This window comes from Sutcliffiella horikoshii (assembly GCF_002157855.1).
Classification (GTDB): domain Bacteria; phylum Bacillota; class Bacilli; order Bacillales; family Bacillaceae_I; genus Sutcliffiella_A; species Sutcliffiella_A horikoshii_C.
Window position 1 is genome coordinate 2,357,531 of record NZ_CP020880.1, and the last position, 922,746, is coordinate 3,280,276.

The following is a 922,746-nucleotide window of genomic DNA, read 5'->3' on the forward strand; positions in this document are numbered from 1 at the left end:
ACCTCTTATTGTTTTTGCCACTGCCTTTCCTAATTTTGCAGTGGATGCTTTTCGACATGAAGCGGTTGATTATCTATTAAAACCTTTCGATGAGGAGCAATTATCCCAAACCGTGTGCCGACTTATTAAACATTTAGCACCAGAAAAGGAAACTCAACAACAACCTGCTTCCTCTAAGCTGGCAGTGGAATATGAAAATGAAATTTATTACCTAGATCCTCTTGATATCCTTTATATCAGCAGAGACGATCGAATTTCACGAATACATACAAACACCCGCAACTTTGAGTCAAAACTCGCTTTAAAGGACTTGGAGGAAAGATTGCAAGTCTACCCATTTTTCCGGATACATAAAAGCTATCTTGTTAATCTAAATTATGTGACAAAATTGACACCTTGGTTCAATGGCGCATATATGCTGGAGCTTACTGGCAGCTCCGAAAAGCTCTCTGTAAGCCGTAATTACGTAAAAGCATTAAGAAAGAAACTCGAACTATAACATGTCAGTATTCGATACCGACATGTTATTTCTGTTTTTGCACATCTTGGCCACTCAAACAACAAATGAAAGCCTTTTCATTTATAATGAGGATACTCCATAAAAGAGAAAGGGGTCTTCATTTTGTATACATTCTTAACAGGTATTGCCTTATTAATAGTAGGTTATTTTATTTATGGTAGATTTGTAGAAAAAGTTTTCGGTATTAAAGATACTAGAAAAACACCCGCTTATTCCAATCAAGACGGGGTTGATTATCTTCCGTTAGGTCAAAATAAAAATTCCTTGATTCAGTTATTAAATATAGCAGGGGTCGGACCAATATTCGGACCGATCTTGGGTGCACTATATGGTCCAGTGGCATTTTTATGGATTGTCTTAGGGTGTATTTTTGCCGGGGCGGTTCATGATTACCTGACTGGTATGATATCCATTCGAAACCGCGGTGCCCATTTGCCTGAACTTGCCGGTAAGTTCCTCGGAAAATTTATGAAGCATACAGTCAATGCATTTGCTATCTTACTTTTACTTTTAGTTGGAACCGTTTTCGTAACGGCGCCGGCGGGATTAATTCATACGCTAGCAGAAGGAAAAGTTGCACTAGGTATAATTATTTTAGCTATTTTCATCTATTATATTTTCGCAACAATGCTACCGATTGATAAGGTCATCGGTCGCTTATATCCTATTTTTGGAGCACTATTATTAATAAGTGCTTTAGGTGTGGGAATATCATTAGTTGTGACAGGAGCTCCAATTCCCGAATTAAGTTTCACCAATATGCACCCAGATAACGTGCCTATCTTCCCATTATTATTCTTAACTATTTCATGTGGGGCACTTTCTGGTTTCCATGCAACGCAAACACCTATTATTTCCAGAACTACTCAGAATGAAAAGCAAGGCCGTCGAATTTTTTACGGCATGATGATTGCAGAAGGTATCATTGCCATGATCTGGGCAGCAGCAGGTATGAGTTTGTTCAATGGGTCGGCAGGATTGAGCGAAATCTTAGCCAATGGTGGACCTGGTGCAGTTGTAAGTGAAGTTTCTGTAACAATGCTTGGAGCTATCGGTGGAACGATGGCGGTCATCGGGGTTATTATCCTTCCTATTACATCTGGTGATACTGCTTTCCGCAGTGCTCGCATGATTATTGCTGATTACTTCAATATTTCACAAAAGAAAATTTTCAGCCGAATTTGGATTGCAGCTCCTTTGTTTGTCATTTCATTTGTACTGACGAAAATTGATTTTGAATTATTATGGAGATACTTCTCTTGGGCAAATCAATCCACCGCTGTTATAGCATTATGGGTAGGCGCCATGTATCTATTCATTGCTAGGAAACAATATTATATTGCCATGATTCCAGCAATATTTATGACAATGGCAACAACGACATATATATTAAATGCTCCAATAGGCTTCCGTTTACCAATTGAAGCATCATATATCGGTGCTGCTATGTTTACAATCATTATTATTGGGTTGTTCTATGTAAAAGCTATTGCAGCTAGAAAGACAGATTTCGAACTTGATTCAAATGATATCTCAAACGAAAAAGCAGCATGATTTACAAACGGTTCTACTTTAGTAGGACCGTTTGTTTTTGGTTTCGCATAAAAATTACCTGGTTTGAAAAAGCTACTATTAAAGGAGGCGGATTTAATATGGCATCCCCATATCTATGCCCAAATTGTAAAACTAACCGTTCACGTTTTAACATCATCGAACAAGTGGCAAAATCCGTAAAGTTAAATCCTCAATCAGGTGAGGTTGTGGAGGAATATACATCCGGCACCATGGATCCTTTTCATATCCCTTATAAAGGGCCTTCACAAAAAATCCAATGTGCTACTTGTGGCAATGTAGATGAGGAAATCACTTTCATCAAGCATGCAGAATACCAAAAAGGATAAAAGGCGCACCTCGCCTTTTATCCTTTTTTCTTAGTAATGCGTAATATTGTTAATATTTCACTTTTCTTTGCATATCCATTTAGCATCAGGAATAAATGGAGGGTGTATGCAAACATGAACCATGATGAAAATTACTTCCTCGCAGGACAATATCAATTACTGGCTGATTATTATAAATATATAGATCCACAACGTCATATTTATTTTTATCATATGCACTACTTTCATCTGCAGCAATGGGTGAATTCTATTCAGGAACCACCCAAAAGAAACCCTGAAGCGAGTGTTAGCTCACGATTAAGAGTCCTCCATGCATCCCCAGGAACAGCGGCAGTGGATGTTCATGTAAATAACAATCCAAGATGGACAGATCTCCGTTATACGAACAGCAGCAGTTATGTAGAAATAAAACCAACTAACATTAAAATAGAAATTTTCCAAAGTGGTGAAAAACTATCTGAAGGTACCCTTCAGGCAAGCACTGGTAAGTCTTTTACTGTTGCAATAGCTGGTACAAGGGATAGTCTTCAGCTAATACCTGTAGAAGATGATCCGTCTATACCTCAAAGTGAATCTAAGCTGCGTTTTTGGCACTTGTCCCCTGATGCACCGTCTGTTGATATTGGGGTCAAGAAAGGCGATGTAGTTTTTTCTGATATTCCTTATACCGGCATATCAGACTATCTCGGACTTACGCCGATGACTGTCGATCTTGAAGTACGAATTGCAGGTACAAAAGATATCGTACTCCCCCTAAACAGGGTAAGCTTGAAACCGGATGTTTCTTATACCATCGTGGCTGTTGGACTTGTCAACAATCGTCCACCTTTGGAAGCAATTTTTTTAGCGCCATAACATGGAAAATGCTCAATCAACTTGTGATTGAGCACCATTTTCTATTTCATTAGCACCAAGCAGCACCAACGATGATTAATAGAATAAACAATACTACGATTAATACGAAAGAGCTTCCGTAACCACCGCCGTATCCTGCACCTGCTACTTGACCGTAACCGCAACCACACCAACTCATAGCTGTCACCTCCTCTACAAAAGGAACTTATCGAACATTAGTAATTAATAGTGGAGGACTCCCGCACCAACAATCACCAATAAAATAAACAGAACAACTATTAACGCGAAGCCTGATCCATAACCAGAACCACCCATGCTCTACACCTCCCCCTCTTTCCTAATACATAATGTATTCATGGGGAGCGTAATGGTAAAGGCATATGCCCAGTTCCAAAAAAATTGGGTGGATTATATTACTAAGCCCCTTGGCGCTGTAGCACCAAATAAATTTTATAAAATAAAAATGGTTTAAAAAGATAAATAAGAATATAGTACCGTTGATTTCCGTTCCAGGCGCTTCGCTTGCCTGCGGGCGGTCCGGGAGCCTCCTCGTCTTCGCCTGCGGGGTCTCCCCTGTCCCTTCCTCCCGCGGGCGTCTACGCGCCTTCCACTTCAATCAACAAGGTGACCTCATTTATCGAAGGGTATTTGAAAAGAAATCTGATCGAGTTACCGCAATAAGCATTAACGAATTGTTTAAGTAACTTTCAGCTGTGGATTGGAGCAAATGGCGTAGACTCCAGCGGGGGAGTAACGGTAGGTTGAGACCCCGCAACGAAGTGAGGAGGCTCAAGCACCGTCCCGCGGAAAGCGAAGCTATTTGCGGAAAGGAACAGCGGCGATTAATCAACCAACCAAAATTTTTTAGCTTTTTTCAGCTTAAAAAGGACCGGGCAGTCTATGCCCGATCCTTTTTAGAGTTAGTCCTCAACAGGGACTAAGAGTTTGAATTCGATGTCGTCGCGTTCGACATCGAATTTTGTGAATTCCACTTTTGTATCACTTTGTAGCTCGAGTTCTTGCAAAGAAACATAGATGCTCTGTTCATTCGGTATAATCTTTACCCATGGTGGTAATGGATAATTATCACCGACATACTTTAAAACCATGGACACAGGTACTTGCAGCCTTCCAATCGACATGGAGTCCTGTTTTAATACAACATCGCCGTTTTCTTGCACTTCAGGAATAAATGTCATGGTCAGGGGAATGTCTCTTTCAAACACAGTCATTTCACCCCTGAGCTCCACTCTGTCAGTCAGTACCACTTCATAATTCAAAGGGCGTCGCGTTTCTCTTTCCAAATAATAACGTATAAGTTCATTTAAGTCTTCTTTATCAGACTGGATGGTAAATGCGACCCTTTTCCGATCATCTTCCCTGCTGGATAGGTTGAATTTCGAGTGTTTAGGCAATAGCACCAAAAATATAGCGATTCCGGCAATCAAAATATTTATAACAAGCAAGCTTAGAAATGCCGTTTTCCAATTTATAACTTTTTTCACCATAATCCTCTCCACTACTCTTCTTCTAACATCTCTTCCAATGAGGTCTCCTCATTAAATCGTTTTATTTCATTAATAATGTTAATACCTATTAATTGATACCCTTTTTGGTTCGGATGAAACTGATCATCATCAAGTAAATTCTCTTCAGGGTCAATAAAGATGTCCTGTATAGGTACATAGGCTGTATTAGGATATTCATCAAGAATTGAAATGGTTGTAGCATTCCAATTAGTCACTACCTCATTCATTTCTTCTATTTCTTGAAAAAAGTGATAAAAAGGATTGAATAGTCCTACAAGGTAAATTCTGCTGGAGTCATTATGTTTTCTGACTTCCCCTAGGACGCTATCCAGTCTTTCGGCATAAAATCCTTGTTCTTTATCAAAAAGTGAAAAGGTTAAATCTAAGAAATTTTCACGGATAACCTTCATTAAATCATTTCCGCCAACTGTCATGAAGATCACATCGGCTTCTGCAAGAGCCTCTTGCACTTCTGGGTCTTCAAGTCTTTTTAAAAGATGATTTGTACGGTTTCCCCTGACACCAAGATTGGTGACACTTACGTTATCGATATATGGTTTAGCTTCATAATGTTGCTTGATAATGGAAGTGAATCCGCCTTTTTGAGACTCATCTCCAACCCCTTGCGTAAGGGAATCGCCGAAAAAGACCAACTTAAAGGACCTGTCAAAAAACTCTTCCGTAACTTCCTCTTTTTCTTCGATATTTATTATAGTATTCTGATTCTCCACAGACTCTTCTTTAAAAAAATCTTTAAAAAGTTTTCTCTCACTTTGGCTTTCTCTTCTTTCTTTCGCTTTTTCTAAAACGTAACTGGAAGAATTTTCTGCAGAACAACTAACCATACTAATTATTATAAGGCCCAGTAAGGCTATTTTCCAAAATTTAACCATCAGGCATTCTCCTTATTGTTTTTAAGGAATTAAATCGTTACTTACATTATACGACAGTACACTTTTTATAACATACTATAGTGTATTTTTCAAAAATGAAAAGGTTAGGAGGCTTTCAAATTGAAGGAAAAAGAAATACTTGCTTGCAACGAAGAGGTTTCCAAAGAGCTCTTTTCAAAGGAATTACATGTAATAGTCACTGATGGATTGAGTGCCAGCAGAGAAGAAGAGCTTGATAAAAAACAAAAGGATCACTCGGAATAAAAAAGAGTGATCCTAACTACTTCATTATTGACTTAAGAGAATTTCTACATGTTCCAATATTTCCTCGTAAGGGACATCCAACCCGTCATAACTTTTTATGATTGTCCCTTCTTGGTCAATTAAATAAAAACTGGTTCCATGGACTACTTCTCCTCCGTTTTTGGGTTTAGCTACAATTGTTTTGAAGTTATCCATTCCAAACGCTTCTATCTCTTCTTGAGTATAGCCTGTTAAAAAGTCCCAAGAAGTATAATCCGCTTCAAAGTTATCTCCAAACTCCTTAAGTACTTCAGGACTATCAACTTCAGGATCAACAGAGAAAGATAGAAATTGAACATCTAATTGTTCTTCATCGGCCATCCTTTGCAACCTGGCCATGTTGGCCGTCATGGGAGGACAAACAGTTGTACAGTTGGTAAAGACCAAATTTGCGACTGTGACTTCACCTTTCAAATCCTCTAAACTAACCTGCTCGTTATCTTGATTTATGTACTTAAAATTTGCCAGTTTCCAATCTGTAGTATCTGGTATATTACCACCACAAGCAGCCAGAATGACAGCAGATAATCCAATTACCAGTATTTTACTATAATTTAACACGTGCTTCACCTTTTTTCACTTGGTATTTTCCATTTTCATTCAAATCGTACCATTTATCACTGGGATATAAAAGGCACTGCTCATCAAATTCATAAAAAAATCACATTTACTACGCTGGAGGTATATAGATGCGAAGAGAATCGGAGAATATTAGTATTTTTTCCATCACGTCTACTTCCTTTATTCTTGTGCTTGGAAATTCTATGCTTATTCCAGTGCTGCCTGAAATCCGTCATGATCTTCACCTGACTCAAGTACAAGCCAGCCTTATCCTATCGATATTTTCCATCGCGGGAGCAGTCACCATCCCTTTCATCGGCTATTTGTCAGACAGGTTCTCCCGAAAGCATATTATCCTTGCATCTCTTTTGCTTTATGGTATTGGCGGATTGGTTTCAGGTACAGCTTCCATCCTACAAACATCTTTTTCATTTGAGGGAATCATTTTTGGCAGGGTTCTTCAAGGGATAGGCTCGGCTGGTACAGCTCCAATTGCAATGGCAATAGTGGCAGATTTGTTTTCAGGAAGTAAACAGTTGAAGGTATTGAGTTTAATGGAGACAACCAATAGTATGGGGAAAGTAGTATCACCTTTGATTGGAGCACTTATAGCACTGTTCATGTGGTATTATATTTTCTTTGTCTTTCCTCTTGCTTGCAGTATTTTGTTTATATTGTTCTATTTTTATGTTAATGACGAGGCTTCATCTTCTGAAAAATTGGTTTTCAAGAAATATGTAAGCCATTTAGCAGGGGTTATGAAAGAGAATAAGTTTTATTTACTTACTAGTTATAGTGCAGGTGCACTTTGTCTTTTCCTGCTTTTTGGCATTTTATTTTATTCTTCTGACCGTTTGGAGAGTCAGTTTGAGACGCATGGATTTATGAATGGGGTTATACTGTCTTTCCCGCTTTTGTTTTTGACGGTTGCTTCTTTTCTTACTGGAAATGTAATTGGAAAGTTCAGCAACTACATCAATCGAATTCTTATTGTGAATTTTTTGCTTCTGAGTCTTTTTCTACTAGTGATAATGCTTAATGAAAGCCTTTGGTGGACAATTTTGATCATTTCTTTTATTAGTACTTCCATTGGTATTGTTTTACCATGTATGAATGCCATCATCACTAATTCTGTAAGAAAAGAAGCGCGAGGATTTGTGACGGCTCTGTACGGTTCGGTCAGATTTGTCGGTATAGCGCTTGGACCTATTGCGTTTGGCTATTTTATGGAAGTCTCTATTTCCACGAAATTTATGTTATCTTCATTACTCTGCCTAATACAAGCCGTCCTTTGCTTCTTTTATTTAAACAAGAAAGATAAGAACATTTCGTTTCAGACCATCATCAACTGGTTTTCCATATTCCACATACCATCAAGAAAAAAGCAAAGAGGCTGACTTTACTGTCAACCTCTTTGTTTTATCTACGTTTTCTGTTCTTTGCTTTTAACAGTTGATTCATACGATCCTCTGTCGCTTTTGTTTCTTTTGGTTTTTCTTCTGTTTCTTTTCGTGGTTTAAATTCTTTCATTTGTTCCATTTTCGGCTCTTCTCTTTTTACAGGTTGACTTGATATTAGTGGCTCTTTCTTTCTTTTAATTACAGGCGTTTTCCATTTTCTCTCTGATTTGACCTTTTCCTCTTTCTGCTTCCCTTTTTTCCAGAAGGCAAGGGGCATCAATCCAAACCTCCTTACAAAGATTTCAATTATCAACAGGAAAAAAGCAAGGATGATAAAAGGCAGCCAAACCGTCTGAGATTGATACACATTTTTATGAAAAGGACGGAAGGCATCTTTAGGATCTTGTAATAGCATTCCATACTGATTAGAAGCAATACTTTCAAGCAACTCCACATTTACAGGCCTTTGTTCAAATTCCGTGGAAAAAGGGACAACCATGCCGCTTGTAAAGGTAGAGACTGTCTCCCCTTCCTCTTCTTGTGTAATGTTGAGGAAGTAAATATCGGGAATGGCTGTAAATTCTACTTCGTACTGGCCAGGTCCCACCATTTTACTTTTAGCGTCTTCTATAATCTGCCCCTTATTGTTTGATATGGATATAGAAACCGGCATTAATAGATCCTCAGTTGCTTCCACCTTCACAGAAGCTTTACCTCCATCAACGGAGGTAGTGATGTCATAAGCACCTTGCTCATAGGATGGCAATGACCATGTCACCATTTCGTTCCAAAAAGAGGTCCATTCTTCCCACGATGGAAATCCACCACTCCAGGCTCCGGAAACATCGGAGGTCCAGGCGATCGTTCTCCCAAGGCCGTAATTCATACGAGCGAGGATCGGGTCTTCTTTTTCACTTGATATGATCTGTTCTGCCCTGGATTTCAAGGTGGTTGCAATATACGTATTTAAAAACGGTGTCCCACTTTCAAATCTTTTGGACCATTCATATCCTGCATAGACAGTCGGTACATGCGGATTGTCTTCAATATATGTTTTGGTAGTAAGGGCGGTTTCTCTTGAAAGAATACTTGGTACTGCGCTAGCCTCATATACTTCGTAAAACCTACCTGTTCCTATTTCTGCAAGTTCCTCCAACAGGGACGTATCTGCATCTCCACCGATCGCTACAGTGGATAATGTTACATTGTTCGTTAACCCTTCTTCGATGATTTCTTCATAAGGCCCATCATTGGATTGTCCATCGGTTAATAGAATAATATGCTTGCGTTTTAGGTCCATCTCATTCAATTGCTGATAAGCCTGGTTTAGGGCTGGAAAAATATCTGTTCCACCACCCAATGCTGTTGAACGAATGGTTTCAATAACCTCATCTTTATTTTTGATCGGTTCTGTCTCAACGACTGCCCAAGCCTCCGTGTCAAACGCAATAAATCCAAATGTGTCTTCCTCTTTTAACAGTTCCACTGAACGAGCTGCAGCTTCTTTCGCTAAATCAAATTTTTCTCCCATCATACTTCCTGAACGGTCCAGTACAATGATTAAACCAAGTGAAGGAATTTCCTTTTTCCCTTTTACATCCATTTCGACCGGTAGAATTTTCTCTATCGGTGTCTGGAAATATCCACCGAGACCATAGGATTCATTGCCTCCTGTCATGGTAAAGCCTACACCAAAATCCTTTACTGCGGTTTCAATTAGATCCATTTGAGTAGCACTTAATAAATGACCGGAAACATTATGGAAAATAATACTTTCATAAGCCAAGAAACCACTTAGTGTCGTCGGCAACAGGCTTGGATGGATGCGATCAATTTTCCAGCCGCTTGCATCTAGTGCGCGAAACACATTATCCCCCTCACCCTCTTGGTCGACCATAAGTACTTTAGGCTCTCCCGATACTTGTGTTAAAGAATGAGAGATATTGTTTTCCACAATTTCATCTGCTTTAGGAAAAATTTCTGCTTTAAATGTGTACAATCCAGGATCTGTTAATGGAATGGAATAGGAATAGTTATTCGACCCTTTTGCCACATCAACTTCTTCTTTTATAATGGTTTCATTTTTATGAGTGATATGCAGGGTGGCTGTTGTGTCCACATTGGCCTCTAAACCAATTTGGAAGGGGACCACTTCCCCTTCAAAGCTTGATTGTGGCGTATGAAAGGATTGAAGCGACACATCTTCCACATATGGTGACTGAAAAGCCATGGCATCCATCTCTATATTTCTCCCTGAATAGAAGGTGGATTGCCTTGCACTATTCCCATTTGTCTCTACTCCATCAGTCATCAAAACAATTCTTCCTTTACGATCCTCCGGGATATAATTTGCAGCAAATTCCAATCCCTCTTCTATGTTTGTGAATTGAGAACTGTCATTTATAGAAAGTTGTTGAATCGTCTCTTGTTGATTGGTAAAGGAACGTTCAAGTTTCGGTTTTTCCGAAAACGTAACAATGCTATAACTATCTTCTTCTTTTTTTTGCTTGATTGCTTGATTAATCGAGGAAAGGATATCCCCTTCCATCCTTTTTACACTGTCGGACTGATCAACAAGAAAAACGGTATGTGTCCCATTTACAGAGGAAAGAAAAGATGGCATACATAACCCAAGTATCAGTAACAAATAGATAATGCTTCGTAAGGAGATGATCACGTACTCCTTTTTCCGCTTTGTTTTCTTCTTACGGCAAAACAGAACAAGACTGATTAGGACCGGAATAAGGAATAAAAGCATGAGAGGGTGTTCAATTTGAAATTCCACGTCTGTAAACCTCCCATTCTACCAATAGTACGACAAGAGCAAGTATTAAAAACAAATAAGATATGTTTTTGCTTGTTGTTGTCTCCTTTTCTTGATCAACAGAGGATTCTGCCGATATGGTAAAGCTCTCTTCTGTCTGGATCGACTTTTCTGTATCCTCTAACATGATAGTAAAAGTCCTGGACTTCTCTTTTTGGTCCTTTGTTTCTCTTAGTGTATACAAACCTGGGGTATGAGGAAGTTCAATTGGTTGTTCAAAGGTATTGTAAGCGAAGACCACCTCATTATCCTCATTGAGGATTTCCGCTTTTCTAACATCAGATGCGGGAAAATAATCCATCGTCTGACCAGGATAAAAATATCCCAACATGCCCTTGTTCTGTGTTAATTCCTGAATAGAATGGAACATGAATAACGGGAAACCCGCATGAAGCGGCCAATCACTCGAACCAAGTTCAAATGTAACCACTATTATAGGGTCACCTTCATAAATTCCTGAGAGAATCAGCGGCGTTTCTCCCCGGCTTGCAACTACATCTAATGAAGAAAGTTCTTTTGAAGTAAATGCCTTTTCCACATAAACATTCTCCATTTCCACTGATTGCGTTAATGGATCTGCCATATTTGCCGATACGTCACCAGTAAGTTCTACCTCATCTTCACCATCTTCACCTGATAGGAACACTAACTTAGGACCAGAAGGCCAGTCGCTTCTCGCCACCCCTTTAATTAGATGGACACCATCGAAGTTATTTTCCTCTGTTGAATTTGAGGAAAGGTGAATGACATTGGTGCTTGCTATTTCAACAGCCTTTCTCGCAAATGGGTGAATATCCTTATGAACGTAAACTGTAGGGTCTTGTTGCTGCCCCAGAAAAGCGAATTGCTCATTATCTAACTTATATTGCTTATCTCCACTCACGACAGCTCTATACATTGTCGCAGGTGGCAGTTCTTCAAGATAAATAGTCTTTACTTTGTTGCCTTCCACCTTCTCTGTAACTTGTTGTAAGACTTCCTCCCCATCATTATAGATAGATAAGTCAAAGTCGGCGGAAACGTCCCCTTCATTTTTCACAGTAACTACACCAACTACTTTGTTTTCACGCATGGTTATCCCAAATGTTTCTATTGCTAAGTTCAGGTGGGATTCACCTATGTTGTGTGCAAAAAAGGTCGTGTTCTTATGAAGCTCCAATGATGTTTTTTTGGAAAAATTATCGGTTAAAAGCTGTATGTTTCCGTTCTCTTCTCCTAGTAGACTCTTAGCCAAATTGATGGAATCCATCAAATTTGCTGAAGCGTAAGTAGGTCCAAGGTCTTCTACAAGTTTAACTATTTCTTTTTGTGACTGAGACCTTTCCAATAGTATCTCAGGGGTCTCTTTGGCAACTATAATGGTCATTTCTTGATCATCCCCTTTATCAAGTGTTTGCACCATTTTCTCCTTGGCCAACTCCAGGCGCGACTTTTCTCCTTCGAGTGCGGTCATGGATGCGGATGTATCCACAATGAAAATAAGATGGTCTCCTTCTATTCCTTCCTTCTCAAAGAAAGGCTGCGTCAAAGTGAAAATTAGAAATAAAAGAGCCAATAACTGAAGATATAACAGCAGATGGTGCTGTAGCTTCCTCCACCATGCCTGGGCTTCAAATTCGTTCATCCATTCCTGCCATAACAAAACAGAAGGAATCGCTTTTTTATCATACTGCTTCCGGAAAAAATACATCAAGATAACTAAAAGTAAAAATGCACTGAACAAAAAATATATTGGTGCTGTAAAACCCATCCCCATCACCTAATCCAACCTTTAGAGGTCATCCTTTTGAATAAAATTTCTTCTACTTTCTCTCCTGTATGGCACACAAGGTATGAGATTCCCCTTTCAAAACAAAAGCTCTCAAGGAACTCCATCCTTTGTTGCATCTTTTCTTTATAACTCTTCCTTGTAAAATCTGAAACTGTCACATTTACTTCCTGATTGGTTTCGCTGTCAATCAGCATATAGTCGCCATCAAAACTTGGGTCTACTTCATCCTCTTCTAACACTTGCAACAAATATATTTGCTGTCGATTAGCTTGGATAATTTTCAAAGTGTGGATGACCGAGTCAAGAGGCTCCAATAAGTCACTGATAACAATGGATACACTGCTTTTCCTTTGCACATGGTTTAAAGCAGCCTCAGAGAATAGTAGGGAGGACTCTTTCGCTTTTATCTCCTCTACATATTGAAGCATTTGATAGAGATGGCCTTTACCTTTACGATATAAATAAGGAGCCTGCTCTCCATGGACACTTATGATGGATATACGATCATCCTGACTTAGCCCAATGTAGGCAAAGGAAGCTGTAAGTGTTTTGGCTAGCTGCCATTTGGCAGGGGAACTTGCCATAGAATTTGTACAATCTAGATAAATGGAAGCAGAGAGCTCTTGTTCATCTAGGTATCTCTTAATGTAGTGCTTTTGCGTACGTGCATAAATATTCCAATCCACTTGCCTAAGGTCGTCTCCCTGCTCATACATGCGATAATCAGAGAAATCATGGGAGGCTCCGAACCTTGTCGACTTTCTTGTTCCTTTATGCCAGCTTCTCTTAAGCTTTCCTGCTTGAAGAGTATGGGCCTGTAGCTGCTTGGTTATCATTGAATTCAACATAACATTTACCTTACATTCATTACTTTATCAGTGTACTGAATGGCATCTTCAAGAATAAGATCTTCTTTCACCCCTGAAGCCTCCCCTTCAAAATTTAAGAATAAGCGGTGACGAAGGACTGGAATGGCAGCAAGCTTGATATCCCCTTTAGATACATGAAAGCGGCCAGAGCAAAAAGCTCTTGCTTTTGCTACCTTGATTAAACTTTGGACACCACGCGGGCCCACTCCATATCGGACATATTTTTTCACAAGCTCACTGGCATATTCTTCTTCAGGGTGTGTTGCCATGATGAGTTGTACAGTATAGTCTAACAATTCCTGTGAGACTAGTACTTCCTTTACAGCCAACTGGATTTTTTGCATCTTCTCCGTAGTTAAGAGTTTTTGAACCTGATAGGATTCCGTACCTGTTGTTCTTTTGATAATCTCATATAGCTCTTCTTTCTTTGGATAGCCCATATTAATTTTCAAAAGAAAACGGTCCATTTGCGCTTCGGGCAGCGGATACGTTCCTTCCATATCAATAGGGTTCTGAGTTGCGAGCACAAAGAATGGAGAGGAAACCTTTCTCGTTTCACCCATGATGGTCACGGTCTTCTCCGCCATCGCTTCCAATAAGGAACTTTGTGTTTTAGGAGTGGCACGATTTATCTCATCGGCAAGAACAATATTTGAAAAAATAGGGCCTTCATGAAACACGAAGGATTGTTTTCCGTTTTCATGAATCTCAATCATTTTCGTACCGGTAATGTCAGATGGCATCAAGTCAGGAGTAAACTGGATTCTTGAAAAATCAAAGCTTAAAACTTCAGATATCGTACGAATAAGCATGGTTTTCCCCACACCAGGCATTCCTTCAAGCAAAGCATGGCCATCTGACAACATCGCCCAAATTAGTTGTTCAATCACTTCCTCCTGTCCAACAATCACCTTTCCGATTTCTTGTTTCACTTCATGCAATGTATCTTGATAATATTGGAGTTCCTTTTCTTTCTCTTCCAAACTGATCACTTAATTTGCTCCCTTCGGATCCACTTCACTAAAGTATTGTTTGACGACATTTTCTAACTTTGCTGGCAATTGCATCCTATCAAGTGATTCCCTATAGGACTTTTCATAGGAAGAGAATACCTCTCCATACGGTCTAGCTTCCCCTCTTAAGGTCGGAGAATCAGGAGCATCTTCATATTCTGATTGTCCCTCTCCGGTTGGACCGCCATCTGTTTCATTTTGGATATCGCTTTGAACATTGGAGGGAACGGTAAAGGTTTGTTCACCTACACCAACACCAGCCCCAAGGCCTCCTCCTGCACCTTGACCTTGGCCTTGACCTAGGCTGCCTCCTCCTGCACCTTGACCTTGGCCCTGTCCTTGGCCATGACCCTGTCCTTGGCCTTGACCCTGTCCTTGGCCTTGACCTTGGCCTTGACCCTGTCCTTGTCCCTGACCTTGGCCTTGACCTTGGCCCTGACCTTGACCTTGATTTTGGTTTTGGGCAGTTTGATTTGCGGTAGGGTTGTTTGAATTAGATAAAGTTAGCTTTGAGGGGTTCAACCCAGCTTGCGACATCATCCCGTGTTGATTAGAAGCTGCTGCTTGGAGGGCATTTTGTAAAGCTTCCATATCTGAAAGAGCGGATATGTCCTGCAACATCTCCTCGAGTTGCTCTAATAATGCTTCCAGTTCCTCCTCAGATATTCCCTCCATATCCAAATTCGCTTGGTCTAAAAGGCTTTCCGAAAGTTCCGACAACTCTTTCTTCTCTTGGTCAGATAAGGAACCGATATTTTTTTTCATTTCATTAAGAAGTTTTTCTAGTTCCTCATTTTTTTTATTTAATGCAAGGTTCGCCAATGAATTATCTGGCTGATCTTTTGCAAGTTCTTTCAAGCTGTCTTCTTTTTCTTGAAGCTCTTTCATTTTTTCAGCTAAGTTATTTTCTTTTTCCATCAGCTCTTTCAATAGCTCATCTGCATCTTTCTCATTTTTAAGATCTTTGAGCTCTTCTAACTCTTCGTTAATGCCTACGTTATCTTTTAACTCCTCGGCATTTTTTTTTACATTTTCAAGCGTTTCCTCTACAATTTCACGTTCCGCCTCTACCGCCTCGGCCTCCTGCATTTTGGTGTTGGGAAACAAAATTAATAGGGTAATGGCGCAAACGGTTAACAAGGTCATAAGTAATATTTTCGGTTGAAAATGTTTTAATTTTGCCTCTTTGATATCATTTTCTTTTCTCTTGAGATGGTGATAAGCCTCTTTACGCTGTAGTTGTGCGACCAAGGAGGTATCCTTAACATAATCAAGGGCTGTGGCAAGTCTATCTTCTTCAAGAAATTCATCGGAATATTTTGCAGCATCCCATGTTGAAGGTCTTTTTCTCCAGTAGAAGAGAAATACTGCTAAACAGACGCCTCCTGCTGACCAAAGGGCTTTTTCCAATAAGTACGGAGTTACGACAACTCTAGCTACGATGAGCACACTTAAAAAGCTGACGCAAAATGCCAAGATGGCAAATTGCGTCTGTTTCGAAAGGCGTTGAAATCTGAGCTTTCTTCTGATGGAAATGAGAAACCTGATTATTTGATCGTTTTCCTTCATAGGTCATCTACCCTTTTCGTGATCTCATATTTGGGCGTAACTTTTTAATACTAAGTAAAATCAAAACGATTGATATAGTGATATATGAAATGATCAACCCTATACCCAGGTGCATATCTATTCCAGTCACATTCTTCAATTCCATTGCTGCACCAGGCTCAAACAGAGCTAGCATGACACCAAAGGGATTAAACATGGCGATAAAGTATGGAAGTGGGTTTGACTGTGCTCCAGTTGCTCCATATTGCGTAAAACTAATTGTGAACATGGTAATAATTGCTGTTCCCGCAGCAAGGAAAAATGCTACACCATACGTACATACCATCGCTACAATCGTTTTCCGTATTAGCGTGGAGAAGAAAACGCCAATACTTCCCAAAGTAGCCATAGAGAGCAAATAAACACCGAAAGTCAATATCAGTAGCTTTGGTGAAATTCCACCAAATAAAAATACGATGCTATATAACGGCAAGCTCGAGATTACAATTAATAATAAAAATGATAGGGATGACACCAGCTTGCTGATAATGATACTTGTAGAAGATTGCTGTGTGGTCAAAAGAATGTTCAATGTCTGTTTTTCCCGCTCACTGCTTATGATTCCAGCTGTCAATCCAGGGGTCATAAAGAAGATTAAAGCCAACTGCACAAAAGCTAAGATCATGAACATGTTTTTACTGTTTTCTGCCCGGAACATACCCATCGTGTTGAATCTAGTTTCCATGTAAATATAAAATAAGGCGATTAATCCTAGCACACCTAGGTAGAATAATATCCCCAAGAAGCTTTTGAAACTCCTGAAGCGTAACTTGAACTCTTTATTTAACATGGGGTTGATAAGTTGAGCTTTCATTATTCCACACCCTTTGTAATTTCTAAGAAGATATCTTCCAGGTTCGATTCTTCTTGACTTAAACTAAGAATCATCAAACCAGAATCTAATGCTTTCTTTAACAAATCAACTTGTTCCTCGTCGGTCCCTTCAAATGAGAAGGAGAGGAGATTTTCTCGTTGTTCGCTTAGTTGAATGTTGGAAACACTAGGTATATCTTCAAAAAACCTGATGGCTTTATCAATATCTTTAAGAATGAGTACTTTCAGGACCTTATTGGCTTGAAGTTGTTGATGGATTTCTTCCACTCTTCCTGTAGCAACAAGCTTCCCGCCATTAATGACGCCAATTTCGTCACACATCTCCGCAAGTTCTGGCAGGATATGAGAAGAAATCATGATGGTTTTCCCCATGCTTTTCAATTCCCTCAATATTTCCCTCATTTCAATCCTTGCCCTTGGATCCAGTCCTGATGCCGGTTCATCCAAAATTAATACTTCCGGGTCGTGAATCAATGCTCTTGCAAGACAAAGACGTTGCTTCATCCCCCTTGACAACACATCTACGTAAGCATCTTTCTTATCTGTCAGATTTACAAGCTCTAGAAGCTGAGGAATCAGCTTCTGTCTTTCTTCTAAAGGAATTCCATAACTTGCTCCATAAAAGTCCAAATATTCATCTGTTTTGAACTGGTCATAAACCCCAAAGAAATCAGGCATATACCCAATATACTTCCGAACCATTTTTGGATTTTTCGTCACATCATATCCGTTTACAAAAGCAGTCCCGGATGTAGGTGCAAGAAGGGTAGATAGGATGGAAAATGTGGTAGATTTTCCAGCTCCATTGTGTCCGACAAACCCAAATACTGTACCTTTATCAACCTTTAAATTTAACGAATCCAATGCTGTAAATTTACCATATTTTTTTGTAAGATTAATGGTCTCTATCATTCTTTTAACGCTCCTTCTACCTGTACTCCCGGTACTTGTATATCTCTGTCATAATTATTTGGTATCGTTACACGAACTGTTATACTCCCCTGTTCATCGAAATAATCAGCGAGGTTTCCTTCCAAAGTGACAGATCCTTTATTTTCAAGAAGTTCCGCTTCTCTCGTCTTTTGATTGAATATAAAGTATTCTACGTTACCGTCTCTTGTACGAAGTTTTAGTTTTACTTCCTTTAATTCATCTTTCGTCATATCCACCATATCAGGAAGGTTGTAGATAAAGTCATACGTCCCGCCACCAAGGTATACATATGGCTCGCCGAAATCCAGTCCGTTATGATGGACCATGCCTGTTTCACCTTCTGTCACTGCAAGGTTAGGAGACAAATGTTCTTCTGTAAAACTAAAGCTTCCTCCACCTGAATTAGTGATTGTAACTGGTAAAACCACAAGATGAGAGGCGTTTGATTTTCCGGATTTACCGTCCACCTTCGTCCCCATTACTCCTTCTGTTACATAACCAACCAATAAAGGTTGAGAGGCGATAGAGAAAATATCTTTTCTATTGACAAGTAAGTCCAGCATTTGGAACTTTTTGTAGTCTTCAAGTTCATCTTTTTCAATTTGATTAGCTCCAGGACCTTGATTATAATAACTTTGGAAATTCGGAAATGCCTTAGTAGCAGAAGTGCTGCTTGGAGCAGTCAAAGCATTGGCAATGTTCCCCCCAGACACCTCATATTCCAGTTTTACGGATTCACCTGCTTTAATATCTCCAAGTGCTTCAGAGTCGCGACCTGATAAAAGAAAAGCATCCTTTAACTCATACTGCATCTGATTGGATATGGTACCTTGTACTTTGCCGTCTTTTATAGAAAGGGCATGATCTATTTTCCCTAGTGACAAGGCATTAACGTTACCAATACTTGTACGCGTTGACCAATACTCCACATCATTGAAAGTGATTTCTGTCCCTTTAGATAAAGAACTGACGTATGCATAGTTCTTCATTAATTCGAAATTGTCATTATAACCGTATGTCATCGGGAAAAGCGTTGTATTTTCTCCCGTTTCCATTTTGTAATCGCCGCCACTATTAGTAAGAATGCTAGCTACTCCATAGCCACTGGCAGTTGCCGTCTCATTGTCCAAAAGAAGTATACTTGCTTCATTCACTTGTGTTCCTGAAATTCTGTCCTTCGCACCAATTCCGAAGACAGCAATACTTGTAAAGATAGCTACAGTTGGAATAATCCACCATGCCTGTTCACGTTTGTCTGTTCTTTTCAAAATAATATACAGAACCGGAATTACTAAGATTAAATATATTGCAAACGCTCCTATTAAAAGTGGTACCGAAACGATAGAACCTGGAAACGCTTCGCCTATGGGACTTAATTGGTGACTTAGTTCTTCCATGACAGGCATTTTATGGTAGTTCGGACTCTTGGATGTAACCTTTTGAAGAACGCTCCCCCACCAAGTATTTATTTCACTCCATTCTCCAAAAAGAGGAGAAGCCAAGTTACTTGCTATTTGGGTCACTGTTCCCGTCCCTGCGTTCATCATAAGAACAAGCGGCGTATTTCCATCCTTTGTCAATACAGTTGTATCTTCTATTAATAGATCACCAGTGAATACAGGAAGATCTGGAAAACTACTTTCTTTATTCAATTTTAAAAGGGATGTTTCATCTGTAGGATCTAAAAGCTGAAACTCCTGCAGTTCCCCTAAATCTTGACTAAGGCCTACCTTTGTATCAAACATCAAAGAACCACCGTTATTTACCCAGTCTTTAATAGCTTGTTGCTGCTGAGCTGTAAGTGTGGCCAGTGGGAAATCGTGAACCAAAAGAATATCAAACATTTCCAGTCCATATGATTCATTGGGAATGTTCTCACTGCCGATGTTTAGCAATTCCATACTTTCATTTTGATACTTTACTAGTTTCAAGAAGTTGACGGCATCATGTTTATTGCTGAGTACTCCTAGTACCACTCTGTTATCTCCGATATATCTTGGTTGAGCATTTGCATTACCTTTTATCTTTACTTCTTTTCCTTTTTCTACTCCGCCTTCATAAAAACTGACAAAGTTATTCCTTGTCCCTGAGTAGTTATAAGACATATGATCAGAGGTCCCTTTAACTGCTAGTTCCAACGTTTTGGATCCTCCTGCTTCTAACTCAACCGGAATGACATAACTTCCGGACATATTATATGTAGGGCTTGAGAATACGACGATATCACCTTTAATCGCATCCCCTTTATTCACCACTTCAATCCTGATCGGATGACCCTTGCCCATTTGAACTTTGTTATCTACACCGAATTCCACTTTCACTTCCAAGTTTGTTTCTGCGCTTGAAAATGACGGATATAAAAATAGACCGATCACCATCAATAACAAACATTTTTTAACTAACAACAATGCTTTCACATTTTTTCCCCCTAAATGTAACAAACTCTCTTCTCTATATTTAAATAACTATCTCTTAGACGTACCCTTATAGGAAAAAGTTTCAAATTTAATAAAAAAGAAGGGATTTTGTCCCTTCTTTTAATCCATCACGCCGGTGCGTAAGATTTCGACATCAATTTTCACTTTAAACTCTGCGTTCTGATAATGTTCTCTCCATTCCTCTTTGCTGAATGAGTCATACCCTACTTCTGCTCGATAATAATTACCAAATCCAATAGGATCTGCGCCCATCTCTTTGCTTTTATTGAGTACCTCTATTAATTGCCCTTCCATGTCTTTTCCTATAGTCTCTTCCATTCTCTTTATGGCTTCGGGATTACCTAAATCATAGTTTTCTGATATCTCTTGCATTCGGGTTTTTATTTTAATGGTTATTGAAAATGATGGGGTTTGTTTATCTTGCAACTTTATGTCAGTATCGCTCCTAAGATGATCAAGTGATAGATATACACTTTCCTCTTGTTTATTGTTACTTGAAAGAATAAACTCCTTAACCTTTTCTTTAGGAAGAATTACTTCCGTACTCCCCGCCTCAAAAGGATCCAACAACAGCTTCAAATAAAAAGAATCACTGCTATCTATTTGACCTACTACCTTATCTTCTTGAAATAGTGAAATACCTTCGATAATAATTGTTCCGTCTTTGAAATTTAATAAAGGAAGAACTGGATCACGTCCTTCACTGTAATAACACTGCATAAACTCATGCAAAGTTGGAGAAAGCAGCGAATCCGCTTCTACGTTTTGAGTAATCATGTCATATAAAAAAGTACCAGCATTAGTTACATCTTCTGATTCTTGAGAGAGTTGAAGAAGGTCATATGCCTGTGGTTTACTTACCGCAAGATAAGACATCGTTCCAACTTCCGAATCTCGAGATAAGGTATCAATAATTGATATTATTCCACCTTTCGCTAACTCCTCTCCATAAATCGCCACCCTCAATTGCCCAGATACTAGTCTCCTACTTGAAGCCAAGTTTTCTTTTTGGCGCACTCCTTTACTCGTGTGTGCTAGGGATGTGACCATTTTCGTATTATTTGGATGCAAGGGGTCGAATTCATAATAGATGATGGAACCTTTTAACATCCCATCCTCATTATCATAACCGACAGCTGTCACTAACCCGAGTTCCTCTAGTTGTTTTGGGGTGACACAACCACTTAAGATGAAAAATAAACAAATCCAAATAACTTTTATCATCTAGACTTGTCCCCACCTTTCGTTTTTTTCCAGATCCATACAATCACAGCTAGGGGAATGGGATAGACGAAAATCGAATAAAACCCAAACAATCCTACAAAATCAACAAATTCATTGATGTTGGCGCGTTTTTGAAAAAAACTGGAACATATCAAGACAAATACACTAGTGATGATGACAAAGCTTTTCTGCCTTCGGTTAAAAATTCTCTTTAAACCTTTTGAAGCAGCCCAAAGCATAAACAGTGTATTAGGCAGAATGATGACAAGCCATAAAGACACTGCCAGAAATTCAAATCTTTCCAGGTTTGGAAACTGAACTATTTTAAACATCGACAGTGTTGCCCATATAGTTTTTTCGAGTTGCTCGCCGCTATAATATCCCACTGCAACAACGGTAACGGCAAAAATTAGAGCGAATGTGAAAAAAACTCCGAGTTGAGCGTATTTATGCACTCTCTGTTTGTCACGAATATATGGGTAAACGAATAACAACATCTCCAACCCTAAAACTGTGAAAGAAGTCTTATATGCACCTAACAGCAATTCCTTTGGAGAAGCTTCCAAGATTGGGAAAAAATTAGTCCAATCCATGTATCGCACAGGTACTACTAACATGAAGATGAGCCAAATAGTTAAAAAAAATCCTAAAAAACTTACTCCAACGATGGTCTTAATTCCTCCATATACTCCATAAATGGAAATCAAGAGTAATATTAAGACAATCGCCCATGTTTCTAAATCTGGAAAAATCCAAGCCTGTACAATTTCCGTATAGCCTAAAAGAATCGCCATCAGACCAGCTAAAAGATAGAGAACTATAATAAAATTAACTATGTTCCCTATCCACTTTCCAAATAGTAACTTATGTATTTGAAACAAGTCTTTCGTTTCAAAAGTTTTGAGTATATAACACATAGCATAAACAACTACTGCCATCCCTATATAGCTGATGATGATGGATATCCACGCATCCTGGCCAGCTTCAAGGAAGATGATACGTTGTATACCAGCGATTCCAACACCTGTTTGGTTTGTGTGGACAATAAAGAACACCAAATATGCAGATAGTACGACAGAATTCTTCTTATTAGCAGTATTCATCATTACTTCACCTTATTCATCTATGTCCTGGGATCTTTGATGACGAAAAGAAAAAAATCCTTTCTTATCCGGATTGGTCCTTAATAGATGGATTGGCATCCGAAAAATGGTATTTAATGCATGCTCTTTATCGAATGGATAAATAGGTTTAAGATATGGCACGCCAATGCTTGTCAAGCGAATTAAGTGAATGAGTAAAAAACATAGCCCAAGACTTATCCCAATTCCTCCCCATATACCTGCTAGAATTAAAATTGGAAATCTTATCACCCTCACTGCAGTACCCATTAAATAACTTGGTGCAGTAAAGGAACCAAGAGCGCTTAGAGCTACAACGATAATGAGAATATTACTAGTAAATCCTGCTTCCACCGCTGCTTGTCCTAGTACAATACCTCCAACTATACCCATTGTTTGCCCCACTTTAGTAGGTAGCCGGGCTCCTGCTTCTCTAAGCAATTCAATCATTATTTCTAATAATAATGCTTCAAAAATAGGAGTAAACGGTACTTTTGATCTTGATTCCCCAAGGGAAACCAACAATGTAGACGGGATCATTTCATAATGGTATGTAATGATGGCAACATATGCTGGAGTAAGAATAACAGAAAGAAACATGGTCAAATATCGTAAGAACCTGATAAAACTTCCCATGTTCCAACGCATATAAACATCTTCTGTCGATTCAAAGAAATTAAAAAGTGAAGCAGGTCCAAGCAGTACCATCGGACTCCTGTCCACAAATACTGCAACCATTCCTCTTTCTACGCTGTATGTCACCCTATCAGGCAGCTCTGTTTGAACATACTGCGGAAAGATGGAATAGCTGTTGTCCTCAATTAATTGAGCCAACACAGAAGTATCAAGAATATCATTTACTTGTAACGAGTTAATTTGACTCCGAATTGATTGGATTATTTCCTCGTCTGCCATCCCTTTTAAGTAAACGATTCTTATTTCCGCCTCATTCTTTTTGCCTACAGTCAATTTTTCTGTACAAAGGTCTTCAGAGATTATATTTTGTCTAATAATACTAATATTTGTACTTAATGATTCAGTAAAGGAAATTTTCGGACCAAAAACAAGCGATTCAGTTTCTGCTTTTTCTAAACCTCTCTCAACTTTTTTTTCTAAGTTGATTAATAATCCTTTCTCAGCATTTGGGGAAAATAAAAAGATATTTCCCTCCAATAACTTATAGGTTATTTCTTCCATATCATCTGTCAATTTGGCCAAAGTGGTTGGCAATTGATAAATTAACTTTTTAAAGTCTACAGAACTCTCTTTAGTATTGTTTATAATAGAAGGTAATATGGTTTGATTTAGCACAGTAAGATCAACAAGATTTTTCAGATAAATGAAAAGGATAGAGGAATCACCTCTTTTCATTTCATAGAAAAACAAATCAGGACTATTATGAAAGGTCTTTTTAAAATGTTCCTGAAGATCGCCTATATCGTATGTAGTGAGATTCCTTTTCTTCATATGGACCACCCTTCCAATTCCCCCATATATAAGTAGGCTTACCAACATATGATATTTTATGAAAATCTCTTGTATAAACTTGTTCATTTTTCTTCTTATAGAAAAAAACCGTACGCTTCTTTTAAGGTACGGTTTATTGATTATTAAAATTATTTAATTCTAAGGTTAATACATCTATTACTCGATTTATAAATGAGGGGTAGTTGAATCCCATTGCTATTCGATGAACCGGATATTCAGCCAGTTGAACAAAATCACGAAAATCTCCAATTGTTTGCCCAAATGCTGAACCAGGAGATGTTACAACCTTTACAGGTTTAATTTCATACACTATTTCACTTTCATTAAACACTCCCCATAAAGTGACTACATCATGTAATGGAGCACCTGGAATGGTTGGAATCTGTGATTTGTAGAATTGCCAATAGTAATCCATCATAGGTTTGATAATGGATCCTAATTGATTGTTTTTCTCCTTGTTTATTTCATCAATATCATTTACCATATCCGCAGTCAAAATCGCTCTCTGTGTTACATTTAATGGGAAGATGGTTAAATTCTTTGCGAAATTTATAACAATATTGGCAGCGTATGGATCTCCAAATATATTAGCCTCTGCAACTGGAGTAACGTTACCTGGAAAATTAAATGTACCTCCCATCACATATACTTCCCTTACCTTTGCTACCGTTTCCGGATAAAGAATAAAAGAAGTAGCTAACGAGGTTAACCTTCCAACACAGACAATGGTTAAGTCGCCATCATATTTTTCTATAATGTCATAAATCTGATGAAAGTTTTCAAAGACATCATCTCCCGGCTGAAAATCTTGAGACAGCACATATCCTCCAAAACCCTCAGGACCATGGACTTCAGGGTAATAGATAGGGGGTTCACCGATCATGGACCTCTCCGCCCCTCCAATAAGCGGGACATCATATCTTCCAGTATTTCTTTGCAGATATCTTGCATTGCGGATAGCTGTTCTTTTATCAACGTTTCCGTATTCCGCAACTATTCCAACAATCTCTATATTTTTCTCATAATAAGCATAAATGATTGCCATTATATCATCTATCCCAAAGTCAGCAAATAATAAGATTTTTTTCGTCATATATATCCCTCCTCAAAGTAAGGGAGTCTTAATTATATTTATTTAGATTAAGACAAACCAAGACAAACATACAGGCACAAGGGACAAAGGGAGAATAGTCTACTAGTGATAAATTATGATAGGAGGAAGGAATCATGTCTCAATTTTACAACCAGTGTCGTCGTTACCAAGGACAAAATGTCACGGTTAGATGTCGTGACGGATCATCCCACCACGGAAGAATCGTCAGAGTATCTCCAAGCCACGTTTACATTCAACCAACAGGAAGAAATAGATTTGGTGGCTATGGCATGGGCTTATGGGGTGGATATTATGGAGGATATGGATACAATCCTGTAGCAGTCCCTCTTGCATTCGTGACTGGTGTCGTTTTAGGCGGTTTATTATTCTGGTAAAAATATTATCATAACGGAATCTAATGTAAGTCCGTTTGCCCTCGTTCACAATTGTGTTAGATTTTTCTGTACTCCTCTATGGTATAGTATATTTGTACAGTTTATGTGAACGAGGTGTGTTTTATGAAAAAATTGGCATTAGTTGCTTCTTGTATGTTGGTTCTTACCGTAGGTTGTTCCAATACGGAAACACAAAATAACGCTACACAACATAGTGAAGAACAACACCATCATAATGAGAAGCCATCCTTTTTCCAAGGAGACCTTAGGGAAGAAACAGCTTCTGTTAAAGAACTTCCTGCTTTTTTGAAGGACAAGCCTGAAGATATGCAACTTATCTATTCCGCAGCAGCACAGCATAAGGAAGTACTTGAATATATTCCATGTTATTGCGGATGTGGCACTTCTGCTGGACACAAAAGCAGTTATAATTGCTTTGTCTACGAAAACAAAGAAGATGGTTCACTTGTGTGGGACGACCATGGTACCAGATGTGGAGTCTGTTTAGAGATTGCTGCTACTTCCGTGATGGAATATAGCAAAGGGAAAAGTGTAAAAGAAATTAGGCATATGATTGACGAAGCTTATAAAGAAGGTTATTCAACACCCACTCCAACACCAGAACCTGAGAACGGATAAACAAAATCGCTAACGCGAGCTAAAACTACGTCCCAAGATCATAATCTCTTGGGACGTTTTCTCGGTTTTCGCATAGTTTTGAAGTATTGACCTTGGTCGGATCATCCCTTTGCGCTCATATTTGACTTTTTCAAAAAAATCCCTTGTCACCAAGGGCTTCATATTGGCGATGAGGACTTCTCTCCTCCTGATTTCTCGTCACTGATGTCTTCATAACGCCGTTGAGGACTTCTCTTCTCCTGATTTCTAGTCAAGTCCATATTAATGTGTAAAAATAGTTACAATGAGATCTAATGCTAAATGTGTTATGGGGTTATGTTTTCAGGTCTTGTTCTTCTTAAAGGTTTAGGGTGTATTCTTTACCCCCTAGGGGGTAAAATTTTCCCTTTTTATGGCCCAGTCACTGTAAGCGCTTTTTTATTAACAAACATTAATGTGACAGTTCACATAATTCCGTTTAGGGAATTAAAAAACTATTTTACTTAGATATGGTGTATATACTTTGACTTACTCCATTCTTCCTCCATTTTCATCAGTACAGATCCAATTATACGTATTGCAGATTGATCGTTCGGGAAAATTTGAATTACCCTTTCTCTTCTCCTTATTTCCCTATTTACTCTTTCTAGCATATTGGTTGTACGTAAGTGTTTGTGAAGCTCAGCTTTTTGAGAATGAAACTGCATTGCATCTTCAAAGCCAGCATCCAACGTTTCAATTACCTTAGTAAACCCTTTTACTTCGTAATACTTCTCAATAAAGTCGCGCTTCAGTTCTCGGCTCAATTTAATGTTGGATGTTCTAAAGATTTCCTTGAGTTCTGTTTTTGCTTCTGAAGAGTTTTTCTTAGGAAAGGAGTCCATTATATTCCTAAGAAAATGAACACAACACCTTTGCCAAGAGGTTCCTAAAAAGGATTCTTTTATAGCAGCCACTAACCCTGCATGTGCATCAGAAATCACCATCTTAGGTGATTGTATCCCTCTTGATTTTAGGTGATCAAAGAAATTAGACCAACTTTCTTCTGATTCCCCATGGGTAACCCTTAACCCAATAATCTCTCTATGTCCTTCTTCGTTTACACCGCAAGCTATAAGTACTCCTTTTGAAACAACCCTATCGTTCTCACGAACTTTAATATACATGGCATCAACATATATGTATGGATAATAAAGGGTGTTTAGTGGGCGGTTTCTCCACTCATTAACTATTGGATCCAATGATTTAGTGAGGTTAGATACTAGTGATTTAGATACACCTTTTCCACACAGTTCTTCTACAATCTTGGTAACTTTACGAGTTGAGACTCCATTTACAACCATCTCAATCATAGAAAGAATTAGAGCTTGTTCGCATCGCTCATACTTTTGGAATACAGAAGTTGAAAATTCACCATCACGAGTTCGGGGAACCTTTAATGTGAGTGAGCCAGTGCCGGTAATTAATTCTCGTTCATAGTAGCCATTCCGATATCCTCTGCGGTCATCCGTTCTCTCGTGAGAGAGAGCATTAATATATTCGTCCCTTTCTTTCTCCATAAGCGAATTCAATACAAGGGCTAAAGATGCTTTTACCGGGGATCCTAAAGAGCTTTTTTCTACCTCGGCTTTAAGTTGTTCCAAATTTATAGTAATATTAATGTTGGTCATTATCATTGCCTCCGTGTGTGATTGTTTTTCGTCGAACACATTGTAACACGGACATTGATAATGGCCTTTCTTTTTACACAATTATATAGACTTAATCTGATTTCTCGTCACTGATGTCTTCATAACGCCAATGAGGACTTCTCTCCTCCTGATTTCTCGTCACTGATGTCTTCAGAACGCCGATGAGGACTTCTCTTCTCCTGATTTCTCGTCACTGATGTCTTCAGAACGCCGTTGAGGACTTCTCTTTTCTTGAATTCTCGTCATTGATGTCTTCATAACGCCGTTGAGGACTTCTCTCCTCCTGAATTCTCGTCATTGATGTCTTCAGAACGCCGATGAGGACTTCTCTTCTCCTGATTTCTCGTAACTGATGTCTTCATAACGCCGATGAGGACTTCTCTTCTCCTGATTTCTCGTCACTGATGTCTTCATAACGCCGATGAGGACTTCTCTTCTCCTGATTTCTCGTAACTGATGTCTTCATAATGACGATGAGGACTTCTCTTCTCCTGATTTCTCGTCACTGGTGTCTTCAGAACGCCGATGAGTATCTTTTCTTTTTCCAATTTCTTGTCACCACCGAGGTGTTCATTCTTTTGATAATTTCCTAAAGAAAAAATAAAAGGTTACGGAAATGTCGACATTTCCGTAACCTTTTATTTTTCTATTCAGCATAATACATTAATGCCACTGCACCTGGTCCTGTGTGTGTAGAGATTACAGGAGTAGTATAAGCAATTTGAATATCTTCAAACCCTGAAGCCTCATAAAGAGCATCTTTTAACACTTGTGCTTGTTTTAATGATCCGGCATGGGCAATTCCCACACCTTTAACCACTTTACCTGCAATATCTTCCTTGAATTGTTTGGTAAAAAACTTAATTACTTGTGACTGGCTTCTTACTTTTGTAACCGGCGTATAAACCCCATCTGCTAAAGAGGCAATCGGCTTGATGTTCAACAATGACCCAATCAGAGCCTTTCCTCTTCCGATTCGGCCGCCCTTCACTAGATTGTCCAATGTGTCTACCATAATGAATAAATCCGTATTGGAACGCACATCATTCAACTTGTTCAAAATTTCTTGCAGATCCTTACCTTCTTTGGCCATTTTTGCTGCAGCCACTACCTGAAAAGATAAAGCAAAAGAAATGAACCTTGAATCTATTACTGTTACATCACTGTCGCTAATACCAGCGGCGCTTTCAGCAGAACCTACCGTCCCGCTCATGCCTCCGGTCATATGTATGGAAAGAATTTTGCTACCATCTTCACCTAAACGGTTGTATACATCTACGAAAGTACCCACAGCAGGTTGGGAACTTTTTGGCAGTTCAGTAGAATGTTTCATTTTATCCATAAATTCATCAGGTTTAATTCCAAATCGGTCTATGTATGATTCCCCGTCAATCGTAATGGATAACGGAACAATTTCTATGTTTAATTCTTCAATAATGGACTGATCAATGTCAACAGTTGAATCTGTCACTATCTTTACATTTGTCATTAAATTCACTTCCCCAATTATATCCTTTTTACTATTATACCTTTGAAGCGGGCTTGTTCAAACTTAAAACAAAAAAAATACAGGGTATCGGCCCTGTATTAATATTATCACATTAACATAAGTTTAAGCATTATTTTTTAATATATCTGTTTTGACAACTTTACAATAATCCGGCCATTTCAAAACTGTTCGCAAGTATTCCTTGAAAGAATAAATTTGCTTTGGCTCCTTCTCAGACAGGATTGTTTTTATAAACCTCTCCAATCTTACTCGAACCATAAAATGATATGTGCTATCGTCCTCCAATACTGGAATTTCAATGACTTTTACCTTCTGTCCCTCATTAATCGTGAACTCTAGGCTTTTCCATAGCAAAATATCAATCCTCTTTTTTCACCCGTTTATTATGATTATACCCCAAAAATTAAAATAAGTGTCAACTTTCATTAGACAAAATAAAACAAATTTATAAAGACTCTATACATTCAGGACCATTGTTTCTTGGAGAGTTAACGACAGCGGAAACTTCATAAGCTTGCATATGATCAGCCTCAAAGGGTTGCAACATATCGCTTATCTCACTCCTTGTGAGCTCTTGCCTAGAAAGCCAAATTTTTTCATGTTCTTCTTTTAATATCACAGGCATTCTGTCATGGACACCTTCTACAAGTTTATTTGGTCTTGTGGTTACTAATGTACAGCTCACCATTTCTTCATCCTTTGTAACCCATCGGTCCCATAGTCCAGCAAATGCGAAAGGCTGTTCATTAGTTTGTGTGAACCTTATGGGTTTCTTTTCACCGTTTTGCTTTTTCCATTCATAGAACCCATCTGCTGGAATGATACATCTTTTTCTTTCCAACAGCTTTCGAAAACTTACTTTTTCATGTAGTGTTTCTGCACGGGCATTAATCATTTTGTACCCGATTTTTTTGTCTTTAGCAAAACTCGGCACCAAACCCCAATGAAGATAGCCTGCTCTGTTTTTGAATTCTCCTTGTACTATAGCCAATATGGGCTGACCTGGAGCAATATTGTAGCTTATTTGATATTCAAGGTTTTTGGCATTTTCAAGAAAAAAGCGTTCTTCTAACTTATGTAGTTCTGTTGTTAAGGAAAATCTGCCACACATTATTTGAACACTTCCTTTTAATTGGTATTTTCATTTTAAAGGAAAAGCCACTACTTTTGTAGTGGCTGCAGGTGATATCATCCTATTTCCTGTTTGATTTTTTCTTGGATTTGTATGCCTAGTTGATTGCCGTCGACTTTTTCGTCTTGTGGCAGGAAGATAGAGTCGTGTACCGTCACTTTGACTTGAGCAGGTTGGAAACCGAATTTGCTTTCTTCCATTATTTTATAGGATCCTGAAATCGTGATAGGAACAACGGGTACTTTGCTGTCTGTTGCCAGACGTAAGCCACCTTTTTTGAATTCTCCCATTTCATCCCCTTTGCTTCTCGTTCCTTCAGGAAAAATGACCAATGAATGTCCCATTTTCAAAGTCGCAATTCCATCTTTTATAGACTGCACCGCTTTTCTTCTATCCTTGCGATCGATGAACACACAGTTCATTGCTTCCATCCATCTTGGTATGAGCGGAATTTTTTTTACTTCAACCTTGGAAATGAAACCAAGTGGCTTTTCTAAAAAGCCAATTAAAATGGGAACATCGAAGTTGCCTTGATGATTACTAACAAAAAGTACAGGACCCTGAGGAATTTTCTCTTGGCCAATTACCTCTACTTTTGAACCGGTAAGTTTCACCAATGTCTTGGCCCAGTGTTTGGGCTTTTGGTGCATTAGAGCATCTTTTTCTTCCACTGTCATTGGAGTGTCTATTTTTTGGACTTTTTTAATTGTCGGCAAACTGTAAATTAAATAGCCGAAAAAATAAGCAAACCACCATATCGTACGTAACATTTCCTTCTCTCCCTAAAACCACATCTATTTGTCTGATAAACCTATTCTCTTATACTTTTTAAAATAATAATCATAAGGATTTTTTTCATCCCTTATACCTTTTTCACTATAGATCAATTCCCAATCTTGTTCATTTATTTCAGGAAAATACGTATCCCCTTCAAATTCTTCCTCAATATAAGTTAAATATAGAAAGTCTGCGATAGGGAGTGTTTCCATGAAAATGTGAGCCCCGCCTATAATAAAAAGCTCTTCTCCGTCCACATTCAAACTTTCAACTTCTTCAATAGAATGAAGCGTTTCACAACCATCAGCATGAAAATCTTGTCTGGATAAAATGATATTCCTTCTTTTAGGCAGAGGTTTTCCGATGGACTCGTACGTCTTCCTACCCATTACGATGGTGCTGTTAAGAGTAACCTTTTTAAAGTAGGCTAAATCTGCAGGAATTCTCCATGGGAGATCATTGTCCTTACCTATTAAGTTATTTTTATCTGTAGCTACAATAATGGAAATCATACACTGACGACCCCTTTAATATGAGGGTGTGCGTCGTAATCAACAAGTGTAAAATCTTCATATTTGAAATCAAAGATAGATGTTACTTCTTTGTTTAATTTCATTTTCGGTAGTTTTTTTGGTTCACGGTCTAATTGTAAATTAACTTGTTCAATATGGTTGGAATAAATATGTGCATCACCTAGAGTATGAATGAATTCACCTGGCTCTAAGTCACATACTTGCGCGACCATCATGGTGAGCAACGCATAGGAAGCAATATTAAAAGGGACGCCTAGGAATACATCCGCCGATCTTTGATATAGTTGACAAGATAATTTTCCATTAGCTACGTAAAATTGGAACATTGTATGACAAGGCGGTAATGCCATAGAGTCGACATTCGCAACATTCCATGCAGAGACGATCAGTCTTCTTGAATCTGGGTTATGTTTAATTTGTTCAATCAGGTTTGCAATTTGATCAATGCTTTCTCCATCTGGTGTTGGCCATGATCTCCATTGATATCCATATACAGGGCCTAGATCTCCGTTTTCATCTGCCCATTCATTCCAGATTCTTACGCCATTATCTTGTAAGTATTTTATATTTGTATCTCCATTTAAGAACCATAGTAGTTCATGAATGATTGATTTCACGTGTAGCTTTTTGGTTGTTACTAATGGGAACCCTTCTTGCAGGTCAAATCTCATTTGATAACCAAAAGTGCTAATTGTTCCGGTGCCTGTCCGGTCTTCTTTTTCGGTACCGTTATGTAATATGTGTTTGCATAAATCCAGATATTGTTTCATTCTTTCTTCACCTCTTGTACTGTCTTTATTCTTAGTACATTCTATCATAAAAGACATACAATTTTACGACTAAGACAAAAAGAAAAAACATTCCTAGGAATGCTTTTCTAATAAGTGTTCGATATTAGGTTTCTGGTTACTGGTAGTTTTTCCATGTTCTGAAAAAATAGGAATGTGTGCGGAGCGCGTTTTGCTAATTCAAGTCTTGACACATCATTTAAGTAGTACATGGCAAACGTCTCTGCAAAATATTCTTCTGGGAAAGTGTAAAAATAGCTTCTGTTTGGAAACAAGGAAGCAACTTCAGTTTTCCATGCTTTAATAAAAGTATGGTTAAAGCGAACATTCCCTAAGACATAACGGTCAATGGAATGTGCAAGTTCATGAAGTTCTAAATTCATGGAACCATGCCCATATCCTTTATTGCTATGTCCAATTTTAGCTAATACAAGTTTGGAACCCCCAATGCCGGGAACATCTTCCCAGTTTGAGCCCTGATCCGAATACCCTCTCGGCTTTACCCCATGTAAATGTTCAAACCCTTCCACATCTGTAAGATTTCCATTAAATAAATACAAATGAACATTTTGCTGAACTAACACGGACAAAATGTGGGCTGGTATGTTGGAAACATGGCGAATCATGTTTGCTGCATCTTCTTCTGGAAAATTTCCTGGAGGAAGGTATATTAGTTGATTTAAAGTAGCTCGATTAGGTATATCTATAAGGTGGGAATCAAGTTCCGTGGACTTATACTCTGTAAGTGGAATGGCGTCCAAACTAGCATATGCTTTCCAATATATCGGTATAATAGTAAATGTAATCAATAACACTATGGCAAATAATCGTCGTTTCATCTTTCCTCACCTTCTCTAGCTGTTTTGATCTTGTTGAGTAAGTAATTATCAGAAGATTCAATTCTATTATAATAGTATTATATCATCTTGTGCTTTAATTTGAATGACATTTTTGTAATCTCTTCTTAATAAGAGTGATTAAATTTTTCCAGTCTACTTAACAAAAAAGCACTCATCCTCGAGTAACTGCCAAGATTAAGTCATTGTTCCAGATTCTTTGAGATATTGGCAGAACCTTACTTTTACAATTCGCCCTCTAACGTTGTCACCAGGGGTCTTCTTGACGGCGATGAGAACTGCTCTTTGGCTTTTTTCTTGTCACTCAGGTCTTCATCACGGCGATGAAGACTTCTCTCCTCCTTTTTCCTTGTCACTCAGGTCTTCATCACGGCGATGAAGACTTCTCTCCTCCTTTTTCCTTGGCACTCAGGTCTTCATAATGGCGATGAAAACTTCTCTCCTCCTTTTTCCTTGTCACTCAGGTCTTCATGACGATGATATAGAAGTAGCATGGAGACTATCTACCATTCAATTATTTAATAATTTCCTAAACAACAAAAAAAGAGTAATTCTATAACAGAACAACTCTTTTAACAAGTTCACTTATACAATTACTTCCTCTTCGCTTAATTCAGCCTCTTCTATGTCTCTCGATCTGTGTGCAATTCGACTTGCTGCCGCTGCTGCAAGAGCACATACTATATCATCCATAAAGGTATGAACTTCTTCCCCTTCGTGTTCGTCCAACCTCTTTATGATGCCAAATTTCTCTTTATCGAGAAATCCAAAGTTCGTCAATCCAATCGATCCATACACGTTTACAATAGATAATGGGATAATTTCATCAATCCCATATAGCGGTTCGTCTGTCTCCACCAAATATTGAAGGGGATCTGGGAGCAACTTTTTTTCTGCTAAAATATCAAGCGACAATCCCGTTAACACTGCATGAACAATTTCTCTTTTTTCCAAGACCTTCTCGACGTTATGTATACAATCTTCGAGGGTCACATTACTAATATATTTCTTTTGAAGTAGAAGAACGATTTCTGCGATATCCTGTATGGTGACACCTCTGTCATCTAACATCTTTTTTGTTGTTTCTCTCATCTCTTTTAACGTATATTTTCTCATATGGCCCCCCTCTTTCTCTCTAGCTCAACCATTTAGGTGGTGTGTTCTTCGCCCAGTAAATAGAGCCTAGTGCATGATGGCCGTGGAATTCATCGTGATAAGTATGGTAGTGAAAGTTAAAATAATATCCATCTAACGGAGGATGATCTTTTCTTACATGAAAGCGAATAAGATCCTTTCCTGTGACTGCATGATAAATATGAAAAATCTTTTCGCTGTCTCCACCTGTCGGATTTTCAGAAATAGTTAAATTACTTAGATCCTCTTCAGGATGTTCTTCTGCTAAATCTTGCAACACCTGTTCCATTTTAGGAAAAATAACATCTTTAAATTCATCTTGTATTTTCGGACCGATTCTTGAGCCGAACTTTTCAAAACTTTGTAGTTCAGCCTGTTCGGTAGCTAATGACAAGAAAGAATCTTTGGACACTCTTTGCTCAAAGGGTTCAATAAATTCATTTGAATAATTTTTGTTTGTTACATCGCCAAACGACGAATCATCCTTTTGATCGTCTATTGTCAAATAGGCAGGTGGCGATACTGTACCGAACGTAAGCGCTGTAATTAGGACCACTAACGATTTCTTGAGCCATTTCGGCATGACAGTCTTCCTTTCCATCTGTATATCCCCATTCTATTAATTTCTCTAGTATTATGTAAAACTAGTATATCACAAAAGTAAGAAAATTTTATCAATTTTGCGTTAACTTTTCATTTCTAAGCTTGCATGTCTTACATCTAGTTAATTTTTGTTACGGAATCAGCAAAAATCTTTTGAAATTAGTAAAAATGATGTAATTATTATTCATTTATTTGTGTTTATTTGTTAATATTAATGAATAGTACATATTGGAGGTTAATATCATGGCAGATATTGCGATTTTGGTATCAAGCTTTGTTACTTTAGGTGCATTAATTTATTTATGTTTTGCTGACTGATGTGATAAAATAAAAACTCGTGTTGAGATATTCTCAACACGAGTTTTTTTATTTCCAAGCTAACACTCTAGAAAGCCAAAGTGGAATTTAGCAGTTTTTCTTTTTAAGACGGTAAATCCATATTGTGCAAACTTTTCGCTTTGCCAGTGGTCTTTCAATACTACTCTCTTTTTGGCAACCCTTAATGCTTCATGCAGCGTTTGTTTGTTTAAAGTCTCTTTTACTGCAATGTTTCTTAAGGGTGCTATTCCATTAGATTCCTGGATCTCGATATCAAACATGGGGTCAAAATATACAACATCGAAGCTGTTATCTTGCAGTGTTGATAAAAGGTCTTGATGTTTACCTTGTAAGACTTTAATGCGTCTCATTGCCTCATCTATCGTACTATTTTCTGATTCCCAAGCAGCGAGCCCTCTATCTACTAGATAAGCAAGAACCTTACTCCCTTCTATCCCCCACACTTTTCCTTGTTCACCTGTTGCCAAGCTTGCCATGATACTGTCTGATGCGAGGCCAAGTGTGCAATCAAGAAAACTCATTCCGTCCTGTAACTCTGTTGCTTCTAAAAACGGCTCTATTTCTCCTTGAAGCCACCTTTTAACTCGAAAGCCAGCTGTATTTGGATGAAAAAATATAGGTTCTGTTATATTCAAGGGATACCATTCATAACGATTTTTCCCTATAACTAAGACATCTTGATTATATTCCTTGAATAAGGTAGGGATTGATTTTTTATTTCTACCTATGTAGAAACATCGTAGGTCTTGTGAAATATGCTTTGCAGTTTGAATCATTTCTTCACTGGTTCTCCCCGCAGTGGTTACGATCATAAGTTTCTCCTTTATAAAAGGATGTGCGCAGTATAAAACCTACACACATCCTTGCGAATTAACAATATTGATGAAAAGCTCCTTGAAGGTTGGTCATGATATTTTCCATCGTGTTTGATTCAATATCATGACGATGGATGAAATGTACGACTTCATTCCCTTTTAACAATGCCATGGACGGTGAAGAAGGTGGAATGTCACCAAATATCTCCCTCATTTTGGAAGTAGCTTCTTTATCTTGGCCAGCGAAAACCGTTATTAGGTGATCTGGTGTTTTGTCGGCTTGGATAATGGATTGTGTTGCTGCCGGGCGAGCTAATCCTGCTGCACATCCGCAAACGGAGTTTACCACTACAAGTGTTGTTCCTTCTGCTTTATTGAAGTATTCTTCAACTTCATCGCTTGTAGTCAGTTCTTGGAATCCTGCTCTTGTTAGTTCATCTCTCATAGGTTTAACTATTTGTTTCATATATTCTTCATATGCCATAGACATGTTAATTTCCTCCTTTTATCACTTGTATACTGCAGTTGATTTCCGCAAATGGCGTTGCTTTCCCAGGGGCGCTGCTGGACCCTCCTCGGCTTCGCCTGTGGGGTCTCCACCTAGCGCTATCTCCCTCAGGAGTCTTTGCCTTTTACTCCAATCAACTGCTATGGAACTTAAAGCACCTAGTTGTTTCTTTCGGTCATTTGTTTCCAGACGGAGCCTTTTGCTTCTTCTCCGCCTTCTATCCGTTGGATGGCCATTTTCACTTGCATGCTCACTTCAAATTCTGGGTCGTTTTCTGCTTCTCGTAGTGCAGGAAGCGCAGATTCGTCTCCAACTTCGTAAAGAAACATGGCCGCTCTCCAACGAACTAATTTGTTTTTATCTTTCAAGGCTTCTATCATGGCTGGCATGGCTGCTTTATCACCAAGGTCTGACATACAGTCTCCAGCTGTTCTTCTAACTGTTACCGACTTGTCTTTCAACGCTTTTGACAAGTAAAGTAGTATATCAGATTCTTCAAGCATTCCAAAATATACAGTTGCCAACCTGCGTATAGAGCCCTTTTCGTCTTCTAGTGCTTTTGCCAGTACCGGGATGTCGTCTGGTTTTGGATCCATTTGATCAAGTGCAGCAAAGCGTTTAGACCAATCAGGTTCATCTAGCATTTCCAATGTAACTTTATAACGCTCTTTCGATTTTATTGTATTCAATTTATCCGTATTGTCTTCTTGTTTTAACATTTTTTCCAAACGTTCGTCCGTGAATGTGGCAGAAAGCTCTTCCACTATCTCTATTCCAACCGCCTCAAGATCCCCATAGCGGACACCATGTTCTTTCCATTCTCGTTCAAGCACCACATTATCTTGCTTTTCTTGTGCGGAAAGAATAGCTTTCATGAACCTTTCGGGTAAACCGACACGTTTTTCCTGATCCCCGTCCGTAAGTTTTACTTGCATTGGAATTCCTTGAAACATTTGAACAAAAACTTTCACTTCGCCAAAACCTTCTAGTGATCTTTGATCTTCTGTGTCTTGATTGTCATCTGTTTCTCCAAAAGCAGCCCTTACTTCTGAAAGTATCGCTTTCCAATCAAAGCGGGCATTTCTTTCTACAGCAAGAAAATCCGCTACATGATAAACACCTTTAACACCTTCTATTCCCAGTATATCCTGGATAATTTCGGGCGCTTGGTCACTATTGTCTTTAGTATAATTGTTTCTTGAACCGGCCGGAAGTTCCTCACTAAGTATAACTTTCATTGTGTTAGGACTTGGAGTTGGTTCAATGGATTGTATATTCAAGAAAAAACACCCCTTCTTTACTTATGATTGCTCTTTAATTTTTTCGACTTTTTCAGATAGCTCTTCCCATCTGTTCATGGCCGCTTCCAACAGTTGGTTGGTTTGGTCTTGCTCTGCAAGCCACTTGCTGACCTTTTCATAATCGCTTCCTGCGGATGCAATTTCTGTCTCAATGGTTTCAAGTTTTTCCTCAAGCTCCATAATACGTTCTTCAATAGTCTCCCAGTCTTTTTGTTCTTGGTAGGACAATTTCAAGTTTTTTTGTTTTTGACGCGTTACAGTTTGTGTTTCTTTTCTTGCTTGCTCTAACTGTTTTTGTTCTTTACGTTTTAGTTGTTGCTCATGAACATAGTCAGAGTACTCACCGAAAATTCTTTTAACGTTACCGTCACCTTCAAGAATAAACAGTTCTTCAACGACTTTATCTAAGAAATAGCGATCATGGGAAACTGTTATCACAACACCAGGGAATTCTTCTAAATAACCCTCTAAAATGGTTAATGTCTCTGTATCCAAATCATTGGTCGGTTCATCAAGCAACAATACATTAGGCTGAGACATGAGTATTCTCAATAAGTATAACCTTTTTCTTTCGCCGCCTGAAAGTTTCCGAATCGGAGTCCCATGGGAGTGCGGAGCAAAAAGAAAACGCTCCAGTAACTGTGAAGCACTGATGTGCTGCCCGTCTTCGCCTTTAATGACTTCCGCTTCTTCTTTTATATATTCTATCATTCTTTGTTCAAGATTCATTTCTTGTTGCTCTTGGGTGTAGTAACCGAGTTTAACCGTCAATCCAACATCCACTTTCCCTTGGTCAGGTGCGATTTTTTGAGCAAAGATATTTAAAAGGGTAGATTTCCCCACCCCATTTGGCCCAACAATTCCCACTCTGTCTTTCTGCTTTATCAGTAAGTCAACATTTTTAAGGATAACCTTGCTACCAAATTGAAGGGAAACATCTTCTATTTCCATTACTTTTTTTCCGAGTCTTGCAGAGCCTGTCAGAAGTTCTAATTCACCTGTTGAAGAAGAAGAGGATACTTTCTCATCCAGGTCCTCAAAACGCTTGATTCTTGCTTTTTGTTTCGTCGTTCTGGCTTTTGCTCCTTTACGCATCCATTCCAACTCTTGACGATAAAGGCTCTTCTGTTTCGCTTCCACTTTAAGCTCCTCTTCCTGCCTAATCGCTTTTGCTTCCAGGTAATCTCCATAGTTTCCGGTATATGTGTAAATGGTTCCATTATGCAGCTCAAATATTTTGTTTGTTACCTTATCAAGAAAATAACGATCATGCGTTACAAGAAGTACCGCTCCTTGGTATTTACTCAAGTAATCTTCCAGCCACTCGATCGCCTCAAAGTCCAGGTGGTTGGTAGGCTCATCCAAAATTAATAGATCAGCAGCTTCCACCAATGTCTGAGATAGGGCTACACGTTTTTTTTGCCCGCCTGAAAGGTTGGAAATTTGTTGGTTAGTATCCGTAATACCGAGTTTATTGAGAATGGCCTTGGCATTTGAGCTTGCATCCCATGCTTGGAGCTGGTCCATTTGTGACTGTAGCTTAGCAAGTTGATCCTGAAGTTTTTCATTCAAAGGGTCTGCTTGAATTTGCATTAAACACTTCTCATATTGTCTAATAACATTGTTTGTGTTCGAGTCTTTGCTAAAGATTTGTTCCATCACAGAAAAAGAATCATTCAATTCAGGCTGTTGTGACAGAAACCCAATTGTATAGTCATTGGAAGTGGTGATGGTACCAGCATCAGGAGTTTCTTGTCCGGCGATGATCTTTAATAAGGTGGATTTCCCTGTACCATTTACACCTATGAGACCGACTCTTTCTTTTTCTTGGATACTGAAAGAAGTGTTGCCAAGCAGTACTTTTTCCACATATGTTTTTGATAAATCTTCCCCAATCAACATTTTCATCTTGTTATATCTCATTCCATTCTTTCATAAATTGATCTACAAATTTCTGCATAAACTCATAACGTTCCGAGGCTATCTTTTTCGCTTCTTCCGTTTGAAGTGTGTCTTGTAATAGAAATAACTTTTCATAGAAGTGATTAATAGCCGTGGACTTTTCCCCTCGGTACTGTTCATATGTCATAGAAGATCTGGCCTCTATTTGAGGATCGTACATCGCTTGCCCTTTTGCACCGGAGTACATAAATGTCCTGGCCGCCCCGATGGCACCTAATGCATCAAGTCTGTCGGCATCTTGTACAATTTTCCCCTCGAGTGAGTCCAGGACTACTCCATTTCCCCCTTTGAAGCCAATGTTTTCTATTGTATAAAGAATTTCATCTATATGTAATTTTGTTAATGGCAGTTCAGTCAAGAGTGCAGCTATTTCTTCTTTTGCTTTGTCTATATTTGCTGTTATTTTGTCATCTAGTACATCATGCAATAGTGCAATGATCTCTACCATTAGAAGATTTGCTTTCTCTTTTTCGCCGATATGTAAGGCAAGTCTTCGGACTCTTTGGATATGAAACCAGTCATGACCTGTACTGTCGTTGTTGAATATCGATTCTACGTATTCTTCTACTTTATGTATCACTAAATGTAACTCCCTTATTCGTTTGATTCCTTTTCATTTTAACATGTAAAAGTCATTATCTATACCATTTCGCAATGAATGTCATTTTATAAGTGTAACATATGGGGCATCACTTTCATAAAATGGGCTGAGTGTGCTTTATTACTTTTAGTTGTTGGTTATACACCGCTGTTTATTTCCGCAAGTGGCTTCGCTTTCCGCGGGACGGTGCTTGAGCCTCTTCACAACGCTTCAGGGGTCTCAATCTACCGTTACTCCCCCGCTGGAGTCTTTGCCATTTGCTCCAATCCACAGCTAGGTTAAGAAACGTTAATTCTTTTCCAAACATCAAGATTAGATGATTTTCCATTTTTGATAAACTACGTTGAATGAAGCCATCTTGTTGATTGCAGTGGAAGGCGCGTAGACGGCCGCGGGAGGAAGGGACAGGTGAGACGCCGCAGGCGAAGGCCGAGGAGGCTCACGGACCGCCCGTAGGCAAGCGAAGCGCCTGGAACGGAAATCAGCTGGATTATCACGTATATTACACCAAAAAAGCTAACGGCTACGCCCGCTGGTTGCGGACGTTGCACATTAGCTAGAAAGGAGTAAGAAATGAATTATCCTCGGATTATGAACGGTTCTCAAATTGGAACGGCCTGGTTTGGCACTCATATTGTCCTAATTAAATGCAATTATATGACCAATCAAGTGGTAGCTGTTTTCAAAAGTGACCACGCACCCTTCGAACCAACTGCTAACAGCTGCGCTGAAACGTTGTCCAGGTACCTTAGTATTGGATATGCCTTAATTGGAGCCTACCCTCTTGATAATGAGCAAATTCAATATGTCCTTCAATATCGCTGATTTTTATTCGTTATACCAGGAAATTCCGATTGTATTAACCCCAGCGTGTACAGCGATGGCCGTAGATAACGGAAAACGATTGATTGGAATATCAGGATATTTTCCTCTCAGGTTGTCCACTAGTGCATCCGCTTCCTCAGTATTTGTTCCATGAAGGACAAACAGTTCTGTGATAGTTGATCTGCCATGTGCTTCGTCTAAAAAATCCACTATTTTTGACAGCGCTTTTTTCTGTGTGCGGACTTTTTCCGCAACATCTAATTTTCCATCTTTAATTTGGATGATCGGTTTTATTTGAAGCAGGCTTCCTAATAGTTTTTGAACACCTGACATTCGGCCGCTTCGATGCAATTGTTCTAAACTGCCTATCAAAACGTATATATCACATTTAGTGGCTAAGTCATTTAAATACTCTACAATCTCTTCATGTGTTTTCCCTGTTTCTTGCGCCTCAATTCCCTTCTTTACCATTGCAGATAATGGAAAGGAGATGACTCTTGAATCTATGGTATGAACGGGAATATCCACAAGCTCCCCTGCCTGTGTACTAGATGACACGGTTCCGCTCAGATGACTGGATAAATGCACGGAAATGATACGGTCGTATGATTCTGCCAATTTATTGTACAACTCAACAAATGCACCTACAGAAGGTTGTGATGTCTTGGGTGGAGTGTTACTCGCCTCAAGTTTTGTATAAAAGTCCTCTAAAGATAGAGTCACACCATCAAGAAATTCCTCTTCTTCAAAGTAGACCACCATCGGAATGCTGTAAACATCGGGATGATTCGTCAACATCCCGTCCAAATAAGCCGTGCTATCTGTAACCCATGCTATTTTCTCCATTAATAACTCCCCCTGTCCTCTATCTTTTCCCTATTTTATTCTACTATTCTGATAATAATTCTTGCAACCGCGGGAATACCTTTAGGGCAGTGTCATGGAAAACCGCTTGATGGTACTCCTTTGGGATGATTTCCTTTATAAAAGAGATATAGGCTTCTACAGAAATAAGTGGCCAATCAGTACCGAACATCAACTTTTCAAAATGGTCGCAATAATCTAGTGCGTGTAAGAGATGTTGTAGAAATCTCGTTTTCTTGTGGCGGTTAATTTCCTGATTTGTTCCAACTATTAAGCCGGAAAGATCGGCATACATATTTTTATTTTTATAGACGACTTCAGCCCCATCCAACACCCATGGATCCCCGAAATGTGCCATCACAAACGTCACATCCCTGTTAAACACTGCTACCTCGTCTAAAGTTAAAGGATGAGAATATTTTAAAAGTCCTTTTTCTGAATAGGTATCTCCTGTGTGGAAAACAACCGGTAAATTATATTTGGCAGCCAATCGATATACCGGGGAATAAACTTTATCATATGCGTAGAAGGGGTAGTAACCCAGGTATATTTTCATCCCTACTACATTTGGCTTCTGAATTTCCCTTTCTAAGCTTTGTAAATTTTCCTCCTCCAACTTATAGGGGTTTATCCCGGGACAATAACCCATGGTTGAAGGAATGGAGTTTGCCAAGTTTAATCCCATAGGTGTGTTACTTTTATAATCAGGGAATGCATTTGGTTCTGTCTCTGTGACCCCCATTGCCACAGCTCCTACCACATTATTTTCTTTCCATTCCTTAAGAAGTCCATCGTATGTATAGGAGAGTCGGGATATGTTATCCGCGGTGTGCTGAAAGCTATTTATTTTAGAAAAATGGACATGGGCATCTATAATCTTCAATAGGTTACTCCTTTCTTTGAATAGTGATATTATTATTTATTCTATAACAATAAAGAAAAACCCTTCTCTGTTTGTAGAAAAGGGTTTGCTTTAATAGTAGCTTTCTTACTGTAAACTTATTCTTTATCCTGCAAAAATAGAAGTGAATTTATTATAGTAATTTTTCAATATCATTTTTCATTTTTGATGGAGAAGTTGCCGATGCAAAGCGCTCCACTACATTTCCGTCTCTGTCTACCAAGAATTTTGTGAAATTCCATTTTACTGCTTTTGATCCTAATAATCCCTTTGCATTTTCTTTTAAATAATCAAATAGCGGGTGAGCATCGTCCCCATTCACATCCACCTTAGAAAACATTGGGAATGAGACACCATAATTCAACTGACAAAATTCGTTTATGTCTGCTTCTTTTCCAGGCTCTTGGTTACCAAACTGGTTACACGGAAAGCCCAGTACCATAAACTTTTTGTCCTTGTATTCTTTATACAGCTCTTCTAATTCTTCAAATTGTGGTGTGAAACCACATTTGCTCGCTGTATTAACAATCAAAAGAACATAATCCTTATAATCTGAGAGTGGTACTTCATTTCCTTTAATATCTGGTGCAGAAAAATCATAGATTGTTGTCAATGCATTCACCTCATTTTTCTTTTCATTATGGCTCAAGGTGTTTGCTCTGTCCATTATTTGTGTGTTCATTCACTTAGAACAAACCTACCGCTTTACCTTGTTCATCAACATCCATCTTCAATGCTGCCGGTTCTTTCGGAAGTCCAGGCATCGTCATGATGTTCCCTGTTAAAGCAACAATGAAACCTGCCCCAACAGAAGGCTTCAGCTCTCTAATAGTAACGGTGAAGTTCTCTGGTCTTCCTAATTTTTTGGCGTCATCAGTTAGAGAGTATTGAGTTTTTGCCATACAAACCGGCAAGTGACCCCATCCTTCTCCAACTATTTGCTGAAGTTGTTTTTGGGCCGCTGGCAACAACTCCACACCTGTCCCGCCGTATACATTTGTGACAATTGCCTCAAGCTTTTTTTCAAGTGTATCCTCTGATAGATAGAGCGGGGTAAAGGCAGGCTTTTTAGTCTCCATTTGTGCGAGGACTGTTTGCGCTAACTCTAGCCCTCCATCTCCACCCTGTTCCCATACTTGGGTAAGAGCCATAGGAATATCATTTTTTTGACACCAGTTTTTCACAAAATCTATTTCAGCAGCAGTATCTGTAATAAATTCATTAAGGGCTATCACATATGGCAGGCCGAACTTTTCTACCGTTTCCACATGTTTTTTTACATTCTCAATCCCTATACTCAGTGCTTCAAGATTCTCTTCTTTTAATTGATCTTTTGACATGCCGCCATGCATCTTAATTGCACGGATTGTAGCTACAATCACTACTGCCTCGGGATTGAAGCCAAGTGCAGGCGTTTTAATATGCAGGAATTTTTCCGCGCCAAGATCTGCTCCGAACCCTGCTTCTGTGACTACGTAATCCCCAAGTTTTGCTGCCATTTGTGTTGCAATTACACTGTTACATCCATGAGCTACGTTGGCAAAAGGACCTCCATGAATGATGGCGGGCGTATGTTCCATCGTTTGGACAAGGTTTGGCATGCAAGCGTCTTTAAGAAGTAACGTTAAGGCACCTTCTACTTTTAAATCTTTTACCGTCACTGGCTTCTTTTCCAAGTCGTATCCGATGACAATTCTAGCAAGTCTTTCTTTTAAATCAGCCACATCTTTAGCCAAACAGAATACGGCCATAATTTCAGAAGCAACTGTAATATCAAAGCCATCTTCTCTAGGAACCCCTTGTGTTGGCCCTCCCATACCGATGACTACTTTTCTCAGCGCACGGTCATTAAGATCAAGGACCCTTTTCCAAGTAATTCTTCTTGTATCAATTTTCAGGTCATTTCCTTGATGTATGTGGTTATCAATCATCGCAGCTAGCGCATTATTTGCCGTCGTAATCGCATGAATATCCCCTGTGAAGTGAAGATTGATATCTTCCATCGGTAACACCTGGGAGTATCCTCCCCCAGTTGCTCCCCCCTTCATTCCCATCGTCGGTCCAAGAGAAGGTTCGCGCATTGCGATTATTGTCTTCTTTCCTAGCTTGTTAAGTGCCTGTCCAAGTCCCACTGTTACTGTAGATTTTCCTTCTCCAGCCGGGGTGGGATTTATGGCCGTAACTAAAATTACCTTACCATTTTGTTTATTATGTAAACGCTTTGTAATGTCCAGGGAGAGCTTTGCTTTGTACTTACCATAAAGCTCTATTTCATCTTCTTCAATATCAAGCAGACTCGCAATGTCCATAATCTTTTTCATAGAAGCCTGCTGGGCGATTTCAATATCGCTTTGCACTGCTGTCTTGGTATGCTTCATTTTTCATTCCCCCGATAAATGATAGACTTTTTTGTTTTTTTGCAATGCTATTATTGTACCACTATTCCTGAAAATTATGGATTGGTTCTGCTCTTATAATTTTGTCCAAAAAAATTTACATAAAATTTGAAAAACTTTAATTTCACCCTAATAAAAGATTGCTAGAATTTTTTTGTAGGTATTATGGTTAGGAGGCTTAAAGATGAGGAAAAAAGGGGTAAAAGTCATTATATTAACTGCTTCTTATGGAAACGGCCATCTACAGGTAGCTAATTCTCTCTATCAAGAATGTGTAAACAGTGGCCTAACGAATGTCAAAATATGCAATCTTTATGCAGAGTCACATCCGTTCATCTCAGAAGTTACGGAAAAGCTATATACAAAAAGTTTTACGTATGGGAAGCAATTCTATAAGCTTTTTTATTACGGAACAGATATCATTCAAAATAAAAAGATGCTTCGTTGGTATTACCAGTACGGATTTAAACGACTCACTTCCCTAATCCAAGCAGAACAACCGGATATATTAATAAATACCTTTCCCATTAACGCCGTACCTGAGTTCCGTCGTCGGACAGGAATAGTCATCCCCACCTTTAATATCATTACTGATTATTGCCTACACAGTCTTTGGCTCCATGACGATATTGATAAATATTATGTTGCCAGCGATGAATTGAAAGCAAAGATTCACTCACGAGGGGTCCCTTTATCCAAAGTTATGGTGAGCGGCATCCCCATCCGTCCCGCCTTTTCTGAATCATATGATAAAAGTGCTCTTTATGAAAAGTATAAAATAAGCCCTGAGAAAGACTTAATCCTCCTTTTTGCAGGAGCACATGGTGTGCTGAAGAATATGAAGGAAATTTGTGAAACACTTTTGCTAACCACCGACCATCAATTGGCGGTAGTATGTGGCAAGAACTTTTCATTAAGAAACGAGTTGGCACATTTAAATAATAGGTACGATGATAGGTTCCATTGCTTCGGATATATAGAGAGAATTGATGAGTTGTACAGGCTTGCAAATGTTATGGTTACGAAACCTGGAGGCATTACCCTCACTGAGGCTACCGCCACCGGAACCCCTCTCATTCTTTATAAGCCTGTTCCCGGTCAGGAAAAGGAAAATGCACTATTTTTCTCACAAAAAGGAGCAGCCCTGATAGCTAAAAATCAAGATGATTTGTTTCTTAGCATTGAATCTTTACTTGAAGACAAACAGAAACAGTCCTCTCTCCAGTCATCAATAGAAAAACTGAATCTACCAGCATCTCAAGAGGTGATTATGAACGATATTCTCAATGAGAGCGATAAAATATCGAGGATTAATTCTTCCCATACTATTAGTTCACAGAAAAAAAAGCTTGGAAGCTGATATTTATCGCTTCTAAGCTTTTCATTTATTTTATTCCGATTCACTATTTCCTTTTGATTTTGAACCTTTACTCTTGTAAGGTTTGTTGCTTTTGGCTTTGTTAGCTGCTTTTTGCCAGCGGCTCCAGCCCTTCTTGCCTGTTCCGCGGCCAGTTCCTCCGCCCTTGCTCTTACTACTACTCATTTGTTTCACTCCTATATAAATAACAACTAAGATTATAATTTCGTTAAACATCTAGCTTACTACATTAGAGTGATTAAGCAAAGGGTTTTTATGTGGAGGAGTGCTATTCGCCTGTTGTATACACTTCTTCAAACGGTTGGACTACCACAAAGCCGTCTCCGGCGAATTTCATTTGGATGGATTCGCCACTTCCTCTTCCAAGGAAAGTTTTCAATTGCACATCTGTTACAAACTCCGGCTGGAGATTACCTGACCATGCTACCGTTGCGTTTGGATCTGTATAAACAGGCTGTCCTGGATGTACCATCAAAGTAAGAGGCTCGTAGTGTGAGGTAAACGCTACCATACCCTGTCCTTCCAATCTTACATTGAAAAGTCCGCCTGCCATCATGCCTGCCACTCTTCTCATAAGCTTGATATCCCAGTCCAATCCTTTCTCAAAAGCAAGCAGATCGTTACCATTGATATAGATGCTGTCACCTTCGAGATCAAGGATTGTAATTTTTTTACCTTGATCAGCAATATACAGTTTCCCGTTGCCTGACGCCTTCATCAGTTGTGAACCTTCCCCGGTAAGGGCTTTTTTCATCAGTTTCCCTAAGCCGTGTTCCAACATTCCTTCACGTTGAAACTTGATAGAACCTTCATAAGAAATCATCGAACCCATTTTGGCCCATATATCTCCGTTAAGGTTGACCTCAAGTATCCTTTCCGTCTCTAACTCAAATAGTCCTTGCCCTTTATCCTCTTGCCTACTTTTTTGTATGAATTGCTGAATGGAGTATTTAGACATAACCGAATCGCCCCTTTATTTTTTCTCAAACTCAAAAACCCACATGAACGTTAACGCTTGCTTTAAAAAGCGAGGTAGATTAGTGGTATCAAGTTTTTTAGCTTCCTCCTTATATACGGGCATCCCGTCCAAAAGTTCCCAACCATTTTCTAAAGCCAGCCGTTCAAACTCCCAGGGCATCATGGTGTTGCAGATTGCTTCTTTTCCATACAGCCTTTGGTAGCTATGTGCCCTTGGTCCGGCAGTTGGCCCCAATAACCCCAGAAACAATTTTCCTCCTGGCTTTAACACTTTATGAAATTCATTTAACACTTGAAGAGGCTGTTCTACCCATTCAATAGAATTAATGGCCATCACCGCATCCATGGAACGGTTCTCTAGTGGCAGCTCCGTCAAACTCCCTTTTTGAAACTTGATATTTGTATGTACCCTTTTTTGCATAGCTCTTTCTATCATGGCTTCTGCAATATCCACTCCTGTGACACGGTAGCCGTTCTCAGCCAGCAAGAAGGAACCAAAACCATCTCCACACCCTGCATCCAAAACATGAGCTTCCTGAGTTAACCTCTCTTTTATAAAAGGAATGATTGTTTTCCTGCTACCGTTTAACCACATATTTTCACTGTTTTCATGCCAAAAATCTGCACGCTCATTCCAAACCTTCTCTGTTTCTTCATTCCAATTGAAATTCTTCATATGACCGAACCCCCCCCATTTGAAATTGCGTCTAACTTCTCAGCAACCGAATAATTTTATTCTACAAGGAAACGCTACAATCGTATAGAGAAAGGAGGATCTACTTTGAGCGAAACATTTGTAGCAGTTCAGAAAAATGGCGATGGTGATATCACAGGGTTCAAAACATCCAGCGGCAGAGTTCTCTCCTATCAAGAAGCTATAAGCGATGTAAATCAAGGCACTGTCCTTGGAGCAAATGTGTTTAAAGGTAAGGACGGCGAGATGTATATAAGAGGAAACGCCGACGGGGATCCAACAAACAACTTGGATAACTTACCGTTATTCTAAAAGATCAGAAGGAGCCAATAACCATGACAAAAAAATATAACAAAGGCGGCAGCCAAAATCAGAACAGCCCTACAAGCAGCTTTACGTCCGGAAGCGAAAAAGTTGCCGGGGATAACAGCAAAGGCAATAAGCGTAATAAAGATCAAAAAGATAAGACGGAACTATAACACTCGGGAGCTGTCATTTAGGCAGCTCTCTTATTTTTTCTCCACATACCCAGAAAATCCTATATACTTTCATTAAGAGTAATTCTATTGAAACTGTAAAGGAGCTTGCAACATGTATATACCTAAGCAATTTAGAAAGGAAGAAACAACCGATATTGTCCAATTTATCAGAGCAAACAGCTTTGGAGTACTATTCTCTCAGCATGACTTATTACCAACGGCTACACATTTACCTTTCATCCTATCTGCTGAAGAAGACGGCAGCATTACACTACTTTCGCATATGGCAAAGGCAAACCCTCAGTGGAAAACGCTGGACTCAAAAGATGCACTAGTTGTATTTAACGGACCTCATGCCTATATTTCTGCTTCCTGGTATGAAGAAGAGAATACTGTTTCCACCTGGAATTATTTAAGCGCACATGCAAGTGGTAAAGTAGAAATTCTCCAAGACGATCAGTCGCTCTTACATATTTTGAAAGAAGCAACAGATTTCTATGAAAAAGGGATGAAAAACCCATGGAGATTGGAAGATAACTTAGAAACTGTCGAAAGTATGTTAGGTGGAATTGTAGGATTGAGAATCAGAGTGCAAAACCTTCAAGGTAAATGGAAATTGAACCAACATCATTCAACAGAAAGAAAAGAACGGGTTGTTCAACAATTGAAAAAACAACCACACTATGACTCAATAGAAATTGCTAGATTAATGGAATTAGAATTGGACCTTCAACTCAACAAGAAAGAATGATCTACATTCAGATCATTCTTTTTTGTTGAGAATTTTCCCCAATAAAGTGAACCCTAGCTGTTGATTGGAGCAATAGGCTTAGACTCCTGAGGGAGATAGAGTTAGGTGGAGACCCCGCAGGCATAGCCGAGGAGGCTCCAGCAACTCCCCTAGGAAAGCGAAGCCATTTGCCGAAATCAACAGCGGTGTTTATATGAATTTTTTCTAAATCACATAAAAGAAATATCTTCCATATCCCCCTTAAAGTGTTTATAATAGTCTCTTGTTAGTGCTTTCATTTGGAAAGGATCAGGAGGTTGAAATCAACATGATTGAAGTGAAAAATATCAGTAAGCATTACCGGTTGTTCGAAAGAGATCCAGGATTATCTGGTGCGGTAAAAGCTTTATTTAAAAGAAAATATATAAATAAGACCGCAGTAAACGATATTAGCTTCACCATCCCAAAAGGTGAGATTGTAGGGTACATCGGGTCCAATGGAGCCGGTAAATCTACCACCATCAAAATGATAAGCGGGATTCTTACACCAGACGAAGGGTCTGTAATAGTAAATGGGATTACCCCTTATTCAGACAGAACCAAAAATGCTAAAAATATCGGGGCTGTATTCGGACAACGGACACAGTTATTTTGGGACATTCCCGTCCAAGAATCTCTTGAACTATTAAAACATATTTACGAAGTTCCACAGGATGTGTATGAAAGAAATCTTGCAAAATTTAAGGAAGTATTAGATTTGGAAGCGCTTTTGCCGATTCCTGTCAGACAGCTTTCATTAGGCCAAAAAATGCGTTGCGAGCTTGCAGCTGCCTTTTTACACAACCCATCTGTTGTATATCTTGATGAACCGACCATTGGCTTGGATGCTTCTGTAAAAATTAAGATTCGTCAATTCATTAAACAAATGAACAAGGAACATCAAACCACAGTTATTTTAACCACCCACGATATGCAGGATATTGAGGAGCTTTGTCACCGCATTATCATTATCGATAAAGGTAGTGTCATTTATGATGGAAGCCTTCTATCTCTTAAGCAACAGACAAGATTTAACCGGACAATCAAGCTTGAAATTGATTCCAATGACGGTTTCACCCTTCCAGCGACCTTGAAAACTTCTGTTCATTTAGAAATACCGGAGGAAGAACATCACTTTTTGCTCCATTTTAACAATACTGTTATTTCTGGCAGCGAAATTATGAAAGAGATAATGAGAGACTATCTTGTTCAAGATTTTACGATAACAGAGCTTGGCATCGAGAAAGTGGTACAGGAAATTTACGAACGGGGGCCAGAACATGCGGAAGTACTTGGAGCTGTTAAAGTCTCAAATTAAAGTTGAGACAGCCTATCTCGCTTGGTACTGGGCGGATGTTGTCTCTACTTTGCTCCGATTGGTCATTATGTACTTTTTCTGGGTGGCTGTCTTCCAAAACCGAACAGAAATTTCCTCCATTTCCTTTGAATCGATGATTACATATGTAGTAATCGCGATGATGCTAGAAAACTATGTATCAGGTGCAGGTAATGAGATGGCAAGAAATATTAAAAATGGCGATATTGCGTTGGAGTTATTAAAGCCTTATGATTACCTGACTAAGTTAATATTTATGGACCTCGGCTCTAAGGCAAACAGCTTTGTTCGTACGACCATCCCTATTTTTCTTGTTGCCAACATTTTCATTGGAATACAAGCTCCTGTTTCCTTCGAAGTTGCCATTTTGTTTTTGGCTAGCATGCTTGTTGGGATATTAATCGGTACACAAATTGACCTTATCATTGGCGTGTTAGCTTTTTGGACAGTCAATGTGTGGGGAGTGAGAGTATTACGTGAAGCTATCGTTAAGTTCTTTTCAGGAGCCCTCATACCACTAACCCTTTTTCCGGGTTGGTTTCAGGAAGTGAGCAGCTTCCTTCCTTTTCAGTCCATGATCTTCGTACCTGTAGCAATTTACACAGGTCAAATAAACATGGGTCCTGATGCCTTGATTGCCTTTGCAACCCAATTGTTTTGGCTAGCCGTCTTATTTGTCGTTGTTCGAGTTGTTTGGACTCAAGCAGTAAAAAAAGTAACCGTGTTTGGAGGATAGTCTATGTGGAAAAAGTGTAAACGATATACATTCTTATACGGAAAATATTTTAGCAATCACTTAAAGGTGATGATGGAGTATAAAGCAGACTTTTTCATCGGATTGTTCTCGGTCATGGTCCAACAATTCACTGCACTCTTTTTCTTGAAGATTGTGTTTGATCACATAGAAGTCCTAAAAGGCTGGACTTTTTATGAAATTCTTTTCATCTATGCCATTGCCTTTTTAGGTCGCTCCATCCATCATATTTTCTTCGACAATTTATGGACGCTTGGATGGCAGTATATAAGATCGGGTAACTTTGACAGACTCCTGCTGAGACCTGTGAACCCGCTTTTTCAAATTGTAGCAGAAAGAGTGCAGCAGGATGGGTTTGGACAATTAATTATTGGTGGGATTGTTCTAACGATTGCGAGTGTCAATTTGGAGATTGAATGGACTGTTCAGAGTCTGCTATTATTATTTGTTTTCATTATTTCTAGTGGAGTCTTATTTGTAGCCATTAATCTGTTTTTCATAACATTTTCATTTTGGATGGTAGACAGTCTTCCTATTGTCGTTTCTGTGTTCCAGTTAAGCGAGTTTGCTAAATACCCTTTGACCATCTATCCAAAGGCTGTCACGTTGATCATTACTTGGCTCATTCCATATGGATTTACGGCATACTACCCGGCAACCTACTTTTTCGAAAGAGAATCCATGGTTGCAATGGCCCTCATCACCCCCGCTATTGCTGTGCTTTCCTTTGTCATTGCCTACTGGTTCTGGAACAAAGGAATTCGGGCATTTACTAGTACAGGGAGTTAAAGACAAAAGCCAAGAAATTAGTTATTTGTGTATCACCGCTGTTCTTTTCCGCAAATGGCTTCGCTTTCCGCGGGACGGTGCTTGAGCCTCCTCACAACGCTTCAGGGGTCTCAACCTACTGTTAATCCCGCTGGAGTCTTTGCCATTTGCTCCAATCCACAGCTAGAAATAACTAGAACAAAAAATTTATGGTGTTCCGTTAACTCATTTAGAGTTTTTTTAAAAACCTTGGTCAATGGAGTAACCTCGTTGATTGTAGTGGAAGGCGCGTAGACGCCCGCGCAACGAAGGAGGCCACTGAAAAACTATAATTATTTTTGAATGAAAAACATTCAGAAATGAGATTCACAAAAAAAGGGGCAACTTTTTCTCCGAAAAGGATAAAAAGTTGCCCTATAAACGTTGTACTTTACTATTTTTCATTTATTAGTTTTAGTATTCTCTTTAGGTTGACAGCGAATATCGCTGTGGCACCTTGTACCTCCATACCTAATAGACCCGCGGAGGAGGCTGTATCATACCCGTGTCTATGCTTTAGTTCACTGTTTTTCGCTTCAATCTTATATCTGGATTTCGCCTTTTCTTTAAAACCTTCGGTATTTTGAAATTCCTCCTGCTCTTTATGTTCTGTTGATTTTATAGTAATAGAGTATGTTCTACTTTTTGCACCTTCTGTATAACAACCTTCTTTGAAAGGACAGACCTTACACTTTTCGATATCAAAGTAATAGGTTTCACGTCGGTTTTTCGCCACATTTTTCTTGCCTTGTCGTCTTAACTTAAATGCCAGGTGTCCCGCCCTACATACATACATGCCTGCATCCTTATTAAACTCAAATTCATCCTCTTTTGTACGAGTCCCTTGAATAACAGGATTTAATTTAGAGATGAGTGCTATATTATTCTCTTTTGTGTAGGAGATATTATTTTTTTCTGAGTAAGCGGTATCTCCAATGGCTGTATCAACTTCCATCCCAGCTTTTACGGTTTTCTCAATTAATTCAGGAAGGTATTTCCCATCACTTTTTTCACCTGTTGTAATAACTGCAGCTGTAATAATACGTTCTTCACTTATTGCGATATGAGTTTTAAATCCGAAAAAAGAGGAGTCAGCAGTTTTATGTCCCTTGCGAGCATCTGGATCATTGGAATAACTTATTTGTTCTGTGTAATCTTCCACAACTTCTTTCAGTATATTTAACTTCTCCCTAACTGCTGGTATAGAAGCAACTTGCGGGATTTCATCTACCGTATCAATCACTTTACGGCAATAAGCTAATTCCTCTTCGACATCATTAGATGTCGTCTTCTGTGGTAACTTTGATTTTAACGATTCGTCTATCTGGTAAATAGCTCTTCTCACATTTTTTGATTTTTCTTGTAGAAATTCAGTCGCGGACTTTTGATTGTATCGAGCTTTTGAATGGGTGGCATCTATTATTATGGTATTGGTTTTTATGATTCCTTTTTCTAATGCAATCTCAACTGTCTTCTCTATAAGCATATCTAATAATCCCACGTCTTTAAGACGGAGCTTTCGAAATTTCGTTAATGAACTTGAATCAATGACACGATCTTCTGGAGCCATCTCGAGAAAATACTTAAATGACATATCGTATTGGGATCGATCAACAACATCAACATCTGACAAATCATAAATAGATTTTAACAACAAGTATTTGAACATACGAATAGGCGGGATAGCGTTACGACCATTATCCAAACAGTATTTTGTTTTTAGTTCATCAAGAATAAAAGAGAAATCTACTAGTTCATTTATTTGACGAAGCATATTATTTTTGGGGACTACGATATCATATATCGCTGAGAATGGGCTAAGGTTAAAGGACTCTTGATTAGAAATCATTTGGATACCACCTAAAACTTTTTATAAAAATATTATAAAACAAAAAAGCAGAAGAAAGTTGTAATTTAAACATTCTTCTGCTTAATTAAGTACGAATTGTACATTCAATTTTTATCTTTTGAATGGAGCAAATGGCGTAGACTCCAGCGGGGGAAGAAGCGACATTGTTGAGACCCCGCAACGAAGTGAGAAGGCTCAAGGTCGCCCCGCGGAAAGCGAAGCCATTTGCGGAAATCAAAAGCGGTGTCTTAACAATATCTAAAATTAAGAACTTTTTCAGTGGCCTCCAACGAAGTGAGGAGGCTCTCGGACCGCCCCGCAGGCAAGCGAAGCGCCTAAAACGGAAATCAACTGTTTCTAATACTTTTATATCCTTAAAAAAGCCACTCCGGATGAAGTGGCTTCTTTTTTGACGGTTATTTTACCTCAACCTCATAAGTTGCTTTCTATTGTTAAATAGTGTCGGGTATGACAATAATCCAAGCATGATGCTTGTGACAGATGCTGTTGTAAGTAATAAAAATACAATAAGCAGTTGAAATTGAACGGCCTGAATGGGGCTTGCTCCAGCGATAATCTGACCACTCATCATTCCAGGAAGCTGAACTAGTCCAATCGTTTTCTGACTTTCAATCGTTGGAATCATGCTGGCTTTAACTGCCTGTATCAATTGGGTATGTATGGCCTGTTTGGTTGTCCCACCAAGGGAAAGAATCAGGTCAATTTCATCTTCTCTTGCTTCTATCTCAGAAAAAAATCTATTGAGAAAAAGAATGCCAAGCACCATAGAGTTACCGATAATCATGCCGCTTATCGGAATGATATACTGTGCAGTTGCCGGAATAATATTGAATCCAATTAATATACCTTGTGTCAGTACTTCAATAAAAATAAATGTGATGGCTACCTTCCAAGCAATCCCTTTAATCGGAGTCTTTTTTCTAGCAACGTTTTGAACGGCAGCCCCAATTATAATCAGTACCATTAAAATAATAAAGAAATATCCTTCTGATTCAAAAACAAACGTCAGTAGATAACCGACGATAAAAAGCTGTACAACAGACCTAATGACAGCGATAATCGTATCTTTTTCTAGATCAAGTCTGAATGTTTTAGAAAGGACGATAGGTATAAGAACAAAAATAAGGGTTATTGCGAGCGTAAAGGCGTTCATTTCAACTCCCCTTTAAGAAATGCTTGTACACGATCGTTCGTTGAGTTTTGGATATCCTGACTTTTCCCGGCTTCTATTAGTTCTCCATCCATTAAGATCCATGTATAGGTTCCGACTGTTAAAGCCTGATTTAAATTATGGGTTATCCATATAATAGTAGTGCCGTACTTTTTACTTACTCTTTGAATTAATTCATCAATTTCCCTTTGTGAAGTTTGATCTAAAGAAGAAGTTATTTCATCCAATAGTAACACTTTCGGTCGATTTACAAGTGTCCTTGCAATGGATAACTTTTGTCTTTGTCCGCCTGATAGATCTTTCACATTCTGATGTAATTGGCTTTCTTCCAGTCCTACTACATTTAATATGCTGACCGCCTCTTCCTTCTCAAGAGAGCGCTCTTGCAGCCGCAAAGGTAAAGAAAGGTTATCAAAGACATCTCCGTCAACCATTGGAGCACTTTGAAGGGCGATTCCAACCTGCTTGCGTAGCTCAGTGGGTTCGTATTTATCGAGGTCTTTGCCATTTATTATGATCTCCCCTGATGTAGGAGTCAAAAGACCGTTAAGCATTTTCAACAAAGTGGTTTTACCAGCCCCAGAGGGTCCGACAAAGGTAGTGATTTCCCCTTCAGTAATGTTACCAGAAATGCCTTTAAGAATAAGTTTTTCCTCAGTTCTGTACTGCACGTCCTTTAACCGTATAGAACCCTTCAACGGTACCCCTCCCATCCTTTTGATACACATACTATACCCTTGTTTCTAAAAATAAATATGGCCGAGCATCTAACAACTCGACCTTCCATGTAAATTGTAAAATTAAAATACAAATTGCAATTTATCTTCTTTCCATTCCAATGAAGCATTAAATACCTTTTCACCTTTTTTAAATCCCTTAATTTCAGCGGTTCTTCCTTCTGATAGAAGTTTTTTTGCATTTGTTGCAGAAACGGTTTTTCCGAGTATGGTTTTTGAAATGGTGAAATTGCACTTATTTGAATTGTAGTTTGAACATCCGTAGAATGACCCCTTGTCCACTACATCTCCGTCGCACTTTTTACACGTACCCACCTTTGTTCCCACGCCGGCAGAACCACGTCCTTTGCGCTTTCCTTTTGAATATTTAAATTCACTAACATCCATTCCTTCAAAAGACCATTGGCCGCTCTCGTTTTTTGCATCCTCTATCAATTTTATGGACAGTTTTTTTGCCTGTTCCATAAATTCTTCTGGAGATGCTGTACCTTGGCCTATTTCATGCAGTCGTTGCTCCCATTTTGCCGTCATTTCGGGACTTGCTAAAATGCTTGATCCAATTGACTTAATCAGAAGCTTCCCTTTATTTGTAGCAAAAACTTGATTTCGTTTAACATCAATATATTTTCTGTCTTTTAGTACGCCGATTATCCCCGCTCGTGTCGCTTCTGTACCGAGGCCCTCTGTTTTATTTAGAACCTTTGTGAGCTCTCCATCTTCTAGATGTTTGCCGGCTGTTTTCATCACTGTGATGAGTTGTCCCTCCGTATAACGTTTAGGAGGCTGGGTCTTCCCTTCTTTCACTTTCACGTCATGTACACTTCCTGTTTCACCTTGTTCTAACGAAGGAAGATCTTGTTCATCTTCATCTGTTTCTTTTTCTTTCTTGTTGCCATATATGACCGTTCGCCATCCTGACTGAACCTCTTCTTTCCCTTTTGAAAGGAATGTGGCGCGACCGTCTACTAGTGTATGTATCGTCGTGTAGTCAAAAATTGCTTTATCATAGTGTGCAGCGATGAGACGCTTAACGATAAGGGAATAAATTTTCTCTTCATCCGGTGACATTTTAGATGGATCTGTCACTTGCTCTGTTGGGATAATTGCATAGTGATCTGTCACTTTTTTCTCATTTACTACTCGTTTATTATTCATGACGGATGAGTATGGAACAGGAAAGTAATCCTTAAATGCGTTAAAAGCACTCAATTTCTGCAAGGTTTCAGGAAACATACCAGCCTCTTCTTTGGTCACAAAGCTTGAATCAGAACGAGGATAGGAAATGATACCTTTCACATAAAGTTTTTGAGCTACCTCTAATGTTTTTTGCGGAGAAAATTTATAAAGACTATTGGCAGTAGCTTGCAAGGACGAAAGGTTAAAGAGAAATGGTGGCTGAAATTCTTTCCGTTCTTTCTCTATGTTTTCAATTTCCGCCTCTTTTCCTTTACAGAACTGCACTATCTTTTCTGCTAAGGTCGCATCATCGAGCCTTGACTCTTCTTCCTTATGCCATTTACCTTTATACTTCTTTCCATTCATATTGAAGGTCGCGAGCACTTCCCAAAACGGCTTTGAGACAAAGTTTTCGATTTCGAGTTCCCTTTTTACAATCAACGCAAGGGTTGGGGTCTGTACTCTTCCGGTTGAGAAAACATCGGATATGCCTTTTTGTTGTAGGAGCAACGTATACGCTCGTGAAGCATTCATCCCGACCAGCCAATCCGCACAGGATCTACTCAAGGCTTCATAGTATACATTTCTTGTTTCATGCTCTTCTAAAAGGTTATCAAACCCTTTTTGGACGGCCTTTGGAGTCAAAGAGGATATCCACAAACGTTTTAAAGGTTTATGGCAATTGCTCACAAGAAGAATGATACGTATAATCGCCTCTCCTTCCCGTTCTGCATCACCTGCCATAATTACTTCTGTCACCTCAGGATGATGAACTAACTTTTTTACGGTTTGAAATTGCTTCCATTTGGATTTGGTTACTTTGTGTTGGAATTTTTCGGGTATGATTGGGAGAGTTTGCAGGGACCAGCGCTTCCACGCCTTATCGTATTCTTCCGGAGATAACAGTTCACAAAGATGACCAACAGCCCATGTAAGCAAGGCACCTTTAGGGAACATCTGTTGTGGGGGAATCTCCACATAGCCATCCTTTTTCTTGTAGGAAAATGGAGCAGCAAGCTTTAATCCTTGATCTGGCTTTTCAGCAATTATTAATTTCACTACCTCTTCCACTCCACTCAATTAAAATAAATGTAGGAAAAGAGTGTGGCTTCCCTTCTCTTTTCCTACATTTATTATAAAAGCAAAACATTTGTTTGTATAGTTACACGGTCACAATATTTTTTCTGGGCACTATGTTCTGGACAGTGATTAACGGATAGGCACTTTGTTGGGTTTCTCCAACTACGAGGTATTCACCAATTTGCAGTGCGAAGGAATCCATAAAATAGATGATTTGTAAAGACTCGCGCAAGCTATTGTAAATCGTATCTTCGTCTAATGAGTACAAACATAAATTCGTTTTAATCCGCAATATCATTTCCCTACCTTCAAATTTTGTCCGCAGCATAGCTTATCCCTCCTTTACCTATATATATGATAAGAAAAAGAAAATAAAACAGGTACAAAGTTTGAAACCTTGACTATAATAGAGGAAATATTGTATATTGAAATTGTCATTTAACCGCTTTCTTTTTTAATGGAAATTGGTGATGATAATACAATTTCACGGCACTTTGTGCGCTATTTTTAGGAGGAAAAAGAACAATGCAAAACGGTAAAGTAAAATGGTTCAACAACGAAAAAGGTTTTGGCTTTATTGAAGTAGAAGGTGGAGATGACGTATTTGTACATTTCTCTGCAATCACTGGTGATGGTTTCAAATCTTTAGAAGAAGGCCAAGAAGTTTCTTTTGAAATCGTTGAAGGAAACCGCGGACCACAAGCTGCTAACGTTACAAAACTTTAATCTAAAGTTGTAAAAACATATATAAAAAAGGGAGAGACCATCAGTTGTTTGATGGTCTCTCTCGTTTTATGTGAATATCTTTTGCCTCTTTTACTCATTCTAAAATAAGAAGGAGGCTGTAAAAATGGACAACCAACAATATAACAACAACACAGAATTACACACAGGATATAATGATTTGTCTCAAGTTCAGGTGTCGATTCAATCTGCAGAAAAAATGGTGGGGTCGGTAACGATGAGCCTTGATCCAGAAGCTATGGATCATGCAGAAAGAGCCATTTCTAACGCTAGATCTCTACTTAACGAAGCTAAAAGCGCTGGCACAGGGTTAGATACGGATTTTCTACAAAATTGCGAATTATCTCTTACCCAATGTGAACATCAGCTTTCTGAAGCACGAAAATAACCGCCTGGATGGGCGGTTTTTTTGTGCTTGTTCAGTAAAAAACCAGCGGGTAAAGCGCTACATTATTTGCGCTCTACTAGCTGGTCTCCTAATTTCTTGATTTCAGCACCTACTGTACATTCACTGATGCAAAATGATTGAGCATGCGTCTTGCCATAGTCTTTACGTAACGTTTGCTTAACCAGGCATTCAGTACAGTACGTATCTAAAATTTCACCAACTTCCAAAAGTATCTTTTTTCGATTAATCATTATTTAGTGTCACTCCTATATGTTCACAATTGCAATTTACTTTCAATTGGTGTTCCTTCTAATGCTTGTTTGGCCAGCTGATGTGCCTCTGTATTATCTTTTCTGTTGACAGGCTCATATATTGGCCTGATTTTAAGTTCTTTCAACTTCTCTTCTATCTTATCAAGCCAACGGTTGAATAGTTCATCATAACACGGCCATTCTCCCGAAAGTTGATTTAAAACGACAAGGGAGTCGCCCTTAAAGGTAACTTCCATCGCACGGATTTCAAGTTGTTCCAATTGTTGGACCAGAAAATAGAACGCTGCATACTCCGCTTCATTGTTCGATTCCAATTCTTCAAGCCTTGCATTAATTCTGTATCTGTAGTCTTTTCTATTTTGATTATAATAAACCACATTTCCGATTCCCGCCAGTTTGGTATCAACGTCGTATCCTCCATCAAAAAAGGCGACAACATCCGAAATACCTATTTCACTCTGCTTAATCCATTTGTTTATTTCTTTTTTAGTCCACTCTGACCCATCCTGATCAAAAAAAGAAAGACGTTTTACTCTTCCCGTCTTTTCTATATCTTCAGCAAGCCTAAGAGCGAGCCTAATATCCAGTTCTTCACTTCTAAAAGTGGTTTCAATATGTTTTGGAGTGTGGTAGTGCCATTCTAAAGTTAATTTCATTTTTTGGGTATCCCCTTTACTACTAAGTAATTCTTACTTATACCCCTTAGACGTAAAAAGTATGGGTATTATGGCTTTAATACTTTGTTATTATTGTGTATTCTTATCTTATCACAGGACATATCGAAATATGTTCGTGTAACACTTATTTAATAGGTAGGCGAATGCAATGATTGAAGTATATATTGACGGGGCAAGCGCAGGGGATCCCGGTCCTTCTGGAGCTGGTATATTTATTAAAGGGCATGGACGGGCTGAACAATACAGTATTCCGCTTGGAATGATGTCGAATCATGAAGCAGAATTTCATGCGTTGATTGAAGCGTTGAAAATTTGCACAAAACAAGGCTATCAAATTGTTTCTTTTCGAACAGACTCTCAGGCGGTGGAGAGTGCAATGGAAAAGCGCTTTGCTAAAAAACAGCAATACAGCGTGCTGTTGGAGGAAGCTTTGCGTCTGTCCGATCAGCTTGATTTATTCTTCATAAAATGGGTGCCGAGCAAAGAGAATAAAGTGGCGGATGAGTTGTCGAGGAAGGCGATTCAGCTTAATAATAAGTGATAGTATGGTGGAATTTGGATTCTCCCTTACCGTTTGGGCTTTTGGTGAGTTGCTTCGGGCGTTGAGACGGCTTCTCTCTTACCGTTTTGGGTTTTGGCGAGCTGCTTCGGGCGTTGAGACGGCTTCTCTGTTACCGTTTTAGGTTCTGGCGAGCTACTTCGGGCGTTGAGACGGCTTCTCTCTTACCGTTTTAGGTTCTGGCGAGCTACTTGGGGCGTATAGAATGCCTCTATCTTACCAAACAGCCCTTCCCCGAGTTGCTTCGGGCATATAGAACGCCCCTATATTACCAAACAGCCTTTTTAATAGCTGCTTCGGGCATATAGAACGCAACTATCTTACCAAACAGCCCTTCCCCGAGTTGCTTCGGGCATATAGAACGCCCCTATATTACCAAACAGCCTTTTTAATAGCTGCTTCGGGCATATAGAACACCCCTATATTACCAAACAGCCCTTCCCCGAGTTGTTTTGGGCATATAGAAGCAGCCATTTAATATCTACCCCCACAATCAAAAAACTTTCCCGACAAAATCAGGAAAGTCCTCTAAATAATCTTTTTTTCCTTGGCCAATTCAAAAGCAGCATGCTTAGTATGGACTTGTTCCTGTTTGATCATTTCCAAGAATGATACAAAGAAACTTCCATCAAATTGCTTTTGAGCTTTTAGTGTAATCTCAATGGCTATGTTGACTAAGTAGTCTGAGCTATCTGTATAGTGCTTTCCAAATTCTATAAAACCAAGAGAATCTTCTCCGAATTTAAAGCCTCTTGCGGTAAGTTGCTGAAGGTATTCTTCTGTACTCCATGATTTGTTCATGTTTACCCATCCTTTTGTTCGTCCCCTTCCTCAATTTTACCGCAAAATTTGTCGTTTGCCCATCAAAGTTTGTCCCAAAGTTCCAATTTTTTCTTTTTAGGCAACAGGCGCATTCCTAAAAAAGCGAGAGCGATTCCGAATAAAGCCCCACCAACTACTTCCTCCGGTTGATGCCCCAACCGTTCTTTCAAACGCTTTTCTAATTTGTCATGCACATTCTCATCAGGTTTTCCCTCAAGTCTATCCAGCTTTTCAGCAAGATCATTTACTGCAAGAGTAATTTCACCTGTTTGTCTTCTGACTCCTTGTGCATCATACATTACGATGAGGCCAAATATGGTGGAAAGCGCAAAATCAATCGTTTTAAATCCCCTTTTTAAAGCAATAATGGTGGCTAATGCAGATACACCTGCCGAATGTGAACTTGGCATTCCTCCTGTTTCAAAGAAAGTACTCCATTCCCATCTGCCTGTTCTAAAAAATTTTATTGGAATCTTTAGGAATTGTGCCAACGTGATAGCACTTAATGCAATTTTAAGTGGTCGGTTCAAACTAATCACCTCTAGTGTAGTTTGAGTAAATCTGAACTTCACAATGCAACATAATTTTTAGCTGAAAAAGGAAAACTACTAACGGAGGTGAGAAGCATGAGTAGAAATAAGTCTGCCAACAGAGGAAAAAAAGCACCTGGAGTCAACCCTCAAGGTTACGGTCAAGATACGGAATTTGCTCAGGAAGTAAACTCCAAGCTTGAAAATAAAGCGAAAAAAGATAACACAAAACGCTAAAAAAGAGAAGATGACTTGCTCATCTTCTCTTAACAAACTTTATCTATAAAGCCATGCAAATTCTTGAATTCAAGCTCGTCAAATTTATTTGCTACTTTGTTGCGGTCAATCGTGATAGTCGCATCATTCAATTCACAAGAAACCGGTACATCACACTTGATTGTTGCAAGTTCCCTTGACAGGTGCAACAATTCCAAGCTGTCTTCAAATTTCTGACGTTGACTTTTCGTAAGAGCTGACAGGTTTTCTAAGATCCCGTCTACTGTCTGATACTCCATCAACAATTTTGTAGCAGTCTTTTCTCCAACACCTTTAACTCCAGGGTAGTTATCACTGCTGTCCCCCATAATGGCTTTAAGATCAATGAGTTGTTGCGGTGTAAGGCCTTTTTTCTCATAGAAGCCATTTTCGTCTAAGACTTCATAGTTGCCATAACCTTTCATTAACAACGCTACTTTAATATTTGGTTTGATCAGCTGCAGAACGTCTTGGTCACCAGTCAGAATGATGACTTCCGCTTCTTCCCGATAAAGTTCTGCAAGGGTTCCTAAGCAGTCATCAGCTTCAAAGCCTGCAAGTCCGATATTGGGAATGTCAAACGCCTCTACCACTTCTTTCACAAGATCAAATTGAGGAATCAACTCTTGTGGTGGAGCAGGTCTGTTTGCTTTATAGTCATCAAACATTTCTGTACGGAACGTCTTGCTTCCCATGTCCCAGCAGCAGACAACATGTGTCGGCTCGAACGTTTCCATGGAAGTTATCATATGTTTAACAAATCCCTGAATAGCATTTGTTGGGATTCCGTTGGATGTATACATGAAGCGATTATAAACACTGGTTGCGAAAAAAGAACGGAATAATAAAGCCATTCCATCTATCAGTAATACTTTTTTCAAAAGAACACTCCCTCTCTTATTCCGTTTCTGATTATAGCATAAATCAGGGTATGTGGACAGGCTTCACAACGCAGTATGTAAAAAGCCATCACCTATAAAAAGTGATGGCAAAAAATACTATTGATTCTTCTTATTTGTCATTTTGGCTGCTTCGTATTCCGCATAAGAAGCAAACTCTGAATCCATGTTGCCTTTTTGTTTAGCGTTGTTGTTACGCTGTGCATTGGCATTTCCTTTTTTCGTACGTCCCATTCTAAATCTCCTCCTTCATATGGTGGATCTCTTATAGTTTGCGCAAGAGGAAACCATTTCAGTGAGGGTAAATTTAGTTCTTTATTTAAGAAATTGGGTTGTCTGTGTAACTTATCCAGTCACTCCAGCTACCGGCATACAGTTTTACTTTTTCATAACCAGCTTCTTTTAGGGCCAGAAAAGTCGGGCAGGCAGTGACACCGGAACCGCAGTAGACGATAATTTCTTTAGATGGATCAAGATTAGAAAATCTTTCTTTCAACTCTTTCGCATTTTTCCAAATTCCATTCTCTATATTCTCCATCCAGAAAAAGTTAAGAGCTCCAGGAATATGACCGGCAACCTTATCTATTGGTTCTTCTACTCCCTTGTAACGGTTAGGTTCTCTTGCATCAAGAAGGTATGCTGCACCACTTTCAAAGGCAGATAGTTGAGATTTGACATCTTCCATCCCAGTTATCAAATTTTCTTCCACTTTAAACGTAAATGTACCACGCTTTTCTTGTATAGGCACTTCTGCTGTTACAGGATAACCTTGCTTCATCCAATGACTATAGCCACCATCCATAATCCATACATCCTCATGACCTAAAACCTTTAGCAAAAACCACAGCCTTGAGGCCATCCCACCGTTCTGGTCATCATAAATAAGTACCTTGCCACCATCATGGACCCCAATATTTTCTAGCTTAGAATGAAGTTCCTGGAAATCTGGTAACGGATGTCTGCCTCCATGTTTACCGACTGCACTGGATAAATCTTTATTTAAGTCCAAATAATGTGCCCCTGGGATGTGATGATCTTTATATTCCGCACGGCCCTTATCAGGTGCGGGAAGATGGAAGCGACAATCAATGACCGTGAGATGGTTTAAGTGCTCCATCACCCAATTTACCGATACAATATGTTTCATGCTTTCCCCTCCGCATGTTAATTACTTCGAGAAACAAATTCCTCTACCATTTCTTTTGTTACCAGTTGTCTTTGAGGTGCAATTCCTTTTCGAGCAAGGTCGTTTATTCTTTTGGTAACCTCATTAATTTTTTCGGTTGTATATGGTTTCTTTTGACGGCAAAGTACGATTGCCTCTTCTATGTATGCTTCTCTTTGATGCTCAAGTTGTAAAAAATTCATGACTACTTGATTTTGTTTTCTTGAATGTTCACTTATCGCTTTATGTACGCTCATGGTTGTTCCTCCAATGTATCTGTTCTTTTTTCATTAATTGTATTATGTTCTCTTTCGGTTGCCAACAATCAAATTTATAATGCGGCTTTGTTTCAAAACCAAGTCTACTGCAACGGTAAATGGAATGAGTATCTAATTTTATCACTTGATAATGTATACAGGTAGCACAAGCATGAAATCTGTTAACTTTTGTGATCTCACTCACCTTCTATTCCTAACTGTTGAAAAAAAAGTTCCTCTAATACGGAGAGTTTCACCTTCCCTTCTTCTAGGTGAACCATTAACTCTTCAGAAGCAGTAATAAAATTACTTACCTTTGCAAAAAGTTGTGAAATGAGTGGAATATCGGTTACTTCTTCTCCAGTCTTCAAGCAAAATAAAAGAGATGATTCTTCATTGGTAAATGTGTTGCTATTCTTAATAAGATGTTGAAATTCGATGGTTGCGAACTCATCATTGTGTATAACCTGCTCTAACATCAAAGAGGCCCGGACGGCATGAACAAGGTGAGAAGCGACATTCTTTTTACTCCAAGCATGAAGATTGTTCTTTGCCATGTTCGCATAATGAAATGCAAGGACTTTTCTGGAGTAATCTTTTAAAATTATGTCATTTAAAGGAAGCATGGCAACATCCAACTCCCTATATACAATAGGAGATAGCATCCATTCATATAAAGAGGGATTGGATTTGCCAGCCAATAACAATGCCTTCTTCAGGTCCCAGCCCTGAATGTCGTACATGTCATCCTGCTGGGAAATGGTATCTTTCTTCTTTCTCAAAGAAAGGTAATCTTTAAGGGGAGCAATGTAGATGAACCTGATATCAAAATCACTGCTTTCGGTAGCAAGACCATATGCCCTGCTACCCGCTTCACAAGCATAAAGGATCTTCACATTATGTTTTAATTCCAAACTTGCCAGTCTATCCTCTATCCGGTTCACCTGTTCTCCTCCTTATTTTTTATGCTGTTGTATTTGTTGTAGAACACGTTCTAATTGAGGAATGTCCTGTTCTTGTTCAAGTGCTGACTGCATTCCTTCATAATAGTCCTCAAGCTGTCTCAAGATATACTTTTTGACCTCACCAAGAGAATTCTCCAGTTCTACTTTATAATGATGAGTTAGTTCCTGTGAACTTTCCTTTAAGTAGGAGTCCATTAAAGGAGACAGTTGATCCTCTAGGAACTGGGCCATCTTTTGTTTTTCGTTTTTCTCGAAAAATGCTTTCGAATTTCGGTAGTGGCCTAAAGTTTGTTTCTCGAGTTTTGTAGAAATGGAAGGAAAAGAACTTTCCACTTTAAAAGGTGTAAACTCCTCCGCCTCCAACATACGCAGGGAAAGTTGAGATTCCACCTTTTGTGCCTCCGCTTCCAACTCCTTTTGCCAGGAGTTCAAGCTCTTACGGATAAAGTTCTCTGTCCGCACAGTAGTTGCTCTGACTTCTTGGGAAAGATTGTGAAAAATGTCTGTTACAAGTTCATGCAGGCAACGGATAAGCTGTTCCTTCATATTCCGTCCGTCCTCCCTGATCACTGCAGGGTTGAAACTTTCTTTAAAGAAATCAGAAAATCGTAATAATGTTCGTTGCTTAATGTAATAAACTAATTCGTTAACCTCTTGCTTAAGCAACGTATAAAAACTTTCCGTTGCGTACCCATCAATGTAACCTGCTAGCTTGACTTTATTAGTGCTGTACTGAAGTTGTAGTTTTTTCTTTTCCTCAGACCCAAGTTTAGCCTGTTGGACAAAATGGTCAAACAAAGCCACTGCTCGGTTCAAATCCGTTTGAGCTGCATGGAGACTCATCTCAACCAAGTCAGACTGAATGAAGTCTGAAAATGCATGTTCAAAATCATTCATCAAAGAGCTTTCCAAAAATGGATGTTCAAATGGGCGGTTTTCTTTTTCCTTCAGTGCAAGCAGACTTGAAACTGGATACAATCTTGGATGACGAATTCCATAAGCAGTCAATTGATCTTCCACATAGTCACATACGAGTTCAAGTTCTTCCTCATTATTTGCAAGATCTGCTGCATTAACAAGAAAGAACATCTTATCCATGGCAAATGCGTCTTTTACCCTGCCCAATTGAATCAAAAATTCCCTGTCTGCCTTTGAAAAAGCATGCTGGTAGTAGGTGACAAAGAGAATCGCATCAGCATTCTTAATATAATCAAACGAAACATCGGTATGCCTAGCATTGATAGAGTCCGCTCCAGGTGTATCCACCAAAGTCAGCCCCTGTCTTGTAAATGGGCAGTCATAGAACACTTCAATCCATTCCACAAAACAGGATTTCTCTTCTTGCGCGACATAAGCTTCAAACTCATCTAGTGTCACTTGTTGGAGCGTTCCCAATTTCGTCTTCATTTCCTCCCAACCTGTTAAGAAGGCCTTTAGAAAATGAAAATGCGTCTTCTTGTTGGCATCCAGCTCAAGATGCTCATTTTTAGATATCATGCTCTTGATTGCCGGAACGGCTTCCTCCAGACCCAAAACTTCCATATTGAAAATCTGTAAAGCCTGTTTGACATCCTGAACCAGCTGTGCTGTTGTCTTCATTTGTACACAAACTGTTCCATGAGGATGATCCTTCGTTACAGGAGAGATTTTGTTGATGGATGCAGTTGTTGGGTTTGGGGAAACAGGCAGCACCTTTTCTCCAAATAAAGCATTAGCAAGAGAAGATTTACCTGCACTGAATGCACCAAATAACGCAACTGTAAAGGTCTGGTTTTCGATTTTCCCTGCTCTTTTTTTCAAGTCATCAACAATCGTTTGAAACCCGTGTATCCCCTTTAAAAAGCTTGCAGTCTCATGAAGTCCCTTGACTAACTTTGCGGGGTCATTCTGGTTAAATGTATCTTGAGTGCCTTCTTGTTTTTGAACGTCCTCTTTTTGCTTAATTATCGAGGAAGGCAATTCATCTCCGCGAACTTTTTTATAAGAACGGTTCAGATATTTGGTAATAAGGTTTTCTGTTTCCGTTTGATCTAAAGTCTCTACGGTCTTAACTAAAATACTGTTAAGCTCTTCGTATTGCTGTTCTAGTTCCATATGAAGCAGTGTTATGGCTTCTTGGGCATGATGTACTCTTTCTAATTTTTCCACTTCCACAGTTAATTCTTTTGTGCTTTCTTGCATATGCTCTTCGAGTCTTTCAAAGTAATCTTCCATCAGCCTTTGTACTCGTTTTTGGTATTCTAACTTGATGGAATGAGCTAAATCTTTTGTATAATGCAATACAGCATTGCCGGTATGGCCAGCACCAGGTTTTACATGGCTGGCAACAAACTCTTCCGTAATAGGAACAGTAAGCTCTTGAACTTTATCAAAAGTCGCGGGTGTATAAAAGTTTTGATCTTTTAGAAAGGTAATAATATGTTCATGAATGAACTTTTCCACCTGTGTTTTCACACGCTCGCCTAAATCACTTCGAAAACCGGCACTTCTTAATTCACGCTCTTCTTGTGTTTTCTTTCCTGCGAACAGAAGGCCCACCTTAAACCCTTTTTGTTGCGATTCGAGATAGCGTTCAGCTAGCTCCCTCATCTCAAATGGTGTGATATTGGCATTTTCCAAGATCCGCTTTGTTTGATTGATAAAATTCTCTTTCGCTTCAGCTGTTTCAGTTTGGATGGTCGTTAGTTTATCTTTTTTAATCCTTAACGTTTCACCAACATCATTTGGCAGGTCCCCTACAGAGTGAATTGTTTGCTCATGGCGCTCCATTTCCTCTGCCCTTTGATCGAGTTGCCATTCTTTATGTTCATCCAATACTTGAATGAGCGCTCGCTCGATCGTTTTTGGCAAGATATCCAACTTGTCTTGTCTAAGGATTTGAAGCGTTTCTTTAACAATCGAAAGATCGTTAAGAGGATGGTTGGTTTCTTTTAAGCTCGTAAAATAAATGCTTGCAGGTATAATTCCCCAATCTCCAAAGGACTCCATTATTCTCTCGTTATATGTGGCAAACGGGATTTCTTCCTCCCGATGCTTATCAATTTGGTTAACGATTAAATAGATCTTTTTTTCCTTGTCTTGAAGTTCTTTAATAAACTTGAGATTCACCTCAGACTGGACGTGATTATAGTCCATCACATAAAAAATGACGTCTGCCAAATGCAAGGCTGATTCTGTGGAAATGCGGTGCGCATCATCTGTAGAATCCACCCCTGGAGTGTCTAAAATGACCATATCAGAAGGAAGTTTTTCAAACGGATATTGATACTCAACGGCTTCTACTTGGTCTCCGTTTTTACAATACGCTTTAACATGCTCAAATGAGACTGGCGGTAGAATCTCGAGCGATTCTCCCTCAAAAAAATGAACATGGGCAAGCTCTTCCCCATTTTTTATTTGGACAACATTGGCGGAAGTTGGAATAGGACTAGCCGGTAGAATTGCCTCCTCCAATATCTCATTGATAAAGGATGACTTCCCGGCTGAAAAATGTCCGCAAAAAGCTATACTTAATTCCTTTGTTGTATGTTTATGTAAAAGTTCTGCCACTTTTCTCGCACTTTTTTGATCACCGCGCTGGTGCAGCTTATCTAGCACTAGCTGCAGTTTTATTTGGAGTTGACTTGTCTCCTGTACTTGCTGCTGAATCTGCTGTTTTGGATTGTTTGATCCCATTTCTACTGTCCCCTTAGTTGTGTGTATCATTTCTCCGCTTCTTAAGTCTATTTTACTTGATGTTGCAGTATTTTCCCACATAAGACGCCCTATTTATTAATATTTTTGTTAAAGAAACTTGTGCATGATTTTGATTAGGCAATTTAATAAAAAAAGGGCCTCCTACATGTATGGATGTAGCAGACCCTGTATGTATTATTTTGTTGTTCTTGGCTCACAAGTATGCTGTAAAACAACTTTCATTAAAACCGAATATGCTACCACAGTCGTACCAATTAACAATAATGTCATGTTGGTATGTCCCCCTCGTTGATAGTGATAATTATTATCATAATCATATCAGCTTTCAAGCCAATTGACAATGACTTTCATTCAGATTCCTTCTGAAAAGTTGGAGAAAACCGATTTCGGTCCTCCATATAAGTGGCATAGTTGGTTGTCAATTCAGCTAATGCCCTTTCTTCAAGGGGAATGCGTACACTTAACATCCAAGCGTTTAGAATGGTAAAAGCAATAGCGGTGTAAAATGCATGAAACATTAAGGGAATTAACAGAATTTCTAACACGACAATCGTATAGTTAGGATGGCGTAAAAACTTGTAAGGGCCTGTTTTCACTATGGATGCATCTGGCAAGATCAGTACCTTTGTGTTCCAATACTTACCTAGTGACTGTATAGACCATACTCGAAGGGATTGTGTCATGATAAACAGACTGAGGATTGCCGGCCAAAAGGGACTTAGTGTTCGGTCGAACAAGATGACCTCCAATAAGAAACAAGTTAAAAAAGCAACATGCAGACTGACCATGTACTTGTAATGCTCTTTGCCGTATTCTTTTGCACCCATTGATTTAATCCATTTTTCATTTCTTCTTGCAATGCCTAGCTCCACGACTCTTTGTGTGACGATAAATGCAAAAAACAATGCGAAGATCATTTTTACCTCACTCCCATTCTAATAACAGCATTTCGGAACTGAAACCCGGTCCAAGTGCAGCTGCAATCCCTTTCTCCCCTTTTTTCGGACCCTTTTCCATGATTTCCTTTAACACATATAGGACAGTGGCAGAAGACATATTGCCATATTCTTTTAATACCTGTAAGGAGGTATCCAGCTTTTCTGCCTCTAACCCTAAACACGATTGGTATGCTTCTAATACCTTTTTTCCACCAGGATGTAAAACAAAATGGTCCAGTTCTTCTAGTTTTACGTGATGGTTTTCTAGGAACCTTGTGACATTAGGTGCCAGCCAGTTTGTGATGATAACAGGAATATCTCTTGAGAAAACGACATAAAGTCCCTCATTCTTAATCTCCCAGCCCATCACGTCTTCTGAATTCTCCATTAACGTTGACTGACTTCCTAGCACTTTAGGATAAGGCCCTTTACTGTCTATCTGCACCTCATCTCCAACCATGAGTACACAGGCAATGCCATCTGCAAAAAGGGAGGTTCCTACTAGATTACTTTTCGACCGGTCATTTTTCTGAAAGGTAAGACTGCAAAGTTCCACACATAATACAAGTACCTTGGCTTTTGGAAAAGCTAGACAATATTCATATGCTCTAGAAAGTCCCGCAGCTCCGCCAGCACAACCGAGTCCCCAGATTGGTATTCTTTTTGTGTATCGTGAAAACGGAAGGATATTCATGATTCTAGCTTCAATGCTTGGTGTGGACATTCCTGTAGTAGATATATAAAAAATAGCTTCAATATCTTCATATGCTATAGATTGTGAGAGCGTTGCAGTGTTGTGTAAACATGCATTTATTGCCTCTGCTCCATACGCAACTGCCTCTGTTATGTATATATCATTTTTCTCTTGCAATGTATGCGGTTCCCTGAACCACTCAACATTTCTCGCAAAATGCCGTTTTTCTATTTGGCCATTCTGAAAGACAGTAAGGAGGCGATTAATATCTTTAAAAGACTCTTCGAATAGTTCTTTCGCAAATTCAACAACCGTATCTTGTTGGATCGGATATTTGGGAATGGACGTTCCAACAGACAATATTTTTGGCATAATTCGAGCACCTCATCCGGATTGGTACTGTTACTTTTTCCAGAATTTATATATTTATACCAAAGGTTTACTATCTCAGAGGGAAAACCCTTAGGAAAACAAAAAAACCTTCCCAAACTAATTTGGGAAGGTACATGTCGTTTTAAAGGAGTTGTTGTGTTGTGCATTTTTATTATAACGAATACCGCTAAAATTATCACTATAAATAATTGGAAATCAATTTTTGTAGAACTTTGCCATCCAAAGTTCATCAACATATTCTCCATTAATAAAGGCTTGTTCTTTTTGATTTCCTTCTTCGTGAAATCCATATTTTTTATAAAGTTGATAAGCTACTTGATTAGATGAGAAGACGGTTAACGATAATTTCCTGATATGTTGTTCACACCACATATCCGTATAATCCATGATTTTTTTACCAATGCCTAGCCCTTGAGCTTCTTCAGCGAGCCACGTCCGAAATAAACCTGTATGCCGCTTCATTTGTATTTCCCCCCGTATTACACGGGCTATCCCGACCACTCTTCCATTACGTTCTACTCCAATATACATATTTTCCTTTTTCTTCATATCTCGGATGAAAAGTTTTTCTTCCTCGCGAGTTCGAGGGACATCCTTTTGTATGTATTGACCCGCAGCAATAATACTCTCCACTGCTGTCACAATATCTCCTGCATCTGATTCTTCCACCGGTCGCAAAATGACGGTCGATTCATCTTTAGCTGTAAATTCAAAACGTAAATCTAACATGATGTTCCTCCTATAAACTCTTTAGGTACTACATCCTACTTCATTTATCTTTATTCTTCAACAAAAAACCCTTTATCAACCATGAAATTGCTGAAATTTGTTGAAAAATAGAATAGGAAGTATGGTATGATTAATTTGTACTATTCAGAAGAATTAAAGGAGGTGCCAAATGTCCCTTTCAGAGAACTTAACACAGATCTTCGACAGGACTTTAGACTCGTTTAAAATGGTTATCCCAATAGAATTCACCTTTGATCAACCTCGTTTATATACGGAAAACCTAACAAATGTTACCTACGGTGTGCTTATCATGCTAACCGGTGACATTCGTGGTCAGTTGATTATCCAAGGAGACCAACATGCTTTTCAGCACATCGGAGAAATGATGTTTGGCATGCAGCTAGAAGGTGAAATGCTTCAATCATTTACAGGAGAGCTTGGAAATATGATTGCCGGAACCCTTTCATCAAAAGTCGCGGGTAGCGGAATCAATATGGACATCACACCTCCTGACGTATTGAGCGAACAACAAAAGGAATTTCATTTAATGCACAGGATACATACCCCAGTTTATTTAAAAGATACACTGCACATGCAGATCATTATGGAGTTGGAAGAAGCTTCGTGATAACTTGACCCTCCATTATGGCGGGTTTTTTTGCATTAAAAAAAGACCAGAGTTTAACCCCCGGTCCTTCTGCTACTTATCATGTTAATTGATAAATTTTATTATACTTATCTTCAAGATACTTTATGAGGTAGTCCGCATTTAACTCTTCCCCTGTTACATCCTTCAAGATCTCCAATGGCTTTTTCAATTTACCGTGTTGATGTACTTTTTCTGTTAGCCAATCTTTCACCGGTTCAAGATCTCCCTTTGCTAACAGCTCATCATAGTTTGGCAAATCTTTAAGCATTGCTTGTTTAAATTGAGCTGCATACATATAACCTAATGCATAAGAAGGGAAATATCCGAAACTTCCACCAGACCAATGCACATCTTGTAATACACCTTTGGCATCATTTGGAGGGGTGATACCAAGATAACTCTGATATTTTTCATTCCAAGCCTTTGGAAGGTCCTCCACTTCCAACTCATCATTAAAGAGCGCTTTTTCCAATTCATAACGAATCATGATGTGTAAAGAATACGTTAATTCATCAGCTTCAATTCTTATCAATGAAGGTTTAGATTCGTTAATTGCAAGGTAGAATTCCTCTAGGCTGATCTGATCAAACTTGCCGCCCGCATAACGTTGCAGGCTCTCATAGTGACGTTTCCAGAAGTTTTCATGACGGCCTACAAAGTTCTCATAAAATAAGGATTGTGATTCATGAATCCCCATCGATGTCCCAGTGCATAATCCTGTTCCTTGAAGTTCTTTGGAAATATTCTGCTCATACAGCGCATGTCCACATTCGTGAATGGTTCCAAAAACAGCCGTTCTGAAATCCTCTTCGTCATATTTCGTCGTGACACGAACGTCTCCAGGGTTCAATCCAATTGCGAAAGGATGGACGGTTTCATCCAGTCTACCTGCATCAAAGTCATACGATAACTCCTTTAATATCTCTAAGCTGAAATCGCGTTGCTTGTCTTTTGGAAATGGTACCAACAATTCATTTGCCCTTGGTTGAACGGAGGAATCTGCAATATTTTGAACGAGAGGCACAATTCTTTCTTTTAGTTTAGCAAACACCTCATCCAACTTCTCCACTGTGATTCCCGGTTCGTACATATCTAATAATGTATTATATTTGTTTCCTTCATAGCGCCAGTACTCTATGAATTTTTTATTGAAAGCAACCAATTTTTCTAAATACGGTTGTAAAAGAGAGAAATCCGATTTTTCTTTTGCTTCTTCCCAAACAGACTCTGCTTTGGTTGAAAGCACTACATATTCTTGGTATTCTTTTGCTGGAACTTTTTTATTGCGGTCGTAGTTCTTTTTACTTTCTAATAAAGAGGCTTTTGTAATGTCATCCAGTTCGTTAAAAGTTTCTTCATTCAGAAGTTGGGTTAGATAGCTTGCCATTTCTTCTGATGTGGACATGTTGAATACTTCTGAGGACAGAATACCGATGACGTCTGAACGACGATCTACTCCTTTTTTAGGGGCACCTGTTCTGAGGTCCCAGAATATAAGAGACAGTGCTTCGTTATAACTATCCATTTTGTTGATATGATTTAAATATTCTTCTTTTACTTTGCTGATTTCTATCATATGTATCTCCCCCCAATATCTCTAACTACAAAATAATAATAGAGCTACTGTTAAGAATACACAATTTTCTCACTAGTTGGCAACAGGTTTGGAGGAGATGCTTATGGAAAGTTAGAAGTTTCTAACATATATGAAGTCCCCTTGTTGATTGCAGTGGAAGGCGCGCAGACGCCCGCGGGAGGAAGGGACAGGGGAGACCCCGCAACGAAGTGAGGAGGCTCCCGGACCGCCCGCAGGCAAGCGAAGCGCCTGGAATGGAAATCAACAGTTTTATACACTTTCAATATTTAAGGAAAAAGCACCGAATTTAGCTCCGGTGCTTTTGGTGTTTGTGAACTATTGTGTTACTGGACTGGTCGGTAAGACACCTTCAATTTTTGCACGTACAGCTTCCGGCAATCCAGATGGCAGATAGACGGTAATTTCTCCGCTATCATCTGTCGTACGGATAAGGCGGCCCATTCCTTGACGAAGACGAAGTAACATATACGGAACATCAAGTTGCATATATGGATCCTCAAGACCTTTTCGCTTAGCCGCAAAAACCGGATCATTTGGTGGAAACGGCAAGGACCAAATAACAACATTTGACAAGGAAGGTCCAGGTATATCCAACCCTTCCCATAAATGATAAGCACAGAGAACCGCACTTTCTTCATTTTGGAATTCAGAAACCAATACACTGATTTCCTTTTCTCCTTCATAGAGGAATGGAAAATCGGTATTTTCGGCATTTTCGGCTTTGAATCTTAATAATTCCTCTTTAGTCGAAAATAAGACTAAGGTTCTTCCGCCATTTCTATTAATGGAATCCATTGTCCTATTGAATTTTGTAAGGAAATCCTCTTCGACCGTTAATGAAAGTTTCATATTTTCCTCATAATCAAATGGAGAATTAATGGAAAAGGATAGATAATCTTCAATACCTAATGAAGATGCAAGATAACTAAAGTTCTCATTGTCAGATAAAGTTGCAGAAGAGAAAATAAAAGGAATTTTCTTAGAAAAAACATTTTCCCTTAATACTTCTTCGACTGTTTTTGGCATTACCACAAGTGTCAGATCCTTATTTGCATGTTCCGCCCAAGCTATCACATCTTCTTTCGATAAAAGCAACTTTAATAAAAATTCAATAGAATCCAAGTATTCCTCCACAATGTGCAGCTGATAATGATCTACCGTGTGGAGTTCTCCTTCAAATACAAGCTGATTCCCTATCTCTTCTATTTTTGCCAGAAGATCTTGGGCACTTTTCACAAGACGGGTATCCATCGTGATATCTTTACGGTCAGAGCCCTCTATGTTTGTCAGATTTTCTTCCAACATATCAAAAAACACGTCGTTTGCCTGTAAAGAATCCTCTACTAAGTAAGCAAACTCTTCCCTTAAATCGTTTCCTAATAAACGGGTTAGAATTTCTTCCACTTGTTGATTTTTAATTTTGTAGGTTAATGCCTTTTGGGCAGCAAACTCCAGTAAATGTCCTTCATCAAAAACGACACTTGATGCTTCTGGCAATAGAGGAAGCTGGCCTTCCCTTTTCCTTTTTTCAAATGTCCAAACATGTTCCATGTAGAAATCATGTGAGCAGATAATCAAATCTGTTGACTTTCTGTAATGATCGCGGGAGAGAGTTTGTCCACAACGATGGCGTTTTTCGCAGCTGAAACAATCCTGGAACGTGTCCCATCCGACCATGTCCCATTCTTCATCATTCAACTTTGCATAATCTTTTCGATCTCCATAAGGATGAAAAGATTGCATCGCAGCAGGTTTCGTCACAAAGTTTGGAAGTGCATCATACACTTCATCTATGTTGTCGTTATCATATTTATTAACGGCATGATCTAATTTGTTTAAACACAGGTATTGTTCTGGAGATTTGGCTAGACGTACATCCATTGTAATATCTAGGACCTTTGATAGTTTTGCTATGTCTCCTTCTTTTTTGACAAGCTGCTCAATCAGAGACTCATCAGCACAGGTTATGATAGCAGGCTTCCCCATATACCTTGCATAACAGATTGCATATAAAAGGTACACCATCGTCTTCCCAGTTCCAACACCGGCTTCCGAGAAAATCACTTTTTTCTCTTTAAACGCCCTCTCCAGTTGGAAAGCCATAAAAATCTGTTCATCACGCAATTCAAATCCAGCTTCAGGTAGGATGTCGTAAAACACATCCCCAATCCATTCGTTCAGGCGATCGAAAAAAGCATCCCCTTTGTTCATTGTAAATGGCAGACGATTATTCATTTCTATGTACCTCCGAGAAAAAGTTTGCATCTAGTCATTATCTATTAATTAGGGGGTGCTTGTCAAGCTGGGGTATTGGGAGTCTTCATTATGAAGACTTCTCTCCCTCGTTTTCCGCTTCACTGAAGTCTTCATTCGCTTCATGAAGACTTCTCTCTTTCGTTTCCTGCTTCACTGATGTCTTCATTCGCTTCATGAAGACTTCTCTCCTTCGTTTCCTGCTTCACTGATGTCTTCATTCGCTTCATGAAGACTTCTCTCCCTCATTTCCTGCTTCACTGATGTCTTCATTCGCTTCATGAAGACTTCTCTCCCTCGTTTCCTGCTTCACTGATGTCTTCATTGATTAAGTCTATATAATTGTGTAAAAAGAAAGGCCATTATCAATGTCCGTGTTACAATGTGTTCGACGAAAAACAATCACACACGGAGGCAATGATAATGACCAACATTAATATTACTATAAATTTGGAACAACTTAAAGCCGAGGTAGAAAAAAGCTCTTTAGGATCCCCGGTAAAAGCATCTTTAGCCCTTGTATTGAATTCGCTTATGGAGAAAGAAAGGGACGAATATATTAATGCTCTCTCTCACGAGAGAACGGATGACCGCAGAGGATATCGGAATGGCTACTATGAACGAGAATTAATTACCGGCACTGGCTCACTCACATTAAAGGTTCCCCGAACTCGTGATGGTGAATTTTCAACTTCTGTATTCCAAAAGTATGAGCGATGCGAACAAGCTCTAATTCTTTCTATGATTGAGATGGTTGTAAATGGAGTCTCAACTCGTAAAGTTACCAAGATTGTAGAAGAACTGTGTGGAAAAGGTGTATCTAAATCACTAGTATCTAACCTCACTAAATCATTGGATCCAATAGTTAATGAGTGGAGAAACCGCCCACTAAACACCCTTTATTATCCATACATATATGTTGATGCCATGTATATTAAAGTTCGTGAGAACGATAGGGTTGTTTCAAAAGGAGTACTTATAGCTTGCGGTGTAAACGAAGAAGGACATAGAGAGATTATTGGGTTAAGGGTTACCCATGGGGAATCAGAAGAAAGTTGGTCTAATTTCTTTGATCACCTAAAATCAAGAGGGATACAATCACCTAAGATGGTGATTTCTGATGCACATGCAGGGTTAGTGGCTGCTATAAAAGAATCCTTTTTAGGAACCTCTTGGCAAAGGTGTTGTGTTCATTTTCTTAGGAATATAATGGACTCCTTTCCTAAGAAAAACTCTTCAGAAGCAAAAACAGAACTCAAGGAAATCTTTAGAACATCCAACATTAAATTGAGCCGAGAACTGAAGCGCGACTTTATTGAGAAGTATTACGAAGTAAAAGGGTTTACTAAGGTAATTGAAACGTTGGATGCTGGCTTTGAAGATGCAATGCAGTTTCATTCTCAAAAAGCTGAGCTTCACAAACACTTACGTACAACCAATATGCTAGAAAGAGTAAATAGGGAAATAAGGAGAAGAGAAAGGGTAATTCAAATTTTCCCGAACGATCAATCTGCAATACGTATAATTGGATCTGTACTGATGAAAATGGAGGAAGAATGGAGTAAGTCAAAGTATATACACCATATCTAAGTAAAATAGTTTTTTAATTCCCTAAACGGAATTATGTGAACTGTCACATTAATGTTTGTTAATAAAAAAGCGCTTACAGTGACTGGGCCATAAAAAGGGAAAATTTTACCCCCTAGGGGGTAAAGAATACACCCTAAACCTTTAAGAAGAACAAGACCTGAAAACATAACCCCATAACACATTTAGCATTAGATCTCATTGTAACTATTTTTACACATTAATATGGACTTGACTTCTTCATTCGCTTCATGAAGACTTCTCTTACTCGTTTCCGGCTTCACTGGTGTCTTCATTCGCTCCATGAAGACCTCTCTCCTTCGTTTCCGGCTTCACTGATGTCTTCATTCGCTTCATGAAGACTTCTCTCTTTCGTTTCCGGCTTCACTGATGTCTTCATACGCTCCATGAAGACTTCTCTCCCTCGTTTTCCGCTTCACTGATGTCTTCATTCGCTCCATGAAGACTTCTCTTACTCGTTTCCGGCTTCACTGGTGTCTTCATTCCGCTTCTTGAAGACTTCTCTCCCTCGTTTCCGGCTTCACTGAAGTCTTCATTCGCTTCTTGAAGACTTCTCTCCCTCGTTTCCGGCTTCACTGAAGTCTTCATTCGCTTCATGAAGACTTCTCTCCCTCGTTTCCTGCTTCAACAAGGTCTTCATTCGCTCCATCAAGACTTCTACAACTCGTTTCCTGCTTCAACAAGGTCTTCATCCCTTACTCCAACCAAAGTAAAAAACCTCCCAAAAGGAGGTTTTCCGCTTAGTTCTTTGTAATATGGATAATCTCATCATCAAGCAGGGTGGCGTACAGCATTGCTTTTGTATATTCATCACGTGCAGCATTCATTCGTTCTACACATTCATGATTATCTAGCAGGTTTTCACTTGCAAGGCGCTGATAGCTACTTTCCAATGCTTTGGAGATCCTCATAAAATCATTCACATGCAAAGGCATAGAAATCCCTCCAAACAGTATTCATAGGAGTATTCTATGCCCAATTTCTGAAGTTTATTCATCTAGGATGTTTAGTAAATTTATATAATTTGTTTAATCGTCATTACTTGAAGAACGATCTTTGGAGCTCTTCTTATCACGTTCTTCCTCTTTCTCATATTTAATATCTTCAAGAGGAAGTTCATCAATCGGCATGACAAGTTGATCTCGGTTTTTCTGATTCTTTTTGTTTTCCTTAAAAGCTTTGTCTTTCTCGTTTCTCTCAAGTAGAGTTTTTTCTTTCGTTTGGTCTCTCACCACAATCACTCCTTTTTAGGAGTGATTCCCTCTACCTGATGGGGATAAACGTTTTTTACCCTTTTCTAGGTGGACGCTTGCCCCAATATTGATATAAGTCGGTTTTGATGAAACCATTAAATAACTTACGTTTCTTGGTCGCTTTCTTTCCATAGAAGCTTTCAAATCCTTCATGAGATGTCAGCATATAAACAGACCAAGTATCTAGTTCAGAGAAAGCCTTCCCCATCTCGCGATACATCTTCTCCACTTCCGGTCGCTCTCCTAGACGCTCCCCGTATGGAGGGTTTCCGATAATGACACCATACTCTTTTCTTGTGGTGAAATCTCTTACTTGCATTTGTTTGAAATCAATTAATTCTCCAAGGCCTGCTTCAAATGCATTTTCTTTAGCGATAGAAATCATGCGGTGATCGATATCATATCCTGCAATATCTAGCTGCTGGTCATAGTTTGCTTTATCTTCCATTTCCTCGCGAGCCTGACTCCAAAGGTCATCCCCAATCCAATGCCAGTCTTCTGAGACAAAGTCGCGGTTGAAGCCTGGAGCAATGTTTTGCCCAATGAGTGCTGCTTCTATTGGAATCGTACCGGAACCGCAAAAAGGGTCTGCAAAGGGCTTATCAGGATGCCAATTTGTCAACATTACCAATGCTGCCGCCAATGTTTCTTTTAATGGCGCCTCCCCTTGATCTGCACGATATCCGCGTTTATGCAACCCGATTCCAGAGGCGTCAATCGTAATTTGCGCTACATCTTTCAGCAGGGCAACCTCAATTTTGTAAACGGCCCCTTTTTCATCTAACCATGCAGACTGTATCTTGTAATGCGATTTCATCTTTTCCACTACAGCTTTTTTAACGATAGCTTGGCAGTCTGGAACACTAAAGAGCTTCGATTTTACAGACTTACCGATAACCGGGAATTCGGCATCTTCAGGTAAGTAGTCTCCCCAAGGCAATGCTTTCGTCTTCTCAAATAGTTCCTCAAAAGAAGTGGCTTTAAATTCTCCTACCACTACTTTGATTCTGTCTGCTGTCCGTAACCACAGGTTTGCCCTGCAAATGGCCATAGCGTCTCCCTTAAAGATGACCTTGCCGTTGTCAACCGTACATTCATATCCTAAATCTCTTACTTCTTTTGCCACTAGCGACTCTAATCCCATTGCCGCGGTTGCAATTAATGTGTAGTTTTTCATTGTATGATTCACCCTAACTCATATTCAAATTCTATTATGTATTATTATCACAAAATCTTCGCCTCATATCCCATCTATCAAATAAAGCTCTCCTGGCAACAGGAGAGCTTATGTTACATAATCATAGTTGGATGTGACATTCAATCAATAGTGATCTGTAAGCCATGTTCTGTTCCTTTGTACTGCAAACGGATCGCTCCTTGTACGCAGGTGGTAACCATCTGTCTACAGAAACTTAAAGTATCTGTCCCTCTCATCGTTGGATTCCTTAGAGAAGGTGCCCCTACCATTATTTGGGTTTCTCGCTCGAGGGGTTTACCTCGTTCCACTCTTACAATTTCTTGTAAGACTACGTCACTGTGGCACTTTCAAGGTATTAACACCATATCTTAAAGACTTAGGTGCGTTCCCTGCCGTTAGCTTCGTCCGAAAACCAAGCTACCCTAGCTTATTTTTTCGCTAGGCACGAACACTACAGGCATCTCAGCCTGTGCGAGCATGGACTTTCCTCTACAGCCGAAACTGTAGCGGTTACCCAATCACTATTGATGTCAGCAAGATATAGTATAGTAAATTTGAGCGATGATTGCAACTGTAAATTACTGTCAGTCGTATAATTTACTTCCGAATACATGCTTTTCTAAATTTGATAACCTTCTTAGGATATCAAAATTCGTAGATCCGCTGTTGGTGTTTGAAGGCTGGGGTTTTTTCCCCGCTTCTTCCACTTGGCGTTTAAGCCTGGCATTTTCTTGAACAAGCAAGTCATATTCTTGATAAAAGGTTTCATAATCCTTAATGACGACATCTAAGAATTTGTCCACATCTTCTGCTTTATAGCCTCTCATGCCTGATTTGAACTCTTTTTCTAGAATTTCTTTTGACGTTAATTTAATTTTATCTGATAGCATAAGTTCCTCACCTCTATGCGAGTGCCCACATTAGTTGATGGGTCACTTCTCAATTTCTCTATTTTCCATTCTTACCACTCTTGATTGTTATTGAACTGTTCTTCTTCAACCACTAGTTGAAGTTCATAGCTGTCAATTGTATATATAGGATAATCTGTCTGAGCTGACTTTTTATGTGCCATGTCTATTATATATTGAGGACTACCCGGGCCCTCTTCATCGTAAACCACCAATAGGGCGTCCGATTTATCCACAACAAACTGATTTTTTAATCTCAGTTGAAGTGGGGATTCGTATTTCTTTTTTGTAATAGAGTCAATATGATTAGCTTGCGACAAAATAGACTCATAATACTCCTTATTTTGTTCGCTCCATTTTTCTTCCTGTTGCAAAAATGGTGTAAATACGGCAAGTTTTAACTTAGGAAATTCCGCTTGCAGGTCATAAACAACTTCTGCAGCCCAAAGTTCCACACCCAACTGCCCGCTAATAACAACCCATTCTAACTCATTATGCTCTTCTAGTAAAGCAGTCAAGCGTTTCTGAATCGCTCTTTTAATGTAGTGAATGGCAGGATCATCCTTTTTAAATATCTGCAGTTCCTGGGGTTTATACCCTGTAATTACTAATACTTTCATAAGCACCTCTACTTAAAATAATAAATAGAAAGCCAGAAAAGCGCAAGTGTTAACCGATAAGTGGAGTAGGAACGTTTATGTAATGGAAAAAGAACTGACTTAAAGCCAGTTCCCTTTCGATATTTATCATGCAAAACAAGTATAAACTTGCTTATCTTCCATAGCCGCATTTACCAGGCATTCCGCCATGGCCCATTCCAGGGCCTTGTTGGGCACCCATTACTTGGCCAGGCATTCCCATCTGACCGTATCCAGCGTTGGTTTGTGCTCCCATCACTTGACCAGGCATTCCCATTTGACCATATCCAGGGCCGGTTTGTGCTCCCATTACTTGACCAGGTTGACCACCCATTCCAGGGCCACCTGGGCCACAGTTGAAGTGTTGGTGTGACACAGAATCTACCATGGAATCTGTGTGTGGGAAATAGTGTTTGTGTTGGAACTGTTGGTTGTTTACATATGTTGTGTGTGAAGGATGAATGTGAGGAACCTCAGTAGTAGAATAAAGATTTTTTACACAACATTTTGTAGGATGGACAATTGGTCCCATCGAGTTTGGTCCCATCATGTTAGGTCTGCAGTTGTACATACTTTCGATCTCCTTTCAATTTGTTTTTCTCTTTACATTAACAAACTATGAAAGAAGTGAGATACATGTACTAATACAAACACCTATTTTCTTAATTTAAATACATTTTCCTACCATTTTTATAGTAAAATCGTGTAGATATTATCCTTTAAATTGGAAAGTCCAAATAACGTAAGACCGATAACAACAAAAAACAAACATAAAATAAATCTAGACAACGTGCTCTCTCTCCCATATAACTAATAGTAATTTTGTCATTCACAATAGTTAATTTTACATGGTAAAAAGCACGTTGACAATATATGTTTTGCAGAAATTTAGACAAAATGTGAAAATATTTTCAATTTCTTGATTTATTTTTAAGACGTTTAATTCTTTTTTCAAAATCAGCTAACATTGCACTTTTATTTTTCGAAGTTTTATTATTAGATGACTTATAAAATTCGAGTGATTTCTCCGCATAAAATAAAGCAAGAGTGTAGTCTTTTTCTTTATGCTCAAGTATTTTAGCAATTTCTATTCCGGCTGTTTCTTTATATAGATTATTCTCATCCGCAAAACATTTTTGAAATAATATTTTTGCCTCTTTATAGTTCTGTTCCTTTTTCTTTAACATACCTAAATTAAAGGTGGCTGGGGGAGAAGAGTCAGAAATATTGGTATATAACGCTTTAGCCGCTTCCTTCTCTCCCAATACGTCATACCAACGCCCTATTTCATACTCTTCCATTTTATCTCTTTGCTTGTTATCCACTAACAGGAGCGAAGACAGATGCGCATACAAGGTAATCAGGGTCAACACATCCCATTCATTGTGCTTCATTACTCCTTTTATCCCTTGCATTTCATGTGTTTTTACAAAATCAAAATATATCATCGGTGCCAAAAATCCAGGGATATCGTCTTGCCTCTCAATTTCTAGGATTTCTTTTTCTACATTTGCAAGTCTCACTGATTCTAATTTATTCTTCCATAGTCTTCTTGACGCGTGTAAAAGGTCATAATGTCCAAAGGCCGGCAGTTTCGGGACATGTTCTCTTATAAGAGTATGCCGTGTTTTTACTTGAGGCCAGTCAAATGCCTTGCCATTATAAGTTACAAGCGTCGTATAATCGACTTCCTCAAGGAAGCTCTGATAAAGGGCAACTTCATTTCCCGGTCCAGGTAAAAGGTGTTGTCTGACTATTACCTTATCACGCAACACTCTTGCATATCCTAGCAAGAAAATAGTTGTACCTGTGCCACCACTGAGCCCAGTTGTTTCTGTATCAAAGAAAAAAAGATCTTTTGCCTGATGACCTTTTGCAGACAACGGATGCTCCACTCCTGATTCTTGCCATTTATCCATAACAGGCAACAGATCCCCTAACCGATACCTCCCATGTTTATAGTTCAGGTCATATTCCACTTCTCTTATAAGACAGTACTCTCCATTTGCAAAGTATGGGGTGACACCATACTCTTCCCATTCACCTAAATTAGGGATACTTGCAGGTGGAGAGTCTTGGTGCTTTGGTATCCTTTCACCTATTCCTTCTTCTTGCGGTGCTTCAGAAGGTTTTGATTGGAGATGCCTTTTCATTCTATTTAATTTATTTTTCATGCTCATATGCTTATCCCCCTTTACACAAGCTTTTGAAGTAGAGAGAGTGCCAATTCTTTGGAGTCCTCATCAGGATAATCTGCACCGATGCATGAAGGGCAACCAGAGCGACACGGACAGTTTCCGATTAATTCACTTGCACTAGTAAGCAACTCATTAATATAGTCGTATGCTTTTTCACTTAACCCGACTCCTCCTGGGTAGCGGTCATAAAAATAGACCACAGGCTTCTCATCGTGAGTGGATTTGACTTGAGGGACCACCTGCATATCCATCGGTTCACACATTAATAACAGCGGAGTTACGTGTTTCAGGGCATGAGCGATGCCTAATAGGCTCTTTTCTAAATCATCACCTTTTAGCCGCTCTGTAATCTCTTCTTCAAGGGTAATCCACGTTGCACTTGTTTGCAGCTCTTCTTCAGGCAGGTAAATGGGGCCAGATCCGATGTTTTCGTGAGTTTCAAATTTAATTTTTTTGAAAATAGTGGCCATTGCGCGTACCGACACATCCCCAAAGGAAATGGTGCCAGCTTGGTAATCGGTCTGTTTGTCCACTTCAAGCACATCAAGGGAAACAGCAAGATTTGCATCGGTAAAATAATCAACATTTACTTCCCTTACAAATGCTTTCTTCTCTTCCCAATCAAGTTTCTCTACCTGATATTGAACGCCCTGATGCAAGTAAATCGCTTCATCATGAAGCAACGTCATCGAACTGAAACGGTCCATTTCCCCAATCACCTTGTTTGCAGGTTCTGATGATTGGTCAATGATAATGACATTTTCCTGAGAGGCTGAACGCAAACTGATGTTATGTGCCGGGAAGGCATCATTCATCCAGTGCCATTTGCCTCCGTTTTCATGGAGTACTCTTTCTTCTGTCAAATAATCTAAAATGTCCTCAAGCTCCACTCCATCAAAGGTATCGCCCTCTTTAAACGGCAACTCATATGCAGCACACTTTATATGGTCTACAAGGATAACAAGATTGTTTGGATTGATTCTTGCTGATTCTGGATTGCTTTTCAGAAAGAACTCCGGGTGTTGTATGACATATTGATCTAAGGGATTAGAGCTCGCCACCATGACAATCACCGCTTCCCCCTGCCTGCGTCCGGCACGGCCAGCCTGTTGCCAAGCACTTGCAATCGTTCCCGGGTATCCTGTCATGATACAAACCTGCAATTGACCTATATCTACACCAAGTTCCAGCGCATTTGTACTAATTACACCATATATTTCACCATTTCTTAACCCTTTCTCAATCGCTCGTCGTTGCGTTGGAAGATAGCCTCCCCTGTATCCTTGTATGGACTTTTCTCCAAGTTGATTTTTAACCAGTTCTTTAAGGTACGTTAATAAAATTTCTACCCGAACTCTGCTTTTTGCAAAGACGATGGTTTGAATTTTCTCTTGCAGAAACTCTGCAGCCAGCTTTCTTACCTCTAACGTCGCACTCCGTCTGATATTCAGCGGTTTATTGACAATTGGAGGGTTATAAAAGACAATATGCTTTTTACTGGATGGAGCTCCGTTATTATTAATTAGTTCAAAGGACTCTCCGGTAAGCTCTTGAGCCAGCTCTTTCGGATTTGCAATTGTTGCAGATGTGCAAATGAACGTCGGGTTGCTTCCGTAAAATTTACAAATCCGTTTCAACCTTCTAATCACATTAGCTACATGACTTCCAAACACCCCTCTGTACGTGTGCAATTCGTCTATTACGATATATTCTAGATTTTCAAAAAGAGAAACCCATTTTGTATGGTGTGGAAGGATGGCAGAATGAAGCATATCGGGATTAGTGATAACGACATGCCCTGCTTTTCTTACCTTTTGCCTGATGGTAGGTGCCGTGTCGCCATCATATGTATAACTGTTGATCGGCACACCCATTTGAGTAATAATTTCGTTCAATTCACTCTTTTGATCTTGCGCAAGTGCTTTTGTAGGAAACAGGTACAGTGCTCGCGCATCATTGTTTTGCACAATTTTCTGTAGGACCGGCAAGTTATAGCACAAGGTTTTTCCTGAAGCTGTGGGAGTGACAGCCACAAAATGCTTTTTATTGGTTGCAGCATCAAACGCTGCTGCTTGATGGGTATATAAAGAGTTGATCCCTCTTTCAGTCAAGGACTTCAACAAACGTTCATCTATTTGAGCAGGAAACGGAACAGTTTGTGCTTCTTTTGGTGGAACTGTTTCCCAATGTACGATATTTTTTGCTATTGATTCCTCACTTTTCATCCAATCAATAACTTCATATATTGTTTTTCTCCATTTCATTACAACTCACCTCATTGTCTATTCTCTATTTTAGCGAATAAGCGTTCGGTTAGTAAAGTGCAAAAAGAAAAACCAAGCACACATAATGTACTTGGTTTTTCTTTTGACTATATTTACATCTTCTGATTTTGACTGTAATTATTGATGACTGCTAGCACTTTGGTGGATTGTGTCATGCTGCTATGGCATAGAGGACATGTCGGGATGTCACTTTCGCTGTTCTTGAAGTTATCTCTCATCCAACCATTGCAATCCTCAGATTCACACACCCATACTTTCGTTTCTTCGGTAACGATTTCTTCTACTTCTCTTCTTCCAAAAGCCATAGTACCACTCTCCTATCTTTTGAGGTGGGGCGCAGTTTATCCTCACTAATATACTCTTAGTATGCCAATATACGAGGAAAAAATAAGAAAAAAATAAAAAAACCATCCTCGTCATACAATCTCTTCCAATATATTATAGCATAAATTCAAGGGAATTGCATTTTTCTCCATGATTAATAAGTTGCAAAATCCGCAATAAAAAGACATAAAAAACATAGTAACCCACCTAAGCCCAACTTAATATAGTAATGATAAAGAGCAAGAAAGGAGCCACACCATGAAAGACGAACAGGATAAGCTTTCTAATAAGAAAGTCCCTCAAAATAATATTATGACATCAATTGATGCATTTTTCACAAGCTCCCCGATTAAAGGGATGCTTCAGCAAATGGATAATTTTTTCGGTCATGCATTCACAGAAGCTTCCTTGCCAGTGGAAACAAGAGAAACAACAGGAGAATTTATCGTCATCTGTAAGCTCCCTGGGATTAAAAAGGAACAAATTACAATAGAAACTTTTGATCGTTACTTAACCATCGGAGTAAAAAATGAAGAAAAGCTCGAAACAATCGATGAATCAAGTTCTTATATTAGCAACAGCTATACCATGAAACACCAAAAACGGACTATACCCGTTCCAGCATATGTAAAATTGAATGCGCTTCAAGCAAATTACCGAGACGGTCTACTCCAAATCCGCATACCAAAGAAAAACATCAAGCAAATCAAGATTGATGACTGAAAAGTATAAGAAGAACCGAAAGAAAACGCTATGTCCTATTAAACCTTAGTTTTTTAGTAATCGTCGCTGTTCCTTTCCGCAAATGGCTTCGCTTTCCGCGGGACGGTGCTTGAGCCTCCTCACTTCGTTGGAGGCCACTGAAAAAGTTCTTAATTTTAGATATTGTTAAGACACCGCTTTTGATTTCCGCAAATGGCTTCGCTTTCCGCGGGGCGACCTTGAGCCTTCTCACTTCGTTGCGGGGTCTCAACAATGTCGCTTCTTCCCCCGCTGGAGTCTACGCCATTTGCTCCATTCAAAAGATAAAAATTGAATGTACAATTCGTACTTAATTAAGCAGAAGAATGTTTAAATTACAACTTTCTTCTGCTTTTTTGTTTTATAATATTTTTATAAAAAGTTTTAGGTGGTATCCAAATGATTTCTAATCAAGAGTCCTTTAACCTTAGCCCATTCTCAGCGATATATGATATCGTAGTCCCCAAAAATAATATGCTTCGTCAAATAAATGAACTAGTAGATTTCTCTTTTATTCTTGATGAACTAAAAACAAAATACTGTTTGGATAATGGTCGTAACGCTATCCCGCCTATTCGTATGTTCAAATACTTGTTGTTAAAATCTATTTATGATTTGTCAGATGTTGATGTTGTTGATCGATCCCAATACGATATGTCATTTAAGTATTTTCTCGAGATGGCTCCAGAAGATCGTGTCATTGATTCAAGTTCATTAACGAAATTTCGAAAGCTCCGTCTTAAAGACGTGGGATTATTAGATATGCTTATAGAGAAGACAGTTGAGATTGCATTAGAAAAAGGAATCATAAAAACCAATACCATAATAATAGATGCCACCCATTCAAAAGCTCGATACAATCAAAAGTCCGCGACTGAATTTCTACAAGAAAAATCAAAAAATGTGAGAAGAGCTATTTACCAGATAGACGAATCGTTAAAATCAAAGTTACCACAGAAGACGACATCTAATGATGTCGAAGAGGAATTAGCTTATTGCCGTAAAGTGATTGATACGGTAGATGAAATCCCGCAAGTTGCTTCTATACCAGCAGTTAGGGAGAAGTTAAATATACTGAAAGAAGTTGTGGAAGATTACACAGAACAAATAAGTTATTCCAATGATCCAGATGCTCGCAAGGGACATAAAACTGCTGACTCCTCTTTTTTCGGATTTAAAACTCATATCGCAATAAGTGAAGAACGTATTATTACAGCTGCAGTTATTACAACAGGTGAAAAAAGTGATGGGAAATACCTTCCTGAATTAATTGAGAAAACCGTAAAAGCTGGGATGGAAGTTGATACAGCCATTGGAGATACCGCTTACTCAGAAAAAAATAATATCTCCTACACAAAAGAGAATAATATAGCACTCATCTCTAAATTAAATCCTGTTATTCAAGGGACTCGTACAAAAGAGGATGAATTTGAGTTTAATAAGGATGCAGGCATGTATGTATGTAGGGCGGGACACCTGGCATTTAAGTTAAGACGACAAGGCAAGAAAAATGTGGCGAAAAACCGACGTGAAACCTATTACTTTGATATCGAAAAGTGTAAGGTCTGTCCTTTCAAAGAAGGTTGTTATACAGAAGGTGCAAAAAGTAGAACATACTCTATTACTATAAAATCAACAGAACATAAAGAGCAGGAGGAATTTCAAAATACCGAAGGTTTTAAAGAAAAGGCGAAATCCAGATATAAGATTGAAGCGAAAAACAGTGAACTAAAGCATAGACACGGGTATGATACAGCCTCCTCCGCGGGTCTATTAGGTATGGAGGTACAAGGTGCCACAGCGATATTCGCTGTCAACCTAAAGAGAATACTAAAACTAATAAATGAAAAATAGTAAAGTACAACGTTTATAGGGCAACTTTTTATCCTTTTCGGAGAAAAAGTTGCCCCTTTTTTTGTGAATCTCATTTCTGAATGTTTTTCATTCAAAAATAATTATAGTTTTTCAGTGGCCTCCTTCGTTGCGGGGTCTCAACCTACCGTTACTCCCCCGCTGGAGTCTTCGTCATTTGCTCCAATCCACAGCTGAAAATAACTTAAACGAAACGTTAATGTTTTTTTCAGTTAAAACATTTAGAGTGCTTTTCATAAACCTTTTATTGAATGAAGCCACCTTGTTGATTGTAGTGGAAGGCGCGCAGACGCCCGCGGGAGGAAGGGACAGGTGAGACCCCACAGGCGCAGCCGAGGAGGCTCACGGACCGCCCGCAGGCAAGCGAAGCGCCTGGAACGGAAATCAACCGTTAGATAGAATTTTTAATTCTTCTAGCATTAAAAAGCAGTCACCACTGGGAGTGACTGCTTTTGCTTTAGTTTTTATGTGATTTTGATCCGTACTTCGCATTCTCTTCAGGAGTTGAATCCATTTGGATGCTTGCGAGCTCCTTAGACACTTCTTGCTGATGCTGATTAGAAGGATATTTGTTCTTACGCTCTCTATTATCATTTCTATTTGTCATCATAACGCCTCCAAAAAATATAATTCCCTACCTTTATAGCTTGGATGGAATCATCATTTTTATGATTGGAAATAAAAGTCCAAATCCAAAATTACATAAAACCTTCTCCGGCACACATGATAAACAATAGGAGGTGTAAAAGATGAGCAAACAATATAAAAAAGTGTATGCAAGTCCATCCACTTCGCCATCACTTGTGATAAAAACGAATCTTGATAAAGAGCAGAAAGAGGAAAATCCATATTACAGCTCCTCTCTTAACCATCAGGAAGAAGAAAAATTGGACAACTACTTTTTTGAACAAGATCCAAAAGGCGATTACCATAAGTAATGTTAGGAGAGATCTTCTCTCTCCTTTCTCTTCAAATTGGGAGAGATGAAAGTAACACATGGTTTTACATATATCAAAATAAGATGCCCTCAATAGGAAGGCATCTCATTTATGCTTTAAATGTGGCCGCAAGACCTTTAAACATATTGTTAAGTTGGTTTACCGTATTCATCATTTGACCTGCAGTGTCCATCATTTTTTTCATATCAACATTGCCGTCCTGCCCTTTAAACTGATTCATGAAGGAATTCACTTGGGATGTTTGAGGTTTCGCTGATTGCCCCTGTGTTGGATATGGATTCATGAATGGCATGCTCATTTGATTTGGCATGACGTTACCCGCCGGCCCTCCAGCCTGTTGTGGTAATCCTTGAGGATAGCCGTTTTGACCCAATCCACCAAACGGCATGCCTTGAGCAAAACCGTTCTGTCCCATACCTCCCATCGGCATAGTTTGTGGGAAAGCATTTTGACTCATATTATTCATCATGTTAAAAGGAAAAGCAGAATTTTGCATCCCATTCCCTGAAAACGGCATTGTATTCATATAGTCGGGAAGCATGCCTTGTTGATTCATCCAGCCTCCATTCATTACCTGTTGCGGATACATCCCTTGCATGGATCCAACGCCTGAATTAGGCAATAAATTATTTAAAAAAGGAAGCTGACTTAACATATTCAAATTCCTAGTATGTGATAAATGTCTAGGCCTTGCATACATTCTCCTAAACATTCAAATCCCTCCTCTTTTCTAGCTATATATAACGTATGAAAAAAACTAGGAAAGGTGCCTACTCCACTTTCCTAAACAAGCGTTTTAAGCTCTTGCCACAATACTCCATTTTTGTCCCAATTTGTCGGAAGTTTCATTATTTCAAAAACAAGAAAAATTTATTTTGCATGCTATGATGGAACTAACTTCAAAGGGGGGATTGGATTGGTACTTGAAGAGTTGCGTCATAAATTTTTAAGTTGTAAAACCTATGAACCAATGGAGCATAATGAATTAATGGATTTTGCCAGACAGCTGTACCTTCGAGGAGAATTAACGATTGGTCAGTTCCGCAATCTTATTCGTGAGCTCGAGTCAAAGGGTGCTGTACCGCCAAACACGTTTGAAGACATTTTAGAAGTAACATAATAAGCAGTACTTTCAGGAGACCTTAATGGGTCTCTTTTTTTATGTCAACAGTACAGATAATTAAGTAATGATAAGAGCGATTGCGTGGAAAGCTAAGAAGGAGAAAAAGGAGGGATATAGATGAGTCGCGGTAAAAACTTTAACCATAAGAAAAAAGGCCACGAACCTACCATTGGTGCACAGCCAGCTGAAAAAAAGGTCTTCGAAAAAGTGGAATACGCAATTGAGCCTGTCGCAACTGCTGAAGAACGCCCTGTAACAAACAAAGCAGAAAAAGACCGTTAAACATGAAAAGCCTGATCTTCCATTGATCAGGCTTCTTTAAATAATCTAGATATTTTTGGATATTGCATCATTCAAAACATAGCGAATAGATTGAAGCATACCTTTGAACCGTTTTTCGCGTGTGTCCGGGTAAAAACATTGCACTGCAACCATATTTATATTTTCAACCGTGCTATCTATCTGTTGAACGTGTATATATTTAGGTTTATCTGACAGTATCCAGTTTTTAACTCTGCTCTCCCATTTCTCGACAGTCGCAAATACACCATCAGCATACGGCTTAACTGTTTGAAAAAAATCAGGTTCTTGGTTACTAACTTTGGCTGCCATAAAGTTTTCTTCTATCCGATCCAATTCCACTAAGAGCTGATTTGTTAATTCTTTTACACTTTTATCATTGCCAGACATTTCTCTTCACCTCTAGCAATACATTACCACATGTTCTTATACAGAGTAAGCACTTTGCCGAAAGTCAATTGATTTTGGAGAGTGAATTTTCAACAACCGTTGTTCACCCATCACTTTTTCCACTTCATCTAGCGTGACGTGCAGCCGTTTAATCTGATGTTTCATGACTTCTTCCATCTCTTCTCGCTCTATTTTAAGTGAATTTGACATTGTCTCTTCCAATACATCCATTTGAAGCATCATTTCATTGAACAAGTCCGCAATCTCATTTCTTGAAACAATTACATTGGACATACAAATCCCCTCCATACTTTGTTAGTTTATATTTTCTGCATTCATCCTCTACTCCCTTCCTGTGCGACAAAACTAGAAGCAATTCGCCAAAGAAAGTGTTTATTTGCAAAACACCTTCCATTTTTCGCATGATTGATTGCCTAATTGTAAAAAATAAGAAGGTAAAAAATACAGTAATAGGAGGTACCGTAATGTCTAAACAAAAGAAAAATCAACAACAACGTAAAAATCAAGTAGAAAGCGCACCAGGCCAGGAAGATAAAAAATTAAAAGGGCCAAACCGCCCTTCTACTTGATCTCAACCATCACAAAAAACAGCTCCTTTTACGGGGCTGTTTATTTGCTATAGCCATTTTTTTAAAGCAATTAAGCTATGCATCTGATGCTGTTTGTGTAAAAACCACTTCGTAATTTCTATTTCATCGGTATCTGTTTTCGCAGGCATTTCCCTCCATTTAGAAAGATGTCTTGCCTGCTTAAAAACCCAGTCGTCTTGGAGGATAGGCTGATGGGGAATAACGGGATAAGCCGCCCTAAGAAATGGTGTTTCTCGAAATAGCCCTTTATGTAGATACTGCTCATAATCATACCTCGCCCCTGTATGTTCTGTGTTCTGCGAAAAGTTCACAAAGGAGTCCGAAAAATCCGGGTCAAATAAAAGATTTGCCAATCTCTTCCCCAATTCAATTCTATTATGGAGCTTTTGAAATCCATGAACAGAATATCCATACATCTTCCCCTTAAGTGTTGGAAAAATGACACAACTGAAATGACCAAGATCTTGAAAGGTATATACACTTGTTCCAAAAACTTTTCTTTTTAGTTTTTTGTTATGCAGAACCGGTTCTTGGATTAGATTTTGTTCATTAATAATAAGGGATGTCATTAACCTTGTCATATCCCTTCTTTCCCAAAAACATTGCCATTCTGCTTCCATAAAACAGGAAACATGAAACTCTTTTAGTAAATGAAATAAAGGTTTGTTATATCTCTTGGACAACTCATAGACTAATAATTGTGGGTACGCATCCTGAAAGATCATCCAATTTGCTAATTCATAGGTGATAAATATCGGGTATCTTTTTCGCCATTCTAATGCAAGCTTGAACCATTTCCCCTCCAAATCCGTCATATTCCAGCCAGCATTGCGGGATACCATGCTGGCCAAAAAGGCCCACCGAATTTCTTTGTTTCTATCATAATAACCTGCATAGGCTTTTGTCCTAGAAATATTGTCAGCATTGTATTTTGCTGTATTTTTTCTGATAGTAGTGATAAAATTATTCTCTTGAAAGGAGTACTTGTATTTCAATCTTCTTTCTCGTATTTCCGAATAGAGAGTTACATGTTTCACGTACATATTCTTCTCCTTTCAAACAAAAAGTGACAAAGGTTACAAAAAGATGACGTTTTTTTCTAATATAAGATTAGTTTTAGTCTAGAGGGGGAAATTTATGACTATACGATACCCAAATGGTAAAGTATTTCAGGCAAGTAGCAATTCGCCTTCCAAAAAGACTGGTCCAACATTGTATGGTAACAGAGGGATGAGTTTAGAAGATGATCTTCATGATTCCAATATGTATTACCTCCACCAAGGAATTGCTGTTGTCCATAAAAAGCCGACACCAATCCAGATTGTCGATGTGCATTATCCTAAAAGAAGTGCCGCTGTCATTAAAGAAGCATACTTTAAACAAGCCTCGACTACAGACTTTAATGGAGTATACAAAGGAAGGTATATTGATTTTGAGGCAAAGGAAACGAAAAATAAAACTTCCTTCCCTCTCCAAAACTTTCATGAACATCAAATTCAACATATGCGGCAAGTAGTGAAACAAAATGGAATCTGTTTCGTCATATTAATGTTCAGTCTTTTTAATGAAGTCTATCTGCTACCGGCCGATAAATTATTTCATTATTGGGACAGGAAAGAATCCGGTGAAAGAAAGTCTATTACAAAACAAGAAGTCGAACGCGATGGCTACTTGATCCCTCAAGGTTATCAGCCGAGAATCGATTACATCAAAATAATAGACACTTATTATTAACAGCTCCGGAATAACTGTATGTGTGAAGAAAGGCAGGTCTGAAACATGACTGAAAAGTATCAATCTAGAGAACAGAGACGACAAGCTATGCAAGAAGAACGCAGTGCAAAATCCGGCACGAAAAAGAAAGGTCCTAAGAAAGGCTTATTCAAAAAAATATTCTTATCTGCACTTATTATCGGTATTGTAGGATTATTAACAGGTATAGGTACCTTCGCTTACTATGTTCAGAGCACGCCACCGCTGGATGAGACATTACTAAAAGTCCCTGTTCCTTCCAAAGTATATGGGATGGATGGAGAGCTGGCTGCTGAAATAGGCGGGCATGAAGCTCGGGAGTATGTAGAATCAGATGAAATCCCTGACCTCGTAAAAGATGCCTTCTTGGCTACAGAGGATGTACGTTTTTACGAGCATAATGGAGTAGATTACAGACGTTTAGCTGGAGCGGTATTGGCAAACGTTACAAGAGGCTTCGGTGCTGAAGGTGGAAGTACCATTACTCAGCAGTTAGTAAAATTATCATTTTTATCAACTGATAAAACCTTAAAGAGAAAAGCGCAGGAATTCTATTTGGCTTATCAACTAGAATCCCGTTTTACAAAAGATGAAATTTTGGAAATGTACTTAAATCGTATTTATTTTTCAAATTATGCATATGGAATTTCCAATGCTGCAATGAATTATTATGGGAAATCTCTTGATGAGTTAGAACTGCATGAAGCAGCGATGCTTGCAGGACTCCCACAAAGTCCTAACAACTATAACCCTGTCACAAATCCTGAAAATGCTGAGCAACGACGTAACATCGTCTTAACTCTTATGGTGAAGCATGGAAAGATCACAGAGGAAGAAGCAGATGAAGCAAGAGCCATTCCAGTAGACTCCACTTTGACAGACGATGTGGAGAAAACGAATTACTCTAATAAGTACAACGCTTTTATTGATCGAGTAATTGAAGAAATATCTGATCAATTAGGCGATGTGGATCCTCAGGCAGACGGGCTAGAGATTTACACAACTCTAGATGTGAATGCACAAGAACAAGTGGAATATATCTTATCCGATGAAAGTGGTATTCCACATCTAGAAAATGAAGATTATCAAGCAGGTATTGCATTGATTGATACCCAAAGTGGAGAAATTCGCGCCATTGGCGGCGGTAGAAACCATATGAAGACAGGTACCAATTATGCAACAGATATACGAGTTCAACCAGCGTCAGCGATTAAGCCGATACTTGACTATGCGCCTGCAATTGAATTTTTGGATTGGTCCACTTACCATCAAATTAATGATGAACCTTACAGTTATTCTTCTGGAACTGAGATTAATAACTGGGACAACAAGCATAAAGGTTACCTAAGTATGCGACAACATCTGGCAGATTCCCGTAACATCCCTGCATTAAAAGCTCTGCAAGAAGTTGGTTTGGATAGAGCAAGGGACTTTGCTGTGAAACTGGGCATACCACTAGAAGAAGAAATAAACGAAGCATATGCAATCGGTGGATTTTCTAATGGTATCTCCCCTCTTCAAATGGCTGGAGCATACAGTTCATTTGGTAGCGGCGGAGTATATACTGAACCATTCGCTGTGACGAAAGTCGTCTTCCAAGATGGTACTAGTGTAAACCTTAATAAAGAGTCAGAAGTTGTAATGAAGGATTCCACTGCTTTCATGATTACAGATATGCTTAAAACATCTGTACGAAGCGGATTAGCCAATGCTGCAAATGTACCTGGATTAAATATCGCAGGGAAATCAGGAACCACTAACTTCGCTGAGGATACCATTTCAGAATATGGAATACCTGAAGGCGGGGTTCCAAGCACCTGGTTTGCTGGGTATACACCAACATATACTGCAACGGTATGGACAGGATTCAGAAGAACAGGAACAGATAATTATCTGCGACCAATTAACGGTTCAAATCAAGACCAGTATCTATCAAGGATTATCTTTAAACAATTAATGGAGAATATATCCACGACAAGCGAAGACAAATCAGACTTCCCTGTTCCTAACAGTGTTGTCCGTGTTCCAATTGAAAAAGGATCAAATCCTCCATTAAAAGCAAGTGAGTTTACACCTTCAGATCAGATTACGAATGAATATTTCATAAAGGGAACAGAGCCAACAAAGGTTTCAAAAGAATATGATAAGCTACCTACTCCAACTGGTTTCACAGCCCAATATGATGAGGAAGCTAATGTTATTAATCTAAACTGGAAGTATCCTGAAGACCGCTTAGAAGGCGTAACATTTACTATTAATGTAGCTGTTAATGAAGGGTCTCCTCAACCTCTGACAGAAACAAAAGATCTTGGTTTGGTTGTGGAATCACCTGATCCTGGGGCTACCTTCACCTTTGAGGTTGTAGCAGTACAGGATGAAAACAATGAAAATAAAAGTGACGCAGCAACACAGACGATAACGATTCCTGAAGCGGTCGAAGAGGATGATGAAAGTATCATTCCAGAGATTCCTGGTGACGGCGAAGAAGAGCCTCCAGGCGATGGCGAAGAACCTCCGGGTGACGGCGAAGAACCTCCGGGTGATGGCGAAGAGCCTCCAGGCGAAGGCGAAGAGCCTCCAGGCGATGGCGAAGAACCTCCAGGTGACGGCGAAGAACCTCCGGGTGATGGCGAAGAGCCTCCAGGTGACGACGAAGAATCTGATGATGCAGATACACAGAGCAACACAAATCGAAATGGACAACGTGATGATTCAGAAGATGACGATTAACACAAAAAGGGCTACCGTCGCAGGTAGCCCTTTTTGTATACTTTTTTTATTTTTGCTCTAGTGCCTTCATTTTGTAAAAAAGCTTGGCGCTTTCTGTGTAAAGCTGTTGAAGCTGAATAAACGCATGATACATCTCAGGTTTTTTAATGACAAACTCCAACCTCTCATCCACATTTATCGGCTTCCAATTCAACTTCTGCGATTCTTTTTTCCAATCCGTTAAACTTCTTACAGGTTGACCATTTATCCAGAACAACAATTGCAGGTACCAAGCGATTGGAAGAATGATTTGTTCCCTTGCTTCCTTTCGATTCCTACCTTCATGGAGATTATTTAAATGCGTTTCTTTTTCTTTCCATCTATTGAGGATAAGCGGTATCGAGTCACTTGTCATCTCCCAAGGCAATTGATGTGGCGCTGCTCCTTGATAGTATGCAATATCATATTTAAATGGCATTTCAACGGTATCTTCTATTCTAAAGTTCTTTATGGAAATGGTGTCTTGATCCGAATAAAAATGGGGATGGAGAAAGGCTTCTGGTATCTTCATTAGCCCACCTTCTTCTTCATTCTCTTCTTACCTTCCCTGCACATTTCAAGTAACGGACAGCTTTCACATTGAGGGTTCTGAGCTTTGCAATGATATCTTCCGAAGAAAATTAGTCGATGATGCGTATCAGACCACTTCTCTTTTGGTATTTTTCTCATTAAAGTTTTTTCTACTTCTAAAACGCTATCTTTCCATTTGCAGATGCCCAATCGTTTACTCACTCGTTCTACATGAGTATCAACAGCAATAGCCGGAACCCCAAAGGCAACGGATACAACCACATTGGCCGTTTTTCTGCCTACACCTGGCAACTTGACGAGTTCATCCCTCTCTTTAGGAACTTGTCCATTATATTCTTCCAAAAGGAGTTGGCATAAGGCCCTAATGTTTTTTGCTTTATTTCGATAAAGGCCAATAGAGCGGATATCCTGCTGTAATTCCTCTAGTGTAACTTCAAGATAATCCTCAGGTTTTTGATACTTTTCAAACAGGTTCTTTGTAACCTTATTAACTAGTGCATCTGTACATTGAGCGGACAGCGCAACAGCAATTACTAGTTCGAAAGGATTCTTATGATTTAATTCACAATGTGCATCAGGAAACATTTCCCCCATCACATCTACTACTTCTTTTATTTGTTTAAGATTTAACATTCCATATGTCCTGCCTTTCCGAAATTGATAGAAAAAGGAACACGCAATTCCACATTACGCGTCCCCTTTTGTTAATCAAGCCAGTTATAAAATGGAACAGTTGAATTGCTTGATTTATTTTGCGGTATAGGTGTTGGCTTTTGTTGATTTTTACGGAACTTCTTACCATAATCGTTGGCTTGATTGATTGTTTTAATTCCATTCTTTTTCCATTCAAAAAGAATCCTATCAATATAACGGAAATTCAACTTACCAGAAATAACAGCTTCTCTTAAGGCAGCTTTAATAATGGTTGGATCATGATGATCTTGGTCCATCCACATATTCAGAGACTCACACTCAAACGGTGATAAAGGTCTTCCAAATTCCTGCTCAAACACTGTATAGAGATTCATTTCTTGTTGTTGATTCATGGATTGTGTGGTTTGCTTGTTTTGGTCCATCATATAGGTAATCATCTTTTCCCAAAGGGGTTGGAGTGAATAGCGTTCGTATTTGATGGAGTATTCATCCATTTCATCACTAATGGATACATACCCTTTTTGAAGTAGATGACGCAAGATTTCCATACATTCTGATGGGTCAATTGTCATCTTATCTGCGATTTCCATAGGGGTTGGAAAAATAATTCCACTTTCCACGAAAGAATGTACATGTAGAAGAAGGATAAACTCTTTTTCATTTAACCCTAGATTTACGTAATTGTTCAACAAATATTTAGGAACGGACAGGTTGCCCTCTTCCATGAATTGAATAAATTGCTCTTTTTTCATCTGAGACACCTCTCCGATAAGTATAACAAATTTCTAGTGATTCTTCATAGGTAATATATTTCAATCTGTTGATGGATATTTAATGTTTTTTGAATTACAGGGACAATTCAGATGCAGGTATAACTCTAGCTGAGTTCCAAAAGACCTTTCCCGCCCGTGATTGGGCCAACTGGTGTCTTCATTCCACTTCTCAAGACCTTTCTCAGCTGTGATTAGCGCTACTGATGTCTTCATTCACCATCTCAAGACCTCTCTCAGCCGTGATTGGGCCAACTGGTGTCTTCATTCCACTTCTCAAGACCTCTCTCAGCTGTGATTGGGCCAACTGGCGTCTTCATTCCACTTCTCAAGACCTCACTCAGCTGTGATTGGGCCAACAGATGTCTTCATTCCACTTCTCAAGACCTCTCTCAGCCATGATTGGGCCAACTGGTGTCTTCATTCCACTTCTCAAGACCTCTCTCAGCTGTGATTAGCGCTACTGATGTCTTCATTCACCATCTCAAGACCTCTCTCAGCCCAGTAAGGTTCTACTCCAGGTCTTATTCCACTTCGAAGTCTTGAGACGAAACTTTCCTTACAAAAAAGTTCATAAAAACAGTCACCCGTCTTCAAAGCGGGTGACCATTGTTTTTATTATGGATATAGACGGTTTAGTAATCTTGGGAATGGAATTGCTTCACGAACGTGCTCTGTTCCGCTGATCCATGCTACCGTACGCTCAAGGCCTAGTCCAAAGCCGGAATGAGGCACAGATCCGTATTGGCGAAGCTCTAAGTACCACTTGTATGCATCAGACTCCAAGTTATGCTCTTCTAAGCGTTGTTTTAGCAGGTCATAGTCATGAATACGTTCAGATCCACCGATGATTTCTCCGTACCCTTCAGGTGCGATAAGGTCTGCACATAAAACGACATCGTCGCGTTCAGGATGTGGCTGCATGTAGAATGGTTTGATTCCTGTAGGGTAATGAGTAATGAAAACAGGCATATCATAGCTTTCAGCGATTGCTGTTTCATGAGGTGCACCGAAATCATCGCCCCACTGGATATCATCGAAGCCTTTTTCATTTAAGAATTTAATGGCATCATCGTAAGAGATTCTTGGGAATGGAGATTGGATTTTTTCAAGCTTTGAAACATCTCTATCCAGAATTCCTAATTCCAATTTGCAGTTTTTCACAACTGATTGAACGATGAAAGAAACATATTGCTCTTGAACGACCAGGTTGTCTTCGAACTCATAGAACGCCATCTCAGGCTCAATCATCCAGAACTCAATTAAGTGACGTCTCGTTTTAGATTTTTCCGCACGGAATGTCGGTCCAAATGAGAATACTTTACCAAGCGCCATCGCTGCAGCTTCCATGTAAAGTTGTCCACTTTGAGAAAGGTATGCATCTTCGTCAAAGTATTTTGTTGCAAACAGTTCAGATGTTCCTTCAGGAGCACTGCCTGTTAATATTGGAGGATCTACTTTAGAGAACCCATTATCGTTAAAGAATTCGTAAGTCGCACGAATTACTTCATTTCTGATTTTCATGATGGCATGTTGTTTTTTTGAACGCAACCATAAATGGCGGTTGTCCATTAAGAATTCTGTTCCATGATTTTTTGGAGTGATCGGGTAATCAACCGCTTCATGAATCACTTCTACTCCTGTTACACCAAGTTCGTAACCAAATGGGGATCTTTCGTCCTCGCGCACGATTCCTGTTACGTAAACAGAAGTTTCTTGCGTGACAGATTTTGCTGCTTGGAAAACAGACTCCTCTACTTCCGCTTTTACGACTACTCCTTGGATAAACCCTGAACCGTCACGTAATTGTAGGAATGCAATTTTCCCGCTTGATCTTTTGTTGGCAATCCAAGCACCGATAGTTACTTCTTCTCCAACATGTTTATGTACTTCAATTATTGTTGTTTTCACTACTTAATTCCCTCCAGCATTGTTCTTGCAATATATTTACACTTTTATGTACATATCCTCTATTATACAAGCCTGTAATATGGTAAGCAAACAATTTTCCATACATTCTGCATAAAAGGAAGGCTAAGTAAAATTACTTAGCCGCCACCTTTGCCATATAGTTTGCAATACGTTCTACAGCACTTTCCAATAAGTCGAGACTTGTTGCATAAGAAAGACGCACATAATCATCCGCTCCAAATCCAGAACCAGGGACAAGTGCCACTTTTTCTTCTTCCAGCAAAGCTTTTACAAAACTGTCTACATCGTTAAAGCCAGCCATTTTTGCCGCTTCAATCGCTTTAGGGAAAAGGTAGAAAGCTCCTTGTGGTTTTAGGCAATGGAAACCAGGAATTTGATTTAGTTTTTCAAAAATAATGTTTAATCTCACTTCAAAAGCTTGACGCATTACTTCAACATCATCTTGCGTTCCTTGATACGCAGCAATCGTTGCATATTGGGAGATGGATGTAGGGTTGGATGTACTATGACTTGCTAAATTCGTCATCGCGCTGATGATGGTCTGATTCCCTACAGCATATCCAATTCTCCATCCTGTCATAGAGTGAGATTTAGATACCCCGTTAATGATGACTGTTTGCTCTTTTAGTTCTGGAGAAAGTTGAGCGATAGATACGTGCTTGTTTCCATCGTATAAAAGCTTTTCATAAATTTCATCCGATACGATTAGAATATTATGTTCTAGACATACTTTCCCTAACTCTTCTAGTTCCTCCCTCGTGTAAACCATGCCTGTTGGGTTACTTGGAGAATTCAATACGACTGCTTTTGTTTTTGGAGTAATAGTTGCTTTAAGTTGCTCAGCAGTAATCTTAAATTGATTTTCTTCCTTGCCTTCTACATAAACTGGTACTCCTTCAGCAAGTTTTACTTGTTCTGGATAGCTAACCCAATAAGGAGTAGGAATGATCACTTCGTCTCCTTCATCAAGGATAACTTGGAAAAGTGTGTAAAGAGCGTGCTTAGCACCGATGCAGACAATTACTTCGGATGGTTTGTAAGTCAATTCTTGATCTCGCTCGAGTTTATTGATAATTTCTTTTTTCAAGGCAGGAAGTCCGCCTGATGGCGTGTATTTAGTAAATCCTTTATCCATCGCCTCTTTTGCAGCGTCCATAATATGTACTGGCGTATTGAAATCAGGTTCACCTGCTCCTAAACCAATGACATCATGACCTGCGTCTTTAAGTTCTTTTGCTTTGGCCGTAATTTCCAAAGTTGTGGATGGTGTTAATGTTGATACCCTTTTGGCTAATTTCATTTTTACTTCCTCCCGCTACCATTAAAAGATTATTCGTTGAAAGTATTCTCCGTTTTCGAATTTCACGTAATACAGATTATATTGATCATTGCTGTCTTTAAATTTAATTTCCCACAATGGTGTGTTTTTCTCCATCGCAAGGGAGATGGAAATAATCTCTTTCGGTTCCCTGTCTGTTTGAAGATAGTTCAAAACTTCTTCTTTTGGGATGCCGTCTTTCATCTTCATTGTATGGACGATTTCCTTGCTTTCTTTCACCCACACAACAAGCTCTTCTTTTTCGCTATCTGTTCCTTGTACGATAACATAGGAGTTTGTTCCATTGTATGCCGCTACTTCTTCCACTGATTGTAGCTCTGCCCCTTTTTGGGCAACTGCCACCCCTTTTTCAATCTCATCTTTAACTGGTGACATGGCTGTTTGATATATAGAGATAAATTGCCACAAAATGATGATGGCAATCATGATAATGCTAAAAATTACCCACTTTTTCATTTCATCACTTCTTTATGTACGATATATTGTAAAAACTGCTTTTTCTTTATCTTCCTGGTCTAAAGCCAAGCCAAACATAAGGTTTTCTCGCTTTAATGTTCTGTTTAAAGTATCCACGATTTTATACAAATCGGATGAGTTTTCCACTGTCACAGTTGACAAAACCTCAATTTTACTTTCCATCCCAAAATCCTCCTGCGTTTAAACAATTTTTGTTACTTATACTGACCTGAATTGCTGGTTAGAATATAAGTACTGAATCACCTATAGTGTTCAAACACATTATAACAGTTTCTATTCAGTTAAGTACATTGATGTACGTGAAAGTATAAAATTTGCTTCTATCCCACACCAACTTGATGGGTGAATCTTTCTAATATGGAAGATTCACTCCTTTTTTAGTTATGGTTTCATATACGCCGCAGTTGATTTCCGCAAAAGGCTTCGCTTTCCGCAGGGCGACCTTGAGCCTCCTCACAACGCTTCAGGGGTCTCAACAATGTCGCTACTCCCCCGCTGGAGTCTTCGCCTCTTGCTCCAATCTACTGCTTTAGACAAGTTTAAATTTAGATTAGTTTATATTATTCATGATGGCAAAGAAGGAGTCTTTTTTTACTATGGCGTTTGGGATGTCTTGTAGAAAGGTGTTACCGTATCTTTTTTCCACCACTCGCTTGTCAAAGATAAATATCTCTTTAGGTCCTTCTGCTTCTAAAAAGCGACCTATCATTGCTTTGAATCTTAGGACTGCTATTGGTAATGATACATCTGTGAACGAATTGCGGCCCTGGCTTTCGACTGTGGCAATTTTTGCAGCCATCACCGGTTCATCCATTGATTTAAATGGTAGTCGCATGACAACGAGTGTGTCGATCTTTTCCTCTTGAAGGTTAACTTCTTCTAAAAAACCGTTTGTAACGAACAATATGGCCTTTTCAAAATTGGAAGCCGCTTTTAGTATTTTCTGCTTTCCTCCTGACAAGCTACTTTGACTGACCACTACTGTTCCTTCTGCATTTGGCATAGATTTGATTGCTTGGTACACAGAGGTCAACATCTCAAGGGAAGAAAAGGTAACAAGTATTCTGCCGCCTCTATCTTCCAAAAGCTCTAAAAGTTGCATGGCAGCGATCTCGTTGAATGCTTCATTTTTTCCTCTTGTAATTGCCGGCATGTCTGTCGGAATAAATACGCCGGGGTAATTCGTTTCTTTATTTTCAACAGTTATGGTCTTTGGATAGAAGTCTGTAAGTCCTAACTCCTCAAGCATATAATCAAAATTCTTGTCCACACTTAACGCTGGTGAAATAAACAGTATACTGCTTTTTTGCTGATAGAACTTTTCAGCAAGACTATGGGAAACATCAAGTGGCTGCTCATAGATGGTAACCGAATTCTTTGCCCCTTTTGTATGGACATCAAACCATGTCAATCCATGTTTCTCAACACTGAATAATAGGGCGTGAAAAGTGTCCCTCATTTGCTTCAATGCTGTCGACTCGGCTTCTTTCTCCAATGATAACAACACTTCAGTCAATTTCATATAAAGCCTTTGGGCAGCTTCTAGAACTGCATACCACCCTGGTGATTTTTCCTTTAACACATCAAATCTGTATATTACCCTTGATTGACCTTTCTTTGTTCTCAAAAGGGAGTAGCTTCGTATCAACCGGAAAGCCTCGTCCAGCTCTTCTTTTGCCTGTTGGACAACTGTTGTTTCCTTTAGTCTCGATAAGGCAAAATATAAATCCAGATAGCTGATTTCTTTCCCAAGGAACCTGCTTACACTTTGTTGAAACAGACTGGCATCTTCTACAAGAAAATGTTCTAGTTGCATAAATGCTTCAGGACTCCAAATTTCTTTTGCAAGAAACATGTGATTAGTAAAGATGATGGAGGCACGTTTTACCCTATTCTTTGCTCTTGAATAAAAACAAAGATCATCCTGTGACTCGCCTGTGGATTCTCCGTAAGAACAGTTAATGGAGTCCCAAAGCAATTTCCCCCCAGAAGATAGGGAAAGCTCTTCCATATCTCCTGTTTCGGTTTCTGTTAACCAAACGAGAATTTGCGCCTTTGTTAAAACAGCATCATAGTTATCATCCGCTTCTGCTAGCACTGACACTAATCTTGACAAGCTTAGATAGTAATACTTCCCTTTTATTTCTGATAGGAGAAATGCTGCTTGTTTATTTAGAAGTAGAACTTGCTTTTCGAGCTCCCGTTTTGATTCTTTCGATGCAGAACTGACTACTACCTGTTTATTGTTCTCAAGAGCAAAAGCTAATGCACCAAGTGTATGCATTTTTTGGGAAGTTGTAATTTCCAGTAAGCCGTGTTGCCTCGCATCTAGAAGGGCAGTTAATTCTTTATCAAAGTGATTTAACAAACCCTTTACTTCGGTTAGCATCTCACTTTTGGCTTTTCCAAGTACTTCTATAGATTCTAACGGAACTTTTCTAACAGCTAGCTTTTCATCGTAAAGAACATGGTTAAGAGAAGAGGACACTCCCTTTTCTTGAAACAAGAGGTGAATATCACTCTTCATCGTATGTAAGAATGTATGTAACTGATTGATGGTAATGGAAGGAAGAGTCTTGATCTTCTCCAAAAGTTTCAGAAAAATGATAGCTGTAGCTTCCGCATCACTGTCTGCTCTATGTGGATTATCATGGTTCAATTCATAAAAAACCGATAAATCCGTTAGTTTATAGCTCTTCTGGGTAGGTAGTAAAATTCTTGCAAGTTCCACTGTATCAAATGTATTCCCTGAAAAAGTTGGATGACCGCTTGTTTTCAGTTCATGTTGTAAAAAAGAAAGGTCAAAAGGTACATTGTGAGCCACTAATGATGATCCTTTTAGCATCTCACATAGCATAGGAGCAATTTGTGCAAATGTTGGTGCCCGACCGACCATATCCTGATTAATATTGGTTAGTTGTTCAATAAAAGGCGGAATGGTACATTGAGGGTTTACAAAACTTGCAAAGCGCTCGACTATTTCACCATCTTCTATTAAAACAGCGCCAACTTGTATTATTTTGTCATTTTTCTTGGGAGTATTCCCTGTCGTTTCCAAGTCAAGAACGACAAATCGCTGTTTCATTTTTTAATCCACCTCATTACATCTGTTCAACATATATAAAAGGTACCATAGAGATCATCTGAAAAAAATATGTATTTTTATTTTTCCCATGTTTAAATAGAAAAACCCCCTGTTTTGAGGGGGATATCTATATATCAGTTGATTTTCGTGCCTTCCACTGCAATCAACAGGTTGTTGCATTTATTTATAACATTACGGTCGCGGCTGGTTCTGTGCCCAGCATTTCTATGATTTCGTTGTATTCGTTCATGACCGCGACTTTCGGTTGATGGTCTTTAACTTTTTCCTCCGCCATCATTGCATAGGATATGACGATGATGACATCTCCTTCTTGCACGAGTCTTGCGGCCGCACCGTTTAGGCAAAAGTCTTTTCCGCCTCTTTTACCAGGTATAATATATGTTTCAAACCGGGCGCCGTTATTATTGTTTACAATTTGTACTTTTTCGTTTGCAGCCATACCTACTGCATCGAGAATGTCCTCGTCAATGGTAATACTGCCTACATAATTCAAATTAGATTCTGTTACCCTAGCTCGATGTATTTTTGCATTCATTAGTGTACGAAACAATTTCTATTCCCCCTTAGAGTATGAAAAAACAATGTTGTCTATCAGCCTTGCCTTTGAAAATTTAACTGCTATAGCAATAATGATGCTCTCTTCTTCCTTTACCTTCTTCAGTTCTTGAAGGGTAGGGTATGCGTAGATCTCCACATATTCCGCTTTGTATCCTGTATGAAGGAGAATATATTCCTCCATTTCTTGTTTTACGGTGTGTACTTCCATTCCCACTTCCAACTGTAACTTACCGAGTGCAAGTGCTTTAAATAGGTATGGAGCTTTTGTTCTCTCCTCTTGGTTTAAATACACATTACGGGAGCTTTTGGCAAGGCCGTCTTCTTCCCGGACTGTCCCCACTCTGACCAAGTCAATAGGTAGATGATAATCATTTATTAAACCATCAATCACTGCAACTTGTTGTGCATCTTTCATGCCGAAATATGCTGTATCTGGTGTGACAATCTGGAACAGTTTCATGACTACGGTCGCTACTCCGTCAAAGTGACCTGGACGATGTTTACCGCAAAGTACGTCCACTCGCTGTTCCACTTTTATAATGGTTGTTCGATTTTCTTGATACATCTCTTCTACTGTAGGGTAAAAAAGATAATCCACTCCACGTAATGCTGCAATCTCTTCATCTCGTTCAAAATCACGTGGATAGGCGTCTAAATCTTCATTAGGTCCAAATTGCAAAGGATTTACAAAAATACTTAACACGACGATGTCATTGTTTTCGCGAGCTTCTTTTAGTAGAGTCTGATGTCCTTCATGAAGATAACCCATCGTCGGAACGAAACCGACCTTTTTACCTTGTTGTTTTTCTATTTTCATGACACGTTGCATGTCAGATATTTGTTTAATGATTTTCACGGTTGTTATCCCCCATATAATCGATGCAGCGTTTCCTCTTTCATCGTAAAACTATGTTCCGGTTTAGGAAAAATGTTTTCTTTCACCTCATGAACATACTGTTGCAGACCATCTTTCATTAGCACTTGCGAATCCACATACGATTGCACAAACTTTGGAACCCGGTCTACTCCGTATTTCACGACATCGTGGTAAACAAGTACCTGTCCGTCAACATCAATTCCTGCACCTATCCCAATCACGGGAATGCTAAGTTGAGCTGCTATATCCTTGGCTAGTTGCATTGGCACACACTCTAATACTAGTGCCATTGCCCCTGCCTCTTCAGCTGTTCTTGCATCTTGGATCATTTTTTTGGCACTTTCCACATCTTTCCCTTGCACTTTGTAGCCGCCAAGGACACCCACTGATTGCGGTGTCAGTCCAAGATGCGCAACCACTGGTATTCCGGCGCTTGTCAAAGAGGAAATAACATGGAACACTTCCCCGCCACCTTCTACTTTCAGCGCATGTGCCCCTGACTCCTGAACAATCCTTTTGGCATTCGTAAGCGTGTTTTCCATGGAAAGATGATAGGACATGAAAGGCATATCTGTTACGACAAATGTTGAAGGTGCTCCGCGTTTTACAGCTTTTGTATGGTGAATCATATCATCCACTGTTACAGGTACCGTAGATTCGTACCCAAGGACTACCATGCCAAGGGAATCTCCCACAAGGATCATGTCGACTCCCGCTTCTTCTGCAAGCTTGGCAGAAGGGTAGTCGTATGCCGTTAACATGGCGATTTTCTCCTTGTTTTTTTTCATTTTTAGAAAGTCCGATGTAGTTTTCATTTTCCGTCCTCCTTTTTAATAAGGAGAGGAAAAGAACCGAAAAAAATCCCTCTTTTGCGCATGCGAAAGAAGGATGTAGTGGATAGCTCAAAAAATCATTCAGTTCAATCCCTCTGTCCCAGTCCTTTGGATCAAGGCAGATATTTGGTTGGTTGTATATATAACTAGAAAAATATGTTGTCAGGTGCAGTTCATTTATAGATACTGCCCAACACCACTATTATAGTGTATGTGATGAAAGAATGCCATCATTTAATCGCTTCCAATTTGTATATCCGCTGAGTGTATATAGTGGACTACTTCTTGGTCATCTTCAAGCATTAACACACCGTCTTCTGTTATGCCTTTTGCTTTCCCTTCGAGGGTTCCTGTAATTGTTCGGGCAATGATTCTTTTCCCTATACTGATAGCATAAGATTCCCACAGTAACTTTATCGGATAAAAACCATGCTGCAAATACTTTTGATACAAGTTTTCAAATTTCATGAGGATGGTTTGGATCAGCTCTGCTCGATTGACCTTTTCCCCTAGTTCGATGGACAAGGATGTTGCAATGGAATGAAGCTCTTCCGGGAATTGTTCCAAAGATTGATTCACATTTATCCCCATGCCGATAATGACAGAATTGATCTTATCTGCTTCTGCCTGCATCTCCGTCAGGATACCGACTGTCTTCTTTTTATTGATCAAAATATCATTAGGCCATTTAATATCCGGACGTAAACCGGTGACTTCTTCAATAGCCTGAGTGATGGCAACTGCTGTCAATAAAGTAAGTTGAGGTGCTTTAGCAGGTGGCAGGTTCGGACGCAAGATCAGACTCATCCAAACACCGGTATATTTCGGAGAGTACCATGCTCTGCTTAGCCTTCCTCTTCCAGATGTCTGTTCCTCTGCCACCACCAAAGTTCCTTCAGGTACACCATCATAGGCTAGTTGGTGGGCAATTTTTTGAGTAGAGGTAACGGAATCTTCAAAATGAATTTTCCGGCCAAGCGTTTCTGTTTTTAACCCTAGAGAGATTTCATTATGAGATATTTTATCGGGAATGGTCTTAATCCGGTATCCTTTTCTTCTTACCGCCTCAAGCTCATAGCCTTCCTGCCTCAAGTCTTCGATATGCTTCCAAACGGCTGTCCTTGAGCACCCTAACTCTTCGCTTATCTTTTGGCCAGAAAGGAAATCACCTTCAATTTCGGTGAACATTTTCAATAATCTCGATCGTATTTCTGTAGCCAATTGTACACCCACTCCTTCAAAGCCGCTCTTTCATTTTTAGTTTCCTCATAAATCAAAGCCATTTCCATGTCTGACAGTATCTCGGAGATCCACTTACCTCGTTTTCCTCCTGCCAGTTCCATCAAGTCATGACCATCAAAAACAATATCTTTCAAACTGTAAATTGGCAGGTTCTCAAATAATTCATATATCTTCTTTTTAGAAGTATCTTCGTCCAAGCCTAGCACAACCATCACTTGATGTGCTTCTAAGGACCGTTCAAGTCCTGCTCTGTATACAAATTCACTCTGCCAGTCCTGGTGCTGGATTTTATCCATAAGCAGTAGATTTTCTGCAACCGACTTAACGATTTTCTTTGGTAGTTTCCAGCTCACTAAGAAATCTTCCACTTCTGCCTTGTCAATCTTCAAACCATATGCCAATACAGTCCAAACGGGAGATCGATTGTTAAGACGATATAGCGGCACATCCCCTAGTTTCAGCAATTGCTCCTTTTTCCCATCTAGTAGGGGGAGGAATGAATGAAGGCCTGTGGCAACCAACAGTTCTAAGCCAAACTTTACTCCTTGTCCAAGAATGAGCTTTTCCATTTCTATCGTCTTTCTTTCAATAGAAACGTTCTCAAGCAATGCATTGTCTGCTTGAATCCCCAAGAAGGTTTCCGCTTCTAAAGAAAAAGACAATTGACTGGCAAAGCGGACAGCCCGAAGCATCCTCAAGGCATCCTCCCTGAATCGGTCCTTTGCCTTACCTACGGTTCGAATAACTTGCCTATTGATGTCTTTCTCTCCATCAAATGGATCGATAATTTTGCCGTGTTTATTCATCGCAATTGCATTCATTGTGAAATCTCTTCGTTTCAAATCTTCCTCTAAGCTCTTTACAAAGATCACTTCATCTGGATGACGATTATCTGTATAGTTTCCATCTGTACGAAACGTTGTCACTTCATAGCTTTCTTGCTCTGTCGTGATGACAATGATTGTTCCATGTTCCGCACCGACATCAACCGTCTTTGGAAAGATGGCTTGTATTTCTTCTGGAGTGGCGGAAGTGGCAATATCGATATCCCCTATCGCTCTGTCCATCAGGGTATCCCGAACAGAGCCTCCCACAAAGTAAGCTTCATGTCCGTTCTCTTCTAAACGCTCTATGATTTCAATTCCTTGTTGGAAGGCTATGTTCATCGTTACTCCCCCGTTTTCATCCCTCGTGCTTAATCAATTGTTTATACATATCTTCATACTGCTCGACTATTCTTTGGGAACTGAAATGCTCTTTTACTCTTGAAATAGCATTTTCAGCAAATTCTTTATGAAGGGCTGCATTATCCAATATTGTTACCGCATTTTTTGCTATATCTTCCACATCTCCAACATCACTTAAGTATCCGGTTACTCCGTCGTCTATCACCTCTGGTATTCCACCAATCTTGGTGCCTACAGAAGGAACGCCGCACGCCATTGCTTCTAATAACACCAGTCCAAAGCTCTCTTTTTCAGATAAAAGAAGCATAAGGTCGCTGATAGAGTATAAGTCCTCAAGGTTTTCTTGCTTTCCTAAAAATAGAACCTTATCTTTCAACCCAAGTTCTTTCACTAGATTACAGACTACTGAAATTTCGGGTCCATCTCCAACAAGAAGCAACTTGGATGGGACCTGCTTTTCAATAAGATGGAATGATTTCACAACATCCTGCACTCTCTTTACCTTCCGGAAATTGGACACATGGATGACAACTTTTTCATCATCAGATATGCCGTATTGTGTTTTTAGGTCTTGCGTATCCTTTTTCGAATATACACGCTCATCAATGAAGTTATAGACAGTCTGAATGGCCTTTTTTGGCTGCAGTAGGTCATATGTCTGTTGTACTAGTGACTCAGATACCGCCGTTACCACATCCGACCCTTCAATTCCGAAGCGAATCATATCGTTTAATGAAGGATCGTACCCTAGAACTGTTATATCTGTCCCATGTAAGGTGGTCACTATTTTCAATTGATCATCTGTCATTTTTTTCGCCAAATAAGCACAAACGGCATGTGGAATCGCATAGTGTACATGCAGAAGGTCTAATTTTTCCCTTTTTGCCACTTCTGCCATTTTGCTTGCTAAGGCCAAGTCATATGGCGGGTATTGGAAGACAGAGTACTGATTCACCTGTACTTCATGATAATAAATATTGCTATACACTTTATTTAATCTAAAAGGCATACTCGAGGAGATGAAGTGAATTTCATGCCCCTTTTCCGCCAAAAGTTTCCCTAATTCCGTTGCAATTACTCCAGATCCCCCTACGGTCGGATAACAGGTAATGCCTATTTTCAATTTCAATTAAATCCCACCTAGTAAATCATAATTTAGGACAAGTGGTCCTTTGGCAAAAAAGCCTTCCGCGTACGTGGAGCCGATTTGCTTGCCATATGCCCGTTCGCGGCTTATGACTGCGTCCACGTATCCATTGGTAAGCGGCGTATCGACTCCATCTTTATCTTTCTCGAATTGACTGGTATAGGCTTGGAGAGCCAATGCTTTTTTGTTTATTTGATCAGATATATCTATGTAAAATTCGGGTTTATTCATCCCATTTATTTGATAAAAATAAAGGTTTTCTGGTTTATGTGCCTTTTGGTTCTTCCCGTCTCCCACCATTCTGACTCCAGAAGAAAAGACTGCTTCTTCCACTAGCTTAGCGCAATTCCCATGGTCAGGATGTCGGTCCTCATGATAAGGCGCAAAGATTATTCGCGGCCTGTAAGTTCGAATAACAGAAATGATCTCGGTTATGTATTCTTCTTTCAGATATAAGCCTCTATCCGGCAGGGAAAGCTGAATAAGTTCATCCAGTTCCAGTATACCTGCGGCCTTGGCTGCTTCCTTCTGGCGTATTTCCACGGTTCCATTGGATGATTTCTCTGCATGAGTCAAATTACAAATACCGATTCTAAAACCTTTTTCTTTTAGCTTGGCAAGGGTCCCTGCCATACCGATTTCTACATCATCGGGGTGTGCCCCAAAAGCCAGGATGTCTAATGGTTCAGTCATGACTTTCCGCCTCTTTACCGTGTACAATTTCTCTCCAGCTAAGTTCTCCTCTTGCAAGGCCATGAATTAAAATCTCCGCGGTTCCCATATTGGTTGCCAGTGGGATGGAATATACGTCACATAAACGAAGCAATGCTGTCACATCCGGTTCATGAGGTTGAGCAGTCAATGGATCACGGAAGAAAATCACCAAATCCATTTTATTTTGGGCTATCATAGCACCAATTTCTTGATCCCCACCAAGTGGTCCGGACTTAAATCTATAAATTGAAAGACCTGTAGCCTCTGCAATTCTAAGGCCGGTTGTACCTGTCGCAAAAATCTCATGCTTTTCCAAGATGGTTTTATAAGCCGTAGCAAATTGTATCATATCCGGTTTTTTCTTATCGTGTGCAATTAATGCTATCTTCATGACAGTTCCCCCGTTACTCGATAATATTTTCCAAGCCGTACACTAACTCTTCCAAATTCATGATTGTTTCCACAGACAATTTGACCCCAGACATGAAGCTTGCACGATTGTAAGAATCATGGCGAATTGTCAAGGATTGTCCTTCTCCCCCAAACATCACTTCTTGGTGTGCTACAAGTCCAGGCAATCTGACACTATGAATGCGAATTCCGTCTTTCGTTTCTGCTCCTCTTGCCCCTTGAATTGTTTCCTCTTCCTCCGGATGGCCTTGGCGTTTTGGCTCACGCGTTTTGGAAATAAGTTCTGCTGTCTTTATCGCTGTACCTGATGGAGCATCCAATTTTCTGTCATGGTGCAATTCCATGATTTCCACGTCTTGAAAATGCTTCGCTGCCATTTGGGCAAATTTCATCATTAAGATAGCTCCTACCGCAAAGTTTGGTGCAATGATGACACCAACTTTTTTGGATGCTGCAAGGTCTTTAAGTTCTTTAAGCTCTTCTTCATTAAAGCCTGTCGTCCCAACTACGGGGCGAATCCCATATTCCACCGCAAGTTTCGTATTAATCTTTCCAATCTCAGGAGTGGTAAGGTCTATGAGTACATCTGCTTCCACTTCTTGAAAACAGGTTCTTGGGTCATAGTAAATTGGGGCATCAATGTTAGGGAACCCTTCTACTTCAGACAGTAGTTTGCCTTCATTCACTCTGTCTAGGCAAGCAACCAACTGAAAGTGTTCTGTGTTATGTATTAAATCTACTGCTTCTTTTCCCATCCGTCCACGTGGGCCCGCAAGAATGATCTTGATGTTTTTCATTATTTCCCTTCCTCCTCAATCCTTGTCCATCTATCTTTATCTCTCGTTTGAAACTTTTCCATCACACGGTCGTGTGCTTCCTGTAAATCTATATTAAGAGAATTGGCGAAGCAGATCATGACAAACAGCATATCACCTAATTCTTCTTCCACCGTATTTTCTTTCTCTGTACTTTTTTTCGGCTTTTCCCCGTAATAGTGATTAACTTCCCTGGACAACTCTCCAAGTTCTTCTGTCATCCTCGCAAGCATCGCTAACGGACTGAAATAACCTTCTTTAAATTGGGAAATATAATTGTCAACTTCCTTTTGCATTTCTTGCATCGTTTTTTCACTCATGCACATGTCACCTCACCCTATCATGTTAGCTAAAACCTTATCATTTGACAAATGATTGAGCTTGATTTATTGAAACACGCAACACCCTCCTGACGATTGTAGTGCAAGGTGTGACACTCCGGCGGGAGGTAGCGGTAGACTTGAGACCCCGCAGGTAAAGCCGAGGAGGCTCAAGCAGAGCCCCGCGGAAAGGGAACACCTGGAACGAAATCGACAGGAAGTGATAGGCAAAACAAATAATAAGCCTAATCCTTTATCTCATTTACTTATCTTCTTCTTGTCTATTATAATAGAGAGGTTGTAAACTATCTAGGTCTTGGAGGTTCATCATGTTAAAAGGCTTGAAAATAAAAAATATTATCTACATACTAATCGGTTCTGCCATTTTCGCATTTGGTCTTGTCAACTTCAACATGCAAAACAATCTAGCAGAAGGCGGCTTTACCGGTATCACACTACTTTTATACTTTCTTTTCCGGTTCGATCCTTCCTATACTAACCTTCTCCTTAACATCCCTATATTTTTCATTGGGTGGAAGCTACTAGGAAGAAATACGTTTTTTTACACACTGATTGGGACGTTCAGCTTGTCTTTATTTTTATGGATATTCCAAAGAGTCCCTTTAATGTTCCCTCCTCTTGAGAATGACTTAACTTTGGCAGCGTTGTTTGCAGGAGTGTTCATCGGGATAGGATTGGGGATTATTTTCCGATACGGAGGAACTACAGGCGGCGTGGACATTATCGCACGGCTTGCGCACAAATATATTGGCTGGAGTATGGGAAAAGCAATGTTCATGTTTGATGCTGTTGTGATTGTGCTTTCATTGATTATGTACTTAACTTACCAGGAAGCGATGTACACACTTGTTGCTGTGTTTGTTGCCGCCCGTGTAATTGATTTTATGCAAGAGGGAGCATATGCGGCTAAAGGGGCAACCATTATTTCTGAAAAGAATGAAGAGATTGCATCCAAAGTACATGAGGAAATGGACCGTGGTGTGACTATATTGCGTGGACAAGGCTCCTTTTCAAAGGTCGAACGCAATGTATTGTATTGTGTTGTTGCCAAAAATGAGCTGGTAAAGTTGAAAAATGTCATCACTTCTGTTGATCCGCATGCGTTTGTTGCGGTCAGTGATGTACATGACGTGCTTGGGGAAGGCTTTACGTTGGATGAGAATAAGAATCCGGTGGAGCGATAATATTAATACATGAGAGGTCTTTGTATGAAGACCTCTCTTCTTCGGATTTCTTGCTTTAGAGGTCTTCATAGTCACATCGAACAAAATAAAGCAGCCTGCTCACACAGGCTGCTTCCAAAATCTATTCCCTACTACCCAAATAAATCAAAATAAACCTCACAAGCTCCGCCACTGCCACAGCAGCAGCTGCCACATAGGTCAATGCCGCGGCATTCAGTACCTTCTTCGTTTCCCGTTCCTCATTATTATTAATGATTCCAAGCGACACCACTTGATCCATCGCCCGGTTGGAAGCGTCGAACTCAACAGGCAGGGTGACCAGCTGAAACAGCACCGCAGCCGCCATAAAGATGATCCCGACAAGAATCAGGTTACTCGCACCGAAGATAATCCCGGCGAAAATCAAGAAAAATGACATATTCGATCCAAGACTTGCAACCGGTACTAACGAATGACGAAACCGTAAAAACGCATAATTCTGATTGTCCTGAATGGCGTGGCCAACTTCGTGAGCAGCAATTGCCGCACCAGCAATGGAATTACCATGATAATTATGGGATGACAATCTGATGGTTTTTGAGCGAGGATCATAATGGTCCGTCAAATGACCCCTGGTCTCTTCCACCCTCACATCGTGAATTCCGTTATCATGTAATATTCTCCTAGCAACCTCTGCCCCCGGCATTCCGGATGAGGAAGCGACTTTAGAATACCTTTTATATGCGTTTTTCACTCTTGACTGCGCCCATAATGGGACAATCAGTAAAAATGCAAAGTAGATTAGATACATTCCCAATCCCATTAGTAAGTCCCTCCTTAGCTTCATATCACATAGCTAAATGTAGTCTTCCTATTAGGATTATTTTATTTGCTTTATTTTATCCCTGTCAATCTTTAAGCTTTTTCCTCATCTCGAGCTTTTTTGCCCCAAGGTATTTACGGAAGGCGACATAGGACAATGTTAATAAAATAAAGCTCCCTGTTGAAATCATGACCCATAAGAACGACGGATCTGTTTCGTCTTCTTTAAGCTCTTTAAAAAGTGCTTTAAGATCGGCTTCAATAACCTGCATATCATCAAATTCCTCTGAATGAGATAGCAAAGCCTCCCTGTTTTTATCCAAATAATCAATATGGGCATCGACTTTTTGTATATGCTCTGGCTTAACATCCATCCTAACACTAGGATGAATCATATCGTATTCCAATAACAGTCTTCGATATAATGCTTCATACGTATCACTGTCCCTGGTATCAACAGAATCCTTCAATTGTTGAAATGTCATGATAAGAGGATCTTCCATCTCCACCCACATCGGCTGGTGCTCGGATGTCATGGCATCTACTGCCAAACGGAGTCTAATGATTGCCCTAACTTTTTCTTCATGTGGAAGAAGTGTGTCACTGAGGGAGGCCATTGATTGTTGATGAACCACAGAAATAATCCTTACTTCATCAGGGGGAATCTGCTGGTTCGTTACCATCAGCTTAGTAAATTCATCAGAAAAAATATCCAGCAGGTTGTGTGCTTCTACATATCTTTCCGTTTTTACAAGCTGTAGAGCATCATCCATTATAAAGTTCAGGGCAAAGGGCTCCAAAGTTTCATGAGAGTGTGCTTTTATACCTGTCGGGAAAATAAGTAAAAATAATAGTATGGCTACTATAAGTTTTTTTGCTTTCATCGCTTGTCCCTCCCATATTCTCTACTACATGTTATGAGAGGGTGGACAAGGTTAGAACATTAATCCATGCTCAGCTTCATTCTACTTTTTCGTAAAGAGAAATAATACGCGACGCCAATGGAAAATATACTTAACCAAAAAGTGAAATAGCCAATCTGAGGCAAATATTTCATCAAGCTTCCGTACCAAGGCATCATTTTAAATACATAGTCTATAACATCATTATGTAAAGTCCAAATTCCTGCGGCAACAAGATGCCATAGTCTGAAACGATAATACGGACTATACAGCACTCCTTGCACAGCCATCGCTCCATGGGAAACAATCAGCATATATCCCTCTATCGGCAAATAGCCAGTTTCCATGAGCGTTAATATATTCATCACTACAGCCCATATTCCATACTTCACTAGCGTAATAATCGCTAACGCCTCAAACAGCTTGAAATTCCTTTTTAAAATAAAACCTGCTAAGACAAAACAGAAAAAGAGGCTTGCCGTAGGACTATCTGGGACAAAAATAAGAAAGATAGCTGGAGTTTCTGCTAATTGATAGCCATACCATATGTACCCATAGATGGTGCCAAGAACGTTAATGATTAGCACCAGCCATAGCATTACCGGCGTCTTTAATAAATGTATAAACCAAGTTAACATCATGTTTCCTCACTTTTTTTATTGATGTTTCCATTATACAAAAAAGCTGGCTAAATTAGCCAGCTTCATTGTTATTCTGCTTCTGCAGCTTTTTCATTCATTTCAACTAAGTAGTCACCTAGGATTTTAAGTTCTTCGTCTGAACCTTTGAAAATCCCAGCTCCCATATCACCTTGACCTTCTACTGCAATCTTCTGATAATCTTCAGATGCATAGTCAGGGTTGTCTAATAAGGATGGAGCTACACCAGGGCTACCTTGCAAGTTGTTAGCATGGCAAGAAAGACAGGTGTTTTCTTGAAGAATCAAGTAACCTTCTGCATTCTCATCAATTTCAACCGCAAGTTCGTCTCTAATCTCACCTTGTTCTGCCGCAGCTTCCCAGTCATGAGAATCTACAGACTGCCAAGTTAAGAAGAAGATTGAAGCAATACCAAGTAGCATAAGACCAGTTGCGATTGGACGCTTACTTGGGCGACGCTCAGGACCACGGTCTAAGAACGGAGCAAGTAGCAATGCACCAAACGCAAGACCAGGCATAATCATTGCACCAATAACCGTGTATGGTCCAGCTGCATAACGATATTTAAGTAGTTCGTATAAGAATAAAAAGTACCAGTCTGGTAACGGGATATACGCAGTATCAGTAGGATCTGCGATACGCTCTAATGGTGATTGGTGAGCGACAGTCAGGCATAGGAATGCGATTAGGAAAACCGCACCAACCATCCATTCTTTTAGCAAGAAGTTTGGCCAGAATGCTTCCGTTTTACCAGGAAACTCGGAATAGTCTTTTGGAATATTAGGTTTGCGTACTGCCGGGACACGCGAGTCACCAACAAACTTCATACCTTTTCCTCTATGCATATAGGTTCCCCTCCTTTGTTATCAAAAATAATGAATCTTATAGCGGTCCAGAAATACCTTGCTTACGAATCATGACAAAGTGAGCACCCATCAAGCCGAATAGAGCTGCAGGTAAGAAGAATACATGAATCGCAAAGAAACGAGTCAGTGTTTGCGCACCAACAATTTCAGGATGTCCAGCAAGTAACGTTTTCACCATATCTCCTATTAAAGGAGTTGCAGCGGCGATCTCTAACCCTACTTTTGTAGCAAATAATGCTTTCATATCCCAAGGTAATAGGTAACCTGTAAAACCAAGACCTAACATGATGAAGAAGATAAGTACTCCTACCACCCAGTTAAGTTCACGTGGTTTTTTATATGCACCTTGGAAGAAAACACGTAGTGTATGTAAAAACATCATTACGATAACTAAACTCGCTCCCCAGTGGTGCATACCGCGTACGATTTGACCGAACGCAACTTCATTTTGTAAGTAATAAACGGATTCCCACGCATTTTTAATGTCTGGAACATAGTACATAGTCAGGAACATACCTGATAGTACTTGGATAACTGTTACGAAGAACGTCAATCCACCAAAGCAATAAACGAATGCGGAGAAGTGATGTGCTGGGTTTACGTGCTCAGGTACCTCGTGGTCCGCAATATCGCGCCACATCGGCGTAATATCTAATCGTTCGTCAACCCAGTCATAAATCTTATTTAACAATTATTACGCCTCCCCTTTAGGTTTTGCGCTACCTAGATATACTTTTCCATCTTCCACTTTATGTTCGTAAACATCTAGTGGAGCAAGTGGAGGTGTATTAGGTACGTTGTCACCATTTTTTTCATACAAGCCATAGTGGCATGGACAGAAGAATCTATTAGGATTCGCTTCATCAGAAGCCCAGTTCACCGTACAGCCAAGATGCTTACATACAGGAGATAATGCAATTACATCTCCGTTTTCGGATTTAAAAATCCAGGCAGATCTTGGTTCTTCAGATTCATACCATGCATCAACTTGATCAATTTTAAAATCAAAACGTTGTGGTTCTGTTGTTAATTCGCTTTCATCACATACAGCGACCATATCTTGATCTGCACCCGCTTTAAGCACAGGATCAATTGCAAAACGAACCATTGGCATCAGCATACCTGCTGCCATGAAACCGCCTACACCAGTAAGGGTATAGTTTAAGAATTGACGTCTAGACACGCGATGGTTTTTCTCACTCATTGTTTTCCCCCCTCTATAGAAAGAACTAAGTCCATACGGACAGTAGATTATAACACATAGAAAACTAGGACATTCTCATGATATATCAATCTTGTCCCAAGGTCAATAATCTCCTGCCTTGAAAAAATGGCAAGGTTGTGACTTATTTTCAATCCTTTTAAAATATTTTTGTTTTTTTATTGCTTTTTTAAAATTGTTTTGCTAGCAGTTTGCCTTTTGGGATATTTTGCACCATTTACTATACTTTTAATCCTGCCATTTTTGAATAAACATCGGTAATAATTGATTCATCTGATCTTGAATGATTTTCTGTTTATATTTATCTTCCATATCTTCTAAAGGAATCGCAGGAAGCCATACAAGCTTTCCTTCTAATTGCTGTTCCTTTTGACTCCAAGAACTGTCAGATGTCATGAGAAATACATGTTTAATATTGTTTTCTTTAATATGTAGAGAAAGATTGTTAAGCTGAGCTACTTTGTTTTCTGCATGATCTGATTCGATATAGCTAAATGGCGGCAACAGGATCACTCTTCCTTTAAACTGCCTTTCCAATTCGTAACTTAATATGTGTATGTATTCTCCGTGAGAGGCAATCGTTTTAATGTTGTCCCCAAAACTAATCGGCATCAGGGGAATGATGACAGTATCTATATATTCTTTTGCTTGAACGTACTGGGAGATATCTTTGCTTGTCCATTTCATGGTTTCGTTTCACTCTTTCTTTGAGGGATTTGGTGTGTTTCTTTAAATATAAGTTTTGAAGTGGTAGAGGTCAAATGTTTAGGGAGAACTCACCTATTTTTCCACCTGTGAACAAAAAATCACTTGTGTATTAGCACATGAGTTTCATCATTGACCATTTGAATGAAATTTTTTGTCATTGCTGTCTTCAAAATGGTGATGAGAACCTCTCTTCTCTTTTTTCCTCCTCACTCACGTCTTCATGCCTACCATGAGGACCTCTCTTTTCCTTTTTTCTCGTCACTGAGGTCTTCATAATGAACTGCCCCCTGTCAAGTAGACACTCGAAATAATAAAACAAGACTAAGCGGTCTTAGCCCTGTATTCTAAAGGGCTAAGACCGTTTAAACGTTTTTGATAGCGGTCATGATTATAAAAATGAATGTACTCATCAATCGCCTCTTCAAGATCGTCGAACGTTTCATATTTCTCCAAATAATACTTCTCGCATTTCAATGTCCCCCAAAAAGACTCTATTGGACCATTATCAATACATCGTCCAACTCGGGACATACTATGAGTCATCTTTGCTGTATCAATTTTTCTTTTGAATTCAAGGTGGGTATATTGAAATCCTCGATCACTATGTAAAAGCGGCTGTTCACCATTCAACATGGCAGTTGCTTGATCCAAGGTTTTAAACACTAGCTGATTGTTATTTTTAAGTCCTAACACATAACTAATAATAGCCCCATCATATAAATCTCGAATGGCACTCAAATAAGCCTTTGTAGCCTTACCGAACTTAAACTCCGTAACGTCCGTCACCCACTTTTCATTTGGCTTTTCCGCTTGGAATTCCCGGTTTAACAAGTTTTGGGCAATATGATTAGGGGTCGCTTTTTTGTAACGGCTCTTTTTTCTTCGAATAATGCTTTGAATGCCTAAAACACGCATTAATCTATAGATACGTTTATGGTTATAAGCTTTTCCTAACTTTCGATTCAAAGTAATGGCCACTCTACGATATCCATAAATCCCCTTCACTTTTTGGAATATAGTAGAAATCTCTTTCATTAACTTTTCACTTTCCCGTTCACGTTTTGAAGGCTCGCGCTTCAACCATTTGTAATAGGCAGACCGGGCAATCTCCGCAATGTCACAGAGCATCACGATAGAAAATCCTTCTTCCTGTTCCAGTTCCTGAATAGCTAAATATTTCTCCTCATGGCGTACCTGACTTATTTTTGCCTCCTTTCGATCTCCTCTAACTTTTTTAGAAATGCGTTCTCAGCTCGCAATCGTTCATTTTCCCTTTCTAGCCTATGCATCTCTCGTTGTATTTTCTGTTCATGAGAAAGTTCCACTTCTTCCTTTTTCCTCCCACGTTTATCTCGGAGGGCTTCTTCGCCACCATTCTCATACTTTTTAACCCATTGATACACTTGTTGGTAAGAGACCTGGAAGGTCTCAGCTGCCTTATGGAAATCCATGCCGTTCTCTAGATAATAGTGCACAATCTCTATTCGTTCATTTAAGGTAGTTTTTCTTTTGTTAGTCATAGTGAATTTCCTTCCTTTTGAAGTATCCTTTAACTCTCTATGGCTATTATAATTCTTAATCCACTTTTGGAGGACAGATTTACTTGATATTTCATACTTCCTAACAAGTTCTTTTTGAGAATACCCACCGTTAAGGTATTCATGGACTACCTTCAGCTTATATTCCTTCGAATACGCTTTTGAGGTAGGGTGTAAACCTTTCTCCCCCAGACTTTCATATCTATCGATCCAATTATATATAGTGGATGGACTAACATTATTTATATGGCCTAAATCTGTAATAGTGTGCGTGCGATTTTCCCAGGCTCTTATGACATTGATTTTGACATCGAAAGAGTTAGCTTTTTTTGACATAATAAATACTCCCCTTAGCAGAAACAGATTTTTAGTTTTTTATCTGTCTACTTAAAAGGGAGCATATCATAACGACGATGAAGACTTCTCTTCTCCTTTTTCCTTCTCACTCACGTCTTCATAACGAATATGAGGACCTCTCTTCCCGTGTTTCCACCTGACTCACGTCTTCATAACGACGATGAGGACTTCTCTTCTCCTTTTTCCTCCTCACTCATGTCTTCAACCTAACAATCAAGAATAACCCTGAAGACTATTCTAATATTTTTCCATCATTAAAAAACCCCCAACACTTATGTTGGAGGTGAAGAATTCTATAATCTTTTCAACTGACCTGTAAGTTTACGAAACGCCTCTTCATCTTGCCGGTCCAACGCTTCATCAATTAATTTCAACAGCTTCTCTTTTTGAAAGGTGTAAATGGATTCTTCTAGCATCCTTTCTGCTAAGATCCGATCCTTTTCATTGATTTGGGGCTGTTTAGGCATAAACGGATTATCTTCAAGCACCGCAGCGTATTGTGGGGAATGATAGACTGACCGGAAATTTAATTGTATATAAATATCCTCATCACGATTAAGCCTGATGTCATGGAAGGATTTTTCGGCGTCCGTCGTCATGACATTTTCCTTATAGAATCTGAATGGAACTTCTTCTACACAATGGGTTGACATGATAATTCCCCGTGGACAGAACTGGGCTTGCTCGACAAAGTGAACTTTCTTCATCAACTGGTCATGACTCATTAAATAGTTTAAAATCCATACACATTCACGTCTTTTTAACTGATAGTTTCCTAAGAACCACCTTATAAAGTCCTTCTTCTCGTTGACAGATACAGGGGTAGCCACAACTATCGTCCCTCCTCTGCGTAGAATATATCCTACTCTTGTAAATTTAAATACAGATCTTGCAATTCTATGTTGGTTGGGTCAAGTTGTATTAGTTTTTCAAAAAGCGGCTTTGCTTCTTCTCGTTTCCCTTCCTCCAATAGGAAGTGTGCATAATCGTAAAGGAAGCTGCTGTCATCTTTAAAAGAAGTATATGCTTGACGGTAATGATTTAATGCATCAGAATATTTTTCGGTTTGTTGATAGGCAACAGCTAGGTCCCAATCATATTGCGGATCTGACTCTCCAAAGTTAATGAGTTCATTTAGGCAGTCTATAACATCTTCATAGCGCTCTTCCTGCAAGAAGATTTTCGTTAAAGTTAAGGCTGCTTCCACATATCCAGGATCGATGGCAATGGCTTCCCTAAGTAACCTTTCTGCCTCTTGTACATTCTGCTGTTTCATTGCCACTTTGGCTCCGTACACTTGCAGTTCTTTGTTATATTCATTAACCGCTAATCCTTCTTTTGCAACACGCAAGCTGTCTTCTAACAATCCTTCGTGTTCATATGCTTTTGCAAGATACAAGTAAAGAGAGGAGTATTCATAATCCATTTCTTTTACCTGATTAAGTTTTTCGATACTCGTCTTGAAATATCCTGCCTGAAAAGCGGTAAATCCGTATTGAAATAATACGTCAATTTTCAACTCTTTCTGCAAAGCCTGGTCGAAATAAGGCATCGCTTCTTCAAATTGACCTGTTGCACTGTAACATTCAGCTAGTCTTTCTTGCAGGGAGAACTCAATCTCACCTGCATGCGGAAGGACTGATTCATAAAATGGAATGGCTTTTTTATAGTCACCTTGAGATAGATACACTTCCCCTAAAGCAAGGCTGATAATTGGTTCATTTGGTGCAAGTTTTTTGGCAGCAAGTAATTTCTGCTCACTGACCTCAAATAGTCCCTGTGCCTGATACAGGTCTGCAAGAAGAAGCAGAGACTGAATATAGACCTCATCATCTTCCGCTATGTTTTCTAATAACCCCATCGCTTCATCTTCTTCATCAAGGTCAATGTGGACTTCAGCCAGTGAAATAATAAGGTCAGACTCATTCGGAAACTGGTATAGGAGGTTTTGGTAAAGTTGTTTGGCGTCTTCAAGCATGCCAAGTTGCTGATAGATCTGGGCAGTTTGAAACAAATCCTCTTCTCCACATTTTGATTCGTTTTCTTTCAGGATAGTAAGACCCTGTTCTATGTCCCCGTTATCTATTAGTTCTAGAGCTTTATCAATTACTGTGTAAGACAAAATACTACTTCCCTTCGTTTTTAAAATCCGAAATCACATCTTCTTCAAATCTTTTCAGAGAGTAAGAAATGGCCTGGAATGGTTACTGTACATTCTTCTCCAAAGCCTGGACGAAATAAAACCTCGTCTCCCGCTTTGATAACCGTTCCTTTTTGAACTGTAACTTCTGGAATATGACTATCATAATCCAGATTTTCAATAGTTTCAATAATATGGCCTTCTGGTGACAAATAGAGATTATAGTCTAATTCTCCACCGACCCTCAAATCTCCTTTAGACGGGTAGATACCAATTTTCATTAATAGATCCAAATCAAGAGGACTCCCTTGTTCTGGACACTCGGTGGCATGTGTTAATTTTTCTTCTTTCATGATTAGTTTCCACTCTTTTTTCTTCTTGTTTTTTTTGGATGGAGAAATGTTTTGCCAGCACGGCAGAAATGTTACCGGAAATTGATACAAGGCATCTTTTATCCACCCCCATGGGACGGAGGAGAGTTCAGTTGTATCATCCATCTGCAAAAAGATAGCAGAAATCTTATAACGCCTGCATTGTCTCACAAAAGAAGGTGTGAGTTTATGGAAGGGAATTCTTACCGCAAAATAATAATCAATCGGACTATTTAATAAGAAAGTTCTCGCTCTCTTCAATGTTTGCAATAATTCTTTTTCACGTTGAACGGTAATAAGAGAAAGAAGGGTTGTACAGCCTTTTTTCAAATAGTTCTCGGTGATGAACTGTTTAAACTGCGGAAACGGCATTTGTTCAAGGTTATCAACCAGCATAACATGTCCGGGTGTCAGCACATAAGAGGAGATATCCATTCTCATGGATCTTGAATTAGCAAAAGAGCTTTCTTTCATGTAATGGATTTTGCTATCTTTCACTAGCAGATTGGTATGGAGGAGTGTTGATTTGTTTTTAACTACATTGGCAGCTTCTATTATATATTCCATAGCATCCCCCTCTTGTAATGTTCTTAAAACAAGCTATGCTTCTGGATGGGAGAATATGCTTTGGATGCGATGTTTTAGGGCATGGAAAAAGTTAGGTTTGCTAGTTGAAGGTCGGGAGTAAGAACTATTAATCAATGTTGCATACCCCCTAGTGGTATCCAACCTCATAATCGGGCGATATTTCGAATTTACGGGCGATTTTCAGCATCATCAGGCGATAATTTCATTTTACGGGCGATTTTTAAGACTAATCGGGCGATAATCTAAATTTACGGGCGAAAATGAAATTTCACAGGCTAAACGAGTCCCCCATCCTTCGGAAAACTAGTGATATACCCCCTCTTAGCCAACCAACGACCCTCAATGTTCAAAGCTACTAAGTACAACAAACTAAAAGTGGCCCATCCCAATGGATGGACCCACTCAACTAAAATTCAACCTCTTCTCAAACTCTCCATATGCTCAAAGAAGCTCGGGTAAGAAACATTGATTGCCTTATCATTTTGAAGAACTGTCTCGCCTTCTGCAATGAGACTCGCAACGGCCCCCATCATACCGATACGGTGATCCCCGTAGCTATCAAGCGTGCAGCCATGCAACCTTATTTTTCCCTTGATAATCATTCCGTCCTCTGTTGCCTCAATGTCTGCCCCAAGCTTTTTCAGCTCATTAACAACCGTATCAATGCGGTTAGTTTCCTTCACCTTCAGCTCTTCTGCATCCTTGATTACCGTTGTTCCTTCAGCCTGGGTAGCCATCAAAGCGATGATAGGCACTTCATCAATCAGCCGTGGGATGATATCTCCGCCAATTTCAACACCTTTAAGATCAGAAGACTCAACGGTAATATCGGCATAAGGTTCCGGTCCATCCTCTATCACATTAGAGTAGGAAAGACTTGCCCCCATATTTTTCAACACCTCTAAAATCCCAGTACGAGTAGGATTCAACCCTACCCTCTCCAGTGTGATTCTACTACCGGGCACAATCGCACCAGCCACCAGGAAAAACGCTGCAGAAGAAATATCTCCAGGAACAACAATATGCAGATCGGACACCAGCTTCTGCCCACCAACCAAGCTTACCTTTCCGCCTTCCTCTTCTTTTACTTCCACACCAAACGCACGAAGCATTCTTTCTGTATGATCCCTGGATTTAAACGGTTCACTAACAGAGGTTACTCCTTCAGCCTGCAAACCCGCCAACAGAATGGCAGACTTCACTTGGGCGCTTGCGACAGGTGACACGTAATCAAGACCACGTAAGCCGCCTCCTTGAATAGAGATCGGCGTGAAATTGCCATCTTGGTTCCCTTGTATTCTTGCCCCCATATCACGTAATGGAACCGTCACCCGTTTCATTGGTCGTTTGGCGATAGACTCGTCCCCTATCAAGACAGAGTGTATTGGCAAACCGGAGAGGATCCCCATCATCAGTCGCGCTGTTGTTCCGGAATTCCCGACATCCAATATTTCTGATGACTCTCGAAGTCCCTTCAATCCGTTTCCATATACCGTCACATTGGAGCCATTCTGTTCTATCTTCACTCCAAGCTTGGAGAAACAACTGATTGTACTTAGGCAGTCATCACCTGGGAGGAAATTCTCCACTGTCGTTTTGCCTTTCGCCATAGACCCAAACATGACAGAACGATGGGAAATAGATTTATCTCCAGGGATTTGAATGGTTCCTTTTAATCCACTTGCGGTACCTGTAAGTTTTTTCATTTTCACTCTCTCCTAACTAGACAATATAGGTTTCATACATGGTGTGTTTGCGTAGGCAATCTTCAGCAGATTGGCGATCTTCTTCAGATTGGAAGCTTAGTCTCAGCACTCCATAAATTTCTTCTCTTGTTTCCATGATTCGGATATTGGTAATGCTTATGTTTTCTTGTGCAAGTATACCGGTAATTTCAGAAATGATACCAGGATAGTCAGGCACATCTACATATAAATCGTAAAATGAGGGAATGGCTCCCTTGGACTTTACGGGCAGGCCGTCACGGAATTCCTTAGCCTTGCTAAAATACTCTAGCAAAAAAGCTTCGTTATCCTGTGACAAATGATCCCTCACCACTTCCATTTGCTCCATCCATTGATCTAAAAGTGTTAAGATAGTGGCTTTATTATGTATTAAAATGTCTTTCCACATGGTTGGGTTACTTGAGGCGATCCTTGTGATATCCCTAAATCCGCCAGCTGCGAGTCTTGAGACAAACGGATTAGTAGACTGCATGTCCTCCGCCTGATGAACAAGACCTGCTGCGACCACATGAGGAAAATGACTGATGACTCCGGCAACCAGATCATGTTCTTTAGCAGACATGGTGATAAAGTTCGCCTTTGTTCCGGCAAGCCACATTTTGGTTAAGGCCACTTCTTTAGGATTTGCATCCTCTTTGAATGGAGTAAGTACATAAAAAGCATTTTCAAAAAGGTGGCTTTTGGCAGCAATCACCCCGCTTTTATGGGAACCTGCCATGGGATGTCCCCCTATGAATGTAACATTATCCTGGGGGAAAAGGGTAGCGGCTAAAGTTGTAATGCTATTTTTCGTACTTCCTACATCGGTAATCACAACTTGTGGTTTCGAAAATGTAATCCCGCTTAAATGTTTTAACACTTCATTTGCCTGCATGACAGGTACAGAAATGACAATAAAATCTGCATCCCTTGCTTCTGCATCATAGTTTTCACAAAAATCGTCGATAACTTTTAACGACTTTGCTAATTTTGCCTGTTGTACATGAATATCGTATCCCATTATATAGGCATTTGGATGTTCTTTTTTTATCGCAAGGGCTATGGACCCTCCGATCAGCCCTAGTCCGATCACCAACACTTTCCCGTTCACTACACTTCACCGCCTGATGTCTTTATATATGTAAATAGAGAGGATATCTCCTCTCTATCAAATAGCTTGCTTCATTTTATATTCTTTCAAGTAAGAGATGATTTCTGCGTTTTGATCTTTTGTTCCGACTGTAATACGTAAACAAGTCGGATAACCTAAAGCTTTTCCTGAGCGGACAATATACCCTTTTTTCATTAAGTATTGAAACAATACATCGGAGTCAGTCTGAAAGTCTATTAAGATGAAGTTCCCTTCAGAAGGATAATAAGCAAGCTTCATTTCATCGCAGAATGCGTAATATTGCTCTAAACCTTCTTTATTTTTTGATACACAATCTTTAATAAAAGATTGGTCTCCTACTGCAGCCTTTGCAGCGACTTGAGCCAGGGAGTTCGTGTTAAAAGGTTCCCTTGCCGGTTCGATGAGACGAATAAGCTTTTCATTCGCAATTCCATATCCGATTCGAAAACTTGCAAGGCCGTAAGCTTTCGAGAATGTACGGGTAATCATAAGGTTTGGGTAGTCTTTTAACAGATTCACCGTTACAGGATAGTCCTCTGATGTGACATACTCCTTGTATGCTTCATCCACAACAACTAAAGTGCTGCTAGGGACTTTCTTAATAAATTCTAGAAGCAACTCTTCCTTGATATACGTTCCTGTAGGGTTATTCGGACTGCATAACCAAACGATCGCTGTATTCTCATCAATGGAGTTAAGCATTTCGTCAAGCTGGTGATAACCATCTTTTAATGGAATTTCTCGAACTTCTGCCCCTTCTATAATGGCGTTGTGCTTGTATTGTGGGAATGAAGGAGTTGGCATAACAGTATTTTTCCCAGGTTTTAATAGTGCTCGGCAAACAATTTGAATGACCTCATCAGAACCATTTCCGAAAATAAGCTCTTTTTCTCCTACACCAGTTTGAACTGCAAGTACTTCTCGCAAGTCTCTTGCATAACCATCAGGGTATGTTGCGGACTTGCTAAGCTGTGCTATCAATGCCTCTTGTACAGCCGGAGAGCAGCCATAAGGATTCTCGTTGGAAGCGAGTTTCACTATTTTGTCTAACCCTAATTCCCTCTTCACTTCTTCCATTGTTTTACCAGGTTGATATGGGGTTAAGTTAAGCAGTTGTTCTTTAATATCCATCTTCAACAATCACCTTTCTGCTAAAAGTGGAGAAATAAGCTCCTCTATTTGTTCTTTTAATTCATGCAATGTTTTTTCTTCATCAACTTTAAATTGCTTTTCTTTTTGTTCAATCATTTTTATGAGTGCACTCCCCACCACAAAGCCATCACAATATGGTTTTAAGGTTTGTATGTGTTCACTCTCTGAAATTCCGAATCCTACTGCAGTCGGAACGTTGCTTTTCTTTTTCACTTCATCAAGAAAAGCGTATAACTCCTCCGAAAATTCCTTACGCACTCCTGTCACGCCAAGGGATGAGATACAATATAGAAATCCTTGGGCGTGTTCCGTGATCGTATTCATCCGATCTTTAGAAGTTGGGGCAACAAGCGATATATACGTAATAGCATGTTCGCTGCATTTCTCTCGTATGCGCCCACTCTCTTCGTACGGAAGGTCAGGAATAAGGAGCCCATCAACCTGATTTTGCTTCGCTAAAGCGAAAAAGGATTCTTCTCCTAATTGTAACACAGGATTGAAATACGTAAAGAGTATGATCGGAATTTTCAGTCCTCTTCTTCTCATTTCTCCTGCAAGCTCCATGGTGCTCGTTATGGTTGTTTTATGAGCCAAAGCCCGCTTAGAAGCACGTTGTATGACAGGTCCATCGGCTAACGGATCGGAGTACGGGACTCCAAGCTCTAGCACGGATGCGCCCGCTTCTTCTAAAAGGAGGGCCAGCTTTATCGTCAATTCCGGTGTAGGGTCTCCAGACATGATAAATGGAATAAACAGCTTGTCATGTTTTGGTAATCTCTCTAGGTACGTTGTCATTCTACTGTCCCCTCCATTCTATTCATTAATGTATGCACGTCTTTGTCGCCCCGCCCCGATAAACAAACAAGGACCGTTTGATCACTTGGCATCTTTGCCGCTTCTTTATACGCAGTTGCCAGAGCGTGTGCAGACTCGATTGCCGGGATGATGCCTTCTTCCTTTGCAAGTATATGAAGGGCCTCCAATGCTTCCTCATCCGTCACACTTTGGTACTCCACTCTGTTGCTGTCTTTCAAATAGGCATGCTCAGGGCCGATACCTGGGTAATCAAGGCCTGCTGAAATGGAATATGGTTCAATGATCTGGCCGTGCTCATCTTGAATAAGATAAGTCAGCGATCCATGAATGACTCCTTTTGTCCCTTTCGTTAAGGTAGCAGCATGAAGGGGTGTATCGATACCTTTTCCTGCAGCTTCCACACCGATAAGTTTTACTGCATCGTCCACAAATGGCGCAAACATTCCAATTGCATTGGAGCCTCCTCCTACACAGGCTACGATTTTGTCTGGCAAACCGCCTTCTCTTTCTTGGAACTGTCTCTTTGATTCTTCCCCGATCACTCGTTGAAATTCCCTTACCATATATGGATACGGATGGGGACCAACAACCGAGCCAATCATATAAAAATGGTCTTCACAATGCTGCACCCAGTAGCGAATAGCTTCATTGGTGGCATCTTTTAGCGTTTTATTGCCGCTTGTAGCAGGTATTACTTCTGCTCCCAGTAATTTCATACGAAAAACGTTTAGCGCTTGCCGCTCAATGTCCTCTTCCCCCATGAACACCTTGCACTCCAGTCCAAACTTGGCAGCAACCGTTGCGGCTGCTACTCCATGTTGTCCTGCCCCTGTTTCTGCGATAATCTTCTTTTTGCCCAAGCGCTTAGCAAGTAATGCCTGGCCAATGGCGTTATTTATTTTATGTGCGCCAGTATGATTCAGATCTTCTCTCTTTAAGTAAATCTTCGCTCCACCAATACGACTTGAAAGTTTTTCAGCGTATGTCAACGCTGTCGGTCTGCCGGAATACTCCTTCAAATAATAATGATAGTCTTCTAGAAAGTTTGGATCTTTCAATGCCTCTTGTAAGCCTTGTTCTAATTCTTCCAACGGCAGCATCAATGTTTCAGGCACATACTTGCCCCCGAACTCTCCAAATCTACCGAAGCTATCTGGTGTTTGTACGTTTGTCATGTTCCCTCACCATTCTTTCTATCAGATTCATTTTTTCTTCACTTTTAGCAAAATTCTCTTCTATTCCACTTGATAGATCGATTCCTTGTGGAGAAAAGGGTAACAACTCTTGTAAGGTCTCTACATTTATCCCGCCAGCAATCAAATATGGAATATCATTTTCACACGAAACCTTGTCATAAAGCGGGATATGCCCCCAATTGAAGCTTGTTCCCGTCCCACCGTACTGATTGCCGACCTTCTTATCTACCACAAAACCATCTATCGTTCCAAGGAAAGGTTTTAATTTATCTACAGTAGATTCATCTTCATGGTGGATTACTTTCCAGATATCCACATCACTCTCTGCCTTCAAGTCTTTTATAAAAGTCAGGTCCTCATCTCCGTGACACTGAACGACATCGAGCGGAACAGTGCGGATAGCATGAAGGATGAACTCTTTACTTTGATTGACAAAGATTCCTACAAGCCGCTTGTTCCGAGGATGAACAAGCGCTACCCATTGTGCCACCTGATCGGGTGTTACCTGGCGCTTACTCCTCGCAAAAACGAAGCCTAGATAATCTGCGTCGGTCTTTACAGATGCCTCATAATCTTCCAAGCTTTTGTTGCCACAGAATTTCACCTTCGTTTTAAACACGTTCAAGCTCTCCAAATAATCTTCTTACTCCGATCCCTGGGGTTTGGTCTTTCATGAACGCTTCCCCAACCAGCACGGCTTTTGCACCAAACTCTTTTACTTGGCGCAGGTCCTCTGCAGTCAGTATGCCGCTTTCACTCACAAGCAAGGAAGAGCTTGGTATGTGAGCTGAGAGTTCCTTGGTCGTTTGAATATCTGTTTCAAAGGTTGCTAGATTTCTATTATTGACTCCAATGATCTTTGGAGTGATTGTTTGCAGGAGTTGTGACAACCTATCCAGGCTGTGCACTTCCACCAGTACATCTAAGCCTAAATCTGTTGCTTGTTTATATAATGCTGCCAGTTTTTTATCGGTAAGAATTTCCGCTATCAACAAAATCGCATCTGCTCCAATACGGGCACTTTCCTCAACTTGAATCGGATCTATAATAAAATCTTTTCTCAGTACAGGAAGGCTTGTTGTTTCCTTTACCATCATCAAATCGTGTTTTGAACCTTTAAAATAGGTCTGATCTGTGAGGACGGATATCGCATCCACTCCAACTTTTTCATATTCCGCTCCAATATCGATAGGAGCAAAGCTTTCTTTTAAGATCCCCTTTGATGGGGAAGCCTTTTTCATTTCTGCTATCACGCCTATATGACGCTTGGGATTGGCAAGTGCCTCGTAAAAGGAGTAACGCTGTACCTGTTTCTGGGAAGGAAGCGTTAAATTTTTTACTTCCACCTTTTTCGTCTCGACAATATTAGTTAACATGTTCCGTCACCCCTGCCTTCTTTAGTTGCTGTAATAGTTCGTACGGTTTATTTTCCTCAATTAATTGGAGGGCAAGCTCTACACCCTTATGGATCGTATCGGTAATTCCTGATACATACAGAGCCGCACCAGCATTCAAACAAACGATATTTCGTGCATTTTCATTGCTTTTGTTTTGAAAAATCTGTTTGATAAGATGGGCACTCTGCAAACTGTTACATACCTGAATGTCTTCCAGTCGGCCTCGTTCAAACCCAAAATCCTCTGGAGCTATCGTATAAGAGGATATTTTTCCGTTTTTCACTTCCACCACATGCGTGCTTGCAGTAATCGTAATTTCATCTAACCCATCTTCCCCAGCTACAATCAATACATGTTCGGAGCCGAGCTCATTTAACACTTCTGCCATCTTATATGCATAATCGGCCGAAAACACCCCGATTACTTGTTTTTTACAACGAACAGGATTGGCTAAAGGACCAAGCAGATTAAAGATAGTCCGGAAACCGATTTCCTTTCTAGGAGCGACCGCATGCTTCATTGCCTCGTGATAGATAGGGGCAAATAGAAAGCTCATTCCGTTTACTTGAAGGTTTTCCGTCGCTTCTTCTAATGTTTGTTGGACAGGAAGTTGCAACTGTTCCAACACATCCGCACTACCACTGGAAGAAGAAACTGCCCGATTTCCATGTTTGGCTACTTTTGCCCCGCCGCTTGCCGCCACAATTGCAGAAGCTGTAGAAATATTGAAGGTAGAGGCGCCATCTCCTCCTGTACCGCATGTGTCTATTAAATGAGGGTGCGTATAAGATATTGGCTTCATGTGGCCTCGCATCGCTTTTGTGAAACCCAACATCTCATCAAAGCTCTCCCCGCGGAATCTGAGGATAGAGATGAAACTTGCAATCTGACTGGAGGTGACTTCCCCTTTCATCATTAGATCCATCGCACTTTCCGCTTCTTCTGCTGTAAGGTTCGCTCCATCTATTAATTTTGTTAAATAGGCTTTAAACATAGCTGCAAGACCCTCCCGTCTTTTTTGCAAAATATTTATTTGCTTGTTGGATTGTTTCAATTAATGCTGAGGCTTTATTTACCGTTTCTTTATATTCCAGTTCTGGAACAGAATCTGCCACGACACCAGCACCTGCCTGCACATAAAAGCTGTTGCCGCGTTTTTGAATGGTCCGGATGGTAATGCAAGAATCAATGTTTCCGTCAAAACCGATATAACAAATAGCTCCTGCGTATGTGTTTCTTACTGTCGGCTCAAGCTCTTGCAGGATCTGCATCGCCCTTACCTTTGGTGCGCCGGAAACTGTTCCAGCAGGAAAAGCTGCAAGTAATGCTTCTACAGGTGTGTAGCTTGGAGCAAGTTCTGCCTTCACAATCGAAATAAGGTGCATCACCCTTGAAAAATAAACAAGCTCTTTTATGACCGGCGTATGGACGGATCCATATTTGGCGACCCTTCCTAAATCGTTTCGCGCAAGATCGACAAGCATATAATGTTCGGCCTGTTCTTTTTCATCTTGCATTAGGTCTTTTGCAAGCTGCTGGTCTGCCTCTTCCGTTTTTCCTCTTTTTCTCGTACCGGCAATCGGATGAATCTCTAACTTCTTATCCTGAATTTGTATTAACCTCTCGGGAGAACTTCCTATCAGTTCCATTTCGTCATATTTAAGATAAAACAAGTAAGGAGAGGGATTTTGCCTTCTTAGCACTCGGTAAACATCAAATCCTTCCATGTCAGCTTCCAACTCAAAACGCTGGGAAAGGACACATTGAAAGATGTCACCTGTTTGGATATATTTTTTAATCTTTTCTACATGTTCAATGAATCTCTCTTTTGTGTAATTAGACTGAACAGGAAGCTCCGCCTTTTCATTATCTGCTTCCACAAGAGGGTCGCTTTCTTGTCGTTTTCTTATTAGAGACACTTTTTCAAGAATTGATTGTTTTGCCTGATTAAATCTATCCTGTAGTTCTTTTTCATTTTCCTCTCCATCTAAACGAATATAATGAATAAAATGTAATTCATTTTCCTTATGATCACATACGACTATATCCTCGCAATACAATAGATTTGCTGTGTGTTCTCCTCCGTAAGATGGGTGCATTGGCACTTTTTCGATTGTCGGGATAAAATCATAACTTAGATAGCCAACTGCTCCCCCTGTAAATCCTACCTTTTTTTCCAGGAGCTTTACTTGCAGTAGTTTGTTAGCTTGTTGGATGACTTCATTCAATTCATTTGATTGAAAGAGGATGTGGTTGGTCTTTTCTTCCCGTAAAGAAATGGTGGTATCCTCAGCTGTTATCTTCAAAAATGGATTCAATCCAATAAAAGAATACCTTGCCCAGTCTGATTTGGGCTCTTTACTTTCTAATAGATAGACCGCTTCTTTTCGTAAAGCCTGAAAGATAGAAACGGGTGTTAACGTGTCTTCAAAAAAACTTTCCATAATGGGAATGGTTTTATAATGTTTGCTTGCATGTAGGAATTCTGCAAACTGTTGCATCTGATCTCCTCCATTTTCACGTAATGGAGAATGAGTTTGTAACGAGGCGTTACAGAATGAGGAAAAACAAAAACCCAAAGACAGAGGATAGTCTTTGGGTAGATTTATAGAATACATTCTAACCTCAGCTAATCTCGACTCATTCTCAGCTATTCTCTTCTCAACTCGGCTCAATAATAAAAATATTGGTTTTGGTCTTACTCTTTGGCTCTATAGCCCTCAACTTGTTACTCTCTAAACTAATCTCTAAACTGTTTTGTTACTTGTAAGTACTATATGATAGAAGATTGCTAATTGTCAACCGATAAAGTTTTTGCAAGGTCCGGTCGTAAGCTTACCGCATCATGCAAGTAAATATGCTGAATGTTCTTTTGCGCGACTTCTGTGTTGACAGTCATCATAATTCTAATACAGGAAGGCAGTGAGTTCGGTACAGCAATCTCTTTCGTACACATGACAGGGACATAATCCCAGCCTTCAAGATTTCGGAGCGCTTTGGCCGGGAAACATGCCGTGATATCTGCTGTTACAGAAATAAGAACTTGCGCGACATCTTCGGCCACAATGTTGTTCGCTTCAATCATGTTTGTTAATAATTCTTCTGTTTTACAGATGATTTCTTTTTCAGAATTCTCCAGTATGGTTGTTGCGCCTCTTACACCACGAATCACCGAATTCCCCCTTTTTTAATAAAATTCTTGTAACGTTTCTAGTATGAGTTCATCTGATACGGTACGCAATTCTACATTTCCTACTGACTGTATCAATACCATATGTATATGACTGTTCTGTGTTTTTTTGTCTTTTTTCATCCAACCTAACAGTTCTTCTGGGGATACAGATGATCTAATCTTTGTTGGAAAACCGTAACGGTTCCACGATTCTATCAAGTCAGCGGTTAGATTAAGGTTGGCATTCAGCTTTTCACTTAATCTTGTCGCAAAAAGCATCCCAAGCGCTACCCCGTCTCCATGCGTTATTTTTCCATATCCATAAGCAGCTTCAAGAGCATGACCTAATGTATGACCAAAATTCAAGATCGCCCGCAAGCCTGTCTCTTTTTCATCATTGGATACGACTTCCGCTTTGATTTTAATTCCGTTTTCCAAGCATACAAGCAGCCGCTCTTCTGTTAGGTCGGCCAGACTTTTAATGTTTTCTTTTATCCAATGATAGAATGCTTCGTCCCAGATAAGGGAATGCTTCACCACTTCGGCAAAGCCTGAGCGCATTTCACTATCAGGCAGGCTCTTTAAAAAATCCACGTCATATATAACCGCTTCGGGCTGATAAAAGGAGCCAATCATATTCTTCCCGAGCGGATGATTGATGGCAACCTTCCCTCCGACTGCACTGTCATGGGCAAGGAGTGTGGTAGGAACTTGAATGAATTTGATTCCCCTCATAAAGGTCGAGGCAACAAACCCCGCAATGTCACCGACCACACCCCCACCAAGAGCGATGATGGCAGAATGGCGGTCCAATCCATTTTCAAGCGCAAATGTCTGAATGGCATAATAATTCTCAAATGACTTGGCTTCTTCCCCATTAGGAAGTACATAAGAATGGACGGTAAAGCGTTGCGTTAAACTTAAGACTATTTCAGAAAGGTACAGGTCAGCAACTAGATCATCTGTCACAATAAGCACCTTACTTGGTTTCTTTTCAAAAGATCCAAGTAACCGTGGCAGTTGTTCTATTACTCCTTTTCCTAAAAATACAGGATACTCCTTTGAATCAGTCTGAACGACAACCTGTTTGCTGTTAAAATTTTGCGGCATGTTCTCGCATCCTTTGAACATTTTCCTTAATAAGGTCCATTCTGTCCTGTCCGAACTGTTCTACGATCGCTTGAGCGATTTCCCATGCGACCACTGCTTCCGCCACCACGCTTGCCGCTGGTACCGCACAACTGTCGGACCGTTCAATGCTAGCCTGGAAGGGCTCTTTTGTATCAATATCAACGCTTTGAAGCGGCTTGTATAGAGTAGGAATTGGTTTCATGACACCTCTTACCACAATCGGCATCCCGGTCGTCATGCCGCCTTCAAAACCTCCAAGGTTATTGGATAGACGGTAATAGCCGCGTTCCTCGCTCCAGGCAATCTCATCATGAACCTTACTGCCAGGAAGGCTGGCTGCTTGGAACCCAACGCCAAACTCCACACCTTTGAAAGCATTGATGCTCATAATGGATGCTGCAACCTTTGCATCTAACTTTCGATCATAATGCACGTAACTTCCTACCCCAGCAGGTACGCCCTCGACAATGACCTCGACGATACCGCCAATAGAATCTCCGTTCTCTTTGGCTGTGTCAATCGCATCCATCATCTGTTGCTCTACTTTTTTATCGTAGCAACGAACTGGAGAAGCTTCAGTTTGCGCTTTTAAGTCATCAAGATTTGAAATAGACTGTGGCTCCGCTTTCACGCCACCGATTTCCGTTACATGTCCTGCAACCTTTATACCTAGTTCAGCGAGGAATTTTCTTGCAACAGCACCTGCTGCTACCCTTACTGTCGTTTCCCTTGCGGAAGAACGCTCTAGGACATTTCTCATATCACGGTGACCGTATTTAATCGCACCGTTTAAATCAGCGTGTCCAGGTCGGGGTTTTGTTACCTTGCGCTTCACCTCTTCTTGATCTTCTTGGGAAAGGGGCTCTATCCCCATAATTTTTGTCCAATGCTTCCAATCATCATTTGTTACTGCCAAAGTTATGGGAGAACCTAACGTTTGACCATGACGAACTCCACTTAGAATATCTACGGTATCCTTTTCTATTTGCATTCTTCGGCCACGGCCATGCCCCTTCTGTCTTCTTGCCAGATCATCATTAATGTCCTCGACAGTCAGTGGCAGCCCAGCTGGGACACCTTCCAATATGGTTGTCAATTGCGGTCCATGAGACTCGCCAGCAGTCAAATATCTCATCGTCATCAGCCTCTCCTTTATCTCTTTAAAGCTTTTAAGCATGTAAGTGAAATTAATTATGTAATACTATAACACAAGTGTAGCGGATTGTTCTAGTAAAAAAAAGCAGGTTGTGGGGGAAACGGGGGCAGATTGCGTGGTTTAAAATTTTTCTATTAGACAGTTTGGACGTTTTCCATTGTTGTTCGGGCGTATAGAAGCACATAGACAATCTTACGTTATACCTTCCTGTAAAAAAATGTGTCGACTACTTCAAAACCGTACTTTGCTGGCTGGAAGATTTGTTCGGTACTTCCTACAAACAGAATGCCGCCCTTTTTTAAAGCATTACTGAATTTGTGGTAAAGCTGCTCTTTTGCTTCCTCGGTAAAATAAATAAGGACGTTGCGGCAGACAATCAAATCGTGGCCAGTTTCAAACGGGTCCGATAGTAGATTTAGTCTTTTATAAATCACCGTATTCTTTATTTCATCTTTAACCTTATAAAAACTATCTTGCTTGGTGAAATACTTATTTCTTACTCCAACAGGGACTTCTTGCAGCGATCGTTCCTGGTATGTTGCGAGCTTTGCCCTTGCAATGACGTTTGAGTCAATATCGGTAGCTTTTATTTTCACATCTTTTAATGTCAGGAAATTGCTTAGGACCATGGAGAGTGTATACGGCTCCTCTCCTGTCGAACATGCAGCGCTCCAAACCTTCGGACTTTTGTTTTCTTTAATCATGTCAGGAAGAATCTTTTTCTCTAAAATCTCCCAACGTTTGTAATTACGATAAAACTCAGAAACATTTATGGTCATTCGATCAAGAAATTCGAAAAGTTCTTCCCGATTTTGATCAAGAAGTCTGTAATATTCATTAAAATTCTTCAGGCCCTTTTTTTCGTAGAGTGAAGTCAGCCTTCTTTTCATCTGCCCTTCTTTATACAATGCCAGGTCAATGCCTGTTTTCCTTTTTATTTGTTCAATAAACTGATTGTAATCGTCCCTCATGCTATTCATCTACTTTCTCTCTATATCTGTAATTTTAGTATAGCTGATTTGAGATTGGAGAGGGGACGTAGCTTCAAAAAATTTTCCGAAGCACCTTCTACACTTAAATTAGTACCTTCTACCGTTTGGACTTCGATCTTCTACATTTCCCAGCATATCTTCTACATTTCCCAAACAACCATCTACCCCTTAGCTAAAATGTTCTACAAATTACCCCTCCCAACTAAAAAAACAGTCACCGCAATTCGTCCACACCATCAAAGAAACATAAAAAACACCCCTCTCAAACTGAGAAGGGCATTTAAGATAAAGCGTTTTCAATTCATCTTAAAAATTAGTAGATCCAGTTATTTACGTCTCTTTTGTACTCAACAAGACCTTCGCCATTGAAGAAAAGACCGATTTCGCGCTCAGCACTCTCGGAAGAATCAGAACCGTGAATGATATTCTTGCCTACGATTACGCCATACTCTCCGCGGATAGTTCCAGGAGCTGCATCTTTAGGGTTTGTAGCACCCATCATGTGACGCGCGGTAGCGATTACATTTTCACCTTGCCAAACCATTGCGAATACCGGACCAGAAGTGATGAATTCTACTAGCTCTCCAAAGAAAGGACGTTCTTTATGTTCACCGTAGTGCTCTTCTGCCAATTCAGTTGGAATTTGCATTAATTTTGCACCAACAAGTTGGAAACCTTTTTTTTCAAAACGAGAAACGATTTCACCGATAAGGTTACGTTGTACGCCATCAGGCTTTACCATTAAAAATGTTTTTTCCATAATAATTTCTCCACCCCATTACGATTATGTAAGGTTAGGTAAACCCTAACCTACCAAAATATATCACGGTTTTTATAGTTTCGCAACAGAAGATGGAGAATTATCGTAATATTTTACAAAGTTCACGAAATCGGGCTTAATATTTACGTTTTCCAATATACTTTGCCACATTGTTGAAGGTGCGTTTGGCAAGTCCGTTTGGGAGTTTCTCAAGCTCCTTGAAAGCCCTCTCCAAATACCGGTCACTAAGTGCAAAGGAACGGTCAATGGCATCCGATCTTTTGATCAACTCAATGATTTCCTTTATTTCCGCCGAATTACTGTGTTCGTGAATAGTACGAATTTTTTCGTTTAATGCAGGCGATTCCATGGCATATAGAACAGGCAACGTAATATTCCCCTGTAGAAGGTCACTTCCGGCAGGTTTCCCGAGTTGTTCTTCTGTGGATGTAAAATCTAATATATCATCTGTAATTTGGAAGGACATTCCAACATAGTAACCAAACCAATAAAGGCTCTGATGAACTGATGCTGGGACTCCGGATGTGATGGCACCTAGTTGACAGCTGACGGCAATAAGGATTGCGGTCTTCCTTTTGATTCTTCGCAAGTATGTCCGCAAGTTCTGATCATAGTTATATTTATCCCGGATCTGTTCAATCTCCCCTTTACAGAGTTCGACAAGCGTATTGGAAAGGATGCGGTGAGCCTCAATGTCCTCCACTTTTGTCATCATTTCAAGGGATCTTGCAAATATATAGTCGCCCGTGTACATCGCGATACGGTTATCCCACTTTGCTTTTATGGTGGACTTGCCTCGCCTTAACTCCGCGTCATCAATAACATCGTCGTGAACAAGGGATGCCATATGCATGAGTTCTAGGGCGACGGCTACATTTTTGACCTTATGGATGTCGTAAGCTCCTAATTTTGCGGCCAATAGGACAAAGACCGGTCGAATTCTCTTTCCCCCGGCCTGCAGCAAATGTAACGACGCCTCTTGTAACAAAGCTCGCTCTGTTTGGATGGTAGCTTCTAATTCATTTTCAATTATTTGTAAATCATTATTTAAAAAGGAATACATCATCTTTAATTTCATGTAGGTCACCTTTACAAACTATTTTCTAGGTTTAACTCCTAAATGCATGGCAGCGACTCCACCTGTATATGCCTTAACCTCAACTGGTTGGAAACCTACTTTTTCATACATTACTTTTAGCTCTTTCATTCCCGGAAAGTCCTTAGCCGATTCATGTAACCAGGCGTATTCATTATAGCTTTTAGCGAAAACCTTTCCAAGCATCGGCATTACGTATTGAAAATAAAGAAAATAGACTTGACGGAAGCCTGGCATAGTAGGTTGTGATGTTTCTAGACAAACAACCTTCCCTCCAGGTTTGACCACCCTGTACATCTCCTTCAGCACTTGAAAATAGTCAGGAACATTTCGCAAACCGAAACCTATCGTGACATAATCAAAAGAATTATCTTCAAACGGGAGTGCCATCGCATTTCCATGGATCAATTCAATATTGCTCTTTCCAAGGTTTTTCACTTTTTCTTTGCCAATAGAAAGCATGTTTTCACTAAAGTCCAGGCCAACCACTTTCCCACTTGCGCCGACTGCTTCTGCCATGGATATCGTCCAGTCCGCTGTTCCGCAGCATACGTCCAATGCTTTGGCGCCCTCTGCCACATTCATTCTTTTCATCGTATCCTTTCGCCACGCTACATGACGTTGGAAGCTGATGACGGAATTCATTTTGTCATAGTTTTTATATATTTTTTCAAAAACATTATGAACACGCTCTTCTTTAGATGGATGTTGCATGGCTTACCCTTCTTCCGCATACTTTTTCGATGAAAATGGGATTTCATAAAAAAGTTCTTGTATTCTTGTTTCTAATTGTTTGTTCATAGCTGGGATGGAATGCGTCAACTGTTCTATTTTTTGTTTAATATGATCAATATACCGATCAATAAGGTATAACATGTAGGTTTCCTGTTCTTTGGATGCGACATCCTTTTCCCCTTTTGTGAAGGCGATCCTTCGCAATGTTTCAAACAGGAACGTTGATCTTTCGTGACAGAAAAGTTTGCGTTCTTGAATTAAGCGCTTTAATAAAAGGAAGTTGCCGCTTAATTCTTTCAGAACCGAGTTGGAGAAAAAGCCAGAAACGGATTGAATAAGAGAAGACTCGATTTTTCCCAGGCTGTCCATTAATGGTTCAATTCCTTCAAGCTCTTTATGATAATAGGCGATTTTATGTTCATTTATTTGCTTTATGGAATGTGCGAGTGTTTTGATCATGGAAATATCATTAACATCTGCCAGGAGCCTGTAATATAGGCCACTATAAAAATCCCCTGCTAAAACAGTTAATTGACGGCTTTTTTCATCGCCGTCTTGTAGCTGACCTGCTTTTGCATTTGTCACCAAATCATGGGTATCAAGGGCTATCTGGACAAGCATGGTTGATAATATGTATTGTTCTTTTTTTTCATCAGATATATCAATGGATTCCAAGATAGAATAAAGCAGCAATAATTTATCCTCATCAATGGCAGGGTATTCAATATGTTTAATTAAATATGGATGTGTAATCAGATTATGTAGTTTCTCTTTTATTATGGATATATGTATATGACTCACTAAAGACCACCCTTGTTCCCTTTTCTTGACTGACGTCGTCCGTTTAACAAAAGATCTACAGACGATAGAGTCGAACTAAAATAGACAAAGTTAATTATAGCACATTAGTGAAGCATATTGTTAAAATGGGCTATCTTTCTTTAGTTTAACCCGCTATTGAATAGATAATAAGAAAAGCAGAGAAATATTTATTCTTCTGCTTTCTTACTCAGGACATATAATCGCTTTTATAGTATGAAAGTGAATCTTTTGCCTCAGTCTGTTTCCATTTCTCCATGAGAAGATTGGATGAGCGCTTTTCCTCTTATCTTGATTGCGGAGGTATGCTCTGTGAACTGGGCAATCATCACTTCTCCTCTGTCAAGCTTTTCGGAATGGTGGAAACGAGTGTCTGTTCCTCGTGTAAGTCCAATGACACTAACCCCGTCTTCCTTCGCTTTGATCACAATAAAGTCGTTCGTGTTAGATTGACTCATGACAATCCTCCTTCTAGTTTACAGTATGGGTTATCCTTTAATTAAAGATAAAACTTCCGCTCTTGCTGCAGGATCATTTTCCAGCACCCCACGGACAGCAGATGTGATTGTCATTGCTCCTGGTTTTTTAACACCACGCATCGTCATGCACATGTGCTCTGCTTCCACTACAACCATTACCCCATGTGGATCAAGGGATTCTACAATAGATTCTGCTATGGTAGAAGTAATTCTTTCTTGGAGTTGCGGTCTTTTTGCAACCGCCTCCACTGCACGGGCAAGTTTACTGAGGCCAGTCACTTTTCCGCCTTTAGGTATGTATGCCACATGGGCTTTTCCGAAGAAAGGAACTAAGTGATGTTCACACATGGAGAAGAACGAGATGTCTTTAACAAGTACCAATTCTTCATGCGCTTCCCCGAACACTGTCTTAAAATGCTCTTTAGGGTCTTCATTGAGACCTGCAAACACTTCCGTGTACATCTTTGCCACACGTTTTGGTGTATCTAGTAGCCCTTCGCGATTAGGATCTTCCCCAATTGCTTCTAAAATCATTCTTACTGCTTCTTCTATTTGAGCCTTATTAACTTCTGTCATTTATTTATCCTCCTACATTACCGCAAAATAGCTGTAATGTGATTCTAGCATAAGTTTTTTTAAAAAAGCAAAAATAAAGAGGCGCAAACTATGCGCCTCTTTAAGATGACATTCATTTGACTATGTAGCTGTCAATTATTTCACAGCATCCTTAAGTGCTTTACCAGGTTTGAAAGCTGGTACTTTGCTTGCAGCGATTTCAATCTCTTCCCCAGTTTGTGGGTTACGACCTTTACGCGCAGCACGCTCACGTACTTCAAAGTTACCAAAACCGATTAATTGTACTTTGTCACCGTTTTTAAGTGCGTCAAGAATTGTATCGAAAACAGCATCAACTGCTTTAGTAGCATCTTTCTTAGAAAGTTCACTAGCTTCAGCAACTGCATTGATTAAATCTGTCTTGTTCATGCCATTCACCTCCTCCCAAAGGAGTTATCGCTATTCTAAACCAAAATAGCATTTTAGTCTAGCAAAAGCCTTTCGTACTAACATTTGTTCACAATTTTGATTGATTCTATACATAGTAGAATCGCTTAATCTTGTAACTAGGCTTATATTAACCCATTAAACACTAGATTTCAACAAATTTCTCACAAAAAAGTGCTTTTAGAGGAATATTTCGCCAATTAAGAGAAGATTTTCTGTTTGTAGATTAACATAAGAATCCCTTTATATCAAGCATTTCTCTGTTTTAATACACAAAAAGAGCTTCCCATCTGTGTTATTTCCACAGTTGGGAAGCTCTTAAACATTTTCGACAGATTTTTATAAACTCCGATGTTGATTTCCTCAAACGGCTTCGCTTTCCTAGGGGCGCTGCTGGAGCCTCCTCAGCTGCGCCTGCGGGGTCTCCACCTAGCGCTATCTCCCTCAGGGGTCTTCGACTTTTGCTTCAATCAACAGCTAGAAGACTTATAGAATTATCGCGATTAGGCCGCCGGAGCCTTCGTTGATGATTCGCTCTAGTGTTTCTTTTAGTTTGTATCTAGCGTTTTCAGGCATTAACGATATTTTCGCATGAATTCCTTCTCTAACAATGGAGCTCAGGGAGCGTCCGAAGATATCGGAATTCCAGATAGATAGTGGATCATCCTCAAAGTCTTGCATCAGGTAGCGGACAAGTTCTTCGCTCTGCTTTTCAGTTCCGATAATCGGGGCAAATTCACTTTCCACATCCACTTTAATCATGTGAATAGATGGCGCCACCGCTTTTAATCTAACCCCAAAGCGAGATCCTTGGCGGATAATCTCTGGTTCTTCAAGACTCATATCTGTAAGAGCAGGAGAGGCAATACCGTAACCTGTCTGTTTCACCATTTTCAGTGCATCTGAAACTTGATCATACTCTGCTTTTGCATATGCAAAGTCTTGCATTAATTGCAGCAAGTGATCTTTCCCTCGAATCTCCACTCCCACTACTTCTTTAAGAATGTGATCGTATAGATCGTCTGGAGCATATAGGTCAATTTCCGCGATTCCCTGACCCATTTCTATTCCAGCAAGGCCGGCCCTGTCGATGAATTCATACTCACTGAATTGGCCCACCACACGGTCCACGTCACGAAGACGTTTAATATCCTTCACCGTGTCTTTTACAGCCTCTTGGTAGCTTTCACGTAACCAGTGGTTATCCTTAAGGACCATCACCCAGCTCGGAAGGTTTACATTCACTTCAAGTACCGGGAACTCAAATAGCGCTTCTCTTAACACATTGTAGACATCGGATTCCCTCATGCTTTCCACACTCATAGCAATGACCGGAATATCATATTTTTCACATAGCTCTCGCTTTAACGCCTCTGTTTCCGGATGATGTGGCTGTACGGTGTTGATTACCATGATGAATGGTTTACCAACTTCTTTTAATTCCTCTACAACCCTTTCCTCTGCTTCTATATAATCTCTGCGGGGAATTTCTCCTATGGAGCCGTCTGTTGCAATTACAACGCCAATGGTGGAATGCTCTTGAATTACTTTTCTAGTACCAATCTCCGCTGCCTCGTGGAACGGGATCGGCTCTTCATACCAAGGGGTATTGATCATTCTTGGACCATTTTCATCTTCATACCCTTTTGCACCAGGCACAGTATAGCCCACACAGTCTACAAGACGGATATTTACATCAAGGCCCTCATCTACTTTAACCTTTACTGCCTGGTTAGGAACAAATTTAGGCTCTGTTGTCATAATCGTTTTACCGGCTGCACTTTGAGGCAGCTCATCTTGAGCACGAGCTTTATCTGACTCGTTTCCTATATTCGGCAGAACCACTAACTCCATGAACCTTTTGATGAATGTTGATTTCCCTGTACGAACAGCTCCTACGACCCCTAAATATATATCGCCGCCCGTACGTTCAGCGATATCTTTGAAAATATCTACTTTTTCCAAGTGATTCCCTCCCGACATTTATCTTGGGATTTTCATTTTCTAGTAAGGATATAATCTATGACACTATATGTGTATGATGTTGTCCTAATTAAATATGACTACTTTAATAGAAAATTCATCCCGTTTCCCTCTTTATTTTTATATATGGTTAATATCATGAATTAGGGGGGCATTATGTTTCATGTAAATAAAACAAAAAACCCTTCTTTAGAATGTATTCTCTAAAAAAGGGTTCATGACAACTATTCTATTCTTTATTTAAAAACACTGGTTCATTGTTCTCATCTACCGTGTAGGCAAGCGAGAAAGCAGGTACAAACACGGAATGTTCCACGATAATGTCACGGATGTCATCCCCTGGTTTGTAATTATGTTCATGTTCTTGCAGAAAATCGTACAAGTCAATAGAATAATCTAACTGAGCTTGTCCTTCGCTATTTAAGACAAACGGCAAGTTTTTACCTGAGATTGGACTCTCTGCAAAAGGCTCCGATTCATAGCCGAGTTTTTCCCAATCCAATTTGAATGCCTGATCATTAATTACTTCTTTGATCGGAGCATATCCGTTATTTGAACGCTTGTACATATCAATTCTAATGTTTATGTCGCGAATCTGCTCGGCCACACGAAGATCAATCAGCTTCACTTTAGGATCTTCTTCCACATCCACAAGCACATAAAGATAGACTCCACCACTCTCAAAGGCCGTTCCAGGAGGTTCTTGTATGTACCGTGGAGAAAGTTTATTAAAATCAATTGGATACTTTTGATAGATTGGTGTCTCCATGTCCCTGTCTTTTATTGGTAACAAGCCACCGGATGCCTCGCGGTATTGGTCGACTGAGGACTGAACCGCTTCAAGTTGGTCTAAATAAGGGACTTGGTTTTCCTTTAGACGATCTTGGGGATATAAACAACCTGAAAGGACGCTGCTTACCACCATAAGTCCTACTACTAGAAAGAACCTATTTAATTTCATAAATTATTCCTTCCTTCATCATTATTGCTCCGGTACAGGACCACTGAATACAACATAAAAAATAATTAAACCGGCAAATAGAATCAATAAAAAAGCAACCGTATTCAAAATGCCTCTGATAATAGTGTTTTTCACCTTGAATCTAGTAAAATAAACCGTTAAAACGGATATAATCATGAACCCCATCGCTACAAACGAAATCCACATCTTCATTAATGCAGGTGACATCCTCATCTCTCCTTTTCCGTGAAACATTATAGCATAAGATATACATGAAGTGAAACAACAAAAAAAGCTGAAGTAAAAGGGGCCCTTTTTACTTCAGCAGTAATAGAAAGACTAAATAATCCAATCCCACAGCTCAACCAGTGATATCCTCATACACATCTTATGCGGCACTTTACATACATGCATCGCCAAATGCCTATTTATCGTAAAAAAGCTTGTAAAAATTATGGATTTCTTTCCTGAGCACCCTCCTATGGTTTCTTCCTTATAAGTTATGCACTATTAAAGGATGGGTGTTTGTTTATTTTAGTTAACGATTTTCAAAAATATAATACATTAGTTTGTGGTAAATTACCGCTGTTCCTTTCCGCAAAAGGCTTCGCTTTCCGCGGGACGGTGCTTGAGCCTCCTCGCTGCGCTTCAGGGGTCTCAAGCTACCGTTACTCCCCCGCTGGAGTCTCCGCCTTTTGCTCCAATCCACAGCTAGAAATTACGTTAAGATATGTTAATGCTTATTCTGAAAACTCGATGAGATAGTTTTTTAAAACTAAGTTGAAAGAGGTCACCTTGTTGATTGAAGTGGAAGGCGCGCAGACGCCGCGGGAGGAAGGGACAGGGAAGACCTCACAGGGCGAATCCCCGAGGAGGCTTCCGGACCGCCCGCAGGCAAGCGAAGCGCCTGGAACGGAAATCAACCGAATTATAGACTTTCTTCTCTTAAACAAACAGAAACCCCTCCGTAATACGAAGGGGTTTCTCAGTTTACTGGACTCTGTCACCTAAGAGTTGTGCAAGGTCGTCCAATTCTGTTGTTTTAGAGCGGCTCATCAGTTCATCAACCGCATCCTTTGGATCCACTCCGTCAAATAATACATGATAAAGTGCAGATGTTAGCGGCATTTTCACTTGGAGCTTTTGGGATAGCTGATATGCGGCCTTGGTGGTACGTACACCTTCCACAACCATTCCCATGCTTTCTAATACCTCTTCAAGCTTCATGCCTTTCCCTAACATGTTTCCAGCTCTCCAGTTTCTACTGTGAACACTTGTACATGTTACGATAAGGTCACCCATCCCTGTCAAGCCAAGGAACGTAAGCGGATTGGCCCCAAGGCAACTTCCGAGGCGAGCAATTTCAGCAAGCCCCCTTGTGATCAAAGCAGCTTTCGCATTATCGCCATATCCCAGGCCATCCGTAATACCAGCAGCCAACGCAATGATATTTTTAAGAGATCCACCGATTTCTACTCCTACTACATCACTATTCGTATAGACACGGAAATGCTGGTTGATGAATAGGTCTTGTACCTTTTCAGCAGCTGCAATATTCAAAGAAGCTGCCGTAACCGTTGTAGGTTGCCTCATGCTTACTTCTTCTGCATGGCTGGGACCTGAAAGAACTACAACCGCTTCACGGATAGATTCCGGAAGTTCATCTTCTATCACTTCCGACACCCTTAAATGTGTATCAGGTTCGATTCCCTTACTTACATGAACAAATAAAGCCGGCGCCTTCAAATAACCTTTTAATTGTTGGCACACTTCCCTCATCGCTTTTGTAGGTACTGCAAGAACGATGGCTTCTACAGAATCTACCGCCTCTTCCATGGACGTAAATCCTACAATCTTTTCGGATAGCTTAATATTCTTTAAGTATTTTTCATTCGTATGGCTTTGATTGATTTCATCGATTTGAGCTTGTTTATGCCCCCATAGACGTACTTCGTGATTATTGTCGGCAAGTACCATTGCAAGGGCCGTGCCCCAGCTTCCTGCTCCTAATACAGCAACCTTTTTCACTGACTCACTCCTCCCTTTTACTTTCGTGGACGTGCGATTAGCTTAATAGGTGTTCCTTCAAAACCAAATGCATCTCTAATACGATTTTCCAAGAAACGTTTGTATGAGAAGTGCAGAAGCTCTGGATCATTGACGAAAATAACAAAGGTAGGCGGCTTTACTGCAACCTGTGTCGCATAATAGATTTTCAATCGCTGGCCTTTATCAGTTGGCGTCGGGTTCATCGCAACTGCATCCATGATCACATCATTCAACACGGTTGTTATCACACGCATGGAGTGATTTTCACTTGCGATTTCGATTTTAGGAATAAGTGTATGAACTCGCTTTTTTGTTTTAGCAGATAAGAACACAATCGGTGCATAATCCAAGAACAAGAAGTGATCTCTAATTTTTTGCTCGAATTCCTTCATGGTCTTCTCATCTTTTTCCACGGCATCCCACTTGTTTACTACAATAACAATGGCTCTGCCCGCTTCATGTGCATATCCTGCAATTTTTTTATCCTGTTCAATGATTCCTTCTTCTCCATTGATCACAACTAAAACAACGTCTGAGCGTTCAATCGCACGCAAAGCACGTAAAACACTGTACTTTTCAGTCGTCTCGTATACTTTGCCTTTTTTCCGCATACCGGCTGTATCAATAATAACGTAATCTTTCCCGTCATATGAGTAAGGCGTGTCAATTGCATCTCTTGTTGTACCTGCTACGTCACTAACAATAACACGTTCTTCACCAAGCAACGCGTTCACAAGAGAAGACTTGCCGACGTTTGGACGGCCAATTAATGAAAATTTAATGATATCCTCATCATAATCTTCTTCTTCATCTTTCGGGAAGTTCTCGATGACAAAATCAAGCAAGTCTCCAAGTCCTAATCCATGTGATCCTGAGATTGGGATCGGCTCACCAAAACCTAGTGCGTAGAAGTCATATAAGGTATCTCTCATGTCAGGATTGTCCACTTTATTAACGGCAACCACGACAGGCTTTTTAGAACGATAAAGAATTTTTGCAACCTCTTCATCAGCTGAAGTTAACCCTTCACGGCCGTTTGTCATGAAAATGATTACATCCGCTTCATCAATGGCAATTTCAGCTTGTTCACGAATTTGCGTCATGAACGGTGCATCACTAATTTCTATTCCACCTGTATCAATAATATTAAAATATTGGTTTAACCATTCTCCAGAACTGTATATTCTATCTCTAGTAACTCCTGGTACATCTTCTACGATGGAAATCCTTTCTCCAACGATTCTGTTAAATATTGTGGATTTTCCCACGTTTGGTCTTCCAACGATCGCTACGGTTGGTTTTGGCATGGTGACCACCCTCCCATTTTTCTATAAAATTTATGTAATATTTCTTTCATGCTAATCATTCGATTTTATTAGTCTTTACAAAAGAATGTTTTAGGATACTTTGTTGTATCTTCTAATAAAAGAAACCCTCCTGCAAAGGAAGGTCTAACTTGAATAGTTTAACATTATTCCCCGCAATAAGGAAGTCTGACTTTTTGCAAAGCCATTATGTTGGCCTTAATGTTTGACAATAATATATAAATCTTCACCCAACCCGTGTGCAATTCCGTCTAGTATCGCTTCAAGGTTTGCTGCAATAAATTCCATTTCTTCTTTCGTTTCACAGGTAAAAATAGGTGCTCCTCCAGCTATTTTGCTTGTATTGGTCGTAATTACAGCAAGTATATATTTCTCAAATTCCATCCTACTTGTTCACCTTTTCCTTTAAGTTTTTCGTAGGCATTCTTATAGCATTTTCCAAAGTTGGTACCCGTTCTAGAATGGCAATCCCTATTTCTAAGTCCTGTTCTTGTGGTAAAAGGAACACTCCTACACGACCATCATCTAAATCCCTTTTAGCCAACGGGACAAGTGCTGGCGTACCGGAATCACGGTACACTCCAAGTGCTGTCGACATATCATGGAGAATCGCCTGTCTCTGTCCAAGGTTTGCTATCGTCGTTCTGGCATTGAAATTTTTCGGTTTTAAAATAAAGCCCATCCCATATTGCAATACTTCTTTTTGACGATCAGGTAATCCAATATTCATAATATAGATGTTATCAACATACAAGCCTGCACCATCAAAGTGAGGCTTCACATACTCAATATCTACAATGTCCTTCAACTGCCCACCAGTCATTAATTTATGGGATATAAGAGCCGCAGAAATACCAACAAATAATCCTACCCAAATGTTAGCTGCCAAATAAGCAAGCGTGGCCAAAAAAGCAGTAATCATTACTAAATAGTTTCTTCCTTCAAAAGCAATGGCGATTCCCTCTATATATGTACTTCCTCTTGGTACCAATTCAAATGCATCCAATTCCGTAAGAGTGTTTCTCTCCATATTTCTTACATCACGAAATTGGGAAGCAGCCAGAGCTAAAAATGTAATAGCCGCAAACTCCTCTTCCATAATGGCTGGCACCGCTATGGTACCTAGACCTGAAGCAATGAAAGCGAGCGATAAGTGTATGATTTTACCATGCAGATAGGTAGGATATTGCCGATAGTCGGTAACTAGCATATATAGCCTTGTCGCTAAACCTATTACCACCCCAAAAATAATGGGCAATGTGTATTCGTTCATCCTTGTCTCTCCCTTACGCGCTTTTGAATTAAAGAATCTAGGTGTATGGTCAATGTTTCAAACATCATCCATGTTGCCATTCCCGCTGAAGACAAAGCAAGAACTGCCAAAAACTCAAAGGACCCAATATCCGAATAGGAAAAGATGCGGTCCGTTACAATACTGCGCAATACCTCACCCAGTAATACCCCCGTAAGCATAAACACGAACCTTTCCCTCTTTGTTTTAAAAAGGAGCAATGATAAATATAAGATAATGACGGAAAGCAACCAGGTTCTATCTAGAAAAATCCAAACCGGATCATATATTTCAAATATGATAAAACATACATACGCCAACGCGACGGTACAGATGGAGAAATAATGTAAAATATATTTTTGCCTTAATGAATTTACTAGCATTATAAGAGCAGTAACAGCCAACACAAGAAACGAGGCGGTTATGGTGAAACCGAACATTTGTACAGTGGTAGTTGAGCATGCTATTACTACTAGCAAGAGAATAGACATATTTGTTCTGATTGCAGATTTAGGGAAGAAAAACGTAACGATGATCCAACCCATCCAACTTAAAAAATAAAAATATTGCCCTGTTGTTTCCATTTTTCTCCCTCCTCTCACCAAATCATTATGCCTAAAAAGAGAGAATACTAATCATTCATCACAGTATGTTTTTACCGATTAAGCAAATAATATGAAACAGATTCTGAGAAAAGAGGTGATCACATGGGAAAAGATAGACAAGAAAGAAAACTGAAAGCCCAAAAGAGAACGGAATCAGACCGAGATCAATCTCTAAAGTATCCGGGAGCAACAAGTATGGAAGGCCCTGAAGGAGCAAGAGAGCGAAATAAATAACAAAAAACGCTAACGCGACCTAAACTCACGTCCCAAAATCTTTTGGGGCGTTTCTTGCTTTTCAAATAGTTTTGAAATGTTGGCCTTGGCCAGGTCTATCCTTTGGGTTCATCTTTAACTAATCAACATTGGCTCCATATAGGCGATGAGAACATCTCTTCTCCTAATTTCTCGTCACCGAGGTCTTCATAACGTCGATGAAGACACCTCTTCCCCTTATTTCTCGTCACCGAGGTCTTCATTACGTCGATGAAGACATCTCTCCCCCTTATTTCTCGTCACCGAGGTCTTCATTACGTCGATGAAGACACCTCTCCCCTTATTTCTTGTCACCGAGGTCTTCATAACGTCGATGAACTTTCCCTCAATAAAAAACGCCTTCTTTCCATTAATTCAGAAAGAAGGCGTTGGTTTGTGCATTTTTAGTTTTGTAATGTTCTGTTGCTGTAAGTTGAGCAATCTACTCCACGTTGGGTCAACCAGTGATAGGTTTCACCAGTAATCATGATGGGAGCTTGTTGCAAATCTTCTATAGTAGAGGCTCCAAGTGCAGTCATCATCCACCTTAATTCGTCATGTGTTTGATGAATTAATTGAATTAAACCATCTTGCCCTTCTTCCATAAATACTTTTAGAAAGTAACCTGCCAAGCCAACAGCTGAAGCACCTAGAGCGATAGCTTTGGCAATATCCATTGGCTTTTGTATTCCACCAGATCCAATAATCGAGGTGCCAGGTACAGCATGTTTCACTTCCGCAATAGAAGCTGCAGTAGGAATTCCCCAATCATTAAAAAACTCCAACCTTTGTGTTCGGCGCTCATTTTCTATTTTAGAGAAGTTAGTCCCACCGTAGCCACTAACATCAATAATAGAAACTCCTATATCTACTAGCTTTTTAGCCGTCTCGTGACTAATACCAAAGCCTGTTTCTTTTACGATCACCGGAACGTTCAAGGAGTTGACGATTCGCTCAATTCTTCCAAGGGCACCGGAAAAATCACGATCACCTTCAGGCATGACTAGTTCCTGTATGACATTTAGGTGAATTTGAAGGGCATTTGCTTCCAGCATGTCCACTGCCTGTTTAGCTTGTTCAACAGTAGCTTCACTTCCGAGATTCGCAAAAATCAAACCGTTAGGGTTCGCTTTTCGAACGATCTCGTAGGTAGTTGCCTCATCCTGATCTTTGATTGCAGACATTTGAGAGCCTACTGCCAAGCCAACATTGCAAATCTTCGCCACTTCAGCCAGTGCTTTGTTAATTTCCCACGTTTTTTTGCCGCCCCCACCTGTCATTGCGTTGATAAAAATAGGCGAACTTAGTGTAAGTTCGCCTATTTTTGTATTCAATTGAATGTCAGTGGTGGAGAGGTTAGGCAAGCTTTGATGAACAAATATTACATCGTCAAATCCAGTTTGCCTTACTTGTCCTGTAGTTAATGCATGTTGAATATGGTCCATTTTCCTTTGAGCTCTACTCACCTGTTATCACCTTGACATCATTATTTGTATATCATTTATTATTTCTTAAGCTTGCTTAGTTTATCCCCGATCATTTCGCCCAATTGGAAACCGCCAGTGTCCTCTGATTGGTTATACTGACTGTAATCCTCTTCTTGTTCCGGCTCTTCCAACTCACGGATGCTTAAGGAGATTCTTTGATCAGCTTCGTTTACATCCAACACTTTTACTTGTACTTTATCGCCTTCTGTTAAGACTTCATGCGGTGTACCGATATGCTTGTTGGAGATTTGCGAGATATGAACTAAGCCTTCCACACCAGGAAGTACTTCAACAAAAGCTCCGAAGGAAACCAGACGTTTTACAACACCTTCTGTTACACTACCTGCAGATAGCTTTTCTGATACTTGGGACCATGGTCCAGGTAATGTTTCTTTAATGGATAAAGAAATTCTTTCATTGTCGCGATCTACAGAAAGAACTTTAACATTGACCTTTTGGCCTTCAGTCACTACATCTGAAGGTTTTCCTACGTGCTCATAGGATAATTGAGAAATATGAACTAATCCATCTACTCCACCGATATCAACAAATGCCCCAAAGTCGGTAATTCGTTGTACGGTGCCTTCAAGCACTTGACCTGTTTGGATGGTATCTAATAATTGATGTTTTTTATTTTGCATCTCTTCCTCTACTACAGCACGATGGGAAAGGATCACACGATTCTTCTCTTTTTCAAGTTCTACCACTTTAAACGTTAATGTTTTCCCTTTATAATCGGAAAAGTCATCAACAAAGTAATTTTCAACTAGAGATGCAGGAACAAATCCTCTTACGCCAAGGTCAACTACAAGTCCACCTTTGACAACATCTTTGATTTCAGCTTCGAACACTTCTTTGGATTCGAATTTCTTTTGCAGATCTTCCCACGCCAAGTCAGCATCCACCGCTTTTTTAGATAGTACTAGTAATTCTTCTTCTACCTTTGTAACTTTAAGTTGAAGTTCCTGGCCTTCTGAAACGACATCTGTCGCTTTTTCAACATGAAGGCTGGATAGTTCACTTATTGGGATGATACCATCTAGCTTGCTGCCCTCAATTGATACAAGGACCTGTTTTTCTTCTACTTTTGTAACTGTTCCAGTCACTGTGTTGCCAACCTCTAAATTGTTAACTTCTACTTGATTCATGTCTTCCACCATCATTATTACCTCCTCCATACAAACCAGCTAATCCATTATTTATGTAAGTAACGGTAGACGTTACGTAAGCATGCCGGCATTTGCCTTTGCATGCGAACTTAACAAAAGTTGCATTTGTTTCGTGTAATAATTCATAAATTAACGGATGTTAACTTACTTGATTGATCAGACAGATCAATTAGAACTGCCAGGTGATAAATTAGCAGAAATAGCTTTAACAAATTCCTACATAATTTAGCTTCCTTCTACTAACTTCTAATAAATAGGACATTTTGTCAAGTCAAAACTCTTAAACTATCTGTTTTTTTCGATAAGTTCTTTTATGGAATCCATTACCACTAAAGTTGCTTCTTCTGCCGAGATTTTCTCCAGACGGTGTTGGGTAAAATCGATAGGCTTGCCATACACCACTTTCAGGGGTTGAAACTTCTTGTAAGGTCCGATGACCGCGCACGGTACTACTGTTGCTTCGGAACGGAGTGCAAAAAATCCTGCACCTGCCAAACCCTTGCCCAACTCACCTGTTTTACTTCTCGTACCCTCAGGAAAAAGTCCTAAAACATGCCCCTCTTTCAGCACTTTCAAAGCTTTTCTCAATGCTTCCCTATCACTCATTCCTCTTTTTACTGGAAAAGCATGCAACTTTGGAAGAATGGTTTTCAGAATGGGTACATGAAAGATCTCTTCTTTTGCCATAAAGTGAACGGTTCTAGGTGAAGTAATTCCGACTACCGGGGGGTCCAAATTATCTATATGATTGGAACAGATTAATACGGAACCTTCTTTAGGTATATTTTCACTGCCCACCACCTTAATGCGGTACAGTGGCTTAAGCACAACAGAAACGATGAACTTGGCAAATGAGTAAAATGTCATGGTTATCTAGTCTCCTCATTTTGATGAACCAAATCCATGATTTTCTCTACAACTTGATCAATATTCAAGGAAGTGGTATCAATTTCTTTCGCGTCTTCTGCCTTTTGTAATGGGGCAATTTCACGCTCGGAGTCAAGCTTATCTCTTCTAGCAATTTCTTCTTTCAGTTTTTCAAGATCTGAGTTAAAGCCCTTTGATAGATTTTCGGCATGTCTTCTATGTGCCCTTTCGTCTACAGAGGCCAAAAGGAAGACTTTTATTTCAGCATTTGGAAGAACATGAGTCCCGATATCCCTTCCATCCATCACTACTCCGCCTCTTTTAGCTAGTACTCTTTGTCTTGCAACCATTTCTTCACGAACATGTTTATGCTTGGCAACAATGGATACATTATTTGTCACTTCATGTGTGCGGATTTGCTCTGTTACATCCTCATCATTTATGTACACATGCTGCGATTGATTGTTTGCAATTCGAAGATCAATATCCATCTTTTCTACTAGTTGTTGTAAAGATACCTCGTCTTCAAGGTTAACATCCTTTCTAATTGCTTGGAATGTCACCGCTCTATACATAGCGCCTGTATCAATGTATAAATAACCTAATTTGTCTGCTACAATTTTTGCTACCGTACTTTTACCTGCCGCTGCAGGACCATCAATTGCTATAGATAATTGTTGTTTCATAGTTCCTCCTGAATGTACCTTTTATCATTTTTTTACATGAAAAAAGCAGGTCACCCTGCATATTTTCTTAGACTTATTTCATGTATATTTTATCATACTCATCTACTTTGGTCGAATGTTTCTATATGTTCTATTATCTTCATACCGCCTACTCCCTCATACTGAATGACCTTACTTAAAAAAGGGCCTGAATCGGTATATAACAAGAGTCCTTGTGCACAGATGAGACAGATTAATTGGATGACGATCAGTTTGATAATGATCCTTTCCACTCTTTTCATATTATTCTCCTTCACTTTTACCAATCTCTATACTACTATCAGTATGGATGGATTTGGAAGGGATTATGCTAAAGAATGAGTTTTTCTTAATAAGAGTTGCTGTTCAAAGCAGTACTTCATAATGATTTGTCTTTGCACTTCATTAACAGGATCAAATTGCAATGATACTTTCCACCTATTCTTTGCCTTATCCTCCACTAACCTAATGATTTTACTTTTGAGTTTTAAATAATGGATTTCTCCATTATTTAAATGAATGACAAATGTGGTGAAAATATGACCCTTTTCAGGCAGACTGGCTTTTTCTGGCAAAATTAGTGCAGCACCTCCTGCACTAATATCGTGCGTGACCGTGACGAAAGGAGTAAAATGAAAGGAAAGCGGATGAACCGATACATCCATATTACTTTCGACCCTCACATACTGTCTCCTCTGAACTTTCAATACCTGGTGGTACCCTGGAAAGGACAATTGTACCATTGGTATTGCTTGTTTCATTCTTCCGAGGACTTCGCTTTCAAATGTATATGCTACACCTTCATCTGTCACATATGTAATGAGTAATTGTGTACCATTCAATATGTATGTCGTTCTCCCGTTCTCCATGTGTGATGGATAGTCGACATAAAACTCTCTCTCTTTTACTTCCTGTACTTTACATCTATATTTTTCAACTTTATCATCGTTTCTCACTTGCAGCGTTAGTACGACCCCTGGTTTTAACAAAAAACTGCCTCCCTTAATAAAACCGTTCTCTCTATATACTTATTAAACCATTTTACGAAAAAAAGGAAAAGCCAATTTTGACTTTTCCTCCATATAATTACAAATCATATAACAGTTCCGGGTTTTTTAATTTTTCCACTTTTTCTTCACGTCCATCATTGGCATTGATGAAGATCTGATAGGTGTCATTATCGATTGTCCCCAGAAACTCATAACACAGTACCTCTTCGCCAAGATCATTGTTGATAATGGCAAGGGAATCCTCCATGATCATTACCTTTTCATTGATTCTCTGCGTTGCTTCTTCAAATGAAATCCCAGGTTCAGGTATTTCTCTTAGGTGGTGGGACATCAAGTAATCTTTAGCAGAAAAGCCGACAATCTCACCTGTTTCAAGACTGACTTTCATCTTGATGGAATCTGGATATATCCGCACTCCATCTACATTTGACACGAATGTAAAGATACCAAGCTTTTTGTATTCTACACTCTCATATAAATCCAGCGTGTCAAACTTATTCTGTTTCAAAAAGTTTCTGGCTTTCTCCGTTGCTTCGTTTAAGCTGATGTTCTTCTTTTTCGATTCTTTATTTTGGACCAAGTAAATAGGTATACCACCCTTTTTGGCAATATCCATGAATGTGTCCTGTTGATTTTTATCAACAATTTTCAAACTGTAAAAACCAAACTTGGAGCCTTCGCCATTTTCAGTTATGGTGATTTTTTCGTTTCCTTCAAGTTCTAAGTATTTATCGGCAATCTTTTTTGCTTCTTCTTCTGTTATCGTTTTTCCTGAAAGCTGGCTGAAATTCTTATCTTCCTGATTCATGGAGGTAAAAGTCGGTCCGAAGTCTGCTTCATCATAACCTTCCACGTTTTTTTCGACCGTTTTAAAGCCATCAATAATCGTATTATCCTGAGGCTGATCTTTGGCAGAAAGTGCAAGTTCTACATCCATCCAGCGCAAATTGTTGCTCATGACCATGCTCTGAACTCTTCTCAGCTCTTGTTTTATTTCATCCGATTTTTGATAGAGCGCTTGAAGTGTATTATATTCTTCATCCGTTAAAGGATTTTTGTCCAAGTCCCTAACCGCCACTTGATACGTATAGTCCCCTGTATTGGTCAAAAACTCTTCCGTTTTGTTAAAAGGCAGGAGTGTCAATGGTAACTGTCCAACATCGTTCTGCGCTTCTGATGTGATTCTCCATACCTCGGCAAAGGATGGCGAAAGTTGCTCTCTTGAACTCATTGCCAAGGTTGTTCCAATTTTGTCATGCAACAAATCTACATGATAGACAAGGTCATGAAAAGCACGCTGATAATTGTTTTCCGCATTAATGAGGACTGCGTTTTTATCTTGATGCTCTTGATAACCCCAATAGCCTGTTCCTGCTACTGCAATTGCTAAAACAGCGATGATAACAAGTCTCAACATAATTCTTCACCCTCTTCTTTAGTCACAGAAAATGTGCTTTCCAATTCGCTTAATTTGTGGACGTCCCCAAATCCAACCACTTGTTGCCGTATCAGGATTAAAATAATACGTTGCTCCTTCCGATGGATCCATTCCATTGATCGCATCGATGACCGCTCTTTTCGCCGTTTCATTTGGAGTAAGCCAAATTTGACCGTCAGCAACAGCTGTGAACGCAAGCGGTTCAAAGATTACCCCGGATACTGTATTTGGGAAAGTAGGTGAATTAATACGGTTCAGGATTACGGCAGCTACCGCAATCTGACCTTCATACGGTTCCCCACGCGCTTCTCCATAAACGGCATTTGCCATCAATTGAATATCATTTTCGGAAAACCCACCAGGCATATTGGTTGCACTCTGTGCTTCTCCTTCATCTTCTGCCGGTTGGTCTTCAGGAGCTGCCTGTTCTTCAGGAGCTGGTTCAGGTTGTTCCTGTTCCGGCGCTGGTTGCTGCTCTGGTGCTGGCTGCTGCTCTGGTGCCGGCTGCTCTTGTTGTTGTCCTGGAGCAGGTTGTTGTTGATTAGGTGCAGGTTTTGCTTGATCCTTTTGCGGTGTCGGAGTTTGCTTTTGATATTGAGTTTTTTGCTTTTCCCACTGATTTGTAGCCCCTTGCTTTGCTTTTTCAACAGTCGCTTGGGAAGGTTCTACTTGATACTTTAGTTCCATACCGCCATAATGCGTGAACTTTCTACCTGAATTGATCTGCTGATGGACCCAATCTTTATAGAACTTTGTCGACTTATGAAGCATTTCTTTCGTTTTTGGCCCGACTAATCCATCTACATGATCTAGGCCAAACTCCTGCTGAAAGTTTTTCACAGCCCAGTATGTGCTCCATCCATATACCCCATCAATCCTTGCATGGTAATAACCGTTATACTGGAGGCGGGCTTGCAATTCGACAACATCATTCCCTGTCGCGCCTTTTTGGATGATTTGTTCAGAAAAGGCATTGACTGAGTTTTGATTTATCGAAAATAACATACATGTGCTAAAAAGAAACATACATGAAATTATTAGTAACCGTTTCACCTTACATTTCCTCCTTTGTCTTCTTTAAACAATTGTTACAATGTATTTTCTGTAGATATTGGTATTTTATACAGATACATTTGGAGAAAAGAGGTATTCCATAATATGGATTGATTCTACATAAAAAATAGCCCGGCACAAACGTTATTGTATTTAACGTTTGTGCGAGCTATATTTCTACAGTATTTGCGAGCTTTACTTTTCTTAGGCCAAGCCACCATAAAAAAATCATAAATGGAACCATATATAATCCCCAATATTTCTGAGAGAGAATAATCATATCATACATTCCGTGCAAGAAAATCGGAGTGAATAAAGACAACGTAAGGCATATCCGTTTATGCTTAATATTCGTGTTAAATTTCCCTTTTCCAATATAATAGCCCATAATCACGCCAAATAAAGCATGACTGGAGACAGGGAGAATAGCTCTGCCAAAGGCGAGTTCCACTCCATTTGCAATCAAGAAGAGAATATTCTCTGCTGTAGCGAAGCCTAAAGATACAGCTACACCATATACAATTCCGTCGTAATGCTCATCAAAATGGAGATTTTGATAGACAAGATATATGAGGATAAACCACTTGAAGAATTCTTCAAGAAGACCCGACATAAGGAAAGCTTTTACTAAATGTGAGGAGACCCCAAGCTCGAGTTCAATTACGTACTGTATAAACATTAGCGGAAACACAAGCAGTGCACCAAACATAAATATTTTAAATACATAGGTGATTGGTTCTTTTTCAAAAGTATCCTTTAAATAAAAATAAGACAATAATGCTAAGCCTGGAGCAATCCCGGCGGATACAACTGCCAGCATAAATAAGCCTCGTTTCAATCTGTTTTTTTTTATCGTATCATGTTATCGTAATTAATGAAATAAGATGTCTAAACTTTTGGAAATTGTTTGTAAAATATAAAGATTAAAGAGAAAGCTTAAACTAATGAGGTGCATACGACAATGAAAAAGAAAATCATGATTATTCACACAGGTGGGACAATCTCGATGTCAGAGGACGAACAAACCGGCGCAGTATCGCCAGGTGAACGAAATCCTTTGACCACCATCCCTTTAATCGTTGACTCTAACATTCATATTGAAAGTCATGAACTATTTAATCTTCCTTCCCCACATATAACATCACAACACATGCTTTTGCTTTCCAAATTTATTGATCAACAGGTTATGGAACAAGGTATCGAGGGGTTTGTGGTTACGCACGGAACGGATACTTTAGAGGAAACTGCCTTTTTCCTTGATTTAACAGTCCAAACACGGGTTCCAATCGTGCTGACTGGAGCAATGCGTTCAAGCAACGAAATTGGTTCTGACGGCCCTTATAATCTCCTTTCGTCTGTAAAGGTTGCGGCTAGCGAAGAAGCTAAGAATAAAGGCGTGCTCGTTGTGCTGAATGATGAAGTACATACCGCCAAGAACGTAACAAAGACACATACATCTAATATCGCAACATTTCAAAGCCCTCAATATGGTCCAATTGGGATTGTAACTAAACGAGGAGCATTTTTTCACCATTCTCCCGTTTCCGAAGACAAATACCGGGTAGATGCCATCACGAAAAACGTCATGCTTTTAAAAGCATATGCCGGCATGGATTCAAGTATTTTTCATGCATTAAAAGATATGCAAGTGGACGGCGTAATCTTAGAAGCACTTGGACAAGGTAATATTCCCCCAACAGCTGTGGAAGGAATTAAGTCTTTAAGGGAAGCAAACATCCCAGTTGTGATGGTATCACGTTGCTTTAACGGAATAGTGCAGGATATTTATGGCTATGAAGGGGGCGGACGCAGGTTAAAAGAGCTTGGCGTAATATTCTCGAATGGACTGAACGGGCAAAAAGCCAGAATAAAACTGATGATTGCATTAGAAAGTACGAATAACCCTGATAAACTGCAGGAATTATTTTTAAGATAAGATGAAGTATTTGTATAGGAAAACGCCTTCTCTGTTACCGTTGTTGAGCTTCACGTCTTGCTTCGGGCGCTGAGGAGCCTTCTCTGTTACCGTTTTCGAATTCCACAGCTTGCTTCGGGCGCTGAGGAGCCTTCTCTGTTACCGTTTTCGGGGTTCACAGCTTGCTTCGGGCGCTAAGGAGCCTTCTCTGTTACCGTTTTCGAATTCCACAGCTTTCTTCGGACGTTGAGGAGCCTTCTCTGTTACCGTTTTCGGGGTTCACAGCTTGCTTCGGGTGTTGAGGAGCCTTCTCTGTTACCGTTAACAAATTCTGATTGTGATTTGAGGCTTAGATAGCACCAAATCACAATCTCTAACTAAAATACCTATTCTCTCTCCTTAATACATTCCGCGATCATACCGCCATGAAAGCGACCGTTTTCAATAAAGATCTCATTTGCATTATTACCTGCTGCAATAACACCTGCAATAAAAATCCCCGATACGTTTGTTTCCATCGTTTCCTCGTTAAAGGTGGGACGTCCTGTCTCTTCATCTATCCCGACGCCCATCTTCGTCAAGAAGGAATGGTCTGGATGATACCCAATCATGGCAAACACGTGATCATTATAGATCGTTTGCTCCTCACCATCTTTATTAACAAATGAAATCTCTTTCTCGGTAATGTTAGTCACATTAGATTCAAATTCCATTCGAATGGTGCCATTACGTACTAACGCATCAAATTCCGGAAGAATCCATGGTTTCACACTTGACGAATATGTCTCCCCACGGTAGATGACTGCTACATGTGCATCTGCTTTTACTAATTCTAATGCTGCATCCACACTAGAGTTCTTCCCCCCAATGACAGCGACATGCTTATCGAAATAAGGATGCCCTTCCTTGAAGTAATGCGACACTTTATCTAAGTCAGCCCCAGGCACATCCAGTTTATTGTGGTTATCATAATAGCCAGTCGCAATGATGACATGTTTTGTGGAGTAGGATTGTTTGGATGTATGTACGATAAATGAACCGTCCTGAACTTTTTCCACATGTTCTACTAATTCAAACGCGTTCACTTCAATTTTCTTTCTCTTCACTACTTCCCGATAGTAAGTCAGAGCTTGTATTCTGACTGGTTTTCTATTTTCTGTGATAAAAGGCACTTCTCCTATCTCGAGCTTCTCGCTTGAGCTGAAGAAGGTTTGGTGCGTTGGGTAATTGTAGATGGCATTTACAATGTTTCCTTTTTCTATGACAAGCGGGGATAGTCCTGCATCCTTTAGTGCAATGGCTGCTGCCAGTCCGCATGGACCACCGCCGACAATGATGGCATCTCTGTTTATCACCGTTGTTCAACTCCGTATTTTTAAATTCGAGGGATTTTATTTTATACTTTGTTGATCTCCGTTACAGGCTCTTCGCTTTCCGCGGGCGGTCCGGGAGCCTCCTCGGCTTCGCCTGCGGGGTCTCCCCTGTCCCTTCCTCCCGCAGGACAAGGAAGACTTCGACAGCAATACATCGCACGAAGAAAATGCGATAGCATTTTCGAGGAGTCTTCGAGCCTTCCACTCCGATCAACAAGGGATTTACTTATATTTTAGGAAATCAGAAAATCCCCCATCACTATATGATAGGGGATTGTGAAAGCTTAAGCAAATATTAAATCCAGCCTCTAAAGCGGGATGCTTCGGCCATTTTACGTGCACCGACCATGTATGCGGATAGTCGCATGTCTACACGGCGGCTTTGTGATGTATCGTATACATTGTTGAACGATTTCACCATTACTTTTTCAAGCTTTTCTTCTACTTCTTCTTCTGTCCAGTAGTAACCCTGGTTATTTTGTACCCACTCAAAATAGGATACTGTTACTCCACCCGCACTTGCAAGCACATCGGGAACAAGAAGAATGCCACGGTCCGTAAGGATTTGTGTACCTTCAATAGTTGTGGGTCCATTCGCTGCCTCTACTACAATTTTAGCGCGGATATTATGTGCGTTCTCTTCCGTAATTTGGTTTTCAATCGCTGCCGGAACCAAAATATCACATTCAAGCTCAAGCAATTCTTTGTTGGTAATCGTGTTGTTGAAAAGTTTTGTAACCGTTCCGAAGCTGTCACGACGATCTAACAAATAGTCGATATCCAAACCGTTTGGATCATACAGTCCGCCGTATGCATCAGAAATACCTACAACCTTTGCCCCTGCATCATGCATGAACTTGGAAAGGTAACTACCCGCATTACCGAAACCTTGTACAACTACGCGAGCTCCTTCAATATTAATTCCTTTTTTCTTCGCTGCTTCACGAATGCAGATGGTAACCCCTTTAGCTGTAGCTGATTCACGGCCATGTGAGCCACCTAATACTAGAGGTTTTCCTGTAATAAATCCAGGAGAATTAAATTCATCGATTCTGCTATATTCATCCATCATCCAGGCCATAATTTGGGAGTTAGTGAACACGTCTGGAGCAGGAATATCTTTTGTTGGTCCTACTATTTGGCTGATTGCACGAACATAGCCACGGCTTAGTCTTTCTAGTTCTCTAAATGACATTTCACGGGGATCACAGACAATCCCGCCTTTACCGCCACCGTATGGAAGATCCACTATTCCACATTTTAAGCTCATCCAGATGGATAGTGCTTTAACTTCTTTTTCAGAGACATTTGGATGGAAACGAATTCCACCTTTAGTTGGTCCAACTGCATCATTATGTTGTGCGCGATATCCAGTAAAGATCTTCACAGATCCATCATCCATCCGGACAGGGATTTTCACCGTAAGCATACGCAAAGGTTCTTTAAGTAATTCATAGACTTCTTCGGGATAGCCTAGCCTTTCTAATGCTTTATGTATAACAACTTGTGTCGATTTTAATACATCTAACTTGTCTTCGTTAGAACTTTTTTTATCATTGCTTTTCTCGGCTACCATAAGTAAACCTCCTAGATTGTCTCACATAATAAGATTGAAATAGTCCATCTTCATGACATAGTATACACCTTACTTCAACTTATGCAAAGATAGAAAATAAACTTTTATTAAAAAAATGTAACCGATTACAAAACGTAAGAAATATCAGAAAATACTTACAGCCTACACTACAAAATGATCTATGTAGAATAGGCTGCTTTCTAATTAAAATAAGAATTTATTTGCTTCATAGCGGATTGTTTCATAATCAATTTTCCATATTCTTCTATTCGGTGCGTCGTCATGGTCGATGGTGTGCCGTATTCAGATAATAGTGCAATTAAGGTGTCGATATCCATGTTTGCATCCACATCTTCTTCCATCAGGAGAAGATAGAACATATGATCATGCGAATAAATGGTACCGCCATTTATATTGAGGCTTTGAAGCCTTTTGGCTAAATCGATTAAGTGGTCGAAAGATTGAAATACATAAAACAGTTCTTGGCATTCATCTACTGTCACTTGCATCTCTATATAATCATCATTGAACTCTTCTTCTATTTCCTCGTGGTCTGTTGATGTTACAATTACCACCATACCCTGAGCTTGAAGGGCATATACTTCCACATTCAATGATCCACTCACTTCAAAACCCAGCTCCGCACTAGCTTCATCAATCATGTCACGAAACAGCTGATGAACCTTTTGCGAATCTTTCCATAAATCCTCTTTTGTTAACCCGCGATCTTCCAAGTCATCAAATGTGAGGAATATCTTTATCTTGTTGTAGTTTAAACGTTCCAGCCGCATGAAAGACTCCTCCCAACCTTTAACACCATAGAACTTATTACATTTTATGATAAAAGGTGTAAGTTGGTTCGTGAGTAATTCGTATTGTTGCAGATGAAATCAGTTCATTCTGACCCTTAGCCAATCTTCCCATTCTTTCATTGAGTTTCCGATAAGGTGATCAGCGTATTTGTGTTTTTTAATTTCTGGCATTTTATCCACTGCGGTACCTCCCAACCCAATCAAGAGGTCCGGATATTGTTCTTTAAGCGCTGTCACCATTTCTAATGTTTTTGGCAGGTTGATGGACAATGTACATGACAGGAATAAAAATTTCGGCTGTACTTCTTTTAAAACAATATGAATATCTTCATCGGCAATACTTGTTCCTAAGTATATGGTTTCAAAGCCTTTTCTACGCACAAACAGTGTATATATCAATAATCCCAGTTCATGCCATTCACCAGGTCCGCATACTGACACGGTTTTAGGTAAAAATCCATTCACTGGTAATCCATGAAGAATCATTCCTATTCTAGAACGCAAAAATGCAGACGCAAAGTGTTCATGTGCACTTGATATTTCATGATTTTCCCACATGTCACCAACCTTCACTAATAGCGTCCCCAAAATATCTATTAACACTTTTTCTACAGAATATAAACTGAATATTTTATCCATTAATTCATGAGCTTGACCTTCATTGAACTCCAATAGAGCTTCTAGTAATTGGTTTAGCAAATCAGTAGATAAATCTTCTTGATCTGTATGTTGTGTAGAATCTGATTCCAAAAGAGCCTGATTGTTTTTTTCAAGAAGTGAAACAGCTTGACTGATGGTGAAGCCTTTATTTACCCTCTGTATTAGCCACTTCAGTATTTTGATATGCTCTTCCGTGTATAATCGGTGCCCGGACTCATTCCTTACGGGAGCGATGATCTGATATCTTCTTTCCCAAGCCCTTAATGTACCCGGTTGGATACCCAGCATTTTGGATGCTGCCTTAATATTGTATTTACCTTCATTATTTGCCATACAGATCCCTTTCTCTCTTTTCAAAATCATTACTTGCATTATATAGCACGAATGATACTGTGTAAACTTTGTATAGGTTTTGAATAGGTGTCATCTTTTCTGAGAGACTTAAGAAAGTTATGCCAACAAAGTAAAAAGCGGCACCTGAAAATCAGGCCTCCGCTCGTGTAGTAACAGTCAAAATATGTGTTTCAGGCGGGGCACCAAGCCTAAGCGGCACTAAAGAAGTCCCAAATCCATTACTGATTAACTGTGTTGTATGAGGCAATTGAGTCAGTCTTCCTTTTTCATGAGGACCGAAACCAAAAATTCTAATTTGCCCCCCGTGCGTATGCCCGCTTAAGACAAGGCTGATATTTTCTCCATCTGCAAACTTCTCAACAATTTCAGGTTCATGACTGACCAAGATCTTAAAACTGTCGCTCTCCGTTTCTTCTAGAGCGGTGGCAAGATCGTCCCGTTCATGGACCAGGTCGTCCACCCCAACTAATTCCAGTCGGTCACCAAGTTCACTTTCGAACAAATAGCTGGTGTTATCTAATATTTTCACTCCTTGTTGAAGAAGCAGGGAGTCTAATTCGTGATAATCTACTTCATAGTCATTATTTCCCCATACGAAAAAAACAATGCCCAGTTCCTTTAGTTGTTCAATATTTTCAGAAACTTGTGATAGAGGCACTTTCTTTTCTGTTAAGTCCCCACCAATAATCACCAAATCTATGTTGTTTATTTTATTAATGAACTCAGCACTGATTTTCCGTTTATGTATATCTGAAATAAAGAAGATTCTTATTTTACCAAAGCTTTGCGGAAAATCTGGAAATGCAAGAGTTTGCTCTATAATATTCTCTTGCATTGCTTGCTTATACATATAGAAAAGAAGTGATACTCCAAAAAGAGCCACCACTCCAAGTATGATCCATATCATCTCGAACTTCCCCTTTTGTGCATAATTGTAATCCAACTATATCACACTATCCAAAATTTGTAGCAAACTCACTTTGTCTCATGATATAAATTGATATCAAACTCTTTTTTCATAAGATCAAATACTTGGTGTCGTTGCTTCCAGTCTGCAGGCTTTGGCCAATAGTCATCACTTCGTTTTACCATTTCCTTTCTGAGGTCATGGTACTCTTTTTCTGCCTTATCTTTTTTATATAGCAAGTACTTAATCATCCCAATCTGATAGCCAATAAACATGACAATCCAAAAATGAATGGAGCGATCAAAAAAGTAGGAAATGCTTGCTGAATAAGAAGCGGATTGCTTGAAAATAAAGAAGTAAATGTACATTAAAAATAAACCTAGAGTAATGCAACAGGACATTCTCCATCTCCATTCCCTCTTTTTAAATGTATCTTGTTTTCGTTTTTTGTCTACTAAGAGTTGTAGTGTTTGTTTTGTTGCTTCGTCTGTATGATGGTTGAGCGTCTTTATTGCATGTTCCACTGTCATCCCTTCTTTCCAACCTGTCCTACTAAAAAACTATGCAGAACACATCCACTCTATGATTTACTAATGGAAATGTTGAGGGGATAATTAAAAAAACCAGGCAGTAAACCGCCTAGTTTTAAACTACAAAATTTTAGTTGTTGGGTAAACGACGGTGTTGATTTCCGCAGGCAAGCGAAGCGTATGGAACGGAAATCAACGGTATTATGCTTTCTTAATCTTTATATGTCTATAAGGTTATCTATTAATCGGAATGAGAAGCTTTTGCCCGACGTTTACTTGGCCGTTCACAAGGTTATTGTGATCACTGATGATACTTTCTCCTTCTCTGCTGCTGAAGTATTTCATGGATATTCGGTAGAGTGTTTCACTTTCTTGGACAATATGCTCTACATATGTCACATTGGATGATTCTTCTTCCACTTCCTCTTCCGCAACGTCCTTTTCTTCGGTTTCCGGTTGTGATGCAGGAGCTGAATCATTTTGTTCAGAAGTACTTTTGCTTTCTGTCTTCTCTGCATTTTTACCTGGACCATCTGCTTCATTCTCTTGGTCTACAACCTCTTTAGCTTCTTCATCCTTGGTAGACACCTGTTCCGCTTCAACAGGCGTTTCCTCGTCATTCTCTTCAACGTTGTCTACTGTACTTGCCGAAACATTGGTAGGAATAGAGATTTGCTCTACGTTCTTAACTGCTGGCGTAAACATCTTATCTAAGAAATTTGTCTCCTGATTATTAAAATGAATAGCCATAATACTGATAGGAATTAACAAAAATAATACGCCTATCAGCCTGACGAACGGAAAGTTCACTTTCCATTTTGTTTTTTTACTTCTTTTTTGTGCGTGAAGCTCACTTCTGGATGGGAGTTTGTTTGATTCTTTTTGTACTTCTTCCCGTAACCCGTCTGCTTGATCTAACCCTTTATTGTTCTCCATCTCTTACCACTCCCGTCTTCCACTTGTTATTATTTTTCAAATAGTCTGCTCTAATTTTGCAAGCAAGCAACATATCAATCAGGAAATGGGCCCAAATGGTAACCCATAGACTGCCTGTGACTTCATAGGTGTATCCTAAAATAAAGCTGATAATTACGACCGAGATGAACAATACCCATTTGTGCAAATACCTGATATGAAGAGCTGCAAACAAAATACTGGCAACCCATATCCCAAAATGAGTTTGAATCACTCCTCTAAAAAGGAACTCTTCTGCAAAGGATATTATGAATGCTAAAAGAATGATGTGCGGGAAGGACCTTGTCTGAAACATTTTCTCATTAATACCGCCATCATCTAAAAGGCTTTTAGGCACCAATTTCATGAGTAAAAGATCTGCGCCTACCACAATTAGTGCGACGCTTGTTCCAATGACAAAAATGTTTACTGGCTGCCATGCAAATATTTGTTTAATGGATTCCAAACTGTTAAACAAAAAATAGGCCAGTACTAGTCCGATAACAAAAAATGCAATTTGAGAAAGATAGAGATGATATAAAAGCTCTCTAGGGTTCATATGTTTAATGATTTCTGCTTGTCTGTTTTTCAATTCTCATCTTCCTGCCAAAATATTTTTTTCAAAACCTTCTCCCAGGTTACAGGTTGCTGGTCTACATCACTTTTTGAAGTGAATTTTATTTCCCGACTATAACTGTCCATATTCAATCCACAGTTATCGCAACATTGCTGTATAGGAGTGGACATCTCTTCATCAAAATAATGCAGCAACTCTTTTCTCCTGCAAAGAGCTGTGGTAGTCCAATTATTAAACTCCTTAAGCTTCGAACGTTTCATGGTAGTTCGTTTGTCAATTCTGCTTTGTATCTCTTCTATGCATGGTTGAAGAGAGGCGATATTCAGTTTCCCGTGTTTGTGTAAGAACTCGTTTAGTTGAAAAAAGAGATACCTCCAATAGGACTCCTGCTCTGGATATTGTTCTACCCATTCTTTCATTTGTTTTTTTGATATGGATTCTATTTCACCGTATTCATTGACCAGGTTTTGAAGGATATAAGATACCCACTCTTGGTCAGGCAATTCATTGCCTATTATGAACTCTGGCAGCATCGCATCTTCCTTACTTTTGAGCAAGATTGCAATACTTTGGTTTCCCCCTCTTCCTGCACGTCCAATTTCCTGCACAAAAGACTCCATTTGAGTTGGCTGGTGGTAGTGAAGAACATACCGTACATTACTTTTATTTATACCCATCCCAAAAGCGCTTGTACAACAGATTAGGTCAACCTGATCCATCAAAAACTGTTGTTGAATTAAAATTCGTTGCTCTTGTGATAATCCGGCATGATAATATGCGACCTTGTTTATTCCATTTTCCGTTAGGTATTCATAAAGTTCTTCCGTCTTTGTTCTGCTCGAAAAATAGATGATGCCTGGAGGTTGCAAGTCGGTTATCAATTCAAGTAACCGTTCCCTTTTTTCTTGGTTATTGACTACTTCTTCCACTTTTAATGCTATGTTAGGTCTGTCCAATGAATTGATGTGAAAAACAGGTTCTGACATGCCTAAAAATGCTTGAATATCTTGTATGACGGCTTTTGTTGCAGTTGCAGTCAAGGCCAATGTGGGCGGTTCTCCAAGGATTTTATTTACCGTTCCCAATTTCAGATAATCCGTCCGAAAGTCATGCCCCCATTGAGAAACACAATGTGCTTCATCTACTACAAACAAATCAATACGAACTGTTTGGAGTTTCTTGATCCATTTATCTACCTGAAGCATTTCTGGTGAGATAAAAAGGAATTTATAAGAATTCAAGTCAACGGATAACAGCTTTTCTTTTTCTGAGAAGGTCAAAAATGAGTTTAACGCGACGACACTTTTTTCTCCACTTGACCTAAGTTGCTGTACCTGGTCTTCCATTAGGGATAATAATGGGGAAACGATGACGACGGTGCCCCCAAGAGCGTAACCTGGAAGTTGATAACATAGAGATTTACCCCCTCCTGTAGGAAGTAACGCGATGACATCTTTTTTGCTTAGGACATCCTGGATAATTTCTTTTTGACCCGGTCTAAAAGAAGAAAAGCCGGTTTTAACTTCCAGCAGAGTGTCTAGGTTCATCGCTATCCCCCATCCTTGTTAGTACTAACCTTATTTGAAAATAACTGATATCATGATTGTTTAACTGCTCTTTAATTCTGCGAAGTTGGTGTGTTTGCAAATCATGAATAACAGCCTGGATTGCTGCTATGTCTTCCTCTTTTACATAAGGAATTAGCGAAAATTCACGAATCTGCATGGCAATCTCTACAACGTGATCTTCAATGGTACTTTCCTTCAATCTCCGTATATTGGCAATCTCCGGTAAACTGAGTCCTTGATGAAGCAACTTTAAACTTTTTTGTGTGGTTTCAGTAAGCAGTGGTCTCTCCAGCAAATCACGACAAATAATAAAAAGACTATTGTAGATTGAAGCCGCGCCTTTTTCCTCTAAGCTTTGAATTAAAAAGTGCAGAGCTGATTGGAACTCCACGTGAATCCAGGCGGAGTCTTTTTTTAAACTTTTTGCTATTTGCTCATCTGTATTTCCTGTATGTCGATAACCAGATAGTTTGAGTGCAAAGACAGTCGCTTGATTAGTCGGTAATTGAGTAAGCAAACTGTTTGTTTCCTTAAACAAATCGTTTAATAACTGTTTTTTTGAACTGCCATTTTGACTCAATAAATAATTTTTTACCCACCTTTGGATAGATTCGTCATACTGTATAGGGATAAATGTACTTTCTTTCCCTGCCAAATTAGACATAGTTTGAACAAGCAGAGAATATCTCTTCCAAAAAGTCAAACTTTTATCTTTGTATGCATATCCATTTAAATAAGGAGCTAAATAATAAAGTTTTTCGCCATCTGACAACTGCTTTTTACCTTTGTCTGTAACTTTGTAATGCTCGCTATGTACTTCACGAATAAGTTGTTCCGCCTGTAAAAAATGTATGGTTTGTTGAAGAAAGTTTCTGTTTAGATCGGGAAAAAGTCCATATACATTAACCAATGAGAAGATATTGGCATCCTGTATAGTTTGCGAAGATTTCTTTCCTCTAAATAAATGGTATATCGCTGAATTGCTCCGTTCTCCTCTAAATGAATCAAGGCATTTCAGACACAAATATTCGAATGATTTCATCAAATTTCTACACCTTTCTTCCCCTACAGTCATTTTATCAAAATTTTGTAAAGGATGACATGTTTATCACATCTTTTCGTCGGGTAATCTAACAATATGTTTCAAAACCCTTGTGTGATAAGCATTCTCATTGAGTTTTCTATTGAAAAGTTGGGAAAACAGTTTTACAATATAAATTATAAGGAATTGGCTTCCAACTAAATATTGGAAATCATTTAATTGACTAGTTACTAATTGGGAGGTTTATTTTCATGGCAAAATACACGATTGTTGACAAAGATACTTGTATCGCTTGTGGAGCGTGCGGTGCTGCAGCTCCAGACATTTACGACTACGATGATGAAGGTATTGCATTCGTAACACTTGATGACAACCAAGGAATTGTAGAAATTCCTGATGTACTTGAAGAAGACATGATGGACGCGTTTGAAGGCTGTCCGACTGATTCAATTAAAATTGCTGACGAGCCATTCGATGGCGACGCATTAAAATTTGAATAGTTATAAGAAATGAAGCCCCGATCCTTATGGAATCGGGGCTTCTTCTTTATTTTATTTAAACATTCTTTATTTCTAACTGACGATCGAGCCAAATTGCAAGCTTCTTATATAATAATAAGAACAAGAAAGTGACAATCAACCCTTTGATTATATTAAAAGGTAGGATACCCTTCACAATTCCTTCAATCATTTGAGCGGAAGACCCAGATGGGACATTAAGGAAATATGTGAATGCAGGTAAGAAAATATAATAGTTGAGTACACTCATGATCAATGCCATGGATACTGTACCCGCAACCAAACCTAATCCTAATCCTTTGGTTGTACGAATTTTATTAAAGATGAAATAAGTCGGCAGTATAAATAATACCCCTGCAGTGAAATTAGCCAACTGTCCAACAGGAACTCCTGTCATACTTCCTTGCACAATATAATGCAAGATATTTTTGATTGCTTCGACTGTAATACCAGCCACCGGCCCAAAGATAATGGCTGCAAGCAATGCCGGGACGTCACTGAAGTCCACGGATAAAAATGGCGGTAACAAAGGTAGTGGAAAGCTTAGCCACATAAGCAGATAGGAAATACCACTTAACATCCCTACTGTTACCATTTTTTTGACGCGATTTGATTGATTCATTCTTCTTCTCTCCTTTTCAAATGGAGATCCACCTCGTACGAAAAGAGAGAATTCAAAGATGTGTGTTTATTTCTTGATGCAAATCCACGCAAATAACCGTTTGTCAAAATGAACAAACGGGAGTACGAAGGCATCAGGAAATAAGCATCGAAACGAAGAAATTTCGACAACTTTGAACCTCCATCTTCTCCCATCCAGACTATACTGTCGGCTTTGGAATCGCACCAAATCCTGCCCCAACATCAGGCTCGCGGGCTTAGAGAATACATCTCATCACCGCCGATCGGGAATTTCACCCTGCCCCGAAGATAGATCATATTATTAACTTACGAGTTTATTATACTCAAAAAATAGTAAAAAGGGAAGAGAAGTGAATTGTTATTCATTTTTTATAGGAATTTTGAAACAATAAGCGCTTACATAGGTTCGACCTGTTGTAAAGTCATTGACATGCTTCCTGATAGATGATAAATTATCAGAAATTTTATAATATTTTTTTGGAGGGATTGCATTTATGTTTCATGTGCTCGTTGCAGATTCTATAAGTTCAGAAGGACTGACCCCGCTCTTAGAAGCGGAAAATGTTAAAGTATATCGGAAAGATCGGGAAGAAGACAACTACAATCCAGAAGACATCGATGCACTACTCGTACGAAGTGCCACCCAGGTGGATGATGCCCTTCTCTCTTCTCTTTCCAATCTCCAAGTAGTCGCTAGGGCGGGAGTTGGCGTGGATAATATTGATATAACCGCTGCAACCAAAAGAGGCGTGGTCGTCATAAATGCACCAGACGGGAATACCATTTCCACTGCAGAACACACTTTTGCCATGATTTCTTCATTAGTCCGTCACATACCTCAAGCAAACATGAATGTGAAAGGTGCCCAATGGAGCAGAAAGAAGTTTATTGGGACAGAGCTATTCGGAAAGACCCTTGGAATCGTGGGATTTGGCCGAATTGGCGGTGAAATTGCCAAGCGTGCAAAAGCTTTCCAGATGAAAGTAGTGGTATATGATCCCTTTTTAACTGACACGCGGGCTGAGAAATTAAGTGTTATCTCCTTACCTTTAGACGAAGTGATGAAGCAGGCGGATATCATTACCGTACATACACCTCTCACGAAAGAAACAAAAGGTTTGTTCAATAAAGAAAATATCCCTCAATTAAAGAAAGGCGTTTATCTTGTTAATTGTGCACGTGGTGGAATTATTGATGAAGAAGCATTGCTCCACCATTTGAACACAGGACATGTTGCCGGTGCTGCCCTTGATGTATTTGAAGTAGAGCCACCAACCAATCATGATCTTGTACAGCATGAGCATGTAATTGTCACACCGCACCTTGGAGCATCAACAAAAGAAGCACAATACAATGTCGCTTTCCAAGTTTCAAAAGATGTGCTGGCTTATTTAAATGGCCAATCGGTAAATACCAGCATCAACTTGCCTACTATTCCAAAAGAAATTTATAAAAAGATTCAACCGTTCTATCAACTCGGAAAAACTTTGGGTTCCATTCTTTCTCAATCTGCCAAAACACCAATTGAAGAGATTACAGCAACGTATGCCGGCGTTATAACGGAGTGGGAAACATCTATTTTGACTAAAAGTATTATTGCAGGGTTTTTGCGAAATCGTGTGGATACGACTGTTAACGAAGTGAATGCTGCTACCATTGCGAAAGAACGTGGTATCAGTTATGGAGAAAAACATCAAACAGACAGTTATGGATACTCCAATATCATTCAAGTGGAAGCGCAGGGAAAAGATGTAAACTTAGTAGTAAGGGCGACATTCATTGAAGGTTTTGGCGCTAGAATTGTTCATATGAATGGATTTGACATTGACTTTGCACCTAGCGGCCATTTGCTCTATGTGCAGCATACGGATCGTCCTGGTGTCATCGGACAACTCGGGCTCATTTTTGGTAAACATGAAACAAATATTGCTACGATGCATGTGGGACGGATGCTACAGGGCGGAAAAGCAATTATGATGCTTTCTTTTGACCAACCGCTTGAAAAAGTGCTCATAGATGAAATCCTTCTCATACCGGATATTTCTTCTGCGATTATATTAGAGTTATAGCAATTATTGGGAATGAAATTGTTCCCTACCATAAATTATCCCCTTACTTTTTTAAGGGGATTCTGACTGTAGAAAAACTAGCGGTAATTCCAGGTTGTCTTCAGTTTTTTGTGGAACGATATACATGTGTATTTTAATATGAATATAGATAACACGTCAGATACCGATGCCTTTGTAACTCCTGGAAACGTTCATGACTCTGTTCCCTATCCCTCACGCCTAGACCGTCAAATCAAACGCTTTGGATTTATAGTGGAACCTGTAGCACTTGATTCTGGCTATTGCTATCTTACCAAACCGATTTGTAAGGGATTATCAGATAGAAAGATATTTGGAGTAATTGCACATAGAAGGTTTCAACCGACCAAAGGTCTCTTTCCAAAATGGAAATTCACCTATCAGCCAAAGGCCCGGTTGGGCTAGGTATGTAGGAACCTTTTTCTCTCAGGTAGGATGCGAAATTAAACCAAATGTTCGACCAAAATATATGTAGAGTTTCTCTGCAAGCTGACGAGCACTAATAAGTGCTCGTTTTTGGAGTCTACACCTATTATCACCAAGTTAATTATTATCTTTGGTATAGGTATGTTTGCTGTTCGTAAGTTTCTGTAAATCTTCTCTATATAAAGTATCCTTCAATTCCTGCATTTTAAATGGAATTAATGGTGAAAGATAGGGAACACCTACTGATTTTAGGCTCACCATATAAATTATTTGCAGGGTTATAGCAATAATTAACCCGGTAAATCCAAAAAAATTAGCAGTAAGCAAAAATATGATTCTTAGAGTGTTATCAACTACTACGAGCCCTCTGTTTGCCCCTAAGAAACTTGAGAGAGTTGTTATCCCAATGACGATTAGACTGACTGGATGGATTAATTTTGCCGTAACGGCTGTTTCGCCAATTACGATTGTTCCGATTAAAGAAACCAAAATTACTGCCGTTTGCGGAAGCCGGAACGAAACATCGACTAGTATTCTTATCAAAAATATTAGAATGATAATTTCCCAAAAGGTCGGCAACAGCTCATCCTTAGAAATGATTGCTTCTGAAATCTTTTTTGGCAGATCATCTTTGTGAAAATTGGCTAACGCTATATAAACAGCAGGCAGATATACTCCCATCAAAAATGCAAACAATCTCATTGTCCGGCTAGTAAACCTGCCCAATGGAATGTGATATTCATCAGGTGCCTGAAGAAATTCGACAAATAGAGCAGGAGCTATGATGGCAAAAGGGTATCCATCAACAATAACGGCTACTCTTCCTTCAAATAAGGAAGAGACCACTCCGTCAATTCTTTCGGAATGCCTTATTCGTGGAAAAATAGACCTTGGCTTTCCCTCTAATACATCCTCTACTACTCTTTCACTGAGGACATACTTTATCCTAAGACTATTTATTCTCTTTTTAACTTTTTTTAATATTCCTTTATCCACAATTCCTTCAATGTATAAGATAGAAACTGATGTTGGGGAAATTGAGCCCAACTCTATTGTATCTACACAAAAATCGAGAGTTTTTATTGAACTTCTTATCAGATTGATATTTGTTTTCATTTTTTCAGTTAATCCAATTTGGGGACCTCTTGCGCTACGTTCTCCTACTGTTGCTTCGATGCTTCTTTCCGCCCACTTAGGAGATGGGATGATGATCCCTTGTTGATACTCGTTTATCAGTAAGACAGCACTCCCCTGTACAATGGCATCGGTCAGCTCTTTATACTTAGTAGTGGTCTTCACATCTGCCGATTCAATGATTCTTCCCATTATCTTATCTATGAGTAATTCCTTCATACATACAGTCTTAAAGGTTTCCAATAAAGGCTTGACCACATGTTCCTGAATCAGATCTAAATCAATGATTCCGTCTAGATAGACAACAGCCATTTCGGCAGAACCCTTGTAACCCACCTTTAAATTACGTACTTTAAGATCGGATGTATGGTGAAAAGAATTTTGGATATTTCTGATATTTTCTTCAAGGCATTTTTCTATGTTAAGCATAATACTACCTCCCTTACAGGTAGTATTAGGAAATATCAAAATACTATACTTTTGTCGATGCAGGCGATGCTTACTTTCTTTGCATTAAATCTAAAGAAGATGGCCAACTGGACAGGGAGAGGTCCAGCGATAGCCTATAAATAGTATTCAGGAAGTCTATCTTTTCATATCAAATTTAACTAAATATTAAAAAGGGATTTGGAATGTGAACATTCCGAACCCCTTTTGTTTATAAACTGTGTCCCCTTACTTTTGTAAGGGGGATTTTTAATGCCATTATTTTTATTGAGTGGACAGGATTAACCTAATTCTACCTCGCTGCGTTCTCCTCTATTAAAGGTCATAATTGTTTTGTATCCTACTTCTTTTGCAAGCTTTACGGCTTGTTCATAATCGGCGCCAACGTGTTCTGGCACATGGGCATCCGAGGAGAGGACAATAGGCACTCCTTTGTCATGACAAAGTTTCAGCAAGCGTTTATCTGGATATAATTCTCCAACAGGCTTCCTCAGTCCAGCAGTACTTATTTCTACACAAGTTTTAGAGTTAGCTAGAGCCGAAGCTGCCCGCTCATACTGCTCTAAAAGAAATTCTTCGTCCTTTGGCACGTATTTGAAAATCTTTACTAGATCTAGATGTCCTATTATATCGAACATATTTGACTCAGCAAGAGTAACTACTTGATCAAAATATTTCGTATACACCTCATTGGTATCGCGGCGGTCCCATTCTTTACGAAACTCGGCCAAGTCAATCCCAAAGTCCCCTACCCAATGTATGGAACCGATCACATAGTCAAAAGGATAAGCATCGATAAATTTTTTCATCTCGGCATGCTTGCCAGGTGTATAATCCATTTCAATGGACATTTTCACATTGATATCTTCATTCCAGGCCTGTTGGAAAAGTTGATAATATTCGGCCATATCATAATATCTTCGTTCCTCCACCCAGGGGTTGCTGAGAATATCTTTTGTTTGATAGAAATGATAGGCATGTTCTGAGATACCAAACTCTTCTATCTCTTTTTGTTGAGCTACCTTTGTAAATTGTTTTAGGTATTCTAGAGTTAATGTTCCTCTTTCCAAATGGTTATGATAATCTGTCAGCATAAACTGTCCCCTCTCATCTTTTTTGCTAATTATACTATTAATATAAAGAGAGATGGGTTGTATTTTCAAAAAATTCATAAAAAAGGGTGCCTAATCAGCACCTTTTTCTTCATCATTTAATAATGGTGTACTATCTCCTAAATTGTATAGGCTACCGTCTTGGTGATCTGTTTCATGGTAGAACTTCTGCTCAAGCTTAAGGTTTGCAGTAGTAGCCTCATCTGCTGTCTTACTTTTCACGTCTTTTTTCACCATGCCACCTCCGTATTTATTGAGCGGTGTATCCTCCATCCAACACAACCGCTTGACCTGTCACACCTTTTGCTTTATCGCTTGCTAAAAACAAAGCATAGTCTGCAATTTCATCTACCGATAATAAACGTTTCTGCGGTACAAGCGGATAAATGACCAACTCCAACGCCTTTTCCAATGGAATGCTTCTTGTGTTTGCAAGATCTTGCAGCTGATTTCTAACAAGTGGTGTATCCACATAACCCGGGCATAAAGCATTGACAGTGATTCCATGCTCTGCTCCTTCTAATGCGGCAACTTTTGTTAAACCTACCACACCATGTTTAGCGCTGTTGTAGCCGGCTTTTCCGGCAAAACCTATCAAGCCATTGATGGATGCCATGTTTAGGATTCTTCCAAACCCGTTCTTTTTCATCAATGGAAAAACATGCTTAGTCGCCATAAACGGTGCGATGAGCATTATTTTTAGCAATAACTCATATTTTTCAGTTGAGAACTCTTCAATTGGCGCCACGTGTTGCATCCCTGCATTATTAATTAAAATATCCAGTGACCCAAAGTGTTCATATGTCTGATCCAATGCGCTTTTTACCTCTTCTTCTTTTGTCACATCGCATTTTACTCCAAATACTTCATATCCTTTGTCTTTCAACTGTTTGACCGCTTTTTCAATTCCTTCTTCGTTAATATCAGAAATAGCAACTTTCGCTCCATTTTCAGCAAAACGCTCTCCGATTTCATACCCTATTCCTTGTGCTGCCCCTGTAATGAATACTACTTTATTCTCAACCATTTTCCTTCCTCCTTTTTGATTTACATAATTCCGATGCTTGCCATAATGATAGCTACGACAACCGCTACCGTAGGGATTAATAGTGCGACCACTGCGATGTCTTTGTATGAATCTTTATGGGTAAGACCTGTTACCGCAAATAGCGTAAGCAATGCGCCATTATGAGGCAAAATGGATGCTCCAGAGGCAAGTGCTGCGATTCTGTGAAAGGCATCTGGATTCATCCCGGTAGACTGAGCTAATTGATAATACTGATCCCCTAACGCTTCTAAGGCAATTCCCATTCCTCCTGAAGCAGATCCAGTTATCATCGCCATTAATTGAACAGACAGTGCCTCAGAAATTAGGGGGTTTCCTTTTACTCCTAACAGAATATCCGTCAACGTTTCAAATCCGGGAGCCGCTGTAACAACTGCTCCAAACCCTACAGCTGCACTAGTGTTGATAATGGCCATTACAGAACCTGAAGCCCCGCCATTGATTGCACCTATGAAAGTTTTGAATTTCTTGATATTAAATAGCATGATAGCTAAAGTCCCCACTATTAACGACGGTATGATGTCCCATTTGAAGACATTGAGGGTAATTACAACAATCACTAAAGGAAGAAAAGACAATATCCAGTTAGGCAACTCTTCTTCTTTGATTTGTTTTACCTCTTGGCCACCTTTCGGCTCGTCAAATGTATCTCCCGCTTTGGTTAATCTGCCTTCCCTCCACTTTAAATAAAAATATCCCCCCACTGCCATTATTAATCCTGCTACAATCCCCATAATCGGCGCAGAAAGTGGAGTAGATTTAAAGTAAGGAATAGGAATTAAGTTTTGAATTTGAGGGGTCCCTGGCAAAGCAGTCATCGTAAAGGTGAATGCCCCTAATGCAAATGTACCTGGCAGCAACTTTCTAGAAATATCTGCTTCTCTGAATAAGGCAATAGCGAGCGGATAGATAGCAAATACCACAACAAATAAACTCACCCCGCCATATGTCAGAACAGCTGCAGCAATTAACACTCCAAGAATGGCTCTCTTTTTTCCTATCAACTTGGTAATTTTAAATGCGACAGCTTGAGCTGCACCGGTATCTTCCATCAATTTTCCAAAAATAGCCCCAAGCAAGAATACTGGAAACCACTGTTTTGCAAAGTCGACAAAACCAGTCATATACGTTTGGGTATAGGCTGGCAAGAGATCTAAACCGCTTAATAACGCAACTACCGCAGAAACAAGTGGAGCTATCCAGATGATGGACCATCCGAGGTAGGCAAGTAACATCAATAGTACCAGTCCAACGATAATACTGAACATATATATATACCCTCCTTTATGTGGGAGAAATGGGATTCTTCTATATATGGAGGTAGTATTTGCTTTTTGTATTGGAAATATGTACATGTAGGGTTGGTGTGAGAGCATTATTTGTTGGGGTTTTTGTGTTTAGGCAGCCTTTTAAAATTAGGTAACTAGGTAGTTTCTATTTGCCCGAAGGAGCGTGCATAGTACCTTAGAAGTCTTATAGGAGGAGTCTATTTAACCGAAGCTCCGGCTATAGCTGCTCTTTGGGCTTATAGAGCCCTTCTATACGACCGAAGCTCCGACTATAGCTGTTCTTTAGTCTTTTAGAACCCTTCTATACGACCGAAGCTCTGACTATAGCTGTTCTTTAGTCTTTTAGAACCCTTCTATACGACCGAAACTCCGGCTAGAGTTGCTCTTTGGGCTTATAGAACCCTTCTATACGACCGTATCAACTGTTCCAAAAGAATTTTCGAGCAAAGAGACGACATAAAAGTAAAAAAGCGTGCTCATCTGCACGCTTTTCATACTTACTCGCTATACGGTATAGGATTCGGAGAGTAAGGCACGCTTACCTCTTCATTGAGTGTGATAGTCCCAATCATCCCATCTTGAGAAGATTCAAAGACCACACCCCTTAATCCAAATTCTTTTGCTACCATCATCATCGCCTCAAGGGCAAAGATGGTTTCGTCATTATTTTCAAGTACGCTGCTATCTGCCAGCTTAATGCGAACTACAGCACCATCACTTTCTAGCCCCAATCCCTCCACTTTCACCGTATCCGGAATAGATGGCTCTAGTATACTGGTATCAGCTTGCTCTGGGGCACTTATCATCGCCGTGAGAGCATCTCCGATTGAAAGATATCTTTCATGCCCGGGGACAAGTAAAGGAAGGCTACCTGTGTGGTATTTGAAATAAGCGCGCTTGTTTTTAGTCTGTAACTCTATCGGACCATTATATACATCGTTGCCAACTTGCACACCTTTAGTTGATCCATTATCACTAAACAAAATATGAGTATAATTAGTACTGAAAGTATCACTAAGTTCTTTTGAGAACATAATGTCTTGATAAGATGTTAAACCTTTAGCCATATCCGTTACATCTAAGATTGGCATCGCCCTATCTAACCCTATGTCACCTTCTGAAATTTTTACATTGTCATTGATAGTTGGCACATTAACCCCATAGTCCTCGTATGCTATTCCTCCCCGCACCTTATTGAGAGCATCCACATAAGTGTCATTTTCACCACGAGGAACAATCACAGTCAATGGTGTGCTGGAACCACCATGTTCAAAATTATCCGCCTCAATTAAGGACACGCCAATGGTTACAGCGTACTCTGATTCTATATTATAAGAAGGTGTAACAAAACTCTTCCCCTCCGCTGAACTAATCTCAGCTGCGGCAAAGTCATTAGATTCCTCTTCACCTTCTGCCTTCAGTGAAGATTCTACCTCTTCCTCGAGGGCTTCCCTGCTGGTCACTGCGGCAGAATCCTCTGCACTATCATCTGCATTCATTGTTGCGGTGTCCATACTTTCTTCTGAACTGCTGTCAGATCCACTTAAGCTCATGTCGAACTGAATGTTGTTTACGAACATAGGTGCAACCAACGCGAACAGCACTAATGCCGCAACTAATGCAAAAGCAGGTACTATTTTCGAACGCCGCGGTGAATTTACTAGTTTTGGCTGTATTTCTTTATATATTTGTTTCGGGTCACGATCATCTTTAATTTTAGGCATTTGCCTTAACAACTTTTCGATTTGGTCTTCATCATTATGACGCATTGCTGTTTCCTCCTTTCTCTTGAAGTTCTTCCATATATGCCTTCAAGACCTTTAAGGCTCTATGTTGAGTAGTTTTCACCTTACTTTCCGTCCAGCCGAGAATTTGAGCTGTTTCTTGAATAGTAAGGGCTTGTATGTACCGCAAGATAAGGACTAGTCGGTGATCGACTTTACATTTATCCAAACACCGGTACATTTGTTGAACTTGTTCATTTTGTACGGCTATCTCTTCAGGAAGTGGAGCGTGATCTTTTACCTGTTGTTTATTCCAGTCGAAAGTTTCAAGTAGTTTGTTTTTCCATCCTTTTTGTTTGCGAAAGGAATCAATGGCAACATGCTTGGCAATTGAAAAGAGCCAGGTCTTTTCACTGCTTTTCCCTTCAAAACGGTCATAGGAACGTAAAACTTTTATATAAACTTCTTGAACGAGGTCTTCCGCTTGCTCCTTGTTGTTCACCATGTAATATAAGAACTGATAAACATCTTGGTGATATTTTTCATAGAGCTCTTGAAAAACGGTATTCATAGTTTCCCTCCGTTCATTTCATTAGTCGTATATTGTAGTAAGAAAGTTACATTACAAATATATTAAAAAAATTACAATTTGACTAGGGTTATTTGGTAATTATTTCTTTTGGTTTTATGTGTAATTTAAGTATAAGGGATGTCCATTTAGGATTATAGGGATTTTTGTAGGCTTTTCCAAAGAGGTTATATACATATTTCGACCTATTTTTGTATGACACCGCGGTTGATTTCCGCAAATGGCTTCGCTTTCCTAGGGGCGCTGCTGGAGCCTCCTCGGCTTCGCCTGTGTGGTATCCACCTAGCGCTATCTCCCTCAAGAGTCTTCGCCTTTTGCTCCAATCAACAGCTAGAAACTCCTATCAATTTCGCTTCACCTTTTACATAGTAAAAACGCCAATCCACAGAGGATTGGCGCTTCCGTATCATTTCTTGTAGGCGTTGCTCATTTGATATTGTGCCAGGCTCTCTTTTCTTTTAATGATGAATGGAGCTCTTTCGTTTAAGAGTTTGGAAAGGATTGGATAAAGAACAATGAAGAAAACGACATTTCCGACTGCATGGTTGATATCAAATGGTAGTCCAGCAAGATAATATGGCCAAAATGGAAATCCTCCGACAATCATGTTTTGTATGGAGAAAACAAAACCGAAAAACAGCCCGCAAAGCCCAGCATAGATGGAAAGTATGAATACTGGGATTCTTTTAAACCAAATCCCAATTGCACCACTTAACAACCCAATTATTGACCATGCAAAGATTTGTGTGAATGTCCACATGCCAGTACCAAGAACTAGGTTCGTTGCAAAGGTCGTACCTACTGCAAGAATTACACCTGAAACCGGCCCCATCCAAAAAGCACAAATTATGATGATTGCCGTCACTGGCTGGACGTTAGGTATCGATGCGAAAACAATTCTCCCTACTACACAAAGGGCTATTAAAACACCAAGAAGAGCTATTTTTCTGGTTGCCATCATCATTCCACCTTTTGATAGTCAAAATGAACTTCGTCGTTCTCCTCTAGCGTGTAATCACTTGCTCCTACCATTAAGCTTTCGCCGTTAACGGAGATGTTCCAATAATAATCAGATTCTTCCTCAGATCCCAGACCGTCGATTCCAACGATGAAATCTCCTCCAAATCCTGTAGCAAGCTCAAAGTTACGATCCATGACTTCCATCAAAGACTCACCTTCTTCAAACTCAACTGTCTCCTCACTGATTACTTCTTCGCCTTCTTTCGTTAGTTTAATCGTGGTGGAAAGTTGGCTTTCTTGTTGTTCTTCTGTTTCAACAGGAGTCTCATTACTAGTTGACTGATTTGTTTCATTGCCTGCATTAGCGCAGCCTGTAATGGCAAGAGTTAATGATAGTAATAGTGTAAGTAAAAGTTTATTCATCTGTTTTTTCCCCTTATGTAATAAATTTGCCGTGCAAGTTGTAAATCCGTGAATGATTCTCTTCCTAACTTTACCGCTAATGTCCCAATCGATCTGTGTTGAGCAAAACAAAAAACCTCATCCAATTTCAGGATGAGGTGATAACGGCAATGTCATAATACGACATATAAAGACAGATCTCTACCGTCTCTCCTACTCAACCCCCGAAGTATTGAAACTGGTGTAATAATTGGCAGGTCTACTGACTTATGCTTCTTCCTACTTTGAGCCTTCCCATATGGGGACTTAATTTCTTAAGCCCGGTCATACAGTGGTCCTCTCATTTCGTCCACATTTACAGTTGCGGGGACAGTTTTGGCATTTAACCAAATTCCCTATTAAGTCACAATCGTGACACCAACTATTTCGATTGCTATTCAATTAACTATGTTCATATTACAAGATATGTCTGGTCTTGACAAGATAATGTTTCATATAAAACAAGATTTTTCGCTACACATCTCCATTTTGAGCGTGTTTTTGCGGAATATACATGGAAAATGTCGTTCCCTCGTTCTCTTTTGAATGAACGGATATGGTACCACGGTGAGCTTCTATAATATTCTTCACAATGGCAAGTCCCAACCCTGTACCTGCACGCCCTCTTGTACGCGCTTTGTCCGCTTTATAGAAGCGTTCAAAAACAAAAGGCAGATCTTCTTCCGGGATTCCGTGCCCAGAATCTTTTACATCTATTTTGACACCGTTGTTTATTAATTTTGCATGAATGGTTATGGTCCCATCGTCTGCAGTATGTCGAATCGCGTTGTCCACCAGGTTTGTCATTACCTGTTCCATACGGTCCACATCCATTTGGATGTCCCCATCACCTTCTACACGTGATTGCAATACGATGGACTTCTCTTTTGCAAGGCCCTGGAACTTTCTTGTTATCTTTTCGACAAAGGCGACAATATTGGCATTTTCATAATTCAAGGAAATATGACCTGCTTCCATTCTCGCTAAATCAAGTAAGTCATTTACAAGGCGGCCCATCCTGAGTGATTCATCGTAAATAACGGATGCGAGCTCTTTTTTCTCTTCATCGGTTCCGGCGATATCATCGACAATTGCCTCACTATAGCCTTGCAACATAGAAATTGGTGTACGTAATTCATGGGACACATTGGCTATAAAGTCTTTACGAAGTTTGTCCAATCTTCTCTCTTCCGTCATATCCCGTATTACTGCAACGGCCCCGCGGATATGAGTCTGGGTATATAGTGGACTCATTACGATAACCCAAGTTCGCCCCTGATAGGTAAGTTCGATACTTTGCTCTTTTTCCACAGAAACGGCCCGTTGGAACATTTCCACCACTTCACCTGGCAGGTCCTCCCCACTGGCATTGCCCTCTTGGTAGTACCAGGCTTGTAAAAATTTCTCCGCCGGCGGATTCGTTACTAGAATGGTGCCATCTCGATTTAAGGTGATAACCCCATCGGCCATACTGCTGAGAATGTTGGCTAAATGTTCCTTCTCTTGATTCAAGGCATTAATATTAAACTTGAGTTGTCTGCCCATCTGATTAAAGGCCATTCCAAGTTCCCCAATTTCATCCGAAGTTAAAATTGGAACCTTTGTATCGAACTTTCCTCTTGCCACTTCAAAAGCGGCCTCTCGCATATTACGCAACGGCGCTGTGATTCTTGTAGATAAGAAGAATGCGAAAATGGTCGTTAGGAAGATAGCAAAACCTGCAGCAAGCAAAATAAGTTTTGTTGTTTGTTTGGTTGTTTCTTTAATGGCAAGCAGGGACTGATATACGAAAACCGCTCCATCTTTATCTTCATTTATATGCAAGGGAATTCCAACAATCATCACTTCGCCTTGCATCTCATCTGTAATTTGAAAATCTGGCAGATAAGTCTTTTTCGTCACGATAGGCTGATCTTCAAAGACAAGGGAAAGGTCCGGGTCATTTAGGAAGAATTCAGCTGGCAAGTGGTCAATTTGTGAAGTTGGGGAATGAGCGTACTCTCCCTTGTCCGTAAAAATAACCACCCTTGACACATCGTCTACAAGCTCCCAAGCAATAGATTTCGATTGCTCCATGTCTTCATGCTGCTCAAGAATTAATGAAATCTTACTCGCTGCCTGGGTCAGATCCTTTTCTGCTTCCTGTACATGGTAATTCTCAAAGAACTCTAGTAAAAGAATAGTTAAAACAAATAATACAAATGAAACTAAAAGTAACACTGTAAGCCAAAGCTTACCAACTACACTTCTCCAAATCATGATTCATTGCCAACCTCGAATTTATAGCCTACGCCCCATACTGTTACAATCATTTTAGAGGCTGGTTCTGATACTTTGTTTAATTTCTCGCGAAGGCGTTTCACATGCGTGTCAACTGTACGTAAATCCCCAAAGAATTCGTATTGCCAGACTTCTTTCAACAGTTGCTCGCGGTCGAAAACTTTATCAGGAGATTTTGCAAGAAAGTAAAGAAGTTCATATTCTTTAGGGGTAAGATTAATCTCTTTCCCTTCCGATGTCACTCTGTGTGCATCATTATCAATAGTTAAGTGAGGAAAGACGATGACATCCTTTGTTGTTGTTTCAGTTGTCAAGAACGTTGTGCTAGAGGAGCGACGTAATAACGCTTTCACTCTAAGCACTACTTCTCTTGGGCTGAACGGTTTTACAATATAGTCGTCAGTTCCCATTTCAAACCCTTGCACTCTGTTCGTTTCTTCCCCTTTGGCTGTCAGCATGATAATGGGTGTCGCTTTTTTCTCCCGAATTTCTTTACACACTTCCATCCCGTCCATACCAGGCATCATGACATCGAGCAAAATGACATCGTATTCTTTTTCAAGCGCCATCTCAAGCGCCGTATTGCCGTTATCGGCTTCTTCGATTACGTAATTTTCTCTTTCAAGATACATTTTCAATAACCTTCTAATACGGTCCTCATCATCCACTACAAGGATTCTCACTTCTTTTTCCATATTCATAAAACCCCCTTCAAATATCTGCAAGAAAAGCCCCCACAATATTGTGAAGGCCGGTTATTTGTATTACATCGCGTAGGAATGAAGCCCTGCAATGATTAAGTTAACACCAATTAAGTTAAACAAGATGATTGCAAAACCAACAAGCGTGAGCCATGCGGATTTTTCGCCTTCCCATCCTTTAGAAAGTCGGAGATGAAGATATCCTGCATAAAATAACCATGTGATAAACGCCCATACTTCTTTTGGATCCCATGCCCAGAATCTTGACCAGGCTAACTGAGCCCAAATGGCTGCAAAGATAAGTCCACCAAGGGTGAAAACCGGGAAACCAATTGTTACTGCTCGATACCCAATTTCATCTACCATATCCAGATTCACCTTAGCCACAGCAGGTTTTAACGCTTTTCCGATTGGTTTTCTAATGATAACTCTTAATAATAGATATAAAATTGCTCCGCCAAGTAGGGACCAAATAACTGTGTTCAGCTTTACAGTATTAATCCATGGAGAAAGATTTACAAGGGAATCCATTCTATTTTCCGTCAATAATTCCCCTTCATTAGGTCCGACAATTGGATATAAGTTATATACCACTTGTTCTTGTGCGCCTTCTTTATTGATGTAATTGAACTGTGCCTCATAATCAACTGCGCCAAAACCAATGGAGATGAATATAAACCCTAGGAAAGAAATTAACACATAAAGGGTAAATTCAACCCAGAAAGGCTTCTTGCCTTTTTTACTATAATCTACCACTTTTACCAAATAAATTAAACCTGCGGCAAAACTGACAGACAGTATAGCTATGCCTAGTGCTACCGTTGATACGTGAATCGCCAGCCAATGACTTTGCAATGCAGGTATCAGTGGAGATATATCGCTTGGAAACATTGCTGCATATGCAATCAACAGTAATGCTATTGGAAGGGTGAAAACTCCCAGTGTACTAGTTTTATATATGAAATAAATGACGATAAAAGCTAACACCATCATCATACCGAAGAAAGTTGTAAATTCAAATAGATTACTTACAGGTGCATGTCCACCTGCAATCCATCTGGTAATAAAATAGCCTAGTTGAGCTATAAAACCTAGAATTGTAATGATAATCCCTATTTTCGCGGCTTTGTTTCCTTGCTTACCGCGAATGGCTCCACCGAAGAAGGCTGTTCCAATCAGATAGAGAATAAATGCAGTGTATAACAAATTACCACTTAGCTGAGCCAATTTTATGCCTCCTCTTTCTTTTCTATCTTTTGTTCCTGCGCTTTTTCGGCTTCCACTTGATCGACAGGAATGGAAATAGAAGTATGTTCTAATGCTTTATTAATTTCATTTTTTAATCCAAACCAGTTCTTGTTCGTATGACCTGCAAGCATAATTTCATTACCGTTCCTTCTAATCCATACACGACGGTGATTCCAATACATTCCTTGAATGACACCAATCATAAAGATCGCTCCGCCTGCGCCAAGAATCCATAATGTGAGGTCTTTTCGAACAGTCAATCCAGATACATTGCGCGTTTCTACGCCGGCAAATGTCATCTTATTCTGGTTTGTCCCATTAGGTTCAATGTTTTGTCGTATTGCTACGAGTGCAATTTCCCCTTCAGGTGTTTCAGGGGTAACCATTCTGAAAACAAATGCAGGATTATTAGGCACCCTTGTTTTGGTTGCTGGTTCTCCACCTTCTAAAGTGAAGTCAGGAAAGTAATTTACCAGTTCCACAGAAACACCTTCACCAAGATCATATGTTTCTTGCGGATTTAGCAAGTCCACTTTTATTGTACCAAAGCTCTCTTCAGAATCCTTGTTTTCTACATTGAACGACATGCTCTTAAATTCATTCAATTTATAGTCTACTTGATAAAGAGCATAGTTGTCATGCTTCAACGGCTGGTTCACTTGAACGGCATGCTCTTTTACTTTTTCTAATTCTGGTTCAGCCCCGAGGATGTACTCCCCCTTACGCTCATATAATACCGCGTTTGTTTGGAAATTACTCGCAATGGCATCTTCCCCCGCTCTGGAAATAGCGGAATTAAATATTTCGTCCGATGATTCACTATTATATGTTTCATAAATAAAACCTTCGTTTTTCAAGTAGTATTGACCACCTGTGCCGGGAATAAGTTCAGTTTCCCCTTCACGAACCCAAACTGTTTCATCTACATACATACCTGGGAAAAATCGAAGCATTGCACCAATAAGGAAAATGATGATACCAATATGATTTACATATGGACCCCATCTGGAGAATCGATTTTTCTCTGCAAGAATATTGCCATCTTCTTCTCTGACGTTAAATTTTCGTTTCAGTAAACCTTGCTTAGCTTTTTCAATTTCTGCGCTTGGTTCTTCGTCCACCACCGTCGTTCCATAAACCCTTTGGCGTTTCATGAAGCTCTCATGCCTTGTCACCCTTTGTGTTTTCAAGGATTTATGTAAAGGGATAAATCGGTCTAAACTGGCAATGACTAAGGAAATACCTAAGGCAGCGATTAAAAGCATGTACCACCAAGATCCATATAAATCATGGAAACCTAACGCATAATACAACTCTCCTGCAAACCCGTATTCTTGCTCGTAATACATTTCCGCAGGGATTGCCTGATTGATATAATCTTTTTGAGGAAAAATGGTTCCAATGGAAGAGGCAACCAGAATAATGAAGATAATCCAGATACCAACTTTAACGGATGAAAAGAAGTTCCATACTTTATCTATTATCGTTTTGTTATAGGTTTGTGAACGTCTAGCACTACCTTCATAACGCATATCCAAAAGTTTTTCTTTACTTTGATCATTTTCCGTTGGTTTTCCGCACGCTTCACAAAGTATGGTACCCTCTGGATTTACGTGTCCACATTCACATTTTATTTCACTCATACGTAAAACTCCCTATTATTTAGGTTTGATCATTTCCATGAATTCTTTTACTTCTTCCTCTGTTAAATCACCTGAATGTTTTTTTACGATTTTGCCGTTCTCATCCAGAAGAATAGTAGTCGGTAATGGTAGAATCCCATAAGCCTGTCTTACTTGGTCACGCTTATCCATCGGGATGGGAAAGGTTAATCCATGGCGATCTCTGAACTTCTCGACTGCGAGGTTCGTTTCTCTAATATTAACTGCAATTACTTCTACGCCCTGTTCTTGAAAGGCTTGATATTGATTTTCCATATATGGCATTTCTCGTTCGCATGGCTTACACCATGTACCCCAGAAGTTAAGGAATACACCTTTACCACGGTAATCAGAAAGCATTACTTCATTGCCTTCGAGATCAGTAAGTACAAAATTTGGTGCCTCATCTCCCACGTCCACAATCTCTTTGGACTGAAAGAAGTTTGTATACATGGTATATCCGATTGCTACTAAAAGAAGCAGTAGTATGCTTGTCCGCATCAGTAGGCGTTTCTTTTTATTCATATACATACTCTCCTAAAACTGAGACATTTCATCCTAGTTATTATAACATTTACTACTTTTTGCATAGATAATAGAATATGAAGGTTTTGTGACCGAAAAACAAAGGTTCCCAAACACAGGAGCCAGACACAAACAAAAGCGGAAGCTGCCTTATAAGCTTCCTCCGCTTTTGCTAGTATAACTATTATTTCTTCGGTTTTGTTGCCATCACACGAAGCTGTTTCACTTCATGGGGAGTCAACTCTCTTGCTTCCCCTGCAGACAGTCCATGCAAGTTCAGGAAACCATAACGTTCCCTTTTTAATTTCATGACAGGATGGCCGATTGCTTCAAACATACGGCGAACCTGTCTGTTACGACCTTCATAAATGCTAATTTCAAAGATAGAGGTGTTCTTCGTTCTCTCCATAGAAAGTAGCTTAATGCGAGCAGGTGCGGTTTTACCGTCTTCAAGCTTTATTCCTCTTTCCAAGCTTTTAATCGCTTCTCTTGAAGGAATGCCTTTAAGTTTTGCAACATAGACCTTTTCCACTTCTGATGCGGGGTGCATAAGCACATTTGCGAACTCACCGTCATTGGTCATCAATAATAAACCAGAAGTATCATAGTCTAATCTGCCAACAGGATAAATCCGCTCCTCAATGTATGGAAAGAAATCTGTCGCTACTTTTCTGCCTTTGTCGTCACTTACACTAGAGATAACGCCTCTTGGTTTGTATAGTAAGAAGTAGACTGGTTTCTCCCGTTCAACAGGAATTCCCTCTACCTCAATTTTATCATTTGGGTTAACTTTTACCCCTAATTCTTTCACTACTTTATCATTAACTCTTACTTTACCTTCTTTTATCAATTCTTCTGCTTTTCTTCTTGACGCAATCCCTGCGTGTGCAATTACCTTTTGTAACCGTTCCATATCTTTCACCTCATTCAACATCTTACCCGACTTTCACAATAAAAGCCAAGATTTCTCTTCTTCTAGCATTCCCAATGTTTGCAAACTCTAATTATACCTGTTGTTCTCTGCAAAAAGAAAGAGGAAATAATAGATATCCGTATTTGACCAAAAACTATAGGGGAAAAAGTAGCTAAAACACCGTTCCACTTTTGGTTGCTTTGTTATGCACGCTGTTCCTTTCCGCAAATGACTTCGCTTTCCGCGGGACGGTGCTTGAGCCTCCTCACTGCGTTGCGGGGTCTCAACCTACCGTTACTCCCCCGCTGGAGTCTTCGTCATTTGCTTCAATCCACAGCTAGAGATTTAGTAAAAGTATTGTTATTGGTTATCAGTAACTCTTTAGGCATCTTTTTTTAGCCATAAGTTAAATGAAGTCACCCAGTTGATTGGAGTGGAAGGCGCGCAGACGCCCGCGGGAGGAAGGGACAGGTGAGACCCCGGAAGGCGTAGCCTGAGGAGGCTCACGGACCGCCCGCAGGCAAGCGAAGCGCCTGGAACGCAAAGCAACAGTAATATAGATTTCATAATAAAAACGCCGAGATTTTTCTCGACGTTAGTTTACATTGCAAAAAATATTGTAACTACCAGAATAGATACAACTATTCCGACTACATCCGCCAACAATCCTACTTTTAAAGCATCTCCCATTTTCTTGATACCTACGGCCCCAAAATAAACCGTAATGACATACAGAGTGGTATCTGTACTTCCTTGGAGTACTGAAGCCAGCCTGCCCATAAAGGAATCCGGACCATAAGTAGCTATCATATCTGTCGTCATTCCAAGTGCTGCCGTGCCTGAGATGGGCCTGATAATGGATAGGGGGACAATTTCGGCGGGAACACCTATTGCCTGCATAGCAGGTCTGACAAACTCTACGAGAAAGTCTAAGGCGCCTGAAGCCCTGAAGATTGAGATGGCAACCAACATTCCTACCAAAAAAGGAATGATAGATATCGCTATCTTTATGCCTTCTTTTCCGCCTTCTACAAACGTCTCGTAAGTGGGCACTTTCTTAAACGTTGCGTATAAGAGAATGAACCCAATAATGAGAGGTATCATCCATAATGATATGAGTGAAATGAGTTGCATGGACTACCTCCTTTTTGCCATACGCCGGTAATAGAATAAACGGTCTATTGTAATGGCAGCGATGGTGGAGCAAAGGGTGGCAACAAGGGTGGGACCTACTATTTCTGTCGGGGAAGCAGATCCATAATTCATCCTGATCGCAATGACAGTTGTTGGAATCAGGGTAAGGCTTGATGTATTGATTGCGAGAAATGTAATCATGGAGCGGCTTGCTTCTATTTTTCCTCCGTTCAATTCCCTCAGTTGTTCCATTGCTTTAATTCCCATGGGAGTCGCAGCATTACCCAGGCCAAACATGTTTGCAATCATATTAGATAGCATATAACCCATTGCAGGGTGATCTGGAGGAACTTCTGGAAAAACCCTGCGTACCACGGGTTTAAAGAGAGAAGCTAACTTTTCAAGAAGTCCCGCTTCCTGTGCAATTCGCATTAATCCAAGCCAGAACACTAGTATACTGATAAAACCGATGCAAATCGTTACCGCTTCCTTTGCACCAGTAAATATCGCCTCGTTCACTTTATCCATCGTTCCATTAATCATCGCGAACAAGATTCCGATAATTGTCATGGCCACCCAGATAATGTTTACCATGTAATCTTTCCTGCCATGATGAAAAAGATATCCTTAAAGATACTCCAGAAACCGCCTTCCTTCTCCTGTTTCCGCTCAAAATAGATCGGCGTTTCCACTACAGCCTCATCGTGGACAATTAAGGTATATTCCCCCACCACTTCCGGTACATTACCTTCGTCTTTCCAATCCTTTTTCGGCGTTTCCAGTGTCACTTTAATTCGTACATTTTCTCTTTCCTTTTTCGTCATTGGAAATTTAATATCACGAGAGAGTGAGACTTTTCCTTTATAAAAGTCGTCTTTCACATTGTCTATTTCTCCTTTTTCGGCTATTTCATATAATTTGTAGTCGACAAATGCCCGATTGAACATATAGATATGATCTTTCCAATCATCCGGACCATTTAATGTCACGGCTATTACATCTAAACCTTCTTTAGATGCAGTGGTGATAAGGGTTCGCTTTGCCCGCTTTGTATAACCTGTTTTCCCCCCTGTTGCGTATTGGTACATACCTGTTACCAAGCGGTGTTTATTGGTCCAACTTCTGTCCCATGATTCACCAGGGGCAGCGGGTGCTCTGTAGACCTTTGTGCCTGCTACCTCTTTGAATTTATCATTTTCCATGGCATACCTAGTCAATAGCGCCATGTCGTATGCAGAAGAGTAGTGGTTCTCATGGTCATCTAAGCCGTGTGGATTGGCGAACTCTGTGTTGGTCATCCCAAGTTCTGCCGCCTTTTCATTCATCATGAAGACAAAGCCTTCCAAACTTCCGCCAACATGTTCGGCTATCGCAACCGCAGAATCATTTCCGGAGCGAAGCATCAATCCATACACTAGATGTTCGAGTTTTATTTTTTCCCCTGGTTTCAGGTAAAGGGATGAGCCTTCTGCACGTACCGCCTTGTCACTTACTTTCACAATCTCATCCAGTTTTCCAGATTCAATTGCCAAGATAGCAGTCATCACCTTTGTGATACTGGCAATCCTCTGTTTGTCATGTGCATCCTTTTCGTAAATGATCCTGCCACTTTCTTGTTCAATTAAAACCGCATTTCTAGCACTGACCCCTACTTGTTCTGCATGTACATTTTGCGGAATGCATATGGAGAAAATCAGCAGCGAAACTAGCGCAATGCTGAACATTTTTCTTTTGAGAGACATCCAATCCCATCCCTTATCTATTTTTGTACAAGTTTATGCGGAACCTGTCCTAGAATATGAATGGTTTTTATGTCGAATGGATGGAAAGAAAAAGAGAGGCATTGGCCTCCCTCTCTTATCAGTATGGTTTCCACTTCAATCTTGACGCTTCTTGGTAGCGCTTTTCAACGTCTTTCCAATTAACAAGATTCCACCACTTATCAATATAATCTTTGCGGTTATTTTTATATTGAAGATAATAAGCATGCTCCCAAACATCTAAACCAAGTAAGGGAATCGTATCCCATTGAGTAAACAGCTGCTGCTTCTCTGTTTGCAAAATTTCCAATCGGTGTGCACGCGGTGACCAAACAAGCAAAGCCCAACCAACACCTTCCACTTTGTCCGCAGCTTCTGAAAAATGTTTTTTAAATTTCTCATAACTACCAAAGTCCTGAACTATCTGCTGCATTAGCCTTCCGCTTGGATGTCCTCCACCATTAGGGGACATATTATCCCAAAACATCGTATGCAAATAATGACCCGAGCCATGAAACGCCGCTTCACGTTCCCAATGCTTGATTAGATCAAAGTCACCTGTTTCACGCGCCTCTAACATCTTCATTTCCGCTTTATTTAAACCGTCCACATAGCTTTTATGATGCTTTTGGTGGTGCAACTCCATTATCTCCCTTGAAATGTATGGTTCAAGGGCGTTATATGGATATGGCAATGGTGGAAGGGTATGCTGACCTATCGGCACCCTTCCATTATTCACTCGGCTACCTGATACATTACGCATCCCTTCTGCGGTCTTTTCCACACACCTTTTAATATCTAATATGTCAGACTCGTAAATATACTGTTGTTCTTGTGCATGTTGAACCCTTTTTAGAATCCCTCTTATTTCGGATAACCAACTGCTGCGAGAATCTTCTTTGCTACCTTGGTTGGACGTCAATATTTCTAAACACCAGTCTTCCACATCGCTTAAAAACTGCTTAAAAACAAGCTGATTTTGTTTGATCATCCTCACCCTCCCCTGCACTCATCGTTTTATTGTATGCAGCATCTAGGCGTTATGGAACAACAGAAGAGTTGTGGAAGATAAACAAAAAACACCAACCCAAATGAACGGGCTGGTGCTGTCGTATCAATTGCTTTGCAACATTTTTGTCCGGTAGTCGGTTTCATAATACTCTAACTCTTCACGGACTGCTTGAAAATCGCCCTCCAAGCCTCGAATCACCAACTTTAATGATTCTGGAGGTGCCTCATGGAACTGAATGGAATTTTTTCCGGTATAAGCAGAACGGCTGTCCTCATACCAAGCATCGTTTCTTGGAGCAAAGAACTCTTCGATACATTGATGGTAAATGTTATATAAAACTTTTTCAGCAGCTGACTTTCTAAACGGTTCACTTTTCAGGATAACTTGACAAGCATTCAACCCTTCGTCACAGAATACAGCAAGTCGACGAGTATTCAATAAAAGAAGTTCTACATACTCCTGTTTCGTAGAGGACTCTTCCATTAACGTGGAAAGTGTAGCTTCATTCAAGAATGAATTCAATTGATGTACTGTATTTCCTAAAAAGCTCTCAACCTGTTCTGTTTGTGATTTTACAATTGTATTTGCCATTGAAAAATGACCCTCCAAGTATTAGTTTTTTCTAATTGTCAGTTTCTACTACGTTACGTTTCTAGAGATAAAAGTATTACTAGTAATGCTAGAATGTACTTTAAGCTTGGCCTACTTCATTAAGAAGGTTGCGCTAAAAATTGAAGTGGCGAGGAAAGTTTATAGGTACCTTGATTGTGAAGGCCTTCAAAGATCTCTCTTACTTTAGGAATATTCACTCCTTCAAAATAACCCGCAAGCTCCTCTGGCGTATTAATATAGATTCGTTTTCTTTGACGAAAACTTGGGTTTTTAATTAAACAAGTAATGGCTACCAAATCTTTAAAGGTAATGTTCTTTTCACCAATCTCGAAAATAGGATCTGTCTGTCCACTCAGAGTTGGGATGTACTCCGAAAAGTTTTCATCATAATACCGAATATACAGTACATGTAATGTTTTTTCTTGCCCATCATCTTCAAAAGTCACTTCAGAGCGGTTGAAAAAATCCTCAGAAGTATTGGGTTGCGCCTTTTCTAATTCATACCCTCTACAATTTATTATACGCATACAGTCACTCCTACCTGCTAATCTGTCATAGGGGCTTTCTATTAATAGCCTCCCATACTACTATTTTACCATAAGAGGATTAAATAATCTTAAGATTCAAATGTTTCTTGAAACTTTTCAAAGAACAGATCGGCTTCTTCATCCGTTTCTTCCATATTTACAGATAGCGGCGGCAGTTCTTTTATATCTTTCAGCCCGAAATAATCAAGGAATTCCTTGGTCGTTCCATAAAGAATGGCCCTTCCTGTTCCTTCCGCCCTGCCGACTTCTTTCACTAAGGCCTTTGCTGCCAATGTTTGTAGCGGCCTTTCACTTTTCACACCACGAATACTCTCTACTTCCGTCCGCGTAATCGGCTGCTTATATGCAACTATCGCTAATGTTTCGAGTGCTGCTTGTGAAAGTGTTTGGGAAGAAGGCGATTCTACCAGCTTTTTCAGATAAACAGAATGCTCTTTTTTAGTAGTCAATTGATACGTTCCTGCAAGTTCTATGAGGGTGATTCCCCTCTCTTTCTTTTGATAACCTTTTTTCAACTCATCTAAAATATCCATTGCGACATGTTCCTCAACTTCTAGAACATTTGTAAGTTCCTTAAGTGTGAGGCCTTCGTCTCCTGCTGCAAAAAGGAGGCTTTCTACAATCGCTTTCCAATTAATAATAGCCACTTTCTTCGTTTTCTCCTTCCTTATAAGACACATATATATCCGAGAAATTGTTATCCTGTTCCAAAAGAATACTGTTCTTTTTCAAAAGCTCAAGTATTGCCAAAAATGTCACCACAATATACTCTTTGCTTGATTCTGGGAATAGCTCATAAAAATGCTTGCGTCCCTTGAATTGACGCAAATCCTGGATCAGTTCTTCCATTCTCTTCTCTATCGGAATCTCCTGGCGTGTAATCCTCGTTTGCATCGGTTTCTGTATTTTTTTCCTACGCATTAGTTTCTGCAATGCACCGAGCATATCATATAAGGAAACATCGAGTTTGACTTCTTCTGGCTTTACTTCCTTCATGAGCCCACTCAAATCACTTGGTGGCTTCGTGAAGAGATGGCTTCGTTCTTCTTCCATTTCTTTTAAATCATCCGCCGCCTCTTTATATTTTCTATACTCAATTAGACGATTCATTAATTCTTCTCGAGGATCCTCTTCAAATTCGGTAAATTCATCTTCCTCGTCTAAGATTTCCTCATCATTCTTCGGAAGCAACATTTTGCTTTTAATTTCAATAAGGGTCGCCGCCATGACAAGATACTCACTTGCAACATCTAACTGAAGTTCTTTCATCGTATGTATGTATAATAAGTATTGCTCGGTAATTTGAGCAACGGGTATATCATATATATCAATTTCCAACCTGTTAATTAAATGTAATAATAAATCCAAAGGGCCTTCAAAGGCCTCTACTTTCACATTGTATTCCTGCACAATCATTCATCCACCTAACATAAACATCAAACTATACAATAGTATAGAGTATTGCGGCAAGATTTTATAGGGTTTTCATGATTATGTTAAAATATTATTAGAATTGTATTAAGGAGGAAATCCTTTGTATCCAAAAGCTTACCTTGATTATTTATATCATTTTCATTGTGATAGAGATTATTTTGAATGCCATGAAGTACTTGAAGAATATTGGAAAGAAAAAGATGCGGGTGAGCGCGAAATTCATTGGGTCGGCCTCATCCAAATAGCAGTTGGCCTTTACCATCATCGCAGGGGGAATTTAAGGGGAGCATTGCGGATGCTTCGAAATGCCTGTCGGATTATCGGCAAGGAGTCGGCAGCGATTAATGCGTTGGGGCTTGATAGTGGGCGGTTGGTTAAAATTCTAGAAGAGCGGATAGATTGTGTGACCAATCAAGAACCCTATGCGAGCATGAATTTACCGATAGCAGACCCTGAGCTGCAGCTTTCTTGTGATGCTATGGCTCAGAGCGCGAGTAAAGTATGGGGAGCATCCAGTGATTTGCTTGATGGTTCATTGGTGAATAGGCATACTTTGCGCGACCGATCTGATGTAATTGAGGAACGACAGAGACAGCTGGAATTGCGGAGGAAGGGATAGGACGAGAGTGGGAATGAACATGAGCCGGAGAGGCGGTGTCGAAATTTGACTTTTATTGCCGAACGGAATGTATTTAGTGCATTTCGGCTCGTATTTTCATTTTTTGGACAGTATTTGCTCTAGTTCCGCTCGTATTTTATTTCATCGGACTTTCCGGACCTGTATGATAGACAAAAAAACACCTCCACAACACAAAAACGACGTGCTTTCACAAAGAAAGCCGTCGTTTTTCTCATATATGCAGTTATTCACTGCATTCATTTTCATTTAAATCACATTTTTCAATAAATGCAGTAGTATATTGGGTTGTTTTGACTGCTTTGTTTGGATAAGTTTGCGTGAGCGCTACAACCATTCTTTTACCAAATCCTTGCCCACGGTGGGAAGGGATGACACTGATATGTTGAATGGTGAAGCTTTCCTCTTCCAACTCGATACCAATCAATCCGATAATATCGTCTTCCTTCCAAAGGAAAAGCTGCCAGTTTTCTTTCTCTTCGTAGTCTCTCATCGATTGCTGTAATTTCTTCAGCTCTTTTTCAGTTGGCATAAAGGACATAAGACCCATAGCAATTTTCTCAAAGCTCTTCTTATAACGAATTAACATAAATTACCCCTCATTATCGAAAAAACTTTCATAAGTATAACTACAAGTAGTATAGGAAATTAGATGAAAAATGTTCCTATTTGAAAGATTTTCTTACTCTTACGTATACATTCTATCCAAACAAAGCTTTAAAGTACACCTTTTTAAAATAAATCTTAAAATTCGCGTAATAAATTGGCCATCTCAATGGCAGCCGCAGCAGCTTCCCAGCCTTTGTTACCAGCTTTTGTTCCTGCTCTTTCGATAGCCTGTTCAATGGTTTCGGTTGTAAGTACACCAAAGATTACCGGAATACCCGATTGCATGGAAGCTTGAGATACTCCTTTTGCCGCTTCGTTACATACATAGTCAAAGTGAGGTGTAGATCCGCGAATAACTGTCCCAAGGGTAATTACTGCATCGTACTTACCAGAGTCGGCCATTCTTTTTGCAACCAATGGGATTTCGAATGCACCAGGTACCCATGCTACGTCCACTTGTTCTTCTTCTACCCCGTGTCTTTTAAGTGCGTCTTGTGCTCCGCCTAGAAGCTTGCTTGTGATGAATTCATTGAATCTGCCTACTACGATTCCTACTTTAAGTCCTGTTCCAACTAAATTACCTTCAAATACTTTCGCCATGTTTAGTTCCTCCTAATTTCGTTTTCACTATTATTAAAAATGTAACATATGCCCTAATTTTGAATGTTTGGTTTTTAAGTAACTTTCATTTGCTTCTTTGGTTGGCATCTGGAGTGGTACGCGGTCTACTACCTCTAACTCGTAGCCCTTCAATCCTGCAATCTTTCGAGGATTGTTAGTTAGAAGTTTCATTTTAGATACTCCAAGGTCTCGTAAAATTTGCGCTCCAATACCGTAATCCCGCAGGTCCGCTCCAAAGCCGAGCTTCTCGTTAGCTTCGACGGTGTCGTACCCTTCTTCTTGCAACTTATAAGCACGCATCTTATTTAACAAGCCAATGCCTCTTCCTTCTTGTCTCATATAAAGAAGCACGCCATTGCCTTCCTTCTCAATTTGTGCAAGTGCCGCATGAAGTTGCGGGCCGCAATCACATCGATTGGAACCAAACACATCCCCTGTCAAACATTCAGAGTGAACGCGGACAAGTGTTGGAGATTCAGGATCAATATCTCCTTTTACCAATGCAATATGTTCTTTTCCATCCACAACGTTTGAGTAGCCTACAGCACGGAAATCACCGAATTCAGTTGGAAGTTTAATTTCCACTTCCCGTTGAACCAACTTGTCTTTACGGTTACGGTACTGAATCATATCTTTAATGGTAATCATTTTTAAATCAAATTTGTCGGCAATTTTTCTTAGTTCGGGTACACGTGCCATGGATCCATCTTCGTTCATAATTTCACAGATAACACCTGCCGGATAGGAGCCGCTCATTAACGCCAAGTCTACTGCTGCCTCTGTATGACCTGCTCTTCTTAACACCCCGCCCTTTTTTGCAACAAGCGGGAAAATATGCCCTGGACGTTTAAAGTCTCCTGCTTTAGATGCAGGTGACAAGAGTTCCAGTATGGTAGTGGAACGTTCAAATGCAGAAATGCCGGTTGTAGTGGACTTGTGATCAATACTGACAGTAAAGGCCGTACCATGGGAATCCGTATTGTGATTCACCATTGGAACAAGGTCCAACTTCTCAGCCAATTCTTCTTGAACAGGAACACAAATCAGTCCACGACCGTGCGTTGCCATAAAATTCACTACAGCAGGTGTCGCCTTTTCAGCTAAAGCAACGAAATCTCCCTCGTTCTCTCTGTCCTCATCATCACAAACAATGATAACTTTCCCTTGCTGTAAATCTTTCAATGCTTCTTCTATCGAATTAAATAATTCACTCATCTTTCTCACCCACCTTATTTAAATCCATGCTCTTCTAAAAATAATGCAGACATACTAGATTTACTTGAAGGAGTTCTATTCTTCTGCTTTAAAAGATGTTCCATATATTTTGCCAACATGTCCACCTCAATATTGACAAGATCACCTTTCCCTTTTCCACCAAGGATTGTTTCATTTAAAGTGTGGGGAATGAGGGAAATAGTAAAGCTGTTATCTGTTACTCCGAAAATGGTCAGGCTTGTACCATCAACCGTTACGGAACCTTTAAGCATGAAATATCGTGAAATAGTATCCTCTACAGTGATGGTATAGTAGACCGCGTTGCCCATTCTTTTTTTATCTTGAATGGTCCCTATTCCGTCCACATGCCCACTGACAAAATGCCCACCAAATCTTCCATTTGCAATCATTGCTCTTTCTAGGTTCACCTTAGAGCCAGCATTTAATGTCTTAAGCGAGGTTGCACGTATCGTTTCAGGCATAACATCTACTGTAAATCGTTTTGAAGTAAACGTTGTAACAGTAAGGCAGACACCATTGACTGCTATACTGTCTCCCAGTTTTACATCCTCTAAAACTTTCTCAGCTTCGATTTCTAGGATAATTGCTTGATCGCCTCGAATGACTTGTTTAATCGTTCCTATCTCTTCAATGATTCCTGTAAACAAGAGATCACCTCCGTTCGTCTAGTTTCGGTGCAGATACAATCTTCAGGTCTGGACCCATTTTGGTGACCTCTTTTATTTCAAGTTCCACCACTTCATCCATTGTTGCAAACCCCTCTCCGCCAACAAGCGTCGGAGCACCTTTTCCACCAATTAGTTTAGGAGCGATATACGTTATTACCTGTTGAATGGCTTTCTCTTTAAGAAAACTGCCATTAACAGTTGCCCCGCCTTCTATGAATAAAGAGGTAATTCCTTCCTCGCCAAGTAAAGAAAGAAGAGCGTTGACCTCTACTTTTTCCATAGGAAGAGTAAGGACTTTTATTCCTTCTTTTTCCTCTAAAGCAGCCACTTTCTCCAAATCCGGTTTAGAGCCTGTGACAATCCATGTAGGAGCCTTTCCATCTGTTAACACCTTAGAATTCAACGGTGTCCTGAGGTGAGAGTCAAGGATGATTCTTATCGGATTTTTTCCGCCATTTGGGAGTCTTGTATCCAGACTTGGATCATCTGCAAGTACTGTCCCAACTCCCACTAAGATCGCATCATGTTGATGACGGTATTGGTGAACATCCAGGCGCGCATCAGGTCCTGTTATCCACCTACTCTCATTCGTGTGAGTGGCTGTTTTCCCGTCAAGGCTCGCAGCTGTTTTCAATGTCACAAAAGGTTTGCCTGTTTTTATATGATGAAAGAAAACTTGATTCAATGCCAAGGCTTCTTCCTCACACACCCCAAGGTCCACTTCTATACCTGCCTTACGAAGCTTTTCGATCCCTTTCCCTGCTACTAATGGATTTGGATCTGTGGAAGCGATAACCACTCTGCTAACCTGAGATTGAATGAGAAGGTCTGAACATGGAGGCGTTTTGCCAAAATGACTACATGGTTCCAGCGTTACATAAACGGTTGAACCATTTGCTTTATCTACACCTGCCATTTGAATGGCATTCACTTCTGCGTGAGCTTCTCCCGCCCGCAAGTGTGCACCAAAGCCAACAATTTCTCCATTTTTCACTACGACACTGCCCACAACCGGGTTTGGAGAGGTTTGACCTGTTGCGCGTTTGGCCAGATCAATGGCAAATTTCATATAATACTGATCCTCCAAAGCAAATCCCCCTCCTGCACTTCATCGATAAAATAATAAAAACCTCTAAGAATATAGCCTTAGAGGTTTGGTTGGATTAAAATTGCGTATAGGAAAATAAACAGTGTTCATAAATGAATTTTCACTGCTTGCAATCTATAATCCTTCTCCCATCCAGACTTTCACTGTCGGCCCTGGAGTTACACCAGATCCACCGCTTTTCTTTTTCAAGAAAACCGGGTCACGGACTAAGAAACATATCGTTTCATCACCGCCGGTAGGGAATTTCACCCACCCCCGAAGGACATTCATATGAAGTTGTATACCATTGTTATTTTAGCATATCTTCCTGATAAGTAAAATTTAAAGTTTCAGATAAGTTTGTTAGACGATAAAAAACCAGTAAATTATGCCCCAAACCATGGACATGGCGAGCAACACGCCTAGTAAAATCCAATTCTTTTTATTCATGATAGGTACCTACTTCCTTTTCTTGTAAAAAAAGAGAGAGCATCTCTGCTCCCACTTTTAAAAGTATTATTCAGCGTCTGTTACTTCTACTTTCTCCATAACGTCGCCATTTTTCATGTTTCTAGCAGTTTCAAGTCCAGAAGTCACTTTACCAAAAACAGTGTGAACACCGTTTAAGTGAGGTTGTGGCTGGTGCACGATGAAGAATTGGCTAGAACCAGTGTCTCTTCCAGCGTGAGCCATGGAAAGGCTTCCTGCTTCATGCTTATGTGGGTTACCTTCTGTTTCACATTTGATTGTAGTGCCGCTACCGCCTGCTCCAGTACCAGTTGGGTCTCCACCTTGGCTTACGAAACCTGGGATAACACGGTGGAATGTTACACCGTTGTAGAATCCTTCGTTAGCTAATTTTTCAAAGTTAGCAACTGTGTTTGGTGCTTCGTTTGGATAAAGTTCGAATTCGATTTTTTCTCCGTTTTCCATAAGTATGTATCCTGTTTTTGCCATTATGAACATCTCCTTGTATCTAAAATTAAAATCAACCAGTTATAATCATACATGATTATAAAACGAAAAGGAAGTCAGATGACCGGTAAAGCTACTATTTCGTCAGTAGATCTCATACGCTGTTGATTTCCGCAAATGGCTTCGCTTTCCATGGGGCGACCTTGAGCCTCCTCGGCAAGCCTGCGGGGGTCCCCACCTAGCGCTATCTCCCCCAGGAGTCTTCGCCTTTTGCTCCAATCAACAGCTAGAAATTACAAGTACGAAACACTATTGGTTTTCAATATATTAGAAAGATAGCTTTTTTAATCCTCCGGTGAATGAAGTAACTTTGTTGATTGTAGTGGAAGGCGCGCAGACGCCCGCGGGAGGAAGGGACAGGTGAGACCCCACAGGCGCAAGCGAGGCCACTGAAAAAGTTCTTAATTTTAGATATTGTTAAGACACCGCTTTTGATTTCCGCAAATGGCTTCGCTTTCCGCGGGGCGACCTTGAGCCTTCTCACTTCGTTGCGGGGTCTCAACAATGTCGCTTCTTCCCCCGCTGGAGTCTACGCCATTTGCTCCATTCAAAAGATAAAAATTGAATGTACAATTCGTACTTAATTAAGCAGAAGAATGTTTAAATTACAACTTTCTTCTGCTTTTTTGTTTTATAATATTTTTATAAAAAGTTTTAGGTGGTATCCAAATGATTTCTAATCAAGAGTCCTTTAACCTTAGCCCATTCTCAGCGATATATGATATCGTAGTCCCCAAAAATAATATGCTTCGTCAAATAAATGAACTAGTAGATTTCTCTTTTATTCTTGATGAACTAAAAACAAAATACTGTTTGGATAATGGTCGTAACGCTATCCCGCCTATTCGTATGTTCAAATACTTGTTGTTAAAATCTATTTATGATTTGTCAGATGTTGATGTTGTTGATCGATCCCAATACGATATGTCATTTAAGTATTTTCTCGAGATGGCTCCAGAAGATCGTGTCATTGATTCAAGTTCATTAACGAAATTTCGAAAGCTCCGTCTTAAAGACGTGGGATTATTAGATATGCTTATAGAGAAGACAGTTGAGATTGCATTAGAAAAAGGAATCATAAAAACCAATACCATAATAATAGATGCCACCCATTCAAAAGCTCGATACAATCAAAAGTCCGCGACTGAATTTCTACAAGAAAAATCAAAAAATGTGAGAAGAGCTATTTACCAGATAGACGAATCGTTAAAATCAAAGTTACCACAGAAGACGACATCTAATGATGTCGAAGAGGAATTAGCTTATTGCCGTAAAGTGATTGATACGGTAGATGAAATCCCGCAAGTTGCTTCTATACCAGCAGTTAGGGAGAAGTTAAATATACTGAAAGAAGTTGTGGAAGATTACACAGAACAAATAAGTTATTCCAATGATCCAGATGCTCGCAAGGGACATAAAACTGCTGACTCCTCTTTTTTCGGATTTAAAACTCATATCGCAATAAGTGAAGAACGTATTATTACAGCTGCAGTTATTACAACAGGTGAAAAAAGTGATGGGAAATACCTTCCTGAATTAATTGAGAAAACCGTAAAAGCTGGGATGGAAGTTGATACAGCCATTGGAGATACCGCTTACTCAGAAAAAAATAATATCTCCTACACAAAAGAGAATAATATAGCACTCATCTCTAAATTAAATCCTGTTATTCAAGGGACTCGTACAAAAGAGGATGAATTTGAGTTTAATAAGGATGCAGGCATGTATGTATGTAGGGCGGGACACCTGGCATTTAAGTTAAGACGACAAGGCAAGAAAAATGTGGCGAAAAACCGACGTGAAACCTATTACTTTGATATCGAAAAGTGTAAGGTCTGTCCTTTCAAAGAAGGTTGTTATACAGAAGGTGCAAAAAGTAGAACATACTCTATTACTATAAAATCAACAGAACATAAAGAGCAGGAGGAATTTCAAAATACCGAAGGTTTTAAAGAAAAGGCGAAATCCAGATATAAGATTGAAGCGAAAAACAGTGAACTAAAGCATAGACACGGGTATGATACAGCCTCCTCCGCGGGTCTATTAGGTATGGAGGTACAAGGTGCCACAGCGATATTCGCTGTCAACCTAAAGAGAATACTAAAACTAATAAATGAAAAATAGTAAAGTACAACGTTTATAGGGCAACTTTTTATCCTTTTCGGAGAAAAAGTTGCCCCTTTTTTTGTGAATCTCATTTCTGAATGTTTTTCATTCAAAAATAATTATAGTTTTTCAGTGGCCTCGGCGCAAGCCGAGGAGGCTCACGGACCGCCCGCAGGCAAGCGAAGCGCCTGGAACGGAAATCAACTGTTCTCTAAAAAAACCCACCCTTGGCAAAAAGGGGGAGCTTTTGTTGGATTGGTTTATTTTGTCAGCTTGGTTTTCGCTTGAAATGGTAAGTCCAGTCTTACCAAGTCTTCGAATGTTTCGCGGCGGATGACTAGTTGAGCTTCGCCGTCTTCTACAAAAACAACTGCAGGCTTTGTAATTCGGTTATAGTTGTTTGCCATTGCATAGCCATATGCTCCGGTACAGAATACCGCAAGATAGTCTTCATGATTGGCTTTAGGTAATGGAAGGTCCCAAATTAACATGTCTCCTGATTCACAGCATTTACCTGCTATCGACACCTTGTCATCTGCCTCATCTTCCACTCTATTAGCCAGTACCGCTTCATATTTTGCTTGATATAAGGCTGGACGGATATTATCTGTCATACCACCATCGATTGCCAAATAATGCCTGATGTTTGGAATCTCTTTTTTAGATCCTACAGAATAGATGGTAGTTCCTGCATCTCCAACCAATGAACGACCAGGTTCAATCCAAATTTCCGGCATTTTCAAGCCATGATCTTTTACAAAGGATTGAACGTCTGTGATGATTTCCTCTACATACACCGAAGCGGGAAGAGGATTGTCTTCTTCCGTATAGCGAATGCCGAATCCACCGCCAAGGTTTACAACACGCGCTTCAAATCCTTCTTTATCGTTCCATAGCTTTAATGTATCAAAAAGTTTGCCGGCAGCAAGCTTAAATCCTGTTGTTTCAAAAATTTGAGAACCGATATGACAGTGAATACCCAGCAAGTCCAAATGAGTTGCATTAGATGCGATCTTCATCGCTTCGTGCGCCTGGCCGCTTTGCAGGTCAAAACCAAATTTGGAATCCTCTTGACCTGTCAAAATATAATCATGTGTATGTGCATTAATCCCAGGAGTAACACGTAGTAGTATTGGCATTGTATATCCATGCTTTTCACAGATGTCCTGAAGCAAAGTCAATTCCAAGAAGTTGTCTACAACAACACAACCAATTTGCTTTTCTACAGCCATTTCAAGCTCTTCTACACTCTTGTTGTTGCCGTGAAAGTGGATGCGATCTACCGGAAAGTCGGCCACAAGTGCCGTATAAAGTTCGCCTCCTGACACGACGTCTAATGATAAGCCTTCTTCTTTTATAAGCTGGAACATAGCAACAGAAGAAAATGCCTTGCTTGCGTATGCTACCTGTGCTTTTACACCAAGATTTTTAAACGTTGTTTGAAAGTCGCGTGCACGCTGTCTAATTAGTGCTACATCATAAACATATAGAGGAGTTCCATAATCGTTTGCAAGCTCAATTGTGTCAACTCCCCCTATTTCTAAGTGTCCTTTTGTGTTTACTTTACTAGTTCCGTGAAAATACATATGCCGTTTCCCCTCGCGCAGTTAGTTTATATGCAACTCTATCTAATACCATATTCTCTATGAGAGTAATATGGAAGTGTTCTAGCCCTATTTTATAAATTTAAGTAAAAGACAGCTAAACAGAATCTTTAGCTGTCTTCAAACTCTTTCATCCTGTACTTAATTAAACTAAACTTTACCACACATGAATGCCTCTATCAAGCGAATATTCTTACTAGTTTGTTATTGAGGCTGCCTGAAACGATTCCTCGGATGAACGATGCTCGGACGGATTTTAGCACCTGGTGTACTTCTCCTTACTAGAATCATGAGCAAAGCTTTTGGACTGAATGGGATAAACGGCCATAAGTAAGGAGTATTCAAAGAACGAGTTCCAGCAAGGAATAATATTAACAATGTCCCCCCGACAATCAATCCTGGGACGTGGAATAATGCAACTAATACTAAAAGCAACAACCGCATTATTTTATTGGCCACACTCAGCTCATAACTTGGGGTTGTAAACGAACCAATTGTCGCTACCGAAACGTATAGAATAACTTCTGGTACGAAGAGCCCTACATCAATGGCAATTTGTCCAATCAATACTGCCGCGATTAACCCCATCGCAGTGGAAAGGGCGGTAGGTGTATGAATCGCTGCCAGTCTTAGAAACTCCACTCCAATATCAGCAAGAAATATTTGAAAGACCACAGGAATATTGGATTCTTCATTTGGTCCAATAAAACTAATTTGCTCTGGAAGTAGACTTGGTTCCAAGATCATTAAAAACCAAAGTGGCAGAAGGAACAAGGAAGCAAAAATGCCGCAAAAGCGGACCCAGCGAACAAAAGTACCAACTGCCGGGGACTGTCGATATTCCTCTACATGCTGCACATGATGGAAGAAAGTAGTAGGAGTAATAATGACACTTGGCGAAGTATCTACCATCACAATGACGTGCCCTTCCAGCAGATGAGTTGCTGCAATGTCAGGCCTTTCTGTGTAACGTACGAGCGGGTATGGGTTATAGCCTTGTTTCACAATAAACTCTTCTACTGTTTTATCCGCCATCGTCAGCCCATCAATATCGATATTTTTCGTTTCTTTTCGAACAATATCAACCAGGTCTGGGTCTGCTACATCTTTTATGTACGCCAGACAAATGTCTGTTTTTGACCGTTCACCGACTTGGAAAATTTCATAACGCAATCTCTCATCCCTAATTCTTCTACGAGTGAGTGCCGTATTAACAATAATATTCTCTACATATCCGTCCCTTGCTCCCCTTACCACTTTCTCCGTATCAGGTTCTTCAGGAGTACGTCCCGGGTATGAACGAGTATCAATGACAAAACCGCTGTGTTCCCCTTCTAGCAAAATAACAACAAGGCCACTGAGCACTTGGTCGACCACTTCATCCATATACTCAATGTTATTCACTTGCTGGTTTACCAACCGATTATGAACAATCTCTTTTACCTTATATGTCTTCTTTTCAAAGTCATTAACATGAAGCAATTCTTCCATAAGTTCGATTATAAACAGCGTGTCACAAAGTCCGTTAACGTAGTAAAGATTTAACTCCTTGCCAAGTACGGTGAACTTCCTTACGCCAAGGTCAAAGCTGACATCAAGTCCTACTTCGTCTTTAAAGAATTTTTCATTATTCGTCAGCTTCGGTGATATCGGTACTTTTTCCATTCCATTGTGAGACATCATACCCATTCCTCTCTAAAATGATTTCGACCGCTTTGCTGGTAATGGGAGCTCCTCGTTTTACATCATCTCTCCTTGCCATCTTGCCTATATCGCCAATTCCGACAATAAGCGGAAAATGCAATTCATCTAAACAATACACGGTATCTCCATTTATTCTTCCAATATCCATTTCCTGTATTCCACTTTTATCAACTCCATGAGAGGAGACTTGAAGATCACGATCAACCGTCACGTGCACTCTTGTCCATTCCGATTGATGTGTCTTAGAAGCAACGGCGATTACGCCTAATACTTCAATCTGTTCATGAGTAGCCACATAACGAAGTGCTCGCTCACCTGAACCCTCCCCAAGAAAACCGCTGTCATCAAACATTACAAAAACGGGTTCACTTTTCGCCTGCAATATTAGCTGCACTAACTCCTCCCCACTAAGCAGGGTAGGATTGCCAAAGGAAGCAGAAATACATCTGCCACCATAGTGTTTAGCAACAAGCTGTATTGTTTTCTTGGCATACACATCTCCATCCGTTATTAAGATGACCCGTTTTGTAATCACATCCATCTACCCTTTCGGTTTAAAGATAAGTGCGGCGATAAAAGCAAATAGAATGGCAGCTGAAATTCCCGCAGAAGTTAACTCGAATATTCCCATCCCAATCCCGATAAAGCCATGTTTCTCTGATTGGTGCATCGCACCGTGTAGTAATGAATGACCAAAACTTGTTATCGGGACGGTTGCACCTGCACCTGCAAAATCAATCAGCTTATCGTATATCCCAAAACCGTCCAGGATCGCCCCAGCTACAACGAACGAACTCATCACATGTGCAGGTGTAAGCTTGGCAAAATCCAGTAATAGTTGCCCAATAACACAGATCAACCCACCAACCACAAAAGCTATTAGATATTCCATTAAGGTCCCACCCTCTCTAACACAACGCCATGGGCGATCGTTGGAATCGATTCCTTTTGCTGAATCATGGTAGGGCTTAGCAGTGCTCCTGTGGCAACGACAAGGACTTTCTTGATCATTCCGGTCATTAGTTCATTAATGAGATGGGCATAGGTTACGACCGCACAACATCCACAACCGCTTCCGCCTGCAAAAACCTCCTGATCTGGCCTGAAAATCATCAAACCACAATCACTATGTTTAACGGTGATATCATAGCCTTCTTCTTTTAAAAGCTCTTTTAAAATAGGACTTCCGACACCTGAAAGGTCACCTGTGACAATCAGGTCATACGTGTCGGGATTTACATTTAAATCTTGAAAATGTGCTTGAATCGTATCAGCTGCTGCAGGAGCCATGGCAGAACCCATGTCAAATGGGTCTGTGATGCCAAGATCTATCACTCTTCCTATGGTCGCTGAGGAAATACGGATTGGGCTTGGTTGTTTGCTGACAAGTGCAGTTCCAGATCCCGTCACAGTGAAAGTTGCGGAATCAGGTTTTTGCCCTCCATATTCAGTTGGATAACGAAACTGCCTTTCTGCAGTGGCATTGTGACTGCTGGTGGAGGCAAGTACCCTATTGGCAAAACCACCGTCAACTAGAGCTGCTCCCACTGCTAATGTTTCCATCGAGGTGGAACAAGCTCCAAACATGCAAAGGAATGGAATTTGATGATGCCGAGCCACATAATTAGCCGTTACATTCTGGTTAAGCAAGTCTCCTGCAAGAAAAAAGTCAATGTCCTTGTATTCCAGGTTCACCTTCTCCAGACAAGTTTGAACAGATTGTTCCATCAACCGTCTTTCGGCAAGTTCCCAATTATCTTCCCCGCAGTGAAGCTCATCGTACGTTTTATCAAATAAAGATCCGAGTGGCCCTTCCGCTTCTTTAGGTCCAACGGCGGTTCCTGTGGAACTAATATAAATTGGTTGTTCAAAAACCCAACTTTGTTTTCCTGTTAGTCGCACTATTTTTACCCCCTAACCAGTAAAACTCATATTTAATAAATACCTGATCATGCCTACTACATAGGCCGCCACTACTCCAAATACGATGACACTGCCTGCAAGCTTAAACATATTTGTCGCTACTCCAAGGACAATTCCTTCGCTTCTGTGTTCCATAGCCGCACTTGTCATGGAATTTGCGAAACCGGTCACAGGTACAGCAGAACCGGCACCAGCAAATTGACCAAGTTTATCGTAAATCCCAACGCCTGTAAGCAAGGCTGAAATTAAAATCAGAGTAGCTACCGTAGGGTTTCCGACATTTTCTTCATTGAAATTAAACACCGTCATGTAAAAGTTTTGGATACCCTGCCCTATCAAACAGATCAGCCCTCCTACAAGAAAAGCCTTCACGCAATTGATAACGTAAGATGGTTTAGGCTGGAATTTTTTTATGTTATTTTTATAATTATCTTTAAGCTTTTCACTCATGATTACCGGCCTCCTTATAGATTGACAAACACCAACCAGTGATATAATGATCCTATTATTTTCCCGAACACGATGGCCATTAGAAGAATGGCCATTTGACCGTCAACCCCAATTCTTTTTGCCAATATCGGCAATACATTCAGCACTTCCGTCAAGGCTGCAGCAAGCAAACCGACAAATACCCCACAAAACAAACCAATCGGTATGGCCAGAATAGAAGGTAGATGAAAAGCGACACTGTTTAAACTAATCCAACTTCCGAACAACGCCCCCCCTATCACACCCCATTCATAGCCATAGACAAATTTTGTTGTCTTAGTCAATTGTGTTAACCTCGGGATGATTCCAAGCACAGCAAGAAACGCAACAAAGCCTGAACCAACAGCAAGCCCCCCGGCCAACCCGAGAAATACGACAAATACAATATTAATCGTCATCAATGTTCTTCGAGCTCTCCTTGTTTTCATGCATGATTACATATTGATCAAGGTCTTGCTGATAGTTGAACATTTCCACTTCAAGGGGGCTAGGCTCTTCATTAATTCGTTTACGGAATACATGATTGAAAAATAAAATCATCCCTAAGCCCAAACCAATAGAATAGGGAATCTGGAGAAGAAGCGGCTTGTCATCCTCAAGGCCAGTGATGGTTTTAAAAATCTTTTGATGGACGATCCGCATGCTGACATCCTCATGAAAATTCATGATAGCAAGTGCAGCGCCCAGAAAAAGAAGTAGCCAAACCCCAATAAAAAACATTGGACGAAATCGCTTTTTCTTATACACCACTTCCACAATTGTCTGTGCAGGTCCAAAGGTTTGAATATCCAATTCGCTGTCTACTTTCCTTATCTCTTTAATTATCCGTATAACATCCAACACGACGATGGATTTATCACTCATGTTAATTTGATGTATAGAAATGTTCCGAACCTTATCCAATGTTTCCGTACCTGCAACCAACTGTGCGACATCTTCAATTTTTATCATTTGATTTGGACGAGCTTGAATCCGATGACGAAGGCGAACATATAGTGATTTATCCATCTTCCAAACACATCCTGCCAAAAAATATTGTATATGTAGTATGGATTAGTGGGAGATTTACCATGCAAAGGAAAAAAGAACACCAAGAATTACCACGTTTTCTCCAACAAAAAAACCGTACGGACATCATTCATCCATACGGTCTTTCATTTGTTGCAATATTTTCTTTTCCAATCGACTCACCTGCACCTGGGAGATACCAAGGCGCTGTGCGACTTCCGTTTGTGTCTGATCCTTATAGTAGCGCAAATACACTATTAATTTCTCCCGTTCATCAAGCTCTTCAATGGCTTCTTTCAAAGCAATCTTATCGAACCAGCGATGCTCGGAATGATCAGCAATTTGATCCAAAAGCGTAATAGGATCTCCATCATTTTCATAGACAGTTTCATGAATCGAGGACGGTGCACGTGCAGCCTCTTGAGCTAAGACCACTTCTTCCGCCGTGATCTCCAAGAATTCTGCTATTTCATTAATGGTCGGCACTCTGCCATACCTTTTGGATAACTCATCTTTTGCTTTTCTGATCTTGTTCGCTACTTCCTTTAACGAGCGGCTAACCTTTACACTTCCGTCATCCCTAATGAATCGCTGGATTTCCCCGATGATCATTGGAACGGCGTAGGTGGAAAATTTTACGTCATAGGAAAGATCAAACTTATCCACTGATTTTAATAGACCGATGCAGCCTATCTGAAACAGGTCGTCAGGTTCATAACCTCTGTTCATAAAGCGCTGAACCACCGACCAGACAAGCCTCATATTCTTTTGCACAATTGTATCGCGTGCTTCTTGTTCGCCAGATTGACTTCTTTTTATCAGTTCTTTTACTTCATGATCTTTTAGGTATGTTTGTGTTTGGTTCTTGACCTCAACATCCATAGGGTTAGCTCCTTAATTACAAAGCGCTTTGCTCTTAGCTAAATACTTGGTCATACGGATTGAGGTGCCTGTTTCTCTAGATGAATGAATTTCTACATAATCCATAAAGTTTTCCATGATGGTAAACCCCATACCAGAACGCTCGAGCTCAGGCTTAGTAGTATATAACGGCTGTCTAGCTTCCTCTACATCATCAATACCCATACCTTCATCCCTGATGGTGATATGGACAGCTCCGTCTTCTAGTTCGACAGAGATGTAAACAGTGGCGTTAGGGTCGTTGTCATAACCATGAATGATCGCATTTGTCACTGCTTCTGAAACGACTGTTTTGATCTCAGTCAATTCATCCATGGTCGGGTCCAATTGCATGATGAAAGCCGCTACAGTTACCCTTGCGAACGATTCATTTTGGCTAAGGGCAGAAAATTGAAGGTTCATGTGATTTTTCATTATGCCACCCCCAATTTTTGCAGGGCGTTTTCTTCACTTTCTTCTAAACGGATAATTTTGAATAGCCCGGACATTTCAAACAGACGCTTTACAGCAGGTGAAATAGAACAAACCACCATTTCTCCCCCATTATTTTTAATCTGTTTATAACGGCCCAAAATGACACCGAGCCCTGAGCTGTCCATGAAAGACAACTGTTCCAAATTTAAAATAATATGAGTGATCTGATGTTTTTCAATTATAGCTGTAGCTTGGTTACGCAAATTTTCAGCTGTATGGTGATCCAATTCTCCTGCTAAACGTACGCAAAGAACATTTTGTTTGACTTCCAAATCAACGGTAAGACTCACTGCACTTTCCCCCTTGTGGAAACTTTGTTCAGTGAGTCAATTTCTATATTCTATCTCCGTTTTCCTGCCTACAGACAAAACTAGTGTTTATTCGCTAAAAAAACAGGTTCTATTTTGGTGGTAATTTGAAATTAACCTAACTTGGAAAAGTGACCCATTGAACGTTTGAAGAGCTGCCACCAACTTGCTTCGTTACTGTCTTTTGCAGCTACAAGATCACTTTCAGAAAGAATTTCTCCGCCTTTTTTCAAGACAATCTTTCCTACTTTATCCCCTTTTTTCACAGGTGCTTTCACATTCTCATTTACTGTAATCTCTTTCTCCACGTCATCTGTGTTTTCACCTTTTTTGGTCAGCACTGAGATTGGCTCGCTTGTAACAGCATCTACTTCTTTTTCAGAACCTTTACTGATTTCTACTCTTCCAACCGCTACGTTTCGCTCATACATTGGGTGTGTTTTGTATTGACTGAAAGCAAAATCCAGCATATTCGTGATCTGCGCATTTCGGTCTTTCGGTGTTGGCGCGCCAAAAACAACTGCAATCACACGCATATTGTCTTTTTTGGCAGTAGCAGTTAAACAATATTTTGCTTCTTGAGTAAATCCTGTTTTCAAACCATCTACACCAGGATAGAATCTAACAAGTTTATTTGTATTGACCAACCAGAATTTCTTTTCTGAATCTTGTCGGAGATAGTCTTCATATTGTCCAGTATATTTAGTAATGCCTTCATACTTTAATAGTTCTTTCGCCATCACAGCCATGTCGTTTGCCGTGCTGTAATGATTCTTAGCCGGTAAACCTGTTGGGTTTTGGAATAGTGTGTTTTCTAGCCCAAGTTCTTTCGCTTTGGCATTCATTCTATCTACAAAAGCAGCTTCTGATCCTGCAATACGTTCTGCCATTGCTACAGAAGCATCGTTTCCTGAAGCTATCGCAATACCGCGAAGCATTTCATCTGTAGTCATTTCTTCGCCAGGCTCGAGGAAAATTTGCGAACCTCCCATAGAGGCTGCATATTCACTTGTCCTGATTTTCTCATCCCAAGTAAGTTCACCTTTATCAATAGCTTCCATAATAAGGAGCATCGTCATGATTTTTGTCATACTTGCCGGGGGCAATTTTTCGTGTCCATTCTTTTCATACAACACTTGACCGGTGTCGCGTTCAATCAATATAGCAGATCTCGCATTTTCCGTTAGTTGAACACTCTTTTCTTCCGCCCCTACAACAGGACTAAATGCGGAAAAAGTAAAAGCAATTGCAATTATTGCAGTAATAAACTTTTTCATCCTTAGACCTCCATTCATATTCCTACTTCACATTTTTTCCAAAAAAATATGTTTTATACTAAGTATTGGTAATGGAGGGAAATAATTTTATCGGAACAAAAATGCACTTACCGTCACGTCGGGTAACTGCCAACAGTCCCAGATACTTCAAAATATTGGCCGGACTTTGTCTTTCCTCTTCACCCTCTAACGAATGGAGGACGATGAAGCCACCTCTCTTGCTATTCTTTGTCACTCAGGTCTTTATACCGCTATGAGGACTTCTCTCCTCCTTTTTCCTGGTCACTCAGGTCTTCATCACCGTTATGAGGACTCCTCTCCTCCGTTTTCCTCGTCACTCAGGTCTTCATCACCGCTATGAGGACTCCTCTCCCCCGTTTTCCTGGTCACTCAGGTCTTCATCACCGTTATGACTCCTCTCCTCCTTTTTCCTCGTTACTCAGGTCTTCATCACCGCTATGAGGACTTCTCTCCTCCGTTTTCCTCGTCACTCAGGTCTTCATCACCGCTATGAGGACTACTCTCCTCCGTTTTCCTCGTCACTCAGGTCTTCATCAAGATCTAAAAAAAATAAAAAACAGCCCCACCAAATATGGCAGGGCCGCTCTCCAATATATTCTCAATTATTCAGAAATCGTATCATATACAAGTGGTGGAACTTTAACGTCGCCATTTACCACTTTGATGCTCTCATATAATGCTTCTTTTACTTTTGTCAGATCTTCCTGGTTACTGTGGATCGTTGCAAGGGATTCGCCTGCTTCCACTTTGTCACCAATCTTTTTACGCAGAACAATTCCTACTGCGAGATCTATCTCAGAGTCTTTTGTTGCACGGCCAGCACCAAGCAACATAGCTGCAGTTCCAACAGAATCAGCCACAATCTCAGATACGACACCAGCTTCTTTTGCTTCAAGCTCCACAACATGCTTTGCTTGAGGCAATTTCTCCGGATTATCCACTACTGAAGCGTCTCCACCTTGTGCTTCTAAGAACGTTTTTAATGTTTCAATTGCTGCTCCAGAACGGATAACTTCTTCCAGCATTCCACGAGCTTCTTCCAATGTAGAAGCTTTTTCTGCTAAAAGAACCATGTAGCTACCTAACTCCAAGCAAAGTTCTTCTAAATCTTCAGGACCTTCGCCACGCAAAGTGTCGATAGCTTCTTTAATCTCCAATGCATTACCAATCGCAAATCCAAGTGGTTGACTCATATCAGAAATAACGGCCATTGTTCTGCGTCCCACATTGTTCCCGATATCAACCATTGCTTTTGCAAGCTTTTTCGCTTCATCCAAGTCTTTCATGAATGCACCGGCACCAGTTTTTACGTCCAGTACAATTGCGTCTGCTCCAGCAGCAATTTTTTTGCTCATGATAGAGCTTGCAATCAACGGAATGCTGTTAACAGTAGCTGTTACATCACGTAATGCATAAAGCTTTTTGTCGGCAGGTGTCAGGTTACCACTTTGTCCGATAACAGCTACTTTATTTTTGTTTACGTAGTCGATAAATTCTTGATTGTCGATTTCCACGTGGAAGCCTGGTACGGACTCAAGTTTGTCAATTGTTCCACCAGTGTGACCAAGGCCACGTCCACTCATCTTAGCAACAGGAACGCCAACAGCCGCTACTAGTGGTGCAAGCACCAATGTAGTCGTGTCGCCAACTCCGCCCGTACTGTGCTTATCAACTTTGATACCTTCGATAGCAGATAGGTCAATGGTGTCACCGGAATGTACCATTGCCATTGTAAGGTCTGCGCGTTCTTGGTCACTCATTCCTTGAAAGAAGATGGCCATGGAGAAAGCACTCATTTGATAGTCAGGAATGGATCCGTCTGTGAATCCGCTTACGATGAATTGGATTTCTTCTGTTGTTAGTTCTTTTCCGTCACGTTTCTTTTGTATAAGGTCTACCATTCTCATGCCGAAACACCTCTTATTTTCTATAAAATAAATTACATACCTTTAACAATTGTTTTAACGAATTGAAGGAAGTTTGCTTTTACCATTTCTGTTGTTTCCATAACTTCGTCGTGCGTTAATGGCTGGTCAAGGATTCCCGCGGCCATGTTGGAGATGCAAGAGATTCCAAGCACTTTCATGCCGCTATGACGCGCAACGATTACTTCCGGCACAGTGGACATTCCAACTGCGTCTCCACCAAGAGTACGAAGCATTCTTACTTCTGCAGGTGTTTCATACGAAGGACCTGTGTTCCCAACGTAAACTCCTTCTTGTACCTTAAGACCAATCTCTGCTGCTACATCTTTAGCCAATTTACGAAGCTGCTTGCAATAAGGCTCTGACATATCAGGGAAGCGTGCACCAAGCTCATTGTTATTCGGTCCAATAAGCGGGTTTGTTCCCATGTTATTGATGTGATCAGTTAAAATCATTAAATCTCCTGCTTCAAAGCTTTCGTTCACGCCTCCAGCAGCATTAGTTACGATTAATTTCTCCACACCAATATACTTCATCACACGAACTGGGAATGTCACTTTTTCCATTGCATAGCCTTCATAGAAGTGGAAGCGTCCTTGCATGGCAATAACAGTTTTCCCTTCCAATTCTCCGATTACCAGTTGGCCTGCATGACCCTCGACTGTTGATACTGGAAATTCAGGAATCTCTGTGTATGGAATCACAACAGGGTTTTGTATTTCTTCTGCTAACACACCAAGTCCAGACCCAAGGATTAGGCCGATTTCAGGTTTGTTAGATAATTTCGCATTGATATATTCAGCTGATTTTTTAATAGCATCTAAATTCATTTAGTAATTCCTCCTAGTTCAAATCTTGTAAAAAGCTTTTTCCGTGCTTTGGCATTCTTGTATTAAAGTTGTCCGCAATCGTTGCGCCGATATCAGCAAAAGTTTTACGGATATCTAACTGCTTTCCTTCTTTATGTTGAGGAGAGTATGCTAGTAATGGCACATATTCTCTCGTGTGATCTGTTCCTGGTGCTGTTGGGTCGTTACCGTGGTCAGCAGTAATAATCAATAGATCATCTTCTTTTAAGTTGGCGAACACATCTGGAAGGCGTGTATCATATTCTTCCAATGCTTTTCCATATCCTTCTGGATCTCTTCTGTGACCATATACTGCATCAAAATCAACCAAGTTTAAGAAACTGATACCAGTAAAGTCCATAGCTGTTGTTTCCACCAATTTGTCCATTCCGTCCATATTAGAGACCGTGCGAAGTGATTTTGTCACTCCCTCCCCATCATAGATATCGGAAATTTTCCCGATGGAAATAACATCAAAGCCACTGTCTTTCAATTCATTCATAACTGTACGTTCAAATGGCTTTAATGCATAATCATGACGGTTGGATGTACGTTTCCAGTTCCCTGCTTCCCCAACAAACGGGCGTGCAATAATACGACCTACCATGTACTTTTCATCCAACGTTAATTCACGTGCAATTTTACAAATATCATATAATTCTTCAATAGGAACAACATCTTCGTGTGCTGCAATTTGAAGAACAGAATCTGCAGAAGTATAAACAATCAATGCTCCTGAATCGACGTGTTCCTGACCAAGTTGATCAAGAATTTCCGTTCCGCTCGCAGGAATATTCCCGATGATTTTTCGGCCTGTACGTTCTTCTAGTTCGTTGATAAGCTCATCTGGAAATCCGTCAGGGAATACACGGAAAGGTGTATCAATGCGCAAGCCCATAATTTCCCAGTGGCCTGTCATCGTATCTTTTCCGCTTGATGCTTCTTCCATTTTCGTGAAAAATGCTAATGGCTTTTCTGCTTTTGGTACACCCTTCACTTCTTCAATATTGCTAAGACCAAGCTTAGCCATATTCGGCATGTTAAGTCCATTCATGTGTTCTGCAATATGCCCTAAAGTATCGGCACCTTTATCACCAAATTTTTCAGCATCTGGTGCTTCACCGATTCCAACAGAATCCATTACAACTAGAAAAACTCTTTTATATGTATAAGAACTCATTTTATAACCTCCTACGAACTTTCGATCTGTTTTCACCTCTTGTATTTTCCCCTTTTTCACTTAGGATAGTCATACAAGAACGCACTTCTACTTGTCAGAAGTCTGACCTCTGATTCTAGTATAAACAAGCGCTTTCAAAGTTGCAATTAAAATGATTAAAAAAAGACTGTTCAGACAGTTCGAACAGCCCTTTATCCTGTTCCCGCCAAATGATTTTATGCTCTTGGATGGAACATCGAGTAAACATCCTTCATGCGGGTTTTCGTGACATGTGTGTAAATTTGGGTGGTTGAGATATCGGCATGTCCTAGCATCTCTTGGACTGCACGAAGATCTGCCCCATTTTCTAGTAGATGTGTGGCAAAGGAATGTCGCAACGTATGAGGTGTCAATTCCTTTTCAATACCGGCTTCCTTCGTTAACTTTTTTAATATTTTCCAAAAGCCCTGCCTTGTTAAACGGTTACCATAAAGATTCACAAATAAAGCATCCGTGGTCTTCTTTTTTAACAGTTGACTTCGACTTTCTTCTATATAATTGGTGATGGCATTTTGGGCCATTGTTCCAAGCGGAATAATTCTCTCTTTGTTTCCTTTTCCAACACATCGAACAAAACCCATGGTTAAATGAACATCGCTAAGATTCAGGGATATCAGCTCAGAGACACGCATACCTGTTGCGTATAATAGTTCCAACATCGCTTTATCGCGCACGCCAAACACTTTGCTTGTATCCGGCGAATCTAGTAATGCTTGCACCTCTTCTACAGACATCACCTGCGGAAGCTTTTGTTCTTGTTTAGGACGGTCTATATGTACTGTCGGGTCTTGAGTTGTGACCTTTTCCCTTAATAAAAATTGATGAAATGAGCGTATGGAGGCAATATGTCTGGCTATTGTTTTGGACGATTTCCCATTTTCCGTAAGAAACTTTAAAAACTGTATAATGGTAGATCTTGAAACTGCATCCAACGAAGATATTTCCTCTACTTTACTTAAATATAAAAGATAAGACTTTAAGTCCCGTTCGTAGGAAACAACTGTGTTTGATGCCAGGCCTTTTTCGACTACTAAAAAATGAATAAAATCTTTTAATTGATCCTGCAATACCCTCTACTCCCCGTAATGATAAAAGAATACCAAGCGCTGCAGCCAGCCCTCATCCCTTTCTTCTACCATTTTTGTCACTTTCACCGCTGCCCCTTCAGGCTCATCATAACGGTGATAATTCTGATATTCTTGATTAATCCACATTATTCCATAGTAAAATAAGACCGTACAACCGGTAAATAAAATAAATACTTTAAATGTATTATAGCATGAATCTATAATATTCTTCATAAAAGTCAACCTCCAACCATGCAAGTTATCCCAATAAACTTGTCTTTATTAGAAGGTATGACAAATTAAAGAAGAATTATACCTTTAAATCCAAAATAAAAACCTTTCCCATCTATATTGGAAAAGGTTTATGTATTCTCTTCTTCCGATTGTTCATCAGGATCTTGGCAACGATGGCAAATGCCATGAAAGGTTAAACGGTGGTCCTTTATTTTGAAGTTCCAATCACGTTCTACGATTGCTTCCACATCTTCTAGTAGATCGTCTTGAATCTCATCAACCGCACCACACTCTATGCAAACTAAATGATGATGGAAATGCTTAGCACCTTCTTGTCGAAGATCATAGCGTGATACCCCATCGCCAAAATTTATTTTATCAACAATTTTCAGTTCCGTCAGTAATTCCAATGTTCGATATACAGTAGCTAGTCCAATCTCAGGTGACTTTTCTTTCACGAGGAGGTATACATCTTCCGCGCTCAAATGGTCCTCTTCATGTTCCAGCAAGACTCGGACTGTTGATTCTCGCTGAGGAGTTAGCTTATAGCTTGCGGAATGCAGTAGCTTTTTTATGCGATCTATCCTATTTTCCATTTCGTTCCCTCCCTCGCTTTACCACTTTATTTTATCGAAAGCGCAGGGAACTGTCAAAGAAAAAAATAATCATTATAAATAAGTGAAAATAATCATTATTATTTTGGCATCATTCTAATATAGAGATCACAGATTTCATGAAGACCGGAGAAGCCAATGCTTCAATTAGTGAAGCACCCACAAGCAGTAAGCAAATCAGTCCCATCGCCATCGTATATCTCATGAACTGTTGAAAAAACGGTTCTTGTATTCTTTTTACAAATTGCTGCCTGATCATCTTTAAGGAAAAGGCCACCGATAAAGTTCCAATGATAATGTATGCAGGGATGGCGATCATATTTTGTGGAAGAATGGCCACAAAAGAAAAAAGGAACCCTTTCCAGCTTAGTTGATTTACTAAAAACCCCACGGTAAATCCGACTACCACACCTTTTAAAAAGAGTAGGATCAAAATAACCGGTAGCCCAATAATGGATATGCCGAGCACCCACATCAAAAGAACGTATTTAATGTTATGAAAATAACTCTGAAAGAATATGTCTTTGGAGCTTGCAAACTGTCCTTCTTCCACCTGTCCAAAGAAGCGGCTCAAATAAACAAAAAGATCTTGTTTTTGTGAAAAGTTCATGCTATTGACCACGATGGCCCCGAAGATTACTCCCATGAAAAAAAGCACCACTATAAACAAATATAGAGAGGAGTGTTCTTTTATATGCCCTAGTAAAATAGTAAACCGCGACTGTTTTTTCATCCCTCTTCCTCCTATCACTCTCTTACTAGAGTGTATGATAGAGGTGGGGAAGTATGACTTGTTTTATGGGGAGAATTTTTAGAGGGGAGTTATTGCGTCTCACACGTCATTCATCACTTACCTTACCAAACCTGCCCCCACCACCAGCTTTAAACGCCAGCCTTCCGCTTCGAGCAGCCACAATGAGAGACGCGATCTTTTCCCCTACAACTTCCACTAATTCTTCTTGACTTGCTTCATGCAGGATTCCCATTTCTGTACCGAAAACTCCCCGTAATTTCATCAAAGTCTTCGGTCCAACACCAGGAATGAAATCCAATGGGACCTGATGTATGTAAGGCGGGCGGGGTTTCAATGGTTCCTCATTATCAGCCAGCTCCTCTATCCGATCCGAAACACCCTTAACGAATTTCATGTGGTCACAACTTCCACAAATATCTTCCCCCTGCATTAATGGAGTAAAGCACTTTTCACAAACTGTCGTATAGTACTTCCCTAATTGCGGGCTCAAACCGTAATTTGCAACCACTCTTCTCCCATCCACTTCCTTCAAAGCAAGACGCAATTCTTTAAAACTTGGTTCCTTCATGCAAATCTTTTGATACTCTCTTGCAATTTTACCAACCGAATGAGCATCAGAATTTGAAAGGAACGCATACTTGGACAGCTCACTTAATTGGCCCGCCATAGAGGTGTCCGCACTTAACCCAAGCTCGATTGCATCAATCAGGTCAGGATCGAATACTTCCGTCAAACTTTTCTTAACACCCTTGCCATACAAACTTTTAAAAGGTGTAAAAACATGAGCTGGGATAAACAGGCCGCCCAGACGATTTACCTCACGCTGAATAACAACCGCATTCTCATACACTCGTTGTGTGGACAGCGTAACATTTTTCATTCGCTTACTAAGCCAGTTGGAGAATTCCACCATTTTATCCACTGTCTTCATATAACATAGTGCATGTATCAAGCCCTGACAGTTCTCATCATATATTTCGATTTCCGCACCAAGAATCAATGTAATATCTCCCATGCGTACACCACCGTCAACAAGCTCCACCAACTCACCAGATGCAATGCGATTACGAAGGCCGATAAGCACTTCAGGTACCTGGCAATCGATGACACCTACCATATCCAAGCCCTTTTTAAAGCGAGCCTCTTCCAAAACAGCCTCCAATGTTAATTTATTGGAGGCTGTAATTTTTACCGGCTTTCCACTGGCTGTCCGGCCCAAATGTATATGTAAATCGGCAAAATAATCTTGCATGCCTCTCCCCTACTTTCGAAACAATGTTTGCATTTGCAAATACTGCACGGCATAAGCAGTCTTCGCATCATAAATTTCCTTTTTATCTATAAGTTCAAGCGCCTCTTCTAATGACACTTCCAACAGATCCACAAATTCATCCTCATCTAACTGATGTTCTTCAGTGTCTTTGCGCAGCCCTTTTGCAATGAATACGTGTACCAATTCATCTGCAAAACCAGGTGAAGTATAAAAAGAAATCAATGGCTCTAATTCATCACATGTATAACCAGTTTCCTCTTGCAGTTCGCGTTTTGCGGTGACAATCGGCTCTTCGCCTTTCTCTAGCTTTCCTGCAGGAATCTCCACCAAATTACGCTCCATTGCCTTTCTATATTGACGGACCATAATGATCTTGTTCTCCTCCGTTACAGCTATTACCGCCACTGCACCGGGGTGTTTGATAATTTCTCGTTTACTTGTTTTTCCGTTTGGAAGTTCCACATCCTCTAAATATAAATCAATGATTCTTCCGGAGAATAATTTTTCACTATGTAACGTTTTTTCTTTTAAATGATCCATCCCGACCGCTCCTTGTTCTGTAGTCATCCATTTCTTCATACATTCTACCATAGAAGGGTTAGGAGGGAGCAAATTGAAAGTCTATGTCCGTCCAAACAATATCGTATTGGTAGGAAAGGCTTGGGAAATACGAAACAAGCTTAGGGAATATTCCCTTCATCACGTGTATGTGAAAACATGGATTAACGCCTTAAAAGATGAATGATTTGTAGCAGAGCCCTCCTTTTCGGTAAAATGATGAAAAGGAGGCGTTTTTTTGTTATCTAAAAATCGACTTGGCAAATCAGAATTATATGTAAGCCAATTGGGGCTTGGTTGTATGTCCCTTGGCACCGAAGAAACGAAAGCAATAGATATTGTAAAAAGAGCGCTTGATTTAGGGATCAATTATTTAGATACTGCAGACTTGTATGATTTCGGACAGAATGAGGAACTGGTAGGTAGAGCTTTAAAAGGGCAACGCGACAAAGTCGTGCTTGCAACAAAAGCAGGAAACAAATGGACGCAAGGGAAAGAAGGCTGGGAATGGGATCCTTCCAAGCAGCATATTCAATCAGCAGTCAAAGACAGCCTGCGCCGCCTGCAAACCGATTACATCGATTTATATCAACTTCACGGAGGTACGATAGACGATCCAACCGAAGAAACCATTGAGGCATTTGAGGAGTTAAAAAAAGAAGGATACATCCGCGAATACGGAATCTCTTCCATTAGACCTAACGTTATTAAGCGGTTTGTAGAAAACTCCTCGATTGTATCGGTCATGATGCAATACAGCATGTTTGATACACGGCCGGAAGAATGGTTGGATTATCTTCATGAAAACAATGTTAGTGTAATAGCTCGCGGTCCTCTAGCAAAAGGACTATTGTCGGAAAATGCTCTAAATAAGCTTCAAGACAAATTTAAAGGAAAAGGTTTTCTTGATTATAGTCATGAGGAGCTGGAGAATCTCTTACCAAAACTAATGAATGTTACTGGTGAGAAGCCACTTCAAACAACTGCATTTCATTACTGTTTGGCACACCATGCCGTCGCAGCGGTCATTCCTGGTGCAAGCTCCATTGAACAGTTGGAAGCGAACGTCCATGCCATGAATGAACAAGCAATCTCAGAAACACAATACTCAACAATCAAAGAACTCGTCAAGCAGTCTAATTACGACTCACATCGTGATTAATCTCAAACAGCTTCCTTTATCGGGATGCTGTTTTTTTGTTAATTTGAAACTTATTCCATTTCCAAACGTAGAATAATTAAACTATAAACCGAAGGAGGAAACTTAATGGTTAAATACCTTATCCTTTTAATCATTGTCCTAGCAGTGGAAATCGGAATCCTACTCGGGATCTCCACCTATTTTGACTTTAACCTCTTAAGCACCATGTTTTTCGGCTCTCTTTCCTTTGTCTTCATCGCATTCTTCACAAGCTCTTCAGGAGACATTTTCACCAAAAATTCAGAAGCAGCTGTTTTTGATTCCATGGCCGGTCGATACAATCCGCAACAACAAAAGCCAACATTACATATCGGGCCATTTTTGCTTGGATCTCTGCTATGTTTGGCTGTCTACTTCATTATGGCTTTTTTCCTTTCATAACAAAAAAGAGAATGGTTAAGTTGCGCAGGACCATTCTCTCGTTTACTTTCGTTTTCTCACTCTTACTTGAATTCTTTCCAGTTTTGATTACTTTCTGCAAACAGTTCTTCAAACGATTTATTCTTCTCTTTTAAACGTTTTTCTTCTTTTTTTCTTTCAGCCTCTTCCGCTTTTTGTTTTTGTTCTGTTTGAACCAGTTGGTCCTTCATTGATTTCAATTTCGAATATACATCGCCCTCTAATTGATCTTTTAGTGATATTTTCTCTTCCTTCTTGTTCGTCAAAGGTCTTTGGTTATTCTTATGCTTTTTCTTCACGGCAAGCCCACTCCTATAATCACGTTTTCTAGTAGTATAGCAAATTATGATTCACCCATAAACAATCAACTAAAATAAACTAGCTTCTTAAAGATAAATATTATTACTTTATAATTATTATAAAAAAGTATTGATTTTCGTATGATAACTGTTATCATTATAAAAGTAATCTTACACATTAAATTGAGGTGAATGATTTTGACAACTAATAATAGACTCACAACTAGCTGGGGTGCTCCTGTTGGAGATAACCAGAATTCCATGACTGCCGGTTCCAAGGGACCTACACTCATACAAGATGTCCACCTTCTAGAGAAACTCGCACATTTCAATCGAGAACGGGTACCTGAACGTGTGGTTCACGCAAAAGGTGCAGGTGCACACGGCTATTTTGAAGTAACGAATGATGTTACAAAATACACGAAGGCAAAATTCCTCTCCGAAGTAGGAAAACGCACGCCAATTTTTGTCCGATTTTCCACGGTAGCTGGTGAGAACGGGTCTGCCGATTCAGTTCGTGATCCGCGTGGGTTTGCGGTGAAATTTTATACAGAAGTCGGAAACTATGATCTTGTAGGAAACAATACACCGGTTTTCTTCATCCGAGATGCCATTAAGTTTCCAGACTTTATTCACACTCAAAAACGTCACCCTAAAACACATCTTAAAAATCCAAATGCCGTTTGGGATTTCTGGTCTCTTTCTCCTGAATCACTGCATCAAGTGACGATTCTGATGTCTGATCGTGGAATTCCTGCTACTTACCGTCATATGCATGGATTCGGTAGCCATACATTCAAATGGGTAAATGACAATGGTGATGGAGTTTGGGTTAAGTATCATTTTAAAACAGAACAAGGCATAAAAAATCTGACGGAAGAGCTTGGAACGAAGATTGCCGGTGAGAACCCTGATTATCATACAGAGGATCTATTTAATTCCATTGAAAAAGGAGATTACCCGGCATGGAAGCTTTATGTCCAGATCATGCCAATGGAGGATGCTGATACTTATCGATTTGATCCATTTGATGTGACGAAAGTATGGTCTCAAAAAGATTATCCATTGATAGAAGTTGGACGGATGGTATTGGATCGAAATCCTGAGAATTATTTTGCAGAGGTGGAGCAGGCAACTTTCTCTCCAGGCACACTTGTTCCTGGAATTGATGTATCGCCTGACAAAATGCTGCAGGGGCGCCTTTTTGCCTACCATGACGCGCATCGCTACCGTGTTGGAGCGAACCACCAGGCTCTCCCAATAAACCGAGCAAGAAATGAAGTGCGCAACTATCAACGGGATGGCCAAATGAGGTTTGACAACAACGGTGGAGGTTCCGTTTATTATGAGCCGAACAGCTTTAATGGTCCGACTGAAACTGCTGATAATAAACCAGCTTCCTTTACTGTTTCTGGAATGGCAGACAGTGTGTCTTTTGATCATAATGATCATTACACACAAGCTGGAGATTTATATCGCCTACTTTGTGAGGAAGAACGCACACGCTTGGTAAAAAATATTGTCGGGGCTATGATGCCGGTTGAAAATGAGGAAATCAAGCTTCGCCAAATCGGTCACTTCTATAAAGCTGATCCAGAATACGGAATTTGTGTTGCAGAAGGACTTGGCTTACAAATCCCACAGAAAGTACGCTAGTTATATAGTTTACTAAATATAGATTTCTCTTTTATTCTCATTTCTGTCAAGCAGGCACTGGTTATTGGTGCCTGCCTTAAATCTAGTTCAAAGGGAGGTTATCAACTTGAACAAAAAAATTTGCAAAACGTGTGAAAAGCCTGCAAAAAAATTAAAGCATTCTATATTATGTGGCTGTGGAGTGAAGATACTTTTAAAATAAGACCGGAAGAATGCAAAGATTCAACCAGTCTTCTATACTTTAGCTACCTACCTTTTCCAGGTAGACGAATTTATTCTCTTTTGACATGGAAACAGAAGACAGAAGGATCCTCCACCCCTTCAAGGGACTTCCACATTTAAAGTGCATCGTCTCTGATTCTTGCAGTTCCACTGTGTAGGTTCTACTTACACACCAGTCCACTTTAATTTGAAATGTGTAGGTTCCCCGCTCCAGCTCAATCGTTTCTTTACCCCCATTTGCAATTTCACCAATAATTTTTTCATTAGCTAGAATCTGATAGTTTCTCATTTTGTTTGCAAATTGATCATCCCGCTCGAAAACTACTTTTGCCATCTCTTTTCCTCCTAATCTATGCAAAAAATTCATACCAGGATTTTTACCCGTTTACTAATATTTACAAACCCTTCACCCTCTCTCTTTTTTCTCTTTATTCATAAGAAAAGACAGCTTGGTTGTAAGCTGCCTTTTCCGGTTTCTCCTTAACTATCAATGGAAGGATCGCCAGAAATCGCCCTTTTTATCAATAATATTGTTAATCTCTTTAAAAGGTATTTCGAAAGTCGGAAACCCTGCTGCATAGGGAGCTATTTCATATGGTGTAAAGTACAGAAACAAGGAATAACTGGAGACGTAGAATGGCTGATCAGGTTGAATACCCTTAAAAGAATCCGGGAAGTAGTTATCAGGGTTTTCCTGTATTTGTTTCGCAACCAAATCGCTTAACACCTTCACATAGTCACTATTCGGTTTGAATAAGTCTTTCAACTCATATATTTTACCCGTGCTGATATCTACTGGCACCATGATTTGTGTCGGCATCCCGTGGGCTGCGCCAAACGGATAGTTGTAGCCGTTGAGTTCTAAGATCAATAGATTCTTTTTATAAAATTGCACCGAAAAATCACCTGTGTAATTATAATCCAGTTGTGTATCCGGCGGAACTGGAATAACCTGAGATTGCGTGCGTAATACTTCGTTCACTTTTTTCTCTGCTTCTTTATTTTTCATCCCCTGTAACTGGGGATAATACACAAGGTAATCCTTATTTGGTCGATATTTTTCCTCGCGTATAGAAACGTTACGATTTACAGGGATGACCGAATTTTGAGCATATACGAGATTGCCAGCTTTATCGTAATAGGATAATCTCTGATCCACAAATGCTTTCACTAACTGACCTTCTATGGACAACGTACCGATGCCATCTATAACGGGAAGATCTTTCGCCTGTCTTCCGCTTTTGTTGATAAAGAAACTTTTAAGTCCTTGGGTAACAGAACTATATTCCCCTTTGTAGTTGTTCACTGCATCATATTGAAAATCAGTCATGATCTGCCCGCTAAGCGTATCAGCTATTGCATATGTGGAGCCTACAAATGGCTGCTCAGGGTTAATGGCTCTTCCGATAGCTGCCCGATTCCCACCAAGCTGATTAATATCGTTATATCTTGGAGGAATAAGATAGTTTCCAGTCTTATCAATTAAACCGTACTTATTTTTATAGTCTATGGAAGCATTGACAATGGCTCTTCCGCCTTGAAAGGGTAAAGCCATTCCAAATTGCGGCTTAATAACGACATTCCCTGCTTCATCAACATACCCTGCTTTATCTTGGTAGGTTCTCTTGAAAGAAATAAGCCCTTCACTCAATCCATTCATCTGTTCATATGGATACGTTTGTAGTTGAGTTCCCGTTGAATTTAACAAAGCATACGATTTATCTTTTACCTGAACAAGTGCTTTTCCCTCACTCATATCAAAGGCATACTGGTATTGTGCAGGTATTGCCACATTTCCGTTGAGATCTAAGTATCCATAAAGGGTGGTTCCTCCATTTATGGAATCTTGGAAAACCGCACGGCCTCCTTGATAAGGACTAATAAACGAATACGCTTTTTGCGTCAATACTTTCCCTTTTTCATTTAAGACAACGGAACCACCTTCATTTAACATCGCAATCGCACGACCCTCTGTAAGAGGAAAAATAGAGCTATATATCGGGCGAACCACAAATTTACCGGTTTGAGTAATAACCCCAGCTCCACCTTTACGAACAATTGCTAACCCGTTTTGCTGGAATTCCCCGGCATCTTCAAAGGTAGGCTTTAACACAAACTTTCCTTTCTCATCTATATATCCCCACTTTGTGCCTTCTACGTTTCTAACGGAAGCAGGAAACAAACGCGGTTTAATTATTCTTCCGAACATATATGTGGTCACCCCATTAGTTTTTGATATCTTATGGGGTTTTGCCTTGATGGGTGAAGAGCTAACAAGTACGGGAGAAGGTTAAATGGACCCTATGTATGGAAAAGTAAGGTTTTTTGGAAAGTTCGTGCCAAAATGAGCGGAATTGTGGATGTAGTATAAAAAGTGGACACACCTATTGGCGTCATGATTTAATCATAATCAACAATAAAAAGGACGTGTTAATCATGGCAAAATACAAATCCTACTCCCCAGAATTCAAGGAATTTGTAGTGAAACAAATTGAATTAGACGGACATAAAATAGTCGATGTGAGCCAAAACCTAGATATTCCTTATGATACCCTACAAAAATGGTTAAAGAAGTACCGGGATCAGAAGAAAGCAGAAGAAAAAAATGCTCAAAATCAACTACTAACAGCTACAGAATACAGAGAAATGTTTGAAGCAGAAAGAAAAAGTAAACTTGAATTAGAAGAAGAGTTAACGATCTTAAAAAAGGCCATGCACATCTTCACGCAAGAAAAGAAGTAAGGTTTGCGTTTATTCATTCCCATCGGGATGAACACACTGTAGTGATGATGTGCAGAGCCCTTGGTGTGACTACATCTGGATACTATTTGTATGTGAAACGGTTAGAACGAGAAGAAACGGAACGAGAACAGTGGAGAAGGCAACTTGATGACCGTATCCGTTTTCATTTTTATGACAATCTAGAGACGTATGGAAGTGTGAGAATACATCAAAAGTTAGTAGACTATGACGATTTTAATGTATCAGCTAGTACAGTAGCCAAGCGAATGAAGGTACTAGGACTGTATGCCACTCCGCCTAAGAGTTTCATTGCCACTACAGATTCTGATCACTCTAACCGAACGTTTAAAAACAACTTGAAACAAGCGTTTAACCCAGAGGCCCCAAATATGGTTTGGGTCACTGATATCACGTATATTTCTACCATGGAAGGTTTCATCTATTTCAATCCAATTCTAGACTTATTTGGACGAAAAGTTATTAGTTATTCAATGTGCGACCGAATGGATCGTAGTTTACCTCTTCGAGCGTTAAAGGAGGCAATAAAATTAAGGGAACCGAAAAAAGGTTGGATCCACCATTCAGATAGAGGGTCGCAGTACTGTTCCAAAGATTACATCGACGTCCTAGAAGATGCCAAAGCAAAGATCAGTATGAGTAGGAAAGCCACTCCATACGACAATGCTTGTGCGGAATCATTCTTTGCCTCCATGAAAAAAGAATACTTGAATAAATTTCGTTTCACCACAAAAGCAGAGGCTATGGCAGCTGTGCAATTTTATGTGGAGTTTTACAACAGAAAAAGAATCCATTCAACCCTAGAATACGCCACACCAAATGAGTACGAAATGGCGTATGAAATGGCACAACAAAAGGATGCCAATTTGGGTCGTAAAACCTCTGCATAAAGAAACAATGTGAACTTTATTGTTTGTTTATGTAGAGGCGTGCAAGCGTAGTGGAACACGGAGCGCGGAAGGAAAAAAGTACGCCAATTCAAGGCATATAAGTGTCCATTTTCTTGACAGAAGTCCAATTGATGCCAAAACTGCCTGAGTTGGTGCCAAAACGATACGAGTTCGTGCCAAAAGCATGCAAGTTGGTGCCAAACCGATTTATCCGTTCAAGGGCAGCCCCTTTCTTCCTCTTTATTAAGATCTGTCTGACCGTGCCTAATGACGTAGATCATTTTTTCACCAACCTTTCTGATTCCCCCCTGACAAACTGCAAAATTTTATGTAAGACGTATGTCTCCCTCTCGATCCATCCGTTATGATCACTTAGTTTTTGCGCACGTTCGTTTTGTGAAATAGCTTCTTCTATTGTTATCCATTTAGCGGTAAAACCTTGTTCTATCTCATACCCCTCTAACTGTTGAGCAACGGTTTCCCCCATGCATTCGCACATGTAATAATGAGAATTCATTTCAAAATGAAGACCTTGATCGAAAACGTCCTCTCTTCTTTCTAAATAAACACCAAATTTTTCTCCTACAACCGTATTTACATAACCCGTTTCCTCTAAGACTTCTCGTATAAGTGCTTCTACATGGGTTTCTCCAGATTCGACGCCCCCACCAGGAAATTTAAAATCATCTTTGTTGGAGTGTACCATCAATATATGGCTATCCCTGATTGCAATTGCCCTGACAGCTTCCCTTACTTTTATATGTTTGTTTTCTACTTTTTCTATCCCTATGAATTTATTAAAGTACATATTTAACAACCTTTCTTTTAAAAGCCTAAGTCTTCTTTTTTCAACCATCCAATGGCTTTCTCATCATTAAGATGGTGAAAATACAGAACTTCCTCCGTTTCCGTAACTCCCGTGATATTCGTATATGTTATAGAATCACTTTGCATATCTTCAACGACTTCGCCTGATTCGTTAATAGCGATAACATGCGAGTATCCTGCCCCTTTAGGTAACATTTTAGCTGGAAGGCGCATTGCCATTTTTCTTAATATCGGTTTATCAGCACTAAATTCCAAGAAATTATTTCTAGGCATGATCAACCCAATCCATAACCTTCCGTCCTTTCCCGCCATCATATTATCCGGTAATCCAGGGAGGTTCTCTATTATCACTTCTGCAAATTGACTTTCTTCCTTTGTACTTAACATCTGATCTTTTTCTAGGTTTAATTTCCAGACCCGGTATTTTCCCGTTTCATTTATAAAGAGATATTTTTCGTCCGTACTTAATGCAATTCCGTTTGCAAAGCTAATACCTTTTATCAGAACTCTGGTTTTTTTCGTAGCCGGATTATATTCCAATACTCTTCCTGTACTGCGATTTTCAAGAATATCTATTTCTCCAGCGCGTCCAACATCACCGATGTCTTTCGCTTTTGTACTTTGAGAAGCATCTGTAAAATAAATGATTCCATTATTAGAAACTACTACCGCATCAATAAAGTTTAAGGGGGTATTTTCCACTTTGTCTGTTAATAGATTGATGTCACCCTCACCATTTTCAAAATTGCTTATTTTAAGTAAGCCTCCATGTTTACCATAAAGGGGATCAGCAACGATGATTGATCCTTCATTATCAAAGTCAAAGCCTAAAGGTCTGCCTTTCGTATTTGCGATTTTCTGTAATCCTTTGCCATCCTCCCTTATACGAATGATAGCACCAGTTTTTGTGGCTGCGTACAACCAACCTTCACGATAGACAATATGCTCTGGCTCTGAGTATTCTTCAATAGAAAAATATTTCATCCCATCTAATCTATTATTCTTCTCAAAATCACCTGTATATCCTTTGGATTTTGGTGATTCCCATGCAAGAGGGTCAATTGAGACTGGCCAAAATAATAGATACAAAATAAAAATTGTACAGAGAAATGCGAGTACTTTGATAGTGTTGAGTTTCATAGTTATCCCTTTACCTCCAATTACTACCATATATTACTTATTATCTACCACAAATTAGTTACAGTCCATGCAAAAATGTAGAAGGTTGATTGGGAAATGTAGAAGGTTAACCGGGAAATGTAGAACGCCGCATATAAACGGTCAAAGCGGACGCATTAACGGTCCAAGCTCCTTTTTCCATCCATCAAAATAAAAACAGGTGCACTCCTAATAGAGTTACACCTGCTTATCTTCGTCTCTTATCACTATATACCGATTTTGAACAAGTCCGGATGGGAACGAGTTGCTCGCAACAAGCTCCAGCTTTTTTTCTTGTTCTGTTTCTTTAAATAATCTCACACCGTTCCCAATTAAAATTGGAATGGTGGAAATGACATACTCGTCGATGAGATCTTGCTTGACGAATTCTTTAATCACTTCCGCTCCTCCATCAACAAATATATTCTTTCCACTATTCGCACGGATGTAAGTAATTAACTCTTTCACATCGCCTGAATAGTATTCTACATGATCATCCGAGCCTTTTTTAGAATTGGAAAGAACATACGTCTTTCGTTCCTTGTGGGGAAACTCTACGCCAAAAGACAACACTTTCTCATAAGTTCTCCTACCCATGATTACCGTGTCCACACTTTCTACAAACTCCATATAACCGTAATCTTCTCCAGGAGCATCTACCATGGAAAGCCAGCTGATATCGTCATCTTTTTTTGCTATAAATCCGTCGACACTCTGTGCTATGTATACAATTACATTTCTTGATTTTCCCATTTTTCTAGCTCCTCTATCACATCATTTACTTCATTGATAGTAGCATTTTAACAAAATAGGAACAAGCACCCGAATATCGATTCATACGCTTTTTTTAAAACTCCCTTTTTCGACCAGAGAATCTTTGACTCTATAGATGGTAGAGATGTATTCTATACGCTCTGACCTCATAATATCTATTGGTGTTACGTCTCCTGTAACCAGATCCTCGACCAAATCTATACCAATTTGCTGAAATGCTTTGTCGATTATTTCAGAACAGATGTAACGATCCTGTTCATGAATAATGATGTTCCAACGGAAATAACGTTTCACACATAATGAAATAAGCCGCCACCAATCGTACCCTTTAGAGGTGGAAACCTTTTTATGAAGAAAATGAAGTAATTCTTTTTGTTGGTCGTCCGTTAAATTCACTTTCAGTCTGTATAAGTCGTATTCTTTGTACGGATTCTTCATGATCTCCATCTTACGATATAAATCTACTTCACAAATTTGCTCTTCACCCACTGCAATGGTCACATGGGTGTATTCAGATTTCAGAAAAAAACGGATAAAAGGACTGAAATTGCAATTTCCTTTCACAAAAAGTAAATCACCGACTGCCATTTTCATCGTTCCGCCCCACTAACTTTAAAATCAGGTAAAATATCCCTATATGTATTTATCTTATTATATAACAAACTTCATGACTTTTTTACTAATTATTCAAATTATTTCTTTAAAAAGAACGAGTTGGTTCAAAAGCAGAATTAGACTATAATGAGAGTACTAGAATTAAAGGAGTTAAAAGGCAATGGAGAAAAAAGATTTAGAACAAGCAATCATACAAAACTACCAAAAAGAAGAAAATATGATGATATTGGTCTTTGCACAATGGTGTATCAATCATAATCTCGATCCATTTACTCTTTATACAAAGGCATACCCTGATCAAGCGAATAACCCTGCACTTGCTCAAGCCTTGGAATTAACAGTGTCCAAAGAAGAGGCCGGGGATATCTCAAACGATACAGTATTAGGAGTGTTAGCTATGTTTGGGAATGACGACTTAGCATTTGTCGTGTCTGAGGAGATAGAAAAGACAAAAGGAAAATAATTAAAAACGGCGTAAGCAGACTATTTCTGCTTACGCCGTTTTTTTATTTTTCACCCGTTTGACAGCTACGTTACCTCTACTTGCCCAGATTATTAAAGGTAATAATAAAATGGATAAAAGCCCGCCTCCAATGGACAGTAGCGAGTAGCTCGAATGGGAGACTACCATTCCTGACAACATTCCACCAGTCGCCCCTGATAATGCGACCATCACGTCCATAGAGCCTTGGACCTTTGCCCGTGTGGAAGGAGTAGTGGCATCCACGATTGTTGCCGTGCCACTTATTAAGCCGAAGTTCCACCCTAAACCAAGTAGCGCCAAAGCCAAAATTAATACGAATAAACTATCACCAGGAGCAGTCGCCGCGACGATCCCCGCTAGGAGCAGTGTTACACCCGCTGCTGAAGCCATTGCGGTACGTCCGACCTTATCGACCAGAACCCCGGTAACTAATGAAGGTAGATACATGGTACCAATATGAATCCCGATTACAAGACCGATAGCATCCAGGCCGTGTCCATGATGCCCCATATGAATCGGTGTCATTGTCATGATTGCGACCATCACCATCTGTGTCAGCACCATCACAGATCCCCCAACGATGATTCCACGATTATTCTTTACATGAGTTTCTTTTGGTGTTTTCTCCGAATCTTTCCTTTTCTCATTTTCCAACGTTTTAGAAACCAATAAAGGGTCTGGTCTCATGAAGCCAAGTAATATCAGCCCTGCCAAAATGAATGCTGCCGCTCCTAAAATAAAGGGACCAGCTAATGATGGTACACCTATTGAAACTGCAAAGTCTCCCATCACACCGACTAGATTTGGTCCTGCTACTGCTCCAAGTGTAGTCGAAACTAATGCAATACTAATAGCTTTACCTCGTTGTTTGGCAGTTGCCAGATCTGTTCCGGCATATCGCGCTTGTAGATTGGATGCAGTACCTGCTCCATAGAATAGGAGGGAGAAAAACAGCAACCACACATTGTCGGTGACAGCTGCAAGCACCACACCTAGAGCACTAATTCCTCCGGTTAGGAACCCTCCGGCCAAGCCAATCCTGCGACCAAACCTTTGCGATACACGACCAATCATGTAAGCCGCTCCCGCTGAACCTAACGTCAATAAGGCTACAGGAACTCCAGAATATGCATCGGTACCAAGCATATCTTGAGCCAGCAAGGCCCCTACCGTAATCCCAGCAGCTAGACCTGCCCCACCAAATATTTGTGATAGAACGACAATAATAAGTGTCCGTCGATATAAATGTTGCAACTTTTCAGGGGAAGCAACTATCTCTTCCAAAGTAATTTTACGACCTTCCATTGTACTCTCCCCTTTTTTCATTTAAAAACATTTCTTCCTATTTTAGCATGCTTCCACTAAGACTGCTTATTGTTTTTAACATATATTTGATTAACTAATCATAAAAAATTTAGAAGAACATTATGAGGGGTTGAACCTATGCGGACAGAATATAGACTATGGTCCCTATATCCATATCAAGGAGAGCAAACTCCCCCAGTTGGAAATCCTAACGCTGGTTTTTGGCCGATGTTTTTCATCAGGCGCGAGGGAGCAAATAGATTTCTTGATCCTTTCGGGAAGGAAATTACTTGGCAAATAAGAGAGCCTTTATCAATAGATTGGAACAGCGAACTTCAGATTGTAGAACAAACAATGAGTGTCATTACTCATCAACAAATACAAAGCGCACAATATTGGGCTACAGGAGAGATTGCAGAAAGATTTTCAACCATGCTTTATGATTTCGCTGAGCAATATCCGATGGGATCACCTAACTGTGCCCGCATGCAAGGATTTTTCCATGCAACCATGAATGATGTTTTTGTCGTTTGCTGGTATTTAAAGTATTTATGGGATGTTGCCCGCCCGAACCAATATGGGAGAAATATTAGAAGGCTGATGGATACACCCAGATTCCCCGCCTATCCTTCTGCACATGCATGCTTAGCAGGAGCGGCTCAGGAAATAATGACGTACTATTTTCCACAAGAACAAGCCCGAATTAAAGCTACTACTGAAGCTTCTGCTCAATCCCGCTTGTATGCAGGGGTCCATTTTAAAGTGGATAATGATGAGGGATTAAGACTTGGAAGGCAAATCGGGAAGATAGTCGTGGACGTGTTGAAGGTTCAGAATGTGAAACAATAATAATTCATCACAACTAAGCCTACTGACTTTTACGAAAAAGTTAGTAGGCTTTAATTTCGCAAAAATGCTTACTATTCTTTTATTTTCTCCGTTTGAACCTCTAAACGTTCTACTCTTTCTATAATTCTTCTTTTCTGATAGAGCATAGTGCCCGCTTCCGTCATATCGCTTACCATAGAACGATTGGCGAACGCTCCAAAAAGGATACCTGCTACCGGTACCAATTGGAAAAGTTTCTTCCAACCAAAAGATTCTGTGAATGTCACAGTTACTTCCCTCCAACCTTGGAGTTGGGAGAATACCTCTTTAGATTTCATTTCTTCATTTGAAAAATCAGCCAGTTCATTCAAAATTGCCTGCTTCCCAACAATATCTGCCGATGTAAATTGCAGGCATTTCAAAATAAATATCCTCTCCGTTTTCTCTTTCGGATCATATCCATGCAAAATCGCGATTTCCTGTAACGTTTTTAAAGATATAGCCAAGATCGCAGGGATATCAATTACCAAAGTGAAAATCCCGCCGATACCCGTACTTGCTCCCTGGATGGTGGCAGCATTTTTACGTGTATTGCCCAATGCGAGAGAAGCTTCTTTCATTTCAGCAACGGGTATATCCTGAAAATCACTTAATTCAGTAACTGTTCTGCCGGTTTTTTTCCCAAAATAATGAAACACACTCTTCTCGTTTGAAAGGTAACTCCCTCCGTTCTGTATAAAACTTCCCAACTCATCAAGGAGGCTCCCTATCTTCCCTTGAATAAATTTTGGAGTCAATCTATCAAGCAATTTAAAAGGGATGCGTCCAATTCGCTCCCAAAACCATAGCCCTTTCTGGTCGTTTTCCCATTTTTCGATTAATTTCAATTCATTTTGCAAACTTTCTCTTGTTTCCATACATAGTTCTCCTTTGAATTTATGAGGTTGGATGTCTTTTATAAATTTTGAAACTTTTTCTTTCAGTATACGTAATAATATTGTCATACCCATATGTAGGAGGCAACGATGAAAAAGGAATTATCCATCAAAAGTTTATTAAACATAATAGGACTTTTTATTTTTCTAGGCATGATTATCATGGCTATTACAAACCCATTAACCATTGATCCAAACATAGGAATCTATCAAAATGATAAGGCTATAATGAAAGGAAAAAAGCTGTACGAGTTTGCAATCTTTATACTAATTTCAAGCTTCACTTACTTCCTTTTGGTTCAATTATATTTTTCAACTCCAAAAGGACGAAAGGTATTTTTCATTGTTCTTTCTGTTTTAGCCATCGCGGCCCCAATGGTTGCTATTTACCTTGAAAGGTGATTAATTGTTTATTGCTTAATTAATAGCCGGCAGTGATTTTATCAATTTTTTTATTGTGTTTATTACTAGTAGCGGTTCATCATTCTGTATGTAATGGGCACTATTTTCTGCAACTATAAATTCACCTTGTGTCGTGAATCTTAGAATCTCCTCTTGCATACTGTTCCATAATGCTTGAGATCCCTTAGAGTAATGTGCTTTTTTCCCTGCTGACATTACGATTGTTGGGGTATCCGTAACTCTATTGCTTAAATGAAGCTGGTGCAAACTTTCTTTGAATTCATGGAAGTCTCCTTCAAGGGTAAACTGTTTATTGTAAGCCTCTTTAAATTCATCAGACATGGAAGGTAAAAACCTTTCGGGATAATCTTCGGGAGTAGAATCTATTAAAACTAACCCAGCTACCTCCTGTGGGTACAGATTGTTGAATAATCGCATGTTTACACCACCGTAAGAATGTCCTACAAGAATATAAGGTGGCAAGACATTTTTACTCATTAAGAGTTTTCTCAATTCCTCTACCATAAATAGGCTGGTCCTTGGGTTAGGACTTCTTTCACTTTTCCCAAGGCCAGCTCTATCATATAAAAATACTTGAGTTAATTTAGAGATTGCAGGATAGACGGATTCCCAAGCTTTTGAATAGTCTCCATATCCCGCGTCCATGATGACAGTTGGAAAACCACTTAATTCTCCATATATTTTATAATCCAAGTAAAAACTGTTTATATTTAATCGACTACCATTCATTCCTATTCTCCCTTACTTTACAAAGTAATATCCTGCTTGCATCCAAACAGACCCTCGTTTACGTGATACTGTTTGGATATTAAAAGTTCACAGATAAATAATGTTATAGAATAATCTGTAAGTCCCCGTATATAGCCAACTAAAATATTGTCCTTCCACACAAAAAGTAATATTCGAATTATCCCATGCTTGCTTTGTTAATGTTTCTTTTGACACAAGATTGTTCCAATTTTCTTCTAATTAGCTGATAAATATGGGGAAAATCAATTTCTTTATATTCTTTGACTTCTAAGTATTCTCCATTTCTAAATTGAAATTTCATTTATTTGTTCCCCTTGTTTATATTAGATACGACTGATCCCTAATCACTACAGTCTTAGGTTGAAACCTAATTAACACATTAGACGAATCTAAGTTTTGAAACCTCTGATCCCATTTAGATTCATCTTTGCCAAGATATTTCGAAATGATTTTATATGCTATACCTGAATCAAAAGGCTCTACACTACCATTTCCGCGGAATCCTGCATGGTGTACTTTACCCGTAGTAAAATCAAAGTCTACTATCCCAATGGCACACTTTGAGTTATTCTGAATTCTTTTTGGAAAGGTATCGTTAGCAGTTCCAATTATCCATAATTCATTTTCCTCCCAATGAAACCAAACAGGAGAATCTTTGGGGATATCCCCCTCAATGGTTGCTAGATGAGCAAACAATGGTTTCTCTAGCATTGCTTCAAGGTCAAAGCTTCTCTTTTTATCTCGGATAATTTGCAAACCTCCCCACTCCTATCTTTCTATAAGGTATTCCTCTAAATGATGCTCTTCTATAATTTCAACGCTTCGTTTTTTCTCTGCATAAGCAAGAATGTGTTCCTTAATATTCGGATATAAAATCACCTTGTCCAATTCGGTTAAAGGAATCCATTTCACTCCTGTTTGATTGGGATCTGGGTTAGCTGGCAATCTTGGTATACAGCCTTCTGGTACGTTACATTCAAACATTAACCCCAGTGAGTGCGTGCCACCGTACTTGTTGTTGTTTAAGTGAGGGGCATATTCATAAACGAATGCCAATGATCCAACTTCCACATCAATGGACGCTTCTTCTTTAGCTTCTCTTTTTACAGCTTCCTTTAGCGTTTCACCTGGCTCTGTTCCACCAGCAGGTAAATTATAATGCAATCCATTTTCGTCATTAAATTCTATCAATAATATAGAAGCGTTCTGAATGATTAATGCACCAGCTCTTACTCTAATATGAAATGACATGTATGTAGTACCTACCTTTTTTTCGTTTACTTTAAATCACTTGGAATAGTTGCCGCTTTATCGTTTTGTATTATCCAGGAAACAACCGTTGTACTGTCCCGTACGTTTTTTGATTGAATCTTTTCTAGAAGTTTCCTAACTCCGACGGCACAAGTAACATCCTGAAACACACGATAAATATTTTTTGCTTCATTATATGAAGTATTCGGGCATTCCACTAATCCATCTGTTGTCATGAAAATATGATTTTCACCAGTTCGCAGTTCCTTAACACCCTTGCTGTAACAAGGAACATCTTTGTTGAATGTACTTTCTTTGCCGACCCATTCAAAAAAGCTGCGATGATTTTGTTGATATTCACCTAACCGCTCAAGGTCCGGATGATGCAGTAACAGTAAGCAGTCTCCTATCGAGAACCACCACAAATACTTGTCTTTGCGGAATGCAAGTAAACAGGCTGTCTCTCCTTGAACATTCTTACAATCCAGTATGAAACTTTCGCTTTGAAAGATATCCAGCACCAAGTCACTTAAACTTGTAAATAAATCTTTTACCGGCAATGTAAAAATGGCTAAAAACCTTTGTTCATTCTTTTCAACTGTTGAAATAACCAACTCTGCACTTTCTGCTGTAAAATGAGCATCTAGTAAAATCACAAACTCCCAATTTTTTTCATTACACCAGATTAAACAACCATCCTCATTTTTATATTGTCCTGCAGTGGAATTCCCGCCAAAACGACCGAGAACAATCTTCTCCCCCACCTTCACTACACTGATTTCGTCCACAAAATGTTTCTTGCTTCCTACCCAACTCAGTTTGTTTACCACTGCTGCATCCCCTCTTAACTCCCTAAATACTTTGTCGGAAGCTCTTCTTCCAAAAGTTCTTTCTCAAAATAAACTTTGTATGCTTTTGCACTGGGCCTTGAACTAACAATATGCTCAAGTTTATTGTTCACATAATGGAGCGCAACGCCGTCATCGGTTGCTATACCTGGAATAATGTTCTTATTTGCCACCATTTCTTTATAGGATGGTCTCCTTTTTACCTCCCCATCATAATGAGGACAATTACTACCTTCTATGAAACCTAAGCACTGAATTGGTTCTAATACATCCCCAAAGGAATCCGTCACTCCTTCTTGAAACCAACAAATGGACCCTGCACTAATACCGGCAAGTAAGACACCTTTGTCATATGCCTTTTTCAGAATGACGTCTAGCCCCCATTCTCTCCACAGTATTAATAGATTTCGAGTATTACCACCTCCGACATAAATGATATCTTTATCTAATAAAAATGCTTCAAAATTCCTCGTAGGCGGGTTAAAAAGTGAAAGATGCGATGGTACACATTCCTCCTTCTCAAAGAACTGATAAAACCTAGCAATATAATTATCCGCGTCACCGCTGGCAGTTGGGATAAAACAAATTTTCGGTGTGGGCTTACCTGTTTGTTGGAGGATATAGCGATCTAAGAACGGGTTCTCAGGTTCCATGGAAAAGCCTCCTCCACCGAGGGCGATCAGTTGTTTCATATTTCATTTTCTCCTTTCTCTTTTAATAGGTGCATGTTTTTCCATCTAGGAATGATTTCACCGAAATATGTACCAATTTTTTCAACTTCATTCATTACACGTTTTATGCCGATTTCTGTTAAACACCAGTTTTCCTTTGTTATTCCATATCTATCAACACAAGGTGAGACTAGAAATTCACAATCTATTGGGAATTCAGCTTGGTAGCATAGTAATGAACGCCTAGCATGCCCTGCTTTACAAACCACAATCGCTTTTCCCGGAACTAAATTGTTCCTGCGAAGAACTTCTAACGAAAAGCGGGCATTTTCTAATGTATGTTGTGCCTTGTCTTCTTTTAAAATTACTTCTTCAGGTATTCCATTTTCTATGGCTATTTTTCGTAAATACTCCCACTCGGTCATTCCAACGTGTGGTTTAAATCCGCCAGATGGTAGTATATATGGAGCCATTCCTTGCTTATACAATTCTGCAGCCTTCTCCATTAATGGAGGATGATTGGCACCTGTCACCAATATTACATCCGCTGGAGATACTGGCGTTTCCACAAATATAAATTCAGTAATACAATCAAACGGATTATCCATTTATATAAACTCCTTTATCATGCTCACTTTTCAAAAAATCTCACTTTATATATTAACATAAAATCCCATAACCTTTAGACTTATTGTTTGTGTATTTTGAAAATCAAAAATAACCCAGCTCGAAAATGAACTGAGTTATAAATTGTTGATTTTTTTTAGATGCTTATTCACCAATCGCTCCATTTAGATTAATATGTCTTTGTGTATATTCCTTAGAATAAAGATTATTCCTTATCTTGCCTTTCTAGAAAAGGGTTGTTTAATTTCTCAAAATTCAATAAACATACACAACTAACAATAGTGTTTTCCTTTTTTTTCCGTACAATATATACAAAGGGGGAATAATTATTTAGATTTGGCGTTTTTGTAATTATGTTATTGGTACTTATGGGTTGCTCTTTCAACTCACCATCTGGAACCGTGTCGGACAATGATACGGACGCTAATGTAAGTATTTTTAAAGATGTTGAACCCGACTGGATTGAGCATCATTACCTATCTGATAATATGGATCGAGGAAACCACGATTACTATGATCAAGTTCTTGTGATAGATCCAAGTTTAGAACCATCCTCATATATTCGAGGAGATATTGTATTCTTTAGCAATAGTACGAATGACAAGATGATTTCTAGAATTATTGCACTTCCTGGTGAGAAAATTAGCATTTCCGAAGGGCAAATTTATATAAACAACCAAAAATTAGATACGTTTTATGGAAAGGCACATAGGCTTGGTCTTGATAAAGATAGTTACTTTCCAGCTATGGATAAAGCAGGGGTGGATTACGACAAAAAAGGAATGCTGGATTACGTTTTCGAGTTTAATCAGAATGAATTGGTATTAGCAGATAACGAGTATTATGTGGTAAGTGATGATTGGTTTAGAGGGACTAAGCAAATTCTAAAACAAGATGAAATTATTGGTGAAGTGCTTGGCTACCAATACGGTTACAACAATTAACTATTGGTTGGATTTTAATCTTAGTCACGGTAATGAATAATTTCCCACTAGAAGGCTTAGAGGTTATTTTCCTCTAAGCCAATTTTTTATTTCGATATTCAACAATTGCCCTATATACTTTAATACGAGATATTTGAAGAGTAGATATTTATAACTACTAATACTATTACAGAAAAGCTATATAACGACCAAGCTAATCTTCGGTTACCTCTTGGAACTTCTTTGTTTTTAAGCACCTTCAATTGTTTATAAGTCAAAATTAAAAACATTACTATCGAGAATAAAAGCACTTCATTCAATTTTTAAAACCCCTCCTTTTTCAATAATCCCGCCCTTTAACAGAACAACAATTACATTGTATCTGGTTATATTTTAACATAAAATTCCACTAAACCTTTATCAAAAATTTTATTCAATTCACCTAATAAATATCTGAATTTGCAACACAAAATATTGGTGTATTTGTCTTCATAAAATGGCACATTCTCTTGTTGCAAATTGGGATACAAATTAATCTACAAATCCCCCTTATATTTGACTGAAAAACCTTTGATATAAAAAAATCACCTACTAAATTGGCTTCCAATTTGATAGGTGATTTTTTGCTTTTTCTATATTTGCGATAGGCAACGGAACCCTTTACATTATTAAATGCTTTTTTTATGGGTAATTGTATTTAAGGAAATTTACATTCTAGTGGCGTAGAAATTAGGGGATTGAATCATAAGTATTTCTCGAGGAGACTTTAAACTTCTGTGTTTTTTTCTAACCTATTAACCCTAAATTCCAATTTGGCGTTTTTCTCAATAAGAAGATCTGTATCAAATTTAAATGAATCCAGTCTTTCGTTTGTGGCGTTGAGTCGTAAATCAATCTTTTTCATATCACGACGGTATTCATCTTTATAATCTTTGAACTCAGATTTTAACGTATCAACATCGCTCTTTAATATACTAACATCATTCTTTAATGTACTAACATCGCTCTTTAATATACTAACATCACTCTTTAATGTACTAACATCACTCTTTAACTGGCTTATGTCTACCTTCATCTCATTGATTCCTTGCAGAATTTGTTTTAACAGTTCATTTTCCACTTTAGCTCACCTCCCTTTTCGTTATTATAGCATGACTATAAGATATCATGTACAAATCTTAAATGTTTTATAGGTAAAAAGACTCAGTAATAACTTTTAGAATAATACAAGATCAAGTTAACATAGTGTTTTATAAGGAGATGTTCTTTCCCAATCTTTATACAAGCTTCAACCAAGGGGCTGATTGCTTTGTACAAGAATAAACATAAACAATTAATCATATTTTTAGGTATTTTCTTAATGCTATTTCTTGTTGTTAATTTTGTCCGTCACGTACGGATTTATGTTGTTTATAGTTCGGGGGTAGGTCCATTCATTTTGGGAGGATTAATTATTTTGGCAATAGTTGTTCTATACGTTAGAAGGTAAAGATATTGTTCAAATAAAAAAACAGGAAGGATAACGATTCCCTCCTGTTCATTTATACACTATAATCTAAAAAGCTTCTAGTTTCACATGCTCATCCACAATCAACGTCGGCTCCGTCGTGTTCTGGATATCTTCCACTGTAAAGCCGCTTGCAACTTCCACAAGCTTTAAGCCCTGTTCGGTTACATCCATTACCGCCCGGTCTGTGATGATTCTGTCCACCACACCTTTACCGGTCAAAGGCAATGTGCATTCCTTCAATATCTTTGCTTCTCCAGCTTTATTGACGTGATCCATAATGACGATGATACGTTCAGCCCCGTGCACAAGGTCCATTGCGCCCCCCATGCCTTTGATCATTTTGCCTGGGATCATCCAGTTGGCAAGGTCACCGTTCTCACTAACTTCCATGCCACCTAAAATTGCGATATTTACATGACCGCCACGAATCATCGCGAATGATTCAGCGCTGTCAAAGTAGGCTGCTCCAGGGATAGCCGTTACGGTCTCTTTTCCAGCATTAATTAGGTCTGCATCCACATTCTCTTTTGTCGGGTATGGCCCGATACCTAAAAGGCCGTTTTCTGATTGCAGAACTACCTGTTTGTTATCGGATATGTAATTCGCCACAAGAGTGGGCATTCCGATTCCAAGGTTCACATAGTAGCCGTTCTCAATTTCTTTTTCTGCTCTTTTTGCTATTTTTTCGCGGTTATTTATAGTTGTCATCGTTTGTTCCCCTCCTTGCTAGTCTCTTGTGGTAACACGTTCGATTTTCTTTTCTTGCTGACCTACGATTAGTCGTTGAACATAGATGCTTGGTGTCTGAATCAGGTTTGGATCCAAGTCACCGATCTCTACAAGATCTTCCACTTCCGCAATGGTCACTTTACCAGCTGCAGCAATCATTGGGTTAAAATTTCGAGCCGTTTTGTTGTAAATGAGGTTCCCCATTTTATCGGCCTTGGTTGCTCTCACTAAACTGAAATCCGCACTGTAAGCTTCTTCAAGCAAGTATTCTTTTCCGTTAAATTCACGGACTTCCTTGCCTTCCGCAATTGGTGTCCCTACTCCCGCTGGTGTATAAAATGCAGGGATTCCTGCTCCGCCTGCTCTGATTTTCTCCGCAAGCGTACCTTGTGGTGTTAGCTCTACTTCAAGCTCACCAGATAAAACCTGACGCTCAAATTCTTTATTTTCTCCAACATAAGAACCAATCATTTTCTTGATTTGTTTGTTTTTCAGTAGAAGCCCAAGCCCCCATTCATCTACACCACAGTTATTGGAGATGACCGTTAAATCTTTTACCCCTGTTTCCACAAGTGCAAGAATTAAGTTTTCCGGTATGCCGCACAATCCGAATCCGCCGACCATAATCGTTGCACCATCATGAATGTCTTTTACCGCTTCTGTAAAGGATGTATAAATTGGTTTCATCTTAAGTTGCACCTCTCTCTTTATATGTTTTCTACAATTGTAGCGACACCTTGGCCGCCGCCAATACATAATGTTGCAAGTCCTTTTTTCACTTCACGGCGCTTCATTTCATGGATAAGTGTCACTAAAATTCTAGTTCCACTGGCACCGATCGGGTGGCCTAATGCTATGGCACCTCCATTGACATTTAACTTTTCAGGATTGAACTGCAATTCTTTACCCACAGCAAGAGCTTGAGCTGCAAAAGCTTCGTTTGCTTCTACAAGGTCCATTTCTTCCATGGACTGGCCGCCTTTTTCCATTGCTTTTTTCACAGCAGTGACAGGACCGATTCCCATGATACTTGGGTCTACTCCACTGCTTGCGTTGGCAACGATTCTTACAAGCGGTTTGATACCAAGCTCTTCCGCCTTTTCCTTGCTCATTACCACTACCGCCGCAGCTCCGTCATTAATCCCAGACGCGTTTCCAGCTGTAACAGAACCATCCTTTTTAAAAGCAGGACGTAATCCGCCAAGCTTTTCTGCTGTGGTTCCTTTTCTAGGATATTCGTCTGTATCTATCGTCAGAATTTCTTTTTTCTTTTTCACTTCTACTGGTACGATTTCGTCTTTGAACTTGCCGTCTTCGATTGCTTGGACTGCTTTCTGTTGGCTGTTTGCAGCAAATTCATCCTGTTCTTCTCGAGTTAATTCATATTTCGTGCAGAGGTTCTCAGCTGTCACTCCCATATGGTAATCGTTGAAGGCGCAAGTCAAACCATCCGCCACCATAGTGTCGACTAACTTCTGATCGCCCATTTTGAAACCGTCACGAGCACCTTTTAATAAGTAAGGAGCCTGAGACATATTTTCCATTCCACCGGCAACGACAATATCTGCATCCCCAGCTAGGATTGCTTGTGTGGCAAGGTGAACTGCTTTCAGCCCTGATCCACAAACTTTATTAATGGTCATGGAGGACACTTCTTGTGGTAGTCCTGCTGCCATCGCTGCTTGTCTTGCAGGATTCTGGCCAAGACCTGCCTGCAGTACATTCCCCATGATTACTTCATCTACACTATCTGGTGCAAGCCCGGCTTGTGCGAGCGCTTCTTTAATTACCACTGACCCTAACTGTGGAGCGGAAACATCTTTAAATGCCCCACCAAAACTTCCAATCGCTGTTCTGACAGCGCTTACAATAACTACTTCTTTATTCGACATAATTTCCTCTCCTCTCGACTGATTAATTTCTAGATTCATGTCGAAAATCCTTCTTTTTTTATAAAATTTCTATTATTCTTGCTTTTAGCACCCTCTATTCCATAAAATTAAAGATGGGAGAAATTATTCGTGAAGGGGGAAACAACGATGAACTTGCCATCTAAAGCAACCATTATCGAAGTAGGTCCGCGTGATGGATTACAAAATTTGAAAACTTTTGTACCGACGGATGCGAAAATCGATTTTATTACAGAATTGAAGAAAGCGGGAATTCCAGAGATGGAGCTAACATCCTTTGTCTCTCCAAGGTGGGTACCACAAATGTCAGACGCCGCTACTATCATTGAAAGTTGCAATGATAGTGAGACTAGAAATTTTGTGTTAGTACCAAACCAAAAAGGCATTGAGAGATTAAGAAGCACCTCTTGTAAAAATGCCGCTGTGTTCGTTGGGGTAAGTGATACTTTTAATAAGAAAAACATCAATAAAACCACCAAGGAAAGCTTGGTGGAATTGGAACCTTTAGTAAGGGAATTAAAAGAAGAGGGGTACTTTGTGCGTGCTTGTATTTCCACTTCGTTTTATTGTCCGTATGAGGGGAAAGTAGCAATGGAGGATGTTGTTTCATTATGTAAGCGCTTTGTTGCTTTTGGTGTGGATGAGTTGAGTGTTGCTGATACAATCGGATTGGCGAATCCTAAGGAATCCTTTCAACTTTTCTCTGTTTTAAAAGAGGAATTAGATGACGTAATGTTAACAGCCCATTTCCATAACACCCGCGGTATGGCTCTGGCAAATATTTTTGCAGCCCTTCAAGCAGGTGTGGATCGATTTGACACGTCAGCAGGCGGACTTGGTGGATGTCCGTTTGCACCGGGCGCATCCGGAAATGTTGCAACAGAAGACGTCGTCTATATGCTAGAACAAATGGGCATTGAAACAGGAATCAACTTGAAGCGTGTTGTAAGAGCATTAGAGAACCTCCTACCACATTTAGATAAGCAATATGAAAGCCAATATTATAAACTTGTACAATCGAATGGAACTGCTGTCCCTCCTGGTGTATAAATTCCCGCTTCCTTACTCACATTAAATAGGGAGAATAAGGAAGGGAGAGACCTATATGTCCAAGCATAATAACCATAATGGTCCAAGCCAAAAGGGTCAGCCTAACGCTGAGAGCGCGAAGCAAGTTGTTTCTGCTGAAGAAGTGGAACACGCGAGCCATCCGACAAAGCGCCAGAATTCGGAGCAATAAAATAGTCTCTTTGATGGAAACTGCAGTAGTGCAGTTTCTTTCTTTTTGGCCTATGAGTCCTGATAACTCCGAAACATGCAAACATTGTGCTCATTGAACTCCTATGAAACCCGGTAACTCCGAAATCACGTCAACATTGTCCTCGTTTACCTCCTATGGAACCCAGCACCTCTGAAATCACGTCAACATTGTCCTCGTTGAACTCCTATGAAACCCGGTAACCCCGAAATCACGTCAACATTGTCCTCGTTGAACTCCTATGAAACCCGGTAACCCTGAAATCACGTCAACATTGTCCTCGTTGAACTCCTATAAAACCCGGTAACCCCGAAATCACGTCAACATTGTCCTCGTTGAACTCCTATGAAACCCGGTAACCCTGAAATCACGTCAACATTGTCCTCGTTGAACTCCTATGAAACCCGGTAACCCCGAAATCACGTCAACATTGTCCTCGTTGACCTCCTATAAAACCCGGTAACCCCGAAATCACGTCAACATTGTCCTCGTTCCTATCTATCAACTCCTAGGTGCAAATAACATGACACCCACACCAATCAAGCAAATCGCCGCTCCAACCCAATCATAAAAATCTGGTGTCTTTCTATCGACGCCCCATCCCCACAGTACGGAAAGAATAATGAACACTCCCCCATAAGCAGCATATACCCTACCAAAAGAAGGGAAACTTTGAAACGTGGCTAAGACACCATATAGCGCCAAGGCAATTCCACCAGCTAATCCCAAGTATGCAGACTTCCCTTCTCTTAGCCACAGCCATATCAAATATCCCCCACCAATTTCCGCTATTCCAGCCACGATAAAAAGTGCAAACGCATGAACCAAAAAAAACACTCCCTTATATTAATTTCAATTCTACCAACCACAACTTCAAATAAGGTCTAAAACAAAGTATCCAAACATATTTTGTAAAAAGTGTTATAAGAGCGAGCTCCTATAACCCATTCTAAATGAAACAGGTGAGATCTCTATGTATTTCGTTTATTTTATGGAAAACAAGAACGTTGTATTAAGTCAGTACCGCAAAGAGTTCCCAAATGTGGATGAGGAATTAAGGATAAAGGGAAGAAAAGGGAAAGTCTTAAGTGTGACTCATGTTGATGATCGTCACATTAATGTTCACGTGGCCTTAGAGAAAGTAGTTAAAAAAGGATTTGTGGACTTATCGAAAAAGAAGAAGAAATAGGTTCTAAGTATGGAGGTTCTAAATAGAAGAACCTCTTTTTGATTCTATTTGATCGAACATCTTACCAACATGGTAAATTGTCTAATAGAAAAGTTCTATTTGACCGAAGCACCTTCCAAACTTACCAAACTGTCTAATAGAACCTCTCTTCCTACCTCATATCCTTATACCAACGAGGAATTCTCTCCCTAAAATCATCATGACCCTCATCACATCCATCGCATAGCGGGACAATAGTTCATACTGCTCGTCTCCCATTTTCTTACCCCACACGAATGATGAAACTACATGCATAGCACTATAAAGAGCAAATAGCTTCCAAAATTCCTCACTTATTTTTTCTCCAGCATTATAGCCATCAATGGCACCAATGGAAAAAGGAACACTTACTTTTATACCGAAAAAGCCGAGTTTTTGTAAGTCATGTATGGGATCTCCCCAGTCCATCCTCTGAAAATCAATAAACCCATTGAATTCCTTCCCCTTTACAATAAGGTTGCATGGGTGAAAATCATCATGCTGGAATCTGTTAGGACGGCCTTCCATCAAGTACTCATTAGATTTTATATAATTGATAACTTTACTTATAACTCCAGTGTCTAAATCTTCTAGTAACTTTAATTCCTCTATGTATCTGTCACTTTTTCTTTTCTTATGTATGTTCCATGGTTCGGTTGCTTTAGGAGCAGCATACTCGTGTAATTTTTTCAGCTCATTCCCCGCCTGAAACCCAACAAGATACTGCTCCCTCTCTGTCAAATTCCTTAGCGCCTCTTCCCCATCCTTGCCTGGCAGATATGTTAATACCATATAAGCCAATCCTAAGGTTTCCTGTTCACCAAATTCGATTGCTTCTGGCACAAAATCCGAAAGTAAGTATAACTTATTAATTGTTTCAAATTCTCTCCTTCTTTGATTTGTATCTTCAATCGGAAAAAGACGGATAAGGTACTTTTCATCAATTACAAACTTCTGATCGTTGGAAAAACCTTTGGTTAGCTGTTGTATATTATTCGCTTCTCTCATGTATGGAAGTTCTTGCTCCATAATATTAACCAATTAACCACATCCCCCTTTATTACTTATGAACATTATATTATCCCTCATAACTTTATATAGGTCCATGAGATTTTTAAAAAATTGTCACTACAACGAGGACAACAATTAAAATAATAATGAAAGCTCCTGTAACCTTCCAACTCACAGCTCCTACAAGGTCAACCAGGCTACCGACCATCCCCCGAGTCAAACCGTCGTTAAATGCTCCACCAGGATTCTTTTTCCACTCCTTTTGTCTCAATTTCCCCCTACTTCTCTCAGCACATCCCTTTTCTCCCACTTAGAACCCCCCCCTATAATATCCACTAATTCTTTCTTATTTATGTTATAATTAAGCGAAAGTTCTGAACTTAAGTCCAAATAAACGAGGTGTTTAAACATTGGCTGCTCTACTTACATTGCTAGGCGACATTTTCGCTGCTATTGCTACTTCTTTTACACGCAACAAGAAAAAGAAGGAGAAAGAATAATTCCTCTTATTTTTCCTTCCACTCTACTTCCCGCTCCAACTCTTTAATCGTCTTTAAATGATCCTTCTCGCTCACTATTTTATAATAATCATCAATATACTCTTTTCCTACTATTATTTGAACGTTGCCTGTTTCCATTACATTATCCTTTTGGTTAGATACCAAAATATTAAGAACATAATCTGATCCACCACGTTCCTTGTTAATATCCCGTTTTAAGTCAAGACCTGACAAGTCTTGCAATATCTCTTGAATCGTCTCCTCTTCTTCAATCAGAACTCTTTCCTTAAATGAATAGGTACTTCCCTCAAATTCAAGCTTCCTAATTTCCAAACTCCGTATCTCACTATCTTCATGGACATCATTAAGCACCGCAGCATCAGATGTTGTGGAAATTATTTGATCATACAGATAGTACCCTCCTAAAAGTACTACCAATACTACAGATATTGGTCCGAGCCGGCTTTTGCGAAGTAGTAGTTTAACAGCTCCGACAAGTAATACTCCAAAAACAATTAAACTGATAAGAAACTTTAAGGTAAGAACACTGTCAACCATCCAAACTCCCCTTTATATTTCATTTTCTATTAATCTATAACAATTTTAACATAAAATTACATATATTTTCTCAACACTATTTTTCTGATATTGCCTTCTGGATTTTATGCGGGTAAAATAAAATCTAATTAACTTAACAAGGAAAGTGATCATGGTGGGAAGACTTCTATATATAATAATAGCTATCTTATTTCTTTCCTTTCCTTCTTTGGCGTATGGAGAAGTTGCACATTCTTTTCCATTATCCAAGGATACGATATCAACGTATAGTGACATGCAAATTGAACCGGCTGTACAGACTCCTAGTTCAAATGGCTGGCAAAAAAAGAAGAAGGACATTACGAATGAATCAATACCTTCATTTTCAATAGACGTTCATCATTTTCCAAACGAGCATTACATCAGAAAAGATATTTTCGTAAAACCCCACCTTTTTCTTACACCATACTTTTACCAAGGTGGCTATCTCTCCTTTAAAGTGATTTAGATACGTATTAGATACTAAATCACAGAGAAGAGGAAAGATGATGAATCAAAAAACGGAGTTTCAAAAATCCATGGAAACTTATGCGTTTTTAATTGCAATAACAGGTTTCTTTCTTACATCAATCGTAGTTGCAGCGTTGGTAACCGACCAAGATATATTTTCAATGTTACCGAGATTTTCTTGGGATATGATAAATACTTGGGACGAAATATTTAATAGGTAAAATAATAAAGTCGACTTGATAAGGGATATACTCCCAAAACAAGTCGACTATTTTTAATCTATCTATGTTGATCAATTAAGATAGGGTTCCCATCTGGATCTTCTATTGTAAGGCTTGCCGGTCCCTTAGTTGATTCATTTGCTTCTGTCAGGATCTTAATTCCTTTCTCTTTAAGGGTCTTTTGAAGGACTCTGACATCTGTAAATTCATCCAAGCTCTCTGCATTTTGATTCCATCCTGGATTAAATGTTAAAATATTTTTCTCAAACATCCCTTGGAAAAGCCCAATAACACAACTTTCATTTTTCATAATCAACCAATTATGGCTGATTTCCCCTCCCAACACTTCAAAACCGAGACACTCATAGAATTCTTTTGATTTGTGGATGTCTTTTACTGTTAAACTGATTGAAAACGCACCTAGTTTCATCGTTCCTCCCCCTGGATAGGAATTACCTAACCGTAATAAAGTTTGCTCCCTCTTATTATAGCAACAACTTAGAAAGAGAAAGTAGAGAATTTTCATTCTACTTATTTTATAATAATCTTTAGGGGGAGATAAAAATGAATTTTACATATGAAGAAGTACCTATTGATAGATTAGAAATGTGCAAAGAAATTTGTAATGAGTTAATGGTATACCAGAAATCATTGGCGTATATTACACCTGAACGTTTCGATAACATGACATATGAAACCAGATTAATTCCCTCTGTAGAAAAAGCTCAGCATAATTATTTGGTGGTAGTGAAAAATGAGGATGAAGTTATTGGCTATGTTTACTCAAACATTTCTCCAAAAGAGGTCTATTCGTCTGAATTTGCTACTTTTTTTGACATGGAGTCCGTTGAGAAAACGCACGTTGGATGCTTGTCTCAATTCTACATCAAGGATAAATATCGCCAATACGGAATTGGTTCAAAGCTGTTTTCCATGTCAATGGATTGGCTTAAAACTTTCAATGAAGTAGAAGATTATTTTATCTTTGTTTCAAATGGGAACGAGCAGGCACTGGAGTTTTATAAACGCAAAGGTTTTTTTGTAAGTCATGAGATTTTAGAGGGGTTTATAATGGTATTAAGAAACAGGAGTAGCAACTAATAATGGCTACTCCTGTTCCTTCAAGTTCTTCTGATCTACATTAAATTCAATTAAATTATTGGAGGGATCCATACAAAAGATTTGTGCAAAACCGCTTTTGCTATGAGGTTTTTGCACTATTTCAATACCTTTACCTTTTAAAAATTCCACCGTTTGATAATAATCATCTACTCTGATGGCAAAATGACCATCTCTACTGTCAATTTTATTTTCACTTCTCAAGGTTTCCGCTTCTTTATTTTGAATTAAATGAAGCTGAGAATTCCCTACTTGATACCAAGCACCAGGAAAATCAAAGTCTGGTCTTTTTAACTCAGAAAAACCAAGAAGTGCCCCGTAAAAATATTTTGCCTCTTCAATGTCATCCACCGCAAGGCTCACATGATGCAAGTCTGATATTTTCATTTTTTGTACACGCCCTTTCTAAAAATAATAATGCTAGTATATCACTAATTACTTTTTACCTAACGAAAAACCTTCAAATACCCTACCACCATGCAGATCCAAAATATTCTCCACAATATGTATAACTCTTCTCTTATCATTGGTTGTATAAAATAAGTCAAAAGCTTCCGTAAAGGCCACTGCATATTCTTCATCATATTCTGCAAGAGAGCGAAAAACCCATTTGGAAGAGCCGATCCACCTATTGTTAGTTCTTAAAACAAATTCTGCTGCAAGTTCAGCCAGTTTCCCCGCAACAAATATTCCTTCGGATCGATTCGTTGTGCCAATAAAGTCATCTAGCACATCGGTGAGAAAATATTGTTTCAACTTAATTGTTGCCTTGTCCCATTTTTCTGGACCAGCAATTAAAAGCGTTTCTGCCTCCTGTTTTATCCCATCTAAAATCCCCTTGTCCTTTAGAACGATTCCCTCTGAAATCATTCTCGGCAAACATGGACGTGCCCTTTCACAATCGCTTTTGAAAAAGGCTTGATAGGAGTCTAGGTTATGACAGAATAATTCAATCGGCCATCCTAGCTCGACGAAGGATTCTCTGTATGAAGCTGATAACTTTTTATCAAAGACCACGATATCCAAGTCTGACGTGGCGCTTTCCTGACCTCGCACCACACTGCCAGCAAGTATGGCGCCTTCACACTCAGGAAAATGTCTTTCAATGATTTTCTTTGCAGCTTTCGTTGCAGGTAACCTATGTAGATGATCTACGTTCATCCTTTAAACACCTCTCTTCTCAAAAGCATATCATATAAAAACAATTTTTTAGATAAATTCCCTCCATCTTCCGCCCTCCCATTTCCCTTCTGGCTAATCCAAATGATAAACTATGGGATATATATCCTTTTTGGAGGTTTTAAGGTGAGACAGCTAAAGCGCATTTTAATTGTTATGGGCATTTTACTTTCCTATATTCTGTTTGTAGGTATTTTCTTCACCAATAAAGTTATGTACATTCGTAAAAAGACAAACGAGGAAATCCTGGAACGGGAGAAATTGCTCGGCCACTTTAAGGAAGATGTTTATTTGAAGTTACCTAAACGAGAACTTACCATCCCTTCCCCACTTGGATACAATATTTATGGGGAAATGTTTGATGTACCGGGGTCCACCCGTTATATGATTTTCAGTCATGGTGTCACACAGAACACCCTTAATTCCATTAAATACATGAATATCTTCCTTGAACGAGGATGGAATGTCGTTTTATATGATCATCGCAGACATGGGAAATCCGGAGGAAAGACAACAAGCTATGGTTTTTATGAAAAGCATGATTTAAAAGCGATCGTAGACTGGGTTCGCGAACACGCTGGTAGTGAAGCAACTATTGGGATTCATGGGGAATCCATGGGTGCTGCGACGTTGCTGATGTATGCAGGTGGAATTGAAGATGGTGCTGACTTTTATATCGCTGATTGTCCGTTTTCAGATCTTGAGGAGCAACTAACCTATCGTTTAAAAGCAGATTTCAAAATTCCTAAACAGCTTGTCATGCCGATTGCTAATACTTTTTTACGCATAAGAGATAAGTACTCCATTCGAGATGTTTCACCAATTAATGTTATTGAAAACATCGAGAATCCAGTCTTATTTATCCATAGTGAACCGGACGACTTTATTCCAATAATGATGACTCAGCAACTTTTTGAAAAGAAAAAAGGAAAAAAACAGTTGTATGTCGCTAGAAACGGAATGCATGCGATGAGCTACACTGAAAATCGCGAGGAATATGAAAAGGCGATTGATGAGTTTTTGGATGAGATTGGTTTTGGCAAGACCGAGTAATTTCTAGGGAGCAACCATAAGAGTGGTTGTTCCTTTTTTTTGTTTAGAATAATTTCCTTATTTAAATTGAATCATAATGATAGGACAGTTTCGAAGGAGTGAAAGGAATGGATGAGCAAATCAAGGAATTGAACGCCTTTTTGGAGGGCGAGTTCATGGGCATTCATGCATATGAACATTATATAAAAAACACACAGGATGAAGCGATTAAAAAAGATTTGCAAACAATCCAACAGAACCATAAGATGCATGCTATTTTTGTAGCAGAAAGAATTCAAAACCTTGGTGGCGAGGCTGTCGATGATGTTGGCCTGGTCGGGGCTTTTCAGGAGAGAGTTCAACAGGTAAAAGGCTACCCGAAGGATTCTCGTGCCATTATTGAAGGTGCTATCCATGGTGAGGAATTCGGGTCAGATATGATGGCAGAGTTTGTGAAGGGTGACCTGGACTTGGAGAGTAGAAATATGGTTCAGTCCATATTGAAGGAGCATCAGCAGCATATTGAATTATTGAGAAAACATTTGAAATAAGAAATGAATGAGGACGGTGCAGTTGCCACTGTCCTCTCTTTTGTTCAGGTGAAAGATCCAACATTCATGAAAGCTACTATAGCCAAAAGACCCAATAGGTGAATAATCAACCCGGCCACACTGCACACTAGACCCGCTACTGAAATTCCGTGCCCTTTTTCCCCAGTAAGAACTATTTCTTTTTTAGCTACAAAGTAACACACAAGCCCTATAATGGCAAAGATGCTTCCTATTAAAGGCAATAAAATCGACACAATACCAAACACCAAAGATATGATAGCTTTAGTATTTGTTTGTTCAGTCCCTACTTCCCGCTCGTACATATTTCTCCCCCTCTATATTTTGCATATACTTCCATATCTATTACTAAATTTTACTACCTTCCTTTCATATTTACTACTATAATAAAAGAAATATAAACATGAAGGAGTAAATAAGCATGCTTGAATATTTCAACGTAACAATCACCCCATTTCAATCAGAGCGACGAGTAAGCGTTCTCTTACCAAAAGGGTATGAAACCTCGGACAAGCATTATCCTGTTTTGTATATGCACGATGGACAAAACCTCTTTATCGATAGCGAAGCAAGCTTTGGGGTCAGCTGGGGGATTAAGGACTATTTAGAACAGCAGTCAGATCTTGAAATTATTGTGGTCGGCATTGATTGTAACCATGAAGGATTTGAGCGTTTTAACGAATATGCACCATGGGAAAATAAAGAGCTTGGACAAAGGCTTTTTAACGATGAAAAACTTACAGGCGGTAAAGGGAAAGAATATATTGATTATCTAACCTTTGAATTAAAACCTTTAATTGATGAGAAATACCGTACACTTCCGAAAGAAACTGCAATGGCCGGCAGTTCCATGGGCGGACTAATTTCTACTTATGCAGCATGTAAATATCCTCATATATACAAACGAATTGCATCCTTGTCTTCTGCCTATTGGATTAATCAACATGAAATAGAAGCATACATACAAGAAAGTGATTTAAGTGAAGTTGAACGATTTTATTTGGATGTCGGCACAAAGGAAGATACCTCCTTTATCAACCATCAAATTTATATAGATTCTAGTCAAAAAGTGTATGATTTATTAGTGGAGAAAATCGAGAATGTGCGCTTTGATATAGTGGAAGAGGCAGTGCATAACGAAGCTGCATGGCGCAAGAGGCTTCCAGTTATGTTTGATTTTTTATATAAATAATGGAAAAGGACTCACCCCCGAGTGAGTCCTTTCCATTTTCAAACCTTAAAACGTTTCATATGTTACAACTTCATCGAGCGGGAAGCGCAATGTTCCATGTGCTTCAGCGGCCGCTTTACCAACAGAGATTAACATAATAGGCACATAACGCTCAGGGATGTTAAATTCTTTTCTGAATGCTACTTTATCAAATCCGCCCATTGGCACTGTGTCATAGCCTTTATCTTTGGCTGCAAGCATCAATTGCATGGATGCTAGTGAAGCGTTCATAACCGCTTCATCACGGGCAAATTGGTCATTTGTATATGCGCCGTGGATTTGGTTCGTTAATATTTCTTTTACCTCAGGAGTCATGAATCCTTTGTTCACCACTTCCCCATACACTCTTTCCGCATTATGGTTTGCTTCAAGATCACCTAACACTGCAATAGTTACAGAGCTATCCACTACTTGCTGTTGGTTATAGGCAATTGGTAAAAGCTTTTCTTTCTGACTATCTGATTGAATCACAAGGAACTTCCAATGCTGCAAGTTCCATGAAGATGGTGCAGTAATGGTTGCCTCTAAAATTTCTTGAAGGTCTTTTTGCGGCATATCATATTGTGTATATTTACGTACTGAATGACGTTCTTTCATTGTTTCGATTGCTGATTTAGTAGTTGTGTTATTCATGAAGAAATCTCTCCTTCTTCTTGTTGATATTGATTACTTTTTATTTTTAACACAGTAATATCTCAATGTCAAAATGTATGCATTCGAGATAACTGGAAGTTTCAGCTACCATTAGCAAGTATTGGAATGACTCCAATCATTAAGTATTTTCCCCGTTTAATAAAAAAACTCCATTCCAATAATAGAGAATGGAGTTAACAATTATTTTAATACTGCAATGACATATAAACACCCATCTATTCCTGATAATGATCCGTGTACTGTTTCTTTTGGTAAGTAAATCCTGTCCCCTTCCTGACAAGTAATAAGTTCTCCTCCTACTTCCATAGAGATACTCCCCTTAAGGATATGTAGGACTTCATTTGTTGGGTGCGTATGATTGGGATGGGCTTTAAACGGTTCATCCTTCTGTACTTCCACATATCCTGTTCCGTTGAGTGGTAACAGCTCCAAGGTTACTTTTTCAAGGCTGCCTCCTACCCCTCTTTCTACGCGAAATTCTTTAAAATCTGATGGGAATGCATAAGTGACCCCTGACGTATTGTTTTTCTCTTTCTCCAACGACGCGTGAAACGGGCATTTTGATGTTTCTAAGTTATTATCATCCATTAAGAAATACTGCCTCCATTCTCTTGTTTCAGTTTTACCATACCAGTTAAGCGAAGGATGTGGTGAAACACGGTCATATACTTCTAAGCGGTCCCTGACCGTCTTTTGAAACAGCTTTCCGAGGTGGGTGTCACCGCTTATGCCGTCAAACACCCATCTCGGCTGGAAAGTTATCATAAACGTTGTCGCTTTCCTGCTTGCTCGTTTTTCATGTACAGGAGTGTTGCAAACAACAAATATTGGTTCATCATGAAAGGAGAATTCCCATAGATAATGATCTGGATCTGCAGGAATCTCTTCCGGCCAATCCTTTTCATCTAATTGATGGAGGCGTTGAAGGATATTCCAAAATTGTTTTTCATACTGTTCAAAGGTTTTTTTCTCTTCCGGCTTAAAGAATGCAACAAACGATGTATTCTTCCCGAGTTCCCTCGCTTCTTCTAGATATAATTTTAATGCTTCTGCCAAGTCCTCCATCGCATTTTCGCTTGTTGGACTTTCAATAAAAGCAAACCGGAGTGAGCCCTGCTTGAACCCTTCTACACCAAATACACATGGAAACGGCCGGGTTTCAGATAACATATCTTTTGAGAATGAAGAGAAAACTTGTCTCCCCCATGGAGGAACATTTTTTAATGAATAAAGTGCTTCCAGATCCAATTGCTGCATCCATTCTCCCCCTTTAGCTAAGCAAAGTACTAATTATAAATACGAACAAATCTCTCCATCTATGCATGAAATTGCTTTTCTTCAACATATAAATTTATGGACAAGTCTTGTTGTAAGGAGTAATTAACATGGAAATAATATGGACCATCCTGCACTTTATGGTACTTGGTATTAGCTTGGCTGCTCCGGTTGGGCCAATAAATTTAGAGATGATCAAACGTGGAATTTCATCAGGTTTTTTTGCTTCCTGGCTAGTGGGATTAGGTGGTATGACTGCTGATATTATATTTTTATTGATTATCTTAATTGGCTTGGCACCTTATCTCCAAATCGAATGGGTGGAATTATGTATGTATGGAATTGGCGGCGGGTTATTGCTATACCTCGGTATCACCACTATCTATGGGTCATTCCCCAAAAGGAAGATTCTAGAACTTGGACAACCTATTCAGAGGAATTCATTCCTTGTCGGCTTTAGTATCGCTGCGTTTAATCCCATTAATTTTGTTTTCTGGTTTGGAATTTTCGGTTCTTCCATTCAATCTCTTTCTGAAAAAAGCTGGATCATTGCTTTGGTCGGTTGCCTCTCCTTGTTACTTGGAATCTTCCTTTGGAACTTAAATATTGCCTTTACGGTACACTTTGCACGTGCTTTTATCAAAGAAAAAATTCTTAAAGCAGTTAATCTTGCGGCAGGGATATTTTTAACCGTTTCCGCTTTTCCATTTTTGTCAAAGTTTCTGAACCTGATTTTATAAAAATAGTAATGTTGGGTCATTTGAGTGAAGAATTGGTTTTTGGGATCTCTGTGGATTTGGATTTACGGCGGATTATTGGGAGATGCGGTATTTCATGCATATGTTTGAGGGGTTCGACCGTTTGGAGGAGACCTTCTACATTTTTGGGCTTTTGTTTTACTCTTTTGTGCTGACCTTCTGCATTTCCCAGACTACTTTCTACATTTCCCAATTCAACTTCCACAATTAAAGCATTTCACCGCAAAAAAACACTCCCTGCCTTAAAATCTTAGCATGAGAGTGTGCAGTAACTTAACAATTATTTTGAATCTTTATGACGTTTCATATAACTAAGTATTAACTTGATTTGCCCTCGGTGATTCAATTCATCCTCAAAGACATGGAACCAACGAAAGTAATTGTTAGCCAGGTGCTCAGGTCCAAACGGGAACTCTTCATCCAACCAATTATCTTCTTTTTGCTTTAATTGGAATTTTGTCATCTCTCGGACTTTACTCAGTTTTTCTAGATAGAATGATGCAGCATTACCTTCGGATTCTTTAAAAGCACTATCACCCAAAGTCAAGCCAGCCCTAAGCTTCTTCATCTCTTGCTCTGTAGGGTCTCTTTCTTCAAAGGTAAGTATTTGATAAACTTCTTCTACACATGCGATATGTAATAATAAACTACCTATAGAATTTCCTTGTCCATTAATCCTGTAGTCTAATTCTTCCACAGACAAGTTCTGAGTGGCATATATCGTAGTCCCTCTAGCATACTCCATCATGGCTAAAAGCCGACCAACCTCAGGTGTATAACCTTCAGTGGGTTCCAATATAAACGTTTTATCCCCTAAAGTCGTCAAGTTTGCTCCCTCCTCCTCATTACTGTCCAAACCAGACCACTTACTGTCGAAACTGCACCAAATACTGTCCAACAATTAAAAATACAATCCAAATCGTTCACTTTACTGTCCAAAAACTAGTAAATACATGCGAACCGACAAAAAGCGACATATATCCCAACTAAATTTACGTTCTATATACTCTCGATATATGCGTTTTCCATAAACAGAATTTGAACTTCTGGAAGATCACACATTTTAAAAGCCACTGAGTATCTGCGTTCCAATCCCTCTTTAAATTCACCATACAGTTCCTCTGATATGGAAGACTGCCAGGCAAAACGGTAATGTATTATCATGTCATGTTCCAATTTTTCCAAAGGATTCAACGCCATTCCCATTTTCGTTGTACTTGCATTTGATTGTGCTGCTAAATTAAGTAAGAATACTTCCAGAATCTTAACTTCCCTTTCATTTAAATCATGATTAATCATTTTTACTGTTACATCTACCATTGCAATACTAATAGCGAATTCCACCTTACTACTTAAAATTTTGTTGCTATAATTAATTCGCTAAGCCACTTAACAATTCCTTCCTATTTTTCTATAATTTATAATTTCATTTTCATAAAAACACAATTAGGATCTTCTTCGTAATCAGCAAACGGCTCACAATAATCAAATCCAAAACTTTTATATAGTTTCTGCGCAGGAAAAAATGCTTCCATTGAACCCGTTTCAAGATACAGTTCCTGATAGCCACGTTCTTTACACGCTTGAATAATGGATTGAAGGATCAAGGCCCCTATACCTTTTCTTAAATGAGAAGATGAGGTCCTCATGGATTTCACCTCACCACTCTTAGAATCCAACTCCTTAATCGCCCCACAACCAACAACCTCTTCCCCATCCCACACACTCCAAAAAGTAACATCCGGTTTTCGCAAAGCATCAAGGTCTAAATAATGGTTGCTTTCTGGCGGAGAAAGCAGATTTAAATTTCTCATGTGATCCTCTACAAACGTTATGACGGCTGGATGTGTAACATCATCAATCTTGATTTTCATTTTTTATCGCTCCTTTATAATTACAGAATGGTTCATTCTTGATTAAAATCTCATTTTAGCATTAAATTCCAATTTCAAACCACAAAAAAATGAACCCAAAAAGGATTCACCTTACACTTTTTTAACAAACTCCGTCTTTAGCTGCATAGCACCAAATCCATCGATTTTACAATCAATGTCATGATCCCCATCAACCAGACGAATATTTTTCACCTTTGTTCCCTGTTTCACAACGGAAGAACTACCTTTTACTTTTAAGTCCTTTATCACTGTCACCGTATCCCCATCAATAAGGATATTACCATTTGAATCTTTGTACACTTTCTCTTCTTCTACTTTCTCAGTACCTGGCGTCCATTCGTAAGCACATTCCGGACAGACAAGTAGGTTTCCATCTTCATATGTATATTCAGAATTACATTTTGGACAGTTTGGTAGTGCAGACATTTATCGGGTTCCTCCATTTAAACTCTAGTTTTTATCCTTTTTAGCATAGCATAGTTTTTTCTTAAACTTAATTATACATTTTTTTCCTCTATTGCTAATTTAAATGATATAATTCTTTAAAATTCATTTCCGGGGTGAAACCATGATAAACCAGAAATCAGAAGTCAAAGTGTTCCCTACTAATTTAATGAAACAAAAAGAAACCACTACTAAACTTGCCATCATTCTTCCTGGAGCCGGCTATACGTCTCAAGGTCCTTTGTTGCATTTTTCTTCAGGACATTATTTCAAACAGGAACATGATGTCCTTCAGGTCAATTACCGATTTAGCGAAGCAGAACTTAACCCTTTTGATACAGATGGGTTTTCTGCTAATGTTTTACATACCTTGGAAGAAACCCTGAAAGAAACAGCTTATGACCAATGTTTTATTGTTGCAAAATCAATAGGGACCATTGCATTGGCAAATCTATTAAAACACCCAACCTTCCATAATGCTTCTGCAATTTGGCTGACTCCACTGCTGCACCGGGATGATGTGTATCAGGCTATGTTACAATATGAAAATAACTCTTTCTGTATTATTGGAGATAAGGATTTTTGCTATCGTGAAGAACGATTTGCAAACCTAAAATCTAATCCATCTTTAAAAACATTACTTATTCCAAATGGTGATCATAGTCTTGAAAATAAAGAGGATGTGCTAGGTTCTATTGATATGCTTAAGAATGTTATAGACGGCGTTATCCAATTTTCAAACTAAACACATTACAGTACAAGGCGCTTCTTGTACTGTTTTTTTGATGTATTTTGTAAAGTATCATTGACACTATGTTAATAATACTTTACATTAAGTATATTAAAGTTAACACAAAGGAGAACCATATGCTGTGTAATCGGGTGAAGGAATTAAGGGCTAGACACGGCTTTTCTCAATCTGATTTGGGTAGCTTGGTCGGCGTAACTAGGCAAACAATCGGTTTTATTGAAAAAGGAGAATTTTCGCCGTCCATCGCTTTGTCTTTAAGGCTTGCCAAGCATTTGAAAGTAAAAGTGGATGAGTTATTTTGGTTAGAAGGAGAGGATGAGGAAAATGAATAAAGATTTACGGATTCAGCTTCCACTATGGACAATCGCATTTTGTATTCTTTTGATGCCATTGACATTTAGTCTGGTCCAGTTAATTGATTTAATGATACATAATTTTGATGCCTTTTTCGTTGTAAACGGCACAGGAACCTCCTTAAATTGGGGGCTAATGTCCATTCAACTCTTTATGGTTAGTATCTTGTTACTTCTCTCTTTCAATATTTTATTTTATCGTAGATATAGAAAACATAATAAGGAGAATCCTAGTGAAAAATTGTACTTCTTTGTTTTTTATCAACCTGGTGAGATCCTTGAAGATGATGAAATGCTTCAACAAGTATCGAAAAATGCAACAAAAAAGGTATACATACTTTTTGCAAATGCACTTCCGATACTTGCCTTTCTGATGGTTATCCCTCTTCACCGATCTGTATTCATTATGGCGATCTTGCTTGTTATTATCTTTCAGAACCTTCTTTTTTACAATGAAATCAATCAATACTACTCTGGCAATTATACATTCGGCAATAAAGGTAAAAAGACAGATCAAGAACTCTCGAAAGTGAATAAAAGAGTTGTTCGAGGGATTGCGATTGTATGTCTCATCCTTGCAGTACTTACTGTTGGAAGGCTTGCTCAAATCCATTATCATGCACAAAGTATACCTTCTGAGATGGAAGCATGTATGGAAGAAGGGGGAACTGCCGTTATAGAAAAAAGCAGTTTATGGAGTCTAACAAAATTCACATGCGAATAGGCATTGCTACCCGCAATGCCTTATTTTCTTTCCAATATATTTTTGATTTGATCCGTATACATTCTATCTAAACTTTCCGTTGTGTAATGGAAATTGTCCATGCTTGATTCTTTAGTAATCCCCATATCTACTAGGCGTGCATCAAGTTTATTCAGAACAAAAGTTGGATGATCATTCTCTTCATCATACCCGCTGGCTTCATCATTCAAATCTATTATTTTCCCATTCATTAACTGGATTTTGTAATAGAAATCACCTCTATTGTGTGTAAAAGGAAAATAATATCTATTACCACGAACGCCAGCCTCTATTTTAACAATGTCCTTAAAGTCATACTCCTCGCCTTGAGGATGCAGGAATGAATGGTCAATGATTTTCTCCTCCGTTACCACAGTGACTGAGGTAAAGATAATATAGAAGCCTATAATGTTAAGTATAATAAAAGCTGTCCATATATTTTTTCGCTTTTTGGTGGCTGAAACCTTCCCCCTATTTTTCTTAAAGAAAAAATAAAAGAATACTAGAAATAAATAAAAGACTATAACAATAATAAATCTAGAGTATGGATATTTGAACACCCATAACACATAGTCATTAGGTACAAACAATGTGTATTGAAGGTATCCTATTAATAAAAATATGAAAAAACTTAAAATAAGAACCAATATAGATCCTAATATGTAAACTAAAACTCGACCTGCTACTTGCAATATCATTCCCCCATTCTAAAAAAATAAATAATCAACCAATAAAGGAATCAATAAAATTAGCAAACCCCTGAATCCCCCTATGAAACTGAAAAGATCCTGCCACAATAATACATGACATTCCAATTCCGCTGATTAACCCCGTAAAGGATCGAAGGAAATTGTTACTCACCCTCCACCCTCGTAACTGTGTATATCCATCCACTACCATTGGAACGTTTAAAAGAACACCTATTACTAACAATCTCAAAAATGAGACGTCTGCTGCTAGCCATAGTAAGGGAACTACAGTAAGGTAACCCAGCAATATGGACATACATCTGTAGCACATAGGGAATTGTCTGCCCCCTATGACAAGTGAACGATCTTTTCTTTTATGGCAGGGAAAGAAACGCAAAGTGATAACTGCATGAATGTATTCATTCATTTTTCATTCCCCTTAACTAAATGGATTGCAGTCACAGTCTGTGCAATCCAATCCACTTGATTTCCCTGAAGACCTAGGAAGTGGAATATCACAATAGAGACAGTCCCAAACCCCACCACTTTTCTTTTTCTTATCTCGTCTTTTCATATAATAATGAATGCTCGCAAACAGTCCGATTATACTTAGTACAAGAAAAATGATACTAGCAATCAGCTCTCCTGTTGAACTGGCTACAACAATGCCATAAATACTACCAATTGTAGTAATGCTTAATAAAGCCCATAAAATAAAAATCATCTGCAACCCTCTTTTTGTTTTTAGTTGAACTCCACTCCATACAATTCTTTCCTCATCCTGAAAATCCTGCTTCTATTTGTCGAATATGTATCTTTTTTCCTATTATTTTAGTTCGTACTCCAAGTCCTTCCGCTCATTTTTCGAAAATCTATTCTGAAAGCGTTCCCTTTTCAGATAGAATAGATGGGGAGATATCTCCTAATTTATTCAAAAGGAGTGTTGAAATGAGAAGGTTGGTGATTTTATTGTTAGTAGCTTTGCTAGTTGTACCAATATCCGTAAATGCCGGGACCATTGGTGGGAAAGACAATCCTGGTGGTGTGCCAGGTCAGTGGTATGTAGGTGATACACCAAGTAATGTCGATCCAAACAAACCGGTTCTTGTATTTGTTCACGGAATTAACAGCTCATCAAAGACTTGGTGGGAAAACAATAATATGTATCAAACAGCCTTGAATAACGGATATGAAACGGCGTTCATCGATGTTCATCCCGATAAGAATATGTGGGACAATGGTGCCATCATCAATAGTCGGATCCGTGATATATCCGATCATTTCAACCAAAAGAAGATAGTGATAGTTGCGCATAGCAAAGGCGGCATTGATGCTCAAAACGCCCTTGTTCACTATGGAGCGCATCCTTATGTTTCTAACCTCATCACTCTGTCCACCCCGCATTACGGCTCACAGCTAGCAGACCTTGCTTACAGTGGCTGGGCAAGCTGGCTTGCAAGTATTCTTGGAAGTAAAAATGATGCAACCTACTCGCTTCAGACCGGTTATATGAACAGTTACCGACCTCAAATGGATAATCACGCTAATAGAAATAGAAATAAAATTTATACCCTGGCAGGAACTAGTTGGGGCGGTTTCGGATCTGCTCTTTACTGGGGTGGATTATACTTAAGTTCTTATGGTTCTAATGATGGTGCGGTTACCGTCAATAACTCCCGTTTAACCTATAGTACACAAGTTAGAGTAAGCAACTGGAACCATACCACAGTCCGTGAAGGCGGTACCTTCCAATACTTCCGTCCTTACTTAACAACTACTCAAACAGCCGGTTTCGCACTTGGCGAGGCAGCTGCAACCGTCGAACCAATGGAACAGGAGCCAATCAACATCAGTGCGCTTCACCGTGGCGGACAGTTCCAGAAAGATGTGAAACAAACCTTTACAGTGGAAGAAAATGTACAAAAAATTGACCTAGACTGGCTGAGCGACAAGCAGACGAAAGATATTGAGGTGATTAGTCCGTCTGGAAAGGTGTATACGAACTTTGTCCATTCCATCAATCAGGAAATTTTCAAAGGCGGACACCATCACTCTTTCCAAATCGCCTCCCCACAACAAGGACAATGGACCGTAAAAGCTAAGAAAGATAAAGCAGCCTACTTGATGACGGTTGGCTTCCATACTGACCTTAATGAGGAAGTTGTGTTAGAAGATGCTACATTTGAATTAAAAAACAAAGGCCAAAAAGTGAAAAATATGAATGTAGATGTCAAAATCAATAAAGATGGAAAGACTAAAGCAAACTTTGGCATGAAAGTTGCTAATAAAGGAAAGGTAGACGTGGACTTCAAAGAGGAAGGTGTTTACACTATCACGCTTGATGTGAAAGGTACCACAAAAGACGGAAATCCATTTGAACGAACAATCGTGAAATCGGTTTATGTAGATAAGAACGGGAATAGATATTGATATGAAGAAAGTGCTCTTCCATTTTGGGAGGGCACTTTTCCATTCAGTCTATTTGCACTTTTTTAAAATAATGGATGGCCGCGAAGCAAAAAAGCACGGCCCCAACCAGTACTAGTGAAAACATAAAAATTTTCGCACCAGACGTCGGTGATCCGGATATTAAACCCGCTCCAATAAATAAAAGTACCCCCAATAGACTTGCAAACATGTTTCGTTTTGTTCTAGACTTCAGAAATTTATTACCTAATGCGAAAACGATATAAATAAAACTACTCATCATGATGATTGGAAAAATCGGCTTGAATTTAATGGAATATACAAAATAGTCCAGCTGAGATATATTGCCTCTATCCACTTCTCCACTATGTAACCATGAAGTAATGACTGCTGAGTGTTTCCATTCAAAACTATTATCTACCAATTCGCTCCCTTCATACCATGAAGCGAAAGTTGCAATGATGAAAAACATGATAGCTAAACCGAATGGAATTATTTTTTTATAACTCATTCAATCTCCTCCTCTAAAAAAAATTCTCTATTAAAATAACGAAACAAATAAGAAAAAAGTTTTAATCGACCTGTTTAATTACTTTTGTGATAGGGAACTACTACAACATTGAGGAGGTTCACCTATGAAGAATACAATCATCTATGCTGCCGCCTTAATCCTGGCTGCTCTTATCGGAGCAGGTTTTTATAGTGGCTATCAGGAAAATACAGAAACCAATGAAAATGACAATCCGCCTAAGAACATGGTCACACTAGGTGATTCTTTGACATATGGAGTCGGTGATAATTCTGGTGAAGGATATGTAGAAAATTTAGAGAAACTGATTCAGGATGAAAAAAGCGCAAATGTAAGAGTGAAAAATTACGGTATCCCTGGACAAAAATCAGACGGTGTCGTAAAGCAAGTAAAGCTTACCAACATTCAAAAGGACATCCGCAACGCTGATTATATTATTCTCTTTATTGGCACCAATGATCTCATTCAAAGCAATGGCGGTGACTTAAAAGGAATCAATGAAGAAAAAATTAAAGAAGGCGCTGTGGAATACGAGAAGAATATAGAAGAAATTCTTAAGACTGTTCGTCAAGAAAACAAAGACGTTCCAATATTATTTCTCGGGCTATACAATTCCTATCCTGATTCAGCTGAACATGAAAATATCATTGTCGAGTGGAATGAAAATAGCCAGAAGATGGTCGATGAATTTAATCGAATTAAATTTATTTCCACCAATGATCTTTTTAAGGAAAAGTCAAAGGAGTATTTCAGTGATTCCTTGCATCCTAATGAAAAAGGATATGATTTGATTACAAAAAAGATTATTGATGAATATGATTTTTAGGATTGAAAACGCTCAGGATTGAGCGTTTTTCTTTATTGTTACGTTTTGCTATTCTTTATGATTCAATTCAAAGTGTTCTTCCTGCAACTTAACAAGGGAAATATTTTCGTTAAGTTCCTTTATCTTTAATACCAAACTCTCCACCCCAAATATCTCCGTAAAGGTATGGCTTCCAACCAGTAGATTTATACCTGCAAACTTAGCATATTGAATGGTATATAAACTTGCCTCTCCCGTTATATATGTATCGCAGCCCTGATCTAAGGCAAATTTTATATGATCAGTTGAATGGCCAGCACCTGTCAGTACTCCTACTTTCTTTACCTTGTTCCCATGGTTTTTCCACGCTCTTACAGGCTCGTCCAATTCAACTTTCATTTTATCGACAAGGGCCTCAAAACTTTTACTTTCTTTAAACTCACCGACACCAGGTATGCTTAAGTTTATGTATTCAGAAAAACGTATGATGTTTTCTATACCAATTTTATTCATCAATGATGTGCACGTACCAAATTCAATATAATCCAATGGACCATGTATCCAGAAATGACTAATGTTATATTCTTTTAACCTCTTAATACATTCATCTTTTAATCCATAAATAAAATCCCATGCGTCATGGTGAGTTATGATTAAATCAACCTTTGCCGTTCTGGCCTGTTCAATCACTTCGATTGAAAGGTTGGTTGAATATCCAATTGTCTTTATTAGGGAATTGGAAGTGTTGGTAAATCCGTAATCGTCATCAAATTCCTCCAATAACTCTCTAGGAAAAAGCTCATGGATCATAGTTTCAAATTTTGTGATGTCCATAAAATACCCTCCTGCATATACCAATTATTTCAAAACAAAATCATTAACTCAATACTATTTTTAAAATAAGCCTAAACAATTAAGACCCTATCTTTATCAATAGAGTCTACTACTTTATTAATAAAACTTAGATGCCTCAAATCTTGTGCTGAAGGATGGCTGTGTCGTGGAGTTCAAATTGATTCTTCCTGGAACCGTACTGGTTAGGTATACTTCCACAATGTCATCCGCTTCTAAAAACAGCACGGTTGATACTTGTACTGCATTAGAAAAGGCAAACTCGTCCCAGTAGTCATTATCTGCTGACACACTTGTCCCGTTCACACGTATTTCTAGACGGACCCTATAAGGATTTTCGTTAGACGTTGCCAAAAAGGTTACGATGCTTGATACATAGTAAACCCCGTCTTGTTGCGGAACAAAAGTGGAAGAATTAGGGTTGTAAATATCCCCAAAATCAAACTGTTCATCTTGAAATAGAACCTTATAGAAAGTGTCTGCTTCTATTACCTCTTGAGGCTCTGTATTAATCGCACGAAAAGCTTGAGCAAATTCATCATTTCGCATAATTCCAATCACCTCCTGCTCCCTATTATTCTATGAAAATTTCACTAGATTGCTTGGGTAAACTGGTCTTTATCTATATACAAAAAGCAGGATTCATTCGTTAAAGAATTGATCCTGCTTTTTCATTCTCATTATATTTAAATTTTCAATTCACTTAACATCTTTTTCCTCGAATAAAAGTAATATACTGTTTGTATCAAAAGATAAACTCCAGAGATGCTGAAAAAATGCACAAGGAATTGAGGATTCTCCAAGATCCCACCTACATCTTGAGCAAAGGAAAAAATATAAACAAATGCCAAGCTGCATCCGAGTAGCGGAGCAAAGAAGAACAGTACACTCATTTCTTTTGAAACAAGCTTCTGAATCTCTCTTCTCGTGATTCCAATTTTAAAGAGCTTTTTATACTTGGCCTTCTCCTCTTCCATGTTGGAGAAGATGTTAAGGTACAATAGGATGAAGGAGCCGAAGAAGAACAAGATACTGATGAAAGTGGTGACAAAGAACATGATTTTCGAAGAGCTTCTAATTTGATTGTAATCTACTACTTTGGATACTGGCTTCAGTATCTGTTTTGCTTCTTCCACATCATAAACCTCTCGCACACTTTCTAACGGAGGGGTCGACTCGTTAATCTCCTCCAACCTACTTTCCAAGTCTTCTGCAACTTCTTGAGTTAATTTCCAGTCGGCAAAGTTTAAAAGATTCATCCTAACCTTATCTCCAATTAAATCCTTTCTTAACTGCTGAAACACCGTATCATTGACAACCAATATGGAATAAGGTGTGTATCGATGAAAGTTTAACTGCTTATCAATAATAGTTTTTTTAAGAGAATATTTAAACTGGCTATCTCCATCTTTAATATCAAGGCCGTTCTCATATATACTATCTCCGGAAGTAGTTTTCGGATCCATATTAATCCAATCAATAAATTGCTCCTTATTTAGCACCTCATTGGTTCCCATAATTTTATTAAAATCAGATACCTGCATAAAGGTATGAACATGATATGCATCATCCATGTATGAATCATCCTGATAGTAAATGTACATTTCCACTGTGTCATATTTTTTGACCGGATTTTCAGGCTTATTCACTACTTCATATAACTCTTCTTTGGAGAGTTTATTCTTAGTTACTGTTTCCACATATGCTATATCATATGGATGATCATCCATCACCTGCTGCTCTCCCAAGGAATTGATAATCAATATGGTCGTACTGTAAAAGATGGTCACCATACTCATGATCGTCACAAGTAGCATGATGGCTGTTAGTTGTTTAAATTTATATTCCAGACTGCTTAAAGTAAGTAGCTCGTTATAATAATAAGGTTTATGTTTCCTCGCTAATTTCATAAAGAAACTCATCCCTTGAGACAACGTTACATAAAGACCCATTAGTATGCCCAATGTACTCATCAGAAGGTATCCACCAGCATCTTGAGCCATAGACGGTATGGAAAAAGTACAATATAGCAAGACGGCACTGCCTGTCACCATGAATACTCCAAGCAAACCAAACACGGGACTCCGGTGCTTGATAGCGTCTACTACTCTGTCACTTTTCAGATTCTGGGATACCGTTTTAGTCAATGTTAAATAAATTGTGATGAGAATTGAAATGAGAATTATACATAGGTAAGCACCTATTGAATAGGTGAACATTTCTTGCGAAAGATTAAATGGAATATCGCCTAACCCAGTCATGTGTATGAAAAGCAAGAACATCAATCTTGAAAACACCAAACCTGTTATGATACCTGTAAGGATTGAAGTAAAAGCAATTATTACGTTTTCTATTATCAAAAGCTTAGCTATATCTCTCTTTGCCATCCCCAGTGTCATTAGGAGTCCGAATTCTTTTTTCCTTCTCCTTGTAAATATGCGATGTGCATAAGTGATAAAGAAAACGGTAAAGAAAACTAGAGCTACTCCTGGTATAGAGAGAACATCTTTAATGCTCTCACTCTCTTTGACAGCCACCACCGAATTATTGAAATAGATCGTGCTATACATAAAGAAAAAGAACACAGCAAAGGCGTTGCATAGAAAATAAAATAGATATTTACTCTTGTTTCCTTTCGCCATTTTCCAAACCAGTTGATTAAATGTCATGGCTCCTTCCTCCCAATAGGGCAAGATTGTCCATGATCTGATTTAAGAACTCTTTTCGATCCCCTTTTCTGACAATATAAGAATCTATCTTTCCATCTTTAATAAATACAACTTTCCGGCAATAACTGGCAGCGAATACATCATGTGTGACTACCACGACGGTCGTGGAGAGTTCTTTCACAATTTTTTCAAAGCATTCCATGATGACTGTGGATGATTTGGAATCCAGGTTGCCGGTCGGCTCATCCGCGAAAATAATGGTAGGATCGTTCACTAGTGCTCTTCCCACTGCCGTCCTTTGTTGCTGACCCCCTGAAATAGCAAAGGGATAGTTGTTCAGTATATTTTCAATGCCAAACAGCTCTGACAGTTCCTTTACCTTTCCCTCCATTTCTGCCACTGATTTCTTTTCCAACACCATCGGAACAAGCATGTTTTCCTTTACTGTCAGACTGTCTAGCAAATTGAATTCTTGGAAAACAAAGCCGAGCTGTTTTCTTCTGAAAAGGGCTAATTCATCCCCATTCATTTCACCAATTTCTTTTCCTGCTATATACACTTCTCCAGATGTCGGGGCGTCTATTCCACTCATCATATGAAGCAGGGTCGTTTTGCCGCTTCCCGACGGACCCATGATGGCAATGAATTCACCCTGACTTATGGAAAGGTTTACGCCATCAATGGCAGTTGTCGCTCCATCTGAACCCGCATCTCCATATATTTTTACTAATTTACTGGTCTCTAAGATTGTAACCCCCATATTAAATCCTCCTAAATCAAATTAGAATGTAAGTTAATTCCTTTCTATATCTAGATTTTACTGAGGTATCAAAACTTCTACCATGGAACAATACGAAAAATACCTTACACTTTTGTAAGGTATTGAATCGTGACAGATGTTCCTTTGGAAACTTCCGACTCTATCGTAATTCGGTGGTTCAATCGGTCTGCAATTCTCTTGCAAAGGTATAGCCCAATACCCGATGAGTTCTGAAAGTCTCTGCCATTTTCTCCAGTGAAAAATGCCTCAAATACTCTTTCTAAATCATAGGGATGGATGCCGACACCTTCATCTGTAATAGAGAGAATCGTAACCTCTTCTTCTTGTTTTATATGAAATCTTATCTTTTTGCTTCCATCTTTTCCACTAGAATATTTAATGGCGTTGGAAATGATTTGATCAAGCATTGTCTCATTCCATTTCTGATCCGTTATGATGAAAGCCGATTCTTCCTCACTGTCTAAAACAGGGAAAGCAGCTTGATAGATAAACTCACTCTTTCGGTTGTTTATCAATTTCCGTAATGATGAGATAAGGTCCATTGATTTTATTTCCAAATCATTTTCAAAACTGTCCATTCTAATCATCGTCAATCCTTGCTCAATGGCTGTATGAAGTCGTTTATTTTCCTGTTGTAACTTTTGGATAGGTTCTCGATCACCTTGTAATTTCTTCTCGTTCTGGATAATTAAATCCATGACAGATACTGGGGTCTTCAGGTGGTGCATCCAGTGGGATAAGAAATAGAGCCTTTCCTTATTCCTTTCGTTCTGCTCATTCTTTTCCCTAGAATGGTCATGGTTTAGTTTCTTTATCCACTTATAAAAAGCCCTTTGTTCTTCGCTATATAACTTTATTTCAGCATGTTCATTTTCAATCGCTCCATTTACTTGATAATAGCGGTATCCATCAATGAAAAGGTAAACAAATATAAGAAATATCCCCACGGAAAAAGGATACAGGATCTCTGTGTTGGAAGGCTCACTGAGATGAAAAAAGGTGATGACAGAAACTATATTAACAAGATAGAAAGATATTAACAGGGCCCTGTCTTTTAAAAAATTCTTTAGTATTCTCTTATTCATTCGTTTTGCCTAACCGAGTCGGAACACTCAGCATATAGCCAACGCCTCTTTTACTTGTAATGACATTGGGCAGCCCAAGAGAAGAAAGCTTTTGTTTGATTCGCGTCATATTAACCGTCAATGTGTTGTCTTCAACAAAGGTTAACGAGTCCCACACTGCTTCTATCAGTGTTTCTCTTGGAATATAGGTTTCATGATGTTCCAACAGCTTTTTCAATAAGATGTATTCATTTTTGCTTAGCTCTTGCCTCTGCCCTTCAAATTGGACGGCAAGAGTCTGACTATCTAGTTTCAAGCCATCAATAAATAATTCGCCTGAATCAGTCGCTGCGTATTCTCCGTACACCCGTCTTATCGTCGCCTTTACTTTGGTATGTAGTAATTCAAATGTAAAGGGCTTTGTTATGTAATCGTCTGCTCCAAGCTCCATCGCCATAATTTGATCCATCTCGGTACTTCTTGCGGAAATGATAATAATAGGGACCGTCGATTGCTGACGGATGCTCCTGCATAAGAAATAGCCGTCGTAGTATGGTAGATTGATGTCTAATAAAACCAGGTCCGGCTGTACTTTCGCAAAGCTTTCCATGATATGCTGGAAGTCTGTCGGCTTATGTATTTTGTAGCCATACCTCTCTAAATGTTCTCCTATAAGCTCACTTAACTGCCTATCATCTTCAATAAGCATGATCTTGTGCATATTTCAAAATCCCCTTTAATTTTGCAGTAGCTATTTTATGTATATTTTACCATAGAAATTATTATCGGCTCGTTTTAATAAGAATCTACAATTCTTTCCATTGGGAAAATGAATGCTTTTTTCTATTATAATCCTAGTCTTTTATTCTGAATTTTCCCAATATAAATTCTTTCTTTAATATGCTAAATTATTCTTGTGTTACCAATTGAGAGGAGATGAGCATGAGGATGAAGAAAAAGAATCCATCAAAGAAAGTATTTTTATCCGTTTTATCAGCAGCAACTATTCTATCTACTGTTGCGCTAAGCAGTCCATCAACAGGGGGAGCTAGCAGCTTTGAACTAGATTTTAAGGGAGTCAGCAAGATAACAGAGATGAAGTCGGTTTCCAAAAACGGCAAAACTGGGGAAGCTTCTTTTCTAGCAGAAACAGAAAATGTAAAAATTCCTAAAGGACTTCAAAAGAAGCTTGAAGTGGTGCCGAAAGATAATAGTCTATATATTGTTCAATTTGATGGCCCTATTTTAGAAGAAACGAAAAAAGAGTTGGAGTCCACCGGGGCAACTATTGTAGATTACATACCAGACTATGCTTACATTGTGGAATACAAAGGTGATGTTGCAAAAGCCACAAACGGGATTGCTCATTTAGAATCCGTAGAGCCATATCTGCCGCTTTATAAGGTAGATCCTCTACTATTCACTAAAGGTGCTTCTGCGCTAGTAAAAGCTGTGGCACTTGACGCAAAACAAAACAATAAAGAAATCAGCTTTAAAGGGATAGACGAAATTGTCGAATATGCTGCCAACAATAATGTTCTTTACATCTCCCCTAAACCGGAATATAAAGTGATGAATGATGTGGCTAGAGGAATCGTAAAAGCCGATGTAGCGCAGAGCAGCTACGGATTATATGGACAAGGGCAAACAGTCGCTGTAGCAGACACAGGCCTTGATACTGGACGCAACGACAGCTCCATGCACGAAGCTTTCCGTGGAAAAATCACCGCTTTATATGCATTAGGTAGATCCAATAATTCCAACGACCCGAATGGTCACGGAACGCACGTTGCCGGATCTGTTCTTGGAAACGGAACAAGCAATAAAGGAATGGCACCGCAAGCAAATCTAGTATTCCAGTCCATCATGGATAGCAGCGGCGGATTAGGCGGCCTTCCATCCAACCTGAGTACATTGTTCAGCCAAGCTTATACTGCTGGAGCCCGGATCCACACTAACTCATGGGGGGCTGCGGTAAATGGCGCTTATACGACAGATTCCAGAAATGTCGATGACTATGTTCGTAAAAATGACATGGCAGTTCTTTTTGCAGCTGGAAATGAAGGACCAAACAGCGGGACTATCAGTGCACCGGGAACTGCGAAAAACGCAATTACAGTCGGTGCAACAGAAAATTATCGTCCTAGCTTTGGATCTTATGCAGACAATATCAACCATGTTGCACAATTCTCTTCCCGAGGGCCCACTCGTGACGGTCGTATCAAGCCGGACGTAATGGCACCAGGAACATTTATCTTATCAGCACGTTCTTCCCTTGCACCGGATTCTTCCTTCTGGGCAAACCATGACAGCAAATATGCCTACATGGGCGGAACTTCCATGGCAACACCGATTGTTGCTGGAAACGTGGCACAATTACGCGAACACTTTATCAAAAACAGAGGCATCACACCTAAGCCGTCCTTATTGAAGGCAGCTTTGATCGCTGGAGCAACTGATGTTGGATTAGGCTTCCCGAACGGTAACCAAGGTTGGGGACGTGTCACACTGGACAAGTCTTTAAACACAGCATTTGTGAATGAGACAAGCTCCCTGTCTACAAGCCAAAAGGCAACGTATTCCTTCACAGCAACTGCAGGCAAGCCACTTAAAATCTCTCTAGTATGGTCTGATGCTCCTGCAAGCACATCTGCTTCTATAACGCTGGTAAATGACCTTGACTTGGTGATTACTGCACCAGATGGAACACAGTATGTAGGAAATGATTTTACGGCTCCTTACAATAATAATTGGGACGGCCGTAATAACGTGGAAAATGTATTCGTGAATGCTCCACAGAGTGGGACATATACAGTAGAGGTTCAAGCATACAATGTACCTCAAGGACCACAGGCGTTTTCATTGGCAATTGTGAACTAAATTTGATTGTTGGGATAGACCACTGTGATCGGGAGTGAGAAGGCTTTCGGTTGCGGTGGTTTTTTATTTGGTTTATCTTTCATAACACAATGCCACAAAATAAAAAAGCACCTGGAGCATGCCGACTCATATGAAAAGAGCCGTCACTCCCAGATGCTTTCATTCACTCAACCTATTCTTCGTTTGTTTCACCAGTATTCGTTTCATTTTGTTCCATATTCGTTTCGTTGTTGTTCATTTCTTCATTCTCAGCGGCGCATCCAGTTGCAAGAGCTAATAATAAAACGGAAGATGATAAAGCCAATAACATTTTTTTCATGATTGAACTTCCTCCTTGAGCTATGCTTGTTTTAGTGGACTACAAGCTTAATCTTACAAGAAATCTGAACAAAAGATAGCTATTTTACCAATAATTCACAACATTTAAACATTGTTTACGTACGCTTTACATCCCCTAAATATCAGTCGTCTGACTCCTCTAAGATCACCTCATCCACATGATGTTTCTTCATTTTATTTCGAAGTTTGCGATTTTCTTTGGATTCAAACACAACGTCCATATCATAATCTTCCGTATATAAATCCTCCGCTTTGATATAAAGGGAGAGCCGTTTATGGTTAAAAGTTTCTAGGCTCCCTTTTACCATTACTTGCACATCCCCTTTCTCATCAGCCGGTTTATAGACGATACCAAACTCACCGATAGATGGGATCTTTACATTGTCCCCCTTTTTGAAAGTGATTTCATGTTTTGTTTTTTCTTTTTCTGGATGCTTCATTTTTCTCACATACTTTTGATTCATCGCTAGTTGCCTGTCTAGCTCATGTCTTGGTCTATCCGATTTATCGCTGTAATCTTTCGTTTCTTTATACGTTATCTGGTGCGCCCGCTCTATCAACTTGGGGTGCATGCCTAGACGCAATGCAATGGCAAACGCTTGACTGTCCCCTCCTTTTCCAACGATAAGTCGATATGTCGGTTTAAGCGTCTCCACATTAAATTCCATCGATCCGTTACAGAAACCTTTCTGTTCATTCGCAAACTCCTTGATTTCACTATAGTGAGTGGTGGCCAACATTGTCGTTCCCTTGTTATACAATTCTTCTAAAATAGAAGTTGCAAGCCCCATCCCCTCTGCCGGGTCTGTTCCGGAACCAAGTTCATCAAGCAGCACCAATGTCTGAGGTGTAGACTCTGCCAAAATTCCAATAATGTTTTTCACTCTGGAAGAAAAGGTACTTAACGACTGTTCAATACTTTGCCCGTCCCCGATATCCACCAATACCTTATGGAAAATTGCTATCTCGCTTCCTTTTTCTGCTGGGATATGCATGCCACATTGGGCCATCAAAGTCAAAAGTCCCACCGTTTTAATCGTCACTGTTTTTCCACCGGTATTGGGACCTGTAATAACGAGCGCATCATAATCCTCACCGATGACCAAGTTTAAAGGTACTGCATTTTTCCCTAGTAACGGATGTCTCGCGCCTTCCAATCGAATTACATGGTGTTCATTTATTTGTGGAGAGGTGCCATTCATCAATAAGCTGTGCTTTGCCTTTGCAAAAATCACATCATAGCTGACCATTAAATCCATCGCCAATTTGATTTCTTTTTCATGCTCTTGGACTAATCCAGTCAGCGCAAAAAGGATTTGCTCTTCCTCTGCCTCTTCTTGAAACTTCAGCATACTGATGGAATCCTGGATGATGCTTATTTCTTCTGGCTCCATGTACACAGTGGATCCGGAAGCAGAAACATCTAGAACCGAGCCCTTTATATTGTTTTTGTATTCTTTTTTGACCGGAATGACATACCTACCGTTTCTGGTACTTACCAGGTTTTCTTGTAGATACTTACTGTATTTGGTGGACTTGACAAGCTGCTCGATACGGTTCTTAATACGTTCCTCCAAGGTAGCTATCTGCTTTCTTACTTTCAGCAGCTCCTTGCTCGCGTAATCGTCCACTCTTCCATTTCGAATGCAGCGAATTATCTCTTCTGCTACATGAGAAAGCTCTGTAACAGAGTAGATGTAGCTTGTGATGACAGGTGCAACATATTCCTTGTCTTTCATAAAACGTTTGAGCTTTTCAATGGTATCCAAGAAATCATGTAGACCCATCAGCTGATCTGGCCTGAATGCAATTCCCTTGTGCAGATTTTTTAGAATGTACTCAATTCCGTGAAGACCGTGAATGGGTACGCTTGAACTAATGGCAAGTATCTTCTTTCCTTCTGTTACCTCGTTTAACCATGCTTCAATCTGTCTTTTATTTACGGATGGTCCCAATGTCAAAACAGCGTTTTTACCCGGCTCTGATAGTGCAAAAGATGCCACGTCTTTCTTTAAATCTGTAAATTGTAAAGCTTTCATTGTTTCGTTATTCATCGTTTTTCCTCCTAGTAATTAGTAAGCAGTTTGGGGATGTAGCCACTAAAACCGTGCGAGGAAATGATAAGAGCAGGGCCATAATAATTTTTTACATATAAAAAAACACAAAGAACAACACTCGTCCTTTGCGTTTTGAATGGTAGTTTTAAAATTGAAAGCACGATAAGTAGAAAAATACCTATACTCATGCTGTAACTATCATTTTATGGAGCAGGCGCAAACCCGTGTTCTTAACATTTCGCTATGAGAAAAAAAGCGTACTCAAACAGAGCTCGACATTGGTCGAACTTTTTCCTCATATCGCACGTATTTGATTACGTTTAGTTAAGAACTACCTTTTCCATAAAACAAACTCCTTCTGTTTGAAGATACTTCCATTATAATGGATGCGCTTTTGAAAGTCACGCCTATTATTGTATGTTATTCCGTTTATTAATAATTAGTTTCTTTGTTTTCTCATTAACATAGGCATAGAGGATATCCTTCACATCGATTTGCCGGACTGTTAAATGGTCTAGCAGCCACTCCTTAGATCTGTCCAGCAGCTTTAGATTCTTTTCTTGAATTTTCCCATCAATGATAACTGAGATTGGAAGTCCCTCATCATCAATAGATATTTCCAGATGCTGTACTGTCACAGGGGTGTTTTCCGGCTTTGGAATGATGCTTATCTCCCCAATCGGTTCTAAAATGGCATAGTCAATGTCAGAGATTTTCGGGTACCCTTTACTTCTTAGTATGGAAAGCAGTTGTGCGATGGAAACCATTGATTTTTCCATATTATCTTCAACAATTTGACCATGCTTGATGAGGATGGTCGGTTCTCCCAAAAAGAACCGGTTGCCCCATTGCCAAAGGGTCAGTTTTGAGAATATTATATGTATCGTAACGAGTACAGCGAGAGCACCGAGCGTTGGTAGATATTTAGTACTGATTAGCGGTTCTGATGCTACCGTCCCCACAATAATAATAGCCACTAGGTCATACGGAGTCATCTGTACGATAGTAGATTTCCCCATCAATCTCATAATGGCAATTGTAATTATGTATATGGTCAATATTTTCAGGATTAAAATCATGGTTAACTCCTCATATCTCTTTTCGAAATATGATGTCCTGATTTATTGATAATATCCTGAGATTTAGTTATTAACTATTAGATGCTCGGTGGTTTCAGGTAGTTCTTTTAACGCCTTCTTTAAAAACTCGGGGTATAAAACTACATCTTCTAGCTCAGTGATTGGTACCCATTCATAAACCAACCTTTCCCCTTCCACCCCATGAAACGGTCCATTGGGAAGAGCTTGTTTATCTTCAGTTGAAACAAGATAGTAAAAGCCTATTTCATGAACTTTCTTCTCACGGTATTCAAAGAAATTTTCTACAATCCAAACCAGCCTTCTAATTTCAACGGATAAATCCAGTTCTTCTTTAAATTCGCGTTGCAGGCTGAGGGGGGATGCTTCGTTCATCTCCACTCTTCCACCCGGCAGCGACCAGATTTTGTCCTCGCTTGCTCTGTGAAGGAGGATACGGCCGTCCTGAATCCAAACTCCAGCTACTCTGTAATTGAAAACAGCTTTTTCTGTATGGAAAACTACATCCACTTTATTCACCTCCTTTGAGATCGTTTATTATGGTTGCAATTTGTTCAGTCAGTGTTACTTGGCTGCTAATAATCCAAACCAAAAATGCGATTAAAACAATTGAATAGAATGTTACGTACCTTTTCCAGTTTTTTTCAGGTCTAAATGGCTTATAAGCGTTTTTGAATAACAACAAAAAAAATACCAAGCAAAATACATATGTCACATTCCAATAAGCATTTGCTTTTGATATCAGCTCGATTGCTTGTATTGCTTCATTGGTGGGAGTGTTTATTACTTGATCCTTTATTATGTATCCTTTTTCAATGGTTAGATCCCCATTTTCATGATATTGATACGAATATCCTGTTAAATTGAAGTTGGTCACCGTAGTAAATAGTATGAGGCTAAGGGTACTTAGTATATAAAAAATAAAAATATGTTTGATTTTAATTTTTGAAATGAGTATCACTCCAAGCTTCTAATGACTTCACAAATACAACCCGGTCCTGCCCAATCCCGTCATAGTTCTGATGTATCGGAATGCCTTCTATAACCATGTCCCCATCCGTCATGGTAAAACCCATTCTAGTATGGAACTTAATAGAGGTGGCATTCACAGGCGAGGTTACACAACTCACTTCTGTACAGCCTTTTTCCTTAACTGCCTGAAAAAAATGTTCATAAAGTGTTCTTCCGATATTTTCCTTACGTGCCTTAGGGTTCACACCCACAAAATGTATGTATGCTTGGTGTAGATTGGATGGAGAAATAAAGCCTATAACAAACCCGATGGTCTCTTCGTTTTCTTCTATAATAAAACTCGTGTCTTTAAAATGATGAATGAATAATCGTGGCAGCATGTCGACCATATCCCGCCCGCCCCACCATGTGTTAAGGTTAGTGGATATGCGGAGAAAGTCTTCGTCTTGTATGTTTCTTATTTTCATATGATTGACCTCTCTATCTCACCTTGTATGTAATCTCTAACACTTTTTAGCTCTTCATTCTGAAATGCTCCTATTCTATTGCCTTGATAGCTCTCAACCACTTTCCGGATGGTCTCTTTGTACTCTTGTGGAAAAGAAGTAAGCCCATATTCTCCCGCTTCTAGTTTGGAGGAAATGATTCCCTCTTTTACGTACCAATACACTCTTATCAAATTCAACACACAATATACCGGGTCCGCCTCTACGTTTTTTAAACAATCCTGATAATCTGCGAGGATTGAAGATAAATAGTGAGTGCTTGGAATGACAGGAAAAACATCATCTATCATAGGACCTTCCCAGCATATGCCTCTATGATTGAGTATACTGAGATGAGCTGCCAGATCAGGGTCCACTTTATGCTCAACGTTAATTGCCTCGTATTGACCTGTTAACAACTCTGTTTCAAAGACTTGTCTCCATCCTTCACTATAGTGGAATTCATAGGGACTTGGATGGGTCCAGTTTTTAAGTTGATCTTGTGTTAAAAAGCTGATTTCAATAGGATATGGGTAGTTAGAATTGGCAAGCAGGAATTTTGCTAGTTCGCATTGCGTAGGGATGTCTAGCGAATTTTTCACAATTACCAATAGGTCTACATCACTTTGATCAGGATTAAAGCCACCCATTGCCAATGAACCATGGATGTAAATGCCGACAAAATTCTCGTCTGTTATGGCTTTGATAGTATTGGTTAATTTGTTAAAGTAGCTTTCCATATTCTTATTCAACTGTATCAACCCGATTAAATGGGAAATATCTTAGAACCACTTTTCCCATCACGTTTTCTTTCGGTATAGAGCCTATCTCACGGCTGTCTCTGCTTTCATTCCGGTTATCCCCCATCACAAAAACATGACCCTTTGGAACTGTCACTTCTTCAAATGGAAACAGCATTTCTTCTTGTAGATACTCTTCTACCAACGCCTCCCCATTCCTATAAACGGTTCCTCCCCGATATTCCAACTTGTCGCCCTCTACACCAATCACTCGCTTGATCCAGTAATTGTTTCCCTGAGTTTCGTCCAGCAACGCGTTTACTAATGGACTCTCCTTGAAATTATCTGTTAGACTTCTTTCGCGCTCCACCCGACTATCAATGACAACAATATCATTGTACTTTGGGTCGATTCCCACCATGTACCCGCTTTTGAAGATTAACACTTTATCACCATCATCTTTACTGGTCCAGATATCCTCTCCATCCAACGTCGGTTCCATGGAGCTCCCTTTAACGGTAAATGGCTGCACAACCAATGCACTAACAAGAAAAGCGAAAAAGAGGCCGATTACGCATGCCTTCCCCCAACTAAACAATTCTTTTTTAAATTTTTCTGTTTTCATATGTATCACCCTAACAAGCTATTTTGGTTTGTTCCTGTCCCAATAATACGATATGGAAGGGGAAAAGGTTCCATTTTCCAATGATTACTTCACTACTTTTTCACCTATTACATTTTTCAACTCTTCAAAACTACTAATCACCAGATCCGCTTGTGCCAGCTCTTCTTCCTGCGCAAAATCAAACCTGGATCTAATTGCCGTCAATCCATTTCCTTTTGCCGCATTTATATCTGACAGTCGGTCCCCTACAACCGCACCATGATGAATAGAGTACTTCTTCACGATTTCCCCCACAAGTTCTGTCTTATCCAAGGATTCAATTTGGTTGTCTATTTTTCTTGAAGAAGGGAGGTATCGATTGTTTCAGATTCAACTACCAACGCAAGCATCCCGCTCTCGCTTCCTGATTCATGCCATTCACCCTCCTCCCACATGACTCCTTCTCCACTTTTTATAGGGGTTTTTTCTCTGTCTGTTCCAGTTACCCACCCATCTCCTTGGACTACAATGAACAACTGCTGTACGGTTGCCTGATGATATCCCACTACACCGCCAGCATCCAATTGAATAAATCCGATACTATTCTCCTGCTTGTTTCTACAAACTTTTATAAAATGGGCACCCTGTGAATCGTATTGTTTTATCGGGAAACCTATTTCTTTATCAAACCGAAAAAATTTCATTGCTTACTCCTTTCATATTACACATTTTTAAACAAAGCACCTTGCCTTCTTGCCAGTCGCTCCATCACATTGACCAATATGAGGGCAATGATGAAATACGCCGCACCTACCATTAACTCATTTAACAAGAGCGGACGTATTGCGTTATTTTCCAACTGATAAATAGACCGAATTGCTTCTATGCTATTAGTAAGAGGCAGTACTCTTGCCACGGCTTCCATCGGTCCAGGAAGTAGACTGACAGAAAAGTTCACTCCACAGAAAACCTGAAACGAAGCAATCATGAAATTCAAAAACAGGTTTACATTTGAGAACAATAAACTGACACATGCAAAAAGCAGTGAAAAGCTCAAAAGAGAGAACATGGTTACCACAAATAGAAGTAGCAAATAACCAAACTGCTCCACCGGAAGTTCAATTCCAAACAAAAGTCTCGCGATGATAAGCCCTACTATCAAAACAAACAATCCATCCAGTAATGGAACTATTGCTTTTCTTGAGATGATGACAAATGTTGAAGTTGGGGAGGCAATATTCAACTCCAATGTCCCATATTGCCTCTCCCCTCTGAACATGGACATAAAATTAATCATCATCGTCCGGCCGGTATAAAAAACAACGTTACCAAGTACAACATAAGACAAATAATCAGGACCCGCAATCGCACTGACCAGTGTCGCAAAAAACAAATAATGCATGAAAGGATCTAAAATCCTAAAGAGAATAAACAATCTCAGTGTTTGAAACGAATAGAGAGCTTTATAAGATAGATAAGTAAAACCGAATTTGTTTAGCAGTATCATCTATATCGCCCCCAGACTGCCATGATTTCTTAACACCATTTCCATTCGTTTGATGATGAGAACAGAAAGGAGAAAATACACAACACTTATCAGTAATGCAATTCCCATGGTCGTAAACATTTGCGGTGACAAGGCAAGGGTTTCGTATACCCCCTGAATGCCCCACGTCATAGGAATTACGAAAGCAATGGCCCTAAAAACCCATGGCAAACTGTCGACTGGCACAAACACGCCACAAATTAAAAGGACCGGGATCAAGATTAAATTCTGATAATCAAATACATTTTGAAACGCAACAAATACGATGGCAAGTATCATGCCAACGACACTCAGGGAAAACAACAATACTAGTACCGAAAGAAAAAAGAGCCCATAATCCTGAATCCCAACTGGCAATTGAAAAATGAATCTTGCGTATACGAAACTTAGAATCATGGACAAAAGAGCGATAAATGCATTACTAATCGCCTTTGTTAGAATCACTTGGAATAAGGATACAGGGGCTGCAATTAAAAGCTTCAGCGTGTCGCTCCATTTTTGAGCAATCAACGCCGAACCAGAAGAGTAAAGTACATAGCTCCACATACTAATTAAAGCAGACGCCACCACAAACTTTTCCACATTCACGCCACCGCGCATCTGCTGCAGGAAATAGACAATTGCCAAGAACATCAACGGTTGGAAAAACAGTAAGAACTGATACATTTTGTTTTGAAAATTAGTAAAATATTTGAGCTCTCTTACTAATAAGAAGAAAAAATTCATGGCGTCACCCCACATCCTTCATGTGGTGAACATACGCATCTTCTAACGATATCTCACGTCGTTCAAGCTTAATGACATCGCCATACTTTGCGAGATATTCTTTCAATTGATCCAAACGGGCTTCTTCCTCTTCCACCTGAAACATAACAGAGTAATAAGGTGCTTTAATTTCTGTCACTTCTACCTGTTGTAGGAACTTATCCTCTTTTAGTTTGTCAGTATCATAGACTTGCATCGTAGCTTCAAACAACTTTAGATGGTTGCAACTCTCTTTTATATGTGTCGGTTCCCCAATCATACTGATTTCTCCATTTTTAATAAAAGCAATTCGATCACACAGCTCATCCGCTTCCTGCATGTAGTGCGTCGTTAAAATGATGGTAATACCTTTTTGGGCAAGTTCTTTCACAATATCGCGGAGAAGTCTTGCTCCAATTGGATCGAGTCCGATTGTCGGTTCATCAAGGAAGATGATTTTCGGATCATTGATCAAGCATCGTGCAATATGTAGTCGTTGTACCATTCCTTTAGAATATGTATGTATCTTCTGGTTTGTTGCATCTGTTAACCCTACTAATTCAAGTAACTGGGAAATCTGTTGGGATTGATCTTTGTTAGGGATCTTATATAAGGTGCAAAAATAGTGCATATACTCTTTTGCTGTAAGTCGCCCGTAAACTCCCCGCTCTCCTCCGTAGACAAAATTAATTTTGTCTCTAATTTCACTGCTTTCTTTTACCACATCGTACCCGAGTACTTTGACGCTTCCTGTTGATGGTAAAAGCAACGTTGTCAAAATTTTTATCGTGGTGGTTTTTCCTGCTCCATTCGGTCCAAGAAGTCCAAATACTTCTCCTTCCCTGACCTCGAAGTTCACTTGATTAAGTGCCGTCTTTTTTTCACCCTTCATTTTGTATATTCTTGACAAACTCTCAACCTCAATTACATTTTTCATATTTTTGGCCCCATTCTGAAAATTATAACTCTGATTATAGAGAAGATTGGGTGAGGTGTAAATAATTGGTTCTATTTTCTCCGGGAAAATAGGATTTTTCTATCATTTTTTTCCACCAAGATTACTTACTGTCGAAAACTCACTGTTTACTGTCGGTTTGGAGTGAAATACGGTCCGAATCTATTGAAATACAAGCCAAAGTCCTCTACTTACTATCCAAACTTTATGCAATACAAGCCAAACGACATATAACAACAATATTCAGCACATATGGTAATCCCAGCACAAAAAAGCCGAAGAACAAAGTTCTCCGACTTTTCTGCATAACTGTACCGAATTCAGCCTAACACATCCGTAATCCCGTCCATATTTTCCGAGATCCATTCAACAGCAACATCCAAGTTCTCAAACTCCTGAACCTCAAATGTTACTTCATCCTGAAGCAGCCAAACATCTTTATCTTCATGATTAATGCCACCAATCGACCAGTGCAACAAGCTGTATGGGTGATTATGATTTAAAAATGAAGCCCAAGTTTTCGATTGGGCCACATTTTTCAATGAGTTGATTTTGCCCCCATTGCTCATTTCGCTCCCTCCACTACCAATAAACTCATTCGTGGATTTAAAATTTGGCTTGGACATTTCAACATATAGCAGTTAGCACTTTCCACAAAATCAACTGTCATGTCTTCATCAAAAAAGAGAAGCTTTGATTTTTCCATTAATAATGGTCCTATGTTTGTTTCTAGCTCCACATCGTCATCGTCTTTTTCCGGTGTGATCCATAGTGCGGAAACTCCGCTGACGACGCATCCACATCCATCTGTATCATATTTTAGCTTTAACCATTTTCCTTCTTGGTTTTCAAGCTTTGCTTTTACTCTTTCTGTTGCTTTCTCTGTGAACGTTACTTTCACGTTTCATGCCTCCAAAATGTTTCATTGTTAGCCTGATTGTACCATATATTGCTCATTAGTATAACTAGAAGGCATTAGGAAAGGATGGTAGTGGATAAGTTCTTGTTGTCAAAATGGATAATTGTAGGTACGATACTAATATCTTTATTAGAAGGAGGAGATTACCAATGTCAAAAGTAACAATTAAAGTGATGGATAACGGAGGGTTCCGTGTAACAGGTGATGTAGAGTTAGTTGATGCAGAGGGAAACAAGTTTGAGGACAAGCCGGCGTTTACTTTGTGCCGTTGCGGCCTATCTAAAAAGCTTCCTTATTGTGATGCTTCACATAAAGGCAATTTCGAGTCCTGTGTGCGGGCTGCCCAAGTACTGAACGACTAAATTGGTGCAGCCGTAACCAGTAAAGCTTGGAGGGGAAATCATTTTCCCCTCCTTTCATTATGAATAATGGAGTCGCTGGAGTTTTGGAAGGTAAAGGAACAAAAAAATAGAACGTCCCAGACTGAATACAACAAAAGCAAGCCAGATACCCTGGTTTTCAAACATAGGTACCAATAACCATATGACTAATAAAAATAGAAGTAGTGCAAGAAAAATAGAGTTTCTAATAGACTTGGCGTCTGTCACCCCTGAAAATATCCCTTCTAGTTGCAAACCCCAAAAGCCCACAAAAGGGAATATCACCATCCACACCAAGTTGTCAATTGCCATATCTCTTACCGTAGCTATATTTGTAAACAATCCGACAATACTATCTCCAAATAGCAACATGAGGACAGCCAGTGTAACAGCAGTTCCTAACCCCCATACTGCAGACAAATTTACAGCTCTATTAAATAGGAATAAATCTTTGCTTCCTAACGCCCTTCCCGTCAAAATACTGGATGCATTTGCAAATCCACCAATTAAATAAGCCATTATATAATGAATTTGTAGCAAAATGGAATTGGCAGCAAGTGTCACCTCTCCCATACCGGCACCCTTGGATGTAAAAATCCCGGTCATAATCAACAAACATATCGTTCTTAAAAAGAGGTCTCTATTTACTTTTACCATCTTCAACAAAGGTTCTGGATCTAGGATCTCTCGAAGCTTCACACTAAGGAACCCCACTGTGTTATGTTTGGCAATGATAAATCCACCAAAGAGAACAGCACTTATTTCAGAGATAAGTGTCGCATAGCCTACACCGGCTACCCCTAGTTCAAACACTAATACAAAAACAATACTTAGGACTATGTTCATTAGATTCATAATCAATTGGGTTGCAAGTGATAGCTGTACTTTTCCCATTCCGATTAACCACCCAATAAACACATAGCTCATTAAGATAAACGGGGCACCCCAAACGCGAATGGAAAAATAGGTGGAGGCAAAGGAAGATACCGCATCGCTCCCTCCTATTACATTTAATGCAATATGTAAAATCGGCTTTTGAAAAATGATAAAAAGCAAGCCAAAAATCATTGCGATAATTATCGGCCTTAGTAAGGTTAATTTGGTTTCATTAATATTATGTGAACCTTGTGCCTGTGCAGTAAAGCCGCTTGTACTTACTCTTAAAAATCCAAGTAGCCAGTACATTGTATTGAAAATGACAGCACCAATTGCCACTCCACCTATGGAAGATGGATCAGGCAGACTCCCAACAACCGCAGTATCGACCGCTCCGATTAGCGGCGTGGTAATTCCAGCAATAATGAGGGGAAATGCCAGTCCCACATACTGCTTGTTACTAAAGGATACTTTCTCTTTAGATACTACTATATTCATACTTTCTTTTCCTTTCTGTCCTTAAAACGAAGCTGCCTTAATCAGCGCCTTCGTATATGGATGTCGATCTTCATGGTAAAGTTCTTCCAACGGGAACCAATCCACCACTAGCCCATCTTTTAAGACAATTATCTGGTTGCATAAGAAGGTGACAGCTCTTATGTCGTGCGAAATGAAAAGTATCGTCATTTCTGTTTTTTCTTGAAGACCTTTTAGTAACTGCAGAATCTGCTTTTGAACGGTAACATCAAGGCTTGCCGTAGGTTCATCACAAATTAAAAGGCCTGGTTCTAGACTTAGTGCTCTGGCAATACTGACACGTTGCTTTTGCCCTCCACTCAATTCGACTGGAAAACGCTCCAACATATGCGCGTCTAAACCAACCATTTTAAGAAGAGCCTTCGCTAAGTCTTTGCGGGATGCCTCTTCTCTATTTAGAAAAGAGGGCTGAACCTCCTTGAAATTATCTAATGGTTCCAAAACACTTTTCCATATTGGAAGTTTGGGATTAAGCGTGCTGTTAGCATCCTGGAAAACCATCTGGACTTGTCTTCGGTACTCCCGCAATGCCTCTTTCTTTTTTGGCACGATTTGATTCCCTTCAAATGCTATGTAACCTTCCTTATAAGGTTGAAGACCTAACAGTACCTTCGCAAGCGTACTCTTACCACTACCGCTTTCTCCTACAATCCCCACACACTCCCCTTTGTTTACAGCAAGCGACACATTGTCCAGAGCTTTAACTCCTTTGGAATAATGAATTGAAAGGTTCTCTACGATTAATTGACTCATATAAAAATCACCTTCTCTCTAGTTGGCTGAACCCCGCTTCCTTCTCCTGGTAGAGCCAATACACAACCGCATAATTTTTTCGTAAACGGGTGCTGGTGATTACAGCGAATCACTTCAGGAGTTCCACTTTCTACAATCTCACCTTGTTCCATCACATATATCCTGTCCGTCCGCTTGTAAGCCTGGGTAAGATCATGTGTGATCAGGAGAACAGCACACCCCGTCTCTTTTCTCATTTTTTCAATATAATCCAATACCTTTTCCCCGCTCATGACATCAAGGGCAGTGGTAACTTCATCGCAAATAAGTAACGAGGGTTTCAACGCAAGGGACATGGCTATAGCAGCCCTTTGCACCTGTCCTCCACTTAATTGAAAAGAGTAACTTTTATAGACTCTTTCCGCCTCTAGTCCCATTTCGGCAAGTACATCTAAAGTTACAGCTTTTGCTTCTTTTTTTGATAGAGGACTATGCGCCCGAATGGTTTCAACCATTTGCTTTCCTACACGGATAAAAGGGGTGAAACTCCCTCTGTAGTCTTGAAAAATAATACCAATTTCCTTCCCAAGAAGCTTACGGTGCTCCTGGCGGGACAGACTTAATAGATTTCTATTTCCATAGAGTATCTTTCCTTTTGCATTCATTTGTCCTGGAAGCAGGTTCAAAATCGCTCTAGCTGTCATACTTTTTCCACAACCACTTTCGCCTATCAATCCAATCATTTCCCCACTAGCGACCTGGAGATTTAATCTACTGATGATTGCTTTTGACTCTTTGTTTTTTTTTACAACTAAGTCTTCAATAGTAAGCAAAGGTTCACTCATCGATTATCACTGCCCTTTCTAATGTCAAAATGATCTTTTAATCCATCTCCCAATAAATTGCATGTTAAGACAGTTATCATGATGGCAAGACCAGGATAAATCATTAGGGATGGTACTGCTTGAAAATATCCTCGCCCTTCATTCAACATGGCTCCCCATTCGGGAATAGGCGGTTGTGCTCCTAGTCCGATGTAGGATAAGGCAGAAATCATGAGTATCACCTTACCTACATCAATGGCTGCCATCGCAATGATTTCCGGCAGTACTTGTGGCAAAAGGTGCATGCGAATGGTTTTCCATGTACTTGAGTGGGAAATCTTAGATACAAGGATATACTCTTTTTCCTTTTCTGCCATAACTAGACTTCGGACCACTCTCGCATACATGATCCACCTGACTAAAATGATAGCGAGCACAATATTGGACAGATTCGGACCCAATATGCCGGCAATGGCTATCGCCAGGATAAAATCGGGAAATGCCAAAATACCATCTATCATTCTCATAAAAACTGCATCTACTTTTCCTCCTATGTAACCTGAGATAAGACCGATTGGAACGCCTATTACAATTGCAAGGAATATCGCAAGTAATCCAAGTCCGATGGTTAACTTGGCTCCATACAAAATTCTTGAAAAGACATCTCTGCCCAATTGATCTGTCCCAAGCCAATGGAGGGATGAAGCCTCTTTTAGCCTATTTCCCATATCTATTTGGAAGGGATCATGGGGAGCCATTGCACTTCCAAACAAAATGACACCAGCGAGAAGGCCTGCAAAAATGGAACCAATTACTAGATTAGGATTGCGAAGAAGACTATTATTTTTCCATTTTATCGTCATGCTTTCCATTAACTTATCTCCCTTCCATGCCTAATCTGTGGATCGATGAGCAAATAGAGCAAATCTACAATTAAATTGGTCATGACCACTAGGACACCTACCACCATAATGTATCCTTGAATTAACGGATAATCTCGTTGCATCACTGCTTGTACAATCATTTCTCCCATACCCGGCCAGGAGAATAGTATCTCAATTACGGTGATCCCTCCGAGAAGACTGCCAATACTCAACCCAAACATTGTCACAAGCGGAATGAGGCTTCCGCGCAAAGCATGAAATAAAAGGATCCTTCCCCTTCCTAATCCCCGGGCATAAGCTGATTCAATATATGTACTTTGCAAGGTAGAAACGAGTCTTTCCCTCAGTAATTTTATATATAAAGGCGCCATGGCGATCCCCAGAGTGATAGAAGGCAGGACAAAGTGGGCAAGTGTCCCTTTTCCCATAACAGGCAGCAAGTTCCATTTTAATGAAAAAAAGTAGATGAGTAGTAACCCAAGCCAAAAGCTAGGAATGGACGCACCGAGTATAGCAAACCATCTGCTGATATAATCTGGCCACTTCCCTTCATATACTGCCCCTATTACACCAAGTGGAACGGCTATAACGAATAGAGCAATCACCCCTCCTACGGATAAGGCAACGGTCGCTGGAAGTTTATCCAAAATGATTTCCAAAACTGGCCGTTTAGAGATAATAGATTCTCCTAAATCCAATTGTGCTACATTCCATAGCCATTGAACATATTGAACTAAAATCGGCTTATCAAATCCATATTCCTCCATGACCCTTTCCTTATCCTCTGTGGTGGATATAACATCATCCACTTTCAATAATGCCCTGACCGGATCTCCTGGGGTTATTTTCATCAGGATAAATGTTGCGAAGGAAAGTATCAAAACTATAATTATCAATTGAAACAATCTTGAGCTGATAATAGAAACAGCCTGTCGCATTTTTCCACCCACTTCTATTCATGAAGAAAAGTGAAAGCATCCAGGATACTTTCACTTCATCCATTTATTTTACATCCATCTTGTTTGTTATAAGGTAATATTCCTCTGATCCGGGCTCCCAATCTTTCACTCTATCATTTACTCCTACGATAATGTGCGGGTGCAAGATGAAGGAATGAGGAACCTCCTTCCGAATGACATTTACCGCTTTCTTCTGTAGCTCCATCCTCTTTTCCGGATCTGCTGTGGTGTTTAGTTGTTGAGTTAGTTTATTTAATTCGGGAATATTAATTTGGCCAGGATTCAACGCCCCATCCGGTAGATAAGCAACATTAAGGAAATAACCGCCATCCCCACGAGGAGCTGTCAGGTTAGAGTATGTCACCATATCCCATTCATCTTGCTGTTCCCATAAATAACTATCAATGTTTTCAATGGTGACGATTTCTATATTCACCCCGACAGATGCAGCTTCACCCTGTAGGTACTGAGCAAGCAAAGGAAGCTCAGGTCTTCCTGGATACGTCGCAAGTTTAAGAGTAAGCACCTCACCGTCTCTTTCCATCTTGCCGTCCGCGTTCTTTTTATAGCCTGCCTCTTTCAATAGCTCTTCTGCCTTTTCAGGGTCATAACTTGTTGGTTCCGTTTCACTCGCAAAGGCAAAGTTAGGATTAAATGGGCCTGCCGCCTCTGTTGCGTGACCATTCATTATTTCCTCCACTGCCACTGGACGGTTCACCAATAGGTCCAATGCTTTTCTCACATCCACATCCTGCAATGCAGGATTAGCATTGTTATAGAGTAGAAAGTGAACACGAAGACTTGGTACCGACTCAACCCTTAGTTTGTTGTTGCTTTCAATTGGCTCTAGCGACTCGGGAGGAAGATGATAGGCAATATCTGCTTCACCTGATTGAAGAGCAAGCGCCCTAACATTTCCATCTGAATTAAATTTGATTTTCACTTGATCCAATTTTGCTACTCCGTCCCAATAATCCTCATATCTTTCTAAGTTCACTTCCGTTTCTGAGGTGAAACTTGTGACCTTAAACGGACCAGTCGCTACCGGTTGCTCCCCCATGTTTTCAGCATCCGCTTTAACGATGGAGGTATTTGTATGTACCAACTCTGAAAGAAAGGCCGGATATTCCTCTGTGTTGACGAACGTTATCTCCTGTCCGTCCGCTTCCATGGACTCGATTTTCAAACTAGATGAAATTGCTTCATTCGTTTCCAGCACCCTTTCAAAGGAAGCTTTTACCGCTTCTCCATCCACTGGTGACCCATCATGGAAGGTGACACCTTCCCGAATCTTAAATGTCCAAGTTTTTTCATCTTTTTTCTCCCATGCTTCTGCCAGCCAAGGTTGAATTTCCAGGTTTTCGTCAATTCTAACCAATGTTTCTGCCACTCCAGCACGGACCCCCATCCAATCCTGATGCGGATCCATTGTTTTAGAAGCAAAACTGAATAGCATCGTTACAGACTTATCAGTGGATTCTTTTGATATTTCCTTTTCATTTCCACTACTGCAACCTGAAATAATTAATAACATGACGATAAAAATGGAAAATACCCATGATTTTTTTGATTTCATATTTTTCTCTCCTTTTACCTATTCAGCCTAACAAGGCTCGGTTTGATTTTAGCTTCAGGCATTTTCTGTTTGGAAAGCGCAATAGATGCGCCAATGATTAATGCACCGCCAACAAATGAGAGGACTCCTAAAGTCTCTCCCCAAAAAACAAATCCCCACATTACATTAAAGAAAATTCCTATGTATCGAACGACCTCCACTACCATGATATTTTCATGTGTAAATGCACTCGTTAACACTAACTGTCCTATCAGTGACACCACTCCGATACAGAGTAGGTAGAACCATCCAAGAGGCGTCGGCCACACAAACTCATTCCACATTAGAGGGAGAGAAACAAGTGTACCTGATGCCAGAAAATAAAAAACAATCTCATATTTATGATGTCTTGTGCTTAAATACCGAATCGAGGTGGCTGCACATGCCGCTAAAAAAGCGCTAAGAACACCGACCAGTGCATAAACCGTGTACGAATTATAACTAAACGGGTTTATCAAAAGAATCGCGCCCACAATGAACAGAGGAAACAACATAACCATATTCCTGTTCATTTTCTCTTTTAGAAAATAGCCGGAAAGCATGATGGCAAAGAAGGGCGATAAATGCGCGAGAATGCTTGCATCCCCAAGTGGTATGTGAGCAATGGTAAAAAAATAAGCCACCAGATAAAGGGATCCAAGGGCTCCCCGTAACACTAGCATCGGAACACCTTTTTTAGAAAACGACACTTTTTCTTTTCGCATAAGGAGAAAAATAAGAAAAGCTCCAATAATGCTACGAAAAAATACTATTTCAGACACTGGAATGGTTTCACTTGCAGCTTTTACAAAAACATTCATGATGCTAAATGTTAATGATGATGTAACGGCAAGTAGGATCCCTTTGTTCAATACTTCCCCTCCTATATATGCCCTACAACAACCATTAAAATAGAATGATTACGATTTAAACGCCGTGCTTATTTTGAGCCTATTCGAAAATTCCCTGAATAAAGCGTAATGATTACTATTTGCAAATTTCACTATACACCTCCCTTTTTAAACCGTCAATAACAAATTTAAACTACACGTCTTGTTGCATAATAAAAAACCTTGAAAGACTAAACATCCTCAAGGTTTTTATTTGATTTACGTCTAAAATATTGTTTGAAGATCACGTAGTGAATGAATGATATAATCGTATTCTTCCACTTCTCCAAATCCATAACTAGCATAGACAAAAGGAATACCCGCTACTTCCGCCGCTTGCTGATCTCCAAGCGTATCCCCCACATAAACAGGGCTTTTAAGTTGATTGCGCTCTATGATTAATTTTATATTTTCACCTTTTGAAAGTCCTGTTCTACCTGGATTCTCATAGTCCAGAAAATGTGTCTCCAATTGATGGTATTTATAAAAAGCCTCTATGTATCCTTCTTGGCAATTACTCACAATAAAAAGCTTGTATTTTTGAGATAAGCTCTCTAACACTTCTTCTAATTGTTCGTAGAGTTGACCGCCTTTTTGCTCTAGAAGCACTCTCTCCGCTTCACAACATTTGTTCGACAATTGAGTACGATACTTTTCTTCTATATCTGGAAAGAGAATCTTTTCTATTTCATGCATTTGCAACCCCATGGTAGCTTTGAAATCCTCCCTTGTTAACTCTTTCTCGATCTTATCATCATTATTCAGAATCTCATTCCAAGCCACCAGTACTGTTTCGCTTGAATCCCATAACGTACCGTCTAAATCAAAAATAATGCTGTCCATTTGTCACCCTCCTTTGTTTTATTATTACTATTTTTCTATTGTATCGTATCTTTACATTTTTCTGCGAATAACAGTATCCTTCTTCCAATTTTATCGCCTGTAAAGAAGAGGTGGTTATTAAATGAAACACATTTATATAACATTGTTGCCGATTTTATTCTTCATTTCCGCTTGCAGTTTCGGTGAAGATGTAAGTGCTCCAGCCTTGCCTGATGTTAGTTCTCCAGTCATGTCTGCAGATTTTTGAATTTAGCCTTACATATGGTACCTATGGCAAACGGAGAACTTTATACATAAATTAGTCGCAGCAAAGAAGGTCTATCGGGAGCTACCTGACTCTAACGGCTGGTATGAATAATAACTAAATCTTTCAGAGTAGCGGTGGCCTCATCAAAAGCTTAGGATCCTTGTTATCCTAAGCTTTTGACTCTACTATACTTTGGGTGGAAAGAAGCCATCCGGACTCTGGATAACTTGTTCTTCAGGAAATACCGTTCGCATTACCTCAAAAACCTCCTGTTGCACATTTCCTTCCACCCACTTCGCCTTTTCTTCCGTTTCATATTTCTCATATACACCTAACCGGGCCGTCCGCTTGCCTCCACTTCCGTCCCCTGTAAAATCATCCACACATACCCTGTCCACTATCCCTTTTAGTTTTAACGCAAATTCTTCGGAAAACGGCAAGGCTGGTGCAATAGCCACTTGGGTTGGAATTCCCTCTTTATGCAATATTTTTAATGCTTTAAGTCTTGCAGGTATCGGTGGAGCTGAGGGTGAAAACCTTTTGCGTACCTCTTCTAGATCGGTTTCTATTGTGATGCTTACCATCACGCGGTCTCCCAATTTCTTTAGAATGTCGATGTCTCTTGTCACAAGTGGGCTTCTTGTTTGAACAAAAAGAAAGTCAGGTGGCTCTTCTGCCATTACTTCTAATTGTGTTCGGGTAACTTCTTCCTTGTGTTCCACCGGTTGATAAGGATCGGTACTGGATGACATGAAAATGCTGATGGGCTGCTCTTTTTTCCTTAAAAGTCTCATTTCTTTGGCGAGCTTTTCTTTTACATCCTTTTTCACATCCACCCATGTGCCCCATTCCTGTTTGCGGAACAAACCAACCGGGCTTTGTCTCACATAACAATAGGAACAACCAAAAGCGCAGCCGATATAAGGGTTGAGGGTGTGGGTATAGCCTTTTAGAAACCCACTCGCTTTCGTCAAAAGTTTTTGTGGGGTCTTTTCCGTCACTTCCACTCTCATCCTTTTTCTCCCTCCTTCCATAATATCAATATTTTTCTCTTGTTGTTTCCATCATTTTCTTTATACTTAAAGTATTACAATACAAAAGGGGTAGATACATATGGTACTTACAGTTTTAAAACCTATTTTTGCCGAATCTGCAAGCAATCTAGTGAATACAATCAGTTCTTATTCCGGGACAGTTCTATTTAAAAAGGAGCATTGGGTGGTTGATGCCAAAAGTTTGCTTGGTGTCTTGGCACTTGCCCTTCAGCCAGGCCAGGAAGTAGAAGTTACTTCTGATGAAGGCGAAGAAGTATTTGAGGCGATTTTGGCTCTTGGGTACTTTGAAAAGAAATAATAATGGAGCATCCTTCCTCATTCATTGGGAAGGATGTTTTTGTTTGGCTGTTTTCTTTTTCTAAAATAAATGTTGTTATTGGTTATTTTTACCGTTCCTTTTCGCTGCAGTCACTCGCTTTCCGCGGGGCGGTGCTTGAGCCTCCTCACTTCGTTGCGGGGTCTCAAGTCTACCGCTACCTCCCGCCGGAGTCGAGTGCCTTCCGCTTCAATCCACTCATCTGTATTAAGTTTCTTGAAAGCAACAAGCTTTGTGAAAACAGCCTTATTTATCAGGAAATATCCAAAATATCCTCTACACATAAACAGCCCGCTTCGCCGAATTTATCCACCACATGCAAGCGCCTCTGATAGGCATCGAGATGATGCACCGCTCCTACAAACAGATGGTATCTTCTTTTTTCATAATAGGTAATGGTTACTTCCTTACCCGTTTCCATCGCTTCGCAAAACAGATCATTCATTTCTTCTAGCCGTTGTTCATCAATCTCGGGCTTGGTTTGGTATAAATCCTCTTTGGTCCAATCGCGCAGCATTTTCACATGCTCCGGCAGCATCATGGACGTCCATTTAATGGTTCCGCGATCTCGTATCATCTTTAAACATCCTTTCTCACGTTTCTAGCTATAGCAAATCCTCTACGCTTTATGCCCACCAACCAACCTGCTTCGGTGCACCGCAGTTCCGGCATTTGTATAGGATACAGCCCGCAATAGCGCATTGGTTCCGTATTTTCCGCGGATGGTGTCCATTACATAGCCTAGGTCGCGTTTTTTTGGCTGTTCGAGTTCAAACAAGTTTAGTTGCATTTCACTGTCATCCACAATGTTAGAGAGCGAGATCGCAATCTTTCGGACGGTTTTTGGTTCATAATTTTCCTCAAACAACTCAAGGCAAGTACGGTATAAGTCCATGGTGACGTTGCTTGCTCGTTCCATTGTTCGAGAGCGATAGAATCCTCCGCCAAGTTCATCGCGGCTGTAGCCAATTCCAAGACTGATGGTACGGCCGGCTTTTCGATGATGCCGCGTTCTCCTGGCGACTTCCTCACAGATTTCTAAGATGACTTGTTTGACTTCTTTCGGGTCTGTATAGTCGCGCATTAAAATCTGACTTTTGCCAAAGCTGATCTGCCCCTGAATAATGGGAGCGCCAAGCTCTGATAGATCAATCCCCCAGGCATGATAGTACAACTGATTTCCCATCACACCAAACTTTTTCTCCAGCAGCTCGAGGGGGTAATTTGCGAGCTGTCCAACATTGAAAATCCCCATTCGATTTAAGGTTTTTTGTACTCTGGATCCAATTCCCCACATTTCACTGAGAGGGGAAAGCGGCCAAAGCTTTGTTTTCACATCGTCATAAGTCCACTCGGCTATGCCCTTCTTTTTTGCTTCAAGATCTAGGCATAGTTTTGACATGAGCATATTCGGGCCAATTCCGATGGCGCATGGAAGCTGAAATTCCCGCTCCATGTCCTCTTTGATTTTTTCAGCAATCGTGGTGGCATCTCCCCAAAGCGCTTCTACCCCGTCGACTTGCAAGAAGCTTTCATCGACACTATAGGTATGGATGGCATCCTTTGGGACATATCGGTTGAAGAGTCTCGTAATTTCTGTGGAGATGCGCAGATATGTTGCCATCTTGGGGTTTACAATATGGATGCGTTTGTCGTTTGGAATCTCAAACCGGCGGGAACCTGTCTTGATACCAAATTCCTTTTTCAACATGGGAGAGGCTGCAAGCACCACGCTCCCCTGTCGCTCTGTATCCCCAACCACCGCCAAATAGCAAGTGAGCGGATCGAGTCCCATCATCACTGCAGAGCAGCTTGCATAAAAGCTTTTCATATCTACACATAAAATCTTGTTGTTTGGCATCTTGCTGTAATCCATGCCCACGAACCTTCACACCTCACTAAACAGAAAGTATGTTCGCATTAGTAGTATATACCCAATAATAAGCGAATATACGTTCGGTTTCAATGGTAAATTCCACTACATATTTCGACAAATACCTTTTTCAAGCTCTTGTTAAGTGGGCAAAACCCTTATAATAAAGGAAATGAGGTGAACGAAATGGAAAGAAATTTAGTGAAAAAAATGATTCGAAATTGTTTTATTCAATATCAGCATGACGTTGAATCTGTTCCGCTTAATGAGGAAGAGTACGAAAAAATGGCAGAGGAAGTGAGCAGAGCGGTTGCCGAAGATGCCGATCTAGAAGTGTTTGATGCGGTCAATGATGTAGTGTATGAATTTTTGAGTAAATGGTAAGAGACATAGCAAAATAATTCATAAATCCGACGTAATTACACAAGATAAAAGAAGAGTTCATCTAGAAAAGGAGCGACATCATGAAGAAAAAGCCTGTGCTTGTATTATGGATAATGGTATTCATCTCCATTCTGACACTCCCTTTTCTTGGGTGGAAGCACTTTAAACGTTTTTTGCCGGGAACATTATTTATGTCTATATTAATTGCATTAGAGAGCATTGTGGCGGAAAAGTATAAATGGTGGGCTATCTATAAAAAAATCCCGCCCTATTTTGTAAATGAATTTGCATTTATAGTAGGACCGTTCTTTGCCGGTTCCCTTTGGATCTTACGTCTTACATATGGGAGGTTCTACTTGTACTTCCTATTGAATGCAATTGTAGATGCAATATTTGTATATCCCGTATACGTATTTTTTAAAAAAATAGGGGTATTCGAAATGAAAAAAATGAACCGCCATCAACTATATGGACTATTTTTAATAAAATCCTTATTGATGTACGGATTCCAAGCTATGTGGGAGAAGTACATCTCTAAGAATTCAGCCAAAGAACCTAAACGAAAAAAACCTTACTCCATTGCCTCTGCAGAGTGAGCACCATTATTACGTAGCCACTCAATTAGTTTCACATCCGTGTTATTACGAACTGCAGCATCAAGTGGAGTAAGATGATCATAACCGATCCAATTGAGATCCGCTCCTTGGCTGAAAAGGTATTCTGCCGCCATCAGATGACCACCATAGCATGCTAGCCAAAAGGCTTGAGTAGTTTCGAATGCGGAAGGACACTGATCACCTTCATAGTACGCTTTCACTTCATCAAGCATCCCCAGTCCCGCTGCATTCCAGAGCTTAGCCTGTGCTCCATTCTCTACTAGCAAGCGGGCTGCATCCCATTGCCCAAATGCTACCGCATCATCTAATGGGGTTCCTTCTGCGATTACTGCACCTGTGGCATTTATGTCCGCCCCAGCATCAAGAAGCTCCTGGATCACTTCCACATCATTACTGCTCGCAGCCCAATGAAGAGGTGTTTCCGTGTGATGACCAGTAAACCTAGCATCCACTTCTGCTCCCGCCTCCACTAGTGTTCGGACAACCGTTGCTCCGTTCGGAAAGTGTCCAGGCCAGTCGGTCGCCACATGAAGCAATGTGCGGGACACTCCAAACGCGTCAGATATTTTATCATGATAGCCTTTGGCGATAATTCTTGCCGTGGCAAGGTCAGGATGAGCGGCAAGTAAACGCTCAAGAACTGGAATATCACCTGTTTGTATTGCTTTAATGACCTCGATACCTAAATTTTCGTCTTCTAAGATAAAATTCATAGTACTTTGCCTCCATTTCATGTCTAGGATTACAAGAAAGTCACGTTGGATGATACTTACTGTCGGAAATGTCAAAATACAAGCCGAACTCACCTATTTACTGTCCAAACTCAAGGCAATACACGCCAACCGACAAACTTCGTCAAATCCCAACAAACCACCCTCGCTAAGGAAACTAGGAAACTCTCAATGAACAAAAAAACGCCTTGCACCAATCACACAAGACGTCTCATAAAAGGATATTATCCCTCTTTCACTTCCACCTCAATATCAACCGGCTCGCTGTCATCCAACAGGTTCTTTAAAGTTACCTTATACGATTGCTCCCCCTGCTCCGTCACTTCCTCGACGTGCCACGGATACCCGGCTTCCACTTCTTCTAACGCCTTGGCAATAGCCTTTTGTTCGAGTTCATCCTGCCCTTCATCTACCACCACTTTTATGGCACCAGACTGGGCTGGAAAGGATTCTGCAACTATGCCAGAGTTCCAGACAATTACTTTCATACCCGCCATAAGATCAGCTGCTTCCAACGGCTCCCCTGCAGAGTTTTCGACCTTTGTGCTCTCTTCAAGCGTGTACATAGTTGCCGAAGTGCCAGAGCCGCCACTGCTTGGGTGTTGACCTGTCACTAAAATACGGGTTTGCCCTTCATCAGAAACCGAAACGATATAACCTGTCAGATCTTCAACTGCCTGATCATCAACATCCACCGGTTCTTCATTTGGTGCTTCCTCATTAGAACCTGAACTGCTGTTGTTGTCGTTGCCACCAGCTGTTCCACAACCGAATAAAAGAAGGAAACATGCCAGCAATGACATGAATTTTACTGTTTTCATCCTTTTCTCACCTCTTGCTCTATTGGACGAAAGAAGGATGGAAAGGTTACAAGCTTTATAATAGAGCTGGATGTTATTTTTAAGAAACTAAGCGGTAACAAGAGCCTAACTATTTTTGTCGAAAAGCCTTGCCGCCGAATTTTTCCACCACTCCTGGAAACACCTGATACATTTTGCTGGCCATGTTCATCCAGCCTGGAAGATTAATTTCCCGGGTACGAGTGAACATCGCATCCGCTATCCGTTTGGCAACATAATCAGGCTCAAGCATCCACTTATCCACTTTCTGCTTATAGCTACCAGATGAATCTGCAATATCAAAAAACTCCGTTCTGATTGGACCTGGATTAACAGATGTTACAACAATATTCGTATCATAAAGCTCCATTCGCATGCTATTGGTGAAACCGAGAACAGCATGCTTCGTTGCTGCGTACACACTCGACTTCGGAGTCGCAATTTTCCCAGCCTGTGAAGCAATATTGATGATATGTCCCTGATTTTGCTCGAGCATGGACGGCAAGACCATCTTCGTACAGGCAATTAATCCATACACATTGACCTCAAACATCCCACTCATGTCATCAAGGGAAAGATCTGCAATATCATCAAACTTTCCGTAGCCAGCGTTGTTTACCAACACATCCACAGCAGGAATCTCGGTCATTACTTGTTTGAAAGTATGTTCGATATCTGCCTGTTTACGAACATCCAATTGATAAAAAGGCGCTTCTATCTGATGATTCATCTTTATCTGAGCAGCTACCTGTTCCAACTTATCCAAGGATCGTGCCATGAGTACCGGTGTTGCTCCCCGCTTGGCAACCTCAAGAGCAAGTGCTTTCCCAATCCCACCTGAAGCTCCAGTAATAACGATATATTTACCTTGAAGACTAGCCATCGCTTACTTCCCTCCTGCTGTATATGTATAGGGCTTGGATGTTGCATCTTCTACAATCAAGCCCTTATCAAGAAGATAATCAATCTGGCCGATTGTTTCAGAAAGTGTTAGTAAAAGTTGTTTTTCATAGACAGATTTAAAAAGGAACTGACAGATCTCATAGGCAGTGGCTGGCTGATTTTTGAGGTAGTTTAAAACCTTGTTTGCTCGTTTATCCTGCTGCTTTAATCGGGTCTCTAATAATACTGGGACATTTTTAACAATATCCCCATGTCCTGGAAGCACCCGTTTTATCGGTAAACGTTTCATTTTTTCAATAGAGTGAATGTATTCAAGCATCGCTTTCTTCCGTTCCGCTTCATCCACATAAGGGGGCTCCACCAACGGATTAGGGGAGATATCCGCTAAAATTAAATCTCCACCGATTAATGTTCCACTCGTCTCATCAAAAAGAACAAGATGGCTGCTTGCATGCCCCGGCGTTTCCATGATGCGCCAATTTGCCAAACCGTCCAGGCGGTCCCCTTCTCCAACAAAAGAAGTGAGCCCCCTTTGGCATGCAAAACGTAATGGCTTGTCAATGGCATCCAATACAGGATAAAAGCGTTCCTCCACTCCCATTCGCTCAAATAGCTCTTTATAGTATGCTTCATGAGTGGAAAAGTAACGTTGGTCCTGCGTCATCCAAGGGTGTGCACGTTTATGCCCATATACTGGTATATTAGCAGGAAAATAATCCAATAAACCAACATGATCTGGATGATGATGTGTCACTACCACTTGATCAATGTCTAATACCTTCAGTCCATGACTGCTCAACTCGCGCTGAAAAACTTCCCAAGCTTCCATTGTTTTCACACCAGCGTCCACCAGTGTCACTTTATCGGTAATGATAATGTATGTATGTACGTCCCCAACCGCAAACGGAGTCGGGATTGTAATTTGTTTAATCTCTTGCTTACAAGAAATGTCGTTCATCATAATCCCCTTTTAATTCGTTTTAGTATATATATAAGTGATGTACAAAATTATAACGAAATAATAGAACCAAAACAGCCATTGAATAACCATTCAATTATAGAATGCACTAAATAAGGGAAAAAAGAAAGGGGTATTCCTGAATAACTATTAAAATTTCCCAGTTCATTTTTTTGAAATAACGTCCACGACTGTGTAGGAATTTTGAAGCAGCTTTCTCCAAATAAATTAAACAATCGTGACAAATATCCCCTTGACTTTCCATCCCTTCCGATGGATAATGTATAAAATTACAAATGATAACGTGACGAACGGGACCAGTAAAATGCTGCAAGATGAAAAGAGATGGAGGTTCACCGGCTGAAAGACCTCCTCATCCCCTGCACTTTTGAACCTACCCAGGAACAATCAGGCAAACCTGATCGTCCTCCCACGATACGGGAATCAAAGCTGGGTTCAACTAACCAATTAAGGTGGTACCGCGGATAAGACCTATCCGTCCTTTTATACAGGACAGATAGGTCTTTTTTCTATTTTAAAGGAGCGTGTTAATTATGAAGATAGCATTTATTGGTGCCGGTTCCATGGCTGAAGCGATTATCGCCGGACTGTTAAAACAGGGAATCTGTGCAAAAGAGGATATAACAGTGACAAATAAACAGGATCAACAACGTCTCGAAAGCCTTAAAGATAAATATGGCGTAACCATTATGGAAAATAAAGAAGCCGCTGTAAAAGGAGCAAATGTGATTTTCTTGGCCATGAAGCCTAAGGACGCTAAAGACGGAATTCAAGCAATCAAATCCTATGTAACAAAAGAGCAGCTTATTGTTTCCGTACTGGCAGGCATCTCGACTGACGTCATTCAAGACCTTTTTGAACAAGAATTGCGTGTCATCCGCTCCATGCCAAATACATCAGCGGCCATTGGTTTATCTGCAACTGCCATTGCAAAAGGCTCCTTAGCTACTGAAAGCGACTTGACCCTAGTACAATCGTTGTTCTCCGCAATCGGTCTATGCACCATTGTAGAGGAAGACCAACTTCATGCTGTAACAGGCGTTTCCGGAAGCGGTCCTGCTTATATCTATTACATTGCAGAAGCGATGGAAAAAGCAGCATTGGCTCAAGGACTTGATACAGAAGTCGCAAAAAAACTTGTCAGCCAGACGTTATTAGGTGCAGCTCACATGCTGCAAGAGACAGACAAAGATGCAGAAGTCTTAAGAAGAGAAGTAACAAGTCCAGGCGGGACAACACAGCGAGGGATTTCTGTCCTAGACGATTGGAAAGTTTCTGAAGCCTTTGAGAACTGTATCAAGGGGGCGACAGAACGTTCACGTGAAATGGGCGAAGAGTTGGCGGAGAAACTGAGGGAAATGGCATCAAATTGACCCTCAACCCCACAAAAAAACAGCACTTGGAAGAGGGTTTACTTCCAAGTGCTGATAAACTTAATCTAAAACTTCGACTTCAAACATCATATCCTCATATTCATCCATACTTACAAGAATTTCGTTTACAATCAATTGCAACTTCTCAGTTGATAATTCACTTTTCCTATACTTCCTCACCTCGGCACTTAATTTCTTCTGCCACTCTTCTTTCATCACTTCATCATAGTAGCTGTAGAAAGAGAGATATAAAGGAAGGCCTTTGGGCCGCTCTTCACTTATCGCATCAGCAAATTTCACAGCCATGCTCTGTAGCGCTTCAACCTCATATTCTTTAGATGTGTGCTGCAAGTTAAATCTTATCGATTCATGGTCTTTTGTTTTAAAACGAAACTCCTCCCTAATGAACAAAGGGTCATTACTGAAGACGACCAGGTCATCATCCGTTGTCAAGAGCCAAGCATCCTTTTCACCAACATCCTTGACCTCACCCTCACCTGTAATAATGAGGTCATTGCTCATCACACTAAATGAATCATAAGAATTATGAAGAGCAAAGATTGACATAATTGCAACTACACCAAGTCCTAATGAAATCAATCGCTCCAACCACTTCTTCTCAATCTTTTTCGTTAAGAAAGTGTGAAGTGAATTTAATAAAAAAAGAACAATGAGTAATGTTGCAAGATTAAATACCACCTGCGCCCACCCTGGCAAAATAAAAGTCAAATTTTCAGCCCCCCATTACCAAAACTCATCCCCTATAAGGACTACCTAATTCATTGATACCAGTTACATTTGATACACGCCCTATATTTAAACTATCCTCTAAAATGGCTTGATAGACGATATTGTAGTTACTATAGTAGGTTGGTATATCGCTAGGTTCAATAAAAATTCTTTCAAATGATTCATACTCTGCCCTAAAACTATGAAGCTTCTTGATATCCATTCTATAAAAAACCTGATATTCCACTTTAGGATAAAGACTCTCTTCGCTCCAGTGTGGATTATTATGATGATCGACCACGATGGAACCGAGCAAGCGGCAATCTCCTTCCACATACCCCTCCTCCATTGCTTCCCTTTGAAAACACATCTCTGGAGTTTCATTGAGTTCAATATGCCCACCGGGAAAATCCCATCCTCTATCTCTGAGGTTGACCAGCATCAACTTACCCTGATAAAAGCAATAACCGTGAGTGCTGGTAATTAAATCTCTTGGCGGAAGTTGAGATTGCTTTTCCCAGGTTAATTGGACGATTGCATCGCCCCAAGTTACTTGTGTAGATGTCATGCGCATCAAACTCCTGTCAAATAAGCTACATTAATTTTAACATAATTAACCAATTAATAATGACTTTTCATCCAAAAAAGCAGTTATCTTCGGGTAACTGTCAAGACGGGATTAAGCTCTCAGATGCTTTGAAATAATGGCTGGTGCTTTCCTTAGTGCTTAATCTCTGACTGATTTAATGAAATTCATTGTCACCAAGGTCTTCATACCGGCGATGAGGACTTCTCTACTCCTTTTTCCTCGTCACTCACGTCTTCATCACGTATATGAGAACCTCTCTTCTCCTTTTTTCTCGTCACTCACGTCTTCATCACGTCCATGAGAACCTCTCTTCTCCTTTTTTCTCGTCACTCATGTCTTCATCACGTACACGAGAACCTCTCTTCTCCTTTTTCCTCGTCACTCACGTCTTCATCACAACCCCAAACAACTATTTCACAATCCCTAAACAAAAAAGCCTGTCTAGAAAGACTACGCTCTCCAAACAGGCTTACAAACTATAAATTCTTCACAAAATCAGCCAATATCGGTGGAAACTCCTCAAAAGAAAACTTAACATTCAATCTCTCTGTCCATTGATGAGGATCCTTCCCCACAGGCCCCAAGTTGAACACAGGCATCTGCAATGCTTCCATCTCTGCAAAAGGCAGAGAATATGTCGCCCCGTAGACTGGAATATTGAAAGGCAGTCGATCTTTTGCAGAAAAATCCCCTTTGCCTATAAAACTCAAATCACATAAACCCGAAAAATAGCGCTGCTCGTTGAATTCAACATCTGCATCTACTTTCCACTTCTGAATAAACGCTCGAGCTGAATCCAGTAATTCCTTATTGTCCGTCGCCACAGCAGGATAGTATGGTGGGGCAAAAAACAGAATGATCATCGGACCTAAATCCTTACATAAGGAGGCCACTTCTTCCACAACTTTAATGGACTGCTCCCTTTCATCTAAATGAGAGTTGGATACAATCACCGAAGAAATCCTCATGTCCATTTCCTGATCGCCATGAATGGCCTTTGCTTTGTTCAAAAGCTCTTCATAGGTATAGACCGCTACGTCCACAGGCATTTCTGTAAAAGATGTGAACCGTTTAAACTGGTCAGCTTTACCTTTGCAAAATTCATTGATATTCTTTGCCGCCTGCTTTGCGATACGAAGAAAATCTGCCTCCCAATCCGTCAACGATTTTTCCATAAATAAGACATTATATAACGTCACCGCGGTGTGAGGAATTTGTACGGAATACTCCGTTTTTAAATCTTTTTGGATTAAGCTCGTTGGAGGTGGTGTCACTTCTGCCCCTACCTGTTCACATAAATCCGTATTCCACTCCATAAGTTTTTGTATCTCTGAAACCATTAAATTAGCATTGAGGCCAGCCAAGGGCTCCCCGACATGTGTTTCTTTTCCGTAGCAGAAAAAGCCAGGCAATAGCTTTCCAATAGCTCCAGTATATAGATAGAGATTGTTATCTCCAGGGTATTTTTGAAACATTGGTTCTGAATTAACGCAAGCCTTAAAATTCAAATCATGTTTCGAAGCTAGATCACCCAAAGCTGGCAGTGCCTGAAGCATCCCTTGTGAGTTTACCTCTTCATCCGGAACCGCCAATAGGAGCAGGTTTACATCCCATTTTTCATCAATCGCTTTTTCCAGGAGTGACATTTGAAGAGCCAGTCCCGCTTTCATGTCCATGACCCCTCTCCCAAAGAGCCAATCGCCTGAAAGTAGGTGTTCTTTCGCTTCACCAGGAAGGGCATCTGCATGGTGCTCTAACTCTCGTGTCAGTTCAATCGGCTGGAAAGCAAGATCTTTCAGGAATCCGTAATCCTCCACCCCTACTACATCAAAATGACTGACAAGCACAATCGTATCCTTCTTCTCAGATTGCTTCACTAAAGCGGTTACAAAAGAACGCCCATCCTCCATACGATGGAGCTCCAAATTACCAGGGTTCTCTTGGAAATAATCTAGATGATTCAATTGATAATAAATAAAAGAAGCCAAGCGCTTCTCTTCCCCGGATAATGTCACACTTCCGTGCTGGACAAGGGATACAAGTAGATTTGTCAGCTGCTCTTTCGTTTGCCAGTGCATCTCCCATCCTCCTCTAGATAGTAGTATTTTGCTCCTATCATACTACTATTTTCAAGAATTGAACACCTATCTTTTGGTGGGAACAAAAACGTTTGATATAATATTTTAGGAACTCGAAATATATAGGAGGAATCATTTATGAAATCAGCATTATTTTCCCCATATACAGTTAAAGGTGTAACACTGAAAAATAGGATTGTCATGTCCCCAATGTGCATGTATTCCAGTCATAATGAAGACGGGCATGTTCAAGATTGGCATATGACTCACTATGTATCACGCGCAGTAGGCCAAGTAGGGCTGATCATGGTGGAAGCAACCGCGGTCCAGCCACAAGGTCGCATTTCTCCACAAGATCTTGGAATTTGGAACGACGAACATATTCAAGGCTTCCAAGAATTAAATAGACAAATTAAGGTCCATGGCTCCAAAACTGCCATTCAGCTTGCTCATGCCGGCAGAAAAGCAATGGTGGACGGAGACATCTATGCACCAACAGCATTGGCATTTAACGAAAAAATGAAAACTCCTGTGGAAATGTCTACAGAAGACATAAAAGAAACAATCGCTGCGTTTGTGGAAGGCGCCAAGCGTTCCAAGGAAGCAGGATTTGACATTATTGAACTTCATGGTGCTCATGGATATTTAATCAATGAATTCCTATCACCTCTTACGAACAAACGTGAAGATGAATACGGTGGAAGTACGGAAAATCGCTATCGCTTCCTTCATGACATTATTGATGGCGTAAATGAAGTATGGGATGGTCCATTATTTGTCCGTGTATCTGCAAATGACTATCACCCTGAGGGATTAACAGCAGAAGACTATGTGACCTATGCTAAATGGATGAAGGAGCAAGGGGTGGATCTAGTGGATGTCAGCTCTGGTGCGGTGGTGCCGGCAGCGATTGATGTGTATCCTGGCTACCAGGTTGGTTTTGCCGAAACCATTAAGTCAGGTGCTGCTATTGATACAGGTGCAGTTGGACTGATCACTTCTGGTTTGCAAGCGGAAGAAATTTTAAGAAATAACCGTGCAGATTTAATCTTCGTTGCTAGAGAACTATTGCGTGACCCATACTGGCCAAGAACAGCTGCAAAGCATCTTGGTGTAGAGATTGAGTCGCCAAAACAATATGATCGTTCTTGGTAAAACAAACGGCCACTCACGAGGAGTGGCCGCTTTCTTTTAATTTGAAGATTCAAGAAGGTTTTTCTTTTCTTCTTTAACAGAAAGCAACGCTTCTTCCATTTGGTTTCGCTGGCCTTTCAAACTTCCAAGCAACCTGGAAACTCTTCCGATAATCTGAGACGTCTGGTCATAGCTTTCCGTAATTTTCCCGTGCACCATCCAATCGACAATCAGGCCGTCAAAGAAGTAATCAGCAAAAGTCAACATCCCTCCCACTTCAATCGTGGAATCAAAGTGATGCTTGATATCAAGTAATTCATCTTGAAAAACTCGTAGCTTATTTTGTGCTTGATGGATATGCGCTTTAGCCTCATCCAAACGGCTATGCTTCATCGCAGTGGATACCATCCCGCCGCCGAACATATCAAATGTGGACCAGCCTTTTGCGGAATCTAAGGAAGATAACGCCCGCTCCAAAGCATGCAATGCCAATTGACCGGCATCAATTGCTTCATCGTATTCATTCAGGTTCGTTTGAAGGTCTGCTTCTTTATCCGCTAGATCAAATAATTTTACACTCCATACCGAGTTAGAGTCGTGAATAAGCTTTTCCTTCTCCCGAATAATCTTCTCATATCTAACTGGAGCATTTGCCACTGGTGCAAGTAACGCTTGAAATTCAGCCAGTTCCTGTTCTACATCCTGTATCGTTTCAACAGCTTCGGTATATTTTAGTTTTGCAACTAGAGCTTCTTTCTGTTCTTGGTCAAGTTTCTCTAGCTTTTTGCCAATCATCGAATAGAAAACACTCGTCAATGTAAAGCCTTCAAGACGTGCTACATCATCTTCTTCTTTTTCTAAAAGCGATTCCAACTGAATTTTTTTACGCTTTTCTTCTGCCAAATATGTACTCAGTCTTTCAATATGCTCTTCGTACTTTGCTTTCTTACGCAGGTTGTCTTTAACTTCTAGTAACTCTTGGTTTAAATCTGTGAACAAACTAACTCCCCCTTTTTTTCTTCCTAATACATTTACGAATGGAAATAGTTTTAGTTTCAATTAATTCAAACTAGCGTATCTATTTAATTTTCATTAAACTCGTCCATAAAAAGTCCTCACCAAACAATTCAGCTGGCTGTGAAACCTTTACCATTTCCCTCAATTCAAGGATAGTAAAGTTTTCTATGAAAAGACGTCTCAATCTTTCTTCCGAATAGCCAATGCCTCTGTTCATGCTTCCTTGTTCATAAACATCCCAGTCAGCAGTTTCTGCAGCCGCTTTTGTATTAAAACAAACTAGACCGAAGTGACCGTCTTTCTTTAGAGCTTCTTTTATTGTTTCTATATAGCTCAATCTGCGATGTGGAGCAAGATGATGGAACATGCCACTATCATAAACAAAATCATAACTGTTGGGGTCGAATCCATACTCAAAAAGGGAGACGTGACGAAAATTAATATCCACCTTTTCAGATAAAGCCCTTTCTCTAGCCCAAGTCAATGCGTTTTCTGAAATATCAATAGCATCTACTGTACAGCCCATTTTTGCTAGATAAATTGCATTCCTCCCCGGTCCACATCCTATCTCTAACACCCGTTTAGGTAACAGGCCATTCTCCAAATAGGAAACTAAATTTTCATCTGGACCATTCACCTTGAAAAATGGGATCTCCTTGTTTCTGTCCTTATAAAAGTCATTCCAGAAAGCCCCCGGTTCTCTTAGCAGTCCGTCTAACATTTCGTAAAGATCTTCATTATTGATAATTTCTTTAGCCATCTTATCTCTCCCCCTTACCTTATATGTAATATTGTACCAATCCCCTATCTTTCTATTGTTACAACACTTTTAAAGTTAGGTGAATTTAGCTAAAACTGGTAGCCGTTATTCCCCATTTAATCTCTTTCTACCGCAATTCTAGTACCCTATTCTCCTTTTAATAAGACTAATTGACCCATAGGCTAGGAACACTAAAAATGGTGTTCCACCCAACCTTAAATCATTCAGGCTAACGATGTATAATCCACTTACCCTCCACTCCTGTAACATTGGTAATGAAAATGTAACAAACAAACTAAAAGAACGATTACCTCGAAAGTAATCGTCCTACTCCATTGTGATTTTTATTTTATCGGAATTACATCAAAGTCGTTTACCACAACCGTGTTAGAAAATATCTCTTTTGCCTCTTCCATCAATGAGAGAACATCCTCTTGCTGATACCTCGCACTTATGTGCGATAAGAGCAATTGGTTCGCTCTTGCCTCCTTGGCAACCTGTGCCGCCTGGACAGTAGTGGAATGGAAATACTCTCTTGCAAGCATTTCATCCTTTGCTGCAAAAGTCGCTTCGTGGATAAGGACATCCGCCTCTTCCGCCAACTCAACAGAAACAGGAGTATACCTTGTATCCCCAAGTATGGTGATCACCTTCCCCTTTTTAGGAGGACCGATATAATCTATTCCTTCAACTATTCTGCCATCAGACAAGGTAACGCTTTTCCCCTCTTTTAGTTCTTGAAGGTGTGGACCTGATGGGATATTGCTTTGCTTAACTTTGTCCATTAATAACGCACCTGGTAAGTCCTTCTGAACAATCCGAAAGCCAAATGAAGAAATTCCATGGACAAGTTTTTTCCCCTTTATGGTGAAATCCGCTTCTTCCAAAAGTAATCCTTCTTCTTCAAACTCTTTAATAATTAATGGATACTTCACATGTGTCATACTCACTCGTAAAGAGGTTTCAATATACTCTTTTATCCCTACCGGACCGTAAACCGTCAAAGGTGTTTCCCCACCTTGAAAAGAACGGCTGCTCAACAGTCCAGGCAAGCCAAAGATATGATCTCCGTGTAAGTGGGTGATAAATATTTTAGAAATCTTCCTTGGTTTTAATGATGTATGTAAAATTTGGTGCTGTGTTGCTTCCCCACAATCGAAAAGCCACACAGAACCCTCTTTATCATCTATATGTAATGCCAGCGAAGATACATTTCGGTGCTTTGCAGGAACACCAGAACCTGTACCCAAAAAAGTTAGTTTCATAATCATCCGCTCCTCTTGTTCCATTATACTCAAAAAAGAAATTTTCCATAATACAATCAATGAATATAGTACAATGATAATATCACGGGAAAAGGAGAATAGACGCTATGAATAACATTTCTACTATCGTATTTGACCTGGACGGTACACTTTATGAGGATACACACCACTTTCAGTATTACGCCGACCTTCTCAAAAACAAGTTACCAGCGGAAAAACAGACCACGTTTGAAGAAGACTATAAAGCTATTGAGGCAGGGACACATACTCTTAAGATGGGTAGGGTGTATGATGCTAAAAAAGATTTAATTCTGGCCCATAATGATGGGAAGGTATCTAGAGGCTGGACTTGGGGCGGAGTGGAAGTATCACAAGAAGAACTTACTTCCTATTATCCCGAACCTCTTCAATTTGACCTGTTTGATATGCTAAGTATCGGGGATCTATGGTGGGTACCGGTTTCCATTGCCAAACACTACGGATTAAGTAGCGAGGAAGCATATGCGGCATTCCTGCAAACAAGAGAACATATGATGACAGATGACTTTCTATTAGAACCATTAGCAGAGTTTGCTAATGTATTAGAAAAGCTCCATAAAAAATATACATTAATTCTTATGACTAATAGCCCGCAGACAGACAGCGATGTCATATTGAAGAAACTCGGATTCACTTCTTACTTTCATGATAAAATTTATGAAGCCAATAAACCGGTACATACAGCAGATCGTCTTTCATACATATCTAAGGAACACCATGTTCCTTACAGCCAAATGCTGAGCGTTGGTGATAACTATATTAACGAAATCCTTCCTGCTGCATTATTGGGTTGTAGTACAATTTGTATCGATCCTTTTAACCTATTTAAAGAAAGCGAAGCAACCTATACAGTCTCTGGATTATCAGAGCTTTCTAAGCTATTAGATAAATCTTTTTTGAAATAACACTTCACGGTGTTATTTTTTTTTTGAATAAAACGCTTGCTTTTAGAACACTTGTTCTATTATAATAAAAACAGAACAAACGTTCTAAATACTAATGAGGTGATACTAATGAAATTAATCCAACAATCTTTCTACGTCATTTTTAAACTATTGGCTGTTTCCGGTTTTGCCATTCTTTTTTATGTCATGATGACAGATAAGACAAGCAATGCCCCTATGTTCATGCTCAGCTTGATGACTTCCCTTAGTTTAATTGCTATCCCTGGTATGAAAAATGTAATCAATAACTACGAAGAGACTCATCATGAATCCTGATTCTTCTTCCGTAACCAAGGAAACCGCCCTCAAAATTGCAAAAAGATTGGTTCATTATAATGTTACTAATGACTTGGATATTATTAGTTCTGTGGTGGATGTTTGTAAAGAAGATGTCGTTTCCTATCTGAAAAAGCCACCCAAAATAAAAAAAGCCCTGCAATCGAACATTACAGGACCGGGTTAATCAGTTATTATTCTTTTGTTCTTCTACTGGAATCTCAGGGATGATAACTGGTGCAACCCCTCCACCACCGCTTCCACTTTCATGATAATACATCGGAACTTTTCCTGGAATCACTAAATCTCCTATTTTTACAGAGTTATTTATCTCCATTGGCTGTTCCACCAACGGAATGATAATGTTCATCTTCACACTCACATTTACATAGACCTCTATCACTGTATTATTTATTCCTGTTTCAATCACTTTTGTTTCCACATTCGAAATCACATCACCCAGTATTTCAAACCGCACTGGTATTTTCGGACCAAGATTGGAAAAAAGGGTCGTTTTAGTCGCCATCCCTAACGGAACTTTATACACGATTCCATTCTGCTTTTTTGATTCTTCGTAATCTATGTTCAAATCATTTTTATATGATTCCATTCCTTCCAGATTACCTTCTTCAAGGAAGTCCAAATACCGTTGGACTCTTAACGTAGTTTCAGAAATCACCGTGTTCACTACTTTATGATTGGTACTAAAAGCTACATGATCCGTACCTTCATTTAACACAATAATTAATTCCTCTGGATTTAGACTGTTTGCTATCTTCTTTGAGACGGCATCATTAATAGCTTGTGTTGCAATCTGACGTGCTTTCGTTTCTGCTATACTCCTTAAACTCGGTTCCAGGTTTTTATTGATGATAATCAAACTAAAAACCGTCAAAATATTAAATAGAATAAACGTTATTAAAAACACGTACTTTAATGGCAGTGGCCCACTTTTCAATAGGGAAGTTCGGCGCATTTTTCTCATAGTTGCAATCCTCCTCCCCCTATATATATAAGTTTATAGGACAGATTATTAATCATTTTTTGAGTATTAAAAGACAAAAAACCTGTAAACAAATGTTGTCTACAGGCTAATAAATACTTATTCTAAAAAATCCTTCTGAAAACTAGTCGTTATTTTAGCCTTTGAACCTGCATCAGCAGTATTCTTATTCTTAATACCCCTTTTAATAATCCCCTTCCCAAATTTATCTTCTAGATCTTGAAGGGTTTTATGCAATGGCTCTTTCTTAGCATCTTCTTGAAACGTAAACAGATCAAGCTGTTTAACAGAATCATCTTTTTCCACAAGTTCTTGAGCAGTTACACCCAATAAGCGGACAGGTTCCCCGTCCCAATGCTTTCTAAGCAAAAACATAGCAGCTGCTTTAATAGCACTTTCACCTTCTATTGGATTAGGTAGTTTTCGGCTCCTTGTCACCGTATGATGAATGCCATATCTGATCATTAGCTGAATGTTATGGCTGAGCACTGACTTTCTTTTCATTCTTGCACTCACAGAAGATGACAGTTTTTCGATGGTCTTCTCTAACAAACGTTCATCTTCTGAATCCTTTGGTAAAGTAGTAGAGTTTCCAATACTTTTAAATTCAGAGACACTATCGGGATCAACTGGACGAGTGTCAACTCCATTTGCTCGCTTTTTCAGCCGCTCTCCATTAATACCAAGCAGGTGTTTTAGTTGATAATCATTGCCTTTAGCCAATTCACCAATTGTTGTAATACTTATTGTCTTTAATTTTTCAGCAGTCTTGGCCCCTACACCATGCATTTCCCCCACATTCATAGGCCAAAGGATTTTCTCAATTTCTCTTTTTCGTAGGATAGTAATTCCCATGGGCTTTTTCATATCCGATGCCATCTTCGCCAAGAATTTATTCGGGGCAATTCCAATACTACAGGGCAACAAAAGTTCTTTTTGTAACCTCAATTGGATTTCCTCAGCAATTTGTAAAGGTGTTAGTGGTCCTGCATAATCTGTCACATCCATATAACCTTCATCGATGGAAACCGGTTCAACTTGGTCTGTATACTCCCTTAGCAAATCAAACATGGCTTGGGAACTCTTCCTGTACCGGTCAAAGTTAGGCTTTCGCACAATAAGCTGGGGACATTTCTGTCTTGCTTCCCATAAAGGCATCGTTGTTTTCACACCAAAGGCTCTTGCCTCATAACTACAAGTGACGATAATCCCTTTTCGTTCTTCTACATTACCCGCAATTGCTACAGGCTTTCCCTTAAGCAAGGGATCATAGGCCATCTCGACAGACGCGTAGAAGCTATTCATATCTACATGAAAGATGACTCGATGTCCTTTTGTGATTTTTTCATTCATACAATTCACCCTAAACTTCTCGCCTATTTTATTTAACAACCAGCTTTGTCAGAAGTTCGCTTAATGCTTTTAGTTCATCCGTATTTAATGATATTTTTTCTAGGAACTTGTTTGGGATACACTCTACCTCTTTATTTAAGGCTTTTCCTTTCGGGGTAAGAGTTATCACAACACTTCGTTCATCTTTTTTGGAGCGATTTCTTACAATTAATTGATTTGTTTCCATACGTTTTAACATTGGGGTTAACGTACCAGAGTCGAGAATTAGTTTTTCACCTAACTCCTTCACAGAAATGGCATCCCTTTCCCACAGTACCAATAGGACGAGGTATTGAGAATATGTTATTCCCTGCTCATCTAAATACGATCTATATAATTTCATCATTTTCTTTTCTGCAGAGTAAATTTTAAAACAAAGTTGATTATCTAATTTTAAGTTGCTATCCATACATATATCTCCTTTAAATCTCAATAATACTATTGTACAACTCACTTACCTTTTACACAAATACCTTTTGCACAACTTATTAGTTGACTAAATAATTTATACGCGATAATATAGTGGAGAATTAAGTTTTGCGCAATATAATTTTACACAATTTAAAGGAGTGGATTTTAGATGGATGCATTATATACAGCGAAAGTTACAGCCTCAGGTGGTAGAGCAGGAAAAATTCAAAGCGAAGATGGAACTTTAGATCTTGCACTTGCAATGCCAAAATCATTAGGTGGAACAGAAAAAGAAGGAGCAACTAATCCAGAACAACTATTTGCTGCCGGGTATTCCGCTTGTTTTGACAGTGCACTAAACCTTGTAGCACGTCAGGCTCGCCAGAAAATTGAATCAGAAGTTGTTGCAGAGGTTTCTATTGGTAAAGATACTGATGGTGGCTTTAAACTGGCTGTCGTGTTAAACGTTAGTATTAATGGAGTTACTCAAGAGGAAGCAGAGAAGTTAGTTAAACAAGCACATGAAGTTTGCCCTTATTCTAAAGCTACCAGAGGAAATATTGAAGTGGAACTAGTAACAAGAGCACAATAATTCAAAATATGACCACCCGCTAGAAAAAGGCTGGTGGTCTTATTTTGTATAGTAACTTAATATGTATTTTTCCTATATAGTAGAAGCTTCTACCGCATCCTTAATATGATGGACTTTTTCAAGGCTTCCCACTAAGTTATTCGGATCAATAATTGCAATCAATCGACTATCAAGATTTACCATCCCGCTTATATACGGAGAAGACTGAAATGCCAACACATTTAAATCCTTAATAGCCTCTTTTTTCACATCCAATATTTCCTTTGCATCTTCCACTAATAACCCTACGGAAAGTTCCGATGTTTGCACCACAATTAAACGTGTTTTATCGCTCACTTCAATCGGTTCAGAAAATAATATATGCTTCACATCAAGAACTGGTATTAATTGTCCCCTTACTTTCATAAGGCCTTTTAGATAAGCTTCCATCTCGGGTAGAGCTGTAACAGTTCCAAGCTTTTCAATGGAAACCACATTTTCAACTGCTATGCCATACTCTTCTTCCTTTGTTTCAAAAATTACTAGTTTTTTGGATTCCATGACTATTCTCCTATTCGCCCTTTTTCTCTATTATAAAACAATGTATAAAAAAAAGCTTGGCAAATTCACCAAGCTTTCCCATTTTATTTTGCTACTTCCTTCATGATACTTACAACCAATTCCGTTGTTTTAATCAATTCTTCAATGGGCATTCTTTCATTAGTCGTGTGAATTTCTTCGTACCCAACTGCTAGATTTACCGTTGGAACGCCAAATCCAGCTATAACATTGGCATCACTGCCTCCGCCGCTGCGTTGAAGTTCGGGGGTTCTTCCAATTTCAGTAACGGCACGCTTAGCCATTTCCACTACATGATCGCCATCAGCAAACTTGAAGCCTGGGTACATAACGTCTATTGTTACTTCCGCACGGCCACCCATGTCTGCTGCCACTGTTTCAAATGCATCTTTCATTTTTGCCACTTGCGCTTCCATTTTTTCAGGAACTAAAGAACGCGCCTCTGCTAATATATCCACACGGTCGCAAACGATATTAGTCGGTCCGCCGCCTTCGAATCGCCCAATGTTTGCAGTTGTTTCTTCATCAATTCTGCCTAAAGGCATTTTTGCGATAGATTTTGCTGCAATTGTAATCGCAGAAATTCCTTTTTCCGGTGCAACTCCTGCATGAGCCGTCTTTCCGTATATCGTTGCTTTTACTTTAGCTTGTGTTGGAGCTGCTACAATGATGTTTCCAACTGTTCCGTCGCTATCTAGAGCAAAACCGAATTTCGCAGTTACTAAAGCTGGATCTAGCGCTTTTGCCCCTACAAGTCCAGATTCTTCTCCGACCGTGATGACAAACTCGATTTTTCCGTGTTCGATGTTGTTTTCTTTTAGAACTTTCACTGCTTCAAGCATTGCAGCAAGACCTGCTTTGTCATCTGCTCCAAGAATAGTCGTTCCGTCTGTGACAATGTAGCCGTCTTTGATCGATGGTTTGATTCCCTTTCCTGGAACTACTGTGTCCATATGGGACGTGAAATAAATGGTATCTACACCATCTTTTGTACCTTCAAGTGTACAGATTAGGTTTCCTGCACCATGTCCCGTCTCATTCATCGTATCATCTTCTACTACTTGGACACCAAGAGCGGAGAATTTTTCTTTTAATACTTTGCAAATCTCTGCTTCGAATTTTGTTTCTGAGTCCACCTGGACAAGCTCTAAAAATTCTTCGACAAGTCTGTCTCTGTTAATCATATGTATGTTCCTCCTACTACTTATTGAATCCCATCCTATTATAACCTATTCATGCGATTTTTTCCTTGCTCAACCTAATAATTCGGTAAAGTAGCGGTATCAAATTCTTGGATAGACCTTCTATATTCATCGTAACGCTCTGTAAAGGTATTACTTGTATATTCCTTGATTGTTTTTCTCCAAAAAGCCTGAGCGGGATAGTTATTTTCAATTTGGAAAATTTCCCATTTGCCAGGAAACATAGAAAACAGCTGTTGAGAAGCTATTGTTCCCACCCCTTTTCCATGAAACTTCTTCAAGACAAAGAACTCTTCTATGACACTAGGAGAATCTCCGTGTCCCTGCTCTACAAAGGCAAACCCGGCAAGTTCTTCTCCAGAATGAATAAAAAATGCATGATACTCATTGTTATTCCAATACTTGTCTAAATCAAATGGTTTATACTTTCCATCCGTTTCTAATGTAATTTGCTTATTAAATCTTGTGAACTCGTAAATATAAAACTGAATTATATTATGAAGAACCGCTTCCTGATCTTGATTCACTTTTTTCAGATTAACCATATTATTCTTCCCCTTTTTAGTTAAAAAGATAGCAGGATTTTTCCACCTACTATCTCTCGTCATGAATTATAGTGGGATATTCCCGTGTTTTTTATATGGTCTTGATTCCTTTTTATTGCAAAGCATTTCTAGTGATTGAATCAATTTAATCCTTGTCTCTCTTGGATCAATCACGTCATCTACCATTCCTTGGCTTGCTGCCACATATGGGTTGGCAAACTTTTCGCGATACTCTTCAATTTTTTGGGCACGTGTCTCATCCGGATTATCGCTCTCATTGATTTCACGGGCAAAGATGATGTTTGCTGCTCCTTGAGGACCCATTACAGCAATTTCCGCATTTGGCCATGCAAAGACAAGGTCGGCACCGATGGATTTACTGTTTAAGGCTACATATGCACCACCATAAGCTTTACGCAAAATTACGGTCAGCTTTGGCACTGTCGCTTCCGAATAAGCGTAAAGGATTTTGGCACCATGACGGATGATTCCACCGTGCTCTTGTTTTACGCCCGGGAAGAACCCCGTGACATCTTCAAATGTAATCAATGGAATATTGAAAGAGTCACAGAAACGAATAAACCTGGATGCTTTATCAGAAGAATCGATATCAAGTCCGCCTGCCATCACTTTTGGCTGATTACAAACTAGTCCAACAACTTCTCCCTTCAGCCTTGCCAATCCAACTACGATATTTTTGGCAAAATCCTTATGAACTTCCATAAACGACCCTTCATCCACTACCTGGTTGATTACAATTCGAACATCATAAGGTCTAATTGCGTCAAACGGAATGGCATCCGCTAAATCCGGACGGTAGTCGTCACCTTGTTCACAAGAAATTCTTTCCGGCTTTTCTTCATTGTTTTGTGGAAGGTAACTTAGCAGGTTTCGCACTTGTGCCAGTACCTCTTCCTCCGAAGAACTGGAGAAGTGAGCATTTCCGCTTATTGCGTTATGTACTTTTGCTCCACCAAGGCCTTCTGAACTGATCTTCTCTCCTGTTACCGTTTCAATTACCTTTGGTCCCGTGATAAACATCTGACTGGTCTTTTCCACCATGAAAACAAAATCGGTAATGGCCGGTGAATAAACAGCCCCGCCTGCACATGGACCCATAATGACCGAAATCTGAGGAATTACTCCAGAATAGATAGAGTTTCTGTAAAAGATGTGACCATATCCATCTAATGAAAGAACACCTTCTTGGATTCGTGCTCCCCCTGAATCATTCAAGCCGACAATGGGTGCACCATTTTTTGCTGCCATATCCATGACATTGGCGATTTTCTTTGCATGCATTTCTCCTAGGGCTCCACCAAATACAGTGAAGTCTTGTGAAAAAAGATAGATTGGTTTGCCGTTCACTTTTCCATAACCTGTAACGACGCCATCTCCAGGACCTTTTTTTCCCTGCAGGCCAAAGTCATTGCAACGGTGTTCGATAAATGGATTAAGTTCTACAAAAGTCCCTTCATCCACAAGCAGTTCGATACGCTCTCTGGCAGTCAGTTTCCCTTTTTCATGCTGCTTGTCAATTCGATCGTCTCCACCGCCAAGTTCTACTTCGCGACGTTTGTCATAAAGCTCGTTTATTTTTTCATAAATATCAATTGTCATGTTGTTTCGCCGCCTTTTCGCAGAATTCTACCAATACGCCATTGCTTGCTTTTGGGTGCATGAAAGCGATGTTCGCCCCGCCTGCCCCGACACGAGATTTCTTGTCTATCATAGGTATTCCCTTTTCAATCATTTCTTGAATTCTATCTTCTATGGATTCTACACTTAAGGCTACATGGTGAATGCCTTCCCCACGCTTTTCAATAAATTTGGCAACCGGACTATCAGGAGAAGTCGGTTCCAATAACTCCAGCTTACAATTCCCGGCATTGATGAATGCCACTCTTACCCTTTGCTCCGCTACATGTTCCACAGCTTCAAAAGTCAACCCCAAAGCCTCTGTATAAAATGGAAGCGCTGTCTCAATTGAGTTTACAGCAATCCCAATATGATTTACATTTTTAATCATGCCAATCCCCCTTGTTGTATGTCCCCTAACTATGACTCTATAACAATTCGACTTTTTGTGCAAAATTCCTTCCTTTTTCGTCTAGAATCCTAACTTGAGAAAGAATCGAAATCCATGTAAAATAGGGATAGTAGAATAAATGGGGAGTGAATGAACTCAAATGATGAACCGCAAATTCCAAAAAGTTGTCGTCTATTTAATGATTGGCGTCATGCTAATCACGACACTATTAGCTGGAGCTTCCATGTTTTTTTAATAGATTGGCAGACAAAAACGAGCCGGAGATACTTGGCTCGTTTTTTAATTAACTGTAAAGCTTTAAAAGGGAATCAATATTTAACAGAAAAACTACAAACACAACATTCATAAGCAGTGTAATAATAAATTCCTTAGATTCCTTAATATAAAGATATTGAATGATTGCCTGGAGGCAAAACAGAACTGTAAAAAAGATAACAAAGAGATGCTCTATTTGAAGTACACCTGTTTCTATAACGGCCGGGTACGTAATAAAGACTAAAATGACACAAATAATCCTTCCGAGCACATCTATTTTCTTCCCTTTTGGATCTGTAAGCTTCGCACGTTTTATTCCCAGTAACTTTCTCACTGCTACATCCACGAATACAAGCGCTACTGCTATTGTTAACATCAACCACACAAAAGTCATGCCAACACCCCTCTCCTATAAAACTCTACGAAATTGCGCTATTTGTACCAGCAGAACAATCTCCATGATAATGGAGAAAATTAGAGCAATAATTAATAAGAATCCCAATACCTCTCCCACCATAAAGCCCACCAAAACAAAAATACTCACTCCCACATACATCGTGAGTCTAGTCCTAGCCTGTTGTGCTACTTCAAATTGACCTTTGCTTTCTGCCACTTTAATCAGCCTACTGATGATGAGATACATCAGAATTAGGTGCAACACTCCAAGCCCTGTATAGTAAAGAGCGTTAAAAAAGTAATCCCCATTGTAACTCATTGGGTCTGCCGCATTGGCTTTCGGTATGAAAAAAGTGGGAAAAGATATGATTGCAATACCAACTGCCCAACTTCTCTCCTTCTCAAAATCAAGTTGCATCAACCCATATGCAATCATGGAATAACCCACAAAATCCGGTATTATATCTACATACTCAATGTTTATGTCTATTAATACAAAAAGTAATCCCCATAATATTTTTGTAAGTCCTCTATATGTATCATACATATTATCCCCCCTCAAACAAAAAGTCTATTGCTTAGTAATACGTTTAAAAACTCCTGAAGTTTCAATATTTATTCCAAATAAAAAAACCGAACCAAATGGGTCCGGCATCTTTTTAGAAACCAAGCATCCTTGGAATAAACAACACAGCGTCTGCCCAATATGTAATAATCATCAAGATGAAAATTCCCATTAATAGAAATGGGGTGGTAGCCTTTATTAGCTTCTCGATTTTCACATCCGCAATGGAGGAGACAACAAACAGGCCAGTTCCAACAGGAGGGGTTAAAAGTCCAATGGTCAAATTGATACAGATGATGACGCCGAAGTGGATAGGATCAATCCCAAATGCCACAACAAGAGGCATCAATACAGGAATTAATATAATTAATGCGGCAATGCCGTCCAAAACCGCCCCGAGCAATAGAAGCATCAAATTCACCATCAATAAGAAAACTAGCGGATTTTCTGAAATACTTAACATACCGTCAGCAACAAGTTGCGGGATTTGTTCAAACGCTATCATCCAACCAAAGATGTTTGCCATCGCAATAAGAAACGTTACGGTGGCGGTACTTATTACCGTGTTCATCAATAGCTTTGGAATGTTTTTCAGTTTCAATTCCTTATAAAGGAACATGCCTACTATCAGAGCAACGAAACATGCTACCGCAGCCGATTCCGTCGGGGTAAATGCACCGCTTAATATACCAAAAATAATGATAAATGGAACGCTTAATGCAGGTATGACATACAAACCGTGATGTAGAATTTCTTTAAACGATGAACGTTCACTTTTGGGGAAATTGTACTTATAACCCATAAAGGCAATGAGACCTATAAAACCTAGACCATATATGATTCCGGGAATTATTCCCGCCATGAATAACCCACCTATGGAGGTGCCAGAGAGAGTTCCATAAATGATAAATATCATGCTTGGAGGAATGATAGGGGCGACAATGGAGGAGGCAAGGGTGAGCGCAGAGGAAAACTCTCTTTTGTACCCTTCTCTTTCCATTTCCGGGACCATGACTTTACTCATCATCGCAGCTTGAGCATTTGCTGAACCCAATATGGACGCAATAAACATATTGGATATAATCGTAACATAAGCCAGGCCACCCCTCACGTGACCAATTAATGTTTTGGAGAACTTTACGAGCCTTGTCGTAATTCCCCCGCTATTCATCAATTCGCCCGCGAGCATGAAGAGTGGGATTGCCAATAACCCGAAATTTTCTAACCCAGAATACAAACGCATAGGTGTGGATTCCAGAAGCACCGGGCTTCCTACAAGTAAGAAGTACAAAACAGTTGTCATACCTAATACGAGAGAGATAGGAATACCAATGAGTAAAAATACAAAAAACAAGACAATTACTAGTATCGTCATTCTACTACTCCCTCCCGGAAAACAACTAGAAAGTTAGTCAAAATATGAAACGCTGCACAAGTTAGGCCGATTGGGACTGCGCTGTATGGTATCCACATGGGTAATAGAATACCACTTGATTTTTGCAAGGCAACATTGGGAGATAGTATCCAAGTATAGGTATAATAAAGAATGACGAAAAGAAATAAAAGCATACAAATATGACCGATTAAGGTTAATACCTTTCTGATATTTGTTGGCACATACTCCAGGAATATCGAAACAGAAGCCTGGGACTTATATTTCAGTCCCAAGCTACCTCCAATAAAGCTGATCCAGATTAATAGAAAGATTGATACTTCCCCGGCCCATGACAAGGGGGAGTTTAGGAAGTATCGGAAGGCTACTGATAATGTTATGATAACCGCCATGCACAACATTAAAAATGCAGCGAGAATTTTCTCGACTTTGGCTATTCCTTCACTGATTCTCATCATTCTTGTGACTTCCCCCTTTAAATCTTATTTTCTATACGTATCAATAAATTCTTTAATTAGAGGATCTGAATCTTTGTATTTTGCATCAAACTCTGCAATCTGGTCTGCAAATGCATCTGCTGGGATATCATAAATTTTCATTCCATTGTCGCTTAATGTTTGCCTGAATTCTTCTTCCTGACCAGAGCGAGTATTTACTGCAAAATCGGTGGCTACTGTTAGTGCATCACGAACTAACTTTTGGTCTGCTTCTGACATTCCTTCAAATGTGGATTTATTTACGATGGCAACGGATGGCCAAACCATATGGTTGGTAACAGCTCCATATTTTACGACTTCATAATATTTATTAGTGATGGCAGCATCCAAATCCATGTCCATCCCGTCAATTACGCCTGTTTGAACAGCTGCGTAAACTTCAGGAAGGGGCAATCCTTCAGGCGAGGCGCCTGCAGAACGATAAAAATCTTGCATCGGAGGACTTGGCGTTACACGTAATTTTAAACCTGCCATATCTTCTGGGGAAGTCACTTCCTTGTCTTTGAAAAGCATGACACGTTGACCAGCAAACAGATAATCCAATCCAACAAGGCCTTGCTCATCCAATGTAGCCAAAATCTTTTTAGAAACCTCAGAGGTCCTAGCTTCATGTGCTGCATTGATATCTTCAAATGCATATGGCATAAACCATGCGGCAAAAGAAGGAGAGCGGGAACTCATATAAGCTGCCGTGATCAATCCAAAGTCTACGGATCCTGCCTCAATCTGTTGAACCATATCTGCCTCTGTTCCAAGCTGGCTTGCGGGATAGATTTCCACTTTCATTCTTCCATCGGACTTATTTTCTAGTTCTTCTGCAAATTTTTCCGCAGCCTGATGCCACATATGGTTGGTTGGGGTAATATGTGCTAATTTAAAGGAATATGTCTTACCTGATTCATCTCCGCTTGCTTCGTCTCCTCCACATGCTGCGAGCAACAGTAATAGTGACATGACCATCATCATAACTATACTTCGAATCACCTTTTTCATCGTTCTCCCCCTTTATTTTTCCTTATTCATCAAATTGTGCCTTTGTAACACCGCCTGTGCCCCAATTTTCCTTAGGTACCTCCATGAGCAAAACCCTAACTTGTTCAGGGGAGGTTCCAAGGGTATTAGTGATCGCTTGAGTGACACTTCGAATCAATTCTTGCTTTTGTTCAACACTTCTACCTTCCAACAAATGAATGTGAGTGATCGGCATATAGGTACTCCTTTACAACTCGACGTACAATTTCAATGTTCCTAACTGATCATAGTGAACCTCTATTACATCCCCGTTATAGACATTAATTGCTTCCGTAATTCCACCAGCAAGAACCACCATTCCAGGTTTGACTGAAAAGCCTTCGCGGTCCAACATTTTCACCAATTCCACAATAGACTTTACGGGGTGATCCAATACTGCCGCTCCCACTCCTGATTGAACCGTCTCTCCGTTCCTCGCCATGGATACTCCAACCTTATCCCAAGAAGTGAAGTATGGAGAGAATGCTTGATTTCCTAGAATGAACTTAGAAGAAGATGCATTGTCTGCCACCACATCCTCTAGCGTAAAGGAGAAGTTACGATATCTGCTGTCAATCACCTCTATGGCAGGGAAGATGCATTCTGTTGCCATCCAAACATCACGAACGGTAATTTGATCTCCTTTCAGTTCTTTGTTAAGAATAAACGCAAATTCAGGCTCCACCCGCGGATGAATGAGATTGCCAATATGTAAGGTGGGCTCCGTCAATTCCATAGAAGATGTTAATCTACCATAAATAGCTTCTTCCACTCCCACTGACAATTGTTTTGCCTTACTGGTCAATCCCATTTTCCAGCCAATTAATCTGTCTCCATTGTTGATAGCTTGGTCCATGCTCAACTTTTGAATTTCATAGGCATGCTCCACATTCATATTCGGATGAGAGAGAGAAATTTTATCCATCTCTTGTCCATTTTTTTGGTGATCTGCCACATGTTTTGCAATTTGAAGTAAGTCCAATATAGATCCTCCTCTTAAGCTTTCACGGTCTTTTTGGCCATTTCAGCAGCAATATCGACAATCATGTCTTCTTGTCCGCCGACTACTTTTCGTTTGCCTAATTCTATTAATATATCTTTTGCATCTACCTTAAACTGTTTTGCCGCTTTGTTTGCATGAACCAAGAAACTAGAGTATACGCCTGCATATCCAAGCAGCAGTCCTTCCCTTGTGATTTCTTGCGGCTTCTGCAAAATAGGCGCGACAATTTCCTCGGCCACATCCATCATTTTATATACATCAATACCAGTCTGAATATTTAGCCTGTCTAGTACAGAGACCAGCACTTCTGTCTGTGTATTACCAGCCCCGGCCCCAAGGCAACGAATGCTTCCATCTATTCTGGTTGCCCCTTGTTCAATAGCTACTAACGAATTGGCCACCGCTAATGAGAGATTGTTGTGAGCATGGAACCCAATTGGTACATCCAAACTGTTTCGCAAACAATGAACTCTTTCTTTTACTTGATGTGGTAAAAGAGCCCCCGCAGAATCAACTACATAAACGACATCCGCTCCATAGCTTTCCATCAAGCTTGCCTGTTCAAGCAATTTTTCTGTTGGCGCCATATGAGACATCATCAGAAAACCAACAGCTTCTAGGCCAAGCTCTTTTGCAAAAGATATATGCTGCTTAGATACATCCGCTTCCGTGACATGAGTAGCAATTCGGGCTACTTTGGCACCACGGCTTGCCGCTTCTTTCAAATGCTGAACAGTACCTATCCCGGGAAGCAACAAAACGACTATTTTCGCTTTGGTCACAACTTCTGTTGCGGCGCTGATCAAATCCATTTCATTTGTATGCGACAATCCGTATTGAAGGGAAGATCCTCCGAGTCCATCACCATGGGACACTTCAATAACAGGAACATCCGCATCATCCAATGCTTTGGCAACTTTCCTCACTTGATCCACGGTAAATTGATGACTGATAGCATGACTGCCATCCCTTAAAGCAACCTCAGTAATCCATACATCACGTTTCAACCTTTTGGCCTCCCCTCTCTTATGTAGCTTTAACTGCTTTAGTTCTTTTTCCTGCCAATCTATTTGCTTTTTCTTCTCCTACTTTTACAGCTGCTGCAGTCATGATATCCAGATTACCTGAGAAATCTGGCAGGTAATCCCCCGCTCCCTTTACTTCTATGAAAATACTGACCTTATCTCCATCAAAAATCGGTTCTGTGCGAAGTCTATAACCTGGTACATACTCTTGAATTTCTTCTACACGTCTAGCTATCGCGGCACTTATTTGTTCTTCTTTTCCTTTCGCATTTTGCACTTGGCAGTAAACCGTATCTCTCATTAAAATCGGTGGTTCTGCAGGATTCAGAATAATGATCGCTTTACCATTTTTAGCTCCACCTATTTTTTCCATGGCACGGGCTGTAGTAGTAGTAAATTCATCTATATTCATACGTGTCCCAGGACCAGCACTTTTACTTGCAATAGTTGCAACAATTTCCGCATACTCCACTTCGCACACTTGACTGACAGCATGAATGATTGGGATGGTAGCTTGTCCACCACAAGTAACCATGTTCACTACAGGTTTATTTATGTGCTCCAACAGGTTTACGGTAGGGACGACAAATGGACCGATAGCTGCGGGAGTAAGATCGATCAGATGTTTTCCCGTCTTATTCAGAGCCTCTGCATGCCTGTAATGGGCTTTAGCAGAGGTTGCATCAAAAAGGATGTCTGCAAGATCCGGCTTTTCTAGAAAACCATCCACTCCATTCATAATTATGGTATGACCGTAAGCCTTTGCACGTCTAAGGCCATCTGAGTGAGGATCTATGCCAATCATGGCCGTCAGTTCCAGGGACTTGGAACGATGAAGTTTAAGCATTAGATCTGTACCGATGTTTCCTGAACCAATAATCGCTACTTTCACTTTCCCCAAAGCGTACTCCTCCTCTCTTTATTCAAACTTTACTTTTACCTCTCCGAGTGTTTGGAATTTGGCCACGAATTCGTTGCCCTCTTCTGCTTTAACTGCCGCGGATAAGGCACCTGAGAGGATTACTTCATTCGCTTTCAATGTAATTCCAAACTCAGCTAGTTTATTAGCAAGCCAAGCGACACAATAGGCTGGATCTCCTAAAGCCGCTTTCCCGACACCTTCATTCATTAATTGTTGATTCTTATAAAACGACATCTTCTCTTCCTTAAGGTTAATTTGATGCGGCTGGAGCTTTTTATCCCCTAACACGTACAGGCCAGAAGAAGCATTATCCGCTATCGTGTCACATAGTTTGATTTTCCATCCTGCTACGCGACTGTCCACAACCTCTAATGCAGCAACAACATATTCTGTCGCATCCAATACATCCTCCACCGTCACATTGGGACCAGTTAAGTCCTTTTTTAAAAAGAATGCTATTTCTCCTTCCACTTTCGGTTCGAGAAGTTGCCGGCGTGAAATAACCCCACCATTTCTCACTTCCATTGATTGAAGAAGGTGACCATAGTCGGGTTCGTCTACACCAAGAAGCTGTTGCATGGCCAGTGACGTAAGTCCGATTTTTTTCCCACTGATTGTTTCTCCATTTTCTAGCTTCACCTGAATGTTATCCATTTGAATGTTGTATGCTTCTTTCACTGTTAAGTCCGGGTTCATATTCGTTAAAGGCGATACACCTTTTCTTGTTTTTTCAGCGTTCATCAACAGGTCTGAAAACTCTCTCGTTTGAATGGTCAATTATAGGAACTCCTCTCTAGCATCAAAGTTTTACCGTAACATTCGACAATTCACTGTAAAAATCAAAGCTGTGCATGCCGCCTTCCCTGCCAATACCGCTTTGCTTCATCCCACCGAATGGAGTCCTTAAATCTCTTAAATACCAAGTATTGATCCAGATGATTCCCGCCTCAATTTCTCTTGCAACACGATGTGCACGGCGAAGATCATTCGTCCAGATTGTTGCACCCAGCCCATAATGAGTATCATTAGCTTGCTCCAATACTTCTTCTTCTGTTTCAAACGGAATAACGGTGACGACAGGGCCGAAGATTTCTTCTTTGACACATCTTGCATGTCTATCTAGTCCAACGACAATCGTCGGTTCAATGAAATACCCTTTATCAACAAAGTCAGGTCTCCCTCCACCTGTCAAAATGGTCCCGCCTTCTTCTTTCGCTATTTCAATATAGGAGAGGACCCGTTCGTAGTGTTCTTTACTGATCACTGCACCTACTTTTGTAGCTGGATTAAAAGGATCTCCGGTTTGTAGTTCTTTAGTTCTGGCAGTGAACTTTTCAAGAAACGATTCATAGATTGCACTCTCCACATAGATTCTTGAACCACAAAGGCATACTTCCCCTTGGTTCATGAAACTCGATTTGAGCGTTGTATCAATAACCTCATCCAAGTTGGAATCCGCAAAGATGATATTTGGATTTTTCCCACCTAGCTCATAAGATAACTTTTTAAGCGTAGGAGCTGCCGCTTTCATGATTGCAGATCCAGTTTTGGTTTCCCCTGTAAAAGTAATTGCATCCACACCTGGATGCTCGGTTAATGCAGAACCGGCCGAATCAGCTCCAAAACCATGCACGAGATTAATGATCCCATCTGGTACACCTGCATTTTTGCAAATTTCCGCCAGAACAGTTGCTGTCATTGGGGACCATTCCGCAGGCTTCATGACCGCAGTATTACCTGCCGCAAGACATGGGGCTAATTTCCAAGTCAATAAGAGTAAAGGTAGATTCCAAGGATTGATCATCCCAACGACTCCTACCGGTCTTCTAATAGAATAATGAAGCGCCACATTATCTTGTTGGTAGGATTCTCCTCCCATAGATGTTAAAAAGTCTGCGAAAAAATAAAAGTTGTAAGCAGATCTGGTGATGTCCATTTCAAGAGCCAATTCGTATGGCTTGCCAGTATCCATAGACTCCAAGACAGCTAGTTCTTCTTTTCTCTCTAAAATTCCATCTCCTATTCTTCGCAATAAATCTGACCGCTCTTTGGTGGTATACTTTTTCCAAGGACCTTTTAACGCTTTTCTTGCAGCAGTAACCGCACGATCAACTTCCTCTTTCCCCCCTTCCGCCACTTTACCGATCACTTCTTCTGTTGCAGGATTTATATTATCGAAGGTTTTCAAGTTAATAGAATCGATGTAATCGCCGTCGATAAAGTGCCGACAATCTATCGGCTTGATTTTCCCAGGAATAAACTCTTTAACTTGCATCAGACAACCCACCCTTTCCAAAATGAAGACTCCCTCTCATCCAAGAGAGAGAAGGAGTCGTTACTCTGCAACTTCAACAATCAATTCTATTTCGATGGCCGTATTGTTAGGCAGTTGTGCCATGCCTACTGCAGAACGGGCATGTTTTCCTCTATCACCGAATACCTCAACCAATAAGTCTGATGCCCCGTTCATCACCTTAGGCTGATCAGTAAAATCTTCTGTGCTATTGACAAAGCCCAACATTTTAACGATTTTTTTCACCCTACTTAATTCACCTAGCTCATGCTTTAAAACACTTAATAGATTTAGCATCGACTGGCGGGAAGCAAGGTACCCTTCTTCAATGGTAAAGTCTCTGCCCAATTTGCCATGATATTGATCTACCCCTTGGCCTGCGGTGAAAATCAGATTACCTACTTTGACATGACTGACATAGTTACCGACTGCCGGACGTATATCTCTTAACTCAAGACCTAATTGTTTCAGCTTTTCCTCTGGAGTCATCAGCTTTTGTTCCATAGTCGGTCTCCTTTATATTCAAAAATTCCAAAGCATTCTTTCCTAACAGCAGTTTTTTGTCCGAATCAGATAAATCCTCTATCTCATCTACTACTTTTCCAGGTGCAATTTCTCGTAATAGGAAAGGATAGTCAGAACCCATAATCACTTTATCGATACCAAATCGTTCAATCAGATATTTCATCGTAAGCGCATCATAGTTCAAGGAGTCAAAATAGAACTTCTTAGCATAATGACTAGGAGGATGTGTTGTAAGCCGAAGATGCGGCCATACTTCCCACCCCTTGTCCAAGCGCGGTAAAATATAAGGAAACGAGCCTCCGCCATGGGCAAAACAGATTTTAAGGTTCGGAAACTTTTCCATTACCCCACTCCAAATCAAACTTGCGGCTGCAAGAGCTGTCTCGCTTGGCATTCCGATCGTGTACATAAAATTGTGTCTTGGGGTACGGTCTTTCGCCATCGTTTCCCAAGGATGAATAAAGAGAGGTACATTCCACTCTTCAGCCATCTTAAAGAACTCTGTTAAATGAGGCGAATCAAGATTTTCCCCATTTACATTAGTTCCGATTTCTATTCCGGCAAGCTTAAGATCATGCATACACCGATCCATTTCCTGAATGGCAACAACCGTATCTTGAAGAGGTACGGTTCCTAGACCAATAAATCGGTTAGGATATTCTTTAAACGTATCCGCGATAAAATTATTTTGAAGCTGCGCCATTTCTAGTGCAGCCTCTTTGTCCGCCCAGTAAGAAAATGTCACAGGAATTGGGGATAGTACCTGTATGTCCACACCCTCTCTGTCCATGTCCTGAATACGCTTATGCGGACACCAAACTTGGTCGGTCACTTCCCGAAAGACCTTTCCTGCAACCATTATGTTTGCGCCACATGTACAAGTCTGATCTAGCGTTGGCCAGCGGTCTCCGCCATATTTTTCTGCAAAGTCCGGAAACTCCTTTGGAATGATGTGAGTATGAAAATCTATTCGCATTTCCACACATCTACTTCCTCTGGCATTACATGGCCGCAATGGTCACAAGTGCGCAGTTCTTCGCTTCCATTGAACTCCTCTATCGCTCCTTTTACCTGCGTTTCAATATTAGTCAATTGAACCGTCACCCTGTGCATTTCCTCATTACAGTTGTCACAGAACCAAACAAAGTCCTCAAGCTCCCCTTTGTCCCTCTTTCTTTCCAAAACAATGCCATACGTATCCGCCACACGGTGAGGGGAATGGGGAACATTTGCAGGCAGCATAAACATTTCCCCTTCTTTAACCGTTACTACTTCACGCTCTCCATTTTCATTGATACATTCCACATAACAGTCACCCTTCACCTGATAAAAGAACTCGTCTGATGGATCAACATGAAAGTCCCTTCTTCTATTCGGCCCGCCAAGCAGCATCGCGATAAATTCAGAATCCTCCCAAAGAACTTTATTATTAACCGGAGGCTTCAATAGATGTTTATTGTCCTCAATCACTTTCATAATGTTCATAGATCTCGTTTTCAATGCCATAGCTAATTCCTCCTCATAATTTTGTAAGCGCTGTCAAATTGCGCTAATATAACCAAGCTCTTTTGAAATTTGCCTGGATGTCCGCAAAACACTTTGAATGATGGCCTGTTTTTGCTCCCCTTGCATATAAGAAATGGGACCAACCATATTCAGAGCGGCTACAGTTTGCCCAGTATAAGAATGGATCGGAGCAGCAATACCGTATAACCCAAGCTCATTTTCATTATTACTGATGGCGTAACCTTGTTCTCTTATTTCATCCAATTCTTTTTTTAACTTTTTCACACAAGTAATGGTATTTGGCGCTCTTTGTAACAGACCTTTAGAAATAGTAGGCTGGATGAATGATGGATTGAAAGACAATAATATTTTCCCTGTACTCGTACAATAAGCAGGTTTGCGGGCGCCGACAAAAGTCGGAACAGGCACTGAATTTTTGGCAGAAACCTTTAGGACAAAACGCACCTCCCCGGCATCAAACATACCGATATGGACCGTTCCATTATACTGTCGGACAAGGTCCTCTACGATGGGGATGGCTTCACTGTATATGTCCTGCTGATACATGACATGGTTACTCCACTCAAGCAATTTCCAGCCGAGCCGATATTTTTTTCGGCTGTCCTGTATCAAAATTCCTTCATGGCATAGCGTACTGACAATATGATGGACCGTACTTACATTCATCCCTAACTTCTCTGCAATTTCCTGGTTACCCAAAACTGGCTCATTCCCTGTAAAACAGTCCAGAATCTTTGCTACTTTCAGCACAGAGGATATCATGTCTTCGCCCCTTTTTCATCAAAGTTCTACAATAAATATCAGAATATAACTAATATTCTAATATTTATACAAAGAACGCCATTTCCCTTTATTTTAAATGAGATTTTTTTCTGGTTTAGTTGTATCCTTCAGAGCTTGTTCTGCCATTTCGAATTTACTCTTTCGCTTGTATTGATTATAAAAAATTGCTCTCTTTCTGATTGGATCCCCTGTATAATAGCGTTCATATTGCAATAAGCGTTGTCCGAAAGCTTCTCCGCAAAGGTCCCATGCAAGCTTAAATATGCGAACACGTTCTTCTGCTGACACTCCTTCTCTTCCTCCAAAATACTTGTCCAAATCCGGTCGTAATTCTGTATTTTCAAAATCGGCACCTGTAGGAGACATTAGCAAACCACCTGCTCCAATAATCTGCATAACTTCAATTGCCCGTGGGTACATTTTCGGTAGTAGACCTCTGATGGTTTCAAGCGGTGCCGGTGCCGGACGGTATTCTCCATCCTTTGTCACTTCATACTCATATTCGGATACACGTAGTAATGCCCGAATTGTTTCCACTGCTTGAACGAGCTCACCAAGATCATTTTGCACATTCAAAAATCCATCTACTCCGATGGAATCCGCTACTTTACATGCGACCTCTGTTGCAAAGGCTAGTTTCACATATCCTCTAACTCCTGACTGATGGGCAGGCTGCTGGGCAATTCCTGTCATTGGATATAAGGAATTGGCCGCTTCCACATTGTTATACATAAATACTCTGTCCCATGGCACCGATACATCGTCAAACGCAAGAATAGCATCCATTTCTTCGTACCTAGAAGCCAGTGGATGATCGAATACAGAACGTTTTCCATCCTGCATCGGTTCACGGCAAATAATCCGTAATCCCGGGGTATCAATAGGAATGGCAAATGCAAGCGCATATCTCTCATCACCAGGTTGGAATCCCGGGAAAGAATAGATAATCACCTCATCTGTGATAGGAGCTAATGTTGCCAACATTTTGGCACCTCTAACCACTAACCCATCCTTTGTTTCTTTTACCGTCCCTAAATGAGTAAACAGATCTTTTTGTTCATAGGAAGCTTTACTTCGATCATTTTGTGGATTAATGATTGCATGTGTTAAAAATAAATCATTATCCCTGATGTGACGGTAGTAATTTCGTATATTCACGGACCAATCCGGATTGTATTTATCCAAAAACCAAGAGTTGCTTGCCATGGAAGTGACCACTACATTCAGGAAATCGGGGGTTCTTCCCATAAGGCCGAAAGTTGCACGAGCATAAGTCTCAAACAATCTACTGCGGGCCATAAGATCTTCGTGAGATCTTGGGACAAGAAACGCGTTGTTCACCCGTTCCCCTGTTTCTTCACACATATGCGTTATCTTATCCTGATACTCGGGATCAAACTGCATATCATAAAGTTTGGCAATTTCATGAATTGGCTGCTTGAACACATCTTCGCTATATAAATCCTCCACTTTCCGACCACCAAGCCAGACTTCAGGCTTTCTGGCCCTTAAAGAGTTAATGTATTGCTCACCTGTCCTGATTCCCATTCCATTTCCCCCTTTTGTTGAAATCGCTTTCATTTTTATGCACCCTGTCTCCAAAAATATGTAGTTTCACCTCCATACAAACTATCTTCCTAAACTATAGGCCGAAAGATTTACCAAAACAATCAGAAAATTTCAAATAGTGAAATCTCCGCAAAAAAAGTCAGTTCTTTTTGTTTAAAAAGAACCGACTTCTCGTTTATAACAATAAAAATAGCCACTACTTCACTTCAAAACACCTTTCTCTCTCCCAAGCTCCTCAAAGGTTTTACCTGTCTTCACAATCCATATTTTTGTCCCCACAGGCACTCTGTCGAATAATGCTTCCACATTCTTATTTTCCAAACGAATGCAACCTTGTGTCACATATCCCCCGATGGAATAGGGATTGTTTGTCCCGTGAACACCATAGGTCCTGCCATCGGTATCTTCAGCGTCAAATCCAATCCACCTTGTTCCAAGCGGATTTTTTGGATCGCCCCCAGCGATATCTTTTTTGCGATAGTATGGGTTAATTGCTTTTACGGTGATCGTGAATTCACCCTCAGGTGTAAGTTCTTTAGACTTTCCAGTGGCTACCGTATGCACCTCTTTCAATTCTTCTCCTTGAAAGTAGGCAAGTTGATTTGTCTGTTTATTCACGATAATATATGGATCGCCTGGAAGCGGATTTGGTCCAAGCGGCCAAAGTGGTGATGTCACCAATGCAAAGATCAAGGAAAAAATGAACACCTTCCAACCACCTGCCTTTTAGGTATAGTGTGGTTGAAAGATGTCCATTCCATTCGTCTACTTCTTCGTTTTCAATCCAATAAAATCACTTTTAAGTATTAAATATTGTTCAAATTCTTTAAGGAGATGACGAAGTGCCGCTCTCGTCTCAAACTCTTCCCGGGACTGTGGCAGCGGCATTTCCTGAAAGGCGTCATGCATTTCGCGCAAGCGTTGTAAGAAGAGATAAGCGGTATTGCCTGCATGTATGGCATGTTCAAGGTCCTCTATGAAATCTGCTACCATGTTGGCCTGTTCCACATTATGTTCTATCGTAGCTACTATAGGAAGCATCCGTTCCATGACATCCAGCTGCTTTTCCCTCATTTTAAAATAAAAATAATAATGATTTTCCTCTCGTCTGAAGTGGTTCTCCACATCACGGAAGGCCAGACTTTTAGCTTCTTTTAATATTTTATTTGTTTCCGGTATCTCTTCCCCACTCCAACCACGATCTCCATGGCGAAGGAAATAGGCTATTTCGGAAAACACCTTATGAAAATTTTCTTCCACCTGTAGCTGGTAGTTTTTTAGTTCTTTTTCTACACTCGGCATGTATGTGTTCAAAATAAGTGCTACACCTATCCCGATGGAGATGATACTTAACTCATTGACTACTAGTCCGATTGAATAACTCTCAACTGAATAGACGTGAAGAAGAATAACTGAACTGGTTGCTATACCCTCTGTTATCCTGAGCATAACAGTAACCGGTATAAAAAATAACAATAATAATGCGATGGATACCGGATTGTACCCTAACAGCTCAAAAAACACAAAGCCGAATAAAAGGCTTAAGGAACATGCGATAAAGCGGGCAGTTGCCACTTTCCAAGACTTTCTTACTGTATTCTGAATACAGAGGATTGCAATGATCCCAGCGGATGCGTAAAAGTCCAAGTTCAATAACTGAGCGATACTGATTGCAATCCCTGTACCAAGGGCCGTCTTTGCTGTCCGGTATCCAATTTTAAATTTTCTCATCCATAAAACTCTCCCGACTTTCGTTTGTTCAATATATCACATAGTACTACTATACATGAAAATTGTAGGGAGTTGTTTACTTAATTTTAGGGCTGTCATTTTAATAGCTCCTCAAATTCATCTACCAGCTCTTCAAACCGTTTTAACGATTCCTCAATCGGTTCTTTTTTACTCATATCCACTCCCGCGCGTTTCAAAATATCAATCGGCGGTAGGCTGCCACCTGAAGAGAACAGCTCTTTTACTATCTTGTTCTGCGCCTCAGACCCGCCTTCTTCGAGTTGTTCTGCAAGGGCAGCGGAAGCGGCAAAACTTGTTGCATATTGATACGTATAGAAACTGGAATGGAAAAAGTGTGGAACCCTGGCCCATTCCATCGCAATTTCCTTATCCACTTCCATGTCCTTCCCATAATACTTTTTATTGAGATCATAATAGACCCCTTTAATAGCCTCTGCATGTAAAGTCTCTTCGTTTTGTCCCATTTCATGAATAATCTTTTCAAACTCCGCAAATTGTGTTTGACGGAATAACGTTACCCGGAAATCCTCTAAATATTGATAGAGAGCATGAATCTTTTCTTCCTTCGTCGTTGCTTCATCCATCAATTGCTTATGAAGAAGATGCTCTTGCAAGGTAGAGGAAACTTCCGCCGTAAACGTCACATATCTTGCATCTTGATAAGGCTGATTTTGATTGGAAAAATAAGAATGCATCGCATGTCCCATTTCATGCGCAAGCGTCAACACATCACTTGGAAGTCCCTGATAATTCAATAATACAAATGGATGGGAATCATATGATCCAATTTGATATGCCCCTGTCGCTTTACCCGGAGTGTTATAGACATCCACCCAATTGGAAGAAAGCCCTTTTGATAGTGTTTTTAAATAAGCCTCTCCTATCGGTGATAATCCTTTTATGACTATTTCCTTCGCCTCCTCATATGGAATCTTGTCCTCTTTTGTAAAAGGAGACGGAGCAGACAAATCGTACATGTGCATGGACCCGTCAATGCCAACATATTTCTCTTTCAATTTAAGGTATCGATGAAATAGCGGAAGGCCTTCTTCAACGGTGTCAATGAGCTGTGTGTAAACTTTCGGATCAATATCGTTTCTCTCTAAATGAGCTTCTAACGAGGAAGGATAGTTCCTCGTTGTGGCAAAAAAGTTATTCGCCTTAACTATATTGGCAAGCATCGAAGCAAAAGTGTCTTGGTAATTTCCAAGAGTCTGGTAATACGTTTCGAATGCAGCCTTCCTCACTTCCCTATCCTTGCTAGACATATAGACAGAATATAAAGGTGCGGACATTTCATAAACTTTATCCTTTACCGTAAAACTAGGAAGCACAAGGTCTTTAGACATCATTGTAAAAAGCTCACTTGGTGCGTTAACTATCGGCATCGTTTTAATTAACATCTTCTCCATTTCGGGAGGGAGTGAATGCACTTTATCCTCATACGTATCTTTCAAATGGGTGTAGTATGGCTTAAGTTTTGGGCTTTCGAGGAGCTTCTCCCACTTTTCCTTCTCAATTGCCTGCAGTTCATTCGAGAACCATGCGGTCCGCTCCACCACATAAATCATCATATTTTGACCTTCATCCGATAATCCTTGAGCAGAGGTGTTGCTAATATCCACGTCCAGGTTGATTCTTGAATAAACAAAGATCTTTTCCATTAAGCGAAACAATTCAAAATAGTCTTCTAAAAGGGTGAGGATTTGCTTATCACTGTCCAACTTTTCTTCTTTTTTGGCAAAACGGTCTGCCAGCTTTTTGGCTTTATACACATCCTGTTTCCATTGGGTTTCATTCTTATATAGAGTCTGTAGGTTCCATTTATATTCGGCTGGAATATCAGCGCGCGATTTATAGGTTGGGCTTTCTGCATAGGTTAGCGTTGACGCGAAACTTAAAATGGCGGTTATTAAAAGTGATGCGAAGATTCGTGTGGTTTTCATAGTCACTGTGGTCCTCCCTTAGTTTTCTGCTAAGGGTTAGTGTTTGTTTTCCAGCTTTTTCTATACATGGGGTAGGTAATACAAGGACTATATTGAAAATTAACTTAGGAAAAGACTTTGAAGGGGATAAAGACATTTTCCAGCTGTGTTTCGTTTTGAAAGCGTCTTTTGGAGGTGGTTGAAGGGTTCTATTGGACTGAAGGGGGTCTTTTACTTGTGCTTCGGGCGTATAGAAGCGCTCTATTTGACCGAAGGGGAGCTTTCACTTGCGCTTCGGGCGTATAGAAGGCCTCTATTTGACCAAAGGGGAGCTTTCACTTGCGCTTCGGGCGTATAGAAGGCCTCTATTTGACCAAAGGAGAACTTTTACTTGTGCTTCGGTCGTATAGAGGGGCTCTATTTTACCGAAGCAATGCTTTCACTTGCGCTTCGGGCGTATAGAATTACTGGATGAATACACTTCCGGGTTAAAATCCCGATTAAAAGTACTTTCATCCTTTTATCTAAAGATCAATCAGCATGCAAACCCATTCACCATCTTAACTCACTCACCAACGATATTAACTCGGCTGCGTCTTCACTCTCCCATTGCATAATCTCTTCCTTCAAGGAAGAAAGTGTCCCATATCCTTTTACAAAGCTGTTTAACCTCGCTACCAAAGTTGCATCTGTAAATGCCTCTTCAGTTTGGAAGTACTCTCTTAGTTTTTTTGTAGCATTAGAATATCTTTTCAGGTAATATTTCTGGTGTTTTTCTTCAGCCAGTGTGAATTGATCTAGTGGTGCAATTTCTGTTCCTATTGATTGTGAGTTTGTATTTTGGATTTCTTGCTTAATCTTTTCAATAGCTTCTTTTTGATTGATATCATGGTATAAAATTATCGATAAGTATTGCCTGCCCTTATAGTTCCCACGATTAGAATTGTGGGAGTTCCAAAAATGACGGGCAATCTCATCAAAAGTTATCTGGGTAGGATCAAAATCAATTTGTAAGCACTCAGTGTGATCTCCCATTTGTTTGTAGGTAGGCGTCTGAGTGGTTCCACCTGCATAGCCTACTCTTGTTCTAATGACTCCTTTTAAATACCCGAACCGGGCATCAGTTCCCCAGAATCAGCCCATGCCGAGAGTGACGGTTTGGAGATTGTGATCGTAATTGGTCATTGTTGTGCTCCTTTCTATGGCAAGAGTTATTTTATTTGTTAGTTTAAAGTTAGCATGATTAATTATGTATGGGAAGTTGCTGTATGAGGACAATGTTTCCGTTTTTCCGCTTACTTTGTCCTCATTCAAGCCCTACGAGGACAATGTTTCTGTTTTCCCGCTTACTTTGTCCTCATTCACGCCCTACGAGGACAATGTTTCCGTTTTCCCGCTTACTTTGTCCACATTCACCCTCTACGAGGACAATCTTTCCATTTTCCCGCTTACTTTGTCCTCATTCATGCCCTACGAGGACAATCTTTCCATTTTCCCGCTTACTTTGTCCTCATTCACGCTCTACGAGGACAATGTTTCCGTTTTCCCGCTTACTTTGTCCTCATTCACGTCCTACGAGGACAATGTTCCTCCTTCTTCTGCTAACTTTGTCCTCATTCAAAACAAAGAAAACCAGCTCCCCCATAAGAGCCGGTTTCCCCTCATTCCTACAACATCTTCTCCAAAAACACTTTCGCTCGCTCGGTCTTCGGAGCTGTAAAAAACTCTGCAGGCGGCGCATCCTCTACCAACATTCCATCATCAAGGAACAATACGCGGTCTGCCACTTCACGGGCAAAGCCCATTTCATGTGTCACAATGGCCATCGTCATCCCTGTATGCGCCAGTGCTTTCATTACTTCAAGTACCTCTTTTACCATCTCCGGATCCAAAGCGGAAGTTGGTTCGTCAAACAACATAACCTCCGGATCCATCGCAAGAGCTCGGGCAATCGCAACACGTTGCTTCTGTCCACCAGACAGGCGATTAGGATATTCCTTCGCTTTCTCAGCTAGCCCCACTTTTGCGAGCAAGTCCATTCCTTTCGCTTCCGCTTCCTTTTTCGACACTCCTTTTACAGAAACCGGAGCATACGTTAAGTTTTCCAGAACCGTCTTATGAGGGAAAAGATGAAAGTGCTGAAATACCATTCCCAAATTTTGACGTACTTTATTGATGTTGGTTTTCTTATTTGCAACATCCTGGTCTTTAATCCAAATGTGACCGGAAGTTGGCTCTTCCAATAGATTCATACAGCGAAGCAAAGTGGATTTCCCAGACCCCGAAGGCCCGATGATGGCCACTACTTCCCCTTCTTTAATTTGTGTAGAAATCCCCTTTAACACCTCCAGCTTGCCAAAGGATTTATGCAAATCTTCTATTTTAATCATAGCGTCTCATTCTCCTTTCAATGAGCTTGCCAATTAACGTGAGTATCATTACTAACACATAATAAATAAGTCCAGCGAAAATGAATGCTTCCAAATATGCATAAGTACTCGATGCTGTCATAAAAGAACGCCTCATAACGTCCATTACCCCGATAACTGTAACAATGGCTGATTCTTTAGTAAGTGTAATATATTCATTCATAAGTGCTGGTAAAATGTTTTTCAGTGCTTGCGGTAAAATGATGTCTTTCATCATTTGGCGATAGGGTACGCCAAGTGCCATGGCTGCTTCTCTCTGCCCTTTGTCAACCGCCATTATTCCTGCACGGATAACTTCCGAGATATAGGCCCCAGAGTTTAACCCGAAAGCTAGAATGGCAGCAGTGACCGGTTCAAGCGTGATGCCAATTGCTTGTGGTAATCCAAAAAATATTAGCATTAATTGAAGAACAAGCGGTGTTCCTCGAAATATGGATGTATAAATATCCGCTAAAATTCTAAGTAGTTTAATTCTACCAATCTTACATAAAGCCAATAGCGTTCCGATGATAAAACCTAGTATCCCTGCAAGTGATACGACTTGAAGCGTTACCTTCACACCCGCAAGAATAAAATCCATCGAACCCGTTATGGCGCTAAAGTCTAAGAAGTCGATCGTCAAGTACTACCAGTCCTTTCTGTCATATTAACAAGAAAATCAAAAGGGCGGTTACTGCACCCTTTTGATTTCGTTAAATCTTATTCTTCTTCTCCACCAAACCATTTGTTGATTAACTTTTCCATCTCACCGTTCTCTTCCATCTCTTTTAGAACACGGTTGAACTCCTCCGTTAATTCGCTGCCTTTTGGAAGGGCAATGGCAGATCCTTCTTCATCAGACTCAAGTGTAAAACCAGTAAGGTCTTCATCTTTTTCCATAAAGCCTTTCATAACTGTATCTTCAATGATGGCTGCATCAAAACGGCCCGTTTTTAAATCTTGAACAATTTGTGGGATGCGGTCTCGGTTTTCAATAGTAATATTCACTTCTTCCGCAATTTCTTCCGCTTTATCATACTGGATGGATCCCATTTGAACCCCAACCGTTTTACCTTCTAAATCTTCCAAACTAGTAATATTGCTATCTTTCAATGAAACAATCATGTGATTCGCTGTATAATATACATCTGTAAAATCAACTTGCTCAGCACGCTCTTCTGTCGGTGTCATACCAGCCAAGATAAGATCGATGTTACCTGATTTCATCGCGGTAATTAAACTTCCAAAGTCCATATCTTGAACTTTCAATTCGTAACCAAGTTCTTCTGTAATAGCTTTTGCAAGATCCACATCAAAACCGATAATTTCTTCTCCAACTTCCGTATCAATGTACTCAAATGGAGGGTAGTCAGCGGAAGTTCCCATTACCAGTACTTTCTTTCCATCTTCACCTTCTCCACTCGTTTCATCTCCATTACCGGATGTTCCACAAGCTGACAATAAGCCTACTACTAAAATACTAATTAATGAATACAAAAACCATTTTTTCACAATAATTTCCCCCTGTTCTTTTTTCAGAAAAGTTAAAAATTTAATCTAATTATGAAACAAACCTACATTTAAATCAAGTATTATTATGATGTATGTTTATTCGGATAAATGTATTTTAACACAGGTTAATATTTATGCAATATAGTTAATAAAGATAAATAAAGTTTTTATATTTTTATTATTCTGAAATATACGCTTTTTGTTATAGTTCCATCAGTCTAGGTTCATGTTATAATTACAATGAACTAGAAAAAGGAGGTGATATAAGATGATTACGGATGCTAAATTGGATTTGATTCTAAAAGGATGTTGGATTTTAAGGTTGAAATGAAAAAAGAATTAAGTGAATTGAACAGTAAAACTTCCACCCTGTCTGACAATCAAGTGCTTATGAAAGATGAGATCAAAGGTCTTAACGATAAAACCTCCACACTCGCTGACAATCAGATACTGATGAAAGATGAGATTCGAGGTCTTAACCAAAATACCTCCACACTCGCTGACAATCAGATACTGATGAAAAATGAGATCAAAGGTCTTAACCAAAAAACCTCCTCACTCGCTGACAATCAGTTGCTTATGAAAGATGAGATCAAAGGTCTTAACCAAAAAACCTCCTCACTCGCTGACACTCAGTTGCTTATGAAAGATGAGATCAAAGGTCTTAACCAAAAAACCTCCTCACTCGCTGACACTCAGTTGCTTATGAAAGATGAGATCAAAGGTCTTAACGATAAAACCTCCACGCTCGCTGACAATCAGTTGCTTATGAAGGATGAGATCAAAGGTCTTAACGATAAAACCTCCACGCTCGCTGAGAATCAGATTCTAATGAACGATGAGATTCGAGGTCTTAACCAAAAAACTTCCACACTCGCTGACAATCAGATACTGATGAAAGATGAAATCAGCGGCCTTAGTGAAAAGACATTCATGCTTTCTGCAGGACAGCACCAGATAAAAGAGGAACTCCATTCTTTAACAAATACAACTAGCACACTTCGTGAGGAATTCTACTTATTCAGGCATGATGTGAACGACCGCTTTAATGAAATCAATGCTACATTATCAAGGATAAAAGAGGATCAAACGAAGGATATTGAAGCGATTCTTGAAGAAATTTCTGCAAAACTGGATGAAAGAGATCAACGTGATTTTGAATCAACATAATTAATTCCCTTAAATATACCCAATGGAGTTTGTCCTCGTAAGAACTTCTATAATAAAACACAAATTCCTATTCAAAAAAGTGCAGGGAGCACTTTTACACAAAGTGGTCCCTGCACAAATATAATATCCCCTTATGCACTCAACTCTACAGCCATGCGTTCTTTTAATTTCCTTCTAGCTCTATGGATCTTTGATTTCACTGTAGCTGGATTCATTTCCAAAGCATTAGCAATTTCCCGCTCCTTTAATCCTCTTTCCATTTTAAGGACGAGCAGTTTCTTGTCTTCCTTTGAAAAGTCTTCCATCTTTTCATCTAGAATTTCTTTCAGCAATTTCACTTCCACTTCTGCTGCAACATTATGAACTGCTTCTTTTCCTAGACAATCTAACACATCTAACTCCATCGGACATCCTCTGTTTTTTCTCTCTCGTCTAACAAAATCAATCGCTGTTCTCGTTGCAATCACGCAAAGCCAAGCACCAACTTTATCACCATCTTGCAAACTATCCATCTTCTTATACGCCTTAATGAAGGTTTCCTGCACAATGTCTTCAGCCAACTGACGGTCGCGAATAACGGCGAAACTCACTTGAAACACTCTGTCATAATGCACCTTATATAATGTCGTGAAATCCACCTAATCCACCACTCTCAAACAGATATTGACTTTAAATAAATCCCCGTCCGTTTCAATGTCGAGACTGCCTTCATGAAGATCGATGATGGATTTAGCAATTGCAAGGCCAAGGCCAGATCCTTCCGTATTCCGTGAAGTATCTCCTCTTTTAAAGCGTTCGTATAATTCCTCGCTTTGATCATTCAATTCGTATTTTGATACATTTTTAAACGTAATTTTTGCTTTATCATTAAACTGTTGGACTTGAATATATACACGCGAGTTTTCCAATGAATACTTCACAATATTTCCTATCAGGTTATCAAACACTCGCCACATTTTCTGTCCATCCACTAATGCATATAGTGGCTTATCCGTGTTTGTAACTCGAAATTGTAAATTAGATTCTTTCAACGAACTATCATATTCCGCCAAGGCTTGTTGAAGAAGCTGATTTAAATCTACACGCTCTTTTACAAGCTCGATATTGCCGCTTGCCATTTTGGATACTTCAAATAGATCTTCAATTAACCCTTTTAAACGTTGTGACTTTCTATCAATAATCTCCAGGTACGCGGACCGGTCCTCAGCAGTTAGTTCGTTTTTCTTCAGCAGTTCCGTGTAAGTGATGATGGATGTCAACGGTGTGCGAAGATCATGACTGACATTTGTTATAAGCTCCGTTTTAAGACGCTCACTTTTTGCCTGCTCGTTTAAAGACACTTTTACCCCTTGATTCAATACATTTAGGTTTGCCGCCATTTTAGAAAGAACGGAATTCCCCTTAATTTCTATTGGCTCTCCTAATTTACCTGATGCCATCTCTTCAGTTTTGATGGAGATCTTATTGAAATAACCGACACTTTTTACTAAAAGAATGAACGTCGGCACTCCTATTAAAACAGCGAAGAGGAAATATAGCAGGAAGAAAGCTATATCAATGAAAATCATAAAGAAACCAAAGCCTAGTCCAAAGACGATTGCAAGAAGAATAAATACTTGGATGCCTGTAGCTGTATTTAGGAAGGCCTCCTTAATAACTTGATAAATGCGTTGGTATACTTTTTTACAGTTTTTAAAAATAATGAAGAACAAACTACTCTTCCATAGTTCTCTTAAATCAGTTATATGCCTCAAACTAGTAAACAAATAACGTAACTGGACGTAAGTGAGTAAACATAATACAGTTGATATAAATATACTTATAACAAATTCAGTGAGATACATAGTGGAGTTATATGTTAGCTGATTAATACAATCATGCACCCACATTAGACTGAATAGGAATATTAAAGTTGATATTCCCAACACAACTACGCTTAAATCAACTGGAATCTTGGCATAGAGATTTTGCCATTTCCCTCGTTCTTTTGGTATGGAAACTACTTTAATCATCGAAACAAACCAAATCAATAAAGCAATCAATGATGCTATTCCAAGTCTCCAAAACCACATTCTATTATCTTCATAACCAATTTTTGCAATCATTAATTCGCTATCCGAAGCTAGTCCTTTTGGAACACCTATAATCCCTTCAAAGTCCCCTCTCACTTCTGCTATTGTTTGGTACAACCAGTCCTCATAAGGCCAATTAGTGGAATGAAAATAGTCTCCTGATATTTTATATTTGGTAACGTACAACATATTGCTCTCATTGAATACTTGATTTAATGAAGTTTTTTTAACAGTAATATTTGTAAAGCTCTCTTCACCTTGTTCAAAAAAATATTGGAAGTCGTCATAAAATCTTGAAGGATACGAATTAAAGTTTGAATCTTTAGCGAAATACTCTTCCACTATTTTTTCTTTTTCTGCTATTATTTTCTTCTCTACATGCTCATCACTTGAGAAGTTTTTTTGAATATCTTCTAATTTGGTATCTCTTTCAGCAATTACTTCTTTTGGATCCTCACTAGAATCACCATCCTCTGCCAATTGAATTCTCTCTTCATATTGATAGCGAATGTTATCAAGCTGAGCGTCCAATGAACCATATTCATATCGATGTTCTTCTATTTCTTCCCTCGTAACCGTAATCTTTTCTTTTACACTTTCCACTGATATGTTTCCAAGCTCATTTGCAAGCAAATAATTGGCATATTCTTGTAACTCATTCTGAAATTCTTCTGTCTTAAAATAACTTTTCTGATTAAACCTATCTAAATTGTAAATAAAATAAAAGCTTCCACTTAACGCACAAACAAAAACTAGTGCCATTAAAACAGCTATTACTCTATTTCTCCATCTTGTACCCAATCCCCCATACCACCTTTAAATATCTTGGATTTTTTGGATCTATCTCTATCTTCTCTCTAATTTTCCGAATATGGACCGCTACAGTATTTTCCGCATTGTAGCCAGGCTCTTTCCATACCCGCTCGTATATATCATTGATGGAAAATACCCGTCCGGCATTGGTCATCAACAGTTCTACTATTTTATATTCAATCGGCGTCAACTTGACAGGATCTCCCTGAACCGTTACTTCCTTCGATTCCTTATCAATGGTCAGTCCGTTCAAATCAATAACTTTCTTGATTCCTTCAAACGTTCCAAGTGTGACATACCTCCTGAGCTGAGATTTCACTCTCGCGACAAGCTCCATCGGATTAAAAGGCTTTGTTACGTAATCATCAGCTCCCACTTGCAAGCCAAGGATTTTATCGGTATCCTCACTTTTTGCGCTTAAAATTATGATTGGAATGTTCTTCTCCTCGCGAATTCTGTGCGTCGCAGATATCCCATCAAGCCTTGGCATCATCACATCTAGTAAAATTAGGTGCACTTCATTTTCATGAAGGATTTCTAACGCTTCCACCCCATCTTGAGCCTTTAAGACCTTCACACCTTCATTTTTCAAATAGATTTCAATCGCATCTCTTATTTCTTTCTCATCATCCACTACCAACACTGTATAGTTCGCCATCTCTCACCCTTCTCCCACTTACCATTCTTTCTCTATGTACACATCATATATGGTAAATCTTAAGTATTATTGAAGTATTTTCTTAAGAATTTCTTAAGTTACTAACCTATTATATAATTCTTGGGAAGTGGGAAACATAGGTAATCGCAATTAATTCGGCGGAATACAAAAAGGCACGCTAGTATTAATTGCGTGCCTCCCATTCCTTATTTATTAAGTTCTTTATAAATTTGATTTAAAAGTACTCTGTCTGGATCTTGACTCAACTCCCACATCATTGCCCCACCAAGATCATTCCTTTTTAAGAAATCGGTCTTCTTCGCAATAGATTTCTCGTCATCATAACTAATAAACGTCTCCCCATTATACAGAACTGGCACTTGGGTTTTTTCCATCCAATGACGTTCAAATCCGTTTTTTTCAATATACTCTTCTGCTAGCTTTCCATAACTTAACGAAGTACCTCCATTAAAGGCTTGGTACAATCCATTGTTATTAGCCTTAGCTTCATGGAAAACCCTTCCGTAAAAAGGCATTCCCATCACCAGTTTATCTGAAGGCACCCCACTAGCGATATATGTTTCAATGCCGTCTTTTACACTCCACTGCCAACTGAATGCACTATTAGGATCTTTATACAATGGCGCGTTCAAACCGGTCAATTCATCCCATTCTCCATTGATATCATAGGTCATTAACTGTATATAATCGACATATTGATGCAACTCTGATAATTCCATGTTTGCAGCATGTGACTCACTCGCTCCCGCTGCGATTGTTAGCAAGTACTCTTTGCCATCCTTCTTTTCTTGTTCGTTTAAGGTTTCCCTGATTTTTTTAAGTAAAAGGGTGTAATTTCGCTTGTCCTCAGGGCGGTTTACATTATCAGGATGTCCCCCACTCACCGGGTACTCCCAATCCAGATCCACGCCATCAAAACCATTTTCCAAAATAAATCGACGAACACTCTCTGCAAATTTGGTTCTAGAATCTTCAGAAGCAGCTGCATCAGAAAAATTCTTCGACCAAGTCCAACCACCAACAGAAATCATTGTTTTCAGATGAGAGTGCCGCTTCTTTAGTTGTAGCATTTGCTTGAAATTTTCATAGTAGCTTGCTGGGTCACCCACAATAATTTCTCCATCTTCTGAAATATTAGCAAATGCATAGTTTATATGTGTCAATTTACTAGCATCAATTCTGGAAACGTTGTATCCCGAATAACTGGACCAACCTGCATAATAGCCGATCATTTTGTAGTCCGCTTCCGGCTCTAGTTTATTTTCTACGGTTACATTTTTCGTTGCTTCCGCCTTTTGTCCGGCAGTATCGTAAACAACCACTTTCAATATCTGCTCCCCATTTTCCACCCATGGATCGGTCGACCAATTGATCGTGTATGGCGCTTCTGTCTTTTCGCCAATCAAGTAGTCGCCATTGCTAGAATAAAATTCAACCTTTCTGATTGAGTTATCATCCTTTGCTTCTAATTGGAGTTCTACATCCCCACTTACCAAAGAATCTTCCTCCTCATCTGAAGAAGTATATGTGAAATTAAAAATTTCAGGTGGGTTGTCAGTTAGTTCCTCCACGACTTCCGGTTTCTTTTCTGTGTTTAAATTAGATACTGGCTTTGTGGAATTAATTAAATATATAGTTATGGCACTACCTATAACTAGGAGAGCTATAAGAAAAAACGTAAGTTGCCGTCTAAGTTGCATGTCCTGTTACTTCCTCCTATTTAACTGCCTAACTATTATTGTAATATGCTATTGGTGGAGGATGTAGCGGTAAATATTAGCTTTATAAGCTACAACAAAAAAATGCCAATCCCATAAAAATGGAACCGGCATTTTTTATTACTTTTTATAGCTCTTCACAATGCTCTTCAAAATACCCTTGAAGCTTTGTGATGACAGACATTGGCGCATGGCCTTCGATTTCGTGTCTTTCTACCATCGTTACAATCTTGCCGTCTTTTAATAAAGCAAAAGAAGGAGAGGATGGCGGATAGCCTTCAAAATATTCGCGTGCTTTCTCCGTCGCTTCTTTATCTTGACCAGCAAAAACAGTAACTAAGTGTGTTGGGCGCTTGTCATAATGCACCGCATGCGTTGCAGCTGGACGTGCGATACCGCCTGCACAACCACATACAGAGTTAACCATTACAAGTGTCGTCCCTTTACGTGCAAATGCTTCTTCAACATCTTCTACAGTTCTAAGTTGCTCATAGCCAGCGTTATCCATTTCTTCTCTGGCAGTACGAACAACATCATTCATAAACATATTAAAATCGATATTCATGTTGTATCACCTCTTCTTAAACTATCTCTATCATACCAATTTTTTTCAAATAATAAAATAAAAAAGGTTTATTTTCTAAGTTGGCGGGTATTATATCAGTAACATCTAGATATCCATACCCCTATACTCCCTAGATGAAGGAAAGTGATATGCTCACTTTCCTTTTTTTGCACTTTAATTACTGTCTGTAACTTCCAATTAACTTCTCCACAGCCAAAGATACAGAAACTTCATTTTCCCCAACTTGCTTCTCTAGCACCGGCAACTCTTTTCTCACCTTTTCATCTTCAAAAAACATACGCTCAATCTGATCCTTCAAAGAGGTATAGAACCACGTCTTCTTTTGTGCATTCCTTCGCTCATCAAAAACATCTGATTTCTTCGTGCTTTTCACAAACTCTTGAACAATCCTCCAAGTCTCATCAACATTCACATTATTCAAAGCCGAGCAAGTAAACGTCTTCGTCTCCCAGCCTTCTGTTGCCGGCTGCAAGAAATGAAGAATTTGTTTGTATTCATGAGCAGTTTTCTCTGCTCTTGCTTTATTGTCTCCATCCGCCTTGTTCACCGCAATTGCATCCACAAGCTCCATAATCCCTTTTTTCATGCCTTGCAATTCATCGCCTGCACCCGTTAGAACAAGCAGTAAAAAGAAATCGACCATATCCCGGACTATGGCTTCACTCTGACCGACTCCTACTGTCTCTACTAAAATCACATCATAGCCAGCAGCCTCACATAAAAGAATGCTTTCACGCGTTTTCCTATGAACTCCGCCCAATGTGCCACTGGAAGGAGATGGCCGGATGAATGCTCGCGTATGCCTTGCGAGTTGTTCCATCCTTGTTTTGTCTCCAAGGATACTACCACCTGTCTTAGAACTGCTCGGATCGACTGCAAGCACGGCGACTTTGTGTCCTTGCTCACACAAATACAATCCAAATGCTTCTATAAATGTACTCTTGCCGGCACCTGGTACACCGCTTATCCCTATCCGAACAGAGCGTCCAGTTGAAGGCATAATTTCTTGAATGATTTCTTGGCTTCTATGAAAATGTCGAGTTGCATTGCTTTCTACAAGCGTGATGGCCTGAGCGAGGTCAGAGCGGACTCCCCCATGGATACCTGATATGATATCCACTGTACTCCGCTCCTCCTTTTTGAGCACCTTTTTTCGCGGTTTACGCTCTTTAGTCATGCGTCTCTTCCACTTCCTCATAGCCGAGGCGTTCGTAAATCTCATCCAGAACCTTTTCGGCTGCACGCGGGATGACCGTACCAGGTCCGAAAATAGCGGAAGCGCCTTTACTATATAGGAATTCATAATCCTGCGCTGGGATTACCCCACCAATTACAACGATGATGTCTTCACGGTTCAATTTCTTCAGTTCTTCTACGAGTTGTGGTAGAAGTGTTTTATGCCCAGCTGCAAGGGAACTGATGCCGATAACATGCACGTCATTTTCCACAGCTTGCAGCGCCGTTTCTGCAGGCGTTTGGAAAAGAGGTCCGATATCCACATCAAATCCAAGGTCGGCGAATGCGGTGGAAATGACTTTTGCCCCTCTGTCATGACCATCCTGCCCCATTTTCGCAATCATAATTCTTGGACGTCTTCCTTCGAGCTCCAAGAATTCTTCGATTTTATCCTTCACGGCCTTCATCTCCTCCTCATTGGAGAATTCACTGCTGTACACGCCACTAATAGAACGGATGACAGCGCGATGGCGATTGGCTACTTTTTCAATGGCATCAGAAATCTCACCCAGACTTGCACGGGCACGGGCAGCGTCCACTGCTAGCTCGAGAAGATTACCTTTCCCTGTGCGAGCCGCATCTGTTAGTGCTTCTAGTGCAGAAATAACTTCCGTTTCATCTCTGTTTTCACGAAGCTCTTGCAAGCGAAGGATTTGCTTTTTACGAACTTCCGCATTATCAATATCCAACACATCAATAGCCATATCTTCTTTTTCCAAACGGAATTTGTTCACGCCAATGATGGATTCTTTCCCTGAATCGATTTTTGCTTGACGGCGTGCAGACGCTTCTTCAATTCTCATCTTCGGCAATCCTGTTTCAATTGCTTTTGCCATGCCTCCAAGCTCTTCAATTTCTTCAATATGTGCCCAAGCTTTATCAATCAATTCCTTCGTCAACGTTTCCACATAATAGGAACCAGCCCAAGGGTCAATGACTTTGGTAATCTCCGTTTCTTCCTGCAAATACAACTGCGTATTGCGGGCGATACGTGCGGAAAAGTCCGTTGGCAAGGCAATCGCTTCATCCAATGCATTGGTGTGTAAGGATTGCGTATGTCCATTGGCAGCCGCTAGAGCTTCAATACATGTGCGCGTCACGTTATTAAACGGATCCTGTTCTGTTAAGCTCCAACCGGACGTTTGAGAATGGGTCCTTAAAGCCATGGACTTTGGATTTTGTGGTAAGAACTCCTTCATCATCTTCGCCCAGATAAATCGAGCAGCCCGCATTTTCGCCACTTCCATGAAAAAGTTCATTCCGATTGCCCAAAAGAATGATAGTCTTGGCGCAAACTTATCAATATCAATCCCCGCTTCAAGTCCTGTTCTCACATATTCGAGTCCGTCTGCAAGCGTATAAGCAAGTTCAATATCTGCCGGTGCCCCTGCTTCTTGCATATGATAACCAGAAATACTGATGCTATTAAACTTTGGCATATGCTGGGACGTGTAAGCAAAAATATCGCCAATGATTCTCATGGACATCTCAGGAGGATAAATATACGTATTACGAACCATATACTCTTTTAGAATATCATTCTGAATGGTTCCGGAAAGTTTCTCTGGACTGACCCCTTGTTCCTCAGCCGTAACGATGTAAAAGGCCATAATCGGAAGGACCGCACCATTCATTGTCATGGATACAGACATTTTATCCAATGGAATGCCATCAAATAATACCTTCATATCAAGAATGGAATCAATGGCAACTCCAGCTTTTCCAACATCCCCTTCTACACGAGGATGATCAGAGTCGTATCCACGGTGTGTCGCAAGGTCAAAGGCAACAGACAATCCTTTTTGTCCCATTTCTAAGTTTCTTCTATAAAAAGCATTGCTCTCTTCGGCTGTGGAGAAACCAGCATACTGACGGATCGTCCATGGACGGTTCACATACATCGTCGGGTAAGGCCCACGCAAATACGGAGCAATACCAGGAAGAGTTCCCAGGTGATCGGCTCCATCCAGGTCGGCCTTTGTGTAATTGGCTTTCAATTTAATCTGTTCATTTGTTTCATAAAATAGTTCTTCCACCGCTTCGTTGGATAATGGCACTTGGGTAGCTGTAGTTTCCTTGTTTAATGTTCTCGTAGAAAAATCAGGCTTCATTGTCGGTCAACCCCATTTCTTGATGTATCACTAGTAATTGTTCATAACAATTGGAGCGCATATGAATAAAATCACTTACCCCTATTTCCTGCAACGCTTTTTGACGAGTTGCTTCAGGCAATCCCGCAACCAATACTTTTCGGTTAGGCGAATTAACAGCCATAACCGCAGCATTTAGTAGCTCTTCGTAAGTGTCATCACTGCCACAAATGCATACATATCCAGTTATGTTTTGAAGAGAGACCCACTCCACTATTTCTTTCGCATTTTCAAAGCTTGGACTGACGACAGGTTGAAGACCTCCTACCTGGAAAAAGCCTGATGAGAAGTCAGTCCGTGGCTTGTGTGTTGCTAATGAACCAAGATTGATCAAGGTAACTTTTGGCGGGGTTCCCTGTTTTTCCTGATACACCTTCGCTTGGTAACGCAGGCTTTCAAAGGCTTCAGATAATCTTAACGGTTGAATAGCCTGTACTTTTACTGAAGCATGTTCATTTTCTTCGATAGCTGTAGTGCTTATTTGCTGCTTTAGCTCCTCTTGAAGATTTGCATACATATTGGTACCGACCAACACTTTTTTCCTGTTTTGGACATCCTTAAGTCGCTTTTCTTTTACCTCGGCAATACGGTCCTGTAAGAAATTTGATCGCATAGCTTCCACGATCCCGCCAAGCTTGTCCAGCTCCTGAAACAGCTTCCATGCCTCATCAGCCAATTGATTTGTCAGATTTTCCACATAGTAAGAGCCTGCTGCTGGATCCACCACCTTATCTAAAAAGCTCTCTTCTTTTAGAATATAATGGGTATTTCTTGCAATTCTTCGTGAGAAAGCATCCTTGCCTTGCTGATAACTGTCCACATTGATACTGTCTGCTCCACCAATTGCAGCAGAGAATGCCTCAGTTGTCGAACGGAGCATGTTGACATACGGATCAAGATTAGATTTAGTAAACATAGAGGTTGTAGCATGCACGTTCATCTTCTGTGCTCTTTCATTTCCCCCAAAAGCCTCCACGATATTTGCCCATAACACTCTTGCCGCTCTCAGCTTGCTGAGTTCCATGAAAAAGTCACTTCCGACAGGGAAAGTGAATGCTATTTCCTGGGAAGCTTCCTCAATGGTCAAACCTCTATACATCAGTTGTTGCAAATATTCAACGGCCGTTGCCATGACAACTGCAAGCTCCTGCACGGCATTGGCTCCTCCGCTATGATAAGCATTGGACTGCACCCAAACTGTTTTAAGGAACGGAGCATTGTTTTCTTTCCACTCTATATTGGATTTCATTTCGTTATAATACTGCTCCAATGGCTGACTCAGCTTGCCTGTTGCTGCAAGCTCCCCAACAGGATCCGCTCCGATAATGCCGTGCAGGTTCTTTGTTTCTATATCACTATCAATCAATGCATTGATGAACGTTGTGGCGCTGGCTCCTGCATGTACTTGGAGAGCTATGTCATCTAATGAAATCTCTTTTAGTAAAGTCTTAAGGTCTGTTGGTTTTTTTATCAATAAGGCCTTAGGTTCTGTTGATGGAAAAGTGGCAAAACGAATGGATTGCAAGCCACTTTCTAGTTCCAGTTTCAGTTGAGCATTCATTTCCTCAAATGAAGTTGATGCATAAAGTTGCTGGCTGACTGCCCAATCAGACTTTTCTATAAGATTCTTAGATGCAAGCTCACTTCTATCGTTTTCTGTATATACCGGTTTACGTGTAATGCCTTCATATGTAACGGTGTTGAGCTTGGAAACAGGCTTCCCCTTTAACGCTTTCTCTGCCTGTTCCACCCACTCTTCCATTGTCACTTTCGGGAAACTATTGTTCTTCATTTCTTTCAATTTACTCATCTTCATCCCCTCGTTCCCTCAATTGCGTAATCGCTTACAAATTTAAATTTTTCAAAAGTTCATATATTTATTTTAATATAGTTATGTGGGCACGGCAAATAAAGAAAGCATTGGAATTACTTATTTTTCGGTGGTATTCCTTTTTAAGAAAAACTATACTTATTATATAAATGATAGTTTCTTAAAAAGGTAGTGATTTGTAGCGATGTTATACACATGGAATATTGAAAACATAATTAAAGAAACATTAGAGGAACTTAATTTAGACATTAATTTTGAATTTGATAATAACTTAAAAGCACCGATGAGTTTTAACATCTCGACTAACACGATCAAATTCAATTATTTGCAGATTAACGGATACAAAGCGAAGATTAACAATAAAATTAGAGAAACTGACGAAAACTTTGTGAAACTCATACTCTTTCATGAAGTCGGCTATTACTTGGATTTTAAAAAGAACAAGCACGACTTGAGGATATTGATGTATGGCGGAGAAGATGAGAAGAAAATCTTGATGCGTCAAATTGAAAAAAATGCGTGGGTATTCGGAAGGACGGTCGTACCTGAGTATCTCTTGCAGGCTTATGATAAGATGCGGGAGTTAGATGGGATGTTTTTGTCGAACAGATAAACAGAATAACAGGAGAGTGTATGAAAACATAGCGATTTCATACACTCTTTTTTTAATTGTATATTGTTTCTAAAGCTTCATCGATAACAACCCCAACATTCCCTTTCTTATGTCCCTTTTCCACATAGCTGTGAGCAACTGATAATTGTTCCATCGGATAGCACTTATCGATAACTGCTTTATACTTTCCTTTTTCTATCAAATCTTTCAGGAACTTGATATCGTCTTCTTTTTCCAAGGCAAGACCTGAAAATATTTTATAGCCACGTGTCATGCCACTCCAATACCCCTGCACCATCTGAGTAACTCCTGCTGCACCTAAAATCCAGGTTCCTTTTTTCTTAAGCGTTTTCTTTACTGCTTCATAAGGGATTTTCCCAACCGTATCAAAAATGACATCATAATTTTCCCCATCGATTTCTTCTTTGGTATAGTCAATTACTTTATCTGCCCCTAACGACTTCACCATTTCGATATTGGCTGTGCTGCATACCCCTGTAACCTCAGCACCGTATAATTTGGCAAGTTGAATGGCTGCTGTACCGACTGCACCTGATGCCCCGTAAATGAGAATTTTTTGCCGATTTTGGATATTTGCTTTCCTTAGAAAATGCATAGCAGTGTGCCCTCCAAACGGAACAGTTGCCGCCTCTACATAGCTTAAATTTTGTGGTTTTAATGCTATAATTCCTTTTTCAGAGAGACATATATATTCTGCGTAAGCACCTAAGCTCATCCCTGTAGATCCAAAAACTTGGTCCCCTGCTTTAAATCGCATAACTTCACTTCCTACAGATTCAACTATTCCTGCCAGGACTCCTCCTAGAATGGACTTCTTGGGACGTGTCAGCCCAAAGAACAATTTCACTGCAGCTGGATCCGCTTTTCGCAATCGCCAATCTGCTGCATTGACAGCTGTCGCCACTATTTTAACAAGTATTTCATTATCTTTCGGAATTGGTTTATCGACCTCTTTTAAATGGAGTACTTCTGGTGGACCGTATTTGGTGTATACAACAGCTTTCATGGGCTTGCCCCCTGTGTGAAAGTTTTTTTATTTGCCTGCAATCATTGTATGTTGATCCACGAGAAAATACGTCCACCTGTTTGTAGAACATTTTGAACGTCCGTCCAAAATGGCGGTCAAACCGTTTCGGGCGATTCTTGATGTCTTTCGGGCGATTTTTCGAAAAAACGGGCGATTATTTAAATTTACAGGCGAAAATTGAAGGCAATCGGGCGAAAATTTGATTTTACGGGCGATTTTCACGAGTAATCGGGCGAACACAAAAAAAGACCGACAAAGTCATCCATTCGAGGAGGACTTTATCGGTTTGTTCCAAACTATTAATAAATCGACGTATTCTCTTTAGACATTTTTTCGATAATTTCTTTAACGCGCGCTAGGAAGCGTCCGCATACAAGACCATCAAGAACACGGTGGTCAAGAGACATACATAAGTTTACCATGTCGCGAACAGCGATCATTCCGTGGTCCATGACTACTGGACGTTTCACGATGGATTCCACTTGCAGGATGGCTGCTTGTGGGTAGTTGATGATGCCTTGTGATTGTACAGAACCGAATGAACCTGTGTTGTTGACAGTAAATGTTCCACCTTGCATCTCTGCAGATGTTAGTTTACCAGCGCGAACCTTGTTGGCAAGTTCTGTGATTTCACGTGCGATACCTTTGATAGTTTTTTCATCAGCGTTGCGGATAACCGGCACATAAAGTGCGTCGTCTGTTGCAACGGCGATGGAGATATTGATGTCTTTCTTTTGGACGATCTTATCGCCTGCCCACATAGAGTTGATTTGTGGGAATTCTTTCAAAGCTTGCGCTACCGCTTTTACGAAGAATGCGAAGAAAGTAAGGTTGTAGCCTTCTTTTTTCTTGAACTCGCCCTTCAAGGAGTTGCGGTATTCTACAAGGTTTGTCGCGTCCACTTCTATCATCGTCCAAGCATGTGGTGCTTCTTGTTTACTGCGCAGCATGTTTGCAGCGATCGCTTTACGTACGCCTGTTACAGGGATTTCGATGTCTCCTGCTTCTACGGGTACGTTTACTGGTTGAGCCGCTTTTGGAGCACTTGCTGCTGCCGGTGCAGATGGAGCCGCCGGTGCTGCAGACGCCGCTTTAGGAGCTTCCGACGCTTGCGCTTGAGTAGCTGCCGGCTTGGAATCAGCAGATGGGATGTTACCAGAATCGATCACCGCTTGGATGTCTTTTCTTGTAATACGTCCGCCTGCTCCGCTTCCTTTTACTTGCTCAAGATCTACATTGTTTTCTTGTGCAAGACGAAGAACTGCTGGAGAGTAGCGACGTTTGTTTGGTGCGTCTGCATCCTCTTGTGCTGATGGTGCAGATGGCGCTTTGGATTCTGTTGCAGGTGCAGATGCAGATGCTGGTGCACTTTCCTCTTTCGGTGCCTCAGCAGTTGCATCTGCTTCTCCGCCACCTTCTGTTTCGATATAGCAGATGATTTCTCCTACTGCTAGTGTGTCACCGTCTTCTGCTACAAGTTCTTTGATTGTTCCTGTAAAAGAAGATGGGATTTCTGCGTTAACTTTATCTGTCATGACCTCTGCTAGAGGGTCGTATTTGTTTACTTTGTCGCCTACGCTTACGATCCAGCGGCTGATTGTTCCTTCAGTTACGCTTTCCCCAAGCTGTGGCATGGTAATTTTTTCTACTGCCATGATGAGAACCTCCTTTAATCGGTGGGCTCTGTTGAACTCTGCAGTTAATCTCCGTTCCAGGAGCTTGCTTTCCGCGGGCAATCCGGGGGCCTCCTCAGGCTTCGCCTTACGAATCTACCATGGCCCTTCCTCCCGCAGGAGTCAAGCTCCTTCCTCTACAATCAACTGCAGGAAACTCAACATTACCATTTGTTCACTCTTCCACTTATATCAGAAATTAGTATTGAGCTAGCTCACGCATCGCTTTTTCTACTTTGTCCGGGTTAACCATGAAGTATTTTTCCATCGTCGGTGCATATGGCATTGCAGGTACATCAGGTCCAGCAAGGCGCATGATTGGTGCATCAAGATCGAATAAGCAGTTTTCTGCAATGATGGCAGATACTTCACTCATGATACTTCCTTCTTTTGTATCTTCCGTAAGTAGAAGAACTTTACCTGTTTTAGAAGCCGCTTCCATGATAGCTTCTTTATCAAGCGGATACACTGTACGCAAGTCAAGAATGTGAGCGGAGATTCCGTCTTGTGCAAGACGCTCTGCTGCTTGTAGTGCAAAATGTACGCAAAGACCGTACGTGATAACGGTGATGTCTTCTCCTTCGCGTTTCACGTCTGCTTTACCGATTGGTAATACGTAATCATCTGTTGGTACTTCACCCTTAATTAAACGGTAGGCACGTTTGTGCTCGAAGAATAGAACCGGATCTTCATCACGAATAGCTGCTTTCAGTAATCCTTTTACATCATAAGGAGTAGAAGGCATGACAATTTTTAAACCAGGTTGGTTCGCGAACACTGCCTCAACGGATTGTGAGTGGTAAAGTGCACCGTGAACTCCCCCTCCGTATGGAGCACGAACAACTAATGGACAAGTCCAATCGTTGTTGGAACGGTAACGGATTTTGGCTGCTTCGGAAATGATTTGGTTAACTGCAGGCATGATAAAGTCTGCGAATTGCATTTCTGCGATTGGACGCATACCGTACATTGCTGCACCGATAGCAACACCAGCGATTGCTGATTCTGCAAGAGGAGTATCGATAACTTTATCTTCACCAAATTGATCGTAAAGGCCGTTAGTCGCTTTGAATACTCCACCTTTTCTTCCTACGTCTTCCCCAAGTACAAATACTTTAGAATCACGTTCCATCTCTTCTCGGATGGCCATTGTAACTGCATCTATATAAGAAATAACTGCCATGATAGTTCCCCCTTACTCTGCGTAGACATGCTTCATTGCGGATTCAGCATCTGCGTATGGAGCATTTTCTGCGTATTCTGTTGCTTCGTTAACTTCTTTTGCAATTTTATCGTTAATTTCTTTTTCTTTTTCATCTGTTAACACGCCAACCTCTTTTAAGTAAGCTGCAAAGCTGATGATTGGGTCATTCGCTTTAGCTGCTGCCACTTCGTCACGCTCACGGTATGCACGATCATCGTCATCACTGGAGTGAGGTGTTAGACGGTAGGAAATAGCCTCTACAAGAGTAGGACCTTCGCCACGACGTCCACGGTCAGCTGCTTCTTTCACCGCTGCATATACTTCAAGCGGGTCATTTCCGTCAATCGTGATACCAGGCATTCCGTATCCTAGTGCACGGTCTGAGATTTTCTCACATGCCACTTGTTTTTCATAAGGAACTGAGATTGCATATTTGTTGTTTTCACACATGAAGATAACTGGCAACTTGTGAACTGCTGCATAGTTAGCGCCTTCATGGAAGTCCCCTTGGTTGGATGAACCTTCACCAAATGTTACAAATGTGCAAAGGTCTTTTCCTTCTAAACGGCCACCAAGTGCTACTCCAACTGCGTGTGGTACTTGTGTTGTTACAGGGGAAGAGCCAGTTACGATGCGGTTTTTCTTTTGACCGAAGTGACCTGGCATTTGACGTCCACCTGAGTTTGGATCTTCCGCTTTTGCAAAACCGGAAAGCATTAATTCCGTTGCTGTCATGCCGAATGTAAGTACAACACCCATGTCACGGTAGTATGGTAGTACGTAGTCTTTTTCACGGTCTAGAGCGAATGCCGCTCCTACTTGTGCTGCTTCTTGACCTTGGCAAGAGATTACGAATGGGATTTTCCCTGCGCGGTTTAGTAACCACATGCGCTCGTCAATGCGGCGAGCTAGTAACATTGTTTCGAACATTTCTAATACGTTTTCATCTGTAAGCCCTAGAGCTTGGTGACGATTTTCTGCCATTTAAGTTTACCTCCTATATGTAGAGAGTTGGGAGCGTGTAGCTCCTCTAACAATTAAATTCAATATGATGTAGGCTGTTGATTTCCGCTGCAGGCACTCGCTTTCCGCGGGCGGTCCGGGAGCCTCCTCAGGCTTCGCCTTCCGGGGTCTCCCATGTCCCTTCCTCCCGCAGGACAAGGAATGCTTCGACAGCAAGACATCGCACGAAGAAAATGCGTAGCATTTTCGAGGAGTCTCGTGCCTTCCGGTTCAATCAACGTTCCTTCTTACATTTTTTAAGAATGTATCGCTTTTCCATCAACTGCAAGGGCTGCTTCGCCGATTGCTTCGGATAGAGATGGATGCGGGTGGATGGTGTGTCCGATTTCCCAAGGTGTTGCATCAAGTACTCTTGCAAGACCAGCTTCAGAGATCATGTCTGTAACGTGTGGGCCGATCATGTGAACACCTAAAATGTCATCGTTTTCTTTGTTCACAACAAGTTTCACAAAGCCATCAGACTCGCCGTAAACAAGTGCTTTTCCGATTGCACGGAAAGAGAATTTGCCTGTCTTTACGTCGAAGCCTTTTTCTTTTGCTTCTTCTTCTGTGTATCCAACAGATGCGACTTCAGGACTTGAGTACACACATTTGGAAATCATGGAGTAATCAATTGGCGCAGGATTTTCGTTTGCCATATGTTCCACTGCTACGATTCCTTCGTGAGAAGCAACGTGTGCAAGCTGTAAACCGCCGATTACATCTCCGATTGCGTAGATGTGGGACTCTTTTGTTTGGAAGCGATCATTTGTTGTAATAAAACCTTTTTCTACTTGAATCTCTGTGTTCTCAAGACCAATGCCCTCTACGTTAGCTTGACGACCAACGGAAACTAGCATTTTTTCTGCAGTGAAGGATTTCTCTTCTCCTTTATGCTCGGCTTTGATTGTTACAGATCCATCTGCTTTTTCAAGTGTTTCTGGAAGCACCTTCGCACTTGTTACTACTTTGATGCCGCGTTTTTTCAACAGTCGTTGCATTTCTTTGGACACTTCTTTGTCTTCTGTTGGCAATACACGATCTGCATATTCAAGGACGGTTACTTCTACACCAAAGTCATCTAACATGGATGCCCACTCGATACCGATTACGCCTCCACCTACGATGATGATTGATTTTGGAAGTTCCTCGAGTGATAATGCTTCATCAGAAGTCATGACTTGTGTGCCGTCAATTTCAAGTCCAGGAAGAGAACGTGGACGAGATCCTGTTGCGACAATAACGTTCTTCGGAATTAACATTTCGTTCTCGTCACCATTTTCGAACTCCACAGAGATCGTACCAGGCATTGGAGAGAAAATGGAAGGTCCTAAGATACGTCCTGTTCCGTAGAACACATCGATCTTCCCTTGCTTCATTAAATGCTGCACACCGCCGTGAAGCTGGTCGATGATTTTTTGTTTACGCTCTTGCACTTTGAAAAAGTCCAGCTTCACTTCTCCTGAAATTACGCCGAATTCTTCACTGTTTTTCGTTTGAGCAAAGACTTCTGCACTGCGAAGCAATGCTTTACTTGGGATACACCCTGCATGAAGGCAAGTTCCACCGATTTTCTTCTTTTCTACTACTGCTGTTTTTAAGCCAAGTTGAGATGCACGAATAGCCGCGACATACCCGCCTGTTCCGCCACCTAGGATGACTAAATCATATTCTTGTGCCATTATTCCTTGCTCCCTTCTAGCTCTGTACTACTTTGGTGTCAACGACTGTTCCAGGGTATTCTTTTGCTCCTTCTTCCCCACGTAATACGCGAAGTGCTCCTTCTGTAAGAGCTTGCAATTCGTTTTCGCCTGGTTGTACGATGACGTCTGCTATCCAGCTAATACGCTCGGAGATTTGTTTTACAAATCCTTTTCCATAAGCAAGTCCACCAGTCAAAATGATGGCATCTACTTTACCTGCCAGAACTGCACTCGCTGAACCGATTTCTTTTGCAACCTGATAAGCCATTGCATCAAATATTAAAGCGGCCTTTTCATCGCCAGCCTCTATCATTTGTTCGACTTTAACTGCATCGTTCGTTCCAAGGTAACCTACGAGACCACCTTGTCCGACTAACTTTTTCATAATCTCATCACGATAATAGTCACCTGAAAAGCACAGGGATACCAGCTCACCTGCAGGCACTGTTCCTGCACGCTCTGGACTGAATGGACCGTCACCATGAAGACCGTTATTTACATCGACTACTCTACCGCCAATGTGCGTGCCTACTGTGATACCTCCGCCCATATGGGTAACAATCAGGTTAAGATCTTCATATTTTTTGCCAAGATCTTTCGCTACTCTTCGTGCAACTGCTTTTTGGTTTAACGCATGGAAGATACTTTTGCGCTCGATTAGTGAAAATCCTGAAATACGAGCAATGTCAGACAGCTCATCCACTACCACCGGGTCCACGATGAAAGACGGGATATTCAAACCAGTAGCAATTTCGTAAGCGATGATTCCACCAAGGTTAGATGCGTGCTGGCCTGCATAACCGATTTTCAAGTCATGGAGCATTTCTTTATTTACAGCGTATGTTCCGCCTTCGATTGGACGAAGAAGTCCACCGCGGCCACACACTGCACTAAGTTTTGATATATTGATGCCTTCTTGATCCAATGTTTCAAGAATGGTCGTTTTTCTGAATTCATATTGATCATAGATACTTGCAAAGGAATTAATCGTTTCGCTATCGTGACGTAATGTTTTCTCAAATACAGAGCGTTCATTATCAAATACGCCGATTTTCGTTGATGTGGATCCTGGATTGATGACAAGTATGCGATATTCCTTTTCTAACACTGTTGAAACCTCCATTTCAGACGGACGGCAAACGAGCGAAATTCCTTTTCATCCCGTTTGCCCCCTTCTGAGAAACTTAATATTTATTTATATTAGCGTCCGTTACGACGGCTTAAAATATGATGTCCGTTTTGTAAAAATTGGCTGCGAGAGTTTTTCATTCTCTCGATACGCTCTTCAGCAAGACGATCTGCTGCACGGTAAGTCGGGATACCGTCACGTTTTGCAATCTCGATAACTCTTTCAATGTTGTCGTAGATTCCTTCTACTTTTTTCATTGCGCGCTCACGGTTGTAACCGTAAAGCTCATCCGCTACGTTAATTACTCCACCAGCGTTGATTACATAGTCTGGAGCGTAAACGATACCCATTTCGTGGATGATATCGCCGTGTTTTGTATCAAGCAATTGGTTGTTCGCTGCACCAGCAATAACTTTTGCTTTTAATTGAGGAATCGTTTCATCGTTGATTGTCGCGCCAAGTGCACATGGTGCATAGATATCGCAATCAACACTGTAGATGTCGTTGATGTCTACTGCTCTTGCACCGAACTCTTCAACTGCACGATTAACCGCTTCTTTATTGATATCTGTTACGATAAGTTGCGCGCCTTCTTCGTGCAAGTGACGGCAAAGGTTGAATGCCACGTTTCCTACACCTTGAACTGCTACCACTTTACCTTCTAATGAATCTGTTCCAAATGCTTCTTTCGCTGCAGCTTTCATTCCGCGGTATACACCAAATGCTGTTACAGGAGATGGATTACCGGAAGAACCGAATGCAGGAGATACACCTGTTACATAGTCTGTTTCTTCATAGATTAAGTCCATGTCAGCAACAGTTGTTCCAACATCTTCTGCTGTGATATAGCGTCCGTTTAATCCTTGGATGTAACGGCCGAAAGCACGGAACATTTCTTCATTTTTGTCTGTGCGTGGATCACCGATGATAACTGTTTTACCGCCACCAAGGTTTAATCCAGCTGCTGCGTTTTTATAAGTCATTCCTTTTGCAAGGCGAAGTGCATCTTCAATTGCTGCACCTTCGTTTGCGTATGTCCACATGCGTGTTCCACCAAGTGCTGGTCCAAGTGTAGTATCGTGAATGGCAATGATTGCTTTTAGTCCAGATTGTTTGTCTTGGCAGATCACCAGTTGCTCGTAGTCGTAAGTCTCCATATATTTGAAAATTTCCATTATAAAATTCCTCCCCAAGATAGTAAATGATTTTTAGTTTAGAAATTTGTTCTACACCGCTGTTGATTTCCGCAAAAGGCTTCGCTTTCCTAGGGGCGCTGCTGGAGCCTCCTCGGCAAGCCTGCGGGGTCTCCACCAAACGCTATCTCCCTCAGGAGTCTACGCCTTTTTCTCCAATCAACAACTATGTTTTTGAATGAACTTTGATTTATTTAACAGAACAAACTGCAAGTGCGAGTGAGTTTAGCTTACTCTCGGCTGAGTCTGCTCTGGATGTTAATACAATTGGTGCTTTTGCGCCGGCGATGATAGCTCCGACTTTTGCATTTGCAAAATAGATCAATGATTTATATAGGACATTACCAGCTTCAATGGTCGGTACGAACAGGATGTCTGCCTGCCCTGCCACATCACTTTGAATTCCTTTGTGCTCAGCAGCAAGCGCTGATACGGCATTGTCCAAAGCCAGCGGGCCATCAATGATGCAATCCTTTATCTGACCTCTATTATTCATTTGTGTAAGAAGTGCTGCGTCAACAGTTGCTTGCATAGCTGGGTTCACAACCTCCACTGCCGCTAGTGGCGCCACTTTCGGAAGTTCTATTCCTAGTGCTCTTGCAACTTGAACAGAGTTTTGAACAATTTGTACCTTTTGTTGTAGGTCAGGTGCTACATTCATTGCAGCATCTGTTACAAAAATTAATTGTTCATACCCAGGCACTTCGAAAGCTGCAACATGTGATAAGACATTCCCGGTACGCAAACCATATTCCTTATTCAACACTTCTTTTAGAATGGTTGCCGTCGGGACATTTCCTTTCATCAGCACATCCGCTTCACCGCCGGAAACAGCTTTCACTGCAAGTTCTGATGCCTTTTTGGCACCATCAGCAGCTACAATTTTCAATGCTGGGTGTGATGCATCCACATTATGTTCTTTAAGTAATGCTATTATTTTTTCCTCATGTCCAAACAATATAAAGGAAGCCAACTGTTTGTCTAATGCATGAGAAACCGCTTCGATCACTTCTTCATCTTCAGCTGCAGCAATGGCTACTACTTTAGAAGTGAGCTGGGTTGCTTTGGTGATAAGTTCCTCTAGTTTCATTTTCTCAACCCTTCCTTTCTACTCCAATATTCTATATGCAAGAAGCGTGCCAACTTCATTTTAATGAAAACGCTTTATTTTAGCGTTCAACAACAAGCAAGTTTCTTCATAGTGTGCAGTTTTTTGCATGCAAGCTCAATCAATCATAAACTTTTCCATTTTGTAATAAAGATTTCTTATGGAAACACCGAGTTCTTTTGCCGTCTTTGTTTTATTGCCTTTATTCTTCTTCAATGTCCTCTGAATTATTTTCGCTTCGTATCCTTCCAACATTTCCGCCAAAGTGTAATCACTTGCAACAGCTTCGGTAGAATCCTGGACAATCTTGTCTCCGCTCGTCGCCAAGTCCGGAATATGCTCCGTATCAATAAACACTTCATTGAATTTCATAAAAATAATGGCTCGACCAAGGACATTTTCAAGCTCTCTCACATTGCCTGGCCAATCGTATGCAGCAAGGTGATTGATTGCACGAGGGGTTAACCCATCCACATTTCTACCGTAGTCTTGGTTTATTTTTCTTATAAGGTGTTCACTTAATGCCTCTATATCCTCTTTTCTTTTCCGAAGAGGCGGGATGTGAATCGGCATTCTATTTAAACGATAATAAAGATCCTCACGGAATGAGCCATCTGCAATCCCTTTTTCAAGATTAACATTTGTGGCAGCAATGACCCTGACATTGATGGAGATTGACTTGGTGCCACCTACCCGTATAATTTCACTTTCTTGTAAAACCCTTAATAGTTTTGCTTGAGTATTGGCAGATAATTCTCCAATCTCATCAAGGAAAATACTACCGTTGTTCGCTTCTTCAAAAAACCCTTTTTTACCGCCTCGCCTGGCACCAGAAAAGGCACCTTCTTCATATCCAAAAAGTTCACTTTCAAGTAAAGACTCAGAAAGGGCCGCACAATTCACTCTAATGAATTTGTTATACTTACGGCTGCTGGCGTTATGAATAGCATGAGCAAAAAGTTCTTTTCCTGTACCAGACTCCCCGCGTAACAATACAGTTGCCGGAGTTTTCGCTCCAAGTTTGGCCTGTTCAATAGCAAGGCTCATCTCTTCTGAGGAACCAATGATATCCTCAAAAGAATACTTGGCTTCAAGCGTTCTGATAATCTGCCTTGCACGGTCCAACTCAGTGGTAAGCGTTTGTATTTCAGAGACATCGTGGATAACACCCACACTCCCCTTTAACTTGCCGTCCACAATAATTGGCGCAACGTTTACAATGACTTCCTTCTTGGAAGGACCAACTTTCAAGTTCACACCGCGTACAGCTCTCCTGGTTTCCAGCACTTTCATATGCATACTGTCACCTTCATAAATGTCCGCTGTAGCTGGCTTGCCAATGATTTGTTGTTCTTCCAGTCCTGTCAGCCTTGAATATGCAGGATTTATCATCAACCCCCTACCAAATTCATCCACTACGGAAATGGCTTCATCGGAGGATTGAATGATTGCTTCAAGCATGGTTTGTATACCTTTTAAGTTTGTTACTTCTTCTGCAAGGTTCATCACTTCTGTAATGTCTTTGAACACAGCGAAAGCTCCAATTACCTTCCCATCTTCATCTATAAGAGGAGATCTTGTGGTAATGATTTTTTTGCCATTTTCCAGGAGCATCTCTTTGTTCTTTTCTACTTTTTGCGTATGTATCACATCTTGCAGTCTGCTTGTCGGCACATTTTCTAAGATATGTTGTCCAAGCATATGCGCTTTTTTTATTCCTACTATTTTTTCGGCACTTTTATTGTAGATAATTACCTTCCCGTGTTGATCAACCACCATCAATCCATCATGCAAAAGATTGAAAATGAGGTCGCGTTTATGGGATTCGTATTTCATTTTTGCAATCAGTTCTTCTTTTTCTTCTACCAAAGTTGCAGTAATGTGAGCTACCGTTCCTGGTACGAGAACCGTCTTAGGATTCTTCGCCTCACGAATTTCAAGAAACACCTCATCAGAACCAGTCGCTTCAATAATGATGTCAACCTTCTCCGATAAGAAATCCTTCCAATCACGTCCAACTGGAATCCCCATTTCCTCAGCAAGTTCCAAGCCAGGTGCCGCCTGATTAACATCAACTACAGCAAGCAAATGGAACATTCCTGAATGCGTTAACATTTTTAAAATCGCAGAGCCACCTTTACCAGCACCAACTACTAATACAGTCTGCATAAAAAACTCCTCTACACCTGATACGTATATTTCTCTTACGATAGGTAAATTGAAAGAAAATTCACAGTCTTCTATAAAAGGTATGAAATTTCTTGCACACTTTTATCTTAAATCTTTTTTCTCTTCTATGCAAGGTTATTTCTGCTATAATGGAAACCGAAAGCTTTGAAAGTGAGGCCAACAATTGATATGCAACGTATAATCGCTTTAATTATTTTATTGATTCCTGGAATAATTGCTGTATATGGAATAAAATTGATGCGCGACATGGTTTTTAACATTGCGCACCCATTAATCCCTTCATTAACCTTACAATTCATCATCGGATTATTATTCTTCTTAATCGGTTTATGGTTTGTTGCCGGATTTATTTTTCACCGCGACCGCAAGCGGAACAATGTACAAAAAAGATTTCAAAAGAGAGAGAAATAAGAAAACCGGCTGTATATGGCAGCCGGTTTTAATTTTGATATTTTATTTGCACAGCTTTCTTCGGGTAGTCCGTGAAAAATCCTGCACATTCTTCTGCAAACAGTCTCTTCATCGTCTTCTCATCATTTACCGTGAAAGGCCTGACAGGTACTCCCGATTGTTGAGAACGGTGAATGATACTGGCAGTTGCTGCCTTGATATGGGGATGAATTCCGCTTCCGCCGACCCATTTTGTATAATCCCACGGTTTGTAAATCCCTTCCATATATAGAACTGCTTTTTCTATTTTCGGCGCTAATGTATTTAAACGAGCTATGCTGTAGTGGTTAAAGCTTGAAAAGATAATCAAATGAGCCATCTTATGTTTGTCTACTAGCTCCAGCACTTTCTCTTCCATGCCTGCATAAGGAAGGATACTGTTCTTTAGTTCAATATTGACTATCGTCTGCTTTCTGGAAGCCCAATCCAACACTTCCTCTAATGTAGGTATTTCTGCATGTTTATATTGTTTTTTAAATTTATGTACAGCATTTAGTTGTTTTAATTCTCTTAAGGTTAAATCTTGGACAAAGCCTTTACTGTCGGTTGTCCGATTCACTTTTTCATCATGTATGACAACAGGAATGCCGTCTTTACTTAACTGAACATCTAGCTCAATGCCATCGGCTCCATCTTTGTATGCTTGCTCAAAGCTGATCATCGTATTTTCCGGATGAGTACCTGCCGATCCCCTGTGGCCGAAAATTTTCGTCATTTTTACACACCTTTCTTTCTCTTTCTTGTCAGAAATAATTGTCAACGTACGTATTATTTAGTAAAATTTCTAGATAAAGCGAGGTGATCAGAATGCGCCCATTACAAATATCCGCTGAAACCGCCCAAAAACTTGCTGAGGCTTTAGATGTGCCTATCGAACAAGTCATGCATCTTCCTCAACATGTCCTTGTTCAAAAGCTTGTAGAATTGGAGCGAAACGAGTCAGGTAACAGCAATAATGAGTAATTCTAACATTTTAATATATGTAACATAAACAAACCCAACATACAATAATGCATGTTGGGTTTTCATTTTGCTAGTAATTCTTATACCTTACCCTCTCAAGAAGCTCTGTGCTCTAGTCTTAATTTATCCGCGACCATCGCAATGAACTCACTATTTGTAGGTTTTGCTTTTGACATAGACACGGTATATCCGAACAGAGAAGAGATGCTGTCGATATTTCCGCGCGACCAAGCAACTTCAATCGCATGACGAATAGCACGTTCTACACGGCTTGCAGTGGTATTGTACTTTTTAGCGATATCAGGATATAGAACCTTTGTAATGGACCCTAATAATTCGATATCATTGTACACCATTGAAATTGCTTCACGTAAGTATAGGTAACCCTTAATGTGGGCAGGCACTCCAATTTCATGAATGATGCTTGTAATATTGGCATCAAGGTTTCTACCTTTATTTTCTGGGCTGGAGGAACGAACAGATGATGAACTAGATCTCTTAAGGATAGGTGATGCTTTTCCGCTTACTTGACGGATGTTACCAACTAGGTTTTCCATATCAAACGGTTTTAGGATGAAATAGGAAGCACCTAAGTCGACCGCTTTCTTTGTCACATCTTCCTGTCCAAAAGCAGTTAACATGATAACATTAGGAGATTTCTCAAGGTTTAAGCCGCGCATTTTTTCAAGTACACCTAAGCCGTCAAGATGAGGCATAATGATATCAAGTACTAAAACGTCCGGATTTTTATCTTGAAGCAACTGAAGACATTCTTGACCATTGTGAGCTACCCCTACAACTTCCATGTCCTCTTGCGCTGAAATATACTCTTCCAAAAGACCGACCAATTCGCGGTTATCATCTACAACACATACTTTAATTTTCATATAAATAGTTTCCTCCTCAGTCCCTATACTTTCTATAAAGCATTAAGCCTTTAATTTTATTCTAAATATTAAATTCGACAATGCAACCTCTTTTCCTTTAAAAAATTTGAAAAACCGTAAAATTTATATTAAATCTTTATTTTTCTCCAGAATCCTCTTAAATTCGACGTAAACCGCATTATATTACATTTATTGGTATATATGTCGAATAATCTTTATACTCTTCATCTTAACGTAATCTTTCTCAAAACAAAAGAAAAAAAGTGAGCTGTCTTAGCCCACTTTCTTCTCTTTGTCTTTTTGATAAATATCAATTCCCGCTTCATTCAGCATCCATTCGATATGAACGCCATAACCGCTTGTAGGATCATTAACAAAAACATGGGTTACGGCACCGATTACTTTCCCGTTCTGAATAATAGGGCTTCCACTCATCCCTTGTACGATTCCGCCTGTTTTCTCCAAAAGGGCGGGGTCCGTAATCTTAATGACCATCCCTTTGGTGGCAGGGAATTTCTGTGGAATGCTGCTTAATACTTCTACATCAAACTCTTCCACTTTATCACCTTCGACCACTGTCAAGATCTTAGCTGGTCCTTCTTTCACCTCAGATGATAACGCGATTGGCAACGCTTTGTCCATGATGCCATTTTCAATATCTTTATGCAAGGTACCAAATATCCCAAAAGGGCTGTTCCTTGAAATATCACCGATGGCTGAACGGTCGCTAGAGAATCGTGCAAGTTTCTCTCCAGGTACTCCATTACTTCCTTTATCAATGGAAGTTACCGTGGATCTTACGATTTGTCCATCTTGGACAATAATTGGTTTCTTTGTATCCATATCCGATATTACGTGTCCTAACGCTCCATACTTCATGGTAATGGGGTCATAAAAAGTCATTGTACCAATACCTGCTGCAGAATCACGAATATACAATCCAATTCTGAAGGAGCTTTCTTGCTTGTCTTTTAAAGGAATAAGTTTCGTTTCAATGGTTTCTTTTTCTCGTGTGATGACAACATCAAGGGGGTCTCCGGTTTTGCCGGATTCTTGTACGAATGGAGCAACGTCACTCATTTGTTCAATGGTTTTCCCATTAATCTTGGTGATGATATCGCCAACTTGAATGCCTGCTAATTCTCCAGGTGATTTTTTCCCATCTGCTGTGTCCACTTGGTGATGACCTACTACCAGTACACCTAAAGTATTTAACTTTACGCCGATCGATTGACCACCAGGATACACTTTATATTCAGGTATGACATCTACATTGACTTTCTTGACCGGGATACCTGCCAGTTGTAAAACAACCTGCCCTTCCCCAGCCTGTTTGCCTTGAAATGCTAACGTTTTATCGTTTGCCTCAATCCCGAGAGAGGAGGAAGAATCTTTATTCACCTTCGCAGTCACCGGAACAGATGACTGGAAATGTAACCCTTGCCCTTCAAACATCGTTATTTTATTTGGGATTTGGACATACTCTTTAAATGGTTGACTTACACATAATACCATGACTGAAACAAGGAGAAATACACCAACAATTTTTCTAATTATATCTTCTCTCAAACATTTTCACTCTCCTCGGTCCTATCCCACACCATTCATGGCTACATTATATAATTTTGCCTTGTCCGGCTACATTTATAACAACGATATTAATTTAAATGCTACCCATTATGGATAGTTATGTAATATGGGGAGAATGAGGATATATATCGGGAGTAGGGATGGGGAATATTATGTAAATATAGGTCAGCTTTTGAAAGGCCGCTATTGCAGTTGAATGGTCTTCATAACGGCGATGAGGACATCTCTCCTCCTGACTTCTCGTCACCGATGTCTTCATCCCTACAATCAAGAATTACTCTTAAGATTATTCAAAATCCGATTTTTTGTAATTTCCTAAACAATCAAAAAAACCGTCCACACCTCTAAATGCGAACGGCCTACTCTAAATGAAAAATCTAATTCCTTACCCCTGCTTAATACTTCCCGCAATCTCCAACAACTCACGAGCATGCTCCTTCGTCAATGAAGTAATCTCCACGCCAGAAATCATCCTGCCGATTTCACGTACCTTTTCGTCCTGATTCAACCCACGCACCTTCGTTTTTGTGCGCTCACCGGATACTTCTTTGCTGATAAATAGATGGGTATCTGACATAGCCGCGACTTGCGGTAAGTGGGAGATGCAAAGGACCTGCGAATCAACCGAGACCTGATAAATCTTCTCGGCGATAGCCTGTGCCACCCTGCCGCTGACTCCTGTATCGACTTCATCAAAAATAATGGATGTGATACCTTGGTGTCTAGAGAAGATGCTCTTCAAAGCAAGCATAATCCTCGAAAGCTCTCCGCCAGAGGCGACTTTTGCCATCGGCTTCAACGGTTCCCCTGGGTTTGTCGTAAGGTAAAACTCCACAATATCCACGCCATTTTTACCAAACACGACGTCCCCTGATGCCTTTTCTTTTTTCACGTCCATGTTCACATCAAAGATCGCTTTTTCCAAGTACAAGTCTTTGAGCTCTTTATGAATGCTCTTCATCAATTTCTCGGAAGCTTTTCTACGTGCATCAGTTAGAGATTTCGCTTCAAGTGCAAGATCTTGTTTGAGCGACTCTAAGGACTCCTGCAGCTGGTGTATGTGCGAATCACGGTTTTGCAGGGTCTCTAACTCCTCTTCTATTTTCGAAGCATATTCCAAAACTTCCGCAACTGTAGTACCGTATTTTCGCTTTAGCTGCTTGATTTCATTTAATCTTCCTTCAATAAAATCAAGACGGTTTGGATCAAATTCAAGCTGATCAATTTCATCTCTGATACGATAAGAGAGTTCTTCTAATTGATAATAAGAGTTAGAAATGATTTCGTGAACATCTTTAAGGTTTTTATCGATTTCTTCCAGGCCCTCGGATTCAGACATGGCTTGTCCTACCCAATCGAGTCCCTTTTGCTCTCCGTGCATTGCATGGTAACAGTTGTTGAGCGATTGATAAAGTCGTTCATAGTTACTGATTTTGTTCCGTTCGTCGAGCAGCTCATCCTCTTCATTCACGGTTAATTGCGCGTTGCTGATCTCTTCTGCTTGGAACTGAAGTAAATCAAGGCGATGTGCAACCTTTTGCTCATTTTCAGTGAGTTCTAACAACCTTTTTTCTACATCCTTATAAGAAGTATAAATGTTTCTATATTCTTTAAGTTCCTTTTGTACAGCTACTCCGCCAAACTGATCTAAAAGCGAAAGGTGCAAATCCGGGTCCATTAGTTCTTGATGCTCATGTTGTCCATGAATGTCCACCAATGTCTGACCAACTTCCCTTAACAACGCAATGGTGACAAGCTTTCCATTAACACGGCAAACACTTTTACCTGTAGCATGGATTTCTCGTCTTAAGACAACCATTTCGTCTTCAATATCAATACCAAGCTCCTGGCAAACTTTATAGGCAGGATGCTTCTCCTCTTCAAGTAGGAACAATCCTTCTAATTCCGCTCTTTTTTCTCCAAATCGAACAAACTCATGGGATCCCCGTCCACCTGCCAGCAAGTGAATGGCATCAATGATAATGGATTTACCCGCTCCAGTCTCCCCGGTTAAAACCGTTAACCCTTTGTCAAAAGAAACAGATAGGGATTCTATAATAGCAAAATTTTTAATCGTTAACTCAGCGATCATATCATCACATCCTCGCGTGATTTTATAGCATATTTATAAAGCGGTCGGATAACTCTTTTGCATCCTCCGGAGTGCGGCAAATGATTAAACATGTATCGTCACCACAAATAGTTCCTAGGATTTCCGACCAATCAAGATTATCAATTAAAACACCGATAGCATTTGCATTACCCGGCATTGTTTTCATCACAATCATATGACCTGCTATATCAATTTTCACAAACGCATCCATTAAAGAACGTTTCAGTTTTTGAAGAGGATTAAAGCGTTGATCTGCTGGGAGGCTATATTTATACCTGCCGTCTAATAGCGGAACTTTTACAAGATGAAGCTCTTTAATATCCCTTGATACGGTTGCTTGGGTCACATTAAACCCTAAACTTTTCAAACGATCGACAAGCTCGTCCTGTGTTTCGATTTCGCTATTTGTAATCAATTCTCTAATCTTTATGTGTCTTTGGCCCTTTGTCATGTTGGCACCCCTTAATAATCTATATAACCTAGCTTTATGTTAATGGAAACCTTTCAATATGTAAAAGAAAAAAGGAACAACCATCGTAATAGTTATTCCCCTTTTTCGACCTTCAATTGTAGGTGCGCATCTGCAACTAGAGCGGATATGGAAGTATCGAGATTATTTTCTGCGTTTTCTTCTGTATGTCCATTCCATTGCAAATGAAGGAGGAATTCAATGTTTCCCTCTCCTCCCTTAATAGGTGAGTAAGAGGCATTCATTACGTCATACCCTTCCTTCAAGCTAAAACCAATGATCTTATCCATCACCGCTTCATGTATCTTCGGTTCGCGGACAATACCTTTCTTTCCGACTTGCTCTCTTCCTGCCTCAAATTGGGGTTTAACAAGTGCCACCACGTTGCTGCCTGATACTAGCAGGGTCTTTAAGACAGGTAAAATTAATTTCAGTGAGATAAATGATACATCAATGCTCGCGAAATCCGGCATACCTTCATTTAAATCAACCGGCGTAACGTATCTGAAGTTGGTTCGCTCCATCACGACAACCCGTTCATCTTGACGTAGTTTCCATGCAAGTTGATTGTATCCTACATCAAGCGCGTAGCTTAACTTTGCACCATTTTGCAGGGCACAATCCGTGAATCCGCCTGTAGAAGCGCCAATATCAAGCAATATCTTATCCTTCACATCTAAATCAAAGACCTTTAGCGCTTTCTCCAGTTTTAAACCGCCTCGACTTACATATGGCATTACATTGCCTTTAACAGTCAAAGGAGCATCCAATGCAACTTTTTCACCCGGCTTGTCCAGCCGTTGTTCATTTGAATATACAAGTCCTGCCATAATGGAGCGCTTTGCTTTTTCGCGTGTTTCCACAAGGCCACGCTCCACTAAAAGGACATCTACTCTTTCTTTTTTCGCCATATATCCTTAAGCCCTTTTTTGTTTTCTTCTAGCTGCAATCAATTTAACATTTTCCACGACTTTTTCTTTTGTTAAATCTATTTCCTGTAGCAGCTCCTTCACACTTCCATGTTCAATGAAGCGATCCGGAATTCCCATTCTTACCACACGGTTCGTATATCCATTATCACTTGCAAATTCAACAACCGCACTGCCGAATCCACCTTGAAGGACTGCTTCTTCAATCGTTACAAAAGGTATGCCTGATTTGAAGAGGTCATGTAATAATGCCTCATCCATCGGTTTGATGAATCTTGCATTCACCACTTTCACCGAGAGGTTTTCTTTTTTCAGATAATCAGCAGCTTCAAGTGCCATTCCAATTGTCGTTCCGAAAGTCAGGATGACAGCGTCTGTTCCTTCTTTCAGAACTTCCCATGATCCGATTGGAATTTCTTTTAATTCCTCATCCATTTTGACACCCAATCCATTACCGCGCGGATAGCGAAGTGCAATCGGACCGTCATCATACTTATTTGCCGTATATACCATATGTTGACCTTCGTTCTCGTCTTTTGGCATCATCAGAACCATGTTCGGTAGATGCCTTAAGAATGCAATGTCAAAAACACCTTGATGTGTTTCGCCATCTTCTCCAACCAACCCGGATCGGTCAATTCCAAAGAACACATTCAAGTTCTGACGGCAGACATCATGCACGACTTGGTCGTACCCTCTTTGTAGGAAAGTAGAATAAATGGCCAAGAACGGTTTCATCCCTTGTGTCGCAAGCCCGGCTGCCATCGTGACAGCATGTTGCTCAGCAATTCCAACATCAAACATTCTATCCGGGAATTCTTTTGCAAATCCTTCAAGCTTAGAGCCTACGGGCATTGCAGGTGTCAGGGCAACAATGCGCTCGTCTTCACGTGCAAGTCTTCGGACTGTTTCGCTGACTACACTGCTCCATGCCGGCGGTCCGCCAACAGGCTTAAGGAAGTCACCTGTTTCAATTTTATACGGGCCCGTTCCATGCCACGTACCGATCGTGTCCAGTTCAGCCGGCTCATAGCCTTTTCCTTTTTTCGTCACCACATGAATCAAGACAGGTCCTTCTGTCTTCTTTGCATATTTAAGATTTTCAATGAGATCGTTGTAGTTATGTCCATCAATTGGTCCTAAGTAAGTAAAACCAAGTTCTTCGAAAAACATTCCGCTGACAACTAGGTACTTCAAACTGTCTTTGATGCGCTCAGCCGTTGACGCCAGTTTCCCGCCAACTGCAGGTATTTTCTTAAGAAGCACTTCCAGTTCGTCTTTTACCCAATTGTATTTACCTGCCGTGCGCATTCTTCCAAGCGCGCTGTGCAAGGCACCGACATTCGGCGCAATCGACATTTCATTATCATTCAAGATGACAATCATGTCTTTCTTTTCGTGTCCAATATGATTTAAGGCTTCCAAGGCCATTCCGCCAGTCAAAGCTCCATCCCCGATGATTGGAATAACATACTCATCTGTTCCCATGATGTCTCTAGCGGCCGCCATACCCATCGCTCCGGAAAGAGAGGTGGAAGAATGTCCAGTCTCCCATGCGTCATGCTCGCTCTCATTCCTTTTCGGAAACCCACAGAGACCTTTATATTTACGCAACGTACCAAAATCACAGGCCCTACCTGTCAAGATTTTATGAACGTAGGCCTGGTGCCCAACATCCCATAAAAACTTGTCTTTAGGGCTGTCAAATACTTTGTGCAACGCAATAGTAAGTTCGACTACCCCAAGGTTTGGCCCGATATGGCCGCCTGATGTGGAAAGCTGCTCAATCAGAAAACGCCTGATATCCTCGCTAAGGCTCTCCAATTCATCTATAGACATTTTCTTTAAAAATTGCGGATTTTTAATCTTTGTAAGATCCAAAAGGGACCACTCTCTTTCCTTGCTAATTTCGCTTATTTTATTAACATTTGAAAAAATAGCCGCTAACACGAGTGTGATAACGGCGATAGCTAAAATCAAATTGATGCATCTTCCCATCTATAAAACACAGTATAATTAACCTTATCCGGATTCCATATAAGAAAGTTTTTGTAGATATCTTACATTTTATTATAAACTTTATATTTCTATCCACAATCTTTAGTATGTAATAGTGCTTTGCATATTGTCGCAGGACCACTCATTTGTACCATACACTATAACACAAAAAGAGGAAATGCTCAATTTTGACTGCTACTTTTGTCGATTAATGGTCCCTTTTGGCAATTAAATCGCAAAGTTGTCCTAAAAGATCCGACTCTAACGGGATTTCCTCTAAAATTCGCTTTGCCTCTTTAATATGATATTCCAACTTTTCTTTCGCGCCATTCATGGTTAATAGAGACGGATAGGTCACCTTTTCGTTTAAGGTATCTGACCCTACCGGCTTGCCGATCTTAGCGGCATCCCCTTCAATATCCAAAATGTCATCCCTGATTTGGAAAGCAAGGCCGAGATGGTCCGCAAATTGCTCCAACTTCGAGATTTGCTCTTCTGTTGCATCCCCTAGTATCGCACCTGCGACAATGCTGTATCCGAGAAGCTTCCCTGTCTTGTTTCTATGTATATATTCAAGGTCTTGAAGCGAGAGTTGTGCGCCTTCTCCCTCCATGTCTGCAACCTGTCCTCCGACCATTCCTGTTGGTCCTGCAGCTTTAGCAAGCTCCTTCATCAGAGTGACAACTTTTATTGGCTTGACGTCATAATTCAATAGATCTTCCATGACCTCAAAGCTATGCGTGAGCAAGGCATCACCAGCTAATATTGCCATCGCTTCCCCAAACACCTTATGATTGGTTGGCTTTCCACGTCTGAAGTCGTCATCATCCATACTCGGAAGATCATCGTGAACTAAGGAATACGTGTGTATCATCTCTACGGCACAAGCTACCGGCATTCCCAATTCTTCCGATTTTCCAAAAGACTTTAACGTAGCAAGCACTAATAAAGGTCGAAGTCTTTTTCCGCCTGCCTTCAGGGAGTAATTCATGGATTCAAGTAAAACTTCCGGTGCTTTCACAGCATTCATATAAGAAAAAAGTGCGTCCTCCACCAACTTCTTTCTATCCTTCATAAAAGTTTGTAAATCCATCACCTGTGACAATTAAGCCTCATCCTCCTGTACTTGGAATGACTCCAATTCGCCATTTTCTTTTAGGATCTGTTCCATTTCTGCCTCAACATGAGAAAGCTTGTCATGACAAAGCTTGGACAACTTCATTCCTTCTTTGTAAAAAGAAATGGCTTCTTCTAATGGCACATCTCCTTCTTCAAGCTTTTCCACAATGTTTTCCAAATCTTTCATTGCTTCTTCAAATGTAACGTCCTTTTTTTCAGTCATTTCCTTTTCGCTCCTTTACATCTTGTACTTCACATTCTAATCGACCATCTTGAAGATGAACCTGAATGGTATCCCCTTTTTCTGCTTGATCCACATTTTTTATAATGGTGCCATCTTCTTGGTAGGCAAGACTATATCCTCTGTTCATGATTTTAAGCGGACTTAAAGCATCCATTTTGGATAATTTATGTTGGAATTCCCATTGTTTCTTTTGCAATGTCTGCTGCATTTGCTTGGTAAGTAATTTTGTCTGCTGGTCTAGTGTAAGTTTTTCTGCTTCCCATTGCTTTTTCGGATGGTTTCTTGCAAGTAATCCAGCGAGTTGCTCCCATTTTACATGCTTACGTTCCACCATTCTTTTCATGGCCGCCTCAAGATCTTCCATGGTCCGATCAAGATCCTGTTGCTTTTGGGCATAAAGATTTTTAGGAAATCTGAATGCATACGATTTCTGCAGTGTAGTTAACCTGTCCTTGTAATGCTGCATCAATTTGTTGGAAGCTCTGTGCAAGCGAAATTTACGATCTGAAAGGCGCTCCATCAGTTCATTGATATGCGGTACAGCCAATTCTGCCGCAGCAGTAGGTGTCGGTGCGCGCATATCCGCTACAAAGTCCGCGATCGTAAAGTCTGTTTCATGCCCAACAGCTGAAATGATCGGAAGCTTTGAAGCAAAAATGGCTCTAGCCACTGTTTCTTCATTGAATGCCCATAACTCTTCAATGGATCCCCCACCACGGCCCGCGATAAGCACATCAAGATCAGGCATATTGTTAGCGGTTTGTATCGCCTTCACAATGGATGGTGCTGCATTCATCCCTTGAACTAGTGCGGGAATAACAATTATTTTCGTTAGTGGATATCTTCTTTTCAAAGTGGTGATGATATCCCTGACCGCAGCTCCTGTTGGAGAGGTGATTACCCCTACAGCACGAGGGTATTTTGGCAGCGTTTTTTTGTATTCCGGTGAAAACAAACCTTCCTGGGAAAGTTTCTTCTTTAATTCCTCATAGGCTAAAAATAGACTGCCGACACCATCAGGCTGCATTTCCTTTATGTACATCTGATAAGATCCGTTTGCTTCATAGACCGTAACTTCTCCACGAACAAGGACCTTCATTCCTTCTTGCGGTTTGAAGGCAAGGTTACGGTTTTGCCCTGCAAACATGACTACCTGGAGTCGTGCGTTTTGGTCTTTCAAGGTAAAGTACATATGCCCTCTGCTATGTTGCTTAAAATTGGATATTTCTCCTTTCAGCCACACATCTTGTAAATGAGGATCCACATCAAATTTTCTTTTTATGTATTTCGTTAGTGCAGTAACCGTTAAGTATCTGCGTTCACTCATAATAGTTAACTCCTTTTTGAAGCATGGTCATACGAAAAAAAGACGGAAGAACATTAAGTCCCATCCATCTTCTAAGATACCATATTAACTGGAAAACGTCTTGTTTTCACTTGCTTGGTTTTGTGCCGATTGAAGCGTATTGTGCAACAACATTGTAATTGTCATCGGACCGACCCCTCCAGGAACAGGTGTGATAAAGCTCGCTTTTTCTTTCACCGACTCAAAGTCCACATCTCCACACAACTTTCCTGTCTCAAGTCGGTTGACACCGACATCAATCACGATTGCGCCATCTTTCACGTATTCAGGCCCAATTATTTTTGCACGCCCAACTGCAGCAATCAAAATATCGGCTTGTTTCGTAATGGAAGCCAAATCCTTCGTACGGGAATGACAATAGGTAACCGTAGCATCCTCTTTTAGCAGTAATTGCCCGACAGGCTTTCCTACTATATTACTTCTTCCGATTACCACCACATGCTTACCGGAAATAGAAACATCAAGGGATTTAATCATTTCGACTATCCCATAAGGCGTACAAGGAAGAAATGATTTCTGATCAATCATCATTCTTCCGATGTTTACAGGATGAAACCCGTCCACATCTTTATTAGGGGAAATATGTTCAATAACAGCCAGTTCATCAATATGATCAGGCAAAGGTAACTGCACCAAAATGCCGTGCACGGAAGCATCGTCATTAAAATGAGTGATTCTATTGAGCAATTCTTCTTGCGTAATAGAACTTGGATACTCTTCCAATATACTTTTAATTCCAGCTTCCTCGCATGCTTTCTGTTTCGCTCTAACATAGGATTGTGAAGCAGGATCTTGCCCAACTAAAATCACCGCCAAGCATGGTTGGATACTCTTTTCCATATGTAGCTCAGAAACCTTCTCTTTAATAAAAGCTCTTTTCTCCACTGCAAGATCTTTACCTGATACTATAACTGCTGACATGAATAGCTCCCCCTTTTATGCTACTACTTACGCATTATTTTCGATGGTAGTTTTTACTTTAGAAAGGACTGCGTTAATAAATCCGCTTGATTTGTCATCACCAAATGTTTTAGCAAGTTCAATTGCTTCATTCATGCTGACATTTACAGGAATCTCTTCGACAAACATCATTTCAAAAACAGTCATGCGAAGAATGGTACGGTCCACTGTTCCTAAACGATCAAGGGACCATTTTTCCAAGTGGGATTTCAACGTGGAATCGATTTCCTCCTGATGCTCTTTCGTACCAAACACGATGCTGCTTAGGAAATCATCCGGCTTTTCCCCTTCTTCTAATACATTTGTGATTGCTTCATCCGGCGCAATATCACTTAAATCCATTTGAAAAATGGCTTGAAGCGCCTTTTTTCTTGATTCACTACGTTTCATTGTTCGATCTCCTTATCGTGCCTATACTAGTATAAAAAGATAATAGCACATTTTTATCAAAAAACACATGTTTTTCATTCGTTTTTTAGCTAAATTACATACAAAATGATTCTACTTTCATTAAATGTTCGGAATTAACCGTTTTCATTCTTTGCTCTGGGGGAGCTCAAAAGGTGTCATTCTTCTATTTAATTATGTCAGTTTCATCTTTACCGAGATAATACCCTACTATACTTTTTGAAAAAGTCTAGTTAAAAGTAGCGACTAAAATTGTACCTAATTATGTGGGGGAACACAAGGGAAACTTAGGTTTGAACCTTTCTTAAGCAAAAAAATTGTAGACACCCTTCTAATGAGAGTGCCTACAAGGTGACGTCTTATTAAATTTCTTGTTCTACTTCTACTTCATTTTTTTGTGCTTCAAATTGTACTCCGACAACATGGATATTCACTTCTGTAATTTCCAGTGCTGTCATATTCAACAGTGCTTGACGGATATTGTCTTGTACTTTTTGTGCAACTGTCGGAATGGAAATACCGAACTGCATCACACAAAATACATCCACTTTAATGCCTTCTTCGGAAAGATCGACTTTTACACCTTTGCCGTGATTCTTTTTCCCAAGTCTCTCTACCACACCAGCAGCAAAGTTACCGCGCATTGACATAACGCCTTCCACTTCGGAAGCAGCAATACCGGCGATTACTTCAATGACTTCAGGAGCAATTTCGACTTTGCCAAGTGAATTGTTGTTTTCCATTTCTAATAAGTTTCTTTCGCTCATAATTAACCCTCCTAAATATAGTTAAGAATTCATGACATCATATTTCTCAAGAAATTTCGTATTAAAGTCCCCATCTTTGAACTTTTCGTGATCCATTAGTTTCAGATGGAAAGGAATCGTAGTATGAACGCCTTCAATAATAAATTCGCTTAACGCACGTTTCATTCGTGAGACAGCTTCTTCACGTGTTGCTCCATAAGTGATTAGCTTTGCCACCATGGAATCGTAATATGGTGGTATGCTGTAACCAGGGTAAACAGCGGAATCCACTCGAACCCCTAGACCACCTGGTGGAAGGTACATTTCAATCTTCCCAGGGGAAGGCATAAAGTTCTTTTCTGGATTTTCTGCATTGATACGGCACTCAATCGACCAGCCGTTGAAAACGACATCTTCTTGCTTAAGAGATAACGTTTCCCCAGAAGCAACCCGAATCATTTCCTTGATTAGATCTACCCCTGTCACCATTTCCGTAACAGGATGCTCTACTTGGATACGGGTGTTCATTTCCATGAAGTAGAATTTTCTATTCTGATAGTCATAAATAAATTCTATCGTACCTGCACCCATATAGTCCACTGCTTCAGCAGCTTTTACTGCCGCTTCCCCCATTTGCGCACGAATTTCTTCATCCAAAACAGGTGAAGGCGTTTCTTCCACAAGCTTCTGCAGACGGCGCTGAATGGAACAATCACGCTCTCCAAGGTGGATCGTATTACCATGACCATCTGCCATTACTTGAATTTCAACGTGACGGAAGTCTTCAATGAATTTTTCAAGATACACGCCAGGATTACCGAAAGCAGTTGCCGCTTCCTGTTGCGTAATGGAAATACCCTTTTTCAGTTCCTCTTCGTTTCTTGCCACACGGATACCTTTTCCGCCTCCGCCTGCCGTTGCTTTAATGATAACAGGATAACCGATGTCATTAGCGATGGAGATACCGTCATTAATGTTTTCGATGATTCCTTGAGAACCAGGAACAATTGGCACACCAGCTTTACGCATCGTTTCACGCGCCACATCTTTCGTCCCCATCTTGCTAATCGCTTCAGGACTTGGCCCTACAAATGTAATGTTACACTCTCTGCAAAGCTCGGCAAAATCCGAGTTCTCCGCAAGGAATCCGTAGCCAGGATGAATAGCATCTGACGCCGTAAGTTTTGCCACGCTGATGATGTTAGTAAAGTTAAGGTAGCTGTCTTTTGACGTTTTTGGTCCTACACAATATGCTTCATCCGCTAACTGTACATGAAGGGATTCTTTATCCGCTTCCGAATACACAGCCACAGTTTCTATATCCATTTCTTTACATGCACGAATAATTCGTACTGCTATTTCTCCTCTATTGGCAATCAATAATTTTTTTATCATGAGTGTCGCCCCCTCCTTATACTGTTTTTACAAGGAATAAAGGTTGACCATATTCTACTAATTGGCCATTATCAACCAGAACCTCGACAATTTCGCCTTTGACTTCTGCTTCAATCTCATTGAACAATTTCATTGCTTCTACGATACAAACGACAGAATTTTCTCCAACTTTATCGCCTTCTTGAACATATGCCGCTTGATCCGGTGATGGAGAAGCATAGAACGTCCCAACCATCGGAGATGTGATTTTATGTAAGTTCGCGTCTTCCTGTTTAGGTGCCGCTGTTTCTTGTTTAGTTTCTGCAGCTGCTGTTGGCTGTTGATTCGGTTGTGCCGGTGGTGCTTGTTGTTGCGGTACTGCTTGTGGTGCTGGTGCAGCTACTTGTTGCGTGCTCACAACAGTTTGTGCCGCATGCTTCTTCATTTTAATTTTGGAACCTTCATTTTCATACGTGAATTCATCTATATTGGATTGGTCAATCAACTTAATAATTTCTCTGATTTCTTGGATCTTTAACATATTTCGTTCACTCCTCGGTCCTTTTGATGATTAGTTGCTGCGTTGATGATGCTGTGCGGCTGCCTGAATGTTGCTATGTACATTTTAACAAAATAGTTCATATTCATCATACGATACAAGCTTCCGAAATTCAACTAAAAATAGTAATAGATATTATTACCTAGTGCTAAGTTTAGGTGGTTGCGTGAATTCAGGGTGCTAGTAGCGTTAATGAAATGATGAAAACGCTTTAGTTATTATTATAGGGGATTTTGGGTGTGGTGGATAGGGGGAGTGTTGGGGATTGGGGATAGTGGAGGAAGGTTTTGCATTGGTTGTTGCGGATGTGCAGGGGAAATTGCTTGCGTCATTGGTGACTTTTACAGAGTGTCCGAAGTTTTGTGGATTTTGACCGAAGTTTGGGGAAAGTTGACCGAAGAATTTGCATAGTTGACCGAAGTTTGGGGAAAGTTGGCCGAACCGATTTTTCAAGTGACCGAACACCGTGAATTTTTGTCCGAACGATTAGGCTTATTTGTCCGAACCCCCTTATAATATAGGACTAAAATGTCCGAAGTCACATGTAATTTGTCCGAACCATTTTTAACTCGCTAAAAACGAGCTATTTTCTTATGTCTTGTACATATTTCAAACTGATCTCCCATGAAAATTCAGCAGCCCTCCGTCAAACAATTTGTTCTTTTTGCTAATTGTCCGAAGTTTTCCTAAAAGTGACCGAAGTTTTTGAAAAGTTGTCCAAAGATTTCGCAAAGTTGACCGAAGCTTCGCAAAAGTTGACTGAACCAATTTTTCAAGTGACCGAACGTCCCCAATTCTTGTCCAAACAACCATACCAAATTGTCCGAACCCTCATCCAAATCAGTGCTAAAATGTCCGAAGTCACATGTAATTTGTCCGAACCATTTTAAACACCTCCAAAACAGCCTGATTTTAAGAGTTTTTCCTCAAATTCAACACAACTTCCCATCAAAAGGCCAAAAGATTAATTTGCTAAAACCTTTCCATTAAACCCCTTCCCCCAAACAAAAAGAATTTCAAAAAATTTGTCAGATCTTGCAGGAAAAACCTTCCTCCATGTCAAAACTAGTAACATTAACTAAAGGAGTTGTTTGCCTATGATCATTCTGAAAGAACGTGAAATGTCTTTAAAAATCAAAGTATTAGAAGCCTTAAGTCGGCGCCTTCCTGCCTCCCACCACATGTTACCGAGGATAAATTCAGATTTAGGGAAAAACATAGCTGGTTTTAAAGGAGAAGAGTCGCTTAATTACTACTTGGAATTGTTACCCGACGAAGAGGGAGAGTTTTATGTTTTGCAAGATATAAGGCTACCTTTTAAAGAACATCACTTTCAAATTGACACACTTCTGATCTTCCCTACTTTTTTCCTCATATTAGATGCTAAATATATGAAAGGCACTCTCGAGTTTGACCCGGCCTTCCAACAACTCATTCAAAAATTCACCGAAAATGAAGTAGATAAAACTATCACCTATTCAGATCCGATAATTCAAGTGCAGAATCAACTCACTAAATTCAAAAGTTGGTTAAAAGACTATAAAATTCAGCCTGGTCCTTGTGAAAGTCTAGTAGTCATTGCGAACTCAAGGGCAGAGATTAAATGTATTTCGCACCCCAACCTCGTTAAGAACATGGTAGTTCGCAATTCAGGGGTTGAAGCAAAAGTTACAGACTTCACCAAAAAACATACTAAAGAAACCTGGGACGCAAAAAATGTACGTAAACTAAGCTCGCTTATAATTAAAAAGAACGAGCCTGTCACCTTTATAGACTTGGAGAAAGATTATGGGGTAACTTCAGATTGTATACTAAAAGGTGTGCAGTGCCAGAAATGTCATCATATTGGTTGTGAGAAAGCCTTTGGGACTTGGCTTTGTCAAAAATGCCACCATACTTGTAAGGAGGCACATCTCCATCTACTAAAAGATAATAAGTTGTTAATTGGCCCTACAATCACTGTTTCCGAGTTTCAGAAAATAACTGGTATTAAAAATGAGCGAACAGCACGCCGTCTGTTGCTTTCATCAGGTTTATCCTACTCAGGCAACACCAGTAAAAGGGTCTATTTTCTATAAAACCAAAAAACCGAAGCCCCTGTATTCCCAGGGCTTCGGCACTTTGACTAACTTATATTATTCGCCTTCTTCTGTTGCTGGTGGGAAGTCGAATGCGATGTCTTCGTTACGTACGTCTTTGAATTCTTGGCGAACCATGTGGTAGATGTCGTTTGCCATTTGTGGTGAGTGTGCTGCTGTTTTGACTGTGATTCTGATTTTGCCGTCTGTTACGCGAACTAGTGCATCATCTACGTCCTTGTGGGAACGGATCGTGGATTCTAGGATTAGTTCTTTTTCCGAGATTTGTGCCAGTTCGTTGTATTGGTCAACCGCTTTGGAGATTTCTTCAGCTGGTAGATCTGTGCTTGCCATCATTTCTTTTAGCTCTGCACGGTGTACACTGCGAAGGTTTTCTAGTTCATAGCGCATTTCTGCTAATGTCTCGTCTGAAGAGATGTATTTTACGACAGCACTGCCGTCTTCCTCTGTAGCTTCTTCCCCTTCAACTGCTTCCTCACCTTCAGTTCCTTCTGTTCCTTCTTCGCCATCAGTTCCAGCTGCTTCGCCTTCTTCACCGCCGTGGTTTTCAGCGGTTTCGGTTGCTGCAGGTTGTTCTGTGGCGTCATTTGCCAGTTGTTCGCCGGCTTGTTGATCACCGATAAAGTAGTAAGCGGATAGGACAAAAACGAGACTTAACATAGTTAGTAACCAAACGGTTTGTTTTTTTAATAACATGGATTATTCCCCCTCAGATTTTTTTGGAAGGACTGCTACTTTGTGCTGTGGTACGTCTAGCACTCTGGTAACAGCATCCAAAATCATTTGTTTTACATGTATATTTTCAGCGCCCTTTGCTACAATCAGAACTCCGCGTATGACCGGTTTTTTGGTTTCGGTTACGACCGGAATTTCTTGTTCATTTTTCCTGATGACGAGGACTTGTTCTTCTTCTGAGGTATCAGTGACATCGCGTTTCCCACCTTGCTGGTCAGTTTCGACGGTTGTTTGCTGTGAGGTGGTTTTGTTTGTCTGAAAGACTTTCTTTTCGGAGGCATCGATATTTACGACGACAGATACGTCATTGACTCCGGTGATTGCTTCCAGTGCATCTTTCAACTGATTCTCAAAGCTTGCCTCGTAATCAGAGATAGTAGAAGGTGCGTTGGCATCGTCACTTTGTCCAAATACCGGTTCATCTTCCGGTTCTTGCTGCTTCATGGTTGGCAGGACACCGCCACCTGGAGAGCTTGCGCTGTCTTCACCAAAGAACAGATTTCCGAATAAGATGAATCCTACACCAAGGACGAGTATGACCGTCATGTATTGGTATTTTGCTTTTTTATCTTTTGACTGATTGGTTAGCAGAGATTTTAGCCATGGAATGAATGCTTGGTTTTTCTTTTCCACCTTGTACTAATCCCCCCCTTCGACTGCTACTGAAATATTGGTTGGTTGTAGTTGCCATCGATCTGCTAGGAAAGTTGCTATTTTCCCTTCTTCTCTCGAGGAAGGAGCTGGTTCCTTTTGTCTGGAGGTGTCAATTTGAACAGGTTTTACAACTTGAATGGCTGTCTCCTCTGCTTGCTCGAGTAGAATCACAACGGACTCTATATTTTCTTCTATTGGTATTTCCGTAAGCTGGTCCTCATTTTTCACAACAATCTTTAAGTCTTTCACTGTTACACCATAGCTTTCTCTCAACTCCTCCTCCACATCTTCTTTCATTAGGACAGCCGCTTTATTTAAAATGTATGCAGCATGGGAGGCTTGTATTTCTTTTTTCTTCATTTCTATTAAATTTTCTGTATTTTCTTTTGATGCGTAGGATGAATGCGTGGTCATTTTAGCAAAAAGTTCATCCATATCTGTGGAAAGCAACTTTAAGATGGGGGTTAGGATGACGACAATCAGCAGAAGGCCAATCACTAGTTTTGTGTATTTTTGCATCGAAGAACTTGGTAGCAACATTTCGACTACCGTTGCTAAAAGAATAAATAGGATGATACTGGTGATCCATTCTGTTAAGTAACTCATTTGCTCTCCCCCTTACCTGACCATCACGGTTATATTTCCTGCTGCAATGATGACCGTGATGCTTAAAAAGAACATGAAGGAGACAATTGCCAAGGCAGCAAAAATATAAATGATGCTTTTGCTGATAATATCGAGACATTTTATGACAGTACCGCCTCCTAAAGGTTGAAGGAGTGCAGCGGCAAGTTTATAGATAATTGCAATGGATAAAATTTTCACTGCCGGGAATGCAGCTAGTAAAATCAATGTGGCCACACCTAGGATCCCGACTGTATTTTTTAATAACACAGATGCTGTAATCACGGTATCTGTTGCATCTGTAAACATTCTGCCGATAACAGGGATAAAGTTTCCTGTTACAAACTTGGCGGTGCGAATGGCGATTCCATCTGTCACCGCTGCGGTTGCACCTTGTACGGAGATGACACCAAGGAATACTGTTAAATAGATTCCAAGAATTCCGATGCTTACATTTCGAAGTAATGCCGCCAGTTGAGTTACCTTGTAATGTTCACTTAATGTGCTGACAATGCTCAAGATTGCTGAAAGAAACAAGAGTGGAAGTACGACATATTGAATAAGCAGACCGCTTGTGTTCATTAAAAATAGGATAATGGGGTGGAAAAATGCTGCTGAAACTAATCCGCCTGATGAAGCAATGAGCGCGATGAGCAGTGGAACTAATGCAATAATGAACCCTGTCATGGCAGTTATTGCTTCGAGCGTGTAAGAGATAACGATATGGAAACTGTTGAGCGCGATGATGATTAGGACCATGAATACGACACTATAGGCCACTTTACTGACCGTTTTCTGTTCAAAGGCATTTTGAAGCGTTTGTAAGAACATGCTGAAGATGGTGAGTAAGATTAGACTTCCGAGCAGTTTTCCGTTTGCAAGGAGTTCATGAAATAAGTATTTCAGGAACCCTTTTGACCATTCTTCCAAGGAGAAGGACTTGTCCCCTTTTACAAATTCCATGAACGTGCCTTTTTGGCTTTCCGGCAAAAAGCCGTCATACTCTTCCATTACTTCTTCCCAGTACACCTTGATTTCTTCTACATCTATTCCTTCAATTTGATCTGTTACTAATTCTGATGGCGAAGAGGGTGAGGCTTGTACTATTTCAAATGGAAGGAACAGTAGGATTAACAAGGCTGCAATGATTGCAAGAATAAATTTCATAGGATTGCTCCCCTCTGCTTTTTCATTTTAAGAAGGAATGAGATTAATGATGGTTTCAATGATAACGGTCAAGATGGGAATGGCCATCGCAAGTATTAATATTTTTCCGGCCAATTCAATTTTGGATGCAATCGCTCCTTGGCCAGCGTCTTTGGTAATTTGTGCTCCGAATTCTGCGATATAAGCGATTCCGACAATTTTGAGAATGGTTTCTACATAGATTAAATTCACATTGGCGTTAATGGCGATCCTCTCTAGCATTCTGATGACATCAAATATTTGCTCTACTAAAAATAAGAAAATAGCACAACCGACAAATACGACTAACATGAAGGCAAATGTCGGCTTTTGCTCTTTAACTACTAATGCAAGAAAGGTGGCGATTAAGCCAAGACCTACTATTTGGAGAATCTCGATAGGTCAACACCCCTTATCATTGGAACAGGAATACCGATTTGATTCTTTTGAATAGATCGTCGACGATGCTTGCTACCATAAAAAGAATGTAGATGAATCCGAGTAGGGTTACCCAGTGTGCGTATTCTTCTTTGCCGAGTTGTTTTAGTACGGTGTGCAGGAAGGCTACGACGATGCCGATGCCGGCGATTTTAAATATTACGTCTACTTCAATGCCCATGGACGCTCCTCCTATTTTTTCCGGTTTGCTTTTTGGGATCTCTTTTTAAGTTTAGCCGTTGATTTCCGTTGCAGCGGCTCGCTTTCCACGGGCGGTCCGGAAGCCTCCTCGGCATTCGCCTGCGGGGTCTTCCCTGTCCCTTCCTCCCATAGGAGTCTCGCCGCTTCCACTACAATCAACTTGTTCTTTCACCCTTGCTAAATGTAGCCACACCATTAATCTAAATCAGTAAAATCACAAGGAGTAATCCTGATAGGACTCCGAGGCTTTTTACCATTCGTTCGTAACGGTTTTGTTTGTCGCGGGCATCTAGTTCTTCGCGTTCTAGGTGGGTTAGTGCCAGTTGAATGTGCTTTTGTTGGGTGTAGCGGTCATGCTGGCCAAGTGTTTCGCCGAATTGTTTCATGATTTCAAGTTCTGCCGTTTTATATGCGGTGTTTTTCCAGACATCATCCAAACTTTCTTGCCAGGCTTCTTTTACTGTCAGGCTCGCTTTTTCCAATTTATTTGCAAAGCTTTCGAAAAACCAGGAGAGTGGTTTTTCCAATTGCTTGGAGATGTTTTTGGTGGCATCTGCTAGAGGAGTATGACCATACATAATTTCAGCTTCAAGAGATTGCAAGGCTACCTTTAATTGTCTTAATTGTCTTGGTCTTTCTGTCAGGTGCCTTGCCGCTTCAAAACCTGCCCAGGAAGTTGCCACTAGTATTAAGACTGCACCTATTAGTTTGATCATCTTCCCACACCCTCTTCCCGGTAGATCTCCTCTCCCATTTCATTTACGATTCTTTTGATAGAGCCCGGCCCATTCGATCTTGTCAGTTCAACGAACCGTTTTACTGCCCGGTATGATAAGATTTCTCGAAGACTTGGTCTGCTTTTTAGTTCATCAAACGAAAAAGCATGTACCGACATGAGAAGCCCTACTCCTGCATTGACGGCTTCCATCACTGCCTCGCTGTCTTCCAATCTTCCAATCTCATCCACAACGATGACATCCGGGCTCATGGAACGAATCATCATCATCATGCCTTCCGCCTTTGGACAGCTGTCGAGCACATCTACCCTTTGTCCCAAATCGTGCTGAGGTATACCGTGTACACAACCAGCGATTTCAGAGCGTTCATCCACAATCCCTACCTTGCATGAGGCAACTCGCTTTTCTTCACACCCTGAGCTCATTATCCTTGCCAGGTCCCTAAGTAGCGTTGTCTTTCCCGTTTGTGGCGGTCCAATTACCATCGTGCTGAGCCATCTTCCTTTTTCATAAAGATAGGGCATTAACGGTGTAGCAACTCCGATTTTCTGTTTGGCAACACGAATGTTAAAGGAGGAGACGTCGCGAATTGCCTTCACTTTCCCTTGTTCTGTGATTACTTTTCCAGCAAGTCCAACTCGATGTCCACCAGTGATGGTTATATATCCACGTTTGAGTTCCTCTTCTAGTGCATAGATGGAATGCTTGCTTATTTTGTTTAAAATATGAATTGCATCCGAAGCCGTTACCATATAGGCCGGAAAATATGGATTCCCATCTATTATTAATTCTAAGGGGCGATTTACCCGAACTCGTATTTCTTCCATCCTCTCCAGTAAAGGTGGTGAAAGTGTATCAATAACTCCGGTTATGTCCGGCGGCAAAACAGTACTAATACTCGCAAGCATACAAATCCCCTTCTTGTCCTATTATTACTTACAATGTATGCGCGCTCGGACAATATATAACAACGGAATACATTTTCTCACTTATAGATGCCAAATAAGATAAAGCCTAATCCAATGGCAATATATATCATTTTCGAAAAGGAGATTTCGTCTGCCATACTAATCAAGCCAATCATCATGGTGGAAATGAAGATCAAAGGCCCCACCACCGCTAACATCGAGTTCACCACAACCGCTTTTTTCACATCATTTAAGCTGAGCATGATGATGGCAGCAGTAATTTCTAGTAACCCGGAAAAAATTCGAATTCCTGCCATTGACAGAACGGCGTGATCGAAGTGACCTAATAATTTTTTCATTAGAATTTGTCCTCCCTCTTGCAGCTGCACAATTAGAGCATCTTGTACAGCCTATGCGGAGGAGAATGAAAGAAGAAGTAAATTTAGTTTGAAAGGAATGTAGTAATTTAGGGAATGCTAGCGGAAGGATTAAATTGGGAAAGGCGTGAATGTTATGAAAGGTATCGGTAAGGTTTTTTGGATTTCCGTGATCATTGCTGCTTTGTTTGTATTGATCGGGGTTATTTTTCCCGAGCCGTTTAGTGAAGGAATGAATCAGGCAAATTCCTTCATTCTAAATGCTTTTGGCTGGTTTTATCAATTGGCGGCTACTTTCTTCCTTTTATTTGCTCTATTCCTCATCTTTAGTAAATACGGCAAAATAAAACTTGGTAAAGACAAAGATCTTCCGGATTACTCTACCTTGACTTGGTTTGCGATGCTCTTCAGTGCTGGGATGGGGATTGGACTGGTTTTCTACGGAGTCGCAGAGCCTATCTCCCACTTCACTACACCACCACTTGGAGAAGGTGGAACTTCCGCTTCTGCAAAATTAGGTCTTCGTTACACCTTTTTACACTGGGGATTTCATGCATGGGCCATTTATGCAACCATTGCGCTTTCCATCGCATATTTTAAATTTAGAAAAGATGCCCCTGGATTGATGAGCGCAACTTTGTATCCTATATTGGGGGAGAAAACAAACGGAGCTTTCGGAAAAACGGTGGATATTGTTGCTGTTTTCGCCACTGTTTTCGGGGTTTGTGCATCACTTGGTTTAGGTGCACAACAAATTAACGGTGGACTCAACTATTTGTTCGGCATTCCGAATAACTTCACTATACAGCTTATCATTATGGCAATTGTGACCGTCCTATTCATCGTTTCCGCAGGGACGGGCCTCTCTAAAGGGATAAAATACTTAAGCAACACGAACATGATTCTTGCTACACTTCTATTATTTGCGGTCCTGTTTATAGGACCAACAACCTTCTTATTGAATTTATTTACCACAACACTTGGAGATTATATTCAAAACCTCCCAAGCATGGGGCTCCGCCTTGCTCCATTCAATAACGAAAATGCAGAATGGATTGAAGGTTGGACAATTTTCTATTGGGCTTGGTGGATTTCCTGGTCACCTTTTGTCGGGACGTTCATCGCAAGGGTATCTAAAGGACGGACAGTAAGAGAGTTTGTCATTGCGGTGTTATTGGTTCCGACACTTGTGTGTGCATTTTGGTTCAGTGTCTTTGGGGGGACCGGGATTCATATGGAATTATTTGAAGGAGCTCAAGTTTCTGCTCAAAGCTTTGAAACGGGACTCTTTTATGTTTATAAACTTCTGCCATTTGGGACCGTTTTATCTATTATCACGATATTGTTGATTGCTACCTTCTTTATCACAAGTGCTGATTCAGCTACGTTTGTGTTAGGCATGCAGACAACAAATGGAGATATTAATCCTCCATTTTTCGTGAAACTAACATGGGGATTAATTCTATCAGCTTCTGCCGTTGTGTTGATGTATACGGGTGGTCTGGAAGGTCTGCAGACAGCCATTATTGTGAGTGCCTTTCCTTTGACCTTTGTTTTGTTGATGATGGCATTCGCGATTGTTAAAGCCTTTCGACTGGAGGTCAAGGGGAAGGTCCCTTTGAAAAAAACGAAGGAGAATTAAGCCGTCAAAAATAACTACTTTAATGAAAGGGACGATTAACTATGAACTTTAAAAGTGAATTACAAGAAGCGCAAGATATTATTCATAAAGCACACCATCACTTGAAACAAGTTAGTTCAAACACTGCAGAATCGGAAGCTTGCTATTTTGCAATAGGAGAACTGGAGAAGGCTCAACAGAAAATCCAACAGGTACAACAACAAATCAATGAATAAAAAAGAAAAAGAGTGCGCATTTTCAAGGAATTTGCGCACTCTTTTTTTATTAGTATCTATCCCAGTTTACAACCTCATCAAGCGGAAGACGAGTTTTCTCAAATCCTGCTTTAGAGCCTTTGCCAAGAGAAATCAACATAATAGCCTCATAGTTTTCCGGAACATTAAATGCTTTTACAAATTGCGCTTCATCGTAACCACCCATTGGAACAGTATCATAGCCTTTAGCTTTTGCTGCCAGCATTAATTGCATTGCAACAAGTCCACCGTCAATGTGAGCAATTTTCGCTAAGCGTTCTTTAGAAAAGTTCCCGTAACCATCAAGAATGCTGTTTACATACATGTTTTTCACGTCTTCTGGCATTCTTCCCTTTTCAGCGATTGCACTATAGATGCGGTCTGCATTTTTGTATGCTTCGCGGTCTCCAAGTACAGCAATAACAACGGAAGCATCCACAATTTGTTGCTGATTATTAGCGATCGGCAACAAACGCTCTTTTTCCTTTTGATCTTCAATAACTAAAAATCTCCAAGGTTGAAGGTTGCTAGATGACGGTGCTAAAATAGCTGTTTCTAAAATCTCCATGATTTCACTTTTATCCATTTTGAATTCAGGATCATATTGTCTTACTGAACGGCGTTCTTTTGCGACTGTCAGAAAGTCTGTATCTTCCAACTGCTTTGGCGCTTCTTTGGTTGTATCAATTTCTTTTACTTTATTTAAATATTCTTCTTTACTCATAGTGTTTTTGTTTTTAGACATATTCAATTCCCCTTTAACTGTATTTTCTACAAGAACAGTATAGTTCGTTAACTGTTCCTTTGTCAACTACAGTTTATCGAGGCAAAATAAAAAAGCGAAACAGCTTTGTTTCACTTTTTCATTAAATCAGCTATGGTCTTTTGTTCTAAACCGGCTACGACCCATCCTTCCATTTCATCACGCAGTGTACAGAGGGACTCGCGTGTAGTAGAAGCAAAACATTCTTTACTTTCCACATTAAAGAACCCCTTAGGAAACGTCTCTGCTTTCATGGCATCATACACTTCGGATAATTTGATTTCGCTTGGATCTTTTACAAGAAAATAGCCACCGTCCCGGCCCTCTTTCGCCTCGATTAATTCGGTTTTAACCAGATGCCTTAATATTTTTCTTAAAAAAACAGACTTAGAATTAAGTTTCTCAGCTAATTCCCCGCTCGGACATCGGCCTTCATTATTAGCAAGCACCACGAGTGCCTGAATGGCCACACTGAACCACTTTGTACTCGTTACCTTTTCAGTCATTGTTTCACCTCTTCATCTACACTTTATTCTGAAACATCTCCCATAAAAAGTCAAAGTGTTTAGGAAGTTGGTAGGTGACAGGGGACACGAAATCCTTTGGAATTGCTATACGGTTTAATTATTCCGTTCTTCAGTTGCAGCGCCATTAGGTTATCAACGCAGTTATATAGACTGTTGCCCAATAAATACTACTCATAGTTAGAAACACAGATGCAAATACAGTAAGCGCTTTTGGAATTTTTCCATACCAATAAATAATTGCTAACCCTATAACAATGTGAACGATAATAAAAAGAAAAATACTCATTTATTCCACCCCAACCAAATAATAAAGTTTAATCTTGTCGTGAACATTCCAAAAATAATAACTTGTCATAGAAGTCTTTCCTTAGCTAGATGAGTGATTTCATTTTCACCTTACATAAAAATTTTGCGTTTGGGCAAAATTTTAGAAACAAATTTAATTGGAGAACAACATTTATGATTATACTTTCTCTTTTCTTAATGGTAAGCGGGTTATTGATTATTAATACTATTTACGCATACCAAACTAAGCATATTGACTCTAATTTTTTTCATACTTTGTGGTACTATATTAAACTTATTCCTTTTTTCCTGTCTGCGAGTATGATGATTGGATACGGTGTCAAACATTTAACAAAAGTTGTAGGTAACTTAACCTTTTCACTTATTGTGTCTAAAGGAATGGAAATCCTAGTTTGTGTTGTAATTGGGTACATGTTTTTTAAAGAATTTCCTAATTGGCGCACTGCGATTGGAATTATCGTTATATTAATTGGTTTCTGGATATTAAAGGGAAAATAAAAAAAACTGTAAAGTTACAAAATTTATTTTATAACATGAAACAAATACAATTACTATTCTTCTCACGACTGAGCAATATGAAATATAACTTCATGTTCCAATCTCCTTAAACTTTTAACTATCCTGCCAATTTATAAGATAAATTCTACTTATTTTATATACTCAACGTCAAAGCTACTAGTTGGTTTGTTTGAATATGCAATCCAATAGTTAATTGCCTTGGAATGTTTAATTTGTTTCGCATATTCACCAGAAACTTTTACGTAATTAATATCGGGATCAAATGGAATGATAACATTTACTATCAGTGGATCTGAAATATATACATGACCACCAGTTAATTCTGGTCCACCTATACCAATCTCCCATTCCAATTTACCTTTATTATTCGTGATGAATCCAATATTCAACTGCTCATCTGATTTTCTTGTATAAACTACGACTATATAATCACCTTTTATGTCGTAGTCAATAACTGTCCCATAATTCCTATCTTCACTTTCCTCCAAAAGCTCCACAATTTTATCTTCAAGTGACACTTCCTGAGAACATCCTAACAATAATATTAATAGGACTAATGGATACGCAAAATATGCACTTGTTATCCTACTCACAGTTCCCCTCCCACCTTCTTCAAAAAACCCGCCCATTATTTATGTAAGACACGAGCCGTTTTGTAGCAAACGCTCCCATTTGTTGAAAATGAAGTTATTTTATAAGCTTCATCTTAATGATTAGCTAAATGATTTATACATTCTTTTACTGATGATTAATTCATATAGTATTCATAAATAAAGAAACCTGAATATTCAACATAAAATCCATCTTTTATTAAATTATAATTCTCTGAACTAATTGCAAATCCAAATGATGAATTTGGTCCTTGACCAGTTTGATCTACACTAATTTTTTCTCCATCTTTATTATACAAATAATAATCCTTATAGGACCCATTTGTCGTAAATGTCCCATCCTCATTAAAGATACCATTGTACATAAAGCTTCCCTTGTCGTATTTCAAATTGTATGTGGTGTTAAAATTGAAATAAATATCATTTCCCCTATTCCAAACCTTATCAAGTAAAATGTTAGTGCTATCTTTATTTATAAGTTCTATGCCAAACTGTGTTTCTTTCTTACTATTAAGTGGTATCCATTCAGGCTTTACAAAGAACTCAACAGTCTCATCGTTTTTAATTAAATTAAGATCATACCCATCCCGTTGAGTTACATTTTCTAATATCCCGTTGTTTGAATATGTTTCATTATAAAATAAAATTCCCCAAAAAACGCAGCACCCGATAATAATGAAATAAAGTACACTCTTTTTGATTATTTTGCACCCCTTTCACTTCAACCACCTTACTTAATACCAATTATTTCATAATCTGAAAAGACCTACAATATGTAATTTTTTTCTAAACAAAAAATGAGCGCTGATCCTTGTAGGGATTGCGCTCGAAATATTAATGATAATTATCCAAGGAAAATACTAGATAGTGAAGGAAGATTGGAAAGTAACCTGAGGAGTCGTTCATAAAAACTAAATATAGCACAATAGATTACAACGGAACGTACATTTCTATGACGAAACACTCTATATTAAGTATCCGTGTCACTAAAATTAAGATGAACTATCGGATATCCATTGTAAAAAAATTATATCCATTGTAAAGACACTTTTATCAATTGTAAAATCAATTTATCCATCATAAAAAAGAGTTATCCATGTTTACATCAGCTTTATCCATTGTAGCTATATTTCAGACTTGTGTTCCACCTTATTTCCCACAACCAAACGCCAAAACCACTGGTATCCGTTGCCTCCTCAAAAATTCTTCTTCACTTCTAAAATGTTTTCGTACGGGCGTGCCTTCGCGTAAATCTTGTATGGTAAAACCAGCTTCCCTTAGTGCTGTGAAATATTGTTCGATGGTGCGGTGATATTTAACAACCACTTGGTTAATCCAAGGTTCTTTCCTTTCACCATCAAGAAAGTAATCATCTACAATCCAATTCCCGCGCTTATCTCCAGATTCTTTACTTGCAAAAGATGAAGTTGTAAGGGGATGTTGAATGCTGAATACAAACCTTCCATCCTCTTTTAGGGATTGATAAATATTTCGAAACAGGCGGTCAATGTCTGAAACATAATGAATGGCAAAACGCGAGGTTACGAGATCGTATGACGCACTCGGATAATTAAACGATCCCATTGTTTCATTATGTATAGTTGCGTCAAGTTCAAGTAAGTTAGAGCGCGCGGCTTTTACCATTTGTTCAGAACCTTCGACACCTGTGTAATGCTTTGCCCCTAAATGTAGCAGTTCTTTACCAAACGAGGCATCTCCACACCCTAAATCTAAGATGGTCTTATTTTGAATGTTCCCGACTAGCTCGGACATAATTGGGCCTTCGATGGCATTATTGGGACTGTCTTTTCTATTTCTTCTATTCATGTAATTTGTAAAAAAATCCGATTGATCGTAAACTCTAGATCCTCTGAATTCCATTGAAACATCTCCCTATTTTCAAAATAAGCTCTACCTATGCCCGTCTTTCCTCGCTTGAATATATCCGTAATACGCACAAGTTCCATTCTGGGTTAAGTCTTTTACCTCAAAACCGCACTTCTCATAGAAACTGAAGTTATTAGCGGAGGTATGTGCAAACCAATCACCATGAGGAAGTTTTTGAACACACAGTTCTACGATTTTCTTCCCGATTCCTTTACCGCGATATTCGGATAAAATAACTAAATCCATTATGTTTGCAACCATTATTTGATCTGAGATTACTCGAACCATCCCAATCATCTTGTTTTGATCCCAAACTGTAAATGCCCACGTTGAGTTTTTGAACATAAGCGAGAACTTCTCCTTTTGCCAAGCGGGGGTATTCTTTGCCCATCCTGCATCTTCAAAAAGAGCTTCCACATATTCAGCAGGAACCCCTTCTTTACCCTCCCTGATTACAAAGCCATTGAAATATTGGTACATATGTATCCCCCCCTACAAAACTCTATATAACTTACACTCTTTTATTTTCTTTGCAACCTTAACAGTTGGAGTCCGTCAGAAGGATGACCATAATATGGTCCCATCCAACGAGGATACGTTATTGGAATAACTGTCCAAACAACCATACCCAGATTAAAAGTGGATGCTCCCCAAAAGAATGATTTTAAATCACTTTGGGGTAACGAAATTGCTATTCCTGCTAATATAAACACAAGTAATAAAGACATAATCGGTCCACCTGCCAAAGCTGCAATCCTCTGTCGTTTGTTTAAATCCCCTTTCCAATCAACGAAGCCTACATAAGACCAATGAATGTGGAAACGAAACCTTCCTATTCGAAAATTTTCTTTGTTTTCCTGACTTCTTTTTCCTAAATATATATGTGCATCAAGTTTTGAAAGAGAAACAACTCCTACACCATGCCCAATTTCGTGCATGAGGACACAAACAGGGATAACAAGAATATAAAAGAGAAAAAATAACAGCATGGATTGCTCCTTTACTAATATTTTTTAAATTCGCTTTCCGCATTTAATAACTTTTAATGACAAACTCGACAGAACAAAAGCCAATATTATTAGCAATGGCCCAACCACAAATAATCCTATTAAATCCGTTGTAAGATTCCACGGTACGAAAGCATTCCAGAATACCCCCATCGCCTTCCATACCAGAACAAATATAAACAAAGTAAATCCCAAATATATTATCTTCTCTAATCCTTTTTTCAACATAGGCGATCCCTTTTCCTTTTTTTACCGTCTATTAATCAACGTATTTAAGGTCCATATACAATCATAAAGATCATTAAACAAAGGTTAAATACAATCAGTATCTTTCCAAAGATATTTTTAAAAGCAAGAATAGAAAAAACCAAAGAAATTATAAATGAAGGTATGGCAACTTTTGAGGGGAAATAGGTAAAATCTAAAATTCCTACCATGGGAAATAGTAAAATAAGGATGCATATTGTTGTAAATATGCATGAGAAAAGAAATGCAAGAGTGAGATAACTAAATGTGACCATACTTCTTATGTGTTGTTTTTCAGAAATATTATTAGACATTCATTTCTCCTTTTTTATAAATTTTTATCAAATTTTGCATGGTGGGTACCTTCTATATTGTATGATACCAATTATTTCAAATTTCAAATATTTATACAATATAAATTTTCAAAAAAAGGAGCTTACCATTAACAGATAAGCTCCCATAGTAATAATTTATTTTCGATTTAACGGAAACAAAACACAGTCTTTAATCGTATCACAATCCGTTAATACCATGAGTAATCGTTCAATCCCAAATCCCCAGCCGGAAATTGGAGGCATCCCATATTCCATGGCCAATAAGTAATCTTCATCCATTTCCATGGCTTCTGTATCACCGCCACTTTTCAACACGGCTTGAGTTTCTAATCTTTTTCTCTGTTCCACAGGGTCAACTAATTCTGAATAGGCATTGATGATTTCAGCACCATTTACTACTAATTGAAAACGATCTGTTAACGATGAATTGTCATCATTCGCTCTGGCTAAAGGTGATAAGTCTATCGGGTGGTTAATTAGAAATGTTGGTTCTATTAGATTTGGTCGACACACTTTCTTGTATAGTTGGTCAATGAAGTTCCCTCTCCCTAATGTCTGGATATCCTCGCCTTCTAAATAAATATTTCTTTGTTTTGTTTCTTCGTATAAGGATTTTACATCTGGATACAAATCAATATCTATGCCTGTATCCTTTAAAATTAATTCTCTAAATGACACTACATTCCACTCTAATGAAAAATCAATGGATTGTCCTTTTATACTTATAACTGTTGAGTCAAATGTTTGTTTAAGGACATAGACAATCATTTCACGCATGAGCTGCATCGTATCTTCATAATTCCAATAGGCCGCATACCCTTCCACCATTGTGAACTCTTGAAGATGTTGAGGGCTGATTCCTTCATTTCTAAAGCATTTTGCAAATTCAAATACCTTTGTAAATCCCCCTACAATTAACCTTTTCAAGTAAGTCTCTGGAGCAATACGTAAATTTAGTTCCATATCCAGCGAGTTATGATACGTTTTAAACGGGCGGGCTAAAGCACCGGAGGAAGTATGTTGCAGTACAGGCGTTTCCACCTCCAAGAAGTCTTTTTCTTCTAAAAATCTTCGAACAGCACGCACTAATTTTGTTCGCATTAACATGCGGTTTTTTGTTTCTTTTGTCATCATCAAATCAATATATCGTTGTCTATAACGTGTATCTATATTACTTAATCCTTGCCATTTATCCGGGAGTGTGTGTAACGCTTTCCCAAGCAGCACATAGTTTTCAATCCGAAGCGTTTTTTCATTTGTCTTCGTAGAATACATTTTCCCTTCTACACCGATAAAATCACCTATATCAAAATAATCGAGGAAATCACTCATAGCCCGCTTTCCAACCTCGTCTTTTTTCAGAAGAAGTTGCAACTTACCTTGTATGTTTGAAATGGTGATGAAACTGAATTTACTAAAATGGCGAATCCCCATAATTCTTCCTGCAACACGTACCCCCGATGTTCCATCCTGAAGTGAACACGCTTCGTATAGTTCGTAATTTGTCTGGAACCTGTCAGGATAAACTTGGATTCCCTGTGATCTTAAAGCCTCTAATTTCTCCATTCTAATGGCTGTTTGTTCTTGACTCATTGTTATCACTCCAATTTTAATTTATCTATTTACCAGTTGTCATACTATTTATAAAAACAAAAAAACTCTCACCCCCAAGATTATTCATCTTGAGGACGAGAGTTGTTAACTTCGTGGTACCACCCCAGTTTGTTGACATGTTACCATATCAACCTCTTCGGGTACTTTTGTTTTTTAACAAACAATTATACCCTATCTCTATAACGGGAGATCCCGTCGCAGTATCACTAAGAAACCTTAGATCCGTGCAAAGGCTCAGAGGCTTTTTTCATTAAGGTCATTATTGCTTCTTCTCACCTACCGAAGCTCTCTGGAAATAATGCATCTTAATTACTCTTCTCTTCACAGCCGTATGTTCCGTATGTTTTTTAGAATATTAGCACAAATGGATGTTTTAGGCAATAACGTTTTTATTTTTAATAATACGGAACATACCCCGACTTTTCTACAAGCAATTGGCCTTCTTCCGATTTAATCCATTCTAAAAATGATTCAAGATTAGGATTTGTTGCAGTGGAGAGATGCACGGCATAAAACGGACTGACAAACGGATAGGTGTCCTTTTGAATAGATTCAATGGAAGGTGCAACTCCCTCCACCTTTAAGTGCTTAATTTTGTTGTTTTGAACCATCGTTTCCGAGAAGAAGCGGAACGAGAAACCAATTGCGTTTTTCCTATTTTCATAGTCTAAGGTTTCTTCAATGATTCCTCCCATACCTGAAACCCGCTGGTCACTTGGTGGGTCCATTAAACGTTTGGTTCCCATCACTTTTCGAAGCATCTGCTGACTTCCGCTGTCTTCTGGTCTTTGGAACGCCAGGATAGGCTCATCGTTTCCTCCAAACTCCTTCCAATTTGTAATCTCACCTGAATAAATTTTTTGTATATCCTCCATTGTAAGATTAGCAACAGGATTGTCTTTATGTACAAAGAAAACAAAGGCTTCTTTTCCAACTGGCGTTAGCACAAGTTCCACGTCTTTTGCCTTTGCTTGAGACTGGATAGAACTTGGAGGTTCTGGAACAAAAATCAGTTCTCTTTCTTCTTTGAGGAGACCTGCCCAAGCTCCTGAGGTCTGTGTGGATTGCACTTCACTCATAGAAGAATCATACGTATCTTCTGGATAAACAGCCTGAGCGAAGGAGGCAAACACAGGATATAATGCAGTTGAACCATCTAGCTTTAATAGAGGGTTCTCTAGCTTGATGGCTGCTTCTTTGCCCAATTCAGCTACACGATCATTATTTTCAAATGGCTCATATTGGGTTAGATCAACATCCTGGGTGCTCATAATTTTCAGAGAATGTTGATACCAAGCTTTCCCGCCTTCCACTATGACAAAAAGAACAAACAAACTAATTAAACAGATAAACGTGTACTTCACGGTATTCTTAGCAAACTGTCCCCACACCCCTAAATTTGCAAAAATGAGTAGAGTGAGTACAAATGCTGCTGAAGCAAGACCGTACAGATCCTTGCCGGTAGAAATTGTTAAGATAATTGTTCCATAAAACCCAAAATATAAAATAACAATGGAAATGATAATAGATCCAATAACTCTCATGTTTTCCCCTTTATTAATTGTGTATTTATTAAAATCCACTTCATAAAATACTCCCCTACTCCACCCTCACAAATATGAAAATCAATACCAGGTTGTAAGTTGTTTATGTAAATTGTTCTGATGTATCAATAATGGGTATAAATTTTGACGGAGGACTCGAACCTCTTGGATCACCCCGAAACCCGTACCATTAATGGCAACTTTGACCTGTTGCAAGGTTCGGTATTCGCCTTTTCATTTTCGCTACCAACTTATCTTATGAAGAATGTAAATCAGTTTTCCAATTAAGCTCCTGAATCTTCACGTCATATAAACGATATTTCTGTGACAGTTCATTAACATGCTTTTGCATTTCTTTCACACTGATGGTTGTGATGTATTTGATTTCTGCACGCGAATAACGCTCAAGTTTCATGGATGCTTGGTCAAGAAGTTCGCTATAAATCTTGCGTTCCTGGCCAATGACGTCTCTAGATGCCAATGCATCCGCAAGCGACTCTACCTTATCAAATTTCGTATATAAGTTGGTCTTGTTTATTTGCTGAATCAGACGTCTAAGCTTCTCCAACAGTTCCGTTAATTCCTTCAACAACAGCTTCGGATCTTCATTCGGTTCGTCCCCTTCCTGTACCCTGACATTTTGCAGCAACCTATTTTTCAATTGCTCCACGCGCTTTTGATAATCCGCCCGTAGTATTAACGCCTCTGCTAATTTCATTAAAATCTCCTCCTATTCTACGAAAATATTGATTAATGCCAATAAGGCTGTTTCATCTCAATCACTTCACCAGTGCGAGGATTTACTAAAAAGAACCTATTGTCTGCCTCATAATGATAATCCCGGTTATTAATGAAAAAACGTATTTCTTCCGTATATATTGGCACCGTATTTCGATAGCTCTCTTCTTTGTACTCCACAATAGTAGATATATCATGGCTTTCATATACCAATTGCTTCGCTTGTTCGAACGTATAGGTTGGCTTTCCTATTAAAAACAAAATAATAGGTACGCTAAAAAACAAGCCTATAGCCTTCTTCTCCCACTGTTTCTTTAACTTTCCCTTCGTGTAGTTATAGACAACTACCATTCGAATGGTCATTACAGGGATTATCATACCTAAATCGAATACTCCCTTGTAAAAGTGTGAGTTAAGCCAAACTATAATACCAAGTTCTAAGAGGGTTGCAACTAGGGTGAAGAGGAAAAACTTATTCGACTTGGTCATTTATTTTCTCCTTAAATCAATCTTCCTTGTTTAAAAGCATCTCTGCATGGGATTTTATCATTGCTATGTAGTGCCCTTTATTAAAGGGTTTTGTTATATGACATATACCTCGCAGACTGCCTTTAACCAATGTTTTATTCAACTTTATATCAACAATCACTGTGAGATAGATCTTATCATTATGTTTTACAATACCAGTAACTTGTTTATTCTCTAAATCTATATTTGTATACTCGGGTGCAATTTTCAATGGGGCGAAGCTTGTATACCCTTTGCTTGACTTGTTATTTAAACGGAGTAATATATGTCTAACAAACTCTTTTGTTTTGGTAAACACACTACTTCTCCCTTTCCCTTCATCCTTTTCAAAGCACCTTACTACTTGAAGGAATTCTTCATCCAAAATCATAACTTAATCAAAATCTTCCCTTCATAGTTGCGGCTCTCTATTAGTTTATGTGCTTGTGCAACCTCACTTAAATCAAACACCCTGGCAATAGGGAGCACAATCTTTTCTGAAGCAAAAAGTTCTAAGACTTTCTCTGCTACACCAGCTAATCTTGCAGGATCATGTTTTCTCGTTGTACCTAAGCTAAACCCTTTGATATTTCTACAACTGCTGTGAACATCACTTGTTTTAAAGGTTCCTAGTTTGCCACTGCTATTACCAAATTGAACAAGAGTGCCATATAAGGCCAAACACTCTAAGCTTTTACTTGTAACCTCTCCAGCAACGGAGTCAAATATAACATTAGCACCTGAATTATTGGTTAACTTTAAAACATCCTCTACAAATGTTTCATAGGTACACACAACATCTGCACCTAGATTTTTCACATAACCTTCTTTACTAATATTTCCAACTGTTCCGATAATTTTCTTCACACCAGCTAACTTGGCGAGTTGCACTAACATGGACCCTACCCCACCTGCTGCACTGTGTATTACAATGGTATCTGTTTTTTTCACTTGGCCAATTTCATGGATTAGTATATAAGCTAAAATAGATACGGTTGGTGCAGTTGCAGCTTGTTTAAAAGAGAGACCATCTGGAATTTTAAAAACCAATTGTTCATTTGCAACTACATACTCTGCATATGAACCCGCTTTCGGAAAAGCTATTACCCGGTCACCCTTTGAGAATGATGAATCATCAGAAACTTCTTCAATTGTCCCAGCAACATCCAAGCCAAGTGTTAATGGTAATTCACCTTTCCCTTTATTCCCCATACGTTTTTTTATATCTGCATAATTTACACTCGTATATTCTGTTTTTATTAAAACTTCATTTTCACGAATCTTTGGGAATTCAACATCCGTATATAAGAGCACATCTGAATCACCAAATTCATTTTGAATGACCGCTTTCATCTATTACTCTCCCTTTCAAATTTAATTTACTTATGTAGCCGATCCAACTCCACTAAAAAATCAGTGACAGTTTTAATGAATCTATTATAATCAGTTATCCATAATTCGTGACCTGAATCAGAGAACTCAACCACCTTCACATTACTCAAATTCCCCTTATATTTTTCAGTAGCACTCTCCTTTAATAGAGAGTGGTTTGTCCCACCTTTTATAATAAGAACTGGACACTTTATCCGCTGTAAATCCTCCTATAATTCAACCTCTTCTGAGTCTCTTTGAATCCCTCTGACTACGTGTTGACGATCTTCCTTAATATATCCCTTCGAAAAAACCGTATCAACCCATGACTCCGGAATAGAGGGAAACTTAGCTGGATAGTCTAATAAAATCATTCCTTTTATGTACTCAGGGTTATTAGAGGCATATTGAATGGCGTACGGTACTCCCATAGAGTACGCCATTAAACAATAGTCTTTAAGACGACTTTCTTTTATCGCTGCTTCGATATCTGAAACGTGATCTTCCAAAGTATAGCCTTTAAGCGGAGCATCGCTTTTCCCATTTCCCCTGAGACTGAGTGACACACAATGTCTCGGTGATAAAATTTTCATTTCATCCTCAAAATGTTCTGCAAAACCTAAAGCTCCAGGAACATAAACTAATGGCGTCAGGTTATGAGAATAATCAGTTGTTTCAAGATAGTGAATGGATATATCTTTGTTTTTGGAATAACGATCCCTCACAGGCATAGTATCTCTCCCTTGTTATTTAAAAGTACTTCTATGTAGCTCAAGTTTCAGCAAAAAGTTTTATTCCTGAAAATTGTAACCAATTAATCAATTAGATAGTAAGCGCCAAAACCATTGGTAACCCCAATACAGTAAAATAGATAATGTTAAACCCCCACCTATTGAAGAGGAAATTAGCACTAAGAACTTGTTAAAATTAATTTCTTCTTTTTTGTAGGCATTTGTAAAAAGTCTACACATATAGAAAACTGTCATTAAAATAATTATTGTGGCACTAATACTTACAAATACTACTTCCATTATAATTCCCTACCTAACTACTTATTGTATAAGCTTTAAATATACTCTAATACCCTAATATCCACTTCATCTATGTAACCTATTTCTTCTTTTAAGTCCCAAAGCCTTATTTCAGAGGTTTCTTGATTATCTATAAAGGGTTGAAGCCATTCCACTTCTGCAAAATAAACTGGATTGTAACCAACTTCTCCACTATTTACTTTTTGGAATTTCAATAACCCCTTGAAATCTAAATCACTCACCATTTGACCTGTTTCCTCAAACAACTCTCTAATTGCACATTCCTTCGGAGATTCATCACCTTCTCTACGTCCAGCTGGTAATTCCCATTGTTCACGCCATACGTTGAAACATAAAAGATATTTAACCTCACATTTAATAACAGCAAAGGAACCGAATAAAGGCAGATAATTAAACATATCTTCTTCAGACATACTTATGAAATCTAAATATACTTTTCCATTATTTTTAGTTAGATTCAAAAAAAGATTCCTCCATAAACTCACTCCAGAAATTTAATCTTCGTCCTTCACTTCAATCACAAACAAATAATTCCTTGCAACCCTAGAATTCCATTTTGTAGCTATTTTATAGACATATACCCCGTCGCTTTTAGGCGTAGTAAGTTCAAAATCATTCAAAACTACGTTCTCTTCTTGAGGCAATTCATCCTTCCAATACGATAAATAAACCTTCTTTGGCATGTCTTGATAATTAATTTTGATTAATTCATTGGGCTTTACAACCATCCGCTCTATATCTTTATAATCTTGTGGAGGCTTATTGGAGTCTATCTCTTCTATTGGTATACCAGAAACCCCGATGTAATCTATAATTTCACCATCAATAATTATATCCGAACTTACATTAATATCCGAATTACATCCTATTAAGTTGATTAAAAAAACAAGTAATAATAAAATGGGAAGAATAGAAGATATTCTCATTTACTTACCTCACTTTGTATAGAGTTTACTTTCCGGTAGTTAAACGGACCCTTCATTTTATAGAAAGCCTTTACTCCACCCTCACATACCCTCTGCAAAAAAGCGCGTTCTTTGGTTTAAGTGCAATGAGAAATGAATTGATGATATCTGAGGCAGAAATCAGTGTGTTGAACCAACTAATAAATAATAAATTCAATTTTAGATCTCCTGAAACATAGAACGATAGAACAAAAGGCACAATTGATAAAACAATAAAAGGCAAACTCATAAATACCCAAAATCTAGGTTTAGAGAGGATGGCATTTGTATTGATCCAAAAAAATATGCCACTAAAAGTTATGCTTATATCGCCTTTATTGTTTATGACCAATATGTGGAGACATTCATGAAGAATAAATACTAAGAAGCCTGTTAATATGAGTGCAAAAGTATGTATATGAGAGAATTGTGTACTGAAAATAGTTGGTATGAATAATAAGACTACCTGAAGCAAGTATACAAATTTCATATAATGCTCTCGGTACCAGTTGTTTTGAATAAAAGGAGCCCAAACTGTTGGATCCAAACTCACTTTTGGTAGGGGTCTAAACCATAGCATCATAGGTCTTTACTCCCTCGTCGCTTTATTAATGAAATATTCTTAAACATCGTTTACCCTTGATTGTTCTTTTCTTTATTCTGAATATAGATTTGCTGTAAGGTTTGGTGGATATCATTCAAAATGAAAAAGATAAACAACAACATAACAAAAGTTATTATCTCACCCGTAAAAAAAGACACTGCACCAATAATTATAAAGAAAACTCTGTACATCCAATTAATTTCCATATCCAATCCCCTTTTTAACAAAAAGTAACTAGTCATTCATTATTTTTCTGTTCTTCTTGATTTTGCTTCTTTAATTCTAGCTCCTTCTTATTCTCTTCTTCTATTTCTTCTTTTGTCTTAGGAGTAGCAGTAGTAAGTGGAACATTTGGTAAAGTGATGTCGACAATGTATCTAATACTGTTTTCATAATCCATAAAATGAGATTCATCTTCCGTTTGATCAAAACCTAGTACCAATACTGTATCTTCTTTGTTTGTGAGATGGACTTTATACGGCAACATTGCAATATCTGCCGTGTCGGATATCTTTTCCCCGTTAGCCTTATTTAACTTAGTAACCAGGCCTTCAATGAAGCTAGCATCCTCAATAGTATGGATAAGGTCTTTATTCTCCCAATCATAAATCTCAATTCTGGTTGCACCCTCAAGATCCAGGTTATTGTTTCCGCATCCCATTGTCACAAACGTTATTAAAAGTAACACCGAAATCATTTTCATTCTCATTATCACCCCTCCTACCTTAACAGTCGGTCCGTTGAAACTATAATTACAGTCACTTCATAAAATCCTTGACTAACTCATAACATCTTTTTTCTGTAAGGTTTGCCAACACAACCACGTATTCCAAGTGTTCCTGAGTACCACCTTTAAATTTGAGTGATGCTTCCAACGCACTATCATCTCTAAATTTTATCCAGTTCCGTTGTTCTTCTCTTAATTGACTCATCTCTTCTGCAGGCAGTTGCTCCTCTAATACACCATAAATCTCATTTAACAATTCATCCCAAAGTTCCCATCTGTCATTTTCCACCTTTTTCAATGCATATGTAGAAGAATCTGTTGCTTCCAATTCTTCTGCTTCTTTTTTTGTATCATCTAATTGTTGGAGATACTTTTCTTTTAAACTGGTAGTCGCTTCTTCTTCTACTTCCGCTGGTTCACTTGTTGATGTATCCTCTTTTTCGTTTGGTTCATTATTGTCTTGAATGTCTGTCTCAACTCTGTCATTATTATTTTCCTCTTCGGTTGTTACTTCATTTGAAGAATTGATATTTGAGTTTTGAATAGCACCTGCCTCATCAGATGAGCTTCCGCAAGCAGTCATTAAAAGCATCCCAACTGTCATTATTGCTGTACATAATTGTTTGTTTTTTTGCAATTTTAAAGCCTCCTATATTTATTATGAACTCTCTAATCAGCTAATCCTTATTTTCAATCAACTTTCCATTCCTATCGTAGTATTTATAAGAGTATGTAAGATGCTTCTCTTCCTTGGGCATCTCTGTCCAAGTTGCAGAGTTTTTGTTTAAAACAAACTCTTCAAGGAATACGTGTTGATTGACACCCAACTCCATTTTGGGTATCTCGTTATCAATAGTTGCAATGGTGAGAAATAATAGATTGTGATAATCCTCTTCCAGACCATTACTCAAGGAGATTAAAAAGTGAGAAAGGGGCTCTTCTTTTTTTTCGGCAGAACTCCACTTATAATTACCAAATTTATCTTTATTAAAATGAATGTATGCTGGAAGGTTATTACTTAAAAATGCAACTAATCTCTCCTCACCTATATCTTTAATTTCTACAATTTCTATTGAAGAGTCTTCAAACAGATTTAAAGATTGGATTGTTTGGATAATGGATTCCTCATCATTTCCATTTATGTAAAAGGAACTATTGATGAAGTTAAAAACTACAAAGAAAACTACAATCACCAATGCCACAAACCATAAAAATAGCTTTCTATTTTTTATTTGCATTTTGCATTTTGCTCCCCCTAAAACCTTAAATTAGCCATTAATCTTCTCGATTGATAAAAAAATTCTTGAATACATTTCTTTAAGATGCTCATCATTCTTTATGTCATTATGCAGACCAAATCCCCAATGTTTCAATATATCTTCTTCTTGTGAGGTAAGAACACCAACCGCATAACTCATACCAGCTGTCCATTCTGATGTATGGTCGTACTCCAAATCTTTTTCCGTAAAAGGGACAAAATTATCCGTTCCAATAAAGTAAAATGGGATGGTGGAAGCTGAGTAAACATCTGCGAATTTGTCTTCAGCCGCCTTTGAAAGATTATTCTCTCTAATAACAACCGCATCATAAGAAATCAGTTTTTCAGGTGTCATTTCATCAAAAGAAATTTCTGTGAATATTACTTGATCTTCTTTTACTTCTGGTGGTTCTCCAACCACTGCTATGTCTAAAGGTTTCCCTTCGTACAATCTAAAGTCAGTTTTTTGAATACATGCTGTAAGTGAGAATACTAGAATTAGCAAAATAAAACTATGGGTTTTTATCTTATGTTTACTCACACGCAATCTCCTTTGTTATATGTTTTATCCAATAACCATGTATCAATCATCTCAAATTCCCAGTATTTCCACAATAAGTAATTAATTAAATGACCTAAAAATAAAAAGAGCACTCATCCAGGTTAAAGGATTGTGCCCATTATTATTTAACTTACTTCCATAGTAAATTTAGATTGTGTGAATAGGAGAATAGTCTAAGGGTGATGGATGAAACTAATTAATTTGTTCTTCTGTTTCCCTTATTACCATCCATTTCCCGTTAATTAATTTCCAATTTTCAATGGTAAATAATCGAGCTAATACATTCTCATCTTGTACAATCAATTGTTCATAAAATACTACTGCATTTTCGTTATCCCTTAGTCTTATGACTCTATTTGCAAACCGCTTGTTAGCCCTATAGAAATGCTTAACAGATTGTTCCATACCTTCTATGGCTTCTTGTCTCGTGAAAAAAAAGGGTTTTTCATTATCATTATTAAAAAATGTTACATAATAATCATCTGACATTCTTTGTACTGAGGATGTGTCACCTGAACTCATAGCAAGCTCCCAATCTCGAATAAATTCATCATGCGTTTCGGTAAATTCATTTAAGCGATTTTGTATATCAAGCATATAAACCCTCCATTAAAAGATCTTTAATCAAATTATCAGCTGATCCATTCATAATACCAATTATTTCATAACAAGAAAATTCAAACAATATTCTATTCACCTTTGGGAAAACAAAACGAGCGCAGACCCCAATTTAATGGCGCACAAATTATCATTAAAGTGACATCTGAAAATGATGACAAGAAATATCTAATCCAGCTTTTAGGTAAAACCTGTGTGCATCATGTCTGTGAACACCTGAATCTAGATGCAACTGTTCACAACCTTCTAATTTTGCTTGCGTCACCAACCAATCCCATATGACGGATGCATACCCCTGACGGCGACTTGATTCATTTGTTATTAGATCATCTACATAAAAATATTTGCCCCTGGCCAAAGATTCCGTAATTCTATATCCTGCAACTGCTTTGACTTCGTTATTCTCTAGTACTGCAACTAAATGAAATCCATTATTTTTTTCAAGTCGATTAATTTTTTCTAGAAAATCTTCTTCAGTTAAATGTGGACGTAACTGTTTAAACGTATTAAAAGTAGACATAATTTCTAAATCAGAGCGCATTTTTTTGACGATTGGCTTCATTACTCCCATCCCCTTTACATGTTATCGACTGAAGTAATTTTCCCTCTAAATTCTTCTTAACCACTTCCCAATCTTCTTTTACAATACTATATAGGACGGTATGACGGATGGTCCCTTCTTTTCGGATCATATGGTTACGAAGGACACCCTCTTTTACAGCTCCAATCCTTTCTATGGCTTTTTGTGAACGATAGTTTTCATGGTCCGTTTTAATTTGAACTCGGTTTAGTTGTAATTCTTCTAAGCAATACTTAAGTAATAGATATTTACAGTTTGTATTAATGTTTGACCGCCAATAAACAGGATTTATCCAGGTAGATCCGATCTCTAATCGTTTGTGATTCTTAGAAATATCAAGAAACCAAGTAGACCCGATGATTTTTCCAGTTTGCTTATTGATTATTACAAATGCTTCATCAGTGCCAATCCTGCGTTTTTGCACAGCATCTTTTACATATTCCAGCACATGACTTTTTTCAGTTAAATTCACGGTCATATGCTCCCATATTCGATTATCTTGAGCAGCTTCATAGATCCCTTCGACATGTTCCCACTCCATTGGGATCAATTGAACCACTTCGTTTTCTATTTTTCGCATTTTCTTCACTCCCTTTCATCCATTAAACCTCTTTTCTGGTATCATAAAAATAACCAAAAACATAATTTTTTTTATAACCAAGGAATGATGAAATGGAAATACAGATCTTGTTATCAGATAATAAAACTAAGTACAGTCAAATTTATGAACAACTAAAGCAAGCCATTTTAGAAAGAAAGCTTGCAGCACACACTAAGCTTCCCTCTAAACGCCGATTGGCTGACATGTTAAATATAAGTGTGATAACCGTTCAATTTGCTTATGAACAGCTACAGAGTGAAGGGTATTGTTACACGATTGAACGGCAGGGATATTTTGTTTCTGAAATAGAAGAGGAGTGGACTTATCAGGTAAACGAGAAAATTATCCCGCTGAAGGACACCCCTAAACCTGAGCAAGTTATAAATTTTAAAAATGGTCAGGTGGATGCAGCTGGCTTCCCTTATAAAATCTGGAACCGTTTATATCGAAGAGAGCTTATGGAAACAAATGTAAACCGCACGACGTGGCAAGGGGAATATATATTACGAGAGCAAATTGCGGCTTACTTACAACAAGCTAGAGGATTAACGTGCGTCCCTGAACAGGTATATATCTTTAGTGGTTTTCAGCAACAGTTAATGAACGTATGTCTATTTCTCAACCGGTGTACTGTTGGAATGGAAGATCCCGGATTTATTCGAGCAAGATCTGTTTTAGAGCAGTTACACATCCCCTATCATGCAATCCCTTTGGATGAGGAAGGCTGCACCGTGCCCAGCACTCAAATGAAGTTGCTATATACTACACCAGCACATCAATATCCAACCGGAACCATTATGTCCGTTTCTAGAAGAGTTGAGTTAATACAATGGGCAATTAAGCAGGATACTTATATCATTGAGGATGACTATGATTCTGAGTTCCGTTACAAAGGGGCCCCGATTGCTACCATGTCCAACCTAGATTCATCTGACAGAGTTATTTACTTTGGTACATTTTCCAAGACCTTGTTACCATCACTCCGGATGAGCTATGTTGTTATCCCAAAATCTTTACAATCAGATTTTGAAAGATTCAACACCCTTCATAAGTCAACCGTTTCTAAAATCGACCAGTTAGTAGTGGCTAAATTTATCCAAGAAGGACACTATAGTTCGCACATAGCAAAAATGAGGACACTTTATCGAAGCAAAAGACTCTGTTTAATGGAAAGTATAAACAACTATTTGGGAGAAGAATATGAGGTAATTGGGGATGCAGCAGGCTTACATGTCATCGTTCAATTACCAAAACGATTAGATGAATCTACTGCAATAAAATTGGCAAGAGCAAACGGAATTGAAATAGATGCCATCTCCCCTATGTATCAGCTTCACAAACCAAGTCACCAAGTCATTCTTGGGTATGGGGAACCAAGTATAGGAGAAATTCAGAGAGGCATAAGCTTATTAGCTTCTGTTTGGAATGTAAATAAAGTATAAAGATAATGGATCATCATTTTCTGTTAAAATAATGATCCTATCTTTGCTTTTAATAAATTCACTAGGTTCTGTTGAAGAATTAAGAAAACAAACCAGCCACTAACGCCAATAAAAATAGAAGCGTATAGGTTGATAGATTGTTTTAATGAAAGATACACGATGAGTAGTAACACAGCAGTAGCCGGAAATCCCCACAAAACACCTAGAGCAAACTTACTCAAACTCTCACTTGATTCTCCTTGAACATATAACCAAATAATACTTAACAAACTGACTAGAGGTAGTGCGGCTACAACTCCTCCATATGTAGGAAAACGCCGAGCAATCTCTGTTACAATACCAATGATAACTGCTGATACGAGAATCTTAGTCAACAGGTACATTCTTTGCACGCTCCCTCAAAATTTTAAAGGCAGACTCTACTAACGACCTTTCATCCGAAGACATACTCTCCCATATATCAGTCAATTTGTTCTCATCTAAACTTGTGTTTCTTTGTAATACCTCTCTTCCTATATCACTTAATTTTAAGATTACCTTCCTTTCATCTGAAGGATCTCTTTCTTTCATTAAATAGTTTCGTTCAATAATGCGTTTAACATTTTCAGATGCCGTATTGTGAGACACATCTAAATAGCATGCAACTTCATTAATTCCAATGTTCGGTTTTTTCTCAACAAGCTGCAGAATCCTAATAACCTGGTGTGTAATCTTTTCTTTATGCGGATAGTGCAAATGAAAATAAATATCTGTCCAATACTTATTTAACTCCTTGACGTTAAAACTCAACTTGAACCCACCTTTTTATATCGTACATATAGATTGTATCTTATGATACGATATAAAACAAATAATTTTGACGCCTTATATGGAAAGGCGCCTTTAACATCCTTTAAGTCCAATCAACGCCATCCCAAGAGGATTGCAACTTTCGCAATAATACAATTTGCCCGATATGGTACGTATCGTGCATCATGATATTACTGAGTAAACGCTCAGTAGAATAGCTGTTAGCTGCATAGGGAGCTTTTAACTTTTCGTCGTTAAGGTCCTCAATGACCCTTTTTAATTTATTCATGACTTCACTGAGGCGCTGCACTGTCTTGGCCCACCCACTTTCGTCTTCTGGATCTCCTTGACTCCCAAAGGTTGCTTCATTGTCTTCTGCCTTATGCGGATTATCTGTGCCCTTTATTCGATGGATCACGTCTTCATTCCAAAAGATCAAGTGATTGACAATCTGCCAAATAGAATTGCTGATTCCAGAACTTGTCCAAGATGCCTCTGCTGCAGTGACTCCTTGTAGAGCCTGATCCATGGATGCAAACCACTCATTCTCATGGCAATGAATATCGAGTTGTTCTAAAAACATTTTGGTTACAACTTGCATACAACCAATCCCCCCACTATTTAATAAACGCTACAATAATTTTGACATATAATACTCATCATAAGATCTATCGTTTATAATAAGTGATTTTCTTTTCGTTCCTTCTATATCAAAGCCACTTTTTTTATAGAGTGCTACACCAGACTCGTTTTCGGTAACAACTGTTAATTCCAATCGTGAAATGTTATGTTTAGAAACCCAATTTGTTACATGATCAAACAGCTTTGTACCTACTCCTTTCCCTCTATATTCTTCTAAGATCCCTATTACAAGATACGCGGTGTGCTTTGTTCTTTTAACGCTTCCGCCCATAACGAATAAGTATCCAATTAATTTGCCATTTTCTTCTGCTACAAAAATTGTTGAATTTTTTTGCTTGTCCAATAATTCTATTCGTTTTTGCTGTTGCTCAAGCGTCGTTTCTCGTTCACCAGGCTCCATAAGCATAAAAGTAGATGTACTCTCAACTTCCTTTATTAGAACTAGTGAATTTTCTGCATCTTCCATTCTAATCTCTCTAATTAGCATTCTAAATCTCCTCTTTCCCTTTTCCATCCCTAAGAAGCTATCTATTGTGTTGCAATCGCTCCAATTATATAATGCACATGCGTTATTCGTTTGATAGGCTACTTAAATCAATGTATTATTTTATTCACTTCATTGAAATATATAGGCTATATAAAGCAGGTATTAATAAAGCTAGAGCAAGGCAATATACTGCTGCTAATTTAGACTGTTTTATAAGACGTTCATCGCCTAATTTTATATATTGAAAAAAGGTAAGACTGAAATAAAAGCAAAATGTGATTAGTATCATAGAAAGAAGCCCTAACCAGTTTTCTGTTCCTATGAAAGTTAGATTTGACATTCAAACACCCCTAAAATAAGAAATTACTATTAGACAATCATGCCTTATTTTTTGGCAAGGAGCCACCCATTTTGCTCCATTAGCTCCAGTTGATTAAAGGGAGTGATTAGGCTATTCTTGCCTGTTTTTTGGGGTAAAAAGTGAAACCAATCAATAAAGCTATAAGTACCGTAGCAACCAAGTTGAAAATCCGATTTCATATTCATTAGTTAATGAAACGGAATTATTCTTTTTTATCAAAGCCAAGATGAACAGAGTCTGCAATCTTTTCATAGCCAATTTCTTTATAAATCTTATTTGATGTCGGATTCATCATATCTGTGTACAGAACGCAAAAGTTGAAGTTTTTAAGTAGTTCACTTGATATTGCTTTAACAAGAGTCCGAGCATATCCTTTTTTACGTTCTTCCTTAGGAGTAAAAACCAAACCCACAGTAACACCGTTTTTTGTAGGACGTGACTTCTTCATCATAGATACGATTTTTCCTTTATTCTCCCAAATAAAAATCTCTTGTTCGTTTATAAACATTGCAACACGTTTTTTTACTTGTTCGATGGGCGAAATTGGCAGACCGGCATCATTTTCGAATAAATTGAACCACTTCTCGATAATTGCAGAATCACTTTCTTCCGCATAACGCCAAGATCCGGGACTATTTACAAGCATTTCATTAACCTTATTCAAACGGTATAATCCCTGATCCATGAGCAGCTGATGAGATTTACCCGTTTTAACTTCCCACTTTTTCGCGACTTGGTATGCCCAATCTTTCAGACTGATGATTGAACTAAATTCAATTCCCAATTCGACCATATTTCTTATGAAGAAATCTATTATTTCTTCTAAACGGTTTTCATCGACAAAAACAATATTTAACGGATGCGGTGGTGTCATTTGGAAAAAGGCTAACACATTTCCATCTTCCTCAATTACCGCCATAAAGGGATTCTCATAATTACCAGCTTTAATTGCTTGCAAAACACCATAAAAAAGACTGAACACATCTTCCTTTTCCAATAAAAACGACCCAATTTTATTCTCAAAATCATAAGCATTTTCATAAACTTTATATCTCATTTTTAACACCCTTTGAATTATTTCTATATCTTCAGGATACATATATCGTTATATCCTGTTTCTTCTTTCACAGCTTGATTTGGCAAAGACACTGGTTTCCCCACTTGCTCAAAATATCTATCTTTTTTCAATTTATGTCTATTTCTTACCTTTTAATTCTAAAAGTATCGGTGCTATATTTAATAAGATAGAAACAATGGTCAAAAACCATAATGCCCTCTCCATACCAGGTACGACATCCATTAAAGCTGCCCAATCTTCCACTTCTACCCAGTCTGATACAAGACTGTATTCTGCACAAAGTGTTAAAGCTGTAAATGACAATCCCAACGCCATAGCAAGCTTATAATCCTTACCGGCTGCATACAAATAAAGATTTATAAAAGTTACTACTATAGCAATAACCCCTAATATTACCCACATAACTATTTCCCCCATATATATTCAGATTAGTATCTTTTTTTACAAATCTATTCTAATTCTTAATTCCAATTATTTCATAACCTGAAAATTCCTACAATATGTATTTTTTTATCTTGTCTAAAATAAAAATGAGCGCTAATCCTTATTATAAGGTTCGCGCCATTTACATTTAATGAATGTCTTTTTTGTCCTTAGTTTAAAAGTTTGAGTTTCCTTTACATTACGCTTAGTTTTTAAGACACTCGGAAGGATCAATTCTGATGGATTCCCAGTTCCCCTTAAAATTCTTCTTGTATTGTGAAACTAATACATCTGTATCGTTTGTTAATTGATAAAAGATAAAACGATAATCTGCTTCATCCGTCCCAATAAAATTTATGGTTTTGACGTAACCGTCTTGTTTTGCAGGCAACTGTTTTTTTATTAATTTGCACCATTCTCCATACATAATAGCAACCACGGCTTCTGCATCATGCTGCCAGAGATGATAGGCTGCACATAGGAAGTCCTCTCCATATAACTTTATCTGGTCAATTTTATACAAGTTCTGCTCTTTTTTTAATTGGACATAGCCATAATAATAAGCAAAATAGGTGACACCTTTAGATGAACCTTCAATGCTTTCGAGCTCAATGAAATAAGGAACCCTATCGTTTTCATCTGGAAGTCTGTTCATTTTAATAAGATTTAAATGTCCAATTCCAGTAAAAGATTGAAGATATTCATTATAAGAAACACTTTTTTGATAGTCTTTAGTAAAAAAGTTATAAGCAATTGGAAAAGGCAATTTTGCCATCCCTACAGTTCCGCACCCACCCAACTGGTTTGGAGTGAGGTTTTCAGCTTCTCTTAAAATACTAAAGTAGTTTAAAATAGTTTTGTCAGGAGTCCGGGTTAAAGTAGCAGGCAGTTTTATTTCTTTGTAGTTTAATTCATAATAGGGATCAAAAAATTGGGTGTTCTTAAAAAGGGTATTTTTTATAGGAAGGCTGGAAGGGCGGAAGTATTTTTCGGTATCACTCTTAATTATTAAAGAACTTTGGTTTCGTTCAACTGGCTGTCCAAATGTTTGCGGTTCGTATTGGGCTCCCATAACGAGTGTCATTTCTTTCCTTAAATCATGTTTAAATGCCCGATTTATCCATTTTATCAGGTGTTTCAATTAGTCTCCCCCTACAAGAATATGCTGTTCTACATTATTCACTTTCTTGGAGGATTATTAATATTTATGATGTTTGTCAATTAGATACTGAAGTATAATCGGGCACATTACTTGAACCTAACAATTCGATTCCTCGGCTTTGAGCAATTCACCATTTTGGTCATCTACTTGGATATTACCAAACTCACAAGACTCGTCTATTTCCCATTCAACAATGTACTTCCCAAAACTTTTGCTCACCGATTTTATTCTAATTTGATCTTTGTCCTTGTTGCGGTCTTTAATTAGATGTTGCAATACAATAGACTCAGCTTCCACTTGAGTAATTTTAAGGTCGGAATTTCCACAAGCAGCCAGGACTAAAAGTAGTAAAACAAGTAACATGGAGACTATCTTTTGCATATTCCCTCACCTTTTTATACTTAGATTTTTTTATGTAAACTACTGATAAACTATTAAACAGAAGCTCCCATTCAATAAAAACCTTACTCTGTTGGGATATATCCTATAACTTCTTTTTCATGAAGGTCAACAAAAATCTGAGGTAACTCATTGGTAAGGTTTTCTTTCGATTCAAAAGTAACCATTAACACTTCATCTTTGTGAGATTTGCCCTCCAGCATATGTCCAAAACTAGTGTCTGTAATCTTCACTGAAGCATTTCTCCAATCCCCTTTAGCTAACTGATCCCATCCTTCTTTCTTAACGAATTCCCATGCAACCTTTTTTACAATTTGGTATTCATCATTTTCAACAATTTCTTCTTCAAGCTCCGCACTTTCTTCAACTTGAGGTGAACAAGCGATTAACCCAAAACATAAAGTAGTTATAACTACATTAATAATTGTTATTCTTTTAATACTAAGAGCCTCCCAATAAATATATTTGAAGATTAGACGTATTATTTCCAGTCAAGTTTCACTTCTATTTATTAAGGCTGATGGCACTCCTGCTATTACAATAAACTGTCTAGCTTTAAAGGAAATATAATGTATTTTACAGTAATTAGAAATTCAACTCGGAAGTTTTACCAGTTATTACATTTCTATAAATCTTTGCTCCTTGATTTGTCTGTATTATTTCAAAGATCCCGTATCCTCGCCCCATGACTGTATAGATTTCATCTTCAGTTTGTTGTTTCGCTAGGATTACCACATATTCCTTGCCTGGCTGCATTTTGTAATCGTATTCAGATGTGTATGAAATAAACTTGGTTTCTTGTTCTTCTCTGGAAAGTTTGGTTAAGTCCATTTTTTCTAATCCTACATATTCACTTCCTACCCATGAATCCAACAGGTTGGAAATCCTGATGTCTCCCCCTCCGCTGTAAATCGTCTTTTTACCGGATAAATCATTTCCATATATAGTATCAAGGATTTCAACTTCTAATGGTGTATATGGCATATAGGTATAAAAGTTTTCATATTTAGGAAGTACTTAGGCCTCTTTAATGTCAAGAACTTTTAAGTGTACAATAGATGTCCCTTCAAAAAGTAAATTCCTAGGTTCTCTAGGATCCACCGCCCAGCTATTTTGGCTTTGAGAAACCGAATAAATATCCGCAGGACTAATTTCTTCCTGAATGCTTACATTCTGTTTGTTCTCTATGATTATTACCTTATCACTATGAATTCCAGCAAGGTTTTGAATGTCATTTTGTTGTCCACCAATGCTCCAAATGAGGATTGCTGCCATAGTCAAAGTTAGCAATGTGGTAGCGACTACCTTTCTATTCTTAGGTATTCCTTTTCGGACTTTAGTCTGGCTCATTGCCAGTTCCTTGTTTATACGGTTAGAGATACTTTTTAGGTTTTGTTCTTTTAACCTATGATTCTTAGGAAATGATTGAAGATCATCGTGGAGTCTAGAATTTTTCATATTTCTCGGGCTCCCATCTTTTTCTCCAGCGTTTTCAAAGCCCTATGGTAGCTGAGATTCACTTTACTCTCGGTCCAATTCAGCGCTTGGGCAGTCTCTGGAACTGACAGCTCGTTGATTCCTCTTAACATTAGTACGTCATAATAGCTTTGCTTTAACATTCTAATTTCCATATAGAGTTCCAGCTTCGTTTCACTTAAACCCACAATTTCCTCAGGTGTATCCGAACCCTTAGCTGTCAAGCTGAATTGAAAATATCTATTTCTTTTTATCTCTTCTTTCCTTCTCTTTCTGCTTTCGTCAATCGTTACATTCCTGCCAATACTTATCAGCCATGTTCGAGGGTTTGATTCACCTTTAAACTTATGTATGTTTCTTACGGCCTTCAAAAAAGTCTCTTGAAAAAATCCTCGACATCCATACTGCCCGTATAGTAGATTAGAAAATTGTAAATGTCATTATGATATTCTTGAAACCAATCCGTTATCTCTATTTCGTTTCTCATTCATTCTCCCCTGTGAAACCATATACTAATTAGACGTTAGTTTTCATTTATACTTTCACCTTAATTCCTATATTTTTGGTCAGTAACTAAAATATATAGCCTTAATAAACAAAAAGACACGTTCTTTTTCAACGTGCCAAGTGAATCCACTTTTACCCAATAGGATACCTTCTAACTTAAGAAGTTAGGGTAATAAATTCTTCAACATCTCTAACACATAATTCAATGCCTTTTTCCCAAAACGCTTCAGATGTAATATCTTCCCCTAAATGTTTTATCACTAAATCCTCTGTGGACATACTTCCTGAATCCCGAAGCAAGGCTAAATAATCTTTTTCAAATTCTTTTCCCTTTTCCTTTGCTTTAGCATAAATACATAATGAAAATATATATCCAAATGTATACGGAAAATTATAAAATGGAGATTTAGTAATATAATAGTGTGGTGTCCAAGCCCATGAATGGATCGAAGGATTATCAAAAGAACCGACATATCCTTCATTTATTGCTTCGTGCATAATTTCATTTAACCGTGAAGATGAAACAATCCCAGCTTTACGTTCCTCATAAAATCTCTCTTCAAACAGGAACCTAGAATGAATATTCATGAAATTCATGACACTACGCTTTAATTTTTCATCTAGTAAAAACAACTTTTCTTCACCGGATTCTGCTTTTTCCATTGATGCATCCAATATGATCATTTCGGAAAATGTAGAGGCAGTTTCAGCAATACACATTGGGTATTGTCTATTTATACCGTTAATAGATTTCATTGCATGGTTATGAAACGCGTGACCTAGTTCATGTGCCAAAGTTAATACATTAGTGATTCTATTACCATAGGTCATAAATATTCTTGATTCACCAGAAATCGGGAAACTTGCACAAAATGCTGCCATTGATTTATTCGGGCGGTCTTCTGCCTCAATCCACTCAATATTAAATACCTGGCGGGAGAAATTTTCTAATTCAGTCCCAAACTGGCTAAAGTGCTCCAAAATAAAATTTACAGCTTCTTCATACTTTATTTTTTGGTTAGTGTTCTTTATGGGAGCCCAAAAGTTATACGACTTCATTTTTGTATGGCCATACATGTTGGCTTTTCGGTTTAAATATTTAATAAAAGGTTGTTTATTTTTACTTACCACTTTCCACATTGCACTCAGGGTTTCTTCATTTATACGATTTTCCATTAACGGCTCTTCAAGGATATTCTCCAATTTTCGTTTTTTGTACACCTGTAACCGGAAGCCTGCAATATGGTTTAGTATTTTTGCAAATTGTTCTTTTTTCTCTTCCCAAATCTCTTCTAAAGCATAATAAGATTCTTTACGAACCTCTTCATTGAGGTGTGAGCGTAGATTTATCGCTTGAGGCACAGATAATTCATTTCTTTCTCCGTCGACCTGAATATTTACTTTTATGCTACCAATAAGTGAATGATAGAACTGGCCCCAGGCATGATACCCATCAACCATTAGATCAGACACTAAACTTTCTTCATCGTCTGTTAGATGCATGTCAGCTTTTTTACGCCATTCATTAAGGATAAATTTATAGGGATTTAAATCTGCAGTATCTAGCATATCTTCCCACAGATTATGGTCAGTTTTTACAAGTATCTTCTGTAGTTTTTTAAACCTGCATCAAAACGAGCACTAATAGAAGATGTCTTCCCTTTAAGTGTTGGAGCATTTTGATCTTGAGGATTCTGAGCAAGGAGACATGTTATATAGGAGTTTGCTTGTGATAGATTAATTCGTATGCATCCTATGTTGTCGATTAAATCCGCAACTTTAGATGAATGATTAATTTCTTTTGGTGTATTAAAAAAATTCAATCCTTCTTCTAAACTAAACACTTTGGATTCTATGTGACTTATATGGTCAAGAAATTGAGTTGACGCACTTCCATCTGGATAAAGCTTATCTAAATTCCATACTTGGCTGTACTTAGTTTCTTCTTTCATCTATATCCCCCTTATAGTGAGGCAGCCTTTACATTTTGCTCAATGTAATTTTCTTCGCTTATCTCCTCTCCACTTACTATAAGTGACTGGAACTCAGCATATAGTCTTATTATTTCTTCCTCTTCATTGATTAAAGTAATAGTTTTATTATACTCCACCTCATTCCTATAAGTTGATATTTCCATCCATTTCGTATTGTCGTCCTTACTCTGAAGATACACCGTATTAACATTCAAATGCTTTCTGTATATATCTGACGCTTTTTTTTGAATACTTAAATACTTAGACACTTTATCCGTTTGAATGTGATATTGATAAACCTTTACAAACATAATGATCACTCCAATAAAAAAATATTTCGCCCTATTACTTAATAAGATATTTTATAATCCTACTAAACTAACAGTAACTAATACTGAAAATGAAGCCCAAATAATAAAAAGTATAGCTACGAGATGGTGAGATACTTCATCCTTCATAGCTTTTAATAATGACAGGATAAAGATATAGCCAAATAATAAAAATAAAATAGCATATAAGGAAAACACATAAAACTTCCTTTCTATTTGATTAGAAATTAATCATATTCAATTATTGGACGAACTAGCCGCTCATACCAATTATTTCAAATCATGAACATTTCCTCAAGGTATATCATAAAAAATTGCCTTTTGTTAAAGTTAACTTTCTGGTTGATATTATGGAAATATACAAAATGACCCCGGTCCAAGATACCGAGGTCATTTACTAGCTGGATATGATTTTTTTAATTAAGAAGAGTTAAAGGTCAATGACTGTGTCCATGCCCTTCTTCTTCTAGCAAGTGAGACAGTCCTAATTCTTCTAAGATGGTTAATAGATTTACACCATCTACATCTTCTTTTGGTTCAGGAGCATTTTTCAGCATAGTATTTTGCTCTAAAAAGTTTCTTACGATAAACCTCATGTCGTTTTACCCAACCGTACCGTCGTGGTCAAGGTCGGCTGCACGTTCACTTGTACCATAATGGTTTTTCATTTCTATAGCATCGAGGACGTCAATGACTCCATCTTGATTTACATCTCCAGCATGTGTCATGGCATAAAAAATGTAAGTCATTTTACCTACGTCTATTCCGTTGAACTCATCTCTAAGGTGGCTGACTTCTACTACTCGCTCAAAGTGACCTGGTAGTTTAATCGAAAGTGTATATGGTTCATCTGTCGTTGGAAGTCCTTTAAAGATATATCTTGCCGCACTATTTATAGTACCTTCATACACGGTTCCATCTTTGGAGGTCAGAGTAGCTGTAATTCCGGCGCTAAGAATGTCTTTTGTATAATCTAACCATACTCCGTTCGTTAATGCTTCCGGTAGAATTCCACCTTCTAATTGCGATACTGTGTTGGGAGAATGTTAAATCCTTGCCCAAACCTTTGCACATCGTGAGACCCGTCTTCATTCTGGACGGTTGCTTTAGTTATATTGATATTATGGATCCACTTGGCATAAGTAGTGTGATTTTCCTTCACACTATACGAAAGGTCGAGTAACGGCATTTCGTGACTACCTTCTATTTGACCGCTCAATTCTAATTGAATTCCCAGGACTACATTGTTTCCAATGGTAGAAATACTTGTACTAATCTTCCCTTCTAGTCCTTGATTATCTAATAATTGTTGTAATTCACTGCTAACCTTCACATCTTCAAGCGTAAAAATATTTTGTGGGAAACGTAATTCAACATTCGCTTTTTGCATTTTTTCTATATGTTGTGAAGATAACTTAACAGATACACCTTCTCCATATTTTACATCAATATTTTCAGAAGCAAGCTTTACGTAAGGAACGCCTGCTTTAATTAAATGGTACGTAGAGTGAGGGTGTTCTTGCATCCTGTTCATCGCTAAGTCTAATGTTCTTAGTGTAAATCTTGTAGTATCTGTACCTTCATTCAATTTCAGATTCGCAGTGAAATTTCCGTCAGCGGCTACCTCTAAATTTTTCGCGTTATATCGTGTAAGATTTAAAAGGGTTACTCCGTTAGAACCCTGAGATGTTTCCAAACCATATTGATAACTATAGTTAATTAGACTGATACTTGTTATGAATAATGTAAATGGGATTAAGTATCTCAAGGTATTAACTACTGTAAATGACACATATTAAGGTTTATTAAGAAAAACATATATTAATCGATACTTTAAGGAATTTGATAATGTGTCGGTTTTTCATGGGAACTAAGGCGTTTCTAATCTTATTAATAAGTGGGGCATAAAAAATGACACAGCGCTTTGAAAAGTTTACTCTTAGATTTTTATTGGTGCTTGGACTAATTATGTTTATAAATTTAATCAAGAAGCCTCCTACTAAAGATTGGTTATTAATATTCTTGTTTAAAGGGTTTATCTCATCTATACTTGACAAAATTATTGTCACAAAAAATAAAATAGTGTACCCTGTAAAGTTATTTAAATCGTTTGATATTAGTTTTATTTTTGATTATTTACTGTTTCCGGTTGTGTGTGTTTACTATAACCAGGTTACTAAGACATCCAGTTTTTTCTGGATTGTCATTAAGATATTTTATTTCAGTGTACCAATGACTTTACTTGAATACTTTTTTGAGAAGCGTACCAATCTCATTAAATTTAAAAGGGGGTGGAATATTTATCACAGTTTTATAACTGTAAATGTTACTTTCCTCATTTCCCGAGCATTTATTGCAGTAGTTAGAAATGCTGATAATACGAAAGTAGGATCAAATGGTTAGGGTGTTTTTTTTAAAATTGAGAGATATTTATTGTTGTATTGGTTCACTTCTCACTGACAGAAGTTTGATAATCGTAGATATCATTATTAACAATATATCCATGCACTTTTACTGAGTTTGGAATTAAGGGGTGCTTTATTATGAACTCTATATTATTTTGAATGATACTCTCTATATTGCTTGACCCACTTAGCCATTTCATCACATCATTTCCTCCGACGGCTTTTATATAATTGAGAGTTTGAATTACCTCTACATTTATCCCCTCTTCTTCCATTTGGGCATATAGATGTTCTGGATTAATAGAGAACCCTTTGTCGTATTTGTCCACAACAATATAAATTTCTTCTATTTTTTCCAGATAAACAGCCAATATTATATTCCTCATAAGAGAACTATAGCCTTGTAATATTTCTGCTCCATAGCTATTGATAATAACTAAGTCCTCTGATTTTCTTTTTGTAATGTCTGTAAAAAACCTTTCTATTTTTCTATCTAAACCTGTTATTACTAATGCTTTTTTGATATTCCCCATGTTTATACCTCCTAATTAAGCAATTTTGCTATTTCATAATATAATGGGATTCCAATAATTAAATTTAATGGGAATGTTACACCTAGCGATAATCCCAAATAAATAGAAGGATTCGCTTCTGGTACAGATGTTTTTAATGCGGCTGGTGCAGCAATATAAGAAGCGCTGCCTGCTAAGACTCCCATCAATGTAGCTCCACCTAGTGATAAACCTGTAAAGCTTCCAATATAAACTCCTAATGTTCCCAAAAACAAAGGGGTACTTAAACCAAATATTAAAAGCTTTACTCCGTGCTGCCTAACTTCTGGTAATCGTTGTCCGGCTATTAGTCCCATATTTAATAAGAATAGAATGAGAACACTATAATATAAATCCATGAACAGGGGTTTCACCATTGGAATAATCTCTTCACCAAGAGCCAAGCCGATCAATAAGCTACCAAGTAAAAGCAAGATACTTTTACCAAAAAGGCTTTCTCTGATTACTTTTTTATCAAATAATTTGATGGATGCTGGTACAAACCCTATGCTATGAGTCGGCACATTTAATGTAGTTTTGTTTTTTTCTATTATTTTCATTAAAAAGATAGAAACCAAAATTGCTGGGCTTTCCATCAACACAACCATTGCATTCATAAATCCTTCATAATCTGTACCATTGCTATCGAGAAAAGAAATGGCAGCCCCATACGTAACAATACTTATAGATCCATAGGTAGCTGCAAGACCAATGGAGTTTTTAAAATCCATCTTCATCAAACGCATAATAAAAAGGATGATAAAGGGGATTATCGCCCCTATTAGCAGAGTGGCTATAATGGGTCTAATAACAGAATGAAGAGAGTATTGAGAAAGTTCGATTCCGCCTTTAAGCCCTATGGCAATTAGAAGATAGATGCTCAAACCTTCACTTAGCCCATTCGGAAACTTTAAATCGGATTTAAACATTGCTGCTAGAAGTCCTAAAACAAAGAACAGGACTACAGGTGATAATAAGTTTTGTATAATAATTTCTGACATTGCAGTCTTCCCTCCTACGTATTATTCAATAAAAAAAACCGACAAATCCAGAAAAAATAGCCGTTTAAGCCATTTTTCCATCATTGTCGGTTTACTTCCAATTGTTATATAAACCTTTGGAAAGTCTCCCTGCTTATCTTTATTTTTTTCCAACTATCTCCTCGAAGTTATTATAGAGTTTAAAGACCATGACCCTCTCTCCTGTCACAGTACTAATATCTGTATAAAAGCTTTTCGTATCTTCCCCAGTAATATTTTTAATGATTTCTTTGAGCCCTTCAATCCCAGACTCGACTAAATCGGAACGAGTTCTTTTAATTGATATCATTCCTTCTTTCGTACCACATATAGCCAACTCTGCAGGTGATAAAATCCCTTTTAGGTTCACAATGATCATGTCACGCAATATATCTGTTTTTACTGACACAGAACCACGACCCAAATAGTCTTTTTCCCATTGTGTCATCGCTTTACTAATTTCAGATTCAATCAAACCTTTTGATTTCACAGTTATTCCTCCTCTTACATAACCAATAAAAAAATCGGCATATCTCTTAACATCATTCTACTGTTAAGAAATATACCGATTTATCGTAATCTCGTCCAAAAATTGTGCCAGAAAAGACTTTTTCACCCTGCCAATCAAATATTAACAGTGCGCTAAAGCATTCTAAGTACTCAGAAAGAATCCTGATCTGTCGGTTATTAATTTAAATAATACTTTACCTATAAAATTAAAGGATGTCAATCACTATATTAGAGAAACAATGCAAGGATCTCTAAGTTTGTTGGAGTAACATTAATGCTATTACCATTAAAAGGGAGATGCATAACAGTGGATGCACAACGAGCACATGAAATCGCTTCTTCTCCAACTATGGCTAATGTATTATATAATGGCGAAGGAACATTAATTATTTTGATTTCTAAGTGATTCTCTATTAATGGATTGAGGAGGTTTTTCAAACCATCCATAATTAATTAAGAGTTTTGCACCTTCTTCAGCATAAGCCCCTACTCTAATAAGATAACTTTCATAGTTAGCTATTAAATCCTTTCTTAATGATGCTGCAATGGCAAGTCCAAAATCTCCAATACCGATGGCACTTTGCATATTTGTATGAAATAACATTAATTTATCAGAAAATGGTGGGTCAGTGCTATTTGTAATAGTAGAATCCCATGTAGAGGGATAAGAATTGTCGTCTTCTTTTAGCTTTATCATAAAATTTTCAACCATTTTCTTTCCCAAGTCATAACCTTCTTTAAAATAATCACTTATTTTTTTGGACTGAGCAACTTGGCTAAACCCTAAAAGCATGGTTTTCGCGACATTTGCCACTTCGATATTAACACCTAAATGGGCCATTTCTATTCCGAGGAGTGGTCGGCGATGACCTACTAGACCACCAAGGAATTTTTTCTCCGTTACATATTCTACTTTATCAGGATACGATATATATGGAGCTCGTATAAAAATACCTTTTTCCTGCATTAGTTCCACATTACTGTCATACAACGTTTCTGTTTGGTTTAAAAACTGTTTAAATAATTTACGGACATCACTACGGGCTGATACTGACTTAGCCAAACTGTATGAGTTCAATCCTGTTCTACCCATATGATGCAGGTAACGCATATATGTTACATCTGAAAAGAGTTTCTTTGCTTGCAAGTTCACATCCTGATCACCAAACCCATTAGGAAGTGGAATACCTTCTTTTGTAAATAAATCCGATATTTGAGCTACATGTTCTAAAGAATAACTAAGAGCTAGTTCAATAATAGGTATAACATCTTGTTCTTCACAAGTTTGTAAGAAATGTTTTAATACGCAAATAGACATGGTGTCACCAATATAGGTGCTCCATAACATGGAAATTTCAGCAGAAGTTATTTTGGGTGAGTGTTCAACCATAAATTTTCAACCCCTTACACATTTTTTTTTATTATTTCCATAAATCTGGCGGGGAATGTATAAGAAAAGAGAAAAGCAGTTGCCAAATAATAATCGATTCCATTACCTATCGTAAAACTAGAATTTACACAGTGCAATTGCACTCCTACTTACACCGTGTATATAAAAAATCCAGTTTATAGAGGAACTGGACCAACACTTTTGTATAAATTTTAATATTCATTTTATAACAAAGAATTCAATATTGTGACTTAAGAAGGTTCATTTGCTACAAGACAGTATGAGCTTTAAGGAACCTAATAAGTATTTCATCTGTCTCTTTTGATGATTTACCTAGCCAAATAAGATGTCCCCATGTGTCAAGGAGGCATAATTCAGATGTAGGTACTTTTTTATGAGCAAGATAAGGGTGTTCTAATGGTACAGAACCATCATGTTTACTGTGCATAATTAGAGTTGGACAACTTATGTCCTGTAAATTTTCAATTGTTAATTCATTTATCTGTGCTAAGTCGATAAAAAACCCATCTCCTGATCGCTGGCGATTATTCATTTTTCTTATTTCTTCAACATCCTCCTTACCTAACATCTCCTTTGCTTGATCTTGAGATAATTTACTAAAGGTAGGAAACATTTGATTGAAGATAAATCGCGGAAATAGATTATTCATTATTGAGATTAACTTCCAAGTGTACTTTTCTGTTTTGGGACGGAATAATACCTTTGCAGCTTTTAATTCTTTATCCTTAGTAGTAAGCCATTCTTTTGTAACAGCTGATTGTAAAATAAGCGAGCAAACCAATTCGGGATATTTAGAAGCAAAATATATACCACTAGGACCACCTGCGGAAATTGCCAAAAGGTGGACTTTTTTTATATTCAAATGATTTAGTAACTTCATATAATAGTCGCACGCAGCAGATAGACTTTTTCCTATTTCTTTGGAGGTATCTCCATATCCTGCTCTTGATGGGGTAATTATTGAAAAGCCATTTTCTAATAACGCTTTATATCCAAACTCTTCCCTACAATTTGAGTGTCCTCCATGCATGACAAATATAGGTTCACCTTCACCAATTATAGAATATTCTAGCGTTAACCCATTTGAAAAAAATTTCTCTATTCTTCTCTCCATAACCCAGTCTCCTTTTTACAGAAAAAAATCAGATAATCTTCTAGTTCAATAAATGAAGTCCGATAGCCTAATGCCAATTATTTCATAATCCTAAAACCCCTACAATATTATTTTGATTTTATACAGCTAAAAACAATAAATAATCATATTAGTATTCTTAGTGAAATCCAGGTATATCGTTGTAAGTAAACGGTAGAAGCGTTACACTTTAGAAAGAAATTATAGGGAGGTGAATGACATTAAGAAATGGTGGATTGTATTGCTCACTTCATTAATTGTACTAACTTTTTATTTTACACTTGAAAGAAATGATTTATTTTATGTCGAGTTAACCATTCCTTCGTCGTTATTTGTTAGTGATATTAATGAGGATGAGCTAATTTCCAGCTCAGAAAAGGAAGGAATCCTGGTTACCAAAAATGAAGATGGATCATTGACATATAGAATGAACAGATTAAAACATTACGAGAAAAAGTCTGAATATAAGAATACTATTCTACATACAATCCAAGATATCATAGCTGATGATGAATACTATGAACCTATATATGATGTGACCCATAATAAATCCCTTAACCAATTTACCTTTATCATAGATAGATCCAAGAGTGAGGGGGGACTTGGTTTAGATAGAATTGTATCTTTGTTAATTGGTATGAATGCTGCAATGTACCAATTGTACAATGGAGCCTCACTAGACAATTATCACGTAAATGTCCGCTTGCAAGACAAGGACACGGATGAAATTATTAGTGAAACAACTCTTCCGTAGAGTGGCAGTTGAGAAGGTTACGTCAATAAAAGTGGAAGCGATAACCCCTAATTCCAGGTTAACGCTCCCCTATCTATGTGATTTTTATTTTATGAACCGTATAAAACGCTTTTTACCAATTTGCAGTACTTCATCGTTCATTAATACTCGATCCAGTTCATCGATGCTTAATTTTTCTTTGTTGAGCTGGACACCGTTTTGTTTGATTAAGCGCATGAATTCGCTTTTGCTTTTAACAAAGCCTTGCTTGACTAGTTGTGGAATGATGGCTAATACGGTTTCTGCCCCGATTTCGATCAATAATTCTGGGATGTCATCTGGGATTTCTTTTTTGCTAAAGGCTGTTTCGTAGAATGTGATTGCTCTTTTCGTTTCTTCTTCTCCGCAGTATAGATTCGTAATGATTCTAGCCAATTCTAATTTAATATCTCTAGGGTTTATTCCTTGTTCTAACTGTTGGACTATATTGTGTATGTCGTCCGGATGCTCATCCGTCGCCAGTTCAAAGTATTTGATAATGAGCTCGTCTGGAACCTCCATCACCTTTTTAAACATGACTTCGGCTGGTTCATTGACACCGATGTAATTACCTAGGCTTTTACTCATTTTTTCTACTCCGTCAAGCCCCTCAAGCAATGGCATGAAAATGGCAACTTGCTTTTCTAATCCCCACTGTTTTTGGAGAGTGCGTCCCATGAGAATATTAAATGTTTGGTCTGTGCCACCTAGTTCAATATCCGCTTTGATTTCTACGGAATCGTATGCTTGCATTAATGGGTAGAAAAATTCGTGAATGCCGATCGGCACTTGGCTGTTGTATCTTTTTTGAAAATCGTCACGCTCTAGTATTCTTGCCACAGATGTGGTCGCTGCTAGTTTGATTACTTCCTCAAAGGTTAATTTAAATAACCATTCACTGTTAAAGCGGACCGTTGTTTTTTCTGCATCTAACACTTTGAAGATTTGCTCGCAGTATGTTTGTGCATTGAGTTTTACCTGCTCATCACTTAAAGCTTTCCGTCCTTTGGCTTTTCCTGTCGGATCCCCGATACGCCCAGTGAAATCCCCAATAATGATGACGATTCTATGGCCAAGATCTTGCATTTGTTTCATTTTCCTTAGGACAACTGCGTGACCCAAATGAATATCTGGGGCAGAAGGATCAAGCCCTAATTTAACAGTTAGAGGCTTCTTTGATTCATAGGACTTCTCCAATTTTGCCAATAGCTCTTCTTTGTTTACTATTTCTTGAGCACCTTTCATGATGATGGTCAATTGTTCTTCTGGTTTTACTAACATACTAACATCTCCTTGGAATATTATTTCTAATATTGCAAGCTCTATAAGAACCAAAGGAATAAAAAAAACGCCCTTTTGGATTAACCAAAAGGACGATTTATCTCGTGTTACCACCTTTAATTCATAAGCAATTCACATTGCCTACCTTTGAAAGTACAGTCATATGACGATACTCTAGCACATGATTACGGGTGCTTCACCGGTGTAGCCTACTCAAGTCTTCACCTTTTCGGTACACAGCTCCAAGACGTATTCACAATCGTTCAACATGCACCTCTCATCAGCCGGTAACTTTCTGTCTGTTTACGTGATTGCTACTCTTTCTTATCATAGCCTTTGTTCTTATACTCCGAAATGTTTATAACAAATCTTCGTTATGCAGATATTAAGTGTTATTTTATCTATTTCATTTCAAATGTCAATAGTTTATTTTTGCTTATAATACGTAATTCCCAATGCAAAGGCAAGCACAAGGCCTTTGACGATATCCATTGCATAATAAGGAACGGACATCATGACAAGACCGTTTTGTAGAATTCCGATTAGTACCGCTCCTATAAATGTACCGAATGCGTTAGGTTTGCCTGCTCCAAGGACGGCAAATCCAATAAATGCAGCCGCTACAGAATCCATTAAGTAAGGAGTGCCGGCATTGATTTCCGCTGTCATGATCCTCGAAGCAAGCACCATCCCTCCAATTGCAGCCAATAAGGCGGAAAATAAATAAGCTGCTACTTTGTATTTGTTCACAGCTATTCCCGAAAGCTTGGCCGCTTCTGCATTTCCACCGATGATGTACATGAATCTTCCGTGCTTGGTGTAAGTGAGGAAAATATGTACTACCACTACAATCGTTAGCATGATGACGATAATCCATGGAACCTGTCCAAATTTCTGAAATAGCGGGCTGATGGTTCCCGTTGCAAACGTTCCGTCAGACATGACCATATTTTGCGAAATTGTAGAGCCTTTCGTATAAGTCAGGGCAATTCCCTGGATGATAAACATGGTCGCAAGGGTCATCAGCATATCAGGGATTTTTAATTTTACAATCATAAAAGAGTTGAAGGCACCAACTAACAGTGCTGCTGCAATTGCTGAAAAAATCGCCATTGCGGTATTTTGTGAAAACCAGACAAACATGGAGATGACAATCGCATTGGATAAAGATGCAACAGACCCGACAGATAAATCGAAGCCGTTAACAGTCAGGGAAATGGTGATACCGATTGCGATAATCGTTACGATCGATATGGACCTTAAAATATTGATGACATTATTGGATTGGATGAATGCTGGATTCGCTAGGGCAAACACGGCAATCAATACAAAAATGGTAATGATCGTACCGTATTTATATAAGAAGTCGAACAGTTCAAAGCGGAAAGCCGGTTTTACGTTCTCCTGTACTGGTATGTCAGTTTTCATGTCAATGTCCCCCTGTTGAAAAGTATAGAAGCTCTTGCTCGTCTGTATCTGCGGTGGAAAGCTCTTTTGTCACCTTGCCGTCGTATAAGACATACACCCTGTTGGTCAGACCGACAATTTCTGATAGCTCAGATGATGCGTAAAAGATGGCCTTGCCCCGTTTTGCTAGGGCGGCAATCAGTTCGAAAATGTCACGTTTTGCTCCAACATCGACCCCTTTTGTCGGTTCATCAAAAATATAGATATCAGCTTCTGACACAAGCCATTTTCCAATGGCAATCTTTTGCTGATTTCCGCCTGAAAGGGTGTGGACGCTTGTGTCAGGTGATGGTGTTTTAATGCCTAATGTTTGGATAAGCTCTTGCGATTTATTTTTCTGCGCTTTTTTATCAAGGAAATGTAGTGCCTTCGTGAATGCATGAAGATTAGCGGAAACTAAATTTGTTTGCACGGATTCTTGAAGGATGAGCCCCTCTTTTCTCCGCTCTTCTGGAATAAAGGCCAGCCCGTTTTGTACTGCTACGTGAGGACTTTTTACTTTGACCGTACTTCCTTTGATTTTAATAGTTCCCGAGGTTTTGGAGGAATCTCCGAAGAGTGCCTTGCACAGCTCCGTTTTCCCTGCTCCAACTAAACCAGCTATCCCCACAACTTCTCCAGCTTTTACATGAAGGTATACATCTTTCACTATAGTGTTGTCGCTAAGTCCCTCTACTTCCAGCAAAGTCTCACCTATAGTTGGAGTTTGTTCCGGAAACTGCTGCTCTAGTTTTTGGCCGAGCATCCACTCGACTATCCTTTCTGAAGTAAGGTTTGCCACTTTGTCCCTCTTAACTACTTGGCCATTTCTCATAATCGTTATTTCATCACAGATCTCGACAATTTCAGGAATTCGGTGGGAAATGAAGATGATCCCTACTCCTTCCTCTTTCAATTTCTTGATGACGGAAAACAGTTTTTCTGTCTCCCTGTTGCTAAGGGGCGCTGTTGGTTCATCTAAAATCAAAAACTTACAATCTGTTGAAATGGCTCTTGCCAGGAGAACCATCTGCTTCTCTGCTAATGTCAGCGAGCTTACTAGACGCTTGGTTGAGATATTGCTATTTAATTTCTCTAATTGTGAGGCTGCTTTCTTATGTACATTTCTCCAATGGATCCACTGCTTGCTACCGGAGTTTTGCACCGTCTCTTGCAGCATGATGTTCTCCGCTACCGTCAGAGTTGGAATCAACGCCGCATCCACTTCCTGATAAACGATTTGCACGCCTGCCTTTTGGGAGTCTGTTGGTTTCGAAATAGAAAGTCGATTTCCTCCGAGATAGATTTCTCCGCTAAAATGATCGTACGCTCCAGCCAGCACTTTCATCAATGTCGATTTCCCCGCTCCATTGGCCCCGATTAATGCATGCACACTACCGGGTTTGGCGGTAAATGTCACCTTGTCCAAAGCTTTCACTCCAGGAAACTCAATGGATATGTCTTTCATTTCAAGTATAGTGTTTGTCATTCTGCTCCCCCTCTCTTCAAACATACAAACACTCCCTCCTGATGAAGAGAGTGCCGTCTATTATTTTTTGTAATGCTCTTTCAATGTGTTCATCCACTCTTCTAAGAATGCGTCAGATTCTCCCCAGCCTTCCACGACCTTTGAAAGGTTGCCCATGTTTACCGCTTCGCTTGATTGTTGAAGATCTTCTTGAGAGATCAAAGAAGCTTCTAAGTCATAAGTTTGTGGCGTTTCTTCCCCTGCAAGCTTTTTAGCAAGTAGACGTAGGTTTACCGCACCGATTAACTTCGGGTCCACAGCAGCTGTATACTCCCAAGGGCTTCCTTCTGTACTGATTTCCTGAAGGTCCGCATTGGAAACATCTATTCCGTAAATCTTGATTTCTTCACGACCTGCTTCTTTCAACGCACGAGCCGCTCCGACTGCGAATGCATCCCATGTAGCAAAGATAGCATCAATGCTTCCTTTAGGATGCTTGTTCAACATTGCCGCAACCGCGTTCTGGGTTTGAACGGATGTATCTGCCGCCGCAACGCCAAAACGTTCCACTTCGTTCAGGCCAGGATTATTTTCTAACGTTTCTTTATACACATTGTTACGTCGAACCATCGGCGAGAAACCGTCCACCCACAGATACACCACATTTGCTTCGCTGTTGAAATCATTGACGAGTTGATCAAGTGCTAATTTTGCCAACTCCTCATCATCTTGAGAAGTTAGCGTCACTCTTTCAATGTTTGCAAGATCTCCATTGGAATCGAATGTCACCACTTCTTTGCCGCTGTCGACAAGCTGTTGGACACCTTCCACAGTTGCCGCATCATCACCGTGTGATATGATCACTCCGTCATAATCTTGGTTAACCGTCTGATTGATTGCATCATGGAATTTCGCACTGTCACCATTTGCAGTAAATACATCCACTGTAAATCCTAGGGACTCCCCTTCCTCTTTCGCTCCAGCTAAAAATTGCGCCGTATGATCATCTCCGCCAATCTTTCGGATTACCTTAATTTTCGCACCTTCTCCATCTGCAAACTTCTCTGGTACATTCTCAATTGGCCCAGTCGGCTTACTGCTCTCTGCAGAATCGCCTCCACCACTGCACCCTGTTAATAGTAAAGTCGCTGTTGTTAATGCCACAATTCCTTTTTTAAAAATGTTTTTTCTCATTCTTTTTACTCCCCTTTTTGCTTTATTACTTTAATAAAATAAAAAACCTCTCCAAGTAAGAGAGGTTTGAGCGCTAATTGAAAACAAAAAGACTTGTCCCTCTCTTATCTTTCAAAACATCACTGTTTTGCAGGATTTAGCACCAATTCCAAACGGAACGGTTGCTGGGCGTCATAGGGCCAGTCCCTCTGCCACTCTTGATAAGAGATCGAAATATTTAGTTTATTAAAAGAATTAAGTATTACTTTACCGCCTTAAAGGAGAAGTGTCAATGACTTTTTTGAAGAAAAGTAAAAATTTACGGTTGGTATTAAAGTATGATCCACCTCGCCTTGATAGGGTCGATGAGGACCTCACTTTTGCCTTTCTCCTCAAACTGACGTCTTCATAACTGCGATGAAGACACCTCTCCGGCCTTTCTCTACAAACTGAGGTCTTCATAATGATATGCTCCCTTTTAAGTAGACAGATAAAAAACTAAAAATCTGTTTCTGCTAAGGGGAGTATTTATTATGTCAAAAAAAGCTAACTCTTTCGATGTCAAAATCAATGTCATAAGAGCCTGGGAAAATCGCACGCACACTATTACAGATTTAGGCCATATAAATAATGTTAGTCCATCCACTATATATAATTGGATCGATAGATATGAAAGTCTGGGGGAGAAAGGTTTACACCCTACCTCAAAAGCGTATTCGAAGGAATATAAGCTGAAGGTAGTCCATGAATACCTTAACGGTGGGTATTCTCAAAAAGAACTTGTTAGGAAGTATGAAATATCAAGTAAATCTGTCCTCCAAAAGTGGATTAAGAATTATAATAGCCATAGAGAGTTAAAGGATACTTCAAAAGGAAGGAAATTCACTATGACTAACAAAAGAAAAACTACCTTAAATGAACGAATAGAGATTGTGCACTATTATCTAGAGAACGGCATGGATTTCCATAAGGCAGCTGAGACCTTCCAGGTCTCTTACCAACAAGTGTATCAATGGGTTAAAAAGTATGAGAATGGTGGCGAAGAAGCCCTCCGAGATAAACGTGGGAGGAAAAAGGAAGAAGTGGAACTTTCTCATGAACAGAAAATACAACGAGAGATGCATAGGCTAGAAAGGGAAAATGAACGATTGCGAGCTGAGAACGCATTTCTAAAAAAGTTAGAGGAGATCGAAAGGAGGCAAAAATAAGTCAGGTACGCCATGAGGAGAAATATTTAGCTATTCAGGAACTGGAACAGGAAGAAGGATTTTCTATCGTGATGCTCTGTGACATTGCGGAGATTGCCCGGTCTGCCTATTACAAATGGTTGAAGCGCGAGCCTTCAAAACGTGAACGGGAAAGTGAAAAGTTAATGAAAGAGATTTCTACTATATTCCAAAAAGTGAAGGGGATTTATGGATATCGTAGAGTGGCCATTACTTTGAATCGAAAGTTAGGAAAAGCTTATAACCATAAACGTATCTATAGATTAATGCGTGTTTTAGGCATTCAAAGCATTATTCGAAGAAAAAAGAGCCGTTACAAAAAAGCGACCCCTAATCATATTGCCCAAAACTTGTTAAACCGGGAATTCCAAGCGGAAAAGCCAAATGAAAAGTGGGTGACGGACGTTACGGAGTTTAAGTTCGGTAAGGCTACAAAGGCTTATTTGAGTGCCATTCGAGATTTATATGATGGGGCTATTATTAGTTATGTGTTAGGACTTAAAAATAACAATCAGCTAGTGTTTAAAACCTTGGATCAAGCAACTGCCATGTTGAATGGTGAACAGCCGCTTTTACATAGTGATCGAGGATTTCAATATACCCACCTTGAATTCAAAAGAAAAATTGATACAGCAAAGATGACTCATAGTATGTCCCGAGTTGGACGATGTATTGATAATGGTCCAATAGAGTCTTTTTGGGGGACATTGAAATGCGAGAAGTATTATTTGGAGAAATATGAAACGTTCGACGATCTTGAAGAGGCGATTGATGAGTACATTCATTTTTATAATCATGACCGCTATCAAAAACGTTTAAACGGTCTTAGCCCTTTAGAATACAGGGCTAAGACCGCTTAGTCTTGTTTTATTATTTCGAGTGTCTACTTGACAGGGGGCAGTTCATAACTGCGATGAAGACCTTTCTCCGGCCTTTCTCTACAAACTGACGTCTTCATAACTGCGATGAAGACACCTCTCCGGCCTTTCTCTCCAAACTGACGTCTTCATAACTGCGATGAAGACACCTCTCCGGCCTTTCTCTCCAAACTGACGTCTTCATAACTGCGATGAAGACACCTCTCCGGCCTTTCTCACCAAACTGACGTCTTCATAACTGCGATGAAGACCTTTCTCCGGCCTTTCTCTCCAAACTGACGTCTTCATAACTGCGATGAAGACACCTCTCCGGCCTTTCTCACCAAACTGACGTTTTCATAACTGCGATGAAGACACCTCTCCAGCCTTTCTCACCAGACTGACGTCTTCATAACTGCGATGAAGACACCTCTCCGGCCATTCTCTACAAACTGACGTCTTCATAAGGTCAATGAGGACCTCTTTCATTAAATCTTATCAAATCAGAGGTCTTCATCATCGCCGCCTAGCAGATTCGTTACCTCTACCGCCACAAAAAAAGAAAAAGCCCCACCCAAAATGGTGAGACTTTCCCAAGCAATATCTTACTTCGCTACCACATAAACACGAGTTTCATAAGGCTTTAGCGTCAATTCAGACACACCTTCATGCGCAGCAACCTCATAGTTTTGAAGACGAAGGTCAGCTGAAACTACCTCAAGATCTTCAAGCTCTACTGTGACTTCTTCTTCACTCAAGTTACATAATACTACAGCTACCTTGTTATCAAGTGTTCGAGTGTAACCGTAAACTTGTGTGTCATCTTCAAGAATCAGATTGTATTCGCCATAAACAAATACTTCCTCTTCTTTGCGGATTTTGATCATGTCACGGTAGAAGCTTAATACGGAATTCGGGTCATTCCATTGCTTTTCCACATTGATCGTTTTGTAGTTTTCATTTACGCCCATCCAAGGGGTACCTGTAGAGAATCCACCGTTTAGTTCATCGTTCCATTGCATTGGAGTACGGGAGTTGTCACGGCCTTTTGCCCAAATGATTTCCATCACTTTTTGAGCATGCTCTTCACCTTTAGCACTCTCAATGTCATAAAGGTTTTTCATGCCAACATCATCGTAATCGTTAATGCTGTCAAACTTCACATTCGTCATACCAAGTTCTTGACCTTGGTAGATGAATGGAGTTCCTTGCATCAAGAAATACAATGCACCAAGGGATTTCGCACTTTCTACTAGGTACTCTTTGTCATTTCCCCATGTAGAAACAGAACGAGCCTGGTCATGGTTTTCAAGGAATAATGCATTCCAGCCATTTCCTTCCAATCCTTTTTGCCATTTTGTTAATGTTTTTTTCAGTTGAAGAAGGTCTACGCCGCCTTCTGTTCCTTTTTCCCAAAGTCCAAGATGTTCAAATTGGAAGATCATGTTGAACTTACCGTTCTCTTCGCCAACCCACTCATCTGCTTGGTTCAGCTTGACGCCATTTGCTTCCCCGACAGTCATGATGTCATAGCGCGCAAACGTTTGCTCTTTCAATTCCTCGAGATGCTTTTGAATTCCTTCCACATTCATCATGTAGTCAAAAGATGGAACATAATCTAGGCCTTTTGGATTTGGTAGGTCTGGGAATCCAGGCTCTTTTTTAATATGAGAAATTGCATCCACACGGAATCCGTCAATTCCTTTATCCAACCACCAGTTAATCATATCGTACAATGCAAAGCGAACATCTTTATTTTCCCAGTTCAAGTCAGGCTGCTCTGTTGCGAAGATATGCATGTAATACTGGCCAGTCTTCTCATCCAACTTCCAAGCTGGACCATTGAAAATACTTTCCCAGTTGTTCGGCTCCTTGCCGTCTTTTCCATCTTCCCAAATATACCAATCGCGCTTTGGGTTATCCTTAGAAGACGCAGACTCAATGAACCACTCATGCTGATCAGAAGTGTGGTTGATAACTAAATCAATGATAAGCTTCATGTCGCGGTTATGCACTTCTTCCAGTAACTCATCGAAATCCGCCATGTTCCCGAAGTCTTCCATGATGTCCTGATAATCACTGATATCATAGCCATTATCAACATTTGGAGACTTATACATTGGACAAATCCAAATAACATCTATACCCATATCTTTTAAATAATCTAGTTTAGAAATAACTCCTCGTAAATCACCAATACCGTCCCCATTGGAATCCATGAAACTTCTAGGATATACCTGATAGGCAACTGCTTCTTTCCACCATATCTTTTTCAATCTTGATACACTCCCTTATTAACGACGCTCTTTGCTATGATAACGGTTGCATGATTGCGTAACCGTTTGCACAAATCTACAAAAAAAATATCACTTGGAATAATTCCACTACTTTACTATACCATCTTTTTCACTAATTTCAACTTAAATTCTGATTTTGTTTTATTCATGAAATGATGGTAGCTGGTAACACTAATGGGTAGGAATATTTTAGGAGGATTTTACCATGAAATATTTATTGATTTGTTTATTGGCTGCATCCGTTGTTTTCGCTCCTCTATCTAGCTATGCTGAAGCTACGGAACAACCAAAAGCGGCATTTACAAGGTACCAATCTTTATGGCTTTTTGATGGTACGAAGGAAGTCTCCTTGCATGAGAATATAGAAGTAGGAAAATTCAGTTGGTCACATGACGGTAAATGGCTTGTTTATGAAGCCAAGCAGGTGGATACACAATCAGAATCAAAAGAATTTGACATCTGGTTATATAATACCGAAACGATGAGTTCTAGCAAGCTAAAGATTGCTGGACATGATCCACAGTGGAATCCCGCGGATCATTCTTTTTCATTCCTGACTGGCTCCATACTTTGCGTGGTGGAGCTCGCTTCCGGAACACCTATTATTCATCAGCTTACAGGTGGTGTGTCTAATTTCACTTGGGATGCAGAAGGTGTTAACTTAATTGCATCTGCTAGTGCGGCTTTGTTTCCTGATGGTTGGAGCCACCCAAGACTCTACGAAGTTCATTGGGGTGTGGAGAAGGAATCTCATGAGATGGATGTAAAAGTTACGCCGCTTCATACGATTGGATCTCCACTTAAGTATGAAGATATCTCGATCCTCTCAGTGGATGTGGAAAGCTTCTCCTGGTCACATGACGGAAAAAGTTTGGCAATGGTGGTGGCGCCGACAGCATCGTGGTCTGCTGACAGCAATATGCTTAGCATCTATGTAAAAGAGAACAAGCTTTTTATACCGCTTGGGGAAGTCCTTCTTGATGCCGATTGGATTAAGTGGGCGCCGACAAAGCCCCTTCTTGCCTCTATTCAGGGAGGTGGCCGGATGACCAGTGGCGGAGTTAAAAATAAAGTCCTGACGACAAGCACCATTATCCCAAATTATAAAAAGGTTCATACACCAAAAGGGTTTGCAGATGTGGATTTTGATTGGGTAGATGATGAGAGGATTGTTGTGGCGCGTGGGAGAGAAACCAGTGACAGTCCTGATAAATTTAAGTCGTCGTTGTATATGGTGGATTTGAAGGAAAAAGAGGCAGTCAAAATTGTGGAAACGCCTGAGGGTTACTCCGATGGTGAGCCTGTGGTGTTGGAACATGGTTCTGGGTTGCGGTTGTCTTGGGTCCGGGTAGATGCGGATGGCAGAAAGCATATTTGGATGAGTAAGGTGGATGGATCTGACGGTCGGAAGGTTGTGGAGAATGTGTTTGATGTGGTTTGGTTTGGGGAGTGAGATTGGCGGGAGGTTCTATTGGACGGTTTGCGGGGATTAGTATGTGGTTTGGGCTTTGAGAGGGCTTCTCTTTGACCGTTTTGTTGAATTTGCTTGCTGTTCGGGCCCTGAGAGGGCTTCTCTATGCCCGTTTTGTTGAATTTGCTTGCTGTTCGGGCCTTGAGAGGGCTTCTCTTTGACCCTTATTGTGAATCTGCTCCCTGTTTCGTCGTTGATATTCCTTTTATTTCCTTCTATTAGACATTTCAACCAGATTTCACTACCGTTCGGGAGTATAGAGCGCTTCTATTTGACTTTTCACCACGGATTCACTACCGTTCGGGCGTATAGAACGCTTCTATTTGACTTTTCACCACGGATTCACTACCGTTCGGGCGTATAGAACCCATCTATTGGACAAAGCACACAGATTTCACTACCGTTCGGGCAAATAGATTCCTTATATTCGTAACCAGAACACTCAACCACCAATCGCACACCCATTCACACCTCCGCCCTCCCACCAACACCAAAAAAGGAGAAGCTCCCCCTACCAACAAGGGACCTTCTCCTTTTTAAAAAAATCAAATTAAGCTCTAGAAACGTAAGAAGAGTCAGTTGTATTGATAATCAATACGTCACCTTCGTTTACGAAGAATGGTACGTTAACTGTTACGCCAGTTTCCATAACCGCTGGCTTAGATCCGCCCGAAGCTGTATCGCCTTTGATACCTGGCTCTGTTTCAGCTACTTTTAGTTCTACTGTGTTTGGAAGCTCGACTCCAAGCGTCTCACTATGGTACATCATGATAGCAACTTCCATGTTTTCTTTTAAGAATTTCAATTCGTATTCAATTTGAGCAGATGGAAGTTCCAACTGGTCATAGGACTCATTGTCCATGAATACGTGCATGTCGCCGTTTGCGTAAAGGTATTGCATTTTGCGGTTGTCGATCTGTGCTTTTGCTACTTTTTCGCCAGCACGGAACGTTTTTTCTTGGATAGCACCATTACGTAGGTTACGTAATTTAGAACGTACGAATGCTGCTCCTTTCCCTGGCTTCACGTGTTGGAAATCCATTACGCGCCAAATGCCGTTGTCTACTTCGATTGTTAAACCTGTACGAAAATCGTTTACTGAAATCATTTATTAGTTCCTCCTAAAGCTATGTAAAATAATGCCCTACACGTATTGTATCCTTGAGTACCTTACTCTAGTCTACACGACGCTAGATACATTTTTACAAAATAATAAGTTCTTTTGTAGAGAAGGAAAGTGTTTCGTTACCTGTTTCTGTAACGATGGTATCGTCTTCAATACGCACTCCGCCTAATCCAGCAACATAAATACCAGGTTCTACTGTTACAATCATTCCCGGTTCTAAAACTGTGTCTGATTTCACAGATAGAGAAGGACCTTCATGCACTTCCATTCCAAGTCCGTGACCTGTAGAATGTCCGAAGTACTCTCCATAGCCTTTTTCCGTAATGTAATCACGTGTCAGCGCATCCGCTTCACGGCCGGTGATGCCTGCCTTGATTCCTCTCATGCCTCGTAACTGTGCTTCCAATACAGTATCATAGATCGTTTTCAGCTCATCGCTTGGCTCTCCCACAGCAAGTGTTCTTGTAATGTCGGAGTTATAGCCTTTATAATAAGCTCCAAAATCAAGCGTTACAAACTCACCGTTTTCAATCACTTTATCCGAAGCGACGCCGTGTGGCAGGGCTGAGCGGAAACCAGAAGCAACGATAATGTCAAAGGATGAAGAAACAGCGCCTTGTTTTCTCATGAAGAATTCCAACTCATTGGATACATCCAATTCTGTCAGACCTGGCTTGATGTATGTAAGAATATGTTCAAAAGCTGCGTCAGCAATCTGTGTAGCTTCCTTTAATATCTTAATCTCTTGTTCACTCTTAATCAAGCGTAACTTTTCAATAACGCCAGAAACAGGGACAAGATCTGTTTTTATAGTGGTTTTGTAGTTTAAGTACGTGGAAAAAGTAACATGGTCTTGCTCAAAGCCAAGCTTTGCTACCCCAAGGTCTTTCACCACATTTGCGATTTCTTCTACCAAACCACCTTTATGCTGAACGATTTCGAACCCTTCACATTGTTTGGCAGCTTGTTCAGTGTAACGGAAGTCTGTGATGAATACAGCTTTGTCTTCTGTCACGACTGCCACACCTGCTGAACCGGTGAATCCTGTGATGTATTGGCGGTTTTTTCCGCTTGTAATTAGTAATGCATCAATTCCTGAATCTTGAAAGCTTTCTCTAAGTTTAGTTAACTTTGTCATCTTGCTATTCCCCCTTGTTCTGATTCAATAGTGCTAATAGTGCTAGTTCGTATCCATAAAAGCCCAGCCCGACAATCTGGCCTGCTGTTACCGGTGCGGTGACGGATGTATGTCTGAATTCTTCCCGCTTATGTATGTTGGAAATGTGCACTTCCATTACCGGTACTGAAATGCTTGCAATGGCATCGCGAATTGCATAGCTGTAATGGGTGAAGGCGCCTGGGTTCATGACAATCCCGTCAAAACTGCCTTCCGCATCATGAAGCTTATCGATAAGCTCTCCTTCGTGATTGCTTTGAAAACAAGTTAGTTCACACGAATTTTTGCCTGCGAATGCTTGAAGTTGCGCTTCTAAATCTTGCAATGTTTGACTGCCATATACTGAGGGTTCCCTAAGTCCTAATCGGTTTAGGTTAGGGCCGTTGAGAACAAGTAAGCGCATGCTGCGATCTCCCCTTTTTAACTCTTGTCGATTTCCGTTCCAGGTGTTCGCTTATCCAGAGGGCGGTCCGGAAGCCTCCTCGGCTTGCGCCTGTGGGGTCTTCCCTGTCCCTTCCTCCCGCAGGAGTTTCACACCTTGCACTACAATCGACAAGGAAAACACCCTAATTCAATAATAAAAAAGAATGTCCAATTACTGAACATTCTATCACATTCTGGTATTCGCTACTACTTTGAGGATTGTGATTGTTGTTTTGAATGTTGATTTTGGTGTTGCATTTCATTGTGTTCAAAGGAGATGGAGTAGCCTACAAAAACACCGAAGAGTATGTATAAGCATACATTTGTCACATTGGTATCAAGGGTAAGTTCTCCGACAGTTTTTATGGAAGGAAACATTGGGTTCAATAAAAAGAAAACTAGACCCCAAAGGGCAATACCATACACGATTCCAATCCAGAACTGTTGAAACTTCTTTAATATCGCTGCATATATAAGAGCAGCACCTATGCCAAACAAACCAAGTAATATGACACTAATTATATGACCCAGCCATCCTTTTTTCCAATCACCAAGCGCCCATGGCTGAAGCACAACATTTGGGCTGATTTCAGTGAAGCTGAACATATAGGCAAAATATCCGATTAAACTCCATAGCACCCCACCTACAAACCCGGTAACGATAACTTTTGTCATAAACCCCATCGGTTCTTCTCTTTGGTTCTGTTCCAATTTCTTTTTATCGCTCATCATTTGGCTTCCTTTCTACTGCATCTTTACACATATCTTTCCATAAGAACGACAGAACCATACAAAACTAACCAACTTTTTAAAACAAAGAATCTCAGGGAGTAGAGGTTTTTTGAAGATTCGGGTAGAATATTAAGTAATAGAAATTTTTTTCTTCTTAGAAAAGTTAGGTTGGTGCTATTATGTCAAAAGATTCAAAACCTGTTTATGGAGGACAGGCTGTGGTTGAAGGTGTAATGTTTGGTGGAAAGCGCCATTATGTTACTGCCATTCGCAGAAAAGATGACTCCATCGAATACCTTCATGTGCCAAGAAAGGTAAATCCGACATTACAGTCTTTAAAAAAGATTCCTTTTATTCGCGGAATCGTTGCAATAGTGGAAGCTGCTGGGAATGGATCGAAGCATCTGAATTTTTCCACAGAGCGTTATGATGTGGATCCGAGTCAAGATGAGGAAGAGATTTATAACAAAAAAGAGCCTTCCAAGCTTGAAATGATTTTAAGCGTTGCAGCTGTCGGGGTATTATCGTTTATTTTCGGGAAATTCATCTTCACACTTGTGCCCGTTTTTTTGGCAGAACTGACAAAGCCAATTTTCCCAAGTGATTTTGCACAGGTATTAGTAGAAACGGTGTTTAAATTGATGCTTTTGTTGGCATACATATATTTCATCTCTTTTACCCCTATCATTAAAAGGGTATTTCAATATCATGGTGCGGAGCATAAAGTGATTAACGCTTATGAAAACGGGAAAGAATTAACTGTAAGCAATATTCAAGCTCAATCTAGATTGCATTATAGATGTGGCAGCAGTTTTATCCTGTTCACAGTAGTTGTAGGCTTCTTTGTATACCTTCTTGTACCGACAGATCCTTTATGGGTGCGTGTACTGAATCGTTTAGCGCTCATTCCTGTTGTTTTAGGTATTTCTTTTGAAGTATTACAGCTTACGAACAAAGTCCGCGATATTCCTGTTTTAAAAGTTTTAGGGTATCCCGGCCTGTGGTTGCAATTGTTAACCACAAAGGAACCAACGGACGACCAAGTGGAGGTCGCTATCCTTTCCTTTAACAGATTATTGGAGCTAGAACAAGATTCAGAGAAAAAGATTACCGAAGAAATAGTATAAAAATCCGCAACAAGCCTTATCCTAGAAAATATACTATTAAAACAATCAGTGGTGGTAACCATCGAAAACAAGCATACTGGTTACCTGGGAGGTGGCGAAGATGAAAAGAAGCTATCGAAAACCAATTTTCTATACTCTTGTTTCCTTAGCAGCTTTTTATTTGATCATTCAATTATTTACTAATCCAGGAGGGTTATTTACGAGTCTCCTTTTAATTGTAGGGGGGGCAACCGTATTTTACTTAATTTTCCGCTATTTTATTCAAGGGAAAATTGGAGCAAAAACGGATGCCAGGTATAGTAAGGCTGTGAAGCAATCCAAAAAGAAATACTCAGCCACAAGTAGCGCAAAGCCAACTATCAGCCCGATTACATCCAGCAGAGATCGTGCAAGCTCCAAACCTGCCGCACCAAAACGCAAAGCCCCATCCCATCTGACCGTCATTGAAGGGAAAAAGGGCAAAAAGAAAAACCGTGCTTTCTTTTAAATAAGGAAGCTCGGTTTTTTCTATTTTAGTAACACCACTTCATCAAAAATGCCTCTGCTCTTTTCCTCCCTATTTCCACTAGTCCCCTTTTCCGCTCCTCTGTTAAAGCAAATTCCGTCACAGCAATATGATCCATGGGGATAAAAATGACATCCTTCTCATGACGGCTGGAGATATGTTTGGCATCATGAGCATCCTTCATCGTCTCAAACAGCGCGCCAAACATTGTGATGGCATTATCGATTTTGTTAACCGGCCGATCCTCTTGCTTTGCACTTAACTGAATACCAAGAACAGGGCGCACTTTAGGAATACGGTCATTATCAAATAACCAAATAGGAAAATTGCTCAATACCCCTCCATCTACAAAAAGGAAGGTTACTCCCTTTCCCTTAAGTTTGACAGGTTCAAAAAAATAAGGAATGCTGCAGCTCATCCGTACCGCTTTGGCAACAGAAAATTTCTTCGGATCCGAATTATATTTGGGAAGGTCATCAGGAAGGACGGCAATGGTTCCACTTGTGAGGTCGGAGGCAATGATTCTGAGATGATCTTTGGGAAGATCTTCAAAAGTTTTTATCCCCTTTGCAGCTAGCTTTTTCTCTAGCCACCTCTCCAACACTTCCCCCTTATACAATCCAAGCCTCCAGTATAAAAGCACCCACTTGGTAATGGGTGATGGCAGAAAAGTTCTTCGTTGGTCTAAAAAATTCATGATATCTGTTTCATCAAGCATGTTACGGATTTCATTTGCGGTGTATCCTGCCGCTGTAAACGCAGCTACAATAGAGCCCGCACTTGTCCCTGCTAACCGTTGGAACTTTAATCCCCTTTCCTCCACCGCCTGCAGCGCTCCGATAAGGGCAAACCCTTTAATTCCTCCTCCAGAAAATACACCATCTATCTTCAATGGAACCCCTCCATCACATTGAACCGGATAACTTCCTTTTACATCTTTAATAAAGAAGAAGGGGAAATATACCGTTTTCCGTGATGAGAGCAAGAAAAAACCGGGCAGAAACCGCCCGGTCCTTTAGTAGATTAATTAATCCCCGCTGTTCCTTTCCGCAAATGGCTTCGCTTTTCACGGGGCGACCTTGAGCCTCCTCGGCAAGCCTGCGGGGTCTCAACATTGCCGTTTCTCCCCCGTAGGAGTCTTCGCCATTTGCTCCAATACACAGCTAAAAACTACAAGAATAAAAAGTTAATTCCCTTCTCCGTTAACTCAATTACCTCTTCATAAACCCTATGTTGAATGAAGTGACTTAGTTGATTGGAGTGGAAGGCGCGCAGACGCCCGCGGGAGGAAGGGACAGGTGAGACCCCTGAAGCGTTGTGAGGAGGCTCACGGACCGCCCGCAGGCAAGCGAAGCGCGTGAAACGGAAATCAACAGATTTTTATACTTTCTTATCTTTCAAAAAAAGAGACAGACCTCACTGCCAATTGGCAAGGTCTACCTCCTTACTGATTATCTTCATTTTGCTTTTGGATGGTTTGCAGTGCTTCCACGCGTTCTTTTTCTTCTTCAAAATATTGAACAAGATCCCCGATGCGATCAATGGCATTCCAGCTCAAGTGATGTTCAATACCTTCCACATCTTCATAAATATTTTCCTCATCTACACCTATCACACGCAAGAACTGCTCGAGTAATTCATGTCGATATACTAATCGCTTACCGATTTTCTTTCCTTTAGTGGTAAGAACCAGTCCACGATATTTTTCATAGATTAAATATTGGTCCTTATCAAGTTTCTGGACCATTTTTGTAACAGAAGAGGGATGTACCGCCAATGCTTCGGCAATGTCTGATACCCGTGCATATCCTTTATCTTCAATCAACATGTAAATCTGTTCTATGTAATCTTCCATACTTGGGGTAGGCATAATATCCCTCCATTTCCAATCCACGTTCTAAGCCGTCATTTAAAATGATACCCTAACTCATGGGGGATGACAAGTTAGGGTTTTGTTACAGTAAAAGAGGAACAAAACATTTAATTCTTTTCGTATTCATAGCTATTAAAATGGAAAATTTGAATATCGACTTTTACTTTTTTCAAGGAATCTTTTTTGAGGTAAAAATGTTTGGAGTCTTCTAATTCCTTAAAAGCCTCTCGATCTTTTCGATACCATTTCTCTCCTGCATTTAATAAATCAAGTTTGCTATCTACCCCTTTTTCATAGAGATGTATGATTTGCATTTTTAATTCTTCTTCCAATAGTGTTTTTAGCTCGTCTGCAGATATATCCCTTAATTTCTCCAGCAAATCGGCTCGGGCAGAAATTTCTAGGGAGAAGACTGGTTCGGATTTATCTTTTTCGTAAGTAATCTTCATTTTCGGGCTGGATAGCTTTACTGCCGCGATTAATTCTTCCTTATCTTTAACAGGTCGATTTAAAGCTATATTCTTTTCCACCATCCAATCGAGAAGTACGGCATCTTCCAAAGTAATATTTTTAACAAACGATTGCTGTTGAAAGACTGAGTATCCATCATAAAAAAGAACAGGAAATTCCTTTTCTGATACCCATGAGCTTGTATCGATGGTTACAGTAGGTATTTTCGCCACTCCCATTGGTTCATAATAGGACCTTAAGAAAAGTAAAAGTGAGGTTGGTTGCAACTCATCCTGTGCCAACCCATTTGCCTTATCTTTAAATAGAACTGTATAAACAGCAGGATAATTGAAAAGTGCTTTTATGTTAAAAATTTCTTCAATACTCTCTTCTGTCGTTACAATCCTCAATCTATGCCTAAGAGATTTATTTCTTGCAATCTCCTCTAAAACTTCCTTAGATTTACTATTTATTACACGCTGACTAAGAATAAGTGTTTTCACATGACCGAAATAGATAGGAGGATCGGACTTACCATACAACTCACTAACAGCAAGATTTAACGTTTTACCTCTTGCCGATCCAACAAAGCTAGGAATTTTTTCAACTGGCTTCCCTCCTTCTTGCTTTGCCACATTTGCAAAGTTCAGCCCTTGAAGGTACACGATATACTCCTCTTCCGCTTCATCATAGTCCATTCCAATTGCCACAATGTAAGTTAGATCCTGGATATTTTTTATGCCTCCACACCCTGTTAGCAAAATTATACACAACAAAATGGAGATTGCTCCTTTACATTTCAATTATGCTCACCTCTTGTTGCATCATCAGGACTAGTTGAGGTAGTTCTTGACTTGTAGAATTGGACCGGTGCCTTTAAAAAGGATTTCACAATCTCTGTAAAGCTAATAGGTGCCAACGATCCAAAGTATGGCGCTCCAAATGAATTTAAGGTGGAAAAATAGAAAACAGCCAATATAAAGCTTAAGATCACTCCAAATAACCCGAAAAATGTACTTATCAAAATAACAGCAAATCGAATGATAGTAATGGCTGAACTTAAAGACTGGTTCACTAATGTAAAGGAAGCAATATATGTGGTAGCAGCAACCACCAACATGGTTGGGGATGTTAAACCTGCTCGGATAGCTGCATCTCCGACAATTAAACCTCCAAGAACCGCTACCGTCTGTCCAATGGCTCGTGGAAGGCGTACTCCTGCTTCATTAAATAATTCAAACAGGAATAAGATGATAAACATTTCGATCGGTGCAGACAATGGCAACCCAAAACGTGAAACCGATATGGTAGCAACAAGTAAATATGGTATTTGCTCTATATTAAAGGCGGAAAAAGCAATCCAAATACCAGGCAAAAAACCCGAAACCATAATCCCAAACATTCTTATTAACCGCTCAATTGAAACAAAAGCATAACTTATATAGGTATCTTCTGGAGATTTCGTTTGCAATAATAAATTTACCGGTGCAAACGAAACAGTAGGGTTTCCATCCACTAATAATGCAAATCTTCCTTGATTTAAGACTTGTACAACAAAGTCAGGCCTTCCGGAAAAATCCATCGTCGGAAAGACAGAGTAAGGACGATCACGAACAGAGGATTCCAATTCATAAGCACTAGTCAAAATGTCCAGTTCGACTCCATTTAGTCTTGTTCTTATTTCATGAAGAACCTTCTTATCAATAACATCATTAAGATACATTAATACTACTTTTGTCTTGCTCCGTTTCCCTATAGTAAATTTCTCCATGCACAATGAAGGGGTATTAAGTCTCCTTCTTATCAACGAAACATTTGTTTTAATGTCCTCTACAAACCCGTCTTTTGGTCCTCTGATTGAGGTTTCTAATGCTGATTCTTCCGGTTGACGCTTTGGAAACTCACCAGCCTTAAGACTTAGTAAACTATCCCCTGCATAGAAAATTACATTTCCTTCAAAAAGCAAAGAAGCCACATCTTCCATCGATTTGAAGGTGACCTCCTCGATTTGAAACAATGCCTGCAAATGTGACTTGATGGAAACATCCTTACATTCGCTAAGCTTAGGTAAAATATATTGATCCAAATATTGGAGGTTAACAAGGCTGTCTATGTATAGTAATTCAAATGATTCGCCATCGTTTTTATGTACTTTGTATACAAAATCCTGGCTTTGACTGAATAAAGATTTAAGTTGATCAACTTTTTCATTGAGATTATCTTTATTATCCAGGTTGGTTGTGTTTTCCATTTGAATCCTCTCTTTTCCTCATAACTATTATCAGTAAGGCTGATATTAGTATTTGGAATAGAAAAAATGCCATGCATGCTGGTAAAAAATAACGGTAAATAAACTCATAGAAATAAAAAGTCTCCACTTCTATCCACGTAACACCGAAAAAAATCAGATAAATCCCCACAACCAAGATAGGGTTCAACTTATACTGCTTTTTCTTTTTGGTGAAAAAAGCAGCAGCAAGATAGATAAACAAACCAATTCTTATAATGGCCCCACTTAACCATTGATAAAGGGCAAAAAAATCCATGTGTGAAATATAATCACCTATATTCAAGACCCGCCATTGTTCATATGCAGGATAGCGGAAATTTGCCGATTCAACAGGGCCAAACTCCATGATAGCAGCAGTCAATGGACCAAGGATTAACCCCATTAATAAGGTGATTAAAATGAAAAGATGCCTGAATTTAATTGGAGATTGTGAATAAGGTTGTAATAAAACGATAAGGTAGATTTCAAGAAGTCCTGAAAGAGAATAAATGATCGCTTCTATCACTGGTGTGTATCCTTCACTAAACAACGGAAACAATAGGCTTGGGTCTTTAATGGAAGTATTGGTAATGGCGATGAAAATGCCTAAAATCATCACTAACGGAAGCAAAAAACCGCTAGAAATAGCCATATACTTTATTCCACCAAGTGTCACCACACAGCAGACTAATATCATAATTAAATTAATCATCGTAACCGAAGCATCAGCTAGAAAGTAAGCATTAAGCCAGATCATTAAATCTCTAAAGGTAACATATGCACTCAAAAAAAGATAAACAACAACCGGCATTGAAATTAATGCAGATACAAATTTTCCAAATCGCTTTTCCACCATTGCGAAAAATCCCTTATCAGAGCAGTTCTTAGTTATAAAATATACCAACCATAGAAAGACCAGCCCGATTGGGTAAGCTATGAGCACACCTAACCAACTGTCCCTGCCCGCAGCATTTAATAGATTCGGTATGAGGATAACGTGGTTGAGTAACCCAGTTGATAATATCAACATCATGAATAGCTGTCTTGGAATTAGGATTTTCGTTACGTTCTGCATGGGCCATCTCCAGGTTCATTAAAGTTACTTTTATGATGACCTGGATTTGATAAAATATGCCAATTCGAACAAACAAAAAAGAGTATGGAATACACTAGCATTCCACACTCTTTTCGTTAAGATTATAATCCGCACTTAAGTTGCGCACCGCAATCTGTGCAAGTATTGCATCCGCCGATTTCTTTAACCGTACCAATACGGCATACTGGGCAGGTGTTCCCTACTTCTGATCCGTATTGAACATTGGTCGAGCGTAAATCATTAATTGTTTCAACGAGGACGACCGGCTTTTTTACCACATCTTCCATTTGAATCTGTTCGCCTTCATCCATCGTGTTCTCTTCTGCTTTTAGCGTCAGTACCTGGGAGTCACGGCTTCCATCCACATAAACGGTACCGCCTTTTGCTCCACCTTTATAGAGGCGTTCGTATACTTTCTTCACTTGATCAACCGTATATCCTTTCGGTGCGTTTACCGTTTTGGAAATGGAACTGTCAATCCAGTTTTGGATAATACATTGAACATCAGCATGCGCTTGTGGAGCGAGTTCCATTGCAGAGATGAACCAGTTTGGCAGGTTCTCTGCATCTGCTTCTGGGTTCGCATCCAAGTACTCTTGTACGATGTCAGCCTTTACCTCAATGAACTTCCCTAGACGTCCACTGCGGAAGTAAGAGAAGGAGAAGTATGGCTCAAGTCCTGTAGATACCCCTACCATTGTTCCTGTAGATCCAGTTGGAGCTACTGTTAACAAGTGAGAGTTACGGATACCTGAGGATAGAATTCCTTCTTTAATATCTTCCGGCATCTTGCTCATGAAGCCTGTTTTCGTAAATGCGTCACGAAGACGATTCGTTTCTTCTTCTGTGGCACCTTCTAAGAACGGGAAGCTTCCTTTTTCTTTTCCAAGTTCTACAGAAGCACGATATGCAGTAACCGCAATCGTTTCAAATACTTTATCTACAAGCTCATTGCCTTTTTCAGAGCCGTATTCTGTTTCACAATAGATTAATAGGTCGTGAAGGCCCATTACTCCTAAACCAACACGGCGCTCACCTAATGCCTGTTTTTTATTTTCTTCTAAGAAGTAAGGTGTCGCGTCGATAACGTTATCTTGCATTCTAACGCCGACTTCTACTGTTTGTTTCAGCTTTTCGAAGTTTACTGTTTTCGTTTCCTTGTCCGCAAATTGAGCAAGGTTTACTGCTGCCAAGTTACAGACAGAAAATGGTGCGAGGGGTTGTTCCCCACATGGGTTGGTTGCTACAACCTTTTGTCCGTATGCTTTTGCATTTGTCATATCGTTAGCATTGTCGATAAAGAAGATTCCAGGCTCAGCTGAGTATGTTGCACAAATATTGACCAGGTTCCAAAGTTCTTTCGCCTTAATCTTTCTGTACACTCTCACTTTGTGACCAAGTTTCTCCCACTCTCGTACGTCTCCAACTTCTGACCATTGTTCATTATAGATAGCCATTTCGTCTTTATCGTATGCTTCCACATCAGGGAAACGAAGATCAAAGTCAGCGTCGTTTTCAACAGCTTCCATAAACTCTTTTGTGAGGGTAATGGAAATGTTGGCTCCTGTAAGGAACTCTGAGTTATGAACTGTATAGGTTCCGCCAACTTTCAATTTCTGCTCTGCATCTTTGATGATTGCTTCTGTAAATCCGCCATATCCAGGGATGTGCTTGAAGTTTGTCACAGATTGATACATTGTAATTTCTTGATCTGTTAACGGGGTGAACTTCAGCTTATCTTCAGCTGCTTTTTTAATGCTTTCATCGTTTGTATTTTCAATTAGGTAGCGTAGAATTCTCGGGTTTTGCATTTTGGAGATGATAAATTCAACGATATCTGGGTGCCAGTCTGCTAGCATAATCATTTGAGCCATTTCGTTACGCCGATTCGCTTAATCGACTCTCTATGTCACCATAGAGTTCAGACCATATCTTACACTTTTTAAAGTGTCCTCGCACTTCGGATTCGCTTGAATCCTACTCTACTCACTTCTGCCATACTTCGGCATGTTTTCGATGGTCGTTGAACCTTCACCATTTCACAGGTGCTTGGCTGCTGATTATCTTTGACCGCTTGTTGTTTTTAGGCATTCACGCTCACCGTTTCCAGTCACGTTGTAGCCAACAAGTCATAAAAGACTTTCCAGCAATTCACGAGGTTTGTTTATAGACGAGGCACTTAAGCTGATTTACCACGTCTTGATCCACCTTGTTCCACAAGATGCGTCAATTTTGCAATGTCATCCAACCAGGAAACACTACCAGAGGATTTACCGTTAACCCCTCTTGCAAGCGCGTTTCGTGGGCGAAGCGTTGATCCGTTTGTACCAACTCCGCCTCCGCGGCTCATGATTTCCATTACTTGTTTACGGTGTTCCGAAATTCCTTCACGGGAATCTTGTACGAATGGCATTACGTAACAGTTAAAGTAGGTTACATCAGTGTCTGCACCAGCTCCGTATAACACACGTCCTGCAGGTACAAAATTCATGTTAACTAGTTCATGATAGAACTTTTCAAACCATTCCTGGCGCTTCTCTTCTGTCGTTTCTACTGCTGCCAAGCCTTTTGCGTTACGTTTGGCAATCTGCTCGTAGAAGACTTCTAGAGGCTTCTCAATTACATCCAGGGATCGAACGACAACGCCCGTTTCGGCTTCACCTAGCTTTGTCAACACTCCACGATACTCTTCTTCAATTAGTACAGAAGCCTTCTTGGTAGACCAGTCTATGTCTTGTATGAAACCAAGACCTCTTGCAGGGAATTTAGGATCTTCTTTTATCGTTAATACAACAAAATCTCCAGCTGTAAGGGTTACTTTCTCTGTATCTTTAAATGCGTAACGATCGAGCATGACCAGGCGGGAAACACCTTTATGTGTAGTGGTCATGTCCTCTGTAATGGGGTGTACTTGAGGAAACAAGCCGATGTCCTTGTTCAAGCGTTCTACATTGATTTTCAATTTGGATTCATTAATTGCGATCGTCATTATTACAACTCCTCTAAAACTAGTAGTTCTACCAAAAATTACTTCTGTAAAATTTGTTTGTATAGATAAGGTATCATATCTTCCAACAAAATATCAACATATAGTATTTGAATTATTTTCGACACTACTATATATTGATTTTCTGCAGAATGAATCTAAATTTGTCAAATGATAAAAGCGTCAATATAAGGAGGAATTTAAAGAGAAACGAAGATTATAATCTATTTTCAAGGCAGAATGACTTTTTTTGTCGCTTGCGCATTTTTACGAAATATAGCGAGCCTATTATACCAACGTTTCAAGAAAATCCTTCCTTTTTGACGAAAAATATTTTTTAATTTTTCTTTTTTGACTTTTGTATATCTAGTCGACTCTTTTTTCTACCCTACTACATGTAGTGCAAAACAAAAAGATAACGAGAATTTAAATCATCGTTATCTTTTATAATTCCACTCATCTGTGGAATATTTCTTTTCCATTATGGCATGTACTTCAGCCAGTTCCGCTTCTGTCAGCTCATGTGGCTCAAGCGTAATGTTCAATCCTTTTTCAAATCCATCATAAAAAGCTTTTTTTGCTTCTTCAATTGTTACGGGAGTTTCGCGAAGGGCATTGATTGCCACCGCTTTATTTTTGAAATTCTTCTGCATTCGTTCTTTCACTCGCTCACTTGGATAATTGAACAGACTAAAAAGTAAGTCTTCATCAATATCTAGTAGAATGGAACCGTGTTGCAGGATGACACCCTTTTGACGAGTTTGTGCACTGCCGGCAACCTTTCTACCCTCGACTACAAGCTCATACCAGGATGGTGCATCAAAACATACAGATGAACGCGGATTCTTCAACCCTTGCTTTTCCTCTTCTGTTCTCGGAATCGCAAAGTATGCATCCAGTCCAAGTGCCTTAAATCCTTCTAAAATGCCTTCTGAAATAACTCTGTAAGCCTCTGTGACAGTTTGAGGCATCTCTGGGTGTTCTTCCGAGACAATGACACTATATGTTAATTCTTTGTCATGAAGGACACCCCGTCCGCCTGTTGGTCTCCTTACAAATCCTAGACCTAACTCTTTCACACGTTCCATATTTATTTCTTTTTCTACCTTTTGAAAATAACCGACAGATAGTGTCGCAGGTTTCCACCCATAGAAACGGATAGTCGGAGGAATTAAACCTTCGCTATGCCATTCTAATAACTTCTCATCAAGCGCCATATTAAATGCTGGAGATTGATTTTGTGAATCAATAAATCTCCAAGTTTCCTTCGTCATATTATGTACCTCATTTATCTTTATATGATGAATTAGTCTACCAAAAGTGCACCGAGATTTCAAAGTTAAAGCTTGGTAGTTTTTTATGTCGAATAGTAGAAAAGGATGACATTTCCCTTAACCTTTTATATAATATACTTTGGTATAAAAAGAAAAAGAGGGGTTGTCTAGTTTGGTTTTATACGTAACATTAGGAATTTTGGCAGCATTTATTGTCTATTCAGTGATCATGTTCATCTACCAACGTAAAATTCTAACAACCTTAACGGAAGAAGAATTTCGCGCAGGTTATCGTAAAGCGCAATTGATTGATGTCCGTGAACCAAAAGAGTATGAAGGCGGACACATTCTTGGCGCAAGAAACATTCCTTTGTCTCAAATGAAAATGAGAATAAGAGAGGTTCGTCCAGACCAACCTGTCTATATTTATTGCCAGAACACCATGCGCAGTGGTCGTGCAGCTCAAATGTTAAAACGTAAAGGGTACACGCAGCTTTATCAACTAAAGGGCGGCTTCAAGCAATGGGGCGGTAAAATTAGAACGAAGAATTAATAAATAGAGCACTTGCAGAGTGAGTAACTGCAAGTGCTCTTTTGTGTTTATTGGACGGTGTTGTTTAATGTTTGGTTGATCTGCTCAATGTGACGGCGCTCATGGAAACCGATTAACTGTACCCATTGCTGTGCGGAAAGGTCCCCGATCCAACGATGATTGAACCCGTATTTATGTAATGCTTCCTCGTCCACTTCTTGGATGAATGTGTTCAAGTTGTTTCTGGATTGCTCCAACAACTCAACTAGTTCTGCTTTCGTATAAGGGTGTTCGGATGGTACGATGTCTTCTGGCGCTTCCACCTTATATGTTCTATTCGCCAGCATTTTCGCTAGAGGTAAATCTTTTTCTTCTACTTCATTTTTGACTTCAATCGCTTTTCTTAAGCCGTTGGTAATTTTGTTTTCAATTAAATATAAGTGCTCTACGTTTTGTGAGACTGTCCAGAGGTTTTCGTGCTTTTGGTGCAGTTGTTCTTCTGAGATCCCTTCTAATAGTTCAAGTAGCTCTTCTCTTGCTTTGTAGGTTTGCTCATAGTACATTTGCTTTCCCTCCCTTTGGTTCTAGTTATATCTTAAGGGTTTTTGGGGAATTTGAGAAGTAAAAAGAGAACAGGTCGCCCTGTCCTCTCTCTAGTCAAACTTTTATATTCACGCTTCCTTCTGATAACGCAACACCGGTTTACGGGCTGCCAACGTTTCGTCCAATCTCTTAATCACAGTTGTATGAGGTGCTTCTTGCACCACTTCCGGATTTTCTTCCGCTTCACGGGCAATCTGAATCATCGCTTCAATGAAGGAATCTAATGTTTCTTTTGATTCCGTTTCTGTCGGCTCGATCATGATGCACTCCTCAACATTCAGTGGGAAGTAAATGGTTGGTGGATGGTAGCCGAAATCCAACAGGCGTTTAGCTATATCCAATGTACGCACACCCAGTTTCTTCTGACGTTTACCGCTCAGTACAAACTCATGCTTACAATGTCTGTCAAACGGCAGGTCGTAGTGCTCTGCCAGACGGCGCATCATGTAGTTCGCATTCAGTACGGCATATTCCGTTACTGCTTTTAATCCATCTGGACCCATAGAACGGATATACGTGTAAGCACGAACATTAATGCCGAAGTTACCGTAGAACGGCTTCACGCGGCCGATAGATTGTGGACGGTCGTAATCGAAACCGAACGTGCCGTCTTCTTTTTTCACCACAAGTGGTTTTGGCAAGTAAGGAATTAAGTCAGCTTTTACGCCGACTGGACCGGAACCAGGGCCACCGCCACCGTGAGGGCCTGTAAATGTTTTATGCAAGTTCAAGTGAACCACATCAAAGCCCATGTCACCAGGACGCGCTTTGCTTAGTACTGCATTCAGGTTCGCTCCATCATAATAAAGCTTTCCGCCTGCATCGTGGACAATGCGGGCCATTTCTAAAATATTCTCTTCAAAAAGACCAAGTGTGTTCGGGTTGGTCAGCATCAAAGCAGCCGTGTCTTCCCCTACTACTCTGCGAAGATCCTCTAAGTCTACCAAGCCGTTTTCGTCGGATTTTACGGTAATGGTTTCAAGACCAGCTACTGTTGCAGACGCCGGGTTTGTTCCGTGTGCAGAGTCAGGAACGATAACTTTTGTACGGTTATGGTCATTATTTGCTTCATGGAAGGCACGAATCATCATTAGACCTGTCCACTCACCGTGTGCTCCAGCCGCTGGTTGAAGTGTCACTTCGTCCATTCCCGTGATTTCAATCAAATGTTCTTGCAAGTCGTGCATCAATTCCAAAGCACCTTGCACAGTGGACTCATCCTGTAGGGGATGGATATGCGCGAATCCTGGGAAGCGTGCCACGTTTTCATTTATTTTCGGGTTGTATTTCATCGTACAAGATCCTAGCGGGTAGAAGCCAGAGTCTACACCGTGGTTACGATTACTTAATGCTGTATAGTGGCGCATAATATCAAGTTCGGAAACTTCCGGTAGTTCTGGCGCTTCCTCGCGAATGTATTCGCTTGGGAAAAGTTCCGCTAAATCTACTTCTGGTACATCGTTTTCAGGCAGGCTGTATCCGATACGACCTTCTCTGGACATTTCAAAAATGAGTGGTTGATTTTGCTTTTTCATTGTTGATGAGCCCCCATTTCTCTCGCTAGTGTGTCGATTTCCTCTTTCGTGCGCAGTTCTGTAACTGCAAGCAGCATATGGTTTTCAAGCTCAGGATAGTAAGTGCCCAAGTCATAACCACCGATTAATCCTTTTTCAAGAAGCTTGCGGTTGACTTCTTTGATTGGAGTGTACAGCTTCACAACAAACTCATTGAAGAACGGACCGCTGAATGTTACTTCAAGACCTGCTGCTTCCAAAGAACGTTTCGCATATTGCGCTTTTTGGATGTTTTGTACAGCCATCTCTTTAACACCTTTTTTGCCCAGTGCCGTCATGGCAACGGAAGCAGCTAGTGCATTCAATGCCTGATTGGAACAAATGTTAGATGTCGCTTTGTCACGACGGATATGTTGCTCACGCGCTTGAAGCGTCAGAACGAATCCGCGTTGACCTTCCTCATCCACCGTTTGTCCTACTAATCTACCAGGAACTTTACGCATCAATTTAGTTGTCACCGCAAAATAACCACAGTGAGGTCCTCCGAATTGTGTCGGGATACCGAATGGTTGTGCATCACCTGTTACGATATCAGCGCCAAATTTCCCCGGAGGAGTCAACGCGCCAAGTGCCAATGGATTAGAAGAAACCACAAACATTCCTTTATCTGTATGTGCTAATTTTTCAATTTCTTGTAGAGGCTCGACTTGACCAAAGAAGTTTGGATATTGAACCATAACTGCTGCAACGTCAGAGGACATCATTTCTTCAAGAGCCGCTACATCGGTTACTCCGTTTTTCGTTGGAATTTCCACTACTTCGACATATTGACCTTTTGCGTAAGATGTTACAACTGCTTTAGCTTCAGGATGTACAGCCCCTGAGATAAGCACTTTTTTCTTTTTCGTATGACCGCATGCAAGCATCGCCGCTTCTGCAAAGGCAGTTGGACCGTCATACATGGAGGAGTTAGCCACGTCCATGCCTGTTAGTTCACAAATCATAGTTTGGAATTCAAAGATTGCTTGCAGTTCCCCTTGTGAGATCTCAGGCTGGTAAGGTGTGTAAGCTGTGTAAAATTCAGAACGGGAGATAACATGGTCCACGATTACTGGCATGTAATGATCGTATACGCCAGCACCTAAGAAGGAAGCGTGTTTTCTAAGGTCTTTATTTTTAGCAGCAAGCTCACTTAACTCGCGCATCAATTCTGATTCGGATTTTGCTTGTTTGATTTTCAATTCTCCGTCAAAGCGGACGCTTTCCGGGATGTCTGAAAATAGTTCGTCAATATTTTGCACACCTATTACTTGCAGCATTTCTTGGATGTCTTGGTCTGTCATCGGTAAATAACGATGTTTCATGTGAGTTCCCCTCTCCGGTTAGTTTTTCGGACGTTGATAGAATGGTGCTTTGACCACTTTTGCTTTAAGACGTTTTTTACGAACTTGCACTTCCACTTCTGTATCAAACTCAGTGAATTCTTTCTTTAAAAGTGCCAGGCCGACATTTTTCTTTAGGGTTGGAGATTGCGTACCTGTTGTCACTTCCCCAATTTGTTCCTCACCGACAAATACTTCATAGCCGTGTCGCGGAATACCTTTGTCTATCATTTCAATCCCAACAATACTGCGAGGTGCTCCGTTTTCTTTTTGCTCTTTTAATACTTCTTTTCCGAAGAAATCTTCTTCTTTGTTCGTTTTTACCGCGAAACCGATACCAGCTTCAATCGGAGTGATGTCTTTTGAAAGCTCTTGTCCGTATAGAGCAAGCTTTGCTTCAAAGCGCAATGTATCACGGGAACCTAATCCACAAGGAACCAGCCCGTCTTCTTTTCCAGCTTCAAGCAACGTGTTCCAAAGCTTGACCGCGTCTTCTTGTTGACAATAGATTTCAAAACCGTCTTCCCCGGTGTAGCCGGTTCTAGAAACCAGGGCAGAAACTCCATTGATCTCTACGTTTTCTTTAAATTTAAAAAATTTGATCTCTGAAAGGTCCGTGCTTGTCAGCTTTTGCAAAACTTTCTCCGCTACAGGTCCCTGTATAGCCAGTTGTGCGATGCTTTCTGAGATATTTGTTACTTCTACTTCTTCTATAGCATGGCTTTTTAACCAGTCAAAATCTTTTTCAATATTAGAGGCATTTACAACAAGCAGGTAATCCTCGTCTGCTTTTTTGTATACCAGTAAATCATCTACCGTCCCACCGTCCGGATAGCACATTGCTGTATATTGCGCGCCACCGTCTTTAAGTTTGGAAACGTCGTTTGTCATCATTTTCTGTAGGTAAGCAAGACTGTCTTTTCCTTTCACTTCAATTTCTCCCATGTGGGAAACATCGAATAATCCAGCTTTCGTACGAACCGCTTCGTGCTCTTCTTTGATGCTTGAAAATTGAACAGGCAGATCCCATCCGCCAAAATCGATTGTTTTTGCACCATGTTCTTTGTACACATCATATAATGGTGTTTTTTTAAGTTCAGTCATTACTTTTTTCTCCTCCTTTTACTAAACAAAAGAATTTCAACCTACGCTTTTCCCTTTTTGCTTCAAAAAAGGACAGAGAAACTCCTTTTTCAAAAAAGAGTTCTCTGTCCTTTGCACCTGAAAGTTTACCTTATGTATAAGGCTTTCCCCTTTGGTGGTTTATTCTAAAATAAGAATAAACACTCTCCAGAGTTGCGTCCAACAAGAGTCTTTTTGCCTGAGAGATTCACAGTCATTCTGCTTGCTCCTTCGGCGCTGCCGCATCTTTATGGGCAGTCTCTCCCCTTGTTCTCATTCGCAATATAATATTTTCTCTAAACATGGTCATACTAATAGGAAGCTACAACATTCATGTTCATATTGCCAGGCAAACCGCCTTAAAAAGCTCACTATTATCCTACCATTAGACAAAGGATTCTGGCAATATAAAAACACTTATTATTATTATTTTTATATAGCTAAACGTTCGTGTTTAAACAAGTAGATTATCAATATTTTCTAATGAAAACGCTATCCTTTTTCAACATACTATAAATTGGATAATTCAGAAAGGATGCACAACAATGAATGTAGAGATTGTTTTTGACCAGGAATGGCAGGACGAACTGCTTAAACGTATGGAAGATGATGGTCCTTGGGCTAATTACGAACTATTCAAACTTGCATTAGAAGTGGAGAACCATCTTAGCATCCCAGAATTTGAAGGATTGCTTGCTCCTTCCCATCTGCCACAACTTACTCCACTACCCCACCAGTTGGAAGTAGCCAGAAACGTGGTGGAAGAGATGAACGGAAAAGCGATACTTGCCGATGAGGTGGGGCTTGGTAAAACCATTGAAGCAGGTCTGATTCTTAAAGAATATATGATTCGCGGACTAGTGAAGAAGGTTTTGATTTTAGTTCCAGCTTCCCTGGTTTCTCAATGGGCAATTGAACTGAATCAAAAATTCTATATCCCTGCTATCGGTCAGAAAAAAAGTTATGTATGGGAGCAATGTGACGTAGTAGTTTCTTCTATTGATACAGCAAAAAGAAGCCCTCATCGTGAGATCATCAATAGCTTGGAATATGACATGGTGATTATTGATGAGGCTCATAAACTGAAAAATAATAAAACCAAAAACTATGAATTTGTCCAGAATTTAAAGAAGAAGTTTTGCCTGTTGTTAACAGCCACTCCTATTCAAAATAAAGTGGAAGAGATTTTCAACCTTGTATCCCTCCTTAAACCGGGTCATCTTGGCAGCGAGAGCAATTTCACCGAGGTGTTTCGTGCGAAAAACCGAAAGCTTGAGAACGATGATTATTTAAAAGAACTTGTCAATAAAGTGATGATTCGAAACAGGCGCGGGGATACAGGAATCGATTGGCCAAAACGAAATGTAGAGTCTTGTATCATTGAATTTTCAAAAGAGGAACAGGATCTTTATGATGCCATCAATGAGCTAAAGTCAGACCCTTACGTACCGATTACTAGCCAGTTCTCCATCATGACCTTGCAACGCGAAGCTTGCAGCAGCAGAGAAGCTGTTTATTACACTGTTAAAAATATGATTGAGCGTAAGCAACAGGAAAATCCACATTATCAGCCTTCACAGGGCCTTTTGAAAATTTTCGAGAAAATTGATTTGGTTGGACGAAACTCTAAAGCCGAGAAAGTGTTAGAGCTGATCCAAAAAGTCAAAGATAAGGTCATTATTTTCACCGAATACAGAGCAACACAGATGTATTTACAATGGTTCTTAAAGCAAAATGGCATTACTTCTGTTCCCTTCCGCGGCGGGTTCAAGCGAGGCAAAAAGGATTGGATGAGGGAATTGTTTAAAAACCATGTTCAGGTCCTTATTGCTACTGAAGCAGGAGGCGAGGGGATCAACCTCCAGTTCTGTAACCATATTATAAATTTCGACCTTCCCTGGAATCCGATGAGACTTGAGCAGCGAATTGGTCGAATTCACAGGCTTGGACAAGAGCGTGATGTGAATATCTATAACTTTGCTACAAATAACACCGTCGAGGAGCATATTCTGAAGCTGCTTTATGAAAAAATCAATCTCTTTGAACGAGTCATTGGGGAGCTTGACGATATCTTGACGAAGATGGAAATCAAGAATCTAGAAGAGCATATTCAAGACATTATGCTTCATTCTAAATCAGAGGGTGAAATGAAGATAAAGATGGAGAACCTCTCCTCTATTATTGAATTTGCCGATCAGATGAAAAAGGAGGACGGACCACATGCAGCAGCGGGAAATTCATAGGTTTTTGGAGCGCTATTTTACAGCCAATAGCTGTGAAATTGTCGAGAACACGAACAGCCATCTTGCCGTGCAATTGACCATTGATATGGACAAAGAACTGATGAACCGCCCTTTCTATTGGCATTACCTCGAAAAAACAGGCGGTATACCTAATCCAATGAAGATGACATTAATTACAGACAGCAACAAAGCACCTGAAGACCTTAAAGGAGATCATGTTCATTTTGGCTCTCCTAGGATGCATCAAATTTTTGAATCCACTAAAAGTCTTGCAGGTTATATACGATTGTATGAAAATATTCCTTCTCATACCGGTGGGGGTCATCTTCCTCTTCACCCGTGGCTGAACGTAAATATGAAAGTGAGCTATCAGTGTGACCGGAAGAAGGATGTCATTATGTCTCTTGGAATTCACTTGATTACAGGGTCGATCTTGGAAAATTTTCAAGAAGAAGTAGAAAAGATTAATCTGACACCGAAGATTCCTGATTTTTGTTTCACCATGACCCCAATCATCAAGCCAGCGAGCGGACTTTCAAGGCTTGAGCATTATGTAAATGGATTTATCGCAAGTGAAGATCATCAGTGGGCAGAAGATGCGAGAAAAAGATGGGATCAAGATCTTCAGCTTTTGAAGCATTTTTATGAGGATGATGAAGAAAAACCGGAGTCTTATGAAACCGAGATGAAGGCTCTTCAAGAGCAATATGAGCCTAAAATTCATGTATCAATTATAAATGGCGGCCTTTTCTATTTGGGTCCATCTTTTATCCAAAACATACACAGTGGCAGATGAAGACTGCCATTGTGTATGTTTTTTTAAGTGATATAGTAGTAAATCCAGTACATATGTAGGAAACTGACCATGCTGTAGACACAAACGGCGGTTAGGCAGACAACTTTAAGAATGGTTGATTTAAGTTTCAAGTTATTTTTTATGAAGAACAATAGAAGTATGGAGATGCCTAGTTTTATGAGTAAAAATAAGGCTGGGCTTGTTTCATAGAGGGATTTCATCAGCGGGTTGCCTTCGTTAATTAACTGGAAGTGCAGGCCAAAATATGTGGCAACTCCGTCAAAGATGTTTAATAGCAACAACGCGATCAATAGCTTTTTGACCATAGCACACCTCCACAACGATTTCGTTCTTTAGTAAGAACAATTATACCTTGTTTATTCGCTATTAAGCAAGTGTGTTGTTCTTTTTTAAGAACATAAAGCTGGTATTATTTCTACAGTGTATCCAGTCTGAGTGGGATTATAAGGTGGTGATGCGCTGTGGGCAGGTTTATAATTTTTTTGGCATTGTTCGGCTTCTTAGATGCCAAAGTTCTTGGGGGACTGCTTATTTTGGCGCCGTTCGGCTTCTTAGATGCCAGAGTTCATGGAGGAATGCTCACTCTGGCGCCGTTCGGTCTCATAGATGCCAAAGTTCGAGGAATTCTTTTTATTTTGGCACCGTTCCGCTCATTAGATGCCAGACTATAAGGCATACCGCTTTTTCTGGCATCTCTAGACCCTTAAATATCAAAACCAAACTTGATTCATTTTCTCCAAAAACTCTCTTGTTATGGGATAACCCGAACTTTCTCCAATAACAGAATCAATGCCACAATGGGGACATATAGCCGTTTGACCCTGATCAACCCATTCCTTTATAAGAGAAGGACTGTAAATTTCCAGACAGAAAAAACACCCGCATTTCTTATCCTTTACTAATTCTTTTTTATGAAGACTGCTCAATTTGTGCGCATTAGCAATATAATCTTCCATTCTAATATCTCCTCTCTGTTTTCAAAAAAATAAGAGTCCACCTCATCACATCAAGGTGGACACTCTACTATTTATTTTATCGGTATCCATATCTCTGAGTAAAGGTCTGGGCTCGATGGATCCTCGTCTGTGTACAACTCAAAATCCGGTGCACCAGAATGCTCGTAGCTGTTGGAGGGGAACCATTCTGAGAAGATGCGCTTCCAAGTATCCTGCATGGCATGGGGCATCGGGCCATGCACTTCGAAGACGACCCATTTTGAAGCAGGTATCTCTAACTTTTCCAACTCTTCCGGAATATCACCATCAATCGCTGTAGCCACCCAGTAATCCATTACTTGTTCTGATTTCATTTCTTCCGTGGTTCCTTCACATACACCAAGAACACCTTTAATGGCTCCATTATTTAATGTAAAGAGCTTATCTGTAAAACCTTCTGCATTCACGTCCTGCCAAAACTTCGGTATCTCTCTGGATTGCTCATCATTTGCACAAGAAAATCTTCGTTTTTTCCCGGCTACTGTAAATGCCTCTTTGTTCACTACACTATACTTCATCGGTTCTGCCCCTTCCAATGTCACCTGGATCACCAGGCGGTTATAAGTTTGCAGCTTCCCTTCATGCCTCCGCACTTCAGTTGGAGAAGTGCCGTGTTGCCTGCGGAATGCCTTTGTGAAAGCCTCGGGAGTGTCGTAACCATATTTCCAGGCGATATCGATGATCTTATTGTCCGTTGTAAGCAATTCCTGTGCAGCAAGCGTCAACCTTCTTCTTCTCAAATATTCTGCAACCGACGTATCTGTCAACAAACCGAATGTACGTTGAAAATGAAAGGAAGAAACATTTGCATATCTAGCAATATCCTCAATTGTTATATCTTCTGTCAGATTCTTTTCCATATATTCAATTGCACGCTGAATCGACTCTACCATCGCCATAATGCCTCACTCCTTATGTCTATCCTATCAGCGTGAACGATGGATTTCCTGTTCATTTGTGCTTTGTTTTGGCAGGTTTCTTAATCGATCCGCTTCTCTAATATTGTCATGTAAATAGGCTTCCGTTTGAGGATGATTGATTATTTCTTCGGTCGTCATCCAATGAACAGCCTCCACCTCATCCGGACTCTTCGAATAGGGCTCGCCACTCTGCCATTCACATAGGAATACAATGTCTACAACTTCCCGACCATCCGGTAGAACAAAAGAAGTATTTCGGACATACGTCATGTTATCATGAACGCTGATACCCACTTCCTCCATTAACTCACGTCTCAAAGTCCGTTCCAAAATATTAGAAGAAGCACCTTCAGGGTCAACCGTCCCGCCAACAAAGGAAAGCATCCTCGCCGCATGCTCCTCCTTGTGACTGCGCTCTATCATCAACCATTTGTTCCCTCTGTACACAGCACCTTCTACATTAATGAAAAACATCTCTAATCCCCCTTATTTTCTGGCTTTAATAATTAATGTTGAAGGAAATCTGCGAGTTTTGTAAAGAGAATAGTACTGGTCAGATACCGGAGCGTCCTCATCTTTAAAATGGGCTCCCTCATCACTTTCCACTACCTTCTCAATGATAAAGCCTGCTTGAATCAGTTCATTTATGTAGGTTGCCAGTTTTCTAGTGTGTATGGTCATCGGTGCATTTTCTCCTTTGAATTTTTCAAAGGTGTGCAGACCTTCTTGCTGGTAGGACCCATTTAAAGTTATAACGCCCTTCTCGCTACTAATATGAGCATATAAAGGATGATCCCAACTAAATACGAAGCTGCCTCCTTGTTTTAAATAAGAATGGATCAGCTTCAATGTTGCCTTTAAATCCGTTGTCCAGCCTAACGCATAAATAGAATAAACACAATCAAAATAATCTTTTGGAAGGTCAATCTCTTGTTCCATCGGCGCACAAAATAAGCGGGGTTCCAGCCCTTGAAGAGTCTTTTCTGCCGCTAGTTTCTGCTCGGTGGAAAGGTCCACTCCCCATAGTTCAGTTGCGCCTTTTTCCTCCGCCATATATTTTAAAGAATGACCACTGCCAAAACCAATATCCAAGACCTTTTTATTTTGCAAATCATCCAAAAGCTTCAGTTCATCTTCCGTTTGAGTAAAAGGTCCGTAACTAGGAAGGGCGTCCACCCCGTTGAAATAATGGGCGACCTTGTCCCAGCTTTTTCGATTACTTTCCAATAGTTGATTCATACCCCTACCCCTTTATTTTCTTAATAAATGCAATTAATCTACTTGATTCCTTAAATCCCATCCCAATGTGGAAATAATAGCTAACATGGTTGTCCAAATGGATGTCCGAACCGATTTGCTTGCAGCCGTTCTTTTTTAACCATTCTTCCCCTACTTCTACCAGCTTTGCAGAGTATCCTTTTCTCCTAAACTCCGGTTTCACATATACCCCTTCAATATAACCTGTTGGAGATGATTCTGTACCCTCCACATAATCCACCCGTATAGATAGATGAATGAACGAAACAAATTCATTACCTATGCGGTAAAATAAAACTTTGTCCCGGTTGGAAGCCATAATTTCACGAAATGACTCATGTAATTCCTCCTCCGTGCTTTCTGGCCAGAGGTCTAACGCCATTTCGGTGTAATGTGCCAAATGATTGTTTGATGCAAATACGACATTGTCATTCGTACTCTCTTCTGATGATTGAAGCTCCAGCCTAGCAAGCTGCTCCCCCCACGAAGCAATCTCCGTTTCTACAAAACCAGCGTCCTTATACATCTTTTTCGCTACGTGGTTTGTTGGTTCAAAGCCATGCACGACATACGGAATAGCACTGGAATTTATATTTCTTATGTCTTTCAACACCTTATCAAGGGCTGCTCTACCAAATCCTTTCCTTTGAAATTTTTCGTCGATCATTAACCGGTATATCCAGTAATTTCCGTCATCCGGATCAATCCCATACATTGCAAAACCCACCATCTCCTCTTCCGCATATACTCCCATCGCTTTAAAATCCGTCAAAAATTGTACCTGGGCAAGGGAGTACAGGTTGGAAGCCACGAAGTCTTTTTGGTCCTCTGAAACTTTTAGTTGAATTGCTTTTTGCCAATTTTCAGCTGTAATTTGTCTTAGTGTGATTTTCATAATCTTGTCCCTCTTCTATTTTTTAGTTTTGTTCATACCAATAGAATAGTGTGTATTTCCCCATTATTTTTTAATGAAGGGTGATCTAGATGACTGATGATAAAATAGACAAACGAATTCCCCAACCCATCAGAAGCGACGGGGCAGGAGCATTGGACCTCGGACCCCGTAACGTCCTGAGAGATTTACAAAATCCTGATCTTCTCGTGCCGCCCAAGACGGATGCCGGAATTGTTCCGAATTTGCGTTTCTCTTTCTCCGATACTTCTATGATTCTTAAACATGGTGGATGGTCCAGGGAAATAACGATCAGAGAGCTTCCCATCGCCACTACTCTGGCAGGTGTAAATATGAGTCTGACCGCCGGTGGTGTGAGGGAGCTCCATTGGCACAAAGAGGCAGAATGGTCCTATATGATTCTCGGTAGGGCCCGTATTACAGCTGTAGACCAGGACGGTAGGAATTTCATTGCCGATGTCGGACCTGGTGACTTGTGGTATTTCCCACCTGGCATTCCCCATTCCATTCAAGGATTGGAACTTTGTGAATTCTTACTGGTTTTTGACTCTGGCGATTTTTCCGATTTGAGTACCCTTTCCATTTCCGATTGGTTCGCCCATACCCCAAAAGAAGTGTTGTCTGCTAACTTTGGAGTTCCAGCGAGCACATTTGATGACCGACCAAAAGGACAACTATATATCTATCAAAGCGAGGTTCCAGGACCTCTTGAAACACAAACAGTTCAGTCACCAAATGGAAAGGTTCCGCTGCCATTTAAATTTGAAATGTTGAAACAGCCCCCACTAGAATTTTCAGGCGGCTCTGTTCGCATTGTTGACTCTACCGTTTTCAAAATATCCAAAACCGTTGCCGCCGCCCTCGTGGAAGTGAAGCCTGGTGGCATGCGAGAACTCCACTGGCACCCAAACAATGATGAGTGGCAGTATTACCTTACCGGCAAAGCCCGCATGACCGTCTTTCTTGGAGACGGAACAGCCAGAACCTTTGATTATATGGCAGGCGATGTCGGCTACGTCCCATTTGCAACCGGGCATTATATTCAGAACACAGGCGATGAAACATTATGGTTTCTCGAAATGTTCAAAAGTGACCGATTTGAAGACGTATCCCTGGCCCAGTGGATGGCATTGACGCCAAGACAGCTTGTGGACAGTAATGTCAATATCAGTTCAGCTTTTACAAAAAATATAAGGAAAGAAAAGGAGCCTGTGGTGAGCTTTCCACCTTATACGTATAAGTCGAAGAATAATTAAAAATTTATGGATGGCCCTGTTATTGGTCACGGGGCTCTTTCTTGCTTGCGTACCTTAAGGATAAGACAATAAAAAGGAAAAAAGCCGCAATCCCCATCAAAATATATGGAAGAATATCAGTCCAATGAAAAGGTGCTTCATGAAGGTACACTGCTTTAACCCACATGTCTTGTTGCTCTTCGACTGCGATGGCAGTACCAGAGTCGATTCCTTTAATGGCGTAATACCTTGTACCTTTTTCATAATAGTTTGAGGCGTCGCCATAATAGGCTCCTGTCCTATCATCAGCCATCCGTTTTACCTCGCCAATCTTTTCTCCTATGTCTGAAGCAGCCATGAATTCCTCTGTTACTTCATACACTCCACCTTCCCATACAACAAACTTGTATGCCCAACTTAGCGCATAACTAGTTGAGGTAGCTACCGTGAAGCAAATCAAGAACAATAATAGCCCTTTTTTCATTTCTGTATCCCCCGTCTAAAGTCCATACTATTACTTCCACTTTCGATAGCCTAAAACCTTCCCGTTTATATTTTCAATCGGAACCGCTCCGAAATTTCTGCTATCAAAGCTTCTCCACCAGGCATCCCCCAATAAGAAGACATGACCCTCAGGAATGGTGTATTTTTCTGTATCATATTCTTTCGCATCCTCGAATAAAGGACGATTATAAACATTATCCAGACCTCTGCCATAAAATGCATCTAATTTCTTGTCATCTATATAAACCTGAGCATCTTTTAAGTAAATTGTTTCTCCGGGCAACCCCACAATTCTTGAAATACTTTTCGGTTCATTGTACTTATCAACCATACTCGAATCGTTTTTCATTTCTTCAGGATACGTATAATACACTGCATCTCCACGGTTCACGCTATTTTCTTCATAAAAGTCCGGATCGATGACAAGCAGATCTTTATAGAAATGGTGATCTCCCCTATCCATGGAATCACTACGCCATTCATATAAAATCATGTCATCCTCGTACACTACTCTTTCAATATCGGGTGAAGTAATTGAATCGGTAAGTACCGAAGAGGTCGGTTCGAATAGAGGCATAAAAATAAGTATCACTAACAATAAAGAGATAGAGAGCGACATCGCTAATCCCATTGAAAGAAAGTCAGGCTTTTTTTTGGAAGGATTCTTCTTAATATTTTTTAATACACTTTGTTTACGTTCTTCTGAAAATGCGGCATATTGAAATACAGTCGTTTCCATCTTTTTTCTAAGTTGCTTCAACTCTTGTTCAATCATTATCCCTACCTCCATCCGTATAGTGAACTCGCAATAGCTCTTTCCCTCTAGTCAGTCTGGTCTTAACAGTACTGAGGTTGGTATGAAGAAAACTGCTTATTTCCTTCAAGCTAAGTTCCTCATAATAAAAGAGGAAAACGACTTCTCTATATTTTAATGGTAGTGCTAACACCAAATCCGCCAAATCAGTAATATTCTCTTTTTCTAAAAATGTTTGTTCAGGTGTACTTGTATGGTCCGCAATCACCCTTCCAAACATTTCAGAAATTTGCACTTTTCTATAGTTCCAACTTTTCAAATAATCCTTACATTTATTAATGGTGATTCTGTAAAGATAGGTTTTCACACTGCACTCACGACGAAAGTTATCCAGCTGATTAAAATAGGTTACAAATACCTCCTGCGAAATATCTTCAGCTATATTAAAATCCTTGACATAAGAATAGGCCAGCTTAACAATATCACTTCCGAATTGATTCATCACACTTTCCAAGTGTATTTCCTTATGGTCAATAACATCATGCAAAGGTTCTTCCAAGGCTGCCATCACCCTCTCTTCCATTCTTTCATTAATAAAAGTTAGACGACACTTCTCTTTGGAAAGTTTGGAAATTCTTTCTTTATTTTACCAAAAGAAAAAGCAGGTGAACTTCTTTTTAGAAAAGAAATTCTCCTGCTCTATTTTTAGATAACCCATTCGCCATCTGTCATTATTGTTTCTTTTACTCCAGCTTCCGTTTCTCCTTCAATGCTCATCTCTTCCGAACCAATCATAAAATCGACGTGAATCATACTTGTGTTGACCCCTTTTGATTCTAGCTCCTCTTTGCTCATCTTTGCTCCGTCTTCAATATTGATCGGATAAGCTGAACCTAGCGCCAAGTGGCAGGAAGCATTTTCATCAAAAAGTGTGTTATAGAAAATCACTTCCTGCTTGGATACTGGTGAGCTATGTGGGACAAGCGCAACTTCCCCTAAGTGAAGTGCTCCTTCATCCGTTTCTAAAAGCTTTTTCAACACTTCATATCCTTGCTCAGCCGAAAACTCCACCACTTTGCCTTCTTTAAATGTAAGGCTGAAGTTATCTACCAGGTTTCCGTTCAGGTTTAACGGCTTAGTGGAAGATACGACTCCGTTAACTCCGGTCTTCACAGGTGCCGTAAACACTTCTTCTGTTGGAAGGTTCGGAACGAAATAAGTACCTTGATCGTTGTTCATTCCACCGCCTAGCCAAACCTGTTCGTTTGGAAGTTCGATTGTCAGGTCTGTCCCTGGCGCTTTGTAATGAAGTTTTTTGTACTTTTTGGAGTTAAGGATTTGTAGCTTTTCTTGCAAAGTTTTTATGTGTTTATTCCACGCTTCAACAGGGTCGTTTTCATTGACACGTGTTACTTGGAAAATGTTTTCCCATAGGCTTGCAACCTGATCTTCTGGAGATCTGTCCGGGTAAAGTTTCGCTGCCCATTCTTGAGACGGCACGGAAACAATCGCCCAGCTGACTTTCGCAGTTTGAATGTATTTTCGGTAGTTCTGCATTGCTTTGGCCTGAGCTTTGTTAGAAATGGACACCCGCTCTGGATCGACGTCTTTAAGAAGATCTGGGTTGGAAGCAACAATCGACATAAATGCTGCACCTTCTTCTGCCATTTCCTCCATTCCTTTTACTTTCCACTCTCGGACATGACTGAGAGATTCTGTGGAGGCTGTTTCATATGTAATTTTCGTTAGTTGCTCGTCGTTCCATTCGGTATGTACGTATTTGGCGCCTAGCTTGTACGCAATTTTGGCAACTTCTCTTACAAATGGGGCTGCTGCTATTGGGGCATTGATGACAAGCGGCTGGTTTTCTTGCAGGTTGATCCCAACTTTTAGCGCAAGCTCTGCGTATTTGGTCAATTTTTCTTGTATCACTATGTATTTCCTCCTTTTGGTTGATGAGGATATTGTATCATAGGATGCCGCGGTATTGGATTGGGGAGATTTATTAACTTTTGGAGGGGTACTTAAATGGCCCCTGAGGTTATTGTGAGTTTTCCGAAGCTTATTGTGACTTTTTCAAGCGTTATTGTGAGTTTTTCGAATCACCTCACTAAGCTCATAAAAAAAACCAACTCCCCCTAAAAGGAAAGTCGGCCTCCAAAATCACACATTAAACTTCTCTTTCACAAATTCTACAACTTCTTCTGCTGTGCTCATGCCAAGGATCTCTTCACGGTAGGAAGCAGCTTCCTCTTTAGAGATGCCGCGCAGTTGGCTTCTTGCAGGAAGGATGGATGTCGCGCTCATACTGAACTCGTCCAGTCCAAGTCCTAGAAGGATTGGGATTGCGATTGGGTCGCCAGCCATTTCTCCACACATGCCGGCCCATTTGCCGTTTTTGTGTGCAGCTTGGATGACATTATCTACTAGGCGCAAGATTGCCGGGTTGTATGGTTGATACAGGTAGGAAACCTGCTCGTTCATACGGTCCGCTGCCATTGTGTATTGAATCAAGTCGTTTGTTCCGATGCTGAAGAAGTCTACTTCCTTCGCGAAAATATCAGCCATAACCGCTGTTGATGGGATTTCCACCATGATACCGATCTCGATATTTTCGTTTACAGTTATACCATTCTTCACAAGCGCTTCTTTTTCTTCTAAAAGAATTGCTTTTGCTTGGCGGAACTCGTCCAATGTTGCGATCATCGGGAACATGATTTTCAGGTTTCCATAAGAGCTAGCACGCAATAATGCACGAAGCTGTGTACGGAAAATATCCTGTTCCTCTAAGCAAAGGCGAATCGCACGGAAACCTAGGAACGGGTTCATTTCTTTTGGAAGGTTTAAATAAGGAAGTTCCTTATCTCCGCCGATGTCCAATGTACGGACAACAACAGGTTTGCCTTCCATGCTTTCAAGAACCTCTTTATAGGCTTTGTACTGCTCGTCCTCTGTCGGAAGTTCCGTTCTGCCCATGTAAAGGAATTCGGTACGGTAAAGACCGACACCTTCTCCGCCATTGGCAAGAACGCCTTTCACATCTTTTGGAGTACCGATGTTTGCAGCAAGCTCGACTTCTTGTCCGTCAGAAGAAAGACTTTTCTCGTTGACAAGCTTAGCCCACTCTTTTTTCTGCTCTTCGTACTTCTCTTGCTTTTCTTTGTAAGAAGCAATTTCTTCTTCTGTCGGATCGACGATTACCACCCCGTCTAAACCATCAATGATGACCATTGTGTCATTTTGAATAGTTTCCATGACGTTCTTTGTTCCAACTACTGCTGGAATTTCCATCGAACGAGCCATGATCGCCGAGTGAGACGTACGTCCACCGATATCAGTTGTAAATGCTTTTACATATTGACGATTAAGTTGAGCAGTGTCAGAAGGAGTTAAATCTTCTGCAATGATAACAACTTCTTCTGAAATAAGTGCAGGATTGGAAACTGTCACACCTAAAAGGTGAGCTAGTACACGTTTGGTCACGTCGCGGATATCCGCTGCACGCTCCTTCATGTACTCGTTATCCATTTGTTCAAACATATTGATGAACATTCCTGCTGTTTCATCCAAAGCATACTCAGCATTTACACTGTCGCTTTTAATTTTTTCTTTAATTGGATTTATAAGTTCAGGGTCACTCAATACAAGAAGGTGTGCAGAAAAGATTTCAGCCTTGTCTGCTCCAAGCTCTTTATGTGCGTGTTCCTTGATTTTTTCCAATTCGCTTTTAGAGATTTCTACTGCTTTTTCAAATCTTTCCACTTCCGCTTGGGCATTGTCGATCGTCTTCTTGTCCACAGATAGTTCTGGGTTTTCAAGACGATATGCTTTCGCAATCGCAATCCCGCTAGAAGCAGGGATACCTTGAATCGTGTTTGACATTATTCCCCTAACCCTTCTGATTTCAAAGTTTCTTCAATTGCAGAAATTGCCTCACTCTCATCAGAACCTTCTGCAACAATTTTAATTTCCGCACCTTGAGGAATTCCAAGAGACATTACACCCATGATGGATTTCAAGTTAACAGATTTACCGTTGTACTCAAGGTTTACGTCTGCATCGAATTTACCTGCAGTTTGTACCAATTGAGTAGCCGGACGTGCGTGAATTCCTGAATCTGCTGTTACTTTAAATGTTTTTTCTGCCATTGTAATCAAACTCCTTTAGGATATGTGTATTTTTTACTTTAGAAACTATTCAACTAAAAGAACTTTGTTCCCTTTATTCCTATACCCTGTAGCTTTCACCAGTAATCGCGGTGAATATGTAGGAAAAAATATAGAAAAAGGCATGAGTGAGGGCTTGTCTATATAAAAGGGTACACTCGTCCCCTTAGTATGGATCAAAACCTCTTCACTCATGCCTGATCGTATCAGTAACACGTAAAGTTCTTATCTATGTTGAAAGCATTTGCATGAACATTTAGTTGAACGCTTCTTAACTGTCCGATGAGATTGTAGCATAAAAAACAAAACCTTGGCAATACTTTTGACTCATACTCCACTTTTTTTCTTTTTAAAAAGCATCATGATTGCATAAGGAATCACACCGAAGAGCTGAAAGGCGATGGGCGAACGCTCTTGCTTTTTCAGTTGCCTTTGCTCACGCTTTACTTCTTTCGGCTGATCCATGTAGGTGACAAGCTGCTGTGTCACATATTTCACATAATCATTTGTTTTCATTTAGTCCACCACCCAAGAGATTCTTTTATCTCTAGTGTTGACGGTTACTCCATATTTTAATCGCGTTATGTACGGCCTCTGCAGCAGATTCCAAGTCCAGCCCGGTTGTATCCACCGTGATGTGCGCTTGTTTATAAAGAGGTAAACGTGTGTCAAAAAGCTCTATGATTTCTTCTTTCTTTTTCTGTTTTATAAGGGGCCTGGTCGTATCATTTTCCAAACGCTCCCAAATAACTTCCGGGTCTGCGTAAAGAAAAATCATACAGCCGTTCTCTTTCATCCAATCAATGTTATTTTGAGTTGTTACTATTCCTCCACCAGTTGTCACTAGGGTATCATTCACGGGTAGTTCTTGAAGGGTCTTTGTTTCCAGCTCCCGAAAAAAACTCTCTCCATATTGCTCGAAGATATCCTTAATTTGCAACTTCATATTCTGTTCAATCAGTGTGTCTGTATCAACGACATCGAGACTCAGGTTGGTTGCCAACGCCTGTCCGATGGTTGTTTTCCCCGCTCCCATAAATCCTGTAAGATAGATGCTTTTCATGTTCCATGCCTCTCTTTCTTTTTGGATGCCTCTTTATTTTATTATTATAGGGCAAAGCTCCCTCTCCCTCCACTTTAAGAAAAACTAGGCAATACCTAGCCGGTCCTTTTAGAGCTAAAAACCTTTAGTTGTTTGGTAAGTCGCCACTGTCATTTTCTAAATGGCTGCACTTTTCCTTGAGATAAACTAATGAAGACATCCTTGACTGATTTTCTACGATAAAGACGTCTTCATGAATCGAATGAAGACCTTTCTCCCTCCATTTTCCCGACAGAGATGTCTTCATACACCTCATGAAGACCTTTCTACTCCCATTTCCCCGCAAGAGATGTCTTCATATACCTGATGAAGACCTTTCTACTCCCATTTCCTCGCTAAAGAGGTCTTCATAGAACTACAAAAACAGTATTATGTATTTAAAAACTACAAAAAAGTGCCTCCATCAATAGGAGACACTTCTGACTAGTTTTCCTCTTAGTTATCAGGCATAACCCAGATAACTTCTGCAGTTCGAATGAAAAAGCTCGAATCTCCAGCAACTAACACAACATGATCTGGTTTAACATCCTTCAGGTTACCTCTTATTGATCCTCGCGTTGTTTCAATGACCACTTCGGTGCCAACGATACTTCTTAAAGTATGGTATACATAGGGTTCTATCACCATATATTGAATGGGCATCCCATTGTCCGCTTGATTCATTGGGTATTTACCTCCTTTGTTACACGGTACATTTATATGATTGGGACAATGGGATGGTGATTTTATGTGATTAATTTAATTGTTTCATACCAGCCGAGTACCTTCTTTTCTTCCATATCGTAAAGGATGGTTGCTTTGTACTCCCTCGCCATCCTGGTTGTGCAGACAATGACAATCTCCCTTTCTGTTCCAAGTTCCTTTACAGTTACCGCAGCTTCTCCCCTTGGCATTTCAAACGACGAAATAATTTCCTCCCTCTCCTCTTTCAACTGTTCCTCCACTTTGTCCCATACAAATTTCATCATGATTTCCAGCTCAAATTGTTGATCCGATTCATGATAAAACATTTTCTCCAGCCGGTAGTTTTCAATTTGATGAAGCAAAAAGGAGGAGACTATTACACTTATGATAAGTGTGACAGGAAAAATATACCCTTTGTTCTGTTTACTTCGAAGTCCAGCTTGTACGGATTGCCCCCAATTTGAATTCATGGATTATTTCGTCCTTCCCCTTTACATTCACTATAGCCCCATTATTCACTTCTTTAAAAGTAATACTTTCTACTCCATGCAAGAGTAATTCGTGTCCAGTTCCATTAACTCTACGTCTGACATTTTTTTGATAAAATTCATATGTCACTCTTTGATCGTCTTGATTGATAATGACCATCGCATTACTCTCCACCGACACTCTCTTTGCATTTCGAACCTCCCTTGTAGCCTGCTGAATAAACACCTCGAGCTCCAAAGGATGAATTCCATCGCCCTTTTCTGTCAATAGCGAGAGATTTTTAAGTAGAAGAGGGAAAAACGCGGTGAGAATAAGAATGACTGAAAAACTGACCAAGACCTCCAATAAGGTAAAACCGTCATGTTTACGGAAGATGGACATAAATACACCTTTCCTCCTCCAACGATTTATAATTCATATAGGACACACACAGCACTGGCGGAACGGTTTCTTCCACCAATGTCAGGGAATAGGTGGTGCCATTTCTGTTTACCATATTATCTTCAAACAATTTGGCACCTGTACGTATTTCTTCCAATTCCATTGTCAAAAGGAACCTTGCTTGCTGATCGAGAATAAATCCCTTGCGTTCCTGATTCATTCGTACCAACCCAGGAAGCAGAACGGAGGCAATGACCATCCAAATTACCAAAGCCCCTAAAACCTCTACTAATGTAAATCCTTTAGAGCTTTTCCACATAGAAACGGCCTTTTCCTAAGGTGAAAACGTATCGATAGCTTTCCATTTCGTCCACATAAATACCGATTGCGCCAGCTTTATTAATGCTGCCATTTCCATTGTAAATCAGTCTTTCTCCCATCGTGCGTGTATCTATTCTTACATCACGGTGGTATTCCCGATATACCATTTCGTTAATCTGGAAGGTTCCTTGCCGTATACGGTAATAGTTATTTTGTGGAGTAAAAATAATACTTACACTTGTTTTCGTACTTATTGCATATTGTTGGGCGAACAAGAGATCATTGCTTAATTGATCGCTAAATTGTTCTGCAATTATGTTTTTGTTGGTCGCATTAAGATTAAGGATGGTCACCGATAGAATGATGGAGATGAGAGAAAGAACCAGCATAGATTCCAAAAGGGAGTATCCCTTGGAATCTAAAGGTCTATAAACCAACATCAGCTTCCGCTTTGCTGTTGACAATCGTAACGGTACTTCCGTTTGGACAGTTTAAAGTTCCGTCTTCATCGAAATGATCTTGAAGATATTCTGGTGAGTCCAAATCATCAATGGTTGCCGGCTCGCTCCCCTTATCCAATCGGTATGTCTGAATCTGGGCGTCCACCATGCTAAGCAGCGCCTCACATCCTTTATCCCCAATAATGCTAGAATTCTTTGTCACGTTTGGAATCATGATTAAGAGTAACACGGTAATAACCAACATAACTAAAAGCATTTCCACCAACGTAAAACCACGTTCTTCCTTTAATAGCTTTCTCATCTATAACCCTCCTAGTAATTGAAACATTGGAATGAAGATACAGAGATATAACACAAAAACAAATGAACCGATCCCTAAAAATAAAACAGGCTGAACTCTTCCCAGTAGCTTTTCGCTTTTTTCCTGCATCTTCACTAACAGTAACTTGCTGTATTGCTCCAATTCCTGACCTAATTTCCCATTCTTTTGTCCATGTACAATAACTACATCAAGCCCCTTTACAAACACTTTCTCCCTTCCCACCAATGTTTCGAGCTTTTCCCCCTCCACTAAAAACTTACGATATTCTTTTGCTTTAGAATGGAAAAAAGAATGATAACGTTGCTGCTCGAACACAGCTATGGCTTCATTAATCGTTAATCCACTTAATAGCAAGCTGCTTAATTGTTGCGTGAAGTAATGGGAATAATGAAGGGAGAGAAAGGTTTTAACAAGAGGAATTTTCAACAGCAAATCCACCTTTTGAGACGGATTCAATTTTCTTTCATAAATTTTATAAAATAAATAGGCTGCGAAGATCCCAAGTACACACCACAATAGTAAAATGGGTATTTGAACAACGAGAAAGAAAAATACGGAGATGATTGGACTTAAAGAAATGTTCATTTGGGAAAAGAGAAGATGAAACTGTGGCAACAACACCAATTGAACAAAAACAAGCATGATCGTTACAAGGAAGAGAAGCATGATTGGATACCTGAGAATGGAGAAAATCTTATCTCTATAGAACCTTTTCCTCTCAAGCAGTGCTCCCCCTGTCCGAAATGCCTGTCCTAGGTTTCCGTGCTTTTGTGAAAAGAATAGCAACGACAATATATCCTGATTAAAATGCAGACTTTCTAAAACTTGATGTACACTGTACCCTTTTTTCAGCTCCTCAATGGCCTCAAGCAAGCTTCTTTTCTTTTCCGCTTCGAAGTGAATACTCATCAACTCCAATGCTTCTAATAAAGAATAGCCATTAGTGTAGAGGTCTCCCATCCTTTTTAGGAAATCCTCCTGAACTTTAAGCGGCCAACCCCTATTGCCCTTTGCCATCGTTCACCCATTTTTCATATTCCCTTTGATGAATAAAGCCCAGAGCTATTCCCTTTTTAATTACTTCCTTCAGTGTAGGATAGTGTAATTCCACCTTTGCCCCTTTACACTCTTCCATCACCTTGGACAGTTCCCGCCCATATAAAAGTTCATATACACTGACCAATCGATGTTGCCTGTACTTTCTGCAGAAAGATGTACATTCCCCATGGCAATAAGGACATTTCAACTCCACGAGCCTTTGCGCTGAAATTGCTATTAATGTCTGTTCCAACTCTTGTTGCGAGACCCCAAACTCCAACAGCCGATGTACCGCCCCTTTTGCATCCCGCGTATGCAAGGTACTTAAGACTAAATGACCCGTCAGCGATGCCCTTATAGCAATCTTCGCCGTTTCTTCATCCCTGATTTCCCCGACCATGATAATATCCGGATCGTGTCTTAGAATGGCCTTCAAACCTGTTGCATAGGTTATCCCTGCCTTTTCATTCACCTGCACCTGAAGCACATTTCTACTTCTCCGCTCCACCGGATCCTCAAGCGTTATAATATTTCGTTGCAGCATCCCTTTTGACTCTTCCAAAATCGAATACAGAGTGGTGGTTTTGCCAGAGCCGGTCGGGCCAGTGAACAGAATAAGGCCATGTGAGTGCTTCATTAAGGAAAATAGTTTTCTAGTGGAGTTCGGAAACAGGGATAAACGTTTTAAAGGGAATTGGCTGTCATCATGCGGTAGGATTCGGATGACAAGACTTTCTTGGTTAACAGTGGGCAAGGTCGAGAGTCGTAGATTGATGGGTTTGGAGTCAATGTAAAGGTTTAATGCGCCATTTTGGGGCTTTCTTGTTTCACCTATGTCCATTTCGGCTTGGAATTTAAGGTGTGATAATATCCGTTCATAGATTTCTGGTGGGAGATCTTCTTGATCGTAGAGGTAGTGGTCCAGACGGAAAAGTACTTTGGCGGACGTTTCATGTGGTTTGATGTGAATATCTGATACACGCAAACGGATAGCTTGGCGAATGATCTCTTCACACTTTTTTTCAATATTCATTTGTCACCTCATTTTGTGTTGATTTGTTTGTTGGATGGGAGTGAGTGAGCTTTCTTGCCTTGAGGAAAAGAGAGAAAAAAGATGGGGTACAGGTCTGCCTTTATAATTTTCTACACGGATTGACATATTCCTGCAAGTTTTTTTATTTTTTTTCAAAAAAATGAAGACCCCTGCTTTTCAACAAAAAGCTTCGGTCTCCACTAAATATTCCTCTACTACCTTGCCAATCTCCTGTATCGCTCTTTTCCCAATGGAGTTATCAACCAAGTCGTCGATAAGAACGGCTACGAAAAGTTTCTCGCCCTTATAGGTAACAATCCCGCAATCATGCTCCACACCGGGCAGCTCCCCGGTCTTATTGGCAATTCCCACTAATTCTAGGTCCATGTAAAACGGAAGCTTATCTAGAAGCTGCTGACCACCAAGAATTCGCAGCATTTTTTGTCTGCTCTCATCGGAAAACACAGCCCTCTCGGCGTCTTCTATATGCAAATACTTTAAACACTCTATCATTTCAAGGGCACTTGTCCTGTTTTCTATACCGGCAGCCGTGGCTTTAAAATCCATCATTTTTCGCTCAAGTTTTGTATTCGTTAAACCCTGCTCTCTACAGAAATCATTTACACCATTCCACCCAATAATGTCAATAACCTTATTGGTCGCGGTATTATCGGATACTATAATCATTAACGTCAACAATTCTCCTAACGTAAAACTTGTGTCACCATCCATAAATTGAATGACACCTGCTCCACTGACAATATTTCTAGTGTCAATGGAATATCTATCAGAAAGACTCAAAATGCCTGCTTCTACCTGTTTAAAAGCCGCCATCATAATTGGGATTTTAATTAGGCTGGCTGCTTTTTTTGTAACATAAGCATCTTTATCCAGACGCTGGCCACCGCCGTCTTCTATCACATAACTAACGTGTCCCGCAGTCGAATCTACCACTGCTTGGACACGTTCCTTCAATAGTTGTAGGTTAGTTTCAATTCCCATCATGCGCACTTGCCACCATTTCCCTTACCTTATCTGGGCCGACAATTTTTTCATTATATAAATGACAGGCTACATAATGACGTTCTTCTACTTCCTGCCACTCTGGAATCGATTGGCTGCATGCTTCCATTGCATGCGGACAACGGGTGCGGAAGACACAGCCACTTGGCGGATAAATCGGACTTGGGATCTCCCCTTGAACTATTTGCCTTTCCCGTTTGTCCTCTATATCTGGATCTGGTATCGGGATGGCAGATAATAAGGCTTGTGTGTAAGGGTGCAACGGCTTTTTATAAAGGGCCTTACTTTCCGTCAGTTCCATCATTTTTCCAAGATACATAACCCCTATCCTGTCACTGATATGCTTAACCATTGAAAGGTCGTGGGCAATGAACAAGTAAGTTAATCCTTTTTCTTTCTGAAGACGTTTCATTAAGTTCACCACTTGCGCTTGCACGGATACATCCAAAGCGGATATTGGTTCATCCGCAATGATAAAATCTGGATCCAGTGCAAGGGCCCGTGCAATTCCGATTCGCTGTCTTTGTCCACCGCTGAATTCATGCGGGTAACGGTTCGCATGCTCCCGATTTAACCCCACATCTACCAATAGCTGATAGACACGCTCTGTGCGTTCTTTGCTATTTTTGTAGATGCCATGCACTTCCATTGGTTCGGAGATAATTTCTTTTACAGTTGAACGCGGATTAAGCGATGCATAAGGGTCTTGAAAGATCATTTGCATGTTGCGGTGGAAAGCAAACTTCTCTTTTTCGGTTAGTTTATGAACATCTTTTCCGTTAAAGTTCACTTCGCCTGCCGTTTTACCATAAAGTCCGATGATGGTCCTTCCTGTAGTGGATTTACCACATCCTGACTCTCCCACCAGCCCAAAGGTTTCCCCTTGGTATACATCAAATGAAACATTGTCTACCGCTTTTAGGGCTTGATTTTTGCCTAGAAAAAAATACTTTTGCAAGTTTTTCACTTGAAGTAGTTTCTTTTGCATGATTATCCCCCGTCCTTTTGCCAGTACCTTCTTGCTGCACATAGTTCTTTTTCATAAATGGTGTTTTCCATTGGGAGAATTTCAATATCTCTACCGGTTTTTGGTGAGTGCAACAGCTTCCCGTCTCCATAATAAATTCCTACGTGATGAATCTTGCCCTTGCCTTCTTCATAAGCAAAGAACAACAAGTCCCCCGGTTCTAAAGCGTTTAACTTCACTTCTGCACCCTCTTTAGCCTGGTCGTGGGCATCTCGGGGGATGATATAGCCATTGGCTTTGCACATGGTATAGCTGAATCCCGAGCAATCCATCCCGTATCCACTCATACCACCCCATAAATATGAAAGGCCGAGGAATTTCTCACCGCTCCTGACAATATCCGTCCCAGTTCCTTTTGGAAGGAAAGCAAGACCATCATATACCGAAATGTGATCTGTTTTCAGCAACCCATAAGTTCCATCAGGAAGTTGGACTTTCACCTTTTCTTTCCCATTCTCCTTTACAGGCAAAATGGTTTGAAAGCTCAGCTCTAGTAACACTTTTTCCTCAGTCGAAAATAAAGGAGCAAGGTTGCTCGTCACAACAGCAACCGGACCATCTGCAAGCTTCCAATCCATTACTTCAGTGACCTGACATTTCGGCACCCAACCAGGATATCCCCTCTCATCCTTTGATGAACCTTGAGTCAAAGCAATAATATGATAGTAATCTTTCTTTTCCTCTAGAACGAGTACTTCCTGTCCGTATAACAGTTGAGATTGGATAAGGTTGGCATCACAAAGTTCTAACCTTGTTTCAAAATTCAGCAAATCCAGCCAACCATTAATGTCTGTGGGATTCGAGGTGGCTTTCTCGTCTAGCACTCTTGCTGAATCATAAGAGGTCCAGATGGTGGCTACTGGTACATTTATGACATATTTACTCAACACTGACGCCTCCTTTTACATTTATATCTCCAATTCCTAATCCAGGCGCATCCGGGAAACTGATCAATCTACCGTTATAAATAATGCCGCCTGTTACGATGTCTTCTGCGAGCATAAGCGGTGCATCAAAATCAAATCGTGTGATATTGCTCTTACTTGCAGCAAAATGGGCGGCCGCCGTGATGCCAAGCCTGGTTTCAATCATGCTTCCTACCATGCATTCGACTCCAAAGGACTCTGCAATACTATTAATCTTTTCTGCCTGGAAAATGCCGCCTGATTTCATCAGTTTAATATTTATCAGGTTGGCACTGCGCGTTTTAAGTACTTGAAGTGCCTGTTCAGGAGTAAAGACGCTCTCATCCGCCATGATTGGTGTTTCCACTGCATCGGTAACCTGTTTCAATCCCTCTACATCATGGGCGATGACAGGTTGTTCCACAAGCTCGATATTCAGCCCCAGATCTTCCATTTTGCGAATGCCGCGTATAGCTTCTTTAGCCGTCCAACCTTGATTGGCATCAAGTCGAATCTCTACCATATCTCCTACACGGCTTCTAATTTCTCTTATTCTAGCAATATCTGTCAGCATATCATCTTTCCCTACTTTTACTTTCAGGACACGGAAACCTCTCTCTACATATCCTATGGCGTCCTCTCCCATTTCCTTCGGGGAATTGACGCTAACGGTAAAGTCTGTCTCAAGCTCGCTCTTGGCCCCGCCCAAATACTGATACAGTGGCAGCCTGCTATGTTGAGCTAAGCAATCATAGATGGCCATATCGACTGCAGCCTTTGCACTTGAATTTCGCACAAGCGATTTATGTAATCTCTGCAATATGGGTTCATAGTTTAGGAGGTTCTCGTTTAAAAGAATCGGTTTCAAAATTTGTTGAATGGCATATTCAATACTATCAAGACTGTCCCCAGTAATGACATGTGTAGGTGGTGCCTCTCCCCACCCAACCAGACCATTGTCACAGGTGATCTGCACTACCACAGCCTCCGCTACATACACGGTACGCAAGGCTGTCTTAAATGGTTTTGACAGAGGTACTGCGGTTCGGAACGTCTCAACCTGCAGTATTTTCATATTTCCCTCTCCTTTCATTCCACTCCTGGTTGGATGGTCAATGTCTTGTTGTATGTGTTCAATTCCGCTTTTGCTCCATGCGGGATGGCAATATTCGGAGAGCAATGTCCAAATTGGAACCCGCTCATAGTCGGTTTTCCTGCATCTTTTACCTGTTGAGAAATGACTTCCTCAAGCGTCAAAGATGCCTTTCCTTCATCAGGCACACAGTTATGGAAGTCGCCAATAACAATACCTTCTGCGTCTGCAAACTTGCCTGCCATTTTCAACTGATTTAGCATCCTGTCCACTTTGTATGGCTGTTCATCAATATCTTCAAAAAAGAGGATTTTCCCCTTTGTCTGCAATTCAAACGGCGTTCCAAGTGAACTTACAAGCAAAGTTAAGTTCCCGCCAACAAGCTCTCCGGTTGCAACACCCTCGTTCATCACTTCAAGTGGGGAGAGTTCTTCTGTATATACTATTTCAGTTGGCTCAAATAACTGTTGAAAATAAGTTTTTGATAGAGGGTGAATGCTTTCAAGCCCGATATCCGAGCTTAGCATTGGACCATGGAAGGAAGTTAATCCGGCCTGCTGGTAGAATGCTTGATGCAAAAATGTGATATCGCTATACCCCCAAAAAATCTTAGGATTATTCTTTACCAAGTCATAATCTATACTGGACGCAATCCTTGCCGTGCCAAATCCTCCGCAAGCACAGAAAATCGCCTTTACTTCATCATCTTGAAACATAGCGTGCAGATCCTCTAGTTTTTCTTTGTCCTTGGATGCAAGGTAGCCGTAGGGAGCATCTACATATTTGCCCAACTTCACTTTCAAACCCAGTTCTTCTTCCAAAAAAGGAAGTGCCCGTTTCAACTTCTCCTGTTTCGGTGGACTTGCAGGTGCAATGACACCAACCGTATCTCCTTTTTTCAAACGAATCGGCTTCATGTCTCGCCACTCCTCTCCTTTAAAAATTCCCGTTAAACTATGTATATGTATGGTGTTTCTTGATTGAATATGTATGATAATTTCAATGAGAAGGGTGTTCCGCGAACACCCTTCTCCTGTTAAAACTTATAGTATGTTATTCTTTGTCCGCCCATTTAAGTTCGATATATCCAACAGGGTGACGAACAATTCCTTTAACTGCTTCGTTTTGAAGATATACATGGTTGTAGAAATACAACGGAATGATCGGCATGTCTTCAAATAATACTTTCTCCGCTTCGTACATTTGCTCATAGCGAGCTGTTTCATCTGTTTCATTAAGTGCCGATTGAATTAACTCATCATATTTTGAGTTGCTCCAACCTGTACGGTTCATGGAATGTCCAGTTTGGAAGTTTTCTAGGAAGTTGATAGGGTCAGCATAGTCTGCTAAGAATGAGCTGCGGGAAAATTGGAACTCAAGTGCCGTTTGCATATCAAGGAACACGTTCCATTCCATATTGGCAAGCTTCACATCGACTCCAAGATTGTCCTTGAACATTTGTTGCATCGTCTCAGCGATTCGTTTGTGCTCATCACTTGTGTTATAAGTAAATGTAACTTCAGGTAATGTTTCATACCCTTCTTCTTCCATTCCTTTTTCCAATAATGCTTTTGCTTCTTCCGCGTTAAAAGTAACAAGGTCTCCATTTGTTTCACGGAAGTCTTTGCCGGATGGATCTGTGAATCCTGAAGAGACAAATCCTGTTGCCGCTTCTTCTCCTCGTTTTGTCACATAATCAACAATATCCTGCTGATTGACCGCCATTGCGAATGCCTTTCTGATGTTTGCATTTTGGAATGGCTCTTTGTCTACCCCAAATCGGAAGAAATACGTACCAGCCTGCTCGCCAATATTTACTTTTCCTTCTGCAAATAACGCTTCACTTGCATCAGCAGGCACTCCTGACGTATCCAGGTCACCCGCTTGGTACATTTGATACTCTGTGTTTGTATCATTTACAATCGCCCAGTGAACTTTGTCCAATTTAACCGTATCTGCATCCCAATATTGGTCATTCTTCGCCATAACAAAGTGGCTTTCATGCTCCCACTCAGCAAGGTTAAATGGCCCGTTTCCTACAAAAGAATCCGCTTCAGCAAACCACTCTGGATTTTCTGTAGCAACCTTCTCATTGATTGGGAAGAAGGCTGGATTCGTGATGACACTTAGGAAATATGTTTGTGGAGCAACAAGTGTCACTTCCAATGTCTTTTCATCCAATGCTTTTACTTGTACATCATCAACAGAGCCTTCCCCGTTGTTGTAAGCTTCCCCACCCTCGATGAAGTAACCAAGGAATGCAGCAGGAGATGCTGTTTCAGGGTTTAATAGGCGCTTCCATGCGAATTCAAAATCACCCGCAGTTACATCGTCCCCGTTAGACCATTTTGCATTGTCACGGATATAGAATGTGTACGTTTTGCCGTCTTCGGACACGTCCCATTTTTCCGCTGTTGCTTCTTGTGGTAAGTGTTCGTCATTTAAGCGAGTCAGACCTTCCATCAAGTTGTTTAGTGCGTTCCAAGAATAGGAGTCAAAGCCGATTGGCGGATCAAGTGATGTTGGTTCAGATCCGTTGTTCAGGCGAAGTACCTTTTCTCCTGATGCGCTGTCGTTGTTGTTCGTGTTTTCGTTTGTGTCGGTGCCTGCGTTGTTGCTTGCTGTACAGGCTGCTAAGATGAATACTAGCATTGCGGTCATTAGTAATGACAATACCTTTTTCATGTGTTACTCCCCCTTTTTCATTTGTAAATCTTTAGACGCCGCTGTTGATCTCCGCACTGTGCTTCGCTTTCCGCGGGACGGTGCTTGAGCCTCCTCACAACGCTTCAGGGGTCTCAACCTACCGTGATTCCCCCGCTGGAGTCTTCGCACTGTGCTCCAATCAACAGCTATGAAACTCTATTTCACTATAAGTCTTATCTTATAGTTGAAATCACTGTTTTTATGGGCTTCGGAGCTCTTGGGTCCTGAAGCCAGCAGTCTACATGGTGTTCCTCGGACAGACGTGTCTTCATTGGATATAATCGCTCGCATACTTCCATGGCATACTCGCATCTTGCTGCAAATGCACAGCCTGTCGGTGGTGAAAACAGGTCAGGTGGAGAGCCTATTATTGGCACCAGTTCTTCATCTTCTAAATCAAGGCGAGGAACCGAGTTTAATAGACCTTTCGTATATGGGTGCTCCCCTCTATAGAAGATTTCTCTTCTATTCCCGGACTCTACTATCTTACCTGCATACATAACAGCCACACGGTCTGCCACTTGCGCTACTACTCCTAAGTCATGCGTGATAATGATGATGGAAACCCCAGTTTTCTTTTGAATATCCTTAAAAAGGTTTAAAATCTGGGCTTGGATGGTCACATCTAGTGCCGTTGTCGGTTCGTCTGCAATCAATACTTCAGGCTGGCAGACAAGGGCCATGGCAATAACAATACGCTGTCTCATGCCTCCACTGAACTGGTGCGGGTATTGTTTCAATCGTTCAGTCGGGCTAGGTATCCCGACAAGATTCAGCATGTCCACCGCCTGTTTCCTCGCTTCTGCTTTAGAGACTTTCTTATGCTGGATGATCCCTTCCATGATCTGATCTCCAACAGTTAGAGTTGGATTCAATGCTGTCATGGGGTCTTGGAAAATCATTGAGATATCTGCGCCTCGAATCTTTCTCATTTCCGGTTCAGACGCTTTGGTCAAGTCCTTGCCTTTAAAAAGGACTGTGCCTTGCGTTATCCTCCCCGGCGGTTGTGGAATTAATCGCATGATACTTTGGGATGTCACACTTTTTCCACAGCCGGATTCCCCTACAATTGCGAGGGTTTCTCCTTTATGCAAATCAAAACTGACTCCCCGGACTGCTTTCACTTCGCCTCCGTATGTTGTAAAGGAAACATGTAAGTCTTTTACTTCCAGTACTTTTTCCATGATGTCACTTACCTCCTCAGCTTTGGATCTAGTGCGTCTTGTAATCCGTCTCCAAACACGTTAAATGCAAACATGGTCATGGAGATGAAGAATGCCGGGAAGAACAGGCGCCACCAATGTCCTGAAATAATCGTTGATAACCCATCATTGGCCATCACACCCCAACTGGCATACGGGGCACTAACACCAAGACCCAGAAAGCTTAAAAATGCTTCTGCGAAAATTGCAGCAGGTACCGTCAATGTCATTTGAACAATGATAGGACCCATCGTATTAGGGAGAAGATTTTTTCTAATGATCCGGGAAGTCTTCGTTCCAAAAGTTTTAGACGCAAGCACAAACTCATAATTTTTTATTTGCAGTACCTGCCCCCGGACAATCCTAGCCATTCCAACCCATCCTGTTACGGTTAGTGCGATAATGATGGTCAATAATCCCGGTCCCATTACAACCATTAATAGAATCACGACCAATAGATACGGAAGGCCGTATAAAACCTCCACCACACGCATCATTGCATTATCGGTTCTGCCACCTTTGTACCCGGCGATTCCGCCGTAAACAACACCAATGATAAAGTCAATCAATGCCGCCATTAATCCGACGAATAAAGAAATCCTTGCACCATACCAGGTACGAGTGAAAACATCTCTCCCCAGTTCATCTGTACCAAAAAAATGGGTGGAGGACGGTGGCTGATTTTGATTTGGTAAATTTGTCTGCATAACACTATAAGGGGAAAAAATCGGTCCAAAGATGGCCATGATGGTCAAGAATAAAAGAAAGATCAATCCTGCCATCGCAAGTTTGTTCTTAACCAATCGCCGCCAAGCATCCTGCCAATAAGATAGACTTGGACGGACTACAGCTTCAGCCTCTCCCTTGTTTTTATCAATGGGTTTGAACCACTCATCAGGAACGGTTTGGTGATTTTCTTGAAGTTTACGTTGTGCCATATTAGTTCCCCTCCTTTTTATGAAGCTTAATACGAGGGTCTAATATCCCGTAAGCTATATCTACAAGAAAAAGCATCAAAATCAAGAATGCACTATAAAACACTGTTGTGCCCATAATGACTGGATAGTCACGGGTATTAATACTTTCCACGAAATATTTGCCCATGCCTGGAATGGCAAAAATTTTCTCGATAACAAATGTCCCCGTCAATATTCCGGCAGCAAGGGTACCCAGGATGGTGACTACCGGCAATAATGCGTTACGAAGCGCATGTTTGAATACTATTTTCACCGGAGACAGGCCCTTGGCTTTTGCGGTACGTATGTAATCTTGAGTCAACACTTCCATCATGCTAGCTCTCGTCAATCTCGCAATGATTGCCATCGGACCTGTTGCAAGAGCTAATGTAGGCAAAATCATATGCTTCCAACTTGACCAAGTGGCCGGCGGAAGCAAGCCCCAGTTGACAGCAACATGTTGTATCAACACGGTGGCAAGGACAAAGTTCGGTATGGAAATCCCGAACACAGCAAAAGTCATCGCCATATAATCAATAACGCCATTGCGTTTAAGTGCAGCAATTACTCCAAGGAAAATACCTGAAATGACGGCAATCATTAAGGTGATCATCCCAAGCTCGAACGAAATAGGGAAGCCTCTTCCCAACATATCATTCACTGTCTGGGACGGTTGTTTAATAGATGGACCGAAATCCAATGTCACTAACGTTTTTAAATACATCACATACTGAACCGGTACCGGCTTGTCCAAATGATAGTGTGCCTCAAGATTACGTTGGACCACTTCGCTTGTAGACCGCTCTTCATTGAGCGGAGAACCCGGTATGGCATGCATCAAGAAGAAGGTCAATGTGATGATGACCCATAAAGTTATGAGCATTGCTAGTAATCGTTTTGCTATAAATGTTCCCATTCTCCCACTCACACTTTCTTTCCTATTGGGTTTTTATGTACTTAAGGAGCAAACCTATTAACAAAATGTCGTTCTCATTGCCAGTTCTGTCATGACAAGCATGGCTTGATAGGCTTCCTTAATATCTTTTGCCTGAAATTTGACGATAGTCGTCCCCGGCTCTAACTCTGTTCCTGGCATCAAACTTGCCCACTCCGCTTGGCCGTAATTCGCAAATTCAATGCGAAGTGTTGGATGATCAGGCGGTATTAAAGGTTTAATACTATGTACATCATCAATTGCCTGTGACGTTCTTTCTTTAATGAGTTCCTGTGCTTTCACTGGCGTCAGGGATTTTGCGGCAGAACGGGATGCGACTTCTTTTACTACTGCACAATGAACGCCAGGAATAAGACTCTCTGCTTCTAATGCTGTCTGATCATCTCCAGATACCATAATGACTGGTACGCCATAATATCCTGCTACATATGCATTGAATCCTAGCTCGCCTACTTGAACATCGTTTATGTACATATTTCTGACTCCAAAAATCATCGAATGGGTCATAACGCCTTTCATGGATGCTCTTGCATGGTATCCTACAAAAACAACCGCATCAAAGCTGTCATCTAATCCTTGCACCATGGAATACGGCTTTACATCACCTGTTATCAGCTTTGTTTCGGGATGAAGCTCTTCAATCAATATGTTATTCATTTTAGAATGACTGTCATTGATGATGACCTCCTCAAACCCCTTATCAAAAGCCGTTTTCACTACAGCATTCGCTTCCTGTGTCATTATCTTTCGACTACGCTCATAGTTATGCAACCTGGAGTCTACGTGGGTATGATCTACAAGCCCACTAATTCCCTCCATATCAACTGAAATATATATCTTCACCCCTTACCCTCCTTTTGTTTTAATATTCTTAATATTATAACAGTATTATTTTTGCGCTACAATGGAACTTGAAGAATATGGGTCTAATTATTCAGAAAATTCCACACAAAAAAATCATGTTGCCCATTTAGTAAAGGACAACATGATTTTTGGCGTTGTTATTTTAGAAGCTTTAATGATTCTCTTATAAATGCTGGAATGTCATCTGGTGTTCGGCTTGAAACCAATTGGTCATGACAGACAACTACTTCTTTGTCGTGATAGTGAGCACCTGCATTTTGAAGATCTACTTTTATGGAAGTAAATCCGGTAATATCTCTTCCTTTCAGTGCTTCTGCTGTGATAAGTAATTGTGGGCCATGGCAGATAGCAAAAACAGGTTTTTGGTCATCCATGAACGTTTTAGTAAATGAAACAAATCGATCGTCTGCTCTTAGGATATCTGGGGAGAATCCTCCAGGTATTAATAATGCATCGAAGTCTCCTGGACTTACATCATCAATTCCGGCATCTATTGTAATTTCTACTCCATCTGTTTTCCCTTTTATTGTTTCACCTTTTGATTTTTCGATTACGGTTAATTGATGCCCTGCTTCTTTAAAGGCTTTTGCGGGTTCGGTGTACTCGGAGTCTTCAAATTCATTTGTTAGTAGTACTGCAATTTTTTTACTCATCATGCAACATCTCCTTTTTTTAGTATGGGCTCTATTTGAATACCGCTGTTGATTTCCGCAAATGGCTTCGCTTTCCTAGGGGCACTGGTGGAGCCTCCTCGGCTGCTCCTGCGGGGTCTCCACCTAGTGCTATCTCCCTCAGGAGTCTTCGCCTTTTGCTCCAATCAACAGCTATAAGTCCCTTTTATATATGTTCTTGTACCCCTTAGAGGGTATGTTAAACGTGGTATTACGTATTGGGCATGAATTGTTGGAAGATGGTATCTTTTTGGATCGGATAGATTTCTCTTTTGGCCACATCGTTGATTATCGTCTGATTTCTCATCACGGCAAGGCTCAAATTGGTGGCTGCCGTTCCATGTGAATGTTCAAGGTTAGTGGAGATATACATCTGATGACTTCTTGGTTCCTTCCACACTAACCGGTACATTTCATCCACTTTAAATTCTTTTTCGCTTTCCCACACCAGTTCTTCCTTCTTATCCCAAACCCACTGTGGTATATGTGGTTTATACCCTGTTGCCAATACCACATAATCTGCTTTGACCTTGAAGTCCGCTTCTTTCTCCCACTGCTTGCATGACACTTCTAATACGCCATTACTCTCATTTATTTCCTTTACTTCTGTTAACGGCTGAATGGTGATTTTTTCATCTCGCCCTTCAACAGATCTGTTATAAAGCAAATCATAGATTTTCACCAATGTTTCTTTGTCTACCCCATTCCGGACAGTATCCAGCCGATTTAATGCCTCTTTTCTTTTTTCATAAGAAAGTCCATGAAAATATTGAACATAATCAGGTGAAAAGACTTCCTGTCCAAGCTTTGCACTCTCAAGCTGAGAAAATATAGAGGAACGGGTATACCATTTTAACGAATACTTATTATGCTTTTGTTCTTCCAGTAGTTCATAGAAAACCTCCGCTGCACTTTGTCCGGATCCGACAACCACTATAGAATCGGAAGCTTTCATTTCTTTTTCTTTATGTAAATATTCACTTGTATGCACGACCTGTTCATTTTTCTCTATGCCATCCGGAATAAATGGGATACTTCCTGTACCCACTACAATATGTTTGGCATGGTATGTAGAGACATCTCCTGTATCCGTCCTCTTTACCTTCACACTATACCCATTCCCTGTATATTCTACTGAAATCACCTCGGATTGAAAGTGACAATTCTCTAGGTTCTCTGATACCCATTTAGCATATAAATTGTATTCTCTTCTAGGAATGTCAAAGCGGCGATAAAAGAAAAATTGAAATAATCGATTCTGATTATGTACATAGTTTAAAAAGCTATATTTGTTTGTTGGATCAGCAAATGAAACCAAATCTGCAAGAAAAGGGACCTGCAAATCAGATTGCTCAATAAGCATGCCTGGATGCCAGTTGAACGCTTCTTCTTTATCGAAAAAGATAGATGAAATACTTGATACATTATCAACTAATGCTGCTAACCCCAAATTAAATGGCCCTACTCCAATTCCAATAAGGTCAAAGGCTCTATTTTCGGACATTTTCATTCCCCCACTTTTATCTATACTGTCTTATTTATACCCTGTTTCCACACATTTTCTCCCTTCATTTAAAATGTTACATAAAAAAAGGGACAGAGACTGAGTCTCTGTCCAAAAATCCCGTGTACGAAAGGAGAAGGAAGCTGCACACGATATATTCTATGCATGAATCTATGAACTGCTTGGTCATCTATCTCTTATCAAACGCACATTTTTTATTGTGTTGGAAGATCAATAGTGACAGTTGTACCGTTTCCTTCTTTGCTTTCAATACGAATATTTCCTTGATGCTCTTCAATAATTTTTTTTGTTATTGTCAATCCAAGTCCCATCCCTTTTTCCTTGGATGTAAAGAAGGGATTGCCAATACTATCCATATTAGAGGATGAAATTCCTATTCCTTCATCTTTTACTTGAATGCTCTTCTTACCATCAGTTTCCAGCAAACCTGTAATCATTATCGTTCCTCCATCAGGCATCGCCTCTATGGAGTTCTTGATGAGGTTGATAAAAACTTGCTTAAGGTTATTCTTATCGCCTCTAACCATCGTATCAGGGCCAATATTTTCAATGGAAAAAGAAATGTTATTAATAGTAGCTTCATTTTCCACTAATTTTATTACATATTGTAGAACTTCCAGGATCGAAATAAGCGTAAGTTCCTTTGTTTGCGGTTTCGATAGAACAAGCAGCTCCGATACAATATCATTTATTCTATCAATTTCAGACAGCACCATTTCCACATGATTTTTGTTTGCTTTTCCTGATAATTGGATGAGTTGAATAAATCCTTTAATAGATGTTAACGGGTTTTTTATTTCATGGGCAATTCCTGCAGATAGTTCGCCTACTACCGATAGTTTTTCTTTTGTAACCAACAATTTTTCTGTATTTTTCAGAGAAGATATGTCCCTGCCTATAGTGACAAGTGCTTTTCTTCGTCCATCGGCATGAAATAAAGGAACCTTAATTACATCAAACGTCTTCATTTCCCCGTCAGCAAGGGAGAATGACTCCTCAGCTCGTGAAATCTTTCCGTCCTTCCAAGTCTGCTCGTCTGTTTTCATACAGTATTCAAAAGCCTCCATGAAATTGGGAGAAAAGACTCCTAATTCTATATCAGTCTTCCCTTTATAATCCACATCTTGTAAGTCATAAAGAGACAGCCCATATTCATTAGTTTGCAGCCATCTACCTTGTCCATCTTTAAAGCATACAAAATCAGGCATGTTGTTAATTAAAGTTGAAAGTTCTTGTTCCTTTTGTTCAAGCTCCTTCAATGCAGCATGTTTTTTCAATATTAAATATAATAATAGCGTAGTGATCAGTATAAAAAGCCAACCTTTTAACAGGTTGATATATTCCGCTATATCGTTATTGTTAGTTTGCTTTAAAACGTATATCCAATAATCTGTTAGCCCAATCCATACGATTCCAAAAAACAGATAGATTAAAGGTAAATACTTCAGCCATTTCCTCTTCATAAAATACCTCTTATATCCTTAAAAATAATTGATTTCCATTAAAATTCATATGTATATGTGTTAAGTACTTTCATTATATCTTTTAACAGTAAATATAGATATAAAGTCCCACTTGGGAAAGTCGGATGAAAATTCTTTTAATTACACCTGAAAATCATTATACACTTTCCTAGCCTGTAATTTCTAGTTACTTTCGCAGTATAGTTTCCTATTTTACATATAAAAGGAAAGGTTTAACCTGGTTCCATAAGGGTATATATTGGTAAAACAAAGCTTTACAGGGAGGAATTAACATGGAAGATAGAGATGTAAGAGTGGATAAAAGGGAAACAAAAGAAGATCGTGGTCAAGTTGCTTCTACATTTATTAAATACACTGCCTACCTTATTATCTTTTTCGGAATCATCTGGTTCATTATCAGTTATCTTCTACCAATGTTCCAATAAGGCAACAGAGCCCGCGTCTATATAGACGCGGGCTCTGTTTATTTTATATTCATTAAAGGATGGTTCCTGAAAACTGTGGCATTTGTACAGTAATGGATTGAATTTTTTCTCCATCAATATCCACTGCCCACAATTTATAATTCGGTTTCCCCCTCAACCAACTCTGATCCTGGATAAACAATACCCTCTCCTTGTCGCGGAAAAATACCGGTTCTGTAATCAACGTACGAAAGCTTGTAAGAGGTTGTACTTCTTTCCCACTCGTGCTCATTGTGTACATTTCATAAATGAATTGCGACTTCTCACGAGGATTTTCGCTTGCAGCAGAAAACGCAATGAGATCACCAGTTGGAGAGAGTTTTCCACTATATATTATATTTGTATTAAAATCCGGGTTTACGTAGTCTTTCTCCATAGTCTTAGTGTCCATCACGATATAAGAAGAATGAAGGCCTTTTTCTTCCTCTTTGCTCCACTCCACATAGCCAAGTTTCCCCCCGTCTCCTGTTAGTGAGAGGCTCCGCTTTTTTAAACTTTCATCATGAGTCAGCCTTTCCTTTTTATCTCCTGTTATAGAAATAGAGTACAAATCAATGTTAGTTGGACCTTCCTCCATTTCATTACCTTCCTGATAATCCTTTGCAGCTAAATAATAGATGGATTGATCGTCTTGCGAAAAAATAGCATCCGTTATTAGTTCATTCTCTTTCGAAAGGCGGGTGAGTTCACTTCCATCGCTGTTCATTATGTAAAGTGATCTAGTTAATGTGTTCTCTCCCTTTTCTTGCGATAAAAACAGGATCTTATCCCCTTTGGATGAATAGCGAGGATGCACATGGCTTTCTTCCTGCCTTGGGTAAGTTAGTTGATTAACATTGCTGCCATCCACATTTGCTTTATAGAGCGCTCCATCCCCACTTTGGTAAAATGGAAAAACAATAGACTTGTCATCAGGTGACAAGGTAACGGTTTCCCCGAATCCATTATCAATAGGAAGCCACGAGCGAGTAAATCGTTCTGAGAAGAAATATAAAAGGACGGATATGATGATGACAAATCCTATTAGGGAGATGGTGAATAGTTTCAATGTTTGTTTTTTCATCGGTATCGGCCTCTTTCTTATAGATGGAATCAGTATGATCGTAGTTTACCCTCAAATGGAAAATCCTACTTATTAAACTTTGAAATATTTTAAAGAAAAACCGAGCGGACCGCCCGCAGGCAAGCGAAGCGCCTGGAACGGAAATCAACCGGATTATATGCTTTCTTTATATAGCAAAAAAGCAACCTAATAATAGATTGCTCTTTTTGTATTATTTTGCTGTGTTAATGATTTCTTTTAAGATAATTTCCAACGTGTTAGGTGCACTGTCTTTGGACATATTCTTTTGAAGTTGATCTTTCTCATTCTTGAGTGCCTCTAGTTGTGTTAACAGGGTTTCAGTGGTGAGATCTTCTTCGAATAAAACTTTCGCAAAACCTTTTTTCTCGAATGATTGGGCATTCAAGATTTGGTCTCCCCTGCTAGCGTTCCTAGAAAGCGGGATTAATAGCATCGGTTTACGTAATGCCAGAAATTCAAAAATGGAATTCGCACCAGCTCTTGAGATGATGAACTCTGATGCTGCAAGAACATCTGGTAGTTCTTGATTAATATATTCAAATTGTTTATACCCTTTTACACCTTCAAGGGAACGGTCCATGTTTCCTTTTCCGCATAAGTGGACAATTTGATATTGTTCTGTTAATTGAGTTAAGACTTGACGTAACGTTTCGTTGATTTTTTTGGCCCCAAGACTTCCACCCATTATGGTTAGTATCGGTTTTTTCTCATGAAATCCAAGCCATGCCCTACCTTCTTGCCCTTTCCCCTTGAATAACTCTTCTCTGATTGGTGAACCGGTAAATAATACTTTGTCAGATGGAAAGTGATTCAAAGTCTCGTCAAATGTAACAAATACTCTTGTCGCAAATTTGGTTGCAATTTTGTTGGCGAGCCCCGGTGTGATGTCTGATTCATGAATGATAACCGGTATTTTTAACATTTTAGCTGCCATCACTACAGGAACTGTTACAAATCCACCCTTGGAGAATACGACTTTAGGCTTTACTTTTCGTAAAATCATTAAAGCTTCCATTGCCCCTTTAATGATTCTTAGTGGATCGGAAAAGTTTTTCCAATCAAAATAGCGTCTAAGCTTACCACTTGAAATTCCGTGAAATGGAATATCCTCTTTGCCTATAATATCTTCTTCAATTCCTTTTCTTGAACCGATATATGTAATATCCCAACCTGCTGCTTTTAGTTTATTCATGATTGCAATATTGGGAGTAACGTGGCCTGCAGAACCACCGCCTGTGAAGACGATTTTCTTATTAGTCATTTGTATCAACATCCTTTATGTCATTCTCTCTCTTCTTATTATTATCGAAATAAGATATAAAGGCAAAAATTTTATATATCCAATGACGTTACCATAAATAATTTCCTACGTAAAACAGGCTATTGTACTATATTACTCCGTTCAATAGCCTGTTTTCTATTTATTTTATGCTCCTTGAAGGCAGTGTTTCCCTAGATAATTGATATGGCAGCTGCTGCAACGTTTTTGTTACATGTTCTAGTTTTTGTTCTATTCTGTGTAACAAATAAAACGTGACTACAATCGGGAAACCAACTTCACTTATCCATGTCCACCACTGATCCATGACCTCTCCCCCTTCCTGTTCAAATAGGCTCTTTTCTCACCGAATGCTGCTATTTACTTGTAAAAAGTCGGCAATTGGACTTTTTACTGTTTACATACTTTAGAAGTTGCAAGTAAGATTTTTAATACAACAGGGAATAGAGCACGACAGTTCATGATATGACGGTTGATTTAAGTATACGAAACAGCAACAAAGTTTAAGAAAACTACTTTTAAATAAGAAGGGCCTACTGATTTAAAGTAGACCCTTCCAAATTACCTTAAGCTATTTCATATTCTGTAACATTACGTTCCACAATTCTGGCACTGTCTTTTGTAATGAAACTTCCACCTTTAGATGTAAACACATTGGCAGCAATAATCGTATCCATCGCTTCTTCGATTTCCACCTGTGTTAGATCTGATCTAGGATCATCAACAGACACCTTCACTTTTGTACCCTCTTCATTTAAGAAAAATAATTCTAGTGTAAACATGCATCTACCTCCTTTCTTTCATGAATTGATTACACTTCTTAACCTAGGTAGTGCAACTCACTACGTCTAACATTCGATACAGGTGTTGCCTGTAGACCTGAAATTGCTCCTGCTGCTTGTAATAGCGCTGTCGCTTCTGCATCTACTTTAATGTTGTTGTAGTTTTTGGAACGGAACAACAAATTCCCTTTTTCATCTTCTCCTAATTCATACATTAGACGAAGTTGGACATTTTCTACTGCGTAATCTGCCATGTTCTCACCCCCTTTCACCTTCTATATAAAAAGTTAGAAGAGAAAAGTAGTGAACATATGAAAATAATATTTGTTTTTGGTTTAACACCACTGTTCCTTTCCGCAAATGGCTTCGCTTTCCGTGGGACGGTGCTTGAGCCTCCTCGCTGCGCTACGGGGTCTCAAGCTACCGTTACTCCCCCGCTGGAGTCTACACCATTTGCTCCAATTCACAGCTGGAAATTACATAAAAGTAATTTTATTTGTTTTTCAGATTTCTTTTTTAGCCTTAAGTTGAATGAAGTCACCTTGTTGATTGGAGTGGAAGGCGCGCAGACGCCCGCGGGAGGAAGGGACAGGGGAGACCCCGGAGGCAAAGCCGAGGAGGCTCCCGGACCGCCCGCAGGCAAGCGAAGCGCCTGGAACGGAAATCAACCGGATTATATGCTTTCTTAATCAAAAAACCATCCCATCTACAAAGGTAGTTGGAATGGCTATTTTGGGTTATGAGACGGATTGCTTTAGTTCTAGTTTAGGCTTATGTCTGGAAAGCTTTTGCAACGCAGATTCATTATACCCAACAATCAACTTTTTCCCGCTAGTGATAATTGGTCTTCTTAGTAGCTTAGGCTCCTCAATAATTAATTCTATTAGTTGGGAAAGAGATAATTCATTTACATCAATTCCAAGATCCTTAAAAGTTTGGCTTCTAGTCGCTAATATCTCATCAATTCCTTCTGTTGTTAATGAAAGAATTTTTATCATCTCTTCTTTGTTCGGTGTTTCCCGAAAAATATGCTTCTCCTGAAATGGAATATTATTACCTTTCAACCACTTCTTCGTCTTTCTACATGACGTACAACTTGGGTAACTGTAAAAAATGATTTCATTCATCATGCTTACCTCCCCGTTCTTTTTAATTTCTTCAGTATTTTATGTTAATCCTATTGTATACCACTTGTATAACTTTTGTACAGTAAAAAGATAAGTGTTTTATGAACAAATTGCGACAAGATCTTTTCTTCATTAAAAAAGAAGGCTTTCTGTTTAACTTTGCACTATAATGGAAATAGGTATGATAGAAAAATAGTTGCATAATCATTATGGTTCTGGTGAAAAATGTACTTATCTTGTAATCGTCACAAACTAGAAACAAACGCTTATTTACAAGTAAAGTATTGGTACATTATAATAGGAAAGTGACAAGCATAAGGATTAGTGCGTAAGGAGGGGATACATATGGATCGTATGTACCGTGTAATGGGTTTCTGGACTGGGATTTTCGCGGTTATGTTTTATCTTGGCCACATGACTCAAACGTCTTTACTTTTCTTCGGACAAACGGTATTCTTCATTTTATTAAGTTATCTTAAGCTATCTGAACGTATGTACATCTATATTTTCGGAGCATATTTAACAATTTTCTTTGTTGCCTTCTCGTATTGGACAACATTTATGATGGTGCCTGGATCTGGTGGTCATTAAACATACGTAGCTAAACAATAAAAAGCGATTGACTTTATGTCATCGCTTTTTATTGTTCTTAAAATCAATTATTGTTCCCCAACTATCCGACCCCTTTTCATGAATGAGTACATGGAAAGAGTTGCTCCAGCTGCTGTCCATGATCAGGGTGCGGATCGCTCGGTTCTGTTTGCTTTTTTCAGAAAAAGGGTCTGGGTCTTGGTTTTCCTGTAGATATTCCAGTATACCTGCTGCGACGAGGAATTCCCCCTGCCTCATGGTTCCTACATGGCTAAACTCCCAATCATCAAAGCTCTCTTCTAACGCATCGAGATGAATATGTGCCGTTAAATCCATCTCTGTAGGATATTTTAAGGGATCCTTTACCAATTGATGCTGGTGATAACCACGCAGACTGCCCTCCAATAAGTCCTGACTGGCCAATTCAGAAAAACGATAGCCATAATCAACCGTTATAATGGTACCTGCAAGCATCCATTCTCCAAGGATGTTCGCATAATGCATCATTGCTAAAGGGACTTCCATTCGTTGACCTTCAGAAAAGATCAGTTTATTTTTAGAAATATAAGCCTGGATTTCTTCATTATCAAGAGGTAGACTTCTTTCAGACAGGTTTCCATCTTCATCTATTGTTACGAATACTTCCTTCAGAGTTCCATTTTTATATTCAATAACATGGACAGGCAAGGCATCAAATAGCTCATTGGAAAACAGAACACCCTTTCTAAATCTGTCAGGGACATCCTCTAAGGAAGTAAAGTAGCTAACAGGCACAGAGTCAGAAATCGTCGTTTTCTGCAAATGAATGTGATAAGAGCTTGTCTCCACCATAACATAGCTTAAGTGCCTATAGAGCAGTGGATCAAGGAGTTTAAATTCCTCCAATAGATGCTTAGCAAACCTTCCATTCCCTCCGCCTACTTCAATAATCACAGGTGGAATATCTGTTTCATTAAAGTACTTGACCAACAGTTTAGCAAAAAGCTTTCCATAGACAGTATGGACATTACTGCTTGTGATAAAATCCCCTTTTGTTCCTACCTTATTCTTTGGCTTCATATAGTAACCTTCAGAAGGATGATAGAGTACCGTCATCATATATTCAGCAAAATCCAATTTCCTACCAGGAGCTTTCTCTATCTTTTCTTGCAAAAATGCTGGTATCATAGGTTTAAAATCCATTAAGGAATGGGTTACTATCCATTTCCCTCTCTATGGTAGTGGTCATTCCATGGCCTGATAAAACGGTTGTTTCTTCCGGCAAAATCAACAGCTTGTTGTGTATGCTTTGTATAAGCTGTTCATGGTTGCCTCCTGGAAGGTCCGTTCTTCCGATGCTTCCAGCAAAAAGGGCATCACCTGAAAATACCACTTTGCTTGCTTCATGATAAAAGCTCACACTGCCTGGTGAATGGCCTGGAGTAAATAATATTTCTAGTTCAAAATTGGAAATGACTAATTTTTCTTCTGATAAGATTAGATGTTCTGCAGGATTAGCCGTTATTGGCCCAAGCTGGAAAAACTGCGAGCCGTTTAGACTTGGATCCCCAAGCCAATTCTTTTCTTTCTTATGTACATAAACTGGAACATTCCAATGTTTACGAACGGCATCTACCGCTCCTATGTGATCAAAATGTGCATGTGTCAACAAGATAGCCAATGGCTTAAGCGCATTTTCTTCCAAGTAGGAATTGAATGCTTCCCCTTCACTTCCCGGATCGAAAATGAGGCATTCTTTTCTTTCATTTATGAGGAGGTACGCATTTGTTTGCAGCGGACCAAGTGGTAGCTGTTTCCATTTCATATCTTTCCACACCTTTCCTTGAAGTATCTATCCATCTATTTTACACTAAGAAGTAGAACTTGAGAAACGAAAGGATATTGCCTATGAAGTCGATGTTCGGTTTGGAAATACAATGTGCAGATGATAAACCGCAATACTTTCAGAACCTTCTCTTACAGCTTAAACAAATAGCCAGTATATTTGATTCAGATGACAGTTTGCTTATTACCGATTCTGCCATGGAGGCCAAGGTTGTAAAAAATATGTTGATGGACCGATGTATCTTAGAAGAAACATATACCCTTTCCTTAATTGAAAACCCGGTTGCCACCAGACTCTTCACGGATTATGGGTTTATTTCAGAAAAAAATAATCATTACTTGTATCAAGACATGATATCTATCTTTCGAATTGAAAGCGGTAAACAAGTTGATATTGATATGTTTCTTATCCAAATGGAAGAATCAATAATTGCTATTGAGGAACAATATAAAAAATCCTATATTATTGATAAAGAAAATAAAGAATTTATGATGAAAGTAGCTCGAGCTTATGACATAGAAGTGTCAATTTTTGACCTCGACAAATAGTAAGAAAACATTTAAAATGTAAATGGAGTGTAGTGTAATGTTCCATTACATACTTATTTTATGGAATTTCTTTTAAATAGAAATGGAAATGATCTCTGAAAGGGGCGTTAACCTTGCCATTAGTTATTATTTTTGGACTTGTAACACTTTTATGCGTATTTGCACTTGTCCGTTCCCTTAAAGAAAAAAACTTCCTAGGAGTTCTTTTCGCATTCGGAACTGTTGCAGTGTTTGGTTGGTTTACAGTAATGACTGTCATTGAACACGGTTATCCGGTAGCACACTAAGTTGATAGTGCAGGCATGCAAAAGAGTATTCTTCCCGAATTGGGAGGGGTACTCTTTTTTGTTGGTTTTAAATTCAAGCAAATTTTGATTTAGTGAATATACTGATAGCAAAGTTAGATATTCTATTAACCACCGCTGTTGATTTTACGGCTATATATTTGTTTGTTATAGGAAATACTATATATATTAATGATTCGTGGGAGGGTGATATGGTTGGCATTGAGGACATTGTGCGGAAGCTGCAGTGGGACAGGGAGAAGAAAAATCTTTATGCTGCCCCTCTATAAAAAATGTACAAAGTGTAAAGGGCACGGCCGCTTAACAAAGAGTTTCTATATTTAGTGAAAAAATATAATAAATGCCAGGCACTCCGTTAACGAAGTGTCTGGCATTTCATTTTTTATATGGAGCGTTTAGATTCCACTGCGCGCAGTTTATCATCCATTTGTACGCTTTTGTCTCTGCGGTCATCTATTCTTATATTGGTTGCTACTCGATGAAGGCCTTTTTGAAACGGAGCCTCATGGATAACCTGCACTACGTGCATTAACGTTGGGAGTTCTCCCTCGATAATCGTACTCATGGGAGTCAATTTATAGTCGATTTTTCCTTCTTTTTTAAATCCCTCCAAGATATCTTGTATATCTGCGACATAGTCACTTACACTAGGCCCATTCGTTCCAATTGGAATAACAGTAACATCGACGATTGCCATTCTTTTTTGCCTCCTTTTTTAGGATAATTCTACTAAATTTACTATCTCCTTAGTTGAAGGAATTATTATTTGCTCTAACTGGTAACCATACAAACAATATACCCCATTTGGAGAGCATTTCAATGGCGCGTTCTCTAAATCTTTTGCCAGTACCTTCTTTTCCCCGCTTTTGCTGTCAAATGATATTAACTGAAAGCCATCAGAATACCCATCTGCATTCCCAGGTCTGGTTGACTCAAATGTATAAAACATCTTTGTGTTCTCTTCAAAATCATAATATGGAATAAAGTAATTCGAATATAACGTAAGTAATGGCGCTTCATAGGAATGCATTACTTCTAATTCCGGAAAGCTATAAAATGAATAGGAAGCTGTTCCAACATCATCCACGGACCCGGCGGTGATAAGCTGGTTATCGTACGTATGGAACATCACGACGCTTTCCATAAGCTCCCGTATTTCTTCCGTCCCTAAATCCTCTGCATATAACGGAGCTTCCAATGCGGGCATCTCATGATTCCAATCAATATAACCTATCTCTTCATTTGGCAGCCATTGCACAAACGGATCTGCCACATCTTTTTTTATCATACTTTTATTATGGACATCAAGCAGAAAGGTTTCATAAGACCAGTCCTCTTTAAATGAGGACACAACCAGCTCTTGTGCGGAAAAAGGATTCCAAGAATAGACAAGATCTATAGAGTTATCAAATTTCCATTCGGCAAGTTCCTCTCCTTTGTCAGATAGAACTCTTAGTTTCCCTTCAGTTGAAGAAACTGCAGAGCGAACAAGAAACATGTCATATGTCTTATTAGCTTCGACTGACATGATCAATTCTTCAGATTTATAAAACACTTCTATTTCACCTGATATCAGATGAAAGGAATGGACGACAGAACCGGTTCCTTCGTTAGTTATATATAAAATGGTTTCATCATTAAACCATTCTGAAACAGTACTGAATTGATCAAATGGTAATGAGAGCTTTTTAAGTGGTTCTTTATGAAAGTTTGATGGGTTGAAAGGTTTTTGTTTTTCCTGATTTGAGAGCGCAGGCGCGTTACTAACTTCCTTGGGGTGAGGAGGAGATTGACATCCTATCATAAAACAAATAATGATACAGACTACCCAAAAAATCTTTTTCATTGCACCCCTCCTTTTTTCCTATCTTAATAACGATTATGAGGCAGGAAAGGTTTCAATACAAGCTAAAAAATATTATATTCTTACAGGAATAATTTCCACTATTAAAAAAACGGCAAGTCAGGAGCTTTGCCGTTAAATGTATAGGGAAGCCAGAAAAATACCGAGGGTTTTTTGGTAGATCGTGTCGTATTGGGATAAGGGAAGCGGGTTAATTCCCCTGCCAAGTTCCAACGTGAATCCAGGCTTTTTATATTCCTGAATGAACCAATCTTTGAATCCGGCGTGACTGTCAACATAACGAACGCTTTTATAGGTACTGACCCTTTCAAATTCCTCTGCGATCGCTTCACTCTCCACAGGTTCCAATCCTTCATAACCCCAGTAGAACTCTTCTCCTTGGGTATGAACCGCAATCACTTTATCAAAATGTTCTTTATCGACAAGGCTAGCCATCGCCAATGCCTCAGGCTCAGTCAACGGCAAGTCCCCAGGATAATCCCGTGGAGAAGGAACTTTCTCTTCTTTTCTTGTCTTCTCTATTTTCCAATTGGCAGGAAAATGCTTATTTAAATCAATACCCCTGATGTTTGCTTTCCACCCTAAATAATCAAGACGATCCTGATTGATGTTTTCCACCAGTTCCTTAAAAAGACTTTCAGATGGGGGGCCATTCAGGACAAGATCCACTCCATCAGGATTCACCATCGGAACGATGGATAGCTCTGCTTGTTCATACAAAGGTATACAAGGAATCCCTCTTAATGGTGTATAGTTCGTTAAACATCTAAGGTAGTCGTTGATTAGGTTCATAATGACCGCGCTGGTGATCCATTCGTTTGCATGGAAACTGCCATTCCAATGAATTTTCTTCTTTCCTTTACCTAAACGAATGTGGTGCAGTGGCTTTCCCATCACAGATTGTCCTATTGAAGTGCATTGAATGAACGGGTAAACTCCTATTAGTCTCTCTATGTCCTTAATTAATGTTTGGTAATTGTAAGGCTTTCTTGGATTAACTATATTTTGCGTAATCCTAAGTGGAACTGTTAGAACGTCACCTGGTTTTAGACGTCCAGGATCTTTTCCTTGGTTCAATAACATCATACAATCAGTGGAGATATTTATCTTCTGAGCGATTGTATGAATGGTCTCTAATGCTTGAACCTCATAATCATTATGTGTAAAGCCTGGGAGAACTATTTCTTCGCCTGCATTGAGGAGTTCTGAGCTCGAGGCAACCTCAGGGTTGGAATCACAAATTAAGTTCAAAGGCAGCCCAAATAACTGACTATAGTACCATAAAGAATCTCCTCTTCTTGCATAGACCTTCATTCTAAATCACCGCCCACCATAAGCATTTATACTAACCATATGGTGAAGAGGGTAAATTTAGAACGTTGTCTCAAAATGAAAAAAACACCGAAAGCAGTTACCTGCCTTCGGTGTTTGTATTTATTCTTCTATTTTGCTTTCATCAACTTGAATGGAGGTCCCATCATAGAAACGAAGCAGATCTCCATACACAATTTCATCAGAGTATTGAAGTTCTTTTTTCGCTTTTTCCATATAAGGCTCACAAGCTGATTGGTCTGTCTCTTGTTCTGTTTCCTTATCGTAGCATGCATTTTTCGTATAAACTACTTTGTCAGTGACGAAGCTTCCGTCACGGAATACAACAAAATCATTTCTGTCTTCGGAGAAAAGGTCTGCTCCGAATTGAATATCATTTTTCGTTTCCATTCCAAGTAAGTGTTTGATAGTAGGCTTAAGGTCAATCTGTCCACCAACTGTATCAAATTCTTTCGGGTTTTTATCCGTCACACCTGGGATGTGAACAAACATTGGAACACGTTGCAATTGAGCATTTTCAAAAGGCGTAATCTCTTTGCCTAAATATTGGCTCATTGCTTCGTTATGATTTTCGGAGATACCATAGTGATCTCCATAAAGGATGATGATGGAATCTTCATAAAGCCCTGATTTCTTTAACTCATCAAACAAGACCTTAATTGACTCATCGCTATATCTAACCGTAGGGAAATAACGGTTCAACGTACGACTGTTTGAATCAAATTCATCAACAAATTTGTCCTCTTCATCCAATACGAATGGGAAGTGATTAGTTAACGTAATAAATTTAGCATAGAAAGGTTGTTCTAAATCCTGCATATATGGGATGGATTGTTGGAAAAACTCAATATCCTTTAAGCCCCAACCTACAGAATTTTCTTCGTTAACATCATAACTTTCAATATCAAAGAATTGGTCATATCCAAGTGATTTATACATCACATCGCGATTCCAGAAACTTTTGTTGTTTGCATGGAACGTTACAGGAGTATAACCTTCTTCTTTAACTGCATTAGGTGTAGCTGTATGGAAATCATTTGTTCCATGAGTAAAGAACACAGCACCGCGTCCTACAGGATACAAGGAATTATCTAATAAGAACTCAGAGTCTGATGTTTTCCCTTGACCTGTTTGGTGATAAAAGTTATTAAAGTAATAACTTTGATCTTTTAATTCATTTAAGAACGGAGTAATCGGTTCGCCGTTAATTTCTTTATCGATAACAAAGCTCTGCATGGATTCTAATTTTACTACAATGACGTTCTTACCTTTTGCAGCACCATATAAATCGTCATTAGGTGCTTTATAGCTAGCATTGATGTAGTTCTGAATCTCTGCAAGTTCACTACCATCAGCCATTGCACGTTGAGCACGTGTTTTGGATTGGATTACTGCATCATAAACATGGTAGTTGTATGTTCCTAAGTTTTTCACTAGAATTTCACGGTCAAATGTACGAGTCAATAATTGAGGTCTTTCTGTTTCTGCCAAACCTAAGTTGAAAAGAAAAATACCCACAATGGACAAGAAGTACATTTTGCGAACTTTTGGTCTCCATGTGCTCATGCTTACAAATGATGGCGTCCATTTTGCAATTGCAATAAGAATTACTACATCAATGAACATTAATAAGTCAACTGGTGTCATTAGTTCCGTAATACTACCACCAAGATCACTCATATTACCTGATTGAAAAAGTAGCGGAATGGTGATGAAATCATTGAAGAAACGGTAGTAGACGGCATTTGCATAAAGGACAAACGATACGATAAAACTTGTAATGATCAGGTATCGTTTCATTCCCTTCTCTTTAAAGAAGAGGGCAAAACCGGCAATAAGCAATATAAAGCTTAACGGATTAATAAATAGAATAAATTCTTGTTTAAGGGATTCAATTGTAATGTTAAAACTTGTTTTATAAACGATATATGTTTTTACCCAGAGCAGAACGACTGCAATCAGGATAAAAGGCACTTTTGATTTAAAGGCTTGCTTCATCTTTTTTTACCTCCTTATAGCAAAGACAGGGAAGCTCTTTATTTTAGTATTGTTAAAAAAACTTTTTAGATGTATCCATGACCAACTTTTCATTACTCTAAAAATTTGGCTACGACATATCTTAAAACTTTTTTTACAAAAAATCAATGGATAATTAATACTGTATTTATATTAAAGAGCTAGAATAATAGTCTTGGCGTTGTTTCCCGTTATATATAATAGACGCAGTACAAGCCAAAAAGTTTCAAAAAATATAGATGTTTATTTATTCGAAATAGTCAAACAAAAAAGAGACTTCTGCTAAGAAGCCTCCGTTACGCGCTATTCTTGCTTCTTTCTATCTTTTTACCCAAGAGAAAGAAAGAATAAACTATACACTTTTTTACAATTTTGTTTTTGCTAAATACGCAGCTCCGATTACCCCTGCATCATTTCCTAACGTTGCCTCAGCTATTTTCACACCGACTTTCGTTCTTGGGAACAAGTATTTTACAAAATGATGACGAACAGGATTTAATAATTTGTCACCTGCTTTTGAGACTCCTCCACCAATGACGATTTTCTCAGGGTTCATGGCATTTGCAAGGTTTGCAAGAGCCAGTCCTAAATAAAATGAGACTTTATTGACTACATATTGGGAAATTTCTTCTTGCGCCTCAGCTTGTTCAAAAATTAATTTTGCAGTCAACCCTTCTTGTTTTGTTAACTCTTCTAACTTGCTGCCCGGATTTTCTTCCATTGCTTCTTTAGCAAGACGAACGATTCCCGTAGCAGATGCAATCGTTTCCAGACAGCCTGTTTTTCCACAGTTGCATGGTGCTCCACCTTCTGGAATTACGGTGATGTGGCCTATTTCTCCACCAGCTCCGTTTATACCATGGACAATTTCTCCATTAGTGATGATACCTCCCCCTACACCTGTTCCGAGGGTAACACAGATAAGATCTTTAGATCCTTCGCCGGCACCTTTCCACATTTCCCCGATTGCAGCAAGATTCGCATCATTGTCCACAACTACAGGCAATCCCGTTTCTACTTCCAGCAGATCTTTTAGAGGGTAATTCTCCCATCCCAAGTTAACTGCTTCATATATTAAACCTGTTGCCATATTGACCGGACCCGGTGCTCCCATTCCAAGTGCTTTAAGTTTAGACTTTGATTCGCCTAGTTCTTCTAGTTTGCTGTCTATAGCTTTTGCAATATCAGTTGTGATATATTTCCCTTTTTCACTTATATTTGTGACGATTTCCCACTTGTGTGCAATTTCACCGTATTGTGTAATGAACGCCATTTTTATTGTTGTGCCTCCAAGGTCGACACCAACCAACCATTTGTTTTCCATTTGTTTCACCTTTTCTTTATCTTAATTTAGATATTTCATGTCGCAGTAAAATCATTGCGGACTGGAAAACGCTTGCATCCAGCACCCCTGACCGATAGAGTTCTCTTATTTCATCTTCCATTAACTCTAGGTCTGCTAATTTGTCGCCTGTGTAGATAAAGGCACCATAGCTTTTTAAAAGTTGTCTTATGTCAAACATTGTTTTCATGACTTCACCTTTTCTTCTTTACTAGTTGAAAGGGTTTACGCTCCATTTTTAGTATAAAGGATTCACTTCGGACGTCAAGCAAGAAAACATAAGAAAAACCGGGATTACGCTCCCGGTCCTTTATTTCAGAAAAAACTTTACTTGGATTGTTAACCACCGCTGTTCCTTTCCGCAAATGGCTTCGCTTTCCGCGGGACGGTGCTTGAGCCTCCTCACAACGCTTCAGGGGTCTCAACCTACCGTTACTCCCCCGCTGGAGTCTCCGCCATTTGCTCCAATGCACAGCTGGAAATTACGTAAACGATACGTTAATGCATAATCAGTTAAAACAGTTAGATATCTTTTACAAACCCTTCGCTGAATGATGTCACTTTGTTGATTGAAGTGGAAGGCGCGCAGACGCCCGCGGGAGGAAGGGACAGGTGAGACCCCGGAGGCTCAGCCGAGGAGGCTCACGGACCGCGCGCAGGCAAGCGAAGCGCCTGGAACGAAAATCAACAGGATTATATGATTTCTTATTCTTTACAAAAAGAAAAACGGATGGTGTGGTGGCCATCCGTTTCGTTTATCTATTCTTTTTATCTGTCCGGGTCTTCCGGGTGGAGAATTGTCGGTCTTCTGTTTTTCAAAGGAATTGGAGAACGTATTAACACATCTCTGAACCCTCTGTAATTGAATGGGATAAACGGCCACAAGTACGGAACATTGTAGGACTTCATCATCATCAGGAAGAGAATGAGTATCACGAGCCCTGCCATAAATCCAATGACTCCAAACATGTACGTCAATAGGAGCAGTACAATCCTAAATAACCTATTTGCCAAACTGAGTTCATAACTTGGGGTCGAGAACGTACCAATTGCTGCAATGGCAAGGTAAAGGATTATCTCTGGTACAAAGAGCCCCACTTTTACCGCCACATCCCCAATGAGAATTGCTGCCACAAGTCCAAGAGCGGTACCTAAAGATGTTGGCGTATGAATGGCTGCCATTCGGAGCATATCCATCCCTATTTCAATGATGAGGATCTGGGCAATCAACGGGACTTCTCCCGTTTCCGTTGGACCGATATATGCTAATTGTTCAGGCAGTAACTGTGTATTCGTTGCCAGCAGAAACCATAGTGGCAAAATAAATATGGACGCCCACACTGCCATAAATCGGACAAGCCTTAAGTAGGCTCCAACCACCGGTTTGTTTCTGTACTCCTCAGCATGTTGCAGATGATGCCAAAATGTAGCGGGAGTTATAATGACACTTGGGGAACCATCCACTATGACAAGTACATGTCCTTCATATAAATGAGCTGCAGCTGTATCTGGCCTTTCTGTGTACCTGACTGTAGGATAGGGATTCCAGTGACGTCCTCCAACAAATTCCTCCAGTGTTTTTTCTGCCATTGGCAGGCCATCTGTATCAATATTTTGTAATGATTCTTTAATTTCCTCCACCAGATCAGGATCTGCAAGTTCGTCCAAGTAACAAAGACTTATATCTGTCTTTGATCTTCTTCCAACCTGCAAATATTCCATTCTGAGTGAACTGTCTCTTACTCTTCTGCGGATTAAAGCACAGTTGAAAATCAATGTCTCTACGAATCCATCTCTCGAACCGCGAACTACTCTTTCCATGTCAGGCTCTTCGGGGCCTCTGACAGGATAGGTTCTTGAGTCAATAATAATCGCTTCCTCAAGTCCTTCTACAATCATAACAGTTGGACCTGCAAGGACCTGATCTACAACGGTTTCCAAATCATCTGTTTTATCAATTTCTACGTATGGTATGTACGTCTTTAAAAGTTTATCCAGAGGTTTTTCATCTAAATCTTCCGGCAAAAGGTCGGACAAAAATTTCATTAAAAATAGCATGATATCATCTTTACCGAAACCATCCACCAGGAACATCCCTATTTTTCTACCTGCATAATGGAGATCCAGAAAGATTAAATCAAAACTTTTATCCACTGCCATTCTTTCTTTTAAATATCCAACATCCTCATCGAAGTTTCCCGACATTTTTCTCGTTGGTTTATGCCAAGTCAAAATGAGTTCCTCCTAATTCTTGATGTATTAGGTATGAAATATTTATCATCTTTTCATTTTCTGCTATAACTAGCAAAAAAATACAAGAACGCACAAAAAAAACAGCAGGAATTACCATCCCCTAGGAATGGTAATCCTTGCTGTTTTTAAGAAAGTTCATTCTAACCCATCGATTTCAGTGCGTAAGTTATTATAGGCTTCTACGGAAGAATCAAGTTCAATGGCTCTGTCTATAGAACTTGATGCCTTTTCAATTTCATTTAACTCTAGATAGACTAGTGCTAAGTTATAGTGTGCTTCATGGAAACTTGGTTGCAGAGTAGTAAGTCTTTCTAACCTATTTTTCGCATCCTCTATGTTGCCTTCTTGGATATCAATATAGGAAAGATAGAAAAGTACCTCTGGAAATTCTTCTTCCCTGTCTTCGAAATCAATCAAGAGATTATATGCTTCTTCATATTGCTCCTGTTGAACTAACGTTTCAGCTTGTTTTATTTGGGCAGTTGGATTCTCTGCATTATAGCCTTCTTGAAGCAGGAAGAATGTTAAAACAGCCGCTACCCCAAACCCAAGGATTCGTTGGATATATTTTTTATGCCTCGGTAGATGCACAACGGCTGATGCCAAGAAGCCACCAATCAACCCACCAATATGACCAGCATTATCAATACCTGGAATAGTGAATCCGATAGCTAAATTTATTCCTATTAATACTAAAATATTCGCACCCATTGTCCGGAAAAACATTTTCGGATGAATGATTCCAACAAACAGGAGCGCCCCAAAGCAACCGAATATCGCCCCAGATGCACCAGCAGATAACGATGATGTAAATACGAAGCTAGCTAATGACCCAGTAAATCCTGCAAACAAATAAATAGCTAGAAAACGGATGTTACCATAAATTCTCTCTACAGCAGAGCCTAAATAAAATATGGCCATTGTGTTGAGCAATAAATGAAGAAATCCTATATGGAGGACAATAGGTGTAAAGAAACGCCACCACTCCCCTTCCAGGATGGCTGGGTTATATTTCGCGCCGTACTTTACTAATGTCTCAGAATTCTGGCTTCCTCCATTTGTCTCCAGCAAATAAAACATCACTAAATGTAAAAAGATAAAAAAGTAGGTGAAAAGGGGTTTTCCATGTTGAAATAAGGACCTTTCCTTTTTATCTCTTTGGGAAGAAGCATTTAGGACGCTCTGTTTGAGTTGGTATAGACCTAGATCGTCCCGTTCATTCTCTTCTTTTATGGAGACCTCATCCCCAGTTGCTTGTGCAATCTTGTTTAATGTATGTTGTGTATTTCCTTCATGCAACACGATAGAATGAAGCTCTGTTTTTTCATTTTCAAAAGGTTCTTCCACCCTGAATTCCCAGTCATCCACAGGTGGGTATGATGAAACATAAATATTGTATGCATGTAAACGACGTTTTCTCAACTGTTGCTTGAAATTAACGACGTGACTGGATGCATTTTCAATATCACGCTGAAGCCATGTGCTCCAATCCAGATCATGTCGATAGATTCTGATAATTGGTGCTTTTTTATGGGTAAGGTTTTCTAACCAGAGTTCGTTTTGGTCTGGAGAGATATGTAAAATCCGATATTCTTTACTTACAACGAAATGCTGAATAAGTTGCCAAAATAAGCGATCTTGCTTCAAACGCCCACCTCCTCGTTCCTATATTTTATATGGTCCAAGGAGAAAAGTAAAAAAATAACTATATTGATTCTTTGTCAAACTGAAATCTCGCCGTGATGATGGAAAGGGATTTGGATAGGGCATTTAGTTTCTTTCCTATTTCGTTCGTATATTCCATCTGTCCTACTTGATTTTCACTGGCTGATAGCATTTCTTCTGAACTTGCGGAAGTTTCTTGGGAGACTGAGAGCAAACTGTCAGTAGCAGATTCCAAATTAGGTAAAAACTCTTGCCATCCTTTTAGATCTCCATTAATGACATTAAGGTTCTCGCTCACTTCTTCCATTTCTGCCATCAACTCATCAAAAGTCACTTTAGATAGGTTTGCAGTGTGCAAGTTATCTTTAATCTTTTCATGCATGTTTTCAAATTCATTTACAGCATTTGTAGTGACGTCTTCCATACGCCCGATGGAACTTGTAATCTCCTCTGCGGCAGAAGTTGATTGTTCGGCAAGATTCCTTACTTCGTTAGCTACAACAGCAAATCCTTTTCCAGCATCACCTGCCCGAGCAGCTTCAATAGTTGCATTTAGTGCCAATAGCTTTGTTTGTTCGGCAATTCCTTTTATTAGCACTACTAACCCTGTAATCGAAACGGAATAATCTTTCACATTTTTCACTGTATTGGAAAGCTCTTCAAAATCGTTTTCGAATTTAATAATAGTTGTTATAAGCGTATTCATGTGTGCTTTTCCTATCTCCGCAGAGTCATCCATTCTGTTGGAACTAGAAAATACCCGAGACATATTGTTTTGCATTTCTCCAATAATGTCTTTCATTTCTTTGATACTTTGAACACTGGTCTCAGAACTAGAAGCAGTTTGCATAGCCCCTTCTTTTACCATATGAATAGAACTTATTAATTGATGAGTGGAAACCAAGGAATCTTCTGCTGAAAGTCCTAGTTGGGTACCTGTCTCTTCTAATTCTTTTGTTGTTTGCTTTATCTCTTTTACTACTTGAGTCATGTTGTGAATCATTGAATTGTAGCTTTTGTTTAAAGACACAAGTTCAGGAATGGATGTTTTCATATTCTTTGTAGGCAGAAGATTTCCTTCTCTTCCTTCTCTCATCGCTTCTCTAAGGACAGATAAAGGCTTTGTTAAGGTGCGAACGAAAAGAATGGTGATGCAGGTGAAAAGAATAATACTAACTGAGATTACCATTAGTGTGAAGATACCCATTTCATGAACAGGACTTAAATAAGATTTAGTCGGAAGAATTAAAGCATATATTCCATCCAGCTCTTTCATTTCTTGGTAGGTGATTGTATATTCCACCCCGTCAATACGTTCTTTTAAAATCCCTTCTTTGCTGTTGACCATCCATTCCACCATGTTATCAGTCATTGACGGAAGATTACCTTCACTTACCTTGAATGGCTGAATTTCGTTATTCGTTATGTAAAAGAACTCCGGAGAGATGCCATCCTCTTTCAATGTATCCCTTTGTGAGCGAATATTCACCTCTAACTGTTGCATAAAATATGCGTCATCACTTATGTATGTAAACTTTAAAGGCTCCGCAATATATCCCATAAGCTCTACTTCTCTAACAAGACGATTTTCCATACTTTCAATGGTCATTTCTTTAGATTTAGTATAGGAAACGATTCCCACTGCTGTGATGGACGTTAACATCAATGTTATAAAAAGAATAAATAGTCTAGTACCTAGATTTATTTTTCCTAAGTAATGTTGTACTTGCACCTTGATTCTGTTTTTATCAATTACTAGTTGTTTCATCCAGCTGATCCCCCTGTAACTCCTATTCGTCTAACAGAATGAATTATAGAGGAAAAATATTAATCTAATGTTAATTTTATGTAATTTTATCACCAAAAGAAAAACCGCCAGCATCCACTGGCAGTTTATCCACGAAATACAGTTTGTAAAAAACGGTCGCGTACAAAAGGAATATCCATTCCAAACGCTACAACAAATCTCCGAATGCTAGCGATTCCCAAAATGTAATTTAGGATTTTATAACGACTTTGATAAATGGCATATGTACCGACGCCAATCAGAAAAATTCTTATTAAGAATCCCATCATCATCCCTCCTATCTATATCTTGCTTAAAAATAAAAAAAACATGCCAACAAAAAGGCATGTTTTAGAATACTTTATCTTTAATCTCTGATAATACTTTAACTGAGTGTTGAAACTGCTCTGTCTCTTTTTCACTTAAATCAAGTTCAAGTATGTCTCTAATTCCGTTTCGGTTGACGATAGCAGGAACTCCAATATAAATATCCTTACTATCATACTCTCCATCCAAGTAGGCAGAAACAGTCAAAATGGAATTTTCATTTTGAAGGATCGCTTTGGTCAGCCTCACAAGCCCCATGGCAATTCCATAATAGGTTGCACCTTTTCTCTCAATAATTTGGTAGGCTGCATCTCTTACGCTGACAAAAAGATCATTTAGATCTTCCTCTCTGTACTTTTCCTGTTTTGCCATCAGTTCTAAGATTGGTTTTCCGCCAATATCGGCTTTACTCCAAACAGGCAGTTCCGTATCCCCATGTTCCCCAATGATATAAGCGTGCACATTGCGTGCATCCACTTGAAAATAATCACCGAGCACATAGCGAAATCTTGCCGTATCAAGAATGGTTCCAGATCCGATTACCCTCTCTTTAGGCAGCCCTGAGAATTTCCAAGTGGCGTAAGTTAAGATATCCACCGGATTTGTTGCGACAAGAAAAATGCCGTCAAATCCATTCCCCATTACTTCATCTACTATGCTTTTAAATATCTTTGTATTCTTTTCAACAAGATCTAATCTAGTTTCACCTGGTTTTTGATTGGCACCTGCACAAATCACCACAATATCTGCATCCTGGCAATCTTTGTAATCTCCATACCAGATTTTTGTTGGTGTTGGCGCAAATGCTATTCCATGATTTAAGTCCATTGCATCGCCCTCTGATTTTTCCCTGTTCAGATCGATCAATACAAGTTCTTCTGCCACACCTTGATTCAATAAGGCAAATGCATAACTAGACCCGACAAACCCTGTTCCTATTAAAGCAACACGACTAATTCCGTTTCTCATGGTATCTCCTCTTTTCTCACCTAGGTTATTATTACATAATCATTATATCAAAAAAGATTGTGAAATACTGAGCAAATTATAACTATTTTGTTACATTAGAAGCAAGATTGTGATGACACTTGCGATGAATATAGATGCGATGTTGACCACATCATTATTCACCCACTCATTCCCTTTTACTAATTGTGTTGGTACTTTACAGTGTTCTTTCTTTTCCACGTGTTTTCCGCATACTTTACAACGGTAAGCAGATTGAACCGTTGCCCCAAGAAACGTGTCAATAAAGCAGCCAACCACTCCCATTGCAGCAAGGAAGAGGGCTATCGTGATATGTATTTCACTCCATAAAAAGGAGGCAGCAACACTAATTAACGTAGCGCCAGCTAATGCTGCTAGGGTTCCTAATACAGAAATAGCCCCGGAAGTCCCTGCTTCCACTGTTTCCATTTTTATGATGGAGAACGGCCGTTTCTTACTTAGTGACCCTATTTCCGATGCCCAAGTATCGGAGTTCGCGACAGCAATGGCAACGACAAAGCCGTATATCCAATAGTCTGCAGGAAATATGTACGCCGACATTCCCACTAGTGCAGGCACACCACCATTAGCAAAGACTTGCACGATATCCCGTTGCGAACCTTTTTCATGCATATCTGTCATGTTTTTTTTCTGCTTACGGTTGTATTTACTCCATAAACTAGATGTCACAAAGAACAGTCCAATCAATAAGAGACCATATCCTTTAAAACCTAAAGCAATAAATATTCCAACAAAGAAGGTACCAAAGGCTCCAGAAGCAGCCAAAGCCTTTAATTTGTATCCTCCCCAAGCCAACACAATAATCCCGATTATTAATAGAATGTCATTTTCTAATAGTGCAGTCATACACGACCTCATTTGTCACAATTTTATGTACGGGTATATCATAATAATCGGTCGGGACTTTTTTAACGAGCTGTTGTGAAAATGCCAATGATACTTTGGAGCCCGTGTATCCCACCAGGTAACGGTCGTAATATCCACCGCCGAAGCCAATTCTATATCCTTCCTCATCAAAAATAAGACCAGGAACCAGCACTAGTTCCAGCTTGTCTTTGGGGCATAATTCCACTTCTTTGACGATAGGTTCTTTTAAACCGAAGTAGACGGACTCTAGCTGGTTGAGGTTTTCTAGGAAATAAAACTCCATGCTTTTCGTGCTTGGATAACATTTCGGCACCGCCACTCTCTTCTCTTCTTCCCATGCGCGCATGATGATGGCTTCTGTATCCACTTCTGGAAAACGAGAAATCGTCACACCAATCGCTTGTGCATGTTGCCATTCTTTTGAAGCAAATAGCTTATCGTGAATGTCTTTGCTTTTTGCAGCATGGCTTGAACGGTCCATGCCCCCAAGTTTTTTTTTCATCTCATCCCTTAACACACTTTTCTCTTTCATTATCTTGCCTCCTAAAACACGCTTACTACTACCATACCAAAATACACCCAACAGGCTCAAGCACACGCCCCGCGGTAAGCAAACCCCCAAAACGAAAGGAAGCAAGGAGCCATAAATACCCCTTTGAACTTTATTTTTCCCATCACGAAAAAAAACTGGCATTATAAAAAAAATAATGATATTATAGTAAGGTCTGAATTGAATGCACTATATGTTTGGAGGGATAACGATGCGCGTAAACGTAACTTTAGCTTGTACTGAAACTGGTGATCGTAACTATATCACTACTAAAAATAAACGTAACAACCCAGATCGTCTTGAGCTTAAAAAATACAGCCCAAGATTGAAAAAAGTAACTGTACACCGTGAAACGAAATAAGCAGCAGGATTTTCCTGTCTGCTTATTTTTTTTTGCCCATTATCCAGCTTCCACAGGGCTAATATTCTTTTTATTTTTGACCTTCACAGATGTACCTGCTTTATATCCCTCGCTAATTTGATACCTTGGTGCAATGGTTACATTTCTTATAGATGACGGAGAGGTGTGCTCAATGGTGACATCATCCCAGACAATGCTCCTGCTTAACTCACAGTCTTTTGTTATTTTGGAACTCTTGCCGATGATGGTGTACTTGCCAATAACCACATGATCTCCCAAATAAGAATCATTACCGATATATGCCGGCCGGTTGATGGTCACATTGTCTTCCATTTTAACATTAGAGCCAACCCATAAATTAGGCAATACCTCTTCAGCAGCTATATGGACACGTACTTTTTTATCCAGCATGTCGTATTGGGCCTGCCGGTAATCTTCATGGCTGCCAATATCTTTCCAATATCCATTTGCGTGGTAGCCAAATAGGCTCATGCCGTTTTTGATTAGCCTTGGAAAAATGTCCTTGCTAAAATCATACGCTTTTCCTTTTTCCATCATACATAATACAAACGGATCTACCACATAAATTCCAGTGTTTACAACCTTACTGAACTCCTCTTCTTTCTGTGGTTTTTCCACGAATCTCCTGATATGGCCCTGTTCATCCGTTTCTACAATTCCGAACTTATTCGGCTTTTTGACTTCCTTTGTAAAAATAGTGAACAAGGAGTGCTTTTGCATATGATAGCGCACTCCCGCCATCAAATCGAAGTCAGTCAATGCATCCCCGCTTATAACGAGAAACGGTTCATCAAGCAGGTGTTCCGCATTTTTCACGCTTCCGGCAGTCCCAAGCGGAAGTGATTCCTGCAAATAAGTTATTTGCACGCCCCATTGGGAACCATCTCCAAAATAGCTTCTAATTTTATCGCTTAAATATTGAAGGGTGATGATGATTTCTGTAATTCCATGTTCTTTCAAAAGTTCAATACTATATTCCATGACAGGTTTATTTAGCAGTGGCACTAATGGTTTTGGGAGTTTTTGTGTTAATGGCAACAGCCGGGTACCTTTCCCCCCAGCCAATATGACTGCTTTCATAAGCTTTATCCCTCCTACTGGACGGAAGAAGTAGTAACTGTTGTCTCATAAACCGCCTCTGTCTGCTCTCTTACATCTTCCCAGTTATATTTTTGCTTCACTTCATTTAACGCCTTTTCACCTAGGCTAGCAGATAAGGATGGGTTCTCTATTATAGCTGATACCTTTTCACTTAGATCAACGGCATTCCCTGGCTCAAACAACAGCCCGGATTCTCCGTCTCTAATAATAGAAGAAAGTCCTCCAGTTCTGGCCGCTAATACTGGTTTACCAGCTGCCATACCTTCAATGGCGACTATTCCGAACGGTTCATAAATACTTGGAACAAGAAGCATGTCGCATCGTTTTAATAACGTTGCTTTTTCACGTTCATTTAAATATCCGACAAATAATATAGTTTTCTCCAGCCCTGCCTGACTGACTAATGCTTGATAGTCAGACAAATAAGGGCCTTTACCAGCTAGGATAAACAGACATTCCGGATGGTTTTCATGTATTTTCTTTGCAGCTTCTATTAAAGTGGTGATCCCTTTCTCAGGTACCATTCTACCTAAAAATAATGCAAGATTGGTGTATGATTTCCGATTCAAAAAGTCCGATACGCTTTCACTTTCCTCATTTGAAAGCTGAACCCCATTTGGGATGACACGAACTTCTTTTTTACCGTGAATCTTCCTTTCCACTTCTTTTTTCATAAAAGTGCTACAAACTATCAACGCATCAGAATTATGAATCAAGGATTCTTCCCATCTAGCAGTTTGAAGCTGAATAGGGTATTCCAGATTGCTCCTGCCCTGTTCAAGCGCATGAATGGTTGATACTAATGGAAGTGTCATAAACCCTTTCAACGCCCTTGCGGCAAACCCAACAAGCCAATCATGGGCGTGGATGGTGGTAAACATCTTGTCACTTTTAAGATTCCTCACTTGATCTACCAAGTTCATATTCGTTTGGGCGACAAAAAGGTGAAAGTCATCATATGTGCATTCCACTTCTTTTGCCCTGTAGATGGTTATCCCTTCCACCGTTTCAGTTTCAGGTGCTCCAAGGCAATGAGGAGTCACAAGCGACACGAGATGCCCTGCTTGTGCCAATTGTTTAGAAAGTTGCCAAACGTGTTGTCCGAGCCCTCCTAAAACAGCAGGAGGGCACTCCCAAGACAACATGATAATATGATAGTTATTTTTTATTTCTTCATGTAACAAAAGATTATGTGATGAATCAACAGAATAGAATACATCAGAAGTAACAGTTTCCTGAAATGTTCCAGATCTAAACTGACGTGTATTTTGGAGTGCAGAAGAGGGTTTTTCATAAAAAGTATAGCCTGCAGCCAACTGTTGCCATTTCCCTTTGGCAATCATGTTTATGGGTGTCCATATCTGGTATGCCGTTTCAGCAGGTGCAATTATCCTACCCTCTACTTTCAGCGTGTTGCTTGAAAAAAAAGGGAAAAATCTGTCTGCATTCCCTACACCAATCTCCGCTTGAATGAAATTGTATTGGCTGATTTCTGGAAGTGATATGCTGCCACGATATATTTCTGTTATTATATCCAAAAAGAAGGCGTCATTTCTACTGACCTGTGAGGTTCCTTTCCATCCTATCAGTCTGATGTTCAGCCCATCCTCTCCTATTGACTGATAGACCTTAACGAAATCTTTCCTCCATTGATGTACGAACCATTCCGCTTTCATGTTTCCGTCTTCGCAAACCATCAACCTAATAAATTCCTTTTCTGGCTCTATGATGCTCATGGTCAAACCTCTTCCCCCACGAATCTATCTTTTCTTTCATCTTATCATGTGAATTTTCTTTTCCACAACAGCCGGTTTTTGTCGTCTTTTGTGATAAAGCGTAAATTTTTATGTCCGTTGACAAAAAACGTTCACAAAACCGTCATATGTTTCTGAGGAATTTGTCGAAAGACTATTTTTCCATCTCTACTCCTATGATATAAAAAAGAGAGAAACTTTTATCGAGGTGAAAAAATGTTAATCGCAAGTATAAGTTTGATCATTATTGCAGTCGCAGTGATTGTAGTTTCCTTCTTTGTGGATGACAAGTTTGCTGACTTAGAAAAGGAAATGGAACAATTATCCTTTGATGTTGTTCAGGACAAATATAAGTTGGAAAGAAAAATGAAAGTATTAGAAGAAGAACTATTGGGTGGAACTACTCCTATACATAAGGTTAAGTTGAAAAAACAAGCAAGCCACCAAAATGTAAGTGAAGAAGATGTCGCTATTTCTCTTTATCAAAAAGGATACACACCTTCTCAAATCTCTCAATTCACTTCCACTTCTATGGACAAAGTGGAACAGATCCTTCAATCTGCCAACCTAAAAGGGAATGTAGCCAATGAGAACTAATCTGAGAGCATTCGCAATTGGCATCCTTTTCGCTACAGGAGTAATGGGAGTTGCCTATTCTGTTGTAAGCGCCGGAGCAACTTCATTAAATGAAGAAAGTGTTCAGGCATATGCATCAGAAAATGACCTTCATCTGTTATCAAAGGAAGAGTATGACGAGTTATTGCCTGACGTAGAACCGGTAGAAGAAAAGAAAACAGAACAAAAAGAAGAAGAAGAAGTGAAAGAAGAGAGTAAGAACAACGAAGAAGAGGCAAAAGAAGACACGGAAGTTGCAGAAGAACAAGAAGAAACGAATGAACCTTTTGAAATCGTAATACCAGATGGAATGGCAACCTACGAGATCACCGCGTTATTAGCACGCGAAGGTATCATCGAGGATGACAAGAAGTTTGACGCATACCTAGAAGACAAAAACATTGCAACCAAGGTGCGTTCTGGAACGTTCACCATGAAAAAAGGCATGAGTTATGAAGAAGCAGCAGACGTATTGATAAAATAAATTTTGTTGTAAAAGCACCGGTCCACTTTGGACGGTGCTTTTTGTGTTGCTTTCAACAGCTAGAGGAGCGCCTCATGAACCGAGCAAACTACTCCCTGGAATAGCGCCTAAAATCAAATCGGGCGATAATCTGAGTTTACGGGCGATTTTTGAGATTTACGGGCGAAAATAAAATTATACGGGCGATTTTACAAAAATACGGGCGAAAACTGAACCTTTTCGGGCGATAATTTAAAAAAACGGGCGATTCCCACTAAATGTAAACTAAAATAGCAAAATTCTTCTAGAAAAAAGCAGCAGCCCTCCCCGCCAGACGTTTCGAAGTCGGAGGGGAAAGCTGCTGCTATTTACTATTTCTTCATCTCGTCTTTCACCTTCAAAAGCCTCAAACTATTTAACGTCACAAGCAGTGTTGCCCCCATATCAGCGAAGATCGCAATCCATAAGGTGAGCCAGCCCGGAATCACGAGCAATAGCGCCAAAACTTTCAGCCCCAATGAGAATCCAATATTCTGCTTAATGATAGTTAGTGCTTTTCGGCTCAGTCTGATGGTGAATGGAAGCTTTCGCAAGTCATCTCCCATCAATGCTACATCAGCTGTTTCAAGTGCGGTATCTGTTCCCGCTCCTCCCATCGCAACTCCTACCGAGGAAGCTGCAAGGGCAGGTGCATCATTAATACCGTCCCCCACCATCATCATGCTACCGTGTTTTTCACGTAGTTCTTTAATATAACGAAGCTTATCTTCCGGCAGCAGACTGGATTTAACATGGTCTATCTCTACTTCGTGTCCAATTGCTTCTGCTGTTCTATCGTTATCTCCTGTCAGCATATATAAGTTAGAAATGCCTATCTCCCTCAAATTCTTCACACTGGAAGCACTAGAATCTCTTATCTCATCACGGATTCCAAGGACACCAAAAATCTTTTCAGAAGTCCCGACTACAATTACTGTTTTTCCTGCATTCTGTAATTGATGGATGCTTTCGGCCAGCCCCTCTATTTCCGGATGCTTTTGACCCAAGAACCAATTCGGACTTCCTGCTTGATAAAGAATACCATTAATGGACCCCTTTATCCCTTTACCCGCAATAGATTCAAAATGCTCCATGGTATAACCCGTATCAGCTACCCCAACCTCTTCCGCTTTCTGAAGAATGGCTGAAGCTAACGGATGAGTGGAACCACCTTCAAGTGTCGCAATGATTTTTAGCAGCTCTTCTTCTGTTAAGTAAAAGGCATGAACATCTGTTACTTCTGGCGCTCCTCGAGTTAAGGTCCCAGTCTTATCAAAGGCTATCGCTTTGATTCGACCCACCTCCTCAAGGAAAACCCCACCCTTGATCAGAACTCCATTTCGAGCAGCATTTCCTATTGCTGTTACAATGGCTATCGGAGTGGAAATAACAAGTGCACATGGGCACCCTACCACGAGAACCGCTAGGCCTTGATAGATCCAAGTGTTCCAGTCCAATCCCATAAATAATGGAGGGACTGTGGCTACTAGAAAAGCTATTATAATAATTAGCGGAGTATAATATTTTGCGAACTTATCCACAAACGCTTGGGAAGGTGCCCTTTCCGCTTGAGCCTCTTCAACTAGATGAATGATTTTGGAAATGGTTGTATCCTCTACCCGTTTGGTGACTTCCACTTCCAACAGTCCATCTTCATTAAAGGTCCCTGCAAAAACCTCATCATTCACGCATTTGGATACAGGAATACTCTCCCCTGTAATCGCAGCTTCACTGATGGATGCTCCACCTTTCACAATGTTGCCATCCATTGCAATTTTTTGTCCAGGCTTTACGAGCATCCGGTCGCCGATTTTAACATCTTTGACAGATATCAGTTTTTCAGTTCCTTCTATTAAAATAGTCGCCTGTTTTGGAGAAACATTCATTAGCGACCTAATTGAAGCTCGGGCCTTTTCCATCGAATAAGATTCCAGAGCTTCGCTGATTGCAAAAAGAATGACGACAGTGGCACCCTCGCCCCACTCACCGATAATCGCAGCACCGATGATGGCAATTGTCATGAGGGTCTTCATATCAAATTGAAGCCTAATTAGATTATTGATTCCAGTGAAGAACAGTCTATACCCGCCTATTACAATGGAAGCAGCGAAAAGAATAATAGTAGATATATGCTCTTCACCTTGCTGAAAGAAAGCAATCCAGCCTGCAACGAGAAAAACGAACGAGAGAAGTACGGTTGCATGTTTTTTGTAAAAAGGAATCGACGGCTCTTCCGGTAGTTCCTCTTGTTCGGAAGAGACCTTTAATTTGTCAAATGCCCCTGCCTTTTCAATATCACCTACGCTTACAGCTCCACTTACTGAAATCTTAGATGCACCAAAGTTAACTCGTGCATCCGTTACGCCCTCTATCTTTTTTACATTATTCTCAAATTTTTGTGCGCAGTTTGCACAAGTTAATCCTTGGATACGGTAAGTTTGTTCCTCTTTATTTTTCACGTGTCTTCACCTCTTTTTGATGGGTAAAGGCGATATCGATCAATTGTCTGACATGATCATCATCTAATGAGTAATAAACAAGCTTTCCTTCCTTTCTGAACTTTGCCAACCCGAGATCCCTTAACAATCTAAGGTGATGAGAAGCCGTTGCGACAGTGGAATCAGTAATTGTTGCAACGTCATGCACGCAGAGCTCCTTGGCTAAATTTAACGCCTGGGCTATTTTCAACCTCGTGGGATCAGACAACGCTCGGTAAATCTTTGCCACATCATTTGTCATCGTTTCATCTATTTGTTTCTTCACGTTTTTCACTTTTGTTTCATTTGCACATTCTTCCTGACACTGTTGTTCGGTCAAAACCTCTGAACTAGATTTGGTGGACATAATAGACTCCCCTTTATATTCAAACATTCATTTGAATATTAGTATATGCCACCCTAGCTAAAATAGTCAATACATTCAACACAGTTTAAATAAGATAAAACAAAAATCCTGAAATGGTTGACATACTTATGACAGAAATGACAAACGCCGCCACAAGTTTTTTCTTAAAAATGCTATTTAATAATGCGACTTCAGGCAGACTCGCTCCTGCTGAACTAATGAGCAATGCCATTACAGGCCCCAAAGCCATTCCTTTAGCAATCATCATTTGAGATATGGGAATCATGGTAGAAAGTCTGATGTACAAAGGAATCCCAATAATTGCAGCGACCGGTACGAGCCACCAGTTGTCTCCTCCTAAATATTGTGTAATGAAAGATGTTGGTACTGCGCCATGTATAATAGCCCCAATGGCTGCACCGATTAACAAGAATGGATAAACAGTCTTTATTAACGTCAGTGTTTCTGCCACAGATTGTTTAAGATTAAGTCCTTTATTCTCAGGTTGATAGTTCTTCAACAAGACATTCTTTAATTGCTTTTCAAACCCCAGTTTTTCCAAAGACAGGCCTATTAAAATAGAAAGAACTGTTGTGGTTAGGGTGTATATTAAAGCTACCTTCCAGCCAAGCATAGCTGTCATAATAGTTAGGATGGTCGGATCCAATACAGGTGATGCAAAAAGGAATACCATCACAATCCCAAATGGCACCTTCTTTCTCAGTAAAGTGACTACCATGGGGATGGTCGAGCAAGAACAGAATGGGGTTATAAAAGCGAATAATACTGCGAACAACGCACTTAGAAGCGTATTTCCCTTGTTCAGCCACTTCTCCATTTTATGAAACGGAACAACAGACTGAATGATAGAAACCAGAAAGGTAATAAGAACGAACAAGACGGTTAACTCGATAGCAATGTACAAAAAGCTTGAAATTATTTCTCTCCACATAAAGACCACTCCTATTTTTTATTTGCATTTTGCAACTATTTATTCTATAAAAAAGCAAGCATAGAAACTTGCTCAATATAACGGTTTACAGCACATATCACTTTTACTCATCGCTGCATTCAATACCTTTAAGGACTTTACAAGCTCTTCTCCTTCTTTTTCACTTATATTAGAAAAAACGTTAGTTAAGTAATGAAGCATCTGTTGGTTGATTTCTTGTTCTACTTTTATTCCGTTTGCAGTGAGGTATAAGTGATAAACTCTTTTGTCTTCAGTCGATTGCGTTTTTTCCACCAGTTCCATTTTCACCAATGTTTGAATCTGCCTGCTGAAAGTCGTAATATCCATACCGATTGTCTCTGCTACTTGCTGCATGGATGGTCCTTCTGTTCTCGCCAGTTCGTAAAGAATGTGACTTTGCACCAGAGAAATATCATGATCTTTTACCGAGCAGCAGTTTTTATTCAACATCCCGAACCGTCGCATCGTAACCTGGAGAATCGTCCTAACATCTTCCATTATTTTCACCTCTTACTTTATTATAATCAATTATTTGCAATTTGCAACTATTTATTCATAAAAAATATTTCTTATATCAGCGCTAATCACTGGAGTTAGCGCTGATATAAGGATTTATTGTTCTTCCGGCAACAAAAGTATTTTCCCTAACTTACCTTTCTCCTTAAAGTAAGTCTGGGCTTCTCTCGCTTTGTCTAACGGAAATGTTTTATCTATGACAGGCTTTATTTTGCCTTCCGCTATTGCCTGAAGCATATCTTTAAATTCTTCTCTCGTCCCCAAGACCGACCCATACATGGTGATATGCTTAAGATACAATGTTCTAAAATCTAGGTTTGTCTTCTGCCCACCAGCAGAGCCTGATATACAGAACTTCCCTCCGTTTTTAAGCACATGAAGGGATGTAGAAAATAAAGCATCTCCTACTACATCTAATACAGAATCTATCGGCCCTTGATTTACTCTTAATATTTCTTCAGAAAGATTATCGGATTTGTAGGATAAAACATGAGTTGCCCCTAATTCCTTTATTCTTTCCTCGCCATTTAGGTCCCCTACGATGGCAATGACCTTTGCACCGAAAACTTTTGAGGCAATTTGTACATTTAAGGACCCAACTCCACCATTAGCTCCTGTTACCATCACCGTTTCGCCAGGCTGAATTTGAATCTGATTTACCATATGCCATGCAGTTAATCCACTTACTGAAAAAACCGCACTTTCTGAATAACTCGGAAGCGGCATGTCATAACAAAGGTCAGCAGGCCATACCACATATTCCGCATAACCACCATCGTATTCCGAACCGATAAAGGACATGTCTGCTGAAATATGTTCTGTACCTTCTTCTCCACTGGACGTAAAGGGAAATAAAACAACATCTTTTCCCATCATAGATTCTTCGACCTGATTTCCGACTTTTACTATGGTTCCTGTTATGTCAGAACCAGGTATACGTGGAAATTGTACTCCTTCTGGTCTCCAGCCGGACTTAGAATCTTTGCCGTAAGCCCCTTCTCTCATCCAGATTTCTGTATTATTAATCGCACAGGCTTTCACCTTTACTAGTACTTCATTTTCTTTTGGATCAGGTATTGATATGTCTACTGTTTCCAACATTTCAACATCCCCATATCCTGTTACTTGTACTGCTTTCATAAAAGAATCACCTAATTTCAATTTGTATGTTGTTAGTTTTCACCTTTAGACTCAAATTTAGTTAGCTATTTTTAGTTAAGTGTGAATAGCTTATTAATCATTTTTGTTACACCTATGTTAAACTAATTTTATATCACGGAACGGAGAGAATTTATAATGAAAAAAATTAATGAAACCAACATTTCTATTTTTGCCCTTGGCGGATTAGGGGAAATAGGCAAAAATACATATGTCATTAAATATCAGGATGAAATAATTATCATAGATGCTGGTATTAAATTCCCCACAGATGAACTTTTTGGAATTGATTATGTTATACCGGATTACTCCTATCTTATCCAAAACAAAGAAAAAATTAAAGGAATATTCATCACCCACGGTCATGAAGATCATATTGGAGGCATCCCCTACTTACTGAAAGAAATAGATGCCCCTATCTATGCAGGAAGACTTGCTCTAGAACTAATCAAAGAACGATTAAAAGAACATGGACTGTTAAAAAAAGCTAGGTTAGTTGAAATTGAGGAAGACAAACTTGTTTCCTTTGAATATTTAGCGGTAGACTTTTTCAGGACCACTCACAGCATTCCAGATTCATATGGGATTTGTGTAAAAACACCTTACGGCAATATTGTTCATACTGGGGATTTCAAATTCGACTTGACTCCTATTGGTCCTTTAACGAACATGTCAAAGATAGCAGATATAGGAAAAGAGGGCGTCCTATGCCTTCTATCAGATAGTACGAACAGTGAAATACCAGGCTTTTCTTTATCAGAAAATGAGATAAGCAGGACGATTCACGAGTTATTCAGTCAAGTTGACGGAAGAATTATTTTTGCAACATTTGCATCAAATATGTATCGCTTTAAACAAGCAATTGAAGCGGCTGTTTTACATAACAGAAAAATTGTTGTACTTGGAAGAAGTCTACTGAGGGCAGTAAGGATTGGTACGGAGCTTGGCTATTTAAAGATTCCAAAGGAGTCACTCATAGAAGCTTCCGCTGTTAACGATTATCCAGATGATCAGATACTTGTAATTTGTACTGGAAGTCAAGGCGAGCCCTTTGCCGCACTTTCCAGGATTGCTTATAATAAACATCCACAACTATCTGTCCGTAAAAAGGATACCGTTATCTTTTCATCTTCCCCTATTCCAGGAAATACACTAAGTATCAATCGAATCATTGATCAGCTTAGTAGGGCTGGGGCAAGCGTGCTGCATCACAAACTTAAAAAGATTCACACATCCGGTCACGGTGCACAAGAAGAATTAAAGCTGATGATCAGTTTATTAAAACCTAACTTCTTTGTACCGATTCACGGGGAATATAAAATGCTGAAAAAGCATGTGAGCTTGGCAGAGGAATGCGGCGTACCGCTTGAGAAATCCTTCATCATGGATAACGGTACAATCTTAGAACTAAATGAGAATGAAGCGAGTATTACAGGTACTGTTCCCGCTAATGCTATTTATGTGGACGGAGACGGTATTGGAGACATCGGGACCATTGTTTTAAGGGATAGAAAAATATTTTCTGAATCAGGTATTTTACTGGTAGTAGTGGCAATTGATTTCCGGGAGAAGAAAATCATATCTGGTCCTCAAGTCATTTCGAGAGGCTTTGTTTTTATAAGGGAATCCGAACAGTTAATGGGTAAATTACGAGATATTGCCCATACAGCAACGACACAATCACTTGAATCTGGTAATAGAAGATGGAGCGACGTCAGGTCCGATATTCTTGATCAGGTGGAACCTTATATCTATAAGATAACAAAGCGCCGTCCAATGATTCTTCCAATTTTAATGGACGTGTCAAAAAGATAAAAGAAAGTATCCTCCATTCTTAAAAGGAGGATACTTTCTTTTGTATTAAATTCAATTCTTTTTTGGTATCTAATGTGCGTAAACCCATGCTGAAAAAGATTAAAACCTTTTAAAAGTACAAAAGAGCAAGCGTCTTCACGCTTACTCTTCTCCTAAGTTTAACAACAATCGCTGTCCTTCAACCCTAACAGAACAAGCCCTTTTCCTTGCGGAGTTTCTTGAACATCCAGGACTAGATCGGTTGTCATGCTTTCGATTTTCGGATCGATTGCTACCTTTATAGTATTTAATGTTTCCACTTTATCATCTGCTTTTGCCTCATCCAGAGACAATCCTAATTGTGGGCTTCCTCAGCCCCAGCCTGCAAAGTAGACACGAATGTTGCTTGCCCCGTTTTCGCGCAGGATATCACTCAATACGTCTCTTGCTTCATTTGAAACCTTCACGGCCAGTCACCTGCCTTCTTATTAGTTTTTCTAAATGCTCGTTTCATTCTTAGTTTTTTTCGTACATGTTTTGCAGCACTTCTTTTAATTCGGGCTTCACATTAATTGCAGGACGGATGGAAGTTGCTAGTCTTTCTGCTTCTTCCACCGTACTAGCTTTCCCCAAGTGAAGAAGGGTACCCATGGCAACCGTTCCGGTTCTGTTACGCCCTCCAGAGCAATGGAAATACACTTTCTTTCCTTCTTGTTGAGCTTGTACTACGTATTCAATAGCTGCTTTCACCGATTCATCCTGTTTGGCTGCATCATCCACGATTGGCATATGAATTCTAGGAAGGTTGTCTTCCACGTTATCCGTTTCAGCCCGCAAGTCTATAATAACATCCAAGCCTTCATTTGTATGTGCATCTTTTACTTGATCGGCACCGCCAATAAAGACATTTTCCATTAGTGATTGATATTTTTTTTCGTTAGTCATTTTCATTCACTCCTTACAACAGATTCTCTTTTTCCCACGGCAGAATGGCGCATTTTTCTTTCGTGGACTTTACTCTTTGTATCCACGGTAGTTCATGTTTCCCCCTGCCTGATAAAACTCGGTCTGTTGTTTCTGTATTAGCAAAGCTTTGGTTGATGATCCACCAACGCGGAGTTATGGAAGCACGCTCAAGGTCAGCATGTAATCTTTCCGCCTCCAGTACAGGGGTTGCTTCCGGCAAGGTAACGATAAGTACTGCTGTTTCATCGGCATTACGAAGACGTGGAAGCAGATTTTGTACTTCTTTTGACACCTCACCCGTTGAACGCAATAATTCCTTTTGATAGGACTGGGCTGCGTCAAGCAATAGCAGAGTATGGCCTGTAGGCGCAGTATCGATGATGACCACTTCCTCATCGGCCTGACCAACTATCTTGGCAAACTTCTGGAATACTGCTATCTCTTCGGTACAAGGTGAGTTTAGATCTTCCTCAAGGTATGCAAGCTGCTCCTCGCTCAGCCCCTCTCCCGATTGTTCCAAAACATGCTTTTTATATGATTCTACTTCCGCCTTAGGGTCCACCTTACTGATTGTTAAATGGTTTCTTCTTGTTTTATCTTTTAAAGCATACTCCAAATGCGCAGCAGGATCCGTTGTCGTGAGATGGACTTTCACATCTTTTTCTGCCAGCTTCATTGCCAGTTTGGCTGCTAGTGTTGTTTTACCAACGCCACCCTTCCCCATTGTAAAAATTACACGAAGATTATGGTTTATAACATCACTTACCAATTGATTAAAATCAGCAAGTTCCGTAATTATGTCAGGGTTTACATGATTCGTTTGCTCAACTTGTAACCTTTCTCCGTTAAACCAAGCCTTTAACGGGCTGATACCCGTTAAGGAATACGAAATATAAGGAAGATACGTCATGGGAATATCGTTAAATGTTCTAACGGCAACTTCCATTGCTTTCTGTTGCTTATCGTAAAAAGCCATGGATACCTCGTCGTTAATGATCGGCTTCTCCATTAGCCCATTGACAATAAGTTGCTGATTATGAAGGCCAATTTCACGCAACTCCTTAGAGGCACGCGCAGCTTCCAGGATTGGCGATTCATCTGGACGTGTTACCAAAAGTAACTGAGTTTGGGAAGGATCAGACAATGCATTCACTGTCTGTTCATACAATTCCTTTTTTGCCCCTAGTCCTGAAAGAGGTCCTAAACAGGATGCTCCATGTGTGCTCTCCTCTAGGAAATTGTTCCAAGCTGAAGGTAAGGATAGCAGCCTTAATGTATGCCCGGTTGGAGCTGTATCAAACACAATCACATCATATTGCCCAGTGATCTCTTTTTGTGTTAGTAAAGTGGAGAATTGGTCAAAGGCTGCAATCTCAACCGTACATGCTCCTGATAATTGTTCTTCCATGGTAGCCAAAACCGCATCAGGAAGTTTTCCTTTATAAGGACCAATCACACTTTCTCTATAATCTCTCGCCGCTTCCTCTGGATCAAGATTACAGGCGAAAAGTCCTTTTACACCTGGTACTTCTGAAATATCGTTTGTCAATTCTGTTTCAAACACATCTTGTAGATTGGAGGCTGGATCTGTGCTGACTATTAACACCTTCTTGCCTTCTTCGGCAAGAGCAATGGAAGTGGCACAAGCTGTGGAAGTTTTACCAACGCCACCTTTACCTGTAAAAAATAGATATGGTGTTTGAATATTTGTTTTTGGTTGGAATGATGGGAGCATAATGCCGCCCTCCTAGTTGATTGAGTTTAGTGTAATGTTGAGTTTCTTTTTGGGTTTTTCATGAGCCAATTCTTGTACATTTACACCTGTCCATTCAGCAAATTCCTCATTTGTTGGGTAATCTTCCATCTTAACCACTTCGCCATCTACTATAATAACTGGAAGGCATTCCGGCCCTTTTTCCATTAGCAGTTCATTCACCTTTTGATTCGTTACAAACGGTTCTGGATCTGAGCCTAAATTGTAGCGGGAAATGTCCATTCCTTTTTGTTGTAAGGAAAATACAGCACTTGCCACTCTTGTTAGTTCCGGATCCACACTTGGCCCACATACGCCAGTTGCACAACACATTGCCGGGTCAAAAATTTCAATTTTAGCCATTTCTTATTTCCCCTTTCTGATATAGAAAAAATAGCCGAGATTTCACTCGGCCATTTTTATTATTTTCCAGTTTCAGCAAATGTTTTGATGCGGTCGCCGATTTCGTCGCGTACTCGTTGGAAGAACTTCCACTTCTCTTCTTCTGTTCCTTCCGCTTTGGCAGGATCATCAAAGCCCCAGTGTACTCTCTCTTTGTTTGGGGGTGTTGCTGGGCATACATCTGCTGCATGACCGCAAAGTGTTACGACTAGGTCTGCTTTTTTCAAGATTTCAGGATCAATCATGTCAGAAGTTTGGTTGGTGATATCCACGTCCACTTCGTTCATAGCTTTTACTGCGTTTGGGTTTACGCCGTGTGCTTCAATACCTGCTGAGTATACGTCCCACTCGTCGCTTAAATATTTTTTCCCCCAGCCTTCTGCCATTTGGCTGCGGCAAGAGTTACCTGTGCATAGGAAGTAGATTGTTTTTTTAGTCATGATGAAAAACTCCTTTTATATTGTATTTTAACCAATTATTAAAAGCCAGAAATAGAGGCCTAATAGCGTGATGAATAGAGTTGGGATAGTTAGGATGATACCTACTTTGAAGTAGTATCCCCAACTTATCTTTACTCCTTTAAGGCTTAAAACGTGTAGCCATAGTAGTGTTGCCAAGGAACCGATTGGTGTGATTTTTGGACCAAGGTCAGATCCGATAACATTGGCATAGATTAACGCTTCCCGGATGGTTCCGGTGGTAGCTGTGTCTTTGATTGCAAGTGCATCAATCATGACAGTCGGCATGTTATTCATAAAAGATGAAAGGATGGCTGCAATGAATCCCATAGACATCGTTGCAACGAAAAGTCCTTCATCAGCTGCCATTTGGATGACATCTGTAAGCAGGTTTGTTAATCCTACATTTCTTAGTCCATATACGACTACATACATTCCAATTGAAAAGAATACGATGGCCCAAGGAGCGCCTTTTAATATCTGTTTCGTATGAATGACCGGGCTGTTTCTGCTTATTAATAGAAAGATGATAGCAACAGTGGCTGCAATGAACGAAACAGGAATACCGGCAAATTCACTTGCGAAGTATCCTATTAGAAGGGCCGCAAGTACAATCCATGATAAGTTGAAAAGTTTCACATCTTTAATCGCTTCTCTAGGTGCCTTCAATACGGACATATCATAATTTTCTGGAATGCTCTTTCTAAAGAATAAGTAAAGTACAACAATACTAGCACCAAGTGCAAAGAAATTTGGAACAATCATTCTAGATGCATATTCCACAAATCCTATTTCAAAGAAATCAGCTGATACGATATTTACCAAGTTACTTACCACTAATGGTAGTGAGGTAGTATCTGCAATAAATCCACTTGCCATAATAAACGGCAATATCATTTTTTCTTTAAACTGTAAATTTCTCACCATTGCCAGAACAATCGGTGTTAAAATAAGTGCCGCTCCGTCATTAGCAAAGAATGCAGCTACCACCGCTCCTAGCAAGGTGATATAGATGAACATCCTCACACCGCTTCCTTTAGCAAATCGGGCCATGTGCAAGGCCGACCATTCAAAGAAGCCTACTTCATCTAGTATGAGGGAAATGATGATGAGGGCCACAAACGTTAACGTCGCATTCCAAACGATGCCTGTTACATCTATTACGTCTGTAAAGGTAACAACTCCAAAGAGTAATGCCAGTAGAGCTCCCCCACAAGCTGACCAACCAATGGACAGTCCTTTAGGCTGCCAGATAACAAATATTAATGTTAGTAAAAAAATCACAGATGCCAAAATAATATCCAGCAACAAAATCCCCCCTTAACAACAAGTAATTCTAAGTCCTTTTTGCTCTAACTCTTTCATCTTTTCTTCTAGTGAAGGAACATGCACAAGAATCGATGTGATTAATTGGTAGTGTGGATGTTCTGTATTGATGGAATACATGATCCATTGACCTTTTCTAGATTCTTTCACTAGACCAACTTCTTTTAACTTCTTTACATGCTGACTGATAGAAGGCTGGCTCATCTGGAATATCTCAACAAACTCACACACACAGCAATCGTGATCTTGTAGAAGAGCCAGCATGGAAAGCCTCGTTTTATCGCTTAAAATTTTCAACGTGGCTGCCGCTTCCTCCATTTTCAATACCTGTTGCATAGCTACACCTGCCTTTGGAAAAGATAAGTAATATAATCAAACACTTATATAACAATATGCTTATATAATAAAACACTTATATGTTTGTTTCAACCTTTCTTTTGTAAAGAAATCGTAAAGATTAATTGCAGAATTATCTGTTAATTGATATAATTAAATTAAGAAAGCGCTTCCAATAACATATGAGTGGGAAAGGTGATGCTGTGTTATGATGGACTATCAGTACAGACGACGAGCTTTTCAGAACCTACATGTGGAACAAGAAGAAGCAAAAATTGACCTAAAGCAAAAAGTTAAGAAATCCAAATCGATGGTGGCCTCGATAGCCGCGTTTTTTTCTTTTTTTCACCACACTTCTTAAGGAGCTATTATGCTCCTTTTTAATATGGCTTTTTTACGCAGAAAAAACGGGACAAAATGAAATGTCCCGTTAGTAAAATATTTATTAATGACCTGAAGTAGCAGATAAACCTACCCGGTCTATTAGTGTTTTACTCTCATCATTAAGGCCTATAATTTTTACGTTCTTACCGAGTCTTTGGTATTTCATTACGGTTTTAGAGATTGCAGTAACCGCAGATTGATCCCAAATATGAGTGTTACTAAAATCAATGACAATTTCTTTTGGATCATTGTTGTAATCGAATAAATCGACAAAGTGACTCATCGTCCCAAAGAACATTTGTCCAGTAATTTGATAATGCATAACGTCTTCTTTTAAGGTCATTGTTGCTTTGATCTTAGCCATCTTCCAACCGAAGATTAGTGCGCTAAGCACAACCCCAGCTGCTACACCTTTTGCAAGGTCATGTGTGTAGACAACAATCGCAACCGTTACAACCATAACTACTGCATCAGCTCGAGGTATTTTATGAAGTTCCCGGATGGACTGCCAATCAAATGTACCTATGGAAACCATGATCATTACCCCAACAAGAGCAGCCATTGGGATTTGAACAACAACATCTCCAAGTACCATGATCAGGAATAAAAGGAATGTCCCTGCTACTAGTGCTGAAAGCCTTCCCCGTCCACCTGATTTAACGTTAATAACTGATTGTCCAATCATCGCACACCCAGCCATACCACCGAAGAAGCCAGTTATGACGTTTGCAATACCTTGACCCTTCATTTCACGGTTCTTGTTACTCTTTGTATCTGTCATTTCATCAACAATTGTTGCTGTCAGTAGGGACTCTAGGTTACCTACGATTGCCAATGTAAATGCATAAGGCAAGATAATCATGAATGTTTCCCAAGAAAATTCCACCATAGGGATGCTGAAGATCGGTAATGCTCTTGTTATCTCGCCCTGATCACCAACTGTTGCAAGACCGAATCCTCCACCAAATACAACAACTGCTGTAATCACGACAATTGCAAATAATGCGGATGGAATTGCCTTTGTAAAACGAGGTAAAATATAAATGATAGCTAGTGTTGCTGCTACAAATGCATACATTACCCAAGTTACTCCAACAAATTGCTCTAACTGAGCCATAAAGATCAAAATCGCTAAAGCATTAACAAATCCGATAATTACCGCTTGAGGTAAAAAGGAAATATATTTGCCCAACTTAAAGACACCCATTAATATTTGAATGATTCCGGTAAGGATGGTGGCAGCGAATAGATACTGCAATCCGTGATCTGCAACCAATGTAATCATCAGTAAAGCCATCGCTCCAGTTGCAGCAGAAATCATCCCTGGTCGTCCACCTGTGAAGGCGATAACCACGGCAATACAGAAGGACGCATATAATCCTACCATCGGGTCTACACCCGCAATGATAGAGAATGCGATAGCTTCTGGAATGAGGGCTAATGCTACGGTCATACCGGCAAGTACGTCACCACGCACGTTACCAAACCATTCTTGTTTTAAGTTTGCTACGTTCATAGCACACCTCTTTCTTTGTTATTTAGTTTTGTGACTTTCTACTCTCAAGAAAGTCGGGTCCGTTTGCAACAGAAAGAATCATACCATATATTTTCTAAGTTGAAAATCTCAATGAAAACGGGAACATAAGAGTTTACCTCTTACTTTCTCGATTTTTCTTTATATAGCTCTTGTTTTTGTACGCCTGTGAAAAAATAGACAATTAGACAATAAAGAAAGCTCTGTTCATTAAGAACAAAGCTCGTTTCTTTAGTCATTCAATTCGTAGTGACTACCTTTTACAAGATAGAAGATATTTTCGGAAATGTTAGTTGTGTGATCTGCCATACGCTCAATATAACGGCAGATAAAGCTTAATTGAGTAATTTCAGGGATCATATCCGGATGGTCTTTTGTCAATTGTAATAACTCACGGATGTTTTGACCATATAGCTCGTCCACTTGATCATCCATGTCAGCTACTTTTTTGGCAAGGACTACATCTTCATCATAGTAGGCCTTTAAAGCAAGAGATAGCATTTCTGTTGCGATGCTATGCATTTTTTCTATCTTTTCAATCTGAATTAATGGTTGAGAATTTTTTCCGATTCTTATCGTCGACTTTGCAATATTCACAGCAAAGTCTGCGATACGTTCAACATCGGTGGAGATTTTGATTGCCACAAAGATTCTTCGTAAATCAATTGCCACCGGCTGCTGCTTGGCAATAAGCAGAATGGCAAAGTCATTGATTTCTTCATCCAAACGGTCTGCCTTGTTGTCCTCTTCAATAATCTGAAGGGCTAAATCTACATTTTGATTTGTTAAGGCGTCAATGGATTTTCCCATTGCGATTTCAGCTAAACTTCCGAGTTCCAATAATTTGTCTCTTAACGTTTCTAAATCCACATGAAATTGACGTATTACCACCTGACTCTTCCTCTCTACCTTTATTATCCGAAACGACCTGTAATATAGTCTTCTGTACGCTTATCTGACGGATTGGAGAATAATTTATCTGTTTCAGAATATTCTACCACTTCCCCATTTAAGAAGAAAGCTGTTCTGTCGGATATACGTGCAGCCTGTTGCATGTTGTGCGTAACAATGACGATACTGTAGTCTTTCTTTAATTCTTGAACGAGTTCTTCCACTTTAAGTGTAGAGATAGGATCAAGAGCAGATGTAGGTTCATCCATTAGAATAACGTCCGGCTCGATAGCCAAGCAACGCGCAATACATAAACGCTGTTGTTGTCCACCAGAAAGACCATAGGCATTTTCTTTCAAACGGTCTTTTACTTCATCCCAAATAGCCGCTCCTCGTAAACTCTTTTCAACGATTTCATCAAGTATTTTTTTGTTTCGTATTCCATGAATTCTTGGTCCATATGCAATATTGTCATAAATAGATTTAGGGAATGGATTAGGTTTTTGAAAAACCATACCTACATTGGTTCTTAGTTCTTCTACTTTATACGATTTCCCTAAAATATTTTTTTCACGATATAGGATATCACCAGAAACTTTCACGCTTGGTACTAATTCCACCATACGATTTAATGTTTTAATATAAGTGGATTTACCGCAACCGGATGGTCCGATGATTGCTGTCACTTCATTTTCGTAAATCGGCAAGTTAATGTTCTTCAATGCCAAGTTTTCACCGTACCAAAGGTTTAAATCTTTTGTATCATAGACAACTTTTTTGTCTTTTGGAGTGTTGGTTGTAAAAGAAGTATTGTTCTTCGTTTCACGTTCAGGCACTGCAATTTGCATAGATGATTCCTCCTAGGATTAAAATCTTCTCTGAAACTTATTTCGAATAATGACCGCAATGGAATTCATGACTAATAAAATGAAAAGTAATACCACGATAGTAGCTGCTGCAAGGTTCGCATATTCTGCTACAAGAGCCGCGTCAATTGTCCAATAGTAAATTTGCATTGGAAGCACCGTGAACTTATCAAAAATCCCTTCTGGTAGCGGAATCAATAGTGCAGGAATACCCAATACAACTAGTGGAGCAGTTTCCCCGATTGCACGGGACAACGCTAGAATAACTCCTGTTAAAATACCCGGTAATGAAGCCGGCAAAACGATATTCTTGATTGTTTGCCATTTTGTTGCACCCATTCCATAGGATGCTTCTCTTAAATAACCAGGAACAGAACGAATCGCTTCTTGACTTGCCACTACAACGATAGGAAGAACTAAAAGTGCCATTGTAAGACCACCGGCTAGTACGATGTTCCCAAGTCCTGCCGCTCTTACAAAGATAGTTAATCCCAAGATACCAAATACAATCGAAGGTACACCTGCTAAGTTTGATATATTTGTCTGTAAAAAGCGTTGTAGGCGTCCTTTTTTTGCATACTCTTCTAAATAGATAGCTGTACCAACACCAAGAAACAAAGTAATTGGTGCAACAACTAGCATCAGCCATAAAGTACCCATGATGGCACCCATGATTCCAGCTCGATCTGCCATAGTAGACAGTTTATTCGTTATAAATTGAAGATCAATCCAACCCATACTTTGTGAAATAACACGGTAAAACAAAATTACGAGTACAACAAGACCAATCAGTGTTGCCGCTAAAAATAAAGATTTAGCAATATTGTTCACCGTTAATCTTGAATTCATCTTCTTTTGTACTTGTGCTGCATCAACATACTTCATCTTAATATTCCTCCCTATACTTGCGAGAGATATACTGGGCGATTAAGTTCATTATTAGTGTAAACACGAACAAGGTCATCGCAACAGCATACAAGCTATAATATAAAGTTGAACCAGCTGGTGCATCTCCACCGGTTACTTCCACAATGTATGCAGTCATCGTTTGCATAGATTGTGTAATGTCAAACGTAAAATTCTTGGTACTTCCGCTCGCAATCGTTACAATCATCGTTTCACCGATTGCACGGGAAATAGCCAGAACAAATGATGCGACAATTCCAGACATAGCAGCAGGAACCACCACTTTCCAAGCTACCTCAAGTTTCGTTGATCCAAGTGCTAACGCTCCCTCTCTCATTGCATTAGGAACAGAGCTCATTGCATCTTCTGATAAGGAGGCAACCATCGGAATGATCATAATTCCCATTACTATTCCTGGACTGAGGATATTAGTTGGTTCTAAACCAGGAATGATTGCTCGTAAAATAGGGGTTACAAATGTGAATGCAAAGAAACCGTAAACGATTGTTGGAATACCTGCTAGCACCTCAAGAATAGGTTTTAAGATTCTTCTTACTCTATCAGAGGCATATTCGCTTAGGTAGACTGCACTCATTAAACCAATAGGGATAGCTACAGCCATGGCAATGACAGAAGAAATAATTGTACCTGTCAATAGCGGGAGAACACCAAATTGAGCATTTTCTCCCAAAGGCTTAAGTTTAGTCCCTGTAAAGAAATCAAGAAATGGAACTGCTTTAAAAAATTCAACTGTTTCAAAAAGTAATGTAAGAATAATACCTAATGTTGTAAAAATGGAAATCGTAGCAATAACCATTAAAAACTTTGGTATAAATGCTTCTATTAACCGGTTAGTATTTAGAGTTGTCTTTTTCTCATTGATTAACTCTCTTACATTGACACCGTCTTTATGCTTAGCCAATTTGAAATACCCCTTTCATCTTAAAACAAGGTTCATCCAAAGCTTGTTTTAAAAAACATAGAGGAAGATGAGCAGCCTCTATAGCTCCCCATCTCCCTGGAAACTTACTTTAAACCTTCAAGTTCTTCCACATAAGTGTTGATTTGTTCATCAGTTAGCGGAGCAAATCCAGTATCCGCTGCAACAGCTTGTGCATTTTTCATTGTGTAAATTGCGTAATCCAATACTTGAGGTTTTTCTTTAGCCATATTTGTATTCAGGTAAGTGAATACTGGACGTGTAAAGCCTGCATAATCTCCATCTTCAGCAATAGTGTCAAGGGATGGTGCAACTGGTCCATTACCAAAGTCAACATTTACAGCTGTTAATTTATCTTGGTTGCTTTCATAGTAACCATAACCGAAGAATCCGATTGCGTTTTTATCTTTAGAAACAAGATCTACAAGAGTAGAGTATTCTTGTTGTAAGTTAGTACCTTCAGCTAAATCTTTTTCTTCAAGGATAACTTCCCAGAAGAATTCATATGTTCCGTGGTTTTCGTTAGGGCCGTAAGTTTTAATTGGCTCATCCGGGAATTCAGGACGTACATCAGACCAGTTTTTCTTTCCGCCTTCTGCTAAGAAGATGTCAATGATTTCTTGTTCTGTAAGTTCTGTAGCCCAGTCATTTTCTTTATTAATTACGATTGTTAATCCGTCAAGTGCTACTTTAAGTTCTTTTACATCAATTCCAAGCTCTTCAGCTTGTGCTTTTTCTTCATCTTTGATAGCGCGAGAAGCGTCGTTGAAATCCGTTCCATCTTCTACTAGGAATTTCTTAAATCCTGCAGATGTACCAGCACGACTCACTTCAACAGATACACCCTCTTGAGCTTCTGTCATGTATTTTTCAGCCATTACAGACATGAAAGGAAATACTGTACCAGATCCATCAATTACTACGCTACCTTCAAGTTCTTCTCCGCCTTCAGCAGATGCTCCTTCTGAAGTTCCTTCGTTACCACCGTTGTTGTTTGCATTCCCACATGCTGCAGCGAATACTGCAAGTGATGCAACGATAGCTAGTAATAAAAAACGTTTGAAGCTTTTCATTTCTTAATTCCCCCTAAGGTTTTTGTTTTGTTGATGTTTCTGTTTATCTTGCCCTACGAGTAATAGAATATAACTTGTGTGTTAACTGGGTATGAATCAAGTGTAAAGGTTTTGTAAATGTCGTTTTTTCTGTAGTTTTATCGGGAATAATGGGGGAATTTAGTATAAGATTGCTATTGCAAAATATAAAAAGTGGCATAAAGACACAAAAAAGCACTCCGCATTGGAGTGCTTTTCTACTATTGTTCTGTATCTTCGTTGTTACTCTCTTCTTCAGCTTCATCTGTTTGTTCTTCTTCTGGTTTTTCTTTAGCTCGTTCTTTCTTTAAGGTGAAGTAAGCATCCATAACCGCATCTCCAATACGGGTGCTTATTCCTCCCGTTACATTAAAGTCTGTAGATGCATAAGGCACCATGATAGCAAATGCAATTTCTGGATCATCATAAGGAGCATAACCTACTAAATTAAAGTTAAGCGTTTCATAGGAGCGCCTTTCTCCATTAGGAAGGTACTCAATATACCTTGACTCTGCTGTCCCTGATTTTCCTGCAGGTTTATATTGCTTCATTTTTGAACTACTCGCAGTTCCTCTTGCTCCATGATAAACCCTAATAAAGCCGTCTTGAACTCGTTTAATATGATTATCTGACATATCTACTCTGTTCAACACTTGGGGTTGGAAGGGCTCCACTAATCGTCCCAAACCTTCTCCATCATTATTAGGTTCTCTTATTTCTCTGACCAATTGTGGCTTCATTCTATAGCCACCGTTGGCAATAGTAGAAACATATTGGGCCAATTGCAAAGTAGTATAAGTATCATACTGTCCAATTGATAAATCCAGAAGTAAACCTGGGATACTGGTATCTGTGCCTTCAACTCCTGAAGATTCCCTAGGAAGGTCTATGCCAGTTTCCACCCCTAATCCAAATTGGGCTAAATATGATCTGAATGTATCATAGGCTGCTGGAGGGATAAATAATGGCTGCCTTGGCTGGTAATTAGCACCAGCAATAGCCATTGCAATCCTAAACATATACACGTTAGAGGACCTTTCAAGAGCTGTTAAATCATTAATGCTCCCCATATTTGTGTAAGAAGCTTTTTTAAGTGCTTCATTTCCACGCCCGATATATACTGGCGCGTCATATAGATAAGAACCTGGTTGGATAACGCCATGCTGGAAACCAGCAAGCACCGAGGCTCCTTTCACAGTTGAACCCGGCTCATATGCTTCTTGGATGGCACCTAACGCATTATCGTAAACCTTCAATTGACCATCTTCTTCATCACGAATTAATTGTTTTCCAGCAAGCGACAGGACTTCTCCTGTTTTTGGGTTCATAACAACCACAAAAGCTCTGTCTAGAAATCTTGCCTTAGCACTTGGAGTCGCTCTTGTTTGAAGCATTTCTTCAATTAATACTTCTTCCACTTTTTGCTGAAATTCCATATCAATCGACAAGATTAAATCCTTTCCACGTTGCCCGTCATAAACTTTTTCCTGATGCAGCAAGTTACCACCAGTGTCCGTGACATTACGAACTCTTGCTTTTTGTCCTTGCAAAACATTTTCATATTGTGATTCAAGTTGCGACGTCCCAATTCGATCATTTCGACTATAACCACGCGCTAGAAATTCATCTACTTTCTCACTCGGTATACCAGACTCTGAGGTTGAAACTTTTCCAAAAACAGAATCAAGAGTAGATCCATACGCATAAGATCGGATAAAATCTGTTGTAATATCAACACCTGGCAAATCTGCAAGCATTTCACTAACCATTGCAAATTCCTTAGCAGTTACATCTTGATTCTTTACAATCTGAGGAGTAAGAGCATAGCCTTTGTTAAACTCACGAAAGATAGCCAATACTTCTTTTTCCTCTTCAGTGATTTCCGCTAATTGTTCTTTCGTAATTCTCTTCAACTGCAAATCGTACAATTCACTTTCTTCTATTTCACCATCAGCTACCTTTTTACGATCTTTATCTGTAATCAATTCGGCAGCTTCTTCAGGACGAGTCAAAATCCAATAGTCTTTCTCATCACGCTCCTGAATTTTATTGGTATCCATCGTAATAATTTCGGCTAGTTTTTTTGCAACCTCTAACTGCTCTTTCGGAGTAGTCGATTGCATACGCGTATATGTAATCGCGTTTAAAGGAGTGTTGTCAACCACCACTTTTTGATTGCGATCATAAATCTTCCCTCTTGGGACTAAAGTATTCACCGTTACATTTTCCGTTCGATCTACCTCTTTGCGGAAATCTTCCCCAAACACGATTTGGACAAATCCTAGTCTTAAAATAAGAGCTGAGAACAGTAAAAAAACCGCAAAAAATAAAAGGTTTAAGCGTGAGGGGACATAATTCTTCTTTTTCTTTTTTTGCTTTTGATTGGTCATACTTTACACCTTTTCATTAATTATTTCGAGAGGCTCATATAAGCAACATGTTTTATAAAAAGTAAGAGACACCTACGTTAGTCTGTATAGGTGTCTGTGTCTTTATCTATTGTATAGGAAATCTCAATAAATTTCTATTATTAAATCCCTTTTAAGGAGTTGATTCTCCTTCGCCATCTCGTAAAGTTGTCACAATTGGATGCGGTTCTTCCTTTGGAGTAGGTACGGCTTCCAATTCTACCTTTCTGATGAATGGATAAATCAAGGCATGTCCTGCACCAATTACGCACATAAGAATCGGGATGCTCTTTTGCGTATCAAAAAAGATAACGGCAATCAGAAACAGGATAATAGAAGAGATACGACCTAAATTCAAGAATATTTCCCTTACAACGATATATTCGATACGCATTTCTGCTGCTTTCCAGCCTCTTCCGATTACATCATATGTTAAAGATACATACGGAACAAGTAACAATGGATAGGCGATTGCAATGGTGACTGCATACATAAGCAGCTTCACATAAGTGAGTTCAAAGATGAGAAAGAATATCGCCCCATACAATATAAGTCCTCCAAGTAGGATCGCTTTCTTCCTGAACTCTTTTTTTATAAGCCTTGTCGCTAGATAGTAACAAACAAATGCCACTGCTGAATTTAGCAAGCCAAATGTTCCAAGGGCCAATTCACTGTTGGTTGTGATAAATACCAATACGGAAATGGCAAAAAGGAACGTACCTTCACGTAACCCTTGGAAAAAGTGTGCATTCGTTATGTATCCCCAGTTTGCATTGTTTTTTCGTTCCTGCAAAATGCGTCGGAGCTCAAAGTTACCTTCCGCCCCTCGCCTTTGTAAAAATAAACTTAAAATCACCGCAGCAAAAAACAAAATTAGGGAAATAGTGAAAATTACGGTATATCCTGTGAACTTTTCTAATGTAGAAATAATGTATCCTGCGGCTATTGGTCCTATCATCCCACCTACTGAAGTCAAAATCCCTAAAAATCCGTTGAAGAAGTCTCTCGTTTCCGGCTCTGTAATTTCAAAGGTCAATACATTGAAAGCAAGCCAGTAAAAGCCATAACCAATTCCAAGTAGCGCTCCAAGTAGCAATAAGTAGGTAGAAGCCTTATCACCAATAAACAAAACAAACAAATAAAAAAGTGCTAAGAATACGACTCCTAAACGTAGCACAATGACTCTGTCAATTTTTTTTGCCCATCTTCCTGCCAGTATGAATGTTAGTGGCTGAAAGACGACTATTGCTAAATTGTAGAAGCCCAGGTCGCTGAATTCTCCTGATTGCTTCCATAGGTATACATTTACGAATGTATTGGATAGGGCGATACTGAGAGAGTAAAGTCCACCGATGATTAAGAGTAGCATCAGGTCTTTGTTAACTTCGACATCGCCGATTAGTTTTTTTAGTGCTGCCATTATTACCCCGCTCCTTTATCTACGTTTATTGTGGCTTAAAGGAGTGGGAGTTATGTACTTTGATTTTTTTGGACATCTGGGTAGGTTCTGGTATACGCCGCTGTTGATTTCCACAAATGGCTTCGCTTTCCTAGGGGCGCTGCTGGAGCCTCCTCGGCTACGCCTGTGGGGTCTCCACCTAGCGCTATCTCCCTCAGGAGTCTTCGCCTTTTGCTCCAATCAACAGCTATAGAACAAATAAAAAATAAAAACCCCCATCCACTTAGGGATGAGAGTTTTTGGTTTGGTAATTATTTTGCTTCGTTGTAAAGTTTTCCTACTACATCCCAGTTGATTACGTTGAAGAATGCGTTGATGTAGTCAGGACGGCGGTTTTGGTAGTTTAGGTAGTAAGCGTGCTCCCAAACGTCAAGTCCTAGAACTGGAGTCTTGCCTTCCATTAATGGAGAGTCTTGGTTTGGTGTGCTTGTGATTTCAAGTTCACCGTTGTTTACTACTAACCATGCCCAACCAGATCCGAAACGAGTAGCTGCAGCTTTAGCGAATTCGTCTTTGAAGTTTTCAAAGCTACCGAATTTGCTAGTTAAAGCGTCTGCCAATTCTCCGTTTGGAGACGTAGCGCCACCTGGAGTCAAGATGTTCCAGAAAAGGCTGTGGTTCGCGTGTCCACCACCGTGGTTGCGTACAGCTGTTTTAATGTTTTCAGGAACTGCGTCCATGTTGGAGATTAACTCCTCTACACTTTTACCTTGAAGTTCTGCTTGTCCTTCAAGTGCAGCGTTAATACCTGTTACGTAAGTATTGTGATGCTTCGTGTGGTGAATGTTCATTGTTTCTTTGTCGATGTGAGGCTCCAATGCGTCGTATGCATAAGGTAATTGTGGTAGTTCGTATGCCATAATTATCTCCTCCTAATTGTTATGTATGAATATTATTGAATCAAAAAAGCATGACCCTTTTGATCCGTTAGTTTCAGATTACCAAAACTTGCACAATCTTTCAATTAATCTGCTCGCCTACATTAAATTATTTATTTTGGACTAGATAGATAACTCTTGCGACAAGCGATACATACTTTCATCAATCTTGTGCGGCATGGAGAATACTTCATCAAAAGAATAATCAACAATCTGATTTTTTTCCATTCCCACTGCCCTGCCTGCTTTTCCATCCATCAATAGTTCAACAGCACGTCCGCCAAGACGACTTGAAAGAACTCGGTCAAATGCAGTTGGTGTTCCGCCTCTTTGGATATGACCAAGAACAGAAACACGAGTTTCTAATTGTGTTTCTCTTTCAATCAGTTTAGCAAAATCCACTCCACTGCTCACGCCTTCTGCAAGGACAATGATGGTATGCTTTTTCCCTCGTTTTTGCCCGCTCTTAATTCGACCTACTACGTCCTCTAGCTTAAACCCTATCTCTGGAATGATAATAGTTTCTGCTCCACCTGCAAGACCTGCCCATAATGCGATGTCTCCTGCATGGCGACCCATAACTTCAATAATGAAAGTACGTTCGTGGGAGGTGGCGGTATCTCTAATTTTATCTATTGCATCAATGACAGTGTGAAGGGCCGTATTAAAACCGATGGTATAATCTGTCCCCGCAATATCGTTGTCAATGGTTCCTGGCAAGCCGATACATGGAAAGCCATGTTCTGTAAGCTTTTGGGCTCCACGGTATGAACCATCTCCCCCAATAACTACAAGCCCTTCTATTCCATGTTTCTTCAACTGCTCAATTCCTTTTTGCTGGCCTTCTAGTGTTTTGAACTCTTCACTTCTAGCCGTATATAAAACAGTTCCACCTCGGTGGATGATATCACCTACAGATCCAAGCTCTAACTTTTTAATATTTCCCGCCATAAGTCCTGCATACCCCTGATAGATGCCATATACATTTAAGTTGTGGTAAATTGCTTTTCTTACTACAGCCCTGACAGCCGCATTCATTCCAGGCGAGTCACCGCCACTTGTTAAGACACCAATCGTTTTCAAATCACCCACTCCTTCTTCGCACATATAATTGCTATAACACAAATGTACTTCTTTTAAACACTTCTAGTATAACCTTGTTTAGATGAAAATAAAGAATACAATAATCATAATCCCCTGGATAATTCCTTTAACCAATGCACTGCTGAATAGGCCGACCACAGATCCAAACCCTGCTTTCATGGAAGCTTTTAACCCATTTCTATTAAATAAAAGTTCCCCGATAACCGCTCCCAAGAATGGCCCTAAAATAATACCTGCTACTGGTATAACAAACGGACCTATCAATAATCCGATCGTACTCCCCCAAATAGATGCGTTACTTCCTCCAAACTTTTTCACACCTAACAGGTTCGCAAAGTAGTCCGCGACAAATAGTAAAATGACAAATAAAACAGTGATGGTCCAGAATAGAAAAGTCAACTCTTCAAAAGAGAAAAATACTCCATAAAGGAGAAAACCTCCAACTAAAAAGAGTACACTTGGAATGATTGGATAGACCAGCCCAACAAAAGCAATGATAAATAATGCAATGATTATAGTCCAATACAGGATTTCCATCCTTAAACCTCCTTCAAACATTTTAAAAAAACCAGACCCGTAAGAGTCTGGTTTTAATTATACGTTATAACCTATTATAAAGTTTCGTGATCTTCTCCTAGAACTGCTTCCGCAATATTTACAGCATGGTCCCCGATACGCTCTAGGTTACTGATAATATCAACAAACACAATTCCAGCTTGACCGGAACATAATCCCTCATTCATACGCAAGATATGTTTCTTACGAAGAGAACGTTCCATTTTATCGATTTTGTCTTCTTTTAATCTTACTTCATTCGCTAAATCTTTATTATTCGTTCTTAAAGCTTCAATAGCTTCTTTGACAGTTGATTGAGTCAGCGTGAACATTTCTTCAAGGTCTGTATCAGCTGCCTCAGTTAACTCCACTTTATTGGCGATTTGATAATCCACTAATTCCACAATGTTTTCGAAGTGGTCACCGATTCTCTCAATATCACGGACTGTATCCATAAGAACAGAATGTTCTTCTGACTCATTATCAGATAGTGAAGCAGAAGAAAGTTTAACAAGGTAATCAGTGATTTTTCTATCAAGGTTATTGATCGCATCCTCGATGGAGTACGCTTGTTCTGAATATTTAGATGTACCCGTTTTTAAATAATTGTGTGTAGAGTCTAGACCCACTATAGAAAACTCACCCATTCTTAACACTTCTTCTTTAGCTTGACCTAAAGCAAGTGATGGGGATTGTTCAATGAAAATAGGATCCAGGTGCTTCGCTTTATATTCGACAATCGCATCATCGCCAGGAATTATTTTTGTAACGATTAATGCAAGTAAGCCGATAAACGGAAATTGAATGATTACATTGGCTATGTTAAAGGAACCATGCGCGAATGCAATTGTCATTTCAGGATTTAAATCTAACGTACTTTGTAAGAACAAAATGAATTTCTCAAAAGGTATTAACAACAGTATAACAATCGCTGTTCCTAGTAGGTTAAATACCACATGGGATAATGCAGCACGTCTTGCGGCAACAGATGCCCCAATTGCAGCCAATACAGCTGTGATAGTTGTTCCGATATTGTCCCCGAAAAGAACCGGCAAGGCAGCATCTAAGCTTATTGCTCCTTGACCATATAATTCCTGTAGTATTCCAATAGTTGCGCTGGAACTTTGTACAATTACTGTGAACACTGTACCAACAACAACACCAAGAATTGGATTATCACTCATAGTTACAGTTAAATCAGTAAATGTTTGAAGTTCACGTAATGGTTTTAACCCATCACCCATCGTTTTAAGTCCGTAGAACAAAGCTCCGAATCCGAATACAATTTGACCAAAGTATTGAATTTTTTGTTTTTTGAAGAAGAAAAGCAATACAGCACCAGCAGCAATAATAGGTAATGCATACTCGTCTATCTTAATACCGATAATAAACGCTGTTACTGTTGTACCAATGTTTGCACCCATAATTACACCAATCGCTTGGCGCAACGTCATGAAACCAGCACTAACAAGACCTACCGTTAGGGCAGTGGTTCCTGAACTCGTTTGAAGTAAGATCGTTACAAGAATACCCGCCAATACACCCATAAACGGATTGGTTGTAAAACGATCCAAGATATCTCTCAGCTTATCGCCAGCTGATTTTTGCAGTCCGTCACCCATGTATTTAATTCCGAAAAGGAAAATACCCAGACCACCAACAAATTCAAATATTAACCTCTGAACATCCAAGTCCAATACATTCAACCCCTTAATCAAAAACAATTTAATATCGACAAAAATCTACAAAACCAAATACAATTATTAACCTAATATGATTCTAATGTAAATAGAATTTATGATAAATTTACATTATCTTTACAAACCGTAACTTGAAATTTACATTAGTAATTGTTAAGGAATTAATTATTGTTCACATACCCAATTTAAGGTAACATAAAATTGGCATATTACATTAAAAAGGACTGATAGGAATTGAATATCTTCTCTCAATTTGTAAAGAGCTTGTATTCCCCGAAAGCAATGGCCTCCTTTCGCTTTCAAGGAATAGGCAAAACCATCCTGTACGTATTTTTTCTCGTCCTTATCACTTCTATTCCCATGTTTATCACTTTTGGAACTAGTGCAGTGAAATTAGTAAATAGTACAGAAGAATTTTTGCAAAACGAAACACCAGACTTTTATATACAGGACGGAGAATTTATTGCTGATGTAGAGGAACCATTTATAGCTGACGAACAAGGCTTTACCATTATATTGGATCCTGAAAGTGAATTATCCTTAGATGAGATAAGCTCCTACGGTGAAGTTGTCGCCATCCAATCTAAGGAGATTATTTTTAAAGGGGCTGGACAGACAGACTTTGTCCCTCTGAGTGATTTCCAAGGAACAGAAGTAACTAAAGAAAACTTGCTTCAGTTCATGGATTCTGTAGGAAGTGCATTCCCTATTATCATTACTGTTTTATTGTTAGTAGGCTATCTGTTTTTTGCTGCTACTAAATTCGTTCAGATCTCTATTTTAGGTTTGTTTGGATTACTCCTTAAAAATGTGTTGAATAGAAATAAATTGCACTATCGCCATACATGGGTTTTGGCTGCTTATGCAGTCACGCTTCCAACGTTTATTTTCACCCTCATGCAGGCAAGTGGTTTGGTTCTTCCTTTTTCATCATTAATAAGCTTTGCAGTGTCTCTTTTTGTTCTCTATCTCATTATTAAAGAAGTTAAAGTTAAGAAACCGACTCCTCCAATTAATTAGTAAATGGCACCGACAGATTGCACATAATTTGTCGGTGTTTTTTGGTTATTTTTTTCGCGGACAAGCATATAGTTAAGTAAGCTTGACTGAGGAGGAAAATATAAATGATCCGATTATTCATTGCAGCTCTCATTCTCGTCACCATATACAGCATCTACTACGATTTATCATCCGGTACCATTCCTGAGCCCGCTACTCCTGTTATTGCACCTGTTTCAACAACAAACCCTGATACGGAAACAGAAAGTTCCGCCATGTCCTCACCTACTAACAACCTTTACATAGAAGTAGAAATAAAGGCCGGCGATACAGTATTGACCGTCGCAGAGAAAATCGCAAACAAACCCATTCCAGTTTCCATCACACAACTTATAGAAGACTTCCAAAACCTAAACGAAGGCATCACCCCAGAAAAAATTCAAATCGGCAAAACCTACAAGTTTCCTGTCTACTAGCAGCCAGGAAACTTTTACTTTAAATATATTGAGCAATAGACACCCCAGTTGATTGTAGTGGAAGGCGCGCAGACCCCCGCGGGAGGAAGGGTCAAGTGAGACGCTGAATCAAAGAAGCCACTGAAAAACTGAAATCACGTGTACTTAATGATTTTTAGCTGTTGATTGGAGCAAAAGGCGCAGATAGCGGTAGCTTGAGACCCCGCAGCGAATGCGAGAAGGCTCAAGCACCGCCCCCTAGGAAAGCGAAGCGCCTGGAACGGAAATCAACAGTTAGTCCCACTCTACTGAGAATCAGGAAACTTTTTCACTTGTCAGATGTGGTTGCGATTGTTAAAATATGTTGGGAGTTAGTGGATAATACTAGCTTTTTCTCTCATTACAAGCTACTCTTATGAAAGAAAGATGTTTTGATCTGTAGATCATTCCTAAAGGAGCGATTCACTCGTGAATGAAATAATACATCGTACAAAAACCCGCCCAGTTAAAGTCGGAGACATAACAATCGGCGGCAGTAACGAACTATTTATCCAAAGTATGACAACCACCAAAACTCATGACGTAGAGGCAACGGTTGCAGAAATAAAGCGATTGGAAGAAGCAGGCTGTCAAGTAGTCCGTGTTGCATGCCCGGATGAGCGTGCAGCAAACGCCATCGCAGACATAAAAAAACAAATCAACATTCCGCTAGTTGTGGACATCCATTTTGATTACAAACTGGCACTTAAAGCCATTGAAGGCGGAGCAGACAAAATCCGTATCAACCCCGGTAACATTGGTCGCCGAGAAAAGGTGGAAGCGGTTGTAAAAGCATGTAAAGAAAAAGGGATTCCCATTCGTATCGGTGTTAATGCAGGTTCCTTGGAAAAGCGTATCATCGAAAAATACGGTTACCCTACAGCAGACGGAATGGTGGAAAGTGCACTTCACCACATCAAAATATTAGAAGACCTTGATTTCCACGATATCATTGTTTCCATGAAGGCTTCAGATGTGAACCTTGCCATTGAAGCATACGAAAAAGCAGCAAAAGCTTTTGACTACCCGCTTCATTTGGGTATCACAGAGTCTGGTACACTTTTTGCAGGAACAGTGAAAAGTGCTGCCGGGTTGGGAGCGATTTTAAGCAAGGGAATCGGTAACACATTACGTATTTCCTTAAGTGCAGATCCTGTGGAGGAAGTAAAGGTTGCTCGTGAATTATTGAAGTCATTTGGCTTATCTTCTAACGCAGCTACACTTATTTCATGTCCTACATGTGGACGTATTGAAATTGACCTGATTAGTATCGCAAATGAAGTAGAGGAATACATTTCTACCATAAAGGCGCCAATTAAAGTAGCCGTACTCGGTTGTGCGGTAAACGGACCTGGTGAAGCACGTGAGGCAGATATCGGGATTGCAGGTGCACGTAACGAAGGGTTACTTTTCCGCAAAGGAGAAATTGTCCGTAAAGTACCTGAAGCTACCATGGTGGAAGAACTGAAAAAAGAAATCGATAAAATTGCAGAAGAATATTTTGCAAAGCAAGAGGAAGAAAAGGCAAAAGCTTGACACCAATTGGTGCCAAGCTTTTTTGCTGCCGTTAAATGGATGAACCATTTAGGTGGTGTTAAAACAATGGTAATACAAAAATCCCAACAACAATGGAAACGACACCGATTCCGATTGCCCATGCTCCTAACCCTGTTGCCCCACGTTTGCGGGCAATAAAGCCGACGATAATACCGGCAGCTCCCATAATGATTGGCAGAAAGAACAACGAAAGGATAGATAAGGCTAACCCTAGAATCCCAAGTCCTCGTCCACTCATTCCCATTACGTCACTGCGCTCTTCTTCAAAAATTGCTTCTCGTTCCCTGCTTCTATCTGATTGTACAACAGGAGGCACTGCAACCTCAGCTGCATGCTCTTCTAAAAAGTCCCGATGTCCCTTCGCTCTAGAAACATGAGGTTCTTCATAAGCCAAGTCTGAATCAAAACGGTCAAGTTTCTCTTCGTTTTTCTCAAATTCACTTGCCATTCGTATCCCTCGCTTTCTTAAGAAGTTAGGAGCATTATTTAGTATGAGCAAAAAAGGCTAAATCATGGATGTCAATCTTTGTTAAGTTTTGTCATCTTTCCATTTTTAAATCAATCAACAAAATAACAGATAAAAGGACAAAATATGATAAAATAAATGTAGCAATAGGACTGGAGGCAATTATGAGAAAAAGATTTGGAATTGATATTGACGGGACGTTAACTTGCCCTTCTACTTTTGTACCCTTCATCAATAATACATTGAAAAAAAATATAACCCTTGAAGATATGAAACAATATGATTTGACCCCTCTTATGGGCTTAGATGAAGCTGGCTTTTGGAAATGGATGGACGAAATGGAGCCGATTATTTATAAAGATGCCCCTCTCGCTACAGGAGCAAAGTCTATTGTGCAACGGTGGAAAAATGATTTTGATCTTTATTTTATCAGCGCCCGCAGAAACCACCTTTTTGAAGTGACAGAGAACTGGTTTTCCAAACAGGAGATAGACTACGATCACCTAGAATTAATCGGTACACACAATAAAATTGCTGCCGTTAAAAAACATAAGATAGAGCTATTTTTTGAAGATAAACATGATAACGCATGTGACATAAGCGAAGAATGTAACATACCAGTCATTTTATTTGATACCCCATACAATAGGGAACCAGTACCTGCAAATGTTCACAGAGTTTCAAATTGGAAAGAAGCAGATCTAAAAGTGCAATCATTGCTTCATACAATCAGCGTTTCCCGATAAACATCATAATAAAGGAGAGTGGATATCCCACTCTCCTTTTTATTTAGATCGAGACATCGCAAGCAGAAGTTGGCTTTCAATCGCCTTCACAAAGTCTTCTGTGCTAATATCTGTTCTTTCTGATCCCATTTCTCGAATCAAAATCATAATGTCAACAAGATCCTCTCTTTTTAAAGAGGAAAGCTGTCTATTCTTCGCTGTCATCTCATACACCCTTATGCATCTTTTAAAACATGTTTCGTGTATAACCGCCCATTTTCAGAGGGCACACATGTAAAATGGGTGGTAATTACTATATATGAGATAATCCCAAATTTGTTACTTTAGACACATTCCGGGCACTTTCCATAGATCTCAAATTTATGACCTGTGATATCATAACCTTTTAAGTTCTCCTCAAGGTCCTGCATCGGACAGGTTTCTATTTCCTTTGTTTTACCACACAACATGCAGATGAAGTGATGATGATGATGTTTGGTAGAGCATGTAAAACGGAAGTGTTTTTCACCAGAAAGCTCTGTGCTTTCTAATATCCCCAACTCCACAAATACTCCAAGATTACGATAAATGGTGTCAAAGCTTAAACCAGGATAATTGTCCTTCATGGAATCGAGAACATCTTTTGCAGTCAAATACTTATCTTCTGTTGCAAACAATTCAAGCATTTCCTGTCTTTTTCCTGTATATTTATATCCTTTATCTTTCATAAGAGTAAGTGCCTGTGTTACATTCATTATTTTACACCCCTTATTTTATTCCAGAGAATGGTGACAATCAAAATGAGAACCGATAAGATTACAATAGTTCCTCCTGGAGCAAGATCAAAATAAAAAGATGAGATTAAACCGCCAATTACGGCAATTTCTCCAAAAACTATAGCCAACACTATGGTTTGTTTGAAACCTCTGCTTAACCTCATGCTTGCAGCTACAGGTAAGGTCATAAGGGAAGAAACTAAAAGGATACCGACAATTCGCATAGAAGCTGCAATAACAAGTGCCACCATAATGATGAATATTAGATGAAATACTCGTGCATTCACACCCGACACCTTGGCATGTTCTTCATCAAACGAAAGGATAAAAAATTCTTTGTAAAATAAAATGATGGTGAGGAGTACCCCTATAGTTACGATAAAAACAGTCCAAAAATCAGTTGATGTAACAGCACTTACACTCCCAAATAAAAAGTTGAAAAGATCTGTATTAAATCCATCCGCAAGCGAAATAAAGATTACACCAAGACCAATCCCAGAAGACAAAATGATCGGAATAGCTAGCTCTTGGTAGTGTTTATATACTCCACGCAGTTTTTCTATAAACAATGCACCTGTTACTGAAAACGCCATCCCGAAATAAATAGGACTCACACCGACCATTAACCCGAAACGCTTTTCCACCAGCAAGCTTGCTGCGATTCCAGCCAAGGTTACATGGCTTAAGGCGTCCGCGATCAATGAAAGTCTCCTTACCACGACAAAAACACCTAATAGAGGTGCCAAAAAGCCAATCAAGATTCCTGTATAAAATGCATTTCTTAAAAATTCAAATTGCATAAAAGCTGATATCATTACATATGCCCTCCATCGTGGTGATGGTGATCATGACTAAGAACATGTACATCATGCCCGTAAAACTGTGAAAGGTCTTTAGTGCGCAACTTTTCAAATTCATCTGTCACACCGTGAAAATGTAGATTTTTGTTCAAGCAGGCCACATGTGTCACTTTTTCTGTAATAGTTCCTACATCATGTGTGACCAAGATCAGCGTGATGCCTAGTTTTTTGTTCAAGTGGGAAAGCATGGAGTAGAAGTTTTGTACATTCTTTATATCCACTCCGACTGTAGGCTCATCCAAAATTAATAGCTCCGGTTCACTCACCAGTGCCCTTGCTATAAAGACACGTTGTTGCTGCCCTCCGGATAAGTCACCTATATTTCTATCTGTAAAGTCCTCCATCCCTACTGCCCTTATAGCTTCTAAGACTTGCTTTTTGTGTTGTTTATTAAAGAAGCGCAATAAGCCAACCTTTGAAACCAGACCTGTTGAAACTACTTCAAAGACGGTTGCCGGAAAACCGGAATTGAAACTGTTCGCCTTCTGGGAAACAAAACCGATTTTGCTCCAATCTTTAAACTTGCGGATATCCTTTCCAAACAATTCGATGGTTCCCTTTTGAGGACGCAAGAGTCCAAGGATACACTTTAAAAGTGTTGATTTACCAGAACCATTCGGACCAACTAATCCAAGGAAAGCTCCTTTTGGTATGCTTAAATTTATATTTTCAATGACGTTTTGTTTTTCATATTTATAGGATAGTTCCTTGATTTCGAGTACATTTTCCAACATTATCACACCTTAAAAGATAAGAATCATTACGATTTTATAACAATAAGTTAGTATACAACAGCTGAGAGTAAAAGTAAATAAAGAGGCTTAGCCGCAACAAAAAAAGCCCTATTCAGGCTTTTCCTTTAAGAGTGGCAATCGGTAGCAAAAGGTGGAACCTTCCCCTAATTTGCTGTCGATGAATAACTCCCCATCATGGTCTTCTATTATCTTTTTACATAGCGGAATGCCTAATCCATTTCCCTTTTCTTTTGTTGTGAAAAACGGTTTGCCAATGCGATCTAATACATCTTCAGCCATCCCTTTCCCGTTGTCTACGACGGTAATTTCATAGAAGGTATCTGACTTCTTAGCTCGCAATAGAAACAGCTTGTTTTTCTGTTCCGGTGAGAAAGCTTCAATGGCATTTCTTAAAAAATTCAGCATAACTTGCTTAATCATGGCCTCATTGACCAATACCTGCTCATCCACTTCTTCAATTTCAAAGTCAAAATCTATATTATGTAATAAGCACTCTGATTGAAAAATATACACCAATGATTGAAAGATATATTGCGGCTCGATAAGCTGTTTTTTCACCTTTTTTCTGGAAACAGATAAAAAGTCCTCAATGATGGAATTCATTCGATTTATTTCAGCCATGATGGTGTCGTAGTATTTACTCCAATTATTTGTAATTTGGGAAAGTTGTATAAATCCCTTAATGACAGATAAAGGATTCCTTAACTCGTGTGCCATTCCTGCTGAGATTTGAGAGACAGATTCCATCTGTTGTTTGTAAACAAGAAGGTTTTCAAATTTCTGTTGATAAGAGCGGTCATGGATGATGAAGAATACCTTCTCTGTTCTTTCAAATAAAATTCCTTGAATCTGATATAATACTTCATCGTCATAGCAGATTCGCTCTTTGAACTTCTTATTGAGGATAACTTCTTCGTAAATTTCATATAACTTATCCTTCAGAAAGACTGGAGTTAACAGATCATCGAATTCAATATTGATATAGTCCTCACCCACATCGAGCTCTAATAATGTTAAACACCGGTTATTGATATATTCAATCTTCCCTCCCTTTGAGAGAACCAATATAGCTATATCCAATGAGTTGGTCATAAATTCATTGACCTTCAATGATTGTTCAATCGTGCCATAATGAAGTGGAAGAACGACGGAACTGTCCTTATTTTCAATTAAGTGTCCTGATAAATAAATCCGCTCTTGAGAAAGGATGCCTGTATAAACGACTTCATAGAAGCTGCCATTAATTCGATGAAACAAAATCCTTTTTATCTCTTTCCCAGGCAATTCAGAAATATCCTTTAAGTATGTATAGACCTCTTGGCGATAGCTTGATGGAAAACTGAGAAAAAAAGAGCGGTTCTCCTCCAATATGGAAAGAAACGTGCTGGCTCTCTCATTCCACTCTTCGATAAAGCCATTCGCATTCAAGATTAGTCTGAGGTCTGAGCTTAACTGCTGAAATATATCCTGATCTTTTTTATCTATAATAAACGACAAGGTTACTCCCCCTCGTTACCCTTTGAATAACTTTTGTTTATGGAATATTTTAATTATACAATAATTTCCCAACAGTTGTCATATTATTTCGTAAAGGTAGCCTTTTTGTTTTTCCAACATAGGCTAAAATGGGAGGGATAATATGATGAACATTTATCAACAAATCGTAAATAAGAAGCTTCATAACATTACGGCAGATGAATTGATGAAGTATAGCGGGGAGTATAACATCTCCTTGACACCAGATCAGGCAAAGAAGGTATCAGCTCTTTTGAAGTCAAAAAAAGTGAATGTTTTCAATACGTCTGAAAGAATTCAATTGATGAAAGAAGTAGCAAAAATTACGGGGCATGAGACGGCTAAAAAAGTGAATCAGTTATTTTTGGAGTTTACAAAGTAAGAAAAACCAGCTAAAGAACTTTAGGTATTCGCTAATCACCGCTGTTCCTTTCCGCAAATGACTTCGCTTTCCGCGGGACGGTGCTTGAGCCTCCTCGCTGCGCTGTGGGGTCTCAAGCTACCGTTACTCCCCAGCTGGAGTCTACGTCATTTGCTCCAATCCACAGCTAAAAATTACGTAAAAGGTACGTTTATGCTTATTCTGTTAACTCGGGTAGGTACTTTTCATATACCCTTCGTTGAATGAGGTCATCTTGTTGATTGGAGTGGAAGGCGCTCAGACGCCCGTGGGAGGAAGGGACAGGTGAGAGCCCGGAGGCGCACGCCGAGGAGGCTCACGGACCGCCCGCAGGCAAGCGAAGCGCCTGGAACGGAAATCAACTGTAATTTGCACTTTCATTTTTTTAAAAAAGAAGCAAGGGCACTTTTTTTATGTCCCTTGCTTCTTTCTTATTAATCAATCATTCACAATTTTTGTTAAAAGCTCTTCATCAAACTGCTTGTTTTTTAACATGGCAATTTCATGTTTATATGGCGGCTTACGGTCTTTCTTATCTTCGCCGACATATGGTGTCTCCAAAATTTTAGGAATATGTTTCAATTGATCATGATGAACAATATAATTGATTGCATCAAACCCAATGTGTCCAAACCCGATGTTTTCATGGCGGTCTTTACTAGCACCACATGTATTTTTACTGTCATTTATATGAAGGACTTTCAGGCGGTCTAAACCAATGATATCGTCAAACTGCTTCAATACTCCATCAAAGTCATTTACAATATCGTATCCTGCATCATGTACGTGACAAGTATCCAGGCAAATAGAAAGCTTTTCATTCAAATGGACTCCATCAATGATGGCAGCAAGTTCTTCAAAAATTCGCCCACACTCAGAGCCCTTCCCTGCCATGGTCTCCAATGCAATTTGAACATTTTGCTCTTTTGTCAGCGCCTCATTCAACCCTTTAATAATCTGGCTGATACCCACTTCCGTCCCTGCACCAACATGCGCACCTGGGTGGAGGACAATCTGTTTTGCCCCGATTGCATCCGTTCTTCTTACTTCTTCAGCGAGAAAATTCACTCCGAGTTCGTAAGTTTCCGGCTTCTGGGAGTTACCAATATTGATGATATAAGGAGCATGTACAATGATTTCCTTTAATCCATGCTCTTTCATATGTGCAAGACCCGCTTCTATGTTAAGGTCTTCTATTTTTTTTCTTCGCGTATTTTGAGGAGCACCTGTATAGATCATAAATACGTTAGATCCGTAGGATGCAGCCTCTTCACTTGCTGCCAATAGCATCTTTTTCCCACTCATGGATACATGAGAGCCAATTAGTAAGTTTTCCACAACATCACCTCTTTTAAAATCAGTCTTTATTTTAACATAAGGATGCCGTGAAAGGTTATCCAGTTGCTCTTATTATCTCTTTTTCAAGCGACGTTGTCTTTTCTTGAATTGCTCTACTTCATATTTGTGTTTCTTTTTATAGCCTGGTTTAACTTTTGTCGATTTCTTTACGGATGTTTTTGCCGCTACATCGATTTCATTAATTTGTTTTTTACGGTTTTGTCTCTTGTTACGTGGACCGATTTCAACCAATTCACCATTTTTGAAATCAATTTGGGTAAACTCTATCCCCATCTTTTCAATCTGAGCAAGCGCATTCTCATCTGTTGGTTCGTAAAGTGTAATAGCATTACCGGAATAGTCTGCACGTGCAGTACGTCCAACACGGTGAACATAGAAGTCAAGATCTGACGGAAGCTCATAGTTGATGACATGACTGACACCTGCAATATCAATTCCTCTTGCCGCAAGGTCTGTTGCCACCACATATTGATATTCCAATTCATTGATTTGCTTCATCATTTTTTTGCGTTCACGAGGGTTGAGATCACCATGGATTCTACCTACTTTTAACCCTTGTTCTAGCAATGCATCTGCCACTTCATCTGCTTTTTTCTTCGTGTTGGTAAAAACAATTGCCAAATATGGGTTATATTCCACAAGTAAATCATGCAATAATTTCGTTTTACTTTTCGATTTCACTGGCATAAGCAGATGCTTGATTTTAGCTGCCGTTACTTGTTTTGGAGCAACATGTGTATACTTTGGATTTTCCATGTATTTACGTAAGAAAGGTTTTAGCTTTTCAGGGATTGTAGCTGAGAATACCATGATTTGAAGGTTTTTTGGCATTGCTGCAGCAACCTTATCGATATCTTCAATGAATCCCATATCAAGCATAAGGTCGGCTTCATCTACCACAATTGTTCTCGCCGTGTGGACTAACAGCGCATTTTCCACCATTAAGTCTTTAATACGTCCAGGTGTTCCAACTACTATATGCGGTTGCTGTTTAAGACGGTCAATCGTACGTTGTTTATCCGTACCGCCGATATAACAACGTGCCGTAATCATATCTTCACCAGAACAAAACTTCGTGATTTTCAATACTTCTTGGTAAATTTGGTTAGCTAGCTCTCTTGTTGGAGCTGTGATAACTGCTTGTACTTCTTGTAAGGATGGATCAATTTTACTCAAGATCGGAATCAGGTAAGCATGTGTTTTCCCTGTTCCAGTTTGAGATTGTCCAATGGCACTTTCTCCATTTAATAAGGAAGGAATCATTCTTTCTTGGACTTCTGTCGGTTTTTGAAATCTAAGTTCTTTTACCGCATCTAAAATGAACGGCTTTACATTAAATTTTTCAAACGTTGTATTCATTTATTTACCTCCACTTTTAAAATCATGCATGGAATATGTATCTATGTCATTATTTTAAAGTTTCTATTTTCATTCATGAGTTATTCGCATTCGTTCCGTTACGTTCTGTTTAACCCCAAACAACTATTATAAAGCAGTTTTGTTTTTTTGGCTACACTACGGTTGTGCCCAATCTTTCCAGACTATAAACATGCCAAGCACCATCCGCATAAATTATAGGAGAACAGAAAAGCTTGTTAAATTCCGGCAATTGAATATAATGATTACTTTTCAGGAAAGAAAGGAGGATTACCATGTTTTTTGGACCAAATCGATCGATGCCACCTATGCAGCAACCAATGAGGCCTTCCCCGTTCCGCATGGGTCCAGGTCCCTCTCCATTTATGCAACAGCCACAGAATAACATGTTCAATATGTTTAATATGCCCAATTCACCTATGTCCAATATGCCTAATCAAATGTTAAGAAACCCTTCCCCATTTATGGGTGGAGCTGGGCGAGGAATGGGCCTAGGAGGAAATAGTGGTGGAGGTGGCGGTGGAGGTGGCGGCGGTGGTGGCGGACTGCTTGCCAAACTCTTTGGAAGAACAGGAGCCAGAAGCATCGGAAACATGGGCGGACTCGGTCAACTGGCCAATACAGGCGCAGGTGGAGGGCTCGGTCAACTCGCGAACGCGGGAACTCTTCAACAACTCATCAATCCGAACAACCTGACAGGCATGCTTGGAAATGTTCAAAAAGCGTTAAAAATGGCAGAGGGTGTCATGCCGATGGTTCAGCAATATGGACCTCTTGTAAGAAATGTGCCAGCCATGCTCAAGCTTTACAATGAACTGAAAAATGTGGATGATGATACTGATACAGAGTCAACGGAGGAAGCAAAAACAGAAGAGGTTGAAAGTGATAGCGCAGCGGAAAACAACACCAAGAAAAAAGTTAAAAAGGCAAAACCAAAGACTACAGCCACTGACACTGAGCCAGAGGAAAAACCTGCAGGCGGTTCCGCTCCTAAGCTTTATATCTGAAGTTCCTAATATCTTCTTTTGTACTAACCTTCTTATTTATACTATAATAGACTGTAAGTAGTGAGAGAGTGTTTATCACTCTCTTATTTGATGTAAGGAGGGTTATCCCTATATGGAACTAATTAAAATCGCCCCTCGTGGCTACTGCTATGGTGTAGTGGATGCTATGGTGATTGCAAGAAATGCAGCATTAGATAAAACATTACCACGACCAATCTACATCTTAGGTATGATTGTTCATAATAAACATGTTACAGACGCATTTGAAGAAGAAGGGATCATCACATTGGACGGTGCAAACCGCCTGGAGATCCTTGATCAGATTAACGAAGGTACCGTTATTTTCACTGCCCACGGTGTCTCACCGGAAGTGAAAGTCCGCGCAAAGGAAAAAGGTTTAACCACCATTGACGCGACATGCCCGGATGTTACACGAACTCATGACCTGATCCGCATGAAAGAAGCACAAGGGTATGAAGTTATTTACATCGGGAAAAAAGGACATCCAGAGCCAGAAGGTGCAGTAGGAGTTGCTCCTTCCATCGTGCATCTAGTGGAGACGCTTGATGACGTGGAAGCATTGTCGATTGATAGTGAGAAAATTATCGTAACTAACCAAACTACCATGAGTCAATGGGATGTAGCCGACATCATGGTCAAGGTACAAGAAAAATACCCGCATGTCGAGCAACACAAAGAAATTTGCCTTGCTACTCAAGTTAGACAAGAAGCCGTGGCAGAACAAGCAGGACAAGCAGATGTGACAATCGTTGTTGGGGATCCAAAAAGTAATAACTCCAACAGACTTGCTCAAGTTTCTCAAGAAATTGCAGGCACTCCTGCTTACCGCATTTCCGATATCAGCGAGTTGAATGTAGAGTGGTTGATGAATGCTGGCACGGTTGCTGTTACAGCAGGTGCTTCGACACCAACTCCAATCACAAAAGAAGTCATTCAATTTGTGGAGCAGTTCGATCCGTTCAATAAAGATACATGGAACACAACGAAAAATGTACCTTTGCAAAAGATTTTGCCGAAAGTGAAAAAGGCGAAAACTTCGTAAGGCTGATTGATTGCACCCTCTTTTTGGAGGGTGTTTTTTGTTATGCTTAGAAGCTTAAGATTCCACAATGCAAATTGGAACTATACTGCTTCTATGTTACCTTTGATGCTTTTGTGGACGAGCTTCGGGCGTATAGAACCGGTCTATATTACCTTTCCCGCTATTGCAGACGAGCTTCGGGCGTATAGAACCGGTCTATATTACCTTCCCTGCTATTGCAGACGAGCTTCGGGCGTATAGAGCTGGTCTATATTACCTTTGACGCCTTTGCCAAAGGGTTTCGGGCTTTAAGGCATTTCTCTCTGACCTTTTCCCCTTTCCTTGAAGTCTTTCGGGCACAGAGACGCCTTCTCTCTTACCGTTTTTCCTTTTCCCGAAGCCTTTCGGGCACAGAGGCGCCTTCTCTCTTACCGTTTTCCATTTTCCCGAAGTCTTTCGGGCACAGAGACGCCTTCTCTCTTACCGTTTTCCCTTTCCCCATAGTTTTCCGGGCACAGAGACGCCTTCTCTCTTACCGGTTTTCCTTTCCCGAAGCTTTTCGGGCGCAGAGACACCTTCTTTCTAATAAAAAAAGAAACGACCCAAAATGGATCGCCTCTCCAAACAAACATCACATAAATCTAAACGGATCTGTATTCGTCTCAGATACTAAAACTTCAAGCTCCCAATTCTTCTCATCCACGACCTTTTCCAATCGCTGAGCCACGCCTTTTTTAATAATCTTTTCAGCGTAATGCCCGGGATCGACCACGTTCAATCCGATAGCCATGGCATCATGTGCGGTATGAAAATAAAGATCCCCTGTCACATACACATCCGCACCGGAAAACTTTGCAGCATGGATATATTTATTTCCGTCTCCGCCTAAAACCGCTACTTTCTTAATCTCACTGTTCAAATCTCCGACCACACGGACATTTTCCACTTCAAGTCCTTTTTTTACATGAGAGGCAAAATCAGCGAGCGACATTCCTGCCTTTAATTTTCCAACGCGCCCTAAGCCAAGTGCGTTCATATCGTTTTCAAGCTTGTAGACATCATAAGCTACTTCTTCATATGGATGTGCTTTGAACATAGCCTTTATGACACGTTTCTCTATAGAAAGAGGATATACCGTTTCCACTTTCATCTCTTCCACTTTTTCAAGCTGACCTTTTTTCCCAATAAAAGGGTCTGTCCCATCTAAAGGAAGAAAACGCCCCTCCCCTTCCGTCGTGAAAGAGCAGTGACTATAGTTTCCGATATGCCCTGCCCCTGCTTCACCAAGAGCATCTAAAAGAGTTTCTGCGTGAGACACCGGAACAAATACGCTCAGTTTGCGAAGTTCTTCTTGGTAAGTCGGCACCAATACTTTTACATCCTCAAGCTCTAGAGCCTCCGCAAGCAGGTCGTTGACGCCTCCTTCTGCCACGTCAAGATTCGTATGCGCCACATATACGCTGATATCATGCTTGATGCATTTAGTGACGATTTTGCCTGCAGCTGAATTATCCGTAACAGTTGGAAGCGCTCGGAAGATTGGCGGATGATGGGCTATAATCAAATCAACATTCTGATCTATTGCCTCGTCTACCACCTTTTCAAGCACATCAAGCGTTACCATTACCTTATGAATCGGCTTATTCAAAGTACCTATCTGAAGTCCAATTTTATCTCCTTCGACTGCATACTTTTTAGGGGAAAACTGTTCGAACCACTCAATAACCTGCAAGCCGTTAACTGTTTTCAATACCCAGTTCCTCCTCTACCAGTCTGATTTTTTCTGTAAGTTCTTTTCTTTTTTGTTCATTCGCTTCTGTTTGTCCAGCTACATCCAGCTGCGCAACAATATTCTTCCAATGCGCAAGTTCATGTGTCCATTTTTGCACAAAAACATCATTACGTTCCTTGGCAAGAAACGGTCCTACAAGAAGATACGTATCTTTTTTCAACGAATAAGGTTTTGCACTTTTCCCGCGTTCTGCCACTAAAATCTCATAGATCCTACTATCATCCAGCAAAATTTGTTCAGCAACAAGTTCCCATCCATTTTCAAGCAGCCAGTCCCTGATTTTTTTTGCACCAATATTCGGTTGAAGAATAAGCGTCTGAACTCCTGCCAGTTTATCCTTCCCCTTTTCAAGAATGGATTGTATCAGGGTTCCACCCATACCGGCAATGGTGATACAAGTAACTTCATTAGGAGAAATTACTTCCAATCCATCCCCTTTTCTGACTTCAATAACATTTTCTAATTCCGTTTTTCGAACCTGCTGAATAGCAGATTGAAAGGGGCCTTCTACTACTTCTCCGGCAATTCCTCTTTCAATCATTCCCTGCAAATAGGCATAACAAGGCAGATAAGCATGGTCTGAGCCGATGTCTGCCAATACACTGCCCTTTGGAATAAAAGAAGCTACTGCTTCTAAACGTTTTGAGAGTTTTAATTCATTCATGTCTGTTTCCTCTTTACTTATGTATTTGAATTCCTATGTAACAAGTATAAAAAAAAACCCTTCACAAATGCAAAGGATCTTTTATATGTGTAACATTTTGCTAAAAAAACAAATCTTACTCTTCGCCCTCTTCACTTTGAGCGCCATTTGCAAGCCACTCAGCAAGAACTTCAGCTTCTTTAGGTGTAGCCAGGTTAGCAGGCATAGAGCCTTGTCCATTAACAATAACGTTTTGGATCTCTTCTTGGGATAGACGGTCACCAACATCTGTCAATGCAGGTGCAGCACCTGCGCCTTCCAAGTTACCGCCGTGACAGCCGATACAAGAGTTTTGTTGGTAAAGTTCTTCTGCAGACAGTTCTACAGTTTCATCTTCACCGGATGCAATTTTTTCAGCCTGATCAAGTCCAACGAAAGATAATAGGAACATTAGTCCAAGACCTAAAACCGCGATAAATGCAAAAGGAATAAGCGGATTACGATTCATGCTATTCAAACCTCCTTATGTACATGTACGTGTGTCTTATCTTATACAAGCACTCTCTATTTTACTTTATATTTTACTATAGGAAAAGACTTAATTGCCAACTTCTCTCGTAAATTCACAGTTTAGACAAAAACCTTCATCACATAGATGAAGGTTTCTATATTTGTTGATTATATTGTACCTCAAAATAGGAAAAGTGATGTGTTTGTGGGAAAATAATTTTGATTGCATAGACACCGTTGTTGATTTCCGCAAAAGGCTTCGCTTTCCGCGGGGCGACCTTGAGCCTCCTCACTTCGTTGCGGGGTCTCAACATTGTCGCTACTTCCCCCGCAGGAGTCTTCGCCTTTTGCTCCAATCAACAACTAGAATGTCTCAGCTTCAATTAAACTCCCAAAGATCTCGCAATTACCATTCTTTGTACTTCGGAGGTTCCTTCGCCGATTTCTAGGAGTTTTCCGTCGCGCATGAAGCGTTCTACGTGGTATTCTTTCATGTACCCGTAGCCGCCATGGAGTTGAACAGCTTGGTCTGCTATTTCCATGCACACTTCAGAGGCATATAGTTTACACATGGATGCTTCTTTGGAGAATGGTCGTCCTTGATCTTTTAGCCAGGCAGCTTTGTAAACCATGGTTCTTGCAAGTTCAAGTTTCATGGCCATGTCTGCCAGTTTGAATTGGTTAATCTGAAAACTCGATAAGGATCTTCCAAATTGTTTTCTTTCTTGAGAGTAAGCGAGCGCTCGCTCAAAAGCTGCCTGTGCAATTCCTACCGCCATGGCACCAATTCCTATTCGTCCTCCATCAAGAGTGATTAAGAACTGCCTGAAGCCCTCTCCACGTTTACCTAAAAGGTTTTCCTGTGGCACACGTACATCTTCAAGCACTAGCTCTGTTGTATTAGAAGCGTTAAGTCCCATTTTTTCATAGTTATCAATCACTTGAAACCCTTTGGCATCTGTTGGAACGATGATAGCAGAGATTTCTTTTTCATTCCCCTTTTTATCGGTGATAGCCGTTAACGCCAAATGCTTGGCATAGGATGCATTCGTAATGAAACATTTGTTACCGTTAATGATGTAATCTTCCCCATCTTCTACGGCAGTTGTTTGAGTACCACCTGCATCTGAACCGGCATTTGGTTCGGTCAATCCGAATGCACCGAGTGATTCGCCTGTACAAATAGGGACGAGGTAATTGCGCTTTTGTTCTTCTGTACCGAATAGGTTAAGCGGTGCCCCACCTAACGAAACGTGAGCGGAATAAGTAATACCTGTCGAGCCACAAGCTCTGCTCAATTCTTCTACGACAATCGCAAAGCTGACTGTATCAGCGCCCGCTCCTTCATATTCTTCAGGAAAAGGTAGTCCCATCATGCCTAATTGTGATAACTGTTGAAACACTTCAACAGGGAATTTTTTGTCCCGATCTCGTTGGAGAACTCCTGGTGCAACTACTTCATCTGAAAACTCTCTAATTGTTTTCTTAATCATCGCTTGTTCTGACGTTAAATCAAAGTTCACAATCTTTCCCCCCTTGTTGTTTGGAAAACATTAGCAAGAGCTAGTATTTTTCTTCCATCCTACAATCTATTGAATACGCTTTCATTTGTATTATAATAGATAAAAGGGAATTTTCACAACTTTTAAAAATAACTAAATTATCAATTAGTTACATCAGTATAATGTTTGCAACAAGTAGGATCATTGTTATAATGGCTGAAATGTTTAAATAGTACCATTTCTTTATGTAGCCGATAAAAAACCACACCAGCGTCTGAAAGGTAATGATAATAAAGGTTAACGGTAGTTGGAAAGACAGAAGCTCCAGTAACTTTATGGAAAAAATCAGTGTGAGCAAGGCAATGACAAAGACTGGTATATGTATGTATAATTGTTCTTTTCGAAAAACAAAGTATCCGAATATAGAAAGTAAAACAAAAAAAGTTACCAGGAGCATTTGCAAATGAACTGGCATTTCAGTAAAATAAATGACAAGAAATGTTATTGGAACGAAGAGAGAAATTAGACATGCAAAAAAGGTGGAGTAAAGTTTCCCTCTTCCAATCGCTGGTTCCACTCCTTCACCTCCTGTATATAAAGCCAGTAAATAATCGCAATATTGGTCTGGTAGGAGACGATTTCTTTTCCAATACTTTATTTCTTGAATGATGGTTTCTTTTCGCTGTTTATTCACTTTGTTGACACTCCAATTACAAGTTTAAAAATTAATAACTGAATATTATAAAAGTATTGAATTGCAAAAAAAGAGAAATAGCTTACTCTTTTCAAGAAAAAGCAAACTATTTCCATAAGCCTGATTCTATTCAAGAAAATCTTTCAGACGTTTGCTGCGGCTAGGATGTCTTAGCTTACGAAGTGCTTTAGCTTCGATTTGTCGGATACGCTCTCTTGTTACTCCAAAGACTTTTCCTACTTCTTCTAGAGTACGAGTACGTCCGTCATCTAAGCCAAATCGTAGTCTTAATACATTTTCTTCACGGTCTGTGAGTGTATCCAGTACATCTTCAAGTTGTTCTTTCAACAATTCATATGCCGCATGATCGGAAGGCGAAGTTGCGTCTTGGTCTTCAATAAAGTCTCCAAGATGAGAATCATCCTCTTCACCGATTGGGGTTTCAAGTGAAACAGGCTCCTGGGCTATCTTGAGGATTTCACGCACTTTATCCGGTGTAAGATCCATGTCTTCTGCGATTTCTTCCGGAGATGGTTCACGCCCAAGGTCTTGTAACAATTGACGTTGAACACGGATAAGTTTGTTGATGGTTTCTACCATATGCACAGGAATACGAATCGTTCTTGCCTGGTCAGCAATTGCACGTGTTATGGCTTGGCGAATCCACCAAGTTGCATATGTAGAAAACTTGAACCCTTTACGATAATCAAATTTTTCTACCGCTTTTATCAGACCCATATTACCTTCTTGAATTAAATCAAGGAACAACATTCCGCGGCCTACATAACGCTTGGCTATACTTACAACTAGACGAAGGTTGGCTTCTGCAAGTCGACGTTTCGCCTCTTCGTCACCTTCTTCGATTCGGTTTGCAAGACTGATTTCTTCCTCAGCGGATAAAAGGTCCACACGTCCGATTTCCTTTAAATACATTCTAACCGGGTCATTGATCTTTACACCAGGTGGTACAGTTAAATCATTCAGGTCAAACTCTTCTTCCTTAGCTAGTTGCTGTGTGTTCGGATCATCATCAGATCCTGCTTCTCCGATGATTTCCACACCCTGTTCACCAAGGTATTCGTAGTATTCATCCATCTGATCGGACTCTATTTCAAAGCCAGCCATCTTCTCGGCTATCTCCTCATAGGTTAGGACACCACGCTTTTTACCTACTTCGGTTAGTTGTTCTTTTACTTGTTCGATGGTCAATTCTGTTTCCATCTCTTTTGATTGTGCTGATTTTTCAGCCATCAACTGTCCCCTCCTTCCAACATTGAACGCGATAAAGAGGTATATTTATTGTTTTAACTCTTTTTTCATTTGGATTATTTCCATCGCGATTTGTGCAGCACCAAGATAATCATTTTGTGCTTCTGCTTGTTTCTTATCTTGCTCTTTTTCTTTTATTGTTAACAATTTTGGATAATTAAACACCTGTTTCATATAATCATGTAGCACTGCATCACTTAATTCTTCCTCAAGTGTAAGCATCCCCAGTTCAGAAATGATTTTCTTGAGCGATTGCTCAGGGATACGCTCCATGAATATACTGATATTCGGCTCATAGCCTTCTTCGTAGAAAGCATACAGATAGGTTGCAATTGCACGATGCTCTTCGATGATAAAGGAGCCTTCAATCGAAGCTTGCACCTTCTCGGATACTGTCCTATCTTTGAGCATATGTGCTAGCAAATAGCGTTCTGCATTCAAATAAGCCGGTTTTAACGCTTGCGTGAAGATTTTAGGCTTGTTAGGTATATTTATTCTATTCTGCTCGTTATAATCCTTTTTTTGCATTAAAGATTTATACACTTGAAACTGCTGCTGCTTTAAAGCGTCCAACGAGATGGAAAATTCATCAGCTAATTGACGAAGGTAATGATCCCGTTCAACCGCTTTGGTCAGCATGCTAATCTCTTTCAGGACATCTTCCACATACCGCATCCGTTCGCCTTCATCTTTCATGTTCCTACCTTTACGTAAGTACCTGAGCTTAAATGCCATGAACGTTAAACTTGCCCCTATTACATCCTGCTTAAACGAGTCTGATCCTTTACTACGGATATAGTCATCAGGGTCCATTTTATCTGGCATCATGGCAATTCTTACGTAACATCCTTGTTGAATAAGGATGTTCGCTGCCCTGTAAGCCGCTTCTATTCCCGCATTATCTCCGTCATAACAGATAGTGACATTTTCAACATGCCTCCTAATAATGCGGGCTTGATCTTCTGTTAAAGAAGTTCCCATCGTTGCAATTCCATTAGGTAACCCCGCTCCATCCGCAGCGATGACATCGGCAAATCCTTCAAAGAGGATAACCTGTTCCTGCTTTCTTATATGAGGACGGGCCTGATGGAAATTGTAAAGAATTTTACTTTTATTAAAAAGTGGGGTCTCTGGTGAATTCAAGTACTTTGGTTCGCCTTCTCCAAGCACTCTGCCAGAAAAGGCAATAACATTTCCTTTATGGTCATGAATAGGAAACATGATTCGATTTCTGAAACGGTCAAAATATTCAGCTGTATGCTCCTTCTCAATTAGAAGGCCGGCCTTCTCCAGCAACTGCTGGTTGTAGCCCCTTTTCGTAAGGAATTTCAAAGCGAAGTCCCAACTGTTCAGTGCATAACCAACACCGAATTTCTTTAACGTTTCGTCAGTGAAGCCTCTACCGGTCACATAATCATATGCTTCCTGGCCTTCTTTTGTATTTAATAGTAAATGATGGTAAAATTTATGCAAAAGTAAATGTGCATCCATCATCCATTTCGTTTCTTTCGACTGGCCTGTTTGTTCTGTTGCGGAATACTCCGGTACTTCCATTTCTACATTGGAGGACTTGGCAAGTTTTTGAGCTGCTTCCACAAAACTGATGCCCTCGATCTCCATGATGAAATTGAAAGCACTTCCCCCGGCACCACAACCGAAACAGTGATAGATTTGTTTTTCTTGGGAAACAGAGAAAGAAGGAGTACTTTCACCATGGAAAGGGCAAAGTCCGAAATAATTCCTGCCTTGCTTCTTCAATTGCACATATTCACTTATTACATCAACAATGTCGGTAGACTGTCTGATTTGATCAATTGTTTGTTCAGGAATTCGATAATTCATAACAACACTCCGTGACTTACTATTTCTATCTCTATTCTGGAATTCCTGCAATTTTCGACAAAGTTTTTTTAAGTGATTGAACAAATCTTTCTCTGTCTTTCATCGAGAAAGCTTTCGGGCCCTTAGAATAGTTCCCTTTTCTCCGTTCTTTCGCAGATAGAAATCTCATATGCAAGCTCAGTTCCATTTCGCTCTCTTCATACTGTTTTCCACGAGGAGTTAGAACATAAACGTTTTTGGACACCAGCATGCTTGCTAGACCAATATCTTGAGTGACTACTACATCATCTTTCTTTGCATGATTCAAAATATAAAGATCTGCAGATTCTTTTTCATCATCCACATAGACCCAATTTCCTTCAGTTTTATTGGTCATGACATGGGAGTAGGAAGCTACGTAGCACACATCAACTTTGTATGTATGACTTATTCTACTTATTTCTTCTTTAACGGGACACGCATCTGCATCCACCAAAATAATAGGTTTGCGATTATTTTGCATGTTAAATGGTTTCTACATCCCTTCCCAAAAACCTTCTTTTTTCGATATGTTTTTTTGTAGTTGTCGAACGAAACTGTTATATTGCCCTTGACTTATAGCTATTTTTAGTTTATTCGATAATCCATCACTCTAAACCCTATCGAGGAATTTTTTTATCACAATTTTTTATTATAATATAAACTTTTCAAATTGACTACTGTTTCACATCGAATAATGGGTAATCAAAAGTCATAAAAAAAACTGGGCAAAAACTGCCCGGTCCTATAGTCGATTGTTTAATCGTCGCTGTTGATTTCCGCAAACGGCTTCGCTTTCCACGGGGCGACCTTGAGCCTCCTCGGGCTACGCCCTGCGGGGTCTCAACATTGTCGCTACTCCCCCGTAGGAGTCTCCGCCTATTGCTCCAATCAACAGCTATTAATTATCCAAAAGATAGGTTATTGGGTTTTTCAGTGGCCTCGCAAGCCTGCGGGGTCTCCACCTAGCGCTATCTCCCTCAGGACAAGGAAGGCTTCGACAGCGAAACATCGCACGAAGAAAATGCGTAGCATTTTCGAGGAGTCTTCGTCTTTTGCTCTAATCAACAGCTATAAATTACAAGAACATAAAATTAATGCTTTCTCAGTTAACCTGGTTAAATGCCTTTCATAAACCCCAGGTGAATGAAATAACTTTGTTGATTGAAGTGGAAGGCGCGTAGACGCCCGCGGGAGGAAGGGACAGGTGAGACCCCACAGGCTGAAAGCCGAGGAGGCTCACGGACCGCCCGCAGGCAAGCGAAGCGCCTGGAACGGAAATCAACGGGATTTATGCTTTCTTCCCTTTAAAAAAAGAGCACTCCTAAAAGCGCTCTTTACTTCAAACGGTTATTATAAATGTTAGAGATAAGGTTAGCTGTTTCTTCTACCGCCTTATTCGTAACATCTATCACGTCACAACCTATTTTATTTACGACTGTTTCAAAAAATGCCAACTCTTCTTTTATTCTTTCAAGATTGGCATAGGCGGCTTTATCATTAAGCCCCAACGCTTTCAATCTTTCTTTTCGAATATCGTTCAGCTTTTCTGGCGAAATCTTTAGACCGAAACATTTTTCAGGATTCACTTTAAAAAGTTCCTCTGGTGGATCTACCTCAGGAACAATCGGTACATTTGCTACCTTCAGTCGTTTATGTGCCAAATATTGGGATAAAGGCGTTTTGGACGTTCTAGAAACCCCCACCAACACGATATCCGCTTTTATGATTCCCCTTGGATCTCTGCCATCATCATACTTCACTGCAAATTCCACTGCTTCGATTTTTTTGAAATAATCATCATCCAATTGTCTTACCAAGCCAGGCTGATACTTTGGTTTAACACCATATTCCTGCTCCATTAAGTCCACAAGCGGGCCAATGATGTCATAGACCTGGACGCCTTCTTTCATAGCCAATTCTAAAAGATGCTTCCTCATTTCAGGAACAACTAGGGTAAAAGCGATGAGACCCTGATTAAGTTTTGCAATCGAGACTACTTCTGAAAGTGTTGCGATGTCTTCTACGTAAGGTATTCTTTTGAGATGGAAGTTCGCGCCATTAAATTGGCTGATTGCCGCTTTTACTGCCAGCTCTGCAGTTTCTCCGACTGAATCAGATACGATATATACGGTACGTTTCTCCATGATTCTCCTCCAATCTAGATAATTTCATCGAGTGCCAGGGCAACCAGCACTTTTGTAATATTCGTTTTTGTTATTCTACCGACTACTTCATAGCCTTTATCCGTTTGCTTTACGACTGGAAGAGCATCTATTTGTTTTTCAATCAGTTTTTTTGCTACATCAATAATCAAGTCTTCTTTAAAGCAGTACGTTACATTAGGCATTCTAGTCATAATTATATTTACTGGTATGGAAGTCAGCTCTTGTTTTCCGATACTGGCCCTTAAAAGGTCCTTTCTCGAAAGCACTCCCACAATAATAGAGAAGTTGTCCACTACAAAAAGGGTTCCCACGTCTTCTAAGAACATGGTGCAAATTGCATCATAAACAGAAACACTCTCATGAACAACAACCGGTATGGACTGGTGATCATTCACCTGAATCTTATTTATCTTATCTGATAACAATTGCGATCCTGTTTTTCCAGTGTAGAAATAGCCAACACGCGGGCGGGCATCTAAATAGCCGGCCATGGTCAGAATGGCTAAATCGGGACGAAGGGTTGCCCGAGTCAAGTTTAGTTGATCGGCTATCGCTTCTCCGGTAATCGGTCCTTGTTCTTTGACTATTTGCAGTATAGTTTCTTGCCGCTTATTCAGTTCGATTTTCGTTCACCACCTATTGGGTTATAAGGTGCACTTCGCTGAACGGGTGCCCTACGATCTCTATTTGTGACATACTGTATATGTAAATAATATATACTAATTATACTGATAAACAGAAGAATTGGAAAGAGGCTGACTAAATATTGTGAGGATTGCATTAGTCAGCCTCTTTCGTATGTTTAACTATTCTATCATAGGGTTATAGGTTTGTCTTTTTTAATCACTTAACGATGATGCCATTGACGTTTCCGAAAATGGCTATAACTTTAGCCATTTCATCCATAAGAGCGAGGCGATTTGCTTTTATTGCTTCATCTTCTGTCATGACCATGATGTTGTCAAAGAATGCATCAATGGCAGGTTTTAAGGAAGCAAGTTCTTCATACGCTACGGTGAAATCCTGATTTTCTGCCGCACGGAGCACAAGATCTTTTTTGCTGTTAAATTGTTTATACAGCTCATGTTCCTGCTCTTGGTTTAGCAAGTTCTCTTGAACTTCGGTAGAAAGAGTTGCCTTCTTGGCAATGTTGCACACACGACTTAATGATTCCATCGTTTCTTTAAAGTCTGCTTCATTTTTCTTTGTTTCAAGCGTTTCTGCTTTCTTCACAGTGGAGCAAACATTCTCGAGTGGTAGCTCTAAAAGTGCCTCCACAATGTCATAACGAACTCCACGCTCGGAAAGGTTGTTTTTAAGTCGTAATTTAAAGAACACTAAGAGATCTTCCATGATTTCATTTGCATCTTTCTTAGCGATTCCTTTTTCTACATAACGTTCTACTACTGAGTGCATAAACTTTTCCAATGAGAAAGTCCACTCTTTATTTAAGATCGTCTGAATGATCCCAGATGCCTGACGTCTTAACGCATAAGGGTCCTGTGAACCAGTAGGGATAACTCCAATAGCAAAGAACCCAACAATGGTATCCATCTTTTCAGCGATACTTAGGATGGCACCTACATCAGAGGAAGCGGTTTGGTCTTCTGCAGAACGAGGCATATAATGCTCATTGATAGCTTTTGCAACGGCAGGGCTCTCACCCTTGGCCAACGCATATTTTTCGCCCATGATTCCTTGTAGTTCCGGAAATTCATAAACCATATGAGATACTAAGTCAAACTTGTAAATGGAAGATGCACGCTCTACATGCTTTTGCGTTTCATTGTCAACATTTACAACTTTAGCAAGGTCTGTTGCTATGGTCTGTACACGTCTCACTTTATCGCCGGTTGTTCCAATTTCTTCATGGAATACAATCTTATCCAGCTTTTTAATTGCTTCTTCAATAACAAGCTTCTCGTCTTCCTTGGAGAAAAATGCCGCATCAGAAAGCCTTGCACGCAATACTTTTTCATTTCCTCTTGCAACATTATCTAAATTCTCATGGTTCCCGTTTCGTACAGTCACAAAATAAGGCAAAAGAGTTCCCTCTTCACTTTTAACAGGGAAATAACGCTGATGCTCTTTCATGGATGTAATCAGCACTTCTTCAGGCAAGGTGAGATATTCCGATTCGAACGTTCCAAACAATGCTGTTGGATATTCCACCAGGTTGTTCACTTCTTCTAGCAGGTCTTCATCCACAGGAATGTTCCAACCATTTTCTTCCCCAATAATCGACAGTTGTTTCCTGATTGCTTCTTTTCGCTCCGTAGCATTGACAATGACATAGTTAGATAAAAGCTCTTCCACATAACTAGCGGCGTCTTTTAATTCCACTTGACCTCCAAGGAATCGGTGGCCAGTAGATACTCGATCTGATTTTACCTTTGAAATCTCAACTGGTATAACCTCTTCACCGAATAGAGCAATCAACCATTTAATTGGTCGTACATATCTTAAGTCTTCATCAGCCCAGCGCATGTTTTTTGGAAAATGCAGGCTTGTAGCAACAGAAGCAATGCCACTAAGAATTTCTTTCGTTTCTTTTCCTTCTACATGCTTCTTTACATGCACATATTCCACACCGTTTATCTCTTTAAAATAAATATCTTCAACAGTTAGTCCTTGACCTCTAGTAAAGCCTTGAGCAGCCTTTGACCACTCACCATCCGAAGAAAGAGCAACCTTTTTCGCAGGGCCTTTTGCTTCTAAAGTAACATCTTCTTGTCGTTCTACAAGGCCTTCAACTAATACGGCAAGCCTTCTTGGAGTAGAGTAAGCGTGAATGTTCTCATAAGCCAACTGGTTTGTTTCAAGCCAAGCTTTCACTTTTTCCTGAAGCTGATTCATGGAATCCGTTACAAAGCGGGCTGGCATCTCTTCTAGACCGATTTCAAATAAAAAGTCTCTCTTACTCATTGTTGCTCTCCTCCTTTTTCAAAATTGGGAAACCTAGCTTTTCTCTTTCCTCATAGAAGGTTCTTGCCACTTTACGGGCTAGATTTCTGACACGGCCGATATAACCTGTTCGTTCGGTAACACTTATAGCGCCACGTGCGTCCAATTGGTTGAATGTATGAGAGCATTTTAATACATAGTCGTATGCAGGGTGCACAAGACCATGGTCCATCTGGCGGTGTGCTTCTTTTTCATAGATATCAAACAGTGAGAACAGCATATCCGGATCGGATGTTTCAAATGTATATTTAGAGTGTTCATATTCCGGTTGAAGGAAAATATCACGAACGGTGAATCCTTCTGTCCATTCTAGATCAAAAACATTTTCTTTGTCTTGGATGTAGGAGGCAAGTCGCTCAATACCATAGGTGATTTCTACAGAAACCGGTTTGCATTCAATTCCTCCGACCTGTTGGAAGTAGGTGAATTGGGTGATTTCCATTCCGTCCAGCCAAACTTCCCAGCCAAGTCCTGCTGCCCCAAGTGTTGGTGCTTCCCAGTTGTCTTCTACAAAGCGGATATCATGCTTTAGTGGGTCGATTCCAAGTTTCTTGAGTGACTCCAGGTATAGTTCTTGAATGTTGTCTGGGGATGGTTTCATGATCACTTGGAATTGGTGATGTTGGTATAGGCGGTTTGGGTTTTCGCCGTAGCGCCCGTCTACCGGTCTTCTGGATGGTTCGACGTATGCTACGTTCCATGGCTCAGGGCCGATGCTTCTTAGGAATGTATATGGGCTCATTGTGCCGGCACCTTTTTCTACGTCGTAGGCTTGCATGAGGATACAGCCTTGTTCTGACCAGTGGTTTTGCAGGGTCAGGATCATGTTTTGGATGTTCATTTTGACACCTTCCTTTATTTTATTTGGGTACTGTTGAACGCCGCTGTTGATTTGCGCGCCAGGCTTCGCTTTCCGCGGGACGGTGTTTGAGCCTCCTCACTTCGTTGCGGGGTCTCAATCTACCGTTACTTCCCCCGCAGGAGTCTTCGCCTTTCGCTCCAATAAACAGCTTAGAGACTACACTGAATTATGGTAATCATTCTACTAACGTCTTAACTCAATTTGTTGGCTGTAGGACAAAAAGGGAGAACCTCTTGTCTCTATGCCAACTGTGTTGTCAGCATAGGGACGAGAGGTTCTCCCGCGGTTCCACCCTATTTGTAAAAAGGGCTTGCCTTTTTACCACTTTATCCGTATTGCTCCAGAACGCCTTCCTTATCTCTTGATTCCCTAGCTCACACCGTCCTAGGTTCGCTTTAATCATGTTTGATAAGTACTACTTTCCTTCAACGCAATCTTTATAGATGTACTTGGATAATAAATGATTTTTTTTGCAAAGTCAATCAGGTTTGCCCTTTTTTTCAGGAAGATTCACTTTCAAAGAGCCTATTTGCTTTAAAAAGCGTTTGGATTTTAACATTATCCCAGAATATGCTTCATAATATTCGTCGATAATGAATCGCAGCTCTTTTCTTGTTTCTTCTTTTAACGAAAGGTTGCCTATTCTATTCAAATCATAGTAGTAAAAGGTCCGTAAGAGCCTAAGCGTAGCAGGGGAGACTTTAATTAAATAGGGGTCTTTATGAAAACATCTGTTACAAAGGAAGCCGCCCTCCTTTATAGAAAAGGCAAAACTCCCCTCTGTTGCACCACATGAAGCACAGCGATTTAGTTCGGGTGTAATGCCGATAACATCGCACATTTTCATTTCAAAAATGAATGTTAATATTTCTGCATCAAAACCATCGTTGATATAATGCAACACTTGATAAAGTAGTTCGTATAGTGCCGGATTACGTTTTCCTTCATCTGTAGTCCTGTCCATTAACTCCACAATGAAAGAAGCATAGGCTGTTAGGAAGATATCCTCTCTGATGGATCTCATGGAGTCCATGATTTCACCTTGTTGGAGGCTTCCTAGTCCTGTACTCCTTTGGAAGACAAAGGTAGCGTGGGAAAACAGCTGGGAGACAGCAGTAAACCGGCTGCTGGGCTTATTGGCACCTCTCGCCATCACCCCTACTTTCCCCAGCTCCTTCGAGTAGATGGTAACAATCTTATTATTTTCACCATAGGCATTTGTTCGAATGACAATGCCTTCACATTTATGTAGCAAATCGTACACCGTCCATTTTTCTGGCTTTTATTAATTGTACGGTTTACAAAATAAAAAGGCAATCTACAACACTTGCGTGTGTATACTGCCTTAATTATTGATCATCTATCATTTATGAAATTGGTAAGTCACTATTCGCTAGTTCTTCTGTCTGTTCGGGTAAATCGCCATTTTCTTTTTCAAGCTCTTTAAAGAGAAGATAGGTATCAATATTACCTGTTTCTTTAAAGACCTTCCAGGTAAAATCCAACATTGTAAACTCCACCCTTTCTGTAGTAAAGACCAGCATGCCTATTCCAATTCCTATATGACTATGATGACCGTAGAAGGGTCAAAACATGTTAGATAAATTTTGTAAATTAAATGCTACGAATTGACTATTTCGCTCGTCTTCCCGATTAGTATTCGTTTTCATTAAAACCAAAATCTCTAAGTTGTGACTGCTTGTTACGCCAATCCTTTTGTACTTTTACCCACAATTCCAAAAACACTTTGGATCCCAGTAATGCTTCAATGTCCACTCTGGCTTTTTGTCCCACTTCTTTTAAGACTTTTCCTTGTTTCCCGATGACTATCCCTTTTTGAGAATCGCGTTCCACTACGACGGTGGCCTGAATATCGACCATATCTTTGTTTTCACGTTTCTTCATGGAATCAATTGCTACAGCAATGGAGTGAGGAACTTCCTCACGCGTTAAGTGAAGCACTTTCTCCCTGATCAGCTCTGCCACAATAAAACGTTCCGGATGGTCGGTCACTTGGTCTGCCGGATAATACTGGGGACCTTCTGGAAGGAATTTCTTAATTTGATCCAATAAAATTTCTAGATTGTTACCTTGTAAAGCAGATATCGGAACTATTTCTTTGAATGGATACAACGCTTTGTATGTTTCCATCAAGGGTAGCAGGTCATCTGGATGTACTTCGTCGATTTTATTTATTACCAAATATACTGGAGTTGACGTTTCCTTCAGCTTTTCGATAATGAATTCATCGCCTTTTCCTAAACCTTCTTTTGCATTAATCATAAATAGAACCAGGTCAACTTCTTTTAACGTATTTTGCGCCACCTTCATCATAAAATCTCCAAGCTTATGCTTTGGTTTATGGATGCCCGGTGTGTCGATGAAAACAATTTGTGCGTCGTCTTGCGTAAATACACCTTGAATTTTATTTCGAGTCGTTTGTGGTTTGTCACTCATTATCGCAATTTTTTGGCCGATTACTCTGTTCAAAAATGTTGACTTTCCAACGTTCGGCCTGCCAATGATGGAGACAAACCCTGATTTATAGTTTGTATTGGTTTGGTTATGCATCTAAATCCTCCGGTGAAAAGGCTCCAGGTAGCAATTCTGCTACTGTAAGTTCCTGAATATCACCGTGAAGGTTTGTCAGGATCACTTTCGTTTCAGGTGCACACAGCTCCGATATTACTTGACGGCAAGCTCCACAAGGTGGAACAGGTCGTTTCGTATCGGCTACAACCGCAATTGCATCAAATTGAGTGTTGCCTTCTGAATACGCTTTAAAAAGTGCTGTTCTTTCTGCACAGTTAGTCATACTGTATGCAGCATTTTCAATGTTGCATCCGCGATAGACCTTACCGTCTTTACCTAATAATGCCGCGCCTACTTTAAACTTGGAGTAGGGTACATAAGCCATTTCTCTTGCTGCTTTTGCTTCTTGGATTAAAGCTTCGATGTTCAAAGTTTCTCTTCCTTTCTTCTATGAGCTTCGGGTGCGCGTACTTATATTTTACCTTAATTCGCTTCTTAAATCACCCTTAAATTTTAAAAAATTTTAAATTTTCAATTTATTTATAGGTAAGCCACAATATAAGGGCCAAATAAGATTACACCAATTATAACAGAGATACAAGCAAAAACTAAGGCCGCAGAAGCAGCCACATCTTTTGCCGTTTTCGCAAGAGGGTGGAACTCCTCTGTCACAAGATCCACCACATTTTCAATCGCAGTATTAATAATTTCAATGACAAACATTCCGCCAATGACGAGAAAAAGAATGAGCCACTCTACTTTTGTAATTTGAAAAAATAAAGACATGCTTATCATTACAACTGCTATAAAAACGTGAAACTTAATGTTTCTCTCTGTACGAAGGACAAACCTTAATCCCTCAAAAGCATATGAAAAACTAGAAGTAAATGAACCTCGATATCCTTTACGGTTACGATCGCGTGAGTCCATAGGCATCTAAGATTTCTTTCTGTTTATCAAACATTATTTTTTCATCAGTTTCATTTTCATGATCATAGCCCAGAAGGTGTAAAAGTCCGTGCAGCGCAAGAAATCCAAGCTCACGCTTAACAGAATGACCATATTCTTCTGCTTGTTCTTCCGCTTTTGGAATGGAGATGATGATATCTCCGAGCATACGAGGTGCTTCTTCGTCATAATGGATTTCAATTTCTCCCTCACCCAGCTCCTCCATGGCGAAAGAAATGACATCTGTAGGACGGTCCTTGTCACGATATTCACGGTTAATTTCCTGAATTCTATCATTATCCACAAAGGTAACGGAGAGTTCAGCACCGGCTTTGACAGACTCTTTTTCAACAGCAAATATCAATAAATTTTTAATATCTTCCCACTGCTCATCTGTCAGTTTTGTTGTTTCATCTAACATATCGATTTCGATCATGATTCTTCTTCCTCTCCTTTCGGGTACTCGATTCTTGAATGGAATATACCTTGTAATGTTTCACAGAAGGACTTTCCTATTTCTTCAAGTTCTTTAAAAGTTAAATCACAGTCACTGTACTGTCCATCCTGAAGGCGGTCTTTAATGATAGCCTTTACAATTGTTTCGATTTTATCGGGAGTCGGGTTGTTCAATGACCTTACTGCCGCTTCAATGCTGTCAGCAGTCCCGACTATTGCTGCTTCTTTAGAGGTAGCTTTCGGTCCAGGGTAGCGATATTCTTCTTCTTTAATATTTTCATTTTGTTCTTTCGCTTTATGATAGAAAAATTTCAATAGGGTTGTCCCATGATGCTGTGCTGCAATGTCAACGATCTCTTTTGGCATATTATGATCGCGGAGGATTTGAGCTCCGTCCGTGGCATGGGCAATAATAATATTTTTACTCGTCTGAGGTGGAAGTTTATCATGAGGATTCGCTCGACCCATTTGATTTTCAATAAAATAATGCGGCCTTTTTGTTTTGCCTATATCATGATAATAAGATGCAACCCTCGCAAGCAACCCATTCGCACCGACTGCCTCACAAGCTGATTCTGATAAATTGGCTACCATCACACTATGGTGATACGTCCCTGGTGTCTCCATTAAGATCTTTCTTAACAGTGGATGGTTTGGATTGGACAGCTCAAGCAACTTCATCGTTGAGAGCATCCCAAAGCCCACCTCAAAGAAAGGAAGGATCCCAATAGTAAGCACGGCCGAGACAACTCCAGATCCAATCGCCATCGTCCCATTGATACCTAGGTCCAACAACTCATTCATACCAGTAAGGTCCCTGTTGGTCAATAACACCAACGCAATGACCGTCACCACGTTAATGAAGGATACAAATAGGCCCGTCTGAAGAATCGTAAGTCGTCTGTTATGCTGATTCAAAAATAGTACCGACGCTACAGCTGATATAATCAAGTAAGACCCCACTGTATAGTTCATAGCACCTGGAACCATATTAAATATAAAACTTCCACAAATCCCAAATATAATACTTGAAAATATGGCAATACGATCATTAATCAGCATTTTTATAAGCATGGCACCCATCGCAACCGGGGCAATATAGCCGATTTCCGTCGTATTTAAGGTTTGAAAGAAACTAAAGATTTTCAATAAGATTAAAGTAATAGAAAAGATTAATAAATACATGGTCAAATACGTATTTTTACTGTGTATCGTTGTATCAATGTTTTTAAATAAGTAAACCAAAGCAAAAATCATTAACCCAATGATGATCAATAAACCTGCATACGGTGCAAGATTGTCTGATTGGTTGACAAATCCAGCTATAGTAAGAAGCCTATAAGTTTCTCTATCAATAAATTGGCCAGCCTTAACAAGTGTATCACCCTGTGATATCCGTACAGGCTCCACAGTATCGATTGCCTGTTGCCTCTTTTCCTGCGTTAGAGCGGAATCATAAATAACATTTTGGATTACAGAAATGCTCGAAATATTAATGATAACACTTGGGACATTTCCTGATTGAGAAAGCTCTGTTCTTGCAAGATTCTTTGCTTCACTCGCATCTTCGATTGTATGTATATCCCTAGACATCGCGTTATTAATTGCTGTAACTGATGCATTTTTATAGCGTGTGAGGTCTGCTTCCTTTGAACCAAGTAAAAAGAGCAGATTTTCTTCTTTTAATTCATTTTCCCAACGGTCTGGAACTTGGCCTTCAAGGGCTTCTTCTAGGAGTTTCAATTTTTCCGCATCTGTAAGCATTATAGGCTCGGGTTCTTCTTGTGACTGCGAGGAGTCCGCTTCTTCCTCAGCGGGAGGTGAGGTTTCCGGAACTTTTTCGAGTTCCGCTATTTTATTTTTAGTTTCAATCAGCACTTCAAAGAGGTTTTCCACCCTTGCAATTTGCTGATATGCTTTATCCTTGTCCCTGATAAATTGGTCAGGCACTTTATCTGCCGCTTCTTTTCTTAGCAGTTCCGTGGCTTCTCTATCTTCAAAACTATGAGGCGCCACAATTGTTTTTTCCGCATTGCTGAATAGTTGTACATTTACCTTCTCTGGCTTCACGTTACTGAACATAATGCCAAACATGATAAACCCCAACAGCACATAGATGATGACATGGTAAAACTTAAAGGCCTTCAAGTGTTGAAAAGAAATTTTCCAGGATTTCGATTTCTTTTTCACTGTTAATTGGCTCCCTCCTTAAAAGACATCCCCAAAAATATAATCCTCTACAAGTGAAAGAGCCCCATTAAAGGGGCTTTATTTTGATTCAAGCTTTTCGTAGGCATTAATAATTCTCGCAACTAACGGATGACGGACGACATCTGATTGTTCGAGTTCAATAAACTGAATGCCTGATGTATCTTTCAAAATATCCCGAACTACCGCCAGACCTGATTTCATTCCTTTTGGCAAATCAACTTGAGAAATGTCACCGGTAATGACCATTTTCGAGCCAAACCCAAGCCTTGTCAGGAACATCTTCATCTGGGCGGCCGTTGTATTCTGCGCTTCATCCAAAATGACAAATGCATCGTCCAATGTACGTCCCCTCATATAGGCTAAAGGAGCAATCTCAATTGTCCCTCTTTCAATCAACCTTTGGGTATGTTCAGAACCAAATACATCGTGCAGCGCGTCATATAACGGTCGTAAATACGGGTCGACTTTCTCTTTCAAGTCTCCAGGTAGAAAACCTAAACTTTCTCCAGCTTCTACAGCCGGGCGAGTAAGGATAATCCGTTTCACCTGCCCATTTTTCAACGCAGTAACGGCCATCACAACGGCTAAATATGTTTTGCCGGTTCCTGCAGGTCCAATCCCGAAAACAAGATCTTTTTTCCTTATTGCAGAAACATACTGTCTTTGTCCTAATGTCTTAACTCGAATAGATTTACCTTTAACATTCTTTGTTAACTCTTCATCGTATAACTCTTGGAAAGAGTGCATCTTGTCTTCTTTAGCAAGTTGTATTGCATAGATGACATCTCTTTCACTGATTGTGATGCCTCTTCGTATAACTTCTAGTAAATTCTGAATGACGCTATCCACCATTTCCACCTGTTTGACATCACCGGATACATTGACTGTTTCTCCGCGTGTTACAATGGATACGTTCAATTCATCTTCAATTCTCTTCAGGTTGACATCTTGGTTCCCAAAAAGAGCAATTGCTTCATTTGGATTATTTAGTTGTTGATTCATCATCACTAGTTCTTCTGACATTCATTAGTCTCCTTGAATAATTGGTTCGATTTTGACAATATTTTCAATGACTTGGTAATGTATATCTACACTTACTTTACCATTCTCCTTAGAGGTGCGCAAAACTTTTTCACCTTTTATCTCCGCATCTTCACCCAGATTCGAAAGTACCTGATCTCTTCCTATCTCTAAAGCCTGCTCAATAACTTCCTCATCATCGTAAATCCGCTCCACTATTTCTTGTTCATGTATGGTCTTTCCGACATAGGAGACAGGCAGTTTCCATTTCCAGAAATAAAAAGGTCGCTCTGCTTCATATTCCTCTTGTCGTTCAAAATCTTCTTGGAAGAAACCCCATACCGGAATATTCACACTGCCAACTTTCAAAAAATGCTTATTGTTAGCTTCTCCGGTCAATACTGGAAGAGTGGTCTTTATTGGTACATCCACACTGGTAAGGTACCACGTCTCACCGAGGACCTCCCCTATAGCGGCTATCGATCTTTTATTATCTTCCCTTCCAATCAATCCCGAAACCAAGACTTGTCCTTTATCTACATAGTCATTTACCTGAACGAGGGGTTGTCCTTTTTCCACATATATTTTTGCCACCATCGCTTTTTTCTTTGCAACTAAGCTTCTTGGGGACAATGATTCCAACTTTTCCGGTTCATTTTTCTCTACCACTTCGAAATGGTAGGATGTCCCATTTAAAACAACACCAATCCAAGTAATTTCACTTATTGTGTCCGTTAAATAACGTTGAATACTTTCCACATCTTGAATGAAAAATTGAAATTTCCCTTTTTTGACACCAAGCTTGTCTAATTCTTGCATAATCTTATGCTCAGTAGCAGGCTCAGCCCCTTTAATTTCAATACTCCAGACCATATTAGACAATAGAAAAACGGTAAGGAATGCTGCGATAATCCCAACGATTAATCCACTGTTTTTTAGTGAATATTGTGTTAGAAAAGGTAATCCTTTTCTTGTAAGAAAACGAAATTTGCAATCCTGCTTTTTAATCAATTGCCTTAGTCTTCGGACATCCTTTAGAAGCACATGGCAAGTATATGCCTCTTCTCCCATCTTTTTCACTTGCCATACCTGTATGCCGTTTCTGCTGCAGTCATTAAGGAATCTCTCTACACCATTACCATGAATAATAATTTTTACGGTACCAGAAAAAAAGTTCATCCATTGATTTTTCATGCGTATCCTCCTAATTTATTCTTCCAGATACATCACTTGACTTATTTTTCCTTCAAGTAAAATTTCTTCTGGTAAGATGGTTCTGATCACAAAGGAATCTCCTTTAACAAGCAACTGCCCCTGCTTTAAAAGCAATCGAATTTCCTTATCGCTAAACGTTAATAAACCTCGGTGATTTTCAATATATATATGTATTTGTCCAATCATTGTAATTCTCGGCAGATCCATCATGACATCTGCGGGTAATTCCATATTGTTGGTGATCCAATTATTCATGCGGGAACGAAATTTCTTGAGCATGGAAAAACCCCCTTTCCTTTCATATGTATGAAAGAATTTGAGGGTTTAATACAGAATTTTTCAGGGGGAGAAAGGGGGAGGGGGAGAATAAAAAAAAATCCCTGCCCAATGGAGACTTGGGGCAGGGATTAGCAAATCGGTTATTTTCTTTTTGAAAAATGTTCGGTATAAACAGGACGATGTGGATTCCTTGAGCGTGGTTGCCCAAGGATTTCAGACCACATAACCCCTTCCACCACTCTGTTTGGCTTTATGCGGTGACGGGAAGAAACCACTTTCCCTTCTGAAAGTTGAAGTTCCTGTTTTAGGATCGGACTGTCCTTGGAAATTTCTTGTCCTTTAATGGACAGCTCCTTTACTTCATCCTTCATTTGTTGCTGAATAGTTGTAACCTGTTCTTTCTTTTTCTCAACTTTTTCGAGATATGGGTTCACTTTTTCCCGGACCTTTTGCTCCAGTTCTTCAAGCTTCCCTTCTCCAAAGATGTCAATATCCCAATCGAAACGAGGCTTATCTTCCCGCTTTGGGGCTGGAGCACTCTCCCGACGATAATCCTCATAATCTTCTTGCCTTTGGGATGCCTGCGTGGCAGTTTGTTGGCGTTGGCGTTGTTGCCTTTGCTGTTGTTGCTTTTTCTGTTGTTCTTCTTGTTTGCCCCCTTTGAAAAGGGTTGAGAAGATACCAAGCAACACAAAAATTAACCAAGGCGCCTGCTGCAGGATATCAAAAATCCATTCCATTTGCACATCATCCTCCCTTCCTTAAAAGGAGTGGCAGGAGAAGCGTTTATTCTTCCCCTGTTTAGTTATTCTTGCTTATTTTTCTCCGTCTTCAGGGCTATCTGTCAGTTTGCCGATAGAATCTCTCATATCCGTATCAGCCGTAATGTTCTTGATATTCATATAATCCATTACTCCGATGTTGCCAGAACGCAATGCTTCTGCCATCGCAAGTGGTACTTCTGCTTCTGCTTCCACAACTTTTGCACGCATTTCTTCTACGCGAGCGCGCATTTCTTGTTCTTGTGCCACGGCCATTGCACGACGTTCTTCAGCTTTTGCTTGTGCAATCTTTTTATCTGCTTCTGCTTGGTCAGTTTGTAATTCTGCCCCGATGTTTTTCCCGATATCAATGTCGGCAATATCAATAGATAAGATTTCAAACGCAGTACCTGCATCCAACCCTTTAGATAAAACGGTTTGAGAAATCATGTCTGGATTTTCAAGCACTTTCTTGTGGTCTGTTGCAGAACCGATTGTACTTACAATACCTTCACCTACACGCGCGATAACTGTTTCTTCACCAGCACCACCGACAAGGCGTTCGATGTTTGCACGAACCGTGATACGAGCTTTCGCTTTTACTTCAATTCCATCCATCGCAACACCGGCGATGAATGGCGTTTCGATAACTTTTGGATTAACGGACATCTGTACTGCTTCTAGTACGTCTCGACCTGCTAAGTCAATCGCTGCCGCACGCTCGAAAGTCAATTCGATGTTCGCACGTTGTGCCGCGATAAGTGCATTTACTACACGGTCCACATTACCTCCAGCTAAGTAGTGACTCTCTAATTGATTAGTTGAAACATCTAAACCCGCTTTATGAGCCTTGATTAAAGGATTGATTACACGACTTGGAATAACACGTCGTAATCTCATCCCTACAAGTGTAAAGATACTTACTCTGACACCAGCTGCAAGTGCGGAAATCCACAGCATTACTGGTACAAATGTCAATAGTACTGATAAAAAGATAATTCCTAGAACAACGGCTAACAATATTACTAAAGTAGTTGGATCCATATTCTAATTCCTCCTAAATATTATTCAACAGAATGGATTTCCCGTACGACAATACGAGAGCCTTCCGCTTTTACAATTCTCACTTTTTTGTTTGCTCCAATAAAGTTCCCCTCTGTGACAACGTCAATACGCTCTTCGTTGATCACAGCGGTTCCTGCAGGACGCAGTGGTGTCATGGTGACTCCTTCCTGGCCTACCAATTCAATTCGAGATACATTTGATACATATCCTTGCTCTGTATTGGTGGAATCACGGAGTACAATCCGGTCAAACAATCGAATCTTCTTACCAAATACCGTAAACAACAATACCATCGCAATAATCGTTACAAGCATAGCAATCAATAAGGATAACCCCATTCCTGCAATATCATCTGTTGCCAAAAAGAAACTTGTCACCACAGCCCCAAGGCCAAGTATACCAAGTATCCCTCCCGGCACAAAGAGCTCTAAGACAATGAGCACGACTCCTACTACAAATAGAATTATTGTTTCCATTCCAGCGAGCCCTGCCACCAAATGTCCGTAAAAGAACAACAATAAGGCACTGATTCCCATCGCACCAGGAATGCCAAATCCTGGGGAGTATAGTTCAAGTACCAATCCAAGCGATCCTATTGATAAAAGAATAGGAACAACAACAGGATTGGTTAAAAATCTTGCTACATTTTCGGCAAATGTAACTTCCGAGGTAACAACCTCGGCATCCTCATAACCTAATTCACTTAACAAAGCTTCCAGATTGGCTACAGTTCCTTCTGAATATCCAACTTCAAGCGCAGAAGACGCTCCAAGCGTTACAAGGTCCCCTTTAGGTGCCCCAACGTCAGGAAGATCTACGTCTTTATCCGCCATTCCAATCGCATATTTGGGATCACGACCATTAGATTCTGCTGCATTTTGCATTTCTCTTAACCAAAAGGATTGAGCTTTATCTTCTGCTGCACTTCCATCTCCAGTAATAACAGCCGCTGCTCCCATGGAAGCGTTCGGTGTCATGTAGATTTGGTCAGCATACAAAGCCAAATATGCTCCTGCAGACAATGCTTGACTGTTGACAAACGCAACGGTCGGGACGGATGCCCCTTCGAATTTATTCGCAATTTCAGTGGCTGCATCCACCAATCCACCTGGTGTGTGGATATCAAAGACTATCAAGTCCGCTCCATCGTCCTCAGCAGTTTGTATGGACCTGTTAATAAAAGACAAGAGTCCCTTTTCAACTGTTCCATTTACCGGTATAACATGAACAAGCTTCTCGGCACTGCTTGTGTGCGTAGGCAAAAGCGGTAATGCCGATAAAATAAGTGCAAGAACAAACGCGCTAACATAACTAATTCGAAGAACTTTTTTCATCATGTCCTCCTCTCCAAACCTTTTCATTTTTTATAATCACCGTATCCAGTATGTAATACGCACGAAAAACCTAAAAGTTTCACTATGGTGAATTTTTTTGAATGTAATGTTAAAAGTGTGGCGGATATGTGAACAAAAATGAAAGTGAAGGGGATGAAAGGCATTTTTTAGTCAACTTACTTAAAAAATAGCACCTTACATAGGTAAGGTGCTATTTTGGGTTTTTATGAAAGATGTTGTTGTACAAGTTTGTTAACAAGGCTACCGTCCGCTTTGCCTTTAACTTTAGGCATAAGTGCTCCCATTACCTTACCCATGTCAGCTTTTGAAGTAGCGTTCACATCAGCAATCGTCTGTTGGACAATTGCTGATAGTTCGTCTTCTGATAACTGCTCAGGCATATAATGTTCAACTATTGCAATTTCACCCTGTAATTTATGAACCAAGTCTTCACGACCGGCTTTATCAAATTCTTGGAGGGAGTCTTTACGTTGCTTTAATTCACGAGACAATACGGTAAGTTCTTCCTCCTCGGATAAGTCTCTGCCGTGCTTGATCGATTCGTTTTGAATCGAAGACTTAACCATTCGGAGTACGGAAAGCTTCTCTTTGTCCTTATCCTTCATAGCTTGCTTAATATCGGTATTTAAACGCTCGAGAAGACTCATTCTTACACCCTCTTGTTAAAATTTACGCTTTCTAGCAGCTTCAGACTTCTTCTTGCGTCTTACGCTTGGTTTTTCATAGAATTCACGCTTTCTTGCTTCTTGCAACGTTCCAGTCTTTGAAACTGAACGTTTGAAACGGCGAAGAGCATCTTCAAGCGATTCGTTTTTACGAACAACTGTTTTTGACATTCTAATTCCCTCCCTCCAGAACAACCACTAACATTTTCAGAAAAAACATGATTCCATAAATGCAAAAAAGCATGTATAGAACATGTACTTACCAATTATAATATATTCACTATTGCTGGTCAACAATTATAAGGAAATGCTTTAAAACAATCTTGTTCAACTATTATTTCGATATAGGTTTATTACCTTAGAATCCTTATTTGCCAGCATGTATTGAGACCTGCCGAGGTACAGGGGAATAGAAAGTTTCTCCCAGTTAGGCAATCCATTTTCCGCAAATACCCCTTTATCCTTATAAAATCCGCTCATCTCCCCAACAAACCAATCATGATCTCCATATGTTTGCTGGTCCATCAATTTGCATTCATAGGCAATATACGCTTCTTTTAAGATAGGCGAGGAAACTGTTTTTCCTTGTTCGTATTCTATATTCAGTTCTTCGAATTTATTATGCTCTTTTCCCGTTAGCATACCAGACTGTTGTATGTAATGTGCGAACTTTTCGGGAACAAAGTTTATCGCGAATTCTTTGGAGTTTTGAATCAAATGATGGGTATATCTTTCTTTTGCAATCGCCACCCCATAGATAGGCGGTTCATATGAAATGTAACTATGCCACCCTGCGGCCATTATGTTCTGTTCTCCGTTCCATTTAGCAGTTACCAGGGCAACCATCCCTGGGTAGCTGTGCATAACAGTATTGGTCGTCCACTCCCTCATTGTGTGTGATCTCCCCTTTTCTTTGCATGACTTGTCATTCTTGTCCACCGCCTGCCATATATTGAGATAGAGGTGATGGGCTTGTTTTCTATTATAACGTTATTAGCTGTATATTTAGCGATTTTTTTAATTGGGATGACTGTCATGAGGTCCGGGTTGCTTCAATTGTCCGAAGAGAGGACAAAGGGGTACCTCACCAAATTTACAGATATGCCTTGGAAAGGATTGTTGATTGGAATTTTGATTACCGGACTATTGCAGAGTAGTTCTGCTGTGATGGTCATCACTGTCGGTTTGGTGGCGGCAGGCTATCTAACCTTTTATCAGTCTATTGGCATCATGCTCGGCAGCAACATCGGATCTACTTTTATTACAGAGCTTATTACTATAGATATTTCACAGCTGATTTTTCCTATGTTGATTATTGGATTTTTATTTTTATTTTCTAAAAAGAAATTACCATTTAGTTTCGGATCCAGCATATTTGGGCTTGGCTGTTTGTTTGTTGCAATGAATGGATTTGAGTCCCTCGCTATACCTTTGGCAGGGTTTCCGTCCGTGCAGGATATGTTGGCAATGACAAATGACCACCATCTATTCGGGGTAGGAATCGGAACGCTTCTTACAGCAGTCATCCAGTCAAGCTCAGCTACTACGGGGATCAGCATGAGCTTTTTAAATAATGACCTGTTATCTCTACCTGCAGGGATAGCGATTATGCTTGGTGCTAATATCGGAACGTGTGTGACTGCCTTTTTGGCTAGTATTGGTTCAATTCGTGAAGCTAAGTTAACCGCGTATGCGCATATTTGGTTGAATGTGATTGGTGTGGCGGTGTTTTTCCCTTTGATTCCATGGTTGAGTGGATTAGTGTCCATGCTTGCTTCTAGTGCTGATGTTCAGTTGGCTCACTCGAGTTTGATTTTTAATGTGATAAGTTCTGCTTTGGCGTTGCCGTTTGTGCGGCCGTTTGCGCGGTTTGTGGAGAGGTTGCATGGGTGACAGGGTTTGTTAAGGGGGCTGGTTGGTCTTGGTCCGGTGGTTGCCGTGGCAATTGAGGAGGAGCGTATACCTTCTGTCATCTGTGACCGTTTGGTGAGGTTTGTGGTCTGTTCGGGCGTTGAGAGGCGCTCTCTGTGACCGTTTGGTGAGATTGGCTTGCTGTTTGGGCTTTGAGGGGCGCTCTCTGTGACCGTTTGGTGAGATTGGCTTGCTGTTCGGGCGTTGAGAGGCGCTCTCTGTGACCGTTTGGTGAGATTGGCTGGCTGTTCGGGCGTTGAGGGGCGCTCTCTGTGACCGTTTGATGAAGTTGGCTTGCTGTTCGGGCTTTGAGATTCCTATTATTTCCTTCTATACGACCGTTTCCCAGGTTTCGCTCCCCGTTCGGGCGTATAGAGCCGTCCTATACGACCCTCTTCAAAGATGCCTAACCTGTTCGGTCGTATAGAATCCTTTTATTCCCTTTTTGACAGCCTTCCCCAATACAATTGCAATGTCAACCTTCAGCCCACACAAGAACAACCTAAAAAAGCACTCCCTCAAGCAAAAATTGCTCGAGAGAGTGCTTTTCATATATTACATCTTAGTAATCCGTATCAGCTGTTAATCCTTTAACGATAGCTATACCAGAACTTGCTCCGATACGTGTTGCTCCAGCTGCGATCATTTCTTCTGCACCTTTTGCATCACGAACTCCACCGGAAGCTTTTACTCCAATTTCAGGTCCTACTGTTTGTCTCATTAGAGCGATGTCTGCAACAGTTGCTCCTCCTGTAGAGAAACCAGTAGAAGTTTTAACATAGTCTGCTCCAGCTTTTACAGCCAACTGGCATGCTCTTACTTTTTCTTCGTTTGTTAGCAGGCAAGTTTCGATGATGACTTTAGTCAATGCGCGACCTTTTGCTGCTTCTACCACTGCACGGATGTCACGTTCCACTAGCTCATCGTCACCGTCTTTAAGTGCGCTGATGTTGATAACCATGTCCACTTCAGTGGCACCGTTTTCAATGGCATTCGTCGTTTCGAATGCTTTTACTTCTGGAGTGTTTGCTCCTAGAGGGAAACCAATTACTGTACAAACTTTTACATCGCTTCCTTTTAAAAGTTCAGCAGATGTTTTTACCCAAGTCGGGTTAACACAAACAGATGCAAAGTTATATTCTCTAGCTTCTTGGCAAAGTACTTCTATTTGTTCTTTTTTTGTATCGGCTTTCAATAATGTATGATCAATCATTTCTCCAATGTTTGTATGCATGTTCATACTCCTTTCAAGTTAAGAGGTCTGACCTCTAACATCATAACATGATTCCATTATTTTGGCGAGTACAATGTTAGTATTACCTGCAACTTTTTCTTCACGACAAAAAAGTGACTCCATAATAATGGAATCACTCTCTTTATTTTCTTATGAACTTAAACGAATATTCTCTTCTTCAAGTCGTGGCGCATCTTCAAGTACACGAACGAATTGCCCTTCGTTGTAAGGATATCCAGCTTTAGCAATTTTTACTTTTACAAGCTTTCCGACCATTTCTTCTGTTGCAGGGAAAACAACCTTTAGATAGTTGTCTGTGTAGCCTACATATAAGCCTTGGTCTGGTGCTTCTTTGTAGATTTCTTCCGGAATGACTTCTAATACTTCTTCTTCAAAAATGGAAGCATATTCTTTTGCCAGTTGATCAGAAAGAGCGATTAGACGATGAACTCGTTCATTTTTCACTTCTTCATCCACTTGGTCCGTCATTCTTGCCGCTGGAGTTCCTGTACGTTTGGAGTACGGGAATACATGCAGCTCGGAGAATTTATGTTCTTTAATGAAGTTGTACGTTTCCATGAACTCTTCTTCAGTTTCACCTGGGAATCCAACTATCACATCGGAAGTAATCGCAAGTCCAGGCAAAGCTTCTTTCAATCGGTCCAAACGCTCTGCGAAGAATTCCATCGTATATTTACGACGCATTCTTTTCAAAACAGTGTTGGAAGCGGATTGGATTGGAATATGCAAATGGCGAACAATTTTATCGGAGTTGTTCAGCACTTCAATTACTTCATCTGTGATTTGGCTTGCCTCAATGGATGAGATACGGATACGCTTTAAGCCTTCCACTTTTTCATCCAATTCACGAAGAAGCATGGCAAAGTTGTAATCCTTCATGTCCTCACCATAACCGCCTGTGTGAATTCCAGTTAAGACAATTTCTTTATATCCTGCATCTACCAATTGTTGTGCTTGTGTCACAACTTCTTGCGGGTCACGGGAACGCATAAGTCCGCGGGCCCAAGGGATGATACAGAATGTGCAGAAATTATTACAGCCTTCTTGGATCTTTAAAGAAGCACGTGTGCGGTCAGTAAATGCCGGTACGTCCAACTCTTCATAGACACGAGCCTTCATGATGTTGCCGACGCCGTTAATTGGCTGACGTTCCTGCTTGAACTGCTCGATATAATCAAGCATTTTTACGCGATCCTGTGTTCCAACTACGACATCCACTCCGGGAATCGCCATAATTTCTGCAGGAGAAGTTTGTGCGTAACAACCAGTTACACAAATAACAGCGTCAGGATTTTTACGGATCGCACGACGGATCACCTGACGACTCTTTTTATCTCCGGTATTTGTAACGGTACAGGTATTGATGACATACACATCTGCCGTACCCTCAAATTCTGTACGTTCATAATTATTTGCTTTGAAAAGCTGCCAGATCGCTTCTGTTTCATAATGGTTCACTTTACACCCTAGTGTGTGAAAGGCAACAGTTGGCATGTTTTCCACCTCACATTAATTCAAAATGATACGAAATTGCGGCAAGCACATATAGCGGTGCCGTTTCCGTTCTTAATATTCTTGGCCCAAGCGCGCAAGGAACAAAACCATGTTCCACCAGTTTGTCGATTTCTTTTTCGGCGAGGCCCCCTTCAGGACCGAACACACAAAGAATCGATTCACCGGGCTTCATGTTTTTTAAGGTGTTCGCAAATGCGGAACTTTCCCCTTCTTTAGCGCTCTCTTCATAGGCCACAATTTTATAGGTATAGTCTCTGCTTTTTTCTAATAGTTGTGCTAATGTAGCAGGTTCTTCTACTACAGGCACCATCGAACGATGAGATTGCTCTGCTGCTTCCTTGGCAATCTTATTCCATCGTTCTACTTTCTTTTTGCCCTTCTTTTCGTCCCACTTCACAATCGAACGAGCAGCATTAAAAGGGATAAACGACTCTGCACCGAGTTCTGTTCCCTTTTGTATCACTAACTCTAATTTATCCCCTTTAGGCAACCCGTTCGCAATCGTAACACGAACCGGAATTTCTGTTTCAGCCTTTATCCATTCTACAATATCTGTTACTACCATATCATTGGTAATTTCAGCAATTTTGCAAAGGGCCGTTTGCCTCGTTTCCGAACAGCTGCATAGGAGTTGATCGTCCTCGTTCATCCTCATAACCCGAACTATATGATGAACATCTTCCCCTGTTATGGTGATGGATGATTCATCTATTTGATTGGAGTCAATAAAATAACGTTGCACGATCTTCACCCTCGCTTATTCTTCTTTTTTGGCGATAAATGCCACCCAGTCTTCCATCATCATCGTTTCTTCAATCTTGAAGCCAGATTTGATAAGGGCGTCTTTCACTTCTTGCTTTTTCATGCTGATAATTCCGGAAGAAATGAATGTCCCGCCGTTTTCCAACACGCGGTAAACATCATCTGTAAAACGGACGATAACTTCTGCCAAAATATTAGCCACAACCACGTCCACTGGACCTTCTACATTTTTAAGCAAGTTGTTCTGTTTCACCGTCACTGTTGGATGTACTTTGTTGAGCTTGATATTTAGTTTTGCAGATTCCACTGCCACATCATCTAAATCAAGTGCCAATACTTCCTTTGCATCAAGCATGGCTGCTGCGATACTTAACACTCCAGAACCAGTACCTACATCAATCACTTTATCTTGAGGTTTGACTGTTCTTTCAATTGCTTGAATACAGAGTACCGTTGTTGGATGGGTACCTGTTCCAAACGCCATACCAGGGTCAAGTTCAATGATTTTCTCATCAGAACTCACTGGTTCATACGTTTCCCAAGTTGGTACGATCGTGAACTTTTCGGAAATTTTTACAGGATTGTAGTACTTTTTCCATGCCGTTGCCCATTCTTCCTCGTTCACTTCACTGATGGAAATATTGTTCAAACCAAGATCGATATCATAGACCAAAAGGTTATTGATTGCATCCTTTATACCTTCCACCGTTTCACCTAAAAAGCTGTTAACAGGGAGGTAGGCTTTCATTACAACGCCTTCTTCCGGGTAATCATCTGGATTGAGTTGGTATATCTCCCCGAATTGATCTTCTCGTTCTTTAGTTAGTTCAAATGGATCCTCTATTACCACACCGCTTGCACCTGCTTCGTGAAGTATATGGGATATCGGTTCCACCGCCTCATTTGTTGTATGGATACTAATTTCTGACCATTTCATACATACCAACTCCAATCCTAGCTTACTGAAAGCTATTGATACTTTTTATTCACCTTTTAGGACACGTTTCACTTTTGAGAAAAAGCTATCTTCTTGTTCGTCCGGAGCTTGCCCGCTTGTTTCAGCAAATTCACGGATTAATTGCTTTTGTTTTTCTGAGAGTTTTGTAGGGGTGATCACTCTAATCTTGATATGTTGATCTCCTTGACCATAACCACGAACATTGGCAATTCCCTTGCCTTTTAGGCGGAAGTTAGTGCCAGTTTGTGTTCCAGCAGGTACTTTCAGCTTCACCTTACCATGCAACGTTGGAACTTCTACTTCATCTCCAAGTGCTGCTTGTGCAAAAGTAATCGGCATTTCGCAATATACATCATCGCCGTCACGCTCAAAGAATTCGTGTCTGCGAACATGGAAGACTACATACAAGTCTCCAGCAGGACCGCCGTTCACGCCAGCTTCCCCTTTACCTGGTACGCGCAATTGTTGTCCTTCATCCACACCTGCAGGAATGTTGACTTTGATCTTATTGCGTTTTTTCACTCGGCCTGCGCCATGGCATGTTGTACATTTGTTTGGAATAGATTTTCCGGACCCGTTACATTTAGAACAAGTTCTTCTATTAACAATTCGTCCAAATGGAGTGTTTTGTTCGACACTTTCCTGACCTGTTCCACGACATTGAGAACATGTTTCCACTTTTGTACCAGGTTTTGCACCTGTTCCTGAACAAGTATCACATGTTTCTTCCACAGGGATCTCAATGGTTGTTTCTTTTCCGAAGGCTGCTTCTTCAAAAGAAAGGGTCATTGTATATTGAAGATCTGCCCCTTGTCTTGGAGCGTTTGGATCACGACGTCTACGTCCGCCGCCTTGACCGCCGAAAAATGTTTCAAAAATATCTTCAAAGCCAAAGCCACCGTCAAATCCAGCGCCGCCTCCAAATCCTTGGTTAGGGTCTGTATGTCCAAATTGGTCATAGTGCGCTTTCTTTTGGTCGTCGCTTAGTACTTCGTAAGCTTCTTTGATTTCTTTAAATTTGTCCGCTGCATCGTCTGCTTTATTGATGTCCGGATGGTATTGTTTGGATAGCTTTCTGTAAGCTTTCTTTATTTCATCTTTCGACGCGCTTTTACTGACGCCAAGCACTTCATAGTAATCGCGTTTACTCATTAAATACCCACTCCCGTTTCATTCACATAAAGGTTATTGTATCACCTGAAAGAGGGAAAAAGCAATAAAAGTTATGTGCTTAATCCCTATCTGGTTAACTCCTCGGAGCCTTCCGTTTCAGGTGGTCGCTTTCCGCGGGGCGGTGCTTGAGCCTCCTCGGCAAGCCTGCGGGGTCTCAAGCTACCGCTACTCCCCCGCAGGAGTCGACCACCTTCCACTCCAGGCTCCAAGGGAAATTCTTATTTACATAAAAAGAAAGCCAAAGCCATGGCTTCGACTTTCTTTTTATCTTTATCAGAAAAGCCCTAGGACTTTATCTTACTTTTTATCGTCGTTTACTTCTTCGTATTCTGCGTCGACTACGTTGTCGTCGTTGTTTGCTGCGCCTTCTGTTCCTTCTGCTCCTTGAGCGGCTTGTTGTGCTTGAGCAGCCTGCTCGTAAAGCTTCATGGAAAGCTGTTGAACGATTTCTTGAAGCGCATCCTTTTTCGTGCGGATTTCTTCAAGGTCGCCTTTTTCGATAGCAGCTTTCAATTCTTCTTTAGCATCTTCCGCTTTCTTCACTTCTGCTTCTTCCACTTTGCCTTCTACTTCTTTAAGTGTTTTTTCAGTTGTGAATACAAGCTGATCTGCTTCGTTGCGTAATTCTACTTCCTCTTTACGCTTTTTGTCCGCATCTGCGTTCAATTCCGCTTCTTGAACCATGCGGTTGATTTCGTCCTCGGATAGACCAGAAGAAGATTTGATAGTGATTGTTTGTTCTTTGTTTGTTCCAAGGTCTTTTGCACGAACGTTTACGATACCGTTTTTGTCGATGTCAAAAGAAACCTCGATTTGCGGTACGCCACGTGGAGCTGGTGGAATGTCCGTTAATTGGAAACGACCTAGAGTTTTGTTGTCGCTTGCCATTGGGCGCTCCCCTTGAAGCACGTGAATGTCTACCGCTGTTTGATTGTCAGCAGCCGTAGAGAACACTTGGGACTTACTTGTAGGAATCGTCGTATTTCTTTCAATAAGCTTTGTGAACACGCTGCCCATTGTTTCAATTCCTAAAGAAAGTGGTGTTACGTCAAGAAGTACTACATCTTTCACATCACCTGTTAAAACTCCACCTTGAATTGCTGCACCTAGTGCAACTACTTCATCTGGGTTAACCCCTTTATGTGGATCTTTACCAGTTTCTTTTTTGATCGCATCTTGTACAGCAGGGATACGAGTAGATCCACCTACAAGGATTACTTTGTCAAGCTCAGAAGCAGAGATACCTGCATCTTGTAATGCTTGACGAACAGGACCCATTGTACGTTCTACAAGTCCAGCAGTAAGATCATCAAATTTCGCACGGGACATACTTACTTCCAAGTGAAGCGGTCCAGCTTCTCCTGCTGTGATGAATGGTAGAGAAATTTGGGTGCTTGTTACACCGGAAAGGTCTTTTTTCGCTTTTTCCGCTGCATCTTTCAAGCGTTGTAATGCCATTTTATCTTTAGAAAGGTCGATACCGTTCTCTTTTTTGAATTCTGCTACAAGGTAGTCAATGATCACTTGGTCAAAGTCATCTCCACCAAGACGGTTGTCACCAGCTGTAGAACGTACTTCGAATACGCCATCTCCAAGCTCTAGTACAGAAACGTCAAACGTTCCGCCACCAAGGTCATAAACAAGGACTGTTTGATCTTCGTCCATTTTGTCTAGACCGTATGCTAATGCTGCTGCAGTTGGCTCGTTGATGATACGTTCTACTTCAAGACCAGCGATTTTACCAGCATCTTTTGTCGCTTGACGCTCTGCATCATTGAAGTATGCAGGAACTGTGATAACAGCTTTTGTAACTGTTTCACCAAGATATTCTTCTGCATAACCTTTTAAGTGTTGAAGGATGATAGCAGATACTTCTTGTGGAGAGTACTCTTTACCTTCTACTTCTACTTTATAATCTGTACCCATATGACGTTTAACTGACATAATGGTGTTAGGGTTTGTGATGGATTGGCGTTTTGCCACTTCCCCTACTTGGCGTTCGCCGTTTTTGAAAGCAACAACAGATGGAGTTGTTCTGTTACCTTCTGGGTTAGGGATTACTTTTGGTTCGCCGCCTTCAAGCACAGCTACACATGAGTTTGTTGTACCTAAGTCAATACCGATGATTTTACTCATTTTGTTTTTCCTCCTATTGCAACTTACATTAATATGTAGTTTTTTGTTTTTGCTTTAACTGTTGATTTCCGTTGCAGGCACTCGCTTTCCGCGGGGCGACCTTGAGCCTCCTCACTTCGTTGCGGGGTCTCAACAATGTCGCTACTCCCCCGCAGGAGTCTCGTGCCTTCCACTACAATCAACGAAATTATTTTTATTGTTTTACTTTTACCATAGATGGGCGGATGACGCGGTCTTTGAGCTTATACCCTTTTTGGAACTCTTCCAAAACAGTGTTAGATTCCTCTTCTCCCTCTTCCACCTGCATGACTGCCTGGTGTAGGTGTGGGTCGAATGACTGTCCAACTGCTTCGATGGATTCTAGCCCTTCAGATTTTAGTGCTTCCACTAACTGACGGTGCACCATTTCCATGCCTTGTAAAAATGTTTTGATTTTCTCATCCTCTGATTCTACTTTAAGCGCACGCTCAAAGTTATCAAGAGCAGGAAGTATATCTGTAACAAGATTTTGTGCACGGTATTTCTGTGCAGCCTCTTGGTCAAGTCTCACACGACGACGGTAGTTATCAAAATCGGCTTGTAAGCGAAGCAGGCGGTTTTCCGACTCCTCAAGCTTAGCTTCTAATTCAGAAATTTTTTGCTGTTCTGCAGAAACTTCCACTTCTTCGACTTTTTCCGTCGTTTCTTCTGTTTCTTCTGTTGATACTTCTTCATTTTCAACTGTTGCTTGTTCGTTGTTCTCGTTTACCAATGGTTTCACCTCCCTCAAAGTGTCGAAATCATGATGTTTTTTCCATGGTGATAGGACGGAGCAGGAACTCCATCCTCTAACAATATTTCCATGCTCAGTCTTTTTGATACAGTTTATTGACCGCCTGTGAAAGGTCGGAACTGATAAGTTGCAAGAGACTGACGACACGGGAATATTCCATTCTGGTCGGACCGAGCAATGCGATGGTTCCAAGCTGTTCTGGTCCGATGGAATAACTGGCTGAAATAATGCTACAGCCTTCCATACCAGGTATATTATTTTCGCTGCCTATCTTTATATGGATGCCAGCTTCTTTTGCACGAATATGCTGAGACAGGTCCTTGCCTTGGTCTATCAATAACATTAATGAACGGATTTTATTGATATCATTGAATTCGGGTTGGGCAAGCATGTTCGTCTTGCCGCCAAAAAACACCTTATCCTTTTCTTCCATGTAAAGAGTGGAACTCAAGGATTGCAGTATATTTTCGTAGTTTCCGATATGAGATCTTAAAAGGGTTGCCACTTCTTTATAAAGCTTGTTTATAAGCTCTGAGAGAGGAACTCCGACTAAACGTTCATTTAGAATATTGACCATTTTTTGTATATCGGATGTGTCCATGGTGGCAGGAAACGAAAACATTCGATTTTCCACATGTCCTGTATCCGTTACAATGATGGCAACTGCCTGTTCTGCATTAATCGGGATGATTTGCAGGTTTTTGAGCCTGTGATCCCTTACACCCGGTCCAAGGACGATGGATGTATATTTGGTCAGATCAGAAAGAATCTGTGCTGATTTTTGAACTGTTTTTTCAAGTTCATATATTTGCTCGCGAAAGATGGATTTAATTTCAAATACATCCCTTTTGGTCAGCCTTTCAGGTGAAAGCAGGTGATCGACATAATAGCGATACCCTTTTTCTGAAGGGACTCTTCCTGAGGACGTATGTGTTTTTTCAATAAATCCCAATTCCTCCAAATCTGCCATCTCGTTTCGGATGGTGGCTGAACTGAACGAGATTTCATCTTTCTTTGAGAGCGTTCTGGAGCCAACAGGTTGTGCAGATCGGATAAAGTCGTCAATTATGACTTGCAAGACTAACAACTGTCGTTCTGTAAGCACTCAGCATCACCTCTGTTAGCACTCCTATTCATCGAGTGCTAATTCTATAAATAAATTACCAAATACCTATTCACATGTCAATCAGATCGCACCAATAAAAGCTTGAAAAACTTCATTACCGAGAAATTTCCCTTTTTTTGTTAAACGGATAAAGTCTCCTTGCTGTTCCAAAAGCCCTTTTTGAATGTTTTCTTCAATTGGCCCTTTAAGAATATTTAGCATCTCTGCGTCGAATTTTCGTTCAAATCTAGAGATAGAAACTCCCTGTGTCTTGCGTAAGCCTAAGAACATCTCTTCTTCGATTCTTTCTTCTCTTGTCACCACATGTTCCTCTTTATAAGGAAATCCAGTCTCCCTGATGGAATCCATATATTTCTTCAGTGGTCCATGGTTTGCACGGCGAACACCTTCTGTATAACTGTGAGCACCCGCTCCGATTCCGTAATAGGACTCATTATCCCAGTATGTGAGATTGTGCTTGCTCTCATAACCTTCCTTAGCAAAATTTGATATTTCATACTGGTGGTACCCATGCTTTTCCATTTCATTCAAAAGAACATCATACATGCTGGTTTCTTCCTCTTGAGTCGGAAGCGGGAGTTTCCCCTTACTCATCAGATTATAGAACACCGTTTTCGGTTCAATAATCAATGAGTAGGCAGAGTAGTGTTCCATTCCAAGGGAAAATGCCGTATGAAGGGTATCCTGAAAATCCTCCACCGTTTGATCGGGAAGGCTGTATATGAGATCCACACTAATATTATCAAAGCCTGCCTCTCTGGCATGCTCGATCGATTTAAAAACATCCGTTTTACGATGAGATCTTCCTATTCTTTTCAAGAGGTCATCATTAAAGCTTTGAACGCCAAAACTTAGTCGATTTACCCCGCCCTCTTTTAATAACCGCAGCTTCTCAAGAGATAAATCTCCAGGATTTGCTTCAAAGGTATATTCAATGTCAGGCACCACATCAAAGTTTCGTTGAATGGATTCCAATAGGTAGGATAACTGCTTTTGGTTTAAAGCCGTCGGAGTTCCACCTCCAACAAAGATGGTTTCCAAATGTTGAGTCGGAAAACGGTCTATTGTATTTTTCATTTCCACATCCATGAACTCCAAATAGGCATCCACTGGCTGATTTTTTAGAAAAACTTTATTAAAATCGCAATAATGACAAATATGCTCACAAAATGGAATATGGATATAGGCTGATTTAATCACAACAATCACACTTTCATTAAATAGTATCTAAACTATAGCACAGGCATTTCCATTATGAAAAAATACCGCATCTCTGCGGTATTTTTCTACTATAGCTTAATTAATCTATCACTTTTTCTTCGCTGCATCGTCCATCTTCAGTACCGCCATGAACGCTTCTTGTGGCACTTCAACAGAACCAACCTGTTTCATACGTTTTTTACCTTCTTTTTGCTTATCTAAAAGCTTACGTTTACGTGAAATATCTCCACCGTAACATTTGGCAAGAACGTTCTTCCCCATTGATTTAATCGTTGACCTAGCGATAATTTTTTGACCTACTGCAGCTTGGATTGGAACCTCAAACTGTTGTCTTGGAATAAGTTCCTTTAATTTCTCCACGATTATTTTTCCGCGGTCGTAAGCAGAATCGTTATGAACAATAAAGGATAGTGCATCCACTTTTTCAGCATTTAGAAGAATATCCATCTTCACAAGTTTGGAAGGCTTGTACCCTATCAACTCATAATCAAAGGAGGCATACCCTTTTGTATTCGATTTTAATTGGTCAAAAAAGTCATATACGATTTCAGCTAAAGGAATTTCATAAACGATACTCACTCGAATATCATCGAGATATTGCATATCAATAAAGTTTCCACGCTTATCCTGGCAAAGCTCCATAACTGCTCCAACATATTCGTTTGGAACCATCACTGTTGCTTTCACATAAGGCTCTTCCACACGATCAATCGTTTGTGGATCAGGCATATTTGATGGATTATCTACACTCAGCTCTGTTCCATCCGTTAAATGTACCTGGTAAATAACAGACGGGGCTGTCGTAATTAAATCAATATTAAATTCTCGCTCGATACGTTCCTGAATGATTTCCATATGAAGCAATCCCAAGAAGCCACAACGGAAACCAAAGCCTAACGCTTGTGATGTTTCAGGTTCGTATTGTAGTGCAGAATCATTAAGTTCCAGTTTTTCCAATGCATCACGAAGATCATTGAATTTAGCTGAATCAATTGGGTAAAGTCCGCAGTATACCATTGGATTTAATTTTCGGTAACCTGGAAGCGGTGTAACAGCACCATTCTTCGCACTCGTGATTGTATCACCAACACGAGTATCGCCAACGTTTTTGATAGCAGCAGTTAAGAAGCCTACATCACCGACTGTCAGTTCATCCAGCATCACCGCTTTCGGTGTGAATACACCTACTTCGTTAACCTCGAACTCTTTTCCCGTTGCCATCATTTTGATTTTATCGCCAACCTTAACTGTACCATGCATTACCCTAATGTAAGCGACAACTCCACGGTATGGGTCAAATAAACTATCAAAAATAAGTGCTTGCAAAGGTGCATCAGGGTCACCTTGTGGCGCAGGAATCCTCTCGACAGCCTGCTCTAAAATATCTTCAATACCAATGCCTGCCTTCGCACTAGCTAAAACTGCATCAGATGCATCCAAGCCAATTACATCCTCTATTTCTTGGCGAACACGCTCTGGCTCTGCACTAGGCAAGTCTATCTTATTAATAACTGGCATAATTTCCAGATTGTTGTCTAATGCCAAATAAACGTTTGCAAGCGTTTGGGCTTCAATACCTTGCGCTGCATCTACCACTAGAATGGCACCTTCACATGCGGCTAAACTACGGGAAACCTCATATGTAAAATCGACGTGTCCAGGCGTATCAATAAGGTGGAAAATATATTCTTCGCCATCGTTTGCTTTATATCGTAATTGAACGGCATTCAATTTAATGGTAATCCCGCGTTCACGTTCAAGGTCCATGGAATCAAGCAATTGATTCTTCATTTCCCTTTGTGTCAATGCAGACGTTTTTTCTAAAATACGGTCTGCTAATGTTGATTTCCCATGGTCAATATGGGCGATGATGGAAAAGTTTCTTATCTTTGATTGTCGTTTTAACCGTTCTTCTCTGTTCATTATCTGTTTCACTCCTACACTTTCGGCAACGTACACTATTTCTGATTATATCAATACGGACAAGAAGATTCAATGATATTTGAAGGGTTTGGGTTTTGACTGCAAAAAAGAAGCTTCCACCCAGGAGGTTTGAGGACTCCTGAAGTTGGAAGCTATATATTTTATATTATCCCGTTTTCTCTTCTACGGTGTCTTGGACTTTGTTGAAGAGTCCGCCCATCAGCCCAGAGACTCCATCTGCCAACTTTTTGCCAGCAGATGAGAAAACATTGTAGGCTTTGATGCCTTCCAGTTTTTCTTGTTTCTCTTTCATGTCCTGTGAATCGAGTTGTCGACCCAAGATCGTTCCATTGTATCCTTCTGCCGTTTCCGCTACATGAAATGCTTCTCCTTGAAAGGCCGGATCATCATATCCCTTCATTTTTCGCATCCCATCATTGGCCTGTTGCATTCCCAAAAGCACTCCAAGAAATAACACCAGGGAAATGAATAAGCATTTTACCATAAACCTCTTCATCGTACTTTCAGCTCCTATCTATTTATCATTGTGCGTCCCCTTCAGGCTCTCCATCCACCTTTTCTGCCTGCCAGTAGATTTCACCAAAAACTTCTGCAAAGATTTCAAGGGTACGATTCATTTCTTCAAACGTATTATCGACTCCCCCTACTTCAATCAGCATCGAGTTAGGAGAAAGGTCTTGATTGTATATGCCATTACGAGTTTCGACAGCAGGCGGTACAAATATACCTTTACTTAAACCAGGATGCAGCTTCTCTAACTTATTGTGAATCTGCTCAGCTAAGTATTGGTTCTTTTCATAGTTTTGATTTTTCTTTCCGATAACAAAATACAGACGAGCATGCGGGACACCGTTAATATCCATTGTAGTACTTTTTCTTCTACCGGAATCTCGGTGAATATCGATCAAATAATTCAAGTCTTGATTGCCTGCCATGGCCTCTTCCACAATCGGACGGGTAACATCATAGGATTGCCCATATACCCAACCTCTATTTTTCAATGCCAAAGCTGTATCAGTAGTATCTATATCTGTGCCGATTCCGCGCTGAATCAATTCTCCCTGAAGCTTTTTACCGAGACGTGTGACATTGACTTCAGGGTGACTTGCAGCATTAGGACTTGTCACGCCTTCCAAATATGGCAAAAAGGATTCCCTCGAGTGTGAATGATAGATAAAAACGGTTCGCTTATCTCCAGTTGTCTGAGCGGGAGGTGGTGCATTCTCCCCCTCTTCTTCCTCCTCTAATTCAATAATGGAAGCTTGTCTCTCTTCTAGCAACACTTCCATGGGAGGGGAAGATTCCACCGGCATATCTGTATAATTGACACCAGACCCCGCTACGAGAATTTCTCCATCGTAATGTGCAAAACCTGGAATTTCATTACGAATAAGACTTCGCGGATCATCTAGGTTGAGGCTTGTCGTCAATTCAAACAAAGCAGAAGCATAGTTCGGCGCCTTAGCCTCACTTGAAAGACCTTGGGTAAAATAGGCATTAGTATAACCGAATATATGTAACAGCGACTCCCCTGAGAAACGTTTGGAGAACTCATGGATGGAGCTTGAGCTGACTCTATATTCTGGTTTTAGAGAGGTCATGACACCGGATACCGCAAAGACGAGAATAAATCCTAAGATTATTGCTACGACTGATTTTTTTAAGCTTGTCCCATTTAATATTACGATGCGTGAGGAGCGGTAGCCCTTCATTTTCTCACCCTTTCACATACTTGTTGCTACTATATGTATGCGAAAGGGCGAAAAGTAGAACTATGACTCTTAGTGTGTATATGCGTCTACATTATCCTGGTTTACATGATAATGCAGGGCAGCATTCAAACCTGCAGCAACGACATTGGCCATATCTTCTATAAAATCATCTACTTCTTTTGGTGTTACCATCAGATTATGACCTAGCGGAGAGAGAACTTCATGAATTAATTTCCGCTTCTCCTCTTCTTCTAGCGTCCCTACGATTCCAAGGAAATTTTTGCGATGCTCCTCCCCTGGTAGGTCCTCTTCCGTAAGCGTCCTTTTTTCACCGAACGTCATCCCTGCTGGGGCAAGGGACCTGGAAGGACTGTCTCCCTCTCTCATCTCTTTACCAAAATGCTTCAAGATGAAATCAATCGTATCACTTGCCATCGAAACCGCATCCACCACAGTCGGAATCCCAATGGCAATGACCGGAATGCCGAGCGTTTCCATACTAAGCTCTTTACGTTTGTTGCCCACACCGGATCCAGGATGAATGCCAGAATCCGAAATCTGGATGGTTGCATTTACCCTTTCGATCGACCTTGCAGCCAATGCATCAATCGCAATGACAAAATCAGGTTTTGTTTTTTCCACCACTCCGACAATGATGTCACTTGTTTCAATCCCTGTTATCCCCATTACACCAGGAATAATAGCACTAACAGGCCTAAATCCATCTTGTACCGACTCCGGCTGAAGCTTGAACAGATGTCTGGTTATCAATAAATTTTCACAAACTAAAGGACCAAGTGCATCTGGCGTTACATTGGTATTTCCAAGTCCCACTACTAAACAGCTTGCATCCTTGGAAATATTAAGCGAGTTCAAAAACGCACTAAATTCTTTAGCGAAAACTTCTTCCACTTTCTTTTGGAGATCGCTGTCCTTCTGGCGGATCCCTACTGTTTCAAGTGTGAGGTAGTTTCCCGGCTTCTTACCAGTCATCTCTGCTCCTTTTTCAGAGATAGTGACAGTGGTAATATTAACTCCGTCTGTTTGTCGTTCCTTTACCACTACGCCTTCGATAGATGAAACTGGTTGTGCTGATGTTTGGTTTGGATTGGTTTGAGTGTTTGGGTTTGTTTCAGTGTTTTCGTTTGTTTGATTTTGTGCATTCTGATTCGTTCCATTTTGGCGATTTTGTTTTTCAATCGCCATTTGATGGGCTTCTACTGCCAAATCGGTCCTTACTTCATATTTACTTAAATCCAACGGTTGTTGCGACTTTGGTTGGGTCATCTATAAACGCCTCCAGCATTGCCAAATTTTAGTTTTATTTTGACCTACCAATCTTTTTTCATGCATAGGAAAACCTCTAGAATTAACATTCAAGAAAATTCCCTTGACTCCCTATTGCATAATCATGACGGATTTGATAAAATATCACTTGTTCTCATAAGTAAAGAAATGTCGAGTTTTATATATTCTCGATCGTTGAATTGTATGGAGGTGAAAGATATGCCAAACATTAAATCTGCTATCAAACGTGTAAAAACTAACGATGTACGTCGTGCTCATAACGCTACTATCAAGTCTTCTATGCGTACTGCTGTGAAGAAAGTAGAAGCTTTTGTTGCTAACAACGATGTTGAAGGTGCAAAAACTGCTTACCTAGAAGCTGCTAAACGTTTAGACAAAGCTGCGCAAAACGGTATCATCCACAAAAATGCAGCAAACCGTCAAAAATCTCGCCTAGCGAAAAAAGTAAACGGAGCTACTGCATAATAAAAGGGCGATCCGGATGGGTCGTTTTTTTATTTTTTGTCCTTTGGGGGTCAGACCCCCAAAGGATTTTTTTGATTAATGTCGAATACTAATATAAAAAACCACCGAACCTTATATGTTCGGCGGCTAGAAAGTCTTCTTATTTTTTTCTTCCATTCATTTCACCGGCGCAAGTTTAATCAGCAGCATCTCCATCGCCAGCTGTTTATCTATTTTCCCGCTCTTCATTAAATAATCAGCCTCTGCAAGGTCATCCACCATTTTCATGAGTTCCGCTCGCTCAAAATACCCGCCCTGCTGGGACGCTAATTTCACTCGGTAAGGATGCACCCTCAAAATACCTGCCATCTTTTGCTGACTATATCCTTGCTCACTCAAGTCTTTTACCTGATACAACAAGCGAAATTGATTAGCAATCAACGCGTGTAATTTGATCGGCTCTTCATTGTTACGCACCAAATCATAAAACAACTCCAAAGCTTCGTCCACCCGTCTATGCACCATTTTTTCAATCAATTCAAATACCGAATGTTCAATGGATTTCGCTGCCAGCAGTTTGACAGTCTCAACGGTAATTTCCGGTTCAGAAACGCCGATATACATCGCCATTTTATTAATTTCCTGTGAAAGGACGGACAGGTTTACACCTGCTATTTTCAGCAGTTCTTCCGAAGCGGCATCACTTAAATCAGCTCCGTTTTGCAATGCTTTTTCCTTCATCCACATCTTAAGATCCCGTTCACCCAAGGGCTGAACTTCAATGACCTCTGCCTGTTTTTTTAACTGTTTCACTATCTTTTTCCGCTCATCCAGCTTTTCATAAGAGGCCTGAATGACAAATATGGTATATGGGGCAGCTTCTTGTATGTAGGAAAGAAATCGGTCTGTATTATGTTCGACTTTACTTTTACTTTTTTCTGCAGTCAGAAAGAATGGATTGGATAGAACCACTACTCTTCTTTCTCCCATAAAGGGCAATGTTTCTGCATCTTCAATGGCTACATCCACTGGTTGTTCTTCCATATCATAAAAGGAAAGATTGAAATCATGTTCCTCTTCATCGAGTGCATGCTCTATGATGGAATTTCTAATTTCTTTCATTAGAAATGCTTCCGTTCCCAATAGTAAGTATATTGGCGCAAAGTGCTTGGCCTTTATTTTTTTCAATGCTTCGATTCCCATTTTTTTGCTCCCGTCATCTGTTTCTGTACACCCTTATCGTACATGAGAATTATGTAGATTGACAAGCATCAAAACAGCAGTAAAATGCAAAGGAGACTAGTTCTCACCTACAAAGAACTAATCTCCATTTTATATAAACGTTAACGATGCAAGCCCCAGGTAACTCGCCCGTCAACGATTGCCCCGTTTGGGTGTAATACTATGTTCTCCTTGAATTTCCGAACTATTTGTGACAACTCTTGTCAATGGAGGAAAAGCAAAAATGACTGGTGGATTTTTTTTGCTGTATAGCTTATACTAATGTGTGATAGGAGGGATACTTATGAACGAATTTGAGAAAAGCGTCCAAAGTAAACGTAACGATGCAGTAGATTCTGGTGTCGGTTTTATCGTATCCTTCGGTTTTTTCGCAACAATCTTTGCAATGGCAACATTGATTCAGTACCTAGGATCTTAATGACGGCATAATGATACATACCGTCGTGATTCTTTTCCAAAGCCAGTTGTGAAAAGAATGAGGATAACTCAAAAAGCTTCGCTATAAAAGAGACTGCGTCTACATGGTGCAGTCTCTTTTTCATTTTTGATACTGTATCCTATGGGATTATGGTGGAAAACGTTCCTCCCCGATGTGTAAATCTATAGATTATTGCTCCTTGTATGTCTGTTCTGTAAACTTCTGCTTCAACTTGCGATAAACGTTCCAATACTTCTTGATGAGGGTGTCCAAAGCGATTGTTCCTTCCTGCTGAGATAATGGCAACATCGGGCCTTATTTTCCTAAGAAAACTACCAGTAGACGATGTCTTACTTCCATGATGACCGACTTTCAATACATCCACATTCAGGTTTGGGTAGTGGTGCAATAAATCACGTTCCCCTTCCTCTTCTATGTCTCCTGTGAACAGCCATTTCTTATTACCCAATTCGGCAAAAAGCACAATGGAGCCCTCATTTTTATTCTCATAAAATTTAGTTGGATGCAGATATAAAAAGCTCGCCTTCCCTGCATTCCAACCGGCGTTAGAAACTGCAACGTTGATACTTGCTCCCCTCTTTTTCTCTACCTTCAATATCTCTTTCTCATATTCACTCACACCAAACCCTTGCGGCACAATGACCTCTCCTATATCCACTTCCCCCCAAAGACTTTCCACATTTCCAATATGATCAAAATCTCCATGTGTAAGAACCAACTTATCAAGCCGCCTGACTCCTTCTGCTTTTAAAAACGGCACCAATACATCTGAACCGCTATGAAATTCCTTCTCCCTGTCCTTCCACTCTTCTTGTTGAAATGTAAATGCACCGCCAGTATCAATTAAATAATCCCCTTTGTTAAATGGCAGGCTTATATAAATCGCATCACCCTGACCAATATCCAACACCACTACTTTTCCATAAGGATTAACGTAATCAATATTCCATTGAAAAACCAAGCACGTAAGTAGAACTATTGTTCCTAACCATCGTTTATTTATTTCCCACATGTAAAAAAAGAAGATGACAGCTAAACCATAGGCCGCCATTAAAAGGGTATTAGGTTTTCCAAACACTAATGTCCCTATTGGAAATTCAGCAATTTTAAGGGCTAAGAAGTTCATACATTCCAACGGGTAGGTTAGAAGCGGAACAAATAACATTACATGGTCAGGAGAAAGGAATAGGACAAAAAAGAGCAGAAAAGAAATGGGCAGTACATAAAGGGAATAGAAGGGAACAAAAATGACATTAAGAAGTGGACTCCAGAAAGAGAACTGATAAAAATGATGAAGAAGTAAAGGCAAAGAGGCAACTTGAGCAATCATGGAGACGATAAATAGTTGAGCAATTCCATTTTGCATTTTTTGAAGGATACCTGAAGCTAATAGCAAGGACAGGCTGACAGAAAAGGAGAGCTGAAAACCGATATGATAAAGGTAATATGGGTTAAGAAGCAAAACAAAAATGCACGCCAAACCAATTGTATCGATAGAGAAAACTTTCTTTTTCATCAACATTAAGGTGAGTGCCACACCTGTCATCGTTGCTGCTCTCATCACAGAAGGAGCACCTCCTGCAAGTAAGACATAAAAAGGCAATAGGCCGATCAATATTACATTCATCCACTGCCTTGTTAAACCGATCCTTATTCCTATGTAAAATGTCGCCGCAGTGATGATTCCGACATGCAGCCCGGATATTGCCAACAGATGCACAAGCCCCAACTGCTGATAAGCATCCAGAATGTCACGATCAAGCTTGCTCCGATCTCCAAAAATTAAAGAGATCATAAAACTTGAAGTTGGCTGATCTACATACTGATTGATTAAATTTATTCCTTTTTGTCTGTAATGTTTTATGGATGTTAAGAAAGTTGTTTGGGATGGGGAGAGGCACGCTTGTGGAAGTGAATTCAGCGAAAATATCCAGTGGATTTTCTGTTCATATAAATAATTTTTGTAGTCAAAAGCGTGAGGGTTGCTTGCTTGTTGAGGCTGTTTTAAGCTTCCAGACCAATTACAGCTGTCGCCAAGAGTTAGTTCTCTAAGCTGAAGTGCTTCTTCTTCCAACTTCATATAATATTCCACCATTAACACTTCATTTTTCAGGCTTTTTATTTGAAAGCTTGCCTTATTTCCATCTATGATTACGGGAGAATGAACAGTGGCTGAAAATTGAGATTCACTTTCATGATGCAAGGAGACATTATTATTTTCTACATACGTCATATAGCCGGAGAAGCCTGCTGTGAAGAGAATAGTTAGATAAAACAACTTTCCTGATTTGTCGTTAAGACGGTAAATCATATAAAGATACACCAGAGAAAGGGTGAGCAGCCCCCAATGGAAGTTTGACCTGGAGACTGCAACGCCCAAACAGCTTGCAATAGCTAAATAGGCATAAAAGCCTGTCCTAAGTTTCATTACGTGCTATCCTTTTTTACTGAATAAATCGGTAGAACGCTCGTACCAGCTCTTTATTTCTTCATCACTTGCACCGGACTCCTCCAGCCTTTCAATCAGATTGTTTATGAATCCTATTTTCTCAGGGTCATTCAAACTAACTGCCATCTCAACAAGTTCCACCTGTTCCACTCTCACATCGGCTTGCTCAAACATCTCCAAAGCATATGGATGGTTCTTGTATTCCATTGCGTAGTAAACGGTTTTGATTCCCGCCTGAATGATGGCTTTACAACAGTGCAGGCAGGGAAAATGTGTAACATAAATTTCTGCACCAGTTGTAGGTACACCAAACTTGGAGCATTGAAGCAACGCATTCATTTCTGCATGAATGGTGCGTACACAATGGTTGTCAATGACATAACATCCTTCATCGATGCAATGAACACCACCTGCTATGGAGCCGTTATAACCACCTGCGATAATTCGTTTGTCGCGGACAATTGTAGCTCCAACGGCAAGTCTTGTACATGTACTGCGTAATGCAAGCAAATGGCTTTGTGCCATAAAATATTGATCCCATGAGATTCTCGTCGTCATCCATCTGTCCTCCCAGTTTCTAAAACATTTACAATACCTCTAGTGTATCGGCTATCCTTTCATTTCGTCAATTCAATTTGCAACCGTTATTTCATTTCTTAATTTTTCAAAAGACTTTTGACCGATGCCAGAAACCTGCATGATATCTTCTTCTTTCTTAAACAGCCCATTTTCTTTTCTATAGTCTACAATCGCTTTTGCTTTTGAAGGGCCAATTCCAGTTAAGCTTGTCAGCTCTTCCTCAGATGCTGTATTAATATTGACTAGCCCGCCAGAGTTTCCAGTAAGATCGCTTTCATTTGTCACCGGTTGCTGAACGACTTCATCAATCACTTCGCCCTCTTTTGGAACAATAATCACCATTTCATCGGCTAACAACGCAGCCAAGTTCACTTTATCTGAGTCGGCTCCCTCCATAAACCCTCCTGCTTTTTCTACCGCATCGATAATCCTGTCCCCTATTTTCATTCGATAGACGCCGGGCTGCATGACATGACCTTTTATATCAATAAGAACTTCTTGAGTGACAACCTCTCCTTCCTCAGGCTCTTCTATTTCTTCAGAGTTGTTTCCTCCCACTTCCTCCCCTTGCACTTCCTCGATAAAGCTTATCTGCTGCATGGAAGAGTCAGATTTACTTTCATTTAGACTAGACCAGCCAAGGACGGAGATCAGCGCCAATACGCTGATCGATACCAATACTTTCATTTTATGGACAGACCATATTTCTTTCATTGATTTCACCTTCTATTCATATTAGTAAGCCTGAAAACATATAGTGTATGAGAAACTTTTTTGGATGGAGGAGGGAATAAACATGAAGATTGGAATGATCGGCACAGGCAACATGGGGAGAATCTTGGTTGAATCATTTGTCGACTCGAAAGCAGTACCTCCTGAAAATATCACCATAACTAATCGCTCAATAGAAAAGGCGTTTAAAATACAAAGTAAATACCCTGATCTACATGTTGCGGAGACTGCCGAAGAGGTGGTTAGAGCTTCTGATATTATTTTTTTATGTGTAAAGCCATTGGATATTCACCCCCTTTTAACAAAGATAAATAAAAACCTTACGTCTGATAAATGTGTCATTTCCATCACAAGCCCAGTTTCTGTCACACAACTTCAAACTTTGGTCACGTGCCAAGTGGCTAGAATTATCCCGAGCATTACCAACCGTGCACTAGCGGGAGTCACTTTAGTCACATTCGGAGATAATGTTGAGGAGGACTACCGAGAATTCCTGCTTTCCATTTGTTCGAAAATCTCTACACCGATTCATATTAAGGAAAACGTTACGAGAGTTGCCTCTGATATAGTGAGCTGCGGACCTGCATTTTTCAGCTATATTTTACAAAGGTTCATAGACGGAGCGGTAAGTGAGACGGCCATTTCCAAGGAACAGGCGACAGATCTGGCAAGCCAGATGATCATCGGCATGGGGAAATTAATTGAAAAGGATATTTATACATTACAGACTTTACAAGAAAAGGTATGTGTTAAGGGTGGTGTCACCGGAGAAGGTATCAAGGTGTTAGAAAACGAGCTTGGTGATGTGTTCCATCATGTTATACAGAAGACGCATGAGAAGTTTGATGAAGATATTACAGAGGTTAAAAAACAGTTTCACTAATAAAGGTATTCGCTATTACTCGACAAAATCCTTTAAGTTTTTATAAATTTCTTCACCAAAAAGGCGCCCTATAAAAGGACGCCTATTTTTGTGCAACAAAGAACACTCTTTCTGCATGGTCAGCCATATGGTCGGTTGAATAATCGCCAGTTATGGACTTGACGGAAAATCCTGCTTCTTCTAACCACTTTTTATATGTTTCCACATTGAAAGTCCGTTGGAAATGCAGTTCGTCAAAACGCAAATAGCGGTCTGATTCATCTTCTTTTACAAAAAAGGACAGCTCATGTTCCACACTATTTGGATGTTCTCCAGGAAAACTGTTCCAAATATATGACACATCTTCTTCGACACTCGTAAAAGTATTGTTCATAAACACTTGTGTCATTTTATAAAGGGAGTGAACATCAAAAAGCAGCAGTCCGCCCACTTTCAGCTGGTTGAAGGCGGATTTAAAGGTGTTTTTCACGTCTTCTTCTGACTCCAAGTAATTTAACGAGTCACAAAAAATCGTGATACAATCCACATCCTTAAAGCCTTCAAGTTCTGCCATGTTTTGCTCAAAAAGAGGGATGGATAGTCCTGAAGCCGAAGCTTTTTCATGAGCAATGGCCAACATGCTTTCCGAAAGGTCAACACCTGACACTTCCCATCCTGCTTGAGCAAAGCGAATAGCAAGCTCTCCTGTCCCACAACCAACATCTACGACACAAAAGCGATCAGAATCATCAGCCATATACTTTTGTTTAACGGTTTGGACAAAGGAGACCCACTCGTCATAAGGAACGTCCTGCATTAATTGATCATAAATATAGGCAAATTGACCGTAAGCCATGTTACGTTAACTCTATTTGAATATCTTCTCGAGGAGCGTCTCCCCAAAGACGTTCTAGGTTGTAATAGCCTCGCTCATCTTTATGGAACACATGGGCAACGACATCACCTAGGTCCACAAGGATCCAGCGAGCTTCATCAAAGCCTTCCATTCTGCGTACATGTTGACCGTTTTCTTCTGCCACTTCTTTAATCGCACGGGCAATAGCCTGGACTTGTTTGTCTGAGTTACCGTGGCAAATCAAGAAATAATCTGAAACAAGGGAAATCCCCTGCATATTTAATGCAACCAATTCTTCTGCACGTTTATCATCTGCAGCCTTTGCTGCGAGCTGTAATAATTCGTTTGACATTTATGTTAACTTCCTTTCTTTTACCTTCATAGTCATATCGTTATAAGCATGGAATGTATCGGGATAGACTGGTTGATTACGCGTTAATAAGTATGTAATCGTATTCTTCATAGCCTGGATAACGGCAATATCAAGCGAGGACTTAGCAGATTCCCTAACTTGTTCAACTCCGGGAAAGTCCCGCCCAGGTTCGATATAATCGGCTACATACAAAACCTTATCCAACGTACTCATGTTTATTTTACCCGAAGTATGGCATCGTATCGCTTCAAGAACTTCGTCATCTGAAACCCCAGCTTCTTTTTCCACAAGATACGCACCAACAGGGGCATGCCATAGTTCATCATGAAACTGCAACAAATCCTGGGGCATCTTTTGATCGATGATGATCCTGCGCATTTCCTCTTTATCGCGAAACTTGGCGTAATCATGGAAAATGGCAGCAAGCTCTGCTTTGTCTTTATCAACGCCATATCGCTCCGCAAGTTCTATCGCAGCTTCCATGACTCCAATTGTATGAACATAACGCCGCTCTGTTAATTGCTCTTTCACCAGTCTTAACGCTTTCTCTCTATTCATATAGGCGTTTCTCCTCTATGATTTCTTTTACATTATCAGGCACTAAGTATTGAGAAGTCCATCCTTCTTGCACACGCTTCCTTATTAAGGTCGAACTAATGTCCATTTGAGGGGTTTCCACCTCTAGCACTGGGTATTCTGATGAGAAAGTATAGCCAGGGCGTTTTACCCCAATAAATGTGATGATTTGTAGCAGTTTTTCTATGTTGTGCCATTTAGGCAGGTATTCCACCATATCTGCCCCAATTATAAAATAGAAGCGGGTATCGGGATACTTTTTTGCTAATAACATTATTGTATCATATGTATAGGAGGGACCCTCCCTTTGAAGCTCAATGGTTTCCACCCGAAAGCTGCTATTTGACGCGACAGCAGCTTCGATCATTTTAACCCTAATGGGCGTCGGGGTTACGGATTTATTTTGCTTATGGGGAGGAATATGATTTGGCATAAACCAGATTTCATCTAATGACAGCTTCTGCCGTACATCGTTTGCAATAAGAAGATGACCGACATGTGGTGGATCAAATGTTCCGCCGATTATGCCCACTTTATTCATGATGATCCCTCCATCCATTTATCTTGGTAAAACGATTTGTTTGTTTTCTTTTGATTCTTTATAAAGTATGATTGTACTTCCGATAACTTGTACTAGTTCAGCCTTCGTACCGGCAACAAGTTCTTGGGCCACATCTTTACGGTCTTCATCACAGTTTTGCAGCACACTGACCTTCAATAGCTCTCTTACTTCTAAAGCTTCTGAAATCTGCTTTGTCATATTCTCATTTACTCCGCCTTTTCCTACTTGAAAAATCGGATCAAGATGATGTGCTTCTGCTCGTAAAAATCTCTTTTGTTTACCTGTTAACATGTTTTTCCTCCTAGATGTTCTTCTACTAATTTTTTCATTCTAACTGTATCCGGGAACTTCCCTGTCCAAATTTCAAATGCTAAAGCTGCCTGATAGGCAAACATATGAATCCCATTTTGTGTAATAGCACCAATAGATTTTGCTTCTTGCAATAACTTCGTTTCTATCGGGTTATAAATGATATCACTAAATACTGCATGGTGTTTAATCGATTTTAGTGGCAATGGAATGTCATTGATCTTCGGGTGCATTCCCACCGAAGTGGTCTGAACTACCACATCATAACGTTGGATCTCCCTTGCGGCTTGATCGACAGTTATACTTCGTGCAATCCGCTCCAATGAGAATTCTTTAATTAAATCCTCTGCCTTGGATACGGTCCGATTACAAATATCGATTTGCACCCCTTCTTCCAATGCCAATGTATAAAATATGGCCCTGGCAGCCCCACCGGCACCGATAATAAGTACATGCTTATCCTTAAGCTTCACCACTTCTTTTAAAGCCTCCACGAACCCTCTGCCGTCAGTATTGTAACCGATGAGCTCGCCATTTCTATTTACCACCGTGTTAACAGCGCCAATTTGAAGAGCTGCATCTTCCACTCTATCTAACAAAGGTATAATCGCTTCTTTATGAGGGATGGTTACATTGAATCCATTGACACCAAGGGCACGCATACCTGCTACCGCCGTCTCTAACTCCTCAGGATCCACATGAAAAGCATGATAATAGGCGTCCACCCCTTTTTGAAGAAAGGCATCATTATGGATGAGTGGAGACATGGAATGTGCGATGGGAGACCCGATCACTCCGTAAAGACTCTTCATCAGTCTTTCCTCCCTTTTAGATCAACGATTTTCTTACCATGACCCCTACCCCTTTTGGTACGTGAGCTACCACTTTAATTCCAGGTTCATTGATGGTAACCCAACCGAGTCCAGAGAAGACAATATCCGTTTTCTCCTCTTTAATTGTAAACTCATGTGCGACCAGTTCAGGGAATGATTCTACAACGTCTTTTCCAGGTGGCTGCAGTAAATCACCTAAGTGTTCTTTATAAACATTGTCAGCATTTTCAAGCTTTGTACGATGAATATAAAGGTCATTTGAAACGTAGCATGTAAAAGAATTACGCCCGCCTTTTACATAATCAAATCGTGCTAATCCGCCAAAGAATAATGTTTGACCTTCATTTAATTGAAAAATCTTTGGTTTGATTTCTTTTTTAGGCGAAATGATTTTCAGTTCTTTTTTATCAATAAAATGCGCCATCTGATGACGATTGATAATCCCAGGTGTATCAAACAGTGATGCTCCATTATCCAATGGAATGTCTATCATATCAAGCGTCGTACCAGGGAACTGGGATGTTGTGATGACATCTTCTTCGCCAGAGAATTCACGGATGATGCGGTTGATAAAGGTCGATTTTCCTACGTTTGTACAACCAACAACATATACATCTTTCTCTTCGCGATAATCTTCAATGGCCTGAGCCAGCTCTTTCACACCAGTTCCTTTATCCGCACTAATCAGGAAAACATCCTCGGGTTTCAGGCCGAGCTCTTTTGCTGCTTGCTTCATCCAATTGATTACTTTATTTGGCTTAACTGACTTTGGCAGTAAGTCCACTTTATTACCAACGAGCAATACTTTGTTGTTTCCGACAAATCGGTGTAAACCAGGCAACCAACTGCCGTCAAAATCGAATATATCGACAATCTTGACCACTAAGCCTTGTGTTTGACCGATGGAATTTAAAATGCGGATAAAATCATCATCTGTCAGGGAAACATCTTGAATTTCATTGTAATGCTTCAGGCGAAAGCACCTTTTACAGATAACCGCTTCCTTATCTAATGAGGAAGGTGGCGCATAACCCAAACCTTCTGGGTTTTCTGTCTGAATAGCGACTCCACACCCGTAACATACTATTTGTTCTTCCATATTCGTTAATCCTCCCAATTAATCATACCTTTTCGTTTCATCCACGATAGGATTCGTCTTTCTAGACGTCGGTTGAACTTTGTAATAAAACCGTCCGTTTGAGCAACAGGAACAACAAGGATTGTATGTAACCCAATCCTATTGCCTCCGAGCACGTCTGTTAGAAGCTGGTCTCCAATCACTACCACTTCTTCTTTTTGAAGTTTCATATCTTTCAACGCTCTTCGAAACGCACGGCGCATTGGCTTTCTTGCTCCATAAATATAGTTGATACCAAGCGGGTCAGAAAACATCTTTACTCTTTTTAACTTATTATTGGAAACAATCGTCACTAAGATGCCTACCTCTTGCATTTCTTTAAACCATTTAATCAATGCAGGAGTCGCTTCCGGTCGATCCCATTCGACAAGCGTATTGTCTAGATCTGTAATGATCCCTTTGATTCCCTTTTCTTTCAAATCCATTGGCTTTATTTCAAACACGCTCTTTACGTGTTGTGCAGGTAGAAAATACTTAATCATTTAATCACCCTCAATTTGTTTCTATAGTTGGTATTGTTAACATATTTAAATAGACGTTTTACGGTCAAAATTAACACTTTACCATCTTACCTAAATATCTTCTCCGTGTTAAGCATATTATTGATATTTCTAGTGTTAGCATGCTTCTATTTTCTAATAAAAAGTAACGAAAATAAAAATTTTTCGACAATTTCTCGTCACTTTCAACACCTGTGGATAAACTTATCTACATTATACATTGTGCCCTGCAACGTTTACTGGTAATTATAAACAATATACCCACATGTTATCCACTGTTAACTGTGGATAACAGAACGGTTGTTCTAAAAAAAAATACGTGGTAGAGTAATCGTACAACCTAACAGAACTTACAATTATATGCGCAACATATAGAGAATAGAACTTACCATAAAACATAATGCATACAACCATACATAGTGACGTAATTATAGGAGGTGTAGGGCAGAGGCCAATCTGATGAGAAAACTTTCCGATGAACTTTTACTAGAATCCTATCACAAAGCGACCGAATTAAAATTAAGCACAGATTTTATTCTACTGATCGAGTTAGAAATTAAACGCCGTTCCCTAAGCTACAAAATAAAAGCAACATCTTAAATGAGCCGGTCATCTGGCTCTTTTTTGTATTAATAAGTTTCTAGCTGTTGATTGGAGCAAAAGCCGAAGACTCCTGCGGGGGAGTAGCGACAATGTTGAGACCCCTGAAGCGTTGTGAAGAGGCTCAAGGTCACCCCGCGGAAAGCAAAGCCATTTGCGGAAATCAACAGCCGTATAAAAAGAAAGAAAGCTAGTGCTCTCACTAGCTTAGCCAAGTACCGATTCTTTGACCGACCCTTACCTCTTCCTTCTCTTTCAATGTATCCTCCATCATAAAACCGTCTTTCTCAAACAACAAAATAACTGTGGAGCCAAAAGAGAAATACGCCATTTCTTCCCCTTTTACAAGCTGCTCACTTTCGTGCGTCAACTCGATACTATTAACAAACATCGCCCCAACTTTCACCACCACCACGTGTTTCCCATTGTGTTCGATTTCCGTTAACCTGCGATAGTTTTTGGCAAGCGGTTCCTTTCCGTACTTTAATCCCATCTGATTAACAGGATAGGATTTTCCACCTAACGTCCATTGTTTTGTAACATTCCCGGAAATAGGTGTATGAATTTTATGGTAGTGGCTTGGACTTAAATAAAGGACCATATAGGAACCACCCATATATTTTTTTGCTAATTCCGGATCTGAAAGCATTTCCCCAACAGAATAATCGATCCCTTTTGCTCTCAGTTGAAGAGCATCGGTAATTGTACCTTTCTTTTCAATGACGGCATCAACTGGGCTTACTATCGAGTTTTTCCCAGAATCTATCGGCCTAACATGAGGCTTTAAGTTTCGGATGAAGAATTGTTGCAGAGTAGGGAACGTATCAATCTTTTCCTGCATTTCCTCTATATTAATATTGTATACCTTGGCAAACGACGGGATAAACCGCTTGCTAAGTTTCGAACTGGCAAAATGCTTAACAGCCATGGAAGAGAACTTATGATTGGTCAATTCAATAGCAAGTCTGTATATACTTTTCAACAAATTGCATTCCTCCAAGCTAATATTTCTTCTATATAAACAAGATAATCTGTTGTGTGTGATAGTCTATTAAACTCCATGAGTGATATTATAACATTTGAACATAAGAAAAGGCATCCCTATATTCAGGAATGCCTTTTCTTCTACCTATTTGCTTGTAAGTTGTAAGAATTCTTCCACATCTTCAAGCGATTTTTTGACAGCCTTTTCCCAGAAGTCTCTTTGTGTCAAATCGACACCCAAATGCTTCATCGCTAAATCTTCCACTGTCATGGAAGCTGTATCTTTCAATAGTGCAATGTATTTTTCTTCATAGTTCGTTCCTTCTTCTAATGCTTGGGAATAGATGCCCAATGAGAACAAATAACCAAACGTATAAGGGAAGTTATAAAAAGGAACTTGTGTGATAAAGAAGTGCATTTTGGATGCCCAGAATGTTGGATCGTACTCCCCTAGTGCGTCGCAATATGCTTCTTTTTGCGCTTCTACCATAAGTTCGTTTAACTTTTCCACACTTACCAATCCGTTTTTGCGTTCGTCATAGAATCTTGTCTCGAAAAGGAAGCGAGCATGGATATTCATGTAGAATGCAACACTGCGTTGAATCTTGTCTTCTAGAAGAGAGATTTTTTCTTGCTCATCCTTCGCATATTTAACTGCAGCATCCGCTACAATCATTTCTGCAAACGTAGAAGCCGTCTCTGCCACATTACTTGCGTAAAAACGGTTCAAGGTTGGAACTCCGTGCATAGCATGCTGGTGGAAAGCGTGTCCCAATTCATGAGCCAAAGTGGAGACATTTGAAAGAGTACCAGAGTATGTCATGAAAATTCTTGATTGACCGGATACTGGGAAACTTGTGCAGAATCCACCCGGTCGCTTTCCTGCTCTATCTTCTGCCTCAATCCAGCTGTCTTCGAATGATTTCTTTGTAAATTCCGTAAGTTCTGGTCCGAACTTGGAGAACTGTTCAATGATGAACTCTGCTCCCTCTTGATAAGAAAGAATCGTCTCTTCTGAAGATAATGGCGCAGAAACATCATACATATTCAATTTTTCAAGTCCTAAAAGCTCCGCCTTGCGTTCTAGGTACTTTTTCAATGTGCCTTTATGGTCGGTGATCACTTGCCACATCGTATCTAGCGTTTCTTGCTTCATTCTATTGTTCTCAAGCGGTTCCTTCAGCACAGAGTCCCAGCCTCTTTGTTCATATACCTGCAGGCGGAATCCTGCAAGATGGTTTAAAGCAGCGGCGATTGTTTCTGCTTGGCCTTCCCACGCTTTTTTCCATGCATCCGAAACTTTCTTTCGAACACTGCGATCACCATTTGAAAAACGATTATGTGCTTGGCCGACAGATAGCTCTTTCACTTCTCCATTTTCCTCAACCGGTATCTTAATAGTACCAACGATGGAGTTGTATAATTTCCCCCAAGCATGATAACCGTCTACAGCTAACGAAGTTACCAGCTTCTCTTGTGCTGCAGGTAGTTTGTCACTAGCTCTTCTTCTTCTCTCATTTAAAACATATTCTAATGGTTGGAAGACTTCTCTTTGAATAAGACTTGCCCATGTCGCTCCATCCACTTCAACTAGCTTCTCATCCAATGCACCTAGCTGAACCTGTAACTTGGCATGCAGTTGTGCTACTTTACCTTGAAGTTGTGAAGCAGCTTTGTCCTTAACGTCCTGTGCAAGCAAACAGCTGATGAATGCGGAAGCTTGTACTACTTTTTTAACGACATTTTCATAAGAAACCAAGATTTCCTCAAGATTATCAGTCGAGAATGATTCTATTTGCTTTTCAAACTTACCAAGTTCTGTGTGTATTTCTATTAAATATGTATGGAATTCTTCTGAATTGCTTCCTCCTTGGAAAAATACATCTAAATCCCAAGTTTCACTGTATGTTTTTGTTGTCACGTTGTAATTCCCCCTTTTAGCATTATGAATCTATTATATACGAAGAGTGTAAATATTTCTACAATTCCAAACTATTTGATTTACGTAATTTTCGCATCTCGAAATTTATTTGCCATCACTCAAAAAAAAAGCCTATGCCGATAGCATAAGCTTATCTGTATAAGTGGTTTTTGCAATAATAAGCGCCGCCAATAAGCAACAAGATAAACAAAATTACTAGAAGCCCATATAACCATCCACCATAATATCCAGGTCCATATGGCCCAGGATAAGGAGGAGGACAACACCCAAAACCTCCAGGGTACCCGTACATACCAACAACCCCCTTCTCAAACTAGGTATCTACACTACTACCATATGCACATCCCACAAAAGAGACAGGGCAAACGCGGAGAAAACCCCAATTAATTTCGGGAAAGTTCATTATATTTTTGTTACAGGAAGATTAAAATTCTGTGTGGGGGTCAGACCCCCACAGGATTTTCCCCCTTCACGTCGAAACCCCCTGGCAGGTTTGTTAGCCAAGGGGTTCGTTTGTTTTATTGTTTTTTCTTTTCCTTTTCGGCTCGGTAGAATTCGTGGAACATTTTCATGAGGGCACGCTTTTCGATCCGTGATACATAGCTTCTGGAAATGCCTAGTTCTTTTGCTATTTCACGTTGCGTTTTTTCATCTTTAAGATCAAGTCCAAATCGGCCGACAATGACCTCTCGTTCCCTTTCATCCAGCACATCAATGTATACCTTTATCTTTTCCAATTCCATATTTAGCTGGATGGTATCGATGACATCCTCAGATTCGGATTTAAGCACATCTATTAAACTGATTTCGTTCCCTTCCTTATCTTGACCAATGGGATCGTGTAAAGAAACATCTTTTTTTGTTTTCTTAAGCGCCCTTAAATGCATCAGTATTTCATTCTCAATACAACGAGCAGCATAGGTTGCTAGCTTCGTCCCCTTTCCGGAGTGGAAGCTTTCAATCGCTTTTATCAACCCAATCGTCCCGATCGAAATCAGATCTTCTGAATCTTCTCCTGTATTCTCGAACTTTTTCACAATATGCGCCACAAGTCTCAGGTTATGCTCAATAAGTAGATTCCTTGCCTCTTCATTCCCTTCTGCCATCAATTTCAGGTATTTCGCTTCATCCCCTGATGACAATGGTTGTGGAAATGCATTGTTCTTGACGTAAGAAACTAGGAAAACAAGTTCTTTGATTAAGTATCCTACCGATGCTAATATGCTTGACACACTTTCACCTCCATAGAAATGCTTAGGCAAGAGCCTAGTAATAATTCTTATGTAGGAAAAGGCATTCATGTGCAAGTACACTTCAAAATTAATCCAAATAAAAATGTCATATCAACTCGTCATCAAAATGTTATATTTATGTTACAATTCTGACGATTAATGGTACAATTTCATTTAGAAGAACAAATGTTCAATAAATAGAAAAAAGACCTCCCCAGTAATTAGGGAGATCTTAATACTTAATATAAGGATACTTTTTCAACTTGGAAGGTATAGTACCTTTGCCGACTTTCACCACACTGTACTCTTGAAACAATGTTTCAAACCACCTAGAAACTTCTGCATATGTTTTATTCTTGTAATCTACAAGCTGGGCAACACGGTAACGCCTACGCGCCTTTTGCTCACGATCAACAACGATAAACCAAAAGCATGTAAGCTCAAAAGTGTTTGTACTAGCAGCTGACATGGTATCAACCTTCCTTTTTATATTAGGATGTATTACTCATTAAATTATTTAGACTCACATATGAATAGGTGGCAGTTCCTTCATGTGAATAGAAGGTAATTCAGCTGTCAACTCTTTCATATGAATTGGTGGTAGTTCCATGTGAATGGGCGGTAGCTCGCTCATATGAATTGGTGGCAATTCCATATGAATCGGTGGTAATTCACTCATATGAATTGGTGGTAGCTCTTTAGCATTAGAATTTTCTGCATGAGATACTGCACTTGCTCCTAGGCTAACTACAGAGAATGCTAATAAGGAAATAAAATACTTTTTCATCTTCATTACCTCTTTCTAATTTTATTTAATTAGATTACTAATAAAGTTACTCTTACAAAAGACTGACAATATATTAACATCAAAGCCTAAAATTAATGTATTGATGGTAATTCATTTGTTTTTACATCATCCAAAGTGGTTACATGAGAAGATACTGTATTAGCTCCGAATAAAGTGATAGTAACGACTAAAAATGTGATAATAAATCTTTTCATCATCATAACCTCTTTCTATTATTTTTTCTGTTATTATCAAACTATGCTTATATAAGTATTTTACACTATTAAAAAAAAACAGTATTTCCTCAATATTTAAGGTTTACTGTAAGAAAGACACGTTTTCCTTCTGTTTTCTACGTATTTTAATTCAAATTATAACTCTAGGAATATTTTATTAGATAGGATGTGATATATTGTGGATTTTTCTTTAATCGGAAAAGAGATAAAAATCCTACGATCTGCACTAAACTTATCACAGGCGGAGCTGAGTGAAGGGATTTGTACACAATCACAAATCAGTAAAATTGAAAAAGGAGAGGTATTTCCTCTTGCTAACACTTTATATTATATAGCAGAAAGACTAGGTGTGGATATAAATTATTTTTATGACTTAGCAACTAACCCCCAACTATCCTATATTGAAGAGGTCTTTACACAAGTAAGAGAGTTGTTACATCGTAATGAGTACGAGGAAGTTTTTAATATTGTTGAAAATGAAAAGAAAAATCCTTTGTTTATAAATAATCGCAAGAATAAGCAATTTCTCCTATGGACTGAAGGTATATGCATCTACCATCTTAAACGAAATAAACGAGATGCCTTAAAACTTTTACAAACTGCTCTTGAATTAACTAAAATGACCTCTAAACTGATGGGAGAAAGAGAAATAGAAATACTTAATAGCATTGCTATTATTCATTTTGAAACTAAAGCATATGAAGATGCTTTAGAAATTTACAACTATGCAATAAAAAATTACATGAAAATCCCATATCATCAGGACCCCACTATTAAGATAAAAATTTTGTATAACAAATCTAAAACTCTCACCAGGTTAAATATGTTAGAAGAATCTACTCAAGCATGTAAAGAAGCAATAAAGTGGTGTGTTAAACATAATAGTATGTTTGCTCTTGGCAGCCTTTACTATCATATAGGCTACAATTACAGCCTATTGCACAGTCACGACATAGCCATCGAATATTACAATAAATCCATTCAAATCTTCATGATTCAAGAGAACAAGGTTTTCGTTAAGCATATTAAAGAAAAAATAGATGAACTTTCTGTCTTACTTGACTAACAAAAAAACTAGGCCTCGCAGCCTAGTTTTTTCGTGTCTATTCCCCCAACAACCCTTTCTTCTCCAAAAAGTCCTTGGCCACTTCATATGTGGTCTTTCCTTCAACGGTTACCTGATAGTTCATGTCACGCATTTCGTCATCATTTATTAGGTTTTCCAATTGATTTAGGATTTCTTCTAGTTCTGGATGCTCATCAAGGGTTTCTTTTCTGAGCAATGCCGCTCCTTGATATGGAGGGAAAAGGTTTTTGTCATCTTCCAACACTCGTAAATCAAATTGTTTGATTTCTGCATCTGTGGAGTAGGCGTCCACTAGGTTTACATCTCCATTTTCCACTGCCTGATAGCGCAGTTTGGCCTGCATGGTAGTCAGGTTAGGGAACGTGATGCCGTACACTTCTTGAATGCCTAGATATCCGTCTTGACGATCGGAGAACTCTAGGGTGAATCCTGCCTTTATTTCATTTTTGGCACCATTCAGATCAGATATCGTATTAATTTCATTTTGTTCAGCAAAATCTTCCGGGATTGCCAGGGCATATGTATTGTTAAAGCCCATAGGCTGTAGGAACACAAGCTCATCCTGTTCCATCAGGCCTTTTTTCGCCTGTTCAAATACTTCCTCATCATCAATGCTGACAGGTTCTTCTTCCAGTAAGGTGACAATGGCAGTTCCCGAATACTCCGGATAGATGTCGATGTCTTTATTTTTCAGGGCTCGGTACACAAAGCTCGTGTTTCCAAGCGATGGACGTAATTCAACTTTCAAATCCGTTTCTTCTTCGATCAAGAGTTTATACATGTTAATGATAATGTCAGGCTCTGCACCTATTTTCCCACTGATAACAAGATCCGCTTCTGTTGCTTTCATCACCGCAAAAGGAGATAGGAAAAGAAGAACCACAACAATCCCAATGATAAGGGCTTTTTTGCCAGATCCTTTTCTAGCTGCCGTTTCAATCATACGTAAAATGATATCAAATAAAATGGCAAGAAGTGCTGCAGGAATTGCTCCTAGCAAAATTAATGCATTGTCGTTTCGGTCAATCCCTAGAAGAATGAGGCTACCTAATCCTCCTGCTCCAATTAAAGCCACAATGGTTGCGGTACCGATAATCAATACCATCGCTGTTCTTATACCAGCCATGATAACCGGCAACGCAAGCGGGAGTTCCACTCGAAATAATCTTTTCATCGAAGTCATTCCCATTGCTTTCGCCGCTTCACGCAAGGATGGATCTACTTCTTTTATTCCTGTATAGGTATTTCTTAATATTGGAAGTAAAGCATAAAGAAATAGTGCAATGACAGCCGGAACGAATCCAATTCCTACAAGAGGAATTAACAGTCCAAGTAATGCAAGGGATGGAATGGTCTGCATGACAGCCGTTATTCCAATTATCGGCTCAGCAATTCGTTCTTTTCTCGTTAATAGCACGCCAAGTGGAACAGATATAAAGACTGCTATCGCCAGTGCAATGACCGAGATTTGTATATGTTCTAATAGCGCTGTCCAAAGTTGATCGCCTCGGGCTGCATATAGTTCTTGAAGGAATGTCATTATGCAAGCCTCCCTTCTACACTTTGCTCATGAAGGAAGTGAAGGACATCTTTTCGAGATAGGACGCCCAAAGGTTCATTAGCTTGCATGACGGTAACGGCCTCTTCTTCGGCCAAGATTGCAAGAAGTTCACCAATCGTCAAGTTACTGTCCACTTCTCGGAAAGGCGTAACAGGAGAATTCATTGTTAAATCCTCTAATAATTCTTCAATGGTTTTTTGAAGAATGCTGCGTCTATTACCTATAAAACTCTTCACAAAATCGTTCTTTGGGTTATTTACAAACTCTTCCGGGGTTCCTACTTGTACTGCCTCCCCATCTTTCATTAAACAAATTCGGTCGCCAAGCGTTAAGGCTTCGTTCATATCATGTGTAACAAACACGATCGTTTTTTGGATTTTCTTTTTTAAGCTCAGGAAATCTTGTTGCAACTGTTCCCTACTAATCGGATCAAGTGCACTAAATGGCTCGTCCATAAGGATGATAGGAGGATTGGCAGCTAGAGCTCTAGCTACTCCCACTCTTTGTTGTTGGCCTCCCGATAATTCAGATGGCTTTCGTTTTTTATACGTAGACGGTTCTAAACCAACAAGATCGAGCAATTCGTCCACTCTTTTGGAGATGTCTCCTTTTTTCCAGGATTTAAGCTCTGGGACGATGGATATGTTCTCTTCAATGGTCATATGTGGAAAAAGAGCTATTTGTTGAAGAACATAGCCAATATTCCAGCGAAGTTCGTGGATATTATGGTCTGAGATACTCTTTCCATCAATGAGGATATCCCCATTTGTTACATTATGTAATCGATTGATCATTTTTAATGTAGTTGTTTTTCCGCATCCACTTGGTCCTATCAGAACAAAGAATTCTCCTTCTTTTATTTCCAAATTAAAGGATTGGACGGCGGTCGTTCCGTCTTCATATGTTTTTGTTACATCTTGAAAGGTTATCAAAACCTTCTCACTCCCCATACAATTAATTATTTCTCTACAGTATTTCCTAAAAGCACAAACTATAAATACCCCACTTCTAACAGTGTTAAACTTTGTTTTAGAAAATGCCCCAGTACATAGCTTATTGCGTGGTATAATGAGGAATACTTTTTTGCACCGAAAGGAGACACCTATGAGAATTAAATTATATACATGGTGCTTGATTCTTGTTCTTATTTTAACAGGCTGTTCTTTGGATGAGAGTTCATCCACTGCAACAAAGAACGATATACCTGAGTCAGTTCAAGAGCAAGTTGAATCACCTGATGAGAGTTCTTCCGAAACAGAGATAGAGAGCCTTGAAGATACCGAACCTGAATATGAAAGAACGGAGGTTCCTCTCGTTCGTGTCATAGACGGCGATACGATAAAGGTGATAATTAATAATAAAGAAGAGAATATCCGGTTTTTACTTGTAGATACTCCTGAAACGAATCACCCTAGAATGGACGGTCCCCAACCGTTTGGACCTGAAGCGAAAGAATTCATGGAAGAGTTCATGGAAGGCGGAAAAATAGAAATAGAACTGGATGTAAGTGAGCGCGACCACTATGGACGAATTTTAGCATATGTATATGTGAATGGTGTGTCAGCACAGGAGGAGCTTCTAAAGCGCGGGTTGGCACGTGTAGCTTATATTTTCCCACCTAATACCCGCTATGTAGATACTTATCAAGCCATTCAAGAGAAGGCTCAAGCTGAAGGTATAGGCATTTGGAGTGTGGAGAACTATGCACAGGAAGATGGCTTTTATCCTGAATACGTGGAGGATCCTGATCTTAAAGCTCCTACCGAGGAAAATCCTGTGACGGACAATTGTACAGTAAAAGGGAATATCAGCTCAAGCGGAGAAAAAATCTATCACGTGGAGACAGGTGCCTACTATGACCGGACCATTCCAGAAGAATGCTTTAACACCGAACAAGAAGCACAAAAAGCCGGCTACCGAAAGTCTATGAGATAAGATGCTAAGGTTAAAGTAGTCCCTTGTTGATTGGAGTGGAAGGCGCGCAGACGCCCGCAGGTAAGCGAAGCGCTGGAACGGAAATCAACAAATTAAAAGAAGAGGAACATGAGGGTTCCTCTTCTTATTGTTCATCCTGTTCTTGCAACAACCTTTTCAACTTTCTGGCTCTCAAAACAAAAAACACTGCCCCACCAAGTAAAACAACAGTGGCACCCATCATCGTAAAAATCTGTAAAGCCTCTTTCCCTGCATGCTGAAAAGCAACTCCTATATATAAAAACACACTGACGGTCGTTAATATTATGGCATATCTAGTATAATCCTGAATCTTCGCTTGTAAAGCCTTCGTATTCATCTAGACTCCCCCCATCTATTATTCACTTTAACATAGATTCCTAGGTTTGCCGGTATGTAATTTCTTCCTTACGGTGAAGAAAGTAGCTAGCTATTGCCGTATTATTCCTGTACGGCGACCATATTCCCTATTACACATCATTAACCATATAGGCACTTCCTATCAATATACTTTTTTTCGCCCCCTAAACTTTTTTCCTAAAGGATATCCCGTTATAATGGAACAATAAATTGTGAGCGAGGAGGAACTAAATGAAGAAATTAGTCACAGCCTTTTGCCTTTTAACCTTTCTGACAGCCTGTTCCTCTGGAAGCGAGAGCACAGAGGAAATCATCATTGTTGATAATCCAAGCACTTCTAACAATACCGATGAAAATGTAAAAGATGGCACTCTTTATACCAAGAAGGATGAGGACGAAAAAAAATAACGAATGACCACGTAAAAAGCCTTCTGCAGCTAAACAGAAGGCTTTTCCTTTTATTAAAATTGATAGATTGCGGAATACTTTTCTTCTAAGTATCTCACCAAATATTTTGCATCCAGTTCTTCTCCTGTCACATTTACAATCAATTCGTTTGGAGAATAAAGTTTTCCATATTGATGGATATTCTCTCTTAACCACCCACGGATTGCCATGAAGTCACCCTGTTCGATTTTGTCATAGAAATCTGGCATTTCCTTGATAAAAGTATAAAGGATTTGCGCTGCGTAAAGATTGCCCAATGAATAAGAAGGGAAATAACCGAACCCGCCAAAGGACCAGTGCACATCCTGAAGGACACCGAGCGTGTCTGTTGGTGGTGTAATTCCCAGGTATTCCTCTATCTTTTCATTCCAAACCTTTGGAAGATCCTTCACTTCATATTCCCCGGCAAATAAACCTTTCTCGATTTCATAGCGAATCATGATATGAAGATTATATGTCAGCTCATCTGCTTCCACCCTAATGAAAGATGGATCCACCCTGTTTGTAGCAGCATAGAAATCTTCGAGTGAAACATTTTGCAGCTGTTCTGGAAAATGTTCTTGTAAATCTTTATAAAAATAAGTCCAAAATTCCTTACTGCGCCCCACCATGTTTTCTAAGAAACGGGATTGAGATTCATGGATACCAAAGGATGTCCCTCGACGAATCACTCTTCCTTCAAATGCAGGATTGACTCCCTGTTCATACATTCCGTGGCCTGCCTCATGGATGGTGCCAAAAATGGCAGAACGGACATTATCTTTTAAGTAACGGGTCGTGATACGAACGTCGCCCGTATTGACAGAAGAAGCAAAAGGGTGCACCGTTTCGTCTAAGCGACCACCTTCCATATCAAAACCGATTAGAGGCAGAATATATTGATTGAATTTCTTTTGAGCTTCTACATCATATTCCTGCGCGAAAATATCCTCACGCGGTTGGGACTGTGAAGCTTTTATTTTATTCAAGAGCTCTACACTTTTTTCTCGAAGCTCCTTAAACAATGGATCTAGCTTTTCTACAGTCAATCCAGGCTCAAACTCATTTAACATCGCATTGTATGGGTGCCCTTCATAACCATAATATTCACCAAACTTCTTCTTGAACGCCAATACTTTTTCCAGTACAGGTGCGTAAGATGCGAAATCATTCTTCTCACGCGCTTCTTCCCATGCCTCATTCGCATCATTAACAAGAATGACATATTCTTGATACTCTTCTGCCGGGATTTTGATGGACTTGTCATAGTTCTTTTTCCTCTCGGCCACACACGCCTTTGTCGCTTCATCCAACTGCTCCCATACCTTCTCTTCAGTCAAGAAAGTAAGCAACTCTCCCATTTCTTCCGAGATTGCCAGCTTGAAAGCTTCTGTCGACAATGTTCCTCTAGCTTTTCCAAACAAGGAACGTCCTTTTTTAGGAGCTTTCGTTTTAGAATCCCAGCTAAGAAGACCCAACACATCATTATAATGGCAAAGCTTCTCATCCAATCTATTGAAGGCATCCACTTTTTCTTGAACATTCTTTTCTAATACAGGTACTGTAGACATGATAATCCTCCTAGTAAAAATAGTATGAAAATTATGTATTATCTTTATATTATATCAGATTTCCACCGGAACGCTAAGCAACTGTTACAAAAAAAAAGCCCTATAAGAGTTGTTCTCTCATAGGACCTTTAATCTTGAATTAACCTTCAATTGCCTGCTTCAAATCAGCAATAAGATCTTCTACATCTTCAATACCGACGGAAATACGAACTAAACCATCCACAATTCCGAGTTCTGCACGTCGCTCAGCCGGAATGGATGCATGTGTCATTCGTGCAGGAACAGAAATTAAACTTTCCACTGCTCCTAGGCTTTCCGCTAACGTGAAGTATTTAATTCTTGCTAACAGCTGATCCGCTTTCTCGGCACTTCCGATGTCAAAGGACACCATGCCACCAAAACCGTCGGCTTGTTGCTTGGCAACCTCATGGTTCGGATGTTCTTCTAATCCAGGATAGTATACTTTTCCAACAAAAGGATGGCTTTCTAGGAACTCAACGATGCGGCGAGTGTTCTTTTCCGTCGCCTCCATACGAAGCCCAAGCGTCTTGATTCCTCGCATCAATAGCCAAGAATCTTGCGGCCCTAAGATACCCCCGGTTGAGTTCTGAACGAAATGCAACTTTTCTGCCAGTTTCTCTGAATTAACAACAACAAGACCTGCCACCACATCACTGTGACCACCAATGTACTTGGTCGCACTATGAAGGACAATGTCTGCACCAAGATTAATTGGCGTCTGCCAATATGGAGTGCTGAATGTGTTATCAACGATTGTTAAGAGATTATGCTTTTTCGCAACTAAACTAGCTTTTTGAATATCCGTCACTTTTAGCAATGGATTTGTCGGTGTTTCAATGAAAAGCGCCTTCGTATTTTCTTGAATGGCTGCCTCTATATTTTCCACCTTGCTAGTATCCACAAAAGTGGAGCTAATTCCCATTCTGTTTAACACCTTTGTCATGACACGGTATGTCCCACCGTACACATCATCGGTTAAAACCACATGGTCTCCGCTGTCAAACAACATCATAACGGCTGTAATGGCCGCCATACCAGAACCAAAAGCAAAGCCTGCTTTTCCATTTTCCAAGTCTTTTATCAATTCTTCCAATGCATGACGCGTAGGGTTTCCAGTTCTGGAATACTCATACCCTTTGAAATTCCCTACACTCTCCTGTTTATATGTGCTTACTTGATAGATAGGTGTAGAAACGGCACCTGTATGTGGGTCACCGAAGATTCCACCATGAATCAGTTTAGTTTTCTTATGCATTTCAAATTCCTCCTTCATAAATCTTTTTGCTTAAATAGCGTTCACTGCTATCAGCAAAAATCATCACAATGTTGGTTCCCGGTTGGGCTATTTTTGCTTCTTTCAAAGCCGCATGCAACGCAGCACCTGAAGAGCTTCCTACCAACAGACCTTCTTTTTGTGCCAATTCCTTGACGCGGTCAAATGCATCCACATCATATACCGTGTGGATGGCGTTGAAATATGTCTCATCCATATATCCTGGGAGGAACTCCATCCCAATGCCTTCTGTTTTATGCGGGCCAGACTCGCCGCCGTTTAAAATAGATCCTTCTGGTTCCACGATGACCGTTTTCACTTCTGGGTTCTTTTCTTTTAAAAACTTGGCAGTTCCCATGAAGGTTCCACCTGTTCCCGCTCCGGCTACAAACACATCCACCTGTCCATCCAACTGTTCCCAAAGCTCAGGTCCCAGTGTTTTGTAATAGGTTTCTGGATTGGCAGGGTTTCCGAACTGCTGCGGACAATAAGAATTAGGAATCTCCTCGTTAAGCTCTTTGGCTTTTTGAATTGCCCCCTTCATCCCAAGCGGCGTTGGAGTGTGAACAATCGTAGCACCAAGCGCCTTCATCAGATCCTGTTTTTCCACACTGAACTTCTCCGGCATACATACCATTACCTTGTAACTAGTACCAACCGCAGCAAGCGCAAGTCCGATACCAGTATTGCCAGCTGTTGGTTCAATGATGGTTCCGCCTTCTTTCAGCTTGCCGGAACGAACCGCATCCTCGAGTAACTCTTTCCCCAAACGGTCTTTTATACTTCCGCCAGGATTATAAAACTCAAGCTTTGCAAAGAGGCGCACCCCTTCTGGCACCTCAAAATTACTCAATTCCACGACAGGCGTATTGCCAATCAAGCCATGGACATTTTTAAAAACGTTCATCCTTTATCCCCCCGCAGACATTCCTTCTATGTGTTAAGCGTTTCTTAGCTCACTTAGCATATTTTCAATTAACATGGAAGAATGCAATGCTGCTTTGCTTAAGAATTGATCGAAACTGATGTTGGACTCTTTCCCTGCGATATCAGATAGTGCACGAATTACCACAAACGGCACCTCAAACGCATGGCATACCTGTGCAATTGCCGCCGCTTCCATTTCCGCAGCCTGCAGTTCAGGCATCTTTTCACGCACCGCTTCCACACGGACCGGATCATTCATAAAGGAATCACCTGTTGCGATAAGTCCTTCCACAACCTGCATCCCGCTCACATTTTCCGCCGCTTTTTTCGCAACAGCCATAAGCTTTGCATCTGCTTCAAATGCTGCCGGCAAACCCGGAACTTGTCCGTATTCATATCCAAAAGCCGTCACATCCACATCATGGTGACGAACTTCTGTAGAAATAACAACATCTCCAACATTTAAGGACGGCGAGAACCCACCAGCGGAACCAGTATTAATCACTACTTCCGGTTTGAAACGTTCTAAAAGTAAAGACGTGCTGAGTGCCGCATTCACTTTACCAATCCCTGATTTAGAAAGAATAACATCCACGCCATTCAATGTTCCTGTATAATATTCACAACCTGCAACAGTTGTTGTCTCCATACCTTCAATTTTTTCACGCATGATTGTTACTTCTTCTTCCATTGCTCCGATAATTGCTACTTTCATTATGAGAATCCCTCTTTTCATAAAATTAGTGGACGGATCGACTCACTTTTTCAAAAAAAGAGAGAATGTGATTGCCCGCCTACTATTGTTTTGTTGCTTCCATTACCCAGACAAAATGGTTAAAACGCTGGTACTCCACTTCAAATCCATGCTTTTCGAAAATATCAGTGAGTACCCTTATCGTTGTATAGTATTCCGTTTTCAAGTCGTTCGCCAAATTCAAAAACGTATGCTTTTTTGCCTGTTCAATTGTCGCTCTGTACGCATCATCATTTTCAAAGACCGTATCAGCAAATACTATTTTACCACCTTTATCAAGCAACTTTCCATAGTGCGCCACCGCTTCTTCTTTTTCAACATCTGTCAAATGATGAAACGCATAGGTGCTTACAATGGATTGAACCTGATCTGACGGTTCAGAAAAGCTCAAAAAGTCCCCATCCTCGATACTGACGGTCTGTGGCAGCTTTTCTGCCGCCTTTTCCCTCATAGTTTTAGAAGGCTCAATGGCATACACTTTTTTACCTTGTTTCAACAGCTCGGCTGTGAGATTCCCTGTCCCCACTCCAAATTCAACGACAGGACTTAAAGCTTTAGAGGCTACATCTTTCAAGATATCATCATAGCCACGAAAAACCTCTGCATATTCCTGGTCTTTGCCGCTTACCGTCGCATCATAATAGTTTGCCCAGTCATTAAACAGTTCGACGAATTCACGTCCCATTAATGATCACTCCACTTATAATTTATATAATTCCTATCAGTATAGTATGCTTTAATAAAATAACTGTTCTCAATCTAACACATCTTTCTATTTTCTTCAATGAAAATGTTTGGTAGAATATACATGGGACCCTTATAGGAGAAGGTTGAGAGCGGTTGCAAACGTTCTGATTTTTCTGCAAAATAAACCCGATGAAAGGACTAGGAATTATTAATGAGGAACTTTGAATTTAGTTTATTAGAAGATAAAGTAGAGTTTTTTGAAGCACTTGACTTGAAAACGTTAGAAAAGAAAATAAATGAACAGATTGATCACAACCGCGCCATCATGCTCGGAGTCCACTCCGTATCTCATCAAATGCATGTAGATGAGGAAGGCAGACGCTTTTACAGTGCCGTGGTGCATTTTAGGTTGAAGGGGAAATGAATAGGTTGTGCGAGAACGCTCGGGAGGGGGCGTTTTTTTGTTTGGTTATCACTTTAAGAAATACTTTCGACCTTTATAATCCCCTTCAAATCTAAGGTTTAATGAGGATAAGTATTTGGAAGTAGCTGTTGGAGAAGGTAGTTGAAGAAACCACCTTATTTCTTTATTTGTAACGATTTCTCCTAACAATAATTTGTGATCTAAAAGTGCTTCTAGATGTGTAACTTTAGAAGATGCTCCACATTTAAAGCAGTACCATGTTGATCTTTTCTTTTGCATTGGGGCACTTGTACAAGAAGTGCAAATTACTCCAAGTATAAGTTCTTGAGGTGGAATTTTGTAGTTGACAAGAAGATTGAACTTATCAGGAGTATGCTTTTTAATCATCAGTTTTGAGAGTTTTTGAAGATTTTTCTTACAAAGTTTTTCATGGGTATGTATACCGTTAATTTCTTTTATTCTGTTTGGAAGATTCGTTTGAAAAGTGACTTTTTTCATAATGGAGGGTGTGGTCTTAATAAGAGTAGCACTAGTATGAGTTAAAGCGATGAGACTTGCGATTGGGATGGGGGGAAAACCATGCTTATCAAACCAAAGTGCAAGCTGATGTCTTTGCCGTGCCATTTGAGAGATTGGATCACTTAACTTTTCTATACCGCCATTATCAGGTAAGTGCCTTAATAGTTGATTTGCTTGTTCATCAAACTCTAAAACTCCATTTATATACTTTGAATCAACTATAATGCAGTGGGTCTGGGAGAGAAGTACAGTGTCCATTTGAAAATATCTACCTTTTGGATCTTCAAGCCTGAGACTATTTAGAATTAAATACTCATTATCAGGGAGAAAGGTTAAAAAGTAATCCATTGCTTCTTCCCCTTTATGACCGTAGAACAATTTGCCATGTTCTTTTTCTAACATTGGGTATTTAGAGTGATTTTTGGGGATCCTTCGCATTGCTGCCTCGTGAGTTAGAAGCCTATGCGACTTTTCCCTTTGCTTTTTGATCATTTTCCACCTCCGCTTTTTCATTCTTAACTATATTCTCTTTATCTCACTTAATTCCCTGCTCTAAAGTATCTTTTTTCTATGTATTTGTTTTGAGTGACCATTTAAAGTAACCTCTCTAAATTGGTTATTTTCCAAACTCCTAATTTTATTTTCATTTACGTAAAAATACGAGCCGAAACGCACATTTTATTTTCCGTTATTCATAAATACGAGCCGAAACACGTCACTTACGAGCCGTTCGACAAAATACATCAACATTCGACACTCCTGTCTTTGCTCCAACCAAACCCCTCAGTTACCTATTTCCAAAAACCCCACCCCAAAACCTCATGCCAACCAGCCTCCCCCCACCAAAAGCCCTTCAACACTTCAATCCCTTGACCTTCCCAAAAGTCGAACACCATAACCACAATAAAAAAGACCCACCCCCAATGGGATAGGTCCGCACCACTATTTAATTCACACACTTTACAACGACTTAACCTGCTCCACCTTTGTTGGTTTCCAACCTTTGTTGGTCACCCATTCCAGATAGACTTTGAAGTTTTCGCCCGTTGATTTATTTTTGATGGACGCTATGGATGAGTGCTCACTGCCGCCATTGCCTAAGAAAATCAATGTGTAGTCGCTGCTGCTCAAACGGGTAGCTGCTTCCACGGCTTTTAATTTTTCATCCCAGTCAACATGGCCTTCGTCATAGACGGATGTATGTGGCTCGGATTGAGAAGTTCCACCAGGTCCCCAGCCTGGGTTAGTCATTGTTTTGATGACATTAGGGTCATCGGAGTTTTCGGAAACCTCTGTTTCGGAATCGTCCGCTTCGTTGGAATCTTCTTCTTTTTCCTCTTCTTTATCTTTATCTTTTTCTTCTTTTTCTTTTTCTTCTTCCGCGTCTTGCTCAGCGGATTCTTCCGCTTCCTCAGATTCAGCTTCTTCCTCGTCAGTAGGAGCAGCTTCCTCGGATTCTTGTTCTGCTGCGTTCTCTTCTGTTTCACTTAATTCCTGTTCCCCTGTAGCCAGCTGATTTTCGTTATCTGTGGCTGGGTCATTCTTTCCAAAGAACAAGGAAGAAGCAAGAACGACGATAAATATGAATACAACACCAATCAGGATGTTCAAAATCATGTTTGTTTTTTTGCGTTTGGTTGTTCGGCCGTAACGTGAGCCACCTTTGTTAAAGTCTAAAGACACGACAGTCCCTCCTAGTCAAAGCCATATATAGTATAATTACAATAGCTTATTGTACCATCAATACTATAAAAAGCACAGTGAAAAGGATTGCCATTATCTTTCTTGGTTTTCCCAGTTGTATATTTCTTGAACCATTTTTGAGTAAACTGATGAGACATTGTTCTCATCCACAACATCTAATTCCACCATAACCATAGCATATTTAGGACTTTGGATTGGAAAATAACCTGCAAACCATCTATTGTATAACTCTCGACCGTCATCGGTAAATTTTCCTGTCTGCGCCGTACCGCTTTTTCCTGCAACTTCATAAGAGAGGCCTTTCATTCTCCATCCGGTCCCAGTATCACCTTCCACTACTTCTCTTAAAAGATGTTGAAGCTGCATGACCGTGTAGGATGAAAGCTTTTCAACATCTCTTTCATGCTCAGGAAATGTAAACAAGGTCGTCCCGTTTTTGTATAGGATGTCACTGACCAACTTAACTTCTTTCGACTCTCCACCCCGCGCTATCGTGGCCATCATATTCGCGACGGCAAGTGGCGTTACTTTTACATCTTTTTGTCCGATTGATGTCTGCGCTATAGCAAGAGGCACCCCTTTATCTTCATCGTTATCCCACACCACATTTTCTTTTTCATGAGGGATCTGAACAAAATCATCAAAACCAAACATATCCCCCTTCCATCCAACAGTTCCCGTTAACCCGAGCATAGCTGCATACTTATCCAATGCGCCCTTATCTTTTTGAGCCAACTGTTTACCAATCTCACCAAACGTATAGTTACAACTTTGGGCAAAGCTTTTTTCGAGGTTGATCGTACCCATACGCTTCTTTACATCCTCGTGCAGATTTCCCCTTATATCCAAATCACAGTTGAACATCATTTCATTGTCCACAACGTTTTCCTCGATTGCTGCTGCCGTTACAACCGTTTTAAACACAGAGCCAGGAAAATGGGGTTCTAGCAAATAATTATGTGCACCCGCTCCCTTTGAAGGGTTCTCAGGGTCCATGGATGGTTTGGATACCATCGCGACCACTTCATTTGTTTCAATATCAATGACGACAAGCCCACCCTTTTTAACTTGATATTCATTAAGGGTTTTCTCTGCCAGTTGCTGGATGTTTCTATCAAGGGTTGTTTGGACAGTAAGAGGGTAATAGGGATTGGACGGCGACATATACCGAACATCGATTCCGAATAATGGACCGCCAAAACGGTCAACATGGTAGAGCAATTTTGTTGAGCCTTCCGGTAAAATAATTTCATCGAACGCTTCTTCTAATCCGGATACTCCAATCGGCGTATGTGGCGAATAGTTTTCTTTCTCGACTTTATCAGCATAACGTTTCATAAATGTATCAACATCTTCCCCAGTCAAACCTATGACGTGTTCTGCTATTTTTTCATCAAGTTCAAACTGACGATACAAGGCGACAATTCCAGGATAATCAAGCTCGTTAATTTGTTCCATTTTCTCATCTGTTAAACTTTCTGATAACACGACTGGTTTATCCGCATCAGCAAGCAGGCTGTCAATCTCAGATGCATTCATCTGCAAGATGCCAGCGAGCTTCTCTTTCGGCCAATCAAGACCGTTCAGGAAAGGAAATAAGATGACACTTGGAAAATAGTCATGCGTTAATGGCAAGCCATTCCGATCAATGAATCTTCCACGGCCTTCATCAATCACAAGTGATTGTGTTCGTTGTTTGACGCTTGCTTCAATTAAGTTTATATGTTGATCTGTGAAGGATTCTGTGCTGATGAGCTGCACTTGAACAAGCCTTCCGACAAGCAGGCTTAAGAGCAGTACGACACAGATTCCGAGTTTATTAATTCTCCCTTTTATTAACCGTTGCATAAAAAAACACCTCATCAACATTGTTGACGAGGTGCGTTCTTTTTAATCAAGTCGGCTGTTTTCTATAGAAACTGATGTTATCGGCTTGTAAGGTTGACCGTTTCTTTTCGCTTCAGTCACTCGCTTTCCGCGGGGCGGTGCTTGAGCCTCCTCACTTCGTTGCGGGGTCTCAAGTCTACCGCTACCTCCCGCCGGAGTCGAGTGCCTTTCGCTACAATCCACTCTTCCATCTATCTTTTAGATTGCAAGAATCTTTCATAAACAGCCTTGCTTATTTTACGGAAACAATCTTCACGTTCATTTCTCCACCTGGAGTTTGGATGGTTACTTCATCGTTTACGCGTTTGCCCATTAGGGAGCTTCCCATTGGAGATTCGTTGGAGATGTTGCCTTCGAACGGATCAGCTTCAGCGCTTCCTACGATTGTGTAAGTTTCTTCTTCGCCGTCTGGCAGCTCCACAAACGTTACAGTTTTACCAAGGCCGACTGCGTCTGTATCCTTGTCTTCTTGGATGATTTTTGCGTTACGGACCATTTGTTCAAGAAGCGTGATGCGTCCTTCTACGAATGCTTGCTCTTCTTTTGCAGAATCGTACTCAGAGTTCTCAGAAAGGTCTCCGAAACTACGTGCTATTTTAATACGCTCTACCACTTCTTTACGTCTTACGGATTTTAAATTCTCTAATTCTTGCACAAGCTTGTCTTTCCCTGCTTGTGTCATTGGATATACTTTCTCTTGTGCCATGACTTTTCACTCCTTCTAGTAATTGCATTCCCCAATTTACGTTGTATCTTTATGGCAATAAAGTTCAAAGCCTATGTAAATGCGGAAAAAGATGTACCCATTAAATGGAATACATCGTCGCTCCTTCCACAATTGGAAAATTCTCTAGCTTATCATATGTTATTACAAAATCTCTTTTTGTTCAAGAATTGTTTGAATTTTTGTTACCATCAGGTCGATGGCAACATGATTTTGTCCACCTTCAGGGATGATAATATCTGCGTATCGCTTTGTTGGTTCAATGAATTGATTGTGCATTGGGCGGACAACGGTCACATATTGTTCGATGACAGAATCAATCGTACGTCCGCGTTCTTTAATGTCACGCAACATGCGGCGGATAATGCGTAAATCTGCATCTGTATCTACAAAAAGCTTTATATCCATTAAGTTACGCAAACGTTCGTCTTCTAATACCAAAATTCCTTCCACAATGATAACATCTTTCGGTTCTACTTCGATGACTTGTGTGGATCTTGTATGAAGCGTGTAATCATAGACAGGTTTATTGACGTTATCATAGTTTAATAAATGCTTAATGTGTTCAATCAATAAATCATTATCGAATGCCAAAGGATGGTCATAATTTGTTTTTAATCTTTCCTCCATCGGCACGTCTGTCTGGTCTTTATAGTAATAATCTTGCTCAAGCATTAGGATGGACTTCTCTGTAAAATGATCAAAGATAGCTTTTGTTACACTCGTTTTCCCTGAGCCAGATCCTCCGGCTACACCGATTACGATCGGTTTTTTCCCCATGGTATTACTGCCCCTTTCGCATCATGTTGTTCGGATAAATCGGCTTTTCCACTTTAAATTTCACGATTTGTAATGGATGGCGGGCAGCATCTAGTTCATTGCCTTTTTCATCCCAAACCTTCTCTATTTTTTGTGTGAAGTTTTCAATTTCCGGACCAAAAAATTCCACTTCATCGCCTGGTTTAAAAAAGTTTCGTTGCTGTAAGGTCACCATTTGAGTTTCCTTATCATAATCAAGCACCAATCCAACGAAGTCAAAGTCTGTCTTCTTGCTATGGTTGCCAAACATTTGCTCTTTATACCCCGGAACACCTTCAAAGAAAGCAGGTGCCGTCTCGCGGTTTGCACATTTATCAAGTTCTTCCAACCATTCTTGTTGAATCGTGAAGTTCTCAGGATCGGCACAATAAGCGTCGATTACTTTGCGGTATACACTTACTACTGTTGCTACATAGTGAATGGATTTCATGCGGCCTTCAATTTTCAAACTGTCAATTCCAAGTTCAATCATTCTAGGAATAGATTCGATTAACTTTAAATCTTTAGGACTCATAGCAAATGGTGAATCACCTTCTGCAAATAACGGTTTTTCTTCTCCGCCGTTCAATTCATATAAGTCGTAATCCCAACGGCAAGACTGACAGCAGCCTCCGCGGTTAGAATCTCGTGCGGTCATATGATTACTTAGCGTACAGCGTCCAGAGTATGCGATACACATGGCACCGTGAATGAAGGTCTCAATTTCGATGTCCACTTTCTCTTTCATCTCACGGATTTCTTCCGCGCTTGTTTCACGAGCAAGCACGACACGCTCTAGGCCCTCCTCTTTCCAAAACTGAACTGCTTTCCAGTTGGACAAGGATTGTTGGGTACTTAAGTGAACTTCAAGCTTAGGTGCCACTCTTCTGCATGTTTCAATGATGAGCGGGTCAGCAACGATGATTCCATGAACTCCAGCGCCTTCAATGCCGCGAAGGTAATCATCCAACCCGTCCATGTTTTCATTGTGAGCAAAAATATTGGTGGTAACGTAGATGCGCGCGCCAAATTTTTCAGCAAATTGAACACCTTCTGCCATTTCTTCAAAGGTGAAATTTCCAGCATTGGAACGAAGTCCGTATTCTTGACCACCGATGAAAACAGCATCTGCACCATATTGAACAGCTATTTTTAATTTCTCTAGGTTTCCTGCCGGGGCAAGTAGTTCTGGTTTTTTAACAATTACCCGTTTTCCGTCAACTATCTTAGAAATCTTATCATTTACATAGGTTGTCATAAAAGGCTACCTCCTTTTCACATTAATAGACTGTTTCTTTAAAGAAGAACCCTGTGTCGAGTGGACGGTGGTCTTGTTGAAGTTCTTCCATTTCATTTAACAGATCATCTTTGATATCTTCATAGGCTTCTCTGTCATCTGCACAAAGGTCTATTGCTTTTCTATATCTCTTTGTTACTTCAACGATATATTCCGGTGTTTGAAGTACACCGTCAATTTTAAAGCTGTCCACTTCTGCATCCATCATTTCTTCCAGTTCGTCAATGATGCACATGTCATTTGGACTCATGATATGGGTGCCGTTTTCGTCTTCATAGACAGGATATTTATTGCTTCGTTCCTTGTCATGGAGAAGCATGGCGCGTTCCTTGCCTTTTTCCACTTCCATTTGTTTGCCCTGGTATTCAAAATAATGCCCAAGCAATGAACGCTTGGATTGGAACATACATGTCATGCCATGGACTTGAACTTCTATTTCCACTTCTGCGTTTTCCTTGATTTCAACAATGGCATCCATGTTGAGTTCGCGGGCCAATACGGCACGTTTGGAGCCTTTTCTGCCCCAGTAATTACAGGTGTAGTAGTTGGTTGCTGTGGTCTCTGTATTCCAATGCAGCGGCATGTTTGGAGCAACTTCTTTTGCTGCCATTAATACAGCCGGATCTCCGAAGATAACCCCATCTGCACCTGCTTCATTCAAGATTTGAAGATAGTCGGACAACTCGTCCACTTTTTCATTATGGAAAAGGGCATTCATTGCCACATACACTTTTTTCCCGTTCTCATGAGCAAGATCAATGGCTGCCTTCACTTCGTCCTTTTTGAATTCTCCAGCCAAGCGCAAGCCGTAGCGCTCTTCTCCGACAACAAATGCATCTGCACCGGCGTCTATTAAGTCTTTTAAATTCGTTAAGTCTAGCGGTGTCACTAATAACTCAGGTTTTTTCAACGTTCTTCACCTCTTTTTTTACTGATTGCGATCCCATCACCAACAGGCAAGATCGTGGTGATATAGTCTGGGTGTTCCATCAACCATCTATTGTATCGGTCAATCTTTTTGACCAGGTTTCTGATTCTTTTTGGTTCAATCAATTCGTGGTCCTCTGCTACCATCCCCCGAAAGAGGACGTTATCGGTGATGATGATGCCCATTTCGTTTAACAGGGTTTCATACATCGTAAAGAACCGTTCGTATTGCCCTTTTGCTGCATCAACAAAAATGAAATCAAACGGTGCTTCTTTTTTCACTTGATCGAGCACTTCCAATGCGTCCCCGAATATCAAATGAATTCTATCTTGGAGCCCGGCTTGTTCTATATGTGATTTTGCTTGCAGGTATCTGTGTTCGTCACGCTCTATTGTTACAATGGTCGCTTCTGGTAAAGCTTGTGCCATTCTGATAGCGGAGTATCCGATAGCTGCGCCTATTTCCAGAATTCTTTTTGGTGCGGAAAGCCTTAGGAGCTGAAGGAGTGTTTCCATTCCGACCAGGTCCATAATTGGGACATTTTCTTTTTCAGCAAGCTTTTCCATGTTGCTGACTAATTCATTCCTTTGGGGAGTGAGTGTATTTAAGTAGGATATTACTTTATTTTCATTGGCTTCCAACGGTGGACGCCTCCTTTAATCTTGCTAAAAACAAAGAAAATAGAGGTGACCTCAACGGAGGAACCCTCTTTTTACGTTAAAACATTTTAGTTCAAAACAACTCGATATATTTTACCACAAAAAAATAGGGAATGCGAATTAATTTCGCACTTCCCTATCAGACTTATCCGTTGTCCTGACTTGTGATATGTTCATTTTTATCGATGTTGTGCTCTTCTAGCGTTTCGTTGAATAGGACTTCGCCATCTGGTGTTGCCAAAAAGTAGTAATACTCAGTTTCAGCAGGCTTCAATGCAGCTTGAATGGATGTAAGACCGGCATTGGCGATAGGTCCCGGTGGTAGACCTTGGTTCTTATACGTATTGTAAGGTGAGTCCACTTCAAGATGCTCATATAATGTCCGCTCTTTATGTTCACCAAGCGCATATAACACAGTTGGATCTGTTTGAAGCGGCATTCCTACGTCAAGTCGATTATAGAATACACTTGAAATGTAATCACGGTCTGTTTGAACAGTTGCTTCTGCTTCTATCAAACTTGCCATCGTCAGCAATTCATGTGGAGTTAAATCCATATTGCCCATCCCTATTCTTACTTCGTCATACTGTAGAATCTCATCAGTCTTTTGAAGCATGATATCAATCACTTCTTCTGCCGTCGGATTTTCTACATAGAAAGGATAGGTTGCAGGGAATAGATAGCCTTCCAAAGCATACTTAACATCTTCATCGAACATTTCATCTGTAATAACTTTTGGATATTTCTCCCTCATCTTTTCGAGGAAATCCTTGTCATTTGCTTTTTCGAGGAATTCTTTTTCCGAAAGCCCCATTCTATTTTCCAGGATGACAGCAATTTGCTCCAATTGACGACCTTCAGGAATGGTAATCTGGAAGAGGACTTCCTGTTGAACTTTACCTTCTTTTAAGAAACCTATGATCTCATCAAGGTTCATGGAAGGACTTAGCTCGTATTCTCCCGCCATAAATCCTGATTCATTTTTAAACTTTACATAGTATCGGAATACTTTACCATTATTAATGATACCATTTTCCTCTAAAATACGACCGATGGATGTCGGAGAGGATCCTATAGGAATTTCCACTTTTTCTGTTTTGGTATCTTCTTCATTCACAGGCTGCAATGCATTTTTTATATAAAAATAACCGCCGCCAATAATACCAGTCAGGGCTAGCATAAGTAAGACAAATACTGTAAAGACAATGCGGCGCACAATCTTTGCTTCAAAATGTTTTTCTTTCAATTTTTCTTGAATATAGTCTTTGTTGTTTTTTTCAGACAAAAAAATACCCCCTCTCGTACAACTAACAATTATACAACAAATTCATTAATTTTTTGACAAAAAAGCATGTATTTTCTCTTTTCCGACACATTCCCACATCATATTTTACCATTTTTTTCGCATTATTCATTACTTTTTTCCTAAATATTTTGAATTTATTAGGGTGAACAACATACAGTCATTTAGTAGTTTTACCATTTTCATTGAGAATAAAGGGTATGGTAAAATAAAATTGGAGGTAGAATATGAAACTTACACTATACACTGACTACTCATTACGAGTTCTATTATATTTAGCAAGCGCACCTCAAAACAACAAACTAATCCAAATAAAAGAAATAGCAGAAGCTTATGGCATTTCGAAAAATCATCTTATGAAGGTTACCTTTCATCTTGGAAAGTTAGGCTATGTGGAGACTATCCGCGGCCGTAATGGGGGATTATTGTTAGCCAAGGAACCAAAGGAATTGAATATTGGTGAATTGGTACGGCAAACGGAGGAAGACTTTCATATTGTTGAGTGTTTTCAAGATAATGCGTCTTGTATCATATCGCCACATTGTAAGTTAAAAGGCGTATTATATCAGGCGACACAAGCGTTCATATCTGTCTTGGATCAATACACTTTAGCTGATCTGATAACAAACAAAGAGCAATTGACCACTCTATTGTTTACAGAAGAAAAAAACATGGACAAAAATAAAGAGAGCAAACAGGAGTAACCTGCTTGCTCTCTTTTTTCTTACTCTTCTTCTTCAGCCAAGAAAGTGTTTAACATTTCTTCAATCATGTCCCACTCTTCATCCGTTTCAACCGGTTGAAGGTCGCCACCTTCTTCTGATTCGCTAGGAACGAAGCTTGATGCATGGATTTCGATGTCATCCTGGTCATCATTTTCCGCACCTACTGGGTAATAAAGTACATAGGACTTTCCAAATTCCTCAGAATCAAATGTGAAAAGCACCTCACATAATTGCTCATTCCCGTTTTCGTCTACTACTGTAATATTTTGTTCTCCGTGTTCCATTATGCTCACCTCTAATTTATTGTTGGCTGTCAAGATATCCTTGTAAAATGACAACGGCAGCCATCTTGTCTATTACTTGCTTTCTTTTTTTTCTACTTACGTCAGCAGAAAGCAGAATTCTTTCTGCTGCTACAGTAGAAAGCCTTTCATCCCAATAGATGACCGGCAGTCCCGTTTTAGCAGTCAGCATTTCACCATAATGCTGACTGGCTTCGCCGCGGGGACCGATAGAACCGTTCATATTCTTTGGTAAGCCAACTACGACTTTCTCAGGCTTATATTCAGCGATGATCTGCTTCAATCGCTTAAACCCTAAATTTTTTATTGCTTCATCAATTTTTATCGTTTCCAAGCCCTGTGCTGTCCATCCCATTTCATCACTGATGGCAACACCGACTGTTTTGGAACCGACGTCTAAGCCCAAAATGCGCATGTACTACTCCTTGCGGTGCTGTTCTAGGTAAGACTTCACTAATTCTTCAATTAGCTCGTCCCTTTCAATTTTCCGAATAAGCGTTCTTGCTTCTTTATGACGCGGAATGTATGCTGGGTCTCCAGATAGCAAGTAACCGACAATCTGGTTGATGGGGTTGTACCCTTTTTCCTGCAACGCCTCATAAACTGTTATTAATACGTCATCCACATTAGCTTCCAATGCATCTTCCGGAAAGTTAAACTTCATTGTTTTGTCAAAGGAGCTCATCATTTGCACCTCTCTCTTAGACTTCTTTTTTTCTATCTGCTTGTCAATTGTTACCTATATTGTACACCAAATGTCGGCAATGTTAAACGGATTTTATCCAATCTTCAACAGATTGTAATGCAGAATCGACTTGTTCCGGGTTTTTACCGCCTGCTTGTGCCATGTCAGGACGACCTCCGCCGCCGCCACCGCAACGTGTAGCCACTTCTTTTACAACCTTGCCGGCATGGTAACCTTTTTCAATTAGATCTTTTGTTACCCCTGCAGAAATATTCACTTTACCATCTTGGACGCTTGCAAGTACTATGATACCAGAACCAAGCTTATTTTTTAAATCATCCACCATCGTACGCAGATTATTCATGTCTGTTCCTGCTACCTTGCTCACTAGCATTGTTACGCCATTAACGTCTTTCGCTTTGGAAGAAAGGCTGGATGCTTCAATGTTTCCAAGCTTCGAAGCCAAGGATTGGTTTTCTCTTTGCAGTTCTTTCATATCAGATAAAAGAACATCGATTCTTGTTCCAACTTCCTGTGGTTTCGTTTTCAGCTTCGCCGCTGCATCTTTTAACAGTTGTACTTGATCATTTAGTAAACGGTAAGCCCCTTCACCTGTGACAGCTTCCATACGGCGTGTTCCTGCTCCTATTCCAGATTCAGAAACAATCTTGAATAAACCAATTTCAGATGTATTTGGAACATGGCAACCACCGCATAGCTCAAGGCTGTATTCTCCAACTTGGACAACACGGACAATATCTCCGTACTTTTCACCGAACAATGCCATGGCACCCATTGCTTTTGCTTCTGAGATGGATTTGTTTTCAATGACAACATTGATGCTAGCCCAGATTTTTTCATTAACAATCGCTTCGATTTTCTCGATTTCCTCTTGTGTCACTTGACCAAAATGAGAGAAGTCAAAGCGAAGACGATCTGCCGTCACTTGTGATCCCGCTTGGTTTACATGAGTCCCAAGCACGTCTTTTAATGCTTGATGCAAAATATGTGTAGCTGTGTGATTTTTAATAATTTGTGCACGGTTTTTCGCATGTACTTCTGCTTTAACGGCCTGTTCTCTATTTAACACGCCTTCTTCCACTACGATGGTATGAAGGTTTTGGCCGTTTGGAGCTTTTTGAACATCCTTTACAAATCCTCTGCCAGATTCGGTTACGATGTAGCCGTGGTCAGCAATCTGGCCTCCGCTTTCCGCGTAAAAAGGTGTTTCCGCCAAAATTACTTGAACCTCATCACCTGTTACAGCTGAATCTGCTAGCTCGCCGTCTTTAACAATAATAGATAAAGTCGTTTCTGCAGTAAGCTGGTCATATCCGACGAAACTGCTTTCTGTACGGATTTCCCCAAGCACACCTGATTGAACTTGCATGGAATTAGAGTCTTGACGGGCGGAACGAGCACGATCACGTTGCATTTCCATTTCCTTTTCGAAACCTTCGTGATCAAGCGTCATACCCTGTTCTTCCACATATTCTTCTGTCAGTTCAACAGGGAAGCCATACGTATCATACAGTCGGAATGCGTCTGAACCAGAAACCACCGTACTTCCATCTTCTTTAGCCTTTGCTATGACAGTGGAAAGGATCGCCAACCCGTCATTCAATGTTTCATGGAAACGCTCTTCTTCGGTTTTCACTACACGCTGAATGAAGTCTTGTTTTTCTTTTACCTCTGGGTAGAAATCGACCATGATTTCCGCTACAACCGGTACAAGCTCATACATAAATGGGCGGTTGATGCCAAGTTGTTTTGCGTAACGAACAGCTCTTCTTAGTAAACGGCGAAGTACATAGCCACGTCCTTCATTAGAAGGCAGGGCTCCATCACCTACTGCAAATGTCACGGTACGGATATGGTCAGCGATTACTTTGAATGCCGTATCTTTTTCAGCATTTGTGCGATATTTTTCACCGGACACATTTTCAGTCGCTTCGATAATAGGAATAAAAAGATCTGTATCAAAGTTTGTTGGTACGTCTTGGATAACAGCTACCATACGCTCAAGGCCCATACCTGTATCAATATTCTTCTTTGGAAGCGGTGTGTATGTATGGTCTGGGTTGTGATTGAACTCAGAAAATACAAGATTCCAAATTTCAAGGTAGCGTTCGTTCTCTCCACCTGGATATAGTTCTGGATCATTCAGGTCATTGCCATAGCTTTCACCACGGTCATAGAAAATTTCTGTGTTTGGTCCACTTGGGCCTTCTCCAATATCCCAGAAGTTACCCTCTAGGCGGATAATTCTTTCAGCAGGAACGCCAATTACTTCATTCCAGTACTTATATGCTTCTTCATCTTCTGGATGAATGGTGACGGATAGCTTTTCCGCTTCAAAACCAATCCATTTTTCGCTCGTAAGGAATTCCCAAGCCCAGTCGATCGCTTCTTTTTTGAAGTACTCTCCAATGGAGAAGTTACCAAGCATTTCAAAGAATGTATGGTGGCGTGCTGTTTTTCCTACGTTTTCAATATCATTGGTACGGATGGATTTTTGTGCATTGCAAATACGGGGATTTGCTGGGATGACACGGCCATCAAAGTATTTTTTTAGGGTTGCCACGCCACTGTTGATCCATAATAGGGATGGGTCTTCGTGTGGGACAAGGGATGCGCTAGGTTCAACAGCATGTCCTTTTTCTTTAAAGAAGTCTAGGAACATTTGTCGTACTTGAGCAGATGTTAGATGTTTCATTTGATTTTCCTCCTTTAGGTGTTACTGATTAAACTCCTGTTTCCTTTCGTTCCAGGTGGTCGCTTATCCAGAGGGCGGTGCTTGAGCCTCCTCGCTGCGCTGTGGGGTCTCAACCTACCGCTACCTCCCGCCGGAGTCTCACACCTTGCACTTCAGTCAACAGGGAAATTTGAAGAAAACAAAAAACTCCCGTCCCTAATAACAGGGACGAGAGTGTTCTCGCGGTACCACCCTGATTATGACAGAATGGTTCTGTCATCTCTCAGATTGCTTTAACGGTGCAAGCCGGCAGGATTTTACCCTGCTCTCCGGATTAGCTTTCCATTACCCTTCACCCTGGAATCCTTTCAGCCGTGGAATTCCTCTCTTTCAGGATGGTCTGTAATGTACTCAGATCCTTCTTTGAATTGGTTTATGTAGCTAGTATGCTTCGATTATATGCAACAGAAAGACCGTTGTCAATGTTTGATGAAATGAGCAGTAAGATGTGTTAAAGTAACCTTCAGCACAGCGAATACAGGTACTGCCAAAATCAATCCTACCACCCCTGCGACCTCTCCTCCAATTAATAGAGCCAAAATGATGAATACCGGGTGAATATGAAGACTTTTGCCCACGATTAATGGCGATAAAATGTTCCCTTCTATAAATTGCAGACCAAAAATAATGACGATTACCCATAGTACCATCTTCACAGAAATAGTCGCAGCGATGATAACTGCCGGAAAAGCTCCGATAATCGGTCCAAAATAAGGGATGATGTTCGTGATTCCTATTATCACACCAAGCACGAGTGGGTATTTCATGCCAGTCAGCCAGAGACTTGCGGTTGCAAGTATGCCTATGATCAAACATACCGTCAACTGTCCTCTTATATAGCTGCCTAGTGAGATGTCTACGTCCTTCAAAAAGGCAATTCCCGGTTCCCTCCATTTTCGAGGGGTCAAGTACCAGACCGTTTTTTTCACTTGATCATAATCCTTCAACAGGTAAAACACTATGAAAGGAATGACAATCAATATAAAAAAGGAGTTTAATACCCCTTTTAATCCGGCTACAACTTTTGTCAAGAGATTGGAGAGCATTGCTTCAAATTCACTAAAGGTTTGATCCACTCTATCGTGGATTCCGTCCGGCCAACTAGAAGTGGAACTATGAATCTGCTTGATCCAACCGCTATATGTTTGAGACAGTCGCGGGAAGTTTTCTGAAAGCTCCCAAAGCTGGTCAATGATGACAGGTATCCCTTTATAAGCTATGAGACCGATTCCACCAAAAAATAATAGGTAAATGATTAAGATAGCAATTGGTCTAGGCATCCCTCTGTTGTGAGTGTATTCTACAACGGGATGCAGCAGGTATGTAATGAAAATACTGATGAAAAATGGGATGCTGATGATGAAGATAACCTTCAAAACGGGCGCCCACAATGGACTCAGTTTCATAAAAACATACAAAATGATCATAACGAGTAGAAGTGTACCTAGGCGTAACAGCCATTTCTTCTGATTTTCCAAGAGAAACGCCTCCTACTCGTTATTCTCTATTTAGTTAAAGGTATTTATACGTTATTTACTTCAACTCTGAAATAGAATCGGCCACCGTTTTCATAATAAATTGCAGGTCTTCATCACTGATGGACAGAGGTGGTGACAGAGTAAGGACATTATTAAATCCAGCCACGGTCGCTCCGTTTTTTCCAACTATTAAGCCCCTCTTTTTACATGCGGCAATGACTCCGTTAATCTTGTCTATTTCAATCGGCTCTTTTGTTTCCTTGTTTTTAACAAGTTCCAATCCTATTAACAGCCCTTTTCCCCGGACATCTCCAACAAAGGGATGATCAGACAGGCGGGATTTGAGTTCGCTTAATAATATTGCCCCTTTTTCTGCAGAGCGCTCTATCAGCTTTTCATTTTCCATTATTTCAAGGTTTTTTAATGCCAAAGCACATGATGCCGGACTGCCCCCAAAAGTATTCACATGGCGCAGGTAGTCATATTCCTCAGATCCTTTGAATTGGTCATAGATTTCTTTTTTCACTGCAGTGGCCGAAAGGGGCAGATAGGCACTTGTAATGCCTTTGGCCATGGTGATGATGTCTGGTTTCACGCCATAATTCATGAATCCAAATGGCTTTCCTGTTCTTCCAAAACCGCAAATCACTTCATCTACAATCAAAAGGGCACCATGCTTTTTACAGATTTCAGAGACTGCTCCCATGTAGCTGTCTGGTGGAGTGAGGATTCCTCCGCCTGTAATGATTGGTTCCATGATCATTGCTGCAATGGTCTCGCTGAGCTCCCAAGTCATCACTTGATCCACGTCTTTTACGCATCTCATCCTCATGGGATCTCCTGTTTGCGCATCTTCCATTCTATACGTGTCGGGAGGAGGGATGTGTACAAACCCTGGTGCCAGTGGTTCATATTTATATTTTCGTTGCGCCTGGCCTGTTGCTGCTAATGAACCCATGGTGTTTCCGTGATAAGAACGGTATCTGGATACAATTTTATAGCGGTTGCTCTCACCGCGCTGAGCATGATATTGTCTTGCAATTTTAAAGGCTGTTTCATTTGCTTCCGATCCGCTGTTGGAAAAGAAAATGACATAATCTTCTCCAAGCCACTCGTTAAGTTTTTCAGCAAGTTTTATTGCCGGGACGTGACTTTGTGTTAGTGGAAAATAAGCGAGTTCTTTCAGCTGTTCGTACGCCGCTTCTGCAAGTTCCGTTCTGCCATAGCCGACGTTGACACACCAAAGCCCTGACATCCCGTCCAAATAACGGTTTCCATCGATATCGGTGATCCAAGCGCCTTTTGCTTCTTTTACTACCATGGTGGAGGAGGGACTATAGGGTTTCATGGAATGCCATAGATAGCGGTCATCTTGAGCCAATAAACTTTGTTCTTGCGTTTGATTTATTTTAGCCAACGGAAACACCCTTTCTATCTTCATTACACCGCTGGTGATTTCCCCAAATGGCTTCGCTTTCCGCGGGGCGACCTTGAGCCTCCTCGGTTCCCTGCGGAGTCTCAACATTGTCGCTACTCCCCCGCAGGACAAGGAAAGCTTCGACAGCGATGCATCGCACGAAGAAAATGCGTAGCATTTTCGAGGAGTCTACGCCTTTTGCTCCAATCACCAGCTAGAAAACTTTTCTATACTCTACACCTTATTTTAAAAATCGTATCTTGATGTGATCATTTTTTTACGGGTGAAGAAGTTGACGCCGTCTTTTCCGTTTACATGTAGGTCGCCGTAAAACGAATCTTTCCAGCCGGAGAATGGGAAAAATGCCATGGTTGCAGGAACTCCTACATTGACACCGATCATTCCAGCATCCGCTTCTTCCCTGAACTGCCTTACAGCCTTGGCATCTTTTGTGTAGATGGTTGCGCCATTTCCGAATCGGGATTTTTCGATATGAGCAAGCGCCTCGTCAAGGTCTTTTGCCCGCAAGAGACTAAGTACAGGAGCAAAGATCTCTTCCTTGGCAATCGTCATTTCTGGGGTCACATGATCAAAGATGGTTGGCCCAAGGTAATTTCCTTCTGTCATTTCATCCATTTCTTTCCGCCCATCGCGAATCAGAGAAGCTCCTTCGGAAACGCCCTTTTTAATATAGCCTAGTACTTTTTCTCTGTGACTTTCCCTAATAACCGGTGTCAGCAATACGTCTTCATCCATACCATTACCGATTGTCAGGGAATTTGATTTGTTTTTCAGCTCTTCCACAAATGAATCATTATCACCGACCACCACTACTGCACTGCATGCCATGCAACGCTGCCCAGCACTTCCAAATGCAGAGGTTAAAATATGTTGAGCAGCTTTTTCTATGTTGGCATCCGGCATGACGACATGGTGGTTTTTCGCACCAGATAATGCCTGAACCCGCTTCCCATTTTTGGCGGCAGTTTCAAACACATATTTTGCAACCGGCTGGGATCCTACAAAGGATATAGCTTTAACATCCTCATGATCTAACAGCCCATTGACTACATCATGTGCACCGTGGACAATATTCAACACTCCGTCTGGTGCTCCTGCTTCTGTAAACAACTCGACCAATCGATTGGCAAGCATCGGGGTCCGTTCTGAAGGCTTCAAAACAAATGTATTACCACAAGCGATGGCAAGCGGGAACATCCATAGCGGAACCATCATTGGAAAGTTAAAAGGCGTTATTCCGCCTACAACTCCCAGCGGGTATCTGTACATGCTAGAATCAATATCTTCCGCAATATTGGATAAGGTCTCCCCCATCATCAATGTTGGTGCACCAGCTGCAAACTCTACACACTCCAACCCTCTCTGCACTTCTCCATGTGCTTCTTTGAACGCTTTTCCGTTTTCAAGAACAATTAACTTTGCCAGTTCGTCATGATTTTTTGTTAATAGGTGATGGTAGGCATACATGATGCGTGCACGTTTAGGTACAGGCATATCCTTCCATGTTTTAAATGCCAGCTTGGCTGCCTTCACTGCCTCCTCTACATCTTCTTTGGTAGATATCGGCACCTTTACCAAACATTCTTTTGTTGCGGGATTGATGACTTCCATCTTCTCTGAACCTTTGGAATCCACCCATTTTCCATCTATGAAATTTTGCAATACCCTTGTGTCTTTTGAAGTAATTGCCATAATATTGTCCTCCTCATTCGTTAATAGAATATTTAGAACTTATGACTATTATCTGACAAAATAGAAAGGCTTTCATTAGACAAAATGTAAAATGGATAAGGTTTCGTTCCTGACATTTTGGCAGAAAAAAAGTTGGTCCCTTCAGGAAACCAACTTTGTCAGCATTTTAAAAACTAAATGTTTTACTATCTCCGTCTAAATACGAATTGGTTGTGTTCAAATATTCATATACCATTACCATGAACTCAATCACAAGCCTTTTTTCAGAAGTCATGAAGTCCTCCCCAAGTAAGCTTTCAAGTTTTTGGATCCGATGATAGAGAGTCTGTCTAACAATATAGAGCTTACTTGCCGTCTCTTTTTTAGAACCATTGCAGGAGAGATAGATCTTCAACGTCTCAAGAAGCTTCCCATTATGCTTTTGATCATAAATAATGACAGGCTCCAAATATTCCATGACAAAATCACGAAGATCATGATGTTTTTGCATGAAAGAAATCAAGCGGTAAATATGAAGGTCCTCAAAAAAGGAGAAATATTCATCCTTCAACAGTTGCTCCTGAATTTGCATAGCCTCCCATGAAGACTGATAACTTTTGGATAGTTGATCAAGAGGCAGAACATATTTCCCAACAGCAAAACGGAGTGAATAATTTCCTTTGGAGTCCTTTTGTTTGCCGAGAATGTTGGCTACTCCTTCAGATAGCCTATCCTTCCAACCTTTCTCCTCTCTTCTGTTTATAAGAATGACCGTTAGCGTATTTTTCATTTCTGTAAAGAACACAGAGAAACCTTGTTGTTCAAAGATGGAGCGAAATAAAAGGGTTAAATAAGTTTTGTCCAGCGCCGGGGCATGTTGGTTTTTCTTTTTACAAAGAAGTACCACTCCGCCTTTATGAAAAACAGCCTCATTTCGACCAAGGAAATCCCGGATGGATTCTTTGCTCTGACCACCTTCAAGCCAACTGCGAAGCCACTCGCTTTCTTCAAGTCTTCTTTTCTCCTCCACATACAATCCTCTTAAAATATGCTGAGCAAGCGCTGTGATGGTTCGATCTAATAGTAAATGATCGAACTCGCTCAACACACGGTCGTGAGAAAGAATATGTATGATGCCATGTTGCTTGTCCATTACTTGAACAGACTCCCTTAAGTACCTTTCTTTCAAAAGATCAGCATTCATCGAGCATACGATTTTTTTCCGCTCGTGAATAGGAACGTCCGGTATGAAGAACCTTTCTCCCGATTTATTTTCATATATAATTTGAGTTTCCAAATGTTCTTGCAAATAATGTAGTATTTGCATTTCATGGGTAATGGTCAAAAGTTTCTTGTTCAACGTTTGAGAGTAACTTTCGAGTTGAGAGATCATTTGATATTGCTGGTTAATCAACACAGAATGAATATCTTGCGTAATATCTACAAATGACACTTCCTGATGAAAGAGGATGAGAGGGAATGCTTGTGCATTAGCTAAGTTAATGATTTCTTGTGGGATGGAGGGGATATAGGCACCTTTTTCAATACACAATCCGGCAGCCTGACAGTTTATAAGCTGCTGAACAAACGACTTAAATTTCTCCATATTATTTCCAAAAGAAACCCCAGTGGATAAAATTAGTTCTTGTCCATTCAACAACTTTTCTATATTGGTGATTTCCACGACATGCACCCATTTTACTTGACGGTGGATGCCTTGTTTCCCTGCGACTACCTCAGATTTTTCAAATTGCTTCCGCTTCATGATCTCCTGTAGGGACAACATGGTTTTCATGTATTCACCTCTTTTTCTAAAATGGTTGCTACCTTTATGTATGACTAGGTCCTAAAACGATACTTTAATTATAACGTAATCAAGGGTGTTATTTAATTAAATATTCTGACAAAAATACACAAAAGATGACATGTTGGCCTTTTCTCCACATGTCATCTTTTGTCTCTTAATTATTTATCGGAAAATATAACTGAATCTCCTGGACCATTTCTTGAAATTCACCTTCATCATTAAAGTCGCTTGAATCCCAGTTTTCCAAAATCCAATTGACAAGTTCTTCAGGTGAATTAAAAAACTCGCCACTAGAATCTGCTTTGCGGATGGTGAACCTGTTGTTGTCTTCATCAATTGTTACCTCGCAAGGGTAGGCGCTCTCTTTGCATTTCAATTGATACTCCATATAAAGAATACTCCTTTCACGATGCAGTTTGCATGATTTTATTCGCAGCAAGATCAAACTATGAAGGTTTCGTTAATTTTCTTGCCGTTGTTGCTTAATCAATAGGGAGGCAAAGTACTTCCTTGAATCTGCATGCTTAATGTGTAGGGTCTCTTCATGGGAAATCTCTTTCTTACCATCGTTTCGTTCCAGAACAAGAAAGGAGCCTTCTAAGTTCTCTTCTACATCTTTAATACGAAACCCTTTATTTATGAAAAAATCTATCTTTTCTTTTTCTGCTATATATTGTTGATAATCACTCAAATTATATTCCTCCTAACAGGTTAACTTGAAAGTTCTTTTGGTTCGTCATAAGTTTCCGCTTCGTCCAAGATAACCCAGTCTCTACCAACTGTAATTCCAAGATACTTCTCATCATCAGGATCCTCAATTTCAGCCTGCTGATACTTTTTAAAGTACCAATATTTTGCAAGAATATAATATAGACCCCCACCCACTACAAAACCGACAATAAACGAATAGTTTGCAAGATAGTATGCTGCCGCTCCTCCTACAAACCAAGAAATAAATCCTGCTAGATTAAAGCCTTTTGTATATTTGAACTGACCATTGTTTTCATAAAGATCATGCACGTTCACGCGGCGTTTCCTCAATAAATAGTAATCCGCAAACAGAATCCCCACGATTGCTGAAAGAATTCCCCCAACAACCAATAAAACCGGAATTAATATTCCAAAAAGGTTCCAAGGTTGAACAACAGAACCTACTATCCCAGCGATGACAACACCAGCCCAGAACGGAACTTTTGGACCTCCAACATTGGAAAAAATGGTTGCAGCCGGGATAAGGTTGGCTGAAGCATTGGTAGACCATTGGGCAAAAATAATCATTAATAAAAGAACACCTAGAACAATTCCACTGGCTGCCTCCTGCAACGCGACAACAGGATCATAGTTTGATACGGCAATATATGAAACACCGCCGATGGCTACCATGAATGTTTGTGTAATCGGCAAGGCAATGACGCTTCCGACAATGCTGGATTTGTTTCGTTTTAACCAGTTTCGTTCATATTTAGGTGCTTTAATGAAACGCGAGATAGATGGAATATCTGCTGCCAATGTTGCCCAGAATCCCATGTTACTGAATATGACTATCAGGAAAGCTGTTACGGCAGCTCCTCCTGTTACCGGGCTTTCGATCCACGACCATACTTCCCTGCCTTGATCCAGTGCTCTATCAGATAGGGTGGTGTACATCCAGGCAGAAATGATGATTATGATTGGTGCTGCAAGATCAGCAAAGCGCTCAACCGCTTTAATGCCAAGTGCGGTATTAAGTAGTTGAACAGCTGCAAAAATGAGAAAACACACAAACCAGTTATCAAATCCTGTTAGTGTAAATAGTATGGCATTCATGGCGGTGGCGCCAAAGTAGGTGTTGATACCAAACCAAAAGGATGCCGCCAAGCCACGGATGATAGAAGGGATATGTGTTCCTATCGTTCCGAATGGTGCCCGCATATAAACCGGGAAAGAGAGTCCGTGTTCAATTCCTATATCCCCTGTAATGGTCATGAACAATCCAATGGCTACGCTACCGATGATGGTAGCAACGATTACCCAGCCAAGCGATAAGCTTTGTACGCCTGCTCCTCCTATTGCAAAGGCAGCGAGTACGACTGCCATCCCGACCCACATGACTGCAAATCCGACTGTGCCGATTTTTCTGTTTGCGTGAGAGATTGGGAGTAGGTCTGGCGATTTTAAGTAACTTTCATTCTTTTTCATAACAACACCCCATTTTAAAATTTAAAGTATCTTTCAACTCTTGCAGTTCTGCGTTCCGGGTGATCGCTTTCCACGGGGGGCGTGTGCTTGAGCCTCCTCCCAACGCTTCAGGGGTCTCAACCTACCGCTACCTCCCGCCGGAGAGAGTCTCTCACCCTGCACTTCGAACTGCAAGGAAATCTTTTTTGTTATATAACAAATGCTTGACCTAGGGTGATTGTGTAGGTCAAGCATACGGAGGTTGGTTGAATAGAATTGTTAGGTTAGTTGGGTTAGATGGACAAGGTCTCGTTCTGTTTCAGTTGGGATGCTGCTCCATATCTGTTGCGTTTAATATATTGCCCGCTTCCTGCTTTACCGACAAATTGCTTATCTCGAACGACAAAGTCACCTCGCACGAGTACAGAAACAGGTTCACCGGTGATTTTCATTCCTTCAAATGCATTATAATCAACAGCCATATGGTGGGTCGTAGCGGATATCACCCTTTCATGGTTCGGGTCAAAAATGACGATATCGGCATCAGCTCCAACGGAAATGGTGCCTTTTTTTGGAAACATTCCAAAAAGCTTTGCGACTCTTGTGGAAACAATGTCGACGAACTGATTGATGGATATCCGCCCTTTTTTCACACCTTCTGAAAACAGAATGCTGACCCTGTCTTCGATCATCGGCCCTCCATTTGGTATTTTTGTAAAGTCACCTTTTCCTAGCGTTTTTTGTCCTTCAAAGTCAAACGAGCATTGATCAGAGCCAAGTGTCTGAAGCTGACCGCTTTTTAAGGCATTCCATAAAACTTCTTGATGCCATTTATCACGCAAAGGAGGGGACCAGACATATTTGGCACCTTCAAAGTTCGGTTTTTCTAAATAGCTTTTATCAAGAGCCAAGTATTGCGGACAGGTTTCTCCCCAGATTTCCACCCCTTTGTTTCTTGCTTCGGCAATCTTCTCTACCGCTTCAGCACAGGACACATGAACCACATAAAGCTGAGAATCTGCAAGCGAAGTAAGTTGGGCAGCCCTTCCAGTTGCTTCCCCTTCCACTTCAGGAGGCCTTGTTAAGGCATGGTAAATTGGGTCTGTATTTCCGTTTTCCAATGCTTCCTTTGTTAAGTAATCAATAACATCTCCATTTTCTGCGTGAACCATGACAAGAGCACCAAGGTCCTTCGCCGCCTTTAACGTATGAAAGAGGGTTGCATCATCTGCCTGGAACACATTTTTATAAGCCATAAATACTTTAAAAGAAGTGATGCCTTCTTTTTCAATTACTTGTGGAAGCTCCTTCATGACCGTTTCATTCATTTCACCAATCATTAAATGAAAGCTATAGTCGATAACCGCTTTATCCTTTGACTTCTCATGCCAAGTTTTAATCGCATCTTTAAGTGGACGACCCTTTTCTGTAAGGCAAAAATCAATGATGGATGTCGTTCCTCCAAAAGCTGCGGCCATTGTTCCACTTTCAAAATCATCTTTTGTAACAGTTCCCCCAAAGGGCATATCCAAGTGTGTATGAGGATCAATCGCACCAGGAAAGATATAACAGCCTTTCGCATCAATCACTTCCGCATCCGCTGAGGAAAGGTTGAGTCCGATAGAAGAGATCGTTTCCCCGTCAATTAAAATATCTGCTTCATACTGGTCGCTTGCTGTCACAATGATTCCGTTCTTTATTAGTTTTTTTGCTGCCATTTTATTCATTCCCCCTTATTTAACCGTATCCACTTCGCATTGTTTCAATAAACCAAGAGCAGATTGCCTGTCATTCCATGTCATTGGCGGTTGTTCATGTGGCAGCTCCACCATGGTGATAGCGTCTTCCACCGGGCAGACAATAGAGCAAAGGTTACACCCTACACAATCTTCTTCTCTTACTTGCAAATATGATTTTCCTGAGGAATCCTTCAACATATCAATACACTGGTGGGAAGTATCTTCACAGGCGATATGGCATTTATTGCAGTTAATACAGGTATCCTGATTGATTCTTGCCACAATCTTGTAGTTCAAATCAAGATTTCCCCAGTCCGAATATTTCGGTACAGATTTTCCTACAAGGTCCATCACCCTGGCAATTCCTTTTTCATCTAGGTAATTATTCAGCCCATCCAACATGTCTTCCACAATTCGGAATCCATGATGCATAGCTGCGGTACAGATTTGAACACCAGTTGCCCCCATTAGCATAAACTCCACCGCATTTTGCCAGTTAGAGACACCGCCCATTCCGGAGATCGGAACATTTATTCTTGGGTTTCTTGCACATTCCCCCACCATATTCAGTGCGATTGGTTTTACAGCTGGCCCGCAATACCCGCCATGGGCCCCTTTACCGCCCACATGAGGTATAGTGTTCCAACTATCAAGATCCACACCAGCGAGGCTGTTGATTGTATTGATCATACTGACAGCGTCCGCTCCTCCTCTAACTGCTGCCTCTGCCGTCACTGTGATGTCGGTGATGTTTGGTGTCAATTTAACGATGACAGGTGTATTTGCTGCTTCTTTTGCCCAATAGGTTTGCTTTTCGACAAGGTCCGGAACCTGACCGGATGCAGAACCCATTCCCCTTTCAGCCATTCCGTGCGGACAGCCGAAGTTCAACTCCAGTCCATCCACTCCTACCGCTTCCACCTTTTTCACAATTTCATGCCATTTTTCTTGTTTTGGTTCTACCATCAAAGAGGCAATGACCGCTCGATCTGGAAACTTCTTTTTGGTTTCTTCTATTTCTCTTAAGTTCACTTCTAAAGGTCTGTCGGTAATGAGCTCAATATTGTTGAAACCCGCTACTCTCTGTCCATTAAAACTGACTGCAGCAAACCGAGAAGACACATTAATAATCGGATCACCAAGCGTCTTCCATACAGCGCCTCCCCACCCTGCTTCAAAAGCACGCTGCACCTGATATCCCGAATTAGTTGGCGGTGCTGAAGCGAGCCAGAATGGATTAGGTGCTTTAATACCTGCCAAATTTATTGATAGATCTGCCAAATGCTTTCCCCCTCACACTATTTTTCAGGCCGTCTCCACCTTGTTTTTTACAAATTTTTCATACAGAGCATATGCTGTGAGTTTTCCTTGTTCCGCAGCAGTTACCACCATTGCCTCTCCTTGGCCCTTACCGAAAACGACATCGCCACAGGCAAATATTTTATCATTAGAGGTTTGATGGGTACGTTTGTCTATCTTCACTACTCCATCGTCATGAATGAGACCGAATTGCTCTATAAGATTGGTGTATCTGGTCTGACCGATTGCCTTAATGACAGCATCAACTTGCAATGTGAATTCGGAACCATCCACTTTCATTGGTCTTCTTCTACCGTCAGCCCCAGGCGCCCCAAGCTCCATTCTTACGCATTCAATGGCCGTGACTTCGCCTTTTTCGTTTCCGATAATTTTACTTGGCGCTGTAAGCCAGCGGAATTCTACACCATCCTGCTTTGCAAACTCATACTCAAAGTCATAAGCAGTCATCTCTTCTTGCGTCCTGCGATAAAGAATTTTTACATTTTCTGCACCAAGCCGAACTGAACATGTCGCACCATCGATTGCAGTATTTCCGGCACCAATGACCACGACATTTTTCCCTTTGAATTTATCTGTAATGCTAGTGGTTTTTGTTTCTTTTACAAAATCAATGGCATCATACACTCCATTTAGATTTTCGCCGTCAATACCTAGCATCGGGACACTGGCCATGCCGACAGCTAAAATAACACCATCATAGTGAGTCAGAATATCATCTACTGATATGTCCACTCCCACTCTTGTATTGGTTCGTATCTCCACATCTAAGCTTTTAACCTGTTCCACTTCCCAAAAAGAAACACTTTTAGGTAGGCGGAAGGAAACAATTCCATACGTATTCAGGCCTCCTGCTTCTTTCTCTGCTTCAAAAATAGTGACTTGAAATCCAAGTAGAGCCAGTTCACGAGCTGCAGAAAGCCCCGCTGGCCCCCCACCGACAATCGCTACTTTTTTTCCGTTGGATTTCCCTTTTTGGAAAAGAACCTGCTCGTTTCGAATGGCCCAGTCTGTTGCATAGCGTTGAAGATCGCCTATTGCAATTGGTTTTGTATGATGATTAAGAACGCATGCCCCTTCACACAACTCCTCCGTCGGGCATACCCTCGAACAGCTTGCTCCGACAGGATTGGCACTCATAATTGTTTTGGCGGAACCTTTTAAGTTACCTGAAGCAATTTTTTTGATAAAAGAAGGAATATCAATACTTGTCGGGCACGCTACAATACAAGGTGCATCGTAGCAATATAAACAGCGGTTAGCCTCCTCCAACGCTTCCCGATCTGTTAGACCAGGTTTTGCTTCCATAAAATTCACCGTTAAATCTTCTAAATCAATTCGTTTCATTGCCCCTTTCACATACCCACTCCCCTTTATCCATTCTCGCAAGAAAAAAAGGCAACTCATATCGACGGATGTGCCCAATATTAACTACTGGAATCAGGTTCACAAACTGCGAATGAATTACCTCTTGTCCTTTACGGCAAAAGTGCGGTCATTTCTTCATATGTCTCCGGTCTTCTGTCACGGTAAAATTGCCACACATCTCTCACTTCACGGATTAATTTTTTGTTCATTTCACCAATGATTACTTCGTCTTGATCTCTGCTGCCGATGGAAACGAAGGATCCTCTTGGGTCAACCAGATAGGACTGTCCATAAAACTCGCCCATTTTCCATGGACCTTCCACCCCAACCCTGTTGATGGCACCGACATAATAGCCATTTGCCACTGCATGTGCAGGTTGCTCCAATTTCCATAAGTATTCTGAGAGACCGGCCACTGTAGCGGAAGGGTTAAAGACGATTTCAGCACCTTTTAAACCAAGCAGTCTTGCACCCTCAGGAAAATGTCTGTCATAGCATATGTACACACCAACTTTTGCATATGCTGTATCAAAAATCGGATATCCAAGGTTGCCCGGTTTGAAATAAAATTTTTCCCAGAAGCCGTGGCCTTGATCTCCTACCCCAACTTGAGGAATATGTTGTTTACGGTATTTTCCGAGATACTTGCCATCTGCATCAATTACTGCTGCCGTGTTGTAATACGTGGCAATGCCTTCTCGCTCATAGATTGGAAGGACTATTACTACACCAAGCTCCTTTGCAAGGTCTTGGAATAGTTTTGTTGTAGGACCATTCGGTATTTCCTCGGCAGCCTCGTACCACTTGGCATTCTGTTCACTGCAAAAGTATGGACCATAAAAGATTTCCTGAAGACAGATAATCTGCGCGCCCTTCGCTTTTGCATCTCTAACAAGGTTGATATGCTTTTCGATAGCCGCCTTTTTATGGACCGCAACGGCCTCCGAACCATCCACATCATTGGATGCTTGAATTAAACCTATCATCACTTTGTCGGACATATAAGAACCTCCCTTTGATGATTGCATGCGAAAAATAAATTATTAGAATAATTAGAACTTTATGTATATTCTACTGTCTTTAGGCTTGTTTTTCACTATACATAATGTTAAATGATACAAGGGCAAGACTGTCCACAATGTAAAATGGCAGTAACCTAGTTGATTGGAGTGGAAGGCGCGCAGAAGTCAGCGGAAATGTAATTAAGTGTTGCTTTAACTCCGCTGTTGATTTCCGCAAATGGCTTTGCTTTCCTAGGGGCGCTGCTGGAGCCTCCTCGGCAAGCCTGCGGGGTCTCCACCTAGCGCTATCTCCCTCAGGAGTCTTCGCCTTTTGCTCCAATCAACAGCTAGAAATTAAGTAAAAAACCCGCTCCTATAAAAGGAACGGGCTTCACATTAAGAAAACAATTTCTTTGCTTGCTTTCTCATCTTCTTCATATTACGTTTGGAAGTCATATCTCCCAAAAAGTTTTGCACGTCATTATTTCGGCTAAGTCGAGTGGCAGCGGCTCCAAGGCCGATCATTAACAAGGATGTCATAGCTCTGTTCATGCGACTCACTCCCAAGTTTTAGTTACATACTAATTTGTCGATCGTCTTCATGAAACAAATCATCCAAAGAACTCAACGTTCCATCCTCTTCCACCTGATGAGTATGGACCATTCCTTTGGATACGGAAAGCTCAATAAAACAACCCCAACAATAATACTGATTCACACCGATTTTACCGATATCTTTACTTTTGCAATTAGGACAACTAAGGACCATCATTGACACCTCGCGTTAGGATAGTACAGAAACGACGACGGTATCTTTTCCGATGATAAGATCTGAAGGATTCTTTACAATTTTCTTTCCCTCCGACAAATCTGCGAAAAAACCGTCCGTTACCTCATATCCTACGATTGTGCCCGTTTCCTCTTCGAAATATACATCATCCAACAGCCCGAGCTTATCCCCTTCTCCGGTTATAAAAGACTTCCCTTTTATCCCGTGAAAATGGTGATAATACACTTGTCCGTCCTTTTTGGCAATGGGTGTAAGAGCATGTTCTCCCACCATGATTGCTTCCTCGCCAAACGAATGAATGTATTCAAAGGGTAGAAACTTGGCTCGTTGGAACAGGCCTTTTCCATCGATGATCAGTCCATTAATGTGCCCTGGTTCTTCTATACAAAGATCTTTTACCCGGCCAATCTTATTCCCTGATGCCATATCGTAAATTAGCATCCCAATCACTCGAGAAAATGTTCTCAAAGAATCCACCTCTTTTCGAACATTACTAGCTTTTGTCTGATTGATTCTCCTCATACCGCGAAAGGTTTTCCATTTTAAAATAGGTGTTTCAATTCAAAAACAGGCCAATTTATTCCACCTTTGACCAAGCAGTATTTCGTAAGTCGAATAGTATGTATAGAATTCAATTAAAGGAGGTGAAAATATATGCCTAAATATTATTATTACTACAAAAATGAACACAAAGTGGTTATGGAAGATGACGCAGCAGAATTCGACTACAATAAGCATGATAAAAAGGACCATTGTGACAAGCATGATAAGAAGCATGACAAGAAGGAGCATTGTGACAAGCATGACAAAAAAGACCACAAAAAGGAAAGTTCAAAATTAGTGGAATTTGCTTATGAAACATCCGACCCCATTACAGAACTACCGTTACCTCTAACGTTCCCCCTAAGTACGCAACCACAAGTCATTGCTACAGCCACTCTGAAGGATGTCGAAAAAGGGAATGTCGTATGGCTAAATGGCCTTTACCATGTAAACAACAACTCGCCGGAATTTGCAGATGTATTTACAAGAATTTATCGGGGGAACATCTCTCCAGCAAATCTAATTTATCAAAGCATTGTAGAAGTTGACGCAGAAGGAAACGATGACGCAACAGAATCAGTTACTCAGTTTGTGGATGTGGTTCCTACTGATGCAAAGAATGTGACCTATTATCTGACAGCTCAAAAAGGTCCGTTTTCTGACGACTTAAGCGTCTTTGCCTACGGCCCTATCACTTTTACTGCTGCAGAAATCAAACAGTAAGATGAACAAGTTATAACCGAAAGAAGCTTGCCCATTGGTGGACAAGCTTCTTTCCCATTGGTATTTACCCTATTGATTACATTCATTATTCTTCATCCATAAAGTCATATGGACTGACGTTTTCCATGCCGATGTTGGCGTCTTTCCAGAAAGGGACCTCTTGAAGAACAGGATCAATGACTTCATCATCTGGTAAAGCTTCAGACTGCTTCATTTGAAGTCTGTCTTTTAACGATGTTTGCCTTGCCATTTCATCGGCCCGTTGCACACCAAGTTTTAAGGCTTCTTCTTCGCCGCAAAGAATTAAAAAACGCTTGGCACGTGTCACAGCAGTATACAGTAGATTACGCCTGAGCATCCTGTAATAACTTTTCACTACAGGCAATACGACAATCGGAAATTCACTTCCTTGGGACTTATGTATGGAACAACAATATGCGTGAGTTATCTGCCCAAGATCCTGCTTGGTATAAGTAACTTCATTGCCATCAAAAGAAACGATGACCATATCTTGTTTTTCTGTATTTTCCTTCGCGTAAAAGATGGAAACCACTTCACCGATGTCACCGTTAAAAACATGACTTTCCGGTTGATTGACAAGCTGCAAGACTTTATCACCTGTCCGGTACACCACATCCCCAAAACTTAACTCACGCCGCTGCTCACTTTTGGGATTGAAAAGTTCTTGGAGCATTTCATTAAGTTTATCTATCCCAGCTGTCCCTCTATACATTGGTGCAAGCACCTGGATATCCCGAGCAGTATAGCCTTTACTTTGCGCGTTTGCACATACTTTTTTTACTACATCCAATATTTGTGATTGTCCGCATTTGATAAAAGAACGGTCCTTCTGTCCAGATGAAATATCTGCCGGCACAACCCCGTCTTTCATATCGTGTGCCAATTCAATGATTGAGGAACCATCTGCCTGTCTGTAGATATCGGTCAATTGAACAGTAGGAATCACACTGGACGCGAGTAAGTCTTTTAATACTTGACCTGGACCAACGGAAGGAAGTTGATCTTCATCTCCCACTAATACAACTTGGATATCCTCAGGGAGAGACTTAAACAGTTGATTCGCAAGCCAAATATCAACCATCGAAACCTCATCAACAATCAAAAGCTTACCTGGTATGGGGTTTTCTTCATCATGCTGAAACCCTTCCGAACCATTCCAACCGAGTAGCCTATGTATAGTCAGAGAAGGCAGCCCAGTTGCTTCGCTCATGCGTTTGGCAGCACGACCTGTTGGGGCGACAAGCATAATAGGAAAAGGATCATCCTTGCTGTAATCATTAGGTTCCAATGAACAACCATGAAGGTCTGCGTATAGTTCTACGATTCCCTTAATCACGGTCGTTTTACCTGTCCCAGGCCCACCTGTCAAAAGAAGCATGGGAGTCATTAATGCTTGCTGAATGGCTTCTTTTTGCGAAGGAGCATACTGTACCTTCAATCTGTCTTCTAGTTCACCTAATGCAAGGAGGAACTCTGACTCAGGGAACTGGTCGGCATATTGGGTCTGCTCCAGTACCCTTTTGATATTGGTAACCACACCTTGCTCTGAAAAATAGAGGCTAGGTAAATATACTTTCCCTTCTTCTGCTTTAAGCTTTCCTTCTTCCGTCAGTTGCATAATTTCCCGAGAAATGTCAGACTCTGCGACAAGGCCATGCTGCTTTTCATTCAAAAGTCTGACGACCGCTTCTGTAAGTTGTTCCTCAAGCACATAACAGTGACCTTCCTGCATAGAATGCTGTTCGAGCATATACAGGCAGCCTGCTCTGATGCGGTCTGGATGATTTCCGGATATTCCGAAATGATTTCCAAGCTCATCTGCTCTGGCAAAGCCAATACCTTCTACTGTTTCCACCAGCTCGTACGGATTTTTTTGAAGGGTTTCAATCGTTTGATCTTTATAAGCTTGATAAATTTTCATGGACAATTGCGGGCCAAAACCAAACTGGGACAGGGCAATCATGACCTGTTCCAATCCTTGATGTTCCATCAACGTGTCATAAAGCAGTTTGGCTTTATCACCAGCAAGCTTGGGAATGGTATCCAGTACAGAAGGATTCTCAAGTATTTTGGAAATGGCATTTTCACCAAGTGCATCTGCAATTTTCTCGGCAGTTTTTCTTCCGATACCTGAAAACAGATCGCTTGAAAGATATTGGACAATACCGTGTCGTGTTTGAGGAATGTCCTTCCGAAAGTGCTCTACATGAAATTGAAGGCCAAACCTGGGATGTTCCTTCATTTGACCAAAAAATATGTAAGTCTCGTCTTCATGAATGCGAGGGAAATAACCAGTGACGACCGCTTCTTTTTCATCATACGCAACATTCGTCTCCGTCACTCTGATTCGCACTACTGAATACATATTGGATTCATTATGGAAGATGGTGACGAGATGCGACCCTTTAATAAACTTTTCATGTTCCTCAAACAAATCGAGGGAGGATTGCTGCTTTTGGTCCTTCATGGGATTTCCCTCCGTTCCCTAGTTTTCTTCTGTGAGAATTTTTTTCGCATGGGCCGCCAGCATATGATCTGCCTGTACGTCCAATGCCTTATCCAGATTCTCCAATGCTTTTTCCCTATTTTCTTGGTATGCATATGCAACGCCTAAATTATAATAAGCATCTGCGTGCATTGAATCTTCCTCTACTACCATTTCAAACTCCGCTGTCGCTTCTTTTATGAGCCCCAGTCCAGCTAAACACATTCCGTATTGAAATCTTGCTTCTGCATCTTCAGGCTTTAATTCGACTGCACGTTGAAAATATGGAAGGGAAAGCTTTGGCTGTTCAAATTGCAATAGAGTCATCCCCAGCATAAAAAAGATATCACTGTCATTAACACCTTTCTTCATCGCAAGTTCAAACTGATCTTTTGCTTCATTCCATTTTTCAAGCTGATAATAGACATTACCAAGACCGTAGTGCGCTGTTCCGATGGCGTCGTCTTTTTCCAACGCACGTTCGAAAAACTTCATGGCTTTTTCTAGCTCCCCGACAGCACTGAGTACATTTCCAAAGTTTACATATGCTACCGCATTCTCCGGATTCTCTTCAATTTCTTTTGAAAAAGCGGCAAGTGCCTCTTCGTATTTTCCTTCTTGAAGGTATTGAATACCTAATGCATTATTATCTTTCATTTGTACGTACACCTCATCCATTTCATCAGTCTTTTTAGTATATCATAGAGAAAACCTCCATTCCTTATGGAATCGAGGTTTTCACTTTTATCCTACATACCAAAGTTTTTCGTTGTTTTTGAACACATGATCAATTGTTCCCCCACCAAGACATTCATCACCATTATAAAATACAACAGCTTGTCCAGGAGTAATCGCTCGAACCGGCTCATCAAAAATAACCTTCACTTTATTATCTTCAAGATGCTGAATTTTCACCTTGTTATCTGCTTGACGATAACGGAATTTAGCCGTGCATACTGTACCATCGGCTGGCGGATTTTCAGACACCCAGCTGATATCTGTAGCAGTGATGGAATCTGAGTATAATAATTCGTTATGGAAGCTTTGTCCCACATAAAGGACATTCTTTTTTAGATCTTTTCCGATAACAAACCAAGGATCCCCGCTTCCTCCAATTCCAAGCCCGTGACGCTGACCGATTGTATAATACATCAATCCGTCGTGCTTCCCTTTCACTTCCCCGTCCATGGTCAACATGTTTCCAGGTTGCGCTGGAAGGTAACCGCTCAGGAATTCTTTGAAATTACGTTCTCCTATAAAGCAGATTCCCGTGCTATCTTTTTTCGTTGCTGTTGCAAGACCTGCACGTTTGGCAATTTCACGTACTTCGGATTTTTCAATATTGCCGATTGGGAACATTACTTTAGACAGTTGCTCTTGTCCCAGTTGATTCAAGAAATAGGTTTGGTCTTTGTTTTCATCAAGACCGCGAAGCATTTTGTATTCGCCATCGCGGAATTCCACTTGTGCATAGTGGCCTGTTGCCAAATAGTCTGCGCCTAGATCCAATGCATGCTCAAGGAAAGCCTTGAATTTGATTTCTTTGTTACACATAACGTCAGGATTTGGTGTACGTCCTGCTTTGTATTCATCTAAGAAATATTGGAATACTTTGTCCCAGTATTGTTTTTCGAAATTGACCGCGTAATAAGGGATTCCGATTTGGTTGCAGACACGGATGACATCGTTGTAGTCTTCCGTTGCCGTGCATACTCCAAATTCATCGGTGTCGTCCCAGTTTTTCATGAAAATACCGATTACATCGTAGCCTTGTTCTTTGAGAAGAAGGGCTGCTACGGATGAATCTACTCCACCGGACATTCCTATTACTACACGGGTATCTTTTGGTGCTTTTGTCATCTTGATCACCCCGTATTTATATAATTTATCTTTTCCGTTTACCTTCTGTAGATTTCCGTTCCAGGTGTTCGCTTATCCTTTGGGCGGTGCTTGAGCCTCCTCGCTGCGCTGCGGGGTCTCAACCTACCGCTATCTCCCTCAGGACAAGGAACGCTTCGGCAGCGACTCATCGCACGAAGAAAATGCGCTAGCATTTTCGAGGAGTTTCACACCTTGCACTACAATCTACAGGGAATTTTCATTAACTCTTTCGTGTTAGTCTTTTTACGACTTTGGCTGTTTCTTTGGCAGCGTGTGTGATGTCTTCTAGTGTGTTTCCCAGTCCGAAGCTAAAGCGGATGGAGGAAGCAGTTTTGTCTGAGTCTTTTCCGAACATGGCAACAAGGACATGGGACGGGTCGATGGATCCTGCTGTGCAAGCAGATCCGCTTGAGACTGCTATACCTGCCAAATCCATGTTGACCAATAAGGACTCAACATTCGTTCCTGGAAAATAAACGTTCAGCACATGCGGCAATGTTTCTTCTGTTCCGCTGTTAATCTGAAACGTAACATCTTCTTCCTGCCAAATTTGAAGCATCGTTTCTTTAAAATTCTTATACAATGCCACTTTTTCTTTTGCTTGCTCCAAGCTTAATTCAATCGCTGTTTTCAATCCGACGATTCCAGCGACATTTTCTGTACCTGCCCGGCGTTTCCGTTCTTGTTCGCCGCCATATGTCAAGGTAGAGAAGGAGACTCCCGCTCTTGCATATAAGAAGCCAACTCCCTTAGGCCCATTGATTTTATGGGAAGACATAGATAGAAAATCAATGCCTTGTTCCTTCACATTGATTGGCAGAAGTCCGAAAGCTTGTACAGCATCCGTATGAAAATAAGCTTGATGTTCTTTAACAATTTCCCCAATTCCCTTGATAGGCTGAACCGTTCCTACCTCATTATTGCCATACATGATGGTGACAAGAATGGTTTTGTCTGTAAGTGCATCCTTTAAATCAGCCAGTTTAATCTGACCGTGTTCATCAACAGGCAAATAGGTTACTTCAAAGCCTTCTTTTTCTAGTTGTTCACATGTATGAAGGACAGCATGGTGCTCTATTTGCGTTGTAATGATATGATTTCCACGTGATTTATTGGCGCGCGCGACCCCGATAATGGCTAAGTTGTCTGCTTCTGTCCCGCCGCTTGTAAAAATGATTTCTGTTTCTTTCGCACCAATGGAATTGGCTGCAACGTGCCTTGCTTCATCCACGAGATGCCTTGTTTTTCTACCAAATCCATGGATGCTTGAAGGATTTCCGAAATCCTCTCTCATAACAGGAAGCATACTATCGAGGACAGCTGGATGCATGGGGGAGGTTGCTGCATGATCTAAATAAATCTGTTTCAATGAGGACGCCTCCTTTCTAACTAATTAATATTCCCTGTTCTTCCCCTTAGATGTAGAACATATATGCTTCTTGATCTCCGCCTTCATAATTGGCCAAATCATCAAGTGTTGTACTATCCAATACGTCTTTAACCGCATCACGAATTCTGATCCACAGTTCACGTTTTGCTGGTTCCTCATCATCAATCACTTCAACCGGACTGATTGGTCCTTCTAGTACACGAATGATATCACCAGCTGTAATTTTCGCTGGTTCATCTGCTAAAATATAACCACCATATGCGCCTCTTATACTTTTTACAAGCCCTGCATTACGAAGAGGTGCAATTAATTGCTCCAAATAATGCTCAGAGAGGTCATGTGTTTGTGCAATCGTTTTTAACGAAAGTGGACCTTCCCCCACATTTTTTGCAAGTTCAATCATTATGGTCAATCCGTATCGTCCTTTAGTTGAAATTTTCATCCACGAACACCTCTACTTTTTCTATTCTGATTCTATATTTGAAAGGTTACCTTTTTTTCTTTTTTATGTTGAATCTTATCAAGTAATGAGTCCGTTGCCCTTTGACAGGCAGGCAGCGTCAGGCCGACGATGCTTCCGATGGTAAGACTGAATAGAATGGTACCGATAAAGATAGGTCCACCTAAAAGCCAACCTAAACATAATACTACTAATTCCATTCCTAATCTAATATATTGCACTTTCCATCCTGTCACTTCCGTCAAGGCAATCATCAAGCTATCCCTTGGCCCTGCACCACATCGTGAGGAAATGTAGACTCCTATTCCGATTCCGATCACCAATACACCTATTAGGAGCATAATCAGTTTTAAAATAAACAGGTCCGGTGTGTGTAACTGTGGGATCATCATATACAAATCAATGAAGATTCCGACCATTAGCATATTCAAAAAAGCACCTAATGGAGGAAGCTTTTTGGTAATCATGGAAGAGATCATCAAAATAAAAAAGCCCACAATGATGGACCAGGTACCAATCGTCAATCCAATTTGGTAGAAAAGTCCGATATGAAAGACATCCCATGGCGCACTGCCCAAGTCAGCACGTATCATTAAAACAATGCCAAAGGCCATAATCAACAGTCCGATAAAATAGATGGACCATTTTGTCAAAAAAAACCTTCTGTCTATACTCCGCTCTCCTTGCATGCAGCCTCTACCCTTCTGTCTTTACTCGTTTCTGTCTCTGATTTAAATCTATCCTATTATAGCATAATTTCAAAGGATTTACATTTTGTCTGTTTTGTTTTAATGCATGATGATAATTGTGGTACAGTGGGTATGGGACACTAGATGTCATTGCATGCAGGAAGGTGTTTAAATGAACAATAAACCATTGGCCTTTCGTATGAGGCCACGCACAATAGATGAAATGGTGGGTCAGGAACATCTTGTAGGAGAAGGTAAAATCATTCATAGAATGGTAAAAGCAAAACACCTCTCCTCTATGATTCTTTACGGTCCACCGGGTATAGGAAAAACGTCCATCGCCACTGCCATTGCCGGCAGTACACAATATGCATTCCGGACATTGAATGCTGTGGTACACAATAAAAAGGATATGGAAATAGTAGCAGAAGAAGCGAAGATGTCAGGCAAGGTGATTCTTATTTTGGATGAAGTGCACCGACTTGATAAGGCGAAACAGGACTTTCTGTTGCCTCACCTTGAAAATGGACGAATTGTTCTGATTGGGGCTACCACAAGCAACCCTTATCATGCAATCAACCCGGCCATTCGGAGCAGATGCCAAATTTTCGAGCTGCATCCTTTGTCAGTATCGGAAATTAAACATGTCATCATGCAAGCATTGGAAGATGAGGAACGTGGTTTAGGAGAATATCCAGTCGATTTAGCTGTAGGCGCTTTGGAGCACTTTGCAAATGGGTGCGGCGGGGATGTTCGTTCTGCTTTAAATTCATTGGAACTTGCGGTACTATCCACTACTCCAAATGAAGATGGAAAAATAGTGATTGGGGTTGAAACGGCTGAAGAATGCCTGCAAAAGAAAAGCTTTTATCATGACAAGGACGGTGATGGTCATTATGACGTACTGTCCGCGTTCCAAAAGTCCATTCGAGGCAGTGACGTGGATGCCGCTTTGCATTATTTAGGACGCTTGATTGAAGCAGGAGACCTTGTGAGCATAGGTAGACGTCTGCTTGTTATCGCCTATGAAGATATCAGCCTGGCCAATCCACAAGCAGGTGCACGGACCCTTTCTGCCATTGAAGCCGCAGAAAGACTAGGGTTTCCTGAAGCACGCATTCCTTTAGCTAATGCCGTTATTGAACTTTGTCTGTCTCCTAAGTCCAACTCCGCCTATAAAGCATTAGACGAAGCATTGGCTGACATCAGAAAAGGACTTGTCGGCGAAGTTCCTGCCCATTTGAAGGACGCACATTATAAAGGTGCCTCCGCACTTGGCCGAGGCATTGAATATAAATATCCACATGACTACCCAAGCGGATGGGTAGCTCAGCAATACTTGCCCGACAAATTGAAGCACAAATCCTATTATAAGCCCAAAGATACTAGTAAATTCGAATCAGCCCTTGGGCAAATATATGAAAAAACGAAGAAGAAAAGATAAGGGGAACTGTTTCTCCTTATTTTTTTTATGTTAATCTAGCAAACTTTCGTATACTCTTTCGCTTTTCTGGAAAAGATGGTAGAAAACGACCGTTTTAAGGAGTGGATTTGAATGAAAGTTAGACAAGATGCATGGTCTCACGAAGATGATCTATTACTTGCAGAGACTGTTTTACGATACATAAGAGATGGTGGCACCCAGCTTGCTGCCTTTGAAGAAGTCGGAGATGCACTAAATCGCACATCAGCTGCATGTGGATTCAGGTGGAATGCAGAAGTGAGGAAAAAGTATGAACCTGCCGTCGCCATAGCCAAGAAGCAACGAAAAGAGAAAAAGCGAGCGCAAGAAAAGATAGCAAAAATGCAACAAAAAAGCGAGTCAGCTCCAACAAAGAAAGCTACCAATCAACCATTGGAGATGGAATGGCTACCTGCACCTGCACCAAAAGTTGCTTCTGACGAAAAAGTCAGCCTGCCGTTTGAATATGATATGGAAGATGAAGAGTACGCACCACTTCCAGTGCGAAATGCAGCAACGACTTTTTCAGCACCGTCTGCTGCGTCTACTATTACCCTTGACGACTGCATTCACTTTTTGCAAAACTTCCAACAAAACCAGAATTCCGATTATCGTTTGCAGTTGGAAAGTGATAGGCTTCTAAAAGAAAATCAATTGTTGAAGCAAAAAAATCAATCCCTTGAAAAGCAGCTTAAGAATTTAGAAGAACAACAAGTTGCGATAAACGAAGACTATGAAATGCTCGTCCAAATCATGGACCGTGCCAGAAGATTGACCGGCAGCAGCATGCAGGATGAAGTGATGTAAAACTGTAAAGAAGGCCTCGTCACCGATTGACGAGGCCTTCTTTTTATTATTGTTGTCCACCAACACGCTGTATTTTTATATCCTTTAATATATCATTGATGACATAACCACCAAGGATAAGTCCCGCTACTGAAGGAACGAATGCATTGGAGGAAGGTGGCATTTTTGCTTTACGAATTTCTGCATTATCATTACCGACCGTTTTCCGAACATCCTCACGAATGACAATTGGGCTCTCATCAGAGAATACTACTTTGATGCCTTTGTGAATCCCTTCTTTACGAAGGCGAGTTCGGATGACTTTAGCGATAGGATCTGTGTGAGTTTTGGAGATGTCCGCCATTTTGAAACGGGTTGGATCCATCTTATTTGCCGCTCCCATACTGGAAACCATCGGAATTTTGCGCTTTAGACACTCTTTCATTAAATGAATTTTATAGGAAATTGTATCTGATGCATCAATAACATAATCGAGGCCATAGCTGAAGAACTCTTCGTACGTTTCTTCTGTATAGAACATTTTAAGTGCAATTACTTCACAGTCAGGATTGATGTCCTGGATTCGTGCTTTCATCAGGTCAGCTTTTGGTTGACCCACTGTGGACATAAGTGCATGAATCTGACGGTTAACATTTGTAATATCGACATCATCTTTATCTACTAAAATAAGGCGGCCAACGCCAGAACGTGCTAATGCTTCTGCTGAAAACGATCCTACTCCGCCTATTCCTAATACTGCAACCGTGCTATTTTTAAGGGTTTCTAAACCTTCTTTACCTATAGCCAATTCGTTTCGTGAAAATTGGTGTAACACTGCATATCAACTCCATTTATCGCTTGTTTCATTTTTAATGTCTTTTAAAGATTGTACCCGAAATCGAATATAACATACTTTGGGTGAAAAGCAAGTAGTCGGATAGGAATTTTTCTTTTTTACGAATTGGGTTTCAATGCCTTATAATGAAGGGAATAGTAACTGAATATTATTTTTTTATTGAAAGCGGGGAGTTTGTATTGAAAAATCTATTAAAGGCCTTATCTTTCTTCTTAGTTATTGGCAGTGGTTTAGTAACAATCTTTCGCTTAAACAAAACGAATAAACAGTTAATGGCACGGGAAACAACTTCATTCCAGGTGAGACAGACGCTTGAAGCGATTGCTGCCACATTGCAGCAGACACAAGAAAGTGAGCGTTCTACCCCGTCAGAAAGCAAGCAGCAAACATTAGAGCTTGCTGAAAGTGGAGATTCGAGCGCGATGACTTCGGAATTGGAAGTTGAGGAGAATAGTCAAGAAGCTCCCCAGGAAAAACCTTTAATAAAAGCTAACAAGAATGCTCGTGGTGAATATATTTATCATGTTCCGGGTGGTGTTTTCTATAATCGGACGACTCCGGTGGAATGGTTTCATACGGAGGAAGAGGCGCAGGCAAAGGGCTACCGGAAGTCTGCGAGGTAAGGGTTAATTATCGTACAACCTTCATTTTGCGTGAGGGTTGTTTTTTTGTGTTCATTGAGGCATGCGAAGGTGAAATGAGGACAGTGTTGGCGCAGTTTCACCTTCTCAGGGAGTCATACGCTACCTACGAGGACAATGTTGATAGTTTTACACCTTCTCATGAAGTCATACACTAAGTTTTAAGATCACTAAAAAAAACCGGTATCCCGCAATAATGCGAAATACCGGTTTTTGATTCGTATGTAGGCAAGTCCCAATCGTGCCGTCGTCGATGCCTTCGTTTTGATCCCCGCTCACAGCAGGTGGGTGCTCTGTTTCATGCATATAGTAAGTCCTCACGAGGAAGGCATGTACGCAGCAACGAAAACTCTGAGCTCCCGTATAATCTATTGTTCGGTCAAAACAATAGGTTATACGACGAACACATCAGGACTTGCGACTTCTTGAAGTAATCTTAACACACGGGAGTATATATTTTCAACTCTCACCGTATAGGAAAATCTACTCTTTTTTGACAGCTAACGACAAGTGTAACTCGTCTAATTGCCCACCGGCAACTGGACTTGGTGCTTCTGTCAGGATGCAGCTTGCACTTGCCGTTTTCGGGAATGCAATGGTGTCACGTAGATTCGTTCTGCCTGCCAACAACATAACCAAACGGTCCAAACCAAGCGCGATTCCACCATGTGGAGGAGTTCCGTATTCGAATGCTTCAAGTAAGAAACCGAATTGCTCTGTTGCCTCTTCTTTACTGAAACCAAGTACTGCAAACATTTTTTCTTGGATATCACGTTCGTAAATACGCAATGAACCTCCGCCTAGCTCATAACCGTTCAATACTAAATCGTAGGCTTGAGCACGAACTTCACCTGGGTTTGTTTCCAGTAATGGAAGGTCTTCTCGAACCGGCATTGTGAATGGGTGGTGAGCGGCAAAGTAGCGGCCTGCTTCCTCATCGTACTCAAGTAATGGCCAGTCCGTTACCCATAAGAAGTTGAACTTGCTTTCGTCAATCAGACCAAGTTCTTTTCCAAGTTTTAAACGTAGAGCACCTAGAGCATCTGCAACAACAGATTTTTTATCTGCCACAAATAGGATCAAGTCCCCTTCTGCAGCATCTAAAGATTGGATGAATCCTTGTTGTTCTTCTTCATTGAAGAATTTTGCGATAGGACCTTTCAATCCTTCTGCTTCTACTTTTAACCAAGCTAGACCTTTTGCTCCGTAAACAGCAACAAATTCAGTCAATGCATCGATGTCTTTGCGGGAGTATTTGCTTGCCGCACCTTTTACATTAATGGCTTTTACTTGACCGCCATTATTAACGGCTGCGCTGAATACTTTAAATCCGCAGTCAGCTACCTGCTCGGATAGATTCACAAGTTCCATTTCAAAGCGAGTGTCTGGCTTGTCGGAACCGTATCTGTTCATGGCATCTTGATACGTAATACGCGGGAATGTTTCTGGTACATCCACATTCTTCGTATTTTTCATGACCATTCTCATCATGTCTTCCATCATGCCGATGATCTCTTCTTGTGATAAGAAAGAAGTCTCAATGTCGACTTGTGTGAATTCAGGCTGTCTGTCTGCACGAAGGTCTTCGTCACGGAAGCAACGAGCGATCTGATAATAGCGCTCCACACCGGAAACCATCAATAGTTGCTTGAAGATTTGCGGAGACTGTGGCAATGCGTAAAATTCACCTGGGTGTACACGGCTTGGTACTAGATAGTCGCGTGCACCTTCTGGCGTGCTTTTAGTCAAAATAGGCGTTTCCACTTCCATGAATTGCTGGTCATTCAGGAATTCACGGATGGAGCGTGTTACGTCATGACGCATTTTCAATGTATCAAACATAACCGGACGGCGAAGGTCCAAGTAACGGTATTTTAATCGAATGTCTTCATTTACTTCTGTCTTGCTGTCCAATACGAATGGTGGTGTTTTCGCAGCATTCAAAACCTCAATTGCCTCTGCCTGCACCTCGATTGCACCTGTTTTCAGGTTAGGGTTGACTGTTGCCTCGTCACGCGCAACCACTTTTCCTTTAATATATAAAACGTATTCGTTACGTACACTTTCTGCTGTTTTTAAAGCTTCTGCGGACACGTCTGGATTGAAGACAATCTGCACAAGTCCTGTACGGTCACGAAGGTCTAAGAAGATAAGCCCTCCAAGGTCACGGCGCTTTTGCACCCAGCCTTTTAACTCAATTGTTTCTCCGATGGATGATTGTGGGACTTCGCCACAGTTATATGTTCTACCTTGCATCATTTATCTCTCCCCACTTTTCTTTGCTGTTATGAATGCTACTGCATCTTCAAATGCAACTTCCTGTTGTTCGCCTGTTTCCATTTCTTTAATAGAGACGACGCCTTTTTCTAACTCATCATCACCAAATACGATGGTGTATTTTGCTTGCAGGCGGTCAGCTGCTTTGAACTGGGCTTTCATTTTTTTATCTTGGTAATCTTTTTCTGCTACAATTCCTGCTTTTCTAAGGTCGAAAAGTAATTTTACTGCTGTTTCTTTCGCTTTGTCACCAAGCGCGACCACATAACAATCGATGGAATCTTCGAATGGAAACTTTACATTTTCTGCTTCCATAGCCGATATTAGACGCTCAATGCTTAGTGCAAATCCGATACCAGGTGTTTCCGGCCCTCCGATTTCTTGGACAAGTCCGTTGTAGCGTCCTCCACCACATAGGGTTGTTATCGCACCGAAACCTTCAGACGTGCTCATGATCTCAAATGCTGTGTGATAATAGTAATCTAGTCCACGCACCAAGTTCGGATCAATTTCATATTGAATGCCTAGTGTGGAAAGATAAGCTACCACTTTATCAAAATAAACCTTGGATTCTTCATTCAAGTAATCCAATATAGATGGTGCTGTTGCCATCAACTCATGATCACGGTCTTTCTTACAATCAAGTATTCTGAGAGGGTTTTTTTCTAGACGTCCTTGGCAATCACCGCAGAACTCGTTGATTCTCGGTTGGAAGTGATTGATCAACGCATCTCTGTGTGCTTGACGGCTTTCCTTGTCCCCTAAGCTGTTGATGACAACTTTTAAATTATTGAGCCCTAAGCTTTTATATAATTCCACTGCCAAAGCAATTACTTCTGCATCAATGGAAGGATCATTGCTTCCTAGTGCTTCGATTCCGAATTGTACAAACTGGCGGAAGCGCCCTGCCTGTGGACGTTCATAACGGAACATCTGGCCGATATAGTAGAGTTTTGTCGGTTGCGTCGGTGAACCGAACATTTTGTTATTTACGTAAGAACGCGCTACGGAAGCTGTTCCTTCCGGGCGAAGGGTAAGGCTTCTTCCACCACGGTCCTCAAATGTGTACATCTCCTTCTGCACCACATCGGTTGTATCCCCCACACCTCTTAAAAACAACTCCGTGCTCTCAAAAATCGGCGTCCGGATCTCCTTATAATTATATAACTCACAAATCTCCTTCGCCTTCGCCTCAATATACTGCCACTTCTCCACCGTACCAGGTAAAATATCCTGCGTACCACGCGGTATCTGAATCGCCATTTACGGTTCCTCCTTCTAAAGGGGTCAGACCCCTCTTTCGTTATTTAAAGTGGTAAAGAGGGGTCTGACCCTCTCTACGTTAATTCGTTAAAGTAAATCACCTTTTTTACATATAAAAAACTCCCGTCCCTTGTTTATTAACTAAACAAGGGACGGGAGTTGTATGTCCCGTGGTGCCACCCTAATTGAAGTAGTTTGAAGGCTTGGCATGTTAATTGAGATGCTTTTTGCCTTTGGTTACTTCCACTCAAGCAGTTAACGCCTGCAACGTCCATCTCCTAGTAGAGCATTTTCAAGGCTTGCGGCTTTAACCCAGCGGCAAACAAGTGAAATATTGCTTTTTCAGAGCGGATCCTACGGAGTGTTCATTCATTGAGTCATCAAGGGGAAATGCTTTCAGCCCAGGGCATTTCTTCTCTTTCCATGTGGTTCTCAACTACTGTTCTCCATCATCGGTATCTTGTATTTTAGTCCATTAACGCGACTAGTTGTTATGTAAGATACTTGCTAGTATATATACTTTCAAATCTAATTGTCAAGGCTTTATTGAATTCGATTCAATTGTTTTTTTAACGATTTCACATCACGCATTGTAATTCCGAACTCAGATGCCAATTCTACGTAGGTGGAATCCTTCTCTTTTTCAATGAAATCATGAAAACTTACCCCAAATACATCTCTACTTCCATATGCACGATTATGTTTATCACTAAATTTCATCTTTTTACGCTCCTTTTTTGCTACACTAGTATCTATCCTGTCCCTTTTTTGCCTGTTTCTTTCAAAAATAGCAGGAATTTTTTTCACTTTTGTAGAAAAAGAAAGTTTGATCAAAAAAATAAGGAGGACAAAACTTGGTTCACAAAGTACATATTTTTCTTATTGCCCTTTTATTATTTTCTACCATTTTTTCTTTTTTAGATCCTTCCACCGTGCAGGCTAACAGAACGGTCGTTGTGGCAACCGATGTATTGAACGTGAGGGAGACCCCGGATGCAAATGGCATCATCATTTCGAAAGTACAACGAGGTGAATCCTACCCGGTTGTAGACAGCCAGGGAGAATGGTTGAAGATTCAAGTCACTTCCTCAAAGTCCGGATGGGTGGCGTCGTTTCTTGTCACCGAAAGCAGCGATGGTGCCCGTTCCACGGCATCAAGATCAAGCGAGGGTGCCAATGTACAAGTTCTAACCGATGACCTTCGTGTTCGCTCAGGACCTGGTACAAACTTTTCTGTAGTCGGTTTTCTTCATGCAAACGCGACATCCGTGCAATACCTAGAGGAAAATGAAAACTGGGTAAAAGTTCATTTCGACGGAGTAGAAGGTTGGGTCGCCAAAGAGTTTGTGACGATTCTGGCCAAAAAGAAGGAAGAACAACAGACTGAAACAGAAGAGTCAATCGAAGAAACCGAAGGACAAACTGCCACTATCACAACAGATGGGTTGAACATCAGGAGTGAACCTTCTACACAAAGCGAGGTGCTGGGTACTTTATCAAGTGGTCAGCAAGTAGAAGTTCTTGCAATCCGTGGAGAATGGTTGAATATTTCTTTTAACGGGACAGTCGGCTGGATACATAGTGATTATGCAAATATTAGCCAACCCTCATCTGATTCTGGCACACAAGGCTCAGGTTCACCAAAAACGGAGGCAACCATCAAAGTGGCAGGTCTGAATGTAAGAAGTGAACCAACTCTGAATGGAAAAGTATTGGAGCAACTACCACAGGGTACAACAGTCAGTATTATCAGCGAGAGAAACAACTGGTGTGAAATACAATATGACAATGGCAAAACGGGCTGGATTGCTGGATGGTTTCTTGAAAAAAGCGGTGTATCATCACCAGCTCCATCCCAAAGCAGTGATGGAACCATTATAATCGTTGATGATGCCACCAATATCAGAAGTGCACCTTCCACCGATTCCAACGTGATATTACGTGCAGACGAAGGAGAAGAATTCTCTATTGTTGCTGTGGAAGACAACTGGTATAAAATAAAGCTTCATGACGGATCAGAAGGTTTTGTTGCTGGATGGATTGTTGCGACGAAAGGAAACGCGACCAGCATAAAAAGAGCTGGTGCAGAACAATATTTAACTAATAAGGTAATTGTCATCGACCCTGGTCATGGTGGCCGAGATGTTGGAGCAATCGGTGCACAAGGAACCTTTGAAAAAGATCTAACACTTAGAACTTCCTTGCTTTTACAAGACAAATTGAAAGCTGCCGGTGCGACAGTTTACATGACTAGAATGTCTGATACTTCGGTTCCTTTACAATCTAGACCTCAAATGGCGAACTATCACGGTGCAGATGCCTTTCTAAGCATCCATTATGATAGTATTGATGATTCGAGCGTCACTGGGACCACTACTTACTATTATGGCTCTTCAGATCAAGACCTGGCGGACAGTGTGCATTCTTCCCTAGTACAATTTACGAATCTACGAGACAGAGAAGTGCGCCAAGAAAACTACTTAGTATTAAGAGAAAGCATGCAACCTTCCCTGCTTTTAGAACTGGGATATATCAGTAACCGCGGAGAGGAAATTACCGTCCTTACAGGTGATTTCCAAGAGCGGGCATCTACTGCAATTTATCAGGGATTGGCTCAATATTTTAGAGGGAATTAAACAGGTGTGAAAAATGAATGGAAGAGGACCTTTGGATTTAGAGGTCCTCTTTTTTGTTATTGTAACTTCTTCGGAGGTTATTGTGACTTTTAGAAAAGCTATTGTAACTTTTTCAAGGCTTATTGTGACTTTTCGATCGGTTATTGTAACAATATTACAATTTGACCAACTCTCCTCCCCACCAGCCCACAAAAAAAGCCGGTCGCATACCTACTAAGGCACGTAACCAGCTTCAAAATCATTTACTTTCCACAATTAACGTAACCGGTCCGTCATTGACGAAATCCACGTCCATCATAGCACCGAATCGACCAGTCTCAACCGTTATACCTTTTCCGCGCAACTCTTCGTTAAACGCTTCATAGATAGTTTCTGCGTGGTCGGGCCTTGCCGCGTCCATGAAATTAGGACGGCGCCCCTTTCGGCAGTCGCCATATAAGGTGAACTGAGAAACGGACAGTATTTGACCTTTCACGTCAAGTAATGAAAGATTCATTTTATCCTGCTCGTCTTCAAAAATACGGAGGTTTGCCACTTTTTCCGCAACATATGCTGCATCTTCCGTACTATCCTCATGCGTAACGCCAACGAGTAGCATCAATCCACGATCGATTTTTCCTACTACATCGCCGTCCACACGTACTTCTGCTCTTTTTGCTCTTTGCAAAACAACCCTCATTCTAACAAAACCTCACTAACTTACTGCATTATTCTGCGTACAGCATAAATATCGGAAATCTGTTTAATCCGCTCCACAACTTTATGCAAATGGTTGATATTATGAATCGCAATAGCCATGTGGATCGTTGCCATTTTATTTCGATCAGAACGGCCGGAAACTGCTGTAATATCAGTCTTCGTCTCGTTAACCGCCTGCAACACTTCATTCAACAGGCCTCTGCGGTCGTAGCCTGTTATTTCTATTTCCACATTGTACTCGCGGTTGTCTTTCACATCGCTTTCCCAGTCCACATCAATGAGTCGGTCGGTCGTGCCTTCCGCTTCAACGTTTGCACAGTCTGCACGGTGAACGGACACACCACGCCCTCTTGTGATGAAACCTACAATCTCATCCCCAGGTACAGGATTACAGCACTTAGAAAGGCGAACAAGCAAGCTGTCGATTCCTTGCACGACCACACCTGCGTCTTTGCGTTTTTTGACTGGTGCTGTTTTCTTTTTCTCGGCATTTTCCGTGATATCTGTGATTTGTTGTTCTTTATCACGCTGACGACGCTGCTTTTCAGTCAAACGGTTTGCCACTTGAAGCGCAGTGATTCCGTTATAGCCGACTGCGGCAAACATATCATCTGCAGTCATAAAGTTGAACTTTTCCGAAACACGGTTAATGTTTTCTGAATTCAAGATTTCCTTCAGGTCAAAGTCCATTCCCTTGATTTCTTTTTCAACAAGGTCACGGCCTTTTTCCACATTTTCCTCACGACGTTGTTTCTTGAAAAACTGACGGATTCTATTCTTCGCCTGGGAAGTTTGAGCAAGCTTTAACCAGTCCTGACTTGGTCCGTAGGAATGCTTAGAAGTCAGAATCTCAATGATGTCACCAGTTTTCAATTTATAATCCAATGTAACCATCTTGCCGTTCACTTTGGCACCAATCGTTTTATTTCCGATCTCAGAGTGAATACGATAAGAGAAATCAATCGGCACAGATCCGCTAGGAAGCTCTATAACATCGCCTTTAGGTGTGAATACAAACACCATATCAGAGAAAAGGTCAATTTTTAACGACTCCATGAATTCTTCAGCATTTGTCGCATCATTTTGCCACTCGAGAATTTCGCGGAACCATGTTAATTTTTCCTCAAAAGATGCGCGGTCATCGGCTTCTTTGTCCTCTTTGTACGCCCAGTGTGCAGCAATTCCGTACTCTGCTATCTGATGCATGTCGCTTGTACGGATCTGCACTTCCAAAGGATCTCCCTTTGGTCCGATTACAGTTGTATGCAAGGACTGGTACATATTAGGCTTTGGCATGGCAATATAATCTTTGAAGCGGCCAGGCATCGGTTTCCAGCATGTGTGAATGATTCCAAGGACGGCATAACAGTCCTTAATGCTATTCACGATGATGCGGACAGCTAATAGATCGTAAATCTCGCTAAACTGCTTGTTCTGTTTAGCCATTTTACGATAGATGCTATATATATGCTTAGGGCGACCGGAAAGCTCCGCAGTAATTTCCACTTCTTCCAGACGGTCGTTTACTTCATTCATAACCTCGGAAATATACTCTTCACGCTCTGCTCGTTTTCGTTTCATCAGGTTAACGATTCGGTAGTATTGTTGTGGATTCAGATAACGTAAGGCTGTATCTTCAAGCTCCCACTTAATTTTACTGATTCCCAATCGATGGGCAAGCGGCGCAAAAATTTCAAGGGTTTCGTTTGAAATCCGGCGTTGCTTTTCTTGTGGAAGATGCTTTAAAGTCCTCATATTATGAAGTCGGTCTGCAAGCTTAATTAAAATGACACGGATATCCTGAGCCATTGCAACGAACATTTTTCGATGGTTTTCCGCTTGTTGCTCTTCTTGGGACTTGTACTTAATTTTACCGAGTTTCGTCACACCGTCCACAAGCATAGCCACTTCGGCATTAAAGGCTTCCTTGATCTCCTCCAAGGTAACGGACGTATCTTCTACCACATCATGAAGAAACCCAGCCGCAATGGTGGATGGATCTAGATCAAGGTCCACAAGGATTCCTGCGACCTGTATTGGATGTATGATATAAGGCTCACCGGATTTTCGATACTGTTCTGCATGAGCGTTTTTCGCAAACTCATACGCTCTTTCCAAAAAGGCAATGTCCTCACCCTTTAGATAGCGCCTCGCATTATCTATCACCTGGTCTGCAGTTAATACTTGCTCATTTGCCATATTTCTACTCACCTTTTTGACTTTCTTTTTTTATTTTACTAGACGTATCCTATTAAAAAAGCGCAAGCGCCTATTATATTCATCTTAATTTCTTACCATTATGGACAGAAATCTTTCGTTCTTTACTTGAATAGAACAAAAAAGTATATTGTTTTTATTATCGTGAAATTTTATGTAGATGTAAAGAGATTATGAGGGAAAAATAAAGATTTGTCGACAGATTTTTCAGGAATTGGTGTAAAAAATATACTTTTCTAATAAAAGCAGTCTTTTTACCTATCATTTCATTTTATTTATGTTAACAGGAAATAGTACTAGGCCCTTATCATTATATATGAAAAAAACTAGAGCAATCCGATTGCCCTAGTTCTTTTTTAAAATTAGTATTTCATTAATGTAAGAATATCGAATCCGTCTAATTTGCTGCGTCCATCCAAGTAGGATAGCTCGATAAGGAATGCAATACCTGCAACTACTCCGCCAAGCTCTTCAACAAGCTTGATTGTCGCTTCGATTGTACCACCTGTAGCCAGTAGATCATCTGTAATCAAAACGCGTTGACCAGGCTTGATCGCATCTCTATGGATAGTCAGTACATCTTTACCGTACTCCAAACCGTATTCCACACGAGCTACTTCACGTGGAAGCTTTCCTTCTTTACGAACCGGCGCAAAGCCAACTCCTAAAGAATACGCTACCGGACAACCGATGATAAATCCACGTGCTTCCGGTCCAACAATTAGATCTACCTCTTTATCGCGAGCATATTCAACGATTTGGTCTGTTGCATAACGGTATGCATCACCATTGTCCATTAACGTTGTAATATCCTTGAACTGTATACCAGGTTTTGGCCAATCAGGAACGATTGTTACGAATTTCTTTAAATCCATCTTCTATTTTCCTCCTATGAATGAACAGTGCATTGCTTGGTTAGATGCTGATCAAACCACACTTTTAATTGTTTATATGAAGAATATAAAAACAAGTTTTCAAGCATCACTTGCTGTTGCTTTTTACGATAAGTTGGAGACTCTTCAAAGTCCCTTTTTTTCGCTGCATGGTTTAATGCGATAAAACCCTTGTCTATTGTAACAAATTCTAAGTCAAAAAACACCTGTGATATGAAATCTACCGTTTCTTTTGACCAGCCTCGATGCTTGGCAATATCTTCTGCATGTTTTCTAAGATCAAATGATCCTTTTTTGGCAAGTAATGCGTAAAACCATTTAAAGTGTTCCCTCGTCGGGATGGTAGAAAAGAAATGATTCTCCTTTTGATAGAAGGAAGCATAGATTCGCTCAGGTGTACTGGTTTGTAATAAAGTGGACAGGTGCTCTTCCTCAGATGGAATATCAAGGATTACAACATACTTCCCTGTCAAATCCATATCAGCATTCTCTATAAACATACTTGCATATGGTCGTAACTCATCATGGAGATTTATTTCTTCCAAAGTATTTTCATTAAAATATAGGATGTGGAGTTTTTCCTTATCTATTCCATTTAATGTTTGATTTAACTGTTTAATGGAACGGATATCAAAAAGCTGCCAATCTGTCACTCTGATATCTTTTAAAAATAGTTGCGGCTTACGAAAATTGTTCCACTCATTTATAGAAAGCTCTCCTAAAACGTCAAGGGATGCCCCTGGAGAGACATGGTGATAGGTTTCCCCAAAGCCAAAACCTACGCAATCAAGGGAACTTCCTTCCTGTTCGATAACTAATTTCAGGTGATTGCTTTTGTTTCCAATCTGACGAATTTGCTGTGGCAGTACACCTTTTACTAGCACTTTCGGTTTCGGATTGGCCACACCGAATGGGGCAAGCATTTCCAACTGCTCTATTGTAGCAAGTGTTACCTCACCCACCGTGCATTCGATATCCACTTCAGTAATAGGCGTAAAATCTTCTTCTGTCAGGATTTCTAATGCCTTTTGATTCATTCTTTGTCTGAGATCATTTACATCTTCTATTTTCACAGTCATCCCGGCTGCCATTGGATGTCCTCCAAAATGAGGCAAAATATCCCGGCATTCCGAAAGGTTTTCAAAGAGATCAAAGCCTGCGATGGAACGGGCAGAACCTTTTGCCAACCCTTTATCCTCATCAAAGCTAAGTACGATGGTCGGTCTGTAAAAGCGATCCACAAGGCGTGATGCGACAATCCCGATCACTCCCGCATTCCAATTAGTTCCCTCCACAATAATAAAACCATTATCTTCAGGCGGGTATTTCTCTTCCACCTGTTGAATGGCTTCTTCGGTAATTTGGGTCACAATTTGCTGTCTCTCTTTGTTGTAACTTTCCATTTCCTCCGCAAGCATTTTGGCTTCTTCCAGATCATTTGTCATGAGAAGATGAACTGCCGGGTCTGCATTATCCAGGCGTCCCACCGCATTGATTCTCGGTCCGATCGAAAACCCTACTGTCTCTTCTGTTACCGTATGCAATTCCACTCCGCATTTTTGAAGAAGCGCCTTCAGTCCGACACGTGTGGTCTGTTGCATCTTTTTGATACCTTTAGACGCTAGTAATCTATTCTCGCCGACTAACGGGACCAAATCAGCAATAGTTCCGATGGCCGCCACATCAAGAAGGTGCTCCGGGTTTTTCCCTAGTAGTGCATGTGCTACCTTGTAGGCAACCCCAACGCCAGCCAGATCATCAAATGGATAGGAGCATGTTTCTTTTTTAGGGTGAATGATTGCATAAGCATCAGGCAATTCGGGTCCTGGCTCATGGTGATCGGTGATGATAAGATCCACCCCTAGTTCTTTCGCCACTTTAGCCTCATAGAGGGCGGAGATTCCTGTGTCGACTGTGATAATGACAGAATATCCGTTTTCTTTTGCTTGCTTGAAGGCATTTTCATTTGGTCCGTATCCTTCTGTAAAGCGGTTTGGGATATAAAAATCAACCAGTGCACCGACTTCTCGCAAAGCAGTCACCATGACGGTGGTAGAGCTGACTCCATCTGCGTCATAGTCGCCAAACACAAGGATCTTCTCTTCTTTTGCAATCGCTTGATTTACTCTTTCTACAAGCTTGTCCATATCTTCCATTAAAAAAGGATCATGAAACTCTTGATCATTTGTATATAAAAATTCTTTTGCTGCATCTATCGTGTCAAACCCTCTGTTTACCAAAAGGGTAGCAATAAGAGGGGCAATATCCAAAGATTCTGCTAGTTGATCAACCAGCTCTGTATTCGATTCACTTACATTCCATCTCGATTTAGAAGCTAACACACTAATTCCTCCCTTAGCCTATCTAATTATACAAGAGAGTTGTATTAGCTTCAATGGGTGTAAAAAAGGTACCTGACCCCAAAAACAAGCATTGAAGATTCTTTCTACACACACTGCTGGGGTCTGGTACCGCCCTTAAGCTCTTGGTACCACCCTTAATCTCTTCTATACACTCAACAAAAAAACACAGGTCCACTATCTCGACCTGCGTCTCTCCCCAACTGAACCTAACGTATTTTCCTTATCCTCAACCACATGTTCGCCCGCAGCTGTTTCCCCAGAAACACCAACATGCTTCTGCTGCATCTGCCGTTTAACTTTGATCACCTGATAGATCCCGATAGACCCGGCAATCACAATACCCATCAAAGTCGAAAATAAAATGACTAACACCAACGGCCATTCCGCTGTACCGAATAAGTAATTCACTTCGACAGGCGCTACATTCAATACCGCAAAAATGGCGACTACGATTGTGAAAAGAACACCTGCTAAAAGATACCATTGTGTCTTCAATTTAAACTCCCCCTTCTGAAATTATTCATAGTATGGATTGATATGCACGAACACATCCTGAACTTCTCTATTTTCAACGAGTTTCGCCTTCACGTTTTTACCTATTTTATGACCATCTTCCACCGTAATGTATGGATCAACGGAAATTTTTAAATCAATGATGACATAGTGACCATGTTCCCTTGCATGAAGGCTGTCAATTTTCATCACACCAGGTACAGTTAAAACAACTTCACGAAATTCTTCTGTATCTTCCTCATGCATGACATGGTCCATCGTATTGTGAATAGATTCCGAACCAAGCTGCCAGGAAATCTTTATAATCATGATAGCTACCACTATCCCGGCAACCGGGTCAAGATATACTAACCAATCAACTCCGATATACCCTCCCAAGACAGCACCGGCAATACCTATTAGAGCTGCGATGGAGGAGAAGACATCTGATCTATGTTCATATGCATTGACGATGATGGCGTCACTCTTTATTCTTTTTCCCAAATTGTACTTATATCGAAACATTATTTCTTTAACGATGATGGAAAAGACAACGACATAAATAGCTAAAACTTTTGGTGCCTGGATTGGTTCAAAAAAAGCCTGAAAAGACGATTTACCAATTTCAAACCCGACAATCAATAAAAGAACCGCGACAATAATGGCAGCAATATTCTCCGCCTTGCCATGTCCATATGGATGATCTTCATCAGGTGGTTGCTTGGCTGCCCTTAAACCTATGTATACTGCCAAAGATCCTGCAACATCAGATGCAGAGTGAACCGCGTCCGCAACAAGTGCCCGACTGTTGGCAACTACTCCAGCCCAAGCTTTTAATCCGGCCAATACAATGTTACCGACCACCCCGACCAATGCTGCAAATTCGGCCTTCTTAAATCGCTCATTATGTTCCATTACGACACCCCTTTGCATTCTCTACTTTCTATTGTACCCGAAATAAGGCAAATCCTTCTAAAAAACATAGAAATAAAAATGTCACAGCGCATGTATCTTACGCTGTGACAACTCTCATTATACTTCTGGCTCCGGATCTTCTACAGAAGCTTTTTTAGGTCTACTAATTTGTTTGTATTTCCATTTCATCCATAGCTGTGCTGCAATGAATAAAGAAGAATACGTACCGACAATCAACCCTACCAATAACGCGATGGAGAAGTTGGTAATCGACTCACTGCCGAAAATAAGCAAAGCGATAACCGCAATTACAACAGTCCCTACGGTATTGATAGATCTAACGAAGGTTTGTTGCAAACTCTTATTCACGATTTCTTCAAGGTCTTCATATGTTTTAACCCGCTTTTTCTTTTTCAGATTCTCACGGATTCGGTCAAACGTAACTATCGTATCATTGATCGAGTAACCGACAATGGTCAACAGGGCTGCAATGAAGGTGATATCCACTTCTAGTCTTGTTAAACTGAAGAACGATACAATAAAGAAAGCGTCATGGAACAATGCCACAATGGCAGCAAGTGCAAACATCCATTCAAATCGGATGGTTACATAGATGATGATTCCAACAGCCGCTATCAGAATGGCAAAGAAAGCATTCCTTGCAAGTTCTTGACCAACAGTTGGAGAAACCGTGCTAACACTTGGTTCCGAGCCGTATTTATTTTGCACATACTCTTTAACTTCCGCTATCTCTGTTTGTGAAAAATCATCCACATATCTTGCAACAGCAATTTCATTATCATTTCCTGCAAGAACCACATCTTTTGGTTCTAAACCAATGGAAGCCAGTTCTTCTGTAATTTCCTCAGCTGTCAGGCTTGTCTCACTTAAAATTTCTACCCTTGTTCCACTAGCAAAATCAATTCCAAGGTTCAAGCGGAAGACAGCAAGCACTATAATCCCGGCAACAATCAAAGCACCTGAAAGCATAAAGAACTTTTTACGATGCTTCAAGAAATCCCAATTTTCAAATCGGTTAGGTGGCTCCGTATTTTCATCTGTCATATTGATATCAAGGATATCTTCTTTTTTCACACCGAATAGATGTGGTTTATTATTCATAAATCTGCTGTTCACCCACAGGCCAAGCAATAGTCTTGAACCAAAAACAGCGGTAATGAAGCTCAATAGGATACTCACAATCAACATCGTCGCAAATCCTTTAACAGAGCTTGTTCCATAAACGAACATAACACCTGCTGCAAGGAGCGTAGTCAAGTTGGCATCCAAAATGGTTGAAAACGAGTTTCTGCTTCCTGCACGGAAGGCAGACATGGCAGATCTGCCAAGTTTTAATTCTTCTTTAATTCGTTCATAGGTGATAATATTGGCATCAACTGCCATACCTACACCAAGTATCAACGCGGCAATACCAGGCAAGGTAAGTACCCCATTCATCAATTCAAACACTAGCAGAATTAAGAATATATACGTACTCAAGGTGACAACCGCCACAAGGCCTGGCAAACGGTAGTATACAAGCATGAAAATCAAGATAGCACTTACACCAATAATTCCTGCAAGAACCGTTTTCTGAAGTGCAGTTTCCCCGAATTTAGCACCTACAGACGTGGAATAGATTTCTTCCAATTCAACAGGTAAGGACCCTGCTTTCAATAGCTCGGCAAGCTCTTTAGCAGATTCAATGGAAAAGTTCCCTGTAATCTGCACGTTTGTTTCATTTAATACCTGTGTTACCTGGGCTGCGGAAAGATATTTAGGATCCTCTTTTCCAGCCTCGGCTTCATATGAATCCACACCTTCTTCAAAATCCAACCAAATAACCATCAGGTTGCGCCCAACACCCATATCGCGGACCTGACGGGTAATATCAGCAAATTCAGAAGCAGAACGAAGCGTCAGAGCCACACTTGGAGCGTTGTTTTGGTCAAAGGACTGACTTGCTCCCCCTTCTGCTAGTGCTGAACCATCCATTAGTAACTTGTCATCCACATCACGGAAGGATAATTTTGCTTCTGTGGATAGAAGTTCCCTTGCCTTGGACTGGTCTTCCACTCCGGCAAGCTGGACACGGATACGGTCATCGCCTTCGATTTGAATGTTCGGCTCACTAATCCCTAAAACGTTTACCCTTTTATAAAGGGCACTGACCGTACTTACAAGCAAATCACGATCCACTTCACTATTTTCATTGATAGGTTTTACTTCATAGAGGACCTCAAAGCCCCCTTGAAGATCAAGACCAAGTTTAATATCTTTTGTAATTGGATTCGTAAACACTCCAATTGTGCTTCCAATTAGAATTAGAAGTAAAAAGAATGCTGCTATCCGTCCTCTTTTGACCATTCGTGAAAAATCCTCCTTCTGCACTTACAATCGATGAAATGTCTTCCGTTTTATGGACACTTGGCTTCTTACATGCTTCACGTAAAATTATGTAAAATAGTTAATTAAAGCCGTTGCAATGCCATCATGTACCATTATGATTCATCCATTAATGCCTGTCAATTTTTGCTGAAAATTTAATCTTTTTGAGACGTGAAATAGTTTGGTGCTTTATACGCTTCGATGGTGATGTAACTCATATAGTCGGTGATCGATAAGCTGTACACATCATTGACCAGTTCAAACAGTCTTTTTGTTTCGGGGCGCTTCCATTTCTTTTTAGTCAAGCACTCCCACAATTCGTCCTCAGATACGGTGTCATAGCCGAAAAGCTGAAATTCCTCCAGCTTGCTCTGCAAAATCGGACCCAGGTCGTACCGGAAAAGGTCATAAGCATGTTCATTGGTTTCTTTTTTCATTGTTGATTGAACCCCCATTCAATTCACTCTCTCATTATAATGCTTATTTCTGATAACCTTCTTTCCTTTCCTAGCACCTTGATAATACTTGTCATGCTTGGCCCACTCTTGTGCATATAGATAATTGTATATGATAAGTCAGTAATTGAGAAGGCAGGGAATGGCATGACAAAGCAAACATTTTTAAGAGGGACCTTAATTTTAATTATTGCCGGTTTGATCACAAGGGTGTTAGGGTTTGTCAACCGGATAGTGGTAGCAAGGTTTATCGGGGAAGAAGGCGTGGGACTTTACATGATGGCCGTTCCTACACTTGTACTGACGATAACCATTACCCAACTTGGTTTGCCTGTTGCCATTTCCAAATTGGTAGCAGAGGCGGAAGCCCAAGGGAATCATAGGAAGATCAAAAAGATTTTGGTCGTATCCCTTGCCACGACTGGAGCACTAAGCATTATCTTCACTCCCGCCATGATTCTCCTCGCTCCTTACTTATCCAATAATCTATTTACAGATCCAAGAACCTATTACCCATTGATGGCTATAGCACCTGTCGTTCCGATTATCGCCATCTCTTCTGTCCTACGCGGCTATTTCCAAGGAAGGCAGAATATGAAACCATCCGCCATTTCACAGGTCATTGAACAGGTGGTCAGGATTTCCTTAGTTGCTGCTTGTACAAAAGCATTGCTTCCATACGGAATCGAATATGCAGCAGCAGGCGCCATGCTTTCCGCAGTCGTTGGAGAACTGATGTCCTTGCTTTACATGCTCTTTGTTTTTAAAAATAAAAAATCTTTCCGTTTGCGTCGAAAGTTCTTTAACTATGTTGGCGAAGGAAAAGAGACATTCCGTGATTTGATGCGGATTGCCCTTCCAACTACGGGAAGCAGAATGATTGGTTCAGTTGCTTGGTTTTTCGAACCAATTGTCGTTGCCCAAAGCTTAGCTATTGCCGGTGTGGCAACTGCAATGGCCACCAAGCAGTACGGAGAGCTAGTAGGGTTTGCACTTCCATTGATGATGCTGCCGTCCTTTATTACTTATTCCTTATCCACCGCCCTCGTTCCTGCCATAAGTGAAGCAGCTGCGAAAAAAAACAGTATTCTTATTGAACATCGCCTTCAACAAGCATTAAGGCTTTCCTTTGTTACAGGCGGACTCGCAGTGGTACTTCTTTTCGTATATGCGGAGCCTATCATGTTATTAATGTATGGCAGCAGCAAAGCGGCCATCTATATAAAAGTCATGGCCCCATTCTTTTTGTTCTATTATTTCCAAGGACCACTGCAGGCCACTTTGCAGGCATTGGACCTAGCAAAAGCAGCCATGATCAACAGCTTCATTGGCGCCGCAGTGAAAACAGCTGTTATCTTTGTTTTGGCCAGTAAGCCTGCCTTTGGGATTATGGGAGCGGCACTTGGGATTGTGATTGGAATGATGCTTGTTACCTTGTTGCATATGGCAACCATTATGAAGGCCCTTAACTACTCGCTGTATATCCGCGATTATGTAAAAAGCTTCATTACCATGGGGATTTGTGTCATTGCAGGAATGTGGATGGTCGACCATTTCCTGCTGGGCCTTGGCGTGGGTCAACGGAGTGGATTGATGATTATCCTTACATGCATTCTGTATTTGGTTCTATTATTGGTTTTGGGATTAGTAAAAAGGGAAGAACTTGCAAGGCTGCCATTCTTGAAAAAGTGGCTGGCGAGGTAGCGGGGTTTACCGTTTGGGGTGTCTGGAACTCTCCGTTTCAGACACCCCCTTCCTTTATTCATCCATTAAATCGATAAAAAACACTCCATTATCATAGCTGCAATAGGAAATCTTTTGGATATCCTTGTAACCGAGTGATCTGAGCTGTTGCCTCAGCCATAGATTTGTTTTGCCAATCCGCTTTAAATGGTCTTCTTGAATAGCTCCGTCCATCACTAAAGGCAGATTCATCGAGGCCCCTTCTTCATCAGAATCCTCTTCCACCTTCTTTTTCTCAAACACCGATAGTTTTCCTGATGGTTCAAGAATGGCAAATTCTACATCAGCTACATTCTTCACGTTCTTTTCCCTGAGCTGGACAAGTAGGTCATCAAAGTTATATCGTTGTTTTTTCATTGCCTCTTCATCTATTTTTCCATTATTTATGATCACACTAGGTTTTCCATCAATCAAATCTCTGAATCGTTGGCTTTTTAGTGATACAAAGGCAAGCAGTATTTGAATCCCCATTAACAAAAACATGGGAAGCAGCGAATGGATCAGTGGGTCTTTCGGATTTTCGATGGCCATGACAGCCATTTCGGCAATCATGATAAAGACGACCAGGTCCAAGACACTCAATTCCCCTATTTCTCTTTTTCCCATCACACGGAAGATGAAAAGAATAAGGAAATATAGAAAAATCGTTCTTGCAATGATCAATATGTATTCTTCCAATGCATCCGCCCCCCATGAAAATAGACAATACTAGCTTTAGTTTCCACCCAAAAAATATTTATATTCTATAATGACTTTCTGGTGAATATGCTTGTATTACTTAGCATGTACTATGAAAGGGGAAAAGTGCGCATGGAATCAAAACGACTTGGTTTAGCTATCATGTATGGCTTGATTACCGTTTTTATGTTGGCAATCGTCATCAGTTTAATATTTTCCTTACTTTTGCGGTTCACGTCACTTCAAGAAACTAGTGTGGCATGGATCATTGTGACTTTATCATTTATTACGCTGTTTATTGGTGGATTTATTTCCGGCGGGCGTGGAAAAGAAAAAGGGTGGCTGCTTGGCGGAGCAACAGGCGGTGCCTATACACTTGTCATTTTTCTTTTTCAGTACCTAGGAAATGACTCCTTGTTCACCATGCAGCAAATGTTATTTCATCTTGGATTTATCGGGATCGCCGCTCTTGGTGGGATTTTTGGAGTGAATGTTAGCGGTGGTTATACGTCAAAAGCCTGATAGAAAAAAGAGCATGAACCCACCTTAGGGAACATGCTCTTTAATCATTAGTCTTGAACTACATCTCTAACCGCTTGGCGGTCGTATGTAAGACGAGATCCGTCTCCTGCTTTGATGACAATCTTGTCCTCATCCAATGCATCCACGATACCGTGTAATCCACCGATTGTAACAACTTTGTCCCCTTTTTGCAGGCTAGTCTGCATTTCACGAACTTGCTTTTGACGCTTTTGTTGTGGGCGAATTAACAAGAAGTAGAAAATAGCAAACATTAATACTAAAGGTAAAATAGCACCAGCCATTCCTTCCATGTTGTAACGCCTCCTTTCTCATCAGTCATGTATGGGAAGAGATTTTAGAAGTTCTTTGCATTCGGTTTATTGAATCCATATTTCTCAAAAAACTCTTCTTTGAAGTCCCCCAGACGATCTTCGCGGATCGCTTGTCTGACATTCTCCATTAATTTTACCAGAAAATAAAGGTTATGGTAAGTTGTTAGCCTAATTCCCAAAGTTTCGTCACATTTGATTAGGTGACGGATGTAAGCTCTGGAATAATTTGTGCAAGTATAGCAATCGCACTCCGGATCTAGTGGTCCAAAGTCACGTGCAAACTTCGCATTTTTAACAACCAATCGGCCTTCACTTGTCATTAATGTCCCATTTCGGGCAATTCTAGTCGGCAATACGCAGTCAAACATATCAATCCCGCGAATCGCTCCATCAATCAGGGAATCAGGAGATCCAACACCCATCAGGTAACGCGGTTTGTCTGTCGGCAACCAAGGCGTCGTGAATTCAAGCGTGCGGTTCATGACATCTTTAGGCTCTCCTACAGATAAGCCCCCGACTGCATACCCAGGAAAGTCCATAGATACTAGGTCTTGTGCACTTAACTTACGAAGATCCTCATATTCTCCACCTTGAACGATACCGAACAGGCCTTGGTCTTGTGGACGCTGATGTGCTTCTAAGCAGCGTTCAGCCCAGCGTGACGTACGTTCCACTGATTTTTTCATATATTCATGTGTTGCTGGATATGGTGGACACTCGTCAAATGCCATCATGATATCTGATCCAAGGTCGTTTTGGATGTGCATTGCTTTTTCTGGTGAAAGGAAAAGCTTGTCTCCATTCATATGGTTGCGAAAGTGTACTCCTTCTTCCTCGATTTTACGAAGATCGCTCAGACTGAATACTTGGAAGCCACCGGAGTCGGTAAGAATGGCACGATCCCAGTTCATGAATTTGTGGAGCCCACCTGCTTCTTTGACGATTTCGTTTCCTGGACGCAGCCATAGGTGGTAGGTGTTGCTCAGGATGATTCCTGCTCCCATTGCTTTGACGTCTTCTGGTGACATTGTTTTTACTGTGGCAAGTGTTCCAACAGGCATGAATACTGGTGTTTCAAAGCTTCCGTGTGGTGTGTGGACGATTCCAAGGCGTGCGCCTGTTTGTTTACATGTTTTGATTAGTTCGTATCTGATTGCTGTCATTGTATTCTCCTTAGGATTTCTATAAAGCATTTCATTGATTGGGCTAACACCTGTAGATTTCCGTTCCGGGTGTTCGCTTTCCGCGGGCGGTCCGGAAGCCTCCTCACTTCGTTGCGGGGTCTTCCCTCTCCCTTCCTCCCGCAGGACAAGGAAGACTTCGTAGCGATTCATCGCACGAAGAAAATGCGTTAGCATTTTCGAGGAGTCTCACACCCTGCACTTCAATCTCCAGAGGGGCCCTTTATTACAAAGAAACAGCCTCTTTCATTTTTATAAAATAAGCATGGCGTCGCCGAAGCTGAAGAAGCGGTATCGTTCTTTGACGGCTTCTTCGTAGGCGTGCATGACGTTTTCACGGCCGGCAAGGGCGCTGACTAGCATGATTAGGGTTGATTTTGGCAGGTGGAAGTTGGTGATCATGCCATCAATGGCCGCAAACTTGTAACCTGGGTATATGAATATGTTTGTCCAACCGCTCGCCTCTTTAAACTCTCCATGATCACGTGCAATCGTTTCGAGCGTTCGTGTGGAAGTAGTGCCGACTGTGATGATTCTTCCGCCATTGCTGCGAACATCATTCAAAAGTCTCGCCGTTCCTTCTGACATCTGGTAAAACTCTGCATGCATATCATGTTCTTCTACGGAATCCACGCTCACTGGGCGGAATGTTCCAAGTCCTACGTGAAGGGTAATGAAAGCAGTATGTACGCCTTTATCCTTCAGTGCGTCAAGCAGTTCTTCTGTAAAATGGAGACCCGCAGTCGGTGCTGCAGCAGAACCAGTTTCTCTTGCAAAGACAGTTTGATAGCGGTCTCGATCTTCTAATTGTTCTTTGATATATGGAGGCAAGGGCATTTCTCCCAAACTATCTAACACTTCATAGAAAATACCTTCATAGCGAAAATCAAGTTTTCTTCCGCCATGCTCGCTTTCGCCGGTGCAAATGGCAGTTAAACGGCCATCACCAAAGGAGACCACCGTTCCTTCTTTTACACGTTTGGCAGGCTTGATGAGCGTTTCCCATGTATCGCCTTCCAATTGTTTCAGTAATAGTACTTCAATTTTTGCTCCTGTTTCACTTTTGACGCCAAAGAGTCTGGCTGGCAATACTCTTGTATCGTTCAGAACGAGGCAATCGCCTTCTTTAACGTAGTCGAGTATGGAACGGAAAGTAGGTTCGTGTGTTAGGTTGCCTGTTTGTTTGTTGAGTACCATTAGGCGTGATGCTTCTCTTTGTTCTAGTGGTGTTTGTGCGATTAGTTCTTCTGGTAAGTGGAAATCAAATAAATCTATCTTCATAGTGTCACCTTTTCTTGTTTGCTTTCTTAGAGTCTGGTTGACTCCTGTATCCTTGCGTTCCAGGTGTTCGCTTATCCAGAGGACGGGGCTCGCGCCTCCTCACTTCGTTGTAAGCCACTGAAAATATCACTAATTTAATATATTGTTATGACACCGCTGTTGATTTCCGCAAAGGGCTTCGCTTTCCTAGGGGCACTGCTGGAGCCTCCTCTGCAAGCCTGCGGGGTCTCCACCTAGCGCTATCTCCCTCAGGAGTCTTCGCCTTTTGCTCCAATCAACAGCTAGAGATTACAGGCACATGATATTTCAGTTTCTCAGTGGCTTCCTTCGTTGTGTGCTCTCAACCAACTGTTACTCCCCCGCTGGAGTCTCACACCTTGCACTCCAGTCTACAGGTGGAATCTATTTTATCTAAATCGGCCGATGAAATAAAATATTAGACTGAGTACGATGCTGATGATGATGGAGGTTACGATTGGGAAGAAGAATGTTACGTTCCCTTTTTTGACGACGATGTCTCCTGGGATTTTTCCGACTACTTGCCAGAGGAATCCGACGATTAAAAGTACTGCTCCAGCTACCATCAGCATTTTAGGCAGTTCCATTATTGTTTGGCACCTCCATATTGAAATGACGGTACACCAGTTCTGTCACTACCCGGCCTCGGGGAGTACGTTGCAAAAATCCAATCTGAAGAAGGTATGGTTCATACACATCTTCAATGGTATGGGATTCTTCCCCGATGGTTGCTGCAATCGTATCCACGCCAACCGGACCACCACGGAATTTTTCGATGATGCCCATCAAGAGTTTATGGTCGATATGATCTAACCCAAGTTTATCAACCTGCAAGCGATCTAACGCCTCTTTTGCAAGCGAAGCACTAATGGTATCTTTTCCTAAAACTTGGGCAAAATCCCTTACCCTTCGTAATAGTCGATTGGCGATACGAGGGGTTCCCCTTGCTCTTCTGCTTATCTCTGTGGCTGCGTCTAGTTCTAGTCCAATCTCTAGGATTTGTGCAGTGCGCAAACAGATTTCTGTTAATTGCTCTTCGTTATAATATTCCAGCCTGCTCAGTACCCCAAAACGGTCCCTTAAAGGTGCCGTCAATAAGCCCACTCTTGTGGTAGCCCCAACAAGCGTGAAAGGAGGAAGATCCAGACGAACAGACTTTGAAGTTGGTCCTTTTCCTATCACGATATCTAAACAATAGTCCTCCATGGCAGGATAAAGAACTTCTTCTATGGACCGATGAAGACGGTGAATTTCATCGATAAAAAGAACATCACCCGGTTCTAAGGCAGACAAAATGGCGGCAAGATCTCCTGGCCGCTCGATAGCAGGTCCCGCTGTGGTGCGAAGCTGAACTCCCATCTCATTGGCTATGATGGCTGCAAGCGTCGTTTTCCCCAGTCCTGGAGGGCCATAAAGCAATACATGATCCAATGTTTCCTGGCGCATTTTTGCCGCTTGGATGAATACTTCCAGGTTTTCCTTCACTTTATCCTGGCCAATGTATTGTTGCAGGGTTTGAGGCCGTAAGCTATATTCTAAAGAATGCTCCTCTAAGGTTGCATCCTGCGATACCATGCGATCGTCCATTATGTGGTTCCCCCTTTCTTAAGAATCTGTTTCAAGTCCCATATTATTTTAACAGCAGTTGCAATGCCCTTTTTACATATTGGTCTGTAGAAAGATCTTCCTTTTGCAGGGCGGGAACGATCTTTTTAATTTCCCGTTCGCCATATCCTAGTACCTTCAATGCTTCCAACGCCTCTTCCAAAGCAGAGCTGCTTGCTCCCGGGACACTAACTTCCACATCAGGCTGAAACAGATCTGGAAAGGCACTTGGAACAAGGTCGTTCAGTTTTCCTTTTAAATCTAGTATGATCTGTCTTGCAGTTTTTTTCCCTACACCAGGGAATTTCACAAGGAATTTTTCATCCTCATTTTCTATGGCATGGACCACCTGTGCGGGCTGACCCGATGCTAAAATGGCAAGTGCTCCTTTTGGACCGATGCCTGTAACGTTCAAAAGCTTCATAAATAAATTCTTATCTTCTCTTGTTTTGAAACCATATAGGGCCAAAATATCTTCCCTGACATGCTGATATGTATAAATGGTCACTTCTTTGTCGCGGTCGACCTGATAAATGAAAGGATTTGGTGCATTCACCTGATAGCCCACTCCCATCACTTCCACCACAACATATTCCGGTGACACGTATTCGACAAAACCTCTAATAAAATCGATCAACGTAAAAATACTCCCCTTTTCGTTCAGCTTCTACTCTTCATTTTACCATGAATAGAAGAAACAATCGGCTCAAAAGAAAAAGATAGCATATTTTAGTACAATTGTTAAGGTATTTTACCTTGTCTTGAATCAACGCGAAAAACAGACCAGCAGAACGCCGGCCTGTTTATTGTTTTTTGGTCGTATAAGGCTTGAAAGTCTCAAGTACATGTACATATTCATCTTTGGTCCCCACTTTAATTCCACCCTTTAATTGCTCGTGCTGGTGGCTTTCGAGTTTTCCTACATCAATCTGGAAAAAAGATTGGATGATCTTAGATGCCTCTGTTGGCTTTCCTTCATAGATGGTAAGGATTCCCTCTTCTGAGATTCCAAAGTACCCATTGGATTTCAATAGTGGTGATATGTCATCGATGTATTGTTGGAACACAACTTGTTCCCCGTCCAGGTCAATAACTTGCCAGTCTTCGTATTGAGCCCAAAAGTCCTCCATTGCCCACACGGTCTGGTCCACAATCTCCTCACTTACTTCACCATCCAAGTAAATCCGCTCCAACACTACCTTCAATGTTAATGGGCCGTTTACTTCAAACGCATCTTCCAATACTTCTTCATCCACATATTCATTCTCATCTGCTGCACCTTCATAAGTGGCAAACGTATAAAGCAATCCAGTTGCGGCAACGAACACAACTACCAGAAGGATCCACTTTTTAAGTATGATGGGTTTCATTGTTACATTGCCCCCTCACATTCTCATTAGTTTTATTTCTATTCCAATATTTAATTGTTCTTATCTTTTTTTAGTTTGACCATATTTAGGAATATTAACCATGAGTATTAGGGAAATTTTAAACAAAGAAAAAACAGCCCCCAGTTATAGAGGCTGCTCCTGAAAAGTTATCTTGGCATGGTGCGATAAATACCACGCATCGTTTGATCTAGATCTTGCAAATGCCATTCCCCATTACGCAAGTCATTGTCCACACTTCTTACTGTACTGTAAACACTTGCATCAATTGCAACGCGCAACTCTTTATTTTTCAAAAGAGGTTTGACTGCATCGCGCACCTCACGTTTTAGTTGACGGGCATCCTCTGTCCCATTGTCGGGATTTACCGCAACAAGAACATCATCCCCATTGATTAAAACACGGGCATCATCGACTCCATCCACCTTCGAAGCACGTTTTACGATTCGATCTGCCAGTTTTCCATCATAATTGTTGTAATAGGATGGATTCCCAACATTCTCGATTCCGTTAAGATGTCCATGATAATTCTTGTCTGTACGGCTGTAATGTGGAGTATCATATCCGATATCCATCATACCGCCATTATTACGGTTTGTTGCATTTCTGACTCCATTATCTTTGTTACGTCTTACTCTGTTTTCGTCATAGACAACAGAACGGTCCAAGATTTCATTCAAAGGACCATCATTATCTTCCAGAAGACGGGCATTGCCTCTTTCTTCCGGTTCGCGACGTGTACGGTCATTGTTTACATAAGGATTGTGTTCGCTTGTATAATACCCAATAGGTCTTGTTTCCTCATAATACCTATTGTCTGTTGCACTTTCCTTTTGGCCGCATCCTGTTAGACCGCCAACTAAAAGTGCCGCAGAGGTTACAGTGAATAGTGACTTCCTCAATGTAAAAACCCCCTAACGAGTCAGTTGAGTACTATAGATGTACTCTCCATTAGGGTGACAAGTTAAGGGGTGTTTTATTTTGTTAGTTCTCTCCAAGCTTTTAAAATTTTGGAGGACCGTATGCCAATTGACGTTTATGTTCTGTGCGTTTATGCATTCTATCAATGATTTGCTTATCTTTTTCGGGAATTTCTTCACCCTTCAGATAGCTATCAATCATATTGTAAGTTGTACCCATTTCATTTTCATCTGTTTGGCCCTCCCAAAGTCCTGCACTTGGCGGCTTATTAATGATGCTGTCCGGTACTCCAAGAACTTTCGCCATTTCACGAACTTCGCCTTTGGTGAAATTCACTAATGGAACAAGATCTACTCCACCGTCTCCGTATTTGGTAAAATAGCCAGTATGCCATTCTGCAGCATTATCTGTTCCTACAACCAAATAACCATAGTTGTTGGCCACTGCATAAAGGGTCGTCATACGAAGGCGTGCACGTGTATTTGCATCACCAAGTCGGGATGTTTCCTCGTTCCACTCGCCTTTTTCCTTTAACTGTTTTTCCATTGCTGAGAAAAGCACAGTATGTGTCTCAGAAAGATCGATAGTCGTATGGGAAATCCCACAACTTTCGATAACCTCTAGCGCGTACTCCTGATCTTTCGGGTCACTTTTACAAGGCATAATGACACCAAGGGAATCTTCAGGGAATGCTCGTTTGATTAGATGGGCGACAACTGCGGAATCGATTCCTCCACTTACTCCAACAATTGCTCCATTCAGTCCAGAATCTTTTACTTTTTCTTGTATCCATTGTACCAACTTGGCAATTTTTTCTTCCATTACGTATTCTTCCCTCCATTTAGCAATATTGATTATTGTATCAGATTGTTGTAATTCGTCAAAAATTGTTTGCGCAATTCCCAAGTAGAAATGAAGTAGGAAAGATTGGCAAAGCTGTTTGGCATCCTTTCATCGCCGATTGATTTTGAAAAATGATTCCCTTCTCGTAAAATGTCCATTGGAAAAGACAGAGCCGTTCTGAACCACGGATGGTCTTTGCCCATATCAATTAGTTTGGAATGAATCTGAAACAAGCTACCATTCCATTTTATAAAAGGAAGAATTCTGCTTGCATATTGAACAAAATCCCATTCCGCACTTCCAACTGAAAGCAGGTCATAATCAATTAAATACACTTTATTATCTGCAGCTCTAATGAAATTATGACTTGCCACATCACCATGAAGAACCACTTCGTCTGATTCCACATATTCTTTTGCAAGCGAGTTCAAGGAAAGATGACTATAGTATACAATTTCACTAATTACATGAGGGTTAAACCATTTTGTTAATATTGGGCCATGACTTTCGAAAATACGAAGCCGATTTTGCCATTTCGCAACCGTGTTTTCCTTTGGAAGATCAAGTGGAAGGTTTGATAGGATCGTTTTGCTGTGATGATGAAATTTTTGCAGAGTAAGCAGTCCATCTTCTCGGTCCTTTTCCTTTGAAAAACTGAACTTTCTCTTAGGGGAAATATACTTTAACAGAACCCAAACTATCCCTTGTTCATTAAGAAGGAATGAACCGTCTGAAAATTTCTCGTACATAAGTCCCGTATGAAATCCGCTCTTATGTAAAAGTTGGCTAAAACGGATGATGGAGTCTAGATTATCTGGTTCCGTATAACCCTTTAAAATATACAAACCTTCTTCTGTAAGGATTTTATAGAGATTAGGTTTTACTTTAGTGTAGGAATGGATGATGAGCTTTGTTTCCTCGGACAGACGAAAGAAAAGACGATTTCGATTGAAATCGTCTCTAAAGATCGGATGATCAGTTTTCATCATCAATTTCCGGACCTTCAAAATCTGAACCTTCATTTCGTTCTTCATTTGATACACCGTACCCATAACCTTGAGGATTGTAATAGCCCGGAGCAATAGGATAGCCATAAGGTGCATAACCATAAGGTACATCATTTCGATAACCTTGAGGTGCTCCACAACCACAATCTCCACCGGAGCTAGCTCCTGCGACTTGTTGCTGTTGTTGGTCACCATCCATTTGTCCGAATCCCGAACCTGGAGAAACTGGCCCCATCGGATAGCATGGATAGCCTCCCATTGGTCCCATAGGCATTCCTTGTGGCATCATTTGTGGCATACCCATTCCTTGCATTCCTGGCATCATCTGTGGCATGCCCATTCCTTGCATCCCTGGCATCATCTGTGGCATACCCATTCCTTGCATCCCATTTTGAGCCATTTGGTCTTGAACACCCATTACCGCACTTTCCATTTCTTCATTGCTCATGTTCGGCATTTGCCCCATCTGTTGCAGTTGTTGCATTTGCTGCATCATTTGCTGTTGCATTTGACCGTAATCCACATCAGGAGATTCTTCACCTTGTTGAACTCCCATTACTTGTGATCCATCCATCCCTTGCATCCCCGGCATACCCATTTTTTGCATTCCTGGCATCATCCCTGGCATGCCCATTCCTTGCATCCCTGGCATCATTCCTGGCATGCCCATTCCTTGCATTCCTGGCATCATCCCTGGCATACCCATTCCTTGCATCCCCGGCATCATCTGTGGCATACCCATTCCTTGCATTCCTGGCATCATTCCTGGCATGCCCATTCCTGGTCCGCCCCAACCTGGTCCCCATCCATGGTGATGGTGATGATGTTTAGGAGGATATGGAGGGCACAATCCGCTTCCTGGCAATACAGGCGATACAGGATAGCATTCTTCCATTGCCGGTTGTTGCACACCCATCACTTGTTCCGGACTTTCAGGACTCTCCTCTTTTGGTTTTGGTATGTTCACTGGCATGTTCTCATTTGACATGCCAAGATTCGGCATATTCACATTTGGCATCTTTATGTTAGGCATTTTCGCATTTGGCATTTTAATGTTCGGCATCTTCGGCATTTTTTCATTAGGCTGCTTGTGAGGAACATTAACCGTCAAATAATTATTTACATCCACTTCAGGAAAATACGGCTTTAATTGCGGCATTTTCGGTTTATATGGAGTTTTTTGAGCTTCTTTTACTGGTTGCTCTTTCACCGCAGGCTTTTTCGGCATCTCCTTATAAGGATGCTGCGCTTTAGGCGCCTGTACTCCCATTACTTGCTTTGGTGCTTCTTTCGTCACACCCATCACTTGGCTTTCTTTCTTGACAGGTACCCCTGCCATCGGCACTTTTATTTTCATTCCAGGCATAATCATGTCAGGATTGCTTAATTGTGAATTCGATTTCTTTAGTTCTTCGAAATTCACATTGTATTTCTGGGCAATCTTCCACAATGTATCCCCTTTTTGGACAATATGGATTTTCAAGGATTTTCCCTCCTTAGCAAAGTCTTTACAGTCTATGAGTTGTGTAGGCATTTTGCCACTATTCTTCAACTCAACTTATGCGTCAAAAGGGGAGTTTATGATAAAAAACATGGACACCGCAGGGAAAAAAAGATTTTTTCCTAGGGAAAAATAAATTTTTCACGGCGGTGCCCATTTTTTATGTTTTTTTAGGATTAAGCGTGTTCAAGCATTTTGTTTAGTGCGGATATTGCTTGTTGTGCTACATCTTGTTCGACTTGAATTCTATTGATAGTTTCACCGTTTTCGATGGATTCAAGCGCCCATAGTAGGTGAGGGAGGTCGATCCGGTTCATGGTAAGGCATGGACACATGTTTGGATTCAGGGAAACGATTTCTTTGTCTGGATGTTGTTGGATGATTCTGTTTACGAGGTTCATCTCTGTCCCGATTGCCCATTGACTGCCGGCTTCTGCTTTTTCGATTGTTTCGATGATATATTTTGTGCTTCCAGCCAAATCACTTTTTTGCACCACTTCCCACGTACACTCCGGATGCACGAGAATCTTCATCTCAGGTTTATCTCTTCTAAGTTGCTCAATATTGCCAAGCGTGAATTTTTCATGAACAGAACAATGCCCTTTCCAAAGAATCACTTTCACATTGGAAGGATCACCATCATATTCCAGTTCATCTGTTATCGGATTCCAAACTGCCATTTCTTCAAGTGGAACGCCTAAATCATAAGCAGTGTTTCTGCCAAGGTGTTGATCTGGCAAGAATAAGATTCTTTCTTTTTGCGTAAATGCCCATTCTACCATTTTATGTGCATTGGAAGAAGTAACAGTGGCCCCTCCCCTTTTTCCGCAAAATGCCTTAATGGCTGCGGTAGAATTCACATAAGTTAATGGCAGCATACTGTCCCCAAAAACCTTTTCAAGCTTTTCCCATGCACGCTCTGTTTGATGAATATCTGCCATGTCCGCCATCGAACAGCCTGCCCTCATATCCGGCAATATCACCACTTGACTTTCATTCGTCAAAATATCTGCCGTCTCGGCCATAAAATGCACGCCGCAAAAAACGATAAAGCTTGCTGTCGTTTCTGCTGCGGCTTGTGCAAGTTGCAAGGAATCCCCTGTCGCATCAGCAAATTCAATGACTTCATCTTTTTGATAATGATGGCCGGGAATAAACAGATCCTCTCCAAGCTTCTCTTTTATTTCTTTCACCCTAGCTCTCATCTCATCTGTCGTCATATCACGATATTTAGAAGGCAACAGCCCGGTATCTTTTTTCACCATATCTAGTATATTCATCCTGTTAAACTCCTTTCGCCCCAACGTTAAAACTGATATCTAGTGATTTTGCTGAGTGGGTAAGCAACCCTAATGAAATATAATCAACACCAGTGTCCCTATAAGAGGCAATGTTAGTAAGGTTGATGCCTCCCGAAGCCTCTGTTAGGATGTGTTTTGGTACATGCTGAATGAAGTCTTTTATTTCATCTGGTGTCCGGTTATCAAACATAATGACGTCTGCACCCACTTCCACAGCTTCCTCTACCTGGGCCAAGGATTCCGTTTCCACCTCGATTTTGACCATATGACCGACTTTTTCCCGCACACGTTGAACGGCGTTTGTGATGCTCCCCGCAAACTCGATATGGTTATCCTTAATCATCACGCCATCATACAATCCAAAGCGGTGATTATAGCCACCTCCACAGGTAACAGCGTATTTTTCCAACATCCTTAATCCCGGAGTTGTTTTTCTTGTATCACAGATTTTTGTATGATTGCTAGCAAGTGCTGAAACGGCAGCAGCAGTCAGCGTCGCAATTCCACTCATACGCTGTGTCAAATTCAGGGTCACTCTTTCTGCACCAAGTAACGCCCGCATTTTCCCCTCTGCTTTTGCAATCTCTTCCCCTTTTTCCAATGTGTCTCCATCTTTTTTGAAAACAGTCACTTGAATTTCCGGATCGAGTAAACGCATGGCTTCATGGATAATCTGTTCTCCGACAAAAATACCGTTTTCTTTTGCTATAAAAGTTCCGGACCCTGTTTCATTTTCAGCAAACAGTGCTTCAGAAGTTAAATCTTTTTCACCGATATCCTCTTTATAAAAATGACGCAGCATCTCTTGCAGCATGATTGTATTCATCTATTTCTTTCTCCTTTCCCAATGCGCTTCCTTCCTTTTGAACATGCAAAATCCGGACCTGTCGCCAAGATTCTTTTGCTACAGGAAAGTCTGAACGAAAATGAGCTCCTCGACTTTCCTTTCGTTGCAGGGCAGCTTCTGTAATCAGATAGCATAATTGAAGCATGTGAATGGTTTCTATATCTTCGACTCTTAATATATCTGTAAGATGGTTAATCGCCTGGCAGTAAGGTTGGAAGAGTTTGAGCCATTCCTTTAACTCAACTAACCCTTCCTCATGACGGACAATTCCTGCATGCTTCATCATCATGTGTTGAATTTCTTCTTTTGATGGAAGTGGCACGGCCCGCTGCAGAAGAATATCCATATCCATTTTCTCCGTAGCGTTTATTTTCCAGAGAAATTGATGAGTTACTATTTTTTCATTTAAAAGATGATCCGCAAGAGCCTTAGAAAAAACGATGGTCTCAAGCAAAGAGTTACTTGCTAATCGATTTGCTCCATGCACCCCATTGCAGGCAGCCTCTCCAACAGCGTACAACCCTTTTAGCGATGTTTCTCCATGAACACTTGTATAAATACCGCCCATATAAAAGTGAGCTCCCGGCACTACCGGAATGAGATTAGCCTTTAAATCGATACCGTGCTTTGTACATAGTTTGGTGATGGCAGGAAATCTTGTTTGGAAATGATCCACTTTAGATATATTCAGGTATACTTTTTCACCATTGTCGAGCTCCTGAAAAATGGCCCGTGACACAACATCTCTTGGTGCGAGGTCCTTAAATGGATGTACATTTTCCATAAACCTGTGAGCTTTTCCATTTTGAAGAAATGCCCCTTCCCCACGTACTGCTTCCGAAACAAGCCCGACCGCTTTTCCGTCTATACAAAGCATCGTTGGGTGAAATTGCATAAATTCTAAATCTGTTAGAGTCGCTCCTGCTTGATAAGCAAGCGACAAAGCCATACCAGTGATGCTTTCATTATTGGATGTATAAGGATAAAGGGATCCCGCTCCACCCGTTGCCAAGATCACTTTATCTGCAAAATAATCGGTCCGTTGCCCGTTGGAATTGAATGTTTGCACGCCGCAGCAATGGTCATTTTGGACATGCAACTTGATAACGGTTTCATGTTCCACCATGAGTACTTTTTTAGACAGCCTCGATTGAAGCCACTCCATCAATTCCTTGCCTGTCTGATCTCCACCGGCGTGAAGAATTCTTCTTTTGGAATGGGCACCTTCCATGCCAAGGGAATATTCACCCAGACCGTCCCGATCAAACTGCATCCCATTTTGAATCAATGCTTGCAGCTCGCCTGGCCCACATTTTGTAAGCAGTTCTACCGCATCTTCTTCATTGTGATAACACCCGGCGACCATGGTATCTTCGTAATGCAATTGCCAAGAATCTGTATGTTCGATGGCACAAGCAACTCCTCCTTGTGCAAGAAAAGAATTATTATCATTTTTACTAGACTTTGTGAAAATAATCACATTCATATGCTCACTTAAATAATTTGCAGTCAACAAAGCGGATAGTCCGCTACCAACTACAATGACATCTCGCTGTAAACTAGACACAAAAAAACCTCCTGTGTATATAAGTGTCTTGACACCTATATTTACATATTTCTATACTAATGACAAGAGATTTTTTACAAGACCGAGAGTTTGCTAGTTTTAGCAGTCTATTTAGGGGAAGGAGTTTTCAAACATGATATATCTCGATTACGCAGCTACTACCCCAATGAGCAATGAAGCCTTGGAGGCCTACCAACATGTGGCACGCAATTATTATGGAAACAGCAGCAGTTTACACGACACAGGCACCACCGCCTCTGACCTGCTCGAAACCTGCAGAGGCGAGCTTGCAAGGATAATTTCAGGAAAAAAGGAAGGCATTTATTTTACAAGCGGTGGAAGTGAGGCAAACTTTCTGGCCATACGCTCGCTTTTAAAAGGATGCGGGCATAAAGGAAAACACATCATTACCACCGCAACTGAGCACGCTTCCATTCATTCCCTTTGCAAGTCATTAGAGAAAGAGGGCTATGAAGTGACGTGGCTGCCAGTAGACTCTAATGGAATTATTGCACTTTCTCAATTAAAAGCAGCATTGAGGAAGGACACTTGCCTTGTCTCCATCCACCATGCCAATTCTGAGACGGGAATCTTGCAGCCCCTTGAAGCGATCGGCGGACTCCTAAAGGAGAAAAATATCCACTTTCATAGCGATTGTGTCCAGACATTTGGTAAAATACCAATAGACGTGGAGAAGCTCCACCTAACCAGCATCTCGATATCCTCCCATAAAATTTACGGACCAAAGGGTGTCGGGGCGTTATTTATCAATCCAAAAGCTTCGTGGAAATCCGTATATGAAGGCGCGAGTCACGAAAAAGGGATGCGTCCCGGTACGGTAGACGTCCCAGGAATCGCTTCTTTTCTAACCGCCGCCCAACAAATGGAGTCCTCCATGCAGGATCTAAAAGAAAAATATGAAACGATGCGAATTCATTTTTTAAGACTGATTCAGCAATCTTGGCTGCCTATAGTAGTAGAAGGAGAGAATGTACAAGGTCTGCCACATATCCTTGGCCTAAGATTACCCGGGATAGAGGGACAGCATGTGATGCTAGAATGCAATCGAAAAGGCATTGCCATCTCTACAGGAAGCGCGTGTCAAATGGGATCCCAATCTCCATCAAGAACCATGATTGCCACCGGAAAGACACCGGATGAAGCACGTGAATTTGTTCGCCTTTCATTTGGAAAACAAACCACCATCAGAGACCTTGAATTAGCTGTCGAGGCTCTTAAAGAAATTATAGAAGAACGGATAAAAAGGAGCGGCTAACATATGACGCAAGAAAAGAAAGTACTTGGAGAAGAACGACGCAATCTCCTTTTGCACTGGCTGCAAACGGAAGACAAGCCACTGACCGGCGGAGAATTAGCAGGGCGGACGAATGTTAGCAGACAAGTCATCGTCCAGGACATCTCCCTTTTAAAAGCAAAAAACGAACCGATCCTTGCAACAAGCCAAGGCTACGTCTATATGAAACCTTTCGGCGAACAGGTAAAAAAAGAGCGAATCATCGTGTCTTTCCATGAGCCGCACAGGACGAAAGAAGAACTTTATATCCTAGTCGACCACGGCGTGACAGTAAAGGACGTGCGAATCGAGCATCCTGTTTACGGAGATTTGAACGCGTCAGTCATGGTGTCAAGCCGCGCGGAAGTGGATGCTTTTATCCGAAAAATAAAGCAGACGAATGCTTCATACTTGTCTCAATTGACAGACGGAACGCATTTGCATACGATTGAGGCGGATTCTGAGGAAAAGCTGGATGCGGCGTGTGCGGCATTGAAGGAAGCTGGGATGGTGGTGGAGTAGGGTGGGGAGCGGGTTTCTATGTTACCGTTTGGCCGGGGGGCGGAGTGGTTTTGGGCTTTGAGAGGGCCTCTCTGTTACCGTTTGGCCGGGGACGGGGTGGTTTTGGGCTTTGAGACGGCCTCTCTGTTACCGTTTGGACGGGGGCGGGGTGGGTTCGGGCTTTGAGAGGGCTTCTCTGTTACCGTTTGTCGAAGCGCGTGACGAGTTCGGGCGGAGAGAAAAGTTTCTATTAGACTTTTCAACTGCTTTTTAATCGGCTTCGGGCGGAGAGAACCCTTCTATTAGACTTTTCCTCCTGCTTCCTAACCGCTTCGGGCGTATAGAACCGTTCTATTAGACCTTTCCTCCTGCTTCCTACCGGCTTCGGGCGTATAGAATGCCCGCAAACAAAAAAAGCAGAAAAACCTCCCAAAGGTGCCCCTTACTTCAGCACCCCTAGAAGGGTTTTCCAAACAAAACAACATTACCTCAATAAATAACTATTGTATCTCCCCAACACTTTCACCGAACACCCCAACGCCTCCAGCTCCTCAATGGCTGGCGGTATCAATGGATGCTCCACTTCCTCATTAATATCAATAATGAAAAAATAGTTACCCAAACCCGTTTTCATTGGGCGGGATTCGATTTTCGACAGGTTCAGCTTTCTCCATGCAAATACAGATAAAACTTGGTGAAGAGCACCAGATTGATCCGTGGGAAGCGACACCATCATTGTTGTCTTTTTCCCAATATTGTCGTGCTCTTCATTATGTAGCATCACTTTCTCATCACGATGCAGGATGATAAACTTGGTGTGATTGTTATCATAGTCGTGGATATTTTCCTGCAACACACATAGGTTATATTCTTTCGCTGCAAGCGAATTGGCAATACAGGCTGCCTTTTTAGAAAGTCTGTGATCAGAGATTAGTTTTGCTGCAGCGGCAGTGGAGGAAGTGGTTTCATACACTGCGTTAGGATATTTTTTATGTAAGAATTTATGGCACTGGGCAATCGCATGGGAATGTGAATAGATCACTTCCAGCTCTCCGCCATTTTTTATATGATTGGGATGCACTAATAAATGCTGGCTAATTGGAATGGTCAGCTCCCCTACAATCGGCAAGGGACAATCGTGAATGAGGTAATCAAGCGTCACATTGACTGACCCTTCAATTGCGTTCTCAAGCGGGACAACCGCCATGTCGACCTTGCCCTCTAATACTGCATCCATGCATTCAGGAATGGTGGAAAATGCCTTTTTAAAAGACTCTGGAAAAAACTTTGTTACCGCCATGTCAGTAAAAGTTGCCTTCGGTCCTAAAAATCCAATTCTTGTCATGCTCTCTACTCCCCTATCTCCACTATGCTTCCTTAGGGTCGCACTTGTTCTAAAACTTAAGCGCCTGTCCCTAAGATCTCTACTTTATCTACAAATTCTAATCGCTTCAGCATCGAAAGTAAAGCGTTGATATCACCTTTTAATCCAGACATATCAAGCGAAAGGGTCACATTTGCCTTCCCTTGTAACGGGATAGTCTGGTGAATGGTCAATACATTGCAGCCGACCGTTGCTACGGTTGCAAGCAATTGCGATAAGGCGCCTGTTTGATCTTCCAGGTGAAAAAATAAAGTCATGATTTTTTCTTTTACCATGGTGTGAAACGGAAAAACGGTATCGCGATATTTGTAAAAAGCACTGCGGCTGAGGTCTACCTTTTGTACCGCTTCAGCAATGGAATCTACTTTCCCGCGTGCAAGCATTTCTTTTACTTCAATCGACTTTTTCATCGCTTCTGGCAGGACATCCTCGCGCACTAAAAAGAACTTCTCCTCTAACATCGGATTTCTCTCCTTTTTTTCGTATATGTAAAGAAGAGAGGATAAAATGAATTATCCCCTCTGGCCAATCTATTCAACAAATTCGAATTCGTATTTCAGTAGACGAACGATGTCGCCGTCTTTTGCACCGCGAGCACGCAATTCTTCATCTACTCCTAAACCACGAAGTTGACGCGCAAAACGTTTGATGGACTCTTCATGGTTGAAGTTTGTCATGATAAACAGTTTTTCAAGTTTTTCACCTGAAAGTACAAAGGCACCATCCGGATCACGTGTAATCATGAATGGAAGTTCTTCCGCCTCGTGCTTGTAAACCACACGTTGCTCAATTGCTTCCTCTTCATATAATGGATATTCAGGAGCTGTTTCAAGTTCGTCTGCCACCGCATATAAAAGGTCACGAAGACCGCTGCGAGTTAGAGCAGAGATAGGGAAGACTTTCACATCTTCGCCAAGCTGCTCCTTGAATTTTTCAAGATTTTCTTCTGCATCAGGCATGTCCATTTTGTTTGCTACAACAAGTTGAGCACGCTCTGTCAGACGCATATTATATTCTTTCAACTCTGCATTAATTGTTAGGTAATCCTCATACGGATCGCGACCTTCCAATCCGCCCATATCGACCACATGGATGATAACCCTTGTACGCTCGATGTGGCGCAGGAATTGATGTCCTAGTCCCACACCTTCATGTGCACCTTGAATCAATCCCGGTAGATCCGCCATAACAAAGCTTCGGCTGTCTTCGGTTTCAACTACACCAAGGTTAGGTACGATAGTCGTGAAATGGTATTCAGCAATTTTCGGTTTTGCTGCAGAAACAACTGATAAAAGAGTTGATTTTCCTACACTTGGGAAGCCAACAAGACCGACGTCCGCAAGCACTTTTAACTCAAGAACCACATAGCGCTCTTGACCAGGTTCCCCGTTCTCAGCAACTTCTGGAGCCGGGTTTCTAGGCGTTGCAAAACGTGAGTTACCGCGACCACCGCGGCCACCCTTTGCTACAACATATTGCTGACCGTGCTCTGTTAAATCAGCCAATGTTTCTTTTGTATCGTCATCCATTACGACAGTTCCCGGTGGAACCTTTACAATCATGGCTTCCGAGTTTCTTCCGTGCTGGTTTTTGGACATTCCGTGTTCTCCACGAGTCGCTTTAAAGTGACGTTTGTAACGGAAATCCATCAGTGTGCGCAATCCTTCTTCTACTTGAAGAATGACGTCCGCTCCTTTTCCCCCATCACCGCCGGCTGGTCCACCATCCGGTACATATTTCTCACGACGAAAGGCAACCATTCCGTTCCCACCGTCGCCACCTTTTACATAAATCTTGACCTGATCGACAAACATTGATTACTCACTCCGATATGTCAAAAGGTAAAAAATAACCTTTTGCGTTCATTTTTTAAAGCTTGTAAGACACTTGAATGGAACTCTGCTCAGGATGTATTTCTTGTCCAATCACTAAGAAACCATCCGGCTGTGCTTGCAGCCACTCCGTTAAAAAGTTTGTATCTTCTAGTATTCCATTTATATCAAAAAAGAAACGAATTTCCGCTTCTTCTATATGCAAACTTAAAAACAAATGGTTATCTGCTTTTTTGTTTACCGCATTTTCCAGGTCGGTAAACAAAGAAGAAATCCATTTGCACAATAGCTTATCCGCTTTTGACAGATTTACAGGCTCTCCGATTACTTCGTATTCCAGCGAAAATAGTCTCGGCTCCCAATGGAACGTAATCAGATATTCCGCAAATGCAGGGGCTTGTAAATTCGTCAAGTTGGATTCGTGATTGGCTTCCAGCACAATCTCCTCTATCAAATTATTCACTCGCTCCAAGCGTCCAAGCGACAAATTCGCCTTAATCAACTGAATGCGATTAAGCCAATCATGCCTCGAATGACGCAACACATCCAACGTCCCTCTATTTCTCATAATACCGTACTCCTAGTCCCAACATTAATTCCAATACCTTCTTAACTATGTCGATTATAGCATAAAAAAAGAAGAAAAGGGGGTCAGACCCCTAAAGGATTTTAGACCTTTATGTCGAAGGGGAACCAAAGCACTAAATCAAATTCGCTTATAACACTTATAACGCTAATTATTGCTGATAATCACTTGCATTAAAAAAACTCTAACCTAAACATAGGCTAGAGTTCCTTTGGAATTATGCTTCTTGAGCAACAGGATATACGCTAACTTGTTTGCGGTCACGGCCTAGGCGCTCGAAACGAACGATTCCGTCAACCTTCGCGAACAATGTATCGTCGCCACCACGTCCAACGTTTGCTCCTGGGTAAATTTTAGTACCGCGTTGACGGTATAAAATAGAACCACCAGAAACTTGTTGACCGTCTGCACGCTTAGCGCCAAGACGCTTGGACTGAGAGTCACGACCGTTTTTAGTAGAACCTACTCCCTTTTTGGAAGCAAAGAACTGAAGATCTAATCTTAACATGTATTCCACCTCCTACTTAGAAATGGTTATATAATTTCCATAGTCACGTTCAATCGTCTCTAAAGACACAACCATACCTTCTAGCAACAGTTGTACTTTCTCATGTGTCGACTCATCCAAGTTGGATGGGACCGAACATTTTAAAAATCCATCTGCCCCTTGCTCAATATCAGGAGTGACATGACATAATGACATGACCGCGTTCACCGCACCGAAAGATACGGCTGAAACACCGGCACACACAATGTCTGCACCCTTTTTGGCAAAGTTAGCATGTCCAGTTATGGTAAACGATTGGATCAGCTTGTGATCGTCTCGCTTAATTGTAACTTTAATCATCCGATCACCTTTAAATTACAGGTTGATTGCATCAACAGTAACTTTTGTGTAAGGTTGACGATGACCTTGTTTTTTACGGTAGTTTTTCTTCGCTTTGTACTTGAATACAGTAAGCTTCTTCGCACGACCTTGTTTTTCAACTTTAGCCGTTACAGTTGCTCCCGCTACTAGTGGGCTACCGACTTTAACATCGTCGCCACCAACGAAAAGAACCTTGTCGAAAGTTACTACATCTCCAGCAGCACCATCAAGTTTTTCGATGTAGATCGATTGACCTGCTTCAACCTTGATTTGCTTACCACCTGTTTCAATAATTGCGTACATTCTCTTGCACCTCCTCAATAGACTCAGACTCGCCAGTATCAGGTATATGTAACGAATTCACGCTCATATTTAACGGAACCTGGACTGCGCGGTTGTAGCACGGGTGCTACAAACTAACAAAGAACATCTTAGCATATTCCAAACCCTTATGTCAATAAGGTTTCACAGCGTTTTTATCCTTTCTTTCGCATCCTCGACAGATCCGGCAAAACGTATTTCAAAACGTGGAACTCCTTCTTTTTTTATAAAATAAATCTGAAGACCACATCTCCCTATTATATCAGGCAACCCCATCAGTTTGTCCACCACTTCCGAACTTGCTTCCACAACAACTGCTTCCATATCGCTTCCTTTAAACTCCAACAGTTCCCGTTCTAATTGATAGGTGACAGTGTCCAATGAAAATACCACACCTTTCCCATCGCATGGCGAACAAGGTTGCAACAACATCTTCGTCAACGGCTCCCGAACTTTCTTGCGCGTTAACTGCAACAGATTTAATTCCGTAAACCCAATCACTCTGACATGGAAGCGATCTTTCCGAGCCGCGTCCTTCACCTTGCGCAACACCTGCTCCCGCTCACCATCACTCGCCATATCAATAAAATCAACAATAATGATCCCACCGATCTGCCTTAACCGAAGCTGTCTGGCAATCTCGACTGCAGCCTCTAAGTTGGTTTTCAACACAGTCTCTTGCAGGCCGGTCTTGCCTATGTATTTCCCGGTATTGACATCAATGACCGTCATCGCTTCGGTATGTTCGATAATGATATACCCTCCGCTCGGCAGCCACACAATTCGCTTTAAAGCTTTTTCTAGTTCCTGCTCCATCCCTCTTCTTTTAAAGATGCCTTCTTTACCTTGATAAAAACGAACAGGATAGCCTTTCTTTTTCAAAATCTGCGAAGTCCCAGCATCATCCACCTCTATCAGGCTCACCTCGGCAGGCGGGATTTCCCGAATTATTTTCGATAAAAAATAATCCTCTTCATGAGCAAGGGAAGGTATCTTGACTGCCGCATCTTGTTTCTCCTGCACCTCAAGGAACTGTCGCTGCAACTCAAGCAGTTCCGCTTCGACCACTTCGGAGGCAACATGCTCGCTTGCTGTTCGTAAAATAACTCCTTCATCCGAAGTCAGCCACTCTTGCAAAAGACTGCGCCATTCCTTCCTTTTAGCATCTGACATTTTCTTGGAAATGGCTTTATATTTCCCGTAAGGCTGGTACACAATATGTGTTCCTGGAAACTCAAGGAGACTGGTCAGCTTGGCACCCTTCGTTCCCTCGCCTTCCTTCACCACCTGCACGAGAATTGCTTCTCCCTGGTGGACGAAATGGGAAATCCCCTTTTGCTCCTTTTCCGCTTTAGAAAGCGCGGATGTCTGATAAGAACATAAATGGTCGCGATGAAGATATCCTGGCTTCTTTTGCCCAAAATCAACAAAAGCGGCTTGCATGCCTGGCAGGACATTCACAACGCGACCAATATAAATATTCCCTTCTATCGGATGCGTTGTCGGCCGATCAATCAGCAGCTCGACAATTTTATCATCCTCTTTTATCGCGACTCTTTTTTCCGTCGCCTTCATATCCATAATTAACTCTATCAATGAATTAGCCTCAGCTTTCGAAGTGATTAGTATGAATACAGGATATCTCCTATATCAATTGTCGTCAACTTCTCCTTGAAATAAGCATGAAGCAGTTCATTTTCATCAAGTGGCGGCTGTTTGTCCTTCCCCTTCATTACAATGATATTGTGCTTGCAGTCTCGCTTAAACTTCTGAAGCACCTGATGAATCTTTTCTTTTTCATCCACGACAATCGGCGTTATGGTAGAAAACGTAGAATTCTTTCCATAATAACGCTCCATCAAAAAACGCATAAAGACAAAGTGCCGCTGCTTCCACTCTGTATATAAGGAAAAAAACAAGAACACGGTGATAATCCATATATTAATGTGCAACGGATCAATGACCAGATAGGTTGCACAAAAAAGTGCTAGGAAAACAAAAGAAGCTTGCAATGTTCGCTCATGCGCCTGTGCAAATGCAGACGTGCGACTGAACAACAACCCCATGATTTTCCCTCCGTCCAGAGGCCATATCGGCAAAAGGTTCACAAGGAAAATCATTATATTAAGTGTAAAAAACATTTCCCACATGCCTGCCGAAAGATAGCCCAGCTTAAAAAGAAGAAACCCTCCTGCTGAAAGCCATACATGCTGTAATGGACCAGCTAGCGTCACTATTAATTCCTCTTTTAACGGACGGTTGCCATGCTCCTCCATTTCAGCAACCCCGCCAAACGGCAGCAACAAAATCTGTTTGATGCGCCAGTTGTAATGCGTCGCCGCAACTCCATGGCCCAATTCATGAATAAATACGATAAAAAACAAGATAAGTAGCTCCCGGAAATTTGCCGTTAAAATGGCCAACCCGGCGAGAAACCACATCAGTGGATGTACATGAACCTTCTGTAATAGCCTCAGCCATTTATTATTCAAATGAGATCACCTGCATAGGGTCGATAAATTCATTGTCTTTTTGGATGGCAAAATAAAACATCCCCTTTGAACCATCCTCAAGCATCGTCGTTTTTCCAAGGACATCGCCTGTTTCAATAAAATCAAAAAGCTTCACTTCCACTTCACCAAGCTGCCCATACCACGTATAGCTATCATCAGGATGTTGGATGATGATTGTCTTGCCGGTATCCTCCCTGTTTCCCACAAACGACACAAACCCACCGTTCATGGCCTCCACATTGGAATGAGCCATCGTTTCCACCATCACACCTTGCCCGTTTGCCTCAAAGCTTTCGAAAACTCGTCCAGACGCCGGAATGACGTAATCATCTGCATTGACATTAGGCTGCTCTGTATTTTTCGGCAATGGCAATAATGCCAACGACTTTCCGAATTTATCCTCATACCAAGTAGTAAACGCTGCAAACTGGAAGCTGTGCTCCATTGTTTCTGAAACAAACTGCCGTGGCTTTTCAAAAGTACTCGCAGGATTTTGGAACATAATGGCCACCACCAGCACAAGAATCGCCGAAGCCAAAATCTTAAACAGGAAAAGCTCCTTGTTGAACAACGGATGCCCCCCACCTCCATCAGGTCCCCCTTCATAAGAGGTGTAACTAGAACCACCATACCTTTCCTCATCACGCACCAACTGCTGCGTGGACCCTATGTTACTTCGTTTCGGCAACTGATTCTGCCGCTGCCGTCTTCTCTTTGCGGCCCTTCTTCTTATTTCCGCTATCCGATCATTCATACAAACACCCTTCCCGCAAATAGGTTTGTACCATTTTATGACTTGTCCCGGGAGGATATGACGGGGGGATTGTGCAAAAAGAAAAACTTTCCCAGTGAAGAGAAAGTTTAATTGTATTCTGTGTTATTAACTTTGATACTTCCGTTACCTTTTTTATTAGGTTTTTTTATAAACATCGCATTTCCCTGAATGTCGATGAGACCATTTCCTTTTAGACTAACATTGTTATGGAAGTCAGCCGCTCCATTAACAAGAATTTCATTGCTTCCCCCAATATCAATACTATTATTAAATACTCCAGATCCCTCTATTAATAGATAACCTTTAGGGGAACCTTTTAGATCAACTGTCCCATTAATTACAATAGAACCGTAAACTTCCAACTTCGCTTGTGCTTTTATATCAATGTGTTCATTTATTACGAAGCTACCTTTTAAAATGCAGTGATCTTTTGCTTTCAATGTAATCGTACCGTTCTTTTTTTTATTTAATAAACATGATAGCCCCTCATTTTCAGTAGGAGGTACTGGTGGGTCTGGATTTGGATTTGGATCTGGGCTTGGGTCTGGATCTGTATCCGGGTTTGAGTTATCTTTGTTCGATGAATTTTTTATTTGAAATACTTCTTCTTCTTCAAACACCTGATTATCAACAATTGCTCTACTTGTATATTTAATAATATAGTAACCATTCTCCTCTGTAATGGAGCTATAGCCAACCTGATACGACAGCTTATTGGATTCTGAAGGTAATACTAATGGTTCTGTTTCATCAACAGTAGACAATTTATCTTTAATGTCCCCTAATGATAAACTCGTCTCTCCACCGATTTCACCTATTTTACTATTTATTTCATTCCGAAAATAATGTTTCCCCATATCAATTAAGTTTTCTGATTGAATTAACACCTCTGACTTATTATTTTGCAAGGTGCTATTCATCACAGCGCTCGCTAAAACCGGCGCCATCAATCCAACAACAACAATTATTAGCAATACCATTAGAAGGGTGTAGCCAGATTCATTTTTCATTAATGGTTTCAATTGTAAATTCCCCCTTTTATTCCCCTATATTTATATAGTGAAAGGTATCATAGATAAATCGTTCTTTATCGTTTGTTAAAGAATGACTAATTTTAATATGTAATCGATATAAATCGAGAGAATTTTCATTAGTATTCTGGCAAATATTGATGTAAGTAAAATATTTTCTATTATTCATTTCTGTAACTAGTCTATTTGGGTCCTGAGAATCTGTAGTGAAATTTAATTCATCAGCTAAGAAGGAACTAATTGAAAGTGGATTTTGACAGGAGTAATTAATATTAGGCGTACTTTCTAATAGGTCTATTATACTACTATTTTCCACATTGTACAAAATAGATTCTGCAACATTCATTCCTGTTAAGTTATCTTCTTCACGAATAGAATGTAGAAGCGCTTGTGAAAAAAAGCTCAAGAATGATAGAATAATAATACTAAGTATCACAATGGATAATAATACCTCTAATAATGTAAAGCCTTTTTCTTCATTTATATTTTTCAATTGTACCTACCTACTTTTCTACTATTAAAACACATAAGTTTAATTTTATCCCATAAGAAGATGGTGAGAATATGACTAAAAAAAATTTATTAAACGAACAAGGCATTACCTTAATTGAGTTACTTGCAACTATCGTAATAAGCTCATTAATTATTGGCCTGGTTACAAATGTGTTCATTTCCGCTTCTAAGCAAAATGAACTAGTAACTAATCATAATTCACTGAGACAAGAAGCTAATCTTATTATTAGCAAATTAAGACAAATTCATCAAGCAGAATCTTATACTTTGTGTTACGAATCTAATAATCAGTTCTATTTTGATAAGCAGTTTACCAATAAAATTACATCTGATCAATTTTACTTTTCTGATGTATTAATTGATAATTCTAGTACGTCTATTACTAGTAATGGGCAGTGCATAGAAAATGTAGACGTACTTTCACCACTATTAGTTAAATTCACATTACAAAACTTAGACGGTCAAACTTACGATATGAATACTGTTATTAATCGTTTAAACCCAATTACAGCTGTTGAAACACCACCTTTGGAAGAGGAAGAAGAAGTCATTATTGATGAAGATTCTGGTAATTACACCGACTCACCATCTAGATGTACATATGAAGGTAATACTAGAACTAATGACTCAACGTTTGCACCGACATGGGGAACAAAGTGTCAAATCACAAAAGTAAAGAATGGTAGTTTCATGTTAAACAATAATGTTACAGTTTTCGAAAGTACTGAAATAAATGTAGACCATAATCTTATTGCAAAGCTGCCTTATACAATGCAACATCAATCAAACTTAAATGTTGGAAAGAGCGCAAAGTTCTACGATGCTATTAAACTTCTATCTGATTCTGTAATGTATATATCTCAAAATCTCGAAGCATTAAAAGATATTCGGTTGGACAATAATTCAAATATCATAGTAGAAAGAGACGCTAAAATTGAAGGGTTAGAAACTTATACTAATACAAACTTTGATATTGGCGGTGACTTTCTCGCTGACAAACAAGTTAAGCTAGAGAATCAATCGACCATATCAATAGGTGGAAATGCACAAATTGAGGGTGACTTAGAGATTAAAGGTAAAGGCAATGTTTCTGTTCTTGGAAATTATCATTCTAGAGGCATGACAAAACTCCAAGATACAGCGTTATTGCAAATTTATGGAGATGCTACTTTCGAATCGCCTATATCTTTAATTGGCGGAAATAGTGGAAAGGTATGTGTGAAAGGAGAAGCCATCTTTTCCTCCTCACAAGACCGCAGTAAAGTTTCCTATGCTTCTTCTTGCGAAGGGCAACCTAATGGTACAATTTTCGTATTAAATAATCAGTAAAAAAAGCGGAAGGGAAATTTGCATTTTCCCTTACCGCTTTTTTATTTTTACCGTACACCAAAGAATTTTTTAATTTTAAACATAACTCCCTTGTTCTCATCTTCAAGGGATTGAAGCGGAACGGATTCCCCAAGGATTCGCCTTGCAATGTTGCGATATGCAATGGACGCTCTACTTGTAGTATCCATGACGATCGGTTCACCGCTGTTGGACGCGCGGATGACACTGTCGTCATCTGCTACGATTCCAATGATATCGATTGCCAAAATGGATACAATTTCATCTACATCCAGCATCTCACCGTTTTTCACCATGTGGTTTCGGATACGGTTAACTACAAGTCTTGGTGGTTCCATGTTTTCTTCTTTTTCAAGCAGGCCGATAATTCGGTCTGCGTCTCTAACGGAGGAAACTTCAGGTGTGGTCACGACAATGGCTCTGTCTGCGCCTGCGATGGCGTTTTGGAAGCCTTGTTCGATTCCTGCAGGACAATCTATAATAATATAATCATAGTCTTGTTTTAACTCTGCAACTAGTTTCTTCATCTGTTCAGGCTTTACTGCCGACTTGTCACTTGTTTGAGCGGCCGGCAGAAGCTTTAAGCATTCAAAGCGTTTATCATTGATTAAAGCCTGGTGCGTTTTACAACGTCCTTCGATTACGTCCACCAGGTCATAGATAATACGATTTTCAAGCCCCATGACAACATCTAAGTTCCTTAACCCAATATCTGTATCTACTAAACATACTCTTTTTCCTTGTAAGGCAAGAGCCGTTCCGATATTTGCAGAAGTTGTTGTCTTGCCGACTCCACCTTTACCAGAAGTAATTACGATAGCCTCTCCCACTTGTTACATTCTCCTTTCAAGCCGTGTTAACATCGGTCTTAGTTGTGAAAGCAATTGTAAGCGGTCTATGACAATTTGATCTGAATCATTTATATAGGCGCACTCCATTTCACTGCTTCCTTCTAGTTGCTCACTTAAATCTGGAGCGCGGTTTATCGTGTTATCGATAGAAAGCAAGGTTGGTTTCATCAAGCTCGCTGCAATGACGGCATCTTTTTTGCCTTGAAGCCCTGCATATGCGCTGCCGCGTAATGCGCCAAGGACAAAGACATTGCCGCCTGCCTTCACTGTTCCACCAGGATTGACATCGCCGATGAGGAGAAGGTCGCCCTCTACCTCCAGCACTTGTCCTGAACGGATCATCCGTGCAACGGGAACGATTTCTGATTCCTTTTTCCACTGAATGGCCTGTTCTTTTGTGACGACATTGCTTTCGATGTCTTCCACGATAAAGTTTTTCTTGCTTCGTATTACATCTCGCAGTTTTTCTTGCTGCTTATTGGTTAGAAAACGATTCCCGACCTTTAATCGTACTCCAAGGAGCGGGGTTTCGTCTGGATTGCTATTCGACGTTAATTTTGCTTCTATTTCAGCTAAAAGCTCTTGAAATGAGCATGTATCATCGAGATGCAGGGTTAGCCCCTCTTTTGTGCCCTTAATGGTTACATACTGTTGTTTTTGTCTATTCACGACGTTCACCTCAACAAGTATATAATTCGACATCGTCCTTCTATTTCCTTTTTCCTATACTCATAAAATAAAAAAAGATTGCTAGAATTAGTATGTAATGGAAAAGCCCGTCCCTTTAACAGGGATTGGGCTTAATTAAACTTTAAAGATCCTCTTAAAACGCCGCTGTTGATTTCCACACCAGGCTTCGCCTGCGGGGTCTCAACATTGTCGCTACTCCCCCTCAGCCTTTCGTTCCAATCAACAGCTGGTAATCTCATTTAACATTAAAATCTAATTACGTTAACTCATCTTTCTGCTCGATTGCTAGGCGTTCCATGAAAAGTTTGATTGGGAAGAGCAGAAGCAATGCGATGACGGCATTAAAGACGAGTGTTGGTACCATGCGTATGGATAGGAATTCGGAATGTGTCAGCTCGGTGGTTCCGATAAGTGAGTGAATACCAAATACGAGATGCTCTGTAATGGAGATGGACACCAACACCATTAGAAATGAGATCAAGTAGTTTGTATTCACAAAACGTAAAATACTAGACACGATATATACCGATATCCCGAAAGCAAACAAATAGACACCTAGTATTTCAGTGTAGACTACATCATACAAAAAGCCGAAAAGCATCGCGCAGATTAAGCCAACATACGGACTTGTATAGATGGCACACAGTGCGATGACAATGAGCATGTACCGTGGCACGATAATCCAATCTTCATTGAAACTATGCAGACCAAAGAAGTCGACACTCATACTTTCTAGGATAAACAAGAAAAGAAGCAGGGCTGGTAAGACGTATTTTCTCACTCAGAGCCCCCCTCTTCATCTTCAGATGCTTCTTCTTCAGATTCGACTGGTTCATCACCTGATATTAGTGTTCGCTTAACGATCATCACTTGGTTGATGTCATAGAAATCAGCTGCAGGCTTCACATAGGCCATTTGCGTTAATCCATACTCATCTGCTACTACTTCCGTTACTTCCCCAATCATCAATCCTTCAGGGAATACACCACCAAGACCTGAAGATAGGACAGTTTCCCCTTCTTTTACTTCTGCTTGGTGAGGAATCCGTTTTAATAACAGGGCACCTTTTTCTTCATCATATCCTTCAATCAATCCGAAGATATCTTCTTCTCCTTGTATGTAGGCAGAGATTCGATTCTTAGGATCCAATGAACTTAACAATTGCACAGTGGAAGTGAAAGCATTGGCCTGCTTTATTTTACCAATCAGTCCGCCCGATGTGATGACGGCCATGTCTTTTTCCACGCCATTTTGCTTACCCTTATTCACTGTAATCTGTTCGACCCATTGGTCTGGGTTTCTGCCGATGACAGTGGCTGGTTTTGGTTCATAATCGCTCAGTGAATCGAGCTCTCCGATCACTTCACGGAATTCTTCATTTTCTTGTTCTAGCTTTTGGACTTTTGTTTCTAAGAGAGCATATTCTTCTAGTCTAGCACGTAGCAGTTTATTCTCTTCATACGTATCCTTTAGATATCCTACATTATCAAAGAAACCCGCGACAACATGTGCGGGTCTATAAAAGATAGATTGGACAAAACCTGTCGAGTCCTTGACGAACTGTTCAGGCCATGTCAAATCGTCCCGTTCTTTTAAAGAGAAACCAATCAATGCCACTAGAAAAATTAAGCTCACCAACAAAATAATCAACCTTTTATTGAGGAAAAATTGTGGCATGACTTAACACCTACTTAGCGATAATCTCTTGATTTCTTTTTAAACTCATCAATATAATCCAATGCTTTCCCTGTTCCGATAGCAACACAATCCAATGGATTTTCAGCAATAATGACCGGCATTTTTGTTTCTTCACTGATTACTTTATCTAGGTTGCGAAGTAATGCTCCGCCACCTGTAAGGACAATTCCACGGTCCATAATATCAGATGCTAATTCTGGTGGAGTGCGTTCTAATGTTGCTTTTACAGAGTCTACAATGGCAGTTACTGTATCCTTTAACGCTTCTCCCACTTCTTTAGCAGTAATTTCTACCGTTTTTGGCAAGCCTGTTAACAGGTCACGTCCACGGATATCCATTGGTTCAATGCCCTCTGGGTCTCCTGCAGAACCAACTTCAAGCTTTAATGCTTCCGCTGTGCGCTCCCCGATCATCAAGTTGTAGTTTTTACGGATATAAGCGATGATTGCATCATCCATTTCATCCCCGGCAACACGGATAGACTGGCTGGTAACAATTCCACCTAAGGAAATGATCGCAACTTCTGTCGTACCGCCACCGATATCAACGACCATGCTTCCTGTTGGTTCCCAAACTGGAAGATTGGCACCAATTGCTGCTGCAAAAGGCTCTTCGATTGGGTATGCGTCACGCGCACCTGCTTGACGAGTCGCATCGATTACCGCTCTTTCTTCAACCGCTGTGATTCCGGATGGTACACATACCATCACATAAGGCTTGCGGGAGAAGGAGCTTTTGTTTTTTAACGCTTGTTTAATATAATATTTCATCATCGTTGCCGTTGTTTCGTAGTCCGCAATAACTCCGTCTTTCATCGGACGTAATGCGACAACATTCCCCGGCGTACGACCGATCATGTTCTTTGCGTCGTTCCCGACCGCTACAATGGATCTTGTGTCGGTTTGCAGCGCCACAACCGACGGCTCACGCACAACAATCCCTTTTCCTTTAATAAAAACTAATGTATTGGCTGTTCCCAAGTCAATACCAAGATCTCTCGTTCCAAACATATAAGTGTATCTCCCTTTCTGATACTAATGCGTAATAGTGGTAAATGAAAAGTGATTAAACGGACGAAGCATGCCCATATATTTTCATCAACATGTGGATAAAGTTTATTGTAGAAATTTGATGAATTAAGAAGGTTGTCCTTCCAAACTCATGAGTAATATTATAGCGTAGGATGTCAAAAAAGCATAGTACTTACACGTAGCCTTTTTCTTTCAAACTGATGAATTTCTGATCACCGATGATTAAATGGTCCAAAAGCTCTATACCGATAAGCTTTCCACATTCACTCAGTCGTTTCGTCACATCTATGTCCTCACGACTTGGTGCCGGGTCACCTGATGGATGATTATGGATACAAATGAACGACGCGGCTGACCGCCTGAAAGCTTCCTTGAACACCTCGCGCGGATGGACGATGCTCGCATTCAAGCTCCCAATGAAGACAGTCTGTTGATGAAGAACCTGATTTTTCGTATTTAAGTAGAGGCAGACAAAATGCTCTTGTGATAAAAAGCGCATGTCTTCCATGACAAAATTCGCTGCATCTTCAGGCGATCGTATGACATACCTGTCCTCATATTGCAACCGGTGAATTCTTCGCCCAAGCTCCACCGCTGCCATTAATTGAACAGCCTTTACCTTCCCAATACCCTTTGTATCCGTAATCTCTTCAATGGAAGCGTCCTTTAACAATCGTAGCCCTTCAAAGTTAACCAATAACTTGTTTGCAAGCTGCAAGACCGATTCTTCTTTCGAACCTGTACGAAGCAGGATTGCTAGAAGTTCATGGTTGGACAGGCTTTTGGGCCCATCCTGAATCATTCTTTCTCTTGGCCGTTGATCTTCTGGATAATCTTTAATCATCAGTGCAGTGGTTTTAGTGGACTCCAATTCTTTTTTCCTCCCCTTTAAATAGATGGAGGGTCATGCAACGGCCAATTTATTGAAAACTTTTCAATTCACGAACCGTTCTTGAAAGCGGAAGCCCCACAATAGAAAAGTAATCCCCTTTTATTTCTTTTACAAAAAGAGCTCCTACTTCTTGAATACCATAAGAACCTGCCTTATCCATCGGTTCTCCTGATTGAATGTAGAAATTAATGTCTTCATCTGTCAGTTCCCAAAATGTAACAGATGTCTTTTCATAAAAAGTTACTTCTTTTTCCTGACTGAGAATAGCCACCCCACTGATGACATGGTGTGTGTTTCCACTTAACGTTCGCAATGTGGCTCTTGCCTCATCTTCATTTTCAGGTTTCCCTAGCACTTTATCGCCAAGGACAACAATCGTATCAGAACCGATAACAATAGCGTCTTGATTTTCTTGGAAAACACTCTGAGCTTTTTGATGGGCAAGAGAAGTGGCGATTTCTTCTGGTGTTAATTCTGGGTCAAAGGTTTCTTCAATGTTGCTTACCTTTATTGTAAATGGGAGATGTACTTGTTGGAGAAGTTCCTTTCTTCTGGGGGATCCTGAGGCTAAAATAAGAGGTTTCATGTTTTATCACCTTCCGCTAGTAGTCAAAAATTTTCGAGAGATACAGGTTAATCCTATCATAAAAAATCTTGTAAGAACAAATATCTTATAGCGTTTTGAAAAGATTGTTTTTTGAGCAGAAAAAAAGCCCCAAAATCTGATTTTGAGACTTTCCATTTAAGTTTAACGTTACTTTCCGCTGCAGTCACTTGCTTTCCGCGGGCTGTCCGGGAGCCTCCCGGCTTCGCCTGCGGGGTCTCCCCTGTCCCTTCCTCCCGCAGGAGTCAAGTGACTTTCGCTCCAATCCACTTATCTTTTAATATAAAAACGCTGTCGCGTCTAATAGTTTCTGTTGGGCATTCCATAAAGTTTCTGCGCTATTGGATTCTTGGTATGCCTTGATATCTTCGAAAGCACCAGCAAGTGATGTTTTCCATCCTTTTGTTGCGTCCGTTAGGTCTGCCTCTTTAATGGCTGCCACTTTTTCAAAGGAAGCATTTAGGCTTTCCACGGTAGCGCTGTCTAGAGAGCTTCCTTGAAGAAGTTGAGCTGTCGCCACTGTTAATTGACTGTAAAGCACTTGTCCTTCTTGCAATAATAGCGTGTCCTGCTCTGTAAGGGAGTCTATTGTTTTTTCAGATAAAGTCAGTTCTTTTGCAAAAGGTTCAAATCCTTTTGCTTGGACACCCGTTGCAATTTGTTTCATTCCATCTACACTATGCCCTACCGCCATCAAGACAAATGTAGGTTCTGATCCGACTGCGACTGCAGGAAAACCGGCAGCTTTCAATCTGTCCATTTCCGCATTGGCGCCGTCCTTTGTGGTAAAAGCACCTGCTTGAAGAACGGATATACTTTGGGCAGGTATCGTAGCAGTTCCATCTCCTTTGACTGGTGCAGGGGTCTCTTGTGTGTCAGTTGTTTCTGTTGTTGCCGGGGTTGCTGCCGGTACTGAAGGATTCACTGGTGATTCTGACATGTTCATGACACCAAGAATGAGAAACCCGAGACATGTTCCAATACCAATTGCCATACCAATGGAAACTAACAACTGTTTAGAGAAGGATGGAGGGACTAATTTTTTCTTTTTTCCAAACGGGGCTGGCCGCACTTTGGAACTTTTTCCTTTTTCCTTGTTCATCTGGCGGAGATCTTCAATATAAGAGGGCTTAGTTGAAGTATCTTTACTGGATTTTGTTTTTTCTGGTGTTTCTTCTGGAAGGACCCATTCAAATTCTTCTTCTTTTTTCTCAGCTGCTGCTGCGGATTCATCCACAATAATAATTGGCAGTTCCTCTTCTTTGAGATCTTCCTTTACCGGGATCTCTTTTTGATGAGGTTGGACACTTTCCTTTCTATTCTTTTTCTTCTTTTTGCCGTGGCCGTATGAGCTTTCTTTTCCGTTAATTTTTATTTTCAGCTGGTGATTGTCCACTTTTCCCACCTCCGGGTACATTTGACAATTTTTGTCTTAGTCAGATTTGTTTCATCCTATCATAGGCCAAAAAAAAAAGAACAAGACTTTTGTCGTCTTGTCCTAATTCTTTTCCGACACTTTCTTTGAAGGTCTTTTTATTTCGACCATTTCCACGGAAATAATTTAGTCATTGTCGATAAATGGATTTACCCGGTTCCCAGGTTCAGGAACGGATAAAGGCGGAAGTTCCTCGATTAAATCCTCCAACTCTGGATGGTAGAAAGCTGAAAGAGTAACGGAATACGTTAATGGTTGCAGTTCCTGTTCGGTTGAAGTCACTTCCGGCTGACCAGTGAAGCTCACTGATTCAACTTGGGTAATTCTAGTTAAACTTTCCAAAGAAGTTAAAAAAGCAGAGAGGTCTTCATAAGTTTCCGATTCAACAGACAGGTTGACCGTCACTTTTTTTAACCCTTCAGGAAGGTAAGCTTCTTCTTGCACTGTCCCTTCCTCTTCATCATGCATCGTCTCATATTCTTCTAGAGTAGTTGTTGCAGGGACAAATTCCCCTTCCCCAAAAGACATATTGACAATCGTACTCTCAGACAGCACTTCTGCTTTCTCCAATTCCAAGATGAGCTGTTCTAAAAAAGGGGTAACCGGAATCTTACGCTGTAATTCTACCGTTGTATTTCCATTAGCCTGCGCGGTTTCTTCTTGTTGCTCTAACACTTGAATAAGCTGCTCTTCAATTGCTTTTTCTTGTTGAAGCTGTTCAGCCCGAACTTCCTTTGGTGCATAGGATAAATAATAGAAGCCTGCAATTCCTAATACAATGAGGAGAACACAGGTGCTTAAAAGAACATAATGTTTTCGCTCTAGTTCAATCATCATAGTTCTTCGCCTCCATCCTCATCGGTTTCGGTATCAGTCTCTGTCTCCGTACCGTCCTCTGCTTCTTCCTCTTCTAATTCATCCATTGCCTGAAATGCAGCCTTGTCAAAACCAAGTGTGTATTGACCTACATACCTAGGTAATACATTCACTGTTTCTTCGTCCCCGACTTCAACAGTAGAAATAGATGAAAGATCGATAGAATGATATTGAGGAGATTCATTTAAATGATAGAGAAAGTAAGCTGCATCTCTTGATTCGTCAAACTGAACAGAAAGATTTAGAAGCCCTGTTTCATCATAAGAAAAACTTTGAATGAAACCGCGTTCTGGCAACAACCTAATTAGATCTTGCATGACCGGAACCATTTCCAGCGGATACTCCTCTGCCCATGCTACCGTATCTTCCAATCGCTGCGCGGAAGAAGAATTTTGCGGACGGTTCATCGCCTCTTCTTTTGCCATCCTTAATTGCTGCACCATCTCGAGATCCTGTTCAGCCGTTTCGACATCATTATTTATCATATTAGAAAAAGTAAAAAGAATGATTGCCACAAACAATAGGAAAAAGGCACAAATGCCATACACAAGAGGTGTGGTGATATTTCGTGATTTTCTCTTTGGTAATAAGTCGATATCAACTAGCATCATTGCACCTCTTTTAATGCCAACCCTAAAGAATAGTAGTATTTCGGGTCAACCGTATCTTGGTCTTGTGTATAAACATCCTGCTCAAACGTATCTACTTTTACTGAAATCTTTTCTCTCAGCTTTGATAATATTAAAGGAAGGTTAGGATGATCGCCATGAAGGAGTATTCGATTAATTTCTTCATTTCCTTGATTCAAGGAGTAACGGAAGAAACTCATGATACGCTCCACTTCTACGATAAAATCCTCTAAAAACACATTGAATTGAACAATATCCCCAGCCCACTCTAACTGCGTATTGCTAACCGATACTTCCCAAACCTTCATATCTTGCGGAAAGGCCACGGTCCTCATAAACACAGGAACATGATTCACGAAGATGCTCAGAGTAATACAGCTCACGTCAAAATGAACGACTAATAAATGATCCTGTTCATTACGCTGACCAAATTCATAATAAAGGCGATACAGACAAAGCGCGGAAACATCTGCTGCAGCCGGCTTAAGTTTACTTTCTTCGAGTAAGTTGGACATCTGTGTTACCACTTCTTCAGGAGAAGCAAAGAGCACAAGCTCCGTCTTTTCCGAGCGATGAAGAACATGAACATCAAATACCGGATCCTCAAAAGGTAAGTGAATGGTGGAACCTAACTCCAAATACAAGTGACCAATGATCTCATCGTCCATAATGTTAGACGGGATGGTCAATTTTCGAGTGACGACGTATTGATCTGGCACGACAAAGCGAACATGCTTGCGTTTCAGTCCCCAGTCTTCCACACATTCCCCTAAAATTAGACGAAATATATTTTCATCGACAATCTTTCCATCACGGACAATATTTGGCGGCAAAAATCGCTCATTTGTACGTTTAACAGTGAGAGGATCTAAACTCTTCAACTCTACCATTCGAATAACATGGTCACGGACAATAATATTTATGAAGTTGTTTTGCTTTGGTTGCAGAAACGAAAATTCCATCCAGAAAGCTCCTTATGTAAGATGAGATGATTTACTAGAAGAGTAAGCTAAAATACCAATGAAGTATCTGTTCCCCTTTAAAATAAGTGATAAGTGCTGCCAGTGCGATAGAAGGTGCAAAAGGGAAAGGGACACCTCTTTTTACTTTTCCCAACAGCATTCCGATAAGTGCCGCAATCATGCCGATGAGAGAGGAAAGGAAAAATGTTAGAATCACAAGTTCCCATCCTAAAACAAAACCCAAAACAGCGAATAGCTTTACGTCCCCTCCACCCATACCACCTTTAGAGATAACGGCAACTAAAAATGGGATAAGGAACCCTACCGCCATTCCAATCAGATGGTCTGGTATTGTTTGGAACGGAATGAAGATGCGTTCGATAATAAACAATCCTAAGAAAAACAGCAGAATCTTATTTGGGATAATCATATAATGCAAGTCTGATATAACAATGATGATGAGCAACGAAATGAACGTCCAAGCAACAATCAGTTCGTAGGTCCATCCCATCATAAGCGGAGCTAGGACAAATAGCATAGCCGTCAAAAGCTCGAATAATGGATAAATAGGAGACACGGACTTTTGACAGTGCCGACATCTCCCTTTAAGAAATACATATGAAAGGACGGGAACTAAATCTAGCCCCGTCAATTTGGTCTTACAATTCGTACAATGTGATCTAGGTGTGACTATTGACTCACCCTTTGGAATCCGTAGGCCGACTACGTTGTAGAAGGAGCCTAGGAGGAGGGCTGAAATTATTATATATAGATATATATTTATCATAACGATGTTACAGGGGATTAGCCTTTATAAATCCCTTATACTTCATCATCTTCATCCTCATCAACTACTGGTTTCCCATTTTCGTCAAGAGTAATTGGGTCTCCACCTGTACGAGTAACAGTTACTCCAGTAACTTTATTATCTGCATCAAATGTTACACTTACAGTATATTTACCATCATCAAAGTTTTCTAAGTAATTTGCTAAGTCATCTTGGTCTACAGGACTTGTTAATGAAGTTACTGAATCATCCAATAATGCTAAGCGTGTAGCATTCATTGCTTGTTGGCCCACAGCGATTTGTGCATCCTTTCTACTGTTTTCAATAATATTCCCTATACTCGGTATAGCAATCGCAGCGATAATCCCCAAAATAACAACAACAGCAAGTAATTCGATCAATGTTAGTCCTTTTTCGTTCCGAAGCATATTTCTACATTTTTGTAACATCGTAATTTTCCTCCCTAATTGGAAATATGTAGTATTTATTTCTATTTATAATTCTATTATACTATCTTTCAAATTTCAATAAGATTTTACACGTTTCTACATTTGAATGTGGTTAAAAATATCGAACATTGGAACTAGAATAGATGTGACTATAGTCCCTACTATGACAGCGAGTACTACAATCATTAATGGCTCTATTAAACTTTTTAATCTGTCGGTTGCGTAGTCTACTTCTTTTTCATAGAACTCGGCGATTTTATCGAGCATCGAATCAAGTGATCCTGTGCTTTCTCCAATCGTAATCATCTGCGTAACAAGCGGCGGGAACGCCCAATGGTCTTTCATGGGACCTGTTAGGGACTCCCCTTTTTCTAGTTCTATTTTACTAGCAGCTAGAACGCGTGCAATAACTTCGTTCTCGACAATTTTCTCCACAATGGAGATGGCCTGCAGGATCGGCACCGAACTGGAAAATAAGGAACTGAGTGTCCTTGTTAACCTAGCAATAACCGCCTTCTGTAACAGCGGCCCGAATATAGGAATGCGCAGTAATGCATAGTCAATGTAGTACTTTGTCTGCTTCTGCTTATTCATCGCCATCAGTCCCATGACGATAGCTAAAACAATTAATAGAAACAGCCACCAAAAACTCTGCATCCATTCACTCGCCCCAAGGACGAATCTCGTAATCAACGGCAAGTCGGCTCCAAAATCGCTAAACATCGCAACGAATGTCGGTACTACCCCTACAAGTAAAAAGATAACAACGCCAATGGCGATAACCCCGAGCACTAACGGATAGGTTAATGCTGACACGATCTTTTGCCTTGTCTCGTTTTGCTTTTCAAACTGTGTGGCAAGGCGGTCTAACGTATCATCTAACGCCCCACTTGCTTCCCCGGCTTTGATCATGTTGATAAACATAGTAGAAAAGACTTTTGGATGCTTGGCTGCTGCTTCTGATAACGGATTGCCTTGCTTCATCTCTTCTTCTACATCAAATAGCACTCGTTTTAACGCTTTACTGGATGTTTGTTGTGCAAGAACATTTGTCGCATCTACCACTGAAATCCCTGCACGGATCAAGGTAGAAAATTGGCGTAGGAAGATGACAAAGTCACGAAGTTTGACTGGATTCCCGATGGTAATTTCCTTTGTGAAAATGGATTCGGGAACTTCCTCCAGATTCATTACGCGAATTCCTTTTTCTTTTAGCATCACAAACGCTTCCCGGCGAGAGCTGCTTGTGATGCTTCCTGTTTGCTTGCCGGCTGTATTTCTGCCGGTATACGTGAACCTAGGCATGATGCATCGACTCCTGTAGGAAGCTTTCGGCTGACAGTCTGCTTATGTCGCCCTGCTGGATGAGCCTTTTGATGCTCATATCAAGTGTGTGCATCCCTTGGGCCTTGCTGGTCTGCATCACGTTTTGAATTTGATGAATCTTTTCGTTGCGGATAAGATTAGCCACTGCCGGTGTATTGACTAAAATCTCGGTGGCCACTTTTCTTCCCTGTCTATCAATGGTTGGAAAAAGTCGTTGTGAAACGATGGAAACCAACACTGAAGCAAGCTGAATACGAATCTGAGCTTGCTGCGGACCAGGAAACACATCAATGATACGGTCAATAGTAGATGGTGCACTTGTCGTATGTAGAGTACCTAAAACCAGATGACCTGTTTCTGCTGCTGTAATCGCTGTTTGAATCGTTTCTAAATCACGTAATTCCCCTACCAGAATGATATCTGGATCCTGACGCAGTGAAGCTCGTAAACCCGATGCAAAGCTTCCCGTATCAATACCAACCTCACGTTGATCAATCATACATTGATTATGGCGATGCAAATATTCAATCGGATCTTCGAGTGTGATGATATGTTTTTTCTGTGTTCTGTTCATGAAATCAATCATTGATGCCAGCGTGGTAGATTTACCACTTCCTGTCGGGCCGGTTACGAGAATCAACCCTTGAGGTTTATCCATTAAAGATTGAAGTATCGATGGCAGTTGCAGCTCTTCCAAAGAAGGAATCCTTGTCGGTATAATTCGTATCGCTATCGCTACAGAGTTTCGTTGTCTATATGCATTAACACGAAAGCGTGAGATACCCGGAACACTGTAGGAAAAATCCAATTCCCCCCGTTCCTCAAAGCGTTCCAACATAAATTCAGGAATCATTTGCTTTGCAAGGGTTTCGGTGTCTTCAGGAGTCAGAGTGTCTTCTCCGTATCGCTTCAGCTCTCCATTAATACGGAAAACAGGTGGCACTCCGACAGAAAGGTGAATGTCGGATGCCTTGAATTCATATGCGGCATGTAGCCAACTATTAATTTTTTCAATCATGGTCATTCACCTACTCCGATAAAGCGACACGCAATATTTCCTCTGTTGTCGTTAATCCCATTTTTACTTTTTCTAATCCATCGTCTATTAAAAAAACGGTATCTTGTTCATACGCCAGTTCACGAATGTTTGAAACGGATTCGTTGTTCATGATCATTTTCTTCATTTTGTCATTGATGACTAACAGCTCATGGATGGCAAGACGTCCTTTGTAGCCTGTCATATTGCACGTTCCGCAGCCTTTTCCACGCGGTACCTTTTCGACAGTCAAACCCCGTTTTGCGAAAATTTCAATCTCCCTTGCTGTTGGCTCCTCCATTTTTGAACAATCACGGCATACTTTCCTGACCAAACGCTGAGCAAGCACACCATTGATGGATGATGCCACAAGGAATGGCTCTACCTTCATATCAATCAATCTCGTGATAGTACTGATTGAATCATTGGTATGTAAGGTGCTTAATACTAGGTGTCCTGTTAAGGAAGCACGAATGGCCACTTCTGCTGTCTCTCTGTCACGAATCTCCCCTACCATGATCACATTGGGATCTTGACGGAGAATAGCACGGAGTCCCTTGGCAAAGGTCATTCCAACATTGGTATTCACTTGAATCTGATTGATTCCCTCCAGCTGGTACTCAACAGGATCTTCGACGGTAATGATGTTGATTTCTTCACTGTTCAAGTGATTTAACGCTGCATAGAGCGTCGAGGATTTTCCGGAACCAGTCGGACCAGTAATCAGGATAATACCGGTCGGGCGATGAATTAGATCCATGAACCGCTCGTTGTTCTTTTTATTGAACCCTAACTGAGAAATGTCGTTTAAAGCGCTGCTCATATCGAGAATACGCATTACAATCTTCTCTCCGAAAACGGTAGGCAATGTAGATACACGAACATCGACCGGATGAAAATCAATATTCGTTTTGATTCTCCCGTCCTGCGGTACGCGGTGTTCAGTAATATCCATTTTTCCAAGTATCTTGATTCTTGCTATCAATACGTTTTGCGTGTGTTTTGGTAAAGTCCTTTCGGTTCGAAGCACACCGTCAATACGGTAGCGCACCACTACTTTTGTTTCATGAGGATCGATATGAATATCACTTGCTCTTTGCTGAACCGCATTTTGAAGAAGCTGATTTACAATCCGTACAATGGGAGAATCATCTTCTGTGATACCCTCTTCCTGCACCTTCATCTCTACATTTGGTTCAAAACCATCCAATAGCTCGTCCATGGAGTCGGTTGTTTCATAATATTTATTGATGGAACGGAGAATGTCATCCTTTGTTGCAATTACAGGCTCCACTTCAAATCCTGTGGATAAACGCAAGTCATCCATAGCAAAGAAATCCATCGGATCTGCCATTGCGACAAAGAGCTTATCCTGTTCCTTTTTCAATGGAATGATTAGGTTTCTTTTCGCAAAGTCCTTGGAGATTAAGTGGATCAGTTTTTCATCAAGCGGATAACGATACAAGCTGACATGCGGTATCCCTAATTGGAATTCCAATACCTCAATTAGTTGCTGTTCGGTGATATATCCTTTTTGAAGCAGGACATCTCCAATTTTTTGTTCACGAGTTTTTTCTTTTAATGCGCTTTGCAATTGACTTTCTGTGATGATCCCGGCATCAACTAGCAGGTCACCAAGTCTTTTTCTGATTTGTACCATTGGATTCATCCTTTTGTGTCACTTATTTGCCGATATAGCCACTGCCAGTTCCCGGTTCTTCGTTGTAATCATCGTTCGCATTCCCGTTTCCTAATCCTGTGTTATTGTTGTTCGTGCCATCTGTGTTGGTATCATTATTCGAATTCGTCCCACCGGTGTTATTATTTTGGTTTCCGGTTGGATTGTTAGTATTGGTATTTGTACCGGATGTGTTCGTGTTGGTATTAGTGTTGCCGATATTGGTATTGCTCCCTGTATTTATGTTTGTGCCATTGTTCGTGTTTGGATTTGTATTTGTTCCGTTATTATTTCCAATTGTATTCGGATTGGTTGGATCTGTTGTAACGACAGGCTTAGTTAATGCATGTAATTCCACTCGCTGAATTGGAGCATAATAATCTTCACTGTAAACGAGCGTTTCTGTAATCTGCCCGGAAGCATCTGTTGCCGTTCGAACGAGCTGAACGTAAGAACCATTTTTGCCCGTCTCTTTTACACGCGTTCCTGAGCCTGGAATTGTTGCAGAATACTGAATAACGGTTTTAGGTGAAAGGGTCTGCATCTCCACTTGATTCACTTCATATGTGAATGGAAGTGGAGCCCCATTTAATTCACCTGTAATCGTTGCACCATTGACTGAAATTGTGATGGTATATTCACTCGTATTTGGATTGGTAAAAGCAAAATCCATCTTTTCCTTTTGAAAACGTGCTTCATACCCCTCGTTGGCCCAAGTAGGAAGCTCTTTGGAAATATGCCGCTCCACTACACCGAAATTGGTAGGTGCTATTAATTCGAAAAGCATGGACGCCAACACGCTTGCAGCCTCATCAGATAAAGTCATCTCTTCATTTTCTAGCCAAGTATCAATGGAGAAGCCTTCATTTCCACGAAGTTTAATTTCCTTCCCATTTAAAACTTCCTGAAGTTCTGATATGGAAGTTTGCCCTGCAATATTCAACGTAATTTGAAGATTTGTCTGGTCCATCACTTCATCATCAACAAGGTAATCAGAAAATGAAAAAGTATGATCTCCTTCTTTAAGGTGAGAAGCTACTTCTTCCAAATCCTTTTTCAATTTCTCCGTATCCATGGCAGAAAAGATATCAGAAGTTTGAGAGAGCAATTCAATTTGTTCCAACAATGTTCCATTTGGAAGTTCTACCTTTAATGGATTATGAGAACTGTCTTCCGCAAGTTCTACCGATTCAGGAATGTAAAAAGTAAAAGCTTCTTTTGGGAAAGGTTGAAGTTCTCCCGCCCACTCTAAGTAGATTGTTCCGTTTGATAACCAGCTGTTTTTAGCAGCCTCCACCTTCTCCAACGCATCTGTTTTAGATCTATTGCTCACTTCCGCATTTGCGATAAGGGTAGATTCAGAAAATGAATTGGTGTGCGGCAGCCACTGATTAGTGACCAGGGTTCCCACTTGAGAAAAACCAAAAATAAATACTGTGCAAACTAGCAAAGCTGCCAATAGTTTTAGACTTTGCATCCCTTTCCCTCCAAACAATCACCTAATCATTTTTTTATTGATTTTTTTAATCTGAGAACTTATTTTTAGATACCTTTGGATGAGCCGTTTGTTATGCTATTTTTTTGTTCCATTTTGTGTTGTTTTTCAGTTGAAGATATGAATAATGGCAATCTTTGAAGAAGAATAGCAGTAAGCAGCAGGAGAAGTATCATTAGTAGTATGCTATGCCATAGGGTGAGAAGTTCAAATATGTATATTCCTAACGTGCTGACCACAAATGCTATTGTGGGAATGACCCATTTTCCTGTTTTGGAAAATTTCATTGGAAATAAAAAGAATAGTGCCAACAGTAGTAAAAGTGCCAGACCGGCAAATAGATAGTCCCCCAACTCGTCACCGCTTTCTATGTATTTTTACGTATTTTGTAGAAGTAAGTAGACTATTGTAATTGTATAATAAAGCTAGGTATTTTGAAATAGTAGATTACAAGATAAAACATTTTATTGAAAAAGTTGTTTATTGATAAGTCTCTTATACTTCCAGTTTCCTTTCGTTTCAGGTGTTCGCTTTCCGCGGGACGGTGTTTGAGCTTCCTCACTACATTGCGGTGTCTCAATCAACCGTTACTTCCCCGCTGGAGTCTCACACCTTACACTTCAGTCAACTGGGGAGAGTCTTCATTACCTTTAATATAATTTTTTACATATCTTTGAAACATTTTTAAGTTTCGCCCGTTATTGTTGTGAAAGGGGGGCCAGATGAAACAGTCTATTGATGATATTTACGAAGAGCATATGCAGGATATTTTCCGGTACCTCCTTTCTTTATGCAGGGAGCATCATCTTGCGGAAGATCTTGTACAGGAAACTTTTTTGAGGGCTTATTTATATTTGGAAAATTACCGGGGTGAGGACGTGAAGCCTTGGTTGTTCCGGATCGCTCATAATGTATTAATTGATCATTATCGTAAGCATAAGCGGACCATTGTGAAGGAACAAGGCTTTTTCCAACGGCTATTTGGCAAAGGGAAAGGAACAGAGCAGGAAGTCCTCTTGAAATCAGAGGTTGCAGAAGTCATGGATGCGATTAGCACTCTCAATGAGCAGCAGGCGCAAGCGATTCTCCTCTTTGATTATCACAGCCTCACCTATAAGGAAGCGGCAGAAGCCATGGGCGTAACAGATACATATTTTAAAGTGCTGCTTTATCGTGCACGCCAAAAAGTAAGAAGTATTCGAGGAAAGGAGAACGAAAAAAATGACTAATGACTTTAAGGGAAAATTAGAACGTTATGATAAAAACGAAATGACCCCAGAAGAAAAGAAAGAGTTTGAAAAAGAAATGAGCGCCAAGGAAGAACAGTGGATGAGGCCCACCTTGGAAAAAACGAAGCAACGGAAAATATTGCGGGCGAGTAAATGGAAGGCGCGGATAAATACTGCACTTACAGTTATTCCTCTTTTACTATTAATACTCATGATTTCTTCTTTTTTAACAAACTTCTATTATTACGGATTTTCGGATGACTATAGTCGGTCGCAAAAATTAAGTGATGTTATTAATTTTTCACAAGTAATTACGGATCCTTATTCAAACAAGTACACTGCCGATACGAAAGTAGGTATGTTCTTGAATATGAATGCAACAAAGGAACTTCGTAAAACAGTAGGGAAAGAATCCTACCCTATCGGGGAAATGGAAGTTAATTTTCTGTTCTCAAAGATGGGTATTGTAGATAAGAAATTTTATGGTAAAGACGACCAACTCCCGGAGATCCATCACCCTTCCTTACTGTCAGATTACGGTATAGATTCGTCCTCTGAATGGGAAAGGCTTGAAATGCTTCCAGAGGGAACAGTTTCCACCGCTTTCGTGACTTTTGATGAGGTTCTTTCGACTGAAAAGGTGTTTGAACATTTTAAAGGAAAAGATTTGGACGTACTTTGGTTTCCCGTCGTAACATCTGAGGAAACAGGGGACCATTATCCAATATCGAACATTGGTTTTCCTAATTATCCTATTTTCCATAGCGATGATTGGAAGCTTATATCCAAAACAGAAGAGAAATCGTTCTTAGGTTCTTCAAGCTCTGAAACTCGTGCCGCACCAAATTATGTGGAAGGTGATACAGAAATGCTGCACAAATACTTTAAAAAGACACTACGTTTCTTAGCTGACTATCAAGAAGAATTCGATGAAATTCAACAGATGCATGGAGACATCCAAATAAAAGAGGCTCTCTCCTACTTAGAAGATGATGGCATCTCCCATCATGGCGTAGTCATTACCGGACCAACAAAGGAAGTACTCTCATTGAAGGAAGAAAAGTGGATAGGAGCCATTCAAGTGGACGAAGTTGCCTTATGGAATTGGAGTAACTAACAAAAAAACTCTCGCCAACTATGGACGAGAGTTTTTTGTTTATGAAGTTTTCCGATACTCAGCCACTTTATTTCTGCCAGCTTTTTTCGCCCCGACATACATCGCTCTGTCTGCGTGGCGGATCAAGTCCAGCGTGTCCTCGGCATCGTCTGGCGCTGTCGCGAACCCTATGCTTGCCGTTACCTTTACCATTTGAGCTCCTTGCGATTCACGAATATGCTGCTTAAGCGCAAAGGATCTTGTGGCTAAGTGCACCCTGATGCGTTCGGCGAGTTCAAAGCATTGGCCGCGTTCCATATCTGGAAGTAATATAACGAATTCCTCTCCACCATAACGGGCAACCGTACCTTTATTGCCAACAAGGGCAGTAAGTCTATCTGCAACCTGCATGAGAATCTCGTTTCCACTTTGATGTCCATACACATCGTTTACTTTCTTGAAGTGATCCAAGTCTAGCATGATGAGTGAGAGAGATTTGGAATGACCTTTGTTTAATTTATCGTATTCTTTATCTAATACACTTTCAAAAAAGCGATAGTTGTAAAGTTTGGTTAATGCACAACGTTCACTTTTCTGTTTCGTTTCCTGATAGTGTCGTGCTTTTTCCATTGCTACCCCAAAGTATGAACAAAGGATATCCACAATCATTAATTGAGATTTATCATAAGTCCGTTTTGATGTGCTTGCTAACAATACCAGTCCTTCAATCTTGTGGTTTCGGATAACCGGAACACACATCAAGCTCTCAATTTTTGCAGGAAGATGTGATTTGGACATATGCTTCCATTCTTTTTTCGTAAAATAGCAGACGCTTTTTCCACGTTTTAGCATATAAGCCAAGAGCTCTTCATCATCAGTATGCAAGATAGCATTTGCCTCCACACTGTTCTCCTTGTCCATGACGCGAAGGACTTTCATGATTTTTTCGCCATTCACATCAATGATCGCAGCATAATCCACCTTAAAGAGCGTCGAGATTTTATCTAAGAAGACATCCAGTACCCCTTGTGTATCAAGCCTTTCCGTCAACTGATGTCCGACATCCGCAGCTTGCTGAAGATAAACATTTACCTTCTGACTGGAATGATAAAGTTGAAGAATGAGAGTAAGGATGACAAACGGTAGTCCTACATACACTAGTGCTATCGGTCCGACTTGCTCATATAGCATGTATAGAATCAGACCTACAGGCAAGACCATGATGCTTGTTACAGCGTCCCACTTGGTGTCAGGTGTGATGAATTTACTTTTCCGTTCATAAATTTGCACCTGGATAAAATAAAGGGCTACTGTATTAAGCGTGAAATAAACGAATTCATGTGCAAGAATCGGTGTAATGACACCTATACTTAGGAGCCTAGTATCACCAGGTGTCCCTCCAAGCAGATAGAAAACGAACCCGGCAATTAAAGATATGCCGGAAAACATGAGCATATTGATAGGGATCCTGAGTCTATTGTCACTGTTAAAGCGCATATATGCCATCAATGCGAGGACGGAGACTAAGGTCACAATCATTTCTATGAATAAACCGAAGGATAAGAGGGCCGCCAAGGAAACACCCTGCGCCAGAAATAATGGTACCTCTCCGACGACGATCGGGATAAGGGCGAGTATGATAGCTAACGCCAGAAATCCAATAATATGCCACATCGGCAAATCTTCAAACACAACAGGAGAAAGCTGATATCCTAGCCACAAAAAGATGGGTAACATGACAACAAAGCTTGTCCAGATTACCACTTCTTTTTGGCGACTTACTGCTTGAACCACCAAACTTACCCCTCCCTTCTTTATCCTTTTTTCGACAGACTTTTGCAATAATTAAATATTATCAAATTTTCTAACTTTTGTCACAACAAAAATAGGATAATTCTCCCTTATTTCTTTTCCCCACATTATGTGAGTATAGTCCTAATATCCGAAATGAAATATAAAGAACCGGTTATCAGCAGCACAGAATTGTCATCAAGCCTTGATATAGCAGTCTGTAACGCTGTTTTCCAATCCTCTTCAAACTCTTTTTTCTGAAGTTTACTGACCTGAAAAACATCTTCTGCACGTGCTGCCCGCGGAAAATTAAAAGTAGTAAAAATTATTTCATCTGCGATATTTTCTAATTTGCGGACCATCAGTTCTATAGGTTTATCTTTTAAAGCGCTGAATAAGACAACTACCCTTTTATTAGAAAAATTTATTTTTATCGTATTCACTAATGCGTCAACAGCCTCTTCATTATGGGCGCCATCGAGAATAATAGGCGGGTTTTTTTGCACCAATTCAAATCGCCCAGGATGCTCTGCTTTCATTAGTCCAGCTTTTAACACTTGTTCATCAAATTCCATAGCCCAATTATCCATTAATAGTATATAAGCCATGATAGCCAGTGAAGCATTGGCAGCCTGATGCTCTCCCTGCAAAGATATCTCTAGCTCCTCCAAGTTTATCTGTACAGTTCGAAAAGAAAGCTTTCCTTTTTCCATTCCATAAGAAAATTCTTCTTCCATAAAATAGACCGGACTTTCTTTCATTAATGCTTCTTTTTGAATGACCTCTTTTGCATCCGGTTTTTGTTCCCCGGAAATAACCGGGACTCTCCTTTTGATGATACCTGCTTTATGATGGGCAATCTCTTCAACAGACGTTCCAAGAAACCCTATATGATCATGGCCAACGTTGGTGATGATGCTGAGTATGGGTGTCATTACATTCGTGGAATCCTCTCTCCCGCCAAGTCCTACTTCAAGCAACGCGATATCCACCTTTTTGATAGTGGCAAAATAATAAAATGCCATCGCCGTTTGCAGTTCAAATTCGGTTAACCCGGCTTCTGCTAACCCATGCTCATTAAAAACGTGGATGATTTCCACCATTTCTTCATCTGTGATATAGGTTCCATTGACAGCTAATTGGTCATTGATAAAGCGATATGCAGGTGAGTGGAAAACCCCTACCGCAAGTCCCGACTCTATTAATACACTCTCTAAAAAGCGTAAGGTAGAACCTTTCCCATTTGTCCCGCCGATATGGACAACCTTTATTTGATTTTGTGGACTACCCACTTTTTCTAAAAACTGAACAATCCTGTCCAGACCAAGATTTATTTCATTTTTTATCGTAAAATTCACTTTCTCTTGCAAATCTTTGAATGACAAGAACATATTAATCTCCTTTTTGCTTATCTGTTAGGTTAAAATGAAAAGTATTAATAACTTGAGGTGGAACTATGATTAATAAACTTCCAAACGCCTTCCCTGTTCCGGAAAACATCCGGACAGAATTCTCGAAAAATAAGAGTATGCTGGTTAAACGTTCTATCATGTCGCCCTTGAGGCAATTAAAAGTGTATACAGGGACTTCTCCTATCTTAATGGTCATTCCGTCAACTGACATCAACTTGCTGGCTCTAGGGATAACGTTGCAAGAAGTCTCTAATTGTCACCTAATGATAATAAAAAGGTTGACTCCAAAGACAGAAAACAAGATAAATCGATATATCGCCCAATACAATATTCGTGGATTGATTGGCGTGGAAGAGAAGGAAAATAACGGGTATGAATATATGTACAATGATCATTTTCATCCCCTCATAAACTATATAACAGAAAAATACATAGACACAACTGTTCCAAATACCATTTCAACGGAAGAAGATTACTGCCTCAAAGAAAATAAACCATCTGTAAAGTTTTTCATCAATAAAAATGATGCAACCTCTTTTTTGCCTGTACTTCTTTCCTTATTAAAAGTGTTGCCAACCCAAATAGAGCATAACCAAGAACCTTGGACCACCGCTTCTGTGTCCGATGCGCATAAGGTTACCATGATTACTCCTTTTAACCGCTTGGAATTGACAAGGGAAATGAAAGAAAAATGGGGACTAAATGAACATGATTATGTCTTTGTTCTGAATCCTATCACAGGCTCTTTTCGTAAATGCGTGATCTATGAAACGAAGAAAAATTTAGGTGCTGATGAAGTCATTTTAAGTACTGGAGTTAAGAAAAGTTTGTTCGGTTCATCAGCTGCTGAACCCATTCTTATCCAAAAGGCGGCAAGATTTCCCGTTCATCATATTCAAACACAGAGCGCGAGGGATGTTCAGTTAAATCGCATCATTGTATCGGAAAACATGATAAATATATTGAAGGCTACGGAATCGCCTTATATCGAATTAATGAATCCTCATACCGGCGCATCGTTTGACTTTCATATTTCTCAGTTAGCGCAACAGACAGGTCTATCGGACGATAAAACGATTAAGCTGAACTATATACAAAGACAGTTTTTAGACTACGAGCAGCCACCAGATTTCATTCCTCCCACTGTCTTAAAGGATCTTTGTCTGAATGTGAGTTTGACAGAGTCCGAACACCTTTTATTAAAAAGCACATACGAGGAAGGTAAAGTTTTGGAGCGGATCAGCTATCAAGAATCCCTTCAACTGAAAAAATCACTAAAAAAAGCCGGATATTATCATACATTTATGTATCCTGTTAACCATTATTATAAGGAAGCGAAGAGGCTATCTGTAAAAAAGCGAATCAAAAACAAACTACTTACTGCTTTTATCGGAAACAAACAACTTTCCTTAAAGGTAATCAGGCCTTATACATCAGACGAAACAAGCAATATCATCCGCTTGACGAAAAGTACCATGACCTTGCTTGGAATTGAAGAGGCAGATACGGTAATCTTATCTTATCGCAATAAAACAGCAAAAGCGCAAGTTCTGGAGATGAATGACCTAGAGATGATTAAAGAAACGAACATTATGTCTTCAAGCAGCATGATGAATATTTCCGTTGCAGTTCCATCCACCATCAGGACTCACTTAGGATTGAACAATATCGGCAAAGTCATCCTTGTGGAACGTGATATGCCATTCCTTTTGAAGAAAAATTGGAACATTCAATTTGTCCCGATTATCGCGGTCATGTTCACCGTTCTATCCGTTTCCATTTTTACAACATGGACCCGAATTTTATTGCTCTTACTTTTCGTCCCATTATCTATGTATGTTACGCTATCAAGAGTTCGCTATAGCATCTCCAATAAAAAACAGAGTTAATAACCAAAAGGATGGAGCCCTCATGAATTTTAATCTATGGGAAAAAACATTCATTGAAGAAAGCTTTCAAGGCAATCAAGAAGGCTTTCACTATATCCAAGGCGACCTGCCAATTATCTTATCTGCTCCCCACAGCGTTACGCAGCAACGTAAGGGAAAAGAGAAACAGGGAGAGTTCCTGACAGGCCCAATGGTCATGCACCTTCAGCAACAATTAAACTGTCATGCCATCTTTAAAACGAAAAATCTGATGGATGATGCCAATTACAATCCTAAAAGTACGTATCGTAATTTTATAAAAAAGATAGTCGATGAACATTCCATTAACTTTCTATTGGATTTGCATATTATGGCACCTTCCAGACCTTATAATATCGACCTTGGCACCGGTAGAGGCAAAAATATCAGACACAGTCAAGGTCCAAAGATTGTTAATCATATACAAAAGACTCTGTTAGCCCAAGGCATCAATGATGTACTTATCGATCATATCTTTACCGCAGGCTACCCACATACGGTATCTGCCGATGTTTCAAAAAGCTGCGATATCTTTTGTTTGCAAATAGAAATGAATTGGAGGTTGCTTGAAGGCGCATCCGATTCCGTTTACTTTGAAAAGATTCTTACCGCATTGGAGACCATCATTCATTATCTTGCATCAATGGAGGATTACACATGAAACAACTATTATGCTGGATTATCTATAACGGAAACCTTCCTCAGCAAAAATTTATCGAACTAGCTGAGTGGTTTGATACGGAAGCTAAAAAACATAATATTTCTACTAAGCTCATGAAAAACAATGACCTGTTACCAAGTGTGACAGATGGGAACGCAACATTGGTAGGAGTTCATCACAAGCATGAGCTGCCAGATTTCGTTTTTTTTCTGGACAAAGACGTGTTACTTGCCCGCCAACTAGAAAAAATGGGCATTCCCGTTTATAACAGTGCTTCCTGCATTGAAATTTGTGATAACAAATCGCTCACATTCCAAACACTTGCAGATCACGGCATACCGATGCCAAAAACCCTTATAGCACCAATGGTATTTCATGCTCATGAAAATCTTGAGCCCTTTTACCATGCTGCTGAAATACTAGGCTTTCCACTTGTATTAAAAGAAGCTTACGGATCATTCGGAATGCAGGTTTTTTTGATTGAAACCATAGAAGAACTGCTCGCGAAAATCAAGGAAATAGGAAACCGACCTTTTCTCTTGCAAGAATTCATCTCTTCTAGCAAAGGCAAAGATATCCGTTTAAATGTCGTGGGAGATGAGGTGGTTGCCTCAATGATGCGAATATCGGAAACTGATTTCCGGGCAAACGTGAGTAATGGTGGGAAAATGTTGAAATATGAACCGACGGCACTGGAAAAAGAAATCGCCATTCGAAGCGCGAAACTTGTGGGAGCAGATTTTGCCGGGGTAGATCTCCTATTTGCAGAAGACGGATCTCCACTTGTTTGTGAAATAAACTCCAATGCCCATATCAAAAATATCTTTGATTGCACCGGAATCAATGTCGCAACCTATATTGTCCCACATATTTTGAAGAAATGGCAAGAGACCCAAAATGAAAGCTAGAGGCTTGCTTATATACGAAGAAGAACACGCCAAAAAGAATAAAGCGTTTATAGAATGGTTTTTGGACGAGGCAGCTAAGCTTGAGATTGAGTTAGGTTTTATCCTACAGTCGAGGATTTCTTTTGGCGTTCATAACAATCAGTTGGTCCTTTTATTGGGTGATGCACCATTGAGTGAACCACCAGACTTTGTCATCATGCGGAATATAGATCCACTTTTTAATGAACAGCTGGAACGGATGCGCATCCCTTGCTTCAACTCACATCACGTTTCCGTTATCTGTAACGATAAGGCGAGGACTCATCAATACTTAGCAGGCAAAGGGATACCGATGTTGGATACATACTTCATGGAAGCTGACGAACTCCTTACAGGAAATCTGCCTCTTCCAATGCCATTTATCATTAAAACGCGGACTGGCAGAGGCGGTGGTGATATTTATATGGTGGAAGATTTGGGACAATTGGAAGCGGTACAAGACCAACTTTCCAATCAATCCATAATCCTTCAACCACTTGCCGGGTCACCTGGGAAAGACTTGCGTGTTTATGTATTGGGACGGAAAGTTGTTGGAGCTGTACTTCGCTCCAATAAAAATAGCTTTAAAGCCAACTTTACTCTTGGCGGGCAGGCAGAGGCTTATACGCTTAGCAAAGAAGAATTGATAGTCGTCAACAAGATTATAGAGCAGTTTGATTTCGGACTCGTTGGCATTGACTTTTTGTTTGATGAAAATGGTGGCCTGCTTTTTAATGAAATAGAAGATGTTGTTGGCTGCCGGACACTATGCTTAACAAGCGACATCAATATTGTGAAACGGTACTTGGAAATTATTTTACAAAAGCTTGGATTGGGAGGGGAACCCACATGACTTTTCTGACCATGAAAGAAGCTGTTCCTTATATCTATTCCTCGCTGCTTAAAGCAAAGCCATTTCAAAGCGAGGAAAACGATGCGCTAACTCGGGCACCACATTTAACGAAGGAGTTATTGAGTTGTCTTGATCTTATCCCTTCCGGTGACAAAGTGATCCTTGTCACCGGGAGTAAGGGAAAAGGCTCCAGTTCCCGGATGATAGCAGCAATCCTCCGCAAAATGGGGTTGAAGGTTGGGTTATTTACCTCCCCCCATCTGATTGATTATAACGAGCGAATCCGGGTGAACGGAAAAGCAATTTCAGACGAAATGTTTCTTACTTATTTGAATCAACATGCGCCTATCATTGATAAGATAACAGCTTCCATTGAAAATCCTAAGCATTATCTTGGGCCAACGGGAATCCTACTGTCAGTTGCACTTGCCCATTTTCAATCAGAATCAACCGACATTAATGTCATTGAAATTGGTCGCGGCGGCACGTACGATGACACGAATGTATTAGAAAATAAATGGGCTGTTGTGTCTAAGATTATGGAAGAACATCTTGGGTTCCTTGGGCATTCACTGGAAGATATCGTCCGGCATAAAGTTGGGATTGTGAAAGAGTGTACGGACCATGTAGTGATTGGAAAACAGTCAGGGGAAACGTTGGAGCTGATGCGTAGTTTGGTTGGTGATACGGCGGCTTTTTATGGTGATGATTTCACACCTACGCTCACCTCAGCTAGTTTAAAGGGCTGTTCATTTACTTTACAGACCATGTGTGGGCGGTACGACGACCTATCCCTCCCGTTATTGGGATCGTTTCAAGTGGAAAATGCAGCACTAGCGGTGCAGGCCTGCGAAACAGTGATGGGGCGAGCGCTCCCGAGTGACTTTTTGAAAGAAGCATTATCGGAGTTAAAATGGCCGGGTAGACTTGAAGTGGTTGCTGAGAACCCAACGGTTGTGTTGGATGGTTCCATTAACCGTGTCTCTGCAGCGTATTTAAAGGAAGTCCTGCCTCTTGTAGATTCCCGGAAGGTAGTTACTATCATTGCGGTTCCTTCCAATAAAGATTATGAGGGAGTTATTCAAGTTTGCAGCGAGTTTTCAGATATGTTGGTTGTGACGATGCCTGACAACTCACATAAGAAATTTCCGGATGATGCACTTGCTGTTGCCCGTAAATATCACACCGATGCCGTGGAAGTGGGGTTGCTATCTGAGGCAGTCGAATTAGTGAGGACTTTTAAGCCTACTCTCATCTTTGTTGTTGGCACGCAGTCAATGATTGGCAGTGCCAAGGAGATTTGGAAAGATTCATTGATGGATATTGGATAGAATGATGCTCCAGTCACCACTCCTTGTGTTGGCTGGAGCTATTTTTAATTTCTGGAGAGGTGTTGGGTTCGGTTTTTTGGAAATTCTTTTAGGAAATAGGTTTTGGAAATCAGTGTTGGCAGAGCTTGGACATTTCCCAGATGACCTTCTACATTTCCCAAGGCAGCTTTTACCACTTTAGTGAAATTTTCTACCTTAAACGAGCGAGGTTCTACAGTTAATCCGCAACCTTCGACCATTCAACCATTTTCGACACACAACCGATAACCACGAAACCACCGACAGCACTAAACCCACCGACCAATACCCAAAAACTAAAAATCCCAAGCAGACATCCCCCTTAAAAAAGGACATCCACTCAGGATCTTTCTCACAAAAAGCTTTATCCCTTCAACTCATCAATGCGAGCTTGAACGGCATCACGCTTTTCTACATAATCTTTTTCTTTTGCTTTCTCTTCTTCGATTACATTTGCAGGTGCTTTCGCGATGAAGCCTTGGTTGGAAAGCTTCTTCTGCACGCGCTCCACTTCTTTATCAAGCTTCGCAAGCTCCTTGTTCAGACGAGCAATCTCTTCGTCAATGTTGATCAGGCCTAACAATGGAAGAATCAATTCTGCTCCAGTCACCACTGCTGTCATCGCCTTCTCGCCGCCATCTAATGAAACATCTGTTCCGATTAACAGCTCGCTTGGGTTACAGAAGCGCTCTAAGTAAGAACGGTTGCTCTCAAGCTTCGAGGCAATCTCAGAAGTTTTCGCTTTTACAAGCAATTTAACCTGCTTGCTCATTGGCGTGTTCACTTCTGCACGAACGTTTCGTACGCTGCGGATGATGTCCACTAGCAAACGCATATCTGCTGCTGCTTCTTTGTCGGTCAACTCATCGCGAACTTCCGGCCATTTTGCAGTCGTAATGGACTCGCCTTCGTGAGGAAGTTGCTGCCAGATCTCCTCTGTGATGAATGGCATGAATGGGTGCAACAGGCGCATCGTGTTATCCAATACGTAAGCTAAAATAGAGCGAGTTGTCTTTTTAGCCGCTTCATCTTCGCTATACAATGGAATTTTCGCCATTTCAATATACCAGTCACAGAAATCATCCCAGATGAAGTTGTAAAGGGCACGACCCACTTCACCGAACTCATATTTTTCAGCAAGCTTGGTTACGGTCTCGATTGTTTCGTTCAAACGAGTGAGGATCCACTTGTCTGCAACGGACTTTTCGCCGCTCAAATCGATATCTTCAAATTTCATATCGCCCATATTCATCAAAGCAAATCGGGATGCGTTCCAGATCTTATTGGCAAAGTTCCAAGTGGACTCTACTTTTTCATAGCTGAAGCGTAAATCCTGACCTGGTGAGCTTCCAGTAGAAAGGAAATAACGCAGGGAATCTGCACCGTACTTTTCAATAACATCCATTGGATCTACACCGTTACCAAGGGATTTACTCATCTTGCGTCCTTCCTCATCACGAACAAGTCCGTGAATCAGAACATCTTTAAATGGACGCTCGCCAGTGAATTCTAGTCCTTGGAAAATCATACGGGAAACCCAGAATGCAATGATATCATAACCTGTTACTAGGCAATCTGTTGGGTAGAAACGTTGATAGTCCGGTGATTCTGTTTCCGGCCAGCCCATTGTCGAGAACGGCCATAACGCAGAACTGAACCATGTATCAAGAACGTCTGTATCCTGCTCCCAATTTTCAATATCTTCCGGTGGGTTATGGTCAACATGGATTTCTCCTGTTTCTTTGTTATACCAAGCTGGAATTCGGTGGCCCCACCATAGCTGACGGGAGATACACCAGTCACGGATATTTTCCATCCAACGCATGTATGTGTTCTCAAAGCGGTTCGGTACGAAATTAACCTTGTCTTCTTGGGACTGTAGATCAATCGCCTTATCCGCAAGCGGCTGCATTTTAACGAACCATTGTGTGGAAAGATACGGCTCAACAACCGCTCCGCTTCGCTCACTGTGACCAACGGAATGCATGTGCTCTTCAATTTTGAAAAGAACGCCACTTTCCTGCAAGTCTTTTACTAGCTGCTTACGGCATTCGAAACGATCCATCCCATTGTATTTACCGGCTTTCTCGTTCATGCTGCCGTCTTCATGCATTACTAGGATACGTTCTAAGTTATGACGGTTTCCGATTTCAAAGTCGTTCGGGTCATGTGCTGGCGTAATTTTCACTGCACCGGAACCAAACTCCATGTCTACATAATCATCGGCTACGATTGGAATCTCACGGCCAGTGATAGGCAGTGTTACCATTTTTCCGATTAGGTGCTTGTAGCGCTCGTCTTCCGGATGAACCGCAACCGCTGTATCTCCAAGCATCGTTTCAGGACGTGTTGTTGCAATTTCAATGGAACCAGAACCATCTGTCAGAGGGTATCTCATATGATAGAAGGCACCTTGAACATCTTGGTGAATTACCTCGATATCAGAAAGAGCCGTTTTAGTTGCAGGATCCCAGTTGATGATGTATTCTCCGCGGTAGATAAGGCCGTTTTTATAAAGCGTTACAAATACTTCGTTAACTGCTTTGGATAGCCCTTCGTCCAATGTGAAACGCTCGCGGCTGTAGTCAAGGCCAAGTCCCAGCTTGGACCATTGTTCACGAATATGTTTTGCGTATTCGTCTTTCCACTTCCACGCTTCTTCCATGAACTTTTCACGGCCAAGTTCATAACGGTTGATTCCTTGGTTGCGAAGTTTTTCGTCAACTTTCGCTTGCGTTGCGATTCCTGCGTGGTCCATTCCCGGCAACCATAGAACATCAAAGCCTTGCATACGCTTCATGCGTGTGATGATGTCTTGCAGGGTAGTGTCCCATGCGTGCCCTAGGTGAAGGCGGCCTGTTACGTTTGGTGGTGGGATAACGATGGTGTATGGTGTTTTGTCCTGGTCATTTGTCGCTTCAAAAAAGCGGCCGTCCAGCCAGTATTGATAACGGTTTTTTTCGATTGTTTGTGGATCATATTTTGTCGGAAGGTTTACTTCATTCATTTCCATCCTTTTTCTCCTCCTATTTGTTCCAAAATAAAATAAAAAACTCCCTTCATCCAAATAAAAGGACGAAAGGAGTTAAGTTTCGCGGTACCACCTTTTTTTACAGGGTGAAAAAGATAGACTTTTCCCTGTACACTCAAATCTGTTAACGGCTCTCCACCGGTTTCAACTACTAGACGCGATGCGTTCGCTGAAACTACTCAAGGGCGACCTTCCAATCCGACTTTCCTGAGAAACCTTTCAGCTGATGGTTTCCCTCTCTAAAGGGGTCTGCAATTGTACTCTTCCCTGTCACTGTATTTGATCGTTATCTTATTACCTTACTATGTTACATAAAGGATATGCTAATAGTCAATAAGCTTCTCCAATTTTTTATTAAGTTATGCACAAAATGAAATAATTGTTCCAAATTGGGCACTATTTTCTGCACACAATCATATCTTAGGTATATATACATCGAGAAAAGTGTCTTAAGGAGGTACTTATGCGAAAATACAACCCTTATTCCTTGCCGCCATGGTTGAGACAGGTTCGAGGTGTATGCGCGCAATTTATCATTCCTATTTGTGTGTTTCAAGGAATACGTACCATCTTTCTTCCCACAACCTTCGACGTTCTCATTCTTGCCATTTGCATCGTGGTTGCCATTTGCTTTCATTTGGAATGGATCTAGGCGACCTGAAAAGCTGCCTCTTACTTAATTGTGAGGCAGTTTTTATTTCGTCTTCGACACATTATCTATAGCATATTTCCTAAGAATCATCCATAATACTACATAAAGCTAAGAATTTTCTACCAATTTCGACTTTAAAAGGAGACGTACATGATTTCATTTATGCAAAAACCTAAAAAGGTTCCTTATACTGCTGATATGCAGTTTCCGGAAAGACAAGCTGTTGTAAGTCATTCAGAAGATGCGGATTTGGCAAGCCGCCTTTACTATATGGGCTTCACAAAGGAACATCTGCAAGCTTTACAAAATGCAAAACCGGTCATATTTGAAATACTTGATGAAGTACTTGAAAAGGTGCTGGAACATTTATATAAACAACCGCCGATGAAACGGGTTGCCACAAGCAATTCCAGTAAGGAAAGACTAAAAGCAGTTTTTGTTCGCTATTTTCAAAGTCTCTTAAGCGGAAAGCTTGATGGAGAATTTTATAAAATGCGTAAAAAAATCGGCCAAACTCACAATGGCGTACACCTTCCCGTTACTTGGTTTTTGGCGACCTATTCCGCCATGCAGACCCTTCTGCTTCCAAAAGTAGTGGAGTTGCTTCAGGACAGTCCTAAAGATTTGGTGACTACGTTAACAGCACTGACACATATCATTAACTTAGACTCCCAACTCGTAGTCGAAGAGTATATCCATGTTCGTATTGATTTGCTTGAACAGGCAAATGAAGCAAACCGTACGTTGCAGGCGGAGCTTACCAAAATTAGTGAAGAAGTTGCTGGTACCGTGACGGAGACGGAAGAAACTATTCAGACTGTCACACTAAAAGCGGAAGAAGTCTTAAAAGATACCAATCTCACACAAAAAAGCAGCCAAAACCTGTTGCATTTAACCAATGACAATGAAATGCAAATGGAGAAGATGGTAGGTAATTTTGAAGAGGTTATGAAGGAAGTCAGTCAATCACTAGAAGAAATGCACACATTGAAGTCTGTATCTGAAGAAATCATTACGATGACACAAGGTATCGACAATATTGCCGATCAAACGAATCTTTTGGCCCTTAATGCTTCCATTGAAGCAGCACGCGCCGGTGATGAAGGCCGTGGTTTTGCCGTTGTTGCGAGTGAAGTGCGGAAACTTGCCGAAAGCTCGAAGGAACTTAGCAGTAAAATTAAAGTACTTATCGACAAGAGTGACCAGCAAATCACCAATGTGACAAGTATGATGTCTTCCATGCACAAAGTAACCGCCCAGTCGCAACAGAATATCGTCCAAGTGAAGGGCGGCATTGTCACAGTCAAAATGGAGATGGATAACTATCTGGATCGTTTCAATAAAAACAAAGCAGATTTGGATATTATCGTTAATTCTTTTAAAGAAATCAATCAATCGGCTGTCAGCTTGTCGTTGTTGACGGATACTCTACTCGCAAAAGCAGTTCATAAAGCATAAAAAGCAGGCCCATCCCAGATTAACTGGTTTGGGCCTCTTTGTTTTTATTTTGCTCTTCAATCTGATTGATCCTGCCTGCTACATATTCAATATTCTTGGCCAGCCAGTAGCTTCCCTGAATTCTTTTCACCAATTCTCGTTCTGAAGGGGCGTTTCTTTGGTTTGGATTTGGAGGCTGTTGAAACTGCCCTACTGCCTGCATAAACGATGCGGGATGCGATAAATAACTTAGTGTAAGATCTTTTTCATATTCTTGCAGACTGAATCCTTTTTGATATTCATAGAACCAGTCAATACAGTCATCACAGAATAATGGATACGTTCTTAAATATCGTTGATAAAAAGAGATAATGTCGTTGGCAGGTGCCGCTTGTTTTGCTCTCTCCCAGCTTATAAAATAACCCCTGCCCTCTGAATCTTTTACAAAGTGATGAAACGAAACTCTTCCATGTGTCATGGCCACACGATGTTTTTTCGTTTCCTTCACCGCCTCCTGCCAGTTTTCCAGCTTTTGTAGGGAAAATTTCTGGGCAAGCGATATTTCATGGGCATACGTACACACTTGAAGCTCAAATGGAGACATATACAGTTTCTTTTCACATACATCCACAAATTTTTCTAAGTCCTGTTGCTCTTTCGTCCATTCCTCTGAAACGCGGTCGTAAAAGGCTGTAATCTCTTCTTCTGGATACTCTTTCTCTTGGACCGTCATATTATGAAGTTTGGCCAGTTCTTTAAACATCATGCTGTCTTTAAAGTCCAGTTCCCGCTCTTCATTATCCTCAATCCACGGCATCAAGTAGTATGCATCAGAATAACTCTCAATAAAATAATAACCCTGCCTTGTTTGATAGATGGGAACAACCGTCTTGATACCGCGCTGGAATAGGGAATGAATATTGCGGAACAACGGATATGCCTGCTCTTTGTTAATTCTTTTGAGGGCAAACGCACCCTTATTCGTTGCAATCCTCCATACCCCACTATGCTGTTCTATATATTCAGGTACGATGCCATATTGATATACTAACTCTTCCACGCTTTGCTCATTTGTCTGCATCGCGAAAACTCACTTCCTCTGATATTTTCAGGTAAAAAAGAAGTGAGAAAAGGTCACCCCTTCCTCACTTTCCTCTCGAAGCCGGTTATTGACTCTTAGAGGACGCCTTTACCGGAATATATAACAATTGCCCTTCATTGATGTGATCATCTGTTGAAAGCCTATTGACTCTTATCAGCTGTTGAATGGATACATCATATCGCTCAGCAATATGGTCCATGGATTCCCCTTGCTGGACAATGCATATTTTCAGCTTAGTGAAATCATCTCCACCTTCATCCGCAAAAATTTTGGTCAAGGATAGGTCATTTTCATCTCGCGGTTCATCGGAATAATCCTCATATTGTTGAGGATCTGCTACCGCTTGTTGCCCCTTCCTTTTATCAAAGAAAGATACTACATTTGATGCTTCTTCCTCGTCCTGAGAGTGTGTACCTGCATGTAGTGAATGCAGCGGGGCATAAGCATCCTCAGATTTGTTTTGATAAATATAGTCTGCAGGGTTATACGGCGCTTCTACCTCAACAGGAGGAGCTTTCCTTGCTTCCACTTCAAAGGGGGCGTACTCTCCCTCATCATCGTAATTGTATTGCATATTTCTATCTATCTCATCTTGATTGAGGATTTCTTCTTCCTCGTCGTCTTCTTCCTCTGTATAGTATTGGTAGGTATCTTCTTCGTACTCATTATCGGAGTTTGCACTGCGATACATTGGTTCGTACTCGGCTACTTCTTCCCCTTCTTCTGCTACTGGTTCTTCTGCTTGAGCAAGTGCTTCTTGCTCGTATTGTGGCGCTTGTTTTTGAGAAGCATATGCTTCTTCATGGTCCCGGTTAGGTTCCACTTCATATTCAAACGATTCTTCTGTACTGTCTTGATCCTCTTCCCAGGCAGGTGCGCTTTGTTGATGGCCGTAAATACCAGAGATGGACAACTCGGCATCCAATTGGAGGCAGCCACGAGTTGGAACACTGTAGTCGAATGACTCAATGGCCACATAAATATCGTCTAAACTCTGGATCCTGTTCATCGGTATCGTAATATCGACCGGAAAGCGATGGTTCAATACGCAAACGCCATCCTCCCGCTGCTCTACTTCCTGTACAACACGGGCTTGAGGTTGATACTCCTCCTCATCGTCCGCCTCCGCATTCACATGATATTCCCCCGCTAATAATAAAGCTCCACGTATGGAAACATATTGGTCCTGCTCATAAATTTGTATATCAGGATCTAACGCAATGGAGATGAGCTCAGATACTTCCTGTCCCTTTTGAAACCATATAGATTCCTCGACTGAAAACCGCAAGCACGATTGCTGATCTGATGACAAAGCGGTTCCTCCTTTCACACCTATCAAAAATTTACTATATCAATAAAGATGTATGATGAGATTTGGGAGAATATGAATGGTTGGGAGAAATTTATGAAAGGGGGTCAGACCCTTGCAGGAGATTTGAGGTGAGTGTCGAAGGTGGCTTTGAACTTGGAGGTTGTTAGTAGATTGTATGATTTTTTGTTTGATTTCATGTTAGGTTGTTTGGTTTAGGTGGAATTTTTGTTGAGGGTATGGGAATTAGGTGTAGAAGGTTTCTTTTAAACGGTAGAAGTGAGGCTGGGAAATGTAGAAGTTGGCTTGGGAAATGTAGAAGGTAATCCGGGAAATGTAGAAGCTCGCTTGGGAAATGCACAACCAGCCCCGTTCACCAAATCATCACCAAAGTAAAACGCAAAAACCCGCCCTTACGCATTTTAACAATACATAAGGGCGGGCAGAGAAAACAAATCATTATTCCTTAATCGCGGCAAACGATTTTTCAATTGCATCCAATGTTTTTTCAATATCCTCATCCGTATGAGCTGTGGACAAGAACAATCCTTCAAACTGGGAAGGTGGTAGGAATACTCCATTGTTTGCCATCTCACGGAAAAACTTCGCAAAATAACCTAAATCCGAAGACTTTGCCACATCATAGTTCACTACTTCCTCACTATTGAAGAAGAAACCAATCATGGAACCGGCACGGTTTACAGAAACAGGAACACTGTACTTCTCGCCTAGCGCGACAATCCCTTCTTCTAAGCGATCCGCTTTTTTGCCGAACTCTTTATACGTTTCAGGAGTCAGTTGGGCCAAAGTCTCATATCCAGCTGTCATGGCCAGCGGGTTACCAGACAACGTTCCGGCCTGATAAATCGGTCCGCTTGGAGCAATTTGTGCCATGATTTCTGCTTTACCGCCGTAAGCACCGACAGGCAGGCCGCCCCCGATTACTTTACCAAGACATGTTAAGTCTGGTGTTACGCCGTAATATCCTTGCGCACAATGGTAATCGACGCGGAAACCAGTCATTACCTCATCAAAGATTAGTACTGCGCCATATTCAGTCGTTACCTCACGCAAGCCTTCCAAGAAACCTGGTTGCGGCGGAACCACTCCCATGTTTCCTGCAACAGGCTCCACAATGACACCGGCGATATCGTCTCCAAATTCCTTGAATGCATAACGGATGCTTTCCAAGTCATTGTAAGGCACAGTAATCGTGTTTTGAGCCACACCCTCAGGAACACCAGGGCTGTCTGGTAAACCAAGTGTAGCGACCCCAGAACCGGCTTTAATCAACAGAGAATCACCATGGCCATGGTAGCAGCCTTCAAACTTGATAATCTTGTTGCGGCCTGTGTACCCACGCGCCAAACGAAGTGCACTCATCGTTGCTTCCGTACCGGAGCTTACCATACGGACTACTTCGATGGATGGTACTCTTTCAATGACAAGTTTTGCAAGTTCGTTTTCAATAAGTGTCGGAGCACCAAAGCTTGTCCCTGATTCTGTTACCTTTTTGATTGCTTCCACTACGTGGTCATTGGAGTGCCCGTGAATTAGTGGTCCCCAGGAAAGGACATAATCTATGTATTCGTTACCGTCTACATCGTATATTTTGGAGCCTTTTCCTCGCTCCATGAAGATTGGGTCCATATCTACTGATTTAAAAGCACGCACTGGGCTGTTCACGCCGCCTGGCATCAGTTTGGACGCTTCTATAAAAGCTTCTTTTGACTTTTCATAACTTCTCATTCTTCTATCATCCTTTCTTTTATCTAAAATGAATTACATATTCACCGTTCCTTTTCGCTGCAGGCACTTGCTTTCCGCGGGCGGTCCGGAAGCCTCCTTGGCTGCGCCTGTCGGGTCTTTCCTGTCCCTTCCTCCCCCAGGAGTCAAGTTCCTTCCGCTCCAATCCACTCATCCTAGGAAATCAGGTTATTACTTCTCATCCAACCAACGCGCCACGTCTTTTGCGTAGTAAGTGATGATCAAGTCAACACCTGCACGTTTCATGCCAATTAGTTTTTCCATGACAACTTCTCGTTCGTTGATCCATCCGTTCATCGCAGCTGCTTTAATCATGGAGTATTCTCCGCTCACATTATAAGCAACAACTGGTACGTTGAAGTTGTTTTTCACATCACGGATGATATCCAAGTATGCCAAGGCAGGTTTCACGATCAGGAAGTCCGCTCCTTCTAGCATGTCGGACTCTGCTTCACGGAGTGCTTCTTGACGGTTGGCAGGGTCCATTTGGTATGTTTTTCTGTCTCCGAATTGAGGAGAGCTGTGGGCTGCATCCCGGAAAGGTCCGTAGAATGCGGAGGAATACTTAACTGCATAGGACATGATTGGAACATCTTCAAAGCCGTTCTCGTCCAACCCTGCGCGGATTGCCGCTACAAACCCGTCCATCATGTTTGACGGAGCAATGATGTCCGCTCCTGCACGCGCTTGGCTGACAGCAGTGCGCGCCAGTAAGTCCAACGTAGGATCGTTTAGAATCTTCCCTTCTTCTACAATCCCACAATGCCCGTGGGACGTATATTGGCACAGACATGTGTCTGCTATGACAACAAGTTCTGGGAAATGCACTTTGATTTGTGTGATCGCCTGTTGCACAATTCCATGTTCATGGTAGGCTTGCGTTCCTACTTCATCTTTTTCTTTCGGCACACCGAAGACGATAACGGATTTAATGCCCAGTTCCGTCACTTCTGCCATTTCTGCATTTAACAGATCCAAAGATAGATGGAAAACGCCTGGCATGGAAGGAACTTCGTTACGGATATTTTCTCCTTCCACCACAAAGATCGGGTAGATAAAATCTTCCTTATGTAAATATGTTTCACGCACAAGTGAGCGCATGTTATCTGAATTTCTTAATCTGCGATGACGATTAAATTGCAAGTCTTTCATATTATGTATCCTCCCTTTTAAAATATTGCAGGATTTCTTCTAGCAGACCGTCCATTGTATACTCAGATGGACTGATTGCCACATGTATTCCCGCCTTTTCGGCAGCATTTCTTGTTATCGGCCCAATGGTTGCTACTGGACCATCTGGCAGTCCGAATAATTCCAAAAAGTTATGTACGGTAGAAGGGCTGGTAAACGTGTATAGGTCAACCTTTCCCTCTTTTACCCATTTCCATTCCTTTTCCTCTGGTACTCGAATCACGTTTTCATATACGACTATCTGCTTAACATTGTACCCTATTCTACTAAGTTCTTCACGCAAAAGGGGTCGTGCAAGGTTGCCCTGTATGAGCAAGATAGAACTTACTTTTTCTTTTTTAAAACTCTCTATTAGATCTTCGGCTGAAAAACGTTTCGGTACTAGGTCCACATTAAAACCGAGTGACTCTAATGCTTGTTTTGTTTTTACTCCTACCACCGCAACCTTGTTTGGCAAAGGGCCTTGATAAAGTTCAAAGAAATACTTCACCCCGTTTACACTTGTAAACACAATCCATTCAAAGTCTGCTATATTGAATTCAATATCCGATATGACATCTTCAGAATCAGAAACATGCTGAAATTGAATAAGAGGGACTTCAAGCGAGGTCCCTCCGAGTGCTGCAATCTGCTTAGAAAAATACCTTGCCTGCTCTTTGCTTCTTGTAATAAGAATGCGTTTATCGGCTAAAGGCAAAGTACGATCCATTACTGATCCAGCTCCTTTTTCACATCATCAATTAATTTCTTTCCACCTTGCGCAGTAAGACTCTCCGCAGCTTCCAATCCTACCTTTACAGGGTCTGTTCCCGTGATTCTCTCTTTATATAAAACAGAACCATCTGGAGCACCTACAAGGACAGTCAAGGTGATGTTGTCATCCTGGCCAACAGAAGCAAATCCTGCAATTGGCACCTGGCATCCGCCTTCCATTTTATGAAGAAACGCACGCTCTGCAATGACTGCTTTATGTGTCACAGAATCTGTGAATAATGCTAAAGTCTCAAGCAGCTCTGCGTCATCTTCTCGGCATTCAATGGAAAGAGCACCTTGACCTACAGCCGGCAAACACAGATCTTCATCAAGGAATTCGGTCACAACATCTTTTGACCAGCCCATTCGTGCAAGTCCTGCTGCTGCTAAAATAATTGCATCATAGTCTTCGTTTTGAAGCTTTGCAAGGCGTGTATCAATATTTCCGCGAATCCATTTAATTTCTAAGTCCGGACGTTTTGCAAGGAGCTGTGCACCACGGCGCAGGCTGCTTGTTCCCACAATTGAGCCGCTCGGCAGATCAGCAAATTTCACATGATCCTTAGAGATGAACGCATCGCGGTGATCTTCACGGAATGGGATGCATCCGATCGTCAAACCTTCTGGTAAAACAGCGGGCATATCTTTCATACTGTGGACAGCCATGTCAATATCTTTATCTAGCATCGCTTGTTCGATCTCTTTTACAAAAAGACCTTTTCCTCCAACCTTAGATAAGGTTACATCAAGAATTTGGTCTCCCTTTGTTACAATTTCCTTTACTTCAAAATCGAATGGCGCACCTAATGCCTTCAATTGATCGATGACCCAGTTCGTTTGGGTTAAAGCAAGCTTACTTCTTCTAGAACCTACAATTATTTTTCTCATATTTCCTCCTTACCCAATGCCAATGGGATTCCTATTTCCTATAAAATCCAAAAATGAAAATTTGATAATCTACCGAACAGGAAAAAGTTGATGAGGACGACAAGAAACGCTGCGATATTCCAACTCGCAATAGCCTTCCCGCTAATTCCTTTGGCAAGTCTTTGATAAAAATAATAACTGTATGCGGTAATGACAATGAAAGAGCCTATCACTTTCATGTCATACCATTGAAATTCGGACAGTTTCACAGACGCCCAAATGCTTCCTAAAATTAATGACAGCAATAACATCGGTACTCCAATTACATTCAATACATAGGACATATGATCAAGTTTCGCCAAATCCTGAATGCGTAATAACCGCTTGCCCCACTTTTTCTCCTTTAACAGTCTATATTGAATGACATATAGCAAGGAAAAAGCGAAGGATAAGGAAAAGGCTCCATATGATAGAATCGCCATTGTGATATGTATGATGAGTAATTCAGATACCAATGCTTGTGCGACCACTTGTGATTCATGCTGTATGGGAGTGAATGTGTGTAATGCCAATACTAGAAATCCAATAACATTTGTAAAAAATACGATGAAATCAACTCGTAAAATTTTATTAATGACGAGCGAAAAGGTAATCAAAACCCACGTATAGAAATACATTCCTTCATAAAGCGTCAAAATTGGAAATCTTCCGGTATCAAGCATCCGTAAAAATAAGAAAACCGTTTGCAATACCCATACAATTGCAAGTAACCAGAAGGCTGTTTTATTTGCCTTCTGGTTATGTTGAAGAAAATCAATGAAATATAAGAGTACGCTTAAGGCATAAAGAAGAATCGTTAATTCATACAGCCTTGCGATTGTCATCTCTAGCATAGTTAACAGCCTCTCTTACGACCTGTATGTCGCAGCTTGAGGAAGCGGAATTCCTACCGGAGCAGAGGAACTCTTCTCCTTTTTCACAGTATAGTACTGTGTTTGAACTTCTTGTTGAACCGCCTCTTCAATATTAAAGATTTTAGTGAACAGTTCTAGAGATTCTTTTGCGTCAGATTCTGCTGAAAGTTCTTTCGCACGTAAAATTGGGTCACGTAGCATCTGATTGATGATGCTTTTCGTATGTTTATTTAAGACCTTAATCTCACGTTCTGAAAGATGAGGAAGTTTTCGTTGGATACTTTGCATCGTTTCGGATTGAATATCCAACGCCTTTTGACGTAATGCGGAAATGACCGGGACCACACCTAGTGTGTTCAACCAGTACTTAAATTCCACGATTTCCTCTTCTATGAACAGTTCAATCTCATCTGCCGCTTTTTTGCGTTCTGCCAAGTTGGCATTGACAATTCCCTCGAGATCATCAATATCGTATAAGAAGACGCTCTCTAGCTTATCCAGTTCTGGGTCCAAATCACGTGGAACCGCAATATCCACCATGAAGAGTGGACGGCCTTTTCTCATACGCTCGACATAGGTCATATCGTCTTTGGTTAGTACATAGTCTTTGGCACCGGTAGAAGAGATCAGAATATCCGCTTCTACCAACGCACAGGAAAGCTCCTGCATGGACTTTGCCTGGCCTGCGAAACGATTCGCCAGGTTTGTTGCTTTTTCCAAGGTACGGTTGATGACCGTTACCTTTTCTACCCCGTTGCTGTGAAGATTCTGGACGGCGAGTTCTCCCATTTTCCCTGCGCCTAAAATTAATACATGCTTGTTTTTTAAATCCCCAAAAATCTTTTTCGCAAGCTCCACTGCTGCATAGCTGACAGAAACGGCGTTAGATCCGATATCTGTTTCAGAATGTGCGCGTTTAGCTAAAGTGATAGCTTGTTTAAATAATTGATTAAAAATGGTTCCAACCGTTTTATGTTCTTGTGCGGCAAGAAAACTTGTACGAATTTGACCAAGGATTTGTGTTTCCCCAAGCACCATGGAATCCAATCCACAGGAGACCCGGTACAAATGCTCGATTGCCCCGTCATGTTCGTATATGTTCAAGTAAGGAGAAAACTCTTCCTTGTCTAGACCGAACCAATCTGCAAGGAAAGCTTTAATATAATAACGTCCAGTATGCAACTGATCGACTACTGCATAGACTTCCGTGCGGTTGCAGGTAGAAACAATGATGTTTTCCAAGATGGACTTTTGGTCCTTCAGAGCTACCATTGCTTTATTCAGATCAGCTGGATTAAATGTCAATTTTTCACGTATTTCAACAGGGGCCGTTTTATAATTAACACCGACTACTATGATATGCACTTGTTCGTACACCCCCACAAAAAATAATATCATCTACTAAAATTATAACATGACTAATGCTAGATACTTTTGTTAAAATGTGAACAAATAGTTTCCAATTAAGTAATTAGGATACATGAAAATATAGCGTTTTCATGGTTTCTCTTAGTTATATGTTACAAACATTACAATTCTTTTATTCACCAACTTGTACATTAACAGAATTTCATTGTAGAATCAAGGTTTCAGCCTCGATCTTAAGGAGGAAAATATGAAGAAAAATAGCTTTCTGCCTGGTTTGCTTTTATTATTTTTTGGTGCATATTTCCTGTTACAACAATTAAACATTGTGTTGTGGGAAGGGATGCTGCACTGGTCTACCATCCTCGTTATTACAGGAATTGCACTTTTATTACAAGCTTATAAACAGAGTGACTATCCTAATATCCTTCCCGGCTTTATTTTGTTGGGGATTGGGTTGCATTTTCAGTTGAAAGACATAGTTGCTGCCTGGCCCGATCATTTCGCGGTGATTATCTTGATTATTGGGATTGGCTTTATTCTTCGTTCGCAAAAGACGAAGGGCGGCATGTTTGAGGGAGTCTTGTTGTGCATTCTTGCCAGTTTCTTTCTTTTCTATGATACGTTTATGGAGATGCTGGGTGTTGTAGAGACTGGTTTTGCTAGTTTACATACTTTTTGGCCTGTTTTGTTGATTTTGCTTGGTGCGTTTTTTGTTTTTAAGAAGAAATAAGGGAAGACCTACAAGCAATGGAGTGTTATTCCGTTGTTGTAGGTCTTTTTTGTTTCATGGTTATTGTTTTGACGCCGCTGGTGATTTCCGCAAACGGCCAAAAATCATCCCTGTACTCCCTGTTTCCTTTCGCTCCAGGTGTTCGCTTTCCGCGGGACGGTGCTTGAGCCTCCTCACTTCGTTGCGGGGACTCAAGCTACCGTTATCCCCCCGCCGGAGTCTCACACCTTGCACTCCAGGAAACAGGGGAAATCTGAATCACCAAATTGATTACTGGTTACAGAACTGCTTCTAGGAAGTCTCTTGTTCGTTGGTTTTTTGGGTTATTGAAGAGGTCCTGTGGGGGGCCTTCTTCGACGATTTTGCCGTCGTGCATATAGATGACACGGTCGGCGACTTCTTGTGCGAATCCCATTTCGTGGGTGACGACCACCATGGTCATGCCTTCTTCGGCGAGTTCTTTCATTGTTTTTAGCACTTCTCCCACCAATTCTGGGTCAAGGGCGGATGTTGGTTCGTCAAACAGCATCACTTCAGGCCTCATGGCAAGGGCACGGGCAATTGCCACACGCTGCTTTTGCCCTCCTGAGAGTTTTTCAGGATAAACATTCTCTTTGTCTGACAAGCCTACTTTTGCCAAAAGGTCGGATGCAATTTTTCTGGCTTCCTCTTTTTTCAGCTTCTCGACCTGGACAGGAGCTTCCATAACATTCTCCAAAACTGTTTTGTGAGGGAAAAGATGAAAATGCTGAAACACCATGCCGACTTTTTGACGGACTTTATTTAAATTGTCTTTTTCTACTTCCACTTCCTTGCCATCTATGACCACGGTGCCGCTATCCTTCATTTCAAGGAAATTCAAGCAGCGCAGAATCGTACTTTTACCGGATCCGCTGGCACCAATCAGGCAGACAACTTCTTTATTTTTAACAGTCAAAGATATATCTTTTAAAACATGTAGGTCCCCGAACGATTTATTTAAATTTACGACTTCTATTTTATTACTCATTACCCCTACCTCCTATCTATCACTAGCTGAGAATTTACGTTCTAACAGATTAACAAATATTCCGATCAATCCTACAAGGAATAAGTAGTAAACAGAAACTACCAACAAGTACGTCATATAGTCAAAGCTGTTTGCACCTTGTGTTTGCGCTACATTGAACAGTTCGTAGAAACCGATGAATGCCGCTAAGGATGAATCTTTTAAACAGATGATAAACTGATTTCCAAGTGGCGGCAGCGCCCTTCTGAATGCCTGTGGCAAAATAATTCTTCTCATCGCCAAATTGCGGGTCATACCCAATGAGCGTCCTGCTTCCATTTGTCCTTTGTCAATCGATTGAATAGTTCCACGAAATATCTCGGCAATATAGGCACCATTATGGAAGGCCAGCGCCAATGTGACGGACCAGAATGCAGTGATTCCCATCTGCACCAATCCATAGTAGAAAACAAAGATTTGAACAATCAACGGTGTTCCCCGTACAAGGTATATGTAAGTATTGGCGATCCATTCAAGTACTTTAATCTTGGATATTTTAAGGAAGGCGAAAAATAAGCCTACGAAAAGTGCAATAACAATTGAAATGGCTGTAATTTGAAGGGTTTTTAACATCCCTCTTAAAAACATGTCGTATGAACTGAAAAAAACATCGATAAAATGTGCTAAACTGGGCATACTTTGCTTCACTCCCTTATGCTGTTGTGTGCTATTAGTGGTGGATAAAGCTGATAAAAAATGTGTGGTGAGTGAACACCACACATTTCAGAGACAGGATTGATTATTCTAGTTCGGTATTACTCACCCGGGTCTGAAGTAATGTCTTCACCAAAGTACTTTTCACTTATCTCTTTCAATTTTCCGTTATCACGTAAAGTTTCAAGCGCTTCATTAATCGCTTCCAGTAAAGCTTCATTTCCTTTGGCTACGGCCACAGCCTGTTCACTGCGATCCAATAGTTCACGTGCCTCCAGTTCCATTCCGGAGCCGATTGCTTCACGACCGGTAACAAAATCTGTTACCACTGCATCATGGCGGCCATTGTTAAGTGCCTCTAACGCAACAACGTCGCTATCATAGTTTACGATATTATCAGATACACCCTCCACTAAATCCGCATAAGTGGATCCTCTGGAAACGGCAATTTCCACTCCCTCTAAATCATCCATTGTTTGGATGTCACTGTCAGGACGTACAAATATCTGGGCCCCAGAATAATAATACGGTGTGGAGAAGTCCACTTCTTTTAATCTCTCTTCCGTTATGGTATGACTCGCAACCGCCGCATCAAAGCGGCCATTCTTTACTCCTTCAACAATACTCGCAAATGTGTACTTTTCCTGCTCTGGTTCCAACCCAAGCTCAGCCGCAATAGCTTCTCCGACTTCAATATCAAAACCGGTCATGTTTCCGGAACCGTCTGTAACACTAAATGGCGCAAATTCTCCTGAAGAAGCAAATATAAACTTGTCTTCCTTTACTAATTCGTACCCTTCACTTGTTGTCGTTTTACCACCGCATGCTGCCAGAATGGTAGACAACAAAAATAACGTGACTAACAATACCCTTTTTTTCAATTTCCAAAATCCCCCTTAGTGTCCATTTTTTTCGTCTCCCTTTTATGTTAACAATTACGGAAAACTACCACAAATAAGCTCAGTAATCATATTTGAGAATTATTCTGTAAATTCTAACTTCAGAAGACCTGACTACCTGTGTATCTTATGTATACGCGGAATTACTCCTTGTACATTCTATTCCCTAATGCTTCACACTAATAAACATATTTTTCGAAATTTTTTACACTTTTTAAAAACAAAAAAATAGATTCCACAGCCTTTATCATGTAAGCTATGAAATCTATTCTATTTATTAATCCTTTGATAAAATAAGCATTATTCTTTCTATCACTTCTTCCCCTGTGAGTGTTGTTTCTCCCCCACCTTGGACGAAGTCTTCTCTGCCGCCTCCCTTTCCGTTTATGAATGCAAAGACTTCTTTGGCAATGAACTTCAAATCGAGATCAGTCTCGCTTCCCCTAGCCCCAACAAATTGCAGCTTGCCTGTATTTTCTGCTATAAGGAACACGTTGAGGTCCTCTCTAGTAGAAACTAATTTTCGCGCCATACTTTGAAGTTCTGCCATTTCCCTATTTTGAAGGACAGATTTTATTATTGACCGACCTGAAACTAATTCGCTTTGAGAAACAAGAGCAGCTACCTCGTATTCTAGAAGCTTTCCTTTCATGTCTTTTAGCTCTTTTGCCTGTTCTTTACTCTGGCCCAACATTCTTGTGACCGCATCACTCATCCCATTTTGAGGAGCGTTTAATAGGGAGGACAATTCTGATAGTACCTGCTGTTTTTCATGAAGTTGTTTTAACACTCGATTTCCTGCAACAAAGGATACACGGATCATGTTCTTTTGTTTTTCTAACGATAGAATCTTAAGGGAAGCTACTCCTCCTGTTGAATGAGGGTGTGTTCCTCCACATCCGTTATAGTCAAAGTCCGGGATGATGACGAGGCGGATATTTTCCGATACGGATAGCTCTTTTCTTAATGGATAGTCTGAGAGTTCTTCCTTTGTGACCCACTTGGCCTCTATCTTGCGGTTTTCAAGAATAATTTTATTTACAAGTGTTTCAGCCTCCAGAAATTCCTGTTCCGTCAACCCTGTGGTATCAAGATCAATGGTGGACACGTCTTTCCCCAGATGAAAACTTTTCGTTTTATAGGAAAATAGCTCTTCAAAAGCTGCTGATAAAAGATGCTGCCCTGCATGTTGCTGCATATGGTCATATCGTCTTTCCCAATCGATAGTTCCTTTGACAACCTTTATGCTTTCGGGAAGCGGTTGCCCCAGGTAATGCCTTATTTCTCCGTTGATTTCTTGCACTTCGAGGACTTTATGTTCATTCAGTGTTCCCGTGTCATATGGCTGTCCGCCGCCTTCAGGGTAAAATGCAGTTTGTTCTAAAACGGCATACCATTTTCCAGATTCGTCTTGTGATTGCTTTGATAATGTGGTGGTGAATGTCTGTATGAAAGGGTCTTGGTAAAACAACTTTTCCATCTATATCACTCCTGGCTTTAAACTAAAAAACTGCGTTCAGAGGATTTCTCCCTCTGATTCGCAGTTTTAGTATTACTTCATTCTTTTTTGCAACATGCCCCAGACTTCATCTTTTCCTTGTCCTGTTTCGGAGGAGAAGAGGATTAATTCGTCTTCTTTATCCATACCAAGGGTTTCTTTTATAACTTTTAAGTGCTTTTGCCATTTCCCTTTAGGGATTTTATCGGCTTTGGTCGCAATGACGACTACTGGAAGCTCGTAATGCTTCAGGTACTCATACATCGTGACATCATCCTTGGATGGCGGATGGCGAAGGTCCACTATTTGCAGGACCGCACGTAGCTGCTCTCTGCTTGTCAAATAGGTTTCCATCATTCTTCCCCATGCATCACGCTCGGATTTCGGGACTTTCGCAAATCCATAACCAGGTACATCGACGAAATGCAACATTTCATTGATCAGGTAAAAGTTCAATGTTTGTGTTTTTCCTGGTTTGGAGGATGTTCTTGCAAGGTTCTTACGGTTGATCATCTTATTAATGAAAGATGATTTTCCTACATTCGAACGACCCGCCAAGGCGAATTCTGGTAGTAGCTCACTTGGGTATTGTTCTGGTTTAACGGCACTTATGACTATTTCTGCTTGTGTTACTTTCATTTTTTCTCTCCTGCTAATGCGTGTTCTAACACTTGATCTAAATGTGATACTAAAACAAACGTTAAATCTTTTCGCACACTTTCTGGAATATCATCCAAATCTTTTTCATTCTCTTTAGGTAGTATAACCTTTTTTAAGCCGGCGCGGTGTGCACTCAGTGATTTTTCTTTTAATCCGCCGATAGGAAGCACACGCCCTCTTAACGTTATTTCACCTGTCATTCCAACATCTCTTCTGACCGGTCTGCCTGTTAATGCTGAGATCAAGGCAGTGGCCATCGTAATCCCGGCGGATGGACCGTCTTTTGGAACAGCACCTTCTGGGACATGTATATGGATATCATTTTTCTCATTGAAATCCGGGTCAATATTTAGTTCATCTGCTCTGGAACGGATAAAACTGAATGCTGCATGTGCAGACTCTTTCATCACATCCCCAAGTTTACCGGTCAACATAAGTTTTCCTTTACCTGGTGATAGAGATACTTCAATTGATAATGTATCGCCACCAACAGTTGTATAGGCAAGGCCTGTTGCGACACCAACCTGGTCTTCCTCTTCCGCCTGTCCATAACGAAATTTAGGTTTTCCAAGGAAATCGGCAAGGTTTTTATCTGTGATGACGACCCTTTTCTTTTCACCGGAAACGATAAGTTTGGCTGCTTTTCTGCAAATGGAAGCAAGTTGTCTTTCTAAACTACGCACTCCTGCTTCACGGGTATGGTGACGGATGATGGACATTAGTGCCTCATCTCTAATTTGCAGAAGATTCTTCTGTAAACCATGCTCCTTAGCCTGACGTGGCAGCAGATGGTCTTTTCCGATGTTTAACTTTTCTATTTCTGTGTAACCTGCAATTGTGATAATTTCCATTCTGTCTCGTAACGGCCCAGGAATGGTTGCCAAATTGTTTGCGGTTGCGATGAACATGACATTAGAAAGGTCATACGGTTCTTCGATATAGTGGTCACTGAAATTAAAGTTCTGTTCAGGGTCCAATACTTCCAATAATGCAGAAGATGGATCTCCCCTGAAATCATTAGACATTTTATCAATTTCATCTAAAAGGAATACCGGATTGATGGTTCCCGCTTTTTTCATGCCTTGAATGATTCGTCCCGGCATTGCTCCCACATAGGTTCTTCTATGACCGCGGATTTCCGACTCATCCCGAACTCCACCAAGGGAGACGCGGACAAATTTACGATCCAGTGATTTTGCGATCGAACGTGCCAGAGAGGTTTTACCCACACCAGGAGGTCCTGCTAAACAAAGAATTGGGCCTTTTAAGGACTTTGTCAGTTGTTGAACAGCCAGGTATTCCAGCACGCGTTCTTTCACTTTTTCCAGTCCAAAGTGATCCTCGTTAAGAATTTCTTCCGCTCTGATAATATTCAATTGGTCTTCAGTTGCTTCCGTCCATGGAAGGTTCATTAGCCAGTCAATATAGTTGCGAATAACAGAGCTTTCTGCAGAACTGGATGGAATTTTTTCATAGCGGTCGATTTCCTTTAATGCGGTCTTTTTCACATTTTCCGGCATTCCGATCTTTTCAAGTTTCTCTTTCAGATCCTCAATTTCGCCGCCTTTTCCTTCTTTATCCCCAAGCTCTTTCTGGATTGCTTTCATCTGTTCGCGTAGATAATATTCCTTTTGGGTACGTTCCATGGAACGCTTCACACGCAGACCGATTTTCTTCTCGAGCTGCAGTACTTCTTTTTCATTGTTTACATGCTTGATTACTTTGTTCAAACGCTCTTTCACATCTCGTGTTTCCAAGATATCCTGTTTTTCTTTCATGTTCACAGGCAAGTGAGAAGTAATGATATCTGCCATTCTTCCAGGCTCTGTTATATCTGAAACAGTATGATATGTTTCGATTGTTGTTTTCTTGGAGAGCTTTGTGTATGTATGGAAATAGTCCAGCAAAGTTCTCATCAAGGCTTCATCTTCCGGGTCTTTCTCTTCTGTATCCGGATAGGTCAAAAGTTTGGCTTCCCAGTGTGTATCTTTTTCAATGAACTCTTCAATTTTCGCACGTTCCAGCCCTTCTACCAGGACGCGGACCGTACCATTTGGAAGCTTTAACATTTGTTTTACTTTTGTTAAAGTACCCCAAGTATATAGGTCTTCTTTTGCAGGATTGTCGGTTCCTACTTCTTTCTGTGTAGAAAGAACGACAATATCATCCCCAAGCATTGCTTGTTCTAACGCTTCTATTGACTTTTCCCTTCCGACATCCAAATGTAAAACCATTGTCGGAAAAACCATCAGTCCTCTTAAAGGCAATAATGGAACATGATATTCCTTATTTGTTGCCATGGTAACACCCCCGTACGCTCTTCCTTTATGTATCTTTGTTCAATTCTATCCTAATTAAATTGCCCTGTCTAATTAAAGAGACAGTTTAACCTGCAAAAGAAGGGTTGTTCTATTATCTTTTACAAGTTTGCCATCGTTAATAAAGAAACGGTAGTAAAAATTTTACCTTTTTCAAGACTTGAGTGCAATAAGTAAGCCTTAGTGTATGTAAAACAGGCAGACCGTCACAAGGCCTGCCCACCATTTACATGGATTCTGTTTTTGGAATGCTGATTGGTGCGTTTAAAATGCTTTCTACGTTTGTTTCAGTAATCTTTTCTCTAAGTAAGGTAAGATCGAGAACCTCTTGAAACTCTTTTACCGGAATGACTTCAATACCGTCAATATCTTTAATAATCGATTGCATATTATCAGCTGGAATGATGACCCTCTTTGCACCAGCCTGTTTTGCCGCTTTTATTTTCGGAATGACACCACCAATTGGTTTCACTGTTCCGTGGATGCTGATTTCTCCTGTCATTGCGACAAGATTGCTGACTGGAATTTTGAAAATAGCAGAATAGATTCCAGTTGCCATTGCAATCCCTGCAGAAGGTCCGTCAATTGGAATCCCCCCAGGAAAATTGACATGGATATCGTAATCAGCAGCAGGAACTCCCAGTTTTCTTAATACGGTAATAACGTTCTCGATAGAGCCTTTCGCCATACTCTTTCTGCGAATGGATTTGCCACCTTGATTACCCATGCTTTCTTCTTCCACGATACCTGTGATATTAACAGTGCCTTTTTTCTCTTCGGTAGGGATCGCGGTCACTTCTATCTCAAGAAGAGCGCCAGAGTTCGGACCGAATACCGCCAAGCCGTTGACAAGTCCAGGTTGTGCCGCTTCTTTAATTTTGTTTTCGTATTTCGGTGCCAATTGACTGGAGTGTATCACCCATTCAATGTCAGCCACCTTTACAGTATCTCGGTCTTCTGTGATAGCCAGTCCACATGCAATCTGCATCATGTTTACCACTTCTCGCCCGTTTCTTGTATATGAGGCAAGGAGGGTAATACCTTCTTCTTCGACCAGCATATTGATTTTAGAAGCTGCATTTCTAGCCACAGCCTCCAGCTCCTCTTGATCTAATTCACGGAAAAAGACTTCCATACATCTAGATCTTATTGCAGGAGGAATTTCATTTGGCGTTCTTGTAGTTGCCCCAACAAGACGAAAATCTGCAGGCAGACCATTTTGGAAAATATCATGAATATGGGTTGGGATTTGGTTATTCTCTTCGCTATAGTATGCGCTGTCTAAGTATACCTTTCTGTCTTCTAACACTTTAAGTAATTTGTTCATCTGGATAGAATGAAGTTCACCAATTTCATCAATGAAAAGCATTCCTCCATGCGCGTGGGTTACAGCTCCTTGCTTTGGTTGCGGTATTCCTGCTTGGCCCATCGCTCCTGCACCTTGATAAATCGGATCATGCACAGAACCAATTAACGGATCTGCAATTCCTCTTTCATCAAATCTAGCAGTTGTAGCATCTAACTCGATAAAAACGGCAGAACCTCTGAATGGTGACTTTGGGTTCTTTTTTGCTTCTTCCAGAACAAGTCTTGCTGCAGCAGTTTTTCCTACTCCAGGAGGTCCGTAAATAATAACATGCTGCGGATTCGGCCCACAAATAGCAGCTTTTAAAGCCTTGATTCCATCTTCTTGTCCGACGATTTCTTTAAAGCTTGTTGGTCTAACTTTTTCTGCGAGCGGTTCCGATAAGGAAATACTTCTCATCTTTCTTAGTTGTTCCATTTCCTTTTTTGATTCTTTATCAATGGTTACTTTTTGCGTCCGTTGGTTTTTGAGCAGGTTCCAGAAATAAAGGCCGATGATGACCCCAAAGAAAAGCTGTATGAACAGTGCTATACCCGTGAAAGACATAGAAACCCTCCTGCATTCTTGATGTGATTATATGGTAGTATCTCCGTGGGATTGGGTAATAATCCAACAAAAAATATTTGGATAAAATAGGCTTCACACGAAAAGATTGGAGGGTATAACATAATTTTAGAAAAGGAATATATGAAACCTTTTAAGGGTTTCTTTCGTAAAAAAGGGAAAAGGAGGCAAAAAATATGATAGAACTTACCTTCACACTCCCACTACTTAAACATTCTGCTAAGCCAATACCCATACTTGACTCTCAAGGAAATCAAGTTGCATCTTTCAATCGAACATACAGAAAAAAGTGGGTGGAAGTAGTTTCCAAGCTACCTATCCCTATTCTATCGGAAGGGGTACAAGCTTTCTTTGAAAAAAAAGATTTAATTGGAGTTTCACATAATGGAGAAACGATAAAAGTAGAGGAGCGGCCATTTAAGGAAAACTTGTTTAAACCTAAATGGGATGTTACCCATACTAAAAATTCTGGAGAAGAAGAAACATATTTTTTTCAAGATATAACTAAAATAAAGACCCATGGCAGGTTTATATACAACAAAAACAATCGTCAATTCACCCTTGAAAAAAATTTAATGGATGGAACCACTTACATAAAAGAAGATGGGGTATTAATAACTGAAATCGCAAGGGTTAGATCCCTCCCAAGTCCAAGCTATATCATAAAATCTAAGGAAATGTGTCAAATCTCTTTATTAGAAATTGCAGTTCTTCATCAAATATGCCATCTTCAATTAAAGGATTAAACAAAAAAGCACTCTCCCTTTAAGGAAAGTGCTTTTTATTTGTAGTTTTTATTTATGCAGAAGTCTTCTCGTCTTGTTTCAACTCAGACCCATCATCTAAAATCAACTTCGGCGCCACATTGTCAGCAACCGTTTCAGCTGTAATCACACACTTCTTGATATCCTCACGAGAAGGAAGCTCATACATCACATCAAGCATAATTCCTTCAATGATAGATCTCAATCCACGCGCACCCGTTTTTCTCTCGATTGCTTTTTTCGCAATCTCAGTTAATGCACCTTCTTCAAACTCAAGTTCCACATTATCAAGATCAAGCATCTTTTGATATTGCTTCACAAGTGCATTCTTAGGCTTTGTAAGGATTTCAATTAGTGCATCCTCATCAAGTGGCATTAAGCTTGCTGTTACAGGAAGACGACCGATGAATTCCGGAATTAAACCGAAACGTAGTAAATCTTCCGGCAATACTTTGCCAAGCAATTCTTTTTGCTCTAGATCGTCCGCTTTCGTTTCCGCAGTACCGAAACCGATAACCTTCTTCCCTAGACGGCGTTTAATAATTTGCTCGATTCCGTCAAATGCTCCACCGCAAATGAATAGGATGTTCGTTGTATCGATTTGGATGAATTCTTGATGTGGGTGCTTACGTCCGCCTTGAGGAGGAACGCTTGCAACAGTACCTTCAAGAATTTTCAATAGCGCTTGCTGTACACCTTCACCAGATACATCACGAGTGATGGACGGATTTTCAGATTTACGCGCTACTTTATCAATTTCATCGATGTAGATGATTCCTTTTTCGGCTTTCTCCACATCATAATCAGCAGCTTGGATCAGCTTTAATAGGATGTTTTCTACATCTTCCCCAACATAACCAGCTTCTGTTAAGGAAGTCGCATCTGCAATCGCAAATGGTACATTCAGAATTCTTGCAAGTGTTTGAGCAAGAAGAGTTTTACCGCTACCAGTTGGTCCGATCATGGCAATATTACTCTTGGCTAGCTCGACATCATCAATCTTACTGTTGGAGTTAATACGCTTATAGTGGTTGTAAACCGCCACAGATAAAGATTTCTTCGCAGACTCCTGACCGATAACATATTCGTCCAAAATATCACGAATTTCTTTTGGTTTTGGAACGTCCTTAAATTCTACTTCTTCCTCTGTACCCAACTCTTCTTCTACGATTTCTGTACAAAGTTCAATACATTCATCACATATGTATACGCCTGGACCTGCTACAAGTTTACGAACTTGATCTTGTGTCTTTCCACAGAAAGAACACTTTAATTGTCCTTTTTCGTCATTAAATTTAAACAAATTGTTTCACCCCTTATCATTTCTCTCTTTTCCCATCCATCGGCTGGTTCCTAAAAAATGAGAAAAACTCATCACTTTTAAAAAATAGTTATGTACTGCATTTTACCACATTTTTGCCTAACATTTCTAATAATAATACTTTGGTTATGTATGGATATTTTAGAAGATGAGTCCGTACTATTGTATCCATGAATTCATTTTACTAACACAGGGATGAATGGAAAAAGCGGAAAACTTTGCTTTTAAAAAGGTCAAAATGGTACAAAACAAGGCACGATCAAGTCGCGCCTTGTCTCTTATACTCTATTATGCAACATCTTTGCTGTTTTCTACAAGGAAATCAATTGCTTTTCTGATTTTCAAATCTTCCTTAAGACCTTCAAGACTTCCTAATGCTTGCTTGATTTGGTCAACAGACATGTTGTACATGCCAGCCATTTTTTCGATTTCTTCGTTTGCTTCTTCATCAGTAACTTCGATGTTTTCAGCTTTAGAGATCGCTTCAAGCGTAAGGTTCATTTTCACACGCTTTTCAGCATCTTCTTTCATTTGAGTACGAAGAGCTTCTTCATCTTGGCCGGAGAACTGGAAGTAAAGCTCCATGTTCATACCTTGCATTTGAAGGCGTTGTTCGAATTCACGAACCATGCGGTCAGTTTCAGTTTTCACCATTGCTTCAGGGATTTCCACTTCTGCATTAGCAGCCGCTTTGTCCACTAGCGTGTCGCGTAGGTGGTTGTCAGCTTCTGTCTTCTTCGCTTCTTCTAGGCGAGCTTTCGTTTTTGCTTTAAGCTCTTCAAGCGTTTCAACTTCTTCATCTACATCTTTCGCGAACTCATCGTCAAGTGCAGGAAGTTCTTTTGTTTTGATTTCGTGTACAGTTACTTTGAAAACTGCAGGCTTTCCAGCAAGCTCTTCAGCATGGTACTCTTCAGGGAAAGAAACTTCTACTTCTTTCTCTGCTCCAGCTGCAAGACCTACTAATTGCTCTTCGAAACCTGGGATGAACGTGTTAGTACCAATTTCTAGAGAATAGTTCTCTGCTTTTCCGCCTTCGAATGCTTCGCCGTTAACGAATCCTTCAAAGTCCATAACAACAGTATCGCCGTTCTCTACAGTTCCTTCTTCTTTCACAGCAAGCTCAGCTTGACGCTCTTGAAGACCTTTCAGATCAGCTTCTACATCTTCGTCTGTAACGTTAGCGTCAAGACGCTCCACTTCTAATCCTTTGTACTCGCCAAGTTTAACTTCAGGCTTCACGATCACTTTAGCAGTGAAAACAAGTTTTTCGTTTTTAGCGATTGTTTCGATGTCGATTTCAGGTTGATCAACAGGCTCGATTCCAGTTTCAACAACTGCGTTAGAGTATGCAGTTGGAAGAATGATATCAAGAGCATCTTGGTATAAAGATTCTACACCAAAACGTTGTTCGAACATTCCACGAGGCATTTTCCCTTTACGGAAACCTGGTACATTTACTTTAGTAACTACTTTTTTGAATGCTGCGTCAAGACCTTTATTAACTGTTTCCGCATCAACTTCAACTGTTAATACGCCTTGATTACCTTCTAACTTTTCCCATTTAGCAGACATAATTTTCCCTCCAACATCTATTTTCAAAAAAGATAATGATTTTCACACTATCTAATCTGATGAACCACACATGGTGGTTGTTGTTTTCTACATTTTTGCTGCAAGTACACAGTCTTAAACACCCCTTATTACAAGAGGTTAATCTAAGAACCTATATCGTATATACAGTTTACAACCCTTACATTATAACATAATCCCAGATGAGTTCAACACATAGCCTCATAATCGTAAATATGAAAAATCTTCAAGCTTATTGATTTCACGTGTGACTGACTTAACTTCGAGAGTGGAAACGTCGTATTGTGCTGCAAGCTCTTCATCGCTTGCTTCCAAACCAAACAATTCCACCCCGGCATGGTGCAGTCCAGCAGCCCATACTTCCGGTTTATCGGGGGTGAATGCCAAAGGAAACTGAACTGTATGTATTCGGACTAACATCTCTTTTAAACCTTCAAAAAGAGAGGGATTATCACTTTCCACTGTATCTTCTAGTATAGAAATAATTTTATTTAAGAAAGGATCCTCTTCGCCACTTTTTAAGTTGGATGGAACAATGATGGTTCGTTGACCCATTTTACATACTTCTGTTTCCTTGTCCCAGCCTTGTTCAATCAGAAGGTGCACCAGGAAGGTTTTCAAAACGGGATGCTTGAGTTCATCCTTTAAGTATTTTTCAATTTCAGGAACTAGCGGACGAATGTTGCGGTGCTTCAACGATTGGATAAGTTCATATTGTTTTTGGACATTTCCTTCATGAAGCAAAAACAATTCATCCTCTTGGTCGTTATAATCTGGTTCCATTGATTCGTTTTCTTCTGAAGGAAGCATCTTTCTAGCAAACTCTAAAAGCTGATAGAAATTTTGCGCATATTGAGCAGGCAGCTTGTCTTCTTCAAGGATTGCTTCAATGGTCGTTTTGACTTCACCATACTCCTTTAATTGGATAAGAATTGTTATGTATATCTGAAGCACATGAAAATAATCGCCGATATCTTCTCGCAGCATTTTCTTGCAACGATTTCTCGCTTCTGTCAACTGGCCAAGTTCCATGTAGCAAACAACCATGCCAAGCTCTACTTCTGCATAAGCATACTCATTTTCACGGGCTTGTTCAAAAAGCTCCAAAGCCTCCGAGAACTTTTTTTCTTTCATGGTCTGCATGGCTTTTTCGAGCAGTCTTTGTTTTAAATTAGGGAACTCTACGATCTTTTTCTCTTTTCTCATATGTAGGTAGCCGTCCTATTTTTATTGTTGTGAAATATTTGAAACAAGTTTATCAATGATTAGAGGGGAGCACAAGCGAAAGGGTGGAGATTCGGAGCTGAAATAGTTCTATATGACCTTTTGTGTTTTTAGTAAAGAGCTTCGGGTGTATAGACTGCTTCTATTTGACCTTTGGACTTTCTTTCACGGCGCTTCGGGCGTATAGACCGCTTCTATTTGACCTATGGCGCTTCGGGATCATAGACCATTCCTAATCCCTCTATAAAAACTATACAACAAAAAACACCATGCCATCATTTTTATCAACACTCTTTTAGAAGAAGTGTTCATAAAAATGCACATAGTGTTTTTAAATAAGTGGCGTCCCAGGAGGGATTCGAACCCCCGACACACGCCTTAGAAGGGCGTTGCTCTATCCAGCTGAGCTACTGGGACATTATTAAAATAAATTCTTGCAATAGTTAATCTGTACTACCGTCGTCCCGATTTTGCTAGGAGTAAATCAGAGCCGTTTCAAAATCGGTACGCTGAAGCTTTTTCAGGAAGCGTATTCGATCGTGCTCTATCCAGCTGAGCTACTGGGACATTATAATAGATAATGTATTATGTACTCACCGATAAGAAATATTTACTAATTATCAGCAGCGACAAGATTTATTATATGAGATATATAAATTAAAGTCAACACTTTTTAAAAAACTTTTCTCAAATAATTTTCACTCACTTATTTTTTCTATTAAAGAGAGGGGAAGTCCCTCCCTTCTGTTACTTTTCAAAAGTATGGGAAGAAAGTTTTTCTCCCTTTTCATTATAGTAATGTACAAAATAACAGGAATCTTTTGCATCCAGTATAGCATAAGTTTTATTCCGTGTCATACGAGGAAGTTCAATGCTCCCGGGATTGATAAAGAGGATCCCATCCAAATATTCCACACCTGCAATATGTGAATGGCCGAAACATGCGATATTCGCATTTTCCTCTTCAACAGCGTATTTTAATGGCAATAAAGAAGATTTCACCTGATAAAGGTGACCGTGTGTAGCAAAAAGTCGTTGGTTGCCAATTTCCTTGGTTAATTGTTGAGGATAATCATCGTCAAAATCGCAGTTTCCCCTTACTCCATAAAAGCCTTTCATTTCTTCGCTTGTAGAAGGAAGTTCAGAATCACCACAATGGATGAAAAAATCCACTTCCCCTTGATGACGGGCCTTTATTTGCCGTAGCACCTCTGCTTGTCCGTGATTGTCACTAACAATTAAAACTTTCATGCTTCCACTCCTAGTTTTTGCGGGAGAGCATCTCCCACTGATTGGTTAATTGACTGATGGCATTTCCTCTGTGACTGATTTCACTTTTTTCCTCTTTAGATAGTTGGGCCATTGTCCTCTGTTTCTCATTCACATAGAAAATAGGATCATAGCCGAAGCCATTCTCCCCTATTGGCTCTTGAGAGATGGTTCCTTCACATGTCCCGCGAACAGTAAACTTTTCTCCTTCAGGATCCACTACCGCAAGGACACATACAAACCGTGCCGTACGCTTTTCATCCGGAACGCCCTTTATTCCATCAAGTACCTTTTGAATATTTTTTCTATCATCCTTTTCCATACCCGCATAACGTGCAGAGTACACACCCGGTTCACCATTTAATGCATCTACCTCCAGGCCAGAATCATCAGCGAGCACAATCTTCCCAAGGTGTGCTGACACCGCCTCTGCCTTCAACAATGCATTTTCTTCAAAAGTTGTACCTGTTTCCTCTACGTCATGTACTTCAGGAAAATCAGCAAGAGATTTCACTTGGAATCCTTTTGGTTCCAAAATCACTTTAAAATCCTTTACCTTTCCAGGGTTATTGGTCGCAATAATTATTTCCATCATCTTAATTTTCTCCTTTTCCTCTATCGATAATACTTTGTGCCAATGTTCCCAAAGCTTTCTTTTGTTCCTCTATCACATGTAAAATACCTTCTTCAGACAAGTCCAACAGTTCATTAAGCTGTTTTCTTGTAAAAGTTGCTTCTTCTCCCGTTCCTTGCAGTTCAACCAAATCCAAACCGCCGGTCATGATGACGTTCATATCCACTTGGGCAGTGGAATCTTCTATGTAGTTTAAATCAAGCAAGGCTTGGCCGTCTTTCATCACGCCAACGGATGTCGCTGCTAAAAAATCCGTAACAGGGAGACTTGCTATTTTCTTTGCTTCTACTAGTTTTTGAAAAGCTAGAACCATCGCCACAAAAGCTCCGGTGATAGACGCCGTTCTTGTACCCCCGTCCGCCTGAATGACATCACAGTCGATCCAAATTGTTTTTTCACCTATTTTATCCAGCTCTACAATCGAACGGAGAGCTCGACCGATTAACCGCTGAATTTCCATTGTTCTGCCGGTGACCTTGCCCTTCGTGGACTCCCGCATTGTTCTTTTTTCGGTTGCCCGTGGAAGCATGGAATACTCTGCTGTGATCCATCCTTTTCCTCCACCGCGCATAAAAGGGGGCACTCTGTCTTCTATCGTGGCAGAACAAATTACTTTCGTGTTGCCAACACTAATTAATACCGATCCTTCAGGATGTGTAATGTAGTCCGTAATTATTTCAATCGCTCTTAATTGATTTTGCTCTCTACCATCTGTTCTTGACATTCTTACTAGCTCCTTTTATCTCCAATAAAAATAAAGAAGAGGCAGCATAGCACCTCTTCTAATCATTCTTCCCTTAGTATAACAAAATTCAGTCGTTAAAACCTTCCTGTGTTTACTTTTTCAGGGCGTGCGACAGGTTCTGAAATGTTTGTTCCATCCGTTGCCATCAAACCGCCTTCCCCATCAACCGTAATCGCAATGCTTTCAACCCCTGTTTGTTCAGTCAATGTCAAAACCAGTGAATCAACAATGGATTTTGATACAATTCTTCCTTCAAGGCCAAGGATAGCCTCATTGAAGTTCAATACCAGATTTCCATCGGCCAGTACCGGCTCATCCAGAAGGGCCACTTCATTTGACAAATCATTGGTTAAACCGGAAGTATGGGAAGGACCATTGATCAGCGCGTCTACAATCGCTGAAAACTTTTCTTTCCCTTCCAAATTTAAACGTGAGGTAACAGGGACATAGTAAGGGTCTCCGTTACTGCTTTCTGCCATAAAGTACAATGTAACAGCACGGGAATTCATTAAATCCACCGCTTCAGCAGTATTAAAATTAATTCCATTTGCTCTACTCACACCATCGCCAATCGGCGTTTGATTGACTGGCATCACTGTTTGCTCATGCCCGTTGACCATGATTTGCACCTTTTCCACATTTTCAAACTGGGTCAGTGTCCAAGTGATGGCTTGAAGGATTCTTTCTTCATCTGCTTTATCATAATTAGCAAATTCTTTCGAGAAGTCAGCGACAATCGTCCCATCCTCTTTAAGGTTTACGTCCACTTCCGTCCCAGCCGGCAGAACGGCTCTAAAACCGTTTGGAAGCAACTCATCCACCGGACCTCCGGCAACTAAGTATTCTAAAGCTTGTTTCGCTACTTCATCAGTTCTTGGAAGCTCTAAGGTTTGCGAAACAACGTATCCATTACTATCAATTAAGTATAATTCTCTTTGCACATTTTCTGAAACAGCTGCTTCTTCCCCATCCGTTTCTTCGCCTGATGTATCCGTTTCTGCACCAGTTTCACTTGCGGCATCATCTACATATGAAACATCTTGCGGAATATCCTCTTCTTTTCCTGCCTGCTCGTCACCTCCAAATAATCCACATCCAGATAACAATACAGAAGAAGCAAGCACGGCAGCAGCAGTCAATTTCACTTTTTTATGAGACATAGGTTTCCCTCCTAAGACGGTTTGTACTACTATGTATACGAGCTATTCCCAAAAATAGACCGAGCTTTGGAAAAAGTTTTGTCCCACAAAATGAACGCAAAAAAACAGGGCGGAAAGCCTCCGTCCTGTTTCCTTATTTCTTATATCCCAATCGGATCCAACACAATCGTCTGTACATTTTCAATAGGCTGTTCAAAAAGCTTGCTTGCTATCTTTTCAAAAAGCTCTTTCGAACCTGTTGTGTAAAATTGATGGTTTTCTGTACGCTGTTTTTTATTCAATAGTTTTTTGAAGTTAAGGATAGTACTTACTTCGCGAGCTGTTTCATCACCAGAACTGATTAATTGAATGCCATCCCCCATAACCGCCTGAATGGTAGGGGTTAACAGCGGATAATGCGTACAGCCAAGAATTAGTGTGTCTATTTTCGACCCTTTAAATAGGTGAAGGGTATCTTCCACTATTTCTTTCGCACGCTCTCCTTCAAATTCGCCACTTTCCACTAATGGAACAAAGTTTGGACACGCCAAGCTTTCTACCTTTACTTCATTGTTAATGGATTTCAATGCATTGGCATATGCACCACTGTTGATGGTCCCTACAGTCCCAATGACACCAACCTGATAATTGGATGTAACCTTCAAGGCCGTTCTAGCCCCAGGGTCCACTACTCCTATTACCGGGATGTCCAACTGCTCCCGTATCTCATCCAACACGACAGCAGTTGCTGTGTTACAGGCGATAACAAGCATTTTTATATCATGCGTCAATAAATATCTTGTCATCTCCCATGTATATAGACGAACTTCATCAACAGGCCTAGGTCCATACGGGCAACGCGCTGTATCTCCTAAGTAAATAATGCGCTCTTTCGGCAACTGACGCATAATTTCCTTCGCAACGGTCAACCCGCCAACACCAGAATCAATAACTCCAATTGGTCTTTGCAACTAAATCCCTCATTCTTTCATTTCTAGATGTAATCGTGCTAAACACTTTTCTAACATGAAAATTTCATCTTTGGAATAGTTCTTTAGTATGTTTTGCAAATAGTCCTGACGTTTTTTCACCACTTCAGCAATGATACGCTCTCCTTCTTCTAAAAGGTGAATGCGTACAACACGGCGGTCATTAGGATCCTTCACACGTTGAACCAATTCATTCTTTTCCATACGGTCCACAAGATCTGTGGTCGTACTGCAAGCTAAATACATTTTTGTGGACAATTCACCGATTGTCATATCTCCACCTTCAAGAAGCCATTGCAGTGCAACAAATTGCGGAGGAGTAATGGTGTAATTGCTTAAAATTTCGCGACCCTTTTGTTTTACTAAAGTCGCTATGTATCTTAACGATTTCTCAATATCTGCTACCAATTGTGGATCCTGCAATACTGCTTCATTCTGATTCGTCATTCTCGACCCTCTTTCTTCCCTTTTTCTTTTTATCTAAGCTCTTTTCTCCAGATAAGTTGCTTATCTGAACATAGATGTCATGTAGTCTGTGTCTAGTATGTTTATTTTCTTATGTTTTCATATAAAATGCAAGATGTAAAGGCTTATAAACATATTTACCCACATAGAAATACTTGGGTTTATTCAAAGGTAAATAACCGACTACCACTCTTAACTGTTTGGTCAGAAGATAGTCGGCAGTTTAAGTTAAAGCTCTAATTCTCCCATGCGAAGAAGCTCGACAACTGCTTGGGAACGCCCCTTTACTCCCAGCTTTTGCATAGCATTTGAAATGTGGTTCCGAACTGTCTTTTCACTGATAAACAACTCACCAGCAATCTCTTTGGTTGTCTTATCCTGAACTAACAGCTCAAATACTTCTCTTTCTCTTTTGGTAAGCAATGGCTTTGGTTGAAACTCTTTCTCCTTCAATAATTGTAACCCTCCTTGCCTTAGCCAGAGCTGAACTAGCGGATGGGTGTATATTTAGTCATGGTATAATATGTTAGAAGGAGGGCGGGAGTTACATGTATTTATTCGTATTTTATATTATTTTTTCAATGTTTCTCGGGAAAGAAAGAGATTTCGTTGTTCTTCACTCCATGCTTCCCCTTTTCCAGTGTGCTTATTGAGTTGTACCATACGTCCTCTTCCGACAAAACACGGCTCTCCATTCCCCTTTCTACCTAAGTAATGCAGATCAACAGAAGATGTTCCTACTTGCTGTGCTTTTACGGATACTTCAAGCTCTTCTCCAAAATAAACCTGCTGCAGGAAATCGCATTGCAGATCGGCTACGACTGGAATGGTGTTGCTTCCTGCCTGCGTCCAGTCTTGCATAAAGCCGAGACTTTTGAAGAATTCGATTCTAGCTTCTTCAAAATAGACGAACGGTACTGTGTTGTTAAGGTGTCCGAACATATCAGTTTCAGAAAATCTTACTCTTACTCCATGACTGAATGAGAACTCATTCATCCATTGTTGCAAATCTTCTATATAAGCTAGTTTTTTCATAACCTATTCCTCCTCTAATTTAAAATATTGATGTTCGGTATAACTCCCTCTTTCCTTTCGTTCCAGGTGTTCGCTTTTCGCGGGACGGTGCTTGAGCCTCCTCGGCTTCGCCTGTGGGGTCTCAATCTACCGTTACTCCCCCGCAGGACAAGGAAGGCTTCGGCAGCAATTCATCTCACGAAGAAAATGCGTTAGCATTTTTGAGGAGTCTCACACCTTGCACTTCAGTCAACAGGGGGGGAACTGCTTTAGAATTATAAAAATTGAAGGGATCAACCTAGTTGATTGTAGTGGAAGGCGCGCAGACTTCCGCGGGAGGAAGGGACAGGGGAGACCCCTCAGGCTTGCCGAGGAGGCTCCCGGACCGCCCGCAGAAAAGCGAAGCGCCTGGAACGGAAATCAACTGTCGTTTAAATCATTCTGAATTTTTAGATATATATATTTGTAAAAAACGCCTCTTTTCGCAAAGAGGCGTTCTGTTGGTTAAGCTTGGTCGGAACCAAAGAAGTTTCTGAACATTTGAACCGTCGTGTCGCGGTTAAGCGCAGCGATGGATGTAGTAAGCGGAATACCTTTCGGGCAAGACTGCACACAGTTCTGTGAGTTACCGCAGTTTGCAAGACCTCCATCTCCCATGATTGCTTCAAGACGCTCAGACTTGTTCATTTCCCCAGTTGGATGCGCGTTGAATAGACGCACTTGGGAAAGTGGTGCAGGACCGATGAACTCGGACTTGCTGTTTACGTTCGGGCAAGCTTCCAAGCAAACCCCACATGTCATACATTTGGAAAGCTCATATGCCCATTGGCGTTTTTTCTCAGGCATACGAGGACCAGGTCCAAGATCGTATGTGCCATCGATTGGAATCCATGCTTTTACCTTTTTCAAGGAATCAAACATGCGGCTTCTGTCTACTTGAAGGTCACGTACAACTGGGAATGTGCTCATCGGCTCAAGTACGATTGGTTGCTCCAATTGGTCCACAAGCGCTGTACAGGATTGACGCGGCTTGCCATTGATGACCATTGAACATGCTCCACATACTTCTTCCAAACAGTTCATATCCCAGTTTACAGGAGTCGTCTCTTTTCCATCTTTATTGACGGGGTTACGACGAACTTCCATAAGCGCAGAGATTACGTTCATGTTCGGGCGGTATGCCAATTCAAAAGTTTCATAGTAAGGGGTTCCCTCGGGACCATCTTGACGCTTCACTTTAAACGTTACAGTTTTAGTTTGTTCAGCCATCATTCTTTACCCCCTTTTTTCTTAGAGTAGTCACGCTTACGCGGCGGAATCAAGCTTACATCTACCTCTTCGTAATGGAACTCAGGTGCAGATTTAGGACCTGTGAATTTCGCCATTGTTGTTTTTAAGAATTCTTCGTCATTACGCTCTGGGAAGTCCGGTTTGTAATGCGCTCCACGACTCTCATTACGGTTGTATGCACCGATTGTGATAACACGAGCCAATTGAAGCATATGTTGCAGCTGACGAGTGAACGCCGCTCCTTGGTTGCTCCATTTTGCCGTATCGTGGATGTTGATATTATCATAACGCTCAAGAAGTTCTTGAATTTTTTCATCCGTTTGCTTCAGCTTGTCGTTGTAACGAACAACTGTTACGTTGTCTGTCATCCACTCTCCAAGCTCTTTATGAAGCACATACGCATTCTCTGTGCCGTTCATTGTCATGATTTTGTTCCACTTTGCTTCTTCTTCTTTTACATAACGATCGAAAAGAGACGTTCCAAGAGAATCGGTGGATTTTTCTAATCCATTCATGTATTCTACTGCTTTTGGACCAGCTACCATACCACCGTAGATTGCAGATAGTAAGGAGTTCGCTCCAAGACGGTTTGCACCATGCTGAGAATAATCACATTCACCTGCAGCAAATAATCCAGGGATGTTTGTCATTTGGTCATAATCGACCCAGATTCCGCCCATGGAATAGTGAACAGCAGGGAAGATTTTCATTGGTACTTTGCGTGGATCGTCACCCATGAATTTTTCATAGATTTCAATGATACCGCCAAGTTTGACATCCAATTCTTTCGGATCTTTATGAGAAAGATCCAGGTACACCATGTTTTCACCGTTAACACCAAGCTTCTGGTTTACACACACATCGAAGATTTCACGTGTTGCGATGTCACGCGGTACAAGGTTACCGTAAGCTGGGTATTTTTCCTCAAGGAAGTACCAAGGTTTACCGTCTTTATATGTCCAAACACGTCCACCTTCTCCACGAGCTGACTCACTCATCAGACGAAGCTTGTCATCACCAGGAATGGCTGTCGGATGGATCTGGATGAACTCACCGTTCGCATAATAAGCACCTTGCTGATACACGATCGATGCTGCAGAACCTGTGTTGATAACAGAGTTTGTTGATTTACCGAAAATGATACCAGGTCCACCAGTTGCCATAATAACCGCGTCTGCTGGGAATGATACGATTTCCATGCTTGTAAGGTTTTGTGCGACAACTCCGCGGCAAACGCCATCGTCGTCGATAACAGAACCTAAGAATTCCCAACCTTCATACTTTGTTACAAGACCGGATACTTCGTGACGACGAACTTGCTCGTCTAGTGCGTATAGTAACTGCTGACCTGTTGTTGCTCCAGCAAATGCTGTACGGTGATGCTGCGTTCCACCAAAGCGACGGAAGTCTAGTAATCCCTCAGGAGTACGGTTGAACATAACTCCCATACGGTCCAATAGATGGATGATACCAGGTGCCGCTTCACACATAGCTTTTACAGGAGGTTGATTCGCTAGGAAATCTCCTCCGTATACGGAATCGTCAAAGTGTTCCCAAGGAGAATCCCCTTCTCCTTTAGTGTTTACTGCCCCGTTTATTCCACCCTGGGCACAAACTGAGTGAGAACGTTTAACTGGTACTAATGAAAATAGATCAACTGGTACACCGGCTTCCGCGACTTTGATGGTTGCCATCAATCCCGCAAGTCCACCGCCTACCACGATAACTTTTTTACTCATATGTAACTCACTCCTTAATAGTTGCTGATTAAACGAATGCTAGAATTGCACGTACCCCTACGAATGATAATGCAAAGAAAATCCCGATTGTTACGTAGGTTGCAATAAGTTGAGAACGAGGAGTTACTGTAATTCCCCAGCTTACACAGAAAGACCAAAGTCCATTTGCAAAGTGGAAGATTGTTGCAATTACCCCAACAAGGTAGAACCAGAACATGAACGGACTAGATAAAATATCTGCCATCATGTTGTAGTTAACGTCCGCACCAAGTGCAGCTGCGATTCTCGTTTCCCATACATGCCATACGATAAAAATTAATGTAACGATTCCTGTAAAGCGTTGAAGCATAAACATCCAGTTACGAACAAATCCATACTTGCTTACATTGTTCTTTGCTGTAAAAGCAATATATAAGCCGTAGATAGCGTGGAATAAGATTGGAAGAAAGATTACAAAAATTTCTAGTGCATAACGGAACGGCAAGCTTTCCATAAAATGTGCCGCTTTGTTGAATGATTCTGGCCCTTTTGTCGCAAAGTGGTTGATCACCAAATGCTGAACCAAGAAAAGACCCACAGGAATGACTCCTAGTAACGAGTGGAGCCTACGAAGTAAAAATTCACGTTCAGTTGCCATCACTTAACCCCCTTTTTCAAGTAAGAAAATAGATTAGATGTTTTGTAAGTTCTGCTTTTCACTATCTATTATAGTAAAAAATCATTGAACTCTCCATCTCGTTTTTTAAACTTTCAATATAATGAAAGCCTTTACAGATATATCGACAAATATGTGACATATTTATTTTACTCCCCTATATGTGTAGCGTCAAGAAAACGCGACCAAAAATTGTACTTTTAAAAATACTTTTACCATTAGATAATTTTCAGAAAAATATAAAAATATATTAATAGAATAAAATACTCCATACGTTTCATTTATTAACCCGGTAGGATGGTATATAATGAACAGAGAGAAAGAGGGGAACTAAATGACTGAATCGAACAACCAACAACAAGTGATGGACACACAAATTCAAGTCCCTATCTTCGGGTACGAACTGATTCGCGATATGCTCCTACCTGACCTATTGGGGAAAGATCATACCCAGGTCATCTATTGGGCAGGAAAGCAGCTTGCACGCAAGTTTACCATTGATACTCAAGAGGGAATCGGCCAATTTTTTAAAGAAGCAGGCTGGGGAGAACTTGAACTATTGGAACAGAACAAGCATGAAGTAAAGTACGTGATCCGCGGGGAAATGGTGACGCGCCGCCTTGACTTGAATAAAGACGCGACTTTCCAGCTTGAAGCAGGATTTCTTGCTGAACAGATCCAACGTCTAAAAGGCAAAACTGCGGAAGCGATTGAAGAACAGAAAAAGAAAAAAGAAATATTGATTACAGTGCAGTGGGATAAGTAATGGTGTTGCTGCCTCCAGGGTGGTTAGCCTGAGCTAGTTTAGTTTAGTTGCTGGGTTTTGGGTTATACTGCCTTACGGGTGGCAATTTAATAGAACATGTCGTTCCTTGTCGAACGGCATGTATTTTTTATTTTTGGACAGTATTTGGGTGAGTTTGGCTCGTATTTGCATGAGTTTGGCTCGTATTTTGCTCCGTTCGGCTCGGATTTCTATTTTACGGACAGTAAATCCCCCGCAGCACGTCCTCCAACAACAAAAAAGCACCCTCTCCACAGGAAAAGGGCACTCCACAAACAAAAACTACTATTCTTTTAGCTTAATACTCTCTCAACAGACTCTTCACCGAGCTTAAATGCCACATGTAGTGCTTCAACTGCACGAACCATTTCCGCAACATCAACGACAGTAGAAACTTTGATCTCTGATGTGCTGACCATTTTGACATGAATGCCTTCTGTAGCAAGAACTTGGAACATTTCCGCTGCGACCCCGGGATTGGAAACCATACCAGAACCAACGATGGAAACCTTCGCTAAACCGCTCTCCTGCTCAATACCTGTGAATCCTAGACGGCCTTGATGTTGCTCTAACACTTCAATCGTTTCTTTTACGTCCACTGTTTTAACAGAGAACGAAATATTTGTTGTATCTTTATCCATGCTCGTTTGAATGATGATGTCTACATTCAAACTGTGCTGAGCTAATGTTGTGAAGATCGTGGATAATGTATGTAGTTCATTTGGCAATCCACATACGGTAATGCGCGTGATTTGGTCTTCGAATGCTATTCCTCTGACAACTAGATTTTTTTCCATGGATACTTCCTCCTCAATAATCGTTCCTTCTTCCTCTTCCATACTGGATCGTACAACCAGCTGCACGCCATAATTTTTTGCAAACTCGACCGCACGCGGGTGAAGTACACCTGCCCCTAAGTTTGCCAGTTCCAGCATTTCATCATAAGCAATTGCCGCAAGCTTTCTTGCCCCTTTTACATAACGAGGGTCTGTTGTGAATACTCCGGTCACATCTGTATAAATATCACACTTCTCCGCCTTCAAAGCAGCAGCCAATGCAACCGCTGTTGTATCGGAACCGCCTCGGCCAAGTGTAGTAATCTCGTTATTAGCAGTAATTCCTTGGAAGCCCGCAACAATGACAATCTTACCGGCATCCAAATAACTTTTTAACAAATCTGTTTCAATATTCGTAATTCTTGCGTTCCCGTGTACAGGCTCTGTGCGGATTCCTGCCTGCCAGCCTGTTAAGGATACTGCTTCATGGCCTCTAACTTGCAATGCCATTGCCAATAGGGAGATGGTGATTTGTTCGCCTGTTGTTAAAAGCATATCCATGTCGCGCTTGCTTGGATGGGGGTTAATTGCATTTGCTAATGTTAGCAATTCGTCTGTTGTTTTACCCATTGCTGATACGACGACAACCACTTTGTTTCCGTTTTCCACTTCACTGATGACTCGACTTGCAACGTGCTGAATTCGTTCAACCGAGCCCACTGATGTTCCTCCGAATTTCTGTACAACAATCGTTGACATGTGCACCATTCCTTTTTCATTGATTAGTCTCATCATAATGTTAGATAGTTCTCAGTACGCATTTAGCCATGGCAGCTTTTTTGGGATATAAAAAAACAGCAATGAGCTAATGTCTCATTGCTGTGATTGGTAAAATAAAGAATCCGTTCACGCGGTGAGATAGCTCTCCAGGCAGCACAAAGACAACCTGACAGTCCTACATTTCTTAAACGCAGAACCAGTAAAAAAAAGAAAAAGAGACTTTTTTTTACTTCGGCGATCCTCCCCTTTCCGTAATCATCTCGGAAGCTCTTTCTTCTCCGATTACATACTTTTGAAGTTCGCACCTCTATCATCACTTCATCGATTTGAAGTGGCACATTATGAAATTAATAGTGATTATATCAGACAATAAGATTCCTTACAACACCTATTCGCGAAGTTTTTTAAAAATTTCTTCAGCTATCTGCTTCGGTATTTTTGCAGCTTGTATTTCTTCCACTGTGGCTTCTTTCATCTTTGAGACAGACCCGAAGTGTTTCATAAGCGCTTTTTTCCTTGTTGCCCCAACCCCTGTGATTTCGTCAAGTATTGATTGAAAAACACTCTTACTCCTAATTTGACGATGGAACGTAATCGCAAATCTGTGAACCTCATCTTGGATTCGCTGCAAAAGATAGAACTCTTGACTTGTTCTCTCAAGCGGAACAATCATGGCATCTTCGCCTGCAAGAAGGTTACTCGTTCTATGTTTATCATCTTTCGCAAGACCGACAATCGGAACAAATAAATCCAATTCATTTTCAAGGACGTCCCTTACCGCACTCATATGGCCTTTGGCACCATCAATTACAATCAAATCTGGGAGCGGTAATGATTCTTTCAATACACGCGTGTACCTTCTTCTGACTACTTCCCTCATGGATTCATAGTCATCAGGTCCTTGGACGCTTTTGGTTTTATATTTACGGTACTCACGTTTCTCAGGTTTCCCGTCGATAAATACCACCATGGCAGAAACAGGATCCGTTCCTTGAATATTCGAGTTATCAAACGCTTCTATGCGATGCGGGGTCATGATACCCAGTATTTCCCCAAGGTTCTCGACTGCTTTAATGGTTCGGCTTTCATCCCGTTCAATCAAGGAGAACTTTTCTCCCAGGGCCACTTTTGCATTCTTGTTTGCCAAATCCACCAGCTGCTTCTTTTTACCACGTTGCGGCTGAAGGACATTGGTTTGTAAAAGTTCTTGTGCAACCGGCAGGTCAATTTGACTAGGCAGCATCACTTCTTTTGGTACAAAATGATTTTGCTTAGAATAGAACTGCCCGAGGAATGTAAGGAAATCCTCTTCCGGTTCATTATAAATCGGAAACAACGACACATCTCGTTCAATCAGTTTCCCCTGGCGGATGAAAAAGACCTGCACACACATCCATCCCTTGTCAAAAGCAAATCCGAAAACATCCCTGTCGACAAAGTCATTCATCTCCATCTTCTGCTTTTCCATTGTCGCTTCGATGTTAATGATTTGGTCTCGGAATTCTTGTGCCCGTTCAAACTCCAGGTTTTCAGAGGCTTTCATCATTTTTTCGGTAAGCTCGGTTTTGACTTCTTTGTAGCCTCCATTAAGAAAACGGACAATTCCATCGACCATTTGTTTGTTCGTTTCTTCAGATACATGTTCCACACATGGAGCCAGACATTGACCCATGTGATAGTAGAGGCAAACCCTGTCTGGCAGCGTCATGCATTTTCTGAGCGGATAGATTCGGTCTAAAAGCTTTTTCGTTTCATTTGCGGCTTGAACATTTGGGTATGGCCCAAAGTATTTCCCTTTATCCTTTTGCACTTTGCGGGTAATTAATAGACGCGGATGCTTTTCCGCTGTAATTTTAATAAAAGGATATCGTTTGTCATCTTTCAGCATGACATTGTACTTAGGATTATGTTTTTTTATAAGATTGAGTTCCAATATCAGCGCTTCTATATTGGAGGACGTCACAATATATTCAAAGTCTACAATTTCATTTACAAGTCGTAGCGTTTTGCCATCGTGGCTTCCTGTAAAATAAGAGCGTACACGATTTTTTAGCACTTTCGCCTTTCCGACATAGATTATTGTTCCTTGACGGTCCTTCATCAGGTAACATCCCGGTTGGTCAGGCAGTATGGCAAGTTTTTCTTTTAATGATTCGTTCAATGTTTTTCCTCCCAACCAAAGATTTTTTTCGTATGTAACTATTATACCTTGTTTCGTACGTATGTTCCATTTGGAAGTTTTAGGATTAGTGGGGGATGATGGGATGGGATTTTGGGAGGGTGTTGGTTGACGGTTTTATTGATATATCGTGATTTTTCTTGATATATTTCATTTTTTCTTGATATATTTCATTTTTTCTCGATATAATCCAAATTTTATCGATAAATTGAGATTTTTCTCGATATCCCCACACTCATTCGCCTATCTATACCTCAAAACACGCAAAAAGCCCGGTCACAGGACCGGGCTTTCCCCAAAACGCATTAAGCGTGCTTGTTTAATAATTCAGCCAAAGCTTCTTTCGGTTGGAAACCTACTGCTTTGTCTACTACTTCACCGTTTTTGATAACAAGTAAAGTCGGGATGCTCATAACGCCGAATTTTCCAGCAGTTTCTTGGTTCTCATCCACATCAACTTTTACGATTTTCACTTTGTCACCCATGTCTTGATCTAATTCTTCAAGAACTGGAGCGATCATTTTACAAGGTCCGCACCATGGCGCCCAGAAATCTGCAAGAACTAGGCCTTCCCCAGTTTCTTGTGTAAAGTTTTGGTCAGTTGCATTTGTAATTGCCATAATAAATTCCTCCTAAGCCTTTTATCTCACAGTTAACAATATATGCTGTTAATGTGTTCTCTGACAGATGGAAAATCTTTCAGAGTTTTACTATAGCTAAAGTATAGCATTTACCACATAGTGTTGCTAATTATATGCTTCGTTATAGGTTTACCCGTTTTCGGCCATTTTATTTCATGCTAGTATCCCTCGGTATACCGCTGGTGATTTCCGCACTGGGCTTCGCTTTCCTAGGGGCGCTGCTGGAGCCTCCTCGCTTCGCTTTTGGCCACTGAAAAAGTCTTTGATGTTAGATTTTTTTAAGACACCGCTATTAATTTCCGCAAACGGCTTCGCTTTCACGGGGCGACCTTGAGCCTCCTCGGGCTACGCCCTGCGGGGTCTCAACATTGTCGCTACTCCCCCGTAGGAGTCTTCGCCTATTGCTCCAATCAACAGCTATAAATTATCCAAAAGATAGGTTACTTGGTTTTTCAGTGGCCTCCAACGCTTCAGGGGTCTCCACCTAGCGCTATCTCCCTCAGGACAAGGAAGGCTTCGGCAGCAATACATCGCACGAAGAAAATGCGGTAGGATTTTCGAGGAGTCTTCGCCCTGTGCTCCAATCACCAGCTAGGTTCCTCTTCATCAAAACAGCCAAGCACACAAGTGCCTGGCTGTGATTTGGACTTAGTTTGTCACCAATAGCTTTTTGAATTCAGCTGTTAGCATTGGTACTACTTCGAACAGGTCACCGACGATACCGTAGTCAGCTACTTTGAAGATGTTTGCTTCTGGGTCTTTGTTGATTGCAACGATTACTTTGGAGTTGGACATTCCGGCAAGATGCTGGATAGCTCCGGAAATACCGCATGCAATGTAAAGGTCAGGTGTTACTACTTTGCCTGTTTGACCGATTTGCAAGGAGTAATCGCAATAGTCTGCGTCACACGCTCCACGGGAAGCACCGACTGCAGCCCCAAGTACGTCTGCCAATTCTTTTAATGGCTCGAAACCATCTTCAGATTTCACACCACGGCCGCCAGCTACCACTACTTTCGCTTCGGAAAGATCTACACCTTCCGTAGCTTTGCGAACTACTTCTTTAATGATGGTGCGAAGATCTTTTACATCCACATCAAGGGATGATACGTCACCTGAACGTGACTCATCTTTTTCAAGAGATGCGATGTTGTTTGGACGTACTGTTGCAAAGATTACGCCATCTGTTACGATTTTCTTTTCAAATGCTTTACCAGAGTAGATTGGTCTTGTGAATACAAGGTTTCCACCAACCTCTTCCACTTCTGTCGCATCGGAAATCAATCCGGAGTTCAATTTGGATGCCAGTTTAGGAGATAAGTCTTTTCCTAAAGCTGTATGGCCAAAAATAATTCCTTCTGGGCTTTCGGATTCAATAACTGCCATTAATGCTTGGGAGTAACCATCAGATGTGTACGCTTTCAAGTTTGCGTGTTCAATTGTGACAACGCGGTCTGCACCATAAGCGATTAACTCTTGAGCTAGGGAACCTACGCCTTCCCCAACTAGTACAGAAACTACTTCTCCACCTTCTGCTACTGTTTTTCCTGCTGCAATTGCTTCAAATGATACATTACGCAATGCGGAATCACGCACTTCTGCTAATGTTAATACTTTTCTTGCCATGTTTGTCTCCTCCTGTCCATGTATCTATCTAAAAAATCTTCTTAACAACGCTTTTTGATTTCCGCAGCTGGCTTCGCTTTCCGTGGGGCACTTGGTGAACCTCCTCCGCAAGCCTGCGGGGTCTCACCTAAGCGCTACCTCCCGCCGGAGTCTACGCCATCTGCTCCAATCAAACGATAAATGTTTATATGACGTATTAAATTACTTTCGCTTCGTTTCTTAGTGCGGAAACTAGTTCTTTAACTTGTGCATCTAGTTCCCCTTGAAGCACGCGACCTGCTTCTTTTTTCGGTGGAAGATAGATTTCCAACGTTTTTGTTTTTGCTTCTACATCGTCCTCATCAAGATCTAAATCATCTAGTTCTAGTTCTTCAAGAGGCTTTTTCTTTGCCTTCATGATCCCCGGAAGAGATGGATAGCGCGGGTCGTTCAAACCTTGTTGAGCTGTTACAAGCAATGGAAGGGTTGTTTCAATAACTTCAGAATCACCTTCTACATCGCGCACGATAGTAGCTTTTCCGCCTTCGATTTCTAGTTTCGTGATAGTTGTAACGTAAGGAATATCCAATAGTTCCGCTACACGTGGTCCAACTTGACCAGAACCGCCGTCAATTGCAACATTACCGCCGATAATCAAGTCTGCATCTTTATCTTTTAAGAATTCTGCCAAAATTTTTGCCGTAGTAAATTGATCTCCATTTTCCACATCATCTTCTGTATTGATTAATACCGCTTTGTCAGCACCCATCGCAAGCGCCGTACGAAGTTCTTTTTCTGCTTCTTCAGAACCAACTGTTACCACTGTTACTTCTCCGCCATGCGTGTCTCTTACTTGAATTGCTTCCTCTACCGCATATTCGTCGTATGGGTTGATAATGAATTCTGCACCATCTTCATTTATGCTGCCATTTGAAACCGTTAGTCTTTCCTCCGTATCAAATGTTCTTTTTAATAAAACAAAAATATTCATCACAGTACCTCCTGTTTAAACATTATTTTTATTAGTAATATTCAGATTTTATATTATAAAAAAAATTACTTCCCTTTAAATTCAGGAGCTCTTTTTTCCATAAACGCTGTAATACCTTCCTTGCCATCTTCTGATGTGAAGACCTTACCAAATAATTGTGCCTCTCTGTTTACGCCTTGATAAAATTCTTCATGTTTAGCAAAGCGGGACAATTCAATAACAGAAGCAACCGATATTGGTCCTTTTTGTGCAATTTTTTTCGCCATCTTCAAAGCTTCATCCATTAAAACTTCTTCATCGACGGCTTTATTCGCAAGTCCCCACTGAACGGCTTCTTCCCCAGTCAATGTGTCGCTTGTGAAAAGCATTTCAAATGCCTTTGCGGAGCCAACCAGTTTCGGCAGGCGCTGCGTTCCGGCAAAACCAGGTATTAATCCTAGTTGCAGTTCCGGTAGGCCTAATTTAGCTGTTTTGGTCACCAAACGGATATGACAACCCATTGCAAGCTCAAGGCCTCCACCTAAGGCTGCACCGTGTATTGCTGCGATGATCGGTTTTGGGAAGTTCTCCATTCTTTCAAACAGATCTTGACCAAATTTCGCAAGTTCGGCAAATTCTTCCCCAGTTTCCACCGTGGTGAACTCTTTAATATCCGCACCCGCAGAGAAAAATCTCCCTTCCCCGTGAAGCAGGACTACTCTTACATCTTCTTGCTTTTCCAGGTCATCCATCAATAATGAAAGCTCTTTCAAAACTACGGATGACAAAGCATTCGCCGGGGCTTTGTTGATGGTGATGAGAGCAATTCGATCTTCTACTTTCATTTGCAAGAATTCCATTATTAAACCCTCCTTATGTAAAACGGAGAACTACTTAAGGGGTAGCTCCAAACCCTTTGATTAATAATTCGTGTACTCTTGGTGCAATGGATGTTAGGTCATACTTTTGGTCATTCATAACCCACGTGGTGATTGTTTCATCAATCGTACCGAATACCATTTGCCTTGCAAGGCGGACATCTAAGTCGGAACGAAGCTCACCATTCTGGGTACCAGCCAGTAAAATTTCATCCACAACATGTAGATACCCTTTTAGCACCTCGTTAATCTTTAAACGGAGCTCTAAATTGGATTGCCTTAATTCCAACTGCGTAACGATGGCAAGATGGTGGTCTTCAGCAAGCATGGAAAAGTGTTTTTCTATCAACGTTAATAATTTCTCTGTTGATGTCGATTTTCCTGCAATTTCTTGGCGAATCTTTTCGACGAAGAGTCCCATTTTTTCCTGAAACAGTGAAATAAGAATGTCTTCCTTATTTTTAAAATAAAGATAGATGGTCCCGTCTGCTACTCCGGCTTGTTTGGCGATCTTGGAAACCTGTGCCTGGTGGTAGCCGTTTTCTGCTATGACGATTACTGCAGCATCTATTATTTGTTTATATTTAGGCTTTTGTTGTTTCAAGCTTTTCGCTCCTTTTTGAAAATGAATGAATAATCATTCATATTTTCATGATACTGTACCCTGAATGAACTGTCAATCATTATCTTATCATAATTTTAATGATCGTTACTATACAAAAAAAGAGAGAGAGGCTACTTTCTTCTCCCTCTCTTTAACTATCACTTCGCTATTTTTTGCTTTTCTTCTTCCACCAATGCTCTTCTGAGGATTTTTCCTACGGCGGTTTTTGGAAGTTCATCTCTGAACTCGTAGTATCTTGGGACCTTGTAGGCAGCAAGATGTTTACGGGTATATTGGTCCAATTCTTCTTCTGTCAGCTTGGATCCGGCCTTTTTCACGATATAGGCTTTAACGGTTTCGCCACGGTAAGCATCTGGAATTCCTGCGACTACAACTTCTTGAATTTCTTCGTGTTCATATAATACTTCCTCAATCTCTCGAGGGTAAATATTAAATCCACCGGCAATAATCATATCCTTTTTACGATCCACTACGTAAAAATAACCGCGTTCATCCATATAACCTAAATCGCCGGTTAGGAGCCAGCCATCTTTTAAAACAGCTTCAGTCTCTTCTTTACGATTCCAATATCCTTTCATGATTTGTGGACCTCTTACCGCAATTTCTCCAATTTCACCAGTCGGAGCCAGTTCACCATTTTCCATGGAAAGTATGACGGATTCTGTATTTGGCCAAGGTATCCCGATACTTCCTGACACTCTTTCATCCCAAAGGAAATTGGCATGTGTTACAGGAGAGGCTTCTGAGAGTCCATATCCTTCCACCAGTTTTCCTCCTGTTACACGTTCAAACTGCTCTTGCACCTCAACAGGAAGTGCAGCAGATCCACTGATACAAGAATCTATGGAAGATAAATCATACTTTTTAATATCAGGATGATTTAAAAGGGCGATATAGATGGTCGGTGCCCCAGGAAATAAGGTTGGCTTTTCCTTTTGAATGGCTTTCAATGTGGTTTCAGGGTCAAACTTGGGTAAAAGGACCATTTCAAATGCCTGCATGATAGAAAGGTTCATTACCGCCGTCATCCCGTATACATGGAAGAACGGAAGAATACCAATCACCTTTTCCTGTGCCTTTTTGCATTTATACATCCATTTCACACTCATCATTGTGTTAGAAACAAGATTCATGTGTGTCAACATAACCCCTTTAGGAAAGCCTGTTGTGCCTCCAGTATATTGTAGCAACGCAAGATCTTCGTTAGGGTTGATCGCTACATCAATGGTTTGTGCTTCTGATTGTTTAATGATTTCGGTAAACAAATGGTTTTGTCCACTATGCTCCACCTTCACCACAATTCCGTACTGTTTTTTCTGAACAAAAGGGTAAAGCATGTTTTTAGGGAACGGAAGATAGTCCTTTATTCCCGTTACGATAACATGTTTTAGTTTTGTTAGCGCTTTCACCTTTGACACTCTTGGATATAAAATATCTAGCGTGATGATGATTTCGGAGCCGGAGTCATTGACTTGGTATTCGAGTTCACGTTCCATGTATAGTGGATTGGTTTGCACCACAATTCCGCCCGCTAAAAGAACGCCATAATAGCTGATAACAGCCTGAGGGCAGTTCGGGAGCATGATAGACACTCTGTCGCCTTTTTCAATTCCAAGTTCTTTTAAGTAGTTTGCCAGTTTTAAAGATTGATCATACACTTCTTCAAATGTTAACTTTTTGCCGAGGAAGCTGATAGCCGTTTTGGTTGGATACTCTTCCGCCGCTTGTTTCAAATAAGACTGCAGTGTTCGCTCTTCGAAGTTGATCTCATGAGGTATTTCTTCTGGATAAAGTGATAGCCACGGCTTATTCACTACTTGCTCCATTCCATTCCCTCCTCTTTATCGGCCTGTACTACTACAAAAGGCCCATATCTGTTTGTTATAGTATATCAGCAAATCCATAAAAATTATAACATTTTTTTGATTTTTGCAAAAAATGCTGAAAGATGACATCCTTAGCCAGGAACTTTCAGCTTTATATTCTTTTTAACTCTTTTCTTTTCATAGAATAGATTCGTCAATTTTGGCGCCAAAATAAAAATCAAAATCCCCAGTATCGCTGAGGTCAGGATAAATACACTGCTAAAAACCTTCGCCGCTCCAGTGGCAATAGTTGCAATCACAACGGAAAATTCTCCTCTAGGGGTTAATGAAAAACCAGCTCTCAACGCCACCCGTTTTGTGAGCCCGTACCATCTTCCACCAAGTATTCCGACAAAGATTTTTCCAAGCAAAGCCCAACCAACTAATGTAAGCAATAACCCTACATACGGCACTCCCTCCCCAAGGTCGATTGTCGTACCGAAATGCATAAAAAATATAGGCAGCAGCAAATCTCTCACTGGCAAGGTAACTTGCTCTATAGCTTCAGAGCGCTTCGTTTCGGCAAGCATGATACCTGCCAAAAATGCTCCCAATACTTCTGACAGTCCAAGTAACAATGCCAGACCTGCATAACTAAGGGCAATCCCGACTGTTAGCATGATGAAGATATCACTTCCAACCAACCGCTCAAAGAATTTCTCCAAGCGAGTGAAACCGAAGCGACCAATTACCATCGCTACCACGGTCAACAACAAGATCTTACCCAAAAGAATCATAAAGTCCATCCCTGTTATCCCACTGTCTGAGGCTAATCCTATTAGGACTGCAACAATGATTGGCGCTACAATATCCTCAAAGATGAGGATTGCCAGTATGTATTCCGACTCTGCATTTGCCAATCTTTTCGTACTTTCCAATAGTTTGGCGGAAATTGAGGAGCTTGTAGCATATAGGACCCCTCCTATAATGAAGGAAGTCAGTAGGTCTAGTCCAAAGAATAGACAAATAACTGCTGATATCCCAAAGTTTAAGACAACATCCAATAAGCCTGGTTTCCAGACCTTGGTTGCCATTTTCTTTAGTTTTTTCAAGGGGAATTCCAACCCTAGTAAAAAAAACAAAAGAACAATTCCAATTTCACTGGCTGTATACAATAATTCGTTTTCTGAGATGAATGTTCCGATGCCTAGTCCTAAAAATATATATAGTATGACGCCGGGGATTTTTACTTTCCCCCCAACATACCCCATAACAAATAGAACGAGTAGTATGACTCCTATGCTTACAAGTATCGGAGTACCTTCATGCATCAGGTAGCAGTCCCTCCCCCGCAAAGCTTGGTGAGTTTTTCAATTTGCGCTTGTTTGCCACAAACCATCAGCACATCCGCTTCATGGAGCTTTATATCAACGTCCGGTACAGCGATGTTATCTTCACCCTTTACAATACCAATAATGGATGCCCCTGTTTTGGTTCTTATTTTCGATTCTCCGATGGATTTTCCAATTAAAGAGGAACCTTTTTTCACTTCAATCCACTCAATGATGATTTGTTTCTTAAATATTTTCATTTTATCCATATCTACAGGTTGATAGATAGCACCCAGCAGCTGAGCCCCAAGTTCCCTTGTTTCGTCTGAGGTCAAGGAAATGGAGAAATCTGCTTCATCTTGATCAGGGTCTTCAAAAAAATACATCTCTCGTTTCCCCGAGTGGTGCACAACCAAAACCACCATATTTCCTTCAGCCGTAACAAATGATAGCTTCTTCCCAATCCCCGGTAGTTCCGTAGTCTTAAATTGCATCTTAAGAACCCCTCCCTTACCACCTATATTCTCTAAAACCACCTATTCTCCCTGCCTCAACTTTTCAGGAAAAAAAACTACCAGTCCTTTATAGTGAATATTAGTCAGTGATTAATCTCCGCTGTTCCTTTCCGCAAATGACTTCGCTTTCCGCGGGACGGTGCTTGAGCCTCCTCGCTGCGCTGTGGGGTCTCAAGCTACCGTTACTCCCCCGCTGGAGTCTACGTCATTTGCTCCAACCACAGCTAAAAATCGCGTTAACGATACGTTAATGGTTATTCAGATACCTCGATTAAAAGGTTTTCAATAACCTAATTTGAATGAAGTCATCTTGTTGATTGGAGTGGAAGGCGCGCAGACGCCCGCGGGAGGAAGGGACAGGTGAGACCCCGGTAGGCGAAGCCTGAGGATGCTCACGTACCGCCCGCAGGCAAGCGAAGCGCCTGGAACGGAAATCAACCGGATTTTAAACTATCTTATCGTTTTAAAAAAAGGAAGAAGCAGCAATGTGAAACTTGCTTCTTCTTCCTCACTGTTATTAACTCTTTATGCTACTAAAAGATAAATAATGCCAACTACAATAAACAAAATACAGCATCCTATCAAAACTTTTGCTAATGTTTCCAACGTTTCTACTCCTTATCCAATACTTGCCCCGATAATAAACGATAACCCTACAGAAATGACAAAAGAAATAAATCCGACGGCCCGATTTCCATTTCGTATTTCCTCATCAATGTTAAAGCTTGGCGTTAAAAACTCAAAGATAAAGTAAGCAAACAACAACAAGACAAACCCAGCCGCTCCCCAGCCGATCATCGTCAACAACGAATCATGATCACTGATAGAATACCTGAAAATGTTAGCAATACCGAGTATTTTCCCGCCTGTTGCCATTGCAACTGCAAAATTACCTTTTTTAATTTCTTCCATATTTTTATACTTTGTCACTAGTTCAAAAATAGCCAGAAACAATACAAGACATAGAACAACCACACTAAAATTGGCAGCCGTTCTAACTAAGTCATTTTCCCAAAAAGCAGACATATCAGGCTCCCCTCTTATTTCAGTTCGACGACGGTAACACCAGTGCCACCTTCAGACGCCTCACCAAATCGATAATTTTTGACGGAACGATGATTTTTCAAGTAATTCTGCACCCCAACACGCAATGCTCCTGTTCCTTTACCATGAATGATAGAAACTCGGTGATAGCCTGCTAAAGTTGCGTCGTCTAAGTATTTCTCCACTCTCATGAGTGCATTTTCAAAACGTTCACCACGTAGGTCAAGCTCGATGCTTACATGATAGTCTTTCCCTTTGATGGTAGCGAGTGGCTTTGTTTCCACGGGCTTTGGTCTGCTAACATATTGAATGTCTTTCGTTTTCACTTTCATTTTCATGATGCCGATTTGAACTTGCCATTCTTTGTCTCCCGTTTTTTGTACGAGATGCCCTTTTTGATTAAGACTCATAACTTTCACTTCATCACCAGGTTCAAGTGTTTGGTTGCTGACTTCCTGTTTTTTCGTGGCAGCAGATTTTTTAACGGTAGGCACAGCGCCTTCCAATCGTTTTTTCGCATCAATCAATTCATGCTCTTTTACATTGGCGTGCTGTTCTATGCGCATTTTACGCAACTCACGGATAACCTTTTCTGCTTCTTCTTTTGCATCCTCCACCATCTTCTCGGCTTTTTCGGCTGCTTTTTCGTACAATTTATCACGCTGTTCATTTAACTCATGCATTTGCTGTTCGAGATCTTCATGAAGTTGTTGTGATGTTTTTCTTATTTTTTCTGCTTCTCTCCATTCTTCTTCCGCTCGTTTTTGGGAAGCTTCCAAAGAAGCAATCATATTCTCCACTTTGTTGCTATCCTCACTGACAAATTCTTTGGCACGGTCAATAACTTCCATACTTAAGCCTAGTCGTTTGGATATTTCAAACGCGTTACTTCTTCCTGGAACCCCGATAAGCAAACGATACGTAGGGCTTAGGGTATCCACATCAAATTCCACACTGGCATTTACCACGCCTTCCCGGTTATAGCCATAAGCCTTCAGCTCAGGATAGTGGGTGGTCGCAATGACACAGGCACCGCGTTGATAGACTTCATCCAAAATGGAAATAGCAAGGGCGGCCCCTTCTTGAGGATCTGTTCCTGCTCCAAGCTCATCAAAAAGAACAAGGCTGTCATGATCGACCTTTTTAAGAATATCCACAATATTAACCATATGCGAAGAAAATGTACTTAAACTTTGTTCGATAGATTGTTCATCACCGATATCTGCATAAACTGCGTTGAACACACCAACTTCCGATCCGTCTTGAGCGGGTACATGCAATCCGGATTGAGCCATAATCGTTAACAAACCTAGTGTTTTCAACGTTACGGTCTTACCACCTGTATTGGGACCGGTTATCACGATAGAGGTATAATCTTTTCCGAGCTCTATGGTGTTTGGGACCACCTCATCCTCATTGATTAGAGGGTGTCTTGCCTGAACAAGCCTGATATATTTTTCATTATTGATCTCAGGCTTTGTTCCGCGAATATGCTTTCCATACTTTGCTTTAGCAAACATAAAATCTATTTCCGCCAAAATATGAACATTTTCAAGAAGCTCGCGGGCAACTTCTGCCACTTCAGCTGAAAGTTCGGCAAGGATACGATCTATTTCAAGCTTCTCTTTTACCTTCGCTTCCTGCAGGACATTGTTTAGGTCTACCACCTGCTGGGGCTCAATGAACAATGTCGCACCAGATGAAGATTGATCATGAACGATTCCGCCATAAGAATTGCGGTATTCTTGTTTTACTGGTATGACATAACGCTCATTACGAATGGTGATGATCGCATCTGACAACATCTTCTGTGCGTTGGAAGAACGAATCATGCTTTCAAGTTTCTCTCGTACTCTGGATTCAGTCGACCTTAATTGCTGACGGATTCCTCGCAGCTTATCACTAGCCCCATCAAGTACTTCCCCGTATTCGTCTATACAATTTTTGATATTGCGTTCAAGTTCAGGATAGATGATTAACTGATCCATATACTCTTTTAAAATAGGAATGGATATATCTTCATCTAATACAGATTCCACAAAACGGTCCAGCTTTCTTGCAGCATAGATGGTTCCCGCTATATCCAATAGTTCATGAGTGTTCAATGTCCCGCCGATCTCCGCGCGTTTCACATGTCCACGGATATCGGTGATTCCTCCAAGCGGAACTTCCCCTTTTAAGCGGAGAACAGTTGCTGCCTCGTCTGTTTGCAGCTGTCTTTTTACCACCTCTTCATAATTGGTGGCAGGCGTCAGCTGGGCCACTTTTTCTTTTCCTAAGGAAGATGCCGAAAAAGTAGCCAATTTATCTTTTACTTTATTAAATTCCAATACCTTTAAAACTCTCGGTTGCACGTTACCATAACTCCCTTCTGTCTTTCTATTACGTATGGTGTCGTGTTAAAAATTTCTTTAACTCGTCTAGCGACCATGTATTGATCACATTGTCCTTTTTGATCCAGCCTTTTCTTGCCGCTGCCACTCCCACTTCCATATGTTCGAGCATGTCGATGCTATGGGCATCTGTGTTAATGACAAGCTTCACACCAGCATCCTGTGCAAGTCGGACATAATGACTCGCAAGATCCAAGCGGTTTGGATTGGCATTGAGCTCAAGCGCCGTATCAGTTTCTTTTGCCAGCTGAATTAACATTTCCACGTCCACATCATACCCTTCCCTGCGTCCAATCAGCCGTCCTGTAGGGTGTGCGATAATGTCTACATGATTATTTTCCAATGCTTTTCTTAAGCGGTCCATGATTACTTCTCTCTTTTGCGAAAAGCTTGAATGAATGGATGCGATGACAATATCCATCTCCTCCATTAACTCGTCATCATAATCAAGAGAGCCGTCCGGAAGAATGTCCATTTCCACACCGGATAATATCGTAATATCATCATACTTTTCATTAAGTTTCTTAATTTCTTCCTTTTGCTGTCTTAGGCGTTCTGGCGTCAATCCGTTTGCCACTTTCAAATATTGAGAATGGTCCGTTATTGCCATATATTTATACCCTTTTGCACGGTTTGCTTCTATCATTTCTTCTATTGTGTAGGCACCATCACTGTAGGTGGAGTGCATATGAAGATCTCCTTGTATGTCATTCAGTTGCACCAATGGTATTTCTCCATGCTTCAATGCATAATCTATTTCCGTACCATCTTCCCTGATCTCAGGCGGGATGAAAGGCAGGTTAAAATGACGGAAAAAAGCTTCTTCCGTTTTGAAATGCTTCATTTCTCCCGTTTCCACATTTTCCACACCGTACTCACTAATTTTTTCTCCGCGGTCTTTTGCAAGCTGGCGCATACGGACATTATGATCCTTTGAGCCGGTAAAATGATGAAGGGTTGTCGTGAAACTTAGTGGCTCGACCATGCGGAAATCAACCGACACATCATAATCATATTTTAGAATGATGGATACTTTTGTATCACCATTGGCGATAATTTCTGTCACTCTATCCATTTTCACAAGCTGCTCTCGTACCTTTGTAGGATCTGTTGTAGAAATGATAAAGTCCAAGTCTTTAATTGTCTCTCTGTATCTGCGCAAGCTTCCTGCACGGGAATATTCCTCTATTCCCTCCACTGTTGCAAGGAATTGTTCAATCTGCTCTGCAATTGGCGTCATGAAAGAAATAGGCAAACGATCTGGACGTTTCCCCACTTCCTCGATTGCAGCAAGAATTTTCTCCTCTGTCTTTTTTCCAAAGCCTGCAAGCGCCTGCACCTTTCCCGCTTCACATACTTCTTTCAAGCTTGCCATATCTATTACGTTCAGCTCTTGATAAAGTTTCGCTATTTTCTTGCCGCCAAGTCCAGGCAATTTTAATAGCGTGATCAATCCTTCTGGTACTTCTTGTTGAAGCTCTTCTAAAACAGATGACTTTCCTGTTTCTAAAATTTCATGGATAACCGCTGCAGTTCCTTTTCCAATCCCGCTTAACTTAGTAAAATCCTCTATCTGACTTAAGCTTCTCTCATCATTTTCAAGGGCCAGCGCTGCTTTTCGGAACGCCGAAACTTTAAAGCCGTTCTCGCCCTTCAATTCCATATATGTCGCAATCGTTTCAAGCCATTTCACGATTTGTTTTTTATTCACGTTTCTTCACCTGACCTTATGTAGACTTATCTTATTAAATCATACAAATAATTGAGGCAAATGTACAATCGAACAAACCAAATCCATAAAAAAACAGACCTAAGGAAGGCCTGTTTTTCGTTTGCATTATTGTTTGCTTGCCATATACCCGGACCATAACTCTTGTAGTTTTTCTGAGAATATCGGCGTATTTTCCACAATACCCTTCGCCATGGAAGAATCACTGATGGAGGATTGCACAATTTCCATGGGAACCAATGCTCCTATGTACAAGAAAATAAAGACAATCAAATAAACTTCCACAAATCCTAACACCGCACCAGCCCAGCTGTTCACCTGCTTTAAAATCGGCAAGTGGGAAAGGAAATCCAGCATCGAACCAATAATTTGTGCCGCAATCCTGGTACCGAAGAAGAGGATGGCAAAAGCAATAGCTCTATAATAAGCTGTATCTAGGCTTATTGTCTCAAAAAACATGGAAAACTCTGCGTTTCCAAAACTCGGCATTGGCACCCATAGCTTCAGCTTTGGGGCTAAATCAGCATAAAACATATATGCAACCACAAATGCTGCTATAAAGCCGGAAAGATGGACAATCTGCATAATGAATCCTCTGCGGATCCCAACAATCAGTCCCATAATAAATAGAAAGATAATAATCAAGTCTAACATCGTACTCAACCCTTTTTCTTTAATTCTCTCTCAAGCATATCGTAATCGTCTTTTAATTTGATATAATCATGTACAACGTTCACCGCAGTCAGAACTGCCAATTTACTGATGTCCAGGTGTGAATTTTTACTATTGATTTCTCTCATTTTTTCATCGACAATGGAAGCAACAAGTCGTATGTGACTTATACTTTCCGTACCAACAATCGAGTATTGTTGTCCATATATGTCGACAGTTGTGCGAGTTTTTTGCTCTGACAACGTGTATGCCCCCATTCATTAAAATCCTAATCCTTATAATACCACGAAACTTTCTAAAGTGGAAAAGAAACATGGAAAAATGTAAAAATTTGTAGTAGGAGTGAATTAATTGTCATATCAAGTAATCCAGGTATCTGGAACTATATTAAACAAAATCGAAAGTTTCTATAAAGAACATAAGATAGATAAACTTCCAGCAGGGGCTGTTTTCGTCGCCAAATCTCCCACTTGTAATATTACCGCATACAAGTCGGGAAAGGTTTTGTTCCAAGGAAAAGGAGCAGATGAGGAAGCGAATATTTGGAAGGGTTTCGGGGCAACGGCTGCTCCGTCTAAATCTAGCAAAAAGGCAACCACCGTGTCATCATCAGGAAATAAAGTGAAATCCTCCCTGCCTGCAGGCTTTGCTTCCCTTTCTGTCATCGGTTCTGATGAAGTAGGGACAGGAGATTACTTTGGCCCGATTACGGTTTGTGCCGCTTATGTTAAAAAAGAGCAGATGGCCATGTTGAAAGAACTGGGTGTACAGGATTCAAAAGCATTGAATGATGAAAAGATAGTAAGGATAGCAAAAGCAATCTTACCGCATGTTCCTTATAGTCTATTGGTTTTACATAATGAAAAATATAATGAATTGCAACAGAGTGGTATGAGCCAAGGGAAAATTAAGGCGTTGCTGCATAATAAAGCATTGCAACATGTATTGGATAAGATTGCTCCGGAGAAACCTGATGCGATACTGATTGACCAGTTTGCAGAATCAGGGATCTACTATCGCCATGTCGCTCAGCAGAAGAACATTGTTCGTGAAAATGTCTATTTTCATACAAAAGCGGAAGGCCTTCACCTTTCCGTGGCAGCGGCGTCTATTATCGCTAGGTATTCTTTCTTAAAAGAGATGGATAAGCTAAGCGAACTTGCAGGTATTACAATACCTAAAGGTGCGGGGTCAAAAGTGGATGCTGCAGCTGCAAGGGTGATTGAAAAGCACGGAGAAAGTTTTTTGAACAAGGTGGCGAAAGTCCATTTTGCCAATACGTTGAAGGCAAAAAAGCTGGTCAGATAACTTTACCAATTGAAAGTTCGTTTACAGTTGGTTGTCTTGTGCTATAATTTGTGTATACACATGATTGAAGAAGCCAAAGTGTTGGACGCACTTTGACTTAACAGAGCTCTTTTCTCAAAGATTGTTGCTTACTACTAGTAAAAAGTCGGCACTTTGACTTTTTACTGTACTCTCAAACAAATTATTGCATGATACTTTTCTTGTCCATTCAGGAAAAGAGCACGACAGCAACAATTGTAACGAGGGTGTCAAAAATACGTAATAGCAACAAAGGATGCGAAAAGAACCCAACAGTATAAGTTCCGCAGAAGCACGGCTACTGTGGAGTCGAACGTAATAAGTAACTCACCCGACTGCCTAACAGCGAATTAGAAGTCACGGGTGGGTTATTTTTTTGTCATTTCTTTTATTAGCACGATTACTAGATTTACAAACGCAAAGAGGAATAGTCCTGATGTGAGGAATAGCTGCATCTCGCTCATACGGTCACCCCCGTTCTCCACAGGGATTCACCGCACCACCCGTTCCTATTATACTGTCCACTCTATTATACCATTCTATCGAAAAAACAGAACACACGTTCTTATAAATCGTTCAGAATACCTAGTTTTGCATTAACGGTTGATCTCCGTTACAGGCGCTTCGCTTTTCTGCGGGCGGTCCGGGAGCCTCCTCGGCTTCGCCTGTGGGGTCTCCCTTGTCCCTTCTTCCCGCGGAAGTCTTCGCGCCTTTCACTGCGATCAACTAGGGTTTTGCATTTTCAAGAGAATCAAAAAGGGATCCCGTTTGGAATCCCTTTTTTTATTAGCTTCTTAATACTGCTTCGAATTTTTCTTCTACTGCTTGAAGTACTTTTGTGTGGACTTTTGTTACTTCTTCGTCTGTTAATGTGTGTTCTGGGTGGTAGTAACGTAATGCGAAAGCGACTGATTTTTTGGATGAGTCGATTTTGTCTCCTTCGTATACGTCAAATACCTGTACTTCTTTTAGAAGGGAACCACCAGTTGTCTTGATGACTGCTTCTAGTTCACCTGCTGGAGTTTCACGATCCACTACAAGCGCGATATCGCGGCTGATGGATGGGAAACGCGGAATTGCTTCGTATTGGATTTCACCGATACTTTCTCCAAGTAGTGCTGTTAAGGAAAGCTCGAACACATATGTTTCAGGCAGGTCCAGCTCATTTAATTTCTCTGGATGAAGCTGACCGATGAACCCAATGCTCTCACCGTCCAGTAAGATTTCTGCTGTACGTCCAGGGTGTAAGCCATCTTTTTCAGCACGGTTGTAAGTAATCGCTTCATTCACACCAAGCATAGAGAACATGCCTTCCAAGATTCCTTTGGCTACAAAGAAATCAACAGCTTTTTTCTCTCCCTGCCATGGATGTTGCTGCCATAGACCTGTCAACGCACCAGCAAGTCGCTCTTTTTCTTCAGGTAACACAGTGCCCTCTTTTCCAATGAACACAGAACCGATTTCATAAACAGCATTTGCTTGCAAAGAACGAGCAATATTGTGTTGAAGCGCTTCTAGAAGATGAGGCACTAAGCTTAGTCGCAGCGTGCTTCTCTCTTCACTCATTGGCATGGCAAGGCGGATCGCTTTTCCATCTTCAAGGGCGAATTGTTTTGCGCGTTCGTCACTCGTTAGGGAGTACGTGATGTTTTGAATCAGACCAGCACCCTCAAGGTAACGGCGAACTTTACGACGCTTTGCTTGATAGGCAGTCAGCACACCAGGTGTTGCAGCACTTACAGGTAATGTCGTTGGAATATTGTCATAACCGTAAAGACGAGCGACTTCCTCTACAAGATCCTCTTCAATCGTGATATCGCCACGACGAGTCGGAACCGTTACGGTGAAGCTTCCATTGTCTTCTGTTACGTCAAATTTAAGCTTTGTGAAAATATCTTTCACTTCCGCAGCAGTGATGGAAGTACCTAAAACAGAATTTATCTTTTCTACAGTAGTAGACACAACTGCAGGTTCTGCTTTTAATGTGTTCACTTCCACAGAACCACCGACCACTTCACCGCCAGCATATTCTGCCATAAGGGCAACTGCTCTTTCTGCCGCTTCATGAGTACGGTTAGGATCGATTCCTTTTTCATAGCGGGCACTTGCTTCACTACGAAGACCGTGGTCTTTGGAGGCTTTTCTGACAGTAACTCCGTTAAAGTATGCGGACTCCAATAGGATCGTCGTTGTGTCAGATTGAACCTCTGAATTCGCTCCACCCATGACACCGGCAAGCGCAACTGGCTCTGAGCCATTTGTGATCACAAGGTGGTCTTCTGTTAGCGTACGCTCTGCATCATCAAGCGTCGTTATTTTCTCATCCTTGCGAGCACGGCGGACAAGGATTTCTTTACTGCCAAGGCGATCATAATCGAACGCATGCAATGGCTGACCGTATTCTAGTAAAATGTAGTTTGTGATGTCGACCACATTGTTGTGTGGGCGGATTCCCGCTGCCATCAGACGACCTTGCATCCAAAGCGGTGAAGGACCGATTTTCACGTTTTTCACTACTTTTGCAACATATAATGGGTTGTCTTCAAAAGCTTCCACATTTACAGAAATATAATCTGAAGCTTCTTCGCTGTTTGTTTCATAATCTGTGGATGGCCACTTTACGTCACGGCCAAGGATTGCGCCGACTTCATAAGCCACACCTAGCATGCTTAGTGCATCTGAGCGGTTAGGCGTAAGACCTAGTTCCATCACTTTGTCGTTGCGGTTGAGGTATTCTAGTGCATCTGTACCGACTTCCACCTCATTCGGGAATACGAAAATTCCTTCCGAAAATTCTTTGGCAACAAGCTTAGAACCTATTCCCAACTCTTGTAGGGAACAAATCATCCCATTGGACTCTTCGCCGCGAAGCTTTGCGCGCTTTATCTTAAAATTACCAGGAAGCACTGCCCCAACTGTTGCCACAGCCACTTTTTGGCCTTTGTCTACATTTTTAGCTCCGCAGACAATTTGTACAGTTTCCCCTTTTCCAAGGTCCACTTGACATACGTTCAATTTGTCCGCATTTGGATGCTGTTCCTTTTCTAAAACGTGGCCGACTACGACACCGTTGATTCCGTCGTTCAGCACTTCCACGCCTTCTACTTCAATACCGCTTCTTGTAATTTTCTCTGCCAAGTCTTCAGCAGAAATATCATCTATATTTACGTAATCTTTTAACCAATTGTAAGATACTAACATGATTTCCCCTCCTCTTAAACTCGATTGAATTGCTTCACAAAACGTTGATCGTTCGTATAGAAATGGCGGATATCGTCAATGCCGTAACGAAGCATCGCAATGCGCTCAGGTCCCATTCCAAAAGCAAATCCTTGATATTTTTTCGGATCATATCCTGACATTTCAAGCACGCGCGGATGAACCATACCCGCACCTAAAATTTCTATCCAACCAGTTCCTTTACACATGCTGCATCCTTTACCTCCACATTTCGCACATGTCACGTCGATTTCAACGGAAGGCTCTGTGAACGGGAAGAAGCTAGGACGAAGACGGATTTCACGGTCTTCACCGAACATCTTTTTCGCAAAAGTTTCAAGCGTTCCTTTAAGGTCACTCATACTGATGTTTTCGTCAATAACAAGTCCTTCGATTTGCGTAAACTGATGGGAGTGAGTCGCATCGTCATCATCACGGCGATAAACTTTACCAGGACAGATGATTTTGATAGGTCCCTTTTCTTGATTCGCTTCCATTGTTCTTGCTTGAACAGGAGACGTTTGCGTTCTTAACAGTATCTCATCAGTAATGTAGAAAGAATCTTGCATATCACGAGCCGGGTGATCCTTCGGCAAGTTTAATGCTTCAAAGTTGTAGTAATCCGTTTCCACTTCCGGTCCTTCTGTGATCGTGTAGCCCATTCCTAAGAACAGGTCTTCGATTTCTTCAATGACTTTTGTTAGAGGGTGTGGGTTTCCAGTTGGTGCCGGACGGCCAGGTAACGTTACATCAATCGTTTCAGATGCAAGCTTCTTCGCTACTTCCGCTTTTTCAAGCTCAGCTTGTTTTGCTTCAATTTTCTCCGCAACATTTCCACGGACAACGTTAGCCAGTGCTCCCATTTTCGGGCGTTCCTCTGCAGAAAGCTTACCCATTCCTTTTAAAATTTCCGTGATTGGTCCTTTTTTTCCAAGGTACGCCACACGGACTTCATTTAGTGCTTTTAAGTCTTGCGCTTGTTCTACCTGCTCAATGGCAAGCGTCTCTAATTCCTTCAATCGTTGTTCCACATCTATTCCTCCTTGGTTCATTTTTGACAAATAAAAAACTCGCCCCTCAAAAAGGGACGAGATATTCGCGGTACCACCCTAGTTAACAAAGACAAAAATACTCTTTGTTCGCTCTGTTCCAGATAACGGCTATCTAACCGGTCCACCTTTACAGCAACTTCTGTGGGCTGCTGGTCCAAGTGTCACTCAAGAGGTGAAATCTTCACTCATTCTTCCTTTAAGATGCTTTCAGTCTGCGGCACCTTTTCCCTGATAAGGTCTGAAACGAGCTACTTGCCTCTCTCATTGCTTTGTTCAGTATGTAACTATTGTTATATTATATTGAAAACAAGTGACGGATGCAACTCTATCCGCGTAAAAAATACATTAAAATTCCCGCTGCAACCCCGACATTCAAGGACTCGCTCTGACCATGAATCGGGATGTACAGGTTCTGATCTGTCATCTCTAAATGTTCCTGGGCCATTCCTTTCCCTTCATTGCCAAGAATGAGGGCGAAAGACTCAGAAGGTTGGACTTCCTGGTACGGGACACCGTTTTGCAGGGAGGTTCCGTAAACAGGCGTTTGTAGTTCCTTACACTCCTTGATATAGCTTTTAAGATCGCCTCTTGCAATCGGTAAGTGAAAAATCGACCCTTGTGTGGACCGAATCACTTTTGAGCTGTATAAATCAGCGCATCCTTCTCCTAAAATAACCATGTCCATTCCAGCAGCGTCCGCTGTTCTAATCATGGTGCCCACATTTCCCGGATCTTGAACATTATCTAGTAGAAGAATTTTTTGGTTAGGTTGTATTTTTCGTTCGTTTTGTTCCGGAATGCGGCATATTGCTGCGACTCCTTGAGGCGTTTCCGTTTCACTGATTTCTTTTAATACATTCGGAACAGCGTAAATAAGTTCCACATGGTTGAGATCCCATTCGCTCGGTATGGAACGGTCTTCAGAAATAATGACTTCTTCTACAAGGTTGTCCACTTTCAGAGCCTCTTCCACCAAGTGAAAGCCTTCAATGATAAATGTTCCGGACTGTTCACGTTCTTTCTTTTTCTGCAGTTTTTTCCACTGTTTCACTTTATTGTTCTTGACCGATTCTATATGTTTCAATGCTTGTTTCTCCTTTTCCGCTACTCAATACTGCTATTATACGCATTTTGCCCACATAATTAAACCATCTATTGGACATGCTATGTGTTGATACTATTTTTCCTACGAGGTGATAAGGATGAATTTAAATTTACGTCATGCGATCCGTCAGAATGTGGAAGGAAATTCTCAAGACCAGCTTAGAGAGACAATCTTAGATGCCATCAATAAAGGCGAAGAAAAAATGCTTCCAGGTTTAGGCGTGTTGTTTGAAGTAATTTGGGAGAATTCTTCTGAGCAGGACAAAGCTGAAATGCTCTCAACTTTAGAGGATGGATTGAAATAGTATTGGATCAAAGGCAGCTCCTTTTTGAGGGGGCTGTTTTTTATTTGAGCTTGTAGGTTCTCCTATACCTTGATCCGCAGTGTGTTAGTCCTAGAGAGTAGATCATTTTGGAAGTGGTTGAATTCGTTGCTAACCCTAGAAATTCTTTTAATTCTAGATGCGTGATGTTTGGACCGAAAAGCAAGCGGTAATCTTCCAAGGTTGCTATATGGGCATCTTTAGATTTCAAATTGCATTTGGCACAAAACCATGAACCACTTTGCCTGTTCATTGGAATATTTGAACAACCTGGGCATTGAACTCCGTTTATTATTTCGTTACGGTCTATATCATATCGTTTAAGGATGTTAACAACCTCCTCGCAATGCTGCTTTAATAATTTTCGCGAAATCTTTAGCAATTCTTTTTCAGTAAACATGGACGAATCGAATTGTTGATTCAGCTCTTCCAGTTTTGAAAAAAGATTGTGTGCATGCATGACGGATTGGGAAGCTTTCACTCGGGAATCTGACCTTATAATTGTCTGGGGATTGGTAAAACAAACAAGGGATTTTATTGGGGGTCGCTTCATCTTTTGACTTTCTATAAAAGAATCTAATCTTAATTTCTGTTTTTTTACTTGATCTAGTGGATTATAGAATCCTTCTTCTATGCCATTTAATGTCCGGATAAATTGAGCAAAATGATTTTCAAAAGTGACTTGGCCGATGATGTTTTTTATTTCAATGATGAGGAAGTATTTTGAGGTTAAGAGAAGGACATCCATTTGGAAGCAGTAGTTGCTAGATGATTGGAGTCTTAATGCATGCAAGATATAGTATTTACGCTCATCCAAAAACGATAAATGATACTCCATGGACTGCTCACCTTTGTAGCCTGCCATTCTTTTTGCAAGATCTTGCTCAATTTGAGGTCTTTTAGGGTGATTTTTATCAATTCTTATTAACAATGCTTCTAGCTTTTTGATTGTTAACGGTTTTTCTAATGGTTTTATTATCATTTTTCCCTCCAAATAGTTTAATTGAGTTAATATTACCATGTTATAACAATGGTGTGCAGAAAATTACCAGAGTTGGTGCCGTTTTATAGTGAGTTCGTGCGGAAATGGACCAAGTTCGTGCCGAAATTGCTCGAGTTCGTGCCAAAACACACTGAGTTCGTTCCAAAAAGAATTTTTACCTAATTTCTACCAAAAAAGACACCAATAACCCCTTACTTCCTATCTAAAAACGAAAGGCCCGCCGAGGCGAGCCTTCCAAAAACCTATCAATCAAACGTCAATCTGCTGACAGTATCAGCATCTAACTTCTTAATAACTTCCGCAATCAATTTCACCGCGTTCTCATAGTCATCACGGTGCAACATTGCTGCGTGAGAGTGGATGTAGCGCGTTGCGATGGTGATGGATAGTGCCGGTACACCTTGAGCTGTCAGGTGGATGGCACCGGAATCTGTTCCGCCTCCTGCAACAGAGTCAAACTGATATGGAATTTCCATTTCGTCGGCTACACCTGTAACGAAATCGCGTAAACCTTTGTGGGAGATCATGGATGCATCATAAAGGATGATTTGTGGACCTTTCCCCATTTTGCTTAGTGCTTCTTTTTCCGTTACGCCTGGAGTATCTCCTGCGATCCCTACATCCACGCCAAATCCGATGTCAGGTTGGATCAGGTTAGCGGAAGTTTTCGCACCACGAAGGCCAACTTCCTCTTGAACTGTACCTACTCCGTACACCACGTTTGGATGGTCTGCGCCTTTTAATTGCTTTAACACGTCAATCGCGATGGCACAGCCGATACGGTTATCCCAAGCTTTTGCAAGAAGCATTTTTTCGTTGTTCATGACAGTGAATTCGAAGTAAGGAACAACCTGGTCACCAGGGCGAACTCCCCATTCTTGTGCTTCTTCACGGCTGGATGCACCGATGTCGATGAACATGTCTTTGATGTCTACCGGCTTTTTGCGTGCTTCTGGAGGTAGGATGTGTGGTGGTTTAGAACCGATCACACCTGTAACGTCCCCCTTAGAAGTTACAATTGTTACTCGTTGTGCCAACATTACTTGGGACCACCAGCCGCCCACCGTTTGGAAGCGAAGGAATCCGCGGTCATCAATATGTGTAATCATGAAGCCTACTTCGTCTAAGTGACCTGCAACCATTACTTTTGGTCCGTCCGCTTTCCCGACTTTTTTAGCAATTAAGCTTCCAAGTCCGTCTGTGAATACTTCATCAGCAAATGGCGTTATGTATTTTTTCATTACGTCGCGTGGTTCTTTTTCGTTGCCGGGAATACCCTTGGCATCTGTTAGATCTTTTAACATTGTTAATGTTTCATCTAGCTTTGTCATGTATTTCGACCCCCTTAATAAATATCAATCCAACAATTATTATACAGAAAACTCTTACTAATGTAAAAAGGATTAGTAACCTTGCTGTTGTCTTTCGTGATTCACCTGATTTTTTTCTAAGTATGCCTGCTCTACTTCCGCCCATTCAAAACCTAGCATTTGACCCATTTGAATGTAGGAATCCAGTAATAGATAGTAATTCTCTTCAGACAAATCTTCTTTAAAAGTAGAGACCAGCTGATAGACTCTATTGAATTGCTCAGTTAGCGTGGCTGCTTCTTCCGCAAGTCCTCTAGAAGTTTCCGTGCCGTCATACCCAAAGGTCAATCCAAGGGATAAAATAAAATGCACCCCGTCCACATACTCTTCAAGTATTACTCCGCGTTCAGCAGGGGGCTTTACACTCCAAAACTTAAAGCAGCGAGTTTCATTCGCCAATTCCCCTAACTCTACAAGCAAAGCTAATATTTTTTCATCAACCAAATCCTCTTTTCTCAGTCCATGTTGTGATTCAATTTTTGCATCAAGCTCTCTTTGCATGTCATATAAACGTCGTAAATTCAAAAATATCGCCTTCTTTTTAAAAAATTTTATAAAAAATGAAACTTTATGATACCTACACCCGTATATAAGGTATTTTATAATACAAACTGTATTTTTGCGAAGGAGTAGCAAATATGTTTATGATTCTCATTCGTCTTGCTTTACTTGCACTTTTTGCTTTTATTATTTATTCCATTTTTAAGTATCTCCTGAATCCAAAAAGGAAGCTTGAGATTGCGCATGAACAGAAGAATTTTTACCTTCTTGATCAAAGAAGTAATGTACGGAAGAATTTTCTCCTGACCTATAAAGGGGTCATGTTTGAAGGGGAAAAATATTTGGGGACGACAGACAGGGCTTTTGAGGTCATTTCCATTTTTATCTGGCCGAAGAATCCCGAAAAGTTGCAAGGATTGAAAAAGCATGACTTTGAATTTATTCAAAAAGAAGTACGAAAACAATACCCGGATGCTTTGATTGATTGGAAAAGTCCTATTAAAGAGTTTTTAAAAGGTGAAAGAGGTTTACGCTAAGTAGCGTTAACCTCTTTTAACCTTAAAAGGCAATCCTTATTAATGAAGGATTGCTGTATAACTACAATTATTAATTAGCTTCTCCTATCTGCGTCACTATTACTTTACCATTCTCGTCTAATAAAGGGGTGAGTGCGCATCCTTGCGCACTCCATGTGTATAAATAATTAACACCTGTTTGACGATCAACCCATATAGATATTAGGCTACCCTGTTGAGAAGTTTGTACCAACTTCTCATCAAAACGTTTATCATCTGTTTTATCTTTTTTATTGAACATCATTTACCACTCCTTATAAATACTTTAAAATACTTAATCTAATTTCCCATTGAAAAATAATACTGAATGTTCACTCAAATCTATACAGTAAATTTTATTGTTTTCCAGTAGTTAACTATCTAACCCATTTTTCTTGTATGAGTAAATAAAGATAACTAAAGCAATGATGAACCAACCAGAGAGAACACTAATATCAGTTAGGTTCCACTGATATCCAGTTTCGGAATATATGCTGTTTGCAAAGTTTGTTCAGGATATTACCTCTCCCTCTTCGGCACCTTAAACAACCAATGTTGAATCTGGATACATACATACAGAACGATTCACTTAACTCCTAGTGTGCTAAAAGATATTCTTTCACAATATAGCATATAAGTGAAGATTCTTGCTGCACTTTAATAGTCTAATACGCAAGATAAAATTACTCTTCTTCTGGCATAAAATAAAGAATGAGCGCTGATCTTTTTTTCTAGAATCGCGCCCTTTCGTGGAATAACTAACATATGTCTTGATCCTAAAATCACTCTACTTTTTATGTCTGTTCTCTGTTCTCAATAATTTGATATATTTCTCTTCATGCTCCGAAGTAGCATAGATTCTATACTGCCAAAACGCTAACAGACATTTTTTAAATCTCTCCATATTTCCTATTCTATTAGATAATTCCGCCACCTCTAAAAGAACTATCATACCCTCTTCAAATTGACTGCATTTACATTGAAACAAAGCATAAGCATAGCGAAAATCTAAATACATTTTTTCTTTTAACCATGGTTCCTTACTTACAGCCATATCATTAATAATATGTTTATATTTTTTTATTAACCCTTTAGCATCATCTATCCGATTTAATCGAACATACGTCTCTAATAATCTAGGCAAGCCCACATACAAATCTTCTCTTCCCTCAAGCCAGGAGAGATATTCATCAACATATTCTGAGTGGCCAAAGTCCAATAGTGCAACATATCTATTACCAACTGATGTATCCGCAAAAAAAATGTTTATATGGGCATACTGCTTTATAAGATCTAGCACTTCTTCAAGCGAGGCCCCTAATCTAGTCAAAGCAAAGCTCTTATACATTAGAGCCCGCCCATAGTACTCGCCTTCAGATGCCAATTTCTCTAATTTTTCAGCATAATTCAGTACCTGGCTCCAATCTTCGCGCCGATAGTAATCTGCCATGATCCACATGAATGCTTCCTTCCTATTTTCAATTGGCATATTTGCTAGTTGATCTAGTAAATGAGTTAGTGCATGCTGGCCCTCGTCTGTCATTCTTACGATATAAAACTTCCGAAAATAGCTAACCGATATTTTTTCAGAGAAGCGATCCAACTCATTATCAATAATTACCTCATAAAGAGGTAGTGCTTGCTTTTCTTTACCTTCATGAAAAAGCATTTCCGCCACTGAAAAGATGTATAGTAAGTTTTTCTTTCTAATTGTTTTCGAATTTTCTTCTAACATAAAACTTAATAAATCATTACAATGCTTTATATACCCTTTGGCTGCGCACTTATATAAGAACTGAGTACTTCGGCGCTTATCGATACGGCTTCCTTCGTTCAAGCATTCTTCTATATAGTGTGAATAGAGTGTACCTTCTGCTAGTCCGAAAGCACTTGTAATGGCATCTAAATTTTGCAAAGAAAGTGGCTGTCTATGATTTAGTATACGACTTATCTCGCTTATATGAATTCCGGAATTTTTCGAAAGCTCCGTTTTATTCCAGTCTTTCCACTGCATATATTTTTGTATCTCTTGAAAAAGTACAACGTTCATAATTCATATTCACCCTATTCTTATGATGAGATTAACATATTTCATTATAAAAATTTGATAGAATTTTTCAAAAATAATATCCTATCAAATTTAATTATAATGAAAAGAATAAGGTTATTAAAGGTGCACGAAGCAAATTTACATGCTTCAAAAAACCATTCTTTTATATATTTTTGAATATACTTAGAAACTAACTTTGGTAGGGGAGAAAACATCATGCATGAAGGAAGAATAATCAAATATTTTCGCAAGAAAGCTAAATTAACACAACAGCAACTTGGGGATGGCATTTGTTCTGACACTCATGTAAGTAAGATCGAACGTGGGATGACAGAATATTCCCCAGAGGTTACATTCCTACTATCTAAACGACTTGGAATAAATATCGAAGAGGAGCTAAGCCGTTTTCATAACTTAAAGAAAATTCTCGCTCGCTGGCATGATGCAATCATCATGCAACGGTTCGAAGCTATTGAAATAATAAAAGAAGAACTAGATAATGAAGAACTAATCCAAATCAGTGAACATCAAATCCTTTATGATTTACTTAGAGCAAGATATCACCTACTACGTAATAATTTAATAGAAGCAGACATAATCACAAAAAATATACAAAAAGCTCATAGAAAGTTGCCCCCATATGAAAGTAACCTACTAAAGCACATATTAGGGATGTATTACCTAGCTAATAAAGATATGATAAAGGCAGTCAATATTTTACGATCGATTAACAGTGATGATTATAATAATCCAGAGTATTATCTAACTTTATCAACCGCTTATCTTGCAGTGAATTCAAAGATAATGGCTTATTACTATGCAGAATTATCTTTGCAATTTTTCATCAAAACCAATAATTACTTAAGAAGTATAGATGCAGAAATGATTATGCTAATAACTAGGGAAGGTGAGGGACAATGTGATTTTCAAAAAATAGTCGAGCAGTATGAAGCTTTAATCCAAACCTGTGACCTTTGCCATGCCCATGATAAAAAGGCAAAGGTTCTTCATAACTTAGCAGAGGAACATTATTGTAGAAAAGATTATAAAGCATCTAGTCGGTTGTTTCATAAATCTATGTTGCTAAAAGAAAAAAAATCAGCTGAGTACTTAATTTCTTTGGAAGCTTTCATACGGTGTTGCTTCGAAGGAAGTATCCTATCAAAGGATAAATTAGAAAAGCTTGGAAACGAAGGGCTAGTGATTGCAAGAGAGATTAACCAGGGTCTACATACAATAAATCTACAGCTTCTTCTCCTTCGGATCAACAACCAAATTGCGGAATACTATCATTACTTAAGTACTAAAGCCTTAACTTACTATAAAAAATGTGGTTATGTATCTATAGTACAGCGGTATGAAAAGGAACTTTTTAACTATCATTTAAAAACCCGCCAAATCGATGATGCTCTAAAATTTGCGGATTTATTAATTAATAATGGTTAAAAAATGTAGAGTATGCTCGCTAAAAAATGGCCGCCACTGAAAAAGTACTTTATTTTAGATTTTATTCGGCACCGCTGTTGATTTCCGCAAATGGCTTCGCTTTCCGTGGGGCGACCTTGAGCCTCCTCAGGCTGCGCCCTGTAGGGTCTCAAAATTGTCGCTACTCCCCCGCAAGAGTCTACGCCATTTGCTCCAATCATCAGCTAGAAACCATCAATAACAATAGGGTTTCAGTTTTAAGTTATCTCGATAAATGCCAGGGAGTTCTCCCTGGCATTTTTGCTGTTTATTTAGTTTCTTAATTCCAGCCCTATTGATCGGAATAATTTTTCCAATGTTACCTTACCTGATTTTTCTTTAGGTTTCTTATCCCCTTTAACATCTGGGCCTACTTTAAAGAAATTCTTCTCGATGTATCGGAGGTCTTTCTCATCTACTTTACCATCTTGGTTGATATCTCCCTTGTTCACACCTACATTCTCTTTTCCATAGGAGAAAACAGCAATAATCGCATCGTTAATATCAATCATCTTGTCACCATTTACGTCACCCGCATAGCCTGTTTCTATTTGGGCTATATGTCGTGTCCCTACTAACTCACCATCAATATACGTCCCTACAGTCTGAGTCGTTTTACTCGTAAGGTGACCAGGTACTTGCACATAAATGTCATACTCTTGTTCTGTAGTTGGTAGTTTATCTATTGTATAGTAAGCATTACTATGAATAATCGAGGCTTCAAAGGTTTTTCCATTGTTATTTTTCGCATAGACCTTTGCTCCAAGCTTAGAGTAGTCAAATGTATTATCCCATTGACCATTTTCTCTCATGAATGCTTCTGGTTTCATGTTCCCATTTACGATGGAGTATTTTGCCAGAATTATAAATGACTTGTCTTTATATACTCGAATCGTAGTAGGGTTAGAATCTGATGTTTTCTTGTATTTAAAGGCAATAGTATCAAAAGATAATGATAATCCATCTTGGTAAGTGTAGTTTTCATCGTTTATGACTTTGAATGTGACATCCAAAAACGGTAAGTTCTGATCGATAGCTAAATCATTTTCCTCAATCGAAGCTCCTACTTTGACAGTGCTAGCATTTAATGTTGGTTCATCTAATATAAAGTTAACTCCCTTTTCCTCTGTGTACTTTTCAAAGGCCTCATTGACTTTGACATTCAGAAATTCAAAGTGTTTATTATAGAAAGGTACAGTGAATTCTCCAGAGGCCAGTTGCTTAACATTGTTCAAATTCAATGTCATCGTAATTCCGTCCCCAAGACGCACCTTTTCTTTATCATAACTTGGAACCGCGTATTCCGTTCCTTCTTTTATGAACAGGTAACGATTTATGCCTTGCGGATATCCTACTGAAGCTGTTGCATTATCAAATACAAATAAATTGGAGTCTAAATAAGACATTTGGTCAATTCTTTCCTTCGTTGCCGGAAATCTAAAGTTCCCTTCGCTATCCACCGCAAGGAAATGACGATTATAGTAGTTATACTCCCACCAAAGTGCACCATTCACAGATTGATCGATAGCCATTCCTTTTTGTTTGAGAGCATCGACTGTCGAATCATATACGTTTCCGTGAATCCATACTGCAGGGCCTTCATATCCTTCTTCTATCGTGTACATCGAATCATCCACTTCATAAATACCAGGATCCATGGATACCTCTACCTCCGGAGGAGTATTATCAATCATCACCATTGCGCCTTTACTCCGGGGTATACCTTGCTCATCATACCCAATCATTTCGAACGTATAGTCACCTTCCGGCAGTTTCACCTCTTTATCAGAAATTGGCTGCGAAGGATCATTGGTGAATGGGTACACTTTTCCTTTAAAAATAGCATCTGCCCAATAATCAATACCTGTCAATAATTGGCTTGCATCAATGGTTGCGATAAATCCAATTGCTTCCCCTGATTTTCCATCTTTCACCAATACATCAATCGTCTCTAATGGAGTTGATAATTTTACGATTGCATTGGTATATGGCGTATAATACGGATGTGCCTTCGAATCATTCGCAATCATCGGTCTTGTCAATACCATTTTCTCAAATCCTTTTTCTGTCACACGGATGGAAAAAGGTATTCGGTAATTTTCTTCTTCATGTTCCGAATTAATAAGGGTAACATATCCTTCATACCGCCCGAATTCCGCATCTTGTGAAACGCGTATAGTCGGCTCAACCTCTACATATTTTCCTGGTTCAATAGAAACTGTATTTGGTATTATTACTTCTACACCATTTTTGTCGGCATCCTGAATTTCTCCCTTAGCTGGTAAGAATTCAACATTTGTGTTAAATTCCTTTACATCTTTTTCATTGAAGTTCCGTATAACTATTTTCCTGCTGTCTTCAATAGGCCCATCTCCCTCTTTAAAGTGACTGCCGAAAGCAATTGAACCCGTTTCTTCATCAATTTCGATGAAATTCCCATCTTGTTCATGCATCGTTTTGTCCATAACTTTTATTAGGGTTTCCGTATGAACCGCCTCGTACGCATTAATTCGCCCTGAGCCGATTTCATTGACGGAGTATTCGCCATTCATTTCATCCGCCGTATTCATTAACGCCGCTTTCACATCAAAAGGTGTATATTCAGGATTGGCTTGCAAGATAAGCGCTGCCGTCCCAGCTACATGAGGAGCAGCCATGGATGTCCCTTGGAGACGAGCATATGCGGTATCGTATTTTCCTCCGTCCTGTGGATCATTAATAAACTCAGGGATAGTAGAGAATATTGCCACTCCCGGTCCGACGACATCTGGTTTAATGTCATCATTCCCGTTAGCAGGGCCTCTTGAACTAAATTCAGCTAAGCGGTCTCCTTCTGTCTTGACACTACCTAGTGATTCAAATTTAATTTCTGATTGAGGAAGCATCTGTTCCCCGTCAGCTTTTGTAATCCCGAAAGTAGGAATATAATTCATCCCCTCCCCAAGATAAGCTTCTATCTCCCCATCAACATGATTATAAATAATTACAGCTTTAGCACCTGCAGCTCTAGCATTTTGAATTTTTTCATCAAATGTAATGTCGCCTCGTTGAATGATTGCTACCTTACCTGCGACATCTTTATTGTCAAAGTCGGTTTTAGTTCCTATTCCAACATCGACAGTAGGCAAGGTTTTATTTTCGAGATCTTTTAAGTTATCTGTAAAGTTTTGCGCCAATAACTTCATGTCGGTGATGCTGGCTTCCCCTGCACTTGCGGTAATCGTTGGAATGGTTACCGAAACATCACTTGCCCCTACCGTAATTCCTAATGCTGCTGCTCCAGGAGATCCTAGAGTTTTTTCACCAGGTCCTGCGTTTCCAGACGCAACGACAGTCACAACGCCTGAGAGCATCGCATTATTAACCGCTATAGATGCCGGATTTAGCGGATCATTAATACTTGATCCTAATGATAAGTTGATAACATCCATCTCTTCTCGAACCGCCCTGTCAATACCTGCAATGATTGCAGCAAGCGATCCTCTCCCATAAGAACCCAACACACGATACATATATAAATCGACATCAGGGGCTACTCCCTTTACTGCAGATGCCGAGCTGTTTTTCTTTTGTGCTGCGATAGATCCAGCTACGTGTGTTCCATGTAATGTATAGTAACTGGAACCACCTTCAAATTCAGGCCTTCCGGAATCCTTCCAATCTTGATACGTTGCCTCCATTGGATCTGAATCATTATCAACAAAATCATATCCGCCTTTATAAGAATCTTTTAAATCTGGGTGATTATAGTCAATTCCTGTATCAATCACCCCCACTTTTACTCCCGATCCGGAAATATTCTCTTGATGAAGTTTGTCCGCACCGATTTGTACAAGGCTATCATCTACCTTTGAGGAAGTTGATGATTTCATTTCACTTGCTTCTTCTGGTAGGTCAAGCTTCACTTCAGCATCTTTCCAAATACGTTTGACAACTCCTGTACTAAGTAACTCTTGCACCGCCGTTCCCGGTAATGTCATCGCTACCCCATTGAATGCCTCATGGTATTCTCTCGTAATCTTGGAGTCTTTCATCTTTTCTTCATTTGGTCTATTTAAGCTTTTGATAGTTTTCCATTCTTTTTGAAACGTATCGTGATCTTTTTTCACTTTACTTTTTGCTGAAGAAAGAGTCATTCTTTTTCCTTTTGCAGCATTCTTTGCCACTTCCACCTCTGCTGGGTCAGAATTAAATTCTACAATTACGTTGACTAATTCTGAATTCTCTTTGTTAATATCAGGTGAAACGACAAACCCTGGTGTAATCTCAAGTTCTTTCAGCGCTTTCCTTTGATGCTCAGTTAAATTAACTAACATCTGCTCCACACCATTTTTATCATTCTGAATATTATCTTCAGCAATAGCTTTATATGAAGTCCCCGTGGAAAATAACAAACTAGCAACTAAAGTTCCTGTAATTAAATGTTTTATTTTTCCAATGCTCATACCGTTCCTCCTAGAAAAATTATTCTAAATCTAAAGCATGGTGAAAAAGAAATTTAGTAGACTCATAATAATTGGCTCTGATTGTTAATATTGAGTAGGATTCTAGCTGTTTACTTCTTACAGAGGTACCGGCAATCTTGAGATCTCGCAGGGCAAAGCCCGGGGAAGCTCAAGGTAGCCCTTTGATAAGTTCAGCCTGTTGCGGAAATCAAGAGCGGCGCTTAACAGAGCCTAATAATCAAATCCAAGTTTCAACAATTGTTGCGTCATCACCGGGCGAATTTTTTATTAGAGAAAATCCCTTAGGTATTTCCTTTCTAATAGCTTCTAGATTTGTTCTCGTCAAGATATAGTTAGTAGGTTTATTGACATCGAATACCCTTGCTATATACATGTCCTGATAGTCTATCGGACTAGAAAATATAACTATGATCGGCATTTTATACTTTGTAAAATTAATCTCACTAAATGAATTTATCAGTCTGTCCTGGTTGACCATCATAATTCTCCCTTTTTAAAACAATTTCAATGCATGTAGTATATAATGACAAAAAGAAAGCCAAGAATATCGAACACTGAGGATATTCTTGACTCTTAACACTGGTGTTTATCTTTGATTGTTTAGTAGAGAAAAGGATTATCTCGAAGGTTGGTATTTAATACTTGTAACATCTTCTATTTTCAATATTTAGCATCATCAACCATTTGTTTTGCTTGAATATTTAAATTGGAAGAGTAGGTGACGCCTTGGTATTCGTTCCCTGCTGTATGATCCAATTTAATTGCAAAGGAAAGGTCGATATATTGATTATCGTTTAATTGCCAGAACTCATGCTTCTCCCCTTCTTTTGACCCCTCGCCTAATACCATCTTCGCTTTTCCGTTACTGCTTTTTGCTGCTGGTTGAATTTCCTCTTCTTCTACAAATCCAACTACCATTTCAACTCCAGGAGTAATCATTTTAGATAAAGTCTTGGCTTCGTTTGTTGGACCATTGAAGAGTTGATCCAAGTAGATTCTTGATTCTTCCAAGATGTCATCCGTCATTTCTTCTCCTTCAGAGAACTTATAGGCAATATATCCAATTTTATAAGCATCAAGAGAAACATCTGCATCTACAGACTGGTTATACGTTGCTTTTAAATATACATCCATATCCCCAGTGTTTTCGATTGTTAACCATTCACCATAAACTAATTGGGATGGGGCAAAGCCTGTTTGGTCCACTATCATGGTCTCCATGTCTTGCCCGTTATTAATTTCTAGTAAACCGTTTGTTATTTGTCCAGTAGCATTTGTCTCAGATGTAAACCAAGAATATGTACCGAAACTTGCTGACACCACCATCGTTCCTACCAACGCACTACCTAAAAACGCATTTTTCAATTTAAACATGTTAATCCCCCTTATTCATTATGATTGTTTAATCTCTTTCTTCCTCTTTGGCTTTATTTTTTCAAATGCCACTATACATACATAGCCTGTTAAAGGTAGAGCTATGAACAGTAAGAAACCAAGTGGGCCCTTTATAAATTGAGAAAAGTAGCCTAAGAATGGAATCAGAAATATTTTTTTTCCTACAATCTCATTAGCTGTTGTGACATTCTCGTCTGCTGAATTGTTGTTATCACCTTTCGTATAAAAATGTCTCCCCCCATCTGCTTCAACAATGGACGTGATTCTATGAGTGACCAGTAGTTGCTCTTCGTTGTAAAAGGAAATAATGTCACCCTTGCTAAGATCACCTGGATCAACCTCTCGAGTAATAATGACATCCCCAGCCTCAAAAACTGGTGCCATACTATTCGATAATACGGTGAGAGGCTTTATCCCCAAAACGCTTAGTGGTTTGTTACTGTTAAGGCTAGCGAAAATGGAAAATAGGATGACCATGATGAATAAGATGATTGTGATCGTTAAACCTTTTTTTACTAATGTTGCAACCTTTTCCATTTCTCACCCTCGTTTCTAGTTGTTGTGCCAATAAGGTTTATTGTTGAAGAAAAAATTTGCTTCATTCAGAACACTATATTAATATTCTGATTTTTACTGCTATTCAAATTATTGCACAGTTATTGGTACAAGTGTATTGGGGGATTTAATAGTATTCAGCTCTGCAAATCCCATGACTTTTCATCAAAAAATCCTCTCAAAGTTCGATAGAATAGGAATATATTAATATAAAAAGAAGAAGGGTGTAAAAACAACCAGTACAATATTCCTACTTCATTCCCCCAACTTTCACTCTTTATAAAAGGCTGTTTTCGTAAACTTTGTTGCTTTTTCGTATGTTTAAACCAACCCTTATATTCCTTACTGTCGTGCTCTTTTCCTTGCTGAACAGGAAAGCTCGCCTGCCATTTACAGTGTAGATAAGCGGGAAAAAGTCCAGTTGCCGACTTTTTCCTTGCGAATAGCAACAATCTTTGAGAAAAGAGCTTTATAAAATGAAAAACAAAAAAGCTGTTCCAATACTATTGGAACAGCAACAATTTATTATATGTTATATAAATTCTTTGATTGTGTGAGTCTCACTGGGGAAATCAGCAGTAGACTCCCGCATCCTACTAATTGTTAAGGAGTCTGCTAGCATACCTGTTAGCCTCCTCATGCTTGCATTGGTCTAGGTAGTATTGAAACATCGTTTTTTCATACGTATGCAACTGATGATAATTCCCGTTCTTGTTAAGCATAGGGATGATTTTTTCCTCAATAAATTGATAATAAAGCTCTTTTTCATCATCGTGCAGTAAACGAAGCATTTGAAAGAATGCTAAGCTACTATGATCTTTGATTTCCTTTGATATTTCCATGCCCGTTTGAATCAATTGCGTCAGCATACTATCCACTTTATTTTCTTTTATCTGTAAGCAACAGTAAATATATCCTATAAGGTTATTTAAGTAATTAGAAGATTTTTTATTACCTTTCAGTAGGTCCAATGTCTTTTTATAGTATATTCTTGCGTTTTCATTATCCCCAGTATAAGAATATTCATAAGCTAAATTACTTAGCAAGTTGGCTTTTTTTGAAGTATCATTTATTATTTCGCATTGCGCAATCAATTGGTTATATCGATTGACAAGATTGTCAAAATTCCAAAGCTCGTTTCTTCCTTCATTAATTAATTTAATAGTTTCTGCATCAATGATTTTTTTGAAATTATTTGTCTTTTGAAAATATTCAAGTGAAAGTTCACTATAATAGTAAGCCTTTACTTTAAATTGTAGATTGTGATAGGCAATTGCAATCTGATAATAGAATTCCAGGTTCTGATATTCTTTTTCATTAATTTTAAGAAGATATTCCAGTGCTTTTTTGAAGTTACCTTTTTGAAGTTCTGTTATTCCTAATAGATGGTGGAGTAAATGAGTTTCGTACGTATTTAAATCTTTGCGGACGTTATATATTTTATCAATAAGTGCTTTTGCATTCGTTATGTCCCCTCGCAATAGAAAATACCTTGCTTGCAGAAGAAAATACTTATTTTTCACTGATTGGATTAAAAACAGAGAATTCTTTTCAATTTGATTTTTGAGTCGTTCAATTTCATTGTTCTGTTGCAAGACCATACAATCGTGCCATTGATGCAGAAGTTTTTCAAATTTCTGAAGCGATTGTAATTCTTCTTCCATATTAATTCCCAGCTTCTCACTTAATAGATTGGTGATCTCTGATGAAAACTGAGTCGTTCCCCGCTCAATTTTACTTACATGAGTTACAGAACAGACCCCTTTTCCCAGTTCTTCTTGTGTCAGGCCATTTTTTTCCCTATGGAATTTAATTAGGATTCCTAAACTCAATGCAACACACTCCCAACTATTTTATATACTATATACTGAATGGAGCTTTTTCTTATCATACCTTTTATTTGCATTCAGATGTAGTAGCATTATTAGTTTTTTGCGATAATTTAGAATCTACTATTCAAATCCACTTTTAAATGATGCAATAGAACAAGGGCAGCCTAAAGAATAGGACTACCCTTGTTCATCGTTGTAAGTCAGAGCCTGTTACATTAAGAAGTAATACCCAACTCTTTTTTTATCTTTTGAATAGTCATGCCATTAGCTTCAGGTTGAGGGTCTGGCGTATCGAGTACAAAGTCGTTTTCAGATAAATAGTACTTTTCAAGAAGTTGAAAATCCAACTCATTTGTCGTACCATCGAAATTTATATCTGTACTTCTATTTTCAGTTCCCCAATGCTCATGAAGTAATAAGACATCATAAATATCTACAACATTGTCTTTATTAATATCACCTGGCTTTGATACTGCAGTTCTATAGGAAATCCACTCTCCAATATCAGTCCCATTTACTTCATATCCAACTTCTAATGGGGTGTATGTCGTATAATGTCCTGGCACATCAATAATCATTGTATATTTCTTCACTGTTACAGGGAGATTATCAACATATAATCGACCATTAGCTTCTAATCTCGCTGGATAGGTTGTTCCTTCCATATCTTTTAAATGGATAGCTGCTCCCACTTTTGAATAATCTCTACTATAATCAAATCCACCATTTTCTGTTAACAATCCTTCAGCACCTAAAAATCCTGCATCCACCTGTGAGATTGTTGGATAAATTGGGTGAAGCCCGATTTCCGTCGTTATTCGTGGTCCATTATTTATCTGCATCGTAGTAGTACTAAATAGAGGTGCATAAACATATCTAAATTCTTCTGCATTTGTATCTGCGGTCATTTCAAATAAAACTACATCTCCGGAGACGCCCTCTTCTGGGATAGATATGTCAATAGTTGTCCGTGTTGTACCTGGTTTAGTAGTTGTTTCTACTAATTCCGATCCTTCAGGCAATTGGTCTCCTAGCTGGAAATCAATAGATTCATCAAAGAACTTATCTTGATAAGATAGAGTCATAGAGAGGTCCTTGGCATTTGTAAGATTATGTGCATAGAACGTGTACTTGATTTTATCTCCCATTCGGTACGACTCTTTATCTGGCTTTGCAAATATAAACTGTGACCCTTCTTTTACATAATAAACGACTTTAGGTATAGCCGTATTACCTGCATAATCAGCACCAAGGAATTGCAATTTTCGTATGGAGCTCGTTGCAACATTGAGTTCTTGTGAGAACTTACCATTTTCATCCACTTCAAGGCGAAAGTTTGGACCGGTCGGGCCATACCAAAGGTTGTTATCTGCTTGACTCAGTGAAATGCCTGCTTGTTGTGCTTCATTTAGTTCTTGATCGATCAAATTACCTGATAATGTTACGCTGTCTTGGCCTTCTGGCAGCACTACAATTGGGTTATCACCTTTAGGCATGGCATTTGTCTCGTCAAAGGTCACTTGTGGTTCACTATTATCAAGGCTTATGGTCGACGTTCTAGCAAATTGCCTGCCATCCTTTGTCGTGCCAATCATCTTGACTTCATATATGCCATCTTCTGCTCTAATTCTAGTATAGCTAATTGGCTTCTTCTCGTGTCCGGTAAACGGAAAATAATAACCTGCAAATCCATCTTCAATGAAATAGTCATAGTCAATTGCTGCTCCCGTCGCGTTTACTCCTGTAATCCAGCCTAAGTCTTCTTTTGTATCGGGATCCACCAATATCCAGTCCAATGTTTCCATTGGGGAATTTAATCTAAAGTCTAGATCTGTAGCCTTCCTACTGTAAGGGTTTTTCACCCGGTTAGTAGAAATACTTGGTGTATATACTTCAAAGTGTCCGATCCCTTCTTCCACTACCTTTGCTCCAAAAGGAATACGGTAGATTTCATCTGTATCCTTTTGGTTTTTAATGACAATATATCCTTCGTAGGTTCCTTTTTGGGAGGATTTCGGAATCGTAAGAAAAGCATTGAAGCGACCCTCTTTATTTTTTTTCACTTTAATCGACCTTGGAACATTCAGTCTTACACCGTTTTCCACTGCATCCAGGGATCCTGATGCTTCCGCTCCAACATTATATTCAACAGAGATATCATACTTTTTGTTTTTCTTACTATTATTTGTAATCGATAGATTCGTTGTTTTGGTGATATGTTCATCCCCCATTGGAATGAAACCGTAACTTAAGCCACCAGTTTGTTCTGGGATGATTGTTTCTTCTCCGTTTTCAATAAATGGCGTTTCATCCAGCACGGAAATGAACGTATCTGAGTGAAGTGCCTGCATTGGATCGACTCGCCCCGCTCCGACTTCAAATACACTATATTGATTTTGTAACGGATCTGCTGTATTCATGATGATAGATTTAATATCACTTGGTGTGTAATCCGGATGTGCTTGTAATAATAACGCGGCAATCCCGGCAACTTGAGGAGAGGCCATGGATGTTCCTGATAATCGTTGGTAAGCAAATGAATAATCAGTAGAATCTTCTTTATTATGCATATATGCTGGGACGGTGGATAAAATATTCACGCCCGGTGCTGTTACATCTGGCTTGATATCATATAATGTGCCTGATGGGCCCTTTGAACTGAAAGAAGCAAGCTCATCTCCGCTAATTTCCGCTTCACCCATTTCCCCAAGTGTGATAGTTGGTAAACCCTCTTTAAATAATTCTTTTACTGCTAAACCATCTTGATTTGATAGAGAAAAAGTAGGGATATTTTCGTTGTTTTCTCCTAGATAGTGTGGAATATGGCCGTCGTCCGGGACATTGTTATAAATTACAACACCAGCAGCGCCATTTTGTTTAGCGTAATTCATTTTATCAATAAGGGCATAGGTGCCTCTGGCAACGAATGCAACCTTTCCATCTACATCTTTCCCGTTGTAATCAGCAGGTCCGCCTTCTCCAACTTCGACCATTTCGTAATTTTGTCCCTCGAGCTTCCTAAAATCATCCGTCCATTTATTGGTCATCAACTGCAGGGTACCGTTCGACTCCTTGCCATCTGCAGAAAACATACCATTATAAGTTGTGACAAAAGAGGGGGCAGAACTGGCTCCTACCGTCAAAGCAAGGGCGGCAGCTCCAGGCGAACCTAACGTACTATTCCCAAGATCTCCTGAATTTCCGGCAGCTACGACAGCCGTCACACCGCTTAAGACGGCATTATTGACGGTTAAGCTAGCAGCATCTAAAGGATTGTTCGTTTGTGCTCCAAGCGATAGATTAATGACATCCATACCGTCTGCAACTGCACGATCTATGCCGGCAATAATCGCGCTATTCGATCCGCTTCCATAAGGGCCCAATACACGATAAGCATACAAATCGGCTTCAGGAGCAACACCTATGACCTTATAGTCCGAATCATTCTCAGCTTGTCCAACAATTGTCCCTGATACATGTGTTCCATGATTTGTATAGTAGGTGTTACCTTGGTTCACTTCAGGATACCCAGGAGCTGCTTTCCAATCCTCATATGTGGCTTCCATCGGATCATCATCATTGTCTACAAAGTCATATCCTCCTTTGTAAGCATCTTTTATATCTGGATGATTATAATCGACTCCTGTGTCTATAACGCCAACCTTTACTCCTTTACCTGTAAACCCTTCTTTATGTAACTGATCAATATTCATAAAGAGGATACTGTCCACTTTGGTTGTTGCCTCTTCTTCCTCTGTTAATTTTGGTGGAGGAGTTAGCTGGACTTCCAATTCGCTGTATACTGCTTTTACCACATCAGAGTCTAATAGATTTTCAACCTTGTTGGCCGGCAAGGACAGGGCAATTCCATTAAAAGCATTTTTATAGGAGTGCTTTACTTCGTAGTTTGCTTTCCCGGATTTCTCCTTTGGCACAAGCTTGTCATCTAATTCTTTTTTAAATTTTTCATGTGATTCTTCCACCATTTTTTTCGCCTTTTCAAGAGGAACCTCTTCCCCTTGTAGTGACTTGGAAACTGTCTCTGCCTTCGCAGGTAATTGCTCGAATTCAACAATGACGGTCACATTCTCCTCACTCTTTAAATCAATGTCCCTTGATAATTGAAGGCCTCTAATCGAGCGGTTTGTCTCTAATTTATCGAGTGCCTCTCGTTGTTCTTTTGACAGACTCGCAACAATATTCATGGCGTTCTGCTTTGGTTCTGCCTGTACAACTGTTTCTGAACCGATCGGCAAAGCTGAGCCCAAAAGAATCCCAACACTTAGCACAATCTTCGGCAACTTTCTACTTTTCATCCTTTTTACCCCCTGCGTCATTCTACTTATAATTTTAATGTCGAATCGTCTTCATGTCATTGGGGGTAATTTAGTTAAATTAAGTAAGGAAAAGCAAAGAATTTATTTATGGTAACTAAAACCTAAACATTGAATTATCAAACTTTTCATAGATTTTCATTTTGATTTGTATCCATAGAACCAGCACTAAATACTCATATAAATTGGGGGATATTAAAATAGTTTCAAAGAGTTATATTTTACAAAATTTATAACTTGGGAAAATCAAACCATTCTAAAGAACTATACCGTTTTATATCAGTTTAAAGATTTCTGAAAATAACTATAAATAAAACGATTTCGCTGGGCCATAAGTTGCGTTATTCCTGCCTTTATTCTCCTATGTTCCCCCCATACATTCTTCAAATAGCATGTGAGATTATTTATTTCATTAAGAATATTTTGCTTTCTTAATAAACAAATTGCAGAAGGAGTGGATCACTTGGACAAAAGTAAGTTATTTAAAAGTGTCACTGTAGTCGGATTGTCATTAAGTTTGCTTTTCAGTACTATTTCTTATTCTCCTGAAAAGGTATCTGGGGAAACATTAGGAAAAACAACCTCTTCTAGTATGGAAATACTAAACAATCTAACAGATGCACAAAGAAAAGCCATGAAGTATTTAGAATTAAACGATAAAACTGGGCTGCAATTGCCTCCTGCAGTTAACCTGGACAATGATGAAGAGATCTCTGTTATCTTAGAATTTCATCAAAAACCAGCTAAGGTTGCACAACTAATAGCAAGTTTGAAGGGGGAAGAAGTATCGGAATCAAAAGCCAAAAGCAATATTAACCTTGAACAGAAGAAATTCAAAGAAGAGTTAAGTGGCATTTTCAAAGACAGTGGGAAAAGTGACTCTTATTCCATTAAATATCAATACTCAGAAATATTTAACGGAATGGCTATTACATTGCCGGCAAACAAGATAAAAACAGTTTTGCAAACCGGGACCGTAAAAACGATTTGGGGAAATGAAACAATCAGCATTAATCCACCAGATTTAAGCGAAGTGTCTAATCTTGGAATAACTACTAAAATGGCAGATAGCAACCCTCACTTAGGGATAGACCGACTTCATGAAGAAGGATTGACCGGAAAAGGGATAAAAATTGGCGTTATTGATACTGGAATAGATTATAACCATCCTGACTTAAGAGATGCCTACAAAGGTGGATATGACTTTGTAGATAACGATGACGACCCAATGGAAACAACTTATGAAAATTGGAAATCTACTTACAAACCAGAATTTTCAGGGGGAAATTCATATTATACCAATCATGGTACGCATGTCTCTGGAATTATTGCTGGACAAGCTTCCAATAACAGTGATTATGCAACGAATGGAGTGGCTCCAGATGCCGACCTTTATGCATATAGAGTACTTGGCCCATATGGTAGCGGTGCTACAGAAAATGTGTTAAAAGGGATTGACCAAGCGGTCGAAGATGGGATGGACATCATAAACCTGTCTTTAGGTGCTGCCATTAATGATCCATATTATCCGACTAGTGTCGCAGTTAACAATGCAGTTCTTAGTGGAGTAACAGCCATTGTAGCAGCAGGAAACTCAGGGGATGCAGCCTATACTCTTGGATCACCAGGCTCTTCTGCACTAGCATTGACGGTAGGGGCAAGTGATACCCCTTTGGAAATCCTTACTTACGAAGGGAAATTATCCTCACAATCTATTAGTCTACAATTACTAGGAAAACACTATAGTGATAAAGCAGAAGACTTTAAAGGTCAGACACTACCAATCACAGAAGTGGGGTTAGGAAGATCAGAGGATTATTCAGGGAAAGATGTTAAGGATAAGATTGTTCTTGTCAGACGCGGAGAGATTTCGTTAAATGACAAAATTAAACATGCAAAACTAAATGAGGCTAAAGCTATCTTTATGTACAACAATGAAGAGGACGGGCATATCCCTTACTTCCTGGGTGAAAATAAAGACTTCATTCCAACATTCAGTTTGACAAAAAAAGATGGAGAAATATTACTGGAAGAAATGGAACTTTCAGAGGAATTTCTTTTCGAAAAAACGGGCACCGTTTTAACGGAGGGAGATCGTTTAGCTGACTTCAGTTCACGAGGACCTTCAAAATTTAATTATGATATTAAGCCTGAAGTGGTAGCGCCTGGAGTCGGTATTCAATCCACAGTCCCATCCTACATGGTAAACCCTGAGAATGTGGATAATTATGAATATGCGTATCAACGATTATCAGGCACATCCATGGCCGCTCCTCAAGTAGCTGGTATTGCCGCTCTCTTATTAGAATCCAATCAGGAAATGCAACCAGAGGATATAAAAACAATTCTAATGAACACGGCAGATCCGTTAAATGGGGATTACAGCGTATTTGAAGTTGGGGCGGGACGAGTCGATCCGTATGAAGCAGTCCATTCTAACATGCTATTCCAGGTGATCGATGAAACAACTAACATATCTGATGGAGATAGTATTATAATTGATGAAAAAACAGGCTCCATCAGCTTTGGCCTACAATACAACGATGGAAAACACATTCGCGATCAACGTACAATTGAAGTGAGTAATCATGGTAATGAAAAGAAATCCTTTAAAGGAAAAGTAGAATTCACCAATCATTCATTGGGTGCAGATGAGAACGGTGTACAGGTCCTATTTGATAAGAAGGTTTCAATTAAACCTAGAAAATCGAAAAAAACCAATGCGTTTGTCATGATTCCAAAAACAGCAGAACCAGGGTTTTATGAAGGTTATATCTCTTATGAGAATGTAAACGACTCAAATGAAACCTTTCAAGTTCCCTTTTCCATCCGTGTTGCAGCAGAAGGGTTTGACTTCTTGGCACTTGATAAACAAGTCTTAACCACCAATCCAGGAGGCTCCTATTTTGGATCATTTCCTGTTGCGACCTTCAGTTTCCAGCTTAACTCTAACGTAGAGCAAGTGGATGTAGTCTTAGCAGATGGAAAAACAGGTGAAGATATTGGTTATGTGGGATATTTCAATGGCAGTGACTTACAAATAGGTATCCCCTACGGGTTATATGGATATGGAGGCAATTATTATCCATTTACTGGAGATGAGGATTATCCCGTTCATCTAAAGGAAATGTTCGCGAAACAAGGACATTATAAGTTGAAATTTATTGCTACCAATGAAAGCGGCAAAACGTTTACGGAAGTAGATGACATATTTGTCGATAATAATAAACCAGAATTTAATACGAGTATTGATGATCAACTAGTCTATGAATTTTCTGAAGGACAAGAAACCTACTCAGTAAGTGGAACATTAATTGACAATGAAGTAAGGGATATTCAAGCAGCAGGTATCAATATTAGTCAGGCAGATAATTTCATTTATGAATATTTGTACACAATGTTACCTGATTATCGTATTTTCCCAGAAGAAGATGGCACTTTTGAAATGGAAGTCCCTCTTGTTAGACCAACAAACAATATAGCAAGCTTGGATGCCCTAGATGCTGCGACGAACAAAACGGTGAAAAGAACGTATAATTTTGTTCCCGAAGGTACTTCCTATATGACAGGAGTCTACAGTAAAAAGTCCGCGAAACCTGGAGACATTGTTACGTTTACAATGACTGCCAATAATGTTAGACAATTAAAAGAAGCAAAATTCACGTTATATTTCATGGATTCAATGGAAATTCTCGATATTAAAGAAAATGATGCATTATCCAATTATGATGTAGACCTACAAACTAATTTGTCCATTGGCTCTACCTCCAATGCAAAAGTGGATCTTATCCTGACTGGAGATCAAGAAATCACAGGTGACATGCCATTGTTAGATGTTACATTTAAAGTAACCGATAAGAGATGGACGGACTTCGCAGGATTTAACTTTACAAGCAATAGATACATTGACACAAATGGAGATTCCATTACAGCACAAGGATATATAGAAGGACTGAAATTGCTTAATCAAACAGGAATCATCAGTGGTGGATTTGTTGGGCAAGGATTCTTAAAACCGGATACATCCGTTGATTTTTCCCGAGACTATACAAAAGTCGGTGCTTCCATTGAACTGATAAGTCCGGACGGAACCAAATCTACGACTGACATCAATACAAGAGCAGGTTTCAGCTTCCATAACATACCGATAAATGCTGAGCCATATACATTAAAGGTGAATATCCCCGGTCACTTTCCTTATTTTAAAGATATTATGGTGAATAAAGAGGAAGATGGAGAAATTACAGGATCTTTAACTTCCATTACTGCGTTTACGTATGCAGGTGATGTGAATCAAGACGATGTGATTGATATTTTTGATGCCTTATATCTAAAAGAAAAATGGCAGGCTAGTGATCGTTCTGCCGATATCAATTTAGATGGCATTGTTGATGAGAAGGATTGGAGTTATGTGGAAGAGAACTACCTAATGAGAAATCATACTTTAGATGAACTAAAGGATGTTGTTAAAGTTCATCAAGGCATGACCCTGGAGAAAGTGAAAAAGGAATTAGGGATTACTAATCCGTAACCCCAGTCAGAGAAAAACGCTAGGCTCTCCTAGTAAAAGATGACCTCTGTAATGAACAGGGGTCATCTTTTTTAATTTCCATTCCTATTCCCCCCGAATAAGCATCGGAAGCCACTGAAAATGTAACTGATTCAAGATTTGTTAAGACACCGCTGTTGATTTCCGCAAATGGCTTCGCTTTCCTAGGGGCGCTGCTGGAGCCTCCTCGGCTACGCCTGCGGGGTCTCCACCTAGCGCTATCTCCCTCAGGAGTCTTCGCCCTTTGCTCCAATCCACAGCTAGAAATCACTAAGCACATGATATTTCAGTTTTTCAGTGGCTTCTAAGCATCGTGGGGAGATATTAGTTAATTTAAATCAGCTAATATATCATCTAGTGTTCTTCCGGACTCAATTTCTGTTGGTTCTCTGGAAGCTTCTCCAGTCGGATTTTTTAGTAAATAATTCTTTAGGATAAAGCTCATATCTTTGTGATCCACTACACCATCAAAATTGATATCTGCGTTTCTGTTGTTAGATCCCCATTGTTCTTCGAGATAGACAGCATCCAATATATCGATGACTCCATCCTTATTCACGTCTCCTGCAAGTGCCCCAAGAAAATTCAAGAATTTTTTCTCTCCTAAATGCCTAGTTTCCCTACCGATAGTAAAACTCTTTTTAACAGTAAAATGTCCTGGTATATCAAGAAGAAGGAACATTTTTTCCTGAGTGGAGGGTAATCCTAAAATACTAAATTGAGCATCCTCTTTAATTTCAGCAGGATATTCATTACCTTCGTTATCCAATACCCGAATATTCGCCCCTAATGCAAAATAGTCGATATGTGTAGAGAGTAAATTTCCAAACCCATTCCTTTCATATACGGCTTCTCCATTAATATTCCCCTGCAATTCAGAGTAGCTTGACCAAACTTTAACTGGTAGTGAAATAGAAGAAACGGATACCTTTGAGTTATCTGCTTTTGTTAATGATACCGAGTTTGCGGTAAGTGGAAAATAATCACTTACAAACGCATCATCCTTAATAGTTACATTAACGTTTAATAAGGTGGTTACGTCTTCTAGGTTAGATTCAGTCGTCGTTAATGTGATAATGGTGCCATTATCTGAATCAGTGGTTTCAAGGTGAACCTTTTCCTTCCATTCCTCCACAACAGAGATTTCTTTGATATCTATCACATCTTTATTGTATTGGTAGGAAAAGCTTAGCTTTTTCCACGGATCAAGATTATTTGTACGGAATGCAAAATCCATGCTATCACCTGACAAGGCTTCTTTTTGCGTCGGAATACTAGCAACGTATGGTGCTCCTTTTCTTACAAGGTTGTAGTTTTTTTGTAAAGAAGCAATACCTGCTCGGTCTCTTCCTAGAATACTTAAGTTCATTACGTTTAAGTGACGCGGAAAAGAAGCATTGATAGCAAATTCACCATCATCACTTAATGGAGTATTTTGCCAAAAACTGCCACTCTTATATCTTACCGAGTTATTTCCTTGATTTACATCAATACCTGTTGTCTTAGCTGATTCAATTTGATTATCATGAATGCTGCCTTCCAATGAATAAGTGGTATTTTCAGGCTCCACTTCAATAATTTCTGTTTCTACATCCATTTCTAACGTTGGCATTTCTTTATCAATGATAAAGGGCATATTCACCAAAAGTTCTTCCCCATCATCTTTGATAAAAACAAATTTTAAATAATACGACCCAGGAGTTGCTTTAGTTGTTTCATGAGTAATCGGTGAATCGGGATTATTGGTAAAAGGGTAATATTCCCCATTGGAGAACGTGTAAAATGAATACGGCTTTTCCACTTGTAGAAATGCTCCGTCCATGCTTCCTACAAAACCTAATTCATCCCCAGTATTAGCGTCCGTTAAATATACATCGATATTTCTCATGTGTGAATAGAGGGAAAACTTGGTATTCATGGCAGTCGGACCACCACCATAGTTTTCTCTAATGGTTGATAAGGTGTCATTCGCCGTTAAGTACTCTATACCATCTTTCGAGAGTCTAAATGCGAAAGGAACTTGGTAGCTATCTGTTTCATCTTCCACGTTTGTGAAGGTAATAGTACCTTCATAAACTCCTTCTTCCGCCGTATTTGGTATAGTTAAGAAAATATTATTTGTTACTTTTTTATTAGCTGCAATACTAACTGTTTTTTTTGTATTCACTTTTACTCCATTTTTTGCTCCATCCTTCGAACCGCGAATTCCTACATGGAATTGTGAATCAATAGTAAATGTCACCTTCTTATCTAGATGATTAGTAATGGTAATACTTGCATTCTCTCGATGATGAGAATCATTGGTGATAAGTGTTCCCAACGCTAAAGCACCTGTCACGGATGGAGCCCACTTTTTCTCACCATCTATAAATGTCTCGGTTTTACCCATTACTTTAATGGTCACAGAAGCCGTTTCTGCCTTCCAAGCATTAACTCTACCAGCCCCGATATCAAAAACGCTGTTCGCACCATTAATTGGCTCCGCTGAATTCATTAAAAGTGCTTTGATATCTCCAGGAGTTAGAGAAGGGTATGCTTCTAATAGCAAAGCAGCAATTCCTGCGACATATGGAGTAGCCATTGATGTGCCAGATAATTTCGCATATGCCGAGGAATAATCTTTTTCTTTCCCACCATAGTAATGTGGTACAGTGGATAATATATTCCCACCTGGCGCAACAATTTCTGGTTTTATATCATACGTAAGTCTTGCTGGCCCACGTGAACTGAAAGAAGACAGCGTATCATCCTGAACAACCACAGTTGGAACTAATTTAGTAAAAGTAAAAGTCATTTCATCTATTGCTAGAATTTGTTTAATTTTATCTCCTTGCACCCCTCGCAGATGATAGGTAGGTACAAAGTTTTCATTTTCGCGATATACAACCCCATTATAATCCCCATACCCTGGCGTATAACTGAACACTACTGCTGCACCATGTTCTTTAGCAATCGCAATTTTCTCATCTGTACGAATAGAACCCGTTTTTATCAAGACTATTTTTCCATTTACATCTATATTTTCATAATCGCTTTGCATTCCATTCCCAGCATCTATTACCTCGAAAGTTTTTCCTTCTAATGATCTCGGTGAATTCTCCATTCCAGCAGTTGCATATCGAACTTCGCTCGACTCTTTGCCTTCCTCATATAAGAATTCTCCTTCAAAATCTGGATATGCAACCATCGTGTTAGTAGACCCAACGGTAATATTCAAAGCAGAAGCAGCAGGAGATCCGATCGAATATAACGAAGAACCAGTATTCCCTGCAGCGGAAACGGTTGTAACGCCTGCAAGTACGGCATTATTAAGGGCCACGGAAAAGGGGGATAGCGGATCATTTATGTTATTCCCTAACGATAAATTGATAATATCCATTTCTGCTTGAACAGAATATTCAATTCCTGCTAATATGTCTTCCATCGTCCCTGTTCCATATGGCCCTAAAACACGATAAGCATACAATTCCACCCCCGGTGCTACACCTAATACGGCTAAAGGCGATTCATTTTTATTCTGACCTGCTATGATTCCGGCAACATGTGTACCATGGGAAGTATAAAAGGCGTTTGAGCCGAGAGTTTCTGGGAGGCCCGATTCAAGCCAATCTGAATAGGTAGCCTCCATTGGATCATCATCTTCATCAACGAAGTCATACCCACCATGATATACATCCTGTAAATCTGGGTGATGATAATCTATACCTGTATCTAATACAGCTACTTTTACACCTTTGCCTGTTAGCCCTTTTTCATGTAATTTGTTTACCCCTGTCAATTCAAGTGGATGCTTCCCGTCATATGCTTGTCGTGTTACATCCTCCTTGTTTTCGGGTAATTCTAATTGAATTGTTTCGTTTTCCCAGATGTTTTTTATCACTTTCGATTTTAATAGTTTTGGAATATCAGAGGTTGGTAAATGAACAGTCACCCCATTAAACGCTTCTTTATAGCTTTTTGTAACTTCTCCGTCTATATTTAATTCTAATAGATCTTCCGCAAAAATTTGGTGATCTTTCTCCACTAACTGTTGCCCTTCCTCAATGGAGGCTGTTTCCCCCTCTGCCTCTTTCATAGCTACAGCTGTTTTTGGAGTGAAATGGTTGAATTCCACAATAATCGAGATTTCTTCATCACTGGAATAATCAATGTCACCAGGAAGGTTCACTTCTGAAGTTACCGATGACGTTAAGTCGTTAATAGCCCTCCTTTTTTCTGCTGATAGTAATGTCATCGCATCCTCTATCCCTATATTCCCCTCTGCTACAACTGTGTTAGGATTTGAAATGGCTGGTGTAATACTACTTATGAATAATGCACCAACCAACATCAACCCTACGATTTTTTTCCTTTTCAACTGCCTCTCCCCCAACTTGATAGTACTGATTACCTCAGTCATTACTAGTAATTCGTGAAAATGTGAGGGTTCCCTATTGGGGGAATTTTTTAGGTAAAAAGTATGAAGAAGGGATTAATGACAATAAAAGTTGCAAGTGATTTTCCCCATAAAAAAACCACACCCATATTTTTCATAATGGATGTGGTTTTTATTTTATTTAATTCGTACTTCCTTATTGGATGTTCAGCTCGTTCAAGATTCTTTCTAAGGTTTGTCCTTTATAATTCTTCTTAGGTTTTGGCGCATTTTGGATGGTCGGATTTTGCATGAAGTAGTTGTTTACAACAAAAGCCATATCCTTTTCATCTACAATGCCGTCATAGTTAATATCGGCTTCGCGTTTATCAGTACCCCAATGCGATTGGATGTACACTGCGTCCATGATATCGATGACATCATCTTTATTAACATCCCCACCGATTGCAGTTTTATAAGGCAGATATTTTCTTTGGCTGGTTACTTTACCATCATCATGGAATCCAACATTAAATGTATTGTGCACAGTAAAATGCCCAGGTACATTTAGCTCGAATTGGAATTCTTCATCCGTTAAAGGCAAATATGGAATCTGGTAATTTGTTGACGATGAAGAAGAAAATCTTCCTTGATATACCTTGCCGTCCTTACCAGTTGCATGTACTTTGACACCGACCTTCTTGTAATCATTTGAGTTTGGAGTTCCACTCAAATTCATAAATGCTTCTGCAGCTACACCTCCGTACACCATTGAGTACGTTGCCTTGACAAAAATCATCGGATTTGCACTCAATGCTTCCTTCATTTCATTATTCGTATCCGTGTAAGATACAGTCATATACCTGGCATAAAATATAGGGGCTTGCGAATATCTGTCGTCCTTCATCTTAAACTCTATATCCGCTAGGGAAAGGTCATTAGACAATGCCGGCACTCCATCCTTCGTTGATACTGTAACTGTCAATTTGTTGTAATCCCCAAATTCTTTTACATCCTCTACTTTTATATCAACTGCATCACTAACGCTGCTGTGCGTCGTTACAGTCGGTTCAGCCAAGGCATTATTATACTGCAACGTATACACAGCTTCTTTTACATCGGTTACATTGTCTAGGGTTAAAGTCGTTTGTACAGACTCTCCCATATTTGCAAATATTTTTTCAGTCTGCATATTTGCGTGCGGCTCTCCTTCACGAATAACGTAGATCATTCTACTATTATTCCATGTTTGATTGGACGCAGCATCTCTCCCGTAAAACCAAAGTTGCATAGGTCTTGTTTGATTGATAGGAATATCAACAGAGAAAGTGCCATCTTCATTAACAGGAATCTGTACCGGTCGGCCTCCAAGCTGATCATGATAAAACATTTCATTACTTCCTTGAGAAACATCAAATCCTGCGGCCTTCATATCTTGCGTTTCTTTATCGAAAATAGAACCCGTGACGTTTATTGTAGTTTCTTTAGGAGTGTATTCGTATACATCCTCTTTTATATTAAGATCAAGTTCCGGTGCGATACTCTCCATATAAATGGTAGATTCTTTAGAGAAAGTTTTTCCTGCATCATTTGTCCCTACGAATTTCAATTTGTAAGATCCTTGCTTGGCTATTTTCGGGTTATAAGCAATTGGCTTGTCCGCATCACCAGTAAACGGATAGTAATACCCTTCAAATACATGCTTAATCCCAAGATCCACTTTCTCATTCATCAACATACCATCATATGTTCCGATAAATCCTAATTCTTCGTTTGTTTTTCCATCCACTAAAAACACATCGAGTGTACGCATATGGGATGTTAAATTCAAATATACATCTGTGTATCGTCTTGCCGCATTATAATCTTTCGTAGTTGTAATTGCTTTATTAAGTATTTCTACAAACTCGATTCCTTCCTTTGTCGTGCGGATAGCAAACGGGACTTGATATGTCTCTTCCGGATTTACTTGGTTTGTATAGGTAATATAGCCTTCATACGTTCCTAACGCTGCCGTTTTGGGAATCGTAATGAAGACATTCGTTTTCTTTTTCCCCTTTCCATTCACTTTTACTTTCTTATCTGCGGAAATTTGAACACCGTTAGCATCTGCGTCGTTTGATGTTCGATAATCGTTTTGGAATCGTCCTTCCAATACTTGAAACTCTATATTTACATCAAATGTTTTTGCTTGTTTACTATTGTTGTAGATAGTAAGAGAACGTTGATCTGTCACATTGGTTCCATCCGGTGCAAAGGTTCCAAAGCTGATTGCCCCTGTTTTATCTTGTACCATCTTATAATTACCTTTTTTGTCTAATTTCCCTTGTGTTTCATCGCTTACTTCGATTCGGCTTTGAGAATGAATAGCTTCGTACGGATCCACTACACCTGCTCCCACTTCATAAACGCTATATTCCCCATTTAGTGGATCTGCCGTGTTCATCAATACTTGCTTCACTTGTTCAGGAGTGAAATCTGGGTTCGCTTGTAATAATAATGCAGCTACCCCAGCCACATTCGGGCTTGCCATCGAAGTTCCTGATAGTCTTTTATAGGCATATTGATAGTTTCCGATTTGGTCTTCCCCATGCATATACGAAGGTACTGTAGAGAAAACAGATACGCCTGGTGCTATTACTTCCGGCTTGATATCATATGTCGTACGAGCCGGTCCACGTGAACTAAAGGATGCAAGCTTGTTTCCTTCCGTCACTACTTCCCCAATTTCATTAAAGGAGAATTCCGAAGTGCCATTTACGTTTTGTTTCAACAGCTTTCCTTGTTCATAGGATAGGGAAAATGTCGGAATCATTCCGTACCCTTCTCCTAGATACGAGGGAATGAATCCTTCTCCTTGAATGTTATTAGCCATTAATACTGCTTTTGCTCCATGTTTTTGCGCTTCTTTAATCTTGGCATCCAATGTGAGAATTCCTCTATCGACTAGGACAATCTTTCCCTTCACATCTTTGTTGTTAAAATCAGAAGCAGCCCCATATCCAGCGTATATGATTGGAAGACTCTGACCCTTTAGCTCTTCTACTTTATCATCTAGACTTTTTGCCAAAAGTTTTAGGTCTGCTGTTACATCTTCCAATGTACCTTTAGATGTTTCAATCATTTCTGGTGTATCGCTTGCTCCAACTGTAATAGCTAAGGCAGCAGTACCTGGGGACCCAAGTGTGTACATACTGTCTCCGCTGTTACCAGCAGAAACAACTGACGTCACTCCCGCCATCACTGCATTGTTCAATGCCATACTAGTAACATAGAGAGGGTCATTGTAGGATCGGCCCAGAGAAAGGTTGATTACATCCATTCCATCTAGCACAGCCCGGTCAATTGCTGCCAGTATAGCTTCCGTTGAACCAGAACCATATTGCCCTAATACACGGTACGCATAAATATCCGCTTCCGGTGCTACACCAGTCACGGCGTAATCTGCATTATTTTTACCTTGTCCTGCAATAATACCCGCTACATGGGTTCCATGTTGCGTATAATAAGTGGAACCTGTCAAAGGATTAATTTCTGCGTACCCCGATTTTTTCCAATCATCATATGTTGTCTCCATCGGGTCATTATCGTTATCGACAAAATCATAGCCGCCTTTATAAGCATCCTTTAAATCAGGATGATTATAATCAATTCCTGTATCGATAACTCCTACCTTAATCCCTTTACCTGTTAATCCTTCGTGGTGCAATTGATCCACACCAGGGAATGTCAATCTTTTGGTTTCTGTCGTTTTATCAGATGATTTTTGTTCCACAGGAGGCTCTACTTGCACTGTTTCATTACTCCAAACTGCTTTTACTACCTTGGACTGCATTAATGCCTCCACTTTATTAGAAGGTAATTCCATAGATACCCCGTTAAGAGAGTGCTTATACGATCTTTTAATTTTATAGAAATCTTGCTTCTTTTTTACATCTTCTTGATAAATGCTCTGTAAGTCTTTCTTGAACGTCTCATGAGCAGCATCGGCCTTTTGCTCTGCCTCAGCTAACGACACTTTTTTCCCTTTTACGGCCTCTTCTACTACTGCTGTCTTAGCAGGCTTGTCCTTGAATTCAACGATAACGGAAACTTTATCATCGCTCTCCAAATTCACTTCAGGCGCTAATTGCAAACCAGACTGATCGCTGATTTGTAATTTATTCAACGCTTCACGTTGGGCTGGTGTGAGATTTGTTAAAACCTGGTTAATGCTTGATGGTGTTTCGGCATGAACGTTTAATGGATTGTTAACCGGCGCAAATGCACTGAACATAAGGCCAGTTGCCAATGCCAAGGTTGTGGCCTTCTTGAAAACTTTCTTTTTCATTTTTCTTTTCCCCTCTTTCTTCCTTTGATAGTTTCATTGTATCGACATTTTACGAGATATTATTTTTGCAAAATTCCATCAAATCACTTTTTTTAGAGAAACGAAATATACGTGCATTTGAGACACAAATAAAAACAAGGATGTCCGAATATCAATACTCATGACATTTGGACATCCTTGTTTATCAATTCATCTTTCATCGATGGCTTACCGGTTAAGTTTTCCATTGGTTCCTGCTTTTATGACTCTCTTAGCTTGTCCAGCTCATGCAATAAAGTTGCTTGCAAATGACACTGCAGCCCAGCTCTATGATACCTCTTTAGTGAAATTAAAAACCTCTATTTAATTTAGCCACTGATAGCTCCCGTATGGTCACCTCAGAATCTACGCAGTACAGCACTATCCATTATGTTTAATCAAATTGTTTAATATCCAGCAGCAACAACAGCCTCCTTTCTTCCTGGTTTTCAAATAGAGTTGGTATTCAAAATAAAAAAAGCCGATAACTGCAAGTCGACTTTTTTCGTTATTTAAGATCAGTCTATTTACTCCCTCTTTTATCCAAAATAAGCGTTAATACTGTAAATAAGCGTTAACCTCTTTTGTATTGCTTTTCTTTTTGAAAGAACTGCTCCCACTTCATCACGACGACTTTTTGTCTCATCACCAACATGAGGAGTAAGAGTCCTATAAGCACAGCAACCATGGCAGTTGGAGAAAATTCCGTGATAAATTGGCCAAAGACGGTATAGATGATAGCGAGAGGAATATTAGTCAGGAGAGAAGCTTTTGCATAGTTAGAAAAGCTTTTTGTCGTTTCAATCAAGCAGAGAGAAAGTAAGTGGAAGTGGATGAATGGGATCAGACGCATGATAGTGATCTGTCCAACCGAAAAGTTTGCCCGGTTGCCAAAGAGCCTTTCTTTCATTCTTAAAATTTTCCCGAATATGCTAGGAAACTGCTGGTATAAGAAGTAGAAAAATAAACTGGATAATGTTAAGCCTGCCACAGAGTAGATACTCCCGATTACCCCGCCGAACAAGGCTCCACCGGCAATGCAGATGATGACTACCGGAATAAACAAAACTTGTCTTAATATATGGAAAAGAATAAAACCTAGAGAAGCCAGCCACCAATGACTTTCAATCACGACAAAGAGTACGTTCATTTTTTCGTCCATTTTGGCTTGCCTCCTAGTATTAATATTAAAGCTTATTCAACTATCAATATTTTATGTTAACTTATCAGGCTGTGAGAAAATACCCCCAAAACCCGATATGTAAAAATGTTATGAATGGTAGACCTATACGGAATAACAGGAGCTTGGTTTTATGACGGAATGTTTGCATCCCCATCCACGTACCTAGTGCGCCGCCAAGCAAGGCAATTCCCCATAGATGTAATTCAGGTATTCTCCAGCGATGTTCGATGGCTCTTTGTTTATCTACTTTCATAATAATGAAGCCTACAATGTTTATAAAGATATAATAACCGACGAGTACTTCCATCATATCCTCCGACGTTCGAATGTGTGCACACATTTTGTAGACTGACTTCACTATCAGTCTCGATATTATTTTATCAAAACACAAAAGAGGCTACCAAATTGTTAGCCTCCTTTGTTTGGATAATTATTTATTTAAGCTGTTTTTCGCAGCAGTTGCCAATTCAGCAAATGCTTTTTCGTCGCTAACTGCTAGCTCAGCTAACATTTTGCGGTTTACTTCGATTCCAGCTACTTTCAAACCGTGCATTAGACGGCTGTAAGAAAGACCGTTCATGCGAGCCGCTGCGTTGATACGAGCGATCCAAAGCTTACGGAAGTCGCGCTTTTTCTGGCGACGATCGCGATAAGCGTACATTAGGGATTTCATTACTTGTTGGTTAGCTACTTTATATAAAGTATGTTTAGAACCGTAATAACCTTTGGCTAATTTAATGACTTTTTTACGACGTTGGCGTGTTACTGTACCGCCTTTAACTCTTGGCATTATGAATACCTCCTATAAAAAATATTATCTTAAGTTGTCTAACATGTGACGGATGCGTTTGAAATCACCTTTGCTTACCATAGCTGATTTACGCAATTTACGCTTTTGCTTTTGAGACTTGTTAGCGAATAAGTGACTTGTGTATGCGTGAGAACGCTTTAAGCTACCAGATCCAGTTTTCTTGAATCTTTTCGCTGATCCGCGATGAGTTTTCATTTTAGGCATTGGAGTTCCTCCTCATATGAATTACTTTTCGTTTTTTGGTGCCAAAATTAAGAACATGCTACGCCCATCCATTTTTGGATGAGACTCAATTGTTGAAACTTCTGCACAAGCTGCAGAGAAACGATCTAGCACACGCTGACCGATTTCTTTATGCGTAATCGCACGACCTTTGAATCGAATCGATGCTTTTACTTTGTCTCCTTTTTCAAGGAACTTGATTGCATTGCGAAGTTTCGTATTGAAGTCATGCTCATCAATAGTAGGACTTAAACGAACTTCCTTTAAGCTGATTACTTTTTGGTTTTTACGCGCTTCTTTATCTTTCTTCTGTTGCTCGAAACGGAACTTTCCGTAGTCCATAATTCGGCATACAGGAGGTTTCGCATTAGGCGCAACCATTACTAAGTCAAGGTTAGCACGTGCTGCAATTTCCAGCGCTTCTACTTTTGACTTAATTCCTAGCTGGTCTCCATTTTGACCGATTAGACGTATTTCGCGGGCACGAATGCCATCGTTTACCATCATGTCCTTGCTAATAATTAGCCACCTCCAAGGTTTATTCCGAATACCGTTTGACGAACAATTTACTCTTTTGTACAAACAAAAAAGTGTGGGTGTACACATACACCCACACTTTACGATTACGTAAGTAAAAGATAGAATCTTTCTCGTAAAACCTGCCAACTGCATAAAATGCGTCAATCAGGTGAGAAGCGGGTGCTTCTTCTTGTCCTCAAACAAGTATTCAATTTGACCTTGTATAATATATCATTAATGATGATTGATTGTCAAGAATTCGTATCAAATGAAACAACGTTTTAAATGATATCAGATAAATTGCGATTGCGCAATAGTTTTTTTCTCTGGGTGTAAACTCCACCTCTCCTTTCGTTCCGGGTGGTCGCTTTCCGCGGGACGGTGCTTGAGCCTCCTCACAACGCTTCAGGGGTCTAAACCTACCGTTATCCCCCGCAGGAGTCAACCACCCTGCACTACAGTCGGCAGGGGGAATTTTCAATTACATTGTAACTAAGGCTTACTGTCGGAAAGTACCCATTTACTGTCAGAACGGAGTGAAATACTGTCCGAAATTTAAAAATACGAGCGAAAGTGAGGCATTTACTGTCCAAATTACCTCGAATACAAGCCAAACGACAAACTCTGCCAAATTGCGACACCCACCCCTGAGTGCAGCCCGTAACCCTACCACAACAAAGGGGAACACCCTGGCACCTTCAGCCAGGACATTCCCCCGTATCACGAAAAGCCTATCTCTTCGCTTCTTTCACCAGTTCACCCACAAATTTCTCTAGGGAGATTGTTTCGGATTTTTGTTCGCCGTATTTACGGACGTTTACTGCGCGTTCTTGGATTTCGTTGTCGCCTAGCACTAACATGTATGGGATCTTTTGCATTTGTGCTTCACGGATTTTGTAGCCGATCTTTTCGTTTCTTTCGTCCATTTCTACGCGGATTCCTTTTGATTTCAGAAGGTCTTGCACTTCTTTTGCATAATCAAAATGTGCATCAGGTGATACAGGGATCACTTGGACTTGTACTGGCGCCAACCAAGTTGGGAATGCACCTTTGTACTCTTCGATCAGGAATGCCACAAAGCGTTCCATAGTGGAAACGACACCACGGTGGATAACAACCGGACGGTGTTGCTTGCCGTCTTCCCCTACATAAGTGAGGTCGAATTTCTCTGGTAGTAAGAAGTCAAGCTGCACAGTGGATAGAGTCTCTTCTTTTCCAAGGGCTGTACGTACTTGAACGTCTAACTTAGGACCGTAGAATGCTGCTTCGTCGATTGCTTCGAAATAATCAAGACCAAGCTCATCCATTGCTTCCTTCAGCATGCCTTGTGCTTTTTCCCACATTGCATCGTCATCAAAATACTTCTCTTTATTTTCTGGATCACGGTAGGAAAGACGGAAGGAATAGTCATCCAAGCCGAAATCTTTATACACTTCAAGTACAAGGTTGACAACACGCTTCAGCTCATCCTTAATTTGATCAGGACGGACGAAGATATGTGCATCATTTAGAGTCATTCCACGTACACGTTGCAGTCCTGCCAATGCTCCAGACATTTCATAGCGGTGCATTGTGCCAAGTTCCGCGATACGTACAGGAAGTTGACGGTAACTGTGGATACTGTTCTTGTACACCATCATATGGTGCGGACAGTTCATTGGACGAAGAACAAGTTGCTCGTTATCCATTTCCATTGGAGGGAACATGCCGTCCTGATAGTGATCCCAGTGACCGGAAGTTTTGTATAGCTCCACGCTACCCATTACTGGAGTGTATACGTGGTCATAGCCAAGCTCTACTTCTTTGTCGACGATATAGCGTTCGATTACGCGTCGGATTGTTGCACCTTTTGGCAACCATAGCGGCAAGCCTTGCCCAACTTTTTGGGAGTTGAAGAAAAGGTCAAGCTCTTTACCAATTTTACGGTGATCACGCTCTTTTGCTTCTTCTAACAGGCGAAGGTGCTCATCAAGTTCTGCTTTTTTGAAGAACGCTGTTCCGTAGATACGCTGCAGCATTTTATTTTTGCTGTCGCCTCTCCAGTATGCACCTGCAATGCTTAACAGTTTAAACTCTTTGATTTTCCCAGTGGATGGTACGTGGATGCCACGGCAAAGGTCAAAGAACTCGCCTTGTTCGTAAATGGAGATTGTTTCTCCTTCTGGTAGTTCGCGGATCAATTCAAGCTTCAGTTCATCGTTCAGCTCTTCGTAGCGGCGCAATGCTTCTTCTCTGCTTACTTCCACACGAACAACATCCAAGTTTTCGCTGACGATTTTCTTCATTTCTTTTTCGATCTTTTGAAGGTCTTCTGGAGTTAGTGATTCCTCCATGTCGATATCGTAGTAGAATCCGTTCTCGATTACTGGACCGATTCCTAGTTTTACATTGCCGTATAGGCGTTTGATCGCTTGTGCCATCAAGTGGGCAGTACTGTGTCGCATGATTCCAAGCGCTTCGTCGGAGTCTTGCATGATGATGCTGATTTCTCCGTCTATATTAATCGGGGAACGCAGGTCAATGAGTTCTCCGTTAAGCTTTCCAGCGATTGCTTTCTTTTTCAGACCCGGACTGATGGATGCAGCGATATCTTCTGTTGTTGTACCACGTTCAAACTCCTTTACCGCTCCGTCTGGAAATGTGATCTTCATTAATTCCGACATCTCTGTCACCTCTTCTTTAGAATTTTTGTTGGTTCATATAACGCCGCAATTGCTCTCCGCAAACGGCTTCGCTTTCCGCGGGACGGTGCTTGAGCCTCCTCACAACGCTTCAGGGGTCTCAACCTACCGTTACTCCCCCGCAGGAGTCTTCTCCTTTTGCTCCAAGCAATTGCTAATGGTTATTTGAACCAAAATAAAAAAACCCGCCCCTTATATAATATAAGGGACGAGTTTAATATCCGTGTTTCCACCCAAGTTCCCATCTTTTAAAGATACTAAAAGACGGCTTCATTTTTAGATAACGAGGGATTTCCCCGTCAACAGCTACTGCAATGTTCACTGTTGAAGTTCAGAGGTGGTTAGGGTTTTACTCGTGATAGGAAGCTTACAGCCGGTGACTTCCCTCTCTAACATCCGTTTTTAAAACACTCATGTCCTCATCGATACTTTTTGAGCTATAAAGTTAAAATTGATTATGTAGGTTATTATATTCTCCTGTTACAGGAAAATCAAGTGGTCACTTTAATCAATTTTACTTTTATTTTGCCCAAAATAGTGAAAAGGTAAAACAACGGCACGTTCTTCAAAAATATTTCGAATCGTCTCCACAAGTTGATGCTCCGTGTTATCTGTGTAAAGAAAGAGCTTTTTCGGCGCGATAGAAACTAATGGAGCAAGTACGACCGAGTCTATATAATACGAATAATTATTAAAATGAGTTCTATTCATAAATTTGATGAGCTGATTTTTGGGGATATGCGAGAAAGACTTGTCATAAAAATCGAATTGATATTGATAGACAAGATGCAATTCGTCAAGCTTGGAATCTGTCGTCGTCAACAATCCCCTCAGCTGATGGACGAACGATTGGTACTCTTGTTCCAATTTATACTCATCAATTGCCGCTTCCACAAATACCTGCAACCCTTCAAAGTATTCTTTCAACCTGAACATAATGAAGGAGTCAAATGAAAATGAAATGGGCTGTTGAAAAAAAGACTGCATGACAGAATCCAATTGGGCATCACGCTGTTCTATAGCCGGGAGATTCGGAATATCAGACCGTTCCCCAAGTAGGATCGATTGCAAAATACATAGAATTTGCTCTTGTTCTTCTTCCTCTTTATAGTAAAACGTATTTTCCAATACTGATAAGATCCATTCTTTCTCCTTGGTTCGGTGAATGTAATTCTTCAGCACCGGAACAATGGTATTTCTGTAAAAATGAACATCCTTTGATTCCACGACGATTTTTTCTTTATGTAAAGAAAGGATAGAATCACTCTCAGGATTTTTCTCTAATACCTTCATATATATCGCATTTGCGTCCGATTCATTTCGAAAGGAAATCTCAAACAAGTTTGTCCCCCCTTTGGTACACCTAATTCAATGTATATGGGAAGGAGGATGGAAAAATGAATAAATATAAAAAAATATGCGCCGGTCCATCAACTAAAAGGACTAGCGCATATTATTTTTCTTCACTCAAATGGATAATCGCCAATGACTACTTCAAGATGACCTGGAAGAATGGAGACAGTAGAAGGGGTATGGTAGGTCTTTTCTCCGTCTGTATCGATTTCCTGATTTGGAGTGGCTTCAATTCTTAGTTTTTTCGCTCGGAAATAGATTAACTCGTCGTTTCCTTCTGCCGGAAGCTCTTTTTGGAGTCTTGTCTGCATCCATGTCCAAAGCTGGGCAATGGAGGTCTGCTTGATAATCAATACATCCAGTTCCCCGTCCTGTATGCTTGAAGAAGGAAAAAACGACTGAATACCACCCAAAAAAGAACCATTGCCTATCAGAAGCATGACAGCATCACCTTCATAAGATTGTGTTTCACTTTCTATCGTGAGCTGAAACGGTTCCTCTTCCATTACCGTTTGTCCGGCGCTGATGTAATAGGATAGTTTTCCAAGTAGCTGTTTCGTCCCGTTGTCGATGTTGTCTGAAACCTTTGATACCAATCCAATTCCCCAAAAATTCAAGAAGTATTGATTATCACTTTTTCCGACATCCACCTTTTCTGTACGCTTTTCCATGATCTGTTCCACTGCTTTGATAGGATTCTGATTGATTCCAAGCGTTCGTGAAAAATCATTACAGGTTCCGCCTGGTATGATGGCAAAAACAGGCCTCTTTTCCAAAGGAGCCAACGCATTGATTAATTCAAAGATGGTTCCGTCCCCTCCGGCACCGATAAGAAGATCCACATGATTTGCCAGCTTCTCCACTAGCCTCGCTCCATCGCCTTCTTTTTCGGTAGGATGGATGGTTACTTCATCAAATGCACTTAAGAGCATTTTTTCTATTTGTTCAATGGAATTGATCAACTTTTTGTTCCCGGCATTGGGATTAACGATCACCGCTACTCTCTTCAAAGGTTATTTCCCCTTTTCTTTAGTCTTATAGTAGACGATACCCTTTTTTGGTAGTATTAACATCTTTTTAAGAAATAGCATCAATAAAAAGAAGGCCGCATCCCCCAAAAGGTATATGCAGCCTCTACATTATGGATCTAACCTTATCTTTTTCTCTTTCATTTTCGCCAAACGTTCCATCAGCTTCTGTTTTTCATCCTCTTCTACTTCCTTGAACTTGTCGGACTGACTACTTGAAGCATCTGATTCCGTTGCCGTTCCGTCCGAACTGACAAAACGGTTGCGCACCACCTTACCTGCTTTCGCTTTAGAGGCGCTACCTCCACCAGTACTCTTCGCTGCTGGCTTGGTATCCGCCCAATTCTGATACTGGCGATGCTCTTCTTTGGCAAGTTCCATCGCTTCACTGACAGTTTTCACCTGTTTACGCGCCCAGTGACTTGCAATCTTCTCAACGTATTTGCGATTTAGCTTCATATCTGTTTTCAACAACACATAATAAAGCAGGACATTCACGACTCCAGGTGTTAATTGTTGCTTGAACATGACATCTTCTACAATTAGGAGGTCTGAGGCAGAAGGTTCTGAACCACCTGAAAGGTCTGTCAGCATTTGTTTTGGTGAGACATTCTCCAGCTGTTGGATAAGCTGTTCATCTTTAGTTGCCGGTTTTTTGTCCGTAAACTGTCTCAGGTTCAACGGTTGTGTTTTTTCCACAAGCCCCGGCAAAGTATCTTGGTATTCTAGCTGATACCAATCTCTTGCTGCCTTACGCAGTTTCTCTAAATCCACTTTTTCATCTACATCAATTACATTCATCATCAAATCGCGCATCGATATCGGATCAATGGTATAGATGAAGGATAGTTTGACAATCGCTTCCTTCACTTTGGCGGTAATTGATTTTTTTGGGATGACCACCTCAGACAGCCCTGCAAAAAACAAATCAAAGTCAAAGGTTTCTTGACTTACCCTCGGCTCGCTTCCCTTTTTGCGCTCCATCCATTCTTCTCCTTGTTCCAGTGGTAGTTCCTCCATCATCTCCTCATTTGCTGCATACGCCATGTTTTCTGACTGGACAGATTGGAAGACATCACTGAAATTTCGAGTCACTTCCTGGTATTCATCCGCAGGGATTACCTTATCGGAAAAGTATTTCTTCACACTTGCGTATTTATTTTTTCCTAGTCGATTGTATAAATAAATGGTTAGCATTGGTTCTGAAAAGAATGCTTCCGGGGAAAGGGGTGGTTGGAGTTCATAAATGAAGGTGCGCAGCTGATCTTCTTCCTTCACCCACGTCTTTAAAAGGCCGATGCCTTCCAGTTTTATTCTCTCCTGATGGATATCTTTTAAGTTGCATTGCATCGTTGTCATTATGCCGTGATGCGTTGTCTCCCCGCCCCACAAGCGATCTTGGTCCAGCTCACTCCAGAGGGTCATATATAGACTGTATCCCCTGAATCCCAGCAAAGGTTGATATAGCATTGTTAGGAGTTTACGGTCAAACTGTTGGAGCACTCCATTTGAACGGACAATATACCGGTCTACAGGGACCAGCTCTTTCCAATGGCGATCAGACATGAAACATCCAAACCTTTCTTATAAAAAAGTAATCGAAAAAGAGAGGCATATGTTTCCTCTCTCACTTAGGGTTCCTTATTTTCGTTCCTTATCAATGATTTCTTTTAATTCATCCAAAAAGACATTGATATCTTTGAATTGACGGTAAACAGAGGCAAAGCGGACATATGCCACTTCATCTATTTTTGATAGTCTCTCCATTACCATTTCACCGACCATATCGCTTTTCACTTCCGATATGCCGATATTTCTTAATTCTTTTTCCACTTCCATCACAATGTCTTCGAGTTGTTTTAGGGCAACCGGTCTTTTTTCACATGCCCGAATTAAACCTCTCAGCACTTTTTCCCTGCTGAACTCTTCTCGTATTCCTTCCTTTTTCACGACGATAAGCGGCATTTCTTCCACTTTTTCAAATGTCGTAAAACGATAGGAACAAGACTCGCATTCTCTTCTTCTTCTGATGGATTTTCCCTCTTCTACAGGGCGTGAATCTAATACCTTCGTCCCATTATGATGACAGGAAGGACATTTCATGATGGTTTCCACTCCGTTTCCAATCTACTTTTTCCCCGAATTCAGCCCGGATCCAATATAGATCATCGATTTATCAATCCGTTCATACATTTGTTTGATCAGTTGACGACTGTATCCAAAATCGAAAGGTAGTTTGGTTTCTGTTGTAACGGAAAAATCAACCGCTGTTTCAAAAGGTCGGACAGAGATAACTGTAACAATGACAAACGCTTTTCTGCCTTTGTTCACTTGCAATGCAATTTCCCCGTGCTCCTCAGAAACAGATTTTACCGTTACCCCTTCCATCTTGTTAAACAATTCTTGCAAGGCTTTCATTGCATTCTTATTGGTAGTTTTATAATAACGACTGCGTAAGGATTCTTCTGTATGATTTTCCCGCGTTTCCGAGTGATTGGTCAATATCCCTTTCAACTTTTGTATCGCTCCCACTTTAGCCTGACAACCCCTTAATTTGTTGTTTTTTATGTATAATATATTTTGAGTATAATAAAAAGAGGTGCATGCTATACACCTCTCTTTATTTTAATGCATTTAGTTATAATTTTAAAGAGCTTTTGCTTTGTTTACTTGAACAGGACCCATTCCACGTGGAAGTTCGATTGTTTCACGCGTCTGAGCATTTAAAGCAGTTGCAATATAGTCAGCTGAAATATTAGGATCTAATTCTCCGCATGTATAAACATCGATACTTGCATATCCGTGCTCTGGGAAGCTATGAATGGTTAAGTGGGATTCGGAAATAATAACTACTCCGCTTACCCCTTGAGGAGCAAATTTATGAAAAGCTACCTCTCTTACTTCTGCACCTGATTTTAATGCAGCATCGACAAATGTTTTTTCGATGTAATCCATATCATTCAATTTGTCAAAATCGCAACCCCATAGTTCTGAAATAACGTGACGACCTACTGTTTCCATCTCACGTTCCCCCTTTTCATTTTTTAAAATACATGAATTCCTCAAAGGTGAAGAGTGATTGATGTATTACTACCACGGGGGAAAGTTAGTCCAGAGAGGTCCTAACCCTTTAAGTAGCCACATAATCGTTTCAAGAAGTTCACGAAAAATAGTATAATGCTTTTATTTTAGTTTTGCAACAGGCATTTAAGACTTTTTTTCTCGTAAACTATTAATTTATGAAAAAGGGAAATGTTAATCCACTCTGCGACAAATGCAAAAAAGCGATTAACAAAGAACGTTAACCGCTTACATTTATTTCACTATAGCATTGCCTTAGGCTAAATTAACCAGCCATTACCTCTTTTGCTTCTACCATTTTTACTGCTACGAATTGAACAAGATCTACTACTCGGCAAGAATAACCCCACTCATTGTCATACCAAGCTAATACTTTTACCTTTGTATCGCCCATCACCATTGTGGATAAACCATCGATGACTGCTGAATGTGGATTTGTGTTAAAGTCCACAGACACAAGCGGCTCCATTGTAACCCCTAATATGCCATCCATCGAGCCGATGGAAGCACTTTGGAACGCATCATTCACGTCTTCAACCGTAACCGGCTTTTTCAAGTCTACTACAAGGTCAACAAGCGATACGTTAGGTGTTGGCACACGTAGCGCCATTCCATGCAGTTTACCCTTTAAATGTGGAAGAACTAAGGATAATGCTTTTGCCGCTCCAGTTGAAGTTGGGATGATGGACTGTCCGCAAGCTCTTGCTCTGCGCAGGTCCTTATGCGGGTTGTCAATATTCTTTTGGTCATTTGTATAAGCATGAACAGTTGTCATTAATCCATTCTCGATGCCAAACTGTTGATCTAACACTTTGACAACCGGCGCTAAGCAGTTTGTTGTACAAGAAGCATTAGAGATGACAAAGTGCTCATTCATATTCAGCACTTCTTCATTTACTCCCATGACAATCGTTACATCTTCGTTTTTACCAGGCGCTGTCAAGACCACTCGCTTCGCACCAGCTTGAAGATGAAGTGCCGCTTTATCGCGGGAATTAAACTTTCCTGTCGCTTCAATTACGATATCTATGTTCATTTCTTTCCAAGGAAGTTCTTCTGGATTACGGTTGTTCACTAATTGAATGCGCTTACCATTTACAATTAACGCATTGTCTTCTGCGTAAACATCCGCGTCAAAGCGTCCATGGTTTGTGTCATATTTAATAAGGTGAGCTAGCGTTTCCGCAGGGTAGCTCGCATTGATTGCAACGATATTTAAGCCTTCTTCTTGGATGGCGCGTCTGAATACCATTCTCCCAATTCGTCCAAACCCGTTAATTGCAACCTTTGCCTTCATGTAAATTCCCCTTTTCTGTATATATGTTATACTTATTAATCTGTTATCCTGCAATTAGTATAACATATTTAATTTCTATATGTCATGTAAAAAGTACAAAAAGGGCATATCCCTATTTTTGGATATGCCCTAGAGTTAGTATTTGGTTTTACGGTTGATCTCCGTTCCAGGCGCTTCGCTTTCCACGGGCGGTCCGGAAGGCTACGGAAGCGATTCATCGCACGAAGAAAATGCGTTAGCATTTTCGAGGAGTCTCGCGCCTTCCACTGCGATCAACTCTGGGTTACTGGATATGCCAGTTGGTTAGTATGTCATTTAGTTGTTGTTCTGTTTTGGTGACGGATCCGTTGTTGTCGATGACGGCATGGGAGAGTTTAACTTTTTCGGTAAGGGGCATCTGGGATCGTATTCTGTCTGTTGCTTCCTTTTCAGATAAGTCGTTTCTCTCCATTAAGCGTTTCAGCTGGGTTGCCTCCGTTACATAGACGAGTAATGTTTTATCTACAAGGTGAGTCAGCTTGCTTTCAAAAAGCAGGGGAATATCCATGACCACCACTTCATGGCCATCTTCCAAGAATTTTTGGGTCTTTTCTTTCATGCTTGTTCTGATGCTTGGGTGCATGATGTTGTTCAACTTTTGCCGTTTAGTCTCATCCTGAAAAATAATGCTACCTAGTTTTGGTCTGTTCAGTGTTTTGTCGTCGTTAAGTATTTCAGTCCCAAACTCTTTTACAAGTTCTTTATATGTATCTGTACCAATTTCCACGACTTCTCGAGCCACGATATCAGCATCCACAATCGGAATGTTTTTATCGCGCAGCATATTGGCCACTGTGCTTTTACCGCTTGCTATTCCTCCAGTTAGTCCTATAACCAATGGCATGTCCATTCCTCCTTTTCAAAAGAGAGGCTGCGCTACACAACCTCTAGTGTTTCTACTTACATTTTAATAATTCCGATAACAATAAGTAATACGCCTGGTAAAAAGGAGAACTTGTTAATCCACGAAACGGTGGAGAACACCCTTCCTAATTTTATCCCAGTGATCACAAATAACGAACTCATCACAGCTACTGAAATGGCCATCACACCGGGAGAATAACCAAGCAAGGCTGCACCGATTCCCGCTCCAAAAGCATCAAGGGACAGGGCAATGCCAAGAAAAAAGGCCTCTAACCCGGTGATGGAGCCTGAACGGTCAAAGTCTGCTTCTGTTGGCTTTCTCAAAATGTTGATGACAACACCGAGTGATTTGATTTCAAGATTGAACAATATGCGTTCATCTGCAAAAGAGGTACTGTCTTCGGCTGTACTGGCACGGAAAAACTGATAGAGAACCCACATTCCTAATAGGATTAGAATGCTTCCACCAATTGTCTCTGCAAAAGCAGGGGAGAGAAATTTCATAAGTATGGTGCCTACTAACATGGCAAGCAAAAGCGAGACGGCCGAACAACACGCGATGATACTGATTGATTTAAGCGGCATATGCATTTTTCTTAGGCCATATGTCAAGCCAACACTAAAGCTATCCAGACTAACGGCAAAGGCTAGTAGAATAAGTGAGATGTATGGAATCATTAAGAGCTCCTCCCTAACTATCACTAGGATAGTATATGGCAGGAGCCCATTCGATGTGTTCTAATTATTTTTACTCTAACTCCCTTTTGCCTTACAATCCGAGTGTTCGCTTTCCAGGGGCTGTGCTTGAGCCTAACTTGGGGGCCACTAAAAAGTCTGTCTATGAATTTAAATATTGGATAGACACCGCTGTGGATTTTCGCAAATGGCTTCGCTTTCCTAGGGGCGCTGCTTGAGCCTCCTCACTTCGTTGCGGGGTCTCAACCTAGCGCTATCTCCCTCAGGAGTCTTCGCCTTTTGCTCCAATCCACAGCTCAAAATTACCAAATACTATATCATATCAGTTTTTCAGTGGCCTCCAATACTTCAGGTATAAAGGCGTTACTTTACTCTAATGGTTTTGGCTGGCATTGGGGGCAGGTGTGGGTGCCTCTGCCGGCTACGACTGTTTTTTCGATTTCATGGCCACATTTTCTGCAAGGCTCTCCTTTACGGCCGTAGACGAAAAGCTCGAGCTGGAACATGCCGATTTGACCTTGAGAGTTTACATAGGAACGGATTGTACTTCCACCTTTGTCGACAGCTTCTTGAAGAGTCAGGACTATTTCGCGTTGCAGCTCTATCAGCTCTTTTTCATTTAAACTGCTTGAGATTCTCTCAGGATGAATACCCGCTCTGAATAACGCCTCATCCACGTATATATTACCTAAGCCCACAACAACTGTTTGATCTAATAGGACTGCTTTGATATTCCGGTTTGTTTTGGCAAGTCTTTCTTTAAGAAGATCAAGGTTGAACTCATCCTCAAATGGTTCAGGTCCCAGACTTGCAAGCGATTTGGCTGCAAGTTCCTCTCCTTTTTTATAAAGATGAAGCGTACCGAACTTGCGAACATCCTGGTAGCGAAGTTCGGTGCCGTCCTCAAAATAGAAGAACACGTGGGTATGTTTATTTGCCGGCTCCTCTTTCTGAAAGAGGCCATATTTGCCCTCCATTCGCAAATGAGAAACCATGCAATAATCGGTAAGGTAGAAGAGAAGAAATTTCCCCCTTCTTCCGATTTTCACAATTTCCTGCCCAATGAGCATTTCCTCAAAAAGAGCGGCATCATCCGGCTCTTTAATCATTTTGGGCCATAAGACTTTCACCTGTTTGATTGTTTTCCCTTGTACAAGCTCGACCAGTGTTTTTCTGACCGTTTCAACCTCAGGAAGTTCTGGCATGGTAACACATCCTCATAAAAACAATTATTTCGCGTCGTACCATGTAGAGCCATAGGAGTAATCTACCTTAAGAGGTACCTTTAATTCCACGGCTTGCTCCATTACTTCTGGTACGATCTTCTTTAATTTTTCAATTTCATCTTTAGGAGCCTCAAATACAAGTTCATCATGTACTTGCAAGAGAACTTTAGATTTCATATTTTCTTCTTCCAGTCTGTTTGCCATATCAATCATTGCTTTTTTAATGATATCAGCGGCACTTCCTTGAATCGGTGTATTCATCGCTGTTCTTTCAGCAAAGCTTCTTAGGTTGAAGTTACTGCTTGTGATCTCTGGTAGGTAACGGCGTCGATGCAGGAGGGTTGTAACGTATCCCTTATCTTTTGCATCCAGGACGCTGTCTTCCATGTATTCTTTCACTCCAGGGAAGCTTTCCAAGTATCGGTCGATAAATATTTTTGCATCTTTTCTAGTAATACCCAAGCTCTGTGATAGGCCGTAATCACTGATGCCATAAACAATTCCAAAGTTTACTGCTTTTGCTTGACGACGCATATTGGAAGTGACTTCATCTTCTGAAACATGAAACACATCCATGGCGGTTTTAGTATGAATATCCGCATCTTCTTTAAATGCTTCAATCAGTTTTTCGTCATTTGCTATATGTGCAAGAACCCTTAGTTCAATTTGAGAGTAGTCGGCAGCAAAGATGACCCAGTCTTCATGGGAAGGAACAAATGCTTCTCTGATCTTTCTACCTTCCTCCAAGCGAACAGGTATATTCTGCAGGTTTGGATCAATGGAACTTAAACGCCCTGTTTGGGTTAACGCTTGATTAAAGCGAGTGTGTATTTTATGGGAATCCTCATGAATCACCTTTAATAATCCTTCAATATACGTCGATTTCAGTTTACCTAATTGACGGTAGTGTAAGATTTGCTGAATAACTTCATGCTTTTCAGCAAGCTTTTCCAACACGTCAGCAGAAGTTGAGTAGCCTGTTTTGGTTTTCTTAACAGGTGGTAGACCAAGCTTTTCAAAAAGGATGACTCCAAGCTGCTTTGGAGAGTTAATGTTGAACTTTTCACCTGCCAGGTCAAAAATTTTCTCTTCAATTTTTTCCAGCTTCTCACCAAGATCTGTTCCCATTTCTTCTAATCGAGCCTTATCTACTTTAATGCCGAGTGCTTCCATTTCGCCCAGCACCAATGTCAACGGCATCTCCAGCTCTTCAAATAACTCCAACTGTTCATTGTCTTTTAACTCGTGGATAAATGACTCTTTCATCTCTTGCATCGCGAAAGTCTTTCTCACCAGATGGTCTGCAACCTTTTGTTGGTGAGGAACGGCACGCTTTGCACCTTTTCCGTACACCGCTTCATCTGTTTCGATCTGATAATAGCCTTTTTTACGGGCAATTTCTGCAAGGTCTGTAGATGTCTCAGACGGATTCACGATATAAGAGGCAATGATAAAGTCGAAGTCAATTCCGTTCAGTTCTATTCCCTTCCACTTCAATGCTACAATTGCTCTTTTGGCATCAAAAACCGTCTTTTTTCTTTTATGGTCTGAAGCAAATGCAGTAAACTCTTCTGACTGCAACGCTACTTCTGTCGGAATAAAATAGTTTCCGGTCTCATTTACAAGTGCAATTCCCTGAATATCTGCACGGTGATAATTTTCATCCAGCACTTCCACCATAAAAAAGTTTTCCTTTGCAAAGTGCTCCTCTTTTACTTCTTCTAGTATTTCAAAGGAAATATCCTCAAGATCTTCTGTCACCGTTTCTCCATCTTCTCCAAGCTTGTCTAAAAGGGAGTTGAAACTGAGTTCTTTGAAGATATCTACCACTTTCTTTTTATCAAAGCCTTCATAAAGAAGCTCTTCTACGGTTACTTCTACAGGTGCTTCGGTCATAATAGTGGCAAGTTGCTTGCTCATGATTGCCTGCTCTTTATTATCTTCTAGCTTCTCTTTCAGTTTCTTTCCACTAACCTTGTCAATGGATTCAAGAAGTGTTTCGATGGTACCAAATTCCTTTAACAGCTTGATGGCAGTTTTTTCTCCAACGCCAGGAACACCTGGGATGTTATCAGAAGAATCTCCCATAAGACCTTTCATGTCGATGATTTGGTCCACATTTAATCCGTATTTTTCTTCAATGAAAGCAGGTGTGTAGGAATCAACATCTGTAATGCCTTTTTTCGTAATATCGACCGTAATTTTATCAGTTGCAAGCTGCGTCAAATCTTTGTCTCCTGAAATGATTTTCACTTCATAATCATCTTTGGCTGCTTGTTGAGCAAGTGTGCCAATAATATCATCCGCCTCATATTCAGGCAGTTCGTATCTTTTTATGTTATATGCATCCAGTAGTTCTCGAAGGAAGGAGAATTGTTCGGATAGTTCTGGTGGCGTTTTTTGGCGTCCCCCTTTGTATTCTCCGAACGTTTTATGGCGGAATGTTGTTTTGCCTGCATCAAATGCCACAAGCATATGTGTCGGCTTTTCTTCTTCTAGAATGCGCATGAGCATCATGGTAAACCCGTAAATGGCATTGGTATGTATTCCTTTTTCATTACTCAATAGCGGAAGTGCAAAGAACGCACGATAGGCAATGGAGTTTCCGTCAATTAATACTAGTTTGTTTTTTGCCATGTTTGCTACTCCTCCTTTGTTTCTTTTTTCATTTTTCTTATGTAAGATTCTAACTATAAAAAGCCACAATTCTCCTTCTATTCTATCATGGATAAGAACAGAAACAAAAATTGTGGCTTTGTTGTTATGAGTAGAGCTTCACTCTAAAGTTTGGTCGTTCCTTTTCGCTGCAGACACTCGCTTTCCGCGGGACGGTGCTTGAGCCTCACAACGCTTCAGGGGTCTCAACCTACCGTTACTCCCCCGCTGGAGTCGAGTGCCTTCCACTCCAATTCACTCATCTAAAAACTTTACTCTTGTTATTCCATTCCGCCCATTAGGAGTTTGGCGTACGGGGAGTCGGAAGGAAGAACAATGACGGTTTCTCCATCGATGGTCTTTTTATAGGACTCTAGCGTACGGTAAAGCTCATAGAATTCTGCATCTTTAGAGAATGCATCGTTATAGACTTTAGCCGCTTCGCCTTCCCCTTGACCGCGGATAGTGTCCGCATCTGCTTCGGCTTTAGCCAATATTTCTTTCACTTCACGGTCTGTATTTGCCATGATTCTATTTTTGTCGGCATCCCCTCGAGAAAGGTATTCTTGGGCAGTAGACTGACGTTCTGAAATCATTCGTGTGAACACGGCAGCTTCATTTTCAGGTGGCAGGTCCGTTCTTCTCATGCGGACATCCGTCACGATAATTCCATATTGATCTCTTGCCAGCAGTTCATTCACTCTATCTGTTACCCTGTCATTCAAGCTTCCTCTTGATGACTTCTCATCGTTAATAATATCATCATAGTTTAATTGTCCAAGCTCTGTTCTGACTACAGAAAATACAAACTCAGACATTTTTGTTTCTGCATTTATAAGGCTTGCTAAGTTACTGATCATTAATTCAGGATCTTCTACTCTCCAAACTACATAATTATCAATAAGCATTCGTTTCTTATCGCGAGTGTTTATTTCAGCACTTGCTTCATCATATAACATTTGATATTTTGGCACAGTCGTTACTGACTGAATAAAAGGTGTTTTGAAGTTCAAGCCAGGCTCTTCTACAATTTTTACTACTTCTCCAAATTGTCTAACAACCTTATATTCTCCTTCTTTTACAACAAATACATTGGCAAGGATCACTCCAAGAGCGATAAGAATCACTGCTCCAATTAATCCTCCACGGATAATGGTTTTCCATTGCATATCAGGCTTTTTCTTTTCAAGATTGATAATGTTTTGATCACTCATTGTTCCCACTTCCTTCCGGGTTCGCTGGTGGTTTTGGTGCTGGGTTTTCGGTTCGGAGCGGGAAATATTTCATTGTATTGCCATCATCATTCATAATGTAGATTTCGGCATACGGTAATACTTCTTCCATAGTTTCTAAAATAAGACGCTTCCTTGTTAATTCCGGAGCATTCACGTATTCTTTATACAAGGAATTGAATTTCGCTACGTCACCACGTGCACGTTCAATTCTTTCTGCTTTTTCTCCCTCTGCTTTGGAAATGATCGCGTCCTTTTCCCCTTCAGCTTCATTCATACGCTGATTTTGATATCTTTTCGCTTCATTGTTTTTTGTGTTTTCCATCTCACGTGCATCTGTTACATCTGTAAAAGCTTTACGAACCTCTTCATTTGGCAATTCCACATCCTGAAGGTTGACAGATGTAATGGAAATACCAATATCATAAGTTTCCATTAGCGATGTAAGCAAGTCAAAAACCTCTACTTCAATCTGTGCTTTTCCTGAAGTCAATGCTTCATCGATCTGAGTGCTTCCGATAATACTACGTAATGATGCAGATGTAGCATTGTAAAGGACAGCCTGCGGATCATCACTATTGAATAAGTATTTTCCCGGTTCGCTTATTTTCCACATAACAACCATATCTGCCAAGACGATATTCTCGTCACCTGTTATCATTTTTGTATCGTTGGTGAATTCAACTATTTCTCCATCTTTTTCTTCATAGCCGAATTGTAAACTGAATGTCTCCTTAGACATTGTCTCTACGGTTTGGATTGGCCAAGGCATCTTAAAATGTAGCCCCGGTTCACTGATTCCTTCTTCTACTTTTCCAAATGTCATGATCACAGCTTGTTCTGATTGATCTACCGTGTACCATGACGTTAAAGCAACTGACCCTATGACAGCAGCAAGTATTACAAGAAAAACGGTCGTGTAAATTCGCTTTAAACTCATCAAAGTTGTACTCTCCCCTTTTTATGTTCTCCATAACTTATACGTATGAAAAAAGGGAAGGTTTCATTATTTAAATGTATTTAAGTTGCTTGGTTATGCTCCGCTGTTAATTTCCGCAAATGGCTTCGCTTTCCGCGGGACGGTGCTTGAGCCTCCTCACTTCGTTGCGGGGTCTCAATCTACCGTTACTCCCCCGCTGGAGTCTTCGCCTTTTGCTCCAATTAACAGCTGGAAATTGCGAGTACGAAACTTTAATAGTTTTCAATTTACGTGTAAAAATTATTAAATATGGTGAATGAAGTACCTTGTTGATTGGAGTGGAAGGCGCGTAGACGCCCGCAGGAGGAAGGGACAGGTGAGACCCCACAGGCTGCAAGCCGAGGAGGCTAACGGACCGCCCGCAGGCAAGCGAAGCGCCTGGAACGGAAATCAACAGAATTGTATACTTTCTTAGTTTTAAAACAAAAAGAAGGAGAGAGCAGGGTGGGCTCTCTCCTCTTCCAAAATTGGCTCCTTGGATGAAGGGGTTTTCATAGATTATATTAACAAAGGTTTGTAAAGGACCTATGAAAGACATGTAAAGCTATTGTAAATCTTCATTTTCCTTAGACAATTTTACCGTAAAAGCCGTCCCCTTATTCAACTCGCTCGTTACAGAAATACTACCATGATGAGCTTCCACGATATGCTTGACAATCGCAAGTCCTAAACCGGTTCCACCTGAATTTCGGCTCCTTGCCTTATCCACACGGTAAAAGCGCTCAAAAATTCTTGGAATCTCATCCTGCTCCATCCCAATACCAGTATCGGACACAACAATGACTACCTCTTTGTCTACCTCTTCTACTTTCACCTTTACTTCTCCACCGGCTGGTGTATATGCGATGGCATTGTTAATAAGATTTATGAAAACCTGTTTAATCCTGGAGGCATCTGCAAATAAATACAACTCTTTTTTAGGTTTGGATAAAACAAGGTCTATTTCTTTCTCCCGTGCCTTGCCTTCCAATATTACGAATATCTCTTCTAAAAGATCGTTTATTTCTAAATACTGTGGGTTTAATCTAAATCCCTGTTTCTCGATTTTGGAGAGATCAAGTAGATCTTCAATAAGTGATTGAAGCCTGTCACTTTCTTTTAATATGATAGAAAGAAAATACTCCAATGTATCTTTGTCGTTCATCGCTCCATCCAATAAGGTTTCTGAAAATCCTTTAATAGATGTGATTGGTGTTTTTAATTCATGCGACACATTGGCGACAAAATCTTTTCTCATTTGTTCAAGCTTCTTCAATTCTGTAATGTCGTGGAATACAAGGACAATCCCTTTCCACTCATCGTTAACGCCAATGATAGGCGCTCCATATACTTCAAAGTGTCTGCGTTCGATTGTTAACGGAAGCAAAATCTGCTTTCGAACACTTACCTCGGTCATGAAAATCTCTTCAATCATGGTGACAACTTCTTTTTGTTCTATGGCTTCATAATAAAGCCTGTACAAATATTCTCCAGGATCTGCATCAAATGTCTCTTTATAAGCGCGATTGATGAGGTTCACATAGCCTCTACCATCAATTAATATCAACCCGCTCCCCATGCTCTCAATTAGAGTCCGTAGGCGATCTTGCTGCATTTCTTGAGCTTTTGTCATATCTTGAAGGTTTCGTGCCAATATGTTGATGGATTGACTTAACATACCTGTTTCATCCACATGTTCCTCAAAGGTCCTGGCTTTATAGTTCCCTTTCGCAAGCTCCGTGGCCACTTTGGTTGCTGCTTCAATTGGCCTGGTGTATTGGGAGGTGATTCTAACCCCAAGAAGCAAAATAACCACAAACGCCGCACCCAGGCTGGCAATTAACAATCCCCAAATCTGTTGATTGACCCTTTGAAGAGAATCTATCGGAGTACTTAGTATTAGAAACCCATCTCGAACACCATTCCTGGAAATGGAATTCCCGTAATAATACATTTCATTATTCTGTTCATAAAATATTCTGTCACGGTTCTTATTTTTTTGAACTGCTTGTTTTATTATCTCTTGATGTGAGTCTATTCCAGACGCAGTCGGCCCTGTGGTTTCATATACCACCGTTCCGTCCTTATCGGTAATGCTAATTCTTGCCGCTAAGGTCTTACTAACATCATTTAATTGTTTTTGCAGAACAGGTGTCACACTGGTCTCCTCTTCCACCAACATCGTGACAAGTTCTGTTTCTTTGACGAGCCTCTGATTAAAGGTGTTTAAATAAAAGGTCTTAAAGAGCTGCCCAAGCAATAGCCCCAGGCACACAAGCACCACGATAATCAAGGTGATGAGTGCAAACAGCAGCCTTGAGCGGAACCTATTCATGTATTTTCGGTTCCTCCAGCTTGTACCCTAAACCTCTAATTGTTTTTATATATGTAGGTTTTTTTGTATCTGTCTCTATTTTTTCTCTCAAATGACTTATATGAACATCTACAATACGTGTATCTCCGGCAAAATCGTAGTTCCACACCGCGCTCAAAAGTTGATCGCGCGTCAACACTCTGCCCTTATTCTTAGATAAGTAGACCAAAAGCTCAAATTCCTTTGGCGTAAGTTCCAATCGTTCCTCACGGAAATAAGCTTCATAGTGTTCCGGCAAAATTTTAACATCCCCGATGACAATCTTTTCAGAAGTATCCTCATCTACTTTAGGTGCCTCTGCGTTACCTGTCATTTGTTGCATTCTGCGAAGAATGGCCTTTACCCTTGCAACCACTTCTCTTGGACTAAAAGGTTTGGTCATATAATCATCGGCACCCAACTCTAGTCCCAACACCTTGTCAAACTCATCATCCTTTGCAGTAAGCATCAGGATTGGTGTATGGATTTTGTGCTGCCTTAATTCTTTACATACTTCTATTCCATCTTTTTTAGGTAGCATAAGATCTAAAACGATCATATCAAATCGTTCTTCCATTGCTTTATTCAGCCCTTCTTCCCCGTCCATTGCAACGGAAACATCGTAGCCAGCTTGCTGTAAATTATACTGTAACAATGTCACGATTGATTGTTCATCATCCACGATAAGAATTTTTTTATTCATTCTTTTCCTCCACCAACTGTTTTGGAAAACCCATTTTTTCATCCATTTGCCAATTCTATTATATCTCTATCATTACTTTTCCATTTTACACGTTATCATTATTCATCACAATAAAGCAAAATAAAAAAAAGAGCCAACTAAGCTCTTCTTAAAAGTTTTCCATCGCGCTGCTCTCCATCGGTTCAAGACGATGAGGAGGACAGACTGTAATGGTTCCTTTGGCAACAGTATGATTTTCTTCATTTGTACCATGAACACTCATTACGACACAATGGTCTTTTTCATTGATTTCTACCACTTCAAATAGAAATTGAACACTTCCATAGTGATAGACTGGTTTTGGATATGAAATATCTTGGTGTACGACATGACTTCCTGGTCCGGGTAAATATTTCGATACGGCGGAAGTTATGATACCTGTTAGCATGATGCTTGGTACGATTGGTTTTTTAAATGGCGTTTGGGACGCATAGTCGTGCTGAATATAGAGTGGGTTCGCGTCATTAGTTAACCCAAGGTATAACAGTAGGTCTTTGTCTTCTATTTTTTCGGTCAGTTCAAGTTTTTCGCCGACTTGAATTTCTGCAAGTTTTCTTCCGAGTTTTCTCTTTTTACCTAGTAACATACATACACCCCCTGATGATCTTGGAAAATACCCCTTGTTTATTGAAAACGTTTACAATAGTGTGGTAAAAATTCGGGGAAAGAATTCCCCGAATTTATTTTTATTAGGATAGGACGTTCATGACATTTTTGACGGATTCGACAGATTTGGAAAGTGCAGTTTTTTCTTCTTCTGTCAGTTCTAGTTCGATGATTTTTTCAATACCGCCTGCGCCAAGGATTGTCGGTACACCAAGGTAGATTCCGTCGTGTCCATATTCTCCTTCAAGATAGGCAATAGAAGGTAGGACTCGGCGTTGGTCTTTCAGTATCGCTTCTACCATCTCCACCATTGATGCTGCTGGTGCATAATAGGCACTACCGTTGCCAAGCAGGTTGACAATCTCCCCGCCGCCTTTTCTTGTTCTTTCCACTATTGCATCGAGGCGATCCTTAGGAAGTAACGTTTCTAGCGGAATCCCACCTGCATAGGAGTAGCGTACAAGTGGCACCATGTCATCCCCATGACCTCCAAGCACGAACCCTGTAACATCTTTGACAGATAGATTTAGTTCCTGTGACACAAATGTACGGAAACGAGCTGTATCTAGCACTCCTGATTGACCGATAACGCGGTTTTTCGGGAAGCCTGACTCTTTGAAAACCGTGTATGTCATGGCATCTACCGGGTTAGTCAACACGATGATATAGCAATCAGGAGAATGTTTTACCACTTCTCTTGTAACACTTTTCATGATGTTTTGATTAGTGGTAACCAGATCATCACGGCTCATCCCTGGTTTGCGGGCGATTCCTGCTGTAATGACAACGATGTCGGAATTGGCTGTATCTTCATAGTTGGATGTTCCTGTTATGTTTGCATCAAATCCTTGGACTGGACCTGCTTCTAACATGTCTAAAGCTTTTCCTTTAGTAGGATTCTCCATTTGCGGGATGTCTACTAGTACAACGTCTGCGAGTTCTTTTTGTGCGAGTAAGAATGCAGTGGTTGCGCCTGTGAAGCCTCCACCAATTACCGATACCTTTTTACGTCTCATTGTCATATTCATTCCTCCCTAATCTATTAATGAACAACTCTTACACCGCTGTTGATTTACGCACTGGGTTTCGCTTTCCTAGGGGCGGTGCTTGAGCCTCCTCACAACGCTTCAGGGGTCTCAAGCTACCCTATCTCCCTCAGGAGTCTTCGCCCTGTGCTCCAATCAACAGCTAGAGTGTTGGTTTATTTTCAAAAAGCAAAAACCCTTCGAGAGTTTTTGCTTTTTTTGAAATTACATGTTTTTGATTAGTTCGTCGCCAAACTCGGAGCATTTTACTTCTGTTGCGCCGTCCATTAGACGTGCAAAGTCGTAAGTTACTACTTTAGAAGCGATGGATTTTTCCATAGCATCTACTACAAGTTTAGCAGCTTCTGTCCAACCAAGGTGCTCAAGCATTAATACACCGGAAAGGATAACAGAAGATGGGTTTACTTTATCAAGACCAGCATATTTCGGAGCCGTACCATGTGTAGCTTCGAAAATTGCGTGACCAGTTTCATAGTTGATGTTTGCTCCAGGAGCGATTCCGATTCCGCCTACTTGTGCAGCAAGTGCATCAGAAATGTAGTCACCGTTCAGGTTCATTGTTGCAACAACATCGAACTCTTTTGGACGAGTAAGGATTTGTTGTAAGAAGATATCAGCAATGGAATCCTTCACTAGGATTTTGCCTTCTGCTTCTGCAGCTTCTTGCGCTTTGTTTGCAGCATCTTTACCTTCCGCTTCTGCGATACGGTCATATTGTGCCCAAGTGAATACTTTATCGCCGAATTCTTTTTCAGCTAGCTCGTAACCCCAGTTTTTGAAAGCACCCTCAGTGAACTTCATGATGTTTCCTTTGTGTACTAGTGTTACAGATTTGCGGCCATGCTCGATTGCATAGTTGATTGCACCACGTACAAGACGGGAAGTACCTTCTTCAGATACAGGCTTGATTCCGATACCGGAAGTTTCAGGGAAGCGAATTTTGTTAACTCCCATTTCTGTTTGAAGGAAATTGATTAGCTTTTCTACTTCCGCAGAACCTTTTGCGTACTCGATTCCAGCATAGATATCTTCTGTGTTTTCACGGAAAATAACCATATCCGTATCTTCTGGGCGTTTAATAGGAGAAGGAACTCCTTGGAAGTAACGAACAGGACGTAAGCAAGTGAAAAGGTCCAACTCTTGACGTAAAGCAACGTTAAGAGAACGGATTCCTCCACCAACTGGAGTAGTTAGTGGTCCTTTGATTGCAATTATGTACTCACGGATATCATCAAGTGTTTGACTTGGTAACCATTCACCAGTTTGGTTGAATGCTTTTTCTCCAGCCAATACTTCTTTCCAGACAATTTCCTTTTCACCATTATATGCTTTTTCAACAGCTGCTTCTAAAACACGGGATGCAGATGCCCAAATGTCAGGACCAATTCCGTCTCCCTCGATGAATGGAATAATCGGGTTGTTAGGTACGTTTAGTACGCCATCTGTAACTGTAATTTTTGTTCCTTGTGTCAAAGTAAAAACCTCCTAAGAAATATGATGACAATAGATGTTTGGGAAAGGGAATTCCCCTCCCCTTGTATTATAGCAAAAATTCAATCAATGTATCTTGTTGTCACATCAAGTTATATTAGCTTCGTTTTTCAAGCGGTACATAGTCCTGTTTACCAGGGCCAGTATAATCTGCGCGTGGACGGATTAGACGGTTGTTGGAATACTGTTCAAGGATATGCGCCAACCAACCGGATACACGGCTCACAGCAAAGATTGGTGTGAATAAGTCATGATCGATTCCTAAAGAATGGTACACAGATGCACTGTAGAAATCAACATTCGGTGGAAGCGGCTTCTCGGAAGTCACAACTTCTTCCACTTTCACGGACATTTCATACCATTTCGGTTGTCCAGTCAAATGTGTAAGCTTCTCAGACATTTCACGCAAGTGTTTCGCACGAGGATCTCCCTGACGATATACACGGTGACCGAAGCCCATGATTTTTTCTTTATTTGCAAGCTTTTCACGGATATAGCTTTCCGCATTTTCTACTTCCCCGATTTCAGAAAGCATCTTCATAACCGCTTCATTTGCTCCACCATGTAATGGACCTTTTAACGCTCCGATTGCAGCAGTGACACCAGAGTAAACATCAGATAATGTCGCTACACATACACGTGCAGTGAAAGTAGATGCATTTAACTCATGGTCAGCATGAAGAACTAATGCCTTATTAAATGCTTCAATTGCAACCTCAGATGGCTCTTCCCCAGTTAACATGTATAAGAAGTTCGCTGCCATGCCAAGATCTGTTCTTGGAGCAATCGGGTCCAATCCTTTACGGATTCTTGAGAACGCTGTCACAATTGTCGGCATTTTAGCTTGCAAACGAACAGCCTTGTGGTAGTTTACTTCCTGATCCATATTATCTGCTTCCGCATCATATAGACCTAATAACGATACTGCCGTACGTAATGCAGCCATAGGGTGAACTTTATCAATTGGATAAGTTTTAAAGTGATTGATGACTTCATCAGGTAGTGCAGCGTTTTCAGCTAATTCTTTCTTCAGTGAAGCCAATTCTTCCTTGTTAGGCAATTTTTGATGCCATAAAAGATAGATTACCTCTTCGAAGCTAGCATAATCTGCTAAGTCATCAATGTTGTAGCCAACATACGTTAGTGTGTCGTCAATAATGGAACTAATAGCGGAAGTTGTTGCTACAATTCCTTCTAGACCTTTAGTTGTTGTCATTTCAAACCTCTCCTTTATGTGAAAAATTTCTTCAAATCCTTATCTACCATTGCCCACCCGAACGCTTGCTCACCATAATGATAAAAATCAATGCTCTGTATAAATATTTAGAGTAATTCATTAATTCAAAATCTAGCAAACTAAGAAAATGCTTACATTTCCATTCAAAAAAATAGGCGCCATGGGTGTGCGCGCATTTTCGGCGAACAATGTTTCTCTTGCTCAGTAGGAAGGAAGTGTCCTTGTCCCTATTATAAACAATTATCTGACTTTTGTGAATGAAAAGAACGAAAGTCCTGCAAAAAATATTATTACGAAAAAATAATTTGTGAAAAATCCCCTAAGTGAAATACTCCACTACCTTCATTGCAAGATAAGCTATTCCTGCACCTATCAATGGGCCTACCGCAACTCCATTGAAAAGGGAAACAGCCAGTATAGTTCCGAATACAAGTGCCGTTGTAATATGTGGATCAGTAGCAAGCAATGTTAATCCACTTTTGGCGATCAGCGCCACCGCTATCCCAGCACCTAACGCTACCCAGGCATAAGAGGACTTCAACGCTTCTTGTAATTGCTTGAATCCTATATCTCCAGTTGCAATCGGGACTAAAACCGCAATGGTTATTATAGTAACTCCCCAATTAATTCCTTTAGACTGCAGATATGGGAATACTTTATTATCCAGACCAATAACTTTAATAACAAGCAATACTGCCACAGCAAACATCAAGGATGGATTCTTTGCAATAAAGCCGACTAATAGAAGTATTAATAAAAACACGGTAGCTTGACTTATCATTCTTTTTCATCCTTCCAAAACCAGACCCTTTTTCCATACTACCATAATAAATTACGAAATAAAAAGAATTGAACACGTACAGAATTTTCCTAATTTTTAAATATAAAACTATGAAAACAATATGACAGGTTGTAAAATATGGAGTAAGGGAATTCCGGTACTCATAAGGGGTGTTATGATTGAATTGGAATTATGTACATATCGTTTTTCGACTCCTTCTTGTGCTTCTCATCATCACGATTGGTCTTTTTTCATTTTATTATCTCTTCTCCATTGCTTATCCATTCATCATTGCATTAATTCTAGCGTTTTTAATAAACCCGCTTGTCAATTTACTTGAGAAGAATGGGCGGCTCCCAAGAAGCTTGGCCGTTTTTCTATCCATCATGGCCCTGTTTGCGACTGTAGTCGGCGTCGTCACATTGCTGATTGTTGAAATTGTCTCAGGTACCGAGTACTTGGCAAAAGTAGTGCCGGGGCATTTTGAAACTTTGGTCGTATATATGGAACAGTTTGTCGTAACTAAAATACTTCCATTATTTAATCAGGTCAGTACCATGTTTCATAGTTTGGAAGAAGGTCAACAACAGTCCCTCTTGACTAATATCGAAAATATTGGCGGAACGGTTGCCAGCACAGTTGGAGAGTTCATTCAATCCTTTTTAACCAACCTGCCAAAGCTCCTTACATGGATCCCAAGTGTTGCGACAGTATTGATATTCTCCCTACTGGCCACCTTCTTTATCAGCAAAGACTGGTACAAACTTAGAGGAAGATTTAAAAAAATTACTCCTGTCAAGGCACAAGGAAGTCTTACTAAAGTGTTTGTAAGCTTAAAGAAAGCTTTCTTCGGTTTCATGCGGGCACAGGCAACGCTTATTTCCATCACTACTATCATCGTATTAATAGGATTATTAATCTTACGGGTTGAATACGCCATCACCGTTGCGTTAATTATTGGATTGGTAGACTTAATTCCGTATCTAGGAACAGGCTTGATTTTTGTTCCGTGGATTATCTTTTTAGCCATAAGTGGAAATTTGCCATTAGCGATTGGTCTTGGCATCCTTTATTTAATTGTGATTGTACAGCGTCAGTTGATGGAGCCAAAGATTTTATCATCCAGTATTGGCTTGGATCCTTTGGCGACATTAGTAAGTTTATTTGTTGGCTTCCAGCTGATAGGTTTTCTTGGCCTGATTGTCGGGCCTGTGACAGTAGTTATTTTTAATACACTATGGAATGCGGGAGTTATTAAAGACATTTACCTATTTATAGTTGGGAAAAATAGAGCGGTTTGACATTTTGGTTGTCGGGTTAATCACCGCTGTTCCTTTCCGCAAATGGCGTCGCTTTCCGCGGGACGGTGTTTGAGCCTCCTCGCTACGCTGCGGGGTCTCAATCTACCGTTACTCCCCCGCTGGAGTCTTTGCCATTTGCTCCAATCCACAGCTAGAAAATGCGTTAAGAAACGTTAATGCTTTTTCAAACAACTCGGTTACATCAGCGATGCTGATACCTGTCACAATAAAAGGGCAGGATAAAAAAGTTCGGAAAATTTACAATGAATTCACTTCATTTTCCACAGTCAAAAAGGCCTAGAGAGTTTCCCTTCTAAGCCTTTCACTTTATTTCATTATTAAACAATCGCTTCTAGATTGCGGAATATAGTTAAAAAGCAAGAGTAAAAGGCCATTTAATCTCAACAGATACTCTCTAAGTTAATATGGGCCTGGTCATACATTTGTTGTCTTTAAAACCAAACTTTTTGTAAAAGATATGGGCATCAGAAGTAGCCAATGCGAATGCCGTATATTTTATTTCTGGATGTTCAAATACACAATTCATTAACCATTGACCTAATCCTTTTCCCCTGTAATTATCATCTATAACCACATCCATAATCCAAGAGAATACTGCTTTATCTGAAACAACCCTTGCAAATCCAATTTGTCTGCCGCTTATGTACAACCCAAATGAAAGCGAATTTTCAATACTCTTTTCGATAGTTTCCTTTGTTCTATTAGAAGCCCAATAAGTATTTGAAAGTAACTGTGTAACATAATCTAAATTTATAAGCTCTAAATTGTCACTAATCATAAAATCGTTTTTAAACCACTCCATCAAATCCCCCCCATATAGAGTAGGTGATAATTTACCTTTAAATTGTAGATTCTTCTTGTTGATGCCCTATTCTTAACTATGTAAAGAGCGATAACCTTATCCTGCTATCGGTCCTAGTTAATGTATGTAGCACCTTTTTAATTACTGGTAAATCCTTTCCCAAGAACTGTTTTTTTATCTAGTCCAACATAAACTACAAAATCTCCAGTAGTATCTGTGGCAGTGTTATTAAAAGTAACAGCATACACTTGATCTTTATCATAATTAATATCTATTAATTCTTGTATTTCATCATTAACAGGAACTTGTTTTACATTTGAATCCTTCGGGCTTGCTGGTATTAAATCACTTTCTTGATTAGTTAAACTATTGAAAGCTACCATCTCAATTGGCATTTGGTCCTCGGTCTTGGATGCAGAATAGAAAGAAATTATTCCTATAATCATAAACATTAAAAATACCCCTAATATCCCTAAAATGAGAAGTTTAATTATTTTCTTCATCATTCTTCCCCCTGGTACAAATGATTTCAATATAAATCATTACAAAATTACATAAAAATATTAACCCTTACTAAGCAAGGCTGCCCAATAATTAAAGGAGGACACTAGCCGCCAGATCAAGTAGATGATTTTCAGTTAATGCCCCCTTTACTTGAAGTACACAACTTCAAAATCAACTAACAAATGTAATATCTTTACTCGGATAAACATCTGCAAACCAACGTAATACTCCGTTATGATGATTTATTATTTGCTGGGCAGTAATATTTGAATCCCAAGTGGTGTGCGTATCTGAAGCTAAAGTAACCTTATATTCCATACTAAAAGCTCTTCTAACAGTGGTATCAACACACGCTTCTGTTTGAATTCCCGCAATAACTAAATGTTTAATCCCTTGTTTTTTCAGTTCTTCATGTAAAGTAGTATGAAAAAATGAATCAGGAGTAGTTTTCTGAATGATTACATCTTGAGCGTTAGGAGTAATGTCAGGGTGAATCTCCCACCCCTTTGTGCCATATTCTAAAGGCTTACCGGTAGGTGCATTATGCTGTATATAAAAAATTGGTGTTTTATTAGAGCGTGCTCGATTAATTAAATCTTTTAAACTTTGAAGTAACCTATCCCCTTTATACACAACATTACCTTCTTGAAACATACCATTTTGAACGTCTAAAACCAGTAGTGCTTCCTTCAATATTCTCCCCCTCAAATAAAACACAAATTAAAATTAATCGATTGTCTCATTGAATAATCCTGTCCGTACGTTGGAGATCTTTTATTAATATCTTATTAAAGAAAAATCTCCCAGATTGCTGATGAGTTTTATTGAACTAACGCACCCGTTAGCTTAAGTAAGATTATTCACAAATTTAACACTCTAATATTAAGGATAAAATATATCGATTATATTATCTGATAAGATTTGAAGAGGAGCATCACCAATATTACATAACATAACAAGTCCAAAGGTTTTGGCTGGTATCATGGTTGCAAAACTACTGACTCCTGGATATCCTCCTGCATGTTCAACTACCTTTGAATCACGCAAATTTTTAATTTTCCAACCAAGTCCATAGCTTAACCTAGGCTCTCTTTGTGCAATCATAGAGAACATTTTACTTCTACTCGATTGACTAATGATTTTCTGTTCACTTCTCATTATTGCAATTAAATATTTTGCCATATCATTTGCAGTTGAATAGATAAAACCAACAGGTGCCCCTAACTGATTATTAGGAGTCGGTATTTTTATAAAATCGTTTTTACTATATAGATAGTACTCATTCATATTTTGAGATGAACCCTTTGAGGGGTTTATGTATGTATTATTCATGTTTAAGGGTTTTATAATATTTTCTGTTACATATTCTTCCCACGTTAAACCACTTATTTTTTCTAAAACATCAGCCAAAATTACGTATGCATCTGTACAATACAACCACCCTTCACCTGGTTCATATGGTAAGTCAATATTTGAAAAATACTTAGTTATGTCTTCTCTGCTTTTTATTTCTGTAATAGTATCTTCAATGTTTGGACATTGTTTAAAAATAAATTGGTATTCTGGAAGATTTTTTGCGAATTTATATAAACCATTGTCCAATAACGTAACAAGCCAAATATTATCTGGGAAACCAGCAGTATGACTCAGTATGTGCTTAGAAGTAATTTTATTATATCTACCGCTCTTTGTACTAAAATAAGGTAGATATTCAATAATAGGTGTTTCTAAATTAAAATCAGTATTTTCTTCTAAATGTAACATTGCAATGGCAGTAAAACTTTTTGAAATACTCATTATTGAACTGACTGTATCTTGTTGCATATGTTTCTTTAATTCTATGTTTGAATAACCATAATCGAAAGTAAAAATACTCTCTCCATCAGAAACTATATGTAAACTCAACCCAGGAATCTTATGCTCATTAATAAAGTTCTCAATAACCTGTTCTACTTTATTCAATGTCTCCTGCATGGTCTAACCTCCTAAATTTGTTTTTCAAGATAATGTGAAAAATCCAAAGTAATTTAACTATCTTGCCTATTGTTTAATACCAATTATTTCATAATCTAAAAACTCCTACAATATGTTTTAACCCTAGTAAAAATAAAACGAGCGCTGATCCTTGTTCCAGGAGTCGAGTAGAATGGAGCCTTTCTACCTTGCGGTAAATTGTGCTCCAAACCCTCCCAGAACCGTGCTTGCACTACTCATGCACACGGCTCCTCCTAATCATCATTCACAGAATATAGCTAATCTCTTTTCTTAATTCATATATATTCACTTTAATTCTTGGTGAAGGTAGTGGATGTTTGTCAAGAAATAGTCTGAATTTGTCCCATTTAAAGGATTTCCTTTGACTTCTTCTGTTGAGCCATTTAAACAGTAGTTCCTCGATTTTGCACTTAAAGTTGCCAACATTTGTGGTATTATCAGTGATGCAATAATAGTTGTAATAACCAATAAGCGAGCGTCGAAATCTGTCCATTATTATATGGATTTTCTTATTTCTATTCTTCTTTAGCCATTCCTTAGATTCTTTTAATTTAGCTTGGACTTTCTTTCTGCTCGTTTTCCGTTTCATCCGAAATTTCCCTTGTTTACTTTTCCCACAATAGTGTGTAAAGCCTAGGAAATCAAAGGTTGCTGGTTTCCTATTTCCCTTTTGTTTTGCATATTTCTCCGCAAGCCGCCCGAAGGGAATAATTTTGGTTTTATCCTCGGCAATTTCCAAGTTAAATTTCTTTAATCTAACTTTTAATGATTGGAAGAATTTCTGAGCTTCGCTCTGATATTGAAAACAGCACACAAAATCATCTGCATATCTTACTAGATATGCCTGCCCTTTACAGTGTTTCTTGACCCTTTTCTCAAACCATAAGTCTAGGACATAATGGAGATACACGTTGGCTAATACCGGAGATATTACGCCGCCTTGCGGCGTGCCGTTGTCTGTTTTGTATTTCTTGCCTTCCTCCATATATCCACCTTTAAGAAACCTGCCTATTATTCTTAATAGGCTAGGGTCGGCAATTCGCAGTTTTAGGAACTCCATCATCCATTTGTGGTCAACATTGTCGAAGAATCCGCGAATATCGACATCTACTACGTAATTTACTGCCCTCTTTTCAATATAGAGGTTCAGTATTTTCAAGGCATCATGGCAACTGCGGTTTGGACGAAACCCAAAGGAACAGTCTAGAAAATCATTTTCATAGATGGTGTTTAGTATCTTTGTAATGCCTTTTTGAACAATCTTGTCTTCGTGTTCCGGAATTCCTAATGGTCTTTTCTTGTTTGAATTGAGCTTCGGAATATACATTCTCCTTACTGGAACAGGTCGATAGCTTTTGCTTTTAAGCCTACTTACTAACTCCTCTATATTTTCTTCTAGATTTTCACCGTACTGCTCTTTAGTTGTCCCATTAACCCCTGTTGCTTTCCTATTGGGTAATTCATGATGACATTGAGCTAGTGCTTGCTTCTTTAATAGATGTGCAAGAGATGTAAATTTCATTTTAGGATCAGACTTTGCTAATTCTGCTATCCTTAGTAGTTTTGTTTCCATTTAAGATACCTACCTCTGTGTGCAGTAAATGTGTCTCTAGTAAGGGTGATAACTAGGTAGCAGCCTTTCCTCCATCGGCATTACCCAATTTCATTGGTACTACGCTGCTATCCGACTCCCTACACGGCATTTGGTTTCCTTGCTTTTTATCACTTGTACACCATACTCTTCTAAATAAGAAAAGACCGGTAGGGTCTCCCAAGTTGCCGTATCATATCAATGTATGACGTGCCAAGGTCTATGACTCCAGAGAGGTTTTACCCTTCTTGCCTTTAACGAAAGATAAAATGTAGCTTTCTGCAGCGCGAAAAGCATCAGCCCTCTCAAGTTGCAATCATTATGGAGCTCAATCCCTTCAACCGCTTGGCTTTCGGCCCGCCACCCTCGCTGTCTACGCTTAAAAACTAAAGTTACCTTTAGTCCTCCAAGACTCGCTACGAGCGAATGGCTAGTTCTTACTCGACGGGAATCCCACCCGTTATATGACACGACCTTGCTTGGCCGCACTCGCGCCCGATTGTTGAATAAGCTAATTCAATTGTTTATCATAACGAATACATTCATGAACTCTCTTATATATACGTTTTACCTTTTCTTTTTCCTTACCTACATAATGAGCAAATGCTTGAACTGGTTGCAATCCACCAGTTTCACATTTTAATAAACCTGTTAGTTCTTCACTACCTTCAATGAATACATGTAAGTACGATTGAACGTTCTTAAAATTATTACACTCGTACCATTTATTAACCCACTCATCATCTCGTGTCCATGCTTCCAAGTAGACTAATCCTAATTCCTTAGCAATTTTCTCTGCTTCAAATAATAACTTAAAACCTATTTTTTTCCTTTGATAATCTGGATGGACTGCGATATGCCATATCATTCCACCAGTATCTTTTTCTCTTGAACAGATTGTACCTGCCTCTAATTCATATTCGATATCTATAAGTCCGACAATTTTATCATCACTTACTGCGACTAATTCTATTGAAGGATTTTCGTATGTTTCTTTCTCTCGCAGAACATTATCGAAATATGCAGTGTCAAGAAACGATAAGGTTCTGCACCTTACCCATCCCCTTTCATCTTTTTGATTGTAACTTCTAATTTCCATACCTAAATCCCCTTGGTATTTATTATTCAATTTAATATTACCAATTAGAACTGCTTTCCTTAGATGAATGCATAATAGTATTAATCAAAGCCACCAACTTTACCGAAAGAATGTGAAATATCAACTTTTTCTATATAACCTTTTATTTCAATAGAAGGTTCATCAACCAATAATTCTGGTTTGGTCATTCCTACAAATGGGGTGAAAACATTTAAAGTTACTTTTTCATTTGGTTCAATATTTAATTTATTTCCCTCAGCTTCAACTTTAAATTCATTTCCTTTAGAACCGTTTTCAGTTTTAATTGGATAAGAAAGATAAACATTATTTTGCTTGATAACATAGTCGCTGTCGTTAACTAATTTAATTGTATAAGTAATACCATCGTTTAGTTCTTGCTTTTCTACTAATTTGAGATTGATTTTTTCTATATCCTCAGATGTAACTTTTACAGTTTGTTCATTACTACATCCAATGATAAATAAAATAATGAACATAAATGACATTAAGAATTTAGTCTTCATAATAATACCCCCATCTTACATTTCACCATAAAATTAAATCCTTCTTTCAAATATAACTACCCTATTCCTTAATACAATTATTTAATAATCAAAAAATCCCTACAATATTTTATTTTAATTCTGGCTCAAATAAAAATGAGCGTTGATCCTTGTTCCAGAATCGCTCCTAGATTGTTTAAGAAGAAATCAATCCGAATAATCCTAATATAGAATACATAATAAAACCCATTCCGCAAAATATAATGATAAACCTTATAATCCAAGGCAGTTTTGGAGGTGGGAAAAATGCTACTATACCAACAACTAAGAATAAAATACCTATTATAAAACTAATTAAAAATTCCAGTAAACTCACTTCCTTACACAATCTTCTATTTATTTTCGGATACCTCTCCCCAAAGGTTCATTATTGAATAATCCTGCCCTTTTCTGGCATAACTTACAAATTCAAGATGAACTATCTAATTTCCTTTCTTACTCCCTAATATGGCCCAATAAACGAAAAGACGCGTTCTTAAATAAACGCGCCCCGATTGCCGAAAACTTGATTTCGAGATAACTTGTATAGGTACTACGATTAAGCTCCTAGATTGTACAATAAGCAACTATGCCGTTAGGAAGTCAAAAACAATACCAAAGATAATTATTGCAACCCCGATTGTAAAATGAGCTTTTTTATCGTTCACATTTGATCTTTCTAAAATAGTAAAAATGATACCAATTAGACCGATAAACACAGCATTGCTAAGTAAGTTTGAAGTATTAACAAGAAGGGTTGGGAACTTTTGAACAAGTCCAGAAATAACACCTATAATCCCCAATAGCAGAGGTACTCTTAATTTCCAATACATTTACCCACCCCTTCATTCATAATGTCTTTAAGATTGAGTATTAAAGTTCTGATATATTTCTTTCAAAATCCTGCCTTATTGTTGCTATTGCTCCTAGTTTGTTCAAAAATAGTTTCTTACAAGTCAACTAAATTCACAGTAACTATTATTGATAATGATGCCCAAATAACAAAAAGAGAAGCTGCAAGATGATGAGATACCTCACCCTTTATAGCCTTTATTAAAGTCAAAACGAAGATATATCCAAACAATGCAAAAAGAATTATATTCAAGAAAAACAAATTACCCTTCCTCTCAATATTAATTACTGTCTTTATTTAACTTTATCACAAATTTTCTTCAATCCTGCCCAATATTTATGTAAGGATCGAGCCTTTTTGCAACAATCGCTCCATTTTTTGAATATGTAATAGATCAACATCTAGGGACCAATGTAACCCAGTTTATTCTTTCAAATTGTTAATTTCACCTACAGTTTCTAACTATGAAGTTATTACTACAATAAATGAATATAGACTCATAATTAGCATAGTAGAGGCTAATACCTTATCAGCACCTACATCTTTATTATTCTTTATACTTATAGCAATTTTAACGCACAAATTAAAAAACACTACTGCGGTAATTATACCTACAATTAAAAATACAACCATTCCTTTACTAACACCCAACCTTTCTCCATCGTATGTAACTGAATATCTCTTCTAAAATCTTATTACAGAATTGCTCCTATATAATGGAACAACAGGTCCTAAGCCCCTACAGTAATAGAAAAGTAAAGCCCTATAAGAATAAGCATCGTTATCAATATTCCAACAAATAGTCGTCTCAAATTACATCCCCCTAAAATTGTATTCTGAAAACCATAATTTATCTATTCCTGACAATCATCTTTATTCCCTTTTTTGAAAACAGGCCGGAAGCTTGTTTAGCTATCGCTCCTAGATTATTGAGTAACTTCCTTTTTAATTTTCTTCTGGAGGTTAATATAAGTGAATATTGATAAACAAGCGAAAATTATCATCATACCGATGCCCATAATATTAGAAGCAATAAACCCGTGATAAAGTGAATTACCTAGCAAAGAGAAAATTATAGTAAGACTCACAAGTCCTTTTCTCCTATTTTTAAGATATATTGATGTAAATATAGCAAATGCTATAGAAGCTGTGACTAAATGTGCTAAAAAAACTATAATATAGACCGAAGTACTAATGTCCAAGTCTTATCACCCCTTAAAGTTTTTAAGTAACCTGTTATTCCGTTAAACTGCCCAATTCTTAAGTAATGAGCAATCCACTATGCTGCAATCGCTCCTAGTTAGCTTAATAATTTATTTTCCTCTCTGATAAAGCAATTCCCCATTAGTAGAATAAGCAGAAACCACGCCTACTCTTTCATTACCGTCATCTTGTTCAGAAATAAGATACCAATATGTTCTCTCGTTATTATTTATTAAATTAGCATCTCTTTGATTATTGTTATATTCAACTGTAATATTACTAATTTCAGGGTCACTTACCTCTCCTAAAAATACAGTTGTATATAAACTTTCGTTATCCATAGAAATTTCACCTTTATGCCACGTTGATTGACTAAAAGAAAAAGGCTTTTTATCAGTAACATTAGAGTACATAAAACCTGATCTACCTTGATAATCCCAACCATCTTCTTTTAATGAAAAGTGAAGAATCCCATACCCATTTGGGGTTTGATAAATAGAGAATGCTGTTTCATCCATTTCTTCAGTATGAAAAACTTCAGATAATGGGATATCACTTTTTAATGTTGCTTGTTGTATAGTTTTAAATTCAGTTTCTGTATCATCAACTACATTGCTACAACCAGAAACAATCATGATGAATACAAAGAATATCGCAAACAATGATTTCATTAAAAAACTCCTTTATTATAATAAAATTATCACACATTACTTATACCATTCTTCCGCAATCCTGCCCGATTGCTTAATACCAATTATTTCAAAAACAAGTGATAAACTCAATCTTTAATTTTCATTAAATATAAAAAATCACGCTCAATCTCGAACGTGATTTTTAAAAGTATTTGCTGTAGAGATCTTTTCGTAACTTCCCACTTAACTGAGCATAAATTCTTGTTGTTTCACTTTTTTCATGGCCAAGTAAACTTTGTATTACTTCCAGTGGAGCTCCATTGTTAATCATATGAGTAGCGTAGCTGTGCCTCAATTGATGTGGATGAATGTTCTTCTTAATCCCGGCTCCAGACGATATACGCTTAATAATGTATCTTATTAAGTCGATACTCATTCTTCTCTTAGGTCTCCTCTCGGTTATGAACAAACACGGGTCCTGGTCATCTCGCTCATCCAGATATCTCTTTAACCACAAGGAGCACCGAGTATTGAAATATACTTCCCGTTCTTTATCCCCTTTTCCATGAACGATGACCGAATTTGAGGCGAAATTGATATCATCACGATTAAGCTTAACAACTTCGCCAATACGGCAACCAGTCGAATAAAAGAATTCAAACAACGCATTCTCCATAGCATTTTGACAGGATTCACGTAGATGTTCTATTTCAAGTTCAGTGAGGAATTTTGGTATTCGTTTCCCTAGCTTAGGTTCTTTCAACTTAGCTGCTGGATTCTTTTTTATTAACCCTTCGTCATTTGCCCATTTAAATAATGACCTAATACATCGAACTCTATGCCCCAAACTAGAGGGTTTTAAATGTGTGCTTCCCTTGATCAAATATTCTTTTAACTGATCTGTGGTCAGTATGTTCAGGTCGATATCTCCAAAGTAGCGCAACAACATATTATATTGAAAACAATAGGTTTTTAATGTTAGCGGTGAATACCCCTCTATCTTTTTATCAAGCTGGTATTTCTCCCAAACTTGTGACAATAACATCTACACCACTCTCCTAGTTTACAAACCAATTAATCTTAAGAATAGTCTTGACTAGAAAAGTAGGTTTTATACGATTTTACTCAACAATCTAGGGGAATGGTTTAGTTAAGGATAGTACATAGAGGTTGGGAAACATAGGAAAAGGCGCTTTCGGTACTACTAAAAGCGCCCGATTGCGGAAGACTCGATATCGAGATAACTTGTATATGTTCTTCGATTAAAACTCCAAGATTGCGAAGTAACAAGCCATTATATAAGAGGATAGCCCTACCAAAATTAGAATAGGATTTAATTATTTTTTTGATGAATGAATTAGATTATATTCTTTGGAACCGTTTTTTGGAATGCTCAAAATAGTCCAATCTTTTTCCTTTATTTGTTTTCCAATAAATAAAATTTGACCTAAATGATAACTTATATGAGCTATTTCAGTTTGAATTGCTTGTAGTACACTGATTGGTTGCTGCCTTAAAGTTACAGTTTGATGTAATTGTTTTGCTTCAAGATTTTCTAATGTATCAAAAAGTAAATTCCATCCATCCTCCCAATATCGCATAAGGTTTGTCCTCGTTTCACCTCGATCAATAAACTCCATATCCCTTTCTCTATAATCCTTTTCTCCGTCAGTAGTTAAAAAATTTGTCCATCGAGAGTTCATATTACCGCTAATATGCTGAATAATAATTGCAATATTATTAGATTCTACATTTGGCTTCCAATGAATATCCTCATCGGACAATTGTTGTAATGCCTCTTCTGCTCGCGTTTTGAAGTTTTTAAATTGCTGTATCACAATTGAAAGGTAATCCTTTTCGAGACTATTCAAAGTGTATCCTCCTCATTGAATGATTTCTATTCAAGACGGTATTTAACTTTTCTCCCTATCCTTTATTTGTATTAAGAAAACAAATATATTAAAATCTCTTTTTAATAAGCTCCCCTATACCTGCATAGTGTATAAAAAGAAAGCTAGTTTGTAGAAGAAAGCTATACCTACTACAATACTTTTTTCTATAAAAAATTTTAAGAACACAAGTAACAGTGGTGAATAATCGCTTTGGCTGCATTTAAAAGCTATATCATTAATGATAAATCTACAAGGATTTAGGCTTTAACATATTTGTAACCAGAATTTGTGATAAATCTAATTAACTCGTCAATCAAAAGAAATACCATTGAGACAAGCAGTGAGAATATTGCTAAGAATCCTAATACAAAAACAGGAATTATTCCGAACAAAATATGTAATGGAAAAGAAAGAGCAAATCGAGCTTCCTTTGGTTTTTGTGTTATTAATTCGATTAGTATTGATACTGGCAATCCAAATAAGAAAATACCTACCCCAACATAAACAGATATAAGAATAATATCTTGAAGGAAAGTGCTTGTTTCATAATTATGTGAGCCATTTAAAAGGACCTCTACAGGAGATAAGCTGCTAATAATTAAGGTTGATATAATAAATGTCAAAGTTGATGTTACTATTTTTCTTTCTAACATAGAACTACTCTCCTTATTCTAGTATACTCTCTTTCAATATAATACCAATTATTTCAAATATCCTCAGTTTTGACAATCATTTTTCTAGACAAAAAGGACGCAATATTAGATATTTGCGCCTTTTTCTTGAAGACTTGATATCAAGATAATATTTAAATCTGCATTTGCCACTTTATCTATAACAACTTATTTACTGCTAGTAGACCCATAAGAAGAGAGCCTATTCCAAACAACCTGTTCCGATAGCACCTAAATAAGTATAAACCGTTGCACTATAGACTTTTGTGTCTTTTTTTGACACAAAAGTCCTAACAATGCTAATATCTATTCTTTTGAAGTAAAAGTAAATCCATAAGTATCTTTTAGTTCTAGAAGCATTATTCTTAGCTGTTGTACCTCCTGATGATTATCAATAATCATGGTTTGATTATCTTTGTAATGGAACTCCAAACTATCTTTTTTCGTTTCATCATTGGTAATTAAGTATACTTTCTCTACATCTTCCCAGCTGTAAAGAATTTTTTCGTCAAAAGGCGCATCTACCATTGTAAATCCTGCTGAACCAACAATAGTTATGGGTTTTACTCCAATGTACATGAGTGGTAGGGCTATAATGACTGCTAGTAAACAAATACCTACTTTCCATCTGTAAAAAAAATAAGATGCAATGGAAGCCGAAAGTAAAAAGAACCAAGCTACAGCAAAGTAAGCGTAAGTAATACTTGGCGTCTCCAACATCCATATGGAGCTTTGGTTAAAGGTACTTCTTTGTAGAATATATGGAAGTAACCAGATGACTAATGGAGAAAGAACTAATAAAGCAATGGTGCTTACAATAAAGTAATGTCTTTTTTCATAATTTTTGCTCAATCAAAATACCTCCTTTTATTTTGTATGAGATTTATTTTCGTGTCTTCTTTTTACTAAGCACAAAATAACCGATGACCACTAAAAAGATAGACAGTCCTGAAAGTACAAGGCATCCATGTAATACATTGATTTTTGCGTTATCCATCACAATAGATAGTTCACCGTTTATCACTTTAGGAAAATCAAAGTATGTGAATGGAAGTAAATGAGCTATGTCCATCCCTATTTTAGTTGTGGCGTAATATCCAGAGACGCTAAGAAGGATAGAAAGCGAAAAAACGGTCAATGCATTGTTTAAAAAAATCGACAAAACCATGGTAAGTGCCAGGACAAAAAGTAAGCATAAAACAAACAAGATTATACTGTAGATAAGGTACTCCCCTAAAGTGATGAAATGATAGCCATTTCCACTTGAAATCAAGCCAGAGTAGTTGGAAGAATTCACGATGTCTTCATGGTTATAATATAAAATCGGGTAAAACCAATCCCCAAAACGATTGAATAAGCTTCCAAACAAAATAATGATTAAAAATAACCCTAACCCAGTGAAAATCGATAAAATACTACTTGTCATTATTTTTCCTAAGAAAAGGCTACTTAACGTTAGTGGTTGCGTTTGTAATAAATGTAACGTTTGTTTTTTTCCTCTCTCTGAAGCCAAGCCCCCTCCAAACAAGAAGAAACATAAGAGAATAGGAATAAAGTAAAGATAGTACTTGTTAAATAAATATAAAGAAAACAGACCGCTACTATCTAGTTTTCTATTTTCTTCTTTGAATGTCTGATGGAGTTCCTCATCTGAAAATTGATGATAGATGGTCGGGATAAAGGTACCTGTAAAAATAGGTTGAATATTGTTTTTCATCAACCATTCCTTTTCTGTAATACTGGCTTCCACAGTGAATTTTCCGAGAGTATCCATTCTGTTATCCAGATAAAAACCACCTGTATCTATCTCTCCAGCTGCAGTATGATTATCAAAGAGTTGATAATGATAAAATGCTGTCCAATTTTTTTGTTCGTATTCCTTAGCTGCTTCTATACCTTTTTCTCTTCTCTCTTTAAAGAAATCGATGGATTTATAGACATCAGCAATGAGGTCATCATATATCGTTTCTCCTGATTGCTTTTTTACATCTTCGTACCTATCTATGGATTCTTCAGAAAGTGCAATCAAATTTTCTGTTTCTTCCATCTTTGATAAATCTTCTAGATACTGTGTTTCTTGGTCACTAGATTGTTGAAAAAGAATAAAATAACTAACCGTCACAAATAACAATAATAAAATATTGATCTGTACATACAGCTTTTTTCTAATTACTTTTCTCCCTTCAAAAAACATTAACCTATTTAAAATCGATCCATTTTTACTCTTAAAAGGTTGAATGTGGGAAGACTGTTGGAAGAACGACAAAATTCTTATTTCAGGATTAAAATTTGCACAAAGTATCAGTATCGAACCCCAGATAATCGATACACAGGGATAAATCCAATCATCTCCAGTAGGTATGGTCGCTGATAAAGCGGAAATACGAAAGAGTTGAAACGGATTTCCTATTACCTGCAACGGGTCATTTAGTTCCGTTAAACTATAACCTACCATGATAATAAAAGAAGTTAGTATAATTGTTATAAACGTATTTTTTAGTAAGCTACTTAAAATCGTTACCACTGCAAAAAGAAAAATAGCCGCACTGACAAAGAAGATTGTGATTCTAATAATGTAAGTAATGACTGGTAGTATATAGAAAGTTTGGGTATCTTGTAACAAAATCGGATATTGTCCACTAAAGGAGTAATCCGTAAAAATAGTAGTAACGGCTATTCCAACAACGATGAATAAAGCCGTGAAGATTAAGGTGGCACCTAACAGACTAATATATTTGGAAATTAGCAACTCCCACTTTCTTATCGGTTGAGTTTGTAAAGTCAACCATGTTCGTTGCTCCCTCTCACTAGTGTATATATTCCCAAATAGCAACATCAATACAAAAAGGCCAGCTAAACTGAATGCCGAGTCACTTAATTCCTTTACGATTAAATGGGGAGAAACAGGATACTCTTCATCTTCATAGCTAAGATTGTGTGAAATAAACCACTCTGCTATAGCTTTTTCCATGCTTAATTCTTGCCCGGTTAAGATAGGGAAAGTTTCTCCATATGCTTCGTATTGCTCTACCAATTCTAGAAACGAATGCTTTAATGGGTAAACATTTTCCCATTCTTCTCTTTCCATCACTCTATTTAACTGCATTAATATTAAGTTCATTTCTTTTGTAAGGTTTAATTGATTTTGTTGAATTTCTGGTAGCTCCTGTTGCCTATCTAATTCTGAAAGATCCCTTTGGACTCCATTGACAATTTCTTGGTGTAATATTAGTTCCTCTTGTGCTCTTTCCATCATTTCCTCTTGTTCATTAGCGTTGGATTGAAAGATAGCTACGGTACAAAGTAGGCAAATAATAGATACCCAGAGGAATTTCTTTTGTCTCCATAATTTTTTTAGCTCAAATAGGAATATCTTCATGGTCTGCATCCTTTTCTCCAAAGATATTTTGATAACGGTCCTCTGAGCCAAAAATTATTTTTTCCATTTCAACTATCTTAGTCCCACTTTGCATAAGCAAAGACAGAGGAATATGTAGGGGAGTGTCTTTCAGGAACAGGGAGATTTTCTGGTTTGATATAATTTCTACTTCATATAATTCCTTAGTTAATTGCTTATGTGCATCTGAAACGTCATTTACAGTAAGGTGGTAACATATCCTTTCATATTGGGAGATATCTTCTTTTATAATTGCTCCCTTTTTCAGGAATAAAATTTCTGAGGTAATTCGGTCAATCTCCGATAAATTATGAGAGGATAATAGAACAGAGGTGCCTTCTTTATGTAACTCTAACAACAGGTTGCGCACTTTAATGGCACTTGTGGGGTCAAGTCCATTCAATGGTTCATCCAATATTAACAATTTGGGCTTATTGAGGATTGCCATTGCGAGTAGAAGGTGTTGCTTCATACCTAAGGAATATTTACCAATACGTTTATTCAAGTATCTAGTAATACCAATGCGCTCTGCGGTTTCTACAATTTGGCTTTTAGATAAAGACTGTACATCCGCAATAAATTGCATGTGATCATATCCAGTTAAATAGTCATATAAAACGGTATTGTCTTGCATGAAAGAAACCTCTCTAAATAGACTCACATCAGTATTTTCTTTATCTAAAATGCTTATTTCTCCACTATCTGCCCGTTGTAGATTGGTGATGATACTTAGTAGGGTTGATTTACCCGAACCATTTGGGCCAACTAAAGCGATAATAGACGGGCGCTCGATTTTAAACGTAACCTCTTTTAGAATCTTTTCTTTTCCGAATGATTTATTTACGTTATCGACTGTAAGTATCATGTGTGTAGTCTCCCTCGTATTTTTTATAAGAAGTGGCTTTTATGTATAATAATTTTACACTTTTTATTTATTTTATATGTAATAAAGGCGGTCCTTATCTTTTCTTCAAGATAAGAACCGCCGTAAGGTTACTTAAAAACCTCTAAATGTTTACTAATCTATTTATTAAAATGGATCTGGATAAGGTAATGGAAATTTATACAAAGTTCCGGCGTAAACACAGCCTTCCCTACACCCAGAATATGTTGATAGGTATCCTCTGTAAGTGGCTCCAAACATTCCTACTTCATAATATTTGTGCTTTCCTACACCATCAGTAGGAAGTGATTGATAGTAGTAGGTACTTGGAGCCGCTGCACTAACATTAGATGAATAAAAACTTAACACTAATGTAAAAACTGCTAAAAAACTAAAAATTTTTCTGTTCATTTTTATATAATAAATGTAGAATAGTCAGAATAAAAAATCAATAATTTAACGGGAATTTAAAATATTCTTCTAGGAATATTTAATTCTTCCTATTAATAACTATATCATTATTACATTATTAAGATTATCTATGACGATAATTTGTGTGGAACCTTAAAAATAACTCATATTCATTTTTGTGAGTAGTAATCCATGAGTGTGAATCTATTGATAATGTTGTTTCTGCAAAAGAATATTGACTACACACAGAAGGTTCGCAACGAACACATATACCCTTACTTTCTCCCTTTATCTAGATTAAGATTAATAATAAAAAACTGTAAACCTGCCTAATTGATTTCCATGACATAACCTCGCTAGGCTACCTGCAAATGCGTAAGGTTACTTTGTACGTGTCAGCGTATTACTATAGAGACGATATGAATATGGTATTTTTCGTTTCACCCGACACTCCGCTTCAGATTAATGATGGAGAAATGAAGAGTTACATTTGGTTTGGCAGATTCTTCATGAAATTAATCAAAGTTCAATGGTTGTCTTACTGAGCCTCTAAATTTTTCTATGGAAAGAGGAAGTCCACTATCCATTTATCCGTCATCTCCTCTTCTAACGGACAAGTTAATCCTTTCTTTTCTGCTATCACCTCGGTTACTTTTTGAAGGAGTGGCCTTTACTTTCGACAATGTCTCTTAGGCTTATCTCCTCATTGTGTAACTCCAATATCTTTCGATAATGAATCATAAAATAGTCTTATAAATGGCACATCCGTAGATAGAAGGCTAAGCGGTAAACTTTTTAGCATATCTTAGTACTACAATTTTAGTTATTTGATGGTAAAGAATATATCAACTTTGGTTCAATTAGTGCGCCATAAACATTTAGACAGTATTAAATATCTAATATTGCGAGTACGCTATTTACACCACCAGAAAAACAGTGCCATACAAGAATAATTGCAAGGAAATAGAACCTTAACAGAGTTGATTAGGGTTCTATTTCTGCTGTTTTATCTTTGGAAAAAATGTTGAGATTTAAAAATGAGTATTATAGTGATAGGTAAGCTTTTGACGTTATCTCCAGCTTTTCCCCCACTTCACACCGTACAGGCGAGTTTCCCAGCATACGGCGTTCCAACTAATCCAATTCATTCAAGATTTTTATGATTATGCAAAGGAAAATCAGATAGCTTCGTTCAGACATTGCTTACGCAATTTATTGACTTCTGTAAGTTGCTTTTCATTTAACTTGAGTGAGTTTAAAAGCACTTTTATTTTCTCTAAATCTCTCAAATGTATAAGAAGATGGACAGATTTATGCAATATCATTAAGTTTCCGTATGAATCATCTTTGGTGAGATGGTACGGTGTCTTATGGTGACAATGCCATTCCTCCAGTCCCAATTCAACCCCTGTAACAGCACATTTTCCATATTGTGCAATAAATCTACTAATCCGGTTATCGTTGTATTCGATGGAACGGCTCGGTATGAACTGTTTCATCACACGAGTAAGCGTTTGTTTATTGATTGCTCGCAAGTTTTGATGTATTTTGTCCCTACCTACGGTAGTGTAGTTACAAATATTTTGAGAGAAGTTCAGATTTATCTTACAACGTTGGGCATGAATTGGAATAAGTACCATTTCTTTTATTTTGAAGAGCTTACACTCATATCCCTTGTACCGTTTTTGTAAGGATTTTGGAAAGTCCTGAAACGTAGCTTCTTTTCTCAATTCTTTTAAACGATTATATAACGCTTTATGAAGACGATAGTTCAGCTCAGTTAAATCATCAGTGATGTGTGAAGCTGCTGAATAATAATTTTGGATTCCCATTATAACTGTATTAAAGCGCCAAACATTCTCAACCGATTGGTGTTTCTGAATCTCTTTGATTGTTTGTTTTATTTTTATCTGTGCATTTTTGAGCGCATTCTTTGTCATGTGTGAGCGAGCGACATAAAGAGTTCTTTTCTTCGTCTTTTTTATATGGGCTTTAAAACGAAAACCTAAAAACTCTGATGAGTTTTTCTTTAGGTTGACCACCTTTGATTTTTGTTCGCTAATTTCAAGGCGAAGCCTTGTATGAAGAAAATCATTCACTGCATAATACATTTTAATTGCTTGTGAACGAGTGCGACAAAGAATTTTAAAGTCATCTGCATATCTCACGATGTAACAATGTTTTAAATTAGATTGTTTCAACGCATTATATCTGCCAAGATTTGATTTATATAACTTATGTGTTTCAAAGCTTTCCCATTGATTACTAACCCACCAGTCTAGTTCATTTAATACGATATTAGATAAAAGTGGTGATAAGATCCCCCCTTGGGGTGTACCTTTCTTTGGGAAACCTTCCCCAATAATTTCAGCCTTTAAAAGACGTGAAATAATGGAAAGCAATGCCTTGTCTCGAATGCCTAAAGACCACATCTGTTTTATTAATTTGGCATGATTTACATTGTCAAAAAATCCTTTTATATCAACGTCAACACAGTGATATAGGCATGCGCGATTAATGAGCGTTTCAAACCTAGCTTTCGCATGATGTGTATTGCGGTTTGGCCTAAAACCATAACTATGTTTATAGAATTTCGCTTCACAAATCGGCTCAAGTACTTGCAAGATACACTGTTGGAACAATCTATCCCAGATAGTCGGAATCCCTAGAGGTCGAGTTTTTCCATTTGCCTTAGGAATGAATACTCTCCGGACGGCTTGGGGTGTATAGTATTCAAACATTCTTTGTATCGTCGATACAACCTCAGATACAGATAATCGGTTTATATCTTCAATCGTTAATCCGTCATCTCCAGCAGTTTTACTGCCAGTGTTTCGTTTAATATTCCGATAAGCTAACCGTATATTTTCATCGGATTGCATTAAGTCTAGTAATCCATAAAAATTCTGACCATTAGCACTTTGAGCATATAAAGAATCAAAATAATACTGCATATCATAATACTCATTGTGTCTCAGTTTCTTTCGTTTTAACAAGTTGGTGACTCCTTTAGGAGCTGAACCTCTATTAGTCTTACAAGAACCTTATTAATCGTTGAAGAACTGCCTTGCATGGCTGAATGAATCTTTTATTAGTCTGGTGGCTATCCCTCCACGTTCATTACACGCTTCAATGGTACTGTGCCACTACTTTCACTGATATAAAGAAAAGTTATATAGTCGCTAATCTCACGACTAGTTTCCTTTTCAACGCTTCATAGAGAGTAAGCTCTCCACGTTATCAGCTTACAACGTTGAATTATGTCTATTATGGAACAAACTTAGGTGCTTCCTATGAGCCTGTTAGCATCGCATGTGCCTGTAACACAAGATGGATTTTTATATTGTTGATTCTTACTCATCCAAAGCTAACCCTACATTTAGTAGTAAATACATTTCTATATAATGCCAGTCTAGACCCGTACATTCAGAAGTTCGTCAGCAATATACTTTCATATTTTATTTCGTCGCATTCTCACCATATCTGTTCAACCCAAGTACCATGATTTACACCACCCCATCGGGTAGGCTTTCGTCAGCCTTACTGTTACGGTAAATTCTCACGCCTATTAGCCGAGCTTATAACACACTTCTTCTTACTAAACAGCATGCTATTCGACGCAGGGGGAGCCTTTTGGAGCGTTACCTCCTCATTCGACTCCTCGACATAACCCTTCAGTTTTAGAACTTTAAAACTGCCTGACCTTTACCGAAATTGTGTGTCCACATTTCATTTGAGTCAGGAACATTTCGCACCAACAATCTGGCCCTTTAATGAAGTAAGATTTCACCTTTAAGTTAACATAAAATACCTAGTTGATTGTAGTGGAAGGCGCGCAGACGCCCGCGGGAGGAAGGGACAGAGGAGACCCCGCAGGCGAAGCCGAGGAGGCTCCCGGACCGCCCGCAGGCAAGCGAAGCGCCTGGAACGGAAATCAACAAGTTCTACCCAACACCCAAAAAAAGGCTGTCCAGAGCGGACAGCCTTTTTCATATGTTTCTATTTAAACAAATCAGCAATGGACTGGAACAGGTTACGGAAAAAGTCTTGAACTCCTTGCCAGAAACCTTCATTCCCTACCACTTCATCAATTTTATTCTTAATGTCAGTAGAAATTTGCTCTAGCTGAGTTTTCACACCATCAAAATTGATATTCAATTCACGCATTTTTTCAAAAAGATCAATCAACAGTTGTCTATCTTCTTCACTTAACTCGATATTCAACTTAGCTAACTGTTCTTCTACGATTTGTTCAACATCTTCTCTTGTTGCAGGATTTTGCTCTGCAATTTGCTTTTTGATTTCCGTCAACAACTCACTGACTTTTTCACTGTCCATGCCTTCTTCATCTGCAAGCTTTGTTGCAATGGACAACTCCTCGTTTGCGACTTCCATACGGTCTTTATTCAGTGCTTCTCCGCTTACTTCATAAGCTTTGTATATTCCCACAAGTGCAGAATGACCACTAACCTTCACTGGAGATGCAACGATTACTTCTGCATCCTCAATTCCTGCAGTTAAGAGGGCATTTGCATACATATCATCAGTTACTTGCGTGATATTTTCAGGAGTGGCCCTTTCAATGACAAGCCCTTCTCCTTTTTCTTTTCTGGTAATTTTAGCTGAGGAGAACATACGGGCATTTCTGTCTTCTCCCTCAATATAGGTAACAAGATCTTCCCCCGTTACTGTAATCTCCTCAACCATTTCAGGATTTTTCACGTTCAGATATTCGCGTACTTCCTGCTTTTGGTCATCATTCAAGGTACCGCCGTATACGACAATAGGAAGACCGAACTTTTCATTAATGCTCTCTTCTTCATCTTCCCCGCCAGCAGCTTGTACAACATTTGATAATGTAAGGCCAGATAAAACCAAGGTCAACACTAGCAACAATTTAAACCAAACCTTCATTACATTTCCCCCAAACTAATATTATCAATTGCTTTCTCTTTATCTTCTGTTAATGACAATAAACTGCCCGCGATCCATTCTGTTTCTAATTGCGCGCATGATGGACGGTTTGATCAAATTTCTTGTCGGTGGTAAAAGCAAGGCAAAGCCAATAGCATCTGTGATAAATCCAGGAGTCAATAGAACAACTCCACCAATTAAGATACATAAACCATCAATTATTACATCACCAGGCATCTGCCCGCTGTTCATTTTTTGCTGGGCATTTCTTAGAGCGGAAACTCCCTGATATTTTGCAAGCCATGCTCCCAAAACTCCAGTAAGGATAATTAATATGATGGTCGGAATCGCCCCAATCAGCTTGCCGGCTGTAATAAGAAGCCAAATTTCCAATGCTGGTACAACTATAATTAAAGCTAATAAAATTCTGAACATAAGAGGACAACCCCATTTCTTTTAAAACAAGCTACCTGTTAATTATAGCAAATGTGAAAGAATTACTCTAATATAAATAAACCCCTCTTCCAGCATATGCCAGAATGAGGGGTTCATGCCTTAACTTATAATACGTTTGCGTGTCCAGTGTAAATCGTGCCGCGGGAAGAATCAACCGTAATTTCTTGCCCATCTTGTAGAATAGAAGTAGCTTCTTCTACTCCAACAATTACTGGAATACCTAGGCTTAATCCTACAACAGCAGCGTGACTTGTTAGACCGCCTTCTTCTGTGATAAGAGCAGATGCTTTTTCCAATGAAGGCATCATATCTTTGTCCGTACCTGTTGTTACGAAGATAGCTCCCTGCGTCATCTTTTCCGCAGCTTCCTCTGCTGTTTTAGCAACAACTACTTTTCCGTAAGCAGATTTTCTGCCAATGCCTTGTCCACTTGCAAGAACGTCACCAACAACGTGGATTTTCATCAAGTTTGTTGTACCTTTTTCGCCAACTGGAACACCTGCTGTAATAACAATTAGGTCTCCGTGAGAAACGATACCTGTGTTCAATGATTCTTCTACTGCTACTTCCAACATTTCATCTGTAGAAGTTGCTTGACGACCGATGCGCGGGTAAACACCCCATACTAGCGCAAGTTTACGAGATACCGCCTCACAAGAAGTAACAGCAACAATCGGTGCTTTTGGACGGTATTTGGAAATCATGCGTGCAGTATGTCCACTTTCAGTTGGCGTTACGATTGCAGAAACATCCAAGCTGATTGCCGTGTATGCAACAGATTGTCCAATGGAATCCGTTACCGTAAGTGCCGCTTGCTTGCTGTGCTTTGTAAGGATTTCTCCATATGCTAAAGCTTGTTCTGCACGTGAAGCGATGTTGTGCATTGTTTGTACCGCTTCAATAGGATATGAACCAGCAGCAGTTTCACCAGAAAGCATGATCGCATCTGTTCCGTCAAAGATAGCATTCGCTACGTCACTTGCCTCTGCACGTGTTGGACGTGGGTTGCGTTGCATAGAATCAAGCATTTGAGTTGCTGTGATGACAGGCTTTCCAGCAAGATTACATTTTTTGATAAGGTCCTTCTGTACAAGAGGTACCTCTTCTGCAGGGATTTCCACACCAAGGTCTCCACGTGCAACCATTAAGCCGTCGGAAACTTCCAAGATTTCGTTGATATTGTCAACACCCTCTTGGTTTTCAATTTTAGGGATGATTTGAATGTCTGTAGCATTGTGTGCTTCCAGTAATTCACGGATTTCAAGAACGTCAGACGCACGACGTACGAAAGATGCCGCAATGAAATCCACTCCTTGTTCAATACCAAAGCGAATGTCGTTCGCATCTTTGTCAGTGATTCCAGGAAGGTTCACTTTTACACCAGGAACGTTTACACCTTTTTTATTTTTCAATGTACCGGAGTTTAGGATTTTTGTTCTGATTTCGTTGTTTCCTACTTCAAGAACTTCCAATCCGATAAGACCGTCATCCAAAAGGATGCGGGAACCAGGATGTACGTCTTCCATTAGTCCAGGGTAAGTAATAGAGAACTTTTCCGTTGTTCCAATTACTTCTTCCATAGAGATGATAATTTCGTTTCCTTGTACTAATTCAATCGCACCATCTTGCATTGTGTGCGTTCTGATTTCAGGACCTTTTGTATCCAAAAGGATCGCAACATTTTTCCCAGTGCGTTCCACTGCTTCACGAATATTGCGGATACGAGCTCCATGCTCTTCATAGTCACCGTGTGAAAAGTTCAGACGGGTAACATTCATCCCTGCTTCCATCAGCTGAATTAGTGTTTCAACACTTTCACTAGCTGGTCCAATCGTACAAACAATCTTGGTTTTTTTCATGTAAAATTTCCTCCTAGTTATATACCGTTCTTTTCACTTCGTCCTTTTATATTATAAAGCAACAGAGTGGCATAACACCACCAATAGCCTTAGGTAACCTGGTAATGAAAACGATTCCAATGCGCTTATACTACTAAATGGAAAGCTCTTTTGAAAGGTCGTACATTTTCTCATCAATTGTATGTGTTCTAGATAGTGCCTCAATAATATCATGGTCAACTAACACATTACTTTGAATACCTACACATCTGCCGCCTTTGCCATCCATTAGCAATTCCACTGCACGCGCGCCCAATCGACTTGCCAAGACTCTGTCGAATGCAGTTGGTGATCCACCGCGTTGGATGTGACCAAGCACACTTACTCGCGTTTCGAAATTTGTCTCGTCTTCAATTTTCTTTCCGAACTCCACTCCGCTGCCTACTCCTTCGGCTACAACAATGATACTATGCTTTTTCCCACGCTCTGTTCCGCGTTTCAGCCTTGCAATTACCTCTTGCATATCATCTTTCGCTTCTGGAATCAGAATGGTTTCCGCACCGCCTGCAAGACCTGCCCATAGTGCGATATCTCCCGCATGGCGTCCCATCACTTCAATCACGTATGTACGCTCATGGGATGTCGCAGTATCACGAATTTTATCTATGGAATCGATAACTGTATTTAGCGCAGTATCGAAGCCAATGGTGAAATCAGTACCCGGGATGTCGTTGTCAATCGTTCCTGGCACACCAATACATGGATAACCGTGCTCAGTTAATTTTTTGGCTCCTTGATAGGAACCGTCCCCGCCAATTACAACCAAAGCTTCAATGCCATGCTTTTTCAGGTTTTCAATCCCCTTAAGCTGACCTTCTTTAGTTTTAAATTCTTCACATCTCGCAGAATATAACATGGTTCCACCACGATGGATGATATCACCTACAGAACCAATTTCAAGCTTTTTGATATCTCCATCAATCAATCCAGCATATCCGCGATAGATTCCGAATACCTCGATGTCATGAAAAATAGCCTTTCTTACTACTGCACGTACCGCAGCATTCATACCTGGTGCATCTCCACCACTTGTCAGAACGCCTATTCGTTTCATTATATATTCACCTCTTGAGCTAATTTACCTATAAACGTATACCCAAACATATATTTTATTAGAAAAATGAGTACTATGTAAAGCCTCTTTATTCAAAATTAACATGAAGGTATGTCGAAAACAACAGAAAACTGTCGATGAAAAGTTTTGTATACGCTGTCATTTTCCATTGTTGACATTTTGGTCAATTTTATTATGTATATCTCTTCAAGGTAGTCGGCATTCGAACATGTAGCTCTTTTTTTAAGATACCCAGCTTATTCCTTACTATCCAAAAGAAAACAGGAGGAAAATGCTTCATTCCCTCCTGCTGTAAATACTTTTTTATCAAATAGTCTATTGGTTAATTTTTTCTGGCTTAAGTTGTTCTTTAAAAGAAAATGCACCAATCCGTTTATATTTCGCATAGCGGTGTTCAATCAATTCCTCAGCAGTGAGTGGCATCAGATCTTGAAGGGACTCTTTTAATATTTCTTTTATTCCCTTTGCTTGAACATCCACATTCTTATGGGCACCGCCCTTTGCTTCCGGAATGATTTTATCAATGATTCCTAAATCATGCAGATCAGGTGCAGTGATTCTCATGGATTCTGCGGCTTTCTTGGCGAGACTGGCATCCTTCCACAGGATAGCAGCCGCGCCTTCTGGGGAAATAACAGAATAGGTGGAGTTCTCTAGCATGTGCACATGATTTCCGACACCAAGTGCAAGGGCTCCCCCACTTCCGCCTTCACCGATGACGATGCAAATTACCGGGACCTTCAAACCTGCCATTTCGAAAAGGTTTTTGGCAATGGCTTCACTTTGGCCGCGCTCTTCCGCAGCCTTTCCAGGGTAGGCACCCTTCGTATCAATGAAACAAACGATAGGACGATTGAATTTTTCAGCCTGATACATCAACCTTAATGCTTTGCGATAGCCTTCTGGATGAGGCATACCGAAATTTCTGCGGATATTTTCTTTTGTATCTTTCCCACGTTGATGCCCGATGATGGTAACTGGTACGCCTTCAAACTTACCGATTCCACCTACTATTGCTTCATCGTCTCCGTAATATCTGTCTCCGTGTAATTCTAAAAAGTTCGTGAAAACACGCTCTATATAGTCCAAAGTGGTGGGGCGTTCGGGATGTCTGGCAATTTGGACGCGATCCCACGGGCTTAAGTTCCCGTAAATATCTGTTTCTAGTTTTTCTAGCCTTACTTCTAGTTTCTCAATTTCGTTAGTAAGATCCATCTCGCTATTTTTCGTGAACTCTTTTAGTTCACCTATTTTCTTGCGAAGCTCTACTACCGGTTTTTCGAATTCCATTTCTCCTACCATCTCGTCTCCCCTCCTCCCTGATGTATATCTAATACGTTCGTTAAGGTTTCTTTCAACTCAAGACGAGGAATAACCGCATCTAGTTGCCCGCATTTCAATAAAAATTCAGCAGTTTGAAAGTCTTCCGGAAGGTCTTCCCGAATAGTTTGCTCGATGATACGTCTGCCGGCAAACCCTATTAAGGCTTTCGGTTCTGCAAAATTATAATCTCCTAATGAGGCAAAACTTGCAGAAACACCACCGGTCGTCGGGTGAGTCATCACGGAAATAATCAACCCGCCGCTTTCGCTATGAAGCTTCAATGCACTACTAGTTTTTGCCATTTGCATCAAACTTAAAACACCTTCCTGCATTCTTGCACCGCCAGAAGCTGTGAAAATGAGGAATGGCACTCTTTTTTCCTTTGCCTTTTCAATGGCACGGGTAATTTTTTCCCCCACTACCGATCCCATGCTTCCCATACGGAAAGTAGAATCCATAACGGCAACAACAAGAGGAAGACTATTAATGGTCCCTTCACCGGTTACAACAGCCTCATTGATTCCTGTTTTCTTCCGGTCACCTTCTAGCTTTTCCAAATAGTTTGGGAAATTAAGAGGATTTTCAGAAACCATATCCTCATCATATGCAGTAAAGCTGCCTTTATCTAGTAAGCTTTGGAGCCTTTCTTTTGCATTCATGGGATGGTGGTGGCCGCAGTGTAGACACACCTTTAAATTTTTCATTAACTCTTTTGTATACATTATTTTTTTACAGCTAGGACACTTGGTCATTATTCCTTCTGGTACATCTTGATTTGCTTGTTCCGATGGAATGGATGCGTATTTTTTCTTCTTTGTGAACAAATCCTTCAACAAAACAACAGAACCTCCCTTAATTACAGAAACTTGTTACTTAGTTTTGGTATTTGGTACTAATAACAGGTCAAAATATAGGTAAGCAAGGCTGTTAACATTATTTCAATAAACAAATTCCTTTACTTACCTTTATACTCATACTGTTAATGTAACGGAAACTCCACGAAGGATGTTGTAGATTCTTGTCTACTTTTTATCGACAATTTCCGTAAAATGTTTTTCATATAGCTTTATTACTTGTTCCGCCTGCTTTTCTCTCATCGCCTCTAGTAACTCTTCCAAAACACCACTCTCTATCATATTATCCTCAGAGATAATACGTGCATAACTATTTACAAGCGTCCATATCCTTAGCATCAAACTGTTATCTACTATCGTTACTATTGCTTTGAAAAGATCTGTCCTAGAAGTGGGAGCTGAAAGCATTTCTCTCAAATTCTCATATTCTTTAACAGAAGCTTTTTTCATAAATAGCTGGATGCATGATTTTTCTATCTCCAGTTTGGTTTCTAACAGATCGTTTTTGGTCTTGTCTTGCTCCAAAATGAACGTCCCTAATAGTTCTACCAGATGGTGCTCCTTGAAATCTTTTATGAATGTTCCCTCTCCGCGTCTTGTTTCGATAAGCCCCAAGAGCTCTAGTGCCCGAAGTGCTTCTCGAACAGAGGACCGCCCGACATTCAATCTGTCGGACAGTTCACGTTCGGAAGGAATCTTGTCGCCTGCTTTCAGACCGTCTGCTACAATGATGGCCCGAATTTTTTTGACAATCTCTAGATACATTTTCGTAGGTGTAGTCATAGACTATTCACTTTTTCCGATAATAGCGGTCCGTCTGGTTTTTTCTGCTACCTCTTCTGGATCAACCTTGATACGGGCAACTCCAGTTTCCATTGCAGCCTTTGCTACAGCCGCTGCCACAGCAGGTGCTACACGCGGATCAAAAGGTGCTGGAATGACATAATCATCACTTAGCTCATCAGCAGAAACCAGGCTTGCAATTGCTTCGACCGCAGCTATTTTCATTTGTTCATTAATGTGGGTCGCTCTAACATCTAGTGCACCACGGAAAATCCCCGGAAATGCCAAGACATTGTTTACTTGATTAGGAAAATCGGAACGTCCTGTCCCCACTACACTCGCACCTGCAAGCTTTGCTTCTGCCGGCATGATTTCCGGGTTCGGGTTGGCCATGGCAAAGATGATGGAATCCTTGTTCATGCTTTCGACCATCGCTTGCGTCAATGCTCCTTCTACAGATACCCCGATGAATACATCAGCATCTTTCATCACATCAGCCAATGTCCCTTCGACTTTGTTACGGTTTGTATAGGTAGCGACTTCCGCTTTTACACTATTCATTCCATATGGGCGCCCTTCATAGATCGCACCTTTTGAATCGCACATCGTAATATCTCTTACACCATATCGATATAATAGTTTGATGATGGCAATTCCTGCTGCGCCTGCACCGTTGGCCACCACTTTAATTTCTCCGATATTTTTTTTCACTAGTTTGAGGGCATTTACAAGTCCTGCAACCGTTACAATTGCCGTACCATGTTGATCGTCATGGAAAATAGGGATGTTCGTTTCTTTCTTCAGACGCTCTTCCACAACGAAACAATTAGGAGCAGCGATATCTTCCAAATTCACCCCTCCGAAAGTAGGCTCCAGAAGCTTTACTGTTTCCACGATTTTATCGACATCTGTCGTGTTTAAGCAAATCGGAAATGCATCCACTCCTGCAAAACTTTTGAACAATACCGCTTTTCCTTCCATAACCGGCAATGCTGCTTCAGGACCGATGTTTCCAAGGCCCAATACTGCTGTACCATCTGAAACCACAGCTACCATATTGCCCTTCATCGTATAATCATAGACTTTGTTTTTATCATCATAAATCGCTTTACACGGCTCAGCCACTCCAGGAGAATATGCCAGACTTAAGTCTTTGGCATTTCTTACAGGTACCTTTGATTTGGATTCCAATTTCCCTTGGTGGATCTTGTGCATATGTAATGCTTCTTCTTTTAAAGACATGATACATGTCCCCCCTGCTATTTTTGTCATCCTCACTGCCTTTATTACGTTAGGATCAAGTGATGACTTCCCATTAATATATTTTCCATTTCATTATACTAAAAAAAACAAGGAAAAGGTGGTCTGACCACCTCCTTGTTAACTATATCATAATATTAATCATTGTAAAGATTTTTTGAATACAACGTTCTCTTCTCCGAGGATCGTTTTAAGCTTCAGTAAACACTCTTCAGTAGGCGCTACATACAAGGTTGGCTGCAGCTTTATCGTCTTCTTCGCTTGCGTATAATGGACATACACCGTTGATGGACCATGATGCGTTTTCAGCACTTTTTGAAGATGTTGAAACACTTCTTGCTCATGCTTGTCTTCGTCTATTTGCAGAAAAAGATCACCAATAAGATGTGCATATTGTTCTATCAATGTATCAATTTCGATGATATTTTTGATAATCAGCTGAACTTTCCCTTCTCGTTCTTCCAGGTTTCCTTCCACCATTAACGTTTCCCCAGTCTTTAATACATGTGAAAAACGTTTATATAGTTCTGGAAACGCCACTGCTTCCAAGTCCCCTGATTGATCGGAAAGTGTAAGAAAGGCCATAAGGTCTCCCTTTTTCGTTCGAATTACTCGTTCATTAGAAATGAAACTTCCGACTCTCGCCTTTCTTCGCCCTGTGGAGGAAAGGTCAAGGATAAGGGAACCACCACCGAGCTGAAAGTAAGCTGCAAAAGGTTCTGTCGGATGTTTGGATAGATAAAAGCCAAGTGCCTCTTTCTCCAATTGCAATTGTTCTGTCAGCTGTAACGGTTCCACCTTCACATACTTCGGCTTAATATTGAATTCTTCTTCCATGAAAAAGTCAATTTGATTATCATCTGAAGGCATGACAAGCTCTGCATGCTGCATGGCAACATCTAAAGTTGCAAGAAGTGTGGCCCTGTCTTCGCCAAACTCATCCATGCTTCCACCAAAGATAAGCATTTCAATTGTTTTACGGTTGATTTTAGAAGAAGCCCTGTTACAAAAATCAAACAGGTCACTAAACTCCTTCTTTCTCCGCTCTTCTATCAGAGCTTTTATCGCCTGTACTCCTACCCCTTTAATCGTTAACAAACTAAAGCGGATGCCGCCCTCTTCCACTTGAAATACAATTCCACTTTTATTAATAGAGGGTGGCAGGACTTGTATGCCTTTCCGCTTCGTCTCTGTAATATATTGGGAGAGTTTCTGCTCACTTCCCATCACGCTGGATAGGAGGGTTGCCATAAAAATTTTCGGGTGGTTTGCCTTCAGATAGGCAAGCTCATAAGATATCATACTGTAGGCAACGGCATGGCTTCGGTTAAAACCATAGTCGGCAAATCGTACAATCAGATCATAGACAGAGTTGGCAACCTTCTCGTCATAGCCTTTCTTCAAGCACCCTTCCACAAAATGCGCACGTTCTTTGGCAAGCACTTCTTTCTTTTTCTTTCCAACCGCTCTTCTTAACAAATCCGCTTCGCCCAGTGAGAATCCTGCCATCACCGCTGCGATTTGCATGATTTGCTCTTGATACACAATAACCCCAAACGTCTTCTCCAAAATGGGGATCAGGTCTGGATGCGGATATTCCACTTTTTTCAACCCGTGCTTACGTTCAATAAACAAAGGAATTTGTTCCATTGGCCCCGGCCGGTACAGGGCGTTGACTGCCACGATATCTTCTAGGTTCGAAGGCTTAAGCTTTGTAAGAACCTTTTTCATCCCAGGCGACTCTAACTGAAAGATCCCGGACGTATCCCCTTCACTTAAAAGGCGGAAGGTTGCTGCGTCGTCAAGTGGGATTTCTTCTATATGTTGTTTTGTTTCTCTTTTCACTTCATGGCGAATGCTTTGAATCATCGTTAAGTTTCTCAATCCAAGGAAATCCATCTTCAGCAACCCAAGCTCCTCAAGCGTTTCCATCGTGTATTGAGTAAGGTAGATGTCTTGTTGTCCCGCTTGGATCGGGATTAATTCCGTTAAAGGCTTATGGGTAATGACCACCCCTGCAGCATGTGTGGAGGAATGTCGTGGCAGCCCCTCAATCTTTTGCGCTGTTTGAAAGGCGCGCTTTCTTTCCTTTGTCTCGTTAATTGCGTTTTGGAGTTTTTCATTCTCTTGATATGCCGCATCAAGGGTAATTCCTGGTCTTGATGGGATCATCTTAGAGATCATCTCAAGTTCTTTCCCTGAAAGATTCAAGGCTTTTGCAACATCACGCCATGCAGCCTTTGCTGCCAACGTACCAAATGTGATGATTTGGGCAACATGCAGCTCTCCGTACTTTTCAGCAACATAACGGATGACCTCATCCCGCTTATTATCTTGAAAATCAATATCAATATCGGGCATCGTGATTCGTTCGGGATTAAGGAATCTTTCAAACAACAGATCATGCACTATTGGATCCACATCCGTGATAAAAAGGGAATAAGCGACCAATGAACCTGCGGCAGAACCACGTCCCGGACCGGTCAAAATCCCCGTATTCCGTGCATAATACATAAAATCCCAGACAATTAAGAAATAGTCGCTGAACTTCATTCCTTTTATTACCTGAAGTTCATATTGAAGGCGATCCTTATATTCTTGAGAAGGTCCCCCAATTCTTTTATGAAGTCCTTCCCAGCAGATTTCCTCTAAATACTCGTCTGCATTTTTCTCCTCGGGAACCGGATAACTTGGGAGAGCCGCTTGTCCAAACTCCAACTCTATATGACATTGGTTACTGATCTTCCACGTGTTCTCCAAGGCATCCGGAATATCTTCGAACAACTGTGTCATTTCATTGGTTGCCCTCAAATAATCCGGAGCCTCTTTTGGCAGTGATTCGAGTTTGGTGCCTTGTTTGATGCTGCGTAAACATTCATACACAAACACATCTTCCTTGTGCAGATAATGCACCTTGCTCATGGCCACAATCGGCAACTCGCTATGTCTTTTCCGGGTCGTTTCAGATTGTTCACGTGACTCGGCTGAATTCCGGTCAATTCCAAGGTACACACAATTTTGCTCGAACATTTCCAGATAAGCTTCCGCAGTTTGCTCTTCATTTTGCGCAAGTTCGGATTCAGAGCCAGATAAAATTGCGATCAGCCCTTTTGTATAATGCTTCAGCCACCTTTTCGGAACCCCTTGTTGCGATTTGGTTTGAACGACACTCGATAACTTCATCAAGTTAGTAAACCCCATGTTATTTTTTGCCAAGAGAATGACAGGGTACGGTGATTCCCCGTCCTCCCCGTCTGATAGGACAGATAGCGTCAGACCGATGATTGGCTTGATGTTCGCAGACTTACAAGCTTTGTAAAAATCAACGGCCCCATACATCACATCTTCATCTGTAAGCGCAAGGGTGTTTAAACCAAGCTCATTGGCACGTTCAACAAGCTTAGAAAAACGGACAGAACTGTTCAGCAGGCTGTAACTGCTTTTTATATGTAAATGAACTACACTCATTAATCATCACACCTTATTTAACGCTTCCATTTTATATATTCATTATAGGGTCTATTCCGTTCCAAACACAATGAAGAAACTTCTCCATTAACGTCACATACTTACAACATCCTGTCCATATATATGAATAAGAACAGAAAGGATGATGAATATGGACGTTAAAGATCCATTCGTCGCGACCCTTATCTTCAGTTTTTTCATTGCTGTCGGGGTAATACTTGGAGGAGCAATCATTGGTGGAATTGCTGCTTTTTTAGTGGGGGACCCACCTTTGACTAGAATGTGGAGCTTGGCCAAAAGTTTGAAGATATGGGCGATTGTCGCTGCCATCGGAGGTACCTTTGACACCTTTTATAATCTAGAAAAAGGGCTGTTTAACGGCGAAACGAAATTTTTAGTAAAGCAATTGCTTTTAATCATCTCTGCAACCGGCGGCGCACAAACCGGAGCACTCATCATCAGCTGGCTTACTCAGGAGACCTTATAAGATGAGGGTTCCTCCTTATAACCGCGATCCCGGGTGGCAGCGTTTTTTTTCCGGGGTGGTATTGGGTGCAATAGTAGGCTGGTTGATATTCATGCTTATGTATGGTGTCACTTTGGAAAAAAATATTGGCGATCTTATAAAATATAAGGAAGAAGTGAAAAGCTATAAAAACAGAATTCATATTCTGACAGAGGACAATGACAAATTAAAAGAGGAAAAAGATCAGTTAAAAATAGAAGACTTTAAGATATCCATCATCAATCACGAAAAATACATGCTCAACTCGTTCAGCCGCTCCTCCATCATTGCCAGAATTACAGAGGATCTTAACGACCAGGTGTCAAAAGACGTTGCTAGCATTAAAGACAATCGCCAATTGCTGATAAAAGTCATCGAAAACAAAAGCTACGCACTTGATGACAAACGCTACTACTTTGAGGTCGACTTTCTTTATATAGACACAACGATTGAAATGGACTTGTTGATTGTGAAAATGGAATGAGGAAGAAGCGACTGCCTGTTGTTGTAGCTTCTTCCTCTTTCACCTTTCTATTCCCCTTGCAATTGTGCCCTTGAAGCTTCAATCAGGTCAGCAAGCACATGGTCCGCTTCTTCCCATTTATAAATAGATGCCCCTGATGCCAACGGATGACCTCCGCCGCTGTACTTTTTGGCAATTTCATTGACAATGGTCCCTTTCGAACGAAGCCTCACCCTGATCTGATCTGCTTCTTCTATAAAAAATACCCACGCCTTAACGCCTTCAATATTACCAAGCATCCCCACCAACTGTGATGCCTCTGAAGGAAGGGCATTATATCGCTGCAAAATATCCGGTGTAATCTTCATGGAAGCAATCCCATTCTCATGCATAGAGAAATTCTCCAATACATAACCGCTAAGCTTGGCAATGTGCAATTTGGTGCGATACAGCTCCTCGTAAAGATCCGTCATCGAGAAACCGTAGCTCAACAGTTCACTCGCATACAAGAATGTCTTAGTATTGGTGCTTTGGAAAAGGAATCTGCCCGTATCGCCGATAATGCCTGCGAATATTAGCCTAGCAGCCTCTTTTGTCATCACCCAGCCTTGATTTTTCCCGGCCAGATACAATTCGTATATCATTTCACTCGTTGAACTGGCATCCGTGTCCACCCACATCATATCCCCATATCTGTCCTCATTCGGGTGATGGTCGATTTTTATCCACTTAGCTGCCAACTTGTATCGCTTATCACATATGCGATCAGTATTTGCCGTGTCACAGACAATGACAAGAGCCCCATCGTAACTGGAGTCCGGTATCTCATCAAGCTTGCTCAAGAAGTTTAATGACTCTTCCGCTTCCCCGACGCGATACACCTTTTTCTCCGGATAACTTTCCTTGATCAACTCAGCCAACCCACACTGTGACCCATATGCATCCGGATCCGGCCTGACATGACGGTGAATGATGACCGTATCATGCGCCTTAATTTCATCTATTATCTGTTGCCTCATCGTATGTAACCCTCTTTCACCTGAATCTTTTCTTTTATTTAATCACAGTTTGCCTTGTTCTCAAAGGAATATCATTTTAGTGGAAAAGTAGAATTTTGTTCACGAACACGTTACAATATAGCTTGTATGCGTATGATAGAATTATAAATATCTTGTATGAACTATATAAAGGAGTGTGTCCTTTTGGCTATTTTTGTTTTTCTCATTATCTTTTCATTAATGTTCTATTTAATGTATAAAGTAAAATACTTCCGCACTCAATTGCCGGCTGAAAAGAAATGGCTAAGCGCAAAATCCAGCATCGCGTTGGGTAGTTTTGTATTCTTTTTTGGCGTTAATTCCCTTATTAACCCACTATCCACGGTCGCCATCGTAGTGGGCATCATTTTGTTGGTTGTAGGTTTGGGCAGCATCTGGGCGGGCTACAAAGCCTACCGTTTCTACCTGCCATTTGCAATCGAAGAAGCAGAAGCAGTTAAGGAAGCGGAAATGAAAGAGAAGACGGTTATGGATTGAAGATTAGTTGAGAGAAAGTCGTTCCTTTTTTTTGGGGGCGGCTTTTTTGTTATGGCGAAAAGGAAATTCTAAAATGTTCTAACGAGTAAATCCTCCCTTTTTTGTCGCCAATCGAGGGCAAGCTTAGTGATACCAATATATTATATGCTTCTGATGCAGAACTAATTAGAAGGAAATCCCTCAACTCTTTGTTCTGAATGGTAGTAGATATTAATAGTTTATAATCTTCTAGCGCATAAAGGTGCGCTGACAGTGATTGGCTATTGCACCTCTTACAAGTCCAATATTTTCTTTTTTTCTTCATCATGTTGAACCCGCAATTCTTACATATTACGCCTTTTATCAGTTCTTCCTGTTTAATGTTGTAGTTCTGTAGAAAATTAAAGCTATCTGGAGTATGTTTCTTTATTAGTGTTTTCGTAAGCTTGTTAAAATCTTTTTTATTCAGGACTGCGGATGAATGGAGTGCATTTATTTCATTTATTCTATTTGGGAGATTAGTTAGAAAAGTTACCTTTTTCATAAGTGAGGGAGAAGTTTTGAGTAAATGGGATTTACTGTGAGTTAAAGCTACCAAACTCGCAATTGGTAAGCTTGGGAAGCCGTGGTGTTCTAACCATAACGAAAGTTGATAACGGTGGCGAGCTACTTGTGATAGAGGATCTGCCATTCTTTCCATTTCCCCATCTGCCTTATGCCGGATGAGTTGACATCCCACTTCGTCAAATTCTAATTTACCTGAAACGTATTTGCAATCTATTATTAAGCAATGGGTTGATGTAATGAGCAGCGTGTCTATTTGAAAGTATCTACCTTTCGGGTCCTTTATTCGGAGGCCATGAAGTATGTGGTAGTTTTCATGAGGGAGAAAGGTTAAATAGTAGTCTAATGCCTCTTCCCCTTTGTAACCGTATTTCATTTTGCCATATTCCTGTTCAATCAATGGGTATTGATGGTGGGATGGTACCAGCCTCCTCAAGCCGGCTTCATGGATCAGCATCCTATTCGACTTTTCTCTATGCATTTTTATCATTTAGTCACACCTTTGTTAACTTTGTCTTGGTACTTTCGACTCAGGACTTGAAAATCCCTTTAAATTCTACAAAAAGAACATCGGATTCTGACATATCCATTCTAAAATGAATATATCCATTGTAAATCCGATATATCCATTGTAAAACGTATTTATCCATTCTAAAATCCATATATCCATTGTAAAATTAATTTATCCATTGATCCCCCAGCCCCCCAACAAAAGCCCTTCAACACTTCAGTCTTTGCACTCGAACTTGCACTCGAACTTGCACTTGCACTCGAACTTGCACTTGACCTTAGTTCCCCCAGCCGCAACGTCCCCCAACCACCAACCACCAAAAAACGCCCTCACCCCAAAAGGTGAGAGCGTCAGACTCCAATACGAGCCATCCCTTCTAACAATCCACTTACTGTATCAACTGCACCATCATCATCGCCTTGCCGACGACATTGCCTTCGTGGTACACTTCCACGTCCACTTTACCGAACTTGCGGCCGACCTCGAGCACTTTAGGCCGAATCTCGATGGTGCTGTCGATCTGCACTGGCTTAATAAAATAAATCGTAATGTTCTCCACGACCATGTCACTCTTTTTCAAATTGCGGATCACACGCTTTGCCGCTTCAGTCACGATGGTTGTAAATACCCCATAGGATATTGTTCCGACCGAGTTGGTCATCTGCGGGGTCACTTCGCTTTGGTAAGCCTCTTCCCCTTTTGATTCTGTGACATCCATGAACTGATTGGTCACAATATCATCTAGCGTTTCCCCGACTTGCGGCTGCCTTTGGATCATTTGCAACGCCTTCAATACGTCCTGACGGCTGATGATTCCAAGAAGACGATGGTTCGGGTCGACTACCGGCAGCATCTCAATCCCTTCCCACACCATGATATGGGCAGCAGACGCGACCGAAGTTTTACCATTAACGGTGATTGGGTTTTTGGTCATCACTTTTTCAATAAGCGTCCCGGAGTCCTTGCCGAGCACATCCTTGGAAGTAACCACACCCTGCACCTTCAAGTTTTTATCGATGATTGGAAAACGGCTATGTTTGATTTCTTCATTCACCTTATACCATTCCGCAATGGTATCTTCTGTCGTTAAGTAAGTCGTCGCTTCAATTGGAGTCAAGATATCCTCGACCAACACGATTTCTTTTTTGATCAACTGATCATAGATGGCACGGTTGATCAAAGTCGCAACAGTGAATGTGTCATAACTGCTCGAGATAATCGGAAGCTTCATTTCATCGGCTAATTTCTTAACCTCTTCGTCCGTATCAAAGCCACCGGTAATTAACACGGCAGCGCCAGCCTCGATGGCAAGTTTATGTGCGTTGTAACGGTTACCGACAATCAACAGATTTCCTGCTTCTGTATAGCGCATCATCGCCTCAAGTTTCATGGCACCGATAACAAATTTGTTCAAGGTCTTATGGAGTCCCTCTCTGCCGCCAAGAACTTGTCCATCCACAATGTTAACCACTTCAGCAAATGTCAGCTTTTCAATATTCTCTTTCTTTTTCCGCTCAATACGAATAGTACCAACGCGTTCGATGGTACTAACATATCCTTTATTTTCGGCATCCTTGATTGCTCTGTATGCCGTACCTTCACTAACCGTCAACGCCTTAGCGATTTGTCGTACTGATATTTTTTCTCCAATAGGCAGTTCTTCAATATAATGGAGAATCTGTTCATGCTTTGTCACACTCTTCACCCGTCCACATAATTATTTGTACCTTCATTATACGGGTGTTAGAGCTTGTATTCAATGTGTTTACTGATATTGACGCAATCGCACCTTTTTGACTTCTGCCAATTTCGCTTTGCGCACCATTCGCTTTCGCTTTGGCAAATACATGATTGCTGCAGTATTGCCGCCGACTGCCATCAAGGCAAGCACCAACCACGCAATCCCGAACCACCCTGCAAGTCCATCTTCTGTCACCGGTAAACGCGGAACGGCAATGTATAACATCGCACCGATACATAATAATGATAATAAAAGTCTATTCTTCAACACATGACACTCCTTCCAAACTCTATAGCTTGTATCATGTATATTCCGCACAACAAAAAAAAGAAGCAAATCCGCTTCTTTTCTTTGCATCTGCCTATAAATCAAGGACCTCTCCCACTTCAAGCACTCTCCCGACACCTTCAGGAAGTTTGCTAACAAACTCTTGTGGATTTTGTTCAATGACAGGAAACGTATTAAAGTGAATTGGCACCACGGTACTTGCATCAAGCCATTTTGCAGCGAGAACCGCATCATCCGGACCCATCGTAAAATTATCCCCGATTGGCAGGAAAGCGACATCAATATTATTTAATTCCCCAATCAATTTCATATCAGAAAATAATGCTGTATCTCCGGCATGGAAAATCGTCTTCCCATCAATGGTTAACAAGATCCCACTCGGCATGCCAGTATAAACAATTGTTTTCGTTTCATAATCTGTATAACTAGAGCCATGGAAAGCCTGTGTCAATTTCACTTTTCCGAAATCGAATTCATGTGCACCACCAATATGCATCTCATGTACCTTCACACCTTGCCAGCCCAAGTATTCTGCCAGTTCAAAAGGTGCTACGACCAGAGCGTCATTTTTCAAAGCCAGATCTACCGTATCGCCGACATGGTCATTGTGGCCGTGTGTTAAAAGAATTACATCCACTTTCAAATCTTCTGCTTTTAAATCTGTCAGACCATTACCCGTAATAAACGGATCAAAAAGAATCGTTTTACC

938 protein-coding genes, 1 tRNA gene, 2 other RNA genes, 7 pseudogenes, 7 riboswitches and 10 other annotated features (2 of these 965 only partly in view) are annotated in these 922,746 nt (G+C 40.1%); of the genes and pseudogenes, 156 read left to right on the top strand and 792 right to left on the bottom strand.

All coding sequences use genetic code 11. The annotated features are described in order from the left end of the window. The 4 genes from B4U37_RS12100 to B4U37_RS12115 form a co-directional block, all read left to right on the top strand. Window positions 1-499: the 3' portion of a LytR/AlgR family response regulator transcription factor gene (locus B4U37_RS12100; RefSeq protein ID WP_088018442.1), read on the top strand. Its footprint begins 230 nt before the window's first position; 499 of the gene's 729 nt are visible here — the last part of the coding sequence; the start codon falls outside the window, past its left edge; it ends in the stop codon at window positions 497-499. Between the two features lie 123 nt (window positions 500-622). Continuing rightward, window positions 623-2,074 (top strand): carbon starvation CstA family protein, encoded by a 1,452-nt coding sequence (locus tag B4U37_RS12105; protein WP_088018443.1) that lies wholly within the window; start codon window positions 623-625, stop codon window positions 2,072-2,074. 98 nt (window positions 2,075-2,172) lie between these two features. Continuing rightward, window positions 2,173-2,421: a hypothetical protein gene (locus B4U37_RS12110; RefSeq protein ID WP_010193873.1), complete on the top strand. Its 249-nt coding sequence runs from the start codon at window positions 2,173-2,175 to the stop codon at window positions 2,419-2,421. Window positions 2,422-2,523: 102 nt separating this feature from the next. After that, window positions 2,524-3,276: a DUF4397 domain-containing protein gene (locus B4U37_RS12115; protein WP_157663778.1), complete on the top strand. Its 753-nt coding sequence runs from the start codon at window positions 2,524-2,526 to the stop codon at window positions 3,274-3,276. Window positions 3,277-3,325: 49 nt separating this feature from the next. On the opposite strand, the gene B4U37_RS12120 is transcribed toward B4U37_RS12115, so the two are convergent. The 4 genes from B4U37_RS12120 to B4U37_RS12135 all read right to left on the bottom strand — a co-directional run bounded on the left by B4U37_RS12120 (window position 3,326) and on the right by B4U37_RS12135 (window position 5,698). Beyond that, window positions 3,326-3,454 (bottom strand): YjcZ family sporulation protein, encoded by a 129-nt coding sequence (locus B4U37_RS12120; RefSeq protein ID WP_010193870.1) that lies wholly within the window; start codon window positions 3,452-3,454, stop codon window positions 3,326-3,328. A gap of 44 nt (window positions 3,455-3,498) precedes the next feature. After that, complete coding sequence (locus B4U37_RS12125; protein ID WP_010193868.1) at window positions 3,499-3,591, bottom strand: YjcZ family sporulation protein; 93 nt, start codon at window positions 3,589-3,591, stop codon at window positions 3,499-3,501. A gap of 605 nt (window positions 3,592-4,196) precedes the next feature. Then, entirely contained in the window at window positions 4,197-4,784 is a 588-nt protein-coding gene (locus B4U37_RS12130; protein ID WP_088018445.1) for a YpmS family protein, read from the bottom strand. Window positions 4,785-4,795: 11 nt separating this feature from the next. Continuing rightward, window positions 4,796-5,698 (bottom strand): SGNH/GDSL hydrolase family protein, encoded by a 903-nt coding sequence (locus B4U37_RS12135; RefSeq protein ID WP_088018446.1) that lies wholly within the window; start codon window positions 5,696-5,698, stop codon window positions 4,796-4,798. A 120-nt stretch (window positions 5,699-5,818) separates the two neighbouring features. On the opposite strand from B4U37_RS12135, the gene B4U37_RS21985 reads away from it, so the two are divergent. Then, window positions 5,819-5,962, top strand: a complete 144-nt coding sequence (locus tag B4U37_RS21985) for a hypothetical protein (protein WP_010193857.1) — start codon at window positions 5,819-5,821, stop codon at window positions 5,960-5,962. Window positions 5,963-5,986: 24 nt separating this feature from the next. Here B4U37_RS21985 and B4U37_RS12140 read toward each other — a convergent pair whose 3' ends face one another. Next, entirely contained in the window at window positions 5,987-6,562 is a 576-nt protein-coding gene (locus B4U37_RS12140) for an SCO family protein (RefSeq protein WP_425444112.1), read from the bottom strand. Between the two features lie 128 nt (window positions 6,563-6,690). Between B4U37_RS12140 and B4U37_RS12145 the strand changes: the two genes are divergently transcribed. Next, window positions 6,691-7,959, top strand: coding sequence for an MFS transporter (locus B4U37_RS12145; RefSeq protein ID WP_088018447.1), 1,269 nt, complete (start codon window positions 6,691-6,693; stop codon window positions 7,957-7,959). Between the two features lie 22 nt (window positions 7,960-7,981). Here the strand turns inward: B4U37_RS12145 and B4U37_RS12150 are convergent, their stop codons facing one another. From B4U37_RS12150 to B4U37_RS12205, 12 genes are all read right to left on the bottom strand, one after another. Next, the gene (locus B4U37_RS12150; protein WP_088018448.1) at window positions 7,982-10,747 is read right to left on the bottom strand and encodes a VWA domain-containing protein; all 2,766 of its coding nucleotides are present in this window, start codon (window positions 10,745-10,747) and stop codon (window positions 7,982-7,984) included. Further along, window positions 10,731-12,536 carry a vWA domain-containing protein gene (locus tag B4U37_RS12155; protein WP_198317023.1) on the bottom strand — a complete coding sequence of 602 codons (1,806 nt, stop codon included), beginning with the start codon at window positions 12,534-12,536 and terminating at the stop codon, window positions 10,731-10,733. The genes B4U37_RS12150 and B4U37_RS12155 overlap by 17 nt, the downstream gene beginning before the upstream one ends. A 5-nt stretch (window positions 12,537-12,541) precedes the next feature. After that, window positions 12,542-13,405 (bottom strand): DUF58 domain-containing protein, encoded by an 864-nt coding sequence (locus tag B4U37_RS12160; protein WP_088018450.1) that lies wholly within the window; start codon window positions 13,403-13,405, stop codon window positions 12,542-12,544. A gap of 5 nt (window positions 13,406-13,410) precedes the next feature. Beyond that, a complete protein-coding gene (locus tag B4U37_RS12165; protein ID WP_088018451.1) occupies window positions 13,411-14,418 on the bottom strand; it encodes an AAA family ATPase in 1,008 nt (335 codons plus the stop codon). After that, window positions 14,419-16,008, bottom strand: a complete 1,590-nt coding sequence (locus B4U37_RS12170) for a DUF8809 domain-containing protein (RefSeq protein ID WP_088018452.1) — start codon at window positions 16,006-16,008, stop codon at window positions 14,419-14,421. A 7-nt stretch (window positions 16,009-16,015) separates the two neighbouring features. Next, window positions 16,016-16,861, bottom strand: a complete 846-nt coding sequence (locus B4U37_RS12175; RefSeq protein WP_088018453.1) for an ABC transporter permease — start codon at window positions 16,859-16,861, stop codon at window positions 16,016-16,018. After that, on the bottom strand, window positions 16,861-17,793 hold the full coding sequence (locus B4U37_RS12180; RefSeq protein ID WP_088018454.1) for an ABC transporter ATP-binding protein: 933 nt from the start codon (window positions 17,791-17,793) through the stop codon (window positions 16,861-16,863). The genes B4U37_RS12175 and B4U37_RS12180 overlap by 1 nt, the downstream gene beginning before the upstream one ends. Then, a complete protein-coding gene (locus tag B4U37_RS12185) occupies window positions 17,790-20,231 on the bottom strand; it encodes a DUF8725 domain-containing protein (RefSeq protein ID WP_088018455.1) in 2,442 nt (813 codons plus the stop codon). The genes B4U37_RS12180 and B4U37_RS12185 overlap by 4 nt, the downstream gene beginning before the upstream one ends. 120 nt (window positions 20,232-20,351) lie before the next feature. Then, window positions 20,352-21,476: a Ger(x)C family spore germination protein gene (locus tag B4U37_RS12190; protein ID WP_088018456.1), complete on the bottom strand. Its 1,125-nt coding sequence runs from the start codon at window positions 21,474-21,476 to the stop codon at window positions 20,352-20,354. Beyond that, on the bottom strand, window positions 21,473-22,582 hold the full coding sequence (locus B4U37_RS12195) for a GerAB/ArcD/ProY family transporter (RefSeq protein ID WP_245839970.1): 1,110 nt from the start codon (window positions 22,580-22,582) through the stop codon (window positions 21,473-21,475). Before B4U37_RS12195 ends, B4U37_RS12190 begins: the two co-directional genes overlap by 4 nt. Window positions 22,583-22,591: 9 nt before the next feature. Beyond that, on the bottom strand, window positions 22,592-24,064 hold the full coding sequence (locus tag B4U37_RS12200) for a spore germination protein (RefSeq protein WP_088018458.1): 1,473 nt from the start codon (window positions 24,062-24,064) through the stop codon (window positions 22,592-22,594). Between the two features lie 133 nt (window positions 24,065-24,197). Then, the gene (locus tag B4U37_RS12205) at window positions 24,198-25,178 is read right to left on the bottom strand and encodes a nucleoside hydrolase (RefSeq protein WP_088018459.1); all 981 of its coding nucleotides are present in this window, start codon (window positions 25,176-25,178) and stop codon (window positions 24,198-24,200) included. 134 nt (window positions 25,179-25,312) lie between these two features. Between B4U37_RS12205 and B4U37_RS12210 the strand changes: the two genes are divergently transcribed. Beyond that, a complete protein-coding gene (locus B4U37_RS12210; protein ID WP_083800888.1) occupies window positions 25,313-25,573 on the top strand; it encodes a hypothetical protein in 261 nt (86 codons plus the stop codon). Window positions 25,574-25,696: 123 nt separating this feature from the next. Beyond that, complete coding sequence (locus tag B4U37_RS12215; protein WP_088018460.1) at window positions 25,697-26,212, top strand: PCYCGC motif-containing (lipo)protein; 516 nt, start codon at window positions 25,697-25,699, stop codon at window positions 26,210-26,212. 482 nt (window positions 26,213-26,694) lie between these two features. Here B4U37_RS12215 and B4U37_RS12220 read toward each other — a convergent pair whose 3' ends face one another. The 16 genes from B4U37_RS12220 to B4U37_RS12290 form a co-directional block, all read right to left on the bottom strand. Beyond that, window positions 26,695-27,861, bottom strand: a complete 1,167-nt coding sequence (locus B4U37_RS12220) for an IS256 family transposase (RefSeq protein ID WP_088016864.1) — start codon at window positions 27,859-27,861, stop codon at window positions 26,695-26,697. Window positions 27,862-28,528: 667 nt separating this feature from the next. Next, window positions 28,529-29,371, bottom strand: a complete 843-nt coding sequence (locus B4U37_RS12225) for a DegV family protein (protein ID WP_088018461.1) — start codon at window positions 29,369-29,371, stop codon at window positions 28,529-28,531. Between the two features lie 123 nt (window positions 29,372-29,494). Continuing rightward, on the bottom strand, window positions 29,495-29,746 hold the full coding sequence (locus B4U37_RS12230; RefSeq protein ID WP_088018462.1) for a DUF2535 family protein: 252 nt from the start codon (window positions 29,744-29,746) through the stop codon (window positions 29,495-29,497). 91 nt (window positions 29,747-29,837) lie between these two features. Further along, window positions 29,838-30,503 (bottom strand): SOS response-associated peptidase, encoded by a 666-nt coding sequence (locus B4U37_RS12235; RefSeq protein ID WP_088018463.1) that lies wholly within the window; start codon window positions 30,501-30,503, stop codon window positions 29,838-29,840. Window positions 30,504-30,580: 77 nt separating this feature from the next. Further along, window positions 30,581-31,294 carry a lysophospholipid acyltransferase family protein gene (locus tag B4U37_RS12240; protein WP_088018464.1) on the bottom strand — a complete coding sequence of 238 codons (714 nt, stop codon included), beginning with the start codon at window positions 31,292-31,294 and terminating at the stop codon, window positions 30,581-30,583. Window positions 31,295-31,318: 24 nt separating this feature from the next. Then, window positions 31,319-31,813 carry a dihydrofolate reductase gene (locus B4U37_RS12245; protein ID WP_088018465.1) on the bottom strand — a complete coding sequence of 165 codons (495 nt, stop codon included), beginning with the start codon at window positions 31,811-31,813 and terminating at the stop codon, window positions 31,319-31,321. Next, window positions 31,810-32,604, bottom strand: a complete 795-nt coding sequence (locus B4U37_RS12250; protein ID WP_088018466.1) for a thymidylate synthase — start codon at window positions 32,602-32,604, stop codon at window positions 31,810-31,812. The genes B4U37_RS12245 and B4U37_RS12250 overlap by 4 nt, the downstream gene beginning before the upstream one ends. 107 nt (window positions 32,605-32,711) lie before the next feature. Continuing rightward, window positions 32,712-33,461, bottom strand: a complete 750-nt coding sequence (locus tag B4U37_RS12255; RefSeq protein WP_088018467.1) for an anthrax toxin lethal factor-related metalloendopeptidase — start codon at window positions 33,459-33,461, stop codon at window positions 32,712-32,714. A gap of 242 nt (window positions 33,462-33,703) precedes the next feature. Next, on the bottom strand, window positions 33,704-33,835 hold the full coding sequence (locus tag B4U37_RS22565) for a hypothetical protein (protein WP_281252727.1): 132 nt from the start codon (window positions 33,833-33,835) through the stop codon (window positions 33,704-33,706). A 229-nt stretch (window positions 33,836-34,064) separates the two neighbouring features. Then, a complete protein-coding gene (locus B4U37_RS12260; protein ID WP_088018468.1) occupies window positions 34,065-34,595 on the bottom strand; it encodes a phosphatidylglycerophosphatase A family protein in 531 nt (176 codons plus the stop codon). Between the two features lie 19 nt (window positions 34,596-34,614). Continuing rightward, a complete protein-coding gene (locus B4U37_RS12265) occupies window positions 34,615-35,196 on the bottom strand; it encodes a YpjP family protein (RefSeq protein WP_088020278.1) in 582 nt (193 codons plus the stop codon). Window positions 35,197-35,593: 397 nt separating this feature from the next. Further along, a complete protein-coding gene (locus B4U37_RS12270) occupies window positions 35,594-36,367 on the bottom strand; it encodes a class I SAM-dependent methyltransferase (protein ID WP_088018469.1) in 774 nt (257 codons plus the stop codon). A 58-nt stretch (window positions 36,368-36,425) separates the two neighbouring features. After that, window positions 36,426-36,860: a BrxA/BrxB family bacilliredoxin gene (locus B4U37_RS12275; protein WP_088018470.1), complete on the bottom strand. Its 435-nt coding sequence runs from the start codon at window positions 36,858-36,860 to the stop codon at window positions 36,426-36,428. Between the two features lie 176 nt (window positions 36,861-37,036). After that, a complete protein-coding gene (locus tag B4U37_RS12280; RefSeq protein WP_088018471.1) occupies window positions 37,037-38,158 on the bottom strand; it encodes a conserved virulence factor C family protein in 1,122 nt (373 codons plus the stop codon). A 21-nt stretch (window positions 38,159-38,179) separates the two neighbouring features. Next, window positions 38,180-40,087, bottom strand: a complete 1,908-nt coding sequence (locus tag B4U37_RS12285) for an ABC-F family ATP-binding cassette domain-containing protein (protein WP_088018472.1) — start codon at window positions 40,085-40,087, stop codon at window positions 38,180-38,182. A 4-nt stretch (window positions 40,088-40,091) separates the two neighbouring features. Further along, complete coding sequence (locus B4U37_RS12290) at window positions 40,092-40,721, bottom strand: HD domain-containing protein (protein ID WP_088018473.1); 630 nt, start codon at window positions 40,719-40,721, stop codon at window positions 40,092-40,094. A gap of 612 nt (window positions 40,722-41,333) precedes the next feature. Between B4U37_RS12290 and B4U37_RS12300 the strand changes: the two genes are divergently transcribed. Continuing rightward, window positions 41,334-41,567, top strand: a complete 234-nt coding sequence (locus B4U37_RS12300; protein ID WP_245839971.1) for a hypothetical protein — start codon at window positions 41,334-41,336, stop codon at window positions 41,565-41,567. A 3-nt stretch (window positions 41,568-41,570) separates the two neighbouring features. On the opposite strand, the gene B4U37_RS12305 is transcribed toward B4U37_RS12300, so the two are convergent. The 4 genes from B4U37_RS12305 to B4U37_RS12320 form a co-directional block, all read right to left on the bottom strand. After that, the gene (locus B4U37_RS12305) at window positions 41,571-42,413 is read right to left on the bottom strand and encodes a DegV family protein (RefSeq protein WP_088018476.1); all 843 of its coding nucleotides are present in this window, start codon (window positions 42,411-42,413) and stop codon (window positions 41,571-41,573) included. 43 nt (window positions 42,414-42,456) lie between these two features. Further along, entirely contained in the window at window positions 42,457-43,314 is an 858-nt protein-coding gene (locus tag B4U37_RS12310) for an amidohydrolase family protein (RefSeq protein WP_088018477.1), read from the bottom strand. Between the two features lie 151 nt (window positions 43,315-43,465). Further along, complete coding sequence (locus tag B4U37_RS12315; protein WP_088020280.1) at window positions 43,466-43,999, bottom strand: glutathione peroxidase; 534 nt, start codon at window positions 43,997-43,999, stop codon at window positions 43,466-43,468. 19 nt (window positions 44,000-44,018) lie between these two features. Then, a complete protein-coding gene (locus B4U37_RS12320; RefSeq protein ID WP_088018478.1) occupies window positions 44,019-45,710 on the bottom strand; it encodes a formate--tetrahydrofolate ligase in 1,692 nt (563 codons plus the stop codon). A gap of 202 nt (window positions 45,711-45,912) precedes the next feature. Between B4U37_RS12320 and B4U37_RS12325 the strand changes: the two genes are divergently transcribed. After that, a complete protein-coding gene (locus B4U37_RS12325; RefSeq protein WP_088018479.1) occupies window positions 45,913-47,088 on the top strand; it encodes a diglucosyl diacylglycerol synthase in 1,176 nt (391 codons plus the stop codon). A 30-nt stretch (window positions 47,089-47,118) separates the two neighbouring features. Here B4U37_RS12325 and B4U37_RS12330 read toward each other — a convergent pair whose 3' ends face one another. The 3 genes from B4U37_RS12330 to B4U37_RS12340 form a co-directional block, all read right to left on the bottom strand. Beyond that, window positions 47,119-47,271: a DUF3934 family protein gene (locus tag B4U37_RS12330; protein ID WP_088018480.1), complete on the bottom strand. Its 153-nt coding sequence runs from the start codon at window positions 47,269-47,271 to the stop codon at window positions 47,119-47,121. Window positions 47,272-47,374: 103 nt separating this feature from the next. Next, window positions 47,375-48,064 (bottom strand): AIM24 family protein, encoded by a 690-nt coding sequence (locus B4U37_RS12335; protein ID WP_088018481.1) that lies wholly within the window; start codon window positions 48,062-48,064, stop codon window positions 47,375-47,377. A 15-nt stretch (window positions 48,065-48,079) separates the two neighbouring features. Next, on the bottom strand, window positions 48,080-48,760 hold the full coding sequence (locus tag B4U37_RS12340; protein WP_088018482.1) for a class I SAM-dependent methyltransferase: 681 nt from the start codon (window positions 48,758-48,760) through the stop codon (window positions 48,080-48,082). 105 nt (window positions 48,761-48,865) lie between these two features. Here B4U37_RS12340 and B4U37_RS12345 point away from each other — a divergent pair, with 105 nt between their 5' ends. The 6 genes from B4U37_RS12345 to B4U37_RS12365 all read left to right on the top strand — a co-directional run bounded on the left by B4U37_RS12345 (window position 48,866) and on the right by B4U37_RS12365 (window position 52,905). Then, window positions 48,866-49,090, top strand: a complete 225-nt coding sequence (locus tag B4U37_RS12345; RefSeq protein WP_088018483.1) for a DUF3892 domain-containing protein — start codon at window positions 48,866-48,868, stop codon at window positions 49,088-49,090. 23 nt (window positions 49,091-49,113) lie between these two features. Beyond that, window positions 49,114-49,257, top strand: coding sequence for a hypothetical protein (locus tag B4U37_RS22225; RefSeq protein WP_187442330.1), 144 nt, complete (start codon window positions 49,114-49,116; stop codon window positions 49,255-49,257). A 112-nt stretch (window positions 49,258-49,369) separates the two neighbouring features. Further along, window positions 49,370-50,008, top strand: a complete 639-nt coding sequence (locus B4U37_RS12350; protein WP_088018484.1) for an FMN-binding negative transcriptional regulator — start codon at window positions 49,370-49,372, stop codon at window positions 50,006-50,008. A 307-nt stretch (window positions 50,009-50,315) separates the two neighbouring features. Continuing rightward, window positions 50,316-51,344 carry an ABC transporter ATP-binding protein gene (locus B4U37_RS12355; RefSeq protein WP_088018485.1) on the top strand — a complete coding sequence of 343 codons (1,029 nt, stop codon included), beginning with the start codon at window positions 50,316-50,318 and terminating at the stop codon, window positions 51,342-51,344. After that, window positions 51,307-52,098 (top strand): ABC transporter permease, encoded by a 792-nt coding sequence (locus B4U37_RS12360; protein WP_088018486.1) that lies wholly within the window; start codon window positions 51,307-51,309, stop codon window positions 52,096-52,098. Before B4U37_RS12355 ends, B4U37_RS12360 begins: the two co-directional genes overlap by 38 nt. A 3-nt stretch (window positions 52,099-52,101) precedes the next feature. After that, entirely contained in the window at window positions 52,102-52,905 is an 804-nt protein-coding gene (locus B4U37_RS12365; RefSeq protein ID WP_088018487.1) for an ABC transporter permease, read from the top strand. A 412-nt stretch (window positions 52,906-53,317) separates the two neighbouring features. Here the strand turns inward: B4U37_RS12365 and B4U37_RS12370 are convergent, their stop codons facing one another. The 5 genes from B4U37_RS12370 to B4U37_RS12395 form a co-directional block, all read right to left on the bottom strand. Continuing rightward, window positions 53,318-54,772 (bottom strand): IS1182 family transposase, encoded by a 1,455-nt coding sequence (locus B4U37_RS12370; RefSeq protein ID WP_088018488.1) that lies wholly within the window; start codon window positions 54,770-54,772, stop codon window positions 53,318-53,320. A 421-nt stretch (window positions 54,773-55,193) separates the two neighbouring features. Beyond that, on the bottom strand, window positions 55,194-55,946 hold the full coding sequence (locus B4U37_RS12380) for an ABC transporter permease (RefSeq protein WP_088018490.1): 753 nt from the start codon (window positions 55,944-55,946) through the stop codon (window positions 55,194-55,196). After that, a complete protein-coding gene (locus tag B4U37_RS12385) occupies window positions 55,943-56,662 on the bottom strand; it encodes an ABC transporter ATP-binding protein (RefSeq protein WP_088018491.1) in 720 nt (239 codons plus the stop codon). The genes B4U37_RS12380 and B4U37_RS12385 overlap by 4 nt, the downstream gene beginning before the upstream one ends. Window positions 56,663-56,764: 102 nt before the next feature. Continuing rightward, the gene (locus B4U37_RS12390; protein ID WP_088020283.1) at window positions 56,765-58,936 is read right to left on the bottom strand and encodes a DNA topoisomerase III; all 2,172 of its coding nucleotides are present in this window, start codon (window positions 58,934-58,936) and stop codon (window positions 56,765-56,767) included. A 103-nt stretch (window positions 58,937-59,039) separates the two neighbouring features. Then, a complete protein-coding gene (locus tag B4U37_RS12395) occupies window positions 59,040-59,285 on the bottom strand; it encodes a hypothetical protein (protein ID WP_010193779.1) in 246 nt (81 codons plus the stop codon). Between the two features lie 197 nt (window positions 59,286-59,482). Between B4U37_RS12395 and cspD the strand changes: the two genes are divergently transcribed. Further along, window positions 59,483-59,683: a cold-shock protein CspD gene (gene cspD / locus B4U37_RS12400; RefSeq protein ID WP_088018492.1), complete on the top strand. Its 201-nt coding sequence runs from the start codon at window positions 59,483-59,485 to the stop codon at window positions 59,681-59,683. 124 nt (window positions 59,684-59,807) lie between these two features. After that, a complete protein-coding gene (locus B4U37_RS12405; protein WP_088018493.1) occupies window positions 59,808-60,089 on the top strand; it encodes a DUF2564 family protein in 282 nt (93 codons plus the stop codon). A gap of 62 nt (window positions 60,090-60,151) precedes the next feature. Here B4U37_RS12405 and B4U37_RS12410 read toward each other — a convergent pair whose 3' ends face one another. Together B4U37_RS12410 and B4U37_RS12415 are read right to left on the bottom strand one after the other, a co-directional pair. Then, the gene (locus tag B4U37_RS12410) at window positions 60,152-60,340 is read right to left on the bottom strand and encodes a zinc-finger domain-containing protein (RefSeq protein WP_010193776.1); all 189 of its coding nucleotides are present in this window, start codon (window positions 60,338-60,340) and stop codon (window positions 60,152-60,154) included. Window positions 60,341-60,363: 23 nt separating this feature from the next. Further along, window positions 60,364-61,017: a reverse transcriptase-like protein gene (locus B4U37_RS12415; protein WP_088018494.1), complete on the bottom strand. Its 654-nt coding sequence runs from the start codon at window positions 61,015-61,017 to the stop codon at window positions 60,364-60,366. A 169-nt stretch (window positions 61,018-61,186) separates the two neighbouring features. On the opposite strand from B4U37_RS12415, the gene B4U37_RS12420 reads away from it, so the two are divergent. Beyond that, a complete protein-coding gene (locus B4U37_RS12420; RefSeq protein WP_088018495.1) occupies window positions 61,187-61,579 on the top strand; it encodes a reverse transcriptase-like protein in 393 nt (130 codons plus the stop codon). A gap of 546 nt (window positions 61,580-62,125) precedes the next feature. On the opposite strand, the gene B4U37_RS12425 is transcribed toward B4U37_RS12420, so the two are convergent. Together B4U37_RS12425 and B4U37_RS12430 are read right to left on the bottom strand one after the other, a co-directional pair. Further along, window positions 62,126-62,398 (bottom strand): DUF6123 family protein, encoded by a 273-nt coding sequence (locus B4U37_RS12425; RefSeq protein ID WP_088018496.1) that lies wholly within the window; start codon window positions 62,396-62,398, stop codon window positions 62,126-62,128. A 62-nt stretch (window positions 62,399-62,460) separates the two neighbouring features. Further along, window positions 62,461-62,949 (bottom strand): divergent PAP2 family protein, encoded by a 489-nt coding sequence (locus tag B4U37_RS12430; protein ID WP_088018497.1) that lies wholly within the window; start codon window positions 62,947-62,949, stop codon window positions 62,461-62,463. Between the two features lie 96 nt (window positions 62,950-63,045). On the opposite strand from B4U37_RS12430, the gene sspL reads away from it, so the two are divergent. After that, on the top strand, window positions 63,046-63,186 hold the full coding sequence (gene sspL / locus B4U37_RS12435; RefSeq protein ID WP_088018498.1) for a small, acid-soluble spore protein L: 141 nt from the start codon (window positions 63,046-63,048) through the stop codon (window positions 63,184-63,186). A 29-nt stretch (window positions 63,187-63,215) separates the two neighbouring features. Here sspL and B4U37_RS12440 read toward each other — a convergent pair whose 3' ends face one another. The 9 genes from B4U37_RS12440 to B4U37_RS12485 form a co-directional block, all read right to left on the bottom strand. Then, the gene (locus tag B4U37_RS12440) at window positions 63,216-64,085 is read right to left on the bottom strand and encodes a 5'-3' exonuclease (RefSeq protein ID WP_088018499.1); all 870 of its coding nucleotides are present in this window, start codon (window positions 64,083-64,085) and stop codon (window positions 63,216-63,218) included. 117 nt (window positions 64,086-64,202) lie between these two features. Further along, on the bottom strand, window positions 64,203-64,337 hold the full coding sequence (locus B4U37_RS22570) for a hypothetical protein (protein ID WP_010193767.1): 135 nt from the start codon (window positions 64,335-64,337) through the stop codon (window positions 64,203-64,205). Window positions 64,338-64,422: 85 nt separating this feature from the next. After that, a complete protein-coding gene (locus B4U37_RS12450) occupies window positions 64,423-65,250 on the bottom strand; it encodes a sulfurtransferase (RefSeq protein WP_088018500.1) in 828 nt (275 codons plus the stop codon). A gap of 17 nt (window positions 65,251-65,267) precedes the next feature. After that, window positions 65,268-65,525 carry a YpbS family protein gene (locus B4U37_RS12455; RefSeq protein ID WP_088018501.1) on the bottom strand — a complete coding sequence of 86 codons (258 nt, stop codon included), beginning with the start codon at window positions 65,523-65,525 and terminating at the stop codon, window positions 65,268-65,270. A gap of 197 nt (window positions 65,526-65,722) precedes the next feature. Further along, window positions 65,723-66,469 carry a nucleotidyltransferase domain-containing protein gene (locus tag B4U37_RS12465; protein WP_088018502.1) on the bottom strand — a complete coding sequence of 249 codons (747 nt, stop codon included), beginning with the start codon at window positions 66,467-66,469 and terminating at the stop codon, window positions 65,723-65,725. Window positions 66,470-66,481: 12 nt separating this feature from the next. After that, window positions 66,482-70,195, bottom strand: a complete 3,714-nt coding sequence (locus B4U37_RS12470; RefSeq protein WP_198317024.1) for a dynamin family protein — start codon at window positions 70,193-70,195, stop codon at window positions 66,482-66,484. Between the two features lie 338 nt (window positions 70,196-70,533). Next, window positions 70,534-71,103: an isoprenylcysteine carboxyl methyltransferase family protein gene (locus tag B4U37_RS12475; protein WP_088018504.1), complete on the bottom strand. Its 570-nt coding sequence runs from the start codon at window positions 71,101-71,103 to the stop codon at window positions 70,534-70,536. 7 nt (window positions 71,104-71,110) lie between these two features. Then, the gene (locus B4U37_RS12480; RefSeq protein WP_088018505.1) at window positions 71,111-72,190 is read right to left on the bottom strand and encodes a type III polyketide synthase; all 1,080 of its coding nucleotides are present in this window, start codon (window positions 72,188-72,190) and stop codon (window positions 71,111-71,113) included. Window positions 72,191-72,406: 216 nt separating this feature from the next. Beyond that, the gene (locus B4U37_RS12485) at window positions 72,407-72,940 is read right to left on the bottom strand and encodes a GNAT family N-acetyltransferase (RefSeq protein WP_088018506.1); all 534 of its coding nucleotides are present in this window, start codon (window positions 72,938-72,940) and stop codon (window positions 72,407-72,409) included. Window positions 72,941-73,109: 169 nt separating this feature from the next. Here B4U37_RS12485 and B4U37_RS12490 point away from each other — a divergent pair, with 169 nt between their 5' ends. Next, a complete protein-coding gene (locus tag B4U37_RS12490) occupies window positions 73,110-73,568 on the top strand; it encodes a chemotaxis protein CheX (RefSeq protein WP_088018507.1) in 459 nt (152 codons plus the stop codon). Window positions 73,569-73,647: 79 nt separating this feature from the next. On the opposite strand, the gene B4U37_RS12495 is transcribed toward B4U37_RS12490, so the two are convergent. Further along, a complete protein-coding gene (locus B4U37_RS12495; RefSeq protein WP_088018508.1) occupies window positions 73,648-75,165 on the bottom strand; it encodes a carboxypeptidase M32 in 1,518 nt (505 codons plus the stop codon). A 336-nt stretch (window positions 75,166-75,501) separates the two neighbouring features. After that, window positions 75,502-77,421, bottom strand: a complete 1,920-nt coding sequence (locus B4U37_RS12505; protein WP_088018510.1) for an ATP-dependent DNA helicase — start codon at window positions 77,419-77,421, stop codon at window positions 75,502-75,504. Window positions 77,422-77,862: 441 nt separating this feature from the next. Between B4U37_RS12505 and B4U37_RS12510 the strand changes: the two genes are divergently transcribed. Beyond that, window positions 77,863-79,029, top strand: a complete 1,167-nt coding sequence (locus tag B4U37_RS12510) for an IS256 family transposase (RefSeq protein ID WP_088016864.1) — start codon at window positions 77,863-77,865, stop codon at window positions 79,027-79,029. 393 nt (window positions 79,030-79,422) lie between these two features. Here the strand turns inward: B4U37_RS12510 and B4U37_RS21990 are convergent, their stop codons facing one another. From B4U37_RS21990 to B4U37_RS12560, 11 genes are all read right to left on the bottom strand, one after another. Then, complete coding sequence (locus B4U37_RS21990) at window positions 79,423-79,635, bottom strand: hypothetical protein (protein WP_157663779.1); 213 nt, start codon at window positions 79,633-79,635, stop codon at window positions 79,423-79,425. 152 nt (window positions 79,636-79,787) lie between these two features. Beyond that, window positions 79,788-79,982: a hypothetical protein gene (locus B4U37_RS12515; RefSeq protein WP_047968909.1), complete on the bottom strand. Its 195-nt coding sequence runs from the start codon at window positions 79,980-79,982 to the stop codon at window positions 79,788-79,790. Between the two features lie 93 nt (window positions 79,983-80,075). Then, a complete protein-coding gene (locus tag B4U37_RS12520) occupies window positions 80,076-80,279 on the bottom strand; it encodes a hypothetical protein (RefSeq protein ID WP_245839972.1) in 204 nt (67 codons plus the stop codon). Window positions 80,280-80,334: 55 nt separating this feature from the next. Then, entirely contained in the window at window positions 80,335-81,477 is a 1,143-nt protein-coding gene (locus tag B4U37_RS12525; protein WP_088018512.1) for a THUMP domain-containing class I SAM-dependent RNA methyltransferase, read from the bottom strand. A gap of 153 nt (window positions 81,478-81,630) precedes the next feature. Then, window positions 81,631-82,020: RNase P RNA component class B (gene rnpB / locus B4U37_RS12530), an RNA gene on the bottom strand. Between the two features lie 62 nt (window positions 82,021-82,082). Continuing rightward, window positions 82,083-82,388: a cell division regulator GpsB gene (gene gpsB, locus B4U37_RS12535; RefSeq protein ID WP_010193744.1), complete on the bottom strand. Its 306-nt coding sequence runs from the start codon at window positions 82,386-82,388 to the stop codon at window positions 82,083-82,085. A gap of 71 nt (window positions 82,389-82,459) precedes the next feature. Further along, a complete protein-coding gene (locus B4U37_RS12540) occupies window positions 82,460-83,026 on the bottom strand; it encodes an SLOG family protein (RefSeq protein WP_088018513.1) in 567 nt (188 codons plus the stop codon). A 151-nt stretch (window positions 83,027-83,177) separates the two neighbouring features. Further along, window positions 83,178-83,615, bottom strand: a complete 438-nt coding sequence (locus B4U37_RS12545) for a spore coat protein (RefSeq protein WP_088018514.1) — start codon at window positions 83,613-83,615, stop codon at window positions 83,178-83,180. 340 nt (window positions 83,616-83,955) lie between these two features. After that, window positions 83,956-85,224, bottom strand: coding sequence for a ribonuclease H-like domain-containing protein (locus B4U37_RS12550; RefSeq protein WP_088018515.1), 1,269 nt, complete (start codon window positions 85,222-85,224; stop codon window positions 83,956-83,958). Window positions 85,225-85,238: 14 nt separating this feature from the next. Then, window positions 85,239-87,506, bottom strand: a complete 2,268-nt coding sequence (locus B4U37_RS12555; RefSeq protein WP_088018516.1) for a DEAD/DEAH box helicase — start codon at window positions 87,504-87,506, stop codon at window positions 85,239-85,241. Between the two features lie 113 nt (window positions 87,507-87,619). Beyond that, entirely contained in the window at window positions 87,620-87,832 is a 213-nt protein-coding gene (locus B4U37_RS12560; protein WP_010193739.1) for a cold-inducible protein YdjO-related protein, read from the bottom strand. Window positions 87,833-88,109: 277 nt separating this feature from the next. On the opposite strand from B4U37_RS12560, the gene B4U37_RS12565 reads away from it, so the two are divergent. Beyond that, window positions 88,110-88,574 carry an Hsp20/alpha crystallin family protein gene (locus tag B4U37_RS12565; protein ID WP_088018517.1) on the top strand — a complete coding sequence of 155 codons (465 nt, stop codon included), beginning with the start codon at window positions 88,110-88,112 and terminating at the stop codon, window positions 88,572-88,574. Between the two features lie 417 nt (window positions 88,575-88,991). Then, a complete protein-coding gene (locus tag B4U37_RS12575; RefSeq protein ID WP_088018488.1) occupies window positions 88,992-90,446 on the top strand; it encodes an IS1182 family transposase in 1,455 nt (484 codons plus the stop codon). A 475-nt stretch (window positions 90,447-90,921) separates the two neighbouring features. On the opposite strand, the gene B4U37_RS21995 is transcribed toward B4U37_RS12575, so the two are convergent. Next, window positions 90,922-91,074: a hypothetical protein gene (locus B4U37_RS21995; protein WP_157182430.1), complete on the bottom strand. Its 153-nt coding sequence runs from the start codon at window positions 91,072-91,074 to the stop codon at window positions 90,922-90,924. 139 nt (window positions 91,075-91,213) lie between these two features. Between B4U37_RS21995 and B4U37_RS12585 the strand changes: the two genes are divergently transcribed. Then, a complete protein-coding gene (locus tag B4U37_RS12585) occupies window positions 91,214-91,402 on the top strand; it encodes a hypothetical protein (protein ID WP_010193734.1) in 189 nt (62 codons plus the stop codon). 109 nt (window positions 91,403-91,511) lie between these two features. Here B4U37_RS12585 and B4U37_RS12590 read toward each other — a convergent pair whose 3' ends face one another. Then, window positions 91,512-92,135, bottom strand: coding sequence for a YppG family protein (locus B4U37_RS12590; protein ID WP_244951564.1), 624 nt, complete (start codon window positions 92,133-92,135; stop codon window positions 91,512-91,514). A gap of 204 nt (window positions 92,136-92,339) precedes the next feature. On the opposite strand from B4U37_RS12590, the gene B4U37_RS12595 reads away from it, so the two are divergent. Both B4U37_RS12595 and B4U37_RS22230 read left to right on the top strand, forming a co-directional pair. Further along, complete coding sequence (locus B4U37_RS12595; protein WP_029326378.1) at window positions 92,340-92,543, top strand: YppF family protein; 204 nt, start codon at window positions 92,340-92,342, stop codon at window positions 92,541-92,543. Between the two features lie 120 nt (window positions 92,544-92,663). Beyond that, window positions 92,664-92,828 (top strand): hypothetical protein, encoded by a 165-nt coding sequence (locus tag B4U37_RS22230; RefSeq protein ID WP_010193731.1) that lies wholly within the window; start codon window positions 92,664-92,666, stop codon window positions 92,826-92,828. 45 nt (window positions 92,829-92,873) lie between these two features. Here B4U37_RS22230 and B4U37_RS12600 read toward each other — a convergent pair whose 3' ends face one another. Then, complete coding sequence (locus B4U37_RS12600) at window positions 92,874-93,236, bottom strand: YppE family protein (protein WP_088018519.1); 363 nt, start codon at window positions 93,234-93,236, stop codon at window positions 92,874-92,876. Between the two features lie 36 nt (window positions 93,237-93,272). Next, window positions 93,273-93,530, bottom strand: a complete 258-nt coding sequence (locus B4U37_RS12605) for a hypothetical protein (protein WP_088018520.1) — start codon at window positions 93,528-93,530, stop codon at window positions 93,273-93,275. 191 nt (window positions 93,531-93,721) lie between these two features. Between B4U37_RS12605 and B4U37_RS22235 the strand changes: the two genes are divergently transcribed. Beyond that, window positions 93,722-93,826 carry a hypothetical protein gene (locus B4U37_RS22235; RefSeq protein WP_010193728.1) on the top strand — a complete coding sequence of 35 codons (105 nt, stop codon included), beginning with the start codon at window positions 93,722-93,724 and terminating at the stop codon, window positions 93,824-93,826. A 47-nt stretch (window positions 93,827-93,873) separates the two neighbouring features. Here B4U37_RS22235 and B4U37_RS12610 read toward each other — a convergent pair whose 3' ends face one another. Next, on the bottom strand, window positions 93,874-94,890 hold the full coding sequence (locus tag B4U37_RS12610; protein WP_088018521.1) for a DUF2515 family protein: 1,017 nt from the start codon (window positions 94,888-94,890) through the stop codon (window positions 93,874-93,876). A 94-nt stretch (window positions 94,891-94,984) separates the two neighbouring features. Between B4U37_RS12610 and recU the strand changes: the two genes are divergently transcribed. Continuing rightward, on the top strand, window positions 94,985-95,581 hold the full coding sequence (gene recU, locus B4U37_RS12615) for a Holliday junction resolvase RecU (RefSeq protein ID WP_088018522.1): 597 nt from the start codon (window positions 94,985-94,987) through the stop codon (window positions 95,579-95,581). Window positions 95,582-95,626: 45 nt separating this feature from the next. Beyond that, window positions 95,627-98,329 (top strand): transglycosylase domain-containing protein, encoded by a 2,703-nt coding sequence (locus B4U37_RS12620; RefSeq protein ID WP_088018523.1) that lies wholly within the window; start codon window positions 95,627-95,629, stop codon window positions 98,327-98,329. Window positions 98,330-98,375: 46 nt separating this feature from the next. Here the strand turns inward: B4U37_RS12620 and B4U37_RS12625 are convergent, their stop codons facing one another. The 18 genes from B4U37_RS12625 to B4U37_RS12710 all read right to left on the bottom strand — a co-directional run bounded on the left by B4U37_RS12625 (window position 98,376) and on the right by B4U37_RS12710 (window position 115,281). Next, window positions 98,376-98,879: a YpoC family protein gene (locus B4U37_RS12625; protein ID WP_088018524.1), complete on the bottom strand. Its 504-nt coding sequence runs from the start codon at window positions 98,877-98,879 to the stop codon at window positions 98,376-98,378. Further along, window positions 98,879-99,532: an endonuclease III gene (nth, locus tag B4U37_RS12630; RefSeq protein WP_088018525.1), complete on the bottom strand. Its 654-nt coding sequence runs from the start codon at window positions 99,530-99,532 to the stop codon at window positions 98,879-98,881. The genes B4U37_RS12625 and nth overlap by 1 nt, the downstream gene beginning before the upstream one ends. Before the next feature lie 71 nt (window positions 99,533-99,603). Next, entirely contained in the window at window positions 99,604-100,305 is a 702-nt protein-coding gene (locus tag B4U37_RS12635; protein WP_088018526.1) for a DnaD domain-containing protein, read from the bottom strand. Between the two features lie 636 nt (window positions 100,306-100,941). Beyond that, window positions 100,942-102,234 (bottom strand): asparagine--tRNA ligase, encoded by a 1,293-nt coding sequence (gene asnS, locus B4U37_RS12640; protein ID WP_088018527.1) that lies wholly within the window; start codon window positions 102,232-102,234, stop codon window positions 100,942-100,944. Between the two features lie 133 nt (window positions 102,235-102,367). Next, the gene (locus B4U37_RS12645) at window positions 102,368-103,555 is read right to left on the bottom strand and encodes a pyridoxal phosphate-dependent aminotransferase (protein WP_088018528.1); all 1,188 of its coding nucleotides are present in this window, start codon (window positions 103,553-103,555) and stop codon (window positions 102,368-102,370) included. Window positions 103,556-103,576: 21 nt separating this feature from the next. Further along, window positions 103,577-104,050, bottom strand: coding sequence for a cell wall elongation regulator TseB-like domain-containing protein (locus B4U37_RS12650; protein ID WP_088018529.1), 474 nt, complete (start codon window positions 104,048-104,050; stop codon window positions 103,577-103,579). Window positions 104,051-104,062: 12 nt separating this feature from the next. Then, the gene (locus B4U37_RS12655; RefSeq protein ID WP_010193715.1) at window positions 104,063-104,233 is read right to left on the bottom strand and encodes a YpmA family protein; all 171 of its coding nucleotides are present in this window, start codon (window positions 104,231-104,233) and stop codon (window positions 104,063-104,065) included. 388 nt (window positions 104,234-104,621) lie between these two features. Then, complete coding sequence (locus tag B4U37_RS12660) at window positions 104,622-107,156, bottom strand: exonuclease domain-containing protein (RefSeq protein ID WP_088018530.1); 2,535 nt, start codon at window positions 107,154-107,156, stop codon at window positions 104,622-104,624. Window positions 107,157-107,340: 184 nt separating this feature from the next. Continuing rightward, entirely contained in the window at window positions 107,341-107,727 is a 387-nt protein-coding gene (gene panD, locus B4U37_RS12665) for an aspartate 1-decarboxylase (RefSeq protein WP_010193705.1), read from the bottom strand. A 3-nt stretch (window positions 107,728-107,730) separates the two neighbouring features. Beyond that, a complete protein-coding gene (gene panC / locus B4U37_RS12670; protein WP_088018531.1) occupies window positions 107,731-108,591 on the bottom strand; it encodes a pantoate--beta-alanine ligase in 861 nt (286 codons plus the stop codon). 5 nt (window positions 108,592-108,596) lie between these two features. Beyond that, window positions 108,597-109,427 (bottom strand): 3-methyl-2-oxobutanoate hydroxymethyltransferase, encoded by an 831-nt coding sequence (gene panB, locus B4U37_RS12675; RefSeq protein ID WP_088018532.1) that lies wholly within the window; start codon window positions 109,425-109,427, stop codon window positions 108,597-108,599. Window positions 109,428-109,679: 252 nt separating this feature from the next. Beyond that, the gene (locus B4U37_RS12680) at window positions 109,680-110,633 is read right to left on the bottom strand and encodes a biotin--[acetyl-CoA-carboxylase] ligase (protein WP_050780661.1); all 954 of its coding nucleotides are present in this window, start codon (window positions 110,631-110,633) and stop codon (window positions 109,680-109,682) included. 2 nt (window positions 110,634-110,635) lie between these two features. Beyond that, window positions 110,636-111,853 carry a CCA tRNA nucleotidyltransferase gene (locus tag B4U37_RS12685; protein WP_088018533.1) on the bottom strand — a complete coding sequence of 406 codons (1,218 nt, stop codon included), beginning with the start codon at window positions 111,851-111,853 and terminating at the stop codon, window positions 110,636-110,638. Between the two features lie 16 nt (window positions 111,854-111,869). Then, window positions 111,870-113,003, bottom strand: coding sequence for an N-acetyl-alpha-D-glucosaminyl L-malate synthase BshA (gene bshA, locus B4U37_RS12690; RefSeq protein WP_088018534.1), 1,134 nt, complete (start codon window positions 113,001-113,003; stop codon window positions 111,870-111,872). Further along, window positions 113,004-113,714, bottom strand: a complete 711-nt coding sequence (bshB1, locus tag B4U37_RS12695; protein WP_010193693.1) for a bacillithiol biosynthesis deacetylase BshB1 — start codon at window positions 113,712-113,714, stop codon at window positions 113,004-113,006. Further along, window positions 113,707-114,126 carry a methylglyoxal synthase gene (gene mgsA, locus B4U37_RS12700; protein WP_010193692.1) on the bottom strand — a complete coding sequence of 140 codons (420 nt, stop codon included), beginning with the start codon at window positions 114,124-114,126 and terminating at the stop codon, window positions 113,707-113,709. The genes bshB1 and mgsA overlap by 8 nt, the downstream gene beginning before the upstream one ends. A 13-nt stretch (window positions 114,127-114,139) precedes the next feature. Further along, complete coding sequence (gene dapB, locus B4U37_RS12705) at window positions 114,140-114,943, bottom strand: 4-hydroxy-tetrahydrodipicolinate reductase (RefSeq protein ID WP_088018535.1); 804 nt, start codon at window positions 114,941-114,943, stop codon at window positions 114,140-114,142. Then, the gene (locus tag B4U37_RS12710) at window positions 114,943-115,281 is read right to left on the bottom strand and encodes a nucleotide pyrophosphohydrolase (RefSeq protein WP_010193689.1); all 339 of its coding nucleotides are present in this window, start codon (window positions 115,279-115,281) and stop codon (window positions 114,943-114,945) included. Before B4U37_RS12710 ends, dapB begins: the two co-directional genes overlap by 1 nt. Before the next feature lie 329 nt (window positions 115,282-115,610). Here B4U37_RS12710 and B4U37_RS12715 point away from each other — a divergent pair, with 329 nt between their 5' ends. Beyond that, window positions 115,611-116,486 (top strand): YitT family protein, encoded by an 876-nt coding sequence (locus B4U37_RS12715; RefSeq protein ID WP_010193688.1) that lies wholly within the window; start codon window positions 115,611-115,613, stop codon window positions 116,484-116,486. A gap of 121 nt (window positions 116,487-116,607) precedes the next feature. Here the strand turns inward: B4U37_RS12715 and B4U37_RS12720 are convergent, their stop codons facing one another. The 39 genes from B4U37_RS12720 to B4U37_RS12915 form a co-directional block, all read right to left on the bottom strand. Next, window positions 116,608-117,288 carry a zinc metallopeptidase gene (locus B4U37_RS12720; RefSeq protein ID WP_187442327.1) on the bottom strand — a complete coding sequence of 227 codons (681 nt, stop codon included), beginning with the start codon at window positions 117,286-117,288 and terminating at the stop codon, window positions 116,608-116,610. Window positions 117,289-117,373: 85 nt separating this feature from the next. After that, a complete protein-coding gene (locus tag B4U37_RS12725; RefSeq protein ID WP_088018536.1) occupies window positions 117,374-118,171 on the bottom strand; it encodes a sporulation protein YpjB in 798 nt (265 codons plus the stop codon). A 59-nt stretch (window positions 118,172-118,230) separates the two neighbouring features. Beyond that, the gene (gene lhaT / locus B4U37_RS12730) at window positions 118,231-118,827 is read right to left on the bottom strand and encodes a lipoprotein heptaprenylglyceryl N-acetyltransferase LhaT (RefSeq protein ID WP_010193684.1); all 597 of its coding nucleotides are present in this window, start codon (window positions 118,825-118,827) and stop codon (window positions 118,231-118,233) included. Window positions 118,828-118,898: 71 nt separating this feature from the next. Then, the gene (locus tag B4U37_RS12735) at window positions 118,899-119,693 is read right to left on the bottom strand and encodes a menaquinol-cytochrome c reductase cytochrome b/c subunit (RefSeq protein WP_010193682.1); all 795 of its coding nucleotides are present in this window, start codon (window positions 119,691-119,693) and stop codon (window positions 118,899-118,901) included. Between the two features lie 37 nt (window positions 119,694-119,730). Beyond that, the gene (gene qcrB, locus B4U37_RS12740) at window positions 119,731-120,405 is read right to left on the bottom strand and encodes a menaquinol-cytochrome c reductase cytochrome b subunit (RefSeq protein WP_010193681.1); all 675 of its coding nucleotides are present in this window, start codon (window positions 120,403-120,405) and stop codon (window positions 119,731-119,733) included. A gap of 3 nt (window positions 120,406-120,408) precedes the next feature. Then, complete coding sequence (locus tag B4U37_RS12745; RefSeq protein WP_088018537.1) at window positions 120,409-120,918, bottom strand: ubiquinol-cytochrome c reductase iron-sulfur subunit; 510 nt, start codon at window positions 120,916-120,918, stop codon at window positions 120,409-120,411. Window positions 120,919-121,164: 246 nt separating this feature from the next. Further along, window positions 121,165-121,623, bottom strand: coding sequence for a YpiF family protein (locus tag B4U37_RS12750; RefSeq protein ID WP_010193677.1), 459 nt, complete (start codon window positions 121,621-121,623; stop codon window positions 121,165-121,167). Between the two features lie 342 nt (window positions 121,624-121,965). Continuing rightward, window positions 121,966-123,518 (bottom strand): IS3 family transposase gene (locus B4U37_RS12755; RefSeq protein ID WP_088016950.1). Its coding sequence is split into 2 segments (ribosomal slippage): window positions 121,966-122,882 and window positions 122,882-123,518, totalling 1,554 coding nucleotides; the frame shifts between segments, so codons are not numbered across the junction. A gap of 314 nt (window positions 123,519-123,832) precedes the next feature. After that, the gene (locus B4U37_RS12760; RefSeq protein ID WP_010193676.1) at window positions 123,833-124,369 is read right to left on the bottom strand and encodes a ReoY family proteolytic degradation factor; all 537 of its coding nucleotides are present in this window, start codon (window positions 124,367-124,369) and stop codon (window positions 123,833-123,835) included. Window positions 124,370-124,401: 32 nt separating this feature from the next. Continuing rightward, window positions 124,402-125,661, bottom strand: coding sequence for a tetratricopeptide repeat protein (locus B4U37_RS12765; protein WP_088018538.1), 1,260 nt, complete (start codon window positions 125,659-125,661; stop codon window positions 124,402-124,404). Between the two features lie 44 nt (window positions 125,662-125,705). Next, window positions 125,706-126,617: a hypothetical protein gene (locus tag B4U37_RS12770; protein WP_088018539.1), complete on the bottom strand. Its 912-nt coding sequence runs from the start codon at window positions 126,615-126,617 to the stop codon at window positions 125,706-125,708. A 434-nt stretch (window positions 126,618-127,051) separates the two neighbouring features. After that, the gene (gene aroA, locus B4U37_RS12775; protein ID WP_029326375.1) at window positions 127,052-128,350 is read right to left on the bottom strand and encodes a 3-phosphoshikimate 1-carboxyvinyltransferase; all 1,299 of its coding nucleotides are present in this window, start codon (window positions 128,348-128,350) and stop codon (window positions 127,052-127,054) included. A gap of 10 nt (window positions 128,351-128,360) precedes the next feature. Beyond that, window positions 128,361-129,473, bottom strand: a complete 1,113-nt coding sequence (locus B4U37_RS12780; RefSeq protein ID WP_010193671.1) for a prephenate dehydrogenase — start codon at window positions 129,471-129,473, stop codon at window positions 128,361-128,363. Between the two features lie 57 nt (window positions 129,474-129,530). Beyond that, a complete protein-coding gene (gene hisC, locus B4U37_RS12785) occupies window positions 129,531-130,625 on the bottom strand; it encodes a histidinol-phosphate transaminase (protein WP_088018540.1) in 1,095 nt (364 codons plus the stop codon). A 9-nt stretch (window positions 130,626-130,634) separates the two neighbouring features. Then, on the bottom strand, window positions 130,635-131,441 hold the full coding sequence (gene trpA / locus B4U37_RS12790) for a tryptophan synthase subunit alpha (protein WP_088018541.1): 807 nt from the start codon (window positions 131,439-131,441) through the stop codon (window positions 130,635-130,637). After that, on the bottom strand, window positions 131,438-132,637 hold the full coding sequence (gene trpB / locus B4U37_RS12795; RefSeq protein WP_088018542.1) for a tryptophan synthase subunit beta: 1,200 nt from the start codon (window positions 132,635-132,637) through the stop codon (window positions 131,438-131,440). Before trpB ends, trpA begins: the two co-directional genes overlap by 4 nt. Beyond that, window positions 132,612-133,277 carry a phosphoribosylanthranilate isomerase gene (locus tag B4U37_RS12800; RefSeq protein ID WP_157663780.1) on the bottom strand — a complete coding sequence of 222 codons (666 nt, stop codon included), beginning with the start codon at window positions 133,275-133,277 and terminating at the stop codon, window positions 132,612-132,614. The genes trpB and B4U37_RS12800 overlap by 26 nt, the downstream gene beginning before the upstream one ends. Further along, window positions 133,270-134,034, bottom strand: coding sequence for an indole-3-glycerol phosphate synthase TrpC (trpC, locus tag B4U37_RS12805; protein WP_010193664.1), 765 nt, complete (start codon window positions 134,032-134,034; stop codon window positions 133,270-133,272). The genes B4U37_RS12800 and trpC overlap by 8 nt, the downstream gene beginning before the upstream one ends. Beyond that, window positions 134,024-135,049 carry an anthranilate phosphoribosyltransferase gene (trpD, locus tag B4U37_RS12810; protein ID WP_088018544.1) on the bottom strand — a complete coding sequence of 342 codons (1,026 nt, stop codon included), beginning with the start codon at window positions 135,047-135,049 and terminating at the stop codon, window positions 134,024-134,026. The genes trpC and trpD overlap by 11 nt, the downstream gene beginning before the upstream one ends. After that, the gene (gene trpE / locus B4U37_RS12815; RefSeq protein ID WP_088018545.1) at window positions 135,042-136,556 is read right to left on the bottom strand and encodes an anthranilate synthase component I; all 1,515 of its coding nucleotides are present in this window, start codon (window positions 136,554-136,556) and stop codon (window positions 135,042-135,044) included. The genes trpD and trpE overlap by 8 nt, the downstream gene beginning before the upstream one ends. A 290-nt stretch (window positions 136,557-136,846) precedes the next feature. Next, on the bottom strand, window positions 136,847-137,227 hold the full coding sequence (gene aroH, locus B4U37_RS12820; protein WP_088018546.1) for a chorismate mutase: 381 nt from the start codon (window positions 137,225-137,227) through the stop codon (window positions 136,847-136,849). Between the two features lie 15 nt (window positions 137,228-137,242). Then, complete coding sequence (gene aroB / locus B4U37_RS12825; RefSeq protein WP_088018547.1) at window positions 137,243-138,337, bottom strand: 3-dehydroquinate synthase; 1,095 nt, start codon at window positions 138,335-138,337, stop codon at window positions 137,243-137,245. Beyond that, entirely contained in the window at window positions 138,321-139,493 is a 1,173-nt protein-coding gene (gene aroC / locus B4U37_RS12830; protein ID WP_010193655.1) for a chorismate synthase, read from the bottom strand. Before aroC ends, aroB begins: the two co-directional genes overlap by 17 nt. A gap of 218 nt (window positions 139,494-139,711) precedes the next feature. After that, complete coding sequence (locus B4U37_RS12835) at window positions 139,712-140,494, bottom strand: CheR family methyltransferase (RefSeq protein WP_088018548.1); 783 nt, start codon at window positions 140,492-140,494, stop codon at window positions 139,712-139,714. A 325-nt stretch (window positions 140,495-140,819) separates the two neighbouring features. Next, the gene (gene ndk / locus B4U37_RS12840; RefSeq protein WP_088018549.1) at window positions 140,820-141,266 is read right to left on the bottom strand and encodes a nucleoside-diphosphate kinase; all 447 of its coding nucleotides are present in this window, start codon (window positions 141,264-141,266) and stop codon (window positions 140,820-140,822) included. A gap of 136 nt (window positions 141,267-141,402) precedes the next feature. Further along, a complete protein-coding gene (gene hepT / locus B4U37_RS12845; protein ID WP_088018550.1) occupies window positions 141,403-142,365 on the bottom strand; it encodes a heptaprenyl diphosphate synthase component II in 963 nt (320 codons plus the stop codon). Window positions 142,366-142,383: 18 nt separating this feature from the next. Then, a complete protein-coding gene (locus tag B4U37_RS12850; protein ID WP_088018551.1) occupies window positions 142,384-143,097 on the bottom strand; it encodes a demethylmenaquinone methyltransferase in 714 nt (237 codons plus the stop codon). 3 nt (window positions 143,098-143,100) lie between these two features. After that, complete coding sequence (locus B4U37_RS12855; protein ID WP_157663781.1) at window positions 143,101-143,919, bottom strand: heptaprenyl diphosphate synthase component 1; 819 nt, start codon at window positions 143,917-143,919, stop codon at window positions 143,101-143,103. A gap of 254 nt (window positions 143,920-144,173) precedes the next feature. Then, window positions 144,174-144,395 carry a trp RNA-binding attenuation protein MtrB gene (gene mtrB, locus B4U37_RS12860; protein ID WP_010193648.1) on the bottom strand — a complete coding sequence of 74 codons (222 nt, stop codon included), beginning with the start codon at window positions 144,393-144,395 and terminating at the stop codon, window positions 144,174-144,176. A gap of 30 nt (window positions 144,396-144,425) precedes the next feature. Further along, window positions 144,426-144,992, bottom strand: a complete 567-nt coding sequence (folE, locus tag B4U37_RS12865) for a GTP cyclohydrolase I FolE (RefSeq protein WP_088018553.1) — start codon at window positions 144,990-144,992, stop codon at window positions 144,426-144,428. A 135-nt stretch (window positions 144,993-145,127) separates the two neighbouring features. Beyond that, window positions 145,128-145,400, bottom strand: a complete 273-nt coding sequence (hbs, locus tag B4U37_RS12870; protein WP_010193643.1) for a non-specific DNA-binding protein Hbs — start codon at window positions 145,398-145,400, stop codon at window positions 145,128-145,130. A gap of 504 nt (window positions 145,401-145,904) precedes the next feature. Continuing rightward, the gene (gene spoIVA, locus B4U37_RS12875; protein ID WP_010193642.1) at window positions 145,905-147,383 is read right to left on the bottom strand and encodes a stage IV sporulation protein A; all 1,479 of its coding nucleotides are present in this window, start codon (window positions 147,381-147,383) and stop codon (window positions 145,905-145,907) included. Between the two features lie 247 nt (window positions 147,384-147,630). Then, window positions 147,631-148,362: a hypothetical protein gene (locus B4U37_RS12880; RefSeq protein ID WP_088018554.1), complete on the bottom strand. Its 732-nt coding sequence runs from the start codon at window positions 148,360-148,362 to the stop codon at window positions 147,631-147,633. Window positions 148,363-148,383: 21 nt separating this feature from the next. Next, window positions 148,384-148,590: a DUF2768 domain-containing protein gene (locus tag B4U37_RS12885; RefSeq protein WP_010193639.1), complete on the bottom strand. Its 207-nt coding sequence runs from the start codon at window positions 148,588-148,590 to the stop codon at window positions 148,384-148,386. Window positions 148,591-149,352: 762 nt separating this feature from the next. Then, complete coding sequence (locus B4U37_RS12895) at window positions 149,353-150,339, bottom strand: NAD(P)H-dependent glycerol-3-phosphate dehydrogenase (RefSeq protein WP_281252784.1); 987 nt, start codon at window positions 150,337-150,339, stop codon at window positions 149,353-149,355. 68 nt (window positions 150,340-150,407) lie between these two features. Continuing rightward, entirely contained in the window at window positions 150,408-151,718 is a 1,311-nt protein-coding gene (gene der / locus B4U37_RS12900; protein WP_088018557.1) for a ribosome biogenesis GTPase Der, read from the bottom strand. A 216-nt stretch (window positions 151,719-151,934) separates the two neighbouring features. Beyond that, window positions 151,935-152,120, bottom strand: coding sequence for a capping complex subunit for YIEGIA (locus B4U37_RS12905; protein WP_088018558.1), 186 nt, complete (start codon window positions 152,118-152,120; stop codon window positions 151,935-151,937). 1 nt (window position 152,121) lies between these two features. After that, a complete protein-coding gene (locus B4U37_RS12910; RefSeq protein WP_088018559.1) occupies window positions 152,122-153,009 on the bottom strand; it encodes a YIEGIA family protein in 888 nt (295 codons plus the stop codon). Then, complete coding sequence (locus tag B4U37_RS12915) at window positions 153,006-153,611, bottom strand: YphA family membrane protein (RefSeq protein WP_088018560.1); 606 nt, start codon at window positions 153,609-153,611, stop codon at window positions 153,006-153,008. Before B4U37_RS12915 ends, B4U37_RS12910 begins: the two co-directional genes overlap by 4 nt. Window positions 153,612-153,734: 123 nt before the next feature. Here B4U37_RS12915 and B4U37_RS12920 point away from each other — a divergent pair, with 123 nt between their 5' ends. Next, entirely contained in the window at window positions 153,735-153,866 is a 132-nt protein-coding gene (locus tag B4U37_RS12920) for a YpzI family protein (RefSeq protein WP_010194104.1), read from the top strand. Between the two features lie 422 nt (window positions 153,867-154,288). Here the strand turns inward: B4U37_RS12920 and fni are convergent, their stop codons facing one another. From fni to prsW, 9 genes are all read right to left on the bottom strand, one after another. After that, window positions 154,289-155,350, bottom strand: coding sequence for a type 2 isopentenyl-diphosphate Delta-isomerase (gene fni, locus B4U37_RS12925; protein WP_088018561.1), 1,062 nt, complete (start codon window positions 155,348-155,350; stop codon window positions 154,289-154,291). A gap of 38 nt (window positions 155,351-155,388) precedes the next feature. Further along, window positions 155,389-156,531 (bottom strand): 30S ribosomal protein S1, encoded by a 1,143-nt coding sequence (rpsA, locus tag B4U37_RS12930; RefSeq protein ID WP_088018562.1) that lies wholly within the window; start codon window positions 156,529-156,531, stop codon window positions 155,389-155,391. Window positions 156,532-156,825: 294 nt separating this feature from the next. Beyond that, on the bottom strand, window positions 156,826-157,407 hold the full coding sequence (locus tag B4U37_RS12935; RefSeq protein ID WP_088018563.1) for a lysophospholipid acyltransferase family protein: 582 nt from the start codon (window positions 157,405-157,407) through the stop codon (window positions 156,826-156,828). Between the two features lie 2 nt (window positions 157,408-157,409). Continuing rightward, on the bottom strand, window positions 157,410-158,093 hold the full coding sequence (gene cmk / locus B4U37_RS12940; protein ID WP_088018564.1) for a (d)CMP kinase: 684 nt from the start codon (window positions 158,091-158,093) through the stop codon (window positions 157,410-157,412). A 98-nt stretch (window positions 158,094-158,191) separates the two neighbouring features. After that, window positions 158,192-158,374 carry a YpfB family protein gene (locus B4U37_RS12945; protein WP_088018565.1) on the bottom strand — a complete coding sequence of 61 codons (183 nt, stop codon included), beginning with the start codon at window positions 158,372-158,374 and terminating at the stop codon, window positions 158,192-158,194. A 63-nt stretch (window positions 158,375-158,437) separates the two neighbouring features. After that, the gene (locus B4U37_RS12950) at window positions 158,438-159,100 is read right to left on the bottom strand and encodes a flagellar brake protein (protein ID WP_088018566.1); all 663 of its coding nucleotides are present in this window, start codon (window positions 159,098-159,100) and stop codon (window positions 158,438-158,440) included. 97 nt (window positions 159,101-159,197) lie between these two features. Beyond that, window positions 159,198-160,538: a germination protein YpeB gene (gene ypeB, locus B4U37_RS12955; RefSeq protein WP_088018567.1), complete on the bottom strand. Its 1,341-nt coding sequence runs from the start codon at window positions 160,536-160,538 to the stop codon at window positions 159,198-159,200. 18 nt (window positions 160,539-160,556) lie between these two features. Continuing rightward, complete coding sequence (locus tag B4U37_RS12960; protein WP_244951606.1) at window positions 160,557-161,585, bottom strand: cell wall hydrolase; 1,029 nt, start codon at window positions 161,583-161,585, stop codon at window positions 160,557-160,559. A 196-nt stretch (window positions 161,586-161,781) separates the two neighbouring features. Then, the gene (gene prsW, locus B4U37_RS12965) at window positions 161,782-162,432 is read right to left on the bottom strand and encodes a glutamic-type intramembrane protease PrsW (protein WP_088018569.1); all 651 of its coding nucleotides are present in this window, start codon (window positions 162,430-162,432) and stop codon (window positions 161,782-161,784) included. Window positions 162,433-162,573: 141 nt separating this feature from the next. On the opposite strand from prsW, the gene B4U37_RS12970 reads away from it, so the two are divergent. Continuing rightward, a complete protein-coding gene (locus tag B4U37_RS12970) occupies window positions 162,574-163,548 on the top strand; it encodes an asparaginase (protein ID WP_088018570.1) in 975 nt (324 codons plus the stop codon). A gap of 365 nt (window positions 163,549-163,913) precedes the next feature. Here B4U37_RS12970 and B4U37_RS12975 read toward each other — a convergent pair whose 3' ends face one another. From B4U37_RS12975 to B4U37_RS13020, 10 genes are all read right to left on the bottom strand, one after another. Beyond that, window positions 163,914-164,882, bottom strand: coding sequence for a YpdA family putative bacillithiol disulfide reductase (locus B4U37_RS12975; RefSeq protein ID WP_088018571.1), 969 nt, complete (start codon window positions 164,880-164,882; stop codon window positions 163,914-163,916). A 313-nt stretch (window positions 164,883-165,195) separates the two neighbouring features. Continuing rightward, entirely contained in the window at window positions 165,196-166,476 is a 1,281-nt protein-coding gene (locus B4U37_RS12980; RefSeq protein WP_088018572.1) for a Glu/Leu/Phe/Val family dehydrogenase, read from the bottom strand. A gap of 200 nt (window positions 166,477-166,676) precedes the next feature. Further along, window positions 166,677-167,267: a genetic competence negative regulator gene (locus B4U37_RS12985; RefSeq protein ID WP_088018573.1), complete on the bottom strand. Its 591-nt coding sequence runs from the start codon at window positions 167,265-167,267 to the stop codon at window positions 166,677-166,679. Between the two features lie 99 nt (window positions 167,268-167,366). Then, complete coding sequence (locus B4U37_RS12990; RefSeq protein WP_088018574.1) at window positions 167,367-168,281, bottom strand: MerR family transcriptional regulator; 915 nt, start codon at window positions 168,279-168,281, stop codon at window positions 167,367-167,369. A 151-nt stretch (window positions 168,282-168,432) separates the two neighbouring features. Further along, window positions 168,433-169,209 (bottom strand): metallophosphoesterase, encoded by a 777-nt coding sequence (locus B4U37_RS12995; RefSeq protein ID WP_088018575.1) that lies wholly within the window; start codon window positions 169,207-169,209, stop codon window positions 168,433-168,435. A gap of 68 nt (window positions 169,210-169,277) precedes the next feature. Beyond that, window positions 169,278-169,733, bottom strand: coding sequence for a DUF2663 family protein (locus B4U37_RS13000; protein WP_157663782.1), 456 nt, complete (start codon window positions 169,731-169,733; stop codon window positions 169,278-169,280). A gap of 240 nt (window positions 169,734-169,973) precedes the next feature. Next, complete coding sequence (locus tag B4U37_RS13005; protein WP_088018577.1) at window positions 169,974-170,675, bottom strand: LysM peptidoglycan-binding domain-containing protein; 702 nt, start codon at window positions 170,673-170,675, stop codon at window positions 169,974-169,976. Then, window positions 170,662-171,285, bottom strand: coding sequence for a CPBP family intramembrane glutamic endopeptidase (locus B4U37_RS13010; RefSeq protein ID WP_088018578.1), 624 nt, complete (start codon window positions 171,283-171,285; stop codon window positions 170,662-170,664). The genes B4U37_RS13005 and B4U37_RS13010 overlap by 14 nt, the downstream gene beginning before the upstream one ends. Then, the gene (locus B4U37_RS13015; protein WP_088018579.1) at window positions 171,282-172,817 is read right to left on the bottom strand and encodes a RecQ family ATP-dependent DNA helicase; all 1,536 of its coding nucleotides are present in this window, start codon (window positions 172,815-172,817) and stop codon (window positions 171,282-171,284) included. The genes B4U37_RS13010 and B4U37_RS13015 overlap by 4 nt, the downstream gene beginning before the upstream one ends. Continuing rightward, window positions 172,789-173,880 (bottom strand): YpbB family protein, encoded by a 1,092-nt coding sequence (locus B4U37_RS13020; RefSeq protein WP_157663783.1) that lies wholly within the window; start codon window positions 173,878-173,880, stop codon window positions 172,789-172,791. Before B4U37_RS13020 ends, B4U37_RS13015 begins: the two co-directional genes overlap by 29 nt. Before the next feature lie 251 nt (window positions 173,881-174,131). Here B4U37_RS13020 and B4U37_RS13025 point away from each other — a divergent pair, with 251 nt between their 5' ends. Next, window positions 174,132-174,380 (top strand): ferredoxin, encoded by a 249-nt coding sequence (locus tag B4U37_RS13025; RefSeq protein ID WP_010194489.1) that lies wholly within the window; start codon window positions 174,132-174,134, stop codon window positions 174,378-174,380. A 55-nt stretch (window positions 174,381-174,435) separates the two neighbouring features. On the opposite strand, the gene B4U37_RS13030 is transcribed toward B4U37_RS13025, so the two are convergent. After that, window positions 174,436-175,020, bottom strand: a complete 585-nt coding sequence (locus tag B4U37_RS13030; protein ID WP_088018581.1) for an ECF transporter S component — start codon at window positions 175,018-175,020, stop codon at window positions 174,436-174,438. 178 nt (window positions 175,021-175,198) lie between these two features. Further along, a riboswitch (FMN riboswitch) is annotated at window positions 175,199-175,334 on the bottom strand. A gap of 200 nt (window positions 175,335-175,534) precedes the next feature. Here B4U37_RS13030 and serA point away from each other — a divergent pair. Then, window positions 175,535-177,109 carry a phosphoglycerate dehydrogenase gene (gene serA, locus B4U37_RS13035; protein ID WP_088018582.1) on the top strand — a complete coding sequence of 525 codons (1,575 nt, stop codon included), beginning with the start codon at window positions 175,535-175,537 and terminating at the stop codon, window positions 177,107-177,109. 162 nt (window positions 177,110-177,271) lie between these two features. Continuing rightward, window positions 177,272-177,508: pseudogene (locus B4U37_RS13040) on the top strand (IS5/IS1182 family transposase); the annotation flags it as partial. Window positions 177,509-177,670: 162 nt separating this feature from the next. On the opposite strand, the gene B4U37_RS13045 reads toward B4U37_RS13040, so the two are convergent. The 23 genes from B4U37_RS13045 to B4U37_RS13155 all read right to left on the bottom strand — a co-directional run bounded on the left by B4U37_RS13045 (window position 177,671) and on the right by B4U37_RS13155 (window position 200,125). Beyond that, window positions 177,671-179,116, bottom strand: coding sequence for a spore germination protein (locus B4U37_RS13045; protein ID WP_010194478.1), 1,446 nt, complete (start codon window positions 179,114-179,116; stop codon window positions 177,671-177,673). 299 nt (window positions 179,117-179,415) lie between these two features. Then, a complete protein-coding gene (locus B4U37_RS13050; protein ID WP_088018583.1) occupies window positions 179,416-180,228 on the bottom strand; it encodes a histidinol-phosphatase in 813 nt (270 codons plus the stop codon). Window positions 180,229-180,318: 90 nt separating this feature from the next. Next, a complete protein-coding gene (locus B4U37_RS22000; protein WP_187442322.1) occupies window positions 180,319-180,483 on the bottom strand; it encodes a hypothetical protein in 165 nt (54 codons plus the stop codon). Between the two features lie 13 nt (window positions 180,484-180,496). Continuing rightward, complete coding sequence (locus B4U37_RS13055) at window positions 180,497-181,273, bottom strand: 3-hydroxybutyrate dehydrogenase (RefSeq protein ID WP_088018584.1); 777 nt, start codon at window positions 181,271-181,273, stop codon at window positions 180,497-180,499. Window positions 181,274-181,293: 20 nt separating this feature from the next. Continuing rightward, window positions 181,294-182,580: a GntP family permease gene (locus B4U37_RS13060; RefSeq protein ID WP_088018585.1), complete on the bottom strand. Its 1,287-nt coding sequence runs from the start codon at window positions 182,578-182,580 to the stop codon at window positions 181,294-181,296. A gap of 518 nt (window positions 182,581-183,098) precedes the next feature. Further along, on the bottom strand, window positions 183,099-184,370 hold the full coding sequence (locus B4U37_RS13065) for a hypothetical protein (protein WP_088018586.1): 1,272 nt from the start codon (window positions 184,368-184,370) through the stop codon (window positions 183,099-183,101). Continuing rightward, window positions 184,360-184,896, bottom strand: coding sequence for an RNA polymerase sigma factor SigX (gene sigX / locus B4U37_RS13070; RefSeq protein WP_088018587.1), 537 nt, complete (start codon window positions 184,894-184,896; stop codon window positions 184,360-184,362). Before sigX ends, B4U37_RS13065 begins: the two co-directional genes overlap by 11 nt. Before the next feature lie 424 nt (window positions 184,897-185,320). Beyond that, entirely contained in the window at window positions 185,321-185,878 is a 558-nt protein-coding gene (locus tag B4U37_RS13080) for an ECF transporter S component (RefSeq protein WP_342746458.1), read from the bottom strand. Beyond that, the gene (locus B4U37_RS13085) at window positions 185,875-186,297 is read right to left on the bottom strand and encodes a DUF4430 domain-containing protein (RefSeq protein ID WP_088018590.1); all 423 of its coding nucleotides are present in this window, start codon (window positions 186,295-186,297) and stop codon (window positions 185,875-185,877) included. Before B4U37_RS13085 ends, B4U37_RS13080 begins: the two co-directional genes overlap by 4 nt. 214 nt (window positions 186,298-186,511) lie before the next feature. After that, window positions 186,512-186,713, bottom strand: a riboswitch (cobalamin riboswitch). A gap of 76 nt (window positions 186,714-186,789) precedes the next feature. After that, window positions 186,790-188,574 carry an ATP-binding protein gene (locus tag B4U37_RS13090; RefSeq protein WP_088018591.1) on the bottom strand — a complete coding sequence of 595 codons (1,785 nt, stop codon included), beginning with the start codon at window positions 188,572-188,574 and terminating at the stop codon, window positions 186,790-186,792. Beyond that, window positions 188,571-189,290, bottom strand: a complete 720-nt coding sequence (locus B4U37_RS13095; protein ID WP_010194457.1) for a response regulator transcription factor — start codon at window positions 189,288-189,290, stop codon at window positions 188,571-188,573. The genes B4U37_RS13090 and B4U37_RS13095 overlap by 4 nt, the downstream gene beginning before the upstream one ends. A 69-nt stretch (window positions 189,291-189,359) precedes the next feature. Continuing rightward, window positions 189,360-190,523 carry a c-type cytochrome biogenesis protein CcsB gene (gene ccsB / locus B4U37_RS13100; RefSeq protein WP_088018592.1) on the bottom strand — a complete coding sequence of 388 codons (1,164 nt, stop codon included), beginning with the start codon at window positions 190,521-190,523 and terminating at the stop codon, window positions 189,360-189,362. Window positions 190,524-190,525: 2 nt separating this feature from the next. Beyond that, the gene (resB, locus tag B4U37_RS13105; RefSeq protein ID WP_088018593.1) at window positions 190,526-192,187 is read right to left on the bottom strand and encodes a cytochrome c biogenesis protein ResB; all 1,662 of its coding nucleotides are present in this window, start codon (window positions 192,185-192,187) and stop codon (window positions 190,526-190,528) included. A gap of 15 nt (window positions 192,188-192,202) precedes the next feature. Further along, entirely contained in the window at window positions 192,203-192,730 is a 528-nt protein-coding gene (resA, locus tag B4U37_RS13110; protein ID WP_088018594.1) for a thiol-disulfide oxidoreductase ResA, read from the bottom strand. A 184-nt stretch (window positions 192,731-192,914) separates the two neighbouring features. Beyond that, window positions 192,915-193,643, bottom strand: coding sequence for a pseudouridine synthase (locus B4U37_RS13115; RefSeq protein ID WP_088018595.1), 729 nt, complete (start codon window positions 193,641-193,643; stop codon window positions 192,915-192,917). A gap of 600 nt (window positions 193,644-194,243) precedes the next feature. Beyond that, window positions 194,244-194,777: a spore maturation protein gene (locus tag B4U37_RS13120; RefSeq protein ID WP_010194445.1), complete on the bottom strand. Its 534-nt coding sequence runs from the start codon at window positions 194,775-194,777 to the stop codon at window positions 194,244-194,246. A 3-nt stretch (window positions 194,778-194,780) separates the two neighbouring features. Next, complete coding sequence (locus B4U37_RS13125) at window positions 194,781-195,371, bottom strand: nucleoside recognition domain-containing protein (protein WP_088018596.1); 591 nt, start codon at window positions 195,369-195,371, stop codon at window positions 194,781-194,783. Next, window positions 195,365-196,519 carry a D-alanyl-D-alanine carboxypeptidase family protein gene (locus B4U37_RS13130; RefSeq protein ID WP_088018597.1) on the bottom strand — a complete coding sequence of 385 codons (1,155 nt, stop codon included), beginning with the start codon at window positions 196,517-196,519 and terminating at the stop codon, window positions 195,365-195,367. The genes B4U37_RS13125 and B4U37_RS13130 overlap by 7 nt, the downstream gene beginning before the upstream one ends. Before the next feature lie 118 nt (window positions 196,520-196,637). Then, entirely contained in the window at window positions 196,638-197,528 is an 891-nt protein-coding gene (locus tag B4U37_RS13135) for a superoxide dismutase (RefSeq protein WP_088018598.1), read from the bottom strand. 123 nt (window positions 197,529-197,651) lie between these two features. Next, entirely contained in the window at window positions 197,652-198,140 is a 489-nt protein-coding gene (locus tag B4U37_RS13140; RefSeq protein ID WP_088018599.1) for a YpuI family protein, read from the bottom strand. A gap of 119 nt (window positions 198,141-198,259) precedes the next feature. Next, window positions 198,260-198,688, bottom strand: a complete 429-nt coding sequence (locus B4U37_RS13145; RefSeq protein ID WP_088018600.1) for a hypothetical protein — start codon at window positions 198,686-198,688, stop codon at window positions 198,260-198,262. 89 nt (window positions 198,689-198,777) lie between these two features. Continuing rightward, window positions 198,778-199,356: an SMC-Scp complex subunit ScpB gene (gene scpB / locus B4U37_RS13150; protein WP_088018601.1), complete on the bottom strand. Its 579-nt coding sequence runs from the start codon at window positions 199,354-199,356 to the stop codon at window positions 198,778-198,780. After that, entirely contained in the window at window positions 199,343-200,125 is a 783-nt protein-coding gene (locus tag B4U37_RS13155) for a segregation/condensation protein A (RefSeq protein ID WP_088018602.1), read from the bottom strand. The genes scpB and B4U37_RS13155 overlap by 14 nt, the downstream gene beginning before the upstream one ends. 118 nt (window positions 200,126-200,243) lie before the next feature. Between B4U37_RS13155 and B4U37_RS13160 the strand changes: the two genes are divergently transcribed. Further along, window positions 200,244-200,762: a DUF309 domain-containing protein gene (locus B4U37_RS13160; protein WP_088018603.1), complete on the top strand. Its 519-nt coding sequence runs from the start codon at window positions 200,244-200,246 to the stop codon at window positions 200,760-200,762. A 244-nt stretch (window positions 200,763-201,006) separates the two neighbouring features. Here B4U37_RS13160 and B4U37_RS13165 read toward each other — a convergent pair whose 3' ends face one another. The 6 genes from B4U37_RS13165 to B4U37_RS13190 form a co-directional block, all read right to left on the bottom strand. Further along, window positions 201,007-201,369 (bottom strand): GNAT family N-acetyltransferase, encoded by a 363-nt coding sequence (locus tag B4U37_RS13165; RefSeq protein WP_010194428.1) that lies wholly within the window; start codon window positions 201,367-201,369, stop codon window positions 201,007-201,009. Between the two features lie 155 nt (window positions 201,370-201,524). Beyond that, complete coding sequence (gene ribH / locus B4U37_RS13170; protein ID WP_010194425.1) at window positions 201,525-201,989, bottom strand: 6,7-dimethyl-8-ribityllumazine synthase; 465 nt, start codon at window positions 201,987-201,989, stop codon at window positions 201,525-201,527. Window positions 201,990-202,022: 33 nt separating this feature from the next. Beyond that, on the bottom strand, window positions 202,023-203,225 hold the full coding sequence (locus B4U37_RS13175; RefSeq protein WP_088018604.1) for a bifunctional 3,4-dihydroxy-2-butanone-4-phosphate synthase/GTP cyclohydrolase II: 1,203 nt from the start codon (window positions 203,223-203,225) through the stop codon (window positions 202,023-202,025). A 14-nt stretch (window positions 203,226-203,239) separates the two neighbouring features. Further along, window positions 203,240-203,893, bottom strand: a complete 654-nt coding sequence (gene ribE, locus B4U37_RS13180; RefSeq protein WP_088018605.1) for a riboflavin synthase — start codon at window positions 203,891-203,893, stop codon at window positions 203,240-203,242. Between the two features lie 4 nt (window positions 203,894-203,897). Beyond that, a complete protein-coding gene (ribD, locus tag B4U37_RS13185) occupies window positions 203,898-205,001 on the bottom strand; it encodes a bifunctional diaminohydroxyphosphoribosylaminopyrimidine deaminase/5-amino-6-(5-phosphoribosylamino)uracil reductase RibD (RefSeq protein WP_198317025.1) in 1,104 nt (367 codons plus the stop codon). A 137-nt stretch (window positions 205,002-205,138) separates the two neighbouring features. After that, window positions 205,139-205,289, bottom strand: a riboswitch (FMN riboswitch). 228 nt (window positions 205,290-205,517) lie between these two features. After that, window positions 205,518-205,958, bottom strand: a complete 441-nt coding sequence (locus B4U37_RS13190; RefSeq protein ID WP_060667024.1) for a peptidylprolyl isomerase — start codon at window positions 205,956-205,958, stop codon at window positions 205,518-205,520. Between the two features lie 687 nt (window positions 205,959-206,645). On the opposite strand from B4U37_RS13190, the gene B4U37_RS13200 reads away from it, so the two are divergent. Beyond that, window positions 206,646-208,100 (top strand): IS1182 family transposase, encoded by a 1,455-nt coding sequence (locus tag B4U37_RS13200; protein ID WP_088018488.1) that lies wholly within the window; start codon window positions 206,646-206,648, stop codon window positions 208,098-208,100. A 242-nt stretch (window positions 208,101-208,342) separates the two neighbouring features. Here the strand turns inward: B4U37_RS13200 and lysA are convergent, their stop codons facing one another. The 21 genes from lysA to B4U37_RS13310 form a co-directional block, all read right to left on the bottom strand. After that, the gene (gene lysA, locus B4U37_RS13210; protein ID WP_088018608.1) at window positions 208,343-209,668 is read right to left on the bottom strand and encodes a diaminopimelate decarboxylase; all 1,326 of its coding nucleotides are present in this window, start codon (window positions 209,666-209,668) and stop codon (window positions 208,343-208,345) included. 222 nt (window positions 209,669-209,890) lie between these two features. Continuing rightward, a complete protein-coding gene (locus tag B4U37_RS13215) occupies window positions 209,891-211,351 on the bottom strand; it encodes a spore germination protein (RefSeq protein WP_425444081.1) in 1,461 nt (486 codons plus the stop codon). After that, window positions 211,314-211,931 (bottom strand): stage V sporulation protein SpoVABEA, encoded by a 618-nt coding sequence (gene spoVAEA, locus B4U37_RS13220; RefSeq protein ID WP_280524609.1) that lies wholly within the window; start codon window positions 211,929-211,931, stop codon window positions 211,314-211,316. Before spoVAEA ends, B4U37_RS13215 begins: the two co-directional genes overlap by 38 nt. Further along, complete coding sequence (gene spoVAE / locus B4U37_RS13225; protein WP_010194401.1) at window positions 211,932-212,282, bottom strand: stage V sporulation protein AE; 351 nt, start codon at window positions 212,280-212,282, stop codon at window positions 211,932-211,934. Next, on the bottom strand, window positions 212,282-213,292 hold the full coding sequence (gene spoVAD / locus B4U37_RS13230) for a stage V sporulation protein AD (RefSeq protein WP_088018609.1): 1,011 nt from the start codon (window positions 213,290-213,292) through the stop codon (window positions 212,282-212,284). The genes spoVAE and spoVAD overlap by 1 nt, the downstream gene beginning before the upstream one ends. Before the next feature lie 12 nt (window positions 213,293-213,304). Next, window positions 213,305-213,763, bottom strand: a complete 459-nt coding sequence (gene spoVAC, locus B4U37_RS13235) for a stage V sporulation protein AC (protein WP_088018610.1) — start codon at window positions 213,761-213,763, stop codon at window positions 213,305-213,307. Window positions 213,764-213,777: 14 nt separating this feature from the next. Continuing rightward, a complete protein-coding gene (locus tag B4U37_RS13240) occupies window positions 213,778-214,200 on the bottom strand; it encodes a stage V sporulation protein AB (RefSeq protein ID WP_088018611.1) in 423 nt (140 codons plus the stop codon). Further along, window positions 214,190-214,810: a stage V sporulation protein AA gene (locus B4U37_RS13245; protein ID WP_088018612.1), complete on the bottom strand. Its 621-nt coding sequence runs from the start codon at window positions 214,808-214,810 to the stop codon at window positions 214,190-214,192. Before B4U37_RS13245 ends, B4U37_RS13240 begins: the two co-directional genes overlap by 11 nt. 126 nt (window positions 214,811-214,936) lie before the next feature. Further along, the gene (gene sigF / locus B4U37_RS13250; protein WP_010194391.1) at window positions 214,937-215,692 is read right to left on the bottom strand and encodes an RNA polymerase sporulation sigma factor SigF; all 756 of its coding nucleotides are present in this window, start codon (window positions 215,690-215,692) and stop codon (window positions 214,937-214,939) included. Between the two features lie 12 nt (window positions 215,693-215,704). Beyond that, window positions 215,705-216,145 (bottom strand): anti-sigma F factor, encoded by a 441-nt coding sequence (spoIIAB, locus tag B4U37_RS13255; protein WP_010194390.1) that lies wholly within the window; start codon window positions 216,143-216,145, stop codon window positions 215,705-215,707. Further along, window positions 216,145-216,495 (bottom strand): anti-sigma F factor antagonist, encoded by a 351-nt coding sequence (spoIIAA, locus tag B4U37_RS13260; protein ID WP_060667032.1) that lies wholly within the window; start codon window positions 216,493-216,495, stop codon window positions 216,145-216,147. The genes spoIIAB and spoIIAA overlap by 1 nt, the downstream gene beginning before the upstream one ends. 131 nt (window positions 216,496-216,626) lie before the next feature. Next, entirely contained in the window at window positions 216,627-217,790 is a 1,164-nt protein-coding gene (locus B4U37_RS13265; protein WP_088018613.1) for a D-alanyl-D-alanine carboxypeptidase family protein, read from the bottom strand. Window positions 217,791-218,413: 623 nt separating this feature from the next. After that, window positions 218,414-219,718: a pyrimidine-nucleoside phosphorylase gene (locus B4U37_RS13270; protein WP_148966798.1), complete on the bottom strand. Its 1,305-nt coding sequence runs from the start codon at window positions 219,716-219,718 to the stop codon at window positions 218,414-218,416. A 32-nt stretch (window positions 219,719-219,750) separates the two neighbouring features. Then, entirely contained in the window at window positions 219,751-220,566 is an 816-nt protein-coding gene (locus B4U37_RS13275; RefSeq protein ID WP_088018614.1) for a purine-nucleoside phosphorylase, read from the bottom strand. Between the two features lie 13 nt (window positions 220,567-220,579). Beyond that, on the bottom strand, window positions 220,580-221,764 hold the full coding sequence (deoB, locus tag B4U37_RS13280; RefSeq protein ID WP_010194379.1) for a phosphopentomutase: 1,185 nt from the start codon (window positions 221,762-221,764) through the stop codon (window positions 220,580-220,582). Between the two features lie 215 nt (window positions 221,765-221,979). Then, window positions 221,980-222,870: a site-specific tyrosine recombinase XerD gene (gene xerD / locus B4U37_RS13285; RefSeq protein ID WP_088018615.1), complete on the bottom strand. Its 891-nt coding sequence runs from the start codon at window positions 222,868-222,870 to the stop codon at window positions 221,980-221,982. Window positions 222,871-222,876: 6 nt separating this feature from the next. Beyond that, window positions 222,877-223,104, bottom strand: a complete 228-nt coding sequence (locus B4U37_RS13290; RefSeq protein ID WP_010194376.1) for a YqzK family protein — start codon at window positions 223,102-223,104, stop codon at window positions 222,877-222,879. A gap of 128 nt (window positions 223,105-223,232) precedes the next feature. Then, on the bottom strand, window positions 223,233-223,700 hold the full coding sequence (gene fur / locus B4U37_RS13295; RefSeq protein ID WP_088018616.1) for a ferric iron uptake transcriptional regulator: 468 nt from the start codon (window positions 223,698-223,700) through the stop codon (window positions 223,233-223,235). A 109-nt stretch (window positions 223,701-223,809) separates the two neighbouring features. Then, window positions 223,810-224,451 carry a stage II sporulation protein M gene (gene spoIIM, locus B4U37_RS13300; RefSeq protein WP_088018617.1) on the bottom strand — a complete coding sequence of 214 codons (642 nt, stop codon included), beginning with the start codon at window positions 224,449-224,451 and terminating at the stop codon, window positions 223,810-223,812. Between the two features lie 106 nt (window positions 224,452-224,557). Beyond that, complete coding sequence (locus B4U37_RS13305; protein ID WP_088018618.1) at window positions 224,558-225,724, bottom strand: endonuclease Q family protein; 1,167 nt, start codon at window positions 225,722-225,724, stop codon at window positions 224,558-224,560. Between the two features lie 9 nt (window positions 225,725-225,733). Next, window positions 225,734-226,285, bottom strand: coding sequence for an NUDIX hydrolase (locus tag B4U37_RS13310; RefSeq protein WP_088018619.1), 552 nt, complete (start codon window positions 226,283-226,285; stop codon window positions 225,734-225,736). Between the two features lie 73 nt (window positions 226,286-226,358). Between B4U37_RS13310 and mciZ the strand changes: the two genes are divergently transcribed. From mciZ to B4U37_RS13325, 3 genes are all read left to right on the top strand, one after another. After that, window positions 226,359-226,490, top strand: a complete 132-nt coding sequence (gene mciZ / locus B4U37_RS13315) for a Z-ring formation inhibitor MciZ (RefSeq protein ID WP_010194366.1) — start codon at window positions 226,359-226,361, stop codon at window positions 226,488-226,490. A gap of 114 nt (window positions 226,491-226,604) precedes the next feature. Continuing rightward, window positions 226,605-227,465, top strand: coding sequence for an aldo/keto reductase (locus B4U37_RS13320; protein WP_088020293.1), 861 nt, complete (start codon window positions 226,605-226,607; stop codon window positions 227,463-227,465). Window positions 227,466-227,570: 105 nt separating this feature from the next. Further along, window positions 227,571-227,885, top strand: coding sequence for a hypothetical protein (locus B4U37_RS13325; protein WP_088018620.1), 315 nt, complete (start codon window positions 227,571-227,573; stop codon window positions 227,883-227,885). A 62-nt stretch (window positions 227,886-227,947) separates the two neighbouring features. Here the strand turns inward: B4U37_RS13325 and B4U37_RS13330 are convergent, their stop codons facing one another. Beyond that, window positions 227,948-228,202: a YqkE family protein gene (locus B4U37_RS13330; protein WP_088018621.1), complete on the bottom strand. Its 255-nt coding sequence runs from the start codon at window positions 228,200-228,202 to the stop codon at window positions 227,948-227,950. 192 nt (window positions 228,203-228,394) lie between these two features. Here B4U37_RS13330 and katA point away from each other — a divergent pair, with 192 nt between their 5' ends. Further along, entirely contained in the window at window positions 228,395-229,858 is a 1,464-nt protein-coding gene (gene katA / locus B4U37_RS13335) for a catalase KatA (protein ID WP_088018622.1), read from the top strand. 241 nt (window positions 229,859-230,099) lie between these two features. On the opposite strand, the gene B4U37_RS13340 is transcribed toward katA, so the two are convergent. Both B4U37_RS13340 and B4U37_RS13345 read right to left on the bottom strand, forming a co-directional pair. Beyond that, a complete protein-coding gene (locus tag B4U37_RS13340; RefSeq protein ID WP_088018623.1) occupies window positions 230,100-230,414 on the bottom strand; it encodes a hypothetical protein in 315 nt (104 codons plus the stop codon). A 153-nt stretch (window positions 230,415-230,567) separates the two neighbouring features. Continuing rightward, the gene (locus B4U37_RS13345) at window positions 230,568-232,289 is read right to left on the bottom strand and encodes a WG repeat-containing protein (RefSeq protein ID WP_088018624.1); all 1,722 of its coding nucleotides are present in this window, start codon (window positions 232,287-232,289) and stop codon (window positions 230,568-230,570) included. Window positions 232,290-232,516: 227 nt separating this feature from the next. Here B4U37_RS13345 and B4U37_RS13350 point away from each other — a divergent pair, with 227 nt between their 5' ends. Together B4U37_RS13350 and B4U37_RS13355 are read left to right on the top strand one after the other, a co-directional pair. Beyond that, window positions 232,517-232,822, top strand: coding sequence for a transposase (locus B4U37_RS13350; RefSeq protein WP_088016917.1), 306 nt, complete (start codon window positions 232,517-232,519; stop codon window positions 232,820-232,822). An 11-nt stretch (window positions 232,823-232,833) separates the two neighbouring features. Next, window positions 232,834-233,730, top strand: coding sequence for an IS3 family transposase (locus B4U37_RS13355; RefSeq protein ID WP_245840079.1), 897 nt, complete (start codon window positions 232,834-232,836; stop codon window positions 233,728-233,730). A gap of 277 nt (window positions 233,731-234,007) precedes the next feature. Here B4U37_RS13355 and B4U37_RS13360 read toward each other — a convergent pair whose 3' ends face one another. The 4 genes from B4U37_RS13360 to B4U37_RS13375 all read right to left on the bottom strand — a co-directional run bounded on the left by B4U37_RS13360 (window position 234,008) and on the right by B4U37_RS13375 (window position 237,084). Continuing rightward, window positions 234,008-234,538 (bottom strand): NUDIX hydrolase, encoded by a 531-nt coding sequence (locus tag B4U37_RS13360; protein WP_245839973.1) that lies wholly within the window; start codon window positions 234,536-234,538, stop codon window positions 234,008-234,010. A 17-nt stretch (window positions 234,539-234,555) separates the two neighbouring features. Continuing rightward, window positions 234,556-235,698 (bottom strand): SMP-30/gluconolactonase/LRE family protein, encoded by a 1,143-nt coding sequence (locus tag B4U37_RS13365; RefSeq protein ID WP_157663785.1) that lies wholly within the window; start codon window positions 235,696-235,698, stop codon window positions 234,556-234,558. A 216-nt stretch (window positions 235,699-235,914) separates the two neighbouring features. Next, window positions 235,915-236,469 (bottom strand): dihydrofolate reductase family protein, encoded by a 555-nt coding sequence (locus B4U37_RS13370; protein ID WP_088018627.1) that lies wholly within the window; start codon window positions 236,467-236,469, stop codon window positions 235,915-235,917. 81 nt (window positions 236,470-236,550) lie between these two features. Further along, window positions 236,551-237,084, bottom strand: a complete 534-nt coding sequence (locus B4U37_RS13375; protein ID WP_088018628.1) for a C40 family peptidase — start codon at window positions 237,082-237,084, stop codon at window positions 236,551-236,553. Between the two features lie 181 nt (window positions 237,085-237,265). Between B4U37_RS13375 and B4U37_RS13380 the strand changes: the two genes are divergently transcribed. Next, window positions 237,266-237,568 (top strand): hypothetical protein, encoded by a 303-nt coding sequence (locus tag B4U37_RS13380; RefSeq protein ID WP_088018629.1) that lies wholly within the window; start codon window positions 237,266-237,268, stop codon window positions 237,566-237,568. Window positions 237,569-237,598: 30 nt separating this feature from the next. On the opposite strand, the gene B4U37_RS13385 is transcribed toward B4U37_RS13380, so the two are convergent. Continuing rightward, on the bottom strand, window positions 237,599-238,894 hold the full coding sequence (locus B4U37_RS13385) for an MFS transporter (protein ID WP_245839975.1): 1,296 nt from the start codon (window positions 238,892-238,894) through the stop codon (window positions 237,599-237,601). 138 nt (window positions 238,895-239,032) lie between these two features. Between B4U37_RS13385 and B4U37_RS13390 the strand changes: the two genes are divergently transcribed. Beyond that, window positions 239,033-239,743 carry a vanadium-dependent haloperoxidase gene (locus B4U37_RS13390; RefSeq protein ID WP_010194343.1) on the top strand — a complete coding sequence of 237 codons (711 nt, stop codon included), beginning with the start codon at window positions 239,033-239,035 and terminating at the stop codon, window positions 239,741-239,743. Window positions 239,744-239,814: 71 nt separating this feature from the next. Here B4U37_RS13390 and B4U37_RS13395 read toward each other — a convergent pair whose 3' ends face one another. Then, a complete protein-coding gene (locus B4U37_RS13395) occupies window positions 239,815-240,639 on the bottom strand; it encodes an EcsC family protein (protein WP_088018631.1) in 825 nt (274 codons plus the stop codon). A gap of 108 nt (window positions 240,640-240,747) precedes the next feature. Between B4U37_RS13395 and B4U37_RS13400 the strand changes: the two genes are divergently transcribed. Beyond that, a complete protein-coding gene (locus B4U37_RS13400) occupies window positions 240,748-241,059 on the top strand; it encodes a hypothetical protein (RefSeq protein ID WP_010194339.1) in 312 nt (103 codons plus the stop codon). Window positions 241,060-241,074: 15 nt separating this feature from the next. On the opposite strand, the gene B4U37_RS13405 is transcribed toward B4U37_RS13400, so the two are convergent. From B4U37_RS13405 to B4U37_RS13430, 7 genes are all read right to left on the bottom strand, one after another. After that, on the bottom strand, window positions 241,075-241,809 hold the full coding sequence (locus B4U37_RS13405; protein WP_088018632.1) for an alpha/beta fold hydrolase: 735 nt from the start codon (window positions 241,807-241,809) through the stop codon (window positions 241,075-241,077). Window positions 241,810-241,987: 178 nt separating this feature from the next. Further along, window positions 241,988-242,131 carry a hypothetical protein gene (locus tag B4U37_RS22005; RefSeq protein ID WP_157663786.1) on the bottom strand — a complete coding sequence of 48 codons (144 nt, stop codon included), beginning with the start codon at window positions 242,129-242,131 and terminating at the stop codon, window positions 241,988-241,990. A gap of 17 nt (window positions 242,132-242,148) precedes the next feature. Beyond that, window positions 242,149-242,586, bottom strand: coding sequence for a pyridoxamine 5'-phosphate oxidase family protein (locus B4U37_RS13410; protein WP_010194336.1), 438 nt, complete (start codon window positions 242,584-242,586; stop codon window positions 242,149-242,151). Between the two features lie 12 nt (window positions 242,587-242,598). Further along, entirely contained in the window at window positions 242,599-243,081 is a 483-nt protein-coding gene (locus B4U37_RS13415) for an NUDIX domain-containing protein (protein WP_010194335.1), read from the bottom strand. A 26-nt stretch (window positions 243,082-243,107) separates the two neighbouring features. Beyond that, a complete protein-coding gene (locus B4U37_RS13420; RefSeq protein ID WP_088018633.1) occupies window positions 243,108-243,911 on the bottom strand; it encodes a PP2C family serine/threonine-protein phosphatase in 804 nt (267 codons plus the stop codon). A 14-nt stretch (window positions 243,912-243,925) separates the two neighbouring features. After that, window positions 243,926-244,621, bottom strand: a complete 696-nt coding sequence (locus tag B4U37_RS13425; RefSeq protein ID WP_088018634.1) for a Type 1 glutamine amidotransferase-like domain-containing protein — start codon at window positions 244,619-244,621, stop codon at window positions 243,926-243,928. Further along, entirely contained in the window at window positions 244,618-245,208 is a 591-nt protein-coding gene (locus tag B4U37_RS13430; RefSeq protein WP_088018635.1) for a YdcF family protein, read from the bottom strand. Before B4U37_RS13430 ends, B4U37_RS13425 begins: the two co-directional genes overlap by 4 nt. A 372-nt stretch (window positions 245,209-245,580) precedes the next feature. Here B4U37_RS13430 and lepB (B4U37_RS13435) point away from each other — a divergent pair, with 372 nt between their 5' ends. Next, the gene (lepB, locus tag B4U37_RS13435) at window positions 245,581-246,171 is read left to right on the top strand and encodes a signal peptidase I (protein ID WP_088018636.1); all 591 of its coding nucleotides are present in this window, start codon (window positions 245,581-245,583) and stop codon (window positions 246,169-246,171) included. Window positions 246,172-246,916: 745 nt separating this feature from the next. Here the strand turns inward: lepB (B4U37_RS13435) and B4U37_RS13440 are convergent. From B4U37_RS13440 to B4U37_RS13455, 4 genes are all read right to left on the bottom strand, one after another. Then, window positions 246,917-247,270, bottom strand: a complete 354-nt coding sequence (locus B4U37_RS13440; protein WP_088018637.1) for a CCDC90 family protein — start codon at window positions 247,268-247,270, stop codon at window positions 246,917-246,919. A 435-nt stretch (window positions 247,271-247,705) separates the two neighbouring features. Continuing rightward, on the bottom strand, window positions 247,706-248,368 hold the full coding sequence (locus B4U37_RS13445) for a CoA transferase subunit B (RefSeq protein ID WP_088018638.1): 663 nt from the start codon (window positions 248,366-248,368) through the stop codon (window positions 247,706-247,708). Between the two features lie 18 nt (window positions 248,369-248,386). Then, a complete protein-coding gene (locus B4U37_RS13450) occupies window positions 248,387-249,076 on the bottom strand; it encodes a CoA transferase subunit A (protein ID WP_088018639.1) in 690 nt (229 codons plus the stop codon). Between the two features lie 20 nt (window positions 249,077-249,096). Continuing rightward, entirely contained in the window at window positions 249,097-250,281 is a 1,185-nt protein-coding gene (locus B4U37_RS13455) for an acetyl-CoA C-acetyltransferase (protein WP_088018640.1), read from the bottom strand. Window positions 250,282-250,428: 147 nt separating this feature from the next. Here B4U37_RS13455 and B4U37_RS13460 point away from each other — a divergent pair, with 147 nt between their 5' ends. Next, window positions 250,429-251,349 (top strand): hydroxymethylglutaryl-CoA lyase, encoded by a 921-nt coding sequence (locus tag B4U37_RS13460; protein ID WP_088018641.1) that lies wholly within the window; start codon window positions 250,429-250,431, stop codon window positions 251,347-251,349. Between the two features lie 55 nt (window positions 251,350-251,404). Continuing rightward, on the top strand, window positions 251,405-251,539 hold the full coding sequence (locus B4U37_RS22575) for a hypothetical protein (RefSeq protein WP_281252730.1): 135 nt from the start codon (window positions 251,405-251,407) through the stop codon (window positions 251,537-251,539). Window positions 251,540-252,058: 519 nt separating this feature from the next. On the opposite strand, the gene B4U37_RS13465 is transcribed toward B4U37_RS22575, so the two are convergent. Next, on the bottom strand, window positions 252,059-252,385 hold the full coding sequence (locus B4U37_RS13465; protein ID WP_010194318.1) for a YnfA family protein: 327 nt from the start codon (window positions 252,383-252,385) through the stop codon (window positions 252,059-252,061). A gap of 163 nt (window positions 252,386-252,548) precedes the next feature. Between B4U37_RS13465 and B4U37_RS13470 the strand changes: the two genes are divergently transcribed. Further along, on the top strand, window positions 252,549-252,746 hold the full coding sequence (locus B4U37_RS13470) for a hypothetical protein (RefSeq protein ID WP_342746459.1): 198 nt from the start codon (window positions 252,549-252,551) through the stop codon (window positions 252,744-252,746). 156 nt (window positions 252,747-252,902) lie between these two features. Here the strand turns inward: B4U37_RS13470 and B4U37_RS13475 are convergent, their stop codons facing one another. The 3 genes from B4U37_RS13475 to B4U37_RS13485 form a co-directional block, all read right to left on the bottom strand. Further along, the gene (locus B4U37_RS13475; RefSeq protein WP_245839977.1) at window positions 252,903-253,805 is read right to left on the bottom strand and encodes an aminoglycoside phosphotransferase family protein; all 903 of its coding nucleotides are present in this window, start codon (window positions 253,803-253,805) and stop codon (window positions 252,903-252,905) included. A 73-nt stretch (window positions 253,806-253,878) separates the two neighbouring features. Then, complete coding sequence (locus B4U37_RS13480; protein ID WP_088018643.1) at window positions 253,879-254,085, bottom strand: DUF6366 family protein; 207 nt, start codon at window positions 254,083-254,085, stop codon at window positions 253,879-253,881. Window positions 254,086-254,281: 196 nt separating this feature from the next. Continuing rightward, complete coding sequence (locus B4U37_RS13485) at window positions 254,282-254,833, bottom strand: hypothetical protein (protein ID WP_088018644.1); 552 nt, start codon at window positions 254,831-254,833, stop codon at window positions 254,282-254,284. A gap of 151 nt (window positions 254,834-254,984) precedes the next feature. On the opposite strand from B4U37_RS13485, the gene B4U37_RS13490 reads away from it, so the two are divergent. Next, window positions 254,985-255,320: a hypothetical protein gene (locus B4U37_RS13490; RefSeq protein WP_088018645.1), complete on the top strand. Its 336-nt coding sequence runs from the start codon at window positions 254,985-254,987 to the stop codon at window positions 255,318-255,320. 37 nt (window positions 255,321-255,357) lie between these two features. Continuing rightward, window positions 255,358-255,543: a hypothetical protein gene (locus B4U37_RS13495; RefSeq protein ID WP_157182441.1), complete on the top strand. Its 186-nt coding sequence runs from the start codon at window positions 255,358-255,360 to the stop codon at window positions 255,541-255,543. Between the two features lie 58 nt (window positions 255,544-255,601). On the opposite strand, the gene B4U37_RS13500 is transcribed toward B4U37_RS13495, so the two are convergent. Then, entirely contained in the window at window positions 255,602-255,973 is a 372-nt protein-coding gene (locus B4U37_RS13500; RefSeq protein WP_010194304.1) for a VOC family protein, read from the bottom strand. Between the two features lie 134 nt (window positions 255,974-256,107). Here B4U37_RS13500 and B4U37_RS13505 point away from each other — a divergent pair, with 134 nt between their 5' ends. Next, window positions 256,108-256,644, top strand: coding sequence for a GNAT family N-acetyltransferase (locus tag B4U37_RS13505; protein ID WP_088018646.1), 537 nt, complete (start codon window positions 256,108-256,110; stop codon window positions 256,642-256,644). A gap of 6 nt (window positions 256,645-256,650) precedes the next feature. Here the strand turns inward: B4U37_RS13505 and B4U37_RS13510 are convergent, their stop codons facing one another. Next, on the bottom strand, window positions 256,651-257,013 hold the full coding sequence (locus B4U37_RS13510) for a VOC family protein (protein ID WP_342746460.1): 363 nt from the start codon (window positions 257,011-257,013) through the stop codon (window positions 256,651-256,653). Window positions 257,014-257,097: 84 nt separating this feature from the next. Next, entirely contained in the window at window positions 257,098-257,823 is a 726-nt protein-coding gene (locus B4U37_RS13515) for a nucleotidyltransferase domain-containing protein (protein ID WP_010194300.1), read from the bottom strand. A 102-nt stretch (window positions 257,824-257,925) separates the two neighbouring features. Here B4U37_RS13515 and B4U37_RS13520 point away from each other — a divergent pair, with 102 nt between their 5' ends. Both B4U37_RS13520 and B4U37_RS13525 read left to right on the top strand, forming a co-directional pair. Next, the gene (locus B4U37_RS13520; protein ID WP_425444082.1) at window positions 257,926-258,894 is read left to right on the top strand and encodes an alpha/beta hydrolase; all 969 of its coding nucleotides are present in this window, start codon (window positions 257,926-257,928) and stop codon (window positions 258,892-258,894) included. A gap of 107 nt (window positions 258,895-259,001) precedes the next feature. Beyond that, complete coding sequence (locus B4U37_RS13525) at window positions 259,002-259,424, top strand: ferritin-like domain-containing protein (RefSeq protein ID WP_088018648.1); 423 nt, start codon at window positions 259,002-259,004, stop codon at window positions 259,422-259,424. Window positions 259,425-259,468: 44 nt separating this feature from the next. On the opposite strand, the gene B4U37_RS13530 is transcribed toward B4U37_RS13525, so the two are convergent. Continuing rightward, entirely contained in the window at window positions 259,469-259,747 is a 279-nt protein-coding gene (locus B4U37_RS13530) for a DUF4190 domain-containing protein (RefSeq protein WP_010194294.1), read from the bottom strand. A 116-nt stretch (window positions 259,748-259,863) separates the two neighbouring features. On the opposite strand from B4U37_RS13530, the gene B4U37_RS13535 reads away from it, so the two are divergent. Next, window positions 259,864-260,634, top strand: coding sequence for an alpha/beta hydrolase (locus tag B4U37_RS13535; protein ID WP_088018649.1), 771 nt, complete (start codon window positions 259,864-259,866; stop codon window positions 260,632-260,634). A gap of 45 nt (window positions 260,635-260,679) precedes the next feature. Here B4U37_RS13535 and B4U37_RS13540 read toward each other — a convergent pair whose 3' ends face one another. Both B4U37_RS13540 and B4U37_RS13545 read right to left on the bottom strand, forming a co-directional pair. Beyond that, window positions 260,680-261,306: a nitroreductase family protein gene (locus tag B4U37_RS13540; protein WP_088018650.1), complete on the bottom strand. Its 627-nt coding sequence runs from the start codon at window positions 261,304-261,306 to the stop codon at window positions 260,680-260,682. Window positions 261,307-261,507: 201 nt separating this feature from the next. Continuing rightward, entirely contained in the window at window positions 261,508-262,584 is a 1,077-nt protein-coding gene (locus tag B4U37_RS13545; protein ID WP_088018651.1) for a YqcI/YcgG family protein, read from the bottom strand. 128 nt (window positions 262,585-262,712) lie between these two features. Here B4U37_RS13545 and B4U37_RS13550 point away from each other — a divergent pair, with 128 nt between their 5' ends. Next, complete coding sequence (locus B4U37_RS13550; protein WP_088018652.1) at window positions 262,713-263,342, top strand: LysE family transporter; 630 nt, start codon at window positions 262,713-262,715, stop codon at window positions 263,340-263,342. Between the two features lie 298 nt (window positions 263,343-263,640). On the opposite strand, the gene B4U37_RS13560 is transcribed toward B4U37_RS13550, so the two are convergent. From B4U37_RS13560 to B4U37_RS13575, 4 genes are all read right to left on the bottom strand, one after another. Continuing rightward, a complete protein-coding gene (locus B4U37_RS13560) occupies window positions 263,641-264,186 on the bottom strand; it encodes a DinB family protein (RefSeq protein ID WP_245839983.1) in 546 nt (181 codons plus the stop codon). 173 nt (window positions 264,187-264,359) lie between these two features. Beyond that, window positions 264,360-264,704 (bottom strand): hypothetical protein, encoded by a 345-nt coding sequence (locus B4U37_RS13565; RefSeq protein WP_157663787.1) that lies wholly within the window; start codon window positions 264,702-264,704, stop codon window positions 264,360-264,362. 74 nt (window positions 264,705-264,778) lie between these two features. Then, complete coding sequence (locus B4U37_RS13570) at window positions 264,779-265,234, bottom strand: GNAT family N-acetyltransferase (RefSeq protein ID WP_088018655.1); 456 nt, start codon at window positions 265,232-265,234, stop codon at window positions 264,779-264,781. A 111-nt stretch (window positions 265,235-265,345) separates the two neighbouring features. Beyond that, a complete protein-coding gene (locus B4U37_RS13575; protein WP_088018656.1) occupies window positions 265,346-265,681 on the bottom strand; it encodes a zinc ribbon domain-containing protein YjdM in 336 nt (111 codons plus the stop codon). 187 nt (window positions 265,682-265,868) lie between these two features. On the opposite strand from B4U37_RS13575, the gene B4U37_RS13580 reads away from it, so the two are divergent. The 3 genes from B4U37_RS13580 (at window position 265,869) to B4U37_RS13590 (ending at window position 267,527) form a co-directional block, all read left to right on the top strand. Further along, window positions 265,869-266,444 carry an alpha/beta hydrolase gene (locus B4U37_RS13580; RefSeq protein ID WP_157663788.1) on the top strand — a complete coding sequence of 192 codons (576 nt, stop codon included), beginning with the start codon at window positions 265,869-265,871 and terminating at the stop codon, window positions 266,442-266,444. A 122-nt stretch (window positions 266,445-266,566) separates the two neighbouring features. Then, the gene (locus tag B4U37_RS13585) at window positions 266,567-266,782 is read left to right on the top strand and encodes a helix-turn-helix transcriptional regulator (protein ID WP_010194276.1); all 216 of its coding nucleotides are present in this window, start codon (window positions 266,567-266,569) and stop codon (window positions 266,780-266,782) included. Further along, window positions 266,775-267,527 carry a hypothetical protein gene (locus B4U37_RS13590; protein ID WP_088018658.1) on the top strand — a complete coding sequence of 251 codons (753 nt, stop codon included), beginning with the start codon at window positions 266,775-266,777 and terminating at the stop codon, window positions 267,525-267,527. The genes B4U37_RS13585 and B4U37_RS13590 overlap by 8 nt, the downstream gene beginning before the upstream one ends. A 20-nt stretch (window positions 267,528-267,547) precedes the next feature. Here B4U37_RS13590 and B4U37_RS13595 read toward each other — a convergent pair whose 3' ends face one another. From B4U37_RS13595 to B4U37_RS13605, 3 genes are read right to left on the bottom strand one after another with little or no spacing between them, the layout of a single operon-like run. Beyond that, the gene (locus B4U37_RS13595; protein WP_088018659.1) at window positions 267,548-268,237 is read right to left on the bottom strand and encodes a hypothetical protein; all 690 of its coding nucleotides are present in this window, start codon (window positions 268,235-268,237) and stop codon (window positions 267,548-267,550) included. A gap of 31 nt (window positions 268,238-268,268) precedes the next feature. Then, a complete protein-coding gene (locus tag B4U37_RS13600) occupies window positions 268,269-268,661 on the bottom strand; it encodes a DUF2085 domain-containing protein (RefSeq protein ID WP_010194272.1) in 393 nt (130 codons plus the stop codon). A 12-nt stretch (window positions 268,662-268,673) separates the two neighbouring features. Beyond that, window positions 268,674-268,958: a hypothetical protein gene (locus B4U37_RS13605; RefSeq protein WP_010194271.1), complete on the bottom strand. Its 285-nt coding sequence runs from the start codon at window positions 268,956-268,958 to the stop codon at window positions 268,674-268,676. Window positions 268,959-269,182: 224 nt separating this feature from the next. Here B4U37_RS13605 and B4U37_RS13610 point away from each other — a divergent pair, with 224 nt between their 5' ends. Next, window positions 269,183-270,664, top strand: coding sequence for an esterase/lipase family protein (locus B4U37_RS13610; protein WP_088018660.1), 1,482 nt, complete (start codon window positions 269,183-269,185; stop codon window positions 270,662-270,664). Between the two features lie 43 nt (window positions 270,665-270,707). Here the strand turns inward: B4U37_RS13610 and B4U37_RS13615 are convergent, their stop codons facing one another. Further along, window positions 270,708-271,172, bottom strand: a complete 465-nt coding sequence (locus B4U37_RS13615; RefSeq protein ID WP_088018661.1) for a YjdJ family protein — start codon at window positions 271,170-271,172, stop codon at window positions 270,708-270,710. A gap of 124 nt (window positions 271,173-271,296) precedes the next feature. Between B4U37_RS13615 and B4U37_RS13620 the strand changes: the two genes are divergently transcribed. Beyond that, entirely contained in the window at window positions 271,297-272,016 is a 720-nt protein-coding gene (locus tag B4U37_RS13620; protein WP_088018662.1) for a DUF459 domain-containing protein, read from the top strand. A gap of 48 nt (window positions 272,017-272,064) precedes the next feature. Here the strand turns inward: B4U37_RS13620 and B4U37_RS13625 are convergent, their stop codons facing one another. The 6 genes from B4U37_RS13625 to B4U37_RS13650 all read right to left on the bottom strand — a co-directional run bounded on the left by B4U37_RS13625 (window position 272,065) and on the right by B4U37_RS13650 (window position 278,082). Then, on the bottom strand, window positions 272,065-272,829 hold the full coding sequence (locus tag B4U37_RS13625) for a Nif3-like dinuclear metal center hexameric protein (protein ID WP_088018663.1): 765 nt from the start codon (window positions 272,827-272,829) through the stop codon (window positions 272,065-272,067). 117 nt (window positions 272,830-272,946) lie between these two features. Beyond that, window positions 272,947-273,396: a hypothetical protein gene (locus B4U37_RS13630; RefSeq protein WP_088018664.1), complete on the bottom strand. Its 450-nt coding sequence runs from the start codon at window positions 273,394-273,396 to the stop codon at window positions 272,947-272,949. Between the two features lie 137 nt (window positions 273,397-273,533). Next, window positions 273,534-275,516, bottom strand: coding sequence for an FtsX-like permease family protein (locus B4U37_RS13635; protein ID WP_088018665.1), 1,983 nt, complete (start codon window positions 275,514-275,516; stop codon window positions 273,534-273,536). After that, window positions 275,506-276,276, bottom strand: a complete 771-nt coding sequence (locus B4U37_RS13640) for an ABC transporter ATP-binding protein (protein ID WP_088018666.1) — start codon at window positions 276,274-276,276, stop codon at window positions 275,506-275,508. Before B4U37_RS13640 ends, B4U37_RS13635 begins: the two co-directional genes overlap by 11 nt. Before the next feature lie 104 nt (window positions 276,277-276,380). Continuing rightward, window positions 276,381-277,382 (bottom strand): sensor histidine kinase, encoded by a 1,002-nt coding sequence (locus B4U37_RS13645; protein ID WP_088018667.1) that lies wholly within the window; start codon window positions 277,380-277,382, stop codon window positions 276,381-276,383. Next, on the bottom strand, window positions 277,375-278,082 hold the full coding sequence (locus B4U37_RS13650) for a response regulator transcription factor (RefSeq protein WP_088018668.1): 708 nt from the start codon (window positions 278,080-278,082) through the stop codon (window positions 277,375-277,377). Before B4U37_RS13650 ends, B4U37_RS13645 begins: the two co-directional genes overlap by 8 nt. A 227-nt stretch (window positions 278,083-278,309) precedes the next feature. Between B4U37_RS13650 and B4U37_RS13655 the strand changes: the two genes are divergently transcribed. Next, window positions 278,310-280,241, top strand: coding sequence for a S8 family serine peptidase (locus tag B4U37_RS13655; protein ID WP_198317026.1), 1,932 nt, complete (start codon window positions 278,310-278,312; stop codon window positions 280,239-280,241). Window positions 280,242-280,413: 172 nt separating this feature from the next. Here B4U37_RS13655 and B4U37_RS22010 read toward each other — a convergent pair whose 3' ends face one another. From B4U37_RS22010 to B4U37_RS13725, 15 genes are all read right to left on the bottom strand, one after another. After that, entirely contained in the window at window positions 280,414-280,560 is a 147-nt protein-coding gene (locus B4U37_RS22010; protein WP_010194254.1) for a hypothetical protein, read from the bottom strand. Window positions 280,561-280,702: 142 nt separating this feature from the next. Beyond that, window positions 280,703-282,634 (bottom strand): endonuclease MutS2, encoded by a 1,932-nt coding sequence (locus B4U37_RS13660; protein WP_088018670.1) that lies wholly within the window; start codon window positions 282,632-282,634, stop codon window positions 280,703-280,705. A 413-nt stretch (window positions 282,635-283,047) separates the two neighbouring features. Next, a complete protein-coding gene (locus tag B4U37_RS13665) occupies window positions 283,048-283,716 on the bottom strand; it encodes a DUF421 domain-containing protein (RefSeq protein WP_010194251.1) in 669 nt (222 codons plus the stop codon). 63 nt (window positions 283,717-283,779) lie between these two features. Then, entirely contained in the window at window positions 283,780-284,244 is a 465-nt protein-coding gene (locus B4U37_RS13670; protein WP_088018671.1) for an NUDIX hydrolase, read from the bottom strand. Between the two features lies 1 nt (window position 284,245). After that, window positions 284,246-284,611: a hypothetical protein gene (locus tag B4U37_RS13675; protein WP_157663789.1), complete on the bottom strand. Its 366-nt coding sequence runs from the start codon at window positions 284,609-284,611 to the stop codon at window positions 284,246-284,248. Window positions 284,612-284,672: 61 nt separating this feature from the next. Beyond that, on the bottom strand, window positions 284,673-285,173 hold the full coding sequence (locus B4U37_RS13680) for a GNAT family N-acetyltransferase (RefSeq protein ID WP_088018672.1): 501 nt from the start codon (window positions 285,171-285,173) through the stop codon (window positions 284,673-284,675). Continuing rightward, window positions 285,170-285,952 carry an aminoglycoside adenylyltransferase domain-containing protein gene (locus B4U37_RS13685; protein ID WP_245839985.1) on the bottom strand — a complete coding sequence of 261 codons (783 nt, stop codon included), beginning with the start codon at window positions 285,950-285,952 and terminating at the stop codon, window positions 285,170-285,172. The genes B4U37_RS13680 and B4U37_RS13685 overlap by 4 nt, the downstream gene beginning before the upstream one ends. Continuing rightward, on the bottom strand, window positions 285,936-286,556 hold the full coding sequence (gene lepB, locus B4U37_RS13690; RefSeq protein WP_088018674.1) for a signal peptidase I: 621 nt from the start codon (window positions 286,554-286,556) through the stop codon (window positions 285,936-285,938). Before lepB (B4U37_RS13690) ends, B4U37_RS13685 begins: the two co-directional genes overlap by 17 nt. A gap of 84 nt (window positions 286,557-286,640) precedes the next feature. Continuing rightward, the gene (locus B4U37_RS13695) at window positions 286,641-286,868 is read right to left on the bottom strand and encodes an HAD hydrolase-like protein (protein WP_245839987.1); all 228 of its coding nucleotides are present in this window, start codon (window positions 286,866-286,868) and stop codon (window positions 286,641-286,643) included. Window positions 286,869-286,885: 17 nt separating this feature from the next. Beyond that, window positions 286,886-287,239: a cupin domain-containing protein gene (locus B4U37_RS13700; RefSeq protein WP_088018676.1), complete on the bottom strand. Its 354-nt coding sequence runs from the start codon at window positions 287,237-287,239 to the stop codon at window positions 286,886-286,888. Window positions 287,240-287,256: 17 nt separating this feature from the next. Then, the gene (locus tag B4U37_RS13705; RefSeq protein ID WP_088018677.1) at window positions 287,257-288,042 is read right to left on the bottom strand and encodes an ABC transporter permease; all 786 of its coding nucleotides are present in this window, start codon (window positions 288,040-288,042) and stop codon (window positions 287,257-287,259) included. Next, entirely contained in the window at window positions 288,043-288,807 is a 765-nt protein-coding gene (locus B4U37_RS13710) for an ABC transporter permease (RefSeq protein ID WP_157663790.1), read from the bottom strand. Window positions 288,808-288,811: 4 nt separating this feature from the next. Beyond that, a complete protein-coding gene (locus tag B4U37_RS13715; protein WP_010194234.1) occupies window positions 288,812-289,762 on the bottom strand; it encodes an ABC transporter ATP-binding protein in 951 nt (316 codons plus the stop codon). 338 nt (window positions 289,763-290,100) lie between these two features. After that, window positions 290,101-290,349: a DUF2552 family protein gene (locus tag B4U37_RS13720; protein ID WP_010194233.1), complete on the bottom strand. Its 249-nt coding sequence runs from the start codon at window positions 290,347-290,349 to the stop codon at window positions 290,101-290,103. Then, window positions 290,346-290,681: an iron-sulfur cluster biosynthesis family protein gene (locus B4U37_RS13725; RefSeq protein WP_010194232.1), complete on the bottom strand. Its 336-nt coding sequence runs from the start codon at window positions 290,679-290,681 to the stop codon at window positions 290,346-290,348. The genes B4U37_RS13720 and B4U37_RS13725 overlap by 4 nt, the downstream gene beginning before the upstream one ends. Window positions 290,682-290,848: 167 nt before the next feature. On the opposite strand from B4U37_RS13725, the gene B4U37_RS13730 reads away from it, so the two are divergent. After that, window positions 290,849-291,061, top strand: a complete 213-nt coding sequence (locus B4U37_RS13730) for a CDGSH iron-sulfur domain-containing protein (RefSeq protein WP_010194231.1) — start codon at window positions 290,849-290,851, stop codon at window positions 291,059-291,061. Between the two features lie 57 nt (window positions 291,062-291,118). On the opposite strand, the gene B4U37_RS13735 is transcribed toward B4U37_RS13730, so the two are convergent. The 8 genes from B4U37_RS13735 to B4U37_RS13770 form a co-directional block, all read right to left on the bottom strand. Further along, the gene (locus B4U37_RS13735; protein WP_088018679.1) at window positions 291,119-292,453 is read right to left on the bottom strand and encodes an MATE family efflux transporter; all 1,335 of its coding nucleotides are present in this window, start codon (window positions 292,451-292,453) and stop codon (window positions 291,119-291,121) included. Between the two features lie 21 nt (window positions 292,454-292,474). Continuing rightward, a complete protein-coding gene (locus B4U37_RS13740) occupies window positions 292,475-293,245 on the bottom strand; it encodes an ABC transporter ATP-binding protein (RefSeq protein ID WP_088018680.1) in 771 nt (256 codons plus the stop codon). Next, window positions 293,242-294,069: an ABC transporter ATP-binding protein gene (locus B4U37_RS13745; RefSeq protein WP_088018681.1), complete on the bottom strand. Its 828-nt coding sequence runs from the start codon at window positions 294,067-294,069 to the stop codon at window positions 293,242-293,244. The genes B4U37_RS13740 and B4U37_RS13745 overlap by 4 nt, the downstream gene beginning before the upstream one ends. Next, on the bottom strand, window positions 294,066-294,920 hold the full coding sequence (nikC, locus tag B4U37_RS13750; RefSeq protein WP_088018682.1) for a nickel transporter permease: 855 nt from the start codon (window positions 294,918-294,920) through the stop codon (window positions 294,066-294,068). Before nikC ends, B4U37_RS13745 begins: the two co-directional genes overlap by 4 nt. Beyond that, window positions 294,920-295,870: a nickel ABC transporter permease gene (nikB, locus tag B4U37_RS13755; RefSeq protein WP_088018683.1), complete on the bottom strand. Its 951-nt coding sequence runs from the start codon at window positions 295,868-295,870 to the stop codon at window positions 294,920-294,922. Before nikB ends, nikC begins: the two co-directional genes overlap by 1 nt. A 64-nt stretch (window positions 295,871-295,934) precedes the next feature. Further along, window positions 295,935-297,467, bottom strand: a complete 1,533-nt coding sequence (gene nikA / locus B4U37_RS13760; RefSeq protein WP_088018684.1) for a nickel ABC transporter substrate-binding protein — start codon at window positions 297,465-297,467, stop codon at window positions 295,935-295,937. Window positions 297,468-297,481: 14 nt separating this feature from the next. After that, a complete protein-coding gene (locus B4U37_RS13765) occupies window positions 297,482-298,357 on the bottom strand; it encodes a DMT family transporter (protein WP_088018685.1) in 876 nt (291 codons plus the stop codon). Between the two features lie 243 nt (window positions 298,358-298,600). Beyond that, window positions 298,601-299,218 (bottom strand): HAD family hydrolase, encoded by a 618-nt coding sequence (locus B4U37_RS13770; protein WP_088018686.1) that lies wholly within the window; start codon window positions 299,216-299,218, stop codon window positions 298,601-298,603. A 121-nt stretch (window positions 299,219-299,339) separates the two neighbouring features. Here B4U37_RS13770 and B4U37_RS22580 point away from each other — a divergent pair, with 121 nt between their 5' ends. Beyond that, window positions 299,340-299,465 carry a hypothetical protein gene (locus B4U37_RS22580; RefSeq protein ID WP_280524607.1) on the top strand — a complete coding sequence of 42 codons (126 nt, stop codon included), beginning with the start codon at window positions 299,340-299,342 and terminating at the stop codon, window positions 299,463-299,465. A 185-nt stretch (window positions 299,466-299,650) separates the two neighbouring features. Here B4U37_RS22580 and B4U37_RS13775 read toward each other — a convergent pair whose 3' ends face one another. After that, window positions 299,651-300,478 (bottom strand): SPL family radical SAM protein, encoded by an 828-nt coding sequence (locus tag B4U37_RS13775; RefSeq protein ID WP_088018687.1) that lies wholly within the window; start codon window positions 300,476-300,478, stop codon window positions 299,651-299,653. 100 nt (window positions 300,479-300,578) lie between these two features. Between B4U37_RS13775 and B4U37_RS13780 the strand changes: the two genes are divergently transcribed. Then, window positions 300,579-300,818 carry an HPr family phosphocarrier protein gene (locus tag B4U37_RS13780; RefSeq protein WP_010194213.1) on the top strand — a complete coding sequence of 80 codons (240 nt, stop codon included), beginning with the start codon at window positions 300,579-300,581 and terminating at the stop codon, window positions 300,816-300,818. A 271-nt stretch (window positions 300,819-301,089) separates the two neighbouring features. Here the strand turns inward: B4U37_RS13780 and B4U37_RS13785 are convergent, their stop codons facing one another. Together B4U37_RS13785 and B4U37_RS13790 are read right to left on the bottom strand one after the other, a co-directional pair. Further along, window positions 301,090-301,413: a YolD-like family protein gene (locus B4U37_RS13785; protein ID WP_088018688.1), complete on the bottom strand. Its 324-nt coding sequence runs from the start codon at window positions 301,411-301,413 to the stop codon at window positions 301,090-301,092. A 42-nt stretch (window positions 301,414-301,455) separates the two neighbouring features. Beyond that, a complete protein-coding gene (locus B4U37_RS13790; RefSeq protein WP_088020296.1) occupies window positions 301,456-302,712 on the bottom strand; it encodes a Y-family DNA polymerase in 1,257 nt (418 codons plus the stop codon). A gap of 183 nt (window positions 302,713-302,895) precedes the next feature. On the opposite strand from B4U37_RS13790, the gene B4U37_RS13795 reads away from it, so the two are divergent. Together B4U37_RS13795 and B4U37_RS13800 are read left to right on the top strand one after the other, a co-directional pair. Continuing rightward, window positions 302,896-303,093, top strand: a complete 198-nt coding sequence (locus B4U37_RS13795; RefSeq protein ID WP_088018689.1) for a YqzH family protein — start codon at window positions 302,896-302,898, stop codon at window positions 303,091-303,093. A gap of 80 nt (window positions 303,094-303,173) precedes the next feature. Beyond that, on the top strand, window positions 303,174-303,689 hold the full coding sequence (locus B4U37_RS13800) for a hypothetical protein (protein WP_088018690.1): 516 nt from the start codon (window positions 303,174-303,176) through the stop codon (window positions 303,687-303,689). Here the strand turns inward: B4U37_RS13800 and B4U37_RS13805 are convergent. The 4 genes from B4U37_RS13805 to B4U37_RS13820 all read right to left on the bottom strand — a co-directional run bounded on the left by B4U37_RS13805 (window position 303,665) and on the right by B4U37_RS13820 (window position 307,144). Further along, window positions 303,665-304,423 carry an ankyrin repeat domain-containing protein gene (locus B4U37_RS13805; protein WP_088018691.1) on the bottom strand — a complete coding sequence of 253 codons (759 nt, stop codon included), beginning with the start codon at window positions 304,421-304,423 and terminating at the stop codon, window positions 303,665-303,667. The genes B4U37_RS13800 and B4U37_RS13805 overlap by 25 nt on opposite strands. Before the next feature lie 242 nt (window positions 304,424-304,665). Further along, window positions 304,666-305,262 carry a DUF3221 domain-containing protein gene (locus tag B4U37_RS13810; protein WP_088018692.1) on the bottom strand — a complete coding sequence of 199 codons (597 nt, stop codon included), beginning with the start codon at window positions 305,260-305,262 and terminating at the stop codon, window positions 304,666-304,668. Between the two features lie 109 nt (window positions 305,263-305,371). Next, entirely contained in the window at window positions 305,372-306,163 is a 792-nt protein-coding gene (locus tag B4U37_RS13815) for an SDR family NAD(P)-dependent oxidoreductase (protein WP_088018693.1), read from the bottom strand. Between the two features lie 3 nt (window positions 306,164-306,166). Further along, window positions 306,167-307,144 (bottom strand): MBL fold metallo-hydrolase, encoded by a 978-nt coding sequence (locus B4U37_RS13820; protein ID WP_245839989.1) that lies wholly within the window; start codon window positions 307,142-307,144, stop codon window positions 306,167-306,169. Window positions 307,145-307,695: 551 nt separating this feature from the next. Between B4U37_RS13820 and proC the strand changes: the two genes are divergently transcribed. Then, the gene (gene proC / locus B4U37_RS13825; protein WP_088018695.1) at window positions 307,696-308,535 is read left to right on the top strand and encodes a pyrroline-5-carboxylate reductase; all 840 of its coding nucleotides are present in this window, start codon (window positions 307,696-307,698) and stop codon (window positions 308,533-308,535) included. A 60-nt stretch (window positions 308,536-308,595) separates the two neighbouring features. Here proC and B4U37_RS13830 read toward each other — a convergent pair whose 3' ends face one another. From B4U37_RS13830 to B4U37_RS13840, 3 genes are all read right to left on the bottom strand, one after another. Next, window positions 308,596-309,264 carry a hypothetical protein gene (locus tag B4U37_RS13830; protein WP_088018696.1) on the bottom strand — a complete coding sequence of 223 codons (669 nt, stop codon included), beginning with the start codon at window positions 309,262-309,264 and terminating at the stop codon, window positions 308,596-308,598. A 25-nt stretch (window positions 309,265-309,289) separates the two neighbouring features. Next, window positions 309,290-309,832: an NUDIX domain-containing protein gene (locus tag B4U37_RS13835; protein ID WP_088018697.1), complete on the bottom strand. Its 543-nt coding sequence runs from the start codon at window positions 309,830-309,832 to the stop codon at window positions 309,290-309,292. A 497-nt stretch (window positions 309,833-310,329) separates the two neighbouring features. Next, a complete protein-coding gene (locus B4U37_RS13840) occupies window positions 310,330-311,931 on the bottom strand; it encodes a M20/M25/M40 family metallo-hydrolase (protein WP_088018698.1) in 1,602 nt (533 codons plus the stop codon). Between the two features lie 138 nt (window positions 311,932-312,069). Here B4U37_RS13840 and namA point away from each other — a divergent pair, with 138 nt between their 5' ends. After that, the gene (namA, locus tag B4U37_RS13845; protein WP_088018699.1) at window positions 312,070-313,086 is read left to right on the top strand and encodes an NADPH dehydrogenase NamA; all 1,017 of its coding nucleotides are present in this window, start codon (window positions 312,070-312,072) and stop codon (window positions 313,084-313,086) included. Window positions 313,087-313,122: 36 nt separating this feature from the next. Here namA and B4U37_RS13850 read toward each other — a convergent pair whose 3' ends face one another. The 3 genes from B4U37_RS13850 to rnz form a co-directional block, all read right to left on the bottom strand. Then, window positions 313,123-314,064, bottom strand: coding sequence for a coiled-coil domain-containing protein (locus tag B4U37_RS13850; protein ID WP_088018700.1), 942 nt, complete (start codon window positions 314,062-314,064; stop codon window positions 313,123-313,125). A gap of 79 nt (window positions 314,065-314,143) precedes the next feature. Further along, the gene (locus B4U37_RS13855) at window positions 314,144-314,842 is read right to left on the bottom strand and encodes a class I SAM-dependent methyltransferase (protein WP_088018701.1); all 699 of its coding nucleotides are present in this window, start codon (window positions 314,840-314,842) and stop codon (window positions 314,144-314,146) included. A 344-nt stretch (window positions 314,843-315,186) separates the two neighbouring features. Then, window positions 315,187-316,107, bottom strand: coding sequence for a ribonuclease Z (rnz, locus tag B4U37_RS13860; protein WP_088018702.1), 921 nt, complete (start codon window positions 316,105-316,107; stop codon window positions 315,187-315,189). Between the two features lie 107 nt (window positions 316,108-316,214). Here rnz and B4U37_RS13865 point away from each other — a divergent pair, with 107 nt between their 5' ends. From B4U37_RS13865 to B4U37_RS13875, 3 genes are all read left to right on the top strand, one after another. Next, the gene (locus B4U37_RS13865; protein ID WP_088018703.1) at window positions 316,215-317,051 is read left to right on the top strand and encodes an HAD family hydrolase; all 837 of its coding nucleotides are present in this window, start codon (window positions 316,215-316,217) and stop codon (window positions 317,049-317,051) included. A 108-nt stretch (window positions 317,052-317,159) separates the two neighbouring features. Further along, on the top strand, window positions 317,160-317,366 hold the full coding sequence (locus tag B4U37_RS13870; RefSeq protein ID WP_088018704.1) for a hypothetical protein: 207 nt from the start codon (window positions 317,160-317,162) through the stop codon (window positions 317,364-317,366). Further along, on the top strand, window positions 317,356-317,553 hold the full coding sequence (locus B4U37_RS13875; RefSeq protein ID WP_088018705.1) for a hypothetical protein: 198 nt from the start codon (window positions 317,356-317,358) through the stop codon (window positions 317,551-317,553). Before B4U37_RS13870 ends, B4U37_RS13875 begins: the two co-directional genes overlap by 11 nt. On the opposite strand, the gene yunB is transcribed toward B4U37_RS13875, so the two are convergent. From yunB to B4U37_RS13890, 3 genes are all read right to left on the bottom strand, one after another. Then, window positions 317,554-318,351 carry a sporulation protein YunB gene (gene yunB / locus B4U37_RS13880; RefSeq protein ID WP_088018706.1) on the bottom strand — a complete coding sequence of 266 codons (798 nt, stop codon included), beginning with the start codon at window positions 318,349-318,351 and terminating at the stop codon, window positions 317,554-317,556. A gap of 117 nt (window positions 318,352-318,468) precedes the next feature. After that, window positions 318,469-319,722, bottom strand: coding sequence for a DNA polymerase IV (locus tag B4U37_RS13885; RefSeq protein ID WP_088018707.1), 1,254 nt, complete (start codon window positions 319,720-319,722; stop codon window positions 318,469-318,471). A gap of 28 nt (window positions 319,723-319,750) precedes the next feature. Continuing rightward, a complete protein-coding gene (locus B4U37_RS13890) occupies window positions 319,751-320,170 on the bottom strand; it encodes a MarR family winged helix-turn-helix transcriptional regulator (protein ID WP_088018708.1) in 420 nt (139 codons plus the stop codon). Window positions 320,171-320,341: 171 nt separating this feature from the next. Here B4U37_RS13890 and B4U37_RS13895 point away from each other — a divergent pair, with 171 nt between their 5' ends. After that, complete coding sequence (locus tag B4U37_RS13895) at window positions 320,342-320,764, top strand: organic hydroperoxide resistance protein (protein WP_010194169.1); 423 nt, start codon at window positions 320,342-320,344, stop codon at window positions 320,762-320,764. A gap of 72 nt (window positions 320,765-320,836) precedes the next feature. Here B4U37_RS13895 and B4U37_RS13900 read toward each other — a convergent pair whose 3' ends face one another. From B4U37_RS13900 to mce, 5 genes are all read right to left on the bottom strand, one after another. Next, window positions 320,837-321,304: a chemotaxis protein CheW gene (locus B4U37_RS13900; RefSeq protein WP_088018709.1), complete on the bottom strand. Its 468-nt coding sequence runs from the start codon at window positions 321,302-321,304 to the stop codon at window positions 320,837-320,839. Between the two features lie 83 nt (window positions 321,305-321,387). Beyond that, on the bottom strand, window positions 321,388-322,506 hold the full coding sequence (locus tag B4U37_RS13905; protein WP_088018710.1) for a tripeptidase T: 1,119 nt from the start codon (window positions 322,504-322,506) through the stop codon (window positions 321,388-321,390). Between the two features lie 74 nt (window positions 322,507-322,580). Beyond that, a complete protein-coding gene (locus B4U37_RS13910) occupies window positions 322,581-323,069 on the bottom strand; it encodes a GNAT family N-acetyltransferase (RefSeq protein ID WP_088018711.1) in 489 nt (162 codons plus the stop codon). 66 nt (window positions 323,070-323,135) lie between these two features. Continuing rightward, a complete protein-coding gene (locus B4U37_RS13915; RefSeq protein WP_088020297.1) occupies window positions 323,136-324,683 on the bottom strand; it encodes an acyl-CoA carboxylase subunit beta in 1,548 nt (515 codons plus the stop codon). Continuing rightward, window positions 324,679-325,098, bottom strand: a complete 420-nt coding sequence (gene mce, locus B4U37_RS13920; protein WP_010194164.1) for a methylmalonyl-CoA epimerase — start codon at window positions 325,096-325,098, stop codon at window positions 324,679-324,681. Before mce ends, B4U37_RS13915 begins: the two co-directional genes overlap by 5 nt. A 160-nt stretch (window positions 325,099-325,258) precedes the next feature. Here mce and prli42 point away from each other — a divergent pair, with 160 nt between their 5' ends. After that, the gene (gene prli42 / locus B4U37_RS22015; protein ID WP_010194162.1) at window positions 325,259-325,354 is read left to right on the top strand and encodes a stressosome-associated protein Prli42; all 96 of its coding nucleotides are present in this window, start codon (window positions 325,259-325,261) and stop codon (window positions 325,352-325,354) included. 48 nt (window positions 325,355-325,402) lie between these two features. Here prli42 and B4U37_RS13925 read toward each other — a convergent pair whose 3' ends face one another. The 23 genes from B4U37_RS13925 to B4U37_RS14035 all read right to left on the bottom strand — a co-directional run bounded on the left by B4U37_RS13925 (window position 325,403) and on the right by B4U37_RS14035 (window position 346,480). Beyond that, the gene (locus tag B4U37_RS13925; protein WP_088018712.1) at window positions 325,403-325,768 is read right to left on the bottom strand and encodes a DUF4181 domain-containing protein; all 366 of its coding nucleotides are present in this window, start codon (window positions 325,766-325,768) and stop codon (window positions 325,403-325,405) included. 15 nt (window positions 325,769-325,783) lie between these two features. After that, complete coding sequence (locus tag B4U37_RS13930) at window positions 325,784-326,317, bottom strand: hypothetical protein (protein WP_088018713.1); 534 nt, start codon at window positions 326,315-326,317, stop codon at window positions 325,784-325,786. Between the two features lie 112 nt (window positions 326,318-326,429). After that, window positions 326,430-327,710, bottom strand: coding sequence for a TRAP transporter large permease (locus tag B4U37_RS13935; RefSeq protein ID WP_088018714.1), 1,281 nt, complete (start codon window positions 327,708-327,710; stop codon window positions 326,430-326,432). Beyond that, window positions 327,707-328,186: a TRAP transporter small permease gene (locus B4U37_RS13940; protein WP_010194158.1), complete on the bottom strand. Its 480-nt coding sequence runs from the start codon at window positions 328,184-328,186 to the stop codon at window positions 327,707-327,709. Before B4U37_RS13940 ends, B4U37_RS13935 begins: the two co-directional genes overlap by 4 nt. 24 nt (window positions 328,187-328,210) lie before the next feature. After that, window positions 328,211-329,218 (bottom strand): TRAP transporter substrate-binding protein, encoded by a 1,008-nt coding sequence (locus B4U37_RS13945; RefSeq protein WP_088018715.1) that lies wholly within the window; start codon window positions 329,216-329,218, stop codon window positions 328,211-328,213. Window positions 329,219-329,240: 22 nt separating this feature from the next. Continuing rightward, window positions 329,241-329,432, bottom strand: coding sequence for a 2-hydroxymuconate tautomerase (locus tag B4U37_RS13950; RefSeq protein WP_088018716.1), 192 nt, complete (start codon window positions 329,430-329,432; stop codon window positions 329,241-329,243). Between the two features lie 12 nt (window positions 329,433-329,444). After that, window positions 329,445-330,218 carry a 2-keto-4-pentenoate hydratase gene (locus B4U37_RS13955; protein WP_088018717.1) on the bottom strand — a complete coding sequence of 258 codons (774 nt, stop codon included), beginning with the start codon at window positions 330,216-330,218 and terminating at the stop codon, window positions 329,445-329,447. Window positions 330,219-330,232: 14 nt separating this feature from the next. After that, complete coding sequence (dmpG, locus tag B4U37_RS13960) at window positions 330,233-331,246, bottom strand: 4-hydroxy-2-oxovalerate aldolase (RefSeq protein WP_088018718.1); 1,014 nt, start codon at window positions 331,244-331,246, stop codon at window positions 330,233-330,235. Window positions 331,247-331,265: 19 nt separating this feature from the next. Then, window positions 331,266-332,165, bottom strand: coding sequence for an acetaldehyde dehydrogenase (acetylating) (locus B4U37_RS13965; RefSeq protein WP_088018719.1), 900 nt, complete (start codon window positions 332,163-332,165; stop codon window positions 331,266-331,268). Between the two features lie 18 nt (window positions 332,166-332,183). Beyond that, complete coding sequence (locus B4U37_RS13970) at window positions 332,184-332,963, bottom strand: 2-keto-4-pentenoate hydratase (RefSeq protein WP_198317027.1); 780 nt, start codon at window positions 332,961-332,963, stop codon at window positions 332,184-332,186. 22 nt (window positions 332,964-332,985) lie between these two features. Further along, window positions 332,986-334,461 carry an aldehyde dehydrogenase gene (locus B4U37_RS13975; protein WP_088018720.1) on the bottom strand — a complete coding sequence of 492 codons (1,476 nt, stop codon included), beginning with the start codon at window positions 334,459-334,461 and terminating at the stop codon, window positions 332,986-332,988. A gap of 60 nt (window positions 334,462-334,521) precedes the next feature. Beyond that, window positions 334,522-334,983: a RidA family protein gene (locus tag B4U37_RS13980; RefSeq protein ID WP_010194143.1), complete on the bottom strand. Its 462-nt coding sequence runs from the start codon at window positions 334,981-334,983 to the stop codon at window positions 334,522-334,524. Further along, window positions 334,931-335,980 (bottom strand): amidohydrolase family protein, encoded by a 1,050-nt coding sequence (locus B4U37_RS13985; RefSeq protein ID WP_245840093.1) that lies wholly within the window; start codon window positions 335,978-335,980, stop codon window positions 334,931-334,933. The genes B4U37_RS13980 and B4U37_RS13985 overlap by 53 nt, the downstream gene beginning before the upstream one ends. Next, complete coding sequence (locus B4U37_RS13990; protein ID WP_088018722.1) at window positions 335,971-336,510, bottom strand: 3-hydroxyanthranilate 3,4-dioxygenase; 540 nt, start codon at window positions 336,508-336,510, stop codon at window positions 335,971-335,973. The genes B4U37_RS13985 and B4U37_RS13990 overlap by 10 nt, the downstream gene beginning before the upstream one ends. Window positions 336,511-336,543: 33 nt before the next feature. Next, window positions 336,544-337,293, bottom strand: a complete 750-nt coding sequence (locus B4U37_RS13995) for an IclR family transcriptional regulator (protein WP_088018723.1) — start codon at window positions 337,291-337,293, stop codon at window positions 336,544-336,546. 93 nt (window positions 337,294-337,386) lie between these two features. Further along, entirely contained in the window at window positions 337,387-338,862 is a 1,476-nt protein-coding gene (locus B4U37_RS14000) for a 4-hydroxyphenylacetate 3-hydroxylase family protein (protein ID WP_088020299.1), read from the bottom strand. A 222-nt stretch (window positions 338,863-339,084) separates the two neighbouring features. After that, on the bottom strand, window positions 339,085-339,585 hold the full coding sequence (locus B4U37_RS14005) for a L,D-transpeptidase (RefSeq protein WP_404450462.1): 501 nt from the start codon (window positions 339,583-339,585) through the stop codon (window positions 339,085-339,087). Window positions 339,586-339,648: 63 nt separating this feature from the next. Then, on the bottom strand, window positions 339,649-340,614 hold the full coding sequence (locus tag B4U37_RS14010) for an aromatic acid exporter family protein (protein ID WP_088018725.1): 966 nt from the start codon (window positions 340,612-340,614) through the stop codon (window positions 339,649-339,651). A gap of 95 nt (window positions 340,615-340,709) precedes the next feature. Then, on the bottom strand, window positions 340,710-342,581 hold the full coding sequence (pepF, locus tag B4U37_RS14015) for an oligoendopeptidase F (protein WP_245840094.1): 1,872 nt from the start codon (window positions 342,579-342,581) through the stop codon (window positions 340,710-340,712). Between the two features lie 531 nt (window positions 342,582-343,112). Further along, entirely contained in the window at window positions 343,113-343,652 is a 540-nt protein-coding gene (locus B4U37_RS14020) for a peptide-methionine (S)-S-oxide reductase MsrA (RefSeq protein WP_245840095.1), read from the bottom strand. Window positions 343,653-344,227: 575 nt separating this feature from the next. Continuing rightward, on the bottom strand, window positions 344,228-344,950 hold the full coding sequence (locus B4U37_RS14025) for an amino acid ABC transporter ATP-binding protein (RefSeq protein WP_088018728.1): 723 nt from the start codon (window positions 344,948-344,950) through the stop codon (window positions 344,228-344,230). Next, complete coding sequence (locus tag B4U37_RS14030) at window positions 344,943-345,569, bottom strand: amino acid ABC transporter permease (RefSeq protein ID WP_088020300.1); 627 nt, start codon at window positions 345,567-345,569, stop codon at window positions 344,943-344,945. The genes B4U37_RS14025 and B4U37_RS14030 overlap by 8 nt, the downstream gene beginning before the upstream one ends. 119 nt (window positions 345,570-345,688) lie before the next feature. Further along, the gene (locus B4U37_RS14035; protein WP_088018729.1) at window positions 345,689-346,480 is read right to left on the bottom strand and encodes a transporter substrate-binding domain-containing protein; all 792 of its coding nucleotides are present in this window, start codon (window positions 346,478-346,480) and stop codon (window positions 345,689-345,691) included. Between the two features lie 306 nt (window positions 346,481-346,786). Here B4U37_RS14035 and B4U37_RS14040 point away from each other — a divergent pair, with 306 nt between their 5' ends. Continuing rightward, window positions 346,787-347,650 (top strand): hypothetical protein, encoded by an 864-nt coding sequence (locus B4U37_RS14040; RefSeq protein ID WP_088018730.1) that lies wholly within the window; start codon window positions 346,787-346,789, stop codon window positions 347,648-347,650. A gap of 131 nt (window positions 347,651-347,781) precedes the next feature. Here B4U37_RS14040 and B4U37_RS14045 read toward each other — a convergent pair whose 3' ends face one another. From B4U37_RS14045 to B4U37_RS14080, 8 genes are all read right to left on the bottom strand, one after another. Continuing rightward, window positions 347,782-348,288, bottom strand: coding sequence for an RNA polymerase sigma factor (locus tag B4U37_RS14045; RefSeq protein WP_088018731.1), 507 nt, complete (start codon window positions 348,286-348,288; stop codon window positions 347,782-347,784). After that, complete coding sequence (locus B4U37_RS14050) at window positions 348,289-350,484, bottom strand: sensor histidine kinase (RefSeq protein ID WP_245839991.1); 2,196 nt, start codon at window positions 350,482-350,484, stop codon at window positions 348,289-348,291. 16 nt (window positions 350,485-350,500) lie between these two features. Next, a complete protein-coding gene (locus tag B4U37_RS14055; protein WP_088018733.1) occupies window positions 350,501-351,193 on the bottom strand; it encodes a response regulator transcription factor in 693 nt (230 codons plus the stop codon). 206 nt (window positions 351,194-351,399) lie between these two features. After that, window positions 351,400-352,914: a glycosyl hydrolase family 18 protein gene (locus B4U37_RS14060; RefSeq protein ID WP_088018734.1), complete on the bottom strand. Its 1,515-nt coding sequence runs from the start codon at window positions 352,912-352,914 to the stop codon at window positions 351,400-351,402. Window positions 352,915-353,059: 145 nt separating this feature from the next. After that, window positions 353,060-353,497 carry a BrxA/BrxB family bacilliredoxin gene (locus B4U37_RS14065; RefSeq protein WP_010194943.1) on the bottom strand — a complete coding sequence of 146 codons (438 nt, stop codon included), beginning with the start codon at window positions 353,495-353,497 and terminating at the stop codon, window positions 353,060-353,062. Between the two features lie 178 nt (window positions 353,498-353,675). Continuing rightward, window positions 353,676-354,695 carry a methylmalonyl Co-A mutase-associated GTPase MeaB gene (meaB, locus tag B4U37_RS14070; protein WP_088018735.1) on the bottom strand — a complete coding sequence of 340 codons (1,020 nt, stop codon included), beginning with the start codon at window positions 354,693-354,695 and terminating at the stop codon, window positions 353,676-353,678. After that, on the bottom strand, window positions 354,688-356,865 hold the full coding sequence (gene scpA, locus B4U37_RS14075) for a methylmalonyl-CoA mutase (RefSeq protein ID WP_088018736.1): 2,178 nt from the start codon (window positions 356,863-356,865) through the stop codon (window positions 354,688-354,690). Before scpA ends, meaB begins: the two co-directional genes overlap by 8 nt. Beyond that, window positions 356,855-358,696: a methylmalonyl-CoA mutase family protein gene (locus tag B4U37_RS14080; protein WP_198317028.1), complete on the bottom strand. Its 1,842-nt coding sequence runs from the start codon at window positions 358,694-358,696 to the stop codon at window positions 356,855-356,857. Before B4U37_RS14080 ends, scpA begins: the two co-directional genes overlap by 11 nt. Window positions 358,697-358,919: 223 nt before the next feature. Between B4U37_RS14080 and B4U37_RS14085 the strand changes: the two genes are divergently transcribed. Next, window positions 358,920-359,348: a hypothetical protein gene (locus B4U37_RS14085; RefSeq protein WP_088018738.1), complete on the top strand. Its 429-nt coding sequence runs from the start codon at window positions 358,920-358,922 to the stop codon at window positions 359,346-359,348. Window positions 359,349-359,400: 52 nt separating this feature from the next. Here B4U37_RS14085 and B4U37_RS14090 read toward each other — a convergent pair whose 3' ends face one another. From B4U37_RS14090 to B4U37_RS14130, 9 genes are all read right to left on the bottom strand, one after another. After that, window positions 359,401-360,375, bottom strand: a complete 975-nt coding sequence (locus tag B4U37_RS14090; protein ID WP_088018739.1) for an NAD(P)-dependent alcohol dehydrogenase — start codon at window positions 360,373-360,375, stop codon at window positions 359,401-359,403. Window positions 360,376-360,695: 320 nt separating this feature from the next. Then, window positions 360,696-362,051, bottom strand: a complete 1,356-nt coding sequence (locus tag B4U37_RS14095) for a dihydrolipoamide acetyltransferase family protein (RefSeq protein WP_088018740.1) — start codon at window positions 362,049-362,051, stop codon at window positions 360,696-360,698. A 217-nt stretch (window positions 362,052-362,268) separates the two neighbouring features. Continuing rightward, entirely contained in the window at window positions 362,269-363,252 is a 984-nt protein-coding gene (locus tag B4U37_RS14100) for an alpha-ketoacid dehydrogenase subunit beta (RefSeq protein ID WP_010194911.1), read from the bottom strand. 12 nt (window positions 363,253-363,264) lie between these two features. After that, the gene (locus B4U37_RS14105; RefSeq protein WP_010194908.1) at window positions 363,265-364,257 is read right to left on the bottom strand and encodes a thiamine pyrophosphate-dependent dehydrogenase E1 component subunit alpha; all 993 of its coding nucleotides are present in this window, start codon (window positions 364,255-364,257) and stop codon (window positions 363,265-363,267) included. Between the two features lie 275 nt (window positions 364,258-364,532). Next, complete coding sequence (gene lpdA / locus B4U37_RS14110; RefSeq protein ID WP_088018741.1) at window positions 364,533-365,957, bottom strand: dihydrolipoyl dehydrogenase; 1,425 nt, start codon at window positions 365,955-365,957, stop codon at window positions 364,533-364,535. Between the two features lie 16 nt (window positions 365,958-365,973). Further along, window positions 365,974-367,101, bottom strand: coding sequence for a butyrate kinase (gene buk / locus B4U37_RS14115; protein WP_245839992.1), 1,128 nt, complete (start codon window positions 367,099-367,101; stop codon window positions 365,974-365,976). A gap of 77 nt (window positions 367,102-367,178) precedes the next feature. Further along, entirely contained in the window at window positions 367,179-368,282 is a 1,104-nt protein-coding gene (gene bcd, locus B4U37_RS14120; protein WP_088018743.1) for a branched-chain amino acid dehydrogenase, read from the bottom strand. 208 nt (window positions 368,283-368,490) lie between these two features. Further along, a complete protein-coding gene (yqiS, locus tag B4U37_RS14125; protein WP_088018744.1) occupies window positions 368,491-369,390 on the bottom strand; it encodes a phosphate butyryltransferase in 900 nt (299 codons plus the stop codon). Between the two features lie 135 nt (window positions 369,391-369,525). Continuing rightward, window positions 369,526-371,577: a sigma-54 interaction domain-containing protein gene (locus B4U37_RS14130; RefSeq protein WP_088018745.1), complete on the bottom strand. Its 2,052-nt coding sequence runs from the start codon at window positions 371,575-371,577 to the stop codon at window positions 369,526-369,528. Window positions 371,578-371,766: 189 nt separating this feature from the next. Between B4U37_RS14130 and B4U37_RS14135 the strand changes: the two genes are divergently transcribed. Then, window positions 371,767-372,009: a DUF2627 domain-containing protein gene (locus B4U37_RS14135; RefSeq protein ID WP_010194894.1), complete on the top strand. Its 243-nt coding sequence runs from the start codon at window positions 371,767-371,769 to the stop codon at window positions 372,007-372,009. A gap of 28 nt (window positions 372,010-372,037) precedes the next feature. Here B4U37_RS14135 and B4U37_RS14140 read toward each other — a convergent pair whose 3' ends face one another. Then, a complete protein-coding gene (locus tag B4U37_RS14140) occupies window positions 372,038-372,763 on the bottom strand; it encodes a glycerophosphodiester phosphodiesterase (RefSeq protein WP_010194892.1) in 726 nt (241 codons plus the stop codon). 92 nt (window positions 372,764-372,855) lie between these two features. Here B4U37_RS14140 and B4U37_RS14145 point away from each other — a divergent pair, with 92 nt between their 5' ends. Continuing rightward, window positions 372,856-373,011: a YycC family protein gene (locus tag B4U37_RS14145; RefSeq protein ID WP_088018746.1), complete on the top strand. Its 156-nt coding sequence runs from the start codon at window positions 372,856-372,858 to the stop codon at window positions 373,009-373,011. A 95-nt stretch (window positions 373,012-373,106) separates the two neighbouring features. Here B4U37_RS14145 and spo0A read toward each other — a convergent pair whose 3' ends face one another. The 14 genes from spo0A to accB all read right to left on the bottom strand — a co-directional run bounded on the left by spo0A (window position 373,107) and on the right by accB (window position 387,755). Further along, the gene (gene spo0A / locus B4U37_RS14150) at window positions 373,107-373,898 is read right to left on the bottom strand and encodes a sporulation transcription factor Spo0A (RefSeq protein WP_088018747.1); all 792 of its coding nucleotides are present in this window, start codon (window positions 373,896-373,898) and stop codon (window positions 373,107-373,109) included. A 273-nt stretch (window positions 373,899-374,171) separates the two neighbouring features. Continuing rightward, window positions 374,172-375,467, bottom strand: coding sequence for a SpoIVB peptidase (gene spoIVB, locus B4U37_RS14155; protein ID WP_088018748.1), 1,296 nt, complete (start codon window positions 375,465-375,467; stop codon window positions 374,172-374,174). A gap of 406 nt (window positions 375,468-375,873) precedes the next feature. Further along, window positions 375,874-377,580, bottom strand: a complete 1,707-nt coding sequence (recN, locus tag B4U37_RS14160) for a DNA repair protein RecN (RefSeq protein WP_088018749.1) — start codon at window positions 377,578-377,580, stop codon at window positions 375,874-375,876. A 22-nt stretch (window positions 377,581-377,602) separates the two neighbouring features. Continuing rightward, a complete protein-coding gene (ahrC, locus tag B4U37_RS14165; protein ID WP_010194884.1) occupies window positions 377,603-378,052 on the bottom strand; it encodes a transcriptional regulator AhrC/ArgR in 450 nt (149 codons plus the stop codon). 92 nt (window positions 378,053-378,144) lie between these two features. After that, the gene (locus B4U37_RS14170) at window positions 378,145-378,981 is read right to left on the bottom strand and encodes a TlyA family RNA methyltransferase (protein ID WP_088018750.1); all 837 of its coding nucleotides are present in this window, start codon (window positions 378,979-378,981) and stop codon (window positions 378,145-378,147) included. A 6-nt stretch (window positions 378,982-378,987) separates the two neighbouring features. Next, the gene (gene dxs / locus B4U37_RS14175) at window positions 378,988-380,838 is read right to left on the bottom strand and encodes a 1-deoxy-D-xylulose-5-phosphate synthase (protein ID WP_425444113.1); all 1,851 of its coding nucleotides are present in this window, start codon (window positions 380,836-380,838) and stop codon (window positions 378,988-378,990) included. A 367-nt stretch (window positions 380,839-381,205) separates the two neighbouring features. Further along, complete coding sequence (locus B4U37_RS14180) at window positions 381,206-382,090, bottom strand: polyprenyl synthetase family protein (RefSeq protein WP_157663881.1); 885 nt, start codon at window positions 382,088-382,090, stop codon at window positions 381,206-381,208. Window positions 382,091-382,102: 12 nt separating this feature from the next. After that, on the bottom strand, window positions 382,103-382,339 hold the full coding sequence (locus tag B4U37_RS14185) for an exodeoxyribonuclease VII small subunit (protein WP_088018752.1): 237 nt from the start codon (window positions 382,337-382,339) through the stop codon (window positions 382,103-382,105). After that, window positions 382,332-383,687, bottom strand: coding sequence for an exodeoxyribonuclease VII large subunit (gene xseA, locus B4U37_RS14190; RefSeq protein ID WP_088018753.1), 1,356 nt, complete (start codon window positions 383,685-383,687; stop codon window positions 382,332-382,334). Before xseA ends, B4U37_RS14185 begins: the two co-directional genes overlap by 8 nt. Window positions 383,688-383,771: 84 nt before the next feature. Next, complete coding sequence (gene folD, locus B4U37_RS14195) at window positions 383,772-384,647, bottom strand: bifunctional methylenetetrahydrofolate dehydrogenase/methenyltetrahydrofolate cyclohydrolase FolD (RefSeq protein WP_088018754.1); 876 nt, start codon at window positions 384,645-384,647, stop codon at window positions 383,772-383,774. 27 nt (window positions 384,648-384,674) lie between these two features. Next, window positions 384,675-385,076 carry a transcription antitermination factor NusB gene (gene nusB, locus B4U37_RS14200; RefSeq protein WP_088018755.1) on the bottom strand — a complete coding sequence of 134 codons (402 nt, stop codon included), beginning with the start codon at window positions 385,074-385,076 and terminating at the stop codon, window positions 384,675-384,677. A gap of 380 nt (window positions 385,077-385,456) precedes the next feature. Continuing rightward, entirely contained in the window at window positions 385,457-385,861 is a 405-nt protein-coding gene (locus B4U37_RS14205) for an Asp23/Gls24 family envelope stress response protein (protein WP_010194870.1), read from the bottom strand. Between the two features lie 21 nt (window positions 385,862-385,882). Beyond that, complete coding sequence (gene accC / locus B4U37_RS14210; protein WP_088018756.1) at window positions 385,883-387,235, bottom strand: acetyl-CoA carboxylase biotin carboxylase subunit; 1,353 nt, start codon at window positions 387,233-387,235, stop codon at window positions 385,883-385,885. Window positions 387,236-387,251: 16 nt separating this feature from the next. Further along, window positions 387,252-387,755 carry an acetyl-CoA carboxylase biotin carboxyl carrier protein gene (accB, locus tag B4U37_RS14215; protein ID WP_088018757.1) on the bottom strand — a complete coding sequence of 168 codons (504 nt, stop codon included), beginning with the start codon at window positions 387,753-387,755 and terminating at the stop codon, window positions 387,252-387,254. A 1,115-nt stretch (window positions 387,756-388,870) separates the two neighbouring features. Here accB and B4U37_RS14220 point away from each other — a divergent pair. Further along, a complete protein-coding gene (locus B4U37_RS14220) occupies window positions 388,871-389,851 on the top strand; it encodes a nuclease-related domain-containing protein (protein WP_088018758.1) in 981 nt (326 codons plus the stop codon). Window positions 389,852-389,908: 57 nt separating this feature from the next. Here the strand turns inward: B4U37_RS14220 and B4U37_RS14225 are convergent, their stop codons facing one another. The 9 genes from B4U37_RS14225 to B4U37_RS14265 all read right to left on the bottom strand — a co-directional run bounded on the left by B4U37_RS14225 (window position 389,909) and on the right by B4U37_RS14265 (window position 395,713). Further along, window positions 389,909-390,568: a SpoIIIAH-like family protein gene (locus B4U37_RS14225; protein WP_088018759.1), complete on the bottom strand. Its 660-nt coding sequence runs from the start codon at window positions 390,566-390,568 to the stop codon at window positions 389,909-389,911. 3 nt (window positions 390,569-390,571) lie between these two features. After that, entirely contained in the window at window positions 390,572-391,240 is a 669-nt protein-coding gene (spoIIIAG, locus tag B4U37_RS14230; RefSeq protein ID WP_088018760.1) for a stage III sporulation protein AG, read from the bottom strand. A 6-nt stretch (window positions 391,241-391,246) separates the two neighbouring features. Then, on the bottom strand, window positions 391,247-391,867 hold the full coding sequence (gene spoIIIAF, locus B4U37_RS14235) for a stage III sporulation protein AF (RefSeq protein ID WP_088018761.1): 621 nt from the start codon (window positions 391,865-391,867) through the stop codon (window positions 391,247-391,249). Window positions 391,868-391,879: 12 nt separating this feature from the next. Beyond that, entirely contained in the window at window positions 391,880-393,052 is a 1,173-nt protein-coding gene (spoIIIAE, locus tag B4U37_RS14240; protein ID WP_088018762.1) for a stage III sporulation protein AE, read from the bottom strand. Window positions 393,053-393,079: 27 nt separating this feature from the next. After that, window positions 393,080-393,469 carry a stage III sporulation protein AD gene (gene spoIIIAD / locus B4U37_RS14245; protein WP_083800911.1) on the bottom strand — a complete coding sequence of 130 codons (390 nt, stop codon included), beginning with the start codon at window positions 393,467-393,469 and terminating at the stop codon, window positions 393,080-393,082. A gap of 16 nt (window positions 393,470-393,485) precedes the next feature. Then, window positions 393,486-393,689 (bottom strand): stage III sporulation protein AC, encoded by a 204-nt coding sequence (gene spoIIIAC / locus B4U37_RS14250; RefSeq protein WP_010194848.1) that lies wholly within the window; start codon window positions 393,687-393,689, stop codon window positions 393,486-393,488. Window positions 393,690-393,909: 220 nt separating this feature from the next. Next, complete coding sequence (gene spoIIIAB, locus B4U37_RS14255; RefSeq protein WP_010194847.1) at window positions 393,910-394,425, bottom strand: stage III sporulation protein SpoIIIAB; 516 nt, start codon at window positions 394,423-394,425, stop codon at window positions 393,910-393,912. Then, entirely contained in the window at window positions 394,422-395,354 is a 933-nt protein-coding gene (gene spoIIIAA / locus B4U37_RS14260; protein WP_088018763.1) for a stage III sporulation protein AA, read from the bottom strand. Before spoIIIAA ends, spoIIIAB begins: the two co-directional genes overlap by 4 nt. 77 nt (window positions 395,355-395,431) lie before the next feature. Continuing rightward, on the bottom strand, window positions 395,432-395,713 hold the full coding sequence (locus B4U37_RS14265) for a YqhV family protein (protein WP_010194845.1): 282 nt from the start codon (window positions 395,711-395,713) through the stop codon (window positions 395,432-395,434). 154 nt (window positions 395,714-395,867) lie between these two features. Here B4U37_RS14265 and B4U37_RS14270 point away from each other — a divergent pair, with 154 nt between their 5' ends. Continuing rightward, the gene (locus B4U37_RS14270; RefSeq protein ID WP_088018764.1) at window positions 395,868-397,373 is read left to right on the top strand and encodes a glycine betaine uptake BCCT transporter; all 1,506 of its coding nucleotides are present in this window, start codon (window positions 395,868-395,870) and stop codon (window positions 397,371-397,373) included. A 41-nt stretch (window positions 397,374-397,414) separates the two neighbouring features. Next, window positions 397,415-397,588: a hypothetical protein gene (locus tag B4U37_RS22240; protein ID WP_187443882.1), complete on the top strand. Its 174-nt coding sequence runs from the start codon at window positions 397,415-397,417 to the stop codon at window positions 397,586-397,588. A gap of 49 nt (window positions 397,589-397,637) precedes the next feature. Here B4U37_RS22240 and B4U37_RS14275 read toward each other — a convergent pair whose 3' ends face one another. Then, window positions 397,638-398,351 carry a nitroreductase family protein gene (locus tag B4U37_RS14275; RefSeq protein ID WP_088018765.1) on the bottom strand — a complete coding sequence of 238 codons (714 nt, stop codon included), beginning with the start codon at window positions 398,349-398,351 and terminating at the stop codon, window positions 397,638-397,640. A gap of 110 nt (window positions 398,352-398,461) precedes the next feature. Beyond that, window positions 398,462-398,875: an RrF2 family transcriptional regulator gene (locus B4U37_RS14280; RefSeq protein WP_088018766.1), complete on the bottom strand. Its 414-nt coding sequence runs from the start codon at window positions 398,873-398,875 to the stop codon at window positions 398,462-398,464. Window positions 398,876-399,271: 396 nt separating this feature from the next. Here B4U37_RS14280 and B4U37_RS14285 point away from each other — a divergent pair, with 396 nt between their 5' ends. Continuing rightward, window positions 399,272-399,700, top strand: a complete 429-nt coding sequence (locus B4U37_RS14285) for a hypothetical protein (RefSeq protein WP_245839993.1) — start codon at window positions 399,272-399,274, stop codon at window positions 399,698-399,700. Window positions 399,701-399,849: 149 nt separating this feature from the next. Here the strand turns inward: B4U37_RS14285 and B4U37_RS14290 are convergent, their stop codons facing one another. The 23 genes from B4U37_RS14290 to B4U37_RS14405 all read right to left on the bottom strand — a co-directional run bounded on the left by B4U37_RS14290 (window position 399,850) and on the right by B4U37_RS14405 (window position 416,506). Beyond that, entirely contained in the window at window positions 399,850-400,314 is a 465-nt protein-coding gene (locus tag B4U37_RS14290) for a hypothetical protein (RefSeq protein ID WP_088018768.1), read from the bottom strand. Window positions 400,315-400,469: 155 nt separating this feature from the next. After that, on the bottom strand, window positions 400,470-400,697 hold the full coding sequence (locus B4U37_RS14295) for a hypothetical protein (RefSeq protein WP_088018769.1): 228 nt from the start codon (window positions 400,695-400,697) through the stop codon (window positions 400,470-400,472). Window positions 400,698-401,481: 784 nt separating this feature from the next. Further along, the gene (locus tag B4U37_RS14300; RefSeq protein WP_088018770.1) at window positions 401,482-402,213 is read right to left on the bottom strand and encodes a class I SAM-dependent DNA methyltransferase; all 732 of its coding nucleotides are present in this window, start codon (window positions 402,211-402,213) and stop codon (window positions 401,482-401,484) included. A gap of 30 nt (window positions 402,214-402,243) precedes the next feature. Further along, the gene (locus tag B4U37_RS14305; RefSeq protein WP_088018771.1) at window positions 402,244-402,699 is read right to left on the bottom strand and encodes a GNAT family N-acetyltransferase; all 456 of its coding nucleotides are present in this window, start codon (window positions 402,697-402,699) and stop codon (window positions 402,244-402,246) included. Window positions 402,700-402,740: 41 nt separating this feature from the next. Then, the gene (locus B4U37_RS14310) at window positions 402,741-403,208 is read right to left on the bottom strand and encodes a zinc metalloprotease (protein ID WP_088018772.1); all 468 of its coding nucleotides are present in this window, start codon (window positions 403,206-403,208) and stop codon (window positions 402,741-402,743) included. A gap of 734 nt (window positions 403,209-403,942) precedes the next feature. Beyond that, window positions 403,943-405,400: a lysine--tRNA ligase gene (gene lysS, locus B4U37_RS14325; RefSeq protein ID WP_088018775.1), complete on the bottom strand. Its 1,458-nt coding sequence runs from the start codon at window positions 405,398-405,400 to the stop codon at window positions 403,943-403,945. Between the two features lie 88 nt (window positions 405,401-405,488). Beyond that, window positions 405,489-405,755, bottom strand: a binding site (T-box leader). Window positions 405,756-405,816: 61 nt separating this feature from the next. Further along, complete coding sequence (locus tag B4U37_RS14330) at window positions 405,817-407,004, bottom strand: PstS family phosphate ABC transporter substrate-binding protein (protein WP_088018776.1); 1,188 nt, start codon at window positions 407,002-407,004, stop codon at window positions 405,817-405,819. Between the two features lie 217 nt (window positions 407,005-407,221). After that, window positions 407,222-407,683, bottom strand: a complete 462-nt coding sequence (locus tag B4U37_RS14335) for a DIP1984 family protein (RefSeq protein WP_088018777.1) — start codon at window positions 407,681-407,683, stop codon at window positions 407,222-407,224. A gap of 32 nt (window positions 407,684-407,715) precedes the next feature. Beyond that, entirely contained in the window at window positions 407,716-408,192 is a 477-nt protein-coding gene (locus B4U37_RS14340) for a hypothetical protein (RefSeq protein ID WP_088018778.1), read from the bottom strand. A 16-nt stretch (window positions 408,193-408,208) separates the two neighbouring features. Continuing rightward, window positions 408,209-408,601 (bottom strand): hypothetical protein, encoded by a 393-nt coding sequence (locus tag B4U37_RS14345; protein ID WP_245839994.1) that lies wholly within the window; start codon window positions 408,599-408,601, stop codon window positions 408,209-408,211. Continuing rightward, a complete protein-coding gene (locus tag B4U37_RS14350) occupies window positions 408,598-409,563 on the bottom strand; it encodes a quinone oxidoreductase family protein (protein WP_088018779.1) in 966 nt (321 codons plus the stop codon). Before B4U37_RS14350 ends, B4U37_RS14345 begins: the two co-directional genes overlap by 4 nt. 248 nt (window positions 409,564-409,811) lie before the next feature. Further along, entirely contained in the window at window positions 409,812-410,306 is a 495-nt protein-coding gene (locus B4U37_RS14355) for an alpha/beta fold hydrolase (RefSeq protein ID WP_198317029.1), read from the bottom strand. Between the two features lie 341 nt (window positions 410,307-410,647). Beyond that, window positions 410,648-411,094 carry an NUDIX domain-containing protein gene (locus B4U37_RS14360; RefSeq protein ID WP_198317030.1) on the bottom strand — a complete coding sequence of 149 codons (447 nt, stop codon included), beginning with the start codon at window positions 411,092-411,094 and terminating at the stop codon, window positions 410,648-410,650. 33 nt (window positions 411,095-411,127) lie between these two features. Further along, on the bottom strand, window positions 411,128-411,559 hold the full coding sequence (locus B4U37_RS14365) for a hypothetical protein (protein WP_088018781.1): 432 nt from the start codon (window positions 411,557-411,559) through the stop codon (window positions 411,128-411,130). Window positions 411,560-411,629: 70 nt separating this feature from the next. Then, window positions 411,630-412,160 (bottom strand): DUF3267 domain-containing protein, encoded by a 531-nt coding sequence (locus B4U37_RS14370; protein ID WP_088018782.1) that lies wholly within the window; start codon window positions 412,158-412,160, stop codon window positions 411,630-411,632. Window positions 412,161-412,210: 50 nt separating this feature from the next. Further along, complete coding sequence (locus B4U37_RS22020) at window positions 412,211-412,387, bottom strand: hypothetical protein (RefSeq protein ID WP_010194787.1); 177 nt, start codon at window positions 412,385-412,387, stop codon at window positions 412,211-412,213. Window positions 412,388-412,419: 32 nt separating this feature from the next. Next, entirely contained in the window at window positions 412,420-412,890 is a 471-nt protein-coding gene (locus B4U37_RS14375) for a hypothetical protein (protein ID WP_088018783.1), read from the bottom strand. Between the two features lie 49 nt (window positions 412,891-412,939). After that, window positions 412,940-413,545: a lysozyme inhibitor LprI family protein gene (locus tag B4U37_RS14380; protein WP_088018784.1), complete on the bottom strand. Its 606-nt coding sequence runs from the start codon at window positions 413,543-413,545 to the stop codon at window positions 412,940-412,942. 40 nt (window positions 413,546-413,585) lie between these two features. Then, the gene (locus tag B4U37_RS14385) at window positions 413,586-414,146 is read right to left on the bottom strand and encodes a hypothetical protein (RefSeq protein ID WP_088018785.1); all 561 of its coding nucleotides are present in this window, start codon (window positions 414,144-414,146) and stop codon (window positions 413,586-413,588) included. 30 nt (window positions 414,147-414,176) lie between these two features. Further along, the gene (locus B4U37_RS14390) at window positions 414,177-414,707 is read right to left on the bottom strand and encodes a hypothetical protein (RefSeq protein WP_245839995.1); all 531 of its coding nucleotides are present in this window, start codon (window positions 414,705-414,707) and stop codon (window positions 414,177-414,179) included. A 213-nt stretch (window positions 414,708-414,920) separates the two neighbouring features. Further along, window positions 414,921-415,325: a hypothetical protein gene (locus B4U37_RS14395; protein WP_088018786.1), complete on the bottom strand. Its 405-nt coding sequence runs from the start codon at window positions 415,323-415,325 to the stop codon at window positions 414,921-414,923. Window positions 415,326-415,479: 154 nt separating this feature from the next. Then, complete coding sequence (locus B4U37_RS14400) at window positions 415,480-415,908, bottom strand: GNAT family N-acetyltransferase (protein WP_088018787.1); 429 nt, start codon at window positions 415,906-415,908, stop codon at window positions 415,480-415,482. Next, entirely contained in the window at window positions 415,877-416,506 is a 630-nt protein-coding gene (locus tag B4U37_RS14405) for a GNAT family N-acetyltransferase (RefSeq protein WP_088018788.1), read from the bottom strand. Before B4U37_RS14405 ends, B4U37_RS14400 begins: the two co-directional genes overlap by 32 nt. A gap of 92 nt (window positions 416,507-416,598) precedes the next feature. Between B4U37_RS14405 and pdxR the strand changes: the two genes are divergently transcribed. Beyond that, window positions 416,599-417,969: a MocR-like pyridoxine biosynthesis transcription factor PdxR gene (pdxR, locus tag B4U37_RS14410; protein WP_088018789.1), complete on the top strand. Its 1,371-nt coding sequence runs from the start codon at window positions 416,599-416,601 to the stop codon at window positions 417,967-417,969. A 23-nt stretch (window positions 417,970-417,992) separates the two neighbouring features. Here pdxR and B4U37_RS14415 read toward each other — a convergent pair whose 3' ends face one another. The 18 genes from B4U37_RS14415 to B4U37_RS14490 all read right to left on the bottom strand — a co-directional run bounded on the left by B4U37_RS14415 (window position 417,993) and on the right by B4U37_RS14490 (window position 429,291). Continuing rightward, on the bottom strand, window positions 417,993-418,352 hold the full coding sequence (locus B4U37_RS14415) for a DUF3147 family protein (RefSeq protein ID WP_010194779.1): 360 nt from the start codon (window positions 418,350-418,352) through the stop codon (window positions 417,993-417,995). Further along, the gene (locus B4U37_RS14420) at window positions 418,336-418,758 is read right to left on the bottom strand and encodes a MarR family winged helix-turn-helix transcriptional regulator (RefSeq protein WP_010194778.1); all 423 of its coding nucleotides are present in this window, start codon (window positions 418,756-418,758) and stop codon (window positions 418,336-418,338) included. The genes B4U37_RS14415 and B4U37_RS14420 overlap by 17 nt, the downstream gene beginning before the upstream one ends. Before the next feature lie 103 nt (window positions 418,759-418,861). Further along, window positions 418,862-419,359: a DinB family protein gene (locus tag B4U37_RS14425; protein ID WP_088018790.1), complete on the bottom strand. Its 498-nt coding sequence runs from the start codon at window positions 419,357-419,359 to the stop codon at window positions 418,862-418,864. A gap of 30 nt (window positions 419,360-419,389) precedes the next feature. Next, window positions 419,390-419,887, bottom strand: coding sequence for a GNAT family N-acetyltransferase (locus B4U37_RS14430; RefSeq protein WP_088018791.1), 498 nt, complete (start codon window positions 419,885-419,887; stop codon window positions 419,390-419,392). Window positions 419,888-420,450: 563 nt separating this feature from the next. Beyond that, window positions 420,451-421,347 carry a GNAT family N-acetyltransferase gene (locus B4U37_RS14440; protein ID WP_088018793.1) on the bottom strand — a complete coding sequence of 299 codons (897 nt, stop codon included), beginning with the start codon at window positions 421,345-421,347 and terminating at the stop codon, window positions 420,451-420,453. Window positions 421,348-421,443: 96 nt separating this feature from the next. Continuing rightward, entirely contained in the window at window positions 421,444-421,728 is a 285-nt protein-coding gene (locus B4U37_RS14445; protein ID WP_088018794.1) for a hypothetical protein, read from the bottom strand. Between the two features lie 226 nt (window positions 421,729-421,954). After that, window positions 421,955-422,890 (bottom strand): hypothetical protein, encoded by a 936-nt coding sequence (locus tag B4U37_RS14450; RefSeq protein ID WP_088018795.1) that lies wholly within the window; start codon window positions 422,888-422,890, stop codon window positions 421,955-421,957. A 117-nt stretch (window positions 422,891-423,007) separates the two neighbouring features. Then, complete coding sequence (locus tag B4U37_RS14455) at window positions 423,008-423,274, bottom strand: hypothetical protein (protein WP_157663792.1); 267 nt, start codon at window positions 423,272-423,274, stop codon at window positions 423,008-423,010. Between the two features lie 101 nt (window positions 423,275-423,375). Then, window positions 423,376-423,543 carry a hypothetical protein gene (locus B4U37_RS22025; protein ID WP_157663793.1) on the bottom strand — a complete coding sequence of 56 codons (168 nt, stop codon included), beginning with the start codon at window positions 423,541-423,543 and terminating at the stop codon, window positions 423,376-423,378. Window positions 423,544-423,895: 352 nt separating this feature from the next. After that, window positions 423,896-424,294 carry a hypothetical protein gene (locus tag B4U37_RS14460; RefSeq protein ID WP_088018797.1) on the bottom strand — a complete coding sequence of 133 codons (399 nt, stop codon included), beginning with the start codon at window positions 424,292-424,294 and terminating at the stop codon, window positions 423,896-423,898. Window positions 424,295-424,327: 33 nt separating this feature from the next. Continuing rightward, on the bottom strand, window positions 424,328-424,768 hold the full coding sequence (locus B4U37_RS14465) for a hypothetical protein (RefSeq protein WP_088018798.1): 441 nt from the start codon (window positions 424,766-424,768) through the stop codon (window positions 424,328-424,330). Continuing rightward, a complete protein-coding gene (locus B4U37_RS14470; protein ID WP_088018799.1) occupies window positions 424,765-425,157 on the bottom strand; it encodes an RNA polymerase sigma factor in 393 nt (130 codons plus the stop codon). Before B4U37_RS14470 ends, B4U37_RS14465 begins: the two co-directional genes overlap by 4 nt. Window positions 425,158-425,449: 292 nt before the next feature. Then, complete coding sequence (locus tag B4U37_RS14475) at window positions 425,450-426,862, bottom strand: M3 family oligoendopeptidase (RefSeq protein ID WP_245839996.1); 1,413 nt, start codon at window positions 426,860-426,862, stop codon at window positions 425,450-425,452. A 26-nt stretch (window positions 426,863-426,888) separates the two neighbouring features. Continuing rightward, window positions 426,889-427,245, bottom strand: coding sequence for a hypothetical protein (locus B4U37_RS22375; RefSeq protein ID WP_245839997.1), 357 nt, complete (start codon window positions 427,243-427,245; stop codon window positions 426,889-426,891). An 11-nt stretch (window positions 427,246-427,256) separates the two neighbouring features. Beyond that, window positions 427,257-427,430, bottom strand: a complete 174-nt coding sequence (locus tag B4U37_RS22380; RefSeq protein WP_245839998.1) for a hypothetical protein — start codon at window positions 427,428-427,430, stop codon at window positions 427,257-427,259. Between the two features lie 602 nt (window positions 427,431-428,032). Beyond that, window positions 428,033-428,191: a hypothetical protein gene (locus B4U37_RS22030; RefSeq protein ID WP_157663794.1), complete on the bottom strand. Its 159-nt coding sequence runs from the start codon at window positions 428,189-428,191 to the stop codon at window positions 428,033-428,035. 6 nt (window positions 428,192-428,197) lie between these two features. Then, the gene (locus B4U37_RS14485; protein WP_088018801.1) at window positions 428,198-428,506 is read right to left on the bottom strand and encodes a dockerin type I domain-containing protein; all 309 of its coding nucleotides are present in this window, start codon (window positions 428,504-428,506) and stop codon (window positions 428,198-428,200) included. Between the two features lie 107 nt (window positions 428,507-428,613). Then, window positions 428,614-429,291 (bottom strand): hypothetical protein, encoded by a 678-nt coding sequence (locus tag B4U37_RS14490; protein WP_198317031.1) that lies wholly within the window; start codon window positions 429,289-429,291, stop codon window positions 428,614-428,616. A 272-nt stretch (window positions 429,292-429,563) separates the two neighbouring features. Here B4U37_RS14490 and B4U37_RS22700 point away from each other — a divergent pair, with 272 nt between their 5' ends. Continuing rightward, complete coding sequence (locus tag B4U37_RS22700) at window positions 429,564-429,998, top strand: CBO0543 family protein (RefSeq protein WP_425444114.1); 435 nt, start codon at window positions 429,564-429,566, stop codon at window positions 429,996-429,998. Between the two features lie 43 nt (window positions 429,999-430,041). On the opposite strand, the gene B4U37_RS14500 is transcribed toward B4U37_RS22700, so the two are convergent. From B4U37_RS14500 to B4U37_RS14510, 3 genes are all read right to left on the bottom strand, one after another. Beyond that, window positions 430,042-430,533 carry a carbonic anhydrase gene (locus B4U37_RS14500; protein WP_088018804.1) on the bottom strand — a complete coding sequence of 164 codons (492 nt, stop codon included), beginning with the start codon at window positions 430,531-430,533 and terminating at the stop codon, window positions 430,042-430,044. Window positions 430,534-430,544: 11 nt separating this feature from the next. Continuing rightward, entirely contained in the window at window positions 430,545-431,552 is a 1,008-nt protein-coding gene (locus B4U37_RS14505; RefSeq protein ID WP_088018805.1) for a sodium-dependent bicarbonate transport family permease, read from the bottom strand. A 139-nt stretch (window positions 431,553-431,691) separates the two neighbouring features. Beyond that, window positions 431,692-432,018 carry a Na-translocating system protein MpsC family protein gene (locus B4U37_RS14510; RefSeq protein WP_245840096.1) on the bottom strand — a complete coding sequence of 109 codons (327 nt, stop codon included), beginning with the start codon at window positions 432,016-432,018 and terminating at the stop codon, window positions 431,692-431,694. Between the two features lie 336 nt (window positions 432,019-432,354). Here B4U37_RS14510 and B4U37_RS22705 point away from each other — a divergent pair, with 336 nt between their 5' ends. After that, window positions 432,355-432,486, top strand: coding sequence for a small, acid-soluble spore protein, H family (locus B4U37_RS22705; protein ID WP_157663796.1), 132 nt, complete (start codon window positions 432,355-432,357; stop codon window positions 432,484-432,486). On the opposite strand, the gene B4U37_RS14515 is transcribed toward B4U37_RS22705, so the two are convergent. Next, entirely contained in the window at window positions 432,463-433,470 is a 1,008-nt protein-coding gene (locus tag B4U37_RS14515; RefSeq protein WP_088018807.1) for a DUF3231 family protein, read from the bottom strand. The genes B4U37_RS22705 and B4U37_RS14515 overlap by 24 nt on opposite strands. Window positions 433,471-433,738: 268 nt before the next feature. Continuing rightward, window positions 433,739-434,605: an alpha/beta fold hydrolase gene (locus tag B4U37_RS14520; RefSeq protein ID WP_088018808.1), complete on the bottom strand. Its 867-nt coding sequence runs from the start codon at window positions 434,603-434,605 to the stop codon at window positions 433,739-433,741. Window positions 434,606-434,834: 229 nt separating this feature from the next. On the opposite strand from B4U37_RS14520, the gene B4U37_RS14525 reads away from it, so the two are divergent. Next, the gene (locus B4U37_RS14525) at window positions 434,835-435,377 is read left to right on the top strand and encodes a hypothetical protein (RefSeq protein ID WP_157663797.1); all 543 of its coding nucleotides are present in this window, start codon (window positions 434,835-434,837) and stop codon (window positions 435,375-435,377) included. 84 nt (window positions 435,378-435,461) lie between these two features. Here B4U37_RS14525 and tyrS read toward each other — a convergent pair whose 3' ends face one another. From tyrS to B4U37_RS14545, 4 genes are all read right to left on the bottom strand, one after another. Next, window positions 435,462-436,676, bottom strand: a complete 1,215-nt coding sequence (tyrS, locus tag B4U37_RS14530) for a tyrosine--tRNA ligase (protein WP_088018810.1) — start codon at window positions 436,674-436,676, stop codon at window positions 435,462-435,464. 85 nt (window positions 436,677-436,761) lie between these two features. Beyond that, window positions 436,762-437,016 (bottom strand) — a binding site (T-box leader). An 86-nt stretch (window positions 437,017-437,102) separates the two neighbouring features. Further along, window positions 437,103-438,104: an ABC transporter permease gene (locus tag B4U37_RS14535; protein ID WP_088018811.1), complete on the bottom strand. Its 1,002-nt coding sequence runs from the start codon at window positions 438,102-438,104 to the stop codon at window positions 437,103-437,105. 1 nt (window position 438,105) lies between these two features. Then, a complete protein-coding gene (locus tag B4U37_RS14540) occupies window positions 438,106-439,611 on the bottom strand; it encodes a sugar ABC transporter ATP-binding protein (RefSeq protein WP_088020308.1) in 1,506 nt (501 codons plus the stop codon). A 60-nt stretch (window positions 439,612-439,671) separates the two neighbouring features. Continuing rightward, window positions 439,672-440,784, bottom strand: coding sequence for a sugar ABC transporter substrate-binding protein (locus B4U37_RS14545; protein ID WP_088018812.1), 1,113 nt, complete (start codon window positions 440,782-440,784; stop codon window positions 439,672-439,674). Between the two features lie 101 nt (window positions 440,785-440,885). Continuing rightward, a riboswitch (SAM riboswitch) is annotated at window positions 440,886-440,991 on the bottom strand. Between the two features lie 305 nt (window positions 440,992-441,296). On the opposite strand from B4U37_RS14545, the gene B4U37_RS14550 reads away from it, so the two are divergent. Beyond that, a protein-coding gene (locus tag B4U37_RS14550; RefSeq protein WP_088016950.1) for an IS3 family transposase occupies window positions 441,297-442,849 on the top strand; the annotation gives its coding sequence in 2 pieces (ribosomal slippage) (window positions 441,297-441,933 and window positions 441,933-442,849; 1,554 coding nt in all). Window positions 442,850-443,451: 602 nt separating this feature from the next. On the opposite strand, the gene B4U37_RS14555 is transcribed toward B4U37_RS14550, so the two are convergent. Then, window positions 443,452-445,122 (bottom strand): glycoside hydrolase family 13 protein, encoded by a 1,671-nt coding sequence (locus B4U37_RS14555; RefSeq protein ID WP_088018813.1) that lies wholly within the window; start codon window positions 445,120-445,122, stop codon window positions 443,452-443,454. A 226-nt stretch (window positions 445,123-445,348) separates the two neighbouring features. On the opposite strand from B4U37_RS14555, the gene B4U37_RS14560 reads away from it, so the two are divergent. Next, window positions 445,349-446,596, top strand: coding sequence for a PD40 domain-containing protein (locus tag B4U37_RS14560; protein WP_088018814.1), 1,248 nt, complete (start codon window positions 445,349-445,351; stop codon window positions 446,594-446,596). Between the two features lie 568 nt (window positions 446,597-447,164). Here B4U37_RS14560 and efp read toward each other — a convergent pair. The 4 genes from efp to B4U37_RS14580 form a co-directional block, all read right to left on the bottom strand. Further along, window positions 447,165-447,722, bottom strand: coding sequence for an elongation factor P (gene efp / locus B4U37_RS14565; RefSeq protein ID WP_010194744.1), 558 nt, complete (start codon window positions 447,720-447,722; stop codon window positions 447,165-447,167). A gap of 94 nt (window positions 447,723-447,816) precedes the next feature. Beyond that, a complete protein-coding gene (locus tag B4U37_RS14570) occupies window positions 447,817-448,878 on the bottom strand; it encodes a M24 family metallopeptidase (protein WP_088018815.1) in 1,062 nt (353 codons plus the stop codon). Between the two features lie 4 nt (window positions 448,879-448,882). Next, window positions 448,883-449,320: a type II 3-dehydroquinate dehydratase gene (gene aroQ, locus B4U37_RS14575; RefSeq protein ID WP_088018816.1), complete on the bottom strand. Its 438-nt coding sequence runs from the start codon at window positions 449,318-449,320 to the stop codon at window positions 448,883-448,885. 227 nt (window positions 449,321-449,547) lie between these two features. After that, a complete protein-coding gene (locus B4U37_RS14580; protein ID WP_088018817.1) occupies window positions 449,548-450,072 on the bottom strand; it encodes a YqhR family membrane protein in 525 nt (174 codons plus the stop codon). 179 nt (window positions 450,073-450,251) lie between these two features. Here B4U37_RS14580 and B4U37_RS14585 point away from each other — a divergent pair, with 179 nt between their 5' ends. Further along, window positions 450,252-451,199 (top strand): DUF1385 domain-containing protein, encoded by a 948-nt coding sequence (locus tag B4U37_RS14585; RefSeq protein WP_010194737.1) that lies wholly within the window; start codon window positions 450,252-450,254, stop codon window positions 451,197-451,199. 100 nt (window positions 451,200-451,299) lie between these two features. After that, window positions 451,300-451,686, top strand: coding sequence for an SA1362 family protein (locus B4U37_RS14590; protein ID WP_010194735.1), 387 nt, complete (start codon window positions 451,300-451,302; stop codon window positions 451,684-451,686). A gap of 25 nt (window positions 451,687-451,711) precedes the next feature. On the opposite strand, the gene B4U37_RS14595 is transcribed toward B4U37_RS14590, so the two are convergent. The 8 genes and pseudogenes from B4U37_RS14595 to B4U37_RS14630 form a co-directional block, all read right to left on the bottom strand. Beyond that, complete coding sequence (locus tag B4U37_RS14595; protein WP_088018818.1) at window positions 451,712-452,596, bottom strand: patatin-like phospholipase family protein; 885 nt, start codon at window positions 452,594-452,596, stop codon at window positions 451,712-451,714. Between the two features lie 552 nt (window positions 452,597-453,148). Next, window positions 453,149-453,574, bottom strand: a complete 426-nt coding sequence (gene mntR / locus B4U37_RS14600) for a transcriptional regulator MntR (protein WP_010194729.1) — start codon at window positions 453,572-453,574, stop codon at window positions 453,149-453,151. Between the two features lie 110 nt (window positions 453,575-453,684). Then, a complete protein-coding gene (locus B4U37_RS14605) occupies window positions 453,685-454,830 on the bottom strand; it encodes a Ger(x)C family spore germination protein (protein WP_088018819.1) in 1,146 nt (381 codons plus the stop codon). Next, complete coding sequence (locus B4U37_RS14610; RefSeq protein ID WP_088018820.1) at window positions 454,827-456,278, bottom strand: spore germination protein; 1,452 nt, start codon at window positions 456,276-456,278, stop codon at window positions 454,827-454,829. Before B4U37_RS14610 ends, B4U37_RS14605 begins: the two co-directional genes overlap by 4 nt. After that, entirely contained in the window at window positions 456,253-457,371 is a 1,119-nt protein-coding gene (locus B4U37_RS14615; protein ID WP_088018821.1) for a GerAB/ArcD/ProY family transporter, read from the bottom strand. The genes B4U37_RS14610 and B4U37_RS14615 overlap by 26 nt, the downstream gene beginning before the upstream one ends. A gap of 122 nt (window positions 457,372-457,493) precedes the next feature. Next, window positions 457,494-459,263: pseudogene (locus tag B4U37_RS14620) on the bottom strand (vitamin B12-dependent ribonucleotide reductase); the annotation flags it as partial. Between the two features lie 320 nt (window positions 459,264-459,583). Further along, a pseudogene (locus B4U37_RS14625) lies at window positions 459,584-460,381 on the bottom strand (ribonucleotide reductase N-terminal alpha domain-containing protein); the annotation flags it as partial. Between the two features lie 434 nt (window positions 460,382-460,815). Beyond that, window positions 460,816-461,652, bottom strand: coding sequence for a lipoate--protein ligase family protein (locus B4U37_RS14630; protein WP_010194722.1), 837 nt, complete (start codon window positions 461,650-461,652; stop codon window positions 460,816-460,818). 229 nt (window positions 461,653-461,881) lie between these two features. On the opposite strand from B4U37_RS14630, the gene B4U37_RS14635 reads away from it, so the two are divergent. Next, a complete protein-coding gene (locus B4U37_RS14635; RefSeq protein WP_083800915.1) occupies window positions 461,882-462,205 on the top strand; it encodes a rhodanese-like domain-containing protein in 324 nt (107 codons plus the stop codon). 47 nt (window positions 462,206-462,252) lie between these two features. Here B4U37_RS14635 and B4U37_RS14640 read toward each other — a convergent pair whose 3' ends face one another. The 4 genes from B4U37_RS14640 to gcvT form a co-directional block, all read right to left on the bottom strand. Further along, window positions 462,253-462,747: a DinB family protein gene (locus tag B4U37_RS14640; RefSeq protein WP_088018823.1), complete on the bottom strand. Its 495-nt coding sequence runs from the start codon at window positions 462,745-462,747 to the stop codon at window positions 462,253-462,255. Window positions 462,748-462,855: 108 nt separating this feature from the next. Further along, window positions 462,856-464,322 (bottom strand): aminomethyl-transferring glycine dehydrogenase subunit GcvPB, encoded by a 1,467-nt coding sequence (gene gcvPB, locus B4U37_RS14645; RefSeq protein ID WP_010194712.1) that lies wholly within the window; start codon window positions 464,320-464,322, stop codon window positions 462,856-462,858. Further along, on the bottom strand, window positions 464,319-465,665 hold the full coding sequence (gcvPA, locus tag B4U37_RS14650; protein ID WP_088018824.1) for an aminomethyl-transferring glycine dehydrogenase subunit GcvPA: 1,347 nt from the start codon (window positions 465,663-465,665) through the stop codon (window positions 464,319-464,321). Before gcvPA ends, gcvPB begins: the two co-directional genes overlap by 4 nt. Window positions 465,666-465,683: 18 nt before the next feature. Beyond that, window positions 465,684-466,787, bottom strand: coding sequence for a glycine cleavage system aminomethyltransferase GcvT (gcvT, locus tag B4U37_RS14655; RefSeq protein ID WP_010194703.1), 1,104 nt, complete (start codon window positions 466,785-466,787; stop codon window positions 465,684-465,686). A gap of 102 nt (window positions 466,788-466,889) precedes the next feature. Further along, a riboswitch (glycine riboswitch) is annotated at window positions 466,890-466,979 on the bottom strand. A 3-nt stretch (window positions 466,980-466,982) separates the two neighbouring features. After that, window positions 466,983-467,082, bottom strand: a riboswitch (glycine riboswitch). Between the two features lie 268 nt (window positions 467,083-467,350). Between gcvT and B4U37_RS14660 the strand changes: the two genes are divergently transcribed. After that, the gene (locus B4U37_RS14660; RefSeq protein ID WP_010194699.1) at window positions 467,351-469,048 is read left to right on the top strand and encodes a DEAD/DEAH box helicase; all 1,698 of its coding nucleotides are present in this window, start codon (window positions 467,351-467,353) and stop codon (window positions 469,046-469,048) included. Further along, a complete protein-coding gene (locus tag B4U37_RS14665) occupies window positions 469,026-469,844 on the top strand; it encodes a YqhG family protein (RefSeq protein WP_010194695.1) in 819 nt (272 codons plus the stop codon). Before B4U37_RS14660 ends, B4U37_RS14665 begins: the two co-directional genes overlap by 23 nt. A gap of 23 nt (window positions 469,845-469,867) precedes the next feature. On the opposite strand, the gene B4U37_RS14670 is transcribed toward B4U37_RS14665, so the two are convergent. Beyond that, entirely contained in the window at window positions 469,868-470,170 is a 303-nt protein-coding gene (locus B4U37_RS14670) for a DUF5658 family protein (RefSeq protein ID WP_010194694.1), read from the bottom strand. 156 nt (window positions 470,171-470,326) lie between these two features. On the opposite strand from B4U37_RS14670, the gene B4U37_RS14675 reads away from it, so the two are divergent. Continuing rightward, a complete protein-coding gene (locus tag B4U37_RS14675; RefSeq protein ID WP_088018825.1) occupies window positions 470,327-470,536 on the top strand; it encodes a hypothetical protein in 210 nt (69 codons plus the stop codon). A gap of 39 nt (window positions 470,537-470,575) precedes the next feature. Here the strand turns inward: B4U37_RS14675 and B4U37_RS14680 are convergent, their stop codons facing one another. The 6 genes and pseudogenes from B4U37_RS14680 to B4U37_RS22390 form a co-directional block, all read right to left on the bottom strand. Then, entirely contained in the window at window positions 470,576-470,821 is a 246-nt protein-coding gene (locus tag B4U37_RS14680) for a hypothetical protein (RefSeq protein WP_010194693.1), read from the bottom strand. Between the two features lie 71 nt (window positions 470,822-470,892). Continuing rightward, a complete protein-coding gene (locus B4U37_RS14685) occupies window positions 470,893-471,759 on the bottom strand; it encodes an AraC family transcriptional regulator (protein ID WP_088018826.1) in 867 nt (288 codons plus the stop codon). A 27-nt stretch (window positions 471,760-471,786) separates the two neighbouring features. Continuing rightward, window positions 471,787-472,254 (bottom strand): NUDIX hydrolase, encoded by a 468-nt coding sequence (locus B4U37_RS14690; protein ID WP_010194680.1) that lies wholly within the window; start codon window positions 472,252-472,254, stop codon window positions 471,787-471,789. A 12-nt stretch (window positions 472,255-472,266) separates the two neighbouring features. Further along, window positions 472,267-473,019 (bottom strand): class I SAM-dependent methyltransferase, encoded by a 753-nt coding sequence (locus tag B4U37_RS14695; protein WP_010194678.1) that lies wholly within the window; start codon window positions 473,017-473,019, stop codon window positions 472,267-472,269. Between the two features lie 4 nt (window positions 473,020-473,023). Beyond that, window positions 473,024-473,419: an aminoglycoside 6'-N-acetyltransferase gene (gene aac(6'), locus B4U37_RS22385; RefSeq protein ID WP_234946561.1), complete on the bottom strand. Its 396-nt coding sequence runs from the start codon at window positions 473,417-473,419 to the stop codon at window positions 473,024-473,026. 72 nt (window positions 473,420-473,491) lie between these two features. Then, window positions 473,492-473,935 (bottom strand): annotated as a pseudogene (locus B4U37_RS22390) (GNAT family N-acetyltransferase); the annotation flags it as partial. Between the two features lie 86 nt (window positions 473,936-474,021). Between B4U37_RS22390 and B4U37_RS14705 the strand changes: the two are divergent. After that, window positions 474,022-475,206: an oxalate decarboxylase family bicupin gene (locus B4U37_RS14705; RefSeq protein ID WP_010194673.1), complete on the top strand. Its 1,185-nt coding sequence runs from the start codon at window positions 474,022-474,024 to the stop codon at window positions 475,204-475,206. A 19-nt stretch (window positions 475,207-475,225) separates the two neighbouring features. Here the strand turns inward: B4U37_RS14705 and B4U37_RS14710 are convergent, their stop codons facing one another. From B4U37_RS14710 to B4U37_RS14850, 30 genes are all read right to left on the bottom strand, one after another. After that, window positions 475,226-475,669 (bottom strand): hypothetical protein, encoded by a 444-nt coding sequence (locus B4U37_RS14710; protein ID WP_010194671.1) that lies wholly within the window; start codon window positions 475,667-475,669, stop codon window positions 475,226-475,228. A gap of 30 nt (window positions 475,670-475,699) precedes the next feature. Beyond that, a complete protein-coding gene (lepB, locus tag B4U37_RS14715) occupies window positions 475,700-476,464 on the bottom strand; it encodes a signal peptidase I (RefSeq protein ID WP_010194670.1) in 765 nt (254 codons plus the stop codon). Further along, complete coding sequence (locus B4U37_RS14720; protein ID WP_157663798.1) at window positions 476,457-477,011, bottom strand: sigma-70 family RNA polymerase sigma factor; 555 nt, start codon at window positions 477,009-477,011, stop codon at window positions 476,457-476,459. The genes lepB (B4U37_RS14715) and B4U37_RS14720 overlap by 8 nt, the downstream gene beginning before the upstream one ends. 137 nt (window positions 477,012-477,148) lie before the next feature. Further along, entirely contained in the window at window positions 477,149-478,378 is a 1,230-nt protein-coding gene (locus tag B4U37_RS14725; RefSeq protein ID WP_088018828.1) for an aminopeptidase, read from the bottom strand. A gap of 228 nt (window positions 478,379-478,606) precedes the next feature. After that, window positions 478,607-480,325 (bottom strand): phosphoenolpyruvate--protein phosphotransferase, encoded by a 1,719-nt coding sequence (ptsP, locus tag B4U37_RS14730; protein WP_088018829.1) that lies wholly within the window; start codon window positions 480,323-480,325, stop codon window positions 478,607-478,609. Continuing rightward, complete coding sequence (locus B4U37_RS14735) at window positions 480,325-480,591, bottom strand: phosphocarrier protein HPr (RefSeq protein WP_010194663.1); 267 nt, start codon at window positions 480,589-480,591, stop codon at window positions 480,325-480,327. Before B4U37_RS14735 ends, ptsP begins: the two co-directional genes overlap by 1 nt. Before the next feature lie 345 nt (window positions 480,592-480,936). After that, window positions 480,937-481,125, bottom strand: coding sequence for a YqzE family protein (locus B4U37_RS14740; protein ID WP_010194662.1), 189 nt, complete (start codon window positions 481,123-481,125; stop codon window positions 480,937-480,939). A gap of 31 nt (window positions 481,126-481,156) precedes the next feature. Beyond that, window positions 481,157-481,672 (bottom strand): shikimate kinase, encoded by a 516-nt coding sequence (locus tag B4U37_RS14745; RefSeq protein WP_088018830.1) that lies wholly within the window; start codon window positions 481,670-481,672, stop codon window positions 481,157-481,159. Between the two features lie 124 nt (window positions 481,673-481,796). Then, window positions 481,797-481,958 (bottom strand): hypothetical protein, encoded by a 162-nt coding sequence (locus B4U37_RS22040; protein WP_157663799.1) that lies wholly within the window; start codon window positions 481,956-481,958, stop codon window positions 481,797-481,799. A gap of 188 nt (window positions 481,959-482,146) precedes the next feature. Next, window positions 482,147-482,374, bottom strand: a complete 228-nt coding sequence (locus B4U37_RS14750) for a YuzF family protein (protein WP_010194653.1) — start codon at window positions 482,372-482,374, stop codon at window positions 482,147-482,149. 62 nt (window positions 482,375-482,436) lie between these two features. Beyond that, complete coding sequence (gene comGG, locus B4U37_RS14755) at window positions 482,437-482,865, bottom strand: competence type IV pilus minor pilin ComGG (RefSeq protein WP_010194650.1); 429 nt, start codon at window positions 482,863-482,865, stop codon at window positions 482,437-482,439. Beyond that, window positions 482,819-483,265 (bottom strand): competence type IV pilus minor pilin ComGF, encoded by a 447-nt coding sequence (comGF, locus tag B4U37_RS14760; protein WP_010194648.1) that lies wholly within the window; start codon window positions 483,263-483,265, stop codon window positions 482,819-482,821. Before comGF ends, comGG begins: the two co-directional genes overlap by 47 nt. Continuing rightward, window positions 483,249-483,584 (bottom strand): type II secretion system protein, encoded by a 336-nt coding sequence (locus B4U37_RS14765; protein ID WP_088018831.1) that lies wholly within the window; start codon window positions 483,582-483,584, stop codon window positions 483,249-483,251. The genes comGF and B4U37_RS14765 overlap by 17 nt, the downstream gene beginning before the upstream one ends. After that, entirely contained in the window at window positions 483,568-483,975 is a 408-nt protein-coding gene (gene comGD, locus B4U37_RS14770; protein WP_244951537.1) for a competence type IV pilus minor pilin ComGD, read from the bottom strand. The genes B4U37_RS14765 and comGD overlap by 17 nt, the downstream gene beginning before the upstream one ends. 37 nt (window positions 483,976-484,012) lie before the next feature. Beyond that, window positions 484,013-484,348, bottom strand: a complete 336-nt coding sequence (comGC, locus tag B4U37_RS14775; protein ID WP_088018833.1) for a competence type IV pilus major pilin ComGC — start codon at window positions 484,346-484,348, stop codon at window positions 484,013-484,015. Next, complete coding sequence (gene comGB / locus B4U37_RS14780) at window positions 484,349-485,386, bottom strand: competence type IV pilus assembly protein ComGB (protein WP_088018834.1); 1,038 nt, start codon at window positions 485,384-485,386, stop codon at window positions 484,349-484,351. Beyond that, window positions 485,370-486,440, bottom strand: a complete 1,071-nt coding sequence (comGA, locus tag B4U37_RS14785) for a competence type IV pilus ATPase ComGA (RefSeq protein ID WP_010194640.1) — start codon at window positions 486,438-486,440, stop codon at window positions 485,370-485,372. Before comGA ends, comGB begins: the two co-directional genes overlap by 17 nt. A 177-nt stretch (window positions 486,441-486,617) precedes the next feature. Then, window positions 486,618-487,445 carry a serine hydrolase gene (locus B4U37_RS14790; RefSeq protein ID WP_010194637.1) on the bottom strand — a complete coding sequence of 276 codons (828 nt, stop codon included), beginning with the start codon at window positions 487,443-487,445 and terminating at the stop codon, window positions 486,618-486,620. Beyond that, entirely contained in the window at window positions 487,432-488,451 is a 1,020-nt protein-coding gene (locus tag B4U37_RS14795) for an ABC transporter ATP-binding protein (protein WP_088018835.1), read from the bottom strand. The genes B4U37_RS14790 and B4U37_RS14795 overlap by 14 nt, the downstream gene beginning before the upstream one ends. Window positions 488,452-488,453: 2 nt before the next feature. Beyond that, window positions 488,454-489,377, bottom strand: coding sequence for a C40 family peptidase (locus tag B4U37_RS14800; RefSeq protein WP_088018836.1), 924 nt, complete (start codon window positions 489,375-489,377; stop codon window positions 488,454-488,456). After that, on the bottom strand, window positions 489,370-490,470 hold the full coding sequence (locus tag B4U37_RS14805; protein WP_088020312.1) for a dipeptide epimerase: 1,101 nt from the start codon (window positions 490,468-490,470) through the stop codon (window positions 489,370-489,372). The genes B4U37_RS14800 and B4U37_RS14805 overlap by 8 nt, the downstream gene beginning before the upstream one ends. 14 nt (window positions 490,471-490,484) lie before the next feature. Continuing rightward, window positions 490,485-491,405, bottom strand: a complete 921-nt coding sequence (locus B4U37_RS14810) for a S66 peptidase family protein (protein ID WP_088018837.1) — start codon at window positions 491,403-491,405, stop codon at window positions 490,485-490,487. Between the two features lie 136 nt (window positions 491,406-491,541). Further along, the gene (locus B4U37_RS14815; RefSeq protein ID WP_088018838.1) at window positions 491,542-493,173 is read right to left on the bottom strand and encodes a peptide ABC transporter substrate-binding protein; all 1,632 of its coding nucleotides are present in this window, start codon (window positions 493,171-493,173) and stop codon (window positions 491,542-491,544) included. Between the two features lie 194 nt (window positions 493,174-493,367). Beyond that, on the bottom strand, window positions 493,368-494,378 hold the full coding sequence (locus B4U37_RS14820; RefSeq protein ID WP_088018839.1) for an ABC transporter ATP-binding protein: 1,011 nt from the start codon (window positions 494,376-494,378) through the stop codon (window positions 493,368-493,370). Window positions 494,379-494,386: 8 nt separating this feature from the next. Further along, entirely contained in the window at window positions 494,387-495,334 is a 948-nt protein-coding gene (locus tag B4U37_RS14825; protein ID WP_088018840.1) for an ABC transporter permease, read from the bottom strand. A gap of 1 nt (window position 495,335) precedes the next feature. Continuing rightward, a complete protein-coding gene (locus B4U37_RS14830; protein ID WP_088018841.1) occupies window positions 495,336-496,268 on the bottom strand; it encodes an ABC transporter permease in 933 nt (310 codons plus the stop codon). A 57-nt stretch (window positions 496,269-496,325) separates the two neighbouring features. Further along, complete coding sequence (locus B4U37_RS14835; protein ID WP_088018842.1) at window positions 496,326-497,150, bottom strand: M55 family metallopeptidase; 825 nt, start codon at window positions 497,148-497,150, stop codon at window positions 496,326-496,328. A 158-nt stretch (window positions 497,151-497,308) separates the two neighbouring features. Beyond that, complete coding sequence (locus B4U37_RS14840; protein ID WP_088020313.1) at window positions 497,309-497,824, bottom strand: type 1 glutamine amidotransferase domain-containing protein; 516 nt, start codon at window positions 497,822-497,824, stop codon at window positions 497,309-497,311. Window positions 497,825-498,053: 229 nt separating this feature from the next. Continuing rightward, entirely contained in the window at window positions 498,054-499,346 is a 1,293-nt protein-coding gene (locus B4U37_RS14845; RefSeq protein WP_088018843.1) for a lysine N(6)-hydroxylase/L-ornithine N(5)-oxygenase family protein, read from the bottom strand. A gap of 215 nt (window positions 499,347-499,561) precedes the next feature. Then, complete coding sequence (locus B4U37_RS14850) at window positions 499,562-500,830, bottom strand: ATP-binding protein (RefSeq protein WP_088018844.1); 1,269 nt, start codon at window positions 500,828-500,830, stop codon at window positions 499,562-499,564. Between the two features lie 293 nt (window positions 500,831-501,123). Between B4U37_RS14850 and B4U37_RS22250 the strand changes: the two genes are divergently transcribed. Beyond that, window positions 501,124-501,276, top strand: coding sequence for a hypothetical protein (locus tag B4U37_RS22250; protein WP_198317033.1), 153 nt, complete (start codon window positions 501,124-501,126; stop codon window positions 501,274-501,276). Between the two features lie 52 nt (window positions 501,277-501,328). Here B4U37_RS22250 and B4U37_RS14855 read toward each other — a convergent pair whose 3' ends face one another. From B4U37_RS14855 to B4U37_RS14875, 5 genes are all read right to left on the bottom strand, one after another. Continuing rightward, window positions 501,329-502,378 carry a DPP IV N-terminal domain-containing protein gene (locus B4U37_RS14855; protein ID WP_088018845.1) on the bottom strand — a complete coding sequence of 350 codons (1,050 nt, stop codon included), beginning with the start codon at window positions 502,376-502,378 and terminating at the stop codon, window positions 501,329-501,331. Between the two features lie 211 nt (window positions 502,379-502,589). Beyond that, window positions 502,590-503,660 (bottom strand): undecaprenyldiphospho-muramoylpentapeptide beta-N-acetylglucosaminyltransferase, encoded by a 1,071-nt coding sequence (locus B4U37_RS14860; RefSeq protein ID WP_088018846.1) that lies wholly within the window; start codon window positions 503,658-503,660, stop codon window positions 502,590-502,592. Window positions 503,661-503,820: 160 nt separating this feature from the next. Beyond that, window positions 503,821-503,985, bottom strand: coding sequence for a YvrJ family protein (locus B4U37_RS14865; RefSeq protein WP_010194618.1), 165 nt, complete (start codon window positions 503,983-503,985; stop codon window positions 503,821-503,823). A 259-nt stretch (window positions 503,986-504,244) separates the two neighbouring features. Next, entirely contained in the window at window positions 504,245-504,460 is a 216-nt protein-coding gene (locus B4U37_RS14870) for a DUF2922 domain-containing protein (RefSeq protein ID WP_088018847.1), read from the bottom strand. Between the two features lie 38 nt (window positions 504,461-504,498). After that, the gene (locus B4U37_RS14875) at window positions 504,499-504,714 is read right to left on the bottom strand and encodes a DUF1659 domain-containing protein (RefSeq protein ID WP_088018848.1); all 216 of its coding nucleotides are present in this window, start codon (window positions 504,712-504,714) and stop codon (window positions 504,499-504,501) included. A 57-nt stretch (window positions 504,715-504,771) separates the two neighbouring features. Here B4U37_RS14875 and B4U37_RS14880 point away from each other — a divergent pair, with 57 nt between their 5' ends. After that, window positions 504,772-505,149 (top strand): hypothetical protein, encoded by a 378-nt coding sequence (locus B4U37_RS14880; RefSeq protein ID WP_088018849.1) that lies wholly within the window; start codon window positions 504,772-504,774, stop codon window positions 505,147-505,149. A gap of 48 nt (window positions 505,150-505,197) precedes the next feature. On the opposite strand, the gene B4U37_RS14885 is transcribed toward B4U37_RS14880, so the two are convergent. Continuing rightward, a complete protein-coding gene (locus B4U37_RS14885; RefSeq protein WP_088018850.1) occupies window positions 505,198-505,587 on the bottom strand; it encodes a Spx/MgsR family RNA polymerase-binding regulatory protein in 390 nt (129 codons plus the stop codon). Between the two features lie 345 nt (window positions 505,588-505,932). Between B4U37_RS14885 and B4U37_RS14890 the strand changes: the two genes are divergently transcribed. Further along, window positions 505,933-506,178 (top strand): DUF2626 domain-containing protein, encoded by a 246-nt coding sequence (locus tag B4U37_RS14890; protein WP_010194612.1) that lies wholly within the window; start codon window positions 505,933-505,935, stop codon window positions 506,176-506,178. A gap of 39 nt (window positions 506,179-506,217) precedes the next feature. On the opposite strand, the gene B4U37_RS14895 is transcribed toward B4U37_RS14890, so the two are convergent. Together B4U37_RS14895 and B4U37_RS14900 are read right to left on the bottom strand one after the other, a co-directional pair. Beyond that, complete coding sequence (locus B4U37_RS14895; RefSeq protein ID WP_088018851.1) at window positions 506,218-507,360, bottom strand: class I SAM-dependent methyltransferase; 1,143 nt, start codon at window positions 507,358-507,360, stop codon at window positions 506,218-506,220. Continuing rightward, window positions 507,350-507,982 carry an MBL fold metallo-hydrolase gene (locus B4U37_RS14900; RefSeq protein ID WP_088018852.1) on the bottom strand — a complete coding sequence of 211 codons (633 nt, stop codon included), beginning with the start codon at window positions 507,980-507,982 and terminating at the stop codon, window positions 507,350-507,352. The genes B4U37_RS14895 and B4U37_RS14900 overlap by 11 nt, the downstream gene beginning before the upstream one ends. Before the next feature lie 92 nt (window positions 507,983-508,074). Here B4U37_RS14900 and B4U37_RS14905 point away from each other — a divergent pair, with 92 nt between their 5' ends. Together B4U37_RS14905 and B4U37_RS14910 are read left to right on the top strand one after the other, a co-directional pair. Further along, complete coding sequence (locus B4U37_RS14905; protein WP_157663801.1) at window positions 508,075-508,551, top strand: hypothetical protein; 477 nt, start codon at window positions 508,075-508,077, stop codon at window positions 508,549-508,551. Window positions 508,552-508,664: 113 nt separating this feature from the next. Beyond that, window positions 508,665-508,838 (top strand): DUF2759 domain-containing protein, encoded by a 174-nt coding sequence (locus tag B4U37_RS14910; RefSeq protein ID WP_010194607.1) that lies wholly within the window; start codon window positions 508,665-508,667, stop codon window positions 508,836-508,838. A 400-nt stretch (window positions 508,839-509,238) separates the two neighbouring features. Here B4U37_RS14910 and B4U37_RS14915 read toward each other — a convergent pair whose 3' ends face one another. From B4U37_RS14915 to B4U37_RS14980, 13 genes are all read right to left on the bottom strand, one after another. After that, window positions 509,239-509,553 carry an MTH1187 family thiamine-binding protein gene (locus tag B4U37_RS14915; RefSeq protein WP_088018854.1) on the bottom strand — a complete coding sequence of 105 codons (315 nt, stop codon included), beginning with the start codon at window positions 509,551-509,553 and terminating at the stop codon, window positions 509,239-509,241. A gap of 18 nt (window positions 509,554-509,571) precedes the next feature. Further along, window positions 509,572-510,702: a YqgU-like beta propeller domain-containing protein gene (locus tag B4U37_RS14920; RefSeq protein WP_088018855.1), complete on the bottom strand. Its 1,131-nt coding sequence runs from the start codon at window positions 510,700-510,702 to the stop codon at window positions 509,572-509,574. 132 nt (window positions 510,703-510,834) lie between these two features. Beyond that, entirely contained in the window at window positions 510,835-512,034 is a 1,200-nt protein-coding gene (locus B4U37_RS14925) for a M14 family metallopeptidase (RefSeq protein ID WP_088018856.1), read from the bottom strand. 120 nt (window positions 512,035-512,154) lie between these two features. Beyond that, window positions 512,155-514,050 carry an LTA synthase family protein gene (locus B4U37_RS14930; protein WP_088018857.1) on the bottom strand — a complete coding sequence of 632 codons (1,896 nt, stop codon included), beginning with the start codon at window positions 514,048-514,050 and terminating at the stop codon, window positions 512,155-512,157. Between the two features lie 382 nt (window positions 514,051-514,432). Then, the gene (locus tag B4U37_RS14935) at window positions 514,433-515,392 is read right to left on the bottom strand and encodes an ROK family glucokinase (RefSeq protein WP_010194601.1); all 960 of its coding nucleotides are present in this window, start codon (window positions 515,390-515,392) and stop codon (window positions 514,433-514,435) included. 16 nt (window positions 515,393-515,408) lie between these two features. Continuing rightward, on the bottom strand, window positions 515,409-515,600 hold the full coding sequence (locus B4U37_RS14940; protein WP_088018858.1) for a YqgQ family protein: 192 nt from the start codon (window positions 515,598-515,600) through the stop codon (window positions 515,409-515,411). A gap of 578 nt (window positions 515,601-516,178) precedes the next feature. Continuing rightward, window positions 516,179-517,615: a spore germination protein gene (locus B4U37_RS14950; RefSeq protein ID WP_088020315.1), complete on the bottom strand. Its 1,437-nt coding sequence runs from the start codon at window positions 517,613-517,615 to the stop codon at window positions 516,179-516,181. Between the two features lie 183 nt (window positions 517,616-517,798). Next, window positions 517,799-519,310 carry a rhomboid family protein gene (locus tag B4U37_RS14955; RefSeq protein WP_088018860.1) on the bottom strand — a complete coding sequence of 504 codons (1,512 nt, stop codon included), beginning with the start codon at window positions 519,308-519,310 and terminating at the stop codon, window positions 517,799-517,801. Window positions 519,311-519,368: 58 nt separating this feature from the next. Next, a complete protein-coding gene (locus B4U37_RS14960) occupies window positions 519,369-521,096 on the bottom strand; it encodes a methyl-accepting chemotaxis protein (protein WP_088018861.1) in 1,728 nt (575 codons plus the stop codon). Window positions 521,097-521,221: 125 nt separating this feature from the next. Continuing rightward, on the bottom strand, window positions 521,222-521,407 hold the full coding sequence (locus B4U37_RS14965; RefSeq protein WP_245840001.1) for a hypothetical protein: 186 nt from the start codon (window positions 521,405-521,407) through the stop codon (window positions 521,222-521,224). A gap of 58 nt (window positions 521,408-521,465) precedes the next feature. After that, window positions 521,466-522,410 (bottom strand): L-lactate dehydrogenase, encoded by a 945-nt coding sequence (locus B4U37_RS14970; RefSeq protein WP_088018863.1) that lies wholly within the window; start codon window positions 522,408-522,410, stop codon window positions 521,466-521,468. Between the two features lie 90 nt (window positions 522,411-522,500). Beyond that, window positions 522,501-523,295, bottom strand: coding sequence for a DUF92 domain-containing protein (locus B4U37_RS14975; protein WP_157663802.1), 795 nt, complete (start codon window positions 523,293-523,295; stop codon window positions 522,501-522,503). After that, a complete protein-coding gene (locus B4U37_RS14980) occupies window positions 523,273-523,848 on the bottom strand; it encodes a 5-formyltetrahydrofolate cyclo-ligase (protein ID WP_088018865.1) in 576 nt (191 codons plus the stop codon). The genes B4U37_RS14975 and B4U37_RS14980 overlap by 23 nt, the downstream gene beginning before the upstream one ends. Window positions 523,849-524,077: 229 nt before the next feature. Between B4U37_RS14980 and rpmG the strand changes: the two genes are divergently transcribed. Further along, entirely contained in the window at window positions 524,078-524,227 is a 150-nt protein-coding gene (rpmG, locus tag B4U37_RS14985; protein WP_010194590.1) for a 50S ribosomal protein L33, read from the top strand. 39 nt (window positions 524,228-524,266) lie between these two features. Here the strand turns inward: rpmG and B4U37_RS14990 are convergent, their stop codons facing one another. After that, entirely contained in the window at window positions 524,267-525,328 is a 1,062-nt protein-coding gene (locus tag B4U37_RS14990; RefSeq protein WP_088018866.1) for a nucleotidyltransferase family protein, read from the bottom strand. A 14-nt stretch (window positions 525,329-525,342) separates the two neighbouring features. Further along, window positions 525,343-527,085, bottom strand: a complete 1,743-nt coding sequence (locus B4U37_RS14995) for a glycosyltransferase family 4 protein (RefSeq protein ID WP_010194588.1) — start codon at window positions 527,083-527,085, stop codon at window positions 525,343-525,345. A 234-nt stretch (window positions 527,086-527,319) separates the two neighbouring features. On the opposite strand from B4U37_RS14995, the gene B4U37_RS15000 reads away from it, so the two are divergent. After that, the gene (locus B4U37_RS15000) at window positions 527,320-527,700 is read left to right on the top strand and encodes a hypothetical protein (RefSeq protein WP_010194587.1); all 381 of its coding nucleotides are present in this window, start codon (window positions 527,320-527,322) and stop codon (window positions 527,698-527,700) included. Beyond that, entirely contained in the window at window positions 527,690-528,202 is a 513-nt protein-coding gene (locus tag B4U37_RS15005) for an MltG/YceG/YrrL family protein (protein ID WP_010194586.1), read from the top strand. Before B4U37_RS15000 ends, B4U37_RS15005 begins: the two co-directional genes overlap by 11 nt. 350 nt (window positions 528,203-528,552) lie before the next feature. On the opposite strand, the gene B4U37_RS15010 is transcribed toward B4U37_RS15005, so the two are convergent. The 5 genes from B4U37_RS15010 to B4U37_RS15030 form a co-directional block, all read right to left on the bottom strand. Next, entirely contained in the window at window positions 528,553-530,679 is a 2,127-nt protein-coding gene (locus tag B4U37_RS15010) for a heavy metal translocating P-type ATPase (RefSeq protein WP_010194585.1), read from the bottom strand. After that, window positions 530,669-531,064, bottom strand: a complete 396-nt coding sequence (locus B4U37_RS15015; protein WP_010194584.1) for an ArsR/SmtB family transcription factor — start codon at window positions 531,062-531,064, stop codon at window positions 530,669-530,671. The genes B4U37_RS15010 and B4U37_RS15015 overlap by 11 nt, the downstream gene beginning before the upstream one ends. A gap of 85 nt (window positions 531,065-531,149) precedes the next feature. Beyond that, window positions 531,150-532,016, bottom strand: a complete 867-nt coding sequence (locus B4U37_RS15020; RefSeq protein WP_010194583.1) for a permease — start codon at window positions 532,014-532,016, stop codon at window positions 531,150-531,152. Between the two features lie 72 nt (window positions 532,017-532,088). Next, window positions 532,089-532,535: a MarR family winged helix-turn-helix transcriptional regulator gene (locus B4U37_RS15025; protein WP_010194582.1), complete on the bottom strand. Its 447-nt coding sequence runs from the start codon at window positions 532,533-532,535 to the stop codon at window positions 532,089-532,091. A gap of 114 nt (window positions 532,536-532,649) precedes the next feature. Then, window positions 532,650-533,693: a zinc-binding dehydrogenase gene (locus B4U37_RS15030; protein WP_010194581.1), complete on the bottom strand. Its 1,044-nt coding sequence runs from the start codon at window positions 533,691-533,693 to the stop codon at window positions 532,650-532,652. A gap of 156 nt (window positions 533,694-533,849) precedes the next feature. Here B4U37_RS15030 and rnjA point away from each other — a divergent pair, with 156 nt between their 5' ends. After that, the gene (gene rnjA, locus B4U37_RS15035) at window positions 533,850-535,526 is read left to right on the top strand and encodes a ribonuclease J1 (RefSeq protein ID WP_088018867.1); all 1,677 of its coding nucleotides are present in this window, start codon (window positions 533,850-533,852) and stop codon (window positions 535,524-535,526) included. A 158-nt stretch (window positions 535,527-535,684) separates the two neighbouring features. Here the strand turns inward: rnjA and B4U37_RS22045 are convergent, their stop codons facing one another. From B4U37_RS22045 to B4U37_RS15130, 19 genes are all read right to left on the bottom strand, one after another. Next, entirely contained in the window at window positions 535,685-535,858 is a 174-nt protein-coding gene (locus tag B4U37_RS22045) for a hypothetical protein (RefSeq protein WP_010194577.1), read from the bottom strand. 163 nt (window positions 535,859-536,021) lie between these two features. Next, a complete protein-coding gene (locus B4U37_RS15040; RefSeq protein ID WP_010194567.1) occupies window positions 536,022-536,450 on the bottom strand; it encodes a protein-tyrosine phosphatase family protein in 429 nt (142 codons plus the stop codon). A 13-nt stretch (window positions 536,451-536,463) separates the two neighbouring features. After that, window positions 536,464-538,206, bottom strand: a complete 1,743-nt coding sequence (gene arsA / locus B4U37_RS15045; protein WP_088018868.1) for an arsenical pump-driving ATPase — start codon at window positions 538,204-538,206, stop codon at window positions 536,464-536,466. Window positions 538,207-538,218: 12 nt separating this feature from the next. Continuing rightward, window positions 538,219-538,587, bottom strand: a complete 369-nt coding sequence (gene arsD, locus B4U37_RS15050) for an arsenite efflux transporter metallochaperone ArsD (protein ID WP_088018869.1) — start codon at window positions 538,585-538,587, stop codon at window positions 538,219-538,221. 59 nt (window positions 538,588-538,646) lie between these two features. Next, a complete protein-coding gene (arsC, locus tag B4U37_RS15055; RefSeq protein WP_010194562.1) occupies window positions 538,647-539,066 on the bottom strand; it encodes an arsenate reductase (thioredoxin) in 420 nt (139 codons plus the stop codon). Window positions 539,067-539,093: 27 nt separating this feature from the next. Beyond that, window positions 539,094-540,392: an arsenic transporter gene (locus tag B4U37_RS15060; RefSeq protein WP_088018870.1), complete on the bottom strand. Its 1,299-nt coding sequence runs from the start codon at window positions 540,390-540,392 to the stop codon at window positions 539,094-539,096. Between the two features lie 12 nt (window positions 540,393-540,404). Next, window positions 540,405-540,746 (bottom strand): ArsR/SmtB family transcription factor, encoded by a 342-nt coding sequence (locus B4U37_RS15065; RefSeq protein ID WP_010194559.1) that lies wholly within the window; start codon window positions 540,744-540,746, stop codon window positions 540,405-540,407. Window positions 540,747-541,191: 445 nt separating this feature from the next. After that, window positions 541,192-542,646: a SulP family inorganic anion transporter gene (locus B4U37_RS15070; RefSeq protein WP_088018871.1), complete on the bottom strand. Its 1,455-nt coding sequence runs from the start codon at window positions 542,644-542,646 to the stop codon at window positions 541,192-541,194. A gap of 249 nt (window positions 542,647-542,895) precedes the next feature. Further along, window positions 542,896-543,555: a phosphate signaling complex protein PhoU gene (gene phoU / locus B4U37_RS15075; protein ID WP_010194555.1), complete on the bottom strand. Its 660-nt coding sequence runs from the start codon at window positions 543,553-543,555 to the stop codon at window positions 542,896-542,898. 23 nt (window positions 543,556-543,578) lie between these two features. Then, entirely contained in the window at window positions 543,579-544,403 is an 825-nt protein-coding gene (gene pstB, locus B4U37_RS15080) for a phosphate ABC transporter ATP-binding protein PstB (RefSeq protein WP_010194553.1), read from the bottom strand. Window positions 544,404-544,421: 18 nt separating this feature from the next. After that, window positions 544,422-545,306 (bottom strand): phosphate ABC transporter permease PstA, encoded by an 885-nt coding sequence (gene pstA, locus B4U37_RS15085; protein WP_010194551.1) that lies wholly within the window; start codon window positions 545,304-545,306, stop codon window positions 544,422-544,424. Between the two features lies 1 nt (window position 545,307). Next, a complete protein-coding gene (pstC, locus tag B4U37_RS15090; protein WP_010194549.1) occupies window positions 545,308-546,249 on the bottom strand; it encodes a phosphate ABC transporter permease subunit PstC in 942 nt (313 codons plus the stop codon). Between the two features lie 104 nt (window positions 546,250-546,353). Then, window positions 546,354-547,340, bottom strand: a complete 987-nt coding sequence (locus B4U37_RS15095; protein WP_010194548.1) for a PstS family phosphate ABC transporter substrate-binding protein — start codon at window positions 547,338-547,340, stop codon at window positions 546,354-546,356. A 239-nt stretch (window positions 547,341-547,579) separates the two neighbouring features. Beyond that, window positions 547,580-549,748 (bottom strand): peptidoglycan D,D-transpeptidase FtsI family protein, encoded by a 2,169-nt coding sequence (locus B4U37_RS15100; RefSeq protein WP_010194547.1) that lies wholly within the window; start codon window positions 549,746-549,748, stop codon window positions 547,580-547,582. Window positions 549,749-549,899: 151 nt separating this feature from the next. After that, entirely contained in the window at window positions 549,900-551,186 is a 1,287-nt protein-coding gene (locus B4U37_RS15105; protein WP_088018872.1) for an MFS transporter, read from the bottom strand. Window positions 551,187-551,476: 290 nt separating this feature from the next. Next, window positions 551,477-552,085, bottom strand: coding sequence for a superoxide dismutase (locus B4U37_RS15115; RefSeq protein ID WP_010194545.1), 609 nt, complete (start codon window positions 552,083-552,085; stop codon window positions 551,477-551,479). Between the two features lie 141 nt (window positions 552,086-552,226). Further along, entirely contained in the window at window positions 552,227-553,186 is a 960-nt protein-coding gene (pfkA, locus tag B4U37_RS15120) for a 6-phosphofructokinase (protein ID WP_010194544.1), read from the bottom strand. Window positions 553,187-553,264: 78 nt separating this feature from the next. Next, window positions 553,265-553,744, bottom strand: a complete 480-nt coding sequence (locus tag B4U37_RS15125) for a DUF456 domain-containing protein (protein WP_088018874.1) — start codon at window positions 553,742-553,744, stop codon at window positions 553,265-553,267. Between the two features lie 74 nt (window positions 553,745-553,818). Further along, window positions 553,819-555,459, bottom strand: coding sequence for a Na/Pi cotransporter family protein (locus B4U37_RS15130; protein WP_088018875.1), 1,641 nt, complete (start codon window positions 555,457-555,459; stop codon window positions 553,819-553,821). A gap of 285 nt (window positions 555,460-555,744) precedes the next feature. On the opposite strand from B4U37_RS15130, the gene B4U37_RS15135 reads away from it, so the two are divergent. The 3 genes from B4U37_RS15135 to ispG all read left to right on the top strand — a co-directional run bounded on the left by B4U37_RS15135 (window position 555,745) and on the right by ispG (window position 558,491). Then, window positions 555,745-556,482: a DUF1189 domain-containing protein gene (locus tag B4U37_RS15135; RefSeq protein WP_245840098.1), complete on the top strand. Its 738-nt coding sequence runs from the start codon at window positions 555,745-555,747 to the stop codon at window positions 556,480-556,482. A gap of 104 nt (window positions 556,483-556,586) precedes the next feature. After that, on the top strand, window positions 556,587-556,937 hold the full coding sequence (locus B4U37_RS15140; protein ID WP_010194536.1) for a hypothetical protein: 351 nt from the start codon (window positions 556,587-556,589) through the stop codon (window positions 556,935-556,937). A gap of 447 nt (window positions 556,938-557,384) precedes the next feature. Next, window positions 557,385-558,491, top strand: a complete 1,107-nt coding sequence (gene ispG / locus B4U37_RS15145; protein WP_010194535.1) for a flavodoxin-dependent (E)-4-hydroxy-3-methylbut-2-enyl-diphosphate synthase — start codon at window positions 557,385-557,387, stop codon at window positions 558,489-558,491. 58 nt (window positions 558,492-558,549) lie between these two features. Here the strand turns inward: ispG and B4U37_RS15150 are convergent, their stop codons facing one another. Then, window positions 558,550-558,960, bottom strand: coding sequence for a DUF4190 domain-containing protein (locus B4U37_RS15150; RefSeq protein ID WP_088018877.1), 411 nt, complete (start codon window positions 558,958-558,960; stop codon window positions 558,550-558,552). Between the two features lie 182 nt (window positions 558,961-559,142). Here B4U37_RS15150 and B4U37_RS15155 point away from each other — a divergent pair, with 182 nt between their 5' ends. Then, on the top strand, window positions 559,143-559,724 hold the full coding sequence (locus tag B4U37_RS15155) for a hypothetical protein (RefSeq protein ID WP_187442292.1): 582 nt from the start codon (window positions 559,143-559,145) through the stop codon (window positions 559,722-559,724). Window positions 559,725-559,763: 39 nt separating this feature from the next. On the opposite strand, the gene B4U37_RS22050 is transcribed toward B4U37_RS15155, so the two are convergent. The 5 genes from B4U37_RS22050 to B4U37_RS15175 form a co-directional block, all read right to left on the bottom strand. Beyond that, a complete protein-coding gene (locus B4U37_RS22050) occupies window positions 559,764-559,928 on the bottom strand; it encodes a hypothetical protein (RefSeq protein ID WP_010194528.1) in 165 nt (54 codons plus the stop codon). A 119-nt stretch (window positions 559,929-560,047) separates the two neighbouring features. Continuing rightward, window positions 560,048-560,458, bottom strand: coding sequence for a Fur family transcriptional regulator (locus B4U37_RS15160; protein WP_010194526.1), 411 nt, complete (start codon window positions 560,456-560,458; stop codon window positions 560,048-560,050). Then, the gene (locus B4U37_RS15165) at window positions 560,458-561,294 is read right to left on the bottom strand and encodes a metal ABC transporter permease (RefSeq protein WP_010194523.1); all 837 of its coding nucleotides are present in this window, start codon (window positions 561,292-561,294) and stop codon (window positions 560,458-560,460) included. The genes B4U37_RS15160 and B4U37_RS15165 overlap by 1 nt, the downstream gene beginning before the upstream one ends. Beyond that, window positions 561,294-562,073, bottom strand: a complete 780-nt coding sequence (locus B4U37_RS15170) for a metal ABC transporter ATP-binding protein (RefSeq protein ID WP_029326415.1) — start codon at window positions 562,071-562,073, stop codon at window positions 561,294-561,296. Before B4U37_RS15170 ends, B4U37_RS15165 begins: the two co-directional genes overlap by 1 nt. A 108-nt stretch (window positions 562,074-562,181) precedes the next feature. Continuing rightward, on the bottom strand, window positions 562,182-563,591 hold the full coding sequence (locus tag B4U37_RS15175; protein ID WP_010194514.1) for an ATP-binding protein: 1,410 nt from the start codon (window positions 563,589-563,591) through the stop codon (window positions 562,182-562,184). Between the two features lie 142 nt (window positions 563,592-563,733). Between B4U37_RS15175 and B4U37_RS15180 the strand changes: the two genes are divergently transcribed. Beyond that, a complete protein-coding gene (locus B4U37_RS15180; RefSeq protein ID WP_244951527.1) occupies window positions 563,734-563,991 on the top strand; it encodes a DUF2624 domain-containing protein in 258 nt (85 codons plus the stop codon). A 456-nt stretch (window positions 563,992-564,447) separates the two neighbouring features. Here the strand turns inward: B4U37_RS15180 and B4U37_RS15185 are convergent, their stop codons facing one another. Together B4U37_RS15185 and B4U37_RS15190 are read right to left on the bottom strand one after the other, a co-directional pair. After that, window positions 564,448-565,314 (bottom strand): deoxyribonuclease IV, encoded by an 867-nt coding sequence (locus B4U37_RS15185; RefSeq protein ID WP_245840099.1) that lies wholly within the window; start codon window positions 565,312-565,314, stop codon window positions 564,448-564,450. Window positions 565,315-565,419: 105 nt separating this feature from the next. Further along, window positions 565,420-566,727 (bottom strand): DEAD/DEAH box helicase, encoded by a 1,308-nt coding sequence (locus B4U37_RS15190; protein ID WP_088018879.1) that lies wholly within the window; start codon window positions 566,725-566,727, stop codon window positions 565,420-565,422. A gap of 293 nt (window positions 566,728-567,020) precedes the next feature. On the opposite strand from B4U37_RS15190, the gene vrrA reads away from it, so the two are divergent. Together vrrA and B4U37_RS15200 are read left to right on the top strand one after the other, a co-directional pair. Beyond that, window positions 567,021-567,752: a VrrA/YqfQ family protein gene (vrrA, locus tag B4U37_RS15195; protein WP_088018880.1), complete on the top strand. Its 732-nt coding sequence runs from the start codon at window positions 567,021-567,023 to the stop codon at window positions 567,750-567,752. A 112-nt stretch (window positions 567,753-567,864) separates the two neighbouring features. Then, window positions 567,865-568,815, top strand: a complete 951-nt coding sequence (locus B4U37_RS15200; protein WP_088018881.1) for a 4-hydroxy-3-methylbut-2-enyl diphosphate reductase — start codon at window positions 567,865-567,867, stop codon at window positions 568,813-568,815. A gap of 610 nt (window positions 568,816-569,425) precedes the next feature. Here B4U37_RS15200 and B4U37_RS15205 read toward each other — a convergent pair. From B4U37_RS15205 to B4U37_RS15345, 28 genes are all read right to left on the bottom strand, one after another. Continuing rightward, window positions 569,426-570,544, bottom strand: coding sequence for a Nif3-like dinuclear metal center hexameric protein (locus B4U37_RS15205; protein WP_088018882.1), 1,119 nt, complete (start codon window positions 570,542-570,544; stop codon window positions 569,426-569,428). After that, entirely contained in the window at window positions 570,531-571,250 is a 720-nt protein-coding gene (locus tag B4U37_RS15210) for a tRNA (adenine(22)-N(1))-methyltransferase (RefSeq protein WP_088018883.1), read from the bottom strand. Before B4U37_RS15210 ends, B4U37_RS15205 begins: the two co-directional genes overlap by 14 nt. A gap of 115 nt (window positions 571,251-571,365) precedes the next feature. Then, window positions 571,366-571,737 (bottom strand): cytochrome c550, encoded by a 372-nt coding sequence (cccA, locus tag B4U37_RS15215; protein ID WP_010196297.1) that lies wholly within the window; start codon window positions 571,735-571,737, stop codon window positions 571,366-571,368. A 385-nt stretch (window positions 571,738-572,122) separates the two neighbouring features. Next, window positions 572,123-573,262 (bottom strand): acyl-CoA dehydrogenase family protein, encoded by a 1,140-nt coding sequence (locus B4U37_RS15225; protein ID WP_088018885.1) that lies wholly within the window; start codon window positions 573,260-573,262, stop codon window positions 572,123-572,125. A gap of 148 nt (window positions 573,263-573,410) precedes the next feature. After that, the gene (locus B4U37_RS15230) at window positions 573,411-573,935 is read right to left on the bottom strand and encodes a hypothetical protein (RefSeq protein ID WP_010196289.1); all 525 of its coding nucleotides are present in this window, start codon (window positions 573,933-573,935) and stop codon (window positions 573,411-573,413) included. A 126-nt stretch (window positions 573,936-574,061) separates the two neighbouring features. Beyond that, window positions 574,062-575,186, bottom strand: coding sequence for an RNA polymerase sigma factor RpoD (rpoD, locus tag B4U37_RS15235; protein WP_010196287.1), 1,125 nt, complete (start codon window positions 575,184-575,186; stop codon window positions 574,062-574,064). A 45-nt stretch (window positions 575,187-575,231) separates the two neighbouring features. Further along, a complete protein-coding gene (gene dnaG / locus B4U37_RS15240) occupies window positions 575,232-577,046 on the bottom strand; it encodes a DNA primase (RefSeq protein WP_088018886.1) in 1,815 nt (604 codons plus the stop codon). Between the two features lie 31 nt (window positions 577,047-577,077). After that, window positions 577,078-577,548, bottom strand: a complete 471-nt coding sequence (locus B4U37_RS15245; protein ID WP_010196275.1) for a YaiI/YqxD family protein — start codon at window positions 577,546-577,548, stop codon at window positions 577,078-577,080. An 853-nt stretch (window positions 577,549-578,401) separates the two neighbouring features. Next, window positions 578,402-579,211: a pyruvate, water dikinase regulatory protein gene (locus tag B4U37_RS15250; RefSeq protein ID WP_010196257.1), complete on the bottom strand. Its 810-nt coding sequence runs from the start codon at window positions 579,209-579,211 to the stop codon at window positions 578,402-578,404. 14 nt (window positions 579,212-579,225) lie between these two features. Then, window positions 579,226-579,855 (bottom strand): transcriptional regulator CcpN, encoded by a 630-nt coding sequence (gene ccpN / locus B4U37_RS15255; protein WP_029326506.1) that lies wholly within the window; start codon window positions 579,853-579,855, stop codon window positions 579,226-579,228. A 220-nt stretch (window positions 579,856-580,075) separates the two neighbouring features. Beyond that, window positions 580,076-582,157 carry a glycine--tRNA ligase subunit beta gene (gene glyS, locus B4U37_RS15260; protein WP_088018887.1) on the bottom strand — a complete coding sequence of 694 codons (2,082 nt, stop codon included), beginning with the start codon at window positions 582,155-582,157 and terminating at the stop codon, window positions 580,076-580,078. Then, complete coding sequence (gene glyQ, locus B4U37_RS15265; RefSeq protein ID WP_010196253.1) at window positions 582,150-583,037, bottom strand: glycine--tRNA ligase subunit alpha; 888 nt, start codon at window positions 583,035-583,037, stop codon at window positions 582,150-582,152. The genes glyS and glyQ overlap by 8 nt, the downstream gene beginning before the upstream one ends. Window positions 583,038-583,318: 281 nt before the next feature. Then, window positions 583,319-583,496: a binding site (T-box leader), on the bottom strand. Window positions 583,497-583,536: 40 nt separating this feature from the next. Then, complete coding sequence (recO, locus tag B4U37_RS15270; protein ID WP_088018888.1) at window positions 583,537-584,313, bottom strand: DNA repair protein RecO; 777 nt, start codon at window positions 584,311-584,313, stop codon at window positions 583,537-583,539. 112 nt (window positions 584,314-584,425) lie between these two features. Next, on the bottom strand, window positions 584,426-584,566 hold the full coding sequence (locus tag B4U37_RS15275) for a YqzL family protein (protein ID WP_010196251.1): 141 nt from the start codon (window positions 584,564-584,566) through the stop codon (window positions 584,426-584,428). Between the two features lie 145 nt (window positions 584,567-584,711). Next, entirely contained in the window at window positions 584,712-585,629 is a 918-nt protein-coding gene (era, locus tag B4U37_RS15280; protein WP_088018889.1) for a GTPase Era, read from the bottom strand. Next, on the bottom strand, window positions 585,622-585,975 hold the full coding sequence (locus tag B4U37_RS15285; protein ID WP_425444115.1) for a cytidine deaminase: 354 nt from the start codon (window positions 585,973-585,975) through the stop codon (window positions 585,622-585,624). Before B4U37_RS15285 ends, era begins: the two co-directional genes overlap by 8 nt. Window positions 585,976-586,130: 155 nt before the next feature. After that, window positions 586,131-586,526, bottom strand: a complete 396-nt coding sequence (locus tag B4U37_RS15290) for a diacylglycerol kinase family protein (RefSeq protein ID WP_088018891.1) — start codon at window positions 586,524-586,526, stop codon at window positions 586,131-586,133. Next, on the bottom strand, window positions 586,501-586,974 hold the full coding sequence (ybeY, locus tag B4U37_RS15295) for an rRNA maturation RNase YbeY (RefSeq protein WP_425444084.1): 474 nt from the start codon (window positions 586,972-586,974) through the stop codon (window positions 586,501-586,503). The genes B4U37_RS15290 and ybeY overlap by 26 nt, the downstream gene beginning before the upstream one ends. After that, complete coding sequence (locus B4U37_RS15300) at window positions 586,971-589,184, bottom strand: HD family phosphohydrolase (RefSeq protein WP_088018893.1); 2,214 nt, start codon at window positions 589,182-589,184, stop codon at window positions 586,971-586,973. Before B4U37_RS15300 ends, ybeY begins: the two co-directional genes overlap by 4 nt. A gap of 78 nt (window positions 589,185-589,262) precedes the next feature. Further along, window positions 589,263-590,228, bottom strand: a complete 966-nt coding sequence (locus B4U37_RS15305) for a PhoH family protein (protein WP_010196242.1) — start codon at window positions 590,226-590,228, stop codon at window positions 589,263-589,265. Between the two features lie 3 nt (window positions 590,229-590,231). Further along, the gene (gene yqfD / locus B4U37_RS15310; RefSeq protein WP_088018894.1) at window positions 590,232-591,419 is read right to left on the bottom strand and encodes a sporulation protein YqfD; all 1,188 of its coding nucleotides are present in this window, start codon (window positions 591,417-591,419) and stop codon (window positions 590,232-590,234) included. Window positions 591,420-591,434: 15 nt separating this feature from the next. Next, window positions 591,435-591,719 carry a sporulation protein YqfC gene (yqfC, locus tag B4U37_RS15315; protein ID WP_010196237.1) on the bottom strand — a complete coding sequence of 95 codons (285 nt, stop codon included), beginning with the start codon at window positions 591,717-591,719 and terminating at the stop codon, window positions 591,435-591,437. Window positions 591,720-591,859: 140 nt separating this feature from the next. Continuing rightward, window positions 591,860-592,459, bottom strand: coding sequence for a hypothetical protein (locus B4U37_RS15320; protein ID WP_088018895.1), 600 nt, complete (start codon window positions 592,457-592,459; stop codon window positions 591,860-591,862). Window positions 592,460-592,534: 75 nt separating this feature from the next. Next, window positions 592,535-593,524: a flotillin-like protein FloA gene (gene floA / locus B4U37_RS15325; RefSeq protein ID WP_088018896.1), complete on the bottom strand. Its 990-nt coding sequence runs from the start codon at window positions 593,522-593,524 to the stop codon at window positions 592,535-592,537. A gap of 20 nt (window positions 593,525-593,544) precedes the next feature. After that, a complete protein-coding gene (locus tag B4U37_RS15330) occupies window positions 593,545-594,882 on the bottom strand; it encodes an NfeD family protein (RefSeq protein WP_088020320.1) in 1,338 nt (445 codons plus the stop codon). Window positions 594,883-595,103: 221 nt separating this feature from the next. Further along, window positions 595,104-595,547, bottom strand: coding sequence for a GatB/YqeY domain-containing protein (locus B4U37_RS15335; RefSeq protein ID WP_010196220.1), 444 nt, complete (start codon window positions 595,545-595,547; stop codon window positions 595,104-595,106). Window positions 595,548-595,562: 15 nt separating this feature from the next. Continuing rightward, complete coding sequence (gene rpsU / locus B4U37_RS15340) at window positions 595,563-595,736, bottom strand: 30S ribosomal protein S21 (protein ID WP_010196218.1); 174 nt, start codon at window positions 595,734-595,736, stop codon at window positions 595,563-595,565. 156 nt (window positions 595,737-595,892) lie between these two features. Next, window positions 595,893-596,456, bottom strand: coding sequence for a flavin reductase family protein (locus tag B4U37_RS15345; protein ID WP_088018897.1), 564 nt, complete (start codon window positions 596,454-596,456; stop codon window positions 595,893-595,895). 75 nt (window positions 596,457-596,531) lie between these two features. Here B4U37_RS15345 and B4U37_RS15350 point away from each other — a divergent pair, with 75 nt between their 5' ends. Next, entirely contained in the window at window positions 596,532-597,458 is a 927-nt protein-coding gene (locus B4U37_RS15350) for a Na/Pi symporter (RefSeq protein ID WP_088018898.1), read from the top strand. A gap of 580 nt (window positions 597,459-598,038) precedes the next feature. Here B4U37_RS15350 and deoC read toward each other — a convergent pair. The 13 genes from deoC to gpr all read right to left on the bottom strand — a co-directional run bounded on the left by deoC (window position 598,039) and on the right by gpr (window position 613,337). After that, window positions 598,039-598,710 (bottom strand): deoxyribose-phosphate aldolase, encoded by a 672-nt coding sequence (gene deoC / locus B4U37_RS15355; RefSeq protein ID WP_088018899.1) that lies wholly within the window; start codon window positions 598,708-598,710, stop codon window positions 598,039-598,041. A 150-nt stretch (window positions 598,711-598,860) separates the two neighbouring features. Continuing rightward, window positions 598,861-600,225 (bottom strand): tRNA (N(6)-L-threonylcarbamoyladenosine(37)-C(2))-methylthiotransferase MtaB, encoded by a 1,365-nt coding sequence (gene mtaB, locus B4U37_RS15360; RefSeq protein ID WP_088018900.1) that lies wholly within the window; start codon window positions 600,223-600,225, stop codon window positions 598,861-598,863. A 10-nt stretch (window positions 600,226-600,235) separates the two neighbouring features. Beyond that, window positions 600,236-600,988, bottom strand: a complete 753-nt coding sequence (locus B4U37_RS15365; protein WP_157663803.1) for a 16S rRNA (uracil(1498)-N(3))-methyltransferase — start codon at window positions 600,986-600,988, stop codon at window positions 600,236-600,238. Window positions 600,989-601,003: 15 nt separating this feature from the next. Beyond that, window positions 601,004-601,945: a 50S ribosomal protein L11 methyltransferase gene (prmA, locus tag B4U37_RS15370; RefSeq protein ID WP_010196205.1), complete on the bottom strand. Its 942-nt coding sequence runs from the start codon at window positions 601,943-601,945 to the stop codon at window positions 601,004-601,006. Window positions 601,946-601,990: 45 nt separating this feature from the next. After that, window positions 601,991-603,118 carry a molecular chaperone DnaJ gene (gene dnaJ / locus B4U37_RS15375; protein ID WP_088018902.1) on the bottom strand — a complete coding sequence of 376 codons (1,128 nt, stop codon included), beginning with the start codon at window positions 603,116-603,118 and terminating at the stop codon, window positions 601,991-601,993. Window positions 603,119-603,436: 318 nt separating this feature from the next. Further along, window positions 603,437-605,275 carry a molecular chaperone DnaK gene (gene dnaK / locus B4U37_RS15380; RefSeq protein ID WP_088018903.1) on the bottom strand — a complete coding sequence of 613 codons (1,839 nt, stop codon included), beginning with the start codon at window positions 605,273-605,275 and terminating at the stop codon, window positions 603,437-603,439. A 193-nt stretch (window positions 605,276-605,468) separates the two neighbouring features. Further along, the gene (gene grpE / locus B4U37_RS15385; protein ID WP_187443835.1) at window positions 605,469-606,035 is read right to left on the bottom strand and encodes a nucleotide exchange factor GrpE; all 567 of its coding nucleotides are present in this window, start codon (window positions 606,033-606,035) and stop codon (window positions 605,469-605,471) included. 85 nt (window positions 606,036-606,120) lie between these two features. Beyond that, on the bottom strand, window positions 606,121-607,152 hold the full coding sequence (gene hrcA / locus B4U37_RS15390) for a heat-inducible transcriptional repressor HrcA (protein ID WP_010196195.1): 1,032 nt from the start codon (window positions 607,150-607,152) through the stop codon (window positions 606,121-606,123). 81 nt (window positions 607,153-607,233) lie between these two features. After that, window positions 607,234-608,373, bottom strand: a complete 1,140-nt coding sequence (gene hemW, locus B4U37_RS15395) for a radical SAM family heme chaperone HemW (RefSeq protein ID WP_088018905.1) — start codon at window positions 608,371-608,373, stop codon at window positions 607,234-607,236. 108 nt (window positions 608,374-608,481) lie between these two features. After that, entirely contained in the window at window positions 608,482-610,317 is a 1,836-nt protein-coding gene (lepA, locus tag B4U37_RS15400; protein ID WP_088018906.1) for a translation elongation factor 4, read from the bottom strand. 166 nt (window positions 610,318-610,483) lie between these two features. After that, window positions 610,484-610,834, bottom strand: coding sequence for a DUF3679 domain-containing protein (locus B4U37_RS15405; protein WP_088018907.1), 351 nt, complete (start codon window positions 610,832-610,834; stop codon window positions 610,484-610,486). 25 nt (window positions 610,835-610,859) lie between these two features. Next, window positions 610,860-612,050, bottom strand: a complete 1,191-nt coding sequence (spoIIP, locus tag B4U37_RS15410) for a stage II sporulation protein P (protein ID WP_088018908.1) — start codon at window positions 612,048-612,050, stop codon at window positions 610,860-610,862. 69 nt (window positions 612,051-612,119) lie between these two features. Next, window positions 612,120-613,337: a GPR endopeptidase gene (gene gpr / locus B4U37_RS15415; protein ID WP_088018909.1), complete on the bottom strand. Its 1,218-nt coding sequence runs from the start codon at window positions 613,335-613,337 to the stop codon at window positions 612,120-612,122. A gap of 219 nt (window positions 613,338-613,556) precedes the next feature. Here gpr and rpsT point away from each other — a divergent pair, with 219 nt between their 5' ends. Further along, window positions 613,557-613,823: a 30S ribosomal protein S20 gene (rpsT, locus tag B4U37_RS15420; protein WP_010196181.1), complete on the top strand. Its 267-nt coding sequence runs from the start codon at window positions 613,557-613,559 to the stop codon at window positions 613,821-613,823. A 156-nt stretch (window positions 613,824-613,979) separates the two neighbouring features. On the opposite strand, the gene holA is transcribed toward rpsT, so the two are convergent. After that, complete coding sequence (holA, locus tag B4U37_RS15425) at window positions 613,980-615,005, bottom strand: DNA polymerase III subunit delta (protein WP_088018910.1); 1,026 nt, start codon at window positions 615,003-615,005, stop codon at window positions 613,980-613,982. Window positions 615,006-615,327: 322 nt separating this feature from the next. Here holA and B4U37_RS15430 point away from each other — a divergent pair, with 322 nt between their 5' ends. After that, window positions 615,328-615,462 carry a YqzM family protein gene (locus B4U37_RS15430; protein ID WP_010196171.1) on the top strand — a complete coding sequence of 45 codons (135 nt, stop codon included), beginning with the start codon at window positions 615,328-615,330 and terminating at the stop codon, window positions 615,460-615,462. Window positions 615,463-615,601: 139 nt separating this feature from the next. Here the strand turns inward: B4U37_RS15430 and B4U37_RS15435 are convergent, their stop codons facing one another. The 3 genes from B4U37_RS15435 to B4U37_RS15445 form a co-directional block, all read right to left on the bottom strand. Beyond that, window positions 615,602-617,911 (bottom strand): DNA internalization-related competence protein ComEC/Rec2, encoded by a 2,310-nt coding sequence (locus tag B4U37_RS15435; RefSeq protein ID WP_088018911.1) that lies wholly within the window; start codon window positions 617,909-617,911, stop codon window positions 615,602-615,604. A 6-nt stretch (window positions 617,912-617,917) separates the two neighbouring features. Beyond that, a complete protein-coding gene (locus B4U37_RS15440; protein WP_088018912.1) occupies window positions 617,918-618,490 on the bottom strand; it encodes a ComE operon protein 2 in 573 nt (190 codons plus the stop codon). Between the two features lie 72 nt (window positions 618,491-618,562). Continuing rightward, window positions 618,563-619,225 carry a helix-hairpin-helix domain-containing protein gene (locus tag B4U37_RS15445; RefSeq protein WP_088018913.1) on the bottom strand — a complete coding sequence of 221 codons (663 nt, stop codon included), beginning with the start codon at window positions 619,223-619,225 and terminating at the stop codon, window positions 618,563-618,565. Window positions 619,226-619,307: 82 nt separating this feature from the next. On the opposite strand from B4U37_RS15445, the gene comER reads away from it, so the two are divergent. Then, entirely contained in the window at window positions 619,308-620,126 is an 819-nt protein-coding gene (gene comER / locus B4U37_RS15450; RefSeq protein WP_088018914.1) for a late competence protein ComER, read from the top strand. An 82-nt stretch (window positions 620,127-620,208) separates the two neighbouring features. Here comER and B4U37_RS15455 read toward each other — a convergent pair whose 3' ends face one another. The 8 genes and pseudogenes from B4U37_RS15455 to B4U37_RS15490 all read right to left on the bottom strand — a co-directional run bounded on the left by B4U37_RS15455 (window position 620,209) and on the right by B4U37_RS15490 (window position 625,234). After that, window positions 620,209-620,961, bottom strand: coding sequence for a class I SAM-dependent DNA methyltransferase (locus B4U37_RS15455; protein WP_088018915.1), 753 nt, complete (start codon window positions 620,959-620,961; stop codon window positions 620,209-620,211). A 1-nt stretch (window position 620,962) separates the two neighbouring features. Continuing rightward, on the bottom strand, window positions 620,963-621,313 hold the full coding sequence (rsfS, locus tag B4U37_RS15460; protein WP_088018916.1) for a ribosome silencing factor: 351 nt from the start codon (window positions 621,311-621,313) through the stop codon (window positions 620,963-620,965). Beyond that, window positions 621,314-621,865: a bis(5'-nucleosyl)-tetraphosphatase (symmetrical) YqeK gene (gene yqeK, locus B4U37_RS15465; protein WP_425444086.1), complete on the bottom strand. Its 552-nt coding sequence runs from the start codon at window positions 621,863-621,865 to the stop codon at window positions 621,314-621,316. Then, window positions 621,777-622,451 (bottom strand): annotated as a pseudogene (locus B4U37_RS15470) (nicotinate-nucleotide adenylyltransferase). Before B4U37_RS15470 ends, yqeK begins: the two are co-directional and overlap by 89 nt. 18 nt (window positions 622,452-622,469) lie before the next feature. After that, entirely contained in the window at window positions 622,470-622,763 is a 294-nt protein-coding gene (yhbY, locus tag B4U37_RS15475) for a ribosome assembly RNA-binding protein YhbY (protein WP_010196148.1), read from the bottom strand. After that, a complete protein-coding gene (aroE, locus tag B4U37_RS15480; protein WP_088018919.1) occupies window positions 622,757-623,593 on the bottom strand; it encodes a shikimate dehydrogenase in 837 nt (278 codons plus the stop codon). The genes yhbY and aroE overlap by 7 nt, the downstream gene beginning before the upstream one ends. A gap of 16 nt (window positions 623,594-623,609) precedes the next feature. Then, window positions 623,610-624,713, bottom strand: coding sequence for a ribosome biogenesis GTPase YqeH (gene yqeH / locus B4U37_RS15485; protein ID WP_088018920.1), 1,104 nt, complete (start codon window positions 624,711-624,713; stop codon window positions 623,610-623,612). 5 nt (window positions 624,714-624,718) lie between these two features. Continuing rightward, complete coding sequence (locus tag B4U37_RS15490; RefSeq protein ID WP_088018921.1) at window positions 624,719-625,234, bottom strand: YqeG family HAD IIIA-type phosphatase; 516 nt, start codon at window positions 625,232-625,234, stop codon at window positions 624,719-624,721. A gap of 477 nt (window positions 625,235-625,711) precedes the next feature. Here B4U37_RS15490 and sda point away from each other — a divergent pair, with 477 nt between their 5' ends. Next, window positions 625,712-625,852: a sporulation histidine kinase inhibitor Sda gene (gene sda / locus B4U37_RS15495; protein WP_010196138.1), complete on the top strand. Its 141-nt coding sequence runs from the start codon at window positions 625,712-625,714 to the stop codon at window positions 625,850-625,852. Window positions 625,853-626,054: 202 nt separating this feature from the next. Here sda and B4U37_RS15500 read toward each other — a convergent pair whose 3' ends face one another. The 5 genes from B4U37_RS15500 to B4U37_RS15520 form a co-directional block, all read right to left on the bottom strand. Next, entirely contained in the window at window positions 626,055-626,837 is a 783-nt protein-coding gene (locus B4U37_RS15500; RefSeq protein WP_088018922.1) for a phosphatidylserine decarboxylase, read from the bottom strand. Between the two features lie 144 nt (window positions 626,838-626,981). Next, on the bottom strand, window positions 626,982-628,757 hold the full coding sequence (locus B4U37_RS15505) for a M3 family oligoendopeptidase (RefSeq protein WP_088018923.1): 1,776 nt from the start codon (window positions 628,755-628,757) through the stop codon (window positions 626,982-626,984). A 539-nt stretch (window positions 628,758-629,296) separates the two neighbouring features. Next, window positions 629,297-630,010, bottom strand: a complete 714-nt coding sequence (gene sigK / locus B4U37_RS15510) for an RNA polymerase sporulation sigma factor SigK (protein ID WP_010196129.1) — start codon at window positions 630,008-630,010, stop codon at window positions 629,297-629,299. 232 nt (window positions 630,011-630,242) lie between these two features. Continuing rightward, entirely contained in the window at window positions 630,243-630,479 is a 237-nt protein-coding gene (locus tag B4U37_RS15515) for a hypothetical protein (protein ID WP_010196128.1), read from the bottom strand. Between the two features lie 54 nt (window positions 630,480-630,533). After that, a complete protein-coding gene (locus tag B4U37_RS15520; RefSeq protein WP_088018924.1) occupies window positions 630,534-630,797 on the bottom strand; it encodes a hypothetical protein in 264 nt (87 codons plus the stop codon). A 414-nt stretch (window positions 630,798-631,211) separates the two neighbouring features. Between B4U37_RS15520 and B4U37_RS15525 the strand changes: the two genes are divergently transcribed. Further along, window positions 631,212-632,099: a helix-turn-helix domain-containing protein gene (locus tag B4U37_RS15525; protein WP_157663804.1), complete on the top strand. Its 888-nt coding sequence runs from the start codon at window positions 631,212-631,214 to the stop codon at window positions 632,097-632,099. Between the two features lie 37 nt (window positions 632,100-632,136). Here the strand turns inward: B4U37_RS15525 and B4U37_RS15530 are convergent, their stop codons facing one another. Both B4U37_RS15530 and B4U37_RS15535 read right to left on the bottom strand, forming a co-directional pair. Continuing rightward, the gene (locus tag B4U37_RS15530) at window positions 632,137-633,660 is read right to left on the bottom strand and encodes an ABC transporter permease/substrate-binding protein (protein ID WP_088018926.1); all 1,524 of its coding nucleotides are present in this window, start codon (window positions 633,658-633,660) and stop codon (window positions 632,137-632,139) included. Further along, complete coding sequence (locus B4U37_RS15535) at window positions 633,660-634,613, bottom strand: ABC transporter ATP-binding protein (protein WP_088018927.1); 954 nt, start codon at window positions 634,611-634,613, stop codon at window positions 633,660-633,662. Before B4U37_RS15535 ends, B4U37_RS15530 begins: the two co-directional genes overlap by 1 nt. A 172-nt stretch (window positions 634,614-634,785) precedes the next feature. Between B4U37_RS15535 and B4U37_RS15540 the strand changes: the two genes are divergently transcribed. Beyond that, window positions 634,786-635,616, top strand: coding sequence for a thermonuclease family protein (locus tag B4U37_RS15540; RefSeq protein ID WP_088018928.1), 831 nt, complete (start codon window positions 634,786-634,788; stop codon window positions 635,614-635,616). Window positions 635,617-635,740: 124 nt separating this feature from the next. Here B4U37_RS15540 and B4U37_RS15545 read toward each other — a convergent pair whose 3' ends face one another. After that, the gene (locus B4U37_RS15545) at window positions 635,741-635,974 is read right to left on the bottom strand and encodes a YrhC family protein (protein WP_088018929.1); all 234 of its coding nucleotides are present in this window, start codon (window positions 635,972-635,974) and stop codon (window positions 635,741-635,743) included. Window positions 635,975-636,225: 251 nt separating this feature from the next. Between B4U37_RS15545 and B4U37_RS22055 the strand changes: the two genes are divergently transcribed. Then, window positions 636,226-636,402, top strand: a complete 177-nt coding sequence (locus B4U37_RS22055; RefSeq protein ID WP_157663805.1) for a putative periplasmic lipoprotein — start codon at window positions 636,226-636,228, stop codon at window positions 636,400-636,402. A gap of 53 nt (window positions 636,403-636,455) precedes the next feature. Here B4U37_RS22055 and B4U37_RS15550 read toward each other — a convergent pair whose 3' ends face one another. The 5 genes from B4U37_RS15550 to B4U37_RS15570 all read right to left on the bottom strand — a co-directional run bounded on the left by B4U37_RS15550 (window position 636,456) and on the right by B4U37_RS15570 (window position 641,651). Next, window positions 636,456-637,991, bottom strand: coding sequence for a carboxypeptidase M32 (locus tag B4U37_RS15550; RefSeq protein ID WP_088018930.1), 1,536 nt, complete (start codon window positions 637,989-637,991; stop codon window positions 636,456-636,458). Window positions 637,992-638,130: 139 nt separating this feature from the next. Continuing rightward, window positions 638,131-639,267, bottom strand: coding sequence for a bifunctional cystathionine gamma-lyase/homocysteine desulfhydrase (locus B4U37_RS15555; protein ID WP_088018931.1), 1,137 nt, complete (start codon window positions 639,265-639,267; stop codon window positions 638,131-638,133). Window position 639,268: 1 nt separating this feature from the next. Further along, a complete protein-coding gene (locus tag B4U37_RS15560; RefSeq protein WP_088018932.1) occupies window positions 639,269-640,192 on the bottom strand; it encodes a PLP-dependent cysteine synthase family protein in 924 nt (307 codons plus the stop codon). A 33-nt stretch (window positions 640,193-640,225) separates the two neighbouring features. Continuing rightward, window positions 640,226-640,927, bottom strand: coding sequence for a 5'-methylthioadenosine/S-adenosylhomocysteine nucleosidase (gene mtnN / locus B4U37_RS15565; RefSeq protein ID WP_010196109.1), 702 nt, complete (start codon window positions 640,925-640,927; stop codon window positions 640,226-640,228). A gap of 82 nt (window positions 640,928-641,009) precedes the next feature. Further along, window positions 641,010-641,651, bottom strand: a complete 642-nt coding sequence (locus tag B4U37_RS15570) for a class I SAM-dependent methyltransferase (protein WP_088018933.1) — start codon at window positions 641,649-641,651, stop codon at window positions 641,010-641,012. Window positions 641,652-641,864: 213 nt separating this feature from the next. On the opposite strand from B4U37_RS15570, the gene B4U37_RS15575 reads away from it, so the two are divergent. Next, window positions 641,865-642,077 carry a YrzA family protein gene (locus B4U37_RS15575; protein ID WP_010196105.1) on the top strand — a complete coding sequence of 71 codons (213 nt, stop codon included), beginning with the start codon at window positions 641,865-641,867 and terminating at the stop codon, window positions 642,075-642,077. Window positions 642,078-642,125: 48 nt separating this feature from the next. Here the strand turns inward: B4U37_RS15575 and B4U37_RS15580 are convergent, their stop codons facing one another. The 9 genes from B4U37_RS15580 to mltG all read right to left on the bottom strand — a co-directional run bounded on the left by B4U37_RS15580 (window position 642,126) and on the right by mltG (window position 651,878). Beyond that, window positions 642,126-643,088, bottom strand: coding sequence for a nuclease-related domain-containing protein (locus B4U37_RS15580; protein ID WP_157663806.1), 963 nt, complete (start codon window positions 643,086-643,088; stop codon window positions 642,126-642,128). A gap of 468 nt (window positions 643,089-643,556) precedes the next feature. Beyond that, window positions 643,557-644,279, bottom strand: coding sequence for a YrrS family protein (locus tag B4U37_RS15585; RefSeq protein WP_088018935.1), 723 nt, complete (start codon window positions 644,277-644,279; stop codon window positions 643,557-643,559). A gap of 93 nt (window positions 644,280-644,372) precedes the next feature. Next, entirely contained in the window at window positions 644,373-646,148 is a 1,776-nt protein-coding gene (locus B4U37_RS15590; RefSeq protein ID WP_088018936.1) for a peptidoglycan D,D-transpeptidase FtsI family protein, read from the bottom strand. A 271-nt stretch (window positions 646,149-646,419) separates the two neighbouring features. Then, window positions 646,420-646,893, bottom strand: a complete 474-nt coding sequence (gene greA, locus B4U37_RS15595; protein ID WP_010196096.1) for a transcription elongation factor GreA — start codon at window positions 646,891-646,893, stop codon at window positions 646,420-646,422. A gap of 162 nt (window positions 646,894-647,055) precedes the next feature. After that, on the bottom strand, window positions 647,056-647,691 hold the full coding sequence (udk, locus tag B4U37_RS15600) for a uridine kinase (RefSeq protein WP_088018937.1): 636 nt from the start codon (window positions 647,689-647,691) through the stop codon (window positions 647,056-647,058). Between the two features lie 4 nt (window positions 647,692-647,695). Continuing rightward, entirely contained in the window at window positions 647,696-648,967 is a 1,272-nt protein-coding gene (locus B4U37_RS15605) for a peptidase U32 family protein (protein WP_088018938.1), read from the bottom strand. 22 nt (window positions 648,968-648,989) lie between these two features. Then, complete coding sequence (locus tag B4U37_RS15610) at window positions 648,990-649,916, bottom strand: peptidase U32 family protein (protein ID WP_088018939.1); 927 nt, start codon at window positions 649,914-649,916, stop codon at window positions 648,990-648,992. After that, window positions 649,913-650,575: an O-methyltransferase gene (locus B4U37_RS15615; protein ID WP_088018940.1), complete on the bottom strand. Its 663-nt coding sequence runs from the start codon at window positions 650,573-650,575 to the stop codon at window positions 649,913-649,915. The genes B4U37_RS15610 and B4U37_RS15615 overlap by 4 nt, the downstream gene beginning before the upstream one ends. Before the next feature lie 163 nt (window positions 650,576-650,738). After that, window positions 650,739-651,878 (bottom strand): endolytic transglycosylase MltG, encoded by a 1,140-nt coding sequence (mltG, locus tag B4U37_RS15620; RefSeq protein ID WP_088018941.1) that lies wholly within the window; start codon window positions 651,876-651,878, stop codon window positions 650,739-650,741. A gap of 245 nt (window positions 651,879-652,123) precedes the next feature. Here mltG and B4U37_RS15625 point away from each other — a divergent pair, with 245 nt between their 5' ends. Further along, a complete protein-coding gene (locus B4U37_RS15625) occupies window positions 652,124-652,600 on the top strand; it encodes an Rrf2 family transcriptional regulator (RefSeq protein WP_088018942.1) in 477 nt (158 codons plus the stop codon). Between the two features lie 20 nt (window positions 652,601-652,620). Here the strand turns inward: B4U37_RS15625 and B4U37_RS15630 are convergent, their stop codons facing one another. From B4U37_RS15630 to B4U37_RS15720, 18 genes are all read right to left on the bottom strand, one after another. Beyond that, window positions 652,621-652,905 carry a DUF1292 domain-containing protein gene (locus tag B4U37_RS15630; protein WP_010196082.1) on the bottom strand — a complete coding sequence of 95 codons (285 nt, stop codon included), beginning with the start codon at window positions 652,903-652,905 and terminating at the stop codon, window positions 652,621-652,623. A gap of 16 nt (window positions 652,906-652,921) precedes the next feature. Further along, window positions 652,922-653,338: a Holliday junction resolvase RuvX gene (gene ruvX, locus B4U37_RS15635; RefSeq protein ID WP_088018943.1), complete on the bottom strand. Its 417-nt coding sequence runs from the start codon at window positions 653,336-653,338 to the stop codon at window positions 652,922-652,924. A gap of 3 nt (window positions 653,339-653,341) precedes the next feature. Beyond that, window positions 653,342-653,608 carry an IreB family regulatory phosphoprotein gene (locus tag B4U37_RS15640; protein WP_010196077.1) on the bottom strand — a complete coding sequence of 89 codons (267 nt, stop codon included), beginning with the start codon at window positions 653,606-653,608 and terminating at the stop codon, window positions 653,342-653,344. A gap of 82 nt (window positions 653,609-653,690) precedes the next feature. Then, window positions 653,691-656,324: an alanine--tRNA ligase gene (gene alaS / locus B4U37_RS15645; RefSeq protein ID WP_088018944.1), complete on the bottom strand. Its 2,634-nt coding sequence runs from the start codon at window positions 656,322-656,324 to the stop codon at window positions 653,691-653,693. Between the two features lie 200 nt (window positions 656,325-656,524). Next, window positions 656,525-656,736 (bottom strand) — a binding site (T-box leader). Between the two features lie 46 nt (window positions 656,737-656,782). After that, complete coding sequence (locus B4U37_RS15650; RefSeq protein WP_244951526.1) at window positions 656,783-657,841, bottom strand: AI-2E family transporter; 1,059 nt, start codon at window positions 657,839-657,841, stop codon at window positions 656,783-656,785. A 55-nt stretch (window positions 657,842-657,896) separates the two neighbouring features. Next, window positions 657,897-659,282, bottom strand: coding sequence for an aspartate aminotransferase family protein (locus B4U37_RS15655; RefSeq protein WP_088020324.1), 1,386 nt, complete (start codon window positions 659,280-659,282; stop codon window positions 657,897-657,899). A 222-nt stretch (window positions 659,283-659,504) separates the two neighbouring features. After that, window positions 659,505-660,971 (bottom strand): CoA-acylating methylmalonate-semialdehyde dehydrogenase, encoded by a 1,467-nt coding sequence (locus B4U37_RS15660; protein ID WP_088018945.1) that lies wholly within the window; start codon window positions 660,969-660,971, stop codon window positions 659,505-659,507. A gap of 166 nt (window positions 660,972-661,137) precedes the next feature. Then, window positions 661,138-662,745, bottom strand: a complete 1,608-nt coding sequence (locus B4U37_RS15665; protein WP_088018946.1) for a PucR family transcriptional regulator — start codon at window positions 662,743-662,745, stop codon at window positions 661,138-661,140. A gap of 166 nt (window positions 662,746-662,911) precedes the next feature. After that, window positions 662,912-663,145 (bottom strand): hypothetical protein, encoded by a 234-nt coding sequence (locus B4U37_RS15670; RefSeq protein ID WP_010196066.1) that lies wholly within the window; start codon window positions 663,143-663,145, stop codon window positions 662,912-662,914. Between the two features lie 72 nt (window positions 663,146-663,217). Continuing rightward, a complete protein-coding gene (locus B4U37_RS15675) occupies window positions 663,218-663,448 on the bottom strand; it encodes a hypothetical protein (protein WP_010196064.1) in 231 nt (76 codons plus the stop codon). A gap of 20 nt (window positions 663,449-663,468) precedes the next feature. Beyond that, a complete protein-coding gene (locus B4U37_RS15680) occupies window positions 663,469-664,935 on the bottom strand; it encodes an NCS1 family transporter (protein ID WP_088018947.1) in 1,467 nt (488 codons plus the stop codon). A gap of 272 nt (window positions 664,936-665,207) precedes the next feature. After that, window positions 665,208-666,632, bottom strand: a complete 1,425-nt coding sequence (hydA, locus tag B4U37_RS15685; RefSeq protein ID WP_088018948.1) for a dihydropyrimidinase — start codon at window positions 666,630-666,632, stop codon at window positions 665,208-665,210. A 15-nt stretch (window positions 666,633-666,647) separates the two neighbouring features. Then, window positions 666,648-667,934 (bottom strand): NAD-dependent dihydropyrimidine dehydrogenase subunit PreA, encoded by a 1,287-nt coding sequence (gene preA / locus B4U37_RS15690; RefSeq protein ID WP_088018949.1) that lies wholly within the window; start codon window positions 667,932-667,934, stop codon window positions 666,648-666,650. 24 nt (window positions 667,935-667,958) lie between these two features. Continuing rightward, window positions 667,959-669,317, bottom strand: coding sequence for an NAD(P)-dependent oxidoreductase (locus B4U37_RS15695; protein ID WP_088020326.1), 1,359 nt, complete (start codon window positions 669,315-669,317; stop codon window positions 667,959-667,961). 131 nt (window positions 669,318-669,448) lie between these two features. Continuing rightward, window positions 669,449-670,339 carry a nitrilase-related carbon-nitrogen hydrolase gene (locus B4U37_RS15700; protein ID WP_088018950.1) on the bottom strand — a complete coding sequence of 297 codons (891 nt, stop codon included), beginning with the start codon at window positions 670,337-670,339 and terminating at the stop codon, window positions 669,449-669,451. Between the two features lie 396 nt (window positions 670,340-670,735). Continuing rightward, a complete protein-coding gene (locus tag B4U37_RS15710; protein ID WP_010196047.1) occupies window positions 670,736-670,891 on the bottom strand; it encodes a YrzQ family protein in 156 nt (51 codons plus the stop codon). Window positions 670,892-670,913: 22 nt separating this feature from the next. After that, complete coding sequence (locus tag B4U37_RS15715; protein ID WP_088018952.1) at window positions 670,914-671,108, bottom strand: hypothetical protein; 195 nt, start codon at window positions 671,106-671,108, stop codon at window positions 670,914-670,916. Window positions 671,109-671,123: 15 nt separating this feature from the next. After that, window positions 671,124-671,597: a PRC-barrel domain-containing protein gene (locus B4U37_RS15720; RefSeq protein WP_187443832.1), complete on the bottom strand. Its 474-nt coding sequence runs from the start codon at window positions 671,595-671,597 to the stop codon at window positions 671,124-671,126. Between the two features lie 186 nt (window positions 671,598-671,783). On the opposite strand from B4U37_RS15720, the gene B4U37_RS22255 reads away from it, so the two are divergent. Further along, complete coding sequence (locus tag B4U37_RS22255) at window positions 671,784-672,395, top strand: hypothetical protein (protein WP_088018954.1); 612 nt, start codon at window positions 671,784-671,786, stop codon at window positions 672,393-672,395. Between the two features lie 85 nt (window positions 672,396-672,480). On the opposite strand, the gene recD2 is transcribed toward B4U37_RS22255, so the two are convergent. From recD2 to B4U37_RS15755, 6 genes are all read right to left on the bottom strand, one after another. Further along, entirely contained in the window at window positions 672,481-674,883 is a 2,403-nt protein-coding gene (recD2, locus tag B4U37_RS15730) for an SF1B family DNA helicase RecD2 (RefSeq protein WP_088018955.1), read from the bottom strand. Between the two features lie 18 nt (window positions 674,884-674,901). Then, window positions 674,902-675,558 carry a tetratricopeptide repeat protein gene (locus tag B4U37_RS15735; protein WP_088018956.1) on the bottom strand — a complete coding sequence of 219 codons (657 nt, stop codon included), beginning with the start codon at window positions 675,556-675,558 and terminating at the stop codon, window positions 674,902-674,904. Between the two features lie 87 nt (window positions 675,559-675,645). Then, window positions 675,646-676,761, bottom strand: a complete 1,116-nt coding sequence (gene mnmA, locus B4U37_RS15740) for a tRNA 2-thiouridine(34) synthase MnmA (protein ID WP_088018957.1) — start codon at window positions 676,759-676,761, stop codon at window positions 675,646-675,648. Between the two features lie 241 nt (window positions 676,762-677,002). After that, window positions 677,003-678,151, bottom strand: a complete 1,149-nt coding sequence (locus B4U37_RS15745; protein ID WP_088018958.1) for a cysteine desulfurase family protein — start codon at window positions 678,149-678,151, stop codon at window positions 677,003-677,005. 46 nt (window positions 678,152-678,197) lie between these two features. Beyond that, window positions 678,198-678,614, bottom strand: a complete 417-nt coding sequence (gene cymR, locus B4U37_RS15750; protein ID WP_088018959.1) for a cysteine metabolism transcriptional regulator CymR — start codon at window positions 678,612-678,614, stop codon at window positions 678,198-678,200. A gap of 32 nt (window positions 678,615-678,646) precedes the next feature. After that, window positions 678,647-679,321, bottom strand: a complete 675-nt coding sequence (locus tag B4U37_RS15755) for a YczE/YyaS/YitT family protein (RefSeq protein WP_088018960.1) — start codon at window positions 679,319-679,321, stop codon at window positions 678,647-678,649. A 172-nt stretch (window positions 679,322-679,493) separates the two neighbouring features. On the opposite strand from B4U37_RS15755, the gene B4U37_RS15760 reads away from it, so the two are divergent. After that, window positions 679,494-680,765, top strand: a complete 1,272-nt coding sequence (locus B4U37_RS15760; protein WP_088018961.1) for a replication-associated recombination protein A — start codon at window positions 679,494-679,496, stop codon at window positions 680,763-680,765. Window positions 680,766-680,876: 111 nt separating this feature from the next. Next, on the top strand, window positions 680,877-681,590 hold the full coding sequence (locus tag B4U37_RS22585) for an RsfA family transcriptional regulator (protein ID WP_088018962.1): 714 nt from the start codon (window positions 680,877-680,879) through the stop codon (window positions 681,588-681,590). A gap of 46 nt (window positions 681,591-681,636) precedes the next feature. Here the strand turns inward: B4U37_RS22585 and B4U37_RS15770 are convergent, their stop codons facing one another. Next, window positions 681,637-682,404 (bottom strand): tRNA threonylcarbamoyladenosine dehydratase, encoded by a 768-nt coding sequence (locus B4U37_RS15770; protein WP_088018963.1) that lies wholly within the window; start codon window positions 682,402-682,404, stop codon window positions 681,637-681,639. A gap of 200 nt (window positions 682,405-682,604) precedes the next feature. On the opposite strand from B4U37_RS15770, the gene B4U37_RS15775 reads away from it, so the two are divergent. After that, window positions 682,605-683,048 (top strand): sunset domain-containing protein, encoded by a 444-nt coding sequence (locus B4U37_RS15775; RefSeq protein WP_157663807.1) that lies wholly within the window; start codon window positions 682,605-682,607, stop codon window positions 683,046-683,048. Between the two features lie 246 nt (window positions 683,049-683,294). Here the strand turns inward: B4U37_RS15775 and ssrS are convergent. The 4 genes from ssrS to B4U37_RS15795 all read right to left on the bottom strand — a co-directional run bounded on the left by ssrS (window position 683,295) and on the right by B4U37_RS15795 (window position 687,326). Next, window positions 683,295-683,484, bottom strand: a non-coding RNA gene (gene ssrS / locus B4U37_RS15780) — 6S RNA. Window positions 683,485-683,549: 65 nt separating this feature from the next. Beyond that, on the bottom strand, window positions 683,550-685,322 hold the full coding sequence (gene aspS / locus B4U37_RS15785; RefSeq protein ID WP_088020328.1) for an aspartate--tRNA ligase: 1,773 nt from the start codon (window positions 685,320-685,322) through the stop codon (window positions 683,550-683,552). 3 nt (window positions 685,323-685,325) lie between these two features. Then, window positions 685,326-686,606 (bottom strand): histidine--tRNA ligase, encoded by a 1,281-nt coding sequence (hisS, locus tag B4U37_RS15790; RefSeq protein WP_088018965.1) that lies wholly within the window; start codon window positions 686,604-686,606, stop codon window positions 685,326-685,328. Window positions 686,607-686,751: 145 nt separating this feature from the next. Next, window positions 686,752-687,068 (bottom strand) — a binding site (T-box leader). A gap of 81 nt (window positions 687,069-687,149) precedes the next feature. Beyond that, window positions 687,150-687,326, bottom strand: coding sequence for a hypothetical protein (locus B4U37_RS15795; protein WP_010196002.1), 177 nt, complete (start codon window positions 687,324-687,326; stop codon window positions 687,150-687,152). A gap of 134 nt (window positions 687,327-687,460) precedes the next feature. Between B4U37_RS15795 and B4U37_RS15800 the strand changes: the two genes are divergently transcribed. After that, on the top strand, window positions 687,461-689,242 hold the full coding sequence (locus tag B4U37_RS15800) for an N-acetylmuramoyl-L-alanine amidase family protein (RefSeq protein WP_088018966.1): 1,782 nt from the start codon (window positions 687,461-687,463) through the stop codon (window positions 689,240-689,242). Between the two features lie 238 nt (window positions 689,243-689,480). On the opposite strand, the gene dtd is transcribed toward B4U37_RS15800, so the two are convergent. The 8 genes from dtd to B4U37_RS15840 form a co-directional block, all read right to left on the bottom strand. Then, window positions 689,481-689,921: a D-aminoacyl-tRNA deacylase gene (gene dtd / locus B4U37_RS15805; RefSeq protein WP_088018967.1), complete on the bottom strand. Its 441-nt coding sequence runs from the start codon at window positions 689,919-689,921 to the stop codon at window positions 689,481-689,483. 20 nt (window positions 689,922-689,941) lie between these two features. Further along, entirely contained in the window at window positions 689,942-692,140 is a 2,199-nt protein-coding gene (locus B4U37_RS15810; protein WP_088018968.1) for a RelA/SpoT family protein, read from the bottom strand. Between the two features lie 380 nt (window positions 692,141-692,520). Continuing rightward, the gene (locus tag B4U37_RS15815) at window positions 692,521-693,033 is read right to left on the bottom strand and encodes an adenine phosphoribosyltransferase (RefSeq protein WP_010195994.1); all 513 of its coding nucleotides are present in this window, start codon (window positions 693,031-693,033) and stop codon (window positions 692,521-692,523) included. Between the two features lie 14 nt (window positions 693,034-693,047). Next, the gene (recJ, locus tag B4U37_RS15820; protein WP_088018969.1) at window positions 693,048-695,393 is read right to left on the bottom strand and encodes a single-stranded-DNA-specific exonuclease RecJ; all 2,346 of its coding nucleotides are present in this window, start codon (window positions 695,391-695,393) and stop codon (window positions 693,048-693,050) included. A gap of 195 nt (window positions 695,394-695,588) precedes the next feature. Next, on the bottom strand, window positions 695,589-695,909 hold the full coding sequence (locus B4U37_RS15825) for a LapA family protein (RefSeq protein ID WP_088018970.1): 321 nt from the start codon (window positions 695,907-695,909) through the stop codon (window positions 695,589-695,591). Between the two features lie 21 nt (window positions 695,910-695,930). Further along, window positions 695,931-696,821 (bottom strand): cation diffusion facilitator family transporter, encoded by an 891-nt coding sequence (locus B4U37_RS15830; RefSeq protein WP_088018971.1) that lies wholly within the window; start codon window positions 696,819-696,821, stop codon window positions 695,931-695,933. Window positions 696,822-696,938: 117 nt separating this feature from the next. Continuing rightward, window positions 696,939-699,188, bottom strand: coding sequence for a protein translocase subunit SecDF (gene secDF, locus B4U37_RS15835; protein ID WP_088018972.1), 2,250 nt, complete (start codon window positions 699,186-699,188; stop codon window positions 696,939-696,941). Between the two features lie 176 nt (window positions 699,189-699,364). Then, on the bottom strand, window positions 699,365-699,646 hold the full coding sequence (locus B4U37_RS15840; protein WP_088018973.1) for a post-transcriptional regulator: 282 nt from the start codon (window positions 699,644-699,646) through the stop codon (window positions 699,365-699,367). A 165-nt stretch (window positions 699,647-699,811) separates the two neighbouring features. Between B4U37_RS15840 and spoVB the strand changes: the two genes are divergently transcribed. Further along, window positions 699,812-701,368, top strand: a complete 1,557-nt coding sequence (gene spoVB / locus B4U37_RS15845; RefSeq protein WP_088018974.1) for a stage V sporulation protein B — start codon at window positions 699,812-699,814, stop codon at window positions 701,366-701,368. A gap of 54 nt (window positions 701,369-701,422) precedes the next feature. Here spoVB and B4U37_RS15850 read toward each other — a convergent pair whose 3' ends face one another. Next, on the bottom strand, window positions 701,423-702,085 hold the full coding sequence (locus B4U37_RS15850; protein WP_187443831.1) for a DUF421 domain-containing protein: 663 nt from the start codon (window positions 702,083-702,085) through the stop codon (window positions 701,423-701,425). 132 nt (window positions 702,086-702,217) lie between these two features. Between B4U37_RS15850 and B4U37_RS15855 the strand changes: the two genes are divergently transcribed. After that, window positions 702,218-702,607, top strand: coding sequence for a TIGR04086 family membrane protein (locus tag B4U37_RS15855; RefSeq protein ID WP_088018975.1), 390 nt, complete (start codon window positions 702,218-702,220; stop codon window positions 702,605-702,607). Window positions 702,608-702,654: 47 nt separating this feature from the next. On the opposite strand, the gene yajC is transcribed toward B4U37_RS15855, so the two are convergent. The 14 genes from yajC to nadB form a co-directional block, all read right to left on the bottom strand. Continuing rightward, entirely contained in the window at window positions 702,655-702,918 is a 264-nt protein-coding gene (yajC, locus tag B4U37_RS15860; RefSeq protein WP_010195975.1) for a preprotein translocase subunit YajC, read from the bottom strand. Between the two features lie 44 nt (window positions 702,919-702,962). Next, the gene (tgt, locus tag B4U37_RS15865) at window positions 702,963-704,102 is read right to left on the bottom strand and encodes a tRNA guanosine(34) transglycosylase Tgt (protein ID WP_047969770.1); all 1,140 of its coding nucleotides are present in this window, start codon (window positions 704,100-704,102) and stop codon (window positions 702,963-702,965) included. A gap of 270 nt (window positions 704,103-704,372) precedes the next feature. Continuing rightward, the gene (gene queA, locus B4U37_RS15870) at window positions 704,373-705,401 is read right to left on the bottom strand and encodes a tRNA preQ1(34) S-adenosylmethionine ribosyltransferase-isomerase QueA (RefSeq protein ID WP_088018976.1); all 1,029 of its coding nucleotides are present in this window, start codon (window positions 705,399-705,401) and stop codon (window positions 704,373-704,375) included. Between the two features lie 407 nt (window positions 705,402-705,808). After that, complete coding sequence (locus tag B4U37_RS15875; RefSeq protein ID WP_088018977.1) at window positions 705,809-706,006, bottom strand: DUF2905 domain-containing protein; 198 nt, start codon at window positions 706,004-706,006, stop codon at window positions 705,809-705,811. Next, window positions 705,993-707,006 carry a Holliday junction branch migration DNA helicase RuvB gene (ruvB, locus tag B4U37_RS15880; RefSeq protein WP_088018978.1) on the bottom strand — a complete coding sequence of 338 codons (1,014 nt, stop codon included), beginning with the start codon at window positions 707,004-707,006 and terminating at the stop codon, window positions 705,993-705,995. Before ruvB ends, B4U37_RS15875 begins: the two co-directional genes overlap by 14 nt. Window positions 707,007-707,049: 43 nt before the next feature. Further along, the gene (gene ruvA, locus B4U37_RS15885; protein ID WP_010195964.1) at window positions 707,050-707,661 is read right to left on the bottom strand and encodes a Holliday junction branch migration protein RuvA; all 612 of its coding nucleotides are present in this window, start codon (window positions 707,659-707,661) and stop codon (window positions 707,050-707,052) included. Window positions 707,662-707,827: 166 nt separating this feature from the next. Further along, window positions 707,828-708,394 (bottom strand): intercompartmental signaling factor BofC, encoded by a 567-nt coding sequence (locus B4U37_RS15890; RefSeq protein ID WP_088018979.1) that lies wholly within the window; start codon window positions 708,392-708,394, stop codon window positions 707,828-707,830. 167 nt (window positions 708,395-708,561) lie between these two features. Then, a complete protein-coding gene (locus B4U37_RS15895; protein ID WP_088018980.1) occupies window positions 708,562-709,314 on the bottom strand; it encodes a YhcN/YlaJ family sporulation lipoprotein in 753 nt (250 codons plus the stop codon). A 100-nt stretch (window positions 709,315-709,414) separates the two neighbouring features. Then, complete coding sequence (nadE, locus tag B4U37_RS15900) at window positions 709,415-710,155, bottom strand: NAD(+) synthase (protein ID WP_088018981.1); 741 nt, start codon at window positions 710,153-710,155, stop codon at window positions 709,415-709,417. Window positions 710,156-710,187: 32 nt separating this feature from the next. After that, window positions 710,188-711,165 (bottom strand): phosphotransferase, encoded by a 978-nt coding sequence (locus tag B4U37_RS15905; protein ID WP_088018982.1) that lies wholly within the window; start codon window positions 711,163-711,165, stop codon window positions 710,188-710,190. Then, entirely contained in the window at window positions 711,152-712,666 is a 1,515-nt protein-coding gene (gene safA, locus B4U37_RS22260; protein ID WP_198317034.1) for a SafA/ExsA family spore coat assembly protein, read from the bottom strand. The genes B4U37_RS15905 and safA overlap by 14 nt, the downstream gene beginning before the upstream one ends. 194 nt (window positions 712,667-712,860) lie before the next feature. Beyond that, window positions 712,861-713,964: a quinolinate synthase NadA gene (gene nadA / locus B4U37_RS15915; protein WP_088018983.1), complete on the bottom strand. Its 1,104-nt coding sequence runs from the start codon at window positions 713,962-713,964 to the stop codon at window positions 712,861-712,863. Between the two features lie 4 nt (window positions 713,965-713,968). Next, on the bottom strand, window positions 713,969-714,811 hold the full coding sequence (gene nadC, locus B4U37_RS15920; protein WP_088018984.1) for a carboxylating nicotinate-nucleotide diphosphorylase: 843 nt from the start codon (window positions 714,809-714,811) through the stop codon (window positions 713,969-713,971). Beyond that, window positions 714,768-716,399, bottom strand: coding sequence for an L-aspartate oxidase (gene nadB / locus B4U37_RS15925; RefSeq protein WP_088018985.1), 1,632 nt, complete (start codon window positions 716,397-716,399; stop codon window positions 714,768-714,770). The genes nadC and nadB overlap by 44 nt, the downstream gene beginning before the upstream one ends. 133 nt (window positions 716,400-716,532) lie before the next feature. On the opposite strand from nadB, the gene B4U37_RS15930 reads away from it, so the two are divergent. Together B4U37_RS15930 and B4U37_RS15935 are read left to right on the top strand one after the other, a co-directional pair. Continuing rightward, window positions 716,533-717,675, top strand: coding sequence for an IscS subfamily cysteine desulfurase (locus B4U37_RS15930; RefSeq protein ID WP_088018986.1), 1,143 nt, complete (start codon window positions 716,533-716,535; stop codon window positions 717,673-717,675). A 3-nt stretch (window positions 717,676-717,678) separates the two neighbouring features. After that, window positions 717,679-718,215 (top strand): transcription repressor NadR, encoded by a 537-nt coding sequence (locus B4U37_RS15935; RefSeq protein ID WP_010195937.1) that lies wholly within the window; start codon window positions 717,679-717,681, stop codon window positions 718,213-718,215. Between the two features lie 463 nt (window positions 718,216-718,678). Here B4U37_RS15935 and pheA read toward each other — a convergent pair whose 3' ends face one another. The 12 genes from pheA to B4U37_RS15995 all read right to left on the bottom strand — a co-directional run bounded on the left by pheA (window position 718,679) and on the right by B4U37_RS15995 (window position 727,997). Next, window positions 718,679-719,539: a prephenate dehydratase gene (gene pheA, locus B4U37_RS15940; RefSeq protein WP_088018987.1), complete on the bottom strand. Its 861-nt coding sequence runs from the start codon at window positions 719,537-719,539 to the stop codon at window positions 718,679-718,681. A 56-nt stretch (window positions 719,540-719,595) separates the two neighbouring features. After that, window positions 719,596-720,039 (bottom strand): ACT domain-containing protein, encoded by a 444-nt coding sequence (locus B4U37_RS15945; RefSeq protein ID WP_010195933.1) that lies wholly within the window; start codon window positions 720,037-720,039, stop codon window positions 719,596-719,598. A gap of 69 nt (window positions 720,040-720,108) precedes the next feature. Further along, window positions 720,109-721,392 (bottom strand): GTPase ObgE, encoded by a 1,284-nt coding sequence (gene obgE, locus B4U37_RS15950; RefSeq protein ID WP_088018988.1) that lies wholly within the window; start codon window positions 721,390-721,392, stop codon window positions 720,109-720,111. A 55-nt stretch (window positions 721,393-721,447) separates the two neighbouring features. Continuing rightward, window positions 721,448-721,978 carry a Spo0B C-terminal domain-containing protein gene (locus tag B4U37_RS15955; RefSeq protein WP_088018989.1) on the bottom strand — a complete coding sequence of 177 codons (531 nt, stop codon included), beginning with the start codon at window positions 721,976-721,978 and terminating at the stop codon, window positions 721,448-721,450. 235 nt (window positions 721,979-722,213) lie between these two features. After that, a complete protein-coding gene (gene rpmA / locus B4U37_RS15960; RefSeq protein ID WP_010195927.1) occupies window positions 722,214-722,504 on the bottom strand; it encodes a 50S ribosomal protein L27 in 291 nt (96 codons plus the stop codon). A gap of 12 nt (window positions 722,505-722,516) precedes the next feature. Then, complete coding sequence (locus B4U37_RS15965) at window positions 722,517-722,843, bottom strand: ribosomal-processing cysteine protease Prp (protein WP_088018990.1); 327 nt, start codon at window positions 722,841-722,843, stop codon at window positions 722,517-722,519. A gap of 15 nt (window positions 722,844-722,858) precedes the next feature. Next, window positions 722,859-723,167, bottom strand: coding sequence for a 50S ribosomal protein L21 (gene rplU, locus B4U37_RS15970; protein ID WP_088018991.1), 309 nt, complete (start codon window positions 723,165-723,167; stop codon window positions 722,859-722,861). A gap of 15 nt (window positions 723,168-723,182) precedes the next feature. Continuing rightward, window positions 723,183-723,271 (bottom strand) — a sequence feature (ribosomal protein L21 leader region). A gap of 58 nt (window positions 723,272-723,329) precedes the next feature. Next, window positions 723,330-724,781: an Rne/Rng family ribonuclease gene (locus B4U37_RS15975; protein ID WP_157663808.1), complete on the bottom strand. Its 1,452-nt coding sequence runs from the start codon at window positions 724,779-724,781 to the stop codon at window positions 723,330-723,332. 26 nt (window positions 724,782-724,807) lie between these two features. Further along, window positions 724,808-725,677, bottom strand: coding sequence for a M50 family metallopeptidase (locus B4U37_RS15980; RefSeq protein ID WP_281252737.1), 870 nt, complete (start codon window positions 725,675-725,677; stop codon window positions 724,808-724,810). Then, window positions 725,670-726,452: a M23 family metallopeptidase gene (locus B4U37_RS15985; protein ID WP_088018993.1), complete on the bottom strand. Its 783-nt coding sequence runs from the start codon at window positions 726,450-726,452 to the stop codon at window positions 725,670-725,672. Before B4U37_RS15985 ends, B4U37_RS15980 begins: the two co-directional genes overlap by 8 nt. A 107-nt stretch (window positions 726,453-726,559) precedes the next feature. After that, window positions 726,560-727,495: a pilus assembly FimT family protein gene (locus B4U37_RS15990; protein ID WP_088018994.1), complete on the bottom strand. Its 936-nt coding sequence runs from the start codon at window positions 727,493-727,495 to the stop codon at window positions 726,560-726,562. A 16-nt stretch (window positions 727,496-727,511) separates the two neighbouring features. Continuing rightward, window positions 727,512-727,997 carry a prepilin-type N-terminal cleavage/methylation domain-containing protein gene (locus tag B4U37_RS15995; protein WP_088018995.1) on the bottom strand — a complete coding sequence of 162 codons (486 nt, stop codon included), beginning with the start codon at window positions 727,995-727,997 and terminating at the stop codon, window positions 727,512-727,514. A gap of 71 nt (window positions 727,998-728,068) precedes the next feature. Here B4U37_RS15995 and B4U37_RS16000 point away from each other — a divergent pair, with 71 nt between their 5' ends. Then, on the top strand, window positions 728,069-729,346 hold the full coding sequence (locus B4U37_RS16000) for a PilW family protein (RefSeq protein WP_088018996.1): 1,278 nt from the start codon (window positions 728,069-728,071) through the stop codon (window positions 729,344-729,346). 47 nt (window positions 729,347-729,393) lie between these two features. Here the strand turns inward: B4U37_RS16000 and minD are convergent, their stop codons facing one another. The 18 genes and pseudogenes from minD to B4U37_RS16085 form a co-directional block, all read right to left on the bottom strand. After that, the gene (gene minD, locus B4U37_RS16005) at window positions 729,394-730,194 is read right to left on the bottom strand and encodes a septum site-determining protein MinD (RefSeq protein WP_010195909.1); all 801 of its coding nucleotides are present in this window, start codon (window positions 730,192-730,194) and stop codon (window positions 729,394-729,396) included. A gap of 3 nt (window positions 730,195-730,197) precedes the next feature. Then, window positions 730,198-730,917 (bottom strand): septum site-determining protein MinC, encoded by a 720-nt coding sequence (gene minC, locus B4U37_RS16010; protein WP_010195907.1) that lies wholly within the window; start codon window positions 730,915-730,917, stop codon window positions 730,198-730,200. A 244-nt stretch (window positions 730,918-731,161) separates the two neighbouring features. Continuing rightward, window positions 731,162-731,686, bottom strand: coding sequence for a rod shape-determining protein MreD (gene mreD, locus B4U37_RS16015; RefSeq protein ID WP_088018997.1), 525 nt, complete (start codon window positions 731,684-731,686; stop codon window positions 731,162-731,164). Continuing rightward, window positions 731,683-732,582 carry a rod shape-determining protein MreC gene (mreC, locus tag B4U37_RS16020; protein WP_088018998.1) on the bottom strand — a complete coding sequence of 300 codons (900 nt, stop codon included), beginning with the start codon at window positions 732,580-732,582 and terminating at the stop codon, window positions 731,683-731,685. The genes mreD and mreC overlap by 4 nt, the downstream gene beginning before the upstream one ends. Before the next feature lie 14 nt (window positions 732,583-732,596). Beyond that, a complete protein-coding gene (locus B4U37_RS16025) occupies window positions 732,597-733,613 on the bottom strand; it encodes a rod shape-determining protein (RefSeq protein WP_010195904.1) in 1,017 nt (338 codons plus the stop codon). 193 nt (window positions 733,614-733,806) lie between these two features. Then, on the bottom strand, window positions 733,807-734,478 hold the full coding sequence (gene radC, locus B4U37_RS16030; protein ID WP_034774828.1) for a RadC family protein: 672 nt from the start codon (window positions 734,476-734,478) through the stop codon (window positions 733,807-733,809). 76 nt (window positions 734,479-734,554) lie between these two features. Continuing rightward, window positions 734,555-735,112 carry a Maf family protein gene (locus B4U37_RS16035; RefSeq protein WP_010195900.1) on the bottom strand — a complete coding sequence of 186 codons (558 nt, stop codon included), beginning with the start codon at window positions 735,110-735,112 and terminating at the stop codon, window positions 734,555-734,557. A 295-nt stretch (window positions 735,113-735,407) separates the two neighbouring features. Continuing rightward, window positions 735,408-736,526 carry a hypothetical protein gene (locus B4U37_RS22405; protein WP_245840002.1) on the bottom strand — a complete coding sequence of 373 codons (1,119 nt, stop codon included), beginning with the start codon at window positions 736,524-736,526 and terminating at the stop codon, window positions 735,408-735,410. 165 nt (window positions 736,527-736,691) lie between these two features. Continuing rightward, window positions 736,692-737,402, bottom strand: coding sequence for a pilus assembly protein PilO (locus tag B4U37_RS16045; RefSeq protein ID WP_088019000.1), 711 nt, complete (start codon window positions 737,400-737,402; stop codon window positions 736,692-736,694). Beyond that, entirely contained in the window at window positions 737,399-738,052 is a 654-nt protein-coding gene (locus B4U37_RS16050; protein ID WP_157663809.1) for a PilN domain-containing protein, read from the bottom strand. The genes B4U37_RS16045 and B4U37_RS16050 overlap by 4 nt, the downstream gene beginning before the upstream one ends. Beyond that, window positions 738,049-739,032, bottom strand: coding sequence for a type IV pilus biogenesis protein PilM (gene pilM / locus B4U37_RS16055; RefSeq protein ID WP_088019002.1), 984 nt, complete (start codon window positions 739,030-739,032; stop codon window positions 738,049-738,051). Before pilM ends, B4U37_RS16050 begins: the two co-directional genes overlap by 4 nt. 34 nt (window positions 739,033-739,066) lie before the next feature. Then, window positions 739,067-739,609, bottom strand: a complete 543-nt coding sequence (locus B4U37_RS16060; protein ID WP_425444116.1) for a prepilin peptidase — start codon at window positions 739,607-739,609, stop codon at window positions 739,067-739,069. Window positions 739,610-739,612: 3 nt separating this feature from the next. Next, window positions 739,613-739,819 (bottom strand): annotated as a pseudogene (locus tag B4U37_RS22710) (prepilin peptidase); the annotation flags it as partial. Window positions 739,820-739,854: 35 nt separating this feature from the next. After that, window positions 739,855-740,268, bottom strand: coding sequence for a type II secretion system protein (locus tag B4U37_RS16065; protein WP_088019004.1), 414 nt, complete (start codon window positions 740,266-740,268; stop codon window positions 739,855-739,857). A 96-nt stretch (window positions 740,269-740,364) separates the two neighbouring features. Continuing rightward, window positions 740,365-741,573 (bottom strand): type II secretion system F family protein, encoded by a 1,209-nt coding sequence (locus B4U37_RS16070; protein ID WP_088019005.1) that lies wholly within the window; start codon window positions 741,571-741,573, stop codon window positions 740,365-740,367. Further along, window positions 741,566-742,612 carry a type IV pilus twitching motility protein PilT gene (locus B4U37_RS16075; RefSeq protein ID WP_088019006.1) on the bottom strand — a complete coding sequence of 349 codons (1,047 nt, stop codon included), beginning with the start codon at window positions 742,610-742,612 and terminating at the stop codon, window positions 741,566-741,568. Before B4U37_RS16075 ends, B4U37_RS16070 begins: the two co-directional genes overlap by 8 nt. Window positions 742,613-742,622: 10 nt before the next feature. Then, the gene (locus tag B4U37_RS16080) at window positions 742,623-744,290 is read right to left on the bottom strand and encodes a GspE/PulE family protein (RefSeq protein ID WP_088019007.1); all 1,668 of its coding nucleotides are present in this window, start codon (window positions 744,288-744,290) and stop codon (window positions 742,623-742,625) included. A gap of 22 nt (window positions 744,291-744,312) precedes the next feature. Beyond that, the gene (locus B4U37_RS16085; RefSeq protein ID WP_088019008.1) at window positions 744,313-745,785 is read right to left on the bottom strand and encodes a VanW family protein; all 1,473 of its coding nucleotides are present in this window, start codon (window positions 745,783-745,785) and stop codon (window positions 744,313-744,315) included. Window positions 745,786-746,525: 740 nt separating this feature from the next. Here B4U37_RS16085 and B4U37_RS16095 point away from each other — a divergent pair. Then, window positions 746,526-747,032 (top strand): sigma-70 family RNA polymerase sigma factor, encoded by a 507-nt coding sequence (locus B4U37_RS16095; RefSeq protein ID WP_088019010.1) that lies wholly within the window; start codon window positions 746,526-746,528, stop codon window positions 747,030-747,032. Beyond that, entirely contained in the window at window positions 747,025-748,149 is a 1,125-nt protein-coding gene (locus B4U37_RS16100) for an anti-sigma factor C-terminal domain-containing protein (RefSeq protein ID WP_088019011.1), read from the top strand. Before B4U37_RS16095 ends, B4U37_RS16100 begins: the two co-directional genes overlap by 8 nt. Window positions 748,150-748,188: 39 nt before the next feature. Here B4U37_RS16100 and B4U37_RS16105 read toward each other — a convergent pair whose 3' ends face one another. Together B4U37_RS16105 and B4U37_RS16110 are read right to left on the bottom strand one after the other, a co-directional pair. Continuing rightward, window positions 748,189-749,922, bottom strand: coding sequence for a sensor domain-containing diguanylate cyclase (locus B4U37_RS16105; RefSeq protein ID WP_245840100.1), 1,734 nt, complete (start codon window positions 749,920-749,922; stop codon window positions 748,189-748,191). Between the two features lie 125 nt (window positions 749,923-750,047). Further along, window positions 750,048-751,304 (bottom strand): bifunctional folylpolyglutamate synthase/dihydrofolate synthase, encoded by a 1,257-nt coding sequence (locus tag B4U37_RS16110; protein ID WP_198317035.1) that lies wholly within the window; start codon window positions 751,302-751,304, stop codon window positions 750,048-750,050. Between the two features lie 71 nt (window positions 751,305-751,375). Here B4U37_RS16110 and B4U37_RS16115 point away from each other — a divergent pair, with 71 nt between their 5' ends. From B4U37_RS16115 to B4U37_RS16135, 5 genes are read left to right on the top strand one after another with little or no spacing between them, the layout of a single operon-like run. Next, entirely contained in the window at window positions 751,376-753,220 is a 1,845-nt protein-coding gene (locus B4U37_RS16115) for a hypothetical protein (RefSeq protein ID WP_088019014.1), read from the top strand. A 22-nt stretch (window positions 753,221-753,242) separates the two neighbouring features. Beyond that, entirely contained in the window at window positions 753,243-753,899 is a 657-nt protein-coding gene (locus tag B4U37_RS16120) for a hypothetical protein (protein WP_088019015.1), read from the top strand. Then, complete coding sequence (locus B4U37_RS16125; protein WP_088019016.1) at window positions 753,896-754,807, top strand: ATP-grasp domain-containing protein; 912 nt, start codon at window positions 753,896-753,898, stop codon at window positions 754,805-754,807. The genes B4U37_RS16120 and B4U37_RS16125 overlap by 4 nt, the downstream gene beginning before the upstream one ends. After that, a complete protein-coding gene (locus tag B4U37_RS16130; RefSeq protein ID WP_088019017.1) occupies window positions 754,797-755,678 on the top strand; it encodes an ATP-grasp domain-containing protein in 882 nt (293 codons plus the stop codon). The genes B4U37_RS16125 and B4U37_RS16130 overlap by 11 nt, the downstream gene beginning before the upstream one ends. Then, window positions 755,675-757,009, top strand: a complete 1,335-nt coding sequence (locus B4U37_RS16135) for a bifunctional folylpolyglutamate synthase/dihydrofolate synthase (protein WP_157663810.1) — start codon at window positions 755,675-755,677, stop codon at window positions 757,007-757,009. The genes B4U37_RS16130 and B4U37_RS16135 overlap by 4 nt, the downstream gene beginning before the upstream one ends. A 382-nt stretch (window positions 757,010-757,391) precedes the next feature. On the opposite strand, the gene B4U37_RS16145 is transcribed toward B4U37_RS16135, so the two are convergent. Next, the gene (locus B4U37_RS16145) at window positions 757,392-760,040 is read right to left on the bottom strand and encodes a valine--tRNA ligase (protein ID WP_088019020.1); all 2,649 of its coding nucleotides are present in this window, start codon (window positions 760,038-760,040) and stop codon (window positions 757,392-757,394) included. 55 nt (window positions 760,041-760,095) lie between these two features. Further along, window positions 760,096-760,341, bottom strand: a binding site (T-box leader). A gap of 180 nt (window positions 760,342-760,521) precedes the next feature. Here B4U37_RS16145 and B4U37_RS16150 point away from each other — a divergent pair. The 3 genes and pseudogenes from B4U37_RS16150 to B4U37_RS22720 all read left to right on the top strand — a co-directional run bounded on the left by B4U37_RS16150 (window position 760,522) and on the right by B4U37_RS22720 (window position 762,168). Then, window positions 760,522-760,710: a hypothetical protein gene (locus tag B4U37_RS16150; RefSeq protein WP_010195840.1), complete on the top strand. Its 189-nt coding sequence runs from the start codon at window positions 760,522-760,524 to the stop codon at window positions 760,708-760,710. A 270-nt stretch (window positions 760,711-760,980) separates the two neighbouring features. Further along, window positions 760,981-761,349: pseudogene (locus tag B4U37_RS22715) on the top strand (protoglobin family protein); the annotation flags it as partial. 309 nt (window positions 761,350-761,658) lie between these two features. Further along, entirely contained in the window at window positions 761,659-762,168 is a 510-nt protein-coding gene (locus B4U37_RS22720; protein WP_425444117.1) for a methyl-accepting chemotaxis protein, read from the top strand. 19 nt (window positions 762,169-762,187) lie between these two features. Here the strand turns inward: B4U37_RS22720 and ysxE are convergent, their stop codons facing one another. The 8 genes from ysxE to hemA form a co-directional block, all read right to left on the bottom strand. Continuing rightward, complete coding sequence (gene ysxE / locus B4U37_RS16160; RefSeq protein ID WP_157663811.1) at window positions 762,188-763,207, bottom strand: spore coat protein YsxE; 1,020 nt, start codon at window positions 763,205-763,207, stop codon at window positions 762,188-762,190. A 106-nt stretch (window positions 763,208-763,313) separates the two neighbouring features. Continuing rightward, window positions 763,314-764,561, bottom strand: a complete 1,248-nt coding sequence (spoVID, locus tag B4U37_RS16165) for a stage VI sporulation protein D (protein ID WP_157663812.1) — start codon at window positions 764,559-764,561, stop codon at window positions 763,314-763,316. A 456-nt stretch (window positions 764,562-765,017) separates the two neighbouring features. Further along, a complete protein-coding gene (hemL, locus tag B4U37_RS16170; protein WP_088019024.1) occupies window positions 765,018-766,307 on the bottom strand; it encodes a glutamate-1-semialdehyde 2,1-aminomutase in 1,290 nt (429 codons plus the stop codon). A 189-nt stretch (window positions 766,308-766,496) separates the two neighbouring features. Next, on the bottom strand, window positions 766,497-767,477 hold the full coding sequence (gene hemB / locus B4U37_RS16175; RefSeq protein ID WP_088019025.1) for a porphobilinogen synthase: 981 nt from the start codon (window positions 767,475-767,477) through the stop codon (window positions 766,497-766,499). Between the two features lies 1 nt (window position 767,478). Continuing rightward, window positions 767,479-768,225, bottom strand: coding sequence for a uroporphyrinogen-III synthase (locus tag B4U37_RS16180; protein WP_088019026.1), 747 nt, complete (start codon window positions 768,223-768,225; stop codon window positions 767,479-767,481). Next, window positions 768,225-769,157: a hydroxymethylbilane synthase gene (hemC, locus tag B4U37_RS16185; protein ID WP_088019027.1), complete on the bottom strand. Its 933-nt coding sequence runs from the start codon at window positions 769,155-769,157 to the stop codon at window positions 768,225-768,227. The genes B4U37_RS16180 and hemC overlap by 1 nt, the downstream gene beginning before the upstream one ends. Window positions 769,158-769,195: 38 nt before the next feature. Further along, window positions 769,196-770,029 carry a cytochrome C assembly family protein gene (locus tag B4U37_RS16190; RefSeq protein ID WP_088019028.1) on the bottom strand — a complete coding sequence of 278 codons (834 nt, stop codon included), beginning with the start codon at window positions 770,027-770,029 and terminating at the stop codon, window positions 769,196-769,198. A 15-nt stretch (window positions 770,030-770,044) separates the two neighbouring features. Continuing rightward, window positions 770,045-771,415, bottom strand: coding sequence for a glutamyl-tRNA reductase (gene hemA / locus B4U37_RS16195; RefSeq protein WP_010195813.1), 1,371 nt, complete (start codon window positions 771,413-771,415; stop codon window positions 770,045-770,047). Between the two features lie 250 nt (window positions 771,416-771,665). Here hemA and B4U37_RS16200 point away from each other — a divergent pair, with 250 nt between their 5' ends. Continuing rightward, window positions 771,666-772,148, top strand: coding sequence for a LiaF transmembrane domain-containing protein (locus B4U37_RS16200; protein WP_088019029.1), 483 nt, complete (start codon window positions 771,666-771,668; stop codon window positions 772,146-772,148). Window positions 772,149-772,425: 277 nt separating this feature from the next. On the opposite strand, the gene B4U37_RS16205 is transcribed toward B4U37_RS16200, so the two are convergent. The 7 genes from B4U37_RS16205 to lonB form a co-directional block, all read right to left on the bottom strand. Further along, complete coding sequence (locus tag B4U37_RS16205) at window positions 772,426-773,157, bottom strand: amino acid ABC transporter ATP-binding protein (protein ID WP_088019030.1); 732 nt, start codon at window positions 773,155-773,157, stop codon at window positions 772,426-772,428. A 12-nt stretch (window positions 773,158-773,169) separates the two neighbouring features. Further along, complete coding sequence (locus B4U37_RS16210) at window positions 773,170-773,832, bottom strand: amino acid ABC transporter permease (RefSeq protein ID WP_088019031.1); 663 nt, start codon at window positions 773,830-773,832, stop codon at window positions 773,170-773,172. Window positions 773,833-773,951: 119 nt separating this feature from the next. Beyond that, the gene (locus B4U37_RS16215; protein WP_088019032.1) at window positions 773,952-774,731 is read right to left on the bottom strand and encodes a transporter substrate-binding domain-containing protein; all 780 of its coding nucleotides are present in this window, start codon (window positions 774,729-774,731) and stop codon (window positions 773,952-773,954) included. Between the two features lie 295 nt (window positions 774,732-775,026). Further along, on the bottom strand, window positions 775,027-776,229 hold the full coding sequence (locus tag B4U37_RS16220; protein ID WP_088019033.1) for an alanyl-tRNA editing protein: 1,203 nt from the start codon (window positions 776,227-776,229) through the stop codon (window positions 775,027-775,029). A 72-nt stretch (window positions 776,230-776,301) separates the two neighbouring features. Beyond that, window positions 776,302-776,886 carry a ribosome biogenesis GTP-binding protein YihA/YsxC gene (gene yihA / locus B4U37_RS16225; protein ID WP_088019034.1) on the bottom strand — a complete coding sequence of 195 codons (585 nt, stop codon included), beginning with the start codon at window positions 776,884-776,886 and terminating at the stop codon, window positions 776,302-776,304. After that, window positions 776,883-779,207: an endopeptidase La gene (lon, locus tag B4U37_RS16230; protein WP_010195795.1), complete on the bottom strand. Its 2,325-nt coding sequence runs from the start codon at window positions 779,205-779,207 to the stop codon at window positions 776,883-776,885. The genes yihA and lon overlap by 4 nt, the downstream gene beginning before the upstream one ends. Before the next feature lie 244 nt (window positions 779,208-779,451). Then, entirely contained in the window at window positions 779,452-781,137 is a 1,686-nt protein-coding gene (gene lonB / locus B4U37_RS16235) for an ATP-dependent protease LonB (RefSeq protein WP_088019035.1), read from the bottom strand. 194 nt (window positions 781,138-781,331) lie between these two features. Here lonB and B4U37_RS16240 point away from each other — a divergent pair, with 194 nt between their 5' ends. Beyond that, window positions 781,332-781,901, top strand: coding sequence for a tubby C-terminal domain-like protein (locus B4U37_RS16240; RefSeq protein WP_088019036.1), 570 nt, complete (start codon window positions 781,332-781,334; stop codon window positions 781,899-781,901). A 52-nt stretch (window positions 781,902-781,953) separates the two neighbouring features. Here B4U37_RS16240 and clpX read toward each other — a convergent pair whose 3' ends face one another. From clpX to B4U37_RS16310, 15 genes are all read right to left on the bottom strand, one after another. Beyond that, window positions 781,954-783,222, bottom strand: a complete 1,269-nt coding sequence (clpX, locus tag B4U37_RS16245; RefSeq protein WP_010195793.1) for an ATP-dependent protease ATP-binding subunit ClpX — start codon at window positions 783,220-783,222, stop codon at window positions 781,954-781,956. A 306-nt stretch (window positions 783,223-783,528) separates the two neighbouring features. Next, window positions 783,529-784,815, bottom strand: coding sequence for a trigger factor (gene tig, locus B4U37_RS16250; RefSeq protein ID WP_088019037.1), 1,287 nt, complete (start codon window positions 784,813-784,815; stop codon window positions 783,529-783,531). A gap of 219 nt (window positions 784,816-785,034) precedes the next feature. Next, window positions 785,035-786,039, bottom strand: coding sequence for a tetratricopeptide repeat protein (locus tag B4U37_RS16255; protein WP_088019038.1), 1,005 nt, complete (start codon window positions 786,037-786,039; stop codon window positions 785,035-785,037). Window positions 786,040-786,397: 358 nt separating this feature from the next. Beyond that, a tRNA-Arg gene (locus B4U37_RS16260) sits at window positions 786,398-786,474 on the bottom strand. 330 nt (window positions 786,475-786,804) lie between these two features. Next, window positions 786,805-787,308 (bottom strand): metallophosphoesterase, encoded by a 504-nt coding sequence (locus tag B4U37_RS16265; RefSeq protein ID WP_088019039.1) that lies wholly within the window; start codon window positions 787,306-787,308, stop codon window positions 786,805-786,807. Window positions 787,309-787,318: 10 nt separating this feature from the next. Further along, a complete protein-coding gene (locus B4U37_RS16270) occupies window positions 787,319-787,921 on the bottom strand; it encodes an XTP/dITP diphosphatase (RefSeq protein WP_088019040.1) in 603 nt (200 codons plus the stop codon). Between the two features lies 1 nt (window position 787,922). Continuing rightward, window positions 787,923-788,684: a ribonuclease PH gene (gene rph / locus B4U37_RS16275; protein ID WP_088019041.1), complete on the bottom strand. Its 762-nt coding sequence runs from the start codon at window positions 788,682-788,684 to the stop codon at window positions 787,923-787,925. A 95-nt stretch (window positions 788,685-788,779) separates the two neighbouring features. Continuing rightward, window positions 788,780-789,865 (bottom strand): GerMN domain-containing protein, encoded by a 1,086-nt coding sequence (locus B4U37_RS16280; RefSeq protein ID WP_088019042.1) that lies wholly within the window; start codon window positions 789,863-789,865, stop codon window positions 788,780-788,782. A gap of 140 nt (window positions 789,866-790,005) precedes the next feature. Beyond that, window positions 790,006-790,815, bottom strand: a complete 810-nt coding sequence (gene racE, locus B4U37_RS22265; RefSeq protein WP_010195782.1) for a glutamate racemase — start codon at window positions 790,813-790,815, stop codon at window positions 790,006-790,008. Window positions 790,816-790,824: 9 nt separating this feature from the next. After that, window positions 790,825-791,280, bottom strand: coding sequence for a MarR family winged helix-turn-helix transcriptional regulator (locus B4U37_RS22270; protein WP_063560031.1), 456 nt, complete (start codon window positions 791,278-791,280; stop codon window positions 790,825-790,827). Window positions 791,281-791,526: 246 nt separating this feature from the next. Next, window positions 791,527-791,751 carry a spore germination transcription factor GerE gene (gene gerE, locus B4U37_RS16290; protein WP_047972062.1) on the bottom strand — a complete coding sequence of 75 codons (225 nt, stop codon included), beginning with the start codon at window positions 791,749-791,751 and terminating at the stop codon, window positions 791,527-791,529. 117 nt (window positions 791,752-791,868) lie between these two features. Then, window positions 791,869-792,333: an acyl-CoA thioesterase gene (locus B4U37_RS16295; RefSeq protein ID WP_088019043.1), complete on the bottom strand. Its 465-nt coding sequence runs from the start codon at window positions 792,331-792,333 to the stop codon at window positions 791,869-791,871. Window positions 792,334-792,816: 483 nt separating this feature from the next. Continuing rightward, a complete protein-coding gene (gene sdhB, locus B4U37_RS16300; RefSeq protein WP_034774763.1) occupies window positions 792,817-793,584 on the bottom strand; it encodes a succinate dehydrogenase iron-sulfur subunit in 768 nt (255 codons plus the stop codon). Further along, window positions 793,581-795,341: a succinate dehydrogenase flavoprotein subunit gene (gene sdhA / locus B4U37_RS16305; protein ID WP_088019044.1), complete on the bottom strand. Its 1,761-nt coding sequence runs from the start codon at window positions 795,339-795,341 to the stop codon at window positions 793,581-793,583. Before sdhA ends, sdhB begins: the two co-directional genes overlap by 4 nt. 28 nt (window positions 795,342-795,369) lie before the next feature. After that, window positions 795,370-795,978: a succinate dehydrogenase cytochrome b558 subunit gene (locus tag B4U37_RS16310; protein WP_060664849.1), complete on the bottom strand. Its 609-nt coding sequence runs from the start codon at window positions 795,976-795,978 to the stop codon at window positions 795,370-795,372. A 352-nt stretch (window positions 795,979-796,330) separates the two neighbouring features. Between B4U37_RS16310 and B4U37_RS16315 the strand changes: the two genes are divergently transcribed. Continuing rightward, window positions 796,331-796,762, top strand: coding sequence for a YslB family protein (locus B4U37_RS16315; RefSeq protein WP_010195754.1), 432 nt, complete (start codon window positions 796,331-796,333; stop codon window positions 796,760-796,762). A 311-nt stretch (window positions 796,763-797,073) separates the two neighbouring features. Here B4U37_RS16315 and B4U37_RS16325 read toward each other — a convergent pair whose 3' ends face one another. From B4U37_RS16325 to B4U37_RS16375, 10 genes are all read right to left on the bottom strand, one after another. Then, window positions 797,074-798,315, bottom strand: coding sequence for an aspartate kinase (locus B4U37_RS16325; RefSeq protein WP_088019046.1), 1,242 nt, complete (start codon window positions 798,313-798,315; stop codon window positions 797,074-797,076). Between the two features lie 152 nt (window positions 798,316-798,467). Beyond that, a riboswitch (Lysine riboswitch) is annotated at window positions 798,468-798,654 on the bottom strand. 70 nt (window positions 798,655-798,724) lie between these two features. Then, complete coding sequence (gene uvrC, locus B4U37_RS16330) at window positions 798,725-800,497, bottom strand: excinuclease ABC subunit UvrC (RefSeq protein ID WP_088019047.1); 1,773 nt, start codon at window positions 800,495-800,497, stop codon at window positions 798,725-798,727. Window positions 800,498-800,820: 323 nt separating this feature from the next. Then, window positions 800,821-801,135, bottom strand: coding sequence for a thioredoxin (trxA, locus tag B4U37_RS16335; protein WP_010195744.1), 315 nt, complete (start codon window positions 801,133-801,135; stop codon window positions 800,821-800,823). 669 nt (window positions 801,136-801,804) lie between these two features. Further along, window positions 801,805-802,782 (bottom strand): electron transfer flavoprotein subunit alpha/FixB family protein, encoded by a 978-nt coding sequence (locus B4U37_RS16345; protein WP_088019048.1) that lies wholly within the window; start codon window positions 802,780-802,782, stop codon window positions 801,805-801,807. A gap of 196 nt (window positions 802,783-802,978) precedes the next feature. Further along, entirely contained in the window at window positions 802,979-803,752 is a 774-nt protein-coding gene (locus tag B4U37_RS16350) for an electron transfer flavoprotein subunit beta/FixA family protein (RefSeq protein ID WP_088019049.1), read from the bottom strand. A 65-nt stretch (window positions 803,753-803,817) separates the two neighbouring features. Then, entirely contained in the window at window positions 803,818-804,591 is a 774-nt protein-coding gene (locus tag B4U37_RS16355) for an enoyl-CoA hydratase (protein WP_088019050.1), read from the bottom strand. 34 nt (window positions 804,592-804,625) lie between these two features. Continuing rightward, complete coding sequence (locus tag B4U37_RS16360) at window positions 804,626-805,213, bottom strand: fatty acid metabolism transcriptional regulator FadR (protein ID WP_060664841.1); 588 nt, start codon at window positions 805,211-805,213, stop codon at window positions 804,626-804,628. Window positions 805,214-805,371: 158 nt separating this feature from the next. Beyond that, on the bottom strand, window positions 805,372-807,060 hold the full coding sequence (locus tag B4U37_RS16365; RefSeq protein WP_088019051.1) for a long-chain-fatty-acid--CoA ligase: 1,689 nt from the start codon (window positions 807,058-807,060) through the stop codon (window positions 805,372-805,374). A gap of 131 nt (window positions 807,061-807,191) precedes the next feature. Then, a complete protein-coding gene (locus B4U37_RS16370) occupies window positions 807,192-808,370 on the bottom strand; it encodes a cation:proton antiporter (protein WP_088019052.1) in 1,179 nt (392 codons plus the stop codon). Continuing rightward, the gene (locus B4U37_RS16375) at window positions 808,370-808,864 is read right to left on the bottom strand and encodes a cation:proton antiporter regulatory subunit (RefSeq protein ID WP_088019053.1); all 495 of its coding nucleotides are present in this window, start codon (window positions 808,862-808,864) and stop codon (window positions 808,370-808,372) included. The genes B4U37_RS16370 and B4U37_RS16375 overlap by 1 nt, the downstream gene beginning before the upstream one ends. A 409-nt stretch (window positions 808,865-809,273) precedes the next feature. Between B4U37_RS16375 and B4U37_RS22070 the strand changes: the two genes are divergently transcribed. Beyond that, window positions 809,274-809,429, top strand: coding sequence for a hypothetical protein (locus B4U37_RS22070; protein WP_157663813.1), 156 nt, complete (start codon window positions 809,274-809,276; stop codon window positions 809,427-809,429). Window positions 809,430-809,503: 74 nt separating this feature from the next. On the opposite strand, the gene B4U37_RS16380 is transcribed toward B4U37_RS22070, so the two are convergent. The 5 genes from B4U37_RS16380 to zapA form a co-directional block, all read right to left on the bottom strand. Next, window positions 809,504-809,911: a DUF350 domain-containing protein gene (locus tag B4U37_RS16380; RefSeq protein ID WP_088019054.1), complete on the bottom strand. Its 408-nt coding sequence runs from the start codon at window positions 809,909-809,911 to the stop codon at window positions 809,504-809,506. A 14-nt stretch (window positions 809,912-809,925) separates the two neighbouring features. Continuing rightward, entirely contained in the window at window positions 809,926-812,283 is a 2,358-nt protein-coding gene (locus B4U37_RS16385; protein WP_088019055.1) for an endonuclease MutS2, read from the bottom strand. A 28-nt stretch (window positions 812,284-812,311) separates the two neighbouring features. Next, the gene (gene polX / locus B4U37_RS16390) at window positions 812,312-814,033 is read right to left on the bottom strand and encodes a DNA polymerase/3'-5' exonuclease PolX (RefSeq protein ID WP_088019056.1); all 1,722 of its coding nucleotides are present in this window, start codon (window positions 814,031-814,033) and stop codon (window positions 812,312-812,314) included. A 126-nt stretch (window positions 814,034-814,159) separates the two neighbouring features. Then, window positions 814,160-814,705, bottom strand: a complete 546-nt coding sequence (locus tag B4U37_RS16395) for a CvpA family protein (RefSeq protein ID WP_088019057.1) — start codon at window positions 814,703-814,705, stop codon at window positions 814,160-814,162. Window positions 814,706-814,710: 5 nt separating this feature from the next. Then, a complete protein-coding gene (gene zapA, locus B4U37_RS16400; protein ID WP_088019058.1) occupies window positions 814,711-814,980 on the bottom strand; it encodes a cell division protein ZapA in 270 nt (89 codons plus the stop codon). Window positions 814,981-815,074: 94 nt separating this feature from the next. On the opposite strand from zapA, the gene rnhC reads away from it, so the two are divergent. Next, window positions 815,075-816,031 carry a ribonuclease HIII gene (gene rnhC / locus B4U37_RS16405; protein WP_088019059.1) on the top strand — a complete coding sequence of 319 codons (957 nt, stop codon included), beginning with the start codon at window positions 815,075-815,077 and terminating at the stop codon, window positions 816,029-816,031. Window positions 816,032-816,835: 804 nt separating this feature from the next. Here rnhC and pheT read toward each other — a convergent pair. From pheT to B4U37_RS16420, 3 genes are all read right to left on the bottom strand, one after another. Continuing rightward, complete coding sequence (gene pheT, locus B4U37_RS16410; protein WP_088019061.1) at window positions 816,836-819,250, bottom strand: phenylalanine--tRNA ligase subunit beta; 2,415 nt, start codon at window positions 819,248-819,250, stop codon at window positions 816,836-816,838. Window positions 819,251-819,264: 14 nt separating this feature from the next. Then, the gene (pheS, locus tag B4U37_RS16415) at window positions 819,265-820,299 is read right to left on the bottom strand and encodes a phenylalanine--tRNA ligase subunit alpha (RefSeq protein ID WP_010195708.1); all 1,035 of its coding nucleotides are present in this window, start codon (window positions 820,297-820,299) and stop codon (window positions 819,265-819,267) included. 49 nt (window positions 820,300-820,348) lie between these two features. Continuing rightward, window positions 820,349-820,594, bottom strand: a binding site (T-box leader). Between the two features lie 51 nt (window positions 820,595-820,645). Continuing rightward, complete coding sequence (locus B4U37_RS16420) at window positions 820,646-821,404, bottom strand: TrmH family RNA methyltransferase (RefSeq protein WP_088019063.1); 759 nt, start codon at window positions 821,402-821,404, stop codon at window positions 820,646-820,648. Window positions 821,405-821,522: 118 nt separating this feature from the next. Here B4U37_RS16420 and sspI point away from each other — a divergent pair, with 118 nt between their 5' ends. Then, window positions 821,523-821,729, top strand: coding sequence for a small acid-soluble spore protein SspI (gene sspI / locus B4U37_RS16425; RefSeq protein ID WP_010195705.1), 207 nt, complete (start codon window positions 821,523-821,525; stop codon window positions 821,727-821,729). Between the two features lie 40 nt (window positions 821,730-821,769). Here the strand turns inward: sspI and B4U37_RS16430 are convergent, their stop codons facing one another. From B4U37_RS16430 to B4U37_RS16440, 3 genes are all read right to left on the bottom strand, one after another. Further along, the gene (locus B4U37_RS16430) at window positions 821,770-822,729 is read right to left on the bottom strand and encodes a nuclease-related domain-containing protein (RefSeq protein ID WP_157663814.1); all 960 of its coding nucleotides are present in this window, start codon (window positions 822,727-822,729) and stop codon (window positions 821,770-821,772) included. Window positions 822,730-822,995: 266 nt separating this feature from the next. Next, window positions 822,996-824,081, bottom strand: a complete 1,086-nt coding sequence (locus tag B4U37_RS16435) for a M42 family metallopeptidase (protein WP_088019066.1) — start codon at window positions 824,079-824,081, stop codon at window positions 822,996-822,998. A 72-nt stretch (window positions 824,082-824,153) separates the two neighbouring features. Next, window positions 824,154-824,645, bottom strand: a complete 492-nt coding sequence (locus B4U37_RS16440; RefSeq protein ID WP_088019068.1) for a dUTP diphosphatase — start codon at window positions 824,643-824,645, stop codon at window positions 824,154-824,156. Window positions 824,646-824,758: 113 nt separating this feature from the next. Between B4U37_RS16440 and B4U37_RS16445 the strand changes: the two genes are divergently transcribed. Beyond that, window positions 824,759-825,157, top strand: coding sequence for a sigma-w pathway protein ysdB (locus tag B4U37_RS16445; protein ID WP_088019070.1), 399 nt, complete (start codon window positions 824,759-824,761; stop codon window positions 825,155-825,157). A 70-nt stretch (window positions 825,158-825,227) separates the two neighbouring features. On the opposite strand, the gene B4U37_RS16450 is transcribed toward B4U37_RS16445, so the two are convergent. Continuing rightward, window positions 825,228-825,440, bottom strand: a complete 213-nt coding sequence (locus B4U37_RS16450) for a DUF6440 family protein (RefSeq protein WP_244951524.1) — start codon at window positions 825,438-825,440, stop codon at window positions 825,228-825,230. Window positions 825,441-825,962: 522 nt separating this feature from the next. Continuing rightward, the gene (locus B4U37_RS16455; RefSeq protein WP_088019073.1) at window positions 825,963-827,225 is read right to left on the bottom strand and encodes a helix-turn-helix domain-containing protein; all 1,263 of its coding nucleotides are present in this window, start codon (window positions 827,223-827,225) and stop codon (window positions 825,963-825,965) included. Between the two features lie 216 nt (window positions 827,226-827,441). Between B4U37_RS16455 and B4U37_RS16460 the strand changes: the two genes are divergently transcribed. Continuing rightward, window positions 827,442-828,671, top strand: coding sequence for a helix-turn-helix domain-containing protein (locus tag B4U37_RS16460; RefSeq protein WP_088019075.1), 1,230 nt, complete (start codon window positions 827,442-827,444; stop codon window positions 828,669-828,671). Between the two features lie 290 nt (window positions 828,672-828,961). Here B4U37_RS16460 and B4U37_RS16465 read toward each other — a convergent pair whose 3' ends face one another. The 5 genes from B4U37_RS16465 to B4U37_RS22595 form a co-directional block, all read right to left on the bottom strand. Continuing rightward, entirely contained in the window at window positions 828,962-833,134 is a 4,173-nt protein-coding gene (locus B4U37_RS16465) for a S8 family serine peptidase (RefSeq protein ID WP_088019076.1), read from the bottom strand. A gap of 681 nt (window positions 833,135-833,815) precedes the next feature. Continuing rightward, complete coding sequence (locus B4U37_RS16475; protein ID WP_088019080.1) at window positions 833,816-834,529, bottom strand: hypothetical protein; 714 nt, start codon at window positions 834,527-834,529, stop codon at window positions 833,816-833,818. Window positions 834,530-834,547: 18 nt separating this feature from the next. Next, window positions 834,548-835,087 (bottom strand): signal peptidase I, encoded by a 540-nt coding sequence (locus B4U37_RS16480; RefSeq protein WP_088019082.1) that lies wholly within the window; start codon window positions 835,085-835,087, stop codon window positions 834,548-834,550. Between the two features lie 614 nt (window positions 835,088-835,701). Beyond that, window positions 835,702-836,937: a helix-turn-helix domain-containing protein gene (locus B4U37_RS16485; RefSeq protein ID WP_088019084.1), complete on the bottom strand. Its 1,236-nt coding sequence runs from the start codon at window positions 836,935-836,937 to the stop codon at window positions 835,702-835,704. A gap of 215 nt (window positions 836,938-837,152) precedes the next feature. Continuing rightward, window positions 837,153-841,253 carry a S8 family serine peptidase gene (locus B4U37_RS22595; RefSeq protein ID WP_198317037.1) on the bottom strand — a complete coding sequence of 1,367 codons (4,101 nt, stop codon included), beginning with the start codon at window positions 841,251-841,253 and terminating at the stop codon, window positions 837,153-837,155. Between the two features lie 481 nt (window positions 841,254-841,734). Here B4U37_RS22595 and B4U37_RS16495 point away from each other — a divergent pair, with 481 nt between their 5' ends. Beyond that, window positions 841,735-845,802, top strand: coding sequence for a S8 family serine peptidase (locus B4U37_RS16495; protein ID WP_088019086.1), 4,068 nt, complete (start codon window positions 841,735-841,737; stop codon window positions 845,800-845,802). A gap of 346 nt (window positions 845,803-846,148) precedes the next feature. On the opposite strand, the gene B4U37_RS22600 is transcribed toward B4U37_RS16495, so the two are convergent. From B4U37_RS22600 to B4U37_RS16640, 28 genes are all read right to left on the bottom strand, one after another. After that, on the bottom strand, window positions 846,149-850,177 hold the full coding sequence (locus tag B4U37_RS22600) for a S8 family serine peptidase (RefSeq protein WP_198317038.1): 4,029 nt from the start codon (window positions 850,175-850,177) through the stop codon (window positions 846,149-846,151). A gap of 214 nt (window positions 850,178-850,391) precedes the next feature. Continuing rightward, complete coding sequence (locus B4U37_RS22605; RefSeq protein ID WP_088019088.1) at window positions 850,392-854,504, bottom strand: S8 family serine peptidase; 4,113 nt, start codon at window positions 854,502-854,504, stop codon at window positions 850,392-850,394. A 592-nt stretch (window positions 854,505-855,096) separates the two neighbouring features. Continuing rightward, the gene (locus B4U37_RS16510; protein WP_088019090.1) at window positions 855,097-855,684 is read right to left on the bottom strand and encodes a TVP38/TMEM64 family protein; all 588 of its coding nucleotides are present in this window, start codon (window positions 855,682-855,684) and stop codon (window positions 855,097-855,099) included. Between the two features lie 64 nt (window positions 855,685-855,748). Further along, the gene (locus tag B4U37_RS16515) at window positions 855,749-856,015 is read right to left on the bottom strand and encodes a DUF1294 domain-containing protein (RefSeq protein ID WP_088020333.1); all 267 of its coding nucleotides are present in this window, start codon (window positions 856,013-856,015) and stop codon (window positions 855,749-855,751) included. 120 nt (window positions 856,016-856,135) lie between these two features. Next, window positions 856,136-856,495 (bottom strand): 50S ribosomal protein L20, encoded by a 360-nt coding sequence (gene rplT, locus B4U37_RS16520; RefSeq protein ID WP_010195693.1) that lies wholly within the window; start codon window positions 856,493-856,495, stop codon window positions 856,136-856,138. 24 nt (window positions 856,496-856,519) lie between these two features. Beyond that, window positions 856,520-856,720, bottom strand: a complete 201-nt coding sequence (gene rpmI, locus B4U37_RS16525; protein WP_010195692.1) for a 50S ribosomal protein L35 — start codon at window positions 856,718-856,720, stop codon at window positions 856,520-856,522. A 21-nt stretch (window positions 856,721-856,741) separates the two neighbouring features. Then, on the bottom strand, window positions 856,742-857,260 hold the full coding sequence (gene infC / locus B4U37_RS16530) for a translation initiation factor IF-3 (RefSeq protein ID WP_157663882.1): 519 nt from the start codon (window positions 857,258-857,260) through the stop codon (window positions 856,742-856,744). Window positions 857,261-857,316: 56 nt separating this feature from the next. Further along, window positions 857,317-857,455: a sequence feature (ribosomal protein L20 leader region), on the bottom strand. 533 nt (window positions 857,456-857,988) lie between these two features. Then, window positions 857,989-859,920, bottom strand: a complete 1,932-nt coding sequence (thrS, locus tag B4U37_RS16535; RefSeq protein ID WP_088019094.1) for a threonine--tRNA ligase — start codon at window positions 859,918-859,920, stop codon at window positions 857,989-857,991. Between the two features lie 219 nt (window positions 859,921-860,139). After that, window positions 860,140-860,373, bottom strand: a binding site (T-box leader). A 69-nt stretch (window positions 860,374-860,442) separates the two neighbouring features. Continuing rightward, window positions 860,443-861,279 (bottom strand): sporulation protein YtxC, encoded by an 837-nt coding sequence (gene ytxC / locus B4U37_RS16540; protein WP_010195685.1) that lies wholly within the window; start codon window positions 861,277-861,279, stop codon window positions 860,443-860,445. Window positions 861,280-861,401: 122 nt separating this feature from the next. Beyond that, window positions 861,402-862,301 carry a diacylglycerol/lipid kinase family protein gene (locus tag B4U37_RS16545; protein ID WP_088019096.1) on the bottom strand — a complete coding sequence of 300 codons (900 nt, stop codon included), beginning with the start codon at window positions 862,299-862,301 and terminating at the stop codon, window positions 861,402-861,404. Between the two features lie 129 nt (window positions 862,302-862,430). Beyond that, window positions 862,431-863,885 carry a replication initiation and membrane attachment family protein gene (locus B4U37_RS16550; protein WP_088019097.1) on the bottom strand — a complete coding sequence of 485 codons (1,455 nt, stop codon included), beginning with the start codon at window positions 863,883-863,885 and terminating at the stop codon, window positions 862,431-862,433. Between the two features lie 75 nt (window positions 863,886-863,960). Next, the gene (nrdR, locus tag B4U37_RS16555) at window positions 863,961-864,422 is read right to left on the bottom strand and encodes a transcriptional regulator NrdR (protein ID WP_010195681.1); all 462 of its coding nucleotides are present in this window, start codon (window positions 864,420-864,422) and stop codon (window positions 863,961-863,963) included. A gap of 24 nt (window positions 864,423-864,446) precedes the next feature. Then, entirely contained in the window at window positions 864,447-864,851 is a 405-nt protein-coding gene (locus tag B4U37_RS16560; RefSeq protein WP_010195680.1) for a hypothetical protein, read from the bottom strand. 114 nt (window positions 864,852-864,965) lie between these two features. Beyond that, the gene (gene speD, locus B4U37_RS16565; RefSeq protein WP_010195679.1) at window positions 864,966-865,340 is read right to left on the bottom strand and encodes an adenosylmethionine decarboxylase; all 375 of its coding nucleotides are present in this window, start codon (window positions 865,338-865,340) and stop codon (window positions 864,966-864,968) included. Between the two features lie 325 nt (window positions 865,341-865,665). Further along, window positions 865,666-866,697 carry a glyceraldehyde-3-phosphate dehydrogenase gene (locus tag B4U37_RS16570; protein ID WP_088019099.1) on the bottom strand — a complete coding sequence of 344 codons (1,032 nt, stop codon included), beginning with the start codon at window positions 866,695-866,697 and terminating at the stop codon, window positions 865,666-865,668. A 283-nt stretch (window positions 866,698-866,980) separates the two neighbouring features. Then, the gene (gene coaE, locus B4U37_RS16575; RefSeq protein ID WP_088019100.1) at window positions 866,981-867,580 is read right to left on the bottom strand and encodes a dephospho-CoA kinase; all 600 of its coding nucleotides are present in this window, start codon (window positions 867,578-867,580) and stop codon (window positions 866,981-866,983) included. 56 nt (window positions 867,581-867,636) lie between these two features. Continuing rightward, complete coding sequence (gene ytaF / locus B4U37_RS16580; RefSeq protein WP_010195674.1) at window positions 867,637-868,278, bottom strand: sporulation membrane protein YtaF; 642 nt, start codon at window positions 868,276-868,278, stop codon at window positions 867,637-867,639. 386 nt (window positions 868,279-868,664) lie between these two features. Further along, the gene (mutM, locus tag B4U37_RS16590; RefSeq protein ID WP_088019103.1) at window positions 868,665-869,501 is read right to left on the bottom strand and encodes a DNA-formamidopyrimidine glycosylase; all 837 of its coding nucleotides are present in this window, start codon (window positions 869,499-869,501) and stop codon (window positions 868,665-868,667) included. A 24-nt stretch (window positions 869,502-869,525) separates the two neighbouring features. Then, on the bottom strand, window positions 869,526-872,159 hold the full coding sequence (gene polA / locus B4U37_RS16595; protein ID WP_088019105.1) for a DNA polymerase I: 2,634 nt from the start codon (window positions 872,157-872,159) through the stop codon (window positions 869,526-869,528). Between the two features lie 299 nt (window positions 872,160-872,458). After that, complete coding sequence (gene hflC / locus B4U37_RS16600; RefSeq protein ID WP_088019107.1) at window positions 872,459-873,391, bottom strand: protease modulator HflC; 933 nt, start codon at window positions 873,389-873,391, stop codon at window positions 872,459-872,461. After that, the gene (hflK, locus tag B4U37_RS16605) at window positions 873,384-874,349 is read right to left on the bottom strand and encodes an FtsH protease activity modulator HflK (RefSeq protein WP_425444087.1); all 966 of its coding nucleotides are present in this window, start codon (window positions 874,347-874,349) and stop codon (window positions 873,384-873,386) included. The genes hflC and hflK overlap by 8 nt, the downstream gene beginning before the upstream one ends. Window positions 874,350-874,932: 583 nt before the next feature. After that, the gene (pnpS, locus tag B4U37_RS16610; protein ID WP_088019112.1) at window positions 874,933-876,702 is read right to left on the bottom strand and encodes a two-component system histidine kinase PnpS; all 1,770 of its coding nucleotides are present in this window, start codon (window positions 876,700-876,702) and stop codon (window positions 874,933-874,935) included. Beyond that, window positions 876,695-877,423, bottom strand: a complete 729-nt coding sequence (locus B4U37_RS16615; protein WP_088019113.1) for a response regulator transcription factor — start codon at window positions 877,421-877,423, stop codon at window positions 876,695-876,697. Before B4U37_RS16615 ends, pnpS begins: the two co-directional genes overlap by 8 nt. Window positions 877,424-877,571: 148 nt before the next feature. Beyond that, complete coding sequence (locus B4U37_RS16620; RefSeq protein ID WP_088019114.1) at window positions 877,572-878,048, bottom strand: MaoC/PaaZ C-terminal domain-containing protein; 477 nt, start codon at window positions 878,046-878,048, stop codon at window positions 877,572-877,574. 103 nt (window positions 878,049-878,151) lie between these two features. Continuing rightward, window positions 878,152-879,090: a malate dehydrogenase gene (gene mdh, locus B4U37_RS16625; RefSeq protein WP_088019115.1), complete on the bottom strand. Its 939-nt coding sequence runs from the start codon at window positions 879,088-879,090 to the stop codon at window positions 878,152-878,154. Window positions 879,091-879,318: 228 nt separating this feature from the next. Beyond that, on the bottom strand, window positions 879,319-880,587 hold the full coding sequence (gene icd, locus B4U37_RS16630) for an NADP-dependent isocitrate dehydrogenase (protein ID WP_088019116.1): 1,269 nt from the start codon (window positions 880,585-880,587) through the stop codon (window positions 879,319-879,321). A gap of 115 nt (window positions 880,588-880,702) precedes the next feature. Beyond that, window positions 880,703-881,821, bottom strand: a complete 1,119-nt coding sequence (gene citZ, locus B4U37_RS16635; RefSeq protein ID WP_088019117.1) for a citrate synthase — start codon at window positions 881,819-881,821, stop codon at window positions 880,703-880,705. A gap of 340 nt (window positions 881,822-882,161) precedes the next feature. Next, complete coding sequence (locus B4U37_RS16640; protein WP_088019118.1) at window positions 882,162-882,623, bottom strand: DUF441 domain-containing protein; 462 nt, start codon at window positions 882,621-882,623, stop codon at window positions 882,162-882,164. 179 nt (window positions 882,624-882,802) lie between these two features. Between B4U37_RS16640 and ytvI the strand changes: the two genes are divergently transcribed. Next, complete coding sequence (ytvI, locus tag B4U37_RS16645) at window positions 882,803-883,924, top strand: sporulation integral membrane protein YtvI (protein WP_088019119.1); 1,122 nt, start codon at window positions 882,803-882,805, stop codon at window positions 883,922-883,924. A gap of 415 nt (window positions 883,925-884,339) precedes the next feature. Here ytvI and B4U37_RS16650 read toward each other — a convergent pair whose 3' ends face one another. From B4U37_RS16650 to dnaE, 25 genes are all read right to left on the bottom strand, one after another. Then, complete coding sequence (locus B4U37_RS16650; RefSeq protein ID WP_088019120.1) at window positions 884,340-884,747, bottom strand: GNAT family N-acetyltransferase; 408 nt, start codon at window positions 884,745-884,747, stop codon at window positions 884,340-884,342. A gap of 137 nt (window positions 884,748-884,884) precedes the next feature. Then, window positions 884,885-885,253 (bottom strand): hypothetical protein, encoded by a 369-nt coding sequence (locus B4U37_RS16655; protein ID WP_245840003.1) that lies wholly within the window; start codon window positions 885,251-885,253, stop codon window positions 884,885-884,887. Window positions 885,254-885,422: 169 nt separating this feature from the next. Continuing rightward, window positions 885,423-885,944, bottom strand: a complete 522-nt coding sequence (locus B4U37_RS16660; protein WP_198317039.1) for a cysteine hydrolase family protein — start codon at window positions 885,942-885,944, stop codon at window positions 885,423-885,425. A 189-nt stretch (window positions 885,945-886,133) separates the two neighbouring features. Then, window positions 886,134-887,225, bottom strand: coding sequence for a serine hydrolase domain-containing protein (locus B4U37_RS16665; protein ID WP_088019122.1), 1,092 nt, complete (start codon window positions 887,223-887,225; stop codon window positions 886,134-886,136). Window positions 887,226-887,490: 265 nt separating this feature from the next. Then, window positions 887,491-888,768, bottom strand: a complete 1,278-nt coding sequence (ltrA, locus tag B4U37_RS16670; protein ID WP_483883388.1) for a group II intron reverse transcriptase/maturase — start codon at window positions 888,766-888,768, stop codon at window positions 887,491-887,493. 580 nt (window positions 888,769-889,348) lie between these two features. Beyond that, window positions 889,349-889,936, bottom strand: coding sequence for a GNAT family N-acetyltransferase (locus tag B4U37_RS16675; RefSeq protein WP_088019123.1), 588 nt, complete (start codon window positions 889,934-889,936; stop codon window positions 889,349-889,351). 80 nt (window positions 889,937-890,016) lie between these two features. Further along, window positions 890,017-890,460 (bottom strand): hypothetical protein, encoded by a 444-nt coding sequence (locus tag B4U37_RS16680; protein WP_088019124.1) that lies wholly within the window; start codon window positions 890,458-890,460, stop codon window positions 890,017-890,019. 605 nt (window positions 890,461-891,065) lie between these two features. Further along, window positions 891,066-891,311: a hypothetical protein gene (locus B4U37_RS16685; protein ID WP_088019125.1), complete on the bottom strand. Its 246-nt coding sequence runs from the start codon at window positions 891,309-891,311 to the stop codon at window positions 891,066-891,068. 1,333 nt (window positions 891,312-892,644) lie between these two features. Then, on the bottom strand, window positions 892,645-893,205 hold the full coding sequence (locus tag B4U37_RS16700; protein ID WP_088019128.1) for a hypothetical protein: 561 nt from the start codon (window positions 893,203-893,205) through the stop codon (window positions 892,645-892,647). A gap of 163 nt (window positions 893,206-893,368) precedes the next feature. Beyond that, on the bottom strand, window positions 893,369-894,211 hold the full coding sequence (gene xerA, locus B4U37_RS16705; protein WP_088019130.1) for a site-specific tyrosine recombinase/integron integrase: 843 nt from the start codon (window positions 894,209-894,211) through the stop codon (window positions 893,369-893,371). Between the two features lie 292 nt (window positions 894,212-894,503). Further along, on the bottom strand, window positions 894,504-895,037 hold the full coding sequence (locus B4U37_RS16710; protein WP_088019131.1) for a DUF1572 family protein: 534 nt from the start codon (window positions 895,035-895,037) through the stop codon (window positions 894,504-894,506). Between the two features lie 278 nt (window positions 895,038-895,315). Next, window positions 895,316-895,711: a hypothetical protein gene (locus B4U37_RS16715; protein ID WP_088019134.1), complete on the bottom strand. Its 396-nt coding sequence runs from the start codon at window positions 895,709-895,711 to the stop codon at window positions 895,316-895,318. A 324-nt stretch (window positions 895,712-896,035) separates the two neighbouring features. Continuing rightward, on the bottom strand, window positions 896,036-896,581 hold the full coding sequence (locus B4U37_RS16720; protein ID WP_088019135.1) for a hypothetical protein: 546 nt from the start codon (window positions 896,579-896,581) through the stop codon (window positions 896,036-896,038). 31 nt (window positions 896,582-896,612) lie between these two features. Then, window positions 896,613-899,108, bottom strand: coding sequence for an ABC transporter permease (locus tag B4U37_RS16725; protein WP_198317040.1), 2,496 nt, complete (start codon window positions 899,106-899,108; stop codon window positions 896,613-896,615). Further along, complete coding sequence (locus B4U37_RS16730) at window positions 899,089-899,991, bottom strand: ABC transporter ATP-binding protein (protein WP_088019138.1); 903 nt, start codon at window positions 899,989-899,991, stop codon at window positions 899,089-899,091. The genes B4U37_RS16725 and B4U37_RS16730 overlap by 20 nt, the downstream gene beginning before the upstream one ends. 1,607 nt (window positions 899,992-901,598) lie before the next feature. Continuing rightward, window positions 901,599-903,416 carry a group II intron reverse transcriptase/maturase gene (gene ltrA, locus B4U37_RS16740; RefSeq protein ID WP_088019140.1) on the bottom strand — a complete coding sequence of 606 codons (1,818 nt, stop codon included), beginning with the start codon at window positions 903,414-903,416 and terminating at the stop codon, window positions 901,599-901,601. Window positions 903,417-904,419: 1,003 nt separating this feature from the next. Further along, a complete protein-coding gene (locus B4U37_RS16750) occupies window positions 904,420-905,334 on the bottom strand; it encodes a DUF1002 domain-containing protein (RefSeq protein ID WP_088019144.1) in 915 nt (304 codons plus the stop codon). Window positions 905,335-905,373: 39 nt separating this feature from the next. Continuing rightward, complete coding sequence (locus B4U37_RS16755) at window positions 905,374-905,769, bottom strand: FxsA family protein (protein WP_088019148.1); 396 nt, start codon at window positions 905,767-905,769, stop codon at window positions 905,374-905,376. Between the two features lie 125 nt (window positions 905,770-905,894). Next, window positions 905,895-907,649, bottom strand: coding sequence for a pyruvate kinase (gene pyk, locus B4U37_RS16760; RefSeq protein ID WP_088019149.1), 1,755 nt, complete (start codon window positions 907,647-907,649; stop codon window positions 905,895-905,897). A gap of 133 nt (window positions 907,650-907,782) precedes the next feature. Then, the gene (gene pfkA / locus B4U37_RS16765; protein ID WP_088019150.1) at window positions 907,783-908,742 is read right to left on the bottom strand and encodes a 6-phosphofructokinase; all 960 of its coding nucleotides are present in this window, start codon (window positions 908,740-908,742) and stop codon (window positions 907,783-907,785) included. A 336-nt stretch (window positions 908,743-909,078) separates the two neighbouring features. After that, a complete protein-coding gene (accA, locus tag B4U37_RS16770; RefSeq protein WP_088019151.1) occupies window positions 909,079-910,065 on the bottom strand; it encodes an acetyl-CoA carboxylase carboxyl transferase subunit alpha in 987 nt (328 codons plus the stop codon). Then, window positions 910,059-910,922 carry an acetyl-CoA carboxylase, carboxyltransferase subunit beta gene (gene accD, locus B4U37_RS16775; protein WP_088019153.1) on the bottom strand — a complete coding sequence of 288 codons (864 nt, stop codon included), beginning with the start codon at window positions 910,920-910,922 and terminating at the stop codon, window positions 910,059-910,061. The genes accA and accD overlap by 7 nt, the downstream gene beginning before the upstream one ends. A 186-nt stretch (window positions 910,923-911,108) precedes the next feature. Then, window positions 911,109-911,723, bottom strand: a complete 615-nt coding sequence (locus tag B4U37_RS16780; RefSeq protein ID WP_010195630.1) for a FadR/GntR family transcriptional regulator — start codon at window positions 911,721-911,723, stop codon at window positions 911,109-911,111. A gap of 3 nt (window positions 911,724-911,726) precedes the next feature. Beyond that, window positions 911,727-912,965, bottom strand: a complete 1,239-nt coding sequence (ystJ, locus tag B4U37_RS16785) for an NADP-dependent malic enzyme (protein WP_010195629.1) — start codon at window positions 912,963-912,965, stop codon at window positions 911,727-911,729. A gap of 159 nt (window positions 912,966-913,124) precedes the next feature. Beyond that, entirely contained in the window at window positions 913,125-916,451 is a 3,327-nt protein-coding gene (dnaE, locus tag B4U37_RS16790; protein ID WP_088019154.1) for a DNA polymerase III subunit alpha, read from the bottom strand. A gap of 151 nt (window positions 916,452-916,602) precedes the next feature. Between dnaE and ytrH the strand changes: the two genes are divergently transcribed. Both ytrH and ytrI read left to right on the top strand, forming a co-directional pair. Continuing rightward, window positions 916,603-916,938, top strand: coding sequence for a sporulation membrane protein YtrH (ytrH, locus tag B4U37_RS16795; protein ID WP_010195627.1), 336 nt, complete (start codon window positions 916,603-916,605; stop codon window positions 916,936-916,938). Window position 916,939: 1 nt separating this feature from the next. Further along, the gene (gene ytrI / locus B4U37_RS16800; protein ID WP_088019155.1) at window positions 916,940-917,440 is read left to right on the top strand and encodes a sporulation membrane protein YtrI; all 501 of its coding nucleotides are present in this window, start codon (window positions 916,940-916,942) and stop codon (window positions 917,438-917,440) included. Between the two features lie 47 nt (window positions 917,441-917,487). Here the strand turns inward: ytrI and B4U37_RS16805 are convergent, their stop codons facing one another. Further along, window positions 917,488-918,438: a DHH family phosphoesterase gene (locus B4U37_RS16805; RefSeq protein WP_088019156.1), complete on the bottom strand. Its 951-nt coding sequence runs from the start codon at window positions 918,436-918,438 to the stop codon at window positions 917,488-917,490. 183 nt (window positions 918,439-918,621) lie between these two features. On the opposite strand from B4U37_RS16805, the gene B4U37_RS16810 reads away from it, so the two are divergent. Continuing rightward, window positions 918,622-918,954 (top strand): YtpI family protein, encoded by a 333-nt coding sequence (locus B4U37_RS16810; protein WP_088019157.1) that lies wholly within the window; start codon window positions 918,622-918,624, stop codon window positions 918,952-918,954. A 49-nt stretch (window positions 918,955-919,003) separates the two neighbouring features. On the opposite strand, the gene B4U37_RS16815 is transcribed toward B4U37_RS16810, so the two are convergent. The 4 genes from B4U37_RS16815 to B4U37_RS16830 all read right to left on the bottom strand — a co-directional run. Further along, window positions 919,004-919,987, bottom strand: a complete 984-nt coding sequence (locus B4U37_RS16815; protein ID WP_088019159.1) for a nuclease-related domain-containing protein — start codon at window positions 919,985-919,987, stop codon at window positions 919,004-919,006. A gap of 409 nt (window positions 919,988-920,396) precedes the next feature. Next, window positions 920,397-921,704, bottom strand: coding sequence for a CBS domain-containing protein (locus B4U37_RS16820; RefSeq protein ID WP_088019160.1), 1,308 nt, complete (start codon window positions 921,702-921,704; stop codon window positions 920,397-920,399). A gap of 69 nt (window positions 921,705-921,773) precedes the next feature. After that, window positions 921,774-922,016: a hypothetical protein gene (locus B4U37_RS16825; protein ID WP_392396772.1), complete on the bottom strand. Its 243-nt coding sequence runs from the start codon at window positions 922,014-922,016 to the stop codon at window positions 921,774-921,776. Between the two features lie 94 nt (window positions 922,017-922,110). Continuing rightward, a protein-coding gene (locus tag B4U37_RS16830) for a metal-dependent hydrolase (protein WP_088019161.1) crosses the window boundary here: on the bottom strand, window positions 922,111-922,746 show its 3' portion. 48 nt of this gene lie beyond the right edge of the window; 636 of the gene's 684 nt are visible here — the last part of the coding sequence; the start codon falls outside the window, past its right edge; it ends in the stop codon at window positions 922,111-922,113.

Excerpts from the sequence above, each read along its gene's own strand:
- B4U37_RS12110 (WP_010193873.1), top strand. The coding sequence starts at position 2,173 with ATGGCATCCCCATATCTATGCCCAAATTGTAAAACTAACCGTTCACGT.
- B4U37_RS12120 (WP_010193870.1), bottom strand. The coding sequence starts at position 3,454 with ATGAGTTGGTGTGGTTGCGGTTACGGTCAAGTAGCAGGTGCAGGATAC.
- B4U37_RS12125 (WP_010193868.1), bottom strand. The coding sequence starts at position 3,591 with ATGGGTGGTTCTGGTTATGGATCAGGCTTCGCGTTAATAGTTGTTCTG.
- B4U37_RS12130 (WP_088018445.1), bottom strand. The coding sequence starts at position 4,784 with ATGGTGAAAAAAGTTATAAATTGGAAAACGGCATTTCTAAGCTTGCTT.
- B4U37_RS12135 (WP_088018446.1), bottom strand. The coding sequence starts at position 5,698 with ATGGTTAAATTTTGGAAAATAGCCTTACTGGGCCTTATAATAATTAGT.
- B4U37_RS12145 (WP_088018447.1), top strand. The coding sequence starts at position 6,691 with ATGCGAAGAGAATCGGAGAATATTAGTATTTTTTCCATCACGTCTACT.
- B4U37_RS12155 (WP_198317023.1), bottom strand. The coding sequence starts at position 12,536 with ATGGGTTTTACAGCACCAATATATTTTTTGTTCAGTGCATTTTTACTT.
- B4U37_RS12160 (WP_088018450.1), bottom strand. The coding sequence starts at position 13,405 with ATGTTGAATTCAATGATAACCAAGCAGCTACAGGCCCATACTCTTCAA.
- B4U37_RS12170 (WP_088018452.1), bottom strand. The coding sequence starts at position 16,008 with ATGAAGGAAAACGATCAAATAATCAGGTTTCTCATTTCCATCAGAAGA.
- B4U37_RS12175 (WP_088018453.1), bottom strand. The coding sequence starts at position 16,861 with ATGAAAGCTCAACTTATCAACCCCATGTTAAATAAAGAGTTCAAGTTA.
- B4U37_RS12180 (WP_088018454.1), bottom strand. The coding sequence starts at position 17,793 with ATGATAGAGACCATTAATCTTACAAAAAAATATGGTAAATTTACAGCA.
- B4U37_RS12190 (WP_088018456.1), bottom strand. The coding sequence starts at position 21,476 with ATGATAAAAGTTATTTGGATTTGTTTATTTTTCATCTTAAGTGGTTGT.
- B4U37_RS12195 (WP_245839970.1), bottom strand. The coding sequence starts at position 22,582 with ATGATGAATACTGCTAATAAGAAGAATTCTGTCGTACTATCTGCATAT.
- B4U37_RS12200 (WP_088018458.1), bottom strand. The coding sequence starts at position 24,064 with ATGAAGAAAAGGAATCTCACTACATACGATATAGGCGATCTTCAGGAA.
- B4U37_RS12205 (WP_088018459.1), bottom strand. The coding sequence starts at position 25,178 with ATGACGAAAAAAATCTTATTATTTGCTGACTTTGGGATAGATGATATA.
- B4U37_RS12210 (WP_083800888.1), top strand. The coding sequence starts at position 25,313 with ATGTCTCAATTTTACAACCAGTGTCGTCGTTACCAAGGACAAAATGTC.
- B4U37_RS12215 (WP_088018460.1), top strand. The coding sequence starts at position 25,697 with ATGAAAAAATTGGCATTAGTTGCTTCTTGTATGTTGGTTCTTACCGTA.
- B4U37_RS12220 (WP_088016864.1), bottom strand. The coding sequence starts at position 27,861 with ATGACCAACATTAATATTACTATAAATTTGGAACAACTTAAAGCCGAG.
- B4U37_RS12225 (WP_088018461.1), bottom strand. The coding sequence starts at position 29,371 with ATGACAAATGTAAAGATAGTGACAGATTCAACTGTTGACATTGATCAG.
- B4U37_RS12235 (WP_088018463.1), bottom strand. The coding sequence starts at position 30,503 with ATGTGTGGCAGATTTTCCTTAACAACAGAACTACATAAGTTAGAAGAA.
- B4U37_RS12240 (WP_088018464.1), bottom strand. The coding sequence starts at position 31,294 with ATGTTACGTACGATATGGTGGTTTGCTTATTTTTTCGGCTATTTAATT.
- B4U37_RS12245 (WP_088018465.1), bottom strand. The coding sequence starts at position 31,813 with ATGATTTCCATTATTGTAGCTACAGATAAAAATAACTTAATAGGTAAG.
- B4U37_RS12250 (WP_088018466.1), bottom strand. The coding sequence starts at position 32,604 with ATGAAACAATATCTGGATTTATGCAAACACATATTACATAACGGTACC.
- B4U37_RS12255 (WP_088018467.1), bottom strand. The coding sequence starts at position 33,461 with ATGAAACGACGATTATTTGCCATAGTGTTATTGATTACATTTACTATT.
- B4U37_RS12260 (WP_088018468.1), bottom strand. The coding sequence starts at position 34,595 with ATGAGAAAATATACGTTAAAAGAGATGAGAGAAACAACAAAAAAGATG.
- B4U37_RS12265 (WP_088020278.1), bottom strand. The coding sequence starts at position 35,196 with ATGCCGAAATGGCTCAAGAAATCGTTAGTGGTCCTAATTACAGCGCTT.
- B4U37_RS12270 (WP_088018469.1), bottom strand. The coding sequence starts at position 36,367 with ATGATCGTAACCACTGCGGGGAGAACCAGTGAAGAAATGATTCAAACT.
- B4U37_RS12275 (WP_088018470.1), bottom strand. The coding sequence starts at position 36,860 with ATGTCTATGGCATATGAAGAATATATGAAACAAATAGTTAAACCTATG.
- B4U37_RS12285 (WP_088018472.1), bottom strand. The coding sequence starts at position 40,087 with ATGAAAATGTTGATTGGGGAAGATTTATCAAAAACATATGTGGAAAAA.
- B4U37_RS12300 (WP_245839971.1), top strand. The coding sequence starts at position 41,334 with ATGAACGGTTCTCAAATTGGAACGGCCTGGTTTGGCACTCATATTGTC.
- B4U37_RS12305 (WP_088018476.1), bottom strand. The coding sequence starts at position 42,413 with ATGGAGAAAATAGCATGGGTTACAGATAGCACGGCTTATTTGGACGGG.
- B4U37_RS12315 (WP_088020280.1), bottom strand. The coding sequence starts at position 43,999 with ATGGACAGAGCAAACACCTTGAGCCATAATGAAAAGAAAAATGAGGTG.
- B4U37_RS12320 (WP_088018478.1), bottom strand. The coding sequence starts at position 45,710 with ATGAAGCATACCAAGACAGCAGTGCAAAGCGATATTGAAATCGCCCAG.
- B4U37_RS12325 (WP_088018479.1), top strand. The coding sequence starts at position 45,913 with ATGAGGAAAAAAGGGGTAAAAGTCATTATATTAACTGCTTCTTATGGA.
- B4U37_RS12330 (WP_088018480.1), bottom strand. The coding sequence starts at position 47,271 with ATGAGTAGTAGTAAGAGCAAGGGCGGAGGAACTGGCCGCGGAACAGGC.
- B4U37_RS12335 (WP_088018481.1), bottom strand. The coding sequence starts at position 48,064 with ATGTCTAAATACTCCATTCAGCAATTCATACAAAAAAGTAGGCAAGAG.
- B4U37_RS12340 (WP_088018482.1), bottom strand. The coding sequence starts at position 48,760 with ATGAAGAATTTCAATTGGAATGAAGAAACAGAGAAGGTTTGGAATGAG.
- B4U37_RS22225 (WP_187442330.1), top strand. The coding sequence starts at position 49,114 with ATGACAAAAAAATATAACAAAGGCGGCAGCCAAAATCAGAACAGCCCT.
- B4U37_RS12350 (WP_088018484.1), top strand. The coding sequence starts at position 49,370 with ATGTATATACCTAAGCAATTTAGAAAGGAAGAAACAACCGATATTGTC.
- B4U37_RS12355 (WP_088018485.1), top strand. The coding sequence starts at position 50,316 with ATGATTGAAGTGAAAAATATCAGTAAGCATTACCGGTTGTTCGAAAGA.
- B4U37_RS12360 (WP_088018486.1), top strand. The coding sequence starts at position 51,307 with ATGCGGAAGTACTTGGAGCTGTTAAAGTCTCAAATTAAAGTTGAGACA.
- B4U37_RS12365 (WP_088018487.1), top strand. The coding sequence starts at position 52,102 with ATGTGGAAAAAGTGTAAACGATATACATTCTTATACGGAAAATATTTT.
- B4U37_RS12370 (WP_088018488.1), bottom strand. The coding sequence starts at position 54,772 with ATGATTTCTAATCAAGAGTCCTTTAACCTTAGCCCATTCTCAGCGATA.
- B4U37_RS12380 (WP_088018490.1), bottom strand. The coding sequence starts at position 55,946 with ATGAACGCCTTTACGCTCGCAATAACCCTTATTTTTGTTCTTATACCT.
- B4U37_RS12395 (WP_010193779.1), bottom strand. The coding sequence starts at position 59,285 with ATGCTGCGGACAAAATTTGAAGGTAGGGAAATGATATTGCGGATTAAA.
- cspD (WP_088018492.1), top strand. The coding sequence starts at position 59,483 with ATGCAAAACGGTAAAGTAAAATGGTTCAACAACGAAAAAGGTTTTGGC.
- B4U37_RS12405 (WP_088018493.1), top strand. The coding sequence starts at position 59,808 with ATGGACAACCAACAATATAACAACAACACAGAATTACACACAGGATAT.
- B4U37_RS12410 (WP_010193776.1), bottom strand. The coding sequence starts at position 60,340 with ATGATTAATCGAAAAAAGATACTTTTGGAAGTTGGTGAAATTTTAGAT.
- B4U37_RS12415 (WP_088018494.1), bottom strand. The coding sequence starts at position 61,017 with ATGAAATTAACTTTAGAATGGCACTACCACACTCCAAAACATATTGAA.
- B4U37_RS12420 (WP_088018495.1), top strand. The coding sequence starts at position 61,187 with ATGATTGAAGTATATATTGACGGGGCAAGCGCAGGGGATCCCGGTCCT.
- B4U37_RS12425 (WP_088018496.1), bottom strand. The coding sequence starts at position 62,398 with ATGAACAAATCATGGAGTACAGAAGAATACCTTCAGCAACTTACCGCA.
- sspL (WP_088018498.1), top strand. The coding sequence starts at position 63,046 with ATGAGTAGAAATAAGTCTGCCAACAGAGGAAAAAAAGCACCTGGAGTC.
- B4U37_RS22570 (WP_010193767.1), bottom strand. The coding sequence starts at position 64,337 with ATGGGACGTACGAAAAAAGGAAATGCCAATGCACAGCGTAACAACAAC.
- B4U37_RS12450 (WP_088018500.1), bottom strand. The coding sequence starts at position 65,250 with ATGAAACATATTGTATCGGTAAATTGGGTGATGGAGCACTTAAACCAT.
- B4U37_RS12455 (WP_088018501.1), bottom strand. The coding sequence starts at position 65,525 with ATGAGCGTACATAAAGCGATAAGTGAACATTCAAGAAAACAAAATCAA.
- B4U37_RS12470 (WP_198317024.1), bottom strand. The coding sequence starts at position 70,195 with ATGATACACACAACTAAGGGGACAGTAGAAATGGGATCAAACAATCCA.
- B4U37_RS12475 (WP_088018504.1), bottom strand. The coding sequence starts at position 71,103 with ATGATCTTCGCATTGTTTTTTGCATTTATCGTCACACAAAGAGTCGTG.
- B4U37_RS12480 (WP_088018505.1), bottom strand. The coding sequence starts at position 72,190 with ATGCCAAAAATATTGTCTGTTGGAACGTCCATTCCCAAATATCCGATC.
- B4U37_RS12485 (WP_088018506.1), bottom strand. The coding sequence starts at position 72,940 with ATGTTAGATTTACGTTTTGAATTTACAGCTAAAGATGAATCGACCGTC.
- B4U37_RS12490 (WP_088018507.1), top strand. The coding sequence starts at position 73,110 with ATGTCCCTTTCAGAGAACTTAACACAGATCTTCGACAGGACTTTAGAC.
- B4U37_RS12495 (WP_088018508.1), bottom strand. The coding sequence starts at position 75,165 with ATGATAGAAATCAGCAAAGTAAAAGAAGAATATTTAAATCATATCAAC.
- B4U37_RS12505 (WP_088018510.1), bottom strand. The coding sequence starts at position 77,421 with ATGAATAATCGTCTGCCATTTACAATGAACAAAGGGGATGCTTTTTTC.
- B4U37_RS12510 (WP_088016864.1), top strand. The coding sequence starts at position 77,863 with ATGACCAACATTAATATTACTATAAATTTGGAACAACTTAAAGCCGAG.
- B4U37_RS21990 (WP_157663779.1), bottom strand. The coding sequence starts at position 79,635 with ATGAAGACTTCAGTGAAGCCGGAAACGAGGGAGAGAAGTCTTCAAGAA.
- B4U37_RS12515 (WP_047968909.1), bottom strand. The coding sequence starts at position 79,982 with ATGCCTTTGCATGTGAATGATTTTATGAGGATCTCCAAAGCATTGGAA.
- B4U37_RS12525 (WP_088018512.1), bottom strand. The coding sequence starts at position 81,477 with ATGAAAAACTACACATTAATTGCAACCGCGGCAATGGGATTAGAGTCG.
- gpsB (WP_010193744.1), bottom strand. The coding sequence starts at position 82,388 with ATGCTATCAGATAAAATTAAATTAACGTCAAAAGAAATTCTAGAAAAA.
- B4U37_RS12540 (WP_088018513.1), bottom strand. The coding sequence starts at position 83,026 with ATGAAAGTATTAGTAATTACAGGGTATAAACCCCAGGAACTGCAGATA.
- B4U37_RS12545 (WP_088018514.1), bottom strand. The coding sequence starts at position 83,615 with ATGTACAACTGCAGACCTAACATGATGGGACCAAACTCGATGGGACCA.
- B4U37_RS12550 (WP_088018515.1), bottom strand. The coding sequence starts at position 85,224 with ATGAGCATGAAAAATAAATTAAATAGAATGAAAAGGCATCTCCAATCA.
- B4U37_RS12555 (WP_088018516.1), bottom strand. The coding sequence starts at position 87,506 with ATGAAATGGAGAAAAACAATATATGAAGTTATTGATTGGATGAAAAGT.
- B4U37_RS12560 (WP_010193739.1), bottom strand. The coding sequence starts at position 87,832 with ATGGCTTTTGGAAGAAGAGAAGTAGAAGAAATCGTTACCGAAGAAACG.
- B4U37_RS12565 (WP_088018517.1), top strand. The coding sequence starts at position 88,110 with ATGAAAGACGAACAGGATAAGCTTTCTAATAAGAAAGTCCCTCAAAAT.
- B4U37_RS12575 (WP_088018488.1), top strand. The coding sequence starts at position 88,992 with ATGATTTCTAATCAAGAGTCCTTTAACCTTAGCCCATTCTCAGCGATA.
- B4U37_RS21995 (WP_157182430.1), bottom strand. The coding sequence starts at position 91,074 with ATGATGACAAATAGAAATGATAATAGAGAGCGTAAGAACAAATATCCT.
- B4U37_RS12585 (WP_010193734.1), top strand. The coding sequence starts at position 91,214 with ATGAGCAAACAATATAAAAAAGTGTATGCAAGTCCATCCACTTCGCCA.
- B4U37_RS12590 (WP_244951564.1), bottom strand. The coding sequence starts at position 92,135 with ATGTTTAGGAGAATGTATGCAAGGCCTAGACATTTATCACATACTAGG.
- B4U37_RS22230 (WP_010193731.1), top strand. The coding sequence starts at position 92,664 with ATGAGTCGCGGTAAAAACTTTAACCATAAGAAAAAAGGCCACGAACCT.
- B4U37_RS12600 (WP_088018519.1), bottom strand. The coding sequence starts at position 93,236 with ATGTCTGGCAATGATAAAAGTGTAAAAGAATTAACAAATCAGCTCTTA.
- B4U37_RS12605 (WP_088018520.1), bottom strand. The coding sequence starts at position 93,530 with ATGTCCAATGTAATTGTTTCAAGAAATGAGATTGCGGACTTGTTCAAT.
- B4U37_RS22235 (WP_010193728.1), top strand. The coding sequence starts at position 93,722 with ATGTCTAAACAAAAGAAAAATCAACAACAACGTAAAAATCAAGTAGAA.
- B4U37_RS12610 (WP_088018521.1), bottom strand. The coding sequence starts at position 94,890 with ATGTACGTGAAACATGTAACTCTCTATTCGGAAATACGAGAAAGAAGA.
- recU (WP_088018522.1), top strand. The coding sequence starts at position 94,985 with ATGACTATACGATACCCAAATGGTAAAGTATTTCAGGCAAGTAGCAAT.
- B4U37_RS12620 (WP_088018523.1), top strand. The coding sequence starts at position 95,627 with ATGACTGAAAAGTATCAATCTAGAGAACAGAGACGACAAGCTATGCAA.
- B4U37_RS12625 (WP_088018524.1), bottom strand. The coding sequence starts at position 98,879 with ATGAAGATACCAGAAGCCTTTCTCCATCCCCATTTTTATTCGGATCAA.
- nth (WP_088018525.1), bottom strand. The coding sequence starts at position 99,532 with ATGTTAAATCTTAAACAAATAAAAGAAGTAGTAGATGTGATGGGGGAA.
- B4U37_RS12635 (WP_088018526.1), bottom strand. The coding sequence starts at position 100,305 with ATGAAAAAAGAGCAATTTATTCAATTCATGGAAGAGGGCAACCTGTCC.
- B4U37_RS12645 (WP_088018528.1), bottom strand. The coding sequence starts at position 103,555 with ATGAAATTAGCCAAAAGGGTATCAACATTAACACCATCCACAACTTTG.
- B4U37_RS12650 (WP_088018529.1), bottom strand. The coding sequence starts at position 104,050 with ATGAAAAAGTGGGTAATTTTTAGCATTATCATGATTGCCATCATCATT.
- B4U37_RS12655 (WP_010193715.1), bottom strand. The coding sequence starts at position 104,233 with ATGGAAAGTAAAATTGAGGTTTTGTCAACTGTGACAGTGGAAAACTCA.
- B4U37_RS12660 (WP_088018530.1), bottom strand. The coding sequence starts at position 107,156 with ATGAAACAGCGATTTGTCGTTCTTGACTTGGAAACGACAGGGAATACT.
- panB (WP_088018532.1), bottom strand. The coding sequence starts at position 109,427 with ATGAAAACTACATCGGACTTTCTAAAAATGAAAAAAAACAAGGAGAAA.
- B4U37_RS12680 (WP_050780661.1), bottom strand. The coding sequence starts at position 110,633 with ATGTTCACCGAAATTGAAGGTGATTTCCTTTCTGGCCAAAAGATAAGC.
- B4U37_RS12685 (WP_088018533.1), bottom strand. The coding sequence starts at position 111,853 with ATGAACATAGCCTTCCAACAAGGAATTGAAATCATAGAGCGTTTAGAA.
- bshB1 (WP_010193693.1), bottom strand. The coding sequence starts at position 113,714 with ATGACTGAACCATTAGACATCCTGGCTTTTGGGGCACACCCCGATGAT.
- mgsA (WP_010193692.1), bottom strand. The coding sequence starts at position 114,126 with ATGAAGATAGCATTAATTGCACACGATAAGAAAAAACCGGATATGATA.
- dapB (WP_088018535.1), bottom strand. The coding sequence starts at position 114,943 with ATGAAAAACATCAAGATCATTCTTGCGGGCCCACGTGGACGGATGGGA.
- B4U37_RS12710 (WP_010193689.1), bottom strand. The coding sequence starts at position 115,281 with ATGAGTGAAAAAACGATGCAAGAAATGCAAAAGGAAGTTGACAATTAT.
- B4U37_RS12715 (WP_010193688.1), top strand. The coding sequence starts at position 115,611 with ATGTTAAAAGGCTTGAAAATAAAAAATATTATCTACATACTAATCGGT.
- B4U37_RS12720 (WP_187442327.1), bottom strand. The coding sequence starts at position 117,288 with ATGGGATTGGGAATGTATCTAATCTACTTTGCATTTTTACTGATTGTC.
- B4U37_RS12725 (WP_088018536.1), bottom strand. The coding sequence starts at position 118,171 with ATGAAAGCAAAAAAACTTATAGTAGCCATACTATTATTTTTACTTATT.
- lhaT (WP_010193684.1), bottom strand. The coding sequence starts at position 118,827 with ATGTTAACTTGGTTTATACATTTATTAAAGACGCCGGTAATGCTATGG.
- B4U37_RS12735 (WP_010193682.1), bottom strand. The coding sequence starts at position 119,693 with ATGCATAGAGGAAAAGGTATGAAGTTTGTTGGTGACTCGCGTGTCCCG.
- B4U37_RS12745 (WP_088018537.1), bottom strand. The coding sequence starts at position 120,918 with ATGAGTGAGAAAAACCATCGCGTGTCTAGACGTCAATTCTTAAACTAT.
- B4U37_RS12750 (WP_010193677.1), bottom strand. The coding sequence starts at position 121,623 with ATGAAATGGACAAGCAAAGATATCTCCCAGTACGTTCAAGCAAAAGAA.
- B4U37_RS12770 (WP_088018539.1), bottom strand. The coding sequence starts at position 126,617 with ATGGAATATATAATAGAAGCTGCCAATGTAGTTAAAAACAAATCAACA.
- hisC (WP_088018540.1), bottom strand. The coding sequence starts at position 130,625 with ATGGATATTAAAGAACAACTGCTTAACTTAACCCCATATCAACCTGGT.
- trpA (WP_088018541.1), bottom strand. The coding sequence starts at position 131,441 with ATGACAACGTACCTAGAGAGATTACCAAAACATGACAAGCTGTTTATT.
- trpB (WP_088018542.1), bottom strand. The coding sequence starts at position 132,637 with ATGACAAACGTACAAACACCAGATAGCTTCGGTAGATTTGGAGAGTTC.
- trpC (WP_010193664.1), bottom strand. The coding sequence starts at position 134,034 with ATGTTAACTAATATTGTCGAGACGAAAAAGGTGGAAGTAAAAAATTTA.
- trpD (WP_088018544.1), bottom strand. The coding sequence starts at position 135,049 with ATGTTTAAAGCCTATTTAACAAAATTAATAGATGGAGCGAACCTTACA.
- trpE (WP_088018545.1), bottom strand. The coding sequence starts at position 136,556 with ATGCAACAGTTTGCAGAATTCCTACATGCAAGCAAACATTATAAAACC.
- aroB (WP_088018547.1), bottom strand. The coding sequence starts at position 138,337 with ATGCCGCAAAATTTTAACAGCAAACAGGTTGTCGTTCAGACTGATTCA.
- aroC (WP_010193655.1), bottom strand. The coding sequence starts at position 139,493 with ATGAGATATTTGACTGCTGGCGAGTCTCATGGACCGCAATTGACAACC.
- B4U37_RS12835 (WP_088018548.1), bottom strand. The coding sequence starts at position 140,494 with ATGAATAGCATGAGGGACGATTACAATCAGTTTATTGAACAAATAAAA.
- ndk (WP_088018549.1), bottom strand. The coding sequence starts at position 141,266 with ATGGAAAAAACATTTTTAATGGTAAAGCCTGATGGCGTACAACGTAAC.
- hepT (WP_088018550.1), bottom strand. The coding sequence starts at position 142,365 with ATGAAATTAAAGATGATGTATTCCTTTTTAAATAATGATTTACAAATA.
- B4U37_RS12850 (WP_088018551.1), bottom strand. The coding sequence starts at position 143,097 with ATGCAACATCCATCTAAAGAAGAGCGTGTTCATAATGTTTTTGAAAAA.
- mtrB (WP_010193648.1), bottom strand. The coding sequence starts at position 144,395 with ATGAGTCAATCTAACACGAACGACTTTATTGTGATCAAAGCGAAGGAA.
- folE (WP_088018553.1), bottom strand. The coding sequence starts at position 144,992 with ATGACAGAAGTTAATAAGGCTCAAATAGAAGAAGCAGTAAGAATGATT.
- hbs (WP_010193643.1), bottom strand. The coding sequence starts at position 145,400 with ATGAACAAGACAGATTTAATCAATGCAGTTGCTGAAGCTAGTGAACTT.
- B4U37_RS12880 (WP_088018554.1), bottom strand. The coding sequence starts at position 148,362 with ATGAAATTAAATAGGTTCTTTCTAGTAGTAGGACTTATGGTGGTAAGC.
- B4U37_RS12885 (WP_010193639.1), bottom strand. The coding sequence starts at position 148,590 with ATGTCACCTGCATTAATGAAGATGTGGATTTCGTTTGTAGCGATGGGG.
- B4U37_RS12895 (WP_281252784.1), bottom strand. The coding sequence starts at position 150,339 with ATGGTACTTGCCGACAATAATCACGAAGTACGTCTATGGGGGCATAAA.
- der (WP_088018557.1), bottom strand. The coding sequence starts at position 151,718 with ATGCCAAAACCAACCGTAGCGATCGTTGGAAGACCAAACGTGGGAAAA.
- B4U37_RS12905 (WP_088018558.1), bottom strand. The coding sequence starts at position 152,120 with ATGGAATTTGAGAAATATATACTTGCTGTAATTACGACCAATACAAGC.
- B4U37_RS12910 (WP_088018559.1), bottom strand. The coding sequence starts at position 153,009 with ATGAACGAATACACATTGCCCATTATTTTTGGGGTGGTAATAGGTTTA.
- B4U37_RS12915 (WP_088018560.1), bottom strand. The coding sequence starts at position 153,611 with ATGGAAACAACAGGGCAATATTTTTATTTTTTAAGTTGGATGGGTTGG.
- B4U37_RS12920 (WP_010194104.1), top strand. The coding sequence starts at position 153,735 with ATGGGAAAAGATAGACAAGAAAGAAAACTGAAAGCCCAAAAGAGAACG.
- rpsA (WP_088018562.1), bottom strand. The coding sequence starts at position 156,531 with ATGGTGGAAGACATGAATCAAGTAGAAGTTAACAATTTAGAGGTTGGC.
- B4U37_RS12935 (WP_088018563.1), bottom strand. The coding sequence starts at position 157,407 with ATGACATTTTACTCATTTGCCAAGTTCATCGTTTCTGTTGTGCTTAAG.
- cmk (WP_088018564.1), bottom strand. The coding sequence starts at position 158,093 with ATGAAACAACAATTATCTATAGCAATTGATGGTCCTGCAGCGGCAGGT.
- B4U37_RS12945 (WP_088018565.1), bottom strand. The coding sequence starts at position 158,374 with ATGAAAAGAGTGGAAAGGATCATTATCAAACTGATCGTCATCCAATTA.
- ypeB (WP_088018567.1), bottom strand. The coding sequence starts at position 160,538 with ATGTTGAGACTTGTTATCATCGCTGTTTTAGCAATTGCAGTAGCAGGA.
- B4U37_RS12960 (WP_244951606.1), bottom strand. The coding sequence starts at position 161,585 with ATGTTTCTTTTTAGCACATGTATGTTATTTTCGATAAATCAAAACTCA.
- prsW (WP_088018569.1), bottom strand. The coding sequence starts at position 162,432 with ATGCTGGCAGTTGTATCCGCCGGGATTGCTCCAGGCTTAGCATTATTG.
- B4U37_RS12970 (WP_088018570.1), top strand. The coding sequence starts at position 162,574 with ATGAAAAAGAAAATCATGATTATTCACACAGGTGGGACAATCTCGATG.
- B4U37_RS12980 (WP_088018572.1), bottom strand. The coding sequence starts at position 166,476 with ATGGTAGCCGAGAAAAGCAATGATAAAAAAAGTTCTAACGAAGACAAG.
- B4U37_RS12985 (WP_088018573.1), bottom strand. The coding sequence starts at position 167,267 with ATGCGGCTGGAACGTTTAAACTACAACAAGATAAAGATATTCCTCACA.
- B4U37_RS12990 (WP_088018574.1), bottom strand. The coding sequence starts at position 168,281 with ATGGCAAATAATGAAGGTAAATACAATATTAAGGCAGCATCCAAAATG.
- B4U37_RS12995 (WP_088018575.1), bottom strand. The coding sequence starts at position 169,209 with ATGATATGGATCATACTTGGAGTGGTGGCTCTTTTTGGAGTATCACTT.
- B4U37_RS13005 (WP_088018577.1), bottom strand. The coding sequence starts at position 170,675 with ATGGAGAACAATAAAGGGTTAGATCAAGCAGACGGGTTACGGGAAGAA.
- B4U37_RS13015 (WP_088018579.1), bottom strand. The coding sequence starts at position 172,817 with ATGAACCTAGACACTCTGCTGGAAGTTAAAACCGGCTTTTCTTCTTTT.
- B4U37_RS13020 (WP_157663783.1), bottom strand. The coding sequence starts at position 173,880 with ATGAAATCATTCGAATATTTGTGTCTGAAATGCCTTGATTCATTTAGA.
- B4U37_RS13025 (WP_010194489.1), top strand. The coding sequence starts at position 174,132 with ATGGCAAAATACACGATTGTTGACAAAGATACTTGTATCGCTTGTGGA.
- B4U37_RS13030 (WP_088018581.1), bottom strand. The coding sequence starts at position 175,020 with ATGAATCAATCAAATCGCGTCAAAAAAATGGTAACAGTAGGGATGTTA.
- serA (WP_088018582.1), top strand. The coding sequence starts at position 175,535 with ATGTTTCATGTGCTCGTTGCAGATTCTATAAGTTCAGAAGGACTGACC.
- B4U37_RS13045 (WP_010194478.1), bottom strand. The coding sequence starts at position 179,116 with ATGCTTAACATAGAAAAATGCCTTGAAGAAAATATCAGAAATATCCAA.
- B4U37_RS13050 (WP_088018583.1), bottom strand. The coding sequence starts at position 180,228 with ATGCTGACAGATTATCATAACCATTTGGAAAGAGGAACATTAACTCTA.
- B4U37_RS22000 (WP_187442322.1), bottom strand. The coding sequence starts at position 180,483 with ATGGTGAAAAAAGACGTGAAAAGTAAGACAGCAGATGAGGCTACTACT.
- B4U37_RS13055 (WP_088018584.1), bottom strand. The coding sequence starts at position 181,273 with ATGGTTGAGAATAAAGTAGTATTCATTACAGGGGCAGCACAAGGAATA.
- B4U37_RS13060 (WP_088018585.1), bottom strand. The coding sequence starts at position 182,580 with ATGTTCAGTATTATCGTTGGACTGGTACTATTGATGTTACTTGCCTAC.
- B4U37_RS13065 (WP_088018586.1), bottom strand. The coding sequence starts at position 184,370 with ATGCGTCATAATGATGAAGACCAAATCGAAAAGTTGTTAAGGCAAATG.
- sigX (WP_088018587.1), bottom strand. The coding sequence starts at position 184,896 with ATGAATACCGTTTTTCAAGAGCTCTATGAAAAATATCACCAAGATGTT.
- B4U37_RS13080 (WP_342746458.1), bottom strand. The coding sequence starts at position 185,878 with ATGATGATGGCAACCAGAAAAATAGCTCTTCTTGGTGTTTTAATAGCC.
- B4U37_RS13085 (WP_088018590.1), bottom strand. The coding sequence starts at position 186,297 with ATGAATAAACTTTTACTTACACTATTACTATCATTAACTCTTGCCATT.
- B4U37_RS13090 (WP_088018591.1), bottom strand. The coding sequence starts at position 188,574 with ATGATTTGGAGAAGTGTAGTTGGTAAGCTTTGGCTTACAGTGTTACTT.
- B4U37_RS13095 (WP_010194457.1), bottom strand. The coding sequence starts at position 189,290 with ATGGAAAAAGAAGTGAGAATCCTTGTAGTGGATGATGAGGACCGTATT.
- resB (WP_088018593.1), bottom strand. The coding sequence starts at position 192,187 with ATGAGTGAAATAAAATGTGAATGTGGACACGTAAATCCAGAGGGTACC.
- resA (WP_088018594.1), bottom strand. The coding sequence starts at position 192,730 with ATGAATAAAAAGAAACGCCTACTGATGCGGACAAGCATACTACTGCTT.
- B4U37_RS13115 (WP_088018595.1), bottom strand. The coding sequence starts at position 193,643 with ATGGAACGGTTACAAAAGGTAATTGCACACGCAGGGATTGCGTCAAGA.
- B4U37_RS13120 (WP_010194445.1), bottom strand. The coding sequence starts at position 194,777 with ATGCAACTCATTTCACTCATATCATTATGGATGATACCTCTCATTATT.
- B4U37_RS13125 (WP_088018596.1), bottom strand. The coding sequence starts at position 195,371 with ATGGTAAACATTATCTGGGTGGCCATGACAATTATCGGAATCTTGTTC.
- B4U37_RS13130 (WP_088018597.1), bottom strand. The coding sequence starts at position 196,519 with ATGTCTCTCAAAAGAAAAATGTTCAGCATTGCGCTAGTTTCGCTGCTG.
- B4U37_RS13135 (WP_088018598.1), bottom strand. The coding sequence starts at position 197,528 with ATGATCAAACAAAATCAGCTTGTTTTTAAGCAGTTTTTAAGCGATGTG.
- B4U37_RS13140 (WP_088018599.1), bottom strand. The coding sequence starts at position 198,140 with ATGGCAAATACAATTGTAAAATCACAAACAGAACAGGTTGAGAGCTTT.
- B4U37_RS13145 (WP_088018600.1), bottom strand. The coding sequence starts at position 198,688 with ATGCGTATAATAAATTGTAGAGGGTATGAATTAGAAAAGGCGCAACCC.
- B4U37_RS13155 (WP_088018602.1), bottom strand. The coding sequence starts at position 200,125 with ATGATTGTGCAGGAATACAATGTGAAAGTAGAGGCCTTTGAAGGCCCT.
- B4U37_RS13165 (WP_010194428.1), bottom strand. The coding sequence starts at position 201,369 with ATGTTAATTCGTTATAAGAAGAGCTTTGAGAAAATTGCTATGGGTCTT.
- ribH (WP_010194425.1), bottom strand. The coding sequence starts at position 201,989 with ATGGCGAAAGTATTTGAAGGTAATTTAGTTGGAACAGGACTTAAAGTA.
- B4U37_RS13175 (WP_088018604.1), bottom strand. The coding sequence starts at position 203,225 with ATGAGTGAATTATTTAATTCGATAGAAGAAGCATTGAAAGATTTACAG.
- B4U37_RS13190 (WP_060667024.1), bottom strand. The coding sequence starts at position 205,958 with ATGGCAAAAACAGGATACATACTTATGGAAAACGGAGAAAAAATCGAA.
- B4U37_RS13200 (WP_088018488.1), top strand. The coding sequence starts at position 206,646 with ATGATTTCTAATCAAGAGTCCTTTAACCTTAGCCCATTCTCAGCGATA.
- lysA (WP_088018608.1), bottom strand. The coding sequence starts at position 209,668 with ATGTATTTTCACGGAACTAGTAAAGTAAACACAAAAGGACACTTAGAA.
- B4U37_RS13215 (WP_425444081.1), bottom strand. The coding sequence starts at position 211,351 with ATGGAAAAAGTACCGATATCACCGAAGCTGACGAATAATGAAAAATTC.
- spoVAEA (WP_280524609.1), bottom strand. The coding sequence starts at position 211,931 with ATGGATGTGATTACAAAACGGGTCATCTTAATAACGGATGGAGATGTG.
- spoVAE (WP_010194401.1), bottom strand. The coding sequence starts at position 212,282 with ATGGAATATCTAATAGCTTTTGTGGTTGGTGGGTTGATCTGTGTTATT.
- spoVAC (WP_088018610.1), bottom strand. The coding sequence starts at position 213,763 with ATGAGTGAAAAGCTTAAAGATAATTATAAAAATAACATAAAAAAATTC.
- B4U37_RS13240 (WP_088018611.1), bottom strand. The coding sequence starts at position 214,200 with ATGACGATTAATATTGTATTTGTCGTATTTCTCGGGTTGGCCGGGGGG.
- B4U37_RS13245 (WP_088018612.1), bottom strand. The coding sequence starts at position 214,810 with ATGGATAAATCACTATATGTTCGCCTTCGTCATCGGATTCAAGCTCGT.
- sigF (WP_010194391.1), bottom strand. The coding sequence starts at position 215,692 with ATGGATGTTGAGGTCAAGAACCAAACACAAACATACCTAAAAGATCAT.
- spoIIAB (WP_010194390.1), bottom strand. The coding sequence starts at position 216,145 with ATGAAAAATCACATGAACCTTCAATTTTCTGCCCTTAGCCAAAATGAA.
- B4U37_RS13265 (WP_088018613.1), bottom strand. The coding sequence starts at position 217,790 with ATGAAAAAGTTTATTACTGCAATAATTGCAATTGCTTTTACTTTTTCC.
- B4U37_RS13270 (WP_148966798.1), bottom strand. The coding sequence starts at position 219,718 with ATGAGAATGGTAGACCTTATACAAAAGAAACGTGACGGAAAAGAACTA.
- B4U37_RS13275 (WP_088018614.1), bottom strand. The coding sequence starts at position 220,566 with ATGAATTTAGATGCTATTAAAAAATCAGCTGAATATATCAATGCGAAA.
- deoB (WP_010194379.1), bottom strand. The coding sequence starts at position 221,764 with ATGAGTTCTTATACATATAAAAGAGTTTTTCTAGTTGTAATGGATTCT.
- B4U37_RS13290 (WP_010194376.1), bottom strand. The coding sequence starts at position 223,104 with ATGAAGAATATTATAGATTCATGCTATAATACATTTAAAGTATTTATT.
- fur (WP_088018616.1), bottom strand. The coding sequence starts at position 223,700 with ATGGAAAATAGGATAGATCGCATAAAAAAGCTACTGCATTCCGCAAGC.
- spoIIM (WP_088018617.1), bottom strand. The coding sequence starts at position 224,451 with ATGAAAAAACAGTCGCGGTTTACTATTTTACTAGGGCATATAAAAGAA.
- B4U37_RS13305 (WP_088018618.1), bottom strand. The coding sequence starts at position 225,724 with ATGCAAGATTATTTTGCCGATTTACATATACATTTGGGCCGGACAGCC.
- B4U37_RS13310 (WP_088018619.1), bottom strand. The coding sequence starts at position 226,285 with ATGGATCATTTAAAAGAAAAAACGTTACATAGTGAAAAATTATTCTCC.
- B4U37_RS13320 (WP_088020293.1), top strand. The coding sequence starts at position 226,605 with ATGTCCCTTGGCACCGAAGAAACGAAAGCAATAGATATTGTAAAAAGA.
- B4U37_RS13325 (WP_088018620.1), top strand. The coding sequence starts at position 227,571 with ATGGTTAAATACCTTATCCTTTTAATCATTGTCCTAGCAGTGGAAATC.
- katA (WP_088018622.1), top strand. The coding sequence starts at position 228,395 with ATGATTTTGACAACTAATAATAGACTCACAACTAGCTGGGGTGCTCCT.
- B4U37_RS13340 (WP_088018623.1), bottom strand. The coding sequence starts at position 230,414 with ATGGCAAAAGTAGTTTTCGAGCGGGATGATCAATTTGCAAACAAAATG.
- B4U37_RS13345 (WP_088018624.1), bottom strand. The coding sequence starts at position 232,289 with ATGTTCGGAAGAATAATTAAACCGCGTTTGTTTCCTGCTTCCGTTAGA.
- B4U37_RS13350 (WP_088016917.1), top strand. The coding sequence starts at position 232,517 with ATGGCAAAATACAAATCCTACTCCCCAGAATTCAAGGAATTTGTAGTG.
- B4U37_RS13360 (WP_245839973.1), bottom strand. The coding sequence starts at position 234,538 with ATGTACTTTAATAAATTCATAGGGATAGAAAAAGTAGAAAACAAACAT.
- B4U37_RS13365 (WP_157663785.1), bottom strand. The coding sequence starts at position 235,698 with ATGAAACTCAACACTATCAAAGTACTCGCATTTCTCTGTACAATTTTT.
- B4U37_RS13370 (WP_088018627.1), bottom strand. The coding sequence starts at position 236,469 with ATGGGAAAATCAAGAAATGTAATTGTATACATAGCACAGAGTGTCGAC.
- B4U37_RS13375 (WP_088018628.1), bottom strand. The coding sequence starts at position 237,084 with ATGAAAATGGCAGTCGGTGATTTACTTTTTGTGAAAGGAAATTGCAAT.
- B4U37_RS13380 (WP_088018629.1), top strand. The coding sequence starts at position 237,266 with ATGGAGAAAAAAGATTTAGAACAAGCAATCATACAAAACTACCAAAAA.
- B4U37_RS13385 (WP_245839975.1), bottom strand. The coding sequence starts at position 238,894 with ATGGAAGGTCGTAAAATTACTTTGGAAGAGATAGTTGCTTCCCCTGAA.
- B4U37_RS13390 (WP_010194343.1), top strand. The coding sequence starts at position 239,033 with ATGCGGACAGAATATAGACTATGGTCCCTATATCCATATCAAGGAGAG.
- B4U37_RS13395 (WP_088018631.1), bottom strand. The coding sequence starts at position 240,639 with ATGGAAACAAGAGAAAGTTTGCAAAATGAATTGAAATTAATCGAAAAA.
- B4U37_RS13400 (WP_010194339.1), top strand. The coding sequence starts at position 240,748 with ATGAAAAAGGAATTATCCATCAAAAGTTTATTAAACATAATAGGACTT.
- B4U37_RS13405 (WP_088018632.1), bottom strand. The coding sequence starts at position 241,809 with ATGAATGGTAGTCGATTAAATATAAACAGTTTTTACTTGGATTATAAA.
- B4U37_RS22005 (WP_157663786.1), bottom strand. The coding sequence starts at position 242,131 with ATGAAATTTCAATTTAGAAATGGAGAATACTTAGAAGTCAAAGAATAT.
- B4U37_RS13415 (WP_010194335.1), bottom strand. The coding sequence starts at position 243,081 with ATGTCATTTCATATTAGAGTAAGAGCTGGTGCATTAATCATTCAGAAC.
- B4U37_RS13425 (WP_088018634.1), bottom strand. The coding sequence starts at position 244,621 with ATGAAACAACTGATCGCCCTCGGTGGAGGAGGCTTTTCCATGGAACCT.
- B4U37_RS13430 (WP_088018635.1), bottom strand. The coding sequence starts at position 245,208 with ATGGATAATCCGTTTGATTGTATTACTGAATTTATATTTGTGGAAACG.
- lepB (WP_088018636.1), top strand. The coding sequence starts at position 245,581 with ATGTTATTGGTACTTATGGGTTGCTCTTTCAACTCACCATCTGGAACC.
- B4U37_RS13445 (WP_088018638.1), bottom strand. The coding sequence starts at position 248,368 with ATGACAACTATAAATAACCGCGAAAAAATAGCAAAAAGAGCAGAAAAA.
- B4U37_RS13450 (WP_088018639.1), bottom strand. The coding sequence starts at position 249,076 with ATGAAACCAATTTATACATCCTTTACAGAAGCGGTAAAAGACATTCAT.
- B4U37_RS13455 (WP_088018640.1), bottom strand. The coding sequence starts at position 250,281 with ATGTCGAATAAAGAAGTAGTTATTGTAAGCGCTGTCAGAACAGCGATT.
- B4U37_RS13460 (WP_088018641.1), top strand. The coding sequence starts at position 250,429 with ATGAACTTGCCATCTAAAGCAACCATTATCGAAGTAGGTCCGCGTGAT.
- B4U37_RS22575 (WP_281252730.1), top strand. The coding sequence starts at position 251,405 with ATGTCCAAGCATAATAACCATAATGGTCCAAGCCAAAAGGGTCAGCCT.
- B4U37_RS13470 (WP_342746459.1), top strand. The coding sequence starts at position 252,549 with ATGGAAAACAAGAACGTTGTATTAAGTCAGTACCGCAAAGAGTTCCCA.
- B4U37_RS13485 (WP_088018644.1), bottom strand. The coding sequence starts at position 254,833 with ATGGTTGACAGTGTTCTTACCTTAAAGTTTCTTATCAGTTTAATTGTT.
- B4U37_RS13490 (WP_088018645.1), top strand. The coding sequence starts at position 254,985 with ATGGTGGGAAGACTTCTATATATAATAATAGCTATCTTATTTCTTTCC.
- B4U37_RS13495 (WP_157182441.1), top strand. The coding sequence starts at position 255,358 with ATGATGAATCAAAAAACGGAGTTTCAAAAATCCATGGAAACTTATGCG.
- B4U37_RS13500 (WP_010194304.1), bottom strand. The coding sequence starts at position 255,973 with ATGAAACTAGGTGCGTTTTCAATCAGTTTAACAGTAAAAGACATCCAC.
- B4U37_RS13505 (WP_088018646.1), top strand. The coding sequence starts at position 256,108 with ATGAATTTTACATATGAAGAAGTACCTATTGATAGATTAGAAATGTGC.
- B4U37_RS13515 (WP_010194300.1), bottom strand. The coding sequence starts at position 257,823 with ATGAACGTAGATCATCTACATAGGTTACCTGCAACGAAAGCTGCAAAG.
- B4U37_RS13520 (WP_425444082.1), top strand. The coding sequence starts at position 257,926 with ATGATAAACTATGGGATATATATCCTTTTTGGAGGTTTTAAGGTGAGA.
- B4U37_RS13525 (WP_088018648.1), top strand. The coding sequence starts at position 259,002 with ATGGATGAGCAAATCAAGGAATTGAACGCCTTTTTGGAGGGCGAGTTC.
- B4U37_RS13530 (WP_010194294.1), bottom strand. The coding sequence starts at position 259,747 with ATGTACGAGCGGGAAGTAGGGACTGAACAAACAAATACTAAAGCTATC.
- B4U37_RS13535 (WP_088018649.1), top strand. The coding sequence starts at position 259,864 with ATGCTTGAATATTTCAACGTAACAATCACCCCATTTCAATCAGAGCGA.
- B4U37_RS13540 (WP_088018650.1), bottom strand. The coding sequence starts at position 261,306 with ATGAATAACACAACTACTAAATCAGCAATCGAAACAATGAAAGAACGT.
- B4U37_RS13545 (WP_088018651.1), bottom strand. The coding sequence starts at position 262,584 with ATGCAGCAATTGGATCTGGAAGCACTTTATTCATTAAAAAATGTTCCT.
- B4U37_RS13550 (WP_088018652.1), top strand. The coding sequence starts at position 262,713 with ATGGAAATAATATGGACCATCCTGCACTTTATGGTACTTGGTATTAGC.
- B4U37_RS13570 (WP_088018655.1), bottom strand. The coding sequence starts at position 265,234 with ATGAAAATCAAGATTGATGATGTTACACATCCAGCCGTCATAACGTTT.
- B4U37_RS13575 (WP_088018656.1), bottom strand. The coding sequence starts at position 265,681 with ATGTCTGCACTACCAAACTGTCCAAAATGTAATTCTGAATATACATAT.
- B4U37_RS13580 (WP_157663788.1), top strand. The coding sequence starts at position 265,869 with ATGAAACAAAAAGAAACCACTACTAAACTTGCCATCATTCTTCCTGGA.
- B4U37_RS13585 (WP_010194276.1), top strand. The coding sequence starts at position 266,567 with ATGCTGTGTAATCGGGTGAAGGAATTAAGGGCTAGACACGGCTTTTCT.
- B4U37_RS13590 (WP_088018658.1), top strand. The coding sequence starts at position 266,775 with ATGAATAAAGATTTACGGATTCAGCTTCCACTATGGACAATCGCATTT.
- B4U37_RS13600 (WP_010194272.1), bottom strand. The coding sequence starts at position 268,661 with ATGAATGAATACATTCATGCAGTTATCACTTTGCGTTTCTTTCCCTGC.
- B4U37_RS13605 (WP_010194271.1), bottom strand. The coding sequence starts at position 268,958 with ATGATTTTTATTTTATGGGCTTTATTAAGCATTACTACAATTGGTAGT.
- B4U37_RS13610 (WP_088018660.1), top strand. The coding sequence starts at position 269,183 with ATGAGAAGGTTGGTGATTTTATTGTTAGTAGCTTTGCTAGTTGTACCA.
- B4U37_RS13615 (WP_088018661.1), bottom strand. The coding sequence starts at position 271,172 with ATGAGTTATAAAAAAATAATTCCATTCGGTTTAGCTATCATGTTTTTC.
- B4U37_RS13620 (WP_088018662.1), top strand. The coding sequence starts at position 271,297 with ATGAAGAATACAATCATCTATGCTGCCGCCTTAATCCTGGCTGCTCTT.
- B4U37_RS13625 (WP_088018663.1), bottom strand. The coding sequence starts at position 272,829 with ATGGACATCACAAAATTTGAAACTATGATCCATGAGCTTTTTCCTAGA.
- B4U37_RS13630 (WP_088018664.1), bottom strand. The coding sequence starts at position 273,396 with ATGCGAAATGATGAATTTGCTCAAGCTTTTCGTGCGATTAATACAGAG.
- B4U37_RS13635 (WP_088018665.1), bottom strand. The coding sequence starts at position 275,516 with ATGACATTTAATCAACTGGTTTGGAAAATGGCGAAAGGAAACAAGAGT.
- B4U37_RS13640 (WP_088018666.1), bottom strand. The coding sequence starts at position 276,276 with ATGGGGGTTACAATCTTAGAGACCAGTAAATTAGTAAAAATATATGGA.
- B4U37_RS13645 (WP_088018667.1), bottom strand. The coding sequence starts at position 277,382 with ATGAATAAGAGAATACTAAAGAATTTTTTAAAAGACAGGGCCCTGTTA.
- B4U37_RS13650 (WP_088018668.1), bottom strand. The coding sequence starts at position 278,082 with ATGCACAAGATCATGCTTATTGAAGATGATAGGCAGTTAAGTGAGCTT.
- B4U37_RS13655 (WP_198317026.1), top strand. The coding sequence starts at position 278,310 with ATGAAGAAAAAGAATCCATCAAAGAAAGTATTTTTATCCGTTTTATCA.
- B4U37_RS22010 (WP_010194254.1), bottom strand. The coding sequence starts at position 280,560 with ATGAAAAAAATGTTATTGGCTTTATCATCTTCCGTTTTATTATTAGCT.
- B4U37_RS13660 (WP_088018670.1), bottom strand. The coding sequence starts at position 282,634 with ATGAATAACGAAACAATGAAAGCTTTACAATTTACAGATTTAAAGAAA.
- B4U37_RS13665 (WP_010194251.1), bottom strand. The coding sequence starts at position 283,716 with ATGATTTTAATCCTGAAAATATTGACCATATACATAATTACAATTGCC.
- B4U37_RS13680 (WP_088018672.1), bottom strand. The coding sequence starts at position 285,173 with ATGAAAATAAGAAACATACAAGACGAAGACTTTCTCCGCATATCCACT.
- lepB (WP_088018674.1), bottom strand. The coding sequence starts at position 286,556 with ATGAAAACAGAAAAATTTAAAAAAGAATTGTTTAGTTGGGGGAAGGCA.
- B4U37_RS13700 (WP_088018676.1), bottom strand. The coding sequence starts at position 287,239 with ATGAAATTTTTTCGGTTTGATAAAGAAATAGGTTTCCCGATAAAACAA.
- B4U37_RS13705 (WP_088018677.1), bottom strand. The coding sequence starts at position 288,042 with ATGATACTGCTAAACAAATTCGGTTTTACTTATCTATCTTATAAAGCT.
- B4U37_RS13710 (WP_157663790.1), bottom strand. The coding sequence starts at position 288,807 with ATGAATTTTTTCTTCTTATTAGTAAGAGAGCTCAAATATTTTACTAAT.
- B4U37_RS13715 (WP_010194234.1), bottom strand. The coding sequence starts at position 289,762 with ATGAAAAATGTAATTGAGGTTGAGAGTTTGTCAAGAATATACAAAATG.
- B4U37_RS13720 (WP_010194233.1), bottom strand. The coding sequence starts at position 290,349 with ATGAGCAATGGGGGCAAAATCAACTCATTGAAAAATGTGGCCCAATCG.
- B4U37_RS13730 (WP_010194231.1), top strand. The coding sequence starts at position 290,849 with ATGTCAAAAGTAACAATTAAAGTGATGGATAACGGAGGGTTCCGTGTA.
- B4U37_RS13735 (WP_088018679.1), bottom strand. The coding sequence starts at position 292,453 with ATGAATATAGTAGTATCTAAAGAGAAAGTATCCTTTAGTAACAAGCAG.
- B4U37_RS13740 (WP_088018680.1), bottom strand. The coding sequence starts at position 293,245 with ATGAGTCAATTAATCGTAGAGAACCTTTCAATTCATTATTCCAAAGGA.
- B4U37_RS13745 (WP_088018681.1), bottom strand. The coding sequence starts at position 294,069 with ATGAGTGAACCTTTGCTTACTATTGAAGACTTAGTTGTAAAAAAAAAC.
- nikC (WP_088018682.1), bottom strand. The coding sequence starts at position 294,920 with ATGGAAAGCATGACGATAAAATGGAAAAATAATAGTCTTCTTCGCAAT.
- nikB (WP_088018683.1), bottom strand. The coding sequence starts at position 295,870 with ATGCGACAGGCTGTTTCTATTATCAGCTCAAGATTGTTTCAATTGATA.
- nikA (WP_088018684.1), bottom strand. The coding sequence starts at position 297,467 with ATGAAATCAAAAAAATCATGGGTATTTTCCATTTTTATCGTCATGTTA.
- B4U37_RS13770 (WP_088018686.1), bottom strand. The coding sequence starts at position 299,218 with ATGGACAGCATTATTTTTGATTTAGACGGTACGTTATGGGATTCAAGC.
- B4U37_RS22580 (WP_280524607.1), top strand. The coding sequence starts at position 299,340 with ATGAAACACATTTATATAACATTGTTGCCGATTTTATTCTTCATTTCC.
- B4U37_RS13775 (WP_088018687.1), bottom strand. The coding sequence starts at position 300,478 with ATGAGAGTGGAAGTGACGGAAAAGACCCCACAAAAACTTTTGACGAAA.
- B4U37_RS13780 (WP_010194213.1), top strand. The coding sequence starts at position 300,579 with ATGGTACTTACAGTTTTAAAACCTATTTTTGCCGAATCTGCAAGCAAT.
- B4U37_RS13785 (WP_088018688.1), bottom strand. The coding sequence starts at position 301,413 with ATGATACGAGATCGCGGAACCATTAAATGGACGTCCATGATGCTGCCG.
- B4U37_RS13790 (WP_088020296.1), bottom strand. The coding sequence starts at position 302,712 with ATGGATTACAGCAAGATGCCAAACAACAAGATTTTATGTGTAGATATG.
- B4U37_RS13795 (WP_088018689.1), top strand. The coding sequence starts at position 302,896 with ATGGAAAGAAATTTAGTGAAAAAAATGATTCGAAATTGTTTTATTCAA.
- B4U37_RS13800 (WP_088018690.1), top strand. The coding sequence starts at position 303,174 with ATGAAGAAAAAGCCTGTGCTTGTATTATGGATAATGGTATTCATCTCC.
- B4U37_RS13805 (WP_088018691.1), bottom strand. The coding sequence starts at position 304,423 with ATGAATTTTATCTTAGAAGACGAAAATTTAGGTATCGAGGTCATTAAA.
- B4U37_RS13810 (WP_088018692.1), bottom strand. The coding sequence starts at position 305,262 with ATGAAAACAGTAAAATTCATGTCATTGCTGGCATGTTTCCTTCTTTTA.
- B4U37_RS13815 (WP_088018693.1), bottom strand. The coding sequence starts at position 306,163 with ATGGCTAGTCTTCAAGGTAAATATATCGTTATTACTGGAGCTTCAGGT.
- B4U37_RS13820 (WP_245839989.1), bottom strand. The coding sequence starts at position 307,144 with ATGATGAACGACATTTCTTGTAAGCAAGAGATTAAACAAATTACAATC.
- proC (WP_088018695.1), top strand. The coding sequence starts at position 307,696 with ATGAAGATAGCATTTATTGGTGCCGGTTCCATGGCTGAAGCGATTATC.
- B4U37_RS13835 (WP_088018697.1), bottom strand. The coding sequence starts at position 309,832 with ATGACATCTACACAAGTAACTTGGGGCGATGCAATCGTCCAATTAACC.
- B4U37_RS13840 (WP_088018698.1), bottom strand. The coding sequence starts at position 311,931 with ATGCACTGGCAAACGAAAGAGCAGCTGACAAATCTACTTGTATCCCTT.
- namA (WP_088018699.1), top strand. The coding sequence starts at position 312,070 with ATGAAATCAGCATTATTTTCCCCATATACAGTTAAAGGTGTAACACTG.
- B4U37_RS13855 (WP_088018701.1), bottom strand. The coding sequence starts at position 314,842 with ATGGCTAAAGAAATTATCAATAATGAAGATCTTTACGAAATGTTAGAC.
- rnz (WP_088018702.1), bottom strand. The coding sequence starts at position 316,107 with ATGAAACTAACTTTTTTGGGTACAGGTTCTGGTGTTCCTGCAAAGCAC.
- B4U37_RS13865 (WP_088018703.1), top strand. The coding sequence starts at position 316,215 with ATGAATAACATTTCTACTATCGTATTTGACCTGGACGGTACACTTTAT.
- B4U37_RS13870 (WP_088018704.1), top strand. The coding sequence starts at position 317,160 with ATGAAATTAATCCAACAATCTTTCTACGTCATTTTTAAACTATTGGCT.
- B4U37_RS13875 (WP_088018705.1), top strand. The coding sequence starts at position 317,356 with ATGAATCCTGATTCTTCTTCCGTAACCAAGGAAACCGCCCTCAAAATT.
- yunB (WP_088018706.1), bottom strand. The coding sequence starts at position 318,351 with ATGAGAAAAATGCGCCGAACTTCCCTATTGAAAAGTGGGCCACTGCCA.
- B4U37_RS13885 (WP_088018707.1), bottom strand. The coding sequence starts at position 319,722 with ATGAATGAAAAAATCACAAAAGGACATCGAGTCATCTTTCATGTAGAT.
- B4U37_RS13890 (WP_088018708.1), bottom strand. The coding sequence starts at position 320,170 with ATGGATAGCAACTTAAAATTAGATAATCAACTTTGTTTTAAAATTTAC.
- B4U37_RS13895 (WP_010194169.1), top strand. The coding sequence starts at position 320,342 with ATGGATGCATTATATACAGCGAAAGTTACAGCCTCAGGTGGTAGAGCA.
- B4U37_RS13900 (WP_088018709.1), bottom strand. The coding sequence starts at position 321,304 with ATGGAATCCAAAAAACTAGTAATTTTTGAAACAAAGGAAGAAGAGTAT.
- B4U37_RS13905 (WP_088018710.1), bottom strand. The coding sequence starts at position 322,506 with ATGATTAACAGAGACAGACTTGTCGAAGAATTTTTAGAGCTTGTCCAG.
- B4U37_RS13910 (WP_088018711.1), bottom strand. The coding sequence starts at position 323,069 with ATGGTTAATCTGAAAAAAGTGAATCAAGATCAGGAAGCGGTTCTTCAT.
- mce (WP_010194164.1), bottom strand. The coding sequence starts at position 325,098 with ATGATTAAAAATGTAAATCATATTGGGATTGCTGTAAACTCAATTGAG.
- prli42 (WP_010194162.1), top strand. The coding sequence starts at position 325,259 with ATGATGAACCGCAAATTCCAAAAAGTTGTCGTCTATTTAATGATTGGC.
- B4U37_RS13925 (WP_088018712.1), bottom strand. The coding sequence starts at position 325,768 with ATGACTTTTGTGTGGTTGATGTTAACAATAGCAGTAGCGCTTGTATTC.
- B4U37_RS13930 (WP_088018713.1), bottom strand. The coding sequence starts at position 326,317 with ATGTATGATACATATAGAGGACTTACAAAAATATTATGGGGATTACTT.
- B4U37_RS13935 (WP_088018714.1), bottom strand. The coding sequence starts at position 327,710 with ATGACGATACTAGTAATTGTCTTGTTTTTTGTATTTTTACTCATTGGT.
- B4U37_RS13940 (WP_010194158.1), bottom strand. The coding sequence starts at position 328,186 with ATGATGAGAATCAGTGAAGGAATAGCCAAAGTCGAGAAAATTCTCGCT.
- B4U37_RS13945 (WP_088018715.1), bottom strand. The coding sequence starts at position 329,218 with ATGAAAAAGGTGATTCGAAGTATAGTTATGATGATGGTCATGTCACTA.
- B4U37_RS13950 (WP_088018716.1), bottom strand. The coding sequence starts at position 329,432 with ATGCCGATCACTCACATTCATTTGTTGGAAGGTAGAAGTGTTGAACAA.
- B4U37_RS13975 (WP_088018720.1), bottom strand. The coding sequence starts at position 334,461 with ATGCAAGTTAAAGAGTTTATTCCTGGGAAAATCAAGCCGATAGATTGT.
- B4U37_RS13980 (WP_010194143.1), bottom strand. The coding sequence starts at position 334,983 with ATGGAACAAAAGCTGATGACTCCAGAGGAAAAGCTGAAACAATTAGGT.
- B4U37_RS13985 (WP_245840093.1), bottom strand. The coding sequence starts at position 335,980 with ATGCGAATAGATTTTCATACTCACATCATTCCAAAGGAGTTTCCGGAC.
- B4U37_RS13990 (WP_088018722.1), bottom strand. The coding sequence starts at position 336,510 with ATGGCATTGAAAACGAGATCTATGAACATTATGAAAGTGATTGAGGAC.
- B4U37_RS13995 (WP_088018723.1), bottom strand. The coding sequence starts at position 337,293 with ATGATATCCTCTGTGCTGAAAGTAGCAAAGATTCTGGACTGTTTTACA.
- B4U37_RS14000 (WP_088020299.1), bottom strand. The coding sequence starts at position 338,862 with ATGGGAATCAGGACAGGTGAGCAATACATTAACTCTTTAAGGGCCAGA.
- B4U37_RS14010 (WP_088018725.1), bottom strand. The coding sequence starts at position 340,614 with ATGAGAAAATTTAAAATTGGATACCGGACAGCAAAGACGGCCCTTGGT.
- pepF (WP_245840094.1), bottom strand. The coding sequence starts at position 342,581 with ATGAAAACCACACGAATCTTCGCATCACTTTTAATAACCGCCATTTTA.
- B4U37_RS14025 (WP_088018728.1), bottom strand. The coding sequence starts at position 344,950 with ATGATTAAAATAGAAGATTTGCATAAATCCTTTGGCAAGCTGGAGGTG.
- B4U37_RS14030 (WP_088020300.1), bottom strand. The coding sequence starts at position 345,569 with ATGGATTTTATTCTTGCGGGTGTGAAGGTAACGCTTCAAGTCGTATCA.
- B4U37_RS14040 (WP_088018730.1), top strand. The coding sequence starts at position 346,787 with ATGTTGGATTTTAAGGTTGAAATGAAAAAAGAATTAAGTGAATTGAAC.
- B4U37_RS14050 (WP_245839991.1), bottom strand. The coding sequence starts at position 350,484 with ATGGCACTAGTTTTTGTTTGTGCGTTAAGTGGAAGCTTTTATTTTATT.
- B4U37_RS14055 (WP_088018733.1), bottom strand. The coding sequence starts at position 351,193 with ATGGCGAACTATACAGTGTTGGTAGTGGATGATGAGAAAGAAATAAGA.
- B4U37_RS14060 (WP_088018734.1), bottom strand. The coding sequence starts at position 352,914 with ATGCAACTTAGACGGCAACTTACGTTTTTTCTTATAGCTCTCCTAGTT.
- B4U37_RS14065 (WP_010194943.1), bottom strand. The coding sequence starts at position 353,497 with ATGAATATCGATTTTAATATGTTTATGAATGATGTTGTTCGTACTGCC.
- meaB (WP_088018735.1), bottom strand. The coding sequence starts at position 354,695 with ATGACTAAAGAGCGTAAACCGCGAAAAAAGGTGCTCAAAAAGGAGGAG.
- scpA (WP_088018736.1), bottom strand. The coding sequence starts at position 356,865 with ATGAAGCCTGATTTTTCTACGAGAACATTAAACAAGGAAACTACAGCT.
- B4U37_RS14080 (WP_198317028.1), bottom strand. The coding sequence starts at position 358,696 with ATGAAGAACAATAGTTTCCCGAAAGTGACAATGGAAGAGTGGGTGGAA.
- B4U37_RS14085 (WP_088018738.1), top strand. The coding sequence starts at position 358,920 with ATGTTATACACATGGAATATTGAAAACATAATTAAAGAAACATTAGAG.
- B4U37_RS14090 (WP_088018739.1), bottom strand. The coding sequence starts at position 360,375 with ATGAAAGCTGTTGTATACACCAAATACGGTCCACCAGAAGTACTCCAT.
- B4U37_RS14095 (WP_088018740.1), bottom strand. The coding sequence starts at position 362,051 with ATGGCAGTAGAAAAAATTACCATGCCACAGCTTGGGGAAAGCGTAACT.
- B4U37_RS14100 (WP_010194911.1), bottom strand. The coding sequence starts at position 363,252 with ATGGCAGTTATTTCTTATATAGATGCAGTTACAATGGCCATCCGAGAA.
- B4U37_RS14105 (WP_010194908.1), bottom strand. The coding sequence starts at position 364,257 with ATGGCAGAAAATCGTCACCAAGCTCTAGGGCTTACAGATGAAAACGTA.
- lpdA (WP_088018741.1), bottom strand. The coding sequence starts at position 365,957 with ATGGCACAAGAATATGATTTAGTCATCCTAGGTGGCGGAACAGGCGGG.
- buk (WP_245839992.1), bottom strand. The coding sequence starts at position 367,101 with ATGGAGGTTTCAACAGTGTTAGAAAAGGAATATCGCATACTTGTCATC.
- bcd (WP_088018743.1), bottom strand. The coding sequence starts at position 368,282 with ATGGAAATTTTCAAATATATGGAGACTTACGACTACGAGCAACTGGTG.
- yqiS (WP_088018744.1), bottom strand. The coding sequence starts at position 369,390 with ATGAAACTAGAGGAACTTATCACCAAAGCAACCCAGCTCACTTCTAAA.
- B4U37_RS14130 (WP_088018745.1), bottom strand. The coding sequence starts at position 371,577 with ATGCAGACTGTATTAGTAGTTGGTGCTGGTAAAGGTGGCTCTGCGATT.
- B4U37_RS14135 (WP_010194894.1), top strand. The coding sequence starts at position 371,767 with ATGCAACGTATAATCGCTTTAATTATTTTATTGATTCCTGGAATAATT.
- B4U37_RS14140 (WP_010194892.1), bottom strand. The coding sequence starts at position 372,763 with ATGACGAAAATTTTCGGCCACAGGGGATCGGCAGGTACTCATCCGGAA.
- B4U37_RS14145 (WP_088018746.1), top strand. The coding sequence starts at position 372,856 with ATGCGCCCATTACAAATATCCGCTGAAACCGCCCAAAAACTTGCTGAG.
- spo0A (WP_088018747.1), bottom strand. The coding sequence starts at position 373,898 with ATGAAAATTAAAGTATGTGTTGTAGATGATAACCGCGAATTGGTCGGT.
- recN (WP_088018749.1), bottom strand. The coding sequence starts at position 377,580 with ATGATCGCTGAGTTAACGATTAAAAATTTTGCTATTATAGAATCCCTA.
- ahrC (WP_010194884.1), bottom strand. The coding sequence starts at position 378,052 with ATGACAAAGGGCCAAAGACACATAAAGATTAGAGAATTGATTACAAAT.
- B4U37_RS14170 (WP_088018750.1), bottom strand. The coding sequence starts at position 378,981 with ATGGCGAAAAAAGAAAGAGTAGATGTCCTTTTAGTGGAGCGTGGCCTT.
- dxs (WP_425444113.1), bottom strand. The coding sequence starts at position 380,838 with ATGTCTATAGATGAATTGGAGAGCCTTAGCGAGGATATCAGGCGTTTT.
- B4U37_RS14180 (WP_157663881.1), bottom strand. The coding sequence starts at position 382,090 with ATGGATTTACAAACTTTTATGAAGGATAGAAAGAAGTTGGTGGAGGAC.
- B4U37_RS14185 (WP_088018752.1), bottom strand. The coding sequence starts at position 382,339 with ATGACTGAAAAAAAGGACGTTACATTTGAAGAAGCAATGAAAGATTTG.
- xseA (WP_088018753.1), bottom strand. The coding sequence starts at position 383,687 with ATGAGTGAACGCAGATACTTAACGGTTACTGCACTAACGAAATACATA.
- folD (WP_088018754.1), bottom strand. The coding sequence starts at position 384,647 with ATGTCAGCAGTTATAGTATCAGGTAAAGATCTTGCAGTGGAGAAAAGA.
- nusB (WP_088018755.1), bottom strand. The coding sequence starts at position 385,076 with ATGAAACGTAGTGAATCAAGAAAAAAGGCGCTTCAAGCCATTTTTCAA.
- B4U37_RS14205 (WP_010194870.1), bottom strand. The coding sequence starts at position 385,861 with ATGAGCGAAAGAAACTTATTAGAAATGGAAAACAACAATTCACTTGGC.
- accC (WP_088018756.1), bottom strand. The coding sequence starts at position 387,235 with ATGATAAAAAAATTATTGATTGCCAATAGAGGAGAAATAGCAGTACGA.
- accB (WP_088018757.1), bottom strand. The coding sequence starts at position 387,755 with ATGTTAAAGATCCAAGAAATCAGAGAAATTATTAAGTTGATTGACCAA.
- B4U37_RS14220 (WP_088018758.1), top strand. The coding sequence starts at position 388,871 with ATGATCATTCTGAAAGAACGTGAAATGTCTTTAAAAATCAAAGTATTA.
- B4U37_RS14225 (WP_088018759.1), bottom strand. The coding sequence starts at position 390,568 with ATGTTATTAAAAAAACAAACCGTTTGGTTACTAACTATGTTAAGTCTC.
- spoIIIAF (WP_088018761.1), bottom strand. The coding sequence starts at position 391,867 with ATGAGTTACTTAACAGAATGGATCACCAGTATCATCCTATTTATTCTT.
- spoIIIAE (WP_088018762.1), bottom strand. The coding sequence starts at position 393,052 with ATGAAATTTATTCTTGCAATCATTGCAGCCTTGTTAATCCTACTGTTC.
- spoIIIAC (WP_010194848.1), bottom strand. The coding sequence starts at position 393,689 with ATGGGCATTGAAGTAGACGTAATATTTAAAATCGCCGGCATCGGCATC.
- spoIIIAB (WP_010194847.1), bottom strand. The coding sequence starts at position 394,425 with ATGATCAAACTAATAGGTGCAGTCTTAATACTAGTGGCAACTTCCTGG.
- spoIIIAA (WP_088018763.1), bottom strand. The coding sequence starts at position 395,354 with ATGCTTGCGAGTATTAGTACTGTTTTGCCGCCGGACATAACCGGAGTT.
- B4U37_RS14265 (WP_010194845.1), bottom strand. The coding sequence starts at position 395,713 with ATGAAAAAATTATTAGGTCACTTCGATCACGCCGTTCTGTCAATGGCA.
- B4U37_RS14270 (WP_088018764.1), top strand. The coding sequence starts at position 395,868 with ATGAAAGGTATCGGTAAGGTTTTTTGGATTTCCGTGATCATTGCTGCT.
- B4U37_RS22240 (WP_187443882.1), top strand. The coding sequence starts at position 397,415 with ATGAACTTTAAAAGTGAATTACAAGAAGCGCAAGATATTATTCATAAA.
- B4U37_RS14275 (WP_088018765.1), bottom strand. The coding sequence starts at position 398,351 with ATGTCTAAAAACAAAAACACTATGAGTAAAGAAGAATATTTAAATAAA.
- B4U37_RS14280 (WP_088018766.1), bottom strand. The coding sequence starts at position 398,875 with ATGACTGAAAAGGTAACGAGTACAAAGTGGTTCAGTGTGGCCATTCAG.
- B4U37_RS14285 (WP_245839993.1), top strand. The coding sequence starts at position 399,272 with ATGAGTGATTTCATTTTCACCTTACATAAAAATTTTGCGTTTGGGCAA.
- B4U37_RS14295 (WP_088018769.1), bottom strand. The coding sequence starts at position 400,697 with ATGTACAATGGTATCTTTAATGAGGATGGGACATTTACGACAAATGGG.
- B4U37_RS14300 (WP_088018770.1), bottom strand. The coding sequence starts at position 402,213 with ATGGAATTCAGAGGATCTAGAGTTTACGATCAATCGGATTTTTTTACA.
- B4U37_RS14305 (WP_088018771.1), bottom strand. The coding sequence starts at position 402,699 with ATGTACCAATATTTCAATGGCTTTGTAATCAGGGAGGGTAAAGAAGGG.
- B4U37_RS14310 (WP_088018772.1), bottom strand. The coding sequence starts at position 403,208 with ATGCTGTTATTTTTTCTCTTTTATATTCTTGTTATCCCTGTTTGTGTC.
- lysS (WP_088018775.1), bottom strand. The coding sequence starts at position 405,400 with ATGAGTCAAGAACAAACAGCCATTAGAATGGAGAAATTAGAGGCTTTA.
- B4U37_RS14335 (WP_088018777.1), bottom strand. The coding sequence starts at position 407,683 with ATGAAATTAGCAGAGGCGTTAATACTACGGGCGGATTATCAAAAGCGC.
- B4U37_RS14340 (WP_088018778.1), bottom strand. The coding sequence starts at position 408,192 with ATGACCAAGTCGAATAAGTTTTTCCTCTTCACCCTAGTTGCAACCCTC.
- B4U37_RS14345 (WP_245839994.1), bottom strand. The coding sequence starts at position 408,601 with ATGATTTTGGATGAAGAATTCCTTCAAGTAGTAAGGTGCTTTGAAAAG.
- B4U37_RS14350 (WP_088018779.1), bottom strand. The coding sequence starts at position 409,563 with ATGAAAGCGGTCATTCAAAATGAATTTGGTGATTCAGATGTGCTCTTA.
- B4U37_RS14365 (WP_088018781.1), bottom strand. The coding sequence starts at position 411,559 with ATGAGAATATCTTCTATTCTTCCCATTTTATTATTACTTGTTTTTTTA.
- B4U37_RS14370 (WP_088018782.1), bottom strand. The coding sequence starts at position 412,160 with ATGATGCTATGGTTTAGACCCCTACCAAAAGTGAGTTTGGATCCAACA.
- B4U37_RS22020 (WP_010194787.1), bottom strand. The coding sequence starts at position 412,387 with ATGGAAATTAATTGGATGTACAGAGTTTTCTTTATAATTATTGGTGCA.
- B4U37_RS14375 (WP_088018783.1), bottom strand. The coding sequence starts at position 412,890 with ATGAGAATGAAAATGATTTCGGTGTTACTTTTAATAACGTTTGTGACA.
- B4U37_RS14385 (WP_088018785.1), bottom strand. The coding sequence starts at position 414,146 with ATGCAAATAAAAAATAGAAAGCTATTTTTATGGTTTGTGGCATTGGTG.
- B4U37_RS14395 (WP_088018786.1), bottom strand. The coding sequence starts at position 415,325 with ATGCTTGATATACAAAATCGCTTAAATGAATTTACCGAAACGCATGAT.
- B4U37_RS14400 (WP_088018787.1), bottom strand. The coding sequence starts at position 415,908 with ATGAAGCCAATCGTCAAAAAAATGCGCTCTGATTTAGAAATTATGTCT.
- B4U37_RS14405 (WP_088018788.1), bottom strand. The coding sequence starts at position 416,506 with ATGCGAAAAATAGAAAACGAAGTGGTTCAATTGATCCCAATGGAGTGG.
- pdxR (WP_088018789.1), top strand. The coding sequence starts at position 416,599 with ATGGAAATACAGATCTTGTTATCAGATAATAAAACTAAGTACAGTCAA.
- B4U37_RS14415 (WP_010194779.1), bottom strand. The coding sequence starts at position 418,352 with ATGTACCTGTTGACTAAGATTCTCGTATCAGCAGTTATCATTGGTATT.
- B4U37_RS14425 (WP_088018790.1), bottom strand. The coding sequence starts at position 419,359 with ATGCAAGTTGTAACCAAAATGTTTTTAGAACAACTCGATATTCATTGC.
- B4U37_RS14430 (WP_088018791.1), bottom strand. The coding sequence starts at position 419,887 with ATGCTAATTAGAGAGATTAGAATGGAAGATGCAGAAAATTCACTAGTT.
- B4U37_RS14440 (WP_088018793.1), bottom strand. The coding sequence starts at position 421,347 with ATGTATCCTGAAGATATAGAAATAATTCAAAGGGTGTTAAAAATGAGA.
- B4U37_RS14445 (WP_088018794.1), bottom strand. The coding sequence starts at position 421,728 with ATGTGGGTAATATTAGGGGTTATTGCTATAGTAGTAACTTTTATAAAT.
- B4U37_RS14455 (WP_157663792.1), bottom strand. The coding sequence starts at position 423,274 with ATGTTACTTGTTTTACTACTTTTAGTCCTGGCTGCTTGTGGAAATTCC.
- B4U37_RS14460 (WP_088018797.1), bottom strand. The coding sequence starts at position 424,294 with ATGCCATATACACCATTAGAAGTTGAAATCCTTGATACTATATATGGA.
- B4U37_RS14465 (WP_088018798.1), bottom strand. The coding sequence starts at position 424,768 with ATGAAAAATTCTAGACTCCACGATGATCTTCAATCATTTCCTAAGAAT.
- B4U37_RS14475 (WP_245839996.1), bottom strand. The coding sequence starts at position 426,862 with ATGCTAGATACTGCAGATTTAAATCCCTATAAATTTATCCTTAATGAA.
- B4U37_RS22375 (WP_245839997.1), bottom strand. The coding sequence starts at position 427,245 with ATGAAAGAAGAAACTAAGTACAGCCAAGTATGGAATTTAGATAAGCTT.
- B4U37_RS22380 (WP_245839998.1), bottom strand. The coding sequence starts at position 427,430 with ATGGAAATATCAACTTATAGGAATGAGGTGGAGTATAATAAAACTATT.
- B4U37_RS22030 (WP_157663794.1), bottom strand. The coding sequence starts at position 428,191 with ATGAGGTTTATCGTAAGAAACTTTTTAGAGCAAAATACTATGCTGAAA.
- B4U37_RS22700 (WP_425444114.1), top strand. The coding sequence starts at position 429,564 with ATGTTTATAAATTTAATCAAGAAGCCTCCTACTAAAGATTGGTTATTA.
- B4U37_RS14500 (WP_088018804.1), bottom strand. The coding sequence starts at position 430,533 with ATGGGGAATATCAAAAAAGCATTAGTAATAACAGGTTTAGATAGAAAA.
- B4U37_RS14505 (WP_088018805.1), bottom strand. The coding sequence starts at position 431,552 with ATGTCAGAAATTATTATACAAAACTTATTATCACCTGTAGTCCTGTTC.
- B4U37_RS14510 (WP_245840096.1), bottom strand. The coding sequence starts at position 432,018 with ATGACACAATGGGAAAAAGACTATTTGGGTCGTGGTTCTGTGTCAGTA.
- B4U37_RS22705 (WP_157663796.1), top strand. The coding sequence starts at position 432,355 with ATGCTATTACCATTAAAAGGGAGATGCATAACAGTGGATGCACAACGA.
- B4U37_RS14515 (WP_088018807.1), bottom strand. The coding sequence starts at position 433,470 with ATGGTTGAACACTCACCCAAAATAACTTCTGCTGAAATTTCCATGTTA.
- B4U37_RS14520 (WP_088018808.1), bottom strand. The coding sequence starts at position 434,605 with ATGGAGAGAAGAATAGAGAAATTTTTTTCAAATGGGTTAACGCTAGAA.
- tyrS (WP_088018810.1), bottom strand. The coding sequence starts at position 436,676 with ATGTTAGTAAAACCAGAAGAACAATTGACCATCATCATGAAAGGTGCT.
- B4U37_RS14535 (WP_088018811.1), bottom strand. The coding sequence starts at position 438,104 with ATGAAAACTGACATACCAGTACAGGAGAACGTAAAACCGGCTTTCCGC.
- B4U37_RS14540 (WP_088020308.1), bottom strand. The coding sequence starts at position 439,611 with ATGACAAACACTATACTTGAAATGAAAGACATATCCATTGAGTTTCCT.
- B4U37_RS14545 (WP_088018812.1), bottom strand. The coding sequence starts at position 440,784 with ATGAGAAAAAACATTTTTAAAAAAGGAATTGTGGCATTAACAACAGCG.
- B4U37_RS14560 (WP_088018814.1), top strand. The coding sequence starts at position 445,349 with ATGAAATATTTATTGATTTGTTTATTGGCTGCATCCGTTGTTTTCGCT.
- efp (WP_010194744.1), bottom strand. The coding sequence starts at position 447,722 with ATGATTTCAGTAAACGATTTTCGTACAGGTTTAACAATCGAAGTAGAC.
- B4U37_RS14570 (WP_088018815.1), bottom strand. The coding sequence starts at position 448,878 with ATGACAAAGTTAACTAAACTTAGAGAAAGCTTTCAAGATTCAGGAATT.
- aroQ (WP_088018816.1), bottom strand. The coding sequence starts at position 449,320 with ATGCGCTTACTTGTTCTCAACGGCCCTAACCTAAACCGATTAGGACTT.
- B4U37_RS14580 (WP_088018817.1), bottom strand. The coding sequence starts at position 450,072 with ATGATGAGCGATAAAAAGAAATTGGAACAGAACCAAAGAGAAGAACCG.
- B4U37_RS14585 (WP_010194737.1), top strand. The coding sequence starts at position 450,252 with ATGTCAAAAGATTCAAAACCTGTTTATGGAGGACAGGCTGTGGTTGAA.
- B4U37_RS14590 (WP_010194735.1), top strand. The coding sequence starts at position 451,300 with ATGAAAAGAAGCTATCGAAAACCAATTTTCTATACTCTTGTTTCCTTA.
- mntR (WP_010194729.1), bottom strand. The coding sequence starts at position 453,574 with ATGCCTACCCCAAGTATGGAAGATTACATAGAACAGATTTACATGTTG.
- B4U37_RS14610 (WP_088018820.1), bottom strand. The coding sequence starts at position 456,278 with ATGGAAAACACAACCAACCTGGATAATAAAGATAATCTCAATGAAAAA.
- B4U37_RS14615 (WP_088018821.1), bottom strand. The coding sequence starts at position 457,371 with ATGCAGAACGTAACGAAAATCCTAATTCCAAGACAGCTATTCATGATG.
- B4U37_RS14630 (WP_010194722.1), bottom strand. The coding sequence starts at position 461,652 with ATGACGAAGGAAACTTGGAGATTTATTGATTCACAAAATCAATCTCCA.
- B4U37_RS14635 (WP_083800915.1), top strand. The coding sequence starts at position 461,882 with ATGTTCATCTACCAACGTAAAATTCTAACAACCTTAACGGAAGAAGAA.
- B4U37_RS14640 (WP_088018823.1), bottom strand. The coding sequence starts at position 462,747 with ATGTACTATGAGCAAACCTACAAAGCAAGAGAAGAGCTACTTGAACTA.
- gcvPB (WP_010194712.1), bottom strand. The coding sequence starts at position 464,322 with ATGAAAAAGCAAAATCAACCACTCATTTTTGAAATGTCCAGAGAAGGT.
- gcvPA (WP_088018824.1), bottom strand. The coding sequence starts at position 465,665 with ATGAAACATCGTTATTTACCGATGACAGACCAAGACATCCAAGAAATG.
- gcvT (WP_010194703.1), bottom strand. The coding sequence starts at position 466,787 with ATGACTGAACTTAAAAAAACACCATTATATGATGTGTACAAAGAACAT.
- B4U37_RS14660 (WP_010194699.1), top strand. The coding sequence starts at position 467,351 with ATGAATGTAGAGATTGTTTTTGACCAGGAATGGCAGGACGAACTGCTT.
- B4U37_RS14665 (WP_010194695.1), top strand. The coding sequence starts at position 469,026 with ATGCAGCAGCGGGAAATTCATAGGTTTTTGGAGCGCTATTTTACAGCC.
- B4U37_RS14670 (WP_010194694.1), bottom strand. The coding sequence starts at position 470,170 with ATGGTCAAAAAGCTATTGATCGCGTTGTTGCTATTAAACATCTTTGAC.
- B4U37_RS14680 (WP_010194693.1), bottom strand. The coding sequence starts at position 470,821 with ATGGAAGATTATATTGCTAATGCGCACAAATTGAGCAGTCTTCATAAA.
- B4U37_RS14685 (WP_088018826.1), bottom strand. The coding sequence starts at position 471,759 with ATGGCGATGGTAGAGTCGATTCAGCGTGCAATTGAATATATGGAAAAG.
- B4U37_RS14690 (WP_010194680.1), bottom strand. The coding sequence starts at position 472,254 with ATGTTTTTCATTAATGTAGAAGGTGCTGTGTACAGAGGGAACAAATGG.
- B4U37_RS14695 (WP_010194678.1), bottom strand. The coding sequence starts at position 473,019 with ATGAATCAACTATTGGAAAGTAATCGAAAAAGCTGGGACAAGGTCGCC.
- B4U37_RS14705 (WP_010194673.1), top strand. The coding sequence starts at position 474,022 with ATGACTGATGATAAAATAGACAAACGAATTCCCCAACCCATCAGAAGC.
- B4U37_RS14710 (WP_010194671.1), bottom strand. The coding sequence starts at position 475,669 with ATGAAAAAAGGGCTATTATTGTTCTTGATTTGCTTCACGGTAGCTACC.
- lepB (WP_010194670.1), bottom strand. The coding sequence starts at position 476,464 with ATGATTGAACAAGAGTTGAAGCAACTTAGAAAAAAGATGGAAACGACT.
- B4U37_RS14720 (WP_157663798.1), bottom strand. The coding sequence starts at position 477,011 with ATGGCAGCCTTGGAAGAACCTTTGCATGATGTTATTGACCATAAGGAA.
- ptsP (WP_088018829.1), bottom strand. The coding sequence starts at position 480,325 with ATGTCAAACACGATTCAAGGTATCCCTGCTTCTAGCGGGATTGCGATT.
- B4U37_RS14735 (WP_010194663.1), bottom strand. The coding sequence starts at position 480,591 with ATGGCAGAAAAAACATTTAAAGTAACAGCAGATTCAGGAATTCACGCA.
- B4U37_RS14740 (WP_010194662.1), bottom strand. The coding sequence starts at position 481,125 with ATGAAAACAAATGATTATGTGAAATATGTGACACAGCAGCTTGTCACC.
- B4U37_RS14745 (WP_088018830.1), bottom strand. The coding sequence starts at position 481,672 with ATGAAAAGCATCTATCTTACAGGATTTATGGGAGCGGGGAAAACAACC.
- B4U37_RS22040 (WP_157663799.1), bottom strand. The coding sequence starts at position 481,958 with ATGAAGACATCTCTGTCGGGAAAATGGAGGGAGAAAGGTCTTCATTCG.
- B4U37_RS14750 (WP_010194653.1), bottom strand. The coding sequence starts at position 482,374 with ATGAATCAAGCGGACAATGGGATGCCCATTCAATATATGGTGATAGAA.
- comGG (WP_010194650.1), bottom strand. The coding sequence starts at position 482,865 with ATGAATTCAAATTGGGGGCAATCCGTACAAGCTGGACTTCGAAGTAAA.
- comGF (WP_010194648.1), bottom strand. The coding sequence starts at position 483,265 with ATGTCCATCTTCCGTAAACATGACGGTTTTACCTTATTGGAGGTCTTG.
- B4U37_RS14765 (WP_088018831.1), bottom strand. The coding sequence starts at position 483,584 with ATGTGGAAAAGCTCTAAAGGATTTACATTAGTAGAGGTTTTAGGGGCT.
- comGD (WP_244951537.1), bottom strand. The coding sequence starts at position 483,975 with ATGCTGGTTCTTTCTCTCATCTCCATCATTCTATCGGTGACCATCCTT.
- comGC (WP_088018833.1), bottom strand. The coding sequence starts at position 484,348 with ATGAGAAAGCTATTAAAGGAAGAACGTGGTTTTACGTTGGTGGAAATG.
- comGB (WP_088018834.1), bottom strand. The coding sequence starts at position 485,386 with ATGGCAAAGGGCAATAGGGGTTGGCCGCTTAAAGTTCAGGAGGATTTC.
- comGA (WP_010194640.1), bottom strand. The coding sequence starts at position 486,440 with ATGAATATTGAAAAAAAGTGTGAAGAGATCATTCGCCAAGCTATCCGT.
- B4U37_RS14790 (WP_010194637.1), bottom strand. The coding sequence starts at position 487,445 with ATGATGGGAATTGAAACTAACCTACAACTATTGAAGGAACGTGTCCAA.
- B4U37_RS14795 (WP_088018835.1), bottom strand. The coding sequence starts at position 488,451 with ATGCAAAAGAAACTACTTCAAGTGAAAAACTTGCAAAAGTATTTTTTT.
- B4U37_RS14805 (WP_088020312.1), bottom strand. The coding sequence starts at position 490,470 with ATGAAAATACTGCAGGTTGAGACGTTCCGAACCGCAGTACCTCTGTCA.
- B4U37_RS14810 (WP_088018837.1), bottom strand. The coding sequence starts at position 491,405 with ATGAAGCCGATTCGTTTGAAAAAAGGAGATACGGTTGGTGTCATTGCA.
- B4U37_RS14815 (WP_088018838.1), bottom strand. The coding sequence starts at position 493,173 with ATGAAAAAGGTATTGTCATTACTAATGACCGCAATGCTAGTATTCATC.
- B4U37_RS14820 (WP_088018839.1), bottom strand. The coding sequence starts at position 494,378 with ATGGAAAAAGTACTGGAAGTAAAAGACTTACATGTTTCCTTTACAACA.
- B4U37_RS14825 (WP_088018840.1), bottom strand. The coding sequence starts at position 495,334 with ATGGCACAACGTAAACTTCAAGAAAATCACCAAACCGTTCCTGATGAG.
- B4U37_RS14830 (WP_088018841.1), bottom strand. The coding sequence starts at position 496,268 with ATGGGAACATTTATAGCAAAACGATTACTAGCAATGCTCATAACTTTA.
- B4U37_RS14840 (WP_088020313.1), bottom strand. The coding sequence starts at position 497,824 with ATGAGTAAAAAAATTGCAGTACTACTAACAAATGAATTTGAAGACTCC.
- B4U37_RS14845 (WP_088018843.1), bottom strand. The coding sequence starts at position 499,346 with ATGTCCGAAAATAGAGCCTTTGACCTTATTGGAATTGGAGTAGGGCCA.
- B4U37_RS14850 (WP_088018844.1), bottom strand. The coding sequence starts at position 500,830 with ATGAAGAGGAAATGGCTGAAGTATTTACCTTTAATCTATCTGTTTTTT.
- B4U37_RS22250 (WP_198317033.1), top strand. The coding sequence starts at position 501,124 with ATGGAAGATAGAGATGTAAGAGTGGATAAAAGGGAAACAAAAGAAGAT.
- B4U37_RS14855 (WP_088018845.1), bottom strand. The coding sequence starts at position 502,378 with ATGAAAAAACAAACATTGAAACTATTCACCATCTCCCTAATAGGATTT.
- B4U37_RS14860 (WP_088018846.1), bottom strand. The coding sequence starts at position 503,660 with ATGACTAATAAGAAAATCGTCTTCACAGGCGGTGGTTCTGCAGGCCAC.
- B4U37_RS14865 (WP_010194618.1), bottom strand. The coding sequence starts at position 503,985 with ATGGATCAGTGGTGGACATGGATAAGTGAAGTTGGTTTCCCGATTGTA.
- B4U37_RS14870 (WP_088018847.1), bottom strand. The coding sequence starts at position 504,460 with ATGTTTACACTAGAATTATTTTTCTTAAATGAAGAGGGTACAAAAGTG.
- B4U37_RS14875 (WP_088018848.1), bottom strand. The coding sequence starts at position 504,714 with ATGGCAGATTACGCAGTAGAAAATGTCCAACTTCGTCTAATGTATGAA.
- B4U37_RS14880 (WP_088018849.1), top strand. The coding sequence starts at position 504,772 with ATGAAAATAATATTTGTTTTTGGTTTAACACCACTGTTCCTTTCCGCA.
- B4U37_RS14885 (WP_088018850.1), bottom strand. The coding sequence starts at position 505,587 with ATGAATGAAATCATTTTTTACAGTTACCCAAGTTGTACGTCATGTAGA.
- B4U37_RS14890 (WP_010194612.1), top strand. The coding sequence starts at position 505,933 with ATGGATCGTATGTACCGTGTAATGGGTTTCTGGACTGGGATTTTCGCG.
- B4U37_RS14895 (WP_088018851.1), bottom strand. The coding sequence starts at position 507,360 with ATGGATTTTAAACCTATGATACCAGCATTTTTGCAAGAAAAGATAGAG.
- B4U37_RS14900 (WP_088018852.1), bottom strand. The coding sequence starts at position 507,982 with ATGAAATGGAAACAGCTACCACTTGGTCCGCTGCAAACAAATGCGTAC.
- B4U37_RS14905 (WP_157663801.1), top strand. The coding sequence starts at position 508,075 with ATGTTCGGTTTGGAAATACAATGTGCAGATGATAAACCGCAATACTTT.
- B4U37_RS14915 (WP_088018854.1), bottom strand. The coding sequence starts at position 509,553 with ATGGCAATCGTCGATGTTACTGTTATTCCAATTGGAACGAATGGGCCT.
- B4U37_RS14920 (WP_088018855.1), bottom strand. The coding sequence starts at position 510,702 with ATGAAAAAGATTTTTTGGGTAGTCTGTATCATTATTTGTTTTATGATA.
- B4U37_RS14925 (WP_088018856.1), bottom strand. The coding sequence starts at position 512,034 with ATGAAGGTCTATGCAAGAAGAGGAGATTCTTTATGGTACTATAGTCAG.
- B4U37_RS14930 (WP_088018857.1), bottom strand. The coding sequence starts at position 514,050 with ATGAAGCAAGCCTTTAAATCAAAAGTGCCTTTTATCCTGATTGCAGTC.
- B4U37_RS14935 (WP_010194601.1), bottom strand. The coding sequence starts at position 515,392 with ATGGAAAACAAATGGTTGGTTGGTGTCGACCTTGGAGGCACAACAATA.
- B4U37_RS14940 (WP_088018858.1), bottom strand. The coding sequence starts at position 515,600 with ATGAAAACAATGTTTGACATAAGACAACTTTTAAAAAGCTATGGTGCC.
- B4U37_RS14950 (WP_088020315.1), bottom strand. The coding sequence starts at position 517,615 with ATGTCGGGAAACTTCGATGAGGATGTTGGATATTTAAAAGAAAGAATG.
- B4U37_RS14960 (WP_088018861.1), bottom strand. The coding sequence starts at position 521,096 with ATGAAACAACTAGTAATTGATAAAAACAGAATCAAGGTGCAAGTACAA.
- B4U37_RS14965 (WP_245840001.1), bottom strand. The coding sequence starts at position 521,407 with ATGATGATGGGATTCTTAATAAGAATTTTTCTGATTGGCGTCGGTACA.
- B4U37_RS14970 (WP_088018863.1), bottom strand. The coding sequence starts at position 522,410 with ATGAGAAACGGAATTAGTCGTGTTGCTTTAATAGGAACAGGGTTTGTC.
- B4U37_RS14975 (WP_157663802.1), bottom strand. The coding sequence starts at position 523,295 with ATGACTGCACTATTAGAAAATGACATTCTATTAATAATCGGGATTATT.
- B4U37_RS14980 (WP_088018865.1), bottom strand. The coding sequence starts at position 523,848 with ATGAAAGAGAAAAGTGTGTTAAGGGATGAGATGAAAAAAAAACTTGGG.
- rpmG (WP_010194590.1), top strand. The coding sequence starts at position 524,078 with ATGCGCGTAAACGTAACTTTAGCTTGTACTGAAACTGGTGATCGTAAC.
- B4U37_RS14990 (WP_088018866.1), bottom strand. The coding sequence starts at position 525,328 with ATGAAAGCAGTCATATTGGCTGGGGGGAAAGGTACCCGGCTGTTGCCA.
- B4U37_RS14995 (WP_010194588.1), bottom strand. The coding sequence starts at position 527,085 with ATGAGCATCATAGAGCCAGAAAAGGAATTTATTAGGTTGATGGTTTGC.
- B4U37_RS15000 (WP_010194587.1), top strand. The coding sequence starts at position 527,320 with ATGTTAATCGCAAGTATAAGTTTGATCATTATTGCAGTCGCAGTGATT.
- B4U37_RS15005 (WP_010194586.1), top strand. The coding sequence starts at position 527,690 with ATGAGAACTAATCTGAGAGCATTCGCAATTGGCATCCTTTTCGCTACA.
- B4U37_RS15015 (WP_010194584.1), bottom strand. The coding sequence starts at position 531,064 with ATGTCCACCAAATCTAGTTCAGAGGTTTTGACCGAACAACAGTGTCAG.
- B4U37_RS15020 (WP_010194583.1), bottom strand. The coding sequence starts at position 532,016 with ATGTGGAGAGAAATAATTTCAAGCTTTTTGTACATTGCTATCGAGTTA.
- B4U37_RS15025 (WP_010194582.1), bottom strand. The coding sequence starts at position 532,535 with ATGGAAGATGTTAGGACGATTCTCCAGGTTACGATGCGACGGTTCGGG.
- B4U37_RS15030 (WP_010194581.1), bottom strand. The coding sequence starts at position 533,693 with ATGAAAGCAGTACAAGTAACAGGATATGGGGATGTTGAAATGTTGGAA.
- rnjA (WP_088018867.1), top strand. The coding sequence starts at position 533,850 with ATGAAAAAAATTAATGAAACCAACATTTCTATTTTTGCCCTTGGCGGA.
- B4U37_RS15040 (WP_010194567.1), bottom strand. The coding sequence starts at position 536,450 with ATGACTAACGAAAAAAAATATCAATCACTAATGGAAAATGTCTTTATT.
- arsA (WP_088018868.1), bottom strand. The coding sequence starts at position 538,206 with ATGCTCCCATCATTCCAACCAAAAACAAATATTCAAACACCATATCTA.
- arsD (WP_088018869.1), bottom strand. The coding sequence starts at position 538,587 with ATGGCTAAAATTGAAATTTTTGACCCGGCAATGTGTTGTGCAACTGGC.
- arsC (WP_010194562.1), bottom strand. The coding sequence starts at position 539,066 with ATGACTAAAAAAACAATCTACTTCCTATGCACAGGTAACTCTTGCCGC.
- B4U37_RS15065 (WP_010194559.1), bottom strand. The coding sequence starts at position 540,746 with ATGCAACAGGTATTGAAAATGGAGGAAGCGGCAGCCACGTTGAAAATT.
- B4U37_RS15070 (WP_088018871.1), bottom strand. The coding sequence starts at position 542,646 with ATGAACGTAGCAAACTTAAAACAAGAATGGTTTGGTAACGTGCGTGGT.
- pstB (WP_010194553.1), bottom strand. The coding sequence starts at position 544,403 with ATGCAAATTGCAGTGCCTGAACGTGAAACGAAGAACAATACTTCTTTT.
- pstA (WP_010194551.1), bottom strand. The coding sequence starts at position 545,306 with ATGAAGTATGTTGATGCAGCACAAGTACAAAAGAAGATGAATTCAAGA.
- B4U37_RS15095 (WP_010194548.1), bottom strand. The coding sequence starts at position 547,340 with ATGAAAAGCTTCAAACGTTTTTTATTACTAGCTATCGTTGCATCACTT.
- B4U37_RS15100 (WP_010194547.1), bottom strand. The coding sequence starts at position 549,748 with ATGACCAATCAAAAGCAAAAAAAGAAAAAGAAGAATTATGTCCCCTCA.
- B4U37_RS15105 (WP_088018872.1), bottom strand. The coding sequence starts at position 551,186 with ATGGCAGCACTAAAAAAACTAATCGGCGATGTCGAAGTTAACAAAGAC.
- B4U37_RS15115 (WP_010194545.1), bottom strand. The coding sequence starts at position 552,085 with ATGGCATACGAACTACCACAATTACCTTATGCATACGACGCATTGGAG.
- B4U37_RS15125 (WP_088018874.1), bottom strand. The coding sequence starts at position 553,744 with ATGGAAATCCTGTATTGGACTATAATCATTGCATTATTTATCATTGCT.
- B4U37_RS15135 (WP_245840098.1), top strand. The coding sequence starts at position 555,745 with ATGGCCTCCTTTCGCTTTCAAGGAATAGGCAAAACCATCCTGTACGTA.
- B4U37_RS15140 (WP_010194536.1), top strand. The coding sequence starts at position 556,587 with ATGATCCGATTATTCATTGCAGCTCTCATTCTCGTCACCATATACAGC.
- B4U37_RS15150 (WP_088018877.1), bottom strand. The coding sequence starts at position 558,960 with ATGGCAAGTGAATTTGAGAAAAACGAAGAGAAACTTGACCGTTTTGAT.
- B4U37_RS15155 (WP_187442292.1), top strand. The coding sequence starts at position 559,143 with ATGAGAAAAAGATTTGGAATTGATATTGACGGGACGTTAACTTGCCCT.
- B4U37_RS22050 (WP_010194528.1), bottom strand. The coding sequence starts at position 559,928 with ATGACAGCGAAGAATAGACAGCTTTCCTCTTTAAAAAGAGAGGATCTT.
- B4U37_RS15160 (WP_010194526.1), bottom strand. The coding sequence starts at position 560,458 with ATGAATGTAACACAGGCACTTACTCTTATGAAAGATAAAGGATATAAA.
- B4U37_RS15165 (WP_010194523.1), bottom strand. The coding sequence starts at position 561,294 with ATGATATCAGCTTTTATGCAATTTGAATTTTTAAGAAATGCATTTTAT.
- B4U37_RS15170 (WP_029326415.1), bottom strand. The coding sequence starts at position 562,073 with ATGTTGGAAAATGTACTCGAAATCAAGGAACTATCCTATAAATATGAA.
- B4U37_RS15180 (WP_244951527.1), top strand. The coding sequence starts at position 563,734 with ATGATGAACATTTATCAACAAATCGTAAATAAGAAGCTTCATAACATT.
- B4U37_RS15185 (WP_245840099.1), bottom strand. The coding sequence starts at position 565,314 with ATGAGTGGGAAAAAGATGCTATTGGCAGCAAGTGAAGAGGCTGCATCC.
- B4U37_RS15190 (WP_088018879.1), bottom strand. The coding sequence starts at position 566,727 with ATGAATACAACGTTTGAAAAATTTAATGTAAAGCCGTTCATTTTAGAT.
- vrrA (WP_088018880.1), top strand. The coding sequence starts at position 567,021 with ATGTTTTTTGGACCAAATCGATCGATGCCACCTATGCAGCAACCAATG.
- B4U37_RS15200 (WP_088018881.1), top strand. The coding sequence starts at position 567,865 with ATGGAACTAATTAAAATCGCCCCTCGTGGCTACTGCTATGGTGTAGTG.
- B4U37_RS15210 (WP_088018883.1), bottom strand. The coding sequence starts at position 571,250 with ATGAATGAATTAAAACTCTCAAAACGTTTAGAAGCAGTAGCTTCTTTT.
- cccA (WP_010196297.1), bottom strand. The coding sequence starts at position 571,737 with ATGAATCGTAATCCGCTTATTCCTTTTGCATTTATCGCGGTTTTAGGT.
- rpoD (WP_010196287.1), bottom strand. The coding sequence starts at position 575,186 with ATGGCTGAAAAATCAGCACAATCAAAAGAGATGGAAACAGAATTGACC.
- dnaG (WP_088018886.1), bottom strand. The coding sequence starts at position 577,046 with ATGAATTATCGAATTCCTGAACAAACAATTGATCAAATCAGACAGTCT.
- B4U37_RS15245 (WP_010196275.1), bottom strand. The coding sequence starts at position 577,548 with ATGCAAAATAATCGCAAACCTATTATTTTGGTGGATGCAGATGCGTGT.
- B4U37_RS15250 (WP_010196257.1), bottom strand. The coding sequence starts at position 579,211 with ATGGAGAAACGTACCGTATATATCGTATCTGATTCAGTCGGAGAAACT.
- glyS (WP_088018887.1), bottom strand. The coding sequence starts at position 582,157 with ATGAGTAAGAGAGACTTTTTATTTGAAATCGGTCTAGAAGAGATGCCA.
- glyQ (WP_010196253.1), bottom strand. The coding sequence starts at position 583,037 with ATGAACATCCAAAACATGATCCTGACCCTGCAAAACCACTGGTCAGAA.
- B4U37_RS15275 (WP_010196251.1), bottom strand. The coding sequence starts at position 584,566 with ATGTTGGATTTTACCTGGAAGGTCTTTAAAGAAACAGGTAATATTGAT.
- era (WP_088018889.1), bottom strand. The coding sequence starts at position 585,629 with ATGCATAACCAAACCAATACAAACTATAAATCAGGGTTTGTCTCCATC.
- B4U37_RS15285 (WP_425444115.1), bottom strand. The coding sequence starts at position 585,975 with ATGGCTTATGTACCCTACTCCAAGTTTAAAGTAGGCGCGGCATTATTA.
- B4U37_RS15290 (WP_088018891.1), bottom strand. The coding sequence starts at position 586,526 with ATGCCTATGGACTCACGCGATCGTAACCGTAAAGGATATCGAGGTTCA.
- ybeY (WP_425444084.1), bottom strand. The coding sequence starts at position 586,974 with ATGATCGAAATCGATATGTTAGATGAAACAACAAAACTGACAGATGAG.
- B4U37_RS15305 (WP_010196242.1), bottom strand. The coding sequence starts at position 590,228 with ATGTCAGAAGAACTAGTGATGATGAATCAACAACTAAATAATCCAAAT.
- yqfD (WP_088018894.1), bottom strand. The coding sequence starts at position 591,419 with ATGAAAAATCAATGGATGAACTTTTTTTCTGGTACCGTAAAAATTATT.
- yqfC (WP_010196237.1), bottom strand. The coding sequence starts at position 591,719 with ATGCTCAAGAAATTTCGTTCCCGCATGAATAATTGGATCACCAACAAT.
- B4U37_RS15320 (WP_088018895.1), bottom strand. The coding sequence starts at position 592,459 with ATGGAATGGATTTTTGATATCCTGCAGCAGGCGCCTTGGTTAATTTTT.
- floA (WP_088018896.1), bottom strand. The coding sequence starts at position 593,524 with ATGGATCCAACTACTTTAGTAATATTGTTAGCCGTTGTTCTAGGAATT.
- B4U37_RS15330 (WP_088020320.1), bottom strand. The coding sequence starts at position 594,882 with ATGATGAAAAAAGTTCTTCGAATTAGTTATGTTAGCGCGTTTGTTCTT.
- B4U37_RS15335 (WP_010196220.1), bottom strand. The coding sequence starts at position 595,547 with ATGAGTCTTCTCGAGCGTTTAAATACCGATATTAAGCAAGCTATGAAG.
- rpsU (WP_010196218.1), bottom strand. The coding sequence starts at position 595,736 with ATGTCAAAAACAGTTGTTCGTAAAAACGAATCGCTTGAAGATGCTCTT.
- B4U37_RS15345 (WP_088018897.1), bottom strand. The coding sequence starts at position 596,456 with ATGAGGGAGTGGACGACCAATACTGTTATGCACAGCTACCCAGGGATG.
- B4U37_RS15350 (WP_088018898.1), top strand. The coding sequence starts at position 596,532 with ATGGGCTTGTTTTCTATTATAACGTTATTAGCTGTATATTTAGCGATT.
- deoC (WP_088018899.1), bottom strand. The coding sequence starts at position 598,710 with ATGCATACAAACATTGGAGAAATGATTGATCATACATTATTGAAAGCC.
- mtaB (WP_088018900.1), bottom strand. The coding sequence starts at position 600,225 with ATGCCAACTGTTGCCTTTCACACACTAGGGTGTAAAGTGAACCATTAT.
- prmA (WP_010196205.1), bottom strand. The coding sequence starts at position 601,945 with ATGAAATGGTCAGAAATTAGTATCCATACAACAAATGAGGCGGTGGAA.
- dnaJ (WP_088018902.1), bottom strand. The coding sequence starts at position 603,118 with ATGAGTAAACGCGATTACTATGAAGTGCTTGGCGTCAGTAAAAGCGCG.
- dnaK (WP_088018903.1), bottom strand. The coding sequence starts at position 605,275 with ATGAGTAAAATCATCGGTATTGACTTAGGTACAACAAACTCATGTGTA.
- lepA (WP_088018906.1), bottom strand. The coding sequence starts at position 610,317 with ATGAACAGAGAAGAACGGTTAAAACGACAATCAAAGATAAGAAACTTT.
- B4U37_RS15405 (WP_088018907.1), bottom strand. The coding sequence starts at position 610,834 with ATGAAGAGGTTTATGGTAAAATGCTTATTCATTTCCCTGGTGTTATTT.
- spoIIP (WP_088018908.1), bottom strand. The coding sequence starts at position 612,050 with ATGAAGGGCTACCGCTCCTCACGCATCGTAATATTAAATGGGACAAGC.
- gpr (WP_088018909.1), bottom strand. The coding sequence starts at position 613,337 with ATGACCCAACCAAAGTCGCAACAACCGTTGGATTTAAGTAAATATGAA.
- rpsT (WP_010196181.1), top strand. The coding sequence starts at position 613,557 with ATGCCAAACATTAAATCTGCTATCAAACGTGTAAAAACTAACGATGTA.
- holA (WP_088018910.1), bottom strand. The coding sequence starts at position 615,005 with ATGGGAATCGAAGCATTGAAAAAAATAAAGGCCAAGCACTTTGCGCCA.
- B4U37_RS15430 (WP_010196171.1), top strand. The coding sequence starts at position 615,328 with ATGAACGAATTTGAGAAAAGCGTCCAAAGTAAACGTAACGATGCAGTA.
- B4U37_RS15435 (WP_088018911.1), bottom strand. The coding sequence starts at position 617,911 with ATGAAACTTAGGACAGGCTTTTATGCCTATTTAGCTATTGCAAGCTGT.
- B4U37_RS15440 (WP_088018912.1), bottom strand. The coding sequence starts at position 618,490 with ATGACGACGAGAATCTCATGGGATCAATATTTTATGGCACAAAGCCAT.
- B4U37_RS15445 (WP_088018913.1), bottom strand. The coding sequence starts at position 619,225 with ATGAAAGAAATATGGTCTGTCCATAAAATGAAAGTATTGGTATCGATC.
- comER (WP_088018914.1), top strand. The coding sequence starts at position 619,308 with ATGAAGATTGGAATGATCGGCACAGGCAACATGGGGAGAATCTTGGTT.
- B4U37_RS15455 (WP_088018915.1), bottom strand. The coding sequence starts at position 620,961 with ATGGCTTACGGTCAATTTGCCTATATTTATGATCAATTAATGCAGGAC.
- rsfS (WP_088018916.1), bottom strand. The coding sequence starts at position 621,313 with ATGTCAAACGAATTATTACAGCTCGCAGCAAAGGCTGCAGATGATAAA.
- yhbY (WP_010196148.1), bottom strand. The coding sequence starts at position 622,763 with ATGTTAACAGGTAAACAAAAGAGATTTTTACGAGCAGAAGCACATCAT.
- aroE (WP_088018919.1), bottom strand. The coding sequence starts at position 623,593 with ATGAAGAGTCTTTACGGAGTGATCGGGTCTCCCATCGCACATTCCATG.
- yqeH (WP_088018920.1), bottom strand. The coding sequence starts at position 624,713 with ATGGAAGAACAAATAGTATGTTACGGGTGTGGAGTCGCTATTCAGACA.
- B4U37_RS15490 (WP_088018921.1), bottom strand. The coding sequence starts at position 625,234 with ATGATTAAGTATTTTCTACCTGCACAACACGTAAAGAGCGTGTTTGAA.
- sda (WP_010196138.1), top strand. The coding sequence starts at position 625,712 with ATGAGAAAACTTTCCGATGAACTTTTACTAGAATCCTATCACAAAGCG.
- B4U37_RS15515 (WP_010196128.1), bottom strand. The coding sequence starts at position 630,479 with ATGTCAGCTGCTAGTACAAACACTTTTGAGCTTACATGCTTTTGGTTT.
- B4U37_RS15520 (WP_088018924.1), bottom strand. The coding sequence starts at position 630,797 with ATGAAAAAGTATTTTATTTCCTTATTAGCATTCTCTGTAGTTAGCCTA.
- B4U37_RS15530 (WP_088018926.1), bottom strand. The coding sequence starts at position 633,660 with ATGACATTCCTTCAAGAACTATATGCAGCCCGAGGCGATCAACTTTGG.
- B4U37_RS15540 (WP_088018928.1), top strand. The coding sequence starts at position 634,786 with ATGAGAATTAAATTATATACATGGTGCTTGATTCTTGTTCTTATTTTA.
- B4U37_RS15545 (WP_088018929.1), bottom strand. The coding sequence starts at position 635,974 with ATGAATACGAAGGCTTTACAAGCGAAGATTCAGGATTATACTAGATAT.
- B4U37_RS22055 (WP_157663805.1), top strand. The coding sequence starts at position 636,226 with ATGAAGAAATTAGTCACAGCCTTTTGCCTTTTAACCTTTCTGACAGCC.
- B4U37_RS15550 (WP_088018930.1), bottom strand. The coding sequence starts at position 637,991 with ATGTCTACAGTACCTGTATTAGAAAAGAATGTTCAAGAAAAAGTGGAT.
- B4U37_RS15555 (WP_088018931.1), bottom strand. The coding sequence starts at position 639,267 with ATGCATAAGAAAACTAAACTGATTCATGGTGGAATCTTCGGTGACCCA.
- B4U37_RS15560 (WP_088018932.1), bottom strand. The coding sequence starts at position 640,192 with ATGAACGTTTTTAAAAATGTCCATGGCTTGATTGGCAATACGCCTGTC.
- mtnN (WP_010196109.1), bottom strand. The coding sequence starts at position 640,927 with ATGAAAGTAGCAATTATCGGAGCAATGGAAGAAGAAGTAACAATCATG.
- B4U37_RS15570 (WP_088018933.1), bottom strand. The coding sequence starts at position 641,651 with ATGGGACGTGAATTCGTCGAACTGTTTAATGACTGGGCAAACTATTAT.
- B4U37_RS15575 (WP_010196105.1), top strand. The coding sequence starts at position 641,865 with ATGAGGAACTTTGAATTTAGTTTATTAGAAGATAAAGTAGAGTTTTTT.
- B4U37_RS15580 (WP_157663806.1), bottom strand. The coding sequence starts at position 643,088 with ATGATCAAAAAGCAAAGGGAAAAGTCGCATAGGCTTCTAACTCACGAG.
- B4U37_RS15590 (WP_088018936.1), bottom strand. The coding sequence starts at position 646,148 with ATGCAACGGTTAATAAAAGGGAGAATTAATAAACTCGGAATCTGTGTC.
- greA (WP_010196096.1), bottom strand. The coding sequence starts at position 646,893 with ATGGCACAAGAGAAAGTATATCCAATGACACAAGCAGGGAAAGACAAG.
- udk (WP_088018937.1), bottom strand. The coding sequence starts at position 647,691 with ATGGGGAAAAAACCGATCGTAATCGGTGTAGCCGGAGGATCTGGCTCA.
- B4U37_RS15605 (WP_088018938.1), bottom strand. The coding sequence starts at position 648,967 with ATGACAACCTATGTAAATGATAAGATTTCTAAGATAGTTGACGGAAAA.
- B4U37_RS15625 (WP_088018942.1), top strand. The coding sequence starts at position 652,124 with ATGAAACTTACACTATACACTGACTACTCATTACGAGTTCTATTATAT.
- B4U37_RS15630 (WP_010196082.1), bottom strand. The coding sequence starts at position 652,905 with ATGGAACACGGAGAACAAAATATTACAGTAGTAGACGAAAACGGGAAT.
- ruvX (WP_088018943.1), bottom strand. The coding sequence starts at position 653,338 with ATGCGCATTTTGGGCTTAGACGTCGGTTCCAAAACAGTCGGTGTTGCC.
- B4U37_RS15640 (WP_010196077.1), bottom strand. The coding sequence starts at position 653,608 with ATGAGCTCCTTTGACAAAACAATGAAGTTTAACTTTCCGGAAGATGCA.
- alaS (WP_088018944.1), bottom strand. The coding sequence starts at position 656,324 with ATGAAACATCTAACATCTGCTCAAGTACGACAAATGTTCCTAGACTTC.
- B4U37_RS15655 (WP_088020324.1), bottom strand. The coding sequence starts at position 659,282 with ATGAAGATAGAAAGGGTGTTTCCGTTGGCTAAAATAAATCAAACGCAA.
- B4U37_RS15660 (WP_088018945.1), bottom strand. The coding sequence starts at position 660,971 with ATGGCAATTACTTCAAAAGACACAAGGGTATTGCAAAATTTCATAGAT.
- B4U37_RS15665 (WP_088018946.1), bottom strand. The coding sequence starts at position 662,745 with ATGAAAACCATGTTGTCCCTACAGGAGATCATGAAGCGGAAGCAATTT.
- B4U37_RS15670 (WP_010196066.1), bottom strand. The coding sequence starts at position 663,145 with ATGGAGTATCAATTGAAATGCAAAGAGAGCGCCTACCCTTGCGAGGTA.
- B4U37_RS15680 (WP_088018947.1), bottom strand. The coding sequence starts at position 664,935 with ATGAAAAAGAATGAAAGTTACTTAAAATCGCCAGACCTACTCCCAATC.
- hydA (WP_088018948.1), bottom strand. The coding sequence starts at position 666,632 with ATGGCAGCAAAAAAACTAATAAAGAACGGAATCATTGTGACAGCAAGC.
- B4U37_RS15695 (WP_088020326.1), bottom strand. The coding sequence starts at position 669,317 with ATGAAACGAATTGATTTAGAAGATTTAACGGTGAATTTTATGGAAGCA.
- B4U37_RS15700 (WP_088018950.1), bottom strand. The coding sequence starts at position 670,339 with ATGTCCGACAAAGTGATGATAGGTTTAATTCAAGCATCCAATGATGTG.
- B4U37_RS15710 (WP_010196047.1), bottom strand. The coding sequence starts at position 670,891 with ATGAACAGAGCTATGACATCCTTGTTAATGATCGGCCTTGGAGCCGCT.
- B4U37_RS15715 (WP_088018952.1), bottom strand. The coding sequence starts at position 671,108 with ATGGTCCTTAGTTGTCCTAATTGCAAAAGTAAAGATATCGGTAAAATC.
- B4U37_RS22255 (WP_088018954.1), top strand. The coding sequence starts at position 671,784 with ATGCCTAAATATTATTATTACTACAAAAATGAACACAAAGTGGTTATG.
- recD2 (WP_088018955.1), bottom strand. The coding sequence starts at position 674,883 with ATGAAGGACCAAAAGCAGCAATCCTCCCTCGATTTGTTTGAGGAACAT.
- B4U37_RS15735 (WP_088018956.1), bottom strand. The coding sequence starts at position 675,558 with ATGAAAGATAATAATGCATTAGGTATTCAATACCTTCAAGAAGGAAAA.
- mnmA (WP_088018957.1), bottom strand. The coding sequence starts at position 676,761 with ATGACAAAAGCACCAAAAGATACCCGTGTAGTAATAGGAATGTCCGGT.
- cymR (WP_088018959.1), bottom strand. The coding sequence starts at position 678,614 with ATGAAAATTTCAACTAAAGGACGATACGGATTGACCATAATGATTGAA.
- B4U37_RS15755 (WP_088018960.1), bottom strand. The coding sequence starts at position 679,321 with ATGCAAGGAGAGCGGAGTATAGACAGAAGGTTTTTTTTGACAAAATGG.
- B4U37_RS15760 (WP_088018961.1), top strand. The coding sequence starts at position 679,494 with ATGAACAATAAACCATTGGCCTTTCGTATGAGGCCACGCACAATAGAT.
- B4U37_RS22585 (WP_088018962.1), top strand. The coding sequence starts at position 680,877 with ATGAAAGTTAGACAAGATGCATGGTCTCACGAAGATGATCTATTACTT.
- aspS (WP_088020328.1), bottom strand. The coding sequence starts at position 685,322 with ATGCAAGGTAGAACATATAACTGTGGCGAAGTCCCACAATCATCCATC.
- hisS (WP_088018965.1), bottom strand. The coding sequence starts at position 686,606 with ATGGCGATTCAGATACCGCGTGGTACGCAGGATATTTTACCTGGTACG.
- B4U37_RS15795 (WP_010196002.1), bottom strand. The coding sequence starts at position 687,326 with ATGAAATTTAGTGATAAACATAATCGTGCATATGGAAGTAGAGATGTA.
- dtd (WP_088018967.1), bottom strand. The coding sequence starts at position 689,921 with ATGAGGGTTGTTTTGCAAAGAGCAAAAAGAGCAGAAGTACGTGTGGAC.
- B4U37_RS15810 (WP_088018968.1), bottom strand. The coding sequence starts at position 692,140 with ATGGCAAATGAGCAAGTATTAACTGCAGACCAGGTGATAGATAATGCG.
- B4U37_RS15815 (WP_010195994.1), bottom strand. The coding sequence starts at position 693,033 with ATGGATTTAAAGAAATTCGTAACAATCGTTCCTGATTGGCCAAAACCT.
- B4U37_RS15830 (WP_088018971.1), bottom strand. The coding sequence starts at position 696,821 with ATGGAACATAATGAGCGATTTAAGAAGGCCGAATTTGCAGCATTGGTC.
- secDF (WP_088018972.1), bottom strand. The coding sequence starts at position 699,188 with ATGGTCAAAAGAGGACGGATAGCAGCATTCTTTTTACTTCTAATTCTA.
- B4U37_RS15840 (WP_088018973.1), bottom strand. The coding sequence starts at position 699,646 with ATGAAAAAAGAAACCAATGAACATGCTTATGACCTTTTCCGGTACGAC.
- spoVB (WP_088018974.1), top strand. The coding sequence starts at position 699,812 with ATGACAAAGCAAACATTTTTAAGAGGGACCTTAATTTTAATTATTGCC.
- B4U37_RS15855 (WP_088018975.1), top strand. The coding sequence starts at position 702,218 with ATGGAATCAAAACGACTTGGTTTAGCTATCATGTATGGCTTGATTACC.
- yajC (WP_010195975.1), bottom strand. The coding sequence starts at position 702,918 with ATGGAAGGAATGGCTGGTGCTATTTTACCTTTAGTATTAATGTTTGCT.
- tgt (WP_047969770.1), bottom strand. The coding sequence starts at position 704,102 with ATGACAGCAATCAGATACGAACTAATCAAAACATGTAAACAAACAGGC.
- queA (WP_088018976.1), bottom strand. The coding sequence starts at position 705,401 with ATGAAGATAGATTTATTTGATTTCCACTTACCAGAAGAACTAATCGCA.
- B4U37_RS15875 (WP_088018977.1), bottom strand. The coding sequence starts at position 706,006 with ATGGAACTGCCTAAAATGCTGATGGTAGCTGGAGCAGTACTTTTAATC.
- ruvB (WP_088018978.1), bottom strand. The coding sequence starts at position 707,006 with ATGGACGATCGCATGGTATCGCAGGATGCAACCTTAGAGGAGCATTCT.
- B4U37_RS15890 (WP_088018979.1), bottom strand. The coding sequence starts at position 708,394 with ATGAAACCCATCATACTTAAAAAGTGGATCCTTCTGGTAGTTGTGTTC.
- nadE (WP_088018981.1), bottom strand. The coding sequence starts at position 710,155 with ATGGAAGAAAAAATTGCCAAGTTGGTACAATGGATACAAGAAAAAGTA.
- B4U37_RS15905 (WP_088018982.1), bottom strand. The coding sequence starts at position 711,165 with ATGATGAAAACTGATCATCCGATCTTTAGAGACGATTTCAATCGAAAT.
- nadA (WP_088018983.1), bottom strand. The coding sequence starts at position 713,964 with ATGAATATACTAGATATGGTGAAAAAAGATACCGGGCTGTTGCCTTCT.
- nadC (WP_088018984.1), bottom strand. The coding sequence starts at position 714,811 with ATGAATACAATCATGCTGCAAGAGATGCTGCGTCATTTTTATAAAGAG.
- B4U37_RS15930 (WP_088018986.1), top strand. The coding sequence starts at position 716,533 with ATGATATATCTCGATTACGCAGCTACTACCCCAATGAGCAATGAAGCC.
- B4U37_RS15935 (WP_010195937.1), top strand. The coding sequence starts at position 717,679 with ATGACGCAAGAAAAGAAAGTACTTGGAGAAGAACGACGCAATCTCCTT.
- pheA (WP_088018987.1), bottom strand. The coding sequence starts at position 719,539 with ATGACAAGAATTGGATTTTTAGGACCGAAGGCAACTTTTACTGACATG.
- B4U37_RS15945 (WP_010195933.1), bottom strand. The coding sequence starts at position 720,039 with ATGTTAGAGGAGAAGTTCTTTTTAGTGCGCGAGGATGTCCTGCCAGAA.
- obgE (WP_088018988.1), bottom strand. The coding sequence starts at position 721,392 with ATGTTTGTCGATCAGGTCAAGATTTATGTAAAAGGTGGCGACGGTGGG.
- B4U37_RS15955 (WP_088018989.1), bottom strand. The coding sequence starts at position 721,978 with ATGAGAAATAGAGGGACGTTGGATGTGTTGCGTCATTCGAGGCATGAT.
- rpmA (WP_010195927.1), bottom strand. The coding sequence starts at position 722,504 with ATGTTAAGATTAGATCTTCAGTTCTTTGCTTCCAAAAAGGGAGTAGGT.
- B4U37_RS15965 (WP_088018990.1), bottom strand. The coding sequence starts at position 722,843 with ATGATTAAAGTTACAATTAAGCGAGACGATCACAAGCTGATCCAATCG.
- rplU (WP_088018991.1), bottom strand. The coding sequence starts at position 723,167 with ATGTACGCAATTATTGAAACAGGTGGTAAGCAAATCAAGGTTGAAGCA.
- B4U37_RS15985 (WP_088018993.1), bottom strand. The coding sequence starts at position 726,452 with ATGAATGATCGGATAGCGGAAATAAGAAGAAGGGCCGCAAAGAGAAGA.
- B4U37_RS16000 (WP_088018996.1), top strand. The coding sequence starts at position 728,069 with ATGACTAAAAAAAATTTATTAAACGAACAAGGCATTACCTTAATTGAG.
- minC (WP_010195907.1), bottom strand. The coding sequence starts at position 730,917 with ATGTCGAATTATATACTTGTTGAGGTGAACGTCGTGAATAGACAAAAA.
- mreC (WP_088018998.1), bottom strand. The coding sequence starts at position 732,582 with ATGCCACAATTTTTCCTCAATAAAAGGTTGATTATTTTGTTGGTGAGC.
- B4U37_RS16025 (WP_010195904.1), bottom strand. The coding sequence starts at position 733,613 with ATGTTTGGAACGAGAGATCTTGGTATTGACTTGGGAACAGCCAATACA.
- radC (WP_034774828.1), bottom strand. The coding sequence starts at position 734,478 with ATGATTAAAGATTATCCAGAAGATCAACGGCCAAGAGAAAGAATGATT.
- B4U37_RS16035 (WP_010195900.1), bottom strand. The coding sequence starts at position 735,112 with ATGAAACCTCTTATTTTAGCCTCAGGATCCCCCAGAAGAAAGGAACTT.
- B4U37_RS16045 (WP_088019000.1), bottom strand. The coding sequence starts at position 737,402 with ATGATGATTGAACTAGAGCGAAAACATTATGTTCTTTTAAGCACCTGT.
- B4U37_RS16050 (WP_157663809.1), bottom strand. The coding sequence starts at position 738,052 with ATGATGCTAGTTGATATCGACTTATTACCAAAGAGAAAATCACGAAAT.
- pilM (WP_088019002.1), bottom strand. The coding sequence starts at position 739,032 with ATGGAATTTTCGTTTCTGCAACCAAAGCAAAACAACTTCATAAATATT.
- B4U37_RS16065 (WP_088019004.1), bottom strand. The coding sequence starts at position 740,268 with ATGTTACAAAAATGTAGAAATATGCTTCGGAACGAAAAAGGACTAACA.
- B4U37_RS16070 (WP_088019005.1), bottom strand. The coding sequence starts at position 741,573 with ATGCCTAGGTTCACGTATACCGGCAGAAATACAGCCGGCAAGCAAACA.
- B4U37_RS16075 (WP_088019006.1), bottom strand. The coding sequence starts at position 742,612 with ATGATTGAAAAAATTAATAGTTGGCTACATGCCGCATATGAATTCAAG.
- B4U37_RS16080 (WP_088019007.1), bottom strand. The coding sequence starts at position 744,290 with ATGGTACAAATCAGAAAAAGACTTGGTGACCTGCTAGTTGATGCCGGG.
- B4U37_RS16085 (WP_088019008.1), bottom strand. The coding sequence starts at position 745,785 with ATGCAAAGTCTAAAACTATTGGCAGCTTTGCTAGTTTGCACAGTATTT.
- B4U37_RS16095 (WP_088019010.1), top strand. The coding sequence starts at position 746,526 with ATGAAACAGTCTATTGATGATATTTACGAAGAGCATATGCAGGATATT.
- B4U37_RS16100 (WP_088019011.1), top strand. The coding sequence starts at position 747,025 with ATGACTAATGACTTTAAGGGAAAATTAGAACGTTATGATAAAAACGAA.
- B4U37_RS16115 (WP_088019014.1), top strand. The coding sequence starts at position 751,376 with ATGATTAATAAACTTCCAAACGCCTTCCCTGTTCCGGAAAACATCCGG.
- B4U37_RS16120 (WP_088019015.1), top strand. The coding sequence starts at position 753,243 with ATGAATTTTAATCTATGGGAAAAAACATTCATTGAAGAAAGCTTTCAA.
- B4U37_RS16125 (WP_088019016.1), top strand. The coding sequence starts at position 753,896 with ATGAAACAACTATTATGCTGGATTATCTATAACGGAAACCTTCCTCAG.
- B4U37_RS16130 (WP_088019017.1), top strand. The coding sequence starts at position 754,797 with ATGAAAGCTAGAGGCTTGCTTATATACGAAGAAGAACACGCCAAAAAG.
- B4U37_RS16135 (WP_157663810.1), top strand. The coding sequence starts at position 755,675 with ATGACTTTTCTGACCATGAAAGAAGCTGTTCCTTATATCTATTCCTCG.
- B4U37_RS16145 (WP_088019020.1), bottom strand. The coding sequence starts at position 760,040 with ATGGAAATGAATGAAGTAAACCTTCCGACAAAATATGATCCACAAACA.
- B4U37_RS16150 (WP_010195840.1), top strand. The coding sequence starts at position 760,522 with ATGCGAAAATACAACCCTTATTCCTTGCCGCCATGGTTGAGACAGGTT.
- B4U37_RS22720 (WP_425444117.1), top strand. The coding sequence starts at position 761,659 with ATGAAGGAAGTCAGTCAATCACTAGAAGAAATGCACACATTGAAGTCT.
- hemL (WP_088019024.1), bottom strand. The coding sequence starts at position 766,307 with ATGAGAAGTTATGAAAAGTCAAAAGAAGCTTTTATAGAAGCGTCCAAA.
- hemB (WP_088019025.1), bottom strand. The coding sequence starts at position 767,477 with ATGAAAGACTTGCAATTTAATCGTCATCGCAGATTAAGAAATTCAGAT.
- B4U37_RS16180 (WP_088019026.1), bottom strand. The coding sequence starts at position 768,225 with ATGGATCGTACTTTGCCTTTAGCCGATAAACGCATTCTTATTACAAGA.
- hemC (WP_088019027.1), bottom strand. The coding sequence starts at position 769,157 with ATGAGAAAAATAATTGTAGGTTCTAGAAGAAGTAAGCTTGCTTTAACC.
- B4U37_RS16190 (WP_088019028.1), bottom strand. The coding sequence starts at position 770,029 with ATGCTAGAGATGACAATCGCAAGGCTGTATGAATTAACGATTCTTCTT.
- B4U37_RS16200 (WP_088019029.1), top strand. The coding sequence starts at position 771,666 with ATGAAGAAAAATAGCTTTCTGCCTGGTTTGCTTTTATTATTTTTTGGT.
- B4U37_RS16205 (WP_088019030.1), bottom strand. The coding sequence starts at position 773,157 with ATGAGTAATAAAATAGAAGTCGTAAATTTAAATAAATCGTTCGGGGAC.
- B4U37_RS16210 (WP_088019031.1), bottom strand. The coding sequence starts at position 773,832 with ATGCCCAGTTTAGCACATTTTATCGATGTTTTTTTCAGTTCATACGAC.
- B4U37_RS16220 (WP_088019033.1), bottom strand. The coding sequence starts at position 776,229 with ATGGAAAAGTTGTTTTACCAAGACCCTTTCATACAGACATTCACCACC.
- yihA (WP_088019034.1), bottom strand. The coding sequence starts at position 776,886 with ATGAAAGTAACACAAGCAGAAATAGTCATAAGTGCCGTTAAACCAGAA.
- lon (WP_010195795.1), bottom strand. The coding sequence starts at position 779,207 with ATGGCAACAAATAAGGAATATCATGTTCCATTATTGCCTTTAAGAGGA.
- lonB (WP_088019035.1), bottom strand. The coding sequence starts at position 781,137 with ATGTCTTTCACGGGTATAGCACTGTTCATACAGCTTTTCTTTGGGGTC.
- B4U37_RS16240 (WP_088019036.1), top strand. The coding sequence starts at position 781,332 with ATGATAGAACTTACCTTCACACTCCCACTACTTAAACATTCTGCTAAG.
- tig (WP_088019037.1), bottom strand. The coding sequence starts at position 784,815 with ATGTCTGCTAAATGGGAAAAGTTAGAAGGTAATCAAGGCGTATTAACA.
- B4U37_RS16255 (WP_088019038.1), bottom strand. The coding sequence starts at position 786,039 with ATGAGAAAAGAGAAAAAGATCGTAGAGTTCCCTAATTTAAAACAAAGA.
- B4U37_RS16265 (WP_088019039.1), bottom strand. The coding sequence starts at position 787,308 with ATGAAAGTTTTAATTGTTAGTGACAATCACGGACAAGCAGAGGTGCTA.
- B4U37_RS16270 (WP_088019040.1), bottom strand. The coding sequence starts at position 787,921 with ATGATGGAAATAATTATTGCGACCAATAACCCTGGAAAGGTAAAGGAT.
- rph (WP_088019041.1), bottom strand. The coding sequence starts at position 788,684 with ATGTCAAGAACAGATGGTAGAGAGCAAAATCAATTAAGAGCGATTGAA.
- B4U37_RS16280 (WP_088019042.1), bottom strand. The coding sequence starts at position 789,865 with ATGTCTCATAAAAAAGTGAAATTGACTGCTGCTGCCGTGCTTGCTTCT.
- B4U37_RS22270 (WP_063560031.1), bottom strand. The coding sequence starts at position 791,280 with ATGACGAATCAGAATGAAGCAGTATTGCAGGATCCACAATTGGTAGCA.
- B4U37_RS16295 (WP_088019043.1), bottom strand. The coding sequence starts at position 792,333 with ATGAAAAAACTAGCTTATATAGAAGATTTGCAACAATGGATGAATGAG.
- sdhB (WP_034774763.1), bottom strand. The coding sequence starts at position 793,584 with ATGATGGCTGAACAAACTAAAACTGTAACGTTTAAAGTGAAGCGTCAA.
- sdhA (WP_088019044.1), bottom strand. The coding sequence starts at position 795,341 with ATGAGTAAAAAAGTTATCGTGGTAGGCGGTGGACTTGCGGGATTGATG.
- B4U37_RS16310 (WP_060664849.1), bottom strand. The coding sequence starts at position 795,978 with ATGGCAACTGAACGTGAATTTTTACTTCGTAGGCTCCACTCGTTACTA.
- B4U37_RS16315 (WP_010195754.1), top strand. The coding sequence starts at position 796,331 with ATGACTGAATCGAACAACCAACAACAAGTGATGGACACACAAATTCAA.
- B4U37_RS16325 (WP_088019046.1), bottom strand. The coding sequence starts at position 798,315 with ATGTCAACGATTGTTGTACAGAAATTCGGAGGAACATCAGTGGGCTCG.
- trxA (WP_010195744.1), bottom strand. The coding sequence starts at position 801,135 with ATGGCAATTACAAATGCAACTGACCAAAACTTTACACAAGAAACTGGG.
- B4U37_RS16345 (WP_088019048.1), bottom strand. The coding sequence starts at position 802,782 with ATGGCAAGAAAAGTATTAACATTAGCAGAAGTGCGTGATTCCGCATTG.
- B4U37_RS16350 (WP_088019049.1), bottom strand. The coding sequence starts at position 803,752 with ATGAATATTTTTGTTTTATTAAAAAGAACATTTGATACGGAGGAAAGA.
- B4U37_RS16355 (WP_088019050.1), bottom strand. The coding sequence starts at position 804,591 with ATGGAATTCTTGCAAATGAAAGTAGAAGATCGAATTGCTCTCATCACC.
- B4U37_RS16365 (WP_088019051.1), bottom strand. The coding sequence starts at position 807,060 with ATGGAGCAAGTAGTGAATAAGCCGTGGCTATCACTTTATCCAGAAGAA.
- B4U37_RS16370 (WP_088019052.1), bottom strand. The coding sequence starts at position 808,370 with ATGCATGAAGGTACTCCGATACTTGTAAGCATAGGAGTCATACTACTC.
- B4U37_RS16375 (WP_088019053.1), bottom strand. The coding sequence starts at position 808,864 with ATGCAATTTAAGACTACGGAACTACCGGGGATTGGGAAGAAGCTATCA.
- B4U37_RS22070 (WP_157663813.1), top strand. The coding sequence starts at position 809,274 with ATGCTCACGTACCGCCCGCAGGCAAGCGAAGCGCCTGGAACGGAAATC.
- B4U37_RS16380 (WP_088019054.1), bottom strand. The coding sequence starts at position 809,911 with ATGTCTGCTTTTTGGGAAAATGACTTAGTTAGAACGGCTGCCAATTTT.
- B4U37_RS16395 (WP_088019057.1), bottom strand. The coding sequence starts at position 814,705 with ATGTTAGACTTGATTATTATCTTTCTATTTATTATGGGACTGATTGTT.
- zapA (WP_088019058.1), bottom strand. The coding sequence starts at position 814,980 with ATGGGGGCATACACGTTGTCAGAGCAAAAAACTCGCACAACTGTCGAC.
- pheT (WP_088019061.1), bottom strand. The coding sequence starts at position 819,250 with ATGTTAGTATCTTACAATTGGTTAAAAGATTACGTAAATATAGATGAT.
- sspI (WP_010195705.1), top strand. The coding sequence starts at position 821,523 with ATGAATTTAAATTTACGTCATGCGATCCGTCAGAATGTGGAAGGAAAT.
- B4U37_RS16430 (WP_157663814.1), bottom strand. The coding sequence starts at position 822,729 with ATGATAATAAAACCATTAGAAAAACCGTTAACAATCAAAAAGCTAGAA.
- B4U37_RS16435 (WP_088019066.1), bottom strand. The coding sequence starts at position 824,081 with ATGACAAAGCTAGATGAAACATTAACAATGTTAAAAGATCTAACAGAT.
- B4U37_RS16445 (WP_088019070.1), top strand. The coding sequence starts at position 824,759 with ATGTTTATGATTCTCATTCGTCTTGCTTTACTTGCACTTTTTGCTTTT.
- B4U37_RS16450 (WP_244951524.1), bottom strand. The coding sequence starts at position 825,440 with ATGATGTTCAATAAAAAAGATAAAACAGATGATAAACGTTTTGATGAG.
- B4U37_RS16455 (WP_088019073.1), bottom strand. The coding sequence starts at position 827,225 with ATGAACGTTGTACTTTTTCAAGAGATACAAAAATATATGCAGTGGAAA.
- B4U37_RS16460 (WP_088019075.1), top strand. The coding sequence starts at position 827,442 with ATGCATGAAGGAAGAATAATCAAATATTTTCGCAAGAAAGCTAAATTA.
- B4U37_RS16465 (WP_088019076.1), bottom strand. The coding sequence starts at position 833,134 with ATGAGCATTGGAAAAATAAAACATTTAATTACAGGAACTTTAGTTGCT.
- B4U37_RS16475 (WP_088019080.1), bottom strand. The coding sequence starts at position 834,529 with ATGTTTAAATTGAAAAATGCGTTTTTAGGTAGTGCGTTGGTAGGAACG.
- B4U37_RS16480 (WP_088019082.1), bottom strand. The coding sequence starts at position 835,087 with ATGGAAAAGGTTGCAACATTAGTAAAAAAAGGTTTAACGATCACAATC.
- B4U37_RS22595 (WP_198317037.1), bottom strand. The coding sequence starts at position 841,253 with ATGAAAAGTAGAAAGTTGCCGAAGATTGTGCTAAGTGTTGGGATTCTT.
- B4U37_RS22605 (WP_088019088.1), bottom strand. The coding sequence starts at position 854,504 with ATGAAAAAGAAAGTTTTCAAGAAGGCCACAACCTTGGCATTGGCAACT.
- B4U37_RS16510 (WP_088019090.1), bottom strand. The coding sequence starts at position 855,684 with ATGGACGAAAAAATGAACGTACTCTTTGTCGTGATTGAAAGTCATTGG.
- B4U37_RS16515 (WP_088020333.1), bottom strand. The coding sequence starts at position 856,015 with ATGATGGAAGTACTCGTCGGTTATTATATCTTTATAAACATTGTAGGC.
- rplT (WP_010195693.1), bottom strand. The coding sequence starts at position 856,495 with ATGCCAAGAGTTAAAGGCGGTACAGTAACACGCCAACGTCGTAAAAAA.
- rpmI (WP_010195692.1), bottom strand. The coding sequence starts at position 856,720 with ATGCCTAAAATGAAAACTCATCGCGGATCAGCGAAAAGATTCAAGAAA.
- thrS (WP_088019094.1), bottom strand. The coding sequence starts at position 859,920 with ATGTCGGAATTAATGAAGATCACATTTCCAGACGGAGCGGTAAAGGAG.
- B4U37_RS16550 (WP_088019097.1), bottom strand. The coding sequence starts at position 863,885 with ATGTCTGATCGCCATTGGAAAGAGCTGGTCCCTGTAGACCGGTATATT.
- nrdR (WP_010195681.1), bottom strand. The coding sequence starts at position 864,422 with ATGAAATGTCCTTCCTGTCATCATAATGGGACGAAGGTATTAGATTCA.
- speD (WP_010195679.1), bottom strand. The coding sequence starts at position 865,340 with ATGGAAACAGTAGGTCGTCACGTTATTTCAGAACTATGGGGTTGCGAT.
- B4U37_RS16570 (WP_088019099.1), bottom strand. The coding sequence starts at position 866,697 with ATGAAGGCAAAGGTTGCAATTAACGGGTTTGGACGAATTGGGAGAATG.
- coaE (WP_088019100.1), bottom strand. The coding sequence starts at position 867,580 with ATGCCATTGGTTATAGGACTAACTGGAGGAATAGCAAGCGGTAAAAGC.
- ytaF (WP_010195674.1), bottom strand. The coding sequence starts at position 868,278 with ATGATTCCATACATCTCACTTATTCTACTAGCCTTTGCCGTTAGTCTG.
- mutM (WP_088019103.1), bottom strand. The coding sequence starts at position 869,501 with ATGCCAGAACTTCCTGAGGTTGAAACGGTCAGAAAAACACTGGTCGAG.
- polA (WP_088019105.1), bottom strand. The coding sequence starts at position 872,159 with ATGGCAAAAAACAAACTAGTATTAATTGACGGAAACTCCATTGCCTAT.
- hflC (WP_088019107.1), bottom strand. The coding sequence starts at position 873,391 with ATGAGTGATCAAAACATTATCAATCTTGAAAAGAAAAAGCCTGATATG.
- hflK (WP_425444087.1), bottom strand. The coding sequence starts at position 874,349 with ATGAGTTTAAAGCGAATTTACACGACCGTTTTTCTTGTAATACTTGCT.
- pnpS (WP_088019112.1), bottom strand. The coding sequence starts at position 876,702 with ATGAATAGGTTCCGCTCAAGGCTGCTGTTTGCACTCATCACCTTGATT.
- B4U37_RS16615 (WP_088019113.1), bottom strand. The coding sequence starts at position 877,423 with ATGAATAAAAAAATTCTTATCGTGGATGATGAACAATCAATCGTGACA.
- B4U37_RS16620 (WP_088019114.1), bottom strand. The coding sequence starts at position 878,048 with ATGTTACTAGGTAAAAAGAGAAAACTCGGAAGAAAACTTGCAGAAATT.
- mdh (WP_088019115.1), bottom strand. The coding sequence starts at position 879,090 with ATGACAATGAGACGTAAAAAGGTATCGGTAATTGGTGGAGGCTTCACA.
- citZ (WP_088019117.1), bottom strand. The coding sequence starts at position 881,821 with ATGACAACAACTAAAGGTCTAGAAGGAATTGTAGCAACAACTTCCGCT.
- B4U37_RS16640 (WP_088019118.1), bottom strand. The coding sequence starts at position 882,623 with ATGATAAGTCAAGCTACCGTGTTTTTATTAATACTTCTATTAGTCGGC.
- B4U37_RS16650 (WP_088019120.1), bottom strand. The coding sequence starts at position 884,747 with ATGGAGTGGTTTAAAAACGATTTTATGATTAGTGACAATTTAGAGCTT.
- B4U37_RS16655 (WP_245840003.1), bottom strand. The coding sequence starts at position 885,253 with ATGATGAAGAAAATAATTAAACTTCTCATTTTAGGGATATTAGGGGTA.
- B4U37_RS16665 (WP_088019122.1), bottom strand. The coding sequence starts at position 887,225 with ATGCAGGAGACATTGAATAAAGTAGAACAGGTTATTGAGAACTTTATT.
- ltrA (WP_483883388.1), bottom strand. The coding sequence starts at position 888,768 with ATGAAATTTACATCTCTTGCACATCTATTAAAGAAGCAAGCACTAGCT.
- B4U37_RS16675 (WP_088019123.1), bottom strand. The coding sequence starts at position 889,936 with ATGGAAATTAGAAGTTACAATCAAAAAGATGAAAGGGGATGGGTAAGG.
- B4U37_RS16680 (WP_088019124.1), bottom strand. The coding sequence starts at position 890,460 with ATGAAGACTAAATTCTTAATGTCATTTATGTTCATTATTTTATTTATC.
- B4U37_RS16685 (WP_088019125.1), bottom strand. The coding sequence starts at position 891,311 with ATGTATTGGAAATTAAGAGTACCTCTGCTATTGGGGATTATAGGTGTT.
- B4U37_RS16700 (WP_088019128.1), bottom strand. The coding sequence starts at position 893,205 with ATGAAATCATTGTTTGCGATATTCTTTGTATTCATCATGATTGTTTCT.
- xerA (WP_088019130.1), bottom strand. The coding sequence starts at position 894,211 with ATGTTATTGTCACAAGTTTGGGAGAAATACCAGCTTGATAAAAAGATA.
- B4U37_RS16715 (WP_088019134.1), bottom strand. The coding sequence starts at position 895,711 with ATGTTAGAAAGAAAAATAGTAACATCAACTTTGACATTTATTATATCA.
- B4U37_RS16725 (WP_198317040.1), bottom strand. The coding sequence starts at position 899,108 with ATGAAGATATTCCTATTTGAGCTAAAAAAATTATGGAGACAAAAGAAA.
- B4U37_RS16730 (WP_088019138.1), bottom strand. The coding sequence starts at position 899,991 with ATGATACTTACAGTCGATAACGTAAATAAATCATTCGGAAAAGAAAAG.
- B4U37_RS16750 (WP_088019144.1), bottom strand. The coding sequence starts at position 905,334 with ATGAAGGTTTGGTTTAAATTGTTGCTAGTGTTGACCTTGGTTTTATCT.
- B4U37_RS16755 (WP_088019148.1), bottom strand. The coding sequence starts at position 905,769 with ATGTTCAGAATTTTATTAGCTTTAATTATAGTTGTACCAGCATTGGAA.
- pyk (WP_088019149.1), bottom strand. The coding sequence starts at position 907,649 with ATGAAAAAAACCAAGATTGTTTGTACGATTGGACCAGCTAGTGAAAGT.
- pfkA (WP_088019150.1), bottom strand. The coding sequence starts at position 908,742 with ATGAAACGAATAGGCGTTCTGACAAGTGGTGGAGATGCACCAGGTATG.
- accA (WP_088019151.1), bottom strand. The coding sequence starts at position 910,065 with ATGGTAGGAGAAATGGAATTCGAAAAACCGGTAGTAGAGCTTCGCAAG.
- B4U37_RS16780 (WP_010195630.1), bottom strand. The coding sequence starts at position 911,723 with ATGACTACACCTACGAAAATGTATCTAGAGATTGTCAAAAAAATTCGG.
- ystJ (WP_010195629.1), bottom strand. The coding sequence starts at position 912,965 with ATGTCTTTAAAAGAAGAAGCATTACATATGCACAAGATCCACCAAGGG.
- dnaE (WP_088019154.1), bottom strand. The coding sequence starts at position 916,451 with ATGAGTGTAGTTCATTTACATATAAAAAGCAGTTACAGCCTGCTGAAC.
- ytrH (WP_010195627.1), top strand. The coding sequence starts at position 916,603 with ATGGACGTTAAAGATCCATTCGTCGCGACCCTTATCTTCAGTTTTTTC.
- ytrI (WP_088019155.1), top strand. The coding sequence starts at position 916,940 with ATGAGGGTTCCTCCTTATAACCGCGATCCCGGGTGGCAGCGTTTTTTT.
- B4U37_RS16805 (WP_088019156.1), bottom strand. The coding sequence starts at position 918,438 with ATGAGGCAACAGATAATAGATGAAATTAAGGCGCATGATACGGTCATC.
- B4U37_RS16815 (WP_088019159.1), bottom strand. The coding sequence starts at position 919,987 with ATGATAAAAATGCATAGAGAAAAGTCGAATAGGATGCTGATCCATGAA.